Raw genomic sequence first — 922746 nt, forward strand, 5'->3', positions numbered from 1 at the left:
CAGGCAATGTGGTGATCCCGAAGTCCGTGACGCCGTCGCGGATCGCGGAGAACCTCGATGTGTTCGGCTTCGAGCTGGACGCCGACGACCTCGCCGCGTTCGCCGCGCTGGACGAGGGCAAGCGCATCGGCCCGAACCCGGGCGAGTTCAACCTCGGCGCCTGAGCCCTGCCGCTCCACGACCGAATCACGCGGAACCGCCGCCCGGCCTCGCGCCGGGCGGCGTCCGTATGCCCGAACCTGGAGGACCGCACCATGAGCGGGGAGACCGCACCCGTCGTCGAACCGGGCCTGTACCGGCTGCGCAATGTGGGCAGCGGGCTGCTGCTGGAGGTGTACGGCTCCGCCAAGGGCAGTGGCGCCAATGTGCAGCAGGGCAGCGAGAAGCCGGACGGGGCGGGCGCCCAGCACTGGCAGCTCTCACCGGTGCACGAGGGCGCCGCCCTCTACCACCTGACCAACGCGCACAGCGGCAAACGGCTGGACGTCGCCAACGCCTCCACGGAGAACGGCGCCAATGTCCAGCAGTGGAAGGCCAACAACTACGGCGCCCAGGAATGGCTGGTCGAACAGCACCTGGATGCGCCGGGCACCGTGACCCTGGTCAGCTTCATCAGCGGACTCGTCCTCGAAGTGGCCGACGGCAGCACCGCGGACGGCGCCAACGTCCAGCAGTGGGAGGACACCGACTCCCCCGGCCAGTGGTGGCAGTTGGAACCGGTGCCCCAGGTGCGCTGAGGGCTTTCCCGTAATCCCTGGTGGATCAGCGCACGGTATCGGATGCGGCGCATCGCAAGGCGGAGCGGCGTCCTCATACCGGTCGTATTCGGGCGTTCCGACAACGGAGGGGGTATCCCCGTGCCGTTGAGGCTACAGGGGAGAGGTGCCGTGGCTGTCGACGTGCGCCCGCCAGGGACTACGGGACAGCCGCCCTAGGCGCGCCGGGCCAGGTGGACCGTGCGTGCCGTGAGCAGGAAGACGTCCGGGCGGTGGCGCAGCCCGGCCGGGTCGTCGGGGTCGAGCAGCCGGTCGAGTGCGGCGAGGTCGTCGGCGGTGAGCGCGTCGCCGAACATGTCGCGCCGCCAGGCGAATTCGGCGATGACATGGTCGCGGGCCTGGTCGGAGAGTGGTGCGGGCAGGTCGAGCAGGAAGCTGCGGGTGCCCTGCGGGGCCAGCCCCACCGCGGTGAACAGGGCCCTCCAGTCCTCGATCTCCCGCTTGGCGTCCGGAAGGGACGCCCGCATCTCCTCGAACCAGTCCGCGGTCACCGCGTCGAGCCTCGCCTCCAGGCCCGGCCGGCCGAACCCGATGTCACGCGGCAGCTGACGGGGCGGCAGCCCGCCCTCGACGAGGGCGACGGTGCCACCCGGGCGCAGCAGCCCCGCGAAACCGGCGAGGACGGCGCGCTGGTCACCCATGTGGTGCAGCGCGTTGCCCGCCCAGATCAGGTCCGCGTCCCCCAGCTTCGCCAGTTCGTCCGGGAGCTCCGCGTGCAGCGTACGGACGCGGTCACCGAGGCCGAGCCGTTCGGCGCGGGCCCGGGTGCGCTCCAGCAGCGCCGGGGTGCCGTCCACGGCGACGACTTCCGCTTCCGGGAACGCCTCGGCGAGCAGACACGCGATCACGCCGGGGCCGCTGCCGATGTCGAGGACCCGGCGTACCCGCGGGGCGGTGGGAAGGCCGGCGATCCAGCGGGTGGCCTCCTGGTACTGCGGGCTGCTGAGCTCGGCGTTCCGCTCCAGGAGCGGGCTCATGACGTCCCAGTCGATGTCGGTGGTGTCGTGGTGAGGGCTGTGCGCGGCACGGTCGTGCCGACCGTGGGCGGTGTCGTGGTGGGGGCCGTGATCGGCATGCTTCGTCATGCGGACAAGACTCGCCCCGTGTCAGGTGTCCGGCAAAGCTTTGTTGCCGGTCCGGCAAACCGTCGTTCCTCGCGTCACTCATACGCTTGGGCGCCGTGTGCGGACCATCCGTGGAGCACGGTCTCCCGCCGTCAGTCCCGGCGGCGGAACACCAGCAACCGGTACTCCGGGTCGCGGCGCGGCCGGTCCGGGTCGGGCAGGGCCAGCAGCGCCGCCGCGAGCCGTTCGGCCGCCGCCCCCGACAGCTCCAGACGCGAGACGAAATCGCCCCTGCGTACACTTCGCGCCGCCGCCTGCGGTGTCCGCCCCTGTCCATGGCCGAGGAAGCGGGCCTCCCCCACCACGTCGAGCCCGGCTTCCGCCCCGTACGGGACGACCAGTTCCTCGCTGTCCGACGGCTTCGGCCTCAGATAGGGGGCGAACGCCTCGTCGATGTCGCTGCCCACGTCGTGCGCCGCGTCCTTGTCGACCGTGGTGACGAACACCCCGCCGGGCCGCAGTACCCGGGCCGCCTCGGACACCACCGCCCGGACCTCCCCCGCTCCCCGCAGCAGATGCAGCAGCCAGATCGCACCGACCGCGTCGACCGTCGCCGCGCCCAAGGGCAGACACCGCGCGTCGGCGAGCGCCACCGCGCCGATCCGCTGCCGGGCGAGCCGCGCCATTCCGTACGACGCATCGGTGCCCAACACCTTCAGTCCGGGCCGGGCCGCCGCGATCCGCTGGGTGACCAGCCCCGTACCGCAGCCGATGTCCAGCAGCGTGCGCGCGGACTCCGGGACCAGGCCCAGCACGGCGCGGGCTGCGGACTCGGCCCTGGGCACGCCACCGCGGGTCGCGTCGTAGACAGCCGCCTCGGTGTCGTAGTCGAGCATGCCGCCGACTGTAGGACACCGGCCGGACCTCGGTGGGCGCTGCCGGAAAACTCCGGATACGCGCTACGACCGACGGCGCGGCTTGCCGCGCTTGCCGCCCTTCGGACCGCCGGAACCACCCCGTGGGCTCTTGCCGGCCGACTTGCCGGCCGCGGGCTTCCGCCGTGCGTCGCCCGCGTCGGGGCGCTTGCGCTGCTTCGGCTGGGGCGGGGTGGCGGTGCGGCCACGGGTGCTGTTCACGGTCCGCCCCCGGACGATCCCGATGAAGTCCTCCACCATGTCGGTGGTTGCGTCCTCCGGCCACGACAGTGCGATGCGCGACTCGGGAACGCCGGTGACCGGCCGGTACGTGAGGTCCTTGCGGTGGTGCAGGCGGGCCAGCGACTGCGGGACGATCAGCAGTCCCACTCCTGCCGCCACCAGTTCGATGGCGTCCGCCGTCGTGGCGGGGCGCTCGATCGCGGGCCGTCCCGGCGGACGCTCCCAGTCGAGGGTGTCGTCGAGGGGATGCAGCACGATCTCGTCGGCCAGATCCTCGGCGGACACCTCGTCGACCGCTGCCGCGATGTGGTCCTTCGGGATCACGACCACCGTCGTCTCGGTGTACAGGGGGATCGCGCTGAGGTCCGTCCGGTCGATCGGCAGCCGCACGAATCCCGCGTCGGCGCCGCCGTCCCGCAGCACGTCGGATGCCTCCGCGGCGGTCACCGCGACGAGGGTCAGTGGGATCTCGGGCAGCCGCTCGTTCCAGATACGCACCCACTTGGTCGGCGTCACGCCTGGTACATACGCGAGCCGGAAAGAAGGGGGGATCTCGGAGCCTGTCACCCCGCCAGGTTACCGGTCGTGGTCGGAGGTCTCGCACACGCTCGCTACTCTTGACACCATGACGTCGCACCAGACCACCCAGACCATGAAGCCCGCAACCGCGGCGAAGAAACTGGGTGTGTACCTCGAGGCCACCCCCGCCGAGTTCCAGGAGGGTGTCGTCTCGCGCAGCGAGCTCAACGCGCTGCAGGCCGATCCGCCCGAGTGGCTGCAGGAACTGCGGCGCAACGGCCCCCACCCCCGTCCGGTGGTCGCGGCGAAGCTCGGCATCTCCATCTCGGGTCTCGCGCGTGGCGGCATCACGGACGCCCTCACCACGGAACAGATCGAGGCGTTGAAGAAGGACCTTCCCGAGTGGCTGCAGAAGGAACGCGCCATCCAGGCCGAGGTCCGGAAGGAAGCGGTCCGCATCAAGGAGAAGAACGCGGAGCAGGACGACCGGACTCGCTGACCTCCCTCCCCCGCGCTCGACGGCTGCGGACGCGGCCGTCGCCGCGGTGAGCGGGCACACCCGGGCGGCGTACGCGGACGCGATGGAGCGCAGCGACACCGATGCGCGTTGGCTCGCCGCGCACCCCCGGTTCGGCGCGGCGCCCTGACGAGCGCTGCACCCTGGTTCTGCCACCGCGCCATCGCGCCCTGCGTGGCGCCCCCCGTTCCATCACTGGCGTTACGTGCGTCACTCGCGCTTCGTCAGTGCGCGCCGTGTCCCGTAGCGACCGCCTCCACCCGCGCCGCCAGCGTCAGGTCCTTCTCGGTGACCGCACCGCCCGCATCGTGCGTGTGCACGGCCAGGGCAACAGTGTTGTATCCGAGCGTCAGATCGGAGTGATGGTTCAGCTCGTCCTGGATCTGGGCGACATGGACGGCCAGTGCGGCGGCGGCGAAGTGCGAGGCGAGCCGGTAGGTACGGGTGATCCGGTCACCCTCCAGCGCCCATCCGGGCAGCTCGCTCAGCCGGTCCTCGATCTCTTTCTGCGACAGCGGTTCGGTGGGCACGGGGCGGCTCCCTCACGAGGTCGGTTGCTGATGGGCGGTGGCGGTGACGTTACGGTCTCCGTATGACAACTGTCGCGCTTGACACGGGGGTAGGGCCACTGCTGCGCAGCTGGCGTCAGCAGCGGCGGATCAGCCAGCTGGAACTGGCCCTGCGCGCCGACTCCTCGGCCCGTCACATCTCCTTCATCGAGACGGGCCGTTCGCGCCCCAGCGAGGAGATGATCCTGCGGCTGGCCGATCATCTCGACATCCCGGTCAGGGAACGCAACGCCTTGCTGGTGGTGGCCGGTTACGCGCCCCGCTACGCGGAGACCGCGCTCGACGACCCGGCGATGGGCGCGCTGCGCGACGGCATGGAGCAGCTGTTGCAGGGGTACGACCCGTATCCGGCGCTCGTCGTCGACGGCACGTACACCGTGGTGGCGGCCAATCGAGGCATCGCGATGCTGCTGGAAGGGGTGGCGGAGCATCTGCTCGCCCCGCCGCTGAACGCCATGCGGCTCACCCTTCATCCGCAGGGTCTCGCCCCGCGCATCCGTAATCTGCGGGCGTGGCGGGCGGATCTGCTGGCGCAGATGGAGCGTCAGATCGCGCTGGCCCGTTCGGCGGAGCTGCGTGAACTGTACGAGGAGGTCGCCGCCTATCCGGTGCCGGACGGCGCCGGCGGTCAGGACGAGCCGGCGGGGCCGCCTTCGGCGCTGTCGTTCGCGCTGCCGCTGGTGATCGAGCACCACGGGCGGGTGCTGTCGTTCGTCTCCTCCATCGCGACGTTCAATACGCCGATGGATGTCACGGTGGCCGAGTTGGCGATCGAGACGTTCCTGCCCGCCGATCAGGAGACCGCCTCGTATCTGCGGTCGCTCGCCTCCTGACGGCCGGGCGTCACGTGCGGCCCCCGCCGGGCGCGAGGTGTCATTTCTTGGGGAGGGGGCGGGTCCACGGGGCGTCGGTACGCGCCAGGACGGTCGCCGCCGCGCTCGCCGCCGCCAGGATGACCGCGGCGAGCAGCAGGGGCAGCGTCGGGTGTCCGTTCAGGACGGCGAGGGCTCCGACGACGGCGCCGAGCAGCATGGCGCAGGCCGAGACCACCCGCCGTCCGGCCTTGTTGCCGGCTCCTCCGGTGAGATGGCTGTCGGCGGCGATGCCGGTGATGGTGAGGGTCAGCACCGTGGTGGTGAGGTCGGGGACCGCGAGAGCGCGGGAGACGGCGTTCTGCACGCCGAGGCCGAGGGCGAGCAGCACGATGAGGGTGAAGCGGACCCCTCCCACGAACGGAGTGCCGGACACCAGCGTGACGATCACGGCGGCCGCGACGCACACGGTCTCGGCGAGGAGCGCGTACTGGAGCATTCTGCCCCGGTGGGCGTGGGTGCGGTGCACGAGCAGGCCGCCGAGCAGCGCCCCGGTGACGAAGGCGGCGAGAGCGACGAGCGAGGCGGCGACCGAGAAACCGGGGGCCCCGGCGAACGCGAAGCCGGAGAAGACCACGTTGCCGGTCATGTTGGCGACGAAGACCCTGCCCAGCTGCAGATAGCTGACGGCGTCGACCAGGCCGGTGACGACGGTCAGGGCGAGCATCAGGGGCGGCAGCGGCCCGTGCCGGTCGGTCATGTCCGGTACGAGGGTGGCCCAGGCCTCACGCAGCAGGACGGGCATGAGCACGCTCCAATCACCGGGACGGAATCAGGATTGTGCCGTGATCGGGATGCGGAACGCAGGACCGCCGCAGCGTGTGCCGCCCCCGCACCGGTGGGTGGGGGCGGCACACGCTACGGGAGCGAAGCGCTTATACGCGCGCCCCGTTGTCGAGCGGGTCCCGGCGTTTCGCTCCCGCGCCGGACGTGCGTCCGCCCGCGCGCTTGCGTGCGGGCGGCGGAGCCTTGCTGCTCCTCTCCAGGGTGAGCGCGACCGGTACGGCGGTCAGGACGGAGGAGTACGTGCCGACGCAGATGCCGATGAGCAGGGCGAGCGCGAAGTCCGCGAGGGAGTCGCCGCCCAGCACGGCGAGGGCGGCCAGGATGAAGAGGGCGCCCATGCCGGTGTTGACGGTTCTGGGCACGGTCTGCAGGACGGCACGGTTGGCGATGGTCGTCACGGATTCGCGGCGTGCCTTCGCCCACAGTTCGCGGACCCGGTCGAAGACGACCACCGAGTCGTTGACGGAGTAGCCGATGACGGTGAGAAGTGCGGCCAGGAAGATGCCGTCGACGGTGCGGCCGAGCCAGGCGAACGCGCCGACCAGCAGGATGACGTCGTGGACGAGCGCGGCGACCGATGCCAGGGCGAACGTCCAGCGGAACCGGACCGCCAGATAAGCGAGTTGTACGAGGACGGCGACGGCGAGCGCGATCAGCGCGTTGCGCCGCAGTTCGTCGCCGAGGCTGGGGCCGATGAGTTCGTCGCGGACCTTGGTGGTGTGACCGCCCTCCTCGGCAAGGGCGGCGCGCAGGGCGTGCTCCTGGTGGTTGTCGAGGTCTCCCGTGCGTACGGAGAGGTCGCCGGCGCCCGCCGTGGTGACCTCGGCGTCGCCGAACCCCGCTCCGGCCAGGACGGTGCGGGCGGTCTCCACGTCGACGGGCCGGCTGGTGGAGTACTCGACGAGCCGGCCGCCGGTGAACTCCACGCCCAGGTTGACACCCCGTACGACGATGCCGAGAACCGCGACGGTGATCAGGGCCGTGGAGATCAGCAGCCAGCGACGAGGGGACCGGAACAACTGCGGATCGCGGCGGGCCAGCCAGGTCCGTACGCGTCCGGGGCGTGCGATGCCGTTGACGCCCCGGTAGTCGCTGACGAACCGCGAGCGGGACGCGATCTCGGTGAGGGCGCGAGCGATGACGAGCGCCGAGAACATCGACGCGAGAACACCGATGGCGAGCGTGACCCCGAAGCCCTTGACCGGTCCCGAGCCGAGGAAGAAGAGCAGACCGGCCGCGATCAGTGTGGTCACGTTGGAGTCGGCGACCGCGCTCCAGGCGTTACGGAACCCGGCGGTCATCGCGGAGCGCAGGGAGCGGCCGGACCGTTCCGCGTACTCCTCTCTGGCGCGTTCGAAAACCAGCACGTTGGCGTCGACCGCCATCCCGATGGCGAGGACGAATCCGGCGAGTCCGGGGAGGGTGAGGGTGACGCCGAGAGCGACCAGCGCGGCGTACGAGACGACTCCGTACGCGGCCAGGGCCACCGCGGCGAGTGCGCCGAAGAGCCGGTAGACGAACGTGATGAAGAGGGCGGTGGCGGCGGCGCCGATGAGGGCGGCCCGGGCGCTGGCATCGATGGCGGCGGCGCCCAGCGTCGGGCCGACGGTCCGCTGTTCGACGATCTCGACGGGGAGGGGCAGCGCGCCGCCCTTGATGAGCAGCGCGAGATCGCGGGCCTCGTCTGCGCCGAAGGAGCCGGTGATCTGCGTGGAGCCGGACGGGAGGCCCACGTTGCAGCCGACGGACGGGGCGACCTGGGGGGAGGAGATGACCTGGTCGTCGAGGACGATCGCGACCCGCCGCCGTTCGTCCTGAGCGGGATGGCAGGCGGCTTCGCCGGTCAGCCGGGTCCAGTCCCGGCCCGCACTCTTGTGGAAGTCGAGGGCGACGGTCCAGCCGGCGCCCTGCTGGGCGTCGAAGGAGGCCCCGGCGTCCTTGACGCCCGCGCCGGTGAGCCGGGCCGGGCCGAGGGCGAGAGGGCGGCCCTCCTCGTCGGGCAGCGTCGGCCCGGCGGCCTCGCCCTTCTCCTGTTCCGTGCCCGGGCCCTGGACGGCGTGGAAGCTGAGCTGGGCGGTCCTGCCGATGACTTCGGCGGCCTTGCGAGGGTCCTGGACATCGGGCAGTTCGACGATGATCCGGTCCTCACCGGACCGGGTCAGGGTCGGTTCGGCGACGCCGAGCGAGTCGATGCGCAGGCGCAGCACCTCAAGGGTCCGGTCGGTGCTCTCCCGGTCCGCCTTCGTGGTGGCGGAGTCCGTGGCCTGGAGCACCATCCTGGTGCCGCCCTGAAGATCGAGGCCGAGTCTGGGTGACATGGTCAGCGTGATGAGCACGGAGACGAGCAGCACGGCCGCAGCCAGGACCGCTCGCACCGTGGTGGCGCGAGTCATGGAAATCCTCCGAGGGACGCCGGCCGCCCTCACCTCGGCGAGGACGCGCCGTCAGATCTGTCGAGCAGAACGGTGGCCGAGGGAACGGTCCGTCCTCGGAGGGCCGCGTACGCCGGGGAGCGCCACGCGGAAGCGGTCGGCTGCGAAGGAGGGGGCGTCCGGGGCCTGTTGCAGAGCGGGAAGCGGTACCTGGATGCCGCCCGGCCCCGGCAGCAGGGCGCCGCCGGGGCCGGGCGGCGGGAGCTGGTGCTGAATGCGGATGTGGTCGGTGGCGACCCAGGGGCGGGGAACGGCCGGGAGGTCTGTGCGGTCGTGGCCGGTCGCCGTGGCCGTGCGGGTCCGCCGGGTGTCGTGCGGGGGGCCGGGGCGGGCGGTCCGGTCGGTGCGCTGGGCGGGCGTCGGGGCGGTGGGCGGGTGCGCGGCGGCGGACGCAGGACCGGTCAGGGAGCGTGGCGGGGTTACGCCTCCGGCGGCCGCGACGGCTGCGGACGCACCGCCGACGACGGTGAGCACGACGAGGACGAGCACGACCAGGGCCTGACGGGCCGCCGTCGTGCGCCCTCGGCGCGCCGTACGGCGGGCCGGGCTGTTCGGTCGCCGTCCCGGGGGTGTGTACCCCGGGGGCGGCCCCGGCAAGGTGGTCACCTCACCGGGCCGGGCAGGGCCGGCGCTGCACCGGCGTGCCGGAGCGCGGAGCCGAGGATCAGCCCCGCGCCGCGGACCACCGTGGTGGCCGGGTCGTCGGCGAGCCGCACCGGAACCCCGAGGCGGACCGCGATCCGGTTGGTGATGTCGGGGCGCAGCGCACCGCCTCCGGCGAGCAACGGCCCCTTGCGCAGGGCGCCGAGGACCGCGCCGTGCCGGTCCTGCCGCCACATCTCCATGATCATGTCCAGTGCGGTGCGGACGACGGCGGTGGGCGGCTCGGCGGGTCCGAGGTCACTGAGCCCGGTCTCGGCCTGGCGGGCGTCACGGACCATTCCGTCGACCAGGAGGGTGACTTCGGTCAGCTCGGCCCCGATGTCGACGACGAGCAGCGGGCCGCCGTCCTGCGGTCCGGCGTATGCGGCGGCGGCTCTGGCGCTGTCCAGCACGATGATGCGCGTCGGCCCGAGTGCGGCGAGCAGCTCCCGCACCTCGGCCCGGTGTTCGGGCCCGGCAAGGACCGGGTGGCTGAGGACGATCAGGGTCTCGCTCCGGTCGGCGCCCAGAGCCGTGTCGGCGATGCGGCTGAGCATCCGGCCGCAGGACTCGGGGTCGACGATGCGCCCGCGTCGGACCGGACGGCCGTGACCGGACCCGCCCTCGGGATCGCCGGTGGACTCGGCGTCGGTGACGATGCCGAGTCCGGGGATCCAGGCGCGGGTGCAGGAGCTGCCGAGGTCGAGGGCGAGTCCGCGGGTGACACCGCGGTATCCGTTGCGGATGGTCCGGCCGTGTCGCCGTCCGTCGTGCGGAGAATGCACCGTCCCTCATCCCCCGGCTTGCCGCAGCAGCCGTTCACACACACGTCGACCCGCTGATAGCGAGGCACGACCGAGCCCTCACTATGCAATAAGAAGGCAAAGAAAGCCACTCTTAGGTAAAATCCAAGGGCTCGGCGCGCCTGTCCGTCCATCCGCGCGGACGGGCGCCCGAGTGTTCCGCCCCTCACACCTCCGACGGCAGGAACTCGGCGATCAGCTCGGCGAACTCGTCCGGCGCGGCGATCCGTACACCGAGATCCTCCGCCTTGGTCCGCTTGGACCCGGCCTTCTCCCCGGCGACCAGCAGCGTGGTGCGCTTGGAGACGCTGGACGACGACTTCCCGCCGGCCCGCTCGACCAGCTCGTTCATCTGATTCCGCGAGAGCTTCTCCAGCGCCCCGGTCATGGCTCCGGTGACCACCACCGTCATCCCGTCCAGCGGCCGTTCGGCCGCCGCCTCGCCGTCCGCGGGGACAGCGGCCCCGTCCGCGTTCTCCTCGCCGGGCTCCGGCGGCGGCGTCGCGCCGGGCTCGACCATGTTGACCCGGGCGGCGACCAGCTTCTCGATCAGCGGGGCGAGCTCCACCAGCTCCGCGACGACGGCCGCGGCCTTCTCCTTGCCGATGCCGTCCACCAGCTGGAGCGCATCGGCATCGGCGGCCCGGATCCGGTCCATGGCCGCGAAATGGCGGGCGATCCGCCGCGACATGGAGCGCCCGGTGCCCCGAACCCCCAGTGCGCAGAAGACCCGGGAGAGCGGCCGGCTGCGCGCCGTCTCGATGGCGGCCAGCAGATTGTCGGTGCTGGTCTCGCCCATCCGCTCCAGGCCGAGCAGCTGCTCGCGTTCGAGAGTGAAGAGATCGGCGAAGTCGGCGACCAGGCCGGCATCGACGAGCTGGACGACGCGGGTCGCGCCGAGCCCTTCGATATCGAGCTGGTCGCGTCCCGCCGCGTACGAGATGGAGGCGACCAGCCGGCAGTCCCGGCCCCGGACACAGCGCCAGCGCTGCTCACCGGTGTCGATCTCGGAGCCGCACTGCGGGCAGGCCTCCGGGAAGACGATCGGCTTCTCGTCGCCGGTCCGCAGATGGGCGACGGGTGCTTCGATGCGGGGGATGATGTCGCCCGCCTTGTAGACCATCACCCGGTCGCCCAGGCGGAGATCGCGGCGGGTGATGTCTGCCGGGTTGTGCAGCGTGGCGTAGCTGACGGTCGATCCGTCGATCTCGACCGGCTCCAGCACGGCGCGCGGCGCGATGATGCCGGTCCTGCCGACGTTCCACTCGACAGCGAGGAGCCGGGTGACCTTCTCGACGGCCGGGAGCTTGTACGCGATGGCCCAGCGCGGCGCCCTGGTCCCCGAACCGGCCTCGCGCTGGTCGGCCGCGAGATCCGCCTTGATCACGATGCCGTCGATGCCGAACGGCAACGAGGCGCGCAGCGCGGCGACTTCCTCGACCCGGGCCTGCACCTCCTCGACGGTGGTGACGGTGCGCGGCGCCACGTCCGTGTCCGCCGCGGTGTGCACGCCGAGCCCGGCGACGTACTCCAGGACCTCGCTGTGCGGGAGTTCGGACAGGGTGCCGGTCAGCTCGCCGGACTCCGGCAGCGGCAGGGCACCGTACGCGAAGAACGTCATCTCGACCGTGTAGGGGCGGTCCTTGGCGCGGAGGGTTCCCGCCGCGCCGTTCCTCGGGTTGGCGAAGGGGGCGCCGCCGTGCTCGGTGCGCACCGTGTTGGCCTGTTCGAACTGCTCGTTCGTCATCAGGATCTCGCCGCGCATCTCGATCGTCACCGGCTCGCCGAGCTGTTCCGGAAGCCCGACGACGGTGCCGATCGCATGCGACACGTCCTCTCCCGCGGTGCCGTCGCCCCGGGTGATCAGGCGCTCCAGCCGGCCCGACCGGTAGCGGGCGGCGACCGCGAGTCCGTCGAGCTTCGGCTCCACGGACCAGGCGGCCACCGGTCTGCCGATCCGGCGCTCCAGGGACGCCGTCCAGGTGACGAACTGCTCGGCGGAGAACACATTGTCCAAGGAGAGCATCGGCACCGTGTGCGGCACGTCCCCGCCCGCGGCGCCGCCGGCGACCTTGCCGCTCGGCGAGGCGGCCAGCACGTCCTGCGGATGCGCCTCCTCGTACGCGGCGATCCCGCGCACCAGCCGGTCGTACGCGTCGTCGTCGAGCGTGCTCTCGCCCGTGGCGTAGTACGCGGCGGCGGCCGCCGAGGCTTCTTCGACCGCAACGGCATAGGCGGCGGCATCGGCGAGCACAACAGCTGAGTTCGTCATGGCCCCCATCCTGCCGCCCACCACTGACAACGCCCTCAGCCGGCCGCCTGCACGGTCCCGTCCCCCTCGCCGGCGTCATCCGCGCCGTCGGGCGTCAGCGGTACCTGCGGCCCGGAGCACTCCCGCAGCCAGCGCCGCAGCACCTCGTGCACCTGCTCGGCCCCCACCAGTTCGCCGTCCGACTCCGCCGATGCGTGGGAGGCCGCCGGATCCGACATGGAACGGGGCCAGAGCAGGAACGGCCGCGACTGCCGGCCGCCGAGTCCGCCGTGCGAGCCGATCTGTTCCTCGAAGGCGTGCACACAGCCCGTGTCCGGGTCGTACATCGAGTTGACCATCACATCGGCGACGTGCGGGAAGGTGTCGGTGCGCCGCACCGCGGCCGCCGCGCCCGGGCCGAACGGGGCCAGCGGGCCTTCCCCGTCCTTCAGTTCCGACACCGGTGTCTCGGCGCCGCCGCGCCCCAGCACGACCGATCCGTGCTGCTCGCTGCGGACCAGCAGGAAGCCGATGCCCGGGTGGTTGGCGAGGGTGCGGAGCAGCGCGGGGTGGCGGCGGTCGAGGTGTTCGCGGGCCGCGCGTCCGTCGATGTCGGGGAAGGAGATCAGGCCGAGGTTGCCGGAGGCCAGCACGATCGGGTCCGACGGGGGCCCGGCGTGCTCCGTCGCGCTCTCGTCGACGGGACGGTGCAGGGCGATGCGGACCGCGTCACGCGCCTCCGAGGCACTCCTCGTATGCTGCGCCCGGCGCGGCACGGGCAGCCCGCAGCCCGCCCGCACCAGGTCCTTGAGCGTCAGCCCGTACGCCCCCGCAAAGGTCTCCCCCGGGCTCTGTCCGTGGTCGGAGAGCAGCACGATCCGGTAGGTGCGCGGGGTGTGTTCGGCGACCTTGACGATCAGGGCGAGCGAACGGTCCAGCCGTGCCAGGACCTTCTCCGCGTCCCGGCTGTGCGGCCCGGAGTGGTGCGCGACTTCGTCGTACGCGACCAGGTCGGCGTAGACGGCGGTGCGCCCGGCGAACATGTCGCCGATGACCGCGGCGACCACCACATCGCGTTCGACGACGGTGGCGAAGGCGCGGATGAAGGGGTAGAGCCCGCCGCGCTTGATCCGGGGCGTGTCCTGCCGGAGCCTTGCCCTGGTCGACTGGACGATCTCCCGGACGACCTCGGCGACGAACGACAGCGCGGTACGCACGGCGTTGGCCGGGTCGGAGAAGTAGGCGAAGTAACCGGCCCGTGAGCGGCGTCCCTTGCCGCGCCTTGCGGCCATCGACAGCACGAGCGCGAGCTGGTCGGCGCCGCCGCTGAAGAGATTGCCGCGGCTGGCTCCGTCGAGGGTCAGCAGCCCGCCGTCATGGGTGCGCACGATGGCGCGCCGCTGCAGTTCGAGGGCGCTCGCCGGTCTGCTGGAGACCATGACGTCGCCGGTCTCCTTCTCGTACCAGCGGAAGGCGGGGATGTCGTAGTTGCTGCCGTGCAGAATGCCCAGCTGGCTGGCGCCGGTCTGGCTGGACCAGTCGGTGCGCCACGGGGTGAGCCGGTGGCTCGACCCGTCGCCGAGCCAGTGCGCGACGGTGGGCATCAGCCCGTCGGCGGCGGCCTGCGCGAGGACGTCGTGGCCGACGCCGTCGAGCTGGATGAAGACCGTTCCGGGCGGTCCGCTGCGGCCGCTGTCCGCTCCCCGGCCCGTGCCGGTGCGACGGCGGCGACGGTCGGCGAGGCGCGAGAGTCTGCGGCGGTAGGCGTTGTCGTCGCGGACGGCGAGCGCGGTGGATGTCGCAGAGGCCACGGCGGACATCACGGCGGCGACGACGACCGCGGTCTCGGGGTTGGCGGCGCCGCGCCCGTCCGGGGTGAGCCGCAGGGCGACCAGCAGCAGCGAGCCGTTGAGGAAGAAGACCAGCATCCCCAGAACGAGTGCGGGCACGATGAGCAGCGCCCGTACCAGAGCCGGCCAGACCAGCGCGGAGAGCAGACCGAACGCGCCCGCGCCCCAGGCCGCCGTGAACGCGATCCTGGTGATGCTGTCACCGTTGTCCGACTGGAGCTGGAAGTCCGGCAGAATCGCGGCGAGTGCCAGCATCGTGAGGGTCGAGACGGCCCACACCACGATCACTCGCATGAGGGCGCTGCCGGCCGTGCGCCATCGCCCGTCACTCACGCCGTCCCACCTCACACGTCCGGGCCGCCTTGCTGCTGAGGGCCCGGTCCCAGCCTTTCACAGGGGGCTCGTACGGCGCGGCGCTCCGGGCGGCGGTCAGCAGCCGTCGTAACCGGCGGTCGGCATGGAGAGCCTGCGGTGCACGCTCGCCTTCGTGCGACTGCTGTACGACGGCTCGTCGAGACCGGCGAACTCCAGCCGTACGCCGCGCCGCTCGCACTCCGCGGCGAACTGCGGCACCGACGTCAGTGCCCGGGCGAGGACCCGGTCGTTGGGGGCCACGAACAGTTCGATGTCACCGCCCTCGACATCCGCCCACAGTGCGTGGTGGTCGGGGCGCAGGCCGTAGAAGCGCAGCTCTCGCGTGACGACATAGCCCTTGTCCGCGGCCCACCGGGCGCACATGGCCTGCTGGCTGCGGGTGTCCACGAGGAACGGGTCGCTGTCGAGCTCCTCGAGCGGTGTGAGACTGGCGATCGCCGCCACCCGTACGTCCCGTACGTCCCGTACGTCCCCCATGGGCGTTCCCCCCGTGCTAGGCGTACCGGCGACCCTACCTCTCCGGCACTCGTACAAAAAGGCGCATGTCAGGACGGGAGGCGTACGGGCGGGAGCGCGCCGCCGCCCCCGCGCCGGGGCGGAACCCGGAGCGGGGGCGGCGGGAGAAGCAGCAGGTGTCAGAGAGACGTCATGACGTGCTTGATGCGCGTGTAGTCCTCGAAGCCGTACGCGGAGAGGTCCTTGCCGTAGCCCGACTGCTTGTAGCCGCCGTGCGGCATCTCGGCGACGAGCGCCATGTGCGTGTTGATCCACACGCAGCCGAAGTCGAGGTTCTTGGACATCCGCATCGCCCGTGCGTGGTCCTTGGTCCATACGGAGGAGGCGAGGGCGTAGTCGACGCCGTTGGCGTACGCGACCGCCTGGGCCTCGTCGGTGAACGACTGGACGGTCATGACGGGGCCGAAGACCTCGTTCTGGATGATCTCGTCGTCCTGGCGCAGGCCGGAGACGACGGTCGGGGCGTAGAAGTAGCCCTTGTCGCCGACCCGGTGACCGCCCGCCTCGACCCTGGCGTGCTCCGGGAGCCGGTCGATGAAGCCGCTGACCTGGGCGAGCTGACCTGCGTTGTTGAGCGGGCCGTACAGCACGTCCTCGTCGTCCGGCTGCCCCGTCTTCGTGTCGGCGGCGGCCTTGGCGAGCGCGGTGACGAACTCGTCGTGGACCGACTCGTGGACGAGGACGCGGGTCGCGGCCGTGCAGTCCTGACCGGCGTTGAAGAAGCCGCCGACGATCAGGTCCTCGACCGCCTTCTCCAGGTCCGCGTCCTCGAAGACGACGGCAGGGGCCTTGCCGCCGAGCTCCAGGTGGACCCGCTTGACGTCCTTGGCCGCGCTCTGCGCGACCTGGATACCGGCCCGGACGGAACCGGTGATGGAGGCCATCGCCGGGGTCGGGTGCTCGACCATCAGCCGGCCGGTCTCACGGTCGCCGCAGATGACGTTGAAGATGCCGCGGGGCAGCTCCAGCGCCTCCAGCACACTGCCGATGATCTCGGCGATCAGCACGGTGGAGGCCGGGGTGGTGTCCGAGGGCTTGAGGACCACGGCGTTGCCTGCGGCGAGCGCGGGTGCGAACTTCCAGACCGCCATCAGGAGCGGGTAGTTCCACGGAGCGACCTGTGCGCAGACACCGACCGGCTCGCGGCGGATGATCGAGGTCATCCCCTCCATGTACTCACCGGCCGAGCGGCCTTCGAGCATCCGCGCCGCACCCGCGAAGAAGCGGACCTGGTCGATGGCCGGGGCCAGTTCCTCGCTGCGGGTGAGGTGGAGCGGCTTGCCGGTGTCCCGGCTCTCCGCCGCCACCAGCTCGTCGGCCCGCTCCTCCATCGCGTCGGCGATCTTCAGCAGGGCCAGCTGTCGTACGGAGGGGGTGGTGTCGCGCCAGACGGGGAACGCGGCGGCGGCGGCCGCCATCGCCGCGTCGACGTCCGCGGCACCGGAGAGCGGGGAGGTGGCGTAGACATCGCCGGTGCTGGGGTCCACGACATCGAGCGTGCGGCCGTCCGAGGCGTCGGCGAAGGCGCCGTCGATGTAATTGCGGAACGTGGTGCTCATGGAACCGGTCTCTCTCGTGGTCGGTCGGCGTTCGCGGGTACGCCCCCGGTCGGGCGGCCGCACCCGTGAACGCCTCGTCAGGCGGTGGTGCGGGCGGACAGGTGCTCGTGGACGGCGGGCCAGCTGCCGTCCTCGGCGCGGGCGAAAACGATCGTCTCCCGCTCCTGGACGGTCTCCTCGCCGGCCCGGGTGGCGATCCTGGTCTCGACGTCGTGGCTGAATACGGCGGTGGAGCCGAGGTGCTGGATCAGCTGTCCGGTGGAGGTGCAGCCCAGGATCCGGAAGTCGTCCTCGGCCACCCACTGCTGCCACAGCGCGCGGTACTCGGCCGTGGAGGCGAGCCGCTGCGGCGTGGAGTGGAAGACGAAGGTGGCGTCCGGGGCGAAGGAACCGAAGTAGTCGTCGAGGCGCCCCTCGGCGAAGGCCGCGACGAGCGCATCGGCGGCGGCCTGGATCTCCTGGACGGGGGTGCTCTCGGACGTGCTCATGGGTGGCTCCTGGTTACGGGCGGGGTGGGCGCTCAGTGAGCGGCGGCGGGTTCGGCGGCGAGGGGCTCCTCCGAACCGCCGGTGATCGGCGGGACCTCGGTGTCCGAGGCCCGGACGAGCCGGGGTCCGTCCGGGCCGTACACCCCGCGCGGCTCCGGGAACAGGGTGAGCAGGGCGAGGTAGAGCACGGCTGCCAGGGCGAGGCCGACCGGCAGGGAGATGTCCGCGCCGTTCGCCAGGTTGCCGAGCGGGCCGACGAACTGGCCGGGCAGGTTGGTGAAGAGGAGTGCCACGACGGCGGAGATGACCCAGGTGGACATTCCGCGCCAGTTCCACCCGTGGTTGAACCAGTAGCGTCCGCCGATCTGGCGGCGGTTGAAGACCTGCAGGGCGTCCGCGTCGTACCAGCCGCGCCGGGTGAGGTAGCCGAGAGCCATGACGATCATCCACGGGGCCGTGCACGTGATGATCAGGGTGGCGAAGGTGGAGATGGACTGCGCGAGGTTGAGCGCGAACCGGCCGACGAAGATGAAGGCGATCGACAGGGCCCCGATGAAGAACGTCGACTGGACCCGGCTGAAGCGCGTGAACACGCTGGAGACGTCGAGCCCGGTGCCGTACAGCGCGGTCGTGCCGGTGGAGAGGCCGCCGATCAGGGCGATCAGGCAGAGCGGCAGGAAGTACCACCCGGGCGAGATGGCGAGCAGTCCGCCGACGTAGTTGGGGGCGGCCGGGTCGACGTACTTCGCGGCCTTGGCGGCGATGATCGACGCGGTGGCCAGGCCGAAGAGGAACGGCAGCAGGGTGGCGATCTGGGCGAGGAACGCGGCGCCCATGACCCGGCGGCGCGGCGTAGCGGTCGGGATGTAGCGGGACCAGTCACCGAGGAAGGCGCCGAACGAGACCGGGTTGGACAGGACGATCAGCGCGGAGCCGATGAAGGCCGGCCAGAAGAGCGGGTCGGCGGTCGAGGCGAAGGCTCCCGCGTACCCCGGGTCGAAGTCCCCCGCGAAGGCGAAGGCGCCGAGGACGAAGAGCGCCGAGGCCGCGACGACCGCGATCTTGTTGACCAGCAGCATGAACCGGAAGCCGTAGACACAGACGACGAGCACCAGTCCGGCGAAGATCGCGTAGGCGACGCCGTAGCTCACATCGGACTCGGGGAGACCGGCGAGCCGGTGGGCTCCGCCGACGAGTGCGTCACCGGAGGACCACACGGAGATCGAGAAGAACGCGACCGCGGTGAGCAGCGAGAGGAACGAGCCGACGATCCTGCCGTGCACGCCCAGGTGGGCGGAGGAGGAGACGGCGTTGTTGGTGCCGTTGGTCGGGCCGAAGAGTGCCATCGGGGCGAGCAGCAGGGCGCCGACGAGCAGCCCCAGCACGGTTGCCGCCAGGCCCTGCCAGAAGGAGAGCCCGAAGAGGATCGGGAACGCACCGAGCACACAGGTCGCGAAGGTGTTGGCGCCGCCGAAGGCCAGCCGGAAGAGGTCGAGGGGGCGGGCGGTGCGGTCCGCTTCGGGTATCCGCTCGACCCCGTTGGTCTCGACTTCGGTGATCGAGGAAGTCACGGACGCTCCACCTACTGTTCATGCACGGGGACTGGTCCCTCAGTCTGTGGTCCCCGAACCGTGGGCGGCAATTGTGAAAGTCACAAAGGGATACCCTGTTGTCTGTGGCCAGCGACAAACTCACCGTTGAGGATCTTCTCTCCTACCCCGCTCTCCAGCTCACCGTGAAGGCGGGCAGCAGCGGTCTGGGCCGCTCGGTCTCCTGGGCGCACGCGAGCGAGCTGGACGATCCGACGCCCTGGCTCCTCGGCGCCGAGGTGATCATGACGACGGGCCTGGCGATCCCGCGCAACGCCGCCGGGCAGCGCGCGTATCTGGAGCGGCTCGACGACGCCGGGGTGTCCGCCCTGGCCCTCTCGGCGCAGCTGCACATGCCTCCTCTGCACGACGCCTTCTTCCGGGCCGCCGAGGAGCGGGGCTTCCCGGTCCTCGAGGTGCCGCTCGCCGTCCCGTTCATCGCGGTGTCCCAGGAGGTCGCCGCATCGGTCCAGGAGGATGCCCGGCACCGGCTCGGCGCCCAGCTGCAGGTTTTCGGTTCGCTGCGCTGGCTGGTCGCCGAGGACCTCGACACGCCGACACTGCTGCGCCGCCTCGAACGCCTCTCGGGTTACGACGTCTACCTCTGTACGCCGCAGGGGCGCCCTCTTCTGCCCGGCGTGCCCGTGCCCGATCCGGGCGTCCTGCCCGCCTCCGTCGATGCTCCGCCGACCGTGCCCGGCGGGTTCGTGCTGCCCGTTCCGGCGCCCGGCGGCCCGGCCGGGTTCCTCGTCGCCTACGAACGGGAGGGCGCCCAGCCGGCCGGGCTCGCCGTCGTCCAGCACATCGCCACGGTGGCGGCCCTGCGGGTGGCGATGGTGCGCAACGAACGCGAGACGCTGCGCCGGGAGGGCGCGGAGACCCTCGCCGAGCTGCTGCAGGAGGTCCTCGACCCGGAAGCGGCCCGGCGCAGGCTCGCCCGGCATGCGATCGAGGGCGACACCGTGCTGATCGTGGTCCGCCGGACCACGGACGAGGCGCTGCTGCGGTGTCTTCAGGAGCATCCGCATCTCCTGCTCACCCGGGGCGAGGACCGCTATGTGCTGGGTGCGCCGCAGCTGGCCGACCGGATCGGTGAACTGCCGGACGTGGCGGCGGGGATGAGCCGCCCGTTCCTGCCGGGTGCCGCGCTGCGGGTGGCGCAGCGCGAGGCGCTCTGGGCGGTCTCGAAGGCCGTCGAGTCGGGCCGCCCGGTGATCCGTTACGGGGACGACTCGATGGGCCGCTGGCTGCCCGACGACCCGGCGGTGCTGACCGCGCTGGTCGAGCATGTCCTCGGCGCGGTCCTGCGGTACGACGAGGCGCACGACTCGCAGCTGCTGGTCTCCGCCCGCACCTGGATGGAGCGCGACCGCCGCACGGATGCGGCGGCGGCCGCCCTCCACATCCACCCGAACACCCTCACGTACCGGCTGCGGCGGTTCGGTGCGCTGACCGACCGCGATCTGGCGTCGACGGGAGCGCTGGCGGAGGTGTGGCTGGCGATCCAGGCGGCGGGGGCGCTGGGGCTCACGGACTGAGATCTCCCTGTCGCCGGGCACAGCCGCGGCCGGACGCACCCGGCCGCCTGCCCGGCTCCGGCATTACGCTCATGGCCAGGACCGGACAGCGGGAACCACGGGCGAGGAGGCAACGGTGCCGGTGGAAGTCACCTGGTGGGGTCATGCCACCTGCACCATCGAGGACTCCGGAGTCCGTGTCCTGACCGACCCCCTCTTCGTGCGCCGCCTCGCCCACCTGCGCCGCCGCCGCGGTGCGCTCCCGGGCCCCGAGGCCACCGTCGCCGATGTCGTCCTCATCTCCCATCTCCACTCCGACCATCTGCATCTGCCGTCACTGGCCCGCCTCGCGCCCGGCAGCCGGCTGATCGTGCCGCTCGGCGCCGTCCGTTCCGTACCGGGGCTGCGGATGCTGCGCCGGGTGCGCGGGCTGCGGATCACCGAGGTGGCGGCCGGTGACGAGGTGCGGGTCGGCGACGTGCGGGTACGGGCCGTCCCCGCGCAGCACGACGGGCGGCGGCTGCCGGTGGGCCCGCACCGTTCGCCCGCGCTGGGCTACGTCGTCGAGGGTGAGGCGCGCACGTACTTCGCCGGGGACACCGGGCTGTTCGACGAGATGGCGGAGGCGGTCGGCCCGGTGGACGTGGCGCTGCTGCCGGTCGGCGGCTGGGGCCCGTATCTGGGCCACAGCCATCTGGACGCGGGCCGCGCCGCCCAGGCCCTGGCCCGGCTGGCACCGAGATCGGCCGTGCCCGTGCACTACGGCACGTACTGGCCGATCGGGATGGACGGGGTCCGGCCACACGAGTTCCACTCACCGGGCGACGAGTTCGTCCGTCAGGCGGCTCTGCTGGCACCGGACGTCACGGTGCACCGGCTTGCCCACGGGGAGCATGTGCGGCCGGAGGCCGCCAGGTGATCCAGGAGGTCGTGGGGCAGCTGCCCCCTGAATCGACACAGCAGGCCGTCGGCTATCCGTCCCTGTTTCTCTTGGTGGCGCTGGGTGCTCTGGTGCCGGTGGTGCCGACCGGGGCGCTGGTGAGTTCGGCGGCCGTGGTGGCGTTCCACCAGACGGACCCGTTCGCGCTGCTGGTGGTGTTCGGGGTGGCGTCCTCGGCGGCGTTCCTCGGGGACATCTGTCTGTACTGGCTGGGGCAGCGCGGGGTGCGGTCCAGGAACGGTTCGAAGTGGCTGCAGGCGATCAGCGACCGGGCGGCGCCGGAGCGCCTGGCCCAGGCGCAGCAGAAGCTGGACGAGCACGGTTCGGTGGTGCTCGTGCTGTCGCGGCTGGTGCCGGCCGGGCGGATTCCGGTGATGCTGGCGTGCCTGCTGGGCCGGATGCCGATGCGCCGGTTCGCCCGGGGGGATGTGCCGGCCTGTCTGGCGTGGGCGGCGACGTATCAGCTGATCGGCATTCTGGGCGGTTCGCTGTTCCCCGAGCCGTGGCAAGGCGTGGTCGCGGCGGTCGGCCTGACCCTGCTGATCAGCGGGGCGCCCGCGGTGTGGCGCAGGGCGCGGGCCCGGTTCAGCCGCTGATGCCCCGGGGCGGCTGCGGTGAGCGCCGGGTGCGGGCGCCGTGCAGCACCCGCGAGCCACCGATCGGCAGGTCCCAGAGGTGTTCGCGCGGATGGCCGGCCCGCTGCCAGGCGGCACGGAGCCTGGTGAGCGGTTCGAGTACGGGCTCCGCGGAGAGCAGGAACGTCGCCCAGTGCATCGGCGCCATCGCGCGGGCGCCGAGATCCTCGTACGCCTGCACGGCCTCCTCCGGATCGGTGTGTACGTCGCCGAGCCACCAGCGCGGTTCGTACGCCCCGATCGGCAGCAGGGCCAGATCGATCCCGGGGTGGCGGCGGCCGATCTCCGTGAACCAGTGCCCGTAGCCGCTGTCCCCGGCAAAGTAGACGCGCTGTCCGCCGCCACCGCCGATGCCGTTGATGATCCATCCGCCCCACAGGGAGCGGCAGGTGTCGGTGAGGGTCCGCTTCGACCAGTGGTGGGAGGGCACGAAATCGAAGCGGACACCGTTCAGCACCGCCGACTCCCACCAGTCGAGCTCGGTGACGCAGGAGAAGCGGCGGCGACGGAACCACCGGCCGAGTCCCGCGGGGACGAAGAACGGGGTGTCCTGCGGCAGTCTGCGCAGGGTGGGGGCGTCGAGATGGTCGTAGTGGTTGTGACTGATGACCACCGCGTCGACGGTCGGCAGATCCTCCCAGCGGACGCCGACGGGCGTGATCCTGGCGGGTGTGCCGAGGATGCGGCGGGACCAGACGGGGTCGGTGAGAATGGTCAGCCCGCCGGACCGGACGATCCAGCTGGCATGTCCGACCCACGTCACGGTGGTCGTACCCGCATCGGTGTCGGGCAGCGGTTCGGGGGCGTACGGGAGCCGGTGGACGCCCCGCAGTCCCTCCGCGTCGGGCCGCACGGTGCGCTCATAGGCCAACCTGGTCATGTTCCTGACACTCGGCAGCGGGGCGGTGAGCCGGTCGGCGAACGTGTCGGGCCAGACCCTCACCTCGCCGAGGGGGCGTGGCGACACGATCCGGCCGAGAGGAGCCGGGCGCGCGGGCCCGTCGAGGGCACGCTCGGTCTGTTCCGTCATCGAGGGACTCCCGTCTCGGAGTGCGTCGTCGAGTGGGTCATCGCGGGTACGGCGCCGCTGGTGCCGCGTCGCGGGTGCGGCATCGCTCACGCCATCCGGGACGCCGTCGGGTATGCCGTCGTCAGCGGAGTTCGCCGAGAGCTGCTGTGAAAATGCTCAGCGCTCGGGCGACGTGCGGCAATTCAAGGGGCTCCACCGCAGTGAGGGACTCCAGCTGCTGCTCCGGCGTCGAGCCCAGCAGCGGTCCGGTGCCCAGCCGCACCCGCAGCGCACCCAGCTCGTCGCCGAAGCGGTGGCCTCCCGGGGTGGGAGCGCCGAGGCGCTCGGTGAGGTACTCCTCCAGTTCCAGGGAGTCCGTGACACCTTGGGTGGCCAGTCGGGACCGGAGAGGGCCGAGATCGGCGTAGAGATGACGGCCGGCCTGCGGGGGTCTGGCCAGCGCCCCCGAGGAGAGCACCGCCCGGTGGGCCGCGGCCGCGACCTGCGCCTGCAGCCCGGCGGCCAGGCGGACCCGCGCCGTGACGGGCTCCGGTTCACGCAGCGCGTGGGCGGCCGCGGCAGCCACCGGTCCCGCGACGAGGGCGCCGAGCGCGGTGAGGATGTCGAGGGTGCGGGCATGCCGCGCCGCCGCCCGTTCGGTGTCCGGGAATCTGGCGACCGCGACGGGCCAGGCGGACGGAGTCAGCGCACCGGACAGATCACAGACGACGGTGACGTCCTCGGGGCACATCTCGGCGGGGCTGAGCAGGACGGTGTCGTGCGGCCGGTGCAGGGTGTCGCGCCAGGTCTCGTCACTGACGATGTGCATCCCCTCGGCGACCGCGGCCTCGCACGCCTCGCGCACGAGTTCCGGCGGCGCGACCGTGGCGGTCGGGTCGTCGACGACGGAGATCAGCAGGAGCCGGGGTCTGCCGCCCTCGGCGCGCACCCTGCGTACGGTCTCGAGAAGCGCGTACGGATCGGGCACGCCGCCGCACTCGGCCGGGGTCGGCACATGGTAGGCGGGCCGGCCCAGCAGCCGGGCCTGCGGGATCCAGGTGGGGGGACACGGGCGCGGCATGAGGACATCGCCACCGTGTGCGGCGATCAGGGCGAGCAGCAGGGGTGAGGCGCCGGGGGCGGCGGCGATGTGCTGCGGTCCGCCGCGCAGTCCGCGCCGGATCCAGTAGGCGGCGGCCGCCTCGCGGAGGGCCTCGCCGCCGCCGGTCGGTTCCGGCTCGCTGCGCCCCGCCGCGGCGGCGAGCACGTCGGCCAGTTCGGGCAGCACGGGCAGCCCCGGATCGGGTGCGGGCGGCCCGTACCGAACGGGCCCGCGGTCCTCCCGAAGGGTCCGGGCGGCGGCCCGCCCGGCGCCACTCCCGGCCGGTCCCGCATCCCCGTCCTGCCCGGCCCGCTCCCGCGCCATCCCGGGCCTCCTTCGCTGTCGCTCCGTCACCCTGTCTCGTCCTCAGGGCCCTTTATACGGAGGTTTGAGCGACACCGCTTGCCCGGCCGGGCGACACACCGGCCACCCCCGGACGGGCCGGTCGGCCGGGAGCACCCTCCGACCGGGAATGGCACCGGGACCCGACGGCCCCATTGACACTCGACCCGCCGCGTCATTACGGTCACGCCAGAATTTCGAACGAGTGACGAAATATCGAACACGTCGAGGGGCAACTCCCGTGCGCATCACCGGAATCAGCACACACGTCGTCGGCACCCCCTGGCGCAACCTCACCTACGTCCAGGTCCATACGGACGAGGGCCTCACCGGTGTCGGCGAGACCCGGATGCTCGGCCGCACCGACGCACTGATCGGCTACCTGCGCGAGGCGGAGACCAACCACATCTCCGGCTCCGACCCGTTCGCCGTGGAGGACCTCGTACGCCGGATGAAGTACGGCGACTACGGGCGGGCCGGAGAGATCGTGATGTCCGGCATCGCGGTCGTCGAGATGGCCTGCTGGGACATCAAGGGCAAGGCGCTCGGCGTCCCCGTCTGGCAGCTGCTCGGCGGACAGGTCACCGAGCGGGTCAAGGCGTACGCGAACGGCTGGTACACCACCGAGCGCACCCCGGAGGCGTACCACAAGGCGGCGCGAGCCGTCGTCGAGCGCGGCTACCGCGCCCTGAAGATCGACCCGTTCGGGACCGGCCACTTCGAGCTGGGTCAGCAGGAGACCCGGTACGCGGTGTCGCTGATCGAGGCCGTACGGGACGCCATCGGCCCCGACGCCGAGCTGATGCTGGAGATGCACGGCCGGTTCAGCCCGTCGACCGCCGTACGGATCGCCCACGAGATGGCACCGTTCCGTCCGGCCTGGCTGGAGGAACCGGTGCCGCCGGAGAACCTCAAGGCGCTGAGCAAGGTCGCCGGCAAGGTCGATATGCCGATCGCGACCGGTGAACGCATCCATGACCGGATCGAGTTCCGTGAGCTCTTCGAGTCGCAGGCGGCCGACATCATCCAGCCGGACGTCGGCCACATCGGCGGCATCCTGGAGACCCGCAAGCTCGCCGCGACTGCCGAGACCCACTACACGCTGATCGCACCACACAATGTGGGCGGCTCGGTGCTGACCGCCGCCAGTCTCCAACTCGCAGGCTGCACACCCAACTTCAAGATCCTCGAGCACTTCAACGACTTCGCGGACGCCGACATCAAGAAGGTCGTCAAGGGCGCCCCGCAGGTGGACCCCGCAACCGGCTGTTTCGAGCTCTCCCACGCTCCGGGCCTCGGCGTGGAGCTCGACGTGGACGCGGCCGCCGAATTCCCGCAGCAGCAGGCCCGATTCGACCTGTGGGCGGACGGCTGGGAGAGGAGGCAGCCCAAGTGAGCAGCGCCCACTCACGGTCGGTCACGATCGAGCGGCCCGGCGAGCACCGGCTGACCAGCGGCCCCGTTCCCGAGCCCGGTCCCGGTGAGGTCCGGGTGCGGGTCGCCGCGGCCGGGATCTGCATGAGCGACCGCGAGGTGTACGACGGCCATCGCGACCCCGCCTACGTCCGCTACCCGGTGGTGCCCGGCCACGAATGGTCCGGGGTGGTCGACGCCCTGGGTGCAGGCGTCGATCCGGCGCTGCTCGGCCGCCGGACGGTCGCCGAGGGCTTCCGGTCCTGCGGCAGTTGCGAACGGTGCCGAAGCGGGGAGACGTCGCTGTGCACGGCGGGGTACGACGAGACGGGGTTCACCCGGCCCGGGGCGTTCGCCGACCATGTCGTGGTCCCCGCACGGCTGTTGCACCCGCTGGCCGACGACGCGGATCTGCGGGCCGCCGCCCTGCTGGAACCGGCCGCGGTGGTCGCTGCGGCCGTACGGGCCGGGGCGCCCGAGCCGGGTGAGCGCATCGCCGTCGTGGGTGCGGGGACGCTCGGGCTGCTCGCCGTGCAGCTGCTCTCCGCCATGTCGCCCGGGGAGCTGACGGTGATCGACCCACGGGACGAACGGGCAGGCCGGTCCCTGGCGTTCGGGGCGAGCGAAGCCCGCACCCCGAAGGAGGCCGCCGAGGTGCGCGGCCGCTACGACCTGGTCGTGGAGACCGCGGGGGCGCCGTCCACCGCGGCCGACGCCTGCCTGCTGGCGCGGCGCGGCGGCCGGGTGGTGCTCACGGGCATGTTCGCGCCGGGTGCCGCCGGTATCGATCCGGTGCATCTGTCGCTGAGCCAGCTCACCGTGCGCAGTGTGTTCGGGGCGCCGTCGGCGGCCTGGTCCTATGCGGTGCGGGCGTTCACGGCCGGGCTGCTCGATCCGGCGGCGCTGATCACGCACGAGTTCCCGTTGGAGCGGTTCGCGGATGCCGTGGCGCTGGTCGGTGGCGGCGGTCCCGGGACGGGCAAGGTGCTGCTGCGCCCGTAGAGCCCCGTCGGCCCCACCGCTCTCCTCACACCACGCACCGATGCAGCCCCACACCCGCCCACCCGAACCTCGTCCGATATATCGAACACGAAAGGTCGCCAATGACCTCGTCCGACTCCCCCGCCCGTCGCCCCGGCGAGCCCGCGCTCACCGAGCTCGGGCTGGGCGCGCCCGCCGCCGACCCGGCCGACACCTCCGCGTACGCCTTCCCCGACGGTGGCACCTGGCGGACCGAAGTGCCGTCCGTCGAAGGTCCGGAGGCCCTCTCCGTCGTCCTCAAGGAGTCCTCCCGGCTCGATGTACCGATCCATCGGATCAGCCAGGGCAGCGGCATCTGGATGCTCAGCGACGCCGAGATCACCGAAATGGTCGAGGGCTGCGCCGAACGCAGCGTCGAACTCTGCCTGTTCACCGGACCGCGCGGAAGCTGGGACACGGGCGCCTCCACCCGTACCGACTCGGGCGGGGCGGGGCTGCGTGCCCGCGGCCATGACGCGCTGGCCGGCTGCGTCGAAGACGCCCTGCGGGCATCCGAGTTGGGTGTGAAATGCCTGCTCGTCGCCGACGAAGGGGTGCTCTGGACACTGCACCGGCTGCGCACCCGGGGCGTACTGCCCGCCGATACGACATTCAAGGTGTCGGCGCTCATCGGGCCGGTGAACCCGGCCTCCTTCGCGGTCCACGAGGGGCTCGGCGCCGACTCGATCAATATTCCGTCCGACCTGACACTTGCTCACTTCACCGAGATCCGACGGGTTTCGGGCGCACCGATGGACCTCTACATCGAGGCGCCGGACGACCTCGGCGGCTATGTGCGGATGTACGAGGCGGCCGAGCTGATCCGCCGCGGCGCCCCCATCTATCTCAAGTTCGGCCTGTCCAGGGCGCCCGGCATCTATCCGTACGGCGCGCATCTGCGTGATGTCGCGCTGGACACGGCCCGCGAGCGGGTGCGTCGGGGACGGCTGGCCCTCGACCTGCTGGCCCGGCACGGCGCCGGAACAAACATGTCGCCGCTCGGCTCCCGACTTCCCGGCCCGCTGCGCCGCTTCACGAGCGAGTAGCGGGTAGCGCGCAGCGAGGCCGAGTTCCTCGAACCTCCCCCGCCCGAATCAGCCCGCGAAGGCCGTCCCCGGCATCCCTTGCCCCGCGCCCGGCAGCACCAGAAGCGAACCGGACAGCGGGTGCGGGGCGGCGAGCCCTGTCCGGGCCGTGGAGATGTACAGGTCGCGCAGGTCCGTACCGCCGAAGGCACAGGCCGTCGGGCGCCGAACCGGCAGTGCGACGGTCCGGTCCAGCGCGCCGTCGGCCGTGTAGCGACGCAGCGCCCCGCCGTCCCACAGGGCGACCCATATGCATCCGTCGGCATCGACCGTCATCCCGTCGGGGAAACCCGCACCCTGCTCGACCGTCGCGAACGGCCGCCGGTTCAGGGCGCGCCGGCCGTCGAAGTCGAAGACGTCGATGCGGCGCGTCGGGGTGTCGATGTAGTACATGAGCCGCCCGTCCGGGCTCCACCCGATGCCGTTGCTGCAGGCCACCACGGGCAGCACCGGAGTGACCGTGCCGTCGGGTGCGATGCGGGCCAGGCTGCCCCCGACCTCCGCCTCGTTGTAGCGCATGCTGCCCGCCCACAGCGCCCCGTCGGGCGCCACGGCCGCGTCGTTGCCGCGCCGCCCGGGCTCGGGGTCGTGCACCAGCCAGCGGAAGGCGCCATCGGGGTCGTAGAGTCCGATGCCGTCTCGCAGATTGACGACCAGCCCGCCGCCCGCGCGCGGCTTCGCCGCTCCGACATGCTGCTCGGTGGCCATGACCGTGCGGCGGCCGCTCACCGGGTCGTACGTGTGGACGCGGGCGGAGAGGATGTCGACCCAGATCAGCCGGCCGGTCGCCGGGTCCCAGGTCGGGCCCTCGCCGAGCTCGGCCTGCTCCCGCACGGCCACGTCGAGGCGCATCCCGCTCACTGTTCCCTCCGGTGGTGCCCGAGACGGACGGAGAGGGCGTCGGCGCCGTCCGCCGCGAGGACCGCCAACTCCTGCTCGCGCTTCTCGTTCCAGCGGATCATCGGTACGGAGATGGAGAGCGCGGCGACGACCCGGCCCGCCCGGTCCCGCACCGGAGCCGCCACACAGCTCACATCCGGGTTGGACTCACGGTGCTCCACCGCAATGCCCCGCTCCCGCACGCCGGAGAGCACGGTGCGCAACTCGGCAGGGTCCGTGATGCTGTTGGGGGTCATGCCGGTGAGTTCGCGGCCGTCGAGCCGGGCGTCGAGCTCCCGGTCGGGCAGGGTGGCGAGCAGCATCTTGCCGACAGAGGTGCAGTGGGCGGGCAGCCGGCGTCCGGCCGCCGAGACCATCCGTACCGCATGGGTGGAGTCCACCTTGGCGATATAGATGACGTCGGTGTCCTCCAGGATCGCCACATGGACCGTCTCGCCGCAGGTCTCGGCGACCTCACGGGCCACCTGCTGCCCCTCGGCGGCGAGGTCGAGCTGCTCGGCGTACCGGCTGCCCAGCTGATAGGTGCGGACACCGAGGCGGTAGCGGCCGGGCTGGTCCGGGAGCGCCACCAGGTACGAGCGGGCGGCGAGGGTGGTCAGCAGCTCGTGAACGGTGGTGCGCGGCAACTGGAGCTTGCGGGTGACCTCGGGCGCGGAGAGCGTTCCGTCACCATGGAGGAAGAGTTCGAGTACGTCCAGGGCTCTGGTCACCGCAGGGACGAGTCGCCCCATCTTGTGCACCCACCTCTCGCGTTCGACACTCCGACCATTGGCCGGAATCGCGAACACAGGCTAGTCGTAGCGCACTTGTGACGGCAATGCCGCCGACCCGCCCCGATGTCCTGCCGATGCGTCGATATGACCCGTTTGCCGCCGCTTTGTCAGACCTGCCGCCCGAGCAGCGCGAGCAGCTCGGTCTGCGGGTCTGCGCCCTTCTCGGTCTTGACGGGCGGGGCGAACAGACCGGTCTGCGACAGGCCCTTCACGTACGGCCCGACCTCACGCCGGGTGAACTCGACGAGATCCTCCGGCAGCCGTTCGTCGGCGCCGATCGCCCGGGAGAGGTCCCAGGAGTGCACCACCGCGTCGCTCACCATCTGCGCGCAGTAGGCGTCGGCGGCGCTGTCCCCGTACGAGAGATTCACGGTCCGCTTCAGCGCTCCGGGAGCCGCGAACGCCTTGCGGGCCTCTGCCGCCGCACGGTCCCACACCGTGACCGGGTCGTCGCCCAGCACATCGTCGTCAAAGGCGTCACCCACCTCGGCGACGCTACGGCCCTCCGTCACCAGCGGTGGGACCCACAACTGCTCGGACGTGAGATGGGCGACCAGATCACGGACGGACCACTCGGTGCACGGCGTCGATGCGGACCACTGGTCATCGCGCACGGCATGCACCCGGTCCGTGAAGAGCTGGAGTGCCTCGGCGTGCCGGTCGAGCAGGTCACGGGCGGAGAGAGGGTTGCGAGCTGCTGCCGGTTTGCTGCATTGAAGTGAGTTGTAGCGAGCGGGAGCGAGTCCTGTGGGTGGGTTGGTGGGGGTGGGAACGGGGGTTCTGGGGTCGAATGGGTGACCTTGGCGGCTGGTGCTCGTTGGTTCGGGTGGCAGGTGTCCGACCGTGGGGGTGGATGGTGGATGGTTTACGGAAGCTGGCGACGTCCTTCGTGGTGCCTGGGCCTTTCGGGGTGGCGGTCCGGGACCGTCTCAAGCACCTCACGCCCGAGGACGAGAGGGTGCTGCGTGCGGTGGGTGAGCATCAGGGTGCGTTGGCTTCCGGTGATCTCAAGGCCCGCTGTGCAGACGGTCTGGATCACAGCGCGGACACCTGGGCAGCGCGTAAGCGGGAGCTGACCGGGGTGTCGTCGTCGCGGATCGCGGGTGCGATCACGAAGGCCACGCATGATCAGTGGGCGCTCGCGCGCCGTTGTCAGGCGGCGTATATCCAGAACCTGGCTGCCGGGATCAAGACGTTGCGGCACCGGCTGTCCCTCCCGCTCGGGGAGAAGGGCACCAGGCGCGCGGCGGGTGGCTACCGGTCGAAGAGCGAGTGGTTCCGCAAGTCCCGCCGCCTCGCGATGCTGGAGGCGCGGCACGCGGCGGCCGTCGCCGACTGGCAGGCCGGACGGGTGCGGGTGGTCCGGGGCGGAAAGCGTCTCCTGAACACCCGCCACCACCTCGCCCAGGCCCATCTCACCGAGGACGAGTGGCAGCAACGGTGGGAGGCGGAACGCTGGTTCATCGCTGCCGACGGTGAGTCTGGGAAGCGGTTCGGGAACGAGACGATCCGCGTCACCCCGGACGGCGAAGTGTCCATCAAGCTGCCTGCCCCGCTTGCGCACCTGGCCAACGCCAAGCACGGCCGGTACACCCTCACCGTCCGTATCGGGTTCGCGCACCGGGGCGCGGAGTGGGCCGACCGCATCGAAGCCAACCAGGCCGTCGCCTATCGCATCCACCTCGACACAGACCGGGGCCGCTGGTACCTCACCGCATCCTGGCAGCGCCCCGTCGTGCAGACGATCCCGTGGGAGACCGCCCGAGGCCGGGGCATGATCGGCGTGGATACGAACGCCGATCATTTCGCCGCCTACCGGCTCGACCGGCACGGCAACCCGGTCGGTGAGCCGCACCGCTTCGGCTACGACCTGTCCGGTTCGGCCGGTCACCGCGACGCACAGATCCGCCACGCCCTGACCCGGTTGATCAACTGGGCGGTGCGGGTCGGTGTCGCTGCGATCGGCATCGAAGACCTCGACTTCACGCCTGAGAAGACCCGGGAGAAGCACGGTCGCCGCAAGCGGTTTAGGCAGCTCATCTCCGGCATGCCGACCGCCAAGCTGAAGGCCAGGCTGGTGTCCATGGCCGCCGAACAGGGCCTGAGCGTTGTCGCGGTCGACCCGGCCTACACCAGCCTGTGGGGTGCCCAGCACTGGCAGAAACCGCTGACCACGCCGCACCGCACCATGTCCCGTCACGATGCCGCCGGTATCGCGATCGGGAGACGCGCCCTCGGTCACCCGGTCCGGCGTCGGACGGCACCGCCCCCACACGACCGGAGTGATCGTGCGGGGCATCGGACCGCCCAGGCCGGACCAGGCAACCGGGGGCGTGAGGGAACCCGCCCACCCACCACGGACCGGCCCCCTGGAGGGCCGTCGCCGAGCGGGAAGCGAAAGCGGGAACCCAGCGCATCCAACACCGTTCGGGATGCGCCCAGCACGCAGCAGTGGGTCCAGGACTCACTCATGCGCACTGGCTAGGAACGGTGAGATGCCATGTGACCACTGTCTCGTCCGGAGAGCCGCGCGCGAGCGCGCCTGCTGCTTCGGCGCGGCCGAAAGGGGTATCCGCAGTCCCATGTCGTCTCCGAGCAACGCATCCTCAGTCCCCTCGCCCACCGGACTCCGCACCTGGCTGCACCGGCGCGATCTCGCCGTCTTCCGGAGCGTGGCCGGCCGGCACTGGCCGGGCGCCGGCCCCGTACTGCCGCGACTGAGCCGCAGTGCCGATCACGGGCTGCTGTGGTTCGGTGCCGCGGCGGGCATGGCGGCACTCGGCGGCAGCGCCCGGGCCCGGCGCGCCGCGCTCCGCGGGGTGGTCTCGCTGGCCGTGGCCTCGGCCGCGATCAACACCGTGGGGAAGGGTGCGGTGCGCAGGGAGCGGCCGGTACTGGACGCCGTACCGGTGATACGGCGGCTCACGCGCCAGCCGTTCACCACCTCCTTCCCGTCCGGGCATGCCGCGTCGGCGGCAGCCTTCGCCACGGGCGTGGCCCTCGAGTCGAAGGGCTGGGGTGCGGCGGTCGCCCCGCTCGCACTGGCGGTCGCCGCCTCCCGCGTCTATACGGGGGTCCACTATCCGAGTGATGTGCTGGCCGGTGCGGCGCTCGGCATAGGAGCCGCGTTCGCCCTGCGCGGTGTCGTACCGACGCGAGGACAGCTGCCCGCGCCGGGCAGACCGCCCGCCCATGCGCCCGCCCTGCCGGGCGGCCGGGGCCTGGTGGTCGTCGTCAACCAGGAGTCCGGCTCGGCCACGGCCACGGCCTCGCTGGTGCGGGACTCGCTGCCGCTCGCCGAGGTGGTGGAGTGCGCGCCCGGCGAGCTCTCCGCCGAACTGGAGAAGGCCGCCGGACAGGGCCGTGCGCTCGGGATCTGCGGGGGCGACGGCACGGTCAACAGCGCCGCTGCCGTCGCCGCCGCGCACCGTGTGCCGCTCGCGGTGTTCCCCGGCGGAACCCTCAACCACTTCGCCTACGACCTGGGCATCGAGACGGTGGACGACGTCTGTGCCGCGCTGACCGCGGGCGATGCGGTACGGGTCGACCTCGGCCGCTTCCGGCCGGGGCCGGACGGGCCGGCCGGCGCGCCGGGCTACTTCCTCAACGCCTTCAGCCTGGGCGCCTATCCGGAGCTGGTACGGACCCGCGAGCACTGGGCACCGCGCATCGGCGGCTGGCCGGCAGGCGTCCTGGCGGCGCTCCATGTACTGCGCGGCGATCGCCCACTGGAGGCCGAACTGCAAGGAGAGCGGCGGCCGTTGTGGCTGTTGTTCGTGGGCAACGGCATGTTCCGGCGGGTGGGCCCGGCACCGGGCCGACGCCACAACCTCGCGGACGGACTGCTGGACGTCCGGGCGGTGCACGGCGGCCGCACACCCGGCCTTCGCCTCCTCGCGGCTGCGGTTGCGGGCCCTTTGACCCGCTCCCCCGTTCATGCGGCGGTGCGCCTTCGAAGGGTGCGGATCGCCGGCCTGACCCCGGGAACACCCTATGCGTACGACGGCGAAGTTGCGCACAGTCAGGGGGAGTTGGTGATCGACAAGCTTCCGGAGGCACTGACCGTCTACTGCCCGATGACCGTATGAGGTGAGGTCCATATATCAAGACGCGTATCTCACGATCCGACATCTCGGCGTACCGTTGGTGCATCGCTCAGCGCTTCGCATCACGCTCCGAGAGAGGACGCACAGCCATGCCGAAGGAGACCGCCGTCTACACCCACGGCCACCACGAGTCGGTGCTGCGCTCGCACCGCTGGCGCACTGCCGCCAACTCGGCGGCCTATCTGATCGGCGAACTCCGGCCGGGCATGGCGGTGCTGGACGTCGGCTGCGGTCCGGGCACCATCACCGCGGATCTGGCGGCGCTGGTCGCCCCCGGCCCGGTGACCGCGGTCGACACCAACGGGGAGATCCTGGACCAGGCCGCCGAGGTCGCCGCCGAACGCGGCCTGGAAAACCTGGAGTTCGCCACCGCCGACGTGCACGACCTGGACTTCCCCGACGACTCCTTCGACGTCGTGCACGCCCACCAGGTGCTGCAGCATGTGGGCGACCCGGTGCAGGCACTGCGCGAGATGCGGAGAGTCTGCCGCCCCGGCGGCATCGTCGCGGCCCGCGACAGCGACTACGCGGCGATGACCTGGTACCCCGAGGTGCCGGTCATGGACGCGTGGCAGGAGCTGTACCGGCGGGTGGCCCGCGCCAATGGTGGCGAGCCGGACGCGGGCCGGCGGCTGCTCTCCTGGGCCCGACGAGCCGGCTTCACCGACATCACCCCGTCCGCCGCCGCCTGGTGTTTCGCCACGCCGGAGAACCGGGTCTGGTGGAGCGGTCTGTGGGCGGACCGTACGGTCGGCTCGGCGTACGCGAAGCTGGCCGTCGACGGTGGCCATGCGACCACCGAGCAGCTGACCGACATCGCAGCGGCCTGGCGCGCCTGGGGCGAGCAGGACGACGCATGGTTCATGGTCCCGCACGGCGAAGTGCTCTGCCGCGCCTGACGCGGCCGGCCGGCCACCGGAATCGATCACAGGGCGCGGTCCCGCCAACTACCCTGTTCCGCATGGAAATTCTGGGAACCACGCTGCGCATCTGCGTCGACGACCTGGAGGCCGCGGTGGCCTTCTACGAGGACCTCACAGCCAGTCCGGCGCTGCGCTTCGAGCGCGGCGGTGTCTCGGTCGCCGCGATCGGCTGCTTTCTGCTGATGAGTGGCCCCGAGTCGGAGCTGGAGATCCTGCGCAAGGTGACGGCGACGATCGCGGTGAAGAACGTCGACGACGCGCATGAGTCGCTCACCCGCGTCGGCGCCCGGATACTCGCGGGCCCGGTACCGACCCCGGTCGGCCGGAACCTGATCGCGGTCCATCCGGACGGCTCGGTCTTCGAGTACGTCGACCGGAACCTGTCGGCCTGATCCGGCAGGTTCCGGAACCTCTGACATCGCTCCGTACCCACGCGCGCCGGCACCTCACCGGCCGGTTCGCGCGTGGGCCGCTCACCCCGGAAGGTCTCCGGTCAACTCTTCGGACGCATACGGTAGTTGTACGCGTCGGGCAGCGGTTCGTCACTGAGCGCCGACCAGACCTCGTCCAGGATCTCCGCCCCCTCCCGCAGGTCCGCGACCTCGAAGCCCTCGTCGAAGACGGCACGGGCCGCCGCAGGGTCGCCCTCGGCGAGCAGGAGTCGGGCCTCCAGCAGGCGGAACCGGCCCCGCTGCCGGATCGCCGGGCGCAGCCCGGCCCAGACCGTGCGGGCCTCGTCGGGCCGCCCGGCCGCCAGCAGCGCCTCTATCGCCTCATGGCCGAGGGCAGTGGTGGCGGCGGTCCAGGCTTCGCCGTCGTCCCGGCGTTCCGCGCAGAGGTCCTCGAACGCCTCGGCGTAGTGGTCGGCGGCCCTGCTCCGCTGGCCGCCCTCCTGGGCGGCGACGGCCAGGCAGCGCAGCAGCGGCCAGCGGGACGGGGCGAGGGCCAGACCGCGCTCCCAGCTGCGGACCGCCTGGGCGCGGTCGCCGGCGTGCCACTGGGCGACGCCGAGGTGGTACTCGGTGAGGGGTTCGGCGGATGCCGTCTCCAGCATGTCGCGCCAGTGTGCGGAGACGAGCGAGGGTCCGGGGGGCGTCACACGGCGCGGCTCGGGGAAGGCGCCCTGGTCGAGGAGGTGCAGCCAGGGTGCCTGCTGTTCGCCGAGGGTGGACTCGGCGAACGGTGTGCCCGGGAGTCGGTACTTGCCGCGCCGGACTTCGAGGGCGCCCCAGCCGGAGCCGGCGGCAAGGAACTCACCGGGCTCGGTGTCGGCGTGCGGGCGCCAGGCCGCGTACGCGGCGTCGACGTCGGCGCGCGGCAGGGCTTCGGCGAGGCGCTGCTCGGTCTCGGCGCGGGCCGCGGCCCAGTCGTCACCGTGCACGACACCGGGGTTGGCGGTCAGCGGTCCGTACGACTCCAGCCAGCTGAACTCGGCGCCGGGTTCGAGCGGGATGTGCTCCAGCTGGGTACGGGCGAGTCCGGCCTGGATCTCCGCGTAGCCGACGGTGCCGGGCTCGGTGAGCCACTGCTGCCACCGGCGCCCGCCGGGCCCGCTGCCCCAGAGGAAGAGCTTGCGGCCGCGCAGCAGGTCGGTGGAGGTCTGGACGAGTCCGTGACCGTCCTCGTCGAGGGAGGCGATCCAGCGGCGGGTGCCGTCGGGCACCTCGTAGAAGTAGTCGGCGGGGAAGTCGCTGCGCAGCGGGTACGTACGGTCGACGGAACCGGTCTCCGGCACGGGCACCCGGGTCAGGGTCCGCTCGTAACCGAAGTGCCAGGCCTCGTCGGCAGGGGCCAGCACCCGGGACCATGCGCCCTCCGGGACGGCGATGTTGGACCACCAGTAGACGGGCGCGGTGTGCTCGTGCGGGTTGCGTATCCGTACCCCGACATGGAGGAAGTCGGAGTCCCCCGGCAGCCACAGGTCCACCTGGAACGGCAGGTCGCGCAGCCGCTCCCACTCCCAGAGACGGACCATTTCACCGCCGTCGGGTGCGGGGACGCGGGCGGCGTGCACCGGCGCGCAGGACAGTGTGGTGTGACCGGTCGCGCCGATGTTCCACTCGATGCCGCCGGAGAACCAGGCGCCGTTGAGGGCGAAGTCGGCAGGCTGCAGGACGGGGTTGGTGTAGAGCAGCTCCCGGCCGGTCGGCTTGTGGTGGAGGGAGTGGATCCGGCCGCCGAGCCCGGGCAGGACCGTGGCCCGGAGCCGGTCGTTCTCGATGACGATCGCGTCCAGGTCGGTGGGGGTCCGCTCGCGTCCGTACCCGTCGAGAATGCGCACTGGCAGGACGGTGGTCAGCGGCTCGTAGCCGATCTGCCGTGCCATGTCGCGCGGCAGCCCGGCCCGGTCGCGGTCGTCGACGACATGCATCTCGTCGAGCGGCCGCAGCGCCGGCAGCGGGTTTTCCGGGCCCAGCGGTGCGGCGGGCAGAGTCAGTACGGCTCGTCGTACGGTCGTGGCCAAAGCAACCTCGCTCCCTCGCGCGGGCCGCCGCAGGTCCGGGCGCCCCCGATGACCATGGAACACTCTCGAAGCCGCCCCGACCAGGGGCGTCGCCGTCAGACTTCGGCAAAAGCCGCCCCCGGCGTCGACGGCGACAATATTCCACGTGCGTCTCGTGCTCGCCGTCGTAGCCTTGATCCTCAACAGTTCATGCGACAGAGGCGGCAGAACGGGATGAGCACCCAGCACACCTACCGAGTGATCGTGCGCGGCACCTGGGAGGGCCTCACGGACGAGGCCCGCGCCCGCCTGCTGGCAGAGGTGGAACAGCACGGCCTGGAGGCGATGCAGTTCACCGAGGAGGGTTCGCTCACCTACGACACGGTGCTCAAGCACTTCAGCTTCCGGTACGTGGTCGTATCGGACGCCGAGGACGGCGAAGAGATGGCATCCGCGATCGCCGAGGACCGGGCGGAGACGACGCTGAAGGAGCACGGGTACGGCTACGGGCGGCTGCGCTCCACCGCGACCGACATGGACACCATGAAGATCAACTACAAGGGTCGGTAGGCGTCAGGGGGCGGCGTGACGGCGGGCCGATGGCTGCACAGGGCCAAGGAGCCCACGGACGTATTCCCGCATCCGGCGCCGGGGCTCCACCCGGGCGAAACGGCCCCCGATCCGCTAGAGGAGATCGCCAAGTCCCTCTTCCCACAGGTTCGTTGGTGCATCGTTCATGCGGGCGGACTGCCCGGAACGTTGCCACTACAAGCACCGCGGCCACACGTTCGTGCGACGGCCCGGCAAAGACCGTCCCACCCCCGTTCCAGCCCGCTACACTCTCCACACCCAAGCCGTTGACCAGCGCTAATGAAGAAGTCCGGCTGGAGTACTAGATGTGTTGACCCGTAGCGTTGTTGACCAGGCAGATCGCTGGTTCAGCGGGCAGTCGCCCACGTGCGGTGCGCCCAGTCGGCGAAGCTGGTCCAGCTGACCTCAGGGCGAGAAGCGTGGAGTGTGGGGATATCGACGCGATAGCCGGGGCCGTTCAAAAACGTCCACATCGCACGCATGTCCGGATTGCCGACTGCGGCCGGCGGAACTGACCGGTGGAGGACCTCCCGTCCCAGCGCCGCGCTGAGCGCGGACGCCATCTGCACGGGAGTGGGTGCATCGCTGGCCAACTCGATGCGCTGTCCGACGTAGAGCCCAGGCTGGAGCAGTACTTCCGCCGCGAAGGCGCCGAGGTCGGGGCGGGCAAGTTGCTGCAACGCCCGATCAGCAGGGAGCGGCAGGTCAAGAACGCCGCCGAGGATGCGCTCCGCTCCGCCGAGCGCGTTGTCGAAGAAGTACGTCGGCCCGAGAATCGTGAACGGCACATCGCCGGAGACCAGTTCCGCTTCGATACGCGCCTTGCTATCGAAATGCGGGACCCCACTCTCCTGGTCAGCCCCGGCCACAGAGCTGAACACGAGATGCGGAACACGCACTTCCGCGGCGGCAGAAAGGATTGCCCGCCCCTGACGTACCTCCGCCTCGACACCACTTTCGAAGGGTGTGGTGAGCGCGAAGACACCCGCCGCCCCCCTCATGGCCGCGACGAGCGAACCACGATCGCTCAGCGAACCTGCCACTACCTCGACGCCCCGGTTGGCCAGTTCCTGCGCGTCTCTGCGGTCGGGGTCACGTACCAGTGCTCGGACCCGGGCTCGGCGGCACAGTAGAGCGTCGGTCACAGCTCTCCCCTGCCCCCCGGTTGCAGCAAGCACCAGTATCGGCTCTTCGGCCATCGAAGATTTCCTTTCCTCGTGGGCGGCGATATCGGATTGACAGCCTGTCCCAACGGTAAGCATCCGTCCCGCACAGCAAACGAAGCATGGCGTCGCGTCGTCCGTCAGGCGTACTCGAGCGGGAACGACCCGGCCTGTTGGTGGTTTTCATGGAGCCGAGCCAGCCGATGGACGGGATCGCTGCCAGGTAGCCCTGACAGGTGCTACGGGTTCGACACTAGGGGCTGAATCGGAAGACGCGTTGCCTGAGAGTGCACGCTTAGATTCCCGTCGGCGCGAGAGTGCTGTCGATTGCCAGCGGCTCGCACTCGAACGACGGACGTACGCTCACAGGCACGGTCGTCTCGCCGAGGCACCCCACTGCTCCTGGCCTGCGTGAGTACGCTCGGTTCCCGGTGTTCCCAGGCAGATGGGACGTTGCCGCCGAGGAGCTCGCCCGGCGCGGGTCAGGCCGTCGAGTCCAGTCGCAGGGTTATCCAGTTCGACTTGACGAGTTTGGGGCAGCCGCACCGCCGGTGCCTGAAACCTCTGCGACAGAGAGGAAAGCGACACCTCAAAGCCTCTCATCGGTGTGCCGCTCACCGGGTAGGCCGTGAACCTGCCATTCGCGAGGCGTCATACCGTAAGCCGCGCGGAAGACACGGCTGAAGTGGCTGGGGCTCACAAAACCCCAGCGCCGGGCCACGGCCGCCACCCCGACACTCACGGCTGCGGGCCGCAGAAGGTCCCTGCGGCATCGCTCCAGGCGCTGCATCCGGATCCAGCCGCCCACCGTGGCTCCCTCGAGCTCGAACAACTTGTGCAAGTAGCGAACCGACATGAAGTGCGCTGCGGCGATCGTGGAGGGTGACAGGTCGGGGTCGGAAAGGTTTCGCATGATGTGGTCCTTCACCCGCACAAGTGTGGCTGCGGCGAGCTCCGGAGCCTGGGAAGTGAAGCGACCGCGCCGCTCGTCGATCAAGAGTGCCAGCAGGTCGAGCCCCGTGGCGGCGAACTGACGGCCGACGGCGGCGTCGAAACCCGCTGCTTCGCGCGCCATGCGCTCGAAATAGGTTGCCACCAGTGCAGCACTTCCCGTGTCACTGGAGAAGGCTGTCGCAGTCAGCGCCCGCAGATCCTCGTCCCGCACGTGAAGCTCTTCCCGGGGGAAGTGGAAGGAGGTGAAACAAAATTCGCTCTGGAGTTTCTTCCTGAACAGGCGAGAGGAATCGGATATGGAGAATTCGCGCGGCTTTATCACAGATTCTCGGCCGTCCTGCTCCTTTATTGCGGTACCTCGCCCCTGGAGACTGAGAATAAGAAATCTTTGACCATCCCGGGCGATGAGGCGTTTGCTGCGCGTCACCATTTGCGGTCCTGCCTGGACACGCGAGACCCCCAGGACGCCGAGCTGATTGCTGACAATCATTCCAGGCGACGGTTCCTTCTCAAGGAGGTTGACGTCGAGCGGTATGAAGGTGCGCGACACCGCTTCGTGCCAGCACTCCACCCGGTCGGAGGAGGACAACTGCGACGTGGAAAGGGCGGTGGACACGAGGCTTCCCCCAGGGGCATCTTGATCGACCGGCGGTGAGCGCCGCGGTACGGGCCCTGACGATGTCACCACTCCGCCGCTGCGTCGTCCAGGAAGAATCGGAGGAAGAATTCGCGGCGCAAAACCTCCTTGCGCAAAGGCTGTGAGTGTCCGAATGAACGTGAAGCCGATCAGCACGAGCGCCACACCTGGCTGAGCCCATGTCCTCGGTGGAGGTAAGCACAGAGGGGCAACCGCGGAGCACGAACAGGCAAGGCTGGCCGGCCGGGCTCCCCCTAGCGTTTCGAGCAGGCCCGCCGCCTCAGGCTGTGAGGCCATCCACCCTTCCCACCCTCTGCTCTGAGGAGCTTGCTGTGCCCAGCTCTGCCACCCCGACCGTCGTTCTGGTTCACGGCGCCTTCGCCGACGCCTCGAGTTTCGCCCGTGTCATCCCTGAGCTCACCGCCCGGGGCCTGAACGTGGTGGCTCCGGCGGTCCCCAACCGCAGTCTGCTCGGAGACGCCGAATACATCGCCTCGGTCGTGCGCCAGGTACCCGGACCGGTCGTCCTGGTCGGTCACTCCTACGGGGGCGCCGTCATCACCGTGGCCGGCGCGGAGGACAACGTCCAGGCACTGGTATACGTGGCGGGCTACGCCCTGGAAGAAGGGGAAAGCCTGGGTGAGCTGCAGGGCCGGTTCCCGGACTCCGATCTCGCCAACGTGCTTGTGTACACGCCCTTCCCGGTCGAGGGCTCCAGTGAGCCCGGCACCGACGTCTCTGTCCGGCCCGACGCCTTCCCGGACGTCTTCGCGGCCGATGTCGACCGCGACCTCGCGACCGTCCTCGCTGTGTCCCAACGCCCGCTGGCAGCGTTGGCGTTCGCGGAGAAGGCTCCCGTCGCGGCATGGCGGACGAAGCCTTCCTGGGGGCTGGTGTGCTCCTCCGACCACACCATCAACCCTGACGTGGAGCGCTATGGCTACCGCCGGGCCGGCATGACCACCGCCGAGGTCGATTCCTCCCACCTGGTCATGCTTGCCCATCCCAAGCGCGTCGCGGAGTTCATCCACAAGGCCGTCACAGCCTGCATTCACTGACGACCCTGCCAGCCGGTTGCCCGTACCACCGGTGCCCGCAACCGGCCGTGCACCGTGTCCGACGCACGCAACTCGCCGGTCCTTATCACCGCCCAACCGGGAACGGACCACCCACCAAGGCGTAGGAGAAGCACACCGTGAACACACCCATGACCCGCCGCAGCGCCACCGTCACCCTGCTCGCAGGCGCGGGCGCCGCAGTTCTGGGAGTCCCCACCGCCTCCGCGGCCCAGTCCCCGGCCATCCACAAGCCACTCGGCTCACCGCCTCACCCGGCCGCACCCACCGTTGTCCTGATCCACGGCGCATTCGCCGACGCCTCCAGCTGGAGTGCCGTGGTCAACCTCCTCCAGCGTGAGGGCCACCCCGTCCTTGCCCCCGCCCTACCGTTGCGTGGGCTCGCCGAAGACGCCGCCTACATAAGCAGCTTCCTTGAGAGCGTTCCAGGACCCGTCGTGCTGGTCGGCCACTCCTACGGAGGTGCGGTCATCAGCCACGCCGCAAGCGGAAATCCCCGGGTCAAGGCGCTGGTCTACATCGCGGCCTTCGTGCCCGAGGTGGGGGAAAGCGCTCTGGATCTCACCAGCAAATTTCCCGGCAGCACCTTGGCGCAGGCCACCACCACCCAGTTCTATCCGCTGCCGGGCGGCGGTCGCGGCGAGGAACTGCTCATCAAGCAGGCCCTCTTCCGCAAACAGTTCGCCGCGGGGGTCCCGGTCGACATCGCTCAGGTGATGGCCGTGGGTCAGCGGCCGGTCGCCGTGAAGGCTCTGCAGGAGAAGGCCACCGCCGCGGCCTGGAAGGCCATTCCGAGCTGGTGCCTCGTGGCAACGCAGGACCGCAACATTCCTCCTGCCGCCGAACAGTGGATGGCCGATCGCGCCCGTGCCCACACGGTGCGGGTTGTCGCCCCCCATGCCGCTGCGGTGAGCGCACCCGGCGCCGTCGCGAAGCTAATCCTGCGTGCCGTCCACGCCATCCGCTGAGTAGACCTTCTGGTCGCAGGCAACGTGCCCTGGCGGCCACTGTCGGTTACCTGTCGGCTGGGATCAACCGCCCCTGACAACCTTTCCCGATTCTCGAACAAGCCAGCCGAGGACATTCCGCGAAGGGGCTCGCCCATGCCAAGGACACCCAAGTACCTGGAACGGCTCAGGCCCTTGAGCCGGCTGTGGGACTGGCAGCACTTCGCTGCCTGCAGCGGCATGGACAGCTCTGTGTTGTTCTCGCCCAGTGGCGAGCGCGGCCGGCGGCGCAGGGAGCGCGAAGAGCGGGCCCGCCGTGTATGCGACACCTGCGTGGTCTGGCAGGAATGTGCACGCATGGCGCTCGACACCCGTGAGCAGTACGGCGTATGGGGTGGCCTGTCGGAGGCGGACCGAGTCCGCATGCTCTGACGGCCCCCGAACCGTACTCCGCGCGTCGGCATCACCCAGCACGACAGCTCGGGATGTGGTTCCCGGCAACTACAACGTCACCAGCTCTTTCACCCGGCACAGTGGCCGGGCCAACGGGAATATGCGGAGGATCTTGTCATGAGCGATGCCGAGCAGACCAACAGCCGACACCACGGACACGTACGGAACATCGTCGAACGGATCAGCGAGCACCACGACCACGCCGCGCGGCAGCGCGAGGAGAATGAAATGGCCGAGGCGGTCGGTGGGGCCGCTTTCGACCTGGGTGCCGATATCGGACATCCGGGGGTGCCGCACAGTGCGGTCGGCTACAACGTCGACGCCGATCTCGGCACCGAGGAACCGCCGGAGCTGCGCTCCTAGAAGGCCGATGAAGATCTTGGGTTCTGGTCCTGCCGCGTGAGCGGCGGGACCAGACTTGTTGTGTGGCGAAGGGGGAGAGGTGGTCGGCGATCTCTCCCTCCAAGGCGGACTCCAGCACACGCTTGGTCAGCTGCTGCAGCAGTCCGCCCTCACCGGTCAACTGGAGCCCGCTCGACCGGCCGGACCTCTTCAACCGCCTCAGCAGAGGCAGTTACGTCGCTCATCAGGTGTTCTCCTTGATCGGGAGTTACACCGTCCGTTTTGCGGTCCCGGTCCGGCCGGTGCTCTGACGCAGGCCCAATCCGCCTATCTCCGTGCGGAATTCAGCGGAGGTGTACTCGCTGCCGCAGTCGCTGTGCGCCATGCAGCCGCCCTCCAGACCGCCTCGACCGTGCGCCATCCGCAGCGCGTCGACCACCAGGGCAGCACGCTGGTGGCCGGCCATCGCTTACCCCCGAACACCTCGTGGGTAGCCAGGTCCAACCAGCACGCCAGATACAGCCAGCCATCCCCCGGTGGCCGGGTAGGTAATGTCGCCGACCAGCCGGGTGCCGGGCCGGACGGCGGTGAAGTCCCGCCCGGTCAGGTCGGGCGCCGGCCCGGCCTGCCGGTCGGGACGGGTCAGCGAACGCCGCCGCCGGCGTGTGCCACCTGCGATCCCGCGTTCCTGCATGATCCGCTCCACCCGCTTGCGGTTGACCGGCCGGCCCAGCCCGCGCAGCTCGGCGTGCACCCGCGGCACACCATAAGCGCCATTCGACGCCAGATGAACCACCGTGATCTCGTGAACCAGGACCTCCTCCGCCCGCGCAGGCACGGACCGGGCCTGCTCGACCTCCAACCGGGCGTAGAACGGAGAGCGGACCACGCCCAGGACGCGACACAGCAGGGCCACCGGACAGACGGCCTCCTCAGCGCCGATGAACCGGTAGACCACTTCGCTCACCGATCGCTGTCCGTCGCGAAGAAGGCCGCCGCTTTTTCAAGATCTCGATCGTCTTCTGCTACTTGGCGTTCTGCCGACGCAACCGCTTGAGCTCCTCGCGCTCGGCGCTGGTCACCTCGCCGGTCCCGCCCTCACCGCGGTCGATCCGATCACGCTTGACCCAGCTCAGCAGGCTCTCCGGGCTCACCCCGAGATCCCGCGCGGCCTCCGTGATCGTCTTGTCGAAGGAGTAGGCCAACGCCACCGCGTCCCGCTTGAACTCCTCCGAATACCGCTTCGTGTACTCACTACCCACCTGGCACTACTTCCGACCGCGCGGCTCAGGTCGGCGGCGGCGCCCAGGGGGCATCGGGTGTCGCCAGACGGTAGGTGGTCACCGTGGTGACCAGGAGCAGCAGCAGGGTCAGTCCGAGGGCCGCCGCCAACTGCCCGTGCAGGACGAGTTGTGCGCCGACAAGCGCGCCGAGGAACATCGCCAGGACCGCCAGGACCCGTCGGCCGGGCCGTGGTGCCGCGCCTCCGGCCAGGGTGGAATCGGCTGCGAGTCCGGTCAGGGTGAGGGTGAGCACGGTGGTGGTCATGTCGGGGACGCCGAGGCGCCGGGCAACGGCGTTCTGCAGCCCCATGCCCAGGCCCAGCAGCACGATCAGGGTGTACTGGACCGCTGTGGTGACGCGGTTGTCGGTGACGAGGGCGGTGATGGTGGCCGCGGCGACCAAGGCCGTTTGGGTTCCGGTGGATATGGCCAGCAGTCGCCCGCGATGGGCCGCCAGTCGGACGCCGAGCCGGCCTCCGGCGAGTGCGCCGGCCAGGAATGCCGCCAGTGACACGATGGATGCCAGGGCGGACAACCCCTGGGCTCCGGCCAGCGCGAAGCCAAGGAAGACCACGTTGCCCGTCATGTTGGCGACGAAGACATGTCCGAGTCCAAGGTAGGTCACGGCATCGATCACGCCGGTGACCACGGTCAGCGTCAGCATCAGCGGTGGCAGCGGGCCGTGCCGGTCGGCACGGGGCGGCATGAGGGTGCGGGCCGCGTCAGTCAGAAGTGCGCGCATCGACTGTCGTCCTCTCGTCTGTAAGCGGGCGGTGCATGATGGCGCGAGTGAGCAGGCCGCTCGCCAGGCCGAGAGCGATCGCCGTGACCGACAGCCACACCGGATAGGAGTTCAGGCCGACCGCGTGGTCGGCGGACCAGCGGCCGGGGCCCGTGAGGGACAGCGCCCCGGTGACGACGACCAGTACCAGGGGGTACTCGTAGCCGTCGTTCTGCACCCACAGCCCGTGCCGCCACTTGACGGTGATCGCGACGGTCATCACACCGATGGCGACCATGGCCGCCATCGGTGTGAGTGCCCCGAACACCAGGAACAGGCCCGAACCGATCTGGCCGGTACCGGCCGCCAGTGCGGTGAGCGAGCCACCGCGAAACCCGTCGCGGCGGAACTCCTCGGTTCCTCCTGCCAGACCATGGCCTCCGAGACGGAAGCTCACCTTCTGCACTCCGTGGCCGGCTATGAGAAGGCCCACCACCAACCGGAGGATCAGCAGTCCGGTGTCCATTGTGTGTCGTTCCTGTTCCTGGGTCTCAGTCCTGTGTCGGGAGGGGGTCAGCCGGCGGCGTGGGCGCCGATGACGGCCTGCGCATAGACGATTCCCAGGCCGTAGGCGCCGCCGTGTTCCTTCACCACGTCGGTAACCGGCCCGTACGTCTCCGTACGGGCCCAGTCCCGCTGCAGCTCGAGCAGCACCTGCACCCAGGTCACCGGAACGGCACCGGCCTGAACCATGCGCTGGACGGCGTGTTCGTGGGCCTGCGGGCTGACACCGCCGGACGCGTCGGTCACCACGTAGACCTCGTAGCCCTGGCAAAGGGCGGAGAGCGTGGGCAGAACGACGCAGACCTCGGTCCACAGACCGGCGATGACGAGCTTCTTGCGACCGGTCGCCTTGACGGCCTCGACGAAGGCGACGTCCTCCCACGCATTCATCGTGGTGCGGTCGATGATCTTGTGGTCGGGGAAGACGGCGGGCAGTTGCGGCATGATCGGGCCGGAGAAGGACTCGGCGGCCACGGTGCTCAGAACGACGGGGACATCGAAGACCTTGGCGGCCTTCGCCAGGCCCACGGTCGCGTTGACGATCGCGGTGCGGTCGCCGCTGCCGGTGCCGAAGAACATCTGCGGCTGGTGGTCCACGAACAGCACCGCGCAGTTGTCGGCGGTGAGCAGGTCAGGGCTGGGGCCCGCGGTGACCTCGGCGATGTCGACCATGAGGGTAGAACCTTTCCATGAGTGGTGACGCGGACTGCTGTCCGCGCCGCGGCAGGAACCGTCCTGTGGACGGAGCCTTGGGGGTGGCCCGGGGAGGGGCGGCTGAAGTGCCTGGCTCCCCCCAGGGAGTTCAGAGGGTGAAGCAGGGGTCGAAGAACGTGCCTGCGGTTTCCGGGGCGAGGCCGCGATGTGCCCGCCACTGACGGTGCTGCTCCGACTCCGCGACGGCCTCGCTGATCGACTCCGCCTGGCGAACGCCCGGCAGGCCTGCCCGGGGGGTGGCCTGGTAGCCGCCGAAGTGCGCCACGGGGCTCCAGGTGGGGCTGATGGAGGGCAGCTCCTCGTCGAGGCCCTCGTACTCGGCGGCGGCGTGCACGATCCGGCCCCCGACGACGGTCAGCACCGACTCAATGTGCGGGATGTCCTGCTCCGGCACGGCGAAGTAGTCGTGGGACAGGACCGCCAGGTCGCCGAAGAAGCCGGGCCGCAAGACGCCCTTGACGTCCTCCTCGCCGGTCAGGGCGGCACCGGCCCTGGTGTACATGGCCAGTGCGGTTTCCCGATCGACCCGGTTCTGCGGCGGCCGGAGGGCCGGGCCGCCGAGCGTCCGACCGGTGACCAGCCAGTGCAGGGCGACCCAGGGGTTGTAGGTGGACACCCGGGTGGCGTCGGTGCCGGCACCGACGGTGAGCCCGCGCTCCAGCATGGCTCGCACCGGCGGGGCCTCCGCGGCGGCGCCGGGGCCGTACCTCCGGGTGAACGCCTCGCCCTGGAACGACATCCGGTTCTGCACGGACATCGCCCCGCCGAGGGCCGCGACGCGGTCGAGGCTGTCCCGGGAGACGGTCTCCGCGTGGTCGAACAGCCACCTGTTTCCGGACGGGAACAGCCCCTCCGCGGCGAGCTTCTCGAACACCGCCAGGTCTCGTCTGATGGTCTCGTCATAAGTCGCGTGCAGGCGGAAGCCCCAACCGTGCTCCATGAGGAGGCGGACCGCCTTCTCGAACGCGGCCTCGTAGTCGCCGCTCAGTTCGGGGCGCGGCTCGGCGAAGTTCTCGAAGTCGGCGGCGGCCCAGGTCAGGTTCTCACCGGCGCCGTTCAGCCGCAGCCACTCGTCCCCGTCCTCGGGGCGGACCATCTCGATCCAGCGGGCGAGGTCGTCGAGTTCCTGGCCGGGGGTCTGCGGGAACAGGTGGTAGGCGATGCGCAGCGACAGCCGACCCTCCTTGGCCAGCTCAGTCACCGTGCCGTAGTTGTCGGGGAAGTTCTGGAAGCCTCCGGCGGCGTCGATCGCGGAGGTCAGCCCGAATCGGTTCAGCTCGCGCAGGAAGTGCCGGGTGGAGGTCTTTTTGTCCTCACCCTCCAGCGTCGGAGCCTTAGCGAGAGTGGAGTAGAGGATCAGTGCGCTCGGGGCGGCCAGGAGCATGCCGTTGGGCTCGCCGTTCCTGCCGCGTACGATCTGGCCGCCCTTGGGGTCGGGGGTGTCCTTGGTGTAGCCGACGGCCTGGAGCGCCGCCCGGTTCAGGATCGCCGCCTGGTACAGGTGAAGGACGAACACGGGAGTGTCCGGTGCGGCTGCGTTCAGCTCGGCGGGGGTGGGCAGCCGCCGTTCGGCGAACTGCTCGGCGGACCATCCGCCCACCACACGCACCCACTGGCCCTTGGGGGTCCGGGCCGCTTGCTCGCGGAGCATCGCCAGGCCCTGGCGCAGCGATGTCACGCCGTCCCAGCGCAGTTCGAGGACGTAGTTCAGGCCTCCTCGGATCACGTGCAGGTGGGCGTCGTTGAGGCCGGGGACCACGCGCCGGCCGAGGGCGTCGACGACAGTGGTGGCGGGGCCGACAAAGGGAGCGACGTCCGTGTCGTCGCCCACGATCGTGACGCGGCCGTCGCGGATGGCGAGAGCTCCGGCGTGAGGGCGACTGCTGTCTCCGGTGTAGATCTTTGCATTGCGGACGATTACGTCGGCGGCATCGTCGGCGGCGCGGGGAATCAACCCGCCGACCGGCATTGTAGGCACCTCGAAAGACTCCAAATGACGATTGCGGATTCCGAGTGAAAGGCCGGGTTCCGTCATGCGTGGACGGTCGTGGCGGCCGAGTGGGCGATGGAGGAAGGGCAGGACCGATCCTCACTCGAAGTACGTTAGGACTCCCCGGCATTGGCGTGTTGCCTGGCAGTGCACTGCTTTCTGCCCGGAGGTGCACTGGGGGTGCGACGCATCTGCTTTATTGCGCTGTGAGAACAGATGCAGTGCACCGGCGGGAAAAGTATGTCCACCGGCGGTCCTAGGGTCACCTCAGGAGCCGGCTGTTTCCGGTCGCTTCCCCTCATGCACGGCGGCGTCCCAGCCGTTGCCCCGGGCTACACAACGGGTGGGTCCGTTTCGAGCCTTACCGCCAGGGCTGCCGGCCCCCGAAATCGACCGAAAGGAGACTCGTGCCCACGCCCGCAGTGGTGGAGATCTCTCGATGGCAATTCGCCATCACCGCAGTGTTTCATATGAGCTTCCCCGCACTGACTGTCGGACTCTCCCTCTTCCTGTCGGTGATGTACACGGTCTACGTCAGGACCGAGAATCCGCTGTACCTTCAGATATTTCGTTTCTGGAAGAAGATATTCGCGGTCGGATTCGGCCTCGGCGTGGTCGCCGGAACCGTCATGACCTTCGAATTCGGTCTCAACTGGGGAAGTTACGCCCATGCTGTCGGGCCGATCCTCGGTGTCACGATCGGCATGGAGGTCATCACAGCCTTCTTTCTGGAGGCCGGGTTCATCGGCATCTTGCTGTACGGCGACGGAAGGGTGCGCCCCCGCACCATGGCGTTCGCCTGCTGGATGATCGTCGTCGGCACCCTGCTGTCCACGACATGGATCCTGTCGGCCAACAGCTGGATGCAGGATCCCGTGGGCTTCACCGAGGTCAAGGGCCAGTTCTGGGCGAGCGACTGGTGGCACGTGCTGTTCAACCCGGCGTTCTCCTACAGGTACCCGCACATCCTGCTTGCCGTACTGATCAGCGCCTGCTGGTTCATCGGCGGGATCGCCGCCTGGTACCTGGTCAAGCAGCGGGCGCTTCCTTTCGCACGCCGCACCCTGTCCATCGCCCTCGGAGTGCTGGCCATCCTGATGCCCGTACAGCTGTATGTGGGGGACGCGACCGCTGCGTTCATGGGCGCGCACCAGCCAGCGAAGCTCCAGGCCTTCGAGGGCAACTGGAAGACCGACAACAACGGCTACAACCTGCTCGTGGTGCCGAACACGGACAAGGGCGAGAACGAGCTCCATGTCGAAATACCTCACCTGGGCGCCGTCATCGGCAAGGATCTGACCGGTAAGGCGAACGTCCCCGGTCTGCTGCAGACGCCGAAGGACGATCGCCCCAACATGTGGTCGGCTTTTTACGGCTTCCGGGCGATGTACTTCACCGCCCTGGCGATGTTCGCCATGGCCTTCGCCGGAGTGGTACTGCGGCTGCGCGGCAGGCTGTACACCGCCCGGCGGTTCCACCGGCTGATGGTCTGGATGGCCCCCGCCGGTGTCATAGCGATCAGCGGCGGCTGGATCACGGCGGAGACCGGCCGCCAGCCCTGGGTCGTCTACGGCCTGATCCGCACCAGTGACGCCGTCTCCCATCTCTCCCTCGGCGCGGCGATCGCCAGCCTCATCGGCTTCGTCGGCGTCTACGCGCTGCTGCTTGGGCTGTGGATCCGCTACATCGTCCGCACAGTGCGGACCGGCCCCGAATACCTGGTGGCGGACGTTGGTCCCATCGTCAACCGGTCCGAGGTAAACCATGCTTGAGTACACGTCATACGCCTTGGTCCTGTTCGCGCTCGGTGCCTATCTGCTGCTCGACGGCTACGACCTGGGCATCGGCATCCTGAGCCTGTTCGACCGCAGCGACCGGCGGCGCAAGGAGTACAACGAGCTGATCGCCACCGCCTGGGACGCCAACGAGAGTTGGCTCATTCTGGCCGGGGTGGCGTTGTGGGCGGGCCTGCCCGGTGTCTACGCCACCGTGCTGCCCGGCGTCTACCTGCCGCTCGTGGTCATGCTGCTGGCCTTCGTGCTGCGCGGCGCGGCCATCGAGCTGCAGAGCGCCGCCCCCGGCTACCTGCGCGGCTGGGGGCTCGTCTTCGGGCTCTCCTCCCTGGTGGCCTCGCTGTGCCAGGGGCTCGTGGCCGGAGCCGTTCTGTCCGGACTGCCCCATCGCGGTGGGGTGTTCACCGGGGACACCTTCGACTGGTTCACGCCGTACAGCGTGCTTTGTGCCCTCGGGCTGGCGGCCGTGCATCTGCTGGCCGGCGCCGCATGGCTGCAGGACAAGACCGTGGGGACCGCCCACCACCGGGCGGGCCTGCTGGGTCGGCCGCTGCTTCTGACAGTCGCGGCGGCCGGCGTGGTCCTGGCGCTCGGGCTCTCGCTCGCCGACCCGCAGCGCTTCCGTTTTGACGAGCCGCTCCGCACAACCTTGTTCGGCCTGGCCGTGGCCGCCGCCATGGTCTGCGGGGCCATCGCGTGGTACGGCTTCGGCCGCCGACCCGACTGGCGTCCGTTCGCCGCCGTGGCCGGTGTGGAGGCGGCGGGCCTGCTCGCGCTCGTGGCCGCCACCGCGCCCGTCGTCGTCCCGCCCAACCTGACCGTGCACGCCGCGGCCAGCCCGCACGGTTCGCAGCTGTTCCTGCTCATCGGGGTGGGCGGATGCATGCCGGTAGTCCTGGCGTACAACATCTACGCGTGGTGGGTCTTCCGCGGGAAGTTCACCCAGCCGGCGGCCCTCACCGACCAGTCACCGGCCCTCACCGACTCCGTCGGCCCGTCCGACATCACCGCCGCCGAGGAGCACACCGCTGACGCGCCAGTGTCGCGTGCACCAGGCGACGGTCCGCGTGCGGCCGTCGTCGTCAGGCGCGTGCTAGTGACGCTCCTCGCCGTTGCCGCGGCGGCCGTCTCGCAGGACATCTTCGGCGGCGTGGCCACGTGGATCGATCCGACTGGGATCGCGGTGTTCTCTGTCACCGCACTCGCCGTATGGATTCGATCCGACCGCCGCTCCGCATCCGCCGGCGAATTCGACCTCCGGGCAGCCGAACGATGAACGACATCTCCGACCAACTCGCCAGGCTGAGCCGCGACGACGACGGTCAGCAACAGACAGCCCGGCTACTCACCACATGGGCGTCCGTCGGCGAACCGGCGTTCCGGCGAGCAGGCACCCTGCGCGGGCTCGCGGCCACGGGCCATGTCCTGTGGGCCGCGGGCCTGGGCTGGGCGGCCCAGGCCGCACTGCGGTCCCAGCACGGGGGCGTGGCGCTGGCTCCGGTGCTCAGCAGTGCGGCTATGGTCGCCGCCGGGCTGCTGCTGCGCGGGCTCCTGCTCGTGGTGGCCGACCGGGTGGCCGACGACGGAGCGGCCGCGGTCCAAGACCATCTGCGCGCCCGACTGCTCCGGGCCGCGCTGCCCACGACGGGCGCGCCGTCCGAGGAGGTGTCAGACGCCGCTCTCGGCGAGGCACTCGACAGCGAGGTGGGCCGGCTGGCCGGGTGGCTGACGACCTACGTCCCCGCCCGGCGGTCGATGCTGCTGGGAAGCGGCATCGTGCTGGCCTCCATCGCGGTCGGCAGTTGGGCTGTCGCACTGGTGCTGGCGCTGGCTACCCCGCTGTTGCCCGTCAACCTCAAGGTCATCGGCATGGGTACCCGCGCCGCCGTGCACGCCCAGCTCACTGCCACGCGGACACTGAGCACCCGCCTGCTGGACCGCCTGCGCGGGCTGCCCACGCTCGTCGGCCTGGGAGCCGGCGAGGAGGCGGTGCGCGCCACCGAGGCCGACGACCGGGAACTGGCCGCGCGTACCCGCACCGTCCTGCGGGTCGCCTTCCTCTCGACCGCCTGGATCGAGCTCCTCGTCACCGTGGCCATGGCCGTCGTCGCCACGTACTGCGGCCTCGCCCTGCTCGGTTACCTGGACCTGCCGGTGGTGCCATCCACCATGAGCCTGGGTACCGCACTGTTCGTGCTCGTCCTGACCCCGGTGTACTTCGCCCCCGCCCGGGAGCTCGCCCGCGGCTACCACGCCCGCGCCGAGGCCGCCGCGGCGGCCGAACTGATCGCGGAGATCATCGACGCGGCTCCGGACGCACAGGCTGGTGGTCCCGTGACCGACGTGCCCGTCGTTCGTCGTCCGAGTCGACCCAGCCCGGTTGGTGTCATCCTGGAGGCAGTAGGGGTGCGGTACCCGGGCCGGGACGAGGCCGCCCTGGACGACGTCACCCTGACGGTGCGCCCGGGTTCGGTCCTGGCCATCAGCGGGCCCAGCGGCTCGGGCAAGACCACCCTGCTCTCCGTGGCGGCGGGCCTGCGCGCCCCGGATCGCGGGCGGTGCCTGCACATCGTGGGTTCCGGCACCCGGCCAGCCTCCCCGGCCGCCACAGCATGGGCTGGCCAGCCCGCCTACCTCCTCCCGGGCACACTGCGGGACAACCTGCTGCTGGCGCGGCCCGACGCCGACGCCGATGAGCAACTGACCGCGGCGTTCGCCTCCTTGGGCTTCGAGGACCTGCTGGCCACACTGCCCCAAGGCCTGGCGACCCAGATCGGGGAGCGCGGCTGGGGGCTGTCCTCGGGGCAGATGCAGCAACTGGTGCTGGTCCGCGTACTGCTCCACAATTCTCCGCTGCTGTGCCTGGACGAACCCACCGCACATCTGGACCCGGACGGCGAGGCCCGCGTCATCGCCGCCATACGGACGCTCGCGCGCAGCCGCACCGTGGTCGTCACCACACACAGTCCCGCGCTGCTCGACGTCGCCGACGACGTCGTGCAGTTGAGCCGGGGACGGCTGACCGAGACCGGGAGAACGCTGTGAACGCATTCAAGCTGCTGTGGACGGCGGCAGATCGCCGCACACGACGCGACCTGCTGCGCGCGGTCGCGCTCGCCGGGACGGCCGAACTGTGCGCCGCCGGTTTGCTGGGAGTGTCCGGCTGGTTCCTGACCGCCTGCGCGGTGGTCACCGCACAGGCGAACACCACCTGGTCGTGGATGTACCCCTCGGGTGCCGTCCGCGCTCTCGCCCTGAGCCGCACCGGTCTGCGGTACGCGGAACGCCTGGTCAGCCATGGAGCCCTGCTGAGCGCGACCGTCTCGCTTCGCTCCCGGCTGGTCCACGCCGCGACCACCGTGCCGGCGCGCGAACTGCGGAACGGACGCGACGGCGCCCTGATGGCCCGACTCACCGACGATGTGGAAGCGGTGGGCGGGATACCCGCCCAGGTTGTTCCGCCGCTGGCCGGGATCGGCCTGACGGCCACCGTCGTCGTCGCTCTGCTGCTGGTGGCCAGTCCTCTGGCAGGCACCGCCGAACTGGTGCTGCTCGCGGTCTCGGCGGCCACGGCAGTGGCCGCCGACCGGCGAACCCGCGAGCACCAGCGGGCGGTCGCAACTGCCCGCGCCACCGCCCGCACCGCGCTGCTCAGCGCGCGCTCTGCGCTCCCCGAACTGCGCTGCCTGGGCGCGGTCGACGTGGTGCGCGACCAGGTCACGCGATCGGTTGACCAGTCCCGGCGCGCGGAGGCAGCGGTCGCCGTGGTGACGCGCCGGGCCCGGCTGCTGCTGCGGCTACTGGCCATAGCGGGCCAGACAGCGGTTCTGCTCCTGGCGCTGTCCGGTCCCGTGTTCACCCAGCCTGCCGCCGACGCCGTCGGCGAGGTGCTACTGGTGGCGGCCGCGTACGAACTGATGGAGACCCTTCCCCAAGTGCTCCGCGACCACGGCCTGGCCGCCGATGCCACGCTGCGGCTGGGGGATCTGGCGAACCGCGCGTTCCGAACGGGCCAACGCCCCGCGCTCCCGACGACGACCCCAGGGCCGACGCGAACCCTGGTAGCCCGCAGGATTCCCGTGGGTGTCGCCGACGACCGCACCAGCTGGTCGGCAGTGATCGGACACCGTGACGTCATCGTCGTCACCGGGCCCAACGGCAGCGGGAAGAGCACCCTGCTGGAGACTCTCGCCGGACGGATCGCCCCCGCAGCTCCTGGGTCGGTGCTGCTCGCCGGTGCGCCCGTCGACTCCCTGCCCGCCAGTGTGATCGCAGATACGCTCACCCTTGTCGAGGCGGAAGACTGGATCGCCGACGCGACCGTCGCCGAGAACCTCCGGCAGGCCGCCCCCGGCGCGGACAACGACACACTCCGGGCCGCGCTGGCGGCCGCCGCCCTGCAACAGCTCCCCCTCCACACCCCCACGGGCCCGCTGGGCAGCGCGCTGTCGCAGGGCCAGCGACGCCGCCTGGTGATCGCCAGGGCAGTGCTGCGGTCACCGGCGGTCCTGCTGCTCGACGAACCGACGACTGGCCTCGACGACCGCACCGCGGTGCAGATGCTGACGTGTGTCCGCCGCGCCCTGCCGGACAGCGCCCTGGTCATCGCCCTACCGGACCGGCACCACGAACTGATTCCTTTCACCGCCACCCACACCCTGCGGCTGCAACCGAGCGCCCGACAACCACTGAGCGCCCGGAGCTAGGGAGACGCACAGCCCCCATTCACGGCGCACCGCAGCCGGTATGCCACCCGAACGAACAACAGGACCGGAGATATGGACGCCACCGAAACCAGCGCTCTGCGACGGGTAGCCGTCGCCGTCGCCCACCACCGACCAGGACTACCGGATCGAGATCCGGACCGGCCAACACACTGACCGCGGACGAGCCCGAGGCCCTGGGCGGCGCAGACACCGGCCCGACGCCCTGTGGCCTGCTGTTGTCCGCCCTCGGCTCGTGCACCGCCATCACGCTGCGGATGTACGCGCAGCTCAAGGGCTGGCCGCTCAGCGGCCTCCGACTGTGCGTGGCCTATGAGAAGACTCCGGCGACCGGATCGCCCTGACCTGGGAGCTGGACGACCCGCAGCGTGCCCGGCTCCTGGACGTCGCCGAACGCATCCGGTCACCCTGGCTGTGCGGGCAGGGGTGCCGATCGAGACCAACGAGGACCGGCAATGAAGCGACCGACCGTCAGCCCTCCTGGCTCCGACGGACGCCGATCGCCGTGACAACGCCCAGAACCACCAGCAGGACTCCCGTGGCCAGAGCCGTGGCACGGTGACCAAGAAGACGGCCGCCGGGACGGCGACCATGGCACCGGCTGCCTGCGGAAAGACGTCGATGCGGTGAGTGATCCGGTTGGCATTCACCGCCAGGCCGGCCACCGACGCGAAGATCAGGTAGTGACCGTAAGCCCACAGCCCACAGAAACCTTCTGTCGGGGGCCCGATGCGTGGTGGCCAGCAGGGTGTGGGGCGGGCCGGGCGAAGTACAGCCACCACATGGCAAAGACCATGAGCAGGCCGCCTGCGGCCACTGCACGAAGTGCTCCGGTGTCGCGGTGCTCGTCGAAGGCGGCGCGGACAGCGGCCGTGGTAGAGGCGACGGACTCGCCGAGCACGATGCGCATGAACGGTTCGTAGCGCTCGGCGATGTGATGCGGATGCCACGGCGTCATCCCCGCGGACTGCGCCCATATCGGGACGGAGATTTCCGCCACCACCAGCGCCGCGATGCTCGGTAGGTGAGTCCGGTCCGGGAGGAACAGCAGTCCCACCCAGCCGACCTGGCACATCAGCACCCCGTAGGCGAACCGCAGTGTGGTCCTGCGCCGAACGGCGTCGGCCCGCGAGGCGCGCAGCCACAGCCCCGCTAGCGAGATGCGCATCACGACGTACCCCAGCGTGATCACGCTCAGGTCGTTTCCGTCGAACGCCCGTTGCATACCGGCCGCGAGGATCAGCGATCCGGTGATCCGGTGATCCGGTGATCCGGACAAACATCGTCAATCGGTACGGGATCTTGTCCGAGCCGTAGGCCGAAGCGAACCAGGTAGTTCATCCACGCCCACCACACGCTGAAGAACACGATCGCGAAGTGCAAGTGGCCCGCCGCCCAGTGCCTCGGTCACCGTGGCGTGCAGGCTCAGTGATGCCTGGCCCACGGCGACCACTGAGCACAGGTCGAAGAGAAGAGCAGTTCCAGCGACGTCGCGACCCGGTGCTTCTCACCCGGTTTGCGGGCCCCTCATCGCCCGCCGTCATGCTTCACCGTCCGGGTGGGCCATCGCGCGCCGCTCAGCCCAGGGCCGCGAGGGCGGCTTCGATGGTGCGGTGGAAGGTGGGGTAGGCATAAATCATGTTCCGCAGCCGCTCGACCGGTACCTCCGCGTGGACGGCGACCCCTAGTCCGAACAGCACCTCGCCTCCCGCGGGCCCGACGGAGGTGGCGCCGACCAGGACGCCGCGGTCGGCGTCCTGGACCAGCTTGACGAATCCCTCGTTGCCCGCCTTGTGGATCCAGCCACGGGTGGAGGAGGACAGCGGGAGTAGGCTGGTTCGCACCCGCAGGCCCCGGTCGCGGGCCTGCCGCTCGGTGAGCCCCACCGCGCCGATCTCCGGGTCTGTGAAGACGACACGGGGTAGCGCCCGGTAGTCGGCGTCCGGACCGGGAATTTCGAGGATGTCCTGGACCGCGATCTGCGCCTGGTACATCGACACATGGGTGAAGGCGCCCCGGCCGGTGATGTCGCCAACCGCCCACAGGCCGTCGCCGGCCCGCATCCGTCCGTCGGTGTCCACCACAGCGGCCGCCGGGTCGATGCCGACTGTGTCCACGCCCAGCGCGGCCAGTTCGACGCTGCGCCCGGTAGCGATCAGCAGCCGCTCCGCGCCGACCGCCTCTCCGGTGTCGAGGTGGACGGTGAACGCTGCGCCGTCGTGACTCACCCGCTCGGCACGAACGGCCGTCAGTACGGTGACTCCCTCCCCCCGCAGGACCTCCGCTGCAAGCCGCCCGGCCTCCGGCTCCTCCGCCGACAGCAGCCGTTCCTGGCCTTCGACGACCGTGACACGGCACCCGAACCGAGCGAAGACCTGAGCGATCTCCACACCGATGCTCCCGCCGCCCAACACGGCCAACGATGCAGGCAGTTTTTTCGCTGCCACGGCGTCCCGGTTGGTCCAGTACGGGGTGCCGGCCAGACCCGGCACTGGGGGGATCCGCGGTCGGCCGCCGGTGGCCAGGACCACGCCCCGCCGGGCCCGGAAGGTGCGGCCGCCGACGGTGACCCGGCGCGGCCCGGTCAGCCGCCCGGTGCCACGAACCAGCCGCCCTCCCTTTCCGGTCAGACGGTCGGCGGCCACCTGGTCGTTCCAGTCGTCGGTGGCCTCGTCCCGGATGCGGCCGGCGACCTGGCTCCAGTCCGGACGGACGGAGGCCTCCCCTGCCAGGCCCGAGACGCGGCGGGCCTCGGCAAGCAGGTTGCCTGCGCGGATCATCATCTTGCTAGGCACACAACCCCAGTACGGGCACTCGCCTCCGACCAGTTCGGCCTCCACCGCGACCACATCCAGCCCAGCCTCGGCCAACCTGCCCGCGACGTACTCCCCACCCGGCCCCAGCCCTACCACGATCACGTCCGTCTGCTCGCTCATAGCCATCCCCTCCTCAGCGCCGTCTCGCGTCTCTGCGGCCGACAGATCGCGCTCCGACCGTAGGTCTCCGCGGCAGCGGCAGCGCGTCTACCAGCGCACGAGGCCTTGCCCACCTACGCACCGCAGAAAGCACGCACCACCGAGGAACTGCCATGCGCGGCCGGGCACGTCCGCATGCGTTCCGGGGCAACGCGAGCCCCCGCCACCGGCCTAGCGTCGCCTTCCGCATGCACACGCAACGTAGGAGGCACATCGCATGAGCACGCACACCACCGCCAGCAGCAGCCAGCCATGGCTGCACCAGAAGGGTGAGGTCATCCAGGAGTTCGGCACGGTCAAGTAGTTCCCGATCGGGCTGTGCTACGACGCGCGCATATACGCCTGCCAGCGGCTCAACCAGGTGCTGGCCGATACTCAGATCCTCTACGCCCTCTACAAGAAGCGCGGGCGGTGTGGCCGTGGGCGATCCCCGGCACGTCGTCGAGATCACCTCCGTCCCGCGGCTGCCGAACGGCGTGGAGGAGATACCGGCCATGCTGTCACGGCTGCTGGAGGCCCACGAGACGATCCTCGTCCAGGCGCACGACGCCGCCGCCCGGGTCGCTGAGCTGGGCGACGACGGGACCAACGACCTACTGGTCTCTCAGGTGATCCGCACGGGTGAACTGCAGGCCTGGTTCTTGGCCGAGCACCTGGTCGTCACACCGCTGGTCCGCGCCTGTCATGGCCTCGGAGGTCGCGGTCCGGCTGCCGTCATTCGGGCGCCCGCGCGTCCTGGGTGTTCAGTCCAGCCGCAGGTCGGCGAGCTGCTGCTCGAACGGCACCACCTCGTCGTCGAGCCCGAGGGCCCTCGACGCCCCGGAGACGGCCCGGCCGCCCGAGATCATCCCCGCGAGCTCGCCGCCCGCGCGCCGGATCCGGGACGGCAGCCCCTCGGTGTACTCGTCGCCGGACGAGCCCCAGTCCTCCGACGCCGCGTACACGGATGTCGGTACGACGGTGGCCCGCAGGTATGCGAAGAGCGGCCGCATCGCGTGCTCCAGGACGAGCGAGTGCCGGGCGGTGCCGCCGGTCGCCGCGATCAGGACGGGCTTGCCGGTCAGCGCCGTGTGGTCGATCAGGTCGAAGAACGACTTGAACAGACCGCTGTACGAGGCGGTGAAGACCGGCGACACGGCTATCAGGCCGTCCGCCGCCGCCACCGCGTCGATCGCCTCGTCCAGCGCGTGCGGCGGGAAACCCGTCACCAGGTGATTCGCGATGTCGACGGCCAGATCGCGCAGCTCGATCACCCGGATCTCGACCGACCTGTCCTGCTCGGTGGCCAGCCGCTCCCGGGCGGCCGCCGCCAGCCGGTCGGCCAGCAGCCGGGTCGACGACGGCTGACTCAGTCCGGCGGAGACGGCGACGATCTTCAGAGCCTCGGTCTGCATGGTGGGTCAGATCTCCTTCGTGCGGGCGACGACGGCCGGGTGGACGGGTGCGGAGTCGGGCACTCCGGCCGGCCGCAGGTTGGCGAACTCCTTGCGCAGCACCGGGACGACCTCCTCGCCGAGGATGTCGAGCTGCTCCAGGACCGTCTTCAGCGGGAGTCCCGCGTGGTCCATCAGGAAGAGCTGGCGCTGGTAGTCGCCCACGGCGTCACGGAACGACAGGGTCCGCTCGATGACCTCCTGCGGGGAGCCGACGGTCAGCGGCGTCTGCTGCGAGAAGTCCTCCAGGGACGGGCCGTGCCCGTAGACCGGCGCGTTGTCGAAGTACGGGCGGAACTCGCGTACCGCGTCCTGCGAGTTCTTCCGCATGAACACCTGGCCGCCGAGGCCCACGATGGCCTGCTCGGCGGTGCCGTGCCCGTAGTGCGCGTACCGCTGGCGGTAGAGGTTCACCATCTTCTTGGTGTGCTCGATGGGCCAGAAGATGTTGTTGTGGAAGAAGCCGTCGCCGTAGTACGCGGCCTGCTCGGCGATCTCCGGGGAGCGGATCGAGCCGTGCCAGACGAACGGCGGGACGCCGTCCAGCGGGCGCGGGGTCGCGGTGAACGACTGCAGCGGCGTGCGGAACTTGCCCGCCCAGTCGACGACGTCCTCACGCCACAGCTTGTGCAGCAGCGCGTAGTTCTCGACGGCGAGCGGGATGCCCTGGCGGATGTCCTTGCCGAACCACGGGTAGACCGGACCGGTGTTGCCGCGACCCATCATCAGGTCGACACGGCCGTCCGCGAGGTGCTGGAGCGTCGCGTAGTCCTCGGCGATCTTCACCGGGTCGTTGGTGGTGATGAGGGTGGTGGACGTGGACAGGATCAGGTTCTCGGTGCGGGCGGCGATGTAGCCGAGCGTGGTCGTCGGCGAGGACGGGACGAACGGCGGGTTGTGGTGCTCGCCGGTCGCGAAGACGTCGAGGCCCACCTCCTCGGCCTTCAGCGCGATCGCGAGAGTCGCCTTGATCCGCTCGTGCTCGGTCGGTGTCCTACCGGTCGTGGGGTCGGTGGTGACGTCTCCGACGGTGAAGATCCCGAACTGCATATGGGCTACTCCCTGTTGTTGCGAATACGGCCGCGCAACCACTCAGGTGGGCGACCGCCCGACAGACGCTTGTCTGCCGCGGCTGGACTGACGGCGAGCCTAGGCTGGGCGCTGGGCGATCAAATGACCGTGCGTGCACGGCTCCCAGTCCCGGAGCGACTGGCGCGGAATGTCTTCCACGGAGACTCGATCGCCGCGGAAGCGCTGCCTGCGTGGGTCCCGTCGCTCGGGGTCACGAGGAGAAGCCGCGGGAGTCCTGGCCCGCAGCAGCAGAGCCTCCGGGCCTGCTGAGGAAGAGGCATGCTCGCGTTCGAGGGCGCGGACCGTGCCGGAAACGGCGGACTGGACCACCTGCGAAGGTGCCCTGGCGGCCCTGAAGTGACCGTCTCATGACCGCGTCTGCCCTTCGTGCCACCCTGTCTGCCTCATGTAGGTGTCCGCTGGCCGCACACGAAAGAGACTGCGCGGGCGTACCTGTAAGACGCCCGCGCAGTCTCTTTTGCCGTGCACTCAGCTCGTGGCGCGTACCGCGTCGCGGATGAGGTCGGCGACCTCCTTCGGCTGGGAGAGCGCGACCGCGTGCGATGCGGCCTCGACCTCGACGATGGTTGCACCTGCGCGCTTCGCGGCGAAGCGCTGCACCTCCGGGTCTATGCCCCGGTCCGCACCGGCCACGAGCGCCCAGGACGGCTTTGCCTTCCACGCGGCCGCCGAGGCTGTCTCCGTGAAGGCGGAGGCGGCGAGCGGACGCTGCGACACAGCCAGCACCTTGGTGACGTCAGGGGGCACATCGGCGGCGAAAACCGACGGGAAGGCCTCCCGGACAATGGTGAGTTCGACGGCCGGGTCGCCGTCTGCGACGGGGTAGTCCCACTGCTTCAAGCTGCCGACCAACGGCGTGTCGGGGAAGCGGCCTTGCAGTTGGGCCATGCTCTCGCCCTCTTCGAGTACGTAGGCCGCCACGTAGACCAGCCCGACAACGTTCTCCGTCATGCCGGCCACAGTGATGAGCGCACCGCCGTACGAGTGGCCCACCAGCACGACGGGACCTTCGATCTGGGCGGCCACGGACACCAGGTACGCGGCGTCGGAAGCAAGGCCGCGCAGCGGGTTCGCCGGAGCCACGACGGGAATGCCGTCACTCTGTAGTTCGGCGACGACCCCGGACCAGCTGGACGCGTCGGCGAACGCGCCGTGTACGAGGACCACCGTGGGAGTGGATGTGCTCATGTCCGCTCTCCTCGGTCGTCAACGGGAATGCAGCGCAGTACGCAGCGTGCGGACAGCCATGGTGATGGCGGCCTCGGCGGCGTGGGTCTCGCGCAGGGCGTTGAGCATCACGAAGTCATGGATGATTCCCTGGAAGCGCACGGCAGTGACCGCGACGCCTGCCTCACGGAGCTTGTTGGCGTAGGCCTCACCCTCGTCCCGCAGCACGTCGGCCTCGCCCGTGATCACGAGGGCGGGGGGCAGACCCGTGAGCTGGTCGGTGGTGGCGCGCAGCGGAGACGCGGTGATCTCGGCGCGCTGCTTCTCGTCGGTGGTGTACTGATCCCAGAACCACTGCATGCCGTCGCGGCGGAGGAAGTAGCCCTCGGCGAACTGGTGGTACGAGCCCGTGTCGAAGTTCGCGTCAGTGACCGGGTAGAAGAGCACCTGCTGGACCAGCGGGATATCCCCGCGTTCCTTGGCCATCAAGGTCAGCGCGGCGGTCATGTTGCCGCCGACCGAGTCCCCGGCCACGGCCAGCCTGGAAGCGTCCAGCCCCTTGGACGCGCCCTGCTCCACGACCCACTGCGCCACCGCGTAGTTCTGCTCGATGGCGACCGGGTAGCGGGCTTCGGGAGAGAGGTCGTACTCGGGGAAAACGACGGCCGCGCCGGCCCCGACGGCAAGCTCGCGCACCAGACGGTCGTGCGTGTGGGCGTTGCCGAACACCCAGCCGGCACCATGGATGTAGAGGATTACCGGCAGCGAACCTTCGGCACCGGCAGGCTTGACGATGCGAGCCCGGACGCTGCCCGTCGGGCCGCCCGAAACGGTGATCCACTCTTCGTCGACGGCCGGCTTCTCGATGTCGCCGGCCTGCACCTCGTCGACGGCCTTGCGGCCCTCCGCCGGGGCGAGATCGAACAGATACGGGGGGTTGGCGGTGGCCTCTGCGAAAGCGGCTGCCGCCGGTTCCAGTATCGGCTGGACCGGCACTGCGGCATTGGACATGGGTTTTCTCCTGAGGTCTTGTCCGGACCGCCGGGCGCTCCCAAGCGGAATCACTCATAACGCTAGACCCGCAATGCAGGCTCAATTTGTCCAAGAGCGCACCGCCGCAGCCCCGCCGCGCACAACGGGGCCTGGTACAGCGGACCGATTCGTGCTCGAAGCTCCAGCGGAGCTTGGCCAGCCGCACCAGCGAGGCCAGATGCATACCGGAGGGCAGGCTGGACAGCCAGAACTGCACCGGCGCGCTTTCGCCGGCGGGCCACTCGGCCAGCAGCCATCGCTCGGGCAGCGCCGGGCCGCAGGTGGCCAGGCGGATCTCGCGTCCGGCAGGACGGATCCGCAGGGCGACGAAACGCGAGTACATGCGCTTGAGACCGCTTCGGTCCCTGCCCGGTCGGGCAGCTTTCCCGCCAAGACACCGGCAGCTTGCGACCGTCAAGGCAGACGCCGACGGCGTCTGCCTTGACCGACTGTAGGTCGATCAACCCGGCTGTCGGTTCGGCGTCCCGGCCCAGCCGCTGTGGACCTTCCAAGCGCAGCCCGTCATAAGAAGGCCGGAAGGGTCGGCCGGCAGCCGATCGGCAAGGTGGGCGGCGGGGGCGGTACGGGCGATGGCGTGCAGAACGCCCGACGGAATCTGGGACTCCTTGACCTGAGCGTTGTCGCGCCGGCGGCGGATGAATGCGGGAGCCGTGCAGGTCAGCGCATCCTTGTCGGGCTCAGATCACGGAAAAAGTTTTCAATATGCAGGAGGCGGCTTATTTAAGCCATTTCTGCGACACTTAAAAACCGACGACCCGCTGTTCTCTCTCATGAAGCACGGTATGCAGCAAAGCCGCTTTCCACAAATATTCTTGGCAGGCAAGGGGACGGGTTAGTCAGATGAGCGTCATTCACCCCTGCTTGTGAGCGCAGCCACAGCACGGTCGAGGTCAATGTGGAGACTCTCCGCCCCAAGGGGCACCAGCATGAAGGTTTGACACAAAAACGTAGCAACATCGGAAACCGCGATATCGACCAGCGCCTCTCCCCCGGTGGACCTCAGAACGATGCGCATGGTGTGCAGACGGAATCGGCGCCTGGGGAAGACAAGCACGTCACCCATACCGGTCGGCCGGCGCAGGCCCTCGGCGGCAGCATACGAGCGAACACCCAGTCGACGGGCCTCATCGCTGGTGCACCAAGGGAAAGGCGCACGGCGTAGGGTCGGTCATGTCGTAGTGCAACTCCGCGGGCAGCGGCACCGGGAGCTCTTCCGGAACCCAGACCTGCACCGCCACCGCGCACATGGTCGAGGTAAGAGGCGGCCTCATTCAATCCCTCACACTGGTTCATATAAATGGCTTTTCTGTGAATGACCCTAAAACACTGCGGCCGTCGCGACTTACGAAAGAACGCACGGAGCATTGTCCAAGAAAGAACGATTCCCGGATTCGCCTCGCAAAACCTGGACATCGGCCATTCGACGAGGGACACCGCTCCATCGCAATGGATGAGATCCAATCGGCGTACCTTCAGTCGTCGCCACTGGATCCAGCCGCCCACGGTGTGGTGTTCGGTCTCGAGGAGTGTGCAGAGGGAGAAGATCGCGAAGGCCCTCAAGCCAGTCTGTGCTGGAACGCCTCCAGGACCTCGGTAAGGTCGGACACGAAGCACCCGGCGATGGTTCGGCTCTGGGCGCGCGCCTGGGCGGAGTGCGTGCCCTTCCTCCAGTTCGACGTGGAGATCCGCAAGATCGTGTGCACGACGACGACGGGAGCGTCAACGCCCTTATCCGCAGGACCGTCGCATCCGCGGGCACTTCCCGACGGGCAAGCCGCCCTCAGGTGCGCTCGCTAGAAGGCCGCACTCCAAGCCCTCGATATCGCCTTCGACCCGGCTCACCGCCGGATGCTGCTAAAAAACACTGAACGCGCTCCACCGTTCGCTGTACAGAACCTAGTCTTCGTGCGGGGCCCTGGCCTTTCCCCGAGGTCAGCGAAGTGCTGGCAGGCAAGGCGCTTGCGGTGCGAGCCAGAAGGTCCTGGCCCTGTTGACGGATAATGTTACGTGAGGGGAGAAGTGGAAGGCGAGAGCGGGATGCGATTCGGCCAGATGTTGCGTGAGTTGCGGCAAGCGCGTGGCTTGACGATTGAGGAGCTGGCCGAGGCGTCTGGTGTTTCAGGCCGCGCGATAGGTGATATGGAGCGGGGGCGTAGTCTGCGTCCGCATCGTGGGACGGTCGCCGCGCTCATGCAGGCTCTGCAGTTGGACGAAGTTGCGCGTGGCGAACTGCTGGCGGCTGCCCGCCCGACTGTGAAGTCTTTCCAGGCCGTCAAGTTCTCGCCCTATTCGTTGCCCAGAGGTGTCCGGGACTTCGTCGGGCGTCATTCGGAGTTGGCTGTGCTGCGCGGCCTCGCGCAGCGGTCCGCCGAGGACACCGGGCCGCAGGGGCGGGGAAGAAGTACGGCTGCACCGCCGGTTGCGGTGGTGTTCGGTGCGCCGGGGAGCGGCAAGACGACCTTGGCGGTCCGGCTGGCCGAGGAATGTGCTGCGAATTGCGTGGACGGGGCGTTCTTGCTGGACATGCGGGGTCTGGATGCGGAGCCGCTTTCGGTGGAGGAGGCGGTGCTGCGTCTGCTGGGCGCATGGGGCGTCGCTGATCTTGATTTGGCACGGTCGAGTGCTGAGGAGCGTCTCGCGCGTTATCACGCGATCACCGTCGGGCTCCGGGCGGTTTTGGTCCTGGACAATGCCGGTAGCGAGGCTCAGGTCAGACCCTTGCTGCCGCGTGAGGGGCATCTGCTGGTGGTGGTGACCAGTCGTCGTACCCTCCCCGGTCTGGAGGGTGTGCAGCGAGTGGAGTTGGGTGCGCTGACCGAGCAGGAGTCCACCTCGTTGCTGCGTGCCGTTGTCGGCGCCGGCCGTGTGGACGCGGAGCCGGAAGCCGTGCGCTCGGTGGCCGAGTTCTGTGGATACCTTCCCCTGGCTTTGCGGGTGGCCGCGAACTGGGCCGCGACCCGTACGAACTGGAGCCTGCAACGGCTCGCCGCCCGGCTCACGGACGAGGATCGCAGGCTGGATTCGCTCAGTGCCGGAGACCTGCGGGTCAACTCGGCTTTCTCACTGTCCTACTCGCGTCTTGCTCCTGAGGTCGCCCGGATGTTCCGGCTGCTGTCGCTAGTACCGGGACCGGACTTCAGCGTGCCGCTGGCGGCCGTGCTCGCCGGCGTGTCCCTGCCCGCCGCGGAAGACGCCCTGGAGGAACTGTTGGAGGCGGGACTGCTGATGACCTACAGCGAGGACCGCTACCGCTTCCACGATCTGCTGCGCCTGTATGCCAAGACCCGCCATCGCTTGGAGGACGGCGAGGAGAAGTCGGTGGTGGCCAGTTCCCGACTGCGGACCTGGCTGCTCCAGACAGCCATCGTCGCCGGCCGCTGGTACGAACCGGGCCACGGTGCACCACCACCGGACCCCACCCGCCTGGTCGCCCTCGACGACCCCGAGCAGGCGATGCACTGGATCAAAGCGGAGGCCGACAACTGGTTGGCGGCGTACTTGGCAGCGTTCCGCGAGGCAGCCGAGGGCGGCGAGCACGCTTTGGTCACCGAGGTGGCGGAAGCCATGCACTGGTTCCCCAGCAACTGGCTGTCCATGGGCCACTGGGGCGAGATCTACGAAGGGGCCGCCGAGGCCGGCGCGGCCCTTGGTGACGCCGGACTGGAAGCCACCCACCGCAACTACCTCGCATGGGCCTATCGGGCCCGCGAACAGCGCCATGATGATGCGGTCACAGCCGCCACGCGCACGCTCGGCCTCGCGAGAGCCGCTGGGAACGTCGTCCAGCAAGCATGGGCACACTGCTATCTCGGCTGGCTGCAGGTCACGGCCAATGACGTGTCGTCCGCCGCCGACAATTATCGCCAGGCCATGACACTGTTCGCCCGGGCCGACGAGATCAACGGATACCTCCAGGCGGCCAGCGGGAGCATCGGGATGCTGCGGAAGGCCGGTCGCGGGGACGAAGCCGTCAAGACCTACCAGGAGGTCATGGACGCGCTCGCGGACCCTCGCAACCGCGACCGCGTTCCGGCGAATGTACGGGATGTCATCTTCCTGACCGCCACGTATAACGTGTCGTTCGTCCAGCTCAACCAAGGGCACTGGGTGGACGCGGTCGATGCTCTGCGTTCCATCCGCGGGCAGTTCGACGCCCGCGGTCGGTACCGGCAGGCAGGCAGGGTCTACCTGAACCTGGCCCACGCGCTCGCTCACCTCGGTGAAGACGCCGAGGCAGCCACCGAGTACCGCATCGTGCTCACACTGGAAGGCCGCATCCCCTCGAACCTGGCGGAAGAGGCCCGCAAAAGTCTCGAGGCCCTCACCGCCGGCCGACTGGAGCCACCGACCCGGTTCAAGTGACAGGCGCCCGACCGATGCACGTCAGGACCGGAAGAAGGAGGGTGACACCTCAAGCGCTCTCCCTGGTGCGTCGTTCCAGGTCTGCGACCGATTCAGGATACGCAGGAGCATGGGAAGGCTCGGCACCAGTTACGACAACGCTCTGGCCGAGAGCCTGTGGCAGAGCCTGAAACGCGAGTCCGTCTACACGAAGGCGTTCTCGACCATGAGCCAGGCGCCGCTGGAGATCTCCCGGCTGAGTCGTGTTCTCGCAGCCGATGGGATCGGAGCCAACTCCCCGCACCACCTGGTCAGTTACTGCAGCATCCCGCCCTCACCGGTCAGCCGCAGCCCCTCATTGCGGGGCCGGCCCACGAGCGTCGCAACCAACTGCTCGTCCGTCGTAGCGCTGGACACCGCCTCGGCGGGACTCCTGGACCTGCGTCGACTCCACGGCGGTATCGCTGATCACGAATCTTGTCCTTGATCATCAGATCCGCCGTTGAAGACAACTCCCCCACCGGGCGTATCCCAAAAAGCGCCCTCAACGCGTTCGCGCTGTTTCGAAGGCCGGTGGCGCCCCGTGGAACCGAGAACGTACACAAGACCGCTTACATGGGCGCCCCGGCCCCGAACCTGGGAACAGTGTGTGGGTGCCTCCTACGACTGCGTCATGCAGGCCAGAGACGACCGTGTCAGGAGCGGACGGCCACTCGGGCGGCATCGAGGATGACGTCGGTCACCACGCCGGGTCGGGTGATGAGGGACAGATGACCGGCGTTGACCTTGGTGATGTGAGAGCCCGCACGGTTGGCCATGGCCAGCTGCTCAGCTGAGGGGATGACGTGGTCGGCCGTGCCGACCACGGCCCAGGAGGGGATGGTCTGCCAGGCGGGCATACCGGAAGGCTCGGATCCGGCGCTGACAGCGAAGGGGCGCTGGCCGGCTGCCAGGAGCCGGGCTTGGGCGCTGGGGACACCGTTGGCGAAGCAGTCGGCGAATCCCCGGTAAGCACCGTTGGGTGCAACCTTCAGGTAGGCGTCGAAGTCACCCTCGGGGGAACCGGGATACTGCACCAGGTTCAGAAACGTCGACGGGTCGGCGGTGACGCACGAACCGGGCCGGGCGGCGTTGATCTGGAACACGGTCTCGCCCTGGGCGGGGATGTAGGCATCGTCGTAGACCAACGCCTTGACATTGGGATTGCCCGCGGCAGCGTTCGTGATGACCATGCCGCCGTAGGAGTGGCCCACCAGGACGACCGGGCCCTGAATACTGGTCAGGTAGTTCTTCAGGCTCTGCGCGTCGTAGTCAACGCCACGCAACGGGTTGGGCGGGGCGACGACGGTGTAGCCGGCGTGCTGGAGGCGGCTGATCACCGGGTTCCAACTCGACGCATCCGCCCACGCACCGTGTACGAGCACGATCGTCGGCTTGGGACCGAGGTCCTTCGCGGTGGTGGTGGCCTGCGCGACCACCTGGGTGGCCGGCACCACCGCCCCGGCGACGGCCAGGGCGCATGCGGCGGCCAGTACGCGAGACTTGCGCAGCCGTCATCCTCGGAATCGCATGATGGAAGTCCTTTCGGTGGCCCTGTCACGGGCCAGGTGAGTGAGGTGACCGAGCCCGATGCGAAATCGGTGCAGGTACGGTGTCGGGCACGGCCAGGACGGTGAAACAAACGGAACGGCGTGTCCTGGGGAGGGCGCTGAGGGGCAACGCGCTCCACGACGTGGCCTTTCGCTGTTATGCCGGTTCTTCCGCCAAAACGACCCAGATCACGTGCAAAGCGCTCCGGTGCCGTTGCTCCCACGCTAAAACCACGGCGCGGGCAGTAATCGCCCGCGTGCGTACTACCGCTGTATCAACAGCGCACAGAAGCGACGGCCATACCCGAGTGACGGATGACGGGAAATGTCGGTGCGCTACGAGGACGGATCCAGTGCACGGACAGAACACCCGAGCGTGTCGATCGGTCCTGACGTGGCGGAGCAACTCCGGACGGCATGCCCACGCTGGGCCAGGGCCGGATTCGCGCGAGCAGGTCATCCCGAGGAGCCAGTGGGTGCGGGTGGTACGCCGACGCCGCTGCCCCGCACACCCCGGGGTTGGTCCCGCGAGCTTCGATGACGGCTGGTGGCGGTGCTGGTCGGCATCGGACGCGATGGCGACCGCTTCGCGATGCGTTACGCAACGGTGGCGGTCATCAGCGCTCCGGCAACGGTACGTGGGCCGGCGCCGAGGTGTGGATGACTTCCAGTGGGCGCGCTCCGGCATCCATACCTCGACGAGCGCGGCTGCAAGGGCCGTAAACCTTCCGGACGGCGCTGCGGAGCCGTCAGGTGCGGACCAGTGGCGTGTCGACCAGGTGCTCGGCGACGAACCACGCCTGCAGTTCGCCGGTCCTGATCACCTGGGAGACGAGCAGGTCGTTGGTGCCGTCGTCCCCTAGTTCAACGGTCCGGGCGGCCGCGTCGTGAGCTTCGACGAGTATGGTCTCGTGAGCCTCAAGCAGCCGTGAGAGCATCGCCGGCACCTCCTCCACACCGTCCGGAGGTCGGGGAATCGACGTGATCTCGGCGACGTGCCGGGGGTCTCCCACCGCGACGCCGCCCAGTGACTGGACGCGTTCGGCGATGGTGTCGACAAGTTCGAGCTGTTCTCCCGCGTGCTTGTCCAGGACCAGGTGCAGTTGGTAGAAGGTCGCACCGCGCATCAGCCAGTGATGCTTCTTGTAGAGGCCATAGAGGATCTGCGTATCTGCCAGAACCTTGTTCAGGCGCTGACAGGAGTACATCCGGGCCTCGTAGGACAGGCCCACCGGGAATTGCTTGACGGTGCCGAACTCCTGGATCACCTCACCCTTCTGGTGCAGCCACGGCTGACTGCCGCTCGCGGACGGGGAAGTGGTGGTCATAATCGGCCTCCTGGGGCGCGGTGCTGTGTATACCCGGGTGACGCTAGGTGTCCTGTCGAGAGACAGCTTGTCTGGCAGCGCATGCCGTGATGCCCCGCAGCGCACTGTCCCCAGCGCACGCGTCAGTCCTTCGCTCTGGGGAAAGCCCTCGTGCGCAGGCGGGCACGGGCGGTCGACCTGCCGCCCCAACCTCGGCGGGACATCGGGCGGAGAGAGATGAGTTCGAATGAGCAGGCGGACGTGGTGGCTCGGTTCGGACAGCCCTCGTCACTGATGGCACTGACTGCGACGTCGATCAAGGAGACTGCCCGGGCCCGTGGGGTCGATCCCGGACCGTCTGGCTGGATATTTGATGGCGGGTGCGGCGTCCCTGATCGCGATCACCATGCTGTGGCCGGCGCCCGTGCGCGGGCCGCTGCGGCTCGCGACGCGCGGTCCTGCTCCTTGCTCGCGGAGCGGCTGCGCGCGGAGGTCGACTGCGTGCGTGGTGACTTCGCCGTCGACCGCCGGGTGGTCCTCTGCGCTGTGCCATCAAGTACGGGATGCCCCGGTCCGACAGGCGCGTGCCGACCACCCCCACGCCGGAGGACGAGCGGCGTAACGCCGCGGCGGCGGCCCGGCGGCTCGACGACGCCTTCCGTTGTTTCCTCGCCGAACGGGGCACCAAGTACATTGCGTTGGCGGAGGCGACGGCGCTGATGAAAACGGTCGCCGTGCTGCGACTGACCGCGGACGCCGTCGTCGACCTCTGGGAACAGGACGACGACGCGTCCGACGGGCGACCACACCACGGCGCGTGCCGATATCGTCCGGTCCGGGCTGCAGGTCTGCAAGTGGTACCAGGAGGCGGCGCGCGCACTGTCCGGATACGGCAAGGTGCCCGAGCGGCCGGCCCGAGATGAGACGGCGGACGAGCGACTGATCAACGCAATACGCCGGGACCTCTCCGACGGCGGCGGGCAGGGCACCAGCACGGCGATCAGGATGATCTGGACCGCCGACCACATCGATGTGGCCCAGCAGCTCCAGACGTCGGTGGTGGGGCCGGCACGGGCGGCCGCCGCACTGCAGAAATGGTCGCGCACCGCGTCGTCGCGCGGCGGCAGCCGCCGCACACCACAGGTGCCTAACGCGCCCTCGGTCCGAACGAAGGGCGCCCGGCCCGGCGGCCGGTCGGCGGCCAGCCGATGGTCCGTACACAGACAGGGCGCGGACAAACCAGAGGCTGAGCGCCGACGGACAACAAGGCGCTGCCGCACGCCCATAGCGTTCCCGTCGTGACTGTCTTCGCCCGGCCTGGACATCGTCTGTCGCCGGTCCGGCCGGAGCAGAACCTCCGTATGCATGAGGGGACACACATGTCCGAAGTGGTCAATGTGCTGGTCGCTCACGTGCTTGAGCCTGAGGCCCGGGCGTTCGCCGATGCGACGGCTGATCCGCCGTACCGGTTCGAACTCGCCCCGGCTGAAGGCCACAAGGCCGCCCGGCGGGCATTGTCCCACCGGCCCGAACGACCCCGCCGCCCCCACGGCCCCACGGCCCAACGATCTGAGGAACCGCAGTGTCTCCACACCATTTTCCGGTCCGGCGGTTCTCCCGTTCGGAGACGGCTCGTGCCGAGGCCTTCAGCGACGGCATCTTCGCGATCGCGGTCACCATCCTGGTGCTCGGCCTGGCCGCCCCCGCGCACCGGCCCGGCCGGCTCGCGCACGCTCTTGTGTCGCAATGGCCCGCCTACGTTGGCTACTTCGCGTCCTTCAGCTATGTCGCCGTGATCTGGCTCAACCATCACCAGGCCTTCGTGCGGATCCGCAGCATGGACCGGGGCCTGCACGCGGCCAATTTCTTCGTGCTGTTCACCACGGCGGCGCTCGCCTTCCCCACAGGCGTGGTCGCCGATGCGCTGCGGTCCGACGTCTCCGGCACGGATGCGCGGGTGGCGGTCGTCCTGTACGCGTCTCTGGCTTCGGTGATGTGTCTGAGCTGGGTGGTCCTCTATCACCACCTCGGGCGCCACCCCGAGCTTATGGACCCGGAAGTTGAGCCCACTTATGTGCCGCATGGCCGCCTCCGCTCCTGGGCCGGAGCGCTGGCTTACGCCGTCGCCGGAGTACTGGGCGGCCTGATCTCCCCGCTGATCGCACTGGGCGTCTTCATCGTTCTGCCTGCCTTCTACTTCGTTTCCAGCGAAGGGCTACCGACAGGGCGGGGCCCCGCCGGCGATACGAGGGCGTGACGGTCGGCTCCTTGCCTTCAGGTGGAAGCACATCGCGCTGTACGCCGCAAGGCCTGCATGCGGCCGCCGCCTACGGGGCAATGTCGCCAGGCTGCGCCCTGCGTGGGGAGAATCAGATGGACGAGGGCCGAAGTGTCGCTTTCCTTCTTCCGGGCCGAACGTGCAACTGCCGGTTGCCTGTCACTCAAAGCGGGTTGGCAGCAACGGCCGGCCGGCGGCAAGGGCGTCAAGGCTTGCGCGGGCTTCTTCCCACATGGCCGAGGGGAGGCGGCCTTCCAGCGTGAGCACGGTGCGGTACTCGCTGGCGGCCTCGGCGTCTTCACCGAGGTGCGCGAGGACGTGGGCCAGGTTGAGGTGGACTTTGCCTGCGTACAGGTCAAATCCGCGGGCGTCGAACTGCCCGTGGATGGAACGCAGCGCGTCGACCGCGTCCTGCCAGTGCCCTTGGTTGAGATAGACGGAAGACACGCTGTAGATGGCGATCAAGGTGGTGGTGTCGCGTATGTTCGGCGGGATGCGGTCGCGGTTGCGCGGATCAGCGAGAGCGTCCATGACCTCCTGATACGTTTTGACGGCTTCCTGCACGCGGTCGATCTTCGCCAGCAGGTCGATACTCGCGGTGGCCGCCCAGAGGTATCCGTTGATCTCGTCGGCCTGGGCGAACAACTCGATGGCACGGAGAAGATTTTCGGCGGCGGGCGAGTCATCATCGACCAGGTTCTGCAGCCAGCCGATGTACATGTGCGCCCAGGCCTGCTGGACGACGTCCCCGCAGCCCGTGGCGAGATCCAGCGCGCACGTGGCGGCGGTGGCCGCCTTGTCATGGCGGCCGCCTACCCAATAGGCCCATGCGAGGTAGTTGCGGTGGGTGGCTTCCAGTACGGCGTCGCCAAGTGCGGCTCCGGCCTGGGCAGCGCGTTCGTAGATCTCAACCCAGTGGCACCAGGACACCCAGAGGTCGGAGAACCAGTGCATGGCTGCCGCGACCTCGGTGACTCGGGCGTGTTCGCCGCCCTCGGCGGCCGTGCGGAAGGCCGCCAGCCAGTTGTCGCTCTCCGCTTTGAGCCAGCGCAGTGCCTGCTCAGGGTCGTCGAGGGCGACCAGGCGGGTGGGGTCCGGCGGTGGTGCACCGTAGCCCGGCTCGTACCAGCGGCCGGCGACGACGGCGGTGTCGAGCAGCCAGGACCGCAGACGGGAAGAGGCGGCCGCGGACTGCTCCGTGTCGTCCTCCGCGCGGTGCCGGGCCCGCGCGTACAGGCGCAGCAGGTCGTGGAAGCGGTAGCGATCCTCGCTGTAGGTCATCAGCAGTCCCGCCTCCAGCAGTTCCTCCAGCAGGTCTTCGGCATCAGACAGCGACGCGCCCGCGAGGACGGCGGCCAGCGGCATGCTGAAATCGCCTCCCGGCGCCAGCGACAGCAGCCGGAACATCCGGGCGGCACCAGGACCAAGACGCGAGTAGGACAGCGAGAAGGCGGAGTTGACCCGCAGGTCACCGGAGCTGAGGGCATCCAGCCTGCGATCTTCGTCGGTGAGCCGGGTGGCTAGCTGTTGCAGGCTCCAGTTCGGGCGGGTTGCGGCCCAGTTCGCGGCCACGCGCAGGGCCAGAGGAAGGTGCCCGCACAACTCGGTCACCGAGCGTGCGGCTTCCGGCTCCGCGTCCACGCGTCCGTCGCTGACGACGGCACGCAGCAAGGAGGTGGACTCCTGCTCGGTAAGTGGACCGAGTTCCACGCGCTGCGCTCCCTCCAAACCGGCCAGGGCACGGCGACTGGTCACCACCACCAGCACACCCCCCTCACGCGGCAACAGGGGCCTGACCTGCGCCTCGCTACCGGCATTGTCCAAGACCAGCACTGCCCGGAGCCCGGCCATGCCCGCGTGGTAACGCGCCAGACGCTCCTCAGCACTCAGCTGCGCCACCTCAAGGTCACCCATGCCCCACGCGCCCACCAACCGCACCACCGCCTCATCGGCAGGGAGCGGTTGCTCCTCCAGGCCCCGCATGTCCAGGAGATACGCCCCGTCTGGAAAGGAGGGAGCGAACTCCTCGGCAAGCCGGACCGCCAGGGTCGTCTTGCCGCTCCCGGGCGCACCGAACACCACCGCTACCGGCGGTGCAGCGGCACGGCGTCCCTGTTCCTGAGGCTCTGTCTCCTCGGCGGCACGCTGCGCCAGAGCACGCAGCACGGCCAGTTCCGCATGCCGTCCCACGAAGTCCCCGACACCTTTGGGCAGCGTGTAAGGAGAGGCTTTGGCGGCCAGGGAAGTCTTGGCGGCCGGGCGGGCCGCCCGGGCTGCGGCCAGCAGTCCATCGTGCGCCGCCTCGTCCAACCGCAGACCCTGCGCCAATGCGGTGACTGTTCCCCGATGCGGACGCAGGCTCCGCCCGCGCTCCATGTCACCTATCGCGCGCGCCGACACACCCGACGCCTCCGCCAACTCCTCCATCGTCAAACCACGGCTCTGCCGCAACTCCCGCAGCAACCGACCGAACGACGATCGGCCCGGGGCGCCCGCCACCTGATTCACAGCCGCTCTCCAGAAACCGCGGTTCTACTGTCCCGGTTCCTGCCGGTGGTCGTCCCGGTCACCACCACTCCTCCGCCTCCCAAACCGCGCGGCCCCGGGCCCCACAGGTACTGGGAGGACCAGACATACCCATGACGGCCGAAAGCCGACCCATCGGAAGCGTACGACCCTCCGCGCAGAAGACCGCAGGCGCTGTCGGTGATCCGGGTCACCGTTCTGTGGCGTGGTGTAGCGACGCCCTGAAATTTCCCCGTGAGACTGGAGACTGGAACGTGAGGTTCCAGCGAAAGTAGTGCCAGGTGGGTAGTGAGTATGCGAAGCGGTATTCGGAGGAGTTCAAGCGGGACGCGGTTGAGTTGGCCTGTTCCTCCGACAAGACGATCACGGAGGTCGCGCGGGATCTCGCGGTGAGCTCGGAAGCCGAAACGGATGGGTCCGCTGTCAAACGCCTCGATTGGGCGTGTAGGGTCTCGCCACTCGTGGCATAAGCCGTGCTCCTGACCAGCGAGTTCTTCGCTGTCTCACGGCGATGGCACACGGTTCAGTGTCACGAGCCGTGGCACATCCTCAGCACGCCTGCACGGACGGCGAGCGGCATAAGCCGCTGACCTGCGGGGTTTCAGTTCGATTCCGCGTTCGGTGCCAGGGGGGACACGCCGCGTGCCCTGGTCCACTCGGCCAACGACCTCAGGGAGGGCCGCCGCGCATCGTGCAGGGGTGTGCGCACACAACCGATGTGTGACGGGAGTCGTTCGAGAGGCACAGCCGCTGTGCGCATCAGTTCTCGTCAGTGCCGCAATCTTGGCGTGAGGCGGTGTGGGCCGATGTCTCAAGGGGGCGGCGGCCACGGACGCGATCATGAGGTGAGGCCCCCGGGGCGGCGCGACGGGCCGGTCATGCCAGCGGCGGTCCTGCCGGAGCGAGTGTTCAGCGGGGTGTGAATATCCACTAATATGGTGCGCCGTACGGGTGGAGGAGTGTGGTGGAAGGCGGGAGCGGCACGCGGTTCGGGCGGACGTTGCGTGAGCTGCGGCAGGGCCGGGGCTTGACGCTTGAGGAGCTGGCCGAGGCGTCGGGTGTGTCGGGGCGCGCGATAGGTGATATGGAGCGGGGGCGTAGTCTGCGTCCGCATCGTAGGACGGTCACCGCGCTCGCGCAGGGTCTGCAGTTGGACGAAGCGGCGCATGCCGAACTGCTGACGGTTGCCCGTGGCGCGCGTCCGGGCAAGAGGTCTCCCGGTTCCGACGGGGCGTCGCCCGAACGCCAGGAGACAGGGCTGGAGGTCCCGGAAACTCTCGTCCGGCCCGCCCAGCTGCCCTCCGGTCTGGCGGTCTTCGCCGGCAGGCAGGCCGAACTCGGCCGTCTGCGAGACATCGCTGGCGAGGTGACGCCCGCAGCGTCCACGACTGTGCTGCTCAGTGGGATGGCGGGGGTGGGGAAGACCACGTTGGCGGTGCACTGGGCCCACACGGTGGCCGACCGGTTTCCGGACGGTCAGTTCTACGTGGACCTGCGCGGGTTCGATACTGCGAGGACGGCCATGACCCCCGTCGAGGCGCTCAGCGGCCTGCTGGAGGCATGGGGACTGCCAGCGCACCGCATACCGACCGGCATGGACGCACTCGCGGGTCTGTTCCGCAGTCTGCTGGTCGGCCGCCGGGTCCTCGTGCTCCTGGAGAATGCGAGCGCCACCGAGCAGGTACGTCCGCTGATGCCCTCCTCACCCGGCTCCCTGGCCCTGGTCACCAGCCGCAACACCCTGCCTGGCCTGATCGCCACCGGGGCCCGCCCGCTGCGCCTGGAGCCGCCCTCCCGCACGGACGCCCACGCGGTGCTGGCCCTGCGGACAGGCACCGAGCGCCTGTCCGCCGAACCGGAGGCCGCCAACGACATCATCGAGCAGTGCGGACGTCTTCCCCTGGCTCTGGCTCTTGTGGCCGCCCGCGTCCAGAACAACTGGGATTTCGCTCTGTCGGCCGTCGCCGCCGAACTCCGCTCGTCCCAGGACAACCTGGACGCCTTCTCCGACGCCCGCACCGCCTTCGCCTGTTCCTACCGGCTCCTGTCGCCCGAAAGTGCACGGGTCTTCCGGCTCCTGTCGCTGCACCCGGGGCCCGACATCGCGGTGCAGACAGCCGCCGCTCTCGCCTCCTGCACGATTCGGACAGCGCGCACGGCACTGGGTGAACTCGCCGACGCGAACCTTGTCATGGAACGCGTACCGGGCCGGTACGGGCTGCACGACCTGTTGCGCCTCTTCGCCACCGAACTCACCGAGATCCGCGACTCCCCAGCCGAACGCCGTGCCGCTCAGCACAGGATGTTCGACCACTATCTGCACAGCGCGTATGCCGCAGATCAAGTACTGAGCTCGAACGTGAATCCCCTGCGGCTCGCTCCGCCCCAGCCTGACGCACTTCCAGAAACGTTCACCAACGACAGCGAGGCCCTGGCCTGGTTCACCGCGGAACGGGGCGCGCTGATGGCAGCCGTCACCGAGGCCATGCAGACGACGTTCCTCACCCACGCATGGCAACTTCCCTGCTGCATGCATATGTTCCTCGATCGGCAGGGACACTGGCAGGACGTTGTGGCATCCCAACGCACTGGTGTGGATGCCGCACGGCAGGACGGAGACCTGCTCGGAGAAATCACCACCCTCCGTAAACTGGCTCGCGCGCTCACTGAACTCAACCAGCACGAGGCGTCCAGCAGCCACCTCAAGCGTGCTTTCGAGGTAGCTGCGGAACTCGGCGATCCCGCGGAACAGGCTCACACACATTCGAACATGAACTGGTTCCTGCACCAACAGGGGAGATACGGTGAAGCACTGGACCACGCTTCTGAAGCGCTGCGCCTTTTCCGCAGCATCGACCTTCGTTCCTTCGAGGCTATGCAACTGAACGCCATTGGCATGCTGCACACCGAACTCGGAAATTACGAGGAGGCCGCCGCGCGTTCCAAAGAGTCCATTTGCCTGACGCGAGAGGACGGCGACTCGTTTCACGAGGCCTGCGCCTGGGACACTCTCGCCAGCGCACACTACGGGCTGGGCGAATTCGAGGAAGCGATCTGCTGCGCCCGCCGGGTTCTTGACATGTTGCCGAAGGGAGGTGATGTGTACACCGAGGCAGTCGTCCAGGAACGGCTCGGTGACGCATACGCCGCCGTCGGCGACCAGAACGCAGCCCACACCTCGTGGCATCGCGCGGCCGACCTGTTCGGGCAAGTCGAACGGCCGGAAGAGGGACAGGTGAGAGCCAAGTTGGAGGCGTCCACCACTCCTCCTGAAAGATAGTGCGTCAGCTCCTCGGGAACGATCGTGCAGGGCCGTGCTGCGTGGCCTGCCATTGGATGGGCGTAGCGGACCGATATGTGGTGCGCGCGGGCAATCGACTCCGGCGACAGACCGGGATCCTTCAGATCCTTCTCGTGTCCAGCCATTGCATGACCTCGGGGGTCACCGGGACGGTGATGTCGGCGAACTCGTCGCTCGAAGTCGGCGTCGATGGCGAGCGTGGTCGTCGAGCGCGGCTCAAGGATGAGTTCGGCACCGAGCAGGGGCGTGAAGGTCCGCACCGGAGAGGTGTCACCTGCCAACGCCCTCAGGAACACTCTGACTTCGGCTCCGTCCACCCGGACTGGGCTGAGCGACCAGGATGTTGGGGTCGTTGTTGGTGAAGTAGGCGCCACTGGCGATGTAGGTCGTGTTGCCTCGTACGGCGACGGAAGTCGGGTTCTCCAGTCCGTCGGCGCCGGTCAGTACTACGGTGTGGCCTCCGCTCGGCCCGGCCAGGGCCACCTCGTTGTCCGAGTTGATCCAAAGCGGCGTCATTCACCCCTGCTCGTGAGCTCGACCACGGTACGGTCGAGGTCAATGTGGAGACTCTCCGTCCCGGAGGGCACCAGCATGAAGGTTTTCGACAGGAACGTGGCGACTTCGGAATCGGCGATCTCGACCAGCGCCGCTCCCGCGGCGGATCTTAGAACAATGCACATAGAGTGCGGACGGCATCCGTGCCTGGGAAAGACAAGCACGTCACCCACACCGGTCGGCCGGCGCAGGCCCTCTGCGAGCAGTGTGCGGGCGAACACCCAGTTGACGGGCCTCGCTTCCGGTGCACCGAGGGAAAGGCGTACTGCATAGGGGTCGGTCATGTCGTAGTGCAACTCCGCGGGCAGCGGCACCGGAAGCTCCTCCGGGACGCTGACGTGTACCGTCACCACGCACATGGCCGAGGTGAGATGCTTCCTCATTCAATCCCCCACAATGCTCATAGAAGCGATTTTTCTGTGAATGAGGATAAAATGGTGTGACCGGCACAGCTTGCCGAAGAAGGCACGGAGCGTTGTCCGAGAAAGAACGAGTCTCGAATTCGTGTCTCAAAGCCTGGACGCTGCTGCGTCGCTCTGGAAAAGATCGATTCGGTATACCTCCAGTCGGCGCCGCTGGATCCACCCGCCACAAGGGATAGGCAGCGTTACGAGTTCACCGTGGTCGACTCAGCCACCCGACGCTGTCGGCGTTCGGTGGTCCAGTAGAGAAGGGCGAGCAGGGGGAGGACTCCACCCAGGAGCGTGAGTCCGGTCCAGCCTTCGGCGCGGTAGGCGATGGATCCGAGTTGGGAGCCGGCTGCGCCGCCGATGAAGAACATGGCGATGAAGGCGCTGTTGAGGCGTGCGCGCGCGTCGGGGTCGAGTTGGTAGACGGTGTGCTGGCCGAGGATGAGGGTGGTCTGTACAGCCATGTCGATGAGGATGGCGGCGAGGGCGATGAGGACGATGTTGTGCTGGCCGAGGCCCGCGAGTGCGAAGGCAAGTGCGGTGACCGTGAAGGCGGTTCCGGTCATGGGGCGTATGAGGCCGCGGTCGGCCCAGTGCCCGGCGAGCGGGGCTATGGCGGCGCCTGCTGCGCCGACGAGTGCGAAGATGCCGACTCCGATCTGTGAGTAGTGGAAGTCGGGGCCGGTCAGGACGAAGGAGACGGTGGTCCAGAAGGCGCTGAACGCGCCGAACATTGCTGCTTGGTAGAGACCGCGGCGTACCAGCGCGGGCTGGGTGCACACCAGTTGGATGGTGGAGCGGAGCACGTGGCGGTAAGGGAGGGTCGTGGTGGGGGCGTGTTGTGGCAGGGCCGTGCGCAGGGCGATGGCCAGCAGGGCCATGAGGGCGGCGGAGCCGAGGAAGACGACGCGCCAGCCGGCGAGATCGGAGATCAGGCTGCTCAGTGTGCGGGAGAGGAGGATGCCGGTGAGCAGTCCGCTCATCACGCGGCCGACGATGCGGCCGCGGGTGTGGTCGGGGGCGAGGCTCGCGGCGAAGGGGACCAGGATCTGGGCGACGACCGAGGTGGCGCCGCTGACCAGCGAGGCGATCAGCAGCATGGGGAAGCTGGTGGCCAGTCCGGCCGCCACGAGGGCGAGGGTGGTGACTGCCAGGAGGGCGGTGACAAGGTTGCGTTTTTCCAGGCGGTCGCCGAGCGGGACCAGGAAGAGCATGCCGATCACGTAGCCGACCTGGGTGAGCGTGATCAGCGCACCGGCCGTGGCTGTGCTGGTGTGGAAGACGCCGCTCAGCGTGGACAGCAGGGGCTGGGCGTAGTACAGGTTGGCGACGGTCATGCCGGACGCAACAGCCAAAAGCGCGACCAGCCAGCCCGGCACGCCCTGAGACGTCTTTGCGGCAGCGAGCCGACGGGGGCTCCGAATTCGTGACCTTGCAGACATGAACACCTTCTTGAGCGGTGAGCCGGAATATCGGCTCGTGTGGAAGCGCGGTGTGATGGCGGCAGCGTCTTCGACGCGGTTACGCAAGCTAAAGCACGGCACGCCCCTCGCGCTTCCTCATTCGAGGAGATACGCCAACCGGTGCGCTGCCAGGCGCCGAACGGTGCACTGACGTGCAATTTCGCCGTTTGGCGTCTTACTAGCCTGGCTGCCGTTCCCACGACTTATCGCCTCGAGGAGTGCCATGTCGAAGCAGACCGTTGCCGAGCAATACGTCGACCTCCTGGCACGCGCCGGTGTCAGCCGGATGTATGGCGTGGTCGGCGACAGTCTGAACCCCGTTGTCGACGCAGTGAGACGGCACGACGCCCTCGAGTGGATTCAGGTCCGGCACGAGGAGGTCGCGGCCTTCGCCGCTGGCGCCGAAGCACAGCTCACTGGCAGATTGGCCGCCTGCGCGGGCTCCTGCGGTCCAGGCAACCTGCACTTGATCAACGGCCTGTTCGATGCGCATGTCGATGGCACCGGTCATCGCGCTGGCCGCGCAGATTCCCAGCAGCGAGATCGGTACGGGGTACTTCCAGGAGGCACATCCAGACCGGCTGTTCGAGGAGTGCAGTCACTATTCGGAACTGATCTCCTCACCCCGGCAGATGCCCCGGGTGGTGCAGACAGCGATCCAGCACGCGGTCGGTCGGCGCGGAGTGTCGGTGGTGGCCCTGTCCGGCGACATCGCCGGACAGGGCTCCCCCGACGGCGGGGCCGAGCTGGCGATACCGCTGGACCGGCCTACCGTGCGTCCGGGCGACCAGGAGCTTGCCCGGCTGATACAACTCGTGGATGCCGCCGAGAAGGTGACGGTGTTCTGCGGCCGGGGCGTCGAGGGCGCCCATGCCGAATGTAGATCAACTAGAAGGGGCGGTAGCCGTCCGGACCGACGTGACGCCGCACCGAAAGCCGCCGCAGACGCGCTGATCAGGGAACTCCCCCGGCTCAAGCCCGAAGCGGACCGCGGATCGGAGACCGCGCAGGCCTCGCGACACTCAAAGGTGCCTCCGGTCGTGGGAGGACATATGCCGTTCCGTCCTATGTCCTCCCGCGACTCACATCGGTTGGTCGTCGTCCGCGAGCACGTCCGCCCTCAACCGGGTCGAGCGGTTGCGGAGGCTGCCGGTCTGCCCGGAAATCACTTGGGCAGCCAGGCGCGCCACGTCGACTCGTTCTTGTCGACCCACTTCTTTGCCGCCTCCTGAGGTGAGAGCTTCTGATCGGCGATCATCAGAGCCACCTCGTTCTGCTCCTCGGTGCCCCAGGAGAAGTTCTTGAGGAACTGAGCCGCCTTGCCGCCGTTGCCGGCGAAGCGCGCGTTGAGGTACTTCTTCAGCGGCGTGTGCGGATAGGCGCACTCGACCTTCTCTGCGTCGGCGTCGCAACCATCCTTGTACGGAGGCAGTTCGATCTCCGTCATCGGTACCTTCTCGAACAGCCACTGCGGCTTGTACCAGTAGGTGAGGAACGGCTTCTTCTCCTTGGCGAACTGCTTGATCTGGGTGATCTGCGCCGCCTCGGAGCCCGAGAACACGACCTGATAGTCCAGGCCGAGGTTCTGCACGAGCGCCTTGTCGTTGGTGACGTACGACGGAGAGCCGTCCAGCAACTGGCCCTTGCCGCCGCTCTCGGCGGTGCGGAACTGGTCGGCGTACTTGTTGAGGTTCTTCCAGTCGGTGACGTCGGGGTGCGCCTTGGCGAAGTACGTGGGGACGAACCAGCCGATGTGGCCGGTGACCCCGAGGTCCCCGCCGGGCGTGATCGTCTTCTTGTCCTTGACGTACCGGGCCTCCTGGTCCGGATGGCCCCAGTCCTCCAGGATGGCGTCCACCCGGCCTTGGCTGAGGGCGTCCCAGGCGGGCACCTCGTCGATCTGAACGGTGTCGACGCGGTAGCCCAGCTCGTGTTCGAGAAGGTACTCGGCCACGGCGGTGTTCGCCTGGGCGCCGACCCATGACTGGACCGAGAGCGTCACGGTCTTGGCGCCCTGCGCGTTGGCGAACGGAGAGGGCTGGCGCGTCATGTCCGCTGCCCCGCAGCCGGCAACGGCGACGAGACCGGCGGCGCAGGCGAGCGCGATCAGAGGTGTGCGCAGACGAGCCATGTCAGGCCCCCTTTTCGGTGCGGCGCTGTGTCGGCTGTGTGACACGGTCGAGCATCAGGCCGAGGCAGACGATCGCGGCACCTGCGACCAGACCGGTCGCGAGGTCGCCCTGGGCGAGGCCGAACACGACGTCGTAGCCGAGAGCACCTCCGCCGACGAGACCGCCGATGACGACGACGGCGAGTACGAGGACGACTCCCTGGTTGACGGCGAGCAGCAGTGCCGGGCGGGCCAACGGCAGCTGGACCTTGCGCAGCTGCTGCATCCGTGTGGCACCGAGCGAACGCGACGACTCCATGACGACGGGGTCGACGCTGTGCATTCCCTGCGTGGTGATGCGGACGACGGCGGGCAGCGCGTAGATGACGGCGGCGGCCACCGCCGGTGCGCGGCCGACGCCGAACAGAGCGACCACAGGGATGAGGTACACGAACTGCGGCATCGTCTGGAACACGTCGAGCACCGGACGCAGCAGGCGTTCCACCCGCTCGCTCCGGGAGGCGGCGATACCGACGGCGAAACCGATCACCAGGGTGACGGCGACGCCGGCCAGCACCTGGGAGAGCGTGTTGAGCGCCGGGTCCCAGACGCCGAGCACGCCGATGGCGGCCATCGCGAGGACGGCGGTCAGCGTGGTGCGCCATGTGCCGATCACCATGGCGAGTACGGCGACCAGCAGGAGCAGTGCCCACCAGGGCAGCCACTGGAGCCCGTCGCGTACCGGATCGAGGATCCAGGTGGTGAAGTGGGCGGCCCAGTCCGCCGTGCCGCCGATGACGGGCACGCCGGAGTAGAGGTGGTCGGTCATCCAGCCGACGGCCTCGTTGACCGGCTCGGCGATGCCGACGGTCCAGGCATCGGGCCAGGTCGGCTTGGAGGCGAGCCGTGCCACGACGGCGGCGACAACCGTGCCGGCCACCACGACGGCCCAGCCGGACCAGGCGGGCCCGGCCTGCGGGGCGGTGCCGATGCGGTTGCCGGCCGCGGCGGTGACCCGGTCGAGGACGACGGCGAGCAGCACGATCGGAATGCCGGCGGCGAGCGCGGCGCCGACGTCGACGGAGGCGAGGGCCTGGTAGACGCGGTCACCGAGGCCGCCCGCGCCGATCACGGAGGCGATGACGGCCATCGACAGGGCCATCATGATCGTCTGGTTGAGGCCGAGCAGCAGTTCCTTGCGGGCGAGCGGAAGCCGGGCGGTGAGGAGCCGCTGCCGTCCCGTCGCGCCGAGCGAGGCCGCGGCCTCCATGACGCCGGCGTCGGCGTCGCGCAGTCCGAGCGCGGTCAGCCGGGCCATCGGAGGTGCCGCGTAGACGACGGTCGCGAGGACGGCGGCAGGCACACCGATGCCGAAGACCAGCACGACCGGCAGCAGATACGCGAAGGCCGGCATGACCTGCATGGTGTCGAGTACCGGGCGCAGCGAGCGGAAGACGCGGTCGGACAGACCGGCGGCCAGGCCGAGCACTGCTCCGAGGATCACGGAGGCCAGGACGGCGACGACCATCAGCGCGAGGGTCTGCATCGTGGGCACCCACATGCCGAGCAGTGCGCAGAGGATGAACGCGGCGACGGCGGTGAGTGCGAGCCGGACGCCTGCGACCCGCCAGGCGATCAGACCGGCTGCGGCCGTGACACCGGCCCAGCCGGCGGCGAGCAGGACCAGGTAGACGCCGCGTACGGACAGCACGACGGCGTTGCTGATGTGCCCGAAGAAGTAGAGGAACAGCGGGTGGGTGTCGCGGTTGTCGATGATCCAGTCGCTGACGTCCCCGAGCGGACCGGTCAGATCGACGGTGAGGCTCTCTGGCCATGTCCCGCCGCCGATGAGGAAGGCGCCGAGTATCAGCAGTGCCAGGGTGCCGACCAGCACGACGCCGGTGCGGTGCCGCGCGAAGGAGGAGGCCGGCGTGGAGGCGTCCAGCCCGGTGGTGCGCGCAGTGGTGATAGTGGCGGTCATCGCGGCCACCCCCCGCTCGTGGGCCAGGAGGCCCGCGCGGCGGCCCGGCATTCCGGCGCGGACGGGTCAGCTGACGTATGGCCCGGCGGGGCCGAGGAGGTACTCACATGCATCACGCGGCCTCCTTCACGGCCGGTATCCCGGCTACGACGCCGAGCAGGCAGGCGTGGTCGACCACGCCCAGGCAGCGGCCGTCGTCGACCACGCGTGCGGTCTTGCCGGTGCGGACGACCGCCTCGATCGCATCGGAGACCGTGGTACCGGGTGCAAGGGCCGGGCCCGAGATGCTCTCCTCGCCGTCGGCGGGACGCATGGCTGTCTGCACCGTCACGACCTGCTCACGTGGCACGTCGCGCACGAAGTCCCGTACGTAGTCGTCGGCCGGCGTCGCCACGATCTCCTCCGGAGTGCCCAGCTGCACGATCCGTCCGTCGCGCATCAGCGCGATGCGGTCGCCGAGCTTGAGCGCCTCGTTCAGGTCATGGGTGATGAAGACCATCGTGCGACCCTCCTCGCGGTGCAGGCGTACGACTTCCTCCTGCATGTCGCGGCGGATCAGCGGGTCGAGCGCACTGAACGGCTCGTCGAACAACAGCACTTCGGGGTCGACGGCGAGCGCACGCGCAAGTCCGACCCGCTGCTGCTGACCGCCGGAGAGCTGTCCGGGACGGCGGTTCTCCATGCCGTCGAGGCCGACCTTGGCGATGAACTCGGCCGCGCGCTCGCGCCGCCGCGCGCGGCCCATGCCCTGGATTTCGAGCCCGTAGGCCACGTTGTCGATGACCGAGCGATGCGGCAGCAGGCCGAAGTGCTGGAAGACCATGGCGGCGCGGTGGCGGCGCAGTTCGCGCAGCCGGCCGGCGTCCATCGACAGCACGTCCTCGCCGTCCATGGTGACCTCACCGGACGTCGGCTCGATGAGCCGGGTGAGGCAGCGCACGAGTGTGGACTTGCCGGACCCGGACAGGCCCATGACGACGAACACCTCGCCCTTGCGGACGTCGAACGAGACGTCGCGCACGGCTGCGGTGCAGCCGGTGCGCTCGCACAGCTCGGCCGGGGTGAGCGCACCGAGTTCAGCATTACCGGGGACGCGGTCGGCCTTGGGACCGAACACCTTCCACAGGTCGCGTACGGAGAAAACGTGCTGCGGCGTGTTCATCAGGCATGACCCCCAGGAGTGGCACCGAGCAGATCTGCGCATTTCTCCCCGACCATCAGCACGCCGATCATCGGGTTGACGGTCGTCATCGTCGGGAAGACGGACGCGTCGGCTATCCGGATGCCGTCGAGGCCCCGGATCCTCAGGTCGGGCTCGACGACGGCGAGTTCGTCGTCGGCCGCGCCCATGCGGCAGGTTCCGGCCGGGTGGTAGACGGTGTGCGCGACCTTGCGCGCGTACTCGCTGATGTCCTCGTCGGAGGTGATCTCGGGCCCCGGGCAGACCTCGCGCTTCAGCCAGCCGGCCAGCGGTTCCTGCGCTGCGATCTCGCGGGCGATCCTGATCCCGTCGACGAGCGTGCGGCCGTCGTAGTCGTCCTCGTCGGTGAAGTACCGGAAGTCGAGTGCGGGTTTGACCTCGGGGTCGGGGCTGGTCAGGTACAGCCGTCCGCGGCTCTTCGGCTTCGGGATGTTCGGCGTCATCGACACGCCGTGCGCGGGCCGCTCATAGCCGAGGCGCTCGGGGTTGTCGGTGAACGGGATCTGGTAGAAGTGGAACATCAGGTCGGGGCCCTGGCTGTTCGGATCCCGCCGTACGAAGAGCCCGGCGTCGCTGTCCATCGCTGAGTTCTCGGGGATCGGCCCGTGCGTCTCCCAGACGATGACGGACTCGGGATGGTCGAGCAGGTTCTCACCAACACCCGGCAGGTCGTGCACCACGGGGATACCGAGCTTCTCCAGCTCCTCGCGGTGCCCGATGCCGGAGTGCATCAGCAGCCGCGGGGTGTCCACCGCACCGGCGCACACCACCACTTCCCGCCGCGCCCGCACGACCCGCTCCGTACCGTCCTTGGTCCGCACGTGCACGCCGGTCGCACGCGTCCCTTCCAGCTCCAGTCGGAACGCCCAGGTCTCCAGGGCGATGTGGAGGTTCGGGCGGTCGAGGAAGGGGTGCAGATACGCCACCGACGCCGAGGAACGCTTGTTGTTCTCGGGATGGTAGGCGAGGTCGAAGAAGCCGACACCGTCCCGGAAGGCCTCCTTGTTGAAGCCCTCGACGCGCGGCACCCCGAGCGTGGTCTGCGCCGCGTCGACGAAGTCGCGGGCGATGGCGTTCCGGTCGGCCTCGTCGACGGGGACGATGTTGTTGCGCAGCTTGTGGAAGTACGGGTCCATCGACGCCGCGTCCCAGCCGGCCGCGCCCGTCTCGGCCCACTCGTCCCAGTCGGACGGCAGCGGCTTGAAGGCGATGAGGGTGTTGTGGGACGAACAGCCGCCGAGCACCCGGGCCCGGCTGTGGCGGATGTTCGAGTTGCCGCGGGGCTGCTCGGTGGTGGGGTAGTCGTAGTCCAGCTCACCGCCGAGGAGGCCCATCCAGCGGCGCAGAGTCAGGACGTCGTCCCGGCCCACATCGCTCGGTCCGCCCTCGATGAGTGCAACGGTGATGTCCGGGTTCTCGGTGAGCCGGGAGGCGATCACCGAACCTGCGGTGCCGCCCCCGACGATGACGTAGTCGTAGTCGGTCATGTTCTCCACCTCTGCTCCCGTTCAGCCCGCGAACCAGCGCACAGGGCGCGGGGCGAGGTTTTGGTAGATGTGCTTGGCCTCGCGGTACTCGGCCAGGCCCGTCGGGCCCAGCTCCCGGCCGATGCCAGACTTCCCGAAGCCGCCCCACTCCGCCTGCGGCAGGTAGGGGTGGAAGTCGTTGATCCAGACGGTGCCGTGGCGCAGCCGGCCCGCGACCCGGCGTCCGCGGCCCGCGTCCGCAGTCCACACGGCGCCGGCGAGTCCGTACTCGGTGTCGTTCGCGAGAGCGACGGCCTCGTCCTCGGTACGGAAGGTCTCGACGGTCAGGACCGGTCCGAAGATCTCCTCGCGCACGACGCGCATGGATCGGTCGCAGTGGTCCAGAACCGTGGGCCGATAGAAGTACCCGGGGCCTTCGGGGCGCTCGCCACCGGCCCGCAGCACCGCACCTTCCTTCAGCGCGGAGGCCACGAACTCCTCGGTCCTGACGAGCTGCTGCTCGGAGACGAGAGGACCGCATTCGACACCGTCGTCGGTGCCGCGGCCGATGCGGATCCTCGTGGCGCGCAGGGCGAGTTCGGTGACGAAGCGGTCGCGGACCGACTCCTCGATGATCAGCCGGGAGCCGGCGGAGCAGACCTGCCCGCTGTGGATGAAGGCGGCGTTCAGTGCCTGGTCGACGGCGGTGTCGAAGCCCTCGTCGGTGGCGCACGCGTCCGCGAACACCACGTTGGGGTTCTTGCCGCCGAGTTCGAGCGCGACCTTCTTGACGGTGTCCGCGACGGCCCGCATCACCTTCGTACCGCTGGCGAGTCCGCCGGTGAAGGAGACGAGATCGACGTCGGGGTGGTCGGCGATCCGGGCACCGACGGCGGCACCGGCACCGGTGACGATGTTGGCCACACCTGCGGGCAGTCCGGCCTCGACGAGCAGCGCGACGAGGGCAACGGTGGTCAGCGGCGTGATCTCACTGGGCTTGATCACAAAGGTGTTGCCCGCGGCGAGTGCAGGCGCGATCTTCCAACTGGCTTGGAGCAGCGGGTAGTTCCACGGCGTGATGAGTCCGCAGACTCCGACGGGCTCGTGCACGACGACGCTGTGAATCTCGTCGGATCCGGCGTCGACGACGCGTCCGCCGCTCTCGTTCATGACGAGGTCGGCGAAGTAGCGGAAGGCGTCGCGCACGCAGTCCACGTCGACGCGTCCCTCTTCGAGCGTCTTGCCGGCGTCCCGGCACTCCAGAGCGCCGATCTTCTCCCGGTCGCGCTCCAGCAGGTCGGCCACCCGTCTGAGCAATGCCGCCCGCTCCGCGACGGGCGTGTGCGGCCAGGGGCCCTTGTCGAAGGCCGCCCTGGCTGCGGCGACGGCGGCGTCCGTGTCCGCGACGCCACCCTCCGCGACGACGGTGAACGCCGTCGCGTCGACGGGGTCGAGAATCTCGCGCGTGGCGCCGGAGGCGGCTTCTCGCCACTCTCCGCCCACGTGGATGGTCTTTTGTGCCGACACGTCGAACCTCGACCTTCTTGAGCTGGTTTGTCTGATAAGGGGGCATCCCAGTGACCTGGTCCTCTTCCCCGGAAGGTGAAAGCCATGCGCAACGATTGACCGAAAGTGACTGGGCTCACGCGTGTGCGCTGCCGCGGCCGGTCTTCGGTACCTCATGGCAGACCGTCCACCGGCGGTTCACCGAGTGGACTGCCGCGCGGGTGCGGGCCAAGCTCCACCGCCTGGCTCTGGACGAACTCGGCGCCCTCGGGAAGCTGGACCGGTCGCGGTGCGCCATCCCGCCGATCTGCTCGCCCCACGGCCCGCGTCGGCGCCGCCCTGCCGAACTCCAAATACGACTACAACCACCTGCGCAGGTGGCTCCGTTCACGCAACATCACACCTCGCATCGCGCGCAAAGGTGTGGAGTCTTCACAGCAACTGGGACGCCACCGTTGGACGGTAGAACGCACGGTGGCGTGGCTGAGCGGCTGCCGCAGCCACCATCGCCGGACCTGGCCCGGCGCCGTGTTCAGCGCTGTTCATGCCGATCTTCCGCACGGTCGGTCCGGGTTCATCATGCCTTCCTAGCCTGTGCTGGCTGCAGCCGTCACCAGACGGGAAACACCCGACCCCGGAGGCCGATGTGTTTCCGGAGACGGTCCCTGTCCGGGCGCAGCCCCTCCACTGAGCGAAGGAACGTGTCATGCCCTCACCAACCAGTAGACGCGACTTTCTCCGCCGGTCGGCCACGACTCTGGGGGCGGCGACTGCCGCGTCCGTGCTCCCTGGATCCATCAGCCGGGCCCTCGCCGTCGACGCGGCCGTCCGCACGGGAACCGTCAAGGACGTCGAGCACGTCGTGATCCTGATGCAGGAGAACCGCGGCTTCAACCACTACTTCGGCACGATGCGCGGTGTGCGCGGCTTCGGCGACCGGTTCCCGATCCCGCTCGAGAGCGGCAAGCCGGTCTGGTACCAGTCCGACGGCGCGCGGGAGATCCCGCCGTACCACCTCGACCCCGAGCGCTCCAGCGCCCTGCTCATCCCCTCGACGCCGCACTCCTTCGCCGACGCGCAGGCCGCGTGGAACCAGGGCAAGCTCGGTCACTGGCCGAAGTACAAGACCGAGTACTCCATGGGGTACTACCGGCGCGACGACATCCCGTTCCAGTTCGCCCTCGCCGAGGCGTTCACCATCTGCGACTCCTATCACTGCTCCATCACCACCGGCACCGACCCCAACCGCATCACGTTCTGGTCGGGTTCCAACTTCAACCCCGAACTCGGCCGCCAGGGCGTCAACTCCGGCCCCGACCAGTCCGAGCCCAACAACCTCCGGTGCTGGATCACCGGCAAGTGGGTGCCGGACGCGTGGCCGCAGACCTACAAGTACGCGAGCAACGCGTTCACCTGGGACACCATCCCGGATGTACTGGAGCGCGCCGGCATCAGCTGGCACATCTACCAGGACATGAACGACAACTGGACCGGCGCGATGAACGGCTGCCTGGCGTTCGAGAGCTTCCGCAACGCCCAGCCGGGCACGCCGGTGTACGAGCACGGCATGACCGGCGGCCCCGACTTCCTGGACCGGCTCCGCCAGGACGTGCTCGAGGACACCCTGCCGCAGGTCTCCTGGGTGCTGACGACCGCCTCCAACTCCGAGCACCCCGGCGCGGGTTCCAGCCCGACGCACGGTGGCAACTTCACCGCCGACGTGCTGGACGCGCTGACCGCCAACCCGGAGGTGTGGAGCAAGACCGTCTTCCTGCTCACCTTCGACGAGAACGACGGCCTCTTCGACCACGTCCCCGCACCGGCCGTCCCGTCGTACAACCTCGACGGCACCCTCGCCGGCAAGTCGACGGTCCCGGTGGACGGCGAGTACTTCGACGCGTCCGGCAAGCCGTCGTCGTGGCTCAAGGCCGACGACACGGCCACCGGGACGACCCGCCCGTGGGGCATGGGCCCGCGCGTGCCACTCTACGTCGTCTCCCCGTGGAGCCGGGGCGGCTGGGTCGACTCCGAGGTGTTCGACCACACCTCGGTCGGCATGTTCCTCGAGCAGCGCTTCGGCGTCCAGATAGACGCCATCAGCCCGTGGCACCGCGCCGTCTCCGGTGACCTCACCTCGGCGTTCGACTTCAAGCACCCGAACAAGCAGCGGTTCCCGGAACTCCCCGACCAGAGCGACTGGGCCGCCTCCGACGCCCACCAGCGCACCATGCCTTCGCCGAAGGCGCCGGCGGCACCGGAGCCGCTGTTCCAGGAGCGCGGGACGCGCTACTCCCGCGCGCTGCCGTACGAACTGCACACCGACGCCTCCACCGACCACGGCACGGGCACGGTCACCCTCCAGTTCCTCAACTCCGGTCACAAGGGTGCCGTCTTCCACGTGTACGACAGGCTTCATCTCGACCGGATCCCGCGGCGTTACACCGTCGAGGCCGGGAAGCGGCTCGCCGACGTGTGGGACGCCACGGCCACGGACTCGGGCGCGTACGACCTCGAGGTCCACGGTCCGGGCGGCTTCTTCCGTTCCTTCACCGGGAATACGGCCTCCAAGGCCAACCCGGAGCTCCGGGTCCGGTACGACCGTCACGGCAAGTCCGTCCTCGTCACCGTGCACAATCCCGGACCGAAGGCGGTCACGCTGCACGTCGAGCCCCACGCCTACCGCTTCACCGAGCCCCGGACGATCCATGTGCCGTCCCGCAAGGAAGTCGAGCGGCGCTGGTCGCTGAACCCGAGCGGTCACTGGTACGACTTCACCGTCACCGTGGACGGCTCGTCGCTCGAGCGCCGCTTCGCCGGCCGCGTGGAAACCGGCGGGGACGGCATCAGCGACCCGGCCATGGCAGCCCACATCCAGCAGGCGGAGAGTGCCGTAGGCGCCAACTGATACCGGCCCCGGGCGTCGCAGAGACACACCCTGCGGCGCCCGGGTAGCTCGCATCACAACCGGTGCGCACCACGGTGGGCTCAGATCTCTCCGACATCGTTCCCGGGAGTTTCACGCCGTGGGCCTCAAGGGCTGCGTCCGGGCGATGAGCAGGGCGACGTCATCGGGGCCGTCGAGACGCCGCAGCTCCTGAAGGAGCCGGTCGCAGGTTTTCTCCAGGGAACGGTCGGGCGCGTCCAGCACGCGAAGGAGAGTCTTCAGGCGTCTGTCGATGGGGTCTTGGCGGGTTTCGACCAGTCCGTCGGTGTACAGGACCAGCTGGTCGCCGAGGCCGAGGTCGAAGGTGGTGGTCTCGAAGGAGACGCCACCCACTCCCAACGGGATGCCGGTGGGCAGGTCGAGCAGTTCCGGATGCTTTCCGCTGCGCACGAGGACGGGGGGAAGGTGGCCGGCGGTGGCGATGTGGCACTCGGCGCGGTGTGGGTCGTAAACGGCGTACACGCAGGTGGCGATGGAGTGCCCCAGCCCCGAGGTGATCTTGTCCAAGTGCTGAAGAACCTCGGCGGGGTCGAGGTCGAGGTCGGCGAAGGCACTGGTGGCGGCACGCAGACGGCCCATGATGGCGGCAGCGCCGATGCCGCTGCCCATGACGTCGCCCACAACGAGTGCGGTCTTGTCGCCATCGAGCGGCAGGACGTCGTACCAGTCGCCGCCGACCTCGAATGCGGCCTGTGCGGGCCGGTACCGGGAGGCAACCTGCAGGCCGGGAAGGCGGGGCGGGTGTTCCGGAAGGAGGCTGCGCTGCAGGGTCTCGGCGGCGTTGCGCACCCTCTGGTGCGAGCAGGCGTTGTCGATGCACATGGCGGTGCGAGAGGCCAGCTCACCGGCGAGGGCGAGGTCGTCCTCGTCGAAGGGCAGCGGGTTGCGCGCACGGGTGAGGCCCAGGAAGCCGAGGATCTGGCCGCGCGCGGTGAGTGGGACCGCGATGTAGGAGTGCACGCCGGCGCGGGCCAGCAGGGCAGCGGCGTGGTCGTCGCGGGCGATGCGCGCCAGGTCGTTGTCATCCGCTCGGGTGATCAGGATCGGGCGGCCGGTGCGTACGCATTCGGTGGCCAGTCGGCCGGTGCCGTAAGCGGCCAGGTGGCCGGGTGGGTCGGCGGCCTCAGCGGCTTCGGTCGGGTATGCGGCCTTGACCGCGAGGGCGCGAAAGAGCGCGGGGCCGTCGCGAGCTGCCAGGTGACAGTCTTCCAGGACGGAATCCAGGACGTCGACCGCGACCACGTCGGCGAGCTCGGGAACGGTGACCTCGGCCAGCTCCCGGGCGGTCTTTTCCACCTCCAAGGTGGTGCCGATGCGCACGGAGCTGTCGGCGATCAGGGCCAGACGCCGCCGGGCCCTGGCAGCCTCCATGGCTGCCTGATGCCGGTCGGTGACATCCACCACCAGTTCGGCCACCCCGAGGACCCGCCCCTGGGGGTCCTCCAGCCGGTACAACGAGATCGACCAGGCATGCTCGTGCTCCGGGTCGGCGGGGCTGCGGCCGACGACGGTGGACCGCTCGACCATGGGGATCCCGGTCTCCAGGACCTGCCACATCGCGGACTCGACCACCTCGAACTTCGAGGAGGTCATGATCTCGCGGTAGTGCCGGCCGAGGTGGTCATCCGCGGGTATGCCGTGCATCCGCTCCAAGGCGGGGTTGACGGACACGTACCGCAGGTCGGTGTCGAGGATCGCCAGCCCCATGGGGGACTGGGAGATCAGCCGGGTGGACAGTGCGACGTCCCGCTCCACCTCACGCAACGTCGACTCGTCGGTAGCGAGCCCGAGGGCGTAGAAGTCACCGCGGTCGTCCAGCAGCCTCGTGTTACGGAACTCCACCAGACGGGCGCTGCCGTCCTTGTGCCGGATGGGGAACGCTCCGGCCCAGCTCTCACCGGTCCCCATGACGTGGGCGAACAGCTTGATCATCAGTTCCCAGTGCTGTTCATGGACGAGCACCTGCACCGCGTACCGCCCGAGCACCTCATCAGCGGCATAGCCGAACACTTTCTCGGCCTGCGGGCTCCACAGGACGATCCGCCCATCGCCGTCCAGCAGCAGCGCGGCGAAACCGAGGAGGTCCACCAGCCCGCTCGGCTGCGACGACCGCGCCTCCGGCCGACCGGCGTCAGCCACGCCCCCCTTCGACCTCGCTCACCCGGGCACTCCTTCCGTCGGCTGGCCGCGTGGACCCTCCCACGCCCCGGTCCGTGGCCCGACCACTTACCTGCGGCCCGTCCCCCTGTTCACTGAGTGCTTCGGTTTCCATGGTCCCCCGGATCGATCGAACACACATCCGTCCGTACGGGGCCGTCGGACCGAGCCCAGCCGATGCGCCCTTCGGCCGGCGGTTGCGCGGCGGCCGCGCGGGCTCCGCCGACGTCGTCCACGAGAACCGTGGCGGCCTCGATCCCGGACGGCGACCGGGACGCGAAGCCACGGGGTGTGGAGGTCGCGCCGGTTCAGCACCAACTGCACCGGCGTGTCCTCCGCGTACCGATCCTCACCACTGGACCGCCCCAACTCCTCATGGGCCTGCTGAAGTTGGGACGCCGATTCCGCACAGGCAGTCAGGGTCCCCCGTCGGCCTGACGCCAGCCGGACAGAGGACCGGGATGCGGTGCTCCCGATCACCACCGGTGGAGCATCCCCCGGCGCCGCCGAGGCGGTCGCGCCGCCGCGTCGGCCCACAACAAAAGAATTGACCATATGTTCGAATTCTTTGTCAGTCAGAGGGCACGAACAACGAATAGCGTGGCCGGCCAGTCACCAGTCATGTCCCTCGACCAGGAGGCAGTCAGACCATGGCCGCAAGACCTGAAGGCGCGCCCTGTTGGGCCGACGCGATGTTCCCCGACCTGGAGGCCGCCAAGGGCTTCTACGGTGAACTGCTGGGCTGGACCTTCGGCGAGTCGTCGGAGGAGTACGGCAACTACACGCAGGCGTACTCGGGCGGCAAGAATGTCGCCGCCCTCTCCCCCCAGATGCCCGGCTGGGAAGGCCCGCCGGCCTGGAGCATCTACATCTCCTCGTCGGACGTCGACGCCGCCGCCGCCAAGATCCGCGACAATGGCGGCGAGTTGATGATGGAGCCCATGTCCGTCGGCGAGTTCGGCAAGATGCTGATGGCCAAGGACCCGAGCGGCGTCGTCTTCGGCGTCTGGCAGGCGGGCACGCACGAGGGCTTCGAGAAGCAGGGCGAGGCCGGCGCGTTCTGCTGGGCCGAGGTCACCACACGCGATGCCGAGAAGGCCGACGGCTTCTTCCCCGCTGTCTTCGGTTACGGCGTAAAGACCATGCAGGACGAGGCCATCGACTTCAAGCTCTACGCCCTCGATGACGACACCGCGCTCGGCCGGATGAAGATGACGAAGGACTGGCCAGCCGAGGTCCCTCCGTACGTCAACGTCTACTTCGCTGTCGACAACTGCGACGACGCGATCGCCACCGTCACCAAGCACGGCGGCCACGTGCACTTCGGCCCGCACGACAGCCCGTTCGGCCGCTTCGCGGCCGTCTCCGACCCGCAGGGCGCGGCCTTTTCCGTGATCGACCTCAAGACAACGAAGGGTGAGATGCCCAAGATCACCTGAGCGAGGGGGAACCGCCGCCCCTCCCTGCTCCGGTCCGCGGCCGCTCGTCGGCCGCGGACCGACCACGAAGGACGCCGAGCGGCAGGATCGGTCCCGCTCTGCTGCTGCGGCAGCCGCTCGCCGCGCTCATCCCCGCTGTCGCTTCCGGAGCCGTGGCGTCACTCGTCAGCATGGATGATCTTTCCGTGCGGGCGGTCCCAGTGGTGGGCGGGTGGTCGGTGGATCGCGATGAGGGCGGCGTCGTCACCGAGGCGTCCGCCGGCGTGGGCGAGGAGATCACGCCGGATGTGGTGCAGGAGCGCCTTGGGGTTGCACTCGGTCCACTGTGCCGCGCGCTGCGTGAACGGATAGAAGTCACCGGCCCGGTCACGGGCCTCGATGACGCCGTCGGTGTACAGGACGAGGGTGTCTCCGACCTCGAAGGTGAACACGTCAAGGGTGTGGGCGGGTCGCGTCAGGCCGAGCCCCAGCGGGGGCGCGGGATGCAGACTCGGGACGGTGACGGAGTGGCCGGGGCTGAGCAGCAGGGGCGGGGGGTGCCCGCAGCCGGTCATCCGGGTGATGTGGTCGTCGTCGGGGATCTCCAGCAGCAGGGCGGTGACGAAGCGTTCCCCGACCTCACCCTCCGGCTCGGAGAATTCTGCCTGGTAGCGGTCCACGCTCTGATCCAGGGCGTCGGCCAGTGCGGGCAAGGACGTGTGCTGGTGGGCGGCCTCGCGGAAGGCGCCGAGGAGCAGTGCGGCCTCTCCGATGGCCGCCAGGCCCTTGCCCCGCACATCCCCGATCATCACTCGGGTACCGCCGTCGGTGCGGGTCGCCGCGTACAGGTCACCACCGATCTCGGCCTCGTCCTCGGCGGCCAGGTACAGGCAGGCAGTCCGCAGTGGACCGATCCGGTCCGGGAGGGGCCACAGCAGCACGTGCTGCGCGGCCTCGGCCACCGACCGCACCTGCGCCAGCTTCCGTTCGCGCCGTTCGCGCACCACGCAGAAGCACACGATCAGACATGAGAGCACCGCCAGCGCGACGACCTGCACCACCACGTTGCGGGAGAAATACGCGCCGAAGTGCCAGCCGATGTAAGCCTGGGCAGCCACGGCGAGGAGTCCGATCGCACCGGTCGGCCGGGGACCGGCGAACGAGGCGGTGATCGCCGGTGCGATGACCAGCAGCGGGCCGAGGTGCACGTCGGCCGGGACCAGGATGTCCACGACCGTGATCACCACGATGAGCGCGATCGGGATCACCAGCAGCGCATGGCTCGACTGCCATGGCCGCCAACCGGCAGAACGCTGCCCACCGCCCATAGCTTCCACAGTGCACCGTCCGAGGGAGGCTGACGAGCGGGGCACACCACGAAGACCTGGCCAGGCGGGGAAGACCGCCTGGCGGCAGTCGTCGAGCAGGCGTATCCGCGCGCACGGCCGCGTCCCGAGTCCCACCGACTCACTGCGAAAGGCACAGCTCGGCCCAGATGATCTTGCCACGTGCGGCGTAGTGGGTGCCCCAGTGGTCGGTGAGCTGGGCGACGAGGAACAGGCCGCGACCGCCCTCGTCGTCGGTGTGGGCCCGGCGCAGATGCGGGGCCGTGCTGTTGCCGTCGGATACTTCGCAGATGAGGCTCTGATCGTGGATCAGGCGTAGCCGGATGGGCGGCTTGCCGTACCGGATGGCGTTGGTGACCAGCTCGCTGACCACCAGTTCGGCGACGTACGAGAGGTCCTGCAGCCCCCACAGGTCCAGCTGCCGGGTGGCCGCGGCCCGCGCGTCCACCACGATGGCGGGATCCAACGGCAGATCCCAGGAAGCCACCCGGTCCGGGCCGAGTGCACGGGTGCGGGCGACCAGCAGCGCGACATCGTCCGGCGGCCGGAACGGCAGCAGCGCCGCGATCAGCTGATCGCAGATGTCTTCGAGCGCGGGCTCCGGTTGGGACAGGATGCGGCGCAGCGAGTCCAGGCCGATGTCGATGTCCTGGTCCCGGGCCAGGATCAGCCCGTTGGTGTACAGGACGAGCAGGCTGCCCTCGGCAAGGTCCAGTTCGGTCGTCTCGAACGGCAGTCCCCCCAGACCCAGCGGAGGCCCTGCGGGCACCTCCGGGAAGTCGACGCTGCCGCCGGGGCCCGCCACAGCGGGCGGATAGTGGCCGGCACTGGCGAGCGTGCAGCGCCGCTCGGCGGGGTCGTACACCGCGTACAGACAGGTTGCCCCGATCGCCGGCCCGTCGGCGTGGGGTTCGTCGCGGCCCCCACCTTCTTCCTCGGTGAGGCGGGCCACCAGGTCGTCGAGATGGGTGAGCAGTTCGTCAGGCGGCAGGTCCAGGTCGGCCAGGGTGTGCACCGCGGCGCGCAGCCGCCCCATGGTGGCCGAGGCCTGCACTCCGTGTCCGGGCACATCCCCCACCACCAGGGCGACCCGGGCCCCGGACAGTGGGATCACATCGAACCAGTCCCCGCCCAGATCGGTGTCCGAGCCGGCGGGCTGGTAGCGGCCGGCGACCTCCACCGCGTTGAGGACCGGCAGGCGCTGGGGGAGCAGGCTGCGCTGCAGGGCCAGGGCGGTCTTGTGTTCGCGCGTGTAGCGGCGGGCGTTGTCCATGCAGAGAGCGGCCCGGGATGCCAGTTCGGCGGCCAAGGTGACGTCGTCGTCGTCAAAGGGCTCGGGATCCCGCCAGCGGTAGAACGTGGCCACGCCCATCAGGACGTTCCGCGCGGTCAGGGGTACGGCGATGAGCGAGTGGAGCCTGGTGGCACGGATGATCGCAGCCCGCTTGGGATCCTCGTCCAGCCACGGCGTCGTGAGGTCCAGGTGAGCGATGAATTTCGCCTCGAGATCGGCCATGCACAGGGCCTGGGGCGAGGCCGGACCGAATCGGCTCAGTTCGCCCACGGCCAACGCCTTCGGTGGCCGCGTCGACTCGGGAACGGTCTCGTGGGCCGCCCGACGCAATGTGAGGCCCTGGTCGGCCGGGCCGGGCGTGGGTGTGTCACCCCGGAGCACCGAGTCCAGCAGATCCACCGTCACGCTGTCCGCCAGTCGGTGGAGCGCCACCTCGGCCAGTTCCTTTGCGGTGCGCCCCACATCCAGGGTGGTGCCGATACGTATGCTCGCCTCGTTGATCAGCTGCATCCGCTCCCTGGCCCGGTGGGCATCGGTGATGTCGACGACCGCGTGGCACAGTCCGAGCGCCGTTCCCTCGGAGTCCTGGAGCCGGAAGATCCCGGTGGACCAGACGTGCTCGCGGCTGGGATCGGCCGGGGTGAGGCCGCGTTGGATGAAGTCGAGCGCCGGTTCGCCGGTGGCCAGGACGCGTTTCATCACCCTCTCGATCTCGGCGGCGTTCAGGCCGGGCAGCGCCTCGCTGATCCGCTTGCCCAGCCGCTGCCCGATCGGCACACCGGTCATCCGCTCCAGTGCCAGATTGCGCCGGGTGCAGCGGAGATCGGTGTCGGAGACCAGCAGACCGACCGGTGACTGGTTGAACAGGCCGGACAGTACCGCGAAGTCTTCCTCCCACCGCCGTGTCTCGGCCTCCTCGGCGGCCAGCAGCAGCCAGAACCGTGCCTCGTCCGGGCCCACCCAGGGGTGTGCCCGCAGAGCCACAGCTTGGTCTCGCCCGTCCTTGCAGCGCAGAGTGGCACCGATCTGCCGCCCCTGCGCCGCCTCGTGGCTCAGGGCGGCCGCCCTGAGGACTGCTGCGCGCCCGGCAGCGGCGAGCAGGGACGCAGCAGGCTGCCCCAGAACCTCGGCGGCTTCGTAGCCCAGCAGCTGCTCTGCACCCGCACTCCACCCGACGAGAACCCCGCGGGCGTCCATCACCGCTGCGGCCGCTCGAGTCGCAGCGAACGGGCTGCCGGACGCACTGCCGACCTCGGTGTGGTGTGTGTCCGGTGCCATGCACCCCGTCCTTGCCGTGTCGTCCTCAGAGACCTTTCCAAGACAGTCCTGCTCGCGAACGCACTCCCGATTATCATCCGCCGTGTCCGAATGAGCCTTTCTTGGTCACCGGCCCGGCCGGCACCGATCCGGTGGAGACGGTGAAGAGACCTCCACCGGGGTCGCTGATGACGGACTCGGTCCCGCCGCCCGGGGACGGAGCCAGGGGAGTGGCGGTTCCTCCTGCCCCGCGTGCGGCGGCGATGACCGGTTCCACGTCGTCGACCCGGAAGTGCACGTGCCAGCGTGGCCGCACGCGGGGGTCGGGAGATTCCCCGACGCCGCCTCCGCGCACGGTGGCCACGGTGTTCTTGACCTGCCGCACGGTGACGGTGTCGTTCTCGTAGGCGTAGGCGACCTCGCAGCCGCCGGGTTCGCCGGAGGCCCAGTCGAAGATCTGTGCGTAGAAGATGGCGGCGTCGAACGCGTCCCGGGTGCGCAGTTCGAGAAAGGCCGGTGGGTTGCCGTGCTCGTCCGACCAGCGAAGCGCCCGGCCTTCCCAGAAGCCGAAGACGGCCCCGTCGCGGTCGGCTGCCACCGCGCCCCGGCCCAGGGGGAATCGCACCGGACCGACGGCGACGGTGCCGCCGCGCTCACGGACCCGGGCCGCGGTGGCGTCCGCGTCCGCCACGGCGAAGTACGGGGTCCACGACCCGCCCACCGGCCGCCCGCCGGCCGCTTCACCCATCCCGGCCACCGGCCGCCCGTGGGCGAGGGCGACCGAGAAGCCCGTTCCCAGGCTGCCCGGCCGGAACTCCCATCCCAGAACGGCCGAGTAGAAGTCCTGCGTGGCGCGCAGGTTGCGGGTCATGAGGTTGACCCAGCACGGTGTTCCGCACACCGGCATGACGTGCCCTGTGGGCGTCATCAGCGTTGTCTCCTCGCCCCCCGCACGATGCGCTGTCAGCGGCCGAGTGCCTCGCACAACTCCTGCTTGTTCATCGTCGAGCGGCCCTCGACGTGCTTCTTCTTCGCCTCTTCGTAGAGCTGGTCCTTCGTGGGCCCCTGCGCTCCGCGACGGGACCGCTCACCGCCACGCTGTGGGGCGGATTGCGGATCGCGCAGGGAGGTCCTGCTCGCCGTCTTCGCCTCTCCCGCGCGGGCCCGCTCCTTGTTGACGGTGCGCGCGGCAAGTTCCTTCGCGCGCTCCTCGGAGGCACCACGTTCCTGGGCACTCTCCTTGATGTGCTCGTACTGCCGCTCCCGCTTACGACTCGATCCTGCCGGCATCACATCGTTCCCTTCCTGCATCCGGCCCTGCGCGCGGCAGCCCGGGTGGCGATTCCCTCGCGCCGTGCGACGTCCCCTACCGAGCCGCCGCACGCACTCCACCCATACGCCCACAACGCCCCGTACGCCACCGGACTCCTGTCCGCCAATCCGTCGCCGCCCCCGGCAGGTTCACGCACCGACAGGTACCGATGGCCGCACGAACTCCGAGCTCTGCAAGCACATTCCCGCCGTGCGCGTTCACACGCGGGGCCGGTAACCCAGGGCCCGGACGATCTGCCCGGCGTTCCCGTACCGCTCGTCCGCGGGCAGGTCCCGTACGGCTTCGAGCAGTGGGTCCGGCACATGCTCCTCGGCCAGGGTCCGCAGGAGTGACTTGCGGTCGGCCGGGAAGTCGCTGCGGTTCAGATGCCGTGCCAGGTCGGACCTGAGCCGTCCGGCCTCGGCCTCGGCACGCGCCCGGTCCCTTCCTGCACCGGGCGGCGGAACGGGACCGCCGACGTCCACCCTCACATCGTCGTCGGCCGCCGGCTCGGGGTCGTACGACTCCACGGTGTGGGTGGGGTGTCCGGACCTCAGATAGTCCTTGAGCTCGTGCTTTCTCTCGTCGTCCATCCACGGACTGACCTGGCTGCTTCCTCGCTCCATGGTCAAGCACCTCCTAGGCCTCCGTCGCTGGCACAGGCGCGACCTCGCTCAGCCTTGGATCTCATTGTGCTCTGCGTGTCCGTCGATGGCGATCTTGCGATCTTGTGGGGCTCGGCGCGCCCGGCGATCCGGTAGCACAGGGGCAGCACCTGCTTTCGTCGCGCTCGGCGCCGGTGTGCTCCCCCATGCGTTTCACCTGACATCCGCTGTGGCAAAGTCATCCATTGGATGACAAATTGGATGTCGTCCAGTCGATGACGTGACTTCGCAGGAGAGCACGGTGCCCACAGCAGCCCCGCGCGATGCGTCCCCGTACCCGGATCCGGGCGCGCTTTCCTTCCTCGCCGCCGCAGCGGCGCTGGAAGCCATCGACGCAGCCGTGCGCGGCGCCCGCGCCCGGGACGGGACACCGCCCTCTTCACTCGCGGGACGCGAGCAGGTGCTGGCCTCGCTCCTGCTGCTGCGCGAGGTGCGCGAACAGCTCGCGCGCGCCGACCACCGCGACCTCGCAGGCCGGATCGACTCCATCACCCACCACACCGGCCAACTGCGTCGGAACGCCACCGTCCGACGCCAAGAGGCCTGAACGAGCCCGCCCGGCTGCGCAAATCGCAGCCGCGACCGTCATCCCGCCCGGCCTCGACCGCCGAAGCGAGTACGCCGGGCTCCGGCGGGCCGATCCCGAGGGGCAACGGTACGGATGCCGACCGAGACTGGTTCCATGAACCCGTACGAGGGACTGGCAACGGTGAAGTTGGCGGACGACTCAACAGTCCGCGTGTGGGCCGAGGTCTCGCTCGATGAGAACCCCGACGACACCGCCGGGCCCATCGACACGCCTCGATGGACAGCCCGGCTCACAGCCCCCGGTGGCGAAACACTGCTGCTCCGGGGCTGCGTGACCCTGATCCTCGACTCCGGTGCCCGCTGGCCGGCCGAGGTGACCTCCTCGCACCCGTCATCCGGACCCCACTCGCCGAACTGGACCGAGGTCAAGGGCGCAGGCCCCGCCGTGAGCCGGACGACGTGATCGCCTGCTGCCCCTGCATCGCAGAGAGCGCACGGCCGATCTCGTTCCCGCGCCCGCTGCACGAGGCGGCGGGCTACGACGGTGTGCGCGGAGGTCCACCCGGCCACGGGCGACTTCTCGGCGCGACCCGTCGATCAGCGCTCCGGCTGCTCGGCCACCCGCAGCAGCAGCTTGCCCGTCGAGGTGCGTCCACCCATCAGCGTGTGGGCGTCGGCCGCCGCGGACAGCGGGAACTCCGCACTGATCGGCACGTCCACGACGCCGTCCACGACGGTACGGAACGCGCGTTCGACGAGCGGGCGCAGAACCTCGGGCGCGGTCCGTGCGAGCGACAGGATGGAGAAGCCCGCGACCGAGCCGCCCTGCCCCATGAGCTCGGCCGGTCCGACCTGCCAGGGCTCGGCCCCGCTCGCGTTGCCGAACGACACCAGTCGCCCGAAGACGGCCAGCACGCCGAGACCGCGGCGGAGAGTGTCGCCGCCCACCGGATCGAGCACCAGATCCACTCCCCTGCCGCCGGTGGCACGCCGGATCCCGTCCGCGAAGGCGTCGCCCACGAACACCTCGTCGTAGCCGTACTCGCGTGCGTATGCGGCCTTGGCCGCGGAGGAGACGACGCCGTACACCGCGCCCGCTCCGGCTGCCCGGGCCAACTGCCCGGCGACGGTGCCGACACCGCCCGCAGCACCGTGCACCAGCACGCTTTCGCCGGCGCGCAGCCGCCCCACCTCGTGCAGCAGCGCATGCGCGGTCGGCAGCACGGTGGGCAGTGCGGCCGCGGCCCGCAGGTCCACCCCCTTCGGGAGCGGGAAGACGGTGGCGGCCTCGGCAACCGCGACCTCCGCGTAGGCGCCGCCGGCGGTGAGCGCCGCGACCTCCTGCCCCGGACGCAGCCCCTCGACCCCGTGACCGACGGCGCGGACGCGCCCCGAGACCTCCAGCCCGGGGACGTGGGGCAGGGTCTCCACCCGGTATCCCTCGGACCGCGCCTTGAGGTCCGCGAAGTTCACTCCCGCGTAGGCGACGTCGACGCTGACCTGGCCAGGTCCCGGTTCGGGGATGCCGGCCCGCACCACCTTCAGCACTTCGGGACCGCCGTACTCCTGGAACTCGACAGCGCGCATGGAAGACCCCTCCACGAGTGTTCAATGAAAAGCGAACACTCGGACTGTATGATCGCCATCGAACACTTGGCAAGTGGCGCCGGACGCAACGAGGAGAGCGGCATGGAGGACCCCACGACAGGCAGCGGACACCGCCCCGCCCCCGTACACACCGATCCGGACGAGGTTCCCCTCCTGGCCGCACTGTCCGCGCTGGCCGATCCCGTGCGCATTCAGCTGGTCCGCGAGCTGGGCGGCTCCCCGGAGTGGACACGCAGCTGCGGCAGCTTCGACGTGCCGGTCGGCAAGGCTGCGCTCAGCCACCACTTCTCCGTGCTGCGCGGCGCCGGCCTGGTCGAACAGCGCGATCAGGGGCCCAAGCGGGTCAACCGACTACGACGGGAGGAGTTCGACGCGCGCTTCCCCGGTCTCCTCGAACTGGTCCTGCGCGCCGACAGCCCTCGTCGGTGATTTCTGCCACCGGTCGGGGCAGGGCCCTGTCGAACGGATGGCCGTCACGGGATATCTTGATGTCAAGCAATGTTGCAGACGTGGAGCGGAGCACCCGGTGACTGACTCGACCATCATCTATACGCACACCGACGAGGCCCCGGCGCTGGCCACGTACTCGTTCCTGCCCGTGATCGAGGCGTACGCCTCGACGGCCGGGGTCACCGTGGAGAACCGCGACATCTCCCTGTCGGGACGGATCATCGCCGCGTTCCCCGAGCGCCTCGACGAGAACCAGCGCATCGATGACGCTCTCGCCGAGCTCGGCGCGCTGGCCAAGACGCCCGGCGCGAACATCATCAAGCTGCCGAACGTCTCGGCGTCGATCCCGCAGATGAAGGCGGCGATCGCCGAACTGCAGCAGCAGGGTTACGCACTGCCGGACTACCCGGACGACCCGCAGACGGACGAGGACAAGGACGTCCGCGCGCGCTACGACAAGATCAAGGGCAGCGCGGTCAACCCGGTGCTGCGCGAGGGCAACTCCGACCGCCGCGCCCCCGCGTCCGTGAAGAACTACGCCAAGGCGCACCCGCACCGCATGGGCGCCTGGACGGCCGACTCGAAGACGAACGTCGCGACGATGGGCGTCGACGACTTCCGCTCCACCGAGAAGTCCGTCGTGATCGCCGAGCCGGACACGCTGCGCATCGAACTCGTCGGCGACGACGGCACCACCACCGTGCTGCGCGAGTCGGTACCGGTCCTCGCGGGCGAGGTCGTGGACGCGTCCGTCCTGCGTGCCGCACCGCTGCGCGAGTTCCTGACCGAGCAGATCGCCCGGGCCAAGGCCGAGGGCGTGCTGTTCTCCGTGCACCTGAAGGCCACGATGATGAAGGTCTCCGACCCGATCATCTTCGGCCACGTGGTCCGCGCCTTCTTCCCGAAGACGTTCGCCAAGTACGGCGAGACGCTGGTCGCCGCGGGCCTGTCCCCGAACGACGGTCTCGGCGGCATCCTCAAGGGTCTGGACTCGGTGCCCGACCTGGGCGCCGAGATCAAGGCGTCCTTCGAGGCCGAGCTGGCCGAGGGCCCGGCCCTCGCGATGGTCGACTCCGACAAGGGCATCACCAACCTGCACGTCCCGAGCGACGTCATCGTCGACGCCTCCATGCCGGCCATGATCCGCACCTCCGGCCACATGTGGGGCCCGGACGGCAAGGAGGCCGACACCCTCGCCGTCCTCCCGGACAGCAGCTACTCCGGCGTCTACCAGGTCGTCATCGACGACTGCCGTGCGCACGGCGCGTTCGACCCGGCCACCATGGGCTCGGTCTCGAACGTCGGCCTCATGGCGCAGAAGGCCGAGGAGTACGGCAGCCACGACAAGACCTTCGAGATCCCCGCCACGGGCACCGTGCGCCTCGTCGACCAGGCCGGCAACGCCGTGCTGGAGCAGCAGGTCTCGCAGGGCGACATCTTCCGCGCCTGCCAGGCGAAGGACCTGCCGATCCAGGACTGGGTCAAGCTCGCGGTCACCCGCGCCCGCGCGACCGGCGTCCCGGCCGTGTTCTGGCTGGACGAGACCCGCGCCCACGATGCGCAGATGATCGCCAAGGTCAAGACGTACCTCGCCGACCACGACACCGACGGTCTGCAGATCGAGATCATGTCGCCGGTCGAGGCCACCGCCTTCTCCCTGGAGCGCATCCGCCGTGGCGAGGACACCATCTCCGTCACCGGCAATGTGCTGCGTGACTACCTGACCGACCTGTTCCCGATCCTGGAGCTGGGCACCAGCGCCAAGATGCTCTCGATCGTCCCGCTGATGGCCGGCGGCGGCCTCTTCGAGACGGGCGCCGGCGGCTCCGCCCCGAAGCACGTCCAGCAGCTCGTCAAGGAGAACTACCTGCGCTGGGACAGCCTCGGCGAGTTCTTCGCCCTGGCCGCCAGCTTCGAGCACCTGGCGACCACCACGGGCAACGCGCGCGCCCAGGTTCTCGCCGACACCCTCGACCGCGCCACCGGCACCTTCCTCAACGAGGACAAGTCGCCGAGCCGCAAGCTGGGTGGCATCGACAACCGCGGCAGCCACTTCTACCTGGCCATGTACTGGGCCCAGGAGCTGGCGAAGCAGACGGACGACCCGCAGCTCGCGGAGGCGTTCGCCGGTCTCGCCAAGACGCTGACCGAGCAGGAGCAGACCATCGTCGACGAGCTCATCGCCGTGCAGGGCTCGCCGGTCGACATCGGTGGCTACTACCACCCCGACGCCGCCAAGGCCTCGGCCGCCATGCGTCCGTCGGCGACGTTCAACGAGGCCATCGCGACCCTCGGCTGACCTTCGGGCCACCCGACGACCGCGGTCGTTCCGCCCCGGCTGCACTTCCGTGCGGCCGGGGCGGTGCCGTATCCGGACACACCGCCGGCTCGGTCCTACTGGGGGCACCGTCCGTCGGCGTGCTCGCGTGCGAGCCGGTCCCGGTACGGATTCCCGGCCGACCTCCGTCTAGGCTGTGGACGACGCTGTTCATACCTGTGACCTGCGGGTATGCAGAGGCCTGTGCATCCCTCACAGCTCTGTCGACCGCCCCGCCGACCGACCCGGAGTAGCACGTGTCCGCAACCCTGACCGTCGCCGTCGCCCAGCCCGTCTGTCTCCACCTCGACGTCGCCGCGAACGCCACCGCCCATGCGGCGGCAGTCGCTGAAGCCCGGGCGCGGCTGGTCGTCTTCCCGGAGCTGTCGCTGACGGGCTACGACCTCACCGCCCCGGCCGTCTCCCCCGACGACGCCCGCCTCGGGCCGATCGTCTCCGCATGCCGCGCCACCGGGGCGACGGCGCTGGCCGGGGCCCCTGTGCGCGACGCCGACGGGCGTGAGCACATCGCCACGCTCGCCGTCACGGGAGAGGGCGCGCGCGTCGTCTACCGGAAGATGTGGCTGCACGGCGAGGAGTTCGACCGTTTCAGCCCGGGCGAGAAGCCGGAGGTCCTGGGTGTCGGCGGGGTGCGGCTGGGGCTTGCGATCTGTTACGACGCGGCTGTCCCCGACCATGCAGCCGACACCGCTGCCTTGGGCATCGACGCGTATGTGGCAAGCACCCTCTACGGTGCGGGTCCCGAATCGGCCGCCCGGCGCGACGGGCACATGAGCGAGCGGGCCGCGGCCCACGGTGTGTGGGTGGTGCTGTCCACCTCGGCAGGGGCCGGCGGGACCTATCCGCAGACGTCGGGCGGCTCCGGAATCTGGGCTCCGGACGGGGCGGTGGTCGTTCAGGCCGGACCGGAGCCCGGGGCCATGGTGTCGGCGTCCCTCGGCGGGTCCTGACGCACCATCTCGGCGGTGATCGCCCACCGCTCGTGATCGCGCCACGCCCCGTCGATGAAGAGGAAGTCCGGGGAGAAGCCTTCGAGGCGGAAGGCGGCCCGGCGCACCAGGGCGATCGAGCCCGCGTTGGCGGGCTGGATGTTCGCTTCCAGACGGTGCAGGCCCAGCGGCCCGAAGGCGTGGCGCATCACCAGGTCGAGCCCCTCGCTCATCAGGCCGCGCCCGGCCGCGTGGGCGAACGCTCCGTATCCCAGCGCGCCGCAGCGGAAGGCGCCGCCGACGATGTTGTTGATGTTGATGAAGCCTGCGATGGGGCCGCTTCCGGCCACGGTCCCGTTCCTGTCGTCGACTGCACGTTCGCAGACGAGGAAGCCCGCCTTTGTGGCGTCCTCCGTCAGCCGGCCCGCGTACGCGGCGTACGCACGCGCGTCGTCGGGCGGGAACAGCCACGGGTGGTGCATGCCGCGGCTCTCCTTGGCGCGGTCGGTGAACTCTTCGGCGTCCGCGGGGGTGAAGGGGCGGATCGCCGTGCGTGCGCCCTCGGCCAGGTAGGCGTTCTCAGACATCCGGACAGCGTAGGCAACCGCCGCCGGCCTCACTTCGCGCGGCGGCGGAAGAGATAGCCGCCGCACACCAACCCGGCGACGAACATCGCCAGCAGCACCGCCGCGAGCGGCATCGTCACCAGGGGGATCAGCAGACGGATCGTGACTTCACCGGTGTTCTCGACGATGAAGACGAGCGACAGGATCGCGATGACGAGAACAACGATGCGGGAGGGCGAGAACGCTCCCACGGCACCCTTGCCGCCGCTCGACACGTCCTTCGGGCTCATGGTCCGGCCCCTTCTCTGGTCCTGATACGTCATCGCCCCCGGTACCAGGATGTCTCCATCCGGCGCCCGGGGGCGGTGGTGAGCGGCCGTACGGGTGACGGACCGGCCCGCGTCGGCCTGCCAGGTCTCAGTTCACCCGGCCGCCGACCAGGGGCAGCTCCAGCACCCCCGTGTCGTCCGGGGCGCTGACGACCCTGACCGGCTTGATGCCGCGGTTGCCGAAGTACGCGCCGTCGCTGGCCGCGATCACGAACTCGAGCCGGTGCCCCGCCCGGTACCGGTGCACGATGCCCGGCAGCTGCACGGTGAACTGCCGGGTGACGTCCGGTACCCGCACCGGGGACACGAGGCGGTTCACCAGCGTCCTGGAGCCGTCCGGCGCCACGTCGTACACCTTGGCGAACAGGACCAGCTTGTCGGCGGCGTCACCGCTGTTCTGTACGCGCTCCGTCTTCGGCGAGACGACCTTCAGGATGGCCCTCGGCGCGCCGACGACATCGACGGCGGAGGTCAGCGGGGCGCTGGTCCAGCCGAGGTAGGTGCCGTGGGTGTCGTACGGCTCGGGGTCGGGCAGTCCGATGATGCCGGCGAGCGAGTTCTCCGAGTGGCTGGTCGGCACCGGCCAGTTGGCGTACCGGCGGCTGCCGCGGGTGACCTCGGAACGGTTGTCGACAAGCTTGCCGTCACCGGAGAGGTAGACCTTCTGCGACAGCGCGGGCACGGCGGCCGCGGTGCCGTAGCCGCTCTGCCAGTCACGGTAGTAGGCGAACTCGGGGCCGGTGTCGGTGTTCTTCCTGTGCTGGAGGTAACGGTCGAACCAGGCCAGGACGCGCTGTCCGACGTAACTGGTCTCCAGGTTGCCTTCATTCAGGTCGAGTTCACCGGGCACCTGACCGCCGCTGTGACCCCAGGACTGCCAGATCATTTTTGTCGTGGTGCCCTGCGACTTGAGCGTCCGGTACGTGGCGGTGGCCTCGTTCAGGTTGAACAGGCTGTCGGTCTGGCCCTGGACCAGCAGGGTGGGCGCCTTGACCTTGCCGAGGTAGGAGACCGGGGAGACGCTGCGCGCGTAGTCGAGCATCGCGCCGGTCCTGTCGGCCGGGTAGCGGCCGGAGTTGAGCAGCCGGATCGTGTCGCAGGCCTGCGGGGCGAAGTGCGGACAGGTGAGGTTGCCGAACCGGGACGGGTCGAGGCTGGGGGCGAGAATCGTCTGCCCCTCCCCCATCAGGTAGAAGCCGTTGGTCCACTGCCACTTGAAGACACCTGGGGTGTCCGAGGAGACGCCCTTGCTCGTGGCCGTGTTGTTTGGATCGAGCGCGTACGACAGGTCGTTCCAGGTGATCAGCGGAACCAGGGCGTCGACGCGGCGGTCGACGGCTGCCGTGGCCAGCTGGATGGCGCCGCCGTACGAGCCGCCGATCATGCCGACGCGCGGGTCGCCCTTGCCGTCCTTGGAGACGAAGTCGGCCTTCGTCCCGTCGTCGGCGGCGCGGGTCCCGGCGAGGAAGTCGATGAGTCCGGTGGCGGCCCTGCCGTCGATCAGCGGGTCGTCGAGTGTGATCAGACAGCCGGACTTGCCGAAGCCGAGGCCGGAGTAGACGAGTCCGACATAGCCGCGGGAGGCGAAGGCCCTGCCGATGGCGTCGGTCGAGCCGTCCGACTTGCTGCCGCCGAAGCCGTTCGTGGCGAGGACGGCGGGGGCGGGGTGAGCGGCGTCGGCCCCGGCGGGGCGGTAGAGGTCGGCGTCGACGGCGCAGGAGCGACCGCCTGCCGTGACCGTGAACTTCAGTGCGGTGACGGTGTATTCGGAGGCGGTGGCCGTGGTGGCTGCGTGTGCCGCGCCGGTGAGGGCCAGAGGTGCGGCGAGCGCCACCCCGGCTACGTAGGCGAAGAACTTACGGGACCGGGATCTGCGAACAGCGCGTGCCACGAAGACCTCCACAGCGAGGGCAGCTTACCGACCAGTAGGTACTGGGGCGCGCTCATGCTGTGATACGTGTCATAACGGTGTCAACGCTCGCGACAGCGTTTCCTGAAGGATGTTCAACTTCTTCGCATCCGCAGTACGTTCAGACCAGCGCGGGCACCTCGACCGTGAGCGTGCCCGGACCGCCGTCGTCCGGCGCGTCCAGCACCGCGGGCACACCGAGTGGGACCGTCAGCGCCGTCGGGCCGTGCCCGAAGCCCAGCTCCTCGACGACGGGCACGCCGAGCCCGCCGAGCCGGTCGGCGAGGACCGCACGCACCTCCTCGTACGGTTCGCAGCCCTTCCAGGAGCCGCAGGCGACCCCGGATATCCCGGACAGCGCCCCGGCCCTCAGGAGTTGGGTGAAGATGCGGTCGAGGCGGTACGGATCCTCCGTCGTGTCCTCGATCATCAGCAGCCCGCCCCGGGCGGACGTCCGGGCGTGCGGGGTGCCGATGTCGGCGGCGAGCAGGCTCACACAGCCGCCGTATGTGATGCCGCGGGCCCGGCCGGGCACCAGCACCCCGGCCGTACGAAGGCCGAGGGTCCGTACCGACTCCGGCTCGAACAGGGTGGCCCGCAGCGATTCCTGGGTGTCCGGATCCTTGAGAAAGGCCTCCGTGGCGGCCATCGGGCCGTGCAGCGTCGAGAGCCCCATGCGCGGCGAACGCCTCGTGCAGCACCGTGATGTCGCTGTAGCCGACGAACACCTTGGGCCCGGCCGCGCGCATCGCCGCCCAGTCGACCAGGTCGACCATGCGGTGTGCCCCGTACCCGCCGCGGGCGCACAGCACCGCCTCGACCGACGGATCGCACCAGGCCTCCTGGAGGTCCCGGGCACGCTCCTCGTCCGTACCCGCGAGATAACCCAACTCCGGGTGCAAGGCGCGGACATGAGGCATCTCGACGGGCTCCAGGCCCCAGCCGCGCAGCACATCGAGTCCTGCTTCGAGGCGGCCGACGGGCACCGGTCCGCTGGGCGACACGACGGCGACCCTGGCACCGGGCCGCAGGCGGGCGGCACGTGTCAGAGGAGTCAGAGTCACTTCTTCAGCTCCAGTTGCGGTACGTCGGGGCGGTCGATCCCGAAGGTCTGTGCATACAGGGAGAGTTCGGCCTCCAGCGCGGCGATCATGGTGTCGGCGCGCCGGAATCCATGGCTCTCTCCCTCGAACGCGAGATACGCGTGCGGGATGCCGCGGCCTTCGATCGCAGCCAGGAACCGCTCGCACTGGGCCGGCGGGCAGATCACGTCGTCGAGCCCCTGGAGCAGCAGGAACGGGGTGGTCAGCCGGTCCGTCCGGTTGATCGGCGACCGTTCGCGGTAGCGGTCCGGGACCTCGGCGAGCGGGCCGACCAGGGACTCCAGGTACTGCGACTCGAAGTCATGGGTCTCGTCGGTGCCCCAGCCGGTCAGGTCGAGGATGGGGTAGCTGACGGTGCCGCAGGCGTAGACATCGGTGCTGGTCAGCGAGGCGGCGGTGGTCCAGCCACCGGCGCTGCCGCCGCGGATGGCGAGCCGGTTCGGGTCGGCCGCGCCCTCGGCTGCCAGCGCCTGGGCGACGGCGGCGCAGTCCTCCACGTCGACGACGCCCCACTCTTGGCGCAGCCGGTTGCGGTACGTCCTGCCGTAGCCGGTGGAGCCGCCGTAGTTGACCTCGACGACGCCGATGCCGCGCGAGGTGAAGTAGGCGATCTCCAGGTCGAGGACGAGCGCGGCGTGCCCGGTGGGACCGCCGTGCGCCCACACCACGTAGGGCGGCAACTCGCCTTCCGGACCGATCCGTTCGGGGTTGCACGGCGGGTAGATGTGGGTGTGGATGTCGCGGCCGTCGGGCCCGGTGAAGGTGCGCTGGTGAGGTTCGGGGTAGTACGCGGGATCGACTTCGTCCCGGTGCCGGGCGCCGATGATCCGGCTGCGGCCGGTCGTGGTGTCCAGCTCCACGATCTCGTACGCGCTCCGCGGGCTCGCGGCGACACCGATGACCCGGCTGCCGTGCACGGCGAGCGTCTCGGCCCATTCGGTCCAGGGCCCCGCGATGTCGGCGAGTTCGCCGGTCTCCGGATCGAGGATGCCGAGGGTGGTGGTGCCCTTGCCGTGGATGGTGGCGATCAGTCCGTTCTCCAGTGGCCGGAACCAGCCGAGCCCGATCTTCCAGAGCGGTCCGGCGAACTCCTGCTCCTGTGTGCAGAGCGCCACCGTGCCCCGGTACGGATCGGCGCGGTAGAGGTTCCACCAGCCGCTGCGGTCGCTCGCGAAGAGGAGCTGTCCGTCGGTGGTCCATTCGATCTGTGGCACCGACTCCTCGGGTCCGCCGCCGAAGCTCCAGGCGCTGTGGAACGTGCCGTCGTCGGCGATGTCGGCGAGCATCACCTCGGTGCCGTCCCATGGCATCCGCGGATGATCCCAGGCGATCCACGCCGCCCGCCGCCCGTCGGGCGAGACCTTCGGTCCGGTGACGAAGCGGTGCCGGTCGTCGGAGAGTTCGCGCACCGCGCCACGGTTGTCGGCCGCCGATCCGTCCAGCGGCACGGCGGCGATCACCCGTCGCACCTCGGTGGGCGCCTCGCCGGTGAACTCCTCCAGGACACACCACACTTCGCCCTGCTCGCCCCGGTCGAGGTGCAGTTGCGGGTCGACCCAGCGCAGTCCGCCGCCGACGTCCGACAGCGGGGTGAGCGGCCACGGTTCTCCGGGCCCGTCCGGCGCGTACGCGTACAGCCGCTGGTCGGCGAAGTTCACGAAGACGACGAGCGGTCCGCCGTCGGTGCGCCCGGCGCCGGCCCAGGGCCGTCCGCCGTACTCGATGACGCGGCTGCGGACGTTCCACGGAACAGGCAGCACGGACTCGGTGGTCCCGTCCGCCCGGCGGCGGACCAGGGCGCGGCGCCCCGCCTCGGCGGGGCGCGGCTCCGTCCACCACACTTCGTCGCCGACCACGCCGACGTATTCCGGGCGGCCGTCGTGCGACGCGGCCAGCCGTGCGTCGATCGGTGACGGCCATGTTCCGTAGGCCCCTGTGGACACCATGATCAAATCCCCCCGTGCGGGTCAGGCCGTGCGCAGATAGTGGTCGAGTACGCGGACGCCGAAGTGCAGCGCCTCGACGGGCACGCGTTCGTCGACGCCGTGGAAGAGCGCCTGGTAGTCGAAGCCCACCGGGAGCTTCAGCGGCGAGAAGCCGTAGCCGGTGATGCCGAGGCGGGAGAACTGCTTGGCGTCCGTGCCGCCCGACATGCAGTACGGCACGACATGACCGTCCGGGTCGAAGCGTTCGACGGCGGCGCGCATCTTCGCGTAGGTCGGCGAGTCGACCGGGGCCTGCAGGGCGATCTCGCGGTGGTGGAACTCCCAGTCGACATCGGGTCCGGTCAGCCGGTCCAGGGTGGCGTGGAACTCGTCCTCGCCGCCCGGCACCATGCGGCCGTCGATGTAGGCGACGGCGTGGCCCGGGATCACGTTGACCTTGTAGCCGGCCTCCAGCATCGTCGGGTTGGCGCTGTTCCTGACGGTGGGTTCGACCAGTGCTGCGGCCGGTCCGAGCTTGCCGAGGAGTTCGTCCACGTCGAATCCGGGAGCGTCGACATCCACCTGGATCCCGTGCAGAGCGGCGATCTCGGTGAGCGCCGCGCGTACGGTCGGGGTGAGCCGCACCGGCCATTCGTGCGCGCCGATCCGGGCGACGGCGGCGGCGAGTGTGCTGACCGCGTTCGCCTTGTTGACCTTGGAGCCGTGGCCCGCCTTGCCGTGTGCGGTGAGCTTCAGCCATCCGGTGCCGCGTTCGCCCGCGGCGATCGGGTAGAGCGGCATCCTCGGTCCGGCGTGGAAGGTGAAGGCACCGGACTCGCTGATGCCCTCCGTACACCCTTCGAAGAGTTCGGGGTGCTGGTCGGCGAGGAAGCCGGAGCCGTCGGCGGCGCTGGCCTCCTCATCCGCGGTGTACGCGATCACGATGTCCCGGCGGGGCCGGATGCCGGCCCGGGCCCAGGCACGGACGACCGCGAGGACCATCGCGTCCATGTTCTTCATGTCGATCGCGCCACGGCCCCAGACGACCCCGTCACGGACCTCCCCGGAGAAGGGGTGCACGGTCCAGTCGTCGGCCTCGGCGGGCACGACGTCGAGATGCCCGTGCACCAGGAGCGCGTCGGCGGACGGGTCGGTGCCCTCGATCCTGGCGACCACGTTGGTGCGGCCCGGGGTGCGTTCCAGCAGCGTGGGCACCAGTCCCGCGGCGGCCAGCCGTTCGGCCACGTACTCGGCGGCGGGGCGCTCCCTGCAGTCGCCGTCGCCCCGGTTCGTCGTGTCGATCCGGATCAGTTCGGAGGTAAACGTCACCGATTCGTCGAGCGCCAGATCGTCGACGGATTCCTGGGGCGTGGTCACCTCAGCCATACTGCTCCTCCACAGCGGACGACACGATCGTCGTCACCGCCTTGAACGTGCGAATACCTTCGTACATCGTCGTACTGGTGTAGGCGACGCGCCGCTCACCGCTCGGCGCCACGCCGGGGACGACGGTCGCAGCCGCTGCCAGATGCTCGGCGTCGAACTCCAGCTCCACGGTGAACGAGCCGCCCCGCACCGGATCACGGCGCCCGGCGAGCGCGGTCGCCTCCTTCGCGGCCGCACGGATGTCGGCGGCGGTACGGGCCGGGGTGCGGCACACCGCCGCATACCGCGACACATAGTCCTTCACGGCGACCTTGCAGGCCTCGGGGGCATATCCGTCCGCGTCCACGCAGGTCAGGTTGTCGCCGGTGACGAGGACGACGGGCACGCCGTACTCGGCGGCGACATGGGCGTTGAGCAGCCCCTCGCTGGCGCGGACGCCGTTCAGCCAGACGCCGGTGATGGAGTTGGCGAGGTAGGTGTGCGCGAGCACGCCCTCCGTACCGGCTCCCGTGTGGTAGCCGACGAAGGCGATCGCGTCGACGTCCCCGTACTGGATGCCCTCCACCATGCTGAGGGACTTGTGCTTGCCGGTGAGCATCTGGACCCGGTCGTCGAGCCGCTCCAGCAGGAGGTTGCGCATGGACCAGTGCGCCTCGTTGACGAGCACCTCATCGGCTCCCCCGTCGTAGAAGCCGAGAGCCGCCGCGTTCACATCGGAGGTGAACATCGAGCGGCAGCGCTCCCACTGCGGGGTGCCGGGCAGCACATCGGCCGGCCAGGTCACCCCCGTGGCACCTTCCATGTCCGCGCTGATGAGGATCTTCACGATGTACCGGTCCTCTCACAGGTCAGAAGTCGTTGCGATCTTCCTGCCGCAACACCGTACGCGGCGGTGGAGTCCCAGGCCAGAGGTGTTTTCAGCTCCAGAGGTCCAGTCCAGTGCAAGATCGTTGGGATCTCGGAGCCGGGCGTGCGGTGAGTTCGGCGCCCGCAGTACGAGGTCGGTGACTGCACCGGCGACGGGGCTCGGCGGTGCGGGTCAGCGCCCGGGTTCGCGTCGCTTGCGGGCTGCCCCGATGAGGCCGCAGCCCGTCAGTACGGTCCCGCCCGCGAGCACCCCGAGGCCTGCCAGGACCAGGGTGCTCAGGCCCGTGCCGGCCAGGGCCGGCTGTGCGGATGGCCCGCCGCCGGTGGCTGCCTGGCGGATGAGATCGGCGACGGCGTCCGGGTGCGACACCAGGGCGACGTGGGAGGCGTCGACCTCGACCGTCCGCGCGTGGGCGCGCTGCGCCTCGAAGCGCTCGAGGGCCGGGGAGATGGCCTTGTCCCTGGTGGAGACCAGGGCCCAGGACGGGATGGTCTTCCACGCGGCTTCGGCAGCCTTGTCCATGAACGCGGAGGCGACGATGGGGCGTTGGGTGGCAGCCATCACGGCCGCCACGGCCGCGGGGAGGTCCGCGGCGAAGGCCTGGTGGAACTTGGCGGCCTGCAGGTAGAGGTCGGTACCGTTGGTGCCGTCGGCGTTGCGGAACGGTACGGGCCTGAGGGCCGCGGCGAGTTCACTGCCCGGGAACCTGTCGCCCAGTGCGCCGAGGGCCTCGCCCTTGTCCGGCATGAACGCGTTCACGAACACCAGAGACTTCACCTGGGAGTTCCCGGCGGCGGCGGTGCTGATCACCGCGCCACCGTAGGAGTGCCCGACCAGCACGATCGGTCCCTGGATGCTCTTGAGGAAGCTGGCTATGTACGCGGAGTCCCCCGCCAGTCCCCGGAGCGGATTGGCCGGGGCGACGACGCTGTACCCGTCCCGCTGCAGCCGTTCGGCCACGCCGTTCCAACTGGAGGCGTCGGCGAACGCACCGTGCACCAGCACCACGGTCGGCCTGGTCACGACTGTGGTACCCGTGTCGGCCGCTGCCGATCCGGCGGCTCCGGCGAGGACCGTCGTGGTCAGCGCCGCGGCGATCGCACGCCCACGACGGGAACGTGTCGGACGTATTCGCCGGTGCCGCGGTGCGAGAACGGGTGACACAGTCATGCGGTTCTCTCTTCGGGAGGAGGGGGACGACGCACCCAGCGTTTCCGGAGTCGGCAGGTACGGCGCGGCCCGGGAAGCAGCGGAGTGACATCGGCCGACCGTCCGGGTGAAGACAGCTCCTGACCGCATGGCGACCGGCGGATCGGGTCACCTTTTGCCGGCCCGGGGTACGGCTCCGTTCCCGGACGGACCGGGCGGGCTGCCCGGTCCGCGCTCTCCTCCGAAGGACAGCGCCCCCCTCAGGAGGTCTTCAGAAGTACCTCGATCCGGGCCAGTTCCTCGTCGCTGAACTCCAGGTGACGCACCGCGTCGACGCTGTTCTCCAACTGGGCGACACTGCTCGCCCCGACCACGGCCGACGTGACCCGTCCGCCCCGCAGCACCCAGGCCAGCGCCATCTGCGCCAGGGACTGCCCGCGCTCGGAGGCGACCTTGTCCAGTGCGCGCAGCCGGCTGATCAGCTCCGGGGTGACCGACTCGGGCGTCAGGAAGGGGCTGTCGCCCGCCGCGCGCGAGCCCGCCGGGATCCCCTGCAGATAGCGGTCGGAGAGGATGCCCTGTTCCAGCGGCGAGTAGGCGATGGAGCCGACGCCCAGCTCGTCCAGCGTCGTGAGCAGGCCGTCCTCGACCCAGCGGTCCAGCATCGAGTAGCGCGGCTGGTGGATCAGCAGCGGGGTGCCGAGGTCCTTGAGGATCCTGGCCGCCTCCCGGGTCTGCTCCGGCGAGTAGTTGGAGAGGCCGACGTAGAGCGCCTTGCCCTGCCGTACCGCGGAGTCCAGCGCCCCCATGGTCTCTTCGAGCGGGGTGTCCGGGTCGGGCCGGTGGGAGTAGAAGATGTCGACGTAGTCGAGGCCGAGCCGGGTGAGGCTCCGGTCGAGCGACGAGAGCACGGACTTGCGCGATCCCCACTCCCCGTACGGCCCGTCCCACATCAGGTAGCCCGCCTTGGTGGAGATGACGATCTCGTCCCGGAGCCGGGCGAAGTCCGTCCTCAGGGCGCGTCCCATCGCGCTCTCGGCGGCGCCGGGCGGCGGGCCGTAGTTGTTGGCGAGATCGAAGTGTGTGATGCCGAGGTCGAACGCCCGGCGGAGGATCTGCCCCTGGGTGTCCGCGGTCCGGTCGCGTCCGAAGTTGTGCCAGAGGCCGAGCGAGAGCGCGGGGAGCAGCAGACCGCTGCGTCCGGTGCGCCGGTACGGCATGGCCTGGTAGCGGTCGGGCGACGGGAGGTACATGCGGGGCTCCACGGAGAGAGGAAGGGGTGCGGGAATGCGCCGGTCTCCAGGCTCCCCGACATCGATCCAGCAGTCCAACAGAAGATTCAGGTTGGATTTATCGTCTATGTTTCTCAATCATGGAGTTGCGCCAGCTGGAACATTTCATCGCCGTCGCCGAGGAGCAGCACTTCACCCGTGCCGCCGAACGGGTCGCCGTGTCGCAGTCCGGGCTGTCGGCCTCCATCCGCTCCCTGGAACAGGAGTTGAAGACCCCGCTGTTCAGCCGGACCACCCGCACCGTGCGGCTGACCGAGGCGGGCCGCGCGCTGCTCGTGGAGGCGGAGCGCACGCTGGCGGGCGCACGGGCGGCGAAGGACGCCGTCGATGCGGTGCGGGGACTGCTGCGCGGCACGCTGACGGTGGGGGTCGAGCAGTGTGTGGCCGGTGTGCGGGTCCCGCGGCTGCTCGCGGCCTTTCACCGCAAACACCCGCAGATGGAGATCCGGCTCCGCCAGGAGGGCACGTCGAGTCTGCTGGACGGGGTGGCGGGTGGCCGGCTCGACGTCGCGTTCGCCGCGGCGGTGAGTGCCGGGGAGTGGCGTGGCAAGCTGATCCCGCTGGCGCGGGAGCGCATGGTCGTCCTGTGCGCCCCCGGTCACCGGTTCGCGCAGGCGCCCCGCGTCCCGTTCGACGAGCTTCCCGGTGAGTCGTTCATCGACTTCCATCCGGACTGGGGGCCGCGCCGCGCAGCCGACGAGGCGTTCGCGACGGCGCGGGTGCGCCGCACGGTGGGCCTTGAGGTGAACGACGTGCACAGCCTGCTGGAGCTGGTGCACGAGGGGCTGGGGATCGCCGTGGTGCCGCACCACTTCTCGCGCAAGCCCGAGGCCCTGGGGCTGGTCGCGGTGGAGCTGGACGGGGCCGACCAGCCTTTCTACGAGAGCGTCGTGGTGCTTCCGGCCGCCGGGGCGACGAGCCCCGGCGCCCGCTCGCTGATGACCTTGGTGCGCAGCGACGTGCGCGACGGCGCCACGCGCTGACCGCGGTCACCCGCCCAGCGCCGTCGCGAAGGCTCCCGCCTTCTGCTCGACCCCGCTGCACGTGTCGCTCGCCTTCGTGGTGTCCTCGTCGGTGCATTCCCGGTCGCGGAAGGTGGCCCACATGGAGAGCGCACCGACGCCGGTCCGCCGGGCGAAGGCGCGCAGAGAGGCGGCGTCGGCGAGGGTGAACGTCTCTCCGGCCATGTCGTTGACACCGAGCATCACCGTGATGTGCAGGGCCTGCCAGGCCTCGGAGTCCGACAGACCGAGTACGTCGGTGAGCTGATCGTGGGTGGCTTCGGCGGCCTGCTGCGCATAGTCGCTCATGTCGCCGTCGTGGGACGTGCTGTAGTTCATGGCCATGATGTTCACCGCGGAGAGGTCGACCTTCTGCTCGGCGGCGTCGCTCAGGAGGTCCGTGCCGGTGGTCTCCAGGCCGTCCGGCATCACGGGCAGGGTGTACGTGACGTCGAGGTGCCGCTTCTTCTGGAGCAGGCGGAGCGCCTTGTCGCGGAGGGTAAGCGACGCCCGGTCGGTCAGCGCGTCACCTTCGATGTCGAAGTCGGCCTTGGTGGCGCCCACGGCGTCGAGCACCTGGGCGTAGGCGTCGGCCAGTTCCTCGGCACTGTCGCAGGCGAGTGCCAGCTCGGTCCCCGCGGCCCCGCCGAACGAGACCCGGATGTCCGCACCGGTGGCGGTGAGTGCGGCGACGCGTGAGGCCACCGCATGGCTGGTGGGCTCGGCGGTGCCGCCCCAGAGCGGGGTGCAGGTGTCGTCGTCGGCGACGACAAAGGCGAGGTTGTACGTGTCCGGGGAACCGACGGAGTCGGTATCGGCCGCGGTCGTCGCGCTGACGTACGGGGTGTAGGCGGTCGTGGCGGCGGAGGCCGTGGGGCCGCCCGGGCGGGAGTCGCCGCCCTGGTTCGCCGCCGCGCCCGTCGTACACGCCGAGCAGGCGAGCCCGAGTGCGACGAGTCCGGCCACGACGGCGGTCGCCCGCCTCGCACGCCCCGCCGCGCCCTTCGGAGAGCCCTTCGGTGAAATGCGCATAAAGTTTGCACCTGCTCTCGTGAGAATTGTCCCGAAACAGCAACAATGAAGAACGGGGAACACCGAAAACCTCTCACACATCGCCATGTGTCCGAACCCGGATGTTTTCCCCTCGGGCCCACCGAAGATCCACCCCGGGATTATTCATTCGCCCTCTGGCAAAAGGGATATGATGATGCATCATATATCCCGCACGGAGCCCGGCTCGCGGTCGCGTTCTCAGTTCATCCACAGACTTCCCGCTTTCTCACAGCGTTCGGCCAGAAACGGCTCAGACTTCGCACATCGCAGTTCGTCAGCATGCGCAAATGCATTCCGACACCGCCATCGAGAAAAATCCGACCGGACACGGCCGGCGCAAACACGCCGGCCTGCGCAGGCCCCTGGCCGGCACCGCAGCGCAGGAAGGTCCCGTCTTCGTGGACACCTCCGGGCGCCGGGCCCGGTTGCTCCGCCGTGCGGGTATCGCCCTGGGCATCGCCTGTGTCGGTTACGCGGCCGTGCTGGGCCTCGCCTTCATGGGCGGCATCTCCATGTCGCCCTCGGAGCTGCTTCCCTTCGACGGCGCGCCCTCCGCCCAGGGCGGCCCCAACGGGATCACCCCACCGGGAGTCACCGGCGCACCCCCGAGCGGTCCTCCCGCCGACGGGGCGGGCCCGTCGCCCTCGGCATCCGTGTCCGTGTCGGTGTCCGCGACCACGGGGACCGGCTGATCCATGATGAACCGGAATCAGGTACGACCCCAGCGACGGCATGCCACGCCGAGCCGGATCGAACGCGTCCGCCGCCAGGCGGTTCCCAAGCCGCGGGTGATCATCGCCCTGCTGCTCCTGCTCGGCCTCGTCTCCGTGATGCTGCTCGACGGCTATCTGCGGGCCGAGGTCGGAAACGACCAGCGTGTCCGCTCCGACGCGAGCGCGAGCAAGGTGCCCGACAGCGTCCTCGACGGCGGGCCGTTCCTCAGCTTCCAGGGCGGCACGGCGCGGACCCGGTCCGTACCCGACAAGACGATCGTGCTCACCTTCGACGACGGCCCGGACCCCGAGTGGACCCAGAAGGTGCTCGACATCCTGGACGACAACGATGTGCCCGGCACGTTCTTCCTGGTCGGCTCGATGGTCTCGCGCTACCCGGATGTGGTGCGCCGGATGGTCGACGACGGCAACGAGGTGGGCGTCCACACCTTCACCCATGTCGATCTCTCGTACCAGAGCGCGGCCCGCGTCACTCGGGAGATCGCACAGACACAGCTCGCGCTGGCGGGAGCCGCGGGCATCACGACGACCCTCTTCCGCGCCCCGTACTCGTCGACGAACGACGCGATCGACAACTACAGCTGGCCCGTCTACAAGAAGCTCGGCGCGATGGGGTACACCAGTGTCTTCATCGACACGGACAGCGAGGACTGGCAGCAGCCGGGCGTCTCCAAGATCATCAAGTGGGCCACACCGAAGAGCGGAAAGGGCGCCTCGGTGCTCTTCCACGACGCGGGCGGCAACCGCGCCCAGACCCTCGAAGCGCTGCCCCAGTACATCAAGAAGATGAAGTCGAAGGGCTATACCTTCACCACGGTCAGCGGCGCCCAGCAACGAGCACAGGGACAGCAGGGACAGGGACAGCAGGCACAAGGGCAGCAGGCACAGGGACAGCAGACGCAGGCGCCGCAGGGCACTCCCGGCACCGCGGGCAACACCCTGCAGAGCAACCCGGAGCAGGCCGCGCACCGCACGGCCGACACCGCTACGCTCTGGGAGGGCCGCGCCCTCCTCGGTGCGGTCGCCGTCGCGGAGTGGACCGTGCCCGGTCTGGCCGCGGTCTTGGCGGTCGTGGGCGTAGCCGTGTTGGGCAGGTTCGCGATGATGCTCGTCCTCGCACGACGCCACTACCGGCAACGCAACAGACGCAGGTTCACCTGGGGGCCCTCGGTCACCGAACCGGTCAGCGTGATCGTGCCCGCGTACAACGAGAAGGAGTGCATCGCCAACACCCTCAACTCCCTGGCCGCCAGCACCCATCCCATCGAGATCGTGGTCGTCGACGACGGCTCGACCGACGGCACCGCCGAGATCGCCGAGTCCCTGGGGCTGCCGAACGTGCGGGTGATCCGCCAGCCGAACGCGGGCAAGCCCGCCGCGCTCAACAACGGTGTGCGGCACGCGCATTACGACATCGTGGTGATGATGGACGGCGACACCGTCTTCGAACCCGACACCGTTCAGCGACTCGTGCAGCCGTTCGGCGACCCGGAGGTCGGTGCGGTCGCCGGCAATGCCAAGGTCGGCAACCGCACCACCATGATCGGCGCCTGGCAGCACATCGAGTACGTGATGGGCTTCAACCTCGACCGCCGGATGTACGACCTGCTGCGCTGCATGCCCACCATCCCGGGCGCGATCGGGGCGTTTCGCCGCGATGCGGTGCTGGAGGTCGGCGGGATGAGCGAGGACACTCTCGCCGAGGACACCGACATCACGATCGCGCTGCACCGCGCCGGATGGCGCGTCGTCTACGCTGAGCATGCGCGCGCCTGGACCGAGGCGCCCGCCTCGCTGGGGCAGCTGTGGCGGCAGCGCTACCGCTGGAGCTACGGCACCATGCAGGCGCTGTGGAAGCACCGGAAATCGGTCACCGACCGGGGGCCGTCCGGTCGCTTCGGCCGGGTCGGGATGCCGCTGGTGGTCCTCTTCCAGATCGTCACGCCGGTCTTCGCACCGCTCATCGACGTGTTCACGGTCTACGCGATGATCTTTGTGGACTTCAAGGCGTCGCTGCTCGCCTGGCTGGCGGTGCTGCTCGTCCAACTGGTCTGCGCCGGCTACGCGTTCCGTCTCGACCGCGAGCGGTACCGGTATCTGCTCATGCTGCCGTTGCAGCAGATCGCGTACCGTCAGCTGATGTATCTGGTGCTGATCCACTCGTGCGTCACCGCCGCGACCGGCGGCCGGCTGCGCTGGCAGAAGCTGAAGCGCACCGGCGAGGTCGGTACACCGGCCCCCGGCACGGGGGTGCGCTGATGGGAGGCGCACACCGCAAGGGCGGACCGCAGACCGCGGTCCATGCGGAAGAGGCCGCCGCCGAGCCTGTGGTCCCGGCTGCCCCGAAAGGCGGCCGCGACCGCTACTTCGACGCGCTGCGGGCCTTCGCACTGGTCCGCGTCATCACGTACCACACGTTCGAGTGGCCCTGGCTGGGGCTGGTCTTCCCGTCCATGGGCGTGATGTTCGCACTCGCCGGATCGCTCATGGCTCGTTCGCTGGAGCGGCCCACGCTGCGCGTCATCCGCGGCCGGCTGCGCAGACTACTGATCCCCCTCTGGGTGTTCGCGCTGGTCATCGGTACGGCGATGCTGCTGCACGGCTGGCTGCCGGGACCCGATGTCCTGTACTGGGTGCTGCCGGTCGGTGATCCCCCCGGCAATGCGTGGGGCGAGCAGGCGTGGGCGGTGCTCTGGTACCTGCGCACGTATCTGTGGTTCGTGCTGCTGTCCCCGGTGCTGCTGCGCGCCTTTCGCCTGGCCCCGCTGCCCGTGCTCGCGCTTTCCCTCGTGCCTGTCCTGGCCCTGGAGACCGTGGGCAGTGTGCCGGACGGTCGCCTCGGCAGTACCCTCAGCGACCTGTCGGTGTTCCTGTTCTGCTGGCTGCTCGGCTTCGCCCACCGCGACGGTGTACTCGACCGGATGCGCCCCGCACTCGTCGTCACCGTGGCGCCGGTCCTGCTGGCGGCGGGCGCCTGGTGGGCCTTCCACCACCGGATCGACGGTTCCTACGATCTCGACGACATCCCGCTCGCCCAGGCGCTGTGGTCCGCGGGATTCGTGCTCCTGCTGCTCCGCTTCCGGCCCGACTTCGCCGGGCTCGCCCGGCATCGCGTGGCCGACCGGATCGTGAAGGTCTTCAATGCCCGTGCCGTGACGATCTATCTGTGGCACGAGGTCGCACTGATGGCGAGCGTCCCGCTGATCGATCTGATGTGGAACGTTCCCGCGTTCGAACGGGATCTGCCGCTGGACAGCATGTGGTTCCAGTTCACGGTCGCCTGGGTGCTGATCGCGGCGGCCGTGGCCCTGTTCGGCTGGGTCGAGGACATCGCAGCGAAACGGGGGCCACGACTGCTGCCGTGATCCCCGTGTCAGCCGCCGGCGAGGACGAACCAGCGGGCGGGCAGGTCGATGCGGGTGCCGTCGGGCAGGTACTCGGTCTGGGCGAGTGAGGTGTCCCCGGTGGCCAGTGTCGTCATCCCGGCCGCCCGCAGCAGATCCGGAATTTCCTCCTCGGTGGCGCCGGCCGGCTTGAGCCCGTGCTCGAAGACCCGCCGCAGTTTCCGGGGCGGTCCGCCCGGCGCCTGGGCGGCCTGCTGGAGCACGGTCCTGGAGGCGGGGGTCAGCTCGGCGACGAAGGCCCGGCCACGCTCCCCGATCAGCGTCGCGACGGCCGCGGCGACCGCCGCCCGGGCCGGCGGCTCGCTCTGATGGATCACCGCCCGCATATAGACGTTGGTGTCGCCGATCCGCTCGTGCAGAGCCCGCACCGCGTCACCGTCGACGAGGTTGAGCTGGGCGAACTCCGCGACGCCCGCGGTGTCCGCGCGGCGTGCGTGCTCGATGGCCGCGTGCGAGAGGTCCACGCCGATGGCGCGGGCGAAGCAGGTGGCGAGGTAGCGGGTCTGGGTGCCGTTGCCGCAGCCGAGGTCGACGACGGGCAGCGAGGCGTCGGCGTACGGAAGCAGCAGCTCGCTGTCGGGTACAGAGGTGAGGGACGGGTCCGAGTCCCAGATCGCCTCGCCGGGGGCGTCGGAGGTGGCCGACCAGAAGCCTTCCCACGACTCGCGGTAGCCCTGCGACACGTCCATACGCACTCCCGACTCCGTTGTATCCACCGCTGCTCAGCAACGGACTACCGCCCGGAGCGTCCCGGGGCAAGGGTGTGCGCATCATCCGTCGTCCGTGGCGGCGTCTTTCACCTGGTGTTCGACCGGGGGCGCGGGAAGCGGGTGAGTGCCTGTTCGAACCAGACGGTCTTGCCCCGTGCCGTGGTGCTCGTCCCCCACTCGCGGGCGAGGCCGCTCACCACCAGCAGTCCGCGGCCGAACTCGTCGTGGGCGGAGGCGTTGAGGAGCGCGGCCGGGGCCGGTTCGTCGTCGCTGACCTCGCAGAGCAGGGCGCCGGTCCGGACGAGGCGCAGCCCGATGTGGTGGGTGCGCCCGTGCTTCACGGCGTTGGTGACGAGTTCACTGACCATCAGTTCGGCCGACTCCACCGCCTCCGGCAGTTCCCAGTCGAGGAGCTTGCCGCGGACCAGCCGCCGGGCGCGGGCCACTTCGCGTGGGTCCAGGGCGAGTTGCCACTCGGCGACGTCGCCGTCCGGGATGCCGTTCAGCCGGGCCATCAGCAGTGCCACGTCGTCCTTGCGGCCGCCCTTCGGGTTCAGGGCGCGGATGATCGTGTCGCAGGCGTCGTCCATCGAGGCGGCGGGGTGCGCGGCGGAGGCGCAGAGTGCGGCGAGTCCCGCGCCGATGTCCTGGCCACGCACCTCGACCAGGCCGTCGGTGCACAGAACCAGCCGGTCGCCGGGCCGCACCTGCACGGTCGCGGTCTCGAAGGCGACACCGCCGACGCCGATGGGCGCACCGGTCGGCAGGTCGAGAAGCTCCGCCCGGCCGTCCTCGGCGCGGACCAGTACGGGCGGGATGTGCCCGGCGTTGGCGATCTGGAGCTCGGAGTGGATCGGGTCGTAGACGGCGTAGAGGCAGGTCGCCAGATACTGTTCACCGAGGCGCTGCGCCAGGTCGTCGAGGTTGCGCAGCAACTGGGCGGGCGGCATCTCCATGGTGGCCATCGTCAGTACGGCGGTGCGCAACTGACCCATCATCGCGGCCGAGTTGAGTCCGTGCCCCATGACGTCGCCGACGACGAGTGCGGTCCGGGAGCCGGGCAGTTTCACCGAGTCGAACCAGTCGCCGCCGATCCGGCCGAGCCGGGCGCCGGGCAGGTAGCGGGTGGCGATGTCGCAGCCCGCCATACGCGGTTCCACCTGGGGCAGCATGCTGTCCTGGAGGGTGTCGGCGACATTCTCCTGGTACGTGTACATGCGGGCGTTGTCGAGTACGAGCCCGGCACGGGCGGCGAGTTCGGCGCCCGTGGTGCGGTCCATGTCGTCGAAGGGCTCACGGCCGGGACGGCGCATCAGGACCATGAAGCCGAGCACCACGTCACGGGCCTTGAGCGGCACGATGAGCAGCGACCGGTGGGTGATCAGGGGACGCAGGTCGCGCTTCTCGAACTCGCCCGAGATCCGGTTGCTCATCTCCTCGCTGACGTACGGGATGAGGACCGGCTCACCGGTGACCATGCACTGGAAGAACGGTGTGTGCTCGGGGAAGGCGATGGACTCGCCGACCGGGACGGTGTCGTCCCAGCGGCCTGGTTCGTCGTTGTGCTCGACCCACACCCGGTGCCAGACGGTGGTGACGTCGGGCGGCCCGTCCGGGAAGCCCTCACCGGCGAGGACCGCGGCGCGCAGATGCGTACCCGCGAAGTCGGTGAAGCGGGGGACGGCGGCTCTGGTGACCTCGCGGATGGTGCGTTCGAGATCGAGGGAGGTGCCGATGCGGCCGCTGACCTCGTTGAGGAACTCCAGCCGTTCGCGGACCGCGCCGTATTCGAGGTCGAGTTCGGGGCGCGGCACGGCGCGATGTGCGTGCGAACCGTCGGCGGTGGCCTCCGGATCCCCGGCCGGACGGCGCGGCGTCCGGCGCGGCACACCCCAGTCGGGAGTGACCGGGACCCGGTCGCGGTGGCTGAACTCCAGGATCGGATAGCCCAGTTCGAGGACCTGCGAGACGATCCGGGTCGCCTGGTGGACGCTCATGTTGGGCAGGATCTCGGGGAGCCGGCCGGCCAGGTCCTGATAGCCGGGGAAGTCGGTGTGGAGTGCGAAGCCGGGGGCGATCGTCTCGCTGTCCCGGCTGCCGTTCGCATCGGCGTCGCGCAACTGCCCGGCGTCCGCGGCAAGTACGAGGAGCCGCTCGGGGCCGGGGCCGACCAGCGGGTAGGCCCACCACAGAACGTCGATCCGGCCGCGTCGAGGCTCGTCGACCCGGGCCCGTCCCGCCGCCGGATAGGCGACGCTCCCGCTGAGCGAACTGTCGAGTCCGTGGCCGAACCCGGCGTACGTACCGTCCGGCCCGGGCTCCCCGTCCTGTCGCAACGCCCCGGAGACCGGCAGGAGTTCACCGGCCGGGCAGCCGATGGCTTCCTCCCTGGCGACGCCGAAGAGCCGTCTGGCCCCGGTGGACCAGTGCGACACGAGTCCGGCCGCGTCGACGACGACCACGGCGAGCGGCACCCGTCCGGCAGTGGCGTCGCGCGACTGTGGTGCCCTCTGCGGCGGCACACCGAGGTCCATGGGTGGAAGGCTCCTTCCCTACCGCAAGGCTCTGCGGCATGTGACTCCACGGTACGGCTCCGGGTCCGGCCCTCGCCGGTCATCGGCGGAATCGACCCCAGGGGTGGTGCGCCCCGCGTGCCCCGCCGCGCACAACCGGGCAGGCGGGAGGCGCTCGGACAACCGGAACCGGAACCGGAACCGGGTCCTGCCACCAGACCCTGGCCCAGGGCCGCGGCCCTGGCCCTCTCCGTCAGTCCTCGTGCCCGAGCTGGAGGTCGCGTTCGGTGCGTCCGCCGCCCGCGACCTGGAGGACGGTCGCCACCGGCGGATACCCGGCCGCGATCACCGTGTACTCGCCGGTCGACAGGTCCACGAAGCGGAACGCCCCGTCGGGCCCGGTGGTCAGGGTGTCGACGACATTGCCCGCCGCGTCGAGGAGCGTGACCCGGGCGTCCTCGACCGGCCGTCCGCCGCTCGCCCGTACGATGCCGCGCAGCACAGCGCCACCGGCCAGTTCGATGTCCTGCCGGGTCTCTCTTGCGGCCTGCACGCTGACCGGCAGCGCAGCGGGCCGGAAGGCGGGGGCGCTGGCGGCGAGGGTGTACTCGCCGGCCACCAACTCCGAGATCACATAGCCGCCCTCGCGACCGCTGCGGGTGGACGCGACGACCTCGCCGCGCACATCAGTGAGGGTGACGGCGGCGTCCCGCACCGGGATCCCGTCGGCCGTGACGACGGTCCCGGCGAGCCTGCCCGCGCCGCCGAGCACCACATCGAGCTCGACGGGCCGTTCGCCGACGGTGACGCTGACGGCCTGCGGCTGGTGCCCGCCGGCCGCCGCGATCAGGACGTAACTGCCGGAGCCCGGCACGCTCAGCGCGTACCGCCCGTCGTCACCGCTCGCGCCCCTTCCGACCTGCTGCCCCTGGACGTCGATGAGGGTGAGGGCGGCGCGCGGGACCTTCGAACCGTCGGCGTGCTGGACGCTGCCGCACACCGGCACGCCCGAGAGGTGGACGGGCGGCGGCGGGGCGGCGGTGGTACGTGCGCCGGGGATCGAGGCGGACTCGGCAGCTGAATCGGGGCTGTGGTGGGACACCAGCGGTTTCTCCTTGAGGAAGAAGGCGATGAAGAGGCCGAGCGCGAGCACCGGCACGAGGTAGAGGAAGATCCGGGGCATCGCGTCGGCGTACGCCTGGATGTAGCTGTCGCGGAGCGCGGGCTCCATGGCATGGACCAGCTGCGGGGTGATCGACTCGGGGTCGGGGAGGTCGGCTCCGGACGGGAGGCGGACGGCGAGAGCGTCGGCGAGACGGCCCGCGAAGAGCGTCCCGAACACGGCGGCGCCGACGCTGCCGCCGATCTGCCGGAAGTAGTTGTTCGCGCTGGTGGCGGCGCCGAGGTCGGCGGGCGGTACGGAGTTCTGCACGGCCAGCACGAGCACCGGCATGATCAGGCCGATCCCGATGCCGAGCACGGCCTGCGCAATGCTGTACTCGAGGCGCGGAGTGTCGGTTTCGAGACGCGAGAGCAGCCACATGCCGAGCACCGAGATCGCACTGCCGAGGATCGGGTACACGCGGTAGCGGCCGGTACGGGAGATCAGCTGGCCGGAGACGACGGACGCCCCGACGATGCCGCCCATCATCGGGAGCATCAGCAGCCCCGATTCGGTGGCGGTGGCGCCGTCGACCATCTGCAGGAAGGTCGGCAGATAGCTGGCGGCGCCGAACAGGGCGACGCCGACGACCGCGCCGACGAGCGCGGTGACATTGAAGATCGAGTCGCGGAACAGCCGCAGCGGGATGACGGGTTCGGGGGCACGGCGCTCGACCACGAGGAAGAGCAGGGTCGTTCCGGCAGCTCCGGCGGCCAGCCCGAGGATGGTGCGCGAGCCCCAGGCGTACTCCGTGCCGCCCCAGCTGGTCAGCAGCACCACGCAGGTGGAGGCGGCGGCCAGCAGCAGGGCGCCGAGCACATCGAGGCGGGGCCGGACCGTGGGCTTGGGGAGCTTCAGTACGACGGTGATGACGGCGAGGGTGACCAGGCCGAACGGAACGTTGATGTAGAAGCACCAGCGCCAGGAGGCGTGGTCGGTGAAGAAGCCGCCGAGCAGCGGACCCGCGACGGACGCGAGACCGAACGCGGCACCGATCAGCCCCATGAAGCGGCCGCGCTCGCGAGGCGGTACGACGTCCGCGATGATCGCCTGGACCCCGATCATGAGTCCGCCGCCGCCGACGCCCTGGATGGCACGGAAGGCGATCAGTTCGTCCATGGTGCGGGACCAGCCGGCCAGCGCGGAGCCGACGACGAAGACGACGATCGCGAACTGGAAGACGCTCTTGCGGCCGAAGAGATCGCCGAGCTTGCCGTAGATCGGCAGTCCGATGGTGGAGGCGAGCAGATAGGCGGTGACCGCCCAGGACATCTTCTCCAGGCCGTGCAGCTCACCGACGATCTTGGGCAGCGCGGTGGCGACGATCATCTGGTCGAGCGCCGCGAGCAGCAGGGTGAGCATCAGCCCGAGGAAGACCAGCCGGATCCCTCGGGGGCTGATCTCCTGGGCGGCGGGATCCGTGGCGGTGGAAGCAGTTGAGGGCGATGTGGACGGGGGCTCGGTCGTCGCGCCGGGAGGGGCGGCCGTCTGCTCCCCGGCGCCGCCCGCACCGTCCGGCTCGTCCTTCACCAGAGTGATACCGCCCACCACGTGCCGCTCCCCTCGTCGCATCTGCGCCGCCCATTTCTCGCATTGCGCGACATAGAGAGGCAAACGCGACGGGGGGCGCTGACGGCGCACTCGGGGGGCTTATGCCCCGGTGGGAGCCACTACGGCGCGCAACTGGCGGGCCGGGAAAACCACCCGAACCGGTGAGGCCGGTCAGGGATGCCCGGTGCTACTTCTCGACCTCGGTGGCGAGGTTCTGCAGCAGCTCGTCGTAGATGCGCCCAAGTCCCTTGGGCGCAAAGGTCTTCTCGAAGAATCCGCCGATGCCGCCCGCACCGTTCCAGACGGTCGACACGACAGCCTTGGACTTGCCCTCGCCGGACGGAGTGACGGTCCAGGTGGTGACCATCGACGAGTTGCGGTCCTTCTCGACGAGCTGACCTTCCGTCGGCTCACTGACCTCCAGCAGACAGTCGCGGATCCGTTTGCTGGTGGCCTGAAGCTTCCAGTGGACGAGCGTGCCCTCGCCGTCACCGCCCTCGCGCACCTCGTACTCACTGAATTGACCGGGCAGCACCTTGCCCCGGACCTCCTTGTAGTCGGCCAGCGCGTCGAACACCGTTTCCGCGTCCGCCGCGATGATCCGCTCTGTCGTGGCCTCGACCTGCGCCATGGCTGCTCCTCCACCACTCGGTTGTTCGGGGTGTGCTGAGCCAATCACTTCGGGCACTCCGCTCAAAATCGGGCCTCGATCTTGACCGACCGCGGGTCGAAGGCCCGGCGGCCCGGTCCCGCCGGATGGATGGTGATGGTGATGAGCGTGTCCACCACAGCCCGTTTGCGGTCCAGGACCAGCCCCTGCCACTCCGTCACAACATCGTCAGCTGTCACGAGGTCGGCCAGGATGGACGCCCGCTGCGGGTGCGCCATCTTGGCCTCGGTCTCCGCCAGACGCCCCCGGATGCGCCGTGCCGCCCGTTTGAAGTCCTGCGGGTCCGCCTCGTCATCATCCGCGAACGCGTCCGCCAGACCGTCCAGACGCGCCCTCAGCGTCGCGGCAGTGCGCTTGAGGTCTTCAGCGTCCGGCCTGTCGCTGTCCACCAGCAGCGCCGCAGCATCCGGCCGCATGAGGAGTTGCAGCACGACCCCCAGCGGCTCGCCCGGCTCCGTGCCGGCAATCAGCTGGTCGATCGGCTCCGCCAGTCGCGCAACGTGCTTCACCCTCCGGCACCGGTAGATGCGGTTCTCGCCGGGGCCGTTCTTCGAGCCGCGCTGAGCACTGGTCATCGTCGTGCCATCGGCACACACGCCACACAAAGCGATACCGGAGAGCAGCCAGCGCCGTGCGGGCCCTGGTGACGTCCGGCGCGCTTCGTCCGTGAGGATGGCCACTGCCTCCCGCCAGGTCACCTCATCGACAACCGTCGGCCACGTCCCTGCATACGTCTCGCCACGGTACTCGCGCAGACCGGCCACACGTTCGTTCAGAAGCAGTCCGCGTACCGCGTTATGCGACCAGGGCTTGCCGTTGCGGTTCCCTACCTTGCGTTCGTTCAGCCCGGCTGCGATACCGGAAACGGTCGCCCCGGCAAGCAGCTGTTCGAACATCCCACGTATTTCCCACGCTTCGGAGTGGACCAGCTCGCTGCCGTCCGGCGTGTATCCGAAGCAACGGGGCCCCGTGGGCGCCACACCGCGCTCAATGCGCTGCAGCGTCTCGCGCTGCTGGCGCTCTGCCATCTGCTCGACTTCGAACGTGTCCACTTCACCGAGGACACCTGCGAGCATGCGACCCGACGCCGTCGACAGGTTCAATTCAGGTCCCTTGACACACAGGACGCTGACGTTGTGCTTGCGCAGAATTTCCATTCCCTCGGCGCGCTCGCGCCGGTTGCGCCACAGCCGGGACAGGTACGTCACCAGGATGACGTCAATCTCGCCCCGTTTCACCGCCTCCATCAACCGCCCGTAAGCCTCCCGAGGTTTCCCGTGGGAGGCGCTCAGATCGTTGTCGACATAACGATGATGGGCGGCGACAGGAATGCCGCGTGCCATGGCCAACTCGTCGGTGTCTTCGCGCTGCCTGGTCACGCCATCTTCTCCGGACTCTTCGTCCTTGCTGATCCGGAGGTACAGCCCGCCTGCACGAAATAGAGTCACAGGAAGCAGTATAGATACAGTGCAGCTTCACCCTGACAGTTGCGAAGCAACACGTTCGACGTCCCCAGACAACCCGCATCTATCTGACCAAATGGGTCAACTCTCATCAGAACATGTCCTTCCGTGTCCGAATGTGGGGAGCATGCGGCGGGGGCTGCACCACCCGCAGCCGCGTTCCCTCCACCACGGGAGGCCATATGACGAATCGTTCAGGAATTCTGTTCGCCATCGGTGCGACAGTCGCCGGTCTGCTGACCGGCGTTCCTTCCCCGGCGACAGCCGACGGAGTCGCGCCGCCTGCCGCGCAGCTCACATGGACCGGCTGCGCCACGAAGTCGTATCCGACGCTGCAGTGCTCAACCGTGCGCGCCCCGCTCAATCATGACGACCCGTCGGGCAGGAGCATCACCCTCGCCCTGTCTCGGATCCCGCACACCGCGAAGACGTCGCAGGGCCCCCTGCTCGTCAACCCCGGCGGCCCCGGCGGCAGCGGGCTGACGATGGCCGGCTACGTGGCGGCCTCGCTGCCGAAGGAGACCGCCGCACAGTACGACGTGATCGGGTTCGACCCGCGCGGGGTCGGGAAGAGCTCCCCGGCACTGAACTGTGTACCGAAATACTTCGAGCCGCTGCGCCCCGACCCGGTGCCGCTGGACCTCCGGACCGAGCAGGCCAACCGCGACCGCGCCGCGTCCTTCGCCGCCGCGTGCGGCGCGAAGTACCCCGATCTGCTGCCGTACATGGACACGGTGAGCACCGCCAAGGATCTCGATGTGATCCGGCAGGCCCTCGGCTCCCCACAGATCAACTACTTCGGATACTCGTACGGCACCTATCTGGGCGCGGTGTACGCCAAGCTGTTCCCGCAGCGGGTACGGCGTCTGGTGCTCGACTCGAACGTCGACCCGGACGGGGTCTGGTACGACGACAACATCGGCCAGGACTACGCGTTCGACGCCCGCCAGAAGGCGTTCGCCGCCTGGATCGCGAAGCACAACTCGACGTACGGACTGGGCAGCGACCCTGCGAAGGTCGAGGCCGCCTGGTACGCGATGAGCGAAGCGGTCAGGAAGGAACCCGCGGGCGGCACGGTCGGCATGAGCGAGCTGCAGGACACGTTCCTGCCGGGCGGCTACAACAACGGGTACTGGCCCTACCTGGCCGATACGTTCGCCTCGTACGTGAACCACCAGGACCAGGACGCGTTGGTCCGCGCGTACAAGACGCTCGGCGCCGTCGACGACAAGGGCGACAACGGCTACTCGGTCTACGCGGCCGTGCAGTGCCACGACGCCGAATGGACACGCGACTGGAACACCTGGCGCAGCGAGAGCTGGAAGGTGCACAGCAAGGCACCCTTCTACACCTGGAACAACACCTGGTACAACGCGCCGTGCGCATCCTGGCCGGTGGAGCCGCTCAACCCGGTACGGGTCTCCAACGACGCACTCCCGCCGGTGCTGCTCTTCCAGGCCACGGAGGATGCGGCCACGCCGTACGAGGGCGGGGTCACCCTGCATCGCAAACTCCGCGGCTCCAGCCTGGTCGTCGAACAGGGCGGCGGCAACCACGGCATCACGCTGAGCGGCAACAAGTGCCTGGACGGGTACTTGGTGGACTACCTCGACAAGGGCACCGTCCCGCGCGGCAACGGCAGCAGTGCCGACGCGGACGCGGTCTGCCCGAAGTCGCCCGACCCGGAGCCGCCGGCCGCCGGGGCATCGGCGAAGACGCTGCGGAGCCCGACGGCGGACGGAGGCGGCGCGCTGCACGGGATGCTCGGCTTCCGCAGATGACGGGAGAGGGGCCGGACTCCGGCCGCCGTGACCCGAGCGCACGCCCTCGGGGGCGTACGCCACCATGGTCCGTATGACGACACGGCCCACCTCCGCGTACGCCCCCGACCTGTCCGTCAGATCCATGACCATCGACGACTGCGAGGCCGTCGCGACGATCCGGGTGCGCGGCTGGCAGGCCGCGTACACCGGGCTGATCCCGCAGGCGTATCTGGACGCGATGGACATCGCCGAGGACGCGCAGCGGCGGCGCGGCTTCTTCGCCGAACGCAACACGGTCGTCAATGTGGTGGCCGAGCGGCCTGGCCCGGGTGTGATCGGCTGGGCCTGTTACGGCCCGTACCGCGCGGACGGCAGGCGGCTCGCCCGCGGCGAGTTGTACGCCATCTATGTGCTGCCCGAGCAGCGCGGGACCGGGGTCGGCCGCGCCCTGATGGCGGAGATCCTGGCGCGCTCCGCCGCGGACGGGTTCCCCGATCTGTCGCTCTGGGTCCTCAAGGAGAACGCACCGGCCCGCCGCTTCTACGAGCGTGCGGGCTTCGCTCCGGACGGCGCCGAGGAACCCTTCCAGGTCGGCGGCGTCCTCGTGCCCGAGGTGCGTTACGTACGTCCGCTCAGCCCGCCGGCAGCCGGCTGATCGCCTCCTCGGCCGCGCCGCCGAGCCTCGGGTGCGGCAGCGCCGCCTGCAGGACCGGGCGGGCCTGTGCGTCGCCGAGCTGCCCCAGCCCCTCCACACAGGCCAGCGCGACCCGCCAGTGCGGCTCGTCCGGTGCCAGCAGCCTTTCCAGGGTGCTGATCAGCGTCGGGACGGACTCGGGGGCCCGCAGGGCGGTGAGCAGCCGCACCGGGTGCAGGGCGTAGGCGGTGCGCAGGGTGTTGGTCGCGAGGGCGGCGGCGGCCCGGGGCGTGCGCGGGTCGCCGAGGCGCACCAGAGCATGGGCGGCGGAGACACAGCGCTCCGGGTCGCGGTGGTTGAGCAGCAGGACCAGCGCCTCGAAGGCCCGTCTGTCGCCGCCGCAGCCGAGCCGGAACGCGGCGATCTCGCGCGCCCAGAGCGGGCGTTCGCGTTCCACTAGGACCCGAGCCAGCTCCTCGTCGTCCTCGGTGGCGAGCAGCCTGCGGTACGCCGCCGACTCCCCCGCCTCGTCCCCCAGCCGGTCGGCCAGCGACCGGAACTCCTCGTCCATGACCGTCAGCGTATCGGCGGACACGGCGAGTGTGAGCGGGCACACAACAACTCGGGGCTGGCGCGCTCGTTACTCGCCGGTTAACCTCATATGAGCGGGACACACTCCCCGCCGACTCCAGTGGCCTGGTGACGCAGCCACCCGGAGTGCTTGTCGGTTCGGCAGCTTTGCGAGACGTGACTCCGGGACAGAGTCCGTCACCCCCATCCCGGTCCGGGTGTGTTCGGTACACCCCCGGCCCCGAGCACCACGACATGCAGTTTCCGCACGCCATGCGCCGGTCGGGCCCCACGGCCCCACCAGATCCGTGCGCGTCGTGCGCCCACACAGTCGTCACTCATCCCTGGAGTCCCGTGATGGACACCCCGCTCTCCACCATTGCCGTCGTCGGCCTCGGCACCATGGGCACCGGCATCGCCGAGGTCCTCGCCCGGGCCGGCCGCGAGGTCATCGGTATCGACATCAGCGAGGCGGCCGCGCGTCAGGCCGTTGCCGCCCTCGAAGCCTCCACCGCCCGCGCAGTGCAGAAGGGGCGGATCACCGAGGGCGAGCGGCACGACGTCCTCGCCAGGTTCCGTACCTTCTCCGATCTGCAGGCCGCCGCGGACGCGCAGCTCGTCATCGAGGTCGTGCCCGAGTCGTACGAGATCAAGCAGCAGCTCTTCCGGGAGCTCGACGCGATCACCTCCCCCACCGCGATCCTGGCGACCGGCACCAACGCCCTGTCGGTGACCCGGCTGGCCGCCGAGTCGCAGCACCCCGAGCGCGTGATCGGTCTGCACTTCTTCAACCCGGCGCCCGCGATGAAGCTGGTCGAGGTGGTCTCCTCGGTGCTGACCGCGCCGCCGGCCGTCGAGGCGGTCACCACGCTCGCCCGTGAGCTGGGCAAGGAGCCGGTCGCGGTGGGCGACCGGCCGGGGTTCGTCGCCGACGGGCTGCTGTTCGGCTACCTGAACCAGGCCGCCGCGATGTACGAGGCGAGCTACGCCTCCCGTGAGGACATCGACGCGGCCATGAAGCTGGGCTGCGGGCTGCCCATGGGCCCGCTCGCCCTGCTCGACCTGATCGGGGTCGACACCGCCCGTACCGTCCTGGAGGCGATGTACTCCGAGTCGCACGACCGGCTGCACGCCCCTGCGCCGATCCTCAAGCAGCTCAGCGAGGCCGGGCTGACCGGCCGCAAGTCGGGCCGTGGCTTCTACACGTATGCGACGCCGGGCAGCCAGACCGTGGTGCCGGACGCGAAGACGCCGCAGGAGAGCACCGGAGCGACGGCCGGGCGCACCGTGCGGTCGGTGGGTGTCGCCGGCTCCGGAACGATGGCCTCGGGCATCGCGGAGGTCTTCGCGAAGGCCGGTTACGACGTGGTGATCGCCGCGCGCAGCCAGGAGAAGGCTGACACGGCGAGGGGCCGGATCGCCAAGTCGCTGGAGCGTTCCGTCACCAAGGGGCGGCTGACGGCCGAGGCGCGGGACGAGACCCTCGCCCGCATCACCGCGGCCGGTTCGCTGGACTCGTTCGACGACGTCGATCTCGCGGTCGAGGCGGTCGCCGAGGACCTGGCGGTCAAGCAGCAGCTGTTCGCCACGCTGGACAAGGTCTGCAAGCCGGGTGCGGTGCTCGCCACCACCACGTCGTCTCTGCCGGTCGTGGCGTGTGCACGGGCCACCTCGCGTCCGCAGGACGTCATCGGGATGCACTTCTTCAACCCGGCGCCCGCGATGAAGCTGGTCGAGGTGGTCCGTACGGTGCTCACGGACGACGACGTCCACGCCACCGTCCGTGAGGTGTGCGGGAAGATCCGCAAGCACCCGGTGGACTGCGGGGACCGGGCCGGTTTCATCGTCAACGCGCTGCTGTTCCCGTACCTCAACAACGCGATCAAGATGGTCGGGGAGCACTACGCGAGCCTCGACGACATCGACGCCGCGATGAAGCTGGGCGGCGGCTACCCGATGGGTCCGTTCGAGCTCCTCGACGTCGTCGGGCTCGATGTCTCGCTCGCCATCGAGAAGGTGCTGCACAGCGAGTTCCGCGACCCGGGTCTGGCCCCGGCGCCGCTGCTGGAGCATCTGGTGGCCGCCGGCTGCCTCGGCCGCAAGACGGGGCGCGGCTTCCGCGAATATGCCCGGCGCTGAGGGCCGGCGGGCTCCTGCCCGGCCGGCCGGGCATCCGGCCGGGCGGGACCGCCCGGCCGACCCCCAGCCGGCTCCCGGGCCGGGAGCCGGCTGGGGCGGGCTGCTCGATCCGCCGCCACCGCCTTCGACATGGGAGGCGCCGCCCGGCGGCCCGCCCCCGCAGGCGCGCTCTCCTGCGCCGATGCAGTACGTTCACACCATGTCCCAGCCCGCCAGGTCCCCCCGTGTCTCCACCGCACCCGACGCCCCGGAGAGTGCCGCAGGCACGCGCGCCGCCGCCCAACGGCTCAAGATGCGCCGCGAACTGGCCGCCGCAGCGATGGAGCTTTTCGCCACGAAGGGGTACGAGGCGACGACGGTCGACGAGATCGCGGGCGCCGCGGGCGTCGCCCGGCGGACCTTCTTCCGGCACTTCCGCTCCAAGGAAGAGGCGATCTTCCCGGACCACGACGACACCCTCGTCCGGGCCGAGGCCGTCCTCAATGCCGCCCCCGCGCACGAGCACCCGCTCGACACCGTCTGCCGCGGCATCAAGGAAGTCATGAAGATGTACGCGGCGAAGCCCGCGGTCTCCGTGGCCCGCTACAAGCTGACCCGTGAGGTCCCCACCCTGCGGGAGGCCGAGATCGCCTCGGTGGCCCGCTACGAGCGGCTGTTCACGCGCTATCTGCTGGGCCATTTCGACGAGCGCGACCACCACGTCGGCAATGACGATCCGCTGCTGGCGGAGGTCGCGGCGTCCGCCGTCGTCACCGCGCACAACCATGTGCTGCGCCGCTGGCTGCGGGCGGGCGGCCAAGGTGACGTGGAGGCCCAGCTCGACCACGCGTTCGCCATCGTCCGGGACACGTTCGGGACCGGGATCGGCGCGGGCCGGATCGCCGGGACCGAGCCCGCGTCCCCGCCGGCCGCCGCTTCCGTGAGCACGGAGGGCGAGGTGCTGGTCGCGGTGGCGCGCACCGACGCACCGCTCGACGAAGTGATGCGCACGATCCAGCAGGCGCTCAAGGACCACTGAGCGGGAGCCTGCCGGCCGAACCGCTCCGTCGACCCCCGCATGCCGGACGGGCTCGCTGTCGAAGCCCGTCCGGCATACGCGTGCCCGAGCGCCGAAACCTGGTTGCAGTCCGTACACGCCGGTGTTGTGGTGGGCGCATGACTCATGATCACGACGCCCTGCTGTCCCTCTTCGACCACGAGATGCGCGAGCATGCCCGACCCGACGGCCCCGGTGTCCGCGTCGAGCGCACCGCCGATGTCGTACGTCAGGTCGGCGCGGCCGACGACTGGAACGGCGTGGTCTGGTCGGCGCCGGATCTGGACGCCGTCCGGGCGGATGCGGCGATCGCGGCTCAGGTGGAACGCTTCACCGCGCTCGGCCTCGACGAGTTCGAGTGGAAGCTGTACGCGCACGACCGGCCGGCGGACCTGGGGCAGCGGCTGCGGGCGGCCGGCTTCGTCGCGGAGGAGCCGGAGACCCTGCTGATCGCTCCGGTCGCGGACCTCCCGACCGCGGTGGAGCTCCCCGAGGGCGTCCGGCTGCGTACGGTGACCGATGCGGCCGATGTGGAGCTGATGGCCCGGGCCCATGAGCGGGCGTTCGGCTCGGACTGGTCGCGGCTGCGGCATCAGGTGCTGGCTCGGCTGACCGAGGCCCCGGACAGCTTCGTCGGGGTGCTGGCCATGGTGGGCGACGAGCCGGTGAGCTCGGCCCGCATGGAGCTGTACCCCGGCACCGGCTTCGCGGGGCTCTGGGGCGGCGGGACGGTCGAGCCGTGGCGCGGGAAGGGCATCTACCGGGCGCTGGTGGCCTTCCGTGCCGCGATCGCCACCGAGCGTGGCTACACATATCTGCAGGTCGACGCGACCGACCAAAGCCGTCCGATCCTCCAGCGGCTCGGATTCACCGCACTGAGCACCACCACGCCGTATGTCCACCGGCGCACGACCTGACCCCACCGAGCGGCACAGAACAGCCCGAACCACCTCTCATGTTGCTCATCCGTGCCGGGCAGATGACATGTGAGAGAAATTGTTGGCACCCAGTGCCTTGCCAGGTGTCACGGAGTGCCATACGTTGAAGTTGTCCGGGCGGCCGGCGTGCAGAGACCTCACGTACGCCGGCTGTCCCCGCAAGCCATGTGCCTGCGCGCCCGGACGCCTGCGTCACAGGCAAACCCTTCTGCTCCACCAGAGCAGGCCGAAGCCTTACCAGCCGAACCGACGGCAGCACCTCCACAACGCACCCCACCCCCGCAGGGACCCTCAGGCGTCCCTCGAGCATTCCCCGCGCACCCGGCCCCGGCCGAGCAGGGGAGACACCATCCCGGAGGCACACCGTGAAGGAAATCCTGGACGCGATCCAATCGCAGGACAGCACGGCCGCAGATTTCGCGGCCCTGTCCATCCCTGAGTCGTACCGCGCGGTGACCGTGCACAAGGACGAGACGGAGATGTTCGCCGGGCTCGCCTCCCGCGACAAGGACCCCCGCAAGTCACTGCACCTCGACGACGTCCCGGTGCCCGAGCTCGGGCCCGGCGAGGCACTGGTCGCCGTCATGGCCAGCTCGGTGAATTACAACTCGGTCTGGACCTCGATCTTCGAGCCGATGTCCACCTTCGGCTTCCTGGAGCGCTACGGGAAGCTCAGCGAGCTCACGAAGCGCCACGACCTGCCGTACCACGTCATCGGCTCCGACCTGGCGGGCGTCGTCCTGCGCACCGGCCCCGGCGTCAACGCCTGGCACCCCGGTGACGAGGTCGTCGCGCACTGCCTCTCGGTCGAACTGGAGTCCTCGGACGGCCACAACGACACGATGCTCGACCCCGAGCAGCGGATCTGGGGCTTCGAGACCAACTTCGGCGGCCTCGCCGAGATCGCGCTCGTCAAGTCCAACCAGCTGATGCCGAAGCCGGAGCACCTGAGCTGGGAGGAGGCCGCCGCGCCCGGCCTGGTCAACTCCACCGCCTACCGCCAGCTCGTCTCGCGCAACGGCGCCGGCATGAAGCAGGGCGACAACGTGCTGATCTGGGGCGCCAGCGGCGGACTCGGTTCGTACGCCACGCAGTTCGCGCTGGCCGGTGGCGCCAACCCGATCTGCATCGTCTCCAGCGAGCAGAAGGCGGAAATCTGCCGGAAGATGGGCGCAGAGGCGATCATCGACCGCAACGCCGAGGGCTACAAGTTCTGGAAGGACGAGCACAACCAGGACCCGCGCGAGTGGAAGCGGTTCGGCAAGCGCATCCGTGAGCTGACCGGCGGCGAGGACGTGGACATCGTCTTCGAGCACCCGGGCCGCGAGACGTTCGGCGCCTCGGTGTACGTGACCCGCAAGGGCGGCACGATCGTCACCTGCGCCTCCACGTCGGGCTACAACCACGAGTACGACAACCGCTACCTGTGGATGTCGCTGAAGAAGATCGTGGGCTCGCACTTCGCCAACTACCGCGAGGCGTGGGAGGCCAACCGGCTGATCGCCAAGGGCAAGATCCACCCGACGCTGTCGAAGGTCTACTCCCTGGAGGAGACCGGGCAGGCCGCGTACGACGTGCACCGCAACCTCCACCAGGGCAAGGTCGGCGTGCTCGCACTGGCCCCCCGCGAGGGTATGGGTGTGCGCAACGAGGAGCTGCGCGAGCAGCACATCGACGCCATCAATCGCTTCCGGGACGTCTGACATGAGCGGGCGTCAGAAGGACCGCCCGTGGCTCATGCGGACGTACGCCGGCCACTCGACCGCCGAGGCGTCCAACGAGCTCTACCGGCGCAACCTCGCCAAGGGCCAGACCGGTCTGTCGGTCGCCTTCGACCTGCCGACCCAGACGGGTTACGACCCCGACCACATCCTCGCCCGCGGCGAGGTCGGCCGGGTCGGCGTGCCCGTCTCGCACCTCGGTGACATGCGGCGGCTGTTCCAGGACATCCCGCTGGAGCAGATGAACACCTCGATGACGATCAACGCCACCGCGATGTGGCTGCTGGCGCTCTATCAGGTGGTCGCCGAGGAGCAGGGCGCCGACGCCACGAAGCTCCAGGGCACGACGCAGAACGACATCGTCAAGGAGTACCTCTCGCGCGGGACGCATGTCTTCCCGCCCGGTCCCTCGCTGCGGCTGACCACCGACATGATCACGTACACGGTCAACCACATACCGAAGTGGAACCCGATCAACATCTGCAGCTATCACCTGCAGGAGGCGGGGGCCACTCCGGTCCAGGAGATCGCGTACGCCATGTCGACGGCGATCGCCGTGCTCGACGCGGTCCGTGACTCCGGGCAGGTGCCCGAGGAGAAGTTCGGCGATGTCGTCGCCCGTATCTCCTTCTTCGTGAACGCGGGCGTCCGCTTCATCGAGGAGATGTGCAAGATGCGCGCCTTCGGCCGCATCTGGGATCAGGTCACCCGCGAGCGGTACGGCATCACCGACGCCAAGCAGCGCCGGTTCCGCTACGGCGTCCAGGTCAACTCCCTCGGGCTGACCGAGGCGCAGCCGGAGAACAACGTCCAGCGCATCGTCCTGGAGATGCTGGCGGTCACCCTCTCCAAGGACGCCCGCGCCCGGGCCGTCCAGCTGCCCGCCTGGAACGAGGCGCTGGGGCTCCCCCGGCCCTGGGACCAGCAGTGGTCGCTCCGGATCCAGCAGGTTCTCGCGCACGAGAGCGATCTGCTGGAGTACGAGGACATCTTCGCGGGTTCGCATGTGATCGAGGCCAAGGTGGACGCCCTGGTCACCGAGTCGCTCGCGGAGATCGACCGGATCCAGCAGATGGGCGGCGCCATGGCGGCCGTCGAGTCCGGCTACCTCAAGTCGGAGCTGGTCTCCTCGCACGCACAGCGGCGGGCCCGCATCGAGGGCGGCGAGGAGAAGATCGTAGGCGTCAACATCTACGAGACGACCGAGCCGAACCCGCTCACCGCGGACCTCGACGGCGCGATCATGACGGTCGACCCGGCCAACGAGGCCAGGGTGGTCGCGGCGCTCCACGAGTGGCGCGACAACCGTGACGAGGCGCGCGCCTCCGAGGCACTGGCGGCGCTGAAGAAGGCCGCGGCCGGCACCGACAACATGATGGAAGCGACCGTGGAGTGCGCCCGCGCGGGTGTCACCACCGGCGAGTGGTCGTGGGCGCTGCGCGACGTGTTCGGCGAGTTCCGGGCCCCGACGGGCGTCTCGTCCGCACCGGTCGCGGTGACCGCGGAGGCGGGAACGCCGCTCGCCCTGGTCCGCGAGAAGGTCGCCCGCACCGCCGGCGACCTCGGCACCGGACGGCTGCGGCTGCTGGTCGGCAAGCCGGGCCTGGACGGGCACTCCAACGGCGCCGAGCAGATCGCCGTACGGGCCCGTGACGCCGGGTTCGAGGTCGTCTACCAGGGGATCCGACTGACCCCCGAACAGATCGTCTCGGCCGCGCTCGCCGAGGACGTGCACTGCGTCGGTCTGTCGATCCTGTCCGGCTCGCACGCCGAGCTGGTGCCGGACGTGCTGAACCGGCTGCGCGAAGCCGGCGCCAACGACATACCCGTCATCGCGGGCGGGATCATTCCGCCCGCCGACGCCACCGCGCTGATCGAGGCGGGCGTCGCCGCCGTATTCACCCCGAAGGACTTCGGCATCACGGAGATCATCGGCCGTATCGTCGACGAGATCCGGAAAGCGAACAAGCTCGACCCTCTGGAGGTCCCCGCATGACCCAGCCCGTGAACCGTCTGCGTCCGCGTCGCTCCTGCCTGGCTGTGCCGGGCTCGAACCCGCGGTTCCTGGAGAAGGCCCAGGGCCTCCCGGCCGACCAGGTCTTCCTGGACCTCGAGGACGCCTGCGCCCCGCTCGCCAAGGAGGGCGCCCGGCACCACATCGTCGACGCGCTGAACAACGGCGACTGGACGGGCAAGACCCGGGTCGTGCGCGTCAACGACTGGACGACGCACTGGACGTACCGCGATGTGATCACGGTGGTCGAGGGTGCCGGCCAGAACCTCGACTGCATCATGCTGCCGAAGGTCCAGGACGCCCAGCAGGTCATCGCCCTCGATCTGCTGCTCACCCAGATCGAGAAGACCATGGGCTTCGAGGTCGGGAAGATCGGCATCGAGGCACAGATCGAGAACGCCAAGGGCCTGGTGAACATCGACGACATCGCCGCCGCCTCGCCGCGCCTGGAGACGCTGATCTTCGGCCCGGCCGACTTCATGGCATCGATCAACATGAAGACCCTGGTCGTCGGCCAGCAGCCGCCCGGCTACGGCGCGGACGCGTACCACTACATCCTCATGCGCATCCTGATGGCGGCGCGTACGCACGACCTCCAGGCGATCGACGGTCCGTTCCTGCAGATCCGTGACGTGGACGCGTACCGCGAGGTCGCCGGCCGCGCGGCGGCACTCGGCTTCGACGGCAAGTGGGTGCTGCACCCCGGCCAGGTCGACGCGGCCAACGAGGTGTTCTCGCCGTCGCAGGAGGACTACGACCACGCCGAGCTGATCCTCGACGCGTACGAGTGGTGCACCTCGGAGGCGGGCGGCAAGAAGGGTTCGGCGATGCTCGGCGACGAAATGATCGACGAGGCGAGCCGGAAGATGGCCCTGGTCATCGCGGGCAAGGGCCGCGCGGCCGGTATGCAGCGCACCTCCAAGTTCGAAGCTCCGGAGGCCTGACCATGCAGTTCGGACGCACCTATGAGGAGTTCGAGGTCGGTGCGGTGTACAAGCACTGGCCCGGAAAGACGGTCACGGAGTACGACGACCACCTTTTCTGTCTGCTCACCATGAATCATCACCCGCTGCACATGGACAGCAACTACGCGGAGAAGACGACCGATTTCGGCAAGAACGTTGTGGTCGGCAACTACATCTACTCGCTGTTGCTCGGCATGTCCGTCCCCGACGTGTCCGGAAAGGCGATCGCCAACCTGGAGGTCGAGTCGCTCAAGCATGTCGCGCCGACCTTCCACGGCGACACGATCTACGGCGAGACGACCGTCCTCGACAAGACTCCGTCAAAGTCCAAGAGTGACCGCGGAATCGTTTACGTGGAGACCAAGGGCTACAAGCAGGACGGAACACTCGTCTGCGTGTTCCGCCGCAAGGTGATGGTCCCCACCGAGACGTACATCAAGGAGCGCGGCGGCGAGCAGCCCGGCCGCCCGGAGCTGAACCAGCCTTCGCAGAAGAACGTGGAGAAGTAGCCATGACGCGACTCGCCCAGACCGCCGGTCTGAACGACATCCAGCAGGAAATCCTCTCCACGGTCCGGGATTTCGTCGACAAGGAGATCATTCCGGTCGCGACCCAGCTGGAGCACCGCGACGAGTACCCGACGGAGATCGTCGAGGGGCTCAAGGAACTGGGCCTGTTCGGGCTGATGATCCCCGAGGAGTACGGGGGCCTGGGTGAGTCGCTTCTCACATACGCGCTCTGCGTGGAGGAAATCGCGCGCGGCTGGATGAGCGTGTCGGGAATCATCAACACGCACTTCATCGTGGCGTACATGCTCAAGCAGCACGGCACCCAGGAACAGAAGGACACGTTCCTGCCGCGGATGGCACTGGGCGAGGTCCGGGGCGCGTTCTCGATGTCCGAGCCGGCACTGGGCTCCGACGTCGCGGCGATCACCTCCAAGGGCGTCAGGGACGGCGACGAGTACGTCCTGAACGGCCAGAAGATGTGGCTGACGAACGGCGGTACGTCCTCGCTCGTCGCCGTGCTGTGCCGAAGTGACGAAGGCCACCCCGAGGGAACGGCCCCGCACAAGTCGATGACGACCTTCCTGGTGGAGAAGGAGCCGGGCTTCGGCGAGGTCCGGCCGGGGCTCACCATTCCCGGGAAGATCGACAAGATGGGTTACAAGGGCGTCGACACGACGGAACTCATCATGGACGGACTACGCATTCCGGCCAATCGTGTACTCGGCGGCACCACCGGCCGAGGGTTTTACCAAATGATGGACGGTGTCGAGGTCGGCCGGGTGAATGTGGCCGCGCGTGGTTGCGGCGTCGCACAGCGTGCATTCGAGCTGGGCGTCTCCTACGCTCAGCAGCGTCACACCTTCGGAAAGCCGATCGCCCAGCACCAGGCGATCCAGTTCAAGCTGGCCGAAATGGCCACCAAGGTCGAAGCGGCGCATGCAATGATGGTGAATGCAGCACGCAAAAAGGACTCCGGGGAACGAAACGACCTGGAGGCAGGGATGGCGAAGTACCTCGCCTCCGAATACTGCAAGGAAGTCGTCGAGGACGCCTTCCGCATCCACGGCGGTTACGGCTTCTCCAAGGAGTACGAGATCGAGCGCCTCTACCGGGAGGCCCCGATGCTGCTGATCGGTGAAGGTACCGCCGAAATCCAGAAAATGATCATTGGGCGCCGACTCCTCGAGGAGTACCGGTTCCAGGGCTGATCGTCCCCTTCGAGGTGATTTAGCCGCGAAGAAGATCACACCCTGTCATCCTCAGCCGGTGCCTTCCAGCCGTCCGACTCGGCTGTTGGCTTGCCCAGTTGCGGCTCGCACCCGATAGCATCGCCGGAAAAGCCGCCGTCCCCCGTTGCCAGCGCGGCATCATCCGCTACGAAGGTCATCCATGCCCGACAGCCAAACCTCTGCATCACGCGGCGGAGTCCGCCTTGCGCGCGGAGCTTCGCCGTGGCTCCTCCCGACCGTCGCCACCGCGGCGCTCAGCCTCACCCGGGCCCGCAAGTCCGGACGCTGGGCCGCCGTGGCCGTGCCCACCACCGCCCTCGCGGCGGGCATGCTGTGGTTCTTCCGCGACCCCGAGCGCGAGATCACCCAGGGCCGAGTCATCTCTCCGGCCGACGGTGTGGTGCAGAGCATCATGCCGTGGAAGGACGGGCGCACCCGCGTCGCGATCTTCATGAGCCCGTTGAATGTTCACGTCAACCGCGCGCCCCTGGCCGGCACGGTGACATCGGTCGAGCACATCCCCGGTGGGTTCGTCCCGGCGTTCAACAAGGAGAGCGAGAACAACGAGCGCGTTGTCTGGCACTTCGACACCGAGCTCGGTGACATCGAGATGGTGCAGATCGCGGGTGCGGTTGCCCGTCGCATCGTCCCGTACATCCCGCAGGGCACGAAGGTGGAGCAGGGCGAGCGCATCGGCCTGATCCGCTTCGGCTCCCGGGTCGACATCTACCTTCCGGAAGGTATCGATGTCGCGGTCGAGGTCGGCCAGGCCACCACCGCGGGGGTGACTCGAATTGACCGTGATTGATCCCGACACACAGGCCGGCTGGGTGCCGGAGGCCGAGGCCGAGGACGACGTCGAGGACATGCCGCTCTCTCTGCGGCTGTCGATAGCGGACACCCTCACTCTCGGTAACGCCACGTGCGGTTTCATGGCGGTGTACTTCACCACCACGGGGATCCTCATCCCGCACCTCACGGGCAGCGACGAGAGCGGCATGGCCCGGCACTCCGCGGCCACCGCCGTGATCCTGATGCTCCTCGCCGCGGTCTTCGACCTCTTCGACGGGCTGGTGGCGCGCAAGCTCCGCAGCTCGCCGATGGGCGCGGAGCTGGACAACCTCTCGGACCTGATCAGCTTCGGCCTCGCCCCGGCGTACTTCGTACTCGTGTACGGCATGGTCGCGGACGACGCACACCAGAGGGTGTCGGCGCTCGCGGCGATCGTCGTGCTGCTGGCCGTGGTGCTGAGACTGGCCAGATTCTCCTGCGTGACCATGAAGGACGGCATGTTCCAGGGCATGCCGAGCCCCTTCGGAGCGCTCACGGTCGTCTCGATCGTCCTCCTGGAGCTGCCCTTCGTACCCACGCTGCTCGCGATCGTCGGAGTGGCGTGGCTGATGGTCAGCCGGGTCGAGTACCCGAAGCCGCGGGGTGTCCTCGCGGTGGCCATGCTCAGCTGGATCGTCGGCGCGATGGGACTGCTCGCCGCCTGGGCGTTCGACGCCCCCGGCGGTCAGCTGCTCCTGCAGACCGGCTGCGCGCTGCAGGTGGTCCTGGGAGCGGTCATCCCGCTCTTCGCGACGGCACGGCGGGTGAACACCTTCCGCGACAACCGACGCGAGGCACGGGCGGCTCAGCTGCCCTAGCGGTACAGCACAAGACGTACGAGGGCCCGGGTGCTTCCCCAGCACCCGGGCCCTCCTGCATGTCCTACGGCACCCGTGACGAGCAGCCACCGCCGCGATCGGGGCCCGGGCCCTCGTGCGTGCCCCGTGTCCTGTGCGGGCGGCCCCCGCTACGCCGGGTCCCAGCGGGCGGCGAGCAGGAGCGCGATGTCGTCGGGCCGGTCTGACTCCTGCTTCGCCTCCCGGATGACCAGGTCCGCCATGTCGGCGAGCGACGGCACATCGGCTCGCTCGATCGTGGAGCGCAGCCGTTCGATGCCCAGATCGATGTCGGCCCCTGCCTGCTCGACCAGTCCGTCGGTGAACAGTGCCAGGATCGCGCCGGGGTCCAGGAGGAAGTCGCTGACCGGGTAGGACGCACGGGGGGCGACACCGAGCACGATGCCGCCTGGCAGGTCCAGGACCTCGGTCGTGTGGTCGGGATGGCGGAGCAGGGGCTGCGGGTGCCCGGCCCGGACCGCCTGGGTCCGGCCGGTGACGGGGTCGAGGACGACGTAGCAGCAGCTGGCGATCTGGCCGGGGTCGAGGTCGATGAGCAGCCGGTTGGTGCCGCTCACCACCTCCTGCGGATCGTGCCCGCTGAGAGCGAAGGCCCTTACCGCGCTGCGCAGTTGGCCCATGGTCGCGGCCGCGGCGACTCCATGCCCCTGGACGTCCCCGACGATCAGGGCCAGGCCGCGCTCCGTCTCGACGACGTCGTACCAGTCGCCTCCGATATCCATGCCCTGGGTGCCGGCGAGATACCTCCCGGCGGTGTCGACGTGTTCGAGTACGGGCAGCCGGTGCGGCAGCAGGGCGTTCTGCAGGCCACGGGCCAGGGCGGATTCCGTGTCGTATCGCTGGGCCCGCTGGAGGGACTGGGCGATGAGGCCGGCGAGCGCGGTGAGGACCGTGCGTTCCTCGGGGGTGAAGCCGCGCGGGTGGTCGAAGCCGAGGATGCAGGAGCCGACGGGCCGCCCGGACGCGATCAGCGGCAGGAACGCGCGGGCGCCGACGTCGGCGTCCAGGGGGATGCCGGGGTAGGCGGCGGCCAGGTGCTGCATGGACTCGAAGAAGATCGGGCGGCCGGTGGTGAGCGTCTCGACGCCGGGCAGGTGGGCAGTGAGGGACACCCCGTCGAAGCGGTCCAGGAAGCCCTGCGGGAAGCCGGTCTCCCAGGCCAGGTAGAGGTGCCGCTCGTTCAGCAGGTAGATGGCCAGTTGCCTGCCGCCGAACGCGGGCAGCAGTTCCTCAGTGACCACCACCGAGACCTGGCGTGCCGTGACGGCCTCCGTCAGCGCGATGGCGAGGGCGACCGGCCGGTAGAGCGCGGACGCCCGGTCGGCCGGGGAGCCGAGCCCCACGCCCGGCGTGACGACGGACCCCGGAGTATAGGCCGGCTCCGTGGCGGCGAGCGTGGCTGTCACTCCGTCGCGGCCCGGGTACAGGGACACCGACAGCCAGTCGTCGGCGTCGCGCCGCGCGAGGAAGTGCACCGGGTCGTGGGAGAGCAGCGCGGCCCGGTGGTGGTCGTCGTACGCGGGGTGTCCGAACCACGGCAGGACCTCCCACAGGACGCGTCCGACCAGGTCGGCGCCTGCCCGGTCGAGCAGCTCCTCCGCGAGAGGGTTGACGTAGGTGATCCGTCCGAGCCGGTCGAACGACATGATGCCGCGCGGCAGCCGGTCGGCCGCCTCCCCGACGATCGCTCCGGCGCCGAGGTCGACGAGGAAGCCGGTGAGACGACCGGCCGCGCCGTCACCGGGCGGCCCGGTCCGGCGGCTGGAGAGTTCGAGGAAGTTCGTCCGGCCGTCGGGGCCGCGCAGCCGCAACCGGCGTACGACCGGGCCGGGCGATCCGGCCGCCCGGCGGGCGACGGCGCACAGCCCGCACACGTCCTCCGGGGCCAACAGCGCCGTCAGCGCGTCGATGGTGCCCGCGAACTGTGCGGGATCCGTGGCGAGGATCGCGCACAGCTCCGCGTCCGCGTCGACGGCGCCCGTGTCGAGGTCCCACTCGAAGTGTCCGATCCTGACCGATGGTGCGACGGCCGAGGGCAGCTGGACGGGTACCGGCTCACCGTCCCACACGACCTGGGTGCCCTCGCCCGCCAGCTCCGCGAGGTCGGTGCCGAGCTGCCGGGCCACGTGCTCAAGACTGTGCCGGTGGGCCGACGACACCGGCTTCCCGGGGGTGGCCGGGCGCAGCACCGCCAGGACCCCGAACCTCTCGGGGCCGCCGATCGGCACGAACAGCGACCCGAACGGGAACGGCAGGCCCGCCATCAGCTGCGGGAAGCGGCGCATGGCCTCCTCGGCATCGGGGAGCATGATCGACCGGTGCGAGCGGTAGGACTCACACACCGGGAAGGGCCGGTTCACATGCATGCGCCACCAGGGGCGGAACAGCCGACCCGGCAGCCCCGCGAGCACCGCGAGCCGCAGCATCTCAGGGTTCCCGGAGCGTAGATATACGCCGCCGGCGTACCCGCCGACGGACTCGACCGCGCTCACTGCGGCCTGCGCGAGCGCCAGCGAGAGTTCGCCCGGCACTCGGCCGCCGTTCGCCGCCCCGGGCACCGTCCCGCCTTCATCCTGCGGACTGTGCCGGGTAGCGCCGTACCAGGTCACACAGTCAGGATGCGCCCCGGCGGCCCTGCAGCGCACCCGGTGAACCCGGTCCGGCAATGAACGACATCTTCCAACACCATGCGAGTCTTTTGCGTCCTATGGAAGCTGCGTCATGTGTCTGGAGTCGCAACATGTCATGGGACAGCTCGGACCCATCCGCTCCACGCGCCCACATTTTTGGGCGTTATTCGCAAAAGGCGCCAAGTCAAGTCTCAATTTTGAGCGATCATGACGCTATTTTGCAAACGGCATAGACGTCTTTGCGGTCCACTCCTAGCCTGTGGGGCGTCCGAAGAGCCCCCACGAGCCGCAAGGACGACGATCACGTGACCCCACCACCGAAACGCCTCCTGCTCAGACGCTCTCTGTCCGCCTCCCTCTCCCTGGCCCTCGCCGCGTTCGGCACCGCCGCCGCGGTCGTACTGTCCAGCGCCCCGCCCGCCCGGGCCGCGGGTGTCCCCGCACCCTCCCCCCTCGCGGTCCCCGGCCGCGGTGCGACCGTTCCGTTCAAGGAACAGGAAGCCGAGTACGCGGCCACGAACGGCACGCTGATCGGACCGAACCGGCTGTACGGCACGCTGCCCTCCGAGGCCTCGGGCCGGCAGGCCGTGACGCTGGACGCCGTCGGCGAGTACGTGGAATTCACCCTCACCGCCCCGGCGAACGCGATGTCCTTCCGGTACTCGCTGCCGGACAGCGCCGACGGAACGGGACGGGACGCCTCGATCGACGTGCGCGTGGGTGACGGGGCGCCGAAAAGCGTCCCGGTCACATCGAAGTACGGCTGGTACTACGGCGGTTACCCGTTCAACAACAACCCGGGCGACACCAACCCGCACCACTTCTACGACGAGGCCCGGACCACGTTCGGGTCGACTCTCCCCATCGGCACGAAGGTGCGGCTCCAGGTCGCCTCCACGGCCGCTTCGCCGACGTTCACCATCGACCTGGCCGACTTCGAGCAGGTCGGCGCCCCGGTCGGCAGGCCGTCGGGGGCGCTGGACGTCGTGAGCGACTTCGGCGCCGACCCGACGGGCGCCACCGACTCCACCGGCAGGATCCAGGCGGCCGTCGACGCCGGCCGGGCCCAGGGCAAGGAGGTGTACATCCCACAGGGAACGTTCCAGGTCCGCGATCACATCGTCGTCGACAAGGTGACACTGCGCGGGGCCGGTCCCTGGTACAGCGTGCTGACCGGGCGGGATCCGTCGAACCGCAGCAAGGCGGTCGGGGTCTACGGCAAGTACGCCGCGGACGGCGGCAGCACCGATGTCACCCTCAAGGACTTCGCCATCATCGGCGACATCCGTGAGCGGGTGGACAACGACCAGGTCAACGCCATCGGCGGGGCAATGTCCAATTCGGTTGTCGACAACATCTGGATGCAGCACACCAAGTGCGGCGCCTGGATGGACGGGCCTATGGACAATTTCACCGTCAAGAACAGCCGCATTCTGGACCAGACCGCCGACGGTGTGAATTTCCATTACGGCGTCACGAACTCCACCGTCACCAACACATTCGTCCGCAACACCGGTGACGACGGCCTGGCGATGTGGGCGGAGAACGTACCGAATGTGAAGAACAAGTTCACGTTCAACACCGTGATCCTGCCGATCCTCGCGAACAACATCGTGACGTACGGCGGCAAGGACATCACCATCTCCGACAACGTCATGTCCGACACGATCACCAATGGCGGCGGCCTTCATGTCGCCAATCGCTATCCCGGTGTGAATTCCGGTCGGGGCACGGCGGTCTCCGGCATCACGACAGCCGCCCGGAACACTCTGATCCGTACCGGGAACAACGACTTCAACTGGCGGTTCGGGGTCGGCGCGATCTGGTTCAGCGGACTCAACGAACCCATCAACGCCACGATCAACATCACCGACACCGAGATACTCGACAGTTCGTACGCCGCGATCCATCTGATCGAGGGTGCGACCAACGGGCTGCATTTCGACAACGTCAGGATCGACGGCGCGGGTACCTACGCCCTGCAGATCCAGGCTCCGGGGACGGCGACGTTCACCAATGTCGTCGCCACGCACATCGCCCAGTCGAACCCGATCCACAACTGTGTCGGCAGTGGCTTCCAGATCACCCGAGGCAGCGGAAACTCCGGCTGGTACGCCGACCCGCCGGTCTGCACCGGCACCTGGCCGGACCCGGTGTGGACCAACGGCGGGGTGCCGGGAGGCGGGACCGACCCGACCGACCCGCCCACCGACCCTCCGACCGATCCCGGCAACCTTGCCCTGGGCCGGCCGGTCACCGAATCGGGGCACGCGGACGTCTATGGTGCGGCAAACGCCGTGGACGGCAATGCGAACAGCTACTGGGAGAGCACCAACCACGCCTTCCCGCAGACCATCACCGTGGACCTCGGCGCTCCCCGGGCCGTCAAACGTGTGGTCCTGAAGCTGCCCCCGGCGACGGCATGGGCGACCCGCACGCAGACGCTGAGCGTGTCGGGCAGCGCCGACAACTCCTCGTACAGCTCGCTCAAGGGGTCGGCCGGCTACGTCTTCGACCCGGCCGGCGGCAATACGGCAACGGTCACTCTGCCGGGTACATCGGCCCGCTATCTGCGGCTGACGTTCACCGCGAACACGGGGTGGCCCGCGGGTCAGCTCTCGGAACTGGAGGTGTACACCAGCTGATGATGCGACCGGCCGCCGGACGGGTCCGGGCCCGTCCGGCGGCCGGTCGGACGTTCCGGGCGGGCCACGGCCCGTCCCGGCTCAGCCCGGCTCGATCCGGCTCGGTTCAGCTCACGACAGGAAGTCGCGGGCGATCCCTTCCGCCACCCGCTCCAGCAGCGGGCCCGCCTGTGCCATGCACACGGCCGGGTCCGGCTCCAGCTCCGTGAGGGCGTACGCGCGCCGGATGCCGGCCCTGCCCAGCGCCTCCGGAGGCAGTGCCAGACGGCCGCAGACCGCCACCACCTCCAGCCCCGCCGCGCGGGCCGCCGCCGCGACGCCGGCCGGGGCCTTGCCGTGCAGGGTCTGCTCGTCGAGGGAGCCCTCACCGGTGATCACCAGCGTGGCGCGGGCCAGCGCCGGCGCGAAGCCGAGTACGTCGAGCATGACCTCGATGCCGGGGCGGAACCGGGCGCCGAGCGCTACCAGCGCCCCGTAGCCGATACCTCCCGCGGCACCCGCACCGGGGAGCTTCGCGTGGTCCGGGCCCAGGACGGACGCGTAGTGGGCGAGCGCCGCGTCGAGGATCGCGATGTCGTCCTCGCTCGCGCCCTTCTGCCGCCCGTAGACCTCCGGGGCGCCCTTCGGACCGGTCAGTGGGTTGTCCACGTCGCTGGCGAGGATCAGGTCCACGTCGGCCAGCCGCGGGTCGAGGCCGGACAGATCCGCCTCGGCCAGTTCCGCGAGGCCGCCGCCACCGGGGCCGACGGGCTTGCCGTCCGCGTCCAGGAATCGGGCGCCGAGCGCGGCCAGCATGCCCGCGCCGCCGTCGGTCGTCGCACTGCCGCCGACCCCGAACACAATGGTCCGGGCGCCTGCGTCCAGCGCCGCGGCAAGCAGCTCACCGGAGCCGTACGTGGTGGCCGTGAGCGGGGCGAAGACCCCTGCCGGAAGGTGCTGGAGGCCCGAGGCCTCGGCCATCTCCACCACCGCGGTGGTGTCGCGCAGCGCGTACGCCGCGGTCACGGTCTCCCCGCGCGGCCCGGTCACACGCGCTTCGCGCCGCTCGAAGCCGGCGGCCACCGCCGCCGCCACCGTGCCGTCGCCGCCGTCCGCCACCGGCAGGGTCTCGACCTGCACCTCGGGGACGATGCGCCGCAGCCCGGCTGTCACCCGCTCCGCGACCTGTACCGCGGTGAGCGATCCCTTGAACTTGTCCGCCGCGACGAGCACGCGGGCGGTCTCCATCACTGCTCCGTCCGTCACCTTGCATCCCTTGCTTTCGAACAGGCAGTCGCGCCGCCCCGACCCTATCCGGAGCACCCGCCCCGTGCCCATGGGTGTCCGGGCCCTGGACCGGGCTCCGGTGGCCGGCCCGATGCCCCTACTACGCTGCGCACGTGACCACCACTGACTACGCCACGTACATCGCAGGACTGCCCAGGGTGCTGGCCGCCGCGGCAACCGTCTTCCAGGACGGGGAGGGACGGGTCCTGCTCGTCGAGCCGAACTACCGGGACGGCTGGGCGCTGCCCGGCGGAACGATCGAGTCCGACGAGGGCGAGACCCCGCGCCGGGCCGCGCGCCGTGAGACGGCCGAGGAGATCGGGCTCGATCTCGAGCCGGGACGGCTGCTCGCGGTCGACTGGGCGCGCAGCCCCGCACGGCCACCGATCGCCGCGTATCTGTACGACGGCGGAGTCCTGGACGACGTCCAGCTGAAGGCGATCCGGCTGCAGGAGGAGGAGCTCCTGTCCTGGAAGCTGGTGGAGCGCGACGCGCTCGACCAGTATCTGCCCGGTTCGCTCGGACACCGGGTGCGGGCGGCACTTGAGGTGCGCGACTCCGGAACCGGCGCCGTGGAGCTGGAGGACGGCAGGCCGGTCACCCCCTGACCGTACCGTTCGACGGCGTTCCGGGGCTGCCGACGACGGCGGGGACCCACCACGCGTGCCGCATCGGGACCGACGGTGGCCTCGGCCACGGGAGGGCCCTGACAGCGTGATCAAAACGCCTCGCGGGCGGCGGGCGTCGCTGCGTACGCTCGCCGTATGACTCTCGTCGCGATACTCAGCGGCGCCGGCATCTCCACGGACTCCGGCATCCCCGACTACCGCGGGCCGAACGGCCTCTGGCGGAAGGACCCCGAGGCCGAGAAACTCGTCACGTACGACTTCTACATGGCCGATCCGGAGATCCGGCGCCGCTCCTGGCAGATGCGCCGCACCAGCGCGACCTGGCACGCCGAGCCGAACGCCGCCCACCGGGCCGTTGCGGACCTGGAGCGGGCCGGGGTTCCGGTGCGGGTGATCACGCAGAACGTCGATGGGCTGCATCAGCTGGCCGGTGTCTCCGCCCGCAAGGTCCTCGAACTGCACGGCACCGCCCGCGAGGTGGTCTGCACCCGATGCCACGCCCGGTCACCCATGGCTCAGGCGCTGACCAGGGTCGAGGAGGGCGAGGCCGACCCGGTGTGCACGGTCTGCGGCGGCATCCTGAAGTCGGCCACGGTCATGTTCGGTGAGCGGCTCGATCCGGTGGTGCTGGGCGAGGCGATGTCGATCGCGAAGGCCTGCGAGGTGTTCATCGCAGTCGGTACGACGCTGCAGGTGCAGCCCGCCGCGTCGCTGGCCGGGATCGCGGCGGAGTACGGTGCGCGGCTGATCGTCGTGAACGCCGAGCCGACGCCGTACGACGAACTGGCCGAGGAGACGATCCGCGAGCCCATCGGAACCGCGCTGCCGTCACTGCTCGCGCGGCTGTCCGCCGAAGCGGGGGCTGACGGCTGACGGGCGAGGGGCGGCGGCCTGCCTCTGCGGGCGATCACGCCCGGCTGGCCTTCGCACATGGATGACGCCCAGAGCCCCCCAACAGCGGCTCCAGCAGCTGGCCCAGGACTCGCAGCGGGAGTTTCTCGGCGTACTGACCGAGTCCGAACGCAGTACGTCGATGGAGCTGCTCGGCCGCGTGCTGCGGGCCAACGGAGGCTAGGACGAACCGAGTTCCTGCTGTACGCGGCGCGAGGGTCGGAAGGTGTAGAGGTCGAGGATGTCGGGGGCGTCCGCGAGGCCGGGGCCACCCGCATCGACCCAGGCGACGATGTCGGCGACGGCATCCGGGTCGTTGACGAGGCCGAGCCAGACCGGACGGCCACCCGCCTTCCTGCCCTCGGCCGAGGGCTGCACGACGATGACGTTGGCCTGCTCGCAGGCGTCCAGGCACTCCACGGCGCGCACCGCGGCGATCTCGCCGAGGGACCGGCGCAGAGCTGCGAGCTGACCGGCATGGTCCACGTCCGGGATCTTCGGCGTACCGCAGCAGCAGCCCCGGCAGACACTGACGGTGGGCCGGGGTGCGCCCGGGGCGGATGTGTCGGCCTTGCGGGTGCGGCGGCTCATGCGGGGACGCTTCCGGTCGTGACGCGGGCGAAGGTGAGGGCGCGGATGATCACTGTGGGACTGTACCGAGAGCGGAGTGAAGTCGAACACTTGAGCCCCTCTGGCGCCGGTGGCTGTGCGGGGGTGCGGTAAAGTGGGTGGCTGCGAAGGGGAGTAGCCCCGCAAACCGGTCGTCGACACACTGGAACCCTCGGGTTCCCGGTGGCCGGGCTCGTAGATGGTTACGGGCGGGCGAGACCTTCGGTCAGGTATGACACGCCCGCGCCCTGTGGGCGCTGCAGTCATGCCGGGCCGAGTGGTCCTCCGAAAAGCCCGAGTGGCGCTTCGCGGAAAGACCCGGGGCCCGGCTCTCACAGAAAGCCACCCGGAATGCATCTCGACCCCCTGGCGATCATCACCGCCTTCGGGCTGATCTTCCTCGCGGAGCTCCCCGACAAGACCATGTTCGCGTCGCTGGCCATGGGCACACGCATGCGGCCGCTCTATGTCTGGTTCGGTACCTCGTCCGCGTTCCTCGTGCATGTCGCGATCGCCGTCGGCGCCGGCGGTCTGATCGGGCTGCTGCCCGACTGGATCGTCAAGCTCGTCTCGGCGGCCCTCTTCGCGTTCGGCGCGTTCATGCTGCTGCGCGGCGGGGGTGACGACGGCGACGAGGACAGCGAAGTCAAGACCGTGACCGGCTTCTGGCCGGTCTACTCGACCGCGTTCATGGCCGTGTTCATCAGTGAATGGGGCGACCTCACCCAGATCACGACGGCCAACCTGGCCGCCAGTAACGGCACGTGGTCCACGGCCATCGGATCCCTGGCCGCGCTGATGTCCGTCTCCGCGCTGGCGCTGCTCGCGGGACGCTTCATCGCGAAGCGGGTTCCGCTGGGGACGGTCCAGCGCATCGGCGGGCTGTGCATGCTGGGGCTGGCGATCTGGTCGGTGGTCGAGATCTTCACGGCCTGAGCCGGTTCCGCAACGCAGCAGGCCACGACGGAGCCCGACGGTCGCCCCGTGCGACCGTCGGGCTTCGCCGTGTCCGGATCACAGCCCTCAGAAGAGCGCCGGGGTGTCCTCCCCCGTGCCGTTCTCGAAGGCCAGCAGCCGCTGCTTGCGGTCGAGACCGCCGCCGTAGCCGGTGAGGCTGCCGGAGGCTCCGATGACCCGGTGGCACGGAACGATGATCCCCACCGGATTCTTGCCGTTGGCGAGGCCCACCGCGCGTGAGGCGCCCGGCTTGCCCAGGTGCTCGGCGAGTTCTCCGTACGAGCGTGTCTCCCCGTACGGGATCTGCCGGAGCTGCTCCCACACGCTGCGCTGGAACGGCGTTCCGTCCAGGTGCAGCGGCAGATCGAACTCCCGCAGCTCGCCCGCGAAGTAGGCATCCAGCTGGCGGATCGTCTCCGCGAAGGGGCGTGGATCGGGGTCGCCGAAGGTCTCCTCGGGCGGCCGGTGCCGCTGCTCGGTCATATAGAGGCCCGAGAGCACGCCGTCGGTGGCGACGAGGGTGAGCGGGCCGTACGGGCTGTCGACGACCGTGTGCCGACGGGTCGCGAGATGTGTCGCAGTCATGCGGGAACTCCCTTATACGGGCTTATACGGGCAGGTGGTTGATGGGGTGGTCGTCGACGGTCCACAGATACTGGACCGCGTACGCCCGCCAGGGGCGCCAGGCTGCCGCTCGTGCGGTGAGCGCCGCGGGTGTCGACGGGAGGCCGAGTTCCGCCGCCGCCCGCCGGATTCCGAGGTCGGTGGGGAGGAAAGCGTCCGGGTCGCCGAGCGCCCGCATGGCGATGACCTCGACGGTCCACGGGCCGAAGCCGGGCAGTGCGATGAGTTCGGCCCGGGCCCTCTCCCACTCGCTGTCGGTGCCGAGCTGCAGCGAGCCGTCGGCGAGCGCACCGACCAGTGTGGTGAGGGTGGTGCGGCGGCTGCGGGGCAGGGCGAGTTGCTCCGGGTCGAGGCATGCCAGCGCCTCGGGGGTGGGGAAGAGGTGGGTGAGGCCGCCCTCCGGGTCGTCGACAGGGATGCCGTGCGCGGTGACCAGGCGGGCCGCGTGCGTGCGGGCGGCGGCCGTGGAGACCTGCTGGCCGAGCACTGCCCGTACGGCGAACTCCGCGCCGTCGACGGTACGCGGCACCCGCCGCCCGGGGGCCTTGTCGATCAGCGGGGCGAGCAGCGGATCGCCCCGCAGCTGGTCGTCGACGGCGACCGGGTCGGCGTCCAGGTCGAGCAGCCAGCGGCAGCGGCTGATGGCGAGGGTGAGGTCGCGCGGATCGGTGAGGAAGAGCCGGCACGCGATGTGGTCGGGGTACGGGGTGAGGGCGACGATGCCGTGCCCGTACGGAAGGGTGAGCGTGCGTCGGTAGGCGCCGTCGCGCCATTCCTCGACGCCGGGGACCGCTGTCGCGGCGAGGTGGCCGAAGAGGTTGGACGGGTTGAGCGGGGCCCGGTACGGCAGCCTCAGCGCGATCACGCCCGGTGTCGCCGACGTCTTCACGGACCGGGCGGCACGGGTGCGCAGCTCGCCGGGCGCGAGGGCGAAGACCTCACGGACGGTGTCGTTGAAGGTACGGACGGACGAGAACCCGGCCGCGAACGCCACGTCGGCCATGGGTAGTCCGGTCGTCTCGATGAGCAGCCGGGCGGTCTGGGCGCGCTGGGCGCGGGCCAGGGCCAACGGGCCGGCGCCCAGTTCGGCGAGGAGCTGGCGTTCGATCTGACGGGCGGAGTAGCCGAGCCGGGCGGCCAGCCCGGGCACGCCCTCGCGGTCGACGACCCCGTCCGCGATGAGCCGCATCGCGCGGGCGACCGAGTCGGCGCGGGCGTTCCACTCCGGGGAGCCGGGGCTGGTGTCGGGCCGGCACCGCTTGCAGGCGCGGAATCCGGCCTGCTGGCAGGCGGCGGCGCTGGGGTAGAAGGTCATGTTCTCGACCTTGGGCGGCACGACGGGGCAGCTCGGACGGCAGTAGATCCGGGTGGTCAGGACCGCCGTGAAGAACCAGCCGTCGAAGCGGGCGTCCTTGGACAGGACGGCCCGTACGCAGCGCTCGGTGTCGGTGTACATGCTTCAAGCATGGGTCACCGGACACGTGGGGGCTGGCGAGAATCCGACATCAGCCTTTCGCTGCCAGGACCTCTTCGAACTCCACGAACGCATGTGCGTCGAAGAGCACGAACCGCACCTCCTCGACCGGCGCGGCAGCCTCCGCCAGCACGGTATGGACGGCGATGCGCGCGCCGTCGTCCATGGGCCAGCCGTAGATGCCGGTCGAGATGGCGGGAAAGGCCACGGTACGGGCGCCCAGCTCGGCGGCCACCCGCAGCGATTCGCGGTAGCAGGAGGCCAGCAGCGCGGACCGGTCCTCGGTGCTGCTCCAGACCGGTCCCACCGTGTGGACCACCCATCGGGCGTCGAGCCTGCCGGCGGTCGTGGCGACCGCCTGGCCGGTGGGCAGCCCCTTTCCGTACTGCGAGGCGCGCAGCTCCCGGCACGCGGCGAGGATCTCCGGACCGCCTCGCCGGTGGATGGCTCCGTCGACCCCGCCGCCGCCGAGGAGCGAGGAGTTCGCCGCGTTGACGATGACATCGGCGGACTGCTGGGTGATGTCACCGCGTACCAGGGTGACGGTGACGGCCTCAGGTGTGTGCATGTGGCCATGATGTCGTCACCGGGCGGCTCCGGTGGGTCAGGCCGCCCGGAGTCGTCGCCAGACCGCCTTCGCCGCATGGTGACCGGACATCCCGTGCACCCCGGGCCCGGGAGGGGTGGCCGAGGAGCACAGGAACACGGCCGGGTGCGCCGTCGCGTAAGGCACGCGGGCGAGCTTCGGCCGGATCACCGTCTGCAGTCCGGCGAACGCGCCGCAGGCGATGTCACCGCCGACGTAATTGGCGTTGCGCACGGCGAGTTGTGGCGGACCGGCGACGGCACGGGCGAGCACCAGATCGCGGAAGCCGGGCGCGAACCGCTCCAGCTGCCGCTCGATGACTTCGGTGGCGTCACCCTCCCAGCCCGCCGGGACATGCCCGTACGCCCAGAAGACGTGACGGCCCTCCGGCGCGCGCGACGGGTCGAAGAGGCTGGGCTGCGCGGTGATCAGGAACGGCACGCTCGGGTCGCGGCCCGCCACCGCGGCGCGCAGCGCGCCCTCGATCTCACCGGCCGTGGGACCGACATGGACCGTGCCGGCCCGCCGTGCCTCCTTCGCGGTCCAGGGGACGGGGCCCGACAGGGCATAGTCGACCTTGAAACAGGAGGCGCCGTACCGGTAGCCGCGGTAGGCGTGACCCAGTCCGGCGATCCGGGCGAGGGCGGTCGGCGAGGTGTCGAAGACGTAGGCCCGCGCGGGCGGGAGCTCGTCGAGGCGCTTGACCTCCGTGCCGGTACGGATCGCGCCACCCAGTTCGCGTACGTACGAGGCGAGGGCGTCCGAGATGGCCTGTGAGCCGCCGCGCGGCACCGGCCAGCCGTTCTCGTGCGCGGCGAGCGCGAAGAGCAGCGCGATGCCGCCGGTGGCGATTCCGCTGGTGGGAGCTATGGCGTGGGCGGCGAGCCCGGCAAACAGGCCGCGCGCCTTCGCGCCCTGGAACCGGCGGGAGAGCAGCGTGGCGGGCTGGATCGCATTCAGTCCGAACCGCGCCCAGTGGTACGGATCGCGCGGCAGCCCGTCCCACGGGGTCCGCAGGAAGTCCTGGGCGAGCGTGTCCCAGTGGCCGAGGTACGGGGCGAGCAGTCTGCGGTACGCCCCCGCGTCCTGCGGCCCCAGCGACATGGCGCTCTCCCCCACCGACCCGGTGAGAATCGCGGCGGAGCCGTCCGGGAAGGGGTGGGCGAGCGCCAGCTCGGGCTGGAGCCACTCCAGGCCGTGCCGGGCGAGCGGCATGGCCGCGAACGCGGGCGAGCCGATGCCCAGCGGGTGCACGGCGGAACACGGGTCGTGGCGGAAGCCGGGGAGGGTGAGCTCCTCGGTGCGGGCGCCGCCTCCGACGGTCTCTGCCGCCTCGAACACCTCCACCGAGAAGCCACGGCGGGCCAGTTCGGCGGCGGCGGTCAGTCCGTTGGGTCCCGCCCCCACGACGACGGCATCGAGCATCGACGGCACCTGCGGACTCCTTTGTCAGCCGACAGCCAAGAGACTCAAGGATATTCCGCCGCATCGACAGCCGGGCCGCGGGTAACGTCCGTGCCGATGAACAGGGTTTCAGTAGATGTATCACTCATCGGCGACATGGCGGCGCGGCTGGCCGAACTGCCCGGTGTCCGGGCAGTCGTCCTCGGTGGCAGCCGCGCCCGTGGCACACACCGCCCGGACTCCGACTGGGACCTCGGCGTCTACTACCGGGGTGCTCCCGACCTGGCCGCGCTGACCGCACTCGCGTGCGAGGTGACGGGCTCCCCGGTGGAGGTGGCGGGTCCGGGCGGCTGGGGGCCGTGGGTCAACGGCGGTGCGTGGCTGCGGGTCGACGGCACGCCGGTGGACTGGATCCTGCGCGACCTGGACCGGGTCGAGCAGGTCTGGTCCGACTGCCGTGAGGGCCGCTTCGAGGTGGGCATCCAGCCCGGCCATCCGCTGGGGTTCTGGTCCCCCTGCTATCCGGGCGAGGTGGCGCTCAGCCGCGTACTGGCCGATCCTTCCGGTGAACTGACGGAGCTTCAACAGGAGACCCGCAGCTACCCGGAGCCGCTGCGCAAGGCGCTCGCCGACGCCGCCTGGGAGGCGGACTTCTCGGTGGCCGCGGCACGAAAATCGGCCTCCTCCGGCGACACCCTGCATGTCGCACTGTGCCTGTCGAGGGCGTTCGGCATCCTCGTCCAGTCCCTCCACGCCCATCACCGCACCTGGTGTCTGAACGAGAAGGGCGCGCTGGCGGCGGCCGCGCTGCTGCCGCAGACTCCGGCGGACTTCGCCGAGCGGGTGGGCGTGGCGCTGCGGGGGCTGGACGTGGCGGCGGTGGAGACGGCGGCCGCTGTGGTGCGGGATGTGCGGGCAGTGTTCCGGTGACCGGGTCCGGCTTAGGATCCGGTCATGATCGCCGAACTTCAGTGCGTGGTGCTCGACTGCCCCGATCCCGTACGTCTCGCCGAGTTCTACCGGTCGGTCGTGGGCGGCCGGGTCAACGAACCGGACCGCCGGTGGGGGCTCGACGAGAACTGGGCGACGCTGCACACCGACGCCGGTCTCGTCCTCGCGTTCCAGCGGGCGGCGGATTATCGGCCGCCGCAGTGGCCGGACCCGGCGCGGCCCCAGCAGTTCCATCTGGACTTCGGTGTGCCGGACCTGGACGCGGCGCAGGCTGAGGTCGTCGCGGCCGGCGCGACCGTACTCGACGACGGGAGCGCGGACGGCGTCGGGGAGGCGGACCCGGAGCGGGCCGAGCGGCCGTGGCGGATCTATGCCGATCCGGCGGGGCATCCGTTCTGTCTGGTCCTGCACCGGGTGACGCAGCCGTAGCCCGGTCGTCGCGGACGGCTGTGCCGCAGCGCCTGCGCGTCGGCGAGCCGCACCGAGACCCGCCGCTCCAGGTGAGCAGGATCATCCTCCGGCGCGCAGTGCCTCCAGGATCCGCTCGGCCGTCGCCTCGTCGCGGGCGGCCGTGAAGGGCAGGGCGTTGCCGCCGGTGATACGGAACGGGGCACCCGAGAGCGTGGCCTGCGCGCCACCCGCCTCCGTGACCAGGAGCAGGCCCGCCGCGTGGTCCCAGGCGTACTCCCAGTTGAAGGCGACCGCGTCCTGGTCGCCGCGGGCGACGGCCAGGTATTCGAGGCCCGCAGCGCCGCACGGGCGCGCGTTGATGCCTTCGGTGCGCAGCCCGAGCAGGGCGTGCTTCTGGGCGTCGGAGGTGTAGTCGGGGTGCGACATGGCCACCTCGAGCACGGCGCCCGGCGCGGGCGATCCGGAACGCATCGGGACGCCGTTCAGCGTGGCGCCGCGGCCGCGGACCGCGACCGCCATCTTGTCCAGGGCCGCGGCGTACGTCCACGAGGCGAGGAGTTCGCCGTGGTGGGCGAGGGCGACGAGGGTGCAGAAGCCGGGCTCGCCGCGGACGAACTGGCGGGTGCCGTCGACCGGGTCGACGATCCAGACCGGTGCCTCGCCGCCCAGGGCGTCGTACACCTTCGGATCGGCGTGGACCGACTCCTCACCGACGACCACCGAGCCGGGCAGGAGGCGGGTGAGGGACGCGGTGAGGTGTTCCTCGGCGAGGCGGTCGGCGGTGGTGACGAGGTCGTGCGGACCGCTCTTCTCGACGATCTCGTGTGCGGCGAGCTGCCGGTAGCGCGGCATGATCTCGGCGGCGGCCGCTGCGCGGACCGCTGCCTCGACCTCGGTCAGGTCCCCGGCAAGGAAGTCATCGATCATGACTCCAGCTAAGCACGGTCCACCGGGTCCCTGACGACCTGGTCATGACGTGTAGGTGACCGTCAGCGGCCTACGGCGTACCCCTGCATGCCACGCGGGTTCGCGGCGGCGGAGAGCACGCCGGTCTCCGGGTCGCGGGCGACGGCGCACATCCGGCCCTCGGACCACGGATCCCCGACCGTGACGTCATGGCCCCGGCGGCGCAGCTCCTCGACGACCTCCGGGTCCATGCCCTCCTCGACGGTGACGCTGCCGGGCCGCATACCGCGCGGGAAGAACGAGCCGGGAAAGCTGTCGTTGTGCCAGTTCGGTGCGTCGATGGCGCCCTGCAGGTCGAGCCCGCCCCGGACCTCGGCGCGCAGCGCGACGGCGAGGAAGAAGTGGACCTGCCACTGGTCCTGCTGGTCGCCGCCGGGCGTGCCGAAGGCCATCACCGGGACGCCGTCGCGCAGGGCGAGGGACGGGGTGAGGGTGGTGCGGGGGCGGCGGCCGGGGGTGAGGGAGTTCGGCAGGTCCTCGTCGAGCCAGGCCATCTGGAGGCGGGTGCCGAGCGGGAAGCCGAGCTCCGGCACGACCGGGTTGGACTGGAGCCAGCCACCGCTGGGGGTCGCGGAGACCATGTTGCCCCAGCGGTCGACGATGTCGACGTGGCAGGTGTCACCACGGGTCGCGCCGTCCTTGGCGACGGTCGGCTCGCCGACGCCCGCCGCCGGGATGCCCATGGCGTCGAACCCGCCCTCGCCGGAGGCGACGGCGTGCGCGTGTTCGCTGAGGACAGGGGTGCGGCCGCCGGGGCTGCCGGGGCGCAGCTCGCGCGACGCCTCGTCGGTGATCAGTGCGCGCCGCTCGGCGTTGTACGGCTCCGAGAGCAGCACGTCGAGGGGCACGTCGGCGGCGTCGCCGTACCAGGCCTCACGGTCGGCCATGGCGAGCTTGCAGCCCTCGATGAGCAGGTGTACGTACTCCGCGGAGCCGTACTGCGGGAGCTCGGCGGGGAGCAGGGCGAGCTGCTGGAGGAAGGCGGGGCCCTGGCTCCAGCCGCCGGCCTTGGCGAGCGTCCAGCCGTTCCAGTCGTACGTGGCGGGCGCCTCGTACGACGCGGACCAGCCGGCCAGGTCGGCGGCGGTGAGGGTGCCGGTGTGGCGGCTGCCGCTGGTGTCCATGGTGGGGCGGGCGGCCTGGCGGACCAGGGCTTCGGCGATGAAGCCCTCGCTCCAGATCTTCCGTGCGGCGTCGATCTGGGCGATGCGGTCGTCGCCGCCGGTCTTCTCGGCCTCGGCGATCAGGCGGCGCCAGGTCGCGGCGAGGGCGGGATTGCGGAAGAGCTCGCCCGGCTCGGGGGACTTGCCGCCCGGGAGGTAGACGTCGGCGGAGGACTGCCACTCGGTCTCGAAGAGTTCGCGGACCGTCTCGACGGTCTGGCCTATCCGCTCGACGGGTGCGTGGCCGTCCTCCGCGTAGCCGATCGCGTACCGCAGCACCTCGGCGACGGACTTGGTGCCGTGGTCGCGCAGCAGCAGCATCCAGGCGTCGAACGCACCGGGGACCGCGGCGGCGAGGGGGCCGGTGCCGGGGACGAGGTCCAGACCGAGGGAGCGGTAGTGGGCGACGGTGGCGCCGGCCGGGGCCGGGCCCTGGCCGCAGAGGACCTGCACGTCGCCGTCGCTCGGCGCCAGGATCATCGGCACCTCACCGGCCGGGCCGTTGAGGTGCGGTTCGACGACGTGCAGGACGAATCCGGCGGCGACGGCGGCGTCATAGGCGTTGCCGCCGTCCTCCAGGACGGCCATCGCGGACTGCGAGGCGAGCCAGTGGGTGGAGGACACCATGCCGAAGGTGCCCTGAAGGGTCGGCCGGGTGGTGAACACGGATGCGGCTCCTAGCTGCGACGTGCTGTGCGACGTACTTGTGTGTGGTTCGGATCGTATGTACGGAAGGTCAGGAGGCCGCGTCCGGGGCGGTCCCGTCCGCTTCGACGAGGTGACAGGAGACCTGCCGTCCGCCGGGCAGCTCGCGCAGGGCCGGTACCTCGGTGCGGCAGCGGTCGGTGGCGAGCGGGCAGCGGGTGTGGAAGCGGCAGCCTGCCGGGGGATCGAGCGGGCTGGGCAGGTCGCCGTGGAGCACGATGCGTTCGCGGGAGCGCTGCTCGACCGGGTCGGGGACGGGCGCGGCGGAGAGCAGCGCCTGGGTGTAGGGGTGCTTCGGGGAGGCGAACAGGTCGGCGGTCGGGGCCTGTTCGACGATCTGCCCGAGGTACATCACGGCGATCCGGTCGGCGAGGAACTCGACGGCGGCCAGGTCGTGGGTGATGAACAGGCAGCCGAACCCGCGGTCGCGCTGCAGGTCGGCGAGCAGGTTGAGGACGGACGCCTGCACGGAGACGTCGAGCGCGGACGTCGGTTCGTCGGCGACGACCAGATCGGGGTCGCAGGAGAGTGCACGGGCGATGGAGATGCGCTGGCGCTGGCCGCCGGAGAGCTCGTGCGGATGCCGGTCGGCGTGCTCGGGGCGCAGGCCGACCTGACCGAGGAGCTGCTCGACCCTGGCGCGCACCTCCTCGCCCCGGGCCTGGCGGTGCAGCTTGATCGGTTCGGCGATGATCTGGCCGATGGTCATGCGTGGGTCGAGCGAGGACGACGGGTCCTGGAAGACCAGGTGGAAGTCCTTGCGCAGGGGGCGCAGGGCGCGGCGCGAGAGGTGGGTGACGTCGGTGCCGTTGATGCGGACGGTGCCGCCGGTCGGTTCGTCGAGGCGTACGGCGCAGCGGCCGACGGTCGACTTACCACTGCCGGACTCGCCGACCAGGCCGACGACCTCGCCGCGGCCGATGGTGATCGAGACACCGTCGACGGCGCGGACGGTGCCACCGCCGGAGGCGCCGAAGTGCCGTTCCATGGCGGTGATTTCGAGCACCGGTATGTTCTCTCCGGCGGCTCCGTCGCTGCCGCGCGGTGCGGGGACCGTCTGTGCGGTGGTCACTCTCCGGCCTCCTGGTCAGGTGTGTCGGTCGTGTCGGGTGCGGGGGTGGTGTCCGCGGCGGCGTCGGCGCCGTAGGGGTGCCAGCAGGCCGCCCGGTGGAGGGCGTCCGCGCCCGCCTTCGGATCGATGGCCTTGAAGCCGGGTCGGCCAGCGGTGCAGGTGTCGTCGGCGCGGCTGCACCGAGGGGCGAAGGTGCAGGCGTCCGGCTGGCTGTCGAGGCTCGGCACCAGGCCGGGGATCTCGGGCAGCCGCCGCTTGCCCTCGCCGCCGGGCCGCAGGACGGCGCCGAGCAGGCCCTGGGTGTACGGGTGTCGGGCGGAGGCGAACAGGTCGTGGACCGGCGCCTGTTCGACGGAGCGTCCGGCGTACATCACCAGCACCCGGTCGGCGGCGTCCGCCACCACGCCGAGGTCGTGGGTGACCAGGACGATCGCCGTACCGAGCCGTTCGCGCAGCGACTGGAGGACTTCGAGGATGCCGGCCTGGACGGTGACGTCGAGTGCGGTGGTCGGCTCGTCGGCGATGAGTACGGACGGGTCGCAGGCGACGGCGATCGCGATCATCACGCGCTGCCGCATACCGCCGGAGAGCTGGTGCGGGTACTCGTCGATGCGGCGCTGCGGGGCCGGGATGCCGACCAGTTCGAGGAGTTCGACGGCCCTCGCCCTGGCGTCCTTCCTGCTCAGCCCCTGGTGCCTGCGCAGCACTTCGCCGATCTGCCGGCCGATGGTGAGGACCGGGTTGAGCGAGGTCATCGGTTCCTGGAAGATCATCGCGATGTCCTTGCCGCGGACCTTCTGGAGCTCCTTCTCGTGGGTGCCGACCAGTTCCCGGCCGCCGAGCCTGATGGAACCGCCGATGTGCGCGGTGGACGGGAGCAGGCCCATCACTGCCATGGAGGTGACGGACTTGCCGCACCCCGACTCCCCCACCACGGCGAGGACTTCGCCGGGGGCGAGGTCGTAGGAGACACCGTCGACGGCGTGCACGGTCCGGGTGTCGGAGCGGAACGACACCGACAGGTCGCGGACGCTCAGGACCGGCTCGCGCACCGGCTCCCGTACGGGTTCGAGAAGGGTCTCGGTCATCGGGTGCCTCCGCGGGGGTCGAGGACGTCACGCAGTCCGTCGCCGAGCAGGTTGAAGGCCAGCGTCGCCGCGACGATCGCCAGGCCGGGGAAGACGGCGAGCCAGGGGGCGGGCGCCAGGAACGACTGGGCGCCGGAGAGCATCACGCCGAGCGACGGGGCCGGCGGCTGGACACCGAGCCCGAGGAAGCTGAGCAGCGCCTCGCCGATGATCGCGGCGGGGATGCCGACGGTCGCCTGCACGATCAGTGCCGAGGTGGCGTTGGGCAGGATGTGCCGGAAGAGCACGGTGCCGTCTCCACCGCCGTTGGCGATGGCCGCGCCGACGTAGTCGACGTGCTTGAGCCGCAGGGTCTCGGCCCGGGTGATGCGGATGACTGCGGGGATCTGCGAGATGCCGATGGCGATGGTGGCGTTGGTCAGCGACGGGCCGAGGATCGCGGCCAGGCCGACGGCGAGCACCAGGAACGGGAACGCCAGCATGGTGTCGGTGAGCCGGGAGATGGTGCTGTCCGCGAACCGGCCGTAGTAGCCGCCGACCAGTCCGAGGGGTACGCCGATGACGAAGGCCAGCACGACGGCGACGAGGCCGACCTGCATGGAGGCGCGTGCCCCGTACACGATGCGGGAGAGCTGGTCGCGTCCGAGGTCGTCGGTGCCGAGCCAGTGGGCCCAGCTGGGTTCGGCGAGTACGTTCCCGAAATTCGGCTGGGCGGGGTCGTACGGGGCGATCAGTGGCGCGAGGAGCGCGGCGAGGACGAAGACGGCGGCGATGATGCCGCCGGTGAGGGCGAGCCGGTTCTTGCGCAGGGCGCGGAGCCGGCCGCTGCTGGGCCGCTTCCTGGCGGCCTCCGGGGTGGTGGGGAGCGCTGTGGTCGCGGTGGTCACCGGGCACCTCCGAGCCGGATGCGCGGGTCGATGACCGAATAGACCACGTCGACCAGCAGATTGATGAGGATGTACGCGGCGGAGGTGCAGAGCACCACGGCCTGGAGTGTCGCGTAGTCGCGGGTGAAGACGGCGTCGATGGTGAGTTTGCCGAAGCCGGGCAGGACGAAGATCTGCTCGGTGACCACGGCGCCGGAGATCAGATGGCCGAGCTGGAGACCGAGGACGGTCACGACGGTGACGAGCGAGTTGCGCAGGGCGTGCCCGCCGACGACGGACCGCTTCGACAGCCCCTTGGCGCGGGCGGTACGGACGTAGTCGGCGGAGAGCGAGTCGAGCATCGCGGCCCGGGTCTGCCGCATCACGACGGCGGCGAGTCCGGAGCCGAGGACGATCGCGGGCAGCACCATGCGGCGCAGGTTGTCGATCGGATCGGTGCCGAACGGTACGTAGCCGGAAGCGGCGAACACCGGTACGGCGATGGCGAATCCGAGGACCAGCACGATGCCGAGCCAGAAGGTCGGGACGGAGAGGCCGATCAGCGCGATGACGTTGGCGAGCCATTCCTCCGGCTTGCCGCGCCGCACGGCGGCGACGACTCCGGCGCCGATGCCGAGGACGACGGCGAGCAGCAGGGAGAGCGCCGCCAGTTCCAGGGTGACGGGCAGGGCCTGGCCGATGGCGTCGGCGACCGGGAGTCCGGTACGGGAGGACGTGCCGAGGTCGCCGGTGAGGGCGTGGCCGATGAACCGCCCGTACTGCACAAAGATGTTGTCGTTGAGCCCGTACGCCTCACGGATCGCGGCGAGCGCCTCGGGGCTGCGTTCCTCACCGGCGAGGGCGAGCGCCGGGTCGCCGGGCAGGGCCCGGATGCCGGCGAACACGACGATGGAGACGAGGAAGAGCGTGATGAGGGACTGACGAAGGCGCGTCAGCAGGTATTTCGTCATCGGGTGTACCCCGCAGTCTTGACCCGGACCAGACCGTCGCCGTAGACGCGGATACCCGCGACGGACTTGGTGGCGACGACGTAGTTCTTCTGCCGGTAGAGGTAGATCATCGTGTGGGCGTCCTGAACGCGCCGGGTCAGCTCGTTGTAGATCTTGGTGCGCCGGGCCGGGTCGGCGACGGTGCGGCCCTCGTCGATCAGCCGGTCGATCTCGGGGTCATCGAGGCCATAGGCGTTCATGGCGCCCGCTGTCCTGAGGAAGTTGGAGACGTTGCCGTCCGGGTCGAGCCGGCCGGACCAGCCGCTGGTGAAGACGTCGTAGTGCCCGGCGTCGGTCTCCGAGAGCATGGTGGCGTACTCGGTGGGCCGCAGGGAGAGGTCGAAGCCGGCCTCCTTGACCATGGCCTGGAGGACCTGCCCGACGCGTCCCTGTTCGGGGGTGGTGGAGGTCTTCAGCTCGATCTTCACCGGGGTCTTCACCCCGGCCTCCTTCAGCAGCTTCTTCGCCTCGGCGACATCACGCCCGGGACAGTCCTGGGGCTTGACGCCGGGGGCGATGGCGGACTGCGGGGAGATCGGCCCACAGGCCGGCTCGTACATGCCCTGGAAGACGACCTTGTTGAGTGTCTCGCGGTCGATGGCGAGCTCGAACGCCTCACGGACCCGGACGTCCCGGGCGATCGGGGTGTCGAGCTTGCCGGGCTTCTTGCCGAGGCCGTGCACATTGCCGACGTTGAGTCCGATGCCCTGGTAGCCGAGCGACGGCGAGTTGAAGAGCTGGAGCTTGGGCTCGGTCAGCGCGCTCCGGACGTCGATGGGGCCCATCTGGTCGCCGACCTGAAGGTCGCCGGAGCGCAGGTTGGCGAGCCGGACGTTGCCGTCGGGGATCGGCTTGTAGACGACCCCGTCGAGGTGGACCTTGTCCGCGTCGTAGTAGTTGGGGTCCTTCTTCAGCACGATCCGGTCGCCGCCGACCCGCTCGACGAACCGGAACGGTCCGACGCAGGACGGGTGGTTCGTGAAGTTCTTCCCGTACTTCTTGAGCGCGGTCGGTGACATCACCATCCCGGCCCGGTCGGCGAGCACACCGGTGAGCGGGACGTACGGGTGGTCGAGCTCCATCCGCACGGTGTACGGGCCGGTGGCCCGGACGGACTTGACCGGGGCCAGTTCGGTGCCGCGCGCGGAGCCGGGCAGATCGCGGTGGCGCAGCAGCGAGGTGACGACGGCCTGGGCATCGAGCCTCGTGCCGTCGCTGAATTTCAGGTCGTGGCGCAGCCGGACGCTGACGGTGCGACCGTCGGCCGAGGTGGCGGGCAGTGCGGCGGCGAGCTGCGGCACGACCACGCCGTCCTCGTCGATGTCGTAGAGCTTCTCGCACATGCCCGCGAAGACCGTCCGGCCGACGAGGGTCTGGGCCAGGGTGGGGTCGAGTTTGTCCGGGTCGGAGTTGAGAGCAACGGTGAGCGTCCCGCCGTCGCGTACGGGCCGTTCATCGGTTTTCCGCACACCGCCGACCTCGGTCGCCGAGGACTGCAACGACGCGCAGCCCGAGGTGAGGGACACCAATGCAACTGCCACCAGGGCAACCGCTTTTCGGCGCACGAGGGCCTACCTCCCGCCAGAGGATGATCAAGGAATACCGCCGACCGTATTTCGCATACAGTCCGCAGGGCAAGGGGGGTGTCCATATGGCGGACGGTTTTCACTGACGATCGGATAACGGAAAGGTGTAGGACACACACGGGCCGGGCGGATTGACCTGGATGCCCTGTTACGACATCGAGGCCAGTCCGCCCGGCCTGTTTCCGCCGGTCCGTCGGGGCCCTACCCCGCCCCGTCCCGGCCCGGCTCAGCGGCGCGTCAGACGCACCGTGACCAGCTCGAACGGGCGCAGCGACAGCTGTACGCCCCCGTCCACCCGCACCGGCACGTTGCCCTCGGCGAGCGGCCGCTCCAGCAGGTCGGTCACCTTCGGATCGGCGAACTCGAAGCCGATGCCGAGCCGGACCCTGGCACGGCCGCCGGTCGACTCGTAGAGCCGTACGACGACATCGCCGCTCGCGTCGTCCGCCAGCTTGACGGCGCTGACCACGACCGCGTCGTTGTCCACGGTCACCAGCGGCGCCACCGTACGGTCACCGGCGACCCGACGCTCCGGCAGGTTGATCCGGAAGCCCTCACGGACCGCGTCACCGATCGTGGCGCCCGGCGCGAGCGCATGGCGGAAGCGGTGCACGCCCTGGTCGGTCTCCGGGTCGGGGAAGCGCGGGGCGCGCAGCAGTGAGACCCGGACGGTGGTGGTCGTCCCGGCGTTCGAGTCGCGGACGGTACGGGTCACGTCGTGGCCGTACGTCGAGTCGTTGACGAGCGCGACGCCCCAGCCCGGCTCCTCCAGGTGGACGAAGCGGTGGTTGCAGGCCTCGAACTTGGCGGCCTCCCAGCTGGTGTTGGTGTGGGTGGCCCGGTAGAAGTGTCCGAACTGGGTCTCGGAGGCGTACCGCTCGGCGTGGATGTCCAGCGGGAACGCGGCCTTCAGGAACTTCTCCGTCTCGTGCCAGTCGACCTCGGTGTCGATGTCGAGCCGCTTGGCGCCCGGGGAGAGCGTCAGCACCTGGGTGACCCGGGAGTCGCCGAAGCTGCGGACGATACGGACGCCGACCGCGCCCTCGTCCTCGACGGGGGTGAGCTCGTCGAGCTCCGTCAGATCCGTGACGGTGTTGCGGTAGAACGCGTCGACGTCCCAGGCATCCCACATGTTCGGGAAGTCCGGGTGGATCTGCAGCAGGTTCGCGGCCTGCCCGGGCGCCACGGTCTCGCGCTCGGCGCCGATGTCGTACGCGGACACCACCAGACCGCGGCCGTCGATCTCCACCTGGAGCAGGCCGTTGTCGAGCACGTAGCCGCCGCCCTCGCGCGGTGCCTGCCGGCCCGGGCTGCCGACCGTGACGGCCCCGGCGCCACCGGCCGCAACCCCGCCGCGGGTGTGCGGCGCGGAGTTGAAGACGAGCAGCTCCCCCGATGCGGGGTCCCCTGCCAGGGCGCGCTGCGCGGCGGCGACGATGCCGTTCAGTTCATCGGCCACGGCCGCGTACGTCTTCTCGGCCTCGCGGTGCACCCAGGCGATCGACGAACCGGGCAGGATGTCGTGGAACTGGTGCAGCAGCACCGTCTTCCAGATCCGGTCCAGCTCCGCGTACGGGTAGGGGAACCCGGTGCGCACGGCGGCGGTGGCGGCCCACAGCTCGGCCTCGCGCAGCAGGTGCTCGCTGCGACGGTTGCCCTGCTTGGTCTTCGCCTGGCTGGTGAGGGTGGCGCGGTGCAGTTCCAGGTAGAGCTCGCCGACCCACACCGGGGCGTTCGGGTACTCCGCCTCCGCCTTGGTGAAGAAGTCGGCGGGCGTCTCCCAGGTCACGGTGGCCGAGCCTTCGAGGCTGCGCATCCTGGCCGCCTTCGCGACCATCTCGCGCGTGGTGCCGCCGCCTCCGTCGCCCCAGCCGGTCGGCGCGAGGGAGTGCCGGGCGACGCCCTTGTCCTTGAAGTTCTTCGCCGCGTGGGCGATCTCGCTGCCCTTCATCGAGCAGTTGTAGGTGTCGACGGGCGGGAAGTGGGTGAAGATCCGGGTGCCGTCGATGCCTTCCCACTGGAAGGTGTGGTGCGGGAACTTGTTGGTCTGGCTCCACGAGATCTTCTGGGTGAGCAGCCACTTGGAGCCGGCGGCCTTGATGATCTGCGGCAGACCGGCGGCGAAGCCGAAGGTGTCGGGCAGCCAGGCCTCGTCGTTCTCGACACCGAACTCGTCGAGGAAGAACCGCTTTCCGTGCACGAACTGACGGGCCATCGCCTCGGAGCCCGGCATGTTCGTGTCGGACTCGACCCACATGCCGCCGGACGGCACGAACCGTCCGTCCGCCACGGCCTTCTTGACCTTGGCGTAGACCTCGGGGCGGTGCTCCTTGATCCAGGCGAACTGCTGGGCCTGGGACATCGCGAAGACGAAGTCGGGCTCGTCCTCCAGCAGGGCCGTCATGTTGGACGTCGTGCGGGCGACCTTGCGGACCGTCTCGCGCAGCGGCCACAGCCAGGCGGAATCGATGTGCGCGTGACCGACGGCGCTGATCCGGTGCGCGGACGGCTCGGCGGGGGCGGCGAGGACCGTGGCGAGCTCGGCGCGGGCGGCGGCCGCGGTGCCGTTCACGTCCTGCAGGTCGACCCTGTCGAGAGCCCGGCCGACGGCACGCAGGACGTCCCAGCGGCGGGCGCCCTCGACCGGAAGTTCCGCCATGAGTTCGCCGAGCACCTCCAGGTCCTGGACGAGGTTCCACACGTTCTCGTCGAAGACGGCGAGATCCATCCGGGCGAGGGTGTACTGCGGTTCGCTGCCCGCGGTCTCCTTGTCACCGAGCTGCGTCGGCAGAAAGGGGTGGTAGTCGAGTATGACCGGGTTGGATGCGGCCTCGATGTGCAGCAGCACGTCCTCGCCGCCCGCGACGGGGGCGCCGATGCGCACCCACTGATTGCGCGGGTTGAGGCCCTTCACCGGGGTGCCGTCGGGCCGGTAGACAAGGCCCTCGCACTGGAAGCCGGGCATGTTCTCGTCGAAGCCGAGGTCGAGGAGCGCCTCGACGGTGCGGCCCGCCCATGCCTGCGGAACGGTTCCGGAGACCCGGAACCAACTGGTGCCCCAGGGCGCGCCCCACCGGTCGCCGACCGCGATGGACACGGCCGGGGCCGCGAGGCCCTCGGCGACGGGGACGGGCTCACCCGGCGCGGTCCAGACGGCGACGTCCAGCGGTACGGACTCCGGGTGGACGGCGGGCCGGATGCGCTCGTCGAGAACGCGCTTGAGACGGGCTTCGACCAGGGTGCGGTCGTCATGCATGAGGGTGACTCCGTGGTGGGTTGGGGTGCGGATCCGGTTGCGTGGGGCCGGGGTGCGTCAGGGGACCTGGTCCGGGGTGAGGACCTCGGTGATCCCGCGGGCGGACAGGTGTTCCTTGTTCCCGGCCTGGCTCGCGAGGACGGCGGTGGGCCGGACCCCGTCCGCGGTGAGCCGGGCGAACGCCTCGAAGAACGCGCCGCCGGGGGCGCACGTGGAGCGCCGGGGCGCAGTGTCGTCGTCTCCGGTGTCGACGACGAGTGCGGTGGTGCGGGGCGCCGGGCGGTACTCCGTACCCCGCCGGTCCGCCACGATCCCGGCGATGGCCTCACCGGCCGGTTTGACCTGCCGGTCGTTGGTCAACAGGCCCAGGCTGTATTCGAGTTCGGGGAAGTCGGCCAGCGACCGGGACACGTCGTGGGAGCACCACCAGGTGATGCCCCACACGTCCTCGCAGTCCAGGGCGTTCGCCACGGTCGCCTCGGTGAACGCGGCCGCGTGCTCGGCGGGAACGAGCGGAGCCGGGGCGCCGACCTCCTGCAGCCAGACGGGCCGGTGCGGGTCGGTGGCCCATGCCTTGGACAGTTCGATCAGATAGGCGGCGTGGTGCTCGGTGGCGGTTCCGGTTCGGCCGTGCCGTTGGGCGGTGCCGTTGAAGACCCACGAGTGCACGGCGGTGACCGCGCCGATCCGGGCCGCGTGGGCGGGCGTGAACGCGTGGTCGTCCTGATACCAGGCGGCGTCGTACTCGGCGTGCAGATGGAGCCTGCCCGGCGCTCCCTCCTCGCAGGCGTCGAGCAGGGTGCGAAGCCAACGGCCTGCCTGTTCGGGGGTGATGATATCCGGGTCGGGGTGCGGGGGGCCGGAGAACTGATTGATCTCATTGCCCAGCGTCATACCGAGGAAGTTCGGTCGGTCGGCGAGGGCTGCGGCGAGCGTTCGCAGGTATTCGGCCTGGCCCGCCACCACGTCCGGGTCGGTGAAGATGTTGCGCCGGTGCCAGGTCTGCGTCCATGCGGGCAGGAAGTCGAAACTCGACAGGTGGCCCTGCAGTCCGTCCACATTGACGTCGAGGCCGCGCTCGGCCGCGGCGTCGGCGAGCTGGACGAGCTGCTCGACGGCGCGCGGCCGGATGAGGGTGCGGTTGGGCTGGAAGAGCGGCCAGAGCGGGAAGACCCGGATGTGGTCGAGGCCGAGGCCTGCGATCGAGTCCAGGTCGGCGCGCACGGCGTCGAGGTCGAAGTCCAGCCAGTGGTGGAACCAGCCTTGGCTGGGCGTGTAGTTGACGCCGAAGCGCAGCGGGGAGTGAGGCATACGGTACGGGTGTCCTGGTTCTGTGGTGCGAAGGAGCGGGGAAGGCCGGGCGGTCAGCCCTTGACGGCGCCTTCGCCGACGCCCCGGAAGAAGAAACGCTGCAGGCAGGCGAAGAGCACGATGAGCGGGAGCACGGCGATGATCGTGCCCGCGGCGACGAGCCGTTCGTCGTTCGCGAACGTGCCGTGCAGATAGTTCAGCCCGATGGTCAGGGTGAAGTTCGCCGGGTCGCTCAGCACGATCAGCGGCCACAGGAAGTCGTCCCAGGCCCCCATGAAGGCGAAGATCGCTACGACGGCGAGGGTTCCTCTGACCGAGGGAAGGGCGACCCAGAAGAACCGCTGCCAGACATTGGCACCGTCGACGAACGCCGCCTCCTCCACCTCGTGCGGAAGGTTGAGGAACGCGTTGCGCATCAGCAGGACGTTCATCGCGGCGACGGATCCCGGCAGCAGCACACCGATCAGGGTGTTGTTCAGACCGAGCTCACGCATGGTGGTGAACTGGGCGATGATGATGCCCTCGACGGGTACGAGCATGGCGAGGATGAACGCCAGCGTCGCGGCCCTGCGCCCCCGGTACCGCATCCTGGCCAGCGCGTAGCCGGCCAGTGCGGAGCCGACGCAGTTGGTGACCACATTGGCGGTCGCCACCTTGACGGAGTTCAGCGCGTAGTCCCAGACCGGGATGGTCTCGGCGACCCGCGTGTAGTTGTCCAGGGTGGGGTGGCCGGGGAAGAACTTCGGCGGGGAGCTGAAGATGTCCTCGCCGGGCCCCTTGAGGGAGGTCGAGAGCTGCCACAGGAACGGTCCGACGGTCAGCGCGAGTACGGCGAGCAGCAGGACGTAGCGCAGCAGGAGCTGCCATACCGGGATGCGGCGGCCGTCGGCGTCGGTGAGGGTCAGGATGCTCATGCGTCCTCCTTGCGGTCGGCGCGGAGCACCAGGAGCATCAGGGCGACCGTCACGACGAAGATGACCACGGAGATCGCGGAGGCATAGCCGACCCGCCCGGTCAGTCCGGTGCCGACGCGCTGGACCAGCATCACCAGGGTGGTGTCCTCGCCGGCCGGGCCGCCGGAGGGACCGGCCATCAGATAGACCTCGGAGAACGCCTTGAAGGCGGCGACCGACGCCAGCGCCCCGACGAGGACCATGGTGGAGCGGACGGCGGGAACGGTCACGGTGAAGAACCGGCGAACGGCGCCGGCACCGTCCACGGAGGCCGCCTCGTGGAGTTCCCTGGGGACGTTGGCCAGCGCGGCCAGATAGATGATCATGTAGTAGCCGAGGCCCTTCCAGACCGTGACCGTCATCGCGCTGAGCAGCAGCAGCCACTGGTCGCTCAGGAAGCCGACCCTGCCGATCCCCACCGCCTCCAGTACCGCGTTGACCAGCCCCCGGTCGTCGAGCATCCACACCCAGATCAGCCCTACGACGACGATGGAGGCGACGACGGGGGTGTAGAAGGCCGAGCGGAAGAACGTGATGCCGGGGATGTTCCGCTGGACGAGCATCGCCAGGAGCAGCGGCAGGAGAACGAGGGCGGGGACGACCCCGACCACGTACAGCGTGCTGTTCCGCAGCCCGATCCAGAACATCTCGTCGTGGATCAGCTCCTGGAAGTTCGCCAGGCCGACGAACTTCCCGGGTATCAGCGTCCGGCGGTCGGTGAAGGCGTTGACCAGGGTGCTGAAGAACGGGAAGAGGCTGAAGGTTCCGACGACGAGCAGGCCGGGGGCCGCGAACAGCCACGGGCTGGAGGGGAGATGGCGGCGTATCCGGTGACCGGGGAGCCGGCCGGACCGGCGGTCGCCGGGACGTGCGCCCCGGGCCGCCGGTACCGCTGTGCCGCTGTCCCGGATCGGCGGAGATGCCGTGGCCGATTTCATGAGGGGGGTCTTCACGGGGGGCTCAGCTCTGCTGCAGCAGCCGGTCGCAGGCCTTGACAGCGTTGTCAAGAGCTTCCTTGGGGCTCTGCTTGCCCTGCAGCGCCTTCGCCACCTGGTTGCGCAGCTCGGTCTTCATCTGGTCACTGAAGAGCACCGGCGTGTAATTGACCGCCGTTTTGAGGGACTTGGCGGCGGCGATCCGGACCCGGGTCACGTCGGTGCCGTCCTCCTCGGTGAAGTACGGGTCGTCGAGGGATCCGGCGGTGCTCGGGAAGATGGCGACCTGCTTCGCGAAGTCCATCTGCCGCGTCGCGTCGGTCACGTAGTGGGCGAAGGCCACAGCCGCCGGCTTCTGCTTCGTCTGCGCGTTCACCATGACGCCCATGACGTACATGTTGGCCTTGCCGGTGCTGCTGATCTGGTCGGTGATCCCGATGTTCTTGTAGAGGCTCGGGGCCTGCTTCTTGAAGTTCTCCAGGTCCAGTGCGCTGCCCGGGTTCATCGCCACGGACCCGGTGAGGAACTTGTGGCCGGACGACTCGGGGGTCGCGGTCAGCGCCTGCGGGTCGAGCGCCTTGGCGTCGTACAGCTCCTTGTAGTGGGTGAGCAGTTCGACACCCTTGGCGTCATTGAAGGCGAAGCCCGTACCTTCCTTGTTCATCAGCTGTCCGCCGTAGCGGCCGAAGTCCTCGATGGTGGGCACGTTGGCCAGCGTGGCGACCTTGCCCTTGCTCTTCGTGGCCAGTTCCAGACCTGCGTCGAAGAGTTCGTCGTAGGTGGTCGGCGGCTTCTCGGGGTCGAGTCCGGCGTCCTTGAAGAGGGACTTGTTGTAGAAGAGCGGTCCGGTGTTGAGGTACCAGGGGAAGGCGTAGGTCCCTTCCATGCCCGGTATCCGGTGGCTCTGCCAGGCGCCCGGCAGGTACTCCTTGCGGTACTTCGCCGCCGCCTTGTCGAGGTCCAGTGCGAGCCCCGCCTTGGCCAGTGGTGCGACCAGGTCGGGCGAGACATTGACGACGTCCGGCAGCGTGCCGCCGGCCGCGTCGGCACTGATCTTGTCCGCGTAGCCCTCGGCCGGCCGGTCGACCCACTTGACCTCGGTGCCCGGGTACTTCTTCTCGAAGTCCGCGATCACCCCGTTGAAGTAGTCCTTGAAGTTCGCCTGCAGGTTCCAGGTCTGGAAGGTGATCTTTCCTTCGACCTTGCCGGAGGCGTCGGACGAGGTGTCGCCGGATCCGCCTCCGCACGCGCTCAGCGGCAGGACGGTGGCGAGTACGGCGGCAGCGGCTACTGCTCTGCGGGAGATACGCACGGTGAACGGCTCCTTTGCTCGGACCAGGCGTGCGGACGACAGGCCGAGGCCGATGACGCTCCGGCTGCGTACGCCCAGCAGACCTTCCAATGCACACGGCGCAAAGTCAATACATTCGCTTGAAGTTAGCCTCAACTTTCCAGATACTTGCAGGTCAGAGCGGTATATGGAGCTATTGACGACGCTTGACTAATGCGCTTTAGGGGTCATGCACTCAAGCGCATTAGTTGACCGAGCACTTCGGTCGACCAAAGCGCCGGCAAGGCTTACGATGCACCGGGGGCGAGTGAGCACCACGCCTCCCAGGAGCGACGGGGAACGCAGGAAGAGGGGCACCGGGTGACACCGAAGGGGCTGCCGGCCGAGGAGACCCGGCCGGCAAGGCGCACACCCGCGCGACGGCCGACCATGAAGGACATCGCCCAGCGCGCCGGAGTGTCGGAGAGCGCGGTCTCCTTCGCGCTCAACGACCGCCCCGGCGTCTCGGAGATCACCCGGGACCGGATCCGGCGCGTCGCCGAGCAGTTGGGCTGGCGGCCGAGCACCGCCGCCCGCGCACTGTCGGGTGAGGGGTCGGCCACCGTGGGGCTGGTCGTGGCGCGCCCGGCGGCGAGCCTGGGCGTGGACTCGTTCTTCCTCCAGCTGATCTCCGGCATCCAGGAGGTGCTGGCCGAGCGGCAACTCGGGCTGCTCTTCCAGGTGGTGGAGGACGTGGAGGCCGAGTGCGCCGTCTACCGGCGCTGGTGGGCGGAGCACCGCGTCGACGGGGTACTCGTCGTCGATCCCCGTACGGACGACCCCCGCCCCGGCCTGCTGGACGAACTCGGGCTGCCCGGAGTCGTGATCGGCGCTCTGCCCGGCAGCGACACGGGTCCGCACCCGGGGCTCTCGCAGGTACGCGCGGACGATGCGGGCGCCATGGCGGCGATCGTCGGCCGGCTGCACGAGCTGGGCCATCGGCGCATCGTGCACATCGCGGGGCTGCCTTCCCTCGCCCACACCGACCGGCGCATCCGCTCCCTGCGTATCGAGGCCGACCGGCGCGGGCTGGCCGAGGCCCACTCGGTGACCACGGACTACTCCGACACGGAGGGCGCGGCCGTCACGCGCAGAGTCCTGGAGCGGTCCACGCCGCCGACCGCGATCATCTACGACAACGATGTGATGGCTGCGGCCGGAGCCACGGTCGTCGCGGGCCTCGGCCGCTCCGTTCCAGGCGATGTCTCGGTCGTGTCGTGGGAGGACTCCGCGCTGTGCCGGCTGACGGTGCCCTGGCTGACCGCGCTGTCCCGGGACACGGTCGCGTTCGGACGGATCGCCGCACGCGAGCTGACCGCACTGCTCGACGGCGGTGCGGCCCGCACCGTGCAGGTACCGCTGCCCGGGCTGATCGAGCGCGGAAGTACGGCACCGGCGCCCGGCGGCCCATGAGGCGGGCGGGCGGGCGTGACTGACGCCCGTACCCCGATGGGGTGTCTCCTACGCTGCCTGAGCCCACCGAGCGTCTGTGTTCCATCAAGCTCGATGGGTGGTTCGTCACGATATGATGCGCTTTGTGATCATGCCCGGGCAGCTGCGGCGCCGTCGTCCTCCCTACGGTGGCCGGTGGGAAGCTGCTCCGCTGGCCCCGGTGATCCTCACCTTCCTCATCGCCGGCCTGGCGTTCTCCACACCGAGGGAGATCGCCGTCAGCCGCCTCCTGCCCGCCGCACCCGCCCTCGCCGCCGCGATGTGGCCCGTGCTCCCCACGATCCTGCTGGGGACGTTCTGCCTGCTGGTGATGGTCGGCCTCAGCTTCGTGTACACCGACCTGGGGACGCCGTACACGGCGGCTGCGATCGTCGCGGTCACCTTGGCAGCCGCATACGCGAGCCATGTCCGACTCCAGCGGGAGGAGGCGCTCTTCCAGATCCGGCTCGTCGCCGACACAGCCCAGAAAGTGCTGCTGCGCCCCCTGCCGCGCCGCATCAAGAACATCGAGATCGAGTCGCTGTATCTGGCGGCTCAGGAGCAGGCCCGGATCGGCGGCGACTTCTATGAGGCGGCCGACACACCGTACGGGCTCCGGCTCCTCATCGGCGACGTGCGCGGCAAGGGCCTGTCCGCGGTGGGGGCGGCCTCGGCGGTGATCAGCTGCTTCCGGGAGGCCGCATACGACGAGCCCGATCTGAGGGGCATCACCCATCGTCTGGACACCAGCATCAACCGCCACAGCGCCACGTTCCCCGCCCACGATCTGCCGGAGCGCTTCGCCACCGCCCTTATCGCCGAGATCCCGCACGGCGGCGGCCACGTCAGGCTTCTCAACTGCGGGCATCCCCCGCCGCTCATCGCGCACCTCGGGGAGATCCGCGTCCTGGAGCCCACCACTCCCTCGCCGCCCCTCAACCTCGCGACGCTGATCGGGGACCAGTACTACGTCGACACCGTCGCCTTCGCCCCGGGCGACCAACTGCTGCTCTACACCGACGGCGTAACGGAGACCCGGGACCGCACCGGCGAATTCTTCCCCCTGCCGGACTGGATGCGACGGCAAGGCCCGACGCCGCCCCGCGAGCTGCTCGACCGGCTTCACCGGGCCCTGCTCCACTACAGCGGCGGAAGGCTCGACGACGACATCGCGGCCCTCGCCGTGCGGCGCCCGCCTACCCACGCTCCGGAAGCACCCCATGCAGGTGGCTGGAAGCCGTAGACAGGACCCGCCGGCCCGCCGACAGCGGCACGCCACGGCCCGAGGCGGCGCACTGCCGAGTCTTCGCGGTGCCGTCCCCGGTGCCGGCCGGGCCGGCTCCGAACCGCCCGTGGTCTCCGTGGTCGTCGGGTTCACGCTGCGACGGTGAGGCTGAACCAGATCCATTTGCCGTGGCTGTCGGTGACGTAGCCCCAGGCGTCCGCGAGTGTGTCGATCAGGTACAGGCCACGGCCGTTCTCGGCGTCCATGTCGGCGGTTCGGGTGGCGACGGGGGTGTGAGTGCTGGTGTCGCGGACGGCGCAGACGAGTTCGCCGGAGGCGTCGTCGTGGTCGAGGATGACCCGTACCTGTTCGCTGTCGGTGTGCTCGACGGCGTTGGCGACCGCTTCGGAGACCAGCAGCTTCCCGTTGTCGGCGACGTCACCCTCGGGGACCAGCGCGGCCAGGGCGCGGCGTGTTTGGCCGACGGAGCGCTTGCAGGCGGGTAGGTGCAGGTCGGCGAAGCGTCGGACACGCATCAAAAAACACTCCAGGAATCGTCGGGCGAGGGAGCGGTCCGGCGGTCCTGTGACCGCACCGCTGCCGCCCGGTATGGGCCCCCGATGTGTGGTGCGTTCCCCCATCTGCTCTCCACGGTAGGAGCCGGGCCCCTCCCGGCGGATCGGTCGTTCGGCTGCGCCGGGGGCAGACGAAAGTACGACCCACCCGCCGCCGGCCGGCGGCCCCTGCTGCGGCACGGCCGTCCCGAGGCGGCCCCGCCAGGAAATCGCCCCCAAGAGGGACGGCCACTGCGCCACCCACGAGGATCATCCGGATGCACGGCGAACACGGTCGGCCGGACGACCTTGCCCGCACGGTCCGGAGTGCCGCCGACCGGGTCGTCAGGGAGGCTGTGATCAACGCGCTCGAGCACGCTCCGGGAGCCCCGGTTCGCACCGGGGTCGACCGCGGTGGCCAGACGGTGACGGTGTGGCCGATCGCCCTGCCGGGGCGGGAGGTGGGGCTCGCCGAGCGCAGCCGAGGGCGGCTTCCTGGACCGGGCGACGGTCCCGGTCCACTGCCCCGGTGGCGCAGGAAACCAAGGACGCCACGAAACGGAGGCGACGTGATCAAGGTGCTGCTCGTGGACGACGACCCCTACGTCCGTCATGGGCTGCGGACCATCCTGGAGAGCGACCCCGACATCGAGGTCGCCGCCGAGGCCGGCGACGGGCGCCAGGGCGTCGAGGCTGCCCGCGCCCACGCGTGTGATGTGGCCCTGGTCGACATCCGCATGCCGCACATGGACGGTCTGGCCGCCACCCGGGCCCTGCTGGCACTCCCCGCCCCGCCGGCCGTGGTGATCCTGACGACGTTCCGACTGGACGAGTACGTGGCGGAGGCCGTGCAGGCGGGCGCTGCGGGGTTCCTGCTCAAGGACACCCCGCCCACCGAACTGGTTCGTGCGGTGCACACCGTGGCGGGCGGCGATGCGATGCTCTCCCCCGAGGTGACCCGGCAGCTCCTGGACACGGTGCGCCGTGGACTGCACACCGTCAGCGCGGACGAGCGCACGAGGCTGGCTTCGCTGACACCACGCGAACAGGAGGTCCTGGTCCTCCTCGCCCAGGGCATGTCCAACGCCGACATCGCCAAGCACCTCTTCGCCAGCGAGAGCACCATCAAGATGCACGTCAGCCGCATCCTGGCCAAGCTGGCGGTCGAGAACCGGGTCCAGGCCGCGTTGTTCGCCCGCAACGCAAACCTGGGCCAGGACTGACACACACCCACGCAATCCGTCGGTTGCCACGAGCCCGCTCGCCGAGGCCCTGCGCACGACGGCGTGCCTTCGTCCGCCGCCGTGCGACCGGCGACCGACGTTCGTCGGGGTGCTGTGTGCCCCCTCGGCCGTCCCATGGTGATGGCACAGCTCCCTACGTTGGTACACGGCTGCTGCGCAAGGGACGGGCCGGACCGTCCATGAGCGGGGTGGCGCCGTGCTGCTGCCATCACCGTGGCACGGCGGCGTGGCGGATCACGCAACCCCGAACGCGCTGCGCTTCCGCACCGAATCCCCCAACAGTCAGAGTTCTCCCCTGCCAGGAAAGGCGTTCTTCAGCATGTCTTCCCCCACCGCCATCCGCGGCCGCATCCGCCGTCTCACCCTCGCCACCAGCATCGTCACCGCCGTCGGCGCCGGTCTCCTGGCCCCCACCGTCACCGCCCTCGCAGCCGAACCCGGAACGCCCACAGCAGGAGTGACAGCCCCGGCCGACACCCGCGGCATCGACGCGACGCACGCCCCCTCCCTCGCGTTCGAGCCGATCGACACGGACCGGGTCCCCATGGGGAACCAGAACGTCAGGGTCTGCATGGGCACCAAGAACATCGGGCCCTTCACCGACGGGACCAAGGCGGTACTCCTCCCCACCGGCAGTGGCGGCAGTGGGACGCTTCCTGCCGGAGACGGCGGTGGCGTCGGTGCGGGTGACGGGTGCACCGAAGCCGACGCCGGAGGCGAGCACCGACATGAACGGCGGCACGGCGGTGCGGGCTGAGCACACCGCGGGTGACTCGCCGAGTGATACGGGACTGCGTCACCGACGACCCGTAGCACCACCGCGCAACGCAGAAGAAGCGTCTGCACCAGGACTCACGCGAAATTCAGGACGGTCCCGGAGCAGGCGCCGAGTAAGGCCGCGCCCCGCTACACCCAGCCCCGGCGAGCGGCCTGCCATGCCAGTTGCATGCGTGTTGCTGCGTCGGCGAACGTCATCAGCTGCTGGATGTGGCGCTGGACCGTGCGTCGACTCAGGCCCATCTGGGAGGCGATCGCCTTGTCCGCGACACCTGCGACGAGCAGGGAGAGCAGCCGTCGGTCCGTTGCTGAGAGGGGGTCGGCGCCGACCACTCCGTCGGTACCGCTGACCGTTCCGGAATCGTCGACGTGCAGGGGGACGGCATCGTCCCAGTAGCGCTCGAAGAGCGCGACGAGCGCCGCCAGCAGGCTGCTGTCGCGCACCAGGGCCGTGGTGGGTTCCTCGGGGCTGCCGTACGGACCTCCCGGCACGAGGGGGCAGATGGCGATGGCGCGATCGGACACGGCGAGGCGCAGCGGCAGATGGGGTACGGCGCGGGCGACTTCACCTGCCCGTACTCCCTCGATAACGTTGTCCACGGCCCCGTCGTCGTCGAAGAACGCCTTCTCGTAGAGGACGCGATAGCGCACACCGCGCGCCAGGGCGTCGAACTCCTCGCTGTTGCTGCCCGAGGGCATGGCCACGTACTGCGCCTTGCAGAACCAGAGCATTTCGTCACGGGTGTCCGCCTGGATGCGGCGCAGGTGCTGGCGCAGTGCGTCCGCCCCGGTGATCACCTCGATGAGCTGGTCGGCGTCGCTGCGGCGCATGGTGTCCCGGTAGATCTCCAGCAGTCCGGTGGCCGTGGCGCGGGCATGGTCGAGGGCATCGGCCTGCTGTTTGAGCCTGGGCATGAGCGCCACGTCCGGCGGCGTTGCCCGGTAGATCCTCGGTACTCCGTCGGTGTGGCTGGCCAGCCCCTTGGCGGTCAGTGCCGTGAGTATCTGTTGGGCGTCCGCGATGCCGAGACCGGACCGTACCGCGAAGTCGTGCGCGGAAGCCCGGCCCATCGTCACCAGAATCCGGTAGGCGGACTCCTCGGCATCGCTGACTCCGGCGGCTTCCAGTGTCACGGTGTTCTCCTTGATACCACCCACCCAACGGTTGAATACCGTACTACACCCCTCGAGTGCGGCGGCAGGTGCGCAGACATGCTCAGCGTCCGCAACTCTGCCATGCGCTGGAGTACTGCCGTTACTCCCCTCGGTGCTGGTAGGCCCGCTACATGGCCTGCCGGACGCCGGGGCAAGCTGCTGCCAGAACCGGTCCACGTCATTCCCCGACATACGGACCCGCCTGCGCGTCGATACCGTCCAGCCGACACGTGGACGCGTCGTCGTCCTCGGCGAGGGTGGCGAGCTTGCGCACCGCGGGGGCCGCAGCAAGGCGGATCCGTCTCATCCGGTCGGCACCTTTCCAGGAATGCACGGCACATGTTCATGCGGTGCTGCACAGAATCCGGTGACGCCGGGCGCAGTGTCACCGATTACCGGTGGCGCAGGTGCGACATGTCGCAACCGCGACATCGCGAGCGGCCGGCATCCCCGGACCGCGAGCGGCCCCTCACCGACGCATCCGGTCGCCTCGACGACGGCGTGGGCGACGTCCTCCGGCCCAGCGGTGGACGCGTACACCGGGCGTCATGAGGCACCCAGTGTTGTGACCGCTATGGTTCGCCGGGTTGAGACGGAGGGTTGTGTTGTTCGTAGAGATCGTCTTCGTGGGGCTGCCGATCGACCGTGATGAGGTCGAAGAGGCATTGGAGGCGGCGTTCAGCCTCGACGGCGAGGTCATGGGCGCGGGCAGCGGCATGGGTCGCTGCCATCTTGACCTTGAAATCGCGGAGGGCTCGGACAGGACCGCGGTGCTGGACCGGCTTCGCACTGTGCTGTCCGCGCTCGGGGTCATGGGGTGTGCGACCTTCAACGTCAGCGATTGATCAGGCCGCCGCGGCATCCGCCGGGACGGGCGTCCGTTGCAGGCGGCGCAACCAGCCGCGAACAGCGAGCTCTGCGGACCCTTGATCCCGCTCCACAGTGGCTGCTTCTACCAGGGCTCCCCGGGGGACGGGGTGAGGCCCGCCTTCCAACGCCGTCTTTGTTCACGCGAGTTGACGAAGGAGGGCCCCGCCGGAAGGACGACGCCGATCGTCTGTCCGGCGATCAAGTGCCGGTTGATTCCCGAGCCCGGAGCGCGAGATCGATTCCCGTCACCCGCTCCACCAGCAATCCACGGCCCCGGGGCTCCCTTGTTGCCCGGACCACGCTAAGAGCCTTGCACCAGATCCGCGCCGGAAGGCTTCTCCTTGCCCTTCTGCCGGGCGGCCTGCACGAGCTCATCCGGCCCGATCGCACCTTCCTGGTGGGAGCCCGGCAGAGCCCTGCCCTCAAGGGCGGGGATCATGAAGCATGCCGCGGCAGCCAGGACTCCGGCCAGCATGAAGCCCCACGCATAGCCCGCCGAGCCGATGAGCCCGCCCAACAGCGGCGGCGTCAGCGATGCGGCGAGATTCTGACCGGTGTTCTGGACGCCCATGGCGCGTCCCGACCAGGAGCGCCCTGCGAGCTCGGCGGTGGCGGTGAAGGCCAGACCGTTGGTGCTTGCAGTGATACCGCAAGCGACGATCATGGCGAGATCCGTCAGCGGCGAGGGCCAGAGGGCGCCCAGCGCAGTCGCGCCCATGACGACGGCAATGCACACGGACAGCTGCCGCATCGGCCGCACCCGGCTGCCGACCCGGTCGGACCAACGGCCCGCCACGACACGCGAAACAGCCCCCAGCACCTGTGACACCACCAGGAGTTGACCTGCATGCACGGCGCTCCAGCCCCGGACATCGATCAGAAACACCATCGCGAAGGCGTTCGCCGCGAACTGTGGAACGCACAGCAGCGCGCTGGAGGCATGGATGCGCCACAGGCTGGAGTGACGGTAGGGGTTGGCGGCCGGCTCCGGCACTGCGGACTGCGCGGTGCGAGGCGGATCCGAGGTCAGCGAGCCGACGAGCACGGCGACGACACCGCACAACGCCGCGCAGAACAAGACGGTCCCCTTCACGCCGCTGCGCGCGGCGAGCGTGGGGACGATCAGAGCCGCAATCCCCATGCCCAGCGGGGTCGACGTCTGCCGGATTCCCATGGCGAGCCCGCGCTCCCGGGCGGAGAACCATCCGACGACGAGCCGGCCACTGGCCGCGGAGACCGATGCGCTCGCCGCCCCGGCCAGCGCCAGGAGCACGCCCAGGGGAACCAGACCATGCACCGCGCCCCCCAGGAAGAGGAGGACGGTCGTCATGGCCAGACCGGAGGTGATGACGCCCCGCTCGCCGAAACGGTCGGCCAGGGCTCCCCAGGCGACGAGAGTCAACACGAGGCCGACGGTCGGGCAGGCGATCAGCAATCCGACTTGACCGAGTGTCAGCCCGTTGTCCCGTCTCAACACCTCCGAGGTGTACGGAAGTCCGTAGAGGAAGGTACAGGCGACCGTCTGCGCTGCGGTCCCAAGAGCCAGCATCATCCAACGGCGCACAGCAGTCCTCCCCTGGTGTGTGTGGGCTACAACTATGACAGTGAATCCACAATGCAAGACACTCCGTCTCGCATACTGGGCCAACTTGGGGGACCTCACGGAAGGGTGACTGGCGCCGCGTGTCGCAAAGGCTCTTGGAGCACCGTCCCGAAGCGTCAATGAATTGAGACGACTCGAATAGCCATTCGATAAAATGCTGAGTAGGAACGCGCATCATCGAACGTGGGGAGACCGTCGACAAGGAGTGGCAATGAGGCTGTCGTTCCTGGAGCCCCTTTACGCGGAGCCCGGCCCGTTCGCCTCCGTGTATCTGGACACCTCGCGTGACGTCGAGCATCCGGAACGGGCGATCGCGCTGCGCTGGCAGCGGCTACGGGACCGCCTGACCCGTCAGGGCGCGGACCGGGCCCTGCTCAAGGTGGTGGAGGAGGTGGTCGGCGCCGATACGGAGGTACCTGGGATGCACGGGCAGGCCATCTTCGCCGCGCACGGGGCGCTCGTACTGGACGGGGAGCTGCCCAGACCGCCCGCGCACGACTCCGCGCGCTACGGCACGCTGCCGGACGCGATGCCCCTGGTCACCCAGCACATCCCGGAGATCCCCTACCTCGCCGTGACCGTGCACTACGGCGGGCTGCCGACCGCCGAGACCCACGGCTGGGTGACGCTGGACGCGGAGACCGGCACCTGGCCGGCATCCAATGTCACCCCGGGTGAGCGGCTGCACCTCAGGGTCGCGGTGGCGACCTGGCACCACACCGCGGTCCGGCTGGGCCATCAGCTGGACGAATGGGCGCGGCGCGCCCACGCCGACGCCGTCGTCATGGGCGGGGACAAATGGGCGTCCAACGTACTGATCCGCCGCCTCCCCCACGCCTTGCGGGACAGGGTCGTACGCGTAGGGGGTCCCACGGCTACGGACACCGGACGCGCCCTCCTGGAGCCGCAGCTGAACACCGTCTTCCACGGCCACATGGCCGCGCACGACCGGGCGCTCGTGAACATCTTCATCGGCCGGCACGCACTGCACGGGGCCGCGACGGAGGGGCTGTCCGCCACCGTCGCCGCCCTCCAGCGCGGCCAGGTCGCGGCGTTGCTGCTCAACCACCCGCCGGAGAGCTCCCTGCGGCTCTGGGCGGGCCCTCAGCCCACCCTGCTCACCCTGACCGAGGAGGAGCTGATCTCCTTCGGCGTGCGGGCACCCCGCGAGGAGCGCGCCGACGAGGCCCTGGTGCGGACCCTCGTGGGCACCAGTGCCGAACTCGTCGTCGTGCCGGAGAGCGAGCTGAGGCTGGACGAGGGCGTGGGCGCACTGCTGCGGTACGCCGACCCGGGGACGCCGTCCTGACGCGATGAACGCGTAGGCGGCTCCGGGCCGCGGCGGGTGCAACGTGCCGGCACCGGGCAGGCACGGCAGGACCGCAGCGCGAGGAAAGCGGGGCAGGTCATGAGCGTGATCGGAGGAGTCGCTCGATGTGGCTGGAACACACCGCGACTGCGGTCCGACGGGCTGCCGTAGGCGTCCGATGGCCCATCAGTCATCCCCCGAGGACCTGGCCCGCGCGGCGCGGGCCGTGGGTGTGACGGACGACCGGTTGCTGGAGGCTGTCCGGGTCACCCCGCGGGCGGCCTTCGTCCCCGCCGGACATCTCGCGTCCGCGTACCTGGACGTACCGATTCCGCTCCCCCACGATCAGGTGACCACCCAGCCCTCGTTGGTCGCCATGATGGTCTCCGCGCTCGGCCTCACCGGAGGCGAACGCGTCCTGGAAGTCGGGACCGGCTACGGCTGGCAGACCGCACTGCTGGCGCGCCTGGCCGCTTGCGTCGTCAGCGTCGAGCGCTGGCCGGACATGGTCGAGGAGGCCCGCCGACGGCTCGCCGGGCAGGGCCTCGGCAACGCCGAGATCGTCCTCGGCGACGGGACGCTCGGCATGCCGGCCCGTGCTCCGTACGACGCCGTCGTCGTCTGCGCGGCCTTCCCCGAGGTACCAGGGCCGCTCGTCGCACAACTGCGGACCGGTGGCCGGCTCGTCCAGCCCATCGGGCCGGGCGGCCGGGAACGGGTCGAGCTGTACGAGCGTCGGGCCGACGGCCTCGTACTGCGCGGGACGGTCGTGTCTGCCCGCTTCGTCCGGCTGTACGGCGCCCACGGATACGGTCAGCGCTGGTAGGTGCCCACCAGCGAGCCGCTGGCCAGCTGCCTGCCCTTCAATGCACGATGCACCGCGTCGGAGCCCGGACGGCCGTGGAGAGGGAGCGGCTCGGACACGGCATACAGGCGAAAGAAGTAGCGGTGTTCCCCGTGCCCCGGGGGCGGCATGGGCCCGCCCCAGCCCACTCGTCCGAAGTCATTGGGCCACACGTGGCCGCCGGGGGGCGACTCGCCGTCGTCCACACCGGAGCTCCCCGGGTCGATACCGGTGACGAGCCAGTGGAGGAACGTACCTCCCGGCGCATCGGGGTCTTCGCAGACCAGTACCAACTCCGCTGCACCCTCCGGTGCCGCCGACCACGTCAAGGGGGGCGAGACGTCGTCCCCCTCCCCGCTGTAGTGGCGTGGGATCATCTGATGGTCGCCGAACGCCGTGCTGCTGAGCTCAATTGCGGTCATGGGCGCCGCTCTACCCGGTGACGGCATGAACATCACCGAGCGAGCGCTGCAAGCACCCGATCGGACGAGTCGGGGCGGCACTGCCCCTCTCCGCTGAAACCCTGGTGGAGGACTGCCGACGCCTGAAACGGAGTACGACATGCCTACAAGGATCCTGCTGGAGGGGCGCCCCGGGGTTGGCAAGACGACCGCAATCCGCCGACTGGCTGCGCTTCTGCGCAACCGTGACATCGTCGGCTTCACCACGGAGGAGATCCGGCAGGACGGCGCCCGGGTCGGCTTCGCTCTGGAAACGGCGGCGGGAAACCGTGCCGTGCTCGCCCATGTCGACTTCCCCGGGCCGCCGAAGGTGGGGCGGTACGGCGTCGACCTGGGCGTCATGGACCGGTTGGCGCTGCCGGCCCTGATGGCCGCTTCTGCGGATCCAGTGCCCGGGCAGCTTGTGCTCATCGACGAGCTCGGGCGGATGGAGTTGGCCTCTGCCGCGTTCAGGGAGGCTGTCCTGTCCGTCTTCGAGGCCGGCATCGATGTGGTCGCGACCGTTCATGCGCACAGCGACCCGTTCACCGACCCCCTGAAACAGCGCGCCGACATCGAACTCATCACCGTGACCCGGGCGAACCGGCACGCTCTCCCCGAGAGACTGGCGGCGCGGCTGGAATACCGGTGACGGGTTCGGCAATTCAGTGGGGCCACCATCAGCACGCATCCAGCACGGCACGAGGCGCTGACAGCCGAAAAACCACAGCCGCGAAGCCTCCCGTGGGGAGGTCGGGAGGGGCGGCGGACCCCGCCCAGTACGCAGCTCCTGGCGGGACCCGAAACGGGGCCTCGGCCTGGGGGCTTCGGGGATCCCGCGCGATCAACGATGCACCCGAACCAGCCACACGCATAGGGGCGTGACTGAAAAATGTCGATCAGCCCCCATGTCCGCGCCGTTCTCAGTACAGCTCCGCCTGCTGCATCTCCTCGGTGACCTGGTCTCGGAGATCGGGGCAGTGGGTGGTGACGCCGAGCATCAGCAGCTGCTCCGCCTCTGGCCTCTCGGTGCCCCACCCAGGTCCGATCGGGTACGCCGACGCGTTGTCTCCGAGCAGGTTGTCGACGCTGTGCCCGTCCTTCAGCTCCTGGCACCACTCCGGCGGCAGCGCGAGCAGTTCCTGATCGGTGGGGCCGCTCTCAGCCCAGCTCTCGAACTGGCGGGCGTGGACTTTCGCAAGGAACTTGTCCCCCGCGTCCCGTCCGCTCGGCGACTGCGAGGGTTTCGCGTCGCTGCCGGTGGTGTCGGCCGTGTCACTGCAGCCGACCGCCGCCAGCGCGAGCGCTCCCACGAGTAGCAAGGTCCCAAAGCGCATGGATCCCCCAAGGTGTGCGGACGATGGAGCGCATCATCCGCCACCCACGTTGATCCCATATCCGACGTGATTGAACGGTGACAGTTCGCCATGAACTACTTGATCAGGAAACATCGTTCAGCCTGAGTCCTTCGGCCGGAGGCGGCTGGTCGCAGTCGTGTGCTCGGCGATGTGGGTCGCACGCTTCCGCGTGTGCAGAGGCCGAGCTCAGAAGATCCTCAAGACTTTCGCCTTGGATGCTGCGAGCGCGGGGCGGCATGCCATCCCTGATCTTCGCGGGGAATCCCGGCCTTCAGGCCGGGCGGGAATGCGATCCCTGGCCCGGAGGCGCGGAGCGCCGGAGTTCTCTGCGTTGTCAATGGCGCCAGCTATGTTGACCGGACTGACCCAAAAGGGGGTGGGCTGGATGATTCGTGCGTACAAGTTCCTGATGCGGCCCACCACGGGCCAGCAGATCGCGCTTGGCGAGATGCTGCGGGATCACTGCTCGCTCTACAACGGGGCGTTACAGGAACGACGGGATGCCTACCGGCATGCATCGAGGACCACCGTCCGGTACGGGATGCAGTCCGGGCAGTTGAAGGACATCAGGGCGTTCGATCCTGAGCGTCAGGGGCGCTGGTCGTTCTCCTCGCAGCAGGCGACGCTGCGCCGGCTGGACAAAGCGTTCGCCGCGTTCTTCCGCCGGATCAAGTCCGGTCAGACGCCCGGCTATCCGCGCTTTCGTTCGGTGAGCTGGTTCGACACGGTGGAGTTCCCGAAGGACGGGGACGGCTGCCGGTGGGACTCCACCCCGCACGACCCCGTCACCCGCGTGCGGCTGCAAGGGGTCGGGCATGTCAAGGTCAACCAGCACCGTGCGGTGGTCGGCAGGGTCAAGACCGTCTCCGTCAAGCGTGAGGGCCGCAAGTGGTTCGTCGTGCTGACCGCCGAACAGGAGCAGCCCGAACCGCTCCCGACGACCGGCAGCGTGGTCGGTATCGACCTGGGCATAGCCAACTTCCTTGCCGACTCGGGCGGCGAGTTCGTCTCCAACCCGCGCCACGGCCACCGCGCTGCTGCGAAACTCGAAGCCGCACAGCAGGCCCTGTCCAGGTTCCCGCGCCGCAAGGCCAAGGACCGCACCAGGAACCACCAGCGCGCAGTGGACCAGGTCGCCCGGTTGCACGGCAAGGTCCGCCGCCAGCGGCTCGACCACGCGCACAAGACCGCGCTCGACCTGGTCCGGGCGCACGATGTCATCGCGCACGAAGACCTCGAGATCCGCAACATGAGCAGGGCCCCCGCACCGAGGCCCGACCCCGAGCAGGCGGGCGCATTCCTGCCCAACGGGGCACCGGCGAAGGCTGGACTCAACCGCAGCATTGCCGACGCCGGATGAGGGGTGTTCCTGACGATCCTGTACGCCAAGGCTGAAAGCGCCGGACGGGAAGTGATCGCCGTGGACCCCCGCAACACCTCCCGGACCTGCCCCGAATGCGGGCACGTCTCCAAGGAGAACCGGCCCACACAGGAGACCTTCCTCTGCCAGTCGTGCGGACACACGGCGCACGCCGACACAGTGGGAGCACTCAATGTTCTACGGGCCGGGCTGGCCCGTCGCAACGCCCACACGGCATAGCGAGAAGCCCCGTCCCTTCAGGGCGGGGAGGAGTCACGGTCATCCCACGCGAGAACCCGAGCGCGTATCTGCAGGCGATTGCAACCACTCGACGAGGGAGACGCACGTGTTCGGAGCAATGCCCCTGGGCGCCAAGATCGCCGCTGCTGTCGTGATCATCGCCGTCGTCGGACCGGCGATCGCTGCGATCCGCTGGTTCAAAGCACAGATGCGGTAGGCCGGGGCCGTCTCCGGGCCGTGATGGAACTTACAAGGCATGTGCCGGCGGCGCCGCGCGTGCCGGAGCTTCTAGTCCTGCCGGGGATGACGGCCTTCCAGAGCAGGGCAAAACGGCATACAGGTTGAAGGAGTGGCGAATAGCCGGTCATCCTTGGCGCCATGAGTCCTGCCTCCTCCTCATTCGGCCCGCCCGGCACGGGCGACTACGCCTACGACTGGGCCTTGGTCGACGTGGAGACCTCCGGGCTCATTGCCAGGCGGGACCGGGTGCTGTCCGTCGCGGTGGTGACTATCGGTCCCGACGGCGAGCAGACCGGGGAGTTCTCGACGCTGCTCAATCCGGGATGCGACCCAGGGCCGGTGGATGTGCATGGGCTGACCGTGCAGCGGCTGCAGGGCGCACCGACCTTCGATCAGGTCGCCGGGCGGATCGGGGCGATGCTCCAGGACCGGGTCCTGGTCGCCCACAACGCCCAGTTCGACTACGACTTCCTGGCCCACGAGTTTGCCCGTGCGCGGATGTGGCTGCCGGTGTCGCAGCGGCTGTGCACCCTGGCCCTCAACCGCCAGGTGGATCCGCCGACGGGCGACATGAAGCTCGGCACCCTGGCTGCCCACTACGGCGTACCGCAGCAGCACGCGCACGATGCGCTGGACGACACCCGGGTGCTGGCCGGGATCCTGCGGGCGTCGCTGCGTGAGGCGGCGCGGCTTGATCTGCCGTTGCCGCTGGTGACCTGCCCACCCCGGGCAGAATCCCAGTTCACGCCGCAGCCACCCAAGTCGCCCTGCGCGTACCGGAACCCGGGACGGCTGACTCCCGGCGGGCCGCTCCAGCAGGGAATGAAGATCGCGATAAGCGGTGAGACCGCCCACGCCCGGGCGGAGCTGGTGGGGCGGGCGGTTGCCGCCGGGCTGAACATGATGACGTCCGTCAGCCGGCATACCAGCGCGCTGGTCACCAACGAGCCGGCGTCCGATTCGGCGAAGGCCCGGCGCGCGGTCACCGAAGGCGTGCCGGTCATCGATGAGCACACCTTCCTGCGGCTGCTGGCCGACGTACGGGGCGGGACGGCGCATGAGGCGACGGTCGCCGCCGTGGCCGCCCCGGTGAAAGAGCCGGAAGCGGCACAAGTCCGGTTCGTGGAGCCGGTGTCCACCACGGCTTCTACCGCACCCGCCCCAGAAGCACCCACCCTGCCCACTCTCTCCCCCGTCGTATCCGTCCCCGCTCCGCGCCGGCCGGAGAACGCGGTCAGCACCTCGGACAGGCCGCTGACGGGACGCCGGGTACTGGTTCTTGGGGGTATACATGCCGATGCCGCGGCAGCTCGTACGCGTGTCGTCGAACTGGGCGGATCCGCGGCAGTCAATCTGTCCGCCAGCGTCACCGACGTCGTGCTCCTGCCGGGCGGCGAGAACGACCGGCGCATCCACCGCATCACCGCCCTTGCGCTCCCCGTGCACGACCCACATTGGCTCACCGCGCCAACCGTCGTCGGCCAGGGCACAGCGGCTGTCCGGCCGCAGGACCCGCAGGTGATGCCAAGAGGCGGCGTCATCGACCTGCCCATGCCGCACGGCACACCCTCGCCCGAGTGGTACGTAACCGCCGGCTGGGCCCCGCAGGCCGACTGCGAGATCGACGTCGTCGCCTTCATACTCGACGAGGACGAACAGGTCACCTTCGACGAGGACTTCATCTTCTACGGCGCCCCGGAGAGCCCTGCCGGCACCGTGCGGCTCCTCACCGGCGGCCCGGCGGAACAGACCATCGCTGTCGACCTGGCATCCCTGCCGCCCGCGACCCGCAAGGTCGTCGTCGCCGCTGCCCTCGACGGCGCCGCCACCTTCGGGACGGTCGGCGCCATCCAGATCGGCGCTGCCCCTGGCAGCAGCGGGGCACCACTCGCCCGGGCCACCCTGGACGCCGCAACGACCGAACGCACCATGCTGCTCGCGGAGATTTACCGCAGGGGTCCGATCTGGCGTCTGCGCGCCGTCGGCCAGGGCTACGACCATGGGCTCGATGTCCTGGCCCGCGGATACGGGGTCCACATCGCCGAGTGAACGACGGTGATGAAGGTCTGTACGTCCCCTGGGTCAGGCACGGCGACGCGGTGCGGGTGGGGGCCGAGGTGCAGGAACCGGCAGGCTTGAGGTCAGTCCGGCGGGTTGCGCCCCGAGTCGTTGCGACGACGGCTCGGGCGCCACTGCCACGTGGAATGCCCGAGCCGCCATACAGCGCAGGAGCGAGCCGGCACGGGGCCGGCCCGCTCCTGCGTTCGGCGCCCGCATACCTCCCCATGAGAGCGGGCACCCCGACCCGCGTGATCGGGTCACCTTGTCCAGCGCACCGCGCGTCGGAAACATCACCGGCAATGGGGGACGGTCACGGAGTCAACACTCTTGCGAGGAAATCCGCTTGAGACCGTCACGACTCAGTCGCCCTCCATGCACGTATCCCGGTGAGCGCAACGCTTCCCGCAGGATCGGCGCGACGCGGAACTCGACAACTCTGCGTCGTAGGTGCCGTACCGCCCGTTTCGCACGGGCGCCTCCTGGAAGGGGTGTCGGCTCCGAATGCGGCCCTCGCGGGGCAGGTAGGCTGGGGCCGCTGCGGCGCCCCCCTTCATCCGTGCTCTCGCGGTAATTCATGGCCTGCGGCGATCAAGACGTCTTCGGGCATGAGGAAGAGACACGGTGCTGATAGCGGACCGATACCGGCTACGGGACGCCATCGGGCGCGGAGCGATGGGCGAGGTCTGGAGCGCCTTCGACGAGACACTGGACAGACCGGTAGCCGTGAAGCTGATGCTCACCCGGGATGCCGACCCCACCGCGGCCTCCCGCTTCCGCCTGGAGGCGCAGACCGCCGGCCGCCTCAACCACCCGCACGTGGTCGGTGTCCGTGACTTCGGCGAGTACGACAACCGCCTGTTCCTGGTGATGGACCTGATCGAGGGTGACAGCCTCGCCGGGGCGCTCGCCGTCCAGGGAACACTCCCCGCCGAACGGGTCGCCCGTATCGCCGCCGAGGCTGCGGGCGGACTCGCCGCCGCCCACCGTCAGGGCATCGTCCACCGGGACATCAAGCCCGCCAACCTGCTGCTGGACGCGGACGGCACCCTGAAGATCGGCGACTTCGGCATCGCCCGCTTCCTCGACGACCCCGGTAACGCCCTCACCGCCACCGGCCACATCGTCGGCACCAGCCTCTACCTCGCGCCCGAACGCGCCCTGGGCCACGCCGCCGGTCCGGCCTCCGACGTGTACTCCCTGGGCTGTGTGCTGTACCAACTCCTCACCGGGAGGCCGCCGTTCCAGGCGGACTCCGCGCTCGCAGTGCTGCATCAGCACCTCGACTCCGTCCCCGTCCCGCCCCGGCAACTCGGCGCCAGTCTCCCGCCCGCCTTCGAGAGCTACCTGCTCGGCCTGTTGGCCAAGGAGCCCCAGGAACGGCCCACGGCCGAGGAAGCGGCGAACTGGTTCGCACACGGGTCCTGGCGCGGAGCCCCGGAACCCCTGCCACAGGAACACCAGGACCACACCCGCCGCGGCGGGCTGCCTGTCACGGGCTCGAGACCCACTGGGCTCTCGACGCCCGCGCACACCACAGCTACCGGGGGCGTCTTCCTCCCGACGGCGGACACCGAATGGAGGACGAGTGTGCACCGAGCGGTGCCGCGCCGTCCTCGCCTGTCGCTCCTCCGCCGTTCCGGACTCGTGACCGCGCTGGGCACCGCCGCCCTGTTCGTCGTGGCGCTCCTCGTCGGCATGGCCTGGTTCTCGCCCGACACCGGCTCGGCGCAGAGACCGCAGGCTGATCCGTCCACGCCGCTGTCCTCCTCTCCCTCCACACCGGCACCCTCCTCCTCTCCGTCACAGCCCGCCGCCCAGGAGACACAGAAGCCGGCCGACAACACCGAGCCGAGGCCCGACAAGCCCGACAAGCACGGCGGCAAGGGCAAGCACTGACAAGAGCCGGGGCGTTCTGCGCTGCTCGGATTCAGCACACATGAGACCGGGAAACCTGCCTCCTGGAGGATGTGGCCTGAGCCCTGCTCGCGCAGGTAGGGGATCGCAGCCTGGGTGACCCAGACTGCGCCGAACAGGTTGGTTTCGATGACGCCGCGCGGCTCCTCCTCGGAAAGCTCCCCTACGGCGTCACCATCCTCATCTTCAGCCCCGAACCCGGCACCCCCTCCGACGACGCCATGCGCCTGCTCAACTTGTCGGCCCGAGACGAGGCCCGCACCGCACCGCGCACCACCTGACTGCAGGCAGGAGCAATGGCCCCTCGCCGGAGCTCCTATGGGGAAGCCTCTGGCCTGGGAAGGGGTACCACGCAGGCGTCCGTGCCGGAAGCAGCCAGGGCTGCGTTTTTAAGGGCCAGAAGGTTGGCGGCTGCCGCGTATCGGTGATCCAGAGTTGCCCTGGGACAGCCGAAACGATGCCGGTATGACGGCGAGGACTGGCCTTGTCCCGACCTCTGGACCTGGCCCTGCCCTACGCCGACCACCAGGACTACCGTGAGCAGTGGCGGCCGCGCCGAAGCTCTGGCTGAGTGTCTGACTGCGTGACAACCACAGCAGCCGGCGGCGGACACATCCGGACTGTCTCCGCAGGTGAGCGGGACCCTGCCGCCTGCGCAGGCTCCTGCCCGCATTGCTCCGGGTCGAAGGGCAACGGCATCGAGGACGCCCAGTCAACAGGCAATCAGCCGCTGTCGAGAGAGCGCCGGCGATTCCAGGAGACGAAGAGAACTGCCGCGACCGGCCAGACGATCAAGATGGGTGCGAGACTCGCGAAATCCCTGGCGATGTAGCCGATCCCAGCGGCCACCAGGGCCAGACCCAACATTGTCCGAGCGACGATCCACAGCTTCCGTTTACCGCGGGGTCCGATGAGCTCGTGGGTCCGCCACAGGCACCACCAGGTGGCGGACAGGGCACAGCCGGCCACGTTGAGCAACATCAGGACCATCGCCGAGTGCAGAGGCAGCCTGCCTTGCGGGGCGTCCGGGAGGAGACGGGTCCCACCCGTGCTCTCCCTGGTTATGGCGGTACGGCGGCCCTGCCAGACGGTGACGGTGACATGTTCCCCGGATCTCAGGTCCTCCAAAGTGCTGGGCGGGTTGCTCAGGCGGTACTCTCCGGCGACGGCGACGGGTCCATCGAGAGTGAACACCAACCGTTCCTAAACAGTGTCCAGGAGTGAGCCTTGTGCCCACGTCCCAGTACTGCGCGCATCCCGAACGGTTTTGGATGCGCTGATCCCCCGCGTTCTCGTTGTCCCTGTCCGGCAACGTGCATCGTGTGCACGCTCCGCGACGGGGCGGCGGGTTTCCTCACGCCCTCGGTCACCACGATCGGCCTGGACGGTCCGATGCCCAGCATCATCACTCTGGTGATGCTGGGGCGGTGCCGTCCGTCGCCGGATCGGGTGCCCGAGGGCGCGCCTGCCAATGGCCACCGAGGCGGCGTCATGGCGAGTCATGCTGCGAGTCCTGCTGATCAGGGGCTTGCGCCAGTGCTGGTCGCCCCACATCGAGGTGTATGCCGGGTCGATGGCGACGATGGCGATGCCGTGTTCGGCGGCCATGGAGACGATGCGGGCCTTGAGCTTGCCGGTGGGCATACCGGAGATGAGTTGCCGGAACCGCTTTTTGCGGCCGTGCTTCTCGCGGGTCTTCTCGGCGGCGAAGTCCAGGTTTTCGATGCCGATCGCCTGCGCGCCGGTCTGTTTGGTCCAGTTAAGGAGGCGAGTGAGGGCGTGCCGGATCTGGGCGTCGCGGTGGTCGGCGGTGCCGGACAGGTCGTAGCCGAAGCGGCGCGGGTCTCCGACCGGGTTGCCGTGCCGGTCGAGCCGGTAGGCGGCGAAGTGGTCGGCGTTGGTGTCGACGCCGATCATGCCCCGGGCCCGGGCGGTCTCCAGCGGGATAGTCTGCACGGCGGGGCGTTGCCAGGATGCGGTCAGGTACCAGCGTCCGCGGTCCGTGTCGAGGTGGATGCGGTAGGCCACGGCCCGGTTCGCGGTGATGCGGTCGGCCCACTCCGCGCCCCGGTGCGCGAACGCGATGCGGGCGGTGAGGGTGTACCGGCCGTGCTTACTGTTGGCCAGGTGGGCGAGCGGGGCGGGCAGCTTGATCGACACTTCGCCGTCCGGGGTGACGCGGATCGTCTCGTTCCCGAAGCGTTTTCCGGCCTCGCCGTCTGCGGCGAGGAACCAGCGCTCAGCCTCCCAACGCTGACGCCACTCGCGCTCGGTGAGCTGCGCGGCATGAAGGTTGTGCCGGTTCCTGAGCAGCCGCCGGCCGCCGCGGACGACACGGACATGTCCGGTCTTCCAGTCGTCGCGGGCCACGTCGAGGCGGTGTTCCAGGGTGGCCAGGCGGCGGGACTTGTGGAACCACTCGCCCTTGGACCGGTACCCGCCCGGCGCCCGCTTGCTGCCTTTCTCCCCGATCGGGAGGGACAGGCGGTGTCGCAGCGTGCGGATACCGGCCTCAAGGTTGTGGACATGGGCGAGCAGGCAGCGTCGGGCCAGGCCGTACTGGTCGTGCGTGGCCTTCGTGATCGCACCCGCGATACGCGACGACGACTGCTCGGTCAGGTCACGCTTGCGCGATGCCCACGCGTCGTTGTCGTGCTTGTGCCCGGCTTCGCAACGGGCCTTGAGATCGCCAGAGGCCAGGCGGCCCTGGTGCTCGCCGACCAGACGCAACACCTTCTCGTCCTTTGGTGTGAGGTGCTTGAGGCGGTCGCGTAACGCCACACCGGACGGGCCGACAGCAACGAACGGCGGGTCGATGGTGCGGAGCTGCTTCTTCTTGTCAGCCATCGGCAGCCGCCGCTTCCAGTGCCTTCCTGGCACGGTTCTTCGCACTGCGGCGACCGTACAGGCGGGCACAGAACGAGGTCAGAACCTCCACCATGTCGCGCACCAGGTCGTCTTCGGCCTCGCCGTCATCCAGCACAACGAGTCGACGACCGGTTGCAGCCAGAGCGGCCTCGACGAGTTCGACGTTCATGCGGCCCAACCGGTCTTTGTGCTCCACCACTACGGTGGTCACCGCCGGGTCGGCCAGCAGGCGACGGGCCTTGGCGCGGGCGCCGTTCATGCCCGAAGCGATCTCGGATTCGACGCGCACGACCTTATGCCCGGCCTTCGCGGCCCATGCCGACAAGCGTGCGGTCTGCCGCTCCAGGTCGGCCTTCTGGTCGTGGGAGGAGACGCGCGCGTAAAGTCCCACGCCACCGGTCACGGACGGTGAGGTGTTCGCGTCGATGTTCACCAGGATCGTGCGCGGCCCCACTCGCTCCGCAGGGACCGGCAGCGTGCCCTCACGGAACCAGCGGTACGCAGTACGCGGGGCGACCCCCTGTGCGCGTGCCCATTCCGTCAGATTCATACACCAGATCATACGACACTCGTGACATCTAAAGGACACTTATCGACACTTAGTCGAGAGCAGTTCCTGACCCCTCCGAGTGCCCGTCCGCGACTGTGGCGTCGATGCGCCGCAGGCAATTCCGGCTGCTCTCCCCGAAGCCACATTCGTGAGCGGAGCGGAGGGCACGTTGGTCGCTGAGAGAGTCCGAGAACTCGTGAGCGAAGTGGCCGGCTCCGCACAGTGCCAACATGCCGGCGATGAGGGCCAGGCAGCCGACGGCCCTGACCGCAAGAACTGTCCTGGCCGACGGTTGAGTCCCATGTGCAGGAGTGTTGTCGTTCCTGTCGGGTCCGCGATCGGGCTCGCGCGTGGACGTGTCCATCCATGCTCCCTCGGGTTCTGCTCGCCTTCTTGTAGGACGGTCGATCAGCCCCCATGGATGCACGCCGGCCGCGTGACGCCACTCGGCCGGCCAAGCACGTCACGGTGAGCACCCAAGCACGGGTTCTGGAGCCGAGGTTGACATCACCAGGTGGGCTCCCATCCCGACCACCTTCTACCCAGGCAGAACCGAGCAGTCACGGCTCGGGGCGTCAAGGTCGTTCTACGACCGGATCGTCGGCCTCGTCCTCGATCAGATCGCCGTCGACGGTTCCATCACCAAGGCCCCGGCGGTGGTGAGGTCGCAGGCCGGTGACCGGTAGATCGCGGCAAACAGGGATTGAAGCGCTCAGGTATGACGGATGGTTATGGAATCCCACTTGGTCGTGTGCTGGCTGGAGCGAATCGTCACGACTCCCCGCTGCTCGCCCCGACCCTGGACCGCCTGGAGGACCTGGGACCGCTGCCCGACGACATCACCGTGCACCTGGACGCCGGCTACGAATCGGACAAGACCCGCACCCTGCTCCACGAACGTGGCCTGCACGGCCGCATCGCGCACAAGGGCGAGAGGGCGCCGATCCAGGCCAGTCAGAGGTGGCACGTCGAACGCACCCACGCCTGGCAGAACGCCTTCCACCGCCTCGCCCGCTGCTACGAGCGCCGGGCCACCGTCATCGACGCCTTCTTCGACCTCGCCGACACCATCATCACCGTGCGTAGCCTGATCCGCCGAGCGTGGACCACTCACCGCTGGGAGGACCGCCCCCGCCGCCGTCCGTGACGGACCGCCATCTGCGCGAGTGGTCGGCTGGTAACTTGACTCCCATGATGGTGGCATTGATCGACTCAGGGCTTGGCCTCCTTTCCACCACAGGGTGGCTTCGGCACCTCGCCCCGGAACTCGATCTGCTTCTGTTTCTGGACCCCGACGGCGCCCCCTGGGGATCGAGAACGGCCTCCTTCGTCACGGACCGTCTGTTCAGTGCCGCTCAATTGGCCGTCCAGCGGGGCGCGGAGGCCATCGTGGTCCCCTGCAACACCGCCACCGTCACCGCGATCGACGCTCTGCGCGAGAGTTTTGAACCCCGTGTGCCTGTGATCGGAACCGTGCCCGCCGTGAAGCCGGCCGCAGCGGCCGCCCAAGGCATCGCCGTGTGGGCAACCGTCCGGACCACGGCGAGTGACTACCAGGATCGCCTGATCGCGGACTTCGCGAACGGCCGGCCTGTCGCGCGTGTCGCATGCCCTGGTCTGGCCGAGGCGATCGACCACGGAGACATGACCGCAGCAACGGAAGCGATCGCCGACGCGGCAAAGCGGACCCCCCAGAATTGCGACTCCGTGGTGCTGGGATGCACGCACTACCCCCTGGTGGCGCCAGAGATTCTGCAGAGCCTGCCCACCGGAACCACCCTGTACGACAGCGCGGAGGCAGTCGCCCGCCAAACACTGCGGCGATTGGACAGAACCACGCAATCGCGCAGCACCACGGGCTCCATCGACGTGGTACTCAGCGGGCGCCGCGGAAATCTCCCAGCAGGCGCCCACGCCTACCCGCTGGGTCGCGCCCTTGCCGCCGCAGCGCGGGTGCCCCGCGAAATTCTCATCACTGCCGCAACTCGCGCCTCGATGGCTGCTCCAGCGATCTGAGCAAGCCCGGGAACCCCTTCTTCTCGTCGGCCAGGCGTACAGCCACTCCGTTCGCGGCAAACCCTGGGAGATCACAGAGCGGACAGCGCACACGGGAACGGCCCGGATCGGCGGGTGCCGTTCATCTGCGGTGGGTGTGGGATTGAACCCACGGTCACATCGCTGCGACGACGGTCTTCAAGATCGCTCAGGTGTCGACTCGCCCAATGAGACTCCGCCGTCCTACCCCTGAATCGGCAGGTCTGGATGCGTGAACACAAAGATCATGTACACGACTGCCGCTGCCGTCCCTACCGCCGCGAGCGCCAAGCCGATCAAGGGTTGGGCACGGCTGACGCCCTGACGGGAGGCGGCTCGGCACTCGATGAATCCCCGGACAACGCCTGCAAGACCGATTGGCAGGGCAAGCGGCCACACAACCATCCAGAAGGGGCAGCAGAACCAGCACACGACGGAAGCTCCGCCGAAAACGACGGCCAGTCGCGCTCTGCCGCCAGTCACATCATCACTACGTGTCACGCGCTGATCAAAGCAGCACAGGTATACGGCTCAACAACCACCCCGACCCACCCCGCTCATCGGCTCACCAATCTTGAACGGCCCGAGGAACCATCGTGCGTCCGCCGGAAGGGCCGAAGGAGCTGCCTCCCGGGCTACCGCTCCGGACCCGTTCAGGCCGGTTGGCGCCATCGACGCGCACAGCCGACCTTGCTCCCTCTACGCTGCTCTGCGTGGACTCCGCTGGAATAGCACCTGCCAAGGCCCGATCGCGTGCACGGCGTGCGAGCGGCGTGACGGCGCTGCTTCTCCTGTCACCCTTCGGCGCCTGGCTGTTGGCGCTGGCGGACTACCTTCCGACCGAGGCTTCCGTGCTCTGTGCCTTCGTGGGCAGCCTCGCAGCGGGTGTCGCGCTTCTGGAGCAGTGCCAGGAGATGCGGGTGATCCGTTGCTCGATGACTCACATCACCGCGCGAACCTGGACCGGTCAGCGCTCGGTGGATCTCACACGCATACGGGATGTCCGACTACTTACTACCTTCCACTACGGCGGGGCGTACCACGCTGTCCTGGTACGCGACCAGCACGGCGTGCGCTTGGGACTCACCTCGGTCAGGACCAAGCGGGCCCTGGTACGCGCACTGCGCAACGCCCCAGGTGACGCGCAAAACAGACCAAGAATCAGTTCCGCTGCACGCGCCCACCTCGGCCTCGGGGCCAGCCGGACTCACACGATGCATACCGTCACCAGTTTCCTGGCGCTGACGATCTCCATCTGTCTGTACAACGGGCTCGTACTCAAACTCGCGGGCTTATAGCTTCCGGCCGACGAACACCCCTCCGAGGCCTTACCGCGAGGTCAGGATGCAGAGCGGAAGGCCTTCGTCGGGGTCGCCGACGCAAGTCCAGAGCTTCAGTGTCTTGCCGTCTCGCAAGGCCTCGTAGCCGAAGCTCACGCCATCGGCTTTGAACGACATGTCGACGCTGGTCTGTCCCTGCCAGTCAGAGTCGCGCCAGGTGCCTGATCCCGACCTGGGTTCGTTCTCCGGCTCGTCGGCATCGATGCCGAAATAGCCGCCGCAGACGTCATCGGCGGTGAACGTCCCGTCCGGCTTCAGCTCCAGTGTGCCGCCATCGGTATCGGTCCACGTGGTCACTGTCTGGGATCGGGAAAGCTCGGTCGGCTTACCGTCAGGGACGGGCGGGAAGGCCAGCCTGCCACATGCGACGAGGGCGAACGCGACGGGAACGAGGGCCAGGGCTGCCCGGTAGAACGCAACACACGCCACCCCAACACTTTCCGCGGGACACGCGAACGACTGCGTATCGACCAGTCGTCGAGCACGTGCTCGTCATCCTGTCAGCATTACTGAACATGTTCAACTTCTTCGTCAGCCTGTGCATGTGAACCCGTGGTGCTCCGGACGGTGCGGTCGGCCTCACATGCGCAGGTCCGTGCGGTTCCCCGTGCCACAACCGTGCCGGATCGGGCGGGGTTCACGGCGGAACTGCGGCTGCCGGCGGAGGCCACGGCCAGCAGCCGCCGAAGTCGGCACCCTGCAGGTCAGATCCCAACTCGCCCGACCTCGCGCTTAAAGCGGTGACTACGCGCACGCCCGCCGTACGCCAGTGCAGGCCACCGGTGCGCCGCCGTCTGCGGTGAGGAAGAGCATGAAGAACCAAGACCTATCGGCAGCTGTGACCTGCCCAAGAGGCACCGACTGGTCATGCCGACCGAGGAGCTGCACCGCTCGTTCCAGTCCCACAGTCTCGATGCCCTTCCGCCGCGTGTGCCGAAGGTGGAGCGCATACGTCCGGGCATGAAACTCGGCGGGCCAAGTACCTTTCTACACAACGTAGGTAGCGCCGCCACGGAGGGCAGTCAGGGCTGCCACGGATGCCTCGTCGTCACCGGCCAGCGGCCGTACCGGCAGATGCCTTGCCATGATGGGGATTCTTGAGAACGACCGGGGATACTCCTCACCTCACTTGGTCAAGCCCTCAAGCGAGTGGAGAAGTTCGGAGACCGGCAGGCCCGGTGGCGCCGCGTCAGGCCTTGGCACCAGGCATGCCGCTGGTTACGACGATCGCGGCCACGTCGCCGGTCTTGGTGCGGCCCAGCCAGACGACGCCGCCCGACTCTGCCGTGAACGTGACCAGATCGGCTTGTTGCGACTCGTCGGTTACCCGCTCGCACCAGCCGGGCAGCTGTTCGGAGTCGCGCGGCACCGGCCTGCCGTCCACATACGCGCGAAACGGCGCGGTCAAAGCCATCCACGCGCCGGCGTCGGCGAAGCAGCCCACATTGGCGTCGGAGCCAAAACGGATCTGCTCGCCCGGCTGAAGCCGGTCGATATCGTCGTCGACACCCAGGCCCATCTCCCACCCGACCACGAGGTCTTCACTGATGCACAAGCGGGTCGCGGCGCACGCAACGCCGTCGAAGTGCTCCCCGAAGAATTCGTACGGCCCCGCCGTCCACGCAATCTCCACCCGGTAGGTGCCCGGGGGAATTCGCACCGCCAGCTCCCGTGGGGGACTCGTCGGCAGTCCTCGCTCGTACTCCCAGGTTTCGTCGTCATGCCACGGCGCGTCCACGACGAGACGGCCGCTGGGTATGCGGATGGCGGTCACCTCTTCAATCCCCGTGACCACGACCGGCGTTGTCGGATCGTCGTACACCGTCCCCAGGTGCTCCCCAGGCGTGAACGCCGTCTCGAGGTACCAGGTGGCCTCCGGCCCGGCCGCCAGCCGAGCGTCCCCGATCCACTCCATGTCTCGTCCCTCCGTCGCCACCCGGCCGGGCGGTCAACCGAAAAGGTACGTGGGCCCAGTGACATCGACAGTTCGTGCATCGACACACGGAACGCGACCGTGACCAGGTCAGCTCGCCGTGGTACCGCCACTACGCCGGATGCCGCCTGGCAGGTCGCGGAGGTAGGCAGCCAGACCGCAAGGTCAGCGCGGGCCCGCCCCTCCCGCAGTGAGGCCGGGAGGGGCGGCAAGCCCACCAAGCTCGCAGCTACCGGCGGGATCCGAAACGGACCCTTGGTATGGGGACGCACTCGAGCCGGCCACGCGCATAGGCGTGCGACGGGAAACGTTGGTGCTGGGCTCAGTACTTCCCTGTCGCCCGGAGTTCCTCAGTGAGGTCTTCTCGGCAACGTAGCGGTTGCGGTGTGTGACGGGGTGCGGGTGCCCGCGGCCTAGGTCTGCGGTGCCAGGGTGCGTAGGACGTCGAACTCGTTGCCCTCGGGGTCTGCCATGACTACCCAGTTTCGGTCTGGGCCCTGGCCCACGTCCGTCTTGGTGGCGCCGAGGCCGAGCAATCTGGTCACCTCGTCCTCGGTGCTGCCGTCGATCGGGCTGACGTCGAGGTGAAGCCGGTTTTTCACAGTCTTGTCCTCGGGCACCTGGATGAACACCAAGGTGGGCGGCATCTGGCGGGCCCGAACATCCTCGATGGTCGGCATCCAGGAGCCGATCTCGACCTTGCCCTCGCTCCGATCGATCACCTTGAAGTCCAGGACCTTGCACCAGAAGGCCGCGAGCCTCTCCGGATCGTGGCAGTCAACGACCAACTCGGTGAACCTACTTGTCATGACTCTCCCAGATAGTGCGGACGGGACTCAGAGTATTGGCCCGTGCCGCCCGTCCGACATTCCCACCTTGACCGACCTCGGCTGCGAGAACGCCGGCGACGGCTTCCGTCACCCGGTCAAGAAGCCGAAAGTCAGCGAACTCGACGACGAGCAGCAGGCGTTCAACTCGGTCATCCGAGGCGTCCACGCGGTCGCCGAGCGGGCCAACGCCCTGCTCAAGATCACCTTCAAGGCCCTGCGCCGGGTCAGCCTCGACCCCAGCGGCATCACCCGGATCGCCCGAGCCGCCCTCGTCCTGCTCCAACTGGAACACGGCCGCACCGCCTGACCGAAGATCACGAACCGTCACGAACCGTTACCGAGAAAGATTCAGTGACCTGGTCTCGGAATCTCGGACTTTCCCAGACGGTTTCGTGACGCGCTCTCCCGCCGCGCGTCCCCCGCTCTCCCATGCCATAGTGGAAAAACCGCGCGCTCACCCCAACGGGGGATAGCATGTCAAGAAAGCGTGGCCTCGCTGCTCACATCGAACATCCTCTGAGCCTGGCGAGACCCGCCCGGCCATTGGCCCGTCTCAACCTGAATGTCGGACTAGGTGTTAGACCTCAGGGAGAAGCGTGGTCAGCATATCGTGCATCTCGGATACAACAATTCGTGACGCCAGCAGCCTTGGCTACCGGATCCGCAACAGTCCCCCAGCGCATATGTTGTCTCGCCGCGCCGGCACCCCGTAACCGAGCCAGCGTGCCGCACACACGGATACGCGCCGCCTGTGCCACAAATCCAAAGTTAGCAATTACCCGTTCTTGTTCTCTTTCCCCAACCGCTCTCCGAACGAGACCGAGTATCGGGAGGGCTACATCGCGACATGCCGGGCGTACTACAGCCCCTGCCGGGTTGTGCCAGCAGACCCACCTTTCACCCGTCAATGACTGCTGCAGCGGGTACGGACAGCCGGTTGCGCGGAGCGCGTGAGCAGAACAAAGGGCCCACCAGGAAGGCACCCTCATGGAAACTGATGCCCTGACTTCCGACATGCTGCGAGACCTGCGGTCTGACAGGCCCTACCCGGCGGTCTCCCTGACGATGCCGACGCACCGGCGCGAGCCGGAAAACGCCCAGGACGCGCTGCAACTGCGCAACCTCCTCGCGGAAGCCGAGCGCCGGATCGACACCGACCCGCAGGCATCGCGCCAGGACCGCATCGACCTGCACGCCCAGCTGGAGCGGGCAGTGGCCGACGTCGATCTGCGCCACGTCATGGACGGCCTGGTGCTGTACGCCACCACTGAGGAGCACCAGATCTGGACCGTGCCACGTCACGTCCCGGAGCGGGTAGTCCTCAGCGACACCTTCCTGACCCGCAACCTGGTCGCTGCCAAGGCCCAGGCCCACCCCTACTGGGTGCTGGCCGTCGCCGCCGACAGGGCGACCCTGTGGAGCGGCGCAGGTGGCACCCTCCACCAGCACGAGGGGAACGGATTCCCCGCCGTGGCCCCGGAAGGCGAGTGGGACGTCCAGCACAAGGAACGCGTGGGCGACCAGCCGAGCACTTTTAGCGATGAGCACACCCGCCGCTTCATGCGCAGCGTCGACACCGCGCTCGCCTCGATGCTGTCAGCCGAGCCCCGCCCACTGTTTCTCGTCGGACTCGCCGAGGCCATGACCCTGTTGCAGGAGGTCGGCATCGCAGCCCGCGCCCCGGCCGCCACAGTGATGAAGGGGAACCTCACCGACGGCCCCGAAAGCGTCCTCCTCCAGGAACTCGAACCCGCCCGCGCCGCACTGGCCGCCCAGGAGACCAGCCGGGTCGACACGGCGCTGGACGATGCCCGCAGTCGGCGAACCTTCGCCGCCGGGCTGGATGAGGTCTGGGAAGCTGCCCGCGCCGGGCGCGCCGCGATGATCGCCGTCGAGGAGCACTTCCAGCCCACCGTTCGGCTGACCGACGGCCACCTCACCCCGCTGAGCGGCGAACCAGAGGGCGGCTGGGAGGCCGGCGTTCGCGAGGACATCGTCGACGAACTCGTCGAGACCGCCCTGGACCACGGCACCGAAGTGGTCTTCCTCCCCGACGACCGCCTCACCGAACATGACCGGATCGCCGCAGTGCTGCGCTACTGAACCCCGCTCGTGGCCCTCACTTCTCGTCGGTGCGGTCGGCACGCCATGGCCCCTCGGGCCAGGGGCTGTGCGGTGGCCCGCTCCTCCGCACGCTTCCCGGCGGCGGCGACCCACAACCCGACGAACGCGGCGACCAGAAGGACCCACCGATGACGGGCAGGCCGAGCGACGGCACCTTCTACGAACCTCAACCCGCCCCTTCAGCTTGACGAAACCCATAGGGGCCCCGGCAGGATCCGCCCTACAGCCTAGGCGCAGCCCGGCGGTTCGTCCTCGGTCGGTACGAATTGCATGGTGGGCATCCCGGCGGCGTCGAAGTTGGCAGTGTCCGGGCCGATCAGGGTCATGTAGCCGGCGAGCCTCTGGCTGTTCTGCGAGGGTTGCTCCCCCTTGACCTGCTCGACACCGGGGAACACGGAGTCGAGGACCCACCAACGGCCGCCGAACTTCAGCCACTTGATCCCGCAGTGCGTATAGATGTCGTACGGATACGGCTTGTGCTGCTTGGGCTTGGCCGGCCCTTCCTGCCACTTGTCCTTCGCGACGGTGCGGGCGGGCAGGGTGGGTCCGGTGTACCCCTCGTCGCCCGGGTTGTCGGACGAGGACGAGCAGCCGGAGAGCAACAGCCCAGCGCTCAGGAGCAGGACAGCGACGTGGCGCGATACTTTCATGCACCTCGGACGCTGCGGGTACGTGATCCGTTCCGATCCCTGCCGTCCTCGCCGCGACAGCGACCCCCAACCTGCCCCCACGGGTTGACGAAGCCCATAGGGCCCTCGAGAAGGAGGGCGGTGCGTCAGCCCGGCACGGAGCACCGGTGTCAGTGCCCTCCGTCATAGTGCCGTCCGTGATCAACGAACTTGACAGCATCGACTGGTCGTCGATGAGCCATGCATACGGTCCGGCCGGCGACGTCCCGGGGTGGCTGAGGGAGATGGCCTCGGCCGACCCCGCCGTCCGGGACAAGGCCCTCAGCCACTTCTACGGCGCGGCCCACCACCAGGGGGACGTGTACCCGTGCACTGCGGCGAGCCTGCCGTTCCTGTTCGACATGGCCGAGGACCCCGAGACCCCCGACCGTGCCTCGATCATCGAGCTGCTGCTCAGCATCGGACGCGAATCCTTGGACCGCGACGTCGACGCCATCTACTTCTCGCCGGACGGCACCGAGTCGACGGCCCACATGGACAGCGCGGCGCTGATGCGCGAACACGCCGACGCCTTCGTCCGCTACGCGGCGGACCCGGAACCGCTGGTGCGCCGGGCGGCGATCGAGAGCCTGGGCCTCTTCCTCGACGACGGCGACCGCGCGGTGGAGCGACTGCGCGGCCGGCTGCCGGCCGAGAACGGAATCGTGGAACGGCTGCTGGTCGTCCGGACGATGGCCAGCCTTGCGCTCCGGCTGCCGGCCGCGCATGCCGCCGCCACGGCCTGGCTCGACACCCTGGCCGACGACACGACCTCGCTACCCGCGGGCCTGCGGCCGCCAGCGGCGGGCCGACTCGGGACGCGGCACACCTCGACTTGATAGGCAAGTGAGCAGTTGCCTATCCTGTGGTCATGGCGGACGACCTTTTCAAAGCCTTGGCCGACCCCACCCGCCGCACCATCCTCGACGAGCTCACGGAGAAGTCCGGACAGACACTGTTCGAGATCTGCTCGCGACTGAGCATGAAGCATCAGCTCGGCATCTCACGCCAGGCGATCTCCCAGCACCTCGCCGTGCTGGAGGCCGCAGGGCTCGTCGAGACCAGGCGGGAGGGCCGCTACAAGTTCCACGACCTGAACACAGCCCCGCTGCGGCAGATCGCCGAGCGATGGCTCGTGCCCGACTCATCCGGACCAAAGGAGAGCACCCCATGAAGATTCATCTGACCAGTGTCTTCGTCGACGACCAGGCCAAGGCTCTGCGCTTCTACACCGAGATCCTCGGCTTCGTGAAGAAGCACGACGTCCCGGTGGGCGAGAAGGACCGGTGGCTGACCGTCGTCTCGCCCGACGAGCCCGGCGGCACCGAACTCCTCCTGGAGCCCGCCGGCCACCCGGCCGTCAAGCCCTACCGCGACACCCTCGTCAAGGACGGCATCCCGCTCGCCCAGTTCGCCGTCGACGACGTGAAGGCGGAGTACGAGCGCCTGCGCAGCCTTGGAGTCCGCTTCACCCAGGAACCCTTGGAGATGGGCCCCGTCACCACCGCCGTCTTCGACGACACCTGCGGCAACCTGATCCAGATCGCGACGAAGCCGCAGTAGGCGGTCCCTTCTTGCACCGGGGCGTCAAGCCCGATGCCGCCCTCGCCGACGGGATCCGGGCCTGCATCCACTGCCGGCCCGACACTGAGTTGGGGGTGCTCGGGTAGTCAGGCACTCCTCGACTTCCGGCCGGCACTCTTCTTCGCCGCGGACTTCTTGGTGGTTCTAGCCAGTTCGACCGACTACCGCGAGTGTGGTGGCGGGCGGGACGAAGGAGTCGCTGACGGGAGCAGTCGGCCAATCTCCGGCCAGGAAGTGCGCATGCGAATCTTGATGGACCTGTATGCCCAGGTCAAAGGATCGTAGTGGCGATAAGCGGACCGGTCTTGAAAGCCGTGGCTGCGCGAGCGCGGCAGAACAGCCCGGCCTCCTGCAGGGCACGTCCCGTGCACCACCGCCCTCAGGCACTGCCGCTCGGTGGGGCGACCCCGGCGACCTTCGACGCGCCCCGGCGCACTGGCCACCAGCTCCACAGGACGGACAGCAGCAGGATCGGGACGGTGGCCCAGGCCATCACCTTGAAGCTCGTCCCCCCGCCCCCGTCGTCAGAACCCATCAGCACAATCGGGAAGCCGCCGAGCGCGAGGACCAGGCCCGCCACGAGCCCGGCAATGGGCTCCCAGGTCTGTGTGGCCCCGTTGGGTGCGGGTCGATACCGCAGCCACCACCAGTACGACAGGAGTCCTAGCCCGGAGGCCAGCGACGCCACGGCGAACGCCCCGGGCAGCCGCCCGTCGTGGACGGGGGACCGATAGGTCTCCTGCGTAAGGGAACCGAACCTGATCGCACGGAGTTCGTCGTTCCAGTAGATGCCGGTCACACGGTCGCCGTGGCGCACGGAGTCGTAGACCTGCAGCGAGCCGTCCATGCGCACCCGGTGCTCGACCCCTTCAGGACGGTCCGTATAACGCAGGGTGAGGAAGTATTTGTGGGTCTTCCCGCTGAAATCGGTCTTCTTGTCCGTGACGGTCGCCACGACGGCCGCCCGACATGTGTCGGAGCGGGTGCCGACCGGGCAGTCCGGCGCCGCGGCGTACGCCCGGTTGTCCCTCTCGGCGAGCGGTACGAGGGCGAACAGCACTCCCGACACCAGGACGAGCAACAGGCCGAACGCGCGAACGCGCCGCGCCCAGCCTGCGGATTGCCGGATACCTTCTCGTGCCCCGCCCACCACGTCCGTCTCCCCCACCGTTCCGTCGCCCTGGCATACTCCGCTCTCACAGCATCGTTCACCAGACGGTGCACCCGGCATCAAGATGCCGTACAGATTGCCGGACACCGACCTGGACAGCCGACCTGTACTCCTGGAGCCGATGCCGGACGGCATTGAGCACTGTGCATCGTGAAGTTGCTGGTCACGGGGCTGGTGTGCGCGCCTCCCACGGTCTCTCGACGTACCGGGGTGACGGACCGGAAGAGCGGCAGCACGGTCACCGCAGCCGAACCCGACAACGACCCCGGCCGACATGTCAGACGATCTTCACCGTGGACGCCGGCCGACGATCAGCGCGAGTATCCCGCCTTCACCTCACACCAGTCCCGCGACCTGCGAACGTCACGATGCACGGGTCTCGATCTCCCGCTACTGCGCATCCGTCAGTTCGCGTCGCCGCACCAACGACCCACATGCCCCGCCCCGACCCTGATCCAACCACTCAGCAAGAGTCATCAGAAACGATCTAATGCGCTGAGTCGGGAGTGTGCTGCGGAGCAGCCAGGACCCAGGCGGCGAAGGCTTCGACGCCGCCCACGACTGCCTCGAAGCGCGGGGAGTGGAACAGGTCGAAAGCGTGCTGTCCGCCGGGCAGTTCGGCGTAGACCACGGTGCTGTCCGAGACGCGGCGCAGTTGGGCGACGAAGTTCCGGGCGCCCTCGACGGTCGCCAGCGCGTCCTTGGTGCCGTGGGCGATGAGGAATGGTGGCGCACCGGGGTTGAGGTACGCATACGGTTGGTTCGGGGACGGCGTTTCGTCGGGCTCCTCGCCGAAGAAGTGGCCGTAGTAGCCATAGAGGCAGATCGCCGCGGTGACCGAGGTGTCGGCCGACTCGAATCCGGGCTGGAACACCGGGTCGTTCGGCGTGAGCGCGCACAGGGACGCCAGGTTGGAGCCGGCGGAGCTGCCCGCCACGAACAGCCTCGACGGATCGGCGCCGTGCTCGGGGGCGTGCTCGCGGACCCAGGCGATGACCTTCTTGGCGTCGATCTGGTGGCCGGGGAAGGTGGTCTGGGGCCGCAGCCGGTAGTTGGCGCTGATGCACACCCACCCCTGGCTGGCGAGCCGGTAGAGCAGGGGCCGTGCCTCGCGGTTCTTCGCCCCGCTGGTGTAGTGGCCGCCGTGGAAGTAGATCAGGACCGGCGCGTTCTGTGGTGTGTCGCGGCGGCGGTAGATGTCGAGGAGATTCCGGCGGCCTGCGTCCCCGTAGCCGATGTTCGGGATCCGCTGCACGCCCCGCTGCCGCATCAGGCCCGGCAGCAGCAGGATGCGGGCCCAGGGCCGGTGGCGGCGCAGCGGTACGTGCACGCGATCCCGCCAGCCGGTGCCGAGGCCCTGCTCAAGAGCCCGCCCGACCACCTGATCCGTGCGCAGGCCCCGCCAGGCGGAGACAGCAAGTCCGACGGTGACGACGGCGGCCACCGCGGTTGTCACCTTGGCGCCCGGTGACTCCAGATCACCCTGGGCGGCGGCCAGTACCGTGGAGGCCACCAGGACATAGATGCCCACGAACGGCACCTCGTTGAGGCCCAGGCCGAACCAGAAGCTCATGGTCGCCAGTGGCCGGGGCCGGCGTGGAGCGACAACGGCGAAGAAGGTGCACCAGGCGAAGAGTGCGGTCGTCGCCACATATCCCATCGGCATGTCCATGAACGTATCACCGTCAACTCTAGTTATTTTCCCGGAACTTACCCGCTCAGGTCAGCCGCCGCAGGTCACTCGTTCGTGAAAATCCAACGAACCCGGTTCAACATCAGCGGACACACGCGTATTCGGCAAGGTCCGCACCGACCCGAAGTGGGCGACTGCTCTGGTGAGGGCCCTGCGCTGGTCCTGACGAACCGTGAAGTCTCCCCGTGACCGACGATCTTCACTGAAGTCGTCCGCCCGCGACCGGCACGAGCATCATGAACCTCGCGCACACCAGACCCATGACCTGCAACTTCACGATGCGACGAATAACGTGAGCCCACGGCCGTTTCAGGCATGCTCATGCCTACGGATCAGGGTGTACCTGGCAACGGAGAAGCTGCAGGTGAGAGGGGTCAAGGGGAGCCCTCCGGAGGAGGGCAAGCTGGACGATCGGGTGCGCGAGCGATTCGGACTCCCTGACTGGTCAGCCGCGCATCGCGGTGCTGTAGACGTACAGGGCGATCACACCGGCGACACAGGCGAGGATCACCCATGAACCGAAACTGGTGTGTTTCCCACTGCCTTTGGCCCGCGCGGCCTTCCCGGACCGATTGAGCCGCCCGGGCGCTGCCCGTCCCGACGCGACCGGCTCCACATCAGCCGCAGCCTCGGCGAGCAGGCGACGGCAGGTCGCGGCGAGCACGCCTGTACCGGCGGAAAGGGGCACCACGGCTTCCGAACGCGCCGGAGCGGTGGTGCCGCCGTCCAGGATGCGTCCCGCGCGTACGAGGACCTCACCCTGGCCGCCCGCCGGAGCGAGGCTGATCCACCGCCGTACATGCTCACCCCGGATGACCACACCACCGGACCGCTCCCGATACACGGTGTGTTCCCGCCACAACACCCCCGCCAACTCCCCTGCGGTGTCCCTCAGTTGTGCGCTCACAACCCCTCCCCCTCCGCCCTGCGGCGAATCGAACAAGCATCGCACTGTAGCGGCAGGCGCAGAGCGGGAGTCCAGCAGTCCCCCAGCAGCCGGGCCCGCCCCGGGCATGGATCCAGTACTGCGGGGACACATCAGCCTGGTCACACGAAAGAGGCCGGCCAGGAGGCGGCGACCTCGACAGCGGAGGCAGCCGGATCGACCAGCCGGCGCCGGGTGCCTTTCAAGTTCGTCACACGCGAGTGGCGTGCTGGTCCAGGATGGACCGCAGCCGGTCGAGGCCCCCGGCCTCATGCACGCCCCGCTTGGGCAGCACACCGAGGTACATGATGTTGGGGTCCCTGCTGAGCAGGACGAAGTGACCTGCCGTCTCCCGGTAGCCCTGGTAGACGGACCACTTCTGGACCAACGTGCTGTGGTCGTTGCGGCAGGTGATCCCGGCCGGAGACACGGTGGCGCGGTACTCGCCCTGCCATCCAATGATCCGCTGTACGTGGGCGGCCTGCAGCCGCGGGTACCCCCACACCACCAGGACGACGAACAAGAACAGAACGGTCGAGATCACGTCGATACTCCCGCGGCCCACGGCGGCGAGCAGCCACTGCCCTACCCACAGTGTGAGGAACACACGCCGTAGCAGTAGCCCGGTCCGCTTGATCCGCTCGCGGACCCGCAGGCCGACCAGTGCGTCGGCAGACTGGGGCCGGTACACCAGCTGGACCGCGGTCTGCTCGTCCACGACATCGTCAGAGGTTTCCGCGCTGTTGTCGGTGCCTTCGGCACTGCGGCCCTCGGCCATGATCCCTCCCCGGTACGAAGATCCGCGGATCTTATCGAACCTCAGTGCCGGGGCGGACGGCCGCCGTCCCGGGTCAGGTGGCGGTCGAGTACGCCGCGCAGCCGATCGGTGTCGTCCCTGTCCAGGGCGCGCTTCGGCCGACAGTGCACGACGAGCAGGTACGGCGGGGCGTCAGCAGGACGAATCCGGCGGCGGTCTCCATCGCGTGCCCGATCCCGCAGACAACGTAGGGAAGCTTGACTGCAGCGTGAGCCCAGCGACCGTTCCCCATCCGTACCCTTGCGCCATGCGACGACAGGGACGAGTGGTCAAGGCAGCTCAGTGGCCGGCTGTCTGGGCTGCGGTCACCGTCGTCATGAGCTTCGTCACCAGGCTTGCGGACATCTACGCGGGCTGGACGCTCACTGCGGTGATGTCACTGGTGGTGGTGGCTCCGCTGTACTGGGCTCCGCGGCGGCAGGCCCGCAGGCTACGCAAAGCCACAACCCAGAAGTGAGGCGGCCGGCTCGGAGCTCCGTAGCTCGGCCCGACCTGGGATGATCCCCGATCAAACTTTCACCAGCCGCTGGCAGAACAGCGATCGACCGCGATGTGCCGCGATGCGGAAGGCCCCTGACCAAGTTGGCTGGTCAGGGGACGATTCCATGGATGTAGTGGGCGGGACTTCTGAGGCCAGTGTGACGTTTGCTAACGCTCCTGCGCTTCCATAGTTGAGGCTTGACGGCCTCTCAAAGATTCATAAGTCATCCGATTTGGCCTCAATTGCACATTTATCGCGCATTGGGTCGACCAAGAGCGAGACATTCCCTTGGGGGAACCTTGACGAGAAGTACCATGCCGAGACGCATATTGGCCCGGGCGCTGAGCGTTGTCGCGGCGATGACAGTCGCACTCATAGCCGCACCGCTGGCGGGCACGGCGCAGGCCTACAGCGCGACGTCGGGAACGCTGAGCTTCAGCGGTGATCCGGGTGAGCCCATCTCAGGCGGTCAGTCGTATGAGTACACGGCTGGAGCTGTCCAGATGTTCGACGTCGGGGGCAGCAGGGACGAGAACAGCCTTACCGTCGCGATAGATTTGGAACAGGGTACGCTCTGGCGTCTCATCATCGCCGCCCCCGATGGACAGAAGCTGACTGAGGGCACCACGTACACCGGGACGAAGAAATGGCCCTACGCCCAGCCGGGGGATCCGGAACTGGAGTTCGCCGGGATCGACAACGGGACCGAAAAAGGGTGTAACACCAACTCTGGCTCCTTCACCATCGAGCACATAGCTTTCGGCCCCTACGGCTACGTCCGCGAACTTGACGTCACCTTCGAGCAGTACTGCAACGGTTCGACGGTGCCTCTGCGTGGTGCAGTTCACGCGGTCATGCCCGAACCGCCGGCCGAACTCGCCATGACGATGAACACCGATCCCACTGGCACAGCGAACGTCAAGAACGGTCAGATCACCGTCGGTGGCACTGTGACATGCAACAAGCCTGCAAGTGTCTCGCTCACCGGCCAGGTCTTCCAGATCCTGAAGAAGGGGACGCCAGGCGCGTCCTACGAGACGACCGTGGCGTGCACCCCGGGCGCGCCCGTTCCCTGGTTCATCAAGCTGACCAGCCAGGACCCCAGCATCTCGTTCGAACCCGGCACCGCAACGATGCGCAGCAGGGCTCAGGCGGATGACCGGGACTACCCGGTCACTGTCGACACTGGGCAGCAGGAGTCAGAGGTCACGCTTTCCAGGGCCTGACCTCAGGTGGCCACAAGATCAACTGGCATCGCTGGTTGACAGCAACGTGAGCGAACAGCCCCGATCGACCGTGAATTCAAGCAGACCAGTGAGCGAGCAAGAGTCGACACCACCGCAGGTGGCAGACCGCGCTACGCGCCCGATGGATCGGGGACCACGAGGAGCAGCGGTCGATCACGGCGAGCAGGAACGTGACCGGCCCCTGACCAACTTGGCTGGTCAGGGGCCAACTTCATCGCTGAACCTGCGGACGCGGCGTGCTTTGAACCCACGGTGACATCACTGCCACGACGTTTTTCAAGGTCGACAGCAGCTTGACTCGCCCATTGAGACTCCCCCGCCCTGCAGTCAGTGGCCCCGCCCCATCACTTCCCCCAGCAAAGGGGCAAGACAGCTCACAACTGCCGGAGCTCGCGCTCGTTGTTGGACACTCGGCGCGACAGCAACCTTGTCCCGTCTGTGTCGATCACCGTGCAGTGGTGCGCGGCCTTGGCGGCGTCCGTCCCCGCCCAGAGCTCGGGCACCCGAGCCTCCCTCGTCGATGGTTTGACTGAGCCGGAGTCGTTGCTGAGCGCCTGCCGTAGGTTCCCGGCCATGGACACGAACACACAGCCAGATGGCATTGAGCTGATCCGGCTGGCCGACCTCACCCAGAGCATCAGCGTTCGTCTGCGTTCGACCGAGCCCACCCTCGAAACTCCGGCAGTGCGCCACTACGACGCGGAGGCCGTCGTCACCAGCGGCTTCGTCTCGCGGTAGGTCGGCGCGTACAGCACGCTCCGCTGACCGGGGCGCCTCGCCCGGCGCTCATCGGGCGAGGCAAGTCCGAGTCACTGCAAGCAGTCAGCTCAAGCGTGACGGCGCCGTGATCGTCAACTTCCGCACTATTGTGCCGGAATATTCTCGAACACCATGCCCCTGGAATCACCCACCGCCAGCAGAGCGATCGCCGTCATCACCAACCGCCGCGGTGAACTCCCGCTTCCTACGTGACTACCTGGCCACCCACGCCTGGCCCGATACCGTGGAGCCTGCTGGGGGAACCGAATCAATCGCGATGCCGTCGAAGGGGCAATTGAGCTGTTGAAAGGCCTAACTTTGACGAAATCCAGCATGTACCTGCTCGTCGCATCCGCTGCGCTTGCCCTCGCCGTGATCGGCTGCGGCGCAGGGTCCACACCGGCCACCGCCGGAGGCGGTGGCCGGGCAAAGGCAGCCCGATGGTCTGAACCGAATCGGTATTCCTTCCGGCTTCTCTCCGAGTCCGGAGAGCGGGGCGGCCTTGGGGAGTACCGGATCACCGTGGGAAACGGGAAGGTCGTCAAAGCGATCGGCCTCGACGAGCCGGCCCGGCGCACGGTCGAGGGGAATCCGCAGGATGTCCCGACGCTTGGCGGTCTCCTCACTGATGTCCAAAAGGCCCGTGCAGGCGAGGCTGAAGTCGCGGAGGCGGTATTTGCCCCAGATGGACACCCCACTGAGATTCACATCGACTGGCTGGAGAATGCCATCGATGACGAGGCCGACTACCTCATCACCGAATACCGCGAACTCCCCTGACTGGCGCGGCAAACTGCCGTCTGCCGCGTGCCCGCCCTTCTGCCGGACGACGGCAGTTGACGACAGACCCTAGTACGCCAGTTGTAGATCGTGATCATGGTTGAGCTGCTGCTTGTCGCAGGTAGTGGCTGTCACGGGCTCGGGCCTGGTGGCGTCGTCGCCAGTGGGACCAGCGGAGGCGGTGCGCTGCGGCGTGGGGGGGGCCGCACGATCAGAGTGTTGAACAGGTGCGCGATCTCGTCGCTGGTCAACGGGATCAGTCCGTCTGGTGGGTGCCGGTGAGTGCGTGCGTCTGCGGTGGCGACGGCGAGGAAGGCGTGCGCGAGCATCGCGAGGGTGGCCCAGCGGTGCCACGACGTCCACCGGCGGACCTGGTGCTCGTCCAGTCCGGTCACTTTCCCGACTGGAAGGTCTCCTCGACCGCCACCCCTACGAGCGTGGACAGTGGCACGGCGGTGGATGAATAGCAGCGGTAGAAGGCGAGTTCGCCTGTGCGCCGGTTTCGGCGGACCAGGACCTGGTTGTGTCCGGGGCGGTCGTCGGCAATGCAGACCACGGCCCAGTTGTAGAAGCGGTGGCCGTTCGCCCCGGTCCCGGCCGAGAGCTTCTGCCAGGCCCGCCTGGGCATCTTCTTGACCAGGGCAGCCGCCCGCAATTTTCCTCGCTTCGTGGCGATCTGGTGGTCGCAGGCGACGGCGAGGACGTAGCCGACCTCACGCTGTTCCAGCTCGGTGCGAAGAGTCGGGTTGCCCCCGTAGACCTCGTTGCCGGCCACCCAGCGCGCCGGGACGCCGGAGTCCAGGGTGCGGGGCGATCATCTCTGCGGCTGGAGCGGGCACGGTGGCGAAGCCAACATCGGCGGGGCTGCCGGCCGACGCGGACCGCTCGCGGTCCTCGGTCCAGGAGCGCGGGACGTACAACTCCCGGTCGATGGCGGCGTGTCCGGTCTGCGCGGAGTAGACCAGGTAGACCGCGACCTGGGCATTCTCGATCCTGCCCGCGGTGCCGGTGTACTGGCGCTGCACTCCGACCGTCGCGGTGCCCTTCTTCAGGTCACCGGTCTCGTCCACGACGAGGACCCCTTCCCCGTCGCGCAGGTGGTCCACCACGTAGGTGCGAATGTCGTCGCGGACCGCGTCGGCGTCCCACTTGGCACGGTCCAGTAGGTGCTGCATCCCGTGCGGGGTGGGGTCCCCGACGTGTTCGGCGATCGTCCAGCAGTTCTTGCGTGGCAAGTCCGACAGCAGACCCAGTACCAATGAGCGGGCCCGGCGGCGGGGTTCCACCCGGGAGAACCGACCTGCGACACGGTCCATCAGGCTCTCGAACATCGCCTGCCATTGTTCAACGTCTACGCTGTGACCTGCGGCCACTGCTTGATCCCTCGTTCTCTTCACAAACCACGATGATCTTCGGTGGCCGCACGATTGCCCAGGCGAGAGATCACGATTCCCGGCCCTGGATTACTGGGCTCCGCCCGACGCTAGAGAGCCCTGATGAGTCGCTACGAGTTGAACGAGCGCGAAGCCTTCGTAGCCATGTCGCGGTTCGTGTGGCAGTTCACGAACCGCGCCGGGGACGACCTTCTCACGCTCCTGGGCGACATCGGCATCGAGGCGGACGGCAGGACAACGGACCCCGCTGCCTGGGAGGACTGGATGCGGTGCGTTCGCTCGGTCGTCGACGGCGCAGAGGACCCGGCATGTGGGTCGGCGGGATAGCAGCCCGTCGAGCGAGTCTCAGCATCGCGATGGCGAGAACGCCCTGGCCGCCCGTGGACAAGATCACGACACAACTGCCGTACTAAGGGCTGTCCCGCAACTACTGTTCGCGCTGCGCGCGTGAGGCTCTGGGGGGCGGGCGGAGTGCTCCGCCGGATATCCGCGCGACTCTGGCCCGACAGCTATGACAGCCTGCGGACATGCCAGCAGAGCTGAGAGAACATGCAGGCCGTCACTATGCCGTCCAGTTCCACTACGCCTTGCCCGACGACGCGTGGTGCGTGGAGCTGAGCGAGGCCGTGCCTGCACCGGCGGCTTGGGCAGAGATCCCGGATGCAGAGACCCACTTGCCTGGCGCTGCCTTCCTGGTCGCGGTGGTCCCGGATGAGGATCCGGATCTGGAGCCGACCGTCCGCATCCACAGCCCTGACGAGCACGTCATCCCCTACGAGGTCATGCGCTGGTTCCTGGAACGGGTCGCCGACCAGGTCGAGGGCTGCCGTGCTGGGTTCACGCAGGGAGGCCCCGAAGCAGTGGAATGATCTCCAAACGGCTGGTGTGATCACGGCGTCGGAGCCGTCTTGGATAGCCCCGTTCACGGGGCTGAGCCCTCGCGCATTCGGCAAGCTGATCACGATGTTGCGGCGCGAGGGTGCCGACGCGGTGCGCCCGGGACGCCCCTGGTCGCTACCCCTGGAGGACCGTGCGCTCCTGGTCGCGGCCTACTGGCGCACGAACCTGACCCTGCGCCAGCTCGCGCCGCTGTTCGGCATCTCGAAGTCCACTGCAGACCGCGTCATCGACCACCTCGGCCCCCTGCTCGCACTCAAGCAACGGCAGCGGTTTCGGAACGACACCGTGCTCATCGTGGACGGCACGCTGGTCCCCACCCGCGACCACAGCATCGCCGAGAAGTCGAAGAACTATCGGTACTCCACCAATCACCAGGCCGTCATCGACGCCGACACCCGCCTGGTCGTCGCAGTAGGTCGGCCAGTGCCCGGCTATCGCAACGACTGCAAGGCGTGGGCCGAGTCCGGGGCAAAGGCCGCCGTCGGCCGGACCACCGCAATCGCCGACGGCGGCTATCCGGGCACCGGGCCGGTCATCCCGCACCGCCGCCCGGCCGGCGGCGAGCTCTGCCAGTGGAAGCAGGAGCACAACCGCTCCCACAAGCAGGTCCGGGCCCGCGTCGAGCACGTCTTCGCTCGCATGAAGACCTGGAAGATCCTGCGCGACTGCCGCCTCAAGGGCGACGGCGTCCACCACGCCATGCTCGGCATCGCACGCCTGCACAACCTCAACCAGGCCGCGTAGTCGAACCGCCACCCCAGCACACGACTCGCTCCAGGACGCCTCAGATCAATTGCGGGACAGCCCTTAGCCTGGTTCACTCACGCGAGGTTCTCCGAGATCGTCAGGTTCACCAGAGCACAGTTCTCAGCCACAACCAGGTTCGACGATGCACAGTTCTCCGGACCAGCCAGGTTCAGCGGCCACTTTGCGCTGATGCCCCGGTTCGGGCCGGTGGTGTGTGCCAGGGTGGTTGATCTGTCTGGTGCGGTGTTCGAGGTGCCGGTGACGCTGGAGATCGCGGCCCGTAAAGTGCGCTTGTAACTTCGGGATTCCTGAAGCGCTCTCATCCCGTCCGACCGATCCGTAGTCGGGATGAAGGCGAGGAGGCTCGGGTCTGCGGCGCCGGCAGTCGTACGGGGCCTGCGCGAGCACTGGGCGCCCGCATCGGCGGAAGAGCTGGAGCAGTTCGAGACCGATGCGTGGTCCGGGTTCGTCCTCGCCCGCACTTCCGCAGGTCTGGCGGACAGCACGATCTGCGGAGACGTCGGACACCTGGACCAGATCAGGACCTGGTTCGGCCGGCCGCTGTGGGACATGGAGCCGTCCGACGCCGACGCGTACTTCGGGAAGGTGCTACGTGATGCGCCGAGCGGCGGCCGGTTGGCACGCTCCCAGGCGCTGACCAGCAAGGCCTAGCCGATGCCGCTCCCGTCCCCCACTTGACGACGGTCCCGGCAACAGGCATGCCAACCAGCTTGTCCATCCGGTCGAGAAAGCGAAGCGTACGAGGGACCTCGCTCCGGGCCGACCCCCAGGGGCGGGCGTACTGCGACGCCTGCATTGCGGCCGGCTTCCCGTCGGACGCCCCCAGGGCCTCGGCGCCGCTGGCGGAACCGCCTGAGCGGCCTGAGCCTTTGACACCGCGCCCTACCCGTCGGCGGCCAACGCCCGCACCGCGCGCTCCACTGCGGCTTGGCGCCCCTCGGGAGTTCGAGCTTGGAGCAAGGGCAGAAGCACCAAGTACTTCGCGGTCTTGTCGAGTGCCCCGAAGGCTTTTGTCGCCCGGGCATCCGCCGCCAGCGCCGCCGCCAGTTCGTCGGGCACTGCGGCCGTCGACTGCGGCGCGTATGCCGCGGCCCAACGTCCGTCCGCCTGCGCCTTGCGTACCTCCGCCAAGCCCGGCTCGCGCATCCGGCCCGCGGCCGCCAGCGCGGCGACCTTGTCGACGTTTACTTGCGACCACAGGCTCTTGGGGCGCCGCGGCACATACTTCTGCAGGTAGTACGAAGCGTCGAGCGACCGGCGCTGACCCGAGATCCAGCCCCAGCACAGCCCCGCGTCGACCAGTTCGTCGGCTGTCACGGACGCGATCCCGGAGCCCTTCTTGGCGACCTTGACCCACACGCCGTCGTGCCGTGCGTGGTGAGCCGCCAACCAGCCGTCGAACGCCTCGCCGTCCGCGAAGGCCACGACCTCGACACCGCCGATCTCGTCCATGGCCCCATGCTATGCGGCCACCGGCCCGGCGCCGGGGCACGCGTTCCAGTCCGCGGACTCCGCACGGGCCCTGCTGGAGCAGGCCACCGAGACATCCCCGTGAGTCGACCGCGAACCCACGGGGCCACCCACCAGAATCAGGGCAATCCACCCTCGGGTTCAAGCTGAAGAACCTTCAGTTTCCGCGAACTCACGGGCCTCTCGGGGGTTGATACTGGTGGGCTCGCGTATTCAACTGTCGCCAGTTGATCAATCTGGCTCCGGAATCCCTACTGACCGTGACGCTCCTGGCAGGGATCTGAGGGTGGACCCCCAAGGTCGACGGGACGTAGCACCGCGTCGTAATGGCGATGACCAGGCCGTGTTGGCGTCCTTATCCTCAGTGGGTGGGTCTGATCGAGGTGGTTCCTGGGCAGGTCGAGCTCGTCGTTCGGGGGGCGGGGTCGCAAGCGCCCTCTATCCGGTTGTTCGACTGGTCGCGGACAGATGAGTTCGAGGTCGTATTCGCCGTGGAGGCTGTCGATGACGGCCTGCGCGCACGGATCGGGGCCGTGACCGTGAGTGCCTGGGACCGGGCGGGATACCTGACCGAGTTTCTCGACGGTCTTGCGCGCGACTTCCGCGGTTGGGAGGGCGAGCGGTCTTGGGTCAACAACGAGCTGGTCGTGGCAGCGACGTTCGGTTCGGGCGGTCACGTGTGTCTGAGCTGGACCCTGCGAGCCGACGTCTTCTCCAGCGGCTGGGAGTGCACTGTGACGACCGTGATTGACGCTGGCGAAGAGCTGACGACTGTCGCTGCCGACGTGCAGGAATTCTTCCGCCAGGGGTAGCCGTCCCAGTGGCCCCGGAGCAAGCACTCATGCGCTCTCAGGCTCTCGGAGCTGGAGGGCGAGCAATGCTCAAGACCTGTGGATCGGCCTCGGGAGGGGTGCCGTCCCACTGCTGTCCCGCTGTCCGCTCAGTCGTCAAAGTGGAGGTCAGGTCGCGTCCAGAGGGTGAGGTCGCTGCTGGTGGCGACCGCCAGGGTCAGGCCGGAGGGAGAGAAACCGGCTGCGCGGAGTTCTGAGTACTCGGAGTGGAAGATGTGCCACCACGTCCCTCCCGCCGGTCCTTTGTGGGACCCGCCGTCGGCGGAGAGGATGACGCGGTCGTGGGGCCACTCGGGGCTGACAACGTCCAGGGTCCAGCCGTCTGGTGTGGTGCTGCGCAGGCCGCCGCCGAAGAGCCCGGCGATATGCACCGGCGTGCCCTCGATCGGGCCGAGCCCGGGGCAGGTGAGCTCCGGCGACGCGTCCGGAGTGCTGGTGTCGGGGTCTGGGTCCCGATCGCGGGCGATCTTCTCGCCGGTGACCGCGTCGAAGAGTCCATGGCCGTCGCTGGACACGACCATGACGAGGTCGTGCCCGCTGTCGGGATGGACGGCGAAGCCAATGCCGAGCAGACCTCCGATGGGGGTCCTGTGGTCCAGCACCGGCTGCCACGGCTCCGGGGCCGGCATGACGGTGGCGGCGATGTAGCGCTCGCGCAGCTTCTGCTGGTACTCCGTGAGCAACTCGTCTCCTTGGGGCTGTCTGTGTCGAGGGTCAAGACCACAAACGATCTCAAGGTGACAAGAACGATGCACCTTCGGTGACAGCAATCCTGCTCACGCCGCCTCGGAGGGCGGGGTCGGGGCAGCTGTCGGGTGACAAGTTCCGTGCTCAGGCACATCAGTGTCGGGCAGGAGATCCAAGTGCTTGACGTGTCCTCAGCAGAGAGCGGCGGCCGACCACCGGTCACGCTGTCGTTCTCCGCCTACAAGATCAACGAGCGTACCGTCTCCGAGCTGAAGCGGATCCTTGCCGCGCACAAAGGCGAGAGCCCGGTACGGATGCGAGTCCAGACGCCCGCGAGGACCGTCCTGTACGAGCTGGGATTCCTGGTAGACCCGACCTCGATCGCCTCCGACATCAAAGGCACCTTCGGCCCCGACGCCTGGCAAGGCGCCGCGTGAGCGAAGAGGACGACGAAATCGTCCTGCAACTCGCCGATCCACCAAACTGCCCACGGTGCGTGGGGACCTGGGCCTGTTTCAGCCCGGTTCCCGCACTCCTGGAAAAATGCCAGCTGCGAAGAGGTCCCAGGCATGCGGGAGGCCACGCTGTGCCCGGTCTGCGATCGTGACGAGCCGGCCGCGGACAAGCTCCTCGCATTCTTCGCAGTACACAAGACGCTGGAGCCCTCCGAACTGGAGAACTTCTCGCCCCATGGACCGGCCACAGATCACCCATGCGATCCTCTGAGGAGGCCTCGGCCCCGCCTGAGCGGTGCAGTTGGCCCGGTGTGCTCTTCAGTTGGCCTGACTGAGCGGTCCAACTGGCCTGCGGGGCTCCGCCTGCAGTGATGCCGCACTCCGCTTCTATGCTCCTGCGATGACGTCTTACGAAGGAACGCATCCCACCGTTCTCGTCCGGGTGGGCAACCTCCACGCCCAGATCGACGAGCAGCTCGCACCAGCTATCCAGTCGATCTGGGAGTGTGGCATCGACACGTTCACCTGCTGCCAGGACCTGGCCGAGAGCAACGCGGATTGGCCAACGAAGTTGCCGCACATGGCGGAGTGGGTGGAGTCCCGCCGCGGCTGGATGCTCATCGACTTCCCGGTCGACAGCGGACTCGCCTTCCTCTCGGCCGTAGCAAATGCCGGACCGCGAGATGCCTTCTACGTGCGGATGACCCACTGGGCCGCCCCCGATGCCTGGGACGTGAAGATCAAGCCGATGGACGCGGCGATGTTTCAGGGGGACCAGCCGTCGGACTTCGGCCTGCGCCTCCTGCAGGTCAGCTTCCCTGCCTACGATCTGCCCGAACTGACCCGGCGCCTCCGCGAACACACCGCAGGCCGTACGGTGCCGCCTGCCCCCGCTGACTGGAGCACTGTGGGCCGCTAGCTTCTGGCCGGGTCGCACTGGATGCGAGCTCCGGCTGAGCGCTCTACTTGGCCAGACGGGCCAAGTAAAGCGCTCAGTCACACCAGCTGTGACTGAACGGGATAGTTGGCCACCGAGCGCGATAGTTGGCCCCCCTGGCGCTCAGTTTTTGCGCGGAGGCAGAACAGGGACCCGGCGCGGTGAATGCACCAATTTCGGGCGAACCTGTTCCGCTGCGGAGGCAGGAATGCGGAAGGCTGATCACCGGATCCTCGACGGTCAAGAAGGCGATGTCGAGTAGTACGGGGGCGCTCAGGACCACGGTGAAGGCCACCGTGCCGGGGACGTGGCGGTGGACGTACTACGGGAACTCCACCTCCGGGGCCAAGTCGTCGACCGGGGATCACGTCGCCGTGCGGTAGGCGACGTGGCGGACCACTTCCCGTCGCAGAAGCGTCATCATCCGGACCAGCCGTACCGGGTTACCTCGTCGATATGTGGCCGACCCCGCAGGAGTCGGAACTCCTTGTGCTCAAGCAAGTCCGATCCTCTGGGCTGGCTGACCTAACACCGCCCTGAAGTCCGCTCCCTCCGAGCGATGTGCGCGGCGCAGAGCCCTGAGCGCGCTACTTGGCCAGGCTGGCCAAGTAGCGTGCTCAGTCACAGGTGTGACTGGGCGTTCTAGTTGGCCACGCTGAGCCTCGTAGGTGTGGGTCCGTGCTCGGTGGCGTTGTCCCTGGTGAAGGAATCCGCGACATGCTTCCGGCCTGCGGACGTCACGGCGTCGGCGGACGGGCGATGCAGCACACGCGCCACCCACTCCGTCGACAGGCCGTTCTGTCGGGAGCAGTGGCGTCGATGGTCCGGGGTAGGAAGTCCGCGGCTGTGTCGTTGTCGAAGGGAGGCGTCCCAAAGCTAGAACAGGGCGGGTCCGGTGCCCAGCTGTCGGCGACCCTGCGATCGCGACTCCACCTGGTCCTCGGCAGCAGTCGCGGACGGCCTGGCGGCGGCCCGCGCCGCCGCTGTACCGCCGCGCTCGTGGCTGTCGCCAATAGGCGAAAGCGCCGGCCTGCCCGGGGCGTCAAGGCCGTTCGTACAGTGGCGCGCTCCACCTGGACGCCATGAACCACGCCCGCTCCACGGTGTGTGGGCCGACAGCGGACGGGATGGGAGCTGGGGAAGTAGTGGGTTGGGACGGCTCGTCTGACAGCCGTGCCCGATCAGGCGGATAACCGCGGCCAGTCAAGGTCGGCTACGACCCCGATACGGCTCCGTGTGTCTCCCATTCCCGCAGCTCAATGTTGTTTTGACGCCTGCCGAGCCCAGTGATTCCCAAGCTCAAACCGCTGTCAGCCGGTTCAAGCCTTCACCGCGCTGTTCGTCAAGCGGGCCTTTGAGAACGCCCAGGGCGTAGCCGTAGGCGTCTGCATCAAGCATCACCATGTCCTGGTCCTCGATGTCCAGGCCGCGGAAGCCTGGCGGGAACGGCATGGCCAAGTGCTCGGCCATCACCTGCGAGAGCGCTTCAAGCTTCTCTTCGAACATGCACAATCTCCCGCCGGATCCCACCCGGCGAACCAATCCGGTCAGAGCACTAGGAGGTGTCTTCAAATTGTCACGCCCACATCAGGAGCGAGGCGAGGGTGACGGCTGCCTGGTAGGGCTCGGCGGTCTTGTCATAGCGGGTAGCGATGCCACGCCACTGCTTCAGGCGGTTGAAACAGCGTTCCACGACGTTGCGCCGCTTGTAGCTCTCGCGGTCGAAGGCCGGCGGTCGCCCGCCCCGGCTGCCACGCCGGGCCCGGTTGCGGACCTGGTCGGCCCGTTCGGGGATGGTGCAGCGGATACCTCGCCTTCGCAGCCAGGCCCGGATTGCCCGGGAGCTGTATCCCTTGTCGCCCAGCACCTGGGCGGGCCGCACCCGGGGCCGTCCTGGACCGAGGCGGGGCACCCGTATCGCTTCCATCACAGTGGTGAACTGGGTGCAGTCGTTGGTGTTCCCGCCGGTGACGGTGAAGGACAGAGGCCGTCCCACGGCGTCGCAGGCCAGATGAATCTTGCTGGTCAGGCCGCCTCGGGAGCGTCCGAGTCCGGGGTTTCGGAGCCCCTCTTGCGGGCCCCGGCGGCATGCTGGTGGGCGCGGACGACGGTGGAATCGACCGATACCAGCCAGTCGATGTCACCGTCCGCGTCCGCCCGGGCCTGCGCGGCTCGGAGCATCCGGTCGAAGGTGCCGTCCAGCGCCCACCGGCGGAAACGGGTGTGGAGTGTGGCCCATGGCCCGTATCGCTCGGGAACGTCCCGCCAGGCCGTCCCGGTCCGGAACTTCCACACGATCCCGTTGAGGACCCTCCGGTCACCCAACCGCTTCCGCCCGCGCAACGAGGCGGGCAACAGCGGCCGAACGAACTCCCACTCTGCATCCGACAGTTCATGGCGGCGTATCACCCGACCATGATCCACCACTCGAGATCACCATTTGTCGGGAGGCTCTGGGGTCGCACCGGGGACACAGAGCCGTCAGAGCGGGTTGAGACGGGCCTTGAGCAGGCAGAACTCATTGCCCTCGGGGTCGGCAAGAACGTGCCACTGCTCCTCGCCGGTCTGGCCGATGTCAGCCGGGCGCGCCCCGAGCTTCAGGAGGCGTTCGAGCTCGGCGTCCTGATCGCGGTCGGTGGCGTTGACGTCGATGTGCAGCCGGGACTTCCCCGGCTCCGGCTCGTCCCTGCGACTGAGGATGATCGTCGGCTGCGGGCCGCCGAACCCTTCGCGCGGCCCGATCTCGAAGCAGTCGTCCCCTTCGCGATCGAGCACTACGAAGTCCAGGACCTCGCACCAGAACCGCGCCAGCACCTCGGGATCACGGCAACCGAGTACGAGCTCACTGATACGACATGCCATTGACGAAACCTACTCTCAACGGGGGAACTGCCGGGGCGACCGCGCGGAACTCCTGGGCTCCCCGCAGTGGGAACGTGATCGAGACCGTACCGGGTGAAGCGAGCAGGTGAGAAGGGGTTTTGGGGTCGTCGCCTCCCCGGCCGGGCCGCCGGGGGAGGACCGTAGGCCGCCCAGTGGGGCAGACGGGAATTTGACGACAGGACCTAGATGGCGTTCCGGATCATTGCGCGCTTGGATAGGCGCATGTCGGAGGGGAAGCGGGGCTCGGCCCGTTGGCGGTATGGCGCGTTGAGCGTAGTCGTTATCGCGTTCTTGGCGGGTGCCGCCGCCTGGCTACTGCTTCCTGGTGAAGCAGACCCGCACGACTATCTCCGGGAGCCTGACGACGTGGTTTATGGCGACGGTTCGCTGGCAACCGTGCTTGCGCACTACGGCGTGAGCCTGCCCGACCAGGCGACGGACGTGCGCTTCCATGACGAAGAATCGCTGATCGGTTCTGAGGGGACCCTCTTCCTTCACTTCGAGGTTTCCGACGCCGGCCTGACGTCCCTCCTTCAGACCCTCAATGTGGGGCCACTCACGCCAGGCCTACCTGTCAGCTGGGGCGCCGGCGGGGAAGGGCAGCGTTTCGGCTGGAGCTTCCCGGGCAGTTCCTGGCGCGGAGCGCAGGGACCAGCCGAGGGAACCGTCACCGCTTCCGTCGCTGTCGCTCGTGCGGGCGGGGTCAACTCCGTCTATGTGATCGCCGAGCACGTCTGACCCAGCGCGAGAAGAGCTGCCACGGACTCACGGGTGGGGCTGGCTGAACAGACCAGGCTCCGGCTCGGCGAGGATGGCGCGCTCGACGAGTCGCTTGAGCTTGTGCCGCGTGCTCTCGATGTTCTTCGGGATGATGTCCAGGTCGAGGGCCTGGCACAGGTCGCGGGCTCGCATTGGCTGCCGCGTCTCGGCGAAGGCGGCCAGGATCTGCTGGTAGGCCGGATGCTCCGGCAGCACGGGGCTTGGCTTCTCAGCGAGGTCGTCCGCGAAGCCGACAACGGTCTTCCGCGTGATCCGCAGATGCTCCGCCTCCTGGTCCAGTTCGCGCAGCCGGCCGGCCAGTTCGTCGATATGCGCGCGGACCTGTTCGGCCTCGGAGGCGACTGCCTGCTCGCGTGCCGTGATCTTGTCCAGCAGGGACTGCAGCTGCCCGGATCCGGTCATGTGTCGCGCCAGGTCGGGGTACTGGTACCCGTGAGCCGGCGGGCTATCACGTCGGTCGTCGCCGAGTAGACACGTGACTCGGAGGTCGACGCCCAGCCCACCTCGGGCGGCGCCTGGCCGCACACCTGGGACTCGCTCCACCTCTTCTCGCCAGCCGCGTACTCCTCCCTGCCAGGCCGGCTCATGCCACCGCAGCCCGGGGAGACGTACCCGGACGCCGCCCATGTCGCCTCGTACCTCACCGACTACGAGCAGCGGTACGCCCTCCCCGTCCTCCGGCCCGTCCGCGTCGAGGGGGTCCACCGGGACGGGGAGTTCCTTCGCGTCGAGGCGGACGCCGGCGTACGTGGTCTCGCTGGTCAGCCACCCGCGCAGGGAAGTCAGCAGCTCACGCTGGGCCGCGCTGTCAGTGGCCACTGAGATAGTGCCTCTATGAGGTGTCGCGGCCATGGCCCGGCTGGGTGGTCACTGTGCCGTCATCGGCTCCGGTGCGTTGTGGGCGCGCCGGTAGGCCAGTGGTGACAGGCCCAGGTGCGTGTGGAAGTGCTTGCGCAGTGCGACGGGGTCGCCGAAGCCGCAGGCGGTGGCGATCCGCGCGACGGTGAGGTCGGTGGACTCCAGCAGCAGGCGCGCGTGGGCCAGCCGCCGCTGCGCCAGCCACTTCAGCGGGCTGCCGCCCACCTCGCTGCGGAACCGCCGGGTAAAGGTGCGCACGCTCATGTGGGCGTGCCGGGCCATGTCCTCCAGTGTGATCGGCTCGGCCAGCCGGTCCAGCGCCCACTGCCGGGTCGCCGAAGTGGAACGGTCGGTGTCCTGCGGAACCGGATGCTCGATGAACTGCGCCTGCCCGCCCTCGCGCCACGGCGCCACCACGCAGCGGCGCGCGGCGGCCGAGGCAACCGCCGCCCCGTGGTCCAGACGGACCAGGTGCAGGCACAGGTCGATACCGGCCGCTCCGCCGGCGGACGTCAGGATGCGCCCGTTGTCGACGAACAGCACGTCCGGATCGACCTCGACGTCGGGGAACAGCCGCGCCAGCGCGTCACACAGCGCCCAGTGCGTGGTGGCCCGCTGACCGTCCAGCAGACCGGCCGCCGCGAGCAGGAAGGCCGAGGTGCACAGGCTGACGATGCGGGTCCGCGGCCCTATCCGGTCCAGCGCCGCAGCGAGTTCCTCGGGGAGCGTGCCGGTCGCGAGCAGGCGCTCGCCGGGCTCCTGGGTGGCGAGCACGACGGTGTCCGCGGTCTCCAGCGCCGACTCGTCGTGGTCGACGACGATCCGGTAGTCCTCGTGCGTGCGTACCGGCCGGCCGCCGAGGGAGCAGGTGACGACGGAGTACAGACGAGTCCCGTCCGGTTCACAGGCCTCGTTGAACACCCGCGCCGGGATGCCCAGGTCCAGCGGCAGGACTCCGTCGAGGGCGAGAACGGCAACACGATGCGGCATGGCTGGAATAGTACGACAGGTGACTCTCCGGCCACTCACCCGCCTCTGCGAGCACACGCCACTGTTTCTTTTGCCGGGGCCGCGGTCCCGGCAAAAGAAACAGTGAGACGGACATGAGCGAGGACAAAATGAGCGAGCACACCATGCGGGCTGTCACCGTCACGGAGTTCGGCGGGCCGGAGGTGCTGACCGTCGAGGAGGTCGTGCGCCCCGAGCCGCTGCCGACCGAGGTGCTGGTGCGAGTGCACGCCGCCGGCGTCAACCCGGTGGACTGGAAGACCCGCGAAGGTCAGGGCATGGCGGGGCTGCAGACGTTCCCGCTGATCCTGGGCTGGGACGTCTCCGGTGTCGTCGAGGAGGTCGGCTTCGGCGTCACCACCCTCGCGCCCGGCGACGAGGTGTACGGCATGCCGTGGTTCCCGCGCGCCGCCGGCGGCTACGCCGAGTATGTGACCGCCCCGGCCCGCCAGTGGGCCCGCAAGCCGGCCACCCTCGACCACGCGCACGCGGCCGCCGTGCCGCTGGCGGCGCTGACCGCCTGGCAGACCGTGGTCGACACCGCCCACGTCCAGGCCGGCCAGCGCGTCCTGATCACGGCCGCCGCCGGCGGAGTGGGCCACTTCGCGGTCCAGTTCGCCCGGCACCTGGGCGCCCATGTGATCGCCACCGCCAGCGCCGCACGCCACCCCTGGCTCAAGGAACTCGGCGCCGACGAGACCATCGACTACACCACCACCCGCTTCGAAGACGTCATCAAGGACATCGACGTCGTCATCGACCTCGTGGGCGACGCCCACGACAACACCAGCACCCGCTCGCTGAAGGTCCTGCGCCCGGGCGGCCTGCTGGTCGCCGTACCGTCCGGTGTCTCCCCGGACCTGGCCCAGGCCGCCGAGGCGGCCGGCGTGCGTCTCACTGCCTACCTGGTCGAGCCGGACGGTCCCGCGCTGACCACGATCGCAGGCCTGATCGACGCCGGTGAGGTCGCCGTCGAGGTGGAGGAGACCTTGCCGCTGGAACAGGTCGGCACGGCCCACGCCCACGTCCAGGCCGGCCGCACCCGCGGCAAGGTCGTCCTCACCGTGACCGACTGACCATCCCTGCAAGCAGTCAGGAGCAGCACCGTGTACTACGAGATCCGCCGCTACCAGGCGCATCCCGGGCGCCGCGAGGAGTGGGTGCGCTACATGGAGGACGTGGTCATCCCCTTCCAGGCCCTCGCTGGGCATGGACGTGACCGCCTCCTTCGTCGACGCCGAGGACGAGGACGGCTACGTGTGGATTCGCCGGTTCGAGGACGAGGCCCAGAGCGAGGCCCTGTACGCGGCCGTGTACCAGCACGACCGCTGGAAGAACGAGATCGGGCCGGTCGTCCACGGCCTGGTGATCCCCGAGAAGACCGTCGTCACCCGCGTGGTCCCCACCCCGGCCTCACCCCTGCGGTGACCCGGCTTACGGCCGCTTCATCCGCAACCGCACAGCACAGCACGGCAACAAAGGAACCATCATGAGCACCGAGACACTCCAGAAGTCGGCACCCGCCTCGTCAATCACCCAGGCCGCCGCCGGCGCACTCATCGCGGCGGTACACACCGCCGCTGCCCGGATCGGCTTCACGGCGTCCATCGCCGTCACCGACCAGGGCGGACATCTGAAGGCATTCGACCGGGCCGACGACGCGCCCTTCCTCACCGCCGAGGTCGCCCTCGACAAGGCCTGGACCGCGGCCTCCTTCCACATCCCCACCCACACGTGGAACGACTTGCTCGCCAACCCGCAGATCGCGCCGCTGGGCGGCCACCCTCGTGTGATGGCCGTCGGCGGCGGCTACCCGATCATCGAGAACGGCCGGTACATCGGAGGGCTGGGGATATCCGGTGGCACCTACGACCAGGACCAGCAGGCCGCCGAGGAGGCCCTCGCCGCCCTCGGGTTCGAGCTGCCCGGTCACTGACCGGTCGCCGGAGGGTCGGCCTGTGGCTGACGGGCGCCGGCCAAGCCACAGACGCACGTGCGACGTCACTGGGCTAAAGCCCCGGGCTTCCTGGCCAGATCGCGATGATGATGGTTGTTGGTGACACATCCGACGAGGAGCAGACCGACGATGTCGTCGCGGTCCCTCGCCCACTGGGTGACGCGAACGATGACCTCCTCGATCTCAGCGGTCCGCTCCAGGGACAGCGCCGTCGAACTGTGTACTGACCGACCATCACGACTCACAACTATCCCGTGGGTGAACGAGGTCTCCCCCTGAAGGCTGTTTGAGTGACTGGAGCGTCACCTTCCGTACGCGGACACGCAACGTGTGGTGCGATGCCCATGTGAAATCCGGAGGTCGGGCTCGGAAAGCGCCCCCGTCCGGGATCCGTGGACGACTGAAGGGAAGCCCATGGTGCTCCGCGCGCTGGCCGCGACTGGTGTAGCCACATCGTTGTTCGGCTCGGCGGCCTTCGGCGGCCACCCGCCCCCGCCGCCCGCCCCGATCACCATCGACAGCGTGACGGCCAACGGTACCGGCTGCCCGCCGGGGACGGCCGCCGTGGCCATCAGCCCTGACCAAACCACCTTCACCGTCACCTACAGCCACTACCAAGCCCAAGTGGGAGGGGGCTCGGTGCCAAGCGACCGCCAGAAGAACTGCCAGCTCAACCTGCTCCTGCACGTCCCCGGTCACCGCTCCACCTACGCAACCGTGACCGCCACCTACATGGGCTTCGCGTCACTGGCGCCGGGCGCCTCAGGGACCGAGCGCGCCAGCTACCACTTCCAGGGAGATGCCCACACCACCACCTTCACCCATCACTTCCCAGGCGGGTTCACCAACAACTGGCAGACGACCGACACCGTGCACATCGCCGCCCGGAACCGCGCCCACTGCGGAGAGGACCGCACCCTCACCATCAACACGGAACTGCAGGTCGATCCCGGCACCTCCAGCCCGGGCGCCACCAGCTTCATGGCCATGGACTCGACGGACGGCAGCATCCAAACCGTGTACCACCTGGCCTGGAAGAAGTGCCAGTGATCTCCTGGCGCTGCGATCTGCGGGTGCGTCCAGGCCAACGGCTCCCGTAATCGGTGGTAGTGCTCATCAGCATGCGGACAAACCCGCCGCGCACGCGGCACCCCGCTCAGGCCGTCTCTGGGCCGTCCGAGGGTGGCCGACGACGACAGATGACGACAGTCGACAACAGCACCGCCCCTGCTCGCGGCCGGCAACAACCTCCTGGCCGTCAACGCCTGGGCCGGGACGTCGTCCCGGCCCAGGCGTTGACGACTACTGCTGCTGGTCGCGGTGGGTCAGTGGTGGCCGTTGCCGCCGTCACTACGACGGCGTTGGAGCGTGAACTTCTCGAAGACCGACAGCTCACCTGTGGGCGTGATGATGTTGTAGTAGGTGACGTAGATACGGGTCATGTCACCGGGGTGACGGCCCGGGTCGACGGTGAACTCGGCGAAGCCGTACGGATGCTCGGCGTCGCGGACGCCGATCCAGATCGCCGTCTCCTGCTCCTTGACCGAGTTGTACTTGCCGACGCGCTCCATCTGGACGTATGCCGAGTGATGCCCGTGACCGTCAGCGTCGTCGGTGGTGAAGCTGTTGTTGGTGATGCCGGACACGCCGCCACCGCCGAGGACCATGTGCGTCGTGCCATGCGCGCTGTCGATCACGTCGAGTGCGGACTGACTCGGGTTGGGTGTGAGGGTGACGCTGCCCGGGACTACGCCACGCACCGCCAACGAGCGCTCGTAGTCGTGCTCGTGGCCACAGACCACCAGATCGACGCCGTACTTGTCGAACAGCGGGCCGTACGCCGCACGCAGCGCGAGATCGGGGCCGTTCGCGGCGGTCGCAGAGCTGATCATCACCTGGTGCATGCAGATGACGATCCAGTCGATGTCCTTCGAAGCCCGTGCCGACCTGAGCTCCTTCTCCAGCCAGGCGAGCTGCCGACCACCGGAGTAGCCGTTGATGTAGATGTCGCCGCCCTCCTGCAGGGCGATGTCGTCGTTCTGCAGGGAGATCACCTTCACCGCGCCGACCGTGAAGGAGTACCAGAGGTTGTCGAGCTCGGGCTGGGTCTCGGTCGAGGGCAGCTCGAAGTAGGTCTGGTACGCGTCGAGACCGAGCTTGCCGTTGCCCAGCTCGATCTCATGGTTGCCCGCGCACGGCATCCACGGACGGAATCGCGCTGAGCGGCTGTTGTTGGCCAGGAAGTCGTGCCAGACGCGGATCCGGTCGGGCCCGGTGTTGGCGTAGCAGAGGTCACCGTTGAGGAGGTGGAACAGCGGGCCGACCTTCTCGACGCCGGTAACGATGTCGGCAGCGGCGGGCGTGGCGTTGGGCTCGAAGTCCCGGCCCGAGGCGTCTGCCGGGTTCGCTCCAGTCTTCCACGTCACACTGGGCGCACCCTGGTCGCCGAAGCTGGTGAAGGTGAACGGAGCTCTGCCGGACGGCGCCGTATGGAAGGTGCCGGCGTCGGGGGTGGCGCCGTCGTGCTGGGCCGCGTACAGGTAGTCGGTGTCGGCCTTGAGCTTGCTGATCAGCGCGTGATGGACCCAGACGGCCCGCCCGGAGGCGCCGTCCACGTAGGTCTTCGTCGTCGCGTGCGCTGTGGCGCCGAAGCCGCCGCTCAGCGTGCCGTAGACGACCCGCGGGTTCTTGACGGCCACGTCGGTGACCCACGAGACGACCATCTGGCTGCGTGGGTCGGCGCCGAAGGTCAGGTGCAGGCCCTGGACAGGGGTGGTGGCCGAGCCGGTGGTGAGACCGGTGACCTCCGACGTCGCCGGAACCGCCTCGGCGGTTCCGGCGCCGAGGACCAGTGGCCCGGCGGCGGCGCCGGACACGGTCGCGCCGAACAAGCCGATCGCGTTGCGACGAGAGATTCGAGTTTGCTTGGATTCTTCGGACATTCCGAGGGCCTTTCGCTTCTCCGGGTGCAGTCGAACACCGACCGGACAGCAGCGGTTCGAACCTGACAGCGGACTGCGGCAGGCCAGTGGTGCGCACACTCACGGACGCTAGGAAGAACAGACGACCGGCGCGGCGGGACGGGCATGAACGCCAGATGGCAGTCACCGCAACGGACAGCAACTCCCGATGGCCTGGCCCTGCAGGCATCCGGCAGCGCGGCCGGCACCGCCCATCACGTTCACCGGACGATCCGGGTCGCCATCGGCGAGGCAGCGCGGCGCGGGCATGTGCCGACGAACGCCGCGGAGATCACCAAGGCTCCCCGGCTCGAAGAGGAGGACAGCGGGCCTGACACGATCGAGGAGGTGCAAAGCCTGCTGATTGGTGGAGGCGTCCGTAGGGATGGCCCTCCGGCGTGAAGATGAGGACGAAGTCCTCTCTGACTCCGAGGGCCATCTCCCGCAGGCGGTCCAGGACAACTGCCCCGGTGGAAAGATCGAGGCCAGGGGCTGCGTCGGCATGGTCTCATCGGGCCAGGAGGTCCGGTATGTCCTCCAGGCACTCGTCCGCCAGCTTGCGGCTCTCTTCGGCCGTGAACGCTTGACAGCCCCGCCACCACGGGGCGACCAGCAGCAGCCGCAGGAGCTCGGGCAGGCCGATCGCAACCAGAGCCGAACCTCCTTCGGAGGGCTACCCGAAGTCGGCGGGGGTGACCCTGGGGTACCTTGATGGGCTCCGGCGAGGGCGGAGGCCCCCGCGGGCTGACGCAGAGTTGGTTATCCGGGCGAAGACCTCGCGCCAAGATCCGCGAGCCGGATGGCCAGGGTTCGCCCGAAGTCGCGGCCGACGGCGGTTGGATGGTCCCTCGGCGGACAGTTCCTCTTCGGTGCGGCCGTTCTGCTCCCCGCGCCCGCGGGGATAGTCCCGGCAGGGGCCGCAGGATCGGCCGCACAGCGCTCTGCTCCCCAGCCCGGACGGGACGGCTGGTGTGGTCATGACGGTTTCGAATTCGATCGGGGTCAGCCGGCCGAGCAAGTCTTGTCGGTCCCCGGGCAGCGGGCCAACCTTGGGCGCGACCCGCGCCAGCTCGGCAGAGTTGGCATCGCCTTACCGGATGACGTCCTCCGCGCTGCCCAGGATCCCCAACTCGGCGCGGGTGGGGAGTCCTTCCCAGTCGCCGGGCACTGTGCAGGCGAAGCCACCCGTGGTCACGGCGGTGTCCAGGCGTACGGTCGGCGGCGCGTCGGCCAGCAGTTCGGCGAGGTATCCGGCGACGAAAGCATCGCCGGCGCCCACGGAGTCGACCACGTCGACCTTCACTGCTGTGCGGGAGTACTTCTCGCCGTCGATCACTGCTGCACAGCCCTGGGCGCCGAGTTTGATGACGGCCTGCGAGGGCCCGAAGTCGCACAGCACGGACGCCATAGTGTGGGGGTCCTCCTCCTCCGGGACGAAGAGCGAGGCTTCCTCGGTGCCGGCGAAGACGACGTCGCACGCGCGCACGATGTCGAGCAGGCCCTTGCCCGCCGCCTCGCGAGACCACAGCTTGCTGCGGTAGTTGACGTCGAACGACACGGTCATACCGTGTCGGCGGGCGAGTTCGATCGCGTGGCGCACCGCCTCGGCGGCCGAGTCGGACAGCGCCGGGGTGATACCGGTGACATGGAGCAGGGCGGCGTGGGCGAAAACGCCCTCGTCGATGTCTTCCGGCCGCAGCCTCGATCCCGCGCTGTCGGCACGGTAGTACCACACGCCAAGCGACCGGGCCGTGCGGCGTTCCTTGACCATCAGCCCGGTGGGCGCTGCAGCGTCGACGATCCCGCGTACGTCGAGCCCCTCGGCCCGCAGCTCGCGCAGGACGAGCTCGCCGAAGGAGTCCTTGCCCACTCTTCCGATCCAGGTGGCCGGCACGCCGAGCCGCTGCAGGGCGATGGCCACGTTGCTCTCGGCACCGCCGATGCCCACGGACATGCTGGGCACATGGCTCAGCGGCCCGGTGCGTTGCGCGGCGAGCAGTGCCATGGTCTCGCCGATGGTGACGACGCCGCTGCGGATGAGTTCAGCCACGACCGAGCTCCTGCACTGCGGCGGCCACGGACTCGACGGCCTGCTTGGCGCGCTCGCGCAGCGCGGCCAGGTCGCCACCCTTCAGGGCGTCGCCGAGCAAAGGGCCGCCCATGCTGACCGCAGGGCAGCCGACCTTGATCCAGTCGCCGGCAGTCGCCCTGCCGACGCCTCCGGAGGGGATCACCAGCATCTGTGGGAAGGGACCGTGCAGGTCCTTGACGTACTGCGGTCCGACGGCGGAGGCCGGGAAGAGCTTGACCGCGCTCGCTCCGGCCGCCCAACCCGTCCTGAGTTCGGTGGGGGTCAACCCGCCCGGGATGATCGCTACTTGGCGGGCCACCGCGGCGCGGATGAGCTCCGCGTCGGTGTGCGGAGTGATCACATAGGTCGCGCCCGCGTCGAGCACCGCGTCGAGGTCCTCGATGGACAGGACCGTGCCCGCCCCCACTTCGACCTCGTCGGGCAGCGCGGCCCGCAACTCGGAGATCGCCTGGAGGCCCCCAGCCGTGGTGAGGGTGACCTCCATACTGCGGATGCCTTGCTCCACCAGCACCTCGGCGGCCGGAAGCAGGTATCGGGCATCGGAGGCCCGCAGGACCGCGATGATGCGGCTCTCGAGCAGAGTGCGGCTCAGCGGCTGCCGTGGAGTCGCTGAGTGCTGGTTCGCTGTGTGCATGGATTTCGTCCCTTGGGCATGTGGCGGCAGGCAGGGGCAGATCAGCCGGCGTCGGGGACGCGTGTCCCGCGACGTGTGTCACGGCGCGGCCGGACCGGGGCGTCCGTGTCGCTGAAGAGCTCCGGGTGCTGCGCCCGGATGGTCTCCACGTCGGTGAAGACCTGACGCAGATGGCCTCGCAGGGCCTGGTCAGCCCCGTGCGGATCGTGCTGTTCAAGCTGATCGACCACGGCGGTGTGCTGGCTGATCAGTAGGGAGAGCTGCTGGGTGAGCGGCAGGGACAGGCGTCGCGCCCGGTCGAGTTGGGCCTTGGCCTGGCTCACGACCGGCCATGCCTCGGCATGGCCGCCGGCGGCCATGAGCCGGGCGTGGAACTGCTCGTCCAGCCGGAAGAACGCCTCCGGGTCCTCTCGCTGCTCGGCCTCGGTCTGAGCGACCAGCAGGGCTCTGAGTTCAGCCACGTCATGCGCGGTCGCCTTGGTCACACCATCGCGCAGGGCCGCGCATTCGAGCGCCTCGCGGATGAACTGCGCGGAGGCGATGTCTCGCTCGCGGATGCGGGAGACGAAGGTCCCCAGCTGCGGATAGACGTCGACGAGTCCCTCCTCCCCGAGCAGGATCAGACTCTCCCGCACGGGGGTCCGGCTGACGCCGAGTTCGGCCGCGAGGTCGTTCTCCGACAGGGCGGCCCCGGGCTCCAGGTCGAGACTGATGATCCGCGAGCGCAGCAGCTCATGGACCAGTTGCCGGGTGTTGCGGCCCCGGGCGCGTGCGGCGTGCAGTCCTTCGGTGGATGCCATCCGGGCTCTCCCAATCCCTTGACGAATTCAACTGAAGTACTTGTATGGTAGCCGACACCAAAGGGACTTGGGTAGCGTTTGGACTGCAAGGAGGCAGCCTTATGAGCGGACACGACAGCGCCACGCCGGTGGCGTCGGCACCACCGAAGGAGCTGCGGCGCACCGTCGGAGCATCCGTCGTCGGCACCATTGCCGAGTACTACGACTTCTTCATCTACGGCACCGCGTCCGCTCTCGCCTTCAACGAGGTGTTCTTTCCCGAGGTCGATTCGGCGGTGGGTACGCTCGCCGCCTTCTCGACCTACGCCGTCGGGTTCTTCGCCCGCCCGCTGGGCGGCCTGGTCTGGGGCCACATCGGCGACCGGATCGGCCGCAAGAAAGCCCTGGTCTTCACCCTGCTGCTCACCGGCCTCGGTACCTTCGCCGTTGGACTTCTGCCGACGTACAACCAGATAGGCATCTGGGCCGCGGTCATCCTGGTGCTGGTGCGCCTCATCCAGGGCTTCGGCGTCGGTGGTGAGCAGGGCGGGGCCGTTCTGCTCACCGCGGAGGCCGCCCCGCCTGCCAGACGGGGCTTCTACGCCAGCTTCGTCCAGCTCGGCTCCCCGGCCGCCTACCTCATCCCCACGGGTCTGTTCGCCCTCCTCACCACCCAGCTCTCCGACGAAGCCTTCCTGGCGTGGGGCTGGCGGATCCCCTTCCTGCTCAGCTCACTGGTCGTGGTCATCGGCCTGATCATCCGACTGCGGATCAACGAGTCCGAGACCTTCAAGGCCGCGAAGGACACGCAGGCGGCCCAGACCGCGCCGGTGAAGCTACTGCTGCGGAACAACCGCCGCGAGGTGTTCGGCGGACTGTTCACCAAGTTCGTCGAGGCCGCGGTCTTCCCCTTCTACACCGTCTTCCTCGTCGCATACGCCAAGGACCAGGGCGTCGACTCCGGCATGGTGCTGAACGCGGTCCTGATCGCGATCGGCGCCGAGCTGGTCATGATCCCGTTGCTCGGCCGGCTCACCGACCGCGTCGGCAGGCGCCCGGTCTACCTGGCCGCAGCCGTGCTCAACCTGCTGCTGGTAGTCCCCGCCTTCAGGGCGATCCAGACCGGCAACATGGCCGTGATCGTGCTGCTGCTGATCGCCGGCCTCGCCTTCGGCCACGCGGGCACCTACGCCCCGCAGGCCTCGTACTTCCCCGAACTCTTCCCCTCGGTCGCCCGTTACAGCGGCATCTCGATCGTCTGGCAGTTCGGCTCGATGCTCGCCAGCGGCCCTTTCACCGTGGTGGCCACCGCGCTGCTGCTGGCCGGCGACGGCTCGTTCACCTGGGTCGCCGTGTACGTCTCTGCTCTCATCGCGGTCAGCATCGTGGCCCTGTGCTTCATGCCGGAGACCGCACCCGGCCGCCGCGGCGGCCGGGAGTACGCGCACTGGCCGGAGGCCGCTCACGACACCACGGCGAGCGACGAGACCGCGCCGGTCGGCGCCGGGCGCCACTGACCAACAGTTCAGCACCACTCCGCGCCGCCGGCACTCCGCAGGAAGTCGGCGGCGCGGCACAGCAGAGGAGCAGCACCCATGGCCACCATCACCGAGGCGAAGGTCATCATCACCTCGCCGGGCCGCAACTTCGTCACCCTGAAGATCACCACATCGGACGGCGTGACCGGCCTCGGCGACGCGACCCTGAACGGCCGCGAACTCGCCGTCGCGTCATACCTCCAGGACCATCTGGTCCCGCTGCTCATCGGCCGCGACGCCGACCGCATCGAGGACATGTGGCAGTACCTCTACAAGGGGGCCTACTGGCGCCGCGGCCCCGTGACGATGACCGCGATCGCGGCAGTGGACATCGCACTCTGGGACATCAAGGGCAAAGTCGCCGGTATGCCCGTGTACGACCTGCTGGGTGGCCGCGCTCGTGACGGCGCCATGGTCTACGGCCACGCGAGCGGCGGAAGCGTCGCCGAACTGCTCGACGACGTGGCCCGCTTCCGCGACCGCGGCTACCAGGCGATCCGGGCGCAGGCCGCCGTGCCCGGCTCCCCGGGCAGCTACGGCGTACGCCACGGCGCGATCTACGAACCCGCGGCCACCTCCCTGCCCGAGGAACAGCTGTGGTCGACCGAGGCGTACCTCGACTTCGCTCCGGGCTACCTCACCGAGGTTCGGGAGAAGTTCGGCTTCGACTTCCATCTGCTGCACGATGTGCACCACCGGCTGACCCCCACCGAGGCCGGTCGGCTCGGCCGTCGGCTCGAGGACCTGCGGATGTTCTGGATGGAGGACCCGACGCCCGCCGAACTGCAGGAGTCGTTCCGCCAGATCCGCCAGGCCACCACCACACCGATCGCCGTCGGTGAGGTCTTCAACTCCATCTGGGACTGCCAGCAGCTCATCACCGAGCGCCTCATCGACTACGTCCGCGCCTCGGTGTCCCACGCCGGCGGAATCACCCACCTGCGACGCATCTTCAACCTCGCCGAGCTCTACCAGGTGCGCACCGGCTCGCACGGCGCCACCGACCTCTCACCGGTAAGCCTCTCCGCCGCCGTACACCTCGACGTGACCGTGCCGAACTTCGGCATCCAGGAGTACATGGAGCACTCCCCGCTCACCCACGAGGTCTTCCACACCTCGTACGAGTTCCACGAGGGCGCTCTCCACCCCTCGCCGGCCCCGGGCCTCGGCGTCGAACTCGACGAGGAGGCGGCCGTGCGCTTCCCGTACAACCCCAAGTACCTGCCGGTGGGCCGCAGGACGGACGGATCGGTGCACGACTGGTGACCAGCCACGAGCGACTCTCCCGCAAGACCCTTGGCGCCCTCTCACCCGAGGGGCGACCGGCAATCGACCCGGACGCCTTGCGCCCGCGGATCGTGCACCTGGGCATCGGCGCCTTCCACCGTGCCCACCAGGCCGTCTACACCGAAGCGGCCGAGGCCCGGCACAACGCCGGGTGGGGCATCGTCGGAGTCTCGCAGCGCAGCCGCACTGTCGTGAACGCGCTGCGCCCCCAGGACGGGCTCTACTCGCTGACGCTGCGCGAGCCCGACGGCCCGCGGACCCGCGTCGTCGGCTCGGTGACCGACGTACTCCACGCCACCGACGACGGCGAGCGACTCACTGGCCTGATCGCCTCGCCCGACGTCACCGTCATCACCACCACGGTGACCGAGAAGGGCTACCGGCGGGACCCCGTCGGCGGCGGGCTGGCCCTGACGGACCCCCAAGTGCTCAGCGACCTGGCCGGGGCGCCGGCCCCGGCAACCGTGATCGGACAGCTGGCCACCGGACTGCGCGCGCGCCGTCACACGGGCACTCCGCTCTCCATCGCTCCCTGCGACAACATGGCCGACAACGGCCAGGTCGTACGCCGTCTGGTGCTCGACTTCATCGCCGCGACCTCGTGGAGCGACCGCGACCGCCTCCTGGAGTGGATCGACTCCTCGATCGCCTTCCCCTCCACCGTCGTCGACCGCATCGTGCCCGCAACCACCGCAGCGGACCTGCACGCCGCCGAAGCCGCCCTCGGCCTGCGGGACGAAGGGGCAGTGGTCGGTGAACCCTTCACCCAGTGGGTACTCCAGGACGCCTTCGCCGCCGACCGGCCGCGGTGGGAGACCACCGGCGCACAGCTGGTCGCCGACGTCGCCCCGTACCAGGTGATGAAGCTCCGGTTGCTCAACGGCTCACACTCACTCCTCGCCTATCTGGGCCTGGCCGGGGGATACCGGACCGTGGCCGACGTCATGAACACCAAATGGGGAGAGCCGATCGTGCGGGCCTACGCCACAGAGGTCGCCCAGAGCCTGACCTCGGCAGCGGACCTCGACGTCCCCGCGTACGTCGACAGCCTGCTGGTCCGTTTCGGCAACCACGCGATGCACCATCGGACCGAGCAGATCGCGATGGACGGTTCGCTCAAGATCCCGGAGCGATGGCTGGCACCCTTGCGGGACTTGCGGAGCGCGGGCTACGACACCCCCGTACTGGCCACGGCCCTCGCCGCGTGGGCCCGATACACCCGGGACGAGCGGATCGATGATCCGGCAGCCGACAGACTGCGGCAGGCCTGGCGGCACCATCAGGCCGACGCGGTACGCGAGTTGCTCCGGATCCTCGGCGCGCCGGAGCTCGCGGACGACACACCGTTGGTAGCGGAGATCGACGCTCGGCTCCACGCCCAGGACCGGGGGATCGAGGCAGGGCTCAGCTGCTGACCCTGGTGCCGTCCGCAACCCGAGCGGTCTGGCTGGATCCTGCGCGGGCGGCCGAACCACTCCCCCACAGGTCCCGGACAATGAGCAACCCCAGACCACTGACCTGGGGTTGCTCAGTAAAACTGCGCCCGCGTACGCGAGGGAGTGTTACTTCGCGGCGGTCTGGGGAGACCCCGAAGCCGGGTGGTGTGGTGTCATCAAAGCGTTCCCAACACGGGCGGCGGGGTCATCCGGGGAGGGGGCGGTCTTCGATCACGTGCTTCATGACGACGCAGCAGGTAATCGGGTTCGCCGAACAGGCGCTGAGATCTCGAGCATGCGCAGACTCTGACACACCCCGCTGACAGCAGCCCTCACGGGATTCGCGACGCAATTGCACTGCGACAGCTAGACCGGCCCTGATCCTGGTAGGCCTCTGGCCAAGGTTCGACGACAGCCCCTAGCGGCCAGTCACCTTCCTCAACCCACCTCTCACCCCAGCTTCCACCTCGTCCGCCTTCGGCCCACACACCGTGGAGCGGCGTGGTTCAGGGCGTCAAGGTGGAGAGGGCCAAGCGGACGCTGCCGTATGTGATCTCACCGGCATCGAGCCCGAGAACTGTTCCGTCGCGCGTAAAACCGCAGGTCGGGAGCCCTTCCCTGTCGGCTCGAGGATCGCCACGCACTCCACATGGTGGTTCATCGAAAGCGCGCCCACACGGCGCGCGACGTGATCGTGAACGACCGATTCACCGCGGATGCGCGGATTAAACCGTATAACGGCGAGGTTATGCCTGATCGGAGCAGATTTACACAAGAGTGTCAGGCGGATCCTGGAGGCACGCCGTGCATGGTGAGTACAAGGTCCCCGGCGGCAAGCTCGTCGTCGTCGACTTGGACGTAATCGGCGGCGCCTTGCGCAACGTACGGGTTGCCGGCGATTTCTTCCTCGAGCCTGACGAGGCCATCCTCGCGATCGACGCGGCCCTGGAGGGCGCCCCGGCCAACACCGACACCGCCGGGCTCACCGCCCGCATCGACGCGGCGCTCCCCGCCTCCACCGTGATGCTGGGCCTCACCTCGGAAGGCGTCGCAGTCGCCGTACGCCGGGCCCTCGCGCAGGCCACCGAGTGGAGTGACTACGACTGGCAGCTCATCCACGAGGCCCCGCAGTCCCCCGCACTCCACATGGCACTCGACGAGGTCATCACTGCCGAGGTCGCGGCCGGCCGCCGGCCGCCTACGCTGCGCGTCTGGGAATGGGCCTCCCCCGCCGTGATCATCGGCAGCTTCCAGTCCCTGCGCAACGAGGTCGACCCGGAGGGCGCCGAGCGTCACGGTGTCACCGTCGTCCGGCGTATCTCCGGCGGCGGCGCCATGTTCGTGGAACCGGGCAACACCATCACGTACTCGCTCTCCGTCCCCGACGCCCTCGTCTCCGGCCTCTCCTTCGCGGACAGTTACGCCTACCTCGACGACTGGGTGCTCGCGGCGCTCGGTGACATGGGCATCAAAGCCTGGTACCAGCCGCTCAACGACATCGCGACCGACATCGGGAAGATCGCCGGAGCAGCCCAGAAGCGCGTCGTGGGCCCCGGCGGCGGGCCCGGCGCCGTGCTGCATCACGTCACGATGTCCTACGACATCGACGCCGACAAGATGCTCGATGTCCTGCGCATCGGCAAGGAAAAGATGTCCGACAAGGGCACCAGGAGCGCCAAGAAGCGCGTCGACCCTCTGCGCCGGCAGACCGGTCTGGCGCGCGAGGCTGTCATCGACAACATGATCGACTCCTTTCGCAAGCGCCACGGCCTCACCCAGGGCGCAGTGACCCCTGAGGAACTGGCACAGGCGGAGGAACTCGTACGCACCAAGTTCAGCACTCCCGAGTGGACAGCACGGGTGCCGTAGCAGTTGATGACTTGCTCGGGGGCTGTGTCGCTCCAGCCAAGTGCTCGCAGGTCAGAGCCTCTTACTGCCAACGGAGCAGCATTGAGCTGTCTTCGCCGTACGACCTTCGTGCAGCCCGGCAGCACTCTCAGGTATTCGCTCTCCGTCGTGAGATCGATGGTCGGCCGCGGGAGCTTCCGGCCCGGTGATTCCCGTCGGGCGACCCGGAGCGCTCAGTGCTGGTCCCGTGGCGCGACGAGACCCGACTCGTAGGCGAAGACCACGAGTTGGGCCCGGTCGCGGGCGCCGAGCTTCGTCATTGCCCGGCTGATGTGGGTCTTCGCGGTGAACGGACTGATCACCATGTGCGCGGCGATCTCCTCGTTGGTCAGCCCCCGTGCGGCCAGCGCACTCACCTCGCGTTCGCGGCGGGTCAGGGTCTCGAAGCCGGGGGCCGTGGCCCGGTCGGGCGGCCGGGAGACGAACTCGCCGATCAGCCGACGGGTGATGGCGGGCGACAGCAGGGCGTCGCCGCGGGCCGCGACACGGATGGCCTGGAGGAGTTCGGCGGGTTCGGTGTCCTTGAGAAGGAACCCGGCGGCCCCGGCGCGCAGCGCGTCGAAGACGTACGCGTCGAGCCCGTAATTGGTGAGGATGACGACGTGGACACCGGCCAGTAGCGGGTCCGCGGCGATCTCGCGGGTGGCCTCGATGCCGGTCATCAAGGGCATCTGTACGTCGACGAGGGCCACGTCCGGGATGTGGTGGCGGGCCAGTTCCACTCCCTGACGGCCGTCGGCTGCCTCGCCGATCACTTCGATGCCGTCCTCGGCGTCCAGCAGGGCGCGGAACCCCGCACGCATCAGGGCCTGGTCGTCGACGATCAGCACCCGGATCGTGTCCTGATGGTTCATACGGTGGTTCCCGATGTCTGCAGGGGCAGTTCGACACGTACGGAGAAGCCGCCGTCCGGGCGCGGTGCGGCGGCGAGGGTGCCACCGAGGGCCCTGACACGTTCGCCCATGCCGGTGAGTCCGGTGCCCGCGGCGACGGCGTCGCCGGGGGCACCGGGCCCTTGATCGTCGACGCGCACGGTCAGCACATGTTCGCCGTAGACCAGTTCGATGGTCGTCCTGGCGCGGTCGGCGTGCCGGGCCACATTGGTGAGTGCCTCCTGCACGATGCGGTACGCGGCCCGGTCGACGTCCGCCGGTAGGGGCCGTTCGACGCCTGTCACGGTGACGGAGAGGTCGATGCCCGCGGTTCGGGCCCGCCCGACCAGCTCGTCGATGCGGTCCAGCCCGGTGCCCGGCTCCACCACATCGGTGCGCAGTACCTCCAGTGTCGCCCGCAGCTCCCGCATCGCCTCGCCGCTCGCCTCCTGGATCGCGAGCAGGGCCGGCTCCACCTCGCTGCCCCGCTTGCGCGCCAGGTGGACAGCAACTCCTGCCTGCAGCTTGACGATCGAGATGGAGTGGGTCAGTGAGTCGTGCAGCTCCCGGGCGATCCGCAACCGCTCCTCACCGGCCCGGCGCAGCGCCGTCTCCTCCCGGCTGCGTTCGGCGTCGAGCGCCCGCTGTTCGGTCTGGCGGAGATACGCCTGCCAGTTCCTGTCGATGAGTCCGGTGACCCCGGCGCAGAGGAACCAGCCGAGCAGCAGCAGCGTCCGCTCGACGGTGTCCTGCGTGCCCGGAGCGGCGACGATCAGGACCGTGAAGTATCCGGCGAGGAAGAGACTGCCCGCGGCGATGCCCCACGCGCGCCGTCCGCCGCGCGCCGCCGTATGCACGGCTGCCAGCACGGGGAACGCCGCCCAGCTGCCGGGGTGCGCGTGCACGACGTACCCCAGCATGGAGACGGTGGTGACGGCGAGCACGGCGCGCGGAGCCCGCCGGTGCCCGGCGAGCGCCAGGGTGCCCACTGCGACGAGCAGCAGGTCGAGTGCGTCCGGCCTCGATGCGGCACAGGCCGCGGCGAGGACCGCCGCCCCGATGGCGACGGCGAGCGCCGCGTCCAGCAGGCGAATCCGCCGGTCGATGTCCCCCTGCATGAGCCGCACCCTAGCTCCCGCGCAACAGCCCCGTCATCATCCTGCTGGACGGGCTCCGCGCTACTCCCGGGGTAGTAGTCGCGGCCGACTCCGGTCGTCCGGAATCACCCTCAACTGCCTCCGGGGGTACGACGACCGGGCGCGGTGCGGCGGGCGAGCATCTCGCCATGACCGAAACCTTCCGATACACCTCACCCGCACCGCCTGGAGCGGCGACCGGAGTTGTCGCCGATGTGTACGCGCAGCTGGCCACCGACTTCGGTATCGATCGCGCCACGACGTTCGTCGTCCTGTCCGTCTCGCCGCCCCTGCTGGCCGGCACCTGGGCCGTCATGCGGGAGTCCCTGCTGGCCGGGCAGGCGTCGCGCACCGGCAAGGAGGTGGTGGCGGCGGGGGTGTCGCTCGCCAACCGGTGCCCGTACTGCGTCACGGCGCACACCGTGCTTCTGCATGCCACCGGCGACCACGCGCTGGCGGAGAGGATCGCCCGCGGCGAGCAGCCCGAGGACCCTGCACACCGTCAACTGCTGGCGTGGGGAAAGGATATGAGTACGTCGCAGCCGTTCCCTTCCGAGCAGGCACCGGAGTACATCGGGACGGCGCTCGCCTTCCACTTCATCAACCGGATCGTGTCGTCCCTGCTGACGGAGGACATGCTGCCCGGGGGCGCCCAGAAGTACCGCCTGGTACGGAGCGTGGCGGGCCGCTCGCTGGCCCGTACGGTCCGCCGCGAACTCGCTCCCGGCGAGAGCCTCGCCCTGCTGGAGACGGAGGGGGCGGCGCCCGAGTGGGCGGCGGACACCCCGATCGGCACCGCGTTCGGCGCGCTGCGTACGGCGGCGCACCTGGGTGCAGGGCTGCTCAGTGACGAGGACGCGGCGCTGGTACGGACATCGGTGGCGGCCTGGGACGGCGTCGCACCGCTCCCCCTGCAGGGCGAGGGGCTGCCGGACCGGGCGGAGCGTCCGGGTGCGCGGCTGGCGCTGCTCGCGGCGCGCGCCCCGTACCGGATCACGGACGAGGACGTGGCGGCCTGGCAGGCACCGCCGTTCACCGATCACTGTCTGGTTCATCTGATCGCGTTCGGCGCGATCTGCGCCGTCGAGCGCATCGAGGCCAACCTGACCGCACGGACCGAGGAGCACGCATGACCGTCACCGACGCGTGGAACGGACAGCTCGGCCGGCACTGGGCCGACCATCCCGACCGCTACAACGCCATGGTGGCCCGCTTCGACGAGCCGCTGTTCGACGCCGCGGCGATCGGCACCGAGGACCGGGTGCTCGACATCGGCTGCGGCAGCGGGTTCTCGACCCGGCTCGCGGCGCGGCGCGCCCCTCGGGGCCGGGTCACCGGCGTCGACGTCTCCGTGCCGCTCCTCGAACGCGCCAGGGCCCGCACCGACGCCGGAGAGTTCCCCTCCGTCTCCTACGAGTTGGGGGACGCACAGGTCCACCCCTTCGAGCCGGCCGGCTATGACGTGGCGATCAGCCGGGGCGGCGTTATGTTCTTCGCCGACCACATCGCGGCGCTCACCAATATCGCGCGCGCCCTGCGCCCCGGCGGCCGGCTGGCGTTCATCTGCCCGCAGCCCCCGTCGCCGGACGGCGAGGAGCGCAAGGCGCTCGGGCTGCTGGCTGCCCTGCTGGGGCAGGAGCACGCGATCGAGAACGCCGTGGCGGTGGCCATGGCCTCGCTCTCGGACCCGGAGCGCGTTCGGAAAGTGCTGGGCGCGGCAGGCTTCGAGGAGATCGGCATCGTCCCCGTGACGGCCACGACCTCCTGGGGGCGGGACGCGGCGGACGCGGTGGACTTCTTCGTCTCCCGTACGCCGGGTCTCACCGTCTCCGACGCCACCCGGGCCTCGATGATGGACACCCTGCTGCCGTACGAGACCGCGGAGGGCGTGCTGCTGAGCGCGGGGGTGTGGGTGGTCGGCGCCCGCCTGCCGCTCTGACCGGCGGTGAGTCAGGAGCCCGCGGAGGCCGGTGGCCGGTGCTCGTACCACCGCTGATCGGCCTCCAGCTGGGCCGCGAGGGAGATCAGCAGCTCCTCGCTGCGGGACGGGCCGAGCAACTGGGCGCCGACGGGAAGTCCGTCGGCCGTGAACCCGGCCGGGACATTGATGCCGGGCCAGCCCAGCACGTTCCACGGCCAGGCGTACGGGCACGCCTCGGTGATCGCCACATCGGTACGCCAGGCGCTCAGACCGTCGAATGCGCCGATCCGGGGTGGGGGCGCGGCGGTCGTCGGGGTCAGCAGCACGTCGTACCCGGCCCCGGCCGGGGAGGTCCGGAAGAGCCTGCCGATCCTGCGGTGCTGGCGCACCTCCCGCGCCCTCGCCGCTCGCACCACCCGGCCGCCGAGCCGGGTTCCGGTGCGCAGGGCGCTGCGGGTGCGCGGGTCGAGGAGGGCGGGTTCGGGATGGAGCGCGGCGAGTTCGGCGATCCCGGCGGTGGCTCGGGGGACGAAGCCGAGGCCGATCAGCCCGTAGCGCGGCCTGGCCTCCTCGACATGGTGGCCGAGCCGGGCGAGGGCCTCGGCGAGCGCGGTGACGGCCCGTCGTACGGCCGGGTGGGGGGCTGAGCCGGTGAGGGTGAGCGGGGGCCGCCAGGCGAGGGCGATCCGCAGCCGGCCCGGGTCGCGCCCCGCGGCTGCCGAGGCGGCGACGGGCGGCGGCCGGTGCAGGTCGCCGGGGTGAGCTCCCGCCACGGCGTCGAGCAGCAGCGCGGCGTCGGCGACGGTCCGGGCCAGCGGGCCGTTGACGGTGAGGCCCTGGAAGGCGTCGTGGTGCGGGTGGACGGAGATCCGGCCGCGCTGCGGTTTGATACCGATGAGATGGGTCCATGCGGCGGGGATCCGGACGGACCCGGCACCGTCCGAACCGAGTGCGGCGGGCACCAGCCCGGCGGCGACGGCCGCCGCCGACCCTCCGGACGAACCGCCGGGGGTGTGCCCGGTGTGCCACGGGTTACGGGTGGCGCCGAAGGCGGGGCCTTCGGTGAAGGGCCACTGGCCGAGCTCGCAGGAGTTGGTCTTCCCGACGATCACGGCCCCGGCGGCGCGCAGCCGGCGTACGACCTCGCTGTCCTCGGCGGCCGCGGGCAGGTCGCCGCCACAGCCGAAGTGGGTGGGCATCCCCGCGATATCGGTGTCGTCCTTGACCGCGACCGGCACCCCGAGCAACGGCAGCCGCTCACCGGCTGCGAGCCGCCGGTCGGCTTCCGCGGCCTCGGCCAGCGCGGACGTGGCACGCAGATGACGGAAGGCGTTGAGAGTGCTCTGGCTCGCTTCGATCCGTGCGAGGGCGGCGGACACCTGCTGTGTCGAGGTGGTCCGGCCGTCGGCCAACGCCCGCGCGGTGTCGGCCAGTCCGGTCGAATCGGTCGGCTCGGTGAGTTCCACGGCTTCTGCTGAGGACATGGGGTGCCCGCCTCCCGCATATCGGTGCGTGCCCGCACCTGACGGCCCGTACAGACTTACTGGAGGGTAACGAGTGGGGACGGTCGGCTCAACCGATCCACGCGGAGTGCAGGGCGTGGCGGTGAGTGTCAGTGCCGGTTGCTACGTTCTCCGACAGCGGGCCGACGCAGCGCGCGCAGCACACAACGGGGCAGGTGGGGCCAGTGGGAACAGTCGTCGAGAGGGCGTTCCGGGGAGAGTTCGAGACGCACCTGACGGTGCGTCCCGATACCCGCACCGGCAGCGGCGCACGCCTGGAGCACTGGGCCGGTCACCACGGCCTGAAGCTCACCCGCATCGTCCTGGACCGTGGTGCCATGCCCGATCAGCCCATGTTGACCGAGCAGGGCCGGGGCACCCTCGCCGAGCAGCGGGCCGCCGCCCGGCTCCGGTCCGCCGAACTGCGGGCTGCGGGCTTCTGCGTCGTACGGGTGAAGATCGAGGCGGCTCCGTGGAACGAGGACATACCGCGGACGGCGGACGAGGCGGCCGAGCTGTCGCCGGTCTGCCACTTCGAGCACCACATCAAGCTGTTGCTGTCGGGTGAACCGGAGGTGGCGTTGGCGCGGGCCGTGGCCGAGCGGCACAGCGCTCATCTCTCCCGCAACGCCCGTCGCGCCGCCCGGCACGGGCGCCACGAACGGTTCGTCACCCAGCGCTGCCGCGCGGTCGGCCGCCCGCAGGCCCGTGCCCGGCTCGACGCCCTCCTCGGCGCGCTGGCCGCCGCCGGTCTCGAAGTGATGGAGGTCGAGGAGGAGTTCGTGGTGCACGACGACCATCCGGCTGTGGACGCGGGCTGGATCGACGAGCGGACCGAGCAGCCGGGCGAGGAACGAGGAGAGCGGCGGCCCGAGGTGACGGTATGAGCGTCGCGGACCGGCCGTTCCCCGGCGAGCCGACATTCAGCGACCCCTCCCTCGCGCCGCGCTGGCGGACCGCCCGGCGCACCGTTCAGGACCATCTGCTCCGGGTGATCAGCGAGTCGTCGTGGGGCGACGGCCTGATCCTGCGCGGCAGTCTGCCCCTCCAGGCCTGGGTGGGCGCCGCTGCCCGGGAACCGGGCGATCTGGACTGGATCGTGCTGGAGCCGTCGGCGGACGACTTCGTCGACCGCCTCGACCCCTATCCGTACGTCGACGGGATCGACGTGGTCCAGCAGTGGCCCGAAGCCGCGGACGGCGCGGCGGCCCCCGAGCTGTGGACGGACGGCGACTGCCACGCCACCGGCGGGGCACGGCCCGCACTCGCACCCGACGGACTGCACTGGCTCGGCTCCGACGCCCTGGAGCCGAGTCCCGAGCCGCAGGACGAGGTCGCCGCAGCGCTCAGGGCGGGTCAGCCGCCGCCCGAGGGCATCCGGATCGATCCGGGCGCGGTGACATCGGACGGTGTGTGGATGTACCGGACGTACGAGAAGCCCGGCGTGCGCGTCGTCGTCCCATGGCAGGCGGACGGGCTGCCGCCGGGTGAGCTGCGGATGGACTTCGCGCAGGACGAGCGGCTGCCCGAAGCCCCCGTGTGGACGGCCTGCCCGCGCATCGACGGCGGACCGCCCGTACCGGTGCGTACGGCGAGTCAGGGGCTCTCGCTCGCCTGGAAGCTGTTGTGGCTCTCCGAGGACCAGCAGGCCGAGGGCCGTTCGGCAGCCAAGGATCTGTACGACGCGGTGCTGCTGGCGGAACACCCGCGGACCCGGTTGTCGCCGCGGCTGCTGCGCACGGTGCTCGGCCCGCACGCGGCCGGCTTCAGCCCGGAGACGGTGCTGGACTGGCTGGTGGACTGGTCGGCGTTCCACGCGGAACACCGGTGGGTGGACGGCGATCCGGACGGGCTGCGGGCGCGGTTGGCCGATGCACTCACCGCACTCCTGGATAGGGCTCCGGAACGCTGATGACCCACCCGACGAGACCCCGTCTCGGGACCGGATACCTGCGGCGGCGCACGGCATCGGCCACCACAGGCACCGGACACGCCTTGTCCCGGACACGCCTTACGGCTGGACGCTGATCTCGCCGATCCCGGTGCCGAGGCCGGCGCAGTGCGCGGTGGACTGGCCGGACTGGCCCGGGTTGAGGGTGACGTGTTCGCCGTCCACGTCCGGCGACCAGCCGCAGACCAGGTGCACCCAGAAGGTCTGCGCCGTGGTGCCGTTGTTCCGGCACAGCGCGTATCCCGTGTAGTCGTCGATCTCGTGCTTACCGGTCTCGCAGGACAGACCGGGTGGCGCCGCCACGGGCGTGACAGCGGTGGCCGTGGTCGCGGGTACCGCGAGGGCGGCGGTCGCCCCCGCGACCACGGCGCCCCGCAGCACGGCCCTGGACACACTCCCCACGGACATGAACATGGGCATCGACATGAACAGCTTCATGTATCGCTATCCCCTTCGCGGTGACGAACTCGGTGCCCCGACACCGTCCCCCACCGTCCGTGACCAAAAACGAGGCAGGACCTCACCCTGTGTACGCGAGTGGGGTCCCGGGCCGAAATCGCGGCCGATCCCGGCGCGGCGTACGCTCAGAAGGTCGGACCGCGGACCTGAACGGTCCGACGACTCCTGTCGAGGGAGGCGACGTGACCGGCCCACACATCGGCATGCGCGCAACCGCCTGGTCAGCGACCGTCGTGCTCGGTCTCACGAGCGGCGGCGTGCTCGGCGCAGGTACGGCGCGGGCGGACGACCCCATCGACACACTCTCCGCCCGGCAGATCGCCGACCGCTCCAGCGACGCCCTGCTGAGCGCGCGTTCCATGCACCTCAGCACCCGCAGTACGCCGGCCGACGGCGGCGCGCCGACGACCCTGGATCTCACCGTGGACCGGGCCGGCAACTGCACGGGGTCGGTGGGCCTCGGCGGGAAGCAGGGGTCCGTGCAGATCGTGAAGCGGGGCGACACCGTCTGGGTCAAACCGGATGCCGACTTCTGGAAGAACCGGGACCCGAGCGTCGGCTCCGCCCTCGCCGCGATTCTGGCCGGGCGCTATATGAAGGGTTCGGCCTCGGACCCGCGGCTGAGCAGCCTGTCGAACGCCTGCGACCTGGACACGTTCCAGAAGGTGGTCAGCGACAACGCGACAACCGACAAGGGGACGCTGACGAAGGGAAAGAAGACCACACTCGCGGGGGCTCCTGTCGTCCCGCTGGTCCGGACGTGGCAGGGTCAGAAGCTGACGATGTACGTCGCGGCCACGGGCAAGCCGTATCCGCTGAGGATCGATGTGACGGGCGGCTCGCCGAAGGCGGACGCCACCGTGGGCTTCTCCGCCTTCGACAAGCCGGTGCCCACGGCCACGCCGCCGCCGGACGAAACAGTCGACATCAATGCGCAGATGACCCGTGCGACCTGACGGCCGGCCTGCCGCTGAGCAGCACGTACAGCACCAGTGAGGAGGCGAGGCCGACCGCCCAGCCGTAGTCCGCGAGCGGCTTCAGGAACGGGATGAGGCCGTCCGCCGGGAACGGGCCCTTGCCGGGGGCCGAGTGGGAGCCGCCGATCGCGAGGATGCCGCCGACGGCGAAGGCCAGGACGGCGCGCCAGTTCCAGCCCTGCGTGTACCAGTAGCGGCCGCCGGGGCGGTAGAGGTCGGCGAGGTCGAGGACGGTGCGGCGGACGATCCAGTAGTCGGCGATCAGGATGCCCGCGACGGTACCGAGCAGACCTCCGACCAGGCCGAGCCAGGTGAAGATGTACAGCTCGGGGGTCTCGGTGAGCTTCCACGGCATGATCAGGACGCCGACGACCCCGGTGATCAGCGCGCCCGTACGGAAGTTGATGATCTTGGGCGCGAGGTTGGCCAGGTCGTACGCGGGTGACACCACGTTGGCCGCGATGTTGACGGAGATCGTCGCGATCAGCACCGTCACCAGGGCGTAGAGCAGACCGAAGACGTTGTCGGTCCTGGCGACGAGCTGGACCGGGTCCCAGATCGCCTCGCCGTACACGGCCTGCGAGCCGGAGGTGACGAGGACCGAGAGGAGCGCGAAGAGGGTCATCGTGGTCGGCAGGCCCAGCGACTGGCCCCAGACCTGGGCTCGTTGGCCGGCGCCGAAGCGGGTGAAGTCGGGAATGTTGAGCGAGAGCGTGGCCCAGAAGGCGATCATGCCCATCAGGGACGGGAAGAAGACCGGCCAGAAGTCCGCGCCCCAGCCGAGCTTCGACGGCTGGTCGAGCAGCGGGCCGAAGCCACCGGCCTTGACGGCGACCCAGATCAGCAGCACCACGGCGCCGACGATGACGAACGGCGCCGCCCAGTTCTCGAACCGGCGCAGGGTGTCCATCCCCCGGTAGATGATGGCGAGTTCGAGCACCCAGAAGAGACCGAAGCAGAGCCAGAGCGTCCAGGGCTGCCCGCCGATCTCGGAGGCGCTCGCCCAGCCGCCGAACGCCTTCCCGAGCAGGGTGAAGATACCGACGCCGCCGATCCAGGTCTGGATGCCGAACCAGGCGCAGGCCACCGCGGCGCGGATCAGCGCGGGCAGATTGGCGCCGCGCAGGCCGAAGGATGCGCGGGCCAGCACGGGGAACGGGATGCCGTACTTGGGTCCGGCGTGGCCGGTGAGCAGCATCGGGCCGAGCACGATCAGGTTGGCCAGCGCGATGGTGAAGACGGCCTGTTTCCAGTCCATGCCGAGGGCGACGAGGCCGGAGGCGAGCAGCCAGGACGGGATGTTGTGGGCCATCCCGACCCAGAGCGCGGCGAAGTTGTACGTCGTCCAGTTGCGCCGCTCCAGGGGAACGGGCAGCAGGTCGTCGTTGGTGAAGCGGTTGTCGGCGGGGACGGCGCCGGGGGCGAGTTCCACGCGTCCTGACAGGTCGGCTATCAGGTCCTGCGATGGGGGCGGCGGAGTCGGCGGGGTGGGTGGGGCTGTCGATGCCATGGCGGCTGGACCCTTCGCTCGGGAGCGGTGCCGTGCGGGGCTGTGAGGCGCGGGGGGATGGCGACGCGGGGAATACGGAGAGGTGGGTCAGGACAGAGCGGGGATGATCTCGGAGCCGTAGGCGTCGATCGTTGCTTCGCGCGCGTCGTGCATGTTGTAGACCGCGAACTGGTCCACGCCCAGGTCGCGCAGTGCCTGAAGCTTCTCGATGTGCGCCTCGGCGGGGCCAAGCAGGCAGAACCGGTCGACGATCTCGTCCGGCACGAAGGCGGTGTCCGGGTTGCCGGTGCGGCCGTGGTGGCTGTAGTCGTAACCGGACCGCCCGGCGATGTACTCGGTGAGGGCCTCCGGGACCAGCCCGGAGTGTGCGCCGTACCGGGACACCAGGTCCGCGACATGGTTGCCGACCATTCCGCCGAACCAGCGGCACTGCTCCCGGGCATGGTCGAGGTCGTTGCCGACATAGGCGGGGGCTGCGACGCAGATGGTCACGGATTCCGGGTCGCGGCCCGCCTCCGCCGCCGCGTCCCGTACCGCCTTGATCATCCACTCGGTGAGGTACGGGTCGGCGAGCTGGAGGATGAATCCGTCGGCCTTCTGCCCGGCGAGGGCGAGTGCCTTCGGACCGTACGCGGCCATCCAGACAGGCAGTTTGCCGTCCTTGATCCACGGGATCTGGACGCTCTGCCCGTCGACGGTCGCCTCCCGGCCCTCGGCGAGGTCGCGGATGACGTCGATGGCCTCGCCGAGGCGGGCCAGGGTGTTGGGCTTGCGTCCGGCGACCCGCATCGCCGAGTCGCCCCGGCCGATGCCGCAGACGGTGCGGTTGCCGTACATGTCGTTGAGGGTGGCGAAGGTGGAGGCGGTCACCTCCCAGGTGCGGGTCCCCGGGTTGGTGACCATGGGCCCGACGACGAGGCGTTCGGTGTGTTCGAGGATGCGGCTGTAGATGACGAACGGTTCCTGCCAGAGCACCGCCGAGTCGAAGGTCCACCCGTAGCGGAACCCGTTGCGTTCGGCGCGGCGCATCAGGCCGACGACGGCAGAGGCGGGCGGGTCGGTCTGGAGGACGAGTCCGAAGTCCATGACAGGTGCTCCTAGTCCAGGTACTGGCTGGTGGCGCGCGGGGTGTACATGCCGTGGCCGGCACGACCCGTGAACTTCCGCTGGTCGATGACGACTTCGCCGCGCGAGAGGACGGTGTCGACCTGCCCGGTGAGCTGCTTCCCCTCGTACGCCGAGTAGTCGACGTTCATGTGATGGGTCTCCGCGGAGAGAGTCTGCTCGGCGTGCGGGTCGTAGATGACGACATCGGCGTCGGCGCCGGGGGCGATGGTGCCCTTCTTCGGGTAGAGACCGAACATCCGGGCCGGGGAGGCGCAGGCGATCTCGATCCAGCGGCGGCGGGAGATCCGGCCTTCCACGACCGCCTGATGCAGCAGGTCCATCCGGTTCTCCACACCGGGCATCCCGTTCGGGATCTTCGAGAAGTCGCCGCGGCCCATCTCCTTCTGACCGGAGAAGCAGAACGGGCAGTGGTCGGTGGAGACGACCTGGAGTTCGTTGTTCCGCAGGCCCCGCCAGAGCGCCTCCTGGTGTTCCTTGGGCCGCAACGGGGTGGAGCAGACGTACTTGGCGCCCTCGAAGTCCGGCTCGGCGAGGTTGTCGGTGGAGAGGAAGAGGTATTGCGGGCACGTCTCGCCGAAGACCGGAAGTCCCTTGTGGCGGGCGGCCGCCAGTTCGGCGACGGCCTCGTCGGCGGAGACATGCACGACGTACAGCGGGGATCCGGCGACGCGGGCGAGCTGGATGGCGCGGTGGGTGGCCTCGGCCTCCAGCGCCACCTTGCGGACGTCGCCGTGGTAGCGCGGGTCGGTGCGGCCCGCGGCCAGCGCCTGCTCGACGAGGACGTCGATCGCGATGCCGTTCTCGGCATGCATCATGATCAGCCCGCCGTTGCCGGCGGCCCGTTGCATGGCCCGCAGGATCTGGCCGTCGTCGCTGTAGAAGACACCGGGGTAGGCCATGAACAGCTTGAAGGAGGTGACGCCCTCCGAGACCAGCAGGTCCATCTCCCCCAGCGTGGACTCGTTCACGTCGGAGAGGATCATGTGGAAGGAGTAGTCGATCGCGCAGTTGCCGTCGGCCTTCGCGTACCAGGCGTCGAGCCCCTCACGGACCGCGCGCCCCACGGACTGGATGGCGAAGTCGATTATCGTGGTGGTGCCGCCCCAGGCGGCCGCCCTGGTCCCGGTCTCGAAGGTGTCGGCGGCGTAGGTGCCGCCGAACGGCATCTCCATGTGCGTATGCGCGTCGACGCCGCCGGGGATGACGTACTTGCCGGTGGCGTCGATGGTCCGGTCGGCGGTCCAGCTCTCGGCCGCGTCGGTGCCGTGCGCGGCGAGTGCGGCGATGCGGCCGCCCTCGATGAGTACGTCCGCATGGAGTTCGTCGGACGCGGTGATGACGAGGCCGCCGTGGATGACGGTGCGGCTCATGTACCCCTCCTCACTGTGGCGGAATGGGTCTACGCACGTAGACAAGGTGCGTGGTGAAGAACGTAGAAGTGGGTTACCCACTGTGGCAATACCACTGCGGCTAACCGCTGAAGACGTTTCCGTTTCCGGGCATGGCGTACACCGTCGGCCCAAGCCGACACCACGTCACGTCGTATACGTCGGGGCGTGGCTTTGGCAGCAGGTGAGCCGTCCGGCGCGGCGGGCCGGGTCCGGGTGAGCGGGTCCGCCGTACCCCACGGGGCGAGGCGCGCCGTGGTGCCACGACCGGGAAAGGACGACGGCACCCCCGCTTCGGGCCGTGATCAGAGACGGATTCGTCGCCCCGGCGGCGTGCGGCCCCGGGGGACGCCGGACTCAGGCGTCCCCCTTCGCGGGTGTCCGGCGGATCGGGGCCGGACACCCGCCGGCCGTGACTCGGGGCCGGGTTGTCGGTGAGTCGGGCTCCTCACCCCACCGCGTGCAACGCGTCGGCAAGGATCCTCGCCCCCTCCTCCGCCTCGGCGATGGACAGCGACAGCGGCGGGGCGATCCGCAGCACGCTGGTGTTGTGCCCGCCGCCCTTGCCGATGAGCAGCCCGCCCTCGCGGGCCGCTTCGAGTACGGCGGTCGCCGCGTCCGGGTGGGCCTCGTCGGTTCCGGGCTTCACCAGTTCGATGCCGATCATCAGGCCCCGGCCGCGCACTTCGCGTACGCACTCCACTCCGGCGCCGATCGCCCGCAGCCGCTCGATGAGCAGTCCGCCGACGCGTCGCGCATTGCGCTGGAGGTCGTGTTCCAGAAGGTACGAGAGGTTCGCCAGGCCTGCCGCCATGGTGACCGGCGAGCCGCCGAACGTCGAAATGGAGTTGGCGTCCAGGCAGTTCATGACGTCGGCGCGGGCCACGACACCGCCGATCGACATGCCGTTGCCGATGCCCTTGGCGAAGGTGAGCATGTCCGGCGGGCCGTTCCGGTCGTGCGCCTGCCAGCCCCAGAAGTGTTCGCCGGTACGGCCCCAGCCGGTCTGCACCTCATCGGAGATCCACAGGATGCCGTGCCGGCTGAGCACTTCACGGAACGCCGCGAACAGGCCGTCGGGCGGGGAGGTGAATCCACCGACGCCCTGGATGGGTTCGGCGATCAGCGCGGCGGCACCACGGGTGTGCCCGAGCAGATCCTCCAGATCGGCCACGCACGCCTTGATGAACTGTGCGTCGCTGAGTTCCGCGTACGGCCCCCGGGTGCGGACGCCGCCGTGGACGTACAGCGTCTGCAACGGGGACAGACTCGTGGGCGACCAGGCCTTGTTACCGGTGATGGAGACGGCCGAGAACGACCTGCCGTGGTAGCTGTTGCGCATCGCCAGGATCTGGTTCGAGCTGCGGTACGTGGTGGCGAGCAGCAGGGCCGTGTCGTTGGCCTCGGTGCCGGAGGTGGTGAAGAAGACCCGGGCGTCCGGGATGCCGGAGAGCGTGGCGATGCGCTCGGCGAGTTCGACCATCGGCCGGTTGAGGTAGAGCGTCGAGGAGTGGATCAACCGCCCGGCCTGCTCACTGACCGCCTTGGTAACTTCGGGCAGGGCGTGTGCGGTCATCGTGGTGAGGATGCCGCCGAAGAAGTCGAGGTAGCGGTTGCCGTCCGCGTCCCAGACATGGCGGCCCTCGCCGTGGGTGAGCTCCAGGGGGTGCCGGTAGTAGAGCGCGAGCCAATCGGGGCTGACGGCGAGATGGCGGTGGTGCAGGCTGTTCACGGCTCCACCAGTCCTTCGTACGCGTCGGGGCGGCGGTCCCGGTAGAACGCCCACTGCCGGCGCACCTCCTCGATGAGACCGAAGTCGAGGTCGCGGACCAGGAGTTCCTCCTGCTTGTCGCTGGCAACCTCCCCGACGAACTGGCCGCGCGGGTCCACGAAGTAGCTGGTTCCGTAGAAGTCGTTGTCGCCGTACTCCTCCTGACCGACGCGGTTGATCGCGGCGATGAAGTATTCGTTGGCGACGGCGGACGCCGGTTGTTCCAGCTGCCAGAGGTAGCTGGACAGGCCTCGCGAGGTGGCTGACGGGTTGTACACCAACTGGGCTCCGTTGAGACCGAGTTGACGCCAGCCTTCGGGGAAGTGGCGGTCGTAGCAGATATAGACGCCGACCTTGCCGACGGCGGTGTCGAAGACCGGCCAGCCGGCGTTTCCGGGCTTGAAGTAGTACTTCTCCCAGAACCCCTTGACCTGCGGGATGTGGTGCTTGCGGTACTTGCCGAGGTACGAGCCGTCGGCATCGATCACGGCGGCGGTGTTGAAATAGAAGCCGGACTGCTCGATCTCGAAGACCGGCACGACGATCACCATGCCCGTCTCACGGGCGAGCTCCTGCATCCGCCGGACGGTCGGCCCGTCCGGGACGGCCTCGGCCCAGCGGTAGTGCTCGGGCTCCTGGACCTGGCAGAAGTAGGGGGCGTTGAACACCTCCTGGAAGCCGATGATCTTCGCCCCCTGCCGGGCGGCCTCGCGAGCATGCTCCTCATGCTTGGCGATCATGGATTCGGTGTCGCCGGTCCAGGTCGCCTGGACGAGTGCGGCGCGTACGACGTGGGACATGAGCTGCTCCTTCGACGCGGCGTCAGAGAGCCTCTACGCGTTTTCTACGCACGTAGATTCGGTGCATAGGAGGAGAACGTAAGCCCCGCCACACGGCGGGGCAAGACCATCGCCGTGAACCGGCTGAGTCGATCACGTTTCATACCCGTGCGGTCCACACTTTCCAACACCTCGCGCCCCGGGCGCGCACTCAGGCCTCAAGGGCAGCACCGCGCCGCCACCCCGTGTCCGCACCACGTGACGCCACCTCCACGGACCGGGCCTCACCGGGTGCCCTCTAGGGGGCGTCCGCGATGCCCGCGACGCGCAGGGCGTGCACCAGGTCCCACTCCCGCTCCGGTGACACCGCGCGGGCGGCGGCCAGCAGTTGCGGAACGAGTTGGCGCGGATCGCCCGCCGCGATAAGGGCCGCATCCTCCGGGGTGCGTACGCGGACGAAGGCGCCCATCAGCGCCTGCGCCTCCGGTTCGAGACCTGCCCGGTCCAGAGCGAGCACGGCGTCGGCGATCTCCGCCGCGGGGCGCGCCACCCCTTGGCGCAGCAGCTGTCCGCAGTCGTCGGTGCGGCCCGCCGCGGCCAGTGCACCGGCTGCGGCGGCCAGCTCGACGGGCGGCAGCGAGGACACCTCCCACAGCAGGGTCGCCCAGTCGGCCGCCAGACCGGACCTGTGCAGTTCCACGGCGAGCAGGGGCAGCCGGTCGGCGGGCCAGCCGGCCGCCTCGCACAGCACGCCATGGGCCTCTCCGCTGCGGCCCTCCGTACGGAGCCGGACGAGCATGTCCACGGCCTCGGTGGCGGCGCGTTGCGCGACGGGGTCCGGGGCGGGCCGGGCGGACACACGGCCCCGGGCGTCGGCGTCCGCCGCGGTGGGGGCGCCTCCGAAACGGGCGCCGCGCGGGACGGCTGCGTTCGTCGGCGGGACGGGGAGCACGGGGACGGCGAGGGGGGCGTCGACGCCGGTGTCGTCGTCCACCTCGAGTCCGGCGAAGCGGGCGCCGCGCGGCTTCTTGCGCTTGGGGGCGGGGGGTTGGGGCCGGCCGGGGGCGGAGAACGACGGTCCGGTGGCAGGGGGCTGCCGGGCCGCGGGGGCCCGCTCGCTTCCGGCTGCGGGGCCGGGTGCGGTGCGCGGGCCGATCACCCGTGGCCTCGCAGGCTCGGCAGGGGACTCCTCCTCCGCCCGGAACCACCCTTGCGGCACGGTCACGGCCGACAGCCGCTTGCGCAGTTCCGTGCAGCGGGCCGAGGCGCGCGTGTGGTCGTCCCGGGCCCATGCCAGTGTGTCCGGGTCCGGCGGCTGCGCGCCGTTGTTCACCTCGGACGCGCGCACCCGCTGGGCGGCGTAGGCCTGCTCTCGGAGCATCAGCTCCAGCCGCTCGACGAGTGCCTGCCGTCCGCCCGGCCGCCGGTCGTGGGCGGCGGCCGATGCGGAGTACAGCGCGGCGGCGCGTACCGACTCGCGCTCGGCGAACCCCGTGCCGCGCTCGCCGGCCAGGTCCTGCAGCAGCGACTCCACCACGTCCCACGGCGGGATCTCCGCCCCGTCGAGGCAGGCCCGCATGCCGGCGGGATCGCGTCGGCAGAACACCCCGTACCAGCCGCGTCCCGGGTCGAGCAGGGCCGTGAGGTTCCGCAGGTATTGCGCGAACTCGGCTACTTCTCCAGCAAGTTGATGCACTGTCATCGTCGCCCTCACCCACCGTCGACTGGAGCACTCCAGTCCGCAGGCATTCGACCGCAGGCGTGTTACGGGACGGCTACGCGCACTTTTCGGCGAGGGTGCGGTCGGCGCACCTCCGCGACCGCGCGCCCCCGCAGCAGGCCGGGTCAGAAGGTGACGGCGATCCCGATGTGCGGGCGCTTGCCGAGCCGGACAACGGTCGCCGGCCAGTCGACCAGCCAGAACTTCCAGGTGTACTTGCGGGCCAGCAGCTGGCGCACCGCGCGCGTCCCCGCCTCGTCGAGCAGCCGCGCCGTTCCCTCGGCGCTCGGCGCCCCCTCCGCGATCCGGCCGCGCACGTCGCAGACGGTGACGGCGACCCGGCTGTCGTTGCGCAGCCGTTTCACCTTCCACGAGTCGGCGCGGGTCCAGACGAACAGCTCGTCGCCGTCGGCCGCCGCCCACACGGGCGTGGCAACGGCGGTGCCGTCCTTCCGGTACGTGGTCAGGCTGACGTACGCGCTGCGGGCGAAGTCCTGCAAGGTCCGGGAAGTCACGGCGGTGACCCTACGCGCCCCGGCACCGGGAACGCACCCCCGCGGGTGGCGACCGGTCGACCGGCGTGGGCTGCGCCCCAAGGCGGTCAGCCGGCCAGCGGGACGGCCACGTCCGGTTCCGGGGCGCAGCGGATCAGCAGCTCGTCCATGGAGAGGCCGAGCGCCCCGGCCAGTGCCGCGACCGTGAAGAACGCAGGGGTCGGGGCGCGTCCCGTCTCGATCTTGCGCAGCGTCTCCGCGGAGATGCCGGCGCTCGCGGCGATCTCGACCATGCTGCGGGCGCCTCGCGCCTCGCGGAGCAGTCGGCCGAGCCGTTCGCCGCGCAGGCGTTCTTCCGGGGTCAGGGGCGTTCGTACCATGCCACCAGTCTAGTACTGCCGTTATTCTCATACCGCCGTTATTCTCATACCGCTTTTACCGGTATAGTAATTGGCATGGTTGAGCTCAAGACGGATACATCCATAGAGGCGATGCGCGAGGCGGGCCGGGTCGTGGCCCAGTTGCTGGCGGCCGTACGGAAGGCGGCGGCGGTCGGTGTGTCACTGCGCGAGCTCGACGCGGTGGCGCGCGAAGTGCTGCGCGAGGCGGGTGCCGGGTCGCCGTTCCTGAACTACAAGCCGCATTTCGCGCCCACCCCGTTCCCCGGTGTGATCTGCGCGTCCGTCAACGACGCGATCGTGCACGGCATCCCGGCCGACCAGCGGCTGCGCGACGGCGATCTGGTGAGCATCGACGCGGGCGCGACGCTCGGCGGCTGGGTCGGCGACTCGGCGATCAGCTTCACCGTCGGCCGTGCCCGGCCCGCCGACACCCGGCTGATCGACACGGCCTTCGAGGCGCTGGAGGCGGGGATCGCGGCGGCGGTCGTCGGCAACCGGATCGGCGACATCGCGCATGCGATCGGCACGGTCTGCCGGACGGCCGGATACGGCATCCCGGAAGGCTTCGGCGGCCATGGTGTGGGCCGGTCCATGCACGAGGACCCGGGCGTCCCCAACGAGGGACGACCGGGTCGCGGCATGCCGCTGCGGCACGGGATGGTGCTGGCGATCGAGCCGATGCTGATCGGCAGCGGCCGGGACGCGTTCCACCCCGACCGGGACGGCTGGACGCTGCGCACGTCCGACGGCAGCCGGGCGGCGCACGCCGAGCACACGGTGGCGATCACGGATGCGGGACCCCGCATCCTCACCGCGCTCTGACACCGTCGGACGACGCACCGCGAACCGGCTGCGGAAGCCAGGCTATTGACGCTCCGTCACGGTTTTCCGCTCGGCTTCACGACCATCGCCGAACCACCGCCCCGCCGGACCTTCTCCGCCGCGGCGAGCCACCGCCCGTCCGGCAGCCGCTGCACACCCGTGGCCGCCCCGATCTCGGGGTTGAGCTTGAAGGCGTGCCCCAGCGACTCCAGCTCGCTCCGTAGCGGACTGTTCCACAGCCCCGGTTCGAGCTCCGTCGTCGACGAGTTGCGCTGGCTGGCGCGCGGCGCCGCGATCGCGTCGACCAGCGGAAGGCCCCGGTCGACCGTGCCGATGAGCGACTGGAGCACGGTGGTGATGATCGTGGCACCGCCCGGCGACCCCAGAGCCAGCACCGGCTGCCCGTGCTTCAGCACGATCGTCGGCGAGATCGACGACCGCGGCCGCTTGCCCGGACCCGGCAGATTCGGGTCGTGCACCGCCGGGTCGGCGGGGGCGAACGAGAAGTCCGTCAGCTCGTTGTTGAGCAGATAGCCGCGCCCCGGCACGGTGAGGGCACTGCCGCCGGTCTGCTCGATGGTCAGGGTGTACGCGACGACGTTGCCCCACTTGTCGGCGGCCGTCAGATGCGTGGTGTTCTCCCCTTCGTAGGTCGTCGGGGCGGCCGTTCCGCGGTTCGCGCAGTCGGCCGGGTGGCGCGGGTCGCCGGGGGCGAGCGGGCTGGTCAGCACCGCGTCGTCCTTGATGAGGCACTCCCGCGAGTCGGCGTACCGCTGACTGAGCAGGTCGCGCGTCGGTACGTCCTCGAACGCCGGGTCGCCGACCCACCGCCCGCGGTCCGCGAACGCGATCCGGCTCGCCTCGATGTAGCGGTGCAGGTACTGCGCCTCGGTTGCCCGCGAAAGGTCCGTGGACTCAAGGATGTTGAGGGCCTCGCCCACACTCGTACCGCCGGACGAGGACGGCGCCATGCCGTACACGTCGAGGCCGCGGTAGCCGACCTTCGTCGGCGCCCGCCGCACTGCCCGGTAGGACCGCAGGTCCCTCGCCGTGAGGTCGCCGGGGCGCACCACCCGGGTCGCCTCCGGGTCGACGGGCGGGTTGCGCACGGTCCGTACGACATCGTCGGCCAGGTCGCCGCGGTACAGCTCGTCGATGCCCTCGCGGCCCACCTTCTCGTACGTACGGGCAAGATCCGGGTTCTTGAAGACGGAGCCGACCACCGGCAGCTGCCCGCCCGGCAGGAAGAGCTTCGCGGTGTCCGGGAAGTCGGCGAACCTGGCCTGGTTGCCCTCCGTCTGCGAACGGAACGTGGAGTCGACGACGAAACCGTTCCGGGCAAGACGTTCAGCCGGCTTCAGCAGCCTGCCCAGCGACTTGCTGCCCCAGGCGTCGAGGGCGGTGCCCCAGGTGGCCGGGGTGCCGGGCGTGCCCACACCCAGACCGCTGGTGACGGCGTCCGCGAAGGCGAGGGGCTTCCCGTTCTCCAGGAAGAGCGAGGAGTCCGCGCTGCGCGGGGCGGTCTCGCGGCCGTCGATGGTCTCCACAGTGTGCTTCTCGGCGTTGTAGTAGACGAAGTAGCCTCCCCCGCCGATGCCCGCCGAGTACGGCTCGGTCACGCCGAGGGCGGCCGCGGTCGCCACGGCGGCGTCGACGGCGTTGCCGCCCTCGCGGAGCACCTCGATCCCGGCGGCCGTCGCGTCCGCGTCGACGCTGGCGACCGCGCCGCCGTATCCCACCGCGACGGGCGACTTGGGCGGTGGCACGGCCGATGGCGACGAAGAGGACGGTGCGGCCGCGCCGACCGTGACAACAGCGGCGAGCACACTTAAGAACGACACATTCCGTGCGACTGAACGTCGCATGCGCACCTCCAGTGAAGGATCGTCCGCGCAGGGTAACGCCGCCTCACCGGTCTCGTCAGGGTCACCGTGAACATGGTCCGAATGACCGCTAACATGCCCGCCCATGACTGACGACGTACGCAACATCGTGCTGGGCGTGATAGCCGCCGGCATCAGCGCCGCCCTCGGCTGGGCGGCTCGCACCTATCTCTGGCGCCGCAGACTCCGACGGAAGCAGGCGTTCTTCGGGCTGCCCGGGAACTCCGAGTGCCTGCTCGTCGTCAACCGCGACGCGGGCGGCGACGGCGCCGTCCACCGCCACGACGTCTTCGCCCTGCTCGAACTCTCCGCGCTGATCAAGGACTGTTCGGCGCACGCCCAGATCGTGTCCCACGACACCGCCCAGCAGGGCTTCGGCGAGCGCACCGAGTTCTGCGTGGGCGGGCCGGTCTCCAACCGCCGGATGGCCGCCCATCTGCATTCCCTGCTGCCCGGCGTGAAGGTGAACACCGAGCCGGAGGCGGGCCCGGACCGTGGCGCCTTCCAGATCGGCACAGAGCGCTACCGGGCGGAGAAGGGCATCAGCGAGCACGTTCTGCTCGCCAGGCTGACCGCCGGTCAGGATGCCCGTCCGGTCTTCCTGTTCTGCGGACAGCAGGCGATCACCAACCAGGCGGCGTCCCGTTACCTGGCCCGCAACTACGAGAAGCTGTCCCGCAAGCACGGCAGCAACACGTTCTGCCTGCTGCTCAAGGTGGTCAACTCGCAGGCTTACGGCCCCGATGTGGTGGAGATGGTCGCCGACGTGACGCGCGCCGCGCAGACGCCCGTACCCGCACAGCGCACTTCGCACCGCGCGTCGAGCTGATCCGCCCTCGGGTCCGGGCCGCGCCCGCCCGGCCTCCCCTGCTCCCCCATCCCTGTGCAGGGGGCGGCCAGGGGATCAGACGGAGCAGCGGACCGGCCCGATGGATCCGTCGGTTCCGGACACTGTCACTTTCGTGCCCCGCTCGGCGCCGCGCGCGTGCGCGATGGTGCAGATCAGCTGCTGCCGGGCCAGTTCGGAGAGCTGGTTGACGGTGGACTCGAGCCGGACCCGCACTCCCTCCCGATCCGTGCGCACGATCATCTCGCCGCGGATCATGGGAAGTTCGGTCCGCAGGCCGGCCCTCTTCTCCGCCGGGGAAGGACCGCTGAACAGCATGGAGAGCTCCTTGCCCCAGTTCGGCGACCCCTCCCCCGTTCCCGCGGATGTCGTGTCCACCGGGGTGACGACCTGCCGTACGACGGGCAGCAGTCCGCCCCGGGACGACGGCGAGATGAAGTACAGCACCGTACCCGCCCGAGCGCCCGGGGCCACCTGTACGGTTGCCGAATCGCCGACCTCGACCACGTCCGTGGACCGGATGCCGCACCCGGTGGCCAGCAGCACGAAGGGCAGCAGAGCGCCGAGTACCCACCCTCGCCTCATGCCCCCTCCAGCGGAAGCTCGACCGTGAACACGGCACCGCCGTCGGGCCTGTTGGCGCCGTGGACGGTGCCGCCGTGCAATCGTACGTTCTCCTGCGTGATCGCCAGTCCGAGCCCGCTGCCCGCCGACCGGGTCCGCGCCTCGTCGGCCTTGTAGAACCGGTCGAAGATGTGCGGCAGGACGGCCGGATCGATCCCGGGGCCACTGTCCTCGACCTCCGTCACCAGCCAGTCCGCCCCGTCCCGCTGCTCGGTCCGCAGCCGTACCCGGACGGGCTCCGCGCCGTGCCGCAGGGCGTTGCCGACCAGGTTGGCGACGATCACATCGAAGCGGGGCGGGTCGATCACCCCCCTTATTCCGTCCGGGAGTTCGGTTGCGACCTGTCCCTCCCAGCGTCTGGCCTGCAGGGTCTTACGGATCGTCTCGGCGACGTCGACCTCGTCGAGGTGGAGGCCCGCGGCCTTCGCGTCGAAGCGGGAGATCTCCATCAGGTCGTCGACGAGCGTGGCCAGCTTCCCCGTCTCCGCACTGATCAGCCGGACGGCCGCCGCGGTGTCGGCGTTCAGATGGGCGGCATCCTCGTCGAGGACCTCGGTGACGGCAAGCATCCCGGCCAGCGGGGTGCGCAGCTCGTGCGAGACGTCGGAGGCGAAGCGCCGGGCCCGTGCCTCCGCCCGCTGGAGCTCCTCCACGGACTCCTGGAGCTTGGTGGACGATTCGTTGAACGTCCAAGCCAGTTCGGCGAGTTCGTCGGATCCCTTCACCTCGATACGGGTGTCGAGCTCGCCCCGTCCGATTCCGGCGGCGGCCCGGCGCAGGTCACGGACCGGGCGCAGCACGCTGCGGGCGGCCAGCAGGGCCGGCACCAGCGCGATGAGGAGGGCGGGCAGGGCGCCGTCGCGGGCCGCAGTGACCATGGCATTGACATTGGCCTCCTCGGGGTGGAGCGGCATCACCGCGAAGAGGACGAGACCGGTGCGCTGCGGGCCGTTACCCCGGTCGAACATCGCGGGCATCCCGATCGTCAGCCAGGGCTCGTCGTTCTTGACGACCCGCTGGAACGAGGCGTGCGCGTTGGTGCGGGCAGCGGCGCGCAGTTCGGGTGTGATCACGTTCGAGGTGGACCGGTCCGACGACGAGACCCGCAGGTCCGCATATTCGGCGAAGACGATCCAGGTGTGCGGCTTGCCTTCCCGGGCGAGGGTCCGGCACACCTGCTGCAGCTGGGCCGCGTCCGACGGGAGGGTCACCGTCTGCGCGGTGACCCGGTCGCGGAACTGGGCGACCGCGGTGTCCTGCGCCTGCTGAAGGATCGCGGACCGGGCCTCGCGGTAGGTCAGGGTCGCAGTGGTGATCGCGCTGATCGCAGCGACCAGAAGAAATGCCGATATGAGACGGGTCCGCAGACCGAACCGGGCGCCGAGAACCTTCATGCGAGCGGTCCGAACCGGTAGCCGAAACCGCGGACGGTCTGGATGTACCGGGGGCTGCCCGCCACATCCTCGATCTTCTGCCGCAACCGCCGTACACACGCGTCGACCAGTCGCGCGTCGCCGTGGTAGCTGTGCTCCCAGACGTACTCGAGCAGCTGCTGCCTGCTGAACACCTGCTCGGGAGAGGCCGACAGATGCAGCAGCAGCTTCAGTTCGGACGGGGCGAGCAGGATCCGCTCCCCCGCCTTGGCGACGGACAACCCGGAACGGTCCACGGCCAGATCGCCGTGGAACTCGATGCCGCTGCGCCCGGCGGGTTCGGCGAGTCGCCGCAGCACGGCCCGGATCCTGGCCTCGATCACTTCGGTGCGGGCCGGCTTGACGATGTAGTCGTCCGCGCCGGCCTCCAGCCCGACGACCACATCGAAGTCGTCCCCACGGGCGGTCAGCATGATGATCGGCAGCTGGCTGGACTCCCGTATGCGACGGCAGACCTGGACGCCGTTCATGCCGGGCAGCATCAGGTCGAGGAGGACGAGATCGGGCCGGAACTCCGCCAGCGCGCCGAGTCCCGCCTCGCCGGTCTCCACGGCCCGGAGCTCATGACCGCGCCTTCGCAGCCCGAGCTCGACCCCTTCACGTACGGAGGGGTCGTCTTCGATCAACAACACACGCGGCATGGCATCAGTATCCCAACGATCGCTATCAAGCCGACCGGCACAGCCGGGCCGTCCGGCACCATCAAGGACAGAGCGGCCGCCGGACGACCCGGCGCCCCCTACCGCCGCAACCGCCCCCGCCCCGCAGCCAGCACGGCACTGACCTCGGCGAGCCGCAGCGGCCGTGCCAGCGCCCCCACCACCCCCAGAAGCACCATCACCCCCGCCGCCGCTGCCACCACGTCTCCGGACCCGTCGCATGCACGAGCCGCCCCGTACCCGAGCGCCCCCGCGGGCACACATGCCACCACCAGCCGCACATGCGCCCACAGTCCGGGCGACCGCCACAGTGCAGGCCGCCGCTCACCGGATCCACCCGACACCCTGCGATGCAGCACATACGCGGTGACCGCGAACCCCGCGAACAACGCCACCGAGTACGCCGCGGCCATCCCCGTCACCGCCCACCGCGCGGGCAGCAACAGATACGCGACACCGGACAGCCCCGCGTTGAACGCCGCGATCACCAGGTTCAGAAGGAACGGCGTACGGGTGTCGCCCATCGCGTAGAAGCCCCGGGACAGCACGTACTGCCCGGAGAACGCAATCAGTCCCGGCGCGAATGCCGTCATCATCCCCGCCATCACCGTGATGTCGGCGGCGCCGGTACGTCCGTACCCGAACACGGCCCCCATCACCCACGGCGCGAGCGCGAACAGCGCACCCGCTGCGGGCACCACCACCGCGGCCGTCGTCCGCAGCGCGTACGAGACATCGCGACGCACCCCGGCCAGATCGCCGTCGGCCGCCGCCCGGCTCATCCGCGGCATCAGCGCGGTGACGAGCGAGACGGTCACGATGCCCTGCGGCACCACCCACAGCTGGTAGGCGTAGCTGTACGCGGTATAGCCCGCGCCGCCCACCACGCCCTGCTCCACGGCGTGCTGCCCGGTGAGGGTGGAGAGCCGCGTCACCACCCAGTAGGCGACCTGGTTCGTCAGTACCAGCATCACGAGCCAGCCGGCCGATCGCAGCGGCCGGGTGAGGCCGCTCCCCCGCCAGTCGAACCGGGGCCGCCAGCGGAACTTCGCGGCCCGCAGGGCGGGCACCAGGGCCAGCGTCTGCACGGCGATCCCGGCCGTCGTCCCCCACCCCAGAAACTGGGCATGCGCGGGGGTCAGCGTGCCGTCGGAGCCTGCCGCGACGCCCAGATACAGTCCGAACACGGCAATGATCACAAGGTTGTTGAGGACCGGGGTCCACATCATCGCGCCGAACCGGTTGCGGGCATTCAGTACTTGACCGAGGAGCGTGAATAGCCCGTAGAAGAGGATCTGCGGCAGGCAGTAACGGGCCAGCGCGATCGTGAGCTCCGCCCGCTCGCCCGAGTAGGGGGTGTAGACAGCGACGATCAGCGGGGCGCCGGCGACAGCGAGCCCGGTGAGGGCGACGAGGCCGACCGCGCAGGCGGTGAGCAGCCGGTCGGTGTACGCGGCGCCTCCGTCGGCGTGTTCCTTGGCGGCCCGCACCAGTTCCGGGACGAACACCGCATTGAGGGCGCCGCCGATGAGGAGCATGTAGAGGATGTTGGGGACGGTGTTGGCTACCGTGTACCCGTCGGCCTGGAGGCCGGTGCCGAGTGCGGCGACGACGACCGCCGAGCGTATGAACCCGGTGGCGCGCGAGACGACCGAGCCGGCTGCCATGACGGCGCCGCTGCGCAGCACCGGCCCCGACCTGTCCGTCGCCTTCCGCTGCTCGTCCTCTGCGACCTCTCCGGTCGCCTCGGTGGCGGTCACCGGCGCGCCAAGTACGCCTGGAACGCGCGGTACAGCGTGTTGTTGGCGGCTCCGCCCACTGATGTCTCCCACTCTCCGAGGGTCTCGACGACCTGTCCGCCGGTGCCGAGCTTCCAGCGCAGCAGTCCGAAGGCGCGGTCGTCGGGGTCGAGGGTGGAGGGTACCCCGCGCATGTCGTACACCTCGGCGCCGAGAGCCAGCGCATCGAGCATCATCTGCCACTGGAGGGCGTTGCTGGGGCGGACCTCTCGGCGGTGGTCGGCGGACGCGCCCGTCTGATACCAGACCCGCCGCCCGGTGCTGATCATGGTGTGTGCGGCAAGGATCTCGCCCTCGTGGACGGCGAGGTAGAGATGCATCCGGCCGGGCTGTTCGGCGTTGAGCACGGCGTACTGCCGCTGGTAGTAGGCGAGGGAGCGGCCGAGACGGAAGCCGTCCCGCTCCTCCGTGATCCGCAGCAGTCGGTGGAACTCGGGCAGTTCGACCGCACCGCCGACGACGATCCGGACGCCGCACTTCTGGGCCTTGCGGACGTTGCGGCGCCACTCCTGGTTGAGCCCCGTCCACAGGTCGTCGGGGGTGCGTCCGGCGAGCGGTACCTGGAAGACATGGCGCGGCTGGGCGTCGGCGTCGTTCCCGGCGTCGCCGTCCCCGCCGCACCGGTGCCAGCCGCGTGCCCGGAGCCGTTCGGCGACAGCGGTGCCGAGCGGGTCCACCTCGGTCGCCAGGACGTCCCCGACCTTCCGGCGGGGCCCGGTGGCCGCCTTGAGCCGGGCGGTGTCCCAGCGGCGGTAGGCCGGTGACGGGCCGATCCGTACGGCGAAGGCACCGGCCCTCCGCAGATGCGCCATCAAAGGCAGCAGCCAGCGATCGATTTCGGGATCGGCCCAGTCGGCCACCGGCCCTTCCGGCAGATAGGCAAAGTATTTCCGGGTGCCCGGAAATTGCCGGTAGAGCACGAGGGCGCTGCCGATCAATTCACCGCTGTCGCCGTGCCATCCGACCATTTCCGACGTCCATTGATCCTTCACCTCGGCCCAGGACGGATACTGCAGAAAGCTCGCCCCGGCGCGCGCGGTCACACATGCCCGGTGCTCGGCAGCGGTGAGACTGCGTATCCGTAGCCCCTGTTCACCTCTGCGGTCACCGGTCGCGAGCAGCGCTGACATGTCCGTGGCCCTCCCCTGGTCCCTCCCGGCCGACGGCTCGGCGGGGCTGTACAGGATGTTCACAGCGGCCTATGACGGATCCGCGCGGCGAATGTGACCGGACGATGACCGTTGTGCTGCGTTCCTTGTCATACAAGGGAATCCATGGTTTTCCCGGTATTTGCGGAACCTATGGTCGAGTACATGCCTCTCCACCGATGAGAAGCACTGCCATGGAGGTTTTTCCGTTGATCTCTGTATGCCGGCGCATACGCCGCACCACCTCGCCCGCCCGCCCGGCCCGGCTGACTCTGATCGCAGGTACGGCGGTACTCGGCGCCGCCCTCACCGCCTGCTCGGGCGCCGCCGCATCGGACTCGGGTTCCGGGTCCGGTGATGATGCCGGGTCGGCCAGGACTCCGGACACCAGGATCACGGTGAACCTCCAGGGCACGAAGGCCGCCGCGGGCAAGCCGGTGACGGTGACGCTTGCCGACGGGAAGCTGAAGACCGTGAAGGTGACCGCCGCCGAAGGTGACGCGCTCACCGGCCGGATATCCGGCGACGGCCGGACCTGGACGTCGGACCGGGTCGCCGCACCCGGTACCGAGTACAGCGTCGAGGCCACGGACACCGGAGGCGGCACCGACCACGCGGCGTTCTCGACCGCCGCGGCCGACAAGGTCAACAAGCTGACGCTCGCCCCCGGCAAGAACACCACGGTCGGCGTCGCCCAGCCGCTGTCGATCGTCTTCGACAACCCGGTGAAGGACAAGGCCGCGGTCGAGCGGGGGCTGAAGGTCAGCACGTCGAACAACACCGAGGGGTCCTGGGGCTGGCTGCAGGACTACTCCGGCAAGGACAGGATCGACTGGCGGCCCAAGGAGTACTGGAAGTCCGGTACGCGCGTCACGCTCGACGCCGATCTGAACGGCATCGACTCGGGCCCGGCCGGCGGCTGGTTCGTGCGTGACTACGCGACGACGTTCACGATCGGCCGCAACCAGGTGGTCAAGGTCGACCTCGACCGGCACCGGCTGGCGTTGCGCCGAGACGGACAAACGGTCATGGACGTGCCCATGTCGGCGGGCACCCCGGGCGGGGACAAGGCGTCCTGGCGGGGCACGGCCGTACTGATGGCGAAGGAGGGCACGATCAACATGCGCTCCGAGACGGTCGGTCTGGGCGACGCGTACGACAAGATGGTCGACTCGTCGATGCGGCTGACCTGGTCGGGGATGTACGCCCATGCCGCGCCGTGGCCGTGGAACGCCGCGTATTTCGGGGTCGCCAACCACAGTTCCGGCTGTGTGGGGATGAGCGACGCGAACGCCGCGGAGCTGTACCGGAAGGCGCAGGTCGGCGACCCGTTCGAGATCACCGGCGCGGACGCCAAGGGCACGGTCGCGGAGGGCAACGGCTACGGGGCGTGGAATGTGTCCTGGTCCGACTGGCAGGCGAAGAGCGCCCTCGACTGATCCGCGAGTCCGCGACACCTCCGACGCCTCCGACGTCCTGACCTCGCGTCACCGCTGACACCACGTCCAACAATCGTTACGCTCACGAAACTTACCGGGGAGTTACCAACGGTAAATGGCCAGGGTTACCGTCGGGTCACTTTGCACTGACACGCGTGAGGAGTGACCCGTGGGACGTCCGTACCCGGCTCTGCGCACCACCGCATCCATCGGAACCGCTGCCGTCCTGATCGCCGGAGCCGCCCTCGGCGCGGCTCCGGCGGCCGTCGCCCAGCCCCTCGCCGCACCCGCGGCGGCGTCGGCCCCGAGCCTGAAGTTCTACGACATCCCCGGCTCCGGCGGGATCACGCTCAAGGGCAATGTCTTCACACCCGCCGGTGCGGAGCCGGGCGACAAACACCCGCTGATCGTGCTGCCCTCCAGCTGGGCGACGCCGCAGATCGAGTATCTCGCCCAGGCACAGCAGCTGGCCGACTCCGGCTATGTGGTGGTCAGTTACACCTCACGCGGCTTCTGGCTCTCCGGCGGAAGGATCGAGGTCGCAGGGCCGCCGGACATCGCCGATGTCTCCGCCGTCATCGACTGGGCCCTCGCCCACACCCCCGCCGACCCGCAGCGCATCGGCATGGGCGGCGTGTCGTACGGAGCGGGCATCAGCCTGCTCGCGGCCGGCCACGACAAGCGGATCAAGGCCGTGGTCGCGTTGAGCGGTTGGGCCGACCTCATCGACTCCATCTACAGCGGCCGCACCCAGCACCTCCAGGCCGCCGCACTGCTCGGTGGGGCCGGCCTGCTCACCGGCCGCCCGAGCGACGAACTGAACACGACGCTGGCCGACTTCCTCGGGTCCAACCTGGCCAAGGAGCCGGACATGATCGCCTGGGGGAAGAAGCGCTCCCCCGCCACGTATCTGGACGAAATCAACGCCAACGGCGCCGCCGTCATGATGGGCAACGCGTGGGGCGACACCATCTTCCCACCTAACCAGTACGCCTCGTTCTACGAGAAGCTCAGCGTCCCCAAGCGCCTGGAGTTCCGCCCCGGCGACCACGCCACCGCCGAAGCCACCGGTCTGCTCGGCCTGCCCAACGACACCTGGACCGACGCCCACCGCTGGTTCGACCGCTACCTGAAGGGCGTACGCAACGGCATCGACCAGGAACAGCCGGTCCAGCTCAAGTCCCGTACGGACAGCGGCTACGAGGGCTACCCGGACTGGAAGTCGATCGGCGCCGACCGGAAGCGGATCGCGCTGAGCGGTACGAAGAAGATCTACGCGGACGTCGACTCGGGAGCCGACGGCGGCATCGTGATGCTGTCGAACGCCCTCGACCAGTTCGTGAAGCTGCCTCCGGTCGCCTCGATCCCCCTGCTGCCGCGCGCCTTCGCGGGTGTCTGGCAGTCCGAGCGGTACGGCTCCGCACAGCACATCCGCGGCACGGCGAAGCTCCACACCACGGTGACCAGCAACAAGGAGAGCGGCACCCTCGTCGCCTATCTCTACGACGAGGGGCCGCTCGGCCTCGGCAAGCTGGTCAGTAACGCCCCCTATACCTTCCACGGACAGACGCCGGGGCGGCCGTTCGGCGTGGACCTGGAGCTGTTCTCCACGGCCTACGACCTTCCGGCCGGTCACCGACTCGCCCTGGTCGTCGACACGGTCGACCCGCTCTATATCGAGCACAACCCGGCCGGCTCACAGCTGACCTTCTCCTCACCGGACACGGACCCCTCGTACCTGTCCGTTCCGTTGCGCGAGAAGTGATCACCGGCTGCTGCCGGGCGGGCACCGCTCCTCCGGACCGCTGTACGGCCGGTCCGGGCTACTGCGCTCCCGGCAGCAGCGTTTCCGGTTCGACCGGTGCGACTTCCACGGCCTTCGTCTTCGGGTTGCGCCGCTCCCGCTTGGCCACCCAGTTGGCGAACCAGGAGAGCAGCATGCACATCCCGATGTAGATCGGCGAGATCACCATCACCACAGGGATGAAGGGAAGATTGTAGTCGAGGTTGGACGCGATGAGTTTGCCGGCGTGGAGGAATTCCTCGTACGTGATCAAGTACCCGAGCGAGGTGTCCTTCAGCGCCACCACCAGCTGGCTGATGATGGCGGGCAGCATGGCGCGCACCGCCTGCGGAGCCAGCACGAAGGTCATGACCTGCGTCTTGCGCATGCCGAGGGCGTACGCGGCCTCGCGCTGGCCGCGGTCCACCGAGTTGATGCCGGTACGGAACACTTCGGCGAGCACCGAGCCGTTGTAGAGGGTCAGTCCGGCGACCAGCGCGGGCAGCGGCTGCACCTTCAGCGCCACGAAGATGAAGAAGATCATCACCAGCACGGGCATGGCCCGGAAGAACTCGACGACGAGCGTGGCGAGCCAGCGCACCGCCCGGTGTTCGGAGAGCCGCCCGACGGCCAGGACCGCCCCGAGTGCCAGCGAGAGCACCGCGGCGTACGCGAACGCCTTCAGCGTGTTGCCGAGTCCGCGCAGCAGGAGTTCCTGGATGCCCTTGTACTCGAAGGGTGACCACTTGGCGCTGGTGAACTGCTCGGTGGCGAAGAGCAGATAGATGATCCAGCCGACCAGGGCAAGGATCAGGACCGTGGAGACGATCCCGTACACCCTGTGGCGTTTGCGGGTGACCGGGCCCGGGATGTCGTACAGCGCGGTGGCTGCGGGGGCGTGGGTGGTCATCGGGCGACTCCCCAGCGCTTCTCCATCACATTGAAGAGCGCACTGATGGACAGGGTGATGATCAGGTAGCCGACGGCGATCCAGACGAAGGTCCAGATGATGTTGTAGCCCAGCTCGTTGAGGGTCTTGTAGGTGCCGAGCAGCTCGGTGACGCTGAACGCCCCGGCGATCGCCGAGTTCTTGGCGAGGGCGATGAGCGTCGAGCCGACCGGCGGGATCACCGAGCGGAACGCCTGCGGCAGCACCACGGAGCCCAGCGTCTGTCCGAAGGTCATACCGAGGCTGCGGGCGGCCTCACCCTGGCCCTGCGGGACGGTGTTGATGCCGGAGCGCAGCGCCTCGCAGATGAACGCGGAGGTGTAGCAGCCGAGCGCGAGCACCGCGAAGACCTTGAACGGCAGGACCAGGCCGAAGCGCGGCAGGCCGAGGAGGACGGCGAAGAAGAGCAGGGTCAGCGGGGTGTTGCGCAGCACCATCACCCAGACGGTGCCGAACACCCGGAGCGAGCCGACGGGCGCCACCCGGAACGAGGCCATCACGAAACCGAGCACCAGCGCCAGGATCGAGGCGAAGACGGTGAGTTCGAGGGTGCCGAGGAAGCCTTCGGCGTAGGTCGAGAAGTTCTCTGTCAGTACGTCCATGGTGTGGCCCGTCCCCTCAGGTCGCCGGGTAGCGGTCGATGGGCGGCGGAGTCGGTGCGGGCACTCCGGACAGGCCGAGGGTGGCCTCGAACGCCTTCTTCCAGTTGCCGTTCTTCTCGTTGGCCTCAAGAGCGTCGTTGAGTGCGAACCGCAGCGCGTTGTCGCTGCGCGGTACCCCGATGCCGTACGGCTCCTCGGAGAACGGCTTGCCGACCACCTTCAGCTCCTTGGGTGCCTTGGCGGCGAAGCCCAGCAGGATGGCGTCGTCGGTGGTGACGGCGTCGACCTGGTAGGTCAGCAGGTTGTCGACACAGATCGAGTACGTGTCGTAGGCGACCAGGATCGCCTTCGGGTAGTCGGCCGCGATCCGCTGGTACGGGGTCGAGCCGGCCGCCGAGCAGACCGTCCTGCCGGCCAGGTCCTGCGGGCCGTTGATGTCGTGCTCGTCCGTACGGACGAGCAGCGACTGCCCGGCCATGAAGTACGGCCCGGCGAAACCGACGAGCTTCTTGCGCATCTCGTTGATGGTGTAGGTGCCGACGTAGTAGTCGATCTGGCCGTTCTGCAGCGCGGTCTCACGGTTGGCGGAGGCGATCGTCTTGAAACGGATCGTCTTCGGGTCGAAACCGAGCGAGGCGGCCATCATCCTGGCGATCTCGATGTCGAAGCCGGAGTAGAGGCCCGTGGCCGGGTCCTTCTCGCCCAGGTAAGGCTGGTCCTCCTTGGCCCCGACCCGGAGGTAGCCACGCTTCTTCGCCTTCGTCCAGGTTTTCGACTCGGGCAGCCGGAAGCTGGTGTCGACCTTGTACACGGGCAGCTGCGCGGGCTTCGGCCCCTTCACTGGAGGGCTGCCTTCCTTGCCGCAGCCGACTGCAAGGACGGCCAGCAGGAGCCCCGCACAGGCGGCCAGCACTTTTCTCGTACGCAACTGGGGGCCTCCCGTCAGTGCTTGAGGATCTTGGACAGGAAGTCCTTGGCGCGCTCGCTCTCCGGGGCGGTGAAGAACGCCTCCGGGGTGCGGTCCTCGACGATGCGGCCGTCCGCCATGAAGACCACGCGATTGGCAGCGGACCTGGCGAACCCCATCTCGTGCGTGACGACGACCATGGTCATGCCATCCCTGGCGAGCTGCTGCATGACCTCAAGCACCTCATTGATCATCTCCGGGTCGAGCGCCGAGGTCGGCTCGTCGAAGAGGAGTGCCTTGGGGTCCATGGCCAGGGCGCGGGCGATGGCCACCCGCTGCTGCTGGCCGCCGGAGAGCTGGGCGGGGTACTTGTCGGCCTGCGAGGCGAGCCCGACCCGCTCCAGGAGCTCCCGGGACCGCGCGTCGCATTCGTCCTTCTTGCGTTTGCGGACCTTGAGCTGGGCGAGCGAGACATTGGCCAGCACGGTCTTGTGCGCGAACAGATTGAACGACTGGAAGACCATGCCGACTTCGGCACGCAGCTGCGCGAGTCCCTTCCCCTCCTCCGGGAGGGGTCTGCCGTCGATCGCGATATGACCCGACTCGATCGTCTCGAGCCTGTTGATGGTCCGGCAGAGCGTTGACTTGCCGGAGCCGGAGGGGCCGATGACCACCACCACCTCCCCGCGGCCGACGGTGAGATTGATGTCCTGCAGTACGTGCAACGCCCCGTAGTACTTATTGACGTCCCGCAGCTCGATCAACGGATCGACGGCCATACGCTGCCCTACCCACTTATCGCTGTGTCGAGTTCAGCGCAAACTATCCATCCCGATAAGGGACTTCGCACCCGACACGCATAAATGGGGCATAAGGCGTTTTATTTGGTTTTGGTGGTGAACTACCCTTCGGCTGACTCTGCGTACACCTGCGAGAGCTCGGGGCTGCCGGTCATCGCCCAGTCGAGCCCCGCCTCGACGACATCGATCTCCCGCCCGGAGGTGAGCCGCACCACCGGCTGACCGCTCGGCCAGATGTGCCAGGCCGCACCCGGGACGTTGCGCACGAGGACGGTGCCGAGATACAGCCCGGCGTCGTTGCCCAGCCAGGGCAGCTCCTCGGGGTCGTCGCGCCAGCGCGGCGGCAGCTGGTCGAGCGCCGTCAACGAGGCCGGGGTGTCGTCGAGTTCCAGTCCGCGCTGCCCCACTCGGACACGCAGCAGCTCACACTCGGCGAGCAGCTCGGCGACGCCCTCCGGGTCGACCTCGACGGCGGCCGCGAGGCCCGCCCCGCGCGTACCGTCGTGACGCTTACGCCAGTTGTCCAAGAAAGGGATGTTCATACCACTCAGGGTCGCATCCCGGCCGGGATACGCACCACAGGGCGCGCGGCCTGTCGTTCGAGGACTGAACCCGGTGCACGCACTCGGCCGCGCGCCGCCGCACGCGCCGTCCGCACGCCCCGCCCGGCGCTGAACGGGCGGGGCGCGGTCCGAGTCTTCGCAAGCAGCCAGCAAGCGGGACAATGACAGGAACCACCGTATCGGCGGCCACTGACAGCGCCGCCCGACCGGGCTCCGGCCGGGGCCGGTTAGGATCCACCCCACGCCTACGCGAACGGGGGACCCGCATGGCCGAGGACCACGACGGCATGGTCGTCTACTGGCGGCCCGGCTGCCCGTACTGCATGAAGCTGCGGCTGCGGCTGCGGTTCAGCCGCCTCACCTACACCGAGGTGAACATCTGGCGGGACCCCGAGGCGGCGGCGTTCGTCCGCTCGGTCGCCGACGGGAACGAGACCGTGCCGACGGTGTCCGTGGCCGGCCACTCGATGGTCAACCCGTCCAAGCGGCAGGTGCTGGCCGCGGTCCGGACCCACGCGCCGCACCTGGAGGCGTCGTAGGTCCTCTCGTTCGGACCATGCCGGGTGGCTCGGTCAGGGGCGGGGCGAGGGCGGGTCGCTGACCGTCACCTTCGTCCCGCCCGGCTCGTCCTCCAGCTCCTTGACGGCCTCTTTCGTCGCGTCGCCGATATGGGCGTTGAAGATGTCCTCGACGAAGCCGGCGAGGACCTTGTTGTCGATGCCCTTGCACTCCGGCGGGACGGTGCCGTCGGCGGTGTTCTCGACGAACCGCTTCTCCATGACCGCCCTGCAGGCCTTCGGATCGGCCTTGGCGGGCTCGTCGCCGCAGCCGCTGAGGACGAGGAGCAGGGCGGCGGCACCGGTGGCGGCTGCGACGGTGCGGGTACGGCTGCGCATGGTCCCCCCAGGACTTTGCATGATCAGAGCGTCATTCTGCGCCAGGATCAGGCCGTTCGTCACCGGCCGACGGCTCACAGCTCCAGGTCGACGACCACCGGCGCGTGGTCGGATGCGCCCTTGCCCTTGCGCTCCTCGCGGTCCACGTAGCTGTCCTTGACCGCCACCGTGAACGGGGCGTTCCCGTAGACCAGGTCGATCCGCATGCCCTTGTTCTTCGGGAAGCGCAGCTCGCGGTAGTCCCAGAAGGTGTACGCGCGGTCGTACTTGAGCGGGCGCGGCATGACGTCCGACAGACCCTCCTGGCGCAGAGCGGCGAGGGCGGCGCGCTCGGCGGGCGTGACATGGGTGGCGCCCTCGAACAGGGCCGGGTCCCAGACGTCCTCGTCGGTCGGGGCCACGTTGAAATCGCCCAGCACCGCGAACGGCTGCGAGCCCGCAGCGTCCGCGGCCACCGCCTTCTGCAGGGCCTCGAACCAGCGCAGCTTGTACGTGTAGTGCGGGTGCTCGATCTCGCGCCCGTTCGGCACGTACACCGACCAGAGGCGGACCGGACCGCAGGTCGCGGAGATCGCCCGGGGCTCCTGCACTCCGTCGTAGTCGGGGCCGTCGGGCAGCCCCATGACGACGTCGGACAGTCCGGCCCGGGAGACCAGCGCCACCCCGTTCCACCGGCCCGTGGCGTTGACCGCGGACTCGTATCCGAGCTCGCGCAGCTCGTCCGCCGGGAACTGCTCGGCCGTGCACTTGGTCTCCTGGATGCACAGCACGTCCGTGCCGGTGCTCTCAAGCCAGGCCAGCAGCCGCGGGAGGCGGGCGGTGATCGAATTGACGTTCCACGTGGCGATGCGCATGTACGTAAACCTAGCGGCTCCCACTGACAGTCGCCGGACCGGCGCCGGTCACAGGCCGGTCGAGTCCCCGGGGGTAAGCCGCCCGTGGTCGGCACCGCCGAGGCTGCCGATCTGCCGGTCGTAGATCGGGCGGGCGAGATCGGTGAGCAGCGCGTCGTGGATGTCGATCGCCCGGCGCGGTTTGACCTCGCGCACGTAGTCGATGACCTCGGAGATCTTGTTCCAGGGGGCCATCACCGGGAGCAGCAGCGTGTCGACGGGGTGGTCGGGGACGGTGAGCGCGTCCCCCGGGTGGAACACCGAACCGTCCACCAGGAAGCCGATGTTGGTGATCCGCGGGATGTCGGGGTGGATCACCGCGTGCAGTTCGCCGTGCACCTGTACGTCGAATCCCGCGGCGGTGAACGTGTCGCCGTGACCGACGGTGTGCACCCGGCCGGGGAAGGCCGCGGAGAGCTGTTCCGCGACGCTGCGCAGGGTCCAGATCTCCGCGGCCGGGTTGGCCTCCAGGCCGGCCCGCAGCCGGCCCTCGTCGAAGTGATCGGCGTGCTCGTGGGTCACGAGCATCGCGTCGGCGCCGAGTGCCGCGTCCTGCTCCGAGAAGCCGCCCGGGTCGATGACGAGCGTCCGCCCGTCCTTCTCCAGCCGGATGCAGGAGTGCGTCTTCTTGGTCAGGGTCAGGTGCACAGGATTCGCAGCGTTCATGGTGCTCATCCTGCTACGGCCGGGGCGTGGTTTCTTCCTGAATCACCGACTGGGCGATGGTGAAGGCGGCGCCCGCGGCCGGTATGCCGCAGTACACGGCGGTCTGCAGCAGCACTTCCTTGATCTCGGCGGGGGTCAGCCCGTTGCGCAGGGCGGCCCTGATATGCGCAGCGAGGCCCTCCAGGTGGCCGGAGGTGACCAGTGCGGTGAGCGTGACGCAGCTGCGGGTACGGCGGTCCAGGCCCTCCCGGGTCCAGGTCTCGCCCCAGGCGTAGCGCGTGACGAGCTCCTGGAACTCGCCGGTGAAGTCGTCGGACGCGGCCAGGACCCGGTCGACGTGGGCGTCGCCGAGCACTTCGCGGCGGACCTTCATCCCCGGGTCGTACGGGTCCGGGCGGCCGGAGTTCACGGTGTCGGGCGCGGCCGGGGCGGGGGCGATCTCCGCGATGGGCAGGACGGGGGCGGAGAGTGTGGGGCCGGTGCCGGGGACAGGGATGGCGGCGAGGGTGTCCTGCCAGCTGGTGGAGAAGTGGGTGAGGAGCAGGTCGGTGACGGCTCCGGGCTGCTCGACGGGGGCGAGGTGCGAGGCGCCGGGGACGAGGGCGAGCCGGGCGTCCGGAATGCCCGCCACCAGGGTGCGGGCCTCGGCCGGCCCGGTGACATGGTCCTCGGCGCCGACCAGGACGAGAGTCGGGACGCTGATGCGGCCGAGTTCGGGACGGATGTCGAAGGCGGCGAGAGCTTCACACGCCGCGATGTAGCAGCCGGGGTCGGTGGTGCGGACCATCTGGACGGCCCACTCGACGATGGCGGGCTGGGCGGCGGCGAAGCCGGGGGTGAACCACTGGTCCGGTGCGCTGCGGGCCATCGGCTCCAGGCCGTTGGTGCGGACGATCACGCCGCGCTGGCGGAACTCGTCCGCGCTGCCGAACCGGGGCGAGGCGGCGACCAGGGCCAGCGCGGCGACCCGGTGCGGGTGGCGCAGTGCGAGGTCGGCGCCGATCGCACCGCCGATGGAGCAGCCGGCGTACCCGAAGCGCTGGACGCCGAGGCTGTCGAGGGTGGCCAGCAGCCGGTCGGACAGTTCACCGACGGCGGTGGCGGGGTGGGCCGGGGCACCGCCGTGGCCGGGCAGGTCGAAGCGGAAGACCCGCCAGTGCTGGGTGAGCTCCGGTATCTGGCGGTCCCACATGTGCCATGTGGTACCCAGTGAGGGACCCAAGATCAGGACAGGAGCGTCTTCTGGCCCGTCAAAGCGGTATTGCAGGGTGTTCACTGGCGTTTCACTCACCCGCCTGACCCTCTCATCTGTCACGAGATGTCACATCGCCGGGGTGGACCTGGCGGGCCTTGCCCCTCTCCGGCAGTGCCGGACCTGCCGACGAGAGCCCAGGTATACCTTCTCCGGCATGTACTCGTGGCCGTGTCGGCAGTGGGCCCTCCGGGCGCGTGCCTCCTTCAGTCGCTACGAGCAACGCTTTCCTCTTTGATCACGACCTCCAGGCGGTTCGGGCTGCAGCATCGAGTGTGGTGGCACGGACGAGGCTCGGCGTGACTCACCTGGAAACCTTCCGGAATCCTGCCCAACAGCTGCTTGAACACCACACGGTGAACGCTTGGTCGAAGGCTTGGCCGTAGCCGCATGCTCTCCGTTGCAACCATCGGTCTAAAACCAGGAAGCGGACTCCGAATCCACCTCGCCCCAATCCTGCTGGCCATACGGCTCGCAAGTCAGGGCGGTTGCAAGTTCCGGGGGCGTGTGGCTGGTCGGGTTGTGACCGGTTGGGGTACATAACAGGGCAGGCACGGGCTTCGTGATCATTGTGGTGTCTTAAGCCTGATGATCATGAGGTGGCCCGTGCCTGCTGCTGTATGTTCTCCCGTTCCCGCCGTGCTGGTGAAGCTGGGGCCGCTGGATGCCGGTCGGATCGCTGACCTGCGCCTCTACTTCGACTCGGTGCCCGATCCGCGCTCGCGGCGGGGCCGGTGGTACTCGCTGACGTCGGTCCTGCTGGTGTGTGCCTGCGCGGTCGTCTCGGGAGCGAGGAGCATCGATGAACTCGCCGAGTGGGGCCAGCGTGCCTCTCACGCACTCCTGACAGTCATCGGGATCCGGCGCCACGTGCTCGGATGGCGGCGCACTCCGTCTCCGGCCACGATCGGCCGTGTGCTGGGGGCTGTTGACGGTGACGCCCTGGACCGGGCGGTGGGCGCCTACCTGGCCGACCGGCATCGCGCTGCCACCGAGCTCGCCCAGGCGCCGTCGCCCTCCGCGTCCGGGCGGCCGCGCGTGATCGCTGTCGACGGCAAAGCACTCAGGGGATCAGCCCGTCTCACCGCGACGCGCCGGCATCTGCTCTCCGCGGTCACTCACGGCACCGTCGTGACCCTCGCCCAGGTGGAGGTCGGCGCGAAGACGAACGAAACCACACACTTCCAACCGCTCCTGGCACCGCTGGACCTGGCCGGCACCGTCGTCACCTTCGACGCCCTGCACTCGGTCAAGGCGAACATCTCCTGGCTGGTCGAGACCAAGAATGCCCACTACATCACCGTGATCAAGACCAACCAGCCGACCACCCACCACCAGCTCGCGACCCTGCCGTGGCGGGACATTCCCGTCCAGCACACCGCCTCCGCCTCCGGGCACGGACGCCGCGAGTCCCGCTCGATCAAGACCTGCGGGATCGCGGACCAACTCGGCGGGATCGCCTTTCCCCACGCCCGCCTGGCCATCCGCGTCCACCGCCGCCGCAAGCAGACCGGCAAGCGCGAGACCCGTGAGAGTGTCTACGCGGTCACCAGCCTCGACGCCCACCAGGCCGGCCCGGCCGACCTGGCCACCGCGATCCGCGGACACTGGGGAGTGGAGAACTCCTCGCACCACATCAGGGATGTCACCTTCGCCGAGGACGCCTCCACCGTCCACGCCGGAACCACACCACGGGCCATGGCAACCCTCCGCAACCTCGCCATCGGCGTGCTGAAAACCCTCGGAGCCGACAACATCGCCAAAACCACCCGGCGATCCGCGACGAACCCCAACGAGCACTCCCCATCCTGGGCATCACCAACGATCCGGACACCTACGGAACTTGATCAAGCCCTGGACGTAACACGCCTCCGCGAGATCCACGTTGATCTCGACCACGCCGTCATGGCCGCCTACGGCTGGGACGACGTCCGGCTGGACCACGGCTTCCACACCTACCGCCAGATGCAACGCTGGACAGTGAGTCCCGCCGCCCGGGTGGAGATCCTCGACCGCCTCCTCGAAGAGAACCACCGCCGCGCCGCCTCGCAGGGCGTTGTCAGTCCCGCTGGCAACAATGGGGGCACCGAGGACGAGGAGGACGACGAGTGACCACCCCGCAGCGCAACGGCGCCCAGCCCGCAGCCGGCGCTCCTCAGGCCCACGCTTACCGTCTCGCCCTCGAACCCGACGACCGTTCCTGGACCGCCCGCGAGAACCTGGTCGACATCCTGGAGCGTGAGCTCCTCGGTCCGGCGAAGGGCCCGGACGAGATCCTGGACGGTGTCCCCGACTCGGCGTACTTGATCGGGCGGATAGCGCCCATACGGCTCACCGCCGGCTCGGACGACCCTGGCGAGACCGGTTCGGACGACGCCGCGACCGATGTGGGCGACGCTGTGGACGCCGCCGAGAGCCGGGGCGTGCCGCTCACCGCCGTCGACGACAGCAGCGCGAGCTCGGACGAGGACGAGGTCGAGGACCAGCCGCAGAAGCGTGGGCTGATGATCCCGGCGTCGATGGGGCTGCGCTTCCAGATCCCTGACGATCTCGACGAGTTCACGGTGACCGCCTCGTGGGGCACGTACGAACCGGTGAAGGAGAAGCGTGGTGAGGGCACCGAAGACCGCGGGGGCGAGGGTGCGGCCCCCGCTCCAGCTCTCCGTCGTTTCCAGCGCACGCCGCACGCTATCGCGAAGACAATCAAGGTTGCCGACCTGAAGCCGTCTCGTACGAACGAGTTTGTGCTCAAGGACAAGATCCTGCTCCGGGTCGATAGTTACGACGATGCCGAGGGTGGCTGCCGGCTGATCGAGGTGGCGCTGTGCAACGACCGGGAGACACCTCGCAAGATCCCGGTGGAGGCATGGCTGTACCAGACCAAGCTGTCGGTGTCGGCCGGTGGCGCTGAGGTATTCCTGCCGGTCAATGACGTACTCCTCGACACACGCGAGGAGCCGGACGACGAGCTGCGGCGACTGCGGCTTCAGTACCGCAACCGTCTGGAGTTCGCCCATGGTCGGACCTGCTCGGTGGACTGGAAGGTAGCCGAGGGAGCACGTAGGGCCAGCGAGGTCTGGACGACGTGGCTGCCAGTGAGCGAGACGCCGCAGACGGCCGCCGAGGAGATCGGCGCGGCCCTGCTGGACATGCGCAAGCTGCAGGAGGCGTCGACCGACGAGCTGCGTACGGGCCTTGAGCCAATCGTCGCGGGCTATACGGCCTGGCTGGACGGCGAGGAGCAGAGAGCCATGGCTCTTCCGGAGCATCTGCGGTCCGAGGGCTTGGACGCGGTCACCGAGGCGCGCAGAGTGCAACGCCAGCTTGAAGAGGGGCTGAAGCATCTCCTGGGGGACGAAGAGGCGTTGCGCTGCTTCCGGTTCATGAACCGGGTGATGGCTGATCAGCGTGTGCAGTCGCAGGTCGCGGAGCGGCGGGCGAGTCGGCCGGAGGAGAGCATCGACGAGGCTCGCGAGGCGATCCTCGCGGAGAAGGGGGCACTGGCGCATTCGTGGCGTACCTTCCAGCTCGCCTTCGTGCTCATGCAGTTGCCGTTGCTGTCCGACCCGGCGGCCGAGAAGCGGTCGGGGGATCTGGCCAAGGCGCAGCTGCTGTTCTTCCCGACCGGTGGTGGCAAGACGGAGGCATATCTGGGTCTGTCCGCGTACACGTTCGCGATCCGTCGCCGCCAGGGCGTCGTGGATGCCTTCGACGGTCCGCTGGACGGGCGGTCCGGAGTCGCCGTCCTCATGCGGTACACGCTGCGCCTGCTCACCGCCCAGCAGTTCCAGCGTGCCACGGCCCTGGTGTGCGCGGCGGAGATGGCGCGGCGCGATGATGTGGCGACCTGGGGAGACGAGCCGTTCCGGATCGGGCTGTGGGTCGGTACCGATGTGAGCCCGAAGCGGTATGACGAGGCTGCCGAGCAGTTGCAGAAGGCCCACGGGGGCCGCGGGTATCGGCTAACGGTGTTGCAGATCCAGCGCTGCCCGTGGTGCGGGACGCGGGTCGAGGCGCGGGATGTGCGCACGGAGCCCGCGCTGCGTCGGGTGTACGTGTACTGCGGTGACGAGCTGGCCGAGTGCCCGTTCTCTGACGGCGGTGAGGTCCCCGACGGGCTGCCGGTCCTCACGGTCGACGAGGAGATCTACCGGCTCGCGCCGGCGTTCGTCATCGCCACAGTGGACAAGTTCGCCCGTCTGGCGCGGGAGGGCGAGGCGGCCTCGCTCTTCGGGCATGTCTCGCGACGTTGCGAGCGGCACGGCTTCGTGCACCCCGACTATCAGCAGTGCGATATCAAGGACGGCAGCAAGCACCCCAAGAAGGACGGCCATCCGGCCGCTCTCGTGTACCCGGCCACCCGGCTCCGGCCCCCGGATCTGGTCATCCAGGACGAGCTTCACCTGATCACGGGAGCCCTTGGCACCACGGTGGGCCTGTTTGAGGTGGCCATCGACGTGATGACCGACTGGCGTACGAAGGACGGGCGCCCGGTTCGTCCGCTCCTTGTCGCCTCCACCGCCACCGCACGCAACGCGTCCGACCAGGTACGTGCGTTGTACGGGCGGGACGTCACTATCTTCCCGCCGCAGGTCCTGGATGCCGGGAACACCTTCTTTTCCAAGGAGATCCCGGTCTCCGAGGACAAGCCGGGTCGCCGGTACGTCGGGATCAGTACGACCGGGGTGCGCTTGACCACGGCGGAGATCCGGGTTGCCGAGGTTCTCATGGCCGGCGGGCAACTGCTTCTTGACCGCTCCGGCAGCGTGGCCGATCCGTACATGAGCCTGGTCGGCTACTTCAGCGCTACCCGTGAATTGGCCGGCATGGCACGGTATATGAGCGACGACATCCAGACCGCGCTCGCCAAGGGCCGCCCCTGGTCGAAGCTTCCCCGCCGCACGGGTACCAACTACGGGTCGCTGCACGTCGCCGAGCTGACGTCACGTGTGGCCAGCGCCGACATCACCGCGACCCTCGACCAGATGGCGGTGTCATTCGATCCAGGTTTCGACTCCACCGCGGGCAAGCGGAACCGGCGCGCATTGCGGGAGGCGAAGAAGCCTGAGCCCACGCGCGAGGTGAACCCGTACGACGTGGTACTGGCCACCTCCATGCTGCAGGTGGGGGTCGACGTGACCCGGCTGGGTCTGATGCTCGTAGTCGGCCAGCCGAAAAACACCGCCGAGTACATCCAGGCGTCTTCCCGCGTCGGCCGGGCAGCAGACAGGCCGGGCCTGGTCCTCGCGCTGGGGAACTGGGCGCGCCCCAGGGACCTCGCCCACTTCGAGCAGTTCCGCCACTACCACGAGACGTTCTACGCGCAGGTCGAGGCACTGTCCGTGACTCCCTTCTCGGTGACCTCGCTGGAACGCGGCCTGGACGGTGTGCTGGTCAGCGCGGCCAGGGTTTTGCAGGCCGCAAAGGCCGGCCCCGGCCAAGGGCTGTCCCCGGAAGACGGCGCGGCCCGGATCGAGGCCGAGCAGCACTTCGCCGGTGAGCTCATCGACGCCCTAGTACGCCGGATTGCGCGGGCCGGCGACGAGGACGCGTCCAACCGCGCCCGCCTGCGCTTGGAAAACCGCCTTGATCAGTGGGGCAAGCGTCGCAAGCACCTCGTAGAGCTGCGTAAGTCACTGGTGTACGAGAGGGTTCTGGACGACAGTCGGCACGATGCCCTGATGATGAGCGCGGAGAACGCGAAGGCGGGCCTTGACACACGGGACGCGCCGCCGTTCATCGTGGCGAACTCGATGCGTGAGGTTCAGCCGGAGATCAACTTGCTGGTGAGCCCCATCAAGGAACGACTGGTGTACCGAGCACCTGACTATGCCCCGAAGTGGCAGATGCCGGAGGAGAGTTCATGAGTGACGAGACGCGGTTCGTCTACGACGTCGCTCACGCCGTCGACCCACTGGGCGATCTGGAGCAGGAGGCGGAGAAGGCCACCAAGCACAACCGCGCCAAGGTCGGCTCAGCCCGCCCCTCCTCCCTGCTATACACCTACGGTCCCGGCGCGATCATGGACTTGCCACAGTTCACGATCATGCCCACTGGCTTGGACGAGTGGGACCGCATCTGGCAGCGGCGTGACTCCGCGCCTCCCCAGATCCACGCTCCACGGCTGCGTGACGTGGTCCGGATGATGCTGCGCTCCCCCGACGTGCAGCTGCGGCCGTATCCCTGGCAGCCGAAGAAGCACAGCCGGTCCGCCGAGGGCAACGACCTCGGCGTCCCGTCACGGGTCTTCCCACAGTGGCTACGGTGCACTGGCTGCGACATGCTCGGGTTGCTCGCCCAGTTCGACTACCGCAATACGCATCCCTTCCGCACCGACCTGGCCGTCTTCGAACATGCCAAGTGCACGGGGCGCGCGGGTGGCCGCACCCGCAAGCCGATGCGGCGCACCGCCATCCCGGCCCGTTATCTGCTGGCCTGCGTCGACGGGCACCTGGACGAGTTCCCGTACGACCTGTGGGTGCACCGCGGGCAGCCATGCAGCAAGGCAGAACTGCCCGCCCTGAAGATGGTCGACCGGACGGCCGGGAAGGGTGCCTCGGCCGTCATCCAGTGCGCATCCTGCGACTTGCGGCGCCCGATGAACGAGGCCCAGGGCGAGGCCGGCAAGGCGAAACTGCCGAAGTGTCGCGGACGTCACCCGCACCTGGACGCCTTCGAGCCCAGGGGGTGTGGCAACGACACCCGGCTGATGCTCGTCGGGGCCTCCAACCTGTGGTTCCCGGCCACCCAGTCGATCATCGTCATGCCGGAGTCCCAGGAGGAAAAGGCCAGTGACCTGGCCGACCGGGTCCGCACCGCGCTCGGCGACAAGCTCGCCAAGTACCGCGCCGACCTCGACCTGATCAGGGACCTGCTCGGGATGGACGGCGGCGTAGACGTAACCGGCCTGTCTGACCCCGACCTGGAACGAATCCTTCAGGCCGCCTCCGCACCCACCGACACTCCGGAGGAGCAGGAAGAGAAGCTCCGCGACTGGGATCCGGTCGACCTTCTCGTCCCTGAATGACGTTACTTGCTGCGCGACATCGTCGGCACCCGCGTCGAGGACCCCAAGAGCGGCCTCACCCTCGCCACCCGCGAGCGAGGCGACACCCTGCAGCCGGAGATCACCCGCGTCCTCGCGGTCGAACGTCTCCGCAAGGTGAATGCCCTGGTCGGCTTCACGCGCATTGATGACATGGACCGCGTCGGCGACCTCCCGCGCCGCCTGGCCCCACTGACCCGTACACCACGACCGGCCTGGACCGTAGCAACCGAGGATCGGGGCGAAGGCATCTTCCTCCAGCTCGACGAGAACGCAGTCGCCGCATGGGAAAAACGCGTCCTCGACACCGACATGTGGAAGTTCCACCGCGAGGCACACGTCAGAAACTTCAGACGCCGCTTCTCCGACACCGCCGACCCCGACACCCGCCTGAAGCCCCCGCGCTACTGGCTCGTCCACACATTCGCCCACATCCTGATCCGCGAACTCGCCCTCACCTGCGGCTACTCGGCGGCAAGTCTCAGCGAACGCCTCTACGCCTGGCCCGCCGCGGAGGGCCGAGACCCGTCGGCCGGGCTTCTGATCTGCACAACCGCCTCCGACAGCGACGGCACCCTCGGCGGCCTCGTCCAACTCAGCGAGCCTTCCCGCCTCCAAAGGGTCGTCGGCAGCGCGCTACGCAAGGCCGCCCGATGCTCCTCCGACCCCATCTGCTCGAAGCGCACCCCACAGGACCCCGAGGACTTCCTCCACGGTGCCGCCTGCCACTGCTGTGTCATGGCCTCGGAGACCTCCTGCGAACGCGCCAACCGTTTCCTCGACCGCCGCTTCCTCCTCGACCTGCCCGGCAGCAACCTCGGGTTCTTCCAGGTCCATGAGTGAGGCGGACGCGCCACGACGCCTTGGCCAACTCCTCACCGGGACCGAGGCCAAAGGCATAGCGGACCGGCTCGCCGACGGTGACACCCTCACCGCAGCGCTCAAGGTCGTCGCGGTCGGCCAGCGGGCAGAGATCCGACGCCTTCTGGAGGCGGTTGCCAGCGGCACCGAGCCAAGGCACCAACAGGTCCTGGCCCTGCGCGCAATCGAGGGGGCACGGGCTCTGCCGACCACTTTGTCACCGCTCTGGACCATGCCCGGACACCTCGTCCAAAGCGGGCCGCTCACCACCTCGGTGACCCGCCTCGTGGACAGCGCACGCCACGCAATCACGTGCTCAACCTTCAACTTCCAACGGACTTCAGCGCTTTGGAAGTCATTACGAGAAGCCTCACAGCGTGACGACATCGCCGTCCGCGTCTATATGGACGCCCGTGCCGCGGACGGCGTCGGACAGCAACGGTCCCCGACGACTGCAGAAGTCGCTGCGCACCTAGCGCCGGCCGAAGTCTGGCGAACCAAGCAGTTCGACGGCACATACGTCCGCAACCACGCCAAGTTCCTTGCCATCGATCACCACCTTCTCCTGGTGACCAGCGCGAACTTCTCCTGGAGCGCGGAGAACAACAACGTCGAGTTCGGCGTCCTCATCGACAACCCGAACCTCGCCGAAGCCGTCGAGCGCGAGCTGCGCGAGGCGGAGGGCGCCCTGTACGAACGGATTTCCTAACGTCTCGCAGAGCGGACTTCCGGAGCCTCCCTGTCAGAACCAGGCGTCGCCAACCAACCCGAGCTGCATGGCCAACAAGCTGCTGGCCCATCAGAACAGGCCGACCACACAGACGATGTCTGGTACCCCGACTACTCCTGGCGCACCATGCGCCACGACGGCATGCCCTGCTACGGATTCACCCGGTCCCTCTCAGGCCGGTCCCGAGTAATGCCGTCCCCGAGGCCGAGCAGCGCCTCGTCGACCACCTCGGCCAGCTCCGCCATCGCGCCGTCCTGCCGTCGGGCCGGCACCAGCCTCACCGCGCGCCGGCGAGGCCGGGGTGTCGGTGCCGTTGCCCCGACGGAGTAGCGGAAGGCCGGGGCAGTTACGGCGCCGAGCTCCACAGGTGTTTCCCGGGAGAGGGCAGCAAGAAACGGGCCCGGGCTGCAACAGCCGGTCCACAGGAGTGGACGCATACGGGCCCAGACAGCTTTGAAGCGAAGCAACATAGCCCAGGATCGCCGGTTAGCCAAACCGGCGATCCCGCGGATCATTGATGGTCCACCGCCACTACCTGCCCCTACGTCGAAAGGGACCGCCAAGACGGCTGTCAATTCCAAGCGTCGCGCGTCTGTCAGCGCTCTGCGCTGCCGCAGAGCTCCTGCGAACAGGTGCCGTGAGCACTCAAGGTCTTGTAAGGCGCGTAGCAGCGTCCCGAGTACACCCGGGCATGGAGTCGACCTTGCACCGGGGGGCTTGCTCATCGCCATCAGCCGCAGCCCGCAATGCAGGTGACCTCACTTACGTCACGTGTTGTATTAATTAATTTCCGGGTCGGCACCGTGATCCACAAGCACCGTCTCAACAACCGGAGAATCCGAATTGCACGGACAGACCAACGAGGTGCAAGGCACCCGTTATAGCCCAACGCACATCCGCGCCACCTGGGACGGAACGGGGAGCGTGCAAGACGCCTCCAGAGCGTTGGGGTTCTCTCGGGCGAAAGGCTACGACCTGGTGCGTCGCGGGGAGTTCCCCTGCCGCGTGCTACGCATCGGCCGTACAACACGCGTCGTCACCGCATCCTTGCTCCGCGTCCTGGAAAGCGGAGAGCCGGAGTACAACGGTGCCCTCGCCGGACACTGCACGCCGTCGTAGCCCGCCGTGCGCAGACGCCCCGCCGGAGTTTTCCGGCGGGCTTCGTCGTCTCAAAGGCGGCAGCAGTGCGCCCGTCCGACAGATGAGCCGGCCGGCACTTCGCTTCTGCCATTGAACGGCGGGGGCCGCCGCGCCGTCTCACTCAGAGGCGAGACACGCATCCGGTACCCCGCGTTCACCAAGCAGTGTCCTGAGCGACGAGACCGGATCCGGTGCAGCGGTGATAGCGGTGACCTCCGTATCGCTGATCCGGATGGTCGGGTCGTGCACGGGCGGCAGCAGATCCGCCAGTGCGTCCCTGAAGGCGCGTTGCCGATGGCGCCCGCCCTCGCCAGGGAACAACGGCGGCTTCGGCTTGCCGAAGCCGCCGCCGGGTTCACGCCCGGTCAGAGCCTGCGAGCGGGCCAACCATCGAGAAGCGTCGAAGCCGAGCTTCACGCCTGCCGGGTAGTACTCCAGCGTCAGAGCGCGGGCTGCGGTGAAGTGCTGCTTCTCGTCAACCTCCAGGATCTGCTGCTGCCCGTTCTCGTAGGTCAGCAGGACGTCCAGGCTCCGCCGCTCGCGAGAAGGGGCCTGCTCCGGCAGGACCAGCCCAGTGAGCGCGCCGTAGATGGCCGCGACCGTCTCCCACATGCCGACGCACTCGGTCCGCCCTGGCCGCCGCAACCAGGTCGGACAGCTCTCTGGTTCAATCTCCGCCTTGACCACGTCAGGCAGTAGGCGGGTTATGCCGTCCTGCAACTCCTTCACACCGACACCCTCTCACCTGATAAACCATCCGAGTATCGGCGACGCCTCTGACACCGACTCGCTCTCGTTGGCCCTGCCTCCGGCCTTCCAGCACGGCCAGGCAGCGCCGCCCACATACGTCCACCAGCTTCCGCGCGCGTGGTCGAATGCCGATCGCGGGTCCAGACCAGCCAGTGGGCTGGCGAGTTCTGCACGTCATCGAGCAGGGCAGCATCGTCATCTCCACTATGGAAGGGCAGGCGATATTCGGGATGTTGTCCGTGCTCGCCGGACCCCAGCGCGAGCTGATCGTGGCGAACACCACCGACGGGCTCGCCTCCGCGAGGGCCCGCGGCCGGTCCGGGAGCCCGGGCCCAAGTTCACTCCCCACCAGGCCAAGCTCGCCCAGCAGCTCTACGACGCCCGGGAGAAGACCGTCCAGCAGATCGCATACCTGTTCTGTTCGGAGTGCCCCTGGTCCTCGGCCTACGGACACCTCGACAGGAAGACTGTGCCCCGCCAGCCGAAATCGCAGATCCCGCTCGCTGAGTCCCTGACGGCTACCTTGCGTTTGGGAGCAGAGGGGAGTTCGGGGCCTGTTTTTCTGGTCTCCCCTGTTAGTTGGTGCTGGCGTTGTGCAGGTGTTCACCGAAGAATCCCACGACGATCAGGCCGCTTTGATCCGTGTCATCGAGGTAGTGCAAGCGCGGTGCAGGTGGCGCTCCGTCGCCGATGCGGATGTGTTCCAGCATTGCCGCGTATCCCGACGGGTCGATGTCCTCGGGGACCCGGAGTCTCCTGTCAGCCTTGCCGCGAGGGCTGCTGCTGGCGAACTTCCCCTCGTTCAGAATCACCTTGACTGGTGAGAGCAACGGGGATGGGCGGCTGCCGCAGTACGCCCTCAGGTTGGCGAAGTCAGGGCCCGCCCCGCGGCCGCGCGCCCTGGTCAGATTCTTATCCTCGGCGTACGTCTGGATCATCGCGAGGGCGTCTGCAAGGCGATTCCTCCAGAGCGACGCCTTTTGATGGTGCTCCAGCCGTTCGGCCTCGTCAGGGTCAGCGGTGATCACGAGCAGCGTGCAATAGTGCTTCGCTTGTTCGAGGACGCCGCAAAGGGTGGGTGCATCCAACCTCAGCTGGAGGGCCTCCGCGTCTCCCACCACAATGCCGTCCTCCTGCCGGGGTCGCAGGCGTGCGATGGCAGTGTCACGGGCGCGCAGGGCTGCGTCTCGCTCCTCCTCTGCAGCTCTGAGCAGCTCGGCGAGGCTGCCCCGCTCCTTCTCCGCCGCCCTGAGCTGAGCTTCCAACTCAGCGACCTCGGGTTCCTTCGGCAGGTGCTGCACTTCCTGCACCAATTCAGGGATCATCGATTCGAGTTTCGCTTTGAGGTCATCATGCTGGTCGATCACTTTGGCGTAGGACCTTGCCCTAGTCTCGGCCTCGCGGCGCGCGTCCCTTTCCATTTCAGCAAGGTGCTGGTACTTCGCGGTCTCCTTCCTGTATTCCTCCACGAGTGCCTTGGACAGGTTCTTAACGTTCTCGTCGAGCAACGCCAGCTCAGCATGGGCCTTGATGTTGCAGTGCTGCTCTGCTGCAGGGCCAAACGGGCTCCGCGCTATCGGGTTCATGCATCCCCCTCAACGTCTGTGTGGGGTCGATCGTATGGGCGGAGCGTGACGGCCCTGACCAGTACCGGCGAGTTACTTGTCCCCTGGTGTCTGAGTCACTGAACTCTCCGGAGTTGTCGGCTGATGCGTGAGCTTGAGTCCAGTGCCGGCAAGGCACCCGCCGCTCAGGTCTGGGCGGAGCTGAATATGACGCAGACCCCAGCGGAGGGTGCGTTCGAGATGGTCGTCGTCGGTGAAGGCGGTGTTGGCCAGCGGACCGCGCCTTAACAGCGACCAGACACCTCCACCGGTTTCAGATCTGGTGCGTAGGAGGGTAATTGGGCAATAGCGAACCAGTCGAGTTTGTTCGCGTACTCGCGCATCCCGGCGGACCGGCGGGTGTTGAGGTCGTCCCAGATCAGGACGATAGGGGCTTTGAGCTGGATGTGGGGCGCAGGACCAGGTCGCGGTAGTCGGTCCAAGCGAGGCTGTTGCGTACTGCACCCCGGTGCTTGCGGTGCTGGCGCAGCCGGTAGATTAACCGGGAGGAGTCGCCCGGCCGGTAGCAGCACATGGCGGCGATCGACCAGCGCGCCAGGACCGGCCGCGCACCCGCACCACGGGCGTGCGACGCGCCGGAACGGATCGGCGTGCGGGCCGGGCCAGCGGAAAGCGAATCGCCCGGTCGGCTGACTACATGTAGTGGGCGTAGCGGGTGGCGACAGCCTGGTCGGGCGGGCAGAAGCGCAGGACGGATTTGACCTGGTTGGCCGTGCGCAGGGTGACGGGGAGGCGCCCGTCGAGGCGGGTCTGGTTCCAGTTCATCTTGGTCAGGGCGAGGACTTCGGCGGCCAGTTCGCGGGGGTTGCGGGTGGGGGTCACGGGCCTGATGCCGATCGGGCGCGGAATGTACATGCCGGGGTAGGTTCGGTAGAACTCGATGCTGCCGGTGGCGTACAGCGCGAGTTCGCGTTCGCCGAGGGTGACGAGCAGGGGCGGTGCGTCTCCGGGACGGAAGGCTGCGGCTCCTTCGCTGCTGGTGATCCAGCTCATCTCCAGCGTGTCGATGAACCGTTCGTCCGCGGCGTCTTGAAAGCCGCCTGCCTCGTCGTCGGTGAAGGCCGAGGTCTTGTGCAGCACGATGCGCGCGGGTGCGGTGTGGTGCTCGCGCCGATAGGCGTCCAGGGCGTGGACCAGGAGGGCGTGCGCGTCGGCGCGGGCCAGGTGGGGCTGGCGGTCGGTGCGGCTGATCCTCGCCGGCCCTCCGCGCACGATCACGCCGTCCCCGCGTTCGTTGAATACCTGCGCGACGGAGGTGCTCAGAGAGCTCCCGTCGTCGCTGCGGTAGAAGGCGACACCGACGTAGCAGGTCGTGAGGTCAGCGGGACTGCGCAGGAGGCGCCACGGGACTCCACCGGCCTTGTAGTAGAGGGCGACGTGCAGGTTCCAGGCCCGGCTGGCCTCGTCCTGGCGACTGTGACCCTCGGGAGGCCGGGTGGCTTCGTCCCAGGTGCTGCGTCGGATGATCTGGATGGGCTGGCGCAGGTGCAGCAGCCGGGCTTTGAGCAGGTCGTGGAAGTTGGCGAACTGGGCCGGGGGCGGCTCGTCGAGCGCGTCCCGGGCTGGAAGCTCGTCGGCCTCCTTCGGGCCGCGGGCTGATCGGCCGGCGGTGTCGATGAGCTGCTCGGGTCTGGCGACCAGGAGGACGTCGACACGGTTCTCGTCAGCCAGGGTCCTGATCTCTTCCGCGTAAATGCTCACGGCCTTGGTCAGGGCTGCCGGCTGGCCGGCGGTCTCGATGGCGCGCAGGTCGCGGCTGCTGATCGCCCGCGTGTTGCGGTCGCTGAAGACAAGGGTGGTGTGCAGACCGCGGTCGGTGTCGCAGCCGGGGAATTCCGGGAAGAGATGCGGGTACTTCTCGTCCTTGGCCGCGATGGGTTCCCGGCAGCGCTCCAGCCATCGGCGCAGCCCGTCGAGTTGGTCCGCAGGACCGACCAGGCCGACGCGGATCGCCCTGGGCGCGTCGGCCGCGCCGAGATCGGCGGGGCCGTAGTTCGTGATCCCGAACCGTGGATCGATGTGCCGGGCCGCTCCGCCGAATTCCAGTTCTGGTTCGTCAAGGATCACCGAGCTGATCACCGGCCTCGCCTCGCACCGCTCGCCCGTCCCTGACGGGGCGTCCGCAGCCCTGCAGACCTGGCTTTGCTTCCAGGGCTTCTTCGCCGAGGAGCGCCCTCGTCGCTCTCGCCGTCCTGGAGCAGGCTGAGGAGATCCTGGGTGTCCGCATCCGCGACAGCCAGTACAGCGTCCAGACTTTCCTGGCCTCCGGCGGACGGGTCCTGGTCGTCCTCGGGTGCGGCCCCGGACGGCGCCGGCCCCCACAACAGGTCGTCGACACCGCGCTCGACCGTCATGGTGGCCAGCTCGCCGAACTGGACGGGCCGTGCGTCCGTGAACAAGTCGGCTTCCTGGCGCAGGTAGTTGGCCCACATGCGGGTCCAGCCTCGGACCGCCGGATGTCGGTCGAGACGTTTGATCCCCGCCAGGAGCCGGTCGGCGAAAGGGTATTCGGTGTACCCGTCGGTGGTGAAGCAGTAGTCCGGTTCCAGCTGGCAGTACCAGACACCGTCCAGGCGCCGGAATCTCGTGCGCAGTGCCGCGTGGTGGTAGTAGCCGACGCGCTGTGGGTCGGACTTCGAGGTGTGTGGACCGAACACGGTCCGGCCGCGTGAGCCGGGTCCCTTGCCCGCCTTGCGAGGCCCCAGGTGCGAGGTCGCGCGAAAGTGCATGTGCTTGCGGTCCTTGTGCCACCGCAGTTCCGGATAGGAGCCCTGAACCGTCCGGGAGAGCAGGTCAGCGAAGCGGTGCTGGGTGTCGAGGTCGTCGCTGTCCGCCCACTCTCTGGTCTCGTGCCGCTCGGGATCTCCGTCGCAGAGCACCCGCAAAGGCGAGTCCCGCAGGTCGTGGAACGACAGGACCAGGTTGTCCCGCAGGATCCAGCCGGACTCACGCCGGCCCTGCGTCTCCAGTGCGCCACCGGCCGCGCGGTAGTCAGTGAAGGCCGTCGGGGCCAGATGCACGGTCGGCGGCATCTCGATGACGGGCAGCAGGTTCGTGGTCAGCACTTCGGTGATCGACGCGGGCCGCAGGTACAGGCCCGTCGTCCGCGGCATCGCCAAGCGCAGCAGTGCCTGGGCGGCGTCCCGGTCGAAGCGCTGGGTGTGCTTGTCGATGTCCACGCGGCGGGCAGCACGGCTGACCGCGTCCGGGAACGCCGCCTTGACCTCCACCCACCACGCCTCATGACTCCCGGGGTGGGAAAAGACCAGGATGACCGGCGAGTTGCCGGACAGCCAGTGATCAAGATCGCGCTGGTCGCAGAGGTAGTGGAAGCCGTCGTCCGTCTCGCCAGAGAAGCGTCGGTCCTGCGCTTTGCTCTGGACCAGCAGGGTCAGGTTCAGCACGGCACGGCTGTCGGGGTCGACCAGATCGATGTGTCCGTCGATGCCGTGATCGACGCGCCGGGGATGGAAGAGGTGGCCCATCTCCAGGCAGCGTCGTTCGATCAGGGCGATGCCTTTCTCACCGATGAATGTCTGGCGCGTCACGGTCTTGCGATCAGCCATGGCCCCACCCTCCTTGCTGAACACGACCCGTCGACGAGGAGCCGACCGAGGTGCCCATTCAGGGTATGCGGCACCACTGACAGTCAGGCCCGACAACGTCCCCGGAGGCTGCCTTTGATGGAGGTCGAACAGCGGGGGCTGCCATAGGGCCGGGCCGCCGCCCTGGTACGTCCGGTCCCCTGGGGAAGGCCACCGACGAATCGGCACCCGACCGCCACTTCTGCACGGGCCGGAAGCGGACGAATGCTCGTCGCACCTAGGGTGCTCCCATGCTTGACGACGTGACCATTCAGAAGGCCACAGCCGCTCTGCTCTCCGCACCCCACTCCCTCAGCCGCTCTGCTACCGCCCTGCCCACGACCGCAGGGGTGTACGCCTGGTGGGCGCCGCCCGAGGTCCTGGCTTCCTTCCCCGGACCGGTTAACTCGGGCGATGCCGGACGCCGACTGCTCTACCTGGGCAGGGCCAGCCGACTGCGGTCCCGCGTCGTGTCAAACCACCTGAGGGACTCCGGACGGTCCACCCTGCGCCGGACCCTGGCCGGACTCCTATTGCCAACCGAGGGCTATCGCACTACCTGGACCGACCGCGTCGTCCTGCTCCCCAAGGACGAGCAGCGCCTCACCCACTGGATGCACGAACACCTCACCCTCACCTGGAGTGAGCACGCCGACCCCGTCCCAGTGGAGAAGGAACTGATCTCCAATCTGCACCCACCACTAAATGTCGACGGAGCGGAGCATGGTGCCACCCGGGACAGCGTCAAACAGGCACGAGCCTTCTACTACGCCAGTGCCGGCCCGCGTCCGGACAAGTAGCCGGCATTCGCTAATCGGCCCTCGGCGGCCTCGTCGACGCTCCTCTGCCACCGCATTGCCCTCAGCTCATCGCAACCTGCCCTGCCGGCCCTGATACATCCAGGCGATGACGTCGAACACACGCAGGACGCCGATGTCCTCACCGATAGCCGCCTTGTCTCGGAGACGGACCAACTGATTGTGGAGGGCGCCGTTGTCCGCCCGCAGGGCCGCAGCCAGCGCGGCCCAGAAGGAGTGGTCCTTCTTCGGCCGCTCGAAGAGTTGCTTGATGCGGACGTCGTAGATGGGGATCAGGTGGGGACGCTTGCGGGCCAGCAATTTGCCTGCGACAACCGGGCCGCTGCCGTCGGGCTTGCTGGGGTGCTGCTTGCTGCCGGCCAGGCGTTCCCACAACTCCCACGCGGGTCCGCCCTCCGCTATAAGCGCATCGCTTCCAGGATTCTCCAAACGTGCGTCACGAGGGATGAGCGACAGCAGGCGCGCCCAGTGCCCGTCGGGGTCGGTAAGCAAGTTAATTGCCCCGTGCGGCTCGAGGGAGACACTGAGCGTGGTGATGGCCACCAGGTCGTTGCTGTCGAAGCGGTCCGCGACGTGCTGGGCGTCCCCGCCCCCGCCTACGCGCTCAAAGTGCGCACCGGAATAGAACAGGTCACCGCGTGAGCGTCGTCGGGTGAAGTACTCGACCAGCAGGCGCACGCCCTTCTCCTCGTCCCAGTAGATCTCTGGGATCTTCAGTTCGATCACCGAGCAGCCCCCCAACTACCTTGCGACCACTGATGTGTCGGTGGACGGTACACCAGATGAAACCAGACGGCGGCTCAGACGGAAGTGGCAGCCAAAACGAGTAGGACGCGGGGCCAGCGCTGCAACAGCCGGTCACATGAGTGGGCGCAGACAGCTTCGAAGCGGAGCAACATAGCGCAGGATCGCCTGTTAGCCAAACCGGCGATCCCGCGGATCATTGATGGTCCACCGCCACTATCTGCCCGTACGTCGAAAGGGACCCTCAAGACGGCCATCAATTCAACGCGTCACGCTGGGGTTGTTGCGGCACTTGGGCAATCTCACGGGGCCAGACTCCTGCGAGCGAATCGCAGACACTCCACCAGGATTGGGCACATGACCTACGTCATCTCCGCTTCTGAGACCGCGTCCCACGGTACGAGGCGTCGGCCCGTGCCGTGGGACGCATCCAGCGGCCGGTTACGGGGTGAGCCGGTTTGGCCCGCGGAAGAGGAAGCTGGCCTCGCGGATGGACTCCAGGCCGAGCATCACCATCAGCACCCGTCCGAGGCCCATGCCCAGGCCGCCGTGCGGCGGGCACCCGTACCGGAACGCGTTCAGGTAGTCCTGCATCGGCTCGGGGCTCATGCCCTTCTCGGCGGCCTGCTTCAGCAGCACGTCGTAGCGGTGCTCGCGCTGCGCGCCGGTGGTGACCTCCAGCCCCTTCCACAGCATGTCGAAGCTCAGGGTCACGCTCGGGTCGTCGACCGGCCGCATGTGGTAAAAGGGCCGGATACTCACCGGATAGTGCGTGATGAACACGAACTCGTGCCCCGTGGCCTCCTGGATATGGGCGCTGATGCTCCGCTCGCCCTCCGGGTCCAGGTCCTCCTTGATCCCCTCCGGGTCCCAGCCGCCCTTGCGCAGGATGTCGTGCGCCTCGGCCATGGTGATGCGGGGGAACGGCGTCTCGGGGACAGTGATCTCCACGCCGAACTGTTCCCGGACGGCCTCGCCGTGGGCGTCGGCGACCTTGGCGATCGCGTGGGCGAGCATCCGCTCCTCGAACACCATGACGTCCTCGACACCGTCGATCCACGCCAGCTCGACGTCGACGCCAGTGAACTCGGTGGCGTGCCGGGAGGTGAACGACGGCTCGGCACGGAAAACGGGGCCGATCTCGAAGACCTTGTCGATCCCGGCCGCGATCGCCATCTGCTTGTAGAACTGGGGCGACTGCGCCAGGTAGGCGCTGCGGCCGAAGTAGCCGAGCTTGAAGACTTCAGCGCCGGACTCCGAGGCGGTGCCCATGAGCTTGGGGGTGTGCGTCTCGGTGGCGCCCTGCGCGTAGGCGTACCCGCGCATCCCCTGCTCCAGGGTGGTCTGCACGGCGAACATCAGCTGGGTGGCGGGACGGCGGCGCACGTCCAGGAAGCGCCAGTCCAGCCGGTGCTCGATCCCGGTGTGCTCGTCGATCGGCAGCGGTGTGGCGGCCTGGTTCAGCACCTGGATCGTCTCAGGGACGAGTTCGAGGCCGCCGAGCTTGACCTGGGCGGCGTCCACGACGCGGCCGGTGATCTTGACGGCGGACTCGGGGGTGAGGGCTTCGAGCTGGGCCTCCAGCGGCCCGCTGTCACGCCTGTGGGTGACTTGCACCAGACCGGTGCTGTCCCGTACGACGACGAACTGCATATTGCTCTGCAGGCGAAGGGTGTTTACCCATCCGCAGACGGTTACGGTACGGCCGACGTGTTCTCGCAGGTCGGAGACGTGTACGCGGCTTTGGATCATTGCGGTCCTCCGAAGGACATCGTCATGATCCCTTGGGAGTGCGGGCGAGAAGGGCAACTCGCGGTACCACCGCACTTTCGCCGCCACCTGCCGGTGGCAGCCTCATTCGGGCCCGGTGACGGGGGCCGGCCGGCGGGGCATTGGGACACCCCGGGGCGCCGTTTCTCCCCGCGCTCGGGAGGGTCTTCACCTCGGGGTGCGAGACCGCCTTCACAGCTTCCGGCGGCTCTCTCGGCTCGCGAGATCCCTGGCTACTCGTCTCCGTCAACGCGTTGCCCGGAAGGATATGGATCTCACGGGTGCCGCCGCAACCAAGAACTGCGAACCCCGCAATGGGAACTGGCTCTGTCTCGGGGAAGTCCAGTGAGCATCCACCCCCAAAAGGAGCGGCACCGAAGATGCAGTGGATCTCGATCTATTTGACCACCGGCGTGATCTTTCCCGTCCACCGTCACAGCCGCGGAGCCCCGCGCTCACTGAGCAGAAACGTCAGAAGCGCCCTGGTCATCTTCGCCACCCCTCACGCCTCACCAAGAATCCCGTAAGGCGTGCGTCACGTGCGTCCCTCCGACACCCTCGCCGCAGCCGCCCGTCGCTGCACCGCACGGGCATAGGCCGCTGGCCTCGGAGCATACGCAACATAGCCTGCAGCGACTCCTGCGACCACGAATCCGATCAACCAACCACGACTCTATGGAGGCCAACCACCTGGGCCAGTACGCACCCCTGCGGTCACTCATGGGCAGAATCCGCAAGTTGGTTGACAAGACCATTCTTCTCCATGGCCGCGTGGACACCGCTTCTACGCTGGCGCTCATGCGCGAAGTCGAATACCGGAGCAGTGGCGTTCCGCTGGAAGAATATGAACTCACCCGCAGGGACCACCGCTGTCAGAAGCAGAGCGAGGAGGTCAGCGAGTCGGTTCGGCGTCAGGTCGAGGAGGACAACGCCAAATGCCGGGCAGACCCGGCGAGGGCGGAGCGTCGCCGCCAGGCGTTCGAGAATGTCGCGAAGCTGATGCAGTCCTTCAAGAAGGCAGACCACGAGATCATGCGGTGGCGTGTCCGGTTGTACTGCGGCCACATCATCGAGACCGAGGCGCACTACACGTACACCGACCCCATCTCCTCCGGGTCATACGGCAGGCGATGCTCTGAGTGCGGGGAAGACCGGCAAACAATCGTGGCCTTCGAACCAATCGGACTGCGTTGCGAGCCACCGGAAGCAACAGAACCTCCACCTCCGCCGCCCCCGAAGAAGCCGACACGAGCCGACCTCGAACGACGCGTTAAGACCCTGGAGAAGGAGAACGAACGCCTGCGCGCGAAGCTCAGTGGCTGAAAGTTGCGACCGAAGAGACCGGGCTGACTCGCCGGCAGCTCACGGAGGCCGAGCTGACGGCAACGGCGAAGATCGCCGCCCGCACGGGCACCCAGTTCGCCCGTACAGTGGCGGCTCATCGCTCCCTTCGGCAGAGACTCCACCGCGCACCGGTCAGTGTTGCGCGCCATCGCCGCGTAGACACGGTCGACTTCAGCCCCCGCTCGTTCGAGCGAATTGTTTCGAACCACCCGTCGCTGACAAACGGAACTGACAACATGCCGCGGTGGTACGTCAACCTCGAGTCGAAGGCGGGTCATTGAAACGACGGGTCAATGAGCGGCAGCTCTCGGTGTTGCAGTGGGTGGGAGCCGGGTGCCCTGGCGGCGTCTGGGAGACCAGCTCCTACAAAGACCACTTGCCAGGCACTGCAGAACCGGGGCCTGGTCACGATCTCCCGGAAGGGCGGGCAGTGGAGTGTCGCGCTGACAAGCGTCGGCCAGCACTATCTGGCGCACGGCACGTACCCTCTCCACGGTTCGCGCTCGCAGAAGACCCATGCCGCCACTCCGCAACCCCCGTCTAACCGCGCGCAGGAAACTCCGGCCTCCGTGCGAAAGCCAAGCTCTCCCCCGCAGCCTCGCGTGACGTTCACGGAGCAGCTGCTGCATGAGCTCGCGGAGGCGGGCGGCCGGATCGTCAAGAACGGAAGCGGGCCGGATTCCGTAAACTGGCCGTCCCGTATCGCCGCTGCTCGCAGGTCCGGAAGGATCCCGGAGACGAAGGAGCTGTATGGGGGCTGGTGCCGTGGCGGGTACGAGATCAAGCTCGTCGACATCCCCGCTTGGCGTCTTGCCGTCCTCGAACCCGTCCCCGTGCCCTCGCGGCTCGTGCGGCCGCATCCCGTGGTCCGGGCCATGCAGAACGAACGTCAGCCGCTGGGCCTGACCAAGCCTGTCCAAGGGCGTGCTCTCCGACTCATCCAGGCGCTGATCGCCGCCGCCGAGAACGACGGACACTCCAGTTCGGCAGGACAGACTGGCTTCGCACCCCCGTCTCATCGCCGGCGCAGGGCATCTCCCCACTTCACCATCACCGCGCAGGGACAGACCGTGGGGTTCCTCGTCCTCCAGGAGCAGGACCGAACGGAGCACGTCGCCACCGAGAAGGAACTCACCGAGGCGAAGAAGTACTCCTGGGTCAGGATCCCCCGCTTCGACTACACCCCGTCCGAGCGTCTCCGCTTCGTCCTTAGCGGTGGCCAACCGCACCGGGCGAGCGAATGGGCCGACACTCTCGGACGCTCCCTCGAAGAGCAGCTCGCCGAGATCGCGCAGGAGGTCGCCCTCCGCGGCGAAGCCGCAGAACGCAGACGTCTCGACGAGATCGAAGCGGCACGCCAGAAGCGCGTCCGCTGGGAAGCTGCCATGGAGGGGGCTCGCGTCCGGTACGCGGAGGCGTACCGCGTCAGGCACCTCGAAGCCCAGGAGGCGGCATGGCGCTACGCCACCCGACTGACCGAATATGTGAGCGCCGTGCGCACGCGAATCGAGGCCATGCCGCCGGGGAAGGCGAGAACCGAAGCCGAAGCATGGATCAGCTGGGCAGCGGACACCGTGGAGCGTCTCGACCCCCTGGAAACTCCGCCCCAGTTGCCCAACATCCCCGAGCCGCGAGCCGACGAACTGAAGCCCTTCCTCGGGCACTGGAGCCCCTACGGCCCCTGACGCGCCACCCGCCCGACGGCCCTCCCAGCGTCACAGCCAATTGCAGCACGAGGCGTTCAGCAACGGCTACTTCACATCACCGTGAGACCAGGCGCATAGCTGGACCCACGGTGACCGCACCACAGTTCATCAGGGCCGGCAGGACGGCCGGACGCTGAGCAGCTCGGTCCGCAGCACGGGCGTGCCGTCGACAGGCTTCGGGTCCTGCGAAGTTGGCTCGATGCCGCCAGCAGCGATCTTGTCGAGCGTCTTCAGGCCGGCGGCACCGACAGTGCCGAACACCGTGTAGTTCGGTCGCAGCGCGGAGTTGCCGTAGACGACGAAGAACTGCGAACCGTTCGTGTTCGGCCCGGCGTTGGCCATCGCCAGCAAACCGCGCCCGTAAAGGCGACGGACGCCGGTCGGATCGCTCGGTGCCGGCGGCAGGTCCACCGGCAGCTCGTCCTTGTACTCGTACCCCGGCCCACCCTCGCCAGTGCCGGTCGGGTCGCCACACTGCAAGACCTTCAGCGTCGGATACGCCGTCAGCCGATGGCACACAGTACGGTCGTAGAACCGGTGCCGCGCCAGGTGCACGAAGCTCTGGACCGTGCACGGCGCCTTCGCCCGGTCCAGACTCAGCGGGAGCGGTCCCTGGCTGGTCCGGACAGCCATATCGACCGTGCCGTGACTGGGGGTGTGCCGCGGGTCGGGCGGCAGCGGAACCGGCCGCGCCGCCGGCTCGTCCGGGGTCTGGGTGTACTGGCAAGGACCGTGCGTGGTTCGCGGCGGGGCATCGTAAGCGGAGGCGGTGGTGCTGCCCCCGGACACGACCAACGCTGCTGCCGCCAATGCGGTCATGAGAGTTCGGTTCATCCTGCACACCCTCCAAAAGATCGCCAGATTTCGGAGCGGTCGCAGCCTAAAGCGCGGCCCGGCGGGCGAGAACCCGCCCGCAAGCCATATCCGCCTCCCAGCCTTCGGCCCGCGGCCGCAGGCCACTTCGTTCGGATGCGGCACAGCGTCGGCTGGCCGATCAGGGCGTCCACCCGGTGCACGACGGATGCTCCCCGAACCCGGTCGAGCGGCCTCCCCAGTCCACGCAGAGGCCCCCACCGAACGCTGCCGTGCGCATGAGGTGATCTCACCGGGATGCCGCTGTCGAGACTGACGGTGCCGCTGCCGTCATCTCGGGTCACTCCGGGGGAAGGCGTCGCCGGTCGGCCAGCGTTCCGGCAGACCGAGAGCGGTGTGGACGGAGCGAATCGCGGGCTGGCGCTCGACCTGGATCCCAGCCAGTTGCGCGGTTGCCCAGGTAGGGAAGATGGGGGCAGGAAGCGAGGCGGGATCCGGGCTTTGCCAGAGAACGGGAGTGTTTTTCGTCCAGGTCCAGGGTGCTGGGTTGTTCACGATGAGCACCCCGCTGACACGGCTGTGGGCATGGTCGTAGGTGGCAGTCCAGTAGCCATCGGGCTTTCGGCTGAAGGTCGATCCGCTGTCGTAGGCGTACTCAACCGTACTCCCGTACAGCGCTCTCTCGATGTCCTCATCTTCGGGGAAATCGGCTGCATGGCCTACCGCCACGATGAATGGCAGCTCCAGGTCACCATACCTCCCACCCTTGTGTGTGACGGCGTCGAGCACTCGCTCCGATCCGTCCTCGACCACCCATGCCGAGGGGTAGACGCCGATTGTCCTGCTGGATGGATTGCCACGTTTGCCTGGGCTGCGGGGGATCGCTTGAAACGTGAGGCACCAGCCAGCCTCTTGCCAAGTGTGACTGGGAAGCGGCACCTTGTGCTCATGGTCGGCGATGACCTGGTCGGGGTCCAAGCTTGCAAGCCATCGCGTGAGCCCGGACTTCAGCCGTCTCTGCGGCGGCGTTGCCGTACCGGCGCTGTGGAGTTCGCACGATACGAAGAAGTTCGGACTCGGCAAGCGATCGATGGCATCGCTCAACTGCGGCGGGAGCGAGTAAGACCCAGCGTCGCGCTTCTGAGCCTTCCAGATCGCCTCGACGACGAACTGCTCGTTACCGCGCGTAACCAGGAAGTCGGGCTTATAGCCACCTGTTCCCGTTTGCCGCTCAACCTCCACGCTGCAACCGGAACCGAGCAACATCTCGTGCAGGTACAACTCCCACAGCGCAGAGTAGACGTTCGTGTCGGAGTTTCGGTCCCGCAGTCGGCTGAGCAGGCCGGGTTGAGCCTGGTCAGGGAAGCGCGCCCACCATTCGTTGATCACATCCCGAACCTGGTCCCAGAATGGACCGGCGACCCTCTCGAAGAACTCGGCCTGTGGCTCGCCCGCCCGCTTCGGCGCCGCATCCGTCCGATTCCGGCTCGCGTATACACCCATGACAGACGATCGTAGGTCGCTCAGCGGGCCATTCTCATTCCATTTCCACTGCGCCCCGACGACCGCAGGGCTCAACCGAGTCAGCCGTTCTCACCCCTTCCGGGCCCCTGTTGAAGTGGCCGACCCGAGGAGTGCCCACAGGCCGGTTTGGCCTCCACCGGGGGCACAGAGTCAGGCCCGTCCCGGCGAGGCAGCCGTTAATCAAGGCGGGAAGGCGACGCGTCCCGAGCTTGCCGCTTGAGATCGGCCGGTACCGGCAGCGGCTCGGAAAGCGCCGTCAAGCCCGCCACGCCCAGAGCGGTCTCGTCGAGATCACTGGAGCCATCCAGCTGTCGCCAATGGAAAAGGAGGCTGTCCTCGGCCACCGTGCAGCGCATCGACGGGACGATCTCATCAAGCAAGGGGAGGAGACGGGCGCAGGTCTTCGGGACGTTCACGCCGTCGATGCCCACGAGTACGTACAGGCGGTCTGTGTCGATCGTCAGTTCCACCGACATGGGACGGTTCACCGCCCTAGCCGCCTCCGCCGCCCAGCCCAGGGCTTCCCTCAGCGCGCCGGCCTCCACAGCGGTCAGCGCCAGGACGCCGCGCTGGCCCGTGCCGTCGGACAGCCGGACGAGTGCCGTTTCCGCCGTCTGAGCCCACCATGCGGCCAGGAGGCCCCGCAGGTCCGCGGGGTGCTCCGCCGTCGCGGCGCGGAGTGCCGCCGCGGCCGCGAGACGCGTGGACACATCCGCTGCACCGGCAGCGACGCTCCGCAGTGCGGTGCGCAGGGAGGAGTCGTCGCTGTAACGGACCTGGGTCAGGCACTGGGTGTAGAAGCGGGTCAGGTCGTCGAGGGTGTCCTGGGGAAGGTCTCCCACCAGTGTCTGTGTTCGGTGCGCCCAGGCGCGGAAGCCCTCCGGGTCTGTGGACGCCAGGAGGTCCAGGCCCAGGACACCGTCGCGTGCGCAGTTCAGGCGCTCCTTCGCCGGCAAGTGGGGTGCCTGGTAGAGCTGTTGGCGCAGAACGCCGCGCAGGACACGGGTCTCCTCCGCGGACCACGTACCGGTGCTACCGGAAGCGTGGGCGTGCAGTAGGGCGAGGAACTCTTGTGCGGCGCGCTGCTTGGCCGTGGTCTTGCCTCCCATGACTGGGGTGCCCGCCCAGCGGATGTTCTCCTCGCCGCAGGTGAGGACGAGCTCGCAGTACCGCTCCTCGGCGTGGTCCTCACCGCGGACGTAGAACTCCGGCTCGTGCAGGCGGAAACCGAAGCGGCTGCACACGTTCTGCAGCTGCGTCATCGGGTCGAGGCCCTGGTCCAAAGTGGTGAGCCACGTGTGCAACACGTACGGGCGCCGGGTGAGGAGCCGCGCGCCGAGCTGCCGCCAGGCGACGGCCAGCACGGCCTGGGCGGCGCCCTCTCCGGGATCGGAGCGCCGGTTGCGGCGTTCACCGGTGCCGATGAGCATGGCTGGCGTCAGGCGGAGTTCCTCACCGAGACGGCCGCACTCCGCGTTGCCGACCGAACCGATCCGTGCTTCCTCGGCAGCGGGCCGCAGTCCCCGGGACGCCGCCTCGCGCGCCCTCTCGTAGGCCATGAGGGCCCGGGCCACGTGCGAACCCGCGTGCGCCAGCAGGGAGTTGCTCCGCTGGTGGGCCCTCTCGACTAGGCCAGGGTTCTCATAGGCCCAGGATTTGTGGGTGAGGGCCTGGGCCAGCCATGGCTCGGACGTTCTCGCCAGGCCGAATCCCTGCCGAAGGTCGCATATCGCCTTCCCGTGGCCCGGCTCGTCGACCTCGTAGCACGAGGGGCCGACGGGGGCGGGGGCACGCCGGGGCGCCGGTACGGCGGAGGCAGCCGCAGGATCGTAACGGATCAAAAAGGCGTGGGCCGCGGCCTGGCGCGCGGCCTTCTTCGAACCGCCGGTCGCACTCGCCGTACGCCCGTCGTCCACGTGGAGCGTGGCGGTGAACGTCCTGTCGTGGTCCGGGCCCTCAGTGTCGTACGACCACCGCATGCCGCGGACGTACGGCCGCTCCTGGACAAGCGTGATCCAATCGCGCTGCGGGACGCCGGCCCCCGCACCCCGTCCCGCGTCCATGGTCTTCGCCGCGACCAGCCTGCGCGCCGGCTCATCCGCGCCGATCAGGACGAGAGCCCCTACGACCTGCAGAGCCAACGTCTCGGCAACGCTCACCGTCTCACTCTGCGCTTGCCCGCGCCCCAGGTGAGCGAAGCCAGCAGCCGCCGCCCAGGCTCCGAGCTGCCGCACTGCTTCCTTGCGATGGTGGGCCAGGCGAGCCGACTGCGTGCCCTCGTCCTTGTCCTGGACTTTCGGATCCCCCGCGAGGGCGTCCAGGACCAGGAGGTCCAGCCACGCCCCGCCCAGCGAACCAAGCATGTTCAGGGTGTGCAGCGTGAGCAGGCCCGCAGGGCCATGCACGTCCTCATAGACGTAACTCGCGTGCAGGGTCGCGATCCGCAGCCACCGCGCGTGCGCGGGATCGTCAGCCACGCTCAGACCGGCCGCCGCGAGATCCCCTTCCAGCACGGCGCCCAAGTCGATAACGTCGAACGGCGCCCCGGGGTCCGTCAACAGCGGACGTACAACGTCCATCGGCTCCAGCCCCACCCGCTCGACGACGGACGTCGTCGAAGTCACGGACCCGGCCCGCCGCTGCGGCTTCCCTGTGATCGGCTGCTGCCGAGGAGACCGGCGGGCCTGCACAGCGATGGCACTGCGCTGCACCGGCAGCGACGCCCCCAGTTCCCTGGCCAGTTCCTGCTGCAGCCACCACGGCAGATCCCGCCACGCATCCGTGTGGTCCGGGAAGAAGCGCACCGCGCGGAACGAGGCAGCCGCCCGCGCCGAGTCGTTCGCCAAGGAGTAGCGCCGGCCGACAGCTCGCAGTGCATCGCGCAAGTCGGCGTGAAGCACCTTGCGCCCCGTGCCCAGGCTGTAGGTGCGGATCCGGCGGGCTGTCTCGATCGCCGTCGCCATCCTGTGCAGCGGCGTCGGCACGGAACTCGGCGCGTCACGCAGCGCGACAATTCCAACCCAGTGGTTCATCTGCGGTCCCCGTGCGTCATGCGAAGCCCTGTGTCGTCGGCACGCGGCCGGCTGCTCCAAGCCGCGCCCCGTCCAGTGGATCACGGCAGGGCAAGCCGCGACAGGCGTTTGCACAGTCGAGACCGACTTCGACTCCAGGGCAGCTTCACCGCGCTGTCCTTCCTCGGTTACCCGGTGGGCTCGGCGCTCGCGCTGACCGTGGTGGACCGCATCCCGCAGCGCACCCTGATCGCCCTATCGGCGAGCGCCATGGTGGTGGCCAGGCTCGGCTTCGCGTACTCGGACTCGGCGCCGCAGATCGTCGTCTGCGGGTTCGCGTACACGCTCCATCGCCCGGGAGGTGCGTGCCAATGGTTCACGCAGGGCGGACGGTGCCTGTGGTCAACACCCGCGGACGGCCCTATGCCCGGCCGGGAAGCACGAGGCGGCGAGCGACGCACGCGCGAGATCCCAGGTGGGTGTGGACGGATCTCTGCGATCGCCGCGCGTCGTGTCCGGGCGTGGGCGACAATCGCTCCTCCGGGCGTGGTGCCCGGCAGGCACGATGCACGGGGCGGGTCGATGGAGGACGTACGGGAGCTACTGGCCGAGTACGGTCAGTGTCACAGTGACGAGGTGTCGGCGAGGGACAGACACCGGCTCCTGGTCAACGTGGTCGCGGCCCTGATCCGGCACACCGAGGCCGAGGCGACGGTGGACTACCACTCGCCCGATGATCCGGCCGTGTTCTTCGAACTCGCCGGACGCGACTACGCGATCACCGTGACGGCTGCGTCAGGCACCGATGCGGCAGAGTCGGCCAGGGCCGCGGTGCGGGCCCTCGATCAGCGGGACCTGGGTCCTGGCGTGCGGTGGGTCCTGGTGTGTGCGAGGACTCCGGGCAGTGCGGTGGACGATGGCCTGCGCGCAGTCCTGGGCGCGCGGGGTGTACTGCTCGACCGCGACCATCTGGAGGCCGCCGTGTGCGCCCTCGCCCCGCTCGCGGCGCTGATCCGGTCGGCGTTCCGCACGCCGCGGCCTCCGTACACCCCGCTGCACGAACTCCTGCTGCAGGAGCCGGAGGAGCCTGCCCCCTCCCTGTCCTTGCCGACGCGGCCATCCGGACCGGTCACCGTGCCGACCTGGACGGAGCCGGGCATCGTGGTCTCCGTAGTCCTAGCCGGAGAGGACTGGCCGCTGCCGCCGAGCGGGCTTGCCTGGGAGTCGGCCGAGCGGGCGCTGATCACCACCGAGGCCGGGCTGGCCGAGGTCGATCTGCAGCGTGGCGGGGGGCGGTGGCGGCTACCGCTGCCCGGCGTGCATGGCGCCGCTGTCGTGCTGCCAGACGGAGCCGTGTGCGTACCGTGCGGGCCTGCGGTGGTGATGTGGCGCGACGGCGAACTGCGGGCGGTGGGCGGGGGGTTCGAGGCGAACGCAAGCCCACTTCTCGGCCCCGACGCGAGCGTGTGGGTTCTTTCCGGATCCGGGGCGACGTTCGGCGCTGGCACCGGCTCGACCCTTGCGCTCACGCGTCTGAGCGATGAGGTCGGCGATCAGCAGCGGTTCTCCATCGCCTTCGACGCGGCAGTGCGGTCGGCCGACTGGCTTGACGGACGGCGCTTCTTCCTTGCCGCCGGCGGCCACAGCACCGTCGTCGACCTCGCCGTCGGCACGAGCGTCGGCGGGCGGGAGGACTGGACGCTGACGCCGGTGTCCTACCCGGGCCATATGGCCTGCACGGGGACTGACACGGTCCTGGTTGCCGGGCGGGCCGGATCCGGTATCGGCGTGGAACTGCACACCGTCGACGCGGCGGCCCGCAAGAGCGACCCGGTGGCCGCGGTGCAGCTCGGCGAAGTGTTCGGACTCGCCCAGGCGCCAGAGGGCGGGCTCGCCTACCTGCTGGGTTCGCTGCCGACGAACGATGTCGGCGTCGTCCACCCCGTGCTGGTGAAGATCACCGGCCACGCCCCTGCCGTCTCCCCCGCGGTCGAGGAGGAACCGGCGCCGACTCCCGCTGCTGATCCGTACGCCGCGGTGCGTCAGCAGGCTTGCGGCAATCGCGGCGACTACGCCCTGGAGAAGTTCCCGATGCCGGGCGGCGAGGGCGGTATGGGGATCGTCCACGAGGCCGTGCACAAGCCGACGGGCACCGTCGTCGCCTTCAAGAAGCCAAGGTCGCTGCGCGAGCAGCTGACCGCACGGATGCTGCGCGAGATCGAGGTCGCCCAGGCCCTCGGCGGCAACCGCCACGTCATGCCGGTCCTCGACTCAAGCCCGCGGGCCGAGTGGTTCGTCATGCCGCTGGCCCAGGACACCGCCGAACGCCTCCAGCCCCAGCTGCAGCACGACAGCCAGGAACTGCGAGCCCTAGTGAACGCAGTCGCGGCCGCCCTGGCTGATGCCCACCGCCTGGACTACCTGCACCGGGACATCAAGCCCGCCAACATCCTGCGCCTCGAAGGCCGTTGGGTACTCGGAGACTGGGGCATCGTGCGCCGCCCCCGCGGCCATACGACCAACCCCAAGCGCACCGGCACCAAGATCGGCACCGCTGAGTTCGGTGCCCCCGAACTGTCCGTCGACCCCCACAACGCGACACCCTCCAGCGACATCTTCAGCCTGGGAAAGGTCATCGGTTGGCTGCTGACGGGCACCGAGCCCGAGGCGAACGTGCCCCTCCTGCCGGCTCCGGGCCCCTGGCGCAGCGTCGTGAGGCAGTGCACGTACCGGGATCCGCTCCAGCGTCCGCAGACCATCGCCGAGTTCCTCGACCTGGTCGAGCGGGAGACCTCGCCTCACATCGACTTGCCGATCGCACGGGCCCAGCAACTCGTGCCAGCCGCCCAAGAGGGGGACACCAACGCCGCCGGCCAGCTGCTCGCGCTGGCTGCCGACCACAGCGACGACTACGAGCTCTACCTGGACGTCCTGCCGAACCTGGAGGTGGAGGGCGCCGCTCCGCTCCTCCTCGCCAACCCCGAGCAGGCCCTCACACTCGTGCATGCAATGACCGGGCACGTCCAGGGCGACGGCAACAGCCAGCCTCACTGGAATGAGTCCAAGAGGGCCATCGCGTGGCTTCGCGGCGTCGCCGTCTGCGCTGCCCGGGAAGAGCAATGGGAACTGCTGGAGGAAGCGGCCCGCGGTATGTGCACCTGGGACGCGGCGTCCAACGAGTGGGACCAGCATGACGCCATCCGGGACTGGCTGCGCCGACTGCGTGGGCAGGCTGCTCAGATCCTCGCCGCCGTGTTGCGCGATCACCCCGACAGTGCGGGGCACTTCGCCGATCTGATGCGGGAGCGTACCGTGGACATGGCCATCCGTAGCGCCATCAACTCCGCGACCAGTGGCTGACCACACCCCGCTTAGCGAACAGTTTCGCGTCTGTTCTGCAGGACACGGAGCGCCCGAACATCAAGAACACCCACATACGCCCGCCATATCCGCGATACCGAGTAGGACTGGGCAACGAAGCACAGCAGTTGCCGCTACTCCTCGAAGACGGCCGGGTCCGCGGGGGCTGCGGTGGCGGTGACCTCCAGCAGCCACCGCACAGAGAGCTACGGTGTCCCCACGGCCTCACGAATCGCCTGTCGGATCCACAGGTCCACCGTCCCGTCTCGCGCCAAGTCGGAGAAGTGTCGCGCAGAGCGCGGGTAATCACGCAGAACCGCCGCTACAAGCTGGGCGGACTTCCCTGATAGGGAACGCAGCCAGGGCGCGATTTGGCCTTGTGCGTTCCATTGGTCCCATGCGGCGTCCCAGGTACACATCGTGCGGACAGCTTCGTCGAGAAGGTCCCAGTCGTCCTTGGCAGCAGAGAATTCCGCAAGGGTGTGAAGCCATATCACAGCGCGGGCTGCCTCACCGAACTGAACACGGCGTGCACCTTGGCTATAAGCGTGCTCAGCCATCGCTTTGAGGAGACGATCGCTCCCTTGGGGATTACGAGAGAGCCACGGCCCTGCTTGTTCGGCCGGAAGCCCCGTCAGCGTATGAAGATACAACTCATAGTCTTCAGGATGATCCGCGATCAACTCGAGCAAGGAAGTCACAGCCGCCGGATCGTCCGCACGCACCTCTTCCCACAGCCGCTTCGCTCGGTCGGTCGGCAGTTCCGCTGGTTCGGTAAGTTCGCGGTTTATAAGTTCGCGGAGTTCCTCGACGGTCTGCGGCCTCCGCTTCGGATCGGCATGCGTAGCGACCCGAGTGATGTTCCTCCACGGTCCTGGGTCAGGCAGGAGCTGCACGTTCGTCTGCGGATATTTGCCTGTCAATGCCCACGCAATAACACGCCCAATCCCGTAGATATCTGCGGAGGGTGTGGCCTCGTGCGCCGCGACGAAGAGTTCCGGTGCCGCGAAGCCCTCCGTGCCAATCTCGAAGCGAGTGCGTCCAGCCTTCGTGGTCTGGCCTCTCGGCCGCCTGACGATCCCCCAGTCGGCGAGAGTCCATTGACCGTCCAGCAGCAGGATATTGGAGGGCTTGACGTCGCGGTGAAGCCAGTCGTGAGTGTGAGCGATTTCCAGCACGTCCATTAGCGCCTCGACCAGACCGCGTAGCGATGCAGGATCCCTGAGGTCGTCGTGCCGACCCTCCGCGGTCGCCTGTGCCATCGGCATGACGAGCCACCCGTCTTGTGGGCTGGAGTCGAGGATGGGCATGTAGTGGGCCTGCTGGCCCAGGAGTTGGGATACCTCGATCTCTCGCCGCATCCGTGCGACGGCTGTTTCACGCTTCGAACTGCGGCGCTTGAAAGCGACTTCGGTGTCGGTCTCCTTGTGCACTGCCCGGAAAACCTGTGCTTGCCCGCCCTCCTCCATGGGGAGTCGGTCGAGGCGGTAGTCCTTACGGTCACCGCGGGCTTTAGCTCGTACCAGGTCGTAGCGACCCAGAGCAGTTCTCTTGGCAGACGTAGGCTCGGGCATTGGGGGCAGCGGGAACAGTTCGATATCGGGCGCGCTCTCCTCCGCGCGTTCCAGCGCTTTAGCGACTGCCCTCCCCAGGGCACGTGCCACAGCGGGCGCGGTGGAGTGCAGGATCTGCCGGTAGACGGTCCGTGAGCTGCCTTCGAAAGGATAGCCTTCAGGAAATCCCCGCAGCAGCGCAGCCTGCTCTACGGTGAGGTAGGGTCCGTCGGGACCGAGCAACGATGCCTGGGGGTTCTTGAGGTCGTCGGCTAAGCGGAGGATGTTGATCCCGCAAGCGCGCCAGGCTTTGACCTCATCCGGATAAGGGACATCTTCTGCCTCATCTGCGTCCAGCACGTCGACCAGCCGCGGAACAGAAGAGGTCTCGGCGCGCTCCCTCCACCTTTGACAGGCCCCTTCCCCTCTGGCACCTACGTGCCCGCGGAATCTCAATCGCATGCTCGTGTCGAGAACGCTGGAAAGGGTCGATGGCGTCAGCGCCTTAGGAGTAGGCAACGGAGGCTCAAAGGAAGCCTGCTCGTCGCGCAAGGCAACGAGAAAAGCCGCACACCATGGACTGGGAGCGCCGTAGTCCCGGGCGTCGTACACGGTCCAGTGCGTGGTGGGGTATCCCAAGCCGTCCAGGCTACCGAGCACCATGTCTCGATAGCCCTTGTGTCGGTCGTCGAAGACACTTGCGTCCGTTTCCAGGACGAACGCACGAGGCCGTTGCACGTCGACGTGCTCCAGCAACACGGGAACGTGGTCGCCTGCGTCGAGCGGCTCCTGCGTGTTACGTCCGTAGAGGAGATCCAGTGCCCCGGGGGCGAACAGGTTCGTCGGACACGTACTGAGGCCCTCGTGCCGGACGGCGGGCAGCCCTGCCCGGCGCAGGGTTGCCGCTGCGTACCGATCCGGCTCCACTGCGAGTTGAGCATCGAAGCCGGCCTGCGTCAGTCCGGCGACGGCCCCTCCGGCTCCCACGTTGAGATAGAGCGCGCGCAGGCGTGACGCACTGCTCAACATGCCTCCCCCTGCGGCTAATTCGTGGCCTGGACAGGAGTCTATGTGTGCCGAGAATTCGTCCTACCCTCGGGTGTCTTTCCCGCTCAATGCGGCTGTTGCCCCTCTTGACCGTTCTTCGGCCTCACGTCGTAACCAGGCTGGCGCCATACACCGCCGATGCGGACGGCTAAACCTCGGCCTCGGAAGCACCCCTCCAGCATCGACCCTCGCCGTTGGGGAAACGGCCGACTCTCCGCACCATCGATGGCCCCTGTACGCCGAGCAGAAGAACCAGCCCATCCACGAGCGCCTTCGCACCCTGCTCAGAGAGCAGGTCATCGCGGTTCTACGGCCACACCCGGGGCCACGGTCGCAAGGAATGGGTAGCAGGCCGCAGTACGCGACCGGATCCTCGGCCGGGCTGGCTCGCGGGGGTCCCGCAGGGCGTTTTCTGTCACTTCCCTGTCACGAGTCCCAGACGCCCCTATAACGGGGGAACGCCGGGTACCGTTCTGACCAGGTTGAAGACCTCGCGGGCGGCATATCGCTTGAGGCATCGGATGATCTCGCGTCGGGTCTTGCCCTCCTGGGTGCGGCGTTCGTAGTACGCCTGGGTGCGCGGGTCGTGGCGCAGTCGGGTGAACACGATGCGGTGCAGGGCGGCGTTCGCCTGGCGGTCGCCGCCGTGGTTGAGCCGGCGCGTGCTCCGCCGGCCCGACGAATACTCGACCGGGCTGACTCCGCAAAGGGCAGCAAAGGATGCCTCGGTGTTCAGCCGCTCGGGGTTGTCTCCCATGGTGATCAGCAGGGTGACGGCGCTGTCCGGGCCGATGCCCACCGGTACGAGCAGCTGTGGGGCATGGTGTTCGACGAGCTGGGTCAGGCGTTGGTTCAGCTCATCGATCTGCCCGGTGAGCTGTTCGATGCGTTCGGCGAGCATGCGCAACGTCATGTGGGTGGCCTGGGCCACCGCGTCCTCGTCTCCCCCACCATCGGGTGGGCCGAGGCGTGCGCAGGTGCGGAACAGCTCGGCATTGCCCAGGCTGGACAGTCGTTCCCGCAGGGCGGGGTCGGCGATGACCAGGACGGCCTTGAGCTGGTTGATCGCCTGTGTGCGGGCCTTGACCGCGGAGTCCTTGGCGAGTTTGAACATCCGGGCGCTGTGGACCGGCCCGTCGCCGGTTTTGGCCCGGGCCCGGGCGCGACCGCTGAGCACGGCCCGCGCGGCAGCCTGCGCATCGAGCGGGTCCGACTTCCCGAGCAGACGGCGGGCTGTGCGGTCGGGCCGGTTCACTTCGTACACCTGGACGTGCTGAGCCAGCAGGTAGCGGGACAGGCCCGCTCCGAAGGTGCCGGTGCCCTCCACGCCGGCCCGGCGCACCGTCCCCAGCTTGCGGGCCCAGACGAGCAGCCGACGGTAGCCGGCCGCCGTGGCCGGAAAGGACTCGGTACCCAGGACCTTCCCCAGCGGGGAGACCACGGCGGCGGTATGAGTCTCGCCGTGCGTGTCCACGCCCAGGACGACCTCGCCCGGAACGGGAGGATCCGTACTGGAGGAGGTGCTGCATTGTCTGGTCGTCATGGTGGTTCGCCTCCCGCGTGGTGACGTGCTGGGTGGATGGCACCGGCCTGGACGGGCGGTCTGAACCGTGATGGCGCCTGATCGTCGGCAAGGCCCCTATTGGGACACGCCCTGTGGCTCGGTGACAGCAGGCACCATCCCGCAACGACAGTCGACACGCCCGTGACTGGACACTTCGGTCATAGATGTCATGAGTCAGACCCTCGTCCGGGACGGCACTGCGCAACCGTCCCACTGATCCCGGTACAACAGCATGACTCGATCACTGCCGGATGGCTTCGTCCGAACCGGTGCTCAACCTGCCCTGGGCAGGCTGACAGTGAGTTGACTTCTCGCCCACTCGTGACCGGCATTGGCGGACAGCCTCGCGGCCCGCGTTACCGGCTGTCCTTCGTCGACCACGGCACGAACGGCCTCGGACCCTCTGACCGGCGCCTCAGTCTCCGGGGCCGGTCGACTCCTCGGTGGCGGCGGACTCGGAGTCTGCGGCGTGGTAGCGCCGAAGGAGCTCCTGCTCGGCGTCCCGGTGCGGGAACATGAAGAAGACCAGCAGCGCACCCAGCGCGATCGCGAGCAGGCCAGCGGTGTAGGCCCAGTCGTCGCCGTGGAGGAACGACTTGCGGGCGGCCGCGACGATCTGGTCGGCGTATTTGGGGTACCGCTGGGCGGTCTGATCGGCGGAGGCGAACGACTTCGTCAGCTCGCCCTGGACCTGGTCCGACACGTTATTGCTCTTGGATGACGCGGCGATCGCCGAGCTGAACGCCGAGGCGTAGCCGGCGGTGAGCAGCGCACCCATGACGGACTGCATGATGGCTCCACCGAGGTCGCGTTGCAGGTCCGCGGTGCCCGAGGCCATTCCTGCCCGTCGAACGGGCACCGAGCCGGTCAGCGAGTGCGAGGCGGGCGTCCCGGCGAAGGCGACCCCGGTGCCGATGAACACGTAGGCAAGGCCGATCTGCCAGTAGTTGCTGCCCTCGCCCCAGAACAGCAGCATCCAGCCGAAGGCGAGGAGGAGGAACACATAACCGATCAGCAGGGTCGTGCGGGCGCCGTGCGTCTCGACCAGCTTCGCGGACCGCGGTGCCACGAGCACCGTCATCACGACGAGGGGGAGGATGGCGGCGCCGGCTTCGACGGAGTCGTACTCGAGCACGTTCTGCAGGTACTGCTGGCTGACGAAGGCCGACCCCGTCAGGGAGCCGAACACGATGATGCCGGCGCATGCAGCGACCCAGAAGGTGCGCCGGCCGGCGATGTGGAGGTCGTACAACGGGTTGGCAACCCGGTGCTGACGCCAGAAGAACGCCGCTGCGGCAGCGAGGGCGATCAGAACCAGGCCGATGACCAGGGTCCCCTGGTTGGGGACGGCGGCGAAGTTGATCGCCAGCACGAGTCCCGCGACCAGGAGGATGGAGAGGATGCCGCCGAGGTTGTCCACCGGTTCGGTCGACTCGTTGGCGTGCGCGGGGACGAACATCAGCGCCATGATCAGCGCGACCACGGCGAGGGGCAGGGTGATCAGGAATACCGACCCCCAGTAGAATTGCTGGAGCAGCGCGCCCGCGATCAGCGGCCCCAGCATGGAGATGCCGCCGCCCAGGGCCGACCACAACGCGATCGACTTCGTCCGCCCCGGCCCCGCCCACAGGGCGGTGATCAGCGCCAGGGTGGTCGGGTAGGCCATGCCGGCCGAGAGTCCCCCGATGATCCGGGCCGCCACGAGGATGGTGTCGTTCGGCGCGTAGGCGGCGAGCAGGCAGGCGGGGACGGAGAGGGCGACACCGAGGAGCAGCAGCAGCTTGCGGCCGTGACGGTCGCCGATCGCCCCCAGGTAGAGCACCGATGCGGCCAGGCCGAGGGAGTAGCCCACGGCGATCAGGTTCAGTGTGGTCTGGGACGAGTCGAACGCCTTCCCGATCGCGGGCAGGGCGACGTTGGCCACCGACAGGTTCAGGTTGGCGACCGCGGCGACGATGATCAGGGATGCCAGGACGAGCGGTGCGCGCGCCGGTGCCTCGTGCTGCACGTCGGTTTGCGGCGCGTCACTTCTCGACATGGAAACCTCCGGGACAACGTTGCGCTTCGCGAAAGTCTTGCTTGATCCGCTTCGCTGCACATCGCCCCATTGGGATGACATCACCAGGCGTCAGCAAGGGCGGTCTAGTGGGCTGACGAAAGTGTCGGAGGTGTGTCGCGAACGCTGAGATACACCGAGAAAGAGCGGGAGTCAGTGGGACTGGCTCCCGCTCTCTGCTGATGGGCGGCTGCGGTTATGGAGGTTGCTGTACTCCCCTGCCGACAGCAGGGATCGTGACCGGGCTGGGCGCTTGCCGTCCCATCCGTCGGTTTCACTGGGCCGGGCCGAGTACCTCGTCGGCGCTGCGGGGTTCTGTGCGCGGCTGCTGGTTGAGCTTGTGGCGTTCGATGGAGGAGTGCCGGTAGACGTCCTTGCGGGCCCGCATGATGTTGCCCAGGGGCGCGTGTTCCGCGGTGACCCGCCAGGGGGTGAAGGACAGTGAGTCCATCTTCTCCAGGTTTTCCGGGCTGGAGATGTCCTGCTGCGGCAGCCGCAGCTTCGCGACGGTGACGGGTGGTGAGAGTTTCTCGGGCCACTCCACGGTGGTGTCCTCCACCGGCATGCGCTCCAGGTCGGTGCAGAGCTGGACCTGGATGTCGAAGGCGTAGGGCCGCTCCTGCAGCTCGCCTTGCAGGGCCGGCCGGAAGACCTCCGCCGCCGAGGTCGGGTCGATGGTGCGCCGGACCACCGCGGCGGCGGAGGACGGGTCGGGTGTGATGCGCACCTTGGCGATGTAGTCCCCGTGCCGGACCGCGCCCATGGTCCAGTAGCTCGACAGCAGCACGTTTGCCGGAGGGGTCTTCGACAGGCGCAGGAAGGCCAGGAACTCGTCCCACGCCCAGTTGTCCTGGTCCAGGGTTCCCTTTCCGGTCACGAAATCGGTGAAGAAACGATGCGCGCCGGGTCGGCCCTGGGAGAAGTAGGCCGGCGCGTTCAGGAACAGTTCCTGGATGAACAGGTAGTGCTCGACCGTGTTGCAGAAGAAGATCGGTCCGTTGATGTTGGCGTAGTCGAATGTGCCCGTGTCCGGTTCGTCCTCCAGGAGAGTCGGGCCGGGGATGTCGAACATCTTCAGCGCCAGTCCGGTGGCCGCGCCCAGTCGCGCGTCGGCTCCGGCGTGGGGCGAGCCGTTGGAGAAGCGGATGAGCGCATCGTGGGTTCCCGGAGTCGCGTAGATTCCCTGGGCGTACTCGGGTGCAAGCCCGTCCAGGATCTCCACTTCTCCTCGGATTAGTCCGTAGCCCTTGGCGTGGGCGTCGCGCAGGGCCCGGCCGGTGCCACCGGCCTCGACCGACTCGGCGATGTACCTCTCGGTCCTCTCGATCACCGTCTGCAGGTTCTTGTCGAAATCCGGCTCAACGGTATCGACGTCAGGCGTGTAGCGGACGAACTGTGCTGCCATGGCTTCGACCTCTTCTCGAAGACCGTGATGGGCCCACGCGGGAACGAGAGCTGCCTTCAGTCCTCCAGCTCGGCGATCCAGCGCAGGGCACGCAGACCCGGCAGGAAGCAGTACTCGCCACCGCGGATGACCACGAAGCTGGGCAGGTTCCGCAGGCGACGCCGGACCGGCTTCTCCGGGATGGTGACGCTGCCGGTACCGCCGTGATTCCCGGCCACCGCGTCCTTCTCGCCGGGATAGCCGATGAAGTTGCCGTCGTTGACCCACTCGGCCTTGATGAATTCAAACTGACGTTCGATGTGAGCCCCGATGAACGCTCCGACCAGGCCGCGCTCGGCGCCGTCGTCCTCCAGCACCCCCTCGGGCAGCGGCGGCCCGTAGGTGGTGCCGCGGCGGATCAAGCGGTGCATCCGCGCGTCGCCGATGATCGTGGAATCGCGGGGGTTGACACGCCGGACGTGTGCACCGGCGGGGCACCGGAACCCTCGGTCGTCGTTCTCCTGGTACAGGAAGTTGTTGACGCGGTGCGGATCGGCCGCCAGCTCCGGATCGTCGTGCTCCGGCGCCAGCGCCAGCGGCGCCCCGCTGGGCCATCGCCCGACCATCTTCGCCGCCAGGAGTGCCTCCTCCTCGGCGCTGGAGCTGTTCGCGCGCAGGTACCGGCGCCAGGCCGCCACGTTGGTGTGGGCCTTGCGTACGGCAACGTAGGTCCCGTTGCGCCCCAGCACATCAGGGCTGGGCATGGGCGGTAGATTGCCGGTTTCGTCGGGGTAGCCGAGGATGAACTCCCCGGCCTTGATGGGGACTTCCTGAGGATTGGAGCCGGGCAGTCCGACGCCCTCGATGTTCGGATGGCTGATGCCGTCACGGAAGCCGAGGGTGGTGCGCCCCGTCGGAAGCTGTTTCACCTCCTGCTGCCAGATCACCTGGACACCGGGCGTGTCCTCGTAGGCGACGCGGGCTCGCTCCAGCTCCTTGTCCAGTTGCGCTGTATCGGAGGAGAGGGCGCTCAACGCGATGTGGATGTCGCCGGTTCCGAACGGTGCCTCCCAGTGGGCCGGTGCACTCTCGCCCACGTCGCCGATCAGTTCCGCCCGAGCGGCCATGCCCTCGCGAAACGCCCGCGGAAAGCTGTCCAGGGACTCCTGCGGTACCCCCAGGGCCTTCAGCCCCCGGTAGGTGAACGCCACAGCCACCCAGGCATCCTGGGTCCGGTCCGCGCTGGGCAGGCCCCCCGAGGTCACCGGGAGCAGCCGGCGCAGCAGAGCACGCCCTGCGTGGCGGTCGTCGACGCGCAGGAGAATGTACTTTCCCTCGTAGGGCACGGGCCTCGGACGCAGGGCCCCGCTTTGGATGTCGTCGATCTCGACGCGCACACCGGCCTCGCCGCTGCTGTCCGCGGTGTCCATGATTGCTTGTGCCTCCACATCGGTCCCTGCCTGGGCAGCTCTGCAGCGGTGGGTACGCGCCCGTCGGGACGTTTCCACGACGTTGGGCCAGTACTGGGGGTTGGCTGTCTCCGGGTTCTAGGCCGAGGCTTCCTCCAGCAGCTTCTGGAAGGCAGGCGTCGCCACCAATTCCGCGTTGGCCGGGTTGTCCAACGCCGCCCGGAACTCAGCTGTGTCCAGCACCTCCTCGAACGCCTCGTCCACTCGGTGGTCCTTCCAGATCTGCTGCATGGTCAGATCGGGACAGGAGGTGATGAAGAGCCCCGCGGGCTCCTGGTGGGCGACGAACCAATCCTTCGCCCCTGGATCGTGGATGCCAGGGAACCCTTCGCAGTGCGCGAAGATCGTTGCGAAGCGGTCCCCCATTACCGTCTTGGCGAAATCGTCGATGTAGGTGTCCCAGGAGCCGTCGAAGGAACTGCAGAACATGAACCGGGTGTCGTTGTCGAAGATCACGTGCCGCCCTTCGTGCAGGGTGCCGATCTCGCGCAGTGCCGCACGGGCCCTCTCGTCATCCTTCCCTCCGGAGAGCGTGGCGAGATCCTTACGCAGCGCATCTGCATGGCCCGGCTTGATCTCGGCGAAGATGGTGAACTCGCTGATCACCCCATCCGTCGTGCCCGGGCGCTTGGGCTGAGCCGACTGGGCTCCACCTGACGTCGCAGTCATCGTGAGATTCTCCTGCCACGGATCGGTGCGAGGGTTGCCAAGCGCCCGGACATGAGGCGCCGTCGCCCTCACCTCTCAATCCTCACTGCGGATGCGCTGCCTCGCATCTCAGCCCCTGCGTGTGCTCACCCGGGGCGGATCCCCGGGAACGTCCGGCGCTGCGAAGGCCATCCTGATCGCTTCACGATGCCCCCCACCAGGGCTGATTACGCTCCGTGCCGCGTTTCCGTCACGGTGCTGAGAAGGAAGAACAGCCTCGGGTGCTGGCTTGCAGTCTGGTTGCGGAAAGGCAGCAACGCGGGGCGGCAGGCCCATGCCGGGGTCCTCGCGTCCCGAGAAGCTCCCTGGGACAGATCCGGACAGGCGCAGGAAGATGGAGCCGGGACGTGCCGAGTACGTCGCCGTCACCCTTCTCGGGCAGCCGCTTCCGACAAGCCCTGCTCCACTGGATCGCCACCTTGACCCCACACGGAGGCAACCATGGGCAAAGTTCTCGGTGACGTGCTGGGTCTCGCGGCGGCTGTCGCGATCAGCCCGCTCCCGATCATCGCCATCATCCTCCTGCTCGCCACGCCTCGGGGGCGTCTCAACGGACTGGTGTTCACCATCGGCTGGATCCTGGGACTCTCGGCACTGGGCGCGGTAATGCTGGTGATCGCCTCCCCCGCAGGTGCCTCCTCCCGCAATCACCCGGCCACCTGGGTGGGAGCTCTCAAGCTCGCTCTGGGCCTGTTCCTCGTACTCTTCGGCGCCCGGCAATGGCACCGGCGCCCGAAGGATCCCTCGCAAGCCCAGCTGCCGAAGTGGATGAGCGCGATCGACCGCCTCACGCCGGTCAAGGTCTTCGGACTCGGGCTGGCCTTGTCCGCGCTCAACGCCAAGAACGCCCCACTGACCATCGCCGCGGGGGCCGCTATTGGCTCAGCCAGCCTGCCGGTAGGGCAGCAGATCGCATCGCTGGCGATCTTCGTCCTGATCGCCACCCTCGGCCTGCTGGCGCCACTGGGAGTCTTCCTGCTCGGGGGAGAGCGAGCAAAGACCACGCTCGGCAATTGGAAAGAATGGGCAGCCCAGCACAACACCGCCGTAATGGCGGCCCTGTTCTTCGTCATCGGGTTGAAACTGCTTGGAGACGGCATCTCCATCCTCACCTCCTGACAGGCTTACCCACGCGTGGCGGTGTGGTCCGATCGCCGACGTGCGCAGAGAAGGTCGGTGGAGACTAATTGGCCGAGTCAAGCAAGCAGGTGCCATTTCTGGATTGGGAACGGCGCTCGCCAAGGCTCCCGCGCCGCCGTCTCGGCACAGGTCACCGGGAGTGCGCGGTCAAGTGCCTGACCAGCCCGACGAGTGCGAGCACCCAGGCGGTGACGGCGATCCAGAGCAGTACCTGGCCCGGCGTCCGCAGCCAGCCGACGGCCGCGGCGTCGGCGACGGACAGGGTGGCGACGGCCGTCATGCCCATCGGGAAGACCGTCGCCCAGCGCCTCATGTCGTAGCGCAGACGCGGCCAGCGCGCCTCGGCGAAGACGAGGACGGCGTACCAGCACACGGAAAGCGCGAGCGTGACCAGAGTGAGCGCACGCAGCGCGTCGTGCAGAGCGGTGCCGCGCCAGGCGGGCACGGCCAGCAACTTCGCCCCGGCGAGCGCGGAGATCGCCAGCGTCCCGCCCGCCACCCACTGCTCGCCCGCGCCGGACCGCACCTGGCCGAGGTCGAAGCGGAGGAAGGCGATCGGGTAGAGCGCCAGCCCGAGCACGAAGCAGCCCAGTGCCGGCCAGGCGAGCCACCCGGACGGCAGCGAGAAGGCCAACGTCCCACCCAGCACGGCCAGGCCCTGCGTCGCGACACACACCAGGAACACCGTGCCCGGCAAGCCGAATGGTGGCGAGCGTCATGGGCTCCCACCCCGACCGCCTTCGACCCAGGCAGCGCCGAGCAGTCGCGGCCCAGGGCGTCAAGGAAGCTGAACGGAAAATCGAGCTTCGGGAGGGCAGGCGGCAGCATCCGGGCCGCTTGCGGACCGGATGTCGGGGCGGGGTCGATCAGGTTGGTACGGATTCGAGGGTGACCTGGTGGCCGAGGGCCTGGAGCTGGCGGACGAGGTCGCGGGTCCTGCGGGCTGGGTTGAGGTGACGCTGATGCCAGTCGGCGCCGAGTTCCTTGTAGGAGGAGGCGCCGGAGTCGTTGATCAAGTGCCAGGCGATGACGAGTATCGAGCGGGCGACGGCGACCAGGGCTTTGGCGTGTCCGCGGCGTTTGACGATGCGCCGGTAGCGGGCGCCGAGGAAGGTGTCGGTGCGGGCGGCGGCGTTGGCAGCCTCCCCGAGTGCCCCCTTGAGCCAGGGGTTGCCCTGCCCGGCCGGGCCCGCGCTGTTCTTTGCTCCGGACTGGATGGTTCTGGGACACAGCTTCGCCCAGGACACCAGGTGTTCGGGGGTGGGGAAGCGGCTCATGTCCGTGCCGATCTCGGCGAGGATGATCTGCGCGGTGGCCGGTCCGATGCCGGGGACGGCGTCAAGCCGCTCGGCCAGGACCCGAGCGTTCACCGCGTCAGCGGCCGGTTCGGTGCCAGTTCCCGCTGGACCGTCGTGTGGGGTGGTGACCGCTTCCAGGGCCTGGGCGATGAGGCGGTCGAGTTCGTCGATCTGGGCGGTGAGATGGTCAACGGTGCCCAGCAGCACCCGCAGCAGTCGTGCGTGGTGGTCCTCGAACTGCCCGGTCAGGGCTTCGGCCAGGGCCGCCTTCTTTTTGACGAGGCTGCCCCGGGCGAGTTCCGCGAGAGCGCGGGGGTTTGCGTTTGCCGGCGACCAGGGCGTCGAGCATGGCTCGTCCCGACATGCCGAACAGGTCCGAGACGACATCGGACAGCTTGATCTGCGCGTCCTGCAGGGCCTTGTCCACCCGGTGCTTGTGCCGGGTGCGTTCCTGGACGAACACGGTACGGGTCCGGGTGAAGTCCCGCAGCTGCCGGACCGGCTTGGGCGGTACGAACGAAGCACGGACCATACCGCGTTCGCCCAGCTTGGCCAGCCAGACCGCGTCCAGCTTGTCGGTCTTGGGCCTGCCGGGGACGTTCTTCACGTCGCGCGCGTTGACCAGCCAGCATTCCAGTCCCCGGGCTTCCAGCAGATAGAAGAACGGACGCCAGTACGAGCCTGTCGCCTCCATCACCACCCGCTCGACACCCTGGCAGATGAGCGCGTCGCCGAGTTCGAGGATCGCGTTCGTGGTCGAGGCGACCGTCCAGACCTTCTGGACACGGCGGCCCTCAATGTTGTCGTGCGGGACGCGCAGGCAGACCATCCCGGACGCCTTCGCGATGTCGATCGCCGCGACCCGCGCGACCGTTCCGTCGTCGTGGTCTTCTACTAACTCCTCCATGATGTGCCCCCTGTTGCAGTCGTGCGGGCGGGGCTGTCCGGGGAGCCTTGAGGGGTGGCGGAGAAGCTGATCGGCGTGCTCAAGGCGACAGTGTGCGGCCCCTCGGACGGCTCCCTCACCAGACTCCTATGCGGGCTCACAGCCCAAACATCGATCGGCGTCGGCGGACAGCCCCACACCCGATTTTCACGCCCGCGAGGCGTCATCCGCAGGTGAACGGCTGACTCCTATGAAGTCACCGGCGCCGGACCGGCCGCGTACATCCGGCACCGCCCGGTCGGCCGACGATTCCTAGAGAAGACAGCCGAAGCGTCAATCGTTCGGTGGGTCAGGCCGCCGAGCGGTGCCATGACCAATCCTCACAGTCGTTCGTACAGTGGCGCGCTCCACCTTGACGCCCTGAACCAGGCCCGCTCCACGGTGTGTGGGTCGTAGCCGGACGGGATAGGAGCTGGGGTGAGTGGTGGGTTGGGGTGGTGGTCGAACTGTCTGTTTCACGCAAGGCAATGCCAGCTGCTCCGCTGTGCTGAACGCTTGAGTTTGGCCACGAACCGCAGCCCTTGATCGCAGGGATAACAGACATGCTGGGAGCCATTGGCGGGGCAACCGTCCGTCGCGCCTTGCGCCACTTCCCCCCGAAGGATGAGCGGCGGAACGGCGCTCCCCCTCACCTACAACGAGCAACTTTGCTCTTCGTCGGGAAGGAGCGACTTCGTCGTCCGTCCCTGGGGGTGCCGGTTGCGGGCGTCAGTAGCCGGTGCCGCGCTTGACCTGGGCCCGCTCGATCTCGGTGGTCGCACCCTTGTGGTCCAAGGTGCTGCACGCGTCGGCGATGTCCTGGGTCAGACGCTCGATCTGCTCGCGGCTCAGGGTCTCCTTGACCAGGGCACGCAGGATCTTCACCCGCTCCGCGTTGGGCGGCAGCGTGTACGCCGGCACCATCCAGCCGCGCTCGGCCGAGAGCTGCCAGGCGACGTCGGACTCGTCGTAGGCATGCTTGCCGGCAAGGCGGAAAGCGACCAGCGGCAGCTGCTCGAGGCCACTGCCGATCACTTCGAAGCGGCCGCTGCTCCGCAGGTTGTCCGCCAACGCGTGGGCGTTCTTCTGCATCGTCTCCATGACGTAGGTGTAGCCCTGGCGACCCAGCCGCACGAAGTTGTAGTACTGCGCGAGCACCATCGCCGCACCGGTCGAGAAGTTCAGCGTGAACGTCGCATCGGTCTTACCCAGGTAATTCTCGTGGAACACGAGGTCCTTGGCCAGGTCGGACTCCTCGCGGAAGACCAGCCAGCCGATACCGGGGTAGACCAGGCCGTACTTGTGTCCCGATACGTTGATCGAACGGACCTGCTCAAGCCGGAAGTCCCATTTCGAGTCCGGGTAGAGGAAGGGCCACACGAAGCCGCCGCTCGCGCCGTCGACGTGGATCGGGATGTCGAGGTCCCGCTCCTTGCGGATGTCCCGCAGGAGCTTGTCGATCCCGACGACGTCGTCCTTGTGGCCGGTGAACGTGGTGCCGAGGACGGCGACGACGCCGATCGTGTTCTCGTCCAGGTGGGGCTCCACGTCCTCCGGGCCGATCGTGTACTTGTCCTCCGCAAGCGGCACGATCCGCGGCTCGACGTCGAAGTAGCGGCAGAACTTCTCCCATACGACGTGGACGTCGCCGCCGAAGACCAGGTTGGGCCGGTCGGCCGACAGGTTGGCCGCCTGGCGGCGCTCCCGCCACTTCCACCTCAGAGACAGCGCGCCGAGCATGATCGCCTCGGACGAGCCCTGGGTCCGACATCCGGTGGTCTTGCCCGGTGCGTGGAAGAGGTCGGCGAGCATCCGAACGCAGCGCTGCTCGATCTCGGCGGAGATGGGGTACTCCGCGTGGTCGATGAAGTTTCGGTGGAGGTTTTCGGCGATGATCCGTTGCGCCTCCGGCTCCATCCAGGTGGTGACAAACGTGGCGAGGTTGCGCTGCGGGTCGCCCTCCATGACGAGGTCCGCATCCAGCAGCCTCATGGCGTCCGTCGCAGTCATGCCCTCCTCGGGGAAATTCTCCGAGGGAGCGGGCTCGGTCAGGAAACGGTTTCCGAACAGCGCCGCAGCGTCTCTCTTGGTCATGCGGAGGATTCAAACAGTTCCGGAACGTTACTCGGCGAAGAACACGCCGAGGAAGAACAGCAAGTCGTGACCTTCGTCATATCCGTCGATATTGTCGCAGCAGTTTACGCGGTCGCCTTTATACTGAGTCGTTCGCGGCCCCCAACTGCCAGCGAGGCTGCCGCGATCCGAAGAACAGGATTGGCGGGACGACCGAGGCTGGGTACAAGGCTACGTCCGACATGACGGTAGGGCGAGGCTTCCGATGTCCCGCACTATGAATTCACTGTCGCGACCCTGGGTAAATTTCAACACATCACCGAAGTGCCGATTGCCTACTTGTTGTGAAGGCAGCATCGCCGACCCTTGAGTGCTCGTTCCAGTAGATTCATTCCTCCCTCCACTCACGGAGAGGTCAAATAGCATGAGTCTGGTTGGCCAGAAGTCCGCTTGAAGTCCCAGTGGACTTATCGCCCATTATCCCGCAGCGGTCGGGTTCCGTACTCCGGAGGCTGATTCTCTGGAGCATCTAGCCAACGGTACATTGGGCGCCGACACATTCGTCGGCGGCACATTCGCGAGCCGGAAGAAAATCGCCCTGTCGTTGGCCTGCGCGTTTCACTTGCCGGGGCGCCCCGATCTTGATCGGAAAAGCGAAAGTTTCTTCTGAGCTGGGAGATAAGGATCGCCGAAGATTTGTGGTATCCGAGCAGGAAGGAGCTTTCTGCGTGCACACTCCGCCTCGCGCCCCGAGCTCGTCGTCTCGGTCCGACGGTCACGGGCAGTCACGCCGGGTGCCGTCTGCTGGCCGATTGCGGGGCGCCCGGTCTCACGGGGATGTGTCGGTGGCGGTGTCGGACAGCCGGCTCTCGCCGGTCCGGACTGCTCCGAGGAAAAGTCGAAGGCCAAGACCTAGGACGAGGAGATCGAGCAGCATCTGGACGGTGACGATCAGGTGGGCGGCTTCGCTGGTGGCGGTGATGTCGCCGAAGCCGACCGTGGTGAAGGTCGACACGGTGAAGTAGAGGGTGTCGGTGCGGGTGAGGGCGTGGGTGTGGGTACTGAAGTTCGCCGGATTATCTTGGGCGAGGATGAAGTACGCTGCGGCGAACAGCAGCAGGAATAGCGGTGTGGTGACCGAGAGTGCCTCGACCGCCCGGATGGCGGGGTAGTCGGCGCGGGTGATCGAAATGACCTGCCAGGTCACGGCTCCGGCAAGGATCAGTAGCGCGACTGACAATGACGCCGGGATCGGGACCGACAACTTCTCGAGTTGATGCAGCGGGACGAGGTAGTACAACGCGACCAGACTCAGCGAGGTGGCCAGGATACGCACGAATGCAAACAAGGTCAGCCGTCGCCGCTGTGCCGGGGGCAGGGAGCGGAGCGGTTTCGGGATAAACATCTAGCGGCCTCCGGTTCACACGGTCGCGTCCTCGGAGCGGTGTAAATCTCGACGAGGTAGGTGCCGTGGAGTGGATATTACGAGACGTCCGTGAGTGTGCCGTTGATCCCGGCGGCGGTTCGCCTGATCGAGGTCAGGAGTTCGGCCAGGGATCGGCGGAAGTCTTGGAGGCGGCGTAGGCCGACGGTGGCATGGTGAAGCCGCGCGAGGCCCGGTCGAGGACGGCCCAGACCAGGCTGATGCAGGTGGTCTCGCTGGGGAAGCGGTCGATGACCTTGGCCCGACGGCGGGCAAACGTACTACCGCGGTCGGTGTAGTGGCTTGGTTTGTACCGCCGCGCCAGAGGTGCCCAGAAAGGCCCCCTGCCACGGTCTCGGCACAGGTCACCGGGAGTGCGCGGTCAAGTGCCTGACCAGCCCGACGAGTGCGAGCACCCAGGCGGTGACGGCGATCCAGAGCAGTACCTGGCCCGGCGTCCGCAGCCAGCCGACGGCCGCGGCGTCGGCGACGGACAGGGTGGCGACGGCCGTCATGCCCATCGGGAAGACCGTCGCCCAGCGCCTCATGTCGTAGCGCAGACGCGGCCAGCGCGCCTCGGCGAAGACGAGGACGGCGTACCAGCACACGGAAAGCGCGAGCGTGACCAGAGTGAGCGCACGCAGCGCGTCGTGCAGAGCGGTGCCGCGCCAGGCGGGCACGGCCAGCAACTTCGCCCCGGCGAGCGCGGAGATCGCCAGCGTCCCGCCCGCCACCCACTGCTCGCCCGCGCCGGACCGCACCTGGCCGAGGTCGAAGCGGAGGAAGGCGATCGGGTAGAGCGCCAGCCCGAGCACGAAGCAGCCCAGTGCCGGCCAGGCGAGCCACCCGGACGGCAGCGAGAAGGCCAACGTCCCACCCAGCACGGCCAGGCCCTGCGTCGCGACACACACCAGGAACACCGTGCCCGGCAAGCGCCTCCGCCAGTGCCGCACCACCGAGGTCAGCAGCACCGGCCAGATCAGTACCGCGACGACCAGCGCGGCGACGGCGACACCCGACCATCCCTGTAGTGCGAACCAGGTCCCGAGGATGGTCGTCGCGGCCACTGCGGTCAGCGCGGGTGGCGTGTCTGCCTTGGCCTTCCACTGTTCCCGTTCGCGCAGTAGTTGCCGCGCGAAGTCGACGGCGAGCGCGAGCCACGCGATGGCGGCGAGGACGAGCAGGACCCATGAGAGCGCCTCCTGTCCGACCAGGTGCAGCCCGATGGAGACGATCCCGGTCGCCATCACCGCTGTTCCTGCTCCGGGGGGCAGCGCCACCCACCAGCCGACCAGCCCGTCCTCGGCCGGGGCACGATCACCCATCCCCCCACAGTGTGTGGCGGTGGTACGAGCCGCAACTGCAACGCCGTGTCCCACGGGCGAGCGGGCGTCAGTCCAGCGGACGTCGGCGCGACGGCTCACAACGGCCCGTGTGCCGCAGATCGTGAAAATGCAGCTCAGCCCTGACGCCCGCCGCCTTCCCCGCCTGGACCCAATCGTCCCGGAAGTTGCTCCGCCGAAGCTGTCCACCCTGCGGACCGACGGCCAGGACGGTGCGCTGGTGGCTGCCATGGCCTCGGAAGCAGCGGAGTCTGTCGTCTTCCATGCCGAAGCCGTGCCTGCCTACGGATGTTCACCGAGTTGGAGGAGGCCGGCGACGGAGAAGCACAGGGCGCCGGTGAGGGTGCCCCAGTTGGCGATGTCGGCGTTCACCAGGCTGCCGGTGGCGGGGCGGGTGAAGGCGGCGAGCGCGGAGACCATGAACAGGACGGAGCCGAGCTGGTTGACGACGACGATCCACCAGCCGAGGTTGTGCGGGCGGGCGCAGGGCCGGCCGTGGCACGTCTCGACGAAGCCCAGGTGGCCGGAGACCAGGAAGAGGACGCAGCCGATCACGTCGGGCGCCCAGATCAGCCGGTTGACCTGCCGGACGTTCAGGCCGTGCAGGAAGGAGTCCAGCAGGTTGACGGCGAAGACGAGGGTGCCCGCGAAGAGGGCGAACGCGCTCAGCCAGTCCACCCGCATCGGCTCGTAACTCCACCACCGCCAGCGGCGGGTGACCAGCCGGCCTTCGCCGCCGCCGACGTGGCGGGGCGCGTTGATCACCTGGAGCAGCGAGACGTACCCGCCGGTGTTGAAGAACAGCCCGCCCGCGAAGTAGATCGAGGCGCACTCGGTGGCGTCGCCGGAGCCGAACTGGGCGACGGCCCCGCCGACTGCGAAGAGGGCCCCGCCGATGACGAAGGCGATCGCGGCGATGGCGTTGAGTCTGCGCAGCCGGGTGAGGGCAACGGCGTCCGCACGGGTGTGCCGAGTGGCCGCCGCACCGGCGGGACGGACGGCGAGTACTCCGCGCCGCCGCGCGAGTCGGGACTCCCACACGGCGGTGCCGCCGCCGGGAAGGTGCCAGGTGAGCCGGGTGGCGAACGGTCCCGCGCCCTCGGCGCGCTCCTCAGGCTGCCCCACGGCCCGAGCCTAGACGTCGGACAGGAGCGGAAGGCGGCCGAAACGCCGTCCTGCCGAACTGTCACTTCAGCCCGCGGGAGTGCGGCACGGTACCCGGCCTCGGCGGCGGGAAGAGGGGTTCGACCGGCTCATGCGGGCAGGATAGCGGCGGTACCACCCCCTTCCCCCGGGCTGATGGGTGGGCATCGCCTGGCGCCGCGCCACCACAGCTGGCGGCCGCAGGCGCGTCGGCACGGACCCCGTCAAGCGCCGGTATCTCGTCACGTCGCGTGCTTCGGATGTCGTCAGGGGCGGGTGTCTTCAGGGAGCGCACGGGGAATCTCGCGCTTGAGGATCTTCCCGGTGGCGCCCTTGGGGAGGGCATCGAGGATCCGGACTTCACGGGGGTACTTGTAGGGAGCGACGCGTGCCCGTACGAACTCACGTAGCTCGTCCGCCGTGGCCTCGTTGCCGGGGTGCAGGGCGACGGCGGCGGCGACGTCCTCGCCGAGGGTGGGGTGAGGGATGCCGATCACGGCGGCTTCGGCGACAGCGGGGTGTTCGTGGAGGACCTCTTCGATCTCGCGGGGGTAGACGTTGTAGCCGCCGCGGATGACCAGGTCCTTCTTGCGGTCGACGATGAAGTAGTAGCCGTCCTCGTCGACGGTGGCGAGGTCGCCGGTGCGCAGCCAGCCGTCGACGATGGTCTCGGCGGTGGCCTCGGGGCGGCCCCAGTAGCCCTTCATGATGTTGTGGCCGCGGACGCAGAGTTCGCCGACGCCGTCCTTCGCGTCGATCAGGCACAGCTCGATGCCCTCGATCGGGGTGCCGATGGAACCTGCCTTGCGCGGGCGGTCCGGGTGGTTGAAGGAGGCGACGGGCGAGGTCTCGGACATGCCGAAGCCTTCCAGGACGGGGCAGTCGAAGGCTGCCTCGAACGCGTGCAGGACCTCGACGGGCAGCGAGGCGCCACCGGAGGCGCACAGCCGCAGGGTGGAGGCGTCGTGGGCGCCGGGCTGCTGTGCGTCTGCGGCGAGCATGGCTGCATACATCGTCGGCACGCCCTCGAAGATGGTGACCTGCCGCTGCTGGATGGTCTGCAGGGCCAGGGCGGGGTCGAAGCGGGGCATCAGGGTGAGGCGGGCGCCGCTGGTCACTGCGGCGTTCATGGCGCAGGTCTGGCCGAAGGCGTGGAAGAGCGGCAGGCAGCCCAGCAGGACGTCCTCCGGGCTGAGCCGGAGCAGTGGCGTCGCGATGATCTCGGAGTTGCGGACCAGGTTGGCGTGGGTGAGCTCGGCGCCCTTGGGAACTCCGGTGGTGCCGGAGGTGTAGAGGATGACCGCGGTGTCCTGCTCCTCGCGGCTCCGCTCGGGCGCGGGGAACGGGTGGGCGGCGAGCAACTGGGTGAGCGAGCCGGGCCCGACAGGCACTACGTCGGCGGCAGTGCCCTGGGCCCCGGCAGCGGCCTCCTCCGCGACCGGGGCGAAGGCGAACAGCAGCACCGCGCCCGAGTCGCCCAGGTAGTGGGCGACTTCGCGCGACTTGAGGAGGGGGTTCATCGGGACGACGATGGCGCCGGCGCGCAGCACGCCGTAGTACAGGACCGGGAACTCCAGCAGGTTGGGCAGCATCAGACCGACCCGGTCACCGGGGGTGACACCGCGTGCGGCGAGCAGCGCGGCCACCCGGCCGGCGAGCGTGTGAAGTTCGGTGTAGGTAAGCGAGTGGTCGCCGAGTTCGACGGCGACGCGGTGGCCGTGTGCTGCGGCGGTACGGCTGAGGAGGTCGGCGAGGTTCACCTTCGGCCTCTCGTCTGACGGTGGCGGTTCGGGGGCGGCGGGGTGCGGGCGGTGTCAGCCGCGCAGTGCGGAGGCGAAGATGCCGGGGAGCTTGGCGATCGCCGGTGCGGCGGTGAAGCGGGTGACGCGTTCGATGGTGGTCCGGGCGGTGCGGTTGGTGACGAAATAGGGCGGGCGGGGCGACAGTGACGGGGAACCGGCGAACAGGCCGCGCGGGGCGGGGGCGAAGGGTGCACGCAGCACGGTCTTCTCGATGTCCTCGAGCATGAAGGCGTTGTGGACGAAGCCGATGCCGCTGCCGATGTCCTGGCGGGTGTGGCCGGGGTAGGCGCCCCAGGGCGTGTAGCCGAGCAGGAAACCGATCGCGGACCAGCAGTTGACGCCGAGGGTCCCGTAGCGCAGCCCGGCCACGGCCGCCTCGACCGCAGAGCGGTGGTGCTTCTCGGTCCGGGGGTGGACGATCAGGGTCGCGCCGAGGGTGCCGGGGAGCTTGTCGTTGGCGAAGTCGACGGCGTGGCGCAGGAATTCGGCCGCGGTCGCGCCGGGCAGGCGGACCACGCCAAGTGCGCTGCCGAAGACCTCGTCGGTGATCAGCATGTCGTCGTGGTCGGTGATGTCCGGGACCAGCACGCGGCAGGGGCCGTCGCCGTGGGTCTCGGCCTTGGGGTGTGCCTTGAGGACCGCGCCGAGACGCTGGTCTGCCCCGGGGTAGTAGTCGGTGCGCGGCGGCAGCTCGCGCAGCACCTTCCGGATCTGCTCCAGCAGTCGCTCGGTACCGTCCCACTCCGCCGGCAGGACCAGGATCTGACTGGCGATGCAGTTGTGGCCGGAGTTGTTCATCTTGCTGGTCACGATGTGCTCGGCCTGGAAGCGGAAGTCCGCCTCGCTCCACGGCCCGGGGGCCACGATGCACGGGCTGACCCCGCCCAGCTCACTGCTGAACGGCTTGCCGAGAAGCGGCGTGTCGTCGCGGCGGCGCTGCGCGGCCTGCTCGTCGGTCCCCCACACGATCGCGTCGTGGGTGCGGTCGCTGCCGGTGACATGGATGGCGTCCACGCCGTCGTGCGCGGCGAGATGGCCGCCCTCCGCCGCACCGCCGTCGACGAACCGCAGCCAGCCGTGCTCGACGAACTCGGCGAAGACCAGCTCGAAGTGCCGCCGGAGGTAAGCGTTGACCGGGTTCATCTTCGCAACCACGACCTGGCCCTCGACATACAGCTTGTGCAGGATGTCCAGGGCGGTGATGGCCGCGACATTTCCCGCGCCCAACACCAGGGCGACGGCCGGGCGTCCGGGCCGCCCGCGGTACTCGCCGGCGGCCCGGTCTCGCACCTGCTGCGCGCTGGTGCCAGCGCGCATCCACACCTGGGCGGTGAACCCGTTGAGCAGCAGGGTGTCCCAGCCGGTAGCGGGGAAGACGTCGACCCAGGTGCGGCCGTTCCCCTCGTGCACGGCTCGCGCGTCGACCGGGTCCTTGCCCGCGGCGATCCGGCGCAGCACGTGCAGGTAGGCGCTGACGTTCTGGGCGAGCGCCCACGGGGCGCCGGCCCAGTCCTCGGCCGCCCACGGGGAGTCGGGGCCGTAGCCCTTGGCACGGGCTCCGGCCGCGGCCGTCTCCGCGGCGCCGTCGGCGATTCGCGGCAGCAGCCGCTCCAGCAGCACGATCCGCTCGGCGATCGGGGCCGCGGCCCACGATGCGGAGCCTTCACGCAGCTCGGCGACGGCACGGTCCAGCGGTTCGGTGTCGATGGCAGGGGCGGTCACGGGTCGGCTCCTAGTGCAGCAGGGGTGGTCGGGCGCGTGTCGGTGGGTCAAGCGTCCAGGCGAGCGGTGTGGCGAGCCGGGGCGATCAGGGTGAAGGCCGCGCATGCCCACCAGCAGCAGGACACCGGAGAGCAGAACGGCGCTCTGGTACGACGTCACGCCACAGCTGTCGACCCGTTGTCCGACCACGGCCGAGGCGATCAGGCCCGCGGTGGTGACCACGGCGTTCACGTACCGAAGGCGACGACGGTGAACGCAACGCTGGCGAAGGATCCACCCAGACCGAAACCGGCCACCAGCAGCGCGGTCTTCGCCCCGGCGCCGTCCACCAGGGGCAGGGCCAGGCAGGCGGCCGCACCGAGCAGCAGCAGGCTGCCGCCGACCCGGCCGCGCGCCCAGCGGCTGCTGACTCCGCGGCGTATCAGCCAGTCGGTGAGCCCGGCCTGGACGAGCAGCGCGAGAGCGCCCATCGCCCAGGGCCGGGCCAACGGTGCCAGTGCCGAAGCGACCCGCGCTCGTTCGTCAGTCCAAAATCCGCCTGGCCCGTTGGCCGTTGGAACAACCGTGCGGTGCGGATCAGCGTCTGGGCGTGTTCGTAGGCGGTCATCTATTCCGTAGGCGGGAGAATGCCGAGCTGCCGGGCGAAGTCTGCGCCGTCCCAGTAGATCGCGTTCTGGCGGATGCGCAGCTGGTCGTCCCACTCGGCGACCGAGACTGCCCGCAGCCCTTCAAACCGTCGGCCCGTCGCTTCGATGCCGAGGAAAGGTGCCCCGGTGAAGGTCCCGCTGGCCTGCCACTGGACCGTGGTCCACGAGCCGTCGGACAGGATGCGTTCGGTCTCGACCTCCATGTCGGGGAACGCGGCCAGGAGCTCGGTGAAGAAGCCCACGATCGCGTCCAGGCCGCGGAACTCTCCGACCGCGACGAAAGTGTCTACGGCGTCGGGGCTCCACATCTGCTCGGCGTTATCGAGTTCGTGGCGGCCGATCCGCTCGAACAAGGAGCGTGCCGCCTCCGCGGGTGTGGTGGGCTGGGTGATGCTGCTCGACTCCATCGCCTGCTCCTTCTCACTCTCAATCTCGATCGGGGTCTCTTAGCGCTCACGCGCTCCCGATTTCGTCACGCCGGCAAAGGTGCCAGCGCCGACGTGACCTGCGCTCGTACGGCAGTCCAAAATCCACCCGGCCCGTTGGCCGTTGGATCAATGCGGTGCCGCGGCATGCTCGTGCACAAGCCGGAACAGCTGTCCCCGGAGCGGACATGGGCCGACGTCCTGGCCCTGCGCAACGGCTCCGGTTTCAGGGCGGTCGCCAGGTTCGGGCGCGACTACCAGTGCCGCTCCAATCCCACGGTTCCGGTCACCATCGGCCGGGGCGAGCGCGACCGCGCCCTCCCCCTGCACATGGCTGGCCTGGCCCGCGAGCGGATTCCCCAGGCCGAACACGTGACACTGCCCGGCTGCGGCACATGCCTATGAGTGACGAGCCGGCACTCATCACTTCCGTCATCCTGGACACCATCAACGCAGCAGCAAAGCCGTGACGTCACGCGCCGCCTGATGCCATCACGTCGGCAGGCCCTCCGCGTCCTCGCGGAGGGCCTGCCGACGTGAGGGGTCGCCGAGCAACCCGAGCCGAGGCGTGACTGCGGCCGTGCGGTGCCGGTGAGCCGGCCGCGGTTGGCCTGCCCACCGGCACCGCACGGCCGGCCCGTCACTGCCGGGACATGGCGATCCGCCAGCGCTCCTCGATCGGGATCAGGTGCTCGGGGTTGTCCGCGGCAGCGTCCACGTCTATCTGCACCCACCGGATCTGGCCAGTGAAGTCGTTGCCGCGAGCCGGGTATTCCGGCGTGACGGGCGAGCCCGACTCGCGGCCCACGTTGGTCGTCTCGTCCAGGGAGAACACCATCGCCTGGGTCACCGGCAGCTGCCCGCGGCCCACCTCGGTGCCGTCGACGTGGAGCGTGACGGTGCCGCCCTTGGCCAGCCCGGGGCCGGCGTAGTCGAATTCCATCCGCACCTGGTGCTCGCCGGCCGGGAGCTTGTGGTCCGAGCCGACGTAGAAGTACTTCAGACCCACCAGGTTGTAACAGTAGCGCAGTCGGCCGTCGCGGACGTACAGGCTCCAGCCGCCGGCCATGCCGCCCTGGGACAGGATGACGCCCTCGGCGCCGTCCTCCGGGACCACGACCTGCGCGGTGACGGCGTGGCTCTTGTTCTTGATGTTGATGACCGAACTCTCGTTGAGGTGCCCCATGCCCGGGAAGAGCACTTGGGTGTTGCCGCGGACGAGCTGCGGCCGGCCGGCCAGGTCGGGGTCCAAACGCTCGACGGCCCGGTCGTCCAGCGGCAGCACCCCGTGCTTGGTCGCCTCGATCAGCCACAGCCGCTGCAGTTTGTGGAGCATCTCGGGCTGCTCGGCGGCGAGGTTGCGGGATTGGGTCCAGTCGTCGGGGCCGTACAGTTCCCACACGTCGTCGTCGAAGGCGACCAGCTTGGCTCCCACCATCTCCCACGGCGTGCGGTGTTTGGTGACCGCGGTCCAGCCGCGGTGGTAGATGCCGCGGTTGCCAGTGATCTCGAAGTACTGCGTCTGGCGCCGCTCGGGCGCAGTAGCGTCGCCGAAGGAGTAGCCCATGCTCACGCCTTCGATGGGGGCCTGGGTGACCCCGTGCACCGTGGTGGGCTCGGGCAGCCCGGCGGCCTCCAGAACGGTCGGCGCCACGTCGATGACGTGGGAGAACTGGTCGCGGACCTCGCCCCGGGCGGTGATGCCGGCGGGCCAGTGCACGATGGTGCCGTTGCGGGTGCCGCCCCAGTGCGAGGCCGCCTGCTTGGTCCACTGGTACGGCGTGCACATCGCATGTGCCCAGCCCACCGCGTAGTGGTTGTACGCGGTCGGCGTACCGAACTCGTCCACCTTGGCGCGCAGGAACTCCGTCGACTCCAGCGCGCTGAGGCCGTTGAAGTTGATCGTCTCGTTGAAGCTGCCGTGGTGGGTGCCCTCGGCCGAGGCGCCGTTGTCGCCGATGATGTAGTAGATCAGCGTGTCATCGAGCAGTTCCAGGTCGTCCAGGGTCTGCACCAGCCGCCCGATCTGGGCGTCGGTATGGGCCAGGAACCCGGCGTAGACCTCCATCTGGCGGGTCAGCACCGGCTTGAGGTCGTCGGGCATCTCGTCCCAGTGCGGGATCTCCGCATTGAACGCGGTCAGCTCGGCGTCGGCGGGGATCACCCCGAGCTGCTTCTGCCGCTCGAAGATCTCCTCACGCAACGCGTCCCAGCCGGCGTCGAAGCGGCCCGCGTACCGGTCGGACCACTCCTTGGGGGCATGGTGCGGGGCGTGGGTCGCGCCGGGGGCGAAGTAGAGGAAGAACGGGCGGTCGGGCTGGAGCGCGTGCTGGCGGCGGATCCAGTCCACGCTGCGGTCGGCGAGGTCCTCGGTGAGGTGGTAGCCCTCTTCCGGGGTGCGCTCGGGGTCCACCGGGGTGGTGCCCTCGTACAGCGCGGGGTAGTACTGGTTGGTCTCCCCGCCGAGGAAGCCGTAGAAGTAGTCGAAGCCGCTGCCGGTCGGCCAGCGGTCGAACGGCCCGGCCGGGCTGGTCTCCCACACCGGCACCTCGTGGCACTTGCCGAACTGCGCGGTGGCGTAGCCGTTGAGCCGCAGCGTCTCGGCCAGCGGCGCCTTGGAGTTGGGCCGCATCGTGTTGTATCCCGGCGCGGAGGTCGCCAGCTCGGTGATCGCACCCATGCCGACCGAGTGGTGATTGCGCCCCGTCAGCAGCGCCTGCCGGGTCGGCGAGCACAGCGCGGTGGTGTGGAAGCGGGAGTAGCGCAGCCCGCCGTCGGCCAGTCGCTGCGCCGCGGGGGTGTCGATCGGGCCGCCGAACACGCTGGAGGCGCCGAAGCCCACGTCGTCCAGCAGGATCACCAACACGTTCGGCGCGCCCGCCGGCGGCCGCAGCGGCGTGATCGGCGCGAACGACGTCTCCGGGTCCCGGGCGTCGTACGTGGTCAGCCCCGGCCGGGGCCGATCGGGCATGGGCAGGGCGGTGCGGGGGAGATCGTCATGCGAGGGCACAGGGCCCCTCCTGTCCGGGATTGGTGAAGCGACGGCGACGGCCGTCCGGGCACGCAGTCCCGGTCTCCGGCGCGGTCGTGATGGGTGGGCAGGGACACGGCGGCTCCCGGCGTGCCGCCAGATGAGGCGGGCCGAGCGAGGGGCTCATGTCCCGTGTACGCGTGGGGTCTCGTGCACCGTCCGGTGGGGAGCCGGGCGGCGAGGAGGTCACGGCCGCAGCGAGGCTGTCGGTCCGGCGGTGAGTGCAGCGCTGCCGTGACGGATCACTGCTGCCGCGGCCTGCGGGGTCTTGACGACCCCTGGCGTGGATGGGACTTTAACGGAACTCGCAGTTACGTATCTAGAGGGTCCGCATGTGACCGCAGCAACGGTCGCGTCGCACATCGCCGGCTGAGCCCGGCAGCTCGACACCGCCGCCTGCCGTTGGCAGGAAAGGCAGGCCGCGGCCCGATCCTCGTAACTCCGCAAGCCCCGCACAGCTAGGTGACACCGATGAGTGACGTACCCACCGCGACCACGCCGCCCCTGGGCCACATCCCGCAGAACCAGCCCGACGACATGGTGTGGATTCCCGGTGGCGGGTTCACCATGGGGTCTGACCGCCACTACCCCGAGGAAGCCCCGGCCCACGCCGTGAGCGTCGACGGTTTCTGGATCGACCCGCATCCGGTCACCAACGCCCAGTTCCAGGCGTTCGTCGAGGCCACCGGGTATCGGACGATCGCCGAGCGACCCGTGGACCCGTCCGCGTATCCCGGCGCTGATACGGCCATGCTGGCGCCGGCTTCGGCGGTGTTCACGCCGCCGTCGCATCCGGTGGACCTGAGGTACCCGTACCAGTGGTGGTCGTACGTGCCCGGCGCGAACTGGCGACACCCTGGCGGTCCGGGGACGTCGCGACGCGACCGGCTCGATCATCCGGTGACCCACGTGGCATGGCCGGACGTGCTCGCCTACGCGCAGTGGGCCGGCAAGCAGATCCCCACCGAGGCCGAGTGGGAGTACGCCGCACGCGGCGGCCTGCTGGACAGCGAGTTCGCCTGGGGCGACGAGCTCAACCCGGATGGCCGGTACATGGCCAACACCTGGCAGGGCGAGTTCCCGCACGAGAACCTCGAACTGGACGGCTACGCCGGCACCTCGCCGGTCGGGGCGTTCCCGGCCAACGGCTACGGCCTGTACGACATGATCGGCAACGTGTGGGAGTGGACGTCCGACTGGTACGCGGACCATCGGCGCCTCGCGACCAACGCGCCGACCTGCTGCGGCGCACCGCGGCCACGCTTCAACCCGGTCGGCGGCGCGGAGGCGGACAGCGTCGAACCCGGTCAGGTCCAGCTGCGTATCCCCCGCAAGGTGATGAAGGGCGGCTCGCACCTGTGCGCGCCGAACTACTGCCGCCGCTACCGGCCCGCCGCACGGCTCCCCCAGCCGATCGACACCTCCACCTGCCACCTCGGCTTCCGCTGCATCGTCCGCCCTGCAGCCGGTGCCGCGCAGCAAGGGAGTGTCATGAATCAGCTTGATCGTTGACGCCTGGCCCCGAAGCTGGCGTCGTACATGATCACGCATGTTGGGATCCGCCGCACGGCGTGCCGGCCTTCGCCCGATCCTGTGCTCCGACCAACGCACGCGACCAGGACGAAGACCGTGGGGATGAGCCTGCTGCACGAGGGCGTTGGCCAAGACCGGTTCGCTGAACTCGCACGCTTCCGGGGTGCATTCGACTCCTGCCCGACGCGGCGCGCGGATGCCCTGTCCGAGCTGTCCGACGCCGTGCTGTGCGCGGACGGACCCGTCAGGTCGCTGGTGAAACCGTCTCTGGCGAGCATCGCCGCGACCATGGCTCCGCGCAGTTGTTCCGACGGCCAACGGGCCGGACGGATTTCGGACCTATGTACAAGCGTGGATCACGTCGACGCTGGCACCGTTGTCGGCATGACCGTGCCGGCGCCCCTCACACGCGAAGGGACACCAATCGTGATCGAGAGTGACGCCTCGCATTCCTCCGCATCCAGGAGAGCGGCGGCGGCATGACGGCGGGATTCGTTCGGCTGTTGACCAGGGCGGACATGGGGTCCCGCGCTGGTCGGACAGCCTGACGACCTTTGTCGGTGTCCGCACTGGGGTTACATTCGAAAGGGGCGAGTCGGGTTGAAGATCAAGGACGGCGAGGAGGTCCACGAGGCGGGCCAGCCCCTGTATTGAACGCCCGGACACGCGCCGCATGCGCTCGAGGACGCTGAGTACGTGGACTTCAAGGCGCTTGTCGGCCGAGTTCGCGGCGAACCGCTGCAACGCGACACCAAGGCTTCTCGGCGTTGCGAGCAGTGGTGGAGTGCAGCATCGTTCCGGACGTCCGAGAAGCGTGGCCACGGTCACAGCAGGAGTCGGAGGCGTCGATTGTCAGAGAACCGGTCGGACGCGTTGACTGCCTGGGCAAAGAACTTCGGCAAGACGGCCTCACAGGACACCCTGGTGGACTCCTTCGCAGACCGGATCAACGCCGTCATCCTCAAGCAGATCCCCGAGATCGCCGACGATCCCGTCCTCGTCCAGGACTTGCACTGCAGCACCCGCGCGGAGTGGCGCGAGTTCGTCGCGAGCCTGAGTGAGGACCACCGCCTCGTGCGGCCCGGCCAGGGCGCCGACCTGGCCCGGACCCTGGCCCGGCGTGGCTTGGACCTCGGGATCCTGTTGAAGGTGTACCGGGTCGCCCAGCAGAGCGTCTTCCAGTTCCTCACCGAGGTCATCGACGGGGCGAGTGAAGACGCTCCCGCGCGTGACGAGATCCTCGTCTTCCTTTGGGGTCTCGGCGGGCAGTGGATGGCCGACGCCGTGGAAAGCCTGATCGAGACGTACTACGAGGAGCGACAGCGACTGCGCGACGACGCTGCCATACGCCGCGCCGAGACCATCGAAGCGCTCCTCGGGGACGCGCCACCCAGCGCGGACGACGCGACGCGCCTGCTGGGCCACCCCCTGTCACACTGGCAGACCGCCTACGTCGTCCGGGCCCCCGAGGCCGGCTCGTCCACGACCGAGGCAATGCTGGACGTCGCGAACGCCGTCGCCCAGGCACTCGGCACCTCACGACCGCTGACGATGGTCGCCGGCAGCCGTGACCTGTGGTGCTGGGTCGCCACGCCCCACGAACCCGACCTCGCTCAGTTGCCCGGCCTCGCGTCGGCGCTCCAGCAGGCCGGCATGCAGGCGGCGATCGGCCGGCCTGGTCCGGGGACCCAGGGTTTTCGAACGAGCCACGCGGAAGCCCGTGCCGCCGAGAACCTGGCCCTCAAGGCTGCCCACGGTCGAGCGCTGGTGCGCTATGACGAGGAGGAGTTGCTCATCCTCGTTTCAGCACAGGAAACGCTGATGCGACGGATGGTGGCCCGCGAAGTCGGTCGGCTCTGCGGCGCCGACAAGAACCTCGCCCTGCTCCGCGAGACCGTCCTGGCATACCTGACGACCTTGAGCATCGAGGCGACGGCCGAGCAGCTGTTCGTGCACAAGAACACAGTGCGCTACCGCATCGCCCGGGCCGAGGAGTTGCTCGGGCACCCGCTCTCGCAGCGCTCGACGCAAGTCGAGCTCGCACTGCGATGGGTCTCGCTCTTCGGCGCTCCTTCCGACGCAACCTGATGCGCTGCCGCGGGAGTTGTTCCAGCGGCCAAGGGGCAGTACCTGTTTCGGACTGAGACACGAGCGCACGTGACGTCGGCGCTGGCACCGTTGCGGGCACGACGAAACCCGGACCGGCCGACCGGGTCTTCCTCGTGCAACAACTCCCGACTCGCCACCTGGAACCGTGACTCATGGACTCAGTGATCGCCTCTGTCTTCCTTCCGGTAGCCCTAGCGGTCGTCATGCTCGGCCTCGGACTGTCGTTGACCGCCGAGGACTTCGCCCGCGCCGCCCGCCGGCCGCGCGCGGTGGTGGTGGCACTCACGCTGCAGCTGCTCGTCCTGCCCGCACTGTGCTTCGGGCTGGTCGTGGCGTTCGGCCTCCCCCCGGTGCTGGCGGTCGGGATGATGCTGCTCGCGGCGTCTCCGGGAGGCACCGTCGCCAACCTGTTCAGCCATCTGTTCCACGGCGACGTCGCCCTCAACATCACGCTCACCGCCATCAACTCGGTGATCGCCGTGGTGACCGTCCCGCTGATGACCAACTTCGCCCTGGCGTACTTCGCACCCGACATCGCCGCGGGGCACCTCACGCTGCAGTTCGGCAAGATGCTCCAGGTGTTCGTGATCGTGCTGATTCCCGTGGGGATCGGCATGATCCTGCGTCGATCCCGCCCCGCCTTCGCCGAGCGCATGGACCGTCCGGTGCGGATCGCCTCAACCCTGGTGCTGGCCCTGGCTATCCTCGGCACCGCCTACAACGAGCGGGCCCATGTCCTCGGCTATGTCACCTCGGTAGGCGTGGTGGCGCTGATGTTCTGCCTGGCCAGTCTGACGCTCGGCTTCGTCGTGCCGAGAGCAATGGGGGTGGAGCACCGCCAGGCCGTCGCGGCCGCCTTCGAGATCGGAGCGCACAACGCGGCCCTCGCCATCACCATCGCCGTCAGCGCCCTGAACAGCGTCCCGCTCGCTGTTCCCGCAGCGGTCTACGGACTGGTGATGATCCCCTGCACCGCCGCTGTCGGCCGACTGCTCACCCGCGGCAGCCCGAGGCCGGCGGCCGTCACGTCCGCCCCGGCGGCCGACACTCCCCGCTGAGACGCTGCACCGAGCGGAACCGAAACGCCCGGGGAGACCAACGGTGTGCGTGGCCCTGCCGAAGCGCACCTTCACGCTCCCTTTGCCGAGCGGTTCCACGCGCTGATCGAGATGCAGGCCGCCGACTGTGCCGCACGCGGTCGGGTGCAGCGACCATGCCAGGGCGTCAGCGCCGACCCGGATGGCGCACGACAACAGCCCCGCGCCCCCGCGCCGGCACCTGCCGACCAATGACCGACGCTGCCGTTCCCTGACCGCCTCCGCGGTCTTCCGTGAGGCATGCGCCGTGGCCGCGGCTCCCGCCGTTATGACGGCAGTGGGCGCTCTGGCCGCGGGGTGCAACTGGATCTGCCGATGACTGCCCTGAGCGCGATGCGCGAGGAACTGTGTCATTGGCTCGAAAATGTCTTCGAGAAGGGCTGTCGATGGAAACGCACGTCTCCGAATCCATAGAGATCGCTGTACCGCCGAGCGTCGTCTACACGGCGGTGACGAACGTGGCCGACATGGGCCGCTGGAGCCCCGAATGCACCGGCGCCGACGTCAAGGACAACGGCCTGCAGGAGGTCCGGCCCGGGATGAAGTTCACCGGCCACAACCGCTCCGCCAAGCGCCCCTGGTCGACCCAGTGCACCGTGATGGCAGCGGAGCCAGGCGAGCGGTTCGCCTTCCTCGCCCGTGGCGCAGGGCTACGCGTCGCGATCTGGACCTACCGGTTCGAGCCGCTCGACTTCGGCCAGGCGACCAAGGTCACCGAGACCTGGATCGACCAGCGCGGCTGGTTCATGCACTTCATCAGCCCCAAGGTCAGTGGCATCCGCGACCGGGCCACCCACAACCGCCAGACCATGAAGGTCACCCTCCAGCGCCTCAAGGAGACACTGGAGAAGGAGCACCCGTCCACCTGAGGCCGTCTGCGGTGACACTGGTCCTGTAGGGCCCGATCACTCCAGGGCAGCGAGCGGGAGACGCCTGGATGGAGTCGACCATGAACGCACGGAAGGACACCACAGCGCGCCGGGGCGAGCCGGACACTGACCGCGGCGCTCGGTTGGTGCTGGATGAGCGGGGCCTGATCGCCGAGTGGAATCAGGAGGCACGGGAGCTGCTCGGGTATCCGGCGGAGGAGGTTCTGGGCCGCCCGGTGGCGAGGCTGCTGGCCCGAGAGCAGCCGGCCTCCCCAGCCGCAACAGCGGGAGCGACTGTGACCGCACGCCACCGGGACGGACACCGGCTCGATATCCGCGCCCGGGTGTCTGCCCTGCCGGGCGAGGGCGCGACAGTGCGCTGGTGCGTACTGCTCGACCCAGCAGAGGGAACCGACGCCGAGATGGTCGACGCAGCGCTGCTCACAGCGCTGCTGACCGAGTCCCCCCTCGGGGTGCAGGTCCTGGACCCCGAACTGCGGGTCGTCCGGCTGAACCTTGCCGGGCCGGGACTGCGGGGGGCGGTGAGCCAGGAGGCCATCGGGCGCCGCGCTCGCGAAGTGGCTCCGGGCATGGTCGACGACGAGACGGAGCGCAGACTCCGGTCGGTGGTGGAGACGGGCCGGCCGATGACCTTCGGCCACGTCGGCCGCCCTCCGGCCGACCCCGACCACGATCACTCCTACGACGTGAGCCTCCTGCCCCTGAAGGACCCGACCGGCACCATCCACGGGGTGGTCGTCGCCTCACAGGACGTGACCGAGCGGCAACAGGCACAGGCCCGTCTGAATCTACTGGTGGAGGCGGGCACACGGATAGGCACGACGCTGGACGTGATGACAACGGCCGAGGAACTGGCCGAGGTCGCGGCGCCGGCCCTTGCCGACATCGCGGCGGTGGAGGTCCTCGACGACGTACTCACCGGCGAGGCACCCCCGCCCGGCCCCGTGAGCTCTGAGGCGCTGCTGCGGCGGGCCGGCTTCCGTGCCGCCGCAGGGCTGGACGCGACGCCCGCCTACAGTCCCGGCGAGGTGATCCCCGGCTACCCGCCATCCTTCACCGCGTGCCTGGCCGACCTGCAACCCCGTCTGATTCGGGAACTACGGGTCGACCACGAGTGGCTCGTCCACGACCCCCGCCGCGCAGAGCTGCTCCGCCGGGCCGGCGCGCACTCGACGATGGTGGTACCGCTCACCGCCCGCGGGGTGGTGCTCGGCCTGGCCAGCTTCTACCGAATACAGACACCCGACCCGTTCGAGGAGGACGACCTCGCCCTCGCCGTCGAAATCGGTGCCCGGGCGGCCGTGTGCCTGGACAACGCCCGCCAGTACACCCGCGAGCGTAGCGCCGCCCTCACCCTGCAACGCAGCCTGCTCCCACAGACCGTCCCCGTCCAGAACGCCGTCGAGGTGGCCTGGCGCCACGAGTCCACCCGCGGCAGCGGGGACTGGTTCGACGTCATCCCGCTGTCCGGGGCACGGGTGGCCCTGGTAGTGGGACACCTGGTCGGGCACGGCACGCAAGCAGCAGCAGACATGGGCCGACTGCGCACCGCCATCAACACCCTGGCCACACAGGACCCGACCCCCGACGAACTGCTCGCCCAACTCCACGACCTGGCGTCCGGCCCCACCGGCGAACACGCCCAACTGACCGATGACGACCGTGCCGGCCCACACCTGGCCGGAGTCACCTGCGTGTATGCGATCTACGACCCCATCTCCCGCCGCTGCACCTTCGCCCGGGCCGGCCACCCAGCACCTGTGATCGTCTATCCCAACGGCTCTCTCGAGGTCCCCGACGTCCCGGCCGGTCCACCCCTGGGAAGCGACCATCCGCCGTACGAGACCACCGAGGTGGAACTACCGGTGGGCAGCACCATCGCCCTGTCCACCAGCAGCCTCGCCCCATCCGACCACCCACCCGAGGGATCGGCCCGTCTGCGGCGGATCCTCGGCAACCCCCACCGGTCTCTCAAGGACACCTGCGACGCCATAGTCCGAGAACGCCAAGACCGCGGCGAGGAGAGCACAGTGCTGCTACTGGCACGCACCCAGAGCCTGCGCGCCGACCAGGTCTCGACCTGGACTCTGCCCAACGACCCCGCACTCGTCACCACCGCCCGCACCCTGGCCGTACGCCAACTGGCCCACTGGGACCTCCAGGAACTCGAGTTCCCCACCGAACTGATCGTCAGTGAACTGGTCACCAACGCCATCCGCTACGCCACCGGCCCCATCCAGCTGCGCCTGATCCACGACCTCACCCTCATCTGCGAAGTCACCGACGACAGCAGCACCGCCCCGCACCTGCGCCACGCATACGAAACCGACGAGGGCGGCCGCGGCCTCTTCCTCATCGCCCAACTCACCCGCCGCTGGGGCACCCGCTACACCGCCCGAGGCAAGACCATCTGGGCCGAACAGGCCCTCCCATCGGAACTGTAAATCGCTCCGGTGTAACTCTTGATCAAGGAACCTTGCTGTGCTGCACCTCAGCGACGCTCAGGGGACGATGTGGGTTCTGGCCAACGTCGAGACCGTATTCGTTCCAATGTGGCGCAGATAGCAATGCCCATCCTCTCCATAGAAGGCATCGAAGCCCTCACGGGAAAGCACGTCGTTCAACTGCCGCAAGGCGTTGGGACGATCACGCCCTTCATTGAGGGCATCCGCCGGGTCCATCAAGTGGTCGATCACCCGGCAGAAAGACTCCGAAGGACGCGCGGACCCCTCGTGCGATTCCGCCAAACAGGCACTCGAGAACGCCCGCGACCCAGCGATGCCGAGTAGAGCCGTCGTGCTCCCAGTCCATGTCGAGGTCCCCGAAGAATTCGGTGATGTATCTGCTCGACCGGTAGTGAAAGTACGGAGGCTCGGCATCCCCCTGAGGGGCGTCCGAACCGAGATTTCCGCAAATGAGATCGCCAAGCCTTTCCAGCGTTCTCTTTCTGAACTCCACGACGCCCCTCCCCAGAGCACACGCCCGCAACGACGTGCGATCCATCGCGCTCTGTATCCACAGGAGTCCCAGGGCGGACAGCGACAGCCGAGACCACTCAACGTCAGAAGCCAGCCGTCGTACCGGAGACGCGGGTCGCTGCCCGCGTCGAGAGCGCACCGCCGGCTCAGGAACCGATTGCATCCTCAGACCCGCAGGACGAGACCACGCGGAGGCTGACGTGGCGCTCGTCGCCGCCATGTTGCGGGTCGAGTCCTCCACCCACGGTGCGGACGGGTTCTCAGATCAGCAGGAGACTACCGCCGGAGGCAAGCACTGCCGACCATCCATTCCCCGCGCCATCCCGTGCCTTCGAACCGGGGAGGGGACGCATATGCAGCCGGCCCGAATCAGTACGCGACAGAACCCCCGGCTGGAGCGAGCCAACGGGGGTTCTGCATCGCCCTCTTCTGTCACACGCCGATCACGAACACCATCGACGCACCGGGACCACAAAGCCCCCACCTGTACAAACGGCATCGCCCTGGACCACGTGGACGTCAGAAGACGGTTCTGACTACTTGTGCCAGGTGGTGCCGAGCGAGGGGCCGATGACGAGGACGGGGGCGTCCTGCGGGCCGTCGAACCGGTACTGCAGGGTGTGCATCGGCAGCGCGCGGGACCCCGGCGGGATCGGCCGGGGCTGGACGGACGGCGCCGGCTGCGGGGGCACGGGCTGGGCGGGCTGCACCGGCTGTGCGTGCGACGGCTGCAGCGGTACCTGCCCGGTCTGCGTGGCCGACAGCGGCGGCACCGGCTGCAGGGTGTGCCCGGGCTGCGCGGCCTGCGGTCCCGGGAACGGCTGCAGCGTCTGCGGGCCCTGGAACTGCTGCGCCGCAGGTGCGGACTGCGCGCCGGGCAACGGCTGCGCGGGCTGCGGGGTCTTCGTCTCACTCACATCGCTCACTCGCTCCAGGTTAGTGAGCGGTCGGCCGGCCTCCGGTCAGGGGGTCGCCGCAGAGACGACATATACGACAGGAGATGCCGGATCGGTCATGTCGACGGTGATGTCCTGGGTGGGGCGCGGGTCCTTGTTGGTGTGGGTGGTGCCCGCCCAGTCGACGCCCTGACCGAAGTGCCAGCCCGCGATCTTGGTGTCGCGGGCACCGACGGTGACGTCGCCGTCGGTCAGGGCCGCGCGGCCGGAGCCCAGACGGGACAGGAAGCGGTCGAGTCCGGAGGACGACGTGCGGAACTGCACGTACATCCGGCTGGCCTTCCAGTTGTTCGTCTCGTAGTACTGGACGTCCACCGCGTCGCCAGGGATCGGCACCTCGAAGATCCGGCGCTGCATCCGGGACGGCCAGCCCTCGCGGAGCCCCTGCGCGGAGGCCTCGGCCTCCTTGTCCTGCCCGGAGCGGCGGCTCTGGCCGGCGGAGATCAGCAGATAGCCGGCCGGGACGCCGATCAGCAGGACGATGATGGTCGCCGTGATCAGGCGTCGCCGGATCATCCGGCGCCGGTCCTCCGGGGGCCGTCCGCCGCCCTCGTCGGGCGGCGAGGACTGGCGCGGCAGGACGGGATGCTCTGCTGTGGTCATGTTCTGGGGATCCCTAGGAGGTGCGGGTGTTGCGGGTCGACCGGATGGTGCTCGCGGCCTGGTCGTAGATCTGCGCGTACCGCTCGTACCGCTCGACACGACGGCGGTTGGTGCGGCGGAACCGGCGGGCGACCAGCCGGGCCAGGTCCGCGGCGCCGACCATACCTGCCTCCGGGCCCAGCTCCGCCTTCGCGATCCGGGCCTCGGGCCGGTAGCCACGGCCGGTGAGGTGGCGCTTGAAGGCATCCCTGGCGGGACCGATCAGCAGGTCGTCGGCGGCGCTGACACCGCCTCCGATGACGAAGCAGGAGGGGTCGAGCGCGGCAGCCAGATTGGCGATGCCGACACCGAGCCACTGGCCGATGTCCTGGAGGAGCTCGATGCACATCGCATCGCCCTCGCGGGCCAGTTCGGTGATGAGCGGCCCGGTGATCTCGGGGATGTTCCCCTTGACCCGCTCGATGATGCCGTGGGCGACGGGCGAATCGGCGGCGGCCAGCTCCCTGGCCTCGCGGACGAGGGCGTTGCCGGAGCTGTACTGCTCCCAGCAGCCGCGGTTGCCGCACGGACAGCGGTGCCCGCCGGGCACCACCTGCATGTGGCCGAACTCACCGGCGACCCCGTACTTGCCACGCTTGACCTGACCGTCCTCCAGAATCGCGCCGCCGATGCCGGTACCGAGCGTGATCATGACGAGATGGTCCTCGCCGCGGCCCGCGCCGAACCGCCACTCCGCCCACGCCGCGGTGTTCGCGTCGTTGTCCACCATGACGGGGACGACCAGGCGGGAGGCGAGTGCGTCCCGGAGGGGTTCGTCGCGCCAGGCGAGGTGCGGCGCGAACAGCACCTTGGAGCGATCGGCGTCGACCCAGCCCGCCGCGCCGATGCCGACGGCGTGCACATCGTGCCGGTCGGAGAGGTCGAGGACCAGCTCGACGATGGTGTCCTCGACGACCTTGGGGCTCTTGGACTTGTCCGGCGTCTCGGTGCGCAGCTGCTCCAGGATGTTGCCGTCGGCGTCGACGACGCCGGCCATCACCTTCGTACCCCCGATGTCGATGCCGACAGTGGGTACCCGTGGCGCCGTGAGATGCGAGCGCCGCTCGCGGGTGCCGACGGTCCGCAGGACGGTGGCGCGGGCGGAGCCGCGGTGTGTGAAGTCGCGGTACGTGCTCATCGTCCCTGCATTGTCTGGGGGGACCGGGTGGTGACAGCTCCCGGCGGCGGACGGCGCCCGTCGGGCTCGATTCTGCCACTGCCGGAGCGTCGGGGCGGGCGGTCGGGGTCCGCGGCGCCCCGCCCGCGCCCTCTCCTACGGGGTGTCGCCGGTGACCGGATGGCCGCCCAGGTGGGTCGGCGAGGGGGCCCGCTCGAGCTCGTGGCTGAGCTCCTCGAGCTCGCTGCCACCGGCCATCTGGCGGGTCAGCTCGTCCAGGGTGATGGAGCCCTTGGTGTGGCTGCCGGACATGGCGCCCCGCTTGAGCAGCACGAACCGGTCGCCGACCAGATAGGCGTGGTGCGGGTTGTGCGTGATGAGAACCACGCCGAGCCCGGCGTCCCGGGCGGCCGCCACGTACTTGAGCACGACCCCGGACTGCTTGACGCCGAGCGCCGCGGTGGGCTCGTCCAGGACGAGGACCTTGGCGCCGAAGTAGACGGCCCGCGCGATGGCGACGCACTGGCGCTCGCCGCCGGACAGGGTGCCGATCGGCTGGTCGACGTCGCGCAGGTCGATGCCCATGCGCAGCAGTTCGGAGCGGGTCGTCTCGCGCATCATCCGGACGTCGAGCCGCTTGAACGGGCCGACGCCCGTCGTCGGCTCGGAGCCGAGGAAGAAGTTTCGCCAGACGGGCATCAGCGGAACGACGGCCAGGTCCTGGTAGACCGTGGCGATGCCCCGGTCCAGGGCCTCGCGCGGGTTGGCCAGAGCGGTCTCCTCGCCGTCGACCAGGAACCGGCCTGCGTCGTGCCGGTGCAGCCCTGCGATGATCTTGATGAGGGTGGACTTGCCGGCGCCGTTGTCGCCGAGGACGCAGGAGATCTCGCCCGCGTGGACCTCCAGCGAGACGTCCTGGAGCGCCTTGATGTTCCCGTAGAACTTGCTGACGTGGTCCAGCTCGATCAGCGCCCGGGGGGCCGCGGTCGTCATTTCGTCGCCTCCGCGCGCTTGCGTACCCATGCGTTGAGCAGGGTGGCCAGGAGCAGCATGGCTCCGAGGAAGAACTTGAACCAGTCCGGGTTCCACTCCGCGTACACGATGCCCTTGCTGGTCATGCCGAAGATGAAAGCGCCGATCGCCGAGCCGATCGCGGAGCCGTAGCCGCCGGTGATCAGACAGCCGCCGATGACGGCCGCGATGATGTACGTCAGCTCGTTGCCGACGCCCTCGCCGGACTGCACCACATCGAACGAGAACAGCAGGTGCTGCCCGGAGACCCAGGCGGCGAAGGCGACCCCGAGGTAGAGCCCGACCTTGGTGCGGATCACCGGGACACCGACGGCGCGGGCCGCGTCGGCCTCGCCGCCCACCGCGAAGATCCAGTTGCCGAAGCGGGTACGGAGCAGGATCCAGGTGGCGACCGCGACGAGCACCGCCCACCAGAGAATGGTGATCTTGAGCTCGACCCCGCCGACGGTCCACTGCGAGGCGAAGACCTTGCGGGCCGAGTCGAAGCCCTCCATGTCGGCGATGGACTTCGTCGACACGGTTCCGCTGATCAGCTTGGTGAAGCCGAGATTGAGACCGGTCAGCATCAGGAACGTACCGAGCGTGATGATGAAGCTCGGCAGTTTGGTGCGCGTCAGCATGAGCCCGTTGAACGCGCCGACGGCCAGCGTCACCAGCAGCGACACGAAGACGCCGACCCAGACGTTGGCCGTCATCTGGTAGCTGAACATCGACGAGACCAGTGCGGAACTGGTGACCATGACACCGGCGGACAGGTCGAACTCACCGCCGATCATCAGCAGCGCCACCGGCGCCGCCATGATCCCGATGGTGGACGCCGCGTACAGCACCGTGCCGAAGCTGGAGGCGCGCAGGAAGCTGTCGGCGACGATCGAGAAGAAGATGAAGACGGCCGCGGCGCCAACGACCGAACCGAGTTCGGGACGGCCGAGCAGCCTGCGCAGCGCCGAGGTGTGCAGCAGCCGCTCGTCGGATCCGGCCGCCGGGGCCGGTGGTTGCTCCGTCGTGGTCATCGGGTCCCCCGCTTCGTGTACTCCGCCAGCTCGGCGGCGTCCTTCGAGGTGATGATCTGCGGGCCGGTGAGGACGGGGCGCCCACCACCGAGCACATTGCGGTTGTAGCGGTAGAGCCAGAGCAGGTCGACGGCCTCGTACCCCTGGAGGTACGGCTGCTGGTCGACGGCGAAGCCCAGGGTCTTGTCCTGCAGCGCGGTGGCGACCTTCGCGTTCAGGTCGAACGTGTCGATCTCGGCCTTGGAACCCGCGGTCCGCTTCGCCTTCACGGCGGCGTCCGCGAACGGCGCGCCGAGCGTGACGACCGCGTCGATGCTCTTGTCCGCCTGGAGCTTCGCCTCGATGGACGCCTGGACGTCGGGCATGTTGGTGCCCTCGACGTACAGGTTCTGCATCTGCCCGTCGAACGCCTTCTTCGCCCCGGCGCAGCGCTGCTCGTGGCCGACGTTGCCCTGCTCGTGCAGGATGCACAGGGCCTTCTTGCGGCCGCGCGCGTTGAGCTCGTCGCCGACGGCCTCGCCGGCGATGGACTCGTCCTGGCCGATGTGGGTGAGCGCGCCGAACGCCTTGGACTCCGCGGAGCCCGAGTTCACCGTGATCACCGGGATCCCGGCCCTGGTGGCCTTGGCGACGACTTCCTTCATCGCGTCGGGCTTGGCGAGCGAGACGATCAGCCCGTCGATCTTCTGGTCGATCGCGGCCTGGACGAGCTGGGCCTGCTGCTGTGCCTCGTCGTTGTGCGAGTACAGGAACTTGATGTTGTCCTTGACGGCCGCCTGCTCGGCGCCCCGCTGGACGATGTCCCAGAAGGTGTCGCCGTCGCCCGAGTGCGTGACCATGGTGAAGGTCCAGCGGGGTGTGTTCACCGCGGACCGGCCCTCGGCGGCGGCCCGGGCCGCGCGCTCCTCCGCCCGCTTGCCACCGGTGCTGCTGCATCCCACGAGGGATGCCCCGAGCACCGCCGCCAGCACGGCACCCATCGCACGTACCCCTGTCCGAACCCTTGCCACGACGCCGTGCCCTTCTTGTGCTGCTCGCTGTACCGCTTGGTGCCGCCTGGGGGTATTGCCTCCCGGTCCGGCTGGCCAAGTATCCCCGAGCCCGGGTCGGCGCCGCCCGGCAGGGGCGGGGCGTGTGTGTCGGAAGGGGGTGTGAGCGGTGGCGCGTGCGGCGGTCATCGGGTGCCGCGCGCGGTGTACTCCTCCAGCTGCGGGACGTCGTCGGCGGTGACGATCGCCGGGCCGGTGAGCACCGGTTTGCCGCCGCCGATGACATTGCCGTTGGTCTTGTTGAGCCACAGTTCGTCGACGGCGAGATAGCCCTGGAGGTACGGCTGCTGGTCGACGGCGAAGCCGACCTCCGCGGCCTTGAGGCTTTTGACGACCTCGGCGTTCAGATCGAATGTGTCGACCTCGGCCTTGGAGCCGGAGCCCTCCTTGGCCTTGACGGAGGCGGCGGCGAACGGCGCGCCGAGGGTGACGATCGTGTCGATGCCGTGGTCGGCCTGGAGCTTCGCCTCGATGGACGAGGTGGAGGCGGGCATGTTGGTGCCCTCGACGTTGAGGTTCTCGACCGCGCCCTTGAACGTCTTCTTCACCCCGGCGCACCGCTCCTCGAGCGACACATTGCCCTGCTCGTGGATGACGCAGACGGCCTTCTTGCGGCCGCGCTTGTTGAGTTCCTCGCCGACGGCCTCACCGGCGACCTTCTCGTCCTGTCCGATGTGGCCGAGCGCGCCGACCTCCGCGGAGAACTGCGCGCCCGAGTTGATCGTGACGACGGGGATACCGGCCTTCACCGCCTTGGCGACGACCTCCTTGACGGCTTCCGGTTTGGCGAGCGTGACGACGATGCCGTCGACCTTCTGGTCGATGGCGGCCTGGACGAGCTGGGCCTGCTCCTTGCCCTCCTTGTCGGCGGAGTACAGGAACTCGACGTTGTCCTTGGCCGCGGCCTGCTTCGCACCGCTGCGGACGATGTCCCAGAAGGTGTCGCCCTCCCCCGCGTGCGTGACCATGGCGATCTTCATCCGGGGTGTGGAGACGCCCTCGACGCCCTGCCCGCTGCCGCTCCCGGACTTGTCCTCCGAGCTCTTGCCGCCGGAGCTGCTGCATCCGGTTAAGGCGGTGACCGCGAGGCCGATGGTGCATATGGCGATCAGGGTTGCTGTCCTGCGAGGGGTACGCATGGTGGGTCCGCCTTCTCTCCCGGCCGCCCGAGTGCGGCTTGGGGAGTTCTAGCGGGGTGCGTCGGCGTCGTCAACGGGGCCGCCGGAGCGCACGTCAGCGTACGAGGAGCTGGAAGTCGAAGGCGTAGCGCGAGGCCCGGTAGACATGGGAGGCGAATTCGACCGCCCGCCCGGTGTCGTCGTACGTGGTGCGCTCCATCGTCAGCAGCGGCGCGCCCTCGGGCTCGGCGAGCTGGGCGGCCTCCTCGGCCGTGGCGAGGCGGGCGCCGACGCTCTGGCGCGCGCTGTGCAGGGTGATGCCGGCGGCCCGCATGATCCGGTAGAGACCGGTGGCCTCCAGTCGTTCGGTGCCCAGGTCGACCAGGCCGGCCGGCACGTGGTTGCGCAGCAGGGCCATCGGTTCGTCGTGCGCGGACCGCAGCCGCTCCACGAGGTGGACGTCGGTGCCTTCCGGGACACCGAGGGCGGCGGCGATCCTGGCAGTGGCGGGCTCGATCCGGTTGCCCAGGACCCGGGTGGCGGGGCGCTGGCCGGCCGCCTCCAGATCGTCGTACAGGCTGCTCAGTTCGAGGGGCCGCTTGACCTGGCTGTGGACGACCTGGGTGCCCACCCCGCGGCGACGGACCATCAGGCCCTTGTCGACGAGCGACTGAATGGCCTGGCGGACGGTGGGCCGCGACAGGCCGAGCCGGGCCGCGAGCTCGATCTCGTTGCCGAGAAGACTGCCGGGGGCGAGCCGGCCCTGCTCGATCGCCGCCTCCAACTGCTGGGACAGCTGGTAGTAGAGCGGGACCGGGCTGCTGCGGTCCACACCGAGTTCGAGGGCGACGGGGTCGGCGACGGGTTTGGGCACGGCAGGAGCGTAGCCCTCATGTCAGGACCACCGGTAGTCAGGTCGTCCCGTTGTCCGGTTGTCCTGACAACCCGCTGCCCAGAAGATGCGACGGGTCGGGGGCCACCCGGTCGCGGGCGGGTCGGCGGGCGACCTGGGCGGGGTGATCGTAGTCTGCGGGTGGGGTGCTCAGGGGGCGCGCCACCGGTGCCGTACGACGCGTCGACGTGAGGGAGAGCAGATGTCCAAGCCACCGTTGCCGGACGAAGCCGTGGCCATGCTGAAGAAGGCGAACCCGGCCGTCATCACCACGCTCCGCCCGGACGGCCAGCCGGTGTCCACCCCGACCTGGTACCTCTGGGACGACGGCCGGATCCTGGTGAACATGGACGAGGGGCGCAAGCGGCTGGAACACATCCGCAACGACCCGCGCGTCACTCTCACCGTGCTGGACGGGGCGGGCTGGTACACGCACATCAGCGTCATCGGCCGCGTCGCCGAGACACGCCCGGACGAGGGCCTCGCCGACATCGACAAGCTGGCCCGCCAGTACATGGGCAACGACTACCCCATGCGGGACCGCGACCGGGTGAGCGCCTGGATCGAGATCGACCGCTGGCACGGCTGGGGCACCCTCAAGGACAACAGCCAACCGGGCTGACCACCCGCCGGGGCACCGGCCCCGCCGCGGCCGGCCGGCCGGCCGGGAAGCGAAGGCCCGCGGGCCTTCGCACACGTGCCGGTCGGCTGCCGCGGACCGGTTCAGACCCGGAACGCCTGCCGTACCGAGCCGCCGACGACGGCGCACCACGTGCTCGTCCCGACCTTGCCGTCGGGAACGAGGCCGTGCAGTCGCTGAAGGTCCTGGACGGCTTTCATGGTCGCGTTGTCGTACGTGCCCGTCGGTGCGGCATCGGCGTATCCCTTGCGGACGAGCATCTCCTGAAGGGCCACGACGGGCAGGCCGGTGGCGTGCTTGCCGAGGGTGGGTACGAGCGCCTCCCAGGTGGCACGGTCGAAGGTGCAGTCCGGGTCGACCGGAATGCCGTTCCTCGCCTGGAAGTCGTTCACGACCGGGTTCATGTCCTGGCCGAAGACGCCGTCGGCGGCCAGTTCGTATCCGAGGTCGGCGAGCAGGTACTGCGCCACCTTGACGACGGGGCCGCCGACGAACCGCCAGATGTCCGGCCACCGGCGCTCCGGTATCGCGCCGACCGGTGTGCCCAGCGCCTTGAGGACGCGCGAGCGGATCATCGGGAACTGCGCGTAGAAGGCGATGCCCGGGCAGTCGGTGTCGCGGAAGTCCCAGTGGCCGAAGACGTCCCAGGCGTTCAGGTCGAACTTGCGGCACACGGCGGTGCACAGCTCGACCAGCGAGTCGAGGAGGGCCTCGGGAGGGGTCTCCGTGATGTAGGTGCCCTCGTTCTCGATCCCGATCGCATTGCCGTTCTCGCCGGGACAGTGGGCGGCGGTCACCTGGTGCTCCCCGGCTTCCAGGGTCTCCAGGCTCCGGTGACGGCCCTCCAGGACGTAGCCGCCCCGGCTCACGGTGAAGTGCTGGCCGGTGTCCGCCCAGCCGTTGGTGTCCATGTGCAGGTCCTGGCAGTCCTTGGCCAGCTGGACGGCGTGCTCGCGCGAGTAGTCGGTGACGTTCGGGAACGCCATGTGGTGCAGGATGATCTTGTTGGTGGTGTTGCCGGTGATCTGGATGGTGCCGGCCGGCGGCCTGGCGCCCCAGCTGTCGCAGTCGATGATCCAGGGGAATTCCGCCGAGGGCGCCGCCTGGGCCGCGGCGGGGAGCGCCAGTTCGGTGCCGACGACCGCGGCGACCGCTCCCCCGAGGCCGAATCTGAACAGCGTACGGCGGTCGACTTCGTGCTCGCGCATGGACATGCAGTCCCCCCAGGGGTCACGGCAGCCTCTTCCGGCTGCCGACGGCAACGGGAGATTATGTGGCCCACACACGCAAAACCAGTCTTTCCGAAGATCGTTACGAGTCCCGCGGGGGCAGGACGGGGCGAATGGGAGCAAGTCACCGGTCGCCGCACCCTCTCCTTTCCGAACCCGCGGCATTCACGACGATGTGACGGTCCGTCAGGCCACCTGGACATGACCACGTCGCCGGAGGGCCGGGCGCTGAACAACGAGCCGTCAGAGACGGTGCGCGGGAGCCCTGCCGCCCACGGCCCGAGGCAGCGAACACGCTCTCGTTTGTCAGGACATATAGTTGACAGCGCAGCCGGTGGGCGGCACGTTGGGACCATGCGTATCGGACTCATCGGCACCGGCCGGATCGGTTCCTTCCATGCGGGTGTGCTGGCCCGCCACCCCGCGGTGGACACGCTGGTGGTGACGGACACCGACGGGGCAAGGGCGGCCGCGGTCGCCGCTCGGACGGGCGCTGCAGCAGCCGGGTCCGTGGCCGAAGTGCTGCGCGCGGGGGTGGACGCCGTCGTGATCGCCTCGGCCACGTCGGCGCACGCGGAGCTGATCGGGACGGCCGCGCGTGCGGGGCTGCCCGCGTTCTGCGAGAAGCCGATCGCACTGGACCCTGCGGGGACGCTGAGCGCACTGCGCGAGGTCGAGCGGGCCGGGAGCGTGCTCCAGCTGGGCTTCATGCGCCGGTTCGACGCCGGGTACGCTGCGGCGCGCACCGCCGTGCGGGGCGGGGCACTGGGCAGGCTGCACACCGTACGGGCGGTGACCTCAGATCCGGCGCCGCCGCCCGCCGCGTATCTGCCGCACTCCGGCGGTCTGTTCCGGGACTGTCTGGTCCACGACTTCGACATCCTGCGATGGGTGACGGGCCGTGAGGTGGTGGAGGTGTACGCCACCGGATCGGATGCCGGGCCCGCGATGTTCCGTGCGGCGGGCGACGTCGACACGGCGGCGGCCCTGCTGACCCTCGACGACGCCACGCTGGCCACCGCGACGGCGACCCGGTGCAACGGCGCCGGGTACGACGTACGGATGGAGCTGGCGGGCGAGCTCGGCCAGATCGCGGTCGGTCTCGACGAGCGCACCCCGCTGACGTCGGTGGAGCCACAGGGCCCCGCCGCCCCGGCCAAGCCCTGGCCGGGGTTCCTGGAGCGGTTCGCCCCGGCGTACGAGGCGGAACTGGACGCGTTCGTACGGGTGGTGCGGGGCGAGGCGGCCAACCCGTGCGACGGCCGGGAAGCTCTGCACGCACTGCGGATCGCGGAGGCGTGCGAGCTGTCCCGGCGCGAGCACCGGCCGGTGACAGTGGCGGAGATCCCGGCCGACTGAGGTGGAACTTCCCCTTCAGTTCCGGGCGGAGAGCACGGTCCCCTGGGCGACCGCACACAGGGTTTCCGTGCCGTCGTCCGTGGCGGCGAACAGATCACAGCGGACGACGGCCCGGCGGCGGCCGGTGTGGACGACGATGGCGCGGGCGATCAGGGTGCGGCCGGTGGCGGGCCGGATGTACTGGATCGAGAAGCCGCCGGTGAGTACGGCCGGTCCGAGGGTCGTCCCGGCGGCGAACGTGATCGAGTTGTCGGCGGCGTAGGACAGCACCCCGCCGTGCACAAAGCCGTTCTGCTGCTGGAGTTCCGGACGGATGTCCACTTCGAGGGCGGCCGCACCATCCCCGAAAGCGGTGATCCGTGCCCCGACGAGCCGGCTGAAAGGCTGGCTGTCAAGGACCTTCTGTGCCATCTGCAAATCAAGTCCGGTCATGACACGCTTTCCTACCTCACCAGCGCACCGGCAGCCGTCGCACCCCCCGGATCAGCATCCCCGGCAGCCAGTCGAGCTCCCCGGTGTCCGGGGCGAGTTCGAGATCCGGGCACCGCTCCAGCAGCGCGCGGATCGCGATCCGGCCCTCCATACGGGCCAGCGGCGCCCCCATGCAGAAGTGGATGCCGTGCCCGAACGCCAGATGCCCCTGGGTGTCGCGGCGGATGTCGAACCGGTCCGGTTCCGGATAGCGGGCGGGGTCGCGGTCGGCTCCGGCCAGGGCGATCAGGACCGCTTCGCCTGCCGGAATGACCCGGGAGCCGATCCTGACCGGTTCACGGGTGAAGCGGAAGGTGGCGGTCTCCACCGGCCCGTCGTACCGGAGCATCTCCTCGACCGCACCGTCGATCAAGCCGAAATCGGCGCGGAGTGCGGCCAGTTGATCGGGGTGGGCGAGCAGTGCGCGTACCCCGTTGGAGATCAGGTTGACGGTGGTCTCATGACCGGCGACGAGCAGCAGGAAGGCCATCCCGACGAGTTCGTCGGACGACAGTCCGTCGCCCTCCTCGTCGCGCGCCCGGATCAGCGCACTCAGCAGGTCGTCGCCGGGCGAGCACCGCTTGTCCTCGATGAGCTCGACCAGATAGGCGCCCATCGAGCGGACCGCCTCGCCCTCCTCCTGCGCCGTCTTCGGGGCGACGATGCCGTTCGACAGCCGGCGGAACTCGTTGCGGTCCAGGTCCGGCACACCGATCAGCTCGCAGATGACCGTCATGGGCAGCGGGAAGGCGAGCGCGTCGACGAGGTCTCCTTGCCCGGCGGGCACCATCGCGTCGAGGAGTTCGCCGGTGATCTGCTGGACCCGCGGCCGCAGCGACTCGATCCTGCGGGCGGTGAACTCGCGGGCGACGAGCTTGCGCAGCCGGGTGTGGTGGGGCGCGTCCATCTCCAGCATGTTGGCGTTGATCGGATCGCCCGCGCCCGTCGCGTACGGCGTCGTCCGCCAGTCCTTGCCGAGCCGCTGGTCGGCGAGGGCCGCGCGGCCCTCCTCGTAACCGACGATCAGCCAGACCCGCTCGAAGTCGTCGGTACGGATGGTGTGCACCGGTCCCTCGGCGCGCATCTTCGCGTAGTACGGATACGGATTCGCGGTGAAGTCCTGGATCCCGCGAAGATCGACGTCCACTGCGGACACGGTCCGCCCCCTCCCGGCCGGTTCGGTCGATCTGCTCGGATCGACCCCCATCACCCTACGTCGCCGGTGGAGTCGCCCTCCTCGTCGAGCAGACCCGCGTCGTGCACCAACAGCGCAATCTGAACGCGGTTGTTGAAGCCGAACCTCGCGAGAATGCGCGACACATGGGTCTTGACGGTGGCCACGCTGAGATACAGGGTCGCGGCGATCTCCGCGTTGGACCGGCCTCGCCCGACGGCGACCGCGACCTCGCGCTCCCGCTCGGCGAGGGAGGCGATCCGCTGCCGGGCCCGTTCGGCCCGGGCCGGCCGGCTGTCGGCGCCGCCCGCGGCACGAGCCATGAGCTGCCGGGTGACGGCGGGGGACAGCACGGGGTCACCGGCCGCGACCCGCCGCACCGAGTCGACGATCCGCGCGGGCGGGGTGTCCTTCAGGACAAATCCTGCGGCTCCGGCGCGGATGGCCCGCAGCACCTGCTCGTCGGCGTGGAACGTGGTGAGGACGACGACCTCGGGCGCGTCGGGTCTGCTGCGCAGTGCCTCGGTCGCGGTCAGCCCGTCCATGGTCGGCATCCTGATGTCCATCAGCACCACATCGGGGCGGTGCCGGTCGACGAGATCCGCGACCTCGGAGCCGTCCGCACCCTCCCCCACGACGGTGATGTCGTCGACGCCGCCGAGCATGAGCGTCAGCCCGGCCCGTACGAGCGGGTCGTCGTCGACGATGAGCAGCCGGACGGGCGGCGCCACGGGATCCCTGGGGGTGGTCATGAGGACCACGGTAGCCAGGCCCGGACGACGAATCCGCCGTCAGGTTCCGGGCCGTGGTCGAGGCGGCCACCCGCGAGGGTGGCGCGCTCGGTCAGACCGATGAGGCCCTGGCCGGAGCCGGGGACCCGCTCGAACGGTTCGACGGGTGCCGGGTTGCGTACCTCGATGGTGAGTCCGTCGCCCGGTCCGCCGGTGACGGTGATGGTGACCTCGGTGCCGGGGGCGTGTTTACGGGCGTTGGTCAGGCCCTCCTGAGCGATGCGGTAGACGGTGCGGCCGGTGGCACCGGGCGCGGTGACCGGGTCGGCGACGCGGTTGTCGAGGATGACCTCCATCCCCGCCAGGCGGGATTCGGCGATCAGTGCGTCCAGGGTGGCGAGGGTGGGCTGCGGCCGGTTGCCGTCCCCGTTGTCGCCGTCGCCGGGGCTCCGGAGAACGCCGATGATCTCGCGGAGGTCCTGGAGCGCCTCGTGCGCACTGTCCCGGATGACCCCGGCGGCCCGGCCGACCTCGGCCGGTGGCGCGTCGGGGCGGAATTCGAGGGCGCCCGCGTGGACGCTGAGGAGGGTCAGCCGGTGGGCGAGCACATCGTGCATCTCGCGCGCGATGGCCTCGCGGGCCAGCCGCTGGGCCTGTTCGGCACGGAGTCCGGCCTCCGCCTCGGCCCGGCGGGCACGCTCGCGAAGCGTGACGACGAGCTGGCGTCTGGACCGTACGACCATGCCCCAGCTCAGCACCAGCAGGACCAGAAGCATGCCGACGACCGTGGACGCGAGGAACGAGGTTGCCGGGTCGGGGCGCAGATAAGGCTGTACGGGCGCGACGGCCAGGGCGAGCACGCCGACGGCGGCCACCGGTCTGAACGGCCGGTGCACCGCGACGCTGAACAGCGCCACGAGCAGGGCCCCGGCGGCTACCGGTTCGACGATGGAGAGCAGTGTCAGGGTCACGGCGAGGCCGACCGGCCACCGCCGCCGTGTCCACAGGGCGCAGCAGGCCGCAGCGCCGATCAGCGAGTCGATGAAGACGACGCCGTCGGGGGTGGTGCGGTCGGCGTCGATGGCGCCGGCCGCGGCCGCGCCGATCGCCGCCGCGCAGAGGAAGGCGGTGATGTCGACGACCCAGTCCCGCACCGTGCGGCGGGCTCTGCGGCCCTGGTCACCGGGCAGCTCGGGATCGGCCATCGCCGAGGGCAGCAGCCAGGGGTACTCCGTGCGCGTCATATCGACAAAACTACTCAGATGACGGGCTGGTACCGGCCGTACGGGAGCGGGAGGCCACCGAAGTCGCCGGACCGGAGACTTCGGTAGCACCGGACCGGAGACTTAAGTCGCAGCGGGGCAGACCGGCGGCCGACGCGGCGGTGGGAACGTACGCGCGAGGCTCACGGGATGAAGAAACTCTGCGAGTCGGTCGGCTTCATCGTCTTCATCCAGGGCGTCGCCGGGCTGCTCCACGAATGGACGGGCTGGTTCCGGCTCTGGGCGGTGGTGCGGAGAATGGAGTTCCTCGGTGGGTACGCGCTGTTCGTCAACATCGTGCTGGTGATGACGGGCGCCGCTGTCATGGTGGCAGCGGACCGCCTCAAGGATTGACTTCCGCTCCCCGAGCTAACGCCCGGGGATTCCTACCGCGGTCGTGTGACCGTCTCGGTGGGTTCCTGCTTCACCGCGCTGCGCCGGGACGAGTCCCGGTCCTACCTGCGCTCGACAGGCTGACACCGCCAGTCCGGCGGCCTTGGCGACGTTGACCGCCGCGTTGATGTCCCGGTCCAGGACGGCCCCGCAGTCCCTGCGCCCGCACACGCGGACGTGCAGGGGCTTGGGGCCGTCCTTGACGCCGCACACGCAGCAGACCTGAGAGGTCGGCTCGATTGTCTCTGTTGATGCTTGACGTTGTGGCTTCACCTGATGCTTGACACCGCTTGCCTCGGCTTGGCTGTGCACGTCTGATCCGCGTGCAGGGAGGGCCGAGGCCGTGCTGGTGGAGTTGAGCGTGGTCGAGCAGCGTCGGCGGCTTCATGGCCGCCGGACAGCACGTCCAGCTCGGCCGCGGCTATGCCCACCAGGTCGTCACCGCCCACCTGGACGAGCAAACGATCCGGGTCTTCCACAGCGGCGAGCTGATCACCACCGTCCCGCGTGTCACCAGGAAGGAGGTAGTGGTCCGCAAGTCCGGCGAACACAACCGCCGGAAGATCGTGTGATCGTCGAGTCAGGAAGGCTCGGACGACCCTGCGGACGGCCACTTGGCCAGCCGAACACGCGCCTCCTGCGCAACGACCGGCCACGGGTCGTCAACCAAACGCGCAACAGCCGACCGCGGCGAGCGTGGATGACCTGCAACGAGCCGCCGCACAGAGTCATGCGGATCGTCGACCAACCGTTCCAACAGCTCAGACGGACAGTTGCGCTTGCTCGCCACCCGGTCCCGGACCCGCCAGTCCGGATCCTCGATCAGCTCGGCCAGGATCTCCGGCGGCACCGTCCTGTTATGCGCAACCCAAAAACGCATGTCGGGATGGTTGCGCACCAGGTCCCACCAGACGGGCAGCGGGAGAGTTGCCCACGCCGAGCGCTTGAACTCCGCCGGGTCCTCACTCTGTCGCAGCCGGATGAACTCCTCCATTGAGGTGATCTCAGGGAAACGGTCCGCCATGGCAGCCAGTAAGCCACGATGTCTAGGTCAGACGTCAAGCATCACCTGACGCCGAACCGTCAAGCATCAACCGAGACCCGACAGGACGCCCAGCAGGCCACGCGGTAAGAGTTTCTCTACTTCATCAAGACCCGCGCACGGCGCGGGCGCGCGCCGCCTTGCCGGCGGGGCCGCCGCCCTGTCTTCGCCAGCGGCGGCCCCGCCCGGCGGCGCGCTAGCGTGCTGCGGGCGTGAAGTGGGAGACACCCTCTGCGGCTGGGGCGGTCAGCTCCACGGCTTTAGGCAGCCACTTTGGGGCGAGCCTCTAAGATCACGGCCCCAACGTCGTGCTTTAACGGGCAGGTCCACTGACTGCCCGACTCGCCGGAAGCTTAAGGGGCCATGATCACTCGCCCCAAAGCAGCTCCAGCCCAAAGCCGCTCCGCCGACCTTCGCCACGACCCAGCCGTATGTCAGACTGCGGTTCATGATTCACAGTCGAAAGGGCCATGCCGCGTAGGCGCCCCTCACGCCTCCGGGCAGAAGACAGGCACTTTGCCGCAGATCGCAGCTACTCGAAGATCGGTCGGCTCTCCGGTCCAGCTCAAGCGCAGATCATTCGGTTGGAGCGGACCCGGCTCGAACCAGGCCTGATCGGGCAGGCGCTCTTCCTATGGACTGCCATCGCAAGGGCACCAAAAGATGAGCTCCCTTCGCCGTTCAGTGGCCGATGCGGAGTCTCCGCGTGTTGCCCCGAACCAGCTGACGAGCGAGATCTGCTGGAGCTAGCGATCTGCGCTCTCCCCAAGAAGAGCTCACGGGAGCTCCGCAGCATCGTGCAGCCTCTCGATCTGAAGATCCTCAAACGCCCCGACGCCGTGCCTTACGGCGATCCGCCGCATCGCTGGTGGCGAAGCGCCTTCTGATTGAGCCGTGCCCCTCCCGTGCCCGTTCGGTCGGGATACAACGGGGAGTCACGGGCACCGGCGGACAGCGAGCACGAGAACGACCCCTGACCGAGTTACCTGGTCAAGGGTCGTTCACAGCGTGTTGTCGTGTGCGCTGACGACCCCGGCCACGCCTCGCGCGTGCACGTCGGCTTCGGGTTGAGCGATCAAGTACTTGAACTGACCGCAGTCGCTCGCCACCCGCTGCCGCCCGTCATGGCTGCCCCGGATGGTGCGCTCCACAGGGCGAATGAACTCGGCCTGATCCTGGACGGCCACGACTCGCCTCTCGCCCGCCTGGCTGCTGCGATCAAAGTCCTGGCGGCGGCGCTCGAGGACGAACCCCGGCCATACCCGTACTACGTTCGCCTAGTGGCAGAGTGGCTTCGTGGACTGGCCGGCCACGTCCGTCTCGCGCAGGCCGAAGCGCTCGGGCGGGAAATAGCCGACCGGTTGAGGGCTGATCGCGCAACTGGCACGCACAGCCTTCATGACGAGGCTGTATGGGCGCACGCTACCCACATCATGGAGCTTCTGACTTTTCCTGCGAGTCACTCCGGACCCGAACACCAGACACGCTGACCACGGATTGACGCGGCTCCCGATCCTTTCGTCGGCCGTATACGCGTTCGCCTAAATCAGTTGCTGTACAGCAGCGAAGTACAGCAACCGGCATGACCACAGCCGAACGTCACCAACGCTCGGTGACCGGTTCACCAGCCCGGCAGACCTCAACAACCGTCCCGCCCATAGTTCGCTTCGAGAGGGTCACCAGCACGGTGCTCGTGCCACTCTCGTGCCAGAACGGGCGGGGAGCCAAGGGGAATCGCGGTGCGCAGGGGTCCAGGCCACCCACTCCATCCAAGGCGGGAAATCCACAGTTCAGGCTGGCGATCGCCGCACCTCGCTCCTAAAGCGGGTGTCAGGCGGGCAGCGGCGCGATCCTGATTCGGCCCTTGGGGCTGCGCACGGCCTACGTGGGGCTCGCGATGGACTGCCCCACCACTGTTGTCTACGAGAGAGCCCCGCCATGCGAACGCACCGAGGCTCCGCCGTCCCGGCCATCCCGCGTCCAATTGTCGGCGCGCGGGGAGTAGGGCGTCGGGTAGCCGGTCAGGTCGGAAAATCAGGAAGAGGAAGAGGCTACCGAGTCGGTGAGCTCCGAGGGCGGTTCGACTCCGATTTCCTGGAGAAGTCCTGCTACGTCGCGGTCGAGCTGGACACCCACCTCGGCGACTTCCTGAATCCCGATGCCGCCGAAAACCGTGCTGGGCTGGTCGATCGTGAAGACCGCCATGTCAGAGTCATCGCCGCTGATCAGGATCCGCAGTGGCGCGTACAGCAGGGCCGTATGGTCATGCCGGAACATTTTCTCCGCAGTCACATGATTGCCGAGCAGGTACTCGACGACCTTGGTCCGGTGTCCTGCAGCCGCCATCAGCGCAGTGGCGTCGATGGTGTGGAAAATCAACAAGCCATTCGGCGCCTGGGCGGCGATAGTGGCCCGCACGTCGTCCCAGGTGCCGCCCCTCTCAGTGATACGCACCGTGGCGGCGGCATCGAAGAGCGGGGCCGACTGTTCGAAGCGGCGCCGGAACTCGTCGAATCCTATTCCTGTCGGAATGTGGAGGCGGGTCATGGTATGCGGTGCAGTCAGGGTCATAGCGTCCCCGATCTCGTCGTCAGTTCATAACACAGCTTCTCCCACCCTACGGGCGGCCGACCTACCCGGCATATCCATGCAAGTCGGTAAGTGAGGGGACCGGCGGGCGGGCCCGTCGCCGTTGCGGGGGCGGCCTCTCAGGCCCGGAAGGCGATTCGTGGCAATGTATCCACTACCCTGCGCGCGTGCTCCCTCGGAGGTGAGTGTGAGGGGGCTGGCGCGGCTCCCGGCCGACGCCAGGGCACCCTCGCGATGGGCGCCCCGGCGTCGTGTGGTTCCGATTCCCGGTTGTCAGAGGGCGGGGTGCTGGTCGCGCGCGGGGCTGAGTGTCTCCAGGAGTAAGGCGATGTGCAGGATCGTCGACTCCGCGTACGGGTTGGCCGCCAGCTGCACGCCGATGGGCATGCCGTCGCTGCTGGTCCCGAATCGCATCGACAGGGCCGGATGTCCCGTCAGGTTGAACGGGACAGTCGTCGACGATACGTGGGAAGCGCCCATCGCCTGGCCGCCGAGGGTGAACTCCTCCAGCTGGTGCTTGTGGGATCAACCGCGGTCGACTGGCTCACCCCGGAGCAGATCACCGAGCGCATGTCCGAGGTCTACGCGATCCGCCTGCTCGATGCCCTGGACGAGGCCGGCCCCCACGTACGGAGTCACGACGGCCGCCGACTCGCAAAGAAGCCGTGACCCCAGAGCCTCGCCGAAGAATGAGCCGCGAGGAAGCCTTGCCCCTTGTGCAGCGCCTCTTGACCGGGGACCTTGCCAGCGAGGCAGAGGGTGACGAGATCCTTGACGCCTTGGAGCACGGACTCGCATGCCCTCACGTCAGCGACTAAATCCACTGGGACGCCGATCCCGATCTGAGCGCTGAGCGGATCGTCGATCGAGCGTTGGCCTACAAGCCGATCGCACTCTGACTCAAGCTGTCTGGTCCCAGTTGATGCGCGACGTTTTGATCCCAGGTGATGTTTGACGCCTGGCCTAGTAGCCGGCCTCACCAGGACGAGTCAACTGTTTCAATGACGCGGACGTCGCCGAGGTGCGGCTTCCACAAGCCGGAGTGCCCGCGAGCGGGTATCCCCTGGCTCAGAGGGCGCACGCCTGTAAACGCCCAGAGCCAGCCACCTCCCGATGACGTCGGCCCCACCTTGAAGCAGTCGACCAGCTGACCTACTGCGAAGATCAGGCCGAAGTGGCGTGGCCAAACCTCGGGTGGCCATCCGTGGTAGCCCGCCCAATCCAGGGTCGGCCTCACTTGCATTCCCGCTGGCAGCTTGGCCGCGTGATCCTCGGTGCGCGCCGCGTGGATGAGAACGAGCCCGCGATGGGATGTGGCGTTGCGACGAGGCAGCACGTCCAGATTACCGAAGACCAAGTGGCGTGCCCACGGCTGCTGGACGGTCACGGCGCGAAGCGCAGCCTCCTGCGATCGACGTTCTCTGAGGACCATCACAGACTTGAACCACCTGATCGCAGCCGCTGTCAACCATCAGCTGGGACCGAAGTATCAAGCATCTCCCGGGACCGAACACACTCTGACTCAAGCAGTGCGGTAAGAGTGAGCCTTTTCCAACCTGAGGTTGAGGCGTGGTGAAGGACGAGAACGGTCTTCACGATGTCGGTGGTTGGTGCTGCAACGGAGCTTCCGCAGACGGCGCCAGCTTTTGAAGGTGGCCATGGCCTGCTCGCCGATGTATCGGATCTTGGCGTGGCTGCTGTGGCGGATGCGTACTGGCCGGAGGCCGCGCCCGCGCGGAGACGACGGGGCCGTTCCCGGTGACACGCACCGGGGATGGGCCCGTCGCCCGTTCGTTCAGGAAGCCCGGATCGCCCGGTCGATCTCCGCGCCGGTACGCGCCACGACGACGGGCCACTCGTCCCTGAGGGAGGCGGGCAGAAGCTCGCGGTCCTCGTCCTGCTGGATCATGGTCGGCCCGCCCGGGACGACGAGCACGGCACCCAGCCGTCGCAGCAGGACGGCCAGGAGGTCCATGATCCCGTCCCCTCCGAAGCGGTTGAAGGTGATGCCGGTCGGGTTGTTGAAGTACACACCCGCCTCCTCCCCCTCCGCCGTACTCACCAGCAGGAAGTCCGTCTCGGGGTCCCGCAGCACCGCATAGGGGCCAAGGACCTCGTGCGCGGCACTCATGTCCAGCGTCGCCGGCTCACCGTTCTCGAACCGGCACACGAAGATGTCAAAACTCATGGAGTCTGTTCTAACCTCAGGTTGAGGCGTGGTGAAGGACGACGACGGCCTTCACAATGTCGGTGATCCGGTTGGTGCCGCAGCGGAGCTTTCGCAGGAGGCGCCAGCCCTTCAGGGTGGCCATGGCCTGCTCGCCGAGACAGCGGATCTTGGCGTGGGTACTGTTGTGTCGCCGCTTCCAGCGCTTGAGCAGACGGCCCCTGAACGGCACCCGGACGGGGCGCCCGGCGCCCTGGTAAGCCTTGTCCGCCCAGCACTTCACGTCGGCCTCGGTGAGCGCGTCGATGATGCCGTGGCGCCGCGCGGCGGTCAGGTCATGGGTCGATCCGGGCAATGCCGGCGAGGCCCACAGCAGTCGACCGAACGGGTCGGTGAGGACCTGGACGTTCATGCCGTGGCGTTTGTGTTTTCCGGAGTAGTACGGGGTGTCGGCGGCGATCCGGTCGATCGGCAGCAGGGTGCCGTCCAGGATCACGAAGGCTTTCGCCTGTACGATCTTCATCGCCTCGGTCAGGGTCGGCGCGGCGGCGGCCAGGACGTCGATCACCTCACGTATGTATCGGTACACGGTCGCGACGCCGATGCCGAACCCGGCGGCGAGCCGCGCGTAGGTGTCCCCGCACCGCAGGTGGGCGAGGACGAGCAGGGCCTGACGGCCGACAGGCAGCCGTCGCCACCGGGTCCCGATCTCTCGCTGCCGGGCACGGAGCCGCGTGGTCAGGTAGCGCAGGGTGCCGCTGGACAGATCAATCGACGAGGGGTAGACAAGCACGCGAAGCTCCTGACGGACACGGGTGATCTTGGTCGAGAACCCGTCTACCAGGAGCTTCGTCGTTCTGTACAGCTGGCAACCTCCAACACCTCACCGCCGCAGCCAGGTTGGAAAAGGCTCACTGGGCGGAGTTGACAGATCAGGCGGCAAGCGCATTACTCGGGACCCTGGCCGGCGGAGCCATCACGGTGCATGTTGCGCGCTGGCAGACCTCAAAGTCGATCACGGCTCAAGCCGAGCTAGCGGCTTCTCAACACGCCGCGAGCGCAGCACTGGTTCAAGAGCAGTGGGAACGGCAACGCTCTACTGAAGCCGCCCAGAGGCTCCTGGAGAGACTCGCGACTCTCTATGCGTGGCTGCCGTCGCTGCCGGACCTTGCGCTGGAGAGGCCAACGCTGAGCGCCCATGCGCGCGAGCAATGCTCTGTGGCGCTGTCCTCTGTTCGTCACCGCATGCAGACCGACCTCCTCTCAATTGGAGATACCGAGGCCCGGGCGCGTTATCGCACTCTCGTGAAGATCGTCTTCGACGTCGGGTGGCGGGGCATGGGGCAGGGGGACCGAGAGCGGCAAATCGCTGATGCAAGGGGCTACATGCGTACAGCTCACATAGGAGGCAATCGTGGACGGCACCGTGCTTCCAGCGCACGTTGCTCCACCTGTCCTAGATCGGCAAGGTGATGACGCCTGGACACCACCTCAGGTGCCCTGGCATTGGCATGACCCTGCGGATGGCAGTTGAGCAGCGATGCGAATGAGATGCTCCGCCGAGCTCGATACCTCTCCGTCACAGTCCTGGACCGTGGGCGTCCCAGCTGTCCGACTGTCCGATTAGGGCTATGACCTGCGAAAAGTTGCCGGCAACTCTATCTCGGGCTGTCCGGGCGGTCCGGTTACAGACGGCTGCAACACCCCGGCGTGTTGCAGCCCATCGGCAAAGGCCGACCTACGTGGTTGCTGGACGGCAAGCCGCAGGCGCCTTCCTTCAACGCTCGGTAGCGAACCTGAGACCGACATGGCATTTAGCCAACCTGACCCGGCGACTCCAGCGAGACTCTGTGCATGGAATCGTCGGTTGTCGTCGGAGTCATCGGTCTGGCGAGTGCCCTCCTGGGTGCGGGTGTGGCGTTCGCTGGGATCGTGTACCAGCAGCGACACCAGGCACGGATTGGCCGCGAGGCGCAGCGCCAGGCTCTGGCTACCGCAGCTGTTGAGCGGGTCCTCGGCGAGCTGTCAGCTATCCAACGAATCGTCAGGCGGTCAACGCGGGACCTGACCGCTGAAGAGGCGGAGGAGCGACGTCTCCGTCTGCACGACCACGTGGCTTCCATCCTCTTGGAGGCTCAACGAATACCTGATCCTCGGGTGCGAGACCGGGTGAGGGAGAACGCGTCGTTCGTGCTTCTCTCCCCGCCTGAGGACACCCGCACACCCGACGAGCGCCGAATGGACGGGATGTGGGTGTGTGGGGATTCGATTGGGTGTCTTGGCGCATATCTACGCGAGGAGCCGCTGCCTGACAGACTCTCCCCCGTACAGGAACTCATAGACAGGTGGCCCACGTTCCGAGGCGGAACGGACTGGTTCATGGAGGCATGAGTGGCACTAGGCAGTGCACGAGCGTCCCGGCTGTCCAGCTACAGATGAGCTGCAACAGGTCACGGGCAGCAACCGGCCTCTCTCCCCTCGCCTCTCGGACTAGCGGACCTCACGAATGGCCGGAATTTCGTCTTCCGGTGGAGAGACGGTGGCAAAGGCCGTTCCTGCCGTGGTGCCCAACGCTTCGCCCCAGGTCACGGCCCTGGTCCGGCACTACTGGCGGGCACAGCGCCTGTGGTCCGGCTCGTACTTCGCCGGATCGGTGGGCGGGGCTCCGCTCTCGATCGTCCGTCAGTACATCGAGCAGCAGAACCGTCCGCTCTAGCCCGCAGGTCAGAGCACTTCTCAGAATCACTTCACCACCGGGCTGAAGCCCGGTGCACTGCAATCAATTCCGGCAGCCGGCTCAAGGAGCCGCGGGGGTCACCGCACGGCGGCCCCAGCCGGTCCCGGCGAGGACGAGCACCGCGCCCAGTACGCCGAGGGCGGAGAGCCGTTCACCGCCGATCGCGATGCCCGCGGCGGCTGCCCACAGCGGTTCCGTACCGAGCAGCAGACTGACCCGGGACGGCGAGGTGCGGCGTACCGACCACATCTGCACGAAGAAGGCGAACAGCGTGCAGAAGACGGAGAGGAACAGCAGCCCGCCCCACTCACGGACGCCGAACCCCGCGGCCACCGTCCAAGGCGACGCCCCGGTGCCGGGAACGGCGGCGAGCACGGCGAAGACGGCGACCGCGCTGCCGAGCTGCACGGTGGTCAACGACAGCGAGTCCGCCGCCCGGACGGACTTGATGCGGGCCATCAACAGCACATGGAGAGTACGGGCGAGGGCGGCCACCAGCATCAGCAGATCGCCCACCGACGGGCTGGTGAAACCGCCGCCCTGGGTCAGCAGCACGACACCCGCGACGGACAGTGCGGCGGCGGCGAGGAACGCTCCGCGCGGCCGGACCCTGGTCACGGCGGCCTCCGCGAGCGGCGTGAAGATCATGGTGAGGCTGATGATGAGCCCGGCGTTGGTCGCCGAGGTGTGCACGACGCCGTAGGTCTCCACCAGGAAGATCCCGCTGAGGACCAGTCCCAGCAGACCGGCGCCGCGCCACTGCGCCGCGCTGAGCGCCCGGAGCCTGCGCCACCCGGCGACGGCGAGGACGGGCAGCACGATGACGAAGCGCAGGACGAGCACCGCGACGACGGTGGACGTCGTGGTGATGCCCTTGGCAGCGAGATAGCTGGCGCCCCAGACGACGGCGACGAGCAGCACCGGCAGATCGGTGAGCCAGGCCCGGCGCGGCGGTGCGAGGGCGGGCAGGGCGACAGCGGACACCTGGTTCTCCTGATTCTCCACAGCGGGAACGATGTGGAGACCTCACCGGCTCACACGCGGAACGATCACGGTACCGGGCGGGCCCCGGCTGCGGGAACACCTGTCTCACCGGCCGGGCGAGGCAGCCGATTCCCGCCGGTGGCCGTCCGGAAGGGTGGACCACCGCTGTCCGTCCTACCCTGGCCAGGAAGGTTTCCGAACGTAAAGGGAGATCATGATCGAGACCCCGGCCCGCCCCCTCAACGACGGTCGCACCATTCCCGCCGTCGGGCTCGGCACCTGGCCGATGGACGACGACGCGGCCGAGCAGGCCGTCGCCGGGGCGCTGGGCCTCGGATACCGGCTCGTCGACACCGCGCTCAACTACCGCAACGAGACCGGCACCGGCCGCGGGATCGCCCGCAGCGGTGTGCCGCGCGAGGACGTCTTCGTCACCACCAAGGTCCCGGGCCGGCACCACGGATACGAGAAGACGCTGGCGTCGTTCGAGGAGTCCCGGCGCAATCTCGGGCTCGACTACGTGGACCTGTATCTCATCCACTGGCCGCTGCCCCGGGTCGATCTGTACGTCGACACCTGGAAAGCAATGATCCAGCTCCGCAAGGACGGTCTGGTGCGGTCGATCGGTGTCTCCAACTTCACCGCGGCCCATGTCGAGCGGCTGGAGCAGGAGACCGGGGTGCTGCCCGCCGTCAACCAGATCGAGATGCATCCGCGCTTCCCGCAGGAGGAGCTGCGGGCCGTGCACGAGGCGAAGGGCATCGTCACCGAGAGCTGGAGCCCGCTGGGCCGCGGACACCGGCTGCTGGCGGACCCGGAGATCGTCGCCGTCGCCGAGGCGCACGGTGTGACACCCGGTCAGGCTGTGCTGCGCTGGCACACCCAGCTCGGTGCGGTGCCGATCCCGAAGTCCGCCGATCCGGGGCGGCAGCGCGAGAATCTGGATCTGTTCGGCTTCGAGCTGACGGCGGACGAACTGGCCCGGATCTCCGCGGGCCCGCGGCGGCGGTTCGGCGGAGACCCGGAGTCCCACGAGGAGTTCTGACCGGCGGCGACTCACCGGCCGGGGTTCACCCGTGGGATCTCACGCCGGACCTCGCGGTTCCCGGGTCACTCACCGCGGGGCGTGAGCTCCGCCATCAGGGACCAACCGTCGCCCGGGACCTCGACGTTGATGATCTCCGGGGTCCGGGCGACGAGGTCCGCCATCCCTTCCATCGCCGCCGCGAAGTGCTCGGACTTCACATGCGCCTCACCCGCTTCCGGGGACGCGAAGGCCTCCAGGAGCACGAACTGGTCCGGATTCTCGACGCTGTACGACCACTCGAAGAACAGATTGCCCGGTTCCTGACGAGTGGCGAGGGTGAAGGGCTCGACGGCCGGAAGCCAGTTGTCGCGCTCGGCGCTGCGGACGGTGAACTTGACGGCGATGAAGATCATGGCGACTCGACTCCTGCTCGGGACATGCGATCCGCCCAGAGTCCCATAGGCCCTGGATCGGAACGCATCGGGCACACCAGGAAGGAGCCGGAGTCACCCGTCCTCGTCAGCCGCCCAGCTCGCGGTGGCGGGCGGCAAGTCGCGTCGCGCCCTCCGCCGTCAGTGAGCCGAACAGCCGCAGCCGCGAGATGCCGCCGTCCGGGTAGATGTCGATCCGGACATGGGTGGCCCGTACCGCCTCCGGCAGGACGAAGCAGTGGTTCGTGTCGGGCTGCAGCCGGGTCCGGGGCAGGAGCTCGACCCAGTCCCCGCCGTCCCCGTCGCCGCTCTCCCCGTCCCGCACCGAAAGGCTCGCCCAGCCGGCCGAGTTGCCCTTGAGGTACGCGGTATCGATCTCGACGGCCCGGATCTCCGACTGCTCGGCGAGCCGGTAGCGGATCCAGTCGTTGCCCTTGTCGCGCCGACGGCGCGTCTCCCAGCCGTCGTCCATCTGCCGGGAGCGGCCGGGCTGGATCGTGTTGGTGGCCGGGGAGTAGAAGCGGTCGGAGGCGTCCTCGACCTGACCGCCGTTCTCCAGCGCCACGAGGTCGAAGGTGGACAGTGCGGCCAGCCAGGCGGGGTCCGGGACGACCTCTCCGTAAACCCGGAGACGGGCGATCCCGCCGTCGGGGTGCTGGTTGACCCGCAGATGGGTGACGCGCTGTTCGACGTCGATCGCGAAACCGTTGGCCGCGTGGCCGCCAACGGCCGTACGGGGTACGAGCGTTGTCCACTTCACGTCCGGCGCGAGGAGCTCCTCGGGCGACGGGGAGCCGGGGACGGAGGCCGCCTCGACGGAGACGGCCTGCGGGTAGTTGCCGCGGAAGTGGGCGGTGTCGACGACGATGCCGCGTACGAGGCCGGGCGCGCCGAGCCGCACCAACGCCCAGTCGTGGTCCTCGTCCGTGGGGTGCGGCTGCGCGGCGCCGGCGCCACGGCGGCGGCGCGTCTCCCAGCCGTCCATGATCTTGCCCTTGTGCCCGAAGTGCTCCGGGTCGAACTCGGCGGGCCCGGGCTTCAGCAGGTTCTCGCGCTCGGCGAAGAACTCGTCGTTGGCGGCGATCACGCCCGCGCCGAGCCGCCGGTCGGCGAGGTCGACGAGATGGGTGAAGGGGAAGTCGGCGGTGCGGTAGTCGGCGTACGGGTCGCCGCCGCCGTACGGGTCGGCGTCGCCGGTGAAGTGCGCTGTCGCCGTCATGGTCAGTGGTTCCTTTCGAGCAGGCGGCCGGTGGGTTCGGTGAGGACGCCGGCCGCCGCGATCCGCCGGCCGCGCAGCCAGGTCGACTTCACCACGCCGTGCAGGGTCCGTCCCGCGTAGGCGGTGACCTGGTTGCGGTGGAACAGCTCGGCCGGGTCGACGGTGAAGGTCTCGTCGGGGGTGAGGACCGCGAAGTCGGCGTCCCGGCCGGCCTCGATGGCGCCCTTGCGGGTCAGCCCGGCCAGCGCGGCAGGGGCGGCGGACATCCAGCGCGCCACGTCGTCGAGCGAGTGGCCGCGCCGGCGCGCCTCGGTCCAGATGGCGGGCAGGCCGAGCTGGAGGGAGGAGATGCCGCCCCAGGCGGAGGCGAAGTCCGGCGTCTTGAGGTCGGTGGTGCAGGGCGAGTGGTCGGAGACGATGCAGTCGATCGTGCCGTCGGCGAGCCCGTCCCAGAGCGCGTCCTGGTTGGCGGCCTCACGGATCGGCGGACAGCACTTGAACTCTGTTGCACCATCCGGGACTTCCTCGGCGGTGAGAGTGAGGAAGTGCGGGCAGGACTCGACGGTGACCCGCACGCCGTCGCGCTTGGCGGCCGCGATGAGCGGCAGGGCGTCGCCGGACGACAGATGCAGGACATGGACGCGCGCGTTCAGCCGCCTGGCGTGGGCGATGAGGCCCTCGATGGCGGTGTTCTCGGCGTCACGCGGCCGGGAGGCCAGGAAGTCGGCGTACGCGGGTCCGCTGCGCTGCGGCGCGGCCGCCAGATGGCGCGGGTCCTCGGCGTGCACGATCAGCAGCCCGCCGAAGCCGGCGATCTCGGCCATGGAGCGGGCCAGCTGCTCCTGGTCGAGCTCGGGAAACTCCTCGACCCCGGAGGGCGACAGGAAGCACTTGAAGCCGAAGACGCCGGCCTCGTACAGCGGCCGCAGATCCTTGACGTTGGCCGGGACGGCACCGCCCCAGAAGCCGGTGTCGACGTGCGCCTTGGTGGCCGCCACCTGCCGCTTGGTCCGCAGATGGTCGACGGTGGTGGTCGGCGGGAGGGAATTGAGCGGCATGTCGAGCAGGGTCGTGATGCCGCCCGCCGCGGCTGCGCGGGTGGCGGTCCAGAAGCCTTCCCACTCGGTGCGGCCGGGATCGTTCACATGGACATGGGTGTCGACGAGGCCGGGCAGCAGGACGTCGTCGCCGAAGTCCTCCAGCCGGGCCCCGGCCGGCACCTCGGTGTCGTACGCCAGGACGGCGTCGATCGTCCCGCCGACGACCGCCACCGCTGCAGGGCGCGTCCCCTCGGGGGTGACGACGCGCGTCGAGCGCAGTACCAGGTTCACGTCCGCACCGGACACCCGTGCTCCTCACTTCCGGCCTCTCGGCGGCCTGAAGCCGCCGAAGAAATTCAACGAACTGTTGAAGGAGTGTTCACCTGGGATTCCAGCCCGTCAAGACCCCACCTTCCCCGCCGGACGGCAAGCCGACCACTCACATGGGCCAATGGAGATTTCCACGAAGTAAAAGAGCAATTTCGGAGAGCGGAACGTAACATGGGCCAGGTACGGCTTCGCAGAACCGTCCCGTGGATCGCGGACACCCGGACAAACAGGCCCTGACCGGCCAGGACGCCGTGCCGGAGCAGTGGGCCGATCGGGAACCTCCCGGTAGGCTGCTGCCTTGCCCTTCCGCCTCGAAAGGACCGTTGACGTGCCGCCGTCCCACGCCAGCACATCCGACTCCAAGCCCGCCGGTTCCAGCGGCGGCGTGCAGTCACTTGAGCGCGCTTTCGATCTGCTGGAGCGGATGGCCGACGCCGGGGGCGAGGTCGGGCTGAGCGAACTCTCCGCGAGCAGCGGACTCCCGCTGCCCACCATTCACCGGCTGATGCGCACGCTGGTCGTCTGCGGCTACGTGCGCCAGCAGCCCAACCGGCGCTATGCCCTCGGCCCGCGCCTGATCCGGCTCGGCGAGTCCGCGTCCCGGCTGCTCGGGACCTGGGCCCGACCGTATCTGGCGCGACTGGTCGAGGAGACCGGCGAGACCGCGAACATGGCGCTGCTCGACGGCGACGAGGTCGTGTACGTCGCACAGGTGCCGTCGAAGCACTCGATGCGGATGTTCACCGAGGTGGGCCGGCGGGTCCTCCCCCACTCCACGGGGGTGGGCAAGGCGCTCCTCGCGCACACCCCGCCGGACGAGGTACGGGCGCTGCTGGCCCGCACCGGAATGCCGGCCGCCACCGAGAAGACGATCACCACCCCGGACGGCTTCCTGGACGCGCTGGACCAGGTCCGCCGCGCGGGATACGCGGTGGACGACAACGAGCAGGAGATAGGGGTCCGCTGCCTGGCGGTCTCCGTACCGAACTCCCCCACCTCTGCCGCGATCTCCATCTCGGGCCCGGCCGGACGGGTCACGGAGGCGGCGACGGAGCGGATCGTGCCGATCCTGCAGCAGGTCGCGAAGGAGCTGTCGCAGGCGCTGGCCAGCAGCGGCCCCACCGGCTGAGGCAGCTCGGACGTGACTGTGCCCACCGGGCAGGGACCCGACGGGCACAGTCGTGTTCGCGGGCGACCGCCGCGCCCCCTTGCGTCCCGTCAGCGGCGCGGCGGCTCGCCGAAGAGGTCCACGGCGACACGTACGTCCCTGAGTGCGGATGTCAATGCGCTCACCGAGCCGATCGCCCCCGCGATCAGCAGCAGTGAGCGGCGCAATCGCCGGATCTCCGGCACACCGGTGACGGCCATGGCGTCCAGTGCGGCCAGTTCGTCCTCGGCGATCCCCCGGTCGGGGAACTCCGCAGGATGCCCGGCCAGCTCACGACGGAGCCGGGAGACCGCCGTACGCAACTCCGTCACCCTTGGGTCCTCGCCACTGCTGGTCACCCGCGTCTGCCCCACGCTTCGCAACAAAGCACTCCCCCTCGCACATCCTTGTGCCGGTGTTTCGACCACGTCCCGAGCCGTGGTCAAGTGCCCGGGGGTGTGCGCAAGTTAACGCCATGACAGGTGCCGCGCGCCACTCCACGGTCAGAAATCAGGGTGACCACCGGGGGACGCAGCGTACTGGCCGGTCCGGTAGGAAATCACCGGTGCGGTGAGGTATTCAGGGCCTCATGGCTCATACACCCCACACCCTGTCCACTTCCGGCGCTCCGCAACCGTCCCGTCCCTCCGACGGGGGACAGCAGCCGGTGATCGCCGGTCTGCTGCTCGCCGCGGGCGGCGGCCGCCGCCTCGGCGGCCGGCCGAAAGCCCTGCTGGAACACCGCGGCCGGCCGCTCGTCGAACATGCGCTGCGCGCGCTGCGGAACGGCGGCTGCGACCCCGTCCATGTGGTGCTCGGCGCCGCGGCGGAGACGGTGCGGGCACGGGCCGACCTCTCCGGCTGCACGGTGACCGTCAATGCGCAGTGGCCGGAAGGCATGGGTTCGTCACTGCGGGCGGGTCTGGGCGCACTCGCCGGCACGGGAGCGGATGCGGCACTCGTCCTGCTCGTGGACCAGCCGGGCATCGGCGCTCAGGCGGTGGCACGGGTGCGGTCGGCGTACCGCTCCCGGCTGAGCCTGGCGGCGGCCTCGTACGAGGGGGAACGCGGTCATCCGGTGCTGTTCGGGGCCGAACGGTGGGCTGATGTCGCGGCGGGCGCGGTGGGCGACCAGGGCGCCCGGACGTACCTGCGGGCGCACCGCGATGCGATCACGCTCGTCGAGTGTTCCGATGTGGCGGAGGCGTACGACATCGACACGGCGGAGGATCTGACGCACCTTGAATGAACGGGTTGTGCGCGCACTGGCACGCTGCGCCAGCCCCGCCTCACTTCTGTCGACCCGGAGAATCTCGACATCAACAAACCATTGAACTTCCACTATGAGGAAACTACTATCCACTGGTCAGAAGCGCTCTGTATCCCAGACGGCGCCCACGGCCACATTCCGGAGCCCTGGCACGCCGTGCCATTTCTGGCGACCCGGCGGCCGTAGAGGCGCCGCCCGCACCGCCCGCTGAAGGAGTGACAGCTCATGTCCGCACCAGCGCCGTCCCCGCTGGCCATCGTCGATGCCGAGCCCCTGCCCCGGCAGGATGAGGTCCTGACCGACGCGGCCCTCGCGTTCGTGGCCGAGCTGCACCGGCAGTTCACGCCCCGCCGTGACGAGCTGCTCGCCCGCCGCGGGGAGCGCCGCGCCGAGATCGCCCGCACCTCCACGCTGGACTTCCTGCCCGAGACGGCGGCGATCCGCGCGGACGACTCCTGGAAGGTCGCGCCGGCCCCGGCCGCGCTGAACGACCGCCGGGTGGAGATCACCGGTCCGACCGACCGCAAGATGACCATCAACGCCCTGAACTCGGGCGCCAAGGTCTGGCTCGCCGACTTCGAGGACGCGTCCGCCCCCACGTGGGAGAACGTCATCCTCGGCCAGCTCAATCTGATCGACGCCTACGAGCGCCGCATCGACTTCACCGACCCCACGTCGGGCAAGTCCTACGCACTGAAGCCCGCCGACGAACTCGCCACGGTGGTCACCCGTCCCCGCGGCTGGCACCTGAATGAGCGTCACATCCAGCTCGACGGCACCCCGGTGCCGGGTGCGCTGGTCGACTTCGGGCTCTACTTCTTCCACAACGCCCAGCGTCTGATCGACCTCGGCAAGGGCCCGTACTTCTACCTCCCGAAGACGGAGTCGCACCTGGAGGCCCGCCTCTGGAACGACATCTTCGTCTTCGCCCAGGACTACGTCGGCATCCCGCAGGGCACCGTCCGCGCGACCGTCCTGATCGAGACGATCACCGCCGCGTACGAGATGGAGGAAATCCTTTACGAGCTCCGCGACCATGCCTCCGGGCTGAACGCGGGCCGCTGGGACTACCTCTTCTCCATCGTCAAGAACTTCCGCGACGGCGGCTCGAAGTTCGTCCTGCCGGACCGCAACGCGGTGACGATGACCGCCCCGTTCATGCGCGCGTACACCGAACTCCTCGTCCGCACCTGCCACAAGCGCGGCGCACACGCGATCGGCGGCATGGCGGCGTTCATCCCGTCGCGCCGTGACGCCGAGGTCAACAAGGTCGCCTTCGAGAAGGTCAAGGCGGACAAGGACCGCGAGGCGAACGACGGCTTCGACGGCTCCTGGGTCGCCCACCCGGATCTCGTCCCGATCGCCATGGCCTCGTTCGACGCGGTCCTCGGCGAGAAGCCGAACCAGAAGGAACGCCTGCGCGAGGAGGTCTCCGTGGCGGCGGGCGACCTGATCGCGATCGACACCCTGGACGCCAAGCCCACGTACGACGGCCTGCGCAACGCCGTTGCGGTCGGCATCCGCTACATCGAGGCGTGGCTGCGCGGCATGGGCGCGGTCGCCATCTTCAACCTGATGGAGGACGCCGCCACCGCGGAGATCTCCCGCTCGCAGATCTGGCAGTGGATCAACGCGGACGTGGTCTTCGAGAACGGCGCACACGCCACGGCCGACCTGGCCCGCAAGGTCGCGGCCGAGGAACTCGCCGCGATCCGGGCGGAGGTCGGCGAGGAGGCGTTCGCGTCCGGCAAGTGGCAGCAGGCCCACGACCTGCTGCTCCAGGTGTCGCTGGACCAGGACTACGCGGACTTCCTGACGCTGCCTGCGTACGAGCAACTGGTCTGAGTCCGGTCCGATCCCGTAACACCTCGCGCCCCCGGTACCGCACAGCACCGGGGGCGCGGTTGCGTGCGGCCCCGTCACCGAGTGCCCAGGAACTGTTCCCCGCCCGGTACGCCTCCGCGTATCGCGCAGGAACGCGGCCTCGGCGACGACCGCCGAGCGCATCTCCGACCGGTACGGTGCGACTCCCCGCACGCCGTGCCTGTCGGCACGATCTCCCGTCAGTCGCCGAGGACGACCGTGCGCCGGGCGGAGAAGTCGCCCCACTTCCCGTCCGGCATTTTGGCGCGGATCTTCATCGAGTAGCGGGTCCCGCGGGGGTCACCGACGGTGAGCCGGTAGTTCGCCCGGCCCGTCGGCGGCTTGCCGCCCCACACGATCGTGGTGGTGAGCCGGCCGTCGAGGAAGAGCTGGTACGCGGGGATCTCACCTCCGGTGTCGGGCTGCTTCCAGTCCAGGTCGATCGCGTACTCCTTGCCCTGGGCCCTGGTCGTGATCCGTAGATCGGTGGGGGCGGTACTGGCCGGCGCGCCCGGGGCGGAGGGCGTGGTGAGGTCAAGGGCGTTGCTGTCCGGCGAGGACGTGTCGGCGGCGTCCCGGGCCCGGACCGTGAAGGTGTAGGCGGTGCCCGGGCGCAGTCCGGTCAGACGTGCCGTGGTCCGCGTGCCGGGCACGCTGTGGATGCGGGAGTCCTCCTGGTAGATGTCGTACGAGGTGACGCCCACGTCGTCCGTCGAGCCGCCCCAGGACAGGGTTGCCGCCCGGCTGCCGTCCGCCCTGCCGCGCAGCCCGACCGGGCGGGTCGGCGGCTCGTGGTCGGCGGGTGTCGGCGCGGGTGTGGTGACGGCGACGGCCCGGCTCGGCGCGGAGAGGTTCCCGGCGGCGTCCCGGGCCCGGACGGTGAAGGTGTAGGCGGTGGAGGGGGTCAGCCCGTCGATGTCGATCATCTGCCGGGCCGCCGTGACGGACTTGACCCGCGTGCCCTTGCGGTACACCTGGTAGCCGGTGATCGCCTTGTTGTCGGAGGCCGGGTCCCACATGACGTGGACGGAGGTGGCGCTGCTCGCCTGCGCAGTCACCCCGCCCGGGGCGGTCGGTTTCTGCGTGTCGGCGGCGTCGACGGTGTCGCCGCAAGCGGTGAGCGTGACGAGGAGCAGGGCGGCGGAGGTGGCCAACGCGGCGTGTGCGTGGGGGCGTTGCACGGTTTTGCCTTCCGTCCGGCAGCAATGGTCTGGACCTGTATGCCACGACCGGCGGGTCCCGGACAAGAGCGTGGAGCGGTGCCTTCCGCAATATTCCGGTCTGCGCTGCGGATACGTTGGGCGCAGAGCGATGAGTTCGGACCGCCACGGCGGTCTGATGGATATGGATACACAGAACGGAACGACGCCCACACTCGATCTCGAACCTGCGGCACGGCAGATCGCCGGACTGCTCGACGGCATCGAGGACCGCTCGCTGACCGACCCGACGCCCTGCCCCGACTATGCGGTACGGGAACTGCTCGCCCACCTGGTCGGGCTGACCACGGCCTTCCGCGAAGCGGGCCGCAAGAACCTCGGACCGACGACCGACACCTCTCCGGACGCCGCGCTCCCGGTCCTGCCGGAAGGCTGGCGCGCGACACTGCCGCCCCTGCTGGACGAGCTGGTGGCCGCCTGGCGCGACCCCGCCGCCCGGCAGGGAATGACCAGGGCCGGTGGCGTGGATCTGCCGGGCGAGGTGGCCGCGATGGTCGCTCTGAACGAGCTGGTGATCCACGGCTGGGACCTGGCCCGGTCGACCGGCCAGAAGTACGAGGCGGACGAGGCGAGCCTGCGGGTCTCCCTGGCCCTGATGACGCCGAACGACGACAGCCCTCGGCTGGGACAGCCCTTCGGGCCGCCGGTCCCAGTAGCGGCGGACGCGCCCCTCGTCGACCGGGCGGTCGCGATGAGCGGCCGGCGCCCGGACTGGCAGCCGGGCGACTGACGCGTCCGGCGTCGGCCGGCTCATGGCCCGCTCCCGCCCTCGGCGGATCCGGCGGACGGCTCATGACATCCCTCGACACCACGCCGGCCTGCCGCGCTGCCGCTGGTGCGGCACGCGCGGTCGGTGAGATCAGCGCGGTCGCAGCGTACGCACCGCCTCGCGTGCCCGGTCGCGGAGTCGTTCGTCGGCCGGGGCGATGCCTGATTCAATTCCTGACGCCGTCACCCGCAGGTCCCGCTCGGCGAGTGCGGTCAGCCGGCTCAGGTGGTCGTCGGTGAGTGCGGTCGGGCCGAGGGCGACCAGGGCTTCGATGGCGGTGACCGGTTCGGCGTCCGCCTCCGCGGAGTCCAGGAGCAGGCCGGCCAGCCGCGGGGCGTCGAGGGATTCGGGTGCGATCGCGTGCAGGGCGAGTACCGCGGCCGGGGTCTGTTGCCGGTCCGCCAGCAGGCCCTTCAGTGCGGGGACCAGCGGGCGGGCCGGCTCTCCGATGAGGGCCGCCGCTCGCGCGGCACGGATGAACGTCCAGCGCATCCAGGCCGGTTCGACCGCCGCGAGCACTCCGGCGAGCACGGGCACCGCTTCGTCCGCGTCACCGGTGATCCGCCACAGGGCGGCGGCGATCTCGACATCGCCGTCCAGCTGCGGGACGGTCCGGTTCACTCCGGGAGCGGTGAGCGCGGACCGCAGGGCGGGCACCAGATCGGCTGCCTCCGGGCCCAGCTCACCGGCGATGCCCGCCGCCTCCCGCACGTCGAAACCGCCCGCGGCGAGCTGTACGGCCGTCGCCGCGAGGAGTGGGGCGATGTCGCCGGTCAGTTCGTGCACCGCCCTGGCCGCCGCGAGCCTGCCCGCCTTCGGTCCGGAACGGGCCGCGGCGGTCAGCAGTTCCGCCGTCTTCGCGCGGTGCTCCGGCGGGCACACCGCCGCCAGCGCCTTCGGTACGACCTTCGGGAATCTCGGCAGTGCGGACCGGAGCTCGGGCAGGGCGGAGGACGCCCGGCTCCCCCAGCCGGCGAGCAGGACCGTGAGCCAGATCGGCTCGTTCCCTTCGAGATCGCCGGCTCCGAGGCGGACACGGATCGCGTCCAGCAGTTCGGGGTCGTACGGGAACGAGGGGGCGACCGCCGCTCGGACCGGGAAGCCGCATGCGGCACCGAGCGCTCGCGGGCGCTGCCCCAGGTCGCGGGCGAGGAGCGGCGCGGCCTGCGCGGGTGCGACCGCGACGAGGGCTTCGAGAGCCCGGTCCGCCGGATCACCTTCCCCTGCGGCGAGTCGGGCCAGTACCGGCGCGGCCGTCGCTCCATGGGCGCCCAGCTTCTTGAGGAGCGGGTACGCCGCAGGCACGGCGGCCGGGTCGGTGATCAGTGCGCGCACCGGTGCGGCCAGCCGTTCGGGAGCGCTGCGCGAGAGCCGGCAGGCGGTCTCGGCCGCCCACAGCGCCTCGGTACGGGCGTCGGGCTCGGGGCTGCGCAGTGCGGCGTCGAGCAGGGCGTACGCCGCTTCGCGGTCCGCAGGGGCGTCCCGGAGCAGCAGTGATTCGACCACATATTGCAGCGGTTCGTTGCGCTCCTGGTCGAGGCGGCTTGCGACAAGGCCGTCCGCCGGGAGGAGAGCCAGCATCGCGTCGTGGTGTGCGGGGGTCCAGGGCCGGCCGGCGTCGACACCGGCCAGCAGGGCCGCGATCCTCACCTCGCCCGTCTCGCCCGCCCCCATGGCTTCGGTCGCCTCGGTAGCGCTCCCTGCCGGGTCCAGATGAGCCATGGCACCGAGGAGTTCGGCCCGGACGAGGGGATCCGTCTCCTGCGCCCAGCGCCTCCGGAGCACCGGCAGCACCTGACCGGACGCCCCCGTCATGGCCGCGGTCCACGCGGCGGCCTGCCGCAACCCGGGATTCTCGTCGGCAATCCAGCCCAGGACCAACGGCAGTTGGCCGACGACGGCCGCCCGGCAGGCGGCTTCGTCCGTCTCCCCCCGGTCCTCGCCGCCCTCCGCGATCCCGCCGAGCATCACCAGCAGGTCCTCCGTGCGGTGCCCGGCCTCCGCGAGCCGTGCCAGATACGGCACCGCGCGGGCCGTCGCCTCGTAGACCGATCCCTGATGCAGGATGCTGCCGTACAGCTCGGAGAGCGCCTCGGACGCCTCGTCCTCGTCCCCGGCAAGCGCCCGCAGGCAGTCGGGCACATCGGCGGCGCTTCCGTACGCATGCTGCAGCTCAGCCCAGGGCTGGGCGTCGACCTCGGCGAAGAACAGTGCGAGTTCCATGGAAAAGATCTTTTCACCCGGAACTGACAATGCCCCGGCAGCGGCCGCCCCGGCCGCACGGGTCAGCTGGTGAAGAACTCGGTGATCTGCTGGGCGACCTGGTCGGCGTGGGTCTCGTGGACCCGGTGGCCGCCGCCGAGCGTGATCAGTCGGCAGTCCGGGATCAGGGAGGCCATGTCGGCCAGCCGGCCCTGCGGCATGGTGCTCTCCGGGCCGCCGGCGATCATCAGCGTGGGTGCGACGATCTCGCCGAGACCGTCCGCCCACTGCGGGTCAGGGTCGGCGATCCGGGCCCGGATGGGTGCGACGACGTTCCAGTCGTAGTCGACCGGCCCTTCGGGTTCCGCTGCGGGCCTCGGCTCACTGGGGAACGGCGGCGGGGTCTCCACCAGCACCAGCCGCTCCACCCGGTCCGCGTGCTCCTGGGCCAGCAGGTGGGCGACGACGCCGCCCATGGAGTGGCCCACCAGGCCGACACGGTCGAGCTCGCACTCGTCGAGGAAGCCGAGGACGTCGTCCCGCATCAGCTCGAAGGAGTACTCGTCGGGCCAGTCGCTCTCCCCGTGCCCGCGCAGATCGAGGGCGTACACCCGCCATTCCTCACCCAGCAGGCTCCCGACCGCTTCCCAGCTCGCGGCGGAACCGCCGAGGCCGTGCAACAGCACGACGGGCGAGCCGAACGGGTCGCCCCAGGTCCGGTACGCCAGCCGCACATCACCGACATCCACAACAGACTCATCTTCCATACCCCTGACGCTACAGCCGAATGGATCAAGATCCTCCTCCGCACCTGGCAGGCTGGCAGAGTGAAGTTCGTTCCACGTTCCCGTCTCGCCCCCGCCAGGGCCCTCGTCACGGCTCTTGTGACGGCTCTCGTCGTGCTGTCCGCATGCTTCGCGTCCGGGGCCGGTTCGGGAAGGGGTCCCGTGGGGCCCGGGCTCGACGATCCGGCGAAGAAGGAGATCGCCATGCAGCTGATCTCCAGCGCGGAGAACTCCACACTCGACTGGAAGGCCCAGTACAAGTACATCCAGGACATCGGCGACGGCCGCGGCTACACCGCGGGCATCATCGGATTCTGCTCCGGCACCGGCGACATGCTGAACGTCGTCGAACGGTACGCGGCGACCCGCCCCGGCAATCCGCTGGAACGGTTCCTGCCCGCTCTGCGCGCGGTGCAGGGCAGCGATGCGCACGACGGCCTCGGGCGCCCGTTCACCGACGCATGGGTGGAGGCAGCCGCCGACCCCGCGTTCCGGTCGGCGCAGGACGCCGAACGGGACAGCTCATACTTCGATCCGGCGGTCGGACAGGGAAAGGACGATGGTCTCGGCGCCCTGGGCCAGTTCATCTACTACGACGCCTATGTGATGCACGGGTCCGCCGACTCGAATGGCACGGTCGGCTTCCGTACGATGCGCCGCGAGGCTCTGGCCGCCGCCGAACCGCCGTCCCGGGGCGGCGACGAGGTGACGTATCTGAACGCCTTCCTCGATGCCCGGGTCGCCGCCATCCGCGAGGAACCCTCGCACTCCGACACCAGTCGCGTCGAAACGGAGCAGCGGGTCTTCGTACGCGAGGGCAGACTCCAGCTGGGAACGCCGCTGAAGTGGAAGGTGTACGGCGACAGCTACCGTATCGACGGGCCCTGACCCCGCGATTGGCGGTCTGCACGTCGACGAAGACGGGGTCAAAATCTCAACTGCCGTGCCCAGTAGGGGCATTGGGCCGTGGGCGACCTGCAGGGTGACCCCACGGGCGTATGGATCCACGTGCCTACCCCGACTGCTGACAGCCATCGGCCAGAAGGTGTCCGCCCCTGATCCGCAGGCCGCTCCGTACGGCCCCGCACCGCGCGTCCGGCGCGTGGTGCGGGGCCTTTCCGTAGCCGGAGCCGGACTCAACTCGCTTGCGCCGAAGGAGTGGATGACTCTCACTCCACCACGACTCTCACTCCACTCTGATAGGAAAGCTTCCTAGCGGATCCGGAACGACGAACTCCCTCTGGAGGAATGGTGCCCGCTTCCCATCGGCACGCCGCACGTCGCGACCCTCGCCCCGCACGGCTCGCGCTGGTCGCATTCGGGGTGACCCTCACGGCGTCACCCACCACCGCCAACGCCGGTGCCCCTACACATCCGGCCGTGCGCCAGGAGGTCTCCGCGACCCGGCACAACGCCGGTGTCCCCACGCATCCGCCCGTGCGCCCGGAGGTCTCCGCCACCCGGCAGGCGGCTGCCGCCACCCGGCGGGCGGCTGCCGCCACCGGGCTGGACGATCCGGCGAAGAAGGAGATCGCCATGCAGCTGATCTCCAGCGCGGAGAACTCCACACTCAACTGGAAGGCGCAGTACACGTACATCGAGGACGTCGGCGACGGCTGCGGCTACACCGCGGGCATCATCGGCTTCTGCTCCGGCACCGGCGACATGCTCGACCTCGTCGAGATGTACACCCAGCGCAAGCCGGGCAACGTCCTCGCGAAGTATCTGCCCGCTCTGCGGGAGGTGAACGGCACCGACTCGCACGACGGCCTCGACCCCAACTTCGCCGAGGACTGGGCGACCGCGGCGTCGGACCCGGCGTTCGAGCAGGCGCAGAACGACGAGCGGGACCGGGTCTACTTCAACCCGGCGGTCAGCCGGGGCAAGGCCGACGGCATCGGCACGCTCGGCCAGTTCGCGTACTACGACGCCATCGTCATGCACGGCGACGGCGACGGCGACGACGGCACCAGCTTCAGTGCCATCCGCGAGCGCGCTCTCGCCAAGGCGAAGCCGCCGGCCCAGGGCGGCAACGAGGTCACCTACCTGAATGCCTTCCTGGACGCGCGGGTCTGGGCGATGCAGCAGGTGGAGGCCCACTCGGACACCAGCCGGGTGGACACCGCCCAGCGGGTCTTCCTGAACAACGGGAATCTGAACCTGGATCCGCCGCTCGACTGGAAGGTCTACGGCGACAGCTACCACATCGGCTGAGCCCTGCCGCGATACGCCGGTGGCGCGTACGGCACTCGCCGTACGCGCCACTGCGTCGTACCGGATGCGCTCAGTGCGCGCCCACCGGAGTCGCTGCCGCAGCCTCGGAGGACTCCTCCGCCACCGGTTCCGGCTTCCTGCCCAGGTGGTTGAAGACCAGATTGAGAACGATCGCCACGACGCACCCGGTGGAGATCCCCGAGTCCAGCACGACGAGGAGATCCTTGGGGAACGCGTGGTAGAACTCCGGTGCGGCGATCGGGATGAGGCCGATACCGACGGCGGCCGCCACGATCAGCGCGTTCTCGCCCTTCTCCAGGGCCGCGCCGGCCAGCGTCTGGATGCCGCTCGCGGCGACCGAGCCGAAGAGCACGATGCCCGCACCACCGAGCACCGGCAGCGGCACGAGCGCGATGACGGACGCGCCGACCGGTACCAGGCCGAGCACGATGAGGATGCCACCGCCCGCGGCGACGACGAATCGGCTGCGTACCTTGGTCATCGCCACGAGACCGATGTTCTGCGCGAAGGCGCTGCACATGAAGCCGTTGAAGAGCGGGCTGACGGCGCTGCCCAGGGTGTCGGCGCGCAGACCTCCCTCGATGGTCCGCTCGTCCGCCGGACGGCCGACGATCTTGCCGAGTGCCAGCATGTCCGCGGTGGACTCGGTCATGCAGACCAGCATCACGATGCACATGGAGACGATGGCGGCGATCTCGAACTGCGGCGCCCCGAAGTGGAACGGGGTGGGGAAGCCGATCAGGTCGGCGTCCTTGATCGCGCCGAAGTCGGTGATGCCGACCGGGATCGCGATCAGGGTGCCGGCGACCAGTCCGAGCAGGATCGCGATCTGCTGGAGGAAGCCGCGCAGCAGTTTGCGCAGCACGAGGACGATCACCAGGGTGAGGGCCGCCATGGCGATATTGGTCGTCGACCCGTATCCGTCGGCCGTGGCGTTGCCGCCCTGGGACCAGTTGAAGGCGACCGGCAGCAGGGAGACGCCGATCAGGGTGATGACGGTGCCGGTGACGACGGGCGGGAAGAAGCGGACCAGTTTGCAGAAGTAGGGGGCGAGGACGAAGCCGAGCAGGCCGGCCACGATGATCGCGCCGAAGATGACGGCGATGCCGTCGTGTCCGCGGTCCTTGCCGATCGCGATCATCGGTGTCACACCGGCGAACGAGACGCCGTTGACGAACGGCAGCCGGGCGCCGATGCGCCAGAAGCCGAGGGTCTGGAGCAGGGTGGCGATGCCGGCGGTGAAGAGGCTCGCCCCCATCAGGAAGGCGGTCTCCTTGGGGGTGAGGCCCACCGCGGGTCCCACGATCATGGGCGGGGCCACCACGCCCGCGTACATCGCGGCCACGTGCTGCAGTCCGCTGGTGAACATCTTCAGTGGGGGGAGGGTCTCGTCGACCGGATGGCTGCCGTCGGCGACCTGCGGGTCGTCCCGTATCGGCTCCTGGTCGGGTCCTGCGACTGCGTCGTTGCGAAACCTGGGCTGTGCTGCCACGGCGGTTCCTCCGGTCGGTTACACGTCAAAGCGACGCGGGTGTCTGGGAGGTGGTGCGTTGGTGCAGGTGGGGCAGGTCGTGCAGCTGATGCGGCAGCTTCGGTCACCGGTCCGGCGGGCGCGTACGTCTGCGTACGTGCCCGCCGGACCGGCTGCCGTGGACCCCGCTCGGGCCCACGGCGGCCGGCCAAGGGCCGTCCCCCTTCGGCCGGCGGTTCTCGGGGGCGCCCCGGAGCGTCAGGCTCCGGCGGCGATCTGCGCGAGGCGGCGGGCCTCGTCGCGGGTGGTGCGCGCGATGGCGTCCTCGTCCACCGTGGTCAGGTGGTTGCTCTCGACGACCGTCTTCCCGTCGACGAGGGAGAGGGTGACGGGGGCCGCCGCGCCGAACACGAGCGCGGTGACCGGGTCGGCGATGGAGGAGTGGGCGAGGGTGTCCAGCTTCCAGAGCACCAGGTCGGCGAGCTTGCCGACCTCCAGGGAGCCGATCTGGTCGGCGCGGCCGAGTACCTGGGCGCCGCCGTACGTGCCCAGACGCAAGGCCTGACGGGCATTCAGGGCCCGTTCGCGGTGGGCGCCGAGCCGGTTGATGAGGAGGGCGTTGCGCAGTTCGGTGTGGAGCTCACCGGACTCGTTGGAGGCGGTGCCGTCGACGCCGAGGCCCACCGGGACACCCGCGGCGAGCATGTCGGGGACCCGGGCGATGCCTGCGGCGAGGCGCGCGTTGGAGGACGGGCAGTGCGCGACGCCCGTTCCGGTACGGGCGAAGGCGGCGATGTCGGAGTCGTTCATATGGACGCAGTGCGCCATCCACACGTCGTTGCCGAGCCAGCCCGTCGACTCGAAATAGTCGGTCGGGCCCATCCCGAACAGCTCGTGGCAGAACTTCTCCTCCTCCACGGTCTCCGAGCCGTGGGTGTGCATCCGGACGCCGCGGCGGCGGGCCAACTCGGCTCCCTGCCGAAGCAGTTCGGTGGAGATGGAGAAGGGCGAGCAGGGCGCGACGGCGATCTGGGTCATCGAGTCGAACGATCCGTCGTGGTGCGCGTCGATGGTCGCCTCGGTGGCGGCGAGCGCACCGTCGAGCGTCTCGACGGCGAAGTCCGGCGGGAGTCCGCCGTCCTTCTGGCTGCGGTCCATGGAGCCGCGGGCGAGGGTGAACCGTACGCCCATGTCGCGGGCCGCCCCGATGATGGCGCCGGACAGGTCGCCGGAGCCCTGCGGGTAGACGTAGTGGTGGTCCATGGCGGTGGTGACGCCGCCGCGGACCATCATCGCGAGCGAGCCCTGCGCGGCCGCGCGGACCATCGGCTCGTCGATGCGCGCCCATGTCGGATAGAGCGCGACCAGCCAGTCGAAGAGGTTGTGGTCGGTCGCCAGGCCCCTGGTGATCCACTGGTAGAAGTGGTGGTGGGTGTTGATCAGGCCGGGAGTGACAAGGTGCCCGGCGCCGTCGATGCGTCGTACGACATTCTCCAGACCCTCGGGGGCCCGGCCGGCGCCGACGTGCTCGATGCGGTTGCCCGCGACGACCACATGGCCCGAGGCGTACTCGGTGTCGTCGGCGTCGACGGTCGCGATCGAACAGTTCTCGATGACGATGCGTTCCACACGATCAGGGGCTGCCATGGCGCTTCCTTCTTCTCTCTGCAGGGACGTGGGCACGGCAGGACCCTAGGAGGATTTGAGTGCCACAGCCGTGCGGCCGTGGGTGCCGAGATGATGGAGGAACAGGTTGAGCGGGACGCCGACGAGCGCTCCCGCACCGATCCCGGAGCGCGGCACGGTCCGCGCCCAGGACGGCGATCCGGTGTGGAGGCCGGGCCCGGCGGGCGTCAGCGGGACGGTGGCGGGTCCGGCGGTCAGCAGGCCGGCCGGATGGGCGGAGCTCTCCGGGGGTGCGGTGCGCGGGCCTTCTGCTGCCGGCCCCGTTGCGTGCTGTGCCATGGGGGGTTCCCTCCGGTCCGGCCGGTCCCCGCCCGTCGGCGGACGGGGACCGGCTCGGTGCCGCGTCAGAGGTTGGTCATGTCGACCGGGATCTGCGGCTCGGTGCCGTCGCGCAGCACCGTGGCCTCGATCAGGCCGTACGGGCGGTCCGCGGCGAAGTAGACCTCGTTGTCGTTCTTGAGGCCGAACGGTTCCAGGTCCACCAGGAAGTGGTGCTTGTTCGGCAGCGAGAAGCGGATCTCGTCCACCTCGCTGCGACTGTTGATGATGCGCGAACCCATCTGGTACAGGGTCTGCTGCAGCGAGAGGGAGTACGTCTCGGCGAAGGCCTGGAGCATGTGCTTGCGCGTCTGCTCGTAGGACTTCTCCCAGTTCGGCATGCGCGCGTCGTCGCTGGTCCAGTTGTACCGCCACTTGGCGGACACCTCGGTCGCGAGGATGCGGTCGTACGCCTCCTTGAGCGTCGTGTACTTGTCCTTGACGTAACCCCAGAACTCGGAGCTGGTGGAGTTCATCACCACGAGGTCCTTGAGGCCCGAGATGACCTGCCACTTCTCGCCGTCGAAGGTGATCTGCGTGGTGCGCGTCTCCTGGCCCTTGCGGACGAAGGAGTGCTTGACCTCGTCGGCACCGATGAACTGCGAGTTGCCGTCGGAGGTGGCGATGCGCTCCCAGGCGTACTCCTCGATCCGGATCCGCGCCGTCTTGATCGGCTCCTGCGACGTCACGAAGTGACGGGCGAGGTGGATGCCGAACTGCTCGGCGGACTCGATGCCGTGCTCCTTGGCGAACGCGTACACCGTGTTCTTGGTGGTGTCGGTCGGCAGGACGTTGGCGTTGGAGCCGGAGTAGTGGACGTCGTCCATGTCGCCGGAGAGAGCGACTGAGACGTTCAGGTCCTTGATGTGGTGGGTGTCGCCGTCCCGCGTGATCCTGACGACGCGGTTCTCTGCTTTGCCGTACTGGTTCTGGCCGAGAATCGTGGGCATGTCGGTGCTAGCTCCCTCGGTAAACGGAGTAGCCGAACGGGTTGAGCAGCAGCGGTACGTGATAGTGCTCGCCCGGTACGACGGCGAAGGTGATCGCCACCTCCGGGAAGAACGCACCGCTGTCCCTTACGCGGGGGGCGTCCTGCTGCGCCTCGGCTTGCTTCTTGGAACTGTGCTCATCGGAGAAGTACGTCTCGGTGTCGAAGTCGAGCCGTACGTGGGTGGTGCCCTCCGGCGGCGCCGGCAGGTCCTTGCATCGCCCGTCCGCATCGGTCACGGAGCCGCCGAGCGTCACCCACTGCGCGTCGCTGCCGCTGCGGACGGCGAGCGAGACGGGGACGGCCTCGGCGGGGCGGCCGATGCTGGTGTCCAGGATGTGTGTGGACACCGATGCGGTGGTGTCGGTGCGCAAGACCGTCACTCTCCTTCTGTTACGAGACGGGTCAGCCGGATGCGGTTGATCTTGCCCAGCTCGGTGCGCACGATCTCGCGCTCCTGCTCGGGCGAGTTCCCGATCCGGGACTTCACCGCGTCGCGCATCTGCTCACCGGTGGCGCCGGTGGCGCAGATCAGGAAGACATGTCCGAACCGCTCCTGGTAGGCCAGGTTCAGTTCGAGCATCTCGGCCTTGAGCTCCTCGGTGGCACCGGCCATCCCCCGCTGTTCGCGTGAGGAGGTGGGGTCCCCGGGCTTCGGGCGGCCGATCGGGGGGTGTCCGGCCATCGCGTCGGCGAGATCGTCCTCGGTCAGCTCCGCCGTGGCGGCGTCACTGGCGGAGAGAAGGGCTTCTGCGGTGGCGTACGGGCGCCGGGAGAGGATCGCTCTTCCCCATGCCCCGCTGGCACACACCTCGTGCAACGCGGTGATGGCCTCGTCGTCCGCCAGGATGTTGAACCGGGCGAGGCCCGGTGTGGAGCTCGAAGTCACGGGAGCCTCCGTGGCTGTTCTTCGCTGTGCGTTGGTCGGGCTGCGGATAGCTAACGCCCTCCGCAACACCACGTCAACACTTTGTTGAAATTACCCGAACAGAAAAGGCCGTCGCCGGGCGATCCGGACAACGGCCTTCCATGGCGCTTGCGCACCTCTTCACTCAACTAGTCACCTTTGGCGGCGTTCTCCCGGTTGAGATAGTTGTAGACGGTGAAGCGGCTGACCCCCAGGGCCCCGGCCACCGTCTCCACCCCGTGTCGCACGGAGAAGGCACCGCGCGCCTCCAGGGTCCGTACGACCGCCTGTTTCGACTTCCGGTCCAGGTCGGCGAGCGGCATCCCGTGCCGTCGCTCCATGGCGGCCAGGATGTGGTCGAGCGAGTCCGACAGCTGCGGCAGCCGTACGGCTATGACGTCCTCACCCTCCCAGGCCAGCACCACGTCGTCGGCCTGTGCCTGCTCCGGCCCGACCAGCTCGGCGCCCATGGCGTCGACGAGCGGCTTGACCGCGGCGACGAGGGGGTGGTCCGCGGGTTCGGTCACTTCGAGTCCTCCCCGACGACGTTGACCTGGAGCGATATCCGGGTGGCACCCGACTCCAGAGCCTTGCGCAGCAGGGAGTCCACCGCGGTGAGCACCGCGTCCGCGCCGCCCTCCGCCGTATTGCCGAAGGGGCCGACGTCCACGGCGTCCAGTTCGGCCGACTGGATGACCTCGCGGGCCACCACCGCATGCGCGGGTGCCTCGTCGAGATCGAACGGCTCGGTGGTGAACTCCACTCTCAAGCGCACTGTGCCTCCCTCGTGTGCTCGCCGTGCGCCCAGGGGCCCGCGGCTCGGCCCCGACCCTAACGGACCGTCGCCGGGCCCGGCAGCGGGAGCGGCAGCACACAGGCGGCCATCGGGGCTGCGAACGGGGTTCCGGTGCGGCGCAGGCCGCCGTCCGCCCGGTCGACGTCGAAGACCGTCACCGTGCCGGACCGCTGATTGGCGGCGAAGAGCAGCGCCCCGTCCGGCGAGAAGGCGATCTGCCGGGGGAAGTCACCGCCCACCGGCACCGTGCCGATCAGCCGCAGCGCGGCCCCGCCCGCCTCGACGGCGTAACGGGTCAGGCTGTTGTGGCCGCGGTTGGCGAGATAGGCGAAGCGTCCGTCGCCGGTGACCAGGAGCTGGGCGGGATAGCTGGTGCCGGGGCCGGTTCCGGTGGACTGCCCGGACCCCGGGGTCACGACGCCGGTGGCGGGGTCGTAACGGCAGACGACGACGGTGTTGTCGACCTCGCAGGCGAGGTAGGCGAAGCGGCCGCTCGGGTGGAAGGTGAGGTGGCGCGGGCCGGCGCCCGGCCGCAGCGTGGCACAGGAGAGCTGACGGAGCGTGCCCCGGCGCGTGTCGAGCCGGTACGTGTAGACGGTGTCGTTGCCCAGGTCGACGGCGAGGACATGGCCGCCGTCGGGGGCGGTGACGATCTGGTGGGCGTGCGGCCCGTCCTGGCCGGGGCCGGGGGCCGGGGCCGTATGGACGACCAGGTCGGTGCGCTCCCCCAGCGAACCGTCGGCTGCGATCGGGTGCACGGCGACGCTGCCCGAGGTGTAGTTGGCGCTCAGCAGCCACCGGCCGCGCGGGTGGACCGAGAGATGGCAGGGGCCGGCGCCGCCGGTGGAGCGGGTGCCGAGCACCCGGAACGTTCCGTCCGGGGCGAGGGCCACGGCCGTCACACCGCCTTGTTCCTGCTCGTCGACGGCGTACAGCGTGGTGCCCGAGGGGTGCAGGGCGAGGTAGGAGGGGTTGTCGACGCCGGTGATCGTCGTGCGCCCGGTGATCGTCCCGGTCGCCGGGGCGTACCCGGCGACCCCGATCCCCGTACCCCCTCCGGCGGTCGAGGTGTACGTCCCCAGGAAGAGCGTCCCGGTCCTTCGGTCGCGGGCGGCCGGTGCGTCCGGCCCGGCCGTCGGGCCGGACGGCGCGGGCGGAGCAGGCGAGAAGGAGACTGCGGCGCCCGCCAGGAGCGCTCCGAGAAGCATGCGTCGGCTGGTGCGGGGCGTCATGCGCGGCACCTCGGGGTCGGCTGCGTCGGACATGTCAGCCACACTCTCCCGCCCCGACCGAAGCCGCAAGTGGCGCAATTTCGGTTGCATTCTCTGCAACCACCATGCACGGGGCCGCGCGCGCCGGTCCCGGCGGCCCGGTGTGCGGACCCCCTCTTGACAGCTCTCCCGTCAGCCATGCAATCTTCCGTTTAGCAGAAACTAACTTCCGCGATACGGAAGGAGCGCCTGACCCCATGGGACACCCGGACCAGCGCTTCGATGTGAACCTTTCGATCCTCTTCACGGAACTCCCGCTCCTGGAGCGCCCCGCGGCGGCCGCCGCCGCGGGCTTCACGGCGGTCGAGCTGTGGTGGCCCTGGATCGAGACCCCAGCCCCGCCGCAGACCGAACTCGACGCTCTCAAGAAGGCGCTCGACGACGCGGGAACCCAGCTGGTGGGGCTGAACTTCTACGCCGGACAGCTCCCCGGCCCCGACCGCGGTGCGCTCTCCGTACCCGGCGCGGAGTCGGACCGGTTCCGCACCAATATCGATGTGGCGGCCGGCTTCGCCGCCTCGGTCGGCTGCAAGGCGCTCAACGCGCTCTACGGCAACCGCGTCGACGGCGTGGACCCGGCCGTGCAGGACGAACTCGCCCTGGAGAACCTGGTCCTGGCCGCCCGCGCGGCCGACCGGATCGGGGCGGTCCTGCTGATCGAGACCCTGAACAAGCCGGAGTCACCGCGTTATCCGCTGGTGAGCGCACCGGCCGGGATCGAGGTCGTCGACAAGGTCAACGCCGCGACGGGCCTCGGCAACGCCAGGTTCCTGCTGGACCTGTACCACCTGTCGATGAACGGCGAGGACCTCAGCCAGGTGATCGCCGCGTACGCCGGGAAGACCGGCCACGTCCAGATCGCGGACAACCCGGGGCGCGGCGCGCCCGGCACCGGCTCGCTGCCGCTCGAGCAGCTCCTCGACGAGCTGACGAAGGCCGGTTACGACGGCTGGGTCGGCCTGGAGTACAAGCCGGGCGACCGACCGAGCTCCGAGTCCTTCGACTGGCTTCCCGCCGAGGCGCGCGCGGCCCGCTGAGGGCGTCGGTCCGACCCTCGTACACACGTTATTCAGGAAGGCACCCTCATGAGCAACAACCTCCCCAAGGTTGCGTGGATCGGACTCGGCATCATGGGCTCCCCCATGTCCGAGAACCTGATCAAGGCCGGTTACGACGTCACCGGTTACACCCTGGAGCAGGACAAGATCGACCGGCTGGTCGCCGCCGGCGGGAACGGCGCGGGCTCGATCGCCGAGGCGGTCCGGGACGCCGATGTCGTGATCACGATGGTGCCGGCCTCCCCGCAGGTCGAGGCCATTGCGTACGGCCCCGACGGCATCCTGGAGAACGCGAGGTCCGGGGCCCTGCTCATCGACATGTCCTCGATCACCCCGCAGACCTCCGTGGACCTCGCGAAGAACGCCAAGGACCGGGGCATCCGCGTACTGGACGCCCCTGTGTCGGGCGGCGAGGCCGGTGCGATCGAAGCGGTGCTGTCGATCATGGTCGGCGGCGAGCAGGCCGACTTCGACGCCGCGCAGCCGATTCTCCAGGCACTCGGCAGGACCATCGTGCTCTGCGGCCCGCACGGCTCCGGTCAGACGGTGAAGGCCGCCAACCAGCTGATCGTCGCGGTCAACATCCAGGCCTGCGCCGAGGCCGTCGTCTTCCTGGAGAAGTCCGGGGTGGACCTCTCCGCCGCACTCGACGTGCTGAACGGCGGGCTGGCCGGCTCGACCGTACTGACCCGCAAGAAGGACAACTTCCTCAAGCGGGACTTCGCGCCGGGCTTCCGGATCGATCTGCACCACAAGGACATGGGCATCGTCACCGACGCCGCCCGTAATGTCGGTGCCGCTCTGCCCGTCGGCGCCGTGGTCGCACAACTCGTCGCCTCGCTGCGCGCGCAGGGCGACGGCGGCCTGGACCACTCGGCGCTGCTGCGCGCGGTCGAGCGCCTCTCGGGTCAGCCCGTCCAGGCCTGACCGGCCTGCCCCCAGACTTCCGGATGGTGTCGGCGCCGACACCTGTCCTGTCGCGCCCAGGCGTCGGCACCATCCGGAACACCCCACTCTCAATTTCAACAAACTGTTGACGTTCGGTTCGGAGCGTACTTACGCTCCTGGAGCCCCCAGGGCGTCGCAGTTCAGCAACTCCCGTACGGAAGGTCGCCCCGACACCATGACGCAGCGTGTGCTTACGACCGAGTCAGGCGCCCCGGTCGCCGACAACCAGAACTCCGCCACCGCCGGCGTCGGTGGCCCGATCCTCCTCCAGGACCAGCACCTGCTGGAGAAGCTCGCACGCTTCAACCGGGAGCGCATCCCGGAGCGCGTGGTCCACGCCCGCGGCTCCGGCGCGTACGGCTACTTCGAGGTCACCGACGACGTCACCGGCTTCACCCGTGCGGACTTCCTCTCCGCCGTCGGCAAGCGCACCGATACGTTCATCCGGTTCTCGACGGTCGCCGACTCGCTCGGCGGCGCCGACGCCGTACGCGATCCACGCGGCTTCGCCCTCAAGTTCTACACGGACGAAGGCAATTACGACCTGGTCGGCAACAACACCCCGGTGTTCTTCATCAAGGACCCGATCAAGTTCCCCGACTTCATCCACTCGCAGAAGCGCGACCCGTTCACGGGCCGTCAGGAGCCGGACAACGTCTGGGACTTCTGGGCGCACGCCCCGGAGGCGACCCACCAGGTGACCTGGCTGATGGGCGACCGCGGCATCCCCGCCTCGTACCGTCACATGAACGGCTACGGCTCGCACACCTACCAGTGGACGAACGCCGAGGGCGAGGCCTTCTTCGTCAAGTACCACTTCAAGACGAACCAGGGTGTGCGCTCCCTCTCCGGCGAACAGGCCGCCGAACTCGCGGGCAGGGACGGCAACTCGCACCAGACGGACCTGCTGCAGGCCATCGAGCGGGGCGTGAACCCGTCGTGGACCCTGTACGTGCAGGTCATGCCGGCCGCCGAGGCCGCAGACTACCGCTTCAACCCGTTCGACCTCACCAAGGTGTGGCCGCACAGCGACTACCCGCTGCAGCGGGTGGGCCGGCTGGTCCTGGACCGCAACCCGGACAATGTGTTCGCCGAGGTCGAGCAGGCCGCCTTCTCCCCGAACAACTTCGTGCCCGGCATCGGCCCGTCCCCGGACAAGATGCTGCAGGGCCGCCTGTTCGCCTACGCCGACGCGCACCGCTACCGGCTCGGCGTCAACCACACCCAGCTCCCGGTGAACGCGCCGCGGACCGCCGTCGTCGACAACTACGGCCGCGACGGTCTGCACGCCACCCGCAACGGTGCGCGGCACGACAAGAACTACGAGCCCAACTCGTACGCGGGCCCCGCCCAGACCGACGCGGCGCTCTCCGCCCCGCTCGCCGTCCACGGCTGGACCGGCAGCCACGCGGCGCCCGCCCAAACCAAGGACGACGACTTCTTCCAGGCGGGCGAGCTCTACCGGCTGATGTCCGAGGACGAGAAGGGCCGCCTGGTCGCCAACATCGCCGGAGGCCTCTCCCAGGTCACACGCGACGACGTGATCGAGAAGAACCTCGCTCACTTCCACGCCGCGGACGCCGAGTACGGCAAGCGCGTCGAGGAAGCGGTCCGCGCCCTGCGCGAGGACTAGAACGACAAGACCGCGCAAGGGATATGACGGGAGGTCATTTCCCTTGCGCTGTCCGTCCGGCCGGCCCTGAGGGGTGCCCGGCGGGACGGACGTGACCGAGGACCGCGGCGGCGTGCGAGCCAGTGCGGTGGTGAAGGCAGCCGGCGGCCGCTCTCGACCTGAGAGAGCGGACCCGGCCGCCATTGCCCGTCGCCGCGGTCCCGGCACAACCTGCACACAGGACTCCGCCCGGCGGCGCGAACGAAACGGTCGCGCCGGCCTCTCGCCGTCGGGCGGTCACCACCCTCACGGAAGGGCGGGGAGTACGGACGGCCCCGCGCTCCCCGCCCTTCCCGCGTGCTCGCGCACCCGTCTGCTCGCGTCGGCTCAGCAGCCGGTCGGGCGTACCAGGCCCGTCTCGTACGCGAAGACCGCCGCCTGGGTCCGGTCGCGCAGCCCCAGCTTGGCCAGGATCCGGCTCACATGGGTCTTCGCCGTCTGCTCCGCCACCACCAGGCGCGTGGCGATCTCCGCGTTCGACAGGCCCTGCGCGATCAGGGAAAGCACCTCGGTCTCACGCTCCGTCAGATCACCGACCCGGTCCATGAGCGGGGCCCGAGGCGCCGCCGTCATCCGGGAGAACTCGGCGATCAGCCGCTTGGTGATGTTCGGGGCGAGCAGCGCGTCACCTGCTGCCACCACCCGTACCGCATGGACCAGTTCCTCGACCGAAGCGTCCTTGAGCAGAAAGCCGGACGCGCCCGCGCGCAGCGCCTCGTACACGTACTCGTCGAGATCGAAGGTGGTCAGGATGAGCACCTTGACCTGGGCGTCGTGCGGTGACGTGATGCGGCGGGTCGCCTCGATGCCGCCGAGCACGGGCATCCGGACATCCATCAGGACCACATCCGGGGCGAGTTCGGCGACCTTGGACACGGCGTCGAGACCGTCCACCGCCTGACCGACGACCTCGACGCCGGGCTCCGCGTCGAGCAGCACGGTAAATCCCTGGCGGACCATCACCTGGTCGTCGGCGATCAGTACGCGGATGGTCGTCACAGTGTGTCCTCAGCAGGTAAGGCGGCCAGGTCAGGGGCGCTCACCGGCAGGATAGCCGTGACTTCGTAGCCGCCGTCCGGGGTCCGTCCGGTGACGAGTTCGCCGCCCAGCATCGCGGCGCGTTCGCGCATTCCGAGCAGTCCGTGCCCCATGCCCCGCGATGGCGCCGCGGGTCCGTCCGGCGCGGTGTTGGTGATCCGGACGGTGAGCCCGGCCGTCCCGTAGGCCGTCTCCACCCGCACCTGGGCACCGGGCGCGTGCCGCATCGCGTTGCTGAGGGCCTCCTGGACGATCCGGAACGCCGACAGTTCGACACTCGGCGGCAGCGGGCGCGACGTGCCGGTGGTGGCGGTGTCGACCACGAGCCCGGCGCCGCGCACATTGGCCAGCAGTTCGTCCAGGCGGTCGAGAGTGGGCTGCGGGGCGTGTCTCGCCCCCATCGAGAGAGCGTCCTCGGAGCGCAGTACGCCGAGCACATGCCGCAGCTCGGTGAGCGCCTCGACAGCGTTCTGCCGGATACCGGCGAGGTTCTCCCTGAGTTCGTCGGACGGGTTCTCGACGAGGTGCGGGGCCACCTGAGCCTGGATGGAGATCACCGACATGTGGTGGGCGACCACATCGTGCAGCTCACGGGCGATCCGGTTGCGCTCCTCCAGCAGGGTGCGCCGGGCCCGCTCCCCGGCGGTGAGCTCCTCCTGGACGACCAGCTGGCTGCGGGTCACCCGCAGGCCGCGCAGGGCGGTGCCGAGGACCACGGATGCGATCAGGAACGGCGCTCCGCGGACGATGTCGTAGTTGTGCCCGGTGGTGAGGACGGTGCACGCCGGCCCGGAGAGAAGGGTGATCACCAGCGCCACGACCGCGCGGCGTGGCCGCACCCGCAGCGCCAGCAGGAACAGCGACCCGCCCAGGAGAATCATCCCGGGGACGGTCCAGGGAAAGAGCACGTCCCTGCTGATGTCGGGTTCCGAGAGCCGCACGGTGACCACCAGAACGATCGTCGACACCCACCAGGCCGCCACCGGGCGGAACATCCCGGCGACGAGTGCCGCGCCCTGCATGATGCCCAACAGCACCGCGTACGTGGGAACGGAACCACCGTCGGCCGGGCTCAGCTGGGCGATGTGGAACGCGGTGAGAAACACGGCGCCGATGACCAGCGCCATCGCGAACACCGGTCGCCAGACCGGCCACCCGGGCTCCCCCATGGCCGGCATCGGGTCGGCGGGTGCCGTCAGGTCCTCGAACAGGGCGCGCGGGGCGCCCCGCAGGGCGGACTTCAGACGCTTCGTGTCCCTCATCGCTTCCCGGTTCATCCGGCTCACCCTAAGCACGAGGCATCGCCGATGCCTTGGCGGGACGGTTCTCACGGACGATCCTGCCGCTCCCGCGCGGCCGCCCCTCCTCGTACTTACGGAACGCCGCCCAGCACACCAGCAGCGCCACGGCGAACGCCGGCAGCCAGGCCAGCCGTGCGAACACCCAGCCGTAGTCCCTGGGCACGGTGTGCAGACCGGGCAGCGACTCGCCTGCGAGCAGGCCGACGGCGGTGACCGCCATCATCGCGGTCTGGTGCCAGAGGAAGACGGTCATCGCGGAGAGGTTGACCAGCGCCACCGCCGCCCAGGCCGCGGGGCGTCGAAGGACTCGCCGCAGCGGGCCGAGCAGCAGCCGGGCCGCGCCGCACTGGGCGAGGCCGAAGGTGACGGCCGCGAGGGTGGGCGGGTCGAGGTTGGAGATCCTGGCGCCGGGCACTCCGACCATGGACGCCGGGTAGCCGGCCCACAGGACGAGTCCGGCGGTGGTGGCGGCGCCGATGAGCAGCAGGGCCCATCCGGTCGACCGGCTCCGCAGGCAGCCGCGGGCCCAGCTCGCACCCAGGCAGTACGGGACCAGCCAGCCGGCCGCCACATCGATCCAGCCGAGCTGGGCGGGACCGCCCAGCCCGAACCGGATGAGGTCGACATGCAGCACGACGGCGAGCGGCCACAGCGGATGGAGCTTCGCGACCAGCGGGGTCGCCGCTGTCAGCGCGGCGAAGACCAGCAGGAACCAGAGCGGTGACAGCACCAGTTTGAGCAACGCGTGCACGGTCTCCGTGCCCACCCCGGAGGCGAGCAGCGCGCCCGCGATCACGGTCCACACCACCAGCACGACGGCGACCGGCCGGAACAGCCGGCCCGTGCGGGCGCCGAGCCACTGCCTGTACGTGTTGCCGCGGGTGCGGGCGGAGGCGTAACTCTTCGCCCCGACCTCACCGCCCACCAGGAAGAACACCGCAAGCGTCTGGAACAGCCAGGAGACCGGGGTCAGTTGGGGCATGTGCTGGAGGGGGCTCGCGGCGCGCACCGTGCCGGTGTCGGCGATCAGGGCGGTCACCAGCCAGTGGCCGAGCACCACGCCCAGAATGGCGAGGGCGCGCAGTGCGTCGACGGCGCGGTCGCGGTCGGGTGGGGTGGCGGCCTCGATCCGCCGGACGAGTTCACGCATGACGGCCCTCCTCGGCAGGGGCCCGGCCGGAGACGATCCGGGCAATGCTCCTCAGCGACAGGGAGCCGGGCTTCAGGTAGTCGCTGTGGCCGCCGTCGCCCGCCGCGAAGTGCCGGGCACCGAACTTCCGGGAGACCGGGTCCGTTCCGAACCCGAGGGTGACGAACGGCAGTCGGAGCTGTACGTGCGGCACCTCGGCGATCCAGTCGTCGCCGCCCCGGCCTGCCCAGACGGTGGCCGGGGTGTGGAGGGCGGCGACGTTGTCGACGCCGGTGCCGGGGCTGCCGTACAGAACGATGTCCGAGACCTCCAGCCCTGGTGCTGCCTCGGCACAGACGACGGATCCGTAGGAGTGGCACAGCAGCGACGTCCGGGCGGTTGGCTCGGCACGCGTCAACTCGCCTATGAATGCGCGCAGTTCGGTCGCAGCACCCTTGGCCCGGTCCGTGGTCACCGACGCCCGGCTCACCGTGTCCGGCGTTTCGTAGCCGAGCCACCCGACGACCGCCGCCCCCTCGCCCATCTCCCGGCGCAGAGCGACGGCACCGGCCCGCAGCCGCCAGTACCGGTCGAGGCTGATGCCCGCCCCCGGGACCAGCACGGCGATCCGGCGCGCGCGGGAGAGGTCGCCGAAGACCTCGACGCTGCGGCCGCCGTCGCGGCCGTCGAAGGAGAAGAAGTGGCGCGCCGGGTCGGCGAGACCGCGCAGGGATGCGGCCCGCTTGCCGTCGCCGTGGCGGGTGGCCATCCGCTCGGCCGCGAGGACGGAGCCGCGGTTGACGGCGTACCGGTCGGCAAGGGCGGCGGGGGTCGCAGCACGCAGCGGGGCAAGGGCGGCCGGGGCCGGCGCCGGGACGGCCGAGGGCCGCGCCGCACCCGCCATGGGCACGGCGACCGCGGCGATGACGAGGGCGGCGAGCAGCGTCCGGACAGCGCGCGAAAGATTCCTGCGCGGATGACTCCTGGGCGGGCTGGGCGCCATCCCAGATCTTGCGTGGAAATCCCGGCCTTCAGGCCGGGCGGGAAACGCATCCTGAGACCCGGAGCCGCGAAGCGGCGTAATACGCTGCGATCCTGCTTCGGCAGCGGTCAGGGCTTGGCCGTCATGAGACCCCGCGCGGTCAAGTGAGAAGCCGCCTCGTTTACGAGGGGGAGGAGTCACGAAAGATGGTCCTTCCGTACCGGATGTCCGTCGAGTTGGTCAGTGGTGCTTCCGGTACAGAAGTTAGGGAGCCGACCTTGTGGTCGGCGTCCACCCGGGGAGGGCACCTTCCGGGTAACCCTGAAGTACTACGGGTAGGGGGAGTTGGCGCTCTCCCGGGGCCTGGACACACGTGTGGGGGCGGACCACCGGAACCCGGTGGTCCGCCCCCGCACAGGCGGTGGAAGAGAGGGCCGTCAGCTCGCGACGAACGGGCGGATCGAGGTCGGGGCGTGGCCCGGCTCGGTGGCGATGTCCTCCCACTCGTTGATGGCGTCGATACCCGCGGCGCCCATCGAGATGTTGGTGACGCGCTCCAGGATCGCCTCGACGACCACCGGGACGCGGAACTCGGCGGCCAGCTTCTTGGCCTCCTCGAACGCGGGCAGCAGCTGGTCCGGCTCGGTGACCCTGATCGCCTTGCAGCCCAGGCCCTCGACGACCTTGACGTGGTCGACGCCGTAGACGCCCAGCTCCGGGGAGTTGATGTTCTCGAACTCCAGGTTGACCTGGAAGTTGATGTCCAGGTTGCGCTGCGCCTGGCGGATCAGCCCCAGATAGGAGTTGTTCACCAGGACATGGACGTAGGGGATGTTGTGCTGTGCGCCGACCGCCAGCTCCTCCAGCATGAACTGGAAGTCGTAGTCGCCGGAGAGCGCGACCACCTGGCCCTCGGGGTCGGCGGTGGCGACGCCCAGCGCGGCCGGAATGGTCCAGCCGAGCGGGCCGGCCTGGCCGCAGTTGATCCAGTGGCGCGGCTTGTAGACGTGCAGCATCTGCGCGCCGGCGATCTGGGAGAGGCCGATCGTGGTGACGTAGCGCGTCTCCGGTCCGAAGGCGCGGTTCATCTCCTCGTACACGCGCTGCGGCTTCAGCGGCACGTTGTCGAAGTGGGTACGTCGCTGCAGCCGGGCCTTGCGCTCCTGGGTGGAGGCGGCCCACGCGCTGCGGTCCGGCAGCCGGCCGGCGGTCTTGAGCTCTTTCGCCACGTCGACGAAGAGTTCCAGTGCGGCCTTGGCGTCGGAGGCGATACCGAGGTCCGGCGCGAAGATCCGTCCGAGCTGGGTGGGCTCGATGTCGACGTGAACGAACGTGCGGCCCTTGGTGTAGACGGCCAGGTCGCCGGTGTGCCGGTTGGCCCAGCGGTTGCCGATGCCCAGGACGAAGTCCGACTCCAGGAAGTTCGCGTTGCCGTAGCGGTGCGAGGTCTGCAGGCCGACCATGCCGGCGTTCAACTCGTGGTCGTCGGCGAGGATGCCCCAGCCCATCAGGGTCGGGATGACCGGGGTGCCCGTCAACTCGGCGAACTCGACGAGGAGTTCGCAGGCATCGGCGTTGATGATGCCGCCACCGGCGACGATCACCGGGCGCTCGGATGCGAGCAGAAGCCCGATCGCCTTCTCGATCTGGGCGCGGGACGCGGCCGGCTTGTACACGGGCAGCGGCTGGTACGTCTCCGGGTCGAATTCGATCTCCGTCAGCTGGACGTCGATCGGCAGGTCGATGAGGACCGGGCCGGGGCGGCCCGACCGCATCAGATGGAAGGCCTGCTGAAAGACGCCGGGCACCTGCGCGGCCTCCAGGACGGTCGTCGCGGCCTTGGTCACCGGCTTGGCGATCGAGGCGATGTCGACGGCCTGGAAGTCCTCCTTGTGAAGCTTGGCCACCGGTGCCTGGCCGGTGATGCAGAGGATCGGAACGGAGTCGGCGATCGCCGAGTACAGCCCGGTGATCATGTCGGTCCCGGCGGGCCCCGACGTACCGATGCAGACGCCGATGTTCCCTGCCCTGCTCCGGGTGTAGCCCTCGGCCATGTGGGACGCGCCCTCGACATGGCGGGCGAGCGTGTGGTCGATGCCACCACCGGCCTTGAGCGCCGCGTAGAACGGGTTGATCGCTGCGCCCGGCACGCCGAACGCGTTGGTGACGCCTTCCAGCTTGAGGATCTCAACTGCCGCTCGGGCAGCGGTCATTCGAGGCATGGAGTACTCCTGCTCGGACGGGTGGAGTCGGGCTCTGTCGCGCCACCTGAGAGCACCTATTCCGCATTACGAAAGTTTGTTTCTGCTATACGGAAGCAATCTAAGCTGCGGCCGAGTGGCCGTCAAGACCGGTGAATCCGCCAAGTCGCTCCCCCACGCCTCGCTCTTGGTGGACCATGGGGACGGAGCACAGGGGACACGGGGCGCGGAGGCCCCGGGGCGGCGCCGGGGGGCGCCGGAGGGAGACCACAGTGGAGTCCGTGCCGGTACGCTGCCCGGCCTGCGGCCGCGATCACGCCTACCTCACACCGGTCTACCCGTGCCCGTGCGGGACCCCCATCGCCCCGCCCGTGTTGCGCGGCGGGGCGGTCGAACCGATCACCCACCGCACCTGGAGCGAGGACTGGGTCACCGTGCGCTGCCGCACCTGCGGACGCCACGACCAGTGGCCGCAGCCGGAACTGTGCTGTCCGTGCGGGACCGTGCTGCGGATCCCGGTCCGCCCGGCCACGGAGTCCGCGTCCGGCCCGGTCGCCGGGGCCCTGCCCACCCATATCCCGCTGCCGCGGACGGCGGCGGCGCCCCGCCCGGCGTTCCGGCCGATGACGATCCGTACCGGCCGCGACGCGGTCACCGCCGCCGCGATGTACCTGCGGTGGCTGGGCTACCGCGACGTCGTACAGCCCGCGGAACGCCCCGCCTCCCGGATCGATCTGCGCGCCGCCGGGGTGATCGCCCAGGTCGACTCGACCACCCGGCCGACCACCCTGCGCGATGTCGAATGTCTCTGGCTGAACGGCTTGAACGCCTCGGTGACCAGCGTCTTCTTCTCACTGGCGGGCTATGCGCAGGACGCCAGGGCGCGGGCGGACGGTCTCTGCATCCCGCTCTTCGTGATGGACCTCACCGGGACCCCACAGCCGGTCAACGGCCCGGCGGACGAACTGCTCTCCACCGGCGCCTGACCGCCGTGCCGACCGCCATACTGGCGGCATGCGCATCCGTCCCGCCCGCCGCTCCGACCTTCCGCTGCTCCAGGAGATCGAGCGCGCCGCCGGCGAACCCTTCCGCACCCTCGCCATGTCCGCCGTCGCGGACGACGACCCGCCGCCTCTCGACCTGCTGGACGAATACCGCAGGGCCGGCCGCGCCTGGGTGGCCGCGGACGCCGACGACCGTCCGGTCGGCTACCTGATCGCCGATCCGGTCGACGGCGCGGCCCATGTCGAGCAGGTCTCGGTCCATCCGTCCGCCGCCCGGCGCGGCGTCGGCAGCTCGCTCATCGACCACCTCGCCCTCTGGGCGGGCGAACAGCGGCTCGAAGCCCTCACCCTCACCACCTTCTCGCACGTCCCGTGGAACGCGCCGTACTACACACGCCTCGGCTTCCGCACGCTCACGGAGGCCGAACTCACCGACGGCCTGCGGAAGATCAGGGCGGAGGAGGCCGAACACGGCCTGGACCGCTGGCCGAGGGTCTGCATGCGACGCGAACTCTGACACGGCGACACGATTCGGGTACCTTCGCGCGGGCCCCGGTGCCGGTCCGGACCCGCGCCCCGACGCCGCAGCGGAACCGGTCGGCAACAGCGAGTGCAATCGGTCACGTTCGGCCCTGCGGCCACAAATGTTCGGTCGCTGTCAGTGGGCGGCCGTAGAGTGGTGCGCATGGTCTTAACTCCACGGCTCTCACCACCATTCGCCCCGCGGAACACCGCACAGAACGTCGCACAGTCCGCACAGCCGACCCACCCGTCCGCCGTCGAGGCGAACGAGGCGATTCGTGCGCTCGTGGACGCACGAGCCGGCCAGGACTGGTCCTCCGTGGAGTCCGCGGCCTACGAGGTACTGCTCGTCGAATGGGCGGCGGCCACTCGGGGCGCTGCCGGCGACATCATCGAAGCCGCCTGACAGCGCCCGTCGGCGCCGCTCCCACCGGGCCCCTACCCGTAGTTCTCCCGCAGTTCGATCTTCCGGACCTTCCCGCTCACCGTCATCGGGAAGGTCTCCAGGATCTGCAGCCGTCGCGGGATCTTGTAGTGCGCCAGCTGCTCGCGGCAGTACTCCGTCACCTCTTCCAGGGTCGGCGGCTGCGCCGGGTCCCGGGGGATGACGCAGGCCAGGATCTCCTCGCCGTACGTCTCGTCCGGTACGCCCACCACCTGCACGTCGGCAATCTTCGGATGGCCGTAGAGGAACTCCTCGATCTCCCGCGGGTACACGTTCTCGCCACCACGGATGATCATGTCCTTGATGCGGCCGACGATCTGCACGTAGCCGTCCTCGCGCATCACCGCGAGGTCACCCGTGTGCATCCAGCGCCCCGCGTCGATCACTTCCGCGGTCCGCTCGGGCTGCTCCCAGTAGCCGAGCATCACGCTGTAGCCACGGGTGCAGAGCTCGCCCGCCGCGCCGCGCTCCAGGGTCACGCCCGTCACCGGGTCGACGACCTTCACCTCGATGTGCGGCATCACCCGGCCGACCGTGCCGGTGCGGCGCTCCAGGTCGTCGTCGCGGCGGGTCTGGGTGGAGACCGGGGAGGTCTCCGTCATGCCGTAGCAGATGGACACCTCGTCCATGTGCATCTCGGCGACGACCCGCTTCATCACCTCGATCGGGCAGGGTGATCCGGCCATGATCCCGGTGCGCAGCGAGGAGAGGTCGTACGAGGCGAAGTCCGGATGGTTGAGCTCCGCGATGAACATGGTGGGGACGCCGTAGAGCGAGGTGCAGCGCTCCGTCTGGACCGCCGCGAGGACGGCGGCGGGCTCGAAGGCGGGGGCCGGGATCACGATGCAGGCGCCGTGCGAGGTGATGCCGAGGTTGCCCATCACCATGCCGAAGCAGTGGTAGAAGGGAACGGGCAGACAGACCCGGTCCTGTTCCGTGTAGGCGACCATCTCCCCGACGAAATAGCCGTTGTTGAGGATGTTGTGGTGCGAGAGGGTGGCGCCCTTGGGGAAGCCCGTCGTACCCGAGGTGTACTGGATGTTGATCGGGTCGTCGCAGGACAGCTCGGCCTCTCTGGCCGCCAGCTGTTCGGCGGTGACGGCTGCGGCCGCTGCCGTCAGCTCGTCCCAGGACGGATCGCCGATGTAGTGCACGGCCCGCAGGGCGGGGCAATTGGCCCGGACCTGGCCGACGAGGGCGCGGTAGTCGCTGGTGCGGTGGGCGAGCGAGGAGATCAGGAGGGAGATCCCGGCCTGGCCGAGCACATACTCCAGCTCGTGCGCCCGGTAGGCCGGGTTGATGTTGACCATGACGGCGCCGATGCGGGCGGTGGCGTACTGGACGAGCACCCACTCGGGGCAGTTGATCGCCCAGATGCCGACGCGGTCGCCCTTCGCCACTCCGGAGCCCATCAGAGCGCGCGCCAACTCGTCGACGGCGGCGCCGAATTCCGCGTACGTCCAGCGTCGCCCCGAGGCGACGTCGACAAGCGCCTCGCGCTCCGGGTACGCCTCGATCGCCCGGTCGAGATTGCGCCCGATGGTGTCGCCGAGCAGGGCCGTGGTGCCGGTGCCGTGCGCGTAGGAAAGGCCGGTCCGTCCGCTCATCGCAGGTCCCCCTCGTCGAATTCGGTGCCGATTCCCTCGGCCGTACGCTCACGCAGCTCGATCCGGCGGATCTTGCCGGACACGGTCTTCGGCAGTTCGGCGAATTCCAGCCGGCGGATCCGCTTGTACGGGGCCAGCACCGCCCTCGAGTGCGCGAACAGCACCTTCGCGGTGTCCGGTCCGGGCTCCCAGCCCTCCGCGAGCACGACGTACGCCTTCGGGACCGCGAGCCGGACCGGGTCGGGCGCGGGCACGACCGCAGCCTCGGCGACCGCCTCGTGCTCCAGCAGGGCGCTCTCCAGCTCGAACGGCGAGATCTTGTAGTCGGATGCCTTGAAGACGTCGTCGGCGCGGCCGACATAGGTGATGTAGCCGTCCTCGTCGCGGGAGCCGATGTCGCCGGTGCGGTAGTAGCCGCCCGCCATCGCCTCGGCGGTACGGTCCGGGTCGCCGTGGTATCCGGTCATCAGGCCGACCGGACGGTCCGACAGATCGAGGGAGATCTCGCCCTCCGTCGCGCCGGGCCGGCCGGTGACCGGGTCGAGGAGCTCGACCTTGAAGCCGGGGCTCGGCCGCCCCATGGAACCGGACTTCAGCAGCTGCCCGGGGGTGTTGGCGACCTGGACGGCGGTCTCGGTCTGGCCGAAGCCGTCCCGGATGGTGACGCCCCACGCGCGCCGGACCGTCTCGATGACCTCGGGGTTCAGCGGCTCGCCCGCCGCGACGACCTCGCGCGGCGGGGTCCTCAGTTGGGAGAGGTCGGCCTGGATCAGCATCCGCCAGACGGTGGGCGGGGCGCAGAAGCTGGTGACGCCCGAGCGGTCCATTTCGGCCATCAGCCGGCCCGCGTCGAACCGGGTGTAGTTGAAGATGAAGACGGTCGCCTCGGCGCTCCACGGCGCGAAGAGGTTCGACCAGGCGTGCTTGGCCCAGCCCGGCGAAGAGATGTTGAGATGGACGTCTCCGGGCCTGAGGCCGATCCAGTACATCGTCGACAGGTGGCCGACCGGGTACGAGACATGGGTGTGCTCGACCAGCTTGGGGCTGGCGGTCGTGCCGGACGTGAAGTACAGCATCAGCGGTTCGTCGGCGTCGGTCTCCCGGTCCGCCTCGAAGCTCTCCGGCTGCTCGTCGGCGTCGCTGTACGAATGCCAGCCCTCGACCTCGTCGCCGACGACGAGCCGGGTGTAGTCACCGGGCACCTCGTCGAACTTGGCGGCGTCCGCGTCCCGCACGATCACATGCCGGACCCGGCCGCGGTCCACCCGGTCGCGCAGGTCGACGGGGCCGAGGAGCGGCGTGGCGGGGATGACGACGGCGCGCAGCTTCATCGCGGCGAGGGCCGTCTCCCACAGCTCGATCTGGTTGCCGAGCATGACGAGGATCCGGTCCCCGGCGCGTACCCCCTGGGCACGCAGCCAGTTCGCCGCCTGGTTGGACCGGGCGGACATCCGGGCGAAGGACGCCTCGGTGCGCCGGCCGTCCTCCTCCACGATGTGCAGGGCGGTGCGGTCGTTGTTCTCGGCGATGACGTCGAACCAGTCCAGCGCCCAGTTGAAATGGTCGGCCCGGGGCCAGCGGAAGCCCTCGTAGGCCGCCGCGTAGTCCTCGCGGTGCTGCAGCAGAAAGTCCCGGGCGGCCCGAAACGTTTCCGTCGCGCTCGTTGCCGACATGTGCCCTCCTCATTGCGGACCGGACCGGTCACTTAACATCATGAAAACAGTGACCCAGGTCTCACCACCCCCGAACGGGGGTACAGAGGGCGGGGCGGAGAGGCGACAGCGTGCCGGAACCGGTCGATACGGTCGAGATGCAAGCGGCGCTGCTGCGGCTGCGCCGGACGAGCGGACTGCCCGTCACGTTCGGCGGACTGCTCTCGGACCCGCGCCACGCCAGGATCGTGGAGCTCAACGGTGCGCAGACCACCGCGCTGCGCGGGCTCGTCATATCGGCCGGCAGCGGGCTCGGCGGCAAGTCGATCGCCCTGTCGCGGCCGTGCGCGGTGACCGACTACCCGTCGTCGCGGCACATCAGCCACGAGTACGACACCGCGGTCGCCGCGGAGGGCCTGCGCTCGGTGGTCGCGGTGCCCGTCGTCGTACGCCGGAGGGTACGGGGCGTGCTGTACGGGGCGCTGCGTGAGCCGCTCACCCTCGGGGACCGTACGTTCGACGCGGCAGTCGCGGCGGCCCGCGACGTGGAACAGGCCCTTGTCGTACGGGACGAGGTGCAGCAGCTCCTGTCCGTCACCCGGGACCAGGTGACGGACCCCCGGGCCGCTCCGGGGGCCTGGGAGGACGTCCGCGAGGCGCACCGCGAACTGCGCGCGCTCGCCCCCAAGGTGGCCGACCCGGCGCTGCGCGAGGAGCTGCTCTCGGTGTGCGCGCGGCTGGCCTCGGCGTCCGGGGCGCAGGAGCCACACGGCCGTGAGGTGCTGCTGGCGCCGCGCGAGGTCGATGTCCTCGCCTGTGTGGCGGCGGGTGCGACCAACGCGGTGGCGGCCGGCCGGCTGGGCCTTCGACCGGAGACGGTGAAGGGGTATCTTCGCTCGGCGATGCGGAAGCTGGGGGCGCACACCCGGCTGGAAGCCGTGGTCGCCGCGCGCCGGGCGGGGCTGCTGCCGTAGGCCGACCGGCACCCGGCGACGCCGCCCCCATATGCCGGTCGGTCCTGGTCGCGTGCCTGACGTCAGTGGGGACGGTGGCGGCGACGGGCCGCGCCGACTGAAACCCGGTTCACTGTCCGAAGTCGATGAACGGCGCGAACCGGATGTCGTGCGCGGGCGCCTGCGTGGGCGCCGTCGTGGCGAGCATCCGCAGCCCCTCCTCCGTGACGGCGTCGCGCTCGGCCCGGCTGAGCTTCCCCAGCGCCTGTACGGTGACGATCCCTTCGCCGCCGGGCTTCCCGTCGGATTTCGTGCCGGGCGCGCCGAGTCGCCAGATCGCGGCGAGGAACCCGTCGACCAGCACGGTTCCGTACGCCTGGTTGCCGTTCCCGTTGCGTCCCCGGTACTGGGGCGGGATGACGCGCGTACGGTCGGCGTGGCCGAGCAGCACGTTGTCGAACTCGGGCAGGAAGCGCGGCGGGGCGGGGGTGTCCGCGTCGGGGCGGGGGGCGTCCGGCAGGTCGAAGAGCTCGACGCCGTCCTCGTCACGGAAGGTGATCAGCTGCGGCCGCAGCCGTTCGAAGGCTTCCCGCAGCCGGGTCAGCCCTGCCCACATCTGCATGTCCTTCACCGAGGCGGGGCCGAACGCCCCGAGGTAGCGCAGCACGGTCGCGTCGGGTGTGGGCGTCGGTTCCGCCGGCCGGCCGAGCCAGTGCTCCGCGGTGGTCAGCGCGACCTGGCCGCTGCGGCCCCACAGCCCGCGCGGGGTGACCTGGACCAGGGGCAGGACGCAGCGGGCTGCCACGGTCAGGGCCTGGGGGTCGGCGTCCGGCCACTCGGCGAGCAGCGCCTCGCGGATCTCCTTCGGGGTACGGGGCCGTTCCTCGACAAGCTCCCTGCCGAGCGCCGCGAGCCGGTCCGGATCCACACCGACGAGTCCGTTGCGGAACATCTTCAGCTCCCGGTCGCGGGCCGGCTGGACCAGCGGGCGCAGGGTGAGCGCGTCGTCGGCGGTGTGGGTGTGGATGGTGGACCGCAGGGTGACGATACGGACCACCTCGCGGGACTCCATCAGCCCGGAGAGTTCGGCGGGGTCGAAGCCTTCGAGCCGGGCGAAGAGCTGGTAGTAGGGCGGCTTGGTGTTCTGTGCCTGGAGCCCGACGAGATGCCCGACGGCATCCTTCGCGGACATCGGGCTCCGGCTCAGGAGCAGTTGGCGCGCCAGGGTGGCACGGCCCAGTGCGCGGGGCGCGAGCACGGGGGGCGAGGCGGGTGCGGCGGGGTGCGTCTTCGCGGCCATGAACGGCACGCTACGCGGGCTTGCGGACATCTTCGGTCCGCAATTGCGCATCCCTCTCCCGGGCCGCCGCACCCGAGGACGGCAGGACCCGGGATTGCGGGCGGGCCGCCCGCATCATGGTCCGGTGATCAGTGTCCTGTTCGCCATCCTGACCGCACTCAGCAACGGCGCCGCCTCTGTGCTGCAACGCCGCGCCGCCCGCTCGGTACCCGACACCGAGGCGATGCATCTGTCGCTGATCGGCCATCTGGTGCGCCAGAAGGTATGGCTGGCCGGGATCGGCCTGGTGATCGTCGCCGCCGTCTGCCAGGCCACCGCGCTGGCCACCGGGCCGATCTCGGTGGTCCAGCCGATCTTCGTCATCGAGCTGCCGGCGACGCTGCTGCTGGCCGGGTTCGTGATGCGGGTCCGGGTGCCCCGTGGGGTCTGGTACGGGGTGGCTGCCGTGACGTTCGGACTGGCCCTCGGCATGGTCTCCGCCGCACCGGGCGGCGGCAGTTCCTCGGTAAAGGACGAGGCGTGGATCCCGGCGCTGATCATGACCGGGATCTTCGAGGCGGCGCTGATCGGCGGAGCACGGTCCACCCGGGGCAACCCCCGTGGGGCGCTGCTCGGTCTGGCCGCCGCGTGCGGGTACGCGCTCACCGCCGCCCTCATGAAGGACGCCATGGGGCGGCTCGGCGACGGCGGCGGGGCGGCCGCGCTCATGACGTCCTGGCAGCTGTACGCCACCGCCGCCGCCGGGGTGGGTTCGCTGTTCCTCCTTCAGAACGCCCTGCAGGCGGGCACCCTGGTCGCGGTACAGCCGATGCTAACGCTGGGCGACGCGGTGATCAGCATCCTGTACGGCGTGACCCTGTTCGGCGAGCATCTGCGAACCGGCTGGTGGCTGCTCCCCGAACTGGTCGCGCTCACCCTGATCGCCCGGGGCTGCGTCCAACTGGCCCGCTCGCCGCTCGCATCCGGCAACGCCGTACCGCCGTCGCGCGGCACCCGCGTGAAGTGACGCCCGCCTGCCGGGCGGCGAAGCTCGTCAGGCGGTCTGCCCGGATCCCGACCCGGTACCGGAGGCGGCCTTGATGCCCTTCGTGATCTCGTCCATCACCGAGAGAGCGGGCGCCTTGGAGCTGATGTCGAAGCCGGAGCGCACGACGACCAGCATGTCCGCGGAGTGCGGGGACGGGAGGACCAGCGACTGCACGTACCCGTCGTCGCCCTTCTTCGTTACCACCTTCCAGCGCACCAGATAGCCCTTCTGGCCCGCGACGGTGACCGGCTCGGACTTGAGCTCCTGATGCGAGCTGATGGCGCCGTAGGCCTTGCCGCCGTAAGACTCCTTGGCGTTGACGGCGATGTCCGCCTTGGCTGCCGCCTCCGCCGTCCTCGCCGTGATCTTCAGCGCCTGGGCCGGGGCGGCGAACACTCCGCCGCGCTCGCACTTCTGCGAGGTGTCGGCCGGGCAGGTGTACGTGCCGGTGCTCACCGACGCACCGATCGTGGCGGACTGCCCCTTCCAGCCGTCCGGCACCGGAAGGCTGACGCCGCTCATCACGTCCGTCACATAGCCGTCCTCGGACGGCGGCTGCTGCGGTTGCTGCTGGTCGGGCGCCTGGCTCCGGCCACCGCCGCCAGGACCACCCTGGCCATCCTGGCCGTTCTGCCCGCCGGGGAGACCGGGCGCGGGCGACGCGGCGCCGGAGGAGGTGTTCTTCGTACGGCCGGAGTCGTCGGTCAGCATCAGGACGCCACCCGCGATCGCGGCGAGCACCACCACGCCCGCGGTGACGCCGACCCCGATCCGGATCCGGCGGCGCCGGACGGCCGCGGGCGGCATGCGGAGCTGATCGGTCCACCGGCTCCCGTCCCACCAGCGTTCCTGGACGGGGCCTGTTCCTGTATACCCGGGGTCCGTATGCCAGCCGGGAGGGCTCATCTCGGTCACGACGTCCACCGTAGAGGCCCTCCGTGAAAATCAGATGAAACGGCTTCGCCGAATTCGGCCACGCCCTCTCCGCCCGGGACTCCCGCCCGAGGACCGTCCGACCGTGACCGGGGAGGTGCCGACCATGACCTGAGAGGTAATCGACGCATTTTCCCCCGTCGGACATCGTGTTCCTCACGAGCAGCACAGGAGCTCGGCCGAGCGGCCGGGACATGACGAGAGGACAGCACGATGACCGCATACGAGGACGCCGTCCAGCGCTACTTCGTCGCCTGGAACGCAGCAACCCCCGAGGACCTCGCCAAGGCCGTCACCGCTGCGTTCACCGAGGACGCCACCTACACCGACCCGCTGGCCGACGTGCGCGGCCACGACAGGCTCGCCGCCGCGATCAGTGGTGCCCGTCAGCAGTTCCCCGGTTTCGAGTTCAAGCTGACCGGCACCCCCGACGGGCACCACGGCATCGTCCGTTTCAGCTGGGACCTGGTCTCCACCGCCGATGGCTCGGCGCCCGCCGCCGGGTCCGACGTCATCACCCTCGACGACGACGGACGCATCAGCTCCGTCAGCGGCTTCCTGGACCGGGTCCCCGGCGCCTGAGCGGGCGCTACGCGGACCGGGCCGACCGGCGGCGCAGCGCGGGGTCGGACAGCGAGACCGGTTGGTAACCGGCGTCGCGGGCCGACAGGTTGGTGCCGGGCGGCACGATCTTGTCGATCTGGTCGAGGACGTCCCGGCTCAGCCGCACCCGGTCCGCGCCGAGCTGGCCCGCCAGCTGTTCGAAGGTCCGCGGGCCGATGATGGCGGAGGTGACCGCCGGGTGCTCCAGGACGAACGCCAGGGCCAGCTGTACGAGGGTCAGCCCGGCGTCCTCGGCCAGCCGGGCGAGGGCTTCGGCGGCATCGAGCTTGGCACTGTTCTCCGGGGACGCGATGTCGAAGCGCTCCGCCTGCCGTTCGGCGCGGCTGGAGACGGGCTGGCCGGCCCCCTTGCGGTAGCGACCGGTCAGCCAGCCGCCGGCGAGCGGGCTCCAGGAGAGCACCGCCAGTCCGTATCGCTGGGCGACGGGCAGCACCTCGCGTTCGATGCCGCGGGCGAGCAGGGAGTACGGGGGCTGCTCGGCCACGACGCGTTCGCGGCCGCGTCGCTCCGCGATCCACTGGCCCTCGACGATCGCGGACGGTTCGAAGGTGGACGTACCGATGTAGCGGATCTTGCCCTGGTGCACCAGGTCGGAGAGGGCGCCGAGCGTCTCGTCGAAGTCGGTGTCCGGTTCGGGGCGGTGCACCTGATAGAGGTCGATCCAGTCGGTGCCCAGCCGGCGCAGGCTGTTCTCGACCTCGCTGATGATCCAACGGCGGGAGTTCCCCTGCTCGTTGGGGTCGCTGCCGAGGCTGCCGTGGAACTTGGTGGCGAGCACGACGTTGTCGCGGCGGCCGCCGGCGAGCGCCTTGCCGACGATGGTCTCCGACTCACCGGCGGAGTACACGTCTGCGGTGTCGACGAAATTGATGCCGGAGTCCAGGGCGTGGTGGATGATCCGGATGCTGTCGTCGTGGTCCGTGTTGCCGCGGGCGCCGAACATCATGGTGCCCAGACAGAGCGGGCTGACCTTCACTCCCGTGCGTCCGAAGTTGCGGTACTCGGTCATCGTGCACTCTCCTTGACGAGTTCGTTGATCTGCGGATGGCCGTCGTCCGCCGGGTCGCCGCTCTGGCGGAAGGCATCCCAGAGGCGGCGGTACGGACCGTCGGCGGCGAGCAGTTCGGTGTGGGTACCGGTCTCGACGACTGTTCCCGCGTCGAGGACCACCACCCGGTCCGCGCGGGCCGCCGTCGTCAGCCGGTGGGCGACGACGACGGTGGTACGCCGGCGGGCCAGGAAGTGTGTCGCGGCGGCGACCCGGCGTTCGGTGGCCAGGTCCAGCGAGGCGGTCGCCTCGTCGAGCAACAGGACGTCCGGGTCGACCAGTTCGGCCCGGGCCAGGGCCAGCAGCTGGCGTTGTCCGGCGGAGAGATTACGGCCGCGCTCCCCCACCGGCTGGAGGTAGCCCAGCCGCAGTCCGGCCACCATGTCGTGGGCGCCGACCGCGCGGGCCGCCGCCTCCACCTCGGTGTCGGTGGCGTCCGGGCGCCCGTACGCGATCGCGTCCCGGACCGTACCGCTGAACAGATGTGCCTCCTGCGGCACCACGCCCAGTCTGCGGCGGAAGCCGGGCAGGTCGAGCTCGCGCAGGTCGTGCCCGTCGACCCGGACCGTGCCCGCCGACGGGTCGTAGAACCGGGCGAGGAGTTTGACGACGGTCGACTTGCCCGCGCCCGTCGCCCCCACCAGGGCGACGGTCTCTCCCGGTGCGATACGCAGACAGACGCCGTGCAGGACCTGCCGGCCACCGCCGCCCGCATATCCGAAGGAGACCGAGTCGAGTTCGATCTCGCCACGCAGTTTCCCGACCGGTCGTGCGTCGTCGGCGGGCGGGGTGCCGGTGGGCGTCTGCATCAGCGTCCGGAGCCGGCCCAGGCCGACGACGGCCTGCTGGTAGCCGTCGAACACCTGGGAGAGCTGCTGGATCGGTGAGAAGAACAGCTCGACGTAGAGGAGGAAGGCAATGAGGGTGCCCGCGCTCAGTGCGCCCGAGCGGACCTGTCCCGCGCCGACGGCCAGTACGGCTGCCGTGGACAGGGTGCCGAGGAACTCGACGAACGGGAAGAACGTGCCCATGTAGCGCTGGGCACGCAGCCTGGAGTCCCGGAAGGACCAGGCCAGTTCGGCGAAGTCGCGGGCGTTGCGGCGCTCGCGGCGGAACGCCTGGGTGACGCGGATGGCGGTGACGTTCTCCTGGAGGCAGGCGTTGACCGCGCTGATCCGCTCTCTGGCCTCCCGGTAGGCCGGCACCGAGTGGTGGCGGAAGAGGGCGGTCGCGGCGATCAGCAGCGGCAGTGCGGCCAGCAGTACCAGGGCGAGCTCCGCGTCGATCACCAGCAGCGTGACCAGGACGCCGAGCACGGTCAGCAGACTCACCACTGCGGTGATCAGACCGGTCTGCAGGAAGTTCGACAGGGCGTCCACGTCGGTGGTCATCCGGGTCATGATCCGGCCGCCCAGCTCGCGCTCGTAGTAGTCGAGACCGAGCCGCTGCAGCTGCGCGAAGGTTTTCACACGCAGGGTGTAGAGGAGGCGTTCGCCGGTGCGTCCGGTGGTACGGACCTGGGCCACGCCGATCAGCCAGTTCGCGGCGACCACCAGGGCCGCGGCAGCGGCGGCGGCCAGCAGGACGCCCCCGGCGCGGTGGGCGACACCGTGGTCGACGCCTTGCCTCACCAGGACGGGCACCGTGATCTGGGCGAGGGCGTCCAGGGCGACCAGGACCAGGCCGAGCAGCAGCGGCAGCCGGAACGGGCGGAGCAGCGCGCCGAGATTGAAGGCCGGGTCGGCGGCGACGGCCTGCCCGGTCGGTACTTGCGGATCGGCGGCGGGCAGGGGGAGCCGGGCGAGCCCGGCGATGAGTTCGGCGCTGGGCGGGGCGGAGCCGAGGACCCCGCCACCGGGCCCACCACGCCCCGGTCCGGAGGTGGCCGCCGCCTCGGCGAGGGCCTGGGCGGCGCGGACGGCGGTGCCTTCGAGCTGGTCCGATGTGGAGTCCTCGGGGCGATGCCAGAGGTGGGGGGTGAGGGTGCCGGCGGCCGGTTCCGGCACGTCGGCTGCGGGCTCGGCGCCGTCCACGGCCGTCGTGCCTTCCGTGTCCTCGGCCGCGGCCTCCGTCGTCGCTTCCGCCGTGGAGAGCAGGTTACGGAACAGGCCCGACCTGGAACGGAGTTCGTCCAGGGTGCCGGTGTCGACGATCCGGCCGTCGTCGAGGACGGCGATCCGGTCGGCGAGTTCCAGGGTCGATCTGCGGTGCGCGACGATCAGCGTGGTGCGGCGCCGAGTGTCCTCGCGCAGCCGGTGGTGGATCTGCGACTCCACCCGCGCGTCGATGGCCGACGTGGCGTCGTCGAGGACGAGGACCGCCGGGTCGCCGACGAGCGCGCGGGCGAGAGCCATCCGCTGGCGTTGTCCCCCGGAGAGGGTGAGGCCCTGTTCCCCGACGACGGTGTTGTACCCCTGGGGCAGCCGTTCGATGAACTCGTCGGCCCGGGCGATCCGCGCCGCCGCCCGCACCTGCTCGTCCGTCGCGTCCGGGACGCCGTACGCGATATTGGCGCGCACGGTGTCCGAGAGCAGCAGGCTCTCCTCGAAGACGAAGCCGATCCGGGAACGCAGGGACGCCAGGGCGAGTTCGCGTACGTCGCTGCCGCCCACCCGTACCGAACCTGACGGGACGTCGTAGAACCGGGGCAGCAGGGCCGCCGCGGTGGACTTCCCGGAGCCGGCCGGGCCGATCAGGGCCAGCGTCTCGCCCGGGCGGATGTCCAGGGTGAAGTCGCGGAGCAGCGGTGCGCCGTCCCCGTATCCGAAGGTGACGTTCTGCCAGGAGATTGCCGGGGGGGCGTCGGGCAGTTCCCGGGCGTCCGGCGCGTCGGTGATCACCGGTGCTTCGTCGACGACCTCCAGGACCCGCTCGGCACCGGCCCGCGCCTGCTGCCAGACGGTGAGGAGGGTCGCCACCTGGCGGACCGGGGTGACGAAGGAGCCGAGGTAGGTGGTGAAGGCGAGAAAGGTGCCCAGGGAGATCCGGCCGTGCAGGGCCATCCAGCCGCCGAGGGCGAGGACGGCGACCTGGCCGAGGGCCGGGACCGCCTGGAGGGCGGGGTTGTAGCGGCTGGTGAACCCGACGACGCGCAGCCGCGAGGCGAACAGCTTGCGGGCGCGCTGTTCCAGCCCTGCGAGTTCGCGCTGCTCCTGGCCGAAGCCCTTCACCACGCGGACGCCGGTGACGGTCGCCTCGACGGTGGAGGCGACCTCGGCGGCCTCCTGCTGGGCGTGCCAGTTGGCGGGGAAGAGGTCGCGGCGCGAGCGCAGGGCGATCAGCCAGAGAAGCGGTCCGACGACCAGGGCGACGACGGTCAGCAGTGGTGACAGGAGCGCCATGAAGACCAGCGAGAAGAGGAACATCAAGGCGTTGCCCGTGAGGTTGGGCAGGAACTGCAGCAGCGTCTGGATGAGCGTGATGTCCGAGATGGACCGGCTCACCACCTGCCCGGTCCGCAGGTCGTCCTGCTGGGCGCCGCCGAGCCGCAGCAGCGCGGCGAACGCGTCGTTGCGGAGGTCGTACTGCACACCGAGGGAGAGCCGGCCGGAGTGGTAGCGGCGGGTGAAGCTCGCCCCGAAGCGGACCGCGCCGATGGCGGCGAGGAGGACCGTCCACGGGACGAGCGAGGCGGTGGTGCCGGCCGCCACCCCGTCCACCACGTGCCGCAGCACGAGCGGCAGCGTGGCGGTGGCGACGGCCGCGACCACGGCGGCACCGAAGGCGAGGAGCAGGTCGGTGCGGTGGCGCAGACAGTAGCCCAGCAGCCGCCGCGCCCAACCGGGCGACGGCTGCCGGTGCGTACCGGTTTCCGGGTTCGTACAGTCCGTCACCGGACCTCCGCCAGCCCGATGCCGAAGTGGCCCTCGCTGCGGTCGACGGTCTCGAACAGCCGGTTGGCGGGGCGCGGCAGCCCGTAGTGGCCGCGCAGCGTGCGGGCGGTGTACTCGGTGCGGAAGAGGCCGCGTTCCTGGAGGATCGGCACCACCCGGTCCACGAAGACCTCCAGGCCGGACGGGAGCACGGCGGGCATGATGTTGAAGCCGTCGGCTGCCCCGCTGTCGTACCAGTGCTCGATGGTGTCGGCGACCTGCTCGGCCGTTCCGGCGAAGGTGCGGTGACCGCGCCCGCCACCGAGCCGCCCGATCAACTGGCGTACGGTCAGCCTCTCGCGCCTGGCGAGCTCCACGATGAGTGTGTAGCGGCTCTTCGCGCCCTCGATCTCGTCCTCGGTGGGGATGTCCTCGGGCAGCTGCGCGTCGAGGTCGAGGTCGTCGGGGGCGATCTTCAGCCGCTGGGCGAGCTGCCGCTTGGCGTACTCGGGGACGATCAGGTCCTCCAGCTCGGCGTCAAGCGCCCGCGCTTCTGCCTCCGTGTCACCGATGACGGGCACGATGCCGGGCAGGATCTTGATGCCGTCCGGGTTGCGGCCGATCGCCTCCGCGCGCTGCTTGACGTCCTTGTAGAAGGCGATGCCCTCCTCCAGGGTCTGCTGGGCGGTGAAGACGGCTTCCGCGTACCGCGCCGCGAAGTCCTTGCCGTCCTCGCTGGAGCCGGCCTGCACGAGCAGCGGGTAGCCCTGCGGCGGGCGTTGTACGTTGAGCGGGCCGTCGACCCGGAAGTACTCACCGGTGTGCTCGATCCGCCGCACCCGCTCGGCCAGGGCGTGCACGCCGCGTTCCTTGTCGGCGATCACGGCGTCGTCCGCCCAGCTGTCCCAGAGTTTGGTGGACACCTCGACGAACTCGGCGGCCCGGCGGTAGCGGTCGCGGTGCAGCGGGGTGTCGTCGAGGCCGAAGTTGCGGGCCGCGTCGGCGCCGGCAGTGGTGACGATGTTCCAGCCGGCCCGGCCGCCCGAGATGTGGTCCAGCGAGGCGAACCTGCGGGCCAGGTTGTAGGGCTCGTTGTAGCTGGTCGACGCGGTGGCGATGAGGCCGATGTGCTCGGTGGCCCCGGCCAGCGCGGTCAGCAGGACAGTGGGCTCCAGCTTGGCGGCGGGCCGCCGTCCCGGATCGCCCATCAGGACGGGGCTGTCGGCGAGGAACAGCGAGTCCAGCCTGCCTCGTTCGGCGATCCGGGCCAGGTTCTTGTAGTGCTCGATGTCCGAGTTCGCCTCGGCCGGGCTCCCGGGCAGGCGCCAGGACGCCTCGTGATGGCCGGTGGACATCAGGAAGGCGTTCAGGTGGAGCGGCTTGCGGTCAGGCTTGCGGGACATGGGTTTCCTTCGCTTCGGAACGGGTCTGGGGCTGTGTCACGCCGAGCGCGGTGAGCAGGGTGTCGCGGTACTCCTGGAACCGGGGGTCGCGCCGGGAGCGGGGGGTCGGCAGGTCGACGGTGAGGTCGACCGAGATCCGCCCGTCCTCCAGGACCAGCACCCGGTCCGCGAGTTCGACGGCCTCGTCGACGTCATGGGTGACCAGCAGCACCGCCGGGCGGTGGCGCTCGTACAGTTCGCGCAGCAGGCCGTGCATCTTGATCCGGGTGAGGGCGTCAAGGGCCCCGAACGGCTCGTCGGCCAGGAGTAGTTCGGGCTCGCGGACGAGCGCCCGGGCCAGGGCGGCCCGTTGCTGTTCGCCACCGGACAGTTCATGGGGCCAGGACCGGCCGCGGCCCTCCAAACCGACCTCGGCGAGCGCGGTCAGACCGCGTTCACGCACCTTGGGGCCGCGCAGACCGAGTACGACGTTGTCGAGCACCCGGAGCCAGGGCAGCAGCCGGGAGTCCTGGAAGGAGAGCGAGACCCGGTCCGGGACGGTGAGTTCGCCGGAGCCCTCGACGGTGTGGTCGAGCCGGGCCACGGCCCGCAGGAGGGTGGACTTGCCGGAGCCGCTGCGGCCGAGGAGGGCGGTGAACTCCCCCGGCGCCACCGTCAGATCGAGTTCCTTGAGCACGTTCCGGTCACCGAATCGCCGGACCAGGTTCCTGGTCCGTACCGCCACCGGCCGTATCGCGGTCGCGGTTCCGGGCCCGGTCTCTTCGTGGGTGCCGGTCAGCCCGCCAGGGTGCGTCGCCATGACAGGGCCCTCCTCTCGATGGCGCGTACCGCCGCGTCCGAGGCGAAGCCGAAGATCCCGTAGGCCACCAGCCCCACGATGATCACGTCGGACTGGGCGTACTGCTGGGCCTGGAACATCATGTAGCCGATGCCGCTCGTGGCGTTGATCTGCTCGACCACGATCAGGCCGAGCCAGGATGCGGTGACGCCGAGCCGCAGACCGACGAAGAAGCCGGGCAGCGAGCCGGGGACCACGACCTTGCGGATGAACTGCCGGCGGCTCAGGTCGAGCCCCTCGGCGAGTTCGACGTACCTGCTGTCGATGCCGGTCAGCGAGGAGTACGTATTGATGTACATGTTCACCGCGACGCCGAGCGCGATCACGGTGACCTTCATCTGCTCGCCGATGCCGAGCCAGAGGATGAGCAGCGGGAGCATCGCCAACGACGGGATGGCGCGCTTGATCTGGAGCGGCCCGTCGAGGAGGTACTCACCGGTGCGGCTCAGACCGGCGGCCACGGCCAGGATCACCCCGGCGGCCACCCCGAAGAAGAGGCCGAGACCTGCTCGTTGGAGCGAGATCAGCACATTGTCCTGGAGGCGGCCGCTCTGGATGAGGTCCGTCGCGGTGGACACCACGGCGCCGGGTCCGGACAGGATCCGGGGATCGAGATAGCCGACGGCGGAGGCTCCCCACCACACGGCGACGACGAGCACCGGGCCGATCAACCGGCCGAACGGCAGAGAGCGGCCTGGGCCGAGCCGCCTTCGGGTGGACCGGGCCACGAGGACGGCCCGGGCCGTGGGAGTGGTGAGGGAGGCGGCGGCCGGTCCCTGGGGACCCTGCGACCGGTGCCCGTCCGGCGAGCCGTTCGGCGCGGCGGTCCCTTCCGCCGGCTGTGCCGGGTGCGCCTTCGACAGCAGCTCGGTCATGACGTCTCCCGGTACCTGGCCGGTACGGCCTTCGCCGCGAGCCCCTCGAAGCGGCGGTCGAACAGCCCGGAGACGTCCTGTTTCGGCACGAAGCCGCCCTCGGCCATCAGGTCGGCGGTCTCCTGCTCCCACGCGATCGCCTTGTCCCAGCTCACCAGGAACTGCGGCTCGTGCAGGGAGGCGACGATGCGCTTGCCGTCCGCCTTCGTCACGCCCTGGTCCTTGACGTAGTACGTGTCGATCCACTCATCGGTGTTCTCCCACGCCCAGACCAGGCCGCGGGACCACAGCGGGACGAAGTTGCGGATGGCCGCGGCCTTCGCCTTGTTGTTCAGCACCTCGTCGGGTGCCCACAGGACGGAGAGCAGGTCCACCTCATCGGTGGTCACTCCGCGGGCGCCGTCCTTGGCGTACTGGCTGAGGTACTTGGTCAGCGTCGGCTCGCCCAGCGGGGCCACATCGACCTGCTTGGACTGCAGCGCGGTCAGGAACTGGGTGCTGGGCAGGGCGACCAGCTCGACATCGCTGTTCTTCAGACCGGCCTTCTTCAGGGCCCGCAGCACGACGACACCCTGCGCCTGCCCCTGGGAGAAGCCGATCTTCTTGCCGCGGAAGTCCTCCACCGTTCTGATGCCGGAGCCGGGGGCGGTCGCGAAGACATAGGACGGGTGGTTGCGCACCTGTACCGCGACGATCTTCGCTCCGACGCCGATGGCCTTGGCCTGGATCGGCGGTATTCCGGCGTTGGCCGCCAAGTCGATGGAATGCGCCCGGAATCCCTGGATGATGTCGGGGCCGGCGCTCAGATTCGGCCACTGCGACACAGTGAACGCGAGATCCTTCTGCAAACCGGCCGGCCCCAGCTGAAGGTGTGTGGTGCGTACGGCGATCGACAGCTTGGTGCCGGGCGGCGGAGCACCGGAGGGAAGTTTTCCGGCGGGCTCCGCACTGGCGACTGTCTTTGCCTGCGGAGAGCAGGCGGCGAGGCCCAGGATCGCCCCGCCCGTAAGGGCGAGGAACGACCGGCGGCCGACTGCATGGCGTACATCGTTGCGTGGCATGGTGAATTCCCGATCAGTGGTCATGAGAAGTCGCTGGAGGTGCCGAGAGGTCGCGTGGGGCAGCGAGTCGTCATCGGCGGTTTCAGAGGGTGTGGTACGTACCGTTGTGGAAGAGGAGAGGGCTGCGCCCCTCGTCGAGCCAGGAGTCCACGACCCGCGCGATGACGATGCGGTGGTCGCCCGCCGGGACGGTCTGTTCGATCTCCAGCCGCAGCCAGCCGGCCACGCCGTCGAGCACCGGTTCGCCCTGCGGCAGCCGCCGCCAGCCGGTCGGTGCGGCGAACCGGTCGATGCCGCTGGTGGCGAACGTCGTGGCCAGCGAACGCTGTTCGGCGCCAAGGAAGTTGACGACGGCCGTGTCGGCGCGCTCGATGTGGGGCCAGGACGAGGTGGTGGTCCCGATCCCGAAGGAGACCAGCGGCGGGTCGAGCGACAGCGATGCGAGCGAAGTCGCGGTGAAGCCGACGGGTCCGTGACCGGCGTCGGCGGTGACGACGACCACACCGGCCGGATAGCGGCGGAAGGCCTGCTTGAACCGGTCCGGGGCAATGCCCGTCGCGGCCGTCGCAGGATATGAGGGCACAGTGACAGTCAACGTCTCTCCCGAGTTGGAAAAAGGGCGGAGGGAAAGGAGAAGTGAAAGGGCGGGAAGGGGGAGGCCGGCAGAAGAATTCTGCACAAGTACGGTGAGCACAGACCTGATTGAGGCAGCGCGCATCCACGCCTGACCATTCGCGAAAGTCAGCGAGTGGTTATCGGCAACCCGGACAGGAGCGACAACAGAAACGCCGGACGGCGATACGCACCGGCGCGGCCGCGCGGCGGTGGCGCGCCGCTGAGGGCGCGTACCGGGAATTCCGCTGCTGGCTGGTCATGAATCCATCATCTCGTTCGGGCTCGGGCCCGGTCAACAATGCAACTTCCTGAATTAAGTCGGGTGCTGTGCCGCTCCGTCAGGACACCGCGGGCAGCGCGGGCCAAGGGCCGAGCGGGTCCATGTACAGCGCCCCGAGCGCGACCGCGCCGCCCGCCGTGGCCAGTACGGAGCCGGTGAAGCTGCTCGGCACCACCGCGCGCTCCGGGTCGTCGCACACCCAGGAGCGTTCCGCGACCTGCTCGCGGAGATCGGCCAGACACTCCGGGATGCGGCCCGCTCCGGGTTCGACCACGACGAGCACCTCGGGGTCGAACATGTCCAGGAGCAGCGCCGCGGCCCGGCCCACCAGCCGGGCCCGGCGCCGGAACAGCGCCACCGCCCGCGCTTCCCCGGCCAGGGCCTGGTCCAGCAGCTCCCTGAACGAGGCGACCAGCAGCCCCTGTTCGGCCGCGCGCCGCACCATGGCCCGCTCCGACACCTCGGACTGGAGACAGCCGGACCGCCCGCACGAGCACGGTTCGGCGCCACCGGATCCGCCCGCCCCGAGGGGGAGATGGGCGATGCTGCCCGCCCCGGAGCGCGGACCCCGGTGCATGGCGCCCTCGGTGGCGAAAGCAGCGTCCACCACCGCGCCGATGAACAGCAGCACCATGCTGGCCCGGGTCGAGGCCTCGCCGAACATCTGCTCGGCCCGCGCCAACGCCCGGGAGTGGCTGTCCACATGGACCGGCAGCCCGGTCGCGGCGGAGAGGACGTCCCGTACCGGCACATCGCGCCAGCCGAGCAGTGGATGTTCCACGATCATCCCGGCGACGGGGTCGACCCGGTGCCCGGTGGCGACGCCGAGGGCCAGCACGGTCCGCCCGGCAGCACGCGCGGACACCAGCCGGGGAAGACGCTCGGCGAGGCCGGCGAGCAGCCGGTGCGGGTCCGTGGTGCGGTGCGGCTGCCGGTCCTCGGCGACGATCCGGCCCCGCAGATCCATCAGGGACACGGTCGAGTGGGCCACGGCGATGTGCGCCCCGGCCACCAGGTAGCGGCCGGTGTCGATCTCCACGGGGATGTGCGGCCGCCCGAGCCCCCGGGGGCCTGCGGTCTCCGCGCTCTCCCGGACCAGTCCGCGGGCGAGCAGCTGGCCGACGTGACCGGTCACGGAGGCGGGCGAAAGGCCCGTGAGCCGGGCGACGGTGGACCTGGCGACCGGGCCGTGGTCGAGGATCGCGCCCATCACGGAACCGGTGCCCGGGACACGGCGGGCGGGGACGACGGCGGGTATGTCGGAACGGAGCAGGGGGGTGGCTCGGCGGGCGGCCGCAGACAGACTCTTCACAGTGTCTTCCAGGTCCTCGGTGGCAGCGGGTGACGCGGTGCGCGCTCGTCGGGGAAGGAGCGCGTGGCAGACCGCTGCTGCCGTGCGGGGCACGGTGAGCGGGCTCTGCTTCTCCCGTGGAGAGAAACACCCTGCGAAGATCCGGTGGGCTGCACCCGAGGGTTCGCCTGTGGCCGGTCGCGCGGGCGCCGTGCTCTCAGGCCTGGTGACACGCAGCGGAGCACACACGCTTGAGGTCGACATGACCTCGAGTCGTCAGGTGTGCGGATCGCTGCATGGCGGGCAACGTAGCCGGAATGACGTAACCCGGTCAAACCACTGCCCGCATCATGGACAACCGCGCGTGGCGGACTGTGCGTTCAGCGCTCTTACGCGGACACGTCCCGGCCCTCGGTGGACGAACGGAGACCAGGGCGGTGGAACGATTTCTGGAATTAACCTCTGATGCCTTGTCATCGCCGGTTCTACGCGCATAGCTTGTGGCCTCTCATCACACTCTGAGGGGCAGCTCACCGTGCAGATATCCAGACCGCGTTCCGTCCTGCTGGCCGGCGCGGTCGCCGTGACCCTCTCGGCGACCGCTCTGCCTGCCGCCTTCGCGGCGCCGTCCTCGACCGCCGTGATCTCCGAGGTGTACGGCGGCGGGGGCAACTCGGGTGCGACGCTCACCCGCGACTTCATCGAGCTGGCCAACGCCGGCTCCTCCGCGTACGACCTGTCCGGCTTCAGCGTCCAGTACCTGCCGGGCTCGCCGTCCGCCGGTTCCCTGTGGCAGGTCTCCGCGCTGACCGGATCCGTCGCCCCCGGCGGCCGCTACCTGGTCGCCCAGGCCGCTGGTACCGGCGGCACCGTCGCTCTGCCGACCCCGGACGCCACCGGCACCGTCGCGATGTCCGCGACCAGCGGCACCGTCGCCCTCGTCTCGGGCACCACCCCGCTGACCTGCAAGACCGCGGCCGACTGCGCCGCCGACACCCGCATCGTGGACCTCGTCGGCTACGGCTCCGCGGTGGTACGCGAGGGCAGTGGGCCGGCGACGGGTACCTCCGCCACCGCCTCCGTGGCGCGCGCCGCATCGCTCGCCGACACCGACGACAATGCGGCCGACCTGTCCGCGGGGGCCCCGACACCGGTCAACGCGGCCGGTGAGACGTCCGGCGGTGCGGGACCGGGCGACCCGGGCAACCCGACCGAGCCCGGCACCGTGCGGGTGCACGACATCCAGGGCACCACCCGCGTCTCGCCGCTGGACGGCCAGTCGGTGACCGGCGTCCCCGGCATCGTCACCGGTGTGCGGACCAGCGGTTCGCGCGGCTTCTGGATCCAGGACGCCACGCCCGACGCGGACCCCCGTACGGGCGAAGGGGTCTTCGTCTTCACCGGCTCCGCCGCACCGGCCGTCGCCGTGGGCGACTCGGTGCTGGTCAGCGGCAAGGTGGACGAGTACTACCCGTCGACCACCACCCAGTCGATCACCGAGATCACCGCCCCCAGGGTCACGGTCCTGTCGTCGGGCAACGCGCTGCCCGCGCCGGTCGTGCTCGACGCCGCCTCGGTACCGGACGCGTACGTCCCGTCGGCGGACGGCGGATCGATCGACACGCTGGCCCTCGACCCGGCGACGTACGCCCTCGACCTCTACGAGTCGCTCGAAGGCACCCGCGTCAAGATCGCCGACACCCGGGTCACGGGCGCGACGACCGCGTACCACGAGGTCTGGGTGACCATCAAGCCGAACGAGAACCCGACCCGGCGCGGCGGCACGCTGTACTCCTCGTACACCGACCAGAACACCGGCCGCATCAAGGTGATGTCGCTCGACGCCACCCGCCCGGTCCCCGTCGCGAACGTGGGCGACGTGCTGTCCGGCACCACCACCGGTGTCCTGGACTACGACTCCTTCGGCGGCTACAACCTCCAGGCCACCGAGCTCGGCACGCTCACCGACCACCACCTGCAGCGCGAGGTCACCCGGAAGCAGAAGGACAAGGAGCTCGCGGTCGCCACGTACAACGTGGAGAACCTGGACGCGCTCGACGAGCAGGGCAAGTTCGACACCCTCGCCGCGGGTGTCGCGGTCAACCTCTCCTCGCCCGACATCGTGTCGCTGGAGGAGATCCAGGACGACAACGGTGCGGTGAACGACGGCACGGTCGGGTCCGACGCGACGCTCAAGCGGTTCACCGACGCGATCGTCGCGGCGGGCGGCCCGCAGTACGCCTGGCGCTACATCGCCCCCGAGAACGGCAAGGACGGCGGCGAGCCCGGCGGCAACATCCGTAACGTCTTCCTCTTCAACCCCGAGCGGGTCGACTTCGTGGACCGCCCGGGCGGCGACGCGACCACTGCGGTGACGGCCGTGAAGACGAAGAAGGGCGTCACCCTGTCGGCCTCGCCCGGCCGGATCGCCCCGACCAGCGACGCCTGGAACGACAGCCGCAAGCCGCTGGTCGGTGAGTTCCGCTTCCACGGGAAGCCGGTGTTCGTCATCGGCAACCACTTCGCCTCCAAGGGCGGCGACCAGCCCCTGCACGGGCGCTACCAGGAGCCGACGCGCAGCTCGGAGACGAAGCGCGTGAAGCAGGCGACGGAGGTCAACACCTTCGTCAAGTCGCTGCTGGCGGCGGACAAGTCGGCGCGGGTCATCACACTCGGCGACCTCAACGACTTCGCGTTCTCGCCGACGATGGCTGCGCTGACCGACGGCAGAGCGCTCAAGCCGCTGATCACGACACTGCCGAAGAATCAGCAGTACAGCTATGTGTACGAGGGCAACTCGCAGACACTCGACCACATCCTGATCAGCCCCGGTGTCCCCTGCTTCGACTACGACGTGGTGCACATCAACGCGGAGTTCGCCGACCAGGCGAGCGACCACGACCCGCAGATCGTGCGCGTGGACGTGAACGCCCCGGATCACGGTCAGCACTGACCTGACCGGCCCGCCCGGCGGGTATCGGGAGGGATGCGGGCGTCACGAGCAGTGCGGCCCCGCACAGCTCTCCGCCGGCTCGGCCGCAGCGTGCGAGGATCCGACGATGCGGTCGAGCCGGGAGCCGCGAAGTCACCGGCGGGTTCAACACTTCGGAGCGAATCCGGGGGCCGTCGCGCCATGCCCCGCCCGACGCGGGCGCGGCAGTGCGGCGAGCCCCGGGGCGGTGTCGAGGGGGCGGTCGGTGAAGAAGCGGGCCACGAGATCCGCCACGTCGTCGGGCCGTTCGAGGACTACCCAGTGGTCGGACTCCGTGATGGTGAGGAACCGGCTTCCCTCGATGGTGGCGGCGAACTCCCGTTGCTGTGCAGGGGAGCTCACCGTGTCGTGCTCGCCCGCGAAGACCAGAGCGGGTACGCCGGCAAGGCCGCCGGAGAAGTCCGGCGGATCTCCCAGCACCCGGCACACCGAGTCCGCAGCATGCGGGGAACGGCACAGCGCGTGCAGGAGCGAGCGGCGTACGTAGCGCAGCGCCAGCTCCCTGCGGTGGACCGTGCGGTCCGGGTCGAGGCACATCAGCCCCTCGGCGGCCAGGGTCGCGGCGCCCTCGAGGTCACCGGCCTTCAGCCGGTCCTCGGCCCGTCGCCAGTGGGCGCGTTGGCTGTCGTCGATGTGGGACGGCACGCCGCCGAGGATCAGCCGGGCGATGCGGCCCGGGTTGCGCTGAGCGCACTGGAGGGCGATCGAGGTGCCGTAGGAGTACCCGAAGAGATTGACCTTCTCCACACCCAGGTCGTCGATGATCCGGGTGAGGGCGGTGCGCATGATCCCGGCGCTGGGGACGGCCGGGAGGGCGTCGGCCCCGCCCATCCCGGGCAGGTCGGCGGTCACGACGTCGGCGACTGCCCCCACGTGGTTGTCCATCTGGGGCCAGCCGAACATTCCCTGGAGTGCACCGCCGAGGATGACGACCGGTTCGGTGCGTGGTGCGGGCTGCTGCAGGAGCCGGTAGCCGTACCGCAGTCCGTACACCGACAGCGTCCGGAGAGTCTCCTCGGGCATGCGGGGTCTTCCGTTTCTGCGTCAGGCCCTGGTGAGGACGAGTGCGGCGTTGTGTCCGCCGAAGCCGAGTGAGGTCTTGACGGCGACGTCGAACACGCTCGGCCGGGCCTCCTTGCTGACCACGTCGATGGGGATCGCCGGGTCGGGCGCGTCGAGATTGACCGTGGGTGGCACGAGTTGGCACTGGAGCGCGAGCACGGTCAGTGCGGTCTCGATGCCGCCCGCGGCGCCGAGGGTGTGTCCGGTCATCGCTTTGGTCGAGGTGACGAGGGGATGGTCGCCGAGGACCCGGCGGAGCATCGTGCCCTCGATGAGGTCGTTGGCCACCGTCGAGGTGCCGTGGGCGTTGACATGGCCGACGTCCGCGCCGTCGACCCCGGCGTCGGCGAGGGCGGTGCGCAGCGCGCGTTCGATGCCGAGCCCTTCGGGGTCGGGGGCGACCGCCGAGTACGCGTCGCTGGACGCCCCGTATCCGGCGATGCGGGCGCGGACCGTGGCGCCGCGTGCGCGGGCGTGCTCCGGGCGCTCGAGAACCAGGAGGCCGGCGCCCTCGCCGACGACGAAGCCGTCGCGGTGGGTGTCGAACGGGCGGCAGGCCGCCTCGGGGTCCTCACGGCGGGTGGAGACGGCCTTCAGTTGGCAGGCGCTGGCGATCAGCAGCCGGGAGCAGACCGATTCGGCGCCGCCCGCGATGACGATGTCGCAGGCGCCGGTGCGCAGCATCTGGTGGGCGGTGCCGATCGCGACGGTGCCGGAGGAGCAGGCGGTGGAGACGGCCTGACTCGGGCCGCGGGCACCGAGGTCCGTGGCGACGCTGCTGGCGGCGCCGTTGACGACGGTCAGCGGGGCGAGCTTCGGGGAGACCCGGCGCGCACCGCGCCCGGCGAGGGTGGCGTGCTGCTCGTCGTAGAAGGGCAGTCCACCGTGTGCGGAGCCGATGACGACAGCGACCCGTCCGCTGTCCCAGACCGAGGGGTCGAGCCCGGCGTCGGCGACGGCTTCGCGGGCCGCGATGACGGCGAGCTGCGAGAAGCGGTCCATCAGCCGGTGCGTGGCCGCACCGAGGACGGCCCTCGTGTCGAGGCCGGTGATCGTGTACATGAAGTCGCAGGGCAGGTCGGTGAGTTCGGACCGCCGCAGGACGGAGGGCGCGGCGACTGCCTCGGACACGGTGCGCCAGGTGGCACCGGTGCCCACGCCGGCGGAGGTGACCAGACCGATTCCGGTGACGGCGGCGCTGAACGGCTCCAGCCGCTGCGGCGGGATCCGGCGCGCGGCAACCGGACGGGCCGCCTGGCTCTCGCCGGCCGGCCGGGCCATCACGTTCTCGTCGGCCGGCCGGGCCACCCGACTCCCGGCGACCGGGCGGGCCACCAAGCTCTCGGTGGCCGGGCGCGTTGTCACGCGGCCACCTTGCCGTGGATCGTCTCGACCAGCCGGCCCCAGGTGTCCCGCGAGGTCAGCTGGACATCGTCCAGATCGACCCCCATCCGGTCCTCGATCAGGAGCCGCAGCTCCTCCAGGGCCAGTGAGTCCAGGCGGAGCTGATGGAGCGGCACCTCGGGACCGATCGCCAGAGGATCGGTGCCGAAGTTCGACACCAGCAAGGTATTGATCTCTTCCGCTGTGCTCATGGGGCACTCCTCCGCTGTCGTACACGGTGACGCCTGCCGCGCGAGGTGCACGTGCCATCGGGGGACGCCGGCCGGTTCCGGAGGGACCCTTTATACGCCTTCGCGGTGAGGTGTCCGGTCCGCCTTCCCTCGTGCGGTGGTTGACCGACCAGGTGTACGAATCCACAGCCCCGCGCGGAGAAGTCCCGATCTGTCGGCCAACCCCATTGGAGTGAAAGGGAGTTCGACACGCCTGAAGATCATTGTCATGCCCGGGACACATAAATACCTTGGCCGGGCTTCGTGGCCCCCGGCCCACCCCACCAGGGTCCGGGGGCCGTTCTTCTCCCCCCACAGAGCAGGAGCAGGTATGCCCAGACGAGCCCCAGCCCACACCGGGCGCCGCGCATCCGTCCTCGCGACCCTCGCCGTCACCGCACTGACCGCGACCGGCACACCGGCCGCCGCCGCCCCGGCCGCACATCCTCCGGCGTCCCCCGCCGACAGCCGACACGCCATGGACCAGGCGTTCGTGCGGGCGGCCGGAAAGTTCGACGTACCGCGTGATCTGCTCGCTGCCGTCGGCTACGGCGAGACCCATCTCGACGGCCACACCGGGCACCCCAGCCAGGCGAACGGGTACGGCGTGATGCACCTGGCGAGCAACCCCGCGAGCCGGACGCTGGAGAAGGCGGCCGACATCACCGGCGAGCCGCTGTCCCGGCTGCGGCGGGACACCGCGGCCAACATCCTGGGCGGTGCGGCCGTATTGCGTTCGTACGCGGACCGGCTGGGCCTGGACGGTGACGAACGCGACGACATCGACGCCTGGTACCCGGCCGTCGCGCAGTACAGCGGCACGACCGGCCGCCCTGCCGCCCGCTACGCCGACACCGTCTACGCATTCCTGACACAAGGGTTCGCTGCCACCGTCCCCGGTGGCGAGCGGATCTCGGTCGCCGCACGCCCTGTCGATCCGGTGAAGGGCACTCTCTCCGCCACTGCCGGACGCGCCCCGATCACGCCTTACCCGTCTGCACTGTGGGTCCCGGCCGACTCGCACAACTTCACCGTCGGCCGGACGGCAACGATCGACAAGGTGGTCATCCATGTCACGCAGGGCTCGTACGCGGGCTCCATCAAGTGGTTCCAGGACCCGACGGCCGAGGTGAGCGCCCATTACGTGGTCCGGTCCTCCGACGGGCAGATCACCCAGACGGTGCGCGACAGCGACACCGCGTACCACGCGAAACAGGCCAACGCATCGGCGCTCGGCGTCGAGCACGAGGGGTACATCGACGACCCGTCCTGGTTCACGGACACGATGTACCGCGCCTCGGCCGCGCTGACCAGGGCGCTGTGCGACAAGTACGGGATCCCGAAGGACCGGGCCCACGTCATCGGGCACAGCGAGGCGCCGGGCACCGACCACACCGACCCGGGACGGTACTGGGACTGGAATCGCTACATGGGATTCGTCGAGGGCGACAGCAGCAGCGGGATCAGCGGAAACGGGAACAGCACCGGTGGGAGCGGTGGGAGCAGCAGCAGCGACGGGCTGGGCTTCGCCTCGTACACGCTCCTGCAGAGCGGGGCGTCGGGCGCCCAGGTCACGGCGGTGCAGCAGTTGCTGAACACGCACGGCTACACTGCCGGCGCCGCGGACGGGAACTTCGGCGCGGCCACGCTGAGCGCGGTGAAGGCGTACCAGACGACCCGCGGGCTGCCCGCGGGCGGCATCGTCGGGCCGAAGACCTGGACCGCGCTCCTGTCGGCCGGTTCCACGCCGACTCTGCGCCAGGGCGACTCGGGCGCCGCTGTGAAGCGGCTCCAGCGGTCGCTGACCGCGGCGCTCGGCACGACCGTGGATGCCGTCGGGACCTTCGGTCCCGTCACCGCGACGGCAGTGCGCACCTACCAGACTCGCCAGGGGCTGGCGGTCACCGGGATCGTGAGCAGCAACACCTGGGCGGCGCTGCACGCCGGGCGCTGACCCTTCGTGCCGGAACGCAGCCGCTGAACGGCGTCCACGGCGGGACGGTGGGCCGGAGGCCGTCCGGGCGGGCCATCGGAGGGGCCGTCAGGTGTCTGACATACCTGATCAGTTGGGCACCTGACCTCTGCTCCCGCACAGCGGGATGCGGCCCGGCGGCCCACCGTCCGGGGCGCCGGCGCAGAGCCTGTTCCGGCCTGCCCGGGACGCTCGACCGCTCACCCTCGGAGGAGACTGACAACGACCAACGCCATGTGTGGGCCACGGGATGTCACCGAGGAGAGCCGTTGTGAGAGTCGGAGCCGCACGATCCGCCGCGGCCCGGTGGGTCGCCGAGCACGCCGGGACCGATCCCGGCTTCCGTGGTGCGTACTTCAGTGGTTCGACGGTCGGCCTGCCGGACGATGCCGAGCTGTCACCGTCCTCCGACGTCGACATCGTGGTCGTCAGGGCAGAGGACAGTCCTCCGGCCAAGCCCGGAAAGCTCCGATTCCGCGGCGCGCTCCTGGAGATCAGCCACCTGTCGTGGGCGGAGCTCTCCTCGGCGGACGACGTCCTCTCCTCGTACCACCTGGCCGGGAGCTTCCGCAGGGACACGATCATCGCCGATCCGACCGGCCGGCTGCGCACCCTGCACGCGGACGTCTCCCGCCGGTTCGCCGAACCGGCCTGGGTCCGCCGCCGGTGCGAGGACGCCCGCCACCGCATCGAATCCCGCCTCGCCGCGTTCGACCCCTCCGCACCGTTCCACGAGCAGGTGACCGGCTGGCTGTTCCCGACCGGGGTGACCACCCACGTCCTGCTGGTCGCCGCGCTGCGCAACCCCACCGTGCGCCTGCGCTACGTCGCGGCCCGCGAGGTCCTCGCCGTGTACGGGCATGACCGTCTCTACCCCGAGCTTCTGGAACTCCTGGGCTGCGCACGGCTGTCCGCCCACGTCGTACGGCACCATCTGGACGAGCTGGCCGGCACCTTCGACGCCACCGCCCGGGTGGCCAGGACGCCGTTCTTCTTCAGCAGCGACATCACCGCGCAGGCACGGCCGATCGCCATCGACGGGAGCCGGTTCCTCATCGACCGGGGCGACCACCGCGAGTCGGTCTTCTGGATCGTGGCCACGTTCGCCCGCTGTCACACCATCCTGGCCGCCGACGCCCCGGAACTGCACGCCGCGCTCGCCCCGGCCTTCCGGGCGCTGGTCGCCGATCTCGGCATCACGTCCACGGACGATCTTCTCCGCCGTGCCGAGGATGTCGGCCGGTTCCTGCCCCGGCTGTGGCGGACCGCCGAGGCGATCCTGGACAAGTCGGCGGGCCGGCCGACCATTTGAGGGCACCGCCGGACACCTTCTACGGGGTGTCCGCACCGACCGGTCGCCTGCTACGTTGCACGCATGTTCCTCCCCCGTGCCTAGGACACCGCACCGACCGCACCCCGCCACACCGGGTGCGGCACTCCGGCGTCCCTGCACACGCACAGCGCGTAACTCCGCGCTGCCTTCGCGAGGAACAGTCCTCATGCTTTCGCCTTCGCACGCTCCCTCGTACGCAACCGTCCTGCGCACCCGTCACGCCTGCCGCACCTTCGGTGCCGCACTGCTGGGGCGGCTCTCGTACGGGATGGTCTCCCTCTCCCTGATGCTGGCGGTCAAGGATGCCACCGGCTCGTACTCCATGGCCGGCGCCGTCATGGCGCTGTTCGGGGCGACCAGTGTCTTCCTCTCGCCCGCCCGTGCCGCCCTGATCGACCGGCACGGGCCACGCAAGGCACTCCCGCCCATGGGGGCCGCCTACGCACTGCTCCTCTCCGCCCTGGCGTATGCCACCTGGCAGCCCGGCGCCTCGGGGCTCCGGCTGGGGGCGCTGGCCGTCACGGCCGGTGCCTGCACCCCACCGCTCGGGCCCGTGATGCGGACCGTGTGGAGCAGCCTCGTACCCGACCGGGAACTGTTGCAGCGCGCGTACAGCCTGGACGGGGTGGCCGAGGAACTGCTGTACGTCACCGGGCCGTTGCTGGTGGGCCTGCTGGTGAGGTTCGCCGAGCCGGCGGCCGGTGTGGCCGTCAGCGCCGCACTCGTACTCGTCGGCGCGTCGGCGCTGGTGTCGTCCCCGGCGCTGCGCGGTGAGGGCGGCCGCCCGTCCGGGGCGACGGCCCTGCCGCCTGCCGGACCGTCCGGGAAACGGCTGCTCGGTACCGTCGGGCTGCGTCACGCCGCCGTGGTCTCGGCCGGGGTGGGGCTGTGCCTGGGCGCCCTCGACCTGCTCCTGGTGGCCTTCACCGAAGAGCGTCATCAGGGTGCCTCGGTGGCCTGGGTGCTGGCGGCGCTCTCCGCAGGGAGCGCGGTCGGTGGTCTGGTGTACGGCGCCGTCTCGTGGCGCATGTCAAGTCGGGTGCGGCTGACGGTACTTGGCACGGCTCTGGGGGTGTCCTCGGTCGCGGCGGGGGTGTCGCCGAACGTGTACGTCCTGGTGGCCGTGGCCGCCGCAGCCGGGCTGTTCGTCGCGCCCGCCATCACCACCGCGTATCTGATCGCGGACGAGTCCGTCGACGCGGGCAGCCGTACGCAGGCCGGCGCCTGGGTCAACACCGCGCTCAATGCCGGGTCCTCCGGTGGTACGGCCGCGGTGGGTCTGCTGGTGGGCCGACTGCCGCTCACGGTGTGTTTCTCGCTCGCAGCAGCCCCGGTGCTGCTCTGTGCGGCGTTCGTGTTCAGCCGGTACCGACGGTGATGTTCTCGCTGCCCGCGCTCGACACGGTGGCGCAGGCGGACGGGCGCGTCCGGCGGTCCCGCGGCACGAACGGCTCGGTCCGGTGGCGCGCGACCCGAGGAGGCACCACCGTTCCATCCACCGCACCTTCCCACCGGAACGCAGAGAGGCGGCTCCGCTCCCCCGGTCGGGAGTTCGGAGCTGCCTCAAGCAGGGTGCTCAGCAGGCCACTTCGGCCGAGGTCACTTCAGACCGAACGCCCGGATGATCTCCTGGTCGATGCCGAGCCCGTTCCCGGCCTCACTGTGCGCCTTGACCGAGACGAAGCCGCCGGCCTTGTCGGGCGTCTTGAACCGGGCGGTCCAGTTGCCCTCGGAGGTCTTGCGCAGCTCCGTGGCGCTCCAGGTCCTGCCGTCGTCGTAGCTGACCGACAGCGAGGCCTTCTTGGCCTTCACCGCGCCGTCCAGCCACTCCTGCGTGCCGGAGGCGAGACCGATCTCGGTCCACCGGCCGGCCTCGACGTCACCGGCGAGGTCGGTGTCGACCTTGTAGTCCATCTGCAGCAGCGCGAGGTCGGCCTGCCAGGGACCGTTCTGGTCCAGCCGGCCCGAGACGAAGCTCCACTCGGTGTGCGTACGGGTGGAGGTCTTCCACACGTCACCGTCACGGGTGGAGTCGAGGACGAAACGGTACGGCAGCTGCTCCGCCGACAGGTCCCCGATGTATCCGGCCCGGCCCGCGACCTTCCGGATCAGCGTGTCGCCCTGGTAGAACGCGGTGGTGGTGGTGTCGTACTCGTCCTCCGGCATGGAGCCCGAGTGGCCCGCGCCCGAGTCCGTCCACGGGGTGAAGTTGAACTGCATGTCGTTGGTGACGGAACGGAACGGACCCCAGAAGCCGGTGCCCAGACGCGGTCGGCTGATCGGCGCGAACCAGTCGGCGGGGTAGGTGCGACCCGCCGTGTAGTCCATCTCGCCGCTGCGCATCTCGTGCGCGAAACCGCTCTCCGTGGCGTTGAAGACCGAGTGGTCCTCGTACCAGAAGGAGGCGCCCGGAAGCGGGGTGACCCACTCGTCGCGGGTGCCGGGGAACTTCTCGTACTCCGCGAAGCCGAGGCCCGGCCCGTAGTCCGGGATGTCGTAGCGGTAGCCCCCGCCGAGCGTGGCCTTGTGGCCGTAGAAGGTGTTCTCCACCTTCGCCAGCTCACTGGTCCTCGGGGCGAACGCCAGCGAGCGGTCCGGGACGCTGCCGTTGTGGCGGTCGACCAGGTCGTACATGTACCGGGCGAACCTGCGCTGGGTCATGGTGAGCTTCTCGCCCCGCGTGACCGCCTTGATCAGGGTCTCGCCGGCCAGCTGCTGCACCGAGGCGACCGGGATGGTGGTCGTGGTGCCGTACTCGGTGTACCACTCCAACGCCACGCCGCGTCCGTCGTTGACGACGAAGAGCGCCTTGGCACCCGCGGCGAGCGCGTTGGCGAGCCGGTCGGCCGCGGCGACCGCGTCGCTGCGGCGGACCACGACAGCCTTGCCCCTGACGTCCAGACCCTTGTAGTCGGCCTCGGCCCCATTGGCCGCGAACACCGCGGCCAGCTTCTGGCTGCTGTCCTCGGCGACGGGCGAACCGCCCTGCACGGTGACCGGCACATCAAGGCCGTCGACCGACAGGTCGATCTGCTTCTCGCCCTGGCGCCAGCGGGTCAGGAAGCTGAAGCTGCCCTGGGTGACCTTCTTGGTGGGGCTTGCCCACAGCTGGTCGTACGCCACCGGGATCTGGTAAGCGTCGCGGAAGACCCCGCCGTTCGGTGTGGTGCGCGCCATGTCGTAGCGCAGCTGCCGGGTCTCGGTCTCCTTCGGCGTCCGCACACTGATCTTGCGGGCCTTGGACGCGTCCAAGGTGACGGTGGTCGGCTTGTCGAGGACCGTCTCGGGCTCCGCGAGGAAGGCGACGGCCCTCGAGTCCGGGCGGTCACCGTCGACGTCGACGGAGGCCCAGGAGGTGTAGGTGCCCGGAGGCAGCCGCAGCGTGGTGTCGCCGGAGACCGGGACGACGTTGAGGGTGAGGTACGGGTCGCTCAGTTCGCCGAGGACGACGTAGCCGTCCATCGGCTTGCCCGCGCGGTCGCGGAGCTTGAACGTCAGGTCGTAGAGCTCCTGCTCCTTGTTCAGCGCGAAGCCGGTGTGCGCGACCGTCGCGCCGGACGCGTCCTTCGCGACGACCTGGCCGGAGAACGTGGTGCCGGCCGCGACCTTCGACGGGTCGAGCGAGAGCACGGCGTCGGCGGTGGAGCCGGCGGGGACGGTCAGCTTCGACGTGGAGAGCGTGTACGCGGCCGAGTCCGTGCCGGTGGCCAGGTCCAGGGTGACGTCCTGCGTACCGGTGTTGCGGTACGTGATCGTCCGCTCGGCGACCGGGTCCGAGGCGCTGTGCGGCCAGTCGTACGAGGCGACGGCGACGGAGCCGGTGGCCTCGACCGTCGTGTCGACCGCCGCCTTGACGTCGAGCCGGCCGGTGCCCTGCTCGTACGGCGTGTAGTCGGGCAGCCGCTTCGACGAGGTCATCAGTGCGTCCTTGATGCGCTGACCGGACCAGTCGGGATGACGCTCCTTCAGGATCGCCGCGGCGCCGGCGACGTGCGGGGTGGCCATCGACGTACCGGACATCTGCTGGTACATGCCGCTGATGCCCGGGACCGCCTGCGAGGCGGCGGCGTTGATGTCGACGCCGGGGGCGGACAGGTCGGGCTTCAGGCCGTACGACCGGGTGAGCGGGCCCATGGACGAGAAGTCCGCGCGGGCGTCCTGCTTGTCGACGGCGGCGACGGTCAGCGCCTTCTCGGCCGAACCGGGCGAGCCGATGGTGCCTGCGCCGTACGCGTTGCCTGCGGCGATCACGAACAGCGGGCCGCCGTCCGCCGAGAGGGCGTCGACGGCCTGCGACATCGGGTCGGTGCCGTCGTCCGGGATGCTGGAGCCGAGGCTCATGGAGACGACGTCGGCGCCTTCGGCCTTTGCCCACTCCATCGCGGCGATGATCCCGGAGTCCTCGCCGGAGCCCCCGTTGCTGAGGACCTTGCCGATGATCAGGTCCGCGCCGGGGGCGACCCCCTTGTTGACGCCGTCCGACGCGGCACCGGAGCCCGCGATGGTGGAGGCGACGTGCGTGCCGTGGCCGTTCTTGTCGAGGACCTCCTCACCGGGAACGAAGCTCTTGGACTCGAGAATGCGGTCCTTGACGTCCGGGTGGGTCGGGTCGATGCCGGTGTCGAGGACGGCGACCTTGGTGCCCTTGCCGTCATATCCCTCGGCCCACGCCTGCGGGGCGTTGATCTGCGGCACGGAGTCCTTGAGCGTGGCCTTCGCGCGGCCGTCGAGCCACAGCTTGGCGATGCCGTCGTCCAGCGAACGGGCGTTGGACGGACGCGCGATGTCCTTCCAGAAGGAACGGGCGGTGTCCTTGTCGGCCTTCAGCGCGGCGCCGTGGATGCTGTCGAGCCGGCGGACCGTCTTGGCGCCACTGGGGGTGGCGGGCAGCGAACGGGACCGGCTCGCCGAGTAGGTGGCGATCAGCGGGATGCCACCGGCCCTCTTGTCGTCGTAGCCCATCTTGGCGAGGGCTGTGACATTGAACAGCCGGCGGTCCAGCTTTCCGGCTGCCAGCAGGGGGGTCGCCTCGTCGGGCAGGACGTAGACGTCGTCTCCCGCCTGCTGCACATGCACACCACCGATCGCACCGTCGGGCCGGTCCACCGTGACGGTGTCCTGCTTGCCGACGCCGTCCGCGTAGTGGACGACGTCGCCCGTGAGCAGGGTGATGTCGTACTGGTGGATCGGGGTCCGGGAGTGTCCGGTGGCCTCGGGGGCGGCCTGCGCCGCCGAAGCGACACCTGCCGCGGGTAGCAGGGCGCCACTCACGAGAGCGACGGAGGTCGCTATGAGCAGGGCCCTGCGTCCCGCACGCACGGGTCTCGCCCGGCCGGAAGCGGAGGAGGGTGTGAATGTCATGGGGTTGATCTACCGGCAAATTCCCACCCGCGTCTGCGCCCATGTCTGGCGGGATGCCGCCGTGGCGGCATCCCGCCCTTTCAGGAGTTCCGGCGGACACCCCCGCAACTGCGCCTCTTTCAGCCGGTTTCACCCAGCCGACGAGCGACGGCTCATGCCCACTCCGCGGCGTCGCGCCGCGTTCCGGTGAGCCCGCACGCCCGGTCGCCGGATTCCGTGTCGCGGTCCGGGAACCGGTCAGGCAACCGAGGAGATCCGTCCGGCCACCGGCTGCCCGCTTTCGTGATGGATCGGGGTATGTGCGCCGGTGAGCGGGACTCCGCTGCCACCGCGCCGCTCGGCGACGATCTCGGCGGCGATCGACAGGGCGGTCTCCTCCGGGGTGCGTGCGCCGAGATCGAGACCGATGGGCGAGTGCAGCCTGGCCAGTTCGATTTCGGTGACGCCGACCTCGCGGAGCCGCTCGTTGCGCTCCAGATGCGTGCGGCGCGAACCCATCGCCCCGACGTACGCGACCGGCAGCTTCAACGCCGTCTCCAGCAGCGGGACGTCGAATTTCGCGTCGTGGGTCAGCACGCACAGGGCCGTCCGCGCATCCACGGCGGTGGCCGCCAGATAGCGGTGCGGCCAGTCGACGACCACCTCGTCGGCGTCCGGGAAGCGGGCCTCGGTCGCGAAGACCGGCCGGGCGTCGCACACGGTGACGTGGTACCCGAGGAATTTGCCGACCCGGACCAGGGCGGCGGCGAAGTCGATGGCCCCGAAGACGATCATCCGGGGCGGTGGGACGCTCGACTCGACGAGCAGTCCGAGCGGCCGGCCGCAGCGCGATCCCTCGGCGCCGATCGTGAGAGGGCCGGTCCGGCCCGCGTCCAGCATCGCGCGGGCCTCGGCCGCCGCGGTGCGGTCCAGCTCCGGATGCCCTCCGAGCCTGCCCTCGTACGAACCGTCGGGGTGCACGAGGAGGGGGCTGCCGAGGAGTTCGGCGGGCCCGTCCGTGATCCGTACGACCGCCGCCGCCTCCCCCGCCACCGCGGCGGCGAGCGCGGCGGCGAACACCGGGCGTGCGGGGTCGTCCGCACGGACCGGTGTCACCAGGATGTCGATGACACCGCCGCAGGTCAGGCCCACGGCGAAGGCGTCCTCGTCGCTGTAGCCGAACCGCTCCCGCACGGTGGTGCCGTCGTCGAGGGCCTGCTGGCACAGCTCGTACACCGCGCCCTCCACACACCCGCCGGAGACCGATCCGATCGCCGTGCCGTCGCGGTCGACGGCGAGGGCGGCCCCCGGCTGCCGGGGCGCGCTCCCACCGACCTCCACAACGGTGGCGACGGCGAATTCGCGTCCCTGCTTGACCCACCGGTGGAGCTCTTCGGCGATGTCCAGCATGGCGTGTCTCCTTAAGCGTGGTGTTCAGGGGCGGGGGTCAGTTGACACCCAGCCAGCTCTCGATCGGGTGCAGTGCGAAGTAGACGACGAAGATGACGGTCAGCACCCACATGAAACCGCCGATCTCACGGATCCTGCCCTGTGCCACCTTGATCGCGACATAGGAGATCACACCGGCGGCAACACCCGGGGTGATGCTGTACGTGAACGGCATCAGCACGACGGTGAGGAAGACCGGGACGGCGATCGCGCGGTCGCTCCAGTCGACGTGCTTGGCGTTCTGCATCATCATCGCGCCGATGACGACCAGGGCCGCGGAGGCCACCTGGGGCGGCACGATCGCGGTGAGCGGGGTGAAGAAGAGGCAGGCGGCGAAGAACAGGCCGGTGACCACGGAGGCCAGACCGGTCCGTGCGCCTTCGCCGACGCCGGTCGCCGACTCGACGAACACGGTCTGGCCGGAGCCGCCGGCGACACCGCCGATCGCACCGCCCGCGCCGTCGATGAACAGCGCCTTGGACAGGCCCGGCATCCGGCCCTTGTCGTCGGCCAGTTCGGCCTCCGTACCGACACCGATGATGGTGGCCATCGCGTCGAAGAAGCCGGCCAGCACCAGGGTGAAGACGATGAAGCCGACGGTCATCGCGCCGACGTCGCCCCAGCCGCCGAATTCGACCTTCCCGAAGAGGGAGAAGTCCGGGGCGGAGACCGCGCTGCCGCCCAGTTCCGGCGGCGACATGTTCCACGCCTTGGCGTCGAGACCAGCCGCCTTGTGGACGACGACCGCGATCACGGTGCCCACGACGATGCCGATCAGGATCGCACCGGGTACGGCGCGGGCCTGCAGCATGAAGATCATCAGGAGGGTGACGCAGAAGATCAGGACGGGCCAGCCGGCGAGCTCGCCGTTGATGCCGAGGGTGACGGGCGGCCCGGTCGGCGAGCCCTTGCCGACGAACCCGGCCTTGTACAGACCGATCAGGGCGATGAAGAGCCCGATGCCCATGGTGATGCCGTGCTTCAGCGGGAGCGGGATCGCGTTCATGATCAGCTCACGCAGGCCGGTGACCACCAGGAGGCAGATCACCAGGCCGTACATCACGCACATGCCCATGGCCTGCGGCCAGGTCATGGCGGGGGCGACCTGCGACGCGAGAACGCCGGAAACGCTGAGACCGGCGGCGAGCGCCAGCGGCACCTTGCCGACGAAGCCCATCAGCAGGGTGGTCGCGGCCGCGGCGAGCGCGGTGGCGGTGATCAGTCCCGGCTGGCTGAGCAGATGTCCTTCGACGTCCTTGCCGCCGAGGATGAGCGGATTGAGCAGCAGGATGTACGCCATGGCCATGAAGGTCGTGACGCCGCCGCGCACTTCGCGCGCGACGGTGGATCCACGCTCGGATATGTGAAAGTACCGGTCGAGCCAGGATCTGCCGGCGGGGATGCGCGAGCCGGGGCCCGCCTCCTCCGCGATGGTCCTGGGCTCCACTGACTGCTGGGTCATGATGCCTGACTCCCAAGGTTCACAGGGACACCCGCGATGGAGAATCGGAATGCGGGATTTGGGATGACTGCTTGGCTGCACGACCCGGGGGACGGCCCGAGACGAACTGTTCATGCAGAGTGGATGTGCGGGTACTGCTCGGTGGTGCGGGTGTTTCCGGCACAGCGGTGCTGCGGGTACTGCTGGGTGGTGCCGAGGACCGCGAGCGGTGCGGTACTCCGGGTCTCCGGGCGGTGCCGACGGCGGAAGTGTGACGTTCCTGGCAGCCACGCACCGCCCGGAGAGTTCGGCGGGAGCCGCTCTCAGAGCCTGTCGGGTGACCCTCGATCGGAAAGCGGACGCGGCATGGTGCGTGCGATTCCAAGGCGCCGGGATGTCCTCGTAGCGGAGCTACTAGGGCATTTCGGCAACGCCGGAAGCGTGCGTGCCAGGGCGTGGCCGCCCGGTCGGAGGCACCCGACGGGCTCTCAGGTGCCGGTGAGGTGCTCGGGGCGCACCGGCGTCCTGTTCAGCTCCAGGCCCGTCGCGTTCCGGATCGCCGCGAGGACGGCCGGGGTCGACGACAGGGTCGGGGCCTCGCCGATGCCACGGAGCCCGTACGGGGCGTGGTCGTCGGCGAGTTCGAGCACATCGACCGGGATGGTCGGCGTGTCGAGGATGGTGGGGATCAGATAGTCCGTGAAGGACGGGTTGCGAACCTTCGCGGTCTTCGGGTCGACGATGATCTCCTCCATGACGGCGACACCCAGTCCCTGGGTGGTGCCGCCCTGGATCTGGCCGACGACGGACAGCGGGTTGAGCGCCTTGCCGACGTCCTGGGCGCAGGCCAGTTCGATGACCTTGACCAGGCCGAGCTCGGTGTCGACCTCGACGACTGCGCGGTGCGCGGCGAAGGAGTACTGGACGTGGCCGTTGCCCTGTCCGGTGCGCAGGTCGAACGCCTCGGTGGGCCGGTGGCGCCACTCCAGCTCGATGTCGACCGCCTCGTCCTCCAGTACGTCGACCAGATCGGCCAGCACCTCGCCGCCGTCGGTGACGACCTTGCCGCCTTCGAGGAGCAGATCGGCGGTGGCCCAGGCGGGGTGGTACGTACCGAACTTGCGGCGGCCGATCTCCAGGACCTTCTCGCGGACGGCCTCGCAGGAGTGCTTCACGGCGCCGCCGGTGACGTATGTCTGCCGGGAGGCGGAGGTGGATCCGGCCGAGCCGACCCGGGTGTCGGCCGGCTGGATGGTGACCTGGGCGACGCCCAGCTCGGTGCGGGCGATCTGGGCGTGTACGGTGACGCCGCCCTGCCCGACCTCCGCCATCGCCGTGTGCACGGTGGCGACCGGTACACCGCCGACGACCTCCATCCGGACCCGGGCGGTGGAGTAGTCGTCGAAGCCCTCGGAGAAGCCGACGTTCTTGAGGCCGACCGCGTAGCCGATGCCGCGTACGACGCCTTCACCGTGGGTGGTGTTGGACAGGCCGCCGGGCAGGGCCCGCACGTCGGCCTCCTCGCCGGCGACCTCCCACTGGCGCTCGGGCGGCAGCGGCCGGGCCTTGACCCGGCGCAGCAGCTCGGCGACCGGGGCGGGCGAGTCGACGACCTGCCCGGTGGGCAGGAGGGAGCCCTGCTCCATGGCGTTGAGCTGCCTGAACTCGACGGGGTCCATGCCGAGTTCGGCGGCGACCTTGTCCATCTGCGCCTCGTAGGCGAAGCACGCCTGGACCGCGCCGAAGCCGCGCATGGCGCCGCACGGCGGGTTGTTGGTGTAGAGCGCGATCGCTTCGATGTCGACGTCGTCGATGACGTACGGGCCGACGGAGAGCGAGGAGGCGTTGCCGACGACTGCCGGGGAGGCGGAGGCGTAGGCGCCGCCGTCCAGCACGATGCGGCACTTCATGTGGGTGAGCTTGCCGTCGCGGGTGGCGCCGTGCTCGTACCAGAGCTTCGCGGGGTGGCGGTGGACGTGTCCGAAGAAGGACTCGAACCGGTTGTAGACGATCTTGACCGGCTTGCCGGTACGGAGTGCCAGCAGGCAGGCGTGGATCTGCATCGACAGGTCCTCGCGGCCGCCGAAGGCGCCGCCGACGCCGGAGAGCGTCATGCGGACCTTGTCCTCGGGCAGGCCGAGGACGGGGGCGATCTGGCGGAGGTCGGAGTGCAGCCACTGCGTGGCGACGTACAGATCGACGCCGCCGTCCTCGGCGGGGACCGCCAGGCCGGACTCGGGACCGAGGAAGGCCTGGTCCTGCATCCCGAAGACGTACTCGCCGCTGACAATGACATCGGCCCGGGCCGCTGCCGCGTCCGCGTCGCCGCGGACGATGGGCTGGCGGTGGACGATGTTCGGGTGCGGGACGTGCCCGGCGTGGTGGTCGTTGCGTCCCTCGTGGACGAGGATCGCGTCGGGGGCGGTTGCGGACGCCTCGTCGGTGATGACGGGCAGCTCGCGGTAGTCGATCCTGATCTTCGCGGCGGCGCGGCGGGCCGTCTCCGGGTGGTCGGCAGCGACGAGCGCCACCGGTTCGCCGTGGTGACGGACCTTGCCGTGGGCGAGGACGGGGGTGTCCTGGATCTCCAGGCCGTAGTTCTTCACCGAGGTCGGCAGGTCGTCGTAGGTGAGTACGGCGTGGACGCCGGGGGTGGCGAGCGCCTCGGAGATGTCGATCGAGACGATCTCGGCGTGCGCCACCGTGGAGCGCAGCGTGTGGCCCCAGAGCATGTCCTCGTGCCACATGTCCGAGGAGTACGCGAACTCGCCGGTGACCTTCAGGATGCCGTCGGGGCGGAGCGTGGACTCGCCGATGCCGCCCTTGGTGCGGGTGCCCTGGTGGATGTTCGTGGGGGAGCCGGTAACGCCCATCGTCACACCGTCTCTTCCGCGCGGGCGGCCGCGAGGCGGACCGCGTCGAGGATCTTCTCGTAGCCGGTGCAGCGGCAGAGGTTGCCGGAGAGCGCCTCGCGGATGTCCGCGTCGGACGGCTCCGCGTTGCGTTCCAGCAGCTCGTCGGCGGCGACCAGCAGGCCGGGGGTGCAGAAGCCGCACTGGACGGCGCCGGCGTCGATGAACGCCTGCTGGATCGGGGAGAGTTCGCCGGTGTTCCGGGACTGTTCGGCGGCTGGCTTGGCCTCCCACCGGCGGGCCTGGTCGAGCGAGGTGCCGCAGGCGCCGGGGGCGCAGCCACTGCCGGGGTGTGCCTCGGACCGGTGGGCGGCGAAGTCGGCGAGGCCCTCCACGGTGACGACCTCGCGGCCCTCCACCTGGCCTGCGGCGACCAGGCAGGAGCAGACCGGGACGCCGTCGAGGCGGACCGTGCAGGAGCCGCACTCGCCCTGCTCGCAGGCGTTCTTGGAACCGGGCAGGCCCATCCGCTCGCGCAGCACGTAGAGGAGGGACTCGCCCTCCCAGACGTCGTCGGCCTCGTGCTTACGGCCGTTGACCGTGAAATTGACGCGCATGATCAGGCAGCTCCTTCGGTGCTGCGGCCGTTGCCGCGGTACGACTCCCAGGTCCAGCCGAGGGTGCGGCGGGCCATGATTCCCACCGCGTGCCTGCGGTAGCTCGCGGTGCCGCGCACATCGTCGATCGGGTTGCAGGCGCCGGCGGCGAGCGTGGCGAACTGCGCGGCGATGGACGGCGTGATGATCGTGCGGCTGTCCCAGAACCCGCCCTCTTCGAGCGCGGCGTTCAGGAATTCCTCCGCCTCCTTCGCCCGGACGGGTGTCGGGGCGGCGGAGCCGATGCCGGTACGGACCGTGCGGGTCTCGGGGTGCAGGGCCAGGCCGAAGGCGCAGACGGCGATGACCATCGCGTTGCGCGTGCCGACCTTGGAGTACTGCTGGGGCCCGTCGGCCTTCTTGATGTGCACGGCCCGGATCAGCTCGTCCGGTTCGAGGGCGTTGCGCTTGACGCCGGTGTAGAAGGCGTCGATCGGAATCATCCGGGTGCCGCGCACGGACTCGGCCTCGACCTCGGCGCCCGCGGCGAGCAGCGCCGGGTGCGCGTCACCGGCGGGCGACGCGGTGCCGAGGTTGCCGCCGACGCCGCCGCGATTGCGGATCTGCGGCGATGCGACGGTGTGCGAGGCGAGCGCCAGACCGGGCAGCTCGGCCCGCAGGTGCTCCATGATGTGGCTGTACGGCACGGAGGCGCCGAGCCGCACGTTCTCCTGGCCCACCTCCCACTCGGACAGCTCACCGATGCGGTTCAGGTCCAGGAGGTACTCGGGCCGCCGGTGGTCGAAGTTGATCTCGACCATCACATCGGTACCGCCCGCGATGGGCACAGCCGTCGGGTGCTCGGCCTTGGCGGCGAGCGCCTCCTCCCAGCTGGCGGGGCGAAGGAAGTCCATGAGTGGCTCTCTTCTTCTCAATCGGGTCGTTCGCTGGGGCTGGGGACGGCCGGCCCTCGATTGGCTCGTTCATGTGCTGTTAACGCGGTGTGTGGCCCAGTACACAACCGGGACTCCACGCGGTGCAGTCACCGAAACCATGAAGGAGTTGGCTGGTCTCCGTCCTCGTCTTGTAGATTCGAACGAATGGCGGGGCTCAGTAACCTCACCGCAATACCCAGTTTTCACCCGCACCAACGAAAGAGATCGGCGGCAACGACATGCGGCTGCGCGCACTGCTGGAAACCGATGCGCTGGGCCTGCGGCTGCTCGGCGGCGAGGACGAACTCGAACGGTCCGTCCGCGGCGTCATGACCACCGACCTGCGGGACCCGAGCCGCTATCTGACCGGCGGCGAACTGGTCCTGACCGGCCTGGCCTGGCGCCGGGACGCGGCGGACTCGGAGCCGTTCGTACGGATCCTCGCGGGCGCCGGGGTCGCCGGGCTCGCGGCGGGCGAGGCGGAACTCGGCGAGATCCCGGGCGATCTGATCGAGGCGTGCGAGCGGCATCACCTGCCGCTCTTCGCCGTCCACGAGACCGTCGCGTTCGCAACGATCACCGAGTACGTGGTGCGCCAGGTCTCCGGGGAGCGGGCGGGCGATCTGGCGGCGGTCGTCGACCGGCACCGCAGGCTGATGACCTCGGGTCCGGCCGGTGGCGGCCCCGAGGTGGTCCTCGACCTGCTCGGCTCCGACCTCGACCTGCACGCCTGGGTGCTCTCCCCCACCGGCCGGCAGATCGCGGGCGCCGGTGCGTCGCTGCCCGGACCGGTGGGCCCGACGCTGGCGGGCCACCATCTGGCCGCCACCCGCACCGGCCGCCGGGGTCCGCACCGGGCCACGGTCGACGGCGTCACGTATTCGCTGTTCCCGATCCGCAACACCGGCCGGGGCGCGGCCCCCACCTCCCGCGACGTCCGCGAGTCGGTGCTCTCCGACTGGCTGCTCGCCGTCGAGGCCGACGCGGGCGAATGGCCGGCCGCCCGGCTGGACCTGCTCCAGGGCGTCACCCAGCTGATCGCGGTCGAACGGGACCGGCGCGACGCGGCCCGTACGGTACGCCGCAGGCTCGCCCAGGAGGTCCTGGAACTGGTCCAGACGGGCGCCGCGCCCGCCGAGATCGCGGCCAGGCTGCGGGTCGCCGCCCCGGTCCTGCTGCCCGGCCTGGGTACCGCCCCGCACTGGCAGGTCGTGGTGGCGCGGGTCGACTGGGGCGCGGAGGGCGCACCGGACTCCACGGGCGGTCCGGTCACATCCGGCATCGCGGGCGGCCCGGTCGCCCAGGCGCTGCTGGAGGAGATCCTCGTCGACCCGGCGGTCACCGGCCCCGACTCCGCCGACCGGATCGCGGTCGCGCACACCGGCGACGAGGCCATCGCCCTCGTACCGCTGCCCGCCCGCGCCGCGTCGCCTGCCGACGCCACGGACCTGCCGGAGGCCGGCGACGCAGGCGGTGCGGCGACGGCCAAGGACGACCCGGTGCTGCACGCGGACGCACTGCTCGCCACCGTTCGCGAACCGCTCTCCGCGGGCCTCGCCGACGACGGCCGCCTGACACTGGGTGTCAGCGCCGCCGTGCACTCCCCCGAGGGGCTCCGCGGCGCCCTGGAGGAGGCCCGGCACGCGCGCCGGGTGGCGGCGGCCCGTCCGGGCCGGGTCTGCGCGGCCGGCCACCACGAGCTGGCCTCGCACGTCCTGCTGCTGCCGTTCGTCCCCGACGATGTGCGTCGTGCGTTCACCGCACGGCTGCTCGACCCGCTGCGCGACTACGACCGGCGCCACCGCGCCGAACTCATCCCGACGCTGGAAGCGTTCCTGGACTGCGACGGTTCGTGGACCCGCTGCGCGGCCCGGCTGCACCTGCACGTCAACACATTGCGCTACCGGGTCGGGCGAATCGAGCAGTTGACGGGGCGTGACCTTTCCCGCCTGGAGGACAAGCTCGATTTCTTCCTGGCCCTGCGTATGAGCTGACTCGGCGGACCTACCACAGCCCTCCCCGCGACCGACCGATTGTGAATTCATTCACCTGACCCCTTGGCCCGGCGTGCCATTCCGTGCTGAGATGCCGCCAGACTCAACAGCTCAATGGCGCGCTCGGGGAGGGCAATGTGGCGTATACCGCCATGTCTGGTTCCGGAACGACAGCAGATGACGATCCGCCGCTCCAGACAGCGGTATGGCGGCTGCGGTCACGCGCCTGCTGGACGGACGCCGCTGCTCTGCTCGACCACGACGCCGCCACCGATCCGGCCGCAGCGCTCCAGCGGACGGCGCTGCTGATCGAACGGTGCCTGTACACCGGCCAGGGCTGGACCGACGCCGAGGACGCCCTGCGCACCGCCGAGGCCCTCGCCCACGACGACGCCGAGCGTGGGGCCGCGGCTTGTGAACGGGGTCACCTGGCGTATGCGTCGACACTTCTCGGGGTACGGGACCGGGCCGACGAGGCCCGTGTCGCACTGAGCCGGTCCGCGGCCCTGCTCTCCCCCGCCGCCCCGGCGCGTCCGCTGCTCGACTTCCGCCGGGGCCTGATCGCACAGAACATCGCCGACTCGCCGCAGGCCGCCCGCGCCGCGTACCGCAGGGCGCACGCCGGCGCCGTGGCCCAGGGCGACCAACTGCTGCTCTCCTCCACCTGGCGCCACCTCGCGCTGCTCTCGCTGCGCGAGGGCGAACTGGCCGAGGCCCGGCACGGGTTCGGCGAGTCGCTGCGGATAAGGGAGGAGCTGGGCTATCTGGTCGGTACGGCCCCGGCCCTCATCGCCCTGGCGGATACCGAACCGGAACCGGAGGCGGCTGCACGGCTGCGCGCCGAGGCGGGCCGCCTCTTCCGCCTCCTGGGCGGCGTCCCTACCTGGCTGGCCCCGCACCTGGACCCGCCCGCCCCGCAGACGGCCGAGGCGAACTGAGCACGGGCCCGCCACGGGGGACCGTCAGGCGCGGCCCCCGACCGGGTCGCCGGGCTGCCGGCCCGCGTCGCTCCACTCGGGGGTCGGCGTCGGACGCGGCGGAGCGGGCGGCGGGGTCGGCCCGCGGTTCGGGTTCTGCGGTACCGCGGCGGCGGGCTTTCCGTTCTGCCCGCTGCTGTCGCGCCGGGGCGGCGTGACCGGGGATTTCGGCGGTGCGGGCTTCCTCGTCGGCGGCACGGGGACGGCGACCGCAGCGGAGGCGGACGGGGGCGCGGAGTGCGTCGGCGAAGGCGCGGCGGAATCCGCAGGTGTACGGGTGGGGCTCGCGCTCGTCGACGGCGTCGCCGGAGTGGGCGTCCCGGGAGGCTTCCCGGTGGACTTGCCGGACCCGGAGCAGCCCGCCGCTGCCAGCGCCAGTCCCAGCACCACCAGCGCGCACACCGGCCAAGGCCCTCGGCTCCGTATCATCCCGCCCCCTCTCATCCCGCCCCCTCAAAAACGATCATGCGATGAGAGGCACAGAGTATCCACAGCGGTCCGTGGAGGTGGCGGCAGCCCGGACGAGAAAGGTCAGCGGTCCGCGCCGGTGAAGTGTTCGCGCACGAGTGACTGCACGACGGGCAGATCCTCGGCGATCAGCGCGTCGAGCAGCGCGGTGTGTTCCACGGCGTCGGCGAGAAGGTCGGCCCGGCGGGTGGCCGGGTTGTGCCCCAAGGGCCACTGGGAGCGGCGGTGCAGGTCGTCGGCGACCATCACGAGCTGCTGATTGCCGGAGAGCGCGAGGACCGCTCTGTGGAAGGCCCGGTCGGACTCCGCGTAGCTCGCCCGGTCGCCCACCGCGGCGGCCGCGACCGTGGCATCGGCCAGCGGGCGCAGGGCGGTCCACCGGGCCCGGTCCACGGTGCGGGCCAGCCGCAGCATGACGGGGACCTCGATCAGGGCGCGCACCTCGGCCAGCTCGGCCAGCTCCTGGGGGCCGCGCTCGGCGACCCGGAAGCCCCGGTTCGGGACGACCTCCACGGCACCCTCGATGGCGAGCTGCTGCATCGCCTCACGGACCGGCGTCGCCGAGACACCGAAGCGGGCGCCGAGCACCGGGGCGGAGTAGACCTGACCCGGCAGCAGCTCACCGTCGACGAGGGCGGCGCGCAGCGCGTCCAGGATCTGCCCGCGTACGGAGTGCCGCTGCACCACGACGCGGGGCACGGGCGGCTCGCAGTGGGTGTGCTCCCCGCGGGCCTGCTCGCCGCGCGGCTGTTCGCCGGGTGACTGCACACCGGGTGGCTGCTCGTCCCGCGTCCGCTGAGCGCGCGACTGCCCGGGCACCCCGTCGGGGGCCCCGGCCGACCGGGCGGCCGCGGATGCGGTGGACGTGTACGGCGGACGCACCTGCTGATGCGCTCTGCCCTGCTCCACTCCGACCTCCTCGGCCTGCTCCGGGCCGGCCCGCCTGCGCCGTGCCTCCCGTGCACGATAGGCGGAGGAGGGCGCAGTTCAAACATCGATCTCTTCGGGTAAGGTAAGGCTAACCTGCAAACGATCGCGATTCGGTGGTCCCTGCATGACCCTCCCCACCCTGCTTCCCGGCACAACGACGTCCGCCGTGTCGGACGCGTACACCCGCCTGACCGAGGTCTTCCCCGGGCTGCGTGCCGAGGTCCTCGGGGACGACGAGCCGGCTCCGTCGGGCGTCGGCTGGGTGGGGGCGCACGAGCTCGCGGCCGGCGGCGCCGCCCTGGACACGTTTCTCGCCTGGGACAACGCGCAGGTGCTGCGGGACTACGGAAAGCAGGCCCGGCCCGATGTGGTCGCCAGCTTCGGCCTGCACCGCTACGCCTGGCCCGCATGTCTGCTGGTGACAGTGCCGTGGTTCCTGCACCGGCGGGTGCCGCGGATCCCCGTCGAGGACGTGGCCTTCCAGCGGACCCTGGGTCATCTGACCGTGCGCGTACGGGAGTTCACCTGCCTGCCGGACGACCCGGCGGCCGCGCTGCCGGGGGCCAGGGTGGTGGCGGACGAGGCGGCACTGCGGGCCGAGGTGCTGGCCGCGGTGGCCGAACACATCGGTCCGGTGCTCGACGGCTTCGGCCCCCGGATGCGCCGCGGCAAGCGGGCCCTGTGGGGCATGGCGACGGACGAGATCGTCGAGGGCCTCTGGTACATCGCCCATCTGCTCGGCGAGGAGCGGCGGGCGATGACCGAGCTGGAGGCGCTCCTGCCGGGCACGACCAAGCCGTATGTCGGCACGCCTGGCTTCCGTGAACTGACCGGGCCGAACGGCGAGTCGCTGCCCACCCGCGACCGGGCCAGCTGCTGCCTCTTCTACACGCTGCGGCCCGAGGACACCTGCGTCACCTGCCCGCGCACGTGCGACGCCGACCGGGTACGGAAGCTGACGCCCGCCTGATCCGTTCCGCCCGCACGGGTGGCGAGATTCGAACGCAACCCGATTGCCACAGACGGGCGTTCGAGGAGTTGCGGCCCATCCGTACCCCCCGCCGCCCCAATGGCATTCTCTTGCCCCGAAACCCCCTGAGCCCGAAGGGATTTCCGCCACTATGGCGCCCGAAACCCCTAACGCGATGCAAGGGACCGCGCATGAGACTGACCGACATATCGCTGAACTGGCTACTTCCGGGCGCAGTCCTGCTCGTGGGGGTCATGGCGGCGGTGGCGATGGTCGCGCGCGGCAAGCGCGCCGCTGACAAGTCCGCGGCCGACGACAGCTGGGAACGCAGTGAGGACCGGCGCAGGCGCAAGGAGGCGCTCTACGCCACCGCCTCGTACGTGCTGCTGTTCTGCTGCGCGGCAGTCGCCGCCGCGCTCTCCTTCCATGGACTGGTCGGCTTCGGCCGGCAGAACCTCAGCCTCTCCGGGGGCTGGGAGTACCTCGTCCCGTTCGGCCTCGACGGGGCGGCGATGTTCTGCTCCGTGCTCGCCGTGCGCGAGGCCAGCCACGGTGACGCGGCGCTCGGCTCGCGGCTGCTGGTGTGGACGTTCGCGGGTGCGGCCGCCTGGTTCAACTGGGTGCACGCACCGCGCGGCATGGACCACGCGGGCGCCCCGCACTTCTTCGCGGGGATGTCGCTGTCCGCGGCGGTGCTCTTCGACCGGGCGCTGAAGCAGACCCGCCGGGCCGCGCTGCGCGAACAGGGCCTGGTGCCCCGTCCGCTGCCGCAGATCCGGATCGTACGGTGGCTGCGCGCACCCCGGGAGACCTTCGGTGCCTGGTCGTTGATGCTGCTGGAGGGCGTACGCACGCTGGACGAAGCAGTCGACGAGGTACGCGAGGACCGGCGGGAGAAGGAGCAGAACCGTCTCCGCAGGAGGGACCAGGAGAAGCTGGACCGGGCCCACATCAAGGCCCTGAACCGGCAGAACCGGGCCTGGGGCCGGGCCGGCCGGGGCGGTGCCCAGGTCGACGTACCGGCCATCGCCCCGGCGGCGGGCTCCGCACAGTCCGTCGCGGAACCCGCCATACCGGAGCCGGGACAGCTGCCTCTGCGACCCAGACCATCCCTGCAAGCCGTGAACGGCACGAGCTCGAAGGGCTCCCCGGACCGGAGCACAGGTGATCCGAGGACCGTCGACCTCACCGCCGAGGACGACACCCAGGCCCTGCCCCGGCTCGACTCGCTGGAGCGGAAACTCAAGGACCTGGAGCAGCAGTTCGGCTGATCAAGACCCTGCTCCGCGACTCCCGGACGGTCAACGTCCTCGCAATTCAAGGCGGAAGGCCCCGTCCCGGCATCCGGCTCGTCCGGACTCCCAGGCCCCTCAGGGCCTTCCGCCGTCCAGTTCGAACCAGACCACCTTGCCCAACGCGTGCGCCTTCACGCCCCACGCGTCCGCGAGGCTCTGCACCAGGATCAGCCCCCTGCCGTGCGTACCGTCGTCGGCGTTCGGTACGCACGACATGGGCAGTCCGGATACGAAATCCCGCACCTCGACCCGCAGGGTCGCCGGCGCCACGGTCACCGTGACGACCGCGCCGTGCCGCGTATGGACCAGAGCGTTCGTCACCAGTTCACTCAGCAGGAGCTCCGCCACTTCGGCCGACTCCTCGTGCCATCGGTATCGTAGGAATTCCCGCAGCGCACAGCGCACTTCGGAGATGTCCGCCAGATCGGTATGAGCCAGTCTGCGGTGCATTCGAATCAGCTGCTGACGCTCCACCGTTTCCCCCGCGTGCACAGTGAATCACCCCCTTCTCGTCGAACACCTTCCCGGGATGCATGCCCCGCACGCGGGCTGTCACGCTTGTCGACTCATCAATAAGCACATATGGGGACGGGGCAGCCCTCATGACCTCGGAAACACGGCCGACACATTCCCGTTGTCCCGATTAACTTCCAAAAAATTCACACGAGTTGGCGTTGACGAGGACATGTCTACGCGCGTCATCATGGTGGACATGCGAATCCCCCCACGGATCACAACGCTCGGCGGTGTCGCCGCCCTCCTGTCCGTCCTCTTCGTCGGCGGTCCGGTCACGGCGGCCGCCACCGCCGCCACCACATCGGTCGGCAGCATCTGCTACTCGGACCTGCCGTCCCAGGCACACGACACCCTCGATCTCATCGAGGCGGGCGGCCCCTTCCCCTACTCGCAGGACGGCATCGTCTTCCAGAACCGGGAAGGCGTGCTGCCCAGCCGGAACACCGGCTACTACCACGAGTACACGGTGATCACCCCGGGCTCGCCGACCCGCGGCGCGCGACGCATCGTCACGGGTGAGCAGAGCCAGGAGGACTACTACACCGCCGACCACTACGCCACCTTCGACCTCGTCGACTACGGCTGCTGAGGCGCCACCAGCAGCACCCTCCGGACCGGTCCGCGCCGTAGCCCCCCACCTGCGGCGCGGATCACCGGACCGACGGGACGGCGGTGCCTTGTACGCTGCGCCCATGACCGTGACCTATGTGATCGACGGCTCCGAAGTCACCGGACTGGAACGGTTCTGGCAGGTGATCGGCGAGTCGGTGAACGGTCCCGGTGGCTACTTCGGCCGCAACCTCGACGCCTTCGCGGACTGTCTGAGCGGCGGCATGGGGACACCGGACGACGGCGACTTCGTCATCGAGTGGCGCGACCACGCAAGCTCCGCACGCGCCCTGGGCCACGAGGAGAGCGCACGCCACGTGCGCCGACTGCTCGGCCGGGCACACCCCACCAACCGGCCGGCCCTCCAGCGGAAACTGGACGAGGCACTGGCCGGACACGGTCCGACGCTGTTCGACCAACTGGTGGAGATCATCGAGGAGCGGACCGCGCCCGGCACACTGCGACTGCGCTGACCGTCGCCGCGCCGGCGGCCTTGCACCCGCGCACCGACTTCGTATACCTCCGGTGCCCACCCGGGTACGTCGTCCGTCACGGCCCCGCACCAGGGGTGCCCCGCGCGTCGCCGGGGAAGTGGTGCCATGAGCACCCCGCAGCTGCCGACCCCGAGGAGCCGTGATGCACGACGACCGCACGCTGGTGGAGGGACGCCTGGAGCGGGCCCTCCACCAATTCATCCGCCCCGCCCAGTACGCGGACCGGTCCCCGCTCGGCCTCTCGGTGTGGCATGCCCCGGGCGAGCCGGTGTCGGTGACGGAGGCCATGAAGGGAACGTACGAGCCCTTCGCGACCGGAACCGAGTGGGGCAGCCCCTGGTCGACCAGCTGGTTCCGGCTGGAGGGCACGGTGCCCGAGGCGTGGGCGGGGCGCCATGTCGAGGTGGTGGTGGATCCTGGTTTCTCCGGTCAAGGGCCCGGCTTCCAGGCCGAGGGGATGCTGTACGACGACGCGGGCGTACCGCTCAAGGGCATCCATCCGCACAATCGCCATCTGACCGTCTCGGCCTCGGTGTCGGGCGGTGAGCCAATCTCCTTGCTGCTGGAGGCGGCTGCCAACCCGGCCGTCCTGGAACACGGCTTCGAGCCGACTCCGCTCGGTGACGTCCTGACGGCGGGCGACCGGCCGCTCTACAGGTTCGCCTCCGCGGACCTTGCCGTGCTGGACGAGGAGGTCTGGCATCTCGTCCTGGACATCGAGGTGCTGTCCGAGCTGATGCACGAACTGCCGGCCGACCGGTCGCGGCGCCACGAGATCCTGCGGGCGCTGGAGCGGATGCTCGATGCCCTGGACCTGCACGATGTGGCGGGCACGGCGGCCGCGGGCCGCGCCGAGCTGGCCGGGGCCCTGGCCCGCCCGGCGTCGGCGAGTGCGCACCGGATCTCGGCGGCCGGCCATGCGCACATCGACTCCGCGTGGCTGTGGCCGCTGCGCGAGACAGTGCGGAAGGCCTCGCGTACGTTCGCCAACGTCACCGCGCTCGCCCAGGACTATCCGGAGCTGGTCTTCGCGTGTTCGCAGGCCCAGCAGTACGCCTGGGTGCGTGATCACCAGCCGCACATCTGGGAGCGGATCAAGCGGGCGGTGGCGGACGGGCAGTGGGCGCCGGTCGGCTCGATGTGGGTGGAGTCCGATGCCAATATGCCGGGCGGCGAGGCGCTGGCGCGGCAGATCGTGCACGGGAAACGGTTCTTCGAGCAGGAGTTGGGGGTGGAGACGCAGGAGATCTGGCTGCCGGACTCCTTCGGCTACACGGCGGCCTTCCCGCAGCTGGCCCGGCTGGCGGGGGTGAAGTGGTTCCTGACTCAGAAGCTGTCCTGGAACCAGACCAACAAGATGCCGCATCACACCTTCTGGTGGGAGGGCATCGACGGGACCCGTGTCTTCACCCACTTCCCGCCCGTCGACACGTACAACGCGAACTTTCACGCAAGTCAACTCGCTCATGCGGAGAAGAACTTCGCGGACAAGGGGCGGGCGACCCGGTCGCTGGTGCCGTTCGGCTGGGGTGACGGCGGGGGCGGTCCGACCCGGGAGATGCTGGAGAAGGCGCGCAGGCTGCGGGATCTGGAGGGTTCGCCGCGGGTCGAGATCGAGAAGCCGTCGGCGTTCTTCGCGGCGGCCGAGGAGGAGTACGCGGAGCAGGCACCGGTCTGGTCCGGCGAGCTGTACCTGGAGCTGCACCGGGCGACATACACCACTCAGGCCAAGACCAAGCAGGGCAACCGACGCAGTGAACACCTGTTGCGTGAGGCCGAGTTGTGGGCGACGGCGGCGGCCCTGCGGGCACCCGGATACGCGTATCCGTACGAGACGCTGGACCGGGTGTGGAAGACGGTCCTGCTGCATCAGTTCCATGACATCCTGCCGGGCTCCTCGATCGCGTGGGTGCACCGCGAGGCCCGCGACACGTACGAACAGGTGCGGGCGGAGCTGGCGGACCTGGTGGCGGACGCGGTGACGGAACTGGGCGCGGCAGATGGACTCGTTGCGCTCAACTCCTCGCCTTACGAGCGAAGTCAGGTGATCGAACTGGACGCGGAAGCAAGCGCGGTACTGCCGTCCGGTGCACAGGTGCAGCAGCTGGACGAGTGGCGTACGGCGGTGTTCGCCCGGTCGCCGGGGCTGGGCGCGGGGCTGCTCGACGGATCGGCGGTGCCGGAGCGGGAGGCGGTGGCGAGCCGCACGGCGGACGACGGGTTCGTCCTCGACAACGGGCTGCTGCGGGTCTCCGTCGACCGCGACGGGCTGATCGCGGCCGTCCGCGATCTCGACGCGCACCGTGAGGTCATCGCCCCCGGCCACCGGGCCAACCTCCTTCAGCTTCACCCGGATCATCCCAACCACTGGGACGCCTGGGACATCGACCGGCACTACCGCCGCACCCGCACCGATCTGACCGATGCCGACTCGGTCGAGCTGATCGAGGCAGGGCCGCTGCGGACGGCGGTGCGCGTGGTGCGGACGTTCGGGAAGTCCAGGATCGTGCAGGAGATCCGGCTGGCCGCGGGCAGCCGGCAGATCGACATCGACACCGAGGTGGACTGGCAGGAGTCGGAGAAGGTCCTCAAGGCGGCCTTCCCGCTCGATGTGCATGCCGAACGGTCCACGTCCGAGATCCAGTTCGGCCACGTCCACCGGGCCACGCACGACAACACCGGCTGGGACGCGGCCCGTTTCGAGATCTGTGCGCACCGCTGGCTGCGGGTCGCCGAGCCGGGGTACGGAATCGCGGTACTCAACGACTCGACGTACGGACACGATGTGACCCGGACCCCGCACGAGTCGGGTCTCGCCACGACCGTACGGCTGACGCTGCTGCGCGCCCCGCACAGCCCGGACCCGGAGACCGACCTCGGCACGCACCGGTTCCGGTACGCGCTGGCGCCCGGGGCGGAGGTCACGGACGCGGTCCGCGCGGGGCTCGCGCTCAATCTGCCGCTGCGGGCGGCGGTGGCCCCGGTGGTGCCGTCACTGGTCACCACCGGGCATCCGGCGGTGACCGTGGAGTCGGTGAAGCTGGCCGAGGACCGCAGCGGCGATGTGATCGTGCGGCTGTACGAGTCGGCGGGCGGCCGGGCCGCGGCGACGCTCCGGGTCGGCTTCCCTGTCGTACGGGCACAGATCACCGACCTGCTGGAGCGGCCCCTGCACGAGGCGACGGCCGATGAGCACGGTCTCGTACTGGCGCTGCGGCCGTTCCAGATCCTGACGGTACGGCTGACTCCGGCCTGAGCGACCGCCCCGCCCCGGACCGGCTCAGAGCCTGTCGGGTGACCTTCGATCGGAGGTCACGCGGCAGGCTCTCAGGGGCGGGGCACGTTCCGCAGGTTGGAGCGGGCCATCTGAAGCATCCGGCCCACGCCTCCGTCCAGCACGATCTTGCTGGCGGAGAGCGCGAACCCGGTCACCATCTCCGCGCTGATCCTCGGCGGGATGGAGAGCGCGTTGGGATCGGTGACGACGTCGATCAGGGCCGGGCCCTTCTGCTTGAAGGCGTCCTTGAGGGCGCCTTCGAGCTGTTTGGGCTTCTCGACCCGTACGCCGTACGCCCCTGCGGCCCGCGCGATCGCGGCGAAGTCCGGGTTCTTGTTGGTCGTACCGAACGACGGCAGACCGGCGACCAGCATCTCCAGCTCCACCATGGAGAGCGCCGAGTTGTTGAACAGGACCACCTTCACCGGAAGGTCGTACTGGACGAGGGTCAGGAAGTCGCCCATCAGCATGGTGAATCCGCCGTCGCCGGACATCGACACGACCTGCCGGTTCCGGTCGACGAACTGGGCGCCGATGGCCTGCGGCAGCGCGTTTGCCATCGAACCGTGGCTGAACGAACCGATCACCCGGCGCTTGCCGTTCGGCGACAGATAGCGAGCTGCCCAGACATTGCACATCCCGGTGTCGACGGTGAACACGGCATCTTCGTCGGCGAGTTCGTCGAGCACCGAGGCGACGTACTCCGGATGGATCGGGATGTGTTTCTCGACCTTGCGGGTGTATGCCTTGACCACGCCCTCCAGCGCTTCGGCGTGCTTCTTCAGCATCCGGTCGAGGAACTTCCGGTCGGTCTTGGCCTTCACCCGCGGCGTCAGACAGCGCAGCGTCTCGCGGACATCGCCCCACACCGCCAGATCCAGCTTGGAGCGGCGGCCCAGGTTCTCGGGGCGCACATCGACCTGGACGATCTTCACATCGGTGGGCAGGAAGGCGTTGTACGGGAAGTCGGTGCCGAGCAGGACCAGCAGATCGCACTCATGGGTCGCCTCGTACGCGGCGCCGTAGCCGAGCAGTCCGCTCATGCCGACGTCGTACGGGTTGTCGTACTGGATCCACTCCTTGCCCCGCAACGCGTGCCCGACCGGGGCCTTCACCCGCTCGGCGAACTCCATGACCTCGGCGTGGGCGCCCGCGGTGCCGCTGCCGCAGAACAGGGTCACCCGCTTCGCCTCGTCGACCATCCGGCAGAGCTTCTCGATCTCGTCGTCGCCGGGCCGTACCGTCGGCCGCGAGGTGACCAGGGCGTGCTCGATCGACTTCTCCGGCGCCGGCTGGGAGGCGATGTCACCCGGCATCGAGACGACGCTGACCCCTCCGCGACCGATCGCGTGCTGGATCGCCGTCTGGAGCAGCCGCGGCATCTGCTGCGGGTTGGAGATCATCTCGTTGTAGTGGCTGCACTCCTGGAAGAGCAGATCCGGATGGGTCTCCTGGAAGTAGCCGAGACCGATCTCGCTCGACGGGATGTGCGAGGCAAGGGCGAGGACGGGGGCCATGGAGCGGTGGGCGTCGTAGAGGCCGTTGATGAGGTGCAGATTGCCGGGGCCGCAGGAGCCCGCGCAGGCCGCCAGGGTGCCGGTGATCTGGGCCTCGGCACCGGCGGCGAACGCGGCGGTCTCCTCGTGCCTGACCTGGATCCACTCGATGGCGGAGTTGCGGCGGATGGCGTCGACGACCGGGTTGAGGCTGTCGCCGACGACGCCGTAGAGCCTCTTGACTCCCGCCCGGACGAGAATGTCGACGAACTGCTCCGACACGTTCTGCTTGGCCATGGGTGCGTATCCTCTCCGCGCCGGCAGCGCGCTAGGAGTCCATCAACCCATGGCCCGCACGGTTACGCCTCCCAGACGCCGACACTCGTGCGGTCGTCGGCGTACCCCTTCACCCGGAGCTGGGTGTCCGCGAGGAAGGCCGCCAGGCCGGGCGGTTCCTGGGGCGTCCAGCGTTCGGCGAGCTCGTCGGCGAGGGCGGGCTCGCCGCGCAACGGCTCGGCCAGCCCGGTGCTGCAGAGCAGCAGTGTGTCCCCCGGTCGGGCCACCGAGGCCCGGAACCGGAAGGGCTCCGCAGGCGGCGGGGGCGGGCTCTCGATGTACGGGGACGGCGGTGTCGTGATCCCCAGGTCCATGGTCAGCCGGTCGCCGTGGAGCCCGCTCTCGGGCGACGCGGATCCGAAACCGACGACGGGCTCCCCGGTGACTGCCCCGGGCGCCGGAACGTCCGGTTCGAGGTCCCGCCACACGCCGTCGCGCAGCCGGAAGAGCCCGCCGCCGCCCACTCCGAAGAAGACCCGGGTGCGGCAGTCGGGGTCGGCCGACAGCAGCAGGCAGCGCAGGCCCGCGGTGTACTCGTGCGGTTCGAGCCCCAACTCGGCGGCGCGGGCGCGGAGCCTGCCGTAGCTGCGGTCGGTGAGGCGGTGCAGACCGGACTTGAGGTCGCCCCGGCGGCCTGCCCTTATGTCCTCGGCAAGCCGGGCGTGGCTGCGGCCGACGGCTCCGCCGATCCAGCGGCAGGCGTCGGCGGCCGCGAGATGGGCGCCCTCGGCGGCGCGGGCTCCGCTGGCGACGGCCACGAGTACGAGGGCGTTCTCGGCGGCGCCGAAGCGCACGGTGAGCAGGGCGTCGCGCCGGGGCTCGCCGCGGAACCGCGCGGAATCCCCACGCACCGAGGCGGCCCGCAGGGTGTACGTGCCGTACCTGGCCCCGTCGAGCACGGTGTCGGCGACGAGCGCGTCGAGTTCCTGGGGTGTGGTGGCGGGCAGGGCGGTGGGCTCGGCGTCGTAGGTGGGCGGCCGGTCCCCTACATACATGAGTCCGGGGCGGGATGCGGGTCCGGGAGCCACCGGGTCCGGGCCGGCCGGGGTGGCTCCGGAGCCGGAACCGGTCGCCCCTGCAGGTGCGGACTCCTCCGGGGCCTCGGCCCGTTCTGCGACCGGCCGCCTCGGCAGCGGCGGCACATGCTCGGGCGGAGGCGGGACCGGGACGGGTGGTGGGGCGGGGACCGGAGGCGGGACCGGGACCGGAGGCGGGGCCTGGACAGGTGGTGGGGCCGGGACGGGTGGTGATCCATCGACGATCCCCGGCCGCTCGGCGCCGGGCGGCGGGGCCGGGGCCGGGGGCGGCGCATCGACGAGCGGCGGCGCAGGAGCCGGCGGTGCGGCGAAGGTTCGTGGCTGTGCGGCGCCACGCGGTGGCTCCCACGGGGCGCGCTCGGCCTCCGTTGGCGGCTCCCACGGCGCACGCTCCTGTACAGGTGGCTCCGGCGGCGTCCGAGGATCCGGCACGGCCGCGTCCGCCCCTCCGTACCCGTCATCACGACCGGGCCCGCCCCGCCCCGCCGGACCCACCGCGTCCGAGGCCGAGTCGAAGCGGTCGTCGAGACTGTCGGCCGCGTGGGTCGACCCGGTGTCCGCGGCGGTTTCGTCGTACAGCTTGCGCCACCAGTCGTCCTCGTGGGCGGCGGGCCTCTCCCCCTGCTGACTCATGCCCTTATTGTCCACCGCACGGGCCGTACGAAAACGGGTCATCGGGAAAAAAGAGGTCCGCCGGGCGACCCCACCCCCCACGGGAAGGACGCCCGGCGGACCGGTTCCGGTGTGACCCCGGTCAGCGCACCGCGTATGCGTCGACGATGGTCTGGACGACGGAGTTGCCGTTGGCGTCCGTCAGTTCCGTCTTCAGCGTGACCGGCTTGCCGGCCGCGCCCGCGTGGTTCACGGTCGCGGTCCAACGCCCTTCCCGCTGTGCGGTGGTGGCCTGGGTCCAGGTCGTGCCACCGTCGTACGAGTACGAGACCTTGGCCGCGGTCAGCTTGCCGGGTGTGTAGCCCGCGTGACCGGTGACGCTCAGGCCGATCTTCTGACCGTCCTGCGCCGCCAGGGTCTTCATCCCGTCCGTCGCCAGGTCGTAGCCCGGGAAGAGAAGCGGGATGCCCTGAGAGTACGCGTTCTCGTCCCGCTTCGAACGGAATTTCCAGGTGGTCTCGGTCTGGGTGGACCGCTTCCACACTGCCGCGGGCGAACCGACCTTCATGGTGACCATGGTCAGTTCGTACGGTGCGTCCTCGGCCGGCACCTCGAACACGCCGGACGGGTATCCGGAGCTGCCGAAGTTCTTGTCGCCGCTGGTCAGCGTCATGTTGCCCAGGTCACCGAACGAGCCCTGGATACCACCGTGTTCGCTGTCCGCCCAGAAGCCCGGGGCGACGCCGATCAGGTTGTCCTGTCGCTCGGCGGCGAGCACCTCCTTGCCCTGGAGGTCGCGCGGAGTGGACGGGCCGACGATCCCCCGGTACCAGTTCTCCGTGCGCTGCGAGCCGGACTTGTAGGTGTGGGCCGGGTCGACCATGGACTCGCCCCAGGGGAAGCTGGAGGAGACGAAGCGCTCCCAGGCGTTGTCGCCCGCCGAGTAGTACTCGGTGCGCTTGCCCGGGACGGCGACGGTGTCGAACACGGCGGAGAAGCGCCCGCCGTACGGCCGGTCGATGACCAGCGAGTCGACGTAGTCGGCTGCCACGCCCATCGCCTCGTACGTGGCGGTGGACTTGCCGAGCTTGCTGTCACGGACCTTGTACGTACGGTCCGAGGTGACCGGGCCGCTCTCGGGGAAGCCGAGGTTGTAGACGAACGGGCTGGCAGCGGTGGCCTTCCAGCCCAGCGTCACGGGACCGTCGGCGAGGGCGGCGGTCAGGCCGGCGGCCTCACTCGTCTCGATCGCCAGGGAGGGCAACGGCGCCGAACCGAAGCCGAGGGACGGCAGCCATGTGCCCGCGGACGGCCGGTACACGATGATCGCCTTGGCGCCGGCGGCCTTGGCGTTCCGCGCCTGGACGGACATGAATCCGTCGTCGGCGACCTTCACCAGAGCGATCTTGCCCGCGACGCCGGCGGCCTTCAGCTGGTCCGGAGTTCCGGTGCCCGCGTCGACGAGCGCGGCTTCGCCCGTACCGTCGAGGTTGACGGCGCCGGTGCTCGCCGTCTGCGGGTGCAGCTCGGCACCGCCGACGACCGAGAGCTTGTCGATCTGCGGGGCGTACGCACGCCAGAAGCTGGCGAACTCGAAGTCGCCGTCAGTGGCCCTGCCCTCGACGTCGGCCAGGTAGTTCTTCACGATGCGGCTGCCGGTGACGGAACCCGAGTGCAGCCAGACGTCGTCCCAGCTGCGGCCGAAGCTGAGGGTCGTGGAGCGGTTCTCGGACCTGCGGTCCTCGGTCTTGACCTGGAGCCGGTGGGCCTTGCGGGCGTCCAGTACCAGGGTGGTGTCCTTGGTGACGTTCAGCTGCGGCCTGGCGAGGTAGCCGACGGACTCGACCATCCTGCCGGTGGCGTCCTTCGGGTCCGGCGACATGACGAAGCTGGAGACGAAGTACGCGCCGGGGCGCACCTGGTACACCTGGTCGGACGCCCCGTCGTTGAAGCGCCGCTCGCCGCTGGCGGTGTCGGTGCCGATGACGTCCAGCGAGGAGGAACCCGCGGCGGGCTTGCCGGTGCGGTCGATGAGCTTGACGCGCAGAGTGACCGTCTCGGCGCCGACGTACAGCGAGAACGGGGTGGAGACCTTGACGCCGTCGGCGCCGGTGGCCAGTACGCGCCCGGTGACATCGCCGTACTGGGCAGCCTTCAGCTGCGCGGTCGGGTCGATGTGCAGCGGCACCTTGACGGTCGCTCCGGCCGGCACGGTGACACTGCTCGCGTCGAGCTTGGCGACGGAGGAGCGGACCGCCGAGCCGTCGTTGCCGGTGACGCCCTGGACCTTCAGCGACAGCTTCACCGGCTTGGTGCCGGAGTTGGTGTACGGGACGTCGACCGTGGTGCGGTCGCTCCTGTCCTGCGGCCAGTTGAACGTACCGCCCTGGACGGCGGGGGCGCCGACGACGGTGGTGTCGATGGCGGCCTTGACATCGAGGCGGCCGCCGCCGGTCTCCCGTACGTCACCGGGGATGTCGCTCTTCGCGGACGACACGAGGGCCGCCTTGATCTGCTGCGCGGTCCAGTCCGGGTGACGCTGCTTCACGATGGCTGCGGCGCCCGCGACATGCGGGGTGGCCATCGACGTACCCGACATCGACCGGTACGCGTACACCCCGCGGCCACCGGCCGCGGCGGCCGAGATGTTGACGCCGGGGGCGGAGATCTCGGGCTTGAGGGTGTGCGAGCCGATCACAGGTCCGCGGCTGGAGAACTGGGCCGTGGAGTCGTCGCGGTCGACGGCGCCGACGGTCAGCACGCTGGGGGCGCAGCCCGGCGAGGAGACGGTGTTCAGCGTCGGACCGGAGTTGCCGGCCGCGATGACGAACAGGGTGTCCTTGCTCTGGGCGAGCTCCTCGGCGGCGACACTCATCGGGTCGGTGCAGTCGGTCGGCGTCGGGCTCCCGAGACTCATCGAGACGACGTCAGCCTTCTGGTCGACGGCCCACTGCATACCGGCGATGATCCAGGACTCGGCGCCGGAACCGCTGTCGTTGAGGACCTTGCCCGCGAGCAGGTCGGCGCCCGGGGCGACGCCCTTCTTCTTGCCGTCGCTGGCCGCGCCGGAGCCGCCCACGGTGGAGATGGTGTGGGTGCCGTGGCCCTGCCGGTCGTCGGTGGTGTCGGAGTCGGTGAAGTTCTCCGAGGCGGCGATCCGGCCCTTGAGGTCGGGGTGTTCGGCGTCAACACCGGTGTCGAGGACGGCGACCTTGGTGCCCTTGCCGTCGTAACCGGCGGCCCAGGCGAGGTCGGCGCCGACCTGCTTCGTCGACTTGTCGAGAGTGGCCTGAACCTTGCGGTCGAGCCAGAGCTTCTTCAGACCGGAGACCGAGCGGGACCGGGTGTCGGTGACGTCCGACCAGAAGTCGGCGGCCTTCTCCTTGTCCGCCTTGAGCGCGACGCCGTCGATGGCGTCGAGTGCGAGTCCGCGCTTCGCACCGCGCGGGGTGACGGGCGCCGAGCGGGCCAGGTCCTTGCTGTACACCGCGATCAGCGGCAGCGACTTGGTGCTCGCGTCGTCATAGCCCTGACGGATCAGGCCGGTGACGTTGAAGAGTTCCTCGTCGACCTTGCCCGCGGCGAGCGCCCCGGTCGCGGTGTCCGGGTAGACGTACAGGTCCTTGCCGGACTGCCGGGTCTGGATGAGCGGCACGGTGCCGTCCTCGCGTGGCAGCGCGGTGGCGGACGCCGCCCCCGAACGGTCCGTGCTCACCAGAACCTTGTCCCCGGTGACCAAGGTGACGGTGACCGGTTTGCTGCCCTTCCCGGCAGCGGCAGCGGTGGCTGCCGCACTGCCGGTGAGCGGTCTTGTCGCGGCGGGCGCGTCCTGTGGCACGGCCACGGACGGCGCTACCACGGTGGCGGCCAGGACGGCGGCTGTCGCCGCTCCCAGCGCCGTACGCGATATCGGGCGCATCGCACTCCCCAGGTGATTCCGGAAGAAGGGCACACAAAGGCCTTGTTTCCGGAGGTTGTTGGTACTGCGGTGGCGCCACATTGGCAGAGGTACGTGCGATACAGGGATGATGTACACGGCGGGTTTACGCCGTGGCCGCTTTCCGCCACGGCCGACCGGCCGAAGAGTGCGCAACGATGCGGAAATGACACGTCCGGGGAGGGGTCCGAGGGTGCTGGGAGCCATAGGTCTCGACGAGAGACAGGAGTCCGCCTACCGTGCACTCGTCGCGATGGGGGCGGCGGAGGTCAACGACCTCGCGCACCGGCTGGGGCTTCCCGAGTCGGAGACCGAGCGCGCGCTGCGCCGGCTGGAGCAGCAGGGCCTCGCCGCCCAGTCGTCCGCCCGCACCGGCCGGTGGGTGGCGGCGCCGCCCGGGGTCGCCCTGGGCGCACTGCTCACCCAGCAGCGCCATGAGCTGGAGCAGGCGGAGCTGGCGGCGGCGCTGCTCGCCGAGGAGTACCGGGCGGATGCCGCCGAGCCCGCCGTGCACGATCTGGTCGAGGTGGTCACGGGTGCGAGCGCGGTGGCGCACCGCTTCCACCAGTTGCAGCTGGGGGCGGCGACCGAGGTGTGCGCCCTGGTCACCGGGAACCCCATCGCGGTCAGCGGGCTGGACAACGAGTCGGAGGAGCGGGCCGCCACCCGCGGGGTGTCGTTCCGGGTGGTGATCGAGCGCGAGGTGCTCGCGCTGCCGAGCGGGATCCTGGAACTGTCGGCGGCGCTGAGCCGGGACGAGCAGTGCCGGGTCGTCGACCGGGTGCCGACCAAGCTGGTCGTCGCGGACGCCTCGCTGGCCATGGTGCCGCTGACCGGCCGCGGCGCCGAGCCGGCCGCACTGGTCGTCCATGCCTCCGGGCTGCTGGAGTCGCTGATGGGGCTCTTCGAGGCGGTGTGGCGCGAGGCCATGCCGCTGCGGCTCGGCGAGAGCGGCTGGGCTCAGGAGACCACGGTGGGGCCCGATCCGACCGACCTGGAGATTCTGTCGTTGCTGCTGGCCGGGCTGACGGACGCGAGCGTGGCGAAACAGCTGGAGCTGGGGCTGCGGACCGTCCAGCGGCGGGTGAAGGGCCTGATGGAGCTGACCGGCGTGTCGACGCGGCTGCAGCTGGGCTGGCATGCGTACGAGCGGGGCTGGGTGGCCCGCACCCCGCGAGCCTGAGGCGGGCTTGTCCGGCAGGGTCTCAGATCGCCCCCACTACGCCTCTGAGCTGCACCGACGGCTCCCGCCCGGCACCTTGCTGACGGGCGGGACCTGCCGGATTCCGGCAGGCTGGTGAGATGGGTGTGTGGCAGCTCATCGCCGTGGGCCTGGTCATTCTGCTCGGCCTGGTCGGCGTGCTGGTGCCCGGGGTGCCGGGACAGGCGATCGTCTGGGCGGCCGTGCTGTGGTGGGCACTCACCGACAGGAGTCCGGCCGCCTGGGGCGTACTGATCGGCGCCACCGCCCTCCTGCTGCTGAACCAGGCGCTCAAGCCGCTGCTGCGGCCGCGCCGCCCGCGCGAGTCCGGCGCCCCGCGCAAGACGCTGATGCTGGGCGGGATCGCCGGGATCGTGGGCTTCTTCGTGCTGCCTGTGGTGGGCGGGATCGTCGGGTACGTCGGGGCGATCTACGGTGCGGAGCGGCTGCGGCTCGGCAGCGGCGGGGCGGCCCGGGCGTCGCTCCGTTCGGTGATGCGGGCCACCGGCTACTCCGTGCTCGTCGAGCTGTTCGCATGTCTGCTGGTGACGGGGGCGTGGCTGGTCGTGGTGATCAGGAGCTGACCGCTCACCTTCCTCTCGGTGGACATCAGGGTGGACACCGTCCATATAGGCGGTAACACATCGGATCTCTCCCGCTCTATTGACGCCAGGATCACCCTTGCCTACCTTCCGTGAAGGAATAGCTCGGATGAATTGATGCGCCTGCGTACGAGTCGCCAGGAGACGCCTTGCCCACAGCACCGGACCCTTCCTGCACGCCCCGGACTCCCCGGACGGCCTCCTCGCCGCCGTCCCCCTCCCGAAGAACTGTTCTCGCCACCGGCACCGCGCTCGGCGGCGCCCTGATGGTGGGCGGCGCGGCCGTCCCCGCCCAGGCGGCAGCCCCGGCCACCGCGCCTGCCGCCTCCGCCGCGCCCGTCGTGCACTCCCCCGATGACAGCTGGCGCACCGTCCTCGACGACGCCGATCTGCTCTGGCAGAAGCTGCCGAAGACTTGGTACGAGGGCCCGTATCTGGGCAACGGCCGCCTCGGCTCCGGCATCTACGCCGAGCCGGGCGCCACGACGACGGCCGTCCGTTTCAACGTCCAGCACTCCGAGGTCCAGGACCACCGCCCCGAGTTCGGCTCCCTCTTCGGCCTCGCCCGCCTGCCGATCGGCCACTTCACCCTGGAACCGGCCGGCACCATCACCGGCATCGAGTGGTGGATGCGACTGCGCACCGCCGAGCTCGAAGGCACGATCACCACCACCGCGGGCACCTTGAAGCTCCGCGCCTTCGTCCACTCCTCCAGCGACCTGCTCGCCGTCGAAATCACTCCGAGCGAGGGCGAGCAGGGCTTCCGCTGGGTCTTCCACCCGGCCGACGCCATCAGCCCGCGTGCTGACTTCAAGCCTCTGCCGGACGGTTACACGGGCAACCCGCCCGCCGTCGTCGAGCAGCACGGCGAGGTGACCGCCGCCGTCCAGCCGCTGCTGGCGGGCGGCCAGCACGTCACCGCGTGGCGGGAGCGCACCAGGGGGGACAGCCGCACGCTGTACGTCACCGTCACGCACTCCCACCCGAAGACGACGGCACGTGACCGCGCGCTGCGTACCGTCAAGACCGCATCCGCGCTCCCGTACGCGCTGCTCGCCACCCCGCATCGCTCCTGGTGGGACCGGTTCTACCGGAAGAGCTTCCTGTCTCTGCCGGACGCCCGGCTGCAGCGCTTCTACTGGATCCAGCTCTACAAGACGGCGTCGGCGGCCCGCAAGGACGCGCCCGTGATGGCGACCTCGGGCCCCTGGCTGGAGCCCACCCCGTGGCCGAACACCTGGTGGAACCTCAACGTCCAGCTGGAGTACTGGCTGATCCACGGCTCCAACCACCTGGAGCTGGACGCCGTCACCCGCGCCCTGAGCGAGTTCCGGGACCAGCTCTCCCGCGAGGTCGCGGCCCCCTACCGGGCGGACTCGGCCGGCATCCCGCGCACCACCGACCCCCAGCTGGTCAACGGCGCGTCCGTGACCGACGGCGGCTACGGCGTCGGCATCCCCGGCCAGGACCCTCCCACCCCCGAGGTCGGCAACCTCACCTGGGCACTGCACAACGTGTGGCTCTCCTACCGGCACACCATGGACCTGTCGATCCTGCGCGACACGTTGTTCCCGTTGCTGCGCAAGGCGGTCAACTACTACCTGCACTTCCTGGCGCCCGGTGCGGACGGCAAGCTGCACCTCCCGGCGACGTTCTCCCCCGAGTACGGCGTCAACGCCCCCGACTGCAACTACGACCTCATGCTGCTGCGTTGGGGCTGCCGCACCCTGCTGGACTCGGCCGAGCAGCTCGGCGTCCACGACCCGCTGACGGCCCGCTGGCAGGAGGTGCTGGCCAAGCTCGCGCCCTACCCGGTCGACGCCAACGGGTTCATGATCGGCGCCGGGGTTCCGTTCGCGAAGTCGCACCGCCACTACTCGCACATGCTCGCGGTGTATCCGCTGTACGAGGTGACGGGCGCGTCGCCCGACGAGCGCGCCCTGATCGAGAAATCCCTCGCCCACTGGGTGGGGTTCGAAGGCGCCCTGCAGGGCTACACCTTCACCGGTGCCGCCTCGATGTCCGCGCTGCTCGGCAAGGGCGAGGACGCGCTGAAGTACCTCGGCCAGCTGATGAGCCGCTTCATCCAGGCGAACACCATGTACAAGGAGTCGGGCCCGGTCATCGAGACCCCGCTCTCGGCGGCCCAGTCGCTGCACGACATGGTGTGCCAGTCCTGGGGCGGCACGATCAGGGTCTTCCCGGCGCTGCCCGCCGCCTGGCGGGAGCTGACCGTCCACGACTTCCGCACCCAGGGCGCGTTCCTGCTCAGCGCGGTACGGGAAGAAGGCCGGACCCGCTGGGTGCGGGTGACCAGCGAGGCCGGCGCGCCCTGCGTCGTACGCCACGGCATAGACGGCCCGATCGAGATCCGTGACCGCCACGGACGGCCGTTGGGGTACGAGGAGGTGGCGGACGGCACGGTGCGGATCGGCCTCCGCAAGGGTGACTCGGCGCTGATCACGGCCGAGGGCGACCGCCCGGACCTGACGATCCGCCCGGTCGCCCCGAACGCGGCGGCGCCGCGCTGGGGTCTGCCGGTCTGAGCCGGCCCGCTCGCAGGTCGTAAGGACCACGGTCCGATGCGACGGCCGACGGGGCCGGCCGATGTGCCGGGAGGCCGGTCCCGAATTCCGGCCGGGTGAAGGGAATGCGGGCCCTCGACGGGGCCGATGTCACCGGCGGTCCAGATGGCGCACGGCGTACGACCGCCAGGGCCGCCACCGCTCCGACCCGGGCGACCCGTCCGGATCCACATCGGGATCGCCGAGCGCCCGCATCCTGATCAGCGCCGCGGCTGCCGGACCGATCCCCGGCAGCCGCAACAGCGCCTGCTCGGCCTCGTCGCGGTCGGCCCCGGCGTCGAGACGCACGGTCCCGTCGGCGAGCGCGGCAGCCAGTGCCCGCAGCGCCGGATCGTCAGCCGCACCGGCCAGCACTCCCGGCTCCGGGAACACATGGGTCAGACCGCCGCACTGCACGTCGAGCACCTTCCCGTACGTCTCCACGAGCCGCTCCGCCGCTTCCCGGCCGACGAGCGTCCGTACGGCGAACTCCTCGGGGTCCGCGGCGCCCGGTGACCTCAGCCCGGGGCGGGCCGCGACGCGCGGTGCCAGCCCGGGGTCGGCGCGGAGCCGCTCGTCGACGGCGTACGGATCGGCATCCAGGTCGAAGAGGCGCCGCAGCCGCTGCACGGCCGTGGTCAGATCGCGCAGGTCCGTGAGGTTGATCCTGGCGTCCAGCCATGCCCCGGCGGACCGCTCGTCGACGGAGACGACGCCCGTGCCGTACGGCAGCCGCAGGGTGCGCCGGTAGGTGCGGGCGCCGGGATCGCCGCTGACCTCCTCGACCCGGGCGACCGCCTCGCCGGCCAGCAGATCGAAGACCTCCCGGGCGGCATACGGTCCCCGGTGGGCGAGCCGGAGCGGGATTCCGGCCGTGCGCGCCTCCCGTACCGCCGCTCCCAGTCCGGTTCCGGCCTCGGCCCGCAGCGCGCTCGGCGTGCGGGCGTAGATCTGCCGGATCGTGTCGTTGAACTGGCGCACGCTGGCGAAGCCGGACGCGAACGCGATCTCGGTGACGGGCAGCCCCGTCGTCTGGAGCAGCACCCGTGCGGTGTGTGCCCTCCGGGCGCGGGCCAGCGCGACGGGTCCGGCGCCCAGCTCGGCGTTGAGCTGCCGCTGCAACTGGCGCGAACTGTAGCCGAGTCGGTGCGCGAGCCCGGGCACGCCCTCCCGGTCGACCACGCCGTCACCGATCATCCGCATGGCACGGCCGACGACGTCGGCCCGTACGTTCCACTCCGCGGACCCCGGGACGGCGTCCGGGCGGCAGCGCCTGCACGCCCGGAAGCCGTTGCCCTGGGCAGCGGCGGCGGTCGGGAAGAACCGGACGTTCTTCCGCTTGGGGGTGACGGCGGGACAGCTCGGCCGACAGTAGATGCCGGTGGTCTCGACGGCGAAGAAGAACTCCCCGTCGAACCGCGCGTCGCGGCTGCTCACCGCCTCGTACCTGGTCCGTTCGTCCATCACACCGTCCAGTGTGCGCCACCGAGCGGTGGCGCACTCGCGGTTTTCGGACGTCGACCCGGCGCCCCCGGCCGGGGCGCGGCACTACCGCACCCGGCCCCGCTTCGCGTCCATGGCGGCCCGGCCCGCGGCCCCCCTGCGCTTCCATTCGCGCAGCATCTCGGACCGCACCCGGGCATCGGTCTTGGCGACGATGCGCTGGTTCTCGCGCAGCAGCTTGCGGAAGCTGTCGAGACGCCGCTCGGAGAGCGAACCGTCGTCGATCGCGGCGAGTACCGCGCAGCCGGGCTCGGACTGATGGGCGCAGTCGTGGAACCGGCATCGCCGGGCCAGGTCCTCGATCTCCGAGAAGACCTGACCGACGCCGGTCTCCGCGTCCCAGAGTCCGACCCCGCGCAGTCCGGGTGTGTCGATCAGTACGCCCCCGGAGGGCAGAACCAGCAGGTTGCGGGTCGTGGTGGTGTGCCGGCCCTTGCCGTCTACGTCACGGGCGGCCTGCACTTCCATCACGTCGTCGCCGAGCAGCGTGTTGGCAAGGGTCGACTTGCCCGCACCGGACGCCCCGAGCAGCACACTCGTGCCGCCCGAGACGATGGCACCGAAGACGTCGAGCCCCTCCCCGGTGGCGGAGCTGACGGGCAGCACCTGCACACCGGGCGCGATGGCTTCGATGTCCTGGACGAAATACGACAGCGTGTCGGCGTCCGGCACCAGATCGGCCTTGGTCAGCACCACGATCGGCTGGGCTGCACCGTCCGTGGCGGACGCACCGTCCCGCAGCAGCGCGTCACCGCTGGAGCTGGACATGGCGAGCGCGAGGAAGCGCTCCACCCGCCCCAGGTCGAGCTCCACGGCGAGCGAGACGCAGATGGCGATGTGGTCGACGTTGGTGGCGAGCACCTGCCCTTCGGAGCGCTGCGACGACGTCGAGCGCACGAAGGCGGTGCGCCGCGGCAGCAGTGTCCGTACGAACTGCGGATCACCGTCGGGGTCGACGGCGACCCAGTCGCCCGTGCAGACGATCCGCATCGGGTCGCGGGGGACGACGAACGCGGTGTCCGCGCGGACGGTGCCGTCGGGGGTGACGACATCGCACTGACCACGGTCCACCCGCACCACCCGTCCGGGCAGCAGCCCCTTTGCGGCGTGCGGTGCGAACTCGGCCGCCCAGGCGTCGTCCCAGCCGTACGGCGACAGCGGATGCGACGAGGACGGGCCGACGTTGGAGGAGAGCGGGGAAAGCGGGGAGAAAGACAAGGGAAACCCTTCGGAGGGTGGCCCCGGCAACGCGCACTCGGGCGCGGAGAAGTACGAAAGAAGGTCAGCCGGCGACCACGGGGGTGAGAACGATGCTCTTCCGGTTGTGGGCAGCGCCCACCGCAACGACAGTCATCAATGTCCTCACCTCCTGGTTCACAGCACGGGCCGACACCGGCGGTATGTCCGCCGGCCGCAACGCTGCACACGATAGCCGGGAGCCGCCCGACGCCGTCAACACATTTATTGCCTCAGGTCCTCGCGGCGGACCGGTCCGGGACGTTCGTCGGAGTTATCACGAAGTCTCCCTCGATCAGGTGAAACTGGCGTACAACGACCGTTCCATGGCCGTTATGGTGCCGAGCATGACCTCACCCCGGACCGCCACCGGCACGTTCACACAAGCCCGGTTGGGCACGCTCTCCCTGATCGGGTGGAGCGGGGAGCACCCCGGCGGCGGACACGATGTCGCCTTCCTGCTCGTCTACTCGCTGGGCGACGGGACGGACGGCCCGGCCGCCGGTGAGGCCGCGATGCGAGTGGCACTGGAGCGCTGCGGGCTGCCGGTCGGCGCCCGTCTCGTGCGCGCCGCCGAGACGCCGGGCCTCCCGGTGAAGCTCCTGGTCCAGGCCGGTCAGGCCGTACTGACGCTGCCCCACTTCACCGCGCAGTACCGGGTGCCGGCCGAGTGGCTGGTCGCGGCCCGCGACCGGGGCGAGGTCTACGCGATGTTCGCCACCCGCCCGTGGCCGGAGGCGGTGCCGGGCCGGCCGGTCAGCGAGGAGCTGCTGCGCTCCTTCGCCGCCGACGAAGAGGTCGTCATGACCTCCGCCCACTGTCTTCTGCCGGTGCGCTCCCTGGGCTGACCCGCCCGCCCGGTCCGTCCGATGCCCACCGCCCCCCGTCGAGCGGTGGGCATCGTCGTGCGCCGCCCCACAGGGGAGAGCGGGCGGCCCGGGGGTACCCCTGGACCGCCCGCAGCTCACGCGGCGTCAGCTGTTGTTGGCGCCGTTGCCCGACAGGACCGGGACGTCGTCCAGGATGTGCGACAGAGCCTCGTCACCCTTGGCCTGGGTGGAGTTCTCCGTGCACTGCTGGTTCTGCGGCGAGGACAGGACGTTGACGTCCTGGACCGCGACGGGCACCAGGCCCACGACCGAGCCGACGTCGGCCTTGGCCGGCAGGCCGACGCACGCCTTGTTCAGCGAGCCCTGGACGAGCTGCAGCTGCGGGCTGCCGTCGCCCTGGGTCACGCTGTTGCCGAACTGCTGCTGCGTCCCGTTCCCGTTGACCGACGTGGTGCCCTGGTCATTGCCGATCGCCATGGCCGAGGGAGCCGCGGCAGCCGAAAGACCGACCAGGGATACGGCCACTGCCGCGCCGGCCATCATCTTCTTCATCACGCTTCACCCTTCAGAGCGCCCCGTTCTGGAACGCACTGATCAACCGGATACGGAAGCGTCAGTTCCGCAGTACCACTCAAATGGGTTGGATCCAGAGCGAGTTCGAAGCGGGCGACCGCCTCAAGGTCCGATCAGTCACCCAACATCTCGCCGGAGGTGCGCGCCGCGGGGAGGAGGCGACCCGCGCAGGGCGGATCGGACTCGGGGCGCGGCAAGGACTGCTGCCTGGCCCGCCGGACTGCCTGCCACTCGGCGAGCAGCCGGTCGTAGATGGGTGTGACGTCCTCCGTGTGCCGGTGCCGGCCGCACGGGCGCTGACTGTCGTAATGGTCCATGACGGGCCTTTACCCGGTACGGCGGCCGACCGCAGCCGCCACTACGGCAACCGGCCCAGTACACCCCTCCATCGAGGGTTTTCGGCGGACTGAGGACCGTCCCGAGATCCCTGGCGTATCACCCTTGCGCGCACGACGAGGGGCCAGTCCGTCCGGGGCGCCGAGGAATGGCCGCCGCGTGGAAGAACTGGCCCCACGGCGTATCGGGGAAAGGCCTCCGGAGCGGTGAGGCTCTAGTTGTTGCCGGTGCCGTTGCCGGACAGGACCGGGATGTCGTCCAGGATGTGCGACAGAGCCTCGTCACCCTTGGCCTGGGTGGAGTTCTCCGTGCACTGCTGGTTCTGCGGCGAGGACAGGACGTTGACGTCCTGGACCGCGACCGGGACCACACCGACGAGCGAACCGACGTCGGCCTTGGCCGGCAGGCCGACGCAGGGCTTGTTGAGCGAGCCCTGGACCAGTGCGAACTGCGGGCTCCAGTCACCCTGGGTGGCCGAGTTGCCGAACGACTGCGCGTTGCCGTTGCCGTTGTACGACGTCGTACCGGTGTCGTTGCCGATGGCCATGGCCTGCGGGGCGATCGCGGCGGAGACGCCGACGATCGCAGCAGCCGCAGCTGCCGAGGCCATAATCTTCTTGATCATCAAATAGCCCTTCTGGGGTCTTCCGTTGTCCGCCTGTCCGGAGCGCCTTGATCAACTCGCTCCGGCGGGATCGGATGTGCCACTTCACCCGAACGGGGCTTCTGCCTTCCGGATGTTGCCGAATGCGCGGTAGCGATACCGGAGAATTGCAATCACCGCGAATGCGATGGGAACTGCCGTCCCTTGACGGATCAGCCACCGAAGGGCACGCCACCGAGCAGCGGAGCCGCGCTCTTGGCCGCACCGGTGGCCTGACCGGCGGCCTTGGTGACGGCGCCCTTCTTCTGCACCGATTCCGTGGCGCCACCGACGGTGTCGACGATCGGGTCGATGCCCTGCGGGGCTGCGGCCAACACCTGGTTGACGCCGCCGTCGAGGCTGAAGCCGGGGGCCGTGGCGGTGGTAACGGCGAAGGCGGGAGCAGCCGTTCCGAGAGCAACCACGGAACCGGCAACGAACGCAGCAGTCTTCGCGTACTTCACTTTCAGGTTCCCTTCTGCGGCGGCATCTGTTTCGGTCGCGTCCCCGCGCCGCACAAGCCTTCTTTACCTGTGACTTCTGCCGCTTTCGACCTGGGTAACGATTCGGTTCCGGTCGGGAAACTGCACGGCCCACCTTTTCTGGTGGACCACTCGATCGATCGCATGACTATTCACTGGAACGAGTGTTGCAGGGGTTCCACGGCCGGAATGGGTGGTGCACTGTCAAGTGCTCCGTTCCGCGCAGCCGTCCGGGTGTTCGCCTCCAGCCGCCGGCGCACCGCGCCGCGGGCGATGCGGAACGACTCCGGCCGTTCCGCCTCATCCGGAAGCACGGCGAACCCGCGGAACGGAGCACGCGGAAAGAGGAAAGCCCCGGATCGCACGCGAGGTGCGATCCGGGGCGGACCGACGGTGAGCACTGGGCTCAGCCGACCGGAATTCAGCCGTTGGAGCAGGCGTTTCCGAACGCGGGGTTGAGCAGGCCGATCACGTTCAGCGTGTTGCCACAGACGTTGACCGGGACGTGAATCGGAACCTGAACGACGTTGCCGGAAAGGACACCCGGGGAGTTGTTGGCCGCGCCCTCGGCACCGGAGTCGGCGAAGGCGGGAGTTGCGGCACCGATCGCCATCAGGGTTCCGGCGGCGATGGCGGCAACCTTGGTGTACTTCACTTTCATCCCTTTCTTTGACGGAGTCCGGAGCGGCCACGACTTTCGTGCCGCACGAGCGCATTCCTGAACGCTCGTAACTCCGCCACTACAATTGGTAACGACTTAAGACCGTGCGCGAAACTCTTCAAGAAGAAGATTCCTGAAAATCCGCCCGAATGATGCAACATTCACTACTCGGCACAACCGCAGGGATCATTCGATTTTCCGTTGCGCCGAGGGACCGACAGGCAACAGCAGGCCCGGGCCCCGCGTAGGAGGAACCCCGGCGGGCCCGGGCCTTTGCGTCCGGCTCAGCTGTTGCCGGTGCCGTTGCCCGAGAGCACCGGAATGCCGTCCAGGATGTGCGACAGCGGCTCGTCACCCTTGGCCTGGGTGGAGTTCTCCGTGCACTGCTGGTTCTGCGGCGAGGACAGGACGTTGACGTCCTGGACCGCGACCGGGACCACACCGACGAGCGAACCGGCGTTCGCCTTGGCCGGCAGGCCGACGCAGGGTTTGTTCAGGCTGCCCTGGACCAGGCCGAACTGCGGGCTCCAGTCACCACGGGTCTCGGAGTTGCCGAACGACTGCGAAGAGCCGTTGCCGTTGACCGAGGTGGTACCGGTGTCGTTGCCGATGGCCATCGCCTGCGGAGCAAGCGTCGCCGAGATGCCGACGATGGAGGCTGCGACGGCACCCGTAGCCAGGACCTTCTTGATCACGATTAACCCTTCTCGTACTTGATGCCCCGCGTCGGAGCACTCTGACCAACTCACTGCCGGGCGTTTGGTTCTCTCCATTCACCCGAATGCCGGGTCGCCTCGACGCTCGCACCGAAGCGCGTCGCGGAACCCGTCGCACTGACTGCGTCACAGGGTGACGAACACCCGTACGTAATCCGTCCGGGTGGTTACATAATTTCCACGGAATTCTTAGTTTCCCCCACCAAATCTTTGTCGTTATGGGTGTCGTCAAGCGCGAGTTCGGAACGCGTGTCAGAGGAGTCCGTGTGAGTTCCGCTGAGCCGTGACCGCCGCTTGCCGAATCGCGTATGGCGAGCCGCCGGGACGGTTTCCCCGGCGGTAGCTGCACCGCCTGATGAATGAACTGCGGGCGATCCGCCCGCGCGAAATGTCCTAAGGAAGGGCAACCAATGCGAAAAGCTTTGAGTAAGAGCATGCTCGTCATGGCGGCGGCGTCAGGCATCCTGACCGCGGCAGGCGGATATGCACAGGCGGATGCTTCGGCCGACGGCTCCGCTGCCGGCTCGCCGGGCGTCGGCTCGGGCAATGCCGTACAGGTGCCGGTCCACGTTCCCGTCAATGTCTGCGGCAACACCGCCAATGTGGTCGGTCTGCTGAACCCGGCATTCGGTAACACGTGCGAGAACGCGAGCGACCGCTCGGACGACGGCGGGGCCCAGGGCGCGAGTGCCGTCGGTGGCACCAGCAACTCCCCCGGTGTGCTGTCGGGCAACCTGGTCCAGGTTCCGGTCGACGTCCCGGTCAACGCTTGCGGCAACACTGTCGATGTCGTCGGCGCACTGAACCCCGCGGCGGGCAACCATTGCTCCAACGGGAGCCGGCCGTCGACGGGCGAACCGCCCGTCGTCGAACCGCCCGTCGTGGAGCCCCCGGTCGTCGAGCCCCCCGTCGTGGAGCCCCCGGTCGTGGAGCCCCCCGTCGTCGAACCGCCCGTCGTGGAGCCCCCGGTCGTGGAGCCCCCCGTCGTCGAACCGCCCGTCGTGGAGCCCCCGGTCGTGGAGCCCCCCGTCGTCGAACCGCCCGTCGTCGAGCCCCCCACCGTGATCCCTGCCGGCGTGAACACCCCCGGCTCTCAGCTGGCCCGCACCGGCGCAGCAGACCTCGGGGTGGCGGCCGGTGGCAGTGCTGCTCTTCTGCTCGGCGGCACGTTGCTGATGCGCCGCGCCCGCGCTTCGCGGAACTGACGTATGCGCAGAATTTCGTAACAGGGAAATAGCGACAGGTCCGGCAGGACAGCATCAGCTGTCCTGCCGGACCTGTCGTGTTCCGCCGGCCTCGCGTACATGCGGGGCATCTCCCTGCGTCACCCGGCAGTCGGTGCGCACAGGGGCGACGCCCCTACGGGTAGAAGTGCGTGAGCGACTCGGCCACGCAGGCCGGTTTCTCGGACCCTTCGAGTTCGAAGGTGAAGGCGCGGGTCATCTGTACGCCGCCCCGCGCGACCTCCTTCACACCGACGACCGACGCATGCAGCCGCACGCGGCTGCCGACCGGTACCGGCGCGGGATAACGGACCTTGTTGACCCCGTAGTTGAGTGCCCGTCCCACGCCTTGCACCTGAGGCAGTTCACCGAACATCGGGATCCCCCAGCTGAGGACCATGTACCCATGGGCGATGGTGCGTCCGTACGGGCCCATCGCGGCGCGTTCGGTGTCGGTGTGGATCCACTGGTGGTCCCCGGAGACGTACGCGTACGCGTCGATGAGTTCCTGGGTGATCTCCTTCCAGCCGGAGTGGCCCAGGTCGCGCCCGCTCAGGGTGAGGATCTCCGGGATGCCGTGCACGGTCAGCGGCATGGTCCGCGCTCCGTTCTTGCTCGCAGTGGGAGTCAGACACCCCATGTCGTTTGAGGTCAAGCGGCAGAGGTGTAGGCATGGTGTGACCAGGCGGTGGCTTCGTCGTAGTGGGTACGGGTTTTGAGGCAGCCGTGGAGGATGCCGACGAGCCGGTTGCCGAGCTGGCGGAGGGCGGGGTTGTAGCCGACCTCGCGGGCGCGTTGCTTGTCGTAGTAGCGGCGGGCGCCCGGTGATCGCAGGGCAGCGAACGCCTGGGATTGCAGGGCGTCGGCGAGGCGGTTGTTGCGGACGTAGCGGGCCTGGACGCTGTGGCTCTTGCCGGAGGCTCGGGTGATGGGGCTGGTGCCGGCATAGTTCTTGCGGGCTTTCGCGTTGGCGTATCGGGTGGGATCGTCTCCGAACTCGGCAAGCACCCGGGCGCCGGTGATCTCCCCGATGCCAGGCATCGAGAGGTAGATCTCAGCGTCCGGGTGCGCCAGAAAATGGGTCTTCACCTGCTCTTCCATCGCGGCGATCTGCTCGTTCAGCGCGATGATCAAGCGGGCGTGGGCGGTGGCGGTGGCCGCGTAGGCGGCGGTGACCGGTTCGGGCAGACCAAGTTGCGGCTCACGCAGCGCGGCCTGGATGGTGGCCGCTTTCGCGTCCCGGTTGCGGCGGCGGTGGCGCGTCAGGACGGCGGTGATCTGGGTGCGGGTCAGCTTTGCCCCGGCTGCCGGGGCAGGTGCCTTGATCAGCAGTTCCAGCGCGTCCGTGCTGGTCAGTGTCAGGTCCGCGTATGCGGCCAAAGCGGCTGGGAAGTACTCGCGCAGAGTGCAACGCAGCCGCTGGAAGGTGCGGGTGCGTTCCCAGATCAGGCTCTGGTGAGCACGGGCGACGACCTTGACGGCCTGGGCCTGCTCGCTGTCCCCGGCCACCGGTCGAAGCTGGTCCCGGTCGATGCGGACCATGTCCGCCAGCGCGTGCGCGTCGCCCTTGTCGCTCTTGGCGCCGGAGGAGGCATAGCGTTCCTTGAAGCGGTTGACCTGGCGGGGGTTGATCGCGAACACCTGGTAGCCGGAGGCGATCAGGGCCTGCACCCACGAGCCGCGGTCGGTCTCGATGCCGACCACGACCTCGGCTGGGTCCAGGTCCGCGCCGCCGTGGCGGGCGATCAGTTCGTGCAGCTTCGCGATGCCTGCCACCCCTTCGGGCAGGTTCGCGGCGGCCAGTTTGTGGCCGGTCTCGTCCTGGACCTCGACATCGTGGTGGTCCTCGGCCCAGTCATCACCGATCAGCAGCAACAGACCCTCCCCGTCTCGTACTTGACACAGCGGTGCAGCCTGCGGAAGGCGCGGCACGCGGCCTAATGGATCCAGTGCTCACGCCCCCGTGGGGCGGGCACGCCACCCCATCAGCGGTCTGGCCTCCCGGCCGACCAGCAGGGGCACGGTCTGACTCCAGAACTCGGCTGGTTCCGGCGGCGATAGTGCTCACCTGCTGGCGGCTACGGAACCGAGCATTCCCCGACTCCGTAGCTCCCATTAGGCGGTGACGGGGGCGGTGCGCGGTGCGGCAAGCGGCTCCGCGGCCTGTTCGTCGTGGTTGGGGCGCTTGAGGAGGAGCAGCATGCAGCCCAGGGTCAGCACCACCTGGAGGACGGCGTAGGCGATGACGGCGGTGATCGAGCCGGTGCGGTTCAGCAGGAACTGGCCGATGATCGGGGTCGTTCCGCCGAGGAGCGTGCCGCAGAGCTGGTAGCAGAGCGAGATGCCGGTGTACCGCAGATGGGCCGGGAAGCGGCTGGCGAGCATGCCGGCGAGAGCCGCGTAGTAGAGGCAGTGCGGGATGGTCGCGACGGCGACGCCGACCATCGCCAGACCGTAGTTCTCGGTGCTGATCAGGATGAACATCAGAGGCATCAGGATCAGTTCAGGCAGCAGCATCACCGTCACCGCCCGGGACCAGCTCTTCATCCGGGTGGCGATGAGTGCGCCGAACGGCTGGAAGACGATCTGCGTGATGTTGGCGACCAGGATGATCGTCAGGAAGGAGCTGCGGTCGAAGTCGAGCGACGAGGTGGCCCAGGACAGGGCGAACGTCGACTTGAAGTACGTCGCCGACAGGCCGATGGTGCAGGCGCCGATGCCGAGGACGATCAGCATGGGCTGGGTGCGCAGGACTTCGGTCAGCGGAACCTTGACGACCTCCTTCTTCTGGATGAGGTTCGCCATCGCCGGGGACTCGGCGACCTTCAGCCGGACGAACAGCCCGACGATGACGAGGGCGGCGGAGAAGAGGAACGGCAGGCGCCAGCCCCAGGAGACGAACGCCTCGTCGGGCAGCTGGCTGATCGCCAGGAAGCTCAGCGTGGAGAGGGTGTTGCCGACGGGCGAGCCCTGCTGGGCGAACGCCCCGTACAGCACCGACTTGCCCTTCGGGGCATGCTCGGAGGCGATCAGGACCGAGCCGCCCCACTCGCCGCCGAGGCCGATGCCCTGCACCATGCGGATGGCGACCAGCAGGATCGGGGCGGCGATGCCGATGGAGGCGTAGCCCGGCAGCAGACCGATCGCGGTGGTCGAGATGCCCATCATCAGCAAGGTGATGACGAGCGTCTTCTTGCGGCCGAGGCGGTCGCCGTAGTGGCCGAAGATGACGCCGCCGATGGGGCGGGCGAGGAAGCCGACCCAGAAGGTCGCGAAGGCGACCAGGGTGCCTATGGCGCCGTCGAGTTCGGGGAAGAACACCTTGTCGAAGACCAGCGCCGCCGCGGTGCCGTAGATGTAGAAGTCGAACCATTCGATGGTCGAACCGATGAAGGCTCCGAATCCGGCGCGGTTGGCGGCTCTGGTGCGCTCTCGTGGGGTAGCGGTGGACGCACTCATGCATGGCTCCCGTGAACGTCGTCGATCAAGCGGATGGTGGGGGCGTCGCCCGAGACGCCTGTGGCGGCAGCGCAGCGAGGGACCTGGGAACGGCTGCCGGGTGTGGTGGCGGTTACGGTGCCGACCGGGACCTGGAACGGTCCAATACCGAATTGCTGGTGCAGTGAGACGCCGGGCATCTCACTGCCGGTCAGCTGCCGTTGGTGCGACGAGCGCGGTACCTGTCAGGCCGCGATGCGCTCGAAGATCGCGGCGAGGCCCTGGCCGCCGCCGATGCACATGGTCTCCAGGCCGTAGCGCGCCTCGCGCCGGTGCATCTCCCGGGTCAGCGTGGCCAGGATGCGGGCGCCGGTGGCGCCGACCGGGTGGCCGAGGGAGACCCCGGAACCGTTGACGTTGATCCGCTGCTCGTGGTCGGTGTCGCCGAGGCCCAGTTCGCGGGTGCAGGCCAGGACCTGGGCGGCGAACGCCTCGTTGAGCTCGATCAGGTCGAGGTCGGCGAGGCCGAGTCCGGCGCGGGCGAGTGCCGCACGGGTCGCCGGGACCGGGCCGATCCCCATCGTCGCGGCCGGGACTCCGGCGCGGGCGAAGGAGACCAGACGCACCAGCGGAGTCAGGCCGAGGCGTTCGGCTGTCGCCGCGCTCGTCACCAGGCAGGCGGCGGCCGCGTCGTTCTGCCCGCTGGCGTTGCCCGCGGTGACGGTGGCGTCCGGGTCGGACTTCAGCATGATCGGGCGCAGCGCGGCGAGTTGTTCGGCGGTGGTGTCGGGGCGCGGGTGCTCGTCGGCGGTGACGGTCGTCTCGCCCTTGCGGGTGCGTACGGTGACGGGGACGGTCTCCGCGTCGTAGCGTCCCTCGGCCGCGGCCCGGGCGGCGCGCTGCTGCGAGCGCAGGGCGAGCGCGTCCTGGTCGGCGCGGCTGATGGCGTACTCCCGCCGCAGGTTCTCCGCGGTCTCGATCATGCCGCCGGGGACCGGATGGTTGACGCCGCCCGCCGTGACCCGGCCGCGGGCCAGGGAGTCGTGCAGCTGGAGGCCGGGACCCTTGATGCCCCAGCGGCCGTCGTGCGTGTAGTAGGGGGCGGCGCTCATCACGTCGACGCCGCCCGCGATCACGATGTCGCTGAAGCCCGCCCGGATCTGCATCGCCGCGTCGAGTACGGCCTGCAGGCCGGAGCCGCAGCGGCGGTCGATCTGGGCGCCGGTCACGGACTCCGGGAGTCCGGCGTCGAGGGCGGCGACCCGGCCGATGGCGGGGGCGTCGGAGGACGGGTAGGCGTGGCCGAGGATCACTTCGTCGACCTTCGCCGGGTCGATGCCGGTGCGGGCGACGATCTCGGCGATCACACCTGCGGCGAGCGCGGCCGGTGTCTGCTGGGCGAAGGCCCCGCCGAAGCGGCCGATGGGGGTGCGCAGCGGTTCACAGATGACGATGTCGGGCTGCTGGTCGGGCACGGCGGGACCTTCCGGTGGCACGGGCGGATGACAGGGACGAGTGCGCGTACATGCGGTTCTGGAAGCACTGGTGGGTGTCCACCGACCCTCGCACCCGGTGACTGAGTCGGTCCAATATCCAGTTCACCCTGGTTCAAGACGCGACGCGTCTCAATCCCCGACCGGGGTCGGCAGCGCGCTCTCCGCGACAGCGAGTACCGCGCGCAGGGCGGCGGACGGATTGTCGGTCCGCCAGGCCAGCGCCGCCTGAAGCCGGATCGGCGGCCCGGCGAGCGGTCGGTAGACCAGGCCGTTCTGCTGGATGTGCTGGCAGGAGGTGACGGTGAGCGTCACGCCGACGCCCGCGGCGACCAGGGCCAGGATGGTGTACGAGTCGGGGGCCTCCTGCACCACGCGCGGGTTGAATCCGGCCGCCTCGCACGCCCCGACGGTCGCGTCCCGCACGGTGGAGCCGGTGTTGGCGGGGAAGGAGACGAAAGATTCCTCGGCGAGCACCTCGATCGGGACCCGCTCCAGCCTGGCGAGCGGGTGGTCGGAGGGCAGGGCACAGACCAGCTCCTCCTCGTCGATGACCCGGTACTGCACGCCCGGCCGGGTCACGGGCAGCCGGACGAATCCGAGGTCGAGCGAGCCGTCCGCCACTCCTGCGAGGGCGACATCCGCGTACGTCTGGCCTTTCATGACCAGTTCCAGGGCGGGATGGGCGGCGCGCACCGCCCTGGTGAGCAGCGGCAGTGTCTCGTGGCTGGAGGCGCCGGCGAAGCCGATGGTGACCCGCCCGTACTCGCCGCGGCCGGCCGCCCTGGCGGCCCGTACCGCCGTGTCGAGGTCGTCGAGCACGGTCCGCACCGGCTGGAGGAACGACTCCCCCGCGCTGGTGAGCCGCACCGAGCGGGTGTTGCGCTCGAAGAGCTGGACGCCGAGCTCCTTCTCCAGCTGCCGGATCTGCTGACTCAGCGGCGGCTGGGCCATCTGCAGGCGCTTGGCGGCCCGGCCGAAGTGCAGCTCCTCGGCCACTGCGATGAACGCGGACAGATGACGCAGCTCCATTCCCCACCTCATTCATAAATCAGGAGTCTTGATTCGACCTTAATTTGGTATTGGACAGCAATCAATGGCCGCTGACACGGTGGGGCGACGCGCACGCACACGCAGAGGAGCACCGAGCACCGTGGCCACAACGGACAGGGCGGACAGGACTGACAGGACGGACAAGACACTGTCGATGAGGGAGGCCATCGCCTCCTTCGTCCACGACGGCGACACCGTCTGCCTCGAAGGTTTCACCCATCTCATCCCGACCGCCGCGGGCCACGAGATCATCCGCCAGGGCCGCCGCGACCTCACCGTCGTCCGGATGACCGCCGACATCGTCGTCGACCAGATGATCGCGGCGGGGTGTGTGTCGCGGCTGGTCTCCTCGTTCGTCGGCAACTCCTCGGCCGGTTCGCTCGGCGAGCTGCGACGGCGGGTGGAGACCGGCGATCCCGCGCCGCTCGTCTTCGAGGAGTACAGCCATTACGGCATGATCTGCCGCTATCTCGCCGGCTCCCAGCGGCTGCCGTTCTATCCGCTGCGCTCGTACGGCGGCAGCGATCTGCCGTCCGTCAACAGCGATCTGCGGAAGGTCACTTCGCCCTATCCGGGCCCGGACGGCGAACCCGAGCAGATCTACGTGGTGCCGCCCGTCAACCCGGATGTCACGATCATCCACGCCCAGCGGGCCGACCGTCGCGGCAACACCCAGATATGGGGCCTGACCGGCATCCAGGCCGAAGCCGTGTACGCGGCGGACAAGGCGATCGTCGTCGTGGAGGAGATAGTCGACGACGAGGTGATCCGCTCGGACCCGAACCGTACGCTCGTCCCGGCCCATGCGGTCGACGCCGTCGTCGCCTGCCCACGCGGTGCGCACCCCTCGTTCGCGCAGGGTTACTACGACCGGGACAACGCCTTCTACCGGGCCTGGTCGCAGATCAGCAAGGATCCGCAGCGGCTGCAGGAGTGGCTGGACGAGTGGGTGCGCGGGACGGCCGACCACGCCGAGTACGTCGACAGGCTCGGCGACGAGTTCTGGGCGGGTCTGGCGGTCGGCGAGGCGCTCAGCGAACCGGTGAACTACGGGCGGCGACTGTGAGTACGGAACACGAGAAGGAGCAGGGCATGACCACCGTCACCTCGTCGGAGCTGCTCTCCGTCGTCGCCTCGCGCGAACTGGTCGCGCGCCGCACCGTGTTCGCCGGCATCGGCCTGCCGACCCTCGCCACGGAGCTGGCCCATCTGACGGTCGCTCCGGACATCGAGGTCGTGTACGAGTCCGGGGTCTGCGGCGCGCACCCCTCCCACCTGCCGGAGACCATCGCCGACGCCGTCCTCATCACGGGCGCCGAGGCGGTCCTCTCCATGCCGGCGCTCTTCGGCTGCGTACTGCAGGGCGGCCATATCGACGTCGGGTTCCTGGGGGCCGCGCAGATCGACCGCCACGGCAATCTCAACACCTCCGTGATCGGCGACTGGGACAGCCCGACGGTCCGGCTGCCCGGCTCCGGCGGCGGCGTCGAGGTGATGGCCAACTCCCGTGAGGTCTTCGTGGTGATGCGCCGTCACACCCCGCGCTCCTTCACCGCGACCCTCGACTTCTGCACCACGCCCGGGCCCGACCGGGCGCTCGCCGAGGGCATCCGGCCGCTGGGCATCGGCGTCACCCGGGTCATCACCGAACTGGGCATCCTGGCCCGCGCGGGCATCGGCGAGGAGCTGCGGCTCGTCGCCGTCCACCCGGGTGTCACGGTCGAACAGGTACGCGCGGCCACGGGCTGGGACCTGTCGGTCGCCGACACGGTGGAGACCGTACCGCCGCCGACCGCCGAGGAACTGCGGCTGCTGCGCGAGGACGTCGACCCCGAACGCGTCTATCTTCGCTGAGGCGACTAGTCGCACCCGCTCACCCGCATCCGAGAGGACCTCAACTGCCATGCGTATCAGGATCGTCGGCGCCGGAGCCATGGGCCGTGGTATCGCCCAGTGGGCCGCGACCGCCGGACACACCGTCGAGCTGTGCGACGTACGCACCGAGGCGGTGACCGCGGCCCTCGACTTCGTACGGTCCATGCTCGACCGCGCCGTACAGAAGGGCCGGCTGTCCGCCGAGGACTGCGCCGCCACCCTGGAGCGGCTGGTTCCGCTCGATGATCCGTGGGCGGACGGGCCGGACGTCGAGCTGGTCATCGAGGCGGTGCGGGAGGACCTCGGCACCAAGGCGGAGGTCTTCGGCCGGCTGGAGCAGGCGCTGCCCGCCTCGGCCGTGTTCGCGACCAACACCTCCTCCCTGTCGGTCACCCGGATCGCCGCGGCGCTGAAGGACCCTACGCGCCTGGCCGGGCTGCACTTCTTCAACCCTGTGCCGTTGATGAAGATCGTCGAGATCGTGCCGGGTGCGGCCACCCGCCCGGAGATCCCGCCGGCCCTCACCGCGCTCGTCGAGAGCTGCGGCCACCGGGCGGTGACGGTCGCCGACACCCCCGGCTTCCTCGTCAACCACGCCGGTCGCGGTCTGGTGACCGAGGCGCTCGCGCTGCTGGAGGAGTCGGTCGCCGACCCGGCAGGCATCGACCGGATCGCGCGTGACGTGCTCGGCCTGCGGATGGGCCCGTTCGAGCTGATGGACCTCACCGGTCTGGATGTGACGGCAGCGGTCATCGACTCGATCTGGGAGGGCTTCCGGTACGCGGACCGGCTCCGCCCCTCGTACCTCACCCCGAACCGGGTGGCCGCGGGACTGCACGGCCGCAAGACCGGGCAAGGCTGGTTCGCGTACGGCTCCGACGCGCCCGCCACCGCTCCGGAGGCGCCGGTCACCGGTGATGCGGACCGGCCGGTGTACGTCGTCGGGGACGCGGCGGACTCCGACGCGGCCACGCTCCGGGAGGCGCTGGCCGCGGCGGGCGCCACCGTCGAGACCGGCGCCGAACCGTCCGCCGACGCCCTGGTGCTGGTCCCGGTCTGGGGCACGACCGTGGCCGCCGCGGTCGCCGCGTACCGGCTGCCCGCCGGGCGCACCTTCGGAGTGGACCCGCTGCCTCCGGTCGGCCGCCGCCGGGTACTCGCCGTGACGGCGGCGGCAGACCCGGCCGCCGCACGGGACGCCCGCGCGGTGCTGGCCCGGGCGGCGGAGGACGACGGCGAGCCGTACGCGGTGTCGGTCGTACGGGACACGGCGGGTTCGGTCGCGCAGCGGCTGCTGGCCTCGATCGTCTCCGTCGCCGCGTCGATCGCCGAGCGCTCCCTCGCCACCCCGGCCGACATCGATCTGGCCGTCACGACCGGTCTCGGCTATCCGGTGGGGCCGCTGGCCTGGGGCGACCGGATCGGCGCGGACCGGATGCTGGAACTGCACCGGGCGCTGCACACGACGACCGGCGACCCGCGCTACCGCCCGGCCCGCTGGATCACCGAGCGCGCCCAGCTGGGCCTGGCGCTGACGGACCCGGGGACTTCCCCGGTCGACTGCCTGGGCTGAGGGCTGTCCCGTTCGGATCGGGCCCGAGCCGGCCCGATCCGAACCATCCAGAGGTCGGCGACGAGTTCGTCGAGCTGATGCAGGGCGGCGCGGACCCGCGCCGGGTCGTCGGGCACCGGCAGGGAACTCGCCAGGGCCCAGCCCCGCCCCCGTGCCCAGGTCGCGTCGTCGACGTCGAGCGCTGTCCGGAAGACGTCCCGCGCCCCGGCCGGCAGGAACAGCCACGCGGGCAGCAGATCGACCGCAGGATCACCGACGGCCGGCGTGCCGAAGTCGATGACGGCGCTCAGCCTGCCCTGCACCGCAAGGAGGTTGCCTGCCGGTTCAACCGATTTTTCACGGCCCGCCACGCCGGGGCAGCGCATGACCGATTCGTACAAGACCCGCTGTGCGGCTGCGTTCTACGTTCGGACCATGACTCCACGACTCGACGCGATCGGCATCACCACCGCGGATCTGGCCGCATCGCTCGCCTTCTACCGCCGGCTCGGGCTCGACATCCCCGCCGGAGCGGACTCCGCACCCCATGTCGAAGTGACCCTGCCGAACGGACAGCGCATCCTGTGGGACACCGAGGACGTCATCCGCTCCTTCGACCCCGGGTGGGCCGGTTCGCAAGGGGGTGACCGGGTCGGGCTCGCGTTCGTCTGCGACAGCCCGACGGAGGTGGACGCGGTGTACGCCGACCTGACCGGCGCCGGGTACCAGGGCCATCTGAAGCCGTGGGACGCCGTGTGGGGGCAGCGTTACGCGGTGGTCCTCGACCCGGACGGCTGCGCGGTGTCACTCTTCGCCGACGCCTCGCAGTAGGCGGTCAGGGTCGTACCGGCCAGTTCGCGCATCTCCCGCGCGAGGTGCGCCTGGTCGGTGCAGCCCGCCGCGAGCGCCGCATCGGCGTACGGCATGCCGGTCCGTACGAGGGCCAGTGCGCGCTGCAGTCGCAGGATCCGGGCCAGGGTCTTGGGCCCGTAGCCGAAGGCCGCCAGCGATCGGCGGTGCAACTGCCGGGCGCCGAGACCGGCCGTGTGCGCGGTGGCGGCGACCGACCGCCCCTGCGCGAGCTGCCCTGCGACGGACCGCATCAGCGGATCCGGCGGCCCGGTGGCGGCCGCCCGGCGCAGCGCCAGGGACTCCAGTGCGGCACCGGGGTCGGCGGCGTCGGCGATGCGCTCGGTGAGTATGCGCACCTGGGTACCCGGCCACAGATCGGCGAGGTCGACCCGCAGGTCGCGCAGTTCGTGTGCCGGTACGCCGAGGAGGGCCGGGGCGGTGCCCGGGGCGAACCTGATGCCGGTGAACCGGCCGCCGGTGCCTTCGGAGGGTTCGTACGCGTGGGTGTCGGGCCCGGCGACGATCAGCCGGCCGTCGATCCAGAGCAGGTCCATGCAGCCGTCGGGCAGCACGGGCCGGACAGGCCCCTGCGGCACCTGCCGCGTCCAGACGATCGCCCCGTCGAAGCGGGACTCCCGCTCTGCGTACCTTTCGCCCATACCTGACACGCTAATGTCGCCGGGCAACCGTTTCGGCTTCCTGGTCGCCCGGTGAGACGCCGGCGGCACTACGACCGCGACTTCGGGGACCCCTTGCCCTGCCGATCCGCGTCCTTGGACGTGTCCTTCGTCGTCTCCTTGTCGCGGCTCGGCTGCCGCAGCCTGGACTTCACATCGTCGGGCGGCAGGAACCTCGACCACCGCTCAGGGAACTCGGACGGCATATAGGGGGTGTCGCCCTCGTCGATGTCGTCCCAGTCCGCCTCGGCGTTCTCCGCCTGCGCCCGCGCCAGGAGCTCCGCGGCCTGGGCCGCTCGCACCCGGTCGTTGGCCGCACGCGCCGCCGCCGTCGCCAGCGAGGGCCACACCCGGTCGATGGCGGCGTTGACCGCCGCCCCCACCAGCACCGCGAACGCGGAGATGCCGATCCACAGCAACACGGCGATCGGGGCGGCCAGCGAGCCGTAGATCGTCGGCCCCTCGACCGTGCTGGTCAGATAGATCCGCAGCAGGAAGCTCCCGACCACCCACATCGCGAGCGCCACGAGCGCACCCGGCACGTCCTCGATCCACGGCGAGCGGACCGGCACGGACACGTGGTAGAGCGTCGTCAGGAACGCGATCGACAGCAGGATCACCAGGGGCCAGTAGAAGATGCTTATGACCTCCGTGCCCCACGGGATGAACTCCACGACCCGGTCGGGGCCGACCACGAGCAGCGGCAGCACGACCGCGCCGAGCAGCAGCGCCACGATGTACAGCAGGAAGGAGAGCAGCCGTGTCTTGACGATGCCGCGCTGGCCGTCGAGGCCGTACATCACGGTGATCGTCTCGATGAAGACGTTCACCGCACGGGACCCCGACCAGAGAGCGATCGCGAAGCCGATGGAGATGACATCGGGGCGGGCGCCGGTCGTGACGTCCGCCAGGAGCGGTTTGGCGAAGTCGTTGACGCCCCGCTGGGACAGGACCGTCTGCGCCGCGTTCAGGATGTTGCGCTCGATGGACGCGACCGTGGTGGTGTTCGTCCACTCATCGACGTAGCCGAGCAGTCCGATCAGTCCGAGGAGCAGCGGCGGCAGCGACAGCAGGGTGAAGAACGCCGCCTCGGCCGCGAGACCGAGAATGCGGTACTCCATGCACGAATTGACGGTGTCCTTGAGCAGCTGCCAGACCATCTGCCGCTTGGATACGTTGCGGTAGAGGACTCGGGCCCGGTGGAGCCGGCCCGGTGGCCGCTCGGGTGTTTCATTTGCTGCCTGCACATCCTTACCGTATCGGCATGGCAGCCACCACCCACACAGTGTCCAACCAGGTCCCGCCCCTGGTCGACTACGACGTCTTCGCCGCCGACCGCGCGCTCACCGAGGCCGTCGAGCGGCACCTCGCACCCGAGCTGCTCGCCGGTGCACGCGACGAGCTCGGCGAGCTGGGCCGGTCCGCCGGGTCCGCGCAGGTCCAGCGGTGGGGTGCGCAGGCGAACGAGTACCCGCCGAAACTGCGTACCCATGACCGGTACGGGCATCGCATCGACGAAGTGGAGTTCCATCCGGCCTGGCACCGGCTGCTGGGGCACGCGGTCACCGCCGGGCTGACCGACGCCTGGGGCCGGCCGGGCGGTCATGTGCGGCGCGCCGCCGGGTTCCTGGTGTGGACGCAGCCCGAGGGCGGGCACGGCTGCCCGCTGTCGATGACGCATGCGGCAGTGCCCGCGCTGCGGACCGATCCGGTGCTGGCCGCCGAGTGGGAGCCGCGCCTGACCTCGTGGGTGTACGAGGCGGGGCTGCGGCCCCCCGCGCAGAAGGCCGGGGTGCTCTTCGGAATGGGCATGACGGAGAAGCAGGGCGGCTCCGACGTGCGGGCCAACACGACGCGGGCCGAGCCGCTGTCGGCCGACGGCGAGTATCTGCTGACCGGGCACAAGTGGTTCTGCTCGGCGCCGATGTCCGACGGCTTCCTGGTGCTGGCGCAGGCGCCCGGCGGGCTGACGTGCTTCCTGCTGCCCCGGGTGCTGCCGGACGGCACCCGCAACGTGTTCGCGATCCAGCGCCTCAAGGACAAACTGGGCAACCGGTCCAACGCGTCGAGCGAGGTCGAGTTCGACGGGACGTGGGCACGCCGGGTCGGCGACGAGGGGCGCGGGGTGCGCACCATCATCGAGATGGTCGCCGCGACCCGGCTGGACTGTGTGCTCGGTTCGGCGGCACTGATGCGGCAGGCGGTGGCGCAGGCGATCCATCACTGCACGTACCGCAGCGCGTTCGGCGGGGTGCTGATCGAGAAGCCGCTGATGCGCAATGTGCTGGCCGATCTGGCGCTGGAGTCGGAGGCGGCGACGGTGCTGGCGCTGCGGCTGGCCGCTGCGTACGACGCCGATACGGAGGCGGAGCGGGCGTTCCTGCGGATCGCGGTGCCGACGGCGAAGTACTGGGTGACGAAGCGCTGCGCACCGCTGGCCGCCGAGGCGCTGGAGTGTCTGGGCGGCAACGGTTACGTCGAGGAGTCCGGGATGCCGCGGCTGCTGCGTGAGGCGCCGCTCAACTCGATCTGGGAGGGCTCGGGGAACGTGCAGGCGCTGGATGTGCTGCGGGCGCTGCAGCGCGAGCCGCAGGCGCTGAACGCGTTCCTGCAGGAGGTCGGCAGGGCGCGCGGTGCGGATCACCGGTTGGACGGGGCGATCAAGGACATGCTGACCGAGCTGGCCGATCTGAACGGGATCGAGGCGCGGGCCCGGCGGCTCGTCGAGCGGATGGCGCTGGTGCTGCAGGGGTCGCTGCTCGTGCGCTGGGCGCCGCCGGAGGTGGCCGACGCGTTCTGCGCGTCACGGCTGGGCGGGGACTGGGGTTCGGCGTTCGGGACGCTGCCGCACAGCCTGGACCTGGCCTCGATCGTGGAGCGGGCCCGGCCCGTCGCGCCCTGAGCAGGAACAGCGACGAAGGGTGGTGCTGCGCCGACACGGCACCACCCTTCATGCTGTGCACACCGAACAGCGGGGCACAGGCTCCGCCGCGCGGTATTACGCCACTCTCGTACGTATCGACACGCGACCGCCAGAGTTGCAAAGGGTTGCAACGAGTGTGTGGAGTGCGCAGTATCGGGAACCCCACAACGACAGGATGGAAGCCGGGCCGTGGACTCGGCTCCGGCAGCTGGGGGGATCGACGGTGGAGACAGGTCCGGTCGAGGTGACACGGCTGGCCGCCCTGGGTTCGGACCGGGCCACGCGCTTGCTCCACAAGGCCCGGGAGGCGAGGCTCGCCGGCGACCGCCCGCCCGTCGCACCACGGGCCGAGATCGGTGCCTCCTGGGACCGGGTGCTGCGCAGCGGCATCGACCCCGAGCAGTCCACCCAGAGTGTGCTGCTGGAGACGGACGAGATCGAGCACCGGCGCCGCAGTTCCGCGCTGGGTGAGGTGATGCCGCTGCTCAGCGACGGTCTGGTCTCCATCGCCGACACCGCGCAACAGATCATGGTCGTCACCGATACCGAGGGCCGGGTGCTCTGGCGGCAGGGCAACTCGGGGGTGCTCCGCCGGGCCGACGGCATCTGTCTGGAGGAGGGTGCGTCCTGGGCCGAGACGATCACGGGCACGAACGCGATCGGTACGGCACTCGCCTCGCGCGCCCCGGTCCAGGTCCACTCGTCGGAGCATTTCGTCCGCAGTCTGCACTCCTGGACGTGTGCGGCGACCCCGGTCCGTGATCCGCGCGACGGCCGGCTGATCGGCATCGTCGACATCAGCGGCCCCGCGACCACATTCCATCCGATGACGCTGGCGCTGGTCGGTTCGGTGGCCCGGCTCGCCGAGAACGAGATCCGGACCCGGCATCTGGTCGCGGTCGACCGGCTGCGTTCGGTGGCGGCCCCGCTCCTCGCCCGGCTGGGCGGCCGGGCGCTGGTGGTGGACCCGCACGGCTGGCTGGCCGCCGTCACCGGCATGCCGCCGGTCGACCGGCTGCCGCTGCCGAAGTCACTGCAGGCCGGCCGGGCGTGGCTGCCGTCGCTCGGTATGTGCCGGGTGGAGCCGCTGCCCGGCGGCTGGCTGGTGCAGGTGACGGACGAGCCGTCGGATGCGCCGCCGCGCCGGGTGGTCCTCGATCTGAGCCGGCCGCCCGGCCTCACGGTCACGGTGACGGGCCCGGTCGGCTCGTCGACCCAGCGGCTCTCGCCGCGCCATGCCGAGCTGCTGTACGCGCTGGCGCTGCACCCCGAGGGGCGTACGGCGTCGGAGCTGGCGGAGGACATCTTCGGCGATGCGACCCGGACGGTGACGGTCCGGGCGGAGATCTCACGGCTGCGGCGCCATCTGGCCGAGGTGCTGGCGCACCGGCCGTACCGCTTCGGTGAGGGGGTCGCGGTGGAGGTGATCCATCCGGAACACCCGGGCGATCTGCTGCCGCGCTCGACGGCGCCGGTGGTGGTCAGGGCCCGTACGTCGGCGTGACGGGAGCCGGGCCGTGACCGGAGTCGCAGTCCAGGCAGCGGGACAGGCTTTGGCCAGAGCTGTACAGCATGATTCCCTGGCAGGCATGAGCAACCCTGAGCCCGCCCCTGCCGCCGCCGAGGTGACCGTCTGGTCCCTGGAACAGACCTCCCCCGACGATCTGCGGCCCGCCGCGGCCCCCGAGGGTGACGTCCGGATCGTACGGTCGGCGGTGCCGCTGCCGGAGTTCAGCCGCTTCCTGTACACAGCGGTCGGCGGCGACATCCAGTGGACCGACCGGCTCTCGATGACGTACGCCGAGTGGCAGGAGGCCCTGGACCGGCCCGGGGCGGAGACCTGGGTGGCGTACGAGAACGGGACCCCGGCCGGCTACATCGAGCTGGACCCGCAGGACGACGGCGTGGTCGAGATCATGTACTTCGGCCTGATCCCGGCCTTCCGGGGGCGCCGGATCGGCGGTCATCTTCTCGCGTACGGGGCAGCGCGCGCCTGGGACCTGGCGGAGCGCTGGCCGGAGCGGCCGCCGACGAAGCGGGTATGGCTGCACACCTGCTCCAAGGACGGCCCGCACGCCATGGACAACTATCTGCGCCGCGGGTTCAGGCTCTTCGACACCAAGGTCGAGCTGGAGGCGGACGTGGCGACGCCGGGACCGTGGCCCGGCGCCGCCCGATAGAGCGGCACGTTTCGGCCAATACCCCCATTACGGGCGCCCTGACGCAGGCGGCGAGGTGACGGCCGCCACACCGTCTCACCTTTCGGGACAGTCTCGTCCACATCATGGATTGCGGTGGACTGTCCCGAGAGGCGCGTGACACGCTTCCGTCATGTCTGGAACTGGAATTGCCTTGGTGAGTCGACGCCACGTCGACTTCGGCCGCATGTCCAGCGCCATCTGTCCGGCGGGCTGAGAGTCCCAGCACCGCCGCGATCCCCCTTTCTCTGCCACACCTGCGCACCGCCGCGCCTCAGCGCGAGTGTGCAGTTCAGAGCCGCCCTCCTGCAGTCCCGAAGGACGTACTGTCATGGCCGCTACCCCGGAACAGCCTGCGACCACCGCACCCCGCCGCAAGGCCGGACGCCACCGTGGCGAAGGCCAGTGGGCCGTGGGGCACCACACTCCGCTCAACGGCAATGAGCAGTTCAAGAAGGACGACGACGGTCTCAATGTGCGGACACGCATTGAGACGATCTACTCCAAGCGGGGTTTCGACTCGATCGACCCGAACGACCTGCGTGGGCGCATGCGTTGGTGGGGTCTGTACACCCAGCGCAAGCCCGGGATCGACGGCGGCAAGACCGCGATCCTGGAGCCGGAGGAGCTGGATGACAAGTACTTCATGCTGCGGGTACGGATCGACGGCGGCCGGCTGACCACCGCGCAGCTACGGGTCATCGGCGAGATCTCGCAGGAGTACGCGCGCGGCACCGCGGACATCACCGACCGGCAGAACATCCAGCTGCACTGGATCCGCATCGAGGACGTCCCGGCGATCTGGGAGAAGCTGGAGGCCGTCGGGCTGTCCACCACCGAGGCGTGCGGCGACTGCCCCCGCGTGATCATCGGCTCCCCGGTGGCGGGCATCGCCGCCGACGAGATCATCGACGGCACGCCCGCCGTCGACGAGATCCACGACCGCTACATCGGCAGCAAGGAATTCTCCAACCTGCCGCGCAAGTTCAAGACCGCGATCTCCGGTTCGCCGGTGCAGGACGTGGTCCACGAGATCAACGACATCGCGTTCGTCGGCGTGGTCCACCCCGAGCACGGTCCGGGCTTCGACGTCTGGGTCGGTGGCGGGCTCTCCACCAACCCGCGGCTCGCCGAGCGGCTGGGCGCATGGGTGCCGCTCGACGAGGTGCCGGACGTCTGGGCCGGAGTCGTCGGCATCTTCCGCGACTACGGCTACCGCCGGCTGCGCACCCGCGCACGGCTGAAGTTCCTGATGGCCGACTGGGGCCCCGTGAAGTTCCGCCAGGTGCTGGAGGACGAGTACCTCAAGCGCCCGCTGCTCGACGGCCCCGCCCCCGAGCAGCCGAGCAACCGCTGGCGCGACCACGTGGGTGTCCACGAGCAGCAGGACGGCCGTTTCTACGTCGGGTTCGCGCCCCGGGTCGGCCGCGTGGACGGCGCCACACTGGCCAAGATCGCCGACCTGGCGGCCGCGCACGGCTCGGACCGGCTGCGTACCACCGTCGAGCAGAAGATGCTCATCCTCGACGTGGAGCGGGACCAGGTGGACTCCCTGGTTGCCGGTCTCGAGGCGCTCGACTTCCAGGTGAAGCCCTCGCCGTTCCGGCGCGGCACGATGGCCTGCACCGGCATCGAGTTCTGCAAGCTGGCGATCGTCGAGACGAAGGCGCGTGGCGCCTCGCTGATCGACGAACTGGAGCGCCGCCTGCCGGACTTCGACGAGCCGCTGACCATCAATGTCAACGGATGCCCCAACGCCTGCGCCCGCATCCAGACCGCGGACATCGGCCTCAAGGGCCAGCTCGTCCTGGACGCCGACGGCAACCAGGTGGAGGGCTTCCAGGTGCACCTGGGAGGCGCACTGGGTCTGGAGGCCGGCTTCGGTCGCAAGGTCCGTGGCCTGAAGGTCACCTCGGCCGAGCTGCCGGACTATGTCGAGCGGGTGCTCGGCCGGTTCCAGAAGGAGCGCGAGGACGGCGAGCGGTTCGCGACGTGGGCGGCGCGGGCCAGTGCGGAGTCGCTGTCATGAGCGGCCGCGCCGCACCGTTCTACTGCCCGTACTGCGGGGACGAGGACCTGCGCCCGCACGAGACCGGGCACGGGGCCTGGGAATGTGCATCCTGCAACCGCGCGTTCCAGCTCAAGTTCCTGGGTCTGCTGACCCGGGGACTGCAGCGCAACGACGTTGAAGGGGACGGGATATGACGGACACTCTGCAGACCGATGACCTCAAGACCCTGGCCGAGCGCGCGGGCCGGGAGCTGGAGGACGCCTCCCCGCTGGAGATCCTGAAGTGGGCCGCCGACACCTTCGGCAAACGGTTCTGCGTCACCTCCTCGATGGAGGACGCGGTCGTGGCGCACCTCGCCTCCCGCGCCTTCCCCGGCGTCGACGTGGTCTTCCTCGACACCGGGTACCACTTCGAGGAGACGATCGGGACCCGCGACGCGGTGGATGCCGTGATGGACGTCAATGTCATCACGCTGACCCCGCGTCAGAGCGTCGCCGAACAGGACGCCGAGTACGGGCCGAAGCTGCACGACCGCGACCCCGACCTGTGCTGCAAGCTGCGGAAGGTCAAGCCCCTTGAGGAGGGCCTGACTTCGTATGCGGCCTGGGCGACCGGGCTGCGTCGCGACGAGTCCCCGACCCGGGCGAACACCCCGGTGGTCGGCTGGGACGAGAAGCGGCAGAAGGTCAAGATCTCGCCGATCGCGCGCTGGACGCAGGACGACGTGGACGCGTATGTCGCGGAGCACGGAGTCCTCACCAACCCGCTGTTGATGGACGGGTACGCCTCCGTGGGCTGCGCGCCCTGCACCCGCCGGGTGCTGGAGGGCGAGGACGCGCGCGCCGGCCGCTGGGCCGGACGGGGCAAAACCGAGTGCGGGCTGCACGACTGATGACGACTGATCAGGAGACTTCGATGAGCGTGACGGAGACGGGAGCCACCATCTGGCTCACCGGTCTGCCGAGCGCGGGCAAGACCACCATCGCGTACGAACTGGCCGGCCGGCTGCGCGGCGAGGGCCACCGGGTGGAGGTGCTCGACGGCGACGAGATCCGGGAGTTCCTCTCCGCGGGGCTCGGCTTCTCCCGCGAGGACCGGCACACCAACGTCCAGCGGATCGGCTTCGTCGCCGAACTCCTGGCCGCCAACGGCGTGAAGGTGCTGGTTCCGGTCATCGCCCCGTACGCGGACAGCCGTGACGCCGTACGCAAGCGCCATCAGGCGGAGGGCACCGCGTATCTGGAGGTGCATGTCGCGACTCCGGTGGAGGTGTGCTCCGTACGCGATGTGAAGGGCCTCTACGCCAAGCAGGCGGCGGGCGAGATCAGCGGGCTCACCGGGGTCGACGACCCGTACGAGGCGCCCGAGTCGCCGGACCTGCGGATCGAGTCGCACCAGCAGACCGTGCAGGAGTCCGCGGCGGAGCTGTATGCGCTGCTGAGCGAGAGGGGTGCAGCGTGACGACCGTCGCGACTGTGTCGGAAGGCACCGACAATCCGTACGCACTCAGCCACCTGGACTCCCTGGAGTCCGAGGCGGTGCACATCTTCCGTGAGGTGGCGGGGGAGTTCGAACGGCCGGTGATCCTGTTCTCCGGCGGCAAGGACTCCATCCTGATGCTGCATCTGGCGCTCAAGGCTTTCGCGCCCGCGCCGGTGCCGTTCGCACTGCTGCATGTGGACACGGGACACAACTTCCCCGAGGTCCTGGAGTACCGCGACCGCACGGTCGCCGAGCACGGGCTGCGGCTGCATGTGGCCTCCGTGCAGGAGTACATCGACGCCGGGAAGCTCCGCGAGCGCCCCGACGGTACGCGCAACCCGCTGCAGACCGTGCCGCTGACCGAGGCGATCCAGCAGCACCGCTTCGACGCCGTGTTCGGCGGCGGCCGCCGCGACGAGGAGAAGGCACGCGCCAAGGAGCGGGTCTTCTCGCTGCGCGACGAGTTCTCCCAGTGGGACCCGCGCCGCCAGCGCCCCGAGCTGTGGCAGCTGTACAACGGCCGGCACGCCCCCGGCGAGCACGTCCGGGTCTTCCCGATCTCCAACTGGACCGAGCTCGATGTCTGGCAGTACATCGAGCGCGAGGGCATCGAGCTCCCGGAGATCTACTTCGCCCACGAGCGGGAGGTCTTCAACCGGTCCGGGATGTGGCTGACCGCCGGTGACTGGGGCGGCCCCAAGGAGGGCGAGCGGGTCGAGACCCGGCAGGTGCGCTACCGCACCGTCGGCGACATGTCCTGCACCGGCGCCGTCGACTCCGACGCCACGACGCTCGCCGCCGTGATCACCGAGATCGCCGCCTCCCGGCTCACCGAGCGGGGCGCGACACGCGCCGACGACAAGATGTCCGAGGCCGCGATGGAAGACCGCAAGCGCGAGGGGTACTTCTAGGATGACCACATTCACCCGGCACGCAGAGCAGTTGTCGACCACGACCCTGCTGCGGTTCGCCACCGCGGGGTCCGTCGACGACGGCAAGTCCACCCTCGTCGGACGCCTGCTGCACGACTCCAAGTCGGTCCTCACCGACCAGCTGGAGGCCGTCGAGCACGCCTCGCGCAACCGGGGCCAGGAGGCGCCGGACCTGGCGCTGCTGACCGACGGGCTGCGGGCCGAGCGCGAGCAGGGCATCACCATCGATGTCGCCTACCGCTACTTCGCCACGCCGCGCCGCCGGTTCATCCTGGCCGACACCCCGGGGCATGTGCAGTACACCCGGAACATGGTGACGGGTGCCTCGACCGCCGAGCTCGCCGTCGTCCTGGTCGACGCCCGCAACGGTGTCGTCGAGCAGACCCGCCGGCACGCCGCCGTCGCCGCGCTGCTACGGGTGCCGCACGTGGTCCTCGCCGTCAACAAGATGGACCTGGTCGACTACGCGGAGCCCGTATTCGCCGCCATCGCGGAGGAGTTCACCGCGTACGCGGCCTCGCTCGGCGTCCCGGAGATCACCGCGATCCCGATCTCCGCGCTGGCCGGTGACAACGTCGTGGAGCCGTCCGCGCACATGGACTGGTACGGCGGTCCGACGGTGCTGGAGCACCTGGAGACGGTGCCGGTCAGCCACGACCTCACCGCCTGCCACGCACGCTTCCCCGTCCAGTACGTGATCCGGCCGCAGACCGCCGAGCACCCCGACTACCGGGGCTACGCGGGCCAGATCGCCGCCGGTGCGTTCCGCGTGGGCGAGGCCGTCACCGTCCTTCCGTCCGGCCGTACGTCGACGATCGCCGGGATCGACGCGCTCGGCGAGAGCGTGGACATCGCCTGGGCGCCCCAGTCGGTGACCATCCGGCTGGCCGACGACATCGACGTCTCGCGCGGTGACCTGATCGCACCGGCCGACGACGCACCGGCAGTCACTCAGGACGTCGAGGCGACCGTCTGCCACGTCGCGGACCAGCCGCTCGCCGTCGGCCAGCGGGTACTGCTCAAGCACACCACCCGCACGGTCAAGGCGATCGTCAAGGACATCCCGTCCCGGCTGACGCTGGACGACCTCTCGCAGCACCCGGCGCCCGGCCGGCTCGTCGCCAACGACATCGGCCGGGTCGTCGTCCGTACCGCCGAACCGCTCGCGCTCGACGCCTACGCGGACTCGCGCCGCACCGGTTCGTTCCTGCTGATCGACCCGGCGGACGGCACCACGCTCACGGCCGGCATGGCGGGCCAGGCGTTCGCCGCCGCGGCCACGGGCGAGGAAGCCGCCACCGACGACCCCGAATGGGACTTCTGATGAGTATCGACGTCTTCGCGACGTTCGCGAAGGAGGGGGGCCGCGTCGGCAGCGGCACCCTCGGCAGCGGCCAGGGCGGGGTTGCGCGATGTGCGTGATGACGTACGCGCACTGCCTGCGCGCCCGCTTGCACCAACCGCACCGCCTGTACCGCCAGTTCAGACGAAGACATGCCGACTTCCCGGCCGCGTCCCCGTAACCGACGAGGGACGCGAGTACCGGGCCAACGAGAGGAAAGCCTCCCGTGCCTGCCACCCGTATCACCCTGCGCCGCAGCCTCGCCGCTGCCGCCGCTCTGCCGCTGCTCGCCGTGGCCCTCACCGCCTGCGGTTACGGCTCCGAGGCGAAGGACGACGACGCCAAGAAGGCGAACGTCTCCTCCGGCGGCAAGAAGCTCTCCGCGGACACCGTGAAGATCGGCTACTTCCCGAACCTCACGCACGCCACCGCCCTGGTCGGCATCCAGGAAGGCCTGATCGCCAAGGAGCTCGGCGGCACGACGGTCAAGCCGTCGACGTTCAACGCCGGGCCGTCCGAGATCGAGGCGCTCAACGCGGGGTCGATCGACATCGGCTTCATCGGCCCCTCCCCCGCCATCAACGGTTTCGCCAAGTCCAAGGGCAAGAGCCTGCGGATCATCGGCGGTTCGGCGTCCGGCGGCGTGAAGCTGGTCGTCAACCCCAAGAAGATCAAGACCCTGGACGATCTCAAGGGCAAGAAGATCGCCACCCCGCAGCTCGGCAACACCCAGGACGTGGCGTTCCTCAACTGGATCTCCGAGAAGGGCTGGAAGGTCGACGCCCAGAGCGGCAAGGGCGACGTCTCCGTGGTCCGTACGGACAACAAGGTGACCCCGGACGCCTACAAGGCCGGTTCCATCGACGGTGCCTGGGTCCCGGAGCCGACCGCGTCCAAGCTGGTCGCGCAGGGCGCCAAGGTGCTCCTCGACGAGTCGACGCTCTGGCCGGACAAGAAGTTCGTGATCACGAACATCATCGTGTCGCAGAAGTTCCTCAGCGAGCACCCGGACGTCGTCGAGGCGGTGCTGCGCGGTTCGGTCAACACCAACGCGTGGATCAACGCCAACCCGGACAAGGCGAAGGCCTCCGCCAACGCCGCGCTCAAGGAGCTGTCCGGAAAGGCGCTGCCGCCCGAGGTCATCGACCCGGCGTGGAAGTCCGTCCAGTTCACCGATGACCCGCTGGCCGCCACCCTCGACACGGAGGCCAAGCACGCGGTGAAGGCCGGTCTGCTGGAGCAGACGGACCTGAGCGGCATCTACGACCTGAAGCCGCTGAACAAGATCCTCAAGGCCGCGGGCAAGCCCGAGGTCGCCGACGCCGGTCTCGGCGTCAAGTAACCCCCGACCGATCCAGGATCTCCCAGGAGGTGACGACCATGGCGACGACCACTCTCACCAAGGCCGAGGACCGTGTGTCGGCCGGGCACGCCGCCCGTATCGCGCACGTCTCGAAGTCCTTCGGCGGACCGGAGGGGACGCAGCTCGTCCTGGACGACATCACGCTCGATGTCGCTCCCGGCGAGTTCGTCACCCTCCTGGGAGCTTCCGGGTGCGGCAAATCGACGCTGCTCAACCTGGTGGCCGGACTCGACCGCCCGACCGCGGGGTCCATCGAGACCCCCGGCGGGCGGCCGGCCCTGATGTTCCAGGAGCACGCCCTCTTCCCGTGGCTGACCGCGGGCAAGAACATCGAACTCGCGCTGCGGCTGCGTGGCGTACCCAAGTCCGACCGCCGTACCGAGGCGGAGCGGCTGCTCGAACTCGTACGGCTCGGCGGGGCGTACGGGAAGCGGGTGCACGAACTCTCGGGCGGCATGCGCCAGCGGGTGGCGATGGCCCGCGCGCTCGCCCAGGACAGTCAACTACTGCTGATGGACGAGCCGTTCGCCGCACTCGACGCCATCACCCGGGATGTTCTGCACGACGAGCTGACCCGGATCTGGCGCGAGACGAACGTCTCGGTCCTCTTCGTCACGCACAACGTGCGGGAGGCGGTCCGGCTCGCCGAGCGGGTCGTCCTGCTGTCGTCGCGGCCTGGCCGGATCGCTCGCGAGTGGACGGTCGACATCGACCAGCCGCGCCGCATCGAGGACACCGCGGTGGCGGAGCTGTCCGTCGAGATCACGGAACAACTGCGTGGGGAGATCCGCCGACATGGCCAGCACTGAGACCACCACTACCGAGGACGCCGCCGTCAAGGACGCCGCCCAGGACCTGGCCGGCCTCGAGGCGGGTCTTGACGCACTCGACGCGGTGCGGGTGAGCCGCACCCCGGTGCGCCAGGTGCTGGTGCAGAAGGTCCTGCCGCCGGTCGTGGCCATCGCACTCGTCCTGGTCGTCTGGCAGATCCTCATCTGGGCGAAGGTCACCGACGACTACAAGCTGCCGTCGCCGTCCCAGGTCTGGGACGAGGTGAGCAACGCCTGGTCGCAGGGCACCCTGCTCGGCTACATCTGGACGAGCGTCTCGCGCGGCCTGTTCGGCTTCCTGCTGGCGCTCGTCATCGGCACCCCGCTCGGGCTGCTGGTGGCGCGCGTGAAGGTGGTGCGCGCGGCGATCGGACCGGTGCTCTCGGGTCTCCAGTCACTGCCGTCGGTGGCCTGGGTGCCGCCCGCGGTCCTCTGGCTGGGGCTCGACGACAGGATGATGTACGCGGTGATCCTGCTGGGCGCCGTCCCGTCGATCGCCAACGGTCTCGTCGCCGGTGTCGACCAGATCCCGCCGCTTCATCTGCGGGCGGGGCAGACGCTGGGCGCCACCGGGCTGCGCGGTACCTGGCACATCGTGCTGCCCGCCTCGCTGCCGGGCTATCTGGCGGGGCTGAAGCAGGGCTGGGCGTTCTCCTGGCGCTCGCTGATGGCCGCCGAGATCATCGCCTCGTCGCCCGATCTGGGCGTGGGCCTGGGGCAGTTGCTGGAGCAGGGCCGGGAGACCAGCAGCATGTCGATGGTGTTCCTCGCCATCTTCCTGATCCTGATCGTCGGCATCGCCATCGACCTGCTGATCTTCAGTCCGCTGGAGCGGTGGGTGCTGCGCAGCCGCGGCCTCCTCGTCAAGAACTGAGTACTGTCATGGCTTCCCCCGTTCTCCTCGTCATCGCCCACGGCAGCCGCGATCCGCGGCACGCGGCGACCGTGCACGCGCTCACCGCGCGGGTCCGGTCGCTGCGGCCGGGGCTGCGGGTGGAGACCGGCTTCCTCGACTTCAACGCCCCGTCGGTGCCGCAGGTCCTTCAGCGGCTGGCCACGGACGGAGCGAGGGACGTCGTCGCGCTCCCCCTGCTCCTCACCCGGGCCTTCCACGCCAAGTCCGACATCCCGGCGGTGCTGCACAAGGCCCGGACCGGACTGCCGCAACTGCACATCCGACAGGCCGAAGTACTCGGCCCGTCCCCGCTGCTGAACTCCGCACTGGAACAGCGCCTGTACGAAGCCGGGGTCCGTCCCGGCGACAGAAGCTCGACCGGGCTCGTCCTGGCCTCGGCGGGCTCCACAGACCCGGAGGCGATCGCAGTGATCGCTGAAATCGCGCGGGAGCTGCGGCACACCGGTTGGTGTTCCGTGCGGCCTGCGTTCGCCTCCGCTGCATCTCCCGCGGGGTTCCCCCGCACCGAGGACGCGGTACGGGCCCTGCGGGCCGAGGGCGTGCGCCGGGTGGCGGTGGCGCCGTACGTCATCGCGCCCGGCCGCCTCCCGGACCGTATCGCTGCGGGTGCCCGGGGGGCGGGGGCGGACGTACTGGCCGACGTACTCGGCCCTTCACCGGAGTTGGCAAGGCTGCTGCTGCGGCGCTACGACGAGGCGTGTGTGCCGCGCGTGGCGGCGCTCACCGCCTGACCGGGCCCTTGCCTCCGATCGGCTGCGGCCGGGCGCAGCGCCGGCTGCGCGGCGCCCGGCCGGTTCGGTCTACCCGGCCTTGGTCGTCGCCTTGACCGTGACAGCCGGTCCGACGCCCGCCGCGGTGACCGCGGCGACCGTGACCGTGTACGCGGTGCTGGGGGTCAGCCCGCCGATCACCCGGAACATGCCCTTGGCCGAGGGCTGACCGACCAGGGCGTCCCGCCCGGTGACCTCGATGGTCCGGCCGTCGGAGAGCGTCAGCCGGTAGCCGATCACCTTGGCGTCACCCATGTTCTTGGGCGGCGTCCAGGCGACAGTCGCGGCGGTGGCCGCGGTACGCAGCTTCGGCGCGGAGGGGGCGTCGGACGGCACCGTGGCCGCAGTCGGCCGGAGCGCGGCAGAGGGGAGGGACGCGGCGCTGGAGCCCTGCGCATTGGCGGCGGTGACGGTGACGGTGAAGGGGCCGTCGGCCTCGGGGAGCCCGCCGATCCGGATGTAGGCCAGCCGCTTGTAGTCGGCGGCCGAGGCGGTCGCCGCAGCTGCCTCCGTCCCGTCCGGCCGCAGGGCGTGCGCGGTGTAGCCGAGAACCGGTGAACCGCCTTCCACGAAGCTGGGGTTGAAGGTGGCGTACAGGGCGTCCGCCCCCGCCGTGCTGGTGCCGACCCGGGACGGTGCCTCGGGTACGGAGAGCGCCCCGGTGCCGCGCTCGAGAATCCCTTCGTACGCGGGCTCCAGTCCCGCGTTCTCGATGATCGATGCGGGAACGTCGGCGGGGGACGTCATGATGCGGTTGCCGGTGGTCACCAGCCCCTTGTTGTCGCCGTCGCTCGTGCCCTCCTCCCACCAGTTGTCCTTGATGAGCGTCGGGTCGTTGTTGCCGAGCATGTCGCGGTAGTCGGTGTGGCGGCTGGCGACATTGGCGTACGAAGCTCCGTACAGCACATTGCCCTCGACGGTCTCGTAGGTGCAGCCGTTGTCGGTGTAGACGCTCTTGCCCAGGCCCCACTGGTCGTGGATGACATTGCCGGTGACCTTCTCACCGTCGGCGAGCGATGTGCCGGTCATGCCCTGGGTGTAGATGCCACCACCGTCGTCGAACATCTGCATGTAGTCGAAGATGAGGTTGTCGCTCACAGCGTTGTCATGGCTGGGGTTGGGCGTCGCGGGCGAGCCGATCTTGTCGGGCCAGCCTCCCCAGCCCATGGATATCGCGCTGTAGCCGAGATGGTCGAGCTGGTTGTGCGCGATGGTGTTGTGCTGGGTGTAGCCGTTGAGGATGCCGACCGACCCGTGGTACTCACGGGGCAGCCCGTAGAGATGGTTGTTCGTCACCTCGACTCCACTGGTGGGGGTTTGGCCGTCCACACCGCCGACCTCCAGACCGTTGCCCGAGATGTCGGTGAAGATGCTGCCACTGACCCGGCTGTCGGCCGTGCCCGTACCGAGTTCGAGCCCGGCGGCGCCGAGATGCGTGAAGATGCTGTCGCTGAATTCGATGCGCTTCCCGTACGTGAAGGAGACATTGCCCGGCATCTTGGTCCAGGAGGCGAACGGACAGGTACCGCCTTCGACGAACCCGCACAGTCCTTGAGTGGCCCAGCCGGTGGGCCCGGTGATGGTGTAGCCGGCCTGGATCTCGGAGAATCCCTCGGGTCGTGAGGGGGTCAGCCAGGTCGCATAGCTGAACTGCAGCCCGCGGAAAGCGACATCGTGGACGGGTGCCTCAGCGGTGCCACGGCCGTCGACGAGTTTCTCGGCCGAGGCCGCCTCGACGTCCGCACGGTGCAGGTCCTCGCCCTTGCGCGGCAGGTAGTAGACGGTGCGGGCCGAGCGGTCGAGGTACCACTCGCCCGGCTGGTCCAGGAGCTCGTAGGCGTTCTCGATGTACGAAGCCTTGCCGTCATTGGTGAGATGGCCGGGGCCGACCATGGAGACGGAGCGGCCCGGGATGTCAGGGAACTCCACACGCTTGTTGGAGTTGTCCCAGCACGGCTGGACCATGGTGAGGGTGGTGCCCTCGGCCTCGGCGATCCGGCAGCGCGGTTCGGTCCACTGACCGAGGCCGTTGCGTTCGACGTTCCAGAGTTCCTCGCCGCTGGAGTAGACGAATTCGGCGTCGGACGGGTGGCGCCAGTGCGCGAGGGTGTCCGCGGTTGTGGTGTACCCGGTGGGTGTGACCGTCAGCCCGACGGGCACCTCGCCACGTGCGCGCTGGGCGCGCACGCCGTCGACATACAACTGCCGGGTTTCGGCGAGCCCTTGGGGCGCGGGCGCCGAATAGAGCCCGGGACGCCCACGGACCGGCCTCCAGCCTTCGACCTTGCGGCCGCCGCTGATGACCGTGGATCCGGTCCCCTGCCAGATGATCCGGTGGCCGTCGCGGCCCGAGTCCCGAGCGTCGAGGACGAGCGGCTTCTCCGTCCGGTACGTACCGGACGCGAGATGGACGGTGAGGTCGCCATCTGCACGCGCGGCCCTCGCACGCGCCAGATCACGCGCCCGCTGAAGGGTCTTGACGGGGTGACGGGCGATGCCCTGCGCGTGGTCGTCACCCATGGGGGACACATACACATCTGCGGAGTGCACGTCGGCCGAGTCGGTTACGGCCGCGGTCGAGCTGCCGGGGACGCCGAGCGCCAGGGCCGCGGAGAGAGCCGCTACAAGCGCGGCTCTTCGGGGTGCGAGCATCTTCCCTCCCTTGGAAATCAGTCTCGTCAGGCACGAGAAAGGTAGGAGGGTTTACGTGCAACGGTCAACGAAACTTGCAGGATTGCCGCCCCGAGGCACTCACTTTCACCGGAGTCATCGGATCAATCACACCAAACGCCCGGGAGAGGGGGCGACTGTCAGCTGAAGTCGAGACTGCCCGTGCGGGTGCGCTTGAGCTCGAAGAAGTCCGGGTAGCCGGCCATCACACGCAGGCTGTCGAACAGCCTGGCCGCCTCCTCGCCGCGCGGGACGGAGTTGAGAACCGGGCCGAACCAGACGCCGCCGTCGACATGGATGGTGGGAGTGCCGACATAAGCGTCGGCCTCCGGGTCCTTGCCCGCGTCGTGGCTGCGGCGCAGCGCCTCGTCGTACGCCGTGGAGTGCGCGGCCCCGGCAAGCCCGTCGGGCAGGCCCACTTCGGCGAGCGCCTGGGCGACCACCTCGTCGAAGTCCTCGTTCTTCTGTACGTGGATACGGGTTCCCAGGGCGGTGTAGAGCTCGCGGAGCACACCGTCGCCGTGGTCCGCGGCAGCGGCGACCGCGACCCGTACCGGGCCGATCGACCTGTCGACCAGTTCCCGGTACCAGTCGGGGAGTTCATTGCCGACGTTGTGCAGGAAGAGACTCATGACGTGGAAACGGAGTTCGATGTCGCGCTGCTGCTCCACCTCCAGCATCCAGCGGGAGGTGATCCAGGCGAACGGGCAGGCCGGGTCGAAGTAGAAGTCGACGGCGGTCCTGCCCGTGGCCGGGGTGCGGTGAGTGGTCATGCGTCGAGCCTATCCAGACATTGGCGTACAACCGCGGGCCATTCACCGCTCGTGTGACTGGGCCACTTTCAGGTGGCGGTCCAGTGCGGATCGCGTCCGCTGTGGGCCAGCGCCCGTTCGAACACCGGCGCCGAATCGGACACCGGGACCTCGTCGGCGAAGCCGTCGTACTGCCGGTAGAGCGCCGCGGAGCCGTCGACGACATCGAGGACGAAGGCTGCCGCCGCGTCGGAGAGCCGGAACTCCTGCCCGGTTGCCCGAGCCACGTCCCAGCTGTGCAGGGCCGTCTCCTCGATGAGCATGGCGGCGATCTCGGACGCCGGGGACGTCGAACCTCCGAGGTCGATCTCCCCCTCCCAGACCGCCGGGTCCGACCAGGCGGCGACGGCGCGGTCCAGTTGCGCCGCGTACTTCTCCGCCCAGTCGGCATCCGCGGTGAAGTCACGGGTGGTGAGCTCGTCGGGAAGATCCTTGCGCAGGGCGCGGTGCTCCAGGCCGTACGAGGTGTAGAGCACCCAGTGGTTGATCAGCCCGCGCACGTCCCAGTCGCCGCAGGGCGTGGCGGAGGCGTCCAACTGTTCGGCGCGGACGGCGCGGGCGATACGGGCCGCCTCGGCGGCACATTCGGTCAGGTGAGCGTGCTCGTTCTTCATGCACAGCACGCTAGAGCGGCCGCTGGCGCGGGTATTGAAGAAAAGCGACAGCGGCCGGGTTTCCGGCCCGGTCAGGAGGCCGCGTCGATCAGTGCGGTGAGTTCGGCCACCGACATCGATCCGGGCTCCCGGCGCTCCCGCGCGAAGGCATTCGCGGTGCGCTGGAGTACGTCATTGACCGGTGTGGGCACCCCGTGCTCCCGGCCGAGCAGCACGATCTCACCGTTGAGATAGTCGGCCTCGATGGTGCCCGTACCCCGACTGAGGCTCTGCCAGGACGAACCGGCGCCGCGCGGGGAGCCGTCGAACGGCTCGAAGCGGATCCGGTCGCCGCGCGCCTTCGTCTGTTCCTCCTGGCCGACCGCGTCGATACCGGCGGCCGCCAGCACGGCCCGGCCCTCGGCGAACGCCCGCTTGAACAGGGCGACGGCCTCCTCTCCGGTGAGCAGGCCGGTGACGGCCTCGATCGCGTTGGCGAGGTTGGAGAGCAGCTTGCCGTACTTCCAGCGCATCACGTCCGGCACGACCGGGGCGAGCAGCTTCGACTTCTCCAGGTCGGCGGCGATCAGCCGGGCCGTCTCGTCGGTCCCGGTGGGATAGCGCCCCAGGTGCAGGATGCCGGTCAGCGGCGTTCCGGCCGCGGACACCTGGCCGGGTTCGACGAAGGTGGCGGGCAGCCAGACGCACATGCCGTACACATGCCGGAAGCGGCGCAGCGCGAGACGTTCGCTCTCCACGCCGTTCTGCGCGCAGATCAGCGGCAGCCGCTCGCCCGCGGTACCGCCGCCCGCCACCGGCCTGATGCTCCAGGCGTCGAGTGCGGCGGTGCGGCGCATCCCGGCTCCGTTCGGTGCGGCCGCGTGTCACATATGGCGGTCAAATCCTATGCGGGGAGGCGGACGTGTCGAGGGCCGCCCACCGGGGTCGATCTCCACCGGCTGCACCGGCCGACCCGGATGTGCCCATGGCCGACCAGCTGGGCGCTCGGGATGCGCTGAGGCAGGAAGGTAGGATCCGGTTCATCGGTCCGGACACACCCTCACCGCCGACCAGCTGGAGCAGGCTCTCTCCCCGACCGGGATCGCCTCGGTGCAGAACCGCTTCTCCTCGACCGTGCGTCGGACCCGGTGCTGAAGCTCTGCCAGATCCATGGCCTCGCTTCTCCGCCCTGGTTCCCGCCGGCCGACGGCGCCCCGACCTTTGACGTCGCCGAGGCGCCCGCCGGGATCGCCGAACGGCACGGTGCCACCCGCGGGCAGATCGCCCTCGCCTGGCTGCTGCACCGCTCCCCCGCACTGTGCCCGACGCCGGGCCTGGGTTCGCCCAACCATCCGGCGGAGGCCCTCGGGGCTGCGGAGATCCGGCCGTCCGCCGAGAACATGAGTCGCCTGGAAGCGCTCGCGCCCGCATGAAGGAGTACCCGCCCATGACCACCACCGCCGCCGCCCTCACCACCTCTGTCTCCGCGGCCCCGGTGCCGGTGATCCGGGCCGACGGGGTCCGGCTCGTCCGGGACGGCAACGTCCTGCTCGACTCGGTCTCGATGACCGTGCGCAGCGGTGAGCACTGGGCCCTGCTCGGCGCCAACGGTGCCGGAAAGAGCACGCTGCTCGGGCTGCTCGGCGCGGTCACCTACCCCACCCACGGATCGGTGGAAGTCCTGGGACGCACGATCGGACGGGTCGACCTGCGGGAGCTGCGGACCCTGCTGGGGCACGTCAACCCGCGTCATCCGCTGCGTTCCCCGCTGTCGGTGCGCGAGGTGGTGCTCACCGGTCTGACCAACTCGGTCGAGCCGGTACCGCGTTGGTCCGCGAGCGCCGAGCAACAGGAACAGGCCGGCCGGCTGCTGAAGATGCTGGGCATGCAGGGCAGGACCGGATCGCGCTGGCCGTCGCTCTCGCAGGGCGAGCGGGGCCGTACGCTCATCGCCCGCGCTCTGATGCCGCAGCCGCGGCTGCTGCTTCTCGACGAGCCGGCCACCGGTCTGGATCTCGCTGCCCGCGAGCAGCTGCTGGACGCCCTGGACACCTTGCGCCAGGAACACCCCGAGCTGGCGACTGTCCTGGTCACGCACCATCTCGAGGAACTGCCCGCCTCCACCACGCATGCGATGCTGCTTCGGGCGGGGCGGTGTGTGGCCTCGGGTCCGGCCGACGAGGTGCTGACCACGGCTCAGGTCAGTGACTGCTTCGGACATCCGGTGCGGATCGCCCGTACGGACGGCCGGTGGACGGCGCGGGCGCAGCGCGTCACGCGCGGCTGACGGCAGTCGACCGCCGTCGGACGCCGTCAGCCGTCGGACGGTTCGGCGCTGAACGACGTGGCCTGGTGGAAGTAGAGGAGCCAGCCGCGCCCGGTCAGCCGCCACAGTGAACTGCGGTGAGCCCTGAGCCCCTTGTACTCGGAGTCGAAGGTCAGATGGACGAGTTCGTCGGCGAGCTGGACACCGCGCATCCGTGACGCGGTGAGCTGTCCGGGCCGTGGGGCCTCGTCCGCGGTCAGCGAGGCGATGGTCGCGTCGCGGTCCCAGAAGCGGCCGGCGGTGTCGATCTCGCGGAACTCCGGGTGCAACACCTGGACGAGGAGATCGGCGGAGCAGCGCACCAGCGGGTCGAGGAGTCTGAGTTCGCCCTCGACGGCGGCGGCCACGCCGGGCGGCGGCTCAGTCACGCGTCATCTCCACGAGTTTGGCGACGGTGTTCCAGTTACGTGTGGTGGCGGTGAGGCCCTTGGTGAGGGAAGGGCGGTGGAGCGCCTCGGCAAGCTTGGAACGGCCCAGTCCGTCGGGGGCATAGAGGTAGAGCGCACGGTCGCCGAGCCGGAACTCCTCCGGGCGGAAGGCGTCGGCGTCGATCGCCGCGAAGCGTGTGGCGTCCACCGGCCGGTCGAAGTAGGTGACGTGCAGCTGCTTGCCCTCGAGGGCGGCGGCCGGGAACGGGCAGGCCTCGGCGACCGATGCGAGATAAGGGCCGTTCCGGATCAGACACGGGACGGCGAAGCCGAAGCGTTCCTCGATGGCCTGCTCCAGCTGTGCGGTGAGCGCGTCCTGGTCAACCGACGCGCTGCTGAAGACGGCATTGCCGCTCTGCAGGTACGTACGGACATCCGCATGGCCCAGCTCCGTGAGGAGTGTGCGGAGTTCGGCCATCGGGACCTTCTTGTGGCCGCTCACATTGATCCCGCGCAACAGCGCCGCGTACCTGGTGGTCATGGCCACACCATAGGACGATCCGCCGGGGGTGTGCGGCCGCCGCGCCCCGGGGGGGAGAGCGCGGCGGCCGCCGTCTCGGTGGTGGCCGCTACTCGACGATCTTCAGCAGCTTGTTCGGCGTTCCCTCGGTCGCATTGGAGATCGCGTCGGGGGTGGCGCCGTCGGTGAGGGCCGTGGCGACCTCCGCCGGGGTGGCGTCCGGGTGTCCGGCAAGGTAGACGGCGGCGGCACCGACGACGTGCGGAGTCGCCATGGACGTACCGGAGATGGTGTTCGTCGCGTCGTCGCTGTCGTTCCAGGACGAGGTGATGTCCGAACCCGGGGCGTAGATGTCCACGACCGGGCCGTAGTTGGAGAACGACGACTGCTCGTCGTCCACCGTGGACGAGGCGACCGTGATGGCCTCCGGGACGCGGGCCGGGGAGCCCTCGCTCGCGTCGGCGGACTCGTTTCCTGCGGCCACCGCGAAGGTGACTCCGGAGGCGATGGCCTTCTGGACCGCGGCGTCGAGAGCCGGGTCGGCACTGCCGCCGAGGCTCATGTTGGCGACGGACGGACCCTCGTGGTGCGCGGTGACCCAGTCGATGCCGGCGACGACCTGCTCGGTGGTGCCCGAGCCGGAGTCGTCCAGGACCCGGACGGCGACGATCTTCGCCTTCTTGGCGACGCCGAACGTCGCACCGGCTATGGTGCCGGCCACGTGCGTCCCGTGGCCGTTGCCGTCATCCGCGCTGTCGTCGTTGTCCACGGCGTCGAAGCCCGAGCTCGCCCGGCCCTCGAACTCCTTGTGCGTGACGCGGACACCGGTGTCGATGACATACGCCGTGACGCCTTCGCCCGCGCTGTCCGGGTAGGTGTACGCATGGTCGCCGGCGGTCCCGGTCTGGTCGATCCGGTCGAGACCCCACGACGGCGGGTTGTCCTGGGTGGCGTCGATGTGGAACTTCTTGTTCTGGACGACCTTGGAGACGGCCGGGTCGGCCGCGAGCTGCTTGGCCTCGGCCTGCGAAAGGCCGCTGGCGGAGAAGCCGTTGATGGCGGAGCTGTAGGTGCGCTTCAGCTTGCCGCCGTACTCCTTGGCGAGCTTCGCCTTGTCGGCCTTCTGGTCCAGCATCACGATGTAGCTGCCCGAGACGGCGGTCGCCGCGTCCGCACCGTAGACCGTCCCCATCGCGGGAGCGGGTGCGGCTCCGGCGTAGGACGTGCCCAGCAGGGTGACTCCGGCAGCTGCGGCCGCCGCGGTGATCGCCGCGGTCAGCTTGGTCCGGGATGTGCGCTTGTGCATGGCCATGAAGAGGGGTCTCCTCGGCATTGTTTGTGGGGGGATTGACCCTCGGGCGGAAGATCTCCGGGGGCTGGCTCGAAACCCTCGCCGATTGACACGCTCAGATCAACCCCTTCATGCAGCTGTGACTTACTCAACAAGGTTTCGTAATAAGAAATCGGCCAGCGATGGTCAAGTCGGGCGACCGGCCCCAACGCCCCACACACGTATGGGGCGTTGCACGTGCGTGGGACGCACAGTGGAGAAGGACCTCGGTCGGTCCGCCGGGCCTCAGCGCTGGTAGCGGGCCAGTACCCGGTTCCCGTCGTCGACCAGGCGCCTGTTCAGCTCGTCCCGGCCGATCGCCCCGCTGTAGTACTCCTGCAGCGCGGGCGTGGCGACCTTGTCCTTCCACTCGGGGTATCCGCGCACCGACTGGGCGGGCGCCGAGCGCAACCCCTTCGCCAGGGCTGCGCCGGTCGCCCAGCCGTTCTCGGTGGTGTGCAGGGCCGGGTCCGCGAGCGCGGCCGTGCCGGTCGGCAGCATCCAGTCGCCTTCTGCCAGGCGCACCATGTTCGGCGGACGCAGCAGGAAGTCGATGAACTGCGCGGCCGCCTTCTTGTGCGGGCTGGACTCGGCGACGGAGAGGGTCTGCGGGCTCACGCCCTGGGCGAGCCCGTCGCTGCCGGCCGGGGCGGGCAACACCTTCCATTCGAAGCCCTCGGGGGCCTGCTCGACGACCTGCTGACGGTACGAGAACCCAAGCGGGACCATCGCGTACCGCCCACCGAACAGCCCGGGGAGGGTGTCGGAGCCGCCCATGCCGAGCGCGGTGCGGGCAGCGCTGTGGTCGGTGTCGACCTGGTCGCGGATGGTGCCGGGGACCACCTGGTCGCCTTCGTCGAGGCGGATGGTCACCTTGCCGTCGGCGCCGCGGTGGAAGAGCTGTCCGCCGCTGGAGAGGCCGAGGTTGAGGGTGACGGAGACGGGTTCCTTCAGCGGCCAGGCGATGCCGTACGTCGCCTTCCCCTTCCCCTTGCCCGTCAGCTCCTTGGTGACCTGCCGGAATTCGTCCCAGCTCCACGGGTTCGCCGGGGTCGGGATACGGACGCCGGAGGCCTTGAGGATCTTGGTGTTGGCGATCAGGACCCGGGGCTCCTGCAGGAACGGCACCCCGTAGACACCGTCGCCGAAGGTCGTGGTCCGCCAGCTCTGCTCCGGGATGTCGGCGGTCAGCCGGTCGGGCAGGAGGGCACGCAGATCGGCGAGATAGCCGCCGTACGCGAAGTCGGCGAGGTCGTCGGAGGCGTCGTGGATGACGTCCGGAGCCTCGTCGCCCTCGAAGGAGGTGAGCAGTTGGTCGTGGACGCTGTCCCAGCTGCCCTGCACGTACTCGACCTGGATGTCGGGGTGGGTGGCGTTCCACTCCTTGACCAGCTGCTTGTTGGCGTCGACGGACTCCTTCTGCCAGGCCAGCGACTGGAAGCGCAGTTCGATCTTCCCGTTGGTGTCCGTTCCGCCCCCGCCACCGCTGCAGCCGGTGAGCAGCAGGGCCAGCGCGGTGGCCGCGGCGGCCGCCGTCCGTACCGGTGGACGCATCAGCTCTTCACCGCCCCGGCGAGCATGCCACCGGTGATCCGGCGCTGGATGACCGCGAAGAGGACGAGGGAGGGCAGGGTGGCGAGGAAAGCGGCGGCGGCGAGCGGCCCGAGTTCGGCCGCGCCCTCCGCGCCGAGGAAGTGGGTGAGTACGACCGGCAAGGTCTGCTTCTCCGGTGTCTTGAGCAGGACGAGTGCGAAGAAGAACTCGTTCCATGCGGTGATGAACGCGAAGAGTGCGGTGGCGACGATTCCTGGGGCCAGCAGCGGGATGGTGACCGAGACGAGCGTCCGCAGCCGGCTCGCGCCGTCGACCGAGGCGGCCTCTTCGAGTTCGGGCGGTACGGCACGGACGTAGCCGACCAGCATCCACAGCGCGAACGGCAGCGCCCAGACGACGTACACCATGATCAGCCCCCACAGGGAGTTGATCAGATGCAGATTCTTGAGAATCAGGAAGAGCGGAATGATCAGCAGCACGAAGGGGAACGCCTGGCTGACCACGACCCAGCCGGTGGCGGCCGCCGAGAGCCTGGTGCGATGCCGGGCCATCACATAGGCCATGGGCGTCGCGATGACGACGGCGATCAGGGCGGCGGACAGTGCGGCGACCAGTGAGTTGGCTGCGGCCTGGAGCAGCGGCTGCTCGTCGAAGGCCTGCCGGAAGTTGTCCAGGGTCGGATGCTCGGGGATCCAGGTGGGGTGCAGGGAACCCAGTTCGCGGGCCGGCTTGAAGGCCGTGGAGATCAGCCAGAGGAACGGGAACGCCAGGAAGACGAGGTAGCCCAGGAGCGCGACGTACTGTCCGGTGCGGGCGGATCTGCTGGTACGGAGGCTCACCGGTCCTCGCCTCCCCTGAGCCGGCCGACGAGATGGAGGGCGAGGACGACGGAGATCACCGCGACCATCACACAGCCCATCGCCGCGGCGTAGCCGAACTGGCCGTAGCGGAAGGCCTCCTCGTAGGCGAAGAGCATCGGCAGCCTGGTCCGGCCACCGGGGCCGCCGTTGGTCAGGACGTAGACCAGGGCGAACGAGTTGAAGTTCCAGATGAAATTGAGGGCGGTGATGGCGAGCGCGACCGGTCTCAGAGCCGGCCAGGTGACGGTACGGAACCGGCGCCAGGCGCCCGCGCCGTCCAGGGCGGCCGCTTCGTGGAGTTCGTGCGGGGTGTTCTGGAGCCCGGCCAGGAGCGCGACAGTGGTCTGCGGCATGCCCGCCCAGACACCTACGACGATCACGGCGGGCAGTGCGGTGGCCAGTCCGGTCAGCCAGTCCCGGCCGTCACCGAACCCGAGATCGCGGATGATCTCGTTGAGGACGCCCGCGTCCGGGTTGTAGACGAGCCGCCACATGATGCCGACGACGACTTCGGGCATGGCCCAGGGGATGATCGCGAGGGCCCGCGCCAGCCAGCGCATCCGCAGGTTCTGGTTGAGCAGGAGGGCGAGGCCCAGCGCGAGCAGGAACTGCGGGACGGTGACGCCGACCGCCCAGACGAGGCCGATCCGGAACGAGTCCCAGAACAGGGTGTCGTGAAGCAGGTCCTGGAAGTTCAGCCCGCCGACCCACTGGGTGGACCGGGTGCGGCCGGACTGGGCATCGGTGAACGCCAGGGCGACGCCGTAGAGCAGGGGGCCGACGCTGAGGATCAGGATCGGGATCAGGGCGGGCAGCACCAGGAACCAGGTGCCGGCATTCCGGTTGATCAGCGGAGCCTGTCTGCCCTGTCTGCCCCGTCGGGACAGCGGACTGCCGGGTGGACCGTGCTGTCCGGACTGTACGGTTGCATTCGCCAACGTCATGAATTCGACCCCCTTGCGTCATTGGATCGCTTTCACCCAGTTCCGGCCGCTCAGGTGGCCCCCGCCATGGTGCTGACGGGTCGTCGGTTCGTCAAGGTGGCGTGCACGGATGCGAAAATCGGACCATGAACGAGATGCGTGCGCGCGAGGTGCTGACCGCTGCCGGACTCTCCGGCGACACCGAGCTGATCGCGCTGGGCGAGAACGCGGTGTTCGCCGTCGGCGACCTGGTGGTCAAGGTCGGCCGGGACGCCGTACAGAACCCGGAACTGCGCAGCCGGGCCGAGCGCGAGGTGGCCGTCGCGCAGTGGCTCGCCGCTTCGGGCATTCCCGCCGTGCGGGCGGCGGAGCCGGAGGCGCGGCTTGTCGAAGGACACCCTGTGACGGTCTGGCACCGGCTCCCCGACGCGGTGCGCCCCGCCGAGCCGCGGGATCTGGCGCCGCTGCTCACCCTGGTCCACGCACTGCCCGCCCCGGACGGACTGGCGCTGCCGCGGCGGGAGCTGCTGGGTGGGGTGGAGCGGTGGCTGCGGATCGCGGGCGACGCGATCGATCCGGCCGACGCCGCATATCTGCGGGAGCGGCGGGACGGGTTCGCCGCGGCCGCGGCCGCGTTGGTGCCGCATCTGCCGCCGGGGCCGATCCATGGTGACGCACTGCCGCGCAACGTGCATGTCGGTCCGGACGGGCCGGTACTGGTGGACCTCGAGACGTTCTCCGCGGATCTGCGGGAGCACGATCTGGTGGTCCTTGCGCTGTCCCGCGACCGGTACGGGCTGGCGGCGGAGGCGTACGACGCGTTCACCGCAGCGTACGGCTGGGACGTCCGGGAGTGGGACGGCTGTGCGGTGCTGCGCGGGGCCCGGGAGACGGCCAGCTGTGCGTGGGTCTCGCAGCATGCGCCGGGCAACCCGAAGGCGCTCGCGGAGTTCCGGCGCAGGGTTGCGTCCTTGCGTGACGGCGACCCCGAGGTGCGGTGGTATCCGTTCTAGCGGTTGTGCCGGGGTCGTCCGACGGCCGCTTTGTCCTCAATCTCCCCTATGACCTCCAGGGCATGGAGGACCACGGACTCGGGTCTGCGGGCGGGCTCGGGTTTGCGGGTGGGGTGTGAGCTGCTGTCGGTTTGCTGAGCTGAAGTGAGTGGTGGTGAGCGGCAGTGAGTCTGTCGGGTTGTTCGCGGGCGTGGGAACGGTGGTTCTGGGGTCGAATGGGTGACCTTGGTGACTGTTGCTCGTTGGGCTGGGTGGCAGGTGTCCGACCGGGGGGTGATGTGGTGGGTGGTTTGCGGAGACTGACGGTCTCCTTCGTGGTGCCCGGTCCTTGCGGGGTGGCGGTCCGGGACCGCCTCAAACACCTCACGCCCCAGGACGAGATGGTGCTGCGTGCGGTCGGTGACCATCAGGGTGCGCTGGCTTCCCGCGATCTCAAGGCCCGCTGTGCGGATGGTCTCGAGCACGGTGCGGACACCTGGGCGGCGCGTAAGCGGGAGCTGACCGGGGTGTCGTCGTCACGGATCGCAGGTGCGATCACCAAGGCCACACACGACCAGTGGGCGCTCGCACGCCGTTGCCAAGTGGCGCACATCCAGAAGCTGGCAGCCGGGATCAAGACGCTGCGGCACCGCCTGTCCCTCCCAATCGGGGCGCCCGGAACGAAGCGGGCCGCGGGCGGCTACCGGTCGAAGAACGAGTGGTTCCGCAAATCCCGCCGCCTCGCGGCACTGGAAGACCGGCACGATGCCGCTGTCGCCGACTGGCAAGCCGGACAGGTCCGGGTGGTGCGGGGCGGCAGACGTCTCCTCAACACCCGCCACCATCTCACCCAGGCCCACCTCACCGAGGAGCAGTGGCGGGATCGGTGGGAGGCGTCACGCTGGTTCATCGCTGCCGATGGTGAGTCGGGGAAGCGGTTCGGGAACGAGACGATCCGCGTCACCCCGGACGGCGAGGTCAGCATCAGACTGCCTGCCCCGCTCGCGCACCTGGCCAACGCCAAGCACGGCCGGTACATCCTCACCGCCCGTATCGGGTTCGCGCACCGGGGTGCGGAGTGGGCCGACCGCATCGAAGCGAACCGGGCCGTGGCCTACCGCATCCACCTCGATACGGAGCGCGGACGTTGGTACCTCACGGCCTCCTGGCAACGCCCCGCCGTGCAGACCATCCCGTTGGAGACCGCCCGCGCCCGGGGCATGATCGGCGTGGACACCAACGCCGACCACTTCGCCGCCTACCGGCTCGACGTCCACGGCAACCCCATCGGCGAGCCGCACCGTTTCCCCTACGACCTGTCCGGTTCGGCCGGTCACCGAGACGCACAGATCCGCCACGCCCTCACTCGGTTAATCAACTGGGCCAGGCGTGTCGGTGTCGCCGCGATCGGCATCGAAGACCTCGACTTCACCAACGAGAAGACCCGCGAGAAGCACGGCCGCCGGAAGCAGTTCCGGCAGCTCATCTCCGGTATCCCCACCGGTAAGCTCAAGGCCCGGCTGGTCTCCATGGCCGCCGAACACGGCCTGAGCATTGTCGCGGTCGACCCCGCATACACCTCCCAGTGGGGCGCCCAGCATTGGCAAGAACCGCTGGCCACCCCGCACCGCACGATGTCCCGTCACGATGCCGCGGGTATCGCGATCGGGAGACGCGCCCTCGGACACCCGATCCGGCGGCGGACGGCACCGCCCCCACACGACCGGAGCGATCGTGCGGGGCATCGGACCGTCCAGGCCGGACCAGGCTCCCGGGGGCGTGAGGAAACCCGCCCACCCACCACGGACCGGCCCCCTGGAGGGCCGTCGCCGAGCGGGAAGCGAAAGCGGGAACCCAGTGCATCCAACACCGTTCGGGATGCGCCCAGTACGCAGCAGTGGGTCCAAGACTCACTCATGCACACTGGTTAGGAACGGTTCAGGTGGTGATCTGCGCCGGTTCCCGTACGGGCCAGTGGGGGTCGATCACTGCGTCCGGGGTGCCCTTGCGGCGCAGGAAGGACTGGAAGCCGGACGCCCAGTCCGCGTACCAGGTGATCTGACGCTCGTGCAGTTCGGCCGCCGTCAGCGCGGCCACCGAGCCGTGCCGTTCGGCTATCGCGTACGCCACGCGCACCGCGGCCAGCGCGTCCGCGCCCGCGTCATGGGCTCCGCCGTGCACCACCCCGTACTCGACGCAGACCGCCTCCAGCGTCCGCTTGCCCTTGCGGTAGCGGTCGACCGCCCGATCGATCGTGTACGGGTCGACGACCGGACCGATCCCGCCGCCGTCGAGCCGGTCGCTCAGCGACGGCAGTCCGTGCCGGCGCAACTCCGCCGTCAGCAGCGTCAGATCGAAGGCCGCGTTGTACGCGACGACCGGCACCCCCTGGCGCCAGTAGCCCGCGAGCGTCTCGGCGATCTCGTCCGCCACCTCGCGCGCCGGCCGCCCCTCCGCCGCCGCCCGCTCGCTGCTGATGCCGTGGATCGCCGAGGCCTGTGCGGGGATGCGGATCCCCGGATCCGCCAGCCAGGTGCGCTGCCGCACCGGCTCCCCGTCCCTGCCGTCGACGCCGACGACCGCAGCCGTCACGATCCGGGCCTCCAGCGGCTCCGTACCCGTCGTCTCCAGGTCGAAGCCGACCAGCGCCTCCCGGTGCCAGCTCATCCCGTACCTCCTTCGTGGTGCTCTCCCCCAGGTGATGACCACCCTGCCATGCACCACTGACAACGGTCTCAGGCGGTTGGCTCAGGAGACGGGGCGGGAGTCCGTCCACACGGACTCGAACTCCTCGCGGTAGGTCTCGAACAGCCCGTGCTCGTTGTCCTGCCCCGCGCGGACCACCGCCCGGCCTCCGCCCCGCAGCACCAGCACCGGCGCCTCCATGCCGCGTGCGCGCCGCAGATACGGCTGGACGACGCCCACCGCGTCCGCCCCGTCACCGTCCACCAGATAGGCCGTGAAGCGCGGCGTCTCGTCGAAGACATGGATCTCGAAGGCGCCCGGGTCGCGGAGCTTGGAACGGACCCGGCGCATATGGAGGATGTTCATCTCCACGGACCGGCTCAGCTCGCCCTTCTTGAGGCCCAGTTCGCGCTCGCGGCGCTTGACCGCACTGCTCGCCGGGTTGATGAAGAGCAGCCGGATCCGGCAGCCCGATTCGGCCAGCCGGACGAGCCTGCGGCCGGAGAAGTTCTGCACCAGCAGATTGAGGCCTATGCCGATCGCGTCGAGGCGGCGCGAGCCGCCGAAGAGGTCCTCGGCGGGGAGCTGGCGCTGCAGCCGGACCCGGTCGGGGTGGATGGAGACCACATCCGCGTAGCGGTCGCCGACCAGTTCCTCGACGGCGTCGACCGGCAGCCGGTCGGCGGACGGCACCGCCGCGCCGCTGCCGAGGATCTCCAGGAGCCGCGCCGAGGCGCGCTCGGCCTGGGCGAGAACTGCCTCGTTCAGTGCGCGGTTGCGGGAGACCACATTGCGGGCGACCTCCAGTTCGTCGAGCGCCAGCTCGACATCGCGCCGGTCGTCGAAGTACGGCTCGAAGCACGGCCAGTGCTGGATCATCAGCTCCCGCAGCTGCGGGAGCGTGAGGAAGCTGAGCACATTGTCGTCGGCCGGGTCGAGAAGATATCCCTTGCGGCGGGAGACCTCGCGCACGGCGACGGCGCGCTGCACCCATTCCTGCCCGGCGGGCCCCGCGGCGGCGACCACCCAGTCGTCGCCGTGCACCGGTTCGTAGATGGGCCGCAGCACCGCGGCGACAACGGCGCGCAGCCGCTGTTCCACGAGATTCAGCCAGATGTAGGCCCGCCCGGCGCGCTGGGCCCGGGTCCGGACCTCGCTCCAGGCATCCGCGCCCCAGTCCAGTTCGGCGCCGATCTCCATGGGCTGCGCAAGCGATACCGCCCCGGGCGGGGCGTCGACGGATTCCCCCTCGTGACCTGCGTCACCTGGGGGCAGCTCGAACCCTCCCGAGCTCACCCGCGCACCGCCTTCCGCTCCCCCACCAATGATCAAGGAAGGGTACTCCGGGAGCGGGAGCCGGTGCAGCCGGATGCACAGGCTCCTTTCCCAACTCCCCCATGACTAAAGCCTGTTCCCGATAGCAAGATCTGCCGGAGTGAGCGGATTCACGGTGATTGGGCACCCCGTCAGGTGCCGCATACCGGACGTGTGCCCCGGTCAGGTTCTCGGATTCCGGTTCCGGGCGACACCGAGAGGACCGATGTTGACAGGACCGGGCGACGTCCTAGGTGCGGGGCACTCTTTCGGGGAAGATCTGGCCGGGTCGGTCCCAAGTGCCCCCAGCACCCGGATCAGAAGTGGAAGAGTCATATCTATGCAGGTCTGGCCGGGACAGGCGTATCCCCTCGGTGCCACGTACGACGGCGTCGGCACCAACTTCGCGGTCTTCTCGGAGGCCGCCGACAGAATCGAGTTGTGCCTGCTGCACGACGACGGTTCCGAGACGGCGGTGGAGCTGAGAGAGACCGATGCCTTCGTCCGCCATGCCTATCTGCCCGGGGTGATGCCCGGGCAGCGGTACGGGTTCCGGGTGCACGGACCGTACGAGCCTCAGCACGGGACCCGCTGCAACTCGGCGAAGCTGCTGCTCGATCCGTACGCGCGGGCGGTCTCCGGACAGATCCGGTGGGGCGAGGCGGTGTACGGCTATCCGTTCGGCCGCCCCGACGCACGCAACGACCTCGACTCCGCGCCGCACACCATGACGTCGGTGGTGGTCAACCCGTACTTCGACTGGGGCGACGACCGACGGCCCCGTACGGACTACCACCGCACGGTGATCTACGAGGCCCATGTGAAGGGCCTGACCATGCTCCATCCGGGACTGCCGAAGGAGCTGCGCGGCACCTACGCGGCGCTGGCCCACCCGGAGGTCATCGCACATCTGACGGAGCTCGGTGTCACGGCGATCGAGCTGATGCCGGTGCACCAGTTCGTCCAGGACCACCGGCTGGCGGACGCGGGGCTCGCCAACTACTGGGGCTACAACACCATCGGCTTCTTCGCCCCGCACAACGCGTACGCCTCCCGCGGCGACCGCGGTGAACAGGTGAGCGAGTTCAAGCAGGCGGTACGGGCGCTGCACCAGGCGGGTATCGAGGTCATCCTCGACGTCGTCTACAACCACACCGCGGAGGGCAACCATCTGGGGCCGACGCTGTCGTTCCGGGGACTGGACAACGCCTCGTACTACCGGCTCGCGGACGACCAGCGGTACTACATGGACACCACAGGCACCGGCAACTCGCTGCTGATGCGGTCGCCGCACGTGCTGCAGCTGATCATGGACTCGCTGCGGTACTGGGTGACCGAGATGCATGTGGACGGCTTCCGCTTCGATCTGGCGGCCACGCTGGCCCGGCAGTTCCACGAGGTGGACCGGCTGTCGTCGTTCTTCGACCTGGTGCAGCAGGACCCGGTGGTCAGCCAGGTGAAGCTGATCGCCGAGCCGTGGGACGTGGGTGAGGGCGGCTACCAGGTGGGGAACTTCCCGCCGCTGTGGACCGAGTGGAACGGCAAGTACCGGGACACCGTGCGCGACCTGTGGCGCGGCGAGCCGCGGACCCTCGCCGAGTTCGCGGGGCGGCTGACCGGCTCCTCGGACCTCTACCAGGACGACGGCCGACGGCCGCTCGCCTCGATCAACTTCACCACCTGCCACGACGGGTTCACCCTGCACGACCTGGTCTCGTACAACGACAAGCACAACGACGCCAACGGTGAGGCCAACCGGGACGGCGAGAGCCACAACCGGTCGTGGAACTGCGGCGTGGAGGGCGAGACTGACCAGCCGGAGGTGCTGGGGCTGCGCGAGCGGCAGATGCGGAACTTCATCGCCACGCTGATGGTGTCGCAGGGGGTGCCGATGCTGAGTCACGGCGACGAGTTCGCACGCACGCAGCGCGGCAACAACAACGCGTACTGCCAGGACAACGAGCTGTCGTGGGTGCACTGGCCGGAGCCGCGCAAGGCCGGCGCCCAGAGCGAGGACGGGGACGGGACCGGGGACGGGGCCGAGGACGACGGCGGGGCGGGCTCCGTCTCCGCCAGCACTCTGCTGGAGTTCACCCGGGCGATGGTCTGGCTCCGTCGCGACCACCCGGTCTTCCGGCGTCGCCGGTTCTTCCACGGGCGGCCGGTGGAGGGCACGCACGACGAACTCTCCGACATCGCCTGGTTCACGCCCGAAGGCAGTGAGATGAAACAGCGGGACTGGCAGGCGGCGCACGCCAAGGCGCTGACGGTCTTTCTGAACGGGCACGCGATCTCGGAGCCGGGGCCGCGCGGTGAGCGGATCTCCGACGACTCGTTCCTGCTGATGTTCAACGCGAGCGCCGACACGCTGGAGTTCGCCGTTCCGGTGAACCATGGGCGGCAGTGGTCGATCGTGGTCGACACGGCCAGCCCGGACGGGGTACGGCCGGGGGCGGGGCCGAAGGTGGCGGCGGGCGAGCGGGTGACGTTGGTGGGGCGGAGCATGGCGGTGCTGCAGCGTCCGGCTTAGGGCCTTTCTCCTTCCGATGCGGCATGATCCGAACGAGAGCCCCTGGGGGGATGAGAGAGCGGTGACGGGGGCACCCGGGCCGCTCCGTGATGACCGCTCATCCGGATGGATGGGGCGGGTGCGGTGTCACAGTCGGCGTCAGGCTGGGTACGTACGTTCGTATGACGCCTACCGCCACGTACCGGCTTCAGCTCCAGCCCGACTTCCCGTTCTCGGCCGCCGGGCACGCGGTGCCGTATCTCGCCGCGCTCGGCGTCTCCCATCTGCATCTGTCCCCGGTTCTCGAAGCCGTGCCCGGCTCCACACACGGCTATGACGTCGTCGACCACAGCCGTGTCCGGGCCGAGCTCGGCGGTGAGGAGGGGCTGCGGCAGCTGGCTCGCACGGCGCGGGAGCACGGGCTCGGGCTGGTGCTGGACATCGTGCCGAACCATATGGCCGCTGCTCCCCGGCACAACCGCGCGCTGTGGGAGGTCCTGCGCGAGGGCCCCGGGTCCCCCTACGCCCGCTGGTTCGACATCGACTGGGCGGCGGGCGGCGGCAAGGTGCTGCTGCCGGTGCTCGGCGGCCGGATCAACGACGAGAGGGACCGGTTCCGGGTCGACGGGGAGGTGCTGCACTACGGCGAGCAGGAGTTCCCGCTCCGGACCGGCACCGCCGGTATGCCGCTGACGAAGCTGCTGGATGCGCAGCACTACCGGCTCGGCTGGTGGCGGCTGGCCCGTACCGAGCTGAACTACCGGCGGTTCTTCACCATCTCCGACCTCATCGGGGTGCGGGTCGAGGACCCCGAGGTCTTCGCCGCCACCCATGACAAGATCCTCGAACTGGTCCGGGACGGTGTGATCGACGGGCTGCGCGTCGACCATCCGGACGGACTCGCCGATCCCGCCGCCTATCTGGAGCGGCTCGGCGAGGCGACCGGTGGACGGTGGACGGTCGTGGAGAAGATCCTCACCGGCGCCGAGCCGCTGCCGGCGGGCTGGGCCGTCGCCGGGACGACCGGGTACGACTCCCTGCACCGGGTCGACGGGCTGTTCATCGATCCGGTGGGCGCCGCCGAGCTGGCCGGCAGGTACCGGGAGTTCGCGAGTCCGGCCGGGGACCGCGGCGGCTACTGGGCGGCGACGGTCCGCCGGGCCGCGTACCGAGTGGTGACGCATGAGCTGGCCGCCGAGACCGAACACCTGACCAGGCTCGCCGTACGCATCTGCGCCGAGGACCCCGCGCTGCGCGACCACGCCCCCTGGGCGCTGCACACCGCCGTGCGCGAACTGCTCGTCCGGGTTCCGGTCTACCGTCCGTACGTCACCGCCGGCGGGCCCTGCACGGCGGCGGCGGAGGCGACGCTGCCGGACACGGCCGTACGGGAGGCCAGAGCGGTGTTCTCCGTGCCGCAGGAGGCGACGGCCGTCGATGTGGTGCGGGATCTGGCGCTCGGGCGGCTCGGTGACGGGCCGGACCGGGCAGCGTTCTGCGCGCGGTTCGCGCAGACCGCGTCCGCGCTGCGGGCCAAGTCGGTCGAGGACACGGCGTTCTACCGGTACGCGCCACTGATCTCGGCGACCGAGGTGGGCGGTGATCCCGGGTCCCCGGCGGTGGCCCCGGAGGAGTTCCATGCGTTCTCTGCCCGGCTGGCGCGCGACTGGCCCGCCACCGGTACGGCGCTGACGACCCATGACACCAAGCGCAGTGCGGATGTGCGGGCCCGCATCGCGGTGCTGTCGGAGTGCCCGGAGCAGTGGTCGGAGCTGCTGGCGGAGCTCGGGCGGGCGGCGCCGACGGCGACCGCACCCGATCCGCAGCTGGCCTGGCAGGCCTGGCAGACGGCGTTCGGCTGCGCGGGGCTGCCGGCCGCGGAGAGAGCGGGCAGGCTCGAACCCGCACTGCTCAAGGCGGTTCGGGAGGCGGGACTTTTCACCAGCTGGACCGAGCCCGATCCGGTGTACGAGCGTGCGGTGAGCGATTTCGTCGCGGCGGGACCGGCCGCCGGCACCGGCCCGGCGCGGGCGGTGCTGGAGCGGTTCGCGGCCGCGCTCGAACCGTTCGCACGGGCCAACATCGCCGGCGCGGCGCTGGTTCAGCTGACGATGCCGGGTGTGCCGGACCTGTACCAGGGGACGGAGCTGGAGTACGCCGCCCTGGTCGACCCGGACAACCGGCAGCCGTTCCGGCGGCCGCCCGAGGACGGGCCCGTCAGTGAAAAGGCCGCGCTCACGGTGGCGGCGCTCCGGCTGCGGCGCGAACGGGCGGAGCTTTTCGGCGAATCAGGAACATACACCCCGCTGACCGCGAAGGGTCCGGCGGCCGCGCACTGTCTGGCCTTCTGCCGCTCGGGCGAGGTGGTCACGGCGGTGACCAGGCTGTCCCTGCGGCTGGCCGGGGCGGGCGGTTGGCGCGGGACGGAGCTGACGCTGCCCGGCGACGGCACGTGGACCGATCTGCTGACGCCGGGCCGGGAGTTCTCCGGGGGTGCGGTCGCGGTGGCCGAACTGTTCGCCGAGCGGCCGGTGGCGCTCCTCAGCCGGGCCGGACGAGAAGGATCCGCGGACCGCGGGTGATCAAGCCGGTGCCGGCCGGGCGGAACCCGTCCGCCCAGCGGAGCCGGGGCATGGCGTCGAGCAGGGCGCCCAGTCCCTGCTCGGCCTCCAGCCGGCCGAGCAGGACGGCCGGGCAGGACTCCGGTCCGGCCGTGGACGTGCCCTGGTCGCGGCGGAAGGGGTTCGCAACTGCTGGGCCAGCACCTCATTTTGGCGAACATGGGCACGATTGAGTGAATGGTGTGACGGTCTGTGGGCATGGCTGGCGAGGTGTGCGTAGCGTTCTCAGTGCGATCTGGGACGCCGGGTGTGGCGTCAGCGGTCGGGGCCCCCGTGTCACCAGCGAGATGGTGCGGGGCCTCCCCGTCGCCTCTGGCTACGCCCATTTGGCCAGGTCGTAGGGATGCCGCCCACTTGGGACGGACCGCATACGGGATATGCGTCGCCGACCGGGATGCGAAAGCGGAGGACCAGTGCGCCCAAGACCGTTCGGGGCGCGCCGGTGAGTCAGGACTCACTCCTGCTCACTGCCCAGGAACGGTCGAAGAGGTCGGGTGACGCGTACCGCTCCGGGTCGCGGCCCGCCGCACCGATCAGACAGGCGACGGGTGCACCGGCGGGGAGCATGCCGCCGCTGACCCGGACCTCGGCGACGGTGCGGCGCAGCACGAACTGCACGGGAGGGTCGCGGCGCAGCGATTCGGTCCAGGCGCGGTGGGCGAGGGCGGGTTCGACGCGCAGGGCGGCCAGGAGGTCGGGGTCGTCCAGCACATTGGCGAGGAAGGAGGCGAGCGCGGTTTCGCGGAGGCCGGTCTGCCGGGTGCAGGGGGCTGTGGCGGCGTTGCGGGGCAGCGGGCCCAGGTCCGGGTACGCACCGCCGCCGACGGGCAGCCAGCGGCAGAACTCCGCCACGAGGTCCGCCTGTTGCCGCCCCGCGATGCGGCGGGCGAGGACGTAGGCGGTCCGCTCGACGCGCTCGGTGAGGTGACGGGGGGCGGTCGCTGCCGCCCTCGCGATGTCCTGCGGCCAGGGCTGGCAGAGCATGCTGCCGTGGCAGAGCCCGCGCGGCGCGGGTCCGCCGCGGGGTGCCCCGTCGTGCGGGAAGCCGGTGAACCGCGGGTCGGTGAGGGCGGTGGTCACATCGGCGTGCCGGCCGAGCAGCCAGGCGCCGAGGAGTGCGTCGTAGCTGAGCGGGTACTCCTCGCGCAGCACGCGGTAGAGCCGGTACGGATCGTGCGCGGCGCCGGGGGCGAGGAGGCTCGGGCCGGTGCCGGGCCGGGCGGCGCGGCGGCCGAGGCGCGCTGCGGGCACAGGTATGCCGTCGGGGGCATCAGCCGGCATCCGTACCCCCTGGATCGGTGCGCCGCGGTACGGCGCGGATGAATTCAGGGGACCATCGCGGCGTACTCACTACAGTGGCGGTGCGGCCATTCGGGTGAAGGAGGGGCGGGGAGCGGTTACCGACCGTGCCCCCATCCGCAATGGTGGGAGCCGGCTTTCGCCGGGTGCACCCAGCCCGCCCGCAGCAGCTCCGTGAACGCCGCCGCGGCACCCGTCAGCTCCACTCGGGAGAACACCGCGAGCTGCCGCCGCCACGGCGGGTCCACCGTCAGGACCGCGCAGTCCTCGCCCACCGCGCCCCGTACCATGTGTGCGGGGGCCGTCGCGACGCCGACGCCCGCCGCCGCCATCCGTACCGCTGTCGAGGTGTGTTCGGTCCGCACCGCCGTACGGGGTGTGAAGCCCGCCCGGGTGCAGGCCCAGTCCAGGATGGCCTGGCCCTGCACGACCGGTTCCATGGCACAGCGCACCCATGGGCGGTCGGCCAGCTCGGGGAGGCGTACCGATGTGCGGCCCGCGAGGCGGTCGTCGAACGGGACCACCAGGACGATCTCCTCCTCGCCGATGGGGACCACGGGACCCGGCCAGTGGGCGGGCGGCGGGCCGACCGCCAGATCGGCGGTGCCGCGTTCGATCCGATCGTCCAGGGCCTCGGTGGTGGCGTACTCGTGGAGGACCAGTCCTACTCCGGGGTGTGCGTCGCGCCAGCGGGCGAAGACGTCGGGGAGGATGCCGACGGCCACCGCGTGCACGGTCGCGATGTGCAGTTCACCGCCCTCCGCGCCCGCGGCGGCGAGGGCCGCGCGCCGGGCCTGGGCGGCGCTGCGCACCGACCGTTCGGCGTGGGGCAGGAAGGCGCGGCCCATCGGGGTGAGCCGGACACCGCGCGGCAGTCGTTCGAGGAGGGCGCCGCCGACCGTCTTCTCCAGGGCCTTGATCTGGTGGGAGAGCGCGGGCTGCGTGACATGGAGCAGTTCGGCGGCCCGCGTGAACGACGACTCCTCCACGACCGTGAGGAAGTACTCCATCTGCCGCAGACTCATCGCTCCCTCCCTCGGGGGCCGTTGCCATAAACACTGTGCATCGGGTCAACATATACATTGCCTTGGACTCATGGCTCCGAGGGGGCGGAGGCTGAGGCCATGACGACGACAAGCACTGTGCGCGAGACGGATGTACTGGTGATCGGCGGTGGCACCGGTGGCTACTCCACCGCTCTGCGGGCCGCCTCCCTCGGGCTGAAGGTGACCCTCGCCGAGCGCGACAAGGTCGGCGGTACGTGTCTGCACCGCGGCTGCATCCCCAGCAAGGCGATGCTCCACGCCGCGGAACTCGTCGACGGCATCGCGGAGGCGCGCGAGCGGTGGGGGGTGAAGGCGACCCTCGACTCGGTGGACTGGTCGGCACTGGTCGCCACCCGGGACGACATCGTCTCCCGCAACCACAAGGGCGTGGAAGGCCATCTGACCCGTGCGGGTGTGGACGTGGTGTACGGCAGCGCCGAGTTGACCGGACGGCGCACTGCCCGCGTCGCCGGGCACGGGGACATCGGCGTACGCCGCGGCATCGTTCTCGCGACGGGGTCCCGGCCGCGCATGCTGCCGGGGTTGACCGCCGACGGCCGTCGCGTCGTCACCAGCGACGACGCACTGTTCGCCCCGGGGCTGCCGCAGTCCGTACTGGTGCTGGGCGGTGGGGCGATCGGCGTCGAATACGCGTCGTTCCACCGGTCGATGGGCGCCGAGGTCACGCTGGTGGAGGCCGCCGCCCGGCTCCTGCCCCTGGAGGATGTCGATGTGTCACGGCATCTGACGCGGGGGCTGAAGAAGCGCGGCGTCGATGTGCAGGTGGAGGCGCGGCTGTTGGAGGCGGTGGTACTGGACGACGGGATACGTGCCGCCGTGCGTACATCACGCGGTGAGACCCGGACCGTGGAGGCCGAACGGCTGCTCGTCGCGGTCGGGCGGGTCCCGGTGACGGACGGGCTCGGGCTCGCGGCGGCCGGTCTGGCGACCGACGAGCGGGGCTGTGTCGCACCGGCCGACCGGACGCGGCTGGAGACCGCCGTTCCCGGGATCCATGTGGTGGGCGATCTGCTGCCGCCGCCGTCCCTCGGACTGGCCCACGCCTCGTTCGCCGAGGGCCTGTTGGTCGCCGAGGCGCTGGCCGGGCTCTCCTCGCCGGCGGTGGATTACGCCGCGGTCCCCCGGGTCACGTACTCGTCCCCGCAGACCGCCTCGGTGGGCCTGACCGAGGCGGAGGCCCGAAACGCCGGGCACGAGGTCGCCGTGAACACCATGCCGCTGACCGCCGTCGCCAAGGGCATGGTGCATGGTCAGGGCGGCATGGTGAAGGTCGTCGCCGAGCGGGGCGGGCGGGTCCTCGGCGTCCATCTCGTCGGTCCGAACGTCTCCGAGATGATCGCGGAGAGTCAGTTGATCGTCGGCTGGGATGCCGAACCGTCCGATGTGGCGCACCACGTCCATGCCCATCCGACGCTCTCCGAGGCGGTCGGCGAGGCCTTCCTCACCCTCGCCGGACGCGGCCTCCACCAACAGGCCTGATCCGCGGCTGTCCCGTCGGCGTCAGACCGGACGCCCCGGAATCCCCGGGGACTCGGGCGGCTTGAGTACGGGCGCGGAGAGCCGGAAGGTGATCCGCCCGAAGCTCACCTGGTCCCCGTCGCGCACCGACACCGCCCCGGTCACCCGCTGCCCGTTCACACACGTGCCGTTGGTCGAGCCGAGGTCGCGCAGGATCCATCGGCCGCCCTGAACCGTGAGTTCGGCGTGCATCCGCGAGACGGTCTCGTGGGTGAGCCGCAGTCCGTTCGCCGGGTCGCGGCCGATGAGCACGGGGTACGGGGTGGGCGCGGGCAGCAGCAGCTTCGGCAGCCGCTCGGCCTGCCAGGCCCTGCGCACCCGAGCGGGGAACCCGGAGACCGCGCCCACCACCTGGAACAGCCCTCGTGTCCAACGGCCTTCGGTCCGCAGGTCGGCGGTGAGTGCCTCCAGCTCCTCCGAGCGGTGGGCGGACAGGGCCAGTTCCATGCGCCGCATGAACGTGTCATGGGACAGCTTGCCCTGGGCCGCGCCTTCTCTGAGCACACCGAGAACACGGTCGCGCTGGGCGTCGGAGACCCGCGCGGGATACGTGTGGAACTCGAAGGAGGACGTCACAGGACCGATTGTCGGGCCGACCGCCCCGGAGTGTCCAGAAGAAGCCCGCTTTCCGCCCGCCTGACCTGCGCGGAACGGCTGTGCGGAACGGCTGCGCGGAACGCCCGTGCCGAAAAAGTCGGGGCGGTGTCCGGCGAACGTTGCTACTGTCTGCCGCCGCGTGCCGTGAGCGCCGAATGGCCGGCACGCCTCAAATAGATTTGGAGACTTGGTGACCCCTGCACCACTGGAGCTGACCGTCCGTCCGCTCACCGGGCCCGACGAACTCGGGCTCTTCCGCCGCCTGTCGTACGTCCTCGACCACGAACTGGCCGACGACCTCGCCGCCGGGCGCCGCCGCCCGGAGTGGCTGTGGGTGGCGCTGCGCGGCGACCGGGTGGTGGCGCGGGCCGGCTGGTGGAGCCAGGGCGGAGACGTACCGCTGGCGCTCGACTTCTTCGACGTCGACGACGCGCTGCCCGAGCCCGAGCGCACCGAGACAGGTCTGCTGCTGCTGGAGGCGGCGACGGCGGCCGTCGTTCCCGCCGGGGTCCCGCGGCCGGAGTACGGACGTTTCGTACCGCCGGACTGGCGCGAGGACCCGGTGGCCCGCGACATCGTCGAGGCCCGGATCCGGGTGATGGAGCGCACCGGTGCGCGGATGCTGGTCGAGCGGCTGCGCCTGGAGTGGCGGGCGGGTACGCCGGTCCCGGCCGACACCGGCCGGCTGCGCTTCCGTCCGGTGGCCGGGCGCGAGGATCTGCTCGCGCTGATGACCCCGGTGATGGAGGGCACCCTCGACGCACACGGTCAGGAGGACCTCGCGTCGGGGCTGTCCGCGCGCAAGGCGGCGGAGAAGCACTACGACGAGGAGCTCGCGGAGTACACCACCCCGCGGGAGTGGTGGCGGATCGCCGAACTCCCCGGCGGTGAGCCGGTCGGGTTCGTGATCCCGGCTCGCAACAGCTACAACCCGATCATCGCGTACATCGGTGTGGTGCCGGCGCAGCGCGGTCGCGGCCATATCGACGAGCTGCTCGCCGAGGGTACCCGGGTGCTCGCCGCGCAGGACGGCGTGGAGCGGATCCGGGCCGCGACGGACCTCGGCAATGTGCCGATGGCGAAGTCGTTCGAGCGCCTGGGGTACGTCAACTTCGAGCGGGCGTTCAACATGATCTGGGACCCGGCATAAATCGGTGGACCGTGCGCCGCGGTGCCGGTTACGGTGGTCACCCGCCCGAGGATCGAGGAAGGAGGCGAGAACAGTGCGTACCAGTACCACTTCATTCCCGCGCTCCCGTCCCGTTCGCCGGGCGGTTTCGGTTTCGGTCTGACCGGGAGCGCATCGCTTCTTCCGGAGGACTTTTTCCATGACCGATCTGGTCGTTCGCGCGCTCACCGAGAGCGACGCACATCTTTTCCACACCCTGCAGGACCCCGGTCTCGTCGGCCGCGCCGCCTTCGGCCACAGCTATGCCACGGTGGGCGAGGGCGGCGAGTACCGCCCCGAGTGGACCTGGATCGCTCTGCGCGACGGTGTCGTCGTGGCCAGGGCGGCCTGGTGGTCGGGGCCCGACGACACCGAGCCGGTGCTGCTCAACTGGTTCGACTTCGCCGACGGCGAGGACGAGGCGGGCAGCGAACTGCTGCGCCGTGCGGCGCTGTACGCCGAGTACGAGCTGATGCTGCCCGCCGACTGGCGGGAGCGGCCCGATGTCACGGCCGCCGCCGGGGCGAGGATCGCCGCCGCGCGCGCGGCCGGTATGGAGCCGCTGGTGGAGCGGTACCGGTACGAGTGGACGCCGGAGTGCGGGCTGCCCGAGCGGCCCGGGCGGCTCACGTTCCGCCCGGAGCCGGACGACACGGTGATCCTGGATGTGTTGCGCCGGGTCCACTCCGTCACGCTGGACGCGCACGCCCGGCGGGCCATCGAGGGCCCCGGCGGACTGGAGCAGGCGGCGCAGGAGGAGCTCGACTTCTTCCACTGGTGCCCCTCGCCGCGCTCCTGGTGGCAGCTGGCGTACACCCCCGACGGCGAGGTGGCCGGCATCCATGTGCCGGCCCGTAACCCGGGCGGTCCGTGCATCGGCTTCATCGGCGTCGTACCCGAACAGCGCGGCCACGGCTACGGGTACGACCTGCTCGTCGAGTGCACGCACTTCCTGGCGGCCGAGGGCGCCGAGTTCATCGCGGGCGCCACCGACCTGGGCAATGCGCCGATGGCGGCCGCGTTCGCCCGGGCCGGCCATCGGGTCATACAGGAACGCATCCATCTGGTGTGAGGTCCGGGGTGAGTTCCGCCAGCCAGTCGAGGCGGAGCTGCTGCGCGGCGGGGATGGTCGCATCCTCGCCGCGCGGCCCCACATTGAGCAGCAGGTTGCCGCCCGCGGCCGCCGTCCCGGTCACCAGCGCGGTCAGCGCGGTGCGGCTGAGGAAGGCGTCGGGCGGCGAGTTGCGGTTGTAGCCGAAGCTGTGGTCGATGCCCCGGGTGATCTCGTACGGGTCCGGCCCGATGTAGCGGGCGAATTCGGGTGTGCGGAAGTCGTAGTACGGGGGCTTGCGCGGCACGAAGCCCTCGCCCTGTGCGATCGTGCGGCGCTCCCACCGGTTGTACAGGGGCTTGGCGCCGGGCAGTCGCAACGCGCTCCACAGCGGTGCGCGGGGGAACAGCCGGTCGTTGACGACGCCGTTCGGGACGGTGAAGCGGTAGTACTCGATGAGCCGCTGCACATCGGCGCGCGACCCCGGCCAGGCGATGTCGTTCCACAGGATGTCGGGCCGGTAGCGGCGGATCAGTTCGCGCATCTGGGCGGCGGCGTACGCGGGGTAGCTGCCGCGCGGCACGGCAGAGACCATGTCCGCACCGGTGCCGATGGGCCGGTCGTCGAAGGTCCAGTCGAGTCCGCCGGAGTAGTAGACCCCGAACCGCAGGCCCTCGGCCCGGGCCGCTTCGGCGAACTCGCCGACCACATCGCGAGTGGTGTGCCAGCCGGTCCGGTGCGGGTTGCGGACCTCGGACGGCCAGAGACAGAAGCCGTCGTGGTGCTTGGTGACGAGGACGGCGTAGCGGGCGCCCGCGGCGCGAAAGCTGCGGGCCCAGGCCGCCGGGTCCCAGCCCTCCAGGGCGTCGTTGAAGTCCTGGCCGAAGGCGGTGTACGGGCGGGTCCCGTAGGTCGCCCGGTGATGGGCGGAGACGGGGCTGCCGGGGAAGCGGAGCGCGTTCTCGTACCACTCGGCGTACGACGTCCAGCCGAGCGGCGTACGGCGGCCCGCGAGGGGCAATCGGTCCGCGGGAACGTACGGCGGGGCCCAGCCCGGTACGGACGCGGGTGTCCAGTGCACAAAGATCCCCAGCTGGGCCCGGGACCACCACGAAGCAACCATGGCGCGAAGTATTGATCACTCAGGGGGGCGTTCGTAAGATCCGGGCACCTCCGGGGCACCTCCGACCGTGATGGCTACGCGCACGACCGAGCTGATGGCGAGCGGCCGATGACCGTGGACGACACCCGAACGGAACCGCAGTCCCGCGTCGGCGGCGGCTGGATCAGTGGTCTGGTGCTGGCCAACCTGGGCCTGTACATGGCTTTCCTCACTCCGATCCAGGTGCTGCTCGCCGAGCAGATCGACGATCTGACGACGTCCGGCAAAGAGGTGGCGCTCGGCTGGGCGACCGGTGTCGGGGCGTTGGTCGCGGTGGTCGCCAACCCGGTCGCCGGTGCGCTGTCGGACCGGACCGGCGGGAGGTTCGGGCGCCGTCACCCGTGGATCGTGGGCGGGGCGCTGGTGGGTGCGGTCGGTCTGGTGGTCACGGCGGCGCAGACCACCGTGGTCGGGGTGGCCCTCGGCTGGTGTCTGGCGCAGCTGGGGCTGAACGCGATGCTGGCGGGCACGAACGCGGTGGTGCCGGACCAGGTGCCGGTGCGGCAGCGGGCGGCGGTGTCCGGGTTCATCGGGATACCGCAGACACTTGGACTGGTCCTCGGCGTGCTGCTGGTGTCGGTGGTGGTGACCGGTATCGCCTCGGGGTATCTGATGCTGGCGGGTCTGGTGGTCCTGTGTGCGGTGCCGTTCGTGCTGCTGACACGCGATCCGGCGGTGCCCGGGATTCCGGGGCCGGCGGTGCGGCTGAGGGACTTCTGGGTGAGTCCGCGGCTGCATCCGGACTTCGGCTGGGCGTGGCTGACCCGGTTCCTCGTCCAGCTGGGCAATGCGATCGGCACGCTGTATCTGCTGTATTTCCTCAAGGACGCGGTGCATTACCCGGACCCGGACATGGGTGTGCTGTATCTGACGCTGCTCTACACCGGCGGTGTGGTGCTGACGGCGGTGGCGGGCGGCATCGTCTCGGACCGGCTGGGCAAGCGGAAGATGATGGTCAGCTTCTGTTCGATGGTGATGGCGGTGGGTTCGCTGCTGCTGACGTTCTGGCACACCTGGCCGGCGGCGATGGGCGCGGCGGTGCTGCTCGGGCTCGGCTACGGGATCTATGTGGCGGTCGACCAGGCGCTGATCACCCAGGTCCTGCCGGCGGCCGAGGACCGGGCCAAGGACCTGGGGGTGATCAATGTCGCCAACTCGGCTCCCCAGGTGCTCGGTCCGGCGCTGGCCGCGCCGATCGTGGCGTACGCGGGTGGCTACGCGGGGCTGTACCTGGCGTCCACCGTGGTGACGGTGGTGGGCGGGGTGCTGGTGTGGCGGATCAGGTCAGTCCGCTGACTCCGCGGGCCGTGCGGCCTTCTGGCTGCGGATGACGTCGCGGTACCAGGCGTACGACTCCTTGGGGGTCCGGCGCAGCGTCTCGTAGTCGATGTGGACGAGGCCGAAGCGCTTGCTGGCGCCCTCGATCCACTCGACGTTGTCGGTCAGCGACCAGGTGAAGTAGCCGCGGACGTCGACGCCTGCGTCGATCGCGGTGCGCAGCGCGCCCAGGTGGCCTTCGAGGAAGGCGATCCGGCGGGTGTCGGTGACGGCCTCGTCGACGGCGCAGCCGTTCTCGGTGATGTACAGGGGAGGGAGCCGGTCGCCGTAGCGGGCCTGCAGCTGGACGAGGGTTTCGCGCAGTCCGTCGGGGACGACGGGCCAGCCGAAGTCGGTCTTCTCGTATCCCTCGATCTCCCGGATACCGAAGGGGAGTTCGGCGGGCATCCCGAAGCCGGAGAACGTTTCGAGGGCGTCCGCCCTCGGGGCGCCGACGAGGGTGGGGTTGTAGTAGTTGACCCCGTACCAGTCGAGCGGGGTGGAGATGGTCCTGAGGTCGTCCTCGACCGGTCCGGGCATCAGCGCGGCGAAGTTCTCGTCGGGGTAGCGGCCGGTGAGGATCGGGTCGGCGAACATCCAGTTGGTGAGGGTGTCGTACAGCTCGGCGCCGAACCGGTCCTCCTCCGACTCCCCCGCGGTCCAGACTGGGGTGTGCGAGACGGCGACGCCGATCTCGGTGGCGCCGGCCGCCCGCAGCGCGCGGACGCCCAGACCGTGGGCGAGGAGCTGGTGGTGGGCGGCGGGCAGCGCGTCGAAGAGGAGGGTGCGGCCCGGGGCGTGCTCGCCCAACGCGTAGCCGAGCATGGTCACTTCGGCGGGTTCGTTGATGGTGATCCACATGGGTACGCGGTCGGCGAGCCGCTCGGCGACGATGCCCGCGTACTCGGCGAAGCGGTAGGCGGTGTCCCGGTTCAGCCAGCCGCCCGCCTCGTCGAGCGGCAGCGGGGTGTCCCAGTGGTAGAGGGTGGGGGCCGGGGTGATGCCGTGGGCACAGAGTTCGTCGACGAGCCGGTCGTAGAAGTCGAGCCCTGCCGGGTTGACGGCTCCGCTGCCGCCCGGCACCACGCGCGGCCAGCTGACGGAGAACCGGAAGGCGTCGGCGCCGAGGCCGGCCAGCAGGGCGACGTCCTCGCGGTAACGCTCGTGGAAGCCGGTGCCGCGGCTGGTGTCGGTGCCGTCCTTGATCCGTCCCGGCTGGGCGGCGAAGGCGTCCCAGCCCGAGGGGCCCTTGCCGTCGGCGTCGGCCGCTCCTTCGGTCTGGAAAGCGGAGGCGGAGGCTCCCCAGAGGAATCCCGGCGGGAACGTCGGCACAGTCATCTCGGCCTCCAGCAGCCGTACGTATGAGCAGAACCTGGCAGGGCAATGATCAGAACCAGACCTTAATCGCCAGTAATGGGCTCGATCCAGTGTCGTGGGCCGGTGATCGCGACTTCTGCCGACCATGGGGCCGAGGCGACGAGACGAGGAGCGATGCATGCTGTTCGAGGTATGGGCACCTGAGGCGGACTCGGTCGGCCTGCGACTGGCGGGCGCGCTGCGGCCGATGACGCGTGACGGAGTACGAACGGGCTGGTGGACGGCCGATGCGGAGGCCGCGGACGGCGACCGGTACGGCTTCGTCCTCGACGACGGCCCCGTGCTGCCCGACCCGCGTTCACGCCGCCAGCCCGACGGCCCGGACGGCGAGAGCGCCGTCGTCGACCAGGGGGCGTACCCCTGGCGCGCCGCGTGGACGGGACGCGGGCTGCCGGGCGCCGTCCTGTACGAGCTGCACATCGGTACGTACACCGGGGAGGGCACCTTCGACGCCGCCGCGGCGCGCCTGCCGCACCTCGCCGAGCTGGGCATCACGCATGTGTCCCTGATGCCCGTCTGCCCGTTCCCCGGCACTCACGGGTGGGGGTACGAGGGGGTGTCGCTGTGGGCCGTGCACGAACCGTACGGCGGCCCGGAGGGACTGAAGCGCTTTGTCGACACGGCGCACGGGCTCGGTCTCGCGGTGGTACTCGACGTGGTCCACAACCACCTGGGCCCGTCCGGCAACTACCTCCCGGCGTTCGGCCCGTACTTCACCGAGACCCATCACACGCCGTGGGGCGCCGCGGTCAACCTCGACGCCGCCGGCTCGGACGAGGTCCGCGCGTATCTGCTCGGCAGTGCGCTCGGCTGGCTGCGCGACTTCCGGCTCGACGGACTGCGGCTCGACGCCGTCCACGCACTCGCCGACACCCGGGCCCTCACCTTCCTGGAGGAGCTGTCCACGGCGGTCGACGCACTCGCCGCGGAACTCGGCCGTCCACTGACCCTGATCGCCGAGTCCGACCTCTGCGACCCGCGCACCACGACGCCGCGCGCGGAGGGCGGGATCGGTCTGCACGCCCAGTGGAACGACGACTTCCACCACTCCCTGCACACGGCCCTGACCGGCGAGTCCCAGGGCTACTACGCCGACTTCGCCACCGCCCCGCTGGCCGCCCTCGCCAAGACCGTGACCAGCGCCTTCTTCCACAACGGCACGTACTCCGGCTTTCGCGGCCGCACGCACGGCCGCCCCGTCGACACCGTCCGCACCCCGGCAACCCGCTTCGTCGGCTATGCGCAGACCCATGACCAGATCGGCAACCGGGCGCTCGGCGACCGGCTCTCCGTCACGCTCTCCCCCGGTCTGCTGGCCTGCGCGGCGGCGCTGGTACTGACCGGCCCGTTCACCCCGATGCTGTTCATGGGAGAGGAGTGGGGTGCCCGCACACCCTGGCAGTTCTTCACCGACCACACCGATCCGGCGCTCGCCGAGGCGGTACGCAACGGCAGGCGGCGGGAGTTCGCGGCGCACGGCTGGGCGGCGGACGACATCCCGGACCCGCAGGACCCCGCCACCCGCAACCGCTCCTGCCTGGACTGGACCGAACCGGAACGCGAACCGCATGCCCGCCTCCACGCCTGGTACCGCGAACTGATCGCGCTCCGCCGCACCATGCCCGATCTGTCGGATCCGGATCTGGCCGCGGTGAAGACCGCCCACGACGAACAGGGGCGCTGGCTGGCGTACCGCAGGGGCGACCTGCGGATCGCGGTCAACCTCGACGAGAAGCCGGCCACGATCCCGCTCGGCGGCGGACGGAACCGGACCGGCATGGGCAGGGTGCTGGCCGCCTGGGAACCGGTGGCGGCGCCGGACGCGGACGGGCTGCTGCATCTGCCGCCGGAGTCGAGCGTGGTACTCGCCGACGACTGACGCGGCGCGCACCACGGGACACGGAACGAGACACGTGAGCCGTCTAGACCTCTTGCCTTCGTGTGCGCTTCACCTCGTACGGTCGGCGCCATGAAGCAGCGATTTCTCGGCAGGACCGGACTCCAGGTCAGCGAACTGTGCCTGGGCACCATGACGTTCACCAGGGCGGGCGACGAAGCGGCCGCCCACCGCGTTCTCGACACGTTCACCGAGGCGGGCGGCACCTTCATCGACACCGCGGACATGTACGACCGCGGCGGCTCGGAGGAGGTGCTCGGCCGCTGGCTGAAGGGCCGCAACCGCGACGATCTCGTCATCGCGACCAAGGTGTGGGGTCGGATGGGCGACGGCGCGAACGACGGGGGGCTGAGCCGCAAGCACATCCTCTCCGCCGTCGAGGCAAGTCTGCGCCGCCTGAACACGGAGTACATCGACCTGTACCAGACCCATCTGTGGGACGCGACGACGCCGATCGAGGAGACCCTCGCCACGCTCGACACGCTGGTGAAGTCCGGCAAGGTCCGCTATCTCGGCGCGAGTAATCTCGCCCCCTCCCAGCTCCAGAAGTCCCTGGACCTCGCGAGCCGGCGCGACTGGACGCCGTACGTGTGCCTCCAGCCGCTCTACAACCTGCTGCACCGCGAGGTGGAGTGGGAGCTGGCCCCGCTGAGCGTCCAGGAGGGCGTCGGAATCATCCCGTGGTCCCCGCTGGACGGCGGCTGGCTGTCCGGCAAGTACCGGCGCGGCATGACCGAGGCGCCCGCCGGCTCCCGCGCCGCCGTCCGGCAGGAGAACGGGAGCGACGACTGGCGGCTCCGGGACAACGAGGAGACCTGGGGAGTCGTGGACGCCGTCGTCGCCGTCGCCGAGGAGGCCGGCCGCACACCCGCCCAGGTCGCGCTGCGCTGGCTCCTCGGACGGCCGGGAGTCACCGCCCCCATCATCGGGGCCCGTACGGTCGGGCAGCTGACCGACAATCTCGGCGCCGTGGGCTGGAAACTGACGGCCGAGCAGGCGGCGCGGCTCGACGGAGCGAGCGCGCGCCCGCTGCCGTATCCGTACGCGACCCTGGAGCGTCTCAGCAACCGCGGCGGCTCGTGAACTACTCGACGACTGCCATGTCGCGCGCGGTCGTGTTCAGCCGCCGCCCGCCGTCGTCGGTGACGGTCACGATGTCCTCGATGCGCACGCCGAACCGGCCCGGCAGATAGATCCCGGGCTCCACGGAGAAGCACATCCCGGGCACCAGCAGCTGCTCCTCGCCCTCGATCATGTACGGGGGTTCATGGGTGGTGACGCCGATGCCGTGGCCGGTGCGGTGGATGAAGCGCTCGCCGTAACCGAACTCGGTGATGACGGCGCGGGCCGCCCGGTCGATCTCCTGGCAGGCGATGCCGGGCCGGACGGCGCGGCAGCCGGCCTCCTGCGCCTCCCGCACGATGTCGTGCACCCGCTGCTCCTCGGCGGTGGGTTCGCCGACATGGACCGTGCGGGAGGTGTCGGAGCCGTAGCCGTGCTTGAGGCCGCCGAAGTCGAGTACCACCATGTCGCCGCGCTCGATGGTGCGGTCGCCCGCCTCGTGGTGCGGGTTGGCGCCGTTCGGGCCGGAGCCGACGACGGTGAAGTCGACCTGCGAGTGTCCGAACTGCTTGAGCAGTGCGGCGAGATCGGCGGCGACGTCGGTCTCCTTGCGGCCGGAGAAGCGGACCTTCAGGATCTCCTCGTACGTGGCGTCGGCGGCGGCCCCCGCCGCGGCGAGCCGTTCCAGCTCGGCCGCGTCCTTGACCGCCCGCAGCATCGGCAGGGCCTCGGTGAGGGAGACGTACGAGGTGCCGGGGAGGAACTGCTGCAGCCCGAGCAGATGCATCGCCCAGGCGTTGTCGCTGATCCCGAACCGGCCGTCCGCGTCGAGCAGCGGGGCGGCCACGGCGTACGGGTCCTTGCCGTCGGTCCAGTCGCGCAGGGTCAGGGCCGGGGAGCCGACCGCCCGCTCGGCGTCCGGCGCCTCCAGGGTGGGGACGACGAGCACCGGGTCCTCGCCCGCCCTGAGGACGAGGAGGGTGAGGCGTTCGGTGTTCACGGGCCGGTAGCCGGTGAGGTGGACGAGGTCCGGGCCCGGTGCGACGAGGACGCCTGCGAGCCCGGCTTCGGCGGCGGACTCGGCGGCCCGCGCCATCCTCGCCCGGTAGTCCTCGGCGGTGAACGGCACGGGCTGGTTCGGGCTGGACATGCGGAACCTCCTGGCGAAGCGATACGGCACACAGCATCCTGCCCGGCGGCGGGGACAGGCGCGAGTGCGGGTCAGACGGCGGGTCGCAGACGCACGACGAGGTCGGCGCGGTCCCGGCCACGGTCGACGAGCCGGGCATTGGTCTCGTCCGACTCGGCGACCCAGCGCTCGGCGTACGGCCGGGGCTTGCCGAACCGCACATGGCGGTCGACGAGTCGGCGAACCCTGACGTCCGGGTCGAGATCCAGGAACCAGACCTCGTCGAGCAGTCGGCGCACCGGCGCCCACGGCCCGTCGTCATGGAGGAGGTAGTTGCCCTCGGTGACGACGAGCGGGATGTCCGGGGATACGGGAACGGCCCCGGCGATCGGCTCCTCCAGGGCTCGGTCGAAGACGGGGGCGTAGACCGGCCCCTGATCCCCGGGCGTGCGCAGGCGTCGGAGCAGGGCGGCGTATCCGGCGGCGTCGAAGGTGTCGGGGGCGCCCTTGCGGCCGGCGCGGCCGAGGCGGTCCAGTTCGGCCTGCGCGAGATGGAAGCCGTCCATCGGGACGAGGACGGCGAGCCCGCCGAGCCCGTCGACCAGCCGTGCGGCAAGCGTGGACTTCCCGGCGCCGGGCGGCCCCGCGATGCCGAGGATGCGGCGGCGGCCGGGGACGGCGAGCCGGCGGGCGCGGGCCGACAGTTCAACGACGTCACTCGTCTGCATGCGGCGCATTGTTCCGGCACGAGCGGCACCCTCGGTAGTGTTACGTATAACCGACCCCCGTACCCTCGAGGAACCGCCATGTCACACATCGCCCTGGTCACCCTGGTCGTCCGCGACTACGACGAGGCCATCTCCTTCTACACGGACGCCCTCGGCTTCGAACTCCTGGAGGACACCGACCGCGGGGACGGCTCCCGCTGGGTCGTCGTCCGGCCGCGCGGCGCGGCGGAGGGGACGGGACTGCTGCTGGCCCGCGCGAAGGACGACGGCCAGCAGAGCCGCGTCGGCGCGCAGACCGGCGGCCGGGTCGGCTTCTTCCTGCACACCGAGGACTTCGCGGCCGACCATGCGCGGATGCAGGCAGCCGGAGTGCGCTTCCTGGAGGAGCCGCGCCACGAACCGTACGGCTCGGTCGCGGTCTTCGAGGACCTGTACGGCAACCGCTGGGACCTGCTGCAGCCCGCGTGAGCCGGCCTGGAGGACGATCTCGCTCGTGCCGGTGCGGCGACAGAAGGACGGGCGACCGCCACCCCGGGAGGTGTTGCTGCCGCCGCGGACTCCGGCGACATGGGATCGAGCCCTTGCGAGGACCGGCCCCTCGGAATGCAGGCGCCTTCGACCGCCACGAAGGGATCAACCCGCTTGCAGGTACTCAGTCGCGAGGCCTGGCCGCAGGTCCGGGCAGGACCGTGACCTCGGCCGGGGTGAGCGCGCCGTGCTCACTGGAGCACTCGACCACGACCTGCACCGGGGCGCCGCAATCGCTGTGCCGGATGTCCAGGACCGGCCCCTCGGCGTCGGCGACGTAGGCCTCGCCCCACTGCCTGAGCGCCACGAGAACGGGCCACAGATCCCGGCCCTTGCGGGTCAGGCGATATTCGTGCCGGGTCCGGCTGCCCTGCTCCTGATACGGGACGGTCTGCAGGACCCCGGCCGCGACCAGCTTGCGGAGCCGGCCGGCCAGGACCGCCTCCGAGAGCCCCACATGCCGGCGGAAGTCGTCGAAGCGGCGCACTCCGTTGAAGGCGTCACGCAGGATCAGCAGCGTCCACTTCTCGCCGACCACGTCGAGGGTGCGCTGGACCGTGCAGTTCTCCGTGCTCATCTCCAGCCACTTCATCCCGTCATGGTAGCCCGCCTGGCTTCGAAATTGACAGTCAGCTGCACCGAGAGCTAGCTTCATCGAACAAAGCCAGACGAGGAGGATCAGCCGCATGGGACGGTCACGTACATACGAATGGGAAGATCCGGCGGTCTCGGCGGCCGCCGTCGGACAGACCACGGGTCTGGAGTTCGTGCGCGAGATCGCCACCGGACGGCTGCCCGGCCCTCCGATCGCCGCCACCCTGGACTTCACTCTGGACGAAGCCGAGCACGGGCGTGTGGTGTTCTCGCTGGTCCCGGGCGAGGAGCACTACAACCCCATCGGCAGCGTGCACGGCGGGGTCTACGCCACACTGCTGGACTCGGCCGCCGGTTGCGCAGTCCAGTCCACCCTGCCGCCAGGCATGGGGTACACCTCGCTCGACCTGACCGTGAAGTTCCTGCGCCCCGTCACCGTCGACACCGGCAGGATCCGGGCCGTCGGCACGGTCATCAGCAGCGGCCGCCGCACCGCCCTCGCCGAAGCCCGACTCCTCGACGAGAAGGACCGTCTCCTCGCTCACGCCACCAGTACATGCATGCTGTTTCCGCTGCCGGCCACCTGACTCCCTGAGGGCTTCAGAGGCCTAGGCCGAGTCCTGCGCGGCGGGGCGAGGACTTCGACGCGGCGCGCGAAGTGGCGGGCCTGCAAGTCGGCGGCGACTACGCGGTCGACGCGATGCGAGCCCGTCCGGCGATCGAGGGCAGAGTCCGCCGCAGGCGGACCCCCATTCAGCCCGCGGGCAACCGCACGGCCGCCCCCCGCAAAGCATCGAGCACCGGTCTGATCAGTGGGTGGCCCTCCGCCCCGTGCCGTACCGCTGCGAACACCCGTCGGGTCGGTGCGCTGCCCTCCACCGGCCGCACCACCACGCCCGCAAGGTCCATGCCGCGCAGCGCCCACCTCGGCACCAGTGCCACTCCGGCCCCCGCGCCGGCCAGCGCCACCACCGCCCGGAAGTCGTCCGAGGAGTGCTCGAGTCTCGGCTGGAAGCCGGCGAATTCGCAGGCCAGGACCACCACGTCATGGCACGGGTTGCCGGGATACTGACCGATCCACGGGTCCTTCTCCAGGTCCGCGATCGTCACCTGGTCCTGGCCGGCCAGCCGGTGGCCCACCGGCAGCACCGCGTCGAACGGCTCCGAGTACAGCGGTACCCGGGTCAGCCGCCGGTCGTCCTCGTCGGGCGCGCCCCGGTATTCGACGGCGACCGCCACATCCACCTGCCGGTCGAGCACCATCGGCACGCTCGCGTCGCCCTCCGCGTCCTGGACCCGGACCCGGATGCCGGGGGCGGTCAGCGTCAGCTCGGCGATCGCGGGGGCGAGCACCAGGCCGATGCCCGTGGCGAACGCGGCGACCGTGACCGTACCGGCGTCCCCCGCGCTGTACGCGGCGAGCTCGGCCTCCGCCCGTTCCAGTTGGGCGAGGACCGCGTTGGTATGGGTAAGCAGGATCTCGCCGGCGGCGGTGAGCCGGACGCCCCGGGCGCTGCGGTCGACCAGCCGGTGGCCGGTCTCCTGTTCCAGCGCGGCGAGCTGCTGGGAGACGGCGGAAGGGGTCAGATACAGCGCGGCGGCTGCCGCGGTCACGGTGCGGTGGTCGGCCACCGCACGGAGAATACGCAGCCGCCGTGCATCGATCATGCGATCCATTGTCCCAGGTCCCGCGGGATGTCCGGGCCCTGGGAGCGGGCGCGGAGGCCCGGGACAGCCGGAGGCCCGGGACCGTCCGGTCCCGGGCCTCCGGCGGGGTGCTACTCGCTCAGTGCGGCCCGCGCGTCGACGAATGCGTCCACCGCACGGTTCACATCGTCCGTGGAGTGCGCGGCGGACAGCTGCACGCGGATGCGTGCCGCGCCCTGCGGGACCACCGGGTACGAGAACCCGATCACGTACACACCGCGCTCCAGGAGCAGCTCCGCCATCCGGCCTGCCTTCGCCGCGTCCCCGATCATGACGGGGGCGATGGCGTGGTCGCCGGGCAGGATGTCGAAGCCTTCCTCGGTCATCCGGGTACGGAAGAGCGCGGTGTTGGCGTTGAGCCGCTCGCGCAGGTCACCGGCGGACTCCAGCAGGTCGATGACCTTCAGCGAGGCCGCCGCGATGACCGGGGCGAGGGAGTTGGAGAAGAGGTACGGGCGGGAACGCTGGCGCAGCAGCGCGACGATCTCGGCGCGGGCCGCGACGTAACCGCCGGACGCACCGCCGAGCGCCTTGCCGAGGGTGCCGGTGATGATATCGACACGGTCCATGACGTCGTGCAGCTCAGGGGTGCCGCGGCCGCCGGGGCCGACGAAGCCGACGGCGTGCGAGTCGTCGACCATGACCATGGCGTCGTACCGGTCGGCCAGGTCGCAGATCTCGCGCAGCGGGGCGACGTAGCCGTCCATGGAGAACACACCGTCGGTGACGATGAGCCGGCGCCGGGCGTCGGACGCCTCCTTGAGCTGCTTCTCCAGGTCGTCCATGTCGCGGTTGGCGTAGCGGAACCGCTTGGCCTTGGAGAGGCGGATGCCGTCGATGATGGAGGCGTGGTTGAGGGCGTCGGAGATGACCGCGTCCTCCGGGCCGAGGACGGTCTCGAAGACGCCGCCGTTGGCATCGAAGCAGGAGGAGTAGAGGATCGTGTCCTCCTGGCCGAGGAACGACGAGAGCCGCTGCTCCAGCTCCTTGTGGACCTCCTGGGTGCCACAGATGAAGCGGACCGAGGCCATCCCGTAGCCCCAGCGGTCCAGCGCCTCGTGCGCGGCGGCGATCACGTCGGGGTGGTCGGCGAGGCCCAGGTAGTTGTTGGCGCAGAAGTTGAGCACCTCACCGGGGCGGCCACCCGCGGTGACGGCGACGGTCGCGGACTGCGGGGTGCCGATCACGCGCTCGGGCTTGTGGAGTCCGGCGGCCTTGATCTCGTCGAGGGTGGTGCGCATGTCGTCGCGTACGGAGTCGAACATGAGGGGTGTCTCCCGGCTCGATAGCTGGATACGGGTGGTCAGGAGGTCCAGTCGAGGATGACCTTGCCGCCGAGTCCGCTCGCCGCGTCGTCGAAGGCCGCCTCGAAGTCGCGGTAGCCGTACCGTCCGGTGATCACCGGGGCGAGGTCGAGGCCGCCCTCCAGCAGCACGGACATGGCGTACCAGGTCTCGTACATCTCGCGGCCGTAGATCCCCTTGATCGTGATCATCGAGGTGACGATGCGCGACCAGTCGACGGCGAACTCCTCGGACGGCAGTCCGAGCATGGCGATCCGTCCGCCGTGCGTCATGTTCGCGATCATGTCGCGCATGGCCTCGGGGCGGCCGGACATCTCCAGGCCGATGTCGAAGCCCTCGCGCAGGCCGAGCTTCTGCTGACCGTCGGCGATGGTCTGCTCGCCGACGTTGAGGGCGAGGCTGACGCCGACCCTCCGGGCCAGGTCGAGCCGGGCCTCGCTGACGTCGGTGATGACGACGTTGCGGGCGCCCGCGTGCTTGGCGACGGCGGCGGCCATGATGCCGATCGGGCCGGCGCCGGTGATCAGGACGTCCTCGCCGACCAGCGGGAACGACAGCGCGGTGTGCACGGCGTTGCCGAACGGGTCGAAGATCGCGGCGATGTCGAGGTCGACGGGGACCCGGTGCACCCACACGTTGGAGGCGGGCAGCGCGACGTACTCGGCGAATGCCCCGTCCCGGCCCACGCCGAGTCCCAGGGTGGAGCGGCACAGGTGGCGGCGTCCGGCCAGACAGTTGCGGCACTTTCCGCACACCAGGTGGCCTTCGCCGCTGACCAGGTTGCCGACGGTGATGTCGACGACGTCGGCGCCGATCGCGGCGACCTCGCCGACGAACTCGTGGCCGAGGACGAGCGGCGTCTTCACAGCCTGCTGGGCCCAGCCGTCGTAGTTGCGGATGTGCAGGTCGGTCCCGCAGATGCCGGTACGGAGCACCTTGATCAGCACGTCCGAGGGGCCGATCTCCGGCTCGGGAACATCCATCAGCCAGAGCCCGGGCTCGGCCTTCTGCTTCACGAGTGCCTTCACGGCTGCGGCTCCCTGTACGTGGTACGTGGTGATTGCCCCGGGCCGGGGGCATGCCTGCGGCAGCCTGCGGCCCGGGGAAGAAGGAGGGACGGCATGGGCAGCGCGCGCGGTGATCGGCTGCCGCGCACCATCCTCTGCCGTCACGGAGAAATCTGCCGTACCCCGCGCCCCAGGTCCATCGAGGTTTTCTTAAGCGCAGCCGCAGCTCCGCTTCATGCCCGCCCGGACGGAGGGGCCGGCCGCCCTGTGGAACGGGCGGCCGGCCCCTGGAACCGAGGGGGCGATCAGTCGCCGATCGCCCGCGGCGGGTTGTCGCGGCCCGGCACCTCATCGGGTGAGGGGACCCGGTCGTCCCCCGATTGCGGCTTGGCCCATCCGGTGGACGCCGGGACGCGCCCCGGCTGTACGCCTCGCGGGCATCACCGCCGCTGGAGCAGTCGCAAGGTCGAGGAACTCACCCTCCCTCCGGGGTGTTGAGGAGTGCCAGGCCGAGGGGGGTGAGGCTGTGAAGCACGGAATTTCGGTGACGGAGAGAGTGGATCAATCCGGCTTCGCGAAGAACGGATGCGTGTTCGCTTGCGCTCGCAGGTGCGATACCTGCACGAGCGGCCAATTCCTTGGTGGAACAGCCTTGGTGCTCCGCGATGGTGGTGAGCACCGCGGTACGCGTGCGGCCCAGAAGCGTCGACACACCGGGGGAGCGAGCCTGACCGGGCGCGGAAGCAGGGGTGGTGAGCTCACGGGGGCGGTGGTCCTGGCCGGCGGGATAGCTCACGGAAACGGGCCGGCCGTCGGTGACGATGGCGCGTGTGCAGAACATCGACGGAACGAACAAGAAACCTTCCCCTTCCAGGTAGAGGTCACGATCGGCTCCGTTCACCATCCGGACTTCCAGAACCGGCGGGTTCCACCGCATCCACTGGGGGTTGGCCTGGGTCAGCAGCTGCTCGACACCGCCGGTGAGCAACTGCTGCAAACGCAGGGTTCGATCGACCGCCAGGTGTTCCGTGAACTGGTCCCAGTGCGGACCGAGCAGGCATGCGTGGAGATGGCTGAGTCCTGTGCAGAGCTCAGCGAACAAAGATGCATCGTCTGCCAGGTGGTGAGTCCACTCGGGGAGGGAGGGATGATGATGCGCCGTTTCCAGCAGACTCGCCCTCACCCGCTCGCGAGGTGTGCTGCGTACCTGTTCCAAAAGGTCTTCGACAGCGCCCACTTTGGTGGGGCTGAGGAAGCCTGGCGAATATCCCACAGCAGGCATGAGGGTCAGGACCATGCGCGCTTGGGCAGACAGCTGCGCGCGAGCATGGTGCCGCCAGGCGTCGAGTCGGGCGGGCTGGCTGCGGCTCTGCAGGGCTCGCGCTGCAAGTTCCAGCTCGTGCAGCGGCATCGGCGCCTCAGCCACACGAGTCCGGGCCAGATCCTGAACCGTGAAGTGTATGCGGTAGACCATGACAGCCTGAGGCGATCCTTCCGGAATGTCGTTCTTCGGTCCAGGCCGAATCACATCGAGTTCGTAGCGTTCGCAAGTGATGCTGAGCCCGCAGCCAGCAGGAGTCGACGGCGCACGGGTACCTGAGCAGCCACGAGTTGGTCATGCAGTCAAATGACCGACGCAACCCTGGGCCCGGCACACGGTCGACACACGCACTCCCAGGTGGTGGTGACGGAGGACGCCCGACAACGTACGCGCTCTTGCTTTTTCACCTCACTCGAGGGGTCTCCTTGCGCAGCATTCCCATGCCCCGACCAGGGGCAGGCCGCGCGGCGACGCCGCTCCGGTGGAGATCACCGACACGGTCGGCCTCGTCGGCCGGCCGCAGGGGCCACGGATCGTCGTGCGCCCCGAGCCGGCGTACCCCAAGTACGCCAAGGATCTGAAGTCGAGCCGAAAAACACCATAACGAGATCAGGCTTCATCTGGCGCAACCTGACGATGTGTAACACATCGGAAAAATTGGTTGCCATGCCCATAAAGGAATCAGTATGCCCTCCATACCCGCCCGCAGACGGGCGGCGCTGGCTATCGGTGTCGTGCTGGCCGTGTTCACGGCCCAGCAGGCCGTGTCCGCCAGTGCAGCACCGGGGACCGGCGCACCGGACCGGTCCTCCGCCGCCGCTGCGACACACCAGCCGACCTCACGTACCGTCACCTTGCTGACCGGCGACAAAGTCACCGTCAACACTGCCGCTGACGGCAGGGTCACCCGTTCCGTACAGGGTGCGGACGGTCAGCTCACCGGCGCTACGACCTACAAGGTCGGCAAGGACACCTACGTATACCCGGACGCCGCCGTTCCGTACCTCGCCGCCGGGAAACTGGACCGCGAGCTCTTCAACGTCACCAAGCTGCTGGCGGACGGATACGGGGACGAGCAGAGCAGCAACCTGCCCCTGATCGTCACCTACACCGACGCTGCCGTCCGCGCGCGGACCCAGGCCGTACCCTCCGGCGCCACCAGGACCCTCGCCCTGAGCAGCATTCAGGGCGCGGCGCTGGCGGAGCACCGGACGAAGGCAGCAGACTTCTGGTCCTCGCTCACCGGCGGGACCGCGGCGGCCGGCGGTCGCAGCGCAGGGGCCAAGCCCCAGCTGCGCAACGGGATCGCGAAGGTCTGGCTGGACGGGAAGGTCAAGGCCGACCTGGCCGACACCACCGCGCAGATCGGCGCACCGCAGGTGTGGGCGGGCGGTGACACCGGACAGGGTGTCGACGTGGCCGTGCTGGACACCGGTGTGGACACCCAACACCCCGACATCGTCGGTCAGGTGGCCGCGAGCACGAGCTTCGTGCCCGACCAGGACGTCGAGGACCACAACGGTCACGGCACTCACGTCGCCTCGACCATCGCCGGCACCGGCGCCGCCTCCGACGGCAAGGAGAAGGGCGTCGCCCCCGGCGCGCGCCTGCATATCGGCAAGGTGCTGGACAATGACGGCTCCGGCCAGGAGTCCTGGGTGCTGGCAGGCATGGAGTGGGCCGCCCGCGACCAGCACGCCAAGGTCATCAGCATGAGCCTGGGCGCCGGGCCCAGCGACGGCCACGACCCGATGAGCGAGGCCGTGAACCAGCTCAGCGCCGAAACCGGCGCGCTGTTCACCATCGCGGCCGGCAACGGCGGCCCGCACACCGTCTCGACGCCCAGCGTCGCCGACGCCGCGCTGTCCGTCGGCGCGGTGGACACCTCCGACCGGCTCGCCGAGTTCTCCAGCACCGGCCCTCGCCAGGGCGACGCCGGGCTGAAGCCGGAGCTGACCGCACCGGGCGTCGACGTACTGGCGGCACGCTCGCAGTACGCCGCCGACGGCGCGGGCTACTACCAGACGCTGAGCGGGACCTCGATGGCCACCCCGCATGTCGCCGGCGCCGCCGCGCTGCTCGCCGAGGCCCACCCGGACTGGACCGGGCAGCAGCTCAAGGACGGCCTGGTCAGCACCACCAAGGAGACCTCCCAGTACTCGTCGTACGAGGGCGGCAGCGGCCGCCTCGACGTCGCCGCCGCCGTCAAGAGCACGGTGTTCGCCACCGACAGCGTGTACGGCGGCTACCGAGCCTCCACGGCGCCGGCCGACGACAAGTCCGACAAGCAGGTGACCTACACCAACACCGGGGACAGTCCGGTCACCCTCGACCTGGCGGTCCAGGTTCCCGGTGCCGCCACCGGCGCGTTCACCCTGTCGGCACCTCAGGTCACCGTCCCCGCGCACGGCAGCAGCAAGGTAACCCTCACGACCGACTTCGGCCTCGTGAAGGCCGACACCATGACCTCGGGGCAGATCCTCGCCACCGATGCGTCCGGTGCGCTGCTCGCCCATACCATTACCGGCGCCTACAAGCAGGCCCCGCGCCACACCCTCACGCTCAACGGCAAGGACCGCAGCGGCCGCCCGATGGCCGGCGATGTGTACCTGATCAGCGACAAGGTCTTCATGGGGCCGCTGCAGCTGGACGACTCGGGCACCGGCACGGTCGAGGTGCCCGCCGGCACCTACCTCGTGAGCCTGGAGAGCGATGTCGAGGGTGCGCACGGGCCGCACTCCAAGGGCAAGGCGATCCTGACAGTTCCGGAGGTGGCCGTCGACCAGGACACCACGGTGGACCTGGACGCCTCCAAGGCCAAGCAGGTGTCCGCCCAGGCCCCGCAGGAGACCACCCTCGCCGAGACCCGCATCGACCTCTACCGCGGGTTCGACAGCGGGAACTGGCTGTCCTTGCAGCGGTGGCCCAACAACGGGTACGACAGCGTCTGGGCCCTGCCCACCAAGCCGGTCACCACGGGCACGTTCGGGTTCGGCGGTAACTGGCGCCTGACAGAGCCGGCCCTGAAGGTCGTGACCGGCACGCGCAACTTCGACGACCTGATCGTCGCGCGCGGAAAGACCCCGCTCCAGGAGGGCACGCGCCAGTACACGGCCGTCTATGCCGGGGAGGGCGGCGCCGCCGCCTACGCCGGTATCGACGCCGTGGGCAAGGCCGTCGTGGTCCGGCGCAGCGATGCAGTCGGGCCGGCCGAGCAGGCCGAGCAGGCAGCCAAGGCCGGAGCGAAGGTGTTGCTCGTCGTCAACGACGGTGACGGACGCCTGGACCCGTGGGGCACCGACCTGGACAATCCCTGGGCCGAGACCGGGAACCCGCCGCCCCTGACGGTGGCCTCGCTGACCGCGGACGAGGGCGACGAGCTGATCGCCCGGATCCAGAAGGGCGGGAGCACGGCGCTCAAGGTGACCTCCCACCCGACCACGGACTACCTCTACGACATCAGCCACCACGAGGCCGTCATCCCGGCGGACCCGACCTACCGGCCGCAGAGCGGTGACCTCAACCGGGTGGATGTCTCCTTCCGCAACAACCGGCCTGCGCGGGGCATGGAGTTCCGTTCCGCCGTGTGGCTGGGCTTCTCCGGAGCCAACCTGTTGCCCACCCCCGCCCAGGCCGAGCGCACCGACTGGGTGTCGCGCGACACGGACTGGGTGGAAGAGGCCGATGTCAATCAGCAGCTTCAGATCAGCAGTGACTCCGTGAAGCGGTACCCGACCGGCACGACCTCCCACCTGGAGTACTTCGGGCCGATCCAGCGTCCCCGGTCGAACGCCAACTACGTGCCTGTGCGTGTGGGCGACGATGTCCTGGCAGTGATCCCGGGCTGGGCCGACTCCGGATCCGGACACGTCGGCAGGACCCTCAACAACACCGGTGTGCGTAACAGTGTGCAGATGTACCAGGGCGACCTCATGCTCAGGTACTCCACGACCGACACCATCGGCAGCCCTCGGTACCCCCTCACGCTGGACAGTCCCGACAAGCAGTCCTACCGCCTGGTCTCGGAGAACATGCGGGGCTTCTGGGACAACGACTACTCGGTCACGACCAGGACCGAGTGGGGCTTCACCTCCCAGCGGCCCGACCCCGGTACCTACGCTGTTCTGCCGCTGATCCAGCTCGACTACGCGGTCGAGGGTATGAACGCCGCCGGCAAGACAGGCCGCCGAGCCGCTATCACCGTCACGCCCTCGCACCTTCCGGGCGGCCCCAGCTCCGACACCATCAAAACGGTGAACGTGGACGTCTCCTACGATGACGGCGTCACGTGGCAGCACCCGGCCCTGACCCACACCGCCCAGGGCTGGAGCACCCAGCTGAACGCCCCCGCCAAGGCGCGGTACGTGACGCTGCGCACCAGCGCCGGCGACACCGAGGGCAACACTGTCAAGCAGAGCATCACCCGGGCCTTCGGCCTGAAGTGAGTGCCCACCCGGTCAGCTCTCGCTGACCGGCACGGGGGCGGGGCCGCATCCAGCGGCCTCGCCCCCTCTTCGTTGCTGTTGAGGAGAGACCGAACACTCGCGCCGGTCCGCCAGGCCGCGACAACACCCCGGAGTCACTGCGACCTCGATGCCGGTGCGCCGGGGGCGACCGGCGCTGAGCGGTCGTATTCGCCGTCGACGGCCGGGACGCCTCCCGCGCATCCGAGGCGCTCCGACAGGCCGGACTGCTGATGGTGGCACTAGCTCTGCGGGACTTCCCTGACGAACACGATGCCGTCGCTGTCCGCCAGGTGGGCCGGGTCAAGCGGGGAGTAGCCGAACCAGGGGGATACGCGGGGCGCGGGCCACGTATCGCCGAGGGCTGCGGCCAGCCGCGGGGCGTCGATGACGCAGCGGTCCTGCGGGAGCGCGTACAGGAGTCCTTCGACGGTGTCCGGCGGCGGCGTGTCCACTCCCTGGTGCCGGATCGTGCCGAGGGCCGTGGCCACGAAGGCGTACCCCTCGCCGAGCTGAGTGCTCACCAGCGCACCGGCGCTCCACCACTCCAGCGGCATCCCGCCCATCCGCATCGTGCTCTTCTCCCGCTGGAGATGGGAGTTGTGGGCGTGAATGAGTGCCGGGCCCCGAGCGGCGACGGCAAGGAGGTTGTGGGCCATCATCTGGTCCCGCACGCCCACCAGCCGGGTCATGCGGGCCGGTGAGGTGGCGGCCATCCAGTAGTGGTAACGCAGCAGACCGAGGGCGGTGCGCCCGTACAGTCGCGCCCGGTCCCAGTCGTCCCGCGAGGTCGCCGTGTTCAGGTGCGGCGTCTGCGCGTCGAGCAGCGCCACCAGATCGTCGGCGAGCAGCCGCAGTTGGCCGGCCTCGGCCGACTGCCCCGTGGACTGTGACGGGTCCATCATCGCGGCGGGATCCGTCCACCGGTCGTCGGCACCGAGCAGGCGGTCGAGTGTGTCCGCGGTGCAGGGGAGCAGGTCCGCGTCCACCCGGTCCGCAAGGTAGCCGTGAAGTGCGCTGAAGGCCTGCCGGGGGCTCGCGGCGTGGGTGATCTCCAGCGGGCCGTCGAAGCCGGCGAAGCGGAGCCGCTCGGAGGCGGGCCGGCCGTCGTTGTCGGCGCGGACGTTGTAGGCGCGCATCCAGCGCACGAGCTCGCGGTTGGCCGCGAAGCTGCCCCAGCCATGGCTGATTCCCTGCTCCATGACCTCGTCGAGAGTGCCCGTGCCCGAGGTGACGTAGTCGTCCACCACCAGGCCCATCATGCAGTCGCTCTCGATCGCGATCGTCCGGTAGCCCTCCTGCTCGACAAGCTGCCGGAAGAGCTCGTTGCGCAGGTCGAGCAGAGCGTCCTCGCCGTGGGTGGGCTCGCCCAGGGCGAGCAGCCGAGGCCGAGCCGGCAGCAGCCTCATGACGGCGGCAGCCTCGACGGCATGGGCGGTGTCCTCGATATCAGTAGGCATACCTTCAACGGTATCGTTGAACCTTCGGTTGAAACTTTCCCGCGATATCGTCAGCTCCATGGGGAGAAACCTTCAAAGCGGCGATCGGCTCAGGCCGGTTGATCTGGCGCGCGGGCACGGTCTGTCCACGCAGGCGATCAGGAACTACGAGGAGGCCGGCATCCTTCCGGCCGCCGGCCGCACACCGCACGGCTACCGCACCTATACCTCGCTGCACGCGGGGGCCCTGCGCGCGTTTCTTGCCCTGGTGCCCGGCCACGGCCACCAGACGGCGACGTCGATCATGCGGGCCGTGAACCAGGGCGCGGTCGATGGGGCGTTCCGCCTCATCGACGAGAGCCACGCCCAGCTCCTCGATGACCGACAGACCCTCCAGGCCGTGGACAGCGCCCTCCGCGACCTGGAGCCCGGCGTGGGGTCTGAGCCAGCAGCGATTTCCGGGCCCGGCGACACGTTCATCGGGCCGCTGGCAGCGAAGCTCGGAATCCGGCCCGCGACGCTGCGCAAATGGGAGCGCGCCGGGCTGGTGCGCCCGCGCCGCGACCCGCGGACCGGGTACCGCGTCTACGACGAGGCCGACGTACGGGACGCCCGGCTCGCTCACCAGCTCAGGCGGGGCGGCTACCTGCTGGAGCAGATCGCCCCGCTGATCGCCCAGGTGCGGGCGGCCGGCGGGCTGGAGCCGCTGGAGGCCGCACTGTGCGACTGGCACCGTCGGCTGTCCGCCCGCGGGCGGGCAATGCTGACCGGGGCTGCAGAGCTGGAGACGTACCTCCGCGAGCGCGGATGAGACTTCGGTCGCCGGTCGACCAGAACAAGAGTCACCAACGGTTCCGTCTCGGCTGCCCCGTCCACCGATGTCGGCCTGGTCCCGGGCCGAGCCCTACTCCTCATCGACCGCAGCCGGATCCCCAGGGGCTGCAGGCCACCGGGCAGATCGGGGAGCCGGAACGAGCACCGGCCGAGCATGTTGACGTGATGCCGCACGAACGGCAAGAGACGGGGCCACATCCTCGTCGCGGACGTCGAAAACCGTTCGCGCGCAACTGCGTGACCGCGGCGCCCATCAAGAAAAGAGTGAATTATCGGTAATGCTCACTTCGGGAAAGATGCACACCCTGAGCTCACCAGTGGTGTCTTGAGTCTCGAATTCAGTCAGAAGCTGCGTCTCTCCGCCCTCCTCGACGATACGCAAAAGCGTTGCACCCTCCCTGAACAGTTTCAGGATATCCCTACCGGATGAGGTACACCAAGAAACGCTGACCGACTGGCCGATCGAGTCGAACGAGAAGATCAAATCTTCGCCAGTGACGTCGATCAACTTCAAGGTCCGCTGAGTGTCACCGGTAATTTCAGCCTCCACCCCCAGGGCGTTGACGATGTCCTGGGGATCCGGAGTTACGAATTCTTTATGCATGAAATTTCCTTAGAGGGGAAGTAATACGCTAACTGCGGAAGATCACCGTCGAAAGCCGCAGACCACCGTCCGACATCATCCGCCACGTGCTCTCTACACCCAGCGCTCCATACCGACCAAATAGAACTGATTTGACTTTACCGAAATCCCCCCACTCGTTGGTGAACCTCTCCGAGAATCCGTTACCGGTTGCCGACTTTAGATGCTCGGTAACAAACTGGCGAGAGGCCGGAGTGTCATGGAACCCAATACTCTTCAACTGGTTGGCATTCTGAATCGCCCGCGGCGCATTGTGGAGATCATACTTAATATCCTTATTGAACAAATAGTCAAGCTTTCTCGGGTTAACCTCGGGGCAAGGGGAAAGCCCGTGCGGATCCGCCCACGTGTGGGGGTTGACGACGTAAGTATCTGGGTTGGGGGCCGGCGTCAGACCAAGGGGATCGGCTGTGAGGTAACGAGCTGTCTCGGGGTCGTAGTAGCGGAAGTAGTTGTAATGAAGGCCTGTCTCAGGGTCGAAGTACTGGCCGGGGAAGCGGAGTGGGGTATAAGCCGTGCTGGCCGTGGACCATGTTGTTGTGCCCCACAGTGTGCTGCGGGTGTGCCAAGCGAGAGTGCCTGACTCGTCGATGAGTTCGGTCGGGGTGCCGATGAGGTCGGTGACAATTGCGAAGAAGCGTTCGTCGACGGTGCCCTGCAGGGAGTCCGTCGGCAGGATGCGTTCGGTCTGGGCCAACGGACGGAAGCCATCGTGGTCCCAAGTGAGGGCGACCTGGTTGGGCAGCGCTTCTGCATCGGTGATCTGCTCGCACAGATTGGTCCCATCCCAGACGAAGGAGACCTGCTCCACCACGGAACCGCCGTCGGCAGCCAGTCGCTGTTTGGCTGTACGGCGGCCGAGAGGGTCGTAGACGTAGCGCCAGCGGGTGCCGTCAGGCGTGGTGACAGAAGTGAGCCGGTCTTCGCAGTCCCAGGTGTAGCGCCAGGGGTCGGGCGTGCGGGACAGCCTGGTCTTCTGGCGCAGCACCATGCGGCCCTGGGCGTCGTGTTCGTATCGGATGCGCCCGGCGCTGGTGACGCGTGTGCCTGTGTATGAGCGTTCCCCTGTCGCTTCCTGGCCCGGATGCGAGACGGGCCACGAAGCCTGGACCTGGTTGCCCGCTTCGTCGTAGGCGTAGGTCTCCGTCCAGTTCGCTCCGGTAACGGCGGTGACTCGCCCCGCCGAGTCCAGTTCGAAGCGGCGATTGCCAGAGATCTGATCGTGGATGCCGACAAGGTTGCCATCCGCACGGTACGCGTAGGTGCGATGCTGCAGGCTGTGGTCTCCGGCCGATACCCGCTGGCCGGCGAGGCGGCTGGCCGTGTCGAACTCGTGCGTGAGGGTGAGCGTCTCGCCGATGCGGCGGGCAGTCTCCTGGCCCACGGCATCGTGGGCAAACATAAGGTTTCGGCCTGAGGTTGTGAGACTGCTGCGTCGGCCAACCGCGTCGTAGTTCCAGGTGCTCACCGCACCGGATGGCGTCGTACGGGAGACGCGCCGCCCCAACGTGTCGTGGGTGTAGGTGAGCGTGCGCCCGTTCACGGTCTCCGACCTGAGTCGTCCGTGCCGGTCGCGCAGCCAGGTCAGTGACGCGTCCGCACTGGTGGCTACGGCGAGCTGGTCGAAGATGTCGTACTCGAAGGTGGTGACCGCGCCGTCCGCGTCCTTACTGAGGAGCTGTCCGAGTTCGTTGTGCTCGTAGCGGATGGTCTCGCCGGCGCCGTTGGTACGGGTGGTGAGTCGGCCTGCGCGGTCGTGGGCGTAGGTCAGCGTCCGTCCGTCGAAGTCGGTCTCGGCGGTAAGGCGCCCGGCCGCGTCGTAGGTATAACTCCAGGCTAGTCCCTGAGGGTTGGTGACTTGTTTCAGCTGGAGATTGCTGTCGTGGTCGAATTCGTAACGCACTCCGTCCGGCTCGGTGCGGGCCACCAGTAGGTCGAAGTCGGTGTATTCGAAGCAACTGACCGCACCCATGGCGTCGGTGTGGGACAAGCAATTTCCCTCACCGTCATCCGTGCCGGTTACCTTCAGAGGGAGACCGAGTTCGTCGTACTCAGCAGTGGAACGACGGCCGTCCGCGCGCGCCCTCCGCGACGGACCGGGCGAAGTTCAACCTGGCGGACTACGGCACCGGCCAGGGCCTCGCCGATCATGCCGAGGTCCTTCAGTTCCCCGTGTGCCTTGTCGATCCCCTGCGCAATCAGCGCCAGCGCCTCCGGCGGGACCTCCAGATCCGGCCGATCCCCGCTCATGCAGGCTCCTCGAGATTCACCGCGACCGCGTCCGGCACGATCCCGGCCACGGGCGGGAACAGCATCCCGTCCGCACTGCCCGCGTCCAGCGCCACCCCGGCCGGGCCCGGCAGCAGCGGCACCATCACGTCCAGCAGCCGCGCACCCAAGATCGTCCGGTACGTCCACTCCCGATCGGCGTCGCCCTGTGCGCGGGCAAATCCGGCCAGCGCTTGCTCGTCGGAGAACGCGCAGATCCAACGCACGCCGTTGTGGTCGGCCGACCACAGACTCCCGGAGGTATCGAGGGGAACCAACACCGCTGCACGCCGGAACTCGCCCAGCAGCACCGCGAACTCTCTGCGAGCGTCAACGCCTGACGCCTCTTCCGCTACCCCCGGCGCGGGCGCCGGGCCCGCCAAGTCGGCCAGACGAAGCGGTCGTTGCTGCCCTGGCATTCCATCCCCACCCATGGTCATGGGGGAGATCATCACACAGTCCAATTTACAGCTGCAATGTGAGGTGGCGTACAGACCGAATGCGGTGGCTGTGACGGTGACCCCCTCGGCGGATACCGGCTGCAGTGCCGTCCGGTTCCACCAGATCAGGAGCCCGTACGCAGTGTTGGCGTACGAGTCACAGCGGCCGGTGGCGCGCGCTTGCAACCCGAGACCCGGGATTCGAGACACAGAACCGGCGCTCCGCTCTTTCGGGGGACCTGCGAGGGGGCGGCGGCCGAGGCTTGAGCTTCGGGATCCGGGGGTCGGGATGCGAGCCCCGAGATGCGAGCACCGTCTTTAACCAGCGGGAAAATCAAGGGGGTTGGTAAACCCCTCCCACCCTCCCCACCCCGTCACGGCCAGCAAGTACGACTAATCGGGACCGGCTTGCGGTGCGTCGTCGCCCCTGCTTACGGTGCCCACAACGAAACGACCCCGACACGGTGTTAGCGCACCATGCCGGGGTCTCACCCCAAGATCGAATCGAGCGATCTCGTGGCTACCGAGAACCTTACGAGTAGCCGCACGATAATGACGCGATCTTGATCGTGTAGGAGCCCCGCGACTTGAGTGCTGGTATTTGGCGATGCTGGCCTGACAGGATCGGCTCGTGATCAAAACCTCGGTGACTATGCGCGAGCTCGTTGTCGGTGACTGCCACGCTGTACATGCCTTCGCCAGCCTGCCGGAGGCTTGCCGCTACCAGGCGTGGGGGCCGAACACCGAGGAACAGACGCGGGACTTCGTCCAAGGCGCGGTGGATGCCCGGTTGCAGTCCCCGCAGACGAGATTCGTGTATGCGGCCTGCCTCGACGGTGAACTCGTCGGTATCGGCGAGCTGAAGGTCCGTAGCCTGGCCCACCGCCAGGGCGAGATCTCCTATCTCGTCCATCCTCGGGTGTGGGGTCGAGGCGTGGGCACAGCCATCGGCGGGGAACTTCTCGGCAGAGGGTTTGGGCTGATAGGACTGCACCGGATCTACGCGACCTGCGATCCTCGCAACGTCGCATCGGCCCGGGTGCTGGGCAAGCTCGGCATGACCCACGAGGGCCGACACCGGCACACCGCGCGGATCCGGGACGGCTGGCGTGACTCCGAAGTCTTCAGCATCCTCGACCAGGAATGGGCGCACCGGCCCGGGCCCGAGTGATCGGGGTATCGGCGGTCAGGCTCCGGCAGCCGCCCTGGTGCCGGAAGGCGAAGAGCCGCGCGGGATCATCTGGAGTGTGAAGTCAAGTTGGGCCCGCGCGGCCTGCTCTGATCCTGCCCTGTGCGGGATCTCGAAGGAACACCTGGGTGCACTGATCACCGAGTTGGCCGGGCCGTGGACCGCAGCCCGAGACTCTGAGCTGGCCAAACGGCGTGGCCATGGCCGATTGCGGGCGGCTGGGGCTGGGCCGGATCACCAGTTGGTCTTCGTGGACCGGGTGCTAGTGACCTTGGTGGTGTTGCGCTGGGCGCTGTCACACAGGGTGCTCGCGGCGCTGTTCGGAGTTTCGCCCTCCACGATCGACCGGGCGGTCGGCGAGGTGCGCCCGCTGCTGGCCGCTCGCGGCTTCGCGGTGCCGGATCGGCCCGGGATCAGGCTCAGGACCCTCGCGGACGTGTTCGCCTATGCCCAGGCCGAGGGGATCATGCTGCGGATCGACGGTACCGAGGTGCAGGTACGTCGCCCGAAGGCGGGGCGGCCGGGCCGTAAGGCGTTCGTGTCGGGCAAGAAGAAGCAGAACACCGAGAAGGCCACGATGATCAGCGACGAGCAGGGCCGGGAGCTGTGGCTCGGGGCGATCCGCCCGGGCCGGATGCACGATGCCACCGCAGTACGCACCGAGGGCATCGAGGAGCAGCTGCGGCTGCACCCGAACGTGAAAGTCGAAGTCGATTCCGGCTATGCCGGCCTGGCCCGCGACTTCCCCGGCCAGGTCAGCGCCCCGCCGAAGAAACCAGCGGCGGACGCCGGGCCGTCCGAGCGCAACTTCTACGACCATGCGCGCCGCTGCCAATCCCAACGGCGGATCATGGTCGAGCACGCCAACGCAGAGGTCAAGCAGTGGCGGTCGCTGCAACGCTGGACCGGCGAGCGCGACGACCTGCCCGAGGCCATCGCCGCAATCGGCGCCCTGGTCTCCGACCGCAGCGCAAAGCGCCCAACCCGCAGCAGGCCGAGCACGGAACTCGACCTCGTCCGCGCGACGGCCTACTGATCCACTCCCAAGCCGAACCGCCAGGCCAGCACGTCCCAAGCCCTATCGTGCGGCTACTCGTTAGCGCCGCCCTGCCCGCCCCCGCATCCTCGCCCGCGTACCCGATGGCCAGGCCCGGTTACGGCAAGCGTTCCGCTCCCGGCCAGGCCCCGCGCCGCGCCGACGACTTCGCGTTGCTGCCCGAACGGGAGCGGTACATCGCCGCCTTCATCGACCACCTGCCCGAGGGTGCGGCGATGAACGTGAAGACCCTCGCCAAGCAGCTCCCCCTCTACGGGCAGCAGGCAATCAGCACCGCACTGACCGCCCTGTCGGTGGCCGGTCATCTGCGACGGGTACGACGCCTGGTCGGCGCGGGCGACCAGATCCGCTGGGTCTTCAGGACCTTCTGGTCCCGCACCGCCCACGACAACGAGTGGTGGGCCGCCTACCTCGCCGCAGAGGACGCCTCGGTTGCGGAGACCGTGCCCGAGGTGGCAGGGGCGATCGCACCCCCGCCGCCCGTGGCCGACGCCCAGCAGGCCCGCGAACCGGCCCCCGCCCCGCAGTCGGCGGCGGACCCCGAATGCCCCTCGCCCGCATATCTGGCGCTCGCTCAACTCGGGCGCATCGACGCCCGGCTGGCCCTTTCGGCCAACGACTGCGAGGCCTTGGAGGAACGGGCCGCCGAATGGCTCGCGCGTGGTGTGAGCACGGACTACCTCATCCACGCCCTCACCTCCGGGCTTCCCGAAGCCGTCGACGTGCCCCGCGGCTTCGTGCGCCGCCGACTCGACGACAAGACGCCGCCCAGGCTGCCCGCCCCACCAACACCTGTGCGCCACGCACTGATGGAGTGCACCCGGTGCGGTGTCCCCGGCCGCCCCGAGGCCCTCCCCGACGGCCTCTGTCGAGCCTGCCGCCGGCCAGCCCCGGGCGTGGACACCGCGCCGGCGCCCGTCGTCGACCTTGCAAACGAAGCAATTGCCGCGAGCGATGTGCACGCCCGCGTCGGTCACCTTCGCGAACTGACCAGGACTCCGTGACGAAGACAGCCGAGAGCCCGTTTCGCCCGGCCCGGGCACTCGTGCGCTCGGGCGGAGTTCGGGCCACACAACGGTGATTGGGGTCGTGTCGCCAGAACCCGCGCTCAATGCCTCTGCAGGAACGACCTGATGTGATTACTGAGTTGCTGCGGCTGGTCCTCGGGGATCAGCGTGTAACTGTCGGCGATCTCCACCAACTCCCCCTCGGGCAGCAGTTCGGCAAGCCGACGACCGTGCGCCGGTGGCATGACCTTGTCCTCGGCCGCCCAGACGACCAGCGCCGGTCGGTGGAATTCGCCCAACCTTGCTGCCCATCCAATGAGTTCGGCCTTCGACGGCACCCCGAGAACGTACTTTCGAAGGTCGCGACGGATCTCCGGGTCGGTCCACAGCGGCCGGAACCACGCGTCCATCACCTCGTGCGGCACCGGCCGCCTGCTCATCCGCCCCCAGGTCATCGGCAGCCGTCGCATCGGCTTCAGCTTCAGCAGCTTGAAGGCGATGTTGAGCCCACCGGGCATCTTGGCAGAGGCGTAGAGATTGGAGCCGGGCAGTCCGGGCGGGAAGTTGTCGAAGGCCTCGCAGGAGGTGATGACGAGCTTCCCGATCCGCTCATCGCGCCCGTCGGCGACGAGGGCCTGTGCCCCGCCCCAGTCGTTCATCACCAGGGTGACCTCGGTGAGGTCGAGCGCATCGAGGAACTCCGCAACCAGCCGGGCCACGCCGAGGATCGACAGGTCGGCGTCCGGCTTCATGGGTCGGCGGTGGCCGCCGAGTGGCAGGGTCGGGACAACACACCGGTGGTCGGAGCGCAGATCGGCGACGACGTGCCGCCACAGCGAGCCGTCCATGGCGACTCCATGCAGCAGGACGACGACGGGCCCGTCACCGCCGGTGTCCTGGTACTCGACCGGACCTGCGGAGAGCTGGACCTGGGACGCTTGTGGTACCGGCGATGTGCGGGACTGTTCAGCCATGCCGTGTGCACTCTCCTCGGTTGCCGACGGGCAGGGTGGCGTGCAGCCCCGAACCTACGCCCGTGGCGTACGCGGGACTGCACGCCTACGCCCTGCGCTCACAACTCGCCCGTGTCCAGGTCCAGATCGAACGGCCCCGGAAGGTGCAACACGGTCCCGAACGGGTGCGGCCCGTCCACCCGCGTGTACCCCGACCCTCCGGGCTCGGCGAACAGGGTGACGCTCCGTTCCACCCGGCCGACAAGCAGTTACAGCAGCGCCCCGTACTCGGCATACCGTTTCCGCTTCACAACCCGGTCCGTTTCCGCATCGGATTCGCTGGTCACCTCGACCACGAGCAGCGTCTGATCGGGCGGCAGCGCACCCGCACCGTTCCCGTCCGCAGCCGGTACGACGGCGATGTCGTGGGCAGGTCTCTCGCCACCGTTAGGATTCTTACAGCGAACGGGTGTTGCCCTTTGGGCGCGGGGCGGGCATCGGCCCTCTCCACCGACAACGCCCGGTCAGCACGTCACATCGGCCAGATCCGAGCAGGTGAACTTCCCATGGGCGACGCCTTCGGTTCCAACAGCCCCCTGCGCCTCGTTGGTCCTCGTGCGTCCCGCAGACCGGTTGCCCCGGACAGTAACGACGGGCCGGGCGGGTCCGATCCGGTGGGATGGTTGCGGAGTCTGGGGGCGCAGGAGCTGCGACGACTCCTCGATGCACGACCCGACGCAGCGGTGGCACCGGACCCGCGGTCGCTCGGCGAGCTCGCGGAGCGCCTGCAGCGCATCGGGTCGGTGGTGGATGCCCTGAACAAGCTGCCGCTCCCTTGTCTGCAGCTGGCCCAGGCGCTTGCGGCCCTGCCGCAGCCGGCCTCCCGCACGGCCTTGGAGACGTTGCTCGGCACGGACGCCCGGGGCATCTCCGCCGCGCTGGACACCCTCACCGCCCATGCCCTCGTCTGGCCGGACCTGGCAGGCCGACTGCACATGGCTCCGGCGCTGCGCGGCGCGTGGGAGTCCCCGCTCGGTCTCGGTCAGGGCGTGGCCGAGCTGTTGGCCGCCGTCCCGTCGGCAGAGCTCGGTAAGACGGCCGCCAGGCTGGGACTCAAGCCCGGTACTCGGCGGCAGGACCGTCTCGACGCAATCGTGGCGCATCACCAGGACCCGCAGATCATGCTTGCCCTTCTGGCCTCGGCACCGCCGAGTGCCAACGCGGCGCTGACCCGGTTCCTCGACCCAGAGGAGTATCACGGAGCCGGCCGGTCGGGGGCCGGCGAACGCTGGCTGCTGGAGCGGGCGCTGATCGTGGTGGACCAGTGGGGGCACGGCCCCGTTCACGTGCCCGCCGAAGTGAGGATCGCGCAGTACGGTCCGGACTGGCACGCCTCGTTCGACTCGCAGCCGCCGAAACCGGCCCTTGCAGCGGTGACCGAGGACGAGATCGAGCGTGAGGCCGCAGCCGCGAGCACCTCCTTCGCCGGCCAGGCCGCGGTACTTCTCGCCCGGTGCGCGGAGCGCCCTGTGGCGGCCCTCAAGTCCGGAGGCGTCGGCGCACGTGAACTGGCCCGTCTGGGCAAGGACAGCGGGTCCGAGGAAGCGGTGGTGCGGCTGGTGCTGGAGTGTGCGTACGCGGCCGGCCTGGTCGAGTACGAGGGCACGGTCCTGGCCGTGACCGATGCTTACGACGTGTGGGCCTCATGGGAGCCCGCGGAACGGCTCGTCCTGCTGCTGCGTGCCTGGTGGCTGCTCGGACTCACCCCGACCGGATCCCGCGACGAGGACGGCAAGGCGCTGCCCGCGGTACGCCGGGCGGCACACTGTACCGGGTGTGCGACGGCACGGCAGGGAGTGCTGGACGCCGCGGCCTCCCTTCCGCCCGGCCATGGCGCGCGGGCGGTTGTCGACCTCGGCTCGTCGGTATCCTGGTTCCGTCCGCTCGCCGACGAACTCCCTTATGATGCCACCCCGTTTGCCTCGGTAACCCGGGAGACCGAACTGCTCGGGACCGTCGCCCGGGGCGCGCTGACCCCGCTGGGCGCGGCCCTGCTGGGCCAGGACCCGGCAGCCCTTCGCGACCACGCCCGACGGCTGCTGCCCGACGCAACCGACCGCGCCCGCATCGGCGCCGACCTCACCGCCGTGGTGACCGGCACTCCAACTGCCCGGCTGGCGACACTCCTGGACTCCCTTGCCGACCGGGAAACCCGGTCGGCCGCCTCGGTCTGGCGGTTCAGCCCTGCATCGCTGCGCCGAGCGCTGGACGCGGGACACACCCCTGACCGGATCGAGGCAGATCTCCGCAAGGTGACGGACGCCGCTCTGCCCCAGGCACTGAGCTACCTGATCACGGACGCAGCCCGACGCCACGGCCGCATCCGGCTCGCCCCGGCCGCCTGTGTCCTGGTCAGCGAGGACACAGCGCTGCTCGTCGAGGTGGCCGCACATCGCGAGCTGACCCACCTGGGGCTGCGTTCCGTCGCCCCGACCGTGCTTCTGTGCCGCGCGGAGCCCGACGCAGCACTGGCAGCCCTGCGCGCTACCGGATACTCGCCGGTGGCAACGGCCGACGACGGATCCGTTCGGGTGGAGCGGCCGGGGCGGCGGCGCGTGTCCCGGCCCGCCGCCGCGACCGTCAGCCCCACCGTGCCTGCATCCCGCAGAAGGCCGCCGGACGCGGGCCGGACCGCCGATCTGGCGGCCCGGCTGCTGGCGGCCCCCGACCATGCGCCGCGGCCGTGCCCCGGTACGGGAGTCCCCTACGGGACCGACACCGAGGAGATCCTGGACAGCAGTACCGATGCGCTGACCCTGGCTGACGTGCGCCAGCTCGCGTACGCCATCGACGAGGGCGAGCCCATCACCATCGAGTACATCGCGGCGTCCGGGGGCCGGACCGTCCGCACCGTGAGCGAACTCGACTTCGATCCGCCCTATCTCTACGGCTACTGCCATCTGCGCCAGGACAACCGGGTATTCACCATCTCCCGCATCCAGGCCGTCCTGCCGGCCTGAGTGCGGAACGCCGCCGCCTCGGTCAGTACAGCAGGTCCAGTTCGGCGCGGACCGTCTTGCCCGGCTGTACGCGGTCCAGCACCGCCCACCGGTCGGCCAGCGCCTCGACCAGGATCAGCCCGTGCCCGTTGCCGGAACCGGGCGTTGGCGCCACCAGCTCCCCCGGCCCCGGCGGGCGCCGCTCGCCCCGGGTGTCCGTGACCTCGATCCGCAGGACGCCGAGCGTGCGTCCGTCGCCCGCAGCGTGGACGATCCTCAACTCGAAGTCCCGGCCCGGCACCCGGCCGTGCGTGACCGCGTTCGCCGCCAGCTCGGCGACGATCAGCGCAGCGGTCTCGGACGCGTCACCGCCGTACGGGACGCCCCAGTCGTTCAGTTGGTGCAGGGCAAGCTTTCGGGCGAGCCGGGCGCCGCGCGGCGTGGAGCTGAATCGCTGCACGAACACACGGACGGTAACGGGAAGCTGGGGGGCCGAGGGTGCATCCATGCGCCCACCGTGTCGGACGTCAGACCCCTCCCACCAGCTCACAAACTCGTACGCTGAGTCGGCGTACGAGTGCAACGGGTCGACAGTACGCGTAACAGTCAGTGACCATAGGTGAGTTGCTGACCGGGAACAGGCGGGCACGGGAGGTGGCCGGGACATGACGGACGGCGCGGGTGGCACGGGCGGCACGGGCGGCACGACGGGTGCGGACGGGGAGCCGGAGCCTTCGGACGGTCTGAAGGCGTTCGGCGAGGTGGTCAAGGTCTTCCGTAAGCGGGCGCGGCTCACGCAGGAGGAGTTCGCCCCCAGGGTGCGGTACTCGGTGCCGACGGTCGCCTCGATCGAACAGGGGCGCCGGTTCCCACCGCCCGCGTTCGTGGACCGGGCGGAGGAGGTATTGGATGCGTTCGGCGTGATCAAGGCTGCGGCGAAGCACTTGTCGCGGCAGCGGGGGTTGGCGAAGTGGTTCCACCACTGGGCGCAGCTTGAGGCAGACGCAGCGATTCTGTACACGTACGAATGTCGTTTGATTCCCGGCCTGTTGCAGACCGAGGCGTACGCGCGAGCAGTGTTCGTGGACCAACTCCCCCCACTGGGGGACGAACAGATCGAGGCTCGGATGGCCGCCCGGGTCGCGCGGATGGCTCTTCTGACGGAGCGGCCGAACACCGCGTACAGCTTCATCCTCGAAGAGCACCTGTTCCTGCGCCGCACCGGTGGAGTCGAGGTGTCCCGCAAGCTGATCCATCACATCCTCCTGCTGGCTCAACTCCGCAACGTGGAAGTGCAGATCATGCCGCTCGTACAGGAAAATCACGCGGGTCTGCACGGACCCATGCAGCTCTTGGAGACCCCGGAGCACAAGTGGTTCGGCTATGGCGAAGGACAGGAGAGCGGCCACTTCCATACCGACCCGGCAGTCGTCAGCACGCTCCAGATGCGTTATGCCAGGATGCGTTCACAGGCTCTCTCCCTGGAGGACTCGATGAGCCTGTTGGAGCGGATGCGAGGAGCAGCATGAGCACCACAGACTTGGCATGGTTCAAGAGCAGCTACAGCAGCGGTTCCGGCGACTCCTGCGTAGAGATCGCTGCCTGCCCCGACACCGTCCACGTCCGGGATTCCAAGAACGAAGAAGGACCACAGCTCACCCTCTCTCCCGCCGCCTGGACCGGCTTCGTCGCCTACGCCGCCCGAGCCTGAGGTTACCTACGGCAGGTACCTCGTCCCGCTGGACCGACCGGCCCGGGACAGTTGCACAGATCACGTTTCGGCAGCGTGCCTGCGGCCCCGCCGCACCTTGATAGCGTCGCTCCCGCGATTGCGGACCGTTCCCCGCCGGGGTCGTCGCCGCGCCCGTACGGCCGGTCCATGACGGACGGCCGACGAGGGCGGGGCGTGCTGACGCACGGGGACGTACGTGGCAAGGACGAAGAGGGCCGACGCATGAGCCTCGCGCAGTTGCACTACACCTCTGCCTCGGCGGGGGAAGACGGGGTCGGCGCACGGTTCACGGCGGTCGGTGGCGGCATACCCACGCCGGTGCTGACCGAGGCGGAGCAGCTGCTCGGTTACGAGCCTCCGGCCGGGGCGCCGTACCGTCCGACCGCCGCTGAACTCCGTTCCTTTCCCGAGACGTTCAGCTTCAGCGCGCTCTCCGACGGCAGCCATCTACTGAGCCGCACCGTGGCACTCGGAGGTTCCGGCGCCGGTCACTTCCACGCGCATGCGGTGCATCTTCCTGCCGGCACGCGCCTGCCGGGCGACGCGCTCCCCATCACGGCGTGGCGGTCGCCGAGGTGGGCATCGACCACGCCCGACGGCGGTACGCCGGACCGCATATCGGCCCTCCCCGCCTCGGCCGCCTTCGGGCAGGAGGCGCTCAACGACTTCGCGGTCTCCCGCAGCCCCTGGCTCGCGACGGTCTTCGCCGATCTGCGCAGGGTGAGCGAGAAACCGTCGTCGGCGCAGATCGTCCTCGTGGAGCGGCAGAGCGCGGACGTGGCCCGGTGGATCGCGCTGGCCGGAGCCGTACTCCCGCCGGAGGACGCACACCGGCTGACGTTCACCACGTACACCCGCCGCCCGGCGCACTCCCCGCACCAGGTGATCGGCGTACTGCCGGACGACGCACACGAGCTGACCGGCCCGGGCTTCCGTGTGCACGCATGCGCCGGCCGCGCTCCGGAGGGGCCGGTGGACGATGCCTGGGCGGAGACGGTGGCCCGGATCTGGCGCAGCCGCGCACCGGAACTGTTCCGGGCAGCTGCCGGGCTGCCCGGCGAACCCTTCGCCGCCGGACCGCTCGCCTTCACCGCACTGCACGCGGGCATCGCGCTCGGCCCCAACGGGCGTGCTGCGGCCGCCGATTGGGCTGCCGAGAGGCCGTACGCGCTGGACGAGCAGCAGGCGCACCGGCTGACCACCGCACTCGCGGCACCGGCCGACGACCGTACCGCCGCCGAGTCGGCGTCGGTCGCCCGGCTGCTGGCGGCGCTCGAAGGACGTGCCCCTGCCACCGCCACGGCACCGCTCGCCGCACTACTGGTGACGGAGGCGGTGCGGCGCAGCGACATCGTGCTCGCGCTCCCGCCACGCTCGGCGTTCGCCGAACCCGCCGCCGTGAAGCAGCTGGCCTCGGATCTCGGTCCGGCCCTGCTCGCCGAGCTCACCTCGGAAACGACGGAATCCACGGTCGGGGAGACCATCGGGCGCCAGGTGCAGCTGCTCCGGATCGCCCGGCTGCTCGACATGGATCTGATGGACCAACTTCCTTCCGTCGCCCGGCACATGGCTCGGACTCTGCTTGCTGCTCCGGCGCCGGACAGCGGCCACGCACTGCTCGATCTCCTGGACGAACAGTTCGACGTCCGCACGGCGCTCCTCGGCGAACTCGACCAACTCGCCCTGACCGCCCCCTCCGCCGCCGAAGAACTCCTCACCCGCGTCGCCCTCCCCTTCACCGGCGCGCAGGCACTGCCGCATCTGCGGATGTGCGCCGAGGCACCCCGCGCGAAGGAGCAGGGCTCCGACCGCATCATGGCGCTGCACACGGTGCTGCGAGCCGCCGGGTTCTCGCCCTTCGCCGAGCCGCTGGTACTGCGTACCGCCGTCGGCCTGATCTGGGGCGATGCCACCCCGACGGCGGGCGAGGCACGGCTCCTCCTCGGCGAGTCCGGCTCCGACTCCCACCGGACGGCCGGTACGTGGTCACACCTCGTCGCCGCCGCACTCTCCGCGCCTTCCGACGACGCTGAGGCCGCCGAACTCGCCCACGATCTGCTGCGCTGCTTCCCCCAGGAGATCGACGCACGGGGCCGCGGTGCACTGCAGCTGCTGGAGTTCGCCCGCGACATCAGGTCCGGCGAGTCGGCGCCCGGCTGGCCCGACCGAGCAAAGGCTCTGCGCGCCCGCGCCGAGCCGGTGGAACCCACTGTGCTGGAGCACGCCTACGGCACCCTTGCGCACAGCCTGCTCGCGCCGGACCGCCCTGAGGCGGAGCTGTACGCATTCGTGCACAGCGACGACCCGGATCTGATCGCGGCCTACGGCAGGGCCGCCCGCCACGACACCGTCCTGGCCCGACTGCGGGCCGAACCGGCGTACGTGGCCGACTGTTTCACCGTCTGGACCTCCCACCCGCACGCGGGCCGGGCCTGGAGCGAAACCGGGGCCGCACTGCTGGAGGAGGTGCTGCGTCCCGTGGTACGCGACCTGTCGGGCAGCGAGATCGCGGCGGTGGAGAAGGCCGCCGAACACACGGGCAGCAGCCGCACAGCGGAGGCGTTCCGGGCCTGGCGCCGCCGGCCAGGCACCCTCGGCAGGCGACTGGGAAGCCGGCTGGCGGCACGGGTGCGACGGTTCTAGCCGGGTCCCGGCCTCGCTGCGGATCCCCGGCTACCCCTCGTCGTCCTCGTCGTCCTCGTCGGAGTCGCCCAGTACGTCGGAGAGGTGCTGGACAATGGGGTTGCCCAGCTCGTCTTCGGTGGTGAACAGTCCGTGCACGGCGCCCATCGGATAGATGGCCTCCTCCGTGTCCTCTCCGGGCAACCCCACGCAGGGGTCGTCGATGACCCCTGACGGATCCGCCTCCCCGAACAGGGACGGCAGTTCGGCGCCCTTCACGGCGAACGGCTCGAACTTCCACACCGCTCCCTGGGTGCGGCAGACCACTTCCCCGATGTACCAGCACGCCCCCTGAAGAAATGCGTCGCGTCGCGCGGTGAGGGTCTCAGCGTCGCTGTCGTACCGGCTGCGGATGAGATCTTCCAGCGCGTCCAGGGACCGGGGGGAGAAGTCCCATGCCTCGGGGGTGCTGGTGGCCTCGGCCCAGTGCTCGAAGCCCTGGGCGCGTTCGGTCAGCCACGCCGACAGGTCGGGGTGGGTCTGCGGGTCGATGCTGTGGTCTGCGCGATCAGCCATGCCGCCCACTGTAGACAGCCACTCGGACAGTGGAATGAACTGTCCTTCCTGTCACACCAGTTGACACGCCGAACCTCAACAACCCGTTGTATCAGCCGGCACATGAAGCTCTAGGGTGTGGGGCTGGACGGTGGCAAGCACGGGGGCCCCACCGTCCAACTCCATGTCCCATGAGCCCCCCACAGGGACAGACACACGTGAGTACCTCCATACGATCACGCTTACGGCTCCGGCTGGCCGCCTGCTTCGCCACGGCAGCCGCAGCCGGACTCATCGTCACCGGCCTGCCCGCCCTACAGGGCACGGCCGACGCCGCACCGGGCAAGATCCGCTGCGACGAGAAGTTCCTCGGCCGCAAATACAACATGGACGAGGCCCGCGGCATCCAGGGCAAGAACACCCCTTACAGCCAGAACCCCGAGAACACCTGGGGCGACTACTTCTTCGACAACCCCTCCCACGCCTTCGACGGGATGCCCACGCCGGACCAGGCCAAGCTGAACGCCGCCGGCAAGACCGACGCGGACGTCCAGAAGTGGAAGAAGAAGTACGCCCAGACCGGTGACCCGCAGTACCGGGCCCTGGAGATCTACGCCCGCTTCCACAAGCAGCTCATCGGCAACGGCCCTCGGAAGATGAAGGACTTCCGCCTCTGGATCGACCAGAGGGTCATCGGCAACGAGGCCAACCAGCGCAAGGGCGACGGCTTCGAATCCCGCGTCGTCAAGCAGTTCAAGCTCGTCGGACCGGACTGGATCTGCCAGAAGGAAGTGCCGGTCTTCGACAAGAACGGCAAGGCGGTCATCAACCCCAGGACCGGTGAGCAGGCGGTCCGCAAGTACGACGCCTACAACGCCAAGACCAAAGAGTTCGTCGAGTTCAAGTCCAACGGCAAGCACATCGCCGAACAGCTCCGCTGGGACAAGCACGTCCTGCGCAACAAGGAGTACGCCGACCACAAGCTCCGCCTGATCACCGGCGACGAGACCACCGGCAACACCAAACGCCAGTACGCGTCCCTGAACCGGCAGCTCCAGAGCGAACGCGGCTCGAACCTCCCCCAGGCCACCATCCGCGAGCAGCGTGCCAACGGCCATGCCCGCTGGAAGCCGAACAAGTACACCCGCTACGACAAGGTCTTCAACCCCGACCCGCGCCGCGCCGGCTCCTACGGCCCGCTGCACGACGACGTGTGGCGCTCGGCGAAGACCCCTGAGCAGGCACGCAAGCTCCAGCACCAGTACAACCAGGTCAACACCCGTGGCGGCTTCGGACGGCCCGGGGGCATCGACTTCTCCACCCTGGAGCTTCAGTACGTCGGCAACCCGACCAAGGGCAAGGGTCTCGACTACTCCTTCAAGGCCGACATGGTCGAGGACGAGGACAAGAACCCCGGCTGGGGCGGTGAGCAGCGCCTCCAGCTCTCCTCCGATGCGATGTTCGCCTGGCTCGCGCTGACGCCGGACAAGTTCTGGGTCAACCTCAACCCGGACCAGCCCGACAAGATCATGGACAAGACGTTCGGGAAGACCGACGCCGGACGTGTCCTGCTTCAGGCCGACCTGGAGATGAAGCACGACTACGCGCGTGACATGGACCCGCGCAGCGGCATCGGCAAGCAGTACTGGGATGCCATGACGGCCGCGAACATCCCCTGCGGGCACCAGATCCGGCTGTGGATCGTACCCAAGACCGCCAAGGTCCGCGCCGACAACAACGGCCTGTACATCCTGGACGCGCCGCTGAAGGTCAACGCCGAACCCCAGAAGGTCAACTACCCCAGCCCCAACGGCAAGTGCGACCTGACCGAGGCCCAGATCGACACCTCACAGCGCCTGGTCGAGCAGTACGTGATCCCCGACGTCGAGAAGAAGGTCAACAGCGGGAGCGCGTACGCCGACCTGCGCCGCGTCTACAACGCCCGCGTCGCGGCCGAGTACGTCCGCACCCAGGACAAGGACCACGTCACCGACTTCCGGCCCATCATCAACAGCAACGACGTGGCCCGGTGGCCGCTGCGGGGCAAGGCCAGGACCTGGACCCCGAAGCAGACGTGGGACGACTACATGAAGTCGTACACGCAGGGCGACTACAGCTACCCCTGCCAGGTCGACGGCCAGAACAAGACCTGCATCATGGGCGGCGTCGACTTCTCCAAGGCCCCGAAGCGCAACATCTCCAAGGTGGAGTTCAAGCTCCAGCACCCCAGGACGGACACCACCACCAAGACCTCCAGGACCACCACGGTCACCTACCGCAACAGCAACACCGTCATGTTCGGCGGCTCCAGCTCCGGCCAGGTCGACAACGGCGGCGGGGGCAACACCCCGGGCCCGAAGCCGACCGACACGGGCAAACCCACCGGCAAGCCGACCCACACGCCCACCACCCCGGCACCGGAACCTTCCGACAGCCACACCCCCGCCCCCACCGGCGCTCCGAAGGACCCGGACGGCGACCTCGCCGACACCGGCTCCGACACCCCCATCGGTCCGATCGCCTCACTCGCCGCGGCACTCGCCGTCGGCGGAGCGGGCCTGACCTGGTGGATGCGCCGCCGTAGGGCTGCCGGCAGCTAGGGGTCACACCCCACGCCGGGACGCGCACAGCACAGGCCCCGCCCCCTCCATCCAGGAGAGGGCGGGGCCTTCCTCCTGGCCGGCTCAGTGGTGTCGGCAGCTGTCCGGTCACGGTTGGTGGTCGGCGGTGCGCCATCTCTGTGAGGGCCGATCGTTGACCCCGGGCCCAATTCGGTTGGCAGCAGCGCGCCCATGCCGTGAACTTCAGCCCATGACATTCACAACTGAGGTACGACGCACGGCGATTGTCACCGGCGCGGCACGCGGCATCGGTGCCGCGGTGGCCAGGCGGCTGGCCCATGACGGCCTGGCGGTCGGCGTGATCGACCTGGACGAGGCGGACTGCGCAGGGACGGTGGAGGCCATCAGGAGCGACGGCGGGTCGGCGGTGGCGGTCGCCGCCGATGTCGCGGACGAGGCCGCGGTGACCGCCGCCGTCGCCCGGGTCACCACCGAGCTGGGTCCGCCGACAGTGCTGGTCAACAACGCCGGTGTCGGTCCCCGTGCCGACCTCGTGGAGATGACCACGGAGCAGTGGGACACGGTCCTGGGGGTCAATCTGCGCGGCCCGTTCTTCTTCACCCGGGCCGTCACCCCACACATGATCGCGGCCGGCTGGGGGCGGATCGTCACCATGTCGAGCATCTCCGCGGTCGGCGACGCCGCGCGTGTCGACTACGCCAGCGCGAAGGCGGGTCTGCTCGGCTTCACCAAGTCGCTCGCCCTGCAGCTCGGCCGGCACGGCATCACGGCCAACGCCATCGCCCCGGGCTTCGTGGTGAGCGACATGACCAGGACCTCGGCCCGCCGGCTGGGTCTCGGCTTCGAGGAGTTCCAGCGCAACGCGGCGCAGTCCATTCCGGTCGGGCGAGTGGGTCAGCCGGAGGACATCGCCCATACGGCGTCCTACCTCGTGAGCCCCGGGGCGGGGTTCGTCTCCGGCCAGGTGATCTACGTGGCGGGCGGGCCGGTGGACTGAGACGGCCGGGCGTGTGTCACGCGCCGCCCGGGGCGCCGGGTACCGTGGGACGTACCGATTTCGTGGGCCTCCTGGCGGGCTGCGTATACCCAGGAGGAGCTCATGACGACGAACCGCGGACGCAAGGACGTCATCCGCGACCGGATGGCCGCCACCGGCGAGTCGTACAACGTCGCCGCCCGCAATCTCAAGGCGATGAAGGACATGGGCGCCACCCGTGACGCCGTCCTCACCCAGCGCTGGCACCCGGCGGACTCGCTCGATGTGCCGTGCCCCTGCGGCGGGACCTGCGAGCCGGGCGAGACGTGCGAACGCTGTCACGCCCGGCACCGGCACGTGGCGCGCTACCCCGGCAGCGTCACCGACGTGGAGACGTGGGCGGACCGGTACGACTGCCTGGGCTGCTCCTCCTCGTACACGCTGACCGTCGTCCTGCGCGGCCGCCCCTGGGGCGTCGCCGAGACAGTGGTTCAGGGCGGGGCGGCGGAGCCGGTGGTCAGGGCGCGGGTGTTCCCCGGCGTCGCCCACCCCCTGCTGCGCCCCGAGACCTCCGAGGACGACTGACCGGCTGCGGGCGGATGCGCCCCGCGGCCGGGCGTCGCGTCAGCTCTCGTCCGGCGCCAGGCGCAGCGAGATCGAGTTGATGCAGTACCGCTGGTCGGTCGGCGTGGGGTACCCCTCGCCCTCGAAGACGTGCCCCAGGTGCGAGCCGCAGCGCGCGCACCGCACCTCGGTCCGGACCATGCCGAGGCTGCGGTCCTGGATCAGCTCGACCGCGTCCGTGTCCTTCGGATCGTAGAAGGACGGCCAGCCGCAGTGCGACTCGAACTTCGTGTCCGAGCGGAACAGCTCGGCGCCACACGCCCGGCACGAGTAGACGCCGGCCGTCTTGGTGTCGGTGTACTCACCGACGAAGGCCGGTTCGGTGCCGGCCTGGCGCAGGACCGCGTACTCCGCGGGCGTCAGCTCCGCCCGCCATTCCTCGTCCGGCTTCTCGATGTCGTACGACACGGTGGCTCCCTCAGCTCGACAGGTGGTCCAGGATCTGCGGGCCGAGGTCCGTGACGTCGCCCGCGCCCATCGTGAGAACGAGGTCACCGGGCTTCGCCATTCCCGCGACGACCTCGGGGACCGCCGCCTTGTCGTGGACGGCGGTGACGTCGGCGCCGGCCGCCTTCGCCGCGTCGATGATCAGGGTGCTGGTGACGCCCGGGATCGGGTCCTCACGGGCCGGGTAGATGTCCAGGACCACGGAGGCGTCGGCGAGGGCGAGGGCCTGGCCCATCTCCGTACCGAGCTCCTGGGTGCGGGAGAAGAGGTGCGGCTGGAAGACGACCAGGAGGCGCGCGTCGGAAGCGGCGCCGCGCATCGCTTCGAGGTCGGCGGTCATCTCCGTCGGGTGGTGCGCGTACGAGTCGATGACCTGGACGCCCGCCGCCTCGCCCTTGAGCTGGAGGCGGCGCTTGACCCCGGTGTACTTGCCGAGCGCGGAGGCCAGGTTGTGGGCCGGGATGCCCAGTGCGACACCGGCGGCCAGGGCGGCGACCGCGTTGTGGGCGTAGTGGCTGCCCGGGACGGAGACCGTGAACGTGAGGAACTTGCCGTTCAGGACGACCGTGACTTCGCTGGTCAGACCGCGCGGGGTGATCTTGTGGACGCGTACGTCGGCGGTCTCGGACTCGCCGTACGTGACGATGTTGAGGGAGGAGAGGTCGCGTACGCGCCTCGTCAGCTCGACCGCGCCGGACTGGTCCGCGGAGACGACCAGGGTGCCACCGGGGACGATCTTCCCGACGAACGTCTCGAAGGAGTCGTAGATCTCGTCCATCGAGGCGTAATTCGCGTGGTGGTCCAGCTCCACGTTGAGGACGATCGCGACCTCGGGGTCGTACTTCTGGAAGCTGCGGTCGCTCTCGTCGGCCTCGGCGACGAAGATGTCGCCCTCACCGTGCGTCGCGTTGGTGCCGGGCCCCGCCAGGTCGCCGCCGATGGCGTACGACGGGTCGAGGCCCAGCTCGGAGAGGGCGACGGCCAGCATCGACGTGGTGGTCGTCTTGCCGTGGGTGCCGGCGACGGCGATGGCGCGCAGGCCCTGCATCAGCGAGGCGAGCGCGTCCGATCGGTGCACGACCGGGATCGACAGCTCGGCGGCGCGCAGCAGCTCCGGGTTGTCGGCGCGGATGGCACTGGAGACGACCACGCAGGACGCGTCGTCCGCCAGATGACCGGCGGCGTGCCCGATGTGGACGGTCACGCCCAGTGCCCGCAGGGCCTCGGCCGTGCCGGACTCCTTGGCGTCGCTGCCCGCGACCTTCGCGCCGCGCCGGGCGAGGATCTTCGCGATGCCCGACATTCCGGCGCCGCCGATGCCGATGAAGTGCGGTCGTTCCATGGCGGCAGGAATACCGGGTGCCATGCGCGTATCTCCCAAAAGTTGTGGTGCGACGCCCCCAGCCTATTCGCTGTGCGCGAAGAGTTTGAGCACAGGTACGCCGACCTTGTGCCGGGCCCTGGACGCCCAGTCACGGTGGAAGAACTCCTCCACGTAGTGCGGGGCGGTCAGCACGATGACCTCGTCGGCCCCCGCCTCGTCGACCACGGATTTCAGCTTGTCCAGCGGGTGGTCCTCGACCACCTGTCCGACCGCTTCGGAGCCCGCCTTGCGCAGCGCGGCGAGCGAGACCTCGAGGGCCAGCTCGGCGGACTGCCTGGCGTCCTTGCCCTCGGGCTCCCCGAGCTCGCGGGCCGCTTCCTTCAGCTCGCCGATCGCCACGTCGTCGATGGCGCGCAGCAGTACGTCGGCCTGGTCACCGCGCGGCTGCATCAGTACGACGAACGAGGTCCCCTCGTCCCCGTGGAGGGTGGTGACGAACTCGACGTCCTCGGAAGTGAGGGGCTTCTCGATCATCAAAACGCTGGTGAACACCACAGGCGCCCTTCTGTTCCATCGACCGTCGCAGGCCGCTGCCGAAACCGTCCTTCCCCGTGCCGGCACGGGGACTGCGAGAGCTATTGTGCCCACCGGAAGCTAACCGGAACGGGATATTCCGATGATTGTCAGATCCGACGGTACCGAGTGAAGAGGAACCCGGCCTCCTCCAGCAGCGACGCCAGGGTGAATCGTTCCGGTACCGCCACCGCCGGACCTCCGGCGATCCGCTGGGCGTCCCCGGCGGTCAGCATCGGCGAGAGGGTCAGACACAGCTCGTCCAGCACCCCGGCAGCGATGAACTGACCGAGCAGCCGGGGTCCGCCCTCCGCCAGCTGCCGCTTGAGCCCGCGGTCCGCGAGTTCCCGTACGGCCCTGGCGGGGTCCACCCGGGAGCCCTCCCCCGCGGTCACCACCTCGGCGCCCGCCTTCCGGGCCGCTTCGATCCGATCCGGCGGCACGCCGTTGCCGGTGAGGACGAGGGTCGGGACGAGCGGCGAGACGAACAGCGGAAGCGAGAAGTCCAGATCCAGGCTGCCGCTGACCACGGCGATCGCCGGGGCGGGCCCCTGCCCGGCCGCCGCCCGCCGCGCGGCGAAGGCCTCCCGGGCCCGGGCCGGCCGGTAGCCCTCCATGCGCACGGTCTCCGCACCCACCACGACGACATCGGCCAGGCCGCGCAACGTACCGAAGATCCGCATGTCCGTCTCGCAGGAGATCGGCTGCGAGCGGCCGTCGTGCTGGGCGGCGCCGTCGAGCGTGGAGACCATGTTGGCGCGCAGCCACGGGCCGTCCCCTTCGGGGTACGCATAGGCGTCGGCCAGCTCGTCCAGACTCCACTCCCCTGCTTCGGCAGCCGGTGTCTGGTCGGTCACAGGGAAGAGGCGTCGCATTCGTGCAGTCTCGCACGGCGCTTAAGCTTGACAGTTGTGTCGTCCTCCACCGCCGTGCCTGGGCAGAGTCCCATAGCCGAAACGGCCCCGCTGTCCCTGTGCGCCCTTGAGCCGCACGTCCCTGCCGACCGTCTGGTCGCCGAGATGGTGCCGCCGCCGCGCTTCGACACGGTGCGCTTCGACACGTACGTCCCCGACCCCGACCAGCCCAGTCAGGTCGAGGCGGTCAAGGTCCTCAGCGGGTTCGCGACCGGGCTCGGCGGTGCGCACGCCACGGGTGCGGGCAAGCGCAAGTGGTTCAGCAGGAAGGCTGCACCGGTGGCCGGGCCGCTCGGCGTGTATCTCGACGGCGGTTACGGCGTGGGCAAGACGCACCTGCTGGCCTCGCTCTGGCACGCCACGCCCGCCGCCCCGTCGCTCAAGGCGTTCGGCACCTTCGTGGAGCTGACAAACCTGGTGGGCGCCCTGGGCTTCCAGCAGACCGTGCAGACACTCAGCGGGCACCGGCTGCTCTGCATCGACGAGTTCGAACTCGACGACCCGGGCGACACCGTCCTCGTGTCGTCGCTGCTCAGCAGGCTGGTCGAGGCGGGGGTCGCGCTGGCCGCCACCTCCAACACGCTGCCCGGCAAGCTCGGCGAGGGGCGCTTCGCCGCCGCCGACTTCCTGCGGGAGATCCAGGGTCTGTCCTCGCACTTCCGCCCGCTGCGGATCGACGGCGAGGACTACCGGCACCGTGGACTGCCCGAGGCCCCCGCGCCGTACTCCGACGAGCAGGTCACCAGGGCGGCGTACGCCACCGAGGGCGCGAGCCTGGACGACTTCCCGTCGCTGCTCGACCATCTGGCCCGTGTCCATCCGAGCCGGTACGGCGCGCTGACGGACGGCATTCGGGCGGTCTGCCTCACCGACGTGCAACCGGTGCCGGACCAGTCGACGGCGCTGCGGCTCGTGGTGCTCGCCGACCGGCTGTACGACCGCGAGATACCGGTGCTCGCCTCCGGGCTCCCGTTCGACCGGCTGTTCAGTGACGAGATGCTGAACGGGGGGTACCGGAAGAAGTACTTCCGGGCGATCTCCCGGCTGACGGCGCTGGCGCGCGACGCAAAGGGACTGGTGGCGCAGTAGGTTCGGATGCGGTAACTCCATCATCCGAAGGGAACCAGCATGGCAACCACGCGTCAGGCGCACACGGTCTGGGAAGGCAACCTGATCGAGGGCGAGGGCGTTGTCACCTTCGACTCCTCCGGCATCGGGGAGTACGCGGTGTCGTGGCCGTCCCGCGCGGAAAAGGCGAACGGCAAGACCAGCCCGGAGGAGCTCATCGCGGCGGCGCACTCCAGCTGCTTCTCGATGGCGCTGTCCAACGGTCTGACCACGGCCGGCAATGCGCCGACCCGGCTGAACACCCAGGCCGAGGTCACCTTCCAGCCCGGCACCGGCATCACCGGCATCCACCTCACCGTGCAGGGCGAGGTGCCCGGTCTCGACGAGGCGGGCTTCGTCAAGGCGGCCGAGGACGCCAAGGCTAACTGCCCGGTCAGCCAGGCGCTCACGGGCACGACGATCACGCTGACCGCTTCGCTCGTCTGACCTCACGGGCCACGGCAGGCCCGCGACGCGCCACCAGGCACAGTGGCCCGCATGGTTCCCGTGCGGCGATACGCGTGGTACACACATGCGGGTCACTTCTCCTGTCCGCCAGCAGGGAGTTGCCTCATGTCATCTGCACCAGCACGACGACTCGCAACACGACGACAGGTCCTGGCCGGCAGCGGTGCGACCGCTGTCTCGATCGCCTTCGCCGGGGCCTTCTCCGAACTCTTCGCGGGCACCGCCGCCGCCCGTGGCCACAGCGGCTACGGACCGCTGGTCCCCGACCCGGACGGCCTGCTCGATCTACCGAAGGGCTTCCGCTACCGGGTGCTGTCCCGGGAGGGCGACCGGCTCCGCTCCGGCGAGGGCCCGGTCCCCAGCAACCACGACGGCATGGCCGCCTTCGCCGGCCACCGGGGCCGCGTCCATCTCGTCCGCAACCACGAGAACCGGGTCACCGCGAAGATCGCGGTCCCGGCCGTCGAAGGCCTCACCTACGACCCGATGGGCAAGGGCGGCTGCACAGCACTGGAGCTCGACAGCCGCGGCGCCGTTCTCGGCGAACGCGTGGCCATCGCCGGCACGGCGGTGAACTGCGCGGGCGGCCGCACCCCTTGGAACACCTGGCTGACCTGCGAGGAGACCGAGGACCGGGCCGGCACCAACGGCTACACCAAGGACCACGGCTTCATCTTCGAGGTGGACGGCGCCGACCCGCACCGCACCGGAGCCGTGCCGCTCACCGCGATGGGCCGGTTCCAGCACGAGGCGATCGCGATCGATCCGAACAACGGGATCGTCTACGAGACGGAGGACGCGTTCGAGAAGCCGTTCGGGCTCTTCTACCGCTTCCTGCCGGAGAAACCACTGGGCGGCACGGGCTCCTTGCGGGCCGGCGGCGAACTGCAGGCCATGCGGGTGCCCGGCGTCCCCGACCTCTCCGTCATCCAGGAGACCGGTGCGAGCTTCGACCGGATCGAGTGGGTCCCCGTACCGGATCCGCAGGCCGCGGGGACGCCCATCCGGCTGCAGGACTTCGGCCCCAAGGGCATCACACACGCCCAGAAGCTGGAGGGCTGCTACTGGGGCGGCTCGTCGGTCTACTTCGTCTCCAGCTTCGCGCAGAGTGCGGCGGGCTCGGCAGCCGACCACTTCGGCCAGGTGTGGCGGTACGAACCGAAGCGCCGCCGCCTCACCCTGGTGGTCGTCTTCGGCCCCGGTACGGATGTCCAGCTGCCCGGCGAGTCCCCCGACAACATCTGCCTGTCGTCCGACGGCGGGCTGATGGTGTGCGAGGACGGCAACGGCGCCCAGCATGTGTTCGGTGTGACGCGGAGCGGCGAGGTGTACGCGATGGCGCGCGGCCGGCAGAACATCGGTACGCCCCAGGAGCCGGAGTGGGGCGAGTTCGCCGGGGTCACGTTCGCGCCGGACGGCGGAACGATGTTCGTGAACTGCTACACGCCCGGGACGACGTTCGCCGTGACGGGCCCTTGGCGCTGATGCGACTGATGCGCTGAGCGGTACGGGACGGCGGGCGGCACCGTCCGCCGCCCCCGTACCGGATCGGTCCGCGGCGCCCACCAGTTGGTGAAGGACCCTCGGGGTCTCCCGTGGCCGGGTCGGTCGGAGCCGGGGAGGAGTGGCTGTCGATGTCGCCCGCGGTGTTCTTCTGCACCCGCACCCGGCTCGTCAGCCCGAGCAGGCCGTGCGCTGCGCCTCCTGCCACTCGCAGACCGGGCAGAGCGTGATCCCCTTGACCGACTCCGGATACTCGGTCGGCTCCCGGCACAGCACGCACTCGGCGTACGGAGGTCCCGATTCCGGTGCGTCGGAAGCCACCGGCACGGGCCTCGCGCCGGGCGTCTCGCAGTACGACTCGTCCATGCACACGAGCCTAAGGGCTGTCCCGCCGGTGGATCGGCGCGCGGCGTCGGATGCGGTGCATCGCACGGCGGAGGGGCGTCCTCGTCCGGGGCGTGTTCGGGCTTTCCGGCAGGCAACGCGGCGAGGTGCCGTGGCTGTCGTCGTGCGCCCGCCAGGGATTGCGCGACAGCCCGTGGTCACCCGCGCAGCGAAGTGAGCCGGCAGACGACCGTCCCCACCGCGGCGGCCACGGCAGCGGCGCAGATCAGCGGCAGGACGGGAATGTGGACCGCCCCGGTCAGCGATCCGGTGACCAGCCCCGTGACCGCGTACTTCGCGGGCGAGCCGCTGGTCACCAGGGACAGCAGGGCAGCGAGCGCGGTGGCCGCGACCGACCAGCCGCGGCGGTGCAGCACCGGGCGCGTGCACAGCGCGCCGACCGCCGCTCCGAGCAACGCGCAGCAGGCGGTGGCCAGCAGCCCGGCGAGTCCGGCGGGCAGCAGGGGGACGCGGACGGTGTGGTCGGCGTTGGCCGGATCGCTGATCAGCAGCACGATCGCGGTGGCCGCAGTGCCCAGCAGTCCGGCGCAGCCCACAGCGGTGAGCAGCGACGCCAGATGGACCTTCGGCTGCCCGGTCACGGCGGCGGCAGCGACGGTCCGGGCGGCGGGCGGTTCCTGGGTGGCGCAGAGCTGGACGAGCCAGGCGGTGACGGGCAGGAGAGCGGCGGCGGCGTAACCGAGCGAGTCGAGCACGGGCTGCCCCGACCGGACTCCCACGGCGAGGAAGACCGCGTACAGGAGGACGGGGGCGAGCCAGCGCTGGGAGCGGAGCAGCAGGGCGGCCTGGTAGCGGATCAGCGCGGTCATGGGATCCGGGACGGTTCGGTCCGGGGCGTCGGTTCCGGTGCTGCCGCTGCCGACAGCTGCCGGATGTGCCACGGCGGGCGGGCCGTCAGCAGGGCGCGCAGAAGTGCGTCCGAGTGCACGGCCGCGACCGTGAGCCGCAGGGTGCCGTCGGGTCCGGGCTCCTGCGCCGGGGCGCCCGGCAGCCCAGTCGGAAGGGTGGCCCCGGAGGCACCCGTGACCTCGATCCGTACCCACGGGCCGGTCTCGGTCTCGGACGCCGCCTCCCGCGGCGCTACGCGGACGAGCCCGAGCCCCTCGACCCGGTGGGTGGCGTCGATCACGCCCGCCGGCCGGCGCGGATCATGGTCGACGAAGACGACGGTGGCTCCGGCCGTGACCCGTTCCGTGACGGCGCGATCCAGTTCGTCGCGGGCCGCGGTGTCCAGGCCGGTCCATGCCTCGTCCAGGACCAGGAGTTCCGGTTCGGCCAGGAGGGCCTGGGCCACGGCGACCTTCTGGCTGGTGCCCTTGGAGAGTTCCGACAGCGGCGTACGGGCGTGGTCGGCGGCCCCGAACCGGGCCAGCCACGCCTGCGCCCGCCCGGTCGCCTCGGCGGTGCGCAGGCCGTGGATCCGGCCCAGGTGGACGAGGTACCCGGCCGCGGTGAAGGGCAGCGCGGCCGGGAAGCGCTCGGGGACGTAGGCCGTACGCGGCCTGCGGCCGGTGATCCGCCCCTCGGTCGGGGCGTCGATCCCCGCGAGCAGCCTCAGCAGGGTTGATTTGCCCGATCCGTTGGCCCCCTCGATCCGGACCAGGGTGTGCGAGGGCAGGTCGAGGTCGACCCCGCGCAGCACCCATGGTCCGCCGAGGCCGTAGCGACGTCCCACCCCGGTCAGGTTCAGTTGGCCGATGCCTTCTCGGGCTTGAGCTCACTGGGCCGTACGATCACGAACCCCTCGCCGTCCAGCCTCAGTTGGACGGCCTCCCCGGAGCCCCCGCGGATCATCGAGCCGAAGCTCTGCGAGCGGTGCAGCGACGTGGCCAGTTGGCTGCTCCAGCCGACCACGGCGTCCGTGTCGACGCACACCGGCTGATGGGCTGTGACCGGGATCACTATGGGATGCCCCTCACACATCAGGCCGAGCTTGCCGTAGCCGCTGAAGACGCTGTTGAAGATTCCGCCGCCGGTCATTCCGGCACCCTTCACCGTCTTGATCTCGTACGAGAGAGTGGCGTCGAAACACAGGACGTTGCGACCGTTGATGGTGAGGACGTCGCCCTGTTCCATCTCCACGATGAAGCAGTTGGCGGCCTCGTGGGCGAACCACGCCTCACCCTGACCGCGGACCGCCATCAGTGGCAGACCCTCTCCGGTGACGGCACGCTTGAGCATGCCGCCGAGGCCCTGGCCCTTGCGCTCGAACTGCAGATCGCCGCGGAAGGCGACCATCGATCCCTGGCGTGCGTGCATCTCGCCGTTGACGGCGTACTTGATGGACTTGCTGTTCTGCAGGGTCATTCCGGGGGCGGTTGCCGGCTTGACCATGTTCTCGCTGGAAAAGAGATCGCTCTTCATGCGGTGCATCCTCACCCGGAGCGATTCATTCCGCCAAGGAGCCGGGAAACCCGGGAGAGGGACGGCTGGCAGACTTGGACGAGTGAGCAGCAACGACACCTCCCCTCCCCTGTCCCAGCCGGACTCCTCGGCCCGGTCGGACTCCCCGGCCCGGTCGGGCGCCACGACCACGTCCGTCTCCCCCTTCCAGTCCGAGCGGAACAGCCGGGACGACGCCCCGCAGTACGTACTTCCGCTGGTCGTGCACATCGAGAAGACCGACCCCCCGGCCCGCACCGACGCACTGCGCACCGCCGCCCGCGCCGTCCTCGTGATGCTCTCCGACGAGCGGTCCGTCGGCGAGGGCGAGTGGGCGCAGGCCATCCACGACTGGCAGGACGCCCGGATCCGCAAGGTCGTGCGCCGCGCGCGCGGCGCGGAGTGGCGCAAGGCGTCCGCGCTTCCCGGCATCACGGTCACGGGCGAGAGCGCCGAGGTGCGGGTGTTCCCGCCGGTGCCGCTGGACGGCTGGCCGAAGGAGCTGGCCAAGCTCCAGGTGTCGGGCACGGACCTGGACGACCCCGAGCCGCCTGCCGCGCCCGACCCGTCCGGCCCGGTGCTGTGGCTGAACCCGGAGCTCGGCATGTCCGCGGGCAAGGAGATGGCGCAGGCCGGGCACGGCGCACAGCTCGCCTGGTGGGAGCTGTCGGAGACGGAGCGCAAAGCATGGCGCGAGGCCGGGTTCCCGCTCTCCGTCGCCACGCCGGACGCCGCCCGCTGGGCGGAACTCACCGTGAGCGGCCTTCCGGTGGTGCGTGACGCCGGCTTCACGGAGATCGCTCCGGGGTCCTGCACGGTGGTCGCCGACCACCCGGCGCTGCGTCGCTGAGCGTCCGGCATGCGCCGTTGAACGCTCCGGTGCGCCGCTGCGTATCTCCCGATACTGCCCCACCGGTACTACTGACCAGTATCTTGAACGACCAGCCAGGCGCCGGTCGTTGGAACCGGCAGCTGATTCGACGCCGTCACACCTCGGCCCGGGAGAAACCCTTGTTGCGACGCATCAACGGAACGGCCCTCATCATCGCGGCACTTGTCGCCACGCTCGGCGCGCTCGCCTATCCCGTCTGGTCCTACGCCGACCGTTCCGGCACCGGTCAGGCCAATCTCAACGCGTCGTCCGTCGCCACCCAGTGGGGTCCGCTCTCCGCGACCGACCGGGACTTCCTGGTGAGGGTGCGCCTGGCCGGTCTCTGGGAGCTCCCCGCCGGACAGCAGGCCATCGAGCGTGCGCCGAGCGAGGCGGTCAAGGCCGCCGGGGACCATCTGGTGGTCGGGCACACGGATCTGGACCGCCGGGCCCGGGACGTGGCCGCCAAGCTCGGGGTGGAACTGCCGAACCAGCCGAACGAGCAGCAGCAGGGCTGGCTGCGCGAGCTGACTGCGGCGAGCGGCGAGGAGTACGAGCGCAAGTTCGCCAATCTGCTGCGGGCCGCGCACGGCAAGGTCTTCGCCCTGGTCGCCCAGGTCCGGGCCACGACCCGGAATTCGCTGATCCGTCAGCTGGCGACCGACACCAACCAGACCGTGCTGGACCACATCAACATGCTGGAGGGCACCGGCTTCGTCGACTTCGACGCGATCGCGCGCGACGCGGCGGCCGGAGCGACGGCCAGTCCGACCGGGCCGCCCCCGCCGGCCGGCGGGACGGTGCCGGCCCAGCCGGTGCCCGCGGAGCCGACCGGGGACCAGTCGTTCACTTCGCGTCCGTCCACCATGCCGATGCCCTGATCCGGCCCGACCGGGGCCGGAACCTCAAATCCTGCTCTGAACGTCCCCCTCTTCGGGTTGGCCCCCGCCCGACGGGGCCATTACCCCTGCACGGAGCGGAGGAGGGGGACACCATGGAGCTGGGCATCGGTATCGGCTGGCGGCCGGAAATAGCGGACGCGGTGGAGGCGCTGCCGGGGATCGACTGGGTGGAGGCGGTCGCAGAGAACCTCTGCACCGACCATCTGCCCGACTCCCTGGTACGGCTCCGCGCGCGCGGCGTGACCGTCGTCCCGCACGGCGTCTCGCTGGGCCTCGGCGGGGCCGACCGCCCCGACCCCGGCCGACTCGCCGACCTCGCCGCCCGGGCCGCGCTGCTGGGCACGCCGCTGGTCACGGAGCACATCGCGTTCGTGCGGGCCGGAGGGCCACGCACCGCGTCCGCGAGGCTCGAAGCGGGCCACCTGCTGCCCGTACCGAGGACCTGGGAAGCGCTGGACGTCCTGTGCGAGAACGTGCGGATCGCCCAGGACTCGCTGCCGGTGCCGCTGGCGCTGGAGAACATCGCGGCGCTGATCGCCTGGCCCGGTGAGGAGCTGACAGAGGGCCAGTTCCTGGCGGAACTGGTCGAGCGCACCGGGGTCCGCCTGCTGATCGATGTCGCCAACCTGCACACCAACCACGTCAACCGTGGCGAGGACCCCGCAAAGGCGCTCGACGAGCTGCCGGTGGAGGCGATCGCGTACGTACATGTGGCGGGCGGCATCGAGAAGGACGGCGTCTGGCACGACACCCACGCCCACCCGGTGACCCGGCCGGTCCTGGACGTACTCGCCGAACTCCGCTCCCGGATCGCCCCGCCCGGCGTTCTGCTCGAGCGCGACGACGACTTCCCGCCGGCGGAGGAACTGGCCGGCGAACTGACCGCTGTCCGCGCCACGTTGGAAGCGGTAGGGAAGGCCCGGTCGGGCTCCACGTCCGAAGCGGGGGCGTATGGCTACGGCAGCGGCGTCACCCCGGCCACCTCCCCGGTCCAGCCCGCCGACGACGCCAACACTGCCGCCACCGGCACCGGTGGCGCCACCGAGGGAGCGCGCGACCGCGCCGCCGTCGCCCAGACCGCCTTGCTCTCCGCCCTCGTGGCCGGCACCCCCGCCCCCGAGGGCTTCGACCACCGTCGCCTGGGCATCCAGAGCCGTGCCCTGGCCGCCAAGCGGGCCGACGTCGTCGCCAAGGTGGCGCCCGAGCTGCCCGGGATCCTCGGCGACGGCTACCGGGACGCCTTCCTCTCGTACGCCAGGACCCGCCCCATGTCCGCCGGATACCGGCGCGACGCACTGGACTTCGCCGAACAGCTGCTGATCACCGGCCGGCCCGCTGACGACGCCGCCCGGCGTCGGCTGACCCACTGGTGGCAGGACCGTGCGGCCGCCAGGCCGCCCCGTCGCACCACCCGGCTGGTACGGGCCGCCCGCGCCGCGATCGCCGGAAGGTGACCGGAATGAACATCGTCGCTCTGCTCGTGACATTCGGCGTCGTCGCCTCCTCGACGCTTCTGATCGTGGGGCTCTCGAAGGCCCGGCGTGGACCCGGTGGTCCTGTGCACGACCTCTACGAAGTGGCCTTCCTGAACGGCGGGCCCGGCAGGGTGGTGGACACCGCGCTCACCGCGCTCCAGGCGGACGGACGTCTGGTGGTCGGCGGCCCCGGCATCGTCGCCATCACACAGCCGGTCGCCCACGACCCGGTGGAGAGGGCCGTCCTCCAGGCGCACGCCGCCGCCCCCAGCGGCGCGCTGCACACCTTGCGGGACGCAGCGATGCGGCACCCGGCCGTGCAGGAGGTCGGCGACGGACTCGCGGCCCGCGGTCTGCTGGCCGCGCCGGAGGCCGGCCGGAAGTGGCGGCGCTGGGGCCTGTTCCAGGGTTTCGGCTGCCTGCTGGCCATCCCGGCGTCGTTCGCGGTGACGGTGGCTCAGTTCGTGACGGAGAACGACCCGACCGGCTTCTCCGTCCCGTTCATCGTCAAGGTGCTCCCTGCCCTGGTCGTGGGCATCCCGATCGGGCTTGTCTGCGCTGGCGTTGCCCGTGCCCGGATCACCGGGGCGGGCAGAAGGGCTGCCCAGCAGTACCGCGCCGCCCACGTCGGCACCGCGGAGCCGGCCCATCTGGTGGCGACGATCGGACTGCGTGCGCTGCCCGATCCCGTACTGCGGACGCAGCTGGTGACGGCGGCGCGGATGCGGACGACCGCCGGGCGGCAGCCGATGTCGCCCTCACACCACTCCTCGTCCTCCACCGGCAGCGGCGACTACCTCATGGCGACGGCGTGGTGCGCCGGTTCCGGCCCGGCCGACTCCGGCTGCGGAAGTTCCAGCGGAACCCCGGGCGGCGGCGGCAGCGGTTGCGGCGGAGGTGGCGGCGGGTGCAGTTCGGGAAGCAGCTGCAGTTCGGGCTCCAGCTGCTCCAGCTCCAGTTGTTCCAGCAGCAGTGGTTCGAGCTGCGGCGGGTCGAGCTGCAGCAGCAGCTCCTGAACGGGCGGCGCCGCGGCCTCCATCGCCGCTTGTCTCCTCGGTGCACGTCCGTATGGTGGAAAGCCGTGGCGCTCCGCCGTCCGCCTCGCATAGAAATCCCGACATGCTCTGGGTTCTGTTTCTGCTGGTCGCATGGGGTGCTGCGACCCTCTCCTGTCTCCGGCTCTGTCTGGCCGCCGCGTCCGTCGACCGGGCACGGGACCCCGGAGAAGTCGAACTGACCCTGTACGAGACCGCGTTCCTGACGGGCGGTCCGCACCGGGTCGTCGACCTCGCCCTCGTCACCATGCATCTGCGCCGCCGCCTGCTGCTCGCCCATACCGGCTGGGCCACCGTCGTCGACCCCGAGGGCCGGGACGAGGTCGAGCGCACGGTGATCCGTGCCATCGGCCCGGAGGGACAGTCGCCGATTCCTCCGATACGTTCGGCGACCGCCGCCGCCGATGCCGTACGCACCCTCGCCGACCGCCTCGTCCGGGCGGGGCTGGCCCTGCCCGGCGGCGAACGGACCGACATCGCGTCGGCGGTGCGCGCGGTACGCGGATCGGCCCTGCTGGCAGCTGTGATGGCGGGTGCCGCGCTGCTGCTTCCCGGACAGGGGCGGGGGTTCGGCAGCCCGGCGGCGGCCGAACTCGTCTGGTTCGGGCTGCCGCTCGTCCTGACGCTCGGCGCTCTGGCCATCGCCCGGATGGAGATCCATCCGTACAGCTCCTGGGCCTCGCCCACCGGGCAGCGGCTGCTGGACTCGGTCGCCGCCCCGGCGGGCGGAGCGGATCACGACGTCCTGGCTGCGGTCGCCGTACGAGGTGTCCGTGCCGTCGACGATCCGGCGCTGCGCGCCGCGCTTTCGGGTGGCGGCCACCCGGCACATCCCCCGCACCAGGGTCATTGAGTACAGCGCGGCCGGGGTCGACGTCCCGCTCGACCATCCGGAGCCGTGCGGCCGCCGCATCGCACTCACCGTCAGCCGCACCCGCGCCACCTGCGAACCGGCCGAGTGTCAGGGCTGCATGGCGCCGTAGCCCAGGCAGCTGATGGGTGGAGCCGGAAGTGCCGTGGACAGCATGGACGCACTCGTGGGTGATCAAGCAGGCTCGACCTCATCGTGATCGGCCAGGGGAAGGGCCTGCTCGGCCCAGATCGTCTTGCCCCGTGCGGCGTATCGGGTGCCCCAACGGCGAGTGAGCTGGGCAATGAGGAAGAGACCCCGGCCGCCCTCGTCGGTCTCGTATGCATGGCGCAGATGCGGGGCGGTGCTGCTGCTGTCGGTGACCTCGCAGATGAGGGTGAGGTCACGGACAAGGCGCAGATGGATGGGGCCGCTGGCGTAGCGGATGGCGTTGGTGACCAGCTCACTGACGATCAGTTCGGTGGTGGGCTCCAACTCTTCCGAGCTCCAGTTGGCGAGTTGCCGACAGGCCAGCGTGCGGGCGGTGGTGACGACCGCCGGGTCGTTCGGCAGGGTCCAGGCCGCCACCTGGTCCTCGCCGAGGCTCTTGGTGCGTGCCAGCAGCAACGTGATGCTGTCTGCCCCGCTGTCTTGGTGTGCGCGGATTACAGCGTCACAGGCGTCTTCCATGGGCCGGTGGGGGTTGGTCAGGACCTGCGGCAGGTCGGCCGGCAACGTCTGGGGGTCCCCGCCTTGGACGAGGCTGCTGGTGGAGAGGACGATGGCGCTCCCCACCGGTAGTTCCACTTCGACGGTCTCGTAGGGTGGACGACCGCTGCCCAGCGGTGGGCCGGCGGGGACGTCCGGCAATTCCACCGCCCCTTCGGGCTTGATGATCACAGGTGCCAAGCCGCCGGCCCGGGCGAAGGTGCAGCGTCGGGAGATGGGGTCGTAGACGGCGTACACACAGGTGGCCCCTGCCAGCGTCGTTGCCGAGGGGTCGTCGGGAGGGTGGGCCTCGGCTTGGTCGGTCACCAGGTCGTTCAGGTGGGCGAGCAGTTCCTCGGGAGCCAGGTCCTGTGCGGCAAGGGTGCTGATGGCGCTGCGCAGCCGGCCCATTTCCGCCGCTGCTTGCATGCTCTGCCCGACCAGGTGCCCCACCACGAGAGCCACTCGCGCGCCGGAAATCGGGATGACATCGAACCAGTCCCCGACGTTGGCGGAGAGCTCGTGGCGCCAGGCCACCTCCACCGCGTTCTGGGCCGGGACGCGCTGTGGCAGCAGGCTGCGCTGCAGGATGAGCGCGGCGCTGTGCTCGCGCGTGTACTGCCGCGCGTTGTCGATGCACACGGCCGCCCGGGCGGCGAGTTCGGTGGCGAGGGCGAGGTCGTCCTCCTCGAACGGACCGATGGCCCTCGTTCGGTAGAAGCTGGCCATGCCCAGCATCACACCGCGGGCGGTGAGGGGTACGACCATCATGGAGTGGGTGCCGGCCCTGCTGACGAGTTCGGCCCGGTGAGGCTCAAGCGTGGACCACGCGCGGTCGGCCTTCAGGTCACGCAGCAGGCGGGGTTGCAGGTCTGCCAGACACGCGGTGACGAACGGCGGGTAGGTCGGGACCACCTCGCCCGGAGCGTACGCCGGCTGAACGTCCAGCCCTTCGGCTGCGCGGAAAGCGGCGCGCCGCACGAGCGCCTCGGCGCTCACCGGCCCGGGTGGAGACGCCTCACCGTGGAACACGTCGTCCAGGACGTCCACCGCCACGAAGTCGGCAAGGGCCGGCACCGAGACCACGGCCAACTCCCTGGCCGTCGTCATCACGTCCAGCGTCGTACCGATCCGGGTACCCGCCTCCACCAGCAGATCCAGGCGCATCTGCGCCCGGTGTCGCTCGGACACGTCCTGTGAAGCGACACACACCCCGAGACCGGTTCCCTCCTGGTCCTTCAGCGGCAGGATTGTCACCGAGTACACGTGATCGTGATCAGGGTCGGACGGCGGCCGTCCGACGTGCTCGAAGTCGATCACCGGCACACCGCTCTCCAGCACGGATCGGATCGTTTGCTCCGCAGTGCGGTCGATCACGCCCGGAGCCACGTCGCGAGCGAGGCGCCCGATGGCCTCCTCACCCACCGTCCCCCGTGCTCCCGGCCCGGCAAGGTTCAGCCGGCGTACCCGTAGCTCGGGGTCGAGGACCTGCACACCAAAGGGGGATTGCGTCAGCAGTGCCCTCAACAGCGCGGAATCGAGCTCCTGCTCATCGGTGCCGTTCGCGGCTTTCAGCACCACTGCCCAGCGGGCGGTGCTGTCCTCCACCAAGAGGCGCACCTGTGCGCGGACATCGAGGAGATGCCCGTCCCGATGTCGCGCGGCCAATCGCTCACTCGGCGTTTCCTCCTTGAAGCCTGCGGAGGCCGAACGCTCTCCGGCGGACAGCAACGCGGTCACATGGCGACCCAGGACCTCTTCCGCCGGATAGCCGAGCAGCTCCTGCGCTTGCGCACTCCATTCGGCGACGGCACCCTGCTCGTTCAGCACGAACCGGGCGTCACGTCCCGCGGACCGCCCGCGGGAGTCAGCGGTGCCCTGTCGCGCGTTCATGGTCGACTCCGTCCAGGCCGCTTTCCCTCGCCGCCGGAGGCGGCAAGAGCCCACAGGCCCATTTCACCGCAGACGGCGATCAGGCGCCGCTCAGGACAGCCGATCATGCCCACTGACCAGGACCGGCAGGCCGCGTACCACCCCACGCACCTCGGCGAGTACGCCCCTCCTCCGGGGACGGACGACCTCGGGCCGCTGTTTGCGCCGCCGCGCACACGTGCCCGGGCCATGGATGAGGTGCACGGCCGCACCCTTTCCAGGGAGGACCCATGCTCCGCACGCTGGCCGAATCAGCGAGTCCGCATCGCTTCCACCGGGCGTGCGCCTGCAACAACACCGAGGCATCCCCGGTCCTCAACGGCAAGCGCCCGGACTGTTCGGTGGTCATACAGACCGTCTGCGCCCGCCCCCACCGGCCGCACTTCCAGCTAAGGGCTGAGCAAGACCGCGATCCCGCACCTGCGGGCGGCAACCAACCGCGCATCCTCACGCTCTCGCCGCCGTTGAATCCCGCCCCCACTGGTCGGCACGTGTCCTGCAGCCGGATGCCTGCTTCGACGGCGTACGTCCGCCCGTACCCGTGGAGCAACCGTGCCGCCGTCTGCCGCTGGTCACCGGGGCGGTTGGAGTCGGTCATGCCGCCCGGGTGCGCCCTGGCCGGCTCCATCGCATCATCCGCAGACCACGTCGCGCGGAGGCTTGCCGTCCAGGTATGCCGTGGTGTTCTCCATCGCGGCCCTGACGATCCGAGGCACCGTGCCGCGGGTGACGCCCGCGATGTGCGGGGTGAGTACCACGTTGGGGGCTCGGAGCAGCCGAAGCTCCGGACCCGGAGGCTCCGGGTCGAAGACGTCGAGGCCTGCCCCGGCGATCCGGCCGACTTCCAGTGCGTCCGCGAGGGCCTCCTGGTCGACGACGGCGCCACGGGCAGTGTTGATCAGGAACGCGGTGGGCTTCAGCAGCGCCAGCCGGTCGGCGTCCAAGAGTTGCCAGGTTTCCTCGGTGAGCGGGACGTGCAGCGACACCGCGTCCGAGCTCCGGAGCAGCTCCTCGAGCGGCACCCGGCGCGCACCGTACCGCTCGGCTGCCTCGGCGTGCTCGCTGCGCGCCGTGTACAGCACTGTCATGTCGAACGCGGTGGCCCGGCGGGCCACCTCCTGGGCGACCACCCCGAAGCCGACCAGGCCGAGCGTCTTGCCCGCGAGTCCGGTCAGCGACCGCTGCAGGCGGTGATTGGCCCAGTCGCCGGCGGCGAGCGCGGTATGGGCCGGGACGAGCTGCTTGGCGAGCGCGAGCAGGAGCGCGAAGGTGTGCTCGGCGACCTCCCGATGCTCGGCGCCGGTGGAGCCGATGTTGCATACCGTCACTCCGCGGTCGCGGGCGGTGTCCAGGTCCACGTAGTCGAAGCCGTGGCTGGAGCACTGGACGAACTCCAGTAGCGGGGCAGCCTGGATGTCCGCCCCGGTGACCGGTGCAAGCGCAGTGACCAGGACCCGGGCGCGGGACAGCGCCTCCGGATCCTCGCCGGCGGCCTCCACCACCGTCACATCGGCCCGGTCGGCAAAGGCGGCGGCGAGGACGGCGCCGACCTGGCGTCCGCCGACGTGCGGCGGTACGACGGCGAGGACGGTCTTGCGGTCGGTCATGGCTGGGCTCCTACGAAGGGTGGGTGGGCCTGGTTCGGTACGAGATTCGGCCGGGCTCAGGTCGAACTCGGCGAGCAGGCTGCGGGAAATCGTGCGGGCACCAGGCCGGCAGCCAGGTGCCGAGGGTGATCAGGCGCGCCGTGCAGCCGGCGGCCTTGGCACGGGCGAGGGCCGGCCATCCATGCACGTCGTTGCCGCGTATCGCGTGCAGGGGCCGTCCTGCACGCTCATTCGAACAGATCCGGGTCGGTCCGCGAGATCTGCTCGAAAAGGGGCTGGAACTGAAACCAGCCGACAAACTCGCCACCGACCTGGCCATGGGTCAGCTTGGCGTTCTCATCCGTGATGCTGATGGTCGGCCCGGCTGCCTCGGCAGCAAGTTGTGCTTGAGCGGACCTTTCCATCGTGATGAACCACCACGCGGCGGAGTCGACGGAGGTTCCGACGGTGAGCAGGCCGTGGTTTCGCAGGATCGCCGCCTTGTGGGAGCCGAGAGCGTCGGCGATGCGCCTGCCCTCGGTGGGATCGTTCACCACGCCGGTGTAGTCATCGAACAGATCGTGGTCCTGGTAGAAGGCGCAGGCGTCTTGTGTGAGCGGCTCCAGATGCCGGCCTGTGGCCGACAGGGCCTTGCCGTACACCGAGTGGCTGTGCGCCGCGCCTACGACGTCGGGGCGGGCCTGGTGGACCGCGGAGTGGATCGCGAACGCCGCCCGGTTGACCCTGTGCCGTCCCTGAACCACCTCGCCATCACCGTTGACCAGCAGGAGGTCGCTGACCCTGATGTGCTTGAAGGAGACACCGAGCGGGTTGACCCAGAAGAAGTCGGGGTACGCGGGGTCGCGTGCGGTCATGTGCCCGGCGACGCCTTCCTCGAAGCCGAAGCGGCCGAACAGGCGCAGGGCTGCGGCCAGCCGCTCCTTGCGGTGGCGCCGCTCGGTGGCCACATCGTCGAAGACCGGTGGCCGGGGGAATATCAGGTCCGCTTCGGGGACGGGGGTCAGCCCGGCGGGCGGAAGCGGCTCGGCGGTGGGGCGCCCGGCGGGAACAGCTGCGGCTGACATGGAGATCCTCCTTGGCGTAGGTGAAAAGGCTCTGGACCCCCGCTCGCCATCGCGGTGCAAGGCCTCGATGGTCCACGCGGGCACGCGCCCGGCGGTTCACGCAGCCGGGCGGACGATGCAGCGGAAGCCCAAGTGGCAGGTCGAGGTGTCGATCGGCTGGGGCAGTCGTGCGGCGGGACGGTAGCGGCGGCAGTAATTCGGCGCGCACAAGTGCGATCCGCCCTTCATCACCTTGCGGGGGATGCGCAGGTGCTGACCGGGTTCGGCGCTGTCCGCCTCCGCGCCGCCAACCGGGTTGACGCGTGGCGGTGGTGCGCCGCAGCGCGGGCCGCGAACAGCTGCCCGTAGTCCGTTGCTGCCGACGGCAGAACGCGGCCTCCAGGGGTGGGATCAGCCCGCGGTGTGCGCGTCCGTCACGCTCGCCGGCACCTCGACACTGCGCCTGAGGATCTTGCCGGTGGAGGTCTTGGGCAGCTCGCCGACGATCCACACGTGCCGCGGGTACTTGTATGCCGCCGCCTGCGCCTTGACGTGCTCGCGCAGCTCCTCGGGGGTGGCCGTCGCGCCGTCCTTCAGCGCGACGGCGGCGCAGACATCCTCGCCGAGCTCGGGGTGCGGAATGCCGACGACGGCAGCCTCGCGCACCGCCGGGTGGGCGTAGAGCAGTTCCTCGACCTCGCGCGGATAGACGTTGTAGCCGCCGCGGATGATCAGGTCCTTCTTGCGGTCGACGATGAAGTAGTAGCCGTCCTCGTCGACCCGGGCCAGGTCACCGGAGCGGAACCAGCCGTCGGCGTCGAGCGCCTCAGCGGTGGCCTCCGGCCGTTGCCAGTAGCCCTTCATGATGTTGTGGCCGCGGATGGCTATCTCGCCGACGCCGTCCGAAACGTCCAGCAGTGTCATCTCCACCCCGTCGATCGGCGTGCCGATCGACCCGGGCTTGCACACGCGGTCGGGGTGGTTGAACGAGGCCACCGGCGAGGTCTCCGACAGCCCGTAGCCTTCCACGATGATGCAGCCGAACTCCGCCTCGAAGGTGTGCAGCACCTCCACCGGCAGCGCCGCGCCGCCCGACACGCACAGCCGCAGACTGTCCACATCGAACTTGCCCCGCTCCGGGTGACTCAGCAGCGCCACGTACATCGTGGGCACGCCCTGGAAGATGCTGACCCGATGGCGGTGGAGCGTCTCGAGCACCGCATGCGCGTCGAAGCGCGGCACCAGCGCCAGGCAGGCGCCGGCGGCCATCGAAGCGTTGAGCCCGCAGGTCTGGCCGAACGCGTGGAACAACGGCAGCGCGCCGAGCACGACGTCACCGGACGTGAGCGAGAAGAGGTCGACCGAGATCTCGGCGTTGCGGATCAGGTTGGCGTGGGTCAGCTCGGCCCCCTTGGGTGTGCCGGTGGTGCCCGACGTGTAAAGGATGACGGCGGTGTCCGACGCATCGCGCTCCACGATCCCGGCCTGTGCAGTGGTGGCGGCGAGCAGGGTCTCGAATTCGCCCGGCGTCACCAGCAGGCACTCGGTGCCGGCGGTGGCCGCGCCGGCTACGGCGTCCTCGGCGAACCCGTGCCAGGCCAGCACCAGCCCAGCCTGCGAGTCACCCAGGTAGAACGCCACCTCACGGGCCTTGAGCAGCACGTTCATCGGCACCACGACGGCGCCTGCACGCAGGATGCCGTAGTACACGGCGGCGAACTGCGGCACGTTGGGCAGCATGCAGCCGACTCGGTCACCGCGTTGCACACCCCGGTCCGACAGCAGCCCCGCCACGCGGGCACTGGCTTCGTCGAGGTCTGCAAAGGTCAGCACGGTGTCGCCGAGGCGGATCGCGGGGGCGTCGCCGTCGCGGGTCGCCGAGGCGACCAGGCTGTGCGCAAGGTTGGTCATGCGCGGGTCTCCTGTCGTGTGCGGTGGAAGTGGTGTGGAGGCTCAGTGCGCGGCGGGCGCGGTAGTGGCGGTGCGGAGTTCGTAGGGGGCGGGGTCAAAGCGACGGGTCGCGCGGCGGTACTCCAGGGTCGACGCGTGCCAGTTGCCCGAGGCCACGCCGGTGGCGTCCTGGTACCAGCTCTTGCAGCCGCCGACCGACCAGACCGTGCCCGCGAGCCGCGCCGTGTGCTGCTCGATGTAGGCGCGCTGGTCCGCGGCGTGGACCTCGATGCTGGTGATGTCGCGTGCGCGCATCTGGCGCAGCGCGTCCATCACGTACACGACCTGGCATTCCTCCTGGAACACATGGGAGTTGTGGCCGGTCGCGCTACCTGCGCCGCCGAGGCGGAACAGGTTCGGGAAGTTGGTCACGGTGACGCCGAGGTAGGTGTGCGGGCTACCGTTCCAGCACTCGGCCAGGGTCCGTCCGTCGCGTCCGCGCAGCTGCTCCGCGATCGGCGGGTTGCTGACGTGGAAGCCGGTGCCGAAGATGATCACGTCGGCAGGGTGCTCGCGGCCGTCGGTGGTGACCACCGAGTCCGCCCGCACCTCGCGGACCCCGGAACTGACCACCTCGACATTGGGCGCCGACAGGGCCGGATACCAGTCGTTGGATATCAGGATGCGCTTGCACCCCAGTTCCCAGTCCGGGGTCAGCCGTTCGCGCAGCGCCGGGTCGGTCACCTGTCGGCGCAGGTGGTACAGGGCCATCTTGGTCGCGATCCGCCGTACCCGCGGTGACACCATGATCTTCCACGTCACCAGCTCACGCAGCAGATACTGCCGGTGGCGCACCAGCCGCTGCAGCCACGGCGCGGCTGCGTAGAGCCGCCGCTCGATCCCGGTCGTCGCACGGTCCATCCGCGGGGTGACCCACGGCGCGGTCCGCTGAACCACCGTCATCCGCCCGACCTGCGGCTGGATCTCGGGAACGAACTGGATCGCGGAGGCGCCGGTACCGACGACGACGACCTTGCGGCCGGTCAGATCGAGGTCGTGGTTCCAACGGGCGGAGTGGAACACCTCACCGGTGAAACCGTCCAGGCCCGGCAGTTGCGGGGTCGACGGCTCGGCGATGGGACCGGTGGCGTCGATGAGCAGATCGGCGGTGAGCGGTCCGGTGCTGGTCTCGATCCGCCACCGCTGCGCGGCATCGTCCCAGTCGGCCTCCAGCAGGCGGCAGCCGAAGCGGATGTGCGGTATCAGCCCGTGGTCGCGGGCGACCCGGCGCAGGTAGTCGCGGATCTCGGACTGCTTGGAGAAGGCCCGGGTCCAGTGCGGGTTGGGCGCGAAGGACAGCGAGTACAGATTGGACGGGATGTCGCAGGCACAGCCCGGATAGGTGTTGTCCCGCCAGACGCCGCCGACCTCCTGCTCCCGCTCCAGCAGGGCGAAATTCTCCCCTTGGCTTTTGAGCGCGTGGGCCGCGGCCAGCCCGCCGAATCCGGCCCCGACAACGACGACGCGCAGATGCTGCGTCTCGAACTCAGCGGTCATGTGTGGAGCCCCTCTAGAAAAGCTAACGCGAGTCGCGTTACGCTCCCATCCATGGCAACAGGCGTCAAGAGTCCAGAACCCGAGGAACCGTCCAGCCCCGCGCAGGAACCGGCGAAGCTCAGTCGCCGCCGCAGACAGCCAGTCCAGGCCCGCAGTCGCGAGACCGTTGAGCGGATCCTCGACGCCGCCGCTGCCCTCCTTGAGGAGGGCGGCGTCGACGCAGTCACCACCCGTGCCATCGCCGAACGCGCCGACATCACCGCGCCCTCGCTCTACCGCTTCTTCGCCGACCGTGAGCAGGTCCTCGACGCGCTCATGGAACAGCACCTCGAACGGCTCGGCGCCTTCCTCGCCGAGGCCGAGGCGGACTGGTCGCCGTCGTCACCGGCGGAGTTCGTCGAGCGCGAGCTCGGCTCCTACGTGGCGTACTTCCAGTCCAACCCCAACGCCGCCCGGCTGTGGCTGGACGGGCGGGTCTCGCCGACGGTGCGGGCCGAAGTACTGCGCTACCAGCGCAGCACCGCCCAGCACCTGCACGACGTGGCCGTCGCGGCCGGCCTGGCCGCCCCGCAGACCGAGCTGTTGGTCTTCGTGATGATGGTCGAGCTCGGCGACCGGGTCCTGGACCTGGCGTTCCGGGATGGCCGCGAGGCCGACCCCGACGTGGTCCGCCACGGTCGCATCGCGCTGACGGCCTATGTCGAGGCCGCGATGCGGCCGTAGGCCGACACCGCCCGACGCCCACGCCGGACGGTGTGCAGCGCACCATCCCCGCCGCCGGTCACCCCGCCCACGGGTACCGGAGGCGCGCGCCAAGGTGGCCGAGTTCGGCACCCCCAGCGCCTACAACCACTACGCGGTGGGCTGGGCACACGCGATGTGCACGCCGTACCAGTGGACCAAGCAGGCAGCCTCGCACTGGGGCGGTACGCGCAACGGCACCATCGTGCACTGGCCCGCCGGCATCACCGCCCGGGGCGAAGTCCGCGAGCAGTTCGCCCACGTCATCGACGTCGCGACGAGACGACCAACGTGGGCCACCAGTCGGGCTCGCCCGTCACGCCCGACCAACCAGCGCGCGGCAACGACTTCACCGGCGAGATCCGGTGGGTGCAGATCGACGTCGACGCCGCCGCGGCCAACCAGGAGCACCTGATCCCGATCGAGGAGCGCCGGCGGATCGCCATGACCCGCCAGTGACCGGCCACCGGTGACGAAGGACGGCGGGCTGCCCGTCCCCGCGAGCAGCCCGCCGTCCCGGATCCGGCCGCACGGCCGCGCCGTGACGGCGCCGCGGATCCGGCCCGGCGATCTCCCGGTGTGCCACGGCACACCTCGCAAGCCCAATCATGTGCGCACGGCGATTCCACCCGGCGTACCACCGCCCTACGTTGGTCGCCCAACGCCACGACGCAGCGCCGGACAGAGCGCGCTCTTCGGCCGACGGCCCCCGAACGGCCCCACCCTCACTCCAGACTGATCAGGAACATAACCATGCGCGAGATCACCTTCCCCAGCGGCAAAGACCAGTGTTCCGCCTGGCATCTCCCGGCGGCCGGCGATGAGTTCGAGGGGGCCGGCGGACGTCCATGCGTCGTCATGGCGCCCAGCTTCGGGGGCACCCGCGACGGCGGTCTCCGGACTTACGCCGAGGGCCTTGCGGCTGCAGGCCTTGACGTCCTGCTCTTCGACTACCGCGGGTTCGGCGGTTCGACCGGAACCCCACGGCAGGACGTTTCTTTCCTGCGCCAACGACAGGACTACCACGCAGCCATCGCCGCGGCTCGTCGGCTGCCGGGGATCGACCCGGCCCGGATCGTGCTCTGGGGCAATTCCTACGCGGGCGGCCACGTCGTCGTGGTCGCTGCCCGGGACCAGCGCGTGGCGGCAGTCATCTCGATGACGCCGGCGATGGACGGCATCAGCGTCATCCGGCAACTGGCGCGCAACGGTGGCCCGTTGCACCTGGTCAGGGCGACCGGCAACGGTCTTCGTGATGCGCTGAGGGCGGTCACCGGCCGCGCCCCTCACCTCGTTCCGGTGGGCGGAGAGCCCGGCTCGAACGCGATCTTGGTCCAGAAAGGGGTCCTGCAGGCCTACGCCGCCGTCGCCGGCCCGGGCTGGCGCAACGAGGTGTGCGCACGCACAGCGCTCCAAGTGGCGTTCAACCGGCCGATCAGGTTCATTTCACGGGTGACCTGCCCGCTGCTCGTCCAGGCCGGGACGCACGACCAACTCGTGCCACCGGCGCCCGCGCGCCGGGCCGCCGCGAAGGCGGGCAGCCGGGCCCAGCTGGTGGAGTACCCCATCGACCATCTGGACGTCTACTCGGGCTCGGCGCAGGCGCACGCGCTGGCCGATCAGCTCGGATTCCTGCGCAGCACTCTCGCACCGAGTCCCACTCGCCACGAGACGTCTGCCCCCCGTCACGAAGGAGCCTGATCCCGGACTCGTTGCCCGCGTGCCCTCGCGGAAGTCGGGCGCGCCTGCCTCACCGCATCAACCATCGCCTTCGACTGGAGCACCCATGAAGCTCAAGAACCTCAACGGCAAGGTCGTCCTCATCACCGGCGCCGGCAGCGGGATCGGCCGCGCCACCGCCCTGCTCAGCGCCCGACGCGGCGCGACGCTCGTCCTCTGCGACCGCGACGAGGCCGGACTCAACGAGACCGCGGCGGCTGCCCGCGCCGTCGGCGTCGACGTGCTCGTGAAGACCGCCGATGTCTCCGACCCCGCGTCGATGGACGCCTTCGCCGACGCCGTGCACGCCCGGTTCGACGCGGTCGACGTGCTCATCAACAACGCCGGTATCGGCGTCTGGTGCGGCCTCCTCGACACCCTGCCCGAGGACTGGGACCGGCAGCTGGCGGTCAACGTCAAGGGCGTCGTGCACGGCTGCGAACGCTTCCTCCCCCGGATGATCGAACGCGGTCGGGGCGGCCACGTCGTCAACGTCTCCTCGGCGGCCGGCTACATGCCCAGCCCCGCCATGTCCTCCTACTCCGTCACCAAGTTCGCGGTCTTCGGGCTCTCCCAGGCCCTGCGCATGGAGATGCGCCCCCACAAGATCGGCGTCACCGCCTCCTGCCCGGGGCCGACCAACACGCCGATCGTCCGCACGGGCCCGGTCCGCGGGGCAGACGCCGAGGAACGGGCAGACAATGTCGTCGGCTTCTTCCAGAGGACCGCTGCCCGACCCGAGCAGGTCGCCAAGACCGTGCTGCGCGCCGTCGCTCGCAACCGTGCCGTCGCCCCCGCTGGCCTCGAGGCCCACGTCATGTACTACGCGAGCCGCATCTCCCCGCCCGTCGGACGTTGGCTCTCCGTACGCTGGTCCGCCATGGCCAACAAGGGATGAGCGCGTCGGCGTTGAGCGAGTGGCCCACCGTCCGCGTGCACGGCCAGGTACCGGAGCCAGCCATGACCGACGGGCGGTCCGCCCAGGTACAGAAAATGTATGAGCCCCGCGGCAACCCGCCCGAGCGTGTCGCGGTGAACATCCCGCGTGCGGTGGGACGCAACCGTGCGGTTGCGCCGGTCGCGCCCGAGGCCCACCTCAGGCACGTGCTTACCCGTATCCCGCCGCCCGCCGCCCGCCGCCCGCCGGCTCAGCGCCCGCTCGGCACACCTGTTGGACTGATCATGACGAACGCGACGCCGAATTTCGGCGATTTCCAGCTCGAGGTCTACATGCGCGGCCTGTCGGGTGTGCGCGAGAACCTGCCGTTCACCTACGCGGAGCTCGAGGCCCGCGCGCACGCGGCGCTCCCGCCGGACGTCATGTCCTACGTCACGGGCGGGGCCGGCAACGAATACACGCAGAACGCCAACGTCACCGCGTTCGACCGCTGGGGCCTGATCCCACGGATGCTCGTCGGCGCCGCCCAGCGCGACCTCTCGATCGACCTCTTCGGGACGACGCTGCCGACACCGCTACTGCTCGCTCCGGTCGGGGTCATCGGCCTGTGCGCGCAGGACGGACACGGCGATCTCGCGACCGCGCGTGCCGCAGCGAAGTCGGGCGTCCCGATGGTCGCCTCGACACTGATGGTCGACCCGCTCGAAACCGTCGCCGCGGAGCTCGGTGACACCCCCGGGTTCTTCCAGCTCTACCCCCCCAAGGACCGCGAGGTCGCGGCGTCGTTGGTGTCGCGCGCCGAGGCGGCCGGCTTCAAGGGCATCGTCATCACGCTCGACACATGGCAGCTGGGCTGGCGGCCACGCGACCTGGAACTCGGCAACTTCCCGCAGCTGCAAGGCCACTGCCTGGCCAACTACTTCTCCGATCCCGTGTTCCGGGCCAAGCTCGCCAAGCCCCCGGAGGAGGATGTGCGGGCCGCGGCACTCGTGTGGACGTCGGAGTTCGCCGACCCGACACTCAGTTGGGACGACCTGGCATGGCTGCGGTCGCTGACCGATCTGCCGCTGCTGCTCAAGGGGATCTGCCACCCCGACGACGCACGGCGTGCGATCGACGGTGGCATCGACGGCATCTACTGCTCCAATCACGGCGGCCGCCAGGCGAACGGCGGTATCCCCGCCATCGACCTGCTTCCCGCAGTGGCCGAGGCCGCAGGCAGCACACCGGTCATCTTCGACTCCGGCGTGCGCAGCGGGGAGCACATCGTCAAGGCCCTTGCCCTGGGCGCGACGGCCGTCGCGGTTGGGCGACCGTACGCCTACGGGCTCGCGCTCGGCGGCGCTGACGGCATCGTGCACGTCCTGAAATCGCTGCTGGCCGAGGCGGATCTGCTGATGGCGATCGACGGTTACCCGACGATCGCCGACCTGGGGCCCGACGCGCTGCACGCGCGGGTCTGAACCATGTGGTCGAGACCCGGCCCCGGGCGCCCATCGGTGCCCGGGGCGAGGTCTACGCATCCCATGTTCCCGCAGAGCCGACGTCAGCCTCCTTCGGCCACCGCGCATCGGCGGGACGTCGATCCGGATCGCGGTGAGCAGCAGGCAGAGCGCGCGAGCACGCCTGCGGCGTCATCGCCCGGGCCCCCGGCGCAGGACATTCCCCCCCATCGGCGGCCCCGACGCGCTCAGACGGCGGGCGGTCCGAGACGGCGCCTGAGCTCGAGCGCCAGCTCGACTGCGAGCCTTCGCTCGCCCGGCTCATAACCGAGCAGCTCGGTCGCGCGCCCGATGCGCTTGAGGACCGTGTTGCGATGGGTGTACAGACGCGTGGCAGCGCGCGGGGCGTTCTCGGCCTCCTCGAGGTAGACGCGGAGGGTTTCTCGCAGTCGTGCCGCCGTGGGGTCATCGTCGGCAAGCGGTCCGAGCGTGGTCGCGACGAACGCGGCGGCCCGGCGTGGATCCTGCGCAGCGAGCACGGTGACCTCGAGCTCCTGATAGGAGGCGAACTGCTCGCTGTCGGGATTGCCGAGGAGCAGACGATGCACGGTGAGGGCGGCCTCGTGACTGGCACGAAAGCCCGCTGTTCCAAAACGAGTGGGGCCGACCGCGGCGCGCAGGTTGTCGTGTGTCCGATTCATCGCCGAGCGCAGATCCACGATGAGTGGCTCTCCGTTGGTGCCGATCCACGCCCACAGTGTGGTTGTCCCTGCGGGAAGCATGAGAGGCTTTCCTGTGCCTGCAGCGCGAGCGAGCGCAAGCGCCGCCGACTCCAACGCTCCGTGAGGCACGCCGGGCGACTCAGCCCAGATGACGACCGCGGTGTGGCTCCGGTCCAGCGCGTACCCGATCCGCTGACCGGAGGCCGCAGAGTCCACCGGCGCACCGTCGAGGATCAACCGGACGGTCTCCGTGCGCCTGGCGAGCTCACCGCCGATGATCTCCTCTCGCTCCCGCTGGGCCTCGGCGAGCACGGCACGAAGCGTCTGGTCGACATAGCGGAAGGCGAGCGAGAGGGAAAGCTCGGTGACGCCGACCAGGTCCGGCCCTGGGCCGACGATCTCATACGCGCAGGTCATCCAGCGTTCGAGCACAACCTGCTGGCCGCGCCGGTAGCCCTCATAGATCGCGTCGAGGTCGATACCGCGACGGGCGATGGTGCGGGCGCCATCGAGGGCCTCAGGTGGAACCCTGATCGGCAGGGGTGAGTCCGCCTGCCGCGCGAACGCGAGGAAGCGCCGCAGATGGCCGCGGTGGTTGGCGGTCAGTTCGGCTGCGAGCGCTGCATCGGCCCCGAGCGCCGGGATCGCCTCGATCGCGGCAGCGTCCATCTCGGCGACGGTCTCGCCGAAGTCGAGAGCCAATCGTTCCGCGATCGCGGCGACGAGCTCGAAGGTGCGCGCCGTCGGCGCCAACGTCCTCACCAGCGAAGTGTGCCGTCGCACACCACTGTCCCACAAGGAGGGGCATGCGCTGGGTGAGATTCAGCCTCGGGAGTGGACACCGAGTTTCCTGAGCGGCGTCTCCCCGGTGATCCCGAGATCGGCGGCCACGGCCGCGTTGCCGCCGAACGCGCGGTAGAGCGCAACGGCGTCCTTCCGGAACTCGATGGATCTTGAAGGTCCAGGAAGGGAAGTTCAGGTGGGACGCCGGTCTCCGTAGCCGGACACATGAGCGGCCCGCGCCGGCGCGGGCCGAAGACGAGCGGGGAAGGACGTGTCACTCCCCCGCCCGTCCCGGGAACGCCGCAGGGCAAGGCCTACGGCGCGCCCGGAGCCGAACCCGGTGTCGCTGGAGCGGCGGGCAGCGCACAGCTGTGCGCCGGCGCCCGCCGTCTGATCTTCCGGGTTGGGGTGGTCGGAGCCCGCTCGTTACGCGAGCCCGGCCACCAGGTCTGCGACGGACCTCCTGCGGCCCGTGTAGAAGGGGACCTCCTCGCGGACGTGCATCCGCGCCTCGGAGGCCCGCAGGTGACGCATGAGGTCGACGATGCGGTAGAGCTCGTCGGCCTCGAAGGCGAGGATCCACTCGTAGTCGCCGAGCGAGAAGGAGGCGACCGTGTTGGCGCGGACGTCGGGGTAGCCACGGGCCATCTTGCCGTGGTCCGCGAGCATCCGGCGCCGGTCCTCGTCGGGCAGCAGGTACCAGTCGTAGCTGCGCACGAAGGGGTAGACGCTGATGTAGTTGCGCGGCGTCTCGTCGGCCAGGAACGCCGGGATGTGCGACTTGTTGAACTCGGCGGGGCGGTGCAGCGCCATGTTCGACCAGACCGGCTCCAGCGCCAGGCCCAGCTTGGTGCGCCGGAAGAGGTTGTACGCCTCCTGCAGCTCGTCCGCCGTCTCGGCGTGCCACCAGATCATGACGTCGGCGTCGGCACGGAGGCCGGAGAGGTCATAGGTGCCACGGACGGTGATGTCCTTGGCGGCGAGCTGGTCGAACAGCTCCTGGACCTCGTCGGCGTAACCGGCGCGGTCGGCGGGGAGCACATCACGAAGCTTGAAGACGGACCACAGCGTGTAGCGGATGACCTCGTTGAGGTCCTTGGCCTTCTTGCCGGCGTTGGGGATCTTCTCAGGCGCACTCATACGGCTATTGTCCCGCCTCGCTCCGTGTGCCCTGAACCAGGGTGGGAGTGGCAATGATCTCTCCCGCGAGATCGGCGGCGATCTCGTCCGCGGCCCGGTGGGCACTGGCGATGCAGGCCGGGATGCCGACGCCGTCGTACACCGCTCCGCAGACCCGCAGTGCCGGCAGCTTGGCGACCTCGTCGCGGATCCGGGCGACCCGCGTCAGATGGCCGACGGGGTACTGGGGCAGGCCGCCGATCCACCGGGTGACCTCGGTGTCCACCGGCTTCGCGGCGAGTCCGGTCGCCTCGGCGAGGTCGCGCAGCGAGACGTCGACGAGTTCGGTGTCCTCGCGGTGCAGATGGTCCTCCTCCCCGTACCGGCCGACGGAGGTGCGCAGGACGAACAGGTCGGGGGCTGCGTCGGCGACCCACTGCCATTTATGGGTGGAGAAGGTGGAGGCCTTGATGGTGCGGCCGTCGACCGGCGGTACGAGGAAGCCGGAGCGCCCGTCGAGGGCGCCCGTGGCAGCCACATCGGAGCGCCGGAACGCCAGGGTGACCAACGCCATAGACGCGTACTCGACGCCCGCCAGCTCGACGGAGGCGGCCGGGGACTCGGCGGCGAGCAGCGTGGAGGCGGACCAGGCGGGGGTGGCGAGGACGATGCCGTCGGCGGTGATCACCCGGGTGTCGGTGCGGATGTCCCAGCCGTCGGTGGTGCGGGTCAGACCCAGCACGGGCGTGGCGGTGAGGATCTCGCCGCCCCCCGCGCGCACGGCGTCGGCGACCGCCTCCGGCAGGGTGCCGATGCCTCCGTCGATGCCCTGGAAGACCGGGCCGGTGGACCGGCGCGCCGCCGCCTGCTGCTGGATGCGCTGTACGCCGTCGAGCAGCGAGCCGCCCTCCCGGGCCACCTCGAAGAGCTGCGGTACGGCGGCACGCATCGAGAGCCGGTAGGCGTCGCCCGCGTACACCCCGCCGAGCAGCGGTTCCACGAGCCGGTCGACGACCTCGCGGCCCAGCCGGTCGGCTACGTACGCACCGACCGCGACGTCGTCGCCGACGGCGGTCGGAGTGAGGTCCCGCTCCTGCGCGATGCGGGCGAGGCCCTCCGGCGACAGCACTCCGCCGAGCGCGGCCGGGTCGCCGGGCACGCCCATCACATGGCCCTTGGGCATCGGCCGCAGTTCGCCGCGTGTCCAGACCGCCGCCGTGGCCGTGGCGGGCGGCTGCAGCCGGTCACCGAGCCCGACGGCGTGTGCCAGGTCGACCGCCTCCGGCCGTCTGGCCAGCATCGACTCCGCACCCAGATCGACCTGGGTGCCCGCGATGTCACCGGTCATGAGCTTGCCGCCGAGCCGGCCGGTCGCCTCCAGGAGGGTGACCCGCAGCCCGGTGGCCAGGAGCCGGTGGGCGGCGGCGAGTCCGGCGATGCCGCCGCCGATGACGACGACATGACCCGTACCTGTGTCCACGCGGTTTGTTGAACGCTGCATGCCTCCACTCTCTCAAATCTCTTCCGAGTCCCGAACGTGACCGCTTCGAAACCGGTATCGGGCAACCCGAACCCTGGTCCCGAACGTCGAACCGGCACCATCAACCACCCGCCCAGGGGGAGCAGTTATGCAGCCAGGACGCCACCCGGACCGCTCGTCCGCCCACCGCTTGCGCGCGGGCCTCGCCGCCGGGACGCTCGCCGCACTCCTCACGCTGAGCGGCTGCGGGGCGGGCGACAGCTCGGACAGCAGCAAGAGCGCAGCGGCAGACGGCAAGTACGCGGCCCCGCGCGCGGAACGCGGCGACGCGGCCGCCGGGGCGGCGGACCAGGGATCCGCCGGGAGCAGCTCGGCGGAGAAGAAGAAGCCCTCCGCGCTGTCCGCCCCCCATGTCATCCGCAAGGCCTCGCTCTCCGTCGAGGTGAAGAGTGTGCCGAAGGCGGTCGCGGCCGCCCGAGCGGCGGTGGAGAGTGCGGGCGGTCTGGTGGCGAGCGAGTCCACCCAACGGCTCGACGCCACGCATGAGGAGTCGCACATCGTGCTGCGGGTGCCGCAGGCCGATTACGACGCCGTGCTGCAGGAGCTGGCGGGTGGCGGGAAGCTGCTGTCCCGGACGACGACGGCGAAGGACGTCACCGATCAGGTCGTCGACGTGGAGAGCCGGATAGCCACCCAGCGGGCGAGCGTCACCCGGGTGCGGAAGCTGATGGACCGGGCCGACAAGCTCGCCGATGTGGTCACTCTGGAAGGGGAACTGAGCAACCGTCAGGCCGAGCTGGAGTCGCTCCTCGCCCAGCAGGAGTCGCTGAAGGACCGCACCACCCTGGCGACTATCACACTCAGCCTCTCCGAGCCGGAGTCCCCGTCGAACAGCAAGGACGACGACGATCCGGGGTTCCTGGACGCGCTCGGCGGCGGATGGCACGCGTTCGTGACGATGGTGCGGTGGATCGCGATGGCCGTGGGGGCGGCAGCGCCGTTCCTGGCCGCGGCAGCGGGGCTGCTGCTGCTCGGACGGCTGCTGCGCACCTGGCTCGCCCGACGCCGGGTGCCGCAGGAGCCCCAGGCGTCCCGGCCTGACGAGCAGGCTCCCGCAGCACCGCAGGCTCCGCCCGCCCCCTGAGCGTCGTAGCGTGGACCTTCGGAGTTGACGCTCGAAGGGACCCGGCATGACAGCGGAGCGACTGGTGGTCATCGGCGCGGACGCGGCGGGCATGTCCGCCGCGTCCCAGGCCCGCAGGCTCAAGGGACCGGAGGAGCTGAGCATCGTCGCCTTCGAGCGGGGCCACTTCACCTCGTACTCCGCCTGCGGGATCCCGTACTGGGTCAGCGGCGACGTGACGGAACGGGACGACCTCATCGCCCGTTCGCCCGAGGAGCACCGGGCCCGCGCCATCGACCTGCGGATGCGCACCGAGGTGACGGAGATCGATGTCGCCGGGCAGCGGGTGCGGGCGCTCGACCGGGAGAGCGGGGAGACCTACTGGACCGGCTTCGACAAGCTGGTGATCGCGACGGGGGCCCGGCCGGTGCGTCCGGCCCTGCCCGGCATGGACGCGGCGGGGGTGCACGGCGTGCAGACCCTGGACGACGGCCAGGGTCTGCTCGACTCCCTGGACCGGGCGCCGGGGCGGCGCGCGGTCGTCGTCGGCGCCGGATACATCGGTGTCGAGATGGCGGAGGCGCTGCTGAAGCGCGGATTCGAGGTGACGGTCCTCAACCGCGGCGAGCAGCCGATGGCGACGCTCGACCCCGACATGGGGCGCCTGGTCCACGACGCGATGGACGGGTTGGGCATCACGACGGTGAACCGGGCCGAGGTCACCAAGATCCTCACCGGAGCGGACGGCCGCGTGACCGCGGTCGCCTCGAACGACGCGAGCCACCCGGCGGATGTGGTGGTGCTCGGCATCGGTGTCGAACCGGAGACGACGCTGGCCCGCGCGGCCGGCCTGCCGGTCGGCCCGCACGGCGGTCTGCTCACCGATCTGTCGATGCGGGTCGTCGGACACGACAACATCTGGGCGGGCGGCGACTGCGTGGAGGTTCTCGACCTGGTGGCGGGCCGCACCCGCCATATCGCGCTGGGCACCCATGCCAACAAACACGGCCAGATCATCGGGGCCAATGTCGGCGGCGGCTACGGGACGTTCCCGGGGGTGGTGGGTACCGCGGTCAGCAAGGTCTGCGATCTGGAGATCGCCCGGACGGGGCTGCGCGAGAAGGACGCCCGCGCGGTGGGGCTGCGGTTCGTCACGGCGACCATCGAGTCGACGGGCCGGGCAGGTTACTACCCGGGCGCCCAGCCGATGACGGTGAAGATGCTCGCGGAGTACCGCACGGGCCGGCTGCTCGGGGTGCAGATCGTGGGCCGGGACGGGGCGGCGAAGCGGGTGGACATCGCCGCGGTCGCGCTCACCGCAGGGATGACGGTGGAACAGATGACGGCGCTCGACCTCGGGTACGCCCCGCCCTTCTCGCCGGTCTGGGACCCCGTTCTGGTGGCGGCGCGGAAGGCGGTGACGGCGGTACGGCAGGCGGGCACCGCCTGACGTTCATCCGGCACCGCCGGCGTTGCCGGTACGGGCGCCCCGAGGCGCGGGACAGGCCTCAGCGAGCGGTCTGCGTGTGTACGTACTCGACGAGCCGCGTCAGCGCGTCCGGGTCGGTCGTCGGCATCACACCGTGCCCCAGGTTGAAGACATGGCCCTCCAGACCGGCGGCCGCGTCCAGCACCTCGCGCGCTTTCGCCTCCACCGTCGCCGTCGGCGCGAACAGCACCGCCGGGTCGAGGTTGCCCTGAAGCGCCTTGCCGGGTCCGACCCGGCGCGCGCCCTCGTCCATCGGGACCCGCCAGTCAACGCCGACGACATCCGCGCCCGCCTCGCCCATCAGCCCGAGCAGCTCACCGGTGCCGACACCGAAGTGGATGCGCGGGACACCGTACGGGGCGACGGCGTCGAAGACCTTCGCGGAGGCCGGCATCACGGAGCGGCGGTAGTCGGCGGGGGCGAGCGCGCCGACCCAGGAGTCGAAGAGCTGCACGGCCGAGGCGCCCGCCTCGATCTGCACCTTCAGGAACGCACCGGTGATCTCGGCCAGCCGGTCGAGGAGCTCGGCCCAGAGCTCCGGCTCGCCGTACATCATGGCCTTGGTGCGCTCGTGGTTGCGGGACGGACCGCCCTCCACGAGGTAGCTCGCGAGAGTGAACGGCGCACCGGCGAATCCGATGAGCGGCGTCGGGCCGAGCTCGGCGGTGAGCATGCCGATGGCTTCGGTGACGTAGTGGACGTCCTCCGGCGTGAGGTCCCGCAGCCGGGCCAGATCGGCGCGGGTCCGGATCGGGTCGGCGATGACCGGGCCGACACCGGGCTTGATGTCGAGGTCGATCCCGATGGCCTTGAGCGGGACGACGATGTCGCTGAAGTAGATCGCCGCGTCGACCTTGTGGCGGCGGACGGGCTGCAGCGTGATCTCGGTGACCAGCTCCGGCATCATGCAGGAGTCGAGCATGGCGATGCCCTCGCGCACCTTGAGGTACTCGGGCAGCGACCGCCCTGCCTGACGCATGAACCAGACCGGCGTGTGCGGCACCGGCTCGCGGCGGCATGCCTTCAGGAACGCCGACTCATGGGTGGCGGAGGTCTTCGTCTGCTGGCCCGAGGGGCGATCGTTGGCACTCACGCACAGAATCTTCGCACGAAGCGGTAAGGAGCCGGGTCCGCGCAGGGTGTCCCTCCCTGCACGAGGCTCTGGTTCCGCCTACTCTTCCCCGCATGGCTCCGGCTCAGGGACAATTTTCCGAACAATCCGATGGCGCTGACAGCAAGGACAGTGCGGAGGGCAGTTCCGTCCCGCCCGCGTTCCGGTCGGCGGTGGAAGCATTGCGCTCGGCGCGGCTCCGCCCCGAGCTGGAAGTGGAGCCGACTCGGCCGCCTCAGCGTCTCGCTCCGTACGCGTACGCCGTGGAGGCGGCGGTCGTCGACGGCGAGGACGATCTCGCGGACGGCCGCCTTGTGCTGCTCCACGATCCGGCCGGGCACGAAGCCTGGCACGGCACGTTCCGTCTGGTGACGCTGGTCCGCGCCGAGCTGGAGCCGGAGATGGCTTCCGACCCGCTGCTGCCGGAGGTGTGCTGGTCCTGGCTGACCGGTGCGCTGGAGGCGCGCGGCCTGTCGTACGGGGAGGCGGGCGGCACGGTCACCCGGGCAGGTTCGCACTACTTCGGTGCGCTGTCCGAGCGGCGCCCGGCGACGCAGATCGAGATCCGGGCGTCCTGGACCCCGCGCGAGGGGCGGGGTGGGGCGCCGGACACGGCGGCGCATCTGGTGGCGTGGGGGGATCTGCTGTGCCAGATCGCCGGTCTGCCGCCGTCGGGTCCGGCCGACGCGGCGGTGGTGACGCTGCCTCAGCGGCGCGGCCCGCAGGTTCCGTAGTCGGCCCTTTCGCCACTACACCTTTGGTGCAGCCCGAAACATATCGGCAACAATCCGCCACAAGCTTCACTCGATTACCGGCATTTTTTTCGTACAATCGATCGCCCGTCCGATTTGCCCGAATTGTTACTCACTAAATCGTGATCTTCCTCTAAAGGAGGACGGGTCTGCTGCCGAAGAGGTCAATGACCCTTCAAGCACGGTTCGCCCCGGCTTCATCCCCGAGCCGGCCCGTCCCGCCACTCCCCAGGAGGCCTGGTGTCCGTTCTCCTCGAGCAGCCCGCAAGCCTGGTCGCCTACCGCCCGAACAAGCCGACGGCCATGGTCGTCGTGGCCGACCCGCGCGTCCGTTCCACCGTCACCCGCCATCTGTGGGCACTCGGAGTACGTGACGTCATCGAGGCGTCGTCCATCGCGGAGGCCCGTCCCCGCGTCGGCAACCCGCGCGACATCTGTGTTGCCGACGTCCATCTGCCCGACGGTTCCGGGCTGACCCTGCTGTCCGAAACCCGAGCCGCCGGCTGGCCGAACGGCCTCGCCCTCTCCGCCGCCGATGACATCGGCGCCGTACGCAACGCCCTCGCGGGCGGCGTGAAGGGCTATGTCGTCACCGGCACACGCACCAATATCGGCCACCCCACCCGCCCCGGCGTCGCTCCCATCGGCGCCAATGCCGCCCGTATGCACCGCCGGCCCCCCGGCACCCCGAGCCACCCGGGCGGCTACCGCGAACTGTCCGGCCGCGAGGTGGAGGTCCTCCGGCTGGTCGCCGAAGGGCAGTCCAACAAGGCCATCGGTGTCTCCATGGGGCTGTCCGCCCTGACCGTCAAGAGCCACCTCGCCCGTATCGCCCGCAAGCTCGGCACCGGAGACCGCGCCGGAATGGTCGCCGTGGCCCTGCGCACGGGCATCATCCACTGACCCGCACACCCCGGCCGGCCGACAGAACGTTGCGGACCGGCTGGTTTACATTCATCGGCGCCCGTCGACGGAACGTTCCGTCGACGGGCGCCGTGCATACACAGATACCCTTGACACGTGACCGACGCCCAAGAGACCGCAGCAGACACTTCACTGCGAACCACCGGGGGCGCTCCCCCGGACGACGTCGCCCCGGCGCCGATCCCCTTGCTCGAACCTCGCGAGGGCATTCCCCCGGTGGTGGCCTCCGACGACGCCCTCGCCCGGGTGGTCGCGGCTTTCGCCGCGGGCACCGGCCCCGTCGCCGTCGATGCCGAGCGCGCATCCGGCTACCGCTACGGCCAGCGCGCCTATCTCGTACAGCTGCGGCGTGACGGCGCGGGCAGCGCCCTGATCGACCCGGTCGGCTGCCCCGACCTGACGTCGCTCGGCGAGGCGCTGCGCGGCAGCGAGTGGATCCTGCACGCCGCCACCCAGGACCTGCCCTGCCTGCGCGAAATAGGGATGACTCCCACCGAACTCTTCGACACGGAGCTCGCCGGACGGCTGGCGGGCTTCCCGCGGGTCGGCCTCGGCGCGATGGTCGAGAACGTGCTCGGCTACGCGCTGGAGAAGGGGCACTCCGCCGTCGACTGGTCCACCCGCCCGCTGCCCGACCCCTGGCTGCGCTACGCCGCGCTCGATGTCGAGCTGCTGATCGATCTGCGCAACGCCCTGGAGGAGGAGCTCGAACGGCAGGGCAAGCTGGAGTGGGCGCAGGAGGAGTTCGACGCGATCGCCTCGGCACCGCCCGCTCCCCCGCGCAAGGACCCGTGGCGCCGCACGTCCGGTATGCACAAGGTGCGTCGCCGCCGTCAGATGGCGGTCGTACGGGAGCTGTGGAACGCCCGTGACCAGGTCGCGCAGCGCCGGGACATCTCGCCCGGCAAGGTCCTCGGTGACGGCGCGATCATCGAGGCGGCCCTCTCCCTCCCGCCGAACACCCAGGCGCTGACCACCCTCCCGGGCTTCGGCCACCGCATGGGCCGGCGTCAGCTGGAGCAGTGGCAGGCGGCCATCGACCGGGCCAAGGCGCTCCCCGAGGCCGAGCTCCCGCAGCCCGGCCAGCCCCTCCTGGGCCCGCCGCCGCCGCGCTCCTGGGCGGACAAGGACCCGGCGGCCGCCGCCCGGCTCTCGGCGGCCCGCGCCGCGGTGTCGGAGCTGGCCGAGCGGCTGCACATGCCGCAGGAGAACCTGATCACGCCGGACACCGTGCGCCGGGTCTGCTGGGAGCCGCCGAAGAACCCGACACCGGACGCGGTCGAGGACGCACTCACCACGTACGGGGCCCGGCGCTGGCAGATCGAACAGGTCGCGCCGCTCCTGCTGCGCGCCCTGACGTCGGCGACCGCCTGACCCCTCGCACCTCCCCTTTCCGCACGGCTTTCCCTGGACGACGCTCCACGACGTCGTGCGACGAAAACGCCTTCGGCCGACCGGCCGGGGGCGTTTTCGTCTGCCTGAGTGCGGCCGCAGGGCGGTCGGGGACGATCGGAATCGCGCCAGCTTGTCCCCGCCCCGGCATGTGACGTTCGCCGCTCCCGCCGTGGGGGGTGGGCAGTCTGGTTACCCGCAAGTAGCATGATGGTGGCGGCGCGCTTCCGGGCGTGCCGCGCAGCAGTGCCATCCCGCACCCTGGAGGAGAGCCATCGTGCCTCGTACCATCCGGGACGTCGTCTTCGTCGACGGCGTCCGCACCCCGTTCGGCAAAGCGGGCCCGAAGGGCATCTACCACGAGACCCGCGCCGACGATCTCGTCGTGAAGGCCATCCGGGAGCTGCTGCGCCGCAACCCGGACCTGGACCCGGCCCGTATCGACGAGGTCGCCATCGCCGCGACCACCCAGATCGGCGACCAGGGCCTGACGCTGGGCCGGACCGCCGGAATCCTGGCCGGTCTGCCGCAGTCCGTCCCCGGTTACTCCATCGACCGCATGTGTGCGGGCGCCCTGACCGCCGTCACGTCGACGGCCGGTTCCATCGCCTTCGGCGCGTACGACGTCGTTGTCGCCGGTGGCGTCGAGCACATGGGCCGCCACCCGATGGGCGAGGGCGTCGACCCGAACCCGCGCTTCGTATCGGAGAAGCTGGTCGACGAGTCCGCCCTGTTCATGGGCATGACCGCGGAGAACCTGCACGACCGGTACCCGCAGATCACCAAGCTCCGCGCCGACGAGTACGCGGTCCGCTCGCAGGAGAAGGCCGCCAAGGCGTACGCCAACGGCAAGATCCAGCAGGACCTGGTGCCGGTCTCCGTGCGCCGCACCAACGCCGAGGCAGGCGAGACGGGCTGGGGCCTGGTCACCGCCGACGAGCCGATGCGTCCGGGTACCACGCTGGAGTCCCTGGCCGGTCTGAAGACCCCGTTCCGCCCCCACGGCCGCGTCACCGCCGGTAACGCCGCGGGTCTCAACGACGGCGCCACCGCCTCGCTGCTCGCCGCCGAGGACGTCGCCCGCGAGCTCGGCCTCCCGGTCAAGATGCGCCTCGTCTCGTACGCCTTCGCCGGTGTCGAGCCCGAGGTCATGGGGTACGGCCCGATCCCGTCGACGGAGAAGGCCCTCGCCAAGGCCGGTCTGTCGATCGGTGACATCGGCCTGTTCGAGATCAACGAGGCGTTCGCCGTCCAGGTGCTCGCCTTCCTCGAGCACTACGGCATCGCCGACGACGACGCGCGCGTCAACCAGTACGGCGGCGCCATTGCGTACGGTCACCCGCTGGCCTCCTCCGGTGTGCGTCTGATGACGCAGCTGGCCCGTCAGTTCGAGGAGCAGCCGCAGGTTCGCTACGGCCTGACCACCATGTGCGTCGGCTTCGGCATGGGCGCGACGGTCATCTGGGAGAACCCGAACTTCGACGGAGGCAACAAGTGAGCTCCACCACTGAGCTTCTGAAGGGCGCAGCCGAGCTGTTCCCGGGCGAGGTCGTCACGCAGGCGCACGTGCGCCACCTCGACCTGCCGGCGGGCGCGGGCAGGTTCGCCCTCATCACGCTGGACAACGGCCTGGACCACACCAAGCCGACCACCTTCGGACCGCAGTCGCTGGCGAACCTGAACGCCGCCATCGACCAGGTCGAGAAGGAGGCCGCCGAGGGTGCGATCGCCGGTATCGGCATCACCGGCAAGCCGTTCATCTTCGCGGTCGGCGCCGACCTCAAGGGCGTCGAGCTGCTGAAGAACCACGACGACGCGCTCGCCATCGGCAAGGGCGGCCACGACGTCTTCCGTCGCCTCTCCGGCCTCGCGGTCCCGACGTTCGCGTACTACAACGGCGCGGCGATGGGCGGCGGTGTCGAGGTCGGTCTGCACTGTTCGTACCGCACCGTCTCCAAGGCGCTGCCCGCGTTCTCGCTGCCCGAGGTCTTCCTCGGTCTGGTCCCCGGCTGGGGCGGCTGCGCCCTGCTGCCGAACCTGATCGGCGCCGACCGCGCGGTCTCGGTGATCATCGAGAACTCGCTGAACCAGAACCGTCAGCTCAAGGGCAAGCAGGTCTTCGAGCTCGGGATCGCCGATGCCCTCTTCGAAGGCGCGGACTTCCTGGAGCAGTCGCTGATCTGGACCGCGAACGTGCTGAACGGCACGCTCACGGTGGAGCGTCCCGAGGTCGACCGCGGTGACGCCTGGGACCAGGCCGTCGCCCGTGGCAAGGCCATCGCCGACTCGAAGGTGCACGGCGCCGCCCCGGCCGCATACCGCGCGCTGGAGATCATCGCCGCGGCGAAGGACGGCGACCTGAGCGCCGGCTTCGACGCCGAGGACCAGGCCCTCGCGGACCTGATCATGGGTGGCGAGCTGCGCTCCGGGATCTACGCCTTCAACCTGGTCCAGAAGCGCGCCAAGCGCCCGGCCGGTGCCCCGGACAAGAACCTGGCCCGCCCGGTCACCAAGGTCGGCGTCGTCGGCGCCGGTCTGATGGCCTCGCAGCTGGCTCTGCTCTTCCTGCGCCGCCTGGAGGTGCCGGTCGTCCTGACCGACATCGACCAGGAGCGCGTCGACAAGGGTGTGGGCTACGTCCACGCCGAGATCGAGAAGCTGCTGGGCAAGGGCCGGATCAACCAGGACAAGGCCAACCGCCTCAAGGCCCTGGTCTCCGGTGTGCTGGACAAGGCCGAGGGCTTCTCCGACGCCGACTTCATCATCGAGGCCGTCTTCGAGGAGATCGGCGTCAAGCAGCAGGTGTTCGCGGAGGTCGAGGCGGTCGCCCCGGCGCACGCGATCCTCGCCACCAACACCTCGTCCCTCTCGGTCACCGAGATGGCGTCGAAGCTGCAGCACCCGGAGCGGGTCGTCGGCTTCCACTTCTTCAACCCGGTCGCGATCCTCCCGCTGCTGGAGATCGTGCGCGGCGAGAAGACCGACGACGCCTCGCTGGCCACGGCGTTCGGTGTGGCGCGGAAGCTGAAGAAGACCGCGGTGCTGGTGAAGGACGCCCCGGCGTTCGTCGTCAACCGCATCCTCACCCGCTTCATGGGCGAGATCCAGAACGTCATCGACGAGGGCACCCCGGTCGAGGTCGCCGAGAAGGCGATCGAGCCGCTCGGCCTGCCGATGTCCCCGCTGGTCCTCCTCGAGCTGGTCGGCCCGGCCATCGGTCTGCACGTGTCCGAGACCCTGAACCGCGCCTTCCCGGAGCGTTTCACCGTCTCCGAGAACCTCGCGGCGGTCGTCAAGGCCGGCAAGCGCGGCTTCTACGTATACGACTCCGGCAAGCCGGAGCTCGACCCGGAGGTCGCCGCTCTCCTCAAGCAGGGCGATGTCGTCCTGTCCGAGGAGCAGGTCCGCGACCGCGTCCTGGACGCGGTCGCGCAGGAGATCGGTCTGATGCTGGACGAGGGCGTCGTCGCCGAGGCCCAGGACATCGACCTCTGCCTGATCACCGGTGCGGGCTGGCCCTTCCACCTGGGCGGCATCACGCCGTACCTGGACCGTGAGGGCGTCTCGGAGCGGGTGAACGGCAAGAAGTTCCTGGCGCAGGGCGTGGCGAGCGTTCCGGCGTAAGTTGGCAGGCCTGCCTGCGTGACAGGCCGGTCGTAGGACCGGATGGACCGTACGGGATCATGTCCCGTACGGTCCGTTCGCGTTCGGGCCGACGAAGCGTCCGGGCTGGAAGAATCCGGACAGAGGGAGAGGCCGCGTCATGCCGCGTCGTCCCGGGATACTGACGAAGGTCTCCGCCGCCGCACCGCGCTCACGGACCCCATGGCTGACCCTGATGGCCGCGGCCCTGGTCGCTCTCGTCGTGGTCACGCTGTCCGGCCGCCCCGGCGCCACTCACGCACCCCTGTCGGACGCCGTACCGGGAGAGTTGCGGATCGCGACCTGGAACATGTGCGACGTACGGCAATGGAACTGCCAGGACACCGGGAGCAGTCGGCAGAAACTCCAGGCGCTGAAGCGGCTGGCCACTGTCGACGGCGCGCAGGTGATCATGCTGCAGGAGGTCTGTGCCGGGGATCTCGCCTCGGCGCGGAAGGAACTGGGCAACGGGTGGCGCAGCACCTTCCGGACGTACGCCTACCGCGACGCCCGGGGGCGGCAGACAGAGGTCCGGTGCGCAGAGCGGCGTCAGGGACAGGCGGGCTTCGCGATCCTCGCCTCGTCGCCGCTGTCCCGTGTCGCGGTGGTGCCCTCGCGGCAACCGGCCGTCGGACTGCGCAGGGGCATCCTCTGTGCCACGGTCGCCTCCCACGGCGTCCAGGTGTGCAATGCGCACCTGACTCTGCCCGGCAGCGATCGGGCGCACCCGGACTGGGAATACCGTGACGACCAGCTCTCGTCGCTGGTGGGCGCGGCGGACTCGCGCACGGTGTTCGGCGGGGATCTGAACAGCGCGCCGCCTTCGGCCGGGAGCCAGGACAGCTGGATCTGGCCGTACGACATGTACCGCGGCTACCGGGAGTGCGACCAGGAGACGGCCTCCTCGCGCAGCGGCCGGGCCACTCATCTCACCGGGCACAAGGTGGACTACCTGTTCACCGCATTGCCGCGAACGCATTGCTCGGTACAGGCGACCGCGGCCTCGGACCACCTGGCGCTGGTCATGGGAGTCAGGGCCCGCTGACGAAGAGGCCGGTCGCCCTGCTGCGCGTCAGTAGCCGAGGTGCTGCGCCGGGGCCGGTGAGGCGTAGGCGCTCACCACACTGAACGTGACCGCGGTCCGCTGGGACTTGTTGCCGCCCATGTCTACCGCATAGCACTCCACGGTGTGCGGCCCCTCGGTCCAGGACCAGCCCGATTCCCACGACCAGCTGCTGTCCGGGGCCACGGGTGCCATGCCGAGCGGCATGCCCTCCTCCACGAACTCCACGTGCACCGCGCCCTGCGCATACCCCATGAGGCCGATGACCGGGCCCGGCACCTGCTGACCGGGAGCCGGTACCGAGATGACAGGGGCCGGGGCCGAGGGGTTGACCGTCTGCTGCACCGGGAGCTGTCCGCCGGATGCCGCGTGCAGGCCCGGGGACGGGGAGCCCTGCGCCTGGACGGTGAAGGCGACCTCGGTCGCGGGTGAGGCGAAGCCGGTGGTGTCCACCGCGAAGATGCGGACGTCATGCTGCCCCTTGGACCAGGGCCTACCCAGCTCCCAGGACCAGCTGCCGTCGGGCGCGGCCTTGGGCGAGCCCAGGAACTTTCCGTGCTCCCAGATACTCACCCGCACAGCGCCCGGCGCTGAGCCGCTGAATCCGACCGTCGGCGTGTGGACCTGCTGGCCGGGCGACGGGGTGAAGACCATCGGGGCGGGGAACGACGAGCGCACCTGGGATGTCGCCTTCAGGTAGCCGTCGATGGCGGACCTGTCGGCGTCGGGCTGCTCATGGCCATTGCCGACGTAGCCGAGGCGCGGTGCCATGCCGTCGATGAGGAAGTTGATGAGTCCCATGAGCATGGGCACGTTTCTCCTGGTCACCTGGGTGTGATCGGAGATGAAGGGAGAGTCGCTGAAGATGAAGTTGAAGTTTTCGTAGCCGTTGAAGAGGCCGAGGAACGGCTCGACCTGCACCGGGTACTGCTCGTCCTGCGGCGAGGAGAGCACGTAGATGTTGGCTCCGCGGTTCGCCCCGGCGCGGACCAGGTCGGGGATCGCATTGTCGAGGACGCGGATGTTCATCTCCGTGACCTGGCCCATCATGAACTCCGCGACCGACGGGTGCTTCTCCAGATAGGTGCCGATCATGAACTGCGGGACGATCGACACAATGTTCCGGAAGCCGTACTTCAGGCCGAAGTAGAGCGCCGCGCTTCCGCCCTTGGAGCCGCCCCACATGGTGCACTGATCGGGGGTGAGGCCCAGCGAGTTCATCACATTGGATATGAGCGTGATGACGGACCGCTCCAGTTCGAAGTCCATCCCCTTGCACAGGTAGTAGCTGTTCTGGCCGTCGAACTGGTCTCGGATCCACAGGATGTTGGACCGGAGATTGTCGAAGACCCCGTTCGACCACCCGTAGTCGTCGGGCGCGGCAAAGTTGGCGAAGACGACCACCAGGTGCTGGCTGCCCTTCTTCGCATGGGCGAACCTGTACTGAACCGGGTACTTCCCGGAGGCTTCGATGCCACTGTGCGGGGCGCCGCCGGAGGGTGCGTTGGACATGGTTCGGGAACTCCGATCTCGTGGGGATCCTCACACGGCATCGGCGCGCTCGGCACGCCTCCACACGGTGCGAGCGGCGGCGTCAGTAACGCCTCTCGACGTACGAGGCGTTTGCCGGCACCGCAAACGCGTTCACCACGGTGAAGGGGAGCAGGCTCCGCGGGGACTCGTTGCCGGCCACATCCACCGCAACGTACTCGACATTGTGCGGGCCTTCGGGCCAGGCCCAGCCTGCCTCCCAGGACCAGCTTCCGTCGGGCCTGACCGGCGCCACACCCAGGGGTGTGCCGTTCTCGCGGAAGGACACCTGAGCGGCGCCCTGCGCGTACCCCATGAATCCGACCGTCGCACCCACCACCTGTTGGTGGGCCACCGGGGAGGTCACGACCGGCGCGGCCGGCAGACTCGGTGTCGGTGCGAAAGCGGGGTCCAGGGCGGTGAAGACCACTTCGGTGCGCGCGCTATGAAACTTGTTGGCGTCCACTGCGAAGAGCCTGATGACGTGCTTCCCCCTGGCCCAGGTCTTCTCCGGTGCCCAGCTCCAGCTGCCGTCGGGGAGCACCTGCGGCGAGCCGAGGTACTTGCCGTTCTCCCACATGCTGACGCGTACAGCACCCGGGGCGCTTCCGGCGAAATGGACGGCATTGCCCGGCAACTCCTGATGGGGCACCGGCGTCGAGACCACGGGTGCCGGGAACGTATCGCCGCGCATCTGGGAGGTGGACGAGAGATAGGCGTCGATGGCGGACGTGTCGCGCTCCGGCTGCTCCTGGCCGTTGCTGACCACGCCTATGCGCGGAGTGATTCCGTCGACGAGGAGATTCAGAAGCCCCATCATGGTCGGGAGATTCCGCAGGGTGACTTTTCCGTGACTCGCGATCAGGGGAGAGTCGTTGTAGATGAAATTGAAGTTCGTGTATCCCTGGAAAAGTCCGAGGAAGGGTTCGACATGGCGCGTGTACTGCTCGTCCTGGGGTGACGAGATCAGATAGACATTTGCATCGCGATACGTCCCAGCCCGCACTACGTCTGGGAGCACGGAGTCGAGGATGTGCACCTTCTCGTCCGTCACCTCGCCCATCATCAACCGGGCCGCACCCGGCATCGATTCCTTGACGAAAGTGCCGATCCTGAACTGGGGCACACTCGCCACCACGTTGCGGAAGCCGTACTTCAATCCGAAGTACAGCGCTGCCGTGCCGCCCTTCGAGCTGCCGAACATGGTGCAGTCGTCAGGTGTCAGAGCAAGTGCGTTCATGACGCGCGAGATGAGTTCGATGACGGACCTCTCCAGCGAGAAGTCCATCCCCTTGCACAGGTAGTAGCTGTTCTCGCCGTCGAACTGGTCACGGATCCAAAGGATGTTGGCGCGGGTCTTGTCGAGCACTCCGTTCGCCCATCCCCATTCACCGGGGGCATTGAGATTCGCGAAAACGACGACGAGATGCCGGTTTCCGTTCTTCGCGTGGGAGAACCTGTACTCGAGGGGAACGGACCCGGAGGCTTCGACACCGCTGAGCACGGCACGCCCGTTCGGGGCTGCGTTAGACATGTACGGAATCCACTTCCTGCCTGTACGGCTCGGCTGTAGCGCTGCTCATCAGCTGCCGGGGCACCACGGCGCGGCCGTGGAGGGCCCGCTCCCTCGCCTGGGCGGAGTTGTAGCCGGAGCTGTAAGGCGTCACCGTCCCGACGGCCGGTGCCATCGCCTGCGCAGCGTCCAGGTCTCCGCCGGCGATCAGAATCCGGTCGGCGAGCCTGGCCGAGGCGTAGCCGTCGTCCAGGTCACAGAACTCCTGCTGGAACCAGCGATAGCGGTCTGCGTAGTCCTCCTGGATCCGGTCGACGTCCCGGATCGCGGAAATCAGCTCGTCGGATTCGAAGACCAGCGGACCCGGGGCGCTCGCCTCGAAGTCGAAATAGAAACCACGCAGCGTGTCGCGGTAGTGGTCCAGGTCGTAGGTGAAGAACAGGATCGGACGCCCTGTGTTGACGAAGTCGAACATCAGGGACGAGTAGTCCGTGATCATCACATCGGCGATGAGCGACAGGTCGGCCATGTCCGGATAGTCGGAGACGTCGTAGACGAAGCCGTCCCCGGCGCCCGGAACCGGGTCCACCACATTCGGATGGCGACGCACCATCAGCACATGATCCGCGCCGAGCCGCTCCCGCGCGTCGTCGAGATCGATACGGAAGTCGAACTTGTACTTCCCGGGTGCGTAGAACTGGTCGTCGCGCCATGTGGGGGCGTACATGATGACGCGCTTGCCCGGCGGCAGCCCGATGCGCCGACGGATCTCCATGGCCCTTCGGCCTGTGTCATGACGTCTCAGGATGTCGTTGCGCGGGTAGCCGCACTCGACCATTTCGCCGGGGAACCTGAAGGCCCTCTGAAGGATCGGAGTGGAGAAGCTGTTGGGCGATATGAGCATGTCCCAGTTCTGGACTTCTTTCTCGACCCGCTCCAGATACCGCTGGTCCGCGAAATGCACCGATTCGATGTCATGGCCGATGCGCTTGAGCGGCGTTCCGTGCCAGGTCTGGACGACGACCTGATCCGGGCGCTTCTGGAACCAGTCCGGGAGGTGGTTGTTGGCGACCACATAGCGCGAGGTCGCCAGGGCCTCGTACCACTCCGGCGACCACATGCGCACGGGTCTCGCGGTCGGAGGCACCTCGACCTGGTCGTCGCGCACCACCCAGAGATGCTCCAGTGCGACCCCGCGCCGGACCATCTCCTCGTGCACCGCCCGGGGACTGTCCGAGTACTGCGTTCCCTTGAAAGCATCGAAGAGCACCGCCGGCCGAATGTCCTGACGCCGCGCCTGTGGGTACGTCCTGGTCCGGAGCAGCTTCTGCCGATACGGCCCCCGGGCCTCCTCGGGCATCGCGGACTGCACGAGCAGCGAGAGCCTGTCGTAGGCCTCGGCCTGGAGTTCGTATCCTCGGTCGCCCTGCTCCATGTTCTGGGGCATGGACTCGATGAGCTCCTGCTCGATCTTGATCATGAGGTCCGGTGAGCGGTCGTCCGGGGCCACGACGGAGGGGTCCTGACGACGCAGGAAGAAGTCCCAGCGGCCCGCGGCGAGAGGGATGGCGCCCGCCAGCGTCCTCATCGCGGCGGGGGTGAGGACACAGCGGAACCTGTTTCCGTCCCACTGGATCGGCACGGCCCGTTCGGCGCCATGAGCACGGGAGCGGACGACCACGTGGGCGGCGACCCGTTCGGCAGGACCGAGCAGGTCGGCACAGGAGTAGCCGCAGATGAGCTCCAGTGCGCCGTCCTCGAGCCAGGCACCGTCCGAGAGGAGGGGCAGGGCAGCGCGCTCGAACAGCACCACATAACCGGAACCGTTCCGGTGAACGACGATCTCGCGGTCGCCATCCTCTGTCTGCAGAGAAGCCGGCATGCGGTAGTGGCCGTCCTGGGTCTCCTCGGCCATCACCGGGTAGAGCGGCGCCTTGCGCCCCTCCATGTGCACGGTGACCTTCCAGCCGTTGCTGCCCATGGTCCACGCCTGCGGCACCGCATCGCCCGTGGCCCGCGAGCCGGGCACCACGTTGGCCAGTGGGACACGGGTGACGAAGGTGCACCAGCCGTCGCCGCCGGGCTGGAAACTCAGCCAGGAATCATGGCGGCCCGCACCATTCATGCTGGTGACGCGGAACTTGCCCCACTCAGGAACCTTCGGACCGAGATAGACGCCGCCGATCTCCAGATGCTCGCCGACGACACGGTGCCTCGTGATGCGACACCGGACGACCTCCACCCGGAGCTTCAGACTGCCCTGCACGAACAACGGGACGATACGGGTGTTCTTGTCGACATACCGGTACGGCGGGTTGGCCGCCGTGCCGGCGCCACCGCGGCCGATGCTCTTGTAGCGGAACAGCCCGCGGCTGAACACACCGGCTGCGACATCCCAGGTTCCCTCGACCCACTCACCCTTCTTTTTCAGCCGGGTGGTGTCGAAGCGGCTCTCGAAGCCCGCCCAGTCGTAGCAGTAGCGGTTCTGGTTGGAATGCTCGGTCGCCTGGGGGTAATACGTTGTTTTGGCCAGGTTGACGAGGGTGCTTCCGGTCTTCTTGTTGCGCAGTGCCAGCATTTTCGTTGACATGTGCCGCTTGTGCACATTGATGAAGCGCACATAGGCGGAACCGGTCAGCGTCAGCCACTCGCCGTTCCACTGCACCCCGGTGGCCGAGCTGTAGGGCGACAGTTCCTTGTCGAGCCGGTAGTCACGCTTGTAGAGACCCGTTTTGCGGTTCCCCAGATGCGGATAGTTCAGGTACCGGTGCAGTCGGCGGCGTACCGGAAGCGGTCCGCCCTTGCGCTCGAACTCGATGACGTCGAGCAGTTCATCGAGCTGCCCCTGGTGGACGAGGAGCCACTTGATGCGGGCGTCCGCCGGAAGTTCTTCGATGATGTCCTCGTCCGCCTCGCCCAGAAACTCCTGGGCCCAGTGCATGAAGGCATCGCGATATTCCTCGTCGGCGTCGGGAAGCACCTTCAGATGGAGCATGAGGTCCGACTTGAGGCAGGCGAGGTCGTACTTGCGCTTGTGGTCCCTGAACGACCGCGACCGGTGCTGCCCGAGGAAGCGGCTCACGGACTGCACGGCGGCGACCCGGTCGCGCAGATTGCTGAGCTCGGTGTGCCGCTGGGTGATCGAAGGGGCGGCTCCGCCTTCCCGGCGGCGCCAGAAGTACACGATGTCGGTGATGACATCGACCTTCTGCGCCCGGAAGTGGGCGAACATGTTCACCCAGGAGTCCTCGTACATGACTCCTTCGGGGAACTGAATGAAGTGATAGTCCCAGAAAGAGCGGCGGAACACCTTGTTCCAGACGGTTCGGTCGTAGATCAGCGCCTCGAACCGGGTGATGTGTGTTCCACGGCGGTCGCGCTGCATCGGCCCCTTGTGAAGGGGAGACTGCCACTTCGTGGTGGAGTTCATCATCTGGACATTGCCCGAAACGAAATCCGAACCGGACTCCGTGAGGGTGCGGATGAGCAACTCGTAGGCGTATTCCGGAATGACGTCGTCACCATCGGCGAAGACCAGGAACTCACCTGCCGGATGCATGGCGCGAAGACCGGTATTGCGAGCGTGGCCGGGACCGTGCGACTCCTGGCGTATCACCCGAAAGCGGGGGTCCCGTGCGCAGAATTCCTGAGCGATCTGGGTGGACTGATCGGTCGAGCCGTCATCAACCATGATGACTTCGAACTCACGGAACGTCTGGCGTGCGATGGACTCCAGGCACTCTGCAAGATAGATCTCAACATCCTGAAACGGGACGATGACACTCAGTCGCGGCCCGTCGACCATGCTTCACACTCCAGTTCACGGCAGCGGAGCGCGCCAGCGCCGCCACCAATATCCAACTCTGCGCACCGCCTTCGCCGAGCCATGGGGGGCCCACGGTCGGACCGAACCGACCACTGGTCGCTCAACTCTTGAAACTGTTGCGTCAGACGCAAATCTTAAGTGAACATTAAAGGATGTCAACGCGCAGGTTCCGTAAGGGCCCACGAAACACTCTGGACATCTGAGAGTGATTGAAGTCATGGCGTTCCCCGTACAACCCTTACGGGGCGTCATGAATGCGCCGCAGATTGCCTACTGAGCGTGAAAGAGAGGCCGGTCGGCTCTTCTCAGAGGGTCTGCCACTCCGCGAGCGTCAGTCCCGGGCCGTCCGTCTGCCGGGCCACTCGAGGTTCCCCACTGCCGTCGATCACGGCCATGACCACCCTGCCGAAGACGTCCTCAGCCAGCGCCGGCGTACCCGAACAGGACATTCCGGTGTCCGACCACCACATGCCGTTGCTCTCGCCCTCGGTCACTCCCACACCGATCACCGCTGTGCCGTTCGCCCCCCGGTGAGCCAGCAAGGTGCAGTCATAGCCGTCCACGAACGCGCGCACCGTCGAATGGGGACCGTCGCCCGGAGCCCCACCGAGCGGCATGGGCCATCCTCCGGCCCGGTACGCCACCACACCGAGGCCTGCGGGGTCGGTCCAGTAGTAGGTGGCCCGGTCGGGACCCGTCTCCAGACCGGCCGCCGTGCCGGGGCACACCGCGAACCGTGAGGGCTGCGCTTCGCCCCACGGCCCGCCGGGCTTCTGCTGGCCCCAGTGCGCCGTACCCAGCTGCGTCGACGCGAAGATCTCGACGTGGTCCGTCGAGAGAGCGACGATCGCCGGAGCGGACTCGATGCCGCTGCCCCCGAGGTCCTCCCAGGCCCGCCATTTGCCGTCGGGCTGCTCACGGCGGAGAGCAAGACCGCCACGACCGTTCGGCAGACAGATGTGCACTACGCCCGACGGCGTCACCACGCCGACCGGCACGCCGATCCCACGGGCCGATTCCGCATCCTTGTGCGGGTTGCCGAGGGAGCGCCACTGCGAGACCGGACGGCCCGTCTGGTACTGGATGGCATACGTGATATCGACCACCGCCGACTTGCCGGCAGCACGCCGCTCGCGACGGGCGATGAAATGCACATAGCCGTTGCTGTCCTGCACGAGGGACAGGTCGGTCAGATGCGGCGCCGCGATGAACTCGGGACCGGTCCACCTCGGACCACCGGGGCGCTGCTCGGTCCATCGCTGCAGACCGCCCTCGGCCGAGGCGTACACCGTGAGCCGGCCATCTTTGCCCCGGGTGAGCCATGCGCCCCGAAGCGCACGAGAGCCGGCGGAAGCCCTTGAAGTCTCACGAGTGCCGTGCTCCAGCATGGGTCTGCAGCCACCTTCCAGAACTGACATCCGACGACTCGCGCAATATTTCGAATCTGCCACATCTTAAACCCCCGTATCCAAAGGCGTTCCAAAGCTGTGGCCTGTCACAACGAAGCCCCTCCGAGATCCGGAAGTCGCCGGTCCACCACACACAGCTTCACGTCACTCGTACGCACATCCGATGGACTGTCTATAGTGCACAGTCACCAGGAAAAGACGGACCGGCCCCTCCCCCCACCCGAGTCCACCCCACCCAGCCCTACCGGGCGACGAGACAAGGGACTCGAGCAGGATGAGCCACGACGCCATGCCCCCGGGCCCGCGCGCCTCCCGACGAGCAGGAACTACGCAGCAGGGCCGCAAGAAGGACCGAAAGCGTCGCCGCGGCCTGAAGATCACCCTCGGCATCCTGCTCGTGCTGCTCCTCGCCGCCGGTGGCACCTTCTGGTGGCTGTACAGCAGCCTCGACGGGAACATCAAGGGCGTCGACATCAACAAGGCGCTCGGGGACGACCGCCCGGAGAAGCTGCCCACCAGCGGTCAGAATCTGCTCGTGCTCGGCTCCGACTCACGTGCCGGTGCCGAGAACAAGGAGCTGGGGGGCGGCGGCAGCGTCAGCGGCGCACGGTCCGACACCGCGATGGTGGTGCACATACCCGAGGGCCGGCAGCAGGCCGTCGCCGTGTCCATTCCGCGCGACACCCTCGTCACCCGGCCCGAGTGCACCAAGGCCGACGGCTCGAAGACGCCGTCCGCGAACCGCGTGATGTTCAACTCCGTCTACTCGCAGGTCGGTCCGGCCTGCGTGGTCAAGACCGTAGAGAAGATGTCCGGGGTCCGGATCGACCACTACCTGGAGATCAACTTCGCCGGGTTCAAGGACCTGGTGGACGCCATCGGCGGGGTCACGGTCGATGTCCCGCAGGACATCCACGACACTTCGTCCGGTCTCGACCTCACGGCAGGCCCGCACAAGCTCGACGGCACCCAGTCCCTCGCATACGTCCGCACCCGGCACGGCATCGGCGACGGCAGCGACCTGGGCCGGATCGGGCTCCAGCAGCAGTTCCTCCTCGCGCTGCTGAGTGAGGTCAAGTCGCAGGATCTGCTGGGCAGTCCGACGAACTCGTACAAGATCGCCAACTCGGCCACCAAGTCTCTGACCACCGACTCCGGGCTCGCCTCGCTGAAGTCCCTCGCGGAGTTCGCCCGGTCGATGAACGGCGTGGACCCGAGCACGATGGAAACGATCATGCTTCCGGTCGCGTACGACAAGCAGGACCCCAACCGGGTGGTGGCCGCCCAGCCGCAGGCCGGTGACCTCTGGAAGGCGATCCGCAAGGACGACACGATCCCGGAGTCCGCGAAGAAGTCCCCCGCCACCGGCGGCTGACGGGCCGTGCGGCGGCCGGTGCGTGACACCCTTTTGGCATGCTGACCGAACGGACCCTGGTGATCGTGGACGCGGCCAATGTGGTCGGGTCGGTGCCGGACGGCTGGTGGCGGGACCGGCGCGGGGCGGCCGAACGGCTGCGGGACTCCCTGGTCCCGTTCGCCGCGGCCGGTCTGCCCGGGCACCCCGGCCCCGTCGAGCTGGTGCTGGTCGTCGAGGGCGCGGCCCATGGCATCGCATCGGTGCCGGGCGTACGGGTGGAGTCGGCGCCCGGCAGTGGGGACGACCGGATCGTCGACCTCGTCGTCGCCGAGGCGGCCCCTCCTGCGGACCGCGACTGTGTCGTGGTGACGGCCGACCGGGAGCTGCGGCAGCGGGTCGAGGCGTACGGGGCGAAGTGCGCAGGCCCCCGTACCGTACGGCCGCTGCCGCCTCACAAGGACTGACCTACGGCCGGCCGACGGCGTCTTTGATGCGGCTGTGCCGACGCCCGTACGAGAAGTAGATGATCACCCCGAGGGCCATCCAGATGGCGAACCGGAGCCACGTCTCCGCCGGCAGGTTGAGCATCAGCCACACCGAGGCGGCCACCGAGAGGATCGGGATCAGCGGCACCCACGGGGTGCGGAACGCGCGATGCAGCTCAGGACGGGTGCGGCGCAGCACGAGAACGCCCAGGGCGACAACCACGAATGCGAAGAGCGTGCCGATGTTCACCAGCGTCGCCAGCTCGTTGATGCTGGTGAAACCGGCCACGATCGCGATGATCACGCCGAGCAGGACGGTCGGGCGGTACGGGGTGCCGAACTTCGGGTGCGTCTTGGAGAAGAACCGCGGAAGCAGCCCGTCACGGCTCATCGCGAAGAACACCCGGGTCTGACCCAGCAACAGGATCATGCACACCGTCGTGAGGCCGACCGCGGCTCCGAAGCTGATGACGCCCGCGTAGAAGGGGTGCCCGACGGCCTTGAAGGCGTCGGCCAGCGGGGCGCTCACGGACAGTTCGGTGTAGTGCTGCATGCCGGTGACCACCAGCGACACGGCGACGTAGAGCACCGTGCAGATGAAGAGCGAGGCGAGGATGCCCCGCGGCATGTCGCGCTGCGGGAGCTTGGTCTCCTCGGCAGCGGTGGCCACGACATCGAAGCCGATGAAGGCGAAGAAGACGACGGAGGCGGCGGTGAAGATGCCCAGGACGCCGAAGTTGGTCGGTGCGTAGCCGAACATCAGCTGGATCAGCGGCGCGTTCAGTCCCGAGCCGGACGTCTGCGGCTCAGCCGGCGGGATGAAGGGTGAGTAGTTGGCGGCCTTGATGAAGAAGAGCCCCGCGATGATCACGATCAGGACGACGGCCACCTTGATGGCGACCACAACGGTCGTGACCCGGGCGGAGAGCTTCATGCCGAGCACCAGGATGACGGTCAGGACGAGTACCAGGACGAAGGCCAGGATGTCGAAGCCGAATCCTGTTGCCGCATCCGGCCCGGCGATCACGTCGGGCATGTCCCAGCCGACGTTGTCCATCAGCGAGCGGACGTAGCCGGACCAGCCGACGGCCACCACCGCTGTGCCCAGGGCGAATTCCAGCACGAGGTCCCAGCCGATGATCCAGGCGATCAGTTCACCGAGCGAGGCGTACGCGAAGGTGTACGCGGATCCCGCGACCGGAACGGTGGAGGCGAACTCGGCGTAACAGAGCGCGGCCAGGGCGCAGACGATGGCGGCGGCAACGAAGGCGAGTGCGGTCGCGGGCCCAGCCGATTCCTTCGCCACTTTGCCGGTGAGGACGAAGATGCCGGTGCCGATGATGACGCCCACTCCGAAGACGGTGAGGTCCAGCGCGGAGAGGGACTTCTTGAGAGCGTGCTCCGGCTCCTCGGTGTCACGGATGGACTGTTCCACCGTCTTGGTCCGGAACAGCCCGCCTTTGGTGGGTGGTGTGTCCTGCTGCGCAGTCACCGGCGTACCTCCACGCACTCGTCGTGAACGCCATGATTGGGACATCACCGGGGGCGCAGGGCTCCACGTCGAGCGATTTCACGCGAATGGGCCGGTCGGACCACTCGTAGAGGGTGGTCCGACCGGCCCATCGGCCGTATCGCTCGTCGCTCGTTCGGACCCGTGCGGGCACGGGTCCGTGTCGGCCAGTCAGTCCCGGGCGGGCTCGATCACGGAGCGCGTACGGGCGTCGCTGTCGTAGCGGCCGTCCAGCTTGGAGACGAGACCGGTGACCTGACGGGCGATGTCCGGCGCGGTCAGCCCGATCTCCGCCATGACCTCCTTGCGGGAGGCGTGGTCGAGGAAGCGCGGCGGGATACCGAAGTCGCGCAGCGGTACGTCGACTCCGGCGTCGCGCAGCGCCTGGGCGACGGCGGAGCCGACACCGCCGGCCCGGCTGTTGTCCTCGACGGTGACGACGACACGGTGCTGTTCGGCGAGCGGGGCCATGGCCTCGTCGACCGGCTTGACCCAGCGCGGGTCGACGACCGTCGTCGTGATGCCCTGGGCGTCCAGCAGATCGGCGATCTCCAGGCACATCGGGGCGAGCGCGCCCACGGAGACCAGGAGGACGTCCGGGCGGGCGGTGTCGGCCCTGCGGAGCACGTCCATGCCACCGACCCTGCCGACGGCCTTCACGGACGGGCCGACCGCACCCTTGGAGAAGCGGACCACGGTCGGGGCGTCGTCGACCTCGACGGCCTCGCGCAGCTGGGCACGGACCTGGTCGGCGTCGCGCGGGGCGGCGATCCGCAGGTCGGGCACGCACTGCAGGATCGACATGTCCCACATGCCGTTGTGCGAGGCGCCGTCGGTGCCGGTGATTCCCGCCCGGTCCAGGACGAACGTGACACCGCACTTGTGCAGGGCGACATCCATCAGCACCTGGTCGAAGGCCCGGTTGAGGAACGTGGCATACACCGCGAAGACGGGGTGCAGTCCGCCGGTGGCCAGGCCCGCCGCGGAGACCGCGCCGTGCTGCTCCGCGATGCCGACGTCGTAGATCCGGTCCGGGAATTCCTTCTCGAACTTGGTGAGACCGACCGGCTGGAGCATGGCCGCGGTGATCGCGACGATGTCCTTGCGCTCCTTGCCGAGCTTGACCATCTCCTCGCCGAAGACCGAGGTCCAGTCGAGGCCGGAGGTGGCGACGGGGAGACCGGTGTCGGGGTGGATCTTGCCGACGGCGTGGAAGCGGTCGGCCTCGTCGAGGAGGGCGGGGGTGTAGCCGCGGCCCTTCTCGGTGAGGCAGTGCACGATGACCGGCCCGCCGAAGCGCTTGGCCCGCTGCAGGGCGGACTCCAGGGCCTCGATGTCGTGGCCGTCGATCGGGCCTACGTACTTCAGGCCGAGGTCCTCGAACATGCCCTGCGGGGCGATGAAGTCCTTCAGCCCCTTCTTGGCGCCGTGCAGCGTCTCGTACAGCGGCTTCCCGACGACGGGAGTGCGCTCCAGGATGTCCTTGCCGCGGGCCAGGAAGCGCTCGTAGCCGTCGGTGGTGCGCAGGGTGGCGAGGTGGTTGGCAAGGCCGCCGATGGTCGGGGCGTAGGAGCGCTCGTTGTCGTTGACGACGATGACGAGCGGGCGGTCCTTGGCGGCGGCGATGTTGTTCAGCGCCTCCCAGGCCATACCGCCGGTGAGAGCGCCGTCACCGATGACCGCGACGACGTGGTCGTCCTTCTTGAGCACCTCGTTGGCCTTGGCGAGGCCGTCGGCCCAGCCGAGGACGGTGGAGGCGTGCGAGTTCTCGATGATGTCGTGGTCGGACTCGGCGCGCGAGGGGTAGCCGGACAGGCCGCCCTTGCTCTTGAGCTTCGAGAAGTCCTGGCGACCGGTGAGGAGCTTGTGTACGTAGCTCTGGTGGCCGGTGTCGAAGAGCACCTTGTCCTTCGGCGAATCGAAGACCCGGTGCAGGGCGATGGTCAGCTCGACCACACCCAGGTTGGGGCCGAGGTGGCCGCCGGTCTTCGAGACTGCTTCGACGAGGAAGGTCCGGATCTCCTCGGCGAGCTGTTCCAGCTGCTCAGGACTGAGCCGGTCCAGGTCGCGCGGTCCCCCGATGCGGGTCAGCAGGGCCACCCGTGCCTCCTTGCGTTTGAGCTGGTCTAGCGTGCCGGTCCGCTGAGTCTAATGTTCCGTCCCGGGCCGAGGTCATCGGGAGGTGCTTTCCGGTGCGGATCGGCGCGTGCGTACATACGAACACGCAGGTGCCCGGCACCACGAAGGGTGCCGGGCACAGGCGCGGGTTCCGCGGTCAGGCGCGGCCCGCCGTCTTCTGGGTCTTGCGGGTGACGGCATCGATGACGACCGTGGCGAGCAGCACACCACCGGTGATCATGTACTGGATCGGCGAGGCGATGCCCTGCAGGGCAAGGCCGTACTGGATCGAGATGATGACCAGCACACCCAGCAGCGCGTTCCAGGTGCGGCCACGGCCACCGAAGAGGCTGGTGCCACCGATGACGGCCGCCGCGATGGCGTTCATCAGGAGCTCACCGCTGCCCGCGCCCTGGTTGGCGGCAGTGATCTTGGAGGCCATGAAGAGTCCGCCGATGGCGGCGAAGGTGCCGGAGATCGCGTAGACCGAGGTCCGGACCATCACCACATTGATACCGGCGCGGCGGGACGCCTCGACGCTGCCGCCGAGCGCGAAGATCTTGCGACCGTACGAGGTGCGACGCAGTACGAAGTCGGTCGCGACCAGCACGACCAGGAAGATCACCACGGCGAGCGGCAGACCCTTGTACTGGTTGAACATGATCGCGGCGGCGAACGCCACCACGGCCAGTCCGGCCGTACGTATGACGATCTCACCGAGCGTGCGGGAGGGGACGCCCACCGCCTCACGGCGACGGCTGTCGAAGAAGGCCGACAGGAAGTACGCCGCGACCGCGACCACGGCGAGGCCGTAGCCGGCCGCGACATCGGTGAAGTAGTAGCTGGTCAGCTTGGCGACCAGGCCCTCGGAGTCGAGGTTGATGGTGCCGTTGGAGCCGAGGATCTGGAGCATGAAGCCGTTCCAGAACAGCAGACCGGCCAGGGTGACGGCGAAGGCGGGGACGCCGATCTTGGCGAAGATGTAGCCGTGGATCGCACCGGCCACGGCGCCGGTGATGATCGCCAGGATCAGGGCCAGCCACTCGGACATGCCGTGAGTGACACTGAGCACGGCGAAGGAGGCGCCCGCGACACCGCTGACGGAGCCGACCGAGAGGTCGATCTCGCCGAGCAGCAGGACGAAGACAATACCGACCGCGATCATGCCGGTGCCCACCATGGCGACCGAGATGTCCGAGAGGTTGCCCGCGGTGAGGAAGTTCGAGTTGAGGCTCTGGAAGATGCCCCAGATGATGATCAGGCCGAGGACGACGGGGATCGAGCCCAGGTCGCCGGCCTTCATCTTGCGCTTGAACTCGCCGAGGTAGCCGGCGATGCCCTGCTCGCGGACGAGCAGCCGGGGGTCGACGGCGGTGACGGAGCCTGCCGCCGCGGCGGGGTTCTCGGCGGGCGCGTCGGCCGTCTTCGCCAGTATCGGCTTGGAGGTGTTGTCGGTGCTCACTTCTGGGCCTCCCCGTTGCGCGCCGCGCGACGGGTCACGGCATTGTCCGTGGCGCCCGTGATCGCGGAGATGATCTCTTCCTGCGAGGTGGTCGCGACGTCGAAGACGCCGTTGTTACGACCCAGCCGGAGCACGGCCACCTTGTCGGCGACCGCCTTGACGTCGGCCATGTTGTGGCTGATGAGGATCACCGCGTGGCCGCGCTCGCGCAGCCGCTCGACCAGGTCGAGGACCTGTGCGGTCTGCTCGACACCGAGGGCCGCGGTCGGCTCGTCGAGGATGACGAGCTTGGGCTCACCGAGCATCGACCGGGCGATGGCCACCGTCTGGCGCTGACCGCCGGAGAGTGAGGCGATCGGGATACGGACGCTGGGGATACGGATCGACAGCGTGCTGAGGAGCTCGCGGGAGCGGCGCTCCATCTCGACCTCGTTGAGGACTCCGAACTTACGGAGCTCCCTGCCGAGGTAGAGGTTGCCGACGACATCGATGTTGTCGCAGAGCGCGAGGTCCTGATAGACGGTCGCGATGCCCAGGGCCTGGGCGTCGTGCGGCCGGTTGATCTGGACGGACCTGCCATCCCATTCGATGACTCCGTCATCGATGGGGTGGACTCCGGCGATCGTCTTGACCAGCGTTGATTTTCCGGCGCCGTTGTCACCCACCAGGGCGACCACCTCGCCTGCGTGGACCTCGAGCTCTACATCGGTGAGCGCCTGAACGGCACCGAATCGCTTGGAGACCCCTCGCAACGCCAACACGGGCGTAGCGGACACGTGAACCATCTCCTTCGCCGCCTGACCGGCGGGGATGCCGCGCCCGGGGAAGGCGCGGTGGTCGAGCAGAAGAGAACAGAAGAATGCGGAAGCGTTCCGTCCGGCGCCCCACCCGATAGCGGGACGGTTGATGTGCGGGGCGCCGGACAGGCTTCCATGGGTGCAAGTCGCAGAGAGTCAGCGGACTTGCTGCCGGACCGTGGTCGATTCGCTCTGTACGTAGAGCGATTGCCCGACCACGCTCGCGGCGGGGGCGCAGATTACTTCAGGCCGAGCTTGTCGCAGGCGGCCTTGTAGTTGGCCGTGCAGATCTCGTCCAGCGTGTAGACGCCGTCCTTGAGGACGGTGTCCTTGATGTTGTCCTTGGTCAGCGAGACAACCGGCACCAGGAACGTGGGAATGCCCTTGTTGGTGGGGCTGTCGACCGTGGACGTGGCGATCGAGTCGAGCTTCTTGCCCTGGGCCAGCGCCACTGCCATCGAGGCGGCGGCCTCGCCCTCGGGGCCGTACGGCTTGTAGACGCTCATGAACTGCTCACCGGCGACGATGCGCTGCACACCGGCCAGCTCGGCGTCCTGACCGGTCACCGGCGGGAGCTTGGAGAGACCGGCGGCCTTGAGGGCGGTGATGATGCCGCCCGCCATGCCGTCGTTGGCGGAGTAGACGCCGTCGATCTTGCCCTTGCCGAGGGCCGAGATCGCCGCCTCCATGTTGGCGTTGGCGTTCTCCGGCTTCCACTCCTTGGTGTCGTACTCCTTGCCGACCTTGACCTTGCCGTCGAGCTCGGCCTTGGCGCCCTTCTTGAAGAGCGCGGCGTTCGGGTCGGTGATCGCGCCGTTCATCATCACGATCGTGCCGCCGTCGGCCTTGGAGCCCATGGCCTCCAGCAGGGCCTTGCCCTGGACGTGGCCGACCTCTTCGTTGTCGAAGGAGGTGTAGGCGTCGATCGGGCCCTCGGCGAGGCGGTCGAAGGCGACGACGGGGATGCCCGCGTCCTTGGCCTTCTTCACCGCGCCGGCTATGGCCTTGGAGTCCACCGAGTCGATGATCAGCGCATCGACCTTGTTGGTGATCATGGTGTCGACCTGCTGGGTCTGCACCGTGGCGTCCTGCTTGGCGTTGGCGTAGATGACCTTCGCCTTGCCGCCGGTGAGGTCGCTGATCTTCTTCTCGATGATCGGCCGGTCGAACTTCTCGTACCGGGCCGTCTGGTTCTCGGGAAGGAGCAGACCGATCTTGAGATCGTTGCCCTTCTTCGCGGAGCCGGTGTCCGTGGCCTTGTTGCCGGACTCCTTGGCGCTGCCGCAAGCGGCGAGCGAAACAGCCATCGCGGTGGCGGCAACGGCAACGGCGGCACGACGCATACGCGTGTTCATTCTCGAACCTCCCTGACGAGGCCGCGACGTTGCGGCCGAGGTGGCTGGAAGTCAACTCGGCCGCGAAGCCGACGTCAAGGAGTAAATACTTAACGAGATGACAACGGTGCCATTCGTTATCTAAGTGAAGGCAGGAGTGGCCGTCGGGAGGGTGCTCTCCAAAAGAGTCGAATCCCCCATCTCGCTCAGTACGAGAGCCAGCGCACCCAGCACCTCCGCCCGGGCTCCCAGCGCCCCGGGAAGGACGGAGAGCTGCCTTGCGGCACTGGGAATGGCGTAGCGCGACACCGAGTCGCGGATCGGCGCGAGCACCAGCTCGCCGGCCTCGGCGAGGGACCCGCCGAGGACCACTCGGCTCGGGTTGAGCAGGTTGCACAGGTTGGCGACACCGCTGCCGATGTGCCGTCCGACGTCCCCGATCACCCGGCGGCAGCCCGGATCGCCCTCCCGGGCCAGCTGGACCACCCGTTCCATGGTGAGATCGGGCCCGTGGCTCGGCCGGAGCAGGGGCAGGACGTACCGCGCGGCCGTGAAGGTCTCCAGGCAGCCGCGGTTGCCGCAGCGGCACACCGGGCCCGATTCGTCGAGCGTGATGTGTCCGATCTCACCGGCCGTGCCGCCCGGCCCCCGGTAGATGTGCCCGTCGATCACCAGACCGGCACCGACACCGCTCGCGACCTTGATGTACGCCAGGTCCTTGACGCCCCGGCCGCTCCCCCAGACCAGCTCGCCCAGCGCCCCGAGGTTGGCGTCGTTGTCGACGTACACCGGCACGCCGAGCCGCGCGGCGAGCTCCTCGCTCGGGTTGATGCCCGTCCAGCCCGGCAGGATCGACGTGGAGCCCAGCGTGCCGGACTCCACATCGATCGGGCCGGGAACGCCGAGGCCCACGCCGATCACCTTGCCCGGGCTGATGCCGGTCGTCTCGATCAGCCGGTTGACCAGCTGTTCCGCCCGTCCGAAGCCCTGCGCCGAAGAGGCATCGACATCGAGCGGCTCGGACTCCTCGGCGAGCACCTGGTGGGCGAGGTTGCCGACCGCCACCCGCAGATGCGTATGGCCGAAGTCGACCCCGATCACGATGCCCGCGTCACCGCTGAGCGAGACGCTGCGGGCCCGGCGGCCGCCCGCCGAGGTGGGGGTCACCTCTACGGTGCCGCCGTCCTTCAGTTCGCGAACGATATTGGAGACCGTTGCCGCGGAGAGGCCCGTGCTTCTGGCGATCTCCGCCTGGGTGAGCGAACCCGCCATACGCACGGCACGCACGACCCGCTCAAGGTTGGCGCGATGCAGAGATGTCTGCGACCCCGGAGTCTCCATCGACTCTCTCACTCCTGCCATTTTCTCCAACATGTGAACTCTAAGCTGACCTTTTTGGGGCACTCCCCGTCAAGACCTTGAGCAGTGGGAGCCTCGGATGAGCGGGCTGCCCCGGACGGGACGGCCGCGGAAAACAGACGAAACCGCCCGCCGGCACAGGGCCGGCGGGCGGTTTCGTCTGCGTACGAGGGCGGGCCGCTACTTCACCGCTCCCGCGGTCAGGCCCGCGACGACCTGACGCTGGAAGATGATGTAGGCCGCAAGGACCGGCAGCATCGCCATCACCAGACCGGCGAAGAGACCGGACCAGTCGCCCTTGTAGCCCTGGCTGTTGGCCAGTTCGACCAACCCCTGGGAGAGCACCCGATATTTCGGGTCGGTGTTGAGCACCGTGGGCAGCATGTACTGGTTCCACTGCCCGAGGAAGTTGAAGATGCCGACGCTGATCAGGCCCGGCTTCGCCATCGGCAGCATGACCTGGAAGAACGTCCGGGTGTGCGAGGCCCCGTCGAGCATCGCCGCTTCCGCCACCGAGGTCGGCAGCGTCCGGAAGAACGAGGTGAGGAAGAAGACGGTGAACGGCAGCGAGTACGCGATGTAGACCAGGATCAGTCCGTGTCGCGTGTTCAGCAGGCCCATGTTGTTCATCACGAAGAACAGCGGAACGAGCGCCAGGATGATCGGGAAGCTCATCCCGCCGATGAACAGGTAGTACAGGAAACGGTTCCCGGGAAAGTCGAACCGCGCCAGCACATATGCCGCCATCGAACCGAGCAGCAGCGTGCCGATGAGCGAACCGCCCACCACGATGACTGTGTTGAAGAAGTAATCGCTCATGTGCGCCTGGCTCCAGGCGCGCGACCAGTTCTCGAAGTGAAGCTTGTCGGGCAGCGCCCACGGCGTCGACAGGATCGAGTCGTCCGTCTTGAAGGACGCCATCACCGCCCAGAGCAGCGGCATGACGACCAGGATCGCCCAGATGATCAGCACGCCGTGCGAGAAGACGTTGAGGACGTTGCCCTCGCTGCTCTTCTCCTTCTTGCCGGCGGGTACCGACGCCTTGGACACGGGCACGAGGTCCGCCGCAGGCGCGGGAGGGGTGTCAGTGGTCTTCATCAGAACTCCAGCCGCTCGCGCCGGCCCAGTCGCATCACGATGGCCGCGAAGGCCATGGTGACGATGAGCAGTCCGACACCGATCGTCGTTGCGTATCCCGCCTGGCCGTCACGGAAGGCCGTCTGGTACACGTACAGCGGCAGAACCGTGGTCGAGTAGTCGGGACCACCGGGACCCACGGTCATGACCTGTACGGCAGTGAACGCCTCCACGCCGAGCGCCAGGATTCCCATGTAGACCCAGCCCGACTGCACCGTGTCCCAGAGCAGCGGCAGGGTGATCCGGAAGAACGTCGTGAAACGGTTGGCCCCGTCGAGGAGCGCCGCCTCGTAGAAGTCCTTCGGGATGGACGCCATGCCGGCGGAGAACAGCACGACGAAGAATCCGACCGTCGACCAGATCAGTACCGACATGACGCAGACGAGCGCGAGGCTCGGATCACCCAGCCAGTCCGGCTGGATGGAGCCGAGACCGATCCCCTTCAGCGTCGCGTTCAGCATCCCGTCGCGGGGGTTGAATGCGAACTGGAAGAGCAGGGCGACAATGACGATCGAGAGCACCTGCGGGAAGAAATAGGCGATCTTGTAGAAGCCCGAGCCCCGCACGCCGGCGACCGTGGCGTTCTTACGCCGCCGGCCGCCGACATTGAGCATGAAGGCGAAGAAAAGCGCAAGGCCCAGCGTCACCAGCGGCAGCAGCAGCACAAGCAACACGCTGTGCTGCAACGACTTCCAGAAGATGTCGTCCTTCAGCATCCTGGTGTAGTTGTCGAAGCCGACCATCTTGAAGTCCGGGCTCAGACCTGTCCAGTCCGTGAACGAATAGTAGATGGACTGGATGAACGGCCAAATGACGAAGACCGCGTACAACGCCAGTGGGACGATCAAGAACCCCACAATGAACCGGTACTTGCCGTGCTGCATCGTTTACCGACCCCGATCTTTCCGCGGGTGCCGCCGCTGGTGACGGTTGCTCACTGGTGCTTGTAGTGCTTGATGGACTGGTCCTTGGCCGCCGCGTCGGCGAAGGCCTGGATCTTCTTGATGGCTTCCGCCGGGGTCGCGCGGCCCGCCATCATCTCGCCGATGCCGGCGACGCCGATCTGCTCCTTCTGGAGCTTCACGTACCAGTCCTGCAGACGCGGGTTCACCACGTTGTCGCCGGCCTTCGTCAGCGCGTCGACGCCCGCCTGCATGGCCGTGGACAGGGTCAGACCGTCAGTGCCACCGTTGAAGGCGCTGAGGGACTTGACCTGCTTGGTGAAGTTCTTCGAGGACTCCTCGGAGAGCATGATGCGCAGCTGCTCCATGCCGCCCTCGGGGTTCTTCGCCTTGGCCGGGACGACGAAGGGCTCCCCGCCGGAGGCCCAGATGGTGCCGAACGGCATCTTGTCGGACGAGTCCAGGCCGGACGGCGCCGAGACCATCATCTTGAAGTCCTTGGGCGTGGTGGGCGCAGCCTCGTTCTCCACCCACGAACCGTTCGGGATGAAGAGCGCCTTGCCCTTGGTCCACTCGGTCTGCGACTGGATGTGGGTCAGACCCGGGGTGCCCTTGAGGATGTACCCCTTCTTGTACAGCTCGTAGTACGCCTCGAACGCCGCCTTGACCGCGGGGTCCTTCCAGGCGTTCGGCTCCAGGTTGTCGATCTTGTCGAGGACCTCCCGGCCACCGATCTTGGCGATGAACGGGTAGAGCGAGAACGGCAGGTAGTAGGGGTACTTACCGGCGTACGTCCAGCCGGCGATGCCCTTCTTCTTCGCCTTCGCGCAGAGGGCGAGCATGTCGTCCCAGTTCTCGGGGTACTGCGCGTCGAGGTTCTCGAGCGCGGTCTGCGAGTACCAGACACCGTAGACCGTGTACGCGTAGTACATGATCCAGACCGGGTCGCCGTCGAACTGGCCCATCTCCAGGACACCCGGGCGCAGCGTGTCGCGGACCTTCTTGCTCGGGTCGTCGATGGACGGGGCGTCCATCAGCGGCGTCAGGTCGAGCAGCTGCTTCTTGCCGACGAGGACACCCATGTCCATCTGCTCGGCGCCCGAGTTGTCGATCAGGTCCGGCGGGGTGCCACCGTTGAAGCGCGGCTGCAGCTGCGACTGGATCTTCTGGGTCGCGGTGTGCTTGACCTTCGGGGCCTTCGGGAAGGCCGCGTTGTACTTCTTCTCCGCGTCGATCGCGTACTGCTGGCCGAAACCGCCATCGAAGATGACGACATCGAGAGCAGCGGTCTCGTTGACACCGAGCGGGTTCTTGGCGCTCGTCTTGCCCTTCTTGACCGAGTCGTCAGTGCCGCTGTCGCTACTCGCACACGCCGACAGGAAGCTCATTGTCGGAACGGTGATCAGACCGAGTGCGGCAGACCGCTTGATCACGTCGCGACGGCCAAGGCCCTCATTCTTGTGGGCGGAGGTGGATCCCATGCTCAAGTCCTCGCCTTCTCCAGGACTCAGGCGGTGTGTACCGGTCGCCCGTCGAAATTCGCCTCAGGCGAAGGGCCCCGCCACCGCGGTCAGTTGCGCTTGGGTCGTGCTGATTTGCAGGCTAGCCAGATGCAGTGGGGGATTCCGGAGATCGAACCGATGGATGCAGCGATGGCGCCCCCCGGCCGTTCCCCCTGGCCCCCCTTGTCCGCGTCCGCGTAGAAAACGGCGGGGCAGACGCCGACAGGTATAGTCCACTTGCAGCCAACTGAGCAAGATCGAATGCAGGTTTGAGCGGCAGTCTTTCCCGAGTTGAGACCTCGCGGATACATGGGCCCCGCACGCCCTCGTCCGGGTGTAACGATTTCCGCAATACGGTCGATTCACCCGCGCGTCCCTGTCCAACACCCTTGACACATCACGCCACTTGCCTCCCTACTGGATCCTGCACATCGCTCTGACAACGTTGTCCAGTGCGCTTCCTCGGGAGGAATGGCTCGGCATGCAGCCCCGACATGGTTCTCGTAAGAGACAAAACCGCACGGCCGCACTCATCGCGGCTTCACTGGTCCTGGTGGTGACCGCCCCCACCACGGCCGCCGCACAGTCGGCGAGGTTTGCCGAAAAGGGTGAAAAGGCCACGGGCGAACAGACTTTCAGCTCATCGTTCGAAGCGAACGAAAAGCAGCCGGACTGGCGCAATACCGTGGAAGAGGGTCCGGACGGGAAGAAGCGGGCATCGGGTATCGACGGCGGCTTCTCCGCCGGAATACCGGGCAATGTCACCGACAAGGTCACGGATCTGCGCGCCAGCAGCGAGAACACCGGCGGCGGCGAGGTGAAGGAGAACCTGATCGACGGGGAGTCCTCCTCGAAGTGGCTGACCTTCGAGCCCACCGGCTGGATCGAGTTCGATCTCGACGAACCGGTCAAGGTCGTTACGTACGCGCTCACTTCGGCGAATGACCACGACGAGCGCGACCCGAAGGACTGGACTCTCCAGGGCTCCGCCGACGGCAAGACCTGGAAGGACCTCGACTCCCGGACCGACCAGTCCTTCTCCGAGCGCTTCCAGACGAAGTCGTACGACTTCTCGAGCGACACGGCCTACCAGCATTACCGCCTGGACATCACGAAGAACAAGGGCGGCTCGGGCATCACCCAGCTCGCCGACGTCCAGTTCTCCGACGGCAACACCAGCACCCCCGCCCCCGAAGAGATGCGCAGTCAGATCGACCGCGGCCCGTCCGGCTCACCCACCGCCAAGGCCGGCGCGGGCTTCACCGGAAAGAAGGCCCTGCGGTACGCGGGCACGCACAAGCCGGACGGCCGCGCGTACTCGTACAACAAGATCTTCGACGTCGACACGGCCGTCACCCGGGACACCGAGCTCTCCTACCTCGTCTACCCGCAGATGGGCGAGACGGACCTCTCGTACCCCGCCACCCATGTCTCGGTCGATCTGGCCTTCACCGACGGTACGTATCTGAGCGATCTCGGCGCCACCGACAGCCATGGCGGTCCGCTGACCCCGCAGGGCCAGGCCGACGCCAAGCGGCTGTACGTCAACCAGTGGAACAAGGTCGCCTCACGCATCGGCACGGTCGCGGCAGGAAAGACCGTCGACCGGATCCTGGTGGCGTACGACTCCCCCAAGGGCCCGGCGAAGTTCCAGGGCTGGATCGACGACATCAAGCTCGCTCCGAAGGCCCCCGAGAAGCGCCGCGCGCACCTGTCCGACTACGCGTCGACGGTCCGCGGCACCAACTCCAGCGGCGGATTCTCGCGGGGCAACAACTTCCCCGCCACCGCAGTCCCGAACGGCTTCAACTTCTGGACGCCTGTCACCAACGCCGGCTCGACGAGCTGGCTGTACGACTACCAGCGCGCCAACAACGACGACAACCTGCCTACTCTCCAGGCCTTCAGCGCGAGCCATGAGCCGAGCCCCTGGATGGGCGACCGCCAGACGTTCCAGCTGATGCCGTCGGTGGCCAAGGACGAGCCGGACGCCTCCCGCACGGCGCGCGCGCTGCCGTTCAAGCACGAGAACGAGACGGCGAAGCCGCACTACTACGGTGTGACGTTCGAGAACGGCCTCAAGGCCGAGATGACGCCGACCGACCATGCGGCACGGATGCGGTTCACGTACCCGGGTGACGACGCGTCCGTCGTCTTCGACAACATCTCCAACGACGGCGGGCTCACCCTCGACCCGGGGACCAGTTCCTTCACCGGCTTCTCCGACGTGAAGAGCGGCCTCTCCACCGGCGCCACCCGGCTCTTCGTCTACGGCGTCTTCGACGCCCCGGTCACCGCGAGCGGCAAGCTCAAGGGCGGCGGCGGTGACGACGTGACGGGCTACCTCCGCTTCGACGCCGGCAAGGACCGTACGGTCAACCTGCGTCTGGCCACCTCGCTGATCAGCATCGACCAGGCGAAGCAGAACCTCGCCGCGGAGATCCCCGCGTCCCGCTCCTTCGGCCGCGTCGAGGACCGGGCGCAGCACGCCTGGGACGACATCCTGGGCAAGGTGGAGGTCGAGGGTGCGGACGCCGACCAGTTGACGACTCTCTACTCCAGCCTGTACCGCCTGTATCTCTACCCGAACTCGGGCTTCGAGCAGGTCGGCGGCAAGGACCAGTACGCCAGCCCGTTCTCGCCGCAGATCGGCCCCGACACCCCCACCCACACGGGTGCGAAGATCGTCGACGGCAAGGTGTACGTCAACAACGGCTTCTGGGACACGTACCGGACGACGTGGCCCGCGTACTCCTTCCTCACGCCGAAGAAGGCCGGCGAGATGGTCGACGGCTTCGTCCAGCAGTACAAGGACGGCGGCTGGATCTCCCGCTGGTCCTCCCCCGGTTACGCCGACCTGATGACCGGCACCTCGTCGGACGTCGCCTTCGCGGACGCCTACGTCAAGGGCGTGAAGTTCGACGGCGAGGCGGCGTACGAGGCGGCTCTGAAGAACGCCACGGTGGTTCCGCCGTCGTCGGGTGTCGGCCGGAAGGGGATGGAGACGTCCCCGTTCGCGGGTTACGCGAACACGTCGACGCACGAGGGTCTGTCCTGGTCGCTGGAGGGCTACCTCAACGACTACGGCCTCGCGCAGATGGGCCAGGCGCTCTACAAGAAGACGAAGAAGGAGCGGTACAAGGAGGAGTCGGAGTACTTCCTGAACCGGGCCCGCAACTATGTCGAGCTGTTCGACTCCAAGGCGGGCTTCTTCCAGGGCAGGGACGCCAAGGGCGACTGGCGCGTCGCCTCCGACAAGTACGACCCGCGCATCTGGGGCTACGACTACACGGAGACGAACGGCTGGGGCTACGCCTTCACGGCCCCGCAGGACAGCCGCGGCCTGGCGAACCTGTACGGCGGCCGCGACGGCCTGGCCAAGAAGCTCGACACGTACTTCTCCACTCCCGAGACGGCGGGCCCTGAGTTCGTCGGCTCGTACGGCGGTGTCATCCACGAGATGACGGAGGCGCGTGACGTACGGATGGGCATGTACGGCCACAGCAACCAGGTCGCGCACCACGTCACGTACATGTACGACGCGGCGTCGCAGCCCTGGAAGACCCAGGAGAAGGTCCGCGAGATCCTCGGCCGTCTCTACACGGGCAGCGAGATCGGCCAGGGCTATCACGGCGACGAGGACAACGGCGAGCAGTCGGCCTGGTACCTCTTCTCCTCGCTCGGCTTCTACCCGCTCGTGATGGGCAGTGGCGAGTACGCGATCGGCTCGCCGCTCTTCACGAAGACGACCGTCCACCTGGAGAACGGCCACGACCTGGTGGTCAAGGCCCCGAAGAACAGCGCGAAGAACATCTATGTGCAGGGCCTGAAGGTCAACGGCAAGAAGTGGACATCCACGTCGCTGCCGCACGACCTGCTCGCCAAGGGCGGTGTCCTGGAGTTCGACATGGGCGCCAAGCCGTCGGCGTGGGGCACGGGCAAGGACGCGGCCCCGACGTCGATCACCAAGGACGACCAGGTGCCGTCGCCGGAGAAGGACGTGCTGAAGGGCGAGGGCGCCCTGTACGACAACACGTCGGCCACGACGGCGACGGTGAACGGCCCGGTGGAGCTGCCGGTGCCCGCATCGACGAAGGCGGTCCAGTACACGCTGACGTCGGGCGCGGCGGCGAAGGCCCCGAAGGGCTGGGTCCTGCAGGGCTCGTCGGACGGTACGACCTGGAAGGACCTGGACAAGCGGTCGGCGCAGTCGTTCGCGTGGGACAAGCAGACGCGGGTGTTCTCGGTGAGCACGACGGGAACGTTCGAGCACTACCGCCTGGTGCCCGAGGGTGAGGGGACGCTGGCGGAGGTGGAGCTGATCTCCTGATCTCTGCACTCCTGTGAACGGCCGGTACCTCGGGTGAGGTACCGGCCGTTCGTTCATCCCACGGTGCAGACGAACTCGCTCGCGGACCGGCCCCGTCTCATTCCGGCGACTGCGCCGGATCCGGCGCAGTCGCGTGTAGGAGACTCTCGGGAAGGGCCAGGTTCCAGGCGGTGATGACCGGATTCCCGTGCTCGGTGCCGAGCCGGGAGACGGCCCCCGTGGCGAGCTGGAACAGTGTGCCGCCGGACGTCGTCAGCCCCAGATAGCGAGCGGTGAATACGCGCAGGAAGTGGGAGTGCGCAACGAGGGCGATGTCCGCGTCCCCCAGTGATTCGGCGGCCCTCCGGATCTCGGTGAGCACGCGGTCGGCTCGCTCCCCCACCTGAGCCGGTGTCTCCCCGGGATGATCCTCCGAGCCCGGGGCGACCCCGTCGGTCCACAGGTTCCAGGACGGCCGGGTGCGGTGGATCTCGACGGTGGTCACGCCCTCATAGCCGCCGTAGTCCCATTCACGCAGGTCAGGGGTGATACGGGGGGAGGCAAGCCCGGCAAGTTCGGCGGTGCGCCGGGCACGCAGGGCCGGGCTGACCAGGGTGAGCCCGATCTTCCGGTCGGCGATCAGCGGCACGAGAGCACGGGCCTGCCGCTCACCGAGGGCGGTCAGCGGCAGATCGGTATGGCTCGTGTGCCGCCCGGACCGGGACCACTCGGTCTCGCCGTGCCGGATCAGAATCAACTCGCCCATGGGTGCCGTCCGCTCTCTGTTCTCCGCGCCGTTCGCGCCGCCTGCTGCGTAGCTTCGAAACTCGCTGATCCACGATCGCATTCCGGGCGGTGCACGCAGGGGTGGCCGGTGGCTCGGTTCGCGGCGGGGCGGCCTCGTGTCCCGCCGTGTACCGATCACGTGATCATCACGTATTGATGGGACGTCTTGTCCTAGAGGGGCATGGCTCGTCAGATGTCTACGACAGTGGACGAGAGTGGGGCGGGGCATGCCGGATCCGGTGGACTATGTTGCGCGGCTGCGCGAGGACGCGGGCCGGGAGGAGACGTTGCGGAGGGACCGGGCCCGGCGCCGGCTCAAGCGAGGGCTGGCCGGAGGCGCGGCGGCCGCAGTGCTGGTGGGCTTCGCAGTGTGGCTGGTCGGCAGCACGTCCGGAGAGCGGCCTGCCGACGAGCCATTCGCCGCCGGCCTGATGCCTGAGGGCACGTGGCCCGACTCGTGGCCGGCAACGACGGACATGCCGTTTCGGGGTTCGCACGCCGACGACTGGGCGGCCGATGACACCGGTATCCAGGTGCCGGATGTCAAGGCCGTGAACGGAATACCGGAGGAGCAGGTTTTCGACGCGCTGAATCAGACCAAGGATTTCTTGATCGCGACCAATCTGGATCCGGCCGTGCTCCATGGCGGGTGGCCGGCCAAGGCCCTGAACATGCTTGACGCGCAGGACTCCTCCCGCGCCGGACTGATCCGCCATCTGCGCAAACCGGGTGCGCAGGGCGGTGATCCCACCGAGATGTTCACCCGCTTCGACCCGGCAGAACTCCATGTGGTCGAGGACGGCATCAGAGTGCACGGCCGAATGACCTTCGAGGCCGGGAGCGAGCCGGGTCAGTTGCGCGTCCGAGCCGACTACACCTTCGTGTACGCGGTGGGAGCGGCCCCGGGCGTCGAGCCGGGGCCGTGGAAGGGCGCGGAGGAGGCGGCGCGCACAGTCGTGCGGCGGCAACTGGTCCTGGACCTCGACGAGCGAGCGGCACCCGGAAAGCTGGTTCCGGTCGAGTACCGGCGACTGCTCGGTAACCATGACTGCCGCACGGCGGACGGCTTCATCCACCCGTACTTCTCCAGGGAGGCGGCGCGGGCCGACCGGCCGTGGCCTGTTGCCGACCCGTACGAATCCGGCAAGGACATCGCCGACGGCCGGGACTGCATCGTGCCCTCGCGGACCTGATCAAACAGCTCCTGGGGCCAGGGCGGGCCGGCGCTCAGGGGCACCGGCTGGTGCGCCGGACTGATTCAGTGCGGGATTCCGTCGATGAGTTCGCGGGCTCCCTGGCGCAGGAGGGCGACCGCGACAGACGTGCCGAGCGTGGCCGGGTCCAGGCGGCCTGCCCACTCGTGGGCGTTGAGGATCACCTTCCCGTCGGGCGTGAAGACCTTCGCCCGTAGCGACAGTTCACCGGCGCCCTCGGTGCGGGCGTATCCGGCGATGGGGCTGTTGCAGTGGCCCTGCAGCACGTGCAGGAACATGCGCTCGGCGGTGGCCTCGCGGTGGGTGGCGGGGTGGCCGAGGCCGCTGATCGCTTCGATCAGCTCCGTGTCGCCCTCACGGCACTGGAGGGCGAGGATCCCGGCTCCGATCGGTGGGCACATCGCCTCGACCGACAGGACTTCGGTGATCACATCCGTGCGGTCGATGCGTTCCAGGCCGGAGACGGCCAGAAGCAGCGCGTCCGCTTCGCCCGCGGCGAGCTTGTCGAGCCGGCGGTTGGCGTTGCCCCGCATCGGCACGCACTGGAGGTGCGGGTGGGAGGCGGCAAGCTGGGCACTGCGCCGTACGGAGGAGGTGCCGATCCTGGCTCCGTCGGGGAGCCGGTCGAGGGTGAGACCTCCGGGGTGCACGAGGGCGTCGCGGATGTCGTCCCGTCGGAGGAAGGCCGCGAAGGTGGTTCCGGCGGGCAGCGGCCGGTCGGCCGGGATGTCCTTGACACAGTGCACTGCGAAGTCCGCCTGGCCCGAGAGGAGGGCGGCGTCGACCTCCTTGGTGAACGCGCCCTTCCCTTCGACCTGGGCGAGATCACCCATCCACTTGTCACCGGTGGTCTTGACGGCCACGACCTCGGTGGCGGTGCCGGGATGGAGGGCGGCCAGCTCGGCACGGACGCGCTCCACCTGGGCGAGGGCCATGGGCGAGTCGCGGGACACGATACGGATCAGTTCAGGGGCGGACATGGCGTCCACGATAGACCGTCGGATGCAGGTTCCCGGGCGCACTGCGCGTACCCATGTCATCGCGGTGTCAAGCCAGTTGGAGCGCTCGGGCAGGTGTGCGATCCGCTTCGGTGGCGCACCTGACGCACCGTTCCGCATCCACCCGAGGCCGCCGGTGAAATCCATGGGCCCAGCAGCGGTACCGGGAGGCCTCGCAGCCGTGCGTCTCGATTTTGATCGTACACAAAACAAATCTGGCGGAATTGTCGAGACACAAGCGGAACGGCTCGCCGATCCGTCCCATTTGGGTGCCTCCAGGAGCAGCCCGAAGCCCTCACGTTGCCCCTATGTGACTGATGTGTCACGGAGACGGGCTGGCGACGAGCTCCGCTATGCAGTATTAGTACTGTCAGTAAACAAATCGGTCGGTCGGCGGTGCAGCCGTCCGGGCCCTCGTCGACAAGAGGCAGATTCATGTCGGACCGCTTCACTCCCACCTCCGCGGACAAGTTCACCTTCGGTCTCTGGACCGTCGGCTGGCGCGGCAACGACCCCTTCGGTGACGCCACCCGTCCCGCGCTCGACCCGGTCGAGTCCGTCGAGCGACTGGCGGAGCTCGGTGCGCACGGCGTGACGTTCCACGACGACGACCTGATCCCGTTCGGCTCCACGGACAGCGAGCGGGCCGCGATCATCACGCGCTTCAAGGACGCCCTGGACCGCACCGGTCTGAAGGTCCCGATGGCGACGACGAACCTGTTCACCCACCCGGTGTTCAAGGACGGCGGCTTCACCTCCAACGACCGCGACGTGCGCCGCTACGCGCTGCGCAAGGTCATCCGCAACATCGACCTCGCCGTCGAGCTCGGCGCCACCACGTATGTGGCCTGGGGCGGCCGTGAGGGCGCCGAGTCCGGTGGCGCCAAGGACGTACGGGTGGCGCTGGACCGGATGAAGGAGGCCTTCGACCTGCTCGGCGAGTACGTCGTCGAGCAGGGCTACGACCTGCGGTTCGCGATCGAGCCGAAGCCGAACGAGCCGCGCGGCGACATCCTGCTGCCCACCGTCGGCCACGCCCTCGCGTTCATCGAGCGCCTCGAGCGCCCCGAGATGTACGGCGTCAACCCCGAGGTCGGCCACGAGCAGATGGCCGGACTGAACTTCCCGCACGGCATCGCCCAGGCCCTGTGGGCCGGCAAGCTCTACCACATCGACCTCAACGGCCAGTCCGGCATCAAGTACGACCAGGACCTCCGCTTCGGCGCCGGCGACCTGCGCCAGGCCTTCTGGCTCGTCGACCTCCTCGAGACCTCCGACTACAACGGCCCGCGCCACTTCGACTTCAAGCCGGTACGCACCGACGGCATCGACGGAGTCTGGGAGTCCGCGAAGAACTGCATGCGCAACTACCTGATCCTCAAGGAGCGCGCCCTCGCCTTCCGCGCCGACCCCGCCGTGCAGGAAGCACTGACCGCCTCCCGCCTCCACGAACTCGCACAGCCCACCGCCGAGGACGGCCTCAAGAGCCTCCTCGCCGACACCTCCGCATACGAGGAGTTCGACGCCACGGCCGCCGCCGAACGCTCGATGGCCTTCGAAGCCCTCGACCAGCTCGCCATGGAACACCTCCTCGGCGTCCGCTGACCCCTCCAGGGGCCATGGTTCGTCCGCGGGCGAGCCCTGGCCTCTGCCCTGCCGCGCCCGGGTGCGGATCCGTCGGATCCGCACCCGGGCGCGTTTTGTGTCCCGACGCAGCGCAGCCCGGCCTCGACGCACTCGAGGCCGGGCTGGTCTTCCGATGTCAGGCAGCGCGACGGCGGTGCCGGAGATCGACATGGGGACGACGAACACGGCGAGGAGTACAGCGATCGGGGTCAGGGTGCGGCCGGTCTTCTCCTCCGCCGCTGATGCGGCTGGTGCGGCGGACGACGCGGTCTGCGTACCACTGCTGGACCCGATCCGCACCAACGCCTGAGCCCGTCCCGAGCCACCGGTCACCCCTGGCACGCCGAAGGGCCGCACCCCCGGCGGGGGTGCGGCCCTTCGCGACGTACCGGACTGCCTACTTGCGGATCAGGCTCCGGAGCACGTACTGCATGATGCCGCCGTTGCGGTAGTAGTCCGCCTCACCGGGGGTGTCGATGCGGACGACCGCGTCGAACTCCACACCGGTGTCGGTGGAGACCTTCACCGTGCGCGGCGTCGTGCCGTTGTTCAGCTCGGTCACGCCGGTGAAGGAGAAGGTCTCCTCGCCGGTGAGTCCGAGGGCCTCGGCGGTCGCGCCCTCCGGGAACTGGAGCGGGAGGACGCCCATGCCGATGAGGTTCGAGCGGTGGATGCGCTCGTACGACTCGGCGATGACGGCCTTGACGCCGAGGAGCGCGGTGCCCTTGGCGGCCCAGTCGCGGGACGAGCCGGAGCCGTACTCCTTGCCCGCCAGGATGACCAGCGGGGTGCCGGCGGCCTGGTAGTTCTGCGAGGCGTCGTAGATGAACGACACCGGTGCGTCGGCCTGGGTGAAGTCGCGGGTGAAACCACCCTCGGTGCCCGGGGCGATCTGGTTGCGCAGCCGGATGTTCGCGAAGGTGCCGCGAATCATGACCTCGTGGTTGCCGCGGCGCGAGCCGTACGAGTTGAAGTCGCGGCGCTCGACGCCGTGCTCCGTCAGGTACGTGCCGGCCGGGGTGTCGGCCTTGATCGCACCGGCCGGGGAGATGTGGTCGGTGGTGACCGAGTCGCCCAGCTTGGCGAGCACGCGCGCGCCGGTGATGTCGGCGACCGGGGTCGTCTCCATCGTCATGCCCTCGAAGTACGGGGGCTTCCGCACGTAGGTGGACTGCGGGTCCCACTCGAAGGTGTTGCCGGTCGGGATCGACAGCGCCTGCCACTGGGCGTCGCCCGCGAAGACGTCCTGGTAGGACTTGTTGAACATGTCCTCGCCGATGGAGTTGGCGACGACGTCGTTGACCTCGGCCTCGGAGGGCCAGATGTCCGCGAGGTAGACCGGCTGGCCGTCCTGGTCGATGCCCAGGGCGTCCTTGGTGATGTCGACCTTCATCGAACCGGCGATGGCGTACGCGACGACCAGCGGCGGCGACGCCAGGTAGTTCATCTTGACGTCGGGGTTGATCCGGCCCTCGAAGTTACGGTTGCCGGAGAGCACCGAGGTCACGGCCAGGTCGTGCTCGTTGACCGCCTTGGAGACCTCCTCCGGCAGCGGGCCGGAGTTGCCGATGCAGGTGGTGCAGCCGTAGCCGACGAGGTTGAAGCCGACCTTGTCGAGGTACGGGGTCAGGCCCGCCTTGTCGAAGTAGTCGGTGACGACCTTGGAGCCCGGGGCGAGGGTGGTCTTGACCCACGGCTTGCGGGTCAGGCCCTTCTCGACCGCTTTCTTGGCCACGAGCGCCGCGGCGACCATGACGTACGGGTTCGAGGTGTTGGTGCAGGAGGTGATCGCGGCGACGGTGACGGCGCCGTGGTCGATCTCGTACGTCGTCCCGTCGGGGGCCGTGACCGTGGTCGGACGCGACGGCACACCGTTGGCGGAGGCCGGGGCGTCGGAGGCCGGGGCGTCGGAGGCCGGGAAGGACTCCTTGCCCGACTCCTCGTCCTCGGAGACGTAGTTGCGGACGTCCTGCGCGAACTGCTCCTTGGCGTTGGCCAGGACGATGCGGTCCTGCGGACGCTTCGGGCCGGCGATGGAGGGGACGACCGTGGCGAGGTCGAGCTCCAGCTTCTCGGAGAAGTCCGGCTCGGCGGCCGGGTCCAGCCAGAGGCCCTGCTCCTTGGCGTACGCCTCGACGAGCGCGACCTGCTGCTCGTCACGGCCCGTCAGACGCAGGTACTTCAGCGTCTCGCCGTCGATCGGGAAGATCGCGGCGGTGGAGCCGAACTCCGGCGACATGTTGCCGATGGTGGCGCGGTTCGCGAGGGAGGTGGCGGAGACGCCCTCACCGTAGAACTCGACGAACTTGCCGACGACGCCGTGCTTGCGGAGCATCTCCGTGATGGTCAGCACGAGGTCGGTGGCGGTGGTGCCGGGCTTCAGCTCGCCGGTCAGCTTGAAGCCGACGACACGCGGGATGAGCATGGAGACCGGCTGGCCGAGCATCGCGGCCTCGGCCTCGATGCCGCCGACGCCCCAGCCCAGCACGCCGAGGCCGTTGACCATGGTGGTGTGCGAGTCGGTGCCGACGAGGGTGTCGGGGTACGCCTGGCCGTTACGGACCATGACCGTACGGGCCAGGTGCTCGATGTTGACCTGGTGGACGATGCCGGTGCCCGGGGGGACGACCTTGAACTCGTCGAAGGCGGTCTGGCCCCAGCGCAGGAACTGGTAGCGCTCCTTGTTGCGGCCGTACTCCAGCTCGACGTTCTGCGCGAACGCGTCGTTGGTGCCGAACTTGTCCGCGATGACGGAGTGGTCGATGACCAGCTCGGCCGGCGCGAGGGGGTTGATCTTCGCCGGGTCGCCGCCGAGCTCCTTCACGGCCTCACGCATGGTGGCGAGGTCCACGACACACGGAACGCCGGTGAAGTCCTGCATGATCACGCGGGCCGGCGTGAACTGGATCTCCTGGCTGGGCTGGGCCTGGGAGTCCCAGCCGCCCACTGCCCGGATGTGGTCGGCGGTGATGTTCGCGCCGTCCTCGGTGCGGAGCAGGTTCTCCAGCAGCACCTTCAGGCTGTAAGGGAGGCGCGCGGAGCCCTCGACCTTGTCCAGCCTGAAGATCTCGTACGACTCGTCGCCCACGCGCAGCGTGCTGCGGGCGTCGAAGCTGTTCGCCGACACGACAGTCTCCTTCATCAATGTGCGCGTACCACCGCGCCGCGCCTCATTACGGCGGGCGCCGCGTGGTGCCGCCTACGGCTTCTCGACCATCCGCTAAGGTAAGGCTTAGTTAGGTAACCCTTACCGTTCGGCAGCTGCGGTGCGCCTTCGGCAGATATCTCGATGTCGAGATAACCCTAGTACATCACCGCTGAAGGGTCATGCCCGGCTGCCCGTGCGGCACCGTCCATCTCATGCGATCGAGGCGCCTCCCCGGCAGGCCCGGCCGTTCGGCCTTCATATGGCGATGGCCGGAGCGAGGTCCGGAACCTCCCTCCAAGGCCACCGACCGCCCAGCACCGACCGTGTGCGCGTGGAGATCGTCGGCGATGGTCGGCGGCGACACGGGCGGACCGACAAGCAGTCGCACCCACTCGTCCCGGACGGCACTCAGGAATTCTCGGCCAGGACCTCGTTGCGCGGCAGGGCACCCCTCCGCTCCCGCACCTGGGCATAGCTCACGAGGCCGATGAGAAGCGTGAGGAGCGCGACCGACGAGCCCGCCGTACCGAGGTCGAGGCCCCCCTTGGCGGCAGGCTTGGTGAGGAAGTCGCCGACGGTGGCGCCGAGGGGGCGAGTGAGTACGAACGCGATCCAGAACAGCAGGACGTTCGGCACGGAGGGCACCCACATGAGTGCGAGGAGCCCCGCGAGCAGCCCGGTGACGAGAAGTGCGCCACCCGCATAGCCGAGTCCCGAGCTGTCGGACAGGAAATCGCCCATGGACGTGCCGAGCGTGTTCGACACGAGGATCGCCGACCAGAAAAGAGCCTCCGCACGAAAAGTGACGATGTCGCGGATGGCGAACGTCAGCCCGGTGAACTTCCAGACGACGAAGATGGCGATCAAAAGCGAGACCAGGATCGCAGCTCCCGTGGGGTATCCCAACCCCAGGCCCTGCGGCCCCCAGCCCAGCGACTTGGAACCGCCGGAAAGGTACTTGGCGCTGGCGTCACGGTTCATGAAGTCGGACATCGTGGTGCCCGCCATGCTGGTGGACAGGATGACGGTCCAGTAGAAAAAGGGGTTGTAGCGCGTGGACCTCAGCTGTACGACCAGCGTGATGACGAAGATCAGGAACAGTGCGACCGTGGTGAGGAAATAGCCGAGCCCCAGGGTCTGGGCGAACAGGTCACCGGCCGTCTCGCCGAGCGTCGTCGCGGCGATCTTCATGATCCAGAAGGCCAGAGTCACCTCCGGTAGTTTCTTCATCACATTTTTACTGATGGTGGCGTTCGCACCGGTAAGCAATTCCGACTTTCCCAATTTCAATCACTCCTCGTCGGCTGATCGGCGTCCCGCCCTCCCGGAGTGAGCACCTTGCCCGTTGCACGGGTCGGACGACCGGACATCACAGTGTTGCGGACACGAGACATCCCTTTACGGCGGTGGCGTTGCGTGTTCACGGGTGTTTCTCGCTTCTCCGTACACGAAAAGCGAGGCGCGCCGCTTTCGGTGAATTCGACGACGCGGTAGCGGTCTTCGCTTTCGGTCACGAGCGCCGACCCGCGCGTGTACGTGGCAGCGCGATGGCAGCGCGACATGCGGAGGCTCCGCCGCTCGAGGAGACCCCGCGCGCCGAACCCCCGCACGGACGCGCACGGCGTGCCTGACTGCCGCACTGCGCGGACGATGGGAGGGACGGCGCACCCGTGTCGGGCGCCTCCGCCACGTCACCGCACCCCGCGGCCCGTATCACTCCGCCCCCGCACCAGCCCCACGCCCGACGCCGTGTCGCCCCATCCGTCACCCGAACACCACAGCCCCGCCGGGTCCTCATCTCATATCTGAGATAACCTGGCGCCATGTCAGACGACTACCTCGCACGCATCGGCAAGCTCATACGTGACGCCCGTCAGCACCGGGGCTGGACACAGAGCCAACTTGCCGAAGCGCTCGGCACCAGCCAGAGCGCCGTCAACCGCATCGAGCGGGGCAATCAGAACATCAGCCTTGAGATGATTGCCCGTATCGGTGAAGCACTCGACAGTGAGATCGTGTCGCTCGGCTATGCCGGACCGATGCACCTGCGGGTGGTCGGCGGGCGCCGCCTCTCCGGCTCGATCGACGTCAAGACCAGCAAGAACGCGTGCGTGGCGCTGCTCTGCGGCTCGCTGCTCAACAAGGGGCGTACGGTCCTGCGCCGCGTCGCCCGGATCGAGGAGGTCTATCGCCTCCTCGAAGTTCTGAACTCCATAGGTGTGCGGACCCGCTGGATCAACGACGGGACCGACCTGGAGATAGTCCCGCCGGCCCAGCTCGACATGGCCGCCATCGACGCGGACGCGGCCCGCCGCACCCGGTCCATCATCATGTTCCTCGGCCCGCTGCTGCACCGCATGGACCAGTTCAAACTGCCGTACGCGGGCGGCTGCGACCTCGGCACCCGGACCATCGAGCCGCACATGATCGCGCTGCGCCGGTTCGGCCTGGAGATCGCCGCGACCGAGGGCCTCTACCACGCCCAGATCGACCACTCGATCACCCCCGACCGCCCCATCGTGCTGACCGAGCGCGGCGACACGGTGACGGAGAACGCGCTGCTGGCGGCCGCCCGCCACAACGGCACGACCGTCATCCGTAACGCGTCGTCCAACTACATGGTCCAGGACCTGTGCTTCTTCCTGGAGGCGCTGGGCATACGCATCGACGGCATCGGTACGACGACGCTGACCGTGCACGGCGTGGCGAACATAGACGTGGATGTCGACTACTCCCCCTCCGAGGACCCGGTCGAGGCGATGAGTCTGCTCGCCGCCGCCGTGGTGACGGAGTCCGAGCTGACGATCCGCCGGGTGCCGATCGAGTTCCTGGAGATCGAGCTCGCGGTGCTCGAGGAGATGGGCGTCGACTGCGACCGCACGACGGAGTACGCGGCGGACAACGGCCGCACCCGGCTGGTCGATCTGACGGTCCGGCCCTCCAAGCTGGAGGCCCCGATCGACAAGATCCACCCGATGCCGTTCCCCGGTCTCAACATCGACAACGTGCCGTTCTTCGCGGCCATCGCCGCCTCCGCGCACGGCAAGACCCTCATACACGACTGGGTCTACGACAACCGCGCGATCTATCTGACGGACCTCAACCGACTGGGCGGCCGGCTCCAGCTGCTCGACCCGCACCGGGTCCTGGTGGAGGGCCCGACCCGCTGGCGCGCGGCCGAGATGATCTGCCCGCCGGCGCTGCGACCCGCCGTGGTGGTGCTGCTCGCGATGATGGCGGCCGAGGGCACCTCCGTACTGCGCAACGTGTACGTGATCAACCGCGGTTACGAGGAACTGGCGGAGCGCCTCAACTCGGTGGGCGCACAGATCGAGATCTTCCGGGACATCTGACGAAGGGCTGTCACCGCGCCCCAACACCCCCTCCGAACTGCACAAATGTCGGTTCGGAGGGGGTACGTCGGAAACCGTGCGACTTCTCTGGGCCTTACGCCGGAATCGAACGCCCTCGGCCGGACGCCGGCAACACGAAGTCCCCGTGGCCGTCCAGCGGGCTCGGAGTGGTTCCGACCGGCCACCCGCCCGCCCGCAGCTAGGCGGTTCACCCCGTGCTGTCGGCCACCGGATAAGGGACGAACGTGCTGCTGTTCTCGTCGATCGTGAGCGGGCGGCCCAGCGGTGGTACCGCGCGCTGGGGGCAGTCGAGGCGTTCGCAGATGCGGCAGCCCATTCCGATCGGGGTGGCGGCGGAGGCACTGTCGAGGTCGAGCCCGTCGGAGTAGACCAGACGCGAGGCGTGACGGATCTCGCAGCCCAGGCCGATGGCGAAGGTCTTGCCGGGTTCGCCCCAGCCGCCGCGGTGCCGCGTGATCGCTCGCGCGGTCCACAGGTACCGCTGCCCGTCGGGCATGGCGGCGATCTGAACGTGGATGCGGCCAGGTGCCGCGAATGCCTCGTAGACGTTCCAAAGGGGGCATGTGCCGCCGGCCCTGGAGAAGTGGAAGCCGGTGGCCGACTGACGTTTCGACATGTTCCCCGCCCGGTCGACGCGGACGAACGAGAACGGCACCCCCCGCAGCCTCGGGCGCTGGAGGGTGCTCAGCCGGTGGCAGACGGTCTCGTAGCCGAGCCCGAAGCGGGCGGTGAGGCGCTCGATGTCGTAGCGCGCCTCCTCGGCAGCGGTGTGGAAGACGCCGTACGGAAGGATCAGGGCTGCTGCGAAGTAGTTGGCGACGCCGATGCGGGCCAAGGCGTGCGTCGGGGACCCTGGCGGGAAGTCCTCGGCTGCCAGCCGGTCGATTTCCTTGCCGTATTCGAGCAGGGCGAGCTGTGTCGCCATGCGGAACGCCCGCTGGCCCGGCCGGAGGCGACTCGACAGGTGCAGGGTGCGTGAGGCGTTGTCGTAGTGGTGCAGGCGCTCGGCCGCCCGCGTCGTCGGCCGGACGCCGTGCTTCTCGGTGAGCCTTTGCGCGAGCACCCTGACGACGTCTCCCGGATGGATGCCGATGCTGTGGGCCAGTTCCTCGGCGGCGAGATCCGTGTCGTGCAGGTAGTTCTGGCGCCGGTAGAAGAACTCCCGGATCTCTTCGTGCGGTGAGCGCGGAGCCGGGAGCCGGCCGTCGCGATTGTCGGTCTCTCCGGCGATCCGTTCGGCGAGGACCTGCCCACGGCGGCTCAAGTCGAGCAGCACCTTCGCAACAGCCGGCATCCGGGAAGCCAGTTCCGCGAGATCGGTCGGTGAGACGCGCGCCTCGGCCACCTCACCGGCCAGCGCCTCGCGCAGGTCGGCCACGAGTCTGCTTGTGTCACGTTCGGAGAAGAAGCCCGGGTCGACGCCAAAGGCCTCGGTGAGTCTGAGCAACACGGGGACCGTCAGCGGACGGGAGTCGTGCTCCATCTGGTTCAGGTAACTGGGCGAGATACCCAGCACACGGGCCAGTTCGGCCTGGCTCATGCGCCGTTCCTCCCGCAGGCGCCGCAGTCGCGCGCCCGCGTACGTCTTGCTCACGGCGCTTCTCCCTCCGCACTCCCACCTGGTGGGCCGACTGCGGGCACACCCGCCCCGTCACACTCGTACACCCTACGCGGAGACCCGGTTCTGCGGACCTTCGCAATCATGGCAAACAAGTGAGGAAAGACTCGCAGAACTTGGCGCACGTCTCGCATAGAAGGCACTCAGTGCCAGCATCAGAGTTGCCATGCGGCCCATCGGACTCCGGCGGACGGAGCGGAATCTGGGTGCGATTCACGCCCTGACGTCGGAGATCCCGACCCTTCCGTCCGACTCGGCAACATTGCTTCCGATGCCCACCACGGAGCCGACAGGCCGCATCCTTCCACCAGTTCGGCACCAAGTGCCAAACATTCGCATAGTTCACGAACCTACGGGAGACAAGGCCGCCCGCTCCCACATGCAGGTCGCGCGCGAACTGGCCGCACACGGCTACCCGCGCGAGGCCGCGCCCGGCGTCTACGACATCCACTCCCCGCGCGTGCCCAGCGCCGAGCAGGCGGTCGCCCTCCTTCGGGAGGGACTTGAAGCAATCCCGGCCGGGCGCCTGTGAGTCAACCCCGACTGCGGTCCGAAGACCCGCGGCCGGCCGGAGACCCGTGCCTCGCTGCAGAACCTGGTCTCCGCCGCCCGCACGGTCCGCTCGGAACTTCCGCAGTCCTGACGGTGAGTCAAGGGCCGAGAGGGTGTGGTGGAAGCGCGTCCCTCTCGGCCCCTTCCCGCACGCCACCCATGATCGCCGAGGCACTGGTCCTGGGCGCCTCCGCGCAGCTGTGTCACATGGCCGGCATGGGTGCTACTTCTCGAACTCCCCGTCGGCGCGGCTCAGGTTCTCGTCCAGTGCCGCCGCGTTCAGCGCTGCCGTGAGTCGGTTGAGGCGGCCCTGCAGATCGGTGATCTCGTCAAGGTCGAAGCCGGTCGCCGCGGCGATCCGGCGCGGCACGGCCAGCGCCCGCTCGCGCAGTACCGTGCCCTCGTCCGTGAGGTGGATGTGCACCGAGCGCTCGTCCTGGGCGCTGCGCTCGCGCCGTACCAGGCCCGCCGCCTCCAGGCGCTTCAGCAGCGGCGACAGCGTGCCGGAGTCGAGCCGCAGATACTCTCCCAGCTTCTTCACCGGCAGCTCGCCGTACTCCCAGAGCGCCAGCATCACCAGGTACTGGGGATAGGTGAGCCCGAGGTCCTTGAGTAGCACGCGGTACACGCTGCCGAAGGCACGTGACGCGGCGTTCAGGGAAAAGCAGATCTGCTGGTCGAGGCGGAGGTAGTCGGCCTCGGACGGGGCTTCGCGGCTCGGACTGGGCGTGGAGGTCATGGATCCAGCATAGCCCCGCATGCCATTGAGTTGTGCACAACTGAGTTGTGTGCTTTCCTTGCGTTGAGCGGCGGACAGCGCCGCCGGAACATGAATTTCGAGAGGGATGGTTTCCATGGAAGCGCTCTACACCGCCGTCGCCACTGCCACCCACGGCCGCGAGGGCCGCGCCGTCACCCCTGACGGCAAGCTGGATCTGCAGCTGGCCATCCCGGTGGAGATGGGCGGCAGCGGCCAGGGCACCAACCCCGAGCAGCTGTTCGCCGCAGGTTACGCCGCCTGCTTCGCCAGCGCCCTGGGACTCGTCGGCCGTCAGGCCAAGATCGACGTCAGCGACGCCGCCGTGACCGGCGAGGTCGGCATCGGCAAGCAGGGTGAGGGTTTCGGCCTCGCGGTCACGCTGCGCGTGGAGCTGCCCGCAACGGTCGACGAGGCCACCGGCCGCAAGCTGGTCGAGCAGGCCCACCAGGTCTGCCCCTACTCCAACGCGACCCGCGGCAACATCCCGGTCGAGCTCGTCATCGAGTAGCGGCCTCCGGGCGGCGACGGGCCGGCGTCCGGGCGAGGCCGACCCGGGCCGGCTCCGGACCGCGCCGACTCCACCCCGCTCACCGTGTGAGCGGAGCCAGGGTGCCCGGCCGCCCATTGCCCTCGTGCCGTCGCCGATCACTGTGGCGTCGTCGGTGACTGCGTGCCCGTGCCGTGGGCATGGTGGACCTTCAGGTGGCGAGCGATCATCCCGGGCAGTTCCTCCGGGGCGATGGTGCGGGGCCGGCTGCCTTGCATGACCGCGGCCACTTGCCGGGGACCGGTGCGCATGGGCGTCCGCCATTCGCATGGAGCTGGGCCCGAATGGCGTGTACGGGGCCCGGGCAGCCGGCCTCGCCGTATCAGATGGCGGTAATGATCACGGCAGGGGAATCGCGATGACGGCCGCCGGTCCGGCTCCGACCGGGCTGCAGTCGCGCGAAAGAGAGCAGCCGGTCGCCGGTGGGGCGGAGAGCGCGGAAGCCGTACGGCCACGGGCCGGTCGCTGGCCGGCAGCGCTCTGTCTTCTGCCGCTCGGGCTCCTCGGTGTGGCCGCGTGGTTCGGGAGGTGGGTCCGGCCCGGGGGCGACGAATGGTGTTTTCTGCCCGTCGTGCGCGACGAAGGCTTCTCCGGGATGGTCGGCAAGTTCTATCTCGGGGACAACGGCCGGATCGCGAATGCCGTACTGGTCTGGGCGTACGCGAGGTTCGGTGTCGCGGGGCACCAGTGGTTCGGGCTGGTCAGCGGGGGCGTCATGCTGGGGATCCTGTGGGCGGTGACCGTATCGGCACTGCGCAGGGCCGGTCTCACGGCGCCGCGTGGAGTCCCGTTGCTCGTGGCGTCGATGGTGACGGCCGTCTTTCTGTTCGCGACGCCCAATACGTACAAGACGTTCTACTGGCCCGCCGCGTCCGTCTCGCACACCATGGCGCCGGTGCTCGCCTGTGCCGCAGCCGTACCGCTGCTCCGGGCCCGGTCCCGCCGGGGGCGGCGCTGTGCGCTGGTCGCGGTATTCGTGGCCGGTCTCTGCATCGGGACGCTCTCGGAGGAGACGTCCGTCGTCGTGCTCGTCGTCCTGTCGGCCGTTCTGCTGCTCCTCGCCGGGCAACGCCGTGGCTACGTCCGGGGCTGGTGCCTGACAGGCATGGCGGGGACCGGGATCGGGACGCTCGTGCTCTACACGTCGCCGGGTGCCCGGATCCGGCGGGGGCGATTCGGCACGGACGGGGTGTCCTTCCTCGCGCCCGACTCGCTCCTCGGGTCCCTGCGCGGCTTCGGGCACATTCTGGGGACGATCCTCACGACGTGGGCCTATCTGGGCGCGGTCGCGGCCGGGGTCCTGCTGGGGCTCCTGATCAGGGGGCCGGGCGGGCGGCGCGTGGTCCTGCCGGTGCGCCGGCGGCTGCTGGCCTGCGTGGCTGTTCTCGCGTTTCTCCTCTCCGGGTACCTCTGCACGGTCGTCGCGTATCCCGTCTTCAGGGAGAGCGTGACAACCTCTACGCGGATCTGGAACGACTACCTCCTGCTGTACGTCGCGGTGCTCGTCGGTGCCGGTGCGCTGCTGGGACTTGCCCTGGGGCAGCGGACACGGCACACCGGTGCGGTGCGGGCGGCCGGTGCTGCGGTGTGCGTCGCCGTGTGCCTCTCACTTGCCGTCCCACTGTGGCGGCTCGAAGCGGACATGCGCGTCCGGGCTGTGAAGTGGGACCACCAGGACCAGTGGCTGCGGGCGCGTGCGGCGGCCGGTGACCGGGTCCTCCCGTACACGCCCGTGTCGGTCGCCGGAATGGTGGAACCGTTCCGCAAGCACGGGCGGAGGGTCTGGCCGGCCACCTGTGTCGCCGACTACTACCGCCTGGAGCGGATCACCTACTCGCTGCGGCTCCCCTGACGTCGCCGGACGCCTTCGTCACCGCGATCATGACGGCGTCGTCGCCCAGGCGCCCGCCGACGTGGCGCAACAGGTCGTCGTGCAGGTGGCGTACGAGGGACTCGGGGCAGGTCCCCGTCCAGGCGGCGAGCCGGTCGGTGAGCGGGTAGAAGGTGCCCCTGCGGTCGCGTGCCTCGATGACTCCGTCGGTGTAGAGGAACAGGAGGTCGCCGGGTGCGAAGTCGAATGTCTCGACCTGGTACTCGCTCTCCGAGGGGGCGCCGAGCCCCAGCGGGAGCGCGGGCTCACTGACCTCCAGTGTCCGTACGTGCCCGGCGCGCAGCAGCATCGGAGGGGGATGCCCGCAGTTCACCAGCTGAACGCTGTGGTCGTCGTCGCGGACGTCGAGCACCAGCGCGGTCACGAACGACTCGTTGCAGTCCGGTTCGGCCTCGGCGAGCTGCGCCATGTTCCAGTACGAGGCGTTGGCGATGTGTGACACGACGCCGGGCAGCGAAAGATTCCGGTACGCCGACCCGCGGAACGCCCCCAGCACCACCGCGGCGTGCCCGAAAGCCGGGAGACCGCTGCCTCGGACGTCGCCGACCACCATGCGGGTCACGCCCGGGGCGGGTACCACCGCGTACAGGTCCCCGCCGATCTGGGCCCCCGCCTCGGCCGCGATGTACACGGACGCCATGGTGAGCGGTCCGATCCGGCGGGGCAGCGGGCGGAGCAGGCCCTGCTGCGCGACGATCGCCACCGAGCGCACCCGGCCCAGTTGTTGCTCGTACCGGTCGAGCAACCGGCGGAACACCACGAGGAACACGGAGATCACGAGGACGGCGGCGATCTGCGCCTCGTGGTTCGGTGTGGAGATGCCGCCGTGCAGCGCGGCGATGACGATCTGGGCCACGACGGCCAGCGCTCCGAGGGCCGCCGTCAGTCCGGGGCCGGCGAACGCGGCGGTGAGCGCGGGCGCCGCGATGAGGAACGGACCGAGGTGGACGGTCTCCGGGGTGTTGATGTCGATCAGTGCGGTCGTCGCGATGATCGCGAGCGGCACGATGAGCAGTCCGTGGGTCGGGCGCCACGGAGTGGTGAAACGGGTGGCCCTGTGCCGGACGCGCATATCTCCTGCTTACACCTGTGATGTCCGGCCCGCCTCGTCGATGGGTCCGGCCGCTTCTGTCGACTCTCCCGCGTCAGCGTTCTTCGGTCAGCTGGGCGTCCAGTTCGTCGAAAAGCAGCTCGCCGTGGTCGATCTGACCGGTCCGGTACGCCGATCGCGCGACCAGGTGGGCGGCGACCGGTCCGGTCATCAGCTGGAAGAACCCGATCAGCGCGAGCGTGGCGAGGTCCATGCCGCTGCGCAGCCGCAGCGCGACTCCGGCGAGGACCAGCAGCAGGCCGAGGCTCTGCGGCTTCGTCGCGGCGTGGCTGCGCGACAGGACGTCCGGCAGCCGCAGCATGCCGATCACCCCGAGCAGGCAGATGGCCGCGCCGATGAAGACCAGTACCGCACCGGTCGTGTCGGCGATCTGGAGCCAGACGTTCACTCCGGTTTCTCCTCGGTCCTCGGCCGGTCGCGTACGACTTTCCTCGGCCGGTCGCGTACGGCGATGAAGCGGGCGATGCCCACCGAGCCGGTGAACCCGAGAAAGGCCAGCACCAGCATGATCGGGAAATAGAACGGGTCTCGTGCGACGGCGGACTTGGCGCCGAGGCCCGCGATGATGAGGGCGGCGCACACATCCAGCGAGATCGCCCGGTCCAGCATCGAGGGGCCGCGCCAGATGCGGGCGAGCAGAGCCGCTCCGGCGATAATGATCACCACGACGGCGGCGGTCAGCAGAACCTGGTCGACGGTCTCCGGTGCACTCATGAGCCCGCCCCCGGCCCGTCCGTCCGTGGTGGCGTCGGCGGAGGCAGTGGCGGTGGCGGTTCGGCCACGCGGGCGATCTCGTCGCGGGTACCAAAGGCCCGTACCGTCAGCCGTTCCATTCGCCAGACGGATTGCCTGGCCGCGTCGAGCACGGCGGGCCGGTCCGCGTCGAGGACGTGGACGAAGACGGTGGCCGTGGCGCGGCGTACCTCGACGACGGATCCCCCGGGCACGTTCGACACGGCGACGGCGGTCGCCGCGAGCATCAGGTCGGAGCGGCAGCGCAGCGGTACGGCGATGACGGCGGCCCGGTGCGGATGGTCGGCGAAGATCTGCCGGGTGACCTTCACGCCCGAGGTGTACATGTCGTAGAGCAGATAGCCGGCGAGCAGCACGATGCCCCACGGGTGGAGCCGGAGCCCGAGATCGACGCGGGGCAGCGGGAAGGCGAGACAGACCGCCACCGCGACGACGACGCCGGTCACCACATTGGCCCAGCTCAGACTGGACCAGAGCAGCACCCAGATGACGGTGAGCCAGGCGATCAGCGGAAGGTCGAGGACGCGCCGTCGACGGCCGGCGAATTCGCAGCTGAAGGGCGGCAGTTCCGCGTTCCGGTAGGACAGGGTGATCCAGCGTTTCACCGGCCGAGCACCGCCTCGATGTAGGGGGAGCGTGCGAGAAGTTCGGCGGCCGTGCGGTCGGTGTACGACGTCAGGGGTCCGGCGAGCACGGTGAAGGAGAGTCCGAGGGCGACGGCTGCCGCGGTGGCGGCGGTCATGAGCGTCGGCAGCTTCGTCGTGGTGGTGACGGCATGGCCGTGGAGGGTGGCCGCGACCGCGAGCCCGGCGGGCTGGTGCCGGTGCAGGATCGGTTCGTCGCCGGTGCCGGGAATGCGGTCCGGGCCCTCGTCGGCGTCCTCGTCGCTGTCGTTCTCGTCGTCGGACTCCAGGAGGGTGCCGTCCGCGGCCTGGCCGGGTGGTGCGGCCCGCCAGAACGCCAGGTTCCAGACCTTGGCCATCACGTACAGCGTCAGCAGGCTGGTCGCCACCGAGCCGGCGACCAGGATCCAGGCCCAGACGCCGCCGTCGGCGACACCGGCCCGCATGAGACCGAGCTTGCCGATGAAGCCGGACAGCGGCGGGATCCCGGCAAGGTTCATGGCGGGCACGAAGAAGAGGGCGGCGAGCACCGGGGCGGCTCTGGCCAGTCCGCCGATCCGGGTGAGTTCGGTGGTGCCGGTGCGGCGCTCGATCAGTCCGGCGACGAGGAACAGCGTCGTCTGGACGGTGATGTGGTGGGCGACGTAGACGATCGCGCCGCCGTACGCCTCGCGGGAGGCGAGGCCGATACCGAAGACCATGTAGCCGATGTGGCTGATGAGGATGAAGGAGAGCAGCCGCTTCAGGTCGGTCTGGGCGACGGCTCCGAGGATGCCGATCATCATCGAGGCGAGCGCGGCCGCCATCAGCAGGTCGCCGAGCCGGTTGCCGGGGAAGAGCAGTGTCTCCGTACGGAGCATGCAGTAGACGCCGACCTTGGTGAGCAGGCCCGCGAAGACGGCGGTGACGGGGGCGGGTGCGGTGGGGTACGAGTCGGGGAGCCAGGCGGCGAGCGGGAACACGGCGGCCTTGATGGCGAACACGGTCAGCAGCATGGCCTGGATCAGGGTCTGTACACCGAGCGGGAGTTCGCCCAGTCGCTGGGCCAGCTGGGCCAGGTTGGCGGTGCCGGTGGCCGCGTATGTCATGGCGATCGCGGTGAGGAACAGCATCGACGAGAAGAGCGAGATGATCACGTATGTCGAGCCGGCCCGGACCCGGGGGCCGGTGCCGCCGAGGGTGAGCAGCACGAAGCTCGCCACCAGCATGATCTCGAAACCGACGTAGAGGTTGACGAGGTCACCGGCGAGGAAGGTGCAGGAGACCCCGCCGACCAGGATCAGATAGGCGGGGTGGAAGACCGCCACGGGTGTCTCTTCGTCGCGGTCGGCCATGCCCTGGCCGAGGGAGTAGACCAGCACGCAGAGGGTGACGGCCGAGGAGACGGTCAGCATCAGCCCGGACAGCCGGTCGGCGACCAGGGTGATTCCGATCGGCGGGGCGAAGTCGCCGAGGTGGACGGTCAGGGGGCCGCGGGAGTCGGCGGCAATCATCAGGGCGACGGAGAGCGCGAGTACGGCGGTGAGCACGGCGACGCTGATGATGCGCTGGAACTGTTTGAGCCGGGTGCCGAAGGCGAGGCTCAGGCCGGTGGCGCAGAGCGGCAGTAGCACCGGCAGCGGGACGAGTGCGTTCACCCGGTGTCTCCTCGGTTCGCGTCTGCGGCAAGGCCTTCGGTACGGGCTTCGGCGTAGTCCTGCGGGTCGGCGCCCAGCACGTCGTGCCAGAGGTCTCCGGAGGCGTCCCGGCCGCGGGCCTGGAGGGCGCGGTCGGCGCGGAGCCGGGCCCGGAGGCGTTTGCGTTCCTCCCGGTACCGGGTGCGTTCCTCCGCCGTGCGTTCGGACGCGGACCGGTACTGCTCGCGCAGTTCGTCCCGCTCCCCCAGCACCTCGGCGCGCAGCGCGATACGCCGGTCCTCCAGATCGTCGTGGACCTCGTCGGTGCCGGTCAACTGGTGGCTGCGGTACGCCATGGCGAGGAGGAACGCCGTGGTGGCGAGCGTGATGACGATCGCGGTCAGGGCGATGGCCTGCGGCAGCGGGTCGGTCACCTGCCACAGCGGGACGCCGTACAGGAGGGGCGCCCTGCCCGCCGATCCGGTGGCGGACAGGACGAGCAGGTTGATGCCGTTGCCCGCGATCACCGCGCCGAGCAGGATGCGGGTGAGGGGGCGGGTGAGCATGAGGATGCCGCCGACGGCACACAGTACGGCGGCCGTGGCCAGAAGCGAGGCGCTGACCGTCATCCGGGGGCACCTCCGGCCTCGGGCGTGGCTCCCGGTCCCGCTTCCCCCCGGGGTGCCGCCTTCTCCGCCGCTGCACTCTCCGCTGCGGCTTTCTCCGCCGCGGCCCGCTCGATCTGGCGGTCGATCTTGGCTCCGAGTGCGCGCACGATGTCCAGCACCACGCCCAGCACCAGCAGGTACACGCCGAAGTCGAAGAGGACCGGCGTGCCCAGGTGGTACGAGCCGAACACGGGCAGCCGGCCGTGATACGTCCAGGCGTGCAGCACGGTTCCCTCGGCAAGGCCGAGCAGCGCCACCCCGGTGGAGAGGAACAGCCCGAGGCCGGTGAAGAGCCCCGGCTGCAGCGGTGCGGCTTCGGCGAGTTCGAAGCGGCCGCCCGCCAGATAGCGGGTGATCAGCCCGACACCGGCGACGAGCCCGGCGACGAACCCGCCGCCCGGCATGTTCTCGGCGCAGAACAGCAGATAGACGGAGAGCACGAGGATCGGGTGGAACAGCAGCCGGGCCACGACCTCGAAGACGACCGACCGGTGTTCGGGGGCGAGCGTGGCGCCGGCCGCGAGCCAGCTCCGCTCGGGCGCGCCTTCGTCGCCGTGCGGCAGCCCGGTCAGTCCGCGCTCCGTCAGCGACCAGGCCGTACGTCCGGGGACCTCCTCGCGCAGCCCGGATCCGTCCGCGCGGCGGTGCAGATAGATCAGGCTGGTCACGCCGATCGCGGCGGCGGCGAGCACGGCGGACTCCCCCATCGTGTCCCAGGCCCGCAGGTCGACCAGGATGGTGGCGACGACGTCCTTGAGCCCGTGGTGCGCGGTCTCCTCGACCATGGCGGCCCCGGCGGGGTCGGCGGTACGTGCGGCCGCCGCGACCCACACCACCACGCTCAAGGTGGCGGCCGCGGCCAGCGCCACGGGAATGCGTACCGCGCGCCGCCACGTACTGACCGACTCCTGGAAGTGCACCGGCATCCGCCGCAGCACCAGCACGAACACGACCATGGACACCGTCTCGACGCAGAACTGGGTGAGCGCCAGATCGGGGCCTCCCTGGACGACGAAGAGCAGCGCGGTCCCGTACCCCGTCAGTCCCGCCAGGACCACCGCCTTCATCCGGCGGCTGACGGTGAGACAGAGAAGCGCGGCCGCGCAGGTCAGGGCCGCCACGGCGCCCTGCAGCGGAACGTCCCAGAGCCGCGGCGCCGACGCCCCGTGCCACGGCCGGTCCACCCCGAGCACGGCGAGCTGTCCGGCGAGCATGACGAGCAGGGTGGTGGCGAGGTAGCCGGAGAGCGAGCCGCGCTGGACGAATCCGGTGATCTCCAGCGAGGTCCGCTCCAGGCCGAGCAGCAGACGGCCGAAGACCCGGTCGGCGGTCGGCCAGGCGATCCGCCGGGAGAGCCGGGTCACGCTGGTGCGCCCGGCGAAGAGCACCGCACCGCCGACCGTGGCGACGGCCGACAGCAGCAGGGCGGTGCCGAATCCGTGCCAGGGCGCGAGGTGATACGGATGCGCGGGTACGGGGAACTCGTCGGCGTACGCGCTGAGCAGCCGGTGGACCCGGCCGATGCCCGGTCCGAGCACCAGGCCGCAGAGCGCCAGCAGGGCGGGCGGGGCGAGGAACGCCCAGCCGACCCGGTGCACCGGGGTGTCCTCGACCCCGGGCTTACGGGCGAACGCGCCCCAGACGAACCGTACGGCGTACGCGACGGTCAGCGTCGAGCCCGCCACGGTGACGGCGAGCGCCCAGCGGTCCGCGGCGTCGCCGTGCAGCAGCGCGTCGAACGCGGCCTCCTTCGCGACGAATCCGAGCAGCGGGGGCAGTGCGGCCATGGACGCGGCGGCCAGCACGGCGACCGCGCAGACGTACGGCAGCGCCCGGCCGACGCCGGAGAGTCTGCGCAGATCGCGGGTGCCCGCCGCATGGTCGACGATGCCGGTGACGAGGAACAGCGGCGCCTTGAACAGGGCATGACTCAGGATCATGACCGCGGCGGCGAGAGCGGCGTCGCGGTTGCCGATACCGGCGAGCAGGGTGAGGAAGCCGAGCTGGCTGACGGTGCCGTAGGCGAGGACGAGCTTGAGGTCGTTCAGCCGCAGCGCCCGCCAGCCGCCGAGCAGCATGGTCGCTCCGCCGAGGACCAGGACGACGGGCCGCCAGACGGGGACGTCGGCGAAACCGGGCGCGAGGCGGGCCACCAGGTAGACACCGGCCTTGACCATGGCCGCGGCGTGCAGATAGGCGCTGACGGGGGTGGGGGCGGCCATGGCGTTCGGGAGCCAGAGGCTGAACGGCCAGATCGCCGACTTCGAGAGCGCTCCGCACAGGATCAGCACCACGGCCACCGAGATGGCGAGGCTCGTGGCCGGCGGGTCGGCGACGATCGCGGAGATCCGGTACGTTCCCGCCGCCTGACCGAGGATCAGGAAGCCGACGAGCATCGCGAGGCCGCCGAGCGTGGTCACGGTGAGCGCCTGGAGCGCGGAGCGGCGGCTGTGCTTCTGCTCGCTGCTGTATCCGATCAGCAGGTAGGAGAAGACCGTGGTCAGTTCCCAGAACAGATAGAGCGTGATCAGGTCGTCGGCGAGGACGAGGCCGAGCATGGCGCCCGCGAAGGCCAGCAGGTTCCCTGCGAAGCCGGCCAGCCGGGGGGCGTCGTCGGAGAAGTACGAGGCGCAGTACAGCAGGACGAGCGCGCCGATTCCGGCGGCGAGCAGCACCATGAGTTCGGCGAGCGCGTCGAGGCGCAGTTCGAAGAAGACGTCGTACGCCGGCATCCACCGCCACGACCAGGTCACGGATCCGCCGGACGCCGCGGTGTTCCACTGCGTGGCCGCCCACACGGTGGCGGCCGTGGGCGGCAGCGCGAGCACGACGAACGCGCGGCTGCCGAGGCGCCGCACCAGCGGGGCCGCGCACGCGGCGAGGACGAAGTGGCAGACGATGAGCGCTGTCATACGGCCCCGGTGGGCGTCCCGCGCCTGCCCGCGGCGAGCGTCCGGGGCCTGGGTGAAGCATCACGGGCATAGGGCACTGAATAGAGATATATCCCCCGCCTGCTATCACCCGTACGGCGCGCCGCGCAGATGCGGGACACCGCTGCGGGCGCGGCCGCACGGCGACCGTCACGTCCCCGAGCACACGGGCTTCGCCAACTGGCGGGTGACGGTGCCGCGTCAGCCCGAGACGCAGGAGGTGGCGAGCCGCGCCACCGGCAAGGACGCCGAGGCGCGGCTCACCTCGATCACTGACGAACCGATGTATCCGGCGGGGCCACGCCCGTCCGGTTTCTTCACGGCAGTACGGCCATCCCGTCGAGCTCGACGAGAGCCTGTTCGTCCCAGAGCCGGGCCGCCCCGACGACCGCCATCGCCGGGTAGTCGCGGCCCGCCAACCGCCGCCAGATCCGGCCGAGTTCGGGGGCATGCGCGCGGTAGTCGGCGACATCGGTGGCATAGACGGTGACCCGGGCCAGATCGGCCGGGGAGCCACCGGCCGCGCGCAGTGCGGTGAGCAGATTGGTGAGGGCCGTCGTGAACTGTTCGGGCAGTGTGTCGCCGATGACCTTGCCGTTCCGGTCGAGGGCGGTCTGCCCGGCCAGGAAGACCAGTTGACTGCCGGTGGCCGTGACGGCGTGCGAGAAGCCTGTGGGCGGGGACAGCTCGGCGGGATTGATTCGGTGGATCGGACTCATGCGGACGACTCCTGGTTCCCGGACGGCTCCGGCTGCACGGTCGGCTGCGCCGCCGTCGCGTACAGCTCCTTGGCGATGATCGTGCGCTGGACCTCGCTGGCGCCCTCGTAGATCCGCGGGGCGCGCACCTCCCGGTAGAGGTGTTCGAGCAGATGGCCGCGGCGCAGTGCGCGGGCGCCGTGCAGCTGGACGGCGGCGTCGACGACGTACTGCGCCGCCTCCGTGGCGTACAGCTTCGCCATCGCCGCTCTGCGCGGTACCCCCGGCTCCCCCGCGTCGTACGCCGCCGCGGCCGCGTACACCAGGAGCCGGGCGGCCTCGGTGCGGGTGGCCATCTCGGCGACCTGGTGCGAGACGGCCTGCAGATCCTTGAGCGGGCCGCCGAACGCGGTGCGCTGCGCGGTGTGGGCCAGGGTCGCGTCGAGCGCGGCGCGGGCCATGCCGACGGCGAAGGCGCCGACGCTCGGGCGGAACAGGTTGAGGGTGTTCATGGCGACCCGGAAGCCGCGGTCGGGTTCACCGAGTACGTCGTCGGGGGTGACCGGCACCCCGTCGAAGGTGAGCGCCCCGATGGGGTGCGGGGAGAGCATGTCGAGCGCTGTGCCGGTCAGCCCCGGGCGGTCGGCGGGGACCAGGAACGCGGTGACGCCGCGGGCTCCGGCGCCGGGAGTCGTACGGGCGAAGACGGTGTAGAAGTCGGCCTCGGGGGCGTTGGAGATCCAGCACTTCTCGCCGGTCAGCCGCCAGCCGTCCGGGGCGTGCGCCGCGCCGAGGGCGAGGGCCGCCGCGTCGGAGCCGGCGCCGGGCTCGCTGAGCGCGAAGGCGGCGACCGCGCGGCCCTCGCGGACTTCGGGGAGCCAGCGTTCACGGTGGGCCGGGGTACCCGCCTGGACCAATGGGTACGAGCCGAGTCCTTGGAGGGCCAGCGCGGTCTCGGCCTCCGTGCAGCCGCGGGCCAGGGACTCGCGCAGCAGGCAGAGGTCGAGTGCTCCGGAGGAGAACAGCCGGTCGAGCAGGCCCAATTCGCCGAGGGCGGCGACGAGTGGGCGGTTGACGTGACCTGGTTCGCCCTTCTCGGCGAGGGGGCGCAACTGCTGCTCGGCCAGGGCGCGCAGCTCCTCGCACCAGGCGGTCTGTGACGGATCGAGCGAGAATGCCGACATACCGGCGCCTCTCCTGGATCGTATCGCGAAGTATTGACTACCGTCATTCAAACGATACGCTCCAAGGGCGACAAGGGGGCGATCCGTTATGGACCCGAAGACCTCAGCGCACATCGACAGCTTTGCCAGAGAGCATCTGCCACCCCAGGACCAGTGGCCGGAACTGGTCTTCGGCCTTCCCGAGCTGGACTATCCGGACCGGCTGAACTGCGCCGCCGAACTCCTCGACACCACGGTCGCCCGTCTCGGACCCGACCGTCCCGCCTTCCGTACCCCTGACGGCCCGACGTGGAGCTACGGGGAGCTCCAGGACCGGGTGGACCGGATCGCCCATGTCCTGACCTCCGATCTGGGGGTCGTCCCCGGCAACCGGGTCCTGCTGCGCGGCCCCACCACCCCCCATTTGGCCGCCTGCTGGCTCGCCGTGCTGAAGGCGGGCGCGATCGCCGTGACCGTACTGGCGCAGCAGCGATCCCAGGAGCTCGCCACCATCTGTTCGATCGCCCGGGTCGGCCATGCGCTCTGCGATGTCCGGTCGGTCGACGATCTGGTGAAGGCTCAGGTTCCGGGGCTGCGGATCACTACGTACGGAGGGGACGAGGCGGACGATCTGCTGCATCTGGCCGCACGCCGGCCGGGGCAGTACCAGGCCGTGGACACCGCCGCGGACGATGTCGCGCTGATCGCGTTCACCTCGGGCACCACCGGGCGCCCCAAGGGCTGTATGCACTTCCACCGCGATCTGCTGGCCATCGCCGACACCTTCTCGCGCCATGTCCTGCGGCCGGGCCCCGAGGATGTGTTCGCGGGCAGTCCGCCGCTCGGCTTCACCTTCGGGCTCGGCGGCCTGGTGGTCTTCCCCCTGCGGGCCGGCGGCTCGGCGCTGCTGCTGGAACAGGCCGGCCCGAGGCAGCTGCTGCCCGCACTGGCCGCCCACCGCGTCTCGGTCCTGTTCACCGCCCCGACCGCGTACCGCGTGATGCTCGACCATCTCGGCGAGCACGACCTGTCCGCGCTGCGCCGCTGCGTCTCGGCGGGCGAGAACCTACCCGCGGCGACCTGGCAGTCCTGGTACGAGCGGACCGGTCTGCGCATCATCAACGGCATAGGCGCCACCGAACTGCTGCACATCTTCATCTCCGCCGCCGATGACGCGATCCGCCCCGGCACCACGGGCGTTGCCGTGCCCGGCTGGCAGGCGCGCGTGCAGGACCGGGACGGCCGCGCGGTGCCCGACGGGGAGCCGGGGCTGCTCGCGGTACGCGGCCCGACGGGATGCCGCTATCTCGCCGACGCACGCCAGACGGAGTACGTACAGCACGGCTGGAACCTCACCGGCGACACGTACACCCGCGACAGCGACGGCTACTTCCACTACGTCGCCCGCGCCGACGACATGATCATCTCCTCCGGCTACAACATCGCGGGCCCCGAGGTCGAGGACGCCCTGCTGCGCCATCCCCAGGTCGCGGAGGCCGCGGTGGTCGGCCGGCCGGACGAGCTGCGCGGCCAGGTCGTGGTGGCGTACGTGGTGCCTCGCGAGGGCGCCGCACCGTCCGCCGACGACCTGCGCACGTACATGAAGGGCGAACTGGCGCCGCACAAGTGCCCGCGCGTCATCGAGTTCCTGCCCGCTCTCCCCCGGACCGCCACGGGCAAGCTGCAGCGGTTCCGGCTGCGTGCCGAGGCGGATCGGGGCCAGGCCCTAGAGTGATCACGTGGCCGACCTGCACACCCCCCGATCCCTGATCGTCACCCTCTACGGTGCGTACGGTCGCACCCCCGGCAACACACCGCTGCCGGTGGCCGAGCTGATCCGGTTGCTGAACGCCGTCGGTGTCGACGCCCCGTCGGTGCGCTCCTCCGTCTCCCGGCTGAAGCGGCGCGGGCTGCTCGTACCGGCGCGGACCGCGAGCGGCGCGGCCGGATACGCGCTGTCGCAGGACGCCCGCCAACTGCTGGACGACGGCGACCGGCGGATCTACGCACATCCGTCACCACCGCTGCGGGACGGCTGGGTGCTCGCCGTCTTCTCCGTACCGGAAGCGGAACGGCACAAGCGGCACCTGCTGCGCTCCCGGCTCTCCCGGCTGGGCTTCGGCACGGCCGCGCCGGGGGTCTGGATCGCCCCCGCCGCACTGTACGACGAGACCCGGCACACCCTGGAGCGGCTGGAACTCGCCCCGTACGTGGACCTGTTCCGTGGGGAGCACCTCGGCTTCGCCGCGACGCGGGAGTCGGTGGCGCGCTGGTGGGACCTGGAGGCCATCGCCCGGCTCCACCTGGACTTCCTGGCCCGGCACGAATCGGTGCTGCGGGCCTGGGAGTCACGCACCGGCGAACCGGACGCGGAGGCCGCCTACCGGGACTATCTGACCGCCCTGGACTCCTGGCGGCGGCTGCCGTACGCCGATCCGGGGCTGCCGGAGGAGCTGCTGCCGAAGGACTGGCCGGGGGGCAGGGCGGCGGAGGTGTTCGGGCTGTTGCACGCCCGGTTGCGGGACGCGGGGGCGGGGTTCGTCCGAGGCGGGCCGGGCGGCTCGTAAAGCGTGTGCACAGCACGGTCCCGACTGGTCATCATGGAACATGACCTGGACCTTCACTGACGACGTCGATGTGTTCCTGGACGCCGCCGGTGCGTGGCTGGCGACCCGGCCCGCCGAGAACACCCTCGTACTGACCATCACCGCGACCCTGCGCAGCAGCGGCCCGCATGCCTACGGCGGGGACGCCCCGGTGCTGGGCTGGTGGCGCGGGCCGGACGGCGAGGTCGCGGGTTCCCTGGTGCAGACCCCGCCGTACCGGCCGCTGCTCGGCGTCGTCGCCCCGGAGGCGGTCGGTCCACTGGCCGCCGCGCTCCCCCTGACCGCCGTCAACGCGGACCGGGCGACCGCCGAGGCGCTGGCCGCCGGCTGGCCCGGCCACCGGGTCGAACAGGTACAACGGCTTTACCGGCTGGATGAGTTGGTCCCGCCTTCCCCCGCGCCGCCGGGCGGGCCCAGGTCCGCCACGGCCGCCGACCGGGCTCTGCTGGTGGCCTGGCATCGCGCGTTCGCCGCGGACGTCGACCAGCCGGACACCCACGCCGAGCGGATGGTGGACGAGCGGACGGCGTCCGGTGGTCTGACGCTCTGGGAGACCGGCGGGGTCCCGGTGTCGATGGCGGGTGTCTCCCCGCGGATCGCCGGCGCGGTGCGGGTGACGGCCGTGTACACACCGCCGGAGCACCGGGGCCACGGGTACGCGGCGGCGGTGACGGCCGAGGTCAGCCGGGCGGCGCGGGAGGCGGGCGCGCAGGAGGTGCTGCTGTTCACGGATCTCTCGAACCCGACGAGCAACGGGGTCTACCGGCGCATCGGCTACGAGGCCCTGTCCGACCGGCTGCTGATCAGCCGGGAGGCCCAGGGATGACGGGCGACGGGACACCGCTCGAACCGTTGTGGCTGATCGCCGCGAACGTGGTGCGGTGGCGCCGGTACGGGGTGGGAGGGCAGGAGCTGCGTCCGGGCACCAAGTCGTACCGGGGAGGCGCCAAGGTGTACGTGATCGGCTCCCGCCCCGGCGACCACGAGGTGCTGACGACCGTGGGGCGCGGGCGGCACACCTGCCGCTACATCACCCTCGACATGGCGACCCGTCACCTGCACACCTTCCGGGCCACGCTGGTCCACAGTCCTGCGGTACTACGGCGCGACGCGGAGTTCCCCGTGGGCCGGGTCTGGGGCTGCCGGGAGGACGCGGAGGAGGGTGCCGCCCGGCTCGAGGCACTGGCAGCCGAGTGCCGCGGTACCCGCTGGGCCGGTGTGCCCCACCCCACTCCCTGCCGCTGCCACGACTGCTTGACGGGCGGGGCGCTCACCCCAGGGTGAGCCGCGGCTTCGGTGCGTCAGTGCGGCCGGTCGGCGGTGTGCGGCTGCCCGCGCGGTACGGAAGCGGCCAGGGCGCGCCCGGCCCGCCGTAGCCCTGGTCGGCCGCCGCGTGCAGGGTCCAGTGCGGGTCGTACAGATGCGGGCGGGCCAGGGCGCACAGGTCGGCGCGACCTGCCAGCAGCAGTGAGTTGACGTCGTCCCAGGAGGAAATCGCACCGACCGCGATGACGGGCACGACCAGGGTGTTGCGGATCCGGTCGGCGAACGGGGTCTGGTACGAGCGGCCGTACTCGGGGTCTTCGTCCGGAACGACCTGGCCGGTGGAGACGTCGATGGCGTCGGCGCCGTGCGCGACGAACGCGCGGGCGATCTCGACGGCGTCCTCGGCCGTCGTGCCGCCGTCGGCCCAGTCCGTGGCGGAGATGCGGACGGTCATGGGCCGGTCCTCGGGCCACCGGGCGCGGACCGCGTCGAAGACTTCGAGAGGGAAGCGGAGTCGGTTCGACAGCGGTCCGCCGTAGATGTCGGTGCGGTGATTGGTGAGCGGGGAGAGGAACCCGGAGAGCAGATAGCCGTGGGCGCAGTGCAGTTCGAGCAGGTCGAAGTCGCAGGTGGCGGCGTGCCGGGCCGCTGCGGCGAACTGGTTGCGGATCACGTCGAGCCCGGCCCGGTCCAGCGCGTGCGGGACCTGGTTGACGCCTTCCCGGTACGGGATCGGGGAGGCGGCGGACAGCGGCCAGTTGCCCTCGTCGAGGGGCTGGTCGATGCCCTCCCACATCAGCTTGGTGGAGCCCTTGCGACCGGAGTGGCCGAGCTGGATACCGATCGCCGTGCCGGGGGCGGAGGTGTGGACGAAGTCGGTGATCCGGGTCCAGGCGGCGGCCTGTTCGGGGGTGTAGAGGCCGGTGCACCCGGGGGTGATCCGGCCCTCGGCGCTGACGCACACCATCTCTGTCATGACGAGCCCGGCGCCGCCGAGGGCGCGGGCGCCCAGGTGGACGAGGTGGAGGTCGCCGGGGACGCCGTCGACGGCCGAGTACATGTCCATCGGCGAGACGACGACGCGGTTGCGGAGTTCCAGCCCGCGCAGCCGCAGCGGGGTGAACATCGGCGGGGTGCCGGGGGCGCAGCCGAACTCCTCCTCGACGGCCCCGGTGAAGCCGGCGTCGCGCAGCCGCAGGTTGTCGTGGGTGACGCGGCGGCTGCGGGTCAGCAGGTTGAAGGCGAACTGGCGGGGCGCCTGATCGACGTACGTACCCAGCTCCTCGAACCAGCGCAGGCTCGCTGCGGCGGCGCGCTGGGTGGAGGCGACGACGGGCCGCCGCTCGGCCTCGTACGCGGCGAGGGCTGCGGGCAGGTCCGGCTGCTCCTCGATACAGGCGGCGAGCGCCAGGGCGTCCTCGACGGCGAGCTTGGTGCCGGAGCCGATGGAGAAGTGGGCGGTGTGGGCGGCGTCGCCGATGAGAACCGTGTTGCCGTGCGACCAGTGGGCATTGACGACGGTACGGAAGGTGAGCCAGGAAGAGTTGTTGGAGCGCAGCGGGCGGCTGCCGAGGGCGTCGGCGAAGATCTTGCCGCAGCGTTCCGTCGATGCTGCGGTGTCCATGGCGTCGAAACCGGCCGCGCGCCAGACCTCCTCGCGCATCTCGACGATGGCGGTGGAGGCACCGGCCGAGAAGGGGTAGGCGTGCAGCTGCATCACGCCGTGTTCGGTCTCGGCGATCTCGAAGCGGAAGGCGTCGAACGCGAAGTCCGCGGCGAGCCAGATGTAGCGGTTGCGGTGGGTGGTGACGGTGGGCCGGAAGGTGTCGGCGTACGTCTCACGGGTGGTGCTGTGCACCCCGTCGGCCGCGATCACCAGGTCGTGCGTCGCGGCGAGCTCGGCGACGGACGGGGCCTCCGCACGGAAGCGGAGCCGTACCCCGAGGGAGGCGCAGCGCTTGTGCAGGATCTCCAGCAGCCGGCGGCGGCCCAGCGCCGCGAAGCCGTGGCCGCCGGACGTCTGGGTGCGGCCGCGGTGGACGATGTCGATGTCGTCCCACCGTACGAATTCGGCCTGGAGGGCCCGGTAGACCACGGGGTCGGCGTGTTCGATGCCGCCGAGCGTCTCGTCGGAGAGGACGACGCCGAAGCCGAATGTGTCGTCGGGGGCGTTGCGCTCCCAGACGGTGACGGAGCGCTCGGGGTCCAGGCGCTTGAGGAGGGCCGCGGCGTACAGCCCGCCGGGGCCGCCGCCGATGACCGCGATCCGCCTCGTGTCGGATGCCATGGCGCTACCTGCCTTGCCATTTCGGCCGGCGTTTCTCCGTGAACGCGGCGTGGAACTCGGCGTAGTCGTCGCCGTGCATCAGCAGGGCCTGGGTGGCGGCGTCCATCTCCACCGCGGCAGCGAGCGGCATGTCGAGTTCGGCGGTGAGCAGCGCCTTGGTCTGGGCGAGGGCGAGGGCGGGGCCTTCGGCGAGGCGGCGGGCGAGCTCCGCGGCGCGGGCGTCGGCCTGTCCCTCCTCGGCCAGCTCGCTGATCAGCCCGATCCGTTCCGCCTCGGGGGCGCGGACCGGCTCGCCGAGCATCAGCAGCCGGGTGGCATGCCCCAGGCCGACGACGCGCGGCAGCAGATAGGCCGCTCCCATGTCACCGCCGGAGAGCCCGACCCGGGTGAAGAGGAAGGCGAACCGGGCGGACGGGTCGGCGACACGGAAGTCGGCGGCCAGCGCGAGGACCGCACCGGCGCCCGCGGCGACGCCGTGCACCGCGGCGATGACGGGAAAGGGGCACTCGCGCAGCGCCCGCACGACCTGCCCGGTCATCCGGTTGAAGTCGAGCAGCTGCGCGGTGTCCATCGCGAGCGTGGCACCGATGATCTCGTCGACATCGCCGCCGGAGCAGAAGCCGCGCCCCTCACCGGCCAGCACGAGAGCGCGCACCGAGCGCTCGCGGGACAGCTCGGCAAGGAGGTCGCGCAGGTCGGCGTAGGCGCCGAAGGTGAGCGCGTTGAGCTTCTCGGGGCGGGCCAGGGTGACGGTGGCGACGCCGTCGTCCGTCGTCAGCCGCAGATGGCGCCAGTCATCGGTACGGCGGGCGGAGCTGGGAAACGGGCTCATGGAGGGTGGTCCCCTTCAGCCGTCGGGCTGCTACCTGCTCTCGAAGTTATCACTCTTACGTGACTTCCGTCACGAGTACGCGATAAGCGCTATCGGAATATGTGGCGAACGTCCCTTTCAGGCCGGACCGCAGTCCCTTGTCTGTGTCGTTGCGCTTCGTAAGGTTGAAAGGAAGAAGTCTTGAGCTCCAGAAACTCGAGCCCCGGACAGACGAGCCTCCGGAACGGAACCCCCGCCTTGCCGCCCGATGGACCGATGCCCGCCTCCTGGCGTATCGCGCTGCCGCACTCCACGGCCGCAGTGCCGATCGCCCGCACCCTGATCCGTACGGCGCTGGCGGACATCGACACACCGGCCGACACCACCGACACGGCCGAGCTCCTCACCGCGGAACTGGTCGCCAACGCCGTGAAACACACCGGCGGCGACGAGCCCGTCGAACTGGTGGTGGAGCTTCTGGAGACCGGCTGCCAGGTGGAGGTCCACGACCGCGACCCGGCCCCGCCGGGCGACCTCTCCCGGCCCCAGCCCGGCAGCGAGCCGGACCCCTGGCAGGAGCACGGCCGTGGCCTGCTGCTGATCCGCACGCTCAGCTCGTCCTGCGGTCATCGCACGACGGAGCACGGCAAGGCCGTGTGGTTCACGCTGCCGCATCAGCACCGTCGGTAAAGGGTGCTTCTCGGCGCTCCTCACCAACGGTGCCGATCGGCGCCGCCCCCGGTACCTCTTGGCGCCTCCTCGGCGCCTCTCAGTCCTGATCCGCGCCGGCCAGTCGCGACCGGCTCCGGCTGTAGCCGGCGTACACCGCCGCGCCGGCCACCAGGAACACCGCGAACTGCACCCAGGTCGCCCAGCCCGTCCCGTACATCAGATACAGGCAGAAGAGGACGCCCAGGATCGGGCTGAGCGGGTAGAGCGGCACCCGGAAGGAGCGCTTCAGCCCGGGGTTGCTGCGGCGCAACGCGATCACCGCGACATTGACCGCCACCATGATGCCGAGCGTGCCGATGGTCGTCAGATTCACCACCACGTCGAGGGACGCGAAGGCCGCCGGCACCGCGAAGACGACGGCCACGATCCAGGTGTTGGCGACAGGCGTCGCCGTCCGCGGCGAGACACGTTCGAAGACCCGCGGGACCAGGCCGTCGCGGGACATCGACATCAGGATGCGGGTCTGCCCGTACATCACCGCGAGCACGACCGACGCGATGGCCACGACCGCGCCGAACGCGATGATGCCGCCACCGACGGTCGAGCCGGTGACCTGGTCGACGATCAGCGAGAGCGCGGCCGGCTTGTCGGAGACGGCGTCCGCGCCGAGTGCGCCGATGGCCGTGAGGGCGACCGCGCAATAGAGCAGGGTGGCGACCCCGATGCAGATCAGGATCGCGATCGGGATGTTCCGCCGGGGGTTCTTGACCTCTTCGCCCGCGGTGGTGATCGCGTCGAAGCCGATGTACGAGAAGAACGCCAGCGAGGCACCGGCGGTGACCCCGGCCGGGCCATGGGTGGCGAACGGCGTGAGATTACCGGCCTCGAACGCGGTGAACGCGATGGCGCAGAAGGCGATCAGAATGCCGATCTTGAGGACCGCCATCGCGGCCGTGGCGCCCGCGCTCTCCCGGATGCCACGCACCAGCAGGGTGGCGGCCATCATGATCACCACGATGGCCGGGAGATTGATCACGCCGCCCTCGCCGGGCCCGGCGGACAGGGCGGCGGGCAGGTGCCAGCCGACGAGGCTGTTCAGCAGCTCGTTGACGTACTGGCTCCAGCCGACCGCGACCGCGGAGACCGAGACGCCGTACTCCAGCAGCAGACACCAGCCGACGAGGAACGCGATGCGCTCGCCGAGGGTGGCGTAGGCGAAGGAGTACGAGCTTCCGGAGACCGGGATCGCGCCGCCCAGCTCGGCGAAGGAGAACGCGGTGAAGATGCAGGTGATCGCGGCGAGGACGAAGGAGAGGACGACCGCGGGGCCGGCCTCGGCGACGCTGTCGGAGAGGCCGACGAAGATGCCGGTGCCGACGATGGCTCCTACACCGAAGCACACGAGCTGGAACAGCCCCATGGTGCGCTTGAGGCCGTGCCCCTCCAGGTCGGCGCCGGATTCGGCGAGCAGCTGGTCGGGGCTCTTGATGCGCAGGCCGGGCCGGGGCGACAGGCTCGGCGGGCGGAGCGGACTCACGGGGCGATCTCTTCTCTGGTGAAGCATGTGGGGGGCTCGTGCGGATGGAGCGCGTGGGGGGGCTCCGGTCCTCCGGTCCTGCGTGGAGGACGGCACGAAAATGGGGCTCGAGCGTGCGAGCTCGAACCCCACCAAGTGGAACCATGGTAGCCACTTCTTCGCATGTTCACCCAATCGGGTGCATGACCATGCGATACCGGCGCCGTTCCCCGGCCGGTGCCGGGTCAGGCACCGGCCAGGGTCGCCACCAGGACGGCCTTGATCGTGTGCATCCGGTTCTCGGCCTCGTCGAAGACGACCGAGTGCGCGGACTCGAAGACCTCGTCGGTGACTTCCAGCTCGGTCAGACCGTGGCTGTCGTGGATCTCGCGGCCGACCTTGGTGCCGAGGTCGTGGAAGGCCGGGAGGCAGTGCAGGAACTTCACGTCGGCATTGCCCGTGGCCTTCAGGACGTCCATGGTGACGGCGTACGGCGCGAGGGCCGCGATGCGCTCGTCCCAGACCTCCTTGGGCTCGCCCATGGAGACCCAGACGTCGGTGGCGACGAAGTCGGCGCCCCGGACACCCTCGGCGATGTCCTCGGTGAGAGTGACGGTCGCGCCGCTGGATTCGGCGAGCCGACGCGCCTGCGCGACGATCCCCTCGGCCGGCCAGTAGGACTTCGGGGCGACGATCCGGACGTCCATGCCCAGCAGCGCGCCCGTGACCAGGTACGAGTTGCCCATGTTGAAACGGGCGTCGCCGAGGTAGGCGAAGGCGATCCGCTCCAGTGGCTTGTCGCTGTGCTCGGTCATCGTGAGGACGTCGGCGAGCATCTGGGTCGGGTGCCAGTCGTCGGTGAGCCCGTTGAAGACGGGCACCCCGCCGTACGCCGCCAGCTCCTCGACGGTCGCCTGACTGTCACCGCGGTACTCGATGCCGTCGAACATCCGGCCGAGCACACGGGCGGTGTCCTTCGCCGACTCCTTGTGGCCCATCTGGGAGCCCGTGGGGTCGAGATACGTCGTGGAGGCACCCTGGTCGGCTGCGGCGACCTCGAAGGCGCAGCGGGTACGGGTCGAGGTCTTCTCGAAGATCAGCGCGATGTTCCGACCGCGCAGCCGCTGCACCTCGGTGCCCGACTTCTTGGCCGCCTTGAGCTCGGCGGCCAGGTCGATCAGGCCGCGGAACTCCTCGGCCGTGAAGTCCAGCTCCTTGAGGAAGTGGCGGCCTGCGAGGTCTATCGCCATGGTGGCTGCTCCTGGGTCGGGCGAGGGTCGCGCGTACAGTTCCTGGAAGTCTATACGAGACAACGCATCGCTATACAGTCCCCTGTCCTGCGTGTCCGTGCGGTCCACGGTGTATCCGCACGATCCCCCCGCGCTTTCCGTACCGTGCCGAGCCTCCGGCTACACGGGGTCACGGACCACCGGACAGCTCATGCAGCGGGGGCCGCCCCGGCCCCGGCCCAGTTCGCTGCCGCGGATCTCTATGACCTCGATGCCTTCCTTGCGCAGATACGTGTTGGTGGTGGCGTTGCGCTCGTAGGCGATGACCACACCCGGCTCGACCGCCAGCACATTGCAGCCGTCGTCCCACTGCTCGCGCTGCGCCGCGTGCACGTCCTGGGTGGCCGTGAGCACCCGGATCGAGTCCAGGCCGAGCGCCGCCGCGATGGCCCGGTGCATGTGCTCCGGGGGATGGTCAGTGACCTTCAGATCCCGCGGTCCGCCGCCGGGCTCGATGGTGTACGAGCGGAGCATGCCGAGCCCCGCGTACTGGGTGAACGTATCGCCGTCGATCATCGTCATCACCGTGTCGAGGTGCATGAACGCCCGGCGTTTCGGCATGTCGAGCGCCACGATCGTCCGGGCGGAACCGGCGTCGAACAGTCCGCGCGCCAGCATCTCGACCGCCTGCGGCGTGGTGCGCTCGCTCATCCCGATGAGGACGGCGCCCTGGCCGATGACCAGGACGTCGCCGCCCTCGATGGTGGACGGATAGTCGTCCTGCCCCTCCGACCAGTGATGGAAGGCCCCGGCCTCGGCGCCGGTGAAGAGGGGGTGGTGGCGGTAGATCGCCTCGAAGTGGACCGTCTCGCGCTGCCGGGCCGGCCAGCGCATCGCGTTGATGGACACCCCGTCGTAGATCCAGGCCGAGGTGTCCCGGGTGAAGAGATGGTTGGGCAGCGGACCGAGCAGGAAGTCGTCCAGGTCCATGACGTGGAACCGGACGGAGGTCGGCTCGCTGTGCCGCTCCAGGAACTCCCGCTTCGTCATCCCGCCGACCAGCGCCTCCGCCAGCTCGTCGGTGGACAGCTCCTCGAAGGCGGCCCGCAGATGTTCGGTGGCGAGCGGGCCGTACTCCTTCTCGTCGAAGACCCGGTCCAGCACCAGTCGCTTGGCCACCGGAATGTCCAGGGCCTCACGGAGCAGATCGCCGAAGAGATGCACCTCCACCCCGCGGTCGCGCAGGACGTCCGCGAAGCCGTCGTGCTCCTGCCGGGCGCGGCGCACCCACAGCACGTCGTCGAAGAGGAGCGCGTCCTTGTTGCTGGGGGTGAGCCGCTTCAGTTCGAGATCGGGGCGGTGCACTATGACGCGGCGCAGCCGCCCGGCCTCGGAGTCGACATGGAATCCCATGCCTCCATCCTCACCGCGCGGAGCGCCGTTCACCCGGCGAATCACCACCTGTTCTCTTCGTCTTCGGGATCAGAGCCGCGGGTCGACGGGCTCCGACTCCAGGGCGAGCACCGCGAACACCGCTTCGTGGACCCGCCACAGCGGCTCCCCGTCGGCGAGCCGGTCCAGCGCCTCCAGCCCCAGGGCGTACTCACGGAGCGCCAACGACCGCTTGTGGCCGAGGAACCGGGAGCGCAGCCGCTCCAGATTCTCCGGACGCGTGTACTCCGGCCCGTAGATGATCCGCAGGTACTCCCGGCCGCGCACCTTGATGCCCGGCTGGACCAGCCTGCCCTTCGCGTCCCGGACGAGCGCCCCGAGCGGTTTGACGACCATGCCTTCGCCGCCGCGGCCGGTCATCTCCAGCCACCAGTCGATACCGGCGCGGACCGATGCCTCGTCGCCGGTGTCGACGACGAGCCGCCGGGTGACCTGGAGCAGGCCGGTGGGGTCGTGCTCCACCAGCCGGTCGAGCCAGGCAAGCTGCTCGTCATGGGGAACGGAGGCCAGCGAGCGGCCCCGCACGGCGAGGATCTGGAACGGGGCGATCCGCACCCCGTCGAGGCCCTCGGTGGACCAGCAGTAGCGACGGTAGGCGTCGGTGAACGCCGCCGCGTCGGCCGTCCGGTCCTGCTGACGCGCAGCCAGGTCGGCGACGTCGACACCGCGGGCCGCCGCTGCCGCCAGCGCCGCGTTGGCCCCGGGGAGGACGGCACCGGACGCGGCGCCGACCGCCGCGTACTGCGAGCGCAGCAGGCCTCCGGCCTTGAGGGACCAGGGCATCAGCTCGGCGTCCAGCAGCACCCAGTCGGTGTCCCACTCGTCCCAGAGCCCGGCGGCGGTGACAGCCGTGCGCAGCCTGCCGAGGATCACCTCGGTCAGGGCGACGTCGTCCAGGAACGGCCGCCCGGTACGGGTGTGCAGCGCCCCGGTCGGGCCCTCGACACCGAACCGTTCCCGGGCCGCTTCCGCGTCGCGGCAGACCAGGGCCACCGCGCGCGAGCCCATGTGCTTCTCCTCGCACACGACCGTGGCGACGCCGTCCGCCCGGTACTGGGCGAACGCCTCGGCCGGGTGCTCCAGGAAGCCCTCCTCCTGGGAGGTGGCGGTCGGCGCCATGGTCGGCGGCAGGTAGCCGAGCAGCCGCGGGTCGACGGCGAACCGGCTCATGACTTCGAGCGCCGCCGCGGCGTTCTCCTCGCGCACCGAGATCCGGCCCAGGTACCGGGTCTCCACGATCCGGCGGCCCTGCACATCGGCGAGGTCCAGCGGGCGGCCCTCCCGGCCCCCGGGTGCCTCGGTGGTCAGCGGCTTGGCGGGCTCGTACCAGACCTTCTCGGCCGGTACGTCGACGAGTTCGCGCTCGGGCCAGCGCAGCGCGGTCATCTTCCCGCCGAAGACGGCACCGGTGTCCAGGCAGAGGGTGTTGTTGACCCAGGAGGTGCTGGGCACGGGGGTGTGGCCGTAGACCACGGCTGCGCGGCCGCGGTACTCCTCCGCCCACGGGTAGCGGACGGGCAGGCCGAACTCGTCGGTCTCACCGGTGGTGTCCCCGTACAGCGCGTGCGAGCGGACCCGTCCGGACGTGCGCCCGTGGTACTTCTCGGGCAGCCCGGCGTGGCAGACGACCAGCTTGCCGCCGTCCAGCACGTAGTGGCTGACGAGCCCGTCGATGAACTCCCTCACCTGCTCGCGGAAGGCCGGGTCCTTCGCGTCCTCCCGGTCCAACTGCTCGATGGTCTCGGCGAGTCCATGGGTGTGCTGGACCTGGCGGCCCTTGAGGTAGCGCCCGAGCTTGTTCTCGTGGTTCCCCGGCACGCACAGGGCGTTGCCCGCGGACACCATGGACATGACGCGGCGCAGCACACCGGGGCTGTCGGGGCCGCGGTCGACGAGGTCGCCGACGAAGACCGCCGTACGCCCTTCGGGGTGCGCGCCGTCGACGTAACCGAGCTTGCCGAGCAAGGACTCCAGCTCGGAGCTGCAGCCGTGGATGTCACCGATGATGTCGAACGGGCCGGTGAGATGACGGAGGTCGTTGTAGCGGCGCTCGAGCACCACTTCGGCGTGCTCGGCCTCCTCCTCGGTGCGCAGGATGTGCACCTTGCGGAAACCCTCGCGCTCCAGGCCGCGCAGCGAACGGCGCAGCTCGCGACGGTGGCGCTGGACGACATGGCGGGGCATGCCGGCCCGGTCGGGGCGGGCGGCGTTGCGCGTCTGGCAGACCTCTTCGGGCAGGTCGAGCACGATCGCGATCGGCAGCACGTCGTGGCTGCGGGCCAGCTGCACCAGCTGCTTGCGGCTCTCTGCCTGGACGTTGGTGGCGTCGACGACGGTCAGCCGCCCGGCGGCGAGCCGCTTGCCCGCGATGTAGTGCAGCACGTCGAAGGCGTCGCCGCTGGCGCTCTGGTCGTTCTCGTCGTCGGCGACGAGGCCGCGGCAGAAGTCCGAGGAGATGATCTCGGTGGGCTTGAAGTGCCTGCGCGCGAAGGTGGACTTGCCGGAGCCGCTGGCTCCGACGAGAACGACGAGCGAGAGGTCGGTCACCGGCAGCGTGCGGTGCGCGCCGGTGCTCTTCTCGGTGTCGTTTCCGGTGCCGTTGTCGGTGTCGGTCATGCTGCCTTCGCCTCCTTCTTCTTCGTGTCGTCCTCTGCGGTCCTCGTGAACACGGCCAGCTGCGTGGGCGGCCCCACCTCAGGGTCGTCGGGCCCCACCGGCACGAAGTCGACTCCGTATCCGTGCCGCTGCGCCACCTCCTGCGCCCAGGCCCGGAACTCCGCCCTGGTCCATTCGAAGCGGTGGTCGCCGTGGCGCACATGCCCGGCCGGGAGGCTCTCCCAGCGGACGTTGTACTCGACATTGGGTGTCGTCACGAGCACCGTCTGCGGCCGGGCCGAACCGAACACCGCGTACTCCAGCGCCGGCAGCCTCGGCAGGTCGAGGTGCTCGATGACCTCACTGAGCACCGCCGCGTCATAGCCGGCCAGCCGCTTGTCGGTGTACGTGAGCGAGCCCTGCCGCAGCGTGACGCGGCCGGCCTGCCGCTCCCCCATCCGGTCGAGCTTGAGGCGGCGCGAGGCGATGGTCAGAGCGCGCATCGAGACATCGACGCCGACGATCTCCGTGAAGCGCACGTCCCTCAGCAACGCCTGGACCAACTGACCCTGTCCGCAGCCCAGGTCGAGCACCCGGCTCGCCCCGGCGGCGCGCAGCGCCTCCAGGATCGCCGTGCGCCGCTGCTCGGCGAGCGGCACCGGCTTCTCCTCGGTGTCCGTCGTCTCGTCCACCGCGTTGTCGACGCTCTCCACCGCGAGGTCGTCCAGCTCGGCCAGCCGCACCAGCTCCAGCCGTTCCATCGCCTGCCGGGTCAGCCCCCAGCGCCGCGACAGGTAGCGGCTGGTGATCAGCTTCTGCTCGGGGTGGTCGGCCAGCCAGCCGTCACCGGCCCGCAGCAGCTTGTCCACCTCGTCGGGCGCGACCCAGTAGTGCTTGGCGTCGTCGAGCACCGGCAGCAGCACATACAGCTGCCTCAGCGCGTCGGCGAGCCGCAACTCGCCCTCCAGCACGAGCCGTACGTACCGCGAGTCGCCCCACTCCGGGAACTGCTCGTCCAGCGGTACGGCCACGGCATCCACGCTCGCCCAGCCGAGCGGCCCGAAGAGCTTCGAGACCAGCTCAGGCCCGCCGCGCGCCGGGAGCGCGGGCACCTCGATCCGGAGCGGCATGGGATCCGCCGCGCGCTCGGGCAGGGCCCGGCACACACCGTTCAGAGCGGACTTGAAGACAGCGCTCATCGCGACGGAGAGCAGTGAGGACGCCGCGTACGGGCGGTCGTTCACGTACTGCGCGAGCGCCGCGTCGGGTGCGCCGCCCCGGCCCTTTCCCTTGCCGCGCCGCACCAGCGCCACCGGATCCACCTCCAGCAACAGCGCGGCCGTGCAGCGCTCAGCCGATGCCTCGGGGTAGAAGACATGGGCGGTGCCGTGGGATGTGGAGAACTGCTGCGCCTTCTCGGGGTGCTTGTGCAGCAGAAAGCCGAGGTCGGTGGCGGGTCGCTCCGGCGTGCCGGTCGTGCTGATTGTCAGGAACACACGTCCGAGTATGGTCCGGTGCACTCGCCCCCCACCAGGCATTTTGTTGATGTCTACGGTTCCGGTGTTCCTCCTGGCCTTCCCGCCTCTGCTGTCCCTCTTGTCTCTCCTGTCCGCCCCATCCGTTCTGCCTCCAGAAGCTCGGCCAGTTTCGCGATCGAACCAGGGCCGACCCGGCAGCAGCCGCCGACCAGCCGGGCGCCTGCCGCCTGCCAGCCCCGCACCCGGCCCGGGTCGAAGGTGGCACCCCCGGTCCACCCCCGGCCCTCGGCGTCCCACCGCTCACCGCTGTTCGGGTACACGACGACCGGCTTCCCGGTCACCTCCGCCGCCGTCTCCACCGCACGGTCGGCATCGGCCGGATCGCAGCAGTTCACCCCCACAGCCACCACGCGCTCGTGCCCGGCGGCGAGCCCGAAGGCCGTCTCCAGCGGCTGCCCGGCCCGGGTCCGGTCCCCCGCCACGCTGTACGAGAGCCAGACGGGCAGCCCGCACCCCTCGACCGCCCGCAGCAGCGCCTCCGCCTCGTCGACGTCCGGCACCGTCTCCAGTGCCAGCGCATCGGGTCCGGCGGCGGCCAGCGCCTCGATCCGGGGCCGGTGGAAGCGCTCCAGCTCCCGGACCGAGAGGCCGTACCGCCCGCGGTACTCGCTGCCGTCCGCGAGCATCGCCCCGTACGGGCCGACAGAGGCGGCGACCCAGATCTCCCGGTCCGTCGCGCCACCGGCCCGCCGGGCCAGCTCCACGCTGCGGGCGAAGAGCTCCGCCGCCCGGTCCCGGCCGATCCCCCGCCGCGCGAACCCCTCGAACGTCGCCTGATAGCCCGAGGTGATGAGCACCTGCGCACCCGCCCGCACGTAGGCCAAGTGCGCGGCCTCGATCTGCCGGTCCTCGTCGAGCAGCAGCCGGGCCGACCACAGCTCGTCGGACAGATCGCAGCCCTGCGCCTCCAACTGATTGGAGAGGCCTCCGTCCAGCAGGACCGTGGACGCGGCGAGCGCGGCGGCCAGCGGGCGGTCGGATTGCACAGGTGCTCCTCTCGGCGACTCGTGTTCATCTGCTCTTGTTCACCAGTCCGGCGTCCACCTCGATTTGGTGTCCACCTCGGTCGGGACCGGCTCAGTTCAGCTGGGACTGGACCTGCGAGGAGATCAGCTCCAGGTGCTCCAGATCGTCCAGGTCGAGGACCTGGAGGTAGATCCGCGACGACCCGATCTCGCCGTACCGGCCGATCTTGTCGACCACTTCGGCGGGCGAGCCCGCAAGCCCGTTCGCCTTCAGCTCCTCCACATCGCGGCCGATGACCGACGCACGGCGGGCCACCTCGGCGTCGTCCTTGCCGACACAGACCACCAGGGCGTTGGAGTACACCAGGTCGTCCTCGCCGCGCCCGGCCGCCGTTGCAGCCTCCTTGACCCGTCCGAACTGCTTCTCGCTGTCATCCAGCGAGGCGAACGGGATGTTGAACTCGTCCGCGTACAGCGCGGCCAGCCGCGGTGTACGCGACGCACCGTGACCGCCGATCAGAATCGGCACCTTGGCCTGGGCCGGCTTGGGCAGCGCGGGCGAGTCGGTGAGCTGGTAGTAGGTGCCGTCGTAGTTGAACCTCTCGCCGACCCCGGTCGTCCAGAGTCCGGTGACGATCGCCAGCTGCTCCTCCAGCCGGCCGAACTTCTCCTTGGGGAACGGGATGCCGTACGCCTTGTGCTCCTCCTCGAACCAGCCCGCGCCCAGGCCGAGTTCGACCCGGCCGCCGGACATCTGGTCGACCTGGGCGACCTGGATCGCGAGGACACCGGGGAGCCGGAAGGTCCCCGCGGTCATCAGCGTGCCGAGCCGGATCCGCTTGGTCTCCCGCGCCAGCCCGGCCAGGGTGATCCAGGCGTCGGTCGGGCCGGGCAGCCCGCTCCCCGCCCCCATGTGAAGGTAATGGTCGGAACGGTAGAAGGCATTGAAGCCGAGGTCCTCGGCAGCCTTGGCGACAGTGAGCAGAGTGTCGTAGCTCGCCCCTTGCTGGGGCTCCGTGAAGATTCGAAGATCCATGGATCCATCCTGCACCTCCGAACGCCGGTCGTCGCTCCTCCCACTGCGTGTGCGGCCCGGCGGATCCGCGCACAGTCGGTCAGGTGCGAGCAGGTGTGCCCGTGAGGGCGGTCACGGCTGGCCCGCCGCCGAGCCTGCCGCTCCGCGGACCGCACCGCGCGGCCCGTCCCGCCCTCTCCCCTGCTCCAGATCGTGCTTCCGCTCCCGGTCCTGCTCCGCAAGGCGCCGGAGCATCCCGTGCACCCGGTCCAGCGACTCGTCCGCGGCATCGATCGCCTCTATGCACTGCCAGTAGAGACCCTCCTCGTCGGTGTCGCAGGCCACCGCGACGAGAGCCATCCCCACTTCCCCAAGCAGCGCGCCGAGACCGGTCAAAGTCGCGCGCGGATCGGCGACCTCGGAGAGCTGGGCAGCCCGTGCCACACCGGTCCGCACCACCGGATGATCCGGCGCCCCGCTGCCCCTCCCTCCGATCTCACTGAGCCCTCGCGCCTCGCCGCGCAACTCCTTCGGCCCGCTCGCCGCCAGCCGGTCGCCGATCGCCTGGGCCAGCGCCTGGGCCTGCCAGGCCTCCGCCATGATGGACGGCGTGCCCCGGCTCTGCGCCAGAGCTCGCCGACTTACCCCTATGAGCCGCTCCGCTTCCATGCATTGCCCCCGTCCGTACGAAAACCCGCTCACCTCATCCATTACCCACAGTGAGGGGAGTGGCACCGAAAGGCCAGGGGATTTCGGAAATCTGTGGACAGGAAGTCGATTGTGGATAAGTCGATTACTCCGAAGAGTGACGATCTTGAGGATCCGGCCGCTCCGGAACCGGAAAGCGCGCCTCGTTCCGGTCGATTTTCTCCGCCAGCGCCGCCAGCGCATCGATGCCCAGCACCTCGCAGAACTGCAGCAAATACGCGAGCACGTCCGCGACTTCGTCCGCCACCCGATGCGCCGTCTCGGGCTTCTCCATCACCTGCGCCGACTGCTCGGGCGTCAACCACTGGAAGATCTCGACCAGTTCGGATGCCTCGACGCTCAGCGCCGCCGCCAGGTTCTTCGGGGTGTGGTACTGCTCCCAGTGCCGCTCGGCCGCGAACGCGGCCAGCCGTCGCTGCAGTGTCTGCACATCAAGTTCTGACGCATCTTGCGGCTTGACCTGCATACTTTCCCCTCGCTCATGCTTCCTGGGCCGTCGTGGGGCCGTCATCGCTCTTCGGGCCGTCCCCGAACGCGCGGCTGACGGCCTCCCGCGTGCGCCTCTCGCTGCTCGGCATCAGGTGAGTGTAAGTCCGCAGCGTGAAGCCGGGATCGTGGTGTCCCAGGTACTCCGACAGCGCCTTGATGCTCTCCCCCGCGTCCAGCAGCACAGACGCGTAGAAGTGCCTCAGCGCGTGCATGCCGTTCTCCCGACCACGCGGCACCCCGACCTTGTCGAGAGCAGGACGCCAGACCACACAGGTGAAGACCACACGATGCACCGCCCGTCCCTCGATGTTGCGGAAGAGCACGGATGCGGTGACCGGAGACCCGTCGACCGACCGCCACGGCAGAGACACACCCGTGGGAGGCTGCTGCGCGATGTGATGCTCAAGCGACCGCGCGACGCTCTCAGGCAACGGGACGGTGCGCGTCTTGCCGCCCTTGGGTAGCGCGAACACCTTCCGTCCGGCAATGAGCTTGACCTGTCGGACAACGTGAACCACGCCCGCCGCGAAGTCGACGTCGTCAACGGCGAGGCCCAGCACTTCGCCCTGTCGCATGCCGCACCCGCCGGCCAAGTCCACCATGGCCCGGTAGCGCTCGGGCAGTGCCGAGCGCACCGCAAGTACGCGTTCAGGCTGCCACGGCACAATCCGGCGAGGTTCCAGCTTGGGCGCCTTCACGGACGACGAACGGCACGGGTTGTGCGGAATCAGACGATCGTCAACGGCCGCCGACAACATCGCGTTGAAGTTCGCGAAGATGACGCGCTGATAGGCGGGAGCCAGTCCCCCGTCCTGCAGCTTCCGCAGCCACTCACGAACGTGGATCGGCCGCAGCGAGTCGAGCGAGCGGGTACCCAGATGCGGTAGGACGTGCAATCGAATGCGCGTCTCGGTGCTCACGAAAGTGGCAGGATCCATGGTGAGTGAGGCCAGCCACCGTTCGGCGTGCTGCCGCACGGTGAGACGGCCGGCGCGCGGATCGATGTACTGCCCCCGCGTCATGTCGGCCTCGATCCCGGACAGCCACTTCTCGGCGAGGCGTTTCTGTCCGTCCGGAAAGCTCTTCGATTTCTCGGTGCCGTCGGGGCCGACGTACCGAGCGCGGTAGCGCATGCCCGTGCCGTGGCGGTCGCTCTTGACGCGGACAGTCTTGCCGTTGGCGCCGGTCTCGGTCTTGTACCAGCGGTCTTGGATGTGGCCTGCCATCTGAGGCGGTACCCCTTTCTCAGCATGAACCAGGGGCGACCGGAGAGCGGTCGCCCCTGGTGGTGTGTGAGGTTGCGTCAGGCCGCTACGCGGTCGACGTTTTTGCGCTGCGTGACGTAGGCCCTTACTTCGGCGGGGTCGTAGCGCACGTGCTTGCCGATGCGAAAGCCGGGCGGGCCGGTGCGCTTCCGGCGCCACTGGTAGACGGTCTCGAGCGGCACCCCGAACATCTCGGCGATGTCATCGGGGGTGAGGTACCGGTCGGGCAGGCCGCTGCGGAGGATGGCGCGGGGGTCAGGTTGAGCTGGACAGGTTCGGCTCATGAGTTCCTCGGGAGTTGAGTCACACTGCTGTTGGCTTCGGGGGCTTCTCTTGAGTTCGTATGTGTCCGAGGTGCGGGATTCTGCGTCACCGCGTCATCTGCGTCATTTGCGCGCCTGACCTGCGGTTTTGAGTGACGCAGAGGATTTGGGGTGCGTCACCTGGTGACGCTGGCCTTTGTCACCGGGTGACGCGGGTGACGCGGGGTGACGCAGCCGCTGGCGTCCTGCGTCACCGCTGTAGCGGCAGGTCAGGGTCCGTTTCCAGTCCTTGGGTGACGCAGGTGACGCAGCGTCCCTTCTCTTAGGAAAAGAGAAGGGACGTGTCTGTTGTCGTGCGCGCCTCTAGGCGTGAAGAAGGAGCCGCTTCGCGGCGCGACCATCGGGCGGCGGCGTTGCCGCCGAACAGCAAGAGGAGCACCCCGGCCGTGGTGCGGTGGGTGCTCTTCTTGCTTGTACGGGCGGGCTGCGGTTCGCCGGTCAGAGCATCGGCTCTTGCTGGTGTGGCGGCGGGGTCGGCGGTCGGGTCATCTCGATGTACCGACCCTCTTTGGTGCGGCCCCAGTCGATCAGTACGCCCCGGGCGGCGAGGGTCGGTTGGAGGCGCTTGAGGCGGTCGGACAGGACTTTGCCCGTGGTGGGCCACCCCTTGGGCAGGGGACGGCAGTCGTCCCCGGTGTACAGGCCGGTGAGGCAGTGCAGCCACTCGGAGGACGTCATCCGCGTCTCCACGCCGGCCGTGAGCCCGGCGGCGTGCTTGAGCACGGTCTGCGCGAGGAGATCGCCCTCGATGACGTCGTCGTTGAGGTCGTCCAAACTGGCCCGGTAGGCGTTGAGCGCTCCGAGGCAGGTCGCCGCATCGAACTGCGCGCACAGGTGCGCGAAGTCGGCCATACGCAGATCGGTGGGGATGTCGGCCTCGGCCGCCCGGACCTTGACGGTCAGATCCAGGAGAGACCCGAGCACGACAGGCAGCGCCTCCTCGAACTCGGCCCACAGCTCGGCCTCGGTCCGCCGGACGCGAGGGCGCTCCAGACGGAGCGGGAGGAGACGTTCGGCGAGGTCGGGTCGGATGACGCCGACGTCGATGCCGGTCAGGAGCAGGGGGCGGCGGTAGCGGGAGCGGACCACGTCGCCATCGGTGTACAGGGCGCGTTTGATGGTCTCGGCGCCGGTGACGATGCAGCACATGAGGTCGGACAGGTCCGGGGCCAGGTGCGAGAGGTTGTCCAGGGCGGTGACCCATCCAGCGGCCACGGCCGCGATCAGGTTCTCCTCGTCCTTCGGGGCGCGACGCAGGTCCCCGCTCATTCCTTCGATGATCCTCACGAGCATCCGCCCGCCGGTGGACTTGCCTGCCCCTTGGGGGCCGGTGAGGAACGGGGCCGGGACGGGCACGGACGGCCCGAGGCAGCCGATCAGCCAGGTGATGGCCAGGCACTCGGTCTCCGCGGTGGCGAAGTTGCACAACCGGAGCAGCAGGTCGATGCCCTTGCCGTCGGTGTCCTTGGCCGGCAGGGGAAGCTCCCCGGTGAGCTGGGTGCGCCGCCAGCACACCTCCTGCGGGTCGGGGGTGAGGATGTCCCAGCCGGTGGGGTGAATACGGACGGACTGCCCGTCGCTGCGCCCCAGGTCGAGCCACGTCGCACCGTCGAATCCCGGAGCGACGCGGATGTGGACGGGCTGTATGTCCTGATTCATCGCCAGTGCTTCGATCAAGTCCAGCGCCTCCTTGAGGGCGGTCCCGTTGAACACGCCGTGTCCGTCGTGGAAGAGGCCGACCATGAGTTCCTGCCGGTGGCTGCCAGAGGTGCCCTGTGAGCGGATCGGACGTGCCACGGGGTGCCCGTTCTTCTGGGCGAACACGGTCCCGTCGGCGGTACGGAAGTACCGGAAATGCGCTTGCGCGTAGTCGGTGATGACCTCGCGGGCGGGGTTCTTCTCGTCGTCGGACATGGTCACAGTCCCAACCTGGTCAGGGCATTGGTCCACGCGTCGGTGCAGTGCCGGACGGTCTCACCCTTGGCCTGGGCGGCGGCGAACAGCCGCCCGATGTAGGTGTCGGTGAGGCAGCCGCACCGGCCGTGGGCGGACAGGACGGCGAGGAAGGTCCGGTAGACGGTCGCGTGCACCGCGCTGCGGGCCTCGGCGATGCGCTGCTCGGCCATGGCGATGCCACGCTCCAGATAAGAGGGCGTGCGGTGGCGGCACCCCCCATCCCCGACCGGTGCGGACACCGTGACGGCGCGCGGCGCCGGCCGGACCGTGGCCGGCTCCTTGACGACCAGCGCGCGCACGGCCTCGGGCAAGACCGCCATGGTGCCGGTGCCAGGGCCGAGCCACCGGGCGTAGGACATCGTGGACTTGACGTCTACGCCAGGCCGCACCGCGTTGGCGGACTGCATCACGCCCAGGTAGAGCCAGTGCTCACCCCTGGTGGTGCGCACGATTCGAGTGGCGGGCAGGCTCGCCCGAGCCCACGCGATGGCTTCCGCGTTGTCGAGGTCGACGACGGTGAGGCCGGCGCCTCCGGGGTGGTAGGCCACTGCCGCCGCTTCGCGCCACGTCCGCACCCATGTCGACGAGCTGATGACGCCGGGGTCGGTGGTGGCGGCGGCCCAGCCGTGGCATACACCGGGACACTCGCACGGCCCGGACATCTTCATGACCGGCCGGCCGCCGCACGCGTTGCCGGTGCAGGTGCGGCAGTTGCCGAACGGGAGCTTCCCGGCCCGCAGCGGCAGGACCGGGACCGCGCGGGCGGCCAGATCGAGGGCGGTGGTCAGGTGGGTGCTCATGCGGCCACCTCCAGCGGGGTGTTCCACGCGGCGGGCACGACTCCGAGGAGTTGCCCGTAGGCGTGGTGGGCCTGTTGGGGGACGACGCCGTTGCCGAGGATGCGCAGTTGTTCCTTGCGGGGGATGTCGGGGACGGCGGTGACCCAGCCGGTGGGCAGGCCCATGAGCCATTCAGCGAAGGCGGGAGTGATGCGGCGGTTACCGGTGCGGCCCACGTCGGTCGGCTCGGGTGCACGGCGGTTGAGGATGCCTTCCCAGCGCCGGATGGCAGGGCTGTAGTCGACGCCGTCAACAGAGATCCACCGCTCGTCGGACAGCAGCCAAGCGAAGTCCGTGAGCGTCTTGCCCGAGTTGAACTTGGCGCCCGGCCTGCGCTTGGCGGTGTAGTTGCGGGTGCCGCGCGAGTCGGCGACGGTCGGGGACGGAAGCAGGCTCAGGACGCTTTCTCGTCCGGTGTCACCGGCAGCCTCGTCACCAGTGTTCGCAGGTTCATCCCGCCCTTGCGCTTCGGGGACGTGCCGGGGCCGCCAGTGCCGTCGGAGGTCGTGGGGGTCGGCATCAGCGGGATGGGCAACTGCGAACCACCGGTCCCGCTGGTGCGGGGCGCCGACTTCGGGGTCACCAGCTCGTAGACATGTCCACCGGACGCCATACCCGATCGCGGCCAGGTCCGCGGCGACGACGTCCAGCCCTCTCGAGCGGAGCGCCGCCACGTTCTCCAGGAAGACGTAGCGGGGTCGAAGGACGCCCACAGCTTGAGCAACGTTCTTCCAGACCTTCGACCACTGGCCATTGATGCCGTCCTTTCGTCCTGCGTTGCTGATGTTGCGGCACGGGAACCCGGCTCCGATCACGTCGGGCCGATGCAGGGCCCGAACCTGGTCCCAGTCGATCCGGGTGATGTCGCCGAGGTTCGGGATGCCGGGGTGATGGGCGGCGAACACCTTCGCCGCGTAGGGGTCGTTCTCGGCGTAGGCGACGGGCACCGCGCCGATGCCGGCACCGAGCGCGGCTTCCAGACCGCCGTAGCCAGCGCACAGGGCAACAGCCCGTAACACCTGATCCGGCACTCGCCGGATCGCGACAGGTTGAGTCATGCTGGATGTCTCCAGTTCTCTTGATGAGGGATAGCTGGACGAGGGCGGCCGTGACTTTGGCGAGAGACGGCCGCCCTTGCCTTTTCCGGGGTGTGGGTAGGGGGAGCCTGATGGGTGAGGTTGAGATCACCGACCGCCTGCAGAGGCGGGTCAGACGCGACTTTCCTGACGCTGAAGTCGCTAAGGGAGTCGAAGGAGCTCTGCGCTCCACGTCCAGGAAGTTGGATCCGGACGGGAGGGTCGGTGCTGGTGGAGAGCGCCTGATGGCCGCCTTGGTGATCTATGCGCGTGGGGACATCGGTCGCCTGAAAGATGCCGTCAAGCTTGCTCACCTCGACTGGCGTGACTTGTTCGTTGCAACCGACCTTGCCGACGAGGACTTCGAGCAGCGACTTGACGACGAGCTGCCTGGTCCCACGTAGGCACTGCCCGTCAGCTGTGGAAGCGGTTGGAGTGGGGGTTCTGGTCGCACCAGTCCTCGGCGCACACCTTGTGGACCGGTTCGCGGTCGTGGGAGCGCATGGGGGTGGGCTTGCCGCAGAGCACGCACGGCAGGTTCCGGGAGGCGTCGAAGTGGCGGGCGTGCCGCCAGTCCAGAAGCGGCACGACCAGCCCCCGGATCAGTGGTGGTTGATGGTGCCGTTGGCCTTGCCGAACATCCCGAACGCGGTGATGTTCTGCGTGATGTGCGTCGTGCCCGTACTGGCGCCGGTCGCCGCGCGGCCGAGGCGCAGGAGGACGGGGACACCGATGGCCGCGGCGGCGATGAGGGCGACGGCGGACCACAGGGCTTGGCTCATGGCGATCAGTCCCGGGGCTGCGTAGGAGAGTCCGATACCGGCGGCGGCGATGCCCCCGCCGATCGTCGGCGTCAGCAGGGCGGTGGTCTTGGCCCATGCCGGGATCGGCTGCGAGACAGGCACCGGCAGTGCGGCCGGCGCGGTGGGCTGGGTGTAGGCGAGGGTGCGTATCCCGCCGGGCAGGGTGACCATCTGGACACCGGGTGGGATCTCCGAGGGCAGCATCACCCGTCCCTCGGGTACGGGGAGATAGGCGGAATGGTCGGGCGGACGGAGGGGCTGGGTGGTGATCGTGTACGCGGTGTCATGCACGACGGGGCTCCTTCAGCAGCGCGGGCGGCACCCCGGGATGTGAGGGGTGCCGCCCGCGCTGACTTGTCGTGTCGCTTGTCGTCTGGCTTGTCGTGTGTCTTGTCGCTTGTCTTGTCTTGTCGCTTGTCGCCTTGCAGGTCATAAGCCGTTTCCGGCCCGCAAAGAGGCGCCCAAGACCCTTCTCGTGCCGGTGGCGACAGGCGCTCAGTCCTCGGTGGGGTTGTCGGGGGCGTGTTGGCGGTGGACGTAGCGGGCTTTCGTGCCGGTCCCGACGCGGACGGCAGTGCCGTCCGCAGTCCACGTCTTGAGCCAGCCGACCACCGTCTGCCGCGTCGTTCCGTACTCCTTGGCGAGTGCTCGGGCGATCGCCGAGGCACCGGTTCCCTCCGGTCCAGCGGAGAAGAGCAGGCCGAGTGCGACCTGCCGGGCGGCGTTGTCCTCGTTCTGGAGCGCGGACAGGTTCAGCCCGCCCGACGTCGGCTGCTCGGTGTTCGCACCGGGCTCGGCGAAGGTCGCGAACTCGGCATCGATCTGCTCGCGGAACTTGCGGGCGAGTGCTTCCTCAGCGGACTCCCGATCGCCCCGGAGCGCGGACAGGTTCAACCCACCAGTGCTGCCTGCCGTCTGCGCCGGGACGTCGGTGCCCGGAATATGAGTGGTGTCCCGCATCCAGGCCGTGCGCTCCGGATCCCACCGCGACGCGTAGGCGTCACCCGCGGCCTTGCGGGAGACGTCATCCAGGGTCGGGTGCATGTCGGAGGTGGCGATCACGATGTCGCGGATCTGGTTGGGCAGGATCCGCCAGTTCTTGAACAGGGCCGCCGCGGACTCCGGTGTGCCCATGAACCCAGCACCCTTGTACGGGGCCTGATCCACGCGCAGGCCTCGGGAGCCGGGAAAGACTTTGCTCAGGTCCATCCCTTCGACTTCCCCACCGGTGAGGCAGACCCGGGCCTTGGCCTCGCGGCGGATCATCAGGTTTCCGAGGACGGATCCGGTGGCACCGAGCGCGGTCAGGACCGTGCGGATGCCCATGGCACGCAGCATCCGGATCACTTCCAGGATCTTCTTCGCGAGATCCTTCATGCTCCGGTCGGTGCTGGTCAGAATCTCTGCACCCTCGTCGACGACCAGCATGATCTGAGGAATCTTCGCGCTGATGGGGAGCTGGTCGGTGTTCCGCTCGGCCATGAGGTCCTGGTAGGCGACCTTGCGGCGCAGCCCGATCGCCAAGGCCGCGTCAAGCATCAGCACGGCTTCCTCGTATGTCGAGGCAAGCCAGTCGATGCCGGGCGTGACCCCGTCCACCGGGGCCCCGTTGGCGTCGAGGGCGGGCCGGACCCAGGGCAGGCCGGCGGATCCGGCGTTGAGGTCGATTACCCAGGTGAGCACGTCGGTGGTGCGGGCGAACCCGGCGAGGATGACGTGGACCATGTTGGTCTTGCCGGACCCGGTCGGGCCGACGACCAGGGCGCACTGTTCGCGCAGGTAGACGCAGATCTCTTCGGCGTTGGTGCGGTAGCCCCACGGGATGCCGGTGTAGATCGACAGTGGCGTGTAGTCGGATGGGTAAGTGCGTTCCTCGGACAGGACGTTGACCGTGGTCACGTCGATCAGGACCCGGCCCTGGTGGATGCCCTGCGAGGCAACCGCAGTGCAGCCGTGCGGCAACCGGGCGTCGGCGGACAGGGCGGCGGAGTGCTGCGCGATCCGGTCGTAGGTGGTGCCACCGGAGGGGAGTTCCGCGTCGATGGTGAAGCCGGTGCCGGTCGGCCACATCTCCACCGCGACGACGCGCAGCGTGATGTTGCAGACCCGCTGCACCCGGTCCACCCACTCCGCGGCGATCGCACGCCGCTCGGCGGAGAGTTCGCGGGCGACCTGCCGCTCAGCCTGCGCGATGGCCTCCAACTCCCGTGCCTCTTCGTACAGAAGGGTGGAACGAGCCGCCGCGCCCATGCCCACACCGATGGTGGCGAGAGATCCGAGCGCGGCCCAAGTCAGGGGCCCGGTGGTCATGGCCCAGGTCGTCCATCCGGCGCCGATGAGCCAGGAAGCGGACCGCGTGGCGATTGTCCTGCCCGACAGGCGTTCGCGAAGGCTGCTGATGGTGTGGCCGATGGCGCCGGCGGCGCCGACGGCGAGGGCCCAGCCGGGAGGCATGCTGGTGGCGGCTCCGGTGGTGGCGACGGCGAGGCATCCGGTGGTGGCGGACAAGGCGCCGGTCACGGGTCCGTGACCGGCAGCCCAGTCCCACACCGGCCCCGTGGAGGCGGTGTTGGTGGTCATGATCAGACGTTCCATCCCTTCTCGGCCTCGGGCCCGTTGCGCGGGTCCTCATGGCGGGCGATGTCCTGCTCATGGGACTGGCGGAACAGCGGGCCCATGTCCTCGGCGACCGCCACGGCCGACATGACGGCGCCGAAGATGTCGTTGAAGCCGTCCGCGACGTCCTTCTCCAGCGGGAACTCCGAATCGGCCCGCTCGGCAAGGACCTTCATCACGTTCGCCACGCACGTGAGCGCGGCCGGGAGCCCTTCGACCATGGCCAGGATCTCCATGGCGGACTCGGGGTCGTACTGCCCAGCTGCGGATTCCATCTCCGCCGCGTACTCCTCGAACCGGAAACCAGACACGTTCTCTCCCTCACTCGCACTGGTGGTGGGTGCTGCCGGCGTCGGGCCCATGGGCCGCTCCGCCATGTCGCCGACCTGTTCGGTGCTGTTGTCGGCCGCTTCCGTGTCGGCGGCGGCTTCGTCGTTCCGCAGGGCCGCGCGTATCGCGTCGTCCCGCTGGTGGCGCTGTTCCTCGGCGGTACGGGTCATGCGGGCGTAGAGGCGGCGGCCCGGATACATGAGCCAGGCCCAGCCGAGCTTCCGGCCCAGCGGGGTGGTGAGCATGCCGACCAGCCCCAACGCCCCGGCGAGCAGGGCGGCGCGCAGTCGGCGGCCCTGGAACCGGGCGGCCGACCGCCACAGCGCCTTACGTGCCTTCCTCCGGGCAGGGGCCTTGCGCACCGTGTCCCGCTGCCCGGCGACTCGGTCGGCTGCCCGTCGGTCCCGAGCGGCCCGGTTACGGTCGATCACCGCACCCTTGGCCGCACCGACCCGGCCCGCGGCCTTGCCCACGGACCGGCCGATCGGCCCCTTACGGGCCAGCGATGCCGACCGTGCTGCTGTCTTGGCACCACGACGGGCATCCGCCACCGCACGCCGCGAACCAGCCGTCTCGGTCCGCCGTGCCGCCCGTGACGGGGCCGTCTGCCGGGCTGCCGCCCGCAGCGCTTTGACCTGTCCCGCACGCCCCAGGCCGTGCTGTCGAGTGGGCTTCCCGGGGGTGTGACCGGCGGCCTTCCCTGCCTGATTGCCGGTGGTCTTGCGCTGGTGCGGCACGCTTCCGGTGGAACCAGTGCGCGAGGTGCCGCGACCTGCGTGCTTCGCGGATCGTCCGCTAGTTCCGCGGGAGACCGCGCCGTGCACACCGCCCGTTGCGCGGCCTGTCCGGCCGGGGCTGTGGGGGGTAGCGGCACGGTTGGTGCGGCCGGTGGCGTGCTTGCGGTGGGCCCGGTGGTTGCGGGTCGCGGCGGCGACACCGAGGACGCATGCGCCGGTCGCGGCGACCGCGGCAGCGATGGGTCCGCCGGCCAGAGCAGCCGCGGCCAGTGCCGTCACGGTGGAGTTGGCGCTGGTCATCACGATCGGGACCACAGGCCAACCGCCCGCCATGTGCTCCACGGTCACCTCGACCGGCGCCGGAGCCGGTGCGGGGTTGGCCTGGGGCGGTGTGGTCGGTGCGGGCGGGGTTTCGGCGATCGGTTCGGTGCTGAGTTCCGTCATGCTGAACGCTCCCTTCGGATGTCATCGCAGGTGACGCACATGCCGAGAGAGCGCGGGATGCAGTACCCGGCGTCACGGCGGCAGTTGGGGCAGGTCCGGCGGGCTTGCATCGCCTTGACGAGCGAGGCAGCGCGGCCGGGGGTCATCGGCCGTACGGGCTTGGCGTGGTCGATGCGGTAGAGGTAGGCGACCAGCGGGCCGCGGCGACGACGGGGCCTCTGGAGTTCCGCGGCGACGTCCTGTCCGCCGGGGCGCAGCCCCATCTCGCGCAGCTGCCGGCGGGTGGCCAGACCTTCCGGGGCCATGCGCCATCGGTAGTCGGGGACGGTGGCCATCAGAGCGCCGCCCCCGTGGTCTCGGGCACCGGAACGAGGTGCGGCCGGCGGGTCACGCCGTCCTCTTCGAGCTGCTTGTAGACCTTGTGGACGTAGGAGGTGGAACGGGTGGAACGGACCGCCGCGGCAGGGATGGTGACGCCTTCCACCCAGCACTCCCGGATGATCCGGGCAGCCTCATCGGCCGGCAGCTTCACCGCCTCCCGGCCGTTGCCGCCGCCCTGGGTGGAAGCGGGGGGAACGGTGAGGGGGAACGCCCGGTGTCCACCGCAGATGACCAAGGGCGACGCCTTCCGACCGGCCAGCGCCGGCGAGGCCGGGGCGGTGAGGGCGGGCGGGGTGGATGCCGGGGTGGAAGCGGGGTGGACGGGCGGGGCTTCCACCCGTTCCACCACGGCATCCACCTGATCACGCAGGACCGCGATTCGATCAAGGATCGCGCGACGGTAGAACGTGATCGCCTCAGCGAGAACGATCAACAGGACTGGTGGAATCGAGTGGAGGACGAGACCGGCCGGGTCCACTTCCCGCGGGACACCAAAGGCGGTGCCCGCGGGCCAGAGGGAGGCCCAGCAGTTCATCAACCACGTGCCCAGTCCCGCGAACCAGCGGAGTCCGGTGGCCCAGCCGGAGGGCTGCACCCCGTGTTCGGACAGTCGGCCGTCCACGATCAGGACCGCCCCGAGGGCGACGGCGACCATGGGGTCGAGCAGCCAGGCAATCCAGACGCTGATGTGGTGGTCGATCGCGAACAGCGTCACGTTCGTCGCGGTGAACGCGAGCGCGACCACCGCGACCGCCACGAGCACCTTCGTCAGGCCCGATTGCAACCCCTGCAGCGCGGTGATCTGCTCGACCGCGCTCGTCTTACGCCTCATCGCGGCCCCCGCCTCCATCACGGAATCGGTGCGCCCGGTGCAGGGCCATCAGGTGGAAGCAGCCGACGGCGACGAGCAGATTCCACAGGAACCGGGCCCACGGCGGCAGCGGCGCCAGCCACGACAGGACGCATGTCGCGACCAGCAGAGCCCCGCCGTGACGCAGCCACCACACCCACAGGGCGGACTGCGGGGCGCTCATGCGGCGACCGCCGTACGAGCGGTGCAGCCCTTCGCCGGGCGGCGGACCGCACGGCGCGGACGCCGGCCAGACGGGCGCGGCTGCTTCAGCGGGAGCGTCCGCAGCAGGCTCTCCGCATACGCCGCGGTCTCCGGGTCGCTCTCGCGCAGCTCTACGAGCACCTCATGGGCAACGTCCAGGCGGGCCGCCCGGTCCATCGCGGACTCCGCGGGCGAACCGGTGAACAGCTCCAGATCGATCCCCAGCGCCAGCTCAGCGAACTCGGTCGCGGTAACAGCTTCGTGACCAGCAACGATGGTCTTCATGGGTCGTTGTCTCCTCACAGTGGGACGGCCCAAACAGCGGCCCCGGTGTTCGAGCACCGGGGCCGCACGCCGTCTACGGGATGAAGCAGGAAAGACGCTCTCCGGCTCCCCTCAGCCCCGCCCGTACGACCAGTGGTCGGACGGGCGGGGGAGGCAACCAGCCGCAGCGAGGACGCAGCGGAGTGATCGAGCTGCGCGGACCTGTGCCGCGCCGGCCGCCTTACCGAGGAGGCGGCTGCCTCAAATACGAATCGCTGTTGAGTTCTCAAGGAGCAGTCGCTTCCTTCGAGCCGTTTCACGGGCTCTCCGGGCGCCAAGAGCAGCCCAAAGTAGACCCCTCTTCGCTCGCAGTCCCAGGACTGCTGCTCTAAGATGACAATGGCGCACAGTCCCAGGACTGTCAACAGTCCTGGGACTGTGTTTCACTGGCTCCATAGAGAGGAGTTCGCGTGGCAGCGAAATGGCGGGAACTGGCGGACAAGCTGGCTGAGCGAATCAAGGCGGGCGAATACGCCCCTGGCCAGCAGTTGCCGCACATCCGTGACCTGGTCGAAGGAGGTGAAGGCTCGAAGTCCACGGTTCACGCGGCCTACAAGGCGCTAGAAGCCGAGGGGCTGGTGACCTCATCCCGAGGTCACGGCACTGTCGTACGCCAGCAGGCGCCGCTCAAGCGGCTCGGTATCGCCCGGTACGACAAGGCGAAGTGGCGGGACGGGGACGAGGTCGCGTTCATCGCCGACCGTGTCGCCTCGGGGCGGGCATATAAGCGTGGCGAGCAGACACAAAGCGTCAGCCGCGTAACGGCGACGCCCCTGGTCGCAGCGGCTCACGGTCTGCCAGAGGGCTCCGATGTGTACGCGCGGGCTCGGCTCGTGAAGGAGGGGGATCAACCGACCCACACCCTCACGAGCTACTACCGGCCCGAGCATGTCGAGGGGACGCGGATTGTCGACCCGACGCCGGGGCCCGCTGGCCGCGGCGGTGGTTTCCGTGTGCTGTATGACGCGGGCTACGAGATCGACCACATGCGCGAGGAGCTGTTCGCGAGAGTCGCGTCGCCCGAGGAGGCGGCATTGCTCCAGCTGTCGTCAGGGGAGTGGGTCGTAGAACTTCATCGCACTACGTACACCGCCGATGGCACGGTCGTTGAGTTCGCCGTCGGTGTCCATGCGGCAAGCCGCTTCGCGTGGGCGTACGACTTCAAAGTTCCCGACTCGGCACGTGAGGCGGCCCAGTGATCTCGGTACAGGCATGGTCCGATGCCCAACGGCTCTGGGACTTCCAGCAGATGCACCACGAGCCGCGTCCCTGCTCGGTGGGCATCGGACTAGGCAGCCACGACTTGGGCGTGGCCGATGTGACGGTGGACCTATACCGGCGCGGCATGATGCCGCTCATCGTCTTCACTGGCGCGACGAGCCGCACTACGCGTGAGCGGATGCCCAGAGGGGAGGCGGAGCACTACCGGGAGCGGGCACTGGAGCTGGGCGTGCCAGCTGACGCCGTACTTGTCGAACCGAATGCGCGCAACACCGGCGAGAACATCCGCTTTTCGCGCTCGCTGCTCGCGGAACGCGGGGTCAACGTCTCGTCCGTCCTGCTCGTCAGCAAGCCCTACGAGGAACGGAGGGCTCACGCGACCGCGCGCAAGCTCTGGCCGGAAGCCGAGATCGTCAGCGCGTCCGCCCCCATGACGCTCACGGAGTACGTGGACTCGATTCAGGATGCACGGCTGGTGCTGGACATGCTCGTGGGAGCCCAGCAGCGTCTGCTCATCTACCCAGAGCAAGGATTCATGATCCATCAGGAAATTCCTGAGTCCGTCGCCGTGGCCTACGATCGCCTTCGTAGTGGTGGGTTCACGAGCCGACTCGTCCCCACGTTGTGACCGGGCTCGCGGCCACGCTCGGAGTTGTCGACGGTGCGGTGAGAGTCTTCCTACTTCATCAAGGCTCCTCGCTCAGCTCGTCGCGCGCTCCCCGGCTCACCGCCGGGGCCCTGCGCTCCTGTCTCCGCCCCGCTCTAGGCCCCGGCTACGCCGGTCGCGCAACTAGAGCGAGAGAGCCTTACCGAGGGGAAACGGGAGGCACCGGAGTTGCCTCCGGCGGGGGCGCTCACACTCCGGGATGGACGGGGCGCCGTTCGCGAGTGCCGGCCGGAGCGTGGCGAGCGTCCGTGGGCTCCCATCCCGACCACCTTCGACCCAGGCAGAGCCGAGCAGACGCGGCCCATGGCGTCCAGGCCGTTCGTACAGTGGCGCGCTCCACCTGGACGCCATGAACCACGCCCGCTCCACGGTGTGTGGGCTGAAGGCGGACGGGATGGGAGCTGGGGTGAGTGGTGGGTTGAGGCAGGTGAAGCAGCTCTAGATATCGCCCTTTTCGCTCTCGAAACGCAGCGCTTGCTCTGCACTGTCCAACAAGTCGCTGTAAGTGAGGACCTCAATCCGGGAAAGGTGTGAATTATAAGCCCGGATGGTTTGGTCGATCCGAAGGCGAGGAATTTTCCCAACGCCTGTCAAGCGGACATGCGACGGATGTCCAATTACCACGGAGGAACGAATCCGTCGAAGATCTACTTCGATTCCCAGTTCTTCGATGAGCTCTGTCTGTAGTGCCGTGCGCTGGTCATCGAGTGCGCGGAGATAGTTGACGGTTTGCCCCACGGCTTCGTGCACTTCCTTACCGACGATGAGGTGTCCACGATGCTTTACGATGAGTCTCTCAATGCAGGGCCCCTTGATTTCCACAATGTGGAGAGACCCGTCAGCGCAAAGAAGCGGAATATCGTACTCGTCGAGGAAGGTAAATTTCCTTCTCGGAATTATCCCGACGTAGCGTCCACCGAAGAGCCAATACTTTTCTCCGAGTGCTCGCTGCAGGTCGGTCTCCGTTGTACCCGGGCGGGATACAAGCTGCTGCAGCTGGGTGACGATCTGCCGGCGCCTCTGCACTACAACAGCTTCAACCTCGTCCAGCCCTTGATCGGTCTCTGTTGCTGCAGAAAGTACGGCTCGGAGATTTCCGTCATTTACGAGCGCATGCCCCATGGCATCTTGCGTGAATCCGGTAACGGAAAATAGTTGACCTTGAGTCTGGTGAATCTCAAATGCCCCGAGATTCTCCTTGAGTCGCTCTAGCACGGCCAGTGCCTTTTTATCACCTGCCGACGAGAAGCCGGTGACGGGGCGCCATCTCTCTCCTACTGCATCCTTCATCTGTTCCAGCAGGATGAGTGTGCGCCCGTATTCCCGCGAAAACTTGTGGGCCGCGCCAATCAGTGAATTATTTAGTCTTCCGTCAAGGATCACGGCAACGGCTAGAGTCGCAGTCCTTGCATCCCTGGACTGTCCGAGTCTAACGTCTAAGTTGTCCGGCTTGCTTACCTGGCTTGCATACAGATCGCTTGCCGGAAGGTCTGCGAATTCGGCAATTAGTGACAATGCTTTGCCGTACTTGTGTTTGCTATTAATAGGTGCTCGGTGGTCCACGCCTTCCAGTAGCTGGGCCAGGTTTGCCAGGTTCTCCTCAACGGTCACGAGGTGACGCTAACTTCGACGCCCCGCCCGTGGAGGCCTTTTGTTGAGGTAGGTCAGCTTCCAGCTGATCAGCGACGTGTCCGGGGAGTCTGTACAGCAGCTAGGGGAGCGTGTGTGGCTACCCGTTCTACACGTATGCGACATTTGGTGCGGTCGAGGTTCTACGGGGTGGTGGCTGGGGTCGAGATCTCGATGTGAGCTTTAAGTGCGGTCGCGAAGTCCTCGTCATAGCGCAGTCGACTCTTCTGGAGGCGCCCGTAGAAACCACTGGTTGCGCGAAGGCTCAAAGGGGCGAGATCTTCCCTTTTTACGAGGTCTAGAATGTGCCGATATGGATGGCGCTCTGGCCACATGCCGTATGGCACTTCCCAACGCTCATCGGGTCCACCCCATGCTGCGTTGGGCCAACGCATACCCTTCATGAGGGGAACCTGTCCGGTCTCGTCAAACATACCGGGGTGTTGCAGCCTGCGTCCCACCCATTCGGCGACGCCTACAGTCACGGCGTTACCGACAAGCTTCCATCGGTCGCCGGAGCGTCCCTTGTCTTGCTTTGCTGCGATCGTCCAGTCTCGGGGGAAACCTTGAAGTTCTTCCGCGTCTGAGATTGATGGAGTGACGATGGCATGGCCGGTCGGGGCGCCGGGGATCCATATGGCTGGCGGCGACGGAATGCCTAGGCCTGACCCTCCCTTGAGTGTGGGAATGGCATCCTTGGCCCAGCCGAGGCCTGTGTTTCCCTCAGTCCAATAGAACCCGAAGGCGTCATCTCGGTATGCGGATGGCGGTAGTTCCGTACTGTCGTCCGCGAAGAGTACTGTGCGGGGATCCTCGGTTCGCGAAGCAACGACAATGACCCTATGCCTGCGCTGGGGAACCCCGGTAAAGCGAGAGTCGACCAACCTGTAAGCCCATCGATACCCGAGGGTTTCGAACTCTTTTACCAGGTATTCCATTGCCAAACCCTTGTCGAGAGCGAGCATGTTGCGCACGTTCTCGATGACTACCCATTTAGGGTCAGTGTCGGCTAGCAATTTGAACAGGTGCTTGATCAGCCCTGATTGCGTGCCATGAATCCCTGCAGTCCTGCCAGCTTGCGAAAGGTCGGTGCATGGGAACCCTGCGGTCACGACATCCACGGATGGCAAGGAGGGGAGATCCTGTACGTCGTCATGGAAGTCAACGCCGGGGAACTGGTCTAGCAGTACGGCCTTGGCAGGGGCGGCCCACTCACAAAGCAGCTTCGATTCGAAGCCCGCACGCTGGAGGCCAAGCTCCACGCCACCGATGCCCGCGAATAGTCCCGCTACTGTCTGAGTTGGGTTAGTTACAACTGCTTCTGCCATGAGAGCTATGATCCCACGCTCGGGACTCGTCACACACAGCGGCGCTCGAATCACTGTGGGGGTGCACGCCGACTGTCGATCATCCGGCAGCGCTGTACAGCAGTCCAGTACAGCAACCTCATCACACGACCCCGTCCGGTAGCGGCCCTCGCAGGCTTCGCAGCGGCCTATATGGCCGTCGCTGACCGATCTGGCTATAGCTACGGATCAGAAGGTCGTAGAGCACCACGCTGACAGCGACCTTGGGCCAGCACACAAAGGACAAGGCCTCCTTCACCGCCGCTCGTTGTCCTGTTCCTTGTCCAGTTCGCTCACGCCCACCTTAGTTCGCCGACGTACGCCAGCCCTCTCTGATCTGCCGAGTGGCCGTCCATGAACGCTCACGAACGGCCACTCGCACAGTTGGAAAGCGTGTTGGCAGCGCCTGACTTGGGCCAACGACCTCCCGAGGCAGGCGATACGTGGTCAGGTTGGGGTGTGGAAGCCGTCATCGCCAGCGCCGTAGCCGTCCTGGGCACCCTGCTTGGCTCAGGGATCACCCTTGCGTTTCAGCGACGCGCAGCCGAGAGAAGCCACGAGTTCACACGTCGCGAGAAGCTCCGACAGGAACGGCTTGATGCCTACTCGGCCTACGCTGGCGCCCTGGTCAACTACCGGCGGTGTCTAGTCCACCTGTGGTTCTGCATCCATGAGCAGCCGCCGCCTGAGAGCGCAGACGAGGTTCGAATACGTGCATATGATCTCCGCTCAAGCGCCCAAGAGGCCCTGTTCCGCGTGCAGATGCTCATGAATGACGAGGCTCTGAGCCAGTCGGCAGAAGCTGTACTCACTGACGTGACCGGCCTCTACAAGACGGATAGTCGAAGCGAACTTGACGAGCGCAGAGCGCACACCCGCGAGGGCATCAGCCACTTGGTGCGCGCGGCCAAGCAGCGCCTCTGACCCACTCAGCCAGTGCGCCGGCACAGGGGGGCTTACCCGCTTGGGGCAACCGTGGGGCGTGGCACCGCTCGACACTCATAAGCTCAGCTGGATCTGGCTGGACCTCGCGGACTGTAGATCTCCCCGAGCTCAGCGAACCGGCATCGTGCCTGCCGTGCGTGACTTCGTCGATCTCACCCCTGGATGTCCTGCGGGCTGTGCTCCTGGGTTGGCCCGGCGGTCACTTCGTCGGTTCCGCAGGGCCAACCCTTTAGACCAGCGTTCAGAGCATCCAGGGGTGACCGCCGGCCAGCATGGTCACCGTGGCACCTGCGAGTGCGGTGATGACCTTCCACGGAACCTTGTTGAGGCTCATGTGGAATCCACCCGCCCGGAACTCCAGGCAGGGCTGGCGCGCTTCTTCCTTCTTCGCAGGCTGGCGCTGGACCGTCGTGCGCTTGCTCATAGGTGTGCTCCCGTGTCCGTGCCACACGGTTGCCGTGTGGGTGGCGACACCTTGGAACAGCGGAGGGTTAGTCGCGCAACCCGCTCCTGACCTGGGGTTTTATTGGTCGCGCGCGATCTATCACACCTGAGGGTTAGCGGGGCAAGCTCCATTTATATGATCGCGTGGGCGCGGAGGGTGACGGAGCCTCAGCAATGGCCCTTGCCCGCTACACCTGCCGCAGCTCGCCGACGCCCGCGCAGGTGCCCTCGGTGCGGCACTTGGTGCACGTCACGGGCTGTGCAGCTCCGGCCGATTGTCAGCGCCGCCGTTTACGACCCGGCCGTGGCGAAACCGAGTAGCAAGCTGATCGAACTGGCGCGTGCCTCTCTGTCCGCGCAGGAGCAGGCCCTGAGCGAGCCGTACTCCGAGGAGCGCTGGGCGCCGTGGCGTAAGGCGGCGGAAACGTTCCAGGCCACCGTGGTCGCCGAAGCCGAGGCAACAGAACAAGGCCGGTACGCATTGGAAATGGCCGCGAAGAAGGCGGTCCTGCGTCCGGAGCCGGCGCCCGAGGACTGATAGGCGTCGGCCGCCACCCGGGCGGGGCGGTCTCGTGGTTGCGCCCAGCCACAGGCGCGATTGTGATGAGGTCACGGTAGCGGGCCGGCATGGCACCGGGCCGGACAGCAGGTGCCCGGCCGACGGGAGACGCAGCGGGGCCACGGCCGGTGTGGCAGGCGCCGTTGACATTGCGTGCGGTATCAGCGGTCCTCGTCTGGCCAGGACTTCAGTAGCCGCCCGCCATCCACTTCGTCGACCAGCGTGATGCGGGCGCCGTCCCTGCCGCCGCGTTTACCTATCCAGGCCGCGAACTTCCTCTCGGCCGTCCTCAGGTCGGGCCACCAGCCGTGCATGATGGGCCGGCCGCTGTGCGACAGGGTGACGTGAAAGCGCTGATGCGCGGCCCATCGAAGTGCACGTCGGCGGGTGCCGGATGGCTGGGAAACGGCAGCGCGCCATCAGCCGGGAGCAGGCTCTTACCGCGCTGGCCGACGGGATCCGGGCCTGCATTCACTGCCGGCCAGACACTGAGCTCGGGATACTCGGGTAGTCAGGCGCTGCGCGACTTCCGGCCAGCCGCCTTCTTCCCTGTGGTCTTCTTCGCCGCAGCCTTCTTGGCTGGGGCCTTCTTCGCGGCCGTCTTTTTGCGGGGCTTCATCTCGTGGACCGTGGCGTCCTCGTTCGTCTCGCCGCGGGACTCCTTGGCCCTCTGCACGGACGCGTTCAGGGCAGCCATCAGGTCGACTACACCACCAGTGTCCTTGTCCTCCTTGGCGGCCGGCTTGGGAAGCTCCTCCCCTTCACGCTTCGCCTCGATGACCTCCTCCAACGCTTCCCGGTAGTGGTCGCGGTAGCCGGAGAGGTCGTCGGTGGTCATGGAGTCCATCAGCTCCATGGCCCGCTTGATCTCGTTCTCGTCCAGGTCGACGGCGCCGGGGGCGAGCTCGTCGGGTGAGCGCACCTCGTCCGGCCACTTCATGGAGTGGAGGACGAGGGCGTCGTCGCGGATGCTGAGCAAGCCCAGGCGCTCCCGGTTGTGCCACGCGAACTTCGCGATCGCGGCCTTCGAGTTCCGTTCCAGGGCGCGACGCAGGAGCACGTAAGGCTTGGCCGCGACGGCGCCGTCGGCCGAGAGGTAGTAGCTGTCTGCGATGCGGACCGGGTCGATGGACTCGCGGTCGACGAACGCGACGATCTCGATCGCCTTCGCGGTGGGCAGCGGCATCTGGTCGAGCTCTTCGTCGGTGACCGGGACGACCTGGTCCTTGGTGAGCTCGTAGCCCTTGCCGATTTCGTCCTGGCTGAGGGTCTCGCCGTCGAGCTCGCAGATCTTGCGGGTGCGGATCCGTCCCATGTCTTCCAGGTGGTACTGACGGAACGCGATCGCCCGGTTCTCGGTGGCGGACGATACCCGCACAGGGATGGTGACCAGGCCAAACGAGATCGCGCCGGTCCAGACGGTGGCGGGCATGCGTGCCTCCAAGGCTGCCTAGTTGTCGGCGCGGTCCGACCGCCAGCTAGGGAGTACCGGCAGAGCCGGGGCAGCCGGGCCACCGCCCGTATCCCGATCCTTACGCCGCACCAGTCCGCCTGCATCCGGACCAGGCAACCGGGCTCAACGCCGTTATCAATGCCTATCTACTCGCCAGCGGGCGAGTCATCGAGAACCAGTCCTACGTACTGCTCGGTTGCCGCGACCTGTACGAGGCGTGGCGGCACGTCCAAGCCGACGGCGAAGTCAGTAGAGCCATCGATCCAGGAGCCCCGGCCAGAGAAACCCCTCGTAGCCGTCGAAGTCCGCGGGGTCGACCTCCTTCAGCTCCTCGGCCAACCGGTTCAACTCGGCGAAAGCCCGTTCTTCCTCCTCTTCGGAGAGGCACTCCTCGGGCCCCTCCGGCTCGCTGAGAAGCTCTGAGGCGGTGACGCAGCTGCCGTAACGGTGCAGGACGTCGAGCCACGCCCAGACACTGGCGTTGGCGAACCATGCTTCACCGTCCGACATGACGAAGTAGACCGCCCCGGTCTCCGGCTCGACACCGAATGATGACCGTTCGGCCGGCTCGTCGGGGTCCGCCTGCTCGGTTAGACGGTAGAGCGGGCCACGGGATGTGTTCAGGGCCGGATCAGCCCCGCCTTGAATCACGACTCGCTCGATGAGACGTGGAGCTATCGGAATGCCCACCTCGATGAGCTGCACCTTCACGAGGTCCGGGACGCGCCAGCCGGCCACAACATCCCGTCTGGCTCGAGTGACGTGACCGAGACCGGCCCACCCGGTCAGCTGGTCATACGTCGTCATCGATCGATCCTCTTCGGCCGGCTGCGGTCCTGACCCTACCGAGCCGGCCTCTGCTCAAAGCGCGGCTGCACTTGCTGGACAGCCCTTGGGCGAGGCGGGGAAGGGAAAGGTCGGGAATCAGTGAATGGCCTGCCGGGCCGCGTCAAGGAAGGCGACGAAGAGGCCGGATGCGCTAAGAGCCCGTGCACGGCGCGGGCGCGCGCCGCGGGCGTGAGGTGGGGGAAACCCTCTGTGGCTGGGGCGGTCGGCTCCGCGACTTTAGCCAGCCACTTTGGCGCGAGCCTCGAAGATCATGGCCCCAACGTCGTGCTTTAACGGGCAGGTCAACAGACTGCCCGACGCGCCGGAAGCTTACGGGGCCATGATCACTCGTGCCAAAGCAGCTCCCGGCCAAAGTCGCTACGCCGACCTCACCTGTTTCGACTACAACTACTTGTCGGGGGAGGAATCATCATCCTCGGAGGTTGGTTCTTCACTTCCTTCCTCGCCTCCATCTTCCGCCACTGAATCAGAATCCTGATTCTTCAGACTCGCATTCCGGAATTGCTCCAACGCGCCGAGTCCAGCGACAGGGATCCGTATCGCTTCCGTGAGCTTCGGGTCGATGAGCGGCTTGCGCATCGCCGCCATGAGCTTCGGGTCGATGAGCGGCTTGCGCATCGCCGCCATGAGCTTCGGGTCGATGAGCGGCTTACGCATCGCCGCCATGAGCTTCGGGTCGATGAGCGGCTTACGCATCGCCGCCATGAGCTTCGGGTCGATGAGCGGCTTACGCATCGCCGCCATGAGCTTCGGATCAATGAGCGGTTTACGCATCGCTTCCAAGATCTTCGGATCGATCAGAGAGTTGCGCAATGCTTCCTTGAATTTGCTGTTAGCTGTCATGGCGTCGCGAAAGGAAGCCAGGATCTTCGGGTCGAGCGCCATGGCAGCATGTAGCGATTCAAGCAACGGGCCGGAGGCCGACGTGCGAGACCAAGCGTTCCGCCCAGGGTCGTCAGGCGACGCGCTAATCCTCGTGACCTCGCCACTCACGGGCCGGCCGTATCTATCCGAGGTAACGATTCCGGTAAAGTGAAGGTCCTTCGAGACCCAGACGGATACACCATCATCGGTTATTGCATCAACTTCGAGGCCGTCGATGTCGGCGGTGACTGGCAGATCCATCAGGGCTGTCGTCGGGCAGACCGCAGTGAACTCGATGATCCCTTCATCTTCGGCGGAGGCACCGCGTACGGAGAAGGTGGATTCTGTCAATGCACCCACCGCCATAATCCTCGCAGAACGCGTCTGGATGGGAAGTCCACACATCCGTGGGCTAATAGCCCGCTCCATACATCCCGCAAGGATTTCTTTGTTCAGATAACCCTCCATGGAGTCAGATTGCAAGCGCTCCTGTATCCGTCGGAGATCATCTGAAAACTCTGGCCAGCGCTCGCTGGTTAGTTCCAGAATCAGCTCAGAAAGAGACTTGAGCCACTTGATTCGGCCTTCCGCGTCAATTGCGGTCACTTCCGCCGCAAGGTCATCGTGTAGACCCTCACCATCTTCGCGGCCAAAATCCTTACTGTTGTCGGAAATCCAAACGACATCCTCGTTGGAGCCTTTAGCTGTCTCCAGTACGGAGATCCAGTTAAGAGTGTCGCGATACCCGTTGCCATTGCCATCGCAAGGCTTTTTCCGTTGAGTGGAACGTTCAACGAGTTCAAGATGGCCGACCGCTGGAGGGGCAAGGATCTGAGCGCCGATCTCGCGAAGCAGCTCTTGCAAATCTTCGGGGTAGCGCAAGGCTGCTGTTTCGATATCGGCTCGCGCTTTATCGTAGATCGCAGAAATCCCGAGCGCGCCACCATTCTTATCTTTTTGCCGCTGGAGTCCGACCAGCGCCTCGGCTGTGCGCCTTCGGTACCCGGCCACCGCTTCCCGGATGACCACCTCCGGCACTACTAGGCGAACATTCCAAGTCGATGCGGCATGGGCCAGTACACGCCACGCAGTTCCACTGCACAGGGGGTCGGCCACGAATGCCGTGGTGTCGAGAAGCGCGATCATCTGTCCGATTGTGCCGGGATGCCGTTCTGTTGTCCTGCCAGATTCCAATCAAAGGTCTTTTTATTGCTATAGATCCTTATTGCGGCAACTTGCCCTACCGCGCTGCCAAGAACCGAGACGGGATCGAGTGTCTAACTGAGTGGCAATGCTGACAGACAGCAGCGGACAGGTACGCACACCTGTGGACCATCGCAGCAGGTGAGAAGCACGCCAGCCCAAGGTCGAGCGCCCACCCAAGTTGCTTCGGGACGAAGCGGTCGAACTTCAACCCGGAGGGGTCGAGCTGCGGTTGAATGGCCGCGTGGCCGTAGCTGAACTGATCCTCAAGTACGTTGAGGCACTTGTGTGGCCCGTAGTGACGTTGGTGCTTGCCTGGGCGTGCAGGCATCACCTCAAGCGGGCCTTCGCCCGTATGACGCGGCTGGAGACCCCAGCTGGCGCGATCGACTTCGCAGAAGAAGCACGACGCACTTACGACGAGACCCGGGAGCAAACCTCGTCGTCGCCTCCAGGAGAGTCGGGACGGTCGTCCAGGCCCCTGCCCTCACAGGCCAGCACCGCTGTTCGTCCTCACTTGCGCGCACGCTCCACTCAACATGAAGCCCTCGATCAGGCGCTGGACTTGGTCGGTAGTTCTCCTGATAGTGCGGTGATGCTTGCCTGGCGGGCTGTCGAGGTCGCTTACCGCGATCTGCTCGGCGGCACCCGGTCCGTGCAGGAGGCCGCACGGCAGCTTGAAGCGAGGGGCCTGCCGCATTCAGTCGCTGAGACGATGGTCCGTCTTGCGCGACTGCGAGCTCGGGTCTCCCATGGTGATCACACCGTCTTCCCGGACGCGGCCTTCGACTTTGTCGCCAGCTGCGAAGTCGTGCTTGACCATCTAGAAGTCGTCGGTCGACCCAGCGTCGAACGTTCAGAGCACTGATCCGAAGCACGTCCGTTTCCTGGTCTGTCGAATGTGTGTCGAAGTAGCCACCCGTCCAAGCTCGGCGGGCGAAGATAGCCAGGTTGGAGGTGGTCACCCGCTGATTCGCTCCAGCGCCTTCTAAGCGCTTGGCCTCAGACCCGAGTGCACAACGAGCCGGCTCCACTGCCACTACAACGAGCACCAGAGCCTGGTTGATCTCGCTGTGCGACCTCAGCAACCGGCCCGCCCTGGTTCGCATCGAGGAGGTCAGCCGTGCCACACCCGTGCCGGCAGCTTCGGTAAATCGGCCCGCAGTGGCCGTCCAGGCGCTGTCGAATTCGTCGTCGTCCTTGAACCGGTCGGCGACGTCCGCTGGCTGCCCTCGCGCGCGAAGAAGCCCCTGCTCATCGAACAGGGACTCCCTTTGCCACAACGCACTCAGATGAGCAGGTAGCGGGCGCAGGTCGGCCCGTACCCGGCCAGACGGGACAGCTCGTCGGAGAGGGGGCGCCCGCACTCCCGGCATGACGAAGACGGGCCCCCGCCGGTCGGCCGGCACGACGTGGACGGCGACGGGCCCCGGCCTGTCGGCCGGCCATCGTTGCTGGCGGAGGAGAGCAGGGAGGTGACGGCGACCGCCGCGACGGCGGTGACGATCGGCAAGACGTGTGGGCGGGCGGCCATGGCGGCCTTCGCAGCCTGCTCGAGGACGCGGGTGGCGGCCGTCGCCGCGGTGGCCCGGATGCGAGCTGCGCGGCCCTGCTCGCCGCCATCGGCCACGTCGGCCGGGGTGGTGCGAGGCGTCGACCACTGGTGCGGGGAGGCGTCATCCATGGTGCGGCCCTTCGTGGTCTGACGGTCGGTCAAAGTCATTGTGCAGGCTCCCCGCGCGCGATGTGCGGGGAGTCCGGAATTGGGACGGGTTAGAGCCTGCCTGCCTGCTGCAGAAGCCGCCCAGCCGACCGGAAAGTCTGAGGCCCCGATCCGCCTGCTCAGCGACGGATCACAAGGTGCACTGACTGGGCCTGACTCGGCCCCCGTTCGGCATGGGGCGGAGCCCCTTCATTGTCAAGGCGTCATGGCGAGCAGGGGGTGCCCCGACTCGCGGTGTTCTCGGGACCCCTTTCCCCAGGCGTGCCCAGGGGTGTCTAGCAACGGAGAAGCCGCAGGTGGGAAGGGTTAAAGGGAGCCCTCTGTAAAGCTGCTGCTGCTCGGCCTTGACTGGCGCGCGTGCGGCACGGCAGCGCGCGGACTGGGCATCAAAGCCCCTTCGGGGCCTTTGGGGCAATAGGCGCGGGGAGCGGGAGACGCAGATCAGAGGGGGTGGACCTGTGCGTTCTGTAGAGCCGTTCCTACCACTGTCAGTGCGGAGGCCTACGCTGCGGCGCGTGGATGATCTCTTGGGTTATGTGCTTGATCTGCAAGGTGCGTGGACGGCCTCCAACACGGATGAGATGCGGAAGCGGGGCGTGCATGTTCGGCAGGACCTCCCGGCTCTCCTGCGGGAGCGTTCTTCTGAGTTGGCCGATGCGCTCGGTGTGGCTGTGGACGAGCTGGGGGTTGAGGGTAGGGACGGTACTGGGCTCAAGACTGAGGTCCCGTGGGTCCGCGTCTTCGGCCGGGAGCAGTCCACGAGTGCCACGACCGGCTGGTACGTCGTTTATCTGTTCAGCGCCGCCGGTGACCGCGTCTATCTGTCGCTGAATCAAGGCACGACCGTGTGGACCGGAGGCGACTTCAAGGCGCGCAAGGTCGAGGACCTCAGAGCTCGGGTCGATTGGGCACGCCCCTTCCTCGCCCAGCAGATGGCCGGCCGGGTCGATCTCCACGAGGAGATCGCGCTGGATGCACGCACCGCGCTCGGTCGTGGCTATGAGCCTGGGAATGTCGTCGCCATCGAGTACTCCCGTGAAGCTCTGCCTTCGCAGCACGTCCTCATGACGGATCTGCTGTACATGCTCGGCTTGCTGCGGACGGTCTACGGCGCCGAGCGCATGGCCCCACACATCCCGGGGGATCCGGCTCCAGAAGTGCTGGAGGCTGAGCAGGGCGCGGCTTTGGTGGCAGGGCGACGCATCCGTGGAGCCGCGCGTCCGGGGCGGTCAGGCCAGGGTTTTCGGCTCACCGCCGGAGAGCGACGCGCGATCGAACGGCACAGCGTGCAAATGGCCACGGTCTACTTCGAGGCGCAGGGCTGGTCGGTCAAGGACGTCGGAGATCGGGAGTCTTTCGATCTCCTGCTGAAGCGAGACGAAGAGCGCCTGCACGCGGAGATCAAGGGGACCACCTCGGCCGGCCACGACGTCATCCTGACCCAGGCAGAGGTGCAGGAGCAGAGGCGGTACTACCCGGCCAACGCGTTGGTGGTCGTCCACTCAATCGTTCTCGACCGGACAACAGAGGAGCCCGTTGCTTCTGGCGGGGTTCTCCACTGCACGTCCCCCTGGGCGATCGCTGAGGAAGACCTGACAGTAATCTCATACGCTTACCGCACCGCGGTAGGCGACGAGGAACCAGCCAACGGAGTTCAAACCGCCATCAACGTCCTGTCGAGCGGCTCACGGCGGAGTGAACCGACTCTGACCACCGGCCAGGCTGATGTCCATGCATGACCAACCGTACGAGGACGCCTATCGTGATTGGCGCACCTCGCTGACGACTCTGCTGGCGGACGCCTCGCTGCTCGCGCGGTGGCAGGAGCGCCGGTACCAGTTCGCTCACCGAGTCGGAGCCCTTCTGACCGAGTCTCACGGAGACGGTCCAGCCACCACGGGGCCAGTGCTCTATGGCGTGTTCGCCTCTGGCGCAGGACTTTGCTACGTAGGGCAGACGCAGGAGGCCGAGCGCCGCTTGCGAGATCTGCCAGTGGGTGAGAGCCATCATCTGGCCAACACGGTGCCGCCCGAAATTTGGGAGAGGGTGGTGGTGATCCGCTGGCCGTTGCTGCTCTCCGCGGCACCCGCGAACGAACAGTTGGTGGCCGCTGAGATGGGGCCCACTGTCTGCGGACTCGCACTGGAGCACGCGCTCCAAGTGGCAACTGCCCCGCCACTGAACAGCCGCCGGCGGCGCACGTCCGGTGACTGGCAGCCGCGGAACCTCACACAGAGCCGCTCACGCGGTGCGATCCATTCGCAATCCATACCGGGCCTGACCCAACTTGCCCTCGCCGCCTGGAATGCCCTCTCAGAGGTGGAGGCACCAAAGCACTCAGCGGTAGTCGACACCGGGACCGGCCGAGCGGTATTCCCGTCAGCGCTGCATAAGCCGCACGACCGCTGACCAGCACCGTCACGAATCCGGGGGCATCCCCAGGTGTGCTCCGGGAGCGCTCGCCGGCGGAAAAACCACAGCTCGGAGGCGCTAGAGCCCGAGATGGGCTGCTACTGGGCCGGCCTGCTCGGGTGGGATTCGCAGCAAACCGCCTTCTCATTGGCCAGGAAACATGCGCCGTACAGGCTCCCGCTGGGCAGGATGCCGCTGACGTGACGTGCTCAATTCACCCTGGAGGTTCAGTGGGAAGCGCACTCATCGGGTTGGCGGCCGCGGTAGTGGGCGTCACCGGCACGCTCATCGCGTCTGTCCTGTCGCAACGCCTGCTGGCTCGTGTTCAGTCAGAACAGTTCGCGCGTCAGCAGCAGTTAGTCGAAGCGCAATGGCGCCGTGAGCAACAGGTGGCCGATCTGACTCGTCGACGCGAGAGCTACATGAACGTCAACGCGGCTTTCCGGCGATACCGAACTCATCTGGTGGCCTTCCTGTGGTACGTGCATAAGGGCGAAGTGACCGCAGATGCCAGGGAAGTGGTCGAAGAGGCCCGACGAGAACACCACTCAATTTTCGCTGAGGCTCAGATGGTCGCTTCTGCCGCTGTATTGGCCGAGCTGGACGGCATGACCGAGGCGCTGTCGGAGGCGTACCGCCGGACGATGGCCCTGGAAGAGGGGAGCCCTGACCCTGACGGGTCGTTCGATGAGATCAGAGCGACGGACTTCCCGCAGCTCTGGGAGCGATGGGACCGCATGCGTGGCGTGATGCGAGTCGATCTCGGAGTGGACCTTGCCCCACACAGCCATCCCACGCTGGGCTCATGACGGCCGCATCTCGCACAAGCGACGGCCCGCTGGCGGCCCACGCATCATGGGACGGCCCCTGGCGGCGCACCAGCTCGACGAGGACACCGACGAGATCCGCGGTGACCATTCCGTCGGCGGAGATCATCGCGACCTGAACGGACGGGCAAAACTCGGCAAAGTCACAGGCGACCGCGAGCAGGCCCTCGCCGCCCTCGCCGACGGGATCCGGGCCTGCATCCACTGCCGGCCTGACACCGAGTTGGGGGCGCTGTGAAAAACTCGCCCATAGCGGCTCACTATCGGCGTCAGCGAGCGCGGTAGAACTTTGCCTACTTCATCAAGAAGGAAGCAGCAGCCCCTTCTTGTTCAGCAGATTTACGCACTGCTGGTATTTATCTAGAAATTTGTCACTGGCCGACGTTAGGTCATCCAATGCCTTTCGGTAACGTACAGGATCAGTCCTCTTCCATTCTGGCGGAATTTCCATGTATCTGCTGGAGTGATGGGATGATCCCATCGGAGGAAACATTCCAGCCAACTCTTCGCATAGGGCATCAAGTGCTGTTGCCAGTGCTTCATGGGCCGCTACCACATCGGGATCTAGAAAATCGACAATGTCATCAGCCACCCTTTGCTGTGCCGTGAATGCAGCTTCGCTCACCCAGGCTGGGACTCGATGCATAGAGACGTCTTTCTGCGCCTTGATCCATGGAGCGTCCACAGGGATCGCCTCAATGAGTCGAGCAGCCTTAGTCCGGTCCGGTGCCTGATTCTGAGTCACGGGTGCTACCCCGGGGCCACCCGTCGCTGCCCATCCCGCGGCCAGCAGACGCTGCAACTCGCCTTTCGGTAGCCAGTGCGTTCCATCACCCACCCGCAAGGGTACGGCGACTGACGTCTCGTTCGGATTTCCCCTGCCGCCGTTGGGCCCCGGAACCGCGAATGGTCTTGACCCGGCGGGCTGAGCAGGGATGTCTATGCATAGCACGCCCTTTTGGTCTTCGTGGACAATCCATTCGACGTGCAAGTCTCGCACGGTAGGGGTGATGCGCTCGTAGATCAATTTGCGGTGTCGATCAAGGTCGACTAGAGAGCGAGGAATCGGCCGAAGCTCCGAAATGATCTCGCTATCGTGATCTACGACGGTCTTGAAGCCGATGAGCAACAGGCCGCCTCCCGCAGCGTTGGCGAATGCGGCAACATCTTTAGCTAGCTCATCAGCTCCTGCTGGATTCGTGAACTGATAGGGACCACTCTTTACGTCCAACCAATTGCACTCCCGCAACCCCAACAGTTCATCGAACTTGCGATCACGTAGCGCCTGCCGCACGTCGTCGATGCTCTTCGTCACCATGACCATCAGTATCCGGCATGTGGCGATGTGCCTGCAGGCACACTTGCCAGACCACAGCAACACCGCGCAGTTGAACCTAGGTGTGCGTGCCAGTTCTGTTCCAGATCGTGTGGGGAACCATGGGGACCAAGGGGGAACCAAGGCGACGGCCGCCAAGCATTAACACCGCTTCGCCGCAGGTCAGCCCAACAGCGAGCCCGAGATCACCTTAGCTTCCCAGCTGCGAGCTCTGGCCGTCGCCACGGGCCGGCTGAGGCCGCTTGCTCTGGTCGACGACACCGACAGCGTGGCTGAGGCTGAATGGGTGCAACAAGGCATACGCGTGTGTGATCGGACGGCGCACCCGCCGTCATGGCTTGCTGTCGTCGGCTGAGGTTCGTGTCACCACTGTCCCCCTGTCAGCCAACGACCGAATCGGCCACTGAAACTCCGTCGGACCCATGGCATGACCGCTAATCAGTGACCGCACAAAGAGCAGCAGAGGGAGGCTCACCAAGTGCACAACGGAAGAAGCCACGCCAACCTGGCGAGGGAGCTACCAGGCCACCAGCAGGGTATTCGCCTACCTCAAATGCTCTCGGATGGAATCAGCCCTTTGCAAGCTCAGCAGGCGAGGTCGACAGCAGACGCAGCGAAGTCGTCCTCAAGCAACTGGGGAGCGTCGTCCTTCGCCTGCAGAACGCCAGCGTCGAAGAGATTGGAGGTCAGCGCCTCCGTCAGAGGCGGAGGTACGGCGTTGCCGATGATGACCTGAACCTCGGTGCGAGTCAGCTCATAGCGAGGCTTGGCCCTCTCGTCGACGAACTTGAAATAGTCCGGAAAGCCCTGGATACGCGCGGCCTCGTGGGCGGTCAGACATCGGGGGTCACCAGGATGGACAAACCGTCCACGCCCCATCGTCGCGAAACCGCTGGTAATGGTCTGAGACGGACGGTCCCACCACAAACGGCCATACATTGAGGTGTAATTGTGATCGCCCTGGTGACACTCGGGGCGCTCTTCGTTCGGCAGATTATGCTCGTCGTTCTCGAAGAGATACTTCATACGTCGCTGGTTATCCGCACTGGGTACGGCAGCTTCATCGAAGAAAGACTTCGGTCGAACGTCGAGCAGGTCACCGATCGCCCAACGCAGGTCATGGGGTGTGGCATCGTGGTCTTCGATCTGCAGCAGGTCAGCAGCCGAAAAGCCAAAAGGCAGCGCGTCTTCGCGAACGGCCAGCAGTATGTGGCGCTTGCGTGTCTGGGCGACCCCGAGCTTGAGTAGGTCGATACGACTGGTGGCGACATCGTATCCAAGCTTCCTCAGGTGAACGATGGCGCGGGAGACCACCTGCTGCTTGTCATTGACAACGGACAGCACGTTCTCGATGACGACTGCGCAGGGGCGCAGAACCTCTGTGGCGCGAGCCATGCGCAGGTACAGGCGGTTCTTGGGGTCATCGCGGCGGGTGTGGTTGTTGAGGTTGCTGTGCCCCTGACACGGCGGCCCGCCGATCAGGAGCCCCACCTCACCCACCGTGGAGACAGTCTGGGCCTCCTGAGCAGTCAACGGGGCACCAAGGTCACCGTCGAAGTAGGACTCGACGGTTCCCTCTTGGACGTTGGCCTTGGGGAAATTGGCCTTGAAGACCTTGGTGGGAGCTGCCTCGAAGTCAACTGCGAGACGAACATCAAGCGCAACGTCATGCTTGTGGGCTGCCTGGGCAATCCCGAGAGTGAGGCCACCGCAGCCGGCGAAGAGGTCCACTACTCGCAGAGAGCCGACGCCCTCCTCGAACTTCGGCCGCCGCTTGGCCCGCAGGGGGTGCCGCTCGCCCACGTGTGACCCCCATCTACGCTTGCCTGTCGAACTGGCGGAACGAGCGGTCATATTACTCGATCAAGGATGGGCGCGAGTGGCCGGCCTGCACCTGAGTGCCGTCTGAAGTGCTGATCATGACTGTTGTGCGCATCACCTTCCGGCATTGGGGGGCACCTTGAATGGGCTCTTCAACGGTCATCAGCTGCCCCACCGTTGCTACCGCGGCGTCGTCAAGGCCCATGTCCCGCACGTCATCACCGCGATTGTAGGGAGCGTCGAATACCTCGGCGGCAAGGACGATCGTCACGGATTCCCAAGATCCTCGACACAGTCACGCGCTGGTGCACCAGGCGCACTTCAGCACTCTGACGTGGAATTTGACCTACCGTCAGAGGTGTTGAGAGCTAGACTTTCGCAGCGCTCCCGGCTCGGTCGACGAAGGACAGCAGCATGCCGCTAGAGGTCAACAAACACGTCCAACGAATACGTCGCTACCAGCCGTTCGATGTCGACGCCTCGGAGATGATCTACGAGCAGGCAGACCAGGCGGACCGGACGCAGTCACCGTACCCCGTCGTGACGCTGGACTACCTGGTGAGCGCCATTGAGCAACCAACCACGAAGACCATCGTCCTCACCGGGGACGCCGGGCATGGCAAGACGAGCCTGTGCGCCAACCTTCTGGCCGAGCTGAGGATGGGTGGCGACACGATCCCATCAGATGTCCGGAAGACAGTTTTCAACGAGTTGCTCAAGGACGGAGACGCTGGCCGCCCCGTAGCCCTGACCCGTAGCGGGCGCCCGCTGTACATCCTCAGGGACCTCAGTGAGCTAAGCCTGCAGGCGGGCGCCGACAAGCTCGTGGAGCTGCTTGACCCCCCGGACAATGGGGTTGCGATCATCTGTGCAAACGAGGGCCAGCTGCGTAAGTGCGTTGCCGAGGACGACAATCTCGACAGCGGCGGCACCGGGCGCGCCAAGGTTTTGGTGAAGACCCTCACGGATGGCATTGCTCGTGGGCAGGTCAGCGACCCCGATGGCTCAGTCACTGTCATCAACCTCAACTACCAGTCCGTAGCGGCCGACAGTCGCACTGGTGGGTTCGTCCCTTGGGTTCTGAGGCAGTGGACGACGCCGCAATGGTCGCGGTGGAAGCCCTGTGAGACGTGTGATGCGCGTGAGGTCTGCCCGATTCTGGCCAACCGCAACGAGTTGAACGATGCCACTCACGGGCCTCAGCGCCGGGCCGCGATCCGAGAGCTGTTCGCTGCCGCCGAGCGCGCCGGAGCCGTTGTCACGACTCGTCAGGCGTTGTCGGTGACCAGCTACATGATCACTGGTGGGCTGTCCTGTGAGAACGTCCACGCCAAGTATCAGCGGTCACACTCAAACATGTTGTGGCAAGCTCCCCACCTCTACCATCAGGCGCTCTTCGGTGACCAGTTGACCCAGCAACAGCGTCATCGTGTTGCTGCATTCCTCACGCTGCGCAAGCTGGACCCGGGCAAGGTCTCTCGTCGCCAGGTTGACGACCGTCTCGATCCGGACACAGTCGGCCGGTTTCCTCCCGGGGATCCCAAAAGCTACCTACAGAAGGCCCGTACGACCCGGGACGCGCAGAAGCAGGCCGAACAGCTGCGAGGCCTGTACACGTTCCTGCGACGTGCTGACTTCTTCAACAGCATCGACAGCAAAGACCGGTTTGCCCGCATGGGCTTGCAGGCCGGCGACGACTTCGTCACTGTCCAGAACGAGAGGGGGGACCTGGCGGACACCACGGTGCGCGACCGTTTCCTCAAGGGTTTGGAAGCCGTCCAGGGTATCCACCGAGCTGGGAGCAACCCTGACTTCCTCGTCCTCGACCCGGCCTTCTTTGCCCAACGCGCCCGCGCGGCCGTGATCTCCCGACGGGTGTCCAGCAAGAACGTCGAGGTAGTCGACCAGTTCACCCAGTGGCAGAAGGAAGGCCGACCGGGCGACATCCCGGAGATGCGGAAGGCTGTCGAGTGGCTCAACCGCTCCATCTTCATCCGGATCCCTGCCGTCGACCCCGGCCAGGGCGCAGTTTCGGTCGAAGTGGATCTTCTACGCTTTGAGTTGCTGACACGGTGGGCCGCAGGGCTGCGTAGCGAGGTCCAGCACGAAGCAGAGATCCGCGGACTGAGCGGGTCTCTGGCAGACCTGGCTGACTCATTGAACAAGGACGACGAGATCCAGGTACTCGTGGGCAACGTCATGAGAAAGCTCATGATCGACGTCGGCGACAAGATCAGGTCGGTGCGGGCGTAATGGCTGATCGTTCCAAGTCAGAAGTCGTCCGCCGTCTCTTCGGGGTGAATCTGGAACAGCAGGGCCGAGGCTTCTACGTCCCGCTGGAGATGCTCGCGATCGCCCGCGGCGTCTACCTGGCACATCAGGAAGACCCAGAGAAGCACGCAGGACTCCTGGACCCCGGAGACCGGGTCGCCTACAAAAGGACCTCACACGACCTGGCTCGGAGGATCGCAACCAACGCCCCCATCGCTGAAGGCGACGAAGAACTCGGCAAAGCGGTCGAGCTGGACTCTCCCGAGACCTTGGAGACGCTCCGCGCCCTGTTCTCGTCCCTGTTGGTCGAAATCCCGGGGCGCCGCAGTCAGCCCAGCTGGTTCGGGGCGCACATCTATCCGTTCGTCGGTGAACTCATCCACTACGACGCAGTCGACCGACCAATCGTCCAACGCGGCGCCACCCCCAAGAAGAAGGAGCAGGCCAGGAAGCTCACGGCCAAGGCCAAGGCTCCGACCATCGAGCGCTATCTGTTCCGCGGCCCTGGGGGCTGGGCCTACAAGGTCCTGCGTAGCGACTCTGATTCTGACCGCAAGGCAGCGACCCGACAGGGCCTTGATGACCTCGTCCGGGACAGCGGCACCCCGCTTGGCAACCTCGCCAAGGCACTCAGCACCCACGACTTCGACTACGACGAAGAGCCCTACGAAGACGATTCAGAAAGAGACATTGACCTGTACGAGGACCTCAGCCCGTGGCCTGGCCTGCTGAGGATTGGGGCTCGTAACATCGTCGCCCGGACTACGACGCCCAGGGCCAAGCGCACCGAGAGCCTCATGCACTGGGTCCCCTATTGCTTGGCCCGCCACCAGCTTCGCCTCGCACGCAGGAAGCTGGGCCTTACCGATGGCGAGTCAATCCTCCTCGACTTCGGCAACGAGGCAAGCCCGCTGCGCAGCGGGTCGCAGAAGAATCTCACCAGCTTCCGCAACGACATCGCCAACGCGATCAACGTCCAGGCCCGGGAAATGATCAACGAAGCCGAAGGCGACGAGGCTAAGAAGGGCCGCTACGAGCGATTCACCAAGGAGACCGGCAACGCGTTCGCGTCGCCTCGAGCGTTCTTCAGTGAAACCCTCGCCGCTGTGGGAGCCCTGAACGCGACGACCGGGCGCCGACATTTCACCATGAAGCCGCCGATGCTTGAGGCCCTGGTGTCTGCCACCATCCCGCAGGGCACGGAGATGGAGTTCGACCAGTTCTGTGCGCTGCTGTACAGAAACTACGGTCTAGTGACGGAGAGAACGGTCGCGGCTGTGAGCCCGTTGGCCCACGAGGTCGACTCATCGGTCTTTAAACACAACGGCAGGGCCTTCCGGGAGAGGCTGGCCGCTATCGGTCTGCTCACTCAGTATTCAGACGCAACGAGCATGGTACGAGGAGAGCCCCGTTGACCGACAGCAGCATCCGAGCGCTCGGCCGGTTCATCGCCGATGAAGCACTGCGCAAGGTCATTGAGACCAGGGGGGCCCGTGTCGGTCTGCGTATCAGCGGGTTCGATAAGCCGACCGTGACCGAGGCCCTCCGTCGCATGGCCCAGAGGCTGTCCCAGTCGCCGGAACTTCAGGTTGTAGTCAAGGTAGGCACGTCGGATCAGATCGCCGGCGTACCCGATGATTTCCTGCTGAATCGGGGAGACCAGCTGACCAAGTGGCGAAATTCCGGGCAGGGCACCGCGGTGCTGCTGTTCGAGTGGGGGGAGTCTCCGGACGCAGAGGGCCTGGCGGCCATGAACGCTCTTGACGACGCCCCAATCTTGGGCGACCACCACGACACCTCCAGCGAGCGTGGATTCGACAGGTTCATGGCGGATGTATGGCGGGAGGCAGGTGGCAGCGGCACTGTTCCGGCCATGATGGCCAGCTCTCTGCCGGAGATCTGGCGTGCCATCACCGATGAAGATCCCCTGTCCTTGCACCGGTGGGCCGCCTTCCTCGTCGAGACGGCGCAGAAGGTCGTCGCAACTCGAGTCCACACACCTGACGTCGTCTGTACCGAGATTTCTGCAGCCCTGCCCGCTCTTGGCCTCTTCCCGGACCGGAGCCTCTTTGCCAAGCCTGCCGCACTGCCCGCCCGGATCAAGAAAAACGTATGCGTCAGCGCCTTCAAGCAGCCCACCGGCAAGGAAATCGCCGCGGACGACCTGATAGACCGCATCGCCGCGGCTGAGTTCAGCGAGGAATCCCTGGAACACGTCGGTGCGGACTCCGGGACTGTCAAAACGCGCATGCGCGACCTCGTGCTCAACCTCAACCACCGTGGGCCTGCCCTGCAGGATCGTCGTCAGCTGCGCAGTGGGCAGGACCTGACCCTTTGGCTTGAGGTCTTCGAGCAGAAGTCCAAGAAGATTGGCCTTGGCCAGCAGGTCAAGCAGGAGATCTTGCGGACCGCCGCGGACCGGGTCGACGACTTCGACGCGATGATGATCGAAGAAGCGCTTGACCGCGGAGACCAGGAATCCGCCCAGCGCTTCCTTGACGAGGCACCCGCCGGTGGCGCTGAACCGCTGGCCGACCTGCTGTCCAATCGTTCACGCCGCAAAGTTGAGAAGCTCGCCTTCCCAGACTCTCAGTTCGTCCAGGACCCACTGCGTGCCCTGCTGCGCGAACTGACCTACTTCTCCGACGAAGAAGAAGGCTCCGTCGTCGTCCAACTTGAAGGAAACCAGGAAGCCGGGCGGTGGAGCCGCTGGTTGTTCGCCTTCTTGTACGCACGTACCCTGCGTGAAATTCAGGAATCGACCAGCCTCCGCCTGACTCTGGAGGTCAAAGGCTGCCTGCTGGACGTGACCAAGCCGTCCCTGCCGGAGAACCAAGAAACCCAAGATCCGTTCGAACTAAATATCGAGTGGGCCCCGCTGCGCTTCCTTGTCGAAATGGACGGAGCCACCCAGCGACGCTTTCGCTGGGACCCCATGGGCATCCCCGGACAGATAGCGCTGGCAGCCCTCATCGACAGCTGGCAAACCCCCCCTGTCCACGCCAGCAACCTGACCTTCGACACCTTCCTCGAGAAGTTCAACGACCCCCGGCAGTGGCAGACCGACAAACCGCTGCCTGCCTCTGAAACTCATTTTGCCGGCCGGCTGGACCGCCTCAAGCGGAAGCACTTCGAGCGATTCTCCGAAGGGCTCGACGCCACGAACCTCGGCGAATACGTACGCGAGTGGGAAGACATCCTCCGCGAAGCCCGCGCCACCCTGGTTCCCGACAACGCTCCGGATGCAGACCTTGAGGCGGTCGTGCTGTCCGACGTCGTCGAGCTAGCCGATCACCGCATGATGATGCTGGCCACCCACCCGTTGAAACTGCGATGGCTGGCAAGGAACTACACAGAGACCTCCAACAGCATTGAGATTGCCCTCAACAAAGAGGGAGGCCTGAGCCTCAACCAAGAGAACGAGGACCTCTTCTTCGACGCTATCGACCGCATCTCCCCACACGGAACACCGGCGGTCCTCGTCGGGCCGCGCGGCACGATCGCCATCCCGATGCGGGAATCGGCCGGCCACGAGGAGTACGCACCGGTCCGCCGCGGCGGCAACGAGTCCAAGGAATGGCTCTCCAGCGTCGACGAGGCCGCGATCGACGAGATGGTCCGCGTCATCACCGACTACCTGACGACTTACCCCCACAAGCTTGACGGCCTACGCGTACTGCTTTTGGACCGCAACGGCGACCCTGTCCTGCCCGTGCGCGTGGCCAAGCAGGTACGGGCCAAGAATCCCCGTCTGAAAGTCGATCTGGTGGTCCTGGCTCCCCAAGCCACCCATCACGAGATCATCCAGGGTTTCGACCTGCAGTTCTCTGGCGCGGAGATGTCCGAGGACAGCTTCCTGCCCGACGTTCAACTCATCCTGCAGGCATGGGAGCCCGACCAGACAACAGACCTGTCCGGGCTAGAAGGCACCATTGACCTCGCCCTGGCTCCGGCACTGTTCGGCACCCAGACCAGTATCAAGGAGAGCACCAAGAAGGAATCCCTGTCGGGCTCCTTCAACCCCTGGAAGCACCCGGCATCACACAACCTGGCTCAGACCAGCGAGAACGTCGTGAGAGCGCTGTTGCCCGAAACCGCCGACGAGACTCTCGAGTCCTGGTCCACCCTGTGCGTGCGCTACGACCGCAGTTCCCCGGTCTCCCGGGAGAGTGTCGACGGCATCGACTACTTCGAGATGCAGGTGCAATTCCACCAGCACCAGGATCTGTTCGCCGAACTGCACAGCGTGGCTCACTGGGTCGTCACCCTTGACAGCTTCATCGGCCGTGAGCAGATCGATGCCCTGCGCAACCGCCCAGACGTCATCCTCGTCAAGCCGAGTGTCGGCAAGAACGAGTCGTACACCCTCATTGTCAGCTCACAGACCGGCAAGCAGTTCGTCGTCCAGCGACTACGACGCCGCCTGGAGCAAATCGGCGTCGTCACCCCGCAGGACTCCGAAGGCACCGCCCGGCGAATCTACGAGGTCGGCCGCAACGTGGCTCCTGGCGCCGTGCTGCGCTCCCTCGGCATCGGCACCACGGTCAACGAAGTCGTCGGCCTTGTGGCCACGCGGTTTGTCATCGACCAGCAGTTTCCCATCCCTCAGCAGGGCACGAGCCTGATCACCTGGATCAGCTTCGACGAGCACCACCGGTGGTTCGGTCGCGGACACAAAACCCGTGCCGATCTGGGCCGATTCATACTGACGGTCCAGAACGACGGCATCGTTCGCCTGGATGTCCTGGTCGCCGAGTCCAAGTTCCGCCAGGCCTTCGACGTCGGCTCGGCGGAAGAGCAGCTCAACCGCACCACCGACCTGTGCAAGGACGCCTTCCGCTCGGGCGGCGAGGCTCGCCACGACCGTCCCTTCTGGCTGGACGAGCTGGCCGCAGCGATCGCTCAGACCAGCGGAAACGCCCTACGGGCCGCAGAACTTCCAGCGCGCACCACGATCGGCAAGGACCACCATCGTCAGGTCGAAGCGAAGGTCCTAGACGCCCTGCGCTCCGCGGATGTTCAACTCGGTCAAGTCTCCGGCGTTGCCGTGGCCATCTCAGCCGAGGACGACCAGCCGGCCCCTGCGGTCAACAACCTCGGCAAGCACACCCTGGTGAGGCTGAACAAACACGAGCTGCTGAACCTCATCGGCGCTCTGCGCGCCAACCAGGACCCCACAGATGCCGACCACCTTGTTGACTCCGGGAACCTAGGTGGGAGCGTGAAGGTCCCCGGCACTGTCGTCAAACCCACCTCAACAGGCACTTCCGCCGAACTCTCCACTCCGAAAGAACCGGCAGCACCTGTCGAGCTTGCCGTAGCGACTGCTCTGACGACCGTACCGAGGCAGGTAGTTGCCCGCGACACCGCAGCAGAGGCCGATCCTGTCACTCTGAATACTCACCGCGGTGGGCTCGGCGAGGAGGAGTTGAGGCTTCGATACAACAAGGTCGTCGATGTCTTCGGTCGCCACAAGGTCGGGGTCACCGCTCCGGAGAACGGCAAGTGGCAGGAAGGACCCGGCTTCTACATCTTCCGATTCATCCCCGACCCTGGGGTCACCGTGGACAAGCTGACCAACCGGCGCGACGAGATCTTCCTGGCCCTGGCACTGCCCTCCGGGTTCAGTATTCGCACCCGCAGCGACCGCGGCTCCGTGCTCTTCGAGATCCCCAAGATCGACGACGAAAAGTACGGAGTCGACGCCAAGGCGCTGTGGCAGCGGTGCCCGGCCGACCCCGAGAGCCTCATTACCCCGCTGGGCGCCGACATCGAAGGCAACCCGGTCGCCATCGACCTGTCCTCCGCGGACTCACCACACTTGCTGGTAGCAGGTACTACCGGATCAGGAAAGTCAGTCGCCCTGGACACGATCCTCAAAGGCCTGGTCCGGTACGACAAGAGCACCCTGCGACTCCGCCTCGTCGACCCTAAGGGCACCGAACTCGTCGACTTCGAGGACGACCCTCACCTTGACGGCGTGATCGGCATGGACGCCGCCGACGCCATCGAGATTCTTGAGGAAACCGTCGAAGAGATGGCCGTGCGCTACAAGGACATGAAAGCAATCCGCACACGCAAGCTCGTCGAATACAACGCCAAGGTCGACCAAGCACTCCGAAAGCCCTGGATCGTCATCATCCTGGACGAGTACGCAGACCTCACCAGCGATCCAGAGGAAAAGAAGAAAATCGAAGCGCTGCTCAAGCGCCTCACCCAGAAGGCCCGCGCTGCGGGCATCCACGTCATCGCCGCCACGCAGCGCCCGAGCGCGGACGTTATCTCGACGACCATCCGCTCCAACTTCCCCGCCCAACTCGCCCTGCGAGTCAAGACCGCGACCGACAGCCGCATCATCCTGGACGAGACCGGAGCCGAGGCACTGGCCGGACAGGGCGACGCCTTCCTGCACACTGCCAAGGGCACCATACGAGTGCAGGTTGCCTACGACGGGAGCTGACCAGGCCAGTCTCGGCGAGAGTCGAAGGGCTTCGGCCGAAGGCGAATCACCTGTTGGAGCCGGGGGCCGTCGCGTGGATGCTGATGCCGCAAGACGCCGACGAGCCTGATCCCCAGCGAAAGCCACCTCTTTGTGCGGCCCATACGTGGACGGCGCCCCCTCCGATGCCCCGCCTCAAGCTCTTGACCAGCAAGCACCCGAAGGAACCGGGCGAGTTCGGAACCGTAGGCACCGGTCCCCTCAACCCCGACGGCGAGCACGTCACCGTGCAAACGCATCCACTCCAGGAGGCGGCGATAGCCGTCGGGGTGGTGGGGAACGGAGCGGTCGCCAGGTGCCGGCCAATGGTGTCAATCACGGCTGCCTGGTGGAAGTCGGTGTGGGTGTCCACGCCGCCGACCACCGCGATCTGATCTTCCATGCTGGGTACTGCTGTCCTTCCGTGCGATGCGCGAGGGATCACACGGGCCGGTCGGGCGGGAGGACAAGACTGTGATGGGACCTTTGGCCGGGCTCCTGACTTGTTCAATCGAGTCCAGACGCTCGGTCTGCAGCCGTAGCGTCCAGGGTGTCGGTCGGCACGGGCCCGCAGTGCTCCTTGCCGCCTTCGGGCTGGCTCACTGATAGCGTGCCGCCGCCGTCCGGCACCCGCGCGGTGTGGCTCGACAGAGGCATGAAGGTGACGCAGTGACTTCAAGTCAGGGTGCCCGCCGCACTCCCGTCCCTGTCTCATCGAGTGCGAGGCCAGCATCCTGTGATTCTGATCGGTGTCGATCCCCACAAGTCGTCCCACACCGCTGTTGCCGTCGACGCTGCGGGCCACCAAGTGGCCCAGCGCCGTTTCGTCGTCAACGCTGGGACTTTTCGTCAGTTGATGCGCTGGTGCGAGCAGTGGCCTGAGCGCCGGTTTGCCGTCGAAGGTGCCGGCGGACTGGGGCGTTCGCTTGCCCAGCAGCTCGCCGCCGCGGGCGAGAACGTGGTCGACGTGCCCTCCACGTTGTCGGCTCGAGCTCGGCTCCTGGCCACTGGTGGCGACCGCAAGACCGACGCCGCGGACGCCCTTCATGTCGCTCAGGTCGCCTTGTTCAGGGCAGACTTGCGGCCGGTGGCACAGGAAGACCAGACCACTATCCTGCGGCTGCTGACCGAGCGGCGCGACGACCTGGTGCACGAACGCACCCGGGTCCTCAACCGGCTGCACGCTGTGCTGCGCGATCTGGTGCCTGGCGGTGCACCCACCGGGTTGTCTGCCGACAAAGCTGCCACCGTGATGAAGGGCATCCGGCCGATTACAGCCATCGACTCCTGCCGTCGGGACATAGCCCGTGATCTGCTGGCCGATCTTCGACGCCTGGACCGGCAGGTCAAGGACAACGAGGCTGAGATGCGTGAGGCTGTCGCCGCGACTCACACCACGCTGACCACCCTGCCGGGCCTGGGCACCGTGCTGGCCGCCAAGGTGATCGGCCATGTCGGAGACGCCACACGATTCCCCACCGAGCACCACTTCGCCAGGTACACCGGCAGCGCACCCCTGGACGCCTCCAGCGGCAACAACGTCCGCCACCGGCTCAACACCGGCGGCAACCGCGCGCTGAACTCGGTGCTCCACACCATCGCCATCTGCCAGATCCGCGACGGCGGACGCGGGCAGGCCTACTACCTGCGCAAAATCACGGAAGGAAAGACGCCCGCAGAGGCTCGCAGAGCCCTCAAACGACGCCTGTCCAACGTGGTCTACCGGATCATGAACGCGACCAACGGAACCACCTCGCTCAAGCCGCTTGACACACAGAGGCGCTATGAGGTCACAGGCGCTCGACCGGCCGCGTGCATAGCGGCACCACCCCAGACCGTCGACGATTCCTTGAAAGGACAGCCCGAAGCGTCAATCGTTCGGTGGGTCAGGCCGCCAAGCGGTGCCATGACCAATCCTCACAGTCGTTCGTACAGTGGCGCGCTCAAGCTCGACGCCCTGAACCACGCCCGCTCCACGGTGTGTGGGCCGAAAGCGGACGGGATGGGAGCCGGGGTGAACGGTGAGATGAAGTGGCTGGCGGAGGTGGGTAGTCGGGCCGCGATCAGACCTGCGGTGTGATGAAACGCGCTAGGATCCTCCCACGGTTTCCTGGGAGATCGCACGGCGACCGCGCGGCCGAAGTAGTGGTTCCGAATTCATCACTTTCAAGTTGGTGTGGCGTAGGTGTAACGGCTGTAGCACGTACATGCTCAGCTCGACGCTCACTGAGGGGGCACGATGGACGATGTTTCAGGCCTACCAGAATTCTGGAAGGAATTCAGTTCTCTGGGACAGGAAGTGGATTTCTTCGTGACTGCCCGACTGTTCGACGGAACACCCGCGGTGTGGCCTCAAGAGCTCAACTACATTAAGACCCACCGGCAAATGGATCACTTGAGGCGTCGGGTGGTGGGGCGGCCGTCCCAGCGGTAGCGGCTCGTCGAGCGTCGAATGAGCATGCGGAGCGTGACGAGTGCGGCGGCGAGGTAGAGGTAGAAGTCCACGACATCGCCGCTCCTCTCGGTGCAGCGCCGCAGCTTGCCGTAGTCGTTCATCCACGAGTGCGTGCGCTCCACCACCCAGCGCTTGCCGGCCTGGATCGGGGCGGGCACGCCCTTGCGGGCGATCTCGGCCGAGAATCCCAACTCGCCGATCAACACACGTGACTTGGTGCTGTCGTACCCGCGGTCGAGGTTAACGTTGACGGCCTCCGGCATCGCACCGGCCTGCTCTTTGGCCGCTGCCAGGGTGGGGCCGAGCAGCGGCGAGTCGTGCCGGTTCGCCCCGGCGGACACGATCCCGAGTGGAACCCCGCACGCTTCGGAGGCGACCGAGCGCTTCAGTCCCTGCTTGCCCCGGTCGACGGGCGAGCGCCCCGCTTTCTCTCCGCCGCACGGCGCCTTGGTGATGCAGCCGTCGACCGAGATTTCATCGAGGTCGAGGCCGATCATGCGGTCGTACGCCTCCAGGGCGATCCGGTGCAGCGCTTGCGAGATCCCCATCTGAGCCCACAGCTTGACGCGGCGTCGGATCGTGCGGTCGGAGCATCCGGGCGAGGAGATGCGCTCGTATCCGGAGCCGTGGATCAGCGCTTGGACGACGTGGTCGAAGACGACGCGGTCCGGTATACGCCGTCGATGGCAGCCGAGCGGATGGTCGGGGTCAAACTCGGCCCGATCGGGCAGCAGGGCCCTGAACTGGTCCCAGGCGGGTTCAAGCAGGCATGATGGCAGCGCGGGCACAGTCGTCCTTCGCGGTCACAGAGCGTAGAGAACTCCATGATCACGCGGGCCTGTGCCCGTTCTGCTGCCACCCCTCATCGCAACCGTGCTCCGCCACCTACTGCCGGTCGGTCTAAGTGGCGGCATCTGGTTGCAACCGAGCTAGGTGTGGACCCGATGGCTGTCCAATTGGTCGGAAGTGCTCGTCTGGGCTATTCCATGAACCCGAGTAAGAACTACAGGAAGTTCCACGAAGGCTCGGACTTGGACATCGCGGTGATCTCGCCAGAGCTGTTCGAAAAGGCGTGGGGTGAGCTCCGAGATATAATCGAGGACGATCTCTTCGCTCAGAGAAAGAATCAACTGCGCAAGTTGGTTTTCGAGGAGTGCATCGCCCTCGACAGTTGTGACCTGGGTGCCGAGGACGGTGTTCCGGACGGGAGCCACCTGCACCTGGAGGACAACAACGGCCTCAAGGACGGGTCCGTCGGCTTGGTTCTGGAACGCAGCGACGACGAATGATGTTTGCCAAGGCAGGCAGTGCTTCGGGAACTAGCTGTTAGGCCAAACTTCGGCCCTGTCGAATACGTGTCGAAGCGCATCCAACTAGCCTCGGTAGTAACGTATTCCCGCAGGTCATGGGAGTACAGGATCGCCTGCACCAAAGCGCCTTCTAACAACCTGCCTGATTCTTCGCTTCGTTCGGCAAGAGGCGCCCAGGGAGGCTTCCATCACCTGTCGTTGGGGTCTGGTACTCCTTGATCATGACGATCCGATCGCTGCAGCAGGCTCTGGCGGACTTCGCCGCCGAGCGGGAGTGGGAACAGTTCCATATCCCCAAGAACCTGGCCATGGCCCTTGCCGGTGAGACCGGTGAACTGCTCGAGGTCTTTCAGTGGCTGACGCCGGAGGAGTCAGCCACGGTGATGAGTGATCCGCAGAGGGCGCCCCAAGTGCGGGAGGAGATCGCTGACGTCTTCGCCTACCTGCTGAGGATGGCTGACGTCCTCGGGATCGACCTAGAACAGGCGCTGCTTGAGAAGATTGAGGTCAACGGCCGGAAGTATCCCGCCGATCGGGCACGCGGCCGGGCGGACAAGTACACGCAACTGGGGGATTGAACCAACGATGCGCATCGTCATGCAGCCGGCACGCCGGTCCGAGAAGGTCGTCAACAAGCACTACGAAGACACCATCGCCAGCCCTGTCGATATCGACGCCAATGCCCACCTCCTGGAGCCCAGAGTCGTCGAGCAGCTCAAGCAGCTGTTCCCCTCGGGGCAGGCGCAGATGTGGGGTGTCGTCCCCGGGAAGAAGGACGTCAACGTCGCCCAGGTAAAGAAGATGAGCCCCGGCGACTGGGTGTTCTTCACCGGCGACAAGAAGCTCTACTTCGGCGGCACCATCGCCCTGATGTGGCGTAGCAGCGACCTGGCCGAAGAGCTGTGGCAGACGAACGGTGAGGGCCAGACCTGGGAGTACATGTACGCCCTGTCCGGTACCCGCGGCTTCGGCATCCCCGTCGCCGAGATCCGCAGCCTGCTCGGCTGGAACCCGAACCGCAACATCATGGGCATCACCGTCTTGAGCGAGGAGGAGAGCGATATCCTCCAGACCTACCTCACCCTCGACCCCGCGCCGTCCGCCGTCCAGCAGAACGACGTCCAGCAGGACGAAGAGGCCGTCGCGGCCTACGACGGCGAGCTTGAGCGCAAGGCCACCCGTGCCCAGCGCGGAGAGCAGGCAGCTCTCAAGCGCCGCCTCCTCCCCGGCCTGACCGGAGAGTGTGCCCTGTGCGGCCGAGAGCTTCCCGGCACGTTCCTGATAGGGGCGCACATCAAGAAGAGGGCTATGTGCACAGATGACGAGAAGCGCGACCTGACCAACATCGCCATGCTCGCCTGCACCCTCGGCTGTGATGCCCTCTACGAGCACGGATACGTCACCGTCGCGGAAGGAGGCGGCATCCAGGTCAGCCCTCTCGCCGCAGTCATCCCAGAGATCGACACACACATCCAGGAACGGCTAACAGGACGCACCGTCACCTGGTGGACTCCCCAGCGCGAGCCGTACTACCAGTGGCACCGCACGCACACCTTCAAGGAACTGCCCCCAGCCTGAGCCCAGGGTTTCTACACGGTATGCGATGGAGATCGATGGGCAATCGGAACGTCCTCGACAAACAGCAGGGCAGGGCAGTACGCGGGGCTTCAGCGGCATGCCCCCCCCCTGGGGCCGTGGGCCTTGTCGGCTGCCGTACGCGATGCAGTGTGAGCTACATCGCGACGCAACCGCAGTTGGACGGGTTTCAGGTTTCCTCCAACAAGGTCTTCGTGCCGTGGTCCTGTTCTGCCTGTGGAAACCTGGCCATCATCACGACTGGGCCCCGGTTCTCATCAAGCGGGGGGAGCCTGCACAGTCCATCCCGGAATGGTTCGCTTGCTTGGTGTGCCGGTGCACGTTGAAGGCGCACGGGATGCAGGCAGCCGGGATACCACGCAGCATCCCGCTGGTGGACGGAGAGGGCGAGCGGTTGATGAGCGAAGCCGAGGAGTTCCTCTGGCACGTCGATCGAGCAGGTGAAGGCGAAGAGGACAGGTCCCCAAGGGCTGACGCTCACGAACAACACTGCGCCCCTTCCTGGCTCGTTTCGGGAGGGGCGCTTTCGTGCGTCTAGCTGTTCCTCTTCCCCAGCTCTTCGACGTAGTTGTACGCCGCGTTGCTGCCCTGCTTACCCGGCGAGATCTTCAAGATCGCCTGGTTCTTCTCGGGGTTGCCGGTGAGGTACGCCTCGGTCAAGACGTACGGCAGGCCATCCACGCGGAACCGGATGCTGCCGTCGGGATACGCGCTGACGCGGATCCTCCTGCCGTCGGGAAGGACAACGTCGTCGGTGAAGTGTGCCATGACGGGCTGATCAGCCATACAGACCTCCAGGTCATACAGGCGTGACTGGTGCGCCCAAGCTACGGGCAACGCCTGGTGAACAGAGGACAGTTGCGCTTGGACTCACTCATCCAGCTCGATGGCGAAGTCCACAATCGTCGTATCCCCACGCCGCACGATCGGGTGGGCGACCTCCACGATCCGGCCCGTGTCGGCTACGTGCCGCCGGGTGTACCGCAGCACGGGAACTAGTGGCGCGGCGGACGAGGTGCCGGGAACCTCGGAGATAGTTCCAGCCTTCCGGCGCCGTCAGAGCGGTCTCGGACAATGAGCCGGGAGCCATTTCTACGCTTGTCAGGGTCCACCGTAGGTCAGCGCCAACTACTCCCAGATCCCGCCGGCTTCCCAAGCCCCATGCCTTCCGGGCCGTCTGTGGGCCGTCCGAGGGGGGCCAATGATGACCGCCAACGACCAATGACGCCCACAACCGCGCAGCTCACAGGCATGTTGCCAAGCGCTGCTGCACCCCGCCGGAGGGGCGGTTCAATACATCAAGTTCTGTCACGGTTCCAGGTCTACCACCGTCACACCGGCCGTCCCGCGGGCCTCGGAGGCGACCGCCTCCGCGACCGTGCCCACCAGCCTGAGGTGCCCGGCCGCGCCGATCGACGCCGCCAGGGCCAGCAGCCGGCGCAGCTGACGTCCGTCCAGGTCCCGGTCGAGCCCGTCGGCCAGCACGGTGAGGGTCTGCATGGCCGACGGCACCTCCCCCGCCGCCTCCATGGCCAGCACCCCGGGGCCGGTGAGCAGCACCAGGGCCAGCGCGAGGTACCTCAACTCGCCGTCGCCGAGCCGCCCGACGGGGGTGCGGTGCCCGCCGTCGCGCTCGACCAGGGCGCGCACCGTCCCGTCCGCGAGCCGCTCGACGCCCAGCCCCGTCACCGTCCCCGCGCATCCGGCACCGGCCGCCGCGACGAGGCGGGCATGCCGCTGACCGCACTGGGTGTGCGTCCGTTCCAGCACCGCCGCGAGGTTGTCGCAGCCGCGACGCAGCCGGTCCTCGCCGCTCGGCACCGGCGCCCGCATCCGGTGCGGCTGCGGTTCGCATGCGAAGACCGACCGGAGGGCCACCACCGTCTGTTCGGCGGCGGCCAGGACCCGCACCTGCCCCTCGGTCGTTCCCGCGACCCGCAGCGGGAGCAGCGCGGTGCCGAGCACGTCGTCCGGCAGTGGAGCTCGGGTCACCGGAACCGCGCCTGCCGTGTGCCAGGCAGCCTGGACCGTCGAACGCCCGGGATCGCGCAGGGCGGTGGTGAGCAGGGTCTCGCCGCCGCCGGTCAGCCGTTCGCCGACGATCCGGAGGGTGGGTTCGGCCTGGACGGCGAGGTCGAGCCGGACCGGACCGGCCGGGCCGTCCGTCGTGCAGCCGATCCGGAAGCCGCGGCGGCCCTGTGCGTCGGCCCCGGCCCGTTCGGGTACGTACGCCTCCGGGTCCGGGAACACCTCGGCGAGCGGGTCGCCGGCGCCCAGCCGGGCCAGTGCCTCGTACGCCCGCAGTGCGCTGGACTTGCCGCTGCCGGCGGCCCCGGCGAAGAGCGTGAGCGGCCCGATCGGGAGGACGGTGCCCCGGTGCGAGGCGAAGGCGGAGAGCCGCAGTTCGGTCACGACCGGGCCGGCGGAACGGGCACCCCGGGCGGCGGACGGTAACCCGGAACGGGCATCGGGGACAGCGGGTGGCAGCGGGGTGGCCCCCGGGCAGAGTGCAGTCATGAGCGGACCCTACTCACGCCATCGACCGGCGAACCGTTCCGCCGGGCGGACCTTCCTACGATCGAGGTACGCCCGCCGTCGCAACCCCCTCGACCTCCATGCCGACCGGCGACAGCAGAAAGACGTTCCGGTCGACCCGGTGCATTCCGCTGCCCAGTCCGAAGACCACACCGCTGGCGAAGTCCAGGATCCGCTTGGCCACATCGGTCTCGGCGCCGGTCAGATCGAGCAGCACGGGGATCTGCGCGACCAGGTACTCGGCCACCTCACGCGCGTCCGCGAAGACCTGCACCCGCAGCACGACCATGCGGCGTTGTTCGGCGGTCTCGTGGCTGTCGGGGACCGTACGGTGGTCGACCCGGGACGGCCACTCGTTGCGGCTGCGCAGCGGGACGACCTGGGCCAGCCCCTCCCACTGCTCGTCCGTGACGTCGTACCTGTCGTACCTGCTCACCGGACCACCCCGTCTGTGCATCGGTCGGCGTTGCGCCGGCTGCGCTCGCTGTTCATCGGGCAATTCTCTCGCCCCTCACCCGTTCGGCGTACCAGCGACACGGGTCAGTGGCTGATCGACACCTCCGACGGGCCCGCGGGCTCCGTGTCCGGGTTCATCTCGAGCGGGGTGAAACGGACCGGCAGATGCACCAGCGCGCGGTGGAACGGACCGGGCCGCCACATCAGTTCGCTCGCCGAAACGGCCAATTCCGCATCGCACAGCTGGCTGGTCAGCTGCTCGATCGCGGTCATCGCAATGAGCAGCGCCGGCTGCTTCGCCGGACACCGGTGCGGACCCGCCGACCAGGCCAGATGCGCGCTGCCGCCGGAGCGCACGCCGGGGTCCGAAGTGGCGGGCTCGGACTGGGTGTTGGCCGCTGCGTAGGAGACCAGGAGCAACTGTCCGGCACGCAGCCGGACGCCGTGGAACTCGGTGTCGTGGCGCGGGTAGTGGGCGGCCAGATTGGCCAGCGGCGGGTCCTGCCAGAGGACCTCGTTGATGGCCTCGTGGGCCGTCATCGCGCCGCGTTGCAGTGAGCCCGCGTAGCGCGCGTCGGTGAGCATGTGCAGCAGCGCGTTGCCGATCAGATTGGTCGTCGGGTCGTGGCCCGCGCTCATCATCAGCGTGATCTGACGCACAGTCTCGTCGTTGTCGAGACCGGCCGGGTGGCCGAGGAAGTACGAGGTGAGATCGCGGCGGGGCCGGGCGCGCCGGTCGGCGACGAGGCGCGTGACGACGGTGACTAGATCGGCGTACGCGGCGGCGGCGTCGTCGGCGGAGTTGAACATGCCGCCGATGCCCTCGACGATCCGTTCGCGGTCCTCGGGAGGTACGCCGAACCACGTGGTGAAGATGTGCAACGGGAGCCGTCGCGCGTACTGGGCGACGAGGTCACCACTGCCGGAGGCGGCGAACTCCCGGATGAGCCTGCGGGCCACGCGGGCCACCTCGGCCCGCAGGATGTGGGGCTCGATCATGGCGAGGCCGTCGTTGATGGCCTCGCGGTAGCGGGCGTGCACGTCGCCGTCGCTGAAGAGTGCGGTCGGCCGGTAGCCGAGCATCGGCAGGACCGGTGAGTCGGCGGGGACGGTGGCCTGCCAGGCCCGGGGGTCCTTGGTGAAGGTGTGGGTGTCGCGCAGCAGATCGACGGCCGCCTGGTAGTCGGTGACCAGCAGGGCGTCGATGCCGGCGGCGATCCGGACCGGGGCGAGCGGGCCGTGCGCGCGCAGCCGCCGGTAGTGGCCGTGCGGATCGGCGGCGAAGTCCGGGCCGTACAGCGCGAGCGGCTGCGGCGGCTGTACGGAGCGCACGGAGGCGGCGGGAGGTGTCATGACGGGTCCTGAGGCTGGGGCAGGCGGGTCAGCACATGCTCGGCGAGGGCGATCAGGGCGTCGATGCTGCCGCGGCGTTCGCGGGCGTCGCACTGCAGCAGGGGGGTGTCGGGGTGGAGATCGAGGTGTTTGCGCAGCACCTCGTCGGAGTGGGCGGGGGCGTCCGGGAAGCGGTTGACGGCGACGGCGTACGGCAGTCCCTGCTCCTCGACCATGTCCATGACGGCGAAGGAGTCACCGAGCCGGCGGGTGTCGACCAGCACGAGGGCGCCGAGGGCGCCGCGCGCGATGTCCTCCCAGAGCGGGAAGAACCGTTCCTGGCCTGGGGTGCCGAACATGTAGAGCACCAGGTCGTCGGGGACGGTGAGCCGGCCGAAGTCGACGGCGACCGTGGTGGTGGTCTTGTCCGGCAGTCCCGCGGTGTCGTCGAGACGGGTGCTGGACTGGGTCATCGCCTCTTCGGTGTGGAGCGTGGGTATCTCCGACAGCGTACGGATCAGGGTCGTCTTGCCCACGCCGAAGGGACCCGTGACGACGAGCTTCATCAGGGTCTGTTCGGCATGCGGCAGATAGCCGATGCCGGTCCGGTCAGTGGAGGGAGCGGAGTCCAACGAGCAGCCTCTCGACGAGCGACCGGTCGGTCTCCCCGGCGCTGGGGATCGGCGGTCGGGTGTGCAGATGTCCGGCGGCCGCGAGGTCCGTGGCCAGGAAGACGGTGGCGCTGACCGGAAGGTCCAGGTGGGCCGCGCATTCGACGACGCTGAGGGCGCCCGGTTCGAGCAGCTCGCACAGCCTGCGCTGTTCCGAGCCCGTGTCGTCGGGCAGGGCCGAGTCGGTGCGTACGAGCACGGCAAGCCGGTCGAGTGCGGGGCCGGTGGGCCGGGTCCGGCCACCGGTGACCAGGTAGGCGGGGATCAGACGGCGTCCTGGACCCGGGGTCATGGCCGGGCGGGGGTGTCCGGCCGGCGGGCGGGTGCGTTCATCGCCCGGGTCAGCGCGGTGACCTGCACCTGCATCTGGTACGCGATGTCGCCGAGCTTGGCCCCGGGTTCCGCGAACAGTGCGAGCGTGGTGTTCTTCCCGGCCGGGACGACGATGGCGAAGCCCTGGTCGGACTCGACGACCGTCTGGGCCAGCTGTGGCGCCTCGACGTCGGTGAACGCCGTGGTGAAGGCCCGGGCCGCGGCGTGCAGGGTGGCGGTCATGGCGGCGACCCGCTCGCCGGAGGCACGGTCCAGGCCGGGTGAGGCCCCTTCGACGAGGCCGTCGCCGGTGGCGACCACGGCGTGCTGCACTCCGGGCAGTTCCAGCAGCGGGGTCAGCACCCATGCGAGGTCACCGGTGGTGGGGGTAGGGGTGCTCACGTCTCGTCGTCTCCTTGGTCGTTCCGGTCGTTCCGGCAGTTCCGGTCGTCCTGGCCGTCTTTGTTGTCGTGGTGTTCCGCTTCCGGTGGGGCGGCGGGGGCGCTGCGGCCGCTGAGGGTGCCCTGCTGGAGTGCCGCCCACGACGCCTCGGCCTGTTCGGGGGTACGGGGCGGCGGTGGGGCCGCCGGGGTCACGGCAGCGGGCGAGGACCGTACGGGTGCCGGGCGGGGTGCGCGGCGGCGCCGGGTGGGCAGTCCGTTGCGCTCCTCGGCGACGGGTTCCGGCTCGGCGGCGGGCTCCGGCTCGGCGGCAGCGGTGGTGGTATGCGCGTGCACCGCCTTCGGGGCGAGGGCGGAGAGGTTGCGCTCGTCCTCCAGCACCGTCAGGAGGTGGGCGGGGACCCGCAGGATCGTACGCATCCCGCCGAACGGCGATGGCTCGATATGACAGCTGAGGCCGTACTGGACGACCAGCCGGCCGACGACGGCGAAGCCGGTCTGCGGCGGATCGCCCAGCTCGGTCAGGAGCACTTCGGAGGGGCCCGCCAGCAGGGCGCGGGCGCGTTCGAGCGCGTCGTCGTCCATACCGATGCCCGCGTCGTCGACCACCAGGAAGGCACCGCGGCCGCCGCTCTGCTGGACCGTCACCTGTACGTCGGTGTCGGGGTGCGAGTAGGCGGTGGCGTTGGCCAGCAGTTCGGCGAGGGCGATCGCGAGAGGTTCGGCGGCGCGGGCGACGACCGCGAGCCACTCGTCGCGCAGATGGTTGGCCACCTTGATGCGTTCGTAGCCGGCGACACGGGACTGGGCGCCGAGCACGATCTCGACGAGCGGCGAGCTCTGCCGTGCCAGGCCCGGCCAGGCGTCGCACAGCACCGCGGTGGCCTGGGTGCGGCGCAGCGCCAGTTCGTTACGGAAGTCCAGCTGCAGGATCCGCGGGTCGTCGTACTCGTGCTGGAGTTCGTGCAGCAGTTGCTGGGACTGGTTGAGCAGGGACTGGATCTTGGCGGAGGTGCCGCGCATCGCCGCGCGGGCGGCCGCGTCGACGCGTTGCCGCTCCTCGATGACCGCGGCCCGGGCTGCCTGAACCGCCTCGGTCAGCAGCCGTGCGGAGCCGCCGTCGACCTCGGCCGCCTCGCGCAGGCCGGGCACCGGCGCGCTGGGGTGGGAGAGGGCGAGCGCGGCGGCTGGAATTCGCTTCTGGGCCAGCTGCCGGATCTCCTCGGTGAGGGCGGCGGTACGGGCATCGGCCGCCTTCGTCTGGCGTTCGGCCAGCTCGACGCGAGCCCACGCCACATTGGCGTCACGAGCCGCGTTCTGGGAGCGGACCACCGCCGTCACGGCAGCGACGACGGCGATCAGCGCCACGATCCATGCCATGCCGTCACCGCATTTCTGTTGTCTGGTCCGTCTCCCTGCCCGGGCGGCGGGAGATCCGGCTGTCACCCCGCGCGGCCTGCCGCCCCACGGGACTACTCCCCTTCTTGCGCGGAGAGTTCTTGAGCTGCGACTTCTTGAGCGACGACGGCGACATCGGTCATCACCTGCAGCACACCGGGCAGTTCGGACCCGTCCAGCTGCCGGTACTCGCTGCCGATCGTCACCACGAGCCGTTCGGCCAGGCCGAGTTCGGGGTGGCGCCGCTCGCCGATCACCCGGCGCGCCGCCTCCAGCGCAGGCACCCCGGCCGCATGAAGGGCGTGGGCGCGATCCCGAACGTACTCGAGGTAGCCGATGTGTGCGCGCACTCCGGCCGGGTCGAGGACCGGACCGTGGCCGGGGACGATGGTCTCGGCACCGGTGGCCAGCACCTGTTCGCAGGCCGCGATCACCTGGGAGAGAGGGCCCGCCCAGTGCACCGGGTGGTCGCCCGGCTGCTGCGGTGTGGAGGCGAAGATGACGTCACCGCTGAAGACGGTGCGCTGCGCCGGCAGGTGCACGATCAGGTCACCCGTGGTGTGGGCGGCGGGCAGGGCCGACACCTGGACCGGGTACTCCCCCAGGGTCAGCTCGAGCTCTCCGGTGAAGTACGTGGTCGGCTGCACCGGTTCGGTCTGCGACCAGTCGAAGGTGCCGAAGTGGCGCTTGAGGTATTCACCGAGCGCGGTGGCCGGATCGCTGCCCTGGACCAGCGCGTGCTGCTGTTTCGGGGTGGGTTCGTAGTGGATGTGTTCCCGGGCCTCGCGGGTCGCGATGATCTCGGCGTCCGGGAGCACGCCCGCGCCCCAGAAGTGGTCCCCGTTGGCGTGGGTGACGATCACCCGGTCGATGGAGGCGCCCTCGGGCAGCCGCTTCGTGGACTCGGCCAGGAACTGGCCGGCGAGTACCGGATCGTACGGGGTGTCGATCCAGATCGCGCCACGCGGCGAGGTGAGCAGGCCGCAGTTGGCGAGGCCCCAGCCGCGTTTCGGCGGGAGCCACGCGTACAGGTCCCGCCCCAGCTCGACGAAGTCTCCACCCGTGATCGACATGGACGCGATTATGCCGACCCCGATCCGGCCACGCGTTCGAGCCTGGCCGCCGCGCCTCCTGGTTGGCGCAAAATCGACGGTCGCGCTCGGCGTCGGCAGTGCGGCGGTGACGGTACGAGACCGGCCGCCGGTGCCTCCGTACGGCACCTTCCGGACGATCCGCTTCAATTCATCAGACAGTGCCACGCATCGCGGCGACGGCCGATCGGGCGGTCGCCGCACCGGAATGCGCCGATTACCCACCGAGCATGGCTGAAAACAGATGCAGAGAGACCCCCGGTGACGGCACCTGACGGCACTGCCCCCGGAGGTCTTCCCGACATCGTGGCAGGGTGCGGCTAGTACGTGGCGGGCACCGTCCACTGCTGGTTGGCGCCGCCGTGACAGTCCCAGAGATCGAGTGCGGTCCCACTGGTGCTGTCGCTCCCCGGGACGTCCAGACAGCGGCCGGAGGCCTTGTTGACGAGCGCGTGCGTGGAGGCGTTGTACGTCCACTGCTCGGCCGTGTCCGTGACGGCGCCTCCGGCGCCCGTACCGGCGCAGTCGCGGACCAGGACGGCCGCTCCGTTACCCGTGCCGGCCGCGGTCAGGCAGTAATCGGAGGGCAGCCGCAAGGTGCCGTCGGCCGCCTTCACCCATGCCTGGTTGTCGTTGCCGCTGCACCCGTAGAGATCGGCCACCGTCCCGTCCGAGACGCCGCCCGACGCGTCCACACACTTTCCGGCCAGACCCGTCACCGGTCCGCGCACCGAGTTGCCGATGGCGAGGTTCTGCACCGTGCCGCCGCTGACCGTGTCGGTCCGCGTCATGGGCGCGCAGGCGTTTCCGCTGTTCGAGGTGGAGGAGACGGTGGCGGTGACCGTACCGCCATTGCCCTTGGGCAACCCGAAACGGGCGTCACTGAACGGCTGGTCGTAGCAGGTGGCGCGGGGGTCGTTCCACTCGAAGTACTCCGTCCAGTCGACCATGCCGGACGGCGAGATGGCGGTGGCGGGCGTCTTGATGCTGCCCAGCTTGTACGACGTTCCCGCCGTGGTGTCCGCGACGGTGGCGCCGAACCAGCCACCGCCTTCGGCTGCCACCTTGAAGGTGTACGTGTGGCCGGCGGTCCAGTCGAGGTTCCTCCGGCAGCTCATGCCCTCACCCTCGCCGCCGAAGCTCTGGCACCAGGAGCCGGTGGAGCCGGCCGTGGCTTCCGAGACGTCCCAGACGGAGAAGAGGAGCACCCTGCTCGACCCACCGTTGGACTGCATCCCCAGGTAGGCGCCGTTGCCCTGGTTGAAGCCGAACTGATGGCTCCAGAAGACGTTGGCGGTGTATCCGGGGTCGTGCAGGACGGTCGTGGACCAGGTGACCTCGGTCAGGACCGGCGCGCCGGAGAAGGAGTAGTTGGTGTACGTGCCGGGAGTCGTGCCGATGTCCGCCGCGTGGGTGGGGCCGGCCACGCCGAGCACGGCCAGGGCGGCCGCGGCGGTAGTGGCGAGGGTGGTGCCGAACAAGTGGCGCAGAGTCATGCGTTGCACCTGCTTCTGATGGGGGGAATGGGGATCGTGCTCTCTTGCCTGCACCCCCGAGGTGAGGAGGTGCACGATGTGCGAGTGAGATCCGCCGGACAGGGCCGAAGCCCTGTCCGACACTTCCCGGTCAGAATCCGGCCAGAAGTTTCCTAGCGAACCTGACCGCGTTCGAAGTACGCGATCAGCTCGGGGTCGAGAGGCGGCACGTCGTACGGTGCACCGCCCTCACGCAGCGAGCGGGTCGCGAGCACACCGGCGGCGACGCTCATCCGGGCGGCGACCGGAGAGGTGTCGGTGACGCCGCCGTCGCGGACGAACCGGCAGAACTCCTCCATGATCCGGCTGTCCCCGCCGCCGTGCGAGCCGTTGGCCTCCGGCACCCGGTAGGTGATGTCGGCCTCGGCGCGGTATCCGCTGGGGCCGGTGTTCCAGACCTTGACCTCGTCACCCGGGCTGTCGCCGAAGTTCTCCAGCCGCCCCTCGGTGCCGATGACGGTGTAGTTGCGCCAGTAGTCCGGGGTGAAGTGGCACTGCTGGTACGCGGCCACAACACCGTTGTCGAGCTGCATGTTCATCACCGAGACGTCCTCGACGTCCACGATGTGATGCAGGTCCTTGCGGGCCGTCGGCGGCCAGTCGAACTCCCGCAGCCAGTTGTCCGGCCGCGGGGTGCCCGCCTCGCGGCGCGGCAGGTCGCCGTAGACGAGGAGGTCGCCGAGGGCGTTGACCCGGCGGGTGTAGCCGCCGGCCAGCCAGTGCAGGACGTCGATGTCGTGCGCGGCCTTCTGGAGCAGCAGTCCGGTGGTGCGGGTCCGGTCGGCGTGCCAGTCCTTGAAGTAGTAGTCACCGCCGTAGCCGACGAAGTGCCGCACCCAGACGGCCTTCGGCTCGCCGATGTCACCGCGGGCGATGATGTCGCGCATCAGTCGCACGACGCCCATGTGGCGCATGTTGTGGCCGACGTACAGCCGGGTCCCTGTCTCGTACGCGGCGCGCAGGACGTTGTCGCAGCTCTCGACGGTGATCCCGAGCGGCTTCTCGACGAAGACCGCCTTGCCGGCCCGCAGGGCATCGACGGCGATGACCTCGTGGGTGTCGTCCGGGGTGGCGATGACGACGGCGTCGAGATCGTCCCGGTCGAGGAGGAGCTTGTAGTCCTCCACCGCGACATCGGTGCCGAAGCGCTCGGCTTCGCGCTGCCGCACCTCCGGGTCGAGGTCGCAGACGGCGGTGACCGCCGAACCCTTTCCGGGGTGGTGGGCGGAGATCGCGATGGAACGGCGGAGGCCGAGCCCGATGACGCCGAGGCGCAGGTCTGACACGGGGGTCCCTTCTGTCTGTACGGGTGGTGCGGGCGGAGACTACTTTCCGGCGATCGAGGCCTCGTACTCGGCACGCATCTGGTCACCGCCGCCGGCGCGCCACTTCTTCACCTGGTCCTGGAAGGCGGAGATCGGCTTGCGGCCCGCGACGACGTCGAGGACGGTATCGCTCACCGCGGTGCCGATGGAGGCGCTCTTCTTGGTCGAGGTGTCCGAGAAGTGGCCGCTGGTGGGGTTGGCCTTGCCCAGCTTGAGGAGCTCTTCCTGCCAGCCGTGGATCTTCGAGGCCAGCTCGGACTTGCCGGGCAGGTAGATGTACTCCGGGGTGTTGGCGAGGAAGGCCAGCGGCATGGCGGTGGTCACGGCCTCGGCATTGCCCTTGGCGGTGAGCTTGATATCGCCGTTGGAGGTACGGGTGTAGTGCGTGTCCTCGATGCCGTTGTCGAGGAACAGTCGCTCCTCGGTGCCGAACGGGGCGGCCAGGTAGTCGAGCACCCGCAGCAGCATCTCGACGCGCTTGGTGTCCGCCTTCTTGGAGATGGCGGTGTAACCGACCGAGCCGTAGCCCAGGGTGTACGACGGGGTGGCACCGGCCTTGCCGGCGAACGGCACGATGACGCCGAACGGGAAGTCGTACGTCTTGACGTCGGTCAGGAAGCTCGGGAAGGACTGCACGTACGCGCCGAGCGATCCCTGCGCCACCTTCTCCATGGTGGTGCTGAGGTTCGGGTCCGGCCAGAACAGACCGGCCTTGCGGACCTTGACCGCGAAGGCCACGGCCTCCAGGTACTCCTCGGTCTCGTACAGGTGAGTCAGCTTGCCGTCCTCCAGCCGCCAGGCGGCGGGCGCACCGAACCACTGGGCGAACTGCCCGACGTGATTCACGTACGCAGGTTCCAGGACGTACTTGTTGCGCTTGGCGTCGAGCAGTTCCTTGCCCTTGGCGAGGAAGTCCTCGGCGCTGGTGAACTCGGCGCCGCCGACCGGCTTCCAGAAGTCCTGGTTGACGACGTAGACCTGGCCCATGGAGCCGTACGCGACGGCCACACCGCGGATCTTGCCGTTGATGACGGCGGTCTTCCACGCGGTGGTGGGCAGGTTCGCCAGGTTCGGATACTTCTTGACCGCATCACCGGACAGGTGCGGCGTGAGGTCGTGGAACTTGGCGTCCAGCAGCTCGGGGACGTGCTGGAGGCCCTGGTTCGGCGGGAACCACACGAGGTCGGGGATGTCTCCGCTGGCGATGATCGCGTTGAACTTGCCGGGGTAGCCGGCACCCTCCTCGACCACGATCGTCATGTCGAACTGCGAGCCGAGACGCTTGTTCAGTTCCTGCCAGTAGGCATTCTTGTTCTGGGCCGGCGCGGGCGTCGTGAAGGTCTCGGTCAGCGCCGTGATGCGGCTGCCGTCACCGGGGGCCTTGGCCACCGACTTGGTGAGCTTCTTCGGGTAGCGCAGGTACGTGGCGTCCAGTCCGGCAGCGTTGCCCGCGAGGTCAGCGGGGGCGGTCTGCGCGGCGACGTACGTCGGGAGCTTCAGCTTGGCGGACGCCTTGGCGCCCCCCTTGCTGACGGTGGCGCCGCTGCCGCACGCGGTCAGGGACGACAGGCCTGCCACGGTCAGACCGGCGATCCCCGCCGCGCCCATGAAACCGCGCCTGGACAAGTTGGTGGACATGGTGCTCCTTGAAGTATGTGAAGTGCGGGGGGAGAGGGGGCTGCGGCGGGCGGATGATCAGCCCTTGATCGCCCCGGTGAGGACGCCCTTGACGAAGAACTTCTGCAGGAAGGGGTAGACGCAGAAGATGGGCACGATCGCGATGATCAGTACGGCCATCTGCAGCGAGGTCGCGGGCGGAATCGCATGCACGCCCATGGCCTGTGCGTTGATGCTCTGACCGTTCAGGACGTACGAGCGCAGGATCACCTGGATGGGGAACTTGCCCGAGTCGTTGAGGTAGAGCACCGCGTTGAAGAAGCTGTTCCAGTAGCCGACCGCGTAGAAGAGGCCGACCACGGCGAGGACCGCCTTGGAGAGCGGGAGGACGATCCGGAAGAGGACGGTCACCTCACCCGCGCCGTCGATCCGCGCGGCGTCGTACAGCTCCTCGGGAATGCTCTGGAAGAAGGAGCGGACGACCACGATGTTGAACGCGTTGAGAAGTACGGGAAGGATCAGCGAGGCGTAGGTGTCGAGCAGTTGGAACTGCTGGACCGCCAGGTACGTCGGGATGATTCCGGGGGCGAAGAGGAAGGTGCCCAGTACCAGCAGCAGGATCGGCTTGCCGAGGACCGTGCCGGGGCGCGAGGTGCCGTACGCGATGAGCACCGTGCACGCCAGGCTGAGCGCGGTACCGATGAGCGTGATGAAGATGGAGACCACGGCGGCCTGGGTGACGACCCCGCCGGAGAGGATGACCCGGTACGCCTCCAGCGTCGGGTGCTTCGGCAGCAGGACGTAGCCGCCGTTGGCGTTGAGTTCCTCGCGGCCGGCCAGGCTGGTGCCGATGGCCAGGACGAACGGGTAGAGCACGATCACGGTCAGGACGGCAAGGGCCGCTGCCTTCGCTCCCTGCCCGTACCAGTGCGGACGCTCCATCCACGGCGGACGGCCGGACGAGACGCGGGTGGTGGCGCGCGGACCGGACCCGGCGGTGCGCAGTCGGCTCGCAAAGGTTTGCTGACTCATCGGTACACTCCCTGCTCACCGAAGCGGTGGGCCAGCTTGTTGGCGGCGAGGATCAGGGCGAATCCGATGACGCCCTTCATCAGACCGGCGGCCGTGCTCATCCCCCAGTCGCCGTCGATGACGCCGTGAAAGTAGACGTAGGTGTCCATCACTTCGGAGGCGTCCGGGCCGACAGCGTCGCGCTGCAGGATGATCTGCTCGAAGCCGACCGAGAGGATGTCGCCGAGCCGCAGGATCAGCAGCATGAGGATCACCGGCCGGATGCCCGGCAGGGTGATGTGCCAGATCCTGCGGAGCCAGCCGGCGCCGTCCATGGCGGCGGACTCGTACTGGCCCATGTCGATCGAGGCGATCGCTGCCAGGAAGATGATCGTGCCCCAGCCGCAGTCCTTCCAGATGGCCTGGGCGGTGATCAGCAGCTTGAAGGTGCCGGGGTCCGTCATCACGTTGCCGATGTTGACCCCGTGCTCCATCAGGAGCGTGGTGACCGAACCCGCGCCACCGAGTACCTGCTTGAACATCGCGACCACGACCACCCACGACAGGAAGTGCGGGAGGTAGACGATGGTCTGGATGAACCGCTTGATCTTCTCGCTGATCAGCGAGTTGAGCAGCAGCGCCAGGGCGATCGGGGCCGGGAAATAGAGCAGCAGCTGAATCGCGGTGATCTGCAGGGTGTTGGAGACCGCGGACCAGAACTCCGGCTCGGAGAGCAGCGCCGTGAAGTTGGCGAGGCCGACGAACGGGCTCTGCTTGAAGCCCAGGAACGGCTGGTAGTCCTGGAAGGCGATGACGTTGCCCGCGAGCGGCAGATAGAAGAAGAGCACGAAGTACAGGACGCCCGGCAGGCAGAACAGCAGGAGGGCTCTGTCCCGCCTCAAGCGGTGACGCAGCGGCTGCCGTATGCGGGCTTTGGCGCGCTTCTTCCCGGCGGGTGAGTCCGCGTCATCCGGGTCGCGGGGCTGCGGCACCGGCGACCGCACGGCTGAGACCGGCGCATCTGCCATCGTCACAGGCACCTCCAGGGCTGATGGAGCAGAGGGAGTCCCGCAATTGCGGAGGCGGCACGCACGACCGACGGTGCGGCCGCTGCTCCGTCGCGGCGACAGCCACATAGTTCACGACGGTGCGCCTGGATGGCAAGAGTTGTTCATTTCGCAGAGGTAACGAACATCTATAGACATTGAAAAAGTCATGTGGACATCCGTTTTGGGCCCATTAGGGCAGGAAGTCAGGCGCGAAAGAGGCGCAACGGGAGCACGAAAGCGCCTCGATGAGATGACTGAACCTCTTGCCAACGGGTTCGTTGCGGGTCCAGGATGCTCCACCATGCTCGATCTTGCATCGAAAGGCACCTCTACCGACACTCTCAAGCAGAGTCGGTATGCGCCTATGACCTCTCGCATGACTGTGCCCGGCCTCGGCCGGCTCGGCCGCATCGCCGGAAGCGCCTTCGCGGCACTGGCACTTGCGGCCGGACCAGGAATGTCCACGGCGGCCACGGCGCACGCCGATGAGGACGGCTCAGGGGACACCCCCGGCACATACACCCACTACGAATTCCCCGCCGGGACCCCGGACCTGTCATCCGTGACGTGGAGTACCACGGTCACCGCCGACCCCGGCTTCACAACTTCTGCCTGACCGCCGCACCGGAGACGTCCGGCAACGGCAGGGAGGTGCCGGTCACGATCACGACCTGTGCGGGCACCCCGGGACCGCTGACGACCTGGACGTACGGCGCACACGGCTCGATCGTCAGCGACGCAACCGGCCAGTGCCTGTACACGCCGGGCAGTCACGGGCCCCGGACACCGTGTGGAGCTGCGCGACTGCACCGGCAAGGCGGACCGGCGGTGGACCGCGCCCCGCAACTGATCCTGCACGGCGGCATCCCCGCCGGACGGACGGGTGTCACCTTCACACGGCGATGACGGTGACACCGGCCTCGGTGAAGCGGGCCTTCGCCTCGGGGGTGATGCCGGTGTCGGTGACCAGGAAATCGACCTGGCTGAGATCGCAGACCCGGGCGAAGGCCCGCTTGCCGATCTTCGAGGAGTCGGCGGCCACGACCACGCGCTGCGCCTGCTCGGCGAGCAGCCGGTTGATGCTGGCCTCGCCCTCGTGATGGACGTACGCCCCGCGCTCGGTGTCGATCGCGTTGACGCCCAGTACGGCGACGTCCAGGGTGATCTCGCCCAGCACGCCGCTGGCCAGCGGGCCGGTGAGCTCGTACGACTGGGGCCGGGCCACGCCTCCGGTCACCACGATCTTTATCTGCGGTCGGATCACCAGCTCATTGGCGATGTTGAGGGCGTTGGTCACCACCGTCAGCGTCGGCTGGCCGCCGATCCCGGGGCCGGTGTCACCGACGAGGTCGGAGCGCACGGCCAGCGAGCGGGCGACCTCGGTGATCGTGGTGCCACCGGTCAGTCCCACCACCTCGCCCACCGCGACGAGTTCGGACACGGCGCGGCCGATGGCCTGCTTCTCCGGGGCGTGGCGTCCCGTCTTGTAGCGCAGCGCCAGCTCGTACGAGACCCCGTGCGCCACGGCGCCACCGCGGGTACGGGTGAGCAGCTGCTGCTCGGCAAGCTGGTCCAGGTCACGACGGATGGTCGCGGCCGAGACATCCAGCGTCGTCGCGGCGTCCTCGACCTCCACCCTGCCGTGCTTCCCGACCAGCTCCAGCAGCGCGTTCCACCGGGCATCCCTGGACAAGAGAACTCTCCTTACGGGTCCGGGATTCGAGCACCCATCCCCTTGGGCACGGTCACCGGACACGCGCAAGCGTCGCACAAGGCTCTGATCAGTCAAGTCTGCTGCAACAAGAATGCTTGATAATGCTTGTAGTTCACCGCTAACGTGCGTGAACGAGCATCCCATCACCTGTACGGAGTGCAAAAGTGTCGTTTGTCGAGATTGAGACAGCCAGCCAACCGGAGTGCTGGCGTCGCGCCGCCGACCTGGCACCGAGCCGGTCGGCCGCCCTGCCCGCCACCGGCGAGCGCATCGCCGTCGTCGGCTGCGGCACGTCGTTCTACATGGCTCAGGCATACGCCGCGCTCCGCGAGGAATCCGGACAGGGCGAGTCCGACGCGTTCGCCGCATCGGAGTTCCCCTTCGGCCGCCGCTACGACCGGGTCGTCGCGCTCACCCGCTCGGGCACCACGACCGAGGTGCTGGACCTGCTGGGCCGGCTCCGCGGCGTCACCCGTACCGTCGCGATCACGGCCGACCCGAACACCCCGGTGATGACCTCGGCCGACGATGTCGTCGTGCTCGACTTCGCCGACGAGCAGTCCGTGGTGCAGACCCGGTTCGCCACCACCGCGCTCACGCTGCTCCGCGCCCACCTCGGCCTGCACACCGACGCCGTGGTCCGCGACGCGGAGACCGCACTCGCCGAGCCGCTGCCCGAAGGCCTGCTGGACTGCACCCAGTTCACCTTCCTCGGCCGGGGCTGGACGGCCGGCCTCGCCAACGAGGCCGCGCTCAAGATGAAGGAGGCGTCGCTGTCCTGGACGGAGTCGTACCCCGCGATGGAGTACCGCCACGGCCCGATCAGCATCACCACCACCGGCACCGCCACCTGGATGTTCGGCGCCGCACCGGAGGGGCTCGACGATCAGGTGCTGTCGACCGGGGCCCGCTGGGTGGAGAGCGGCCTGGATCCGCTGGCCGAGCTGGTCCGCGTACAGCGCCTGGCGATCGCCCGCGCCGAGGCCGTCGGCATCGACCCGGACAGTCCCCGCCACCTGACCCGCTCGGTGGTCCTCGCGGACGCCTGACCGGCGGATGGACATTGTCGAGCGCGCGCTCACCGTTGCGCACAACGGTGTCCGCGGCGGCGCGTGCGAGGGGTTCCTCGCCGCGCCGGTACGGGGCAGCGGGGCCGGCGTCCTCGTCCTTGCCGGGTCGAGTGGCCGGATCGAGGACGAGCGATGCCGGATCCTGGCCCGGGAGGGCCTGACCGCCCTGTCGGTCCGCTGGTTCGGCGGCCCGGGGCAGCCGTCGGGCATCTGCGAAGTGCCGCTGGAGACATTCGTGTCCGCGACCGAACTGCTCCGGTCGCGCGGGACCCGGCGTATCGGGGTGCTGGGCGCCTCCAAGGGTGCGGAGGCCGCCCTGCATCTCTCGGTGCTGGATCCCGGTACCGATGCTGTGGTGGCGCTCTCCCCCACCTCGCTGACGTGGGCCAATGTCGGGCCCGGCAGCGACGGCCGGACACGGCCGTACCGGTCCCCGGACACCGGCACGACCGTCGCCGAAGTCACCGAGCTGGAGCTCCGTCCGACCGCCTCGCCGGCGACCGGGGCTCCGCTCAGCTACCTCGGCACGAGCCCCGGCGGCCGGATCTCCTGGGGCCTCCCCGGCGACAGGAACGAGAACGGCAGCCGGGTGTCGGGTGTCGCTGTCCACCGTTGGAACCCGCAGACCGAGACCTTCGACCTGATCGGCGTGGACGACTCCAGCGCCGGTTACTGGTGGGACAGCAGTACGCCACCACGGTGGTGCCATGACTTCAAGGTTCTTCGGTCCGCAGTTCCCTTCATGCCCTGCCGTTTCAGAGACGGGTCAGGTTCCACGGGCGCCGTACGGCATTGTCCGGCCACGACCATACGGACGTCAGGCCTCCGTCAGGCGACAGCCCGGACTGACGTCTTCCGGGGTGGTCCCCATCGGGTCCCCCGACCCGGCGATCCATCCCAACTGGGCTGCCTGCCAGCCCAGTTGGATCCGGCTGGTGGCAGCAGCACGATCCATCAGATCCCGCACCCGGCGCTGCACGGTCCGTCTTCCCATCCGCAGCTGTCGGGCGATGCCGGTGTCGGTCAGTCCGGAGAGCAGCAGGGTCAGGAGCTCGATGTCGTCGTCCGTCAGTTCGCTGCGCGGCTGGACGGCCATGGGGTGCAGGGGCAGTGCGGATTCCCACACGAGCTCGAACAGCGCGACCAACGCCTCCAGCAGCGGACCGGGGTGGATGTGGACGACCCGCTGTGTACACGATTCGCCCGAGCGCATCGCAAGAAGGGCCGTCGAACCGTCGACGATGACCATTTTGACCGGCACATGATTCAGAACCCGGCCCTGCTCCCCCGCCTCCGCGTACTGGAGGACCTCCTCCCGCGACCCGTCCGCCTCCAGCCCCAGCCCGTCGTAGACAGTCCGGAACCTCACCCCCGCCGCCAGTTGTTCGATCTCGACCTCGTTGACGGTTTCGGATACCACGTACGGCGGGGCGTCGAACCGTACGACCTCCCTGCGGGCCCGAGCCTGGATCTGCTGGTACCGCAGCGCCACCTCATCGTCGGGGACGACCTCGGCCATGTCCCCCGAGATGTCCGGGCGGGGCGCGCTGCGGTACTCGTCCGCGAGCCGGTCCAGAGCCCCGCGGGCCTTCGTCAGCTCGGTCATCCGCGCCAGGAGCAGCACCTCCCCCGCTATGTCCGGAGGGGACGGAATCAGCTGTGCGGGCTGGTCATCGGTGGTGGTCACCAGCCCCTTGTCGGCCAGTCCGCCGACCGCCTCCTCGACATGCTCGGCACCGAGGCGGAGAAGCTGCCGGATCCGGCCCGCATCGGTACGTCCTGTGCGAACGAGCAGTTCGTACACCTGAGACTCGGTGGTGCTCAGACCGAGCGTCTCCAGCATCTGCGTATCTCCCTCACAGGCTCCGAGAAGCCCCGTTCACCTGCTGAAGCGGCATCACGGCGAGTTCGAAGCGTTCATGTATGTGATGACGATACGGCCAGTTGTACAGACAGAGCGCCCGGCGCAGGGAATTTCTCACCCCTGCGCCGGGCGCCCGGCAGTGTCCGACGGACTTCTGGTTCAGGACCTCACTTGAGGGCGTAGGCCCGGGTGATGGTCTGGACCGTCCGGCTGCCCGCGGAGTCCCAGACCTCGGTCTTGAGGGTCACGAAGCCGTTGGTGTCGGCCAGCTTGGGGTGCCACAGCAGTGCCTGGAAGGAGTTGTCGTCCTTGCGCAGCATCGCGGCGGACTTCCAGGTGGCGCCGTCGTCGTAGGAGACGGAGACCTTGGCGCCGGCGACCGCCGTGGACCCGGCCCAGCCCTTGGGGCGTGCCGCGTTCACGGTGAAGGTGTACGGCAGTCCGGCCTGTGCCTGGTTGAGCACGTTCAGCGGCAGGTCGTAGTCGAGCAGGAGCACGGGCATGGACTCACAGACCTTGGGCGTGGGAATGAACGCCGTGTCGCAGTCCTTGATGGCCATGGTGGTCGGTGCCGCCTGGCTGAAGTTCCACTCCGTGCGCATCTGGCGGCCCAGGGTGACGCCCGGGACGTCCTTGGTCAGCTTCTGGTCGAGGACGTACCGGTAGTCAGCCCTCTCCTGCGCCAGCTGGCCGAAGCCGGTGATCGGCTGCCCGTTGAGGTAGAAACTCCAGGTGCCGGTCAGGCCCGACAGGGTGTGGGTGGGATCGTTGTCGGCACCGTTGTTGCCCGGAAGGTTCTGCCAGACGTCGGCGCGGCAGAACACACACGGCCCGAACTCGTACTGGGACAGGCGCATCGGCGCGTCGAACCAGCTCCGGGTGTAGGACTTGCCCGGGGTGAGGTAGGTGGCGCGCTGGCCGTTCATCCTCCAGGTCGAGGAGTTGAAGTTGGCCGACACGCTCGGCTGGTACGTCACCCCGGTGCCCGCGAGGAAGTAGTCGTCGCGGGTGGTGCCCTGGTAGAGGGGCTGGCCGACGGAGCCGGTGCTCACCTGCAGGGGACCCCAGACGTTCATGTTCTCGGCGCCCAGGCGCCGGGCTCCGTCCGAGTGGAACGTATTGGTGACCTTGGCGAAGTCCTTGACGTCGACGGTCTTGGCCAGGTCGGCGGGGATCCGGTCGTCGGTGAAGTGCGGGTAGTAGGAGTAGCCCGACTCCAGGACGCCCTTCAGGGCGATCCGGACCTTGCCCTTGGCCAGCAAGCCCTTGAGGGTTGCTGCGTTGTCGTACGTGGCGTGGGCGACCGGGATGGTCTGTCCGGCGGGGACGCCGCTTCCGCTCGGGCCGGGGTCGGCAGGGGCCACGATCATCGCGACGGCTCCGGCAGCCGCGGCCCTGGCGGCCTGGTCTCCGGCCTTGGTGACATCGGCCACGGAGACCAGAACGGTCCTGCCCTTGACGTCGGCACCGGCGAAGTCCTGCTCCGTACCGGCGCTCAGGTCGACCAGCTCGGTGTGCTTGGTGCCCTCGAAACGCTTCGCGTTCACCGAGGACTTCAGCGGGATGGTCATGTGCCCGGGGCCCGTCACCTCGAGTTGGACCAGCGGTTCGCGCCGGGCCAGGGCGGTCTCCAGGCGCAGCGCGCCGGTGGTGGCGCCGGCACTGGGGATGGCACCTTGCCTGGTGTCGGCGAGATTGAGCAGGTTTCCGATGCCGGAGAAGTTGGCGTGGCCGTTTGCGGTGCCGTCGTCACGGACGATGAACGTGGTCACCTGGCCGTTCTCCAGGGGCCGGTTCTCACCCTTGATCTTCACGCTGAGGTCGGTGGCGGTGGTGCCGTCGACGGTGAAGGTCTGGTCCCGGTCACTCACCTCGACGTTGGGCACGTCGAACAGATCGGCCGCGTAGGAGACCGCACCCCCGGCGGGGTCCGCCGAGTAGAGCGAGCCCTCGATGGAGTACTTGCCGAGCGGTACCGACAGGGTGGCAGTGCCGTTGTCGTACAGGGTCTGGCTCTGCCAGAAGTTGTTGTCCATCCCGTGCAGGGTGAACTTCAACGCCTTGGGGGTGTTGCCGAAGCGGTCGGTGACCTTCAGCGTCACATCGTGCTGCTCGACGGAGGTGACGAAGCCGAGCGCGGCGTGCACCGACTCGCCGCTGTCGGAGGTGGCGGTGACCGATCCGCCGTACTGGCCGGTCTTCAGGCCGTTGTTGTCGAGCGTGACGGTGACCTCGGCGGTGCCGCCGGCCGGGACGGTGACCCGGCCGTCGGACAGGCCCGCTCCCGACAGCGACAGCGTGCCGGCCGGGACCGCGGTTCCGCTCGCGTCCTTGGCGTCTGCCGTCACGGTCACCACGGTGTCGGTCGCGGCGTCGTTGTGCAGCGTCAGGGTGCGGCTGCGCGTCGGGTAGGTGCCCTTCTGCCACGGTATGACGCGGAAGTCGGCGGTGCCGGACAGCTCCAGCGACGGGTCGAGGGCGGCAGGGATGTCGACCCGGCCGTAGCCCTGCTGGTAGACGGTCTGGTCGGCAGCGGACTTGGCGTGCGCGGTCAGCGCGTCCTTGATGCGCTGACCGGTCCAGTCGGGGTGGCGCTGCTTGAGGATCGCGGCGGAGCCGGCCACGTGCGGGGTGGCCATCGAGGTGCCGCTGGCCGAGGTGTAGTTGGCGTCGACCGGGGTGCCCACGGTGGTGCCGGCCGCGCGGGCGGCGACGATGTCCACACCGGGGGCGGTGATCTCCGGCTTGATCGCCATGTCGCCGAGGCGCGGGCCACGGCTGGAGAAGTCGGCGAGCGCGTCGGACTTGTCGACGGCGCCGACGGTGAGGGCGGCGTCGGCGGCGCCGGGGGTGCCAAGGGTGCTCTCACCGGGTCCTGCGTTGCCGGCAGCGATGACGAACAGGGTGTTCGAGGAGGCGCTGAGCGAGTTGACCGCGTTCGTCAGCGCGTCTTCACCTGGTCTGTCGGTGCCGCCGAGGCTCATGCTGACGACGTCGGCGCCCTGGTCGACCGCCCACTCCATGCCGGCCAGGATGCTGGAGTCCGTGCCCTGGCCCGAGTTGGAAAGGACCTTGCCGATCAGCAGATCGGCACCAGGGGCCACGCCCTTGTACTTGCCGTCGGAGTTGGCGCCACTGCCGGCGATGGTGGATGCGACGTGGGTGCCATGACCGTGACCGTCCTGGACCGTCTGGCCGTTGACGAAACTCTGGCTCTGGACGATCTCGGACTTGATGTCGGCGTTGTTCAGGTCGGCACCGGTGTCCAGCACGGCGACCTTCACGCCCTTGCCGTCGTACCCCTTGGCCCATGCCTCCGGGGCACCGATCTGCGGCACGCTCTTGTCCAGTGCGACCTTCGCCTTGCCGTCGTACCACAGCTTAGAGACGCCGGCAGTGCCGGGGACCGTATCGGCCTGGGCGCTTCTGCCGCGTGCCTGGGCGGGCTTGACGGCCTGCCAGAAGCCCTTCGCGCTGTGCTTGTCGACATGCACCGCGGACAGCCCCAGCCGGGGCATGACCCGCTCGCTGTCGCTGCCCGGCAGGTCCTCGGTCTTCTGCTTCAGGGCAGCGGCGGTCGGCTTCCCCTGGAAGTCGACGATGGCGGGGACCTCGTCGGTCTTCGCGTCGCCGTAGCCGTCCCTGATCATCCGGCTGACGTTGAACAGCTCGCCGTCCACCGTGCTGGAGGCGAGGGCGGCCATGGCGTCCTCGGGGTAGACGTACAGGTCGCCGTTCTGTCCGCTGGAGGTCTGGAACGACTTGGACGTTCCAGCGCCGGAGAGGATGTTCACCGACTGCTTGCCGTCCGGCCCGGTGGTCAGCGCGACCTTGTCCCCGGTGACCAGGGTCACCATCGAGGTGGTCGACCCCTTCTGTTGCGTGGACGGTGCGCCCGAGGCGCTCGGGCCGGTCGACGGCGGCACGGCTGCTATCGCCCCGGGCAGGCTTGTCAGTGACAGGACGATCGTCGCTGCCACCGCGCCGACGGCAGCGGTACGCCGCCGTCTTTCGCGGGTTGTACGCATCAGGACTCCTTACGCAGGCTCAACAGGCATGCGCGTCAAAAGAACTGATGCTCGATCGCATCACAGCCAACCAACCGAACGTCCGGACGTTGCCGCGCACGCCGGAAGCTAATTGCGTGTAGACCGCAAGATCCAGATGCAAAGTGGCGACTCTGTGCCAGATGGCGCCTTGTCGCCACACGGGGCTGCCCAGATGTCCGCTCTGCAACCGCCAAGGGGCCCGCCGGCCTTCACGGCCGCGGGCCCCTGGACACTCACCGCCGAAGCGGGTCGGCCTGCCTTGCACTACTCCTCGAAGTAGGCGTCCAGAACCGCGTCGAGCTCTTGCGCCCACCCCTTGAGGCTGCTCCTGGCCGCCGCCTCGACTTCGGCGTTGAACCAGCGGTTGGTCGACATATGGACGGTGACAGTGAACCGGCGCCCGAACCGGGGCGACTTCACCTCGACCGCACCGATTTCGTCCCAGCGGAAATCGGCCTCCTGATCGTCCAAGGTGAACCGGATGCCTTCGCGGTCCGCGGTGATCGAACCCCGACGGTCGCTGACCTCGAATACGGGTCCGTCCGCTGCCTTATCGCCCTCCTCTCCCCCTTTCTCGCCGTCCGCCGCGTCCGCCGCTTCAGGCGCGTCCTGCGCACCGGAAGCGGCAGCCTCTGCGGCGGCCAGGTCTTCGGGGGCGGCACCTTCGGGCGCCGGCTCCTCGGTCTTCCCCTGGTCCGCGTCGGGCGTCCCCACCGGGCGGGGGGCCGTGAGGCCAGGGATGTACGCCGGGTCTGTCCCTGCGGCGTACGCGGGCTGAGTGTTCGGATCTATGCGCTGCTCCACGGCGGGCAGTATGGCCGACGAACCTGTACGAGACCAGCAAGCGCCGGACGGAGCCGTCGGTGCCGCGCACGCCGCCACGCTCCGGGCGAGCGCGGGCCTCGCCGCACGGGAGACAGCGGATCGGTCGGCGTCCACGGTCCGCGCACCGACAAGTCGGTCAACACCGTTGGTGACACTGGGATCTGACTGCAATTCACCCGCTCGCCAAGAGTGGGTCGGGCACGGCATTCGTGCCCGACCCACACATTTCACCGACCGATCATTCGGTGGAATGGACGGCAGCGGCCGTGTCGGGCCGGGACTCCTTCGCCTGGAGCGCGGCGCCCGGGGCCGATTCGTCTGTTGCGATCAGCGACTTCTGCCAGGGCGGTCTCCACCGCGCACCACACGTCGACCACATTCGTCCGCCCCGTGCATGCGACATCGGCGGTTGCCTCATTGAGCCGGAATCGCAAGATCGAACCAGGTCGTCTTTCCGCGCCCCGCCGGCGAGCTGCCCCAATCGCCGGCCAGCGCGTCGACGATCAGCAGGCCGCGCCCGGACTCCGCTTCCTGGTTGTTCTCCTCGTCCGCGACGATCGCGGTGGGCACGGGTGGATGCGGGTCACTGTCACGGACCTCGACCCGGATCCGGTCCGGGTACTCCCGCAACCGCAGCTCCACTTCGCTGTCGGCATGGATCAGGGCGTTGGTGACGACCTCGGACGTCAGCAGTTCCAAGGTGTCCAGCATCGGCAGCATGTCCCATTGGTGCAGCAGGTCCCGCAGGAATTCCCGGACCTGTGCGACCCCCTGCAGGTGGTGACGCTGCACCGACATCCGTGCCACCCGCCGGTGCTCCCGGGACTGCGCTCCCTCGTACCGCACCAGCAGCAGTGCCGCGTCGTCGGCGAGAACCCGCCACCCGCGGCGGTCCTGGACGAGACGGTCGGCCAGCACCTCCAGGTTGTCGCCGCAGTGGTCGGCCAGCACACGGCCGAGCCTCTCCATCGCCGCATCCGATCCGAGCAGCCGTCCGTCCAGCAGACCGTCGGTGAAGAGTGCCATCACCGACCCCGCCACCACCTGTACCTCGCTCTGCTCGTACCGGGCCTGTGCATCGACGCCCAACGGCAGCCCCACGGGCAGCGATTCGGTGACACCGTTTCCGTCCGCGTCGACGATGAGCGGGCTCGGGTGGCCCGCGGTCGCCGTGGTAGCGGTCCCGCTCGCCAGGTCGAGCCACACACAGCAGCACGTGGCATACAGATCCGTGCCCAGCCCGGCGAGCAGTCGATTGCTCCGTTCCAGCACGATGGCCGGGTCGTGTCCCTCGGCGGCGTACGCCCTGACGCCGCTGCGCAGTTGGCCCATCACCGCCACCGCCTCCAGGCTGTGGCCCTCCACATCACCGATGACCAGGCCGATCCCGCCACCGGGCAGCGAAACGATGTCGTACCAGTCGCCGCCCACGTCCGCCCGGTCGGTCGCCGGGAGGTAGCGGGCCGTGGCGACCGCCTCGGTCATGTGCGGGAGACTGCGCGGCAGCAGGCTGCGCTGCAGGGTCTGGGTGAGCGCGTGCTCGATCTCGTAGGAGCGGGCCCGTTCCAGGGACTGACCCACCTGCTCCAGCATGATCGTCAGTACGGCGAGCTGCTCGGGGGCGAACGGAAGTGCGGGCTCCGGGAACTCCAGGACGCAGCAGCCCGTGGCCCGACCCTTGGACACAAGCGGGAGGTAGGTGCGGGCCTGGACCTCCGGATCGGGGTCGACATCGGGATAGGCCTGCCGCAGCGCCTCGGCCGACGAGAAGGACAGGATCTCGATCGCACGGAGCGTGTCCGTCTCCGGCGTGTGGCGGGACAGCAGGGTGCCGTCGACCCGCTGGACCGACTCGCGCGAGAACCCTGTCGCGCCGACCACATGGAGCCGGCCCTGCTCGGCGAGGCACAGCATCACCGCCCGACCGCCGAAGGGCCGGACCACCTGGGTGTCCGCGGCGGCGAGGACGTCCCGGATGTGCACCGCGGCCGTGAGTTCGGCGGCGAGCCTCTGCAACTGGTAGAGAAACGTGCTGCCGGTCGGCATGGGAACGGCCGACGCCTCCGGTCCGCGGGGGCCGGCTTCCGCAGCCGATCCCCTGACCGGGGCGCCCCGGTCACGCGACACCCCGGCGATGAACAGCGGCACGTACGGCGCCTTCATCCACGCGCCCTGCTCCGCGAGGTCCGCCAGTTCGACGGCCAGGTCGTCCGCGACGGCCTGAAGGAAATCCAGCGAATCGGTGGCCACCGGGCGCGGCGGCACCCAGCGCACACTCAGCGCACCGAACCGGTTCCGGAGGGTCCGCACCGGCGCCGAGGCGACCATCATCGGGTACGGATTGTGGATGAAGAGGGCTGGAGACCGACGGGTCAGCTCCTGGAGATCGGTGTTCTCGAACAGCACCAGCTTCCCGGCCTGGTGCGCCCTCGCCGTGGAGAAGTTGCGGTCGTCCGCCGCCATGCCCGACGGAACAGTGAAGCTCAGGGTGGTGTCGACCATCATCGCTGCTGCGAGCGCCCGGTCGTCCTCGGTCAGCAGATAGGCCGTGCACGTGCTGCAGTCGAGGCCGCGGTTCAGACGCCGCAGCGCAGCGGCGATGACGCGGTCCCGGCACATCAACGGCGGCCCGGTCGGCCCCTTGGGGTCTGCCGCGGAGGATGGGGAGTCCATGAGATCCACCCCGGGGCATCGACGACAGGTGGGGGGTGCGGCTACCCCGCTGCTCGGCAACATGCGCCGCAGCCATTCCAGTATGGGCGCAAAACTCCAGGTATGCGCCCGCGCGGCGCCATCCGGGTACCCGCACGGCATCCACGACCGGATGCACCCCGGACAGCGGCGCCACGCGCCCGCCGGAATACCGCTGTCCGCGTACGGTCGCGGACCGGCCGGCCCACAGCTCCGCCCGTCGGCCGATGGGCGGAGCAGCGTCCCGGAGGTGTGCGGCTTCTCGTCAGGCCGACCGGGGTGCGGGCTTGAGGACGGCGAAGGGGGCACCGAACGGGTCGGCGAGCCAGGCGATCCGGCCGACGTCCGGCACGTCCTCCGCGGGCATCAGCACCGATCCGCCGTTCTCCTGCACCCTGGAGACGATGTCGTCGGCGTCCGCAGCAGCGAAGTACGGCATCCAGCGCGGCTGCATTCCGTCCCGGGCCTGGGCGAGGCCGCCGAAGCTCGCGTCCAGCTGGTCGCCGTCCGCGGTGGAGAGCACGGTGTACGTCATTCCGGGGACTTCCATCTCCTGGCTCCGCCAGCCGAACAGCGACCGGTAGAAGGGCAGTGCCGCGGAAGTGTCACCGACGTGCAACTCGACCCAGCACAGCGTGTCGGGCTCCGAGGTCTTCTCCAGGCCCTTGACACCAGCGGGCTGCCAGACCGAGAAATCGGCACCGCCCGGGTCGGTGAAACAGGACATCCGTCCGGCGTCCATGACATCGAACGGATCGACCCGCACGGTCCCGCCGCCCTGCTCCACGGCCTTGGCCGTCGCGTCGGCGTCGGGGGTCTGGAAGTACACCGTCCAGGCCGGACTCGCGCCCTCCTCCGTGAGCGGGCCGACAGCAGCTACGGTCCTGCCGTCCTTCTGGAAGAAGCCGTAGCCACCGGCCTCGGGTCCTGCCGAGTCGAAACTCCAGCCGAACACCGCGCCGTAGAAGTCCGCGGCGGCCGCGGTGTCGGTGCTGCCGAGGTCCAGCCAGCTGGGTGCACCGGTCACGAAATGAGTGCCGAGCATGGGGGGTGTCCTCCTTCGACGGATCGACGCGTGACCGGTCCCGTGGGACCGCGCTCACGCTGCCGTATCGACCGGACCGAGTCCCGCACGGGTCGCCCCGGAGATGGTCATGGCCATCTGACACCCAAAGCCCGGAGGACGAGGGAATGACGCTCCGCAATCCTCCGGATGCTGAGGTTCCTCCGAACGACCCCGATCCGTGGTGAACGGAGCGCGCGGATCACAACGACCCCAAAGTGATCTTCTTCGGAAAACCGGACACACCCTACGTACAACCCTTGTGCCCCATGCGCTGTCATACACGGCACCGGACAGGAACGGGCCCTCTCCGGACACCCCCCGCGCCCCCGAGCAAGCCCGGCCCTTCGTGAACCAAGGAGCCGCTCATGCGCAAGAACCGCTCGGCCGCCGTCGCGGCGGCATCGTTTCTCCTCGTCACGGGCGCGGCCATCGCCTCGGCCCCGTCCGCGTACGCCGGTACCCCCGGCGGCACGCACGCCGACGACCGCAACACCGACTTCAACGGCGACGGCTACGACGACGTGCTCGTGGGCTCTCCCGGTGCGGCGGTCGGCGGGCACAAGGGCGCGGGCATGGTCACCGTGCAGTACGGCGGGCCCAAGGGCATGGGCACCACCAATGCCAGGGCCTTCAGCCAGAACTCCTCCGGGGTGGCCGGAGCCGCCGAGGCCGCCGACAACTTCGGCAAGGCCGTGGCCACCGGCGACCTCGACGGCGACGGCTACGACGACGCGGTCGTCGGTATCCCCGGCGAGGACATCGGCGCCGTCTCCAACGCGGGCGGCGTGGTCGTCCTGTGGGGCACACCCAAGGGCCTCACCGGGTCGGTCAGCAACTGGCTGCAGGCCGACGATCTCACCACGGGCGGCAAATTCGGCGCCTCGCTCGCCGCGGCCCGCTTCTCGGACACCACACCCGGCGACCTGCTGGCGGTCATGGACTCGGTCGGCCTGACCACCTACCAGTTCGAGCCGGCCACCGAACCCAGCGCGAAGAGCGCCGGCCCGCAGTCGCGGCAGTCGCAGCAGAAGGCGCGTACGACGCTCACCTCGCCGCCGAAGAAGGCGCTCGCCAGGTCCGGTGCCGACGAACCGCAGGGTATCCAGCCCAAGTCGATGACCACCGGCGACTACGACAACAACGGCTACGCCGATCTGATCGTCTCCGGCACCAGCGTCGGCGACGAACCGGGCCACGGCTGGTCGTACATCCTCCCTGGCACCGCCTCCAACGACGAGCCGCTGCCGGTCACCGCGGTACGCGGCGGCCCCGTCGTCGCCTCCGGCGACATCAACGGCGACGGCTACGACGACCTGGTCACCGGTGAGCCGCACAGCCCGGACGACGGCGGCGAGAGCATGACCGGCGGCATGGTCGGCGTCTACTACGGCAGCGCGGCCGGACTCGCAGGCCAGGAGGGCCCCGGCACCCCGCCGGTCTGGTGGACCCAGGACTCGCCGGGTGTGCCGGGTACGAACGAGCGGGGCGACGGCTTCGGCACCGACCTCTCCCTCGGCGACACGAACAAGGACGGATTCGCGGACCTGGCGATCGGCGTCTCCGGCGAGGACATCGGCACCGTCGCGGACGCGGGTGCCTTCATCGTCCTGCGCGGTTCGGCCCGGGGCCTCACGGCCACCGGCGTGCTGTCGGCGAACCAGGGAACCGCCAAGGTCCCGGGCACCGTCGAGAAGGGCGACAAGTTCGGCGGCCAGGTCTCCTTCACCGACCCCAACGACGACGGCCGGTTCGGCCTGCTCGTCTCGGCGCCGAGCGAGAACACGAACGACGGCTACGTCTGGGTCTTCTCCGCGGGCACCGGCGGGATCACCACCTCCGGTTCCTGGAGCTACGGCGCGGGCGACTTCGGCGGCCCGACGGCGGACGCGTTGTACGGGGCGGCGATCGACGACTGACACGCGTACCGGACACCCGTCCGTCATGCGTCACCGGTGCCCTGGACAGCGGTCTCCGGGGCACCGGGTCTTCCCTCACCTGGCCCACCGCGGAAACGTCTCACCACACATGAATGCTTGACCATCCATTCATGTGATCATCTCCGTACCATGGTGACCATGGGCGACAGGGCGAATACCCCCGACAGCAGTGCCACAGCGCCGTACACCCGCCTGAACGCGCAGAACGCACCGCAGGTCGCCGCCATGCTCCAGGCGCTGTCCACGCCCTCCCGGCTGCTGATCCTGGCCCGGCTGCGCGAAGGCCCGTGCGCGGCGACCGAGCTGGCGACCGCTGTCGGCATGGAGCAGTCCGCCTGCTCGCACCAGCTTCGCCTGCTGCGCAATCTCGGCCTGGTCACCGGAACCCGCCGGGGCCGCTCCGTGGTCTACACACTCCACGACGACCACGTCGTCGCACTTCTCGACCAGGCCCTGTACCACGTGGAGCACCTCCGTCTCGGCCTCACCGACGCCCCAACCGGACTCCCAGTCACCAACTTTGACGAGACGTCAGAAATAAGCCGCTTGGGGAGCCCTTGACGTAAGGTTGACCGCTCGCGTGGAGATCCGAGGGACCCTCGGCCGCTACGGTCCCTCCCATGTCTCTGAGACCTCCTCCCCTCCCGGTCCTCCCGTACCGCAAGCCGACGCGCGACCGGGACTACTGGGTACTGGACGACGTGTTGCCGGATGTGGACGCCACCCGGGAGCGCTGCCTGGCCAGGGAGGACTGGACGGAGGGCTACCCGCACAAGCCCGAGAGCTGGCCGGGTCTGCGCGCCATGCCGGGGCTCGAGCCGGGTGAACTGGCGCAGGTGGAACGGCTGGTGAGAAAGGCGACCGGCGCCCGGGAACTCTGGGCCGAACGCCCTTCGGGCGGCGGCACGTTCAACCACAACTGTGTCCAGGTCGTCGGCAAGGGCGAATGTGAGCCGCGCCCCCACACCGACTCGCGGACACTCTGCCGCTACGCCGCGGTGCTCTATCTCAACCCCGGCGTACCCAAGGACTGCGGAACCAGCTTCTACCGCCAGAGCCTGCCCGGTGGAGTCCTGGGCGGCAACCAGGTGACCGCGCCGCACAACAACCTCGTCGACGCGCTGGGCACCCGCTTCGTGTCGCCGGACTCCTTCGTCGAGGACGTACGGGTCCCGCACCGCGCCAACCGGCTGCTGCTCTATTCCGCCAATATGATCCACAGCGCCACCGGTTACTGGGGTCACACGCTGGAGGAGAAGCGGATGACGGCCGTCTTCTTCTGGAAGGCCTGACCCCACGGCCCACGGTGGGACGAGCGCCGGAACGAGCGAAGGATGAACATGAGCGACGGCACCGAGTTCAAGGACATCTCACCGACCACCCTCGCCGACGTCCTGGGACGCGAGCAGGTCATGAACATCGGCATTCGCCCCCTGTGGCCCTCGATCCCGCGCATTGCCGGCCCGGCGTTCACCGTGCGGTGCCCTCCGGGGGACAACCTCATGCTGCACGCGGCCATCCATCGCGCGGAGCCCGGCTCGGTCGTCGTCGTCGAAGCGGGTGACGTGGACTACGCACTCGCCGGAGGAAATGTCTGCGCCGTCGCCCAGCGCCGAGGGGTCGCCGGGTTCGTGCTCGACGGAGTGATCCGTGACCTCGCCGAGGTGCGCGAGATGGGCTTTCCCGTCTTTGCCAGGGGGGTCATCCCCATCCCGGGAACGAAGTCGGCCGTAGTGCCCCTGGGTGGCCAGGTGCGGTGCGGCGGCGTGAACGTGCATGCCGGGGACATCGTGGTGGCCGACGAAGAGGGCATCGTGGTCACTCCCCGCGCCCGCCGGGAGCAGGTACTCCTCGATGCCCGGGCGAAGTTGGCCAAGGAGGCCGGCGAATCCCTCGATGCATGGGAGGAAGCGCATCGCGCCCGCATCGACAAGATCCTGAGCGAGAACGGCGCCGCGTAGCAGCCCACCGGCTCCGGAAAGGCCTTCGGCCGGACCCGGCTCTGCCCCCTGCCGCTGCTCCGGAACTCACGAGCACGCAGTACCGGCCATTTCGCCGACCGGTTGTCAACGCGCGTGGATCGGCCCGGAGTTGCTGTGGCAGACTGCGCCGACGGAGCGGTTCGACCCATCGGTGACGGAGCACGGCATGACGACAGGGATGTCCCACACCCCGATCGACACCAGCAGGCCCCACTCCGCGCGGGTGTACGACTGGCTCCTCGGCGGGAAGGACAACTACCCCGTCGATCAGGCGGTGGCGGAGCAGCTGCCGGCCGAGGCGAAGACCGGGGCGCATCAGAACCGCGCGTTCATGAGCCGGGCGACGGCCTGGCTGGCCGGCGAGGGCATCGAGCAGTTCCTGGACATCGGTACGGGCATCCCGACCGCCCCGAACCTGCATCAGACAGCCCAGGAGATCAACCCGGCCGCCCGGGTCGTCTACTGCGACAACGACCCCATCGTCCTGCGTCACGCGGAGGCGCTGCTGATCAGCAGGCCGGAGGGGGCGACCGACTACGTACCGGCGGACGTGCGCGAGCCCGAGGGAATCGTGGAGGCCGCGCGCCGGATTCTGGACTTCGACCGGCCGGTCGCCGTTTCGCTCCTCGGCCTGCTGCACTTCCTGCCGGACGAGGACGATCCGTACGCCATCGTCCGGACCCTGGTGAGCACACTGGCTCCGGGCAGCTACGTGGTGCTGTCCCAGGGAGCATCCGATGTGAATCCCGAGCGGGGAGAACAGGGCGCCGCCGAGTACCGCAAGGGCGGCATCCGGCTCGCGCTGCGCACCCGCGACGAGTTCGCCCGCTTCCTGGACGGCCTGGACATCGTCGAACCGGGTCTGGTGACGGCACCCGAATGGTTCCGGGGCACCCCCGCACCCCAGCCCGAGGCCAGCGGCCTCTACGTCGCTGTCGCCCGGGTCCCGTAGGCCCTCGGGCGACCACGCCCGGCCACGATGGGCCCTGGTGCGCAGCGGTGACGCGGCCGTCCTCGACCCGGGCCCGGGCTGCCTCCGCCCTCACGGGACGGAACCAGCCCGGGATACCCACCTTCGGGCGCCGCTCCGGCAAGAGACCGGTCAGCCCGCCGGCTGCTGCATCCAGGCGTCCGGGCCGGGGTCTGCGCCTTCGGCGCGGACCGCGAGGCGGTCGACGTAGTGCTGCCAGCCCTCCGCGTGCGCCTCACACGCCTCCGGGGAGGGCAGGCCGCGGTGGACAAGGCGGAGCAGGGTTCCTTCGGCGGTGGGTTCGAGAGTGATCTCCACGGTGGTGGAGCCGGCCGCGACGGGCATGCCGCCCTCCTCCCAGCCCCAGGTGAAGACGAGTCGCTTGGGCGGATCAAGGGTCAGGAAGCGGCCGGAGGCGACGTTCTCACCGGTGACCCGGGTGCGGTACGAGCCGCCGGGCTCGAAGGAGAACGTACCGTCGGCGCCCATCCAGGACAGCCACTTCTCGCGGTCGGTGAAGAAGCCGAAGACGGTTTCGGGACGGGCCGCGATGCGGCGCTCCAGCGTGACGGTGTCCGTGGGGGGCGTCATGGGGTGTTCTCACTCCGTTCGGCCTCTTCGGCGAGCTGGGCAAGGGTGTCGAGCTTGGTGCTCCACATGCTCTGAAGGTAGGCGGCGAGCGGGCCCAGCGCCTCCCGGTCCGCATGGTAGAACCGCTTCGTCCCGTCCTTCCGCAGCGTAACCAGACCGGTGTCGCGCAGCACCTTCAGATGCTGGGAGACGGCCCCGAAGGTGACCTCGAAGCGGGCCGCGATCTCGCCCGCGGACAGCTCGTCCTCCCAGATCAGCCGCAGAATTTCGCGCCGCCTGGGCTCGGCTATCACCTGTACCGCGTCCATGCTCCGAATTTTAGTCCACGCTGCAGTTTGCCAAGCCTCACGATCATATTTTAGTCTGGACTTAATTAGTCCCCACACACCGCACCATCAGGAGCAGGTCATGACCGAGATCGCCTACGAGACCGACATCGCCACCGACCGCGCCCGCGTCCTGGAGGCGCTCAACACGCACGACGGCCTCACCGGCTGGTGGACGAACGACGTCAACCGCAAGGACGAGGTCCTGTTCTTCAATTTCCCCGGCGTCCCCGAGCCGTTCCAGCTCCGCCGCGACCAGGCTGACGAGGACCGCGTGGTCTGGGTGAACGTCGGCGCGTTCCCGCCGCACTGGGCCGGCACCACGATCTCCTGGGACCTGAAGGAGACCCCCGGAGGGACCCGGGTGGCCTTCGCCCACTCCGGCTTCCCCGAAGGCGAGGCCGAGATCCCGATGACCAGCGAGACCTGGGGCCTGCTGATGACCCGCCTGAAGGACTACGCCGAGACCGGCGAGCCGAACCCCTTCTTCACCGTCTGAGAGCGTCCCATGAAGGTCGACGTACTGACCGAGGCCGTAATAGCCGCCCCCTGCGACGGGGTCGCCGCCTACGCGGCCGACCCCGCGCATGCCCCGGAGTGGTACGCCAACATCACCTCCGTCGCATGGCGGACGCCGCCGCCGGTGCGGGTCGGCTCCCGGGTCGCGTTCGTTGCCCGCTTCCTCGGCCGGCGGCTGGCCTACACATACGAGATCACCGCGTACGAGCCCGGTCGGCGCATGGTGATGCGGACGGAGGAAGGCCCTTTCCCGATGGAGACCACCTATACCTGGGAGCCGTACGGGCAAGCCGCGGACCACACCCGCATGACCCTCCGCAACCGGGGCGAGCCCAGCGGATTCGCCTCGCTCGGGGCCACCGTGATGGCGGCGGCCATGCGCCGAGCGCAGAACAAGGACCTGGCGGCGCTCAAGGCCCTGCTGGAGCGGTGAGTACGGGCGTCACTTGGGCGGGAGGGTACCGGCGAGGGCCAGCGCCGTCCTGACCCAGCGCTCCAGAACCGAGTCCTCCGTCAGGGCGGGGCCGCTCACGGTGACCCAGCCGCGCATCGGACGGCCGGTGAAGTCATGGGCCGGGCCTCCGGGCGGGCAAGAGCCTGCTCGGTCCGGTCCGGGCCCACCCGCGCAATGAGCTCGTCGCCGACCACGCCCACCGTCATGTTGCCGCGCAGCTTGGCGTCGCGGACCGCGATGCCGGTGTCGGCGAGGACGATCGAGACGAGCGCGAAGAGACGGACGTTGGCGTAGACCCCGAGACCGCGGGCGTTGGCGACCTCGCGGGTGGTCTGGAGCATCTGGCCAGGCGGCTTGTAGGTGCCGTTGTTGTCGCCGGCCCAGAACCAGGCCGCGGCCAGCTGGGCCGGGGTGCGGTTGATCACCGGGGTGGCGGCCGTCGGCTTGTCGGCACCGGCCGTGCGCACGGCGTCGACCTGGCGCTTGTACTCGTCGCTCGCGATGAGGTGCGAGGCGTTCGCCTCATGGGTGGCCGGAGGTCACGTCCATGGGAAACCCGCAGGTCAGGAGCCCTTTGTGGCAGGCTCAAGAATCGCCACGCACTCCACATGGTGCGTCATCGGGAACAGGTCGAACGCCCGCAAGGTCCGCACCTTGTAGCCGCCCTCCCGGAAGTACGCCAGGTCGCGCGCGAGTGCCGCCGGGTCGCAGGCGACGTAGGCGATGCGGCGTGCGCCGAGGCCGGCGAGGTGCTTCACCGTCTGCTTGCCCGCGCCCGCGCGCGGCGGGTCCAGGACGATCAGGTCGCACTCGGTGATGCCGGTGCGGGGCAGGATCTGGTCGACCTTGCCGTGCTCGATGCGGACCCGGTCGAGGTCCTGGAGGTTATGGCGGGCGTCCTCGACGGCACGCTTGCCGGACTCGATGCCGAGGACCGCGCCCTTCTCGCCGATGCGCTGGCCGATGGCGCCGGCGAACAGGCCGACGCCGCAGTAGAGGTCGAGGGCCATGTCGTTCTTGCGGGGCAGGAGGCCCTGCATGACCGCGCGGACGAGGGTGTTGGCAGCCTGCGGGTGGACCTGCCAGAAGCCGCCCGAGCCGACGCGGTACGTGCGGTCGTCGGCGCGCTCGCGGACGAAGCCGCGGCCGTGGACCCGGTGGATGCCGCCGTCGCGTTCGTCGACGCGCAGGACGGAGACCGGCTTGTCGAGCTCGACGAGCGGCAGCCGGGCGCCGGGCTTCGGGGTGAGGATGACCTGGCGGTCGTTGGAACCGGTGGCGGTGATGGCTTCCACCGAGGCCATGCCGGTCCAGTCGCGCTTCTCGATGCCGAGTTCCGAGACGCCGGGCGCCGCGATCATGCAGTGCTCGATCGGCTCGACGTCGTGCGAGCGGTGCTTGCGCAGGCCGGCGCGGCCGTTCTCGTCGATGGCGTACTGAACGCGGGTGCGCCAGGCCGGCACCTCGCCCTTCGGGAGCTTGTCGCCCTCGGCCGGCATGACCGTGCCGTCCCAGCCGGCCTCTTCGGGGGTGAGCCCGGCGAGGCGCTGGAGCTGCTCGGCGATCACTTCGCCCTTGAGCCGGCGCTGGGCGCCGGGCTTGGCGTGCTGCCAGTCGCAGCCACCGCACTTGCCGGGGCCGGCGTACGGGCAGGGCGCCTCGACGCGGTCCTTGGACGGTTCGATGATCGTGACGGCGTCGGCGCGCAGGAAGCGGGAGTCCTTGTCACCGTCGGTGATCCGGGCGATGACCTTTTCGCCGGGCAGCGTGTGCCGTACGAAGAGGACCTGGCCCTCCGAGGTACGGGCGATGCAGTGGCCGCCGTGCGCGACGGGGCCCACCTCGACCTCGTACTCCTCGCCGATCAGTGAGTCCCCGGTCTGCGAGTCCTCGGCCGGCGACGAGGTGGATTCGTTCTGCATGAGGGGGTGGCTCCAGAGATCAAAGGAAAACGGCCGGACAACAACCCACAAGTCTACGTGGGTGGTGTCCGGCCGCTTACCACTTGCGGGCACGGAGAGTCAGCTCTTGTTGCTGGGCTCCTTGGCCCTGCGCTCCACGGGACCCCGGCGGACCGATCCAGGAGCGTTCCATTCGGCACGCTTCCTGGCGCGCTTCTTCGCAGCCTCGGAGGATTCCAGCTGGTACGGGACGGACGTCACCATCACGCCCGGGGTGAACAGCAGCCGCCCCTTGAGGCGCAGGGCGCTCTGGTTGTGCAGCAGATGCTCGTACCAGTGCCCGACCACGTACTCCGGGATGTAGACACTGACCACGTCGCGGGGGCTCTCCCGGCGCAGGCCCTTCACGTAGTCGATGACCGGCCGGGTCACTTCGCGGTACGGGGAGTCGAGGATCTTCAGCGGGATGTTGATGCCGCGCCGCTCCCAGTCCTCCTTGAGCGCCTTGGTCTCGGCCGGGTCGACGCTGATGGACAGCGCCTCCAGACGGTCGGAGCGGATCAGCTTGGCGTACGCGAGCGCGCGCAGCGTGGGCCGGTGCAGCTTGGAGACCAGGACGATGGAGTGGACTCGGGAGGGTTTCATGCTGTCGTCGGACGGGGCCTCGTCGGCGGCGATCTCCTCGGCGACGCGGTCGTAGTGCCTGCGGATCGCGGTCATCGTCCCGTAGAAGATCACCATGCCGAGCAGTGCCACCCAGGCGCCGTGGGTGAACTTGGTGGCGAGCACGACGACGAGCACCAGGCCGGTGAAGAACGCGCCGAAGGTGTTGATCGCGCGGGAGCGGATCATGTGGCGGCGCTTGGCCGGGTCCTTCTCGGTCCGCAGATGACGGTTCCAGTGCCGGACCATGCCGGTCTGGCTGAGGGTGAAGGAGACGAACACACCGACGATGTACAGCTGGATCAGCCGGGTCGAGTCGGCGCCGTAGATCCAGGTGAGCAGGATGGCCGCGCCGGCCAGCAGCACGATGCCGTTGGAGAAGGCGAGCCGGTCACCCCGGGTGTGCAGCTGGCGCGGCAGGTACCGGTCCTGGGCGAGGATCGAGCCGAGCAGCGGGAAGCCGTTGTACGCGGTGTTGGCGGCCAGGAAGAGCACGAGTGCGGTGGCCGCGGCGAGGATGATGAAGAGGAACGAGCCGTCACCGAAGACGGCGGCCGCGACCTGGGAGATCACCGGGTCCTGGACGAAGCTCGAACCGACGGCGGCGCCGTTGTGGATCAGGTCCTGGGCCGGGTTCTCGGCCATCTTCACATCGGTGGCCATGGCCAGGCCGATGATGCCGCAGAACATCGTGACGGCCAGCAGGCCCATCATCGCGAGAGTGGTCGCGGCGTTCTTGCTCTTCGGCTTGCGGAAGGCGGGTACACCGTTGCTGATCGCCTCGACGCCGGTCAGCGCCGCACAGCCGGAGGAGAACGCCCGCAGCAGCAGGAAGACGAGGGCGAAGCCGGCCAGGCCCTGGTGCTCGGGCTTGATCTCGTAGTCCGAGGTCGGGGCGTGCATGGTGTCGCCGAGGACAAGACCGCGGAACGCACCCCAGGCGATCATGATGAAGACGCCGGCCACGAAGAGATACGTGGGGATGGCGAAGAGCTTGCCGGACTCCTTGACGCCCCGCAGGTTCATCAGGGTCAGCAGCACGATGGCCCCGATCGCGCAGAGCGTCTTGTGCTCGACGACGAACGGGATCGCGGAGCCGAGGTTCTCCACGCCGGAGGCGATCGACACGGCGACGGTCAGGACGTAGTCGACCAGCAGGGCGCTGGCGACGGTCAGACCGGCCTTGGGGCCGAGGTTGGTGGTGGCGACCTCGTAGTCGCCGCCGCCGCTCGGGTAGGCATGCACGTTCTGCCGGTACGAGGCGACGACCGTGAACATCAGGACCACGACAGCGGCCGCGATCCACGGGCTGAAGTGGTACGCCGACACGCCCGCGATGGACAGCACGAGGAGGACTTCTCCTGGTGCGTACGCCACCGAGGACAGCGGGTCGGATGCGAAGACGGGGAGGGCGATGCGCTTGGGGAGGAGCGTTTCCCCCAGCTTGTCGCTGCGCAACGCCCGGCCGATCAGGATCCGTTTGGGCACGTCGGTCAGTTTGGACACGCTGAGGATCGTAAGGGTTCCGTATGGAGGCCACCCACGCACCACCCCCGCGGTCCTGCAATCTCCTGCACTCAGCCGAAATCGGCACGGAATCCTTAACGGAATCCTTGCACTCCCCCCTTATGGCATCAGCACGCTGTAACCGTTCCGTTCCGGTTGGCCACCGGGACCGGTGTAGCGGACGGCGGCGTTCCAGTAGATCTCCCTTCTCCGCTTGTTCCGTGACCCGTTCCCTTTACCGCGCCTTTGCAGCTACGGCCCTGGCGAAAGCACACTCGAATGAGGCAACGCGTCGGTGGCCGCATAAGCTCATCCCGGGCAACGCCGAAAAACGTTGCCCCGTTGTTTGCCCGGCAAGCCGAGGAAAGAGTGTGAGCAGGGTGTTTTCGCAGGTCAGCCGGACGACCAGGACTGCGAGGTAGGCGCAAGGTGCACATCGTCATCATGGGCTGCGGGCGAGTAGGAGCCGCTCTCGCGCAGACCCTGGAGCAGCAGGGGCACACGGTCGCCGTGATCGACCAGGACCCCACGGCGTTCCGCCGTCTCGGGTCGGGGTTCGGTGGCCGACGCGTCACCGGCGTCGGTTTCGACCAGGACACCCTCCGTGAGGCGGGTATCGAGGAAGCCGGCGCGTTCGCCGCGGTGAGCAGCGGCGACAACTCGAACATCATCGCCGCCCGGGTGGCTCGCGAGATGTTCGGCATCGAGAACGTCGCGGCGCGGATCTACGACCCGCGGCGCGCCGAGGTCTACCAGCGCCTCGGTATCCCCACGGTCGCCACCGTGCGCTGGACGGCGGACCAGATGCTGCGGCGGCTGCTGCCCTCGGGCGCCGAGCCGCTGTGGCGCGACCCGAGCGGCGGTGTACAGCTCGCCGAGGTGCACACCACCCCGTCCTGGATCGGGCACAAGATCAGCACGCTGCAGGAGGAGACGGGCGTCCGCGTGGCGTTCCTCACCCGATTGGGCGAAGCCATTCTTCCGTCGTCGCAGACGGTGCTGCAGGAGGGCGATCTCGTCCACGTGATGATGCGTACGGACGAGATCGCGAAGGTCGAGGCGGCCTTCGCCGAGGGTCCTGAGGAGGGCGGTCACTGATGCGTGTCGCGATTGCCGGGGCCGGCGCGGTGGGCCGCTCCATCGCCGGCGAGCTGCTGGAGAACGGCCACGAGGTGCTCCTCGTGGACAAGGCGCCGACCGCCATCTCCGTGGAGCGGGTGCCCATGGCCGAGTGGCTGCTCGCGGATGCCTGCGAGATCACCTCGCTGGACGAGGCGGCGCTCCAGCGCTGCAACGTCGTGATCGCCGCGACCGGCGACGACAAGGTGAACCTGGTCGTCTCGCTGCTCGCCAAGACCGAGTACGGCGTGCCGCGGGTCGTCGCCCGGGTCAACAACCCGAAGAACGAGTGGCTGTTCAACGAGTCCTGGGGCGTCGACGTCGCGGTCTCCACGCCGCGTCTGATGTCCGCGCTGGTCGAGGAGGCGGTGAGCGTCGGCGATCTGGTCCGGCTGCTGCGCTTCAGCCACGGCGACGCCAACCTGGTCGAGCTGACGCTGCCCCCGGAGTCGGCCCTGGCCGGTACCCAGGTCGGCGATGTGGCGTGGCCCGAGGACACCTCGCTGGTCACCATCATCCGCGGTACGCGGGTGCTGACCCCGGGCTCGGAGGAGACGCTGGAGGCCGGTGACGAGCTGCTGTTCGTGGCCGCCCAGGCGCGCGAGGAGCAGCTGGAGGACCTGCTGTCGGTGCGTCGCGAGGTCACCGACGACTGAGGACGGCCGGCCGGCCTCGGCTCAGGTACGTCGTCCCGCACGACATCCCGTACGACGAAGGGGCCCGGAACCGTAGATCACGGTTCCGGGCCCCTTCGCTGTCGCTGCCGGTCAGGCCTCGGTGTTGCGGGCCGCGGCAGCCTCTTCCTTGCGGGCCTTCTCGGCCTGCTCCTCCGCCTCCATCTCGGCGAAGACGTCGATGGGCGGCGGCGCCTTGGCGAGGAAGACCCAGGTCAGGTACACCGCTAGCAGGAACGGCGGGATCTTCAGGGCGACCAGGACCCAGCCGAGCTGGGCGGTGTCGGCCCACCAGTAGAGCGGGAAGAGGATCGCGCACTTGGCGAGCAGTATCAGACCCCAGGCCCAGCTGGCCTTGGCGTACGCCTTCTTGCGGCCGGGGTTCCGGGTGCGCCAGGAGAGGTTCTCCTTGAAGACCGGCCCGAGAATCAGCCCTATCAGCGGCACCCCGGCGATCGTCGTGACGATGTAGGCGAGGGCCAGGCCCAGCGTGTAGATCATGCCGGGCAGGTAGAAGTCCTTGGCGTTGCCCGTCATCATCGCGAAGACCACACCGAAGGCGACGCCGAAGACCCCGCTGAAGGCGTGCTTGACGGTGTCCTTGCGGATCAGCCGTACGGCGACGAGGACCAGGGACACGACCAGGGCCGCGATGGCCGAGGTGTGCAGATCCTTGTTGATGGTGAAGATCGTGACGAAGAGCAGCCCGGGCAGGACTGTCTCCACCATCCCGCGGATGCCGCCGAAGGCCTCGAAGAGGGCGGCTTCGGTGACCGCCTTCGCGTCGGCCTCCTGCTGGTCGGTGCGGTCCGTATCGGGTGTCGGCTTGTCGAGAGACGTCACCGGCTACTCCTTGCCGAGCGGTCGGAGTTCGTATTTGGGGTTGAACAGCACCCGGCGTCCGTGGCTCATGGCGATCCGGCCGGAGGCGATGAGCTTACGGCCCGGCTCTATGCCCACGATGGAACGCCTGCCCAGCCAGACCACGTCCAGCGGAGCGGTGCCGTCGAAGAGCTCCGCTTCCAGGGCGGGCACTCCGGCGCGCGGCCGCAGGGTGACGGTCCGCAAGGTACCAGTCACCTTGACGATCTGGCGGTCGTTGCATTCGGAGATCCGCGTGCATCCCGATGCCTGCGAGTCCTCCTGCAGCTCCTCCGATTCCAGGTCTTGCTGGGAGCTGGACAGCCGGTCGAGCATCCGACGGAAGCGGCCGGACGGCCGCTCCGCCTTCTCGGAACGAGGGACAGCACTCATACCCGAAGGGTACCGGGCCGGGGTGGTCCGGGCAGGTGTCCGTTCTCTCACTCCGACGGGCGACTCGCGACGGAGCGAAGCTGACGACGGGCCGCCGCACGCACCGTGCTCAGCGGCGTTCGAAGCGGTAACCCATGCCCGGCTCGGTGACGAAGTGCCGGGGGTGCGAGGGGTCCGCCTCCAGCTTGCGCCGGAGCTGGGCCATGTAGACCCGCAGATAGTTGGTCTCCGTGCCGTACGAAGGCCCCCACACCTCCTGCAGCAGCTGCTTCTGGCTGACCAGCCGGCCGCTGTTGCGGACCAGCACCTCCAGCAGGTGCCACTCGGTCGGGGTGAGCCGCACGTCGCGTCCCTCGCGCTGGACCTTCTTCGCCGCCAGGTCGACGGTGAACCCCTCGGTCTCGACCATCACGATGTCGTCGGCGCCGTCCTGGCCGACCGGTTCGGCCCGCCGGACCGAGGCGCGCAGCCGGGCCAGCAGCTCGTCCATGCCGAACGGCTTGGTGACGTAGTCGTCGGCTCCCGCGTCCAGCGCCTCGACCTTCTCGTCGGAGGTATGGCGGGCGGAGAGCACCAGGATCGGCACCCGGGTCCAGCCGCGCAGCCCCCTGATCACCTCCACGCCGTCCATGTCCGGCAGTCCGAGGTCGAGGACGACGACATCGGGGTGGCGCGCGGCGGCGAGCTGGAGGGCGGTCGCGCCGTCGGGCGCCGCGTCCACCTCGTACTTGCGCGCCTTCAGATTGATCACGAGGGCGCGTACGATCTGCGGCTCGTCGTCGACCACAAGCACCCGGGTCATCGGGGTCCTGCCTTTCTGCTGTACGGAATTGCTGCGGGAAGCAGTACGGGTATCACTGCGGCGATCACAAGACGGCCTGCGCGGGCAGGTCGGTACCGATCGGAACGTATCCCGACACCGCCCTGAGCGTCAGGACCATGGTCATGCCGCCACCGGGGGTGTCCTCGGCGTCGAGGGTGCCGCCCATGGACTCCACGAAGCCGCGGGCGACGGCGAGCCCCAGGCCGACTCCGGCGCCGCGCGGGGCGTCGCCGTAGCGTTGGAAGGGTTCGAAGATCCGCTCCTTGCCCTCGTCGGGGACGCCGGGGCCGCGGTCGGCCACCCGGAGCTCGACCCGGGCGCCGAGCGCGCTGGCGGCCACGGTGACGCGTTCCCCGTCGGGGCTGTACTTGACGGCGTTCTCGACGATGTTCGCGACGGCCCGCTCCAGCAGCCCCGGGTCGACGGCCACCATCGGCAGCGTCTCGGGGATGTCCAGGTCGACGCTGCCCTCCGGTACGCCTCCGAGCGCCATCGGGACCACCTCGTCGAGGTCGATCTCGCGGATCAGGGGGGTGACGGTGCCGGTCTGCAGCCTCGACATGTCGAGGAGATTGCCGACCAGATGGTCGAGACGGTCGGCGCCGTTCTCGATGCCTTCGAGGAGCTCCGCCTCATCCGCCTCCGACCAGGCCACGTCGTCGGAGCGCAGCGAGGTGACGGCGGCCTTGATGGCGGCCAGCGGGGTCCGCAGATCGTGGCTGACGGCGGCGAGGAGGGCGGTCCTTATCCGGTTCCCCTCGGCGAGCCGCCGGGCCTCCTCCGCCTCCCCGACCAGGCGCTGCCGGTCGAGTACGACGGCGGCCTGGGCGGCGAACGCGCCGAGCACCCGGCGGTCCTCTGCGGGCAGCACCCGGCCGGAGAGCGCGAGCGCCATGTGGTCGCCGACGGGCATGTCCACATCGGCGTCCTCGGGGCGGGAGACGGGCGCAGGGCCGACACTGCCCGCGCAGGTCCACGGATCGACGTCGCTGCGCCGCTCCAGGAGTGCGACGGACTCCATGGCGAAGGTCTCGCGGACCCGGTCCAGCAGGGCGTCCAGGGTGGTCTCGCCCCGCAGCACGCTGCCGGCCAGGAAGGACAGGATCTCGGACTCGGCGCGCAACCGGGCCGCCTGATGGGTACGGCGGGCCGCCAGGTCGACGACGGAGGCCACTGCCACCGCGACCGCGAAGAAGATCACGATGGCGACGAAGTTCCTCGGGTCCTGCACCGTCAGGGTGTGGGTCGGCGGGGTGAACCAGTAGTTCAGCAGCAGCGAGCCGACGGCCGCGGACGCCAGGGCGGGCAGCAGCCCGCCGAGCAGCGCTGCGGCGACCGTCATGAAGAGGAAGAGCAGGACGTCGTTGGCGAGCCCCGGACCGTTCGACATGCTGGTCAGGAGCAGCGTGAGCAGGACCGGACCGCCGACCCCGGTCAACCAGCCCCAGATGATCCGGGCGCGGCCGAGCCGGGCGCCGCGGGCGATCGGCAGTCCGCGGCCCTTGGCGACCTCGTCGTGCGTGACGATGTGGACGTCGAGGTCGGGGCCGGACTCGCGGGCGACGGTGGCGCCGACGCCGGGGCCGTAGATGTACTGCCAGGCCTTGCGACGACTGGAGCCGAGCACGATCTGGGTGGCGTTCACCCCCCGGGCGAATGCGAGGAGTGCCGCGGGTATGTCGTCGCCGATGACGTGGTGGAACGTACCGCCGAGGTCCTCGACGAGGGTGCGCTGAGCGGTGAGCTCCTTGGGCGACGCGGAGGTCAGTCCGTCGCTGCGGGCGATGTAGACGGCGAGGATCTCGCCACCGGAACCCTTGGCGGCCATCCGGGACGCGCGGCGGATGAGCGTACGGCCCTCGGGTCCGCCGGTGAGTCCGACGACGATGCGTTCGCGGGCCTGCCAGGTGGTGCTGATGTTGTGTTCGCCGCGGTACTGCTGCAGGTACTCGTCGACCCGGTCGGCGACCCAGAGCAGGGCGAGCTCGCGCAGGGCGGTGAGATTGCCCGGGCGGAAGTAGTTGGACAGGGACGCGTCGATCCGGTCCGGCTTGTAGATGTTGCCGTGGGCCATCCGGCGGCGCAGCGCCTGCGGCGACATGTCGACCAGCTCGATCTGGTCCGCCCGGCGGACGACCTCGTCGGGAACGGTCTCACGCTGCCGCACGCCGGTTATCGACTCGACGACGTCGCCGAGCGACTCAAGGTGCTGGATGTTGACGGTGGAGACGACGTCGATGCCCGCCTGGAGCAGCTCCTCGACGTCCTGCCAGCGCTTGGCGTTGCGGGAGCCCGGCACATTGGTGTGGGCCAGTTCGTCCACCAGGGCTACGGCCGGGGCACGGTCCAGGACCGCGTCGACGTCCATCTCGGTGAAGACGGTGTCCCGGTAGTCGATCGCGCGGCGCGGGACCTGCTCCAGGCCGTGCAGCATCACCTCGGTGCGCGGCCGATCGTGGTGTTCCACGAACCCGACGACGCAGTCGGTGCCCCGCTCCACCCGGCGGTGGGCCTCGGAGAGCATCGCGTACGTCTTGCCGACGCCCGGTGCCGCACCCAGGTAGATCCGAAGCTTGCCGCGTGCCATGGCCCCATTGTCTTTCAGATGAGCGACTGCGGCCGATGCGGCAGCCGCTCTCGAAGCTACCTCGAATATTTACGACAAAGGGGATGCAAGGTCGGACAGAAGACCGAATTGACAGAATTCTGATGCGCCGAACCGCGCAGACAAAGGGGTGCCCGGGGCGAGCCCGGACACCCCTTTCCCGCCCGCTAGGCGCGCTCGGCGATAAGCCCGTCGCTCAGCTCCAGCACGCGGTCCGCGAGCCCCAGCAGCTGCGCATCGTGCGTCGCCACCAACGCGGTCACCCCCTCGCTCCGCACCACCGCTCGCAACAGCTCCATCACGGCGAGCCCCGTCTCCGCGTCGAGCTGTCCTGTCGGCTCGTCCGCGATCAGCAGCGCGGGCCGGTTGGCGAGCGCGCGGGCGATCGCGACGCGCTGCTGCTGGCCGCCGGAGAGCTCCCCGGGCCGCTGCGCACCGTGGTCGCCGAGCCCGACCAGGGAGAGCAGCAACGCCACCCGCTCCTCCCGCTCGCGCGGATCCACCTTGCGCAGCCGCATCGGTACGCCGACGTTCTCCGCGGCGGTCAGGATCGGGATCAGGCCGAACGACTGGAAGATGAAGCCGATCCGGTCCCGGCGCAGCTCCAGCAGCCCGTCCTCGCCGAGCTGGGAGAGGTCCGTGCCGTCGACGGTGATCCGGCCGCGGTCGGGGCTGTCGAGGCCGCCGACCAGGTTCAGCAGGGTTGTCTTGCCGGAGCCCGAGCGCCCCTTGAGTGCGACGAGTTCGCCGCGCGGCACGTCGAGGGAGATCCCGCGCAGCGCGTGGACGGCGCCCGCGCCGGTTCCGTACGAGCGGTGCAGGTCCTCGATGCGGACCATCGGCCCGCGGGCCGGGCCCTCGGCGACCGCCGTGCCGCCCTGCCCGCCCGTGCTCTTTCCGTAGGTGCTGTCGGTCATGCGCTCCCCCGTGCGTGGTCGGTTCCCGTCGGCCGCCAGTATGTGCATGAGGCACACGGCCGGGCAATGGCCGAAGCCCTCCTGGCGGGCACGACGCCGGGCCGCCGTGGTCCGTACAGCATGACCACGGCGGCCCGGCGCATCCGTCGGCGGAGGATCAACCTCCGTTCACCAGCTCCTTGAGTGCGATGTTGAGCTGCAGGACGTTGACCCGCGGCTCGCCCACGAATCCGAGGGTGCGGCCGTCGGTGTGCTGCTCCACCAGCTTCTCCACCTGGTCGACGCCGAGGTGGTTCCGCTCGGCGACACGGCGCACCTGGAGCTGTGCGTACTCCGGGGAGATGTCCGGGTCGAGACCGGAGCCGGAGGAGGTGACGGCGTCGGCCGGCACGGCCGAGGGGCTGACCGGGTGGCCGGGCACGGAGTTGTCCTTGACGACGGCGGCCTTGGCGGCGGTGACCCAGTCGATCAGGTCCTTGTTGTCGCCGGACCGGTTGGTCGCGCCGGACAGGATCAGCTTGTACTGGGTGTTGACGCTGTTGCTGCCGAGGCCGTTGGACGGGCGCGGCTGGAACCACTTGAGGTCCGGGGCCGCGGTCTCCTCGCCCTTCTTCAGCGGCAGGTCGTAGCGCTGGCCGATGAGTTCGGAGCCGACGACCTTGCCGTTCGCCGTGATCTCGGAACCGTTGGCCTTGCCCGGGAGGATGCCCTGGGCGACACCGGTGACGGCGAGCGGGTAGATCACGCCGCAGACGATCGTGAGGACGAGCAGGGCGCGCAACCCGGCCCAGAGCAGCCGAACGGTGTTTCCTGCGGAGTTGTTCATGGAGGTCATGGCGCGATCAGCCGATTCCGGGAATGAGGGAGAGGATCAGGTCGATGATCTTGATACCGATGAACGGGGCGACCAGGCCGCCGAGTCCGTAGATCCCGAGGTTGCGTCGGAGCATCGAGTCGGCGCTGCTCGGCCGGTAGCGCACGCCCTTCAGGGCCAGCGGCACCAGCGCGATGATGATCAGCGCGTTGAAGACGACTGCGGAGAGGATCGCGGACTGCGGCGAGGACAGCTGCATGATGTTCAGCTTGTCCAGGCCCGGGTAGACCACCGCGAACATCGCCGGGATGATCGCGAAGTACTTCGCGACGTCGTTGGCGATCGAGAAGGTGGTCAGCGCACCGCGGGTGATCAGCAACTGCTTGCCGATCTCGACGATCTCGATGAGCTTGGTCGGGTTGGAGTCCAGGTCCACCATGTTCCCGGCCTCCTTGGCGGCCGAGGTGCCGGTGTTCATCGCCACGCCGACATCGGCCTGGGCGAGCGCGGGCGCGTCGTTCGTACCGTCACCGGTCATCGCGACGAGCTTGCCGCCCGCCTGCTCACGCTTGATGAGGGCCATCTTGTCCTCGGGAGTCGCCTCGGCGAGGAAGTCGTCGACCCCCGCCTCCTCGGCAATGGCCTTCGCGGTCAGCGGGTTGTCGCCGGTGATCATCACCGTACGGATGCCCATCCTGCGCAGCTCGTCGAACCGCTCCCGCATCCCTTCCTTGACGACGTCCTTGAGATGGATGACGCCGAGGATCCGGGCGCCCCGCTCGTCGTCGACGGCGACGAGCAGCGGGGTACCGCCCGCCTGTGAGATCCGGTCGGTGAGCGTGCGGGCGTCCGGCGAGACGGTGCCGCCCCGCTCCTCGACCCAGGCGACGACCGAGCCGGTCGCACCCTTGCGGATCCTGCGTCCCTCGACGTCCACACCCGACATCCGGGTCTGGGCGGTGAAGCCGACCCACTCGGCCCCGACGAGCTCGCCCTGATGGCGCTCGCGAAGCCCGTACTTCTCCTTCGCCAGGACGACGACGGACCGGCCTTCGGGCGTCTCGTCGGCGAGCGACGAGAGCTGGGCGGCGTCGGCCAGCTCGGCCTCCGTCGTGCCCTTGACGGGTACGAACTCGGCGGCCTGGCGGTTGCCGAGCGTGATGGTGCCGGTCTTGTCGAGCAGCAGCGTGGAGACGTCACCGGCGGCCTCGACGGCGCGTCCCGACATGGCGAGCACATTGCGCTGGACGAGGCGGTCCATGCCCGCGATGCCGATCGCGGAGAGCAGCGCGCCGATCGTGGTCGGGATGAGACACACCAGTAGCGCGGTCAGGACGATCATCGACTGCCGCTGTCCCGCGTAGATCGCGAACGGCTGCAGGGTGACGACGGCGAGCAGGAAGACGATGGTGAGGGACGCGAGCAGGATGTTCAGCGCGATCTCGTTGGGGGTCTTCTGCCGAGCAGCGCCCTCGACCAGGGCGATCATCCGGTCGATGAATGTCTCGCCGGGCTTGGTGGTGATCTTGATGACGATGCGGTCGGAGAGCACCTTCGTACCACCCGTGACCGCGCTGCGGTCGCCGCCCGACTCCCGGATGACCGGCGCCGACTCCCCCGTGATGGCGGACTCGTCGACGCTGGCGACACCCTCGACGACGTCACCGTCGCCGGGGACGATGTCGCCCGCCTCGCAGACGACCAGGTCGCCGATGCGCAGATCGGTGCCCGGTACGCGCTCCTCGTTCTTCCCGACGAGCCGGCGGGCGACGGTGTCGGTCTTTGCCTTGCGCAGCGTGTCGGCCTGGGCCTTGCCGCGGCCCTCGGCGACCGCCTCCGCCAGGTTGGCGAAGATCGTGGTGAGCCAGAGCCACACGGCGATCGCCCAGCCGAACCAGTCGGTCGGGTCCAGGGCGGCCAGGACGGTGGTGAGCACCGAACCGGCCAGGACCACGAACATCACCGGTGACTTGACCATCACCCGGGGGTCGAGCTTGCGTACCGCGTCGGGGAAGGACTTGAGCAGCTGCTTGGGGTCGAACAGCCCGGCGCCGACGCGTCCTTCGGGCCGGTGACCGGTAGGCGCGTACTGGTGCGGTGCCCGGTCGTTGGTGACAGTGGACATCGAGTCCTCTTGCTTCAGATTCGTGGTCATGACGCCAGCCCCTCGGCCAGCGGTCCCAGTGCCAGCGCCGGGAAGAAGGTCAGACCGGTGACGATCAGGATCGTGCCGACCAGCAGCCCGGTGAAGAGCGGCTTGTGCGTGCCGAGCGTGCCGACGGTCGCCGGGACGGGCTTCTGCTCGGCGAGCGAGCCGGCCAGCGCCAGGACGAACACCATGGGCAGGAACCGGCCCAGCAGCATCGCGAGCCCGATGGTGGTGTTGAACCACTGCGTGTCCGCGTTCAGACCGGCGAACGCCGAACCGTTGTTGTTGGCACCCGAGGTGTAGGCGTACAGGATCTCGGAGAAACCGTGCGCACCGGAATTGGTCATCGAGTGGACCGGAGTGGGCAGGGCCATCGCCGCGGCGGTGAAACAGAGCACCAGCGCCGGGGTGATCAGGATGTAACAGGCCGCGAGCTTGATCTCACGCGTGCCGATCTTCTTGCCCAGGTACTCGGGGGTACGACCGACCATCAGACCCGCGATGAACACCGCGATGATCGCCATGATCAGCATGCCGTAGAGACCCGAACCGGTACCACCCGGAGCGATCTCACCGAGCTGCATGCCCAGCATCGTGATGCCACCACCGAAACCGGTGAACGAGGAGTGGAACGAGTTCACCGCACCCGTCGACGTCAGCGTGGTGGCCACCGCGAAGATCGACGAGCCGCCGACCCCGAACCGGGTCTCCTTGCCCTCCATCGCCCCGCCCGCGATGTCGAACGCCGGCCCGTGGTGGGCAAACTCGGTCCACATCATCAGCGCGGTGAAACCGAGCCAGATCACACCCATCGTCGCCAGAATCGCGTACCCCTGCTTGAGGGAACCCACCATCCGGCCGAAGGTGCGGGTCAACGCGAACGGAATGACCAGGATCAGGAAGATCTCAAGGAGGTTGGAGAGCCCGTTGGGGTTCTCGAACGGGTGGGCCGAGTTGGCGTTGAAATAACCACCACCGTTGGTACCCAGCTCCTTGATCGCCTCCTGGGAGGCGACCGCGCCGCCGTTCCACTGCTGCGACCCGCCCACGAACTGGCCGACCCCGTGGATACCGGCGAAGTTCTGGATCGCGCCGCACGCGACCAGCGCAATCGCGCCGACCACGGCGATCGGCAACAGGATCCGTACCGTGCCACGCACCAGGTCGGACCAGAAGTTGCCGAGCTCACCGGTGCGCGAACGGGCGAAACCCCTCACCAGCGCCACCGCGACCGCGATACCCACAGCCGCCGAGACGAAGTTCTGCACCGCGAGGCCACCGGTCTGCACGACATGGCCCATGGCCTGCTCGCCGTAGTACGACTGCCAGTTGGTGTTGGCGACGAAGGAAGCCGCCGTGTTGAACGCCTGGTCCGGATCGATCGAGGCGAAGCCGAGCGAGCCGGGCAGACCGCCCTGGAACCGCTGCAGCAGATAAAGGAAGACAACACTCACCGCGGAGAACGCCAGGACCCCACGCAGATAGGCGGGCCAGCGCATCTCCGTATCGGGATCGGCACCGATGGACTTGTAGATCCACTTCTCGACGCGCAGGTGCTTCTTCGAGGAATAGACGGCGGCCATGTAGTCGCCGAGGGGGCGGTACGCCAGACCCAGCGCCACCACGAGCGCGAGCAGCTGGAGCACACCAGCGAGGACGGGGCTCATATCGGGCTCAGAACCTCTCCGGGTACAAAAGGGCGAGGACGAGATAGCCCAGCAGAGCGACGGCCACGATCAGACCGACAACGTTCTCGGCAGTCACAGCTTCGCCACCCCCTTGGCGACAAGAGCCACCAGCGCGAAGACCGCGATCGTGGTGACGACGAAGGCCAAGTCGGCCACCGTGTGCTCCTAGATGAGGACGGATTTTTCGGACCTCCTGAGCAAACCCCCGTCCGAAGCCCCTGCGGCCTGCGTTGATGCCTTTCTTACGGGGAGGGGCGCGCCCTTGACGGCGCCCATACGTGCCGCATACGCGCCCCATATACCCGCTGGTACGCGCGCCGCGCGGGCACGCAGAAGGCCGGTGGGCCGCACCTCCCTCGAAGGGAAGTACGGCCCACCGGCCTGAGCTGTTTCGAGCCGCGGTCGGCGGCTCAGCGCACCTCGGTGATCTCGGGTCCGCGCTGGAGCTGACCCATGCCACCGGAGAACTTCGAGCCCTCCTGGTCCTCCTGCTGCACGCCCTCGGGCACCATCTGGGCGTCGTTGGGGAGCTTGAGGACGATCGGGTCGCGCGGCGCCATCGGGCCCTCGCCACGGACGACCACGGTGTCCCGGAAGATCGTCTCCAGCAGCCCGGCGGCCTCCGGCTGCACGGCTCCCTGGCCGGAGATCACTCCGCGCAGGAACCAACGGGGCCCGTCGACGCCGACGAAGCGCACCAGCTGCACGCCGTTCGTCCCGTCCGGAAGCTGTACGGGGACCTGCGCCCGCAGCTCCCAGCCCAGTGGGCCCTCGACCTCGTCGATGATCCCGCCCTGCTTGGTGATGCCGGTGGCGATCTCCTCGCGGACCTCGCCCCAGATGCCCTCTTTCTTGGGGGCGGCGAAGGCCTGCAGCTGGATCGCGCTGTCGCGCAGCACGACGGTGGCGGCGACGATCGCGTCTCCGGCGACCTCGACGCGCAGCTCCATGCCCTCGACCCCGGGGACAAAGATGCCGCCCAGGTCGACCCGGCCCTCGCCGGGCTGGGAGACCTCGTCGATGTCCCACGGTCCGTCCGGCCGCGGCGCCGGCGGGAGATTCACCCGGCGCGCACCGGCGTCGGTGTCATCGAGCTCGTCGACGACCTGCTCGGCCTCGCGCGCTTCGTCCGCCACGTCCTCGGCGGAACCACTCTTCTTGCGACCGAACACGTCACTGTCCTTCCCGGTCGGGTACGACCGAAGCGTAGCTGTTCCCGCCCTGGGTGGTCCCGCCCCTGACGCCATCAACATCATCACCCGTGGCATGCCCGCCGGTGGATCCGAAACCACCCTCGCCCCGGGCCGAGCCGGGCAGCTCCGACACCTCGTGGAAGCGCACCTTCTCGACCTGCTGGACGACCAGTTGGGCAATCCGGTCGAACCGCTCGAACCGTACGGTCTCGCGCGGGTCGAGATTGATGACGATCACCTTGATCTCTCCACGGTACCCGGCATCAACCGTCCCCGGGGCATTCACGAGGGCGACTCCGCAGCGTGCTGCGAGGCCGGACCGCGGGTGCACGAACGCGGCGTACCCGTCGGGCAGGGCGATCGACACGCCGGTGGGCAGCACCACCCGTTCCCCGGGGGCGAGTTCGGCGGCCTCGGTGGTCACCAGGTCGGCCCCTGCGTCGCCCGGGTGCCCATACGCCGGAATCGGCACCTCCGGATCGACCCGGCGAATCAGTACGTCGACGGGATGACGCATCACGGGTTCACCTCGAAGGCTCGGACACGCCTGGCCTGGTCCGGGTCGGCCATCGCGGCCTGGATCTCGGCCGGGCGGCCGTTCTCGATGAAGTGGTCCACCTTGACCTCGATGAAGAGGGCCTCGGCGAGGACCGCGACAGGCCCGTCCGGGCCGCCGATCCGGCCGGTCGCTCGGGAGTAGATCTTCCGGCCGTGCACGGCGGTGATCTCGGCGTCCAGGTGCAGCACGGTGTCCACCGGCACGGGCCGCACGAAGTCGGTCTCCAGCCGCCCGGTCACCGCGATCACCCGCAGCAGCCAGTTCAGCGAGCCGAGCGTCTCGTCCAGCGCCGTGGCCAGTACGCCGCCGTGCGCCAGTCCCGGAGCGCCCTGGTGGGCGGGCTTCACGGTGAACTCGGCGGTGACACTCACACCCTCGCCGGCCCGCGCCTGGAGGTGCAGGCCGTGCGCCTGCCCCCCACCGCAGCCGAAACAGTGTTCGTAGTGCGAACCGAGGAGCTCGCCGGGGGCCGGGGCGTCGGGGTGCCGGACCGGTTTCACCGCGTCGGCCGGTGGCTTCAGAGCCGCAGATGTTCCACTCACAGGCGCAGACCTTACCCGCGCGGGTACCCGCAGGTCGCACCGTGCCAAGCTTGGGTTCATGCAGCCTTCCACCCCGCCTTTCGACGAACGTCTGACCGCGCCCCGTTCGTGGTGGCTCATCGCCTTCCTGATCGGTGTCGCCTGCGCCCTGATGCTGCTGCCACTCGGCACCCTGCCGCTGCTGGGCGGCCTGGTCGGCGGCACGGCCCTGGCCTCGCTCGCGGTCAGCTCGTACGGCTCCGCCCGGATCCGGGTGGTGGCGGGCGCGCTGGTCGCGGGCGACGCCCGGATCCCGGTGTCGGCGCTCGGCACGGCCGAGGCGCTGGACGCCGAGGAGGCGCGCGCGTGGCGCTCGTACAAGGCGGACACCCGCGCGTTCATGCTGCTGCGCAGCTACATCCCCACGGCGGTACGGGTGGAGGTCACGGACCCGCAGGACCCGACCCCGTACATCTATCTGTCGACCCGGGAGCCGCAGGCCCTGGTGGCGGCGCTCACGGCGGTACGGGCGTAGGACGCACGGCCGGCAGGGCACGAGGGGTCAGCCCTCGATCTCCTTCGGGAGGTCCTTGTGCAGCTTCCGGGGCCGCTCCAGCGGCGGCTGCTCCGGAAGCCGATCCCAGGGGACCTGGCCCTTGCGCAGGTCCGTCCTGACCTTCTCGGCGAGCTTCTTCGTGTCGCGGCGGTTCATCATCGCGCCGACGGCGGCGCCGACCATGAACGGAATCAGGTTCGGCAGGTCGCGCGCCATGCGCTTCATGATCTGCTGGCGCAGCTCCCGCTTCATCTGACCGCCCAGCGCCGCATTGATCGTCGTGGGGTGGCGGGCGTCGATGCCGCGCTCCTCCGTCCAGGAGGTGAGGTACGCGGTGCTGCGCTGGGTGAGGCCGCCGGGCGGGCGCTGACCGTAGACCTCGTGCAGTTCGGCCACGAGCTTCATCTCGATCGCGGCCACGCCGGTGATCTCCGCGGCCAGCTCGGCGAGCATGGCCGGCGGTACGGGCATCATGGCCGCCGCGCCGATACCGGCGCCCACGGTGGCCGTGCCCTTGCTCGCGCCCGCGACGAGTTTGTCGGCGAGCTCCTCGGGACCGAGTCCCGGGAACTGCCTGCGCAGGGTCGCAAGGTCGCGCACAGGGACGCGGGGAGCCGTTTCGATGATCCGGTCGGCGATATGACCGATCGCCGCCCTGGCGCTCTCCCCGCTCTTGCGGACGCCCCGTTTCACTGATTGCAGACGGCCTGCCCCGGTCACGGGCTCCGTCCTGTCGACCTGCTGCTCGGCCCCATCGGCCGCGTCGACTGCTGGTGCTGCTACTCGTCCCGCTCGTGCCACCTCTGCCGCGATGGCGGCTTCAACTGCTTCGAGCGAGGCCCAGCGGCCCCGCTCGTCGTCAGACTCGCCCGGAGAGGGTGGCAGGGCGGACCGCTCGGCAGGCGCTGCTACGCCTTCCACCGGGCCTGTACCGCCCTGATACGCCTCCGACGACCTCTTGCGCCACAAGCGCCGTTTCCGGAACGGTGTGTCGCCTGCCACGGCCGACCGAACCTAGTCGCAGTCGCGGCAGATCGGCTGACCGTTCTTCTCGCGAGCCAGCTGACTCCGGTGGTGCACGAGGAAGCAGCTCATGCACGTGAACTCATCGGCCTGCTTGGGCAGAACCCTTACAGCGAGCTCTTCATTGGACAGGTCTGCGCCGGGCAGCTCCAGTCCTTCGGCCGCGTCGAACTCGTCGACGTCGACGGCGGACGCCGTCTTGTCGCTCCGGCGTGCCTTGAGCTCTTCAAGACTGTCCTGGTCGACGTCGTCGTCGGTCTTGCGTGGGGTGTCGTAATCCGTTGCCATTTGTCGCACTCCCCCTCTGGGTGTCTGCGGTGTCTCAGCGCACGTAACGCGTGAGAGGCCGGACTTGTGCCCGACCCGAGGCGGAGATTTTGCCTCACATCAAGGTCTGTTACTCAATCGACACCCGAGCGGACCTCTCGAGAGCGATCGGCTTGGGTGGCGAAGGGGACCGTACACGGTCCGAACGCCGTGCTTCACGAGCGCCACCCCGTGTACTTCCCGTGATATCGACCCCCGAAAACCCCGACTTTTGCCGGATTTTTGGTGGGAGGCCTGATCACGGAGCGTGGATGGCCCGAAATTCGCACCTGTGATCGATCACACACGGCCCTTCCGGGCACGGGTCCCGAAAATTCCGCTCAAAGCGAACAGGTCGATCTGGGTACGAATCGCTCGGACCAGCCTCTCAGACAGGCAGGGTGACGCGCATCACGAGACCACCACCCTCACGGGGCTCCGCGATGATACGGCCGCCATGAGCGCGCGCCACGGACCGCGCGATCGACAGGCCGAGCCCGACCCCCTTGTCGCTGCCCGTTCGCTCCGTACGGAGCCGTCTGAAGGGCTCGAAGAGGTTGTCGATCTCGTACGCCGGCACCACCGGCCCGGTGTTCGAGACCACCAGCACAGCCTGGCCCGGCTGCAGCTCGGTGGTGACCTCCACCCAGCCCTCCTCCGGGACGTTGTAGCGCACGGCGTTCTGCACGAGGTTCAGCGCGATCCGCTCCAGCAGCACACCGTTGCCCTGGACGACGGCGGGCACGATCTCGCCGCGGAACTCCACGCCCTTCTCCTCGGCCTCGCCGCGCGTCTGGTCGAGCGCCCGGGAGGCGACCTCGGACAGGTCGACCGGTTTGCGCTCGATGATCTGGTTGTCGCTCCGGGCGAGCAGCAGCAGGCCCTCGACCAGCTGCTCGCTGCGCTCGTTGGTGGCCAGCAGGGTCTTGCCGAGCTGCTGGAGCTCGGGCGGCGCCTGCGGGTCGGAGAGATGGACCTCCAGCAGCGTGCGATTGATCGCGAGCGGGGTGCGCAGCTCGTGCGAGGCGTTCCCGACGAACCGCTGCTGTGCGGTGAAGGCCCGTTCCAGCCGGTCGAGCATGTCGTCGAAGGTGTCGGCGAGCTCCTTGAGCTCGTCGTCCGGACCGTCCAGCTCGATCCGCCGGGACAGGTCCGTACCGGCGACCTGGCGGGCGGTCCTGGTGATCCGGCCCAGCGGGGACAGCACCCGCCCCGCCATGGCGTAACCGAAGGCGAAGGCGATGACGCTCAGGCCGACGAGGGCCAGCAGCGAGCGGTTCAGGAGCGTGTCGAGCGCCTGCTGCCGCTGATGGTTGACGCACGAGTTCATGGCCGCGTTGACAGCGCTCGGCGACGATCCCTCACCGGACAGGTTGCACACGTCGCTGGACACCTGGCCGCTCACGATCTTGAACGGCAGCTCGCTGCCCACGTGCAGGGCCTGTGCGGCCAGCATGTAGATGATCGAGAGCAGCAGGATGCCGGCGATCAGGAACATCCCGCCGTACAGGAGGGTGAGCCGTATCCGGATGGTCGGGCGCAGCCAGGGGTACGGGGGCTCCAGCTGTTTGGGGTCCCAGGTGGGCTTCGGGGGCGCCGTGGGTGGCGCCGGGGCGGCGGACACCGGCCGTCAGATCCGGTAGCCGGAGCCGGGCACGGTGACGATCACCGGCGGCTCCCCGAGTTTGCGGCGCAGCGTCATGACCGTCACCCGCACGACATTGGTGAACGGGTCGGTGTTCTCGTCCCAGGCCTTCTCCAGCAGCTGCTCCGCCGAGACGACCGCTCCCTCGCTGCGCATGAGCACCTCCAGCACGGCGAACTCCTTCGGCGCGAGCTGGATCTCGTGCTCGTCGCGGAAGACCTCGCGGCGGTTGGGGTCCAGCTTGATGCCGGCGCGCTCCAGGACGGGCGGCAGCGCGACCGTCGTACGGCGTCCGAGGGCCCGTACCCGCGCGGTCAGCTCGCTGAAGGCGAACGGCTTGGGCAGATAGTCGTCGGCGCCGAGCTCCAGACCCTCCACACGGTCGCTGACGTCCCCGGATGCGGTGAGCATGAGCACCCGGGTCGGCATGCCGAGCTCGACGATGCGACGGCAGACGTCGTCGCCGTGCACCAGGGGGAGGTCCCGGTCCAGCACCACCACGTCGTAGTCGTTGACCTCGATGCGCTCCAGGGCGGCCGCACCGTCGTACACGACGTCGACGGCCATGGCCTCCCGGCGCAGTCCGGTGGCCACCGCATCGGCGAGCAGCTGCTCGTCCTCCACGACGAGTACGCGCACGGCGCTGTCCTTCCTTTGAAACTTCAGAACGTCCGAATGAGCGCACGGACCGTGATCCGGGCCGCTCAGCAGCACTGTCTGTGCGGCACCATCCTGCCCGCAACGCGTATAAACCGGCGGTAAGGCGGCGCGGCACGACCTGCGGCTTCCGGGAATTCACCGGATTTCCGGGCCAGTTGAGGTTTCTCTGAGCCCGGGGCTGGGGAGGACGAATTCACACCCGCGATCACGCCATGTATGTGGCACTCCACGGCCGCTCCGTCCCCCGGAGAGTGCGTGATCACCCGCCCTACCGCCCTCGGCGGAGGGAAACCCGGGCACACCCCCGTGCCACCGACCCACGACGAGGGGGCGCACTATGGACGCTTTCACCGCCGGTCTGCTGCAACGAATCAGGACCACCGAGTCCGACCTCACCCGTGCTCGTGAGACGGGCGACGACTTCCTCGCGGACGTCGAGCAGGGAGAACTGGACGACCTGCACCGCCTGGCCGCCGAGCACGGCGTCGAAATCGGCGCCACGGCCGTCTGAGTCGACGGCACAGGGCCCCGGCGTCGCTGGCGACGCCGGGGCCCTGTGCCGTCCGTGAACGTCCGCCACAGCCCGTACCAGGGGCTTTACCGGCGGTGCTGTCAGTCGTGCCAGGCGCCCAGCTCCTCCAGCAGTGCCTGCAGGGGCTCGAAGACGCCCGGGCTGGCGGCCAGTGTCAGCTCGCCGTCGGCGGCCAGCCCTGGCCGCCCGCCGGTGCGAGCGCCCGCCTCCCGGGCGATCAGGTCACCGGCCGCGAGGTCCCAGGGGTGGAGCCCGCGCTCGTAGTAGCCGTCCAGCCGGCCGGCGGCGACGTCGCAGAGATCGATGGCGGCCGAGCCTCCGCGCCGGATGTCGCGCAGCTTCGGGATCAGCTGCTGGACGACATCCGCCTGGTGCCTGCGGACGTCGGTGACGTAGTTGAAGCCGGTGGAGACCAGCGCCTGATCGAGCGGCGGCGCGGGCCGGCTGCGCAGCGCGGCACCCTCGCCGTACGCCCCGCCGTTTGCGTACGCACCGCCGCCGAGGACCGCGAAGTACGTCTCGCCGCGCATCGGGGCCTCCACCACGCCCACGAGCCGCTCGCCCTCCCGCTCGGCGGCGATCGAGACGGCCCATGTCGGCAGTCCGTAGAGGTAGTTCACCGTGCCGTCGAGCGGGTCGATGACCCAGCGGACGCCGCTGCTGCCCGCGGAGCTGGCGCCCTCCTCACCGAGGAAGCCGTCCTGGGGACGGTGCTCCGCCAGGAAACCGGTGATCAGCTTCTCGGCGGCGATGTCCATCTCGGTCACGACATCGATGGGGCTGGACTTCGTCGCGGCCACGCCCAGATCGGCGGGGCGGCCGTCGCGCAGCAGCGCACCGGCACGCCGGGCGGCCTCCTGTGCGAGGTCGAGCAGTTCGGACAGGACGGGGTCGGTCACAGAAGACACAGAGGTCACAGCGGTACAGCGCTCCTAGGCGTAGGGACTGTCGGCGCCCGCGGCAGCGGGCTTCAGGGCACGGGCCGGGCAGCAGCCGACGGGACAGAGGTCGTGGCTCGGGCCGAGCGCCCCGAGCGCGCACCGCTCCACCGGGCGTCCCTGCTCGGTGGCGGCGCGCTCCAGCACCAGCTCGCGTACGGCTGCGGCGAACCGCGGGTCGGCGCCGACCGTCGCGGACCGGCGGACCGGCAGGCCGAGCTCGGCGGCCTTCGCGGTGGCCTCGGTGTCGAGGTCGTACAGGACTTCCATGTGGTCCGAGACGAAGCCGATGGGGGCCATCACCACGGCGGGCACGCCCTCCCCGTGGAGCGTCTCCAGGTGGTCGCAGATGTCGGGCTCCAGCCACGGGATGTGCGGGGCACCGCTGCGCGACTGGTAGACGAGCTGCCACGGGTGGTCGGTGCCCGTCTCCTCGCGGACCGCGTCGACGATCAGCCGTGCGACGTCGAGATGCTCGGCCACATAGGCGCCACCGTCACCGTGCGTCTCCTCGGGGCCGGAGGTGTCGGCGGCGGAGGTGGGGATGGAGTGCGTGGTGAAGGCGAGGTGGGCCCCGGTCCTGACGTCCTCGGGGAGATCGGCCAGCGACTTCAGGACGCCGTCCACCATGGGCCGTACGAAGCCGGGGTGGTTGAAGTAGTGCCGGAGCTTGTCGACGCGTGGCACCGGCAGCCCTTCGGCGTCCAGGGCGGCGAGCGACTCAGCGAGGTTCTCGCGGTACTGACGGCACCCGGAGTACGAGGCATAGGCGCTGGTGGCGAGGACGGCGATGCGACGGTGCCCGTCGGCGACCATCTCGCGCAGGGTGTCGGTGAGGTACGGGGCCCAGTTGCGGTTGCCCCAGTACACCGGCAGATCGAGGCCGTGTTCCGCGAAGTCCTTGCGCAGGGCGTCCAGCAGGGCCCTGTTCTGGGCGTTGATCGGGCTGACGCCGCCGAACAGGAAGTAGTGCTTGCCGACCTCCTTGAGCCGCTCCTCGGGGATGCCGCGGCCGCGCGTCACGTTCGCCAGGAACGGGACCACGTCGTCCGGACCTTCGGGTCCGCCGAAGGAGAGCAGCAGCAGGGCGTCGTAGGGAGCGGGAGCGCACAGATCGGACATGGGAACGATCCTGCCACCCGCCTGTGACAGCGCGTCGACCGACGTCCACCGGCGCGCCCGTAGAGCACCCGCCGCGGTGTCCTGCGCAGTTGGCCGCCCGTAAGCTGTAGCGGCCACCTTCACGCATTACACCCGCGCACGACCTCGCTGTACCGGAGCCCCGCTTGCCCAGTCCCTACCGCGCCATATTCGCCGCCCCCGGCACCAAGGGGTTCTCGGCGGCCGGCTTCTTCGGCCGGATGCCGCTGTCCATGATGGGCATCGGCGTGGTCACCATGGTGTCCCAGATCACCGGCCGATACGGACTCGCGGGCGCGCTCTCCGCGACGCTGGCGATGTCGGCCGCGGTACTCGGCCCGCAGGTCTCCCGGCTCGTCGACCGGCACGGGCAGCGGCGCGTCCTGCGCCCCGTCACCCTGGTCGCGATCGCGGCGGTGGCCGGTCTTCTGATCTGCGCACAGCAGCGGCTGCCGGACTGGACGCTCTTCGTCTTCGCGGCGGGCGCCGGCTGCGTCCCCAGTGTGGGTGCGATGACCCGGGCCCGCTGGGCGGAGATCTACCACGGTTCGCCGCAGCAGCTGCACACCGCGTACTCGTGGGAGTCGATCGTCGACGAGGTGTGCTTCATCTTCGGGCCGATCGTCTCGATCGGCCTCTCCACCGCCTGGTTCCCCGAGGCGGGTCCACTGCTGGCCGCCGGTTTCCTGCTCGTCGGTGTCTTCTGGCTGACTGCCCAGCGTGCCACGGAGCCGGTGCCGCACCCTCGCGAGCAGCACAGCAGCGGCTCGGCGCTGCGCTCCCCCGGTCTTCAGGTGCTCGTGGCCACCTTCGTGGCGACCGGCGCCATCTTCGGGGCGGTCGATGTGGTGACGGTGGCCTTCGCCGAGGACCACGGCCACAAGGCCGCGGCGAGCCTGGTGCTGGCCGTGTACGCGCTGGGGTCCTGCCTCGCCGGAGCCGTCTTCGGGCTGCTGAGCCTCAAGGGAAAGCCGGCCACCAGGTGGCTGGTGGGGGTGTGCGCGATGGCCGTGAGTATGATCCCCCTCCAACTGGCCGGGAACCTGCCGTTTCTGGCCGTGGCGCTCTTTGTCGCGGGCCTCGCCATCGCACCGACGATGGTGACCACCATGGCCCTCGTCGAGCAGCACGTACCACGCGCCAAGCTGACCGAGGGCATGACCTGGACCGGTACCGGGCTCGCCGTCGGTGTGGCGCTCGGCTCCTCGGCCGCAGGCTGGGTGGTCGACGCGTCCGGGGCTGCGGCGGGGTACACGGTGCCCGTCGTGGCGGGAGCGCTCGCGGCCGCGGTGGCGTTCCTGGGGTATCGCCGGCTGGCCGAGCCGGTTCCTACGGGGAGGCGCGGGGAAGATGACCGACACCTACGCACGGACGACGACGAGCGCGTGGCGTAACTGGGCGGGCAATGTCACCGCCCGTCCGGCACGGACCGCTTCCCCCGCATCCGTCGACGAGCTGGTTCAGGCACTGCGAAGGGCCTCCGAGGACGGCCTGAAGGTGAAGCCGGTCGGCACCGGCCACTCGTTCACCGCGACCGCGGCCACCGACGGCCTCCTGATCCGCCCCGATCTGCTCACCGGCATCCGGGAGATCGACCGCAAGGCGATGACGGTGACCGTCGAGGCAGGCACTCCGCTGAAGCGGCTGAACGCCGCGCTCGCCCGGGAGGGGCTGTCGCTCACCAACATGGGCGACATCATGGAGCAGACGGTCGCCGGGGCCACCTCGACGGGCACCCATGGCACCGGCCGCGACTCGGCGTCCATATCGGCCCAGATCCGCGCCCTGGAACTGGTCACGGCGGACGGCACGGTGCTGACCTGCTCCGAGAAGGAGAACGCCGACATCTTCGCCGTCGCCCGGATCGGGCTCGGCGCCCTCGGTGTCATCACGGCGATCACGTTCGGCGTGGAGCCGGTCTTCCTGCTGACGGCCCGTGAGGAGCCGATGGCCTTCGACCGGGTCACGGCCGACTTCGATCAGCTGGTCGCCGAGAACGAGCACTTCGAGTTCTACTGGTTCCCGCACACCGGCAACTGCAACACCAAGCGCAACAACCGCAGCGCGGGCCCCGCCGCTCCGCCCGGCAAGGTCGGCGGCTGGATCGAGGACGAGCTCCTCTCCAACGGGATCTTCCAGGTGGCCTGTTCGCTCGGCCGGGCGGTCCCCGCAGCCATCCCGTCGATCGCCAAGCTCTCCAGCCGCGCCCTGTCGGCCCGTACGTACACCGACATCCCGTACAAGGTCTTCACCAGCCCGCGCCGGGTCCGCTTCGTGGAGATGGAGTACGCCCTTCCGCGCGAGGCCGCCGTCGAGGCGCTGCGCGAGCTGAAGGCGATGGTCGACCGTTCACCGCTGCGGATCAGCTTCCCGGTGGAGGTCCGCACGGCCCCCGCGGACGACATCGCGCTCTCCACGGCCTCGGGCCGGGAGACCGCGTACATCGCCGTCCATCTCTACAAGGGCACGCCCTACCAGGCGTACTTCACCGCGGTCGAGCGCATCATGACCGCCCATGGCGGCCGCCCGCACTGGGGCAAGGTCAACACTCGCGATGCCGAGTACCTGGCCGGGGTGTATCCGCGGTTCGGTGAGTTCACCGCTGTACGCGACCGGCTCGACCCGGACCGGCTGTTCGGCAACGACTATCTGCGCCGGGTCCTGGGCGACTGACCACGACCGGCACGGTCACCGACCGGTGTCCGTGCCGGTCGTGGCGGGGGCCTGCTGACCCGGGGCGATGCCCGCGCCGGTGGGGTCCGGGGCAGCGCCGCTGCCGTCACCGCTCGCCGTCGGGGTGGGCGTGGGGGCCGGAGGCGTCCCGTCGCCACCTGGGCCGGACGGTGTGGGGGTGGGCGTCGGTTCGGCCGTGGGACTGTCCCCCTGTCCCGTGTCCGGGCTCCCGCTCTGCCCGTCCTGCGAGTCCGTGCCCGGCGTCCCACCGCTCTCCTGACCCGGCGTCCGCCCCTGAACCGGATCGTCGCTGACCGAAGGCGCCGGGTCGTCGTGCCCCCGGCCTTGGGGCGCACCGCGCACGACGGAGCCGACGGTCGTTCCCTGACCACCGCTCAGATCGTTGCCGGAGATCAGCTCGTACGTGGTGATGCCGGCCATCGAGACGGCGAAGACCGCCACCGCGCCGAGCGCGGGCCGCTTCCAGCCGCGGATCCGGGTGCCATGGGTGCTGGACGCGGTGAACCCCTCGTCCAGGGCTGCCGGATACGACGCGAGCGGCCGGGTCCCGTTGTCGGTGGGCGGCTCCAGCAGTTGCGTACGGTCCGGGTCGGCCGTCACTGTACGGAGCACCGTCGTGGCGTTCACGGATCCGTCGGACAACCGCCGCCCGCCCCCCGATCCATACGCCTCGCGCGCCCCACGGGTGTCCCGCGTCTCCCGCGTATATACCGTGACTTCGCGGATCTGCTCGCCCGTGCGGCGGAAGAAGTGCTGGAAGACGGAGCCGCCGCAGGTGGCGACGACACTCATCACTCCGGCTCCGAGAATCGTTCCGTACACGCCCAGTTGCGAGGCCGCCACGGCCGCCGCGATCGCTGCCACGGCGCTCCCCGCCACCTGCGGCACGTTCAGATCTATGCGCCTTCCCTTGGGTTCTATGTCAGTTTCCGGCTTCTGCACCATTCCCAGCCCTTGATTGACATCTCTCCCACCATGCAACAGGAAGGGACAATTGGGCGAAGTAAATGGTTCCACTTCAGGCGATTCTGTGAAGCAGGACACGCATCATGGGCATATCGCGGCCAAGTGGGTAGCTGAACTCCCGTGCTTGACGAGAACTTCGGCGGCGCGCCGGTCCACCCACATGGCCCGAATGGAGTACTGTGGCGAGCCCTGGGGCCGGACTCCCACGTGGTGTCCGGGATCTTCGGGAGGGGGCCGAAGGAGGCACTCGATCCGGCGGCGCCACGGCATCGCACGGAGGCCAGCTACGCAGGGTGACAGGTAGTCACTCAGCGTCGCACAAGAGGTCACCGTGTCATACCGGCGATCAAGGGCTCACGCCCGACACGCCGGGCAACACGGCAATGTTGTGGCAGGCTGCACCCGGGCAGGCCACACTCGACTAGCGGAAGCAGCGACGCACGTGACGTCGGCAGGCACCACCCGGGAGGTCCCCATGCCCGAACTGCGTGTCGTGGCCGTCTCCAACGACGGCACACGACTGGTGCTCAAGGCTGCGGACAGCACGGAGTACACGCTTCCGATCGACGAGCGGCTGCGCGCCGCCGTGCGCAACGACCGCGCACGGCTCGGCCAGATCGAGATCGAGGTGGAGAGCCACCTCCGCCCCCGCGACATCCAGGCCCGTATACGAGCCGGTGCCTCCGCGGAGGAGGTCGCTCAGTTCGCCGGAATTCCGGTCGACCGTGTCCGACGCTTCGAGGGCCCCGTGCTCGCCGAACGCGCCTTCATGGCCGAGCGGGCCCGGAAGACTCCCGTGCGCCGTCCCGGCGAGAACACCGGCCCCCAACTCGGCGAGGCGGTGCAGGAACGACTCCTGCTGCGCGGCGCCGACAAGGAAACCGTCCAGTGGGACTCGTGGCGTCGTGACGACGGCACCTGGGAAGTCCTGCTCGTGTACCGGGTCGCGGGCGAGCCGCACTCGGCGAGCTGGACGTACGACCCGCCGCGCCGGCTGGTGCAGGCCGTGGACGACGAGGCGCGTTCGCTGATCGGCGAGACCGACGATGTCGCCGCGCCGGAGCCGAGCTTCCCGTTCGTTCCGCGGATCGCCCGGCTGCCCCGCGACCGGCCGCTGGACCGTGCCCTCGACCGCCAGATGGAACGGCCCGCTCCGCCACCCCCGCCCGAGCCGGACGAGCGCATCGTCACCGCCTCGGCCAGTGAGCGTGACTCGCTGACCAGCCTGCTGGAGGCGGTGCCGAGCTTCCGTGGCGACATGGTGGTGCCGGAGCGTCCCGCGCCGCCCGAGCCGCCGCCGACCACTTCTGCCGCGCAGGAGCCGGAGGCCGACGAGCCGCCGGCCGCGGCGGCCTCCGCAGGCGCCGGTTCCGCCTATGCGGATGTGCTGATGCCGCGAGCGGTGGCCGGCCACCGCGACCGGCTGACCGGCACGACGGACCGCCAGGCCGAGGCGGACGGCGTCCGTCCGGGCCGCCGGGCCGCGGTGCCGAGCTGGGACGAGATCGTCTTCGGCACTCGCCGCAAGAAGCAGGACTGACCGGGGTGACCGTGGCATGACGAGGGCCCGTACGCCGCTGCGTACGGGCCCTCGTGCTGTCCGCTCATCCGACCGGAACCCATTACCGCAGTTCCGGCTACGGACAGGGCCGACGCCACTACTGCGGATCGGGCCCCTTGGCGACCGGCCGGGACTCATCGGCGGACCACTCGGACCAGGAGCCCGCATACAGCGCAGCGGGGATGCCGGCGACGGCCAGGGCCAGGACCTCGTGTGCGCCGGAGACGCCGGAGCCGCAGTAGACACCGACCTCGGGCGCGCCGTCCGTGCCGAGATCCTTGAACCGGGCCGCCAGCACCTCTGCAGGCAGGAACCGTCCGTCGGCGCCGGTGTTCTCGGAGGTCGGGGCCGAGACCGCGCCCGGGATATGACCACCGACCCGGTCGATCGGCTCCACATCGCCCCGGTAGCGCTCCGCGGCACGGGCGTCGAGCAGCAGGCCGGAGCGGGCCGTTGCCGCGGCGCCGTCGGCGTCGAGCAGGGGCAGTGCACCCGGTACGGGCCTGAAATCGCCCTCGGCAGGGACAGGCGTCTCGGTGGAGAGCTCGCCCTCCCATGCGGCGAGACCGCCGTCCAGCACGCGGACATCCGGGTGCCCCGTCCAGCGCAGCAGCCACCAGGCGCGCGCGGCGGCCCAGCCCTGGCCGCCGTCGTAGACCACCACGGGAGCGTCCCGGCGGACGCCGGCGCGGCGCATCGCTGCGCCGAATTTCTCCGGGTCCGGCAGCGGATGACGGCCGCCGCTGCCTGCAGGTCCGGCAAGTTCCGTGTCCAGATCGACAAAGACCGCGCCCGGGATGTGCCCGGCCTCGTAGTCGGGGAGGCCGTGCGGACCGCCGAGTTGCCAACGTACGTCCAGGAGCACCGGCGGACGTGGCCCCGCCGATTCGCTCACGCATTCGGATGCGGAGATGATGGGCTTCATGGGTGCCATCCTCGCGCAGGAGGCGGCCCACCCGTAACAGCATCGAATCGGACACATCGCAATAAACCGGGCTTCCTCTGTCGACATACCGGAAAATGCGGCGCGGCCGGGACGCTTCGTGCGCCGGGTGGTGCAAGCATCTGCACGGGGCGCACACCTCTCGCACCGCCGGTCGGCGCGTCGGCCCCGTTCCCCCGTACGGCCACCACGATGGTCCGAGAAGAGAGTGACGATGACCGAGGCTGCCGCCCGGCGCACACCCGGAACACCTTGCTGGGTGAGCCTGATCGTGCACGGTCTGTGTACGACGCAGGAGTTCTACGCCGACCTGTTCGGCTGGGAGTTCGTGCCCGGCCCGGACCAGCTGGGCCCCTACGTCCGCGCGCTGATCGACGGGAAAGAGGTCGCGGGCATCGGACAGCTGCCGCCCGACCGGCACCTGCCGGTCGCCTGGACGACATACCTGGCCACCGACGACGCCGACGTGACGGCGGAGACGATCCGCTCCTGCGGGGGGACGGTCGGCGTCGGGCCGCTCGACGCGGCCGAAGCAGGCCGGATGGCCATCGTCTCCGACCCGAGCGGGGCCGTCTTCGGGATCTGGCAGGCCGCAGCGCACATCGGTACGGCGCTCGCGGGGGCTCCCGGAACCCCGGTCTGGAACGAGCTGGTGACCAGCGAGACCTCGACGGTCGCCAAGTTCTACCAGGCGGTCTTCGGATTCGAGCCGGAAGCGGTCGTCTCGGCCGACTTCGACTACCAGACGCTTCATCTGGACGGCCGCCCGGTGGCTTCGCTGCACGGCGTCGGCCGCGCGCTGCCGCGCGACCGGGGTCCGCACTGGATGACGTACTTCGAGGTCGCCGACACCGACGAGGCCGCCGCGCGGGTGGTGGACCTCGGCGGGCATGTGCTGCAGCCACCGCGGGAGGGATCGAGCGGCCGCGTGGCGACGGTCGCGGATCCGGAGGGCGCGGTCTTCACGATCGTGCGGTCGGCGGATCGCTGATCTCCCACCGCCGGTCGCCGCGCCGCCCGAGCCCCTTCCGTTCGTTCGTGCGGACCCTTACCGGTCCCCGGCGGCGAGCGCCGGTTCGATGCGCCGCAGGAGGCCCGGCCACCCCTCGCCCATGCCGTGGAACGCCGCTTTGCCCATAGGTGAGTCGAGGTCGAACCCGGCGTGTTCCAGGAACAGCCGGGTGCCCGTCCCCTCGGCCTGAAGCCGCCAGGTGATCGTGGTGTCCAGCGAATCGGGGGCGAAGCTGTAGCGCAGGAGGCGCTCGGGCTCGACAGCGAGCACCTCGCACGCCTGCTGCCCCCAGGGGCCCATGTCCAGGGTGAAGCGGTGCCCCACGACGGGCCGCACGTCACCGGCTGCCCACCACCGCGCGTGCAGTTCGGGTTCGGTCAGTGCCCGCCAGACCGCCGCCGGCGGATGGGCGATGAACTGGTCGCAATGAATGACGGACGGCTCTGCACCGGTCATCGGTTCTCCTCGTCGATCAGGTCGCTCAGCGCGCCCATCCGGGCCCGCCAGTAGCGTTCGAAGGGATGCAGCCACTCGACCGCCTCGGCCAGTGGGGCTGCTTCCAGGTGGTAGTAGCGGTACCGCCCCCGCGGTTCCTCACGCACCAGCCCCGCACCTCTGAGCACCGCCAGGTGCTCAGAGACCGCGGGCCTGCTCAGCTCGAACGCGCCGGCGAGATCCCCCGCCGCGCGTGGGCCGTCGCGGAGAGCTTCCAGGAGCGTGCGCCGCACGGGGTTGGCCAGAGCGCTGAACACATCTGCTGCCGCCATGCCCACCATGATGCGTCGGGAAACTCCGACACGTCAAGCGCACGCAGACGAGGCAGGCAGCGGGTGGCGGCTGTGCGGTCGGCAGGAGGCGGCTCAGCCCGGCGTGACCGGCAGAACGTCCGGCGACAGTGCGCCCGCGCGGGCCGTCGCGCTGGTCATCCTGCGCTGGTGGTGGCGCCTGCACAGCACCTCGTAACCCACCTCGCCCGCCAGCTGGTTGACATCCCCCACCACAACCTGCGCGCCTTCGACGACCATCTCGCCGCCCACCGTGCGAGCGTTGTGCGTGGCCCGTGCACCGCACCAGCAGAGCGCCTCGACCTGGAGGGTCTCGACCCGGTCGGCCAGCTCGATGAGGCGCTGGGACCCCGGGAACAACTTGGTCCGGAAGTCGGTGGTGATCCCGAACGCGAAAACGTCCAGGCCGAGGTCGTCGACGACCCGGGCGAGCTGGTCGATCTGTACGGGGGCGAGGAACTGGGCCTCGTCCACGATCACGTAGTCCGCCCGGCCGCCGCGGGTGATGTGGTCGACGAGGTGTGCGTACACATCCATGTCCTCATCGGCCTCGACGGCCTCCGTGACCAGCCCCAGCCGCGACGAGAGCTTGCCCTCCCCCGCCCGGTCGTCACGGGTGAAGATCACACCTTGCAGACCGCGGGCCGACCGGTTGTGGCCGATCTGCAGCGCCAGCGTGCTCTTTCCGCAGTCCATCGTTCCGGAGAAGAACACAAGCTCGGGCATGAGGGGTTGAGCACCTTTCGATTCGAATGGGGGGGTGGGGCGAGCAGGAAGAGCAGGTCAGGAACGCACTTCGAGGAGCGGGACGAGCTGTTCGACGGGGGTCATCGAGCCGTGCATGCCGACCATCGCGGACTCGTGCGGCTCCTGGACGGAGGCGGTGACCACGACGTCGTCGTGGGCGGCCGCGACCACATCGCCGATCCGGCCGTACACCCGCTCGTCGACCTGCGGGCCGAACCAGCCGGCCGCGATCGCCTCGTCCCGGCTCGCCACCCAGAACTGTTCGCCGAGCACCTCCTGCCAGACGGTCAGCACGTCGGCCTCGGCGCCCGGGACGGCGTACACATGACGGGCCCGGCCCTCGCCGCCGAGCAGGGCGACGCCCGCGCGCAGCTCCCAGTCCTCGTCGAAGTCGATCCGGGACTGTTCGTCGAACGGAATGTCGATCATGCCGTGGTCCGCGGTGACGTACAGGGCGGAGCGGGGCGGCAGTTGTTCGGCGAGGCGCTGCACCAGACCGTCCACATACATCAGCTGGCCGCGCCAGGCATCGGAGTCGATGCCGAAGCGGTGCCCCTTGCCGTCGATCTCGCTGTAGTACGTGTAGACCAGCGACCGGTCACCGGCGGCGAGCCGGTCCGCGGCCAGGTCCATCCGCTCCTCGCCGGTGAGCCTGCCGTGGAACGTGCCGCCGCTGAGCGCGATCTTGGTGAGCGGGGTGTGCTGGAAGGTCGGGGCGGAGACCTGCGCGGTCTGCACGCCCGCCTCGTCCGCGAGCCGGAAGACGGTGGGATACGGCTGCCAGACCTCCGGCGGGGTCCAGGGCTTCCAGCGGAGCTGGTTCATCAGCTCGCCGGTCTCCGGATTGCGGGCGGTGTAGCCGGGAAGACCGTGTGCGCCGGGCGGCAGCCCCGTACCGACCGAGGCGAGCGAGGTCGCCGTGGTCGCCGGGAAGCCCGCCGTGATCGGACGGCCGGTGCCGCCGCGCGAGGTGGGGAGCAGCGAGTGCAGATACGGGGCCTCGTCCGGATGGGACTTGATCTGCTCCCAGCCGAGACCGTCTATCAGGAAGACGCAGTTCCGGTCGGCGGGGGTGAGCTCGGGGATCGCCGCCGTGAAACCGGGCACGCCCTGTCCGGCGACGAGCGTCGGCAGCAGATCGGCGAGCGAGCCACTGCCGTACTCGGGGACGGGCGCCGTGTCGAGGGGGAGCAGAACGGGGTCCTGCCAGGCCGGCTGGGCCATCAGCGGCCGGTCGCTGCGGTCGCGGTCGCAGCCGCGGCCGTCGCCTCGGAGAGCGACTGGGCGAAGGCGAGGGTCTGGCGCACCGTGTCGGGGCCGTCGCCGGCCTCGCTGACACGCAGGCTCAGATCGTCGGCGGTGGAGCTGCCGGTGTAGCCGTGGTCCGCCTCGCAGTTGGGGTCGCCGCAGGCGGCCGGCTCCAGGTCGATCCGGGAGACCGCACCCCAGCCGATGGTGAGGACGACCTCGCGGGGCAGCGTCCCCGGCACGTACTTCTCGGGGTTGGCCACGACACGGCTGACCACGACCGACGAGATCCGGTCGAGCTTGACCGACTCGGTGGAGGTGGTGGCGTACGGCGACGGGGAGCTGGTGTCGGCGTTCTGCTCGTCGGTGTGGCTGACGATGAAACGGTTGTCGGTCAGAACCAGGACCGTGACATGCCTGCGCACCTCGTTGGAGTCGAAAGTGGTCTCCTGGTGCACCAGGTACGACGCGACCGGCTCACCGCCCACGGCGGCCTCCACCGCCTCGGCCACAAGGGCCGGGTAGTAGCCGCTGCGCTCGATCGCCGCGCGCAGCCCCTGGGTCGTCGTACCGGTCTTCGCCATACGCACCATCCTACGGGGGGTGGATGGCTGCCGGGGACGCTGCGCGAAAGGGCCAGGGGCGGGCCGGCCAGTGGCTTCAGTAGTTGGGGAGGCGGCGAGGGCCCAGGTCGGTGCGGGCGGGAGGCGGCGCCAGCCGGACGCTCGCACCGAGCACGGTCAGGCCCTGGGTGGCGACCACGACCGGTTCCAGTGCGACGGAGACCACCTCGGGGTGGTCGTCGACGAGCCGGGACACCCGCAGCAGCAGCTCTTCGAGCGCCGCTGTGTCGACGGGCGCCGAGCCGCGCCAGCCGAAGAGGACCGGGGCCGCCCGAATGGACCGGATGAGCTCGGCGGCGTCGCGGTCGGTGGCCGGAACGAGGCGGTGGGCGGTGTCGCCGAGGAGCTCGGAGGGCGCGCCGGCCAGCCCGAAGGAGAGGACGGCACCCGCGGCCGGGTCGATCGTGGCCCGTACGACGGTGTCCACGCCGCGCGGTGCCATGGACTGGACGACGGGCTGGAGCTCGGTGGGCTTGCCGAGCAGGTCGGTCAGCTCGCCGTAGGCCCGGCGCAGCGCGGTCTCGTTGGCAACGTCCAGCCGGACGCCGCCGAGGTCGGCGCGGTGACGCAGATGCGGTGCGGTGGTCTTGAGCGCGACCGGATAGCCGAGCCGGGCCGCCGCAGCGACGGCGGCGTCCGGGTCGGGGGCCGGGAGCGTCGGTCGTACGGTGATCCCGTAGCGGCCCAGCAGTTCGCACGCCTCGTCGTGACTGAGCGGGCGGCCGCGCGGGTCGGGGTCGGGCCCGAGGAGCGCGTCGATACGCGCGGCGGCGCCGGCCTCGTCGATGGTGTCGTCGAGGAACTCGGGCACCTTCCCCGGCACGGCGGCCTGCCGCCGCCACTGGGCGTACTTCACGGCCTCGGCCAGAGCCCGCACGGCACGCTCGGCGGCGGGGTAGGCGGGGATGCGGCCGAGGATGGGGACGGCGGGGGTGTCGCCCGGGCCCGTGCCGGACCGCTGCTGCGTGAGCTGGTCGCCGGGCGCGGTCGGCGGCGCGGCGTGGGCGGTGGGCGGGACGGCTCGATCGGCCGGCGCAGCCGAAGCGTCCGGGGCAGCCGGCGCGGATGCACGCACCACCCGTGGCACCGCGGCCGTGCTCGTGGCGGCGGCGAGCGCCTCGGCCAGGCCGCCGATCTCCACATGGACGACGGCCACCGGCTTGGCCGGGCCCGTGGCCGCGGCGGTGCGCAAGGCGGCTGCCAGGACCTCACCGTCACCCGATTCCGCTTCGCCGTTCTCCCCCACCCAGGGGATCGCCGTCACGACCACCGCGTCACAGGTCCTGTCGGCGAGGGCCTCGGCCAGCGCGTCCCGGAAGTCCTGCGGGGTGGCCGCCGTGGTGAGGTCGCGGGGCGGGCGCGGGCGCAGCCCCTCGGCGAGGCAGGCGTCGTACGTGAGGAGGCCGAGGGACTCGGAGTTGCCGAGAATCGCGACCCGCGGGCCTTCCGGGAGGGGCTGGTCGGCGAGGAGCAGGCCCGCGTCGACCATCTCCGTCACCGTGTCGACGCGGATCACGCCCGCCTGCCGCATGAGCGCGGAGACCGTCGCGTCCGGGATCCGGCTGATCGGTACCGCATGGCCCGGTGGGGTGCTGCCGCTGTGCCGGGCGCCCTTCACCACGACCACAGGCTTCACCGCCGCGGTGCGTCGGGCGAGGCGGGTGAACTTGCGCGGGTTGCCGAGCGATTCGAGGTACAGCAGGGCGACGTCGGTGTCCGGGTCCTCGTACCAGTACTGCAGGAAGTCGTTGCCCGAGATGTCGGCGCGATTGCCCGCGGAGATGAACGTGGACAGGCCCGCGCCGCGCCGGTAGAGCCCGGAGAGCAGCGCGATGCCGATGGCGCCGGACTGCGTGAACAGGCCGATGCGTCCGGGCGCCGGCGATTCGGGGGCGAGGGAGGCGTTCAGCCGTACGGCGTCGGAGTTGTTGATGACGCCGAAGGCGTTCGGGCCGATGATGCGCATGCCGTACGAGCGGGCCTGGCGCACCAGTTCGCGCTGCCGCTCCCTGCCTTCGGCCCCCCACTCGGCGTATCCGGCGGAGAGGACGACGAGGCCCTGGACGCCGTGCTCGCCGCAGTCGGTGACGGCCTCCGGGACCCGGTCGGCGGGCACGGCGACGACCGCGAGGTCGACCGGTTCGCCGATCTCGCCGATGGAGCGGTGGGCGGGGACACCGTCGATCGTGGCCTGGTCCGCGGCGAACGCGCTGTTCACCGCGTACGCGCGGCCGGTGAATCCGGCGGCGAGGAGGTTGCGCAGGACCGTGCGGCCCACCCCGCCGGGGTTGCGGCCGGTGCCGACGACGGCGACGGAACCCGGCGCGATCAGCCGCTGCACCGACCGCGCCTCGGCCCGCTGCTCACGGGCGCGCTGGACGGCGAGGGACTCGGCGGTCGGTTCGAGGTCGAGGGTGAGGTGGACGGCGCCGTCCTCGAAGCTGCGCTGCTGGGTGTATCCGGCGTCCCGGAACACCTTGATCATCTTGTTGTTGGCGGGCAGCACCTCGGCGGCGAAGCGCCGGATGCCGCGCTCGCGGGCCACTGCGGCGATGTGTTCCAGCAGCGCCGACGCCACGCCGCGGCCCTGGTGGGCGTCCTGGACGAGGAAGGCGACCTCGGCCTCGTCGGCGGGGGCGGAGGCGGGCCGGCCGGTCGCGTCGATCCGGTCGTAGCGGACGGTGGCGATGAACTCGCCGCCGATCGTGACGGCGAGACCCACCCGGTCGACGTAGTCGTGATGGGTGAAGCGGTGCACGTCCTTGGCGGAGAGCCGCGGATAGGGGGCGAAGAACCGGTAGTACTTCGACTCGTCAGAAACCTGCTCGTAGAAGCTGACCAGTCGCTCGGCGTCGTCCGTGGTGATGGGCCTGATCCGGGCCGTGCCACCGTCGCGGAGCACCACGTCCGCTTCCCAGTGGTCGGGGTACGCGTGATGCGGACTCTGCTCCGGCGTGGGCTGCATGGGCAAAGCCTACGGCTCGGTCAGCGGTCGCGTACGGCTCGGGGCCGGGGCAGTCTGAGAGGGCCGATCGGCCTTGCGGCACGGGCTGCGGCACCGGGTCGCTGGTCGGCCGGAACATCGCGCACCACATGAGAGACTGGTCTAGACAACCATTGATTCGTGAAGGGCAGAACCATGGCTGAGCGCCGCGTCAATGTCGGTTGGACCGAGGGCCTGCACGCCCGCCCCGCTTCCATCTTCGTCCGTGCCGCCACGGCGTCGGGCGTCCCCGTGACGATCTCCAAGGCCGACGGCAGCCCGGTGAACGCCGCTTCCATGCTCGCGGTGCTCGGCCTCGGCGCGCAGGGCGGCGAGGAGATCGTGCTCTCGTCCGCGGCGGACGACTCCGAGGCGGCGCTCGACCGACTGGCGAGGCTGGTCGAGGAGGGGCTCGACGAGCTCCCGGAGACCGTCTGATTCCGGACTTCCCCGGACCGTTCCAGCCGGACGTATTTCTGCGGCAGAGCCGCGGCACCTTTGACCGGGGCCGCGGCTCTTTCGTTTTCGCGAACCATACCGATCCCCGGGCGCACTTCAGTCAGCTTCCGCGGTTTCCGGAGTTAATTCGGGCAGCCGAAACAAAGCCCAGCCGAATTACATCTCTTTGTATACGGCGCATGTGTTAATGACGGCCGCTCGCGGTGTTTACGGCATGTTGCGAAGTTCTCACCCGGCCGGGCCGCGGCGGGGCGGACTCACGGCCCGGGGTGCGGTCCGGGCTGCGGTCCGCACGCCGCAGCCGGTGCGCGGCGGTGGCGCGCTCGGCGTGCTGCGCGGCCAGCGCTCTGGCCCGTTCCGCGTCACCGCGCGCGACTGCGTCCACGATGGCCCCGTGCTCGGCCCAGGAATCGGTGGGGCGGGCCGGCTGCTCGACCGCGTACATCCAGGCGATCTTGTGCCGGAGCTGGGTGAGCAGCGCGATGAGGCCGGGGCTGCCGGAGGCCTGGGCGAGCGTCTCGTGGAACCAGCCGCCCAGCGAGCGCAGATCCTCGCCCTCGCCCCGCCTGGCCCGCTCCTGCCCCAGCCTGACCAGGCCGCGGAGGACTTTGAGGTGTGCCTCGGTGCGGCGCTGCGCGGCGCGGGCCGCACCCAGCGGCTCCAGCAGCATCCGGACCTCCAGCAGGTCGGCGGCCTCCTGCTCGGTGGGCTCGGCGACACAGGCTCCGGCGTGCCGGCGGGTGACCACGAAACCCTCGGACTCCAGGGTGCGCAGCGCTTCCCGTACCGGGACACGGGACACCCCGTAACGACGTGCGAGCAGTTCCTCGGTGAGTCTGCTGCCGCGTTCGAAGACACCGGAGACGATGTCGTCACGGATTGCCGTGCATACCGAATGCGCCGGAATGCGCATGTCCGAACCTCCGCCTTAATCCCCGCGAAACGCGGCCGATCGACGCCTGTTCTGTGACTCTATTGCAATGCGGCTGCATTTCCGACGCCGAGTCGAAATCCATGAATATCTTTTGGTCCGAAGACGGTTCGGCAAGCGCCTCCGGCGGGGGCCGGTCCGGGTACGCCGAAGGCCCCGGCGGGAAGCCGGGGCCTTCTGGGGTGCTGCGTCGGTCAGACGTTGACGCCGTGGGCGCGCAGATACGCGACGGGGTCCATGTCGGAGCCGTACGAAGGCGTGGTCCGGGCCTCGAAGTGGAGGTGCGGTCCGGTGGAGTTGCCGGTCGAGCCGGAGAAACCGATGCGCTGGCCCGCGCCGACGCTCTGGCCGACCGACACGCCGATCGACGAGAGGTGACCGTACTGGGTGTACGTGCCGTCCGTCATCCGGAGCACGATGTTGTTGCCGTACGCGCCGCCCCAGCCGGCCTCGACGACCGTGCCGGCGCCGACGGCGACGACGGAGCTGCCGGAGGGGGCGTGGAAGTCGATGCCCGAGTGGCGGCCGGAGGACCAGAGGGAGCCGCTGGACTTGTAGCCGGTGGTGACGTACGAACCGGCGATCGGGAGCTGGAAGGCTCCGAGGCGGGTGCGCTCGGCGGAACGGGCGGCGCGCGCCTTCGCCTCGCGGGCCGCCTTGGCGCGGGCTTCGGCCTTGGCCTCGGCTGCCGCCTTGGCGTTCGCTTCGGCCTTCGCCTTGGCAGCGGCCTTGGCCTGGGCGGCCGCCTTCGCCTTGGCGGCGATCTCGGCCTGGCGCTTCTGCACGTCGGCCTGGGTGGCCACCTGCTCGGCGAGGGTGCCCTCGATGGCGATGACCTGGTTCAGGCCGGTCTCGCTGACGGAGGGGGCTTCGGTACCGGCGGCGAGCGCCGGAGAGGCCAGCCCACCGATGACGCCGGTGGTGGCCAGAGCTGCGATGCCGGCTATCTGCGCGCTCTTGCGCGTCAGACGGTTCGGGGCACGGTGCTTCCCGGTGGGGCGGGTGAACGCCATGAGGTGGCTGGTCCTTTCCTTCCTTCTCGCCTACCGGGTTAGCTGACGGGTTCGGAGCAGGAAGGTCTCCTACGGATCCGCGAGCCCCACAAGAGGCGCGCAGGCATCCGATTCACCCCAGGGACTGCGTGGGTCCCCGGCTCCCCAGGCTCGCGCCTGACGGGGACTCGGCGATAGCTGCCCGGCGCCGCGGATGCGGCATACGGGTGACGGACAGCGCTGCCGACGCTAAGCGGGGGGACTTTCATTCACCAAACGGACAGGGCGTTTTGTAGCGCATCCCACAGGGCACACGGGCATCTATCCGACAAATCAGACAAAAGGGAAGACCCCGGCGAGAAGCCACTCGCAGGGGTCTCCCTCTGTCCCGATATGCGGTTATTTGATACGTCAGCCGGTAACGACCGACACCTCTCCGATGCCCAGCGCCCGGACCGGCTCCTCGATCTGCGCGGCGTCGCCGACGAGGATCGTGACCAGACGGTCCACCGGGAAGGCGCTGACCACCGCCGCGGTCGCCTCGACCGTGCCGGTCTCGGCGAGGCGGGCGTACAGCTGCGCCTGGTAGTCGTCCGGGAGGTGCTGCTCGACCTGGTCGGCGAGCGTGCCCGCGACCGAGGCCGCCGTCTCGAACTTCAGCGGGGCGACACCCACGAGGTTCTGCACGGCCGTCTCGCGCTCGGCGTCGGTCAGGCCCTCGGCCGCCAGCGTCCGCAGGACCGTCCACAGGTCGCCGAGCGCCGGTCCGGTGGATTCCGTGTCCACCGAGCCGCTGATGGCCAGCATCGCGGCGCCCGTCGCCCCGGAGGCGGAGTCCGGCGCCGACGACCGCAGGACCTGCGCGAAGGCCCGTACGCCGTAGGTGTAGCCCTTCTCCTCGCGCAGCACCCGGTCCAGCCGGGAGGTGAGCGTGCCGCCCAGGCAGTACGTGCCGAGGACCTGGGCCGGCCACACGCTGTCGTGCCGGTCGGCTCCGATGCGGCCGATCAGCAACTGGGTCTGCACGGCTCCTGGACGGTCGACGATGACCACTCGGCCGGTGTCGTCGGCGGTGATCGGCGGGACCGGCCGGGACTCGGCGCTGTTCCCGGACCAGTCGCCGACGGTGTCGGCGAGCAACGCCTCCAGGTCGATGCCCGTGAGATCACCGACGACCACGGCGGTCGCGGTGGAGGGGCGGACATGGGCCTCGTAGAAGCTGCGGACGGCCGCGGAGTCGATCCGCTCCACCGTCTCCTCGGTGCCCTGGCGCGGGCGCGACATCCGCGCGGTGGCCGGGAAGAGCTCCTTGGAGAGCTGCTTGGCGGCGCGGCGGGCCGGGTTGGCCTGCTCGTGCGGGATCTCGTCGAGCCGGTTGCGTACCAGCCGCTCGATCTCGCTGTCGGAGAACGCGGGTGCCCGCAGCGCCTCGGCGACCAGACCGAGCGCCTTGGCCAGCCGGGAGGCCGGGACCTCGAGGGAGACCCGGACGCCGGGGTGGTCGGCGTGCGCGTCGAGGGTGGCCCCGCAGCGCTCCAGCTCGGCTGCGAACTCCTCCGCGGAGTGCTTGTCGGTGCCCTCGGACAGCGCCCGCGCCATGATCGTGGCCACGCCGTCGAGGCCCTCGGGCTCGGCGTCCAGCGGGGCGTCGAGGTAGATCTCGACCGCGACGACCTGCTGGCCGGGGCGGTGGCAGCGCAGCACCGTGAGCCCGTTGGGCAGGGCGCCGCGCTCGGGGGCGGGGAAGGCCCAGGGCCTGGCCGTGCCCGCGGTCGGCTGCGGGTGGTACTCCATCGATACTCCAGTCGCGGCAGCGTCGGTCACTTGTCCGCCCCTTCGTGCGCGTCGGTGTCGGCGTCCGTCTCGTCGGCGGCCGCCCCATCGGTGGACTCGGCCGGCTCGACCGGCTCGTAGACGAGCACCGCCCGGTTGTCGGGGTGAAGCTGGGCCCTGGCGGCCGCCTGGACCTCTTCCGCGGTGACGTCGAGCACCCGCTGGACGGCGGTCAGGGCGAGCTGCGGGTCACCGAACAGCACGGCGAACCGGCACAGTTCGTCGGCGCGGCCCGCCACCGTACCGAGCCGGTCCAGCCACTCGCGCTCCAACTGGGCCTGGGCGCGCTCCATTTCCTCGGGCGTCGGACCCTCGGCCGCGAACCGGGCCAGCTCCTCGTCGACCGCGGTCTCGATCTGCGCCACCTCGACCCCGCCGGACGTCTTCACGTCCAGCCAGCCGAGCGAGGGCGCACCGGCGAGCCGCAGCAGTCCGAATCCGGCCGCCACGGCCGTCCGGTCGCGGCGGACCAGGCGGTTGTGCAGCCGGGAGGACTCGCCACCGCCCAGCACGGTCAGCGCGAGGTCGGCGGCGTCGCACTCCCGGGTGCCGTCGTGCGGCAGCCGGTAGGCGGCCATCAGCGCCCGCGCCGGGACCTCCTCACGGACCTCTTCACGCAGCTGCTCGCCGATGGTCTCGGGGAGCGCGCCGTCGCGCGGCGGCTGCTTGCCGTCGTGGGACGGGATGGAGCCGAAGTACTTCTCGATCCAGGCGAGCGTCTGCTCGGAGTCGATGTCACCGACCACGGACAGCACCGCGTTGTTGGGCGCGTAGTACGTACGGAAGAAGGTGCGTGCGTCGTCGAGCGTCGCTGCGTCCAGGTCGGCCATCGAGCCGATCGGGGTGTGGTGGTACGGGTGGCCCTCCGGGTAGACGAGAGCGGTCAGCTTCTCGAACGCCGTGCCGTACGGCACGTTGTCGTAGCGCTGACGGCGCTCGTTCTTGACGACGTCCCGCTGGTTCTCCATGGACTCGTCGTCGAGCGCGGCGAGCAGTGAGCCCATCCGGTCGGCCTCGAGCCACAGGGCCAGCTCCAGCTGGTGCGTGGGCATCGTCTCGAAGTAGTTGGTCCGTTCGAAGCTGGTGGTCCCGTTGAGGGAGCCGCCGGCCCCCTGCACCAGTTCGAAGTGTCCGTTCCCCTTGACCTGTCCGGAGCCCTGGAACATCAGGTGCTCGAAGAGATGCGCCAGACCCGTGCGCCCCTTGACCTCGTGGCGCGAACCGACGTCGTACCAGAGGCACACCGCGGCGACCGGGGTCAGATGGTCCTCGGAGAGCACCACGCGCAGGCCGTTGGCCAGACGGTGCTCGGTCGCTGTCAAGCCGCCGGAGCCGGCCTGGGCTGTGGCCGTGTGACCCATGGGCATGTACGTCCCTTCGATCGCGATACTGGATTTCCTGCGAGACCTGCCACTGTAAGCAAGCGGACGGACACCTGGCGAAGTTCCCGTGCCGTGGAAGTTCGCGTGAAAGAGCGCCGGACGGCCCCTGAGGGCTGTCCCGTAATCCCTGGCGGCCGGACGACGACAGCTACGGCACCTCGCCGCGTTGCCGGAACGCCCGAATACGACCGGTATGAGGATGCCCTTCCGCCTTCCGATGCACCGCATCCGACGCCGCGCACTGATCCACCAGGGATTACGGGACAGCCCTTAGAGACGGGTCGAGGTCGGGGTTGTCAGTGCGGCGGTCCACAATGGTCCGCGTCAGAACCAGAGGTTGCCCGAACAGATCTGTGAAGGAGTCGCAGCAGCGATGGCCCGCCGCAGTACGAAGACCCCGCCGCCGGACGACTTCGAGGAGAAGATCCTCGACATCGACGTCGTCGACGAAATGCAGGGCTCCTTCCTCGAGTACGCCTACTCGGTGATCTACTCACGGGCCCTGCCGGACGCCCGCGACGGCATGAAGCCGGTGCACCGCCGCATCGTGTACCAGATGAACGAGATGGGGCTGCGCCCCGACCGCGGCTATGTGAAGTGTGCCCGCGTCGTCGGCGAGGTCATGGGCAAGTTGCACCCGCACGGCGACGCGTCGATCTACGACGCGCTGGTGCGGATGGCCCAGCCGTTCTCGATGCGGCTCCCTCTCGTCGACGGACACGGCAACTTCGGCTCGCTCGGAAACGACGACCCGCCGGCCGCCATGCGGTACACCGAGTGCCGGATGGCCGACGCCACGTCGCTGATGACGGAGTCGATCGACGAGGACACCGTCGGATTCCAGTCGAACTACGACGGTCAGGAGCAGGAGCCGCTCGTCCTCCCGGCCGCGTATCCGAACCTCCTGGTCAACGGCTCGTCCGGGATCGCGGTCGGCATGGCGACCAATATGCCGCCGCACAACCTGGGCGAGGTCATCGCCGCCGCCCGCCATCTCATCAAGCATCCGGGTGCGGACCTGGAGACCCTGATGCGGTTCGTTCCCGGTCCGGACCTGCCGACCGGGGGCCGGATCGTGGGCCTCGGCGGCATCAAGGACGCGTACGCGGCCGGCCGCGGCACGTTCAAGATCCGTGCGACCGTCTCCGTGGAGAACGCCACGGCGCGCCGCAAGGGTCTGGTCGTCACCGAACTGCCGTTCACCGTCGGTCCGGAGAAGGTGATCGCCAAGATCAAGGACCTGGTCTCGGCGAAGAAGCTCCAGGGCATCGCCGACGTCAAGGACCTCACCGACCGCGAGCACGGCCTGCGCCTGGTCATCGAGGTCAAGAACGGCTTCGTGCCCGAGGCCGTACTGGAGCAGCTCTACAAGCTGACGCCGATGGAGGAGTCCTTCGGCATCAACAATGTGGCGCTGGTCGACGGGCAGCCGCTCACGCTGGGCCTCAAGGAGCTCCTCGAGGTCTATCTCGACCACCGCTTCGACGTGGTGCGCCGCCGCAGCGAGTTCCGCCGGACCAAGCGTCGCGACCGGCTCCATCTGGTCGAGGGCCTGCTCGTCGCGCTGATCGACATCGACGAGGTCATCCGGCTCATCCGGTCCAGTGACAATTCGGCGCAGGCGAAGGAGCGGCTCATCGAGCACTTCTCGCTGAGCGAGATCCAGACGCAGTACATCCTGGACACCCCGCTGCGCCGGCTGACCCGGTTCGACCGGATCGAGCTGGAGAGCGAGCGGGACCGGCTCAACACCGAGATCGACGAGCTGACCGCGATCCTCGAATCGGACGCCGAGCTGCGCAAGCTGGTCTCCACCGAACTGGCCGCGGTCGCCAAGAAGTTCGGCACCGACCGGCGTACGGTGCTGCTGGAGTCGGCCGGTGCCCAGGTCGCTGCGGTGCCGCTGGAGGTCGCGGACGACCCGTGCCGGGTGCTGCTCTCCTCGACCGGTCTGCTGGCCCGTACGGCCACCGGCGACCCGATCGCGTTCGACGAGGACGCCAAGCGGGCCAAGCACGATGTGATCGTGTCGGCCGTGCCGGCGACGGCGCGCGGCGACGTGGGTGTGGTGACGTCCACCGGACGGTTGCTGCGGCTCGCGGTGATCGACCTGCCGCAGCTCCCGGACACGCACGCGGCGCCCAATCTCTCGGGCGGGGCGATGGTTTCGGAGTTCCTCACGCTGGACAACGACGAGGAAGTCGTCTGCCTCACCACGCTCGACGAGTCCTCCCCCGGCCTGGCGATCGGCACCCTGCAGGGGGTCGTCAAGCGGGTGGTGCCGGACTACCCGGCCAACAAGGACGAGTTGGAGGTCATCACGCTCAAGGAGGGTGACCGGATCGTCGGCGCCGCCGAACTGCGTACCGGCGAGGAGGACCTGGTCTTCATCACGTCCGACGCGCAGCTGCTGCGCTACCCGGCGGCGCAGGTGCGGCCGCAGGGCCGGCCGGCCGGCGGTATGGCGGGGGTGAAGCTGGCGACGGGCGCCGAGGTGCTCTCGTTCGGCGCGGTGGATCCGGCGGTGGACGCGATGGTGTTCACGGTGGCGGGCTCGCACGGCACGCTGGACGACTCGGTGCTGACGGCGAAGCTCACACCGTTCGACCAGTATCCGCGCAAGGGCCGGGCCACCGGTGGAGTGCGCTGTCAGCGGTTCCTCAAGGGTGAGGACGTCCTGGTGTTCGCCTGGGCGGGCGCGCTGCCGGCGCGGGCGGCGCAGAAGAACGGCACGCCGACGGAGCTGCCGGAGCCGGATCCGCGGCGCGACGGTTCGGGTACGCCGCTGGCCAAGCCGGTCGCGGTGATCGCCGGACCGGTGTAGCCGGCCGCCCGGCCCCTGCGGCCGGGCGGTGCCAGGCCGATGGGCTACGCGTCGTCGACCGGCTGCTGTACGTACCGCAGGACGCCCCACATGCTCTGCTCATGTGCGGCGTCCTGCGGCGTGTCCGGGGACATTGCCTCGTGCGGGGCGGTGTCCGGCGCAGCAGATGCGGAGTTCTCGCGGCAGTCGGTCAGTTCCTTGTGCAGGGTGTCCGGGTCGATGCCGGAGCCGATCAGCACGAGCTGGGTGAGACGCGGTTCGTCGCGCTTCCAGGGCCGGGGGCCGAACCGCAGGAATCTGCCGACGGCATGCAGCGCATATGTGTTGCCGCGGTCGCCCGCGCCGAAGTCGACGAACCCCTTGAGCCGGTAGAGGCCCTCGGGCCGGGAGTCGAGAAACTCCATCAGTCGGCGGGGGTTCATGGGCACGTCGGAGGTGAAGGAGACACTCTCGTACGCGGCGTGCAGATGCCCCGCGTGTGCCTCGGCGTCCCCTTCCGCCCCTTCCTCCAGCAGGAGGTCCTCGAAGGTGAGCTGACGCATCCTCTCCTCACCGTCCGGCCGCAGCGCCGGGTCGAAGAGCAGTTCCGGGTCGATGCGCCCGTACGTGGCGGAGATGACGGCCGCCCCGCTGCCGGTCGCCGCGATGGCCTTGCGGATGCGGCTCTGTTCCTCGTCCTCGATCCGGTCGGTCTTGTTCAGCACGACCAGATCGGCGACGCCGAGATGGCGGTCGATCTCCGGATGGCGCCCCCGGGTGGCATCGAATTCGGCGGCGTCGACGACCTCGACCAGTCCCCCGTACACGATGTGCGGGTTGTCGCTGGCCAGCAGCATCCTTACGAGCTCCTGGGGTTCGGCGAGTCCGCTCGCCTCGATGACGATCACATCGAGGCGGGCGGCGGGCCGGGTGAGCGTCTCCAGGAAGGTGTCGAGTTCGCTCGCGTCGACGGCACAGCACAGGCAGCCGTTGCCCAGCGAGACGGTCGAGCCGACCTGGCCCGAGACCGTCATGGCATCGATCTCGATGGAGCCGAAATCGTTGACGATCACACCGATCCTGTTCCCCGCACGGTGGCGCAGGAGGTGGTTGAGCAGAGTCGTCTTGCCGGATCCCAGGAACCCGGCCAGGACGATGACCGGGATCTGCTGCTTACGGGGCGGGGACGACGGGTTCAACGGGGGCCTTCCTAAGGGAAACGTCAGGGCGCCGGGACCGGCTGGGGCGGCGTCGGACCGATGTAGCGGGCCGCCGGACGGATGATCTTGGAGTCCTCCGCCTGCTCCAGGATATTGGCGCTCCAGCCGACCACCCGCGCCGCGCAGAAGGTCGGCGTGAACATCTCGCGCGGCAGCCCGCACAGCTCCATGACGACCCCGGCGTAGAACTCCACGTTGGTGTGCAGCTCACGCCCGGGCTTGAGCTCGGCGAGGATCGCCTCGACCTGGCGCTCGACCTCGACGGCGAAGTCGACGAGCGGGCTGCCGAAGCCCTGGGCGATCCCGCGCAGCATGCGTGAGCGCGGGTCCTCGGTTCGGTACACGGGGTGGCCGAAGCCCATGATCCGCTCGCCCGCGAGCACGCGCTCGCGGATCCAGCTGTCGATGCGGTCGGGGGTGCCGATCGCGTCCAGGGTGTCGAGCGCGCGGCTGGGAGCTCCGCCGTGCAGCGGGCCGGAGAGCGCGCCGACGGCCGCCACCAGGCAGGCGGCGATGTCCGCGCCGGTGGAGGCGACGACCCGGCCGGTGAAGGTCGAGGCGTTGAAGCCGTGATCGACGGTGGAGATCAGATACTGCTCGACGGCCCTCACACGGGCGGTGTCCGCCTCGGAACCGGTGAGCATGTAGAGGTAGTTGGCGGCGTACGGCAGATCGTCGCGCGGCTCGACCGGTTCGAGGCCCTGGCCGAGCCGGTACAGGGCGGTCAGCACGGTGGGGACGGCCGCGCAGGCAGCCAGCGCTTCGCTGCGGCGCCGGTCGGCGTCGATGTCGTACACCGGGCGGAAGCCGTCCGAGGCGCCGAGCAGCGACAGTGCGGTGCGCAGCCCCGCGAGCGGGCCGGAGACCGCGCCCGCACGGGCTATCGCCGGCAGGGCACCTCGCACCTCCGGGGGCAGTCGGCGCATGGCGGCGGTGCGCGAGGCGAAGTCGGCGCGGGCGGCCGGACCGGGCAGCTCGCCGTGGAACATCAGGTACCAGACGTCCTCGAAGCTGCGGGTCTGTGCGAGCTCGATCGCCGAGTACTGCCGGTAGTGGTAGAAGCCCTCGCGTCCCCGGACGTCTCCGAGAGCGGTCTCCGTGACGACGACGCCCGCGAGGCCTCGGGGTACGTCGAGCGGGGTTCCGTTGGTCATGGTCGGCATTTCTTCCTCCGCGAGCTTCACTGTGCAGGACCATCAATATTGATTCGACTGTCTATGCTTGACTTCAATCCTGTCAATGTTGATTGAATCAATATGGATACGGTGAGCACCATGAGGGATCAAGCAGCACCCGACGACCGTGCCGACGCGCGTGCCGAGCGGCTCACGACGCGCGAGACGGCCGAGCGCCTGGGCGTGAAGCCCGAGACGGTGTACGCGTATGTCAGCCGGGGCCAGCTGAGCAGCAGGCGCGCCCCCGGTGGCCGCGGCAGTACGTTCGACGCCGCGGAGGTCGATGCACTGGTACGGCGTACGGGACGGAGAGAACCCTCCACCACCGGCGGTGACCTGGTGTTCCGTACCGGCATCACGCTGATCGGGACCGACCGGTACTACTTCCGGGGTGTCGACGCGACCGAGCTGACCACGCACTACTCCTACGAGGAGATCGCCGAATGGCTGTGGACCGGCGCCCTCCGGCCCGGCATCCGCTTCACCGCGCCTGCCGAGGCCCTGGCCGCGGCACGCCGGACCGTCGGTGCACTGCCCGTGCACAGCGGGTCGACGGACCGGCTGCGGGTGGCCGTGGTCGCCGCGGCGGCGGCCGATCCGCTGCGCTTCGACCTCTCGCGCGAGGCCGTGCTCGGCAGCGCGCGGAGCCTGATCCCGACCCTGGTCGACGCGCTGCCGACCGCTGTCGGTGCACCTGCGACGGCCGACAGCGAGACCGCTTCGCACCCGCCCGGGCTGGCGCACCGTCTCTGGCCGAAACTCACCGCCCGACCGGCCGACGCACCTTCACTTGCCGCACTGGACACGGCTCTCGGCCTGCTGATCGACCACGATCTGGCCGCCTCGACACTGGCCGCGCGGGTCGCCGCATCCGCCCGCGCCCATCCGTACGCGGTGGTCTCCGCGGGCCTCGGTGTCCTGGAGGGCCCCCTGCACGGCGCCGCCAGCAGCCTGGCCCACAGGATGCTGACCGAGGTCCTGGAGCGGGGCAGTGCGACCCCGGTGGTCGCGGACCATCTCCGTACCGGCCGTCAGGTGCCAGGACTCGGACACCGGCTCTACACCGCCGAGGATCCGCGCGCACGGACGCTGTTCGCCAGGCTCGCGGAGGTCCCGCAGGCGGCGCCCGCGCTGGCCGCGGCGCGCGACGTGGTCACGACGACCGCGCGCCACACTCCCCTGCACGCCAACGTCGACCTGGCGCTGGCCGTGCTCTCCGTCGCCTCCGGCATGTCGGCGGAGGCGGGTGAGACGGTGTTCGCGGTGTCCCGTACTGCGGGCTGGATCGCCCATGCGCTGGAGGAGTACGGGGAACGTCCGCTGCGGATGCGGCCCAGCGGCCAGTACGGAGGCCCCCGCCCACCGCAGTCACTGCCTGCCCCGGGATCGGTCGCCACGGACAGAGATCATCCGCAATAGACGGACCAAGGGGAGTAAAATATCGACAATCAGCCGGAAATGTCCCGCGGGGGCTGCGCGGTGGACCCCCGCACCACCAGTTCCGGTTCGAAGAGCAGCTCGTCCGACGGCACGGTACGGCCCCCGATCTGAAGGGCGAGCAGCTCGACGGCGGCGCGCCCCATGGCCTCGATCGGCTGACGGACCGTGGTCAGCGGCGGCTCGGTGCAGTTCATGAAGGCGGAGTCGTCGTACCCCACGACCGAGACGTCGGCGGGCACGGAGAGACCGCGGCGGCGGGCCGCACGCACCGCCCCGAGAGCGAGCGGGTCGCTCGCACAGATGATGCCGGTGACACCCCGGTCCAGCAGGCGCATGGCGGCGGCCTGTCCGCCCTCCAGCGAGAACATGGCCCGTGCCACCCACTCGTCCGGCACGGTGGTGCCGGCCTCCTCCGCCAGCGCCCGGGCGGCGGCCAGCTTGCGCTGCGAGGGCACATGGTCGGCGGGGCCGAGCACCAGGCCGATGCGCTCGTGACCGAGCGAGACGAGATGGCGCCAGGCCTGCTCGACGGCGACGGAGTCGTCGCAGGAGACACCGGGGAAGCCGAGGTGGGCAATGGCCGCGTTGATCAGGACCACCGGGATCTTGCGGTCGGCCAGCACCCTGTAGTGATCGTGTGCGGCGTCGGCCTGATGGTAGAGCCCGCCCGCGAAGACCACCCCGGACACCTGCTGCTGCAGAAGCAGCTCCACATAATCGGCCTCGGAGACGCCGCCCTTGGTCTGGGTACACAGCACAGGAGTCAGACCCTGCTGTGCCAGCGCACCGCCGACGACTTCGGCGAAGGCAGGGAAGATCGGGTTCTGCAGCTCGGGCAGGACCAGACCGACCAGCCTTGCCCGCTCGCCCCGCAGCTGGGTCGGACGCTCGTAACCGAGGACGTCGAGCGCGGAGAGCACGGCCTTCCGGGTGGCATCGGAGACGCCGGGCTTACCGTTGAGCACCCGGCTGACCGTGGCCTCGCTGACTCCCACCTTCTGTGCCACTTGAGCAAGTCGTCGCGTCATACACGCAAGATTAGCGCAAGAAACGCAAGCGGGTTGCGTGGAGTTGGAAACAACAAGAATTTCGGAAAGCGCCGGTATGCCCTTTACCTTCGTACGATGAGCGCCCCACCGCCCACCCCCCGGAGGCCACGACGGCTCGGCTGGCCGCAGCGGGTCTTCTCCCAGGTGCTGCTGATACAACTCGCCATCGCCACCGGCGTCACCGTACTCGCCACCGGCCTCTTTCTGGCACCCCTCAGCGCACAGCTCGACGACGAGGCGATGCACCGTGCGCTCGCCATCGCACAGAGCACGGCGGCCCAGCCGCAGATCACCGAGTCGCTGCTCGCGACGACCCCGGCCCCCGACGGGCCGGTGCAGTCGGCGGCCGAGCGGATCCGGCGGTCCACCGGCGCCGAGTACGTCGTCGTCATGGACCGGCGCGGGGTTCGCTGGTCGCACACCGACGCCGACCGGATCGGCAAGGTCGTCTCCACCGACCCCAGTGAGGCGCTCGCGGGCGACCAGGTCATGGAGATCGACAGCGGCACGCTCGGCCGCTCGGCCCGTGGGAAGGTGCCGCTCCGCGACGAGTCGGGCCACATCGTCGGGGCGGTCTCGGTCGGTATCGCGTACGACAGTGTCCGCGCCCGCCTCCTGGCGGCGATCCCCGGGCTGCTCGCCTACGCCGGCGGGGCGCTGGCCGTCGGGGCGCTCGCCTCCTATCTGATCTCCCGTCGTATCCAGCGGCAGACCCAGGACCTTGCCTTCTCCGACATCTCCGCGCTGCTGGCCGAACGCGAGGCAATGCTGCACAGCATCCGGGAAGGGGTGGTCGCGCTCGACCGGACAGGACGCATCCGACTGCTGAACGACGAGGCGCAGCGGCTGCTCGGGCTCGGCCCCGATGCCGCGGGCCGCCCGCTCGACGAGGTGCTCGGCCGCGGGCGGACGGCCGATGTGCTGGCCGGCCGGGTGGTCGGCGACGATCTGCTGACCGTGCGGGGCAACCGGGTGCTGCTCGCCAACCGGATGCCGACCGACGACGGGGGCGCGGTCGCCACCCTCCGCGACCGCACCGAACTCGAGCATCTCGGCCGAGAACTCGACTCCACCCGCGGTCTCATCGACGCCCTGCGCGCGCAGGACCACGAACACGCCAACCGGCTGCACACGCTCCTGGGACTGCTGGAGCTGGAGATGCACGAGGACGCGATGGAGTTCGTCACGGAGGTCGTCGGCGGCCACCGGGCCACTGCCGAGCAGGTCACCGAGAAGGTTCACGACCCGCTGCTGGCGGCCCTGCTGGTCGGCAAGGCGACGGTCGCGGCGGAGCGCGGCGTCTCCCTGCGGATGGCGCCCGGCACTCTGCTCCCGGACCGTCTGGTGGATTCGCGCGGGCTCGTCACCGCCGTCGGCAATCTCGTCGACAACGCCCTGGACGCGGCGGCCGGGTCGGACGGTGCCGTGATCGAGGTGGGGCTGCGGACGGACGGCCGTACGGTGGTGCTGCAGGTCCGCGACAGCGGAAATGGCGTCCCTCCCGAGCAGCGCGAATCGATCTTTACTGAGGGCTGGTCGACCAAGGAGCTCCCGGCGCACGGCAAACGCGGTCTGGGTCTCGCACTGGTACGGCGGCTGGCCGAACGACAGGGCGGCAGCGCCACCGTCGGCTCGGCGCCGGGGGGCGGCGCCGAGTTCACCGTCGTACTGCCGGAGGCCCTCACCGAACCGGGGCTGACGGCGACAGCCGTTCCGGAGCCGAGCACCGCAGGAGAAGTTCAGTGATCGAGGTCCTGGTCGTCGACGACGACATCCGGGTTACGCAGATCAACGCAGCCTATGTCTCCAGAGTGCCCGGATTCCGGGTGGCTGCGCAGGCGCACAGCGCCGCCGCGGCCCTCGCAGCGGTCGAGTCACAGCACGTGGACCTCGTCCTGCTGGACCACTACATGCCCGACCGGAACGGTCTGACGGTGGTACGGGAGCTGCGCAGGCTCGGCCACCGCACCGACGTGATCATGGTGACGGCGGCGCGCGACGTCGCGACCGTCCAGGAGGCCATGCGCCACGGTGCGCTCCAGTACCTGGTGAAGCCGTTCACGTACGCGGGGCTGCGTACCAAGCTGGAGGCGTACGCGGCGCTCCACCACACCCTGGAGGGCGGCGGCGAGGCCGAACAGGGTGACGTGGACCGGCTCTTCGGCGCCCTGTGGGCCGCGGGCGAACCCGGTCTGCCCAAGGGGCACTCGCCGACGACGGCGGAGCTGGTCCGCCAGGCGCTCCGGGGCGCCGACGGGCCGCTCTCCGCGCAGGAGATCGCGGAGAGTGCCGGGATGAGCCGGCAGACGGCGCAGCGCTATCTGAAGCTGCTGGAGCGGACGGGCAGGGTGCGGCTGACGCTGCGGTACGGCGAGACGGGCCGCCCGGAGCACCGCTACACCTGGGCCACCGGCTCCTGAGGGGCCGCCCGGCTCTGGAAGCACGTCCGGCCCACACCGCACCGGTACCTGAGACACCTCCGGCTACACGGCACCGGCTCCGGTCAGCGCCCGGACCTCGGTCTCCGCGTACTTGGCGGCATCCGGTGGCTCGACCGAGGTGACCGTGCCGATCCAGCCGGCCAGGAAACCGAGCGGGATGGAGACCAGGCCGGGGTTCTCCAACGGGAAGAGCTGGAAATCCACTCCGGGGAAGAGCGAGGTGGGGCTGCCGGAGACGACCGGGGAGAGCAGTACGAGCAGCACCGCGGGGATCAGCCCTCCGTAGACCGACCAGACCGCCCCTCGCGTGGTGAAGCTCCGCCAGAACAGCGAGTACAGCAGCACCGGCAGATTGGCCGAAGCGGCGACGGCGAAGGCGAGCGCCACCAGGAACGCCACGTTCAGATTCTGCGCGACCAGACCGAGCGCGATGGCGGCCACCCCGATCCCGGCAGCTGCGATCCGGGCCACGGTGACCTCACTGTGCTGCTTCCAGCCCGGACGCCTGAGCGAGGCATAGAGGTCGTGGGCCACGGAGGCCGACGAGGCGAGCGTGATCCCGGCGACGACGGCAAGGATGGTCGCGAAGGCCACAGCGGCGACCACGGCGAACAGAATCGTTCCCCCGGTGGAGCCTTCGCCGCCGCCGAGCACCAGCGCCAGCAGCGGAACGGCCGTGTTCCCGGAGGGGTTCGACGCCCGGACGTCCGCCGAACCGACCAGCGCCGCCGCGCCGAACCCGAGCACGATCGTCATCAGGTAGAAGCTGCCGATGAGGCCGATCGACCAGACGACAGAGCGGCGGGCCGCGCGGGCGGTGGGCACCGTGTAGAAACGCGACAGGATGTGCGGCAGCCCCGCCGTGCCCAGCACCAGGGCAAGGCCCAGGCTGATGAAGTCGAAGCGCGCGGTCCAGCTCCCGCCGTACTTGAGGCCGGGCGAGAGGAACTCCAGCCCGTGGCCGCTCCGTTCGGCGGCGGAATTGAGCAGCGTGTTGACATTGCCGTGGAAGTGGACCAGCACGAGCACGGTCAGCACGCTCGCGCCCACCATCAGCAGAACGGCCTTGACGATCTGGATCCAGGTCGTGGCGCGCATCCCGCCGAGGGACACATAGATCACCATGAGCGCTCCGACCCCGATGACGGTCCAGGAGCGGGCGGCACCACTGGTGCCGCCGAGAAGCAGAGCGACCAGGCTGCCCGCACCCACCATCTGCGCCACCAGATAGAGCACGGAGACGGTGACGGAGGAGGTACCCGCCGCGATCCGGACCGGACGTTCCGCCATCCTGGCCGCCACCACATCGGCCAGGGTGAACCGGCCGCAGTTGCGGACAAGTTCGGCGACGAGCAGCAGGACGACGAGCCAGGCGACGAGGAATCCGACCGAGTAGAGCATGCCGTCGTAACCGAACAGGGCGATCAGGCCGGAGATGCCGAGGAAGGACGCGGCGGACATGTAGTCCCCGGCGATGGCAAAACCGTTTTCCATGGGGGAGAACAGCCGGCCGCCCGCATAGAACTCCTCCGCCGATCCGTGCCGGGTGCGGCTCACCCAGGTGGTGATGGCGAGCGTCACTGCAACGAACGCGCTGAACAGCAGCAGCGCCAGGGTCTGGTGGTTCCCGATCAACGCCCGATCCCCCGCGTCATTTCCTGAGTGTCCCAGCGCAGATCGAGCGCGGCCCGGTCCCTGCGCAGCCGCGCATGACGTGCGTACGCCCCGGTGAGCAGGAACGTCGTGAGGAACTGTCCGAGCCCCGCGACCATCGCCACATTGACCGCGCCGGCCACCGGACGGGCCATCAGCCCGGGTGCGGTGATCGCTGTGACGACGTAGGCGAGGTACCAGACGAGGAAGGCGAGGGTGGCGGGGACGACGAACCGCCGGTACCTGCGACGTACTTCCTGGAAGGCCTCGCTGCGCTGCACCTCCAGATAGATGTCGGCCGCGCTGTGGCCGCGTCGTGGCGGCACGGAACCGGGTGGCCCGGCCGGCACGAAGCCCCCCGTGCCGTCCAGCTCGCCCCAACCGGAAGCCAGCGCGTCGTACCACGGGTCGTCGAGTCGCATCGCTGCGGCCTCGCTCCCTGCTTCCTTCTCCACCGAACAACTCCCCTGGTCCACGGACCACTTCGGCCGCGTACCCAAGAATGGACAGATCGGGAAGTTCCCGGGCACGTCATTTGCCGCACTTCACCTCATCAGGTGAAGGATGTCCCGGGCGGGCGTGCGAGCCCGCGAACATACGCATAGCGCACGGCCTGCGCCCTGTCGCGCACTCCGGCCTTGGCGAAGAGATTGTTGATGTGGCTCTTCACGGTCGCCTGCGAGATGCGCAGCTTGCGGGCGATCTCCGGGTTGGACAGTCCCTCGGCGATCAGGACGAGCACTTCCGCCTCGCGAGGTGTGAGGCCGTCGGGCAGTTGTTGCTCGGCGGCCGGCGGACCGGCCGGCGCGGGTGCCGTGGTGACCCGCTCCAACAACCGCCGCTGCACCGCGGGCGAGAGTCCGGCCTCGCCCGACAGCACAGCCTGGATGGCCCGCACGATCTCGTCGCCCCCGGCGTCCTTGGTGAGATATCCGCGAGCCCCCGCCTGCAGTGCGGGCCGGCCACGTCAGCACGCCGCCGCGCACCAGCAGCGTCACCGCAAGAGCCGTCAGCAGGGCGGCACTGCCTTGGTGTATACCCATCAGCGCGGCAGCCCCGTACAGAGCGGCTCGCAGCACCAGACCTCCCGTCCGGACGAAGACGGTGGCCTTGGTTCCCTTGCTCCACAGGGAGCCGTCCGGTTCACGCCACAGCCTGGCCGTCCAGCCCCAGCCGGCACCGGTGACCAGCCCCACCGCCAGTTCGGCGCCGAGGACCTCGACGGAACAACGACTCACGGTGCGGGTCCATGAGCCCGGGTTCGCGCAAGGACATGACGAGCAGGATGCCCGGCAGGATCCACCAGCGCCGATCGCCGGAGATCCGCTGTGCCGAGCACCGGCGGACCACGACGAAAGCCACGACGGCAGTGATCAGCAGGGCATTGATGAGCCCGGACATGGCGGCCTCCGAAGTGCGCGAAGGTTCATCGCCTTCGACGCTATGGAAAGGCCCAGGTCAGGGGATCGACTCAGGGGTTGACCGTGGGTGGAGCCGCAGTCTCCACCCACGGGTGGAGACTGCGGCTGCCGGTCATGCGTCGATGCGGGAGCGGTCCAGCGTGGCTGCCGAGCTGGAGATGAACTCCTTGCGGGGTGCGACCTCGTTGCCCATCAGCAGGTCGAAGACCTGCTCGGCCGACTCCAGGTCGCCGATGTTGATCCGCCGCAGCGTGCGGTGACGCGGGTCCATCGTCGTCTCCGCCAGCTGATCGGCGTCCATCTCGCCAAGACCCTTGTACCGCTGGATCGAGTCCTTGTAGCGCACGTTCTTCCGCTGCAGCTCCAGGAGCGTCTCCCGCAGCTCACGGTCCGAGTACGTGTAGATGTACTTGTCCTGGCCCTTCTTCGGCTGACTGAGCTCGATCCGGTGCAGCGGCGGCACCGCCGCGAAGACCCGGCCCGCCTCGACCATGGGGCGCATGTATCGCTGGAAGAGAGTGAGCAGCAGAATGCGGATGTGCGCGCCGTCGACATCGGCGTCGACGAGAAGAATGATCTTCCCGTAGCGAGCCGCGTCGATGTCGAAGGTCCGGCCCGACCCCGCTCCTATGACCTGGATGATCGCGCCGCACTCGGCGTTCTTGAGCATGTCCGTGACGGACGCCTTCTGGACGTTGAGAATCTTGCCGCGGATCGGCAGCAGCGCCTGGAACTCGGAGTTCCGGGCGAGCTTGGCGGTACCCAGCGCCGAGTCGCCCTCGACGATGAACAGCTCACTGCGCTCCACGTCGTCACTGCGGCAGTCGGCGAGCTTGGCCGGCAGCGAGGAGGACTCCAGGGCCGTCTTCCGGCGCTGCGCGTCCTTGTGCTGACGGGCCGCGATGCGGGTCCGCGCGGCGGCCACCGCCTTGTCCAGGACCGCCCTGGCCTGTGCCTTGGCATCACGCTTGGTGGAGGTCAGGAACGCCTTGAGTTCCTTGGCCACGACATTGGCGACGATGCGGTTGGCCGCCGAGGTGCCGAGCACCTCCTTGGTCTGGCCCTCGAACTGCGGTTCCGCGAGCCGTACGGTGACGACCGCGGTGAGGCCCTCCAGGGCGTCGTCCTTGACGATGTCGTCCTCGGCGACACGCAGCACCTTCGCGGAGCGGAGCACCTCGTTGACCGTCTTGGTCACGGAGCGTTCGAAGCCGGTCACATGGGTGCCGCCCTTGGGGGTGGCGATGATGTTGACGAAGGACTTGAGATTGGTGTCGTACCCGGTGCCCCAGCGCATGGCGATGTCGACGACGAGCTCACGGGTGACCTCGGTCGCCGTCATGTGCCCGCGCTCGTCCAGGACCGGCACGGTCTCCTTGAAGGTGCCCTGCCCGGTCAGCCGCAGAACGTCGCAGACGGCCTTGTCCTGCGCGAGGTACTCGCAGAATTCGCTGATCCCGCCGTCGAAGCGGAACGTCTCCTCGGTCTTGCCCTCACCGTCGAGACCGCGCTCGTCGCGCACGACGATCGTGAGGCCGGGGACGAGGAAGGCCGTCTGCCTCGCCCGCTGGTGGAGCGTCTCCAGGTTGAGCTTGGCGTCCTTGAGGAAGATCTGCCGGTCCGCCCAGTAGCGCACCCTGGTGCCGGTGCGCGTCTTCGGCACCCGCTTCCCCTTGCGGAGGCCGCTGGCCGGGTCGAACGGGCTGTCCGACCCCTGCTCGGTGAAGATGCCCGGAACGCCGCGCCGGAAGCTGATCGAGTGGGTCGCGCTGTTGCGGTCGACCTCGACGTCGAGCCGGGCCGAGAGTGCGTTGACGACGGAGGCGCCGACGCCGTGCAGACCGCCCGACGCGGCGTACGAACCGCCACCGAACTTGCCGCCGGCGTGCAGCTTGGTCATCACCACTTCGATACCGGACAGGCCGGTCTTGGGCTCCACGTCGACCGGGATGCCTCGGCCGTTGTCCCGGACCTCGACGGAGTTGTCGTCGTGAAGGATGACCTCGATGTGATCGCAGTAGCCACCGAGAGCCTCGTCGACGGAGTTGTCGATGATCTCCCAGAGGCAGTGCATGAGGCCACGGCTGTCAGTCGACCCGATGTACATCCCGGGGCGCTTGCGCACCGCTTCGAGCCCCTCGAGTACGAGAAGGTGCCGCGCGGTGTAGTTGGAGCCGTCTTGGTCTGCTCCGGTCAGCAGCGCAGTGGACGGCACGGACGTATCGGCGGTCACGCGGTTCGCTCCTCGCTGAATTTCATTTGGGGCCCGAGTGGGTATCGGGCTCGGCTTCGGTAGCCGCTGAGAGCGTACCGAGGCCTGGTAGAGCGGTTGTAACGCCACCCTCGGGGAATGCTCACAGTAGTCCAGCCTCGCATACGCGTTCGATCCCTCGTTGGAGTGACGCGCACATCACGTTCCCTTCGAGGCATGAACCATTTAGGCTCCGGGCACGTCCTCATGAACAAACCGGCAAGCCGGCCGGCCGGACGAACCGACCAAGACAAGCAACGCGAAACCGTAGCGCTACGCAATACGGCACATTCGCCGCCAACCGGCAACAGACAGCCATTTTGCGAAGAAGTTTCGAAGAAAAGCCACGAGCGGGAACGTTTTCGGCCTGGTTGGATGTTGACCCTGGTACGACAGCTCGTCGAGCTAGAGAAGAGGCGACGTGACTACTGTTCTGACCCCCGCGAGCCCGCTGACCGCAGCAGACCGCTGTGACCGTTGCGGCGCCCAGGCATATCTGCGCGTCGTCCTTATCAGCGGCGGTGAACTGCTCTTCTGCGCCCACCACGGTCGCAAGTTCGAGCCGGAACTCAAGAAGATCGCCGCGGAAATACAGGATGAGACGGACCGGCTGACGGCCGTGCAGGCCAATGCCGCCGAAGAGGAACAACACTGACACCTCGCATCCACGACGAGCCAGGGTCCGGTTCCTTACCGGCCGACGGGCGGCTCCCCCCTCGCGGGGGGAGCCGCCCGTTCTCATGCCCACGGAGCGGCGCCGGTCAGCTACTGCCTGCCATCCACCCGATGGCGGCGGAGATCCGCGTGTAGACGCCGGGAGTGCCCGGAAGCCCGCAACCGTTCCCCCAGGAGACCAGTCCGACGAGTCGCCCGCGAGCGACCAGCGGCCCTCCACTGTCTCCCTGGCACGCGTCGTGCCCGCCCAGCGTTTCGCCCGCGCAGAGCATCGCCGAGGCCTTGTACTTCCCTGCCCTGCCCCCCGGGTAAGCCCGTTCGCACGTGCTGTCCGGAAGGATGCTCACCTGGGCGGAGCGGAGCGACAACGAAAAGTCACCGCGCCCTGTCGTGTCTCCCCATCCATAGACCACGGCGCCGGGAGCCGGCTCATAGGCCTGGTCGCCTGCCGGGGCCATCGGGATCAAGCTCTGCTGAGGAAGCGCTTCGGCCAGGGTGAGCACCGCCAGATCACCGATATTGGTCGTGGGGTCGTATCCCGGGTTGATCCATGTCCCCTTCACCGCGATCTCATGGCCCCCGGTCCCGTTCAGCTCGTCCCGCCCGGCGATGATCCGCAGATCGCTCGCCTGACTCATATCGGTGCCGAGCTCCTCCTGGTTCAGGCAGTGCGCGGCAGTCAGCGCCTTCGTCGGAGCCACCATCACGGCGCCGCAGAACTGGCCCGCGCGGGTACTTCCGAAGTGGCTACGACTGGACAGCGCGACGACCCAGGGACTGTCCTTGACGTGCGCGGGCTGCCCGCCGATGACAATGCTGTCCGCAGCCGCCGGAACCGGGGAGCCGAGCGCTATCACGGCCGCGGCGGCAGTCAGGGCAAGTGCCCCGGTCATGGCGCAGGCGACGGTGCGGAACATGCGAACTCCTGACTCTGTGATGGATCATGCCCACTCAGAGTCATTCAGCGCGTCGACGACCGCACCTGCACATAGGCCGAAGGCCCGGTTCCGATGGGAACCGGGCCTTCGGTCCGAGTACTCCTGCGACCTAGTCGAGGTAGTCGCGCAGCACCTGCGAACGCGACGGGTGGCGCAGCTTCGACATGGTCTTCGACTCGATCTGGCGGATGCGCTCACGCGTCACGCCGTAGACCTTGCCGATCTCGTCGAGGGTCTTCGGCTGACCATCGGTGAGACCGAAGCGCATGGAGACCACGCCCGCCTCACGCTCGGAGAGCGTGTCGAGCACCGAGTGCAGCTGCTCCTGGAGGAGCGTGAAGCTGACCGCGTCGGCCGGGACGACCGCCTCGGAGTCCTCGATCAGGTCACCGAACTCGCTGTCCCCGTCCTCACCCAGCGGGGTGTGCAGGGAGATCGGCTCACGACCGTACTTCTGGACCTCGATGACCTTCTCGGGGGTCATGTCGAGTTCCTTGGCCAGCTCCTCCGGGGTGGGCTCGCGGCCCAGGTCCTGGAGCATCTGGCGCTGCACGCGCGCGAGCTTGTTGATGACCTCGACCATGTGCACCGGGATACGAATGGTGCGGGCCTGGTCGGCCATGGCGCGGGTGATCGCCTGACGGATCCACCAGGTGGCGTACGTGGAGAACTTGTAGCCCTTGGTGTAGTCGAACTTCTCGACCGCGCGGATCAGACCGAGGTTGCCCTCCTGGATCAGGTCCAGGAAGAGCATGCCGCGGCCGGTGTAGCGCTTGGCCAGCGAGACCACGAGACGGAGGTTGGCCTCCAGCAGGTGGTTCTTGGCGCGACGGCCGTCCTCGGCGATGATCTCCAGCTCGCGCTTGAGCTTCGGTGCGAGCTTGTCGGAGTTCGCCAGCTTGTCCTCGGCGAACAGACCCGCCTCGATGCGCTTGGCGAGCTCGACCTCCTGCTCGGCGTTGAGGAGGGGAACCTTGCCGATCTGCTTCAGGTAGTCCTTGACCGGGTCGGCCGTGGCACCGGCGACGGCGACCTGCTGCGCAGGCGCGTCGTCCTCGTCGTCGTCGGAGAGGACGAAGCCCTTGGTCTCGCCCTCGCCCTCCTCTTCGTCGCCCTTGCCTACCTGTACTTCCTCGGTCGCCTCGTCGCCGTCGAGCAGCTCGTCGGCGTCCTTCTTGCCGGACTTCTTCGTTGCTGTCTTCTTGGCCGCCGTCTTCTTCACGGCGGTCTTCTTGGCAGCCGTCTTCTTGGCTGCCGCCTTCTTCGCAGGGCTGGCCGCGGCGGCGTCGTCGGCCACCACGTCCACGGTCTCGGCCGACGGGGCGGCGGTGGCCGCGACGGTCCTCGTCACGGTCGTCTTGGCCGCGACAGTCTTGGTGGCGGTGCGCTTGACCGGGCTCTTCGCTGCGACGCTCTTGCGGGCGCGTTTCGGCGACTCCGCGGCACTGACCATCAGCGTCACACCCTCTTCCTCGAGGATCTGGTTGAGGCTGCGCAGAACATTCTTCCACTGGGTTGGCGGAATCTGGTCAGCCTCGAAGGCCCGACGCACGTCATCGCCGGCGATCTGCCCATCAGCCTTTCCCCGCTCGATGAGCGCCATCACAGACTCTGACTCGGCGATCTCCGGCGGGAGCGTACGGGATGTGCTGGCCGACACGAACAACCTCTCGGAACGATGGAAACGGCTTCCGGCCCGGCCCTGGAGAGGGCTGGAACCGACGACCGTCGGGCTGGGAATATACCGACGGCGCGGGCTTGGCCTCAGAACTGCACAGCGCGCCCAATGGCTGCTGTATTCCTTCCGCGGCGGTCACCTCTTAAGTCATCGCACTGTCTCGAGGAGTGTTACGCCCAATCCGCGTGGCCCGAGTCACACCTCATTTGCGACGAACATGACCAGGAACGACATCTCTCCACAATTGTGCCGCCGGACCGCGAGGGTCCGGCGACACGTGGTCCGTAACCCTGGCCGCGTTGCGCTCAGTGCTCGCGCGGCGCCGGCACCACTCGCTCCACCTCCGGGTGGACGACAAGAAGTTGGCGCATGGCCGCCTCGGCACCCGTCGCGTCGCCGGTGGCGAGGGCCTCGACGATCCGGGCGTGGTGGCCGAGGGACGCCTCGCCGGGACGGTCGCAGGCCGTGATCGGACCCCCCGAGACCTGCAGGGCGGCGGAAACGATGCCGGAGAGGTGTTCAAGCATGCGATTGCCGGCGGCCTGGATGAGCAGGGAGTGGAACTCGGCATCCGCCCGGGAGCAGGTGATCCCGTCACCCTGGGCAACCGCGTGTCCCATGATCTCGACCATGTCACCGAGGCGCTGCTGGATGTCCTCGCGACCGTGACCGGCGGCCAGGCGAGCAGCGAGCGGCTCGATCGTCCATCGGAGCTCACCCAGCTCACGGCGCTGGTCGTCACGCTGCGGACCGAAGGCTCGCCACTCGATGATGTCGGGGTCCAGCAGATTCCAGTCACTGACCGGGCGGACCCGGGTACCCACGTTCGGCCGGGCACTGACCAGGCCTTTGGCCTCAAGAACGCGCAGTGACTCGCGTACGACAGTGCGGGAGACCTCGAAACGCTGGCCGATCTCCTCCGGCACGAGCGGGCGGTCGGCGCCCAGATCACCGGAGACGATCATCTGACCCAGCTGCTGAACGAGTTGGCCGTGGAGGCCGCGGCCGCGGCTCGCCGAGCCCCGTCGGCCCACCCGGCCCAGCTCGGCGTCGGCGCCGTCCCAGGAACGAGCGGCTGCATGCTCGCCGGCCGGCGCCTCCGTATAGGGGTAGCGATCGAGATCACCCGAGCCGGCGAGGCCGGAGTCGACGGAGCGGGCGGCGGTCATCATGGTGTGCGCAAGGGTACTCACGCATCCTTTGTCGGCGCGGCCCAGCCACCCCTTGAGGTCTTTGGTGAAAAGCACACGAAAGGGTGATCGGCGCCAGCCCCCCAATTGACGCCTTATCCGTACAAAACGGGCACTTTTCAGGGAATTTCGCGCCCCTCGGCAGTCCGGGCACGTTCCGCGATCACCAACGAACCCTGCCGCGAAGACTGGTGAACAAATAAGCGCAGATCAGGACCGAGAGCGACAACGACAGCGCCACCCCCACGGGGTCCGTCACCACGCGCACGACAGTCACCATCCATCGGTCCACCACGTGCGGCCACTGCACCCAGGCCAGTTCGCGGAGCCTGGCCGGAAGTCCGAGCATCGAATGTGCGGTCGACCCCGCCGGCACCTTCTCCATGAGCGGAACGACGAGCACGGGAACGGCGAGTACCGCGGAAATTCCGGCGGACGTGACCCTGAAGATTCCGGCGGCCAGCAGACCGGCCCAGGCGCAGCCGACGTTCAGGCCCGCCCAACTCGCCGCGAGATAGGTCGCATTCGACGGGACCCGGATCAAGTCGCCTCCGTACAAGAGATGGAGGACTTCCTCGGATGCCAGGACGGTCAGCAGCGCGAGCAGCACCGCGACGCCCGCCGAAACGATCAGCTTGGCCAGCAGCAGGCCGATGCGGCGGGGAACGGTGCCTCGACCCGCCGCGAGCGCCGGGTAGCGGAACTCGTCGCCGAACGAGAGCGCTCCGAGCAGCCCGGCGCCGAATGCGACAGGCGGCAGCGGCAGCGTCGACGGCCAGGCGGCGAGCACATCGGGGAGCCGGGCATGGCCGCCGCGGGCGAGCAGGACCGAGAGACCCACCGAGACGACCAGAACGACAGCCGTGATCACCGCCGTTGTTCTGACACCGAGGAGTCGGCGCAGTTCATAGCGCAGCGGTTGGAGCGGGCCACGGGCCGGACGCCGTCGGACCGGCGGCGGCAGTTCCGACGCGGACGCGGTTGACGCGGGCCCCGGTCCGGCCTCCGGATCGGTGACCGGCGACTCCGGACGAGGCGCGGCCCCTGGCCCGGAAGGGCCGGCGGTGACCGGGCCGGTGTCACCGATCTCGTCGGCCAGCTGATGAACGGGTACGCCGTGACGGAATGCCGTGTCCCCGATCTCCGCGCAGCTGCTGCCGTACACCGACAGACGACTGCTCGCTTCGGCGACCACCTCGACGGATCGCTGCGCCGCTCGCGCCTCACGGCTGACGATCGTGGCGAGCCGGGCAGCGTGCGGGGTACGGACAACGACGCGGGGGCGCAGCCGGGTACGGGAGAAGGCGGCGCTGCCCTGGTCGGCGACGAGACGTCCGGAGTCGACCGTGACCACGCGGTCGGCCGTCCGCGCGGCTTCCTTGGGGTCGCGGGTGGTGTAGAGAACCGTCCCGCCCCGGGCGGCATGGGCGCGCAGCAGCCCGTGCAGCCAGCTCTTCTCGTGCGGGGAGAGCCCCTCTCCGGGGTCGTCGAGGATCAGCGCATGGGGGTCGCCGAGCAGCGCCGCGGCGAGACCGAGCCTGCGGTCCATACCGACCGACATCGCGCCGATGCGCTGGTCACGCAGCGCGGCGAGGCCGACGGTCTCGAGCAGCTCGTCGGCCCGGGAGGCGGGCACCCCCGCGGCGGCGCAGAGCATACGGAGCTGGCCACGGGCGGTACGAGCGGGGTGACCGGGTACGTCTCCGAGGAGCACTCCCACCTCACGGGCGGGGTGCGGGATGCGGTGCAGCGGTCTGCCGCGGAAGTAGGTGATCCCCCGCCCCGGTTCGATGTCGAGCATCAGACGAAGGGCCATGGTCTTGCCGGAGCCGGGGGCACCGAGGAGCGCGGTGACGGCGCCCGGCCCGGCTTCGAAAGTGAGGTCGTCCACGGCGGGCGGAAGCCCGCGGTGGGGAGCGCTGGTGAGTCCGATGGCCTGGAGCATCGCTTCTCTCGCGGAAGGTGAGACCGCTCGGCGGCAGGGTGATTACCGCAGCAAGATAACGCGACATTTAGGACTTTTAGTGCAGCATCGGACTCGCGGGCGTTCCGCAGGTCAGACTTCGGGCCTCAGCATCGGCGGATTGAGCACCGTGGCCGCGCCGGCCCGGAAAAGCTGGGCCGGACGCCCGCCCTGGCGGGTGGTGGTTCCACCGGCAGGCACCAGGAATCCGGGCGTACCCGTCACCTTGCGGTGGAAGTTCCGCGGATCGAGGACCACGCCCCACACCGCCTCGTACACCCGACGGAGCTCGCCGACCGTAAACGCCGGCGGGCAGAAGGCGGTGGCCAACGAGGAGTACTCGATCTTGGAACGGGCCCGCTCGACACCGTCGGCGAGGATCTGCGCATGGTCGAAGGCCAGCGGGGCCTGCTGCTCACCCTCGCGACCGTAGCCGCCCTCCGGTCCGAGCAGGTCGTCGACGGGCGCCCACCGCGCACTGTTCGCATCACCGCCCGCACGGGGGGCGGGCAGGTCGGGTGCCAGTGCCAGGTGGGCGACGCTGACGACCCGCATCCGCGGGTCCCGCTTGGGGTCGCCGTAGGTGGCGAGCTGTTCGAGATGGGCACCGTTGCCGACGGCCGGGGCCGCCGGGTCGTGGGCGCACAACCCGGTTTCCTCGGCCAGCTCGCGTGCCGCCGCGGCCCCGAGGTCCTCATCAGCCTTGACGAAGCCGCCGGGCAGCGCCCACCGGCCCTGGAACGGCGACTCACCACGGCGAACCACCAGCGCACACAACGCATGGCGGCGCACGGTGAGCACAACGAGGTCGACGGTGACAGCGAAGGGCGGGAAGGTCGACGGGTCGTAGGGCGGCATGCCGTGATCATAGTCGTCTGCCTGACGATAAACACTCCCTTCGTCACGCTCTTCATCCCTCCCGGACCAAGTGCCCTTCGCTGCCCGCTCCCTCCACTCACCTTGCTCCTGACGTCAGGCGCCACACCGCGCCCCCGGTCACGGCTGTCGGCCGCTCCTGGTCCCGCCCCGGCCGTCCGCCCGAGACTCCCGGGCACGCCGTCGGGCAGCCGCCGTTCCGGGACGGACGGTGCCGGACTGCGCCCTCTTCCGCCTCACGGCCGGCGGGCGCACCGCGCGGGGCACTGCACTCCGCTCCGTACGGTGACTGCTTCGGCCCGTCCGGTCACTGCGCTCCCCGCGCAGACAACGACGCAGGGTTTCCGGGTCGAGTCCTTGGTTGCACGCCTGGTGGAGAAGTTGAGCGAAGGTGTACTCGGGGTCCGCCCGCAGAGCCAGGCCCAGAGCCACCCGTGCACCCGGTTCGTCGCCGGTGGACCAGGAGACCCAGCCCGCCAGGGTGAGCGGCGCCGCGGCATGCTCCCCGTACGGTCCGACGCAGCGACGCGAGAGCGCCCGCCACAACCGCAAGGCGGATTCCGCTTCCGACCCCTCCATCCATTCGGCGGCCTTGTCACGGGTCTCCCGGTCCTGCAGGCCGAGGATCACCGCGGCGGCCTCGTCATGGCTGATCAGGGAGTCGTCCTGGATGTCCGCGGCGGAGGGCGTCGTCGTCGGCGCCTCCCGGAGGCGTTTCATCAGCGCACGGGCGAGCACCAGCGTCGCGCGGGCCACCTCCTTGCGTCCCTCCTCATCGAGGATCCTCGGCACCAGAGCGGCGCCCGCCGAGTCCAGAGCCCTTGACTGATCCGCCACGGACGGGGTCTTCAGGGGAGTGAGCCTGGCTTCCATCTCCCGCAGAGATCCCCGCACTTGAATGCCCGCATAGGTGGCGGCGGCCGCCATCACCGAGGTGCCGGGGAGGGAGAGCGAGTTCCCGTCGGCCGGACAGCAGCGCGGGTCGGGGCAGCAGTAGGACCAGTACCGGCCGCCGGAGATGCAGAGCGCTTCGAGTACGGGTACGTCGAGAGCTCCACAGGCCGTGCGCAGACGTTGGGCCAGCGGCCGCAGCCGCTCCATCACCTGGCCCGGGGCCTCCCCGTCGGCAGGATCCTGACAGAGAAAGATGACGATCGCCTCGGGACGCTCCCCACGCCGCTCGCTGCCCTTGACCAGACACTCGGCGAGCTGCTCAGCGGTGGACGGCCATTCTTGCGGTGACTGCGGAATTCCGAGCCTGAGCCGCCCGCCGAAGCGGCCGCGGCCGCCGTGCAGGGCGACCATGACCACACTGTCGTTCGGATAGAACCCCATGAGATACGGGAGGGCATCGGCGAGTTCGGCGGGCCCGCGCAGAGTGATCTGCTGCTCGTCGGTCGGCCCGGTGGATTCGTGGTGCTTGTTCATGGCACGACCGTCCCGCGAGCGGCAGAATCCCGCGACCCCCTGTGGATAAGTTGTCCACAGGTCCGCGGGGTCGTTCGCGGTTTGTCACACCCATCGGGTTGCATGGGGGCATGACCAACGCAGACCGCGCAGAGCTCAGGGCTTCGGCCGATTCCGTACTGGCCCGACTCGTCGGGGACGCCACCGACACTGCCCGGCTGCGCGAGGACCAGTGGCGGGCCATCGAGGCCCTGGTCGCGGACAGGCGCAGAGCGCTGGTCGTCCAGCGGACCGGCTGGGGCAAGTCCGCCGTGTATTTCGTCGCGACCTCGCTGCTGCGGGCGCAGGGCAGCGGCCCGACGGTGATCGTCTCGCCGTTGCTCGCACTGATGCGCAACCAGGTAGCGGCCGCGGCCCGGGCCGGGATCACCGCCCGCACGATCAACTCGTCCAATACCGAGGAGTGGGACACCGTCCAGGCCGAGGTGGCGGCAGGGGAAGTGGATGTACTGCTCGTCAGCCCCGAGCGGCTCAACAACCCCGACTTCCGGGACCAGGTCCTGCCCCGGCTGGCTGCCGCGACAGGGCTGCTCGTGGTCGACGAGGCGCACTGCATCTCCGACTGGGGCCACGACTTCCGGCCGGATTACCGCCGGCTGCGGACCATGCTCGCCGATCTCCCGGCGGGCGTACCCGTGCTCGCGACGACCGCCACTGCGAACGCGCGGGTGACCGCGGATGTCGCCGAGCAGCTCGGTACGGGCGCGGGCACGGACGCGCTGGTGCTGCGTGGGCCTCTCGACCGCGAGAGTCTCAGCCTCGGCGTGCTCCAACTGCCGAACGCCGCACACCGGCTGGCCTGGCTGGGTGATCATCTCAAGGAGCTCCCGGGCTCCGGGATCATCTACACGCTCACCGTCGCGGCCGCTGAGGAGATCACGGCGTATCTGCGCCAGTGCGGGCATACCGTGGCCTCCTACACCGGCCGCACCGAGAACGCAGACCGGCAGCAGGCGGAGGACGATCTCCTGGCCAACCGGGTCAAGGCCCTGGTCGCAACGTCCGCGCTCGGTATGGGATTCGACAAGCCCGACCTCGGCTTCGTCGTGCACCTCGGCTCCCCCTCCTCCCCCATCGCCTACTACCAGCAGGTGGGCCGTGCGGGCCGAGGCGTCGAGCATGCCGAGGTGCTGCTGCTCCCAGGTAGGGAGGACGAGGCGATCTGGCAGTACTTCGCATCGGTTGCCTTCCCCCCGGAGGAGCAGGTCCGGCGGACGATCGATGTGCTCGCCCAGGCCGGGCGGCCGCTCTCGCTGCCTGCTCTGGAGCCGCTGGTCGAGCTGCGGCGCACCCGCCTGGAGACCATGCTCAAGGTCCTCGACGTCGACGGTGCGGTCAAGCGGGTGAAGGGCGGCTGGATCGCCACGGGAGAGCCCTGGGTCTACGACTCCGAGCGCTATGCCTGGGTGGCTCGCCAACGGTCAGCCGAGCAGCAGGCGATGCGCGACTACGCAACGACGACCGGCTGCCGGATGGAGTTCCTCCGTAGCCAGCTGGACGACGAGGAAGCGGCGGCGTGCGGACGCTGCGACAACTGCGCGGGCGCGCGCTTCGACGACGAGGTGTCGACGGCGGCTCTGGACACCGCCCGGGGCGAGCTCGGCAGGCCGGGCGTGGAGGTGGAGCCCCGCAAGATGTGGCCGACCGGTCTCGCCGCGGTCGGCGTCGACCTCAAGGGCCGTATCCCGACGGGCGAACTGTCCTTCTCGGGGCGCGCCCTCGGCCGGCTCTCCGACATCGGCTGGGGCAACCGGCTGCGTCCGATGCTGGCGGCGCAGACGCAGGACGCCCCGGTACCGGACGATGTGGCGAACGCGGTGGTGACAGTGCTGGTCGACTGGGCCAAGGGACCGGGCGGCTGGGCATCCGGCAACGCCGATGCCGCACCCCGGCCCGTCGGCGTCGTCACGGTCGCCTCGCACAGCAGACCGCAGCTCATCCAGTCGCTCGGCAGCCGTATCGCCGAGGTCGGCCGGATGCCACTGCTCGGCAGCGTCACTTACGCGCCAGGAGCGGCCGAGGTGCGGATCTCCCGGACCAACAGCGCGCAACGGGTGCGGGCTCTGCACGAGGCTCTCGTCGTGGAGCCGGAACTGGCCGAGGCGTTGGCGTCGGCGGGGGGCCCGGTGCTGCTCGTGGATGATCTCTCGGACACGGGCTGGACGCTTGCCGTGGCATCCCGGCTGCTGCGCCGGGCCGGGGCGGAGGGAGTGTTTCCGCTGGTCCTCGCTGTTCAGGCGTGACACGGGGAGTCATCCGTCCACGATCTGGGCAGGGATATCCGTGTCATTCCGGCTGATTCCCGTCAGCCTCGCCAATTGCTCGTTGCCGCCTGCCGATACGCCAGGGAGAATTGAACTCGCTCCCCGCACGGTCCTTTCGCGGCCCGGAAGGGCTGTGCCGCGGTGCGCCCCCACCCGACCCTGCCCGCACCGTGGGCGCGTATGCGAAGGGAGGACCGTGACCTTCGGATTCGCTCCGTCCGCAGCCACTTCGGTGTCCGCCGACTCCGTCAACCGCCTTGCCCGAATGCTCGAACCGGCCGAATGGGCCGCTGCAGGCATACCGTTGCTGCGCAGCCCGCGCGAGGTCGTCAGCGGACTGCACGCCCGGCACCGGCCGACTCCGGCAACTGCCGTCGTCGCCGTGCTCGACCACGAGGAACGCCTCACGGCCAGCGCGTCGTTCACCCGCCGCCCCGTAGCCGCGGACGGCTGGGAGTTCCGTAACGCGCTGCTGGCGCATCTGCGCCGGGTCATCCCGCACGATCTGCGACGCCGCACGCCCGTGCGGACTGCGGTACTGCTCTACTGCCGCGAGGGGGACGAGCGGTGGACGGAGGAGGACGGGGCGTGGATGTGGGGTCTGCGAGACGCCTGCACCCTGCACGGCCTTCGGTGCGGTGCGTACATCACGCTGACCCATGGCGGGTGGCAGGTGCTGGGCGAGGGCCGCGGTGGCCGTCGGCCCAACTCCACGTCAGCGCCTTCGTCTCTCGCCGACACGGTGGGCGAGCACGACCCGTTTCCGCTGCGCACCGGCGGCGGGGCGACGGAGGCACTGCGCCGTACCGCGGCCCGCTGACACGAGCCGTCGGCCCGGCCGCCCCGTCGGGCAGCCGGGTCACCACGGTCGTACGTGCCGTACGGCTCAGACGCCGACGCCGAGCACGGTGTTGATCTGCTGCGGGTCACCGCAGACGATCAACAGCGCCCCGGCGCGCTTCTGCGCGAGGAGCAGCGAACCGGCAGCGGCGTCATCGGCCGCTCCGTTGACCGCGACGATCACCACGGGACGGGCCTGCACCCGGTCCGCGCCCGCGGCACCGGCGAAGAAGACATCGTCACCGGCCTCGTGCTGGGCCCAGTAGGCGGCCTCTCCGAAGGAGAGCTCGTGCACGGCCCACGGGTGATGTTCACCGGTGGTGAGCACCAGGATGTCGCCCGGTGCGCGTCCGGAGTCGAGCAGCAGATCGACTGCCTCGTCGGCGGCGTCGAGCGCGCCGCCGGCCGGGGCCGGGATCAGCTGGATCTGCGGCACGGAACGGCTCTCCGAGCGGGCCGCCTGAGGCTGAACGGCGGTGGGGTGCGGGCGTTGCGCGGGGGGCGCGGGCCTCGCGGGACCGGGACCCGGACGACCGGGGCGCGGCATGGCCGCGGAACGCGGACCTGGTACGGGACGGGGGGTCGGCGCGGTACGGCCTGCGGCCGGAGTGACGCGGGGACCCTGGGCGCTCTCGTGAATCTGAGGCTCCTCGGGGATGAGAGGCATGGGTGGTTGTCTATCAAACGCCGACGCAATGAGCATCAGCGGGTGGGCACAAATGCGCGATCAGAAGTCGAAGCCGAGCTGGCCCCCGCTTTCCAGTGCAGCCGCCTCGGCGGAGAAGCGGACCTTCTTCAGGTGCTGCCACTTGGGCAGCGCGTCGAGGTAGGACCACGAGAGGCGGTGGTGGGGCGTAGGCCCCAGCGCCTCCAGAGCGGCCCTGTGCACGGGGGACGGGTAGCCGGCATTGGCACCGAAGGCGTAGGCGGCGTAGTCCCCCGATTCCGCTCCCAGTTCGGCCATCATCGCGTCCCTGTGGACCTTCGCGATCACCGAGGCGGCCGCGACTGCGACACAGGACTGGTCGCCCTTGATGACGGTTCGGACCGTCCAGGGCTCGCCCAGGTAGTCGTGCTTGCCGTCGAGTATCACCGCGTCGGGGCGCACCGGCAGCGCTTCGAGGGCGCGGACAGCGGCGAGGCGCAGGGCCGCGGTCATCCCGAGGTCGTCGATCTCCTGCGGCGAGGCGTCTCCGAGACCGTAGGCGGTGACCCAGCCCTCGAGCAGCGGCGCCAGCTCGGCGCGGCGCTTGGGGCTGATCAGCTTGGAGTCGGTGAGTCCGGCAGGAGGCTTGCGGAGGCCGGTGACGGCCGCACACACGGTGACCGGTCCCGCCCACGCTCCGCGTCCGACCTCGTCGACACCGGCGACGGTCTTGGCACCAGTGGTAGCGCGCAGTGAGCGCTCGACGGTGTGCGTGGGTGGTTCGTACGGCATGGCGCCAGCCAGCGTACGCCGACGAGAACGCCGAGAACACCCCGGGGCGCCGGACCGTTGTGCCGCCCGCGCCGCCCCAACCGGGATGCTCACGGCCCGGCCGCCGGCCGTCGCGTTCAGTTGCCGGAGGAGCGGAACAACGGCACCACGACCTGATCGATCATTTCGGCGAGCTCCCCGTCCGTCCATTCGCTGCCGCACACCTTGCTGCGGTACATCATCATTGCGGGGATCACTTCGAAGGACAGCTCGCTCGTGGCATCGGAGCGGACGTCGCCACGCGCGATCCCACGGCCGACCACCTCCCGGAGGAGCTCGGTCGACGGCTGGATCACCCCTTTGAGGATCACCGACTGGAACCGCTCGGCGGAGCTTGCGTCGCACTCGTGAAGTACGGAACGCAGCGCGCATCCGGGCTTGGAAAGCATGGCGTCGCGCAGCCGCCGACAGAGCTGGTAGAGATCTTCGCGAACGCTGCCGAAGTCGGGCGCCTCACCGAGCGCCGGCAGTGCCGCCTGCAGCGCGTCGGCCACCAGGTCCTCCTTCGAGGGCCATCGCCGGTAGACCGCCGCCTTCCCTGTCTGGGCCCCGGCGGCGACACCCTCCATCGTCAGCCCGTTCCAGCCCACGGTGCTCAGCTGTTCCAGCGCGGCATCGAGGATCGCGCGTTCCAGAACAGGCCCGCGGCGACGCGGTGACGCCATCGACGGCCGAGCGGCGGCCGCCGAGCGCGAAGTAACCATCAGCTCTTCTCCATCGAAACAGGTCGGACGGTGAGGCGGGATCAGGACGTGGAGGCGGACCGAGACACATCGGAACCGATCGCCATCCGACCGATCAGGCGGACTGAGCAATTCCGCCGGCGTCCCGGCAACAGCAGGATGCAGTGAACGCTTGCGTTCACTGACGGGGACTCACTACCGTTGACGAGACAGTGAACGCTTCCGTTCACTAATTCACTTGTGGGGGATCCATAGTGACAACCTCTCAGTTAGAAGCACAGAGTCCGCCGGGCGCGGCCCGACGGCAGGGGCGACGGGGGATCGCCCTCACGGTCATCGCCGCATGTCAGTTGATGGTTGTGCTCGATGCCACGATCGTCAACATCGCGCTCCCGCACATCCAGGACGCGCTCAGCTTCTCCACCACCGATCTGTCCTGGGTCCTCAGCGCCTACACGCTCACTTTCGGTGGCCTGCTGCTCCTCGGCGGCAGGGCCGGTGACATCCTCGGCCGCCGCCGGGTCTTCATAGCCGGAATCCTGGTCTTCACCCTTGCTTCCCTGCTGGGCGGACTGGCCCAGGAACCTTGGCAATTGCTCGCGGCCCGGGCCCTCCAGGGCGTCGGCGGAGCCATCGCCTCACCGACGTCACTCGCCCTGATCACCACCACGTTTCCCGAAGGCCCCGAGCGGAACCGCGCGTTCGGAGTCTTTGCCGCGGTTTCGGCGGGTGGCGGCGCGATCGGCCTGCTGGCCGGCGGAATGCTCACCGAATGGCTCGACTGGCGTTGGGTCTTCTTCGTCAACGTACCGATCGGTGTGCTGATCGCGGTCCTGGCACCCATGTACATCAGCGAGTCCGAGAAGCATCCCGGCCGCTTCGACGTCTCGGGCGCCCTGACCTCGACCCTCGGCATGGCCTCGCTGGTGTACGGATTCATCCGGGCATCAGAGGAGGGCTGGCGGGACTCCTTGACCGTGGGGTCCTTCGGCGCCGCGGTGGTACTCCTCGCCGCATTCGTACTCATCGAGATGCGGGCGAAGGAACCGATCACCCCACTGCGGATGTTCGCCGACCGCAACCGGTCGGGGACGTACCTCATCATGCTCAGCCTGGCCGCCGCCATGGTCGGCATGTTCTTCTTCATCGTCCTGTTCGTGCAGAACGTGCTGAGCTACAGCCCCATCGAGTCGGGTCTGGCCTTCCTGCCCGTGACAGTCGCCATCATCACGGGCGCAGGCCTGTCGCAGCGGCTGCTGCCGGTGCTCGGCCCCAAGCCGTTCATGATCACCGGTTCGACACTCACCGGAATCGGCCTCTTCTGGCAGACATTCGTCTCGTCCGACAGTTCCTACGCGAGCGGGGTGCTGGGGCCGATGCTCCTGTTCGGCTTCGGTATGGGCCTCAACTTCGTCACGCTGACCCTGACCGCTGTCTCCGGGGTCGCGCAGCACGAGGCCGGTGCGGCGTCCGGACTGCTCAATGCCAGCCAGCAGGTGGGTGGTTCGCTGGGGCTGTCCATCCTGGTGACGGTCTTCGGCACGGCGAGCCGCAACGAGGCGGAGAAGCAACTTCCGTCGTTCATGGCGCAGGCGACGCCGGAGCAGAAGGCGAAATTCGCCGAGACACACGAGTTGCCCGCGCCCTGGGGACACGAGGTGCTCACGCAGGGCATTTCGACGGCGTTCACGGCAGCGGTGGCGATGGCCGCACTCGCCCTGCTGACTGCGGTGTTGGTGATCCGGGTACGCAGGAGCGATCTGGATGCGCTGAGCGGCAAGGCGTCCGCGGGTGGCCCTGGAGCCTAGCGTCGCCACGCCTGTGCGGCACCGGTACGCCGGGCGGCGCGCAGGCACAGGCACGCGCACCGGCGCAGGTGCAGGCCGTCCACGGGGATGCGGCCTGCACCTGCCCGGATCGCCGGGTACCGCTCGGCGATCCGGATCAGCACGGGGCGTAGGGGGCGTCATCCGTAGGCGACGTCATCAGTACGGATCGTACGTATCGTCTTCGTAACCGCCCCGATCGCCGCCGTCCTCACCGCTTCCAAGCCCCGCGCAGTCCGTCACGGGAGCGTTCGCGCTCCGGTTCTCCAGAATGTCGCGTGCCCGCGCCTCGCCCCAGCTGGTGGCGTACCAAGGAGCGTCGGACACGCGCAGCGTGCGCTGGATCTCGCCGAGGGCACACGACCGCAGCGGTTCGGGCAGTGTGTCGAGGGCCGGTACGGCGTCGGCCGAGAGGCCACGGAGGTAGTCGATGTCGATCGCATGGTTGTTGCGGTAGCGCTGAACGTTCTGTTCCGCGATCAGCCCGTCGGGCGAGACCAGACCGAACACCAGCACACCGACGGCCGCGCTCGCAGCCACGGCGCGCGGCAGCAAGCGGGCGCCGAACACACCCGCCGCCATGATCAGGATCAGCACCACGCCCAGCCACAGCTCCACCGCGGCCACGGATATGCGCAGCCGGGTCAGACCGTACGCATCGACGTACAGCTCCATGCGTCGCAGCGCGGAGGCCACCACCACAAGGGTGAGCAGGCACAGCGTGCCGAGGACGATCCGCACGAGAGTCCGGTCGCGCGCTTCACCACGAGGGGCCCAGCGCAGAGCGAGCGCGATCACGAGGAGGGTGAGCAGTGTCGCCCACAACAACTGCCAGAAGCCCTGGCGGGCGTATGCGGAGTAGCTGAGATCGGTCTCGGCCATCACCTTGTCGTATCCGCCGAGCAACACGGTGAGCTGGATGGCGATGAAGACGGCGAAGAGCAGATTCAGCACGATGAGCGGAAGCGCCCACTCCAGCCGGCCGCGGGCCTTGCCCGCCCGCACGGTGATGCGGTCCCAGCGGATGGGGGCAGCAGCGGTGTAGGCGGCTGTGAGCGCACCGACCAGACCGACCACGAAGAGGAAGAACCTCCAGGGGCTGTCGCCCAACGACACATCGGGGATCAAATTGCCGAGCACATCGGCGAACGCGGCATCCGCGCTCGCGAACAGTGCTCCGAAGACGATGAGCAGGACAACGGCCACCGCGGTGGACCGGAAGGCGACACCCCATCGACCGCGAGAACCTGCCATCCGGTCGCGAATGCCCAGCCCGCCCCATCTCACTCCCTCGACGGCGGAGGAGAACAGGCCCACCGAACCGAGGAACACCCCGAGCCAGCTGCGGCTGCCGTGCAGGGTGAGCGAGCCCAGCGCGACGGCTGACACCACAGCGAGGAAGGTGGGCCAGCCCGCGTCCCGGAGCGCCGGGACGATGAGCAGTGACAGACCGCCCAGTGCCCAGACAGCGGACCAGGGCCGGAGCCGTCGACCCGCGGCCTCTGCGGCGAAGAAGGCCGCGAGCGCGGCGGGAACCGCGACGATCAGCAGGTTCAGGCCGAGGCCGTCCCCCAGCAACAGGCCACTGAGGAGCGCGGTGGCCGCGACCGACCAGAGTGTGGCGTTGCGGATGGCGACCGGCGGGGCCGGGCGCAGCCGCGCAACCGTGCCGGCCTGCTGTCGGCGGCTCTGCCAGGGGTTGGGCGGCGGATGCGGTTGCCATCCTTGCTGCACGTACGCCGGGTCCTTCGGCGGTTCCGGGACGGCGTCGCCGGAATCGGGCACGCTCGGCGCTGCGGAGCTGCCGGGCGACTCGGTGGCCACCGACGGCTCCGGCGACTTCGAGGACTCCGGCGCCACCGACGGCTCCCGCGGGCGGGACGACTCGGGCGCCTCTGGCTTCCGGGACGACTCTGACGTGTGATCGGACATGGGACCCCCTCCCACCGAGTTCCGCTCGCTCAGCTGCTGAGCAGCGCGAGCACCTCGGCTCTCATTCGGCGCACGACCGTCACGATGATCATTGACGGCGGCGTGGCCGAAAGGGTAGCCCTCCAGTACCGCTCTCAGACGTGCGCGGCAGGGATGTGGCAGTACCGTGACAGTCGAGACGGGTCAGCTGAGACCCGGCCGGGGAAGCCAGCCCGGCAGCTCTTCCGTCTGTGCCGACCAGGCGGCCGGCGGGGCTCCCGCCTTGCTTGCCGCGATGACCCCGCCGACGATTGCGCAGGTCGTGTCGACATCGCCACCGGCCTGAGCGGTCACCCAGAAGGCCTGCTCGAAGTCGCCGAGGCTCCGTGCCGCCGACCAGAGAGCGAACGGCACTGTGTCATGTGCACTTGTACGACGGCCGTTGCCGAGAACCGCCGCGACGGTCCCGGCATCGTTGTAGTCGAGCATGTCGCGCGCCCGGCGCAGCCCGGCGCCGACCGCACTGCGCGGCACGAGGGCGATGACCCCGTCGAGGAGATCGGTCGGCGTCGGCGGCCCGCCGGGCGCGGCGGCGAGCGAGGCGGCAGCCGCGACAGCCATCGCCCCCACGACGGCCTCGCGGTGCTGATGCGTGGTGTACGAGGAGATCTCGGCCTGGTGGGTGGCCTGCTCGGGGTCGTCCGCGTACCAGGCGCCGAGGGGCGCGATACGCATGGCGGAACCATTGCCCCAGGAGCCCTGTCCCTGGAAGAGCGCGGACGCCAGCTCGCGCCAGTCGCCGCCCTCCCGGACCAGCCGCAGCAGCCGGTTCACAGCAGGGCCGTATCCCCGGTCGAAGTCGTGGTGGTCGGCGAACGAGTGGGCCAGCGCGTCCTGGTCGATGCGGTTGTGCCCGGCGAGCACGGCCAGGACGGAGCAGGCCATCTCCGTGTCATCGGTCCATTGCCAGGGGCCGAGCGGCAATGCGCACTGCTTCAGCAGCGGATAGTTGGCGGGCACAAAGAACTGGGAGCCCAGAGCGTCCCCCACGGACAGCCCCCGCAGGCTGGCCAGGGCGCGTTCGAAGCGTTGGGCGGAAGCGGAGTCAACGGTCATCGCCTCTCCACTCTATCCGGTGATGCCGTACGGCTCAGGGGTACGCCACCGCTCGAACGGCCGGTCAAGCGTGTACCGCCCGTCCTCGCCGAGCATCAGCATTCGCGTCTCTCCGTTGCCGGGATTGGACAGTGACTCGAATTCGGCCACCGACCAGTGGAACCACCGCATGCAGAACAACCGCATCGTCAGTCCATGAGTGACCAGCAGAACGTTGGGCGGATGGTCGGGGTCCTCGAAGCTCCGGTGCAGGCTCTCCAGAAATGCCCCGACCCGGTCGTACACATCGGCGCCGGACTCCCCCTGCGCGAAGCGGTAGAAGAAGTGTCCGTACGCGTCCCGGTAGGCCTTCTGCAGTCTCACGTCGTCCCGGTCCTGCCAGTTGCCCCAGTCCTGTTCGCGCAGCCGCGGCTCCTCGCGCACCCGCACCCGCTCCAGGTCCAGCCCGAGGGACCTGAAGGTCTCGTGCGTGCGGCGGTAGGGCGAGACGTACACGCTGACCCGCTCGCCGCCGAAGAGGTCGCGCAGCCGTGCCCCCGTCTCCCTGGCCTGCCGCAATCCCGTCGCGGTGAGCCTCAATGCATGGTCGGGCTCACGTTCGTACACCGTGTCATCGGCATTGCCCTCGGACTCGCCGTGCCGGACGAGGACAATGCGTTGCGGTCGTGCCATGTGAAGACCCTAGATCGAGTCCGGCCCATTCGAGCAGTTGTCCGGAATCCGTCCGACGCATGTTGCCGGCGAAGCAGGGCCCCAGGACATCCGGCACACCCCTGCCCGCCTGGGCACCGCGGATCAGGGGCCGGCCCGAGGTGCCCGCGGATCACACCGTCCAGGACGGGTCGAGCTGCACGACGTCCCCCGCCAGCGCCGCCACATCGTCCTCGGTGCCTGCCCGCTGCGAGAGCCTTTCGACGCTCCCCGGCCGGTACTTGCCGCGCTCGGCACTCGACTGCCACATCGACAGCACCAGGAACTCGTGCCCCGGGGCTTCGCCGAACACCCCGCGCAGCATGCCGGGTGAGCCGGCCATCGCCGGATTCCACACCCTCTCCTGCATCAGGGCGAAGTGTTCGACCCGGTCCTCGTGCACCCGGCTGTGCGCCACTCTGACCACATCCGCATCGGTGAAGCGCGGCTCGAAGCCGGTCTTCACATCGAAGCGGTAGTCGAACAGTTTGACCTGGATGTCGCTGTACGTTCCGGACTGTGCGGCAGCCAGCCGGTCGTGCGCACGCGCCATGAACGAGTCGTAGAAGACCCGGTTCTCCCAGAACGCGAACACATGGGCAACCTCCGGTCGCCCCCGGCTCCAGCCACCCCCCTGTCCCCTGAACCCCGGCTCACCGAGCAGCCCCGCCCACTTTCGCTGCCCCCGCTCGAAACCACGACGGTCCATCACGGTGCAGCGAATCCACTTGACCAGCACCGCGCCATCGTACGGCGCCGAACGTGGCGCGGGTCACGCTCTGACGGAGTACGTCCGAACCAGGCGCTGCGAATCGCAGAATGATCTCCATGACGACCCCGCCCGCCAACCCCCTGTTCGCCAACACCCTGTTCGCCCGCCTCGACTCCGCGGAACGCATCCTCGTCGCCGGGGCGGGCGGCGGCTTCGACATCTACGCGGGACTTCCGGTCGCACTCTCCCTGCTGCATCAGGGCAAGGACGTCCGGCTCGCCAATCTCTCGTTCAGCGCCCTCGAAGGGCTTCCCGTCGATGCCTGGCTCGCGCCCGATGTCGCGGTCATCACCCCCGAAACCTCCCTCCACCAGCCGTACTTCCCGGAACGCACGCTCGCCCAGTGGCTCGAACTGCACCACTACCCGAGCACCGTGCACGCCTTCGCCCGGGTGGGAGTGCAGCCGCTGCGGGCCGCCTACCGAGCACTGATCGAGCGGTACGACATCGACGCGGTCGTCCTCGTCGACGGCGGTACGGACATCCTGATGCGTGGCGACGAATCCGGGCTCGGCACCCCGGAGGAGGATCTCACCAGCGTCGCGGCGCTCGCCGGAATCGACGTACCGGAGCGCCTCGTCGTCTCCATCGGCTTCGGAATCGACGCGTATCACGGGGTGAGCCACGGACTCGTCCTGGAGAACATCGCAGCCCTGGAGCGCGATGGCGCCTGCCTGGGCGCCTTCTCCGTCTCCCGTACGACCCGCGAGGGCGCTCTCTTCGTCGACGCGGTCGCCCATGCCCAGAAGCACACCCCCGACCACCCGAGCATCGTCAACGGATCGATCGCCGCGGCAGTCCAGGGAGCCTTCGGGGACATCCAGTTCACCTCGCGCACCCGGGGCAGCGAGCTGTTCATCAACCCGCTGATGACGCTCTGCTTCGCCTTCGAACTGGAGGGGCTGGCCCGCAACTGTCTGTATCTCGACCGCATCGAGCACACCCACTTGATGCGCCAGGTCAGCAGCGCGATCGGGCTCTTCCGCGAGGAGATCAGGCAGCGTCCGCCGCGCCGAATCCCGCACTGAACTGTGCGGGAATCGATATTGGCCCGATTCCGCCGCCCGATACCAAGCCGGTTGGTTCCACGGACAGTTACGGACATGATCGAGTGGTACGACCGGTCCGACGGCCCAGCGGCAAGGAGGGAAGTCCGATGAGTACGCCCAAGAAGGACCTCGCAAAGGTCGAAGTCAGGCTCAAATGGGACCCAAGTCCTCCGGGTGCTCCCGCCCACGACCTCGACATCATCGCCGCGACCTACCCGGCGGACGAGCCGTACGGCAGCCCCTCGTATCTCGTGCACTTCGACAGCCGTTCGCCGGACGGCACCATCATGCTGAACCGCGACAGCAGGACCGGCCAGGGGTTCGGCTTCGACGAGGTGATGACCCTGGAACTGAACCGGCTGTCGGCCGCGTACGCCCGGGTCGTCGTCGGGGTCGCCATTCAGCAACGGGACGGCCGAAGGACGTTCGACGACATAGCGAGCACCGGCGTGCAGATTCGTGAGGGCTACACAAATCTGGCGGAGGACGACTTCTCCTCGGTCGGCGGCGCCACCGCGGCGACGGTCGCCGAGTTCGTCCGGGGCGGCTCGGGCGGATGGGAGTTCCACGAGACGATCCGGGGCTTCGACGGCGACCCCGGTTCATTCGCAGCGACGATGGGGAGCCGCACGCCCGGAACGTGACGCCTCGGCACGCAACAGGCGGGGAGCCCACTCGCAGGACCGCGGACCCGGTGCACGGCACCTGCCCTGGATCAAGAAATGCCGAGGGCGGTGGAGCCTGAATATCAGCTCCACCGCCCTGACCAGCTAGTTCATGCCCAGCAGGTGCCCGAAAATCAGCTGCAACCGCTGGTCGAGCCGCAGCCCTCGCAGATGTAGCAGGATCCGGCGCGCTGCATCTTCGTGCCACAGGAGAAGCAGAGCGGCGCGTCCGCGCTGATGCCCAACTGCATCTCGACGAGCTCCGCCGAGGTGTGCGCCGTCCTCGGGGCGGGCATCTCCGCCTCCTTCGGAGGGGCGACCGCCTTCAGCGGCTCGGTCCGGATCGGAGCGGACTGGGCCAGGCCCTCGACGTCCAGCTCGTCGTCCTCGAGCGACGGCTCGTACGAACCGGTGTCGAGGTGACGCTGACGCTCCTCGGCCGAGTGGATGCCGAGCGCCGAGCGGGTCTCGAAGGGCAGGAAGTCCAGCGCCAGGCGGCGGAAGATGTAGTCGACGATCGACTGCGCCATCCGCACGTCCGGGTCGTCCGTCATACCGGCCGGCTCGAAGCGCATGTTGGTGAACTTCGAGACGTACGTCTCCAGCGGGACGCCGTACTGCAGACCGACCGAGACGGCGATGGAGAAGGCGTCCATCATGCCCGCGAGGGTGGAGCCCTGCTTGGACATCTTCAGGAAGACCTCACCGAGACCGTCGTCCGGGTAGGAGTTGGCGGTCATGTAGCCCTCGGCGCCGCCCACCGTGAACGAGGTGGTGATGCCGGGACGGCCCTTGGGAAGACGCTTGCGGACCGGGCGGTACTCGACGACCTTCTCGACCGCGGCACGGATGGTGCCTTCGGCCTTGGCGGTGACCTCGGCCTTCTCCTTCTCCTTGGTCTTGGCGGAGAGGGGCTGGCCGACCTTGCAGTTGTCGCGGTAGATGGCGAGCGCCTTGACGCCCATCTTCCACGCCTCGAAGTAGACCTCTTCGACGTCCTCGACGGTGGCCGTCTCCGGCAGGTTCACCGTCTTGGAGAGTGCACCGGAGATCCACGGCTGGATGGCCGCCATCATGCGGACGTGGCCCATCGCGGAGATGGAGCGCTCGCCCATCGCGCAGTCGAAGACCTCGTAGTGCTCGGCCTTCAGACCGGGGGCGTCGATCACATTGCCGTGCTCGGCGATGTGGGCGACGATCGCCTCGATCTGCTCCTCCTGGTAGCCCAGGCGGCGCAGGGCCTGAGGGACGGTGCCGTTGACGATCTGCATCGAGCCGCCGCCGACCAGCTTCTTGAACTTGACCAGGGCGAGGTCGGGCTCGAGGCCGGTGGTGTCGCAGGACATCGCGAGACCGATGGTGCCGGTGGGCGCGATGACCGAGGCCTGCGCGTTACGGAAACCGTTCTTCGCGCCGAGACGGATGACGTCCTGCCAGGCCTCCGTGGCGGCGGCCCAGATCGGGTTGTCCAGGTCGTCCATGTGGACGGCCGCGGCGTTGGCGTCGGCGTGCTGCTTCATGACGCGCTGGTGCGGCTCGGCGTTGCGGGCGTAGCCGTCGTACGGGCCGACGACCGCGGCGAGCTCGGCGGAGCGCTTGTACGAGGTGCCGGTCATGAGCGACGTGATGGCGCCGGCGAGGGCGCGGCCGCCCTCGCTGTCGTACGCGTGGCCGGTCGCCATCAGCAGGGCGCCGAGGTTGGCGTAACCGATGCCGAGCTGACGGAAGGCGCGGGTGTTCTCGCCGATCTTCTCGGTCGGGAAGTCGGCGAAGCAGATGGAGATGTCCATCGCGGTGATGACCAGCTCGACGACCTTGGCGAAGCGCTCGGACTCGAAGGACTGGTTGCCCTTGCCGTCGTCCTTGAGGAACTTCATCAGGTTCAGCGAGGCCAGGTTGCACGACGTGTTGTCCAGGTGCATGTACTCGCTGCACGGGTTCGAGCCGTTGATCCGGCCGGACTCGGGGCAGGTGTGCCACTGGTTGATCGTGTCGTCGTACTGGATGCCGGGGTCGGCACAGGCCCAGGCGGCCTCGGCCATCTTGCGGAAGAGGGACTTGGCCTCGACCTCTTCGATGACGTCACCGGTCATCCGGGCGCGCAGCCCGAACTTGCCGCCGGACTCCACGGCCTTCATGAACTCGTCGTTCACACGGACCGAGTTGTTGGCGTTCTGGTACTGGACGGACGTGATGTCGTCGCCGCCCAGGTCCATGTCGAAGCCCGCGTCGCGCAGGGCGCGGATCTTCTCCTCCTCCTTGACCTTGGTCTCGATGAAGTTCTCGATGTCGGGGTGGTCGACATCGAGAATGACCATCTTGGCCGCGCGACGGGTGGCACCACCGGACTTGATCGTTCCGGCGGACGCGTCTGCACCGCGCATGAAGGAGACAGGACCGGAGGCGTTGCCACCGGAGGACAGCAGCTCCTTGGAGGAGCGGATACGGGAGAGGTTCAGGCCGGCGCCGGAACCGCCCTTGAAGATCATGCCCTCTTCCTTGTACCAGTCGAGGATCGACTCCATGGAGTCGTCGACGGCCAGGATGAAGCAGGCGGAGACCTGCTGCGGCTGGGGCGTGCCGACGTTGAACCAGACCGGCGAGTTGAAGCTGAAGATCTGGTGCAGGAGGGCATACGCCAGCTCGTGCTCGAAGATCTCGGCGTCGGCCGGGGAGGCGAAGTAGTTGTAGTCCTCGCCCGCCTTCCGGTACGTCTTCACGATCCGGTCGATCAGCTGTCGCAGACCGGTCTCGCGCTGCGGCGTGCCGACAGCTCCGCGGAAGTACTTGCTGGTGACGATGTTGACCGCGTTCACCGACCAGAAGTCGGGGAACTCGACGCCACGCTGCTCGAAGTTGATCGAGCCGTCGCGCCAGTTGGTCATGACGACGTCACGGCGCTCCCACGCCACCTCGTCGTACGGATGCACGCCGGGGGTGGTGTGGATGCGCTCGATACGCAGGCCCTGCTTGGTCGCAGTCGACTTGGATCCCTTGGCTCGGGAACCTCGTGCCGGGCCGCTCGCCGTCTCTGTCATGCCGCCTCCCATATGTGGGCAAAAACGCCCTGAAGTGCCCAGAACTTCCCGGGGCACAATGTGTGTCTGATGCTTCGGACGCCGCGCACAGCACCCGGAGCAGATCTCTGTAGCCGCCCTGCCGCTGATCGATACGCCTCTGTCGATCAGCCGGTGTCGCTCAGTCGGCGGCGACGGCGGGAACGGGGACCGCCAGGGTCTCGCCGGTCCCGCATCCCTCCACGGGAGGCCGCCGCTCGCGAAGTTCCACGATGGCGGCCTCGAAGTCTTCGAGTGTGTCGAACGCCCGGTACACGGACGCGAAGCGCAGGTATGCGACGAGGTCGAGTTCCTGCAGGGGGCCGAGTATGGCCAGACCCACGTCGTGGGTGGTCAGCTCGGCACTTCCGGTGGCGCGCACCGCCTCCTCGACCCGCTGGCCGAGTTTGGCGAGGGCGTCCTCGGTGACGGGTCGCCCCTGGCATGCCTTGCGGACGCCGGAAATGACCTTGGTGCGACTGAAGGGTTCGGTGACTCCGCTGCGCTTCACCACCATCAGCGAGCAGGTCTCCACCGTCGTGAAACGGCGGGAGCACTCAGGGCACTGACGGCGACGGCGGATCGACGTGCCGTCATCGGTGGTGCGACTGTCGACGACCCGGCTGTCGGGGTGCCTGCAGAAGGGGCAGTGCATGGCTCCCAACCCTCCTTCACAGCACGACTGAATAGCCTCTTCAGGCCCCGTCAGGGACCCTCGAAGCAGCCATAAGCATAGGCGATGGTCACGGACTCAATCGACCAGGGACCACAACTTCTGGGTAGCTGGAACAATCCAACCACTAGATCTTGGGTTTGGTTGCGCATTCGGCCCTAGCGCGTGTCGCGCGTTCCGGGCGGCCCACAGGGGGCGTACGACCGACCATGAGGTTACGGGACACGCCCGACCGCCCGGATCGCGGGGCGCCCGACGACGGACCGGAACGGCGGCCGGGAGACCACCCCGCGTGGCGGCGCCGCAGCCGCGAACGCTAGCGTAATGATCCGAATTGCCGGTCGTGCATGGCACACGTCGAACCCACCCGGCGCCGGGCGGGAATCCGACCCGCGCTTCGCTCATACACCCGGCAATGAACACGGCACAGACTTTTATTCGTTTTTCACTCGAACGTGTGTTTGGCGCAACCTTTCGAAAGCTACTACCGTTGTGCAGCTAGGGAGACCATTCGAGAGGGGCCGACGTGACCACCACCGCAGACAGTGCCACCATCACTGCCCAGGACCGCTCCCAGAGCCGACTCGAGCCGGTGCATGCCATGAATGACTCAGTCAGGAACACGGAGGGGCCGGAGCCGGCGCGCCCAGCGCGCTCGCTCCCCGGCCGACCTCCAGGAATCCGAGCGGACAGCTCGGGGCTCACGGACCGGCAGCGGCGAGTGATCGAGGTCATCCGCGACTCGGTGCAGCGACGGGGGTACCCACCCTCGATGCGGGAGATCGGTCAGGCGGTGGGGCTGTCCAGCACGTCCTCCGTCGCCCATCAACTGATGGCTCTGGAACGCAAGGGCTTCCTCCGCCGCGACCCTCATCGCCCCCGGGCGTACGAGGTCCGCGGTTCGGACCAGCCCAGCACGCAGCCGACCGACACGACCGGCAAGCCCGCCGCTTCGTACGTACCGCTGGTCGGCCGGATCGCAGCCGGCGGACCGATCCTCGCCGAGGAATCGGTCGAGGACGTGTTTCCGCTCCCCCGCCAGCTGGTCGGGGACGGCGAGCTGTTCGTCCTGAAGGTCGTCGGTGACTCGATGATCGAGGCGGCGATCTGTGACGGCGACTGGGTCACCGTGCGCCGTCAGCCCGTCGCGGAGAACGGCGACATCGTGGCCGCCATGCTCGACGGCGAGGCGACGGTCAAGCGCTTCAAGCGGGAGGACGGCCATGTATGGCTGCTCCCGCACAACTCCGCGTACCAGCCGATCCCTGGCGACGAGGCGACCATCCTCGGCAAGGTCGTGGCGGTGCTGCGGCGGGTGTGAAGCTCGCCGGTTCCGACCAGGACCCCGGGATCCACTGCGCCGATCCCGGGGTCCTGCCTGCGCGTCTGGGCCGTCGAAACGCCTTCCGGAGCAGTAGTGGTCACCAAGGACGAGCAGGGACCCCCGGCGCGTTCGGGATCACTGCTCGTTCGCCTTGGCTGCGGCGTCGATCGCCGCGAGTGAGCGACGCGCCTGGTTGCCGTCCGTCGTGTACCAGAAGTCGGGCAGCGAGGCCCGGAGGTAGCTCCCGTACCGGGCATTGGCCAGCCTCGGGTCGAGCACCGCGACCACTCCCTTGTCGCCCATGGCCCGCACGAGACGGCCGGCGCCCTGGGCCATCAGCAGCGCGGCATGCGTCGCTGCGACAGCCATGAACCCGTTGCCGCCCGCCTGCTCGACCGCCTTCTGCCGCGCGCTCATCAACGGGTCGTCGGGGCGGGGGAACGGGATCCGGTCCATGATCACCAGCTGGCAGCTCGCCCCGGGGACATCGACGCCCTGCCAGAGCGAGAGTGTGCCGAAGAGGCAGGTCTCGGGGTCGGCGGCGAAGTTCTTGATCAGCTCGCCGAGTGTCTCCTCTCCCTGCAGCAGGATCGGCTTGTCGAGCCGACCACGCAGCTCCTCGGCGGCCGCCTGCGCCGCCCGCATGGAGGAGAAGAGCCCGAGGGTGCGCCCGCCGGCGGCCTCCACCAGTTCGGACAGTTCGTCCAGCATGTCGGTACGGGAACTCTCCCGACCGGGCGTGGCCAGGTGCCTGGCGACGTACAGGATGCCCTGCCTCGGGTAGTCGAAGGGCGATCCGACGTCGAGACCCTTCCACTGCGGGATGTCGTCGCCTGCAGTGCCCTCGGGCGCCAGTCCCAGGGAGGCTCCCACCCCGTTGAAGTCCCCGCCGAGCTTGAGCGTGGCCGAGGTGAGCACGACCGAACGGTCGGCGAAGAGCTTCTCGCGCAGCAGGCCGGAAACGGAGAGCGGGGCAACGCGGACGGATGCGCCGAAGCGGTCGTGGCGCTCGTACCAGACGACGTCGTACTCGGACCCCTGGGTGATCCGCTCGGCAACACCGTGGATCGTCTCCACCGATGCCAGGGCCTGCTTGCGGACGGCGTCCTCGTCCTGGACGGACTTGTCCCGGGTGGAACCCAGCGCCGAGATCACCGTACGAGCGGCGTCCCGAAGCGCCAGCAGCGCGTAGCCGAGGTCCTCGGGGACCTCTTCCAGGCGGCCGGGGAGCGCCAGCTCCATCACCCGCTCGAACCCCTCCGACGCGGTCTGCAGGGCGTCGGCAGCCTTCTCGTTGACCAGCTTCGCCGCACGGCGCACCGCCCGGTTCACCTGACCGGGGGTGAGTTCTCCGGTGGCCACTCCGGTGACCCTGGAGACCAGCTCATGGGCCTCGTCGACGATCAGCACCTCGTGCTGCGGGAGCACCGGAGCGCCCTCGATCGCGTCGATGGCGAGCAGAGCGTGATTCGTGACGACGACATCGGCGAGCTTTGCGCGCTCGCGGGCCATCTCCGCAAAGCACTCCGCACCGTACGCGCACTTGCTGGCGCCCAGGCATTCCCTGGAGGAGACGGAGACCTGCGCCCAGGCCCGGTCGGAGACACCCGGGGTGAGGTCGTCGCGGTCGCCGCTCTCGGTCTCGTCCGACCAGTCCCGCAGCCGCAGCAGATCCTGGCCGAGCTTGCTCGACGGAGCCGCAGCTTCGAACTGATCGAAGAGCCCTTCTTCCTCTTCCTGCGGCACGCCTTCGTGGAGCCGGTGCAGACAGAGATAGTTCGAGCGCCCCTTGAGCATCGCGAACTGGGGTCGGCGGCGCAGCAGGGGATGCAGCGCGTCGACCGTACGCGGAAGGTCACGCTCCACGAGCTGGCGCTGCAGCGCCAGGGTCGCCGTGGCGACCACGACCCGCTCGCCGTGTGCCAGGGCCGGCACCAGGTAGCCGAGGGACTTGCCCGTGCCTGTGCCGGCCTGGACGAGCAGATGGGAATTGTCGTCGACGGCCTCGGCGACTGCCTCGGCCATGGCGGCCTGGCCAGGCCGCTCCGTACCGCCGACGGCGGTCACGGCGGCGTGCAGGAGCTCGGGGAGGGATGGCTTCGTCATAGCGTGACCAGCCTACGGGGCACCACTGACAACGGGGATCACTCCCGGACTCATGCGGAGGGGTGGAGCGGGTTCGGAACGGTGCCGTGGACGGCGGCGTGCGGGCGCTCGGAGCGGTCACGGTAACCGTCCCGGTACAGACGGTTGCGGTTCAGGCACAGGCGCTCGATGCGTGGCGTCAGCATGTCGAACATCTCGAACCTCTCCTTCAGCTCGGGAAAGCGGGCGTGATGCCGCAGGATCTCGGCCCGCACAAGTGACCAGAATTCGGCCTCAGGGACCCCCAGCTGTTCCTCGCAGAGGCGGGACAGGAAGCGGAAGACACCGATGAAAAGCCCCGAGTGGATGAACTGGGTGAGGAAGCCGGGCTCCTCGGTGAGCAGGACCGCGCGCACGTCCTCCGGCATCGTGGCGTGCTCGGGCAGTGGCCGGGCGCTGATGTTCACATCGTCGACGAAGTCCTTGATCGCCAGCCGCACGGGCACGTCCTGGTCGTCGAAGACGACGATGGCGTTCTCGCCGTGCGGGGAGAAGACCGTTCCGTACTGGTAGAGGAAGTGCAGCAGGGGCGGGAGCAGCGCTGCGAAGAGCCGGGTCAGCCATGCGGTGGGGGTCAGGCCCGAGCGGGTCACGAGCTCGGCGGTGAAGGCGCGGCCCTGCGGATCCATGTGGAGCAGCGAGGCGAGGGTACGGGCGCGCTCGCCGGGCATGAGCCGGGGATGGAGCGGCTCGCGCCAGATCGCGCCGAGGATCTCCTTGAACTGGTACGGCGCCTCGGGGAGATGGTCGTAGAGCGGATGCTCGACGGTCACCGAGGCCACCTCGCCGAGCAGAATGACGCGGCAGGTGTCGCGCAGAAACGGGTCACGGTCGCGCAGGCTCTGGACCCAGGCGGTGACGGCGGGGGCCGCGAGCGTGCGCTCGGTCGGGAGGCCCCGCCAGACCAGCGTGTTGAGGATCGACAGAGGCAGTTTGACGGTGTGCCGGTCGGGGCGCCCCAGATTGGTGAACGTACGGATGGACTGCTGCGGCAGCCGGAGGTCGTCGTCGGCGTGCAACGGGACGATGTCGCCGGCGGCGATGGCCGGTGCGAACAGCGGAACGATCCACTCGTCCCACTGCCAGGGATGCACGGGAAGGAAGAGGTAGGTGTCGGGGTCGAGATCGCGGGCGCGGAGCTCGGCGGCGAAGGATGTACGCACCGAGGCGTCCAGTTCCTGCGCGTAGAGCTGCTCGGGGGTGGCGAGGCCGGTCACGCCCCGGTAGCCGCCGATCCGGGTGCTGACAGCGATCCACGGCAGCTTGACCGGTCTGCGGGCTTCCGGGGTGAAGCGGGAGGCGTCGACGGCGGAGAACCCGAGGCGTCCCTTGTTGGCGACGAGCCAGGGGTGGCCGGTCTGGTGTCCTTCGAGCTCCGCGTAGTCGAGCTCGGCGAGTCTGGCGGCGCTGAAGGTGGTGTGATCCAGCCGGGCATCGGCGGCGAGCGTGGTGGTGATCTCTCGGATGAGGTGGCCGAGGGTGGGTCCGTCGAGGTGGAGCAGGCGCCGGGCGCGTGCGAGGAACTGCAGCGGATCACGGAAGGGAACGGTCCGGGTGCTGCCGTCCTTGCCGGTCCCGGCAGGAGCGTTCCGATCGCTTGCGCGCATCGAGTCGGCGGCGACGTGCCAGCTGCCGTAGACGCCTCGTCCGGCTCGGAAGCTCAGCGTAGCGCCGTCGTCCAGCGCGAGGGTGTATGTGTCGCTCCCACCGGGCTGAAGGGCCGGCTCGATGACTTCCTCGTACGCGAACTCGCCGAGCATTTTCGCGAGCAGCCGGGTGGCGACTCGGTCCCAGACCGTCCGGTTCAGCTCTGGAGTGCTGAGCAGTTCGGGCGACTCCGCTGACTCATGGTTCGCAGGATATTGCGGCACGGGGACTCCTCGGGACGGAACCGATGGGGTTCGAGCGGTGTAAGTAATGCAGCAGGTCGATCACAGCTGGGCTCGGTGGGCTCGGTCGCGGATCATCAGAGCGGCTTGCTTGTCGGGGAGTTCGACTTCCGCGGAAAACCGGAAGCCGGCACTCAGAAAAGCCGAGACGGAGGGGGTGTTGCGCAGGTCGGGTTCCGCCACGACGCGCGCGCACTGCGGACGGTTGTCGAGTACGAGGTCGGAGACGGCCCGGAGCAGGGTGGTGCCGATGCCGCGCCCGCGGTTGGTCACGCCACCGATGAGGAGGTGGACTCCGGTGTCATTCGGTCGGGCAGGGTAGTGACGCGCCAGCGGATCGAGGTCCGCGCGGTAGATCTCCCAGTAGCTCATGGGGATGCCGGACAGCACGCCCAGGCAGGGGACGCTGCGTCCGTCACCGTCGAGTTGGGGGCGCAGATGGGCGGCGGTGACGTCCTCTTCCCCGGCCAGTTCCCAGAACGCGGCGACTGCGGGATCGTTCATCCAGCGGCTGATCACCGCGAGATCGCGTTCCAGCCGTACGGGGACCAGTTGAAACACTCCGGCCGGCGTGGTGACCGGTCTCCACTCGGCCGGGTTGTCGAGCAGATCGGAAGACTCCAGCCTGCTCGTGACACCACGCGTGCTCGGGCCTTGGTTCGGCTGCGCGTCTGTGACCGTGCCTGTGCTCACGTTCTCCCCCTCGGTCGACGTGGATCCGGCCCGGGCCAGGGACTCCTCCAGGGACAGGGGTCCGTCGAGCGGCGAAGCGGGGGTCGGCGTTTCCGTTGCCGGTTTGTCTTCCCCGAACAGGGCGAGGAATTCGTCGGGGAGCTGCAGGTCCAAGGTGTCCTCGGCGCCCGTACCGGCTTGGGAGGCAGGGCCGGTTCCGGCGCCGGTGTGCGCATCGGCGGGAGGCACGGTGATGCCTCTCCTCTCAGCAGTTCAGACGGGGGTCATGTTCCTTCAGGCGAAGAGGGGGTTGGCAATGGTGACGTAGACGGACTGGGTGTCGACCGGACCGACGAGTTCGTCGAGGCCGTGCAGCCGGGTCAGCAGGTTGGCCTTGCACCGTAGGTTCGGGTTCTCCAGCAGTTGCGCGGGAAGCGGGGAGCCGAGGCCGGTGACTCCGCCGAGGAAGCGGCGGAGCGCGGCGATCAGCACCTGCTCATCGGCGAGGCGCTGGGAACCGAAAGCTCCGATGAGACCGAAGAGGTTGTTGATGCCGAGGTAGTAGGCGAAGCGCTCATCGGTGACCGAGTCGGATACGAAGGTGTCGCTGGCGGCTCCGATGCCCGGGAGCCTGTGCTCGAGGGCCGCGCGATGGGACTCGCGGAAGTAGTAGCCCTGGTTGTCCCGGTAGCGGCCGCCGACGGGCCAGCCGTCGGCGTCGAGCAGCACCAGCGTGTTCTGCTGGTGGGCTTCGAGGGCGACGCCTGCTGTGGCGTCGAGCCAGAGCACGGGGCGTACGACGCGGTCGAGGTAGCGCAGGAACCACTCGGCGGCAACGGCTCCCTTGCTTCTGCCGGTGGCCGCGGCGAGGCGGACGACGACATCGGCGAGGCGCGAGTGCACGCCTGGCCGGTCGGGCCAGGGGCGCGGCGCCGTGAGGCCGGCGATGCACACCGCATCGTCGAGCGGGTGGAACGGGTTGTGGCGCAGCATGACATCGAGCCCGTGGACGGGCTCGCCGTCCGGCGTGTCGACGGCGAGCCATGCGGGGTCGCGGACGATGTCGAAGCCGGGGTGGACGGCGTGCCATTGCGTGGCGAGTCCGCTGCGGAGCAGCCGGTGGACCTCCACCCCTCGGTGGAGTTCCTTGCGGAGGTTCTCACGGCGGGAGTTGGTGATGCGTACGCCGAGGGAGAGCTTGAGCATGACGTCGGCACCGGGCTGGTGGACGGTCCGGACGGAGGATGTGGGGTACCAGCGCTTGCCGTGCGGTCCCAGGTCGTGGAGCAGCTTCGCATCCAGCAGCGCTGCCACTTCGGGCCGGTGGCTCAGTTCGCGGGCCTGCCAGGGGTGGAGCGGAATCGGTGCGGTGTTCTGGGGTAGATGCAGTCCCTCCGCGTGCTGGGCGACCAGGTCCTCGGCTGCTACGGGGCGGCCCCCCTCCGTCCAGGAGGACTCGGTGGCCAGCACGGAGCGGTCCACAGCCATCCAGTGCAGCGGGAAGGAGCCGTGCAACTCGGGTGAGTAGAGGCGGGATTCGGCCTCGGAGAGGCCTTCGCGGCTCTTGGGGCTGGGGTGCAGGGGGTGTCCGAGCAGAAGTGACTGCTCGGCGGTGAGGAAGAGGTCGGCGTCGGCGGGAGCCGTGGGTGTACGGCGCCGCTCGGCGATGAATCCGGCCGTGCGGCGTACCGAGTCGGCGACTCTGGCCACCATGTCGGCGCCCTCGTTCCGGTCCGCCTCGCGGCCCAGGAGGGCCGCGACCGTGACGGCATCGGTGGTCGGCGCGCCGTCGGGTGCGTCCTCCAGGGCGGGCTGGCCGAAGCGGTGCCATCCCGTGGCGGACCAGTAGAGAACAGGGACGAGCAGAGCGGTCCCGCTGGCGGGCAGCGGGATGTGAAGGGTGTCCCGGTCCGGTCGGGGCAGGTCGTTCTCCCGGACCCAGCAGCGCAGCAGATTCTCGACGCCTGCCGTGTCTGCGGCCATGAGCGGGTCCGGGTGGTCGAGCAGATCGGCCGTTCCTGCGCCGGTCGGTGGTACCTGTGCCTGTGGGGTGCGCCAACCACCGTGAGGCACGGCCTTCTGGCGGGGCACGATCGTCTGCTCGACTGCGAGTCGGCCGACGAGCCCGGCCTGTCCTCGCTGCTGGCCGGCGGGAAGGCCGTCGGCCTCGGGCGCGGGGGTGGGGTTCACGGCGGTCTTCCTTGTGAGGGTGTCCGGGGTCAGCGAGCCGACCCGGTCATGGTTCGGCGGTTCGACGAACGCTCGGCTGCTGCCAGGGCATCGGCGAGGCGGTCGAGGACCGCGGTTGCCTGTTCGTCGGTGAGCGTCAAGGGAGGGAGCAGGCGTACGACGGCGGAGTGGCGTCCGCCGAGTTCGACGATGAGACCGCGGCGCAGGCATTCCTGCTGCACTGCGGAGGCGAGGACCGGGTCGGGCGGTGCCTCGGGGCCGCCGGTACCCCCGGTGGGCATCTCTGCCTCGGGGTCGACGAGCTCCACTCCGATCATCAGGCCCCGTCCACGGACGTCTCCGATGCACGGGTGGTCGATGGCCAGTGCCTGGAGGCGGGCGAGCATGCGGGCGCCCAGCGTCGCGGCGCGCTCGGCGAGCCCGTTCTCGCGAACGTAGGTGAGGGTGGCCGTACCGGCGGCCATCGCGAGTTGGTTGCCTCGGAAGGTGCCTGCGTGGGCGCCTGGCTGCCAGGTGTCGAGTTCGGAGCGGTAGACGATCACCGCGAGCGGGAGGGAGCCGCCGATGGCCTTGGACAGCACCATCACGTCGGGGATGATCCCGCTGTGCTGGACTGCCCAGAAGGCGCCGGTCCGGCCGACGCCCGTCTGCACCTCGTCGGCGATGAGAGGGATGGACCGGGCTGCGGTGATCTCGCGCATCCGGCGCATCCAGCCGTCGGGGGCGGGGTTCACGCCGCCCTCGCCCTGTACCGGTTCGAGGATCATTCCGGCCGGCGCCGGCGCACCGCCCTTGGGATCGTCCAGGAGACTCTCGGTCCACCGCGCGGCGACCTCGGCCCCCCGCTCTCCGCCGATGCCGAAGGGGCAGCGGTAGTCCTGCGGAAAAGGAAGCCGGGTGACCCGGACGTCCTCGGCGCCGCCCGAGGCCGCGAGGGCTCCCGCCGTCATCCCGTGGTAGGCACCGGTGAAGGCCAGAAGCCCGCTGCGCCCGGTCGCGGCACGGACCAGTTTGAAGGCCGCTTCGACCGCGTCCGTACCGGCCGGCCCGCAGAACTGGATCCGGGCGTTGTCGGCGAACTCCGGTGGGAGTGTGGCGAACAGTTCCGTGGTGAAGGCGTCCTTGACCGGGGTTGCCAGGTCGAGGACGTGCAGGGGCGCACCCGAGTCGATGACGTTCTTGATCGCTTCCAGAACGACCGGATGGTTGTGCCCGAGGGCCAGCGTGCCCGCTCCGGAGAGACAGTCGAGATAGCGTCGTCCGTCCGCGCCTTCGATGGTCAGCCCGCGGGCCCGTACCGGCACGATCGGCAGTGACCGCGCATAGGTACGGGCGGCCGACTCACGCAGCGACTGTCGGCGCAGGATCCCCTCGTGCACCGAGGGTGGTGCCAACGGTGCAGGTTCGGTCACGGCCACGGCTGTTGGTCCTCCCGCTGTAACAGTTGCGTTGCACGTCAGTACGTTTCCGCAAGGACGGACTGCTGAGCTGAACGCTGTCCGCAAGCCCCGCGTACGTACCAACGACGCCGGACGCAGGGGATCACGGGTAAATCGGAAGATCCTGGCGGAGACGGAACCGTGGCCCTGCCGCGTTCCGTCCCCACCGGCACCGGCATAGTGGGGGACCGTGCCGAGGCTTCGGGCAACTTCTCGGAGTCCCCGGCGCGTTGGCAGCGATGCGTTCGGAGCAGTGTCCGAGTCAGCGCCTCAGCGCAGTCCGAGTGCAGTACAGAAGTGTTGAGTTACGAAGTCCCAGGGGGATCACCACATGCGACTCATTCGACCAGTTCTCACGGCACGTCAGGGGTGGATAGCACGTCGCGCGCCCTCCTCCCTGCTCGCCGTGGCCGCGGCCACGGCCGTTCTCGCACTCACCGCCACCGCCTGCGGGCCGAGCGAGGAGAAGGCGGGTACCGAGCCCAGCAGTTCCGCCGACCGGTCCTCCGACGACAAGATCGCCATCCCGGACGATCTGAAGGACCGGCTCAAGGAGCACGGGATCGACCTCGACCAGTGGAGGAACGGCGAGTGGAAGAACTGGGACAAGGACAAGTGGCTGCGTGAGGCCAAGGACTTCGTCAACCCGATCATCGAGGACCTCTGGGACCCGGAGCGCATGCGGGATGCCGACAAGGCGCCCGAGCAGCCGGTCGACAACGACATCTCGGGCGACGCCGGTGTGACGGATCCGACGCCGGCACCGGTGCGGGCCACGAATGCGCAGACTCCGTACCACGACAGCGCCGCGGAGTCCGGGAAGCTCTTCTTCGACGGCCCCGAGGGCTCCATGGTCTGCTCCGCGACCGTGGTGAAGGACCCTGCGCACCCCGGGAAGTCCAACATGGTGTGGACGGCCGGGCACTGTGTGCACGCGGGCAAGAAGGGCGGCTGGTACCGCAACATCGCCTTCGTGCCGTCCTACAACAACAGCGGCCTGTCGATCGCCGAGCTGCAGAACGCGCCCAAGGAGCAGATCGCCCCCTACGGCGTGTGGTGGGGCCAGTGGGCGCAGACCTCCGATCAGTGGATCGCCGACGGCGGCCCGACCGGCGGCCAGGGCGCTCCGTACGACTTCGCGGTGCTGCATGTCGCCCCGGAGAAGGGGGCGACCGGAAAGTCCCTGGAGGAGACGGTCGGTGCGGCGCTGCCCGTCGATTTCAACGCTCCGGCCGTGCCCAGGATCGACAGCATGACGGCAACCGGCTTCCCGGCCGCGCCGCCGTACGACGGTCAGAAGCTGCTGCAGTGCAAGGACAAGCCGGGCCGGCTCTCTCTCACGAAGGAGGACCCGACGATGTACCGCGTCGGGTGCACCATGACCGGCGGCTCCTCCGGTGGCGGCTGGGTCGCGGCAGGCCAGGACGGCAAGCCCGCCCTCGTATCGAACACGTCCATCGGCCCGGTGACGGCCGGTTGGCTTGCCGGGCCGCGCCTCGGCAAGGAAGCGAAGGGCGTCTACGACGCGGTCAGCAGGAAATACGCCGGACAGTGACCCGTACGAACTGGCGCCCGCTGACTTGTGGGTGACGGTCGCCCAGGGGCCCTCGGCGCGACAACAGTCCGCCGGAGGCCCCTGTGGACCGGGCGATCGTCCGGCCCGCAGGGGACCCAGGCATCCGGTACCCCGGTGGCAAAAGCCGTACCCCGGAAGGTCATAGGGTGTCCCTGCACATTCGGTGGTCGCGGATCCGACCACCCCTTCGCATGACAAGTTCATGGCAATTCTCGGAGATTTCAGGGGGAATCTTTTCCATGCGATCCATACGTCCGCTGCTCGCCGCGACCGGCCTCGTCGCCGCGCTCGCGCTGTCGGCCACAGCCTGTGGTCCAAGCGAGGACGAGGCTGCCGACAAGCCGGCCGCCGCCGAATCCGCCAGTGGCAACGACGGCAGCGGCGGCATCCCCGCCGATCTGGCCGAGACGCTGAAGAAGCACGGCGTCGACCCGGAGAAGTGGAAGAACGGCGAGTGGAAGAACTGGGACAAGGACAAGTGGCTGCGTGAGGCCAAGGACTTCGTCAACCCGGTGATCGACGGGCTGTGGAAGCCCGAGCGGATGAAGTCCGCCAAGGACCCGGCGAAGACGATGGCGGCCGGTGACCTCTCCGGCGACCAGGGCGTCACCGACCCGGAGCCCGCACCGGTCAAGGCGCGGCCCGAGGACCTTCCCTACCACGACCACGCGGCCCCGGTCGGCAAGGTGTTCTTCGACTCCCCCGAGGGCTCCATGGTCTGCTCGGGCACCGTCGTCAAGGACCCGAAGAACCCGGGCAGGTCCAACCTGGTGTGGACGGCCGGACACTGTGTCCACGCCGGCGCCAAGGGCGGCTGGTACCGCAACATCGTCTTCGTGCCCGCGTACAACGACAAGGGCAAGTCCGCCGCCGCACTGGAGAACGCCCGGCCGGAGGAGATCGCCCCGTACGGCGCGTTCTGGGCCGACTGGGCCACGTCCTCCGGTGAGTGGATCACCCGTGGCGGTCCCACCGGCGGTGAGGGTGCTCCGTACGACTACGCGGTGCTGCACGTGAAGCCGGAGAACGGCACGAAGTCCCTGGAGGAGACCGTGGGCAACGCCCTGCCGGTCAACTTCGACGCTCCCGAGATCTCGCAGATCAGCGCCATGGGCGCCTGGGGCTACCCGGCCGCTGCCCCGTTCGACGGTCTGATCATGCACAAGTGCGTCGACCGTCCCGGCCGGCTCTCCATCAGCCCCAGCACCCCGACGATGTACCGCATCGGCTGCACCATGACAGGCGGTTCCTCCGGCGGCGGCTGGTTCAGCGAGGGTGCCGACGGCAAGCTGGCTCTGGTGTCCAACACCTCCATCGGCCCGGTGACTTCGGGCTGGCTCGCAGGACCCCACCTGGGTCGGGGCGCGCAGGAGATCTTCACGATGATGAGCGACAAGTTCGCCGGTCAGTAGCAAGAGCCCCGTTCATGCCCGAAGGCCCGCTCCCTCATCGCGAGGGAGCGGGCCTTCGGTCCGTACGGTGTCGTGCTGTCAGTGCGCCGCAAGCGCGAACGATGCGAGGTCCGCGGCCAGTTGCTCATGCACCCGCGCCTTGAGCAGCGTGCCCTCCGAGGTGTGCTCCTCGGAGATCACTTCGCCGTCGGCGTGCACCCGGGAGACAAGTCCACCGTGGGTGTACGGCACGAGCGCCTCGATCTCGACCGACGGCCGCGGCAGTTCGGTGTCGATGAGCGCGAGCAGCTCCGCCATGCCGGCACCGGTGCGCGCCGAGACGGCGATGGCACGCTTCTCGATCCGCAGCAGGCGCTGCAGGACCAGCGGGTCGGCCGCATCAGCCTTGTTGATCACCACGATCTCGGGAACGTCCAGCGCACCCACATCGCGGATCACTTCGCGCACCGCGGCGAGCTGCTCCTCCGGCACCGGGTGGGAGCCGTCCACCACATGCAGGATCAGGTCGGATTCGCCGACCTCCTCCATGGTGGAGCGGAACGCCTCGACGAGGTGGTGCGGCAGATGCCGTACGAACCCGACCGTGTCGGCCAGGGTGTAGGTCCGGCCGGTCGGCGTCTCGGCCCGGCGGACGGTCGGGTCCAGCGTGGCGAACAGTGCATTCTCCACAAGGACGCCCGCACCGGTCAGCCGGTTGAGCAGCGAGGACTTGCCCGCGTTGGTGTAGCCGGCGATCGCGACCGAGGGCACCTTGTTGCGCTTGCGCTCCTGCCGCTTGATCTCGCGGCCGGTCTTCATCTCCGCGATCTCCCGGCGCATCTTCGCCATCTTCTCGCGGATCCGACGCCGGTCCGTCTCGATCTTGGTCTCACCGGGACCACGGGTCGCCATGCCGCCACCACCGCTGGACCCGCCACCGCCCATCTGCCGGGAGAGCGACTGACCCCAACCGCGCAGTCGCGGCAGCATGTACTGCATCTGTGCGAGCGAGACCTGCGCCTTGCCCTCTCGGGACTTGGCGTGCTGGGCGAAGATGTCGAGGATCAGAGCGGTCCGGTCGACCACCTTGACCTTGACGACGTCCTCGAGATGGATCAGCTGGCCGGGGCTGAGCTCACCGTCGCAGACGACGGTGTCGGCCCCTGATTCGAGGACGATGTCACGCAGCTCCAGCGCCTTGCCGGAGCCGATGTACGTAGCCGGGTCGGGCTTGTCGCGGCGCTGGAAGACGGCGTCGAGCACCTGGGCGCCCGCCGTCTCCGCAAGCGCGGCAAGCTCCGCGAGCGAATTCTCCGCGTCCTGCACGGTCCCCGTGGTCCAGACGCCGACCAGCACCACGCGCTCCAGGCGCAGCTGTCGGTACTCGACCTCGGTGACGTCCTCGAGCTCGGTGGAGAGGCCCGCCACACGGCGCAGCGCGGCACGCTCGGAACGGTCGAGCTGCTCGCCGTCCCGCTCTCCGTCGATCTCATGGCTCCAGGCGACGTCCTCTTCCATCAGGGCGTCGGCCCGAAGGCTCTCGGTGAGGCTCTCGGTGACGTTCTCCGTGGCGCTCTGCGCATTCTGCGCGTCCTGGGGAAGGGAAGAAGAGGAGGTCATTGGATCCTTACGTCGATAGAAGTCCGTTACGTCAGTCACAACGTGTGACCTTCCTGGATGATTCCCTCCGGGGAGAATCTCCGGTCCGGCCGCCGCGGCGACCCGTCGATAGTGGCATGGCCCCGCTGGACCCGTCACCCGGGTTTACCCCTGTCCGGTGGGCTGTGTGCTGTGCCAGTCCGGGTGCCCCGGCATCGGCGGGGTCTTCGCCCGGTACAGCCAGCCGTCGAAGAACGCGGTCAGGTCACGCCCGGCGATCTGCGACGCCAGCCGGACGAAGTCCTTCGTGGTCGCGGTGGAATCGCGATGGGTCCTGACCCAACTGCGTTCCAGCTGGTCGAAGGCGGGCTCGCCGATCTCCTGGCGCAGCGCGTAGAGGACCAGTGCGCTGCCGTCGTACACGGCCGGCCGGAAGATGCTGATCTTCTCGCCGGGCGACGGGGCGCCGGGGCGGGCGGGCGGGCCTCCGGCGGCGCGCCAGCTGTCGGACCTGGTGTACGCGTCGCGCATCCGGCGTTCCAGCGACCGCTTGGCGTGTTCCGCGGCGTAGCGGGCCTCGTACCAGCTGGCGTGTCCTTCATTGAGCCAGAGATCGGACCAGGCCTGCGGAGAGACGCTGTTGCCGAACCACTGGTGCGCCAGCTCATGCACCATGATCGAGTCGACGTACCACTCGGGGTAGCTGCCGGTGGTGAACACGGACCGTTCGAAGAGCGTGAGCGTCTGGGTCTCCAGCTCGAAGCCGGTCTTCGTGTCGGCGACCAGCAGTCCGTACGTCTCGAAGGGGTAGCGGCCGACCTGCCGCTCCATCCACTCCAGCTGCCCCGGCGTCTTCTTCAGCCACCGTTCGAGGTCCTTGGCATCGGCGGCCGGCACCACGTCGCGAACCGGCAGCCCGTGGGGGCCGGTCCGCTCAAGGACGGTGGAGCGCCCGATGGAGACCTGGGCCAGCTCGGTGGCCATGGGGTGTGCGGTCCGGTACGTCCAGGTGGTCGAGGAGCCCTGCCGGACCTTGCCTGCGGGCAGGCCGTTGGCGACCACCGTCAGTTCCTCGGGTGCGGTGACCCGGAAGGTGAAGTACGCCTTGTCGGCCGGATGGTCGTTGCTGGGGAAGACCCGGTGCGCGGCGTCGGCCTGGTTGGCCATCGCGAGGCCGTCGGAGGTGCGCAGCCAGCCGCCGCTGTTCTGGTCGCCGCTCGGGTCGCTGGTGTGCCGGACGGTGATGTGCAGCGGCACTCCGGCCGGAAGCCTGCCGGGGGACTCGACGACCAGGTCCTCGTCCGCAGCCGCGAAGTCGGCCCGCAGGCCGTTGATGTCGACCGAACGGACAGAGCCGCGGGCGAAGTCGAGGTTGATCCGGTCGAGCGGTTCGGTGGTCCGCGCGTCGATCGTGGTGACGGCGTCCAGTGGCTTGTTGTTGCCGTGATAGGTGAACCCGATGTCGTACGAGAGGACGTCGTAGCCCGGGTTGCCGAGGTGAGGGAAGAGCGAGTCTCCGATGCCGAGCGGCACGGGTGCGGGCAGGGTGGCGGCAACGAGGGTGGCCGAGGCAGTGGCAAGCAGGGCGGCCCGCAGGCGGCGGGGGATGAACGGCATGGACTACGGCTACCAGCGACGACCGCCGGCTCCGGGTGCGGCGCGCGCCGCGCCACTCGAACGAGGGGCCGGTGCGGCGGCCGGGCGCTGCGAGGCGGTGGCTCAGACGGCGGCGGCCGGGTGCTGGGCACGGCTCACGTCGTACACCCCCGGCACGTCGCGCATCGCGCGCATCAGCGCGGGCAGTCCGGCGGCGTCCGGGAGCTGGAGGGTGTAGGTGTGCCGGACGCGCTGTTCGCTGGGTGGTTCGACGGTGGCGGCGATGATCGCGGCGTCCGCTGTCGCGATGGCCTCGGTGAGATCGGCGAGCAGCCGCGGGCGTCCGAAGGACTCGGCGACGAGAGTGACCCGGCAGGCCGCCGCATCGCCCCAGCCGACCGCGACGGGCGTCCGGCCGGCGGCCTGCATCCGGGCCACCGCGGGACACTCCTGCCGGTGCACGGTGACGGCTCCGCCGCGCACGGTGAATCCGGTGACGGCGTCGGGCGGTACGGGTGTGCAGCAGCCCGCGAGACGTACGGTGGCGTCCGGCCGGCCCACGACGACGGTCGCCGCACGGTCGGCGGACCGGTCGCTTCCGGAAGATGCCGGAGCCATCGGCTGCGGTTCGGGCCTGCGGCCTGCGGGCCGGCTGCCGTAGGAACCCTGGGGGTCCTGCGGGTGGGCGCCGAGCCAACCGGTGATCGCGATCCGTGCGGCAGGCGTACGGGCGTGGTCGAGCCAGTCGGGTGAGGGACCGGACGTCGCGTCCTCGGCCAGCAGCAGCTGCACGGTGTCGCCGTCGCTGAGCACGGTGGAGAGCCTGGCGAGCCGGCCGTTGACCCGGGCTCCGATGCAGCTGTGCGCCTCGTCGCCGTACTGCGCGTAGGCGGCGTCGACGCAGCTGGCCCCGGCGGGGAGGCCGAGTGTGCCGCCGTCGGTGCGGAAGACCGTGATCTCGCGGTCCTCGGCGAGGTCGGCGCGGAGTGTGGTCCAGAAGGTGTCCGGGTCGGGGGCGGACTGCTGCCATGCGAGGAGCCGGGAGAGCCAGCCGGGCCGGGTCGGGTCGGCGCGCTCGCCGTCCGCGGGTTCGGCCGTCTGCGGCGCGGAGGCGCTGTCCGCGGTGTAGGGGTTGCCGAGCGCGATCACGCCCGCTTCGGCGACCTTGTGCATCCGATGCGTACGGATGAGTACTTCGGCGACCGCGCCGCCCGGGCCGACGACAGCGGTGTGCAGCGACTGGTACAGGTTGAACTTGGGGGCCGCGATGAAGTCCTTGAACTCCGAGATCACCGGGGTGAAACAGGTGTGGAGCTCGCCGAGGACGCCGTAGCAGTCGGCGTCCTCGCCGACCAGCACCAGCAGGCGGCCGAAGTCGGTGCCGCGCAGTTCGCCGCGTTTGATCCGGACGCGGTGCACGGAGACGTAATGGCGTGGCCTGATGAGAACTTCGGCGGGAATGCCGGCGTCCCGCAGTACGGCTCTGACGTTCTCGGCGATGGTGGAGAGAGGGTCGTCGGTGGCGGTGGCGCCCGCTTCACCCGAGGCGGCCGATCCTGGTGACGCTGCGGCGATCAGTGCCCGGGTGTGTTCGTACTCCTCGGGGTGGAGGATCGCGAAGACAAGGTCCTCGAGCTCGGTCTTGAGTGCCTGTACCCCGAGCCGTTCGGCGAGCGGGATCAGCACATCTCGGGTGACCTTGGCGATCCTCGCCTGTTTCTCGGGGCGCATCACCCCGAGGGTGCGCATATTGTGCAGCCGGTCGGCGAGCTTGATCGACATCACACGGACGTCGTCCCCGGTGGCGACGAGCATCTTGCGGAACGTCTCGGGCTCGGCCGCCGCACCGTAGTCGACCTTTTCGAGTTTGGTGACGCCGTCGACGAGGTAGCAGACCTCTTCGCCGAACTGCTCCCGCACCTGATCGAGGGTTACCTCGGTGTCCTCGACGGTGTCATGGAGGAGGGACGCGGTGAGCGTCGTCGTCTCGGCACCGAGTTCGGCGAGGATCAGCGTGACCGCGAGCGGGTGCGTGATGTATGGCTCACCGCTCTTGCGCATCTGCCCCCGGTGGGAGGACTCTGCCAGGACGTAGGCCTTGTGCAGAACAGTCAGGTCGGCGTCCGGATGATGGGCCCGGTGGGCATCGGCGACATGGCCGATCGCATCGGGCAGCCGGTCGCGGGAGACGGGTCCGAGCAGGGCGACCCGGCCGAGCCTGCGAAGATCGATCCGGGGACGGCCTCGTCTGCGGACGGGAGCACCTGGGTCGGTGGCCTCTGCGCTCATGGGGGCACCTCCGGCAAACGTCGACCGGCGGTGGGGAGGTGCGGACGCGCCTCCGGGCCGGTGCTTGATGCTACCGACCCCACCACGTGGCGGAGTCCGGCTCTCGCTCAGCGTGAAACGGATCACCCATTCGAGCGAAGCTTTAGCCGGTCACCGTTTCGAGCCACGCCGGATCGATCATGCCTTCGGCGACGATGACAGCCGCCCCGGTCATCTCGATCTCGCCGTCCGGCTGCTCGGTGATCACCAGGGTGCCGCCGGGCAGATCGACCGTGTAGGTGACCGGAGTGCCCGTCTGTGTGGGGTCGACGCCGTCCCTGCGGGCAGCGGCCACGGCCACCGCGCAGGCGCCGGTGCCGCAGGAGCGGGTCTCGCCGGAACCGCGCTCGTGAACCCTCATCGCGACGTGGCGCGGTCCGCGGTCCACGACGAACTCGATGTTGACGCCGTCGGGGTAGACGGCTGCGGGGGTGAACGGCGGCACGGAGCGCAGCTCACCGGCGTGCGCCAGGTCGTCGACGAAGGCGACCGCGTGGGGGTTGCCCATATTGACGTTCCGGGCGTCCCAGCTGCGGCCGTCCACCGTGACGGTGACGCCCGCGCCGGGGAGCAGGGCGCGCCCCATGGAGACCGTGATGTCGCCGCCCTTGGCGATGTGCACCTTCTTCACGCCGCCCCGGGTCGCCACCGCGAGGTCGCCCTCCTCGACAAGCCCGGCGCGTTGCAGATAGTGGGCGAAGACCCGTACACCGTTGCCGCACATCTCGGCGATGGAGCCGTCGGCATTGCGGTAGTCCATGAACCACTCGGCCTCGCCCGCCATGGCTCGCGCCTCGGGGTGCGCGGCAGACCGCACGACGTGCAGCAGCCCGTCACCTCCGATACCGGCCCGGCGGTCGCAGAGCCGGGCGACGACGGATGCGGGCAGGTCGACGGCGTTGTCCGGGTCGGGAACGATCACGAAGTCGTTCTCGGTGCCGTGGCCCTTGAGGAAGGCGATCTGCGAGGTGCTCACAGGGCAACTGTACGAGGCCGCACCGACAGCGGGCGCAGGCGGGCCACGCAGTCACGGGCAGGACGGAGGCAGGACGACAGTGGCGAGAAGGGCCGGCAGGTGAGCCGGCCGCCCCGGGAGCCGCGTCAGCGCAGTCGGGCCACGCGCCACACGGCCAGCGCCACCAGCACCCCGCACACGGCCACGTACAGCGCGATCACGCGCCAGTCGGGGCGCTCACCCATGCCCCTGGCGGGCAGGCCCGGCCAGGTGTGCCCGACCCGGCGGGCGGCCATCATGCCCCAGCCGGCGGCGCAGCAGCTGATCAGCAGTCCCAGCATGGCGACGACCGCACCGCCGTCGCCGAACTCGAAGGCGAGCGGGAAGGCGAACATCAGCGAGCCGACCGCCGCCAGCATGACGATCGGGGCGAGCTGCCAGATCCGCAGACGGCGCGCGGGCCGCAGCTCGACCTCCACCTCGGGGGTCACCTCGAGCTCGTCGGGCCCGTCAGGGCTCAGACGTCCCGCCTCGTGCTGCGTGTCCGGTGCGTCTTGCTCTGTGTCGCGAGGGCCGGCCTCCATCGCCACGCGCCCTCCCAACTCGGACTCCACTGGTCGATCGATGCTCGATGATGGCACGCTCCCGGTCACCGAAATGACGGGCAGGGCTTCCCGATGCCATCACGTGATCAGGCTGTAACCGCTCGTTCGACCAACGCCAGCGCCTCGTGCGGGAGTTCCCGGCGGTGGTCGGCGGCACCATTCAGCCACCGGACACGCGGGTCGCGGCGGAACCAGGAGTCCTGACGGCGCGCGAAGCGTTTGGTGGCGCGTACCGTCTCGGCGCGCGCCTCGTCCTCGGTGCACTCCTGCGCCAGCGCGGCAAGCACCTGCTGATAGCCGAGCGCGCGGGAGGCGGTTCGCCCTTCGCGCAGCCCCTGCGCGTCCAGGGCGCGCACCTCGTCCACGAGCCCGGCCTCCCACATCCGGTCGACCCGGAGGGTGATGCGTTCGTCGAGTTCCGGCCGGGCCACGTCGACCCCGATCTGAACGGCGTCGTAGACCGCTTCGCCACCCGGAAGATTGGCGGTGAAGGGCTTGCCGGTGATCTCGATGACTTCGAGGGCGCGGACGATGCGCCGCCCGTTGCTCGGCAGGATGGCCCGGCCCGCCTCGGGGTCCGCGGCGGCGAGCCGGTCGTGCAGCGCACCGGAGCCGTGCTCCGCCAGTTCCTGCTCCAGCCCGGCGCGTACGCCGGGGTCCGTACCGGGGAACTCCAGGGCGTCGATGGCGCCCTTCACGTACAACCCGGAGCCGCCGACCAGGACGGGGGTGCGGCCCTCGGCGAGCAGCCGGTCGATCTCGAGGCGGGCCAGTCGCTGGTACTCGGCGACGCTGGCGGTCTCGGTGACGTCCCAGATGTCCAGCAGCCGGTGGGGTACGGATCCGCGCTCGGCGAGCGTCAGCTTGGCCGTGCCGATGTCCATCCCCCGGTAGAGCTGCATGGAGTCGGCGTTGACCACTTCGCCACCGAGCTGCTGGGCGAGATATACCCCCAGATCGGACTTTCCGGCTGCGGTGGGACCGACGACGGCAATGACCCGCGGTGCGGGAGATGGACTTCTCACCGCCCCAGTCTCGCAAACCTCCGGACCCCTTCCTGAACCAGCTACGCGCCGGCTTCCCGAGCCGGCTACGTGACGGCGCGAAGCCGGAGGCGTTCGCCTCCCGACGCGCACACGAGCCGCGAGTGGCGCAATGAGGTTCCCGGTCGGCGCGGGATTTCGCCCGCACGGGTAAAATATTGAGCAGATATGGGCGTTATTTCACAGTTCCGTCGGTCGTCCTCCAGAACCGACGAGCGGAGTGGATGCCCGCACTCGGTCCCCCAGCAGAGAAGGTGTCCGATGGGCCTCATGGACAGTCTGAAGGCCAAGCTCAGCCCGGCAAGAGACAAGGTCGGCGATTTCGCGCAGCAGCATGGGGACAAGATCGACCAAGGACTCGACAAGGCTGCTCGGACGGTCGATCAAAAGACCAAGGGCAAGTACACCGACAAGATCGAGTCCGGCACACGAAAGGCCAAAGGTGCGGTCGAACGGCTGTCCCACAAGAGCGAGGGCGGTATGCCGCCCGCTCCCTGACCTCGACGCCCTTACGTCATGTCACACACCTGACGTCCGTGGAGCTGCATCACTTCACGGGCGTCGGGCACGCGACACCGGCTCCGGGTGACGCGCTCTCAGAACCAGGTGGCGACCATGTATCCCACACCGTACGGGGCGTCCTCGTAGAGCAGCCGACCGCTCAGGCCGGCCCCCTCCGCGGCGCCCGCCAGCATCTGCCAGGGCGCCCGGCCCGCCACCTTCAGTTCGTACGCCAGCGACTCGTCCAGCGCGCTCAGCGTGGCGAGATCCGCGGCGCCGAGAGCCCGGGACGCTTCCGTGTCGAACGAAACGGCGCGCTCGTCCAGGTAGCCGGGCGCCTTGAGCGTGCGGCAGGCACTGCCGTCGCCCATGACCAGCAGAGCCACCCGGCCTGCCCTGGCCGCCAGCTCCCGTCCGGCGTTCGCGCAACGCTCGGCTGCGAGCGTCTCCTCCACCCCGAGACCCTCGACCGGGGCGTCGGCCCAGTCCGCCCGGGCAAGCAGCCACGCGCCGACGGCGAGGGACGGTGGAAGCGGACGCTCCGCCGAAGCGCCGGGGTCTCCCCCGAGCCCCAGCCGTACATCGAGGTCGACGCCGAACCCCTTGAAGGAGCCCTGGCTCCCCTCTGGATGCGGACCGCGCCCGTCGACATCCGCGGGCCCGATCACGATCAGCAGGTCGGGGCGGGCCGCGGCGAGCACGCCCAGGGCATCGATGCAGGCGGTTCTCGCGGCGTCGAGCTCGGACGCGGCACCGGCGGCGACCTCGGGTACCAGCAGGGGCGGACAGGGGCAGACAGCTGCGGCGACAAGCATGCTGCGCAGCGTACTGCGTCGACTGTTTCCCCTGGTCATACGGCCTGAGGATTCCTGCCGCCCTGCGGACTACCGTCGCCCGCGAGCTCCTGCAGCCCGCGGATCACCGCCTTCTGCTGCCGGTCAGTCGCACCCGCAGCCGGGAGCCGACGCGGCCGGCAGCGGCGCCGGGGCGCCGATGCCGGGCAGGCCCAGCATCACCCCGGCCGGCTTGGCGGCCTCGGTGGCATTGCGCTTCTCCCACGCGTCCCCGGAACGGGTGCGCCGTACGCTCAGCGGCGCACCCTCGGCGAGCAGGTGGTGCGGGGCGGCGTAGGTGATCTCGACGGTCACCACATCGCCCGGCCGCACGTCCTCGTCCGGCTTGGTGAAGTGGACCAGACGGTTGTCGGGAGCGCGGCCGGAGAGCCGGTGGGTGGCGCCGTCCTTGCGGCCCTCGCCCTCCGCGACCATGACCTCCAGGGTCCGGCCGACCTGCTTCTTGTTCTCGTCCCAGGAGATCTCCTCCTGGAGGGCGGACAGGCGCATGTACCGCTCCTGGACGACCTCCTTCGGGATCTGCCCCTCCATCTCGGCGGCCGGGGTTCCGGGTCGCTTGGAGTACTGGAAGGTGAAGGCGTTCGCGAAGCGTGCCTGGCGGACCGCGTGCATGGTCTGCTCGAAGTCCTCCTCGGTCTCGCCGGGGAAGCCCACGATGATGTCGGTGGAGATGGCGGCGTCCGGCATGGCGGCGCGCACCTTCTCGATGATGCCGAGGAACCGCTCCTGTCGGTACGAGCGGCGCATCGCCTTCAGGATCGTGTCCGAGCCCGACTGCATCGGCATGTGCAGCTGCGGCATCACATTCGGTGTCTCGGCCATCGCCGCGATCACGTCGTCCGTGAAGTCGCGGGGGTGCGGCGAGGTGAAGCGGACCCGCTCCAGTCCCTCGATCTTCCCGCAGGCCCGCAGCAGCTTGGAGAAGGCCTCGCGGTCCCCGATGTCGGAGCCGTACGCATTCACGTTCTGTCCGAGCAGGGTGATCTCGGAGACACCCTCGGCGACCAGCGCCTCGATCTCGGCCAGGATGTCACCGGTGCGGCGGTCCTTCTCCTTGCCGCGCAGCGCCGGGACGATGCAGAAGGTGCAGGTGTTGTTGCAGCCGACGGAGATGGAGACCCACGCCGCGTAGGCGGACTCGCGGCGGGTGGGGAGGGTGGAGGGGAACGCCTCCAGGGACTCGGCGATCTCGATCTGCGCCTCCTCCTGGATACGGGCGCGCTCCAGGAGCACCGGCAGCTTGCCGATGTTGTGCGTGCCGAAGACGACGTCGACCCACGGGGCCCGCTGGACGATCGTGTCGCGGTCCTTCTGCGCGAGACAGCCGCCGACCGCGATCTGCATCCCGGGCCGCTTCGTCTTCATCGGGGCGAGCCGGCCGAGATTGCCGTAGAGCTTGTTGTCGGCGTTCTCCCGCACCGCGCAGGTGTTGAAGACAACGACATCGGCGTCACCGTCGGCGCCCTCGGGCGCACGTACGTAACCAGCGCCCTCCAGCAGCCCCGACAGCCGCTCGGAGTCGTGGACGTTCATCTGGCACCCGTAGGTGCGCACCTCGTACGTTTTCAAACCCTCTACCTCGCTCATCTCGTCCACCAGGGTACGAGGTCGCACGGCCCTCCCGCCGCCCCCTTCCACAGGCCCGGCTCTGGCCATCGCGCTCAGTGACCTGGCAGGATCGCGCCATGCTCGATGCACTGTCCCGTACCGGCCGGCGGCGAGCCCTCCAGGGGGGCGCCGCGACTGTCGTCGTTCTCGGGCTGCTGCTGTGGTGGGTGCTGCCTCTCGGGGAGCCCACCCCGAGCGGGTCTCTGACCTTCAGCACCGGGGTGCGCAGCGGGGTCTACCAGCGCTACGGCGAGCGGCTCAAGGGAGCGCTCGCCACGGACATGCCAGAGGTGTCGATACGGCTGCAGACCTCGGAGGGCTCCCAGCAGAACATCGAGCGGGTGGCCACGGGGAAGGCCGACTTCACCATCGCCACGGCCGACGCCCTGGCCACGTATCTGCGGGACGACAAGCCGGGTGCCGAACGACTGCGCGGCTGCGTGCGGCTGTACGACGACTACATCCAGCTGGTCGTGCCACGGGACTCCGACGTGGAGCAGGTCTCGGATCTCATGGGCAAGCAGGTCGGTGTGGGGCAGCCGGGTTCGGGCGTGCGGCTGGTCGCCGACCGTCTGATGACGGCTGCGGGTCTTGATCCGACACATGACATCACTCCGGTTCCGGCCGGTATCGACACGATGCCGAAGCGGCTGGAGAACGGCCTTCTCGACGCGTTCTTCTGGTCCGGCGGGCTGCCGACCACCGCGGTGCAGGAGTTGTCGGACCGGTTCGCGATCAGGCTGGTGCCCTTGGAGGACCCGCTGATCAAGCAACTTCAGGCCGGAGGCGGGTCGACCCGCTACTACCGCTCGGCCGTGATGCCTGCCGACGCCTATCGCAACGCGCAGCAGGGGCAGGCCGTGCCGACGGTGGCGGTCGCCAATGTGGTGGTCACCACAGACCGTACGGATGACGCGATGACCGAGGCGTTCACCCGGACCGTGATCGACAGCCGGGACCGCATCGGGCGCGAGGTACACGCGGCGCAGCTGGTGGACCTGCGGACGGCGATCTACACGAATCCGCTGCAGCTGCACGACGGGGCGAGGCGCTACTACCGCTCGGTCAAACCCTGACACAGGGGAGGTGACGTCCCGCGCGCCTCCGCCCGGTCGAGAGCCACTCGGTACGGAGGTGGCGCCCTCGTAACCCCCCGCGCTCTCCGCTCGGCCGCACGAAGGCGGGCCCCGCGCCGGTACCGCGCGCGTCGTCAGCCGTGCGGGCCGTTGCGCGGAACCGTCACCGTCACCCGCAGTCCGTGGGGCTCGTGCGGTGCGTATGTGAGGGAGCCGCCGCCCGCAGCGAGCAGGGCGCGCGAGATGGAGAGCCCGAGGCCGGATCCCCGCACGTTCTGATGCCGGGTGCTGCGCCAGAAACGGTCACCGATCCGCTCCAGTTCCTGGTCGGTGAGGCCCGGTCCGCGGTCGGCGACGACCACCGTGACGTCCTCCCGGCCGGAGGCGACCGTCACACGGACCTCCTCACCGGCCGGGGTGAACTTGCACGCGTTGTCGATGACGGCGTCGAGGGCGCTCGACAGCGCGATGGGGTCCGCCCAGGCGGTCACGGCGGATGCCCCGTCCGCTGTCAGTCGTACACCGTTCTCCTCCGCGAACGGACGCCACGAGGCGACCCGTTCGGCGGTGAGCGCGCCGATGTCCGTGAGCTGGAGATCGGCCGCGGCGTGCTCGGCCAGCGCCAGGTCCAACAGGTCGTCCAGAACCTGACCGAGCCGCTTGCCCTCCGTACGGACGGAGGCGATCTCCTCGTTCCCTTCAGGAAGTTCGAGCGCGAGGAGCTCGATGCGCAGCAGTAGCGCGGCGAGGGGGTTGCGCAGCTGGTGGGAGGCGTCGGCGACGAAGGCGCGCTGCTGCTCCAGCACTTCTTCGACGTTGTCCGCCATCTCGTTGAAAGACCGGGCCAGGCGTCTGAGTTCCGGTGGCCCTCCGGAGGCCACCACCCGGGATCTCATCCGGCCGCTGGCGATGTCGTGCGCCGCCGCGTCCAGGGTCTGCACGGGCAGCAGGACCCAGCCGGTGAGCCGGATCGCGGCACCGACGGCCACCAGCATCGCGACCACTTCGCCGATCGCGATCAGCAGCCAGCCACGTATCGTCCGGGAGCGCATTTCGCTGGTGGGCGAGTCGAGAACCACGACGGCGACCACATCGCCGTCCCGCACGACGGGCGAGGCGACGACGACCCGGCCGCGCTGCCAGGGCCAGACCTGTGGTGGATCGTGGCTGCGGCGCCCGAGGAGCGCCTCGCTGAACGCCTCGCGCCCCTCCCCCTCGACCGGGAGCCGCCAGGTTGCCGGAGCCACCGCCATGGCGCTGCCGTCGCGATAGAAGACGCCGGCCCGGATCCCGTACACCGAGTCGTACGTCTCGAGTTCGTCCTGGAGCGTGCGACGCCGTTCATCGGTGCCGCTGGTCTGTTCCGCGACGAACTGGGCCAGCGCGGCGAAGCGTGCCGTGTCGTCGATGCGATCGATCACGACGCGCTGCTGCTGAGCGGCGGCCACGCTGACGGCCAGCGGGAAGCCGAGGGCGAGCAGCACGCCCGCCATGAGGATGATGAGCAGGGGAAGGAGACGGTTACGCACCTGGGACGTACGCCCTTACGCGGACGGGGCGACGAGCCGGTAGCCGACCCCGCGCACGGTCTCGATCAGTGCGGGCAGCCGCAGTTTGGAACGCAGGGACGCGACGTGCACTTCGAGCGTGCGGCCCGTTCCCTCCCAGCTGGTGCGCCACACCTCGCTGATGATCTGCTCCCGACGGAACACCACACCCGGGCGCTGGGCGAGCAGCGCGAGCAGATCGAACTCCTTGCGGGTGAGCTGGACTTCGGTGCCGTCGACGCTGACCCGGCGGGTCGGGAGCTCGATGTGGACATGGCCGAGCCGCAGGGCGGCGACGGGCGTCGGCACCGGGTCCTCGCCGGCCGACTTGCGCCTGCTGACCGCGTGGATGCGGGCGAGCAGTTCGCCGGTGTCGTACGGCTTGACGACGTAGTCGTCCGCTCCGAGGTTGAGGCCGTGGATCCGCGACCGGACATCGGCCCGCGCGGTGACCATGATCACCGGCGTGGAGGTGCGTTTGCGGATCTTCCCGCACACCTCGTAGCCGTCCTGGTCGGGCAGCCCGAGGTCGAGGAGCACGACCCCGAAGGGTTCCGTGTCCGCAGGCAGAAGGGCCATCAGGGCCTCCTCGCCACTGCGCGCGTGCACGACCTGAAAGCCGTGCCTGGCGAGCACCGCGGACAGGGCGGCCGCCACATGGTTGTCGTCCTCGACGAGCAGGAGTCTCATGGCCCCCCTTCCTCTCCGCGATGCGGCCTCTATCCCGCGGCGCTGTCTTCAAGCGCTTCCGTGCGCTTGTCCATACTTCCCGGTACTTCCCCGTACCGGGGTGTTTCACGTCAAGGTCTATCAGGGCATCCACGCCGATGACCGGTACGTCAGTCAAGAGCCCGCCCATTACATCGAGGTTTCCGTTATGCACCCGGTACGCCCCAGCCACCTCTTCCACCGTCCCGTTCACGCGGTGTGTCCGGTTGCCGCCGGATCGTTATGCTCAATTTCCGCTCAGATGTAATGACGGTGGTCGCACTGCGTCATTAGGGTCCTTCCCAACCGAGGAGGACGGAGCAAGAAGCCGATGAGCGGAGTTTCAGTGACCAAGGCCGCCGAGGATGCCGTACCTGCGGCGAACGACCTTGTCGTACTGAGCAACGTCAACAAGCACTTCGGCGCGCTGCATGTGCTCCAGGACATCGACCTGACCATCGCCCGGGGCGAGGTCGTGGTCGTCATCGGGCCTTCCGGGTCCGGGAAGTCCACGCTGTGCCGCACGATCAACCGCTTGGAGACGATCGACTCGGGCGCGATCTCTATCGACGGCAAGCCGCTGCCCCAGGAGGGCAAAGAGCTGGCCAGGCTGCGTGCCGATGTCGGCATGGTCTTCCAGTCGTTCAATCTCTTCGCGCACAAGACGGTGCTCGAGAACGTGATGCTGGGCCAGCTCAAGGTCCGCAAGGCGGACAAGAAGGCTGCCGAGGACAAGGCTCGTTCACTGCTCGACCGGGTGGGCGTGGCGACGCAGGCCGACAAATACCCCTCCCAGCTCTCCGGTGGCCAGCAGCAACGAGTGGCCATCGCACGGGCATTGGCGATGGACCCCAAGGTCATGCTCTTCGACGAGCCCACCTCCGCCCTCGACCCGGAAATGATCAACGAGGTGCTGGAGGTCATGCAGCAGCTCGCCCGGGACGGCATGACCATGGTCGTCGTCACCCACGAAATGGGCTTCGCGCGCTCGGCGGCCAATCGTGTCGTCTTCATGGCGGACGGGAAGATCGTCGAAGAGGCAACGCCCGACCAGTTCTTCAGCAACCCGCGCAGTGACCGTGCCAAGGACTTCCTTTCGAAGATCCTGCACCACTGATTTCCGGATCAGCCGTTCACTCACATCGCGTCAACTCTAGGGAAGTTCACCATGCAGCTTCGTAAGGTCACCGCCGCATCGGCCGCCGTGCTCGCGCTCGCTCTCACCGCCACCGCCTGTGGCTCCTCCGATGACAAGGGCGGCGACTCGGCGGGCGGCGGCAAGAAGATCACGATCGGCATCAAGATCGACCAGCCCGGCATCGGTCTGAAGACGCCCGACGGCAAGTACACCGGTTTCGATGTCGATGTCGCCACGTACATCGCCAAGGAACTCGGCTACGACGCCAAGGACATCAACTTCAAGGAGACCAAGAGCGCCGACCGCGAGACGGCGATCGAGCGCGGTGACGTCAAGTTCATCGCCGCCTCCTACTCGATCAACGACGAGCGTCTGCAGAAGGTCGACTTCGCGGGCCCGTACCTGCTGGCGCACCAGGACATCCTCGTCCGCGCCGACGACGACTCGATCAAGTCCCCGGCCGACCTGAACAGCAAGAAGCTGTGCTCGGTCACCGGCTCGACCTCGGCGCAGAACGTCAAGGAGAAGCTGGCGCCCAAGGCCCAGCTGCAGGAGTACGGCGGCTACTCCGAGTGCCTCACCGGCCTGGAGAACAAGGCGGTCGACGCACTGACCACCGACGACAGCATCCTGGCCGGTTTCGCCTCGCAGAAGGACTTCCAGGGGAAGTTCAAGCTGGCCGGCTTCAAGATGAGCAACGAGAACTACGGCATCGGTCTGAAGAAGGGCGACGCCGACCTCAAGAAGAAGATCGACGACGCGCTCACCAAGATGGTCTCGGACGGTTCCTGGGACAAGGCGGTGAAGGCCAACTTCGGTCCGGCGAACTACAAGAACGAGGCCGCCCCGAAGATCGGCAACATCGTCAAGTGAAGCAGGGCTGACCCGGCGCGCCGTCCGTGAGCGGCGGCGCGCCATGCCCTCCTACACGCGGAAGCGCGGGAGATCGTGTTCGACTTTCTTGAAGGTTACGACCTGCTGGGGGCTTTCTGGGTGACGGTGCAGCTCACCGTCTACTCCGCCCTCGGCTCCCTCATATGGGGAACGCTGCTGGCCGGCATGAAGGTCAGCCCGGTCCCCCTGATGCGCGGTTTCGCCACCGCCTACGTGAATGTCGTCCGGAACATTCCTCTGACCGTCATCATCGTCTTCTCGTCCCTGGGTCTCTTCCAGACGCTCAACATCAGCCTCGGAGCGAGCGACTTCAAGGACATCAACTTCCGGCTCGCGGTCCTCGCGCTGATCGCCTACACCTCGGCCTTCGTCTGTGAGGCGCTGCGTTCGGGCATCAACACCGTGCCGGTCGGCCAGGCGGAGGCGGCGCGTGCGCTCGGACTGAGCTTCACGCAGGTACTGCGCCTGATCGTCCTCCCGCAGGCCTTCCGCTCGGTCGTCAACCCGCTGGCCAATGTGCTGATCGCGCTGACGAAGAACACCACGGTCGCCGCCGCGATCGGCGTGGCCGAAGCCGCGTACCTGATGAAGGGCATGATCGAGGCCGAGGCGCAGCTGATCCTGATCGCTGCCGTCTTCGCGTTCGGCTTCATCGTTCTGACCCTCCCGACCGGCCTGATCCTCGGCTGGGTGAGCAAGAAGGTGGCGGTGAAGCGATGACTTCCGTCCTCTACGACGCCCAGGGGCCGCGCGCAAAGCAGCGCAACATCCTGTACACGGTCCTGTTCCTGATCGTCGCCGCTGCCGCCGTGTGGTGGGTGTACGACAGCCTGGCCTCCAAGCACCAGCTCGACTGGATCAAGTGGAAGCCGTTCTTCACCAGCTCCCTGCCCTGGGAGACGTACATCTGGCCAGGCCTCCAGAACACGCTCAAGGCGGCGTTCTTCGCCCTCATCATCGCCTTGCCGCTCGGCGCCCTGTTCGGGATCGGCAGGCTCTCGGACCACCGGTGGGTGCGGATGCCGGCCGGCGTCGTCGTGGAATTCTTCCGCGCCATCCCGGTGCTGATCCTGATGATCACCGCGAACGCGGCGTACTCCGAGTACACGACCATCAGCAGCGAATCCCGCCCCCTGTACGCCGTGGTCACGGGTCTCGTGCTCTACAACGCCTCGGTGCTCGCCGAGATCGTACGGGCCGGAATCCAGTCCCTCCCCAGCGGACAGACGGACGCGGCCAAGGCGATCGGTATGCGCAAGGGCCAGACCATGCTGTACGTGCTGCTGCCGCAGTCCGTGACGGCCATGCTGCCCGCGATCGTCAGCCAGCTCGTCGTCATCGTGAAGGACACCGCCCTCGGTGGCGCGGTGCTGACCTTCCCCGAGCTGCTGGCGTCGGTCCGTCCCATGAGTGCGAACTACGGCGCGAACACCATCGCGTGCTTCACTATCGTCGCTCTGATCTACATCGTGGTGAACTTCGCGCTCACCTCGTTCGCGAGCTGGCTGGAGGGCCGGCTGCGGAGCAGGAAGAAGAGCACGGGCGCCGTGGTCGGTACCGGACGCGCCGGCGGTCTGGAGACCATCGGTGCGCCGACGCTCATCGTCGATGACGGACACGCCGCCTGACGGTTCGTCGACAACCTCCCCCAGGGGCGCCGGTGCATGCACCGGCGCCCCTCGCCGCGTTCCGGTGTCACTTGACGCAAGCACCGGCAGTGGGTTGCATACGTTCTGTGATCGCCGACCGAACGCTCGCTTCCACATCCGCCACCACCCTTACGACGGCACGGGCCCAGGGAGTCGCGCCGTGGACCCGGTGATCGTCGTCGGTGCCGGGCCCGTCGGCCTGGTGCTGTCGCTCGCCCTCGCCGCGCAGGGCGTCCCTTGCGTACTTCTCGACGAGGGCGCGGGGAAGGACGAGACGCGTCCCGCCCGGACGGTGGTGCTGCGTGAGGACACCGCGGCGCTGGTGGAACGGCTCGGGTGCACGACGCTCCGGGACGAGGGCGTCCGGTGGTCCGGCTGGCGGTCCATGCGGCGCAAGCAGCTGGTGAGCGAACTGCCGCTCGGCGAGGACGCCCCGTACGGTGATCGGCTGCCGGCCCCGGTCCATCTGCCGCAGCATGCACTGATGCGCGGGCTGCGGGACGCGATCGCCCGGCAGGAACTGGTGCAGATGGCACCGTTCAGCCGGATCGACACCCTGGAGCAGGACCCGGCCGGTGTCACGGTGCACACCAGGGAGCCCGACTCGACGTGGTGGCGCGGGAGTTACCTGGTCGGCTGCGACGGCGCCAGATCCACCGTGCGCAAGCTCCTCGACATCAGGTTCTCGGGGCGTACGGCGGTGGAGCGACATGCCGTCGCCGCGCTGCGCACCGAACTGCCCTGGCCCGGCCAGGCCGTGCTGCACCGGCTGCCGCCGTGGCGCAGCGGCGGCGCAGAGGTGACCGCGCGGCCGCTGCCGGACGGCGCGTGGCGGCTGGACTGGCTGCTTCCGCCGCGCGGCGAGCTCGTCACGCCCGATGCCCTGATCACCCGGGTGCGGGACACCCTCGCGGGCTGGTGCAGCGGCGAGACCCCGCCGTACGAACTGCTGGACACGGGCGTGTACACGCTGCATCACCGGCTGGCCCGGCGCTGGCGCGTCCGGCGGGCCTTCCTCGCCGGGGACGCCGCACATCTGCTGGGCGCCCTGGGTACGCAGGGGCTCGACGAGGGGCTGCGCGACGCCGAGAACCTGGCCTGGAAGCTGGCACAGGCCTGGCATCACGGCGCCTCTGACGTGCTGCTCGACAGCTACCAGGCGGAGCGCCGGGCCGCGGTCGCCTCACGGCTGCGCGCCGCGGACCAGTCGTTGCCGATACTGCGTGGTGGCGGAGGTCTGCGGACGTTGGTTCCGGGGAGCGCACGCGGGCACGATTCGCTGCTCGCCGACGGTCATCTGGGCTGCGGCCCGCTCGGTGCGCCCCCCTCGTACACGCACTCCCCCCTTGCGCCTCCACGCGCCGAGGCGCACACAACGGTCGGCACGCCCCCCGGTGCGCCGGTTGCCGATGTGCGGGTGACGGCGCCCGACGGCACGACCGTACGGCTGCGCGAGCGGCTGGGGCAGGGGCATCTGCTGGTGGTGCTGGTCGCTCCGGGGACCGGGGTGTGGGACCGGCGGCACTGGCTGATGGCAGGGGTGATGCCCCGGCTGGTCGAGGCGGTCGACGCCTTGCCGGTGAGGGGCGAGCTCCTGGTGACCGAGGCCTACCCGGGGGCATCGGCCCACACCGTGCTGCTGGTCCGCCCGGACGGGCACCTGGTGGCGTCGTTCTGCGGGGTCCGGCCGAGGGAACTATTCGCGGCGGCGGACGCGGCGCGCGGCGGTGAGCCACGTGCGTCCGTACGCGCCGACCAGACCGCAGACATCAATTGACCCCCGCAGGCAGCACGTGTTCTACTCCGAAACGTGACCGACACCGATGTGCGCCTGTGGCGGAGGGTCCATATGGACCTCGTCCGCTACGCGGGCTGCGTGTGTCGTCCGTCCTGCTGAATCGCCTCTTCCTGCTGCGGCGCGCGCTCTGTCGCACGCCGGGCATCACACGCGAACTCTCAGGACGGTCCCTGTGTCTGCCTCTCCTTCACCCTCCCTGCGCGCGCCTGTCTCCGGTCCGCACTCCGGTGCCGGACCCGGTCCGACAGCCGCGGAACTGCTCGAATTCGTCCGCCGTACGGCGGCGGACACCGCTCTCATCGCCGCACTCCCCCTCGATCCCGAAGGCCGTACCTGGATCCGGCTCGACGGGCCCGGTGGCAGCGAGGCCTGGCTGATCGGCTGGCCGCCGGGCACCGGCACCGGCTGGCACGACCACGCCGAGTCGCTCGGCGCCTTCACCACGGCCGCCGGCACCCTGAAGGAGCAGTCGCTCGCGGTGCGGCTGCCCACCGATGGCTGGAAGACGCTTGAACTGGCCGAAGGCGTCGATCGGTCCCGGCAGCTGTCGACCGGTCAGGGCAGGGGGTTCGGCCGGCACCATGTGCACGAGGTGCTGAACGAGTCCGACACCGAGCACGCCGTCTCGGTCCATGCGTACTATCCGCCGCTGCCGCGGATCCGGCGCTACAGCCGCACGGGCGCGGTACTCCGTCTTGAGCACGTCGAGCACCCGGAGGACTGGCAGTGAGCCGCGACCTGAACAGCGGTACGGAGCGGGTGGGAATCGACGAGCTGCTGGAGCGGGTCCGGGCCGGATTCGACCGGATCGGTCCGCACGAGGCTGCGGCCGCCGCCGCGCACGGGGCCCTGCTGGTGGATATCCGCTATGCGGAGCTCCGCGACCGGGACGGACTGATTCCGGGGGCGCTGGTCGTCGAGCGCAATGAGCTGGAGTGGCGGCTGGACCCGCAGGGCAGCCATCGCGCACCGGAGGCGGTCGGCCATGACCTGCAGGTGGTGGTGGTGTGCAACGAGGGCTACGCGTCGAGTCTCGCGGTCGCATCCCTGCAGCAGTTGGGGCTGCACCGGGCGACCGATCTGATCGGCGGGTTCCAGGCGTGGCGGGCGGCGGGGCTGCCGGTCCGAGTCCGACCCGCGGCGGGTGGCGCCTGACGGGTGACAGTTGCGGCCGCGATGCCCGCTCGGGACACCGCCCGCACTGCACCTCCGGCGGGTCACTGCTGGGAAGCAGCCACCTCCACCGGGCGGGCCTTCAGTGCGACCCGGCCGGGCAGCGCGGAGGCAACCAGCACCAGCAGCGCGGCTGCTCCCACCACCGTCGCGTACACCACCGGCATGACGGTGGGTGCCGCACCGCCGGTCATGCCGATGCTGAAGGCGGTGAGTACGGCGAGTGCGATGCCGGTGCCGAGGACGGCGGCGATCAGCAGGACCGACAGGGCCTCGATACGGAGCATCCGCAGGACCTGGCGCCGGGTGGCACCGGCCAGGCGGAGCATGGCGAACTCCTTGATCCGTTCGGACACCGACATGGCAAGGGTGTTGACGACCGCGATCGCGGTGAAGGCCAGGATCAGACCCATGGCGAGATAGTTGACCTCGGCGTTCTCCTGGTGCCGGTCCGCCTGGAGCCGGTCGGCAGTGGCAGGGGCTAGCACGGCGATGCCGGGGAACTTCTTCAGCGCGGCAGCGAGTGGGCCGCGGTCGCTGTCCCCGGCGACCAGGACCGTGGCAGCGAGGGGGTTGTCCATATGAAGGGCGACCAGGTCGTGGGGCAGGGTCAGGTCGCCGAAGCCCAGGCCGCGGGCGTAGACGGCGGCGACGGTGAGGGTGGCGGGCGTCCCGTCGCCGAGGTGCAGTTTCAGTGTGCTGCCGGGGTGCAGTCCCAGCCGCTCTGCGGCGAGTTCACTGACCGCGGCGGCGCCGGGATCCGCCACGAAGTCCGCGAGCGAACCGCCGGTCACCTCAGGATCCCAGGTGCGGCTCAGACCGGCCTGCGTGACGCCCTGGGCCTGGTACTTGTCGAGTCCGACCCGGACGGTGGTCCGCACGACCTCGGTGGCGGCCGTGACCCCCTGGGTCGTACGGACGGTCTCGGCGGCGACGGACGGGATGCCGGGGCCCTGCGCGGCCAGGACCCAGGTGGCACGGGTACCTTCTCGGGCCTGGGTGCGGGCGGCACCGCCGAGGGTCGGCTGGACGAAGAGAACCGTGCAGGTCATCCCGATGAGCAGGGTGAGCGGGGTGACGACGGCGGCCATCCGGGTTGAGTTCCCGCGGATATTCGCGGTGGCGAGAGTGCCGCCGAAGCCGGCCAGTCGGAGCGGTCCCGCGAGCAGCGCCGACGCCATCCTGATGAGGAGCGGGCCGAGCAGCGACACTGCCGTGGCCAGCACCACGACGGCCAGGAAGGTGACGGGGGTCGAGGCCGCCTCGGTATGGAGGCCGCTGAGTACGACGACGAGGACTCCGCCGCCCGCGAGCAGCACCAGACCTGCGGCGATCCGGCCCCGGGCCGGCCGGTCGCGCTCGACCGCGGCCTCGGCCATGGCTTCGGCCGGGCGGATACGGGCGATCCGGCGGCTGGAGATCCTGGCGGCTGCCCAGGCTCCGAGGAGGGTGACGGCGACGGCGGCGAAGGCCGGGAAGATGCCCGCGGTGCGTTCCAGGTTCGCGGGGATCGCCCCCATGTCGATGAATCGGCTGTGCAGCCAGGTGGCGAGCGGCAGTCCGGCCAGCGAGCCCAGTACACCGGCCACCGCTCCGACGATCAGCGCCTCACGGCCGAGGAGACGGCGTATCTGGCGCGATGTGGCGGCGATGGCGCGCAGCAGTGCCAGTTCTCGGTGGCGCTGCTGGATGGAGAGCGCAAAGGTGCCTACGACCACGAGGATCGCGACGAGGAGTGAGGTACCGCCCATCGCGCCACCCATCGAAACGAGCTTGGTACGGGCGCCCGCGGCGTCCAAGAACTCGACCGGACCGCGGTCGTCACCCGTGGCCACCTGTGCGGTGGTGCCCTTGAGTGCTCGCTCAACACGCCGCTTCAGCTCGGTGAGGTCCGTGCCGGGCGCGGGCAGCACGCCGAGGGCGGTGACCTGGCCGGGGCGGGCGGCGAGCCGCTCGGCCTCGGCGGCGAAGAAGAACAGGGAGGTCTGCTGCTGGAGCTCACCGCTGTCGGCCGGGGCCGCGATGCCGCTGATGCGGTACGGCCGGGGGGCACCGGTGGACTGCACAGTGAGCCGGTCCCCTGGCTTCAGGCCGGCCCGCTCGGCGAACCCTCGGTCGATCACGATGTCGTCTGCGGCGGCGGGAGCTTGGCCTGTGGTGAGCGTGAACGGGGTGAGGGAGGCAGACGCCCAGGAGTGTCCGTACGAAGGCCGGTCAACGGGCTCGGTTACGGGCTCAGCGAGGAAGGTCAGCTCGGGAATCACCTTGTGTACGCCTGCCAGGGGCCGGATCCGGTCGGCGGTGGCCGCGGGGAGCCAGGCGCGCTCGGCGACGGCCTTCGCCTTGTGCTTGGTCTTCGTCTCTCCGTTGCCCTTGTGCTTGACGGTGGTCCGGTGGACGTTCTGGTCGGCGGAGACGACGAGCGGAGCTGCGGCATAGCGCTCGGTGGCGATCCGTCCGCGCAGTCCGGTCTCCAGGAGGGTGCCGCAGGCGGTGATGAGGGCGGCGGCGCACATCAGCGCCAGCAGGGCGCCCAGGAACCCGCCCTTGCGGTCCCGGATAGTCCGCAGGGCATAGCGCAGCATCATGATGCGTCCGTCTCTCTTCTGTTGTCGTCCGCGTCGTCGTTCGCAGGGGACTGGAGCGGGGCCGGGAAGGCAAGCAGCCGGGTGTGGACCGTGCGGGCGCCCGGCGGGATGTCGGCGTCAGGCCGCTTGTAGCGGTTCATGAGGGCGATGAACTCCTCGAAGAACGCGCGGAGTTCAGGGAGCGTCAGCCGGATGGAACCCCGCGAGTACGGGAACGCATCGGCCCACTCGCCCAGTTCGCCACCCGACTCGCCACTGTCGCGCTGGAGCCGCTCGAAGAGGGCGAGGTCGGCGGCGTATGCATGGCGATTCAGCTCGTCCATGACGAGCCGCACCTCGGGGCTCTGGCGGGAACGGGGAGGGAAGCGCCGGTCGCCGGGAACGGCCCGCCACCACCTCGCCCGCCGGCCGCTCGGTTCCTCGGCCGCGGCGCCCTCCACGAAGCCGTACCTGGCGAGTTCACGCAGGTGATAGCTGGTGGCGCCGGTGTTCAGCGCCAGGGCGCGGGCAAGGATCGCGGATGTCGCCGGGCCGTGCAGGGTGAGGTGCTGAAGGATCTGCTGGCGTCGCGGCTGAGCGAGGGCCTTGAGAGCGGCCAGCTCTGTGATTTCGGTACCGCCGGGCTTCTCTGCCATGCGTCACACACTGCTCTGTGCACAGATGCCTGTGCACTGGAGCATGCCCGCGTCTTCGTGCGGGGGCTATCCCCCTCTCGGCGGCTCCCATGTCCCCCGAATCCACCCCGACACACCCGAACGCCTCACCCCAGTGGAGCAAATTCGGCGCAAGGTGGACATTTGCCCCAAAACCTAGGACCGACATGACGGAGCCGTCGCACCGATGCCGACCACCACCCTCACCCCCGACCAGCTCGACCGCCAGGCCGCACTCCTCCACGACACGGAGTCCTGGCAGCAGATCGTCGCGGGCTGGGACATCACCACCCCCGAACCCGTGCGTCCCATCTCACCCGACAGCGCGCCGCACCCCCCGGACCGGCATCCGGTCGACTGGCGCGATCTGCTGTCCGTGCCGGTCGACCAGCTGATCGCCGACTCGATGCGCGCCCTGCCCCCGGCCCCGCCGCGCGAGCGCCCACTCCCCGGACGACTCGGCGCGATCCTCCCGGACCGGCTCCATGCCTGGCGCCGCATCGGGCAGCCCGAACTGCGGCCTTCCACCCACCTCGCCTACGCACGGCAGATCCTGACCGAGTGGGGCTGGCAGAACACCCCGTACCGGCTGCGGAATGCCCGCGGCGCCCGCTGCATCTGCGGCGCCCTCCTCACCGCGCACCGCCTGGGCTACGGCTCCCTCGACACCGTGGACCGGGCCGGCGCCTGGCTCATCGCCGAGCTCCGCTCGCAGGGCTGGACCGACCTCATCGGCCCCTGGAACCGCCACCCCGGCCGCACCGCATCGGATGCCCTGGTCCTGCTGGACGCCACCATCCGCCGCGCCTCGCGCGCCGGACACTGACTCCTGCGCGCCACCCACCGCGCAACGGCCCCGCCTCCCGCGCCCGGCTTCGCTCCCCCGCCGCGCGCCCCCGATGCGCCCACCGTCAGAACGGCTCTTCGAGACCTTCCGTGTCCTCGCCCTCTTCCTCGAGTGCCTGACGCACCACGCGCAGGGCCATCCCCTCCCCGTACCCCTTGCGCGCGAGCATGCCCGCCAGGCGGCGCAGACGCCTGTCGCGGTCCAGGCCTCGGGTGGACCGCAGCTTGCGCGCGACGAGCTCCCGGGCGGTCTCTTCCTCCTGCTCGGAGTCGAGCTGCCCGATCGCCTCGTCGATCACCGCCGAGTCCACCCCCTTGGTGCGCAGTTCCCGCACAAGAGCACGGCGGGCCAGGCCCCGGCCGTGGTGCCGGGATTCCACCCAGGCATCCGCGAACGCCGCGTCGTCGATCAGCCCGACGTCCTCGAAGCGCGACAGCACCTCTTCGGCCGCCTCATCCGGGATCTCCCGCTTGCGCAGTGCGTCCGCAAGTTGCTTGCGGGTGCGCGGGGTCCCGGTGAGCAAACGCAGACAGATGTTGCGCGCCTGCTCGACCGGGTCTCGCGGCTCCCCCTTCTCGGCCCTCGACGAGGAAGGGGAGCCGCTGCTCCTGGAGCGGGAGCGGGCCCGACGGCCCGCGCCCTCGCCGAACCCTCCGCCCGAGCCGGTGCCGTAATCGGGACCGGCGCCGGGGTCGGGGGCGGGCTCGGCATCGCTGCCCGGCCACTCCGTACGACGTGTCACGGTCTAGCTCTTGGCCGCCGCAGTCTTGGCCGGCTTTGCCTTGCCGGCCGCAGCGGGCACCGACTTCGCCGCACTGTCGGCCGCAGCCGCCGTGCCGCCCGCCGCGTCCGCCCCGGGCTCGGCGGGCAGAGCCGCCTCCGGCCTGACACCGATGCCCAGCTTCTCGAGGATCTTCTTCTCGATCTCGTTGGCGAGATCGGGGTTGTCCTTGAGGAAGTTGCGGGCGTTCTCCTTGCCCTGGCCGAGCTGGTCGCCCTCGTACGTGTACCAGGCGCCCGCCTTGCGTACGAAGCCGTGCTCCACACCCATGTCGATCAGACCGCCCTCACGGCTGATGCCCTGGCCGTAGAGGATGTCGAACTCGGCCTGCTTGAAGGGCGGCGCGACCTTGTTCTTGACGACCTTGACGCGGGTGCGGTTGCCGACTGCGTCGGTGCCGTCCTTCAGCGTCTCGATACGACGGATGTCGAGGCGCACCGATGCGTAGAACTTCAGCGCCCGGCCACCGGTCGTGGTCTCCGGGGAGCCGAACATCACACCGATCTTCTCGCGGAGCTGGTTGATGAAGATCGCGGTGGTCTTGGACTGGTTGAGCGCGCTGGTGATCTTGCGGAGTGCCTGGCTCATCAGTCGGGCCTGCAGACCCACGTGCGAGTCGCCCATCTCACCCTCGATCTCCGCACGGGGCACGAGTGCCGCGACGGAGTCGATGACGATCAGGTCGAGAGCGCCCGAGCGGACCAGCATGTCCACGATCTCGAGCGCCTGCTCACCGTTGTCCGGCTGGGACAGGATGAGGTTGTCGATGTCGACACCGAGCTTCTTCGCGTACTCGGGGTCGAGGGCGTGCTCCGCGTCGATGAAGGCCACCGAGCCGCCGAGCCGCTGTGCATTCGCCACCGCGTGCAGCGTCAGCGTCGTCTTACCGGAGGACTCCGGCCCGTACACCTCCACCACACGGCCGCGCGGCAGTCCGCCGACGCCGAGGGCGACGTCGAGCGCGGTCGACCCGGTGGGGATCACCTCGATGGGCTCGTTCGGCCGCTCACCGAGGCGCATCACCGCACCCTTGCCGAATTGCCGTTCAATCTGTGCGAGTGCGGCGTCCAACGCCTTCTCGCGGTCGGTTCCTGCCATGGGTTCCACCCGATTTGCTTGAGTCGATCGCTTCACGTCAAAGACGCTAACCCCTGCCACTGACAATGGGCCTCGACGTCCTCCCGGCCTGTGGACAACTCCACGGTCGGGCCCGGGAAAACCCGGCCGGAATCCCATGAGAATGGATGTTCGATTTCGGTGTCAAGCACACCACGCCGGACCGACCCGCCCCCAGAGTAGCGCCCTAGCACTCTGCATTTGGAGAGTCAAGATCAAGTGGTCAAGATCATGCTAGATTCCGGCCGTATGGGGACATCACTGGCAAGGAAAGTGGCCCTGGTCGCCGGTGCCACACGAGGCGCGGGCCGCGGGATCGCCGTTCAACTGGGAGCGGCCGGAGCAACCGTCTATGTCACCGGGCGGACGACCACGGCCCAGCGGTCGGAGATGAACCGCCCGGAGACCATCGAGGAGACCGCAGCTCTCGTGGACGAGGCGGGCGGCCGCGGGATCCCGGTCCGGGTGGACCACCTCGTGCCCTCGGAAGTCAGCGCGCTCGTGACGCGCATCCGGCGCGACCAGGGCCGCCTGCACGTCCTCGTGAACGACATCTGGGGGGCCGAGATCGAGTGGGGCAAGTCGATCTGGGAATCCTCCCTGGAGACGGGTCTGCACACCCTGCGTCTGGCCGTCGACACACACGCCATCACCAGCCATTACGCCCTTCCGCTGCTCATCGAGCAGCCAGGGGGCCTGGTTGTCGAGGTGACCGACGGCACCGATGAGTACAACGCCTCCCACTACCGGGTCTCCTTCTTCTACGACCTGGCCAAGGCATCGGTGAACCGGATGGCGTTCGCCCTCGCGCACGAGCTGGAGCCCCACGGCGCGACCGCGGTGTCGCTCACGCCCGGCTGGCTGCGGTCCGAGGCGATGCTGGACGCCCATGGCGTCACCGAAGCGAACTGGCGCGACGCGATCGCCCACACACCCCACTTCGCGATCTCCGAGAGTCCGGCCTTCGTCGGCCGCGCCGTGGCCGCGCTCGCGCAGGACCCCGGGGTGGCGCGCTGGAACGGGCAGTCGCTGTCCAGCGGGCAGCTGGCGCGGGTCTACGGCTTCACCGATCTGGACGGCAGCCGCCCCGATGCCTGGAAGTACGTCCCCGAAGTCCAGGACGCGGGCCGGCCGGCCGACGTGACGGGCTATCGCTGAGCGCGGCCGCACCCCTGCGAGGCCTCCCGCACCGCACCCGGCCGCGCGCACCCCACCGGCGCTCCCGTACCGCGCCGGAACTCCCGCGTTCCGCCGTCGCTCAGACCCGCAGCCGCGGACCCGGTGCTTCCGGTCGCTCCGCATCCTCTTCGTCGTTGTTCCCGGCAGCCCGGGTCGCGCCGCGCAGCCGCGAGAACACCGACTCACCCCGCGGCCGCTGGTGACGGCCGTGCACCCGTGGGTCGTCCGTCACGTCGTAGCGCTTCACATAGGCACCCAGGAACGCCTGCAGCGTCGCAACGGCCGGGATTGCGATCAGCGCGCCCACGGCGCCCATCAGCGCCGTACCGGCGATGACCGAACCGAAGGCGACCGCCGGATGGATGTCGACGGTCCTGGAGGTGAGCTTGGGCTGCAGCACATAGTTCTCGAACTGCTGGTAGATCACCACGAATCCGAGCACCCACAGGGCATACCAGGGGTCGATGGTGAACGCGATCAGCATCGGCAGGGCGCCCGCCAGATACGTACCGATCGTGGGGATGAACTGCGAGACAAGACCGACCCAGACCGCGAGGGCCGGCGCGTACGGCACACCGAGGAACACCAGCAGGATGTAGTGCGCGATCCCGGAGATGAGTGCCATCAGCCCACGCGAGTAGAGATAGCCACCGGTCTTGTCGACCGCGATCTCCCAGGCCCGCAGGACCTCGGCCTGCCGAGCGGGAGGCAGTACGGAGCACAGACCGCGGCGCAGCCGGGGGCCGTCCGCCGCGAAGTAGAACGAGAACAGGGAGATCGTCAGCAGTCGGAACAGCCCGCCGAGCACAGTGGTGGAGACATCGAGCACACCGGTCGCACTGTTCTGGACGTACTTCTGCAACCAGTCGGAGTGCAGCAGACTGTCCTGCACCTCGACCCGCGAGAGGTCGGTGTGGAAGTTCTGGTTGACCCAGTTGATCACCGAGTCCAAGTACTTGGGGAACTCCTCGACCATCTCGACGATCTGGCCCGCAAGCATCGATCCGAGCAGTACGACGAACCCGGCCCCGGCGATCAGGATCACCAGGAAGACCAGGAAGGTAGCCAGGCCGCGACGCATGCCGCGCGCCGACATCCGGCCCACCGCGGGTTCTATGGCGAGGGCCAGGAAGAAGGCGATCAGCACATTGATCAACAGCCCGATGAGCTGGTCGAACGCCCAGCTGCCGAGCCGGAAGCAGGCATAGAGCGCCAGGGCGAGGACCATGGCGCGCGGCAGCCATGCAGGCATTCGGGCCGACCCGGCGCCGGACGGCTGGGTCGGTGGCGCGGCCGGCGGGACGGGCGGAGTGGGGGCGGGCTGGGGCTGGGCGGTCTCGTCTGTCAGTGCCACGGACCCAGTCTCGCCCACGGCTGTGACAGCCGGACGCCCGCCCCGGAGAGCGGGTGCGGTCCCGCGGGGACGAGCAGTTCGTCAGCGCTTGTCGGCGGGGATGCCGACCGCCGTGCAGACGCCGCGCCAGACGTCCTTCGCCTCCCAGCCCGCGGCCAGCGCCTGGTGCACCGTCCGCCCGCCGAGCTCGGCCATCACATGGTCGTGCGCAAAGGAGTCGGCGTACCCCGCGCCGAAGTGGTCTTCCATCCGTTCCCAGAAAATCGTCAACCGCATGACTTCAGTATCCCGCTCCTGAGAGTGCAGCCGTGCCGCTACCACATCTCGAGAGCGCTTACCGGCCTACCGTCGGTCCATGGCTGGAACAGGAGCAAGCCCCCTCAACCGCGCCGAGCAGTTCATCTGGCTCACGGCCCGTGTCCTCGAACAGCGGCGGTTCGCCCACCACTTCCTGGCAGGAAGCGCCGATGCCGTGGAGACCGCGCTCACCGCCTATCTCAACGAGGACGGCGGATACGGTCACGCACTCGAACCCGATCTGCGGGGCCCGGTCAGCCAGCCGCTGCACACGGCCCATGCGCTGAACGTTCTCGACTCCATCGGGCGCTGCAGCGGTCTGCGGGTGGAACGGATCTGCCGCTTCCTGACCGATGTGTCGACCAAGGAGGGTGCGCTGCCCGCCCTCCTGCCCTCGCAGCGAGGCTATCCGGCCGCGCCGTTCATCCAGCTCGTCGACGACCCGCCGGCGGAGCTGCTCGCCACCGGTCCTGTCGTCGGGCTGCTGCACCGTAATGCGGTCTGGCACGCCTGGCTCTTCCGGGCCACCGACTTCTGCTGGGCGGCGGTCGACGCGCTGGAGCACTCGCATCCGTACGAGATCGAGGCGGCGGTCGCCTTCCTGGACGGCGCACCGGACCGGGCGCGGGCGGAGGCCGCGGCGGACCGCCTCGGACGGCTGGTGCGCGAGCAGCGGCTCGCCGTGCTGGATCCGGAGCAGCGCGCGCAGTACCCGGTGGCGGCCGGATATGCGCCGGGCGAGCAGCACTTCCCGTACGACTACGCCCGTACACCCGATTCGCTCGCCCGTCGCTGGTTCACCGACGAGGAGCTGGAACGCTCCCTCGACCATCTGGCGTCGGAGCAGCAGGCGGACGGCGGCTGGCCGCTGAACTGGCGGCAGTGGGCACCGGGCACAGCTCTGGAGGGCCGGCCGCTGGTGACGCTCAAGGCACTGCTGACGCTGCGGGCCCACGGCCGCAGCCTCAGTTGAGCACCGGGGCGGACATCCACCGCCAACCGTCCGTGAGCGGGCCCACGGACGACCGCGACCACTCCGCCCGGCGCGGGCCTTCGGTCGCCGGCCGGACGGCCGCCGCCCCGTCGCTCATCCTGCGCCGTGTGCCGTCGGTCCCGTGGCCGCTGTCGTGCAGCAGCAGGGCCGCGGCGACCCGGACGTCGGCGCCGCAGGCACGGATCAGCGGTCGGGCCGGATCGCCGGGTGGTTCGCACTCCTGCGGTACGACGGCACGGCCTGCGCCCGCGTCGAACAGGAAGAGAAGCTCCGTACCGAATGTCTGCTCGACTGTTGCGGGCGGCCCTGTCCTGCTCCGCACGGACCTCTATCCGAGCGCCCGCACCCCTGCCGTGACGACCACGGCAGCTCCCACGACCACCAGGAAGGGCGCGCGCAGGACCAGGGCCAGCGCCGCGGCAGCCAGTCCCGCGCCCCTGGCGTCCAGCACCAGCTGCTGCCCGTCTCCGAACGTCTGTTGCGCCGTGAGGGCCGCCAGGAGCGCCACCGGCAGGAGTGCGGAAAGGCGCTGGACGAGCGGCCGTTCCAATGCGTCGGCGGGCACCAGCAGTCCCAGCAGCTTCGCGAGATAGCAGCCGACGGCAGTGAGTGCGATCGCTGTCCAGACGTTCATCGGCCGTCCTCCGTCGGGGTCGCCGCCATGGCGGGGGTGTCACCGGGCGAACCGTTGCTGCGTCCCATCAGGAAGAGAACGGCTGGCGCGGCCAGCGCGGAGAGCAGCACCGGTACACCCGCAGGCAGCACGGGCAGCAGGCCGAGGGCGAGCAGGACGGCCAGCGCGGCGGTGATGCGCTCCGTCGTGCTCCTCAGCATGGGTGCGAGCAGGGCGAGAAAGACGGCGGGGCTGGCGGCGTCCAGTCCCCAGCTGTCGGTGTCGCCGAGCGCCTCCGCGCCCAGGGCTCCCAGCAGTGTGGTCAGGTTCCACAGCACGTACAGGGTGATTCCGGTGACGGTGAAGCCGATCCGTGCGGCCCGTCGGGTGGGCTGGGACAGCGTCACGGCGGTCGTCTCGTCGATCACCCACTGCGCGGCGAGCGGCCGCAGCGCGCGCGGGAGCGCGAGCAGCTGCGACAGCCGCAGACCGTAGAACGCGTTGCGTACGCCGAGGAAGAACGCCCCGGCAGCCGCTGTGTACGGATTGCCGCCCGCCGCCAGCGCACCCACCAGCGCGAACTGTGAGGCGCCTGTGAAGACGAGGAGGCTGAGCACGCAGGTCTGGAGCAGGCTGAGGCCCGAGCCCGCCGAGGTGACTCCGAAGGCGAAGCCGGACAGCCCCACGGCGATACCGACGCCGAGGGCGTCGCGCACGACGGCCGCATCGGACTTCACCTCACCGGCGGCTGTCTCGGCCGGCTCACCGGTTATCTCTGGGGATGTTGTCTGTTCTGGCACAGACGGAACGCTACGGGGGCAGACCGGGACCGGTCTTGTACGTTCTTGCGCGTTCGCGCTGGTAGGCGCCGGGCGGCACCCCCACTATCCGGGTGAAATGGCGGTTCAGGTGCGGCTGATCGGTGAAGCCGACCTCGATCGCGGCGGCCGAGGGCGCCACCCCCGCATCCAGCATCCGCCGCGCCCGCCTCACCCGGGCATCGGTGAGCCAGGTGTGCGGCGGCATCCCGTACTGCTTCTTGAACGCCCTCAGCAAGGCGAACGGGCTGGTGCCGAGTTCGACGGCCAGTGCCTCCAGAGTCGGTGGCTCGGTCATCCTGCTCTCCAGCACCGCACGCGCCCGCGCCGCGTCCCGGGCACCCGCCGACCGGGGAGAGCGGGTGGGCAGCACGCTGCCATGGCTGCTGAGCAGCCGCGCGACCAGGATCCGCAGGACGCTGTCGGCGGCGAGCGCGTTGCCCTCCTCGGCCGCCCGGTGCACCTCCCCGATCAGCCGGGCCGATTCCGGGTCGACGACGCTGGTCTCGGCGAAACCGACAGTGCCGCGCAGGCGCGTCGTTTCGGCGGCAATGTCGTTGATCACCTGCGCGGACGGGTACAGCGTGGCGTACACCCAGCCCTCGGGGACACCGGCCCGCGCGGTGTGCGGCACCTCTGGATTGATCATGACGACGGCGCCCGGGCCTGCGTGTACGGTGCCGCCGGGCAGTCCGACGTCCTCGATCCCCCGCGTGATGGTGCCGAAGACGTAGCCCTCGTGGCTGTGGCGCGGAAAGGTGTGGCGCACGTACCGGGCACGCAGCAGGTCGAGGTCGGGCAGTTCCGCGTACTGCCAGTACCTCGCCCACTCTCCCGAAGCCGAAGCCGAGCCGAAGCCCGAACCCGAGCGCGAGCCCGATCCTGCCGCCATTCCCGAATTCTCGCAGGTACCGGCCACTGCCACCGTCCGTTGTCAGTGGTCGGGTGCACGATGGGGGGCATGGCCGGCTCTGCGCTCGACTCCTTCTCCCCCGCCACCCGCGGCTGGTTCTCGGGTGCCTTCAGCGCGCCGACGTCCGCGCAGGAGGGTGCCTGGCGCGCGATCGGCGAGGGTTCGGACGTGCTGGTCGTCGCGCCCACCGGATCGGGCAAGACGCTCGCCGCGTTCCTCGCCGCGCTGGACCGGCTGGCCGCAGTCCCGCCGCCCGCCGAGGCGAAGAAGCGCTGCCGCGTGCTGTACGTATCGCCCCTGAAGGCCCTCGCGGTCGACGTGGAGCGCAATCTGCGCTCACCTCTGACCGGGATCCGCCAGGAATCGGTGCGGCTCGGGCTGCCCGAGCCCGAGGTGCGGGTGGGCATCCGCTCGGGTGACACCCCGCCCGCCGAGCGCCGCTCGATGGCGACCCGGCCGCCGGACATCCTGATCACCACCCCCGAGTCGCTGTTCCTGATGCTGACCTCCTCGGCTCGGGAGGCCCTGTCGGGGATCGAGACGGTGATTCTCGACGAGGTGCACGCAGTGGCCGGTACGAAGCGGGGCGCCCATCTCGCCGTGTCGCTGGAGCGCCTCGACGAGCTGCTGCCGCGTCCGGTGCGGCGGATCGGCCTGTCGGCGACGGTCCGTCCGGTCGACGAAGTGGCGCGGTTCCTCTCGCCGCAGCGGAAGGTGGAGATCGTCCAGCCGCCGTCCACCAAGCGGTTCGATCTGTCGGTGGTCGTACCGGTGGAGGATCTGGGCGAGCTCGGCGGTTCGCCCGCCACCGACCCGGATCAGGCGGGCCAGGCGGAGAAGCCGTCGATCTGGCCGCATGTCGAGGAGCGGATCACCGACCTCGTCCAGGCGCATCGCTCCACCATCGTCTTCGCCAACTCCCGCCGTCTCGCGGAGAGACTGTGCAACCGGCTCAACGAGATCGCGTACGAGCGGGCCACCGGTGAGACCCTGCCGGAGGCCCACTCCCCCGCCGAGATCATGGCCGAGTCCGGTGCGGCGAAGGGCGCCCCGGCGCTGCTCGCCCGCGCACACCACGGTTCGGTCTCCAAGGAGCAGCGCGCACAGGTCGAGGAGGATCTGAAGGCAGGCCGGCTGCCTGCCGTGGTCGCCACCTCCAGTCTGGAGCTGGGCATCGACATGGGTGCGGTGGATCTGGTGGTCCAGGTGGAGTCGCCGCCGTCGGTCGCCTCCGGGCTGCAGCGGGTCGGCCGTGCCGGGCACCAGGTCGGTGCGGTCTCCACCGGAGTGGTCTTCCCGAAGTACCGCGGCGACCTGGTCCAGGCTGCGGTGGTCACCGAGCGGATGCGCACCGGCTCGATCGAGGCACTGCGGATCCCGTCCAATCCGCTGGATGTGCTGGCCCAGCAGCTCGTCGCCATGGTCGCCCTGGACACGTGGCAGGTGGACGATCTGCTGGCCGTGACCCGCCGCGCCGCCCCCTTCGCCTCGCTGCCGGAGTCGGCGTTCACAGCCGTGCTGGACATGCTGGCCGGCCGCTATCCGTCCGACGCCTTCGCCGAGCTGCGCCCGCGCGTGGTCTGGGACCGCGTCGCCGGTACGGTCACGGGCCGCCCCGGCGCCCAGCGGCTCGCGGTCACCTCCGGCGGCACGATCCCCGACCGCGGGCTCTTCGGGGTCTTCCTCGCCGGGGCCGACCCCAAGAAGGGGGGCGGCCGGGTCGGCGAGCTGGACGAGGAGATGGTGTACGAGTCCCGGGTCGGCGATGTCTTCACGCTGGGCACCACGTCCTGGCGGATCGAGGACATCACCCGCGACCGGGTCCTGGTGTCGCCGGCCCCCGGGGTTCCGGGACGGCTTCCGTTCTGGAAGGGCGACCAGCTGGGCCGCCCGCTGGAGCTGGGCCGTGCCCTGGGCGCGTTCCTCCGCGAGATCGGCGGAATGTCGTCCGAGGACGCCAGATCGCGGCTGCTCGCCGCCGGTCTCGACACCTGGGCCGCCGACAACGTCCTGTCGTACATCGGCGAACAGCGCGCCGCCTGCGGCCATGTCCCGGACGACCGGACCATCCTCGTCGAGCGATTCCGCGACGAGTTGGGCGACTGGCGGGTGGTCGTGCACTCCCCGTTCGGCGCGCAGGTCCATGCTCCGTGGGCGCTGGCGCTGGGAGCCCGCCTCGCCGAGCGGTACGGCATGGATGCCCAGGTGATGCATGCCGACGACGGCATCGTGCTGCGGCTGCCCGACGCCGACATGATGGGCCTGGACCTCCTGGACTTCGATCCGGCCCAGGACCTCGCCCTTGACCCGTCGCAGAACTCGTCCCAGAACTCGCCACGGGAGCCGGCCCCGTTGGCCGCAATGGCGTACGACAACGATCAGCCGCCCGTCGGCGCCGCCGATGTCGTCTTCGACCAGGGCGAGATCAACCAGATCGTCACCGATCAGGTCGGCGGGTCCGCCCTGTTCGCCTCCCGCTTCCGCGAATGCGCGGCCCGCGCCCTGCTGCTGCCCCGCCGCAGCCCGGGCAAGCGCACCCCGCTCTGGCAGCAGCGTCAGCGCGCTGCCCAGCTCCTCCAGGTGGCATCGGAGTTCGGCTCCTTCCCGATCGTGCTCGAAGCGGTCCGTGAATGCCTGCAGGACGTCTTCGATGTTCCCGGGCTCGCGAAACTGATGGGCGATCTCGAAGCGCGCCGCGTCCGCCTGGTCGAGGTGACCACCCAGGAGCCCTCCCCCTTCGCCCGCTCGCTCCTCTTCGGCTATGTGGCGCAGTTCCTGTACGAGGGCGACTCGCCGCTCGCCGAGCGCCGGGCGGCCGCGCTCTCCCTCGACTCCCGTCTCCTCGCCGAGCTCCTCGGCCAGGCGGAACTGCGCGAGCTGCTCGACGCCGAGGTGCTGGGCGAGCTGGAGCAGGAGCTCCAGTGGCTGACCGAGGACCGCCGGATCAAGGACGTCGAAGGCGTCGCCGACCTGCTCCGCGTCCTCGGCCCGCTCACCGACGCCGAGTTGGCCGAGCGCGGTGCCGAGCAGCAGTGGGCCCCGGAGCTGGCCTCGGCCCGCCGGGCCATCCGGGTCCGGATAGGAGGAGCCGACCACTGGGCGGCGATCGAGGACGCGGGCCGGCTGCGTGACGCGCTGGGCACCGCCCTCCCGGTCGGCGTCCCCGAGGCGTTCACCGAACCGGTGAAGGACCCGCTCGGCGATCTCCTCGCCCGCTACGCCCGTACGCACGGCCCGTTCACCTCCACCGGCGCCGCCGCCCGCTTCGGCCTGGGCACCGCGGTCACGGACGGTGCGCTGCAGCGGCTCGCCGCGTCCGGCCGCATCGTCCAGGGCGAGTTCCACCCCGCAGGCATCGGCCAGGAATGGTGCGACGCCACGGTGCTGCGTCGGCTCCGCCGCCGGTCCCTCGCCGCGCTCCGGCACGAGCTGGAGCCGGTCCCGCCCGCCGCCCTCGCCGGCTTCCTTCCGCAGTGGCAGCATCTCGGCAACAACAGCCTGCGCGGAATCGACGGACTGGCCCGCGCCATCGAACAGTTGCAGGGTGCCCCCGTCCCCGCATCGGCGCTGGAGAAGCTGATCCTGCCCGGCCGGGTCACGGGGTACGCCCCCGCGCTGCTCGACGAACTCACCACCACCGGCGAGGTGATCTGGGCCGGCGCGGGCGCCCTCCCCGGCAAGGACGGCTGGCTGTCCCTCTACCTCGCCGACAGCGCACCCCTGCTCCTCCCGCCCCCGCACCCACTCGAACTCAGTGCGCTGCACGAATCCGTTCTGACCACCCTGACCGGCGGGTACGGGCTGTTCTTCCGGCAGATCGCCGATCAGGTCCGCGCCACCACCCACCCGGACTGCACCGACCCTCAACTTGCCGACGCCATCTGGGAGCTGACCTGGTCCGGCCGGCTGACCAACGACACGCTGGCGCCGCTGCGTTCGCTTCTCGGCTCCGGACGTACGGCGGGATCGACCGCCCACCGCGCCAAGCGCAGCGTCCCCCGAGGCCGTTACGGCTCGTTCAGCGCCGCCGCCCGCCCGGCGTCACGCACCGGCCCGCCCACCGTCTCGGGCCGCTGGTCCCTGCTGCCCACCGCCGAGCCCGACCCCACGCACCGCGCGCACGCCTTGGCGCGCACGCTCCTGGACCGTCACGGCGTGGTGACCCGCGGCGCGGTCCAGGCCGAAGGCGTCGAGGGCGGTTTCTCCGCGACGTACCGAATCCTCTCCGCCTTCGAGGACAACGGGCAGGCCCGCCGCGGCTACGTAGTCGAGGGCTTGGGAGCAGCCCAGTTCGCGATGGACGGAGCGGTCGACCGGCTGCGTGCGGCGTCCACCGCCCGCGACCGCACGGAACCGGGAGCGGCGCCACGCGCCCTGGTCCTCGCCGCCGCCGACCCGGCCAACGCGTACGGTGCTGCCCTGTCCTGGCCCGAGCCCCCGGACGGCGCCGGACACAGACCGGGGCGCAAGGCCGGCGCCCTGGTGGTCCTGGTCGACGGCGAACTGACGCTCTACATGGAGCGCGGCGGCAAGACCCTGCTCGCCTGGCCGACGGACCCGGAGGACCCCTCGCTCCGGGCGGCGGCCGAGGCGCTGGCCACCGCGGCCCGCGCGGGGGCGCTCGGCACGGTCACGGTGGAGCGCACCAACGGTGCCTCGTCCCTGACCTCGCCGCTGGGCCGCACGCTGGAGGCGGCCGGCTTCCACGCCACCCCGAGAGGTCTCCGTCTGCGGGCCTGACCTCCACGCGTCGCCCGGCCCCACGCGCGCCCCCCTCACCGGCCCGGCCACCGCACCCGCCCGACCCACGGCCACGCACACGCACACGCACACGCACACGCCCACCGTCGCACCCCGCCTCACCACGCATCATGGAGACATGCCCGAAGGAGATACCGTCCTGCAGACCGCCAAGCGTCTGCACACTGCACTGGCCGACCAGGTCCTCACCCGCTCCGACCTGCGCGTCCCCCGGTTCGCGACCGCCGATCTCACCGGCCAGACCGTCCTCGGCACACTTTCGCGCGGCAAGCATCTCCTCACCCGGATCGAGGGCGGCCTCACTCTCCACAGCCATCTGCGGATGGACGGTTCCTGGCGCGTCTACGCCCCGGGCGAGCGCTGGCGTGGCGGCCCGGCCCATCAGATCCGCGCGATTCTCTCCACGGCGGACCACACAGCGGTCGGTTACCGGCTGCCCGTCCTGGAACTCCTCCGCACAGTCGACGAGGAGAAGGCGGTCGGCCATCTCGGCCCCGATCTGCTGGGCGCCGACTGGGACCCCGACACCGCGCTGCGCAACCTGCTCGCCGCCCCCGCCCGCCCTCTCGGTGAAGCCCTCCTGGACCAGCGCAACCTGGCCGGCATCGGCAACATCTACAAGGCCGAACTCTGTTTCCTCGCCCGCGCCACCCCCTGGCTCCCCGTCGGTGACCTGCCCGCCACCACCGCCGTGCGCCTGGTCGCCACCGCCAAGCAGCTCCTCGAAGCCAATCGGGACCGACCGGTCCGCACGACCACCGGTTCCCGGGCACGCGGGTACGGCCCGACTGAGCGGCTGTGGGTGTACGGCCGGACCCACCGCCCCTGTCTGAGGTGCGGCGCCCCCATTCGTACGGCGGAGCAGGACACCCGTCCCACGTATTGGTGCCCACGCTGCCAATCGGGCCCCACACCATAGTTGACGCACCGTCAGATCCGGTCGTACGGTCCGGACATGGCTCTCACCGCGTACGACCTCACCGGCCGCTCCGCGTTCATCACCGGCGCGGCCGGCGGTATCGGCCGGGCCAGTGCCGTCCTGCTCGCGGAGGCGGGAGCAACCGTCCACTGCGCGGACCGCGACGGGACAGGCCTCCTGGAAACGCAGGAGATGATCACCAAAGCGGGTGGCGCAGCCCACACCCATCAGCTCGATGTCACGGACCGCAGTCAGCTCCGGGACGCGGTGGCCGCAGCGGGCGGCATCGACATCCTGGCCGCCGTCGCCGGAGTCATGCACACGAGCAGAGTCCTGGACACGGCGGACGAGGACCTCGACCGCGTCCTCGCCGTCAATTTCAAAGGCGTTCTGTACGCCTGCCAGGAAGTGGCCCGCAGCATGATCGCGCGTGGCGCGCCCGGCTCACTGATCACCATGGCCTCGGGCGCGGTCGACGCCGCAAGCCCGGGCCTGCTCTGCTACAGCGCGGCCAAGGCGGCGGTCGTCCAACTGACCAGGACCCTGGCGACCGAGCTCGGACCTCGTGCCATCCGCGTCAATGCCGTCGCACCCGGATGGATCCGTACCCCGATGACCGCCAAACACGACGCGGAACTGCAGCATCGGACAGAGACCGCGATGGTCCGCATCTCTCCGCTCGGCCGGGTGGGTGAGGCGGAAGATGTCGCCCACACGGTCCTGTATCTGGCATCCGACGCTTCGGCCTTCATGACCGGCCAGATCCTCCGCCCGAACGGCGGCGTCGCCATGCCCTGGTAGTACGCCATGCCTCGGCGGTGAGCCGGGCCCCGGTGGTGCCCCACGCTCCGGCAGTGCGCCACGCGCTGCCGGCACGGCGTATCCCGACCTCGAACCACCCGGCCGTGTCACCGTCGGCCCCGATCGTTCCGGTCGGCCTGGCGCTCGCTGCCACATGGACGGGCAGCAGGCTCAGCCCCCAACCGCCCGCTGCCACCGCGCCCTCGACCAGCCCTGCGCGTTCCGGCTCCAGCAGCAGCCGCAGCACAGCCCACCACCACACCCCGCCGAGAACGAGCGCGGGCACCCATCGCCGTACCATGGCTGCCTCCTCCGACCGAACCTAGTCGGGCCCGATCACCCGGCGGGAGAGCGCACCGGTGCAGTACCGGCGCGCACGGCGCGGACGAGCCTCCATTCGTAGGGCCTCATGACCTCATAGCCGTTGACGCATCACCCACGATGGCACATATGAGTTGAAACCGTAATCCGGGAAATTCAGCTGATATGCAGACTTCCCGGGCGTCTCATCCCGCACATCCCCCGTCCGGGCCTCCGCACACGCAGAAGCCCCGGCCGACCCCAGAAGGGGCCGACCGGGGCTCCGGTGCACACCGAGTGCGCGGGTCAGGCGGCGACGACATCCACCGCTTCCGCGGGTGCCTTGATTGTCACCCGTCCCGTCGGCACACCTGCCACCGACGTCACGGAGACGGAATTGAGCATGGGGCGCACCGGTACAGGTACCGGATCGCCGGCTGCTGCCGACTCGGCCAGCTCAGCCAGCGACAGCTCATCGCTCACTTCACGCATGAGCTCGGACATCCGTACGTCAAGCGCGTCGCAAATGGCGGAGAGCAGCTCGGAGGATGCCTCCTTCTGCCCCCGCTCCACCTCGGAGAGATAGCCGAGCGAGACTCGGGCGGACGAGGAGACTTCGCGCAGAGTACGGCCTTGGCGCTGGCGCTGCCGACGCAGCACGTCACCAAGCAGGCGACGGAGCAGAATCATCGGTGGCTCCCTCCTCGGACCGCGTAGCCGCATCCTTCACGCCCCACCGTACCGCCTTGCGCTGCGGCCGTGCGGGGAGCGATGTCGTGTTCACTCAGGGCTGCAAACATCAATTCCCCCCGTTGTGTTCCGTATCCTGTGCGCTCGCATTCTCGCCGAGTTCGCCGGAGAGCAATTCGAGCACGCTCCGTACACTCTCTCTACGGATGTCCGCCCGGTCGCCGTTCAACCGCAGCGTGGCTACTTTCTCCGCGCCGTCCGGCCCCGCGACCGCTACGTAGACCGTGCCGACGGGTTTGCCGTCCTGTGACTCGGGTCCCGCGACGCCGGTGGTCGACAAGCCCCAGTCTGCACCGAGAACGCGCCGCACACCTGTCGCCATCTGCCGCGCAACCTCGGGATCCACCGCTCCGTGCGCTGCCAGCAGGGCCCCGTCCACAGCCAGCACGTCCCGCTTCAGGGGTGTGGCGTACGCCGTCACGGACCCACGGAAGGAGTGCGAGGCACCAGGTACGGAGGTCAGTTCCGCCGCGACCAGGCCGCCGGTCAGCGACTCGGCGACGGCGAGAGTCTCACCGCGCTCCACGAGCAGCTGCAGCACCCGGGCCGCGGAAGTCACCGCTCGGCCTCCGCGGAATCCGAAGCGCGGGCGGACGCGGATACCCCGGAAGCCAGGTCGGCCGCAGCAGCCCGCTCAGCCGCCAGTCCCTTGCGCCGCAGCACAACCGCCTGGCGCACATAGTCGAGCCCGGTGACGACCGTCAGCACGACGGCCACCGCCATCACCCAGAAGCGCAGCGTGGCAAGCGGGCCGGTCAGCGCCAGGACATACATCCCGACGGCCGTCCCCTGCGCGAGTGTCTTCATCTTCCCGCCGCGACTGGCCGGAATCACCGCATGCCGTATCACCCAGAACCGCATCAAGGTGATGCCGATCTCGCGGAAGAGGATCACGCCCGTGACCCACCACGGCAGATCGCCGAGGTACGAAAGACAGATCAGCGCGGCACCCATGATCGCCTTGTCGGCGATCGGGTCGGCGATCTTCCCGAAGTCGGTGACCAGGTTGTATGTGCGCGCCAGGTGACCGTCGAAGAGGTCGGTGATCATGGCGACGGCGAACGCCGCCCAGGCGAAGGAGCGCCAGGCCGGGTCGTAGCCGCCGTTGTGCAGCAGCAGCATGACGAAGCCGGGCACCAGCAGCAGCCGCACCATGGTCAGGATGTTGGCGATGTTCCACAGGCTGGCCTGGTTGACGGCCGCAGTGCCCAGCTTGCCGCCGCGGACCGGCTTCGTGCCGGATCCGCCTGCTGCGGATGCCGGGACTCCGGTCATCTGGCTGCCTCCGCAAGCTCGGAACACTCGGCCACCAGGTCCACTCCCTCGGTGCCCACCACCTTTGCCTCGACCATACGGCCCGGCACGAGGCCCTCGCGCCCCGTGAAGAGCACCTGGCCGTCCGTTTCGGGGGCCTGATGCGCCGCACGCCCCACCGCGCGCGGCTCGTCGTCCGTGGGGTCGACCGACTCGACCAGCACCTGGAGGGACTCTCCGAGCCGCTCCTCGGCGCGCTGGGACGTCAGCTCCTCGGCCAGCTGCGAGATGTGCGCGAGCCGCTCCGCGATGACGTCGGCGCCGAGCTTGTTCTCGTAGCCGACCGCCTCGGTGCCCTCCTCGTCGGAGTACCCGAAGACGCCGATGGCATCCAGCCGCGCACCTGTGAGGAAGCGTTCCAGCTCGGCGAGGTCGGCCTCGGTCTCCCCGGGGAAGCCCACGATGAAGTTCGACCGCGCACCGGCCTGCGGCGCCTTGCTGCGGATGGTCTCCAGGAGCTCCAGGAAGCTGTCGGTGTCCCCGAAGCGGCGCATCGCGCGCAGCACCCCGGGGGCGGAGTGCTGGAAGGAGAGATCGAAGTACGGGGCGACCTTCGGCGTCGACGTCAGTACGTCGATCAGACCGGGCCGCATCTCGGCGGGCTGCAGGTAGCTGACCCGGATCCGCTCGATCCCGTCGACGTCGGCGAGCTCCGGCAGCAGCGTCTCCAGCAGCCGGATGTCGCCGAGGTCCTTGCCGTACGAGGTGTTGTTCTCGGAGACCAGCATGACCTCCTTGACGCCCTGATCGGCCAGCCAGCGGGTCTCCTGCAGAACGTCCGAGGGGCGCCGCGAAATGAAGGAGCCGCGGAAGGACGGGATGGCGCAGAAGGAGCAGCGGCGGTCGCAGCCGGAGGCGAGCTTCACCGAGGCGACCGGGCTGGTGCCCAGCCGGCGGCGCAGCGGCGCGCGCGGCCCGGAGACCGGCGCAACCCCGTCCGGGAGGTCCGCGGGGGCCGGGGCGGCTTCCTGTGCGTGCCCGGGCAGCGCGACCGCTGCGTCCTGCCGCTCGGTCGGGCTGATCGGCAGCAGCTTGCGCCGGTCACGCGGGGTGTGCGAGGCGTGGATGCCCCCGTTGAGAATGGTCTGGAGGCGGTCGGAGATGTCGGCGTAGTCGTCGAAACCGAGGACCCCGTCGGCTTCCGGCAGGGCTTCGGCAAGATCCTTGCCGTAGCGCTCGGCCATGCAGCCGACCGCGACCACGGCCTGGGTCCGGCCGTGGTCCTTCAGATCGTTGGCTTCGAGAAGAGCGTCGACGGAGTCCTTCTTCGCGGCCTCGACGAATCCACAGGTGTTGACGACGGCGACATCCGCGTCGGAGGCATCCTCGACGAGCTCCCAGCCGTCCGCTGCCAAGCGGCCTGCGAGCTCCTCCGAGTCCACCTCGTTACGGGCGCAGCCAAGAGTGACAAGGGCGACGGTACGGCGTTCGGGCATGGGCTCAAGACTACTTTGTCCTGGCACTCACCCCGCCGAGCAGGGTTCCGCCCTTACAGGGAGTAACAATGACGCGAGCGCCCGGCAGGATTGCCGGGCGCTCGCGGTGTACACAATGCCGTCAGCCGACCTCGGGGTCGCCCTTCGTGTACGAGAGCCGCTCGACCTGGCCCGGCTGGAACTTGTCCTCGACCTTCTTGCCATTGACGAACAGTTCGATCGAACCGGCGTCACCGAGGACGAGGTCGATCCGCTCCTTGTCCTGGAAGGTCTTGGACTGGCCCTGCAACAGCAGCCCGTCGAAGAGCTGCCGCCCGTTGTGGTCCTTGGCAGAGATCCAGCTCTTGCCCTGAGTGGCGCTGAGCTTGACCGTGACCTTGTCCCGCGGGGCCGCGGCGATGGCACTGTCGGACGGTACGGGCTTGGGGTCGGTGGTCTTGGTGGGCTTGGGTTTGGGGCTGGTTGTGTTGGGCGTCGAACCTTCCGCGACCTGCGTGGACGTGCCGCCGTCGTCACCACCCTTGAAGAAGGTGAAGCCGACGAAGCCGACCACGGCGACGATCGCCGCGACCATGGCCGCAGTCCAGTTGGGCCGACGGGGATCGGAGCGGATCCGTTCGGCTTCGAACATCGGCGCCGCCGGCGTGGGCGCGGGACGGCCGCCGTGCTCGGCGTCGTACTGCGAAACCAACGGTTCCGGATCGATGGAGACGGCACGCGCCAAGGTGCGGATATGGCCGCGGGCGTACACGTCGCCGCCGCAGCGGGAGAAGTCGTCCTCCTCGATCGCGTGCACGATGGGGATGCGCACCCGGGTGGACGAGCTGACCTCTTCGACCGTGAGACCTGCGGCGATACGAGCCTGCTGAAGCACTCGACCGATCGAAGGCCGGTCGTCTTCGGGGGAGTTGCCGATGGACACGGGGGCGCCTTTCGAGCGTGAGCCACCTGCTGGGTGTTCAGTCTAGGGGGGGTACGAAAGGGTGGGGCAACCGGGAGCAAGGACTTTGTACGCCATCGGATTCGAACACCATCGGATGCGAACACCGTCCCATTCGCCGGACGCCCTCTGGAAGAACATCCTGCTGTCCCTTCCCTCAACTTGACGTGCGACCCGGCGAAACGGTTGCCCATCAGACCCTTACGAAGCAGTTTCCCCGCGGATCTGTGCCAACACCTCGTCCAGTTCATCCGGCTTCACCATGACATCGCGTGCCTTGGACCCCTCGCTCGGTCCGACGATGTTCCGCGACTCCATGAGGTCCATGAGCCGGCCGGCCTTGGCGAAGCCGACCCGCAGCTTGCGCTGGAGCATCGAGGTGGAGCCGAACTGGGTGGAGACGACCAGTTCGGCGGCCTGGCAGAGCAGATCCAGGTCATCGCCGATGTCCTCGTCGATCTCCTTCTTCTTGGCCCCGCCGACCACCACGTCCTCGCGGAAGACCGGCGCCATCTGATCCTTGCAGTGTTGGACGATGGCCGCGACCTCGCCCTCCGTGACGAACGCGCCCTGCATGCGGGTGGGCTTGTTGGCCCCCATCGGCAGGAACAGTCCGTCTCCCTTGCCGATCAGCTTCTCGGCGCCGGGCTGGTCGAGGATGACACGGCTGTCCGCGAGCGAAGACGTCGCGAAGGCGAGCCGGGAGGGCACATTCGCCTTGATCAGACCGGTGACGACATCGACCGAGGGCCGCTGGGTGGCGAGCACGAGATGGATGCCTGCGGCGCGCGCCAGCTGGGTGATGCGGACGATGGAGTCCTCGACGTCGCGCGGAGCGACCATCATCAGGTCGGCCAGCTCGTCGACGATGACCAGCAGATACGGGTACGGGGAGAGCTCCCGCTCACTGCCCTCCGGCAGCTTGACCTTGCCATTGCGCACGGCCTGGTTGAAGTCGTCGATGTGCCGGTATCCGAACGCTGCGAGGTCGTCGTACCGGAGGTCCATCTCCCGTACGACCCACTGCAGTGCCTCGGCGGCGCGCTTCGGGTTGGTGATGATCGGCGTGATCAGGTGCGGGATGCCCTCGTACGCGGTCAGCTCGACGCGCTTGGGGTCGACCAGCACCATCCGTACGTCCTCCGGGGTCGCCCGCACCATGACCGAGGTGATCAGGCAGTTGATGCAGGACGACTTGCCGGAGCCGGTCGCACCGGCCACCAGCACGTGCGGCATCTTCGCGAGGTTGGCCATCACGTAGCCGCCCTCGACGTCCTTGCCGAGTGCGACCAGCATCGGGTGGTCGTCCTCGGCCGCGTCCGCGAGGCGCAGCACATCGCCGAGGTTGACCATCTCGCGGTCGGTGTTGGGGATCTCGATGCCGACGGCGGACTTCCCCGGGATCGGGGAGATGATCCGGACGTCGGGGCTGGCGACGGCGTACGCGATGTTCTTGGCGAGCGCCGTGATCCGCTCGACCTTCACAGCCGGGCCGAGCTCCACCTCGTAGCGCGTCACCGTCGGTCCGCGGGTGAAACCGGTGACCGCTGCATCGACCTTGAACTCGGTGAACACGTTCGTCAGGGAGGCGACGATCGTGTCGTTGGCGGCGCTGCGGGTCTTGCCCGGACCGCCGCGTTCCAGCAGGTCGAGCGAGGGCAGCGCGTACGTGATGTCGCCGGAGAGCTGCAGCTGCTCGGCGCGGGCCGGAAGCGGCTGGGACTGCGAGCGGTCGGGAGCGGGCTTCGTCAGATCGGGTACGCCATCGAAGAGCGCTGCACTCTTCTCCGGCTTCCCCGCCCCCTGGGCCTGCTCCGCGTCGCGGGCGCCGGGCACCGGGGTGCCGGACCGATCACGGTTCCGCTCGACGGTGACGCCCTGGGTGAGGTCGGCGACGATCGGCGAGGGCGGCATGCCGTTGAGCACTGCTCCGTCGAGCGCCGCGGCCGCGGCCGCGGCGACGTCCACCGCGTCCATGGTGCGGTTCATCGCGGGCTGCACGGAGGGCCTGCGCGGCCTGCGGCGCTTGGAGAGCGCCTCGGCCTCCGCCTGCTCGGGGTCGTACTCCTCGGGCGCCCCGGAGCGGCGTGCGGAGGAGCGTCGTGAGCGGGCGGGCAGCGCGTCGCGCCACTGCTCGTCGTACCGCTCGTCGTCGCTCTCGTCATCCGCCTCGGGGTCGTACGCCGGGTCGACGATCCCCAGCTTGGAGCCGAGCAGTCGCAGCCGCTGCGGAATGGCGTTCACCGGGGTGGCGGTGACGACGAGCAGTCCGAAGACGGTGAGGAGCAGGAGCAGCGGTACGGCGAGGACCTCGCCCATGGTGTAGATCAACGGCTTGGAGGCGGCCCAGCCGATCAGGCCACCCGCGTCCTGCATCGCCTCGCTGCCGTCCCCGCGGCCCGGCGATCCGCACGCGATGTGCACCTGCCCGAGCACCCCGATGACCAGGGCGGAGAGTCCGATGACGATACGTCCGTTGGCCTCGGGCTTCTCCGGGTAGAGGATCAGCCGCACGGCGATCGCGCCGAGCAGTATCGGGACGAGCAGATCGAGCCGGCCGAAGGCGCCGGTGACGAGCATCTCGACGAGATCGCCGACGGGCCCCCGCAGATTCGACCAGGTGCCCGCGGCGACGACCAGCGCGAGGCCGAGCAGCAGAAGGGCGACGCCGTCCTTGCGGTGTGCGGGATCGAGCCCCTTGGCGCCGCGCCCTATGCCACGGAGCATCGCACCGACGGCATGGGCCGCACCGAGCCAGATGGCGCGCACCAGCCAGTACACGCCGCCGGTGGGTGACGGTGCGGGTCTGGGCGCAGCCGCCTTCTTGGCCGGTGCCTTCTTGGCCGGTGCCTTCTTCGCGGGCGCCGTCTTCTTCGCGGCGGCTTTCTTCGCGGGCGCGGCTTTCTTCGCCGGACCCGCGGTACGGCCGGGACGCTTCGCGGTGCCCGCCGTGCCCTGGGAACCCTTGCCGGACGTACGTGAGGCCATGGTGCCGAGGTTACCGGTGTCGGCGGCCGTGAACACGTGTGCCTCTGGGTTCACCCGACCGTGTCGCCGCGCAGAGGCAGGAAACTGACGCGCCCTCACCGTGGACGGGCCGTCAGCGTCCCGACCGCGAACGCGGCTTGCGGGCCGGGGAGTTCCGCGGAGGACGCGTTACGAAGGAAGCGCGGCCGTGCCGCTCCCGGTGCCCGGCTCCAGCGCGTCGAGCGCACGCCGTAGTCCGGTCAGCTTCCGTTCGAGATGGGCGGCCGTGGCCACCGCCGCGGCGTCCGCCGACTCGTCGTCGAGCTGCTTGGAGAGGGCCTCCGCCTGCTCCTCGACGGCCGCGAGGCGCGCCGAGAGTTCGGCCAGCAGTCCGGCGGGCTCCTTGTCCTGGTCCACGCTCGGCCGGCCGCCGCCCTCGAGCTGGAGCCTGAGCAGTGCGGCCTGCTCGCGCAGTTGGCAGTTCTTCATGTAGAGCTCGACGAAGACCGAGACCTTGGCGCGCAGCACCCAGGGATCGAACGGCTTCGAGATGTAGTCCACCGCGCCCGCCGCGTACCCCCGGAAGGTGTGATGCGGACCGTGATTGATCGCGGTGAGGAAGATGATCGGGATGTCCCGGGTCCGCTCCCGCCGCTTGATATGCGCGGCGGTTTCGAAACCGTCCATGCCCGGCATCTGGACGTCCAGCAGAATGACCGCAAAGTCGTCCGTCAGCAGCGCTTTGAGCGCTTCCTCCCCTGACGATGCCCGTACCAGCGTCTGATCGAGCGCAGAGAGGATGGCCTCCAGCGCCAGCAGATTCTCCGGCCGGTCATCGACCAGGAGGATCTTGGCCTTCTGCACCATGGCCCGTCCTCCTCGCCCCGGAATTGCACCGGGCGCCGCCCCAGGGGACGACTCCCTTGCGCCGTCCGTCCTTGTGCCGGTCATGGTAGCCGCACCCCGCCCGTCACCACACCCTGTCACCGCGATGTCACTGTGCACATACCAGAAACGCGGTGGGAGACCAGAAGGTTCCCCGTCCACCGCCTCCTCACACCCCTTCGAGCACAGTCGATCAGCAACTTATCGCGATCCGCTCAAACGACGATCACTCTCCGCGCATCCACTGCTCCATGACGGAGAGCAGATGGTCAGGATCAACAGGCTTGGTGACATAGTCGGAAGCACCGGAATCGATCGCCTTCTCCCTGTCGCCCTTCATCGCCTTCGCGGTCAGCGCGACGATGGGCAGCCCGGCGAACTGCGGCATGCGGCGGATCGCCGTCGTTGTCGCATAGCCGTCCATCTCCGGCATCATGATGTCCATCAGCACGACCGTCACATCGTCGTGCTGCTCCAGGACTTCGATGCCCTCGCGCCCGTTCTCCGCGTACAGCACCGAGAGACCGTGCTGCTCCAGCACGCTGGTCAGCGCGAAGACGTTTCGGATGTCGTCGTCGACGATCAGCACCTTCTCGCCATCGAACCGGAACACCTTGCGGGCCTCGGGCTCGTCCTGACCGGCCGCCGCCCACGACTCCTGTGGCGGCGCGGTCGGCGCGGTGCTCCTCGGCGGCAGCGCGGGCCTCCGCTCCGTTGCGCCGAGCGCCTTGCGGCGATGCCGGAACAGCCCTGCAGAACCGATCGGATCGCGCAGCGGCGCCGACAGACCCGCGCCCGCCCCCGCCTCCGGAATCAGCCCTTCCTCGACCGCCTGGCCATGCGACTCGATGGGACCGGGACCGATCTGCGGGTAGCCCTGCGGCGGCAGCTCACTGGGGTGCAGCGGCAGATACAGCGTGAAGGTCGAACCACGGCCCGGCTCGCTCGCCGCATGGATCTCGCCGCCCAGCAGCCGGGCGATCTCCCGGCTGATGGACAGCCCGAGCCCCGTACCGCCGTACTTGCGGCTCGTCGTACCGTCCGCCTGCTTGAACGCCTCGAAGATCACCAGCATCTTGCTGGACGCGATCCCGATACCGGTGTCGGTGACCGAGAACGCGATCAGATCGGCGTCGGCGTCGCGCAGCGAACCGGCTTCGAGGAGCTGCTCACGGATGGCGTTCGGCACATCGGCGCCGGCAGGCCGGATCACCAGCTCGACGGCGCCGCTGTCGGTGAACTTCACCGCGTTGGACAGCAGGTTGCGCAGCACCTGCAGCAGCCGCTGTTCGTCCGTGTGCAGTGTCGCAGGCAGCTCCGGCGACACCCGTACGGAGAAGTCGAGCCCCTTCTCCGCGGTGAGCGGCCGGAACGTCGCCTCCACATAGTCGACCAGCTGGACCAGCGCGATCCGGGTCGGGCTGACGTCCATCTTGCCCGCCTCGACCTTCGACAGATCGAGAATGTCGTTGATCAGCTGAAGCAGGTCGGAACCCGCCCCGTGGATCGTCTCGGCGAACTCCACCTGCTTCGGCGAGAGATTGCCCTCGGCGTTGTCCGCGAGCAACTTGGCCAGGATGAGCAGCGAGTTGAGCGGCGTGCGCAGCTCGTGCGACATGTTCGCCAGGAATTCGGACTTGTAGCGCATCGAGACCGCGAGCTGCTCGGCGCGCTCCTCCAGAACCTGCCGGGCCTCCTCGATCTCGGTGTTCTTCACCTCGATGTCACGGTTCTGCTGGGCCAGCAGCTCGGCCTTCTCCTCCAGTTCGGCGTTGGAGGCCTGCAGAGCCTTCTGCCGGTTCTCCAACTCCTCCGACCGGTCCCGCAGTTGCTCGGTCAGCTCCTGCGACTGTTCCAGGAGCTTCTCCGTCTTGGTGTTGACACTGATCGTGTTGACGCTCGTCGCGATCATCTCGGCGAGCTGGTTGAGGAAGTCCCGCTGAATGTGGGTGAACGGCTGGAACGAGGCCAGCTCGAT

General features: G+C 69.3%; 782 protein-coding genes, 31 pseudogenes and 1 riboswitch (2 of these 814 running past the window's edge). Of the genes and pseudogenes, 319 read left to right on the forward strand and 494 right to left on the reverse strand.

Going from position 1 to position 922746, the window contains the following annotated elements; all coding sequences use genetic code 11:
* Positions 1-164 carry the final stretch of an aldo/keto reductase gene (locus OHA88_RS11585; protein WP_328625427.1) on the forward strand. It extends 673 nt beyond the left edge of the window, so 164 of the gene's 837 nt are visible here — the last part of the coding sequence; its start codon lies beyond the left edge, outside the window; the stop codon is at positions 162-164.
* Positions 165-254: 90 nt separating this feature from the next.
* The gene (locus OHA88_RS11590; RefSeq protein WP_328625428.1) at positions 255-737 is read left to right on the forward strand and encodes an RICIN domain-containing protein; all 483 of its coding nucleotides are present in this window, start codon (positions 255-257) and stop codon (positions 735-737) included.
* Between the two features lie 194 nt (positions 738-931).
* On the opposite strand, the gene OHA88_RS11595 is transcribed toward OHA88_RS11590, so the two are convergent.
* The 3 genes from OHA88_RS11595 to OHA88_RS11605 form a co-directional block, all read right to left on the reverse strand.
* On the reverse strand, positions 932-1861 hold the full coding sequence (locus OHA88_RS11595) for a class I SAM-dependent methyltransferase (protein ID WP_328625429.1): 930 nt from the start codon (positions 1859-1861) through the stop codon (positions 932-934).
* A 131-nt stretch (positions 1862-1992) separates the two neighbouring features.
* Positions 1993-2736 (reverse strand): class I SAM-dependent methyltransferase, encoded by a 744-nt coding sequence (locus OHA88_RS11600; RefSeq protein ID WP_328625430.1) that lies wholly within the window; start codon positions 2734-2736, stop codon positions 1993-1995.
* Between the two features lie 63 nt (positions 2737-2799).
* Positions 2800-3564, reverse strand: a complete 765-nt coding sequence (locus tag OHA88_RS11605) for a LysR family substrate-binding domain-containing protein (protein WP_328625431.1) — start codon at positions 3562-3564, stop codon at positions 2800-2802.
* A 58-nt stretch (positions 3565-3622) separates the two neighbouring features.
* On the opposite strand from OHA88_RS11605, the gene OHA88_RS11610 reads away from it, so the two are divergent.
* The gene (locus OHA88_RS11610; protein WP_328625432.1) at positions 3623-4015 is read left to right on the forward strand and encodes a DUF5997 family protein; all 393 of its coding nucleotides are present in this window, start codon (positions 3623-3625) and stop codon (positions 4013-4015) included.
* A 242-nt stretch (positions 4016-4257) separates the two neighbouring features.
* Here the strand turns inward: OHA88_RS11610 and OHA88_RS11620 are convergent, their stop codons facing one another.
* Positions 4258-4563 carry a 4a-hydroxytetrahydrobiopterin dehydratase gene (locus OHA88_RS11620; protein WP_266999941.1) on the reverse strand — a complete coding sequence of 102 codons (306 nt, stop codon included), beginning with the start codon at positions 4561-4563 and terminating at the stop codon, positions 4258-4260.
* A 62-nt stretch (positions 4564-4625) separates the two neighbouring features.
* Here OHA88_RS11620 and OHA88_RS11625 point away from each other — a divergent pair, with 62 nt between their 5' ends.
* On the forward strand, positions 4626-5435 hold the full coding sequence (locus OHA88_RS11625) for a helix-turn-helix domain-containing protein (RefSeq protein WP_328625433.1): 810 nt from the start codon (positions 4626-4628) through the stop codon (positions 5433-5435).
* A gap of 40 nt (positions 5436-5475) precedes the next feature.
* On the opposite strand, the gene OHA88_RS11630 is transcribed toward OHA88_RS11625, so the two are convergent.
* The 10 genes from OHA88_RS11630 to OHA88_RS11675 form a co-directional block, all read right to left on the reverse strand.
* The gene (locus tag OHA88_RS11630; protein ID WP_328625434.1) at positions 5476-6219 is read right to left on the reverse strand and encodes a YoaK family protein; all 744 of its coding nucleotides are present in this window, start codon (positions 6217-6219) and stop codon (positions 5476-5478) included.
* A gap of 130 nt (positions 6220-6349) precedes the next feature.
* Positions 6350-8653, reverse strand: coding sequence for a protein translocase subunit SecD (gene secD / locus OHA88_RS11635; RefSeq protein WP_328625435.1), 2304 nt, complete (start codon positions 8651-8653; stop codon positions 6350-6352).
* Positions 8654-8704: 51 nt separating this feature from the next.
* Complete coding sequence (locus OHA88_RS11640; protein WP_328625436.1) at positions 8705-9289, reverse strand: hypothetical protein; 585 nt, start codon at positions 9287-9289, stop codon at positions 8705-8707.
* A gap of 5 nt (positions 9290-9294) precedes the next feature.
* Entirely contained in the window at positions 9295-10119 is an 825-nt protein-coding gene (locus tag OHA88_RS11645) for a rod shape-determining protein (protein ID WP_425899444.1), read from the reverse strand.
* Between the two features lie 184 nt (positions 10120-10303).
* Entirely contained in the window at positions 10304-12418 is a 2115-nt protein-coding gene (gene ligA / locus OHA88_RS11650; protein WP_328625437.1) for an NAD-dependent DNA ligase LigA, read from the reverse strand.
* Positions 12419-12444: 26 nt separating this feature from the next.
* On the reverse strand, positions 12445-14571 hold the full coding sequence (locus OHA88_RS11655; RefSeq protein ID WP_328625438.1) for a phage holin family protein: 2127 nt from the start codon (positions 14569-14571) through the stop codon (positions 12445-12447).
* Positions 14572-14667: 96 nt separating this feature from the next.
* Positions 14668-15090, reverse strand: coding sequence for a hypothetical protein (locus OHA88_RS11660; RefSeq protein WP_328625439.1), 423 nt, complete (start codon positions 15088-15090; stop codon positions 14668-14670).
* Between the two features lie 158 nt (positions 15091-15248).
* Positions 15249-16688: a gamma-aminobutyraldehyde dehydrogenase gene (locus OHA88_RS11665; RefSeq protein ID WP_328625440.1), complete on the reverse strand. Its 1440-nt coding sequence runs from the start codon at positions 16686-16688 to the stop codon at positions 15249-15251.
* Positions 16689-16765: 77 nt separating this feature from the next.
* Positions 16766-17176, reverse strand: coding sequence for a YybH family protein (locus OHA88_RS11670; RefSeq protein WP_328625441.1), 411 nt, complete (start codon positions 17174-17176; stop codon positions 16766-16768).
* Positions 17177-17208: 32 nt separating this feature from the next.
* Complete coding sequence (locus OHA88_RS11675) at positions 17209-18747, reverse strand: purine-cytosine permease family protein (RefSeq protein WP_328625442.1); 1539 nt, start codon at positions 18745-18747, stop codon at positions 17209-17211.
* 104 nt (positions 18748-18851) lie between these two features.
* Here OHA88_RS11675 and OHA88_RS11680 point away from each other — a divergent pair, with 104 nt between their 5' ends.
* From OHA88_RS11680 to OHA88_RS11690, 3 genes are all read left to right on the forward strand, one after another.
* Positions 18852-20303 (forward strand): PucR family transcriptional regulator, encoded by a 1452-nt coding sequence (locus tag OHA88_RS11680; protein ID WP_328625443.1) that lies wholly within the window; start codon positions 18852-18854, stop codon positions 20301-20303.
* A gap of 115 nt (positions 20304-20418) precedes the next feature.
* The gene (locus tag OHA88_RS11685) at positions 20419-21201 is read left to right on the forward strand and encodes an MBL fold metallo-hydrolase (protein ID WP_328625444.1); all 783 of its coding nucleotides are present in this window, start codon (positions 20419-20421) and stop codon (positions 21199-21201) included.
* Positions 21198-21818, forward strand: coding sequence for a DedA family protein (locus OHA88_RS11690; protein WP_328625445.1), 621 nt, complete (start codon positions 21198-21200; stop codon positions 21816-21818). The genes OHA88_RS11685 and OHA88_RS11690 overlap by 4 nt, the downstream gene beginning before the upstream one ends.
* Here the strand turns inward: OHA88_RS11690 and OHA88_RS11695 are convergent.
* Both OHA88_RS11695 and OHA88_RS11700 read right to left on the reverse strand, forming a co-directional pair.
* Positions 21808-22887, reverse strand: a complete 1080-nt coding sequence (locus tag OHA88_RS11695; RefSeq protein ID WP_328625446.1) for an MBL fold metallo-hydrolase — start codon at positions 22885-22887, stop codon at positions 21808-21810. The genes OHA88_RS11690 and OHA88_RS11695 overlap by 11 nt on opposite strands.
* Before the next feature lie 121 nt (positions 22888-23008).
* Complete coding sequence (locus OHA88_RS11700) at positions 23009-24292, reverse strand: aminotransferase class I/II-fold pyridoxal phosphate-dependent enzyme (RefSeq protein WP_328625447.1); 1284 nt, start codon at positions 24290-24292, stop codon at positions 23009-23011.
* Positions 24293-24551: 259 nt separating this feature from the next.
* Here OHA88_RS11700 and OHA88_RS11705 point away from each other — a divergent pair, with 259 nt between their 5' ends.
* The 3 genes from OHA88_RS11705 to OHA88_RS11715 all read left to right on the forward strand — a co-directional run bounded on the left by OHA88_RS11705 (position 24552) and on the right by OHA88_RS11715 (position 27789).
* Positions 24552-25706 carry a mandelate racemase/muconate lactonizing enzyme family protein gene (locus OHA88_RS11705; protein WP_328625448.1) on the forward strand — a complete coding sequence of 385 codons (1155 nt, stop codon included), beginning with the start codon at positions 24552-24554 and terminating at the stop codon, positions 25704-25706.
* Complete coding sequence (locus OHA88_RS11710; RefSeq protein ID WP_328625449.1) at positions 25703-26725, forward strand: zinc-dependent alcohol dehydrogenase; 1023 nt, start codon at positions 25703-25705, stop codon at positions 26723-26725. The genes OHA88_RS11705 and OHA88_RS11710 overlap by 4 nt, the downstream gene beginning before the upstream one ends.
* 101 nt (positions 26726-26826) lie before the next feature.
* Positions 26827-27789, forward strand: coding sequence for a hypothetical protein (locus OHA88_RS11715; RefSeq protein ID WP_326606612.1), 963 nt, complete (start codon positions 26827-26829; stop codon positions 27787-27789).
* A gap of 48 nt (positions 27790-27837) precedes the next feature.
* On the opposite strand, the gene OHA88_RS11720 is transcribed toward OHA88_RS11715, so the two are convergent.
* The 3 genes from OHA88_RS11720 to OHA88_RS11730 form a co-directional block, all read right to left on the reverse strand.
* Positions 27838-28680: an SMP-30/gluconolactonase/LRE family protein gene (locus tag OHA88_RS11720; protein ID WP_328625450.1), complete on the reverse strand. Its 843-nt coding sequence runs from the start codon at positions 28678-28680 to the stop codon at positions 27838-27840.
* Between the two features lie 5 nt (positions 28681-28685).
* A complete protein-coding gene (locus OHA88_RS11725) occupies positions 28686-29459 on the reverse strand; it encodes an IclR family transcriptional regulator (RefSeq protein WP_266999962.1) in 774 nt (257 codons plus the stop codon).
* A gap of 149 nt (positions 29460-29608) precedes the next feature.
* On the reverse strand, positions 29609-30169 hold the full coding sequence (locus OHA88_RS11730; RefSeq protein WP_328629660.1) for a TIGR03086 family metal-binding protein: 561 nt from the start codon (positions 30167-30169) through the stop codon (positions 29609-29611).
* 185 nt (positions 30170-30354) lie between these two features.
* Between OHA88_RS11730 and OHA88_RS11735 the strand changes: the two genes are divergently transcribed.
* The 4 genes from OHA88_RS11735 to OHA88_RS11750 all read left to right on the forward strand — a co-directional run bounded on the left by OHA88_RS11735 (position 30355) and on the right by OHA88_RS11750 (position 34922).
* Complete coding sequence (locus tag OHA88_RS11735; protein WP_328625451.1) at positions 30355-31986, forward strand: IS200/IS605 family accessory protein TnpB-related protein; 1632 nt, start codon at positions 30355-30357, stop codon at positions 31984-31986.
* A gap of 97 nt (positions 31987-32083) precedes the next feature.
* Positions 32084-33589, forward strand: a complete 1506-nt coding sequence (locus OHA88_RS11740; RefSeq protein WP_266999966.1) for a bifunctional phosphatase PAP2/diacylglycerol kinase family protein — start codon at positions 32084-32086, stop codon at positions 33587-33589.
* Between the two features lie 107 nt (positions 33590-33696).
* Positions 33697-34506 (forward strand): methyltransferase domain-containing protein, encoded by an 810-nt coding sequence (locus OHA88_RS11745; RefSeq protein ID WP_328625452.1) that lies wholly within the window; start codon positions 33697-33699, stop codon positions 34504-34506.
* 62 nt (positions 34507-34568) lie between these two features.
* Positions 34569-34922 (forward strand): VOC family protein, encoded by a 354-nt coding sequence (locus tag OHA88_RS11750; RefSeq protein WP_266999970.1) that lies wholly within the window; start codon positions 34569-34571, stop codon positions 34920-34922.
* Positions 34923-35023: 101 nt separating this feature from the next.
* On the opposite strand, the gene OHA88_RS11755 is transcribed toward OHA88_RS11750, so the two are convergent.
* The gene (locus tag OHA88_RS11755) at positions 35024-36994 is read right to left on the reverse strand and encodes a DUF5107 domain-containing protein (RefSeq protein WP_328625453.1); all 1971 of its coding nucleotides are present in this window, start codon (positions 36992-36994) and stop codon (positions 35024-35026) included.
* A 213-nt stretch (positions 36995-37207) separates the two neighbouring features.
* On the opposite strand from OHA88_RS11755, the gene OHA88_RS11760 reads away from it, so the two are divergent.
* Positions 37208-37543, forward strand: coding sequence for a DUF6204 family protein (locus tag OHA88_RS11760; RefSeq protein WP_266999974.1), 336 nt, complete (start codon positions 37208-37210; stop codon positions 37541-37543).
* Positions 37544-37911: 368 nt separating this feature from the next.
* Here OHA88_RS11760 and OHA88_RS11765 read toward each other — a convergent pair whose 3' ends face one another.
* The gene (locus tag OHA88_RS11765; RefSeq protein ID WP_328625454.1) at positions 37912-38763 is read right to left on the reverse strand and encodes an NmrA/HSCARG family protein; all 852 of its coding nucleotides are present in this window, start codon (positions 38761-38763) and stop codon (positions 37912-37914) included.
* A 553-nt stretch (positions 38764-39316) separates the two neighbouring features.
* On the reverse strand, positions 39317-40297 hold the full coding sequence (locus tag OHA88_RS11770) for a helix-turn-helix domain-containing protein (RefSeq protein ID WP_328625455.1): 981 nt from the start codon (positions 40295-40297) through the stop codon (positions 39317-39319).
* Positions 40298-40650: 353 nt separating this feature from the next.
* On the opposite strand from OHA88_RS11770, the gene OHA88_RS11775 reads away from it, so the two are divergent.
* From OHA88_RS11775 to OHA88_RS11790, 4 genes are all read left to right on the forward strand, one after another.
* Positions 40651-41376, forward strand: a complete 726-nt coding sequence (locus OHA88_RS11775) for an alpha/beta fold hydrolase (protein WP_328625456.1) — start codon at positions 40651-40653, stop codon at positions 41374-41376.
* 149 nt (positions 41377-41525) lie between these two features.
* Positions 41526-42362, forward strand: a complete 837-nt coding sequence (locus OHA88_RS11780; RefSeq protein ID WP_328629661.1) for an alpha/beta fold hydrolase — start codon at positions 41526-41528, stop codon at positions 42360-42362.
* Positions 42363-42497: 135 nt separating this feature from the next.
* Positions 42498-42773, forward strand: a complete 276-nt coding sequence (locus OHA88_RS11785; RefSeq protein WP_328625457.1) for a WhiB family transcriptional regulator — start codon at positions 42498-42500, stop codon at positions 42771-42773.
* A 138-nt stretch (positions 42774-42911) separates the two neighbouring features.
* Positions 42912-43157: a hypothetical protein gene (locus OHA88_RS11790; RefSeq protein WP_328629962.1), complete on the forward strand. Its 246-nt coding sequence runs from the start codon at positions 42912-42914 to the stop codon at positions 43155-43157.
* A gap of 76 nt (positions 43158-43233) precedes the next feature.
* Here the strand turns inward: OHA88_RS11790 and OHA88_RS44600 are convergent.
* The 7 genes and pseudogenes from OHA88_RS44600 to OHA88_RS11820 all read right to left on the reverse strand — a co-directional run.
* Positions 43234-43329: pseudogene (locus OHA88_RS44600) on the reverse strand (transposase); the annotation flags it as partial.
* Positions 43330-43605: 276 nt separating this feature from the next.
* Positions 43606-44103, reverse strand: a complete 498-nt coding sequence (locus OHA88_RS11795; RefSeq protein ID WP_328625458.1) for an IS3 family transposase — start codon at positions 44101-44103, stop codon at positions 43606-43608.
* Between the two features lie 58 nt (positions 44104-44161).
* On the reverse strand, positions 44162-44398 hold the full coding sequence (locus OHA88_RS11800; RefSeq protein WP_328625459.1) for a transposase: 237 nt from the start codon (positions 44396-44398) through the stop codon (positions 44162-44164).
* A 25-nt stretch (positions 44399-44423) separates the two neighbouring features.
* Entirely contained in the window at positions 44424-45161 is a 738-nt protein-coding gene (locus tag OHA88_RS11805) for a YoaK family protein (RefSeq protein WP_328625460.1), read from the reverse strand.
* The gene (locus OHA88_RS11810; RefSeq protein ID WP_328625461.1) at positions 45142-45666 is read right to left on the reverse strand and encodes a DoxX family protein; all 525 of its coding nucleotides are present in this window, start codon (positions 45664-45666) and stop codon (positions 45142-45144) included. The genes OHA88_RS11805 and OHA88_RS11810 overlap by 20 nt, the downstream gene beginning before the upstream one ends.
* Before the next feature lie 47 nt (positions 45667-45713).
* Positions 45714-46376 (reverse strand): hydrolase, encoded by a 663-nt coding sequence (locus tag OHA88_RS11815; protein WP_328625462.1) that lies wholly within the window; start codon positions 46374-46376, stop codon positions 45714-45716.
* Positions 46377-46506: 130 nt separating this feature from the next.
* Complete coding sequence (locus tag OHA88_RS11820; RefSeq protein ID WP_328629662.1) at positions 46507-48387, reverse strand: amidohydrolase; 1881 nt, start codon at positions 48385-48387, stop codon at positions 46507-46509.
* Between the two features lie 428 nt (positions 48388-48815).
* On the opposite strand from OHA88_RS11820, the gene OHA88_RS11825 reads away from it, so the two are divergent.
* From OHA88_RS11825 to OHA88_RS44605, 5 genes are all read left to right on the forward strand, one after another.
* Positions 48816-50180 (forward strand): cytochrome ubiquinol oxidase subunit I, encoded by a 1365-nt coding sequence (locus tag OHA88_RS11825; protein WP_328625463.1) that lies wholly within the window; start codon positions 48816-48818, stop codon positions 50178-50180.
* Positions 50173-51477 carry a cytochrome d ubiquinol oxidase subunit II gene (locus OHA88_RS11830; RefSeq protein WP_328625464.1) on the forward strand — a complete coding sequence of 435 codons (1305 nt, stop codon included), beginning with the start codon at positions 50173-50175 and terminating at the stop codon, positions 51475-51477. Before OHA88_RS11825 ends, OHA88_RS11830 begins: the two co-directional genes overlap by 8 nt.
* Positions 51474-53246: an ABC transporter ATP-binding protein/permease gene (locus OHA88_RS11835; protein WP_328625465.1), complete on the forward strand. Its 1773-nt coding sequence runs from the start codon at positions 51474-51476 to the stop codon at positions 53244-53246. Before OHA88_RS11830 ends, OHA88_RS11835 begins: the two co-directional genes overlap by 4 nt.
* Entirely contained in the window at positions 53243-54907 is a 1665-nt protein-coding gene (locus OHA88_RS11840) for an ATP-binding cassette domain-containing protein (RefSeq protein WP_328625466.1), read from the forward strand. The genes OHA88_RS11835 and OHA88_RS11840 overlap by 4 nt, the downstream gene beginning before the upstream one ends.
* A 194-nt stretch (positions 54908-55101) precedes the next feature.
* A complete protein-coding gene (locus OHA88_RS44605; RefSeq protein ID WP_443044368.1) occupies positions 55102-55269 on the forward strand; it encodes an OsmC family protein in 168 nt (55 codons plus the stop codon).
* A gap of 332 nt (positions 55270-55601) precedes the next feature.
* Here OHA88_RS44605 and OHA88_RS11845 read toward each other — a convergent pair whose 3' ends face one another.
* Together OHA88_RS11845 and OHA88_RS11850 are read right to left on the reverse strand one after the other, a co-directional pair.
* Positions 55602-56204, reverse strand: a complete 603-nt coding sequence (locus tag OHA88_RS11845) for a low temperature requirement protein A (protein ID WP_328625467.1) — start codon at positions 56202-56204, stop codon at positions 55602-55604.
* A gap of 298 nt (positions 56205-56502) precedes the next feature.
* Positions 56503-57861 (reverse strand): dihydrolipoyl dehydrogenase family protein, encoded by a 1359-nt coding sequence (locus tag OHA88_RS11850; RefSeq protein ID WP_328625468.1) that lies wholly within the window; start codon positions 57859-57861, stop codon positions 56503-56505.
* Between the two features lie 256 nt (positions 57862-58117).
* Here OHA88_RS11850 and OHA88_RS11855 point away from each other — a divergent pair.
* A pseudogene (locus OHA88_RS11855) lies at positions 58118-58580 on the forward strand (Dps family protein); the annotation flags it as partial.
* Between the two features lie 63 nt (positions 58581-58643).
* Here OHA88_RS11855 and OHA88_RS11860 read toward each other — a convergent pair.
* From OHA88_RS11860 to OHA88_RS11885, 6 genes and pseudogenes are all read right to left on the reverse strand, one after another.
* On the reverse strand, positions 58644-59294 hold the full coding sequence (locus OHA88_RS11860; RefSeq protein WP_328625469.1) for an FMN reductase: 651 nt from the start codon (positions 59292-59294) through the stop codon (positions 58644-58646).
* Between the two features lie 6 nt (positions 59295-59300).
* Complete coding sequence (locus tag OHA88_RS11865; RefSeq protein ID WP_328625470.1) at positions 59301-60383, reverse strand: LLM class flavin-dependent oxidoreductase; 1083 nt, start codon at positions 60381-60383, stop codon at positions 59301-59303.
* 510 nt (positions 60384-60893) lie between these two features.
* Positions 60894-61613 (reverse strand): alpha/beta fold hydrolase, encoded by a 720-nt coding sequence (locus OHA88_RS11870; RefSeq protein ID WP_328625471.1) that lies wholly within the window; start codon positions 61611-61613, stop codon positions 60894-60896.
* Between the two features lie 18 nt (positions 61614-61631).
* Complete coding sequence (locus OHA88_RS11875) at positions 61632-62603, reverse strand: alpha/beta hydrolase (RefSeq protein WP_328625472.1); 972 nt, start codon at positions 62601-62603, stop codon at positions 61632-61634.
* A 148-nt stretch (positions 62604-62751) separates the two neighbouring features.
* Positions 62752-63028 (reverse strand): annotated as a pseudogene (locus OHA88_RS11880) (IS701 family transposase); the annotation flags it as partial.
* A 464-nt stretch (positions 63029-63492) separates the two neighbouring features.
* A complete protein-coding gene (locus OHA88_RS11885) occupies positions 63493-63708 on the reverse strand; it encodes an SsgA family sporulation/cell division regulator (protein WP_328625473.1) in 216 nt (71 codons plus the stop codon).
* Between the two features lie 545 nt (positions 63709-64253).
* Between OHA88_RS11885 and OHA88_RS44610 the strand changes: the two are divergent.
* The 3 genes and pseudogenes from OHA88_RS44610 to OHA88_RS11895 form a co-directional block, all read left to right on the forward strand.
* Positions 64254-64433: pseudogene (locus tag OHA88_RS44610) on the forward strand (transposase); the annotation flags it as partial.
* A gap of 231 nt (positions 64434-64664) precedes the next feature.
* Positions 64665-67007, forward strand: a complete 2343-nt coding sequence (locus OHA88_RS11890; RefSeq protein WP_328625474.1) for a helix-turn-helix domain-containing protein — start codon at positions 64665-64667, stop codon at positions 67005-67007.
* A 109-nt stretch (positions 67008-67116) separates the two neighbouring features.
* Entirely contained in the window at positions 67117-67473 is a 357-nt protein-coding gene (locus OHA88_RS11895) for a hypothetical protein (protein ID WP_328625475.1), read from the forward strand.
* 208 nt (positions 67474-67681) lie between these two features.
* Here OHA88_RS11895 and OHA88_RS11900 read toward each other — a convergent pair whose 3' ends face one another.
* Positions 67682-68479 carry an alpha/beta fold hydrolase gene (locus OHA88_RS11900; RefSeq protein WP_328625476.1) on the reverse strand — a complete coding sequence of 266 codons (798 nt, stop codon included), beginning with the start codon at positions 68477-68479 and terminating at the stop codon, positions 67682-67684.
* 845 nt (positions 68480-69324) lie between these two features.
* Positions 69325-69903 carry a Dps family protein gene (locus OHA88_RS11905; protein WP_328625477.1) on the reverse strand — a complete coding sequence of 193 codons (579 nt, stop codon included), beginning with the start codon at positions 69901-69903 and terminating at the stop codon, positions 69325-69327.
* Between the two features lie 563 nt (positions 69904-70466).
* Between OHA88_RS11905 and OHA88_RS11910 the strand changes: the two genes are divergently transcribed.
* Together OHA88_RS11910 and OHA88_RS11920 are read left to right on the forward strand one after the other, a co-directional pair.
* Positions 70467-70805 carry a hypothetical protein gene (locus OHA88_RS11910; RefSeq protein WP_328625478.1) on the forward strand — a complete coding sequence of 113 codons (339 nt, stop codon included), beginning with the start codon at positions 70467-70469 and terminating at the stop codon, positions 70803-70805.
* Between the two features lie 659 nt (positions 70806-71464).
* Positions 71465-72139 (forward strand): TMEM175 family protein, encoded by a 675-nt coding sequence (locus OHA88_RS11920; protein WP_328625479.1) that lies wholly within the window; start codon positions 71465-71467, stop codon positions 72137-72139.
* A 180-nt stretch (positions 72140-72319) separates the two neighbouring features.
* On the opposite strand, the gene OHA88_RS11925 is transcribed toward OHA88_RS11920, so the two are convergent.
* Positions 72320-74668, reverse strand: a complete 2349-nt coding sequence (locus OHA88_RS11925; RefSeq protein WP_328625480.1) for a helix-turn-helix domain-containing protein — start codon at positions 74666-74668, stop codon at positions 72320-72322.
* A gap of 299 nt (positions 74669-74967) precedes the next feature.
* Here OHA88_RS11925 and OHA88_RS44615 point away from each other — a divergent pair, with 299 nt between their 5' ends.
* Positions 74968-75156: a transposase gene (locus OHA88_RS44615; protein WP_443044212.1), complete on the forward strand. Its 189-nt coding sequence runs from the start codon at positions 74968-74970 to the stop codon at positions 75154-75156.
* A 494-nt stretch (positions 75157-75650) separates the two neighbouring features.
* Positions 75651-77966 carry a tetratricopeptide repeat protein gene (locus OHA88_RS11930; RefSeq protein WP_328625481.1) on the forward strand — a complete coding sequence of 772 codons (2316 nt, stop codon included), beginning with the start codon at positions 75651-75653 and terminating at the stop codon, positions 77964-77966.
* Positions 77967-78160: 194 nt separating this feature from the next.
* Here OHA88_RS11930 and OHA88_RS11935 read toward each other — a convergent pair.
* From OHA88_RS11935 to OHA88_RS11950, 4 genes and pseudogenes are all read right to left on the reverse strand, one after another.
* Positions 78161-78313, reverse strand: a pseudogene (locus tag OHA88_RS11935) (pirin family protein); the annotation flags it as partial.
* Positions 78258-78503 (reverse strand): hypothetical protein, encoded by a 246-nt coding sequence (locus OHA88_RS11940; protein ID WP_328629963.1) that lies wholly within the window; start codon positions 78501-78503, stop codon positions 78258-78260. The gene OHA88_RS11940 and the pseudogene OHA88_RS11935, both read right to left, overlap by 56 nt.
* A complete protein-coding gene (locus OHA88_RS11945) occupies positions 78500-78856 on the reverse strand; it encodes an SsgA family sporulation/cell division regulator (protein WP_328625482.1) in 357 nt (118 codons plus the stop codon). The genes OHA88_RS11940 and OHA88_RS11945 overlap by 4 nt, the downstream gene beginning before the upstream one ends.
* A gap of 293 nt (positions 78857-79149) precedes the next feature.
* Positions 79150-80331, reverse strand: coding sequence for an MFS transporter (locus OHA88_RS11950; RefSeq protein WP_443044369.1), 1182 nt, complete (start codon positions 80329-80331; stop codon positions 79150-79152).
* A gap of 307 nt (positions 80332-80638) precedes the next feature.
* On the opposite strand from OHA88_RS11950, the pseudogene OHA88_RS11955 reads away from it, so the two are divergent.
* Positions 80639-81293, forward strand: a pseudogene (locus tag OHA88_RS11955) (thiamine pyrophosphate-binding protein); the annotation flags it as partial.
* Between the two features lie 287 nt (positions 81294-81580).
* Here the strand turns inward: OHA88_RS11955 and OHA88_RS11960 are convergent.
* The 5 genes from OHA88_RS11960 to OHA88_RS11980 all read right to left on the reverse strand — a co-directional run bounded on the left by OHA88_RS11960 (position 81581) and on the right by OHA88_RS11980 (position 88700).
* The gene (locus tag OHA88_RS11960) at positions 81581-82546 is read right to left on the reverse strand and encodes an ABC transporter substrate-binding protein (protein ID WP_328625484.1); all 966 of its coding nucleotides are present in this window, start codon (positions 82544-82546) and stop codon (positions 81581-81583) included.
* Between the two features lies 1 nt (position 82547).
* The gene (locus tag OHA88_RS11965) at positions 82548-84506 is read right to left on the reverse strand and encodes an ABC transporter permease (RefSeq protein WP_328625485.1); all 1959 of its coding nucleotides are present in this window, start codon (positions 84504-84506) and stop codon (positions 82548-82550) included.
* A 112-nt stretch (positions 84507-84618) separates the two neighbouring features.
* Entirely contained in the window at positions 84619-85668 is a 1050-nt protein-coding gene (locus OHA88_RS11970) for a quaternary amine ABC transporter ATP-binding protein (protein WP_328625486.1), read from the reverse strand.
* Entirely contained in the window at positions 85668-87194 is a 1527-nt protein-coding gene (locus OHA88_RS11975) for a GMC family oxidoreductase (RefSeq protein WP_267000015.1), read from the reverse strand. The genes OHA88_RS11970 and OHA88_RS11975 overlap by 1 nt, the downstream gene beginning before the upstream one ends.
* Positions 87195-87215: 21 nt before the next feature.
* Positions 87216-88700, reverse strand: a complete 1485-nt coding sequence (locus OHA88_RS11980) for an aldehyde dehydrogenase family protein (RefSeq protein WP_328625487.1) — start codon at positions 88698-88700, stop codon at positions 87216-87218.
* A 137-nt stretch (positions 88701-88837) separates the two neighbouring features.
* Between OHA88_RS11980 and OHA88_RS44620 the strand changes: the two are divergent.
* Positions 88838-89192 (forward strand): annotated as a pseudogene (locus OHA88_RS44620) (IS5/IS1182 family transposase); the annotation flags it as partial.
* 193 nt (positions 89193-89385) lie between these two features.
* Positions 89386-91584, forward strand: a complete 2199-nt coding sequence (locus OHA88_RS11990) for a phosphocholine-specific phospholipase C (RefSeq protein ID WP_328625488.1) — start codon at positions 89386-89388, stop codon at positions 91582-91584.
* Positions 91585-91695: 111 nt separating this feature from the next.
* On the opposite strand, the gene OHA88_RS11995 is transcribed toward OHA88_RS11990, so the two are convergent.
* Positions 91696-93762: a SpoIIE family protein phosphatase gene (locus tag OHA88_RS11995; RefSeq protein ID WP_328625489.1), complete on the reverse strand. Its 2067-nt coding sequence runs from the start codon at positions 93760-93762 to the stop codon at positions 91696-91698.
* 668 nt (positions 93763-94430) lie between these two features.
* On the opposite strand from OHA88_RS11995, the gene OHA88_RS12000 reads away from it, so the two are divergent.
* Complete coding sequence (locus OHA88_RS12000; protein WP_267000024.1) at positions 94431-95219, forward strand: VOC family protein; 789 nt, start codon at positions 94431-94433, stop codon at positions 95217-95219.
* A gap of 158 nt (positions 95220-95377) precedes the next feature.
* Here the strand turns inward: OHA88_RS12000 and OHA88_RS12005 are convergent, their stop codons facing one another.
* From OHA88_RS12005 to OHA88_RS12025, 5 genes are all read right to left on the reverse strand, one after another.
* On the reverse strand, positions 95378-96526 hold the full coding sequence (locus OHA88_RS12005; RefSeq protein WP_328625490.1) for a PP2C family protein-serine/threonine phosphatase: 1149 nt from the start codon (positions 96524-96526) through the stop codon (positions 95378-95380).
* A 139-nt stretch (positions 96527-96665) separates the two neighbouring features.
* The gene (locus OHA88_RS12010; RefSeq protein ID WP_328625491.1) at positions 96666-99116 is read right to left on the reverse strand and encodes a SpoIIE family protein phosphatase; all 2451 of its coding nucleotides are present in this window, start codon (positions 99114-99116) and stop codon (positions 96666-96668) included.
* A gap of 73 nt (positions 99117-99189) precedes the next feature.
* The gene (locus OHA88_RS12015; RefSeq protein WP_267000031.1) at positions 99190-100023 is read right to left on the reverse strand and encodes a VOC family protein; all 834 of its coding nucleotides are present in this window, start codon (positions 100021-100023) and stop codon (positions 99190-99192) included.
* A 35-nt stretch (positions 100024-100058) separates the two neighbouring features.
* Entirely contained in the window at positions 100059-100385 is a 327-nt protein-coding gene (locus OHA88_RS12020) for a plasmid stabilization protein (RefSeq protein WP_328625492.1), read from the reverse strand.
* Between the two features lie 240 nt (positions 100386-100625).
* On the reverse strand, positions 100626-101033 hold the full coding sequence (locus OHA88_RS12025; RefSeq protein ID WP_267000035.1) for a DUF2795 domain-containing protein: 408 nt from the start codon (positions 101031-101033) through the stop codon (positions 100626-100628).
* Between the two features lie 280 nt (positions 101034-101313).
* Here OHA88_RS12025 and OHA88_RS12030 point away from each other — a divergent pair, with 280 nt between their 5' ends.
* A complete protein-coding gene (locus tag OHA88_RS12030; RefSeq protein ID WP_443044213.1) occupies positions 101314-101619 on the forward strand; it encodes a hypothetical protein in 306 nt (101 codons plus the stop codon).
* A 135-nt stretch (positions 101620-101754) separates the two neighbouring features.
* On the forward strand, positions 101755-102063 hold the full coding sequence (locus OHA88_RS12035) for a hypothetical protein (protein WP_328625493.1): 309 nt from the start codon (positions 101755-101757) through the stop codon (positions 102061-102063).
* Positions 102064-102197: 134 nt separating this feature from the next.
* Here the strand turns inward: OHA88_RS12035 and OHA88_RS12040 are convergent, their stop codons facing one another.
* Positions 102198-103187 (reverse strand): quinone oxidoreductase family protein, encoded by a 990-nt coding sequence (locus OHA88_RS12040; protein ID WP_328625494.1) that lies wholly within the window; start codon positions 103185-103187, stop codon positions 102198-102200.
* Between the two features lie 102 nt (positions 103188-103289).
* On the opposite strand from OHA88_RS12040, the gene OHA88_RS12045 reads away from it, so the two are divergent.
* From OHA88_RS12045 to OHA88_RS12055, 3 genes are all read left to right on the forward strand, one after another.
* Entirely contained in the window at positions 103290-103637 is a 348-nt protein-coding gene (locus tag OHA88_RS12045) for an ArsR/SmtB family transcription factor (RefSeq protein ID WP_267007893.1), read from the forward strand.
* A gap of 97 nt (positions 103638-103734) precedes the next feature.
* Positions 103735-105957: an NADP-dependent isocitrate dehydrogenase gene (locus OHA88_RS12050; RefSeq protein WP_328625495.1), complete on the forward strand. Its 2223-nt coding sequence runs from the start codon at positions 103735-103737 to the stop codon at positions 105955-105957.
* Positions 105958-106232: 275 nt separating this feature from the next.
* Positions 106233-106946, forward strand: coding sequence for a carbon-nitrogen hydrolase family protein (locus tag OHA88_RS12055; protein ID WP_328625496.1), 714 nt, complete (start codon positions 106233-106235; stop codon positions 106944-106946).
* Here the strand turns inward: OHA88_RS12055 and OHA88_RS12060 are convergent.
* The 9 genes and pseudogenes from OHA88_RS12060 to OHA88_RS12100 all read right to left on the reverse strand — a co-directional run bounded on the left by OHA88_RS12060 (position 106892) and on the right by OHA88_RS12100 (position 117413).
* A complete protein-coding gene (locus tag OHA88_RS12060) occupies positions 106892-107512 on the reverse strand; it encodes a GNAT family N-acetyltransferase (RefSeq protein ID WP_328625497.1) in 621 nt (206 codons plus the stop codon). The genes OHA88_RS12055 and OHA88_RS12060 overlap by 55 nt on opposite strands.
* Positions 107513-107541: 29 nt before the next feature.
* A complete protein-coding gene (locus OHA88_RS12065; protein WP_267000047.1) occupies positions 107542-107781 on the reverse strand; it encodes a LapA family protein in 240 nt (79 codons plus the stop codon).
* Positions 107782-107908: 127 nt separating this feature from the next.
* Positions 107909-109723 carry a CocE/NonD family hydrolase gene (locus OHA88_RS12070; RefSeq protein ID WP_328625498.1) on the reverse strand — a complete coding sequence of 605 codons (1815 nt, stop codon included), beginning with the start codon at positions 109721-109723 and terminating at the stop codon, positions 107909-107911.
* Positions 109724-109850: 127 nt separating this feature from the next.
* Positions 109851-110793, reverse strand: a pseudogene (locus OHA88_RS12075) (S66 peptidase family protein).
* Complete coding sequence (locus OHA88_RS12080; RefSeq protein ID WP_328625499.1) at positions 110790-112778, reverse strand: prolyl oligopeptidase family serine peptidase; 1989 nt, start codon at positions 112776-112778, stop codon at positions 110790-110792. The pseudogene OHA88_RS12075 and the gene OHA88_RS12080 overlap by 4 nt, the downstream one beginning before the upstream one ends.
* A gap of 21 nt (positions 112779-112799) precedes the next feature.
* A complete protein-coding gene (locus tag OHA88_RS12085; RefSeq protein ID WP_328625500.1) occupies positions 112800-114143 on the reverse strand; it encodes a M20/M25/M40 family metallo-hydrolase in 1344 nt (447 codons plus the stop codon).
* Positions 114136-114969: a M55 family metallopeptidase gene (locus OHA88_RS12090; protein WP_328625501.1), complete on the reverse strand. Its 834-nt coding sequence runs from the start codon at positions 114967-114969 to the stop codon at positions 114136-114138. The genes OHA88_RS12085 and OHA88_RS12090 overlap by 8 nt, the downstream gene beginning before the upstream one ends.
* A gap of 213 nt (positions 114970-115182) precedes the next feature.
* Entirely contained in the window at positions 115183-116181 is a 999-nt protein-coding gene (locus tag OHA88_RS12095) for an alpha/beta fold hydrolase (protein ID WP_267000059.1), read from the reverse strand.
* A gap of 239 nt (positions 116182-116420) precedes the next feature.
* Positions 116421-117413, reverse strand: coding sequence for an aldo/keto reductase (locus OHA88_RS12100; protein WP_328625502.1), 993 nt, complete (start codon positions 117411-117413; stop codon positions 116421-116423).
* A 119-nt stretch (positions 117414-117532) separates the two neighbouring features.
* Here OHA88_RS12100 and OHA88_RS12105 point away from each other — a divergent pair, with 119 nt between their 5' ends.
* Positions 117533-118435: a LysR family transcriptional regulator gene (locus tag OHA88_RS12105; protein ID WP_328625503.1), complete on the forward strand. Its 903-nt coding sequence runs from the start codon at positions 117533-117535 to the stop codon at positions 118433-118435.
* A 6-nt stretch (positions 118436-118441) separates the two neighbouring features.
* Here OHA88_RS12105 and OHA88_RS12110 read toward each other — a convergent pair whose 3' ends face one another.
* Complete coding sequence (locus tag OHA88_RS12110) at positions 118442-119485, reverse strand: chitinase (protein WP_328625504.1); 1044 nt, start codon at positions 119483-119485, stop codon at positions 118442-118444.
* A 308-nt stretch (positions 119486-119793) separates the two neighbouring features.
* On the opposite strand from OHA88_RS12110, the gene OHA88_RS12115 reads away from it, so the two are divergent.
* From OHA88_RS12115 to OHA88_RS12125, 3 genes are read left to right on the forward strand one after another with little or no spacing between them, the layout of a single operon-like run.
* Positions 119794-120198 carry a hypothetical protein gene (locus tag OHA88_RS12115; RefSeq protein WP_328625505.1) on the forward strand — a complete coding sequence of 135 codons (405 nt, stop codon included), beginning with the start codon at positions 119794-119796 and terminating at the stop codon, positions 120196-120198.
* A 3-nt stretch (positions 120199-120201) separates the two neighbouring features.
* Entirely contained in the window at positions 120202-122499 is a 2298-nt protein-coding gene (locus OHA88_RS12120) for a bifunctional polysaccharide deacetylase/glycosyltransferase family 2 protein (protein WP_328625506.1), read from the forward strand.
* Positions 122499-123605 (forward strand): acyltransferase family protein, encoded by a 1107-nt coding sequence (locus OHA88_RS12125; RefSeq protein ID WP_328625507.1) that lies wholly within the window; start codon positions 122499-122501, stop codon positions 123603-123605. The genes OHA88_RS12120 and OHA88_RS12125 overlap by 1 nt, the downstream gene beginning before the upstream one ends.
* Before the next feature lie 8 nt (positions 123606-123613).
* On the opposite strand, the gene OHA88_RS12130 is transcribed toward OHA88_RS12125, so the two are convergent.
* The 5 genes from OHA88_RS12130 to OHA88_RS12150 form a co-directional block, all read right to left on the reverse strand.
* On the reverse strand, positions 123614-124333 hold the full coding sequence (locus OHA88_RS12130) for a methyltransferase domain-containing protein (RefSeq protein ID WP_328625508.1): 720 nt from the start codon (positions 124331-124333) through the stop codon (positions 123614-123616).
* A 107-nt stretch (positions 124334-124440) separates the two neighbouring features.
* Positions 124441-126888, reverse strand: coding sequence for an ATP-binding SpoIIE family protein phosphatase (locus OHA88_RS12135; RefSeq protein WP_328625509.1), 2448 nt, complete (start codon positions 126886-126888; stop codon positions 124441-124443).
* A 232-nt stretch (positions 126889-127120) separates the two neighbouring features.
* The gene (locus tag OHA88_RS12140; RefSeq protein WP_328625510.1) at positions 127121-129580 is read right to left on the reverse strand and encodes an MFS transporter; all 2460 of its coding nucleotides are present in this window, start codon (positions 129578-129580) and stop codon (positions 127121-127123) included.
* 187 nt (positions 129581-129767) lie between these two features.
* Positions 129768-130211: an SRPBCC family protein gene (locus OHA88_RS12145; RefSeq protein WP_267000095.1), complete on the reverse strand. Its 444-nt coding sequence runs from the start codon at positions 130209-130211 to the stop codon at positions 129768-129770.
* Positions 130212-130273: 62 nt separating this feature from the next.
* Positions 130274-131698 (reverse strand): recombinase family protein, encoded by a 1425-nt coding sequence (locus OHA88_RS12150; RefSeq protein WP_328625511.1) that lies wholly within the window; start codon positions 131696-131698, stop codon positions 130274-130276.
* Between the two features lie 197 nt (positions 131699-131895).
* On the opposite strand from OHA88_RS12150, the gene OHA88_RS12155 reads away from it, so the two are divergent.
* Positions 131896-133494: an alpha/beta hydrolase gene (locus OHA88_RS12155; RefSeq protein WP_328625512.1), complete on the forward strand. Its 1599-nt coding sequence runs from the start codon at positions 131896-131898 to the stop codon at positions 133492-133494.
* A 73-nt stretch (positions 133495-133567) separates the two neighbouring features.
* Entirely contained in the window at positions 133568-134131 is a 564-nt protein-coding gene (locus tag OHA88_RS12160) for a GNAT family N-acetyltransferase (protein WP_328625513.1), read from the forward strand.
* On the opposite strand, the gene OHA88_RS12165 is transcribed toward OHA88_RS12160, so the two are convergent.
* Positions 134109-134705, reverse strand: coding sequence for an adenylosuccinate lyase (locus tag OHA88_RS12165; protein WP_234432836.1), 597 nt, complete (start codon positions 134703-134705; stop codon positions 134109-134111). The two genes, OHA88_RS12160 and OHA88_RS12165, sit on opposite strands and share 23 nt — an antisense overlap.
* A 332-nt stretch (positions 134706-135037) precedes the next feature.
* On the opposite strand from OHA88_RS12165, the gene OHA88_RS12170 reads away from it, so the two are divergent.
* The 10 genes from OHA88_RS12170 (at position 135038) to pssA (ending at position 146880) form a co-directional block, all read left to right on the forward strand.
* Positions 135038-136819 (forward strand): 3-hydroxyacyl-CoA dehydrogenase family protein, encoded by a 1782-nt coding sequence (locus tag OHA88_RS12170; protein WP_328625514.1) that lies wholly within the window; start codon positions 135038-135040, stop codon positions 136817-136819.
* A gap of 199 nt (positions 136820-137018) precedes the next feature.
* A complete protein-coding gene (locus OHA88_RS12175) occupies positions 137019-137837 on the forward strand; it encodes a TetR family transcriptional regulator (protein ID WP_093776216.1) in 819 nt (272 codons plus the stop codon).
* A 137-nt stretch (positions 137838-137974) separates the two neighbouring features.
* A complete protein-coding gene (locus OHA88_RS12180) occupies positions 137975-138772 on the forward strand; it encodes a GNAT family N-acetyltransferase (RefSeq protein WP_328625515.1) in 798 nt (265 codons plus the stop codon).
* 386 nt (positions 138773-139158) lie between these two features.
* Complete coding sequence (gene ccrA, locus OHA88_RS12185) at positions 139159-140496, forward strand: crotonyl-CoA carboxylase/reductase (protein ID WP_267000115.1); 1338 nt, start codon at positions 139159-139161, stop codon at positions 140494-140496.
* Between the two features lies 1 nt (position 140497).
* Complete coding sequence (locus tag OHA88_RS12190; RefSeq protein ID WP_326606561.1) at positions 140498-142510, forward strand: protein meaA; 2013 nt, start codon at positions 140498-140500, stop codon at positions 142508-142510.
* Positions 142507-143472 carry an HpcH/HpaI aldolase/citrate lyase family protein gene (locus tag OHA88_RS12195; protein WP_328625516.1) on the forward strand — a complete coding sequence of 322 codons (966 nt, stop codon included), beginning with the start codon at positions 142507-142509 and terminating at the stop codon, positions 143470-143472. Before OHA88_RS12190 ends, OHA88_RS12195 begins: the two co-directional genes overlap by 4 nt.
* A 2-nt stretch (positions 143473-143474) precedes the next feature.
* Entirely contained in the window at positions 143475-144002 is a 528-nt protein-coding gene (locus tag OHA88_RS12200; protein WP_030916550.1) for a MaoC family dehydratase, read from the forward strand.
* 2 nt (positions 144003-144004) lie between these two features.
* Positions 144005-145210, forward strand: coding sequence for an acyl-CoA dehydrogenase family protein (locus OHA88_RS12205; RefSeq protein WP_328625517.1), 1206 nt, complete (start codon positions 144005-144007; stop codon positions 145208-145210).
* Positions 145211-145391: 181 nt separating this feature from the next.
* Positions 145392-146039, forward strand: a complete 648-nt coding sequence (locus OHA88_RS12210) for a phosphatidylserine decarboxylase (protein WP_030916556.1) — start codon at positions 145392-145394, stop codon at positions 146037-146039.
* Positions 146026-146880, forward strand: coding sequence for a CDP-diacylglycerol--serine O-phosphatidyltransferase (gene pssA, locus OHA88_RS12215; protein WP_328625518.1), 855 nt, complete (start codon positions 146026-146028; stop codon positions 146878-146880). The genes OHA88_RS12210 and pssA overlap by 14 nt, the downstream gene beginning before the upstream one ends.
* Positions 146881-147029: 149 nt before the next feature.
* Here pssA and OHA88_RS12220 read toward each other — a convergent pair whose 3' ends face one another.
* The gene (locus OHA88_RS12220) at positions 147030-149528 is read right to left on the reverse strand and encodes a SpoIIE family protein phosphatase (protein ID WP_443044215.1); all 2499 of its coding nucleotides are present in this window, start codon (positions 149526-149528) and stop codon (positions 147030-147032) included.
* A gap of 326 nt (positions 149529-149854) precedes the next feature.
* Here OHA88_RS12220 and OHA88_RS12225 point away from each other — a divergent pair, with 326 nt between their 5' ends.
* Positions 149855-152194, forward strand: coding sequence for a galactose-binding domain-containing protein (locus OHA88_RS12225; protein ID WP_328625519.1), 2340 nt, complete (start codon positions 149855-149857; stop codon positions 152192-152194).
* Between the two features lie 111 nt (positions 152195-152305).
* Here OHA88_RS12225 and OHA88_RS12230 read toward each other — a convergent pair whose 3' ends face one another.
* Positions 152306-153421 carry a glycerate kinase gene (locus tag OHA88_RS12230; RefSeq protein WP_328629664.1) on the reverse strand — a complete coding sequence of 372 codons (1116 nt, stop codon included), beginning with the start codon at positions 153419-153421 and terminating at the stop codon, positions 152306-152308.
* Between the two features lie 152 nt (positions 153422-153573).
* On the opposite strand from OHA88_RS12230, the gene OHA88_RS12235 reads away from it, so the two are divergent.
* From OHA88_RS12235 to OHA88_RS12245, 3 genes are all read left to right on the forward strand, one after another.
* Positions 153574-154068 carry an NUDIX hydrolase gene (locus tag OHA88_RS12235; RefSeq protein WP_326606557.1) on the forward strand — a complete coding sequence of 165 codons (495 nt, stop codon included), beginning with the start codon at positions 153574-153576 and terminating at the stop codon, positions 154066-154068.
* 156 nt (positions 154069-154224) lie between these two features.
* Positions 154225-154962, forward strand: a complete 738-nt coding sequence (locus OHA88_RS12240; protein ID WP_328625520.1) for an SIR2 family NAD-dependent protein deacylase — start codon at positions 154225-154227, stop codon at positions 154960-154962.
* A gap of 61 nt (positions 154963-155023) precedes the next feature.
* Positions 155024-155164, forward strand: coding sequence for a hypothetical protein (locus OHA88_RS12245; protein WP_328625521.1), 141 nt, complete (start codon positions 155024-155026; stop codon positions 155162-155164).
* On the opposite strand, the gene OHA88_RS12250 is transcribed toward OHA88_RS12245, so the two are convergent.
* Positions 155161-155571, reverse strand: a complete 411-nt coding sequence (locus OHA88_RS12250; RefSeq protein ID WP_328625522.1) for a (2Fe-2S) ferredoxin domain-containing protein — start codon at positions 155569-155571, stop codon at positions 155161-155163. The two genes, OHA88_RS12245 and OHA88_RS12250, sit on opposite strands and share 4 nt — an antisense overlap.
* A gap of 369 nt (positions 155572-155940) precedes the next feature.
* On the opposite strand from OHA88_RS12250, the gene OHA88_RS12255 reads away from it, so the two are divergent.
* Complete coding sequence (locus OHA88_RS12255) at positions 155941-156525, forward strand: TMEM165/GDT1 family protein (protein ID WP_326625988.1); 585 nt, start codon at positions 155941-155943, stop codon at positions 156523-156525.
* A gap of 87 nt (positions 156526-156612) precedes the next feature.
* Here OHA88_RS12255 and OHA88_RS12260 read toward each other — a convergent pair whose 3' ends face one another.
* From OHA88_RS12260 to OHA88_RS12275, 4 genes are read right to left on the reverse strand one after another with little or no spacing between them, the layout of a single operon-like run.
* Complete coding sequence (locus OHA88_RS12260; protein ID WP_267000138.1) at positions 156613-157131, reverse strand: methylated-DNA--[protein]-cysteine S-methyltransferase; 519 nt, start codon at positions 157129-157131, stop codon at positions 156613-156615.
* Positions 157132-157153: 22 nt separating this feature from the next.
* The gene (locus tag OHA88_RS12265) at positions 157154-158626 is read right to left on the reverse strand and encodes an AlkA N-terminal domain-containing protein (RefSeq protein WP_328625523.1); all 1473 of its coding nucleotides are present in this window, start codon (positions 158624-158626) and stop codon (positions 157154-157156) included.
* A 49-nt stretch (positions 158627-158675) separates the two neighbouring features.
* Positions 158676-159212 (reverse strand): O-acetyl-ADP-ribose deacetylase, encoded by a 537-nt coding sequence (locus tag OHA88_RS12270; RefSeq protein ID WP_328625524.1) that lies wholly within the window; start codon positions 159210-159212, stop codon positions 158676-158678.
* Between the two features lie 36 nt (positions 159213-159248).
* Positions 159249-160664, reverse strand: coding sequence for a phytoene desaturase family protein (locus OHA88_RS12275; protein WP_326606549.1), 1416 nt, complete (start codon positions 160662-160664; stop codon positions 159249-159251).
* 87 nt (positions 160665-160751) lie between these two features.
* Between OHA88_RS12275 and OHA88_RS12280 the strand changes: the two genes are divergently transcribed.
* Together OHA88_RS12280 and OHA88_RS12285 are read left to right on the forward strand one after the other, a co-directional pair.
* Positions 160752-161564, forward strand: coding sequence for a nucleotidyltransferase domain-containing protein (locus tag OHA88_RS12280; RefSeq protein ID WP_328625525.1), 813 nt, complete (start codon positions 160752-160754; stop codon positions 161562-161564).
* Between the two features lie 24 nt (positions 161565-161588).
* Entirely contained in the window at positions 161589-162014 is a 426-nt protein-coding gene (locus OHA88_RS12285) for a VOC family protein (protein WP_328625526.1), read from the forward strand.
* Between the two features lie 81 nt (positions 162015-162095).
* On the opposite strand, the gene OHA88_RS12290 is transcribed toward OHA88_RS12285, so the two are convergent.
* The 12 genes from OHA88_RS12290 to OHA88_RS12345 form a co-directional block, all read right to left on the reverse strand.
* Positions 162096-162923 (reverse strand): inositol monophosphatase family protein, encoded by an 828-nt coding sequence (locus OHA88_RS12290; RefSeq protein ID WP_328625527.1) that lies wholly within the window; start codon positions 162921-162923, stop codon positions 162096-162098.
* Positions 162924-162985: 62 nt separating this feature from the next.
* Positions 162986-164791, reverse strand: coding sequence for a gamma-glutamyltransferase family protein (locus OHA88_RS12295; RefSeq protein WP_328625528.1), 1806 nt, complete (start codon positions 164789-164791; stop codon positions 162986-162988).
* A gap of 70 nt (positions 164792-164861) precedes the next feature.
* On the reverse strand, positions 164862-165818 hold the full coding sequence (locus OHA88_RS12300) for an ABC transporter ATP-binding protein (RefSeq protein WP_328629665.1): 957 nt from the start codon (positions 165816-165818) through the stop codon (positions 164862-164864).
* A gap of 80 nt (positions 165819-165898) precedes the next feature.
* Entirely contained in the window at positions 165899-166990 is a 1092-nt protein-coding gene (locus OHA88_RS12305) for an ABC transporter ATP-binding protein (RefSeq protein WP_328625529.1), read from the reverse strand.
* Positions 166987-167877, reverse strand: a complete 891-nt coding sequence (locus tag OHA88_RS12310; protein ID WP_326606543.1) for an ABC transporter permease — start codon at positions 167875-167877, stop codon at positions 166987-166989. The genes OHA88_RS12305 and OHA88_RS12310 overlap by 4 nt, the downstream gene beginning before the upstream one ends.
* Positions 167874-168827 (reverse strand): ABC transporter permease, encoded by a 954-nt coding sequence (locus OHA88_RS12315; RefSeq protein ID WP_328625530.1) that lies wholly within the window; start codon positions 168825-168827, stop codon positions 167874-167876. The genes OHA88_RS12310 and OHA88_RS12315 overlap by 4 nt, the downstream gene beginning before the upstream one ends.
* Positions 168824-170407 carry an ABC transporter substrate-binding protein gene (locus tag OHA88_RS12320; protein WP_328625531.1) on the reverse strand — a complete coding sequence of 528 codons (1584 nt, stop codon included), beginning with the start codon at positions 170405-170407 and terminating at the stop codon, positions 168824-168826. Before OHA88_RS12320 ends, OHA88_RS12315 begins: the two co-directional genes overlap by 4 nt.
* A 271-nt stretch (positions 170408-170678) precedes the next feature.
* On the reverse strand, positions 170679-173708 hold the full coding sequence (locus OHA88_RS12325) for an alpha-mannosidase (RefSeq protein ID WP_328625532.1): 3030 nt from the start codon (positions 173706-173708) through the stop codon (positions 170679-170681).
* Positions 173709-173765: 57 nt separating this feature from the next.
* Entirely contained in the window at positions 173766-175019 is a 1254-nt protein-coding gene (locus OHA88_RS12330) for a glycoside hydrolase 5 family protein (RefSeq protein ID WP_328625533.1), read from the reverse strand.
* Between the two features lie 53 nt (positions 175020-175072).
* Complete coding sequence (locus OHA88_RS12335; protein ID WP_326606539.1) at positions 175073-175933, reverse strand: carbohydrate ABC transporter permease; 861 nt, start codon at positions 175931-175933, stop codon at positions 175073-175075.
* Positions 175930-176910 (reverse strand): carbohydrate ABC transporter permease, encoded by a 981-nt coding sequence (locus tag OHA88_RS12340; RefSeq protein WP_425899638.1) that lies wholly within the window; start codon positions 176908-176910, stop codon positions 175930-175932. Before OHA88_RS12340 ends, OHA88_RS12335 begins: the two co-directional genes overlap by 4 nt.
* A gap of 22 nt (positions 176911-176932) precedes the next feature.
* The gene (locus tag OHA88_RS12345) at positions 176933-178219 is read right to left on the reverse strand and encodes an ABC transporter substrate-binding protein (protein WP_328625535.1); all 1287 of its coding nucleotides are present in this window, start codon (positions 178217-178219) and stop codon (positions 176933-176935) included.
* A 408-nt stretch (positions 178220-178627) separates the two neighbouring features.
* Between OHA88_RS12345 and OHA88_RS12350 the strand changes: the two genes are divergently transcribed.
* Together OHA88_RS12350 and OHA88_RS12355 are read left to right on the forward strand one after the other, a co-directional pair.
* Positions 178628-179650, forward strand: a complete 1023-nt coding sequence (locus OHA88_RS12350) for a LacI family DNA-binding transcriptional regulator (RefSeq protein WP_326606537.1) — start codon at positions 178628-178630, stop codon at positions 179648-179650.
* A gap of 124 nt (positions 179651-179774) precedes the next feature.
* Positions 179775-180911, forward strand: coding sequence for a PP2C family protein-serine/threonine phosphatase (locus OHA88_RS12355; protein ID WP_328625536.1), 1137 nt, complete (start codon positions 179775-179777; stop codon positions 180909-180911).
* 131 nt (positions 180912-181042) lie between these two features.
* Here OHA88_RS12355 and OHA88_RS12360 read toward each other — a convergent pair whose 3' ends face one another.
* Positions 181043-181429 carry an ATP-binding protein gene (locus tag OHA88_RS12360; protein WP_328625537.1) on the reverse strand — a complete coding sequence of 129 codons (387 nt, stop codon included), beginning with the start codon at positions 181427-181429 and terminating at the stop codon, positions 181043-181045.
* Positions 181430-182016: 587 nt separating this feature from the next.
* On the opposite strand from OHA88_RS12360, the gene OHA88_RS12365 reads away from it, so the two are divergent.
* Together OHA88_RS12365 and OHA88_RS12370 are read left to right on the forward strand one after the other, a co-directional pair.
* Positions 182017-182670: a response regulator transcription factor gene (locus OHA88_RS12365; protein ID WP_328629666.1), complete on the forward strand. Its 654-nt coding sequence runs from the start codon at positions 182017-182019 to the stop codon at positions 182668-182670.
* Between the two features lie 340 nt (positions 182671-183010).
* Complete coding sequence (locus tag OHA88_RS12370; RefSeq protein WP_328625538.1) at positions 183011-183448, forward strand: hypothetical protein; 438 nt, start codon at positions 183011-183013, stop codon at positions 183446-183448.
* A 149-nt stretch (positions 183449-183597) separates the two neighbouring features.
* On the opposite strand, the gene OHA88_RS12375 is transcribed toward OHA88_RS12370, so the two are convergent.
* A complete protein-coding gene (locus tag OHA88_RS12375) occupies positions 183598-184602 on the reverse strand; it encodes a helix-turn-helix domain-containing protein (protein ID WP_328625539.1) in 1005 nt (334 codons plus the stop codon).
* 199 nt (positions 184603-184801) lie between these two features.
* Positions 184802-184930, reverse strand: coding sequence for a hypothetical protein (locus OHA88_RS12380; RefSeq protein ID WP_267000175.1), 129 nt, complete (start codon positions 184928-184930; stop codon positions 184802-184804).
* 295 nt (positions 184931-185225) lie between these two features.
* Between OHA88_RS12380 and OHA88_RS12385 the strand changes: the two genes are divergently transcribed.
* Entirely contained in the window at positions 185226-185468 is a 243-nt protein-coding gene (locus OHA88_RS12385; protein WP_328625540.1) for a hypothetical protein, read from the forward strand.
* A 326-nt stretch (positions 185469-185794) separates the two neighbouring features.
* Here the strand turns inward: OHA88_RS12385 and OHA88_RS12390 are convergent, their stop codons facing one another.
* The gene (locus OHA88_RS12390; protein WP_328625541.1) at positions 185795-187057 is read right to left on the reverse strand and encodes an MFS transporter; all 1263 of its coding nucleotides are present in this window, start codon (positions 187055-187057) and stop codon (positions 185795-185797) included.
* 250 nt (positions 187058-187307) lie between these two features.
* Here OHA88_RS12390 and OHA88_RS12395 point away from each other — a divergent pair, with 250 nt between their 5' ends.
* Positions 187308-188405 carry a baeRF2 domain-containing protein gene (locus tag OHA88_RS12395; RefSeq protein WP_328625542.1) on the forward strand — a complete coding sequence of 366 codons (1098 nt, stop codon included), beginning with the start codon at positions 187308-187310 and terminating at the stop codon, positions 188403-188405.
* Between the two features lie 178 nt (positions 188406-188583).
* Positions 188584-189231 (forward strand): protein-L-isoaspartate O-methyltransferase family protein, encoded by a 648-nt coding sequence (locus OHA88_RS12400; RefSeq protein WP_328625543.1) that lies wholly within the window; start codon positions 188584-188586, stop codon positions 189229-189231.
* Here the strand turns inward: OHA88_RS12400 and OHA88_RS12405 are convergent.
* Positions 189219-189671 carry a YbhB/YbcL family Raf kinase inhibitor-like protein gene (locus OHA88_RS12405; protein WP_267000183.1) on the reverse strand — a complete coding sequence of 151 codons (453 nt, stop codon included), beginning with the start codon at positions 189669-189671 and terminating at the stop codon, positions 189219-189221. The genes OHA88_RS12400 and OHA88_RS12405 overlap by 13 nt on opposite strands.
* 139 nt (positions 189672-189810) lie before the next feature.
* On the opposite strand from OHA88_RS12405, the gene OHA88_RS12410 reads away from it, so the two are divergent.
* Positions 189811-190341 (forward strand): nucleoside-triphosphatase, encoded by a 531-nt coding sequence (locus OHA88_RS12410; RefSeq protein ID WP_328625544.1) that lies wholly within the window; start codon positions 189811-189813, stop codon positions 190339-190341.
* A gap of 271 nt (positions 190342-190612) precedes the next feature.
* Here the strand turns inward: OHA88_RS12410 and OHA88_RS12415 are convergent, their stop codons facing one another.
* On the reverse strand, positions 190613-191002 hold the full coding sequence (locus tag OHA88_RS12415) for a hypothetical protein (RefSeq protein WP_328625545.1): 390 nt from the start codon (positions 191000-191002) through the stop codon (positions 190613-190615).
* A 430-nt stretch (positions 191003-191432) separates the two neighbouring features.
* On the opposite strand from OHA88_RS12415, the pseudogene OHA88_RS12420 reads away from it, so the two are divergent.
* The 4 genes and pseudogenes from OHA88_RS12420 (at position 191433) to OHA88_RS44625 (ending at position 197433) form a co-directional block, all read left to right on the forward strand.
* Positions 191433-192647, forward strand: a pseudogene (locus OHA88_RS12420) (RNA-guided endonuclease InsQ/TnpB family protein).
* A gap of 378 nt (positions 192648-193025) precedes the next feature.
* A complete protein-coding gene (locus OHA88_RS12425; protein ID WP_328625546.1) occupies positions 193026-194936 on the forward strand; it encodes a TerD family protein in 1911 nt (636 codons plus the stop codon).
* 633 nt (positions 194937-195569) lie between these two features.
* Entirely contained in the window at positions 195570-196844 is a 1275-nt protein-coding gene (locus tag OHA88_RS12430; protein WP_328625547.1) for a serine/threonine-protein kinase, read from the forward strand.
* A gap of 502 nt (positions 196845-197346) precedes the next feature.
* The gene (locus OHA88_RS44625; RefSeq protein WP_443044370.1) at positions 197347-197433 is read left to right on the forward strand and encodes a DUF6221 family protein; all 87 of its coding nucleotides are present in this window, start codon (positions 197347-197349) and stop codon (positions 197431-197433) included.
* Positions 197434-197585: 152 nt separating this feature from the next.
* On the opposite strand, the gene OHA88_RS12435 is transcribed toward OHA88_RS44625, so the two are convergent.
* The 3 genes from OHA88_RS12435 to OHA88_RS12445 are packed head-to-tail and all read right to left on the reverse strand — an operon-like array spanning position 197586 to position 200280.
* Positions 197586-198056 carry a hypothetical protein gene (locus tag OHA88_RS12435; RefSeq protein ID WP_328625548.1) on the reverse strand — a complete coding sequence of 157 codons (471 nt, stop codon included), beginning with the start codon at positions 198054-198056 and terminating at the stop codon, positions 197586-197588.
* 9 nt (positions 198057-198065) lie between these two features.
* On the reverse strand, positions 198066-199709 hold the full coding sequence (locus OHA88_RS12440; protein ID WP_328625549.1) for a transposase: 1644 nt from the start codon (positions 199707-199709) through the stop codon (positions 198066-198068).
* Positions 199702-200280, reverse strand: coding sequence for an IS607 family transposase (locus OHA88_RS12445; RefSeq protein ID WP_328625550.1), 579 nt, complete (start codon positions 200278-200280; stop codon positions 199702-199704). Before OHA88_RS12445 ends, OHA88_RS12440 begins: the two co-directional genes overlap by 8 nt.
* Positions 200281-200864: 584 nt before the next feature.
* On the opposite strand from OHA88_RS12445, the pseudogene OHA88_RS12450 reads away from it, so the two are divergent.
* From OHA88_RS12450 to OHA88_RS12460, 3 genes and pseudogenes are all read left to right on the forward strand, one after another.
* Positions 200865-201427 (forward strand): annotated as a pseudogene (locus tag OHA88_RS12450) (transposase); the annotation flags it as partial.
* Between the two features lie 44 nt (positions 201428-201471).
* On the forward strand, positions 201472-202296 hold the full coding sequence (locus OHA88_RS12455; RefSeq protein ID WP_328625551.1) for a glutamate racemase: 825 nt from the start codon (positions 201472-201474) through the stop codon (positions 202294-202296).
* A 791-nt stretch (positions 202297-203087) separates the two neighbouring features.
* On the forward strand, positions 203088-203612 hold the full coding sequence (locus tag OHA88_RS12460; protein WP_328625552.1) for a hypothetical protein: 525 nt from the start codon (positions 203088-203090) through the stop codon (positions 203610-203612).
* A gap of 30 nt (positions 203613-203642) precedes the next feature.
* Here the strand turns inward: OHA88_RS12460 and OHA88_RS12465 are convergent, their stop codons facing one another.
* The 3 genes from OHA88_RS12465 to OHA88_RS12475 form a co-directional block, all read right to left on the reverse strand.
* Entirely contained in the window at positions 203643-204083 is a 441-nt protein-coding gene (locus OHA88_RS12465; RefSeq protein ID WP_328625553.1) for a hypothetical protein, read from the reverse strand.
* A gap of 760 nt (positions 204084-204843) precedes the next feature.
* The gene (locus OHA88_RS12470; RefSeq protein WP_326606519.1) at positions 204844-205569 is read right to left on the reverse strand and encodes a DUF4241 domain-containing protein; all 726 of its coding nucleotides are present in this window, start codon (positions 205567-205569) and stop codon (positions 204844-204846) included.
* Between the two features lie 431 nt (positions 205570-206000).
* Complete coding sequence (locus tag OHA88_RS12475; RefSeq protein ID WP_328625554.1) at positions 206001-206396, reverse strand: VOC family protein; 396 nt, start codon at positions 206394-206396, stop codon at positions 206001-206003.
* A gap of 58 nt (positions 206397-206454) precedes the next feature.
* Here OHA88_RS12475 and OHA88_RS12480 point away from each other — a divergent pair.
* Both OHA88_RS12480 and OHA88_RS12485 read left to right on the forward strand, forming a co-directional pair.
* Positions 206455-206724: pseudogene (locus OHA88_RS12480) on the forward strand (transposase family protein); the annotation flags it as partial.
* 680 nt (positions 206725-207404) lie between these two features.
* Positions 207405-208520, forward strand: coding sequence for a baeRF3 domain-containing protein (locus OHA88_RS12485; protein ID WP_328625555.1), 1116 nt, complete (start codon positions 207405-207407; stop codon positions 208518-208520).
* Positions 208521-208768: 248 nt separating this feature from the next.
* Here the strand turns inward: OHA88_RS12485 and OHA88_RS12490 are convergent, their stop codons facing one another.
* A complete protein-coding gene (locus OHA88_RS12490; RefSeq protein ID WP_328625556.1) occupies positions 208769-209191 on the reverse strand; it encodes a hypothetical protein in 423 nt (140 codons plus the stop codon).
* A gap of 176 nt (positions 209192-209367) precedes the next feature.
* On the opposite strand from OHA88_RS12490, the gene OHA88_RS12495 reads away from it, so the two are divergent.
* From OHA88_RS12495 to OHA88_RS12505, 3 genes are read left to right on the forward strand one after another with little or no spacing between them, the layout of a single operon-like run.
* Complete coding sequence (locus OHA88_RS12495) at positions 209368-210048, forward strand: hypothetical protein (protein ID WP_328625557.1); 681 nt, start codon at positions 209368-209370, stop codon at positions 210046-210048.
* Between the two features lie 32 nt (positions 210049-210080).
* Positions 210081-210383 (forward strand): ArsR/SmtB family transcription factor, encoded by a 303-nt coding sequence (locus OHA88_RS12500; protein ID WP_328625558.1) that lies wholly within the window; start codon positions 210081-210083, stop codon positions 210381-210383.
* Positions 210380-210772 (forward strand): VOC family protein, encoded by a 393-nt coding sequence (locus OHA88_RS12505; RefSeq protein WP_267000207.1) that lies wholly within the window; start codon positions 210380-210382, stop codon positions 210770-210772. Before OHA88_RS12500 ends, OHA88_RS12505 begins: the two co-directional genes overlap by 4 nt.
* A 400-nt stretch (positions 210773-211172) precedes the next feature.
* On the opposite strand, the gene OHA88_RS12510 is transcribed toward OHA88_RS12505, so the two are convergent.
* The 4 genes from OHA88_RS12510 to OHA88_RS12525 all read right to left on the reverse strand — a co-directional run bounded on the left by OHA88_RS12510 (position 211173) and on the right by OHA88_RS12525 (position 215360).
* Positions 211173-211961, reverse strand: a complete 789-nt coding sequence (locus OHA88_RS12510; RefSeq protein WP_328625559.1) for a hypothetical protein — start codon at positions 211959-211961, stop codon at positions 211173-211175.
* A gap of 490 nt (positions 211962-212451) precedes the next feature.
* Positions 212452-213636, reverse strand: coding sequence for an alpha/beta hydrolase (locus OHA88_RS12515; protein WP_328625560.1), 1185 nt, complete (start codon positions 213634-213636; stop codon positions 212452-212454).
* Positions 213637-214102: 466 nt separating this feature from the next.
* Positions 214103-214564, reverse strand: coding sequence for a hypothetical protein (locus OHA88_RS12520; RefSeq protein ID WP_328625561.1), 462 nt, complete (start codon positions 214562-214564; stop codon positions 214103-214105).
* Positions 214565-214793: 229 nt separating this feature from the next.
* Entirely contained in the window at positions 214794-215360 is a 567-nt protein-coding gene (locus tag OHA88_RS12525) for a YcxB family protein (RefSeq protein WP_328625562.1), read from the reverse strand.
* 286 nt (positions 215361-215646) lie between these two features.
* On the opposite strand from OHA88_RS12525, the gene OHA88_RS12530 reads away from it, so the two are divergent.
* Positions 215647-215856 (forward strand): hypothetical protein, encoded by a 210-nt coding sequence (locus OHA88_RS12530; RefSeq protein WP_328625563.1) that lies wholly within the window; start codon positions 215647-215649, stop codon positions 215854-215856.
* Between the two features lie 338 nt (positions 215857-216194).
* Positions 216195-217106, forward strand: a complete 912-nt coding sequence (locus OHA88_RS12535; protein ID WP_328625564.1) for a hypothetical protein — start codon at positions 216195-216197, stop codon at positions 217104-217106.
* Positions 217107-217501: 395 nt separating this feature from the next.
* Here OHA88_RS12535 and OHA88_RS12540 read toward each other — a convergent pair whose 3' ends face one another.
* On the reverse strand, positions 217502-217630 hold the full coding sequence (locus tag OHA88_RS12540; RefSeq protein WP_328625565.1) for an IS110 family transposase: 129 nt from the start codon (positions 217628-217630) through the stop codon (positions 217502-217504).
* Positions 217631-217700: 70 nt separating this feature from the next.
* On the opposite strand from OHA88_RS12540, the gene OHA88_RS12545 reads away from it, so the two are divergent.
* Positions 217701-217865: a hypothetical protein gene (locus tag OHA88_RS12545; protein WP_328625566.1), complete on the forward strand. Its 165-nt coding sequence runs from the start codon at positions 217701-217703 to the stop codon at positions 217863-217865.
* Between the two features lie 354 nt (positions 217866-218219).
* Entirely contained in the window at positions 218220-218666 is a 447-nt protein-coding gene (locus tag OHA88_RS12550) for a DUF6174 domain-containing protein (RefSeq protein WP_328625567.1), read from the forward strand.
* Between the two features lie 94 nt (positions 218667-218760).
* On the opposite strand, the pseudogene OHA88_RS12555 reads toward OHA88_RS12550, so the two are convergent.
* Positions 218761-219982: pseudogene (locus OHA88_RS12555) on the reverse strand (IS701 family transposase).
* 180 nt (positions 219983-220162) lie between these two features.
* Here OHA88_RS12555 and OHA88_RS12560 point away from each other — a divergent pair.
* From OHA88_RS12560 to OHA88_RS12580, 5 genes are all read left to right on the forward strand, one after another.
* Positions 220163-220387 (forward strand): hypothetical protein, encoded by a 225-nt coding sequence (locus tag OHA88_RS12560; RefSeq protein ID WP_328625568.1) that lies wholly within the window; start codon positions 220163-220165, stop codon positions 220385-220387.
* A gap of 200 nt (positions 220388-220587) precedes the next feature.
* Positions 220588-220929, forward strand: a complete 342-nt coding sequence (locus tag OHA88_RS12565; protein ID WP_328625569.1) for a hypothetical protein — start codon at positions 220588-220590, stop codon at positions 220927-220929.
* Positions 220892-221704, forward strand: a complete 813-nt coding sequence (locus tag OHA88_RS12570; RefSeq protein ID WP_443044371.1) for a transposase — start codon at positions 220892-220894, stop codon at positions 221702-221704. Before OHA88_RS12565 ends, OHA88_RS12570 begins: the two co-directional genes overlap by 38 nt.
* 48 nt (positions 221705-221752) lie before the next feature.
* Positions 221753-222004 carry a pentapeptide repeat-containing protein gene (locus tag OHA88_RS12575; RefSeq protein ID WP_328629667.1) on the forward strand — a complete coding sequence of 84 codons (252 nt, stop codon included), beginning with the start codon at positions 221753-221755 and terminating at the stop codon, positions 222002-222004.
* A gap of 51 nt (positions 222005-222055) precedes the next feature.
* Positions 222056-222379, forward strand: a complete 324-nt coding sequence (locus OHA88_RS12580; protein ID WP_328625571.1) for a hypothetical protein — start codon at positions 222056-222058, stop codon at positions 222377-222379.
* A gap of 231 nt (positions 222380-222610) precedes the next feature.
* On the opposite strand, the gene OHA88_RS12585 is transcribed toward OHA88_RS12580, so the two are convergent.
* Complete coding sequence (locus OHA88_RS12585) at positions 222611-223180, reverse strand: YdeI/OmpD-associated family protein (RefSeq protein WP_328625572.1); 570 nt, start codon at positions 223178-223180, stop codon at positions 222611-222613.
* 386 nt (positions 223181-223566) lie between these two features.
* Here OHA88_RS12585 and OHA88_RS12590 point away from each other — a divergent pair, with 386 nt between their 5' ends.
* Positions 223567-224010: a DUF6228 family protein gene (locus tag OHA88_RS12590; RefSeq protein ID WP_328625573.1), complete on the forward strand. Its 444-nt coding sequence runs from the start codon at positions 223567-223569 to the stop codon at positions 224008-224010.
* A gap of 128 nt (positions 224011-224138) precedes the next feature.
* Here OHA88_RS12590 and OHA88_RS12595 read toward each other — a convergent pair whose 3' ends face one another.
* Positions 224139-224732 carry a hypothetical protein gene (locus OHA88_RS12595; protein ID WP_328625574.1) on the reverse strand — a complete coding sequence of 198 codons (594 nt, stop codon included), beginning with the start codon at positions 224730-224732 and terminating at the stop codon, positions 224139-224141.
* A 180-nt stretch (positions 224733-224912) separates the two neighbouring features.
* Between OHA88_RS12595 and OHA88_RS12600 the strand changes: the two genes are divergently transcribed.
* The 4 genes from OHA88_RS12600 to OHA88_RS12610 all read left to right on the forward strand — a co-directional run bounded on the left by OHA88_RS12600 (position 224913) and on the right by OHA88_RS12610 (position 226511).
* Positions 224913-225173, forward strand: coding sequence for a hypothetical protein (locus OHA88_RS12600; RefSeq protein ID WP_328625575.1), 261 nt, complete (start codon positions 224913-224915; stop codon positions 225171-225173).
* 36 nt (positions 225174-225209) lie between these two features.
* Positions 225210-225563 carry a DUF6300 family protein gene (locus OHA88_RS44630; RefSeq protein WP_443044372.1) on the forward strand — a complete coding sequence of 118 codons (354 nt, stop codon included), beginning with the start codon at positions 225210-225212 and terminating at the stop codon, positions 225561-225563.
* A 28-nt stretch (positions 225564-225591) separates the two neighbouring features.
* The gene (locus OHA88_RS12605) at positions 225592-226110 is read left to right on the forward strand and encodes a hypothetical protein (RefSeq protein ID WP_328625576.1); all 519 of its coding nucleotides are present in this window, start codon (positions 225592-225594) and stop codon (positions 226108-226110) included.
* A gap of 269 nt (positions 226111-226379) precedes the next feature.
* Positions 226380-226511 carry a hypothetical protein gene (locus tag OHA88_RS12610; RefSeq protein WP_328629964.1) on the forward strand — a complete coding sequence of 44 codons (132 nt, stop codon included), beginning with the start codon at positions 226380-226382 and terminating at the stop codon, positions 226509-226511.
* Positions 226512-227427: 916 nt separating this feature from the next.
* Here the strand turns inward: OHA88_RS12610 and OHA88_RS12615 are convergent.
* The 3 genes and pseudogenes from OHA88_RS12615 to OHA88_RS12625 form a co-directional block, all read right to left on the reverse strand.
* The gene (locus OHA88_RS12615) at positions 227428-227634 is read right to left on the reverse strand and encodes a hypothetical protein (protein WP_328625577.1); all 207 of its coding nucleotides are present in this window, start codon (positions 227632-227634) and stop codon (positions 227428-227430) included.
* 70 nt (positions 227635-227704) lie between these two features.
* Positions 227705-228534, reverse strand: a pseudogene (locus OHA88_RS12620) (IS5 family transposase).
* 75 nt (positions 228535-228609) lie between these two features.
* Positions 228610-228990, reverse strand: coding sequence for a VOC family protein (locus tag OHA88_RS12625; protein ID WP_267008962.1), 381 nt, complete (start codon positions 228988-228990; stop codon positions 228610-228612).
* A gap of 243 nt (positions 228991-229233) precedes the next feature.
* Between OHA88_RS12625 and OHA88_RS12630 the strand changes: the two genes are divergently transcribed.
* Positions 229234-229749 carry a hypothetical protein gene (locus OHA88_RS12630; protein WP_328625578.1) on the forward strand — a complete coding sequence of 172 codons (516 nt, stop codon included), beginning with the start codon at positions 229234-229236 and terminating at the stop codon, positions 229747-229749.
* Positions 229750-229776: 27 nt separating this feature from the next.
* Here the strand turns inward: OHA88_RS12630 and OHA88_RS12635 are convergent, their stop codons facing one another.
* The gene (locus OHA88_RS12635; protein WP_328625579.1) at positions 229777-230193 is read right to left on the reverse strand and encodes a hypothetical protein; all 417 of its coding nucleotides are present in this window, start codon (positions 230191-230193) and stop codon (positions 229777-229779) included.
* An 84-nt stretch (positions 230194-230277) separates the two neighbouring features.
* Here OHA88_RS12635 and OHA88_RS12640 point away from each other — a divergent pair.
* Positions 230278-230535, forward strand: a pseudogene (locus OHA88_RS12640) (pyridine nucleotide-disulfide oxidoreductase); the annotation flags it as partial.
* A 123-nt stretch (positions 230536-230658) separates the two neighbouring features.
* Here the strand turns inward: OHA88_RS12640 and OHA88_RS12645 are convergent.
* Positions 230659-231639 (reverse strand): GlxA family transcriptional regulator, encoded by a 981-nt coding sequence (locus tag OHA88_RS12645; RefSeq protein ID WP_328625580.1) that lies wholly within the window; start codon positions 231637-231639, stop codon positions 230659-230661.
* A gap of 128 nt (positions 231640-231767) precedes the next feature.
* Here OHA88_RS12645 and OHA88_RS12650 point away from each other — a divergent pair, with 128 nt between their 5' ends.
* The 4 genes from OHA88_RS12650 (at position 231768) to OHA88_RS12665 (ending at position 234664) form a co-directional block, all read left to right on the forward strand.
* Positions 231768-232733, forward strand: a complete 966-nt coding sequence (locus OHA88_RS12650) for an NADP-dependent oxidoreductase (RefSeq protein ID WP_328629669.1) — start codon at positions 231768-231770, stop codon at positions 232731-232733.
* A 133-nt stretch (positions 232734-232866) separates the two neighbouring features.
* A complete protein-coding gene (locus tag OHA88_RS12655) occupies positions 232867-233085 on the forward strand; it encodes a hypothetical protein (RefSeq protein ID WP_328625581.1) in 219 nt (72 codons plus the stop codon).
* A gap of 61 nt (positions 233086-233146) precedes the next feature.
* Positions 233147-233593: a GlcG/HbpS family heme-binding protein gene (locus OHA88_RS12660; protein WP_328625582.1), complete on the forward strand. Its 447-nt coding sequence runs from the start codon at positions 233147-233149 to the stop codon at positions 233591-233593.
* 435 nt (positions 233594-234028) lie between these two features.
* A complete protein-coding gene (locus OHA88_RS12665) occupies positions 234029-234664 on the forward strand; it encodes a DUF4360 domain-containing protein (RefSeq protein ID WP_328625583.1) in 636 nt (211 codons plus the stop codon).
* A 275-nt stretch (positions 234665-234939) separates the two neighbouring features.
* Here OHA88_RS12665 and OHA88_RS12670 read toward each other — a convergent pair whose 3' ends face one another.
* The 4 genes from OHA88_RS12670 to OHA88_RS12685 all read right to left on the reverse strand — a co-directional run bounded on the left by OHA88_RS12670 (position 234940) and on the right by OHA88_RS12685 (position 240100).
* Positions 234940-236556, reverse strand: a complete 1617-nt coding sequence (locus OHA88_RS12670) for a purple acid phosphatase family protein (protein ID WP_328625584.1) — start codon at positions 236554-236556, stop codon at positions 234940-234942.
* Positions 236557-237664: 1108 nt separating this feature from the next.
* The gene (locus OHA88_RS12675) at positions 237665-238624 is read right to left on the reverse strand and encodes a sugar kinase (RefSeq protein WP_328625585.1); all 960 of its coding nucleotides are present in this window, start codon (positions 238622-238624) and stop codon (positions 237665-237667) included.
* Positions 238617-239300 carry a bifunctional 4-hydroxy-2-oxoglutarate aldolase/2-dehydro-3-deoxy-phosphogluconate aldolase gene (locus OHA88_RS12680; RefSeq protein ID WP_328625586.1) on the reverse strand — a complete coding sequence of 228 codons (684 nt, stop codon included), beginning with the start codon at positions 239298-239300 and terminating at the stop codon, positions 238617-238619. The genes OHA88_RS12675 and OHA88_RS12680 overlap by 8 nt, the downstream gene beginning before the upstream one ends.
* Before the next feature lie 41 nt (positions 239301-239341).
* Positions 239342-240100: a GntR family transcriptional regulator gene (locus OHA88_RS12685; RefSeq protein WP_328625587.1), complete on the reverse strand. Its 759-nt coding sequence runs from the start codon at positions 240098-240100 to the stop codon at positions 239342-239344.
* 101 nt (positions 240101-240201) lie between these two features.
* Here OHA88_RS12685 and OHA88_RS12690 point away from each other — a divergent pair, with 101 nt between their 5' ends.
* The 4 genes from OHA88_RS12690 to OHA88_RS12705 all read left to right on the forward strand — a co-directional run bounded on the left by OHA88_RS12690 (position 240202) and on the right by OHA88_RS12705 (position 246209).
* Positions 240202-241596: an MFS transporter gene (locus OHA88_RS12690; protein ID WP_328625588.1), complete on the forward strand. Its 1395-nt coding sequence runs from the start codon at positions 240202-240204 to the stop codon at positions 241594-241596.
* Positions 241597-241674: 78 nt separating this feature from the next.
* Positions 241675-242883: a D-mannonate dehydratase ManD gene (gene manD / locus OHA88_RS12695; protein WP_328625589.1), complete on the forward strand. Its 1209-nt coding sequence runs from the start codon at positions 241675-241677 to the stop codon at positions 242881-242883.
* The gene (locus OHA88_RS12700) at positions 242880-244319 is read left to right on the forward strand and encodes a mannitol dehydrogenase family protein (protein ID WP_328625590.1); all 1440 of its coding nucleotides are present in this window, start codon (positions 242880-242882) and stop codon (positions 244317-244319) included. The genes manD and OHA88_RS12700 overlap by 4 nt, the downstream gene beginning before the upstream one ends.
* An 825-nt stretch (positions 244320-245144) precedes the next feature.
* Positions 245145-246209, forward strand: a complete 1065-nt coding sequence (locus tag OHA88_RS12705; RefSeq protein WP_328625591.1) for a lipoate--protein ligase family protein — start codon at positions 245145-245147, stop codon at positions 246207-246209.
* Positions 246210-246421: 212 nt separating this feature from the next.
* On the opposite strand, the gene OHA88_RS12710 is transcribed toward OHA88_RS12705, so the two are convergent.
* Complete coding sequence (locus tag OHA88_RS12710) at positions 246422-247102, reverse strand: response regulator transcription factor (protein ID WP_328625592.1); 681 nt, start codon at positions 247100-247102, stop codon at positions 246422-246424.
* Positions 247099-248238, reverse strand: a complete 1140-nt coding sequence (locus OHA88_RS12715) for a sensor histidine kinase (RefSeq protein ID WP_328625593.1) — start codon at positions 248236-248238, stop codon at positions 247099-247101. The genes OHA88_RS12710 and OHA88_RS12715 overlap by 4 nt, the downstream gene beginning before the upstream one ends.
* A gap of 167 nt (positions 248239-248405) precedes the next feature.
* Between OHA88_RS12715 and OHA88_RS12720 the strand changes: the two genes are divergently transcribed.
* Together OHA88_RS12720 and OHA88_RS12725 are read left to right on the forward strand one after the other, a co-directional pair.
* Positions 248406-249389 carry a carboxymuconolactone decarboxylase family protein gene (locus OHA88_RS12720; protein WP_328625594.1) on the forward strand — a complete coding sequence of 328 codons (984 nt, stop codon included), beginning with the start codon at positions 248406-248408 and terminating at the stop codon, positions 249387-249389.
* Positions 249386-250195 (forward strand): class I SAM-dependent methyltransferase, encoded by an 810-nt coding sequence (locus OHA88_RS12725; protein WP_328625595.1) that lies wholly within the window; start codon positions 249386-249388, stop codon positions 250193-250195. The genes OHA88_RS12720 and OHA88_RS12725 overlap by 4 nt, the downstream gene beginning before the upstream one ends.
* Positions 250196-250206: 11 nt before the next feature.
* On the opposite strand, the gene OHA88_RS12730 is transcribed toward OHA88_RS12725, so the two are convergent.
* Positions 250207-251661 (reverse strand): amidase, encoded by a 1455-nt coding sequence (locus tag OHA88_RS12730; RefSeq protein ID WP_328625596.1) that lies wholly within the window; start codon positions 251659-251661, stop codon positions 250207-250209.
* Between the two features lie 203 nt (positions 251662-251864).
* Here OHA88_RS12730 and OHA88_RS12735 point away from each other — a divergent pair, with 203 nt between their 5' ends.
* A complete protein-coding gene (locus OHA88_RS12735; protein WP_328625597.1) occupies positions 251865-252566 on the forward strand; it encodes a hypothetical protein in 702 nt (233 codons plus the stop codon).
* Entirely contained in the window at positions 252563-253591 is a 1029-nt protein-coding gene (locus tag OHA88_RS12740) for a nucleotidyl transferase AbiEii/AbiGii toxin family protein (RefSeq protein WP_328625598.1), read from the forward strand. Before OHA88_RS12735 ends, OHA88_RS12740 begins: the two co-directional genes overlap by 4 nt.
* A 99-nt stretch (positions 253592-253690) precedes the next feature.
* On the opposite strand, the gene OHA88_RS12745 is transcribed toward OHA88_RS12740, so the two are convergent.
* The gene (locus tag OHA88_RS12745) at positions 253691-254068 is read right to left on the reverse strand and encodes a hypothetical protein (protein WP_425896998.1); all 378 of its coding nucleotides are present in this window, start codon (positions 254066-254068) and stop codon (positions 253691-253693) included.
* Between the two features lie 203 nt (positions 254069-254271).
* Between OHA88_RS12745 and OHA88_RS12750 the strand changes: the two genes are divergently transcribed.
* Complete coding sequence (locus OHA88_RS12750) at positions 254272-255045, forward strand: hypothetical protein (RefSeq protein WP_328625599.1); 774 nt, start codon at positions 254272-254274, stop codon at positions 255043-255045.
* Here the strand turns inward: OHA88_RS12750 and OHA88_RS12755 are convergent.
* From OHA88_RS12755 to OHA88_RS12790, 8 genes are all read right to left on the reverse strand, one after another.
* The gene (locus OHA88_RS12755; RefSeq protein WP_328625600.1) at positions 255017-256576 is read right to left on the reverse strand and encodes an NCS1 family nucleobase:cation symporter-1; all 1560 of its coding nucleotides are present in this window, start codon (positions 256574-256576) and stop codon (positions 255017-255019) included. The two genes, OHA88_RS12750 and OHA88_RS12755, sit on opposite strands and share 29 nt — an antisense overlap.
* Positions 256577-256663: 87 nt before the next feature.
* Positions 256664-257662 (reverse strand): TIGR03842 family LLM class F420-dependent oxidoreductase, encoded by a 999-nt coding sequence (locus tag OHA88_RS12760; protein ID WP_328625601.1) that lies wholly within the window; start codon positions 257660-257662, stop codon positions 256664-256666.
* An 11-nt stretch (positions 257663-257673) separates the two neighbouring features.
* Positions 257674-259074, reverse strand: coding sequence for a dihydropyrimidinase (gene hydA, locus OHA88_RS12765; RefSeq protein ID WP_328625602.1), 1401 nt, complete (start codon positions 259072-259074; stop codon positions 257674-257676).
* Positions 259075-259540: 466 nt separating this feature from the next.
* Positions 259541-260824, reverse strand: coding sequence for an aspartate aminotransferase family protein (locus OHA88_RS12770; protein ID WP_328625603.1), 1284 nt, complete (start codon positions 260822-260824; stop codon positions 259541-259543).
* On the reverse strand, positions 260821-261663 hold the full coding sequence (locus OHA88_RS12775) for a nitrilase-related carbon-nitrogen hydrolase (RefSeq protein WP_328625604.1): 843 nt from the start codon (positions 261661-261663) through the stop codon (positions 260821-260823). Before OHA88_RS12775 ends, OHA88_RS12770 begins: the two co-directional genes overlap by 4 nt.
* A gap of 277 nt (positions 261664-261940) precedes the next feature.
* Positions 261941-263344: a hypothetical protein gene (locus tag OHA88_RS12780; protein ID WP_328625605.1), complete on the reverse strand. Its 1404-nt coding sequence runs from the start codon at positions 263342-263344 to the stop codon at positions 261941-261943.
* 143 nt (positions 263345-263487) lie between these two features.
* Entirely contained in the window at positions 263488-263877 is a 390-nt protein-coding gene (locus tag OHA88_RS12785; RefSeq protein WP_328625606.1) for a PPOX class F420-dependent oxidoreductase, read from the reverse strand.
* An 86-nt stretch (positions 263878-263963) separates the two neighbouring features.
* The gene (locus tag OHA88_RS12790; protein ID WP_030916728.1) at positions 263964-264236 is read right to left on the reverse strand and encodes a helix-turn-helix domain-containing protein; all 273 of its coding nucleotides are present in this window, start codon (positions 264234-264236) and stop codon (positions 263964-263966) included.
* A 75-nt stretch (positions 264237-264311) separates the two neighbouring features.
* Here OHA88_RS12790 and map point away from each other — a divergent pair, with 75 nt between their 5' ends.
* Positions 264312-265079, forward strand: a complete 768-nt coding sequence (map, locus tag OHA88_RS12795) for a type I methionyl aminopeptidase (protein WP_328625607.1) — start codon at positions 264312-264314, stop codon at positions 265077-265079.
* A 56-nt stretch (positions 265080-265135) separates the two neighbouring features.
* Here map and ggt read toward each other — a convergent pair whose 3' ends face one another.
* Positions 265136-266944, reverse strand: coding sequence for a gamma-glutamyltransferase (ggt, locus tag OHA88_RS12800; protein WP_328625608.1), 1809 nt, complete (start codon positions 266942-266944; stop codon positions 265136-265138).
* A gap of 103 nt (positions 266945-267047) precedes the next feature.
* On the opposite strand from ggt, the gene OHA88_RS12805 reads away from it, so the two are divergent.
* A complete protein-coding gene (locus tag OHA88_RS12805; RefSeq protein ID WP_328625609.1) occupies positions 267048-267791 on the forward strand; it encodes a hypothetical protein in 744 nt (247 codons plus the stop codon).
* Positions 267792-267866: 75 nt separating this feature from the next.
* Here OHA88_RS12805 and OHA88_RS12810 read toward each other — a convergent pair whose 3' ends face one another.
* The 5 genes from OHA88_RS12810 to OHA88_RS12830 all read right to left on the reverse strand — a co-directional run bounded on the left by OHA88_RS12810 (position 267867) and on the right by OHA88_RS12830 (position 273454).
* Positions 267867-268394, reverse strand: coding sequence for a hypothetical protein (locus OHA88_RS12810; protein ID WP_328625610.1), 528 nt, complete (start codon positions 268392-268394; stop codon positions 267867-267869).
* A complete protein-coding gene (locus OHA88_RS12815; protein ID WP_328625611.1) occupies positions 268391-269827 on the reverse strand; it encodes a HAMP domain-containing sensor histidine kinase in 1437 nt (478 codons plus the stop codon). The genes OHA88_RS12810 and OHA88_RS12815 overlap by 4 nt, the downstream gene beginning before the upstream one ends.
* Positions 269824-270507 carry a response regulator transcription factor gene (locus OHA88_RS12820; RefSeq protein ID WP_328625612.1) on the reverse strand — a complete coding sequence of 228 codons (684 nt, stop codon included), beginning with the start codon at positions 270505-270507 and terminating at the stop codon, positions 269824-269826. The genes OHA88_RS12815 and OHA88_RS12820 overlap by 4 nt, the downstream gene beginning before the upstream one ends.
* Positions 270508-270605: 98 nt before the next feature.
* Positions 270606-272285 carry a murein biosynthesis integral membrane protein MurJ gene (gene murJ, locus OHA88_RS12825; protein WP_425897019.1) on the reverse strand — a complete coding sequence of 560 codons (1680 nt, stop codon included), beginning with the start codon at positions 272283-272285 and terminating at the stop codon, positions 270606-270608.
* Positions 272282-273454: a lipid II:glycine glycyltransferase FemX gene (locus OHA88_RS12830; RefSeq protein WP_328625613.1), complete on the reverse strand. Its 1173-nt coding sequence runs from the start codon at positions 273452-273454 to the stop codon at positions 272282-272284. The genes murJ and OHA88_RS12830 overlap by 4 nt, the downstream gene beginning before the upstream one ends.
* Before the next feature lie 212 nt (positions 273455-273666).
* Between OHA88_RS12830 and OHA88_RS12835 the strand changes: the two genes are divergently transcribed.
* Together OHA88_RS12835 and OHA88_RS12840 are read left to right on the forward strand one after the other, a co-directional pair.
* Positions 273667-274911: an Ig-like domain-containing protein gene (locus OHA88_RS12835; RefSeq protein ID WP_443044216.1), complete on the forward strand. Its 1245-nt coding sequence runs from the start codon at positions 273667-273669 to the stop codon at positions 274909-274911.
* 169 nt (positions 274912-275080) lie between these two features.
* The gene (locus OHA88_RS12840) at positions 275081-276676 is read left to right on the forward strand and encodes an alpha/beta fold hydrolase (RefSeq protein WP_328625614.1); all 1596 of its coding nucleotides are present in this window, start codon (positions 275081-275083) and stop codon (positions 276674-276676) included.
* 58 nt (positions 276677-276734) lie between these two features.
* Here the strand turns inward: OHA88_RS12840 and OHA88_RS12845 are convergent, their stop codons facing one another.
* The 5 genes from OHA88_RS12845 to OHA88_RS12865 form a co-directional block, all read right to left on the reverse strand.
* Positions 276735-277604: an amino acid ABC transporter permease gene (locus tag OHA88_RS12845; RefSeq protein WP_328625615.1), complete on the reverse strand. Its 870-nt coding sequence runs from the start codon at positions 277602-277604 to the stop codon at positions 276735-276737.
* Complete coding sequence (locus OHA88_RS12850) at positions 277601-278245, reverse strand: amino acid ABC transporter permease (RefSeq protein ID WP_267000303.1); 645 nt, start codon at positions 278243-278245, stop codon at positions 277601-277603. The genes OHA88_RS12845 and OHA88_RS12850 overlap by 4 nt, the downstream gene beginning before the upstream one ends.
* Before the next feature lie 16 nt (positions 278246-278261).
* Complete coding sequence (locus OHA88_RS12855; RefSeq protein WP_326626112.1) at positions 278262-279173, reverse strand: glutamate ABC transporter substrate-binding protein; 912 nt, start codon at positions 279171-279173, stop codon at positions 278262-278264.
* Between the two features lie 14 nt (positions 279174-279187).
* Positions 279188-279931 (reverse strand): amino acid ABC transporter ATP-binding protein, encoded by a 744-nt coding sequence (locus tag OHA88_RS12860; protein WP_267000307.1) that lies wholly within the window; start codon positions 279929-279931, stop codon positions 279188-279190.
* A 122-nt stretch (positions 279932-280053) separates the two neighbouring features.
* Complete coding sequence (locus tag OHA88_RS12865; protein WP_328625616.1) at positions 280054-280494, reverse strand: DUF6278 family protein; 441 nt, start codon at positions 280492-280494, stop codon at positions 280054-280056.
* 287 nt (positions 280495-280781) lie between these two features.
* On the opposite strand from OHA88_RS12865, the gene OHA88_RS12870 reads away from it, so the two are divergent.
* Positions 280782-281054, forward strand: a complete 273-nt coding sequence (locus OHA88_RS12870) for a mycoredoxin (RefSeq protein ID WP_030916780.1) — start codon at positions 280782-280784, stop codon at positions 281052-281054.
* A gap of 33 nt (positions 281055-281087) precedes the next feature.
* Here the strand turns inward: OHA88_RS12870 and OHA88_RS12875 are convergent, their stop codons facing one another.
* The 5 genes from OHA88_RS12875 to OHA88_RS44635 all read right to left on the reverse strand — a co-directional run bounded on the left by OHA88_RS12875 (position 281088) and on the right by OHA88_RS44635 (position 284689).
* Positions 281088-281411, reverse strand: coding sequence for a hypothetical protein (locus OHA88_RS12875; RefSeq protein ID WP_328625617.1), 324 nt, complete (start codon positions 281409-281411; stop codon positions 281088-281090).
* 74 nt (positions 281412-281485) lie between these two features.
* Positions 281486-282265, reverse strand: a complete 780-nt coding sequence (locus OHA88_RS12880) for an exodeoxyribonuclease III (RefSeq protein WP_328625618.1) — start codon at positions 282263-282265, stop codon at positions 281486-281488.
* A 48-nt stretch (positions 282266-282313) separates the two neighbouring features.
* Complete coding sequence (locus OHA88_RS12885; protein WP_328625619.1) at positions 282314-282970, reverse strand: MBL fold metallo-hydrolase; 657 nt, start codon at positions 282968-282970, stop codon at positions 282314-282316.
* A 13-nt stretch (positions 282971-282983) separates the two neighbouring features.
* Positions 282984-284261: a bifunctional 3-oxoadipate enol-lactonase/4-carboxymuconolactone decarboxylase PcaDC gene (gene pcaDC, locus OHA88_RS12890; protein ID WP_328625620.1), complete on the reverse strand. Its 1278-nt coding sequence runs from the start codon at positions 284259-284261 to the stop codon at positions 282984-282986.
* Positions 284262-284428: 167 nt separating this feature from the next.
* Positions 284429-284689, reverse strand: a complete 261-nt coding sequence (locus tag OHA88_RS44635; RefSeq protein ID WP_443044217.1) for an HNH endonuclease — start codon at positions 284687-284689, stop codon at positions 284429-284431.
* 172 nt (positions 284690-284861) lie between these two features.
* On the opposite strand from OHA88_RS44635, the gene OHA88_RS12895 reads away from it, so the two are divergent.
* The 4 genes and pseudogenes from OHA88_RS12895 to drmC all read left to right on the forward strand — a co-directional run bounded on the left by OHA88_RS12895 (position 284862) and on the right by drmC (position 292837).
* Entirely contained in the window at positions 284862-286334 is a 1473-nt protein-coding gene (locus tag OHA88_RS12895) for an ISAs1 family transposase (protein WP_328625621.1), read from the forward strand.
* Positions 286331-290089, forward strand: coding sequence for a DISARM system helicase DrmA (gene drmA / locus OHA88_RS12900; protein WP_328625622.1), 3759 nt, complete (start codon positions 286331-286333; stop codon positions 290087-290089). The genes OHA88_RS12895 and drmA overlap by 4 nt, the downstream gene beginning before the upstream one ends.
* Positions 290086-292110, forward strand: a pseudogene (drmB, locus tag OHA88_RS12905) (DrmB family protein). Before drmA ends, drmB begins: the two are co-directional and overlap by 4 nt.
* Positions 292103-292837: a DISARM system phospholipase D-like protein DrmC gene (drmC, locus tag OHA88_RS12910; protein WP_328625623.1), complete on the forward strand. Its 735-nt coding sequence runs from the start codon at positions 292103-292105 to the stop codon at positions 292835-292837. Before drmB ends, drmC begins: the two are co-directional and overlap by 8 nt.
* A 170-nt stretch (positions 292838-293007) precedes the next feature.
* Here the strand turns inward: drmC and OHA88_RS12915 are convergent, their stop codons facing one another.
* Positions 293008-293130, reverse strand: a complete 123-nt coding sequence (locus OHA88_RS12915; protein WP_328625624.1) for a hypothetical protein — start codon at positions 293128-293130, stop codon at positions 293008-293010.
* A 652-nt stretch (positions 293131-293782) separates the two neighbouring features.
* On the opposite strand from OHA88_RS12915, the gene OHA88_RS12920 reads away from it, so the two are divergent.
* The gene (locus OHA88_RS12920; protein ID WP_242436147.1) at positions 293783-293977 is read left to right on the forward strand and encodes a helix-turn-helix transcriptional regulator; all 195 of its coding nucleotides are present in this window, start codon (positions 293783-293785) and stop codon (positions 293975-293977) included.
* A 138-nt stretch (positions 293978-294115) separates the two neighbouring features.
* On the opposite strand, the gene OHA88_RS12925 is transcribed toward OHA88_RS12920, so the two are convergent.
* The 5 genes and pseudogenes from OHA88_RS12925 to OHA88_RS12945 all read right to left on the reverse strand — a co-directional run bounded on the left by OHA88_RS12925 (position 294116) and on the right by OHA88_RS12945 (position 299939).
* The gene (locus OHA88_RS12925; protein WP_328625625.1) at positions 294116-294610 is read right to left on the reverse strand and encodes a hypothetical protein; all 495 of its coding nucleotides are present in this window, start codon (positions 294608-294610) and stop codon (positions 294116-294118) included.
* Positions 294611-295323: 713 nt separating this feature from the next.
* A complete protein-coding gene (locus OHA88_RS12930) occupies positions 295324-296334 on the reverse strand; it encodes a hypothetical protein (protein ID WP_328625626.1) in 1011 nt (336 codons plus the stop codon).
* A gap of 95 nt (positions 296335-296429) precedes the next feature.
* Positions 296430-296946: pseudogene (locus OHA88_RS12935) on the reverse strand (transposase); the annotation flags it as partial.
* Positions 296947-297006: 60 nt separating this feature from the next.
* The gene (locus OHA88_RS12940) at positions 297007-298452 is read right to left on the reverse strand and encodes an argonaute/piwi family protein (protein WP_328625627.1); all 1446 of its coding nucleotides are present in this window, start codon (positions 298450-298452) and stop codon (positions 297007-297009) included.
* Positions 298449-299939 (reverse strand): DUF4365 domain-containing protein, encoded by a 1491-nt coding sequence (locus OHA88_RS12945; RefSeq protein WP_328625628.1) that lies wholly within the window; start codon positions 299937-299939, stop codon positions 298449-298451. Before OHA88_RS12945 ends, OHA88_RS12940 begins: the two co-directional genes overlap by 4 nt.
* Positions 299940-300208: 269 nt before the next feature.
* On the opposite strand from OHA88_RS12945, the gene OHA88_RS12950 reads away from it, so the two are divergent.
* The gene (locus OHA88_RS12950; RefSeq protein ID WP_328625629.1) at positions 300209-300757 is read left to right on the forward strand and encodes a GIY-YIG nuclease family protein; all 549 of its coding nucleotides are present in this window, start codon (positions 300209-300211) and stop codon (positions 300755-300757) included.
* Positions 300758-300823: 66 nt separating this feature from the next.
* Here OHA88_RS12950 and OHA88_RS12955 read toward each other — a convergent pair whose 3' ends face one another.
* Both OHA88_RS12955 and aspS read right to left on the reverse strand, forming a co-directional pair.
* The gene (locus OHA88_RS12955) at positions 300824-301501 is read right to left on the reverse strand and encodes a DUF6308 family protein (RefSeq protein WP_328625630.1); all 678 of its coding nucleotides are present in this window, start codon (positions 301499-301501) and stop codon (positions 300824-300826) included.
* 459 nt (positions 301502-301960) lie between these two features.
* Entirely contained in the window at positions 301961-303271 is a 1311-nt protein-coding gene (gene aspS, locus OHA88_RS12960) for an aspartate--tRNA(Asn) ligase (protein ID WP_328625631.1), read from the reverse strand.
* A 756-nt stretch (positions 303272-304027) separates the two neighbouring features.
* Here aspS and OHA88_RS12965 point away from each other — a divergent pair.
* A complete protein-coding gene (locus tag OHA88_RS12965; RefSeq protein WP_328625632.1) occupies positions 304028-304612 on the forward strand; it encodes a hypothetical protein in 585 nt (194 codons plus the stop codon).
* Positions 304613-305235: 623 nt separating this feature from the next.
* The gene (locus OHA88_RS12970; protein WP_328625633.1) at positions 305236-306318 is read left to right on the forward strand and encodes a hypothetical protein; all 1083 of its coding nucleotides are present in this window, start codon (positions 305236-305238) and stop codon (positions 306316-306318) included.
* A gap of 129 nt (positions 306319-306447) precedes the next feature.
* On the opposite strand, the gene OHA88_RS12975 is transcribed toward OHA88_RS12970, so the two are convergent.
* The 4 genes from OHA88_RS12975 to OHA88_RS12990 all read right to left on the reverse strand — a co-directional run bounded on the left by OHA88_RS12975 (position 306448) and on the right by OHA88_RS12990 (position 312031).
* Entirely contained in the window at positions 306448-307158 is a 711-nt protein-coding gene (locus tag OHA88_RS12975; RefSeq protein ID WP_328625634.1) for a peptidylprolyl isomerase, read from the reverse strand.
* 324 nt (positions 307159-307482) lie between these two features.
* Positions 307483-308655, reverse strand: a complete 1173-nt coding sequence (locus OHA88_RS12980; RefSeq protein ID WP_328625635.1) for a hypothetical protein — start codon at positions 308653-308655, stop codon at positions 307483-307485.
* A 197-nt stretch (positions 308656-308852) separates the two neighbouring features.
* Positions 308853-311708, reverse strand: a complete 2856-nt coding sequence (locus OHA88_RS12985) for a putative dsRNA-binding protein (protein WP_328625636.1) — start codon at positions 311706-311708, stop codon at positions 308853-308855.
* Between the two features lie 167 nt (positions 311709-311875).
* Entirely contained in the window at positions 311876-312031 is a 156-nt protein-coding gene (locus tag OHA88_RS12990; RefSeq protein WP_328625637.1) for a hypothetical protein, read from the reverse strand.
* 238 nt (positions 312032-312269) lie between these two features.
* On the opposite strand from OHA88_RS12990, the gene OHA88_RS12995 reads away from it, so the two are divergent.
* On the forward strand, positions 312270-315047 hold the full coding sequence (locus OHA88_RS12995) for a protein kinase domain-containing protein (RefSeq protein WP_328625638.1): 2778 nt from the start codon (positions 312270-312272) through the stop codon (positions 315045-315047).
* Between the two features lie 206 nt (positions 315048-315253).
* Here the strand turns inward: OHA88_RS12995 and OHA88_RS13000 are convergent, their stop codons facing one another.
* The 6 genes from OHA88_RS13000 to OHA88_RS13025 form a co-directional block, all read right to left on the reverse strand.
* Positions 315254-317629, reverse strand: a complete 2376-nt coding sequence (locus tag OHA88_RS13000; protein ID WP_328625639.1) for a protein kinase domain-containing protein — start codon at positions 317627-317629, stop codon at positions 315254-315256.
* Positions 317630-318092: 463 nt separating this feature from the next.
* The gene (locus tag OHA88_RS13005; protein ID WP_328625640.1) at positions 318093-319190 is read right to left on the reverse strand and encodes an IS110 family transposase; all 1098 of its coding nucleotides are present in this window, start codon (positions 319188-319190) and stop codon (positions 318093-318095) included.
* A 436-nt stretch (positions 319191-319626) separates the two neighbouring features.
* On the reverse strand, positions 319627-321249 hold the full coding sequence (locus OHA88_RS13010; RefSeq protein ID WP_328625641.1) for an MFS transporter: 1623 nt from the start codon (positions 321247-321249) through the stop codon (positions 319627-319629).
* 292 nt (positions 321250-321541) lie between these two features.
* A complete protein-coding gene (locus OHA88_RS13015; RefSeq protein WP_328625642.1) occupies positions 321542-322672 on the reverse strand; it encodes a catalase family protein in 1131 nt (376 codons plus the stop codon).
* A gap of 56 nt (positions 322673-322728) precedes the next feature.
* Positions 322729-324081 (reverse strand): Dyp-type peroxidase, encoded by a 1353-nt coding sequence (locus OHA88_RS13020; protein WP_328625643.1) that lies wholly within the window; start codon positions 324079-324081, stop codon positions 322729-322731.
* 117 nt (positions 324082-324198) lie between these two features.
* The gene (locus OHA88_RS13025; protein WP_328625644.1) at positions 324199-324789 is read right to left on the reverse strand and encodes a hypothetical protein; all 591 of its coding nucleotides are present in this window, start codon (positions 324787-324789) and stop codon (positions 324199-324201) included.
* Positions 324790-325269: 480 nt separating this feature from the next.
* Here OHA88_RS13025 and OHA88_RS13030 point away from each other — a divergent pair, with 480 nt between their 5' ends.
* Complete coding sequence (locus OHA88_RS13030) at positions 325270-325947, forward strand: GAP family protein (RefSeq protein WP_267063334.1); 678 nt, start codon at positions 325270-325272, stop codon at positions 325945-325947.
* A 151-nt stretch (positions 325948-326098) separates the two neighbouring features.
* On the opposite strand, the gene OHA88_RS13035 is transcribed toward OHA88_RS13030, so the two are convergent.
* From OHA88_RS13035 to OHA88_RS13090, 12 genes and pseudogenes are all read right to left on the reverse strand, one after another.
* Positions 326099-326653: a hypothetical protein gene (locus tag OHA88_RS13035; RefSeq protein WP_328629673.1), complete on the reverse strand. Its 555-nt coding sequence runs from the start codon at positions 326651-326653 to the stop codon at positions 326099-326101.
* Positions 326654-326834: 181 nt separating this feature from the next.
* Positions 326835-327473, reverse strand: a complete 639-nt coding sequence (locus OHA88_RS13040) for a transposase (RefSeq protein WP_328625645.1) — start codon at positions 327471-327473, stop codon at positions 326835-326837.
* The gene (locus OHA88_RS13045) at positions 327454-328173 is read right to left on the reverse strand and encodes an IS110 family transposase (protein WP_328625646.1); all 720 of its coding nucleotides are present in this window, start codon (positions 328171-328173) and stop codon (positions 327454-327456) included. The genes OHA88_RS13040 and OHA88_RS13045 overlap by 20 nt, the downstream gene beginning before the upstream one ends.
* Before the next feature lie 747 nt (positions 328174-328920).
* Entirely contained in the window at positions 328921-330285 is a 1365-nt protein-coding gene (locus OHA88_RS13050) for a glutamate decarboxylase (protein WP_328625647.1), read from the reverse strand.
* 808 nt (positions 330286-331093) lie between these two features.
* Positions 331094-331600, reverse strand: a complete 507-nt coding sequence (locus OHA88_RS13055; protein ID WP_328625648.1) for an ion channel — start codon at positions 331598-331600, stop codon at positions 331094-331096.
* A gap of 452 nt (positions 331601-332052) precedes the next feature.
* Positions 332053-333012, reverse strand: coding sequence for a tellurite resistance/C4-dicarboxylate transporter family protein (locus OHA88_RS13060; RefSeq protein WP_328625649.1), 960 nt, complete (start codon positions 333010-333012; stop codon positions 332053-332055).
* Between the two features lie 103 nt (positions 333013-333115).
* Positions 333116-333232 (reverse strand): annotated as a pseudogene (locus tag OHA88_RS13065) (site-specific integrase); the annotation flags it as partial.
* An 80-nt stretch (positions 333233-333312) separates the two neighbouring features.
* Positions 333313-334155 carry a hypothetical protein gene (locus tag OHA88_RS13070; protein WP_328625650.1) on the reverse strand — a complete coding sequence of 281 codons (843 nt, stop codon included), beginning with the start codon at positions 334153-334155 and terminating at the stop codon, positions 333313-333315.
* Between the two features lie 284 nt (positions 334156-334439).
* Positions 334440-335933, reverse strand: coding sequence for a long-chain-fatty-acid--CoA ligase (locus OHA88_RS13075; protein ID WP_168500138.1), 1494 nt, complete (start codon positions 335931-335933; stop codon positions 334440-334442).
* Positions 335934-335987: 54 nt separating this feature from the next.
* Complete coding sequence (locus tag OHA88_RS13080; protein ID WP_328625651.1) at positions 335988-337697, reverse strand: aldehyde dehydrogenase family protein; 1710 nt, start codon at positions 337695-337697, stop codon at positions 335988-335990.
* A gap of 227 nt (positions 337698-337924) precedes the next feature.
* Positions 337925-338185 (reverse strand): hypothetical protein, encoded by a 261-nt coding sequence (locus OHA88_RS13085; protein WP_143656147.1) that lies wholly within the window; start codon positions 338183-338185, stop codon positions 337925-337927.
* Positions 338186-338304: 119 nt separating this feature from the next.
* On the reverse strand, positions 338305-338751 hold the full coding sequence (locus OHA88_RS13090) for an ester cyclase (protein WP_143656146.1): 447 nt from the start codon (positions 338749-338751) through the stop codon (positions 338305-338307).
* A gap of 165 nt (positions 338752-338916) precedes the next feature.
* On the opposite strand from OHA88_RS13090, the gene OHA88_RS13095 reads away from it, so the two are divergent.
* Entirely contained in the window at positions 338917-339174 is a 258-nt protein-coding gene (locus OHA88_RS13095) for an alpha/beta fold hydrolase (protein WP_143656145.1), read from the forward strand.
* Between the two features lie 235 nt (positions 339175-339409).
* Here the strand turns inward: OHA88_RS13095 and OHA88_RS13100 are convergent, their stop codons facing one another.
* Positions 339410-341779: an arylsulfatase gene (locus OHA88_RS13100; RefSeq protein WP_328625652.1), complete on the reverse strand. Its 2370-nt coding sequence runs from the start codon at positions 341777-341779 to the stop codon at positions 339410-339412.
* A 492-nt stretch (positions 341780-342271) separates the two neighbouring features.
* On the opposite strand from OHA88_RS13100, the gene OHA88_RS13105 reads away from it, so the two are divergent.
* The 6 genes and pseudogenes from OHA88_RS13105 (at position 342272) to OHA88_RS13130 (ending at position 349873) form a co-directional block, all read left to right on the forward strand.
* Entirely contained in the window at positions 342272-343312 is a 1041-nt protein-coding gene (locus tag OHA88_RS13105; RefSeq protein ID WP_328625653.1) for a formylglycine-generating enzyme family protein, read from the forward strand.
* Between the two features lie 123 nt (positions 343313-343435).
* Positions 343436-343626: pseudogene (locus OHA88_RS13110) on the forward strand (NF041680 family putative transposase); the annotation flags it as partial.
* Positions 343627-344182: 556 nt separating this feature from the next.
* Positions 344183-345421, forward strand: a complete 1239-nt coding sequence (locus OHA88_RS13115) for a PucR family transcriptional regulator (protein WP_328625654.1) — start codon at positions 344183-344185, stop codon at positions 345419-345421.
* A gap of 173 nt (positions 345422-345594) precedes the next feature.
* Complete coding sequence (locus OHA88_RS13120; RefSeq protein ID WP_328625655.1) at positions 345595-346500, forward strand: bile acid:sodium symporter family protein; 906 nt, start codon at positions 345595-345597, stop codon at positions 346498-346500.
* A 425-nt stretch (positions 346501-346925) separates the two neighbouring features.
* Positions 346926-347408: an SRPBCC family protein gene (locus tag OHA88_RS13125; RefSeq protein ID WP_328625656.1), complete on the forward strand. Its 483-nt coding sequence runs from the start codon at positions 346926-346928 to the stop codon at positions 347406-347408.
* Positions 347409-347488: 80 nt separating this feature from the next.
* Positions 347489-349873, forward strand: coding sequence for a SpoIIE family protein phosphatase (locus tag OHA88_RS13130; protein ID WP_328625657.1), 2385 nt, complete (start codon positions 347489-347491; stop codon positions 349871-349873).
* 57 nt (positions 349874-349930) lie between these two features.
* Here the strand turns inward: OHA88_RS13130 and OHA88_RS13135 are convergent, their stop codons facing one another.
* The 9 genes from OHA88_RS13135 to OHA88_RS13175 form a co-directional block, all read right to left on the reverse strand.
* Positions 349931-350125 carry a hypothetical protein gene (locus OHA88_RS13135; RefSeq protein ID WP_168500122.1) on the reverse strand — a complete coding sequence of 65 codons (195 nt, stop codon included), beginning with the start codon at positions 350123-350125 and terminating at the stop codon, positions 349931-349933.
* A gap of 818 nt (positions 350126-350943) precedes the next feature.
* The gene (locus OHA88_RS13140; protein WP_328625658.1) at positions 350944-351333 is read right to left on the reverse strand and encodes a hypothetical protein; all 390 of its coding nucleotides are present in this window, start codon (positions 351331-351333) and stop codon (positions 350944-350946) included.
* Positions 351334-351369: 36 nt separating this feature from the next.
* Complete coding sequence (locus OHA88_RS13145; protein WP_328625659.1) at positions 351370-351966, reverse strand: hypothetical protein; 597 nt, start codon at positions 351964-351966, stop codon at positions 351370-351372.
* A gap of 13 nt (positions 351967-351979) precedes the next feature.
* Entirely contained in the window at positions 351980-353143 is a 1164-nt protein-coding gene (locus tag OHA88_RS13150) for an ROK family glucokinase (RefSeq protein WP_030916796.1), read from the reverse strand.
* A 135-nt stretch (positions 353144-353278) separates the two neighbouring features.
* Entirely contained in the window at positions 353279-354145 is an 867-nt protein-coding gene (locus tag OHA88_RS13155) for an ATP-binding cassette domain-containing protein (protein WP_443044218.1), read from the reverse strand.
* Positions 354112-355167, reverse strand: a complete 1056-nt coding sequence (locus tag OHA88_RS13160) for an ABC transporter permease (RefSeq protein ID WP_328625661.1) — start codon at positions 355165-355167, stop codon at positions 354112-354114. The genes OHA88_RS13155 and OHA88_RS13160 overlap by 34 nt, the downstream gene beginning before the upstream one ends.
* Positions 355164-356177, reverse strand: coding sequence for a sugar ABC transporter substrate-binding protein (locus OHA88_RS13165; RefSeq protein ID WP_443044219.1), 1014 nt, complete (start codon positions 356175-356177; stop codon positions 355164-355166). Before OHA88_RS13165 ends, OHA88_RS13160 begins: the two co-directional genes overlap by 4 nt.
* A gap of 164 nt (positions 356178-356341) precedes the next feature.
* The gene (locus tag OHA88_RS13170; RefSeq protein ID WP_328625663.1) at positions 356342-357355 is read right to left on the reverse strand and encodes a sugar ABC transporter substrate-binding protein; all 1014 of its coding nucleotides are present in this window, start codon (positions 357353-357355) and stop codon (positions 356342-356344) included.
* Positions 357356-357449: 94 nt separating this feature from the next.
* Positions 357450-358208, reverse strand: coding sequence for a GntR family transcriptional regulator (locus OHA88_RS13175; protein WP_328625664.1), 759 nt, complete (start codon positions 358206-358208; stop codon positions 357450-357452).
* Positions 358209-358428: 220 nt separating this feature from the next.
* On the opposite strand from OHA88_RS13175, the gene OHA88_RS13180 reads away from it, so the two are divergent.
* On the forward strand, positions 358429-358848 hold the full coding sequence (locus OHA88_RS13180) for a PPOX class F420-dependent oxidoreductase (protein WP_328625665.1): 420 nt from the start codon (positions 358429-358431) through the stop codon (positions 358846-358848).
* A 101-nt stretch (positions 358849-358949) separates the two neighbouring features.
* Here the strand turns inward: OHA88_RS13180 and OHA88_RS13185 are convergent, their stop codons facing one another.
* On the reverse strand, positions 358950-360074 hold the full coding sequence (locus OHA88_RS13185) for a peptidoglycan recognition protein family protein (protein ID WP_328625666.1): 1125 nt from the start codon (positions 360072-360074) through the stop codon (positions 358950-358952).
* 375 nt (positions 360075-360449) lie between these two features.
* Here OHA88_RS13185 and OHA88_RS13190 point away from each other — a divergent pair, with 375 nt between their 5' ends.
* A complete protein-coding gene (locus OHA88_RS13190) occupies positions 360450-361454 on the forward strand; it encodes a Gfo/Idh/MocA family protein (protein WP_328625667.1) in 1005 nt (334 codons plus the stop codon).
* A gap of 15 nt (positions 361455-361469) precedes the next feature.
* Here the strand turns inward: OHA88_RS13190 and OHA88_RS13195 are convergent, their stop codons facing one another.
* The 4 genes from OHA88_RS13195 to OHA88_RS13210 form a co-directional block, all read right to left on the reverse strand.
* Complete coding sequence (locus OHA88_RS13195) at positions 361470-361886, reverse strand: PaaI family thioesterase (protein ID WP_328625668.1); 417 nt, start codon at positions 361884-361886, stop codon at positions 361470-361472.
* Between the two features lie 16 nt (positions 361887-361902).
* The gene (locus OHA88_RS13200) at positions 361903-363009 is read right to left on the reverse strand and encodes a cytochrome P450 family protein (RefSeq protein WP_326634004.1); all 1107 of its coding nucleotides are present in this window, start codon (positions 363007-363009) and stop codon (positions 361903-361905) included.
* Positions 363010-363131: 122 nt separating this feature from the next.
* Complete coding sequence (locus tag OHA88_RS13205; RefSeq protein WP_328625669.1) at positions 363132-363851, reverse strand: response regulator transcription factor; 720 nt, start codon at positions 363849-363851, stop codon at positions 363132-363134.
* Positions 363848-365074, reverse strand: coding sequence for a sensor histidine kinase (locus OHA88_RS13210; protein WP_328625670.1), 1227 nt, complete (start codon positions 365072-365074; stop codon positions 363848-363850). Before OHA88_RS13210 ends, OHA88_RS13205 begins: the two co-directional genes overlap by 4 nt.
* A 168-nt stretch (positions 365075-365242) precedes the next feature.
* Between OHA88_RS13210 and OHA88_RS13215 the strand changes: the two genes are divergently transcribed.
* Positions 365243-365446 carry a hypothetical protein gene (locus tag OHA88_RS13215; protein ID WP_328625671.1) on the forward strand — a complete coding sequence of 68 codons (204 nt, stop codon included), beginning with the start codon at positions 365243-365245 and terminating at the stop codon, positions 365444-365446.
* 15 nt (positions 365447-365461) lie between these two features.
* On the opposite strand, the pseudogene OHA88_RS13220 reads toward OHA88_RS13215, so the two are convergent.
* Positions 365462-365722 (reverse strand): annotated as a pseudogene (locus OHA88_RS13220) (zinc ribbon domain-containing protein); the annotation flags it as partial.
* Positions 365723-365853: 131 nt separating this feature from the next.
* Here OHA88_RS13220 and OHA88_RS13225 point away from each other — a divergent pair.
* Positions 365854-366057, forward strand: a pseudogene (locus OHA88_RS13225) (IS481 family transposase); the annotation flags it as partial.
* A gap of 8 nt (positions 366058-366065) precedes the next feature.
* Here OHA88_RS13225 and OHA88_RS13230 read toward each other — a convergent pair.
* The 5 genes from OHA88_RS13230 to OHA88_RS13250 form a co-directional block, all read right to left on the reverse strand.
* The gene (locus OHA88_RS13230) at positions 366066-366509 is read right to left on the reverse strand and encodes a HEAT repeat domain-containing protein (protein WP_328625672.1); all 444 of its coding nucleotides are present in this window, start codon (positions 366507-366509) and stop codon (positions 366066-366068) included.
* A gap of 1019 nt (positions 366510-367528) precedes the next feature.
* The gene (locus tag OHA88_RS13235) at positions 367529-367714 is read right to left on the reverse strand and encodes a hypothetical protein (RefSeq protein WP_328625673.1); all 186 of its coding nucleotides are present in this window, start codon (positions 367712-367714) and stop codon (positions 367529-367531) included.
* Positions 367715-367804: 90 nt separating this feature from the next.
* The gene (locus tag OHA88_RS13240; RefSeq protein ID WP_328625674.1) at positions 367805-367927 is read right to left on the reverse strand and encodes a hypothetical protein; all 123 of its coding nucleotides are present in this window, start codon (positions 367925-367927) and stop codon (positions 367805-367807) included.
* 634 nt (positions 367928-368561) lie between these two features.
* Positions 368562-369098 carry a DUF302 domain-containing protein gene (locus OHA88_RS13245; RefSeq protein WP_328625675.1) on the reverse strand — a complete coding sequence of 179 codons (537 nt, stop codon included), beginning with the start codon at positions 369096-369098 and terminating at the stop codon, positions 368562-368564.
* 291 nt (positions 369099-369389) lie between these two features.
* Positions 369390-369596, reverse strand: coding sequence for an amidase family protein (locus tag OHA88_RS13250; RefSeq protein WP_328625676.1), 207 nt, complete (start codon positions 369594-369596; stop codon positions 369390-369392).
* A gap of 45 nt (positions 369597-369641) precedes the next feature.
* On the opposite strand from OHA88_RS13250, the pseudogene OHA88_RS13255 reads away from it, so the two are divergent.
* Positions 369642-369785: pseudogene (locus OHA88_RS13255) on the forward strand (NUDIX hydrolase); the annotation flags it as partial.
* Positions 369786-370673: 888 nt separating this feature from the next.
* On the opposite strand, the pseudogene OHA88_RS13260 reads toward OHA88_RS13255, so the two are convergent.
* From OHA88_RS13260 to OHA88_RS13270, 3 genes and pseudogenes are all read right to left on the reverse strand, one after another.
* Positions 370674-370812, reverse strand: a pseudogene (locus OHA88_RS13260) (IS5/IS1182 family transposase); the annotation flags it as partial.
* A 99-nt stretch (positions 370813-370911) separates the two neighbouring features.
* Positions 370912-371304, reverse strand: a complete 393-nt coding sequence (locus OHA88_RS13265) for a hypothetical protein (RefSeq protein ID WP_328624032.1) — start codon at positions 371302-371304, stop codon at positions 370912-370914.
* A gap of 16 nt (positions 371305-371320) precedes the next feature.
* Entirely contained in the window at positions 371321-372076 is a 756-nt protein-coding gene (locus OHA88_RS13270; RefSeq protein ID WP_328625677.1) for a transposase family protein, read from the reverse strand.
* Between the two features lie 1061 nt (positions 372077-373137).
* Between OHA88_RS13270 and OHA88_RS13275 the strand changes: the two genes are divergently transcribed.
* Together OHA88_RS13275 and OHA88_RS13280 are read left to right on the forward strand one after the other, a co-directional pair.
* Entirely contained in the window at positions 373138-373674 is a 537-nt protein-coding gene (locus OHA88_RS13275; RefSeq protein WP_328625678.1) for a hypothetical protein, read from the forward strand.
* 202 nt (positions 373675-373876) lie between these two features.
* Positions 373877-373999, forward strand: a pseudogene (locus tag OHA88_RS13280) (transposase); the annotation flags it as partial.
* 81 nt (positions 374000-374080) lie between these two features.
* Here the strand turns inward: OHA88_RS13280 and OHA88_RS13285 are convergent.
* The gene (locus OHA88_RS13285; RefSeq protein WP_328629674.1) at positions 374081-375004 is read right to left on the reverse strand and encodes a DMT family transporter; all 924 of its coding nucleotides are present in this window, start codon (positions 375002-375004) and stop codon (positions 374081-374083) included.
* A gap of 214 nt (positions 375005-375218) precedes the next feature.
* On the opposite strand from OHA88_RS13285, the gene OHA88_RS13290 reads away from it, so the two are divergent.
* A complete protein-coding gene (locus OHA88_RS13290; RefSeq protein ID WP_328625679.1) occupies positions 375219-376049 on the forward strand; it encodes an aldo/keto reductase in 831 nt (276 codons plus the stop codon).
* Between the two features lie 65 nt (positions 376050-376114).
* On the opposite strand, the gene OHA88_RS13295 is transcribed toward OHA88_RS13290, so the two are convergent.
* The 3 genes from OHA88_RS13295 to allB form a co-directional block, all read right to left on the reverse strand.
* Positions 376115-376444 (reverse strand): putative quinol monooxygenase, encoded by a 330-nt coding sequence (locus OHA88_RS13295; protein ID WP_326626148.1) that lies wholly within the window; start codon positions 376442-376444, stop codon positions 376115-376117.
* Between the two features lie 106 nt (positions 376445-376550).
* A complete protein-coding gene (gene alc, locus OHA88_RS13300; RefSeq protein WP_328625680.1) occupies positions 376551-377681 on the reverse strand; it encodes an allantoicase in 1131 nt (376 codons plus the stop codon).
* 2 nt (positions 377682-377683) lie between these two features.
* Positions 377684-379027: an allantoinase AllB gene (gene allB, locus OHA88_RS13305; protein ID WP_328625681.1), complete on the reverse strand. Its 1344-nt coding sequence runs from the start codon at positions 379025-379027 to the stop codon at positions 377684-377686.
* 352 nt (positions 379028-379379) lie between these two features.
* Between allB and OHA88_RS13310 the strand changes: the two genes are divergently transcribed.
* Positions 379380-380180, forward strand: coding sequence for an IclR family transcriptional regulator (locus OHA88_RS13310; RefSeq protein WP_267000352.1), 801 nt, complete (start codon positions 379380-379382; stop codon positions 380178-380180).
* 89 nt (positions 380181-380269) lie between these two features.
* Here OHA88_RS13310 and OHA88_RS13315 read toward each other — a convergent pair whose 3' ends face one another.
* Complete coding sequence (locus tag OHA88_RS13315) at positions 380270-380572, reverse strand: DUF5955 family protein (RefSeq protein WP_267000354.1); 303 nt, start codon at positions 380570-380572, stop codon at positions 380270-380272.
* Positions 380573-380877: 305 nt separating this feature from the next.
* On the opposite strand from OHA88_RS13315, the gene OHA88_RS13320 reads away from it, so the two are divergent.
* A complete protein-coding gene (locus OHA88_RS13320) occupies positions 380878-381447 on the forward strand; it encodes a nucleotidyltransferase family protein (RefSeq protein WP_328629675.1) in 570 nt (189 codons plus the stop codon).
* A gap of 246 nt (positions 381448-381693) precedes the next feature.
* Positions 381694-383313 (forward strand): malate synthase A, encoded by a 1620-nt coding sequence (gene aceB, locus OHA88_RS13325; protein WP_328625682.1) that lies wholly within the window; start codon positions 381694-381696, stop codon positions 383311-383313.
* A gap of 218 nt (positions 383314-383531) precedes the next feature.
* Here the strand turns inward: aceB and OHA88_RS13330 are convergent, their stop codons facing one another.
* Complete coding sequence (locus OHA88_RS13330) at positions 383532-384512, reverse strand: fibronectin type III domain-containing protein (protein ID WP_328625683.1); 981 nt, start codon at positions 384510-384512, stop codon at positions 383532-383534.
* Positions 384513-384675: 163 nt separating this feature from the next.
* On the opposite strand from OHA88_RS13330, the gene OHA88_RS13335 reads away from it, so the two are divergent.
* Positions 384676-385281: a TIGR03086 family metal-binding protein gene (locus OHA88_RS13335; RefSeq protein WP_328625684.1), complete on the forward strand. Its 606-nt coding sequence runs from the start codon at positions 384676-384678 to the stop codon at positions 385279-385281.
* 129 nt (positions 385282-385410) lie between these two features.
* Here the strand turns inward: OHA88_RS13335 and OHA88_RS13340 are convergent, their stop codons facing one another.
* Both OHA88_RS13340 and OHA88_RS13345 read right to left on the reverse strand, forming a co-directional pair.
* Positions 385411-387543, reverse strand: a complete 2133-nt coding sequence (locus OHA88_RS13340; protein WP_328625685.1) for a hypothetical protein — start codon at positions 387541-387543, stop codon at positions 385411-385413.
* Between the two features lie 62 nt (positions 387544-387605).
* The gene (locus OHA88_RS13345) at positions 387606-388289 is read right to left on the reverse strand and encodes an alpha/beta fold hydrolase (RefSeq protein WP_328625686.1); all 684 of its coding nucleotides are present in this window, start codon (positions 388287-388289) and stop codon (positions 387606-387608) included.
* A gap of 60 nt (positions 388290-388349) precedes the next feature.
* On the opposite strand from OHA88_RS13345, the gene OHA88_RS13350 reads away from it, so the two are divergent.
* Both OHA88_RS13350 and OHA88_RS13355 read left to right on the forward strand, forming a co-directional pair.
* Positions 388350-389195: a chitosanase gene (locus tag OHA88_RS13350; RefSeq protein WP_443044220.1), complete on the forward strand. Its 846-nt coding sequence runs from the start codon at positions 388350-388352 to the stop codon at positions 389193-389195.
* 360 nt (positions 389196-389555) lie between these two features.
* Positions 389556-390521, forward strand: a complete 966-nt coding sequence (locus OHA88_RS13355; protein ID WP_443044221.1) for a chitosanase — start codon at positions 389556-389558, stop codon at positions 390519-390521.
* A gap of 70 nt (positions 390522-390591) precedes the next feature.
* Here OHA88_RS13355 and OHA88_RS13360 read toward each other — a convergent pair whose 3' ends face one another.
* The 9 genes and pseudogenes from OHA88_RS13360 to OHA88_RS13400 form a co-directional block, all read right to left on the reverse strand.
* Positions 390592-392034 carry a nucleobase:cation symporter-2 family protein gene (locus tag OHA88_RS13360; protein ID WP_443044223.1) on the reverse strand — a complete coding sequence of 481 codons (1443 nt, stop codon included), beginning with the start codon at positions 392032-392034 and terminating at the stop codon, positions 390592-390594.
* 237 nt (positions 392035-392271) lie between these two features.
* Positions 392272-393660, reverse strand: coding sequence for an 8-oxoguanine deaminase (locus tag OHA88_RS13365; RefSeq protein WP_326606406.1), 1389 nt, complete (start codon positions 393658-393660; stop codon positions 392272-392274).
* A gap of 45 nt (positions 393661-393705) precedes the next feature.
* Positions 393706-393840, reverse strand: a pseudogene (locus OHA88_RS13370) (purine permease); the annotation flags it as partial.
* A 203-nt stretch (positions 393841-394043) separates the two neighbouring features.
* The gene (gene pucL, locus OHA88_RS13375; protein ID WP_030978156.1) at positions 394044-394967 is read right to left on the reverse strand and encodes a factor-independent urate hydroxylase; all 924 of its coding nucleotides are present in this window, start codon (positions 394965-394967) and stop codon (positions 394044-394046) included.
* A gap of 7 nt (positions 394968-394974) precedes the next feature.
* Positions 394975-395379, reverse strand: a complete 405-nt coding sequence (uraH, locus tag OHA88_RS13380) for a hydroxyisourate hydrolase (protein WP_328625688.1) — start codon at positions 395377-395379, stop codon at positions 394975-394977.
* A 5-nt stretch (positions 395380-395384) separates the two neighbouring features.
* The gene (gene uraD / locus OHA88_RS13385; RefSeq protein WP_328625689.1) at positions 395385-395894 is read right to left on the reverse strand and encodes a 2-oxo-4-hydroxy-4-carboxy-5-ureidoimidazoline decarboxylase; all 510 of its coding nucleotides are present in this window, start codon (positions 395892-395894) and stop codon (positions 395385-395387) included.
* Positions 395895-396061: 167 nt separating this feature from the next.
* The gene (locus tag OHA88_RS13390; RefSeq protein WP_328629678.1) at positions 396062-396382 is read right to left on the reverse strand and encodes a helix-turn-helix domain-containing protein; all 321 of its coding nucleotides are present in this window, start codon (positions 396380-396382) and stop codon (positions 396062-396064) included.
* A gap of 53 nt (positions 396383-396435) precedes the next feature.
* Positions 396436-396687: a hypothetical protein gene (locus OHA88_RS13395; RefSeq protein WP_326606402.1), complete on the reverse strand. Its 252-nt coding sequence runs from the start codon at positions 396685-396687 to the stop codon at positions 396436-396438.
* Positions 396688-396743: 56 nt separating this feature from the next.
* Entirely contained in the window at positions 396744-397940 is a 1197-nt protein-coding gene (locus OHA88_RS13400) for a lactonase family protein (protein WP_328629679.1), read from the reverse strand.
* A gap of 236 nt (positions 397941-398176) precedes the next feature.
* On the opposite strand from OHA88_RS13400, the gene OHA88_RS13405 reads away from it, so the two are divergent.
* The 3 genes from OHA88_RS13405 to OHA88_RS13415 all read left to right on the forward strand — a co-directional run bounded on the left by OHA88_RS13405 (position 398177) and on the right by OHA88_RS13415 (position 401618).
* Positions 398177-399016 carry a TIM barrel protein gene (locus tag OHA88_RS13405; protein WP_328625690.1) on the forward strand — a complete coding sequence of 280 codons (840 nt, stop codon included), beginning with the start codon at positions 398177-398179 and terminating at the stop codon, positions 399014-399016.
* Positions 399017-399064: 48 nt separating this feature from the next.
* Positions 399065-399964: a 2-hydroxy-3-oxopropionate reductase gene (locus OHA88_RS13410; RefSeq protein ID WP_267000385.1), complete on the forward strand. Its 900-nt coding sequence runs from the start codon at positions 399065-399067 to the stop codon at positions 399962-399964.
* A gap of 196 nt (positions 399965-400160) precedes the next feature.
* Complete coding sequence (locus OHA88_RS13415; RefSeq protein WP_328625691.1) at positions 400161-401618, forward strand: catalase; 1458 nt, start codon at positions 400161-400163, stop codon at positions 401616-401618.
* Between the two features lie 366 nt (positions 401619-401984).
* Here OHA88_RS13415 and OHA88_RS13420 read toward each other — a convergent pair whose 3' ends face one another.
* From OHA88_RS13420 to gcl, 5 genes are all read right to left on the reverse strand, one after another.
* Positions 401985-402656 (reverse strand): response regulator transcription factor, encoded by a 672-nt coding sequence (locus OHA88_RS13420; RefSeq protein WP_328625692.1) that lies wholly within the window; start codon positions 402654-402656, stop codon positions 401985-401987.
* Entirely contained in the window at positions 402653-403972 is a 1320-nt protein-coding gene (locus OHA88_RS13425; protein ID WP_328625693.1) for a sensor histidine kinase, read from the reverse strand. Before OHA88_RS13425 ends, OHA88_RS13420 begins: the two co-directional genes overlap by 4 nt.
* A 10-nt stretch (positions 403973-403982) precedes the next feature.
* Positions 403983-405146, reverse strand: a complete 1164-nt coding sequence (locus tag OHA88_RS13430) for an acyltransferase family protein (RefSeq protein ID WP_328625694.1) — start codon at positions 405144-405146, stop codon at positions 403983-403985.
* On the reverse strand, positions 405139-406128 hold the full coding sequence (locus OHA88_RS13435) for an alpha/beta hydrolase (RefSeq protein WP_328625695.1): 990 nt from the start codon (positions 406126-406128) through the stop codon (positions 405139-405141). The genes OHA88_RS13430 and OHA88_RS13435 overlap by 8 nt, the downstream gene beginning before the upstream one ends.
* A 416-nt stretch (positions 406129-406544) precedes the next feature.
* Positions 406545-408329, reverse strand: a complete 1785-nt coding sequence (gene gcl, locus OHA88_RS13440) for a glyoxylate carboligase (protein ID WP_328625696.1) — start codon at positions 408327-408329, stop codon at positions 406545-406547.
* 251 nt (positions 408330-408580) lie between these two features.
* On the opposite strand from gcl, the gene OHA88_RS13445 reads away from it, so the two are divergent.
* From OHA88_RS13445 to OHA88_RS13455, 3 genes are all read left to right on the forward strand, one after another.
* Positions 408581-409294 (forward strand): hypothetical protein, encoded by a 714-nt coding sequence (locus OHA88_RS13445; protein ID WP_328625697.1) that lies wholly within the window; start codon positions 408581-408583, stop codon positions 409292-409294.
* Positions 409295-409322: 28 nt separating this feature from the next.
* Positions 409323-409829 carry a GNAT family N-acetyltransferase gene (locus tag OHA88_RS13450; protein WP_443044224.1) on the forward strand — a complete coding sequence of 169 codons (507 nt, stop codon included), beginning with the start codon at positions 409323-409325 and terminating at the stop codon, positions 409827-409829.
* Between the two features lie 168 nt (positions 409830-409997).
* Positions 409998-410240, forward strand: a complete 243-nt coding sequence (locus tag OHA88_RS13455) for a hypothetical protein (protein WP_267000403.1) — start codon at positions 409998-410000, stop codon at positions 410238-410240.
* Between the two features lie 32 nt (positions 410241-410272).
* Here OHA88_RS13455 and OHA88_RS13460 read toward each other — a convergent pair whose 3' ends face one another.
* The gene (locus tag OHA88_RS13460; RefSeq protein WP_328625698.1) at positions 410273-411886 is read right to left on the reverse strand and encodes an AMP-binding protein; all 1614 of its coding nucleotides are present in this window, start codon (positions 411884-411886) and stop codon (positions 410273-410275) included.
* Positions 411883-413559 (reverse strand): AMP-binding protein, encoded by a 1677-nt coding sequence (locus OHA88_RS13465; protein WP_328625699.1) that lies wholly within the window; start codon positions 413557-413559, stop codon positions 411883-411885. The genes OHA88_RS13460 and OHA88_RS13465 overlap by 4 nt, the downstream gene beginning before the upstream one ends.
* Positions 413560-413669: 110 nt before the next feature.
* On the opposite strand from OHA88_RS13465, the gene OHA88_RS13470 reads away from it, so the two are divergent.
* Positions 413670-414512 carry a response regulator transcription factor gene (locus OHA88_RS13470; protein ID WP_267000409.1) on the forward strand — a complete coding sequence of 281 codons (843 nt, stop codon included), beginning with the start codon at positions 413670-413672 and terminating at the stop codon, positions 414510-414512.
* Positions 414513-414621: 109 nt separating this feature from the next.
* Here OHA88_RS13470 and OHA88_RS13475 read toward each other — a convergent pair whose 3' ends face one another.
* The gene (locus tag OHA88_RS13475) at positions 414622-415791 is read right to left on the reverse strand and encodes a winged helix DNA-binding domain-containing protein (protein WP_328625700.1); all 1170 of its coding nucleotides are present in this window, start codon (positions 415789-415791) and stop codon (positions 414622-414624) included.
* A gap of 124 nt (positions 415792-415915) precedes the next feature.
* Here OHA88_RS13475 and OHA88_RS13480 point away from each other — a divergent pair, with 124 nt between their 5' ends.
* Complete coding sequence (locus tag OHA88_RS13480; protein ID WP_328625701.1) at positions 415916-416797, forward strand: DMT family transporter; 882 nt, start codon at positions 415916-415918, stop codon at positions 416795-416797.
* Positions 416798-416824: 27 nt separating this feature from the next.
* Here the strand turns inward: OHA88_RS13480 and OHA88_RS13485 are convergent, their stop codons facing one another.
* A complete protein-coding gene (locus OHA88_RS13485; RefSeq protein ID WP_328625702.1) occupies positions 416825-417733 on the reverse strand; it encodes a DUF2510 domain-containing protein in 909 nt (302 codons plus the stop codon).
* Positions 417734-417964: 231 nt separating this feature from the next.
* Here OHA88_RS13485 and OHA88_RS13490 point away from each other — a divergent pair, with 231 nt between their 5' ends.
* Positions 417965-418333, forward strand: a complete 369-nt coding sequence (locus OHA88_RS13490) for a nuclear transport factor 2 family protein (RefSeq protein ID WP_328625703.1) — start codon at positions 417965-417967, stop codon at positions 418331-418333.
* 7 nt (positions 418334-418340) lie between these two features.
* On the opposite strand, the gene OHA88_RS13495 is transcribed toward OHA88_RS13490, so the two are convergent.
* The 8 genes from OHA88_RS13495 to OHA88_RS13530 all read right to left on the reverse strand — a co-directional run bounded on the left by OHA88_RS13495 (position 418341) and on the right by OHA88_RS13530 (position 429619).
* Positions 418341-419384: an aldo/keto reductase gene (locus OHA88_RS13495; protein WP_328625704.1), complete on the reverse strand. Its 1044-nt coding sequence runs from the start codon at positions 419382-419384 to the stop codon at positions 418341-418343.
* Positions 419381-423256 (reverse strand): ABC transporter ATP-binding protein, encoded by a 3876-nt coding sequence (locus OHA88_RS13500; RefSeq protein WP_328625705.1) that lies wholly within the window; start codon positions 423254-423256, stop codon positions 419381-419383. Before OHA88_RS13500 ends, OHA88_RS13495 begins: the two co-directional genes overlap by 4 nt.
* Positions 423253-424638: an LLM class flavin-dependent oxidoreductase gene (locus OHA88_RS13505; protein ID WP_328625706.1), complete on the reverse strand. Its 1386-nt coding sequence runs from the start codon at positions 424636-424638 to the stop codon at positions 423253-423255. The genes OHA88_RS13500 and OHA88_RS13505 overlap by 4 nt, the downstream gene beginning before the upstream one ends.
* The gene (locus tag OHA88_RS13510; protein WP_328625707.1) at positions 424622-425437 is read right to left on the reverse strand and encodes an ABC transporter ATP-binding protein; all 816 of its coding nucleotides are present in this window, start codon (positions 425435-425437) and stop codon (positions 424622-424624) included. The genes OHA88_RS13505 and OHA88_RS13510 overlap by 17 nt, the downstream gene beginning before the upstream one ends.
* Positions 425413-426351, reverse strand: coding sequence for an ABC transporter permease (locus OHA88_RS13515; RefSeq protein WP_328625708.1), 939 nt, complete (start codon positions 426349-426351; stop codon positions 425413-425415). Before OHA88_RS13515 ends, OHA88_RS13510 begins: the two co-directional genes overlap by 25 nt.
* The gene (locus tag OHA88_RS13520; RefSeq protein ID WP_328625709.1) at positions 426348-427412 is read right to left on the reverse strand and encodes an ABC transporter substrate-binding protein; all 1065 of its coding nucleotides are present in this window, start codon (positions 427410-427412) and stop codon (positions 426348-426350) included. The genes OHA88_RS13515 and OHA88_RS13520 overlap by 4 nt, the downstream gene beginning before the upstream one ends.
* A gap of 82 nt (positions 427413-427494) precedes the next feature.
* A complete protein-coding gene (locus OHA88_RS13525; protein WP_328625710.1) occupies positions 427495-428007 on the reverse strand; it encodes a flavin reductase family protein in 513 nt (170 codons plus the stop codon).
* Positions 428008-428365: 358 nt separating this feature from the next.
* Positions 428366-429619 carry an ROK family protein gene (locus tag OHA88_RS13530; RefSeq protein ID WP_328625711.1) on the reverse strand — a complete coding sequence of 418 codons (1254 nt, stop codon included), beginning with the start codon at positions 429617-429619 and terminating at the stop codon, positions 428366-428368.
* 514 nt (positions 429620-430133) lie between these two features.
* Here OHA88_RS13530 and OHA88_RS13535 point away from each other — a divergent pair.
* Positions 430134-432551, forward strand: a complete 2418-nt coding sequence (locus tag OHA88_RS13535; protein ID WP_328625712.1) for a lamin tail domain-containing protein — start codon at positions 430134-430136, stop codon at positions 432549-432551.
* A 144-nt stretch (positions 432552-432695) separates the two neighbouring features.
* Here the strand turns inward: OHA88_RS13535 and OHA88_RS13540 are convergent, their stop codons facing one another.
* From OHA88_RS13540 to OHA88_RS13550, 3 genes are all read right to left on the reverse strand, one after another.
* A complete protein-coding gene (locus OHA88_RS13540; protein WP_328625713.1) occupies positions 432696-433613 on the reverse strand; it encodes an alpha/beta fold hydrolase in 918 nt (305 codons plus the stop codon).
* Positions 433614-433634: 21 nt separating this feature from the next.
* Positions 433635-434933: a beta-ketoacyl-[acyl-carrier-protein] synthase family protein gene (locus OHA88_RS13545; protein ID WP_328629680.1), complete on the reverse strand. Its 1299-nt coding sequence runs from the start codon at positions 434931-434933 to the stop codon at positions 433635-433637.
* Between the two features lie 80 nt (positions 434934-435013).
* Complete coding sequence (locus OHA88_RS13550) at positions 435014-435247, reverse strand: acyl carrier protein (RefSeq protein ID WP_267000429.1); 234 nt, start codon at positions 435245-435247, stop codon at positions 435014-435016.
* 349 nt (positions 435248-435596) lie between these two features.
* Between OHA88_RS13550 and OHA88_RS13555 the strand changes: the two genes are divergently transcribed.
* From OHA88_RS13555 to OHA88_RS13565, 3 genes are all read left to right on the forward strand, one after another.
* The gene (locus OHA88_RS13555) at positions 435597-437219 is read left to right on the forward strand and encodes a peptidoglycan-binding protein (RefSeq protein ID WP_328625714.1); all 1623 of its coding nucleotides are present in this window, start codon (positions 435597-435599) and stop codon (positions 437217-437219) included.
* A 289-nt stretch (positions 437220-437508) separates the two neighbouring features.
* Positions 437509-438549 (forward strand): hypothetical protein, encoded by a 1041-nt coding sequence (locus tag OHA88_RS13560; protein ID WP_328625715.1) that lies wholly within the window; start codon positions 437509-437511, stop codon positions 438547-438549.
* A gap of 187 nt (positions 438550-438736) precedes the next feature.
* Positions 438737-439948, forward strand: coding sequence for an MFS transporter (locus OHA88_RS13565; RefSeq protein ID WP_328625716.1), 1212 nt, complete (start codon positions 438737-438739; stop codon positions 439946-439948).
* Between the two features lie 221 nt (positions 439949-440169).
* Here the strand turns inward: OHA88_RS13565 and OHA88_RS13570 are convergent, their stop codons facing one another.
* From OHA88_RS13570 to OHA88_RS13595, 6 genes are all read right to left on the reverse strand, one after another.
* Positions 440170-443931, reverse strand: coding sequence for a S8 family peptidase (locus tag OHA88_RS13570; RefSeq protein WP_328625717.1), 3762 nt, complete (start codon positions 443929-443931; stop codon positions 440170-440172).
* A 237-nt stretch (positions 443932-444168) separates the two neighbouring features.
* A complete protein-coding gene (locus tag OHA88_RS13575) occupies positions 444169-445320 on the reverse strand; it encodes an XdhC/CoxI family protein (protein WP_328625718.1) in 1152 nt (383 codons plus the stop codon).
* A gap of 37 nt (positions 445321-445357) precedes the next feature.
* A complete protein-coding gene (locus OHA88_RS13580) occupies positions 445358-446821 on the reverse strand; it encodes an NCS2 family permease (protein ID WP_328625719.1) in 1464 nt (487 codons plus the stop codon).
* Between the two features lie 467 nt (positions 446822-447288).
* Positions 447289-449673 (reverse strand): xanthine dehydrogenase family protein molybdopterin-binding subunit, encoded by a 2385-nt coding sequence (locus OHA88_RS13585; protein WP_267000444.1) that lies wholly within the window; start codon positions 449671-449673, stop codon positions 447289-447291.
* 2 nt (positions 449674-449675) lie between these two features.
* The gene (locus tag OHA88_RS13590; protein ID WP_267000446.1) at positions 449676-450269 is read right to left on the reverse strand and encodes a (2Fe-2S)-binding protein; all 594 of its coding nucleotides are present in this window, start codon (positions 450267-450269) and stop codon (positions 449676-449678) included.
* Between the two features lie 2 nt (positions 450270-450271).
* Positions 450272-451162 carry an FAD binding domain-containing protein gene (locus tag OHA88_RS13595; RefSeq protein ID WP_267000448.1) on the reverse strand — a complete coding sequence of 297 codons (891 nt, stop codon included), beginning with the start codon at positions 451160-451162 and terminating at the stop codon, positions 450272-450274.
* Positions 451163-451422: 260 nt separating this feature from the next.
* On the opposite strand from OHA88_RS13595, the gene OHA88_RS13600 reads away from it, so the two are divergent.
* Positions 451423-453177 (forward strand): PucR family transcriptional regulator ligand-binding domain-containing protein, encoded by a 1755-nt coding sequence (locus OHA88_RS13600; protein ID WP_328625720.1) that lies wholly within the window; start codon positions 451423-451425, stop codon positions 453175-453177.
* Positions 453178-453329: 152 nt separating this feature from the next.
* Positions 453330-454115, forward strand: a complete 786-nt coding sequence (locus tag OHA88_RS13605; protein WP_267000452.1) for a hypothetical protein — start codon at positions 453330-453332, stop codon at positions 454113-454115.
* A gap of 24 nt (positions 454116-454139) precedes the next feature.
* On the opposite strand, the gene OHA88_RS13610 is transcribed toward OHA88_RS13605, so the two are convergent.
* On the reverse strand, positions 454140-454583 hold the full coding sequence (locus tag OHA88_RS13610; RefSeq protein ID WP_328625721.1) for a hypothetical protein: 444 nt from the start codon (positions 454581-454583) through the stop codon (positions 454140-454142).
* Between the two features lie 102 nt (positions 454584-454685).
* Positions 454686-455531 (reverse strand): GntR family transcriptional regulator, encoded by an 846-nt coding sequence (locus OHA88_RS13615; RefSeq protein WP_328625722.1) that lies wholly within the window; start codon positions 455529-455531, stop codon positions 454686-454688.
* A 145-nt stretch (positions 455532-455676) separates the two neighbouring features.
* On the opposite strand from OHA88_RS13615, the gene OHA88_RS13620 reads away from it, so the two are divergent.
* On the forward strand, positions 455677-456522 hold the full coding sequence (locus OHA88_RS13620; RefSeq protein WP_328625723.1) for a (2Fe-2S)-binding protein: 846 nt from the start codon (positions 455677-455679) through the stop codon (positions 456520-456522).
* A 191-nt stretch (positions 456523-456713) separates the two neighbouring features.
* A complete protein-coding gene (locus OHA88_RS13625; RefSeq protein WP_267000460.1) occupies positions 456714-457793 on the forward strand; it encodes a DUF2637 domain-containing protein in 1080 nt (359 codons plus the stop codon).
* A gap of 99 nt (positions 457794-457892) precedes the next feature.
* On the opposite strand, the gene OHA88_RS13630 is transcribed toward OHA88_RS13625, so the two are convergent.
* Entirely contained in the window at positions 457893-458267 is a 375-nt protein-coding gene (locus tag OHA88_RS13630) for an ATP-binding protein (protein WP_389729897.1), read from the reverse strand.
* Between the two features lie 262 nt (positions 458268-458529).
* On the opposite strand from OHA88_RS13630, the gene OHA88_RS13635 reads away from it, so the two are divergent.
* From OHA88_RS13635 to OHA88_RS13645, 3 genes are all read left to right on the forward strand, one after another.
* Complete coding sequence (locus OHA88_RS13635; protein WP_328625724.1) at positions 458530-458922, forward strand: ribonuclease domain-containing protein; 393 nt, start codon at positions 458530-458532, stop codon at positions 458920-458922.
* 103 nt (positions 458923-459025) lie between these two features.
* Positions 459026-459415, forward strand: a complete 390-nt coding sequence (locus OHA88_RS13640) for a barstar family protein (RefSeq protein WP_328625725.1) — start codon at positions 459026-459028, stop codon at positions 459413-459415.
* A gap of 163 nt (positions 459416-459578) precedes the next feature.
* Positions 459579-462692 carry an alpha-mannosidase gene (locus OHA88_RS13645; protein WP_328625726.1) on the forward strand — a complete coding sequence of 1038 codons (3114 nt, stop codon included), beginning with the start codon at positions 459579-459581 and terminating at the stop codon, positions 462690-462692.
* A gap of 71 nt (positions 462693-462763) precedes the next feature.
* Here OHA88_RS13645 and OHA88_RS13650 read toward each other — a convergent pair whose 3' ends face one another.
* From OHA88_RS13650 to OHA88_RS13660, 3 genes are all read right to left on the reverse strand, one after another.
* Positions 462764-464506, reverse strand: a complete 1743-nt coding sequence (locus OHA88_RS13650; RefSeq protein ID WP_328625727.1) for a pyruvate dehydrogenase — start codon at positions 464504-464506, stop codon at positions 462764-462766.
* A 62-nt stretch (positions 464507-464568) separates the two neighbouring features.
* Entirely contained in the window at positions 464569-466215 is a 1647-nt protein-coding gene (locus OHA88_RS13655) for a protein phosphatase 2C domain-containing protein (protein ID WP_328625728.1), read from the reverse strand.
* Between the two features lie 121 nt (positions 466216-466336).
* Entirely contained in the window at positions 466337-470113 is a 3777-nt protein-coding gene (locus OHA88_RS13660; RefSeq protein ID WP_328625729.1) for a S8 family peptidase, read from the reverse strand.
* Between the two features lie 211 nt (positions 470114-470324).
* Between OHA88_RS13660 and OHA88_RS13665 the strand changes: the two genes are divergently transcribed.
* The 3 genes from OHA88_RS13665 (at position 470325) to OHA88_RS13675 (ending at position 474480) form a co-directional block, all read left to right on the forward strand.
* Complete coding sequence (locus tag OHA88_RS13665) at positions 470325-471314, forward strand: helix-turn-helix domain-containing protein (protein WP_328625730.1); 990 nt, start codon at positions 470325-470327, stop codon at positions 471312-471314.
* A 119-nt stretch (positions 471315-471433) separates the two neighbouring features.
* The gene (locus tag OHA88_RS13670) at positions 471434-471916 is read left to right on the forward strand and encodes a DUF456 domain-containing protein (RefSeq protein WP_267000476.1); all 483 of its coding nucleotides are present in this window, start codon (positions 471434-471436) and stop codon (positions 471914-471916) included.
* A 284-nt stretch (positions 471917-472200) separates the two neighbouring features.
* Positions 472201-474480, forward strand: a complete 2280-nt coding sequence (locus OHA88_RS13675; protein WP_328629682.1) for a glycosyl hydrolase family 95 catalytic domain-containing protein — start codon at positions 472201-472203, stop codon at positions 474478-474480.
* Positions 474481-474609: 129 nt separating this feature from the next.
* On the opposite strand, the gene OHA88_RS13680 is transcribed toward OHA88_RS13675, so the two are convergent.
* Positions 474610-475962, reverse strand: coding sequence for a DNA-3-methyladenine glycosylase 2 family protein (locus tag OHA88_RS13680; protein ID WP_443044373.1), 1353 nt, complete (start codon positions 475960-475962; stop codon positions 474610-474612).
* Positions 475963-476046: 84 nt separating this feature from the next.
* Positions 476047-477219, reverse strand: a complete 1173-nt coding sequence (gene rsgA, locus OHA88_RS13685) for a ribosome small subunit-dependent GTPase A (protein ID WP_328625731.1) — start codon at positions 477217-477219, stop codon at positions 476047-476049.
* Positions 477220-477584: 365 nt separating this feature from the next.
* On the opposite strand from rsgA, the gene OHA88_RS13690 reads away from it, so the two are divergent.
* Positions 477585-478085 (forward strand): DUF5949 family protein, encoded by a 501-nt coding sequence (locus tag OHA88_RS13690; RefSeq protein ID WP_328625732.1) that lies wholly within the window; start codon positions 477585-477587, stop codon positions 478083-478085.
* 126 nt (positions 478086-478211) lie between these two features.
* Here the strand turns inward: OHA88_RS13690 and OHA88_RS13695 are convergent, their stop codons facing one another.
* From OHA88_RS13695 to OHA88_RS13720, 6 genes are all read right to left on the reverse strand, one after another.
* Positions 478212-478619: a rodlin gene (locus OHA88_RS13695; protein WP_328625733.1), complete on the reverse strand. Its 408-nt coding sequence runs from the start codon at positions 478617-478619 to the stop codon at positions 478212-478214.
* 134 nt (positions 478620-478753) lie between these two features.
* The gene (locus tag OHA88_RS13700) at positions 478754-478957 is read right to left on the reverse strand and encodes a hypothetical protein (RefSeq protein WP_328625734.1); all 204 of its coding nucleotides are present in this window, start codon (positions 478955-478957) and stop codon (positions 478754-478756) included.
* 233 nt (positions 478958-479190) lie between these two features.
* Positions 479191-479601, reverse strand: a complete 411-nt coding sequence (locus tag OHA88_RS13705; RefSeq protein WP_328625735.1) for a rodlin — start codon at positions 479599-479601, stop codon at positions 479191-479193.
* Between the two features lie 191 nt (positions 479602-479792).
* A complete protein-coding gene (locus OHA88_RS13710) occupies positions 479793-480083 on the reverse strand; it encodes a hypothetical protein (protein ID WP_267000491.1) in 291 nt (96 codons plus the stop codon).
* 439 nt (positions 480084-480522) lie between these two features.
* Positions 480523-480756 (reverse strand): chaplin, encoded by a 234-nt coding sequence (locus OHA88_RS13715; protein ID WP_383374836.1) that lies wholly within the window; start codon positions 480754-480756, stop codon positions 480523-480525.
* Between the two features lie 290 nt (positions 480757-481046).
* Positions 481047-481457 (reverse strand): rodlin, encoded by a 411-nt coding sequence (locus tag OHA88_RS13720; protein WP_267000493.1) that lies wholly within the window; start codon positions 481455-481457, stop codon positions 481047-481049.
* Positions 481458-481912: 455 nt separating this feature from the next.
* Between OHA88_RS13720 and OHA88_RS13725 the strand changes: the two genes are divergently transcribed.
* The gene (locus tag OHA88_RS13725) at positions 481913-482683 is read left to right on the forward strand and encodes a chaplin (protein WP_328629683.1); all 771 of its coding nucleotides are present in this window, start codon (positions 481913-481915) and stop codon (positions 482681-482683) included.
* A 154-nt stretch (positions 482684-482837) separates the two neighbouring features.
* Here the strand turns inward: OHA88_RS13725 and OHA88_RS13730 are convergent, their stop codons facing one another.
* From OHA88_RS13730 to OHA88_RS13750, 5 genes are all read right to left on the reverse strand, one after another.
* Complete coding sequence (locus tag OHA88_RS13730) at positions 482838-483296, reverse strand: MaoC family dehydratase (protein WP_328625736.1); 459 nt, start codon at positions 483294-483296, stop codon at positions 482838-482840.
* Positions 483297-483352: 56 nt separating this feature from the next.
* Positions 483353-484576: an IS110 family transposase gene (locus OHA88_RS13735; RefSeq protein ID WP_266999505.1), complete on the reverse strand. Its 1224-nt coding sequence runs from the start codon at positions 484574-484576 to the stop codon at positions 483353-483355.
* A gap of 240 nt (positions 484577-484816) precedes the next feature.
* On the reverse strand, positions 484817-486160 hold the full coding sequence (locus OHA88_RS13740; protein ID WP_328625737.1) for an MFS transporter: 1344 nt from the start codon (positions 486158-486160) through the stop codon (positions 484817-484819).
* A gap of 224 nt (positions 486161-486384) precedes the next feature.
* Entirely contained in the window at positions 486385-487614 is a 1230-nt protein-coding gene (locus OHA88_RS13745) for an acetyl-CoA C-acetyltransferase (protein WP_328625738.1), read from the reverse strand.
* Positions 487615-487764: 150 nt separating this feature from the next.
* Positions 487765-488664 carry a LysR family transcriptional regulator gene (locus tag OHA88_RS13750; RefSeq protein WP_328625739.1) on the reverse strand — a complete coding sequence of 300 codons (900 nt, stop codon included), beginning with the start codon at positions 488662-488664 and terminating at the stop codon, positions 487765-487767.
* Positions 488665-488839: 175 nt separating this feature from the next.
* Here OHA88_RS13750 and OHA88_RS13755 point away from each other — a divergent pair, with 175 nt between their 5' ends.
* The 3 genes from OHA88_RS13755 to OHA88_RS13765 are packed head-to-tail and all read left to right on the forward strand — an operon-like array spanning position 488840 to position 492133.
* Entirely contained in the window at positions 488840-489751 is a 912-nt protein-coding gene (locus OHA88_RS13755; RefSeq protein WP_326634025.1) for a CoA transferase subunit A, read from the forward strand.
* A 26-nt stretch (positions 489752-489777) separates the two neighbouring features.
* Complete coding sequence (locus OHA88_RS13760; protein ID WP_326606339.1) at positions 489778-490539, forward strand: CoA-transferase subunit beta; 762 nt, start codon at positions 489778-489780, stop codon at positions 490537-490539.
* Positions 490540-490588: 49 nt separating this feature from the next.
* A complete protein-coding gene (locus OHA88_RS13765; RefSeq protein WP_328625740.1) occupies positions 490589-492133 on the forward strand; it encodes a 3-hydroxyacyl-CoA dehydrogenase in 1545 nt (514 codons plus the stop codon).
* On the opposite strand, the gene OHA88_RS44640 is transcribed toward OHA88_RS13765, so the two are convergent.
* The gene (locus OHA88_RS44640) at positions 492043-492435 is read right to left on the reverse strand and encodes a phosphotransferase (protein WP_443044226.1); all 393 of its coding nucleotides are present in this window, start codon (positions 492433-492435) and stop codon (positions 492043-492045) included. The genes OHA88_RS13765 and OHA88_RS44640 overlap by 91 nt on opposite strands.
* A gap of 61 nt (positions 492436-492496) precedes the next feature.
* Here OHA88_RS44640 and OHA88_RS13775 point away from each other — a divergent pair, with 61 nt between their 5' ends.
* Positions 492497-492943, forward strand: coding sequence for a VOC family protein (locus OHA88_RS13775; RefSeq protein WP_328625741.1), 447 nt, complete (start codon positions 492497-492499; stop codon positions 492941-492943).
* Here the strand turns inward: OHA88_RS13775 and OHA88_RS13780 are convergent.
* Together OHA88_RS13780 and OHA88_RS13785 are read right to left on the reverse strand one after the other, a co-directional pair.
* A complete protein-coding gene (locus tag OHA88_RS13780) occupies positions 492880-493623 on the reverse strand; it encodes a helix-turn-helix domain-containing protein (protein ID WP_328625742.1) in 744 nt (247 codons plus the stop codon). The genes OHA88_RS13775 and OHA88_RS13780 overlap by 64 nt on opposite strands.
* 68 nt (positions 493624-493691) lie before the next feature.
* Positions 493692-494888 carry a YihY/virulence factor BrkB family protein gene (locus OHA88_RS13785; RefSeq protein ID WP_328625743.1) on the reverse strand — a complete coding sequence of 399 codons (1197 nt, stop codon included), beginning with the start codon at positions 494886-494888 and terminating at the stop codon, positions 493692-493694.
* Positions 494889-494905: 17 nt separating this feature from the next.
* Between OHA88_RS13785 and OHA88_RS13790 the strand changes: the two genes are divergently transcribed.
* From OHA88_RS13790 to OHA88_RS13850, 13 genes are all read left to right on the forward strand, one after another.
* Positions 494906-496543: an acyl-CoA dehydrogenase family protein gene (locus tag OHA88_RS13790; protein ID WP_326606335.1), complete on the forward strand. Its 1638-nt coding sequence runs from the start codon at positions 494906-494908 to the stop codon at positions 496541-496543.
* Positions 496544-496787: 244 nt separating this feature from the next.
* The gene (locus OHA88_RS13795; RefSeq protein ID WP_328625744.1) at positions 496788-498068 is read left to right on the forward strand and encodes a helix-turn-helix domain-containing protein; all 1281 of its coding nucleotides are present in this window, start codon (positions 496788-496790) and stop codon (positions 498066-498068) included.
* 85 nt (positions 498069-498153) lie between these two features.
* Positions 498154-498744 carry a GNAT family N-acetyltransferase gene (locus OHA88_RS13800; RefSeq protein WP_030974956.1) on the forward strand — a complete coding sequence of 197 codons (591 nt, stop codon included), beginning with the start codon at positions 498154-498156 and terminating at the stop codon, positions 498742-498744.
* A 349-nt stretch (positions 498745-499093) separates the two neighbouring features.
* Complete coding sequence (locus tag OHA88_RS13805) at positions 499094-500791, forward strand: nitrite/sulfite reductase (RefSeq protein WP_328625745.1); 1698 nt, start codon at positions 499094-499096, stop codon at positions 500789-500791.
* Positions 500788-500967 (forward strand): hypothetical protein, encoded by a 180-nt coding sequence (locus tag OHA88_RS13810; RefSeq protein ID WP_030917138.1) that lies wholly within the window; start codon positions 500788-500790, stop codon positions 500965-500967. Before OHA88_RS13805 ends, OHA88_RS13810 begins: the two co-directional genes overlap by 4 nt.
* On the forward strand, positions 500964-501665 hold the full coding sequence (locus OHA88_RS13815; RefSeq protein WP_267000526.1) for a phosphoadenylyl-sulfate reductase: 702 nt from the start codon (positions 500964-500966) through the stop codon (positions 501663-501665). Before OHA88_RS13810 ends, OHA88_RS13815 begins: the two co-directional genes overlap by 4 nt.
* A gap of 23 nt (positions 501666-501688) precedes the next feature.
* Positions 501689-502234, forward strand: a complete 546-nt coding sequence (cysC, locus tag OHA88_RS13820) for an adenylyl-sulfate kinase (RefSeq protein WP_030917145.1) — start codon at positions 501689-501691, stop codon at positions 502232-502234.
* Complete coding sequence (gene cysD / locus OHA88_RS13825) at positions 502231-503166, forward strand: sulfate adenylyltransferase subunit CysD (RefSeq protein ID WP_267000528.1); 936 nt, start codon at positions 502231-502233, stop codon at positions 503164-503166. Before cysC ends, cysD begins: the two co-directional genes overlap by 4 nt.
* 1 nt (position 503167) lies before the next feature.
* Positions 503168-504511, forward strand: a complete 1344-nt coding sequence (locus tag OHA88_RS13830) for a sulfate adenylyltransferase subunit 1 (protein WP_328625746.1) — start codon at positions 503168-503170, stop codon at positions 504509-504511.
* Between the two features lie 244 nt (positions 504512-504755).
* Positions 504756-505871, forward strand: a complete 1116-nt coding sequence (locus OHA88_RS13835) for an ABC transporter substrate-binding protein (RefSeq protein ID WP_267000532.1) — start codon at positions 504756-504758, stop codon at positions 505869-505871.
* A 38-nt stretch (positions 505872-505909) separates the two neighbouring features.
* The gene (locus OHA88_RS13840) at positions 505910-506701 is read left to right on the forward strand and encodes an ABC transporter ATP-binding protein (RefSeq protein WP_267000534.1); all 792 of its coding nucleotides are present in this window, start codon (positions 505910-505912) and stop codon (positions 506699-506701) included.
* The gene (locus OHA88_RS13845; protein ID WP_328625747.1) at positions 506688-507596 is read left to right on the forward strand and encodes an ABC transporter permease; all 909 of its coding nucleotides are present in this window, start codon (positions 506688-506690) and stop codon (positions 507594-507596) included. The genes OHA88_RS13840 and OHA88_RS13845 overlap by 14 nt, the downstream gene beginning before the upstream one ends.
* A gap of 8 nt (positions 507597-507604) precedes the next feature.
* Entirely contained in the window at positions 507605-508369 is a 765-nt protein-coding gene (locus OHA88_RS13850; protein WP_328625748.1) for a sirohydrochlorin chelatase, read from the forward strand.
* A gap of 69 nt (positions 508370-508438) precedes the next feature.
* Here the strand turns inward: OHA88_RS13850 and OHA88_RS13855 are convergent, their stop codons facing one another.
* The 4 genes and pseudogenes from OHA88_RS13855 to OHA88_RS13870 form a co-directional block, all read right to left on the reverse strand.
* The gene (locus OHA88_RS13855) at positions 508439-511060 is read right to left on the reverse strand and encodes a right-handed parallel beta-helix repeat-containing protein (protein WP_328625749.1); all 2622 of its coding nucleotides are present in this window, start codon (positions 511058-511060) and stop codon (positions 508439-508441) included.
* 158 nt (positions 511061-511218) lie between these two features.
* Positions 511219-511851 (reverse strand): mycothiol-dependent nitroreductase Rv2466c family protein, encoded by a 633-nt coding sequence (locus OHA88_RS13860; RefSeq protein ID WP_267000540.1) that lies wholly within the window; start codon positions 511849-511851, stop codon positions 511219-511221.
* 68 nt (positions 511852-511919) lie between these two features.
* Positions 511920-512504 (reverse strand): TIGR03086 family metal-binding protein, encoded by a 585-nt coding sequence (locus OHA88_RS13865; protein ID WP_267000542.1) that lies wholly within the window; start codon positions 512502-512504, stop codon positions 511920-511922.
* Positions 512505-512575: 71 nt separating this feature from the next.
* Positions 512576-513328: pseudogene (locus OHA88_RS13870) on the reverse strand (ketopantoate reductase family protein); the annotation flags it as partial.
* Positions 513329-513631: 303 nt separating this feature from the next.
* Between OHA88_RS13870 and OHA88_RS13875 the strand changes: the two are divergent.
* Both OHA88_RS13875 and OHA88_RS13880 read left to right on the forward strand, forming a co-directional pair.
* Positions 513632-513916, forward strand: coding sequence for an aldo/keto reductase (locus tag OHA88_RS13875; protein WP_267000546.1), 285 nt, complete (start codon positions 513632-513634; stop codon positions 513914-513916).
* A gap of 14 nt (positions 513917-513930) precedes the next feature.
* Complete coding sequence (locus tag OHA88_RS13880) at positions 513931-514770, forward strand: ABC transporter ATP-binding protein (RefSeq protein WP_328625750.1); 840 nt, start codon at positions 513931-513933, stop codon at positions 514768-514770.
* Between the two features lie 26 nt (positions 514771-514796).
* On the opposite strand, the gene OHA88_RS13885 is transcribed toward OHA88_RS13880, so the two are convergent.
* From OHA88_RS13885 to OHA88_RS13910, 6 genes are all read right to left on the reverse strand, one after another.
* On the reverse strand, positions 514797-515177 hold the full coding sequence (locus OHA88_RS13885; RefSeq protein WP_267000550.1) for a nuclear transport factor 2 family protein: 381 nt from the start codon (positions 515175-515177) through the stop codon (positions 514797-514799).
* Positions 515170-515718 (reverse strand): DUF1697 domain-containing protein, encoded by a 549-nt coding sequence (locus tag OHA88_RS13890; protein ID WP_328625751.1) that lies wholly within the window; start codon positions 515716-515718, stop codon positions 515170-515172. Before OHA88_RS13890 ends, OHA88_RS13885 begins: the two co-directional genes overlap by 8 nt.
* Before the next feature lie 88 nt (positions 515719-515806).
* The gene (locus OHA88_RS13895; RefSeq protein WP_267000554.1) at positions 515807-517009 is read right to left on the reverse strand and encodes a S8 family peptidase; all 1203 of its coding nucleotides are present in this window, start codon (positions 517007-517009) and stop codon (positions 515807-515809) included.
* A gap of 264 nt (positions 517010-517273) precedes the next feature.
* Entirely contained in the window at positions 517274-518581 is a 1308-nt protein-coding gene (locus OHA88_RS13900; RefSeq protein ID WP_328625752.1) for an ABC transporter substrate-binding protein, read from the reverse strand.
* A complete protein-coding gene (locus OHA88_RS13905; RefSeq protein ID WP_328625753.1) occupies positions 518581-519420 on the reverse strand; it encodes a carbohydrate ABC transporter permease in 840 nt (279 codons plus the stop codon). Before OHA88_RS13905 ends, OHA88_RS13900 begins: the two co-directional genes overlap by 1 nt.
* Positions 519417-520385, reverse strand: coding sequence for a carbohydrate ABC transporter permease (locus OHA88_RS13910; protein ID WP_328625754.1), 969 nt, complete (start codon positions 520383-520385; stop codon positions 519417-519419). Before OHA88_RS13910 ends, OHA88_RS13905 begins: the two co-directional genes overlap by 4 nt.
* Positions 520386-520510: 125 nt before the next feature.
* Here OHA88_RS13910 and OHA88_RS13915 point away from each other — a divergent pair, with 125 nt between their 5' ends.
* Positions 520511-521377: a phosphotransferase enzyme family protein gene (locus tag OHA88_RS13915; protein ID WP_267000562.1), complete on the forward strand. Its 867-nt coding sequence runs from the start codon at positions 520511-520513 to the stop codon at positions 521375-521377.
* Between the two features lie 281 nt (positions 521378-521658).
* Positions 521659-523287, forward strand: coding sequence for a transposase (locus OHA88_RS13920; protein ID WP_328625755.1), 1629 nt, complete (start codon positions 521659-521661; stop codon positions 523285-523287).
* Positions 523288-523294: 7 nt separating this feature from the next.
* On the opposite strand, the gene OHA88_RS13925 is transcribed toward OHA88_RS13920, so the two are convergent.
* Together OHA88_RS13925 and OHA88_RS13930 are read right to left on the reverse strand one after the other, a co-directional pair.
* Positions 523295-524023 carry a 3'-5' exonuclease gene (locus OHA88_RS13925; protein ID WP_327239620.1) on the reverse strand — a complete coding sequence of 243 codons (729 nt, stop codon included), beginning with the start codon at positions 524021-524023 and terminating at the stop codon, positions 523295-523297.
* A gap of 81 nt (positions 524024-524104) precedes the next feature.
* Complete coding sequence (locus tag OHA88_RS13930; protein WP_267000566.1) at positions 524105-525337, reverse strand: SAV2148 family HEPN domain-containing protein; 1233 nt, start codon at positions 525335-525337, stop codon at positions 524105-524107.
* Between the two features lie 358 nt (positions 525338-525695).
* Here OHA88_RS13930 and glgX point away from each other — a divergent pair, with 358 nt between their 5' ends.
* Together glgX and treY are read left to right on the forward strand one after the other, a co-directional pair.
* Positions 525696-527885 carry a glycogen debranching protein GlgX gene (gene glgX, locus OHA88_RS13935; protein ID WP_328625756.1) on the forward strand — a complete coding sequence of 730 codons (2190 nt, stop codon included), beginning with the start codon at positions 525696-525698 and terminating at the stop codon, positions 527883-527885.
* A gap of 161 nt (positions 527886-528046) precedes the next feature.
* On the forward strand, positions 528047-530446 hold the full coding sequence (treY, locus tag OHA88_RS13940; protein WP_328625757.1) for a malto-oligosyltrehalose synthase: 2400 nt from the start codon (positions 528047-528049) through the stop codon (positions 530444-530446).
* Between the two features lie 519 nt (positions 530447-530965).
* Here treY and OHA88_RS13950 read toward each other — a convergent pair.
* Positions 530966-531766: pseudogene (locus OHA88_RS13950) on the reverse strand (cytochrome P450); the annotation flags it as partial.
* A 116-nt stretch (positions 531767-531882) separates the two neighbouring features.
* Complete coding sequence (locus OHA88_RS13955; RefSeq protein WP_328625758.1) at positions 531883-532809, reverse strand: LysR family transcriptional regulator; 927 nt, start codon at positions 532807-532809, stop codon at positions 531883-531885.
* Between the two features lie 99 nt (positions 532810-532908).
* On the opposite strand from OHA88_RS13955, the gene lpdA reads away from it, so the two are divergent.
* The gene (gene lpdA / locus OHA88_RS13960; RefSeq protein WP_328625759.1) at positions 532909-534330 is read left to right on the forward strand and encodes a dihydrolipoyl dehydrogenase; all 1422 of its coding nucleotides are present in this window, start codon (positions 532909-532911) and stop codon (positions 534328-534330) included.
* Between the two features lie 21 nt (positions 534331-534351).
* Here the strand turns inward: lpdA and OHA88_RS13965 are convergent, their stop codons facing one another.
* Positions 534352-534945, reverse strand: coding sequence for a DUF1707 and FHA domain-containing protein (locus OHA88_RS13965; protein WP_267000574.1), 594 nt, complete (start codon positions 534943-534945; stop codon positions 534352-534354).
* 211 nt (positions 534946-535156) lie between these two features.
* On the opposite strand from OHA88_RS13965, the gene OHA88_RS13970 reads away from it, so the two are divergent.
* Complete coding sequence (locus OHA88_RS13970; RefSeq protein WP_326606310.1) at positions 535157-536116, forward strand: GNAT family N-acetyltransferase; 960 nt, start codon at positions 535157-535159, stop codon at positions 536114-536116.
* A 178-nt stretch (positions 536117-536294) separates the two neighbouring features.
* Entirely contained in the window at positions 536295-537206 is a 912-nt protein-coding gene (locus tag OHA88_RS13975; protein WP_328625760.1) for a GNAT family N-acetyltransferase, read from the forward strand.
* Here the strand turns inward: OHA88_RS13975 and OHA88_RS13980 are convergent.
* Positions 537178-538308, reverse strand: coding sequence for an alpha-L-fucosidase (locus OHA88_RS13980; RefSeq protein WP_328625761.1), 1131 nt, complete (start codon positions 538306-538308; stop codon positions 537178-537180). The two genes, OHA88_RS13975 and OHA88_RS13980, sit on opposite strands and share 29 nt — an antisense overlap.
* A gap of 108 nt (positions 538309-538416) precedes the next feature.
* Here OHA88_RS13980 and OHA88_RS13985 point away from each other — a divergent pair, with 108 nt between their 5' ends.
* Positions 538417-539643, forward strand: a complete 1227-nt coding sequence (locus OHA88_RS13985; RefSeq protein ID WP_328625762.1) for an MFS transporter — start codon at positions 538417-538419, stop codon at positions 539641-539643.
* Here OHA88_RS13985 and OHA88_RS13990 read toward each other — a convergent pair.
* Positions 539632-541002 carry a GH1 family beta-glucosidase gene (locus OHA88_RS13990; protein WP_267000582.1) on the reverse strand — a complete coding sequence of 457 codons (1371 nt, stop codon included), beginning with the start codon at positions 541000-541002 and terminating at the stop codon, positions 539632-539634. The two genes, OHA88_RS13985 and OHA88_RS13990, sit on opposite strands and share 12 nt — an antisense overlap.
* Positions 541003-541159: 157 nt before the next feature.
* Between OHA88_RS13990 and treZ the strand changes: the two genes are divergently transcribed.
* Complete coding sequence (gene treZ, locus OHA88_RS13995; RefSeq protein WP_328625763.1) at positions 541160-542920, forward strand: malto-oligosyltrehalose trehalohydrolase; 1761 nt, start codon at positions 541160-541162, stop codon at positions 542918-542920.
* Positions 542921-543010: 90 nt separating this feature from the next.
* Positions 543011-544021 (forward strand): aldo/keto reductase, encoded by a 1011-nt coding sequence (locus tag OHA88_RS14000; RefSeq protein ID WP_328625764.1) that lies wholly within the window; start codon positions 543011-543013, stop codon positions 544019-544021.
* Between the two features lies 1 nt (position 544022).
* On the opposite strand, the gene OHA88_RS14005 is transcribed toward OHA88_RS14000, so the two are convergent.
* Together OHA88_RS14005 and OHA88_RS14010 are read right to left on the reverse strand one after the other, a co-directional pair.
* Positions 544023-545150 (reverse strand): aminopeptidase P family protein, encoded by a 1128-nt coding sequence (locus tag OHA88_RS14005; RefSeq protein ID WP_328625765.1) that lies wholly within the window; start codon positions 545148-545150, stop codon positions 544023-544025.
* A 71-nt stretch (positions 545151-545221) separates the two neighbouring features.
* Complete coding sequence (locus OHA88_RS14010; RefSeq protein ID WP_328625766.1) at positions 545222-545857, reverse strand: nucleoside/nucleotide kinase family protein; 636 nt, start codon at positions 545855-545857, stop codon at positions 545222-545224.
* 78 nt (positions 545858-545935) lie between these two features.
* On the opposite strand from OHA88_RS14010, the gene OHA88_RS14015 reads away from it, so the two are divergent.
* Positions 545936-546325, forward strand: a complete 390-nt coding sequence (locus tag OHA88_RS14015) for a VOC family protein (protein WP_328625767.1) — start codon at positions 545936-545938, stop codon at positions 546323-546325.
* A 184-nt stretch (positions 546326-546509) separates the two neighbouring features.
* Here the strand turns inward: OHA88_RS14015 and OHA88_RS14020 are convergent, their stop codons facing one another.
* On the reverse strand, positions 546510-546977 hold the full coding sequence (locus OHA88_RS14020; RefSeq protein WP_328625768.1) for a winged helix-turn-helix transcriptional regulator: 468 nt from the start codon (positions 546975-546977) through the stop codon (positions 546510-546512).
* Between the two features lie 94 nt (positions 546978-547071).
* Between OHA88_RS14020 and OHA88_RS14025 the strand changes: the two genes are divergently transcribed.
* Complete coding sequence (locus OHA88_RS14025; RefSeq protein WP_328625769.1) at positions 547072-547566, forward strand: PaaI family thioesterase; 495 nt, start codon at positions 547072-547074, stop codon at positions 547564-547566.
* 166 nt (positions 547567-547732) lie between these two features.
* On the opposite strand, the gene OHA88_RS14030 is transcribed toward OHA88_RS14025, so the two are convergent.
* The 4 genes from OHA88_RS14030 to OHA88_RS14045 form a co-directional block, all read right to left on the reverse strand.
* A complete protein-coding gene (locus OHA88_RS14030; protein ID WP_030974886.1) occupies positions 547733-548647 on the reverse strand; it encodes a LysR family transcriptional regulator in 915 nt (304 codons plus the stop codon).
* Positions 548648-548757: 110 nt separating this feature from the next.
* Complete coding sequence (locus OHA88_RS14035) at positions 548758-549951, reverse strand: glycine C-acetyltransferase (RefSeq protein WP_267000598.1); 1194 nt, start codon at positions 549949-549951, stop codon at positions 548758-548760.
* 38 nt (positions 549952-549989) lie between these two features.
* Entirely contained in the window at positions 549990-551018 is a 1029-nt protein-coding gene (gene tdh, locus OHA88_RS14040; RefSeq protein ID WP_328625770.1) for an L-threonine 3-dehydrogenase, read from the reverse strand.
* Between the two features lie 454 nt (positions 551019-551472).
* Positions 551473-552471: an ArsR/SmtB family transcription factor gene (locus OHA88_RS14045; protein ID WP_328625771.1), complete on the reverse strand. Its 999-nt coding sequence runs from the start codon at positions 552469-552471 to the stop codon at positions 551473-551475.
* 328 nt (positions 552472-552799) lie between these two features.
* On the opposite strand from OHA88_RS14045, the gene OHA88_RS14050 reads away from it, so the two are divergent.
* Together OHA88_RS14050 and OHA88_RS14055 are read left to right on the forward strand one after the other, a co-directional pair.
* Positions 552800-552922, forward strand: a complete 123-nt coding sequence (locus OHA88_RS14050; protein WP_267000604.1) for a hypothetical protein — start codon at positions 552800-552802, stop codon at positions 552920-552922.
* Positions 552923-553004: 82 nt separating this feature from the next.
* Complete coding sequence (locus OHA88_RS14055) at positions 553005-556763, forward strand: S8 family serine peptidase (protein WP_328625772.1); 3759 nt, start codon at positions 553005-553007, stop codon at positions 556761-556763.
* A 260-nt stretch (positions 556764-557023) separates the two neighbouring features.
* On the opposite strand, the gene OHA88_RS14060 is transcribed toward OHA88_RS14055, so the two are convergent.
* On the reverse strand, positions 557024-558241 hold the full coding sequence (locus OHA88_RS14060) for an erythromycin esterase family protein (RefSeq protein ID WP_328625773.1): 1218 nt from the start codon (positions 558239-558241) through the stop codon (positions 557024-557026).
* 58 nt (positions 558242-558299) lie between these two features.
* On the opposite strand from OHA88_RS14060, the gene OHA88_RS14065 reads away from it, so the two are divergent.
* Positions 558300-559031, forward strand: a complete 732-nt coding sequence (locus OHA88_RS14065) for a TioE family transcriptional regulator (RefSeq protein ID WP_328625774.1) — start codon at positions 558300-558302, stop codon at positions 559029-559031.
* A gap of 276 nt (positions 559032-559307) precedes the next feature.
* Here the strand turns inward: OHA88_RS14065 and OHA88_RS14070 are convergent, their stop codons facing one another.
* The 4 genes and pseudogenes from OHA88_RS14070 to OHA88_RS14085 all read right to left on the reverse strand — a co-directional run bounded on the left by OHA88_RS14070 (position 559308) and on the right by OHA88_RS14085 (position 562405).
* Complete coding sequence (locus OHA88_RS14070) at positions 559308-559658, reverse strand: hypothetical protein (RefSeq protein WP_328625775.1); 351 nt, start codon at positions 559656-559658, stop codon at positions 559308-559310.
* A 28-nt stretch (positions 559659-559686) separates the two neighbouring features.
* Positions 559687-561789 (reverse strand): annotated as a pseudogene (locus tag OHA88_RS14075) (RHS repeat-associated core domain-containing protein); the annotation flags it as partial.
* On the reverse strand, positions 561723-561947 hold the full coding sequence (locus OHA88_RS14080) for a hypothetical protein (RefSeq protein ID WP_328625776.1): 225 nt from the start codon (positions 561945-561947) through the stop codon (positions 561723-561725). The pseudogene OHA88_RS14075 and the gene OHA88_RS14080, both read right to left, overlap by 67 nt.
* Complete coding sequence (locus OHA88_RS14085; RefSeq protein ID WP_328629684.1) at positions 561944-562405, reverse strand: SseB family protein; 462 nt, start codon at positions 562403-562405, stop codon at positions 561944-561946. Before OHA88_RS14085 ends, OHA88_RS14080 begins: the two co-directional genes overlap by 4 nt.
* A gap of 652 nt (positions 562406-563057) precedes the next feature.
* Between OHA88_RS14085 and OHA88_RS14090 the strand changes: the two genes are divergently transcribed.
* The 3 genes from OHA88_RS14090 (at position 563058) to OHA88_RS14100 (ending at position 565655) form a co-directional block, all read left to right on the forward strand.
* Complete coding sequence (locus tag OHA88_RS14090) at positions 563058-563576, forward strand: GNAT family N-acetyltransferase (protein WP_267009727.1); 519 nt, start codon at positions 563058-563060, stop codon at positions 563574-563576.
* 37 nt (positions 563577-563613) lie between these two features.
* Entirely contained in the window at positions 563614-564630 is a 1017-nt protein-coding gene (locus OHA88_RS14095; protein ID WP_443044227.1) for a transposase family protein, read from the forward strand.
* 104 nt (positions 564631-564734) lie between these two features.
* Positions 564735-565655, forward strand: coding sequence for a MarR family transcriptional regulator (locus tag OHA88_RS14100; protein ID WP_328629686.1), 921 nt, complete (start codon positions 564735-564737; stop codon positions 565653-565655).
* A gap of 104 nt (positions 565656-565759) precedes the next feature.
* Here OHA88_RS14100 and OHA88_RS14105 read toward each other — a convergent pair whose 3' ends face one another.
* Both OHA88_RS14105 and OHA88_RS14110 read right to left on the reverse strand, forming a co-directional pair.
* Positions 565760-566632, reverse strand: a complete 873-nt coding sequence (locus OHA88_RS14105) for an alpha/beta fold hydrolase (protein WP_328625777.1) — start codon at positions 566630-566632, stop codon at positions 565760-565762.
* A gap of 98 nt (positions 566633-566730) precedes the next feature.
* Positions 566731-567069, reverse strand: a pseudogene (locus OHA88_RS14110) (Uma2 family endonuclease); the annotation flags it as partial.
* A gap of 216 nt (positions 567070-567285) precedes the next feature.
* Here OHA88_RS14110 and OHA88_RS14115 point away from each other — a divergent pair.
* Positions 567286-569631: a helicase-associated domain-containing protein gene (locus OHA88_RS14115; protein ID WP_328625778.1), complete on the forward strand. Its 2346-nt coding sequence runs from the start codon at positions 567286-567288 to the stop codon at positions 569629-569631.
* Between the two features lie 22 nt (positions 569632-569653).
* Here OHA88_RS14115 and OHA88_RS14120 read toward each other — a convergent pair whose 3' ends face one another.
* On the reverse strand, positions 569654-570118 hold the full coding sequence (locus OHA88_RS14120; RefSeq protein WP_328625779.1) for an ATP-binding protein: 465 nt from the start codon (positions 570116-570118) through the stop codon (positions 569654-569656).
* Positions 570119-570275: 157 nt separating this feature from the next.
* Here OHA88_RS14120 and OHA88_RS14125 point away from each other — a divergent pair, with 157 nt between their 5' ends.
* The 3 genes from OHA88_RS14125 to OHA88_RS14135 all read left to right on the forward strand — a co-directional run bounded on the left by OHA88_RS14125 (position 570276) and on the right by OHA88_RS14135 (position 573985).
* Positions 570276-571139, forward strand: coding sequence for a helix-turn-helix domain-containing protein (locus tag OHA88_RS14125; RefSeq protein ID WP_328625780.1), 864 nt, complete (start codon positions 570276-570278; stop codon positions 571137-571139).
* Complete coding sequence (locus OHA88_RS14130; protein WP_328625781.1) at positions 571136-571321, forward strand: DUF397 domain-containing protein; 186 nt, start codon at positions 571136-571138, stop codon at positions 571319-571321. The genes OHA88_RS14125 and OHA88_RS14130 overlap by 4 nt, the downstream gene beginning before the upstream one ends.
* Before the next feature lie 243 nt (positions 571322-571564).
* Positions 571565-573985, forward strand: a complete 2421-nt coding sequence (locus tag OHA88_RS14135) for a GTPase-associated protein 1-related protein (RefSeq protein ID WP_328629687.1) — start codon at positions 571565-571567, stop codon at positions 573983-573985.
* A 30-nt stretch (positions 573986-574015) separates the two neighbouring features.
* Here the strand turns inward: OHA88_RS14135 and OHA88_RS14140 are convergent, their stop codons facing one another.
* On the reverse strand, positions 574016-574540 hold the full coding sequence (locus OHA88_RS14140) for a hypothetical protein (protein ID WP_328625782.1): 525 nt from the start codon (positions 574538-574540) through the stop codon (positions 574016-574018).
* A gap of 197 nt (positions 574541-574737) precedes the next feature.
* Between OHA88_RS14140 and OHA88_RS14145 the strand changes: the two genes are divergently transcribed.
* From OHA88_RS14145 to OHA88_RS14155, 3 genes are all read left to right on the forward strand, one after another.
* Positions 574738-577119: a hypothetical protein gene (locus OHA88_RS14145; RefSeq protein WP_328625783.1), complete on the forward strand. Its 2382-nt coding sequence runs from the start codon at positions 574738-574740 to the stop codon at positions 577117-577119.
* Positions 577120-577330: 211 nt separating this feature from the next.
* The gene (locus OHA88_RS14150; RefSeq protein ID WP_328625784.1) at positions 577331-578098 is read left to right on the forward strand and encodes an SDR family NAD(P)-dependent oxidoreductase; all 768 of its coding nucleotides are present in this window, start codon (positions 577331-577333) and stop codon (positions 578096-578098) included.
* Positions 578099-578200: 102 nt separating this feature from the next.
* A complete protein-coding gene (locus OHA88_RS14155) occupies positions 578201-578662 on the forward strand; it encodes a hypothetical protein (protein ID WP_328625785.1) in 462 nt (153 codons plus the stop codon).
* A gap of 39 nt (positions 578663-578701) precedes the next feature.
* On the opposite strand, the gene msrB is transcribed toward OHA88_RS14155, so the two are convergent.
* From msrB to OHA88_RS14175, 4 genes are all read right to left on the reverse strand, one after another.
* Positions 578702-579109 (reverse strand): peptide-methionine (R)-S-oxide reductase MsrB, encoded by a 408-nt coding sequence (gene msrB, locus OHA88_RS14160; RefSeq protein WP_030979272.1) that lies wholly within the window; start codon positions 579107-579109, stop codon positions 578702-578704.
* Positions 579110-579119: 10 nt separating this feature from the next.
* Positions 579120-580514 (reverse strand): UDP-N-acetylmuramate--L-alanine ligase, encoded by a 1395-nt coding sequence (gene murC / locus OHA88_RS14165; protein WP_328625786.1) that lies wholly within the window; start codon positions 580512-580514, stop codon positions 579120-579122.
* Between the two features lie 39 nt (positions 580515-580553).
* Positions 580554-581006, reverse strand: a complete 453-nt coding sequence (locus OHA88_RS14170; protein ID WP_267000628.1) for an indole-3-glycerol phosphate synthase — start codon at positions 581004-581006, stop codon at positions 580554-580556.
* Positions 581007-581155: 149 nt separating this feature from the next.
* Positions 581156-581920: a pyrimidine reductase family protein gene (locus OHA88_RS14175; protein WP_328625787.1), complete on the reverse strand. Its 765-nt coding sequence runs from the start codon at positions 581918-581920 to the stop codon at positions 581156-581158.
* Between the two features lie 36 nt (positions 581921-581956).
* On the opposite strand from OHA88_RS14175, the gene zapE reads away from it, so the two are divergent.
* The 3 genes from zapE (at position 581957) to OHA88_RS14190 (ending at position 585019) form a co-directional block, all read left to right on the forward strand.
* Entirely contained in the window at positions 581957-583048 is a 1092-nt protein-coding gene (zapE, locus tag OHA88_RS14180; RefSeq protein WP_328625788.1) for a cell division protein ZapE, read from the forward strand.
* Positions 583049-583087: 39 nt separating this feature from the next.
* Positions 583088-583513 carry an OsmC family protein gene (locus OHA88_RS14185; protein WP_267000634.1) on the forward strand — a complete coding sequence of 142 codons (426 nt, stop codon included), beginning with the start codon at positions 583088-583090 and terminating at the stop codon, positions 583511-583513.
* Between the two features lie 126 nt (positions 583514-583639).
* Complete coding sequence (locus OHA88_RS14190) at positions 583640-585019, forward strand: alkaline phosphatase PhoX (RefSeq protein WP_267000636.1); 1380 nt, start codon at positions 583640-583642, stop codon at positions 585017-585019.
* A 189-nt stretch (positions 585020-585208) separates the two neighbouring features.
* On the opposite strand, the gene OHA88_RS14195 is transcribed toward OHA88_RS14190, so the two are convergent.
* The 4 genes from OHA88_RS14195 to OHA88_RS14210 form a co-directional block, all read right to left on the reverse strand.
* The gene (locus OHA88_RS14195; RefSeq protein ID WP_267000638.1) at positions 585209-585403 is read right to left on the reverse strand and encodes a hypothetical protein; all 195 of its coding nucleotides are present in this window, start codon (positions 585401-585403) and stop codon (positions 585209-585211) included.
* Between the two features lie 176 nt (positions 585404-585579).
* The gene (locus tag OHA88_RS14200) at positions 585580-586251 is read right to left on the reverse strand and encodes an ABC transporter (protein WP_328625789.1); all 672 of its coding nucleotides are present in this window, start codon (positions 586249-586251) and stop codon (positions 585580-585582) included.
* The gene (locus OHA88_RS14205; protein ID WP_328629688.1) at positions 586248-587132 is read right to left on the reverse strand and encodes an ABC transporter ATP-binding protein; all 885 of its coding nucleotides are present in this window, start codon (positions 587130-587132) and stop codon (positions 586248-586250) included. Before OHA88_RS14205 ends, OHA88_RS14200 begins: the two co-directional genes overlap by 4 nt.
* Complete coding sequence (locus OHA88_RS14210) at positions 587129-587806, reverse strand: AIM24 family protein (protein ID WP_328625790.1); 678 nt, start codon at positions 587804-587806, stop codon at positions 587129-587131. Before OHA88_RS14210 ends, OHA88_RS14205 begins: the two co-directional genes overlap by 4 nt.
* An 82-nt stretch (positions 587807-587888) precedes the next feature.
* Here OHA88_RS14210 and OHA88_RS14215 point away from each other — a divergent pair, with 82 nt between their 5' ends.
* The 5 genes from OHA88_RS14215 to OHA88_RS14235 all read left to right on the forward strand — a co-directional run bounded on the left by OHA88_RS14215 (position 587889) and on the right by OHA88_RS14235 (position 592980).
* Positions 587889-588674 (forward strand): peptidyl-tRNA hydrolase, encoded by a 786-nt coding sequence (locus OHA88_RS14215; RefSeq protein ID WP_328625791.1) that lies wholly within the window; start codon positions 587889-587891, stop codon positions 588672-588674.
* Positions 588675-588838: 164 nt separating this feature from the next.
* Complete coding sequence (locus OHA88_RS14220; RefSeq protein ID WP_328629689.1) at positions 588839-589576, forward strand: DUF4142 domain-containing protein; 738 nt, start codon at positions 588839-588841, stop codon at positions 589574-589576.
* A gap of 113 nt (positions 589577-589689) precedes the next feature.
* Positions 589690-591051 carry a DUF692 domain-containing protein gene (locus OHA88_RS14225; protein WP_328625792.1) on the forward strand — a complete coding sequence of 454 codons (1362 nt, stop codon included), beginning with the start codon at positions 589690-589692 and terminating at the stop codon, positions 591049-591051.
* Positions 591052-591056: 5 nt separating this feature from the next.
* On the forward strand, positions 591057-592088 hold the full coding sequence (locus OHA88_RS14230; RefSeq protein WP_328625793.1) for a TIGR04222 domain-containing membrane protein: 1032 nt from the start codon (positions 591057-591059) through the stop codon (positions 592086-592088).
* A gap of 103 nt (positions 592089-592191) precedes the next feature.
* On the forward strand, positions 592192-592980 hold the full coding sequence (locus OHA88_RS14235; protein WP_267000650.1) for a TIGR04222 domain-containing membrane protein: 789 nt from the start codon (positions 592192-592194) through the stop codon (positions 592978-592980).
* A gap of 192 nt (positions 592981-593172) precedes the next feature.
* Here OHA88_RS14235 and OHA88_RS14240 read toward each other — a convergent pair whose 3' ends face one another.
* The 6 genes from OHA88_RS14240 to OHA88_RS14265 form a co-directional block, all read right to left on the reverse strand.
* Positions 593173-595578, reverse strand: a complete 2406-nt coding sequence (locus OHA88_RS14240; RefSeq protein WP_328625794.1) for a SpoIIE family protein phosphatase — start codon at positions 595576-595578, stop codon at positions 593173-593175.
* A 671-nt stretch (positions 595579-596249) separates the two neighbouring features.
* Complete coding sequence (locus OHA88_RS14245; protein WP_328625795.1) at positions 596250-597224, reverse strand: 2-hydroxyacid dehydrogenase; 975 nt, start codon at positions 597222-597224, stop codon at positions 596250-596252.
* Positions 597225-597451: 227 nt separating this feature from the next.
* Positions 597452-598288, reverse strand: coding sequence for a class II aldolase/adducin family protein (locus OHA88_RS14250; protein ID WP_328625796.1), 837 nt, complete (start codon positions 598286-598288; stop codon positions 597452-597454).
* Positions 598289-598384: 96 nt separating this feature from the next.
* The gene (locus tag OHA88_RS14255) at positions 598385-598537 is read right to left on the reverse strand and encodes an SUMF1/EgtB/PvdO family nonheme iron enzyme (RefSeq protein WP_328629690.1); all 153 of its coding nucleotides are present in this window, start codon (positions 598535-598537) and stop codon (positions 598385-598387) included.
* 141 nt (positions 598538-598678) lie between these two features.
* Complete coding sequence (locus OHA88_RS14260) at positions 598679-600178, reverse strand: long-chain-fatty-acid--CoA ligase (RefSeq protein WP_328625797.1); 1500 nt, start codon at positions 600176-600178, stop codon at positions 598679-598681.
* Between the two features lie 42 nt (positions 600179-600220).
* The gene (locus OHA88_RS14265) at positions 600221-601714 is read right to left on the reverse strand and encodes a flavin-containing monooxygenase (protein WP_328625798.1); all 1494 of its coding nucleotides are present in this window, start codon (positions 601712-601714) and stop codon (positions 600221-600223) included.
* Positions 601715-601765: 51 nt separating this feature from the next.
* Between OHA88_RS14265 and OHA88_RS14270 the strand changes: the two genes are divergently transcribed.
* The 5 genes from OHA88_RS14270 (at position 601766) to OHA88_RS14290 (ending at position 606535) form a co-directional block, all read left to right on the forward strand.
* A complete protein-coding gene (locus OHA88_RS14270) occupies positions 601766-602437 on the forward strand; it encodes a TetR/AcrR family transcriptional regulator (RefSeq protein ID WP_267000664.1) in 672 nt (223 codons plus the stop codon).
* 309 nt (positions 602438-602746) lie between these two features.
* The gene (locus OHA88_RS14275; protein WP_267008279.1) at positions 602747-602914 is read left to right on the forward strand and encodes a hypothetical protein; all 168 of its coding nucleotides are present in this window, start codon (positions 602747-602749) and stop codon (positions 602912-602914) included.
* A gap of 294 nt (positions 602915-603208) precedes the next feature.
* Positions 603209-604156: an alpha/beta hydrolase gene (locus OHA88_RS14280; RefSeq protein WP_328625799.1), complete on the forward strand. Its 948-nt coding sequence runs from the start codon at positions 603209-603211 to the stop codon at positions 604154-604156.
* 85 nt (positions 604157-604241) lie between these two features.
* Positions 604242-605072 carry an SDR family NAD(P)-dependent oxidoreductase gene (locus OHA88_RS14285; RefSeq protein ID WP_267000669.1) on the forward strand — a complete coding sequence of 277 codons (831 nt, stop codon included), beginning with the start codon at positions 604242-604244 and terminating at the stop codon, positions 605070-605072.
* 284 nt (positions 605073-605356) lie between these two features.
* Complete coding sequence (locus OHA88_RS14290; protein WP_328629691.1) at positions 605357-606535, forward strand: lactate 2-monooxygenase; 1179 nt, start codon at positions 605357-605359, stop codon at positions 606533-606535.
* A 227-nt stretch (positions 606536-606762) separates the two neighbouring features.
* Here the strand turns inward: OHA88_RS14290 and OHA88_RS14295 are convergent, their stop codons facing one another.
* The 3 genes from OHA88_RS14295 to hemG form a co-directional block, all read right to left on the reverse strand.
* Complete coding sequence (locus OHA88_RS14295) at positions 606763-607998, reverse strand: PucR family transcriptional regulator (RefSeq protein WP_328625800.1); 1236 nt, start codon at positions 607996-607998, stop codon at positions 606763-606765.
* A 447-nt stretch (positions 607999-608445) separates the two neighbouring features.
* Positions 608446-609159: a hydrogen peroxide-dependent heme synthase gene (gene hemQ / locus OHA88_RS14300; protein ID WP_328625801.1), complete on the reverse strand. Its 714-nt coding sequence runs from the start codon at positions 609157-609159 to the stop codon at positions 608446-608448.
* A 4-nt stretch (positions 609160-609163) separates the two neighbouring features.
* Positions 609164-610639, reverse strand: a complete 1476-nt coding sequence (gene hemG / locus OHA88_RS14305) for a protoporphyrinogen oxidase (RefSeq protein ID WP_328625802.1) — start codon at positions 610637-610639, stop codon at positions 609164-609166.
* 127 nt (positions 610640-610766) lie between these two features.
* Between hemG and OHA88_RS14310 the strand changes: the two genes are divergently transcribed.
* Together OHA88_RS14310 and OHA88_RS14315 are read left to right on the forward strand one after the other, a co-directional pair.
* The gene (locus OHA88_RS14310) at positions 610767-611762 is read left to right on the forward strand and encodes a DUF4349 domain-containing protein (RefSeq protein ID WP_328625803.1); all 996 of its coding nucleotides are present in this window, start codon (positions 610767-610769) and stop codon (positions 611760-611762) included.
* 46 nt (positions 611763-611808) lie between these two features.
* Positions 611809-613191, forward strand: a complete 1383-nt coding sequence (locus OHA88_RS14315) for an FAD-dependent oxidoreductase (RefSeq protein WP_328625804.1) — start codon at positions 611809-611811, stop codon at positions 613189-613191.
* Positions 613192-613249: 58 nt separating this feature from the next.
* Here the strand turns inward: OHA88_RS14315 and hemE are convergent, their stop codons facing one another.
* A complete protein-coding gene (gene hemE, locus OHA88_RS14320) occupies positions 613250-614323 on the reverse strand; it encodes a uroporphyrinogen decarboxylase (RefSeq protein WP_328625805.1) in 1074 nt (357 codons plus the stop codon).
* Between the two features lie 92 nt (positions 614324-614415).
* Here hemE and OHA88_RS14325 point away from each other — a divergent pair, with 92 nt between their 5' ends.
* The 6 genes from OHA88_RS14325 (at position 614416) to OHA88_RS14350 (ending at position 622096) form a co-directional block, all read left to right on the forward strand.
* Positions 614416-615075 carry a DUF3000 domain-containing protein gene (locus OHA88_RS14325; protein WP_030917737.1) on the forward strand — a complete coding sequence of 220 codons (660 nt, stop codon included), beginning with the start codon at positions 614416-614418 and terminating at the stop codon, positions 615073-615075.
* A gap of 258 nt (positions 615076-615333) precedes the next feature.
* A complete protein-coding gene (locus OHA88_RS14330; protein ID WP_024488613.1) occupies positions 615334-615996 on the forward strand; it encodes a helix-turn-helix transcriptional regulator in 663 nt (220 codons plus the stop codon).
* A 117-nt stretch (positions 615997-616113) separates the two neighbouring features.
* A complete protein-coding gene (locus OHA88_RS14335; protein ID WP_326626421.1) occupies positions 616114-617391 on the forward strand; it encodes a ribonuclease D in 1278 nt (425 codons plus the stop codon).
* Between the two features lie 295 nt (positions 617392-617686).
* The gene (locus OHA88_RS14340) at positions 617687-618907 is read left to right on the forward strand and encodes a thiolase family protein (RefSeq protein WP_267000687.1); all 1221 of its coding nucleotides are present in this window, start codon (positions 617687-617689) and stop codon (positions 618905-618907) included.
* Complete coding sequence (locus OHA88_RS14345) at positions 618904-621033, forward strand: 3-hydroxyacyl-CoA dehydrogenase NAD-binding domain-containing protein (RefSeq protein ID WP_328625806.1); 2130 nt, start codon at positions 618904-618906, stop codon at positions 621031-621033. The genes OHA88_RS14340 and OHA88_RS14345 overlap by 4 nt, the downstream gene beginning before the upstream one ends.
* A gap of 139 nt (positions 621034-621172) precedes the next feature.
* Positions 621173-622096, forward strand: coding sequence for an endonuclease/exonuclease/phosphatase family protein (locus OHA88_RS14350; RefSeq protein WP_328625807.1), 924 nt, complete (start codon positions 621173-621175; stop codon positions 622094-622096).
* Between the two features lie 27 nt (positions 622097-622123).
* On the opposite strand, the gene OHA88_RS14355 is transcribed toward OHA88_RS14350, so the two are convergent.
* The 4 genes from OHA88_RS14355 to OHA88_RS14370 form a co-directional block, all read right to left on the reverse strand.
* Entirely contained in the window at positions 622124-623626 is a 1503-nt protein-coding gene (locus tag OHA88_RS14355) for a hypothetical protein (protein WP_328625808.1), read from the reverse strand.
* An 82-nt stretch (positions 623627-623708) separates the two neighbouring features.
* The gene (locus OHA88_RS14360) at positions 623709-625178 is read right to left on the reverse strand and encodes a hypothetical protein (protein WP_328625809.1); all 1470 of its coding nucleotides are present in this window, start codon (positions 625176-625178) and stop codon (positions 623709-623711) included.
* Positions 625171-628962, reverse strand: coding sequence for a bifunctional glycosyltransferase/CDP-glycerol:glycerophosphate glycerophosphotransferase (locus OHA88_RS14365; RefSeq protein ID WP_328625810.1), 3792 nt, complete (start codon positions 628960-628962; stop codon positions 625171-625173). The genes OHA88_RS14360 and OHA88_RS14365 overlap by 8 nt, the downstream gene beginning before the upstream one ends.
* 326 nt (positions 628963-629288) lie before the next feature.
* Positions 629289-630272: a hypothetical protein gene (locus OHA88_RS14370; protein WP_328625811.1), complete on the reverse strand. Its 984-nt coding sequence runs from the start codon at positions 630270-630272 to the stop codon at positions 629289-629291.
* Between the two features lie 394 nt (positions 630273-630666).
* On the opposite strand from OHA88_RS14370, the gene OHA88_RS14375 reads away from it, so the two are divergent.
* Positions 630667-631767, forward strand: a complete 1101-nt coding sequence (locus tag OHA88_RS14375; protein ID WP_328625812.1) for an LCP family protein — start codon at positions 630667-630669, stop codon at positions 631765-631767.
* A gap of 38 nt (positions 631768-631805) precedes the next feature.
* Positions 631806-632213 carry an NTP pyrophosphohydrolase gene (locus tag OHA88_RS14380; RefSeq protein ID WP_328625813.1) on the forward strand — a complete coding sequence of 136 codons (408 nt, stop codon included), beginning with the start codon at positions 631806-631808 and terminating at the stop codon, positions 632211-632213.
* A gap of 1 nt (position 632214) precedes the next feature.
* Here OHA88_RS14380 and OHA88_RS14385 read toward each other — a convergent pair whose 3' ends face one another.
* From OHA88_RS14385 to ngcE, 9 genes are all read right to left on the reverse strand, one after another.
* Positions 632215-633726: an amino acid permease gene (locus OHA88_RS14385; RefSeq protein ID WP_328625814.1), complete on the reverse strand. Its 1512-nt coding sequence runs from the start codon at positions 633724-633726 to the stop codon at positions 632215-632217.
* Between the two features lie 189 nt (positions 633727-633915).
* Positions 633916-635844, reverse strand: a complete 1929-nt coding sequence (gene dxs, locus OHA88_RS14390) for a 1-deoxy-D-xylulose-5-phosphate synthase (RefSeq protein WP_267000709.1) — start codon at positions 635842-635844, stop codon at positions 633916-633918.
* Positions 635845-636019: 175 nt separating this feature from the next.
* On the reverse strand, positions 636020-637324 hold the full coding sequence (locus OHA88_RS14395; RefSeq protein WP_267000711.1) for a sugar ABC transporter permease: 1305 nt from the start codon (positions 637322-637324) through the stop codon (positions 636020-636022).
* Positions 637321-638109: an ATP-binding cassette domain-containing protein gene (locus OHA88_RS14400; RefSeq protein ID WP_267000713.1), complete on the reverse strand. Its 789-nt coding sequence runs from the start codon at positions 638107-638109 to the stop codon at positions 637321-637323. Before OHA88_RS14400 ends, OHA88_RS14395 begins: the two co-directional genes overlap by 4 nt.
* A 251-nt stretch (positions 638110-638360) precedes the next feature.
* Positions 638361-639476 (reverse strand): sugar ABC transporter substrate-binding protein, encoded by a 1116-nt coding sequence (locus OHA88_RS14405; RefSeq protein ID WP_328625815.1) that lies wholly within the window; start codon positions 639474-639476, stop codon positions 638361-638363.
* Positions 639477-639596: 120 nt separating this feature from the next.
* Positions 639597-640796, reverse strand: coding sequence for an ROK family transcriptional regulator (locus OHA88_RS14410; protein ID WP_267007923.1), 1200 nt, complete (start codon positions 640794-640796; stop codon positions 639597-639599).
* Positions 640797-640994: 198 nt separating this feature from the next.
* Positions 640995-641912 (reverse strand): carbohydrate ABC transporter permease, encoded by a 918-nt coding sequence (locus OHA88_RS14415; protein ID WP_328625816.1) that lies wholly within the window; start codon positions 641910-641912, stop codon positions 640995-640997.
* Positions 641912-642835 carry a carbohydrate ABC transporter permease gene (locus OHA88_RS14420; RefSeq protein WP_267000719.1) on the reverse strand — a complete coding sequence of 308 codons (924 nt, stop codon included), beginning with the start codon at positions 642833-642835 and terminating at the stop codon, positions 641912-641914. Before OHA88_RS14420 ends, OHA88_RS14415 begins: the two co-directional genes overlap by 1 nt.
* 50 nt (positions 642836-642885) lie before the next feature.
* Positions 642886-644334 (reverse strand): N-acetylglucosamine/diacetylchitobiose ABC transporter substrate-binding protein, encoded by a 1449-nt coding sequence (gene ngcE / locus OHA88_RS14425; RefSeq protein ID WP_267000722.1) that lies wholly within the window; start codon positions 644332-644334, stop codon positions 642886-642888.
* 502 nt (positions 644335-644836) lie between these two features.
* Here ngcE and OHA88_RS14430 point away from each other — a divergent pair.
* Positions 644837-648685, forward strand: a complete 3849-nt coding sequence (locus tag OHA88_RS14430) for a GH92 family glycosyl hydrolase (RefSeq protein ID WP_328625817.1) — start codon at positions 644837-644839, stop codon at positions 648683-648685.
* 97 nt (positions 648686-648782) lie between these two features.
* Here the strand turns inward: OHA88_RS14430 and OHA88_RS14435 are convergent, their stop codons facing one another.
* A complete protein-coding gene (locus tag OHA88_RS14435) occupies positions 648783-649430 on the reverse strand; it encodes a histidine phosphatase family protein (protein WP_328625818.1) in 648 nt (215 codons plus the stop codon).
* A 247-nt stretch (positions 649431-649677) separates the two neighbouring features.
* Between OHA88_RS14435 and OHA88_RS14440 the strand changes: the two genes are divergently transcribed.
* A complete protein-coding gene (locus tag OHA88_RS14440; RefSeq protein WP_328625819.1) occupies positions 649678-650643 on the forward strand; it encodes a hypothetical protein in 966 nt (321 codons plus the stop codon).
* 65 nt (positions 650644-650708) lie between these two features.
* Here the strand turns inward: OHA88_RS14440 and hemC are convergent, their stop codons facing one another.
* Positions 650709-651644 (reverse strand): hydroxymethylbilane synthase, encoded by a 936-nt coding sequence (gene hemC, locus OHA88_RS14445; RefSeq protein WP_328625820.1) that lies wholly within the window; start codon positions 651642-651644, stop codon positions 650709-650711.
* Positions 651645-652097: 453 nt separating this feature from the next.
* On the opposite strand from hemC, the gene xylA reads away from it, so the two are divergent.
* Positions 652098-653267 (forward strand): xylose isomerase, encoded by a 1170-nt coding sequence (gene xylA / locus OHA88_RS14450; protein WP_328625821.1) that lies wholly within the window; start codon positions 652098-652100, stop codon positions 653265-653267.
* Between the two features lie 154 nt (positions 653268-653421).
* The gene (locus tag OHA88_RS14455) at positions 653422-653598 is read left to right on the forward strand and encodes a hypothetical protein (RefSeq protein WP_328625822.1); all 177 of its coding nucleotides are present in this window, start codon (positions 653422-653424) and stop codon (positions 653596-653598) included.
* Positions 653599-653685: 87 nt separating this feature from the next.
* Here OHA88_RS14455 and acnA read toward each other — a convergent pair whose 3' ends face one another.
* Complete coding sequence (gene acnA / locus OHA88_RS14460) at positions 653686-656415, reverse strand: aconitate hydratase AcnA (RefSeq protein WP_328625823.1); 2730 nt, start codon at positions 656413-656415, stop codon at positions 653686-653688.
* A 429-nt stretch (positions 656416-656844) separates the two neighbouring features.
* On the reverse strand, positions 656845-657666 hold the full coding sequence (locus tag OHA88_RS14465; protein WP_328625824.1) for a COG4705 family protein: 822 nt from the start codon (positions 657664-657666) through the stop codon (positions 656845-656847).
* Between the two features lie 593 nt (positions 657667-658259).
* On the opposite strand from OHA88_RS14465, the gene OHA88_RS14470 reads away from it, so the two are divergent.
* The gene (locus tag OHA88_RS14470; RefSeq protein WP_267000741.1) at positions 658260-659789 is read left to right on the forward strand and encodes a helix-turn-helix domain-containing protein; all 1530 of its coding nucleotides are present in this window, start codon (positions 658260-658262) and stop codon (positions 659787-659789) included.
* A 208-nt stretch (positions 659790-659997) separates the two neighbouring features.
* On the opposite strand, the gene OHA88_RS14475 is transcribed toward OHA88_RS14470, so the two are convergent.
* Positions 659998-661404 (reverse strand): short-chain fatty acyl-CoA regulator family protein, encoded by a 1407-nt coding sequence (locus tag OHA88_RS14475; protein WP_328625825.1) that lies wholly within the window; start codon positions 661402-661404, stop codon positions 659998-660000.
* 385 nt (positions 661405-661789) lie between these two features.
* Here OHA88_RS14475 and OHA88_RS14480 point away from each other — a divergent pair.
* Positions 661790-662071 (forward strand): annotated as a pseudogene (locus tag OHA88_RS14480) (5-methyltetrahydropteroyltriglutamate--homocysteine S-methyltransferase); the annotation flags it as partial.
* 132 nt (positions 662072-662203) lie between these two features.
* Here the strand turns inward: OHA88_RS14480 and OHA88_RS14485 are convergent.
* The gene (locus tag OHA88_RS14485; RefSeq protein ID WP_328625826.1) at positions 662204-662719 is read right to left on the reverse strand and encodes a MarR family winged helix-turn-helix transcriptional regulator; all 516 of its coding nucleotides are present in this window, start codon (positions 662717-662719) and stop codon (positions 662204-662206) included.
* Between the two features lie 115 nt (positions 662720-662834).
* Here OHA88_RS14485 and OHA88_RS14490 point away from each other — a divergent pair, with 115 nt between their 5' ends.
* Together OHA88_RS14490 and OHA88_RS14495 are read left to right on the forward strand one after the other, a co-directional pair.
* Complete coding sequence (locus OHA88_RS14490; protein WP_267000747.1) at positions 662835-663248, forward strand: organic hydroperoxide resistance protein; 414 nt, start codon at positions 662835-662837, stop codon at positions 663246-663248.
* 610 nt (positions 663249-663858) lie between these two features.
* Positions 663859-665139: a DUF6056 family protein gene (locus OHA88_RS14495; protein ID WP_328625827.1), complete on the forward strand. Its 1281-nt coding sequence runs from the start codon at positions 663859-663861 to the stop codon at positions 665137-665139.
* On the opposite strand, the gene OHA88_RS14500 is transcribed toward OHA88_RS14495, so the two are convergent.
* From OHA88_RS14500 to OHA88_RS14540, 9 genes are all read right to left on the reverse strand, one after another.
* Positions 665114-666250: a PP2C family protein-serine/threonine phosphatase gene (locus OHA88_RS14500; RefSeq protein WP_328625828.1), complete on the reverse strand. Its 1137-nt coding sequence runs from the start codon at positions 666248-666250 to the stop codon at positions 665114-665116. The genes OHA88_RS14495 and OHA88_RS14500 overlap by 26 nt on opposite strands.
* 73 nt (positions 666251-666323) lie before the next feature.
* Positions 666324-666677, reverse strand: a complete 354-nt coding sequence (gene mnhG, locus OHA88_RS14505; RefSeq protein WP_267000753.1) for a monovalent cation/H(+) antiporter subunit G — start codon at positions 666675-666677, stop codon at positions 666324-666326.
* Positions 666674-667003, reverse strand: a complete 330-nt coding sequence (locus OHA88_RS14510; RefSeq protein ID WP_326817951.1) for a monovalent cation/H+ antiporter complex subunit F — start codon at positions 667001-667003, stop codon at positions 666674-666676. Before OHA88_RS14510 ends, mnhG begins: the two co-directional genes overlap by 4 nt.
* The gene (locus tag OHA88_RS14515) at positions 667000-667647 is read right to left on the reverse strand and encodes a Na+/H+ antiporter subunit E (RefSeq protein WP_328625829.1); all 648 of its coding nucleotides are present in this window, start codon (positions 667645-667647) and stop codon (positions 667000-667002) included. Before OHA88_RS14515 ends, OHA88_RS14510 begins: the two co-directional genes overlap by 4 nt.
* Positions 667644-669302: a Na+/H+ antiporter subunit D gene (locus tag OHA88_RS14520; protein WP_328625830.1), complete on the reverse strand. Its 1659-nt coding sequence runs from the start codon at positions 669300-669302 to the stop codon at positions 667644-667646. Before OHA88_RS14520 ends, OHA88_RS14515 begins: the two co-directional genes overlap by 4 nt.
* The gene (locus OHA88_RS14525) at positions 669299-669910 is read right to left on the reverse strand and encodes a Na(+)/H(+) antiporter subunit C (RefSeq protein WP_328625831.1); all 612 of its coding nucleotides are present in this window, start codon (positions 669908-669910) and stop codon (positions 669299-669301) included. The genes OHA88_RS14520 and OHA88_RS14525 overlap by 4 nt, the downstream gene beginning before the upstream one ends.
* On the reverse strand, positions 669907-672861 hold the full coding sequence (locus OHA88_RS14530; protein ID WP_328625832.1) for a Na+/H+ antiporter subunit A: 2955 nt from the start codon (positions 672859-672861) through the stop codon (positions 669907-669909). The genes OHA88_RS14525 and OHA88_RS14530 overlap by 4 nt, the downstream gene beginning before the upstream one ends.
* A gap of 335 nt (positions 672862-673196) precedes the next feature.
* A complete protein-coding gene (locus OHA88_RS14535; RefSeq protein ID WP_267000767.1) occupies positions 673197-673598 on the reverse strand; it encodes a RidA family protein in 402 nt (133 codons plus the stop codon).
* A complete protein-coding gene (locus OHA88_RS14540; protein ID WP_328625833.1) occupies positions 673595-674761 on the reverse strand; it encodes an acyl-CoA dehydrogenase family protein in 1167 nt (388 codons plus the stop codon). Before OHA88_RS14540 ends, OHA88_RS14535 begins: the two co-directional genes overlap by 4 nt.
* A gap of 88 nt (positions 674762-674849) precedes the next feature.
* Here OHA88_RS14540 and OHA88_RS14545 point away from each other — a divergent pair, with 88 nt between their 5' ends.
* From OHA88_RS14545 to OHA88_RS14560, 4 genes are read left to right on the forward strand one after another with little or no spacing between them, the layout of a single operon-like run.
* A complete protein-coding gene (locus tag OHA88_RS14545) occupies positions 674850-676475 on the forward strand; it encodes an AMP-binding protein (RefSeq protein ID WP_328625834.1) in 1626 nt (541 codons plus the stop codon).
* Between the two features lie 4 nt (positions 676476-676479).
* Positions 676480-677307, forward strand: a complete 828-nt coding sequence (locus OHA88_RS14550) for a PaaX family transcriptional regulator (protein WP_328625835.1) — start codon at positions 676480-676482, stop codon at positions 677305-677307.
* A gap of 40 nt (positions 677308-677347) precedes the next feature.
* Positions 677348-678172, forward strand: coding sequence for a GNAT family N-acetyltransferase (locus OHA88_RS14555; protein ID WP_328625836.1), 825 nt, complete (start codon positions 677348-677350; stop codon positions 678170-678172).
* Positions 678169-678630, forward strand: coding sequence for a hypothetical protein (locus OHA88_RS14560; RefSeq protein WP_328625837.1), 462 nt, complete (start codon positions 678169-678171; stop codon positions 678628-678630). Before OHA88_RS14555 ends, OHA88_RS14560 begins: the two co-directional genes overlap by 4 nt.
* Here OHA88_RS14560 and OHA88_RS14565 read toward each other — a convergent pair.
* Both OHA88_RS14565 and OHA88_RS14570 read right to left on the reverse strand, forming a co-directional pair.
* Positions 678617-680899: a bifunctional salicylyl-CoA 5-hydroxylase/oxidoreductase gene (locus OHA88_RS14565; RefSeq protein ID WP_328625838.1), complete on the reverse strand. Its 2283-nt coding sequence runs from the start codon at positions 680897-680899 to the stop codon at positions 678617-678619. The genes OHA88_RS14560 and OHA88_RS14565 overlap by 14 nt on opposite strands.
* Positions 680900-680903: 4 nt before the next feature.
* Positions 680904-681731, reverse strand: coding sequence for an enoyl-CoA hydratase family protein (locus OHA88_RS14570; RefSeq protein WP_267000779.1), 828 nt, complete (start codon positions 681729-681731; stop codon positions 680904-680906).
* Positions 681732-681968: 237 nt separating this feature from the next.
* On the opposite strand from OHA88_RS14570, the gene OHA88_RS14575 reads away from it, so the two are divergent.
* Entirely contained in the window at positions 681969-682400 is a 432-nt protein-coding gene (locus tag OHA88_RS14575; RefSeq protein ID WP_328625839.1) for an ATP-binding protein, read from the forward strand.
* 79 nt (positions 682401-682479) lie between these two features.
* On the opposite strand, the gene OHA88_RS14580 is transcribed toward OHA88_RS14575, so the two are convergent.
* From OHA88_RS14580 to OHA88_RS14645, 14 genes are all read right to left on the reverse strand, one after another.
* A complete protein-coding gene (locus tag OHA88_RS14580) occupies positions 682480-683946 on the reverse strand; it encodes an amino acid permease (RefSeq protein ID WP_443044229.1) in 1467 nt (488 codons plus the stop codon).
* 197 nt (positions 683947-684143) lie between these two features.
* A complete protein-coding gene (argF, locus tag OHA88_RS14585) occupies positions 684144-685148 on the reverse strand; it encodes an ornithine carbamoyltransferase (protein WP_326606194.1) in 1005 nt (334 codons plus the stop codon).
* Positions 685149-685307: 159 nt separating this feature from the next.
* On the reverse strand, positions 685308-686540 hold the full coding sequence (locus OHA88_RS14590; RefSeq protein ID WP_328625841.1) for an arginine deiminase: 1233 nt from the start codon (positions 686538-686540) through the stop codon (positions 685308-685310).
* Between the two features lie 69 nt (positions 686541-686609).
* The gene (locus OHA88_RS14595; protein ID WP_328625842.1) at positions 686610-689195 is read right to left on the reverse strand and encodes a polynucleotide kinase-phosphatase; all 2586 of its coding nucleotides are present in this window, start codon (positions 689193-689195) and stop codon (positions 686610-686612) included.
* Positions 689192-690670 (reverse strand): 3' terminal RNA ribose 2'-O-methyltransferase Hen1, encoded by a 1479-nt coding sequence (locus OHA88_RS14600; RefSeq protein WP_328625843.1) that lies wholly within the window; start codon positions 690668-690670, stop codon positions 689192-689194. The genes OHA88_RS14595 and OHA88_RS14600 overlap by 4 nt, the downstream gene beginning before the upstream one ends.
* Before the next feature lie 53 nt (positions 690671-690723).
* On the reverse strand, positions 690724-691698 hold the full coding sequence (mmuM, locus tag OHA88_RS14605) for a homocysteine S-methyltransferase (RefSeq protein WP_328625844.1): 975 nt from the start codon (positions 691696-691698) through the stop codon (positions 690724-690726).
* A gap of 91 nt (positions 691699-691789) precedes the next feature.
* Complete coding sequence (locus OHA88_RS14610; RefSeq protein WP_328625845.1) at positions 691790-692713, reverse strand: LLM class F420-dependent oxidoreductase; 924 nt, start codon at positions 692711-692713, stop codon at positions 691790-691792.
* A gap of 111 nt (positions 692714-692824) precedes the next feature.
* Positions 692825-693361 (reverse strand): DUF6099 family protein, encoded by a 537-nt coding sequence (locus tag OHA88_RS14615; RefSeq protein WP_328625846.1) that lies wholly within the window; start codon positions 693359-693361, stop codon positions 692825-692827.
* Between the two features lie 124 nt (positions 693362-693485).
* Positions 693486-693866: a nucleotide pyrophosphohydrolase gene (locus OHA88_RS14620; RefSeq protein WP_328625847.1), complete on the reverse strand. Its 381-nt coding sequence runs from the start codon at positions 693864-693866 to the stop codon at positions 693486-693488.
* Between the two features lie 13 nt (positions 693867-693879).
* Complete coding sequence (locus tag OHA88_RS14625; protein WP_328625848.1) at positions 693880-695115, reverse strand: tyrosine-type recombinase/integrase; 1236 nt, start codon at positions 695113-695115, stop codon at positions 693880-693882.
* 77 nt (positions 695116-695192) lie between these two features.
* The gene (locus OHA88_RS14630; RefSeq protein ID WP_328625849.1) at positions 695193-695438 is read right to left on the reverse strand and encodes a helix-turn-helix domain-containing protein; all 246 of its coding nucleotides are present in this window, start codon (positions 695436-695438) and stop codon (positions 695193-695195) included.
* A gap of 477 nt (positions 695439-695915) precedes the next feature.
* Positions 695916-697391: an ATP-binding protein gene (locus OHA88_RS14635; protein ID WP_328625850.1), complete on the reverse strand. Its 1476-nt coding sequence runs from the start codon at positions 697389-697391 to the stop codon at positions 695916-695918.
* A gap of 2 nt (positions 697392-697393) precedes the next feature.
* Positions 697394-698233, reverse strand: coding sequence for a bifunctional DNA primase/polymerase (locus OHA88_RS14640; RefSeq protein WP_328625851.1), 840 nt, complete (start codon positions 698231-698233; stop codon positions 697394-697396).
* Complete coding sequence (locus OHA88_RS14645) at positions 698230-699330, reverse strand: DNA cytosine methyltransferase (protein ID WP_328625852.1); 1101 nt, start codon at positions 699328-699330, stop codon at positions 698230-698232. The genes OHA88_RS14640 and OHA88_RS14645 overlap by 4 nt, the downstream gene beginning before the upstream one ends.
* Positions 699331-699440: 110 nt before the next feature.
* Here OHA88_RS14645 and OHA88_RS14650 point away from each other — a divergent pair, with 110 nt between their 5' ends.
* Entirely contained in the window at positions 699441-699752 is a 312-nt protein-coding gene (locus OHA88_RS14650) for a hypothetical protein (protein WP_328625853.1), read from the forward strand.
* A 10-nt stretch (positions 699753-699762) separates the two neighbouring features.
* On the opposite strand, the gene OHA88_RS14655 is transcribed toward OHA88_RS14650, so the two are convergent.
* From OHA88_RS14655 to OHA88_RS14690, 8 genes are all read right to left on the reverse strand, one after another.
* Positions 699763-699936: a hypothetical protein gene (locus OHA88_RS14655; RefSeq protein WP_328625854.1), complete on the reverse strand. Its 174-nt coding sequence runs from the start codon at positions 699934-699936 to the stop codon at positions 699763-699765.
* A gap of 14 nt (positions 699937-699950) precedes the next feature.
* Positions 699951-700442 carry a hypothetical protein gene (locus OHA88_RS14660; protein ID WP_443044230.1) on the reverse strand — a complete coding sequence of 164 codons (492 nt, stop codon included), beginning with the start codon at positions 700440-700442 and terminating at the stop codon, positions 699951-699953.
* A gap of 204 nt (positions 700443-700646) precedes the next feature.
* Positions 700647-702731 carry a hypothetical protein gene (locus OHA88_RS14665; RefSeq protein WP_328625855.1) on the reverse strand — a complete coding sequence of 695 codons (2085 nt, stop codon included), beginning with the start codon at positions 702729-702731 and terminating at the stop codon, positions 700647-700649.
* 2 nt (positions 702732-702733) lie between these two features.
* The gene (locus tag OHA88_RS14670) at positions 702734-704278 is read right to left on the reverse strand and encodes a hypothetical protein (RefSeq protein WP_328625856.1); all 1545 of its coding nucleotides are present in this window, start codon (positions 704276-704278) and stop codon (positions 702734-702736) included.
* Positions 704275-704613, reverse strand: a complete 339-nt coding sequence (locus OHA88_RS14675) for an RRQRL motif-containing zinc-binding protein (protein WP_328625857.1) — start codon at positions 704611-704613, stop codon at positions 704275-704277. Before OHA88_RS14675 ends, OHA88_RS14670 begins: the two co-directional genes overlap by 4 nt.
* Positions 704613-705491: a hypothetical protein gene (locus tag OHA88_RS14680; RefSeq protein WP_328625858.1), complete on the reverse strand. Its 879-nt coding sequence runs from the start codon at positions 705489-705491 to the stop codon at positions 704613-704615. Before OHA88_RS14680 ends, OHA88_RS14675 begins: the two co-directional genes overlap by 1 nt.
* Positions 705481-705693: a hypothetical protein gene (locus OHA88_RS14685; RefSeq protein WP_328625859.1), complete on the reverse strand. Its 213-nt coding sequence runs from the start codon at positions 705691-705693 to the stop codon at positions 705481-705483. Before OHA88_RS14685 ends, OHA88_RS14680 begins: the two co-directional genes overlap by 11 nt.
* Positions 705690-705998: a hypothetical protein gene (locus tag OHA88_RS14690; protein WP_328625860.1), complete on the reverse strand. Its 309-nt coding sequence runs from the start codon at positions 705996-705998 to the stop codon at positions 705690-705692. The genes OHA88_RS14685 and OHA88_RS14690 overlap by 4 nt, the downstream gene beginning before the upstream one ends.
* 449 nt (positions 705999-706447) lie before the next feature.
* Here OHA88_RS14690 and OHA88_RS14695 point away from each other — a divergent pair, with 449 nt between their 5' ends.
* A complete protein-coding gene (locus tag OHA88_RS14695) occupies positions 706448-707236 on the forward strand; it encodes a GntR family transcriptional regulator (RefSeq protein WP_328625861.1) in 789 nt (262 codons plus the stop codon).
* On the forward strand, positions 707233-707886 hold the full coding sequence (locus OHA88_RS14700; protein ID WP_328625862.1) for a YdcF family protein: 654 nt from the start codon (positions 707233-707235) through the stop codon (positions 707884-707886). Before OHA88_RS14695 ends, OHA88_RS14700 begins: the two co-directional genes overlap by 4 nt.
* Before the next feature lie 477 nt (positions 707887-708363).
* On the opposite strand, the gene OHA88_RS14705 is transcribed toward OHA88_RS14700, so the two are convergent.
* Both OHA88_RS14705 and OHA88_RS14710 read right to left on the reverse strand, forming a co-directional pair.
* Positions 708364-709536: a Shedu anti-phage system protein SduA domain-containing protein gene (locus OHA88_RS14705; RefSeq protein ID WP_328625863.1), complete on the reverse strand. Its 1173-nt coding sequence runs from the start codon at positions 709534-709536 to the stop codon at positions 708364-708366.
* 161 nt (positions 709537-709697) lie between these two features.
* Complete coding sequence (locus OHA88_RS14710; protein WP_328625864.1) at positions 709698-710882, reverse strand: DNA cytosine methyltransferase; 1185 nt, start codon at positions 710880-710882, stop codon at positions 709698-709700.
* 477 nt (positions 710883-711359) lie between these two features.
* On the opposite strand from OHA88_RS14710, the gene OHA88_RS14715 reads away from it, so the two are divergent.
* Positions 711360-711824, forward strand: a complete 465-nt coding sequence (locus OHA88_RS14715) for a hypothetical protein (protein ID WP_328625865.1) — start codon at positions 711360-711362, stop codon at positions 711822-711824.
* Between the two features lie 262 nt (positions 711825-712086).
* Here OHA88_RS14715 and OHA88_RS14720 read toward each other — a convergent pair whose 3' ends face one another.
* Positions 712087-712269, reverse strand: coding sequence for a hypothetical protein (locus tag OHA88_RS14720; protein ID WP_328625866.1), 183 nt, complete (start codon positions 712267-712269; stop codon positions 712087-712089).
* A gap of 324 nt (positions 712270-712593) precedes the next feature.
* On the opposite strand from OHA88_RS14720, the gene OHA88_RS14725 reads away from it, so the two are divergent.
* Positions 712594-712827 carry a hypothetical protein gene (locus OHA88_RS14725; RefSeq protein ID WP_328625867.1) on the forward strand — a complete coding sequence of 78 codons (234 nt, stop codon included), beginning with the start codon at positions 712594-712596 and terminating at the stop codon, positions 712825-712827.
* A 385-nt stretch (positions 712828-713212) separates the two neighbouring features.
* Positions 713213-713359, forward strand: a pseudogene (locus OHA88_RS14730) (DUF6233 domain-containing protein); the annotation flags it as partial.
* Here OHA88_RS14730 and ku read toward each other — a convergent pair.
* The 4 genes from ku to OHA88_RS14750 form a co-directional block, all read right to left on the reverse strand.
* Positions 713360-714280: a non-homologous end joining protein Ku gene (gene ku, locus OHA88_RS14735; RefSeq protein ID WP_328625868.1), complete on the reverse strand. Its 921-nt coding sequence runs from the start codon at positions 714278-714280 to the stop codon at positions 713360-713362.
* 267 nt (positions 714281-714547) lie between these two features.
* Positions 714548-715108: an SUKH-4 family immunity protein gene (locus OHA88_RS14740; protein WP_328625869.1), complete on the reverse strand. Its 561-nt coding sequence runs from the start codon at positions 715106-715108 to the stop codon at positions 714548-714550.
* A gap of 429 nt (positions 715109-715537) precedes the next feature.
* Complete coding sequence (locus OHA88_RS14745; RefSeq protein WP_328625870.1) at positions 715538-717160, reverse strand: PIN domain-containing protein; 1623 nt, start codon at positions 717158-717160, stop codon at positions 715538-715540.
* A gap of 1345 nt (positions 717161-718505) precedes the next feature.
* Positions 718506-718940, reverse strand: a complete 435-nt coding sequence (locus OHA88_RS14750) for a DUF6011 domain-containing protein (protein ID WP_328625871.1) — start codon at positions 718938-718940, stop codon at positions 718506-718508.
* Positions 718941-719455: 515 nt separating this feature from the next.
* Between OHA88_RS14750 and OHA88_RS14755 the strand changes: the two genes are divergently transcribed.
* From OHA88_RS14755 to OHA88_RS14770, 4 genes are all read left to right on the forward strand, one after another.
* Positions 719456-720679, forward strand: coding sequence for an MrcB family domain-containing protein (locus OHA88_RS14755; RefSeq protein ID WP_328625872.1), 1224 nt, complete (start codon positions 719456-719458; stop codon positions 720677-720679).
* Positions 720672-721349, forward strand: a complete 678-nt coding sequence (locus OHA88_RS14760) for a hypothetical protein (protein WP_328625873.1) — start codon at positions 720672-720674, stop codon at positions 721347-721349. Before OHA88_RS14755 ends, OHA88_RS14760 begins: the two co-directional genes overlap by 8 nt.
* Before the next feature lie 233 nt (positions 721350-721582).
* Complete coding sequence (locus OHA88_RS14765) at positions 721583-722161, forward strand: hypothetical protein (protein WP_328625874.1); 579 nt, start codon at positions 721583-721585, stop codon at positions 722159-722161.
* A 46-nt stretch (positions 722162-722207) separates the two neighbouring features.
* A complete protein-coding gene (locus tag OHA88_RS14770) occupies positions 722208-722417 on the forward strand; it encodes a DUF6233 domain-containing protein (RefSeq protein ID WP_328625875.1) in 210 nt (69 codons plus the stop codon).
* 63 nt (positions 722418-722480) lie between these two features.
* Here the strand turns inward: OHA88_RS14770 and OHA88_RS14775 are convergent, their stop codons facing one another.
* The 3 genes from OHA88_RS14775 to OHA88_RS14785 form a co-directional block, all read right to left on the reverse strand.
* The gene (locus OHA88_RS14775; RefSeq protein ID WP_328625876.1) at positions 722481-723497 is read right to left on the reverse strand and encodes an RNA-binding domain-containing protein; all 1017 of its coding nucleotides are present in this window, start codon (positions 723495-723497) and stop codon (positions 722481-722483) included.
* 603 nt (positions 723498-724100) lie between these two features.
* A complete protein-coding gene (locus OHA88_RS14780) occupies positions 724101-725318 on the reverse strand; it encodes a DNA cytosine methyltransferase (protein ID WP_328625877.1) in 1218 nt (405 codons plus the stop codon).
* A 52-nt stretch (positions 725319-725370) separates the two neighbouring features.
* A complete protein-coding gene (locus OHA88_RS14785; RefSeq protein ID WP_328625878.1) occupies positions 725371-725607 on the reverse strand; it encodes a hypothetical protein in 237 nt (78 codons plus the stop codon).
* A gap of 143 nt (positions 725608-725750) precedes the next feature.
* On the opposite strand from OHA88_RS14785, the gene OHA88_RS14790 reads away from it, so the two are divergent.
* The 4 genes from OHA88_RS14790 to OHA88_RS14805 all read left to right on the forward strand — a co-directional run bounded on the left by OHA88_RS14790 (position 725751) and on the right by OHA88_RS14805 (position 736165).
* Complete coding sequence (locus tag OHA88_RS14790; protein WP_328625879.1) at positions 725751-727589, forward strand: hypothetical protein; 1839 nt, start codon at positions 725751-725753, stop codon at positions 727587-727589.
* On the forward strand, positions 727589-729022 hold the full coding sequence (locus tag OHA88_RS14795) for a hypothetical protein (protein WP_328625880.1): 1434 nt from the start codon (positions 727589-727591) through the stop codon (positions 729020-729022). The genes OHA88_RS14790 and OHA88_RS14795 overlap by 1 nt, the downstream gene beginning before the upstream one ends.
* Complete coding sequence (locus tag OHA88_RS14800; protein WP_328625881.1) at positions 729019-734067, forward strand: FtsK/SpoIIIE domain-containing protein; 5049 nt, start codon at positions 729019-729021, stop codon at positions 734065-734067. Before OHA88_RS14795 ends, OHA88_RS14800 begins: the two co-directional genes overlap by 4 nt.
* A 754-nt stretch (positions 734068-734821) precedes the next feature.
* Complete coding sequence (locus tag OHA88_RS14805; protein WP_328625882.1) at positions 734822-736165, forward strand: IS110 family transposase; 1344 nt, start codon at positions 734822-734824, stop codon at positions 736163-736165.
* A gap of 311 nt (positions 736166-736476) precedes the next feature.
* Here OHA88_RS14805 and OHA88_RS14810 read toward each other — a convergent pair whose 3' ends face one another.
* On the reverse strand, positions 736477-737328 hold the full coding sequence (locus OHA88_RS14810; protein ID WP_328625883.1) for an IS5 family transposase: 852 nt from the start codon (positions 737326-737328) through the stop codon (positions 736477-736479).
* Between the two features lie 156 nt (positions 737329-737484).
* Here OHA88_RS14810 and OHA88_RS14815 point away from each other — a divergent pair, with 156 nt between their 5' ends.
* From OHA88_RS14815 to OHA88_RS14825, 3 genes are all read left to right on the forward strand, one after another.
* Positions 737485-737829 (forward strand): Imm32 family immunity protein, encoded by a 345-nt coding sequence (locus OHA88_RS14815; protein WP_328625884.1) that lies wholly within the window; start codon positions 737485-737487, stop codon positions 737827-737829.
* Positions 737830-738071: 242 nt separating this feature from the next.
* Positions 738072-738428, forward strand: coding sequence for a nucleotide pyrophosphohydrolase (locus tag OHA88_RS14820; RefSeq protein WP_328629694.1), 357 nt, complete (start codon positions 738072-738074; stop codon positions 738426-738428).
* 7 nt (positions 738429-738435) lie between these two features.
* Positions 738436-739428, forward strand: a complete 993-nt coding sequence (locus OHA88_RS14825; protein WP_328625885.1) for a hypothetical protein — start codon at positions 738436-738438, stop codon at positions 739426-739428.
* A gap of 552 nt (positions 739429-739980) precedes the next feature.
* Here OHA88_RS14825 and OHA88_RS14830 read toward each other — a convergent pair.
* The 9 genes from OHA88_RS14830 to OHA88_RS14870 all read right to left on the reverse strand — a co-directional run bounded on the left by OHA88_RS14830 (position 739981) and on the right by OHA88_RS14870 (position 747624).
* On the reverse strand, positions 739981-740232 hold the full coding sequence (locus tag OHA88_RS14830; protein ID WP_328625886.1) for a hypothetical protein: 252 nt from the start codon (positions 740230-740232) through the stop codon (positions 739981-739983).
* Positions 740233-740754: 522 nt separating this feature from the next.
* Positions 740755-741963, reverse strand: a complete 1209-nt coding sequence (locus OHA88_RS14835) for an ATP-binding protein (RefSeq protein WP_328625887.1) — start codon at positions 741961-741963, stop codon at positions 740755-740757.
* Positions 741964-742018: 55 nt separating this feature from the next.
* A complete protein-coding gene (locus tag OHA88_RS14840; RefSeq protein WP_328625888.1) occupies positions 742019-742417 on the reverse strand; it encodes a cell division protein SepF in 399 nt (132 codons plus the stop codon).
* A gap of 104 nt (positions 742418-742521) precedes the next feature.
* Complete coding sequence (locus OHA88_RS14845; protein WP_328625889.1) at positions 742522-743790, reverse strand: cytochrome P450; 1269 nt, start codon at positions 743788-743790, stop codon at positions 742522-742524.
* Positions 743787-744401 carry a GTP-binding protein gene (locus OHA88_RS14850; RefSeq protein ID WP_328625890.1) on the reverse strand — a complete coding sequence of 205 codons (615 nt, stop codon included), beginning with the start codon at positions 744399-744401 and terminating at the stop codon, positions 743787-743789. Before OHA88_RS14850 ends, OHA88_RS14845 begins: the two co-directional genes overlap by 4 nt.
* Positions 744379-744732 carry a DUF742 domain-containing protein gene (locus OHA88_RS14855; RefSeq protein ID WP_030979254.1) on the reverse strand — a complete coding sequence of 118 codons (354 nt, stop codon included), beginning with the start codon at positions 744730-744732 and terminating at the stop codon, positions 744379-744381. The genes OHA88_RS14850 and OHA88_RS14855 overlap by 23 nt, the downstream gene beginning before the upstream one ends.
* Entirely contained in the window at positions 744729-745154 is a 426-nt protein-coding gene (locus OHA88_RS14860) for a roadblock/LC7 domain-containing protein (protein WP_326606182.1), read from the reverse strand. The genes OHA88_RS14855 and OHA88_RS14860 overlap by 4 nt, the downstream gene beginning before the upstream one ends.
* Positions 745151-746533, reverse strand: coding sequence for an ATP-binding protein (locus OHA88_RS14865; protein ID WP_328625891.1), 1383 nt, complete (start codon positions 746531-746533; stop codon positions 745151-745153). The genes OHA88_RS14860 and OHA88_RS14865 overlap by 4 nt, the downstream gene beginning before the upstream one ends.
* A 92-nt stretch (positions 746534-746625) precedes the next feature.
* The gene (locus OHA88_RS14870; protein WP_328625892.1) at positions 746626-747624 is read right to left on the reverse strand and encodes an MBL fold metallo-hydrolase; all 999 of its coding nucleotides are present in this window, start codon (positions 747622-747624) and stop codon (positions 746626-746628) included.
* Here OHA88_RS14870 and OHA88_RS14875 point away from each other — a divergent pair.
* Entirely contained in the window at positions 747614-747880 is a 267-nt protein-coding gene (locus OHA88_RS14875; protein ID WP_328625893.1) for a hypothetical protein, read from the forward strand. The two genes, OHA88_RS14870 and OHA88_RS14875, sit on opposite strands and share 11 nt — an antisense overlap.
* An 82-nt stretch (positions 747881-747962) precedes the next feature.
* Here OHA88_RS14875 and OHA88_RS14880 read toward each other — a convergent pair whose 3' ends face one another.
* From OHA88_RS14880 to OHA88_RS14900, 5 genes are all read right to left on the reverse strand, one after another.
* A complete protein-coding gene (locus OHA88_RS14880) occupies positions 747963-749138 on the reverse strand; it encodes a ricin-type beta-trefoil lectin domain protein (RefSeq protein WP_328625894.1) in 1176 nt (391 codons plus the stop codon).
* A gap of 152 nt (positions 749139-749290) precedes the next feature.
* The gene (locus OHA88_RS14885) at positions 749291-750463 is read right to left on the reverse strand and encodes a Gfo/Idh/MocA family protein (RefSeq protein WP_328625895.1); all 1173 of its coding nucleotides are present in this window, start codon (positions 750461-750463) and stop codon (positions 749291-749293) included.
* Between the two features lie 39 nt (positions 750464-750502).
* Positions 750503-752140 carry a hypothetical protein gene (locus tag OHA88_RS14890; protein ID WP_328625896.1) on the reverse strand — a complete coding sequence of 546 codons (1638 nt, stop codon included), beginning with the start codon at positions 752138-752140 and terminating at the stop codon, positions 750503-750505.
* A gap of 57 nt (positions 752141-752197) precedes the next feature.
* Positions 752198-753151 carry a carbohydrate ABC transporter permease gene (locus tag OHA88_RS14895; protein ID WP_328625897.1) on the reverse strand — a complete coding sequence of 318 codons (954 nt, stop codon included), beginning with the start codon at positions 753149-753151 and terminating at the stop codon, positions 752198-752200.
* On the reverse strand, positions 753148-754158 hold the full coding sequence (locus OHA88_RS14900; protein WP_443044231.1) for an ABC transporter permease: 1011 nt from the start codon (positions 754156-754158) through the stop codon (positions 753148-753150). Before OHA88_RS14900 ends, OHA88_RS14895 begins: the two co-directional genes overlap by 4 nt.
* Positions 754159-754555: 397 nt before the next feature.
* On the opposite strand from OHA88_RS14900, the gene OHA88_RS14905 reads away from it, so the two are divergent.
* Positions 754556-754795, forward strand: a complete 240-nt coding sequence (locus OHA88_RS14905; protein WP_328625898.1) for a hypothetical protein — start codon at positions 754556-754558, stop codon at positions 754793-754795.
* Here the strand turns inward: OHA88_RS14905 and OHA88_RS14910 are convergent.
* Together OHA88_RS14910 and OHA88_RS14915 are read right to left on the reverse strand one after the other, a co-directional pair.
* Positions 754779-754940, reverse strand: coding sequence for a hypothetical protein (locus tag OHA88_RS14910; protein WP_328625899.1), 162 nt, complete (start codon positions 754938-754940; stop codon positions 754779-754781). The genes OHA88_RS14905 and OHA88_RS14910 overlap by 17 nt on opposite strands.
* A 131-nt stretch (positions 754941-755071) precedes the next feature.
* On the reverse strand, positions 755072-755872 hold the full coding sequence (locus OHA88_RS14915; RefSeq protein ID WP_267000833.1) for a DeoR/GlpR family DNA-binding transcription regulator: 801 nt from the start codon (positions 755870-755872) through the stop codon (positions 755072-755074).
* Positions 755873-756057: 185 nt separating this feature from the next.
* On the opposite strand from OHA88_RS14915, the gene OHA88_RS14920 reads away from it, so the two are divergent.
* Entirely contained in the window at positions 756058-756942 is an 885-nt protein-coding gene (locus OHA88_RS14920; RefSeq protein ID WP_328625900.1) for an SIS domain-containing protein, read from the forward strand.
* Between the two features lie 838 nt (positions 756943-757780).
* On the opposite strand, the gene OHA88_RS14925 is transcribed toward OHA88_RS14920, so the two are convergent.
* The 5 genes from OHA88_RS14925 to OHA88_RS14945 all read right to left on the reverse strand — a co-directional run bounded on the left by OHA88_RS14925 (position 757781) and on the right by OHA88_RS14945 (position 767437).
* Complete coding sequence (locus OHA88_RS14925) at positions 757781-758806, reverse strand: TrmB family transcriptional regulator (protein ID WP_328625901.1); 1026 nt, start codon at positions 758804-758806, stop codon at positions 757781-757783.
* 188 nt (positions 758807-758994) lie between these two features.
* Complete coding sequence (locus tag OHA88_RS14930; RefSeq protein WP_328625902.1) at positions 758995-762855, reverse strand: S8 family peptidase; 3861 nt, start codon at positions 762853-762855, stop codon at positions 758995-758997.
* A 285-nt stretch (positions 762856-763140) separates the two neighbouring features.
* Complete coding sequence (locus tag OHA88_RS14935) at positions 763141-763680, reverse strand: hypothetical protein (protein ID WP_328625903.1); 540 nt, start codon at positions 763678-763680, stop codon at positions 763141-763143.
* A 435-nt stretch (positions 763681-764115) separates the two neighbouring features.
* Positions 764116-766374 carry a SpoIIE family protein phosphatase gene (locus OHA88_RS14940; protein ID WP_328625904.1) on the reverse strand — a complete coding sequence of 753 codons (2259 nt, stop codon included), beginning with the start codon at positions 766372-766374 and terminating at the stop codon, positions 764116-764118.
* Positions 766375-766657: 283 nt separating this feature from the next.
* A complete protein-coding gene (locus OHA88_RS14945) occupies positions 766658-767437 on the reverse strand; it encodes a VOC family protein (RefSeq protein WP_328625905.1) in 780 nt (259 codons plus the stop codon).
* Positions 767438-767823: 386 nt separating this feature from the next.
* On the opposite strand from OHA88_RS14945, the gene OHA88_RS14950 reads away from it, so the two are divergent.
* The 5 genes from OHA88_RS14950 to OHA88_RS14970 all read left to right on the forward strand — a co-directional run bounded on the left by OHA88_RS14950 (position 767824) and on the right by OHA88_RS14970 (position 772329).
* The gene (locus OHA88_RS14950; RefSeq protein WP_328625906.1) at positions 767824-769374 is read left to right on the forward strand and encodes an esterase; all 1551 of its coding nucleotides are present in this window, start codon (positions 767824-767826) and stop codon (positions 769372-769374) included.
* 159 nt (positions 769375-769533) lie between these two features.
* On the forward strand, positions 769534-769956 hold the full coding sequence (locus OHA88_RS14955) for an ArsR/SmtB family transcription factor (RefSeq protein ID WP_328625907.1): 423 nt from the start codon (positions 769534-769536) through the stop codon (positions 769954-769956).
* A 59-nt stretch (positions 769957-770015) separates the two neighbouring features.
* Positions 770016-770687: a DUF6445 family protein gene (locus OHA88_RS14960; RefSeq protein ID WP_328625908.1), complete on the forward strand. Its 672-nt coding sequence runs from the start codon at positions 770016-770018 to the stop codon at positions 770685-770687.
* A 48-nt stretch (positions 770688-770735) separates the two neighbouring features.
* Entirely contained in the window at positions 770736-771356 is a 621-nt protein-coding gene (locus tag OHA88_RS14965) for an RraA family protein (protein ID WP_328625909.1), read from the forward strand.
* A 187-nt stretch (positions 771357-771543) separates the two neighbouring features.
* Complete coding sequence (locus OHA88_RS14970) at positions 771544-772329, forward strand: SAM-dependent methyltransferase (RefSeq protein ID WP_328625910.1); 786 nt, start codon at positions 771544-771546, stop codon at positions 772327-772329.
* A gap of 150 nt (positions 772330-772479) precedes the next feature.
* On the opposite strand, the gene OHA88_RS14975 is transcribed toward OHA88_RS14970, so the two are convergent.
* Together OHA88_RS14975 and OHA88_RS14980 are read right to left on the reverse strand one after the other, a co-directional pair.
* Positions 772480-772938 carry an SRPBCC family protein gene (locus OHA88_RS14975; protein WP_328625911.1) on the reverse strand — a complete coding sequence of 153 codons (459 nt, stop codon included), beginning with the start codon at positions 772936-772938 and terminating at the stop codon, positions 772480-772482.
* On the reverse strand, positions 772935-773246 hold the full coding sequence (locus OHA88_RS14980) for an ArsR/SmtB family transcription factor (protein ID WP_328625912.1): 312 nt from the start codon (positions 773244-773246) through the stop codon (positions 772935-772937). Before OHA88_RS14980 ends, OHA88_RS14975 begins: the two co-directional genes overlap by 4 nt.
* A gap of 100 nt (positions 773247-773346) precedes the next feature.
* Between OHA88_RS14980 and OHA88_RS14985 the strand changes: the two genes are divergently transcribed.
* Complete coding sequence (locus OHA88_RS14985) at positions 773347-773763, forward strand: SRPBCC family protein (protein WP_328625913.1); 417 nt, start codon at positions 773347-773349, stop codon at positions 773761-773763.
* Between the two features lie 9 nt (positions 773764-773772).
* Complete coding sequence (locus OHA88_RS14990) at positions 773773-774216, forward strand: SRPBCC family protein (protein WP_328625914.1); 444 nt, start codon at positions 773773-773775, stop codon at positions 774214-774216.
* Between the two features lie 95 nt (positions 774217-774311).
* Here the strand turns inward: OHA88_RS14990 and OHA88_RS14995 are convergent, their stop codons facing one another.
* The 3 genes from OHA88_RS14995 to OHA88_RS15005 form a co-directional block, all read right to left on the reverse strand.
* Entirely contained in the window at positions 774312-774704 is a 393-nt protein-coding gene (locus OHA88_RS14995) for a hypothetical protein (protein WP_328625915.1), read from the reverse strand.
* 96 nt (positions 774705-774800) lie between these two features.
* Positions 774801-776159, reverse strand: coding sequence for a class I SAM-dependent RNA methyltransferase (locus tag OHA88_RS15000; RefSeq protein WP_328625916.1), 1359 nt, complete (start codon positions 776157-776159; stop codon positions 774801-774803).
* A gap of 99 nt (positions 776160-776258) precedes the next feature.
* Positions 776259-778307, reverse strand: coding sequence for an APC family permease (locus tag OHA88_RS15005; RefSeq protein ID WP_267000873.1), 2049 nt, complete (start codon positions 778305-778307; stop codon positions 776259-776261).
* 429 nt (positions 778308-778736) lie between these two features.
* Between OHA88_RS15005 and OHA88_RS15010 the strand changes: the two genes are divergently transcribed.
* Together OHA88_RS15010 and OHA88_RS15015 are read left to right on the forward strand one after the other, a co-directional pair.
* Positions 778737-779405, forward strand: a complete 669-nt coding sequence (locus OHA88_RS15010; RefSeq protein WP_026242838.1) for a potassium channel family protein — start codon at positions 778737-778739, stop codon at positions 779403-779405.
* Entirely contained in the window at positions 779405-780082 is a 678-nt protein-coding gene (locus OHA88_RS15015) for a potassium channel family protein (protein WP_030980341.1), read from the forward strand. Before OHA88_RS15010 ends, OHA88_RS15015 begins: the two co-directional genes overlap by 1 nt.
* A 111-nt stretch (positions 780083-780193) precedes the next feature.
* Here OHA88_RS15015 and OHA88_RS15020 read toward each other — a convergent pair whose 3' ends face one another.
* From OHA88_RS15020 to OHA88_RS15075, 12 genes are all read right to left on the reverse strand, one after another.
* Positions 780194-780943 (reverse strand): DUF3159 domain-containing protein, encoded by a 750-nt coding sequence (locus tag OHA88_RS15020; RefSeq protein ID WP_267000877.1) that lies wholly within the window; start codon positions 780941-780943, stop codon positions 780194-780196.
* A gap of 3 nt (positions 780944-780946) precedes the next feature.
* On the reverse strand, positions 780947-781354 hold the full coding sequence (locus OHA88_RS15025) for an OB-fold nucleic acid binding domain-containing protein (protein WP_037822942.1): 408 nt from the start codon (positions 781352-781354) through the stop codon (positions 780947-780949).
* A gap of 109 nt (positions 781355-781463) precedes the next feature.
* Positions 781464-782156 (reverse strand): response regulator, encoded by a 693-nt coding sequence (locus OHA88_RS15030; RefSeq protein ID WP_328625917.1) that lies wholly within the window; start codon positions 782154-782156, stop codon positions 781464-781466.
* A 64-nt stretch (positions 782157-782220) separates the two neighbouring features.
* Positions 782221-784764 (reverse strand): ATP-binding protein, encoded by a 2544-nt coding sequence (locus OHA88_RS15035; protein WP_328625918.1) that lies wholly within the window; start codon positions 784762-784764, stop codon positions 782221-782223.
* A gap of 185 nt (positions 784765-784949) precedes the next feature.
* Positions 784950-785699, reverse strand: coding sequence for an ABC transporter ATP-binding protein (locus tag OHA88_RS15040; RefSeq protein ID WP_328625919.1), 750 nt, complete (start codon positions 785697-785699; stop codon positions 784950-784952).
* Positions 785700-785856: 157 nt separating this feature from the next.
* Positions 785857-786525: a potassium-transporting ATPase subunit C gene (locus OHA88_RS15045; protein ID WP_328629696.1), complete on the reverse strand. Its 669-nt coding sequence runs from the start codon at positions 786523-786525 to the stop codon at positions 785857-785859.
* 16 nt (positions 786526-786541) lie between these two features.
* Positions 786542-788668, reverse strand: coding sequence for a potassium-transporting ATPase subunit KdpB (kdpB, locus tag OHA88_RS15050; protein ID WP_328625920.1), 2127 nt, complete (start codon positions 788666-788668; stop codon positions 786542-786544).
* Positions 788665-790329 carry a potassium-transporting ATPase subunit KdpA gene (kdpA, locus tag OHA88_RS15055; protein ID WP_328624912.1) on the reverse strand — a complete coding sequence of 555 codons (1665 nt, stop codon included), beginning with the start codon at positions 790327-790329 and terminating at the stop codon, positions 788665-788667. Before kdpA ends, kdpB begins: the two co-directional genes overlap by 4 nt.
* 7 nt (positions 790330-790336) lie before the next feature.
* A complete protein-coding gene (gene kdpF, locus OHA88_RS15060) occupies positions 790337-790426 on the reverse strand; it encodes a K(+)-transporting ATPase subunit F (protein WP_037823947.1) in 90 nt (29 codons plus the stop codon).
* A gap of 334 nt (positions 790427-790760) precedes the next feature.
* A complete protein-coding gene (locus OHA88_RS15065) occupies positions 790761-791522 on the reverse strand; it encodes a DUF3710 domain-containing protein (protein ID WP_328625921.1) in 762 nt (253 codons plus the stop codon).
* 1 nt (position 791523) lies between these two features.
* Positions 791524-792060 carry a dUTP diphosphatase gene (dut, locus tag OHA88_RS15070; protein ID WP_267000897.1) on the reverse strand — a complete coding sequence of 179 codons (537 nt, stop codon included), beginning with the start codon at positions 792058-792060 and terminating at the stop codon, positions 791524-791526.
* Positions 792060-792644, reverse strand: a complete 585-nt coding sequence (locus OHA88_RS15075) for a PaaI family thioesterase (protein WP_328625922.1) — start codon at positions 792642-792644, stop codon at positions 792060-792062. Before OHA88_RS15075 ends, dut begins: the two co-directional genes overlap by 1 nt.
* Before the next feature lie 58 nt (positions 792645-792702).
* Here OHA88_RS15075 and OHA88_RS15080 point away from each other — a divergent pair, with 58 nt between their 5' ends.
* A complete protein-coding gene (locus OHA88_RS15080) occupies positions 792703-793158 on the forward strand; it encodes a DUF3093 domain-containing protein (protein ID WP_328625923.1) in 456 nt (151 codons plus the stop codon).
* 27 nt (positions 793159-793185) lie between these two features.
* On the opposite strand, the gene OHA88_RS15085 is transcribed toward OHA88_RS15080, so the two are convergent.
* The 4 genes from OHA88_RS15085 to OHA88_RS15100 form a co-directional block, all read right to left on the reverse strand.
* Entirely contained in the window at positions 793186-794181 is a 996-nt protein-coding gene (locus tag OHA88_RS15085) for a hypothetical protein (protein ID WP_328625924.1), read from the reverse strand.
* Positions 794182-794193: 12 nt separating this feature from the next.
* Positions 794194-794490, reverse strand: coding sequence for a DUF4193 domain-containing protein (locus tag OHA88_RS15090; protein WP_003965732.1), 297 nt, complete (start codon positions 794488-794490; stop codon positions 794194-794196).
* Between the two features lie 406 nt (positions 794491-794896).
* Positions 794897-796132, reverse strand: a complete 1236-nt coding sequence (locus tag OHA88_RS15095) for a sensor histidine kinase (RefSeq protein WP_328625925.1) — start codon at positions 796130-796132, stop codon at positions 794897-794899.
* A 6-nt stretch (positions 796133-796138) separates the two neighbouring features.
* Positions 796139-796792 (reverse strand): response regulator transcription factor, encoded by a 654-nt coding sequence (locus OHA88_RS15100; RefSeq protein WP_030927249.1) that lies wholly within the window; start codon positions 796790-796792, stop codon positions 796139-796141.
* 358 nt (positions 796793-797150) lie between these two features.
* Between OHA88_RS15100 and OHA88_RS15105 the strand changes: the two genes are divergently transcribed.
* The gene (locus tag OHA88_RS15105; protein WP_267000908.1) at positions 797151-797324 is read left to right on the forward strand and encodes a hypothetical protein; all 174 of its coding nucleotides are present in this window, start codon (positions 797151-797153) and stop codon (positions 797322-797324) included.
* Positions 797325-797425: 101 nt separating this feature from the next.
* Here the strand turns inward: OHA88_RS15105 and OHA88_RS15110 are convergent, their stop codons facing one another.
* Both OHA88_RS15110 and OHA88_RS15115 read right to left on the reverse strand, forming a co-directional pair.
* The gene (locus tag OHA88_RS15110; RefSeq protein ID WP_328625926.1) at positions 797426-798244 is read right to left on the reverse strand and encodes an inositol monophosphatase family protein; all 819 of its coding nucleotides are present in this window, start codon (positions 798242-798244) and stop codon (positions 797426-797428) included.
* Between the two features lie 33 nt (positions 798245-798277).
* Entirely contained in the window at positions 798278-799405 is a 1128-nt protein-coding gene (locus OHA88_RS15115; protein WP_328625927.1) for a ferrochelatase, read from the reverse strand.
* A 164-nt stretch (positions 799406-799569) separates the two neighbouring features.
* On the opposite strand from OHA88_RS15115, the gene OHA88_RS15120 reads away from it, so the two are divergent.
* On the forward strand, positions 799570-800817 hold the full coding sequence (locus tag OHA88_RS15120) for an MFS transporter (protein ID WP_326606148.1): 1248 nt from the start codon (positions 799570-799572) through the stop codon (positions 800815-800817).
* Positions 800774-802096 (forward strand): D-arabinono-1,4-lactone oxidase, encoded by a 1323-nt coding sequence (locus OHA88_RS15125; protein WP_328625928.1) that lies wholly within the window; start codon positions 800774-800776, stop codon positions 802094-802096. Before OHA88_RS15120 ends, OHA88_RS15125 begins: the two co-directional genes overlap by 44 nt.
* Positions 802097-802111: 15 nt before the next feature.
* Here OHA88_RS15125 and OHA88_RS15130 read toward each other — a convergent pair whose 3' ends face one another.
* Complete coding sequence (locus OHA88_RS15130; RefSeq protein WP_328625929.1) at positions 802112-803062, reverse strand: hypothetical protein; 951 nt, start codon at positions 803060-803062, stop codon at positions 802112-802114.
* Between the two features lie 496 nt (positions 803063-803558).
* On the opposite strand from OHA88_RS15130, the gene sepH reads away from it, so the two are divergent.
* Positions 803559-804623 carry a septation protein SepH gene (gene sepH, locus OHA88_RS15135; RefSeq protein ID WP_267000920.1) on the forward strand — a complete coding sequence of 355 codons (1065 nt, stop codon included), beginning with the start codon at positions 803559-803561 and terminating at the stop codon, positions 804621-804623.
* 118 nt (positions 804624-804741) lie between these two features.
* Here sepH and OHA88_RS15140 read toward each other — a convergent pair whose 3' ends face one another.
* Positions 804742-805569 carry a sulfurtransferase gene (locus OHA88_RS15140; RefSeq protein WP_328625930.1) on the reverse strand — a complete coding sequence of 276 codons (828 nt, stop codon included), beginning with the start codon at positions 805567-805569 and terminating at the stop codon, positions 804742-804744.
* A gap of 232 nt (positions 805570-805801) precedes the next feature.
* On the opposite strand from OHA88_RS15140, the gene OHA88_RS15145 reads away from it, so the two are divergent.
* Complete coding sequence (locus OHA88_RS15145) at positions 805802-806578, forward strand: VOC family protein (RefSeq protein ID WP_328625931.1); 777 nt, start codon at positions 805802-805804, stop codon at positions 806576-806578.
* A 57-nt stretch (positions 806579-806635) separates the two neighbouring features.
* On the opposite strand, the gene OHA88_RS15150 is transcribed toward OHA88_RS15145, so the two are convergent.
* From OHA88_RS15150 to OHA88_RS15175, 6 genes are all read right to left on the reverse strand, one after another.
* On the reverse strand, positions 806636-807055 hold the full coding sequence (locus OHA88_RS15150; RefSeq protein WP_328625932.1) for an SRPBCC family protein: 420 nt from the start codon (positions 807053-807055) through the stop codon (positions 806636-806638).
* Entirely contained in the window at positions 807052-807375 is a 324-nt protein-coding gene (locus tag OHA88_RS15155; RefSeq protein ID WP_199919233.1) for an ArsR/SmtB family transcription factor, read from the reverse strand. The genes OHA88_RS15150 and OHA88_RS15155 overlap by 4 nt, the downstream gene beginning before the upstream one ends.
* A gap of 84 nt (positions 807376-807459) precedes the next feature.
* Complete coding sequence (locus OHA88_RS15160) at positions 807460-808110, reverse strand: thymidine kinase (RefSeq protein WP_030974021.1); 651 nt, start codon at positions 808108-808110, stop codon at positions 807460-807462.
* Positions 808111-808167: 57 nt separating this feature from the next.
* The gene (locus tag OHA88_RS15165) at positions 808168-809355 is read right to left on the reverse strand and encodes an alkaline phosphatase family protein (protein ID WP_328625933.1); all 1188 of its coding nucleotides are present in this window, start codon (positions 809353-809355) and stop codon (positions 808168-808170) included.
* On the reverse strand, positions 809355-809963 hold the full coding sequence (locus OHA88_RS15170; protein WP_030927223.1) for a DUF5998 family protein: 609 nt from the start codon (positions 809961-809963) through the stop codon (positions 809355-809357). Before OHA88_RS15170 ends, OHA88_RS15165 begins: the two co-directional genes overlap by 1 nt.
* 76 nt (positions 809964-810039) lie before the next feature.
* Positions 810040-812967, reverse strand: coding sequence for a bifunctional acetate--CoA ligase family protein/GNAT family N-acetyltransferase (locus OHA88_RS15175; protein WP_328625934.1), 2928 nt, complete (start codon positions 812965-812967; stop codon positions 810040-810042).
* A gap of 174 nt (positions 812968-813141) precedes the next feature.
* Here OHA88_RS15175 and OHA88_RS15180 point away from each other — a divergent pair, with 174 nt between their 5' ends.
* Positions 813142-813423, forward strand: a complete 282-nt coding sequence (locus OHA88_RS15180; RefSeq protein ID WP_267000938.1) for an HPr family phosphocarrier protein — start codon at positions 813142-813144, stop codon at positions 813421-813423.
* Between the two features lie 205 nt (positions 813424-813628).
* Here the strand turns inward: OHA88_RS15180 and OHA88_RS15185 are convergent, their stop codons facing one another.
* The 4 genes from OHA88_RS15185 to OHA88_RS15200 all read right to left on the reverse strand — a co-directional run bounded on the left by OHA88_RS15185 (position 813629) and on the right by OHA88_RS15200 (position 818567).
* On the reverse strand, positions 813629-814357 hold the full coding sequence (locus tag OHA88_RS15185) for a GntR family transcriptional regulator (RefSeq protein WP_326606137.1): 729 nt from the start codon (positions 814355-814357) through the stop codon (positions 813629-813631).
* 212 nt (positions 814358-814569) lie between these two features.
* Entirely contained in the window at positions 814570-815388 is an 819-nt protein-coding gene (locus OHA88_RS15190; RefSeq protein WP_328625935.1) for a M23 family metallopeptidase, read from the reverse strand.
* Positions 815389-815401: 13 nt separating this feature from the next.
* A riboswitch (cyclic di-AMP (ydaO/yuaA leader) is annotated at positions 815402-815571 on the reverse strand.
* 207 nt (positions 815572-815778) lie between these two features.
* Positions 815779-817161 carry a M16 family metallopeptidase gene (locus OHA88_RS15195; RefSeq protein ID WP_328629697.1) on the reverse strand — a complete coding sequence of 461 codons (1383 nt, stop codon included), beginning with the start codon at positions 817159-817161 and terminating at the stop codon, positions 815779-815781.
* Positions 817162-817187: 26 nt separating this feature from the next.
* Entirely contained in the window at positions 817188-818567 is a 1380-nt protein-coding gene (locus OHA88_RS15200; protein ID WP_328625936.1) for a M16 family metallopeptidase, read from the reverse strand.
* 388 nt (positions 818568-818955) lie between these two features.
* Here OHA88_RS15200 and OHA88_RS15205 point away from each other — a divergent pair, with 388 nt between their 5' ends.
* Positions 818956-821406 (forward strand): DNA gyrase/topoisomerase IV subunit A, encoded by a 2451-nt coding sequence (locus OHA88_RS15205; protein ID WP_328625937.1) that lies wholly within the window; start codon positions 818956-818958, stop codon positions 821404-821406.
* A 44-nt stretch (positions 821407-821450) separates the two neighbouring features.
* On the opposite strand, the gene OHA88_RS15210 is transcribed toward OHA88_RS15205, so the two are convergent.
* Both OHA88_RS15210 and OHA88_RS15215 read right to left on the reverse strand, forming a co-directional pair.
* Positions 821451-822584 carry a CobW family GTP-binding protein gene (locus OHA88_RS15210; protein WP_328625938.1) on the reverse strand — a complete coding sequence of 378 codons (1134 nt, stop codon included), beginning with the start codon at positions 822582-822584 and terminating at the stop codon, positions 821451-821453.
* A 23-nt stretch (positions 822585-822607) separates the two neighbouring features.
* Positions 822608-823768, reverse strand: a complete 1161-nt coding sequence (locus OHA88_RS15215) for a citrate synthase/methylcitrate synthase (RefSeq protein WP_328625939.1) — start codon at positions 823766-823768, stop codon at positions 822608-822610.
* Positions 823769-823879: 111 nt separating this feature from the next.
* Between OHA88_RS15215 and OHA88_RS15220 the strand changes: the two genes are divergently transcribed.
* Complete coding sequence (locus OHA88_RS15220) at positions 823880-825199, forward strand: citrate synthase (protein ID WP_328625940.1); 1320 nt, start codon at positions 823880-823882, stop codon at positions 825197-825199.
* Between the two features lie 29 nt (positions 825200-825228).
* On the opposite strand, the gene OHA88_RS15225 is transcribed toward OHA88_RS15220, so the two are convergent.
* Positions 825229-826248, reverse strand: coding sequence for a LacI family DNA-binding transcriptional regulator (locus OHA88_RS15225; RefSeq protein WP_267000955.1), 1020 nt, complete (start codon positions 826246-826248; stop codon positions 825229-825231).
* 96 nt (positions 826249-826344) lie between these two features.
* Between OHA88_RS15225 and OHA88_RS15230 the strand changes: the two genes are divergently transcribed.
* On the forward strand, positions 826345-828015 hold the full coding sequence (locus tag OHA88_RS15230; RefSeq protein ID WP_328625941.1) for a sensor histidine kinase: 1671 nt from the start codon (positions 826345-826347) through the stop codon (positions 828013-828015).
* Positions 828012-828689 (forward strand): DUF7342 family protein, encoded by a 678-nt coding sequence (locus tag OHA88_RS15235; RefSeq protein WP_328625942.1) that lies wholly within the window; start codon positions 828012-828014, stop codon positions 828687-828689. The genes OHA88_RS15230 and OHA88_RS15235 overlap by 4 nt, the downstream gene beginning before the upstream one ends.
* 63 nt (positions 828690-828752) lie before the next feature.
* Here the strand turns inward: OHA88_RS15235 and OHA88_RS15240 are convergent, their stop codons facing one another.
* The 4 genes and pseudogenes from OHA88_RS15240 to OHA88_RS15255 form a co-directional block, all read right to left on the reverse strand.
* Positions 828753-830345: a solute symporter family protein gene (locus OHA88_RS15240; protein ID WP_328625943.1), complete on the reverse strand. Its 1593-nt coding sequence runs from the start codon at positions 830343-830345 to the stop codon at positions 828753-828755.
* Positions 830342-830785 (reverse strand): DUF485 domain-containing protein, encoded by a 444-nt coding sequence (locus OHA88_RS15245; protein WP_328629698.1) that lies wholly within the window; start codon positions 830783-830785, stop codon positions 830342-830344. Before OHA88_RS15245 ends, OHA88_RS15240 begins: the two co-directional genes overlap by 4 nt.
* A 131-nt stretch (positions 830786-830916) precedes the next feature.
* Positions 830917-831321, reverse strand: a pseudogene (locus OHA88_RS15250) (response regulator transcription factor); the annotation flags it as partial.
* A gap of 575 nt (positions 831322-831896) precedes the next feature.
* Complete coding sequence (locus tag OHA88_RS15255) at positions 831897-834017, reverse strand: DNA gyrase/topoisomerase IV subunit B (protein ID WP_328625944.1); 2121 nt, start codon at positions 834015-834017, stop codon at positions 831897-831899.
* A 439-nt stretch (positions 834018-834456) separates the two neighbouring features.
* On the opposite strand from OHA88_RS15255, the gene OHA88_RS15260 reads away from it, so the two are divergent.
* Positions 834457-834690 carry a DUF7455 domain-containing protein gene (locus tag OHA88_RS15260; protein ID WP_030927184.1) on the forward strand — a complete coding sequence of 78 codons (234 nt, stop codon included), beginning with the start codon at positions 834457-834459 and terminating at the stop codon, positions 834688-834690.
* Positions 834691-834796: 106 nt separating this feature from the next.
* On the opposite strand, the gene OHA88_RS15265 is transcribed toward OHA88_RS15260, so the two are convergent.
* The 6 genes from OHA88_RS15265 to OHA88_RS15290 form a co-directional block, all read right to left on the reverse strand.
* Entirely contained in the window at positions 834797-835627 is an 831-nt protein-coding gene (locus tag OHA88_RS15265; protein ID WP_328625945.1) for a S1 family peptidase, read from the reverse strand.
* Between the two features lie 130 nt (positions 835628-835757).
* Positions 835758-837308, reverse strand: a complete 1551-nt coding sequence (locus OHA88_RS15270) for an RNA polymerase sigma factor (RefSeq protein WP_326606124.1) — start codon at positions 837306-837308, stop codon at positions 835758-835760.
* A gap of 323 nt (positions 837309-837631) precedes the next feature.
* On the reverse strand, positions 837632-838498 hold the full coding sequence (locus tag OHA88_RS15275) for a FadR/GntR family transcriptional regulator (RefSeq protein WP_323181325.1): 867 nt from the start codon (positions 838496-838498) through the stop codon (positions 837632-837634).
* 181 nt (positions 838499-838679) lie between these two features.
* Entirely contained in the window at positions 838680-840461 is a 1782-nt protein-coding gene (locus OHA88_RS15280) for an ATP-binding cassette domain-containing protein (RefSeq protein WP_328625946.1), read from the reverse strand.
* Positions 840462-840572: 111 nt separating this feature from the next.
* The gene (locus OHA88_RS15285; protein WP_093777299.1) at positions 840573-841337 is read right to left on the reverse strand and encodes an NUDIX hydrolase; all 765 of its coding nucleotides are present in this window, start codon (positions 841335-841337) and stop codon (positions 840573-840575) included.
* A 138-nt stretch (positions 841338-841475) separates the two neighbouring features.
* Positions 841476-842783, reverse strand: a complete 1308-nt coding sequence (locus tag OHA88_RS15290) for a DUF4192 domain-containing protein (protein WP_328625947.1) — start codon at positions 842781-842783, stop codon at positions 841476-841478.
* A 110-nt stretch (positions 842784-842893) separates the two neighbouring features.
* On the opposite strand from OHA88_RS15290, the gene OHA88_RS15295 reads away from it, so the two are divergent.
* Positions 842894-845065, forward strand: a complete 2172-nt coding sequence (locus OHA88_RS15295; RefSeq protein ID WP_328625948.1) for a RecQ family ATP-dependent DNA helicase — start codon at positions 842894-842896, stop codon at positions 845063-845065.
* 217 nt (positions 845066-845282) lie between these two features.
* Positions 845283-845906: a hypothetical protein gene (locus tag OHA88_RS15300; RefSeq protein WP_328625949.1), complete on the forward strand. Its 624-nt coding sequence runs from the start codon at positions 845283-845285 to the stop codon at positions 845904-845906.
* 66 nt (positions 845907-845972) lie between these two features.
* On the opposite strand, the gene OHA88_RS15305 is transcribed toward OHA88_RS15300, so the two are convergent.
* The 3 genes from OHA88_RS15305 to OHA88_RS15315 all read right to left on the reverse strand — a co-directional run bounded on the left by OHA88_RS15305 (position 845973) and on the right by OHA88_RS15315 (position 848107).
* Positions 845973-846593 (reverse strand): hypothetical protein, encoded by a 621-nt coding sequence (locus OHA88_RS15305; RefSeq protein WP_328625950.1) that lies wholly within the window; start codon positions 846591-846593, stop codon positions 845973-845975.
* 60 nt (positions 846594-846653) lie between these two features.
* A complete protein-coding gene (locus tag OHA88_RS15310; protein WP_328625951.1) occupies positions 846654-847364 on the reverse strand; it encodes a ribonuclease HII in 711 nt (236 codons plus the stop codon).
* A gap of 116 nt (positions 847365-847480) precedes the next feature.
* The gene (locus OHA88_RS15315; RefSeq protein ID WP_328625952.1) at positions 847481-848107 is read right to left on the reverse strand and encodes a TetR/AcrR family transcriptional regulator; all 627 of its coding nucleotides are present in this window, start codon (positions 848105-848107) and stop codon (positions 847481-847483) included.
* Between the two features lie 233 nt (positions 848108-848340).
* Between OHA88_RS15315 and OHA88_RS15320 the strand changes: the two genes are divergently transcribed.
* A complete protein-coding gene (locus OHA88_RS15320; protein ID WP_328625953.1) occupies positions 848341-849894 on the forward strand; it encodes an MFS transporter in 1554 nt (517 codons plus the stop codon).
* Between the two features lie 177 nt (positions 849895-850071).
* Here the strand turns inward: OHA88_RS15320 and OHA88_RS15325 are convergent, their stop codons facing one another.
* The 4 genes from OHA88_RS15325 to OHA88_RS15340 form a co-directional block, all read right to left on the reverse strand.
* Positions 850072-851844, reverse strand: coding sequence for a DUF4153 domain-containing protein (locus tag OHA88_RS15325; RefSeq protein ID WP_328625954.1), 1773 nt, complete (start codon positions 851842-851844; stop codon positions 850072-850074).
* A 183-nt stretch (positions 851845-852027) separates the two neighbouring features.
* Positions 852028-852939 (reverse strand): ADP-ribosylglycohydrolase family protein, encoded by a 912-nt coding sequence (locus OHA88_RS15330; RefSeq protein ID WP_328625955.1) that lies wholly within the window; start codon positions 852937-852939, stop codon positions 852028-852030.
* A gap of 12 nt (positions 852940-852951) precedes the next feature.
* A complete protein-coding gene (locus tag OHA88_RS15335) occupies positions 852952-853611 on the reverse strand; it encodes a histidine phosphatase family protein (RefSeq protein WP_267000982.1) in 660 nt (219 codons plus the stop codon).
* A 151-nt stretch (positions 853612-853762) separates the two neighbouring features.
* Complete coding sequence (locus OHA88_RS15340) at positions 853763-854368, reverse strand: YdbC family protein (protein ID WP_051878748.1); 606 nt, start codon at positions 854366-854368, stop codon at positions 853763-853765.
* Positions 854369-854448: 80 nt separating this feature from the next.
* On the opposite strand from OHA88_RS15340, the gene OHA88_RS15345 reads away from it, so the two are divergent.
* Together OHA88_RS15345 and OHA88_RS15350 are read left to right on the forward strand one after the other, a co-directional pair.
* A complete protein-coding gene (locus OHA88_RS15345) occupies positions 854449-855429 on the forward strand; it encodes a DUF1152 domain-containing protein (protein ID WP_328625956.1) in 981 nt (326 codons plus the stop codon).
* A 128-nt stretch (positions 855430-855557) separates the two neighbouring features.
* On the forward strand, positions 855558-856094 hold the full coding sequence (locus OHA88_RS15350) for a TerD family protein (protein WP_328625957.1): 537 nt from the start codon (positions 855558-855560) through the stop codon (positions 856092-856094).
* A gap of 155 nt (positions 856095-856249) precedes the next feature.
* On the opposite strand, the gene OHA88_RS15355 is transcribed toward OHA88_RS15350, so the two are convergent.
* Positions 856250-859153, reverse strand: coding sequence for a vitamin B12-dependent ribonucleotide reductase (locus OHA88_RS15355; protein ID WP_328625958.1), 2904 nt, complete (start codon positions 859151-859153; stop codon positions 856250-856252).
* A gap of 160 nt (positions 859154-859313) precedes the next feature.
* Entirely contained in the window at positions 859314-859826 is a 513-nt protein-coding gene (gene nrdR, locus OHA88_RS15360; protein ID WP_326606110.1) for a transcriptional regulator NrdR, read from the reverse strand.
* A 544-nt stretch (positions 859827-860370) separates the two neighbouring features.
* On the opposite strand from nrdR, the gene lexA reads away from it, so the two are divergent.
* Positions 860371-861165 (forward strand): transcriptional repressor LexA, encoded by a 795-nt coding sequence (lexA, locus tag OHA88_RS15365; protein ID WP_030927140.1) that lies wholly within the window; start codon positions 860371-860373, stop codon positions 861163-861165.
* A gap of 138 nt (positions 861166-861303) precedes the next feature.
* Here the strand turns inward: lexA and OHA88_RS15370 are convergent, their stop codons facing one another.
* Genes OHA88_RS15370 through OHA88_RS15390 form a run of 5 tightly spaced genes read right to left on the reverse strand, consistent with a single transcriptional unit; the run spans position 861304 to position 869482 of the window.
* Positions 861304-863274, reverse strand: a complete 1971-nt coding sequence (locus OHA88_RS15370) for an ATP-dependent DNA helicase (protein WP_328625959.1) — start codon at positions 863272-863274, stop codon at positions 861304-861306.
* Between the two features lie 50 nt (positions 863275-863324).
* Entirely contained in the window at positions 863325-865184 is a 1860-nt protein-coding gene (locus tag OHA88_RS15375; RefSeq protein WP_328625960.1) for an IucA/IucC family protein, read from the reverse strand.
* A gap of 60 nt (positions 865185-865244) precedes the next feature.
* Positions 865245-866123, reverse strand: coding sequence for a GNAT family N-acetyltransferase (locus tag OHA88_RS15380; RefSeq protein WP_328625961.1), 879 nt, complete (start codon positions 866121-866123; stop codon positions 865245-865247).
* A 45-nt stretch (positions 866124-866168) separates the two neighbouring features.
* Complete coding sequence (locus OHA88_RS15385) at positions 866169-868064, reverse strand: IucA/IucC family protein (RefSeq protein ID WP_328625962.1); 1896 nt, start codon at positions 868062-868064, stop codon at positions 866169-866171.
* A gap of 29 nt (positions 868065-868093) precedes the next feature.
* Complete coding sequence (locus OHA88_RS15390) at positions 868094-869482, reverse strand: diaminobutyrate--2-oxoglutarate transaminase family protein (RefSeq protein ID WP_326606105.1); 1389 nt, start codon at positions 869480-869482, stop codon at positions 868094-868096.
* 352 nt (positions 869483-869834) lie between these two features.
* Here OHA88_RS15390 and OHA88_RS15395 point away from each other — a divergent pair, with 352 nt between their 5' ends.
* Both OHA88_RS15395 and OHA88_RS15400 read left to right on the forward strand, forming a co-directional pair.
* Positions 869835-871058, forward strand: coding sequence for a trypsin-like serine peptidase (locus OHA88_RS15395; protein WP_328625963.1), 1224 nt, complete (start codon positions 869835-869837; stop codon positions 871056-871058).
* A gap of 260 nt (positions 871059-871318) precedes the next feature.
* The gene (locus tag OHA88_RS15400) at positions 871319-872491 is read left to right on the forward strand and encodes a trypsin-like serine peptidase (protein WP_328625964.1); all 1173 of its coding nucleotides are present in this window, start codon (positions 871319-871321) and stop codon (positions 872489-872491) included.
* 78 nt (positions 872492-872569) lie between these two features.
* On the opposite strand, the gene hflX is transcribed toward OHA88_RS15400, so the two are convergent.
* From hflX to miaA, 6 genes are all read right to left on the reverse strand, one after another.
* On the reverse strand, positions 872570-874090 hold the full coding sequence (gene hflX / locus OHA88_RS15405) for a GTPase HflX (RefSeq protein ID WP_267001009.1): 1521 nt from the start codon (positions 874088-874090) through the stop codon (positions 872570-872572).
* Positions 874091-874234: 144 nt separating this feature from the next.
* Entirely contained in the window at positions 874235-875686 is a 1452-nt protein-coding gene (locus OHA88_RS15410; RefSeq protein ID WP_328625965.1) for a M1 family metallopeptidase, read from the reverse strand.
* A gap of 102 nt (positions 875687-875788) precedes the next feature.
* The gene (locus tag OHA88_RS15415; protein WP_328625966.1) at positions 875789-877954 is read right to left on the reverse strand and encodes a RelA/SpoT family protein; all 2166 of its coding nucleotides are present in this window, start codon (positions 877952-877954) and stop codon (positions 875789-875791) included.
* A 142-nt stretch (positions 877955-878096) separates the two neighbouring features.
* Positions 878097-878969: a diaminopimelate epimerase gene (gene dapF, locus OHA88_RS15420; RefSeq protein WP_328625967.1), complete on the reverse strand. Its 873-nt coding sequence runs from the start codon at positions 878967-878969 to the stop codon at positions 878097-878099.
* 125 nt (positions 878970-879094) lie between these two features.
* The gene (locus tag OHA88_RS15425) at positions 879095-879532 is read right to left on the reverse strand and encodes a hypothetical protein (RefSeq protein ID WP_093777337.1); all 438 of its coding nucleotides are present in this window, start codon (positions 879530-879532) and stop codon (positions 879095-879097) included.
* Positions 879533-879639: 107 nt separating this feature from the next.
* Positions 879640-880578 (reverse strand): tRNA (adenosine(37)-N6)-dimethylallyltransferase MiaA, encoded by a 939-nt coding sequence (gene miaA / locus OHA88_RS15430; RefSeq protein ID WP_328625968.1) that lies wholly within the window; start codon positions 880576-880578, stop codon positions 879640-879642.
* A 288-nt stretch (positions 880579-880866) separates the two neighbouring features.
* On the opposite strand from miaA, the gene OHA88_RS15435 reads away from it, so the two are divergent.
* Positions 880867-881094: an antitoxin gene (locus OHA88_RS15435; protein ID WP_267001019.1), complete on the forward strand. Its 228-nt coding sequence runs from the start codon at positions 880867-880869 to the stop codon at positions 881092-881094.
* Positions 881095-881192: 98 nt separating this feature from the next.
* Here the strand turns inward: OHA88_RS15435 and OHA88_RS15440 are convergent, their stop codons facing one another.
* Positions 881193-881912 carry a class III extradiol dioxygenase subunit B-like domain-containing protein gene (locus tag OHA88_RS15440; protein ID WP_328625969.1) on the reverse strand — a complete coding sequence of 240 codons (720 nt, stop codon included), beginning with the start codon at positions 881910-881912 and terminating at the stop codon, positions 881193-881195.
* 123 nt (positions 881913-882035) lie between these two features.
* Positions 882036-883538 (reverse strand): tRNA (N6-isopentenyl adenosine(37)-C2)-methylthiotransferase MiaB, encoded by a 1503-nt coding sequence (gene miaB, locus OHA88_RS15445; RefSeq protein ID WP_326626700.1) that lies wholly within the window; start codon positions 883536-883538, stop codon positions 882036-882038.
* A 98-nt stretch (positions 883539-883636) separates the two neighbouring features.
* Between miaB and OHA88_RS15450 the strand changes: the two genes are divergently transcribed.
* Positions 883637-884635: a TAXI family TRAP transporter solute-binding subunit gene (locus OHA88_RS15450; protein WP_328625970.1), complete on the forward strand. Its 999-nt coding sequence runs from the start codon at positions 883637-883639 to the stop codon at positions 884633-884635.
* Positions 884636-884769: 134 nt separating this feature from the next.
* Here the strand turns inward: OHA88_RS15450 and OHA88_RS15455 are convergent, their stop codons facing one another.
* The gene (locus OHA88_RS15455) at positions 884770-886164 is read right to left on the reverse strand and encodes a sensor histidine kinase (protein ID WP_328625971.1); all 1395 of its coding nucleotides are present in this window, start codon (positions 886162-886164) and stop codon (positions 884770-884772) included.
* A gap of 15 nt (positions 886165-886179) precedes the next feature.
* A complete protein-coding gene (locus tag OHA88_RS15460; protein WP_328625972.1) occupies positions 886180-886872 on the reverse strand; it encodes a response regulator transcription factor in 693 nt (230 codons plus the stop codon).
* A 349-nt stretch (positions 886873-887221) separates the two neighbouring features.
* Between OHA88_RS15460 and OHA88_RS15465 the strand changes: the two genes are divergently transcribed.
* The 8 genes from OHA88_RS15465 to OHA88_RS15500 all read left to right on the forward strand — a co-directional run bounded on the left by OHA88_RS15465 (position 887222) and on the right by OHA88_RS15500 (position 893524).
* The gene (locus tag OHA88_RS15465) at positions 887222-888007 is read left to right on the forward strand and encodes an amino acid ABC transporter ATP-binding protein (protein ID WP_326626708.1); all 786 of its coding nucleotides are present in this window, start codon (positions 887222-887224) and stop codon (positions 888005-888007) included.
* A 51-nt stretch (positions 888008-888058) separates the two neighbouring features.
* Positions 888059-888901 carry a glutamate ABC transporter substrate-binding protein gene (locus OHA88_RS15470; protein WP_328625973.1) on the forward strand — a complete coding sequence of 281 codons (843 nt, stop codon included), beginning with the start codon at positions 888059-888061 and terminating at the stop codon, positions 888899-888901.
* A gap of 75 nt (positions 888902-888976) precedes the next feature.
* Positions 888977-889642, forward strand: a complete 666-nt coding sequence (locus OHA88_RS15475; RefSeq protein ID WP_267001035.1) for an amino acid ABC transporter permease — start codon at positions 888977-888979, stop codon at positions 889640-889642.
* Positions 889639-890550: an amino acid ABC transporter permease gene (locus OHA88_RS15480; RefSeq protein WP_328625974.1), complete on the forward strand. Its 912-nt coding sequence runs from the start codon at positions 889639-889641 to the stop codon at positions 890548-890550. The genes OHA88_RS15475 and OHA88_RS15480 overlap by 4 nt, the downstream gene beginning before the upstream one ends.
* A gap of 181 nt (positions 890551-890731) precedes the next feature.
* Positions 890732-892348: an FAD-dependent monooxygenase gene (locus tag OHA88_RS15485; protein WP_328625975.1), complete on the forward strand. Its 1617-nt coding sequence runs from the start codon at positions 890732-890734 to the stop codon at positions 892346-892348.
* A 48-nt stretch (positions 892349-892396) separates the two neighbouring features.
* Positions 892397-892468 carry a putative leader peptide gene (locus OHA88_RS15490; RefSeq protein ID WP_309544753.1) on the forward strand — a complete coding sequence of 24 codons (72 nt, stop codon included), beginning with the start codon at positions 892397-892399 and terminating at the stop codon, positions 892466-892468.
* 73 nt (positions 892469-892541) lie between these two features.
* Positions 892542-893099 (forward strand): cysteine dioxygenase, encoded by a 558-nt coding sequence (locus OHA88_RS15495; RefSeq protein WP_443044232.1) that lies wholly within the window; start codon positions 892542-892544, stop codon positions 893097-893099.
* Entirely contained in the window at positions 893096-893524 is a 429-nt protein-coding gene (locus OHA88_RS15500) for a rhodanese-like domain-containing protein (protein WP_328625976.1), read from the forward strand. Before OHA88_RS15495 ends, OHA88_RS15500 begins: the two co-directional genes overlap by 4 nt.
* A 62-nt stretch (positions 893525-893586) precedes the next feature.
* Here the strand turns inward: OHA88_RS15500 and OHA88_RS15505 are convergent, their stop codons facing one another.
* Entirely contained in the window at positions 893587-896130 is a 2544-nt protein-coding gene (locus OHA88_RS15505; RefSeq protein ID WP_328625977.1) for an FtsX-like permease family protein, read from the reverse strand.
* Positions 896127-896765: an ArsR/SmtB family transcription factor gene (locus OHA88_RS15510; protein ID WP_328625978.1), complete on the reverse strand. Its 639-nt coding sequence runs from the start codon at positions 896763-896765 to the stop codon at positions 896127-896129. Before OHA88_RS15510 ends, OHA88_RS15505 begins: the two co-directional genes overlap by 4 nt.
* A gap of 205 nt (positions 896766-896970) precedes the next feature.
* Here OHA88_RS15510 and OHA88_RS15515 point away from each other — a divergent pair, with 205 nt between their 5' ends.
* Positions 896971-897609: a DUF6197 family protein gene (locus OHA88_RS15515; RefSeq protein WP_328625979.1), complete on the forward strand. Its 639-nt coding sequence runs from the start codon at positions 896971-896973 to the stop codon at positions 897607-897609.
* An 85-nt stretch (positions 897610-897694) separates the two neighbouring features.
* On the opposite strand, the gene recX is transcribed toward OHA88_RS15515, so the two are convergent.
* Positions 897695-898372 (reverse strand): recombination regulator RecX, encoded by a 678-nt coding sequence (gene recX / locus OHA88_RS15520; RefSeq protein WP_326626725.1) that lies wholly within the window; start codon positions 898370-898372, stop codon positions 897695-897697.
* Between the two features lie 3 nt (positions 898373-898375).
* Complete coding sequence (gene recA, locus OHA88_RS15525) at positions 898376-899509, reverse strand: recombinase RecA (protein ID WP_267001053.1); 1134 nt, start codon at positions 899507-899509, stop codon at positions 898376-898378.
* A 267-nt stretch (positions 899510-899776) separates the two neighbouring features.
* Here recA and OHA88_RS15530 point away from each other — a divergent pair, with 267 nt between their 5' ends.
* Positions 899777-900685 (forward strand): SDR family oxidoreductase, encoded by a 909-nt coding sequence (locus OHA88_RS15530; protein ID WP_328625980.1) that lies wholly within the window; start codon positions 899777-899779, stop codon positions 900683-900685.
* 100 nt (positions 900686-900785) lie between these two features.
* Here OHA88_RS15530 and OHA88_RS15535 read toward each other — a convergent pair whose 3' ends face one another.
* Both OHA88_RS15535 and OHA88_RS15540 read right to left on the reverse strand, forming a co-directional pair.
* Positions 900786-901958 carry an AI-2E family transporter gene (locus OHA88_RS15535; protein WP_328629700.1) on the reverse strand — a complete coding sequence of 391 codons (1173 nt, stop codon included), beginning with the start codon at positions 901956-901958 and terminating at the stop codon, positions 900786-900788.
* Between the two features lie 183 nt (positions 901959-902141).
* Positions 902142-902336 (reverse strand): DUF3046 domain-containing protein, encoded by a 195-nt coding sequence (locus tag OHA88_RS15540; protein WP_030974167.1) that lies wholly within the window; start codon positions 902334-902336, stop codon positions 902142-902144.
* A gap of 79 nt (positions 902337-902415) precedes the next feature.
* Between OHA88_RS15540 and OHA88_RS15545 the strand changes: the two genes are divergently transcribed.
* Positions 902416-903330, forward strand: coding sequence for a hypothetical protein (locus OHA88_RS15545; protein WP_328625981.1), 915 nt, complete (start codon positions 902416-902418; stop codon positions 903328-903330).
* Here OHA88_RS15545 and OHA88_RS15550 read toward each other — a convergent pair.
* From OHA88_RS15550 to OHA88_RS15565, 4 genes are read right to left on the reverse strand one after another with little or no spacing between them, the layout of a single operon-like run.
* On the reverse strand, positions 903323-903673 hold the full coding sequence (locus OHA88_RS15550) for a hypothetical protein (RefSeq protein ID WP_328625982.1): 351 nt from the start codon (positions 903671-903673) through the stop codon (positions 903323-903325). The two genes, OHA88_RS15545 and OHA88_RS15550, sit on opposite strands and share 8 nt — an antisense overlap.
* A 6-nt stretch (positions 903674-903679) precedes the next feature.
* The gene (locus OHA88_RS15555; protein WP_267001061.1) at positions 903680-903985 is read right to left on the reverse strand and encodes an AzlD domain-containing protein; all 306 of its coding nucleotides are present in this window, start codon (positions 903983-903985) and stop codon (positions 903680-903682) included.
* The gene (locus OHA88_RS15560) at positions 903982-904764 is read right to left on the reverse strand and encodes an AzlC family ABC transporter permease (protein WP_443044233.1); all 783 of its coding nucleotides are present in this window, start codon (positions 904762-904764) and stop codon (positions 903982-903984) included. The genes OHA88_RS15555 and OHA88_RS15560 overlap by 4 nt, the downstream gene beginning before the upstream one ends.
* A 10-nt stretch (positions 904765-904774) precedes the next feature.
* Complete coding sequence (locus tag OHA88_RS15565; RefSeq protein ID WP_328625983.1) at positions 904775-905674, reverse strand: helix-turn-helix transcriptional regulator; 900 nt, start codon at positions 905672-905674, stop codon at positions 904775-904777.
* A 69-nt stretch (positions 905675-905743) separates the two neighbouring features.
* Here OHA88_RS15565 and OHA88_RS15570 point away from each other — a divergent pair, with 69 nt between their 5' ends.
* The 3 genes from OHA88_RS15570 to OHA88_RS15580 all read left to right on the forward strand — a co-directional run bounded on the left by OHA88_RS15570 (position 905744) and on the right by OHA88_RS15580 (position 912176).
* Positions 905744-910435 carry a DEAD/DEAH box helicase gene (locus tag OHA88_RS15570; RefSeq protein ID WP_328625984.1) on the forward strand — a complete coding sequence of 1564 codons (4692 nt, stop codon included), beginning with the start codon at positions 905744-905746 and terminating at the stop codon, positions 910433-910435.
* A 139-nt stretch (positions 910436-910574) separates the two neighbouring features.
* Positions 910575-911375 carry a DNA-formamidopyrimidine glycosylase family protein gene (locus tag OHA88_RS15575; protein WP_328625985.1) on the forward strand — a complete coding sequence of 267 codons (801 nt, stop codon included), beginning with the start codon at positions 910575-910577 and terminating at the stop codon, positions 911373-911375.
* A 36-nt stretch (positions 911376-911411) separates the two neighbouring features.
* Complete coding sequence (locus OHA88_RS15580) at positions 911412-912176, forward strand: SDR family NAD(P)-dependent oxidoreductase (RefSeq protein WP_328625986.1); 765 nt, start codon at positions 911412-911414, stop codon at positions 912174-912176.
* Here the strand turns inward: OHA88_RS15580 and OHA88_RS15585 are convergent.
* The 9 genes from OHA88_RS15585 to OHA88_RS15625 all read right to left on the reverse strand — a co-directional run.
* Entirely contained in the window at positions 912124-912477 is a 354-nt protein-coding gene (locus tag OHA88_RS15585; protein ID WP_328625987.1) for a hypothetical protein, read from the reverse strand. The two genes, OHA88_RS15580 and OHA88_RS15585, sit on opposite strands and share 53 nt — an antisense overlap.
* 305 nt (positions 912478-912782) lie before the next feature.
* Complete coding sequence (locus tag OHA88_RS15590; RefSeq protein ID WP_030927058.1) at positions 912783-913166, reverse strand: helix-turn-helix domain-containing protein; 384 nt, start codon at positions 913164-913166, stop codon at positions 912783-912785.
* A 109-nt stretch (positions 913167-913275) separates the two neighbouring features.
* Positions 913276-913785, reverse strand: coding sequence for a CinA family protein (locus tag OHA88_RS15595; protein WP_328625988.1), 510 nt, complete (start codon positions 913783-913785; stop codon positions 913276-913278).
* Positions 913782-914501 (reverse strand): CDP-diacylglycerol--glycerol-3-phosphate 3-phosphatidyltransferase, encoded by a 720-nt coding sequence (gene pgsA, locus OHA88_RS15600; protein WP_328625989.1) that lies wholly within the window; start codon positions 914499-914501, stop codon positions 913782-913784. Before pgsA ends, OHA88_RS15595 begins: the two co-directional genes overlap by 4 nt.
* Positions 914498-915976 (reverse strand): 30S ribosomal protein S12 methylthiotransferase RimO, encoded by a 1479-nt coding sequence (gene rimO, locus OHA88_RS15605; RefSeq protein WP_328625990.1) that lies wholly within the window; start codon positions 915974-915976, stop codon positions 914498-914500. The genes pgsA and rimO overlap by 4 nt, the downstream gene beginning before the upstream one ends.
* Before the next feature lie 121 nt (positions 915977-916097).
* On the reverse strand, positions 916098-916898 hold the full coding sequence (locus tag OHA88_RS15610; RefSeq protein WP_328625991.1) for a helix-turn-helix domain-containing protein: 801 nt from the start codon (positions 916896-916898) through the stop codon (positions 916098-916100).
* 219 nt (positions 916899-917117) lie between these two features.
* Positions 917118-919904, reverse strand: a complete 2787-nt coding sequence (locus OHA88_RS15615) for a DNA translocase FtsK (RefSeq protein WP_328625992.1) — start codon at positions 919902-919904, stop codon at positions 917118-917120.
* A 168-nt stretch (positions 919905-920072) separates the two neighbouring features.
* Positions 920073-920750, reverse strand: a complete 678-nt coding sequence (locus tag OHA88_RS15620; protein ID WP_326606073.1) for a response regulator — start codon at positions 920748-920750, stop codon at positions 920073-920075.
* A 244-nt stretch (positions 920751-920994) separates the two neighbouring features.
* Positions 920995-922746: the final stretch of a HAMP domain-containing protein gene (locus tag OHA88_RS15625; protein WP_328625993.1), read on the reverse strand. 3681 nt of this gene lie beyond the right edge of the window; 1752 of the gene's 5433 nt are visible here — the last part of the coding sequence; the start codon falls outside the window, past its right edge; the stop codon is at positions 920995-920997.

The organism is Streptomyces sp. NBC_00353 (genome assembly GCF_036108815.1).
GTDB lineage: Bacteria > Actinomycetota > Actinomycetes > Streptomycetales > Streptomycetaceae > Streptomyces.

Coding starts and splice junctions, on each gene's coding strand:
- OHA88_RS14055 (WP_328625772.1), top strand. CDS start 553,005: ATGCCCTCCATACCCGCCCGCAGACGGGCGGCGCTGGCTATCGGTGTC.
- OHA88_RS13595 (WP_267000448.1), bottom strand. CDS start 451,162: ATGGACTTCCTTCGCCCCGCCAGCTGGGAGGAGGCGCTCGCCGCCAAG.
- OHA88_RS13680 (WP_443044373.1), bottom strand. CDS start 475,962: ATGGACGAACGGACCAGGTACGAGGCGGTGAGCAGCCGCGACGCGCGG.
- OHA88_RS14895 (WP_328625897.1), bottom strand. CDS start 753,151: ATGAGTCAGCAAACCTTTGCGAGCCGACTGCGCACCGCCGGGTCCGGT.
- OHA88_RS11835 (WP_328625465.1), top strand. CDS start 51,474: ATGAACGACATCTCCGACCAACTCGCCAGGCTGAGCCGCGACGACGAC.
- treY (WP_328625757.1), top strand. CDS start 528,047: ATGACGCCTACCGCCACGTACCGGCTTCAGCTCCAGCCCGACTTCCCG.
- OHA88_RS15535 (WP_328629700.1), bottom strand. CDS start 901,958: ATGCCTGCATGGCTGCCGCGCGCCATGGTCCTCGCCCTGGCGCTCTAT.
- OHA88_RS14980 (WP_328625912.1), bottom strand. CDS start 773,246: ATGGACGCGGTACAGGTGATAGCCGAGCCCAGGCGGCGCGAAATTCTG.
- OHA88_RS13020 (WP_328625643.1), bottom strand. CDS start 324,081: ATGGACACCGCGGACAGCAGCGGCGAGGCCGGTGTGCGCGTCGAGATC.
- OHA88_RS13775 (WP_328625741.1), top strand. CDS start 492,497: ATGACCGATTCGTACAAGACCCGCTGTGCGGCTGCGTTCTACGTTCGG.
- OHA88_RS14435 (WP_328625818.1), bottom strand. CDS start 649,430: ATGGGCGAGTTGATTCTGATCCGGCACGGCGAGACCGAGTGGTCCCGG.
- OHA88_RS13655 (WP_328625728.1), bottom strand. CDS start 466,215: ATGAGTCAGCAGGGGGAGAGGCCCGCCGCCCACGAGGACGACTGGTGG.
- gcl (WP_328625696.1), bottom strand. CDS start 408,329: ATGCCTCGAATGACCGCTGCCCGAGCGGCAGTTGAGATCCTCAAGCTG.
- OHA88_RS14740 (WP_328625869.1), bottom strand. CDS start 715,108: ATGACGACGTATGACCAGCTGACCGGGTGGGCCGGTCTCGGTCACGTC.
- OHA88_RS14880 (WP_328625894.1), bottom strand. CDS start 749,138: ATGACTCTGCGCCACTTGTTCGGCACCACCCTCGCCACTACCGCCGCG.
- OHA88_RS14890 (WP_328625896.1), bottom strand. CDS start 752,140: ATGTCCACCAACTTGTCCAGGCGCGGTTTCATGGGCGCGGCGGGGATC.
- OHA88_RS11805 (WP_328625460.1), bottom strand. CDS start 45,161: ATGCGCGCACTTCTGACTGACGCGGCCCGCACCCTCATGCCGCCCCGT.
- OHA88_RS15160 (WP_030974021.1), bottom strand. CDS start 808,110: ATGCCCGAGCTTGTGTTCTTCTCCGGAACGATGGACTGCGGAAAGAGC.
- OHA88_RS12725 (WP_328625595.1), top strand. CDS start 249,386: ATGACCGTCACCGACGCGTGGAACGGACAGCTCGGCCGGCACTGGGCC.
- OHA88_RS14405 (WP_328625815.1), bottom strand. CDS start 639,476: ATGAACACGCGTATGCGTCGTGCCGCCGTTGCCGTTGCCGCCACCGCG.
- OHA88_RS14100 (WP_328629686.1), top strand. CDS start 564,735: ATGGCCAGGCCCGGTTACGGCAAGCGTTCCGCTCCCGGCCAGGCCCCG.
- OHA88_RS14060 (WP_328625773.1), bottom strand. CDS start 558,241: ATGCCTACTGATATCGAGGACACCGCCCATGCCGTCGAGGCTGCCGCC.
- OHA88_RS13010 (WP_328625641.1), bottom strand. CDS start 321,249: ATGTCGAGAAGTGACGCGCCGCAAACCGACGTGCAGCACGAGGCACCG.
- OHA88_RS14185 (WP_267000634.1), top strand. CDS start 583,088: ATGGCAACCACGCGTCAGGCGCACACGGTCTGGGAAGGCAACCTGATC.
- OHA88_RS13705 (WP_328625735.1), bottom strand. CDS start 479,601: ATGATCAAGAAGATTATGGCCTCGGCAGCTGCGGCTGCTGCGATCGTC.
- OHA88_RS13790 (WP_326606335.1), top strand. CDS start 494,906: ATGGCAGCCACCACCCACACAGTGTCCAACCAGGTCCCGCCCCTGGTC.
- OHA88_RS12645 (WP_328625580.1), bottom strand. CDS start 231,639: ATGCCGCATCGTGTTGCCGTTCTCGCCCTCGACGGAGTCCTGCCGCTG.
- OHA88_RS13125 (WP_328625656.1), top strand. CDS start 346,926: ATGGAAACGCACGTCTCCGAATCCATAGAGATCGCTGTACCGCCGAGC.
- OHA88_RS12250 (WP_328625522.1), bottom strand. CDS start 155,571: ATGAGCCGCCGCACCCGCAAGGCCGACACATCCGCCCCGGGCGCACCC.
- OHA88_RS14650 (WP_328625853.1), top strand. CDS start 699,441: ATGGGTGAGGTTGAGATCACCGACCGCCTGCAGAGGCGGGTCAGACGC.
- OHA88_RS15140 (WP_328625930.1), bottom strand. CDS start 805,569: ATGAAGCCCATCATCTCCGCATCCGAATGCGTGAGCGAATCGGCGGGG.
- OHA88_RS13205 (WP_328625669.1), bottom strand. CDS start 363,851: ATGACCACCCCCAGGGATCCCGTGGCGCCGCCCGTCCGGCTGCTCATC.
- OHA88_RS14500 (WP_328625828.1), bottom strand. CDS start 666,250: ATGCGCGTCCGGCACAGGGCCACCCGTTTCACCACTCCGTGGCGCCCG.
- OHA88_RS13180 (WP_328625665.1), top strand. CDS start 358,429: ATGTCCAAGCCACCGTTGCCGGACGAAGCCGTGGCCATGCTGAAGAAG.
- OHA88_RS13845 (WP_328625747.1), top strand. CDS start 506,688: ATGGCCAGCACTGAGACCACCACTACCGAGGACGCCGCCGTCAAGGAC.
- OHA88_RS12580 (WP_328625571.1), top strand. CDS start 222,056: ATGAAGGCGAGGAGGCTCGGGTCTGCGGCGCCGGCAGTCGTACGGGGC.
- OHA88_RS15185 (WP_326606137.1), bottom strand. CDS start 814,357: ATGCGCATTCCGGCGCATTCGGTATGCACGGCAATCCGTGACGACATC.
- OHA88_RS13060 (WP_328625649.1), bottom strand. CDS start 333,012: ATGGGTGATCGTGCCCCGGCCGAGGACGGGCTGGTCGGCTGGTGGGTG.
- OHA88_RS14225 (WP_328625792.1), top strand. CDS start 589,690: ATGGAGCTGGGCATCGGTATCGGCTGGCGGCCGGAAATAGCGGACGCG.
- OHA88_RS15130 (WP_328625929.1), bottom strand. CDS start 803,062: ATGGTGCAGAAGCCGGAAACTGACATAGAACCCAAGGGAAGGCGCATA.
- OHA88_RS14280 (WP_328625799.1), top strand. CDS start 603,209: ATGCGCGAGATCACCTTCCCCAGCGGCAAAGACCAGTGTTCCGCCTGG.
- OHA88_RS11990 (WP_328625488.1), top strand. CDS start 89,386: ATGCCCTCACCAACCAGTAGACGCGACTTTCTCCGCCGGTCGGCCACG.
- OHA88_RS12975 (WP_328625634.1), bottom strand. CDS start 307,158: ATGACCGCATTGGCGGCAGCAGCGTTGGTCGTGTCCGGGGGCAGCACC.
- OHA88_RS15590 (WP_030927058.1), bottom strand. CDS start 913,166: ATGATTCTGCTCCGTCGCCTGCTTGGTGACGTGCTGCGTCGGCAGCGC.
- OHA88_RS15370 (WP_328625959.1), bottom strand. CDS start 863,274: ATGACGAAGCCATCCCTCCCCGAGCTCCTGCACGCCGCCGTGACCGCC.
- OHA88_RS13355 (WP_443044221.1), top strand. CDS start 389,556: ATGGTGCCCGCTTCCCATCGGCACGCCGCACGTCGCGACCCTCGCCCC.
- OHA88_RS12845 (WP_328625615.1), bottom strand. CDS start 277,604: ATGACCACCCACGCCCCCGCAGCCACCGCGCTGTACGACATCCCGGGC.
- OHA88_RS13450 (WP_443044224.1), top strand. CDS start 409,323: ATGCGCATCCGTCCCGCCCGCCGCTCCGACCTTCCGCTGCTCCAGGAG.
- OHA88_RS15335 (WP_267000982.1), bottom strand. CDS start 853,611: ATGGCACGACCGCAACGCATTGTCCTCGTCCGGCACGGCGAGTCCGAG.
- OHA88_RS15200 (WP_328625936.1), bottom strand. CDS start 818,567: ATGCCCATGGGTCACACGGCCACAGCCCAGGCCGGCTCCGGCGGCTTG.
- OHA88_RS12950 (WP_328625629.1), top strand. CDS start 300,209: ATGCTTGACGACGTGACCATTCAGAAGGCCACAGCCGCTCTGCTCTCC.
- OHA88_RS12660 (WP_328625582.1), top strand. CDS start 233,147: ATGAGCACCGAGACACTCCAGAAGTCGGCACCCGCCTCGTCAATCACC.
- OHA88_RS13540 (WP_328625713.1), bottom strand. CDS start 433,613: ATGCCCGAGGAGACTCTCCGGACGCTGTCGGTGTACGGACTGCGGTAC.
- OHA88_RS13510 (WP_328625707.1), bottom strand. CDS start 425,437: ATGGCGACGCACCCTGGCGGGCTGACCGGCACCCACGAAGAGACCGGG.
- OHA88_RS14415 (WP_328625816.1), bottom strand. CDS start 641,912: ATGAAGACCACTGACACCCCTCCCGCGCCTGCGGCGGACCTCGTGCCC.
- OHA88_RS12335 (WP_326606539.1), bottom strand. CDS start 175,933: ATGAGCATCCTGACCCTCACCGACGCCGACGGCCGCCGCATCCCGGTA.
- OHA88_RS12155 (WP_328625512.1), top strand. CDS start 131,896: ATGACGAATCGTTCAGGAATTCTGTTCGCCATCGGTGCGACAGTCGCC.
- OHA88_RS12470 (WP_326606519.1), bottom strand. CDS start 205,569: ATGGAGTGGATCGGGGACGCTCGGCTGGCGGCCGGGCCGGAGGCCACC.
- OHA88_RS13295 (WP_326626148.1), bottom strand. CDS start 376,444: ATGATCTTCATCGCCGTCAAGTTCACCGTCCGCAGCGCCGAGCGCGAC.
- OHA88_RS12265 (WP_328625523.1), bottom strand. CDS start 158,626: ATGTACACCGACACCGAGCGCTGCGTACGGGCCGTCCTGTCCAAGGAC.
- OHA88_RS11790 (WP_328629962.1), top strand. CDS start 42,912: ATGAGCGATGCCGAGCAGACCAACAGCCGACACCACGGACACGTACGG.
- OHA88_RS14135 (WP_328629687.1), top strand. CDS start 571,565: ATGAGCCTCGCGCAGTTGCACTACACCTCTGCCTCGGCGGGGGAAGAC.
- OHA88_RS12815 (WP_328625611.1), bottom strand. CDS start 269,827: ATGAAGGTTCTCGGCGCCCGGTTCGGTCTGCGGACCCGTCTCATATCG.
- OHA88_RS13520 (WP_328625709.1), bottom strand. CDS start 427,412: ATGCCACGCAACGATGTACGCCATGCAGTCGGCCGCCGGTCGTTCCTC.
- OHA88_RS13575 (WP_328625718.1), bottom strand. CDS start 445,320: ATGCTGGACATCGCCGAAGAGCTCCACCGGTGGGTCAAGCAGGGACGC.
- OHA88_RS12405 (WP_267000183.1), bottom strand. CDS start 189,671: ATGACCGCAATTGAGCTCAGCAGCACGGCGTTCGGCGACCATCAGATG.
- OHA88_RS12255 (WP_326625988.1), top strand. CDS start 155,941: ATGCATCTCGACCCCCTGGCGATCATCACCGCCTTCGGGCTGATCTTC.
- OHA88_RS12730 (WP_328625596.1), bottom strand. CDS start 251,661: ATGTCCTCAGCAGAAGCCGTGGAACTCACCGAGCCGACCGATTCGACC.
- OHA88_RS12995 (WP_328625638.1), top strand. CDS start 312,270: ATGGAGGACGTACGGGAGCTACTGGCCGAGTACGGTCAGTGTCACAGT.
- OHA88_RS12290 (WP_328625527.1), bottom strand. CDS start 162,923: ATGATCGATGACTTCCTTGCCGGGGACCTGACCGAGGTCGAGGCAGCG.
- OHA88_RS15425 (WP_093777337.1), bottom strand. CDS start 879,532: ATGGAGGCCGGCCCTCGCGACACAGAGCAAGACGCACCGGACACGCAG.
- OHA88_RS13630 (WP_389729897.1), bottom strand. CDS start 458,267: ATGCACCGCAGACTGGCTCATACCGATCTGGCGGACATCTCCGAAGTG.
- OHA88_RS13105 (WP_328625653.1), top strand. CDS start 342,272: ATGAGTGACGTACCCACCGCGACCACGCCGCCCCTGGGCCACATCCCG.
- OHA88_RS15080 (WP_328625923.1), top strand. CDS start 792,703: ATGCAGCCTTCCACCCCGCCTTTCGACGAACGTCTGACCGCGCCCCGT.
- OHA88_RS14640 (WP_328625851.1), bottom strand. CDS start 698,233: ATGAGCACCCACCTGACCACCGCCCTCGATCTGGCCGCCCGCGCGGTC.
- OHA88_RS13000 (WP_328625639.1), bottom strand. CDS start 317,629: ATGTTGAGCAGTGCGTCACGCCTGCGCGCGCTCTATCTCAACGTGGGA.
- OHA88_RS13915 (WP_267000562.1), top strand. CDS start 520,511: ATGAACGAGATGCGTGCGCGCGAGGTGCTGACCGCTGCCGGACTCTCC.
- OHA88_RS12045 (WP_267007893.1), top strand. CDS start 103,290: ATGGAGGACCCCACGACAGGCAGCGGACACCGCCCCGCCCCCGTACAC.
- OHA88_RS14815 (WP_328625884.1), top strand. CDS start 737,485: ATGGCTGTCCAATTGGTCGGAAGTGCTCGTCTGGGCTATTCCATGAAC.
- OHA88_RS14595 (WP_328625842.1), bottom strand. CDS start 689,195: ATGACCGACACCGACAACGGCACCGGAAACGACACCGAGAAGAGCACC.
- aspS (WP_328625631.1), bottom strand. CDS start 303,271: ATGATCCAAAGCCGCGTACACGTCTCCGACCTGCGAGAACACGTCGGC.
- OHA88_RS13145 (WP_328625659.1), bottom strand. CDS start 351,966: ATGACCACAGCAGAGCATCCCGTCCTGCCGCGCCAGTCCTCGCCGCCC.
- OHA88_RS15555 (WP_267001061.1), bottom strand. CDS start 903,985: ATGAACGTCTGGACAGCGATCGCACTCACTGCCGTCGGCTGCTATCTC.
- OHA88_RS12585 (WP_328625572.1), bottom strand. CDS start 223,180: ATGGACGAGATCGGCGGTGTCGAGGTCGTGGCCTTCGCGGACGGCGAG.
- ligA (WP_328625437.1), bottom strand. CDS start 12,418: ATGGGGGCCATGACGAACTCAGCTGTTGTGCTCGCCGATGCCGCCGCC.
- OHA88_RS13435 (WP_328625695.1), bottom strand. CDS start 406,128: ATGGCGCCCAGCCCGCCCAGGAGTCATCCGCGCAGGAATCTTTCGCGC.
- OHA88_RS14580 (WP_443044229.1), bottom strand. CDS start 683,946: ATGCTTCACCAGAGAAGAGATCGCCCCGTGAGTCCGCTCCGCCCGCCG.
- OHA88_RS14015 (WP_328625767.1), top strand. CDS start 545,936: ATGTCACACATCGCCCTGGTCACCCTGGTCGTCCGCGACTACGACGAG.
- OHA88_RS13150 (WP_030916796.1), bottom strand. CDS start 353,143: ATGAGCACGTACCGCGACTTCACACACCGCGGCTCCGCCCGCGCCACC.
- OHA88_RS12135 (WP_328625509.1), bottom strand. CDS start 126,888: ATGGACCTCGGTGTGCCGCCGCAGAGGGCACCACAGTCGCGCGACGCC.
- OHA88_RS13640 (WP_328625725.1), top strand. CDS start 459,026: ATGACCGTGACCTATGTGATCGACGGCTCCGAAGTCACCGGACTGGAA.
- OHA88_RS14620 (WP_328625847.1), bottom strand. CDS start 693,866: ATGCAGGTCAAGCCGCAAGATGCGTCAGAACTTGATGTGCAGACACTG.
- OHA88_RS12425 (WP_328625546.1), top strand. CDS start 193,026: ATGAGTCCTGCCTCCTCCTCATTCGGCCCGCCCGGCACGGGCGACTAC.
- kdpA (WP_328624912.1), bottom strand. CDS start 790,329: ATGAGCCCCGTCCTCGCTGGTGTGCTCCAGCTGCTCGCGCTCGTGGTG.
- OHA88_RS12680 (WP_328625586.1), bottom strand. CDS start 239,300: ATGCACACAGCGAACCAGCACTCAGCGACTCCACGGCAGCCGCTGAGC.
- OHA88_RS14510 (WP_326817951.1), bottom strand. CDS start 667,003: ATGAGTGCACCGGAGACCGTCGACCAGGTTCTGCTGACCGCCGCCGTC.
- OHA88_RS12545 (WP_328625566.1), top strand. CDS start 217,701: ATGGACACGAACACACAGCCAGATGGCATTGAGCTGATCCGGCTGGCC.
- OHA88_RS15465 (WP_326626708.1), top strand. CDS start 887,222: ATGAGCGGAGTTTCAGTGACCAAGGCCGCCGAGGATGCCGTACCTGCG.
- treZ (WP_328625763.1), top strand. CDS start 541,160: ATGCTGTTCGAGGTATGGGCACCTGAGGCGGACTCGGTCGGCCTGCGA.
- OHA88_RS15305 (WP_328625950.1), bottom strand. CDS start 846,593: ATGCCTCTCATCCCCGAGGAGCCTCAGATTCACGAGAGCGCCCAGGGT.
- OHA88_RS12175 (WP_093776216.1), top strand. CDS start 137,019: ATGTCCCAGCCCGCCAGGTCCCCCCGTGTCTCCACCGCACCCGACGCC.
- OHA88_RS15510 (WP_328625978.1), bottom strand. CDS start 896,765: ATGGCAGAGAAGCCCGGCGGTACCGAAATCACAGAGCTGGCCGCTCTC.
- ggt (WP_328625608.1), bottom strand. CDS start 266,944: ATGCGACGTTCAGTCGCACGGAATGTGTCGTTCTTAAGTGTGCTCGCC.
- OHA88_RS14125 (WP_328625780.1), top strand. CDS start 570,276: ATGACGGACGGCGCGGGTGGCACGGGCGGCACGGGCGGCACGACGGGT.
- OHA88_RS13840 (WP_267000534.1), top strand. CDS start 505,910: ATGGCGACGACCACTCTCACCAAGGCCGAGGACCGTGTGTCGGCCGGG.
- OHA88_RS15000 (WP_328625916.1), bottom strand. CDS start 776,159: ATGCAGAACGAATCCACCTCGTCGCCGGCCGAGGACTCGCAGACCGGG.
- OHA88_RS15400 (WP_328625964.1), top strand. CDS start 871,319: ATGCGATCCATACGTCCGCTGCTCGCCGCGACCGGCCTCGTCGCCGCG.
- OHA88_RS11780 (WP_328629661.1), top strand. CDS start 41,526: ATGACCCGCCGCAGCGCCACCGTCACCCTGCTCGCAGGCGCGGGCGCC.
- OHA88_RS12245 (WP_328625521.1), top strand. CDS start 155,024: ATGACGCCCAGAGCCCCCCAACAGCGGCTCCAGCAGCTGGCCCAGGAC.
- OHA88_RS13425 (WP_328625693.1), bottom strand. CDS start 403,972: ATGAACCGGGAAGCGATGAGGGACACGAAGCGTCTGAAGTCCGCCCTG.
- OHA88_RS12710 (WP_328625592.1), bottom strand. CDS start 247,102: ATGAACCATCAGGACACGATCCGGGTGCTGATCGTCGACGACCAGGCC.
- OHA88_RS14530 (WP_328625832.1), bottom strand. CDS start 672,861: ATGACAGCGCTCATCGTCTGCCACTTCGTCCTCGCCGCGTGCGCGGCC.
- hemC (WP_328625820.1), bottom strand. CDS start 651,644: ATGTCCGCCCCTGAACTGATCCGTATCGTGTCCCGCGACTCGCCCATG.
- OHA88_RS13660 (WP_328625729.1), bottom strand. CDS start 470,113: ATGCGCCCGATATCGCGTACGGCGCTGGGAGCGGCGACAGCCGCCGTC.
- OHA88_RS12475 (WP_328625554.1), bottom strand. CDS start 206,396: ATGACAAGTAGGTTCACCGAGTTGGTCGTTGACTGCCACGATCCGGAG.
- OHA88_RS12065 (WP_267000047.1), bottom strand. CDS start 107,781: ATGAGCCCGAAGGACGTGTCGAGCGGCGGCAAGGGTGCCGTGGGAGCG.
- OHA88_RS12665 (WP_328625583.1), top strand. CDS start 234,029: ATGGTGCTCCGCGCGCTGGCCGCGACTGGTGTAGCCACATCGTTGTTC.
- OHA88_RS14325 (WP_030917737.1), top strand. CDS start 614,416: ATGGCTCCGGCTCAGGGACAATTTTCCGAACAATCCGATGGCGCTGAC.
- OHA88_RS14360 (WP_328625809.1), bottom strand. CDS start 625,178: ATGTCTAACGCAGCCCCGAACGGGCGTGCCGTGCTCAGCGGTGTCGAA.
- OHA88_RS15395 (WP_328625963.1), top strand. CDS start 869,835: ATGCGACTCATTCGACCAGTTCTCACGGCACGTCAGGGGTGGATAGCA.
- OHA88_RS12505 (WP_267000207.1), top strand. CDS start 210,380: ATGAAGATTCATCTGACCAGTGTCTTCGTCGACGACCAGGCCAAGGCT.
- cysC (WP_030917145.1), top strand. CDS start 501,689: ATGAGCGTGACGGAGACGGGAGCCACCATCTGGCTCACCGGTCTGCCG.
- OHA88_RS14105 (WP_328625777.1), bottom strand. CDS start 566,632: ATGGCTGAACAGTCCCGCACATCGCCGGTACCACAAGCGTCCCAGGTC.
- hflX (WP_267001009.1), bottom strand. CDS start 874,090: ATGACCTCCTCTTCTTCCCTTCCCCAGGACGCGCAGAATGCGCAGAGC.
- OHA88_RS15440 (WP_328625969.1), bottom strand. CDS start 881,912: ATGCTTGTCGCCGCAGCTGTCTGCCCCTGTCCGCCCCTGCTGGTACCC.
- OHA88_RS12380 (WP_267000175.1), bottom strand. CDS start 184,930: ATGAGACGGATCCGCCTTGCTGCGGCCCCCGCGGTGCGCAAGCTCGCC.
- OHA88_RS15575 (WP_328625985.1), top strand. CDS start 910,575: ATGCCCGAAGGAGATACCGTCCTGCAGACCGCCAAGCGTCTGCACACT.
- OHA88_RS14410 (WP_267007923.1), bottom strand. CDS start 640,796: ATGGAGACTCCGGGGTCGCAGACATCTCTGCATCGCGCCAACCTTGAG.
- pucL (WP_030978156.1), bottom strand. CDS start 394,967: ATGCCCACGATTCTCGGCCAGAACCAGTACGGCAAAGCAGAGAACCGC.
- OHA88_RS12790 (WP_030916728.1), bottom strand. CDS start 264,236: ATGGTACGAACGCCCCTGACCCCGGAAGAACGCCTGCGCGGCGAACGG.
- OHA88_RS13850 (WP_328625748.1), top strand. CDS start 507,605: ATGGCTTCCCCCGTTCTCCTCGTCATCGCCCACGGCAGCCGCGATCCG.
- OHA88_RS11765 (WP_328625454.1), bottom strand. CDS start 38,763: ATGGCCGAAGAGCCGATACTGGTGCTTGCTGCAACCGGGGGGCAGGGG.
- OHA88_RS12565 (WP_328625569.1), top strand. CDS start 220,588: ATGCCAGCAGAGCTGAGAGAACATGCAGGCCGTCACTATGCCGTCCAG.
- OHA88_RS12285 (WP_328625526.1), top strand. CDS start 161,589: ATGATCGCCGAACTTCAGTGCGTGGTGCTCGACTGCCCCGATCCCGTA.
- OHA88_RS13570 (WP_328625717.1), bottom strand. CDS start 443,931: ATGACATTCACACCCTCCTCCGCTTCCGGCCGGGCGAGACCCGTGCGT.
- aceB (WP_328625682.1), top strand. CDS start 381,694: ATGTCCGCACCAGCGCCGTCCCCGCTGGCCATCGTCGATGCCGAGCCC.
- OHA88_RS14260 (WP_328625797.1), bottom strand. CDS start 600,178: ATGACCAACCTTGCGCACAGCCTGGTCGCCTCGGCGACCCGCGACGGC.
- OHA88_RS14955 (WP_328625907.1), top strand. CDS start 769,534: ATGGGCGACAGGGCGAATACCCCCGACAGCAGTGCCACAGCGCCGTAC.
- OHA88_RS11630 (WP_328625434.1), bottom strand. CDS start 6,219: ATGCCCGTCCTGCTGCGTGAGGCCTGGGCCACCCTCGTACCGGACATG.
- OHA88_RS15170 (WP_030927223.1), bottom strand. CDS start 809,963: ATGGCGAAGACCGGTACGACGACCCAGGGGCTGCGCGCGGCGATCGAG.
- OHA88_RS11725 (WP_266999962.1), bottom strand. CDS start 29,459: ATGGGGCGACTCGTCCCTGCGGTGACCAGAGCCCTGGACGTACTCGAA.
- OHA88_RS12300 (WP_328629665.1), bottom strand. CDS start 165,818: ATGGAACGGCACTTCGGCGCCTCCGGCGGTGGCACCGTCCGCGCCGTC.
- OHA88_RS12985 (WP_328625636.1), bottom strand. CDS start 311,708: ATGAACCACTGGGTTGGAATTGTCGCGCTGCGTGACGCGCCGAGTTCC.
- OHA88_RS15565 (WP_328625983.1), bottom strand. CDS start 905,674: ATGGCGGCAGGATCGGGCTCGCGCTCGGGTTCGGGCTTCGGCTCGGCT.
- OHA88_RS12650 (WP_328629669.1), top strand. CDS start 231,768: ATGAGCGAGCACACCATGCGGGCTGTCACCGTCACGGAGTTCGGCGGG.
- OHA88_RS13550 (WP_267000429.1), bottom strand. CDS start 435,247: ATGAGCACAGCGGAAGAGATCAATACCTTGCTGGTGTCGAACTTCGGC.
- OHA88_RS12630 (WP_328625578.1), top strand. CDS start 229,234: ATGTCGGAGGGGAAGCGGGGCTCGGCCCGTTGGCGGTATGGCGCGTTG.
- OHA88_RS14545 (WP_328625834.1), top strand. CDS start 674,850: ATGGACCCGAAGACCTCAGCGCACATCGACAGCTTTGCCAGAGAGCAT.
- OHA88_RS12810 (WP_328625610.1), bottom strand. CDS start 268,394: ATGAGGCGAGGGTGGGTACTCGGCGCTCTGCTGCCCTTCGTGCTGCTG.
- OHA88_RS15615 (WP_328625992.1), bottom strand. CDS start 919,904: ATGGCCTCACGTACGTCCGGCAAGGGTTCCCAGGGCACGGCGGGCACC.
- OHA88_RS13780 (WP_328625742.1), bottom strand. CDS start 493,623: ATGGGCGAAAGGTACGCAGAGCGGGAGTCCCGCTTCGACGGGGCGATC.
- OHA88_RS14430 (WP_328625817.1), top strand. CDS start 644,837: ATGCAGCCCCGACATGGTTCTCGTAAGAGACAAAACCGCACGGCCGCA.
- OHA88_RS14610 (WP_328625845.1), bottom strand. CDS start 692,713: ATGGATCTTCGAATCTTCACGGAGCCCCAGCAAGGGGCGAGCTACGAC.
- OHA88_RS11740 (WP_266999966.1), top strand. CDS start 32,084: ATGTCGTCTCCGAGCAACGCATCCTCAGTCCCCTCGCCCACCGGACTC.
- OHA88_RS12015 (WP_267000031.1), bottom strand. CDS start 100,023: ATGACGCCCACAGGGCACGTCATGCCGGTGTGCGGAACACCGTGCTGG.
- argF (WP_326606194.1), bottom strand. CDS start 685,148: ATGGCGATAGACCTCGCAGGCCGCCACTTCCTCAAGGAGCTGGACTTC.
- OHA88_RS14250 (WP_328625796.1), bottom strand. CDS start 598,288: ATGTCAGCCGCAGCTGTTCCCGCCGGGCGCCCCACCGCCGAGCCGCTT.
- OHA88_RS13455 (WP_267000403.1), top strand. CDS start 409,998: ATGGTCTTAACTCCACGGCTCTCACCACCATTCGCCCCGCGGAACACC.
- OHA88_RS13415 (WP_328625691.1), top strand. CDS start 400,161: ATGACGCAGCGTGTGCTTACGACCGAGTCAGGCGCCCCGGTCGCCGAC.
- OHA88_RS12830 (WP_328625613.1), bottom strand. CDS start 273,454: ATGTCAGCGCTGCTCGCGACCGGTGACCGCAGAGGTGAACAGGGGCTA.
- OHA88_RS14525 (WP_328625831.1), bottom strand. CDS start 669,910: ATGACGGTCAGCGCCTCGCTTCTGGCCACGGCCGCCGTACTGTGTGCC.
- OHA88_RS14795 (WP_328625880.1), top strand. CDS start 727,589: ATGGCTGATCGTTCCAAGTCAGAAGTCGTCCGCCGTCTCTTCGGGGTG.
- OHA88_RS15245 (WP_328629698.1), bottom strand. CDS start 830,785: ATGCGACTCGACGACCCGTGGTACGACGCGCTGGCTTCCGGTTGGGGC.
- OHA88_RS13365 (WP_326606406.1), bottom strand. CDS start 393,660: ATGGCAGCCCCTGATCGTGTGGAACGCATCGTCATCGAGAACTGTTCG.
- OHA88_RS14845 (WP_328625889.1), bottom strand. CDS start 743,790: ATGACACCTCCCGCCGCCTCCGTGCGCTCCGTACAGCCGCCGCAGCCG.
- OHA88_RS12930 (WP_328625626.1), bottom strand. CDS start 296,334: ATGAACCCGATAGCGCGGAGCCCGTTTGGCCCTGCAGCAGAGCAGCAC.
- OHA88_RS14975 (WP_328625911.1), bottom strand. CDS start 772,938: ATGACGCCCCCCACGGACACCGTCACGCTGGAGCGCCGCATCGCGGCC.
- OHA88_RS12000 (WP_267000024.1), top strand. CDS start 94,431: ATGGCCGCAAGACCTGAAGGCGCGCCCTGTTGGGCCGACGCGATGTTC.
- OHA88_RS14630 (WP_328625849.1), bottom strand. CDS start 695,438: ATGAGCCGAACCTGTCCAGCTCAACCTGACCCCCGCGCCATCCTCCGC.
- OHA88_RS12690 (WP_328625588.1), top strand. CDS start 240,202: ATGAGCGGACACGACAGCGCCACGCCGGTGGCGTCGGCACCACCGAAG.
- OHA88_RS14085 (WP_328629684.1), bottom strand. CDS start 562,405: ATGACCATGGGTGGGGATGGAATGCCAGGGCAGCAACGACCGCTTCGT.
- OHA88_RS14120 (WP_328625779.1), bottom strand. CDS start 570,118: ATGGATGCACCCTCGGCCCCCCAGCTTCCCGTTACCGTCCGTGTGTTC.
- OHA88_RS11735 (WP_328625451.1), top strand. CDS start 30,355: ATGGTGGATGGTTTACGGAAGCTGGCGACGTCCTTCGTGGTGCCTGGG.
- OHA88_RS15545 (WP_328625981.1), top strand. CDS start 902,416: ATGGCTGGAACAGGAGCAAGCCCCCTCAACCGCGCCGAGCAGTTCATC.
- OHA88_RS12550 (WP_328625567.1), top strand. CDS start 218,220: ATGTACCTGCTCGTCGCATCCGCTGCGCTTGCCCTCGCCGTGATCGGC.
- OHA88_RS14150 (WP_328625784.1), top strand. CDS start 577,331: ATGACATTCACAACTGAGGTACGACGCACGGCGATTGTCACCGGCGCG.
- OHA88_RS12130 (WP_328625508.1), bottom strand. CDS start 124,333: ATGGACGTGTCGCAGGGCTACCGCGAGTCGTGGGAAGGCTTCTGGTCG.
- OHA88_RS13465 (WP_328625699.1), bottom strand. CDS start 413,559: ATGTCGGCAACGAGCGCGACGGAAACGTTTCGGGCCGCCCGGGACTTT.
- OHA88_RS12805 (WP_328625609.1), top strand. CDS start 267,048: ATGACTGACGACGTACGCAACATCGTGCTGGGCGTGATAGCCGCCGGC.
- OHA88_RS12615 (WP_328625577.1), bottom strand. CDS start 227,634: ATGTTCGAAGAGAAGCTTGAAGCGCTCTCGCAGGTGATGGCCGAGCAC.
- OHA88_RS14000 (WP_328625764.1), top strand. CDS start 543,011: ATGAAGCAGCGATTTCTCGGCAGGACCGGACTCCAGGTCAGCGAACTG.
- manD (WP_328625589.1), top strand. CDS start 241,675: ATGGCCACCATCACCGAGGCGAAGGTCATCATCACCTCGCCGGGCCGC.
- OHA88_RS12035 (WP_328625493.1), top strand. CDS start 101,755: ATGAACCCGTACGAGGGACTGGCAACGGTGAAGTTGGCGGACGACTCA.
- OHA88_RS14635 (WP_328625850.1), bottom strand. CDS start 697,391: ATGTCCGACGACGAGAAGAACCCCGCCCGCGAGGTCATCACCGACTAC.
- OHA88_RS15480 (WP_328625974.1), top strand. CDS start 889,639: ATGACTTCCGTCCTCTACGACGCCCAGGGGCCGCGCGCAAAGCAGCGC.
- OHA88_RS14465 (WP_328625824.1), bottom strand. CDS start 657,666: ATGAAGAAACTACCGGAGGTGACTCTGGCCTTCTGGATCATGAAGATC.
- OHA88_RS14140 (WP_328625782.1), bottom strand. CDS start 574,540: ATGGCTGATCGCGCAGACCACAGCATCGACCCGCAGACCCACCCCGAC.
- OHA88_RS14625 (WP_328625848.1), bottom strand. CDS start 695,115: ATGGCAGGCCACATCCAAGACCGCTGGTACAAGACCGAGACCGGCGCC.
- OHA88_RS15515 (WP_328625979.1), top strand. CDS start 896,971: ATGCCGACCACCACCCTCACCCCCGACCAGCTCGACCGCCAGGCCGCA.
- OHA88_RS13185 (WP_328625666.1), bottom strand. CDS start 360,074: ATGCGCGAGCACGAAGTCGACCGCCGTACGCTGTTCAGATTCGGCCTC.
- OHA88_RS14665 (WP_328625855.1), bottom strand. CDS start 702,731: ATGACCACCAACACCGCCTCCACGGGGCCGGTGTGGGACTGGGCTGCC.
- OHA88_RS14965 (WP_328625909.1), top strand. CDS start 770,736: ATGAGCGACGGCACCGAGTTCAAGGACATCTCACCGACCACCCTCGCC.
- OHA88_RS15450 (WP_328625970.1), top strand. CDS start 883,637: ATGCTCGATGCACTGTCCCGTACCGGCCGGCGGCGAGCCCTCCAGGGG.
- OHA88_RS14555 (WP_328625836.1), top strand. CDS start 677,348: ATGACCTGGACCTTCACTGACGACGTCGATGTGTTCCTGGACGCCGCC.
- OHA88_RS14065 (WP_328625774.1), top strand. CDS start 558,300: ATGGGGAGAAACCTTCAAAGCGGCGATCGGCTCAGGCCGGTTGATCTG.
- OHA88_RS12720 (WP_328625594.1), top strand. CDS start 248,406: ATGACCGAAACCTTCCGATACACCTCACCCGCACCGCCTGGAGCGGCG.
- OHA88_RS11610 (WP_328625432.1), top strand. CDS start 3,623: ATGACGTCGCACCAGACCACCCAGACCATGAAGCCCGCAACCGCGGCG.
- OHA88_RS14365 (WP_328625810.1), bottom strand. CDS start 628,962: ATGGTCGACGGGCCGCGACTGAGTGTCATCGTCCCGTTTCAGGATGTT.
- OHA88_RS13245 (WP_328625675.1), bottom strand. CDS start 369,098: ATGACCCTGACTGCACCGCATACCATGACCCGCCTCCACATTCCGACA.
- OHA88_RS12875 (WP_328625617.1), bottom strand. CDS start 281,411: ATGCGCAGCCGTACCCGCACCGTCGCAGCCGCCACCGGTGCCGCCGCC.
- OHA88_RS15570 (WP_328625984.1), top strand. CDS start 905,744: ATGGCCGGCTCTGCGCTCGACTCCTTCTCCCCCGCCACCCGCGGCTGG.
- OHA88_RS13275 (WP_328625678.1), top strand. CDS start 373,138: ATGGAATCGTCGGTTGTCGTCGGAGTCATCGGTCTGGCGAGTGCCCTC.
- OHA88_RS11670 (WP_328625441.1), bottom strand. CDS start 17,176: ATGAGCACGTCCGAGAGCACCCCCGTCCAGGAGATCCAGGCCGCCGCC.
- OHA88_RS13810 (WP_030917138.1), top strand. CDS start 500,788: ATGAGCGGCCGCGCCGCACCGTTCTACTGCCCGTACTGCGGGGACGAG.
- OHA88_RS13170 (WP_328625663.1), bottom strand. CDS start 357,355: ATGCGTACCCCTCGCAGGACAGCAACCCTGATCGCCATATGCACCATC.
- OHA88_RS14030 (WP_030974886.1), bottom strand. CDS start 548,647: ATGATCGATGCACGGCGGCTGCGTATTCTCCGTGCGGTGGCCGACCAC.
- OHA88_RS12740 (WP_328625598.1), top strand. CDS start 252,563: ATGAGCGTCGCGGACCGGCCGTTCCCCGGCGAGCCGACATTCAGCGAC.
- OHA88_RS14750 (WP_328625871.1), bottom strand. CDS start 718,940: ATGACTTTGACCGACCGTCAGACCACGAAGGGCCGCACCATGGATGAC.
- OHA88_RS12880 (WP_328625618.1), bottom strand. CDS start 282,265: ATGCGCATCGCCACGTGGAACGTCAATTCGATCACCGCCCGCCTCCCG.
- OHA88_RS11595 (WP_328625429.1), bottom strand. CDS start 1,861: ATGACGAAGCATGCCGATCACGGCCCCCACCACGACACCGCCCACGGT.
- OHA88_RS12925 (WP_328625625.1), bottom strand. CDS start 294,610: ATGTGGGAGACGGTCGCGGCCATCTACGGCGCGCTCACTGGGCTGGTC.
- map (WP_328625607.1), top strand. CDS start 264,312: ATGGTTGAGCTCAAGACGGATACATCCATAGAGGCGATGCGCGAGGCG.
- OHA88_RS12020 (WP_328625492.1), bottom strand. CDS start 100,385: ATGCCGGCAGGATCGAGTCGTAAGCGGGAGCGGCAGTACGAGCACATC.
- OHA88_RS14355 (WP_328625808.1), bottom strand. CDS start 623,626: ATGTCCAACGCACCCTCCGGCGGCGCCCCGCACAGTGGCATCGAAGCC.
- OHA88_RS13490 (WP_328625703.1), top strand. CDS start 417,965: ATGACCGCATACGAGGACGCCGTCCAGCGCTACTTCGTCGCCTGGAAC.
- OHA88_RS12860 (WP_267000307.1), bottom strand. CDS start 279,931: ATGGCCGTCGATCCGTTGATCGAGCTGCGGGACGTCAATAAGTACTAC.
- OHA88_RS13495 (WP_328625704.1), bottom strand. CDS start 419,384: ATGACCGAGTACCGCAACTTCGGACGCACGGGAGTGAAGGTCAGCCCG.
- OHA88_RS12170 (WP_328625514.1), top strand. CDS start 135,038: ATGGACACCCCGCTCTCCACCATTGCCGTCGTCGGCCTCGGCACCATG.
- OHA88_RS14310 (WP_328625803.1), top strand. CDS start 610,767: ATGCAGCCAGGACGCCACCCGGACCGCTCGTCCGCCCACCGCTTGCGC.
- OHA88_RS14200 (WP_328625789.1), bottom strand. CDS start 586,251: ATGACCGCGCTGATCCGCTACCAGGCCGCCCTGCTGCTCCGCTCCCAG.
- OHA88_RS13985 (WP_328625762.1), top strand. CDS start 538,417: ATGACCGTGGACGACACCCGAACGGAACCGCAGTCCCGCGTCGGCGGC.
- ngcE (WP_267000722.1), bottom strand. CDS start 644,334: ATGGGATCCACCTCCGCCCACAAGAATGAGGGCCTTGGCCGTCGCGAC.
- OHA88_RS13345 (WP_328625686.1), bottom strand. CDS start 388,289: ATGGAAGATGAGTCTGTTGTGGATGTCGGTGATGTGCGGCTGGCGTAC.
- OHA88_RS15220 (WP_328625940.1), top strand. CDS start 823,880: ATGAGGGATCAAGCAGCACCCGACGACCGTGCCGACGCGCGTGCCGAG.
- OHA88_RS12180 (WP_328625515.1), top strand. CDS start 137,975: ATGACTCATGATCACGACGCCCTGCTGTCCCTCTTCGACCACGAGATG.
- OHA88_RS13740 (WP_328625737.1), bottom strand. CDS start 486,160: ATGAGTGCGTCCACCGCTACCCCACGAGAGCGCACCAGAGCCGCCAAC.
- OHA88_RS14710 (WP_328625864.1), bottom strand. CDS start 710,882: ATGGCAGAAGCAGTTGTAACTAACCCAACTCAGACAGTAGCGGGACTA.
- OHA88_RS14970 (WP_328625910.1), top strand. CDS start 771,544: ATGACGACAGGGATGTCCCACACCCCGATCGACACCAGCAGGCCCCAC.
- hemQ (WP_328625801.1), bottom strand. CDS start 609,159: ATGAGTGCGCCTGAGAAGATCCCCAACGCCGGCAAGAAGGCCAAGGAC.
- OHA88_RS15355 (WP_328625958.1), bottom strand. CDS start 859,153: ATGACAGAGACGGCGAGCGGCCCGGCACGAGGTTCCCGAGCCAAGGGA.
- OHA88_RS13800 (WP_030974956.1), top strand. CDS start 498,154: ATGAGCAACCCTGAGCCCGCCCCTGCCGCCGCCGAGGTGACCGTCTGG.
- OHA88_RS11965 (WP_328625485.1), bottom strand. CDS start 84,506: ATGACCGCCACTATCACCACTGCGCGCACCACCGGGCTGGACGCCTCC.
- OHA88_RS15165 (WP_328625933.1), bottom strand. CDS start 809,355: ATGGCCCAGCCGGCCTGGCAGGACCCCGTTCTGCTCCCCCTCGACACG.
- OHA88_RS12360 (WP_328625537.1), bottom strand. CDS start 181,429: ATGCGTGTCCGACGCTTCGCCGACCTGCACCTACCCGCCTGCAAGCGC.
- OHA88_RS13805 (WP_328625745.1), top strand. CDS start 499,094: ATGGCCGCTACCCCGGAACAGCCTGCGACCACCGCACCCCGCCGCAAG.
- OHA88_RS12305 (WP_328625529.1), bottom strand. CDS start 166,990: ATGACCGAGACCCTTCTCGAACCCGTACGGGAGCCGGTGCGCGAGCCG.
- OHA88_RS12945 (WP_328625628.1), bottom strand. CDS start 299,939: ATGGCTGATCGCAAGACCGTGACGCGCCAGACATTCATCGGTGAGAAA.
- OHA88_RS12820 (WP_328625612.1), bottom strand. CDS start 270,507: ATGCCGCGTGTGTTGTTGATCGAAGACGACCCCTCCGTACGTGAAGGG.
- OHA88_RS11590 (WP_328625428.1), top strand. CDS start 255: ATGAGCGGGGAGACCGCACCCGTCGTCGAACCGGGCCTGTACCGGCTG.
- OHA88_RS11750 (WP_266999970.1), top strand. CDS start 34,569: ATGGAAATTCTGGGAACCACGCTGCGCATCTGCGTCGACGACCTGGAG.
- OHA88_RS15290 (WP_328625947.1), bottom strand. CDS start 842,783: ATGAACAAGCACCACGAATCCACCGGGCCGACCGACGAGCAGCAGATC.
- OHA88_RS12980 (WP_328625635.1), bottom strand. CDS start 308,655: ATGGGTGTATACGCGAGCCGGAATCGGACGGATGCGGCGCCGAAGCGG.
- OHA88_RS13815 (WP_267000526.1), top strand. CDS start 500,964: ATGACGGACACTCTGCAGACCGATGACCTCAAGACCCTGGCCGAGCGC.
- OHA88_RS13045 (WP_328625646.1), bottom strand. CDS start 328,173: ATGGAGGAGTTAGTAGAAGACCACGACGACGGAACGGTCGCGCGGGTC.
- OHA88_RS14775 (WP_328625876.1), bottom strand. CDS start 723,497: ATGGTGACGAAGAGCATCGACGACGTGCGGCAGGCGCTACGTGATCGC.
- OHA88_RS11820 (WP_328629662.1), bottom strand. CDS start 48,387: ATGCCGGTCGGCGGGTTGATTCCCCGCGCCGCCGACGATGCCGCCGAC.
- OHA88_RS13475 (WP_328625700.1), bottom strand. CDS start 415,791: ATGGCCGCGAAGACGCACCCCGCCGCACCCGCCTCGCCCCCCGTGCTC.
- OHA88_RS13975 (WP_328625760.1), top strand. CDS start 536,295: ATGACCGATCTGGTCGTTCGCGCGCTCACCGAGAGCGACGCACATCTT.
- OHA88_RS15265 (WP_328625945.1), bottom strand. CDS start 835,627: ATGTTCCGCACCGTCGCCTGCGCCATGACCGGGGCACTTGCCCTGACT.
- OHA88_RS12210 (WP_030916556.1), top strand. CDS start 145,392: ATGCCCGACAGCCAAACCTCTGCATCACGCGGCGGAGTCCGCCTTGCG.
- OHA88_RS12340 (WP_425899638.1), bottom strand. CDS start 176,910: ATGAAATCGGCCACGGCATCTCCGCCGATCCGGGACAGCGGCACAGCG.
- OHA88_RS12490 (WP_328625556.1), bottom strand. CDS start 209,191: ATGAAAGTATCGCGCCACGTCGCTGTCCTGCTCCTGAGCGCTGGGCTG.
- OHA88_RS13910 (WP_328625754.1), bottom strand. CDS start 520,385: ATGACGTTGGCGAATGCAACCGTACAGTCCGGACAGCACGGTCCACCC.
- OHA88_RS13405 (WP_328625690.1), top strand. CDS start 398,177: ATGGGACACCCGGACCAGCGCTTCGATGTGAACCTTTCGATCCTCTTC.
- OHA88_RS12835 (WP_443044216.1), top strand. CDS start 273,667: ATGGAGGTTTTTCCGTTGATCTCTGTATGCCGGCGCATACGCCGCACC.
- OHA88_RS12485 (WP_328625555.1), top strand. CDS start 207,405: ATGGAAACTGATGCCCTGACTTCCGACATGCTGCGAGACCTGCGGTCT.
- OHA88_RS11665 (WP_328625440.1), bottom strand. CDS start 16,688: ATGAGCACCACGTTCCGCAATTACATCGACGGCGCCTTCGCCGACGCC.
- OHA88_RS14865 (WP_328625891.1), bottom strand. CDS start 746,533: ATGGCATGGATCGTGGCGCTGATCGCCGTCGTCGCTGCCGTGACGGCG.
- OHA88_RS12780 (WP_328625605.1), bottom strand. CDS start 263,344: ATGACAGTGCATCAACTTGCTGGAGAAGTAGCCGAGTTCGCGCAATAC.
- OHA88_RS15150 (WP_328625932.1), bottom strand. CDS start 807,055: ATGACCGGTGCAGAGCCGTCCGTCATTCATTGCGACCAGTTCATCGCC.
- OHA88_RS13250 (WP_328625676.1), bottom strand. CDS start 369,596: ATGGGCGCTTCCCACGTATCGTCGACGACTGTCCCGTTCAACCTGACG.
- OHA88_RS11700 (WP_328625447.1), bottom strand. CDS start 24,292: ATGGCGCGGGAGCGGGCCGGGCAGGACGGGGATGCGGGACCGGCCGGG.
- OHA88_RS14870 (WP_328625892.1), bottom strand. CDS start 747,624: ATGTCGATCACGGGTGGAGACTTCGTCGAGCTGGGGCGGGACCTGTAC.
- OHA88_RS12610 (WP_328629964.1), top strand. CDS start 226,380: ATGTCGAGTAGTACGGGGGCGCTCAGGACCACGGTGAAGGCCACCGTG.
- OHA88_RS13895 (WP_267000554.1), bottom strand. CDS start 517,009: ATGGCCATGCACAAGCGCACATCCCGGACCAAGCTGACCGCGGCGATC.
- OHA88_RS14830 (WP_328625886.1), bottom strand. CDS start 740,232: ATGGCTGATCAGCCCGTCATGGCACACTTCACCGACGACGTTGTCCTT.
- OHA88_RS14315 (WP_328625804.1), top strand. CDS start 611,809: ATGACAGCGGAGCGACTGGTGGTCATCGGCGCGGACGCGGCGGGCATG.
- OHA88_RS13155 (WP_443044218.1), bottom strand. CDS start 354,145: ATGGGTACGCAAGCGCGCGGAGGCGACGAAATGACGACCGCGGCCCCC.
- OHA88_RS13335 (WP_328625684.1), top strand. CDS start 384,676: ATGGATACACAGAACGGAACGACGCCCACACTCGATCTCGAACCTGCG.
- OHA88_RS14195 (WP_267000638.1), bottom strand. CDS start 585,403: ATGGACGAGTCGTACTGCGAGACGCCCGGCGCGAGGCCCGTGCCGGTG.
- murC (WP_328625786.1), bottom strand. CDS start 580,514: ATGGCACCCGGTATTCCTGCCGCCATGGAACGACCGCACTTCATCGGC.
- pgsA (WP_328625989.1), bottom strand. CDS start 914,501: ATGACCGGAGTCCCGGCATCCGCAGCAGGCGGATCCGGCACGAAGCCG.
- OHA88_RS14685 (WP_328625859.1), bottom strand. CDS start 705,693: ATGAGCGCCCCGCAGTCCGCCCTGTGGGTGTGGTGGCTGCGTCACGGC.
- OHA88_RS11940 (WP_328629963.1), bottom strand. CDS start 78,503: ATGACGCCGCTTTGGATCAACTCGGACAACGAGGTGGCCCTGGCCGGG.
- OHA88_RS15145 (WP_328625931.1), top strand. CDS start 805,802: ATGACCGAGGCTGCCGCCCGGCGCACACCCGGAACACCTTGCTGGGTG.
- OHA88_RS15325 (WP_328625954.1), bottom strand. CDS start 851,844: ATGTCCGATCACACGTCAGAGTCGTCCCGGAAGCCAGAGGCGCCCGAG.
- OHA88_RS14680 (WP_328625858.1), bottom strand. CDS start 705,491: ATGAGGCGTAAGACGAGCGCGGTCGAGCAGATCACCGCGCTGCAGGGG.
- OHA88_RS12060 (WP_328625497.1), bottom strand. CDS start 107,512: ATGTCTGAGAACGCCTACCTGGCCGAGGGCGCACGCACGGCGATCCGC.
- OHA88_RS13230 (WP_328625672.1), bottom strand. CDS start 366,509: ATGGCGGACCGTTTCCCTGAGATCACCTCAATGGAGGAGTTCATCCGG.
- OHA88_RS12870 (WP_030916780.1), top strand. CDS start 280,782: ATGGCCGAGGACCACGACGGCATGGTCGTCTACTGGCGGCCCGGCTGC.
- OHA88_RS12410 (WP_328625544.1), top strand. CDS start 189,811: ATGCCTACAAGGATCCTGCTGGAGGGGCGCCCCGGGGTTGGCAAGACG.
- OHA88_RS13890 (WP_328625751.1), bottom strand. CDS start 515,718: ATGACCACCAGGTACGCGGCGCTGTTGCGCGGGATCAATGTGAGCGGC.
- OHA88_RS15620 (WP_326606073.1), bottom strand. CDS start 920,750: ATGGTGCAGAAGGCCAAGATCCTCCTGGTCGATGACCGGCCGGAGAAT.
- OHA88_RS12685 (WP_328625587.1), bottom strand. CDS start 240,100: ATGGCATCCACCGAAGGACTGCACGCCGCACGCGCCCGGGGCCGCAAC.
- OHA88_RS12145 (WP_267000095.1), bottom strand. CDS start 130,211: ATGGCGCAGGTCGAGGCCACGACAGAGCGGATCATCGCGGCGGACGCG.
- OHA88_RS13860 (WP_267000540.1), bottom strand. CDS start 511,851: ATGACCACTCACCGCACCCCGGCCACGGGCAGGACCGCCGTCGACTTC.
- secD (WP_328625435.1), bottom strand. CDS start 8,653: ATGACTCGCGCCACCACGGTGCGAGCGGTCCTGGCTGCGGCCGTGCTG.
- OHA88_RS14855 (WP_030979254.1), bottom strand. CDS start 744,732: ATGACCCCGGGTCCAGGACGCCGTCTGATCCCCGCCTACCTGGTCACC.
- OHA88_RS12205 (WP_328625517.1), top strand. CDS start 144,005: ATGACGCGACTCGCCCAGACCGCCGGTCTGAACGACATCCAGCAGGAA.
- OHA88_RS13050 (WP_328625647.1), bottom strand. CDS start 330,285: ATGACCAAGAGAGACGCTGCGGCGCTGTTCGGAAACCGTTTCCTGACC.
- OHA88_RS11715 (WP_326606612.1), top strand. CDS start 26,827: ATGACCTCGTCCGACTCCCCCGCCCGTCGCCCCGGCGAGCCCGCGCTC.
- OHA88_RS13635 (WP_328625724.1), top strand. CDS start 458,530: ATGCGAATCCCCCCACGGATCACAACGCTCGGCGGTGTCGCCGCCCTC.
- OHA88_RS14535 (WP_267000767.1), bottom strand. CDS start 673,598: ATGAGTCCGATCCACCGAATCAATCCCGCCGAGCTGTCCCCGCCCACA.
- OHA88_RS13120 (WP_328625655.1), top strand. CDS start 345,595: ATGGACTCAGTGATCGCCTCTGTCTTCCTTCCGGTAGCCCTAGCGGTC.
- OHA88_RS13555 (WP_328625714.1), top strand. CDS start 435,597: ATGCCCAGACGAGCCCCAGCCCACACCGGGCGCCGCGCATCCGTCCTC.
- OHA88_RS13675 (WP_328629682.1), top strand. CDS start 472,201: ATGGTGGGCGGCGCGGCCGTCCCCGCCCAGGCGGCAGCCCCGGCCACC.
- OHA88_RS14645 (WP_328625852.1), bottom strand. CDS start 699,330: ATGACTCAACCTGTCGCGATCCGGCGAGTGCCGGATCAGGTGTTACGG.
- OHA88_RS14990 (WP_328625914.1), top strand. CDS start 773,773: ATGAAGGTCGACGTACTGACCGAGGCCGTAATAGCCGCCCCCTGCGAC.
- OHA88_RS13650 (WP_328625727.1), bottom strand. CDS start 464,506: ATGGCCAAGCAGAACGTGTCGGAGCAGTTCGTCGACATTCTCGTCCGG.
- OHA88_RS13690 (WP_328625732.1), top strand. CDS start 477,585: ATGACCTCACCCCGGACCGCCACCGGCACGTTCACACAAGCCCGGTTG.
- OHA88_RS11720 (WP_328625450.1), bottom strand. CDS start 28,680: ATGCGCCTCGACGTGGCCGTGCGGGAGCAGGCCGAGCTCGGCGAGGGC.
- OHA88_RS15030 (WP_328625917.1), bottom strand. CDS start 782,156: ATGACCCGGGTGCTTGTGGTCGACGACGAGCCGCAGATCGTACGCGCC.
- OHA88_RS13625 (WP_267000460.1), top strand. CDS start 456,714: ATGAGACTGACCGACATATCGCTGAACTGGCTACTTCCGGGCGCAGTC.
- OHA88_RS13955 (WP_328625758.1), bottom strand. CDS start 532,809: ATGAGTCTGCGGCAGATGGAGTACTTCCTCACGGTCGTGGAGGAGTCG.
- OHA88_RS12670 (WP_328625584.1), bottom strand. CDS start 236,556: ATGTCCGAAGAATCCAAGCAAACTCGAATCTCTCGTCGCAACGCGATC.
- OHA88_RS14925 (WP_328625901.1), bottom strand. CDS start 758,806: ATGCTGGAGACGCTCGGTCTGAGCACCACCGAGTCTCAGGTGTACGAA.
- OHA88_RS12655 (WP_328625581.1), top strand. CDS start 232,867: ATGGACGTGACCGCCTCCTTCGTCGACGCCGAGGACGAGGACGGCTAC.
- OHA88_RS14270 (WP_267000664.1), top strand. CDS start 601,766: ATGGCAACAGGCGTCAAGAGTCCAGAACCCGAGGAACCGTCCAGCCCC.
- OHA88_RS15415 (WP_328625966.1), bottom strand. CDS start 877,954: ATGAGCGCAGAGGCCACCGACCCAGGTGCTCCCGTCCGCAGACGAGGC.
- OHA88_RS13590 (WP_267000446.1), bottom strand. CDS start 450,269: ATGCGCGTCAATTTCACGGTCAACGGCCGTAAGCACGAGGCCGACGAC.
- OHA88_RS13725 (WP_328629683.1), top strand. CDS start 481,913: ATGCTCGTCATGGCGGCGGCGTCAGGCATCCTGACCGCGGCAGGCGGA.
- OHA88_RS11745 (WP_328625452.1), top strand. CDS start 33,697: ATGCCGAAGGAGACCGCCGTCTACACCCACGGCCACCACGAGTCGGTG.
- OHA88_RS14675 (WP_328625857.1), bottom strand. CDS start 704,613: ATGGCCACCGTCCCCGACTACCGATGGCGCATGGCCCCGGAAGGTCTG.
- OHA88_RS12120 (WP_328625506.1), top strand. CDS start 120,202: ATGATGAACCGGAATCAGGTACGACCCCAGCGACGGCATGCCACGCCG.
- OHA88_RS13200 (WP_326634004.1), bottom strand. CDS start 363,009: ATGCGCGCCGAGGGACCGGTGCACACCATCCGTACCGACGACTTCGAG.
- OHA88_RS14020 (WP_328625768.1), bottom strand. CDS start 546,977: ATGAAGTGGCTGGAGATGAGCACGGAGAACTGCACGGTCCAGCGCACC.
- OHA88_RS12535 (WP_328625564.1), top strand. CDS start 216,195: ATGCCGAGACGCATATTGGCCCGGGCGCTGAGCGTTGTCGCGGCGATG.
- OHA88_RS12400 (WP_328625543.1), top strand. CDS start 188,584: ATGGCCCATCAGTCATCCCCCGAGGACCTGGCCCGCGCGGCGCGGGCC.
- OHA88_RS14155 (WP_328625785.1), top strand. CDS start 578,201: ATGACGACGAACCGCGGACGCAAGGACGTCATCCGCGACCGGATGGCC.
- OHA88_RS15225 (WP_267000955.1), bottom strand. CDS start 826,248: ATGACGCGACGACTTGCTCAAGTGGCACAGAAGGTGGGAGTCAGCGAG.
- OHA88_RS13215 (WP_328625671.1), top strand. CDS start 365,243: ATGAAGAAACTCTGCGAGTCGGTCGGCTTCATCGTCTTCATCCAGGGC.
- OHA88_RS14820 (WP_328629694.1), top strand. CDS start 738,072: ATGACGATCCGATCGCTGCAGCAGGCTCTGGCGGACTTCGCCGCCGAG.
- OHA88_RS15540 (WP_030974167.1), bottom strand. CDS start 902,336: ATGCGGTTGACGATTTTCTGGGAACGGATGGAAGACCACTTCGGCGCG.
- drmC (WP_328625623.1), top strand. CDS start 292,103: ATGAGTGAGGCGGACGCGCCACGACGCCTTGGCCAACTCCTCACCGGG.
- OHA88_RS12260 (WP_267000138.1), bottom strand. CDS start 157,131: ATGACTGCGACACATCTCGCGACCCGTCGGCACACGGTCGTCGACAGC.
- miaB (WP_326626700.1), bottom strand. CDS start 883,538: ATGAGCGAGGTAGAGGGTTTGAAAACGTACGAGGTGCGCACCTACGGG.
- OHA88_RS14770 (WP_328625875.1), top strand. CDS start 722,208: ATGGGACGGCCCCTGGCGGCGCACCAGCTCGACGAGGACACCGACGAG.
- OHA88_RS13610 (WP_328625721.1), bottom strand. CDS start 454,583: ATGATACGGAGCCGAGGGCCTTGGCCGGTGTGCGCGCTGGTGGTGCTG.
- OHA88_RS15195 (WP_328629697.1), bottom strand. CDS start 817,161: ATGGAGTACCACCCGCAGCCGACCGCGGGCACGGCCAGGCCCTGGGCC.
- OHA88_RS15040 (WP_328625919.1), bottom strand. CDS start 785,699: ATGACCGACAGCACCTACGGAAAGAGCACGGGCGGGCAGGGCGGCACG.
- kdpB (WP_328625920.1), bottom strand. CDS start 788,668: ATGACCACGAATCTGAAGCAAGAGGACTCGATGTCCACTGTCACCAAC.
- OHA88_RS14175 (WP_328625787.1), bottom strand. CDS start 581,920: ATGCGACGCCTCTTCCCTGTGACCGACCAGACACCGGCTGCCGAAGCA.
- OHA88_RS15015 (WP_030980341.1), top strand. CDS start 779,405: ATGCGTGTCGCGATTGCCGGGGCCGGCGCGGTGGGCCGCTCCATCGCC.
- OHA88_RS15315 (WP_328625952.1), bottom strand. CDS start 848,107: ATGGTTACTTCGCGCTCGGCGGCCGCCGCTCGGCCGTCGATGGCGTCA.
- OHA88_RS13765 (WP_328625740.1), top strand. CDS start 490,589: ATGCGTATCAGGATCGTCGGCGCCGGAGCCATGGGCCGTGGTATCGCC.
- OHA88_RS13730 (WP_328625736.1), bottom strand. CDS start 483,296: ATGCCGCTGACCGTGCACGGCATCCCGGAGATCCTCACCCTGAGCGGG.
- OHA88_RS14720 (WP_328625866.1), bottom strand. CDS start 712,269: ATGAGCAAGCGCACGACGGTCCAGCGCCAGCCTGCGAAGAAGGAAGAA.
- OHA88_RS12775 (WP_328625604.1), bottom strand. CDS start 261,663: ATGTCCCACGTCGTACGCGCCGCACTCGTCCAGGCGACCTGGACCGGC.
- OHA88_RS12085 (WP_328625500.1), bottom strand. CDS start 114,143: ATGGCTGAGGTGACCACGCCCCAGGAATCCGTCGACGATCTGGCGCTC.
- OHA88_RS15505 (WP_328625977.1), bottom strand. CDS start 896,130: ATGATGCTGCGCTATGCCCTGCGGACTATCCGGGACCGCAAGGGCGGG.
- OHA88_RS14470 (WP_267000741.1), top strand. CDS start 658,260: ATGTCAGACGACTACCTCGCACGCATCGGCAAGCTCATACGTGACGCC.
- OHA88_RS13900 (WP_328625752.1), bottom strand. CDS start 518,581: ATGCGTCCACCGGTACGGACGGCGGCCGCCGCGGCCACCGCGCTGGCC.
- OHA88_RS12270 (WP_328625524.1), bottom strand. CDS start 159,212: ATGCACACACCTGAGGCCGTCACCGTCACCCTGGTACGCGGTGACATC.
- OHA88_RS15280 (WP_328625946.1), bottom strand. CDS start 840,461: ATGCTCCAGGCCATCGGACTCACCAGCGCTCCCCACCGCGGGCTTCCG.
- dut (WP_267000897.1), bottom strand. CDS start 792,060: ATGCGTCATCCCGTCGACGTACTGATTCGCCGGGTCGATCCGGAGGTG.
- OHA88_RS13830 (WP_328625746.1), top strand. CDS start 503,168: ATGACCACATTCACCCGGCACGCAGAGCAGTTGTCGACCACGACCCTG.
- OHA88_RS15435 (WP_267001019.1), top strand. CDS start 880,867: ATGGACAGTCTGAAGGCCAAGCTCAGCCCGGCAAGAGACAAGGTCGGC.
- OHA88_RS14070 (WP_328625775.1), bottom strand. CDS start 559,658: ATGCATAAAGAATTCGTAACTCCGGATCCCCAGGACATCGTCAACGCC.
- OHA88_RS13980 (WP_328625761.1), bottom strand. CDS start 538,308: ATGGTTGCTTCGTGGTGGTCCCGGGCCCAGCTGGGGATCTTTGTGCAC.
- ku (WP_328625868.1), bottom strand. CDS start 714,280: ATGCCCGCCACCGTCTGGACCGGCGCGATCTCGTTTGGCCTGGTCACC.
- OHA88_RS14590 (WP_328625841.1), bottom strand. CDS start 686,540: ATGGGATTCCATGTCGACTCCGAGGCCGGGCGGCTGCGCCGCGTCATA.
- OHA88_RS15460 (WP_328625972.1), bottom strand. CDS start 886,872: ATGAGACTCCTGCTCGTCGAGGACGACAACCATGTGGCGGCCGCCCTG.
- OHA88_RS13855 (WP_328625749.1), bottom strand. CDS start 511,060: ATGCTCGCACCCCGAAGAGCCGCGCTTGTAGCGGCTCTCTCCGCGGCC.
- OHA88_RS13410 (WP_267000385.1), top strand. CDS start 399,065: ATGAGCAACAACCTCCCCAAGGTTGCGTGGATCGGACTCGGCATCATG.
- OHA88_RS14540 (WP_328625833.1), bottom strand. CDS start 674,761: ATGTCGGCATTCTCGCTCGATCCGTCACAGACCGCCTGGTGCGAGGAG.
- OHA88_RS15350 (WP_328625957.1), top strand. CDS start 855,558: ATGAGTACGCCCAAGAAGGACCTCGCAAAGGTCGAAGTCAGGCTCAAA.
- OHA88_RS14090 (WP_267009727.1), top strand. CDS start 563,058: ATGCGCGAGCTCGTTGTCGGTGACTGCCACGCTGTACATGCCTTCGCC.
- OHA88_RS13240 (WP_328625674.1), bottom strand. CDS start 367,927: ATGAAGGCTGTGCGTGCCAGTTGCGCGATCAGCCCTCAACCGGTCGGC.
- OHA88_RS11975 (WP_267000015.1), bottom strand. CDS start 87,194: ATGACCGACTACGACTACGTCATCGTCGGGGGCGGCACCGCAGGTTCG.
- OHA88_RS13755 (WP_326634025.1), top strand. CDS start 488,840: ATGAGGGAGGCCATCGCCTCCTTCGTCCACGACGGCGACACCGTCTGC.
- recA (WP_267001053.1), bottom strand. CDS start 899,509: ATGGCAGGAACCGACCGCGAGAAGGCGTTGGACGCCGCACTCGCACAG.
- OHA88_RS11865 (WP_328625470.1), bottom strand. CDS start 60,383: ATGCAGTTCGGGATCTTCACCGTCGGAGACGTCACCACCGACCCCACG.
- OHA88_RS15585 (WP_328625987.1), bottom strand. CDS start 912,477: ATGGTACGGCGATGGGTGCCCGCGCTCGTTCTCGGCGGGGTGTGGTGG.
- OHA88_RS14025 (WP_328625769.1), top strand. CDS start 547,072: ATGGGACGGTCACGTACATACGAATGGGAAGATCCGGCGGTCTCGGCG.
- OHA88_RS15470 (WP_328625973.1), top strand. CDS start 888,059: ATGCAGCTTCGTAAGGTCACCGCCGCATCGGCCGCCGTGCTCGCGCTC.
- OHA88_RS14560 (WP_328625837.1), top strand. CDS start 678,169: ATGACGGGCGACGGGACACCGCTCGAACCGTTGTGGCTGATCGCCGCG.
- OHA88_RS14240 (WP_328625794.1), bottom strand. CDS start 595,578: ATGAACGCGCGACAGGGCACCGCTGACTCCCGCGGGCGGTCCGCGGGA.
- OHA88_RS12760 (WP_328625601.1), bottom strand. CDS start 257,662: ATGGACTTCGGACTCGTCCTCCAGACCGACCCGCCCGCCTCTGCCGTC.
- hemG (WP_328625802.1), bottom strand. CDS start 610,639: ATGCAGCGTTCAACAAACCGCGTGGACACAGGTACGGGTCATGTCGTC.
- OHA88_RS12445 (WP_328625550.1), bottom strand. CDS start 200,280: ATGAATCTGACGGAATGGGCACGCGCACAGGGGGTCGCCCCGCGTACT.
- OHA88_RS14010 (WP_328625766.1), bottom strand. CDS start 545,857: ATGCAGACGAGTGACGTCGTTGAACTGTCGGCCCGCGCCCGCCGGCTC.
- OHA88_RS13760 (WP_326606339.1), top strand. CDS start 489,778: ATGACCACCGTCACCTCGTCGGAGCTGCTCTCCGTCGTCGCCTCGCGC.
- OHA88_RS14005 (WP_328625765.1), bottom strand. CDS start 545,150: ATGTCCAGCCCGAACCAGCCCGTGCCGTTCACCGCCGAGGACTACCGG.
- OHA88_RS12745 (WP_425896998.1), bottom strand. CDS start 254,068: ATGAAGCTGTTCATGTCGATGCCCATGTTCATGTCCGTGGGGAGTGTG.
- OHA88_RS14690 (WP_328625860.1), bottom strand. CDS start 705,998: ATGAAGACCATCGTTGCTGGTCACGAAGCTGTTACCGCGACCGAGTTC.
- OHA88_RS14045 (WP_328625771.1), bottom strand. CDS start 552,471: ATGGTCTACCGCATACACTTCACGGTTCAGGATCTGGCCCGGACTCGT.
- OHA88_RS12315 (WP_328625530.1), bottom strand. CDS start 168,827: ATGACGAAATACCTGCTGACGCGCCTTCGTCAGTCCCTCATCACGCTC.
- OHA88_RS15090 (WP_003965732.1), bottom strand. CDS start 794,490: ATGGCAACGGATTACGACACCCCACGCAAGACCGACGACGACGTCGAC.
- hydA (WP_328625602.1), bottom strand. CDS start 259,074: ATGAGCCGCACCGTCATCCACGGCGGCCTCGTCATCACCGCGTCCGAC.
- xylA (WP_328625821.1), top strand. CDS start 652,098: ATGTCGGACCGCTTCACTCCCACCTCCGCGGACAAGTTCACCTTCGGT.
- OHA88_RS15190 (WP_328625935.1), bottom strand. CDS start 815,388: ATGGCGTTCACCCGCCCCACCGGGAAGCACCGTGCCCCGAACCGTCTG.
- OHA88_RS11895 (WP_328625475.1), top strand. CDS start 67,117: ATGGGAAGGCTCGGCACCAGTTACGACAACGCTCTGGCCGAGAGCCTG.
- OHA88_RS12005 (WP_328625490.1), bottom strand. CDS start 96,526: ATGGGCGGTGGGCAGCGTTCTGCCGGTTGGCGGCCATGGCAGTCGAGC.
- OHA88_RS13130 (WP_328625657.1), top strand. CDS start 347,489: ATGAACGCACGGAAGGACACCACAGCGCGCCGGGGCGAGCCGGACACT.
- OHA88_RS11810 (WP_328625461.1), bottom strand. CDS start 45,666: ATGGACACCGGACTGCTGATCCTCCGGTTGGTGGTGGGCCTTCTCATA.
- OHA88_RS12625 (WP_267008962.1), bottom strand. CDS start 228,990: ATGGCATGTCGTATCAGTGAGCTCGTACTCGGTTGCCGTGATCCCGAG.
- OHA88_RS12605 (WP_328625576.1), top strand. CDS start 225,592: ATGACGTCTTACGAAGGAACGCATCCCACCGTTCTCGTCCGGGTGGGC.
- OHA88_RS13090 (WP_143656146.1), bottom strand. CDS start 338,751: ATGGAGTCGAGCAGCATCACCCAGCCCACCACACCCGCGGAGGCGGCA.
- OHA88_RS13695 (WP_328625733.1), bottom strand. CDS start 478,619: ATGAAGAAGATGATGGCCGGCGCGGCAGTGGCCGTATCCCTGGTCGGT.
- OHA88_RS14485 (WP_328625826.1), bottom strand. CDS start 662,719: ATGACCTCCACGCCCAGTCCGAGCCGCGAAGCCCCGTCCGAGGCCGAC.
- OHA88_RS11815 (WP_328625462.1), bottom strand. CDS start 46,376: ATGGTCGACATCGCCGAGGTCACCGCGGGCCCCAGCCCTGACCTGCTC.
- OHA88_RS13700 (WP_328625734.1), bottom strand. CDS start 478,957: ATGGACCATTACGACAGTCAGCGCCCGTGCGGCCGGCACCGGCACACG.
- OHA88_RS12850 (WP_267000303.1), bottom strand. CDS start 278,245: ATGGACGTACTGACAGAGAACTTCTCGACCTACGCCGAAGGCTTCCTC.
- OHA88_RS12080 (WP_328625499.1), bottom strand. CDS start 112,778: ATGGTGTCCACAGGGGCCTACGGAACATGGCCGTCACCGATCGACGCA.
- OHA88_RS12325 (WP_328625532.1), bottom strand. CDS start 173,708: ATGCATGACGACCGCACCCTGGTCGAAGCCCGTCTCAAGCGCGTTCTC.
- OHA88_RS12160 (WP_328625513.1), top strand. CDS start 133,568: ATGACGACACGGCCCACCTCCGCGTACGCCCCCGACCTGTCCGTCAGA.
- OHA88_RS14170 (WP_267000628.1), bottom strand. CDS start 581,006: ATGATCGAGAAGCCCCTCACTTCCGAGGACGTCGAGTTCGTCACCACC.
- OHA88_RS15275 (WP_323181325.1), bottom strand. CDS start 838,498: ATGATGACCGCCGCCCGCTCCGTCGACTCCGGCCTCGCCGGCTCGGGT.
- OHA88_RS12240 (WP_328625520.1), top strand. CDS start 154,225: ATGACTCTCGTCGCGATACTCAGCGGCGCCGGCATCTCCACGGACTCC.
- OHA88_RS14210 (WP_328625790.1), bottom strand. CDS start 587,806: ATGAAGAGCGATCTCTTTTCCAGCGAGAACATGGTCAAGCCGGCAACC.
- OHA88_RS11875 (WP_328625472.1), bottom strand. CDS start 62,603: ATGTCCAATGCCGCAGTGCCGGTCCAGCCGATACTGGAACCGGCGGCA.
- OHA88_RS15530 (WP_328625980.1), top strand. CDS start 899,777: ATGGGGACATCACTGGCAAGGAAAGTGGCCCTGGTCGCCGGTGCCACA.
- OHA88_RS11830 (WP_328625464.1), top strand. CDS start 50,173: ATGCTTGAGTACACGTCATACGCCTTGGTCCTGTTCGCGCTCGGTGCC.
- OHA88_RS14905 (WP_328625898.1), top strand. CDS start 754,556: ATGACTGTGCCCGGCCTCGGCCGGCTCGGCCGCATCGCCGGAAGCGCC.
- OHA88_RS12755 (WP_328625600.1), bottom strand. CDS start 256,576: ATGGCATCGACAGCCCCACCCACCCCGCCGACTCCGCCGCCCCCATCG.
- OHA88_RS13265 (WP_328624032.1), bottom strand. CDS start 371,304: ATGAGTTTTGACATCTTCGTGTGCCGGTTCGAGAACGGTGAGCCGGCG.
- OHA88_RS15155 (WP_199919233.1), bottom strand. CDS start 807,375: ATGGTGGGCATGGCGGCAGCAGATGTGTTCAGCGCTCTGGCCAACCCC.
- OHA88_RS15045 (WP_328629696.1), bottom strand. CDS start 786,525: ATGAACAACTCCGCAGGAAACACCGTTCGGCTGCTCTGGGCCGGGTTG.
- OHA88_RS12100 (WP_328625502.1), bottom strand. CDS start 117,413: ATGTACCTCCCGTCGCCCGACCGCTACCAGGCCATGCCGTACCGGCGC.
- OHA88_RS12440 (WP_328625549.1), bottom strand. CDS start 199,709: ATGGCTGACAAGAAGAAGCAGCTCCGCACCATCGACCCGCCGTTCGTT.
- OHA88_RS14670 (WP_328625856.1), bottom strand. CDS start 704,278: ATGACGGAACTCAGCACCGAACCGATCGCCGAAACCCCGCCCGCACCG.
- OHA88_RS13670 (WP_267000476.1), top strand. CDS start 471,434: ATGGGTGTGTGGCAGCTCATCGCCGTGGGCCTGGTCATTCTGCTCGGC.
- OHA88_RS13880 (WP_328625750.1), top strand. CDS start 513,931: ATGACCACCACCGCCGCCGCCCTCACCACCTCTGTCTCCGCGGCCCCG.
- OHA88_RS13750 (WP_328625739.1), bottom strand. CDS start 488,664: ATGGAGCTGCGTCATCTGTCCGCGTTCATCGCAGTGGCCGAGGAGCTG.
- OHA88_RS14570 (WP_267000779.1), bottom strand. CDS start 681,731: ATGAGCCCGTTTCCCAGCTCCGCCCGCCGTACCGATGACTGGCGCCAT.
- OHA88_RS15125 (WP_328625928.1), top strand. CDS start 800,774: ATGACCGACACCTACGCACGGACGACGACGAGCGCGTGGCGTAACTGG.
- OHA88_RS13580 (WP_328625719.1), bottom strand. CDS start 446,821: ATGACCCAGCAGTCAGTGGAGCCCAGGACCATCGCGGAGGAGGCGGGC.
- OHA88_RS14400 (WP_267000713.1), bottom strand. CDS start 638,109: ATGGTTCACGTGTCCGCTACGCCCGTGTTGGCGTTGCGAGGGGTCTCC.
- OHA88_RS11660 (WP_328625439.1), bottom strand. CDS start 15,090: ATGGGGGACGTACGGGACGTACGGGACGTACGGGTGGCGGCGATCGCC.
- OHA88_RS12635 (WP_328625579.1), bottom strand. CDS start 230,193: ATGACCGGATCCGGGCAGCTGCAGTCCCTGCTGGACAAGATCACGGCA.
- OHA88_RS11760 (WP_266999974.1), top strand. CDS start 37,208: ATGAGCACCCAGCACACCTACCGAGTGATCGTGCGCGGCACCTGGGAG.
- OHA88_RS11970 (WP_328625486.1), bottom strand. CDS start 85,668: ATGAACACGCCGCAGCACGTTTTCTCCGTACGCGACCTGTGGAAGGTG.
- OHA88_RS12330 (WP_328625533.1), bottom strand. CDS start 175,019: ATGCCTCACTCCCCGCTGCGCTTCGGCGTCAACTACACGCCCAGCCAA.
- OHA88_RS15285 (WP_093777299.1), bottom strand. CDS start 841,337: ATGCCGCCCTACGACCCGTCGACCTTCCCGCCCTTCGCTGTCACCGTC.
- OHA88_RS14945 (WP_328625905.1), bottom strand. CDS start 767,437: ATGCTCGGCACTCATTTCGTGACCGGTGCACCCAGCTGGCTGGACCTC.
- OHA88_RS13015 (WP_328625642.1), bottom strand. CDS start 322,672: ATGGCAGCACAGTTCGTCCGCTACACGCCTGACGTCGATACCGTTGAG.
- OHA88_RS11870 (WP_328625471.1), bottom strand. CDS start 61,613: ATGAGCACATCCACTCCCACGGTGGTCCTCGTACACGGCGCGTTCGCC.
- OHA88_RS12230 (WP_328629664.1), bottom strand. CDS start 153,421: ATGGAGACCGCCCGCGTGCTCGTCGCGGCGGACAAGTTCAAGGGATCG.
- OHA88_RS14490 (WP_267000747.1), top strand. CDS start 662,835: ATGGAAGCGCTCTACACCGCCGTCGCCACTGCCACCCACGGCCGCGAG.
- OHA88_RS11885 (WP_328625473.1), bottom strand. CDS start 63,708: ATGGGTGACGTGCTTGTCTTCCCCAGGCGCCGATTCCGTCTGCACACC.
- OHA88_RS13460 (WP_328625698.1), bottom strand. CDS start 411,886: ATGAGCGGACGGACCGGCCTTTCCTACGCGCACGGCACCGGCACCACG.
- OHA88_RS13585 (WP_267000444.1), bottom strand. CDS start 449,673: ATGGGCGTTACCGGCTCCCCCACGAACATCCACCAGGGCACCCGCACC.
- OHA88_RS12105 (WP_328625503.1), top strand. CDS start 117,533: ATGGAGTTGCGCCAGCTGGAACATTTCATCGCCGTCGCCGAGGAGCAG.
- OHA88_RS12715 (WP_328625593.1), bottom strand. CDS start 248,238: ATGCAGGGGGACATCGACCGGCGGATTCGCCTGCTGGACGCGGCGCTC.
- OHA88_RS13430 (WP_328625694.1), bottom strand. CDS start 405,146: ATGCGTGAACTCGTCCGGCGGATCGAGGCCGCCACCCCACCCGACCGC.
- OHA88_RS13605 (WP_267000452.1), top strand. CDS start 453,330: ATGTCTGGTTCCGGAACGACAGCAGATGACGATCCGCCGCTCCAGACA.
- OHA88_RS13190 (WP_328625667.1), top strand. CDS start 360,450: ATGCGTATCGGACTCATCGGCACCGGCCGGATCGGTTCCTTCCATGCG.
- OHA88_RS14235 (WP_267000650.1), top strand. CDS start 592,192: ATGCTCTGGGTTCTGTTTCTGCTGGTCGCATGGGGTGCTGCGACCCTC.
- OHA88_RS14745 (WP_328625870.1), bottom strand. CDS start 717,160: ATGATCGCGCTTCTCGACACCACGGCATTCGTGGCCGACCCCCTGTGC.
- OHA88_RS12125 (WP_328625507.1), top strand. CDS start 122,499: ATGGGAGGCGCACACCGCAAGGGCGGACCGCAGACCGCGGTCCATGCG.
- OHA88_RS13400 (WP_328629679.1), bottom strand. CDS start 397,940: ATGACGCCCCGCACCAGCCGACGCATGCTTCTCGGAGCGCTCCTGGCG.
- OHA88_RS13620 (WP_328625723.1), top strand. CDS start 455,677: ATGACCCTCCCCACCCTGCTTCCCGGCACAACGACGTCCGCCGTGTCG.
- OHA88_RS14080 (WP_328625776.1), bottom strand. CDS start 561,947: ATGAGCGGGGATCGGCCGGATCTGGAGGTCCCGCCGGAGGCGCTGGCG.
- OHA88_RS12865 (WP_328625616.1), bottom strand. CDS start 280,494: ATGAACATCCCTTTCTTGGACAACTGGCGTAAGCGTCACGACGGTACG.
- OHA88_RS14940 (WP_328625904.1), bottom strand. CDS start 766,374: ATGGACTCCCCATCCTCCGCGGCAGACCCCAAGGGGCCGACCGGGCCG.
- OHA88_RS11625 (WP_328625433.1), top strand. CDS start 4,626: ATGACAACTGTCGCGCTTGACACGGGGGTAGGGCCACTGCTGCGCAGC.
- OHA88_RS15105 (WP_267000908.1), top strand. CDS start 797,151: ATGGACGCTTTCACCGCCGGTCTGCTGCAACGAATCAGGACCACCGAG.
- OHA88_RS15345 (WP_328625956.1), top strand. CDS start 854,449: ATGATCTCCATGACGACCCCGCCCGCCAACCCCCTGTTCGCCAACACC.
- OHA88_RS15230 (WP_328625941.1), top strand. CDS start 826,345: ATGAGCGCCCCACCGCCCACCCCCCGGAGGCCACGACGGCTCGGCTGG.
- OHA88_RS15035 (WP_328625918.1), bottom strand. CDS start 784,764: ATGGCACGCGGCAAGCTTCGGATCTACCTGGGTGCGGCACCGGGCGTC.
- OHA88_RS12040 (WP_328625494.1), bottom strand. CDS start 103,187: ATGCGCGCTGTCGAGTTCCAGGAGTACGGCGGTCCCGAAGTGCTGAAG.
- OHA88_RS12115 (WP_328625505.1), top strand. CDS start 119,794: ATGCATTCCGACACCGCCATCGAGAAAAATCCGACCGGACACGGCCGG.
- OHA88_RS44635 (WP_443044217.1), bottom strand. CDS start 284,689: ATGGCCAGCAGGATTGGGGCGAGGTGGATTCGGAGTCCGCTTCCTGGT.
- OHA88_RS14420 (WP_267000719.1), bottom strand. CDS start 642,835: ATGCAGCACGGCAAGTACCGGTTCATTGTGGGGTTCTTGATCGTCCCA.
- OHA88_RS14930 (WP_328625902.1), bottom strand. CDS start 762,855: ATGCGTACAACCCGCGAAAGACGGCGGCGTACCGCTGCCGTCGGCGCG.
- OHA88_RS13340 (WP_328625685.1), bottom strand. CDS start 387,543: ATGGAACTCGCACTGTTCTTCGCCGAGGTCGACGCCCAGCCCTGGGCT.
- OHA88_RS13925 (WP_327239620.1), bottom strand. CDS start 524,023: ATGAGCTGGCACCGGGAGGCGCTGGTCGGCTTCGACCTGGAGACGACG.
- OHA88_RS14245 (WP_328625795.1), bottom strand. CDS start 597,224: ATGACCGACCGCAAGACCGTCCTCGCCGTCGTACCGCCGCACGTCGGC.
- OHA88_RS14230 (WP_328625793.1), top strand. CDS start 591,057: ATGAACATCGTCGCTCTGCTCGTGACATTCGGCGTCGTCGCCTCCTCG.
- lpdA (WP_328625759.1), top strand. CDS start 532,909: ATGACGACGACAAGCACTGTGCGCGAGACGGATGTACTGGTGATCGGC.
- OHA88_RS11785 (WP_328625457.1), top strand. CDS start 42,498: ATGCCAAGGACACCCAAGTACCTGGAACGGCTCAGGCCCTTGAGCCGG.
- OHA88_RS14950 (WP_328625906.1), top strand. CDS start 767,824: ATGCGCAAGAACCGCTCGGCCGCCGTCGCGGCGGCATCGTTTCTCCTC.
- OHA88_RS15025 (WP_037822942.1), bottom strand. CDS start 781,354: ATGAGTGCTGTCCCTCGTTCCGAGAAGGCGGAGCGGCCGTCCGGCCGC.
- OHA88_RS12110 (WP_328625504.1), bottom strand. CDS start 119,485: ATGCGCATTTCACCGAAGGGCTCTCCGAAGGGCGCGGCGGGGCGTGCG.
- OHA88_RS14985 (WP_328625913.1), top strand. CDS start 773,347: ATGACCGAGATCGCCTACGAGACCGACATCGCCACCGACCGCGCCCGC.
- OHA88_RS15580 (WP_328625986.1), top strand. CDS start 911,412: ATGGCTCTCACCGCGTACGACCTCACCGGCCGCTCCGCGTTCATCACC.
- OHA88_RS13645 (WP_328625726.1), top strand. CDS start 459,579: ATGCACGACGACCGCACGCTGGTGGAGGGACGCCTGGAGCGGGCCCTC.
- OHA88_RS14790 (WP_328625879.1), top strand. CDS start 725,751: ATGCCGCTAGAGGTCAACAAACACGTCCAACGAATACGTCGCTACCAG.
- OHA88_RS12395 (WP_328625542.1), top strand. CDS start 187,308: ATGAGGCTGTCGTTCCTGGAGCCCCTTTACGCGGAGCCCGGCCCGTTC.
- OHA88_RS13565 (WP_328625716.1), top strand. CDS start 438,737: ATGCTTTCGCCTTCGCACGCTCCCTCGTACGCAACCGTCCTGCGCACC.
- OHA88_RS15295 (WP_328625948.1), top strand. CDS start 842,894: ATGACCAACGCAGACCGCGCAGAGCTCAGGGCTTCGGCCGATTCCGTA.
- OHA88_RS14440 (WP_328625819.1), top strand. CDS start 649,678: ATGCCGGATCCGGTGGACTATGTTGCGCGGCTGCGCGAGGACGCGGGC.
- OHA88_RS13005 (WP_328625640.1), bottom strand. CDS start 319,190: ATGACGACCAGACAATGCAGCACCTCCTCCAGTACGGATCCTCCCGTT.
- OHA88_RS11850 (WP_328625468.1), bottom strand. CDS start 57,861: ATGAGCGAGCAGACGGACGTGATCGTGGTAGGGCTGGGGCCGGGTGGG.
- OHA88_RS14350 (WP_328625807.1), top strand. CDS start 621,173: ATGCCGCGTCGTCCCGGGATACTGACGAAGGTCTCCGCCGCCGCACCG.
- OHA88_RS14825 (WP_328625885.1), top strand. CDS start 738,436: ATGCGCATCGTCATGCAGCCGGCACGCCGGTCCGAGAAGGTCGTCAAC.
- OHA88_RS12200 (WP_030916550.1), top strand. CDS start 143,475: ATGCAGTTCGGACGCACCTATGAGGAGTTCGAGGTCGGTGCGGTGTAC.
- OHA88_RS14375 (WP_328625812.1), top strand. CDS start 630,667: ATGAGCCACGACGCCATGCCCCCGGGCCCGCGCGCCTCCCGACGAGCA.
- OHA88_RS15215 (WP_328625939.1), bottom strand. CDS start 823,768: ATGCCGACCATGACCAACGGAACCCCGCTCGACGTACCCCGAGGCCTC.
- OHA88_RS12350 (WP_326606537.1), top strand. CDS start 178,628: ATGAAGGACATCGCCCAGCGCGCCGGAGTGTCGGAGAGCGCGGTCTCC.
- OHA88_RS12010 (WP_328625491.1), bottom strand. CDS start 99,116: ATGGCACCGGACACACACCACACCGAGGTCGGCAGTGCGTCCGGCAGC.
- OHA88_RS14290 (WP_328629691.1), top strand. CDS start 605,357: ATGACGAACGCGACGCCGAATTTCGGCGATTTCCAGCTCGAGGTCTAC.
- OHA88_RS12500 (WP_328625558.1), top strand. CDS start 210,081: ATGGCGGACGACCTTTTCAAAGCCTTGGCCGACCCCACCCGCCGCACC.
- OHA88_RS15180 (WP_267000938.1), top strand. CDS start 813,142: ATGGCTGAGCGCCGCGTCAATGTCGGTTGGACCGAGGGCCTGCACGCC.
- OHA88_RS14835 (WP_328625887.1), bottom strand. CDS start 741,963: ATGACTGCACTCTGCCCGGGGGCCACCCCGCTGCCACCCGCTGTCCCC.
- OHA88_RS15175 (WP_328625934.1), bottom strand. CDS start 812,967: ATGCAGCCCACGCCGGAGCAGAGTCCGCATCACGCGTACCCCGACCAC.
- OHA88_RS11860 (WP_328625469.1), bottom strand. CDS start 59,294: ATGCAGACCGAGGCTCTGAAGATCGTCGCCGTCTCCGCCGGACTGAGT.
- OHA88_RS12095 (WP_267000059.1), bottom strand. CDS start 116,181: ATGACTGTGTCACCCGTTCTCGCACCGCGGCACCGGCGAATACGTCCG.
- OHA88_RS13390 (WP_328629678.1), bottom strand. CDS start 396,382: ATGGGCGCCGAGCTGGTCGGGCCGGAGCAGGCACAGGCCGACGACGTG.
- OHA88_RS13095 (WP_143656145.1), top strand. CDS start 338,917: ATGCTCGTGCACAAGCCGGAACAGCTGTCCCCGGAGCGGACATGGGCC.
- rimO (WP_328625990.1), bottom strand. CDS start 915,976: ATGCCCGAACGCCGTACCGTCGCCCTTGTCACTCTTGGCTGCGCCCGT.
- OHA88_RS13210 (WP_328625670.1), bottom strand. CDS start 365,074: ATGACGCGCACGGAGTACCCCTGGCTGCTGCCCTCGGCGATGGCCGAT.
- OHA88_RS13600 (WP_328625720.1), top strand. CDS start 451,423: ATGCGGCTGCGCGCACTGCTGGAAACCGATGCGCTGGGCCTGCGGCTG.
- OHA88_RS13025 (WP_328625644.1), bottom strand. CDS start 324,789: ATGACTGCGACGTCAGGTGGAGCCCAGTCGGCTCAGCCCAAGCGCCCG.
- OHA88_RS15310 (WP_328625951.1), bottom strand. CDS start 847,364: ATGCCGTACGAACCACCCACGCACACCGTCGAGCGCTCACTGCGCGCT.
- OHA88_RS12515 (WP_328625560.1), bottom strand. CDS start 213,636: ATGGACATGCCGATGGGATATGTGGCGACGACCGCACTCTTCGCCTGG.
- OHA88_RS14035 (WP_267000598.1), bottom strand. CDS start 549,951: ATGTTCGACTCCGTACGCGACGACATGCGCACCACCCTCGACGAGATC.
- OHA88_RS14760 (WP_328625873.1), top strand. CDS start 720,672: ATGCATGACCAACCGTACGAGGACGCCTATCGTGATTGGCGCACCTCG.
- OHA88_RS15410 (WP_328625965.1), bottom strand. CDS start 875,686: ATGCCGTTCATCCCCCGCCGCCTGCGGGCCGCCCTGCTTGCCACTGCC.
- OHA88_RS14900 (WP_443044231.1), bottom strand. CDS start 754,158: ATGGCAGATGCGCCGGTCTCAGCCGTGCGGTCGCCGGTGCCGCAGCCC.
- OHA88_RS15115 (WP_328625927.1), bottom strand. CDS start 799,405: ATGTCCGATCTGTGCGCTCCCGCTCCCTACGACGCCCTGCTGCTGCTC.
- OHA88_RS11905 (WP_328625477.1), bottom strand. CDS start 69,903: ATGACCACCACTTCCCCGTCCGCGAGCGGCAGTCAGCCGTGGCTGCAC.
- OHA88_RS13030 (WP_267063334.1), top strand. CDS start 325,270: ATGGGCAAAGTTCTCGGTGACGTGCTGGGTCTCGCGGCGGCTGTCGCG.
- OHA88_RS12370 (WP_328625538.1), top strand. CDS start 183,011: ATGTCTTCCCCCACCGCCATCCGCGGCCGCATCCGCCGTCTCACCCTC.
- glgX (WP_328625756.1), top strand. CDS start 525,696: ATGCAGGTCTGGCCGGGACAGGCGTATCCCCTCGGTGCCACGTACGAC.
- OHA88_RS14615 (WP_328625846.1), bottom strand. CDS start 693,361: ATGGAAGCGGAGCGGCTCATAGGGGTAAGTCGGCGAGCTCTGGCGCAG.
- OHA88_RS12195 (WP_328625516.1), top strand. CDS start 142,507: ATGACCCAGCCCGTGAACCGTCTGCGTCCGCGTCGCTCCTGCCTGGCT.
- OHA88_RS12455 (WP_328625551.1), top strand. CDS start 201,472: ATGATGGTGGCATTGATCGACTCAGGGCTTGGCCTCCTTTCCACCACA.
- OHA88_RS12525 (WP_328625562.1), bottom strand. CDS start 215,360: ATGGCCGAGGGCCGCAGTGCCGAAGGCACCGACAACAGCGCGGAAACC.
- OHA88_RS11960 (WP_328625484.1), bottom strand. CDS start 82,546: ATGGCTCGTCTGCGCACACCTCTGATCGCGCTCGCCTGCGCCGCCGGT.
- OHA88_RS14190 (WP_267000636.1), top strand. CDS start 583,640: ATGTCATCTGCACCAGCACGACGACTCGCAACACGACGACAGGTCCTG.
- OHA88_RS14130 (WP_328625781.1), top strand. CDS start 571,136: ATGAGCACCACAGACTTGGCATGGTTCAAGAGCAGCTACAGCAGCGGT.
- OHA88_RS13545 (WP_328629680.1), bottom strand. CDS start 434,933: ATGGCCCGGCCGGCCGGCGAGAGCCAGGCGGCCCGTCCGGTTGCCGCG.
- OHA88_RS12560 (WP_328625568.1), top strand. CDS start 220,163: ATGAGTCGCTACGAGTTGAACGAGCGCGAAGCCTTCGTAGCCATGTCG.
- OHA88_RS12025 (WP_267000035.1), bottom strand. CDS start 101,033: ATGGAGCGAGGAAGCAGCCAGGTCAGTCCGTGGATGGACGACGAGAGA.
- OHA88_RS13990 (WP_267000582.1), bottom strand. CDS start 541,002: ATGACTGTGCCGACGTTCCCGCCGGGATTCCTCTGGGGAGCCTCCGCC.
- OHA88_RS13505 (WP_328625706.1), bottom strand. CDS start 424,638: ATGTCCCGCAAGCCTGACCGCAAGCCGCTCCACCTGAACGCCTTCCTG.
- OHA88_RS11600 (WP_328625430.1), bottom strand. CDS start 2,736: ATGCTCGACTACGACACCGAGGCGGCTGTCTACGACGCGACCCGCGGT.
- OHA88_RS12885 (WP_328625619.1), bottom strand. CDS start 282,970: ATGAACGCTGCGAATCCTGTGCACCTGACCCTGACCAAGAAGACGCAC.
- OHA88_RS13290 (WP_328625679.1), top strand. CDS start 375,219: ATGATCGAGACCCCGGCCCGCCCCCTCAACGACGGTCGCACCATTCCC.
- OHA88_RS14285 (WP_267000669.1), top strand. CDS start 604,242: ATGAAGCTCAAGAACCTCAACGGCAAGGTCGTCCTCATCACCGGCGCC.
- OHA88_RS15330 (WP_328625955.1), bottom strand. CDS start 852,939: ATGACCGTTGACTCCGCTTCCGCCCAACGCTTCGAACGCGCCCTGGCC.
- OHA88_RS14455 (WP_328625822.1), top strand. CDS start 653,422: ATGTCAGGCAGCGCGACGGCGGTGCCGGAGATCGACATGGGGACGACG.
- OHA88_RS13195 (WP_328625668.1), bottom strand. CDS start 361,886: ATGACCGGACTTGATTTGCAGATGGCACAGAAGGTCCTTGACAGCCAG.
- OHA88_RS13865 (WP_267000542.1), bottom strand. CDS start 512,504: ATGAAGAACGAGCACGCTCACCTGACCGAATGTGCCGCCGAGGCGGCC.
- OHA88_RS12530 (WP_328625563.1), top strand. CDS start 215,647: ATGCGACGACAGGGACGAGTGGTCAAGGCAGCTCAGTGGCCGGCTGTC.
- OHA88_RS12190 (WP_326606561.1), top strand. CDS start 140,498: ATGAGCGGGCGTCAGAAGGACCGCCCGTGGCTCATGCGGACGTACGCC.
- alc (WP_328625680.1), bottom strand. CDS start 377,681: ATGACGGCGACAGCGCACTTCACCGGCGACGCCGACCCGTACGGCGGC.
- OHA88_RS14265 (WP_328625798.1), bottom strand. CDS start 601,714: ATGACCGCTGAGTTCGAGACGCAGCATCTGCGCGTCGTCGTTGTCGGG.
- OHA88_RS15205 (WP_328625937.1), top strand. CDS start 818,956: ATGGCCCGCCGCAGTACGAAGACCCCGCCGCCGGACGACTTCGAGGAG.
- OHA88_RS14565 (WP_328625838.1), bottom strand. CDS start 680,899: ATGGCATCCGACACGAGGCGGATCGCGGTCATCGGCGGCGGCCCCGGC.
- nrdR (WP_326606110.1), bottom strand. CDS start 859,826: ATGCACTGCCCCTTCTGCAGGCACCCCGACAGCCGGGTCGTCGACAGT.
- OHA88_RS11695 (WP_328625446.1), bottom strand. CDS start 22,887: ATGACGGAACAGACCGAGCGTGCCCTCGACGGGCCCGCGCGCCCGGCT.
- sepH (WP_267000920.1), top strand. CDS start 803,559: ATGCCCGAACTGCGTGTCGTGGCCGTCTCCAACGACGGCACACGACTG.
- OHA88_RS12280 (WP_328625525.1), top strand. CDS start 160,752: ATGAACAGGGTTTCAGTAGATGTATCACTCATCGGCGACATGGCGGCG.
- OHA88_RS13515 (WP_328625708.1), bottom strand. CDS start 426,351: ATGACCGAGCTGCTGTCGAAGGCGCACCCGGCACAGCCGGCGGAAGGG.
- OHA88_RS14960 (WP_328625908.1), top strand. CDS start 770,016: ATGTCTCTGAGACCTCCTCCCCTCCCGGTCCTCCCGTACCGCAAGCCG.
- OHA88_RS13160 (WP_328625661.1), bottom strand. CDS start 355,167: ATGACCACGACGGAGCAACCACCGGCCCCGGCGGCCGGATCCGACGAG.
- OHA88_RS14380 (WP_328625813.1), top strand. CDS start 631,806: ATGCTGACCGAACGGACCCTGGTGATCGTGGACGCGGCCAATGTGGTC.